At 62.1% G+C, this 891,360-nt stretch carries 798 protein-coding genes, 15 tRNA genes, 7 rRNA genes, 6 pseudogenes and 2 riboswitches (1 of these 828 only partly in view); of the genes and pseudogenes, 313 read left to right on the top strand and 513 right to left on the bottom strand.

The window, feature by feature from the left end; translation table 11 throughout:
- A protein-coding gene (dprA, locus tag ACPJXG_RS24750; protein WP_425252609.1) for a DNA-processing protein DprA crosses the window boundary here: on the bottom strand, positions 1–749 show its 5' portion. It extends 355 nt beyond the left edge of the window; only the first 749 of its 1,104 coding nucleotides appear in the window; it begins with the start codon at positions 747–749; its stop codon lies off the left edge, out of view.
- A gap of 306 nt (positions 750–1,055) precedes the next feature.
- Here dprA and def point away from each other — a divergent pair, with 306 nt between their 5' ends.
- The 3 genes from def to ACPJXG_RS24765 all read left to right on the top strand — a co-directional run bounded on the left by def (position 1,056) and on the right by ACPJXG_RS24765 (position 3,569).
- A complete protein-coding gene (gene def / locus ACPJXG_RS24755) occupies positions 1,056–1,598 on the top strand; it encodes a peptide deformylase (RefSeq protein WP_099379962.1) in 543 nt (180 codons plus the stop codon).
- Between the two features lie 97 nt (positions 1,599–1,695).
- Positions 1,696–2,652 carry a methionyl-tRNA formyltransferase gene (gene fmt, locus ACPJXG_RS24760; RefSeq protein ID WP_425252610.1) on the top strand — a complete coding sequence of 319 codons (957 nt, stop codon included), beginning with the start codon at positions 1,696–1,698 and terminating at the stop codon, positions 2,650–2,652.
- A 14-nt stretch (positions 2,653–2,666) separates the two neighbouring features.
- Complete coding sequence (locus tag ACPJXG_RS24765) at positions 2,667–3,569, top strand: LysR family transcriptional regulator (protein WP_425252611.1); 903 nt, start codon at positions 2,667–2,669, stop codon at positions 3,567–3,569.
- On the opposite strand, the gene ACPJXG_RS24770 is transcribed toward ACPJXG_RS24765, so the two are convergent.
- On the bottom strand, positions 3,570–3,977 hold the full coding sequence (locus ACPJXG_RS24770; RefSeq protein WP_425252612.1) for a tautomerase family protein: 408 nt from the start codon (positions 3,975–3,977) through the stop codon (positions 3,570–3,572).
- Positions 3,978–4,135: 158 nt separating this feature from the next.
- Positions 4,136–6,601 (bottom strand): IPT/TIG domain-containing protein, encoded by a 2,466-nt coding sequence (locus ACPJXG_RS24775; protein ID WP_425252613.1) that lies wholly within the window; start codon positions 6,599–6,601, stop codon positions 4,136–4,138.
- A 663-nt stretch (positions 6,602–7,264) separates the two neighbouring features.
- On the opposite strand from ACPJXG_RS24775, the gene metH reads away from it, so the two are divergent.
- Positions 7,265–11,059 (top strand): methionine synthase, encoded by a 3,795-nt coding sequence (gene metH, locus ACPJXG_RS24780; RefSeq protein WP_425252614.1) that lies wholly within the window; start codon positions 7,265–7,267, stop codon positions 11,057–11,059.
- Positions 11,060–11,170: 111 nt separating this feature from the next.
- Entirely contained in the window at positions 11,171–11,542 is a 372-nt protein-coding gene (locus ACPJXG_RS24785; RefSeq protein ID WP_099403347.1) for an SPW repeat protein, read from the top strand.
- A 153-nt stretch (positions 11,543–11,695) separates the two neighbouring features.
- Here the strand turns inward: ACPJXG_RS24785 and ACPJXG_RS24790 are convergent, their stop codons facing one another.
- From ACPJXG_RS24790 to rsmB, 8 genes are all read right to left on the bottom strand, one after another.
- Positions 11,696–12,976 carry an EAL and HDOD domain-containing protein gene (locus tag ACPJXG_RS24790; protein WP_035824533.1) on the bottom strand — a complete coding sequence of 427 codons (1,281 nt, stop codon included), beginning with the start codon at positions 12,974–12,976 and terminating at the stop codon, positions 11,696–11,698.
- Positions 12,977–13,113: 137 nt separating this feature from the next.
- Positions 13,114–13,893, bottom strand: a complete 780-nt coding sequence (locus ACPJXG_RS24795; RefSeq protein WP_081922850.1) for a class II glutamine amidotransferase — start codon at positions 13,891–13,893, stop codon at positions 13,114–13,116.
- Between the two features lie 77 nt (positions 13,894–13,970).
- Complete coding sequence (locus ACPJXG_RS24800) at positions 13,971–14,228, bottom strand: BTH_I0359 family protein (RefSeq protein ID WP_035824528.1); 258 nt, start codon at positions 14,226–14,228, stop codon at positions 13,971–13,973.
- A 153-nt stretch (positions 14,229–14,381) separates the two neighbouring features.
- Complete coding sequence (locus ACPJXG_RS24805; RefSeq protein WP_425252615.1) at positions 14,382–14,783, bottom strand: GTPase; 402 nt, start codon at positions 14,781–14,783, stop codon at positions 14,382–14,384.
- Positions 14,780–15,499, bottom strand: coding sequence for a response regulator (locus ACPJXG_RS24810; protein WP_035824525.1), 720 nt, complete (start codon positions 15,497–15,499; stop codon positions 14,780–14,782). The genes ACPJXG_RS24805 and ACPJXG_RS24810 overlap by 4 nt, the downstream gene beginning before the upstream one ends.
- Before the next feature lie 98 nt (positions 15,500–15,597).
- On the bottom strand, positions 15,598–17,895 hold the full coding sequence (locus ACPJXG_RS24815; protein WP_099403349.1) for a sensor histidine kinase: 2,298 nt from the start codon (positions 17,893–17,895) through the stop codon (positions 15,598–15,600).
- A complete protein-coding gene (locus tag ACPJXG_RS24820) occupies positions 17,895–18,401 on the bottom strand; it encodes a DUF4390 domain-containing protein (RefSeq protein ID WP_225243733.1) in 507 nt (168 codons plus the stop codon). Before ACPJXG_RS24820 ends, ACPJXG_RS24815 begins: the two co-directional genes overlap by 1 nt.
- Positions 18,402–18,498: 97 nt before the next feature.
- On the bottom strand, positions 18,499–19,920 hold the full coding sequence (rsmB, locus tag ACPJXG_RS24825) for a 16S rRNA (cytosine(967)-C(5))-methyltransferase RsmB (protein WP_425252616.1): 1,422 nt from the start codon (positions 19,918–19,920) through the stop codon (positions 18,499–18,501).
- Positions 19,921–20,296: 376 nt separating this feature from the next.
- Between rsmB and argS the strand changes: the two genes are divergently transcribed.
- The 7 genes from argS to ACPJXG_RS24860 are packed head-to-tail and all read left to right on the top strand — an operon-like array spanning position 20,297 to position 26,480.
- Positions 20,297–22,006: an arginine--tRNA ligase gene (gene argS, locus ACPJXG_RS24830; protein ID WP_425252617.1), complete on the top strand. Its 1,710-nt coding sequence runs from the start codon at positions 20,297–20,299 to the stop codon at positions 22,004–22,006.
- A 20-nt stretch (positions 22,007–22,026) separates the two neighbouring features.
- On the top strand, positions 22,027–22,731 hold the full coding sequence (locus ACPJXG_RS24835) for an SPOR domain-containing protein (protein WP_176389129.1): 705 nt from the start codon (positions 22,027–22,029) through the stop codon (positions 22,729–22,731).
- A gap of 9 nt (positions 22,732–22,740) precedes the next feature.
- Positions 22,741–23,412, top strand: coding sequence for a thiol:disulfide interchange protein DsbA/DsbL (locus tag ACPJXG_RS24840; protein ID WP_425252618.1), 672 nt, complete (start codon positions 22,741–22,743; stop codon positions 23,410–23,412).
- Between the two features lie 37 nt (positions 23,413–23,449).
- A complete protein-coding gene (locus ACPJXG_RS24845) occupies positions 23,450–24,223 on the top strand; it encodes an SDR family oxidoreductase (RefSeq protein WP_425252619.1) in 774 nt (257 codons plus the stop codon).
- Between the two features lie 10 nt (positions 24,224–24,233).
- Positions 24,234–25,028, top strand: a complete 795-nt coding sequence (locus ACPJXG_RS24850) for a biotin--[acetyl-CoA-carboxylase] ligase (protein ID WP_425252620.1) — start codon at positions 24,234–24,236, stop codon at positions 25,026–25,028.
- A gap of 4 nt (positions 25,029–25,032) precedes the next feature.
- Positions 25,033–25,791, top strand: coding sequence for a type III pantothenate kinase (locus tag ACPJXG_RS24855; protein WP_425252621.1), 759 nt, complete (start codon positions 25,033–25,035; stop codon positions 25,789–25,791).
- Entirely contained in the window at positions 25,785–26,480 is a 696-nt protein-coding gene (locus ACPJXG_RS24860) for an SPOR domain-containing protein (protein WP_425252622.1), read from the top strand. The genes ACPJXG_RS24855 and ACPJXG_RS24860 overlap by 7 nt, the downstream gene beginning before the upstream one ends.
- A 52-nt stretch (positions 26,481–26,532) precedes the next feature.
- Here the strand turns inward: ACPJXG_RS24860 and ACPJXG_RS24865 are convergent, their stop codons facing one another.
- The 6 genes from ACPJXG_RS24865 to ACPJXG_RS24890 all read right to left on the bottom strand — a co-directional run bounded on the left by ACPJXG_RS24865 (position 26,533) and on the right by ACPJXG_RS24890 (position 33,387).
- On the bottom strand, positions 26,533–27,576 hold the full coding sequence (locus tag ACPJXG_RS24865; protein WP_425252623.1) for a septal ring lytic transglycosylase RlpA family protein: 1,044 nt from the start codon (positions 27,574–27,576) through the stop codon (positions 26,533–26,535).
- Positions 27,576–28,691, bottom strand: a complete 1,116-nt coding sequence (rodA, locus tag ACPJXG_RS24870; protein ID WP_035824498.1) for a rod shape-determining protein RodA — start codon at positions 28,689–28,691, stop codon at positions 27,576–27,578. The genes ACPJXG_RS24865 and rodA overlap by 1 nt, the downstream gene beginning before the upstream one ends.
- A gap of 8 nt (positions 28,692–28,699) precedes the next feature.
- On the bottom strand, positions 28,700–30,670 hold the full coding sequence (gene mrdA / locus ACPJXG_RS24875; protein WP_035824496.1) for a penicillin-binding protein 2: 1,971 nt from the start codon (positions 30,668–30,670) through the stop codon (positions 28,700–28,702).
- A gap of 12 nt (positions 30,671–30,682) precedes the next feature.
- Positions 30,683–31,195, bottom strand: a complete 513-nt coding sequence (mreD, locus tag ACPJXG_RS24880; RefSeq protein WP_035824494.1) for a rod shape-determining protein MreD — start codon at positions 31,193–31,195, stop codon at positions 30,683–30,685.
- Complete coding sequence (mreC, locus tag ACPJXG_RS24885; protein WP_425252624.1) at positions 31,192–32,235, bottom strand: rod shape-determining protein MreC; 1,044 nt, start codon at positions 32,233–32,235, stop codon at positions 31,192–31,194. Before mreC ends, mreD begins: the two co-directional genes overlap by 4 nt.
- Before the next feature lie 108 nt (positions 32,236–32,343).
- Entirely contained in the window at positions 32,344–33,387 is a 1,044-nt protein-coding gene (locus ACPJXG_RS24890; RefSeq protein ID WP_010393186.1) for a rod shape-determining protein, read from the bottom strand.
- Positions 33,388–33,738: 351 nt separating this feature from the next.
- Here ACPJXG_RS24890 and gatC point away from each other — a divergent pair, with 351 nt between their 5' ends.
- From gatC to gatB, 3 genes are read left to right on the top strand one after another with little or no spacing between them, the layout of a single operon-like run.
- Positions 33,739–34,041 (top strand): Asp-tRNA(Asn)/Glu-tRNA(Gln) amidotransferase subunit GatC, encoded by a 303-nt coding sequence (gatC, locus tag ACPJXG_RS24895; protein WP_034784699.1) that lies wholly within the window; start codon positions 33,739–33,741, stop codon positions 34,039–34,041.
- A gap of 52 nt (positions 34,042–34,093) precedes the next feature.
- Positions 34,094–35,578: an Asp-tRNA(Asn)/Glu-tRNA(Gln) amidotransferase subunit GatA gene (gatA, locus tag ACPJXG_RS24900; RefSeq protein ID WP_425252625.1), complete on the top strand. Its 1,485-nt coding sequence runs from the start codon at positions 34,094–34,096 to the stop codon at positions 35,576–35,578.
- A 38-nt stretch (positions 35,579–35,616) separates the two neighbouring features.
- Positions 35,617–37,092: an Asp-tRNA(Asn)/Glu-tRNA(Gln) amidotransferase subunit GatB gene (gene gatB / locus ACPJXG_RS24905; RefSeq protein WP_402721188.1), complete on the top strand. Its 1,476-nt coding sequence runs from the start codon at positions 35,617–35,619 to the stop codon at positions 37,090–37,092.
- Between the two features lie 126 nt (positions 37,093–37,218).
- On the opposite strand, the gene ACPJXG_RS24910 is transcribed toward gatB, so the two are convergent.
- Positions 37,219–37,815: a hypothetical protein gene (locus ACPJXG_RS24910; protein WP_425252626.1), complete on the bottom strand. Its 597-nt coding sequence runs from the start codon at positions 37,813–37,815 to the stop codon at positions 37,219–37,221.
- Positions 37,816–38,126: 311 nt separating this feature from the next.
- Between ACPJXG_RS24910 and ACPJXG_RS24915 the strand changes: the two genes are divergently transcribed.
- From ACPJXG_RS24915 to ACPJXG_RS24925, 3 genes are all read left to right on the top strand, one after another.
- Entirely contained in the window at positions 38,127–38,510 is a 384-nt protein-coding gene (locus tag ACPJXG_RS24915; RefSeq protein WP_046683490.1) for a BlaI/MecI/CopY family transcriptional regulator, read from the top strand.
- Entirely contained in the window at positions 38,507–39,754 is a 1,248-nt protein-coding gene (locus tag ACPJXG_RS24920; protein WP_425252627.1) for a TonB family protein, read from the top strand. Before ACPJXG_RS24915 ends, ACPJXG_RS24920 begins: the two co-directional genes overlap by 4 nt.
- A gap of 94 nt (positions 39,755–39,848) precedes the next feature.
- On the top strand, positions 39,849–40,886 hold the full coding sequence (locus ACPJXG_RS24925) for an oxidoreductase (protein WP_425252628.1): 1,038 nt from the start codon (positions 39,849–39,851) through the stop codon (positions 40,884–40,886).
- Between the two features lie 6 nt (positions 40,887–40,892).
- Here ACPJXG_RS24925 and ACPJXG_RS24930 read toward each other — a convergent pair whose 3' ends face one another.
- The 5 genes from ACPJXG_RS24930 to ACPJXG_RS24950 form a co-directional block, all read right to left on the bottom strand.
- Positions 40,893–41,222: a hypothetical protein gene (locus tag ACPJXG_RS24930; protein ID WP_319993447.1), complete on the bottom strand. Its 330-nt coding sequence runs from the start codon at positions 41,220–41,222 to the stop codon at positions 40,893–40,895.
- A complete protein-coding gene (locus tag ACPJXG_RS24935; protein WP_425252629.1) occupies positions 41,222–41,686 on the bottom strand; it encodes a carboxypeptidase regulatory-like domain-containing protein in 465 nt (154 codons plus the stop codon). The genes ACPJXG_RS24930 and ACPJXG_RS24935 overlap by 1 nt, the downstream gene beginning before the upstream one ends.
- 65 nt (positions 41,687–41,751) lie before the next feature.
- Positions 41,752–41,943, bottom strand: coding sequence for a YqaE/Pmp3 family membrane protein (locus tag ACPJXG_RS24940; protein WP_035824477.1), 192 nt, complete (start codon positions 41,941–41,943; stop codon positions 41,752–41,754).
- Positions 41,944–42,038: 95 nt separating this feature from the next.
- Entirely contained in the window at positions 42,039–42,908 is an 870-nt protein-coding gene (locus tag ACPJXG_RS24945) for an alpha/beta fold hydrolase (RefSeq protein WP_425252630.1), read from the bottom strand.
- A gap of 21 nt (positions 42,909–42,929) precedes the next feature.
- Entirely contained in the window at positions 42,930–43,823 is an 894-nt protein-coding gene (locus tag ACPJXG_RS24950; protein ID WP_034749390.1) for a LysR substrate-binding domain-containing protein, read from the bottom strand.
- A gap of 125 nt (positions 43,824–43,948) precedes the next feature.
- On the opposite strand from ACPJXG_RS24950, the gene ACPJXG_RS24955 reads away from it, so the two are divergent.
- Entirely contained in the window at positions 43,949–44,692 is a 744-nt protein-coding gene (locus ACPJXG_RS24955) for a sulfite exporter TauE/SafE family protein (RefSeq protein WP_425252631.1), read from the top strand.
- Positions 44,680–44,934: a GNAT family N-acetyltransferase gene (locus ACPJXG_RS24960; protein ID WP_425252632.1), complete on the top strand. Its 255-nt coding sequence runs from the start codon at positions 44,680–44,682 to the stop codon at positions 44,932–44,934. Before ACPJXG_RS24955 ends, ACPJXG_RS24960 begins: the two co-directional genes overlap by 13 nt.
- On the opposite strand, the gene pyrE is transcribed toward ACPJXG_RS24960, so the two are convergent.
- Entirely contained in the window at positions 44,931–45,593 is a 663-nt protein-coding gene (pyrE, locus tag ACPJXG_RS24965; protein WP_096233755.1) for an orotate phosphoribosyltransferase, read from the bottom strand. The two genes, ACPJXG_RS24960 and pyrE, sit on opposite strands and share 4 nt — an antisense overlap.
- A 109-nt stretch (positions 45,594–45,702) precedes the next feature.
- On the opposite strand from pyrE, the gene ACPJXG_RS24970 reads away from it, so the two are divergent.
- The gene (locus tag ACPJXG_RS24970; RefSeq protein ID WP_102296326.1) at positions 45,703–46,479 is read left to right on the top strand and encodes an exodeoxyribonuclease III; all 777 of its coding nucleotides are present in this window, start codon (positions 45,703–45,705) and stop codon (positions 46,477–46,479) included.
- 103 nt (positions 46,480–46,582) lie between these two features.
- On the opposite strand, the gene ACPJXG_RS24975 is transcribed toward ACPJXG_RS24970, so the two are convergent.
- From ACPJXG_RS24975 to ACPJXG_RS25035, 13 genes are all read right to left on the bottom strand, one after another.
- Positions 46,583–47,485, bottom strand: a complete 903-nt coding sequence (locus ACPJXG_RS24975; RefSeq protein ID WP_425252633.1) for an RluA family pseudouridine synthase — start codon at positions 47,483–47,485, stop codon at positions 46,583–46,585.
- Position 47,486: 1 nt separating this feature from the next.
- The gene (locus tag ACPJXG_RS24980) at positions 47,487–48,389 is read right to left on the bottom strand and encodes a M48 family metallopeptidase (RefSeq protein WP_425252634.1); all 903 of its coding nucleotides are present in this window, start codon (positions 48,387–48,389) and stop codon (positions 47,487–47,489) included.
- Complete coding sequence (locus ACPJXG_RS24985) at positions 48,370–49,629, bottom strand: AmpG family muropeptide MFS transporter (RefSeq protein WP_425252635.1); 1,260 nt, start codon at positions 49,627–49,629, stop codon at positions 48,370–48,372. Before ACPJXG_RS24985 ends, ACPJXG_RS24980 begins: the two co-directional genes overlap by 20 nt.
- The gene (gene metW, locus ACPJXG_RS24990; protein ID WP_034749410.1) at positions 49,629–50,240 is read right to left on the bottom strand and encodes a methionine biosynthesis protein MetW; all 612 of its coding nucleotides are present in this window, start codon (positions 50,238–50,240) and stop codon (positions 49,629–49,631) included. Before metW ends, ACPJXG_RS24985 begins: the two co-directional genes overlap by 1 nt.
- Positions 50,237–51,436: a homoserine O-succinyltransferase MetX gene (gene metX, locus ACPJXG_RS24995; protein WP_425252636.1), complete on the bottom strand. Its 1,200-nt coding sequence runs from the start codon at positions 51,434–51,436 to the stop codon at positions 50,237–50,239. Before metX ends, metW begins: the two co-directional genes overlap by 4 nt.
- 134 nt (positions 51,437–51,570) lie before the next feature.
- Positions 51,571–53,313 carry a phosphoenolpyruvate--protein phosphotransferase gene (ptsP, locus tag ACPJXG_RS25000; RefSeq protein ID WP_035828605.1) on the bottom strand — a complete coding sequence of 581 codons (1,743 nt, stop codon included), beginning with the start codon at positions 53,311–53,313 and terminating at the stop codon, positions 51,571–51,573.
- 44 nt (positions 53,314–53,357) lie between these two features.
- Positions 53,358–53,627 (bottom strand): HPr family phosphocarrier protein, encoded by a 270-nt coding sequence (locus ACPJXG_RS25005; protein ID WP_010393142.1) that lies wholly within the window; start codon positions 53,625–53,627, stop codon positions 53,358–53,360.
- Between the two features lie 92 nt (positions 53,628–53,719).
- Positions 53,720–54,124 (bottom strand): PTS sugar transporter subunit IIA, encoded by a 405-nt coding sequence (locus ACPJXG_RS25010; protein WP_035824452.1) that lies wholly within the window; start codon positions 54,122–54,124, stop codon positions 53,720–53,722.
- A 14-nt stretch (positions 54,125–54,138) separates the two neighbouring features.
- Positions 54,139–55,095 carry a glutathione synthase gene (gene gshB / locus ACPJXG_RS25015; RefSeq protein WP_225243712.1) on the bottom strand — a complete coding sequence of 319 codons (957 nt, stop codon included), beginning with the start codon at positions 55,093–55,095 and terminating at the stop codon, positions 54,139–54,141.
- Between the two features lie 97 nt (positions 55,096–55,192).
- On the bottom strand, positions 55,193–56,491 hold the full coding sequence (gene gshA, locus ACPJXG_RS25020; protein ID WP_425252637.1) for a glutamate--cysteine ligase: 1,299 nt from the start codon (positions 56,489–56,491) through the stop codon (positions 55,193–55,195).
- 204 nt (positions 56,492–56,695) lie between these two features.
- Positions 56,696–58,231, bottom strand: a complete 1,536-nt coding sequence (locus ACPJXG_RS25025) for an ammonium transporter (RefSeq protein ID WP_035824447.1) — start codon at positions 58,229–58,231, stop codon at positions 56,696–56,698.
- An 11-nt stretch (positions 58,232–58,242) separates the two neighbouring features.
- Positions 58,243–58,581 (bottom strand): P-II family nitrogen regulator, encoded by a 339-nt coding sequence (locus ACPJXG_RS25030; protein ID WP_010393464.1) that lies wholly within the window; start codon positions 58,579–58,581, stop codon positions 58,243–58,245.
- A gap of 11 nt (positions 58,582–58,592) precedes the next feature.
- Positions 58,593–59,360, bottom strand: coding sequence for a TorF family putative porin (locus ACPJXG_RS25035; RefSeq protein ID WP_176389110.1), 768 nt, complete (start codon positions 59,358–59,360; stop codon positions 58,593–58,595).
- Between the two features lie 270 nt (positions 59,361–59,630).
- Here ACPJXG_RS25035 and ACPJXG_RS25040 point away from each other — a divergent pair, with 270 nt between their 5' ends.
- The 4 genes from ACPJXG_RS25040 to ACPJXG_RS25055 all read left to right on the top strand — a co-directional run bounded on the left by ACPJXG_RS25040 (position 59,631) and on the right by ACPJXG_RS25055 (position 62,646).
- The gene (locus ACPJXG_RS25040) at positions 59,631–59,879 is read left to right on the top strand and encodes an accessory factor UbiK family protein (RefSeq protein WP_046683506.1); all 249 of its coding nucleotides are present in this window, start codon (positions 59,631–59,633) and stop codon (positions 59,877–59,879) included.
- A 111-nt stretch (positions 59,880–59,990) separates the two neighbouring features.
- A complete protein-coding gene (locus ACPJXG_RS25045; RefSeq protein ID WP_425252638.1) occupies positions 59,991–61,511 on the top strand; it encodes a YifB family Mg chelatase-like AAA ATPase in 1,521 nt (506 codons plus the stop codon).
- Between the two features lie 63 nt (positions 61,512–61,574).
- A complete protein-coding gene (locus tag ACPJXG_RS25050) occupies positions 61,575–62,120 on the top strand; it encodes a hypothetical protein (RefSeq protein WP_425252639.1) in 546 nt (181 codons plus the stop codon).
- A 181-nt stretch (positions 62,121–62,301) separates the two neighbouring features.
- Complete coding sequence (locus ACPJXG_RS25055) at positions 62,302–62,646, top strand: DUF1840 domain-containing protein (RefSeq protein ID WP_034749443.1); 345 nt, start codon at positions 62,302–62,304, stop codon at positions 62,644–62,646.
- Positions 62,647–62,707: 61 nt separating this feature from the next.
- Here the strand turns inward: ACPJXG_RS25055 and rrf (ACPJXG_RS25060) are convergent.
- From rrf (ACPJXG_RS25060) to ACPJXG_RS25090, 7 genes are all read right to left on the bottom strand, one after another.
- Positions 62,708–62,820, bottom strand: a 5S ribosomal RNA gene (gene rrf / locus ACPJXG_RS25060).
- Between the two features lie 286 nt (positions 62,821–63,106).
- Positions 63,107–63,219 (bottom strand): 5S ribosomal RNA (gene rrf, locus ACPJXG_RS25065).
- 138 nt (positions 63,220–63,357) lie between these two features.
- Positions 63,358–66,233 (bottom strand): 23S ribosomal RNA (locus ACPJXG_RS25070).
- Between the two features lie 239 nt (positions 66,234–66,472).
- Positions 66,473–66,548 (bottom strand) — tRNA-Ala (locus ACPJXG_RS25075).
- An 11-nt stretch (positions 66,549–66,559) separates the two neighbouring features.
- Positions 66,560–66,636: transfer RNA gene (locus ACPJXG_RS25080), tRNA-Ile, on the bottom strand.
- A gap of 98 nt (positions 66,637–66,734) precedes the next feature.
- Positions 66,735–68,264: ribosomal RNA gene (locus ACPJXG_RS25085) — 16S ribosomal RNA — on the bottom strand.
- Positions 68,265–68,643: 379 nt separating this feature from the next.
- On the bottom strand, positions 68,644–69,420 hold the full coding sequence (locus ACPJXG_RS25090; RefSeq protein ID WP_425252640.1) for an enoyl-CoA hydratase: 777 nt from the start codon (positions 69,418–69,420) through the stop codon (positions 68,644–68,646).
- Positions 69,421–69,496: 76 nt separating this feature from the next.
- On the opposite strand from ACPJXG_RS25090, the gene ACPJXG_RS25095 reads away from it, so the two are divergent.
- A complete protein-coding gene (locus tag ACPJXG_RS25095; RefSeq protein ID WP_425252641.1) occupies positions 69,497–70,798 on the top strand; it encodes an MFS transporter in 1,302 nt (433 codons plus the stop codon).
- Positions 70,799–70,935: 137 nt separating this feature from the next.
- A complete protein-coding gene (locus ACPJXG_RS25100; protein WP_035824436.1) occupies positions 70,936–71,373 on the top strand; it encodes a universal stress protein in 438 nt (145 codons plus the stop codon).
- Positions 71,374–71,407: 34 nt separating this feature from the next.
- Here the strand turns inward: ACPJXG_RS25100 and ACPJXG_RS25105 are convergent, their stop codons facing one another.
- The gene (locus tag ACPJXG_RS25105) at positions 71,408–72,607 is read right to left on the bottom strand and encodes a murein transglycosylase A (protein WP_035828600.1); all 1,200 of its coding nucleotides are present in this window, start codon (positions 72,605–72,607) and stop codon (positions 71,408–71,410) included.
- Positions 72,608–72,683: 76 nt separating this feature from the next.
- Here ACPJXG_RS25105 and ACPJXG_RS25110 point away from each other — a divergent pair, with 76 nt between their 5' ends.
- Positions 72,684–72,830, top strand: a complete 147-nt coding sequence (locus ACPJXG_RS25110; protein WP_167468630.1) for a hypothetical protein — start codon at positions 72,684–72,686, stop codon at positions 72,828–72,830.
- A 23-nt stretch (positions 72,831–72,853) separates the two neighbouring features.
- Here the strand turns inward: ACPJXG_RS25110 and apaG are convergent, their stop codons facing one another.
- A complete protein-coding gene (gene apaG, locus ACPJXG_RS25115) occupies positions 72,854–73,228 on the bottom strand; it encodes a Co2+/Mg2+ efflux protein ApaG (RefSeq protein WP_035828598.1) in 375 nt (124 codons plus the stop codon).
- 166 nt (positions 73,229–73,394) lie between these two features.
- Between apaG and rpe the strand changes: the two genes are divergently transcribed.
- The 7 genes from rpe (at position 73,395) to ACPJXG_RS25150 (ending at position 79,532) form a co-directional block, all read left to right on the top strand.
- Positions 73,395–74,069, top strand: coding sequence for a ribulose-phosphate 3-epimerase (gene rpe, locus ACPJXG_RS25120; protein ID WP_034753544.1), 675 nt, complete (start codon positions 73,395–73,397; stop codon positions 74,067–74,069).
- The gene (locus ACPJXG_RS25125; protein ID WP_425252642.1) at positions 74,069–74,773 is read left to right on the top strand and encodes a phosphoglycolate phosphatase; all 705 of its coding nucleotides are present in this window, start codon (positions 74,069–74,071) and stop codon (positions 74,771–74,773) included. Before rpe ends, ACPJXG_RS25125 begins: the two co-directional genes overlap by 1 nt.
- Positions 74,774–75,042: 269 nt before the next feature.
- Entirely contained in the window at positions 75,043–76,539 is a 1,497-nt protein-coding gene (gene trpE, locus ACPJXG_RS25130; RefSeq protein ID WP_035824432.1) for an anthranilate synthase component I, read from the top strand.
- 1 nt (position 76,540) lies between these two features.
- Positions 76,541–77,104 (top strand): aminodeoxychorismate/anthranilate synthase component II, encoded by a 564-nt coding sequence (locus ACPJXG_RS25135; RefSeq protein WP_035824429.1) that lies wholly within the window; start codon positions 76,541–76,543, stop codon positions 77,102–77,104.
- A gap of 65 nt (positions 77,105–77,169) precedes the next feature.
- A complete protein-coding gene (trpD, locus tag ACPJXG_RS25140) occupies positions 77,170–78,213 on the top strand; it encodes an anthranilate phosphoribosyltransferase (protein WP_176390745.1) in 1,044 nt (347 codons plus the stop codon).
- A 33-nt stretch (positions 78,214–78,246) separates the two neighbouring features.
- The gene (trpC, locus tag ACPJXG_RS25145; RefSeq protein WP_278317692.1) at positions 78,247–79,047 is read left to right on the top strand and encodes an indole-3-glycerol phosphate synthase TrpC; all 801 of its coding nucleotides are present in this window, start codon (positions 78,247–78,249) and stop codon (positions 79,045–79,047) included.
- A 20-nt stretch (positions 79,048–79,067) separates the two neighbouring features.
- A complete protein-coding gene (locus ACPJXG_RS25150; RefSeq protein ID WP_425252643.1) occupies positions 79,068–79,532 on the top strand; it encodes a hypothetical protein in 465 nt (154 codons plus the stop codon).
- Here the strand turns inward: ACPJXG_RS25150 and ACPJXG_RS25155 are convergent.
- The 9 genes from ACPJXG_RS25155 to dkgB all read right to left on the bottom strand — a co-directional run bounded on the left by ACPJXG_RS25155 (position 79,483) and on the right by dkgB (position 90,169).
- A complete protein-coding gene (locus ACPJXG_RS25155; RefSeq protein ID WP_425252644.1) occupies positions 79,483–80,685 on the bottom strand; it encodes a GGDEF domain-containing protein in 1,203 nt (400 codons plus the stop codon). The genes ACPJXG_RS25150 and ACPJXG_RS25155 overlap by 50 nt on opposite strands.
- 187 nt (positions 80,686–80,872) lie before the next feature.
- Positions 80,873–82,702 carry a M61 family metallopeptidase gene (locus tag ACPJXG_RS25160; protein WP_425252645.1) on the bottom strand — a complete coding sequence of 610 codons (1,830 nt, stop codon included), beginning with the start codon at positions 82,700–82,702 and terminating at the stop codon, positions 80,873–80,875.
- Between the two features lie 48 nt (positions 82,703–82,750).
- Complete coding sequence (locus ACPJXG_RS25165; RefSeq protein ID WP_278317689.1) at positions 82,751–83,329, bottom strand: nucleotidyltransferase family protein; 579 nt, start codon at positions 83,327–83,329, stop codon at positions 82,751–82,753.
- 13 nt (positions 83,330–83,342) lie between these two features.
- A complete protein-coding gene (locus ACPJXG_RS25170; RefSeq protein WP_425252646.1) occupies positions 83,343–85,616 on the bottom strand; it encodes a molybdopterin cofactor-binding domain-containing protein in 2,274 nt (757 codons plus the stop codon).
- A gap of 10 nt (positions 85,617–85,626) precedes the next feature.
- Complete coding sequence (locus ACPJXG_RS25175) at positions 85,627–86,085, bottom strand: (2Fe-2S)-binding protein (protein WP_034753534.1); 459 nt, start codon at positions 86,083–86,085, stop codon at positions 85,627–85,629.
- 131 nt (positions 86,086–86,216) lie between these two features.
- The gene (locus ACPJXG_RS25180) at positions 86,217–86,933 is read right to left on the bottom strand and encodes a DsbC family protein (RefSeq protein WP_035824412.1); all 717 of its coding nucleotides are present in this window, start codon (positions 86,931–86,933) and stop codon (positions 86,217–86,219) included.
- A 160-nt stretch (positions 86,934–87,093) separates the two neighbouring features.
- Positions 87,094–88,338 (bottom strand): UbiH/UbiF family hydroxylase, encoded by a 1,245-nt coding sequence (locus ACPJXG_RS25185; protein WP_425252647.1) that lies wholly within the window; start codon positions 88,336–88,338, stop codon positions 87,094–87,096.
- 66 nt (positions 88,339–88,404) lie between these two features.
- Complete coding sequence (locus ACPJXG_RS25190; protein ID WP_425252648.1) at positions 88,405–89,334, bottom strand: LLM class oxidoreductase; 930 nt, start codon at positions 89,332–89,334, stop codon at positions 88,405–88,407.
- Between the two features lie 10 nt (positions 89,335–89,344).
- Entirely contained in the window at positions 89,345–90,169 is an 825-nt protein-coding gene (gene dkgB, locus ACPJXG_RS25195) for a 2,5-didehydrogluconate reductase DkgB (protein WP_425252649.1), read from the bottom strand.
- Positions 90,170–90,355: 186 nt separating this feature from the next.
- Between dkgB and ACPJXG_RS25200 the strand changes: the two genes are divergently transcribed.
- Positions 90,356–90,431: transfer RNA gene (locus ACPJXG_RS25200), tRNA-Phe, on the top strand.
- A gap of 51 nt (positions 90,432–90,482) precedes the next feature.
- Here ACPJXG_RS25200 and ACPJXG_RS25205 read toward each other — a convergent pair.
- The 3 genes from ACPJXG_RS25205 to ACPJXG_RS25215 all read right to left on the bottom strand — a co-directional run bounded on the left by ACPJXG_RS25205 (position 90,483) and on the right by ACPJXG_RS25215 (position 93,571).
- On the bottom strand, positions 90,483–91,277 hold the full coding sequence (locus tag ACPJXG_RS25205) for a hypothetical protein (protein ID WP_425252650.1): 795 nt from the start codon (positions 91,275–91,277) through the stop codon (positions 90,483–90,485).
- 31 nt (positions 91,278–91,308) lie between these two features.
- A complete protein-coding gene (locus ACPJXG_RS25210; RefSeq protein WP_425252651.1) occupies positions 91,309–92,901 on the bottom strand; it encodes a DUF6861 domain-containing protein in 1,593 nt (530 codons plus the stop codon).
- 130 nt (positions 92,902–93,031) lie between these two features.
- A complete protein-coding gene (locus tag ACPJXG_RS25215) occupies positions 93,032–93,571 on the bottom strand; it encodes a DUF2058 domain-containing protein (protein ID WP_034784389.1) in 540 nt (179 codons plus the stop codon).
- Between the two features lie 264 nt (positions 93,572–93,835).
- Here ACPJXG_RS25215 and ACPJXG_RS25220 point away from each other — a divergent pair, with 264 nt between their 5' ends.
- Positions 93,836–94,141 (top strand): PsiF family protein, encoded by a 306-nt coding sequence (locus ACPJXG_RS25220; protein ID WP_035824403.1) that lies wholly within the window; start codon positions 93,836–93,838, stop codon positions 94,139–94,141.
- 48 nt (positions 94,142–94,189) lie between these two features.
- Here ACPJXG_RS25220 and ACPJXG_RS25225 read toward each other — a convergent pair whose 3' ends face one another.
- Positions 94,190–94,909 (bottom strand): glutamine amidotransferase-related protein, encoded by a 720-nt coding sequence (locus tag ACPJXG_RS25225; protein WP_425252652.1) that lies wholly within the window; start codon positions 94,907–94,909, stop codon positions 94,190–94,192.
- A 33-nt stretch (positions 94,910–94,942) separates the two neighbouring features.
- The gene (ptsJ, locus tag ACPJXG_RS25230; RefSeq protein WP_425252653.1) at positions 94,943–96,259 is read right to left on the bottom strand and encodes a transcriptional regulator PtsJ; all 1,317 of its coding nucleotides are present in this window, start codon (positions 96,257–96,259) and stop codon (positions 94,943–94,945) included.
- Positions 96,260–96,336: 77 nt separating this feature from the next.
- Between ptsJ and ACPJXG_RS25235 the strand changes: the two genes are divergently transcribed.
- From ACPJXG_RS25235 to ACPJXG_RS25245, 3 genes are all read left to right on the top strand, one after another.
- Positions 96,337–97,164: a YggS family pyridoxal phosphate-dependent enzyme gene (locus ACPJXG_RS25235; protein WP_425252654.1), complete on the top strand. Its 828-nt coding sequence runs from the start codon at positions 96,337–96,339 to the stop codon at positions 97,162–97,164.
- 88 nt (positions 97,165–97,252) lie between these two features.
- Positions 97,253–99,511: a putative bifunctional diguanylate cyclase/phosphodiesterase gene (locus tag ACPJXG_RS25240; RefSeq protein ID WP_425252655.1), complete on the top strand. Its 2,259-nt coding sequence runs from the start codon at positions 97,253–97,255 to the stop codon at positions 99,509–99,511.
- A gap of 92 nt (positions 99,512–99,603) precedes the next feature.
- On the top strand, positions 99,604–101,991 hold the full coding sequence (locus ACPJXG_RS25245; RefSeq protein WP_425252656.1) for a prolyl oligopeptidase family serine peptidase: 2,388 nt from the start codon (positions 99,604–99,606) through the stop codon (positions 101,989–101,991).
- A gap of 109 nt (positions 101,992–102,100) precedes the next feature.
- On the opposite strand, the gene ACPJXG_RS25250 is transcribed toward ACPJXG_RS25245, so the two are convergent.
- Positions 102,101–103,096 (bottom strand): cytochrome-c peroxidase, encoded by a 996-nt coding sequence (locus tag ACPJXG_RS25250; RefSeq protein ID WP_035824391.1) that lies wholly within the window; start codon positions 103,094–103,096, stop codon positions 102,101–102,103.
- Between the two features lie 208 nt (positions 103,097–103,304).
- Between ACPJXG_RS25250 and ACPJXG_RS25255 the strand changes: the two genes are divergently transcribed.
- Complete coding sequence (locus ACPJXG_RS25255; protein ID WP_051959357.1) at positions 103,305–103,745, top strand: hypothetical protein; 441 nt, start codon at positions 103,305–103,307, stop codon at positions 103,743–103,745.
- Between the two features lie 20 nt (positions 103,746–103,765).
- Here ACPJXG_RS25255 and ACPJXG_RS25260 read toward each other — a convergent pair whose 3' ends face one another.
- Complete coding sequence (locus ACPJXG_RS25260) at positions 103,766–104,536, bottom strand: hypothetical protein (protein ID WP_235211789.1); 771 nt, start codon at positions 104,534–104,536, stop codon at positions 103,766–103,768.
- Between the two features lie 119 nt (positions 104,537–104,655).
- Between ACPJXG_RS25260 and ACPJXG_RS25265 the strand changes: the two genes are divergently transcribed.
- From ACPJXG_RS25265 to ACPJXG_RS25275, 3 genes and pseudogenes are all read left to right on the top strand, one after another.
- Positions 104,656–104,731, top strand: a tRNA-Phe gene (locus tag ACPJXG_RS25265).
- Positions 104,732–105,019: 288 nt separating this feature from the next.
- Positions 105,020–107,356 carry a PKD domain-containing protein gene (locus ACPJXG_RS25270; protein ID WP_425252657.1) on the top strand — a complete coding sequence of 779 codons (2,337 nt, stop codon included), beginning with the start codon at positions 105,020–105,022 and terminating at the stop codon, positions 107,354–107,356.
- A 233-nt stretch (positions 107,357–107,589) separates the two neighbouring features.
- Positions 107,590–109,878 (top strand): annotated as a pseudogene (locus ACPJXG_RS25275) (acyl-CoA dehydrogenase); the annotation flags it as partial.
- A 29-nt stretch (positions 109,879–109,907) separates the two neighbouring features.
- Here the strand turns inward: ACPJXG_RS25275 and ACPJXG_RS25280 are convergent.
- Complete coding sequence (locus tag ACPJXG_RS25280) at positions 109,908–111,119, bottom strand: TCR/Tet family MFS transporter (protein WP_425252658.1); 1,212 nt, start codon at positions 111,117–111,119, stop codon at positions 109,908–109,910.
- A 105-nt stretch (positions 111,120–111,224) separates the two neighbouring features.
- On the opposite strand from ACPJXG_RS25280, the gene ACPJXG_RS25285 reads away from it, so the two are divergent.
- The 8 genes from ACPJXG_RS25285 to gdhA all read left to right on the top strand — a co-directional run bounded on the left by ACPJXG_RS25285 (position 111,225) and on the right by gdhA (position 120,733).
- Positions 111,225–111,863 (top strand): TetR/AcrR family transcriptional regulator, encoded by a 639-nt coding sequence (locus tag ACPJXG_RS25285; protein ID WP_425252659.1) that lies wholly within the window; start codon positions 111,225–111,227, stop codon positions 111,861–111,863.
- An 89-nt stretch (positions 111,864–111,952) separates the two neighbouring features.
- Complete coding sequence (yegQ, locus tag ACPJXG_RS25290) at positions 111,953–113,314, top strand: tRNA 5-hydroxyuridine modification protein YegQ (protein WP_425252660.1); 1,362 nt, start codon at positions 111,953–111,955, stop codon at positions 113,312–113,314.
- A 183-nt stretch (positions 113,315–113,497) separates the two neighbouring features.
- Positions 113,498–114,745 (top strand): DUF819 domain-containing protein, encoded by a 1,248-nt coding sequence (locus tag ACPJXG_RS25295; RefSeq protein WP_425252661.1) that lies wholly within the window; start codon positions 113,498–113,500, stop codon positions 114,743–114,745.
- A gap of 328 nt (positions 114,746–115,073) precedes the next feature.
- Entirely contained in the window at positions 115,074–115,796 is a 723-nt protein-coding gene (locus tag ACPJXG_RS25300) for a Stf0 family sulfotransferase (RefSeq protein WP_425252662.1), read from the top strand.
- Positions 115,797–115,851: 55 nt separating this feature from the next.
- Positions 115,852–116,892 carry a polysaccharide pyruvyl transferase family protein gene (locus tag ACPJXG_RS25305; RefSeq protein ID WP_425252663.1) on the top strand — a complete coding sequence of 347 codons (1,041 nt, stop codon included), beginning with the start codon at positions 115,852–115,854 and terminating at the stop codon, positions 116,890–116,892.
- 73 nt (positions 116,893–116,965) lie between these two features.
- Positions 116,966–118,195 (top strand): Rieske 2Fe-2S domain-containing protein, encoded by a 1,230-nt coding sequence (locus tag ACPJXG_RS25310; protein WP_425252664.1) that lies wholly within the window; start codon positions 116,966–116,968, stop codon positions 118,193–118,195.
- Complete coding sequence (locus tag ACPJXG_RS25315; RefSeq protein ID WP_425252665.1) at positions 118,192–119,181, top strand: glycosyltransferase family 2 protein; 990 nt, start codon at positions 118,192–118,194, stop codon at positions 119,179–119,181. The genes ACPJXG_RS25310 and ACPJXG_RS25315 overlap by 4 nt, the downstream gene beginning before the upstream one ends.
- A gap of 208 nt (positions 119,182–119,389) precedes the next feature.
- Positions 119,390–120,733 (top strand): NADP-specific glutamate dehydrogenase, encoded by a 1,344-nt coding sequence (gene gdhA / locus ACPJXG_RS25320; RefSeq protein WP_402720123.1) that lies wholly within the window; start codon positions 119,390–119,392, stop codon positions 120,731–120,733.
- Positions 120,734–120,793: 60 nt separating this feature from the next.
- On the opposite strand, the gene ACPJXG_RS25325 is transcribed toward gdhA, so the two are convergent.
- Positions 120,794–121,351, bottom strand: a complete 558-nt coding sequence (locus ACPJXG_RS25325; protein WP_425252666.1) for a flavin reductase family protein — start codon at positions 121,349–121,351, stop codon at positions 120,794–120,796.
- 175 nt (positions 121,352–121,526) lie between these two features.
- Here ACPJXG_RS25325 and ACPJXG_RS25330 point away from each other — a divergent pair, with 175 nt between their 5' ends.
- Positions 121,527–122,156 carry a head GIN domain-containing protein gene (locus tag ACPJXG_RS25330; protein ID WP_035824377.1) on the top strand — a complete coding sequence of 210 codons (630 nt, stop codon included), beginning with the start codon at positions 121,527–121,529 and terminating at the stop codon, positions 122,154–122,156.
- A 42-nt stretch (positions 122,157–122,198) separates the two neighbouring features.
- Positions 122,199–122,999: an enoyl-CoA hydratase gene (locus ACPJXG_RS25335; protein ID WP_278317670.1), complete on the top strand. Its 801-nt coding sequence runs from the start codon at positions 122,199–122,201 to the stop codon at positions 122,997–122,999.
- 1 nt (position 123,000) lies between these two features.
- Here ACPJXG_RS25335 and ACPJXG_RS25340 read toward each other — a convergent pair whose 3' ends face one another.
- From ACPJXG_RS25340 to ACPJXG_RS25365, 6 genes are all read right to left on the bottom strand, one after another.
- Complete coding sequence (locus ACPJXG_RS25340) at positions 123,001–123,738, bottom strand: AIM24 family protein (RefSeq protein ID WP_099401396.1); 738 nt, start codon at positions 123,736–123,738, stop codon at positions 123,001–123,003.
- 3 nt (positions 123,739–123,741) lie between these two features.
- Positions 123,742–124,383 (bottom strand): AIM24 family protein, encoded by a 642-nt coding sequence (locus ACPJXG_RS25345; protein WP_034753503.1) that lies wholly within the window; start codon positions 124,381–124,383, stop codon positions 123,742–123,744.
- Positions 124,384–124,400: 17 nt separating this feature from the next.
- Positions 124,401–125,054, bottom strand: coding sequence for an AIM24 family protein (locus tag ACPJXG_RS25350; RefSeq protein WP_081922678.1), 654 nt, complete (start codon positions 125,052–125,054; stop codon positions 124,401–124,403).
- Positions 125,055–125,135: 81 nt separating this feature from the next.
- Positions 125,136–126,104, bottom strand: coding sequence for an IS1595 family transposase (locus ACPJXG_RS25355; RefSeq protein WP_099401395.1), 969 nt, complete (start codon positions 126,102–126,104; stop codon positions 125,136–125,138).
- A gap of 142 nt (positions 126,105–126,246) precedes the next feature.
- The gene (locus ACPJXG_RS25360; RefSeq protein WP_425252667.1) at positions 126,247–129,411 is read right to left on the bottom strand and encodes a S8 family serine peptidase; all 3,165 of its coding nucleotides are present in this window, start codon (positions 129,409–129,411) and stop codon (positions 126,247–126,249) included.
- A 1-nt stretch (position 129,412) separates the two neighbouring features.
- Complete coding sequence (locus ACPJXG_RS25365) at positions 129,413–130,228, bottom strand: NF038120 family PEP-CTERM protein (protein ID WP_278317667.1); 816 nt, start codon at positions 130,226–130,228, stop codon at positions 129,413–129,415.
- 436 nt (positions 130,229–130,664) lie between these two features.
- Here ACPJXG_RS25365 and ACPJXG_RS25370 point away from each other — a divergent pair, with 436 nt between their 5' ends.
- Positions 130,665–131,573, top strand: coding sequence for a histidine kinase (locus ACPJXG_RS25370; protein WP_425252668.1), 909 nt, complete (start codon positions 130,665–130,667; stop codon positions 131,571–131,573).
- Positions 131,574–131,581: 8 nt separating this feature from the next.
- On the top strand, positions 131,582–132,229 hold the full coding sequence (locus tag ACPJXG_RS25375; RefSeq protein ID WP_425252669.1) for a response regulator: 648 nt from the start codon (positions 131,582–131,584) through the stop codon (positions 132,227–132,229).
- Here the strand turns inward: ACPJXG_RS25375 and ACPJXG_RS25380 are convergent.
- Both ACPJXG_RS25380 and ACPJXG_RS25385 read right to left on the bottom strand, forming a co-directional pair.
- Positions 132,226–134,712, bottom strand: coding sequence for a TonB-dependent receptor (locus tag ACPJXG_RS25380; protein WP_425252670.1), 2,487 nt, complete (start codon positions 134,710–134,712; stop codon positions 132,226–132,228). The two genes, ACPJXG_RS25375 and ACPJXG_RS25380, sit on opposite strands and share 4 nt — an antisense overlap.
- Positions 134,713–134,805: 93 nt before the next feature.
- Positions 134,806–135,267: an Lrp/AsnC family transcriptional regulator gene (locus ACPJXG_RS25385; protein ID WP_034784295.1), complete on the bottom strand. Its 462-nt coding sequence runs from the start codon at positions 135,265–135,267 to the stop codon at positions 134,806–134,808.
- 99 nt (positions 135,268–135,366) lie between these two features.
- Here ACPJXG_RS25385 and ilvB point away from each other — a divergent pair, with 99 nt between their 5' ends.
- Positions 135,367–137,118: a biosynthetic-type acetolactate synthase large subunit gene (gene ilvB / locus ACPJXG_RS25390; protein WP_425252671.1), complete on the top strand. Its 1,752-nt coding sequence runs from the start codon at positions 135,367–135,369 to the stop codon at positions 137,116–137,118.
- 140 nt (positions 137,119–137,258) lie between these two features.
- Here the strand turns inward: ilvB and ACPJXG_RS25395 are convergent, their stop codons facing one another.
- Positions 137,259–138,116, bottom strand: coding sequence for a helix-turn-helix domain-containing protein (locus tag ACPJXG_RS25395; RefSeq protein ID WP_425252672.1), 858 nt, complete (start codon positions 138,114–138,116; stop codon positions 137,259–137,261).
- A 160-nt stretch (positions 138,117–138,276) separates the two neighbouring features.
- On the opposite strand from ACPJXG_RS25395, the gene ACPJXG_RS25400 reads away from it, so the two are divergent.
- The 5 genes from ACPJXG_RS25400 to bamE are packed head-to-tail and all read left to right on the top strand — an operon-like array spanning position 138,277 to position 141,715.
- Entirely contained in the window at positions 138,277–139,719 is a 1,443-nt protein-coding gene (locus ACPJXG_RS25400) for a cytochrome P450 (protein ID WP_425252673.1), read from the top strand.
- A 35-nt stretch (positions 139,720–139,754) separates the two neighbouring features.
- Positions 139,755–140,216 (top strand): GNAT family N-acetyltransferase, encoded by a 462-nt coding sequence (locus tag ACPJXG_RS25405; RefSeq protein ID WP_425252674.1) that lies wholly within the window; start codon positions 139,755–139,757, stop codon positions 140,214–140,216.
- A complete protein-coding gene (locus tag ACPJXG_RS25410) occupies positions 140,213–140,572 on the top strand; it encodes a nucleotide pyrophosphohydrolase (protein WP_425252675.1) in 360 nt (119 codons plus the stop codon). The genes ACPJXG_RS25405 and ACPJXG_RS25410 overlap by 4 nt, the downstream gene beginning before the upstream one ends.
- Positions 140,573–140,621: 49 nt before the next feature.
- Positions 140,622–141,410: a hypothetical protein gene (locus ACPJXG_RS25415; protein ID WP_425252676.1), complete on the top strand. Its 789-nt coding sequence runs from the start codon at positions 140,622–140,624 to the stop codon at positions 141,408–141,410.
- A complete protein-coding gene (bamE, locus tag ACPJXG_RS25420; protein ID WP_425252677.1) occupies positions 141,407–141,715 on the top strand; it encodes an outer membrane protein assembly factor BamE domain-containing protein in 309 nt (102 codons plus the stop codon). The genes ACPJXG_RS25415 and bamE overlap by 4 nt, the downstream gene beginning before the upstream one ends.
- Before the next feature lie 97 nt (positions 141,716–141,812).
- On the opposite strand, the gene ACPJXG_RS25425 is transcribed toward bamE, so the two are convergent.
- From ACPJXG_RS25425 to ACPJXG_RS25435, 3 genes are all read right to left on the bottom strand, one after another.
- A complete protein-coding gene (locus ACPJXG_RS25425; RefSeq protein WP_425252678.1) occupies positions 141,813–143,468 on the bottom strand; it encodes a methyl-accepting chemotaxis protein in 1,656 nt (551 codons plus the stop codon).
- Between the two features lie 437 nt (positions 143,469–143,905).
- Complete coding sequence (locus ACPJXG_RS25430; protein ID WP_425252680.1) at positions 143,906–146,065, bottom strand: DEAD/DEAH box helicase; 2,160 nt, start codon at positions 146,063–146,065, stop codon at positions 143,906–143,908.
- Positions 146,066–146,265: 200 nt separating this feature from the next.
- Positions 146,266–147,147, bottom strand: a complete 882-nt coding sequence (locus ACPJXG_RS25435; protein WP_425252682.1) for an alpha/beta fold hydrolase — start codon at positions 147,145–147,147, stop codon at positions 146,266–146,268.
- A 134-nt stretch (positions 147,148–147,281) separates the two neighbouring features.
- On the opposite strand from ACPJXG_RS25435, the gene ACPJXG_RS25440 reads away from it, so the two are divergent.
- The gene (locus ACPJXG_RS25440; RefSeq protein ID WP_425252684.1) at positions 147,282–148,898 is read left to right on the top strand and encodes a M28 family peptidase; all 1,617 of its coding nucleotides are present in this window, start codon (positions 147,282–147,284) and stop codon (positions 148,896–148,898) included.
- 114 nt (positions 148,899–149,012) lie between these two features.
- On the opposite strand, the gene ACPJXG_RS25445 is transcribed toward ACPJXG_RS25440, so the two are convergent.
- From ACPJXG_RS25445 to ACPJXG_RS25455, 3 genes are all read right to left on the bottom strand, one after another.
- Positions 149,013–149,429 carry an SRPBCC family protein gene (locus ACPJXG_RS25445; RefSeq protein ID WP_035824332.1) on the bottom strand — a complete coding sequence of 139 codons (417 nt, stop codon included), beginning with the start codon at positions 149,427–149,429 and terminating at the stop codon, positions 149,013–149,015.
- Positions 149,430–149,569: 140 nt separating this feature from the next.
- Entirely contained in the window at positions 149,570–150,268 is a 699-nt protein-coding gene (locus tag ACPJXG_RS25450) for a dienelactone hydrolase family protein (RefSeq protein ID WP_099401383.1), read from the bottom strand.
- A 91-nt stretch (positions 150,269–150,359) separates the two neighbouring features.
- Positions 150,360–153,305 (bottom strand): DUF6701 domain-containing protein, encoded by a 2,946-nt coding sequence (locus tag ACPJXG_RS25455; protein WP_425252685.1) that lies wholly within the window; start codon positions 153,303–153,305, stop codon positions 150,360–150,362.
- Positions 153,306–153,420: 115 nt separating this feature from the next.
- On the opposite strand from ACPJXG_RS25455, the gene ACPJXG_RS25460 reads away from it, so the two are divergent.
- The gene (locus ACPJXG_RS25460) at positions 153,421–154,425 is read left to right on the top strand and encodes a GlxA family transcriptional regulator (RefSeq protein ID WP_035824326.1); all 1,005 of its coding nucleotides are present in this window, start codon (positions 153,421–153,423) and stop codon (positions 154,423–154,425) included.
- Positions 154,426–154,429: 4 nt separating this feature from the next.
- Here ACPJXG_RS25460 and ACPJXG_RS25465 read toward each other — a convergent pair whose 3' ends face one another.
- Together ACPJXG_RS25465 and ACPJXG_RS25470 are read right to left on the bottom strand one after the other, a co-directional pair.
- Positions 154,430–154,663: a hypothetical protein gene (locus tag ACPJXG_RS25465; protein ID WP_034784311.1), complete on the bottom strand. Its 234-nt coding sequence runs from the start codon at positions 154,661–154,663 to the stop codon at positions 154,430–154,432.
- A gap of 117 nt (positions 154,664–154,780) precedes the next feature.
- Positions 154,781–155,887 (bottom strand): S-(hydroxymethyl)glutathione dehydrogenase/class III alcohol dehydrogenase, encoded by a 1,107-nt coding sequence (locus ACPJXG_RS25470; RefSeq protein ID WP_035824324.1) that lies wholly within the window; start codon positions 155,885–155,887, stop codon positions 154,781–154,783.
- Positions 155,888–156,095: 208 nt separating this feature from the next.
- On the opposite strand from ACPJXG_RS25470, the gene ACPJXG_RS25475 reads away from it, so the two are divergent.
- From ACPJXG_RS25475 to ACPJXG_RS25485, 3 genes are all read left to right on the top strand, one after another.
- Positions 156,096–157,544 (top strand): PQQ-dependent sugar dehydrogenase, encoded by a 1,449-nt coding sequence (locus tag ACPJXG_RS25475; RefSeq protein WP_425252687.1) that lies wholly within the window; start codon positions 156,096–156,098, stop codon positions 157,542–157,544.
- 119 nt (positions 157,545–157,663) lie between these two features.
- The gene (locus ACPJXG_RS25480; RefSeq protein WP_099401379.1) at positions 157,664–158,107 is read left to right on the top strand and encodes a thioesterase family protein; all 444 of its coding nucleotides are present in this window, start codon (positions 157,664–157,666) and stop codon (positions 158,105–158,107) included.
- Positions 158,108–158,148: 41 nt separating this feature from the next.
- Positions 158,149–158,949 (top strand): substrate-binding periplasmic protein, encoded by an 801-nt coding sequence (locus ACPJXG_RS25485; RefSeq protein ID WP_402720102.1) that lies wholly within the window; start codon positions 158,149–158,151, stop codon positions 158,947–158,949.
- A 72-nt stretch (positions 158,950–159,021) separates the two neighbouring features.
- On the opposite strand, the gene ACPJXG_RS25490 is transcribed toward ACPJXG_RS25485, so the two are convergent.
- A complete protein-coding gene (locus ACPJXG_RS25490; protein WP_425252689.1) occupies positions 159,022–159,525 on the bottom strand; it encodes a DUF3016 domain-containing protein in 504 nt (167 codons plus the stop codon).
- A gap of 435 nt (positions 159,526–159,960) precedes the next feature.
- On the opposite strand from ACPJXG_RS25490, the gene ACPJXG_RS25495 reads away from it, so the two are divergent.
- Positions 159,961–161,466, top strand: a complete 1,506-nt coding sequence (locus ACPJXG_RS25495) for a DUF3369 domain-containing protein (RefSeq protein WP_425252691.1) — start codon at positions 159,961–159,963, stop codon at positions 161,464–161,466.
- A gap of 332 nt (positions 161,467–161,798) precedes the next feature.
- On the opposite strand, the gene ACPJXG_RS25500 is transcribed toward ACPJXG_RS25495, so the two are convergent.
- The gene (locus ACPJXG_RS25500) at positions 161,799–163,745 is read right to left on the bottom strand and encodes a GAF domain-containing sensor histidine kinase (protein WP_425252693.1); all 1,947 of its coding nucleotides are present in this window, start codon (positions 163,743–163,745) and stop codon (positions 161,799–161,801) included.
- Between the two features lie 185 nt (positions 163,746–163,930).
- Between ACPJXG_RS25500 and ACPJXG_RS25505 the strand changes: the two genes are divergently transcribed.
- The 5 genes from ACPJXG_RS25505 (at position 163,931) to ACPJXG_RS25525 (ending at position 171,569) form a co-directional block, all read left to right on the top strand.
- Positions 163,931–165,478 (top strand): C13 family peptidase, encoded by a 1,548-nt coding sequence (locus ACPJXG_RS25505; protein WP_425252695.1) that lies wholly within the window; start codon positions 163,931–163,933, stop codon positions 165,476–165,478.
- Positions 165,479–165,507: 29 nt separating this feature from the next.
- Entirely contained in the window at positions 165,508–165,861 is a 354-nt protein-coding gene (gene czcI, locus ACPJXG_RS25510) for a cation efflux protein, CzcI family (RefSeq protein WP_425252697.1), read from the top strand.
- 91 nt (positions 165,862–165,952) lie between these two features.
- Complete coding sequence (locus tag ACPJXG_RS25515) at positions 165,953–167,185, top strand: TolC family protein (RefSeq protein WP_425252698.1); 1,233 nt, start codon at positions 165,953–165,955, stop codon at positions 167,183–167,185.
- Positions 167,186–167,197: 12 nt separating this feature from the next.
- On the top strand, positions 167,198–168,403 hold the full coding sequence (locus ACPJXG_RS25520; protein WP_425252699.1) for an efflux RND transporter periplasmic adaptor subunit: 1,206 nt from the start codon (positions 167,198–167,200) through the stop codon (positions 168,401–168,403).
- 25 nt (positions 168,404–168,428) lie between these two features.
- Positions 168,429–171,569 carry an efflux RND transporter permease subunit gene (locus tag ACPJXG_RS25525; protein WP_425252701.1) on the top strand — a complete coding sequence of 1,047 codons (3,141 nt, stop codon included), beginning with the start codon at positions 168,429–168,431 and terminating at the stop codon, positions 171,567–171,569.
- A gap of 318 nt (positions 171,570–171,887) precedes the next feature.
- On the opposite strand, the gene ACPJXG_RS25530 is transcribed toward ACPJXG_RS25525, so the two are convergent.
- Together ACPJXG_RS25530 and ACPJXG_RS25535 are read right to left on the bottom strand one after the other, a co-directional pair.
- Complete coding sequence (locus tag ACPJXG_RS25530; RefSeq protein WP_035824298.1) at positions 171,888–172,397, bottom strand: hypothetical protein; 510 nt, start codon at positions 172,395–172,397, stop codon at positions 171,888–171,890.
- Between the two features lie 122 nt (positions 172,398–172,519).
- Positions 172,520–172,756: a hypothetical protein gene (locus ACPJXG_RS25535; RefSeq protein WP_152598828.1), complete on the bottom strand. Its 237-nt coding sequence runs from the start codon at positions 172,754–172,756 to the stop codon at positions 172,520–172,522.
- 211 nt (positions 172,757–172,967) lie between these two features.
- Between ACPJXG_RS25535 and ACPJXG_RS25540 the strand changes: the two genes are divergently transcribed.
- Entirely contained in the window at positions 172,968–173,342 is a 375-nt protein-coding gene (locus tag ACPJXG_RS25540; protein ID WP_176390738.1) for a hypothetical protein, read from the top strand.
- Here the strand turns inward: ACPJXG_RS25540 and ACPJXG_RS25545 are convergent, their stop codons facing one another.
- Positions 173,343–176,387 carry a sensor domain-containing diguanylate cyclase gene (locus tag ACPJXG_RS25545; RefSeq protein ID WP_425252702.1) on the bottom strand — a complete coding sequence of 1,015 codons (3,045 nt, stop codon included), beginning with the start codon at positions 176,385–176,387 and terminating at the stop codon, positions 173,343–173,345. It abuts the gene before it with no gap.
- Between the two features lie 224 nt (positions 176,388–176,611).
- Between ACPJXG_RS25545 and ACPJXG_RS25550 the strand changes: the two genes are divergently transcribed.
- Positions 176,612–177,331: a helix-turn-helix domain-containing protein gene (locus ACPJXG_RS25550; protein WP_425252703.1), complete on the top strand. Its 720-nt coding sequence runs from the start codon at positions 176,612–176,614 to the stop codon at positions 177,329–177,331.
- Here ACPJXG_RS25550 and ACPJXG_RS25555 read toward each other — a convergent pair.
- Positions 177,315–178,232, bottom strand: a complete 918-nt coding sequence (locus ACPJXG_RS25555; RefSeq protein ID WP_425252704.1) for a sterol desaturase family protein — start codon at positions 178,230–178,232, stop codon at positions 177,315–177,317. The two genes, ACPJXG_RS25550 and ACPJXG_RS25555, sit on opposite strands and share 17 nt — an antisense overlap.
- Before the next feature lie 81 nt (positions 178,233–178,313).
- Positions 178,314–179,027, bottom strand: a complete 714-nt coding sequence (gene queC, locus ACPJXG_RS25560) for a 7-cyano-7-deazaguanine synthase QueC (protein WP_425252705.1) — start codon at positions 179,025–179,027, stop codon at positions 178,314–178,316.
- Positions 179,028–179,248: 221 nt separating this feature from the next.
- Between queC and ACPJXG_RS25565 the strand changes: the two genes are divergently transcribed.
- The gene (locus tag ACPJXG_RS25565) at positions 179,249–181,156 is read left to right on the top strand and encodes an autotransporter assembly complex protein TamA (RefSeq protein WP_425252706.1); all 1,908 of its coding nucleotides are present in this window, start codon (positions 179,249–179,251) and stop codon (positions 181,154–181,156) included.
- Positions 181,156–185,580 (top strand): translocation/assembly module TamB domain-containing protein, encoded by a 4,425-nt coding sequence (locus tag ACPJXG_RS25570; protein ID WP_425252708.1) that lies wholly within the window; start codon positions 181,156–181,158, stop codon positions 185,578–185,580. The genes ACPJXG_RS25565 and ACPJXG_RS25570 overlap by 1 nt, the downstream gene beginning before the upstream one ends.
- A 169-nt stretch (positions 185,581–185,749) precedes the next feature.
- Here the strand turns inward: ACPJXG_RS25570 and ACPJXG_RS25575 are convergent, their stop codons facing one another.
- Both ACPJXG_RS25575 and ACPJXG_RS25580 read right to left on the bottom strand, forming a co-directional pair.
- Positions 185,750–185,989, bottom strand: a complete 240-nt coding sequence (locus tag ACPJXG_RS25575; RefSeq protein WP_034753464.1) for a hypothetical protein — start codon at positions 185,987–185,989, stop codon at positions 185,750–185,752.
- A 24-nt stretch (positions 185,990–186,013) separates the two neighbouring features.
- Positions 186,014–186,166 carry a hypothetical protein gene (locus ACPJXG_RS25580; RefSeq protein ID WP_168208500.1) on the bottom strand — a complete coding sequence of 51 codons (153 nt, stop codon included), beginning with the start codon at positions 186,164–186,166 and terminating at the stop codon, positions 186,014–186,016.
- A 154-nt stretch (positions 186,167–186,320) separates the two neighbouring features.
- On the opposite strand from ACPJXG_RS25580, the gene ACPJXG_RS25585 reads away from it, so the two are divergent.
- Positions 186,321–186,839, top strand: coding sequence for a hypothetical protein (locus tag ACPJXG_RS25585; RefSeq protein ID WP_425252709.1), 519 nt, complete (start codon positions 186,321–186,323; stop codon positions 186,837–186,839).
- A gap of 6 nt (positions 186,840–186,845) precedes the next feature.
- Here ACPJXG_RS25585 and ACPJXG_RS25590 read toward each other — a convergent pair whose 3' ends face one another.
- From ACPJXG_RS25590 to ACPJXG_RS25625, 8 genes are all read right to left on the bottom strand, one after another.
- Entirely contained in the window at positions 186,846–187,655 is an 810-nt protein-coding gene (locus ACPJXG_RS25590; protein WP_425252710.1) for a hypothetical protein, read from the bottom strand.
- 87 nt (positions 187,656–187,742) lie between these two features.
- Positions 187,743–188,321, bottom strand: a complete 579-nt coding sequence (locus tag ACPJXG_RS25595) for a nucleotidyltransferase family protein (protein WP_425252712.1) — start codon at positions 188,319–188,321, stop codon at positions 187,743–187,745.
- 2 nt (positions 188,322–188,323) lie between these two features.
- A complete protein-coding gene (locus ACPJXG_RS25600) occupies positions 188,324–189,328 on the bottom strand; it encodes a DUF4424 family protein (protein WP_425252713.1) in 1,005 nt (334 codons plus the stop codon).
- Entirely contained in the window at positions 189,328–192,159 is a 2,832-nt protein-coding gene (locus ACPJXG_RS25605; RefSeq protein WP_425252714.1) for an ATP-binding protein, read from the bottom strand. Before ACPJXG_RS25605 ends, ACPJXG_RS25600 begins: the two co-directional genes overlap by 1 nt.
- An 8-nt stretch (positions 192,160–192,167) precedes the next feature.
- Positions 192,168–192,902: a hypothetical protein gene (locus tag ACPJXG_RS25610; RefSeq protein ID WP_034753458.1), complete on the bottom strand. Its 735-nt coding sequence runs from the start codon at positions 192,900–192,902 to the stop codon at positions 192,168–192,170.
- Positions 192,895–194,265 carry a hypothetical protein gene (locus tag ACPJXG_RS25615; protein WP_139248478.1) on the bottom strand — a complete coding sequence of 457 codons (1,371 nt, stop codon included), beginning with the start codon at positions 194,263–194,265 and terminating at the stop codon, positions 192,895–192,897. Before ACPJXG_RS25615 ends, ACPJXG_RS25610 begins: the two co-directional genes overlap by 8 nt.
- 258 nt (positions 194,266–194,523) lie before the next feature.
- Positions 194,524–195,288, bottom strand: a complete 765-nt coding sequence (locus ACPJXG_RS25620) for a DUF3108 domain-containing protein (RefSeq protein ID WP_425252715.1) — start codon at positions 195,286–195,288, stop codon at positions 194,524–194,526.
- Positions 195,289–196,407 (bottom strand): DUF3108 domain-containing protein, encoded by a 1,119-nt coding sequence (locus ACPJXG_RS25625; protein WP_425252716.1) that lies wholly within the window; start codon positions 196,405–196,407, stop codon positions 195,289–195,291.
- Between the two features lie 149 nt (positions 196,408–196,556).
- On the opposite strand from ACPJXG_RS25625, the gene ACPJXG_RS25630 reads away from it, so the two are divergent.
- Positions 196,557–197,285, top strand: a complete 729-nt coding sequence (locus tag ACPJXG_RS25630) for a PhaM family polyhydroxyalkanoate granule multifunctional regulatory protein (protein ID WP_425252717.1) — start codon at positions 196,557–196,559, stop codon at positions 197,283–197,285.
- A gap of 21 nt (positions 197,286–197,306) precedes the next feature.
- Here the strand turns inward: ACPJXG_RS25630 and ACPJXG_RS25635 are convergent, their stop codons facing one another.
- The 11 genes from ACPJXG_RS25635 to ACPJXG_RS25685 form a co-directional block, all read right to left on the bottom strand.
- Complete coding sequence (locus tag ACPJXG_RS25635) at positions 197,307–197,603, bottom strand: hypothetical protein (protein WP_225242919.1); 297 nt, start codon at positions 197,601–197,603, stop codon at positions 197,307–197,309.
- Positions 197,587–199,317, bottom strand: coding sequence for a response regulator (locus ACPJXG_RS25640; protein ID WP_425252718.1), 1,731 nt, complete (start codon positions 199,315–199,317; stop codon positions 197,587–197,589). The genes ACPJXG_RS25635 and ACPJXG_RS25640 overlap by 17 nt, the downstream gene beginning before the upstream one ends.
- 11 nt (positions 199,318–199,328) lie before the next feature.
- A complete protein-coding gene (locus tag ACPJXG_RS25645; RefSeq protein WP_425252719.1) occupies positions 199,329–200,048 on the bottom strand; it encodes a sensor histidine kinase in 720 nt (239 codons plus the stop codon).
- A gap of 157 nt (positions 200,049–200,205) precedes the next feature.
- On the bottom strand, positions 200,206–201,990 hold the full coding sequence (locus ACPJXG_RS25650; RefSeq protein ID WP_425252720.1) for a family 2A encapsulin nanocompartment cargo protein cysteine desulfurase: 1,785 nt from the start codon (positions 201,988–201,990) through the stop codon (positions 200,206–200,208).
- A complete protein-coding gene (locus tag ACPJXG_RS25655; RefSeq protein WP_034784363.1) occupies positions 201,965–202,894 on the bottom strand; it encodes a family 2A encapsulin nanocompartment shell protein in 930 nt (309 codons plus the stop codon). The genes ACPJXG_RS25650 and ACPJXG_RS25655 overlap by 26 nt, the downstream gene beginning before the upstream one ends.
- A 103-nt stretch (positions 202,895–202,997) precedes the next feature.
- A complete protein-coding gene (locus ACPJXG_RS25660) occupies positions 202,998–203,222 on the bottom strand; it encodes a helix-turn-helix domain-containing protein (RefSeq protein ID WP_051959649.1) in 225 nt (74 codons plus the stop codon).
- A 7-nt stretch (positions 203,223–203,229) separates the two neighbouring features.
- Entirely contained in the window at positions 203,230–204,216 is a 987-nt protein-coding gene (gene epsC / locus ACPJXG_RS25665) for a serine O-acetyltransferase EpsC (protein WP_425252721.1), read from the bottom strand.
- Between the two features lie 19 nt (positions 204,217–204,235).
- Positions 204,236–204,733, bottom strand: coding sequence for a rhodanese-like domain-containing protein (locus tag ACPJXG_RS25670; RefSeq protein ID WP_425252722.1), 498 nt, complete (start codon positions 204,731–204,733; stop codon positions 204,236–204,238).
- Positions 204,734–204,850: 117 nt separating this feature from the next.
- Positions 204,851–206,482, bottom strand: coding sequence for an FAD-dependent 5-carboxymethylaminomethyl-2-thiouridine(34) oxidoreductase MnmC (mnmC, locus tag ACPJXG_RS25675; RefSeq protein ID WP_425252723.1), 1,632 nt, complete (start codon positions 206,480–206,482; stop codon positions 204,851–204,853).
- A complete protein-coding gene (locus tag ACPJXG_RS25680; protein WP_425252724.1) occupies positions 206,482–207,045 on the bottom strand; it encodes a DNA-3-methyladenine glycosylase I in 564 nt (187 codons plus the stop codon). The genes mnmC and ACPJXG_RS25680 overlap by 1 nt, the downstream gene beginning before the upstream one ends.
- Before the next feature lie 38 nt (positions 207,046–207,083).
- A complete protein-coding gene (locus tag ACPJXG_RS25685; protein WP_425252725.1) occupies positions 207,084–208,565 on the bottom strand; it encodes a PLP-dependent aminotransferase family protein in 1,482 nt (493 codons plus the stop codon).
- A gap of 106 nt (positions 208,566–208,671) precedes the next feature.
- On the opposite strand from ACPJXG_RS25685, the gene ACPJXG_RS25690 reads away from it, so the two are divergent.
- Together ACPJXG_RS25690 and ACPJXG_RS25695 are read left to right on the top strand one after the other, a co-directional pair.
- Positions 208,672–209,133, top strand: a complete 462-nt coding sequence (locus ACPJXG_RS25690; RefSeq protein WP_425252726.1) for an OsmC family protein — start codon at positions 208,672–208,674, stop codon at positions 209,131–209,133.
- Entirely contained in the window at positions 209,134–209,787 is a 654-nt protein-coding gene (locus ACPJXG_RS25695; RefSeq protein WP_425252727.1) for an FMN-binding negative transcriptional regulator, read from the top strand. It abuts the gene before it with no gap.
- On the opposite strand, the gene ACPJXG_RS25700 is transcribed toward ACPJXG_RS25695, so the two are convergent.
- The 3 genes from ACPJXG_RS25700 to ACPJXG_RS25710 form a co-directional block, all read right to left on the bottom strand.
- Positions 209,771–210,724, bottom strand: coding sequence for an AEC family transporter (locus ACPJXG_RS25700; protein ID WP_425252728.1), 954 nt, complete (start codon positions 210,722–210,724; stop codon positions 209,771–209,773). The genes ACPJXG_RS25695 and ACPJXG_RS25700 overlap by 17 nt on opposite strands.
- 97 nt (positions 210,725–210,821) lie before the next feature.
- The gene (locus ACPJXG_RS25705; protein WP_425252729.1) at positions 210,822–211,259 is read right to left on the bottom strand and encodes a CHRD domain-containing protein; all 438 of its coding nucleotides are present in this window, start codon (positions 211,257–211,259) and stop codon (positions 210,822–210,824) included.
- Between the two features lie 167 nt (positions 211,260–211,426).
- Complete coding sequence (locus ACPJXG_RS25710; RefSeq protein ID WP_034753667.1) at positions 211,427–211,984, bottom strand: winged helix-turn-helix transcriptional regulator; 558 nt, start codon at positions 211,982–211,984, stop codon at positions 211,427–211,429.
- A gap of 253 nt (positions 211,985–212,237) precedes the next feature.
- Here ACPJXG_RS25710 and ACPJXG_RS25715 point away from each other — a divergent pair, with 253 nt between their 5' ends.
- On the top strand, positions 212,238–212,474 hold the full coding sequence (locus tag ACPJXG_RS25715; RefSeq protein ID WP_099401350.1) for a hypothetical protein: 237 nt from the start codon (positions 212,238–212,240) through the stop codon (positions 212,472–212,474).
- On the opposite strand, the gene ACPJXG_RS25720 is transcribed toward ACPJXG_RS25715, so the two are convergent.
- The 4 genes from ACPJXG_RS25720 to ACPJXG_RS25735 are packed head-to-tail and all read right to left on the bottom strand — an operon-like array spanning position 212,471 to position 217,161.
- Positions 212,471–213,478: a Csu type fimbrial protein gene (locus tag ACPJXG_RS25720; protein WP_425252730.1), complete on the bottom strand. Its 1,008-nt coding sequence runs from the start codon at positions 213,476–213,478 to the stop codon at positions 212,471–212,473. The genes ACPJXG_RS25715 and ACPJXG_RS25720 overlap by 4 nt on opposite strands.
- Positions 213,478–215,832, bottom strand: a complete 2,355-nt coding sequence (locus ACPJXG_RS25725; protein WP_425252731.1) for a fimbria/pilus outer membrane usher protein — start codon at positions 215,830–215,832, stop codon at positions 213,478–213,480. The genes ACPJXG_RS25720 and ACPJXG_RS25725 overlap by 1 nt, the downstream gene beginning before the upstream one ends.
- Positions 215,833–215,889: 57 nt before the next feature.
- The gene (locus ACPJXG_RS25730; protein ID WP_425252732.1) at positions 215,890–216,618 is read right to left on the bottom strand and encodes a fimbrial biogenesis chaperone; all 729 of its coding nucleotides are present in this window, start codon (positions 216,616–216,618) and stop codon (positions 215,890–215,892) included.
- 12 nt (positions 216,619–216,630) lie between these two features.
- Positions 216,631–217,161: a Csu type fimbrial protein gene (locus ACPJXG_RS25735; RefSeq protein ID WP_035824226.1), complete on the bottom strand. Its 531-nt coding sequence runs from the start codon at positions 217,159–217,161 to the stop codon at positions 216,631–216,633.
- A gap of 349 nt (positions 217,162–217,510) precedes the next feature.
- On the opposite strand from ACPJXG_RS25735, the gene ACPJXG_RS25740 reads away from it, so the two are divergent.
- Complete coding sequence (locus tag ACPJXG_RS25740; RefSeq protein WP_176387745.1) at positions 217,511–218,314, top strand: response regulator transcription factor; 804 nt, start codon at positions 217,511–217,513, stop codon at positions 218,312–218,314.
- Here ACPJXG_RS25740 and ACPJXG_RS25745 read toward each other — a convergent pair.
- A complete protein-coding gene (locus ACPJXG_RS25745; RefSeq protein ID WP_425252733.1) occupies positions 218,311–220,878 on the bottom strand; it encodes a TonB-dependent receptor in 2,568 nt (855 codons plus the stop codon). The two genes, ACPJXG_RS25740 and ACPJXG_RS25745, sit on opposite strands and share 4 nt — an antisense overlap.
- A 331-nt stretch (positions 220,879–221,209) precedes the next feature.
- Positions 221,210–221,800, bottom strand: a complete 591-nt coding sequence (gene pnuC / locus ACPJXG_RS25750; RefSeq protein WP_425252734.1) for a nicotinamide riboside transporter PnuC — start codon at positions 221,798–221,800, stop codon at positions 221,210–221,212.
- 222 nt (positions 221,801–222,022) lie between these two features.
- Between pnuC and ACPJXG_RS25755 the strand changes: the two genes are divergently transcribed.
- Positions 222,023–222,784: a substrate-binding periplasmic protein gene (locus tag ACPJXG_RS25755; RefSeq protein ID WP_425252735.1), complete on the top strand. Its 762-nt coding sequence runs from the start codon at positions 222,023–222,025 to the stop codon at positions 222,782–222,784.
- Between the two features lie 6 nt (positions 222,785–222,790).
- Here ACPJXG_RS25755 and ACPJXG_RS25760 read toward each other — a convergent pair whose 3' ends face one another.
- A complete protein-coding gene (locus ACPJXG_RS25760) occupies positions 222,791–223,492 on the bottom strand; it encodes an isochorismatase family protein (protein ID WP_198521362.1) in 702 nt (233 codons plus the stop codon).
- Between the two features lie 65 nt (positions 223,493–223,557).
- Positions 223,558–224,424: a pirin family protein gene (locus ACPJXG_RS25765; RefSeq protein ID WP_425252736.1), complete on the bottom strand. Its 867-nt coding sequence runs from the start codon at positions 224,422–224,424 to the stop codon at positions 223,558–223,560.
- A 119-nt stretch (positions 224,425–224,543) separates the two neighbouring features.
- Between ACPJXG_RS25765 and ACPJXG_RS25770 the strand changes: the two genes are divergently transcribed.
- Positions 224,544–225,449 (top strand): LysR family transcriptional regulator, encoded by a 906-nt coding sequence (locus ACPJXG_RS25770; protein ID WP_425252737.1) that lies wholly within the window; start codon positions 224,544–224,546, stop codon positions 225,447–225,449.
- Positions 225,450–225,495: 46 nt separating this feature from the next.
- A complete protein-coding gene (locus tag ACPJXG_RS25775) occupies positions 225,496–226,299 on the top strand; it encodes a metallophosphoesterase family protein (RefSeq protein WP_425252738.1) in 804 nt (267 codons plus the stop codon).
- On the opposite strand, the gene ACPJXG_RS25780 is transcribed toward ACPJXG_RS25775, so the two are convergent.
- On the bottom strand, positions 226,296–226,469 hold the full coding sequence (locus ACPJXG_RS25780; protein WP_200880304.1) for a hypothetical protein: 174 nt from the start codon (positions 226,467–226,469) through the stop codon (positions 226,296–226,298). The two genes, ACPJXG_RS25775 and ACPJXG_RS25780, sit on opposite strands and share 4 nt — an antisense overlap.
- Positions 226,470–226,734: 265 nt before the next feature.
- The gene (gene bla / locus ACPJXG_RS25785; RefSeq protein ID WP_425252739.1) at positions 226,735–227,679 is read right to left on the bottom strand and encodes a subclass B3 metallo-beta-lactamase; all 945 of its coding nucleotides are present in this window, start codon (positions 227,677–227,679) and stop codon (positions 226,735–226,737) included.
- A gap of 31 nt (positions 227,680–227,710) precedes the next feature.
- Between bla and ACPJXG_RS25790 the strand changes: the two genes are divergently transcribed.
- Entirely contained in the window at positions 227,711–228,622 is a 912-nt protein-coding gene (locus tag ACPJXG_RS25790; RefSeq protein ID WP_425252740.1) for a metallophosphoesterase family protein, read from the top strand.
- Here the strand turns inward: ACPJXG_RS25790 and ACPJXG_RS25795 are convergent.
- Complete coding sequence (locus ACPJXG_RS25795) at positions 228,619–229,146, bottom strand: dihydrofolate reductase family protein (protein WP_035824205.1); 528 nt, start codon at positions 229,144–229,146, stop codon at positions 228,619–228,621. The two genes, ACPJXG_RS25790 and ACPJXG_RS25795, sit on opposite strands and share 4 nt — an antisense overlap.
- Before the next feature lie 41 nt (positions 229,147–229,187).
- Here ACPJXG_RS25795 and ACPJXG_RS25800 point away from each other — a divergent pair, with 41 nt between their 5' ends.
- Entirely contained in the window at positions 229,188–229,784 is a 597-nt protein-coding gene (locus ACPJXG_RS25800) for a TetR/AcrR family transcriptional regulator (RefSeq protein WP_158300074.1), read from the top strand.
- 30 nt (positions 229,785–229,814) lie between these two features.
- On the opposite strand, the gene ACPJXG_RS25805 is transcribed toward ACPJXG_RS25800, so the two are convergent.
- From ACPJXG_RS25805 to ACPJXG_RS25950, 30 genes are all read right to left on the bottom strand, one after another.
- On the bottom strand, positions 229,815–230,492 hold the full coding sequence (locus tag ACPJXG_RS25805; protein ID WP_402720061.1) for a type 1 glutamine amidotransferase domain-containing protein: 678 nt from the start codon (positions 230,490–230,492) through the stop codon (positions 229,815–229,817).
- 35 nt (positions 230,493–230,527) lie between these two features.
- Positions 230,528–231,691 carry an iron-containing alcohol dehydrogenase gene (locus ACPJXG_RS25810; protein WP_425252741.1) on the bottom strand — a complete coding sequence of 388 codons (1,164 nt, stop codon included), beginning with the start codon at positions 231,689–231,691 and terminating at the stop codon, positions 230,528–230,530.
- A 91-nt stretch (positions 231,692–231,782) separates the two neighbouring features.
- Positions 231,783–232,391, bottom strand: a complete 609-nt coding sequence (locus tag ACPJXG_RS25815; RefSeq protein WP_425252742.1) for a TetR/AcrR family transcriptional regulator — start codon at positions 232,389–232,391, stop codon at positions 231,783–231,785.
- 106 nt (positions 232,392–232,497) lie between these two features.
- Positions 232,498–232,806 (bottom strand): hypothetical protein, encoded by a 309-nt coding sequence (locus tag ACPJXG_RS25820; protein WP_425252743.1) that lies wholly within the window; start codon positions 232,804–232,806, stop codon positions 232,498–232,500.
- A 224-nt stretch (positions 232,807–233,030) separates the two neighbouring features.
- Positions 233,031–233,810 carry an enoyl-CoA hydratase gene (locus ACPJXG_RS25825; protein ID WP_425252744.1) on the bottom strand — a complete coding sequence of 260 codons (780 nt, stop codon included), beginning with the start codon at positions 233,808–233,810 and terminating at the stop codon, positions 233,031–233,033.
- 94 nt (positions 233,811–233,904) lie between these two features.
- The gene (locus ACPJXG_RS25830) at positions 233,905–235,101 is read right to left on the bottom strand and encodes an acetyl-CoA C-acyltransferase (protein ID WP_035824191.1); all 1,197 of its coding nucleotides are present in this window, start codon (positions 235,099–235,101) and stop codon (positions 233,905–233,907) included.
- 60 nt (positions 235,102–235,161) lie between these two features.
- Positions 235,162–235,608 carry a PaaI family thioesterase gene (locus tag ACPJXG_RS25835; protein WP_035828560.1) on the bottom strand — a complete coding sequence of 149 codons (447 nt, stop codon included), beginning with the start codon at positions 235,606–235,608 and terminating at the stop codon, positions 235,162–235,164.
- Positions 235,609–235,670: 62 nt separating this feature from the next.
- Positions 235,671–238,070: a 3-hydroxyacyl-CoA dehydrogenase/enoyl-CoA hydratase family protein gene (locus ACPJXG_RS25840; RefSeq protein WP_225242947.1), complete on the bottom strand. Its 2,400-nt coding sequence runs from the start codon at positions 238,068–238,070 to the stop codon at positions 235,671–235,673.
- A gap of 14 nt (positions 238,071–238,084) precedes the next feature.
- The gene (locus tag ACPJXG_RS25845) at positions 238,085–239,875 is read right to left on the bottom strand and encodes an acyl-CoA dehydrogenase C-terminal domain-containing protein (protein ID WP_035824186.1); all 1,791 of its coding nucleotides are present in this window, start codon (positions 239,873–239,875) and stop codon (positions 238,085–238,087) included.
- A gap of 78 nt (positions 239,876–239,953) precedes the next feature.
- The gene (locus ACPJXG_RS25850) at positions 239,954–240,556 is read right to left on the bottom strand and encodes a TetR/AcrR family transcriptional regulator (protein WP_035824184.1); all 603 of its coding nucleotides are present in this window, start codon (positions 240,554–240,556) and stop codon (positions 239,954–239,956) included.
- A gap of 258 nt (positions 240,557–240,814) precedes the next feature.
- Complete coding sequence (locus tag ACPJXG_RS25855) at positions 240,815–241,204, bottom strand: RNA-binding S4 domain-containing protein (RefSeq protein WP_425252745.1); 390 nt, start codon at positions 241,202–241,204, stop codon at positions 240,815–240,817.
- The gene (gene clsB / locus ACPJXG_RS25860; RefSeq protein ID WP_425252746.1) at positions 241,201–242,364 is read right to left on the bottom strand and encodes a cardiolipin synthase ClsB; all 1,164 of its coding nucleotides are present in this window, start codon (positions 242,362–242,364) and stop codon (positions 241,201–241,203) included. The genes ACPJXG_RS25855 and clsB overlap by 4 nt, the downstream gene beginning before the upstream one ends.
- Before the next feature lie 9 nt (positions 242,365–242,373).
- A complete protein-coding gene (locus tag ACPJXG_RS25865; protein ID WP_278317612.1) occupies positions 242,374–243,195 on the bottom strand; it encodes an endonuclease/exonuclease/phosphatase family protein in 822 nt (273 codons plus the stop codon).
- A 70-nt stretch (positions 243,196–243,265) separates the two neighbouring features.
- On the bottom strand, positions 243,266–243,568 hold the full coding sequence (locus tag ACPJXG_RS25870; protein WP_425252747.1) for a hypothetical protein: 303 nt from the start codon (positions 243,566–243,568) through the stop codon (positions 243,266–243,268).
- A 70-nt stretch (positions 243,569–243,638) separates the two neighbouring features.
- Entirely contained in the window at positions 243,639–243,932 is a 294-nt protein-coding gene (locus tag ACPJXG_RS25875; RefSeq protein WP_176387726.1) for a hypothetical protein, read from the bottom strand.
- Between the two features lie 19 nt (positions 243,933–243,951).
- Positions 243,952–244,416: a dihydroneopterin triphosphate diphosphatase gene (gene nudB, locus ACPJXG_RS25880; RefSeq protein ID WP_278317609.1), complete on the bottom strand. Its 465-nt coding sequence runs from the start codon at positions 244,414–244,416 to the stop codon at positions 243,952–243,954.
- Positions 244,417–244,500: 84 nt separating this feature from the next.
- Positions 244,501–246,297, bottom strand: coding sequence for an aspartate--tRNA ligase (aspS, locus tag ACPJXG_RS25885; protein ID WP_099401335.1), 1,797 nt, complete (start codon positions 246,295–246,297; stop codon positions 244,501–244,503).
- 69 nt (positions 246,298–246,366) lie between these two features.
- A complete protein-coding gene (locus tag ACPJXG_RS25890; protein ID WP_425252748.1) occupies positions 246,367–247,020 on the bottom strand; it encodes a DUF502 domain-containing protein in 654 nt (217 codons plus the stop codon).
- Positions 247,021–247,059: 39 nt separating this feature from the next.
- Entirely contained in the window at positions 247,060–247,368 is a 309-nt protein-coding gene (locus tag ACPJXG_RS25895; protein WP_035824165.1) for an FmdB family zinc ribbon protein, read from the bottom strand.
- A 79-nt stretch (positions 247,369–247,447) separates the two neighbouring features.
- Positions 247,448–248,050, bottom strand: coding sequence for a methyltransferase (locus ACPJXG_RS25900; RefSeq protein ID WP_176387725.1), 603 nt, complete (start codon positions 248,048–248,050; stop codon positions 247,448–247,450).
- Positions 248,051–248,068: 18 nt separating this feature from the next.
- Complete coding sequence (gene ubiB / locus ACPJXG_RS25905) at positions 248,069–249,640, bottom strand: ubiquinone biosynthesis regulatory protein kinase UbiB (RefSeq protein WP_035824160.1); 1,572 nt, start codon at positions 249,638–249,640, stop codon at positions 248,069–248,071.
- The gene (locus ACPJXG_RS25910) at positions 249,637–250,275 is read right to left on the bottom strand and encodes a ubiquinone biosynthesis accessory factor UbiJ (RefSeq protein WP_425252749.1); all 639 of its coding nucleotides are present in this window, start codon (positions 250,273–250,275) and stop codon (positions 249,637–249,639) included. Before ACPJXG_RS25910 ends, ubiB begins: the two co-directional genes overlap by 4 nt.
- Positions 250,276–250,427: 152 nt before the next feature.
- A complete protein-coding gene (locus ACPJXG_RS25915) occupies positions 250,428–251,381 on the bottom strand; it encodes a Tim44 domain-containing protein (RefSeq protein WP_425252750.1) in 954 nt (317 codons plus the stop codon).
- Between the two features lie 31 nt (positions 251,382–251,412).
- Positions 251,413–252,147 (bottom strand): bifunctional demethylmenaquinone methyltransferase/2-methoxy-6-polyprenyl-1,4-benzoquinol methylase UbiE, encoded by a 735-nt coding sequence (gene ubiE, locus ACPJXG_RS25920; RefSeq protein ID WP_034778407.1) that lies wholly within the window; start codon positions 252,145–252,147, stop codon positions 251,413–251,415.
- 29 nt (positions 252,148–252,176) lie between these two features.
- A complete protein-coding gene (locus ACPJXG_RS25925; RefSeq protein WP_425252751.1) occupies positions 252,177–253,418 on the bottom strand; it encodes an RNA polymerase sigma factor in 1,242 nt (413 codons plus the stop codon).
- 2 nt (positions 253,419–253,420) lie between these two features.
- On the bottom strand, positions 253,421–253,765 hold the full coding sequence (locus tag ACPJXG_RS25930; protein WP_425252752.1) for a YciI family protein: 345 nt from the start codon (positions 253,763–253,765) through the stop codon (positions 253,421–253,423).
- Positions 253,766–253,980: 215 nt separating this feature from the next.
- Positions 253,981–254,430: a gamma-butyrobetaine hydroxylase-like domain-containing protein gene (locus ACPJXG_RS25935; protein ID WP_035824146.1), complete on the bottom strand. Its 450-nt coding sequence runs from the start codon at positions 254,428–254,430 to the stop codon at positions 253,981–253,983.
- Between the two features lie 9 nt (positions 254,431–254,439).
- The gene (locus ACPJXG_RS25940) at positions 254,440–254,889 is read right to left on the bottom strand and encodes an HIT family protein (protein WP_225242958.1); all 450 of its coding nucleotides are present in this window, start codon (positions 254,887–254,889) and stop codon (positions 254,440–254,442) included.
- Positions 254,889–258,929 carry a DUF3683 domain-containing protein gene (locus ACPJXG_RS25945; protein WP_425252753.1) on the bottom strand — a complete coding sequence of 1,347 codons (4,041 nt, stop codon included), beginning with the start codon at positions 258,927–258,929 and terminating at the stop codon, positions 254,889–254,891. Before ACPJXG_RS25945 ends, ACPJXG_RS25940 begins: the two co-directional genes overlap by 1 nt.
- A gap of 268 nt (positions 258,930–259,197) precedes the next feature.
- On the bottom strand, positions 259,198–259,689 hold the full coding sequence (locus tag ACPJXG_RS25950; protein WP_035824134.1) for a YqaA family protein: 492 nt from the start codon (positions 259,687–259,689) through the stop codon (positions 259,198–259,200).
- 201 nt (positions 259,690–259,890) lie between these two features.
- Between ACPJXG_RS25950 and ilvA the strand changes: the two genes are divergently transcribed.
- The 5 genes from ilvA (at position 259,891) to rapZ (ending at position 265,201) form a co-directional block, all read left to right on the top strand.
- Positions 259,891–261,426 carry a threonine ammonia-lyase, biosynthetic gene (gene ilvA, locus ACPJXG_RS25955; protein ID WP_034753344.1) on the top strand — a complete coding sequence of 512 codons (1,536 nt, stop codon included), beginning with the start codon at positions 259,891–259,893 and terminating at the stop codon, positions 261,424–261,426.
- 118 nt (positions 261,427–261,544) lie between these two features.
- A complete protein-coding gene (queF, locus tag ACPJXG_RS25960) occupies positions 261,545–262,387 on the top strand; it encodes an NADPH-dependent 7-cyano-7-deazaguanine reductase QueF (RefSeq protein WP_425254792.1) in 843 nt (280 codons plus the stop codon).
- 347 nt (positions 262,388–262,734) lie between these two features.
- Positions 262,735–263,217: a PTS sugar transporter subunit IIA gene (locus ACPJXG_RS25965; protein WP_034753339.1), complete on the top strand. Its 483-nt coding sequence runs from the start codon at positions 262,735–262,737 to the stop codon at positions 263,215–263,217.
- A gap of 36 nt (positions 263,218–263,253) precedes the next feature.
- Positions 263,254–264,189: an HPr(Ser) kinase/phosphatase gene (gene hprK, locus ACPJXG_RS25970; protein WP_034753337.1), complete on the top strand. Its 936-nt coding sequence runs from the start codon at positions 263,254–263,256 to the stop codon at positions 264,187–264,189.
- A gap of 148 nt (positions 264,190–264,337) precedes the next feature.
- Entirely contained in the window at positions 264,338–265,201 is an 864-nt protein-coding gene (gene rapZ, locus ACPJXG_RS25975) for an RNase adapter RapZ (protein WP_035824128.1), read from the top strand.
- Here the strand turns inward: rapZ and ACPJXG_RS25980 are convergent, their stop codons facing one another.
- The 8 genes from ACPJXG_RS25980 to ACPJXG_RS26015 form a co-directional block, all read right to left on the bottom strand.
- Positions 265,202–266,287, bottom strand: coding sequence for an enoyl-CoA hydratase/isomerase family protein (locus tag ACPJXG_RS25980; RefSeq protein ID WP_425252754.1), 1,086 nt, complete (start codon positions 266,285–266,287; stop codon positions 265,202–265,204). It abuts the gene before it with no gap.
- 135 nt (positions 266,288–266,422) lie between these two features.
- Positions 266,423–266,785: a ribosome hibernation-promoting factor, HPF/YfiA family gene (gene hpf / locus ACPJXG_RS25985; RefSeq protein ID WP_035824124.1), complete on the bottom strand. Its 363-nt coding sequence runs from the start codon at positions 266,783–266,785 to the stop codon at positions 266,423–266,425.
- A 69-nt stretch (positions 266,786–266,854) separates the two neighbouring features.
- Positions 266,855–268,333 carry an RNA polymerase factor sigma-54 gene (locus ACPJXG_RS25990; protein WP_225242961.1) on the bottom strand — a complete coding sequence of 493 codons (1,479 nt, stop codon included), beginning with the start codon at positions 268,331–268,333 and terminating at the stop codon, positions 266,855–266,857.
- Positions 268,334–268,337: 4 nt separating this feature from the next.
- Positions 268,338–269,093 carry an LPS export ABC transporter ATP-binding protein gene (gene lptB, locus ACPJXG_RS25995; RefSeq protein WP_035824117.1) on the bottom strand — a complete coding sequence of 252 codons (756 nt, stop codon included), beginning with the start codon at positions 269,091–269,093 and terminating at the stop codon, positions 268,338–268,340.
- Entirely contained in the window at positions 269,093–269,674 is a 582-nt protein-coding gene (lptA, locus tag ACPJXG_RS26000) for a lipopolysaccharide transport periplasmic protein LptA (protein ID WP_035824115.1), read from the bottom strand. Before lptA ends, lptB begins: the two co-directional genes overlap by 1 nt.
- A 25-nt stretch (positions 269,675–269,699) precedes the next feature.
- Positions 269,700–270,311 (bottom strand): LPS export ABC transporter periplasmic protein LptC, encoded by a 612-nt coding sequence (gene lptC, locus ACPJXG_RS26005; RefSeq protein WP_035824112.1) that lies wholly within the window; start codon positions 270,309–270,311, stop codon positions 269,700–269,702.
- 42 nt (positions 270,312–270,353) lie between these two features.
- The gene (locus ACPJXG_RS26010; protein ID WP_035824109.1) at positions 270,354–270,887 is read right to left on the bottom strand and encodes a KdsC family phosphatase; all 534 of its coding nucleotides are present in this window, start codon (positions 270,885–270,887) and stop codon (positions 270,354–270,356) included.
- Complete coding sequence (locus ACPJXG_RS26015) at positions 270,887–271,921, bottom strand: KpsF/GutQ family sugar-phosphate isomerase (RefSeq protein ID WP_425252755.1); 1,035 nt, start codon at positions 271,919–271,921, stop codon at positions 270,887–270,889. Before ACPJXG_RS26015 ends, ACPJXG_RS26010 begins: the two co-directional genes overlap by 1 nt.
- A gap of 84 nt (positions 271,922–272,005) precedes the next feature.
- Between ACPJXG_RS26015 and ACPJXG_RS26020 the strand changes: the two genes are divergently transcribed.
- On the top strand, positions 272,006–273,985 hold the full coding sequence (locus tag ACPJXG_RS26020; RefSeq protein ID WP_035824107.1) for a monovalent cation:proton antiporter family protein: 1,980 nt from the start codon (positions 272,006–272,008) through the stop codon (positions 273,983–273,985).
- Here the strand turns inward: ACPJXG_RS26020 and ACPJXG_RS26025 are convergent, their stop codons facing one another.
- The 3 genes from ACPJXG_RS26025 to ACPJXG_RS26035 all read right to left on the bottom strand — a co-directional run bounded on the left by ACPJXG_RS26025 (position 273,986) and on the right by ACPJXG_RS26035 (position 277,252).
- Complete coding sequence (locus tag ACPJXG_RS26025) at positions 273,986–275,143, bottom strand: GGDEF domain-containing protein (protein ID WP_099401323.1); 1,158 nt, start codon at positions 275,141–275,143, stop codon at positions 273,986–273,988.
- A 34-nt stretch (positions 275,144–275,177) separates the two neighbouring features.
- On the bottom strand, positions 275,178–276,029 hold the full coding sequence (locus ACPJXG_RS26030; protein ID WP_425252756.1) for an MOSC domain-containing protein: 852 nt from the start codon (positions 276,027–276,029) through the stop codon (positions 275,178–275,180).
- Positions 276,030–276,157: 128 nt separating this feature from the next.
- Entirely contained in the window at positions 276,158–277,252 is a 1,095-nt protein-coding gene (locus ACPJXG_RS26035) for a type II asparaginase (protein WP_176387714.1), read from the bottom strand.
- A 133-nt stretch (positions 277,253–277,385) separates the two neighbouring features.
- Between ACPJXG_RS26035 and ACPJXG_RS26040 the strand changes: the two genes are divergently transcribed.
- Together ACPJXG_RS26040 and ACPJXG_RS26045 are read left to right on the top strand one after the other, a co-directional pair.
- Positions 277,386–277,913 carry a hypothetical protein gene (locus tag ACPJXG_RS26040; RefSeq protein WP_425252757.1) on the top strand — a complete coding sequence of 176 codons (528 nt, stop codon included), beginning with the start codon at positions 277,386–277,388 and terminating at the stop codon, positions 277,911–277,913.
- Between the two features lie 136 nt (positions 277,914–278,049).
- The gene (locus ACPJXG_RS26045) at positions 278,050–279,129 is read left to right on the top strand and encodes an acyltransferase family protein (protein ID WP_425252758.1); all 1,080 of its coding nucleotides are present in this window, start codon (positions 278,050–278,052) and stop codon (positions 279,127–279,129) included.
- A 165-nt stretch (positions 279,130–279,294) separates the two neighbouring features.
- Here the strand turns inward: ACPJXG_RS26045 and ACPJXG_RS26050 are convergent, their stop codons facing one another.
- The 13 genes and pseudogenes from ACPJXG_RS26050 to ACPJXG_RS26110 form a co-directional block, all read right to left on the bottom strand.
- Positions 279,295–279,978, bottom strand: coding sequence for a class I SAM-dependent methyltransferase (locus ACPJXG_RS26050; RefSeq protein ID WP_425252759.1), 684 nt, complete (start codon positions 279,976–279,978; stop codon positions 279,295–279,297).
- A 303-nt stretch (positions 279,979–280,281) separates the two neighbouring features.
- Positions 280,282–281,649: pseudogene (locus tag ACPJXG_RS26055) on the bottom strand (TonB-dependent receptor); the annotation flags it as partial.
- Positions 281,650–281,692: 43 nt separating this feature from the next.
- A complete protein-coding gene (locus tag ACPJXG_RS26060) occupies positions 281,693–283,105 on the bottom strand; it encodes a lipopolysaccharide biosynthesis protein (protein WP_425252760.1) in 1,413 nt (470 codons plus the stop codon).
- Positions 283,106–283,126: 21 nt separating this feature from the next.
- Positions 283,127–283,675 (bottom strand): dTDP-4-dehydrorhamnose 3,5-epimerase family protein, encoded by a 549-nt coding sequence (locus ACPJXG_RS26065; protein ID WP_278317585.1) that lies wholly within the window; start codon positions 283,673–283,675, stop codon positions 283,127–283,129.
- A gap of 56 nt (positions 283,676–283,731) precedes the next feature.
- A complete protein-coding gene (locus tag ACPJXG_RS26070) occupies positions 283,732–284,655 on the bottom strand; it encodes a glycosyltransferase family 2 protein (protein ID WP_425252761.1) in 924 nt (307 codons plus the stop codon).
- 106 nt (positions 284,656–284,761) lie between these two features.
- The gene (gene ychF, locus ACPJXG_RS26075) at positions 284,762–285,853 is read right to left on the bottom strand and encodes a redox-regulated ATPase YchF (RefSeq protein ID WP_035824073.1); all 1,092 of its coding nucleotides are present in this window, start codon (positions 285,851–285,853) and stop codon (positions 284,762–284,764) included.
- Positions 285,854–286,067: 214 nt separating this feature from the next.
- Positions 286,068–286,652 carry an aminoacyl-tRNA hydrolase gene (gene pth / locus ACPJXG_RS26080; protein ID WP_076565268.1) on the bottom strand — a complete coding sequence of 195 codons (585 nt, stop codon included), beginning with the start codon at positions 286,650–286,652 and terminating at the stop codon, positions 286,068–286,070.
- 115 nt (positions 286,653–286,767) lie between these two features.
- Positions 286,768–287,376 (bottom strand): 50S ribosomal protein L25/general stress protein Ctc, encoded by a 609-nt coding sequence (locus tag ACPJXG_RS26085; protein ID WP_035824067.1) that lies wholly within the window; start codon positions 287,374–287,376, stop codon positions 286,768–286,770.
- Positions 287,377–287,540: 164 nt separating this feature from the next.
- The gene (locus tag ACPJXG_RS26090) at positions 287,541–288,491 is read right to left on the bottom strand and encodes a ribose-phosphate pyrophosphokinase (RefSeq protein WP_034753270.1); all 951 of its coding nucleotides are present in this window, start codon (positions 288,489–288,491) and stop codon (positions 287,541–287,543) included.
- Between the two features lie 150 nt (positions 288,492–288,641).
- Positions 288,642–288,718: transfer RNA gene (locus ACPJXG_RS26095), tRNA-Gln, on the bottom strand.
- A 78-nt stretch (positions 288,719–288,796) separates the two neighbouring features.
- Entirely contained in the window at positions 288,797–289,681 is an 885-nt protein-coding gene (ispE, locus tag ACPJXG_RS26100; RefSeq protein ID WP_425252762.1) for a 4-(cytidine 5'-diphospho)-2-C-methyl-D-erythritol kinase, read from the bottom strand.
- Entirely contained in the window at positions 289,678–290,316 is a 639-nt protein-coding gene (locus tag ACPJXG_RS26105; RefSeq protein ID WP_425252763.1) for an outer membrane lipoprotein LolB, read from the bottom strand. The genes ispE and ACPJXG_RS26105 overlap by 4 nt, the downstream gene beginning before the upstream one ends.
- A 78-nt stretch (positions 290,317–290,394) precedes the next feature.
- A complete protein-coding gene (locus ACPJXG_RS26110) occupies positions 290,395–292,182 on the bottom strand; it encodes a tetratricopeptide repeat protein (RefSeq protein WP_425252764.1) in 1,788 nt (595 codons plus the stop codon).
- Between the two features lie 167 nt (positions 292,183–292,349).
- Here ACPJXG_RS26110 and mutM point away from each other — a divergent pair, with 167 nt between their 5' ends.
- The 5 genes from mutM to ACPJXG_RS26135 are packed head-to-tail and all read left to right on the top strand — an operon-like array spanning position 292,350 to position 298,739.
- The gene (mutM, locus tag ACPJXG_RS26115) at positions 292,350–293,186 is read left to right on the top strand and encodes a bifunctional DNA-formamidopyrimidine glycosylase/DNA-(apurinic or apyrimidinic site) lyase (protein WP_425252765.1); all 837 of its coding nucleotides are present in this window, start codon (positions 292,350–292,352) and stop codon (positions 293,184–293,186) included.
- A gap of 21 nt (positions 293,187–293,207) precedes the next feature.
- The gene (locus ACPJXG_RS26120) at positions 293,208–295,109 is read left to right on the top strand and encodes a dynamin family protein (RefSeq protein WP_099401310.1); all 1,902 of its coding nucleotides are present in this window, start codon (positions 293,208–293,210) and stop codon (positions 295,107–295,109) included.
- A gap of 23 nt (positions 295,110–295,132) precedes the next feature.
- Positions 295,133–296,308 carry an A/G-specific adenine glycosylase gene (gene mutY, locus ACPJXG_RS26125; protein ID WP_425252766.1) on the top strand — a complete coding sequence of 392 codons (1,176 nt, stop codon included), beginning with the start codon at positions 295,133–295,135 and terminating at the stop codon, positions 296,306–296,308.
- Positions 296,308–298,128: a sensor histidine kinase gene (locus ACPJXG_RS26130; protein WP_425252767.1), complete on the top strand. Its 1,821-nt coding sequence runs from the start codon at positions 296,308–296,310 to the stop codon at positions 298,126–298,128. Before mutY ends, ACPJXG_RS26130 begins: the two co-directional genes overlap by 1 nt.
- The gene (locus ACPJXG_RS26135) at positions 298,125–298,739 is read left to right on the top strand and encodes a response regulator transcription factor (protein WP_425252768.1); all 615 of its coding nucleotides are present in this window, start codon (positions 298,125–298,127) and stop codon (positions 298,737–298,739) included. Before ACPJXG_RS26130 ends, ACPJXG_RS26135 begins: the two co-directional genes overlap by 4 nt.
- 34 nt (positions 298,740–298,773) lie before the next feature.
- Here ACPJXG_RS26135 and ACPJXG_RS26140 read toward each other — a convergent pair whose 3' ends face one another.
- From ACPJXG_RS26140 to pilM, 10 genes and pseudogenes are all read right to left on the bottom strand, one after another.
- Positions 298,774–301,998 (bottom strand): molybdopterin dinucleotide binding domain-containing protein, encoded by a 3,225-nt coding sequence (locus ACPJXG_RS26140; protein WP_425252769.1) that lies wholly within the window; start codon positions 301,996–301,998, stop codon positions 298,774–298,776.
- A gap of 10 nt (positions 301,999–302,008) precedes the next feature.
- A complete protein-coding gene (gene nrfD, locus ACPJXG_RS26145) occupies positions 302,009–303,115 on the bottom strand; it encodes an NrfD/PsrC family molybdoenzyme membrane anchor subunit (protein ID WP_425252770.1) in 1,107 nt (368 codons plus the stop codon).
- Between the two features lie 3 nt (positions 303,116–303,118).
- Positions 303,119–303,829 (bottom strand): sulfate reduction electron transfer complex DsrMKJOP subunit DsrO, encoded by a 711-nt coding sequence (gene dsrO, locus ACPJXG_RS26150; RefSeq protein WP_058049488.1) that lies wholly within the window; start codon positions 303,827–303,829, stop codon positions 303,119–303,121.
- Between the two features lie 242 nt (positions 303,830–304,071).
- Positions 304,072–305,208: a deoxyguanosinetriphosphate triphosphohydrolase gene (locus ACPJXG_RS26155; RefSeq protein WP_402720024.1), complete on the bottom strand. Its 1,137-nt coding sequence runs from the start codon at positions 305,206–305,208 to the stop codon at positions 304,072–304,074.
- Position 305,209: 1 nt separating this feature from the next.
- The gene (gene aroKB, locus ACPJXG_RS26160; RefSeq protein WP_402721184.1) at positions 305,210–306,829 is read right to left on the bottom strand and encodes a bifunctional shikimate kinase/3-dehydroquinate synthase AroKB; all 1,620 of its coding nucleotides are present in this window, start codon (positions 306,827–306,829) and stop codon (positions 305,210–305,212) included.
- Between the two features lie 107 nt (positions 306,830–306,936).
- Positions 306,937–309,192: an Ig-like domain-containing protein gene (locus ACPJXG_RS26165; RefSeq protein WP_425252771.1), complete on the bottom strand. Its 2,256-nt coding sequence runs from the start codon at positions 309,190–309,192 to the stop codon at positions 306,937–306,939.
- Positions 309,193–309,262: 70 nt separating this feature from the next.
- Positions 309,263–310,588, bottom strand: a pseudogene (locus tag ACPJXG_RS26170) (type IV pilus secretin PilQ); the annotation flags it as partial.
- A 92-nt stretch (positions 310,589–310,680) separates the two neighbouring features.
- Entirely contained in the window at positions 310,681–311,718 is a 1,038-nt protein-coding gene (locus ACPJXG_RS26175) for a pilus assembly protein PilP (RefSeq protein WP_425252772.1), read from the bottom strand.
- A gap of 15 nt (positions 311,719–311,733) precedes the next feature.
- Positions 311,734–312,276, bottom strand: coding sequence for a PilN domain-containing protein (locus ACPJXG_RS26180; protein WP_425252773.1), 543 nt, complete (start codon positions 312,274–312,276; stop codon positions 311,734–311,736).
- 14 nt (positions 312,277–312,290) lie between these two features.
- Positions 312,291–312,932, bottom strand: a complete 642-nt coding sequence (gene pilM / locus ACPJXG_RS26185) for a pilus assembly protein PilM (protein WP_051959318.1) — start codon at positions 312,930–312,932, stop codon at positions 312,291–312,293.
- A gap of 292 nt (positions 312,933–313,224) precedes the next feature.
- Between pilM and ACPJXG_RS26190 the strand changes: the two genes are divergently transcribed.
- A complete protein-coding gene (locus tag ACPJXG_RS26190; protein ID WP_035824043.1) occupies positions 313,225–315,570 on the top strand; it encodes a penicillin-binding protein 1A in 2,346 nt (781 codons plus the stop codon).
- A gap of 66 nt (positions 315,571–315,636) precedes the next feature.
- Here ACPJXG_RS26190 and cyaY read toward each other — a convergent pair whose 3' ends face one another.
- On the bottom strand, positions 315,637–315,966 hold the full coding sequence (gene cyaY, locus ACPJXG_RS26195; RefSeq protein ID WP_099401300.1) for an iron donor protein CyaY: 330 nt from the start codon (positions 315,964–315,966) through the stop codon (positions 315,637–315,639).
- A gap of 40 nt (positions 315,967–316,006) precedes the next feature.
- Here cyaY and lptM point away from each other — a divergent pair, with 40 nt between their 5' ends.
- Positions 316,007–316,189, top strand: a complete 183-nt coding sequence (gene lptM, locus ACPJXG_RS26200) for an LPS translocon maturation chaperone LptM (RefSeq protein WP_099401299.1) — start codon at positions 316,007–316,009, stop codon at positions 316,187–316,189.
- On the opposite strand, the gene ACPJXG_RS26205 is transcribed toward lptM, so the two are convergent.
- The 5 genes from ACPJXG_RS26205 to ACPJXG_RS26225 all read right to left on the bottom strand — a co-directional run bounded on the left by ACPJXG_RS26205 (position 316,186) and on the right by ACPJXG_RS26225 (position 322,080).
- Positions 316,186–316,839 carry a sulfite oxidase heme-binding subunit YedZ gene (locus ACPJXG_RS26205; RefSeq protein ID WP_099401298.1) on the bottom strand — a complete coding sequence of 218 codons (654 nt, stop codon included), beginning with the start codon at positions 316,837–316,839 and terminating at the stop codon, positions 316,186–316,188. The genes lptM and ACPJXG_RS26205 overlap by 4 nt on opposite strands.
- 9 nt (positions 316,840–316,848) lie before the next feature.
- Positions 316,849–317,826 carry a protein-methionine-sulfoxide reductase catalytic subunit MsrP gene (gene msrP / locus ACPJXG_RS26210; RefSeq protein ID WP_099401297.1) on the bottom strand — a complete coding sequence of 326 codons (978 nt, stop codon included), beginning with the start codon at positions 317,824–317,826 and terminating at the stop codon, positions 316,849–316,851.
- A gap of 84 nt (positions 317,827–317,910) precedes the next feature.
- Positions 317,911–319,062 (bottom strand): c-type cytochrome biogenesis protein CcsB, encoded by a 1,152-nt coding sequence (ccsB, locus tag ACPJXG_RS26215; protein WP_034753239.1) that lies wholly within the window; start codon positions 319,060–319,062, stop codon positions 317,911–317,913.
- A gap of 64 nt (positions 319,063–319,126) precedes the next feature.
- Positions 319,127–321,223 (bottom strand): cytochrome c biogenesis protein ResB, encoded by a 2,097-nt coding sequence (locus ACPJXG_RS26220; RefSeq protein ID WP_425252774.1) that lies wholly within the window; start codon positions 321,221–321,223, stop codon positions 319,127–319,129.
- Between the two features lie 185 nt (positions 321,224–321,408).
- Positions 321,409–322,080 carry a c-type cytochrome gene (locus ACPJXG_RS26225; protein WP_176387688.1) on the bottom strand — a complete coding sequence of 224 codons (672 nt, stop codon included), beginning with the start codon at positions 322,078–322,080 and terminating at the stop codon, positions 321,409–321,411.
- 186 nt (positions 322,081–322,266) lie between these two features.
- Here ACPJXG_RS26225 and yihA point away from each other — a divergent pair, with 186 nt between their 5' ends.
- Complete coding sequence (gene yihA, locus ACPJXG_RS26230; protein ID WP_034778293.1) at positions 322,267–323,010, top strand: ribosome biogenesis GTP-binding protein YihA/YsxC; 744 nt, start codon at positions 322,267–322,269, stop codon at positions 323,008–323,010.
- A gap of 75 nt (positions 323,011–323,085) precedes the next feature.
- On the opposite strand, the gene ACPJXG_RS26235 is transcribed toward yihA, so the two are convergent.
- From ACPJXG_RS26235 to ACPJXG_RS26255, 5 genes are all read right to left on the bottom strand, one after another.
- Positions 323,086–323,973: a hypothetical protein gene (locus ACPJXG_RS26235; RefSeq protein ID WP_235211781.1), complete on the bottom strand. Its 888-nt coding sequence runs from the start codon at positions 323,971–323,973 to the stop codon at positions 323,086–323,088.
- 270 nt (positions 323,974–324,243) lie between these two features.
- Positions 324,244–327,354, bottom strand: a complete 3,111-nt coding sequence (locus ACPJXG_RS26240; RefSeq protein WP_425252775.1) for an efflux RND transporter permease subunit — start codon at positions 327,352–327,354, stop codon at positions 324,244–324,246.
- On the bottom strand, positions 327,351–328,523 hold the full coding sequence (locus tag ACPJXG_RS26245) for an efflux RND transporter periplasmic adaptor subunit (protein ID WP_425252776.1): 1,173 nt from the start codon (positions 328,521–328,523) through the stop codon (positions 327,351–327,353). The genes ACPJXG_RS26240 and ACPJXG_RS26245 overlap by 4 nt, the downstream gene beginning before the upstream one ends.
- A gap of 87 nt (positions 328,524–328,610) precedes the next feature.
- Entirely contained in the window at positions 328,611–329,969 is a 1,359-nt protein-coding gene (locus tag ACPJXG_RS26250) for an ATP-binding protein (RefSeq protein ID WP_425252777.1), read from the bottom strand.
- Positions 329,966–330,694, bottom strand: coding sequence for a response regulator (locus ACPJXG_RS26255; protein ID WP_035824023.1), 729 nt, complete (start codon positions 330,692–330,694; stop codon positions 329,966–329,968). Before ACPJXG_RS26255 ends, ACPJXG_RS26250 begins: the two co-directional genes overlap by 4 nt.
- 186 nt (positions 330,695–330,880) lie before the next feature.
- Here ACPJXG_RS26255 and ACPJXG_RS26260 point away from each other — a divergent pair, with 186 nt between their 5' ends.
- A complete protein-coding gene (locus ACPJXG_RS26260; protein WP_425252778.1) occupies positions 330,881–331,417 on the top strand; it encodes a Spy/CpxP family protein refolding chaperone in 537 nt (178 codons plus the stop codon).
- A 71-nt stretch (positions 331,418–331,488) separates the two neighbouring features.
- Here the strand turns inward: ACPJXG_RS26260 and dsbD are convergent, their stop codons facing one another.
- From dsbD to creB, 34 genes are all read right to left on the bottom strand, one after another.
- Positions 331,489–333,438 carry a protein-disulfide reductase DsbD gene (gene dsbD / locus ACPJXG_RS26265; protein WP_081922666.1) on the bottom strand — a complete coding sequence of 650 codons (1,950 nt, stop codon included), beginning with the start codon at positions 333,436–333,438 and terminating at the stop codon, positions 331,489–331,491.
- Positions 333,439–333,596: 158 nt separating this feature from the next.
- Positions 333,597–333,989, bottom strand: a complete 393-nt coding sequence (rplQ, locus tag ACPJXG_RS26270) for a 50S ribosomal protein L17 (RefSeq protein WP_034753219.1) — start codon at positions 333,987–333,989, stop codon at positions 333,597–333,599.
- Between the two features lie 133 nt (positions 333,990–334,122).
- Positions 334,123–335,100 (bottom strand): DNA-directed RNA polymerase subunit alpha, encoded by a 978-nt coding sequence (locus ACPJXG_RS26275; RefSeq protein ID WP_008444343.1) that lies wholly within the window; start codon positions 335,098–335,100, stop codon positions 334,123–334,125.
- Between the two features lie 106 nt (positions 335,101–335,206).
- The gene (gene rpsD / locus ACPJXG_RS26280) at positions 335,207–335,830 is read right to left on the bottom strand and encodes a 30S ribosomal protein S4 (RefSeq protein ID WP_010394478.1); all 624 of its coding nucleotides are present in this window, start codon (positions 335,828–335,830) and stop codon (positions 335,207–335,209) included.
- A 258-nt stretch (positions 335,831–336,088) separates the two neighbouring features.
- The gene (gene rpsK, locus ACPJXG_RS26285) at positions 336,089–336,493 is read right to left on the bottom strand and encodes a 30S ribosomal protein S11 (RefSeq protein WP_010394475.1); all 405 of its coding nucleotides are present in this window, start codon (positions 336,491–336,493) and stop codon (positions 336,089–336,091) included.
- Positions 336,494–336,510: 17 nt separating this feature from the next.
- Entirely contained in the window at positions 336,511–336,876 is a 366-nt protein-coding gene (rpsM, locus tag ACPJXG_RS26290; RefSeq protein WP_046681666.1) for a 30S ribosomal protein S13, read from the bottom strand.
- Positions 336,877–336,890: 14 nt separating this feature from the next.
- On the bottom strand, positions 336,891–337,004 hold the full coding sequence (rpmJ, locus tag ACPJXG_RS26295) for a 50S ribosomal protein L36 (RefSeq protein WP_010394471.1): 114 nt from the start codon (positions 337,002–337,004) through the stop codon (positions 336,891–336,893).
- A 42-nt stretch (positions 337,005–337,046) separates the two neighbouring features.
- Positions 337,047–337,265 carry a translation initiation factor IF-1 gene (gene infA, locus ACPJXG_RS26300; RefSeq protein ID WP_005663428.1) on the bottom strand — a complete coding sequence of 73 codons (219 nt, stop codon included), beginning with the start codon at positions 337,263–337,265 and terminating at the stop codon, positions 337,047–337,049.
- Positions 337,266–337,283: 18 nt separating this feature from the next.
- A complete protein-coding gene (gene secY / locus ACPJXG_RS26305; RefSeq protein WP_010394438.1) occupies positions 337,284–338,618 on the bottom strand; it encodes a preprotein translocase subunit SecY in 1,335 nt (444 codons plus the stop codon).
- Between the two features lie 32 nt (positions 338,619–338,650).
- Entirely contained in the window at positions 338,651–339,082 is a 432-nt protein-coding gene (gene rplO / locus ACPJXG_RS26310; protein ID WP_034753211.1) for a 50S ribosomal protein L15, read from the bottom strand.
- Between the two features lie 30 nt (positions 339,083–339,112).
- Complete coding sequence (gene rpmD / locus ACPJXG_RS26315; protein WP_010394435.1) at positions 339,113–339,292, bottom strand: 50S ribosomal protein L30; 180 nt, start codon at positions 339,290–339,292, stop codon at positions 339,113–339,115.
- 10 nt (positions 339,293–339,302) lie between these two features.
- Positions 339,303–339,821, bottom strand: a complete 519-nt coding sequence (gene rpsE / locus ACPJXG_RS26320) for a 30S ribosomal protein S5 (RefSeq protein WP_010394433.1) — start codon at positions 339,819–339,821, stop codon at positions 339,303–339,305.
- A gap of 9 nt (positions 339,822–339,830) precedes the next feature.
- Positions 339,831–340,193: a 50S ribosomal protein L18 gene (rplR, locus tag ACPJXG_RS26325; RefSeq protein ID WP_010394431.1), complete on the bottom strand. Its 363-nt coding sequence runs from the start codon at positions 340,191–340,193 to the stop codon at positions 339,831–339,833.
- A 13-nt stretch (positions 340,194–340,206) separates the two neighbouring features.
- Entirely contained in the window at positions 340,207–340,740 is a 534-nt protein-coding gene (gene rplF, locus ACPJXG_RS26330) for a 50S ribosomal protein L6 (protein WP_034778281.1), read from the bottom strand.
- A gap of 10 nt (positions 340,741–340,750) precedes the next feature.
- Positions 340,751–341,146: a 30S ribosomal protein S8 gene (gene rpsH, locus ACPJXG_RS26335; protein WP_034753208.1), complete on the bottom strand. Its 396-nt coding sequence runs from the start codon at positions 341,144–341,146 to the stop codon at positions 340,751–340,753.
- A 14-nt stretch (positions 341,147–341,160) separates the two neighbouring features.
- Positions 341,161–341,466: a 30S ribosomal protein S14 gene (gene rpsN / locus ACPJXG_RS26340; RefSeq protein WP_010394423.1), complete on the bottom strand. Its 306-nt coding sequence runs from the start codon at positions 341,464–341,466 to the stop codon at positions 341,161–341,163.
- Positions 341,467–341,468: 2 nt separating this feature from the next.
- Positions 341,469–342,008 carry a 50S ribosomal protein L5 gene (gene rplE / locus ACPJXG_RS26345; RefSeq protein ID WP_010394421.1) on the bottom strand — a complete coding sequence of 180 codons (540 nt, stop codon included), beginning with the start codon at positions 342,006–342,008 and terminating at the stop codon, positions 341,469–341,471.
- Between the two features lie 6 nt (positions 342,009–342,014).
- Positions 342,015–342,329, bottom strand: coding sequence for a 50S ribosomal protein L24 (rplX, locus tag ACPJXG_RS26350; RefSeq protein WP_034753204.1), 315 nt, complete (start codon positions 342,327–342,329; stop codon positions 342,015–342,017).
- Between the two features lie 9 nt (positions 342,330–342,338).
- Entirely contained in the window at positions 342,339–342,707 is a 369-nt protein-coding gene (gene rplN, locus ACPJXG_RS26355) for a 50S ribosomal protein L14 (protein ID WP_008444317.1), read from the bottom strand.
- Positions 342,708–342,960: 253 nt separating this feature from the next.
- Positions 342,961–343,233 carry a 30S ribosomal protein S17 gene (gene rpsQ, locus ACPJXG_RS26360; RefSeq protein ID WP_010394415.1) on the bottom strand — a complete coding sequence of 91 codons (273 nt, stop codon included), beginning with the start codon at positions 343,231–343,233 and terminating at the stop codon, positions 342,961–342,963.
- The gene (rpmC, locus tag ACPJXG_RS26365) at positions 343,230–343,421 is read right to left on the bottom strand and encodes a 50S ribosomal protein L29 (protein WP_010394412.1); all 192 of its coding nucleotides are present in this window, start codon (positions 343,419–343,421) and stop codon (positions 343,230–343,232) included. The genes rpsQ and rpmC overlap by 4 nt, the downstream gene beginning before the upstream one ends.
- Before the next feature lie 12 nt (positions 343,422–343,433).
- Positions 343,434–343,853 (bottom strand): 50S ribosomal protein L16, encoded by a 420-nt coding sequence (gene rplP / locus ACPJXG_RS26370; protein ID WP_034753201.1) that lies wholly within the window; start codon positions 343,851–343,853, stop codon positions 343,434–343,436.
- 2 nt (positions 343,854–343,855) lie between these two features.
- Positions 343,856–344,680, bottom strand: coding sequence for a 30S ribosomal protein S3 (rpsC, locus tag ACPJXG_RS26375; protein WP_034753199.1), 825 nt, complete (start codon positions 344,678–344,680; stop codon positions 343,856–343,858).
- Positions 344,681–344,689: 9 nt separating this feature from the next.
- On the bottom strand, positions 344,690–345,022 hold the full coding sequence (rplV, locus tag ACPJXG_RS26380; protein ID WP_170840583.1) for a 50S ribosomal protein L22: 333 nt from the start codon (positions 345,020–345,022) through the stop codon (positions 344,690–344,692).
- Positions 345,019–345,294, bottom strand: coding sequence for a 30S ribosomal protein S19 (rpsS, locus tag ACPJXG_RS26385; RefSeq protein WP_008444295.1), 276 nt, complete (start codon positions 345,292–345,294; stop codon positions 345,019–345,021). The genes rplV and rpsS overlap by 4 nt, the downstream gene beginning before the upstream one ends.
- Before the next feature lie 10 nt (positions 345,295–345,304).
- Positions 345,305–346,132 (bottom strand): 50S ribosomal protein L2, encoded by an 828-nt coding sequence (gene rplB, locus ACPJXG_RS26390; RefSeq protein WP_034753198.1) that lies wholly within the window; start codon positions 346,130–346,132, stop codon positions 345,305–345,307.
- Positions 346,132–346,449: a 50S ribosomal protein L23 gene (gene rplW / locus ACPJXG_RS26395; RefSeq protein ID WP_010394398.1), complete on the bottom strand. Its 318-nt coding sequence runs from the start codon at positions 346,447–346,449 to the stop codon at positions 346,132–346,134. Before rplW ends, rplB begins: the two co-directional genes overlap by 1 nt.
- Positions 346,446–347,066, bottom strand: a complete 621-nt coding sequence (rplD, locus tag ACPJXG_RS26400) for a 50S ribosomal protein L4 (protein WP_034753197.1) — start codon at positions 347,064–347,066, stop codon at positions 346,446–346,448. Before rplD ends, rplW begins: the two co-directional genes overlap by 4 nt.
- Positions 347,067–347,069: 3 nt before the next feature.
- The gene (gene rplC, locus ACPJXG_RS26405) at positions 347,070–347,726 is read right to left on the bottom strand and encodes a 50S ribosomal protein L3 (RefSeq protein WP_010394393.1); all 657 of its coding nucleotides are present in this window, start codon (positions 347,724–347,726) and stop codon (positions 347,070–347,072) included.
- A 380-nt stretch (positions 347,727–348,106) separates the two neighbouring features.
- Positions 348,107–348,295, bottom strand: coding sequence for a hypothetical protein (locus tag ACPJXG_RS26410; protein ID WP_035824017.1), 189 nt, complete (start codon positions 348,293–348,295; stop codon positions 348,107–348,109).
- Positions 348,296–348,362: 67 nt separating this feature from the next.
- Positions 348,363–348,551 carry a hypothetical protein gene (locus ACPJXG_RS26415; protein WP_099378435.1) on the bottom strand — a complete coding sequence of 63 codons (189 nt, stop codon included), beginning with the start codon at positions 348,549–348,551 and terminating at the stop codon, positions 348,363–348,365.
- A gap of 242 nt (positions 348,552–348,793) precedes the next feature.
- Positions 348,794–350,185: a cell envelope integrity protein CreD gene (gene creD, locus ACPJXG_RS26420; protein ID WP_176387682.1), complete on the bottom strand. Its 1,392-nt coding sequence runs from the start codon at positions 350,183–350,185 to the stop codon at positions 348,794–348,796.
- Between the two features lie 86 nt (positions 350,186–350,271).
- Positions 350,272–351,693: a two-component system sensor histidine kinase CreC gene (gene creC, locus ACPJXG_RS26425; RefSeq protein ID WP_425252779.1), complete on the bottom strand. Its 1,422-nt coding sequence runs from the start codon at positions 351,691–351,693 to the stop codon at positions 350,272–350,274.
- Positions 351,690–352,421: a two-component system response regulator CreB gene (creB, locus tag ACPJXG_RS26430; protein WP_425252780.1), complete on the bottom strand. Its 732-nt coding sequence runs from the start codon at positions 352,419–352,421 to the stop codon at positions 351,690–351,692. The genes creC and creB overlap by 4 nt, the downstream gene beginning before the upstream one ends.
- 165 nt (positions 352,422–352,586) lie before the next feature.
- On the opposite strand from creB, the gene ACPJXG_RS26435 reads away from it, so the two are divergent.
- Positions 352,587–353,135, top strand: coding sequence for a tetratricopeptide repeat protein (locus tag ACPJXG_RS26435; protein WP_425252781.1), 549 nt, complete (start codon positions 352,587–352,589; stop codon positions 353,133–353,135).
- Between the two features lie 19 nt (positions 353,136–353,154).
- Here ACPJXG_RS26435 and ACPJXG_RS26440 read toward each other — a convergent pair whose 3' ends face one another.
- The 6 genes from ACPJXG_RS26440 to rpsL form a co-directional block, all read right to left on the bottom strand.
- Positions 353,155–354,000, bottom strand: a complete 846-nt coding sequence (locus ACPJXG_RS26440; RefSeq protein WP_425252782.1) for a DUF817 domain-containing protein — start codon at positions 353,998–354,000, stop codon at positions 353,155–353,157.
- Between the two features lie 154 nt (positions 354,001–354,154).
- Positions 354,155–354,472, bottom strand: a complete 318-nt coding sequence (rpsJ, locus tag ACPJXG_RS26445; protein ID WP_010394389.1) for a 30S ribosomal protein S10 — start codon at positions 354,470–354,472, stop codon at positions 354,155–354,157.
- A 179-nt stretch (positions 354,473–354,651) separates the two neighbouring features.
- The gene (gene tuf, locus ACPJXG_RS26450) at positions 354,652–355,842 is read right to left on the bottom strand and encodes an elongation factor Tu (RefSeq protein WP_034753125.1); all 1,191 of its coding nucleotides are present in this window, start codon (positions 355,840–355,842) and stop codon (positions 354,652–354,654) included.
- Positions 355,843–355,914: 72 nt separating this feature from the next.
- Positions 355,915–358,020: an elongation factor G gene (gene fusA / locus ACPJXG_RS26455; RefSeq protein ID WP_034753184.1), complete on the bottom strand. Its 2,106-nt coding sequence runs from the start codon at positions 358,018–358,020 to the stop codon at positions 355,915–355,917.
- A 108-nt stretch (positions 358,021–358,128) separates the two neighbouring features.
- Positions 358,129–358,599, bottom strand: a complete 471-nt coding sequence (gene rpsG / locus ACPJXG_RS26460) for a 30S ribosomal protein S7 (protein WP_010394377.1) — start codon at positions 358,597–358,599, stop codon at positions 358,129–358,131.
- Between the two features lie 152 nt (positions 358,600–358,751).
- Positions 358,752–359,135, bottom strand: coding sequence for a 30S ribosomal protein S12 (rpsL, locus tag ACPJXG_RS26465; RefSeq protein ID WP_010394376.1), 384 nt, complete (start codon positions 359,133–359,135; stop codon positions 358,752–358,754).
- A 425-nt stretch (positions 359,136–359,560) separates the two neighbouring features.
- On the opposite strand from rpsL, the gene ACPJXG_RS26470 reads away from it, so the two are divergent.
- On the top strand, positions 359,561–361,486 hold the full coding sequence (locus tag ACPJXG_RS26470; RefSeq protein ID WP_425252783.1) for a phosphoethanolamine transferase: 1,926 nt from the start codon (positions 359,561–359,563) through the stop codon (positions 361,484–361,486).
- Between the two features lie 17 nt (positions 361,487–361,503).
- On the opposite strand, the gene ACPJXG_RS26475 is transcribed toward ACPJXG_RS26470, so the two are convergent.
- The 3 genes from ACPJXG_RS26475 to ACPJXG_RS26485 are packed head-to-tail and all read right to left on the bottom strand — an operon-like array spanning position 361,504 to position 363,711.
- Positions 361,504–361,800 carry a hypothetical protein gene (locus ACPJXG_RS26475; protein ID WP_425252784.1) on the bottom strand — a complete coding sequence of 99 codons (297 nt, stop codon included), beginning with the start codon at positions 361,798–361,800 and terminating at the stop codon, positions 361,504–361,506.
- Complete coding sequence (locus tag ACPJXG_RS26480; RefSeq protein WP_425252785.1) at positions 361,790–362,098, bottom strand: BrnT family toxin; 309 nt, start codon at positions 362,096–362,098, stop codon at positions 361,790–361,792. The genes ACPJXG_RS26475 and ACPJXG_RS26480 overlap by 11 nt, the downstream gene beginning before the upstream one ends.
- Positions 362,099–362,145: 47 nt before the next feature.
- Positions 362,146–363,711 carry a MutS-related protein gene (locus ACPJXG_RS26485; protein ID WP_425252786.1) on the bottom strand — a complete coding sequence of 522 codons (1,566 nt, stop codon included), beginning with the start codon at positions 363,709–363,711 and terminating at the stop codon, positions 362,146–362,148.
- A 207-nt stretch (positions 363,712–363,918) separates the two neighbouring features.
- Between ACPJXG_RS26485 and ACPJXG_RS26490 the strand changes: the two genes are divergently transcribed.
- From ACPJXG_RS26490 to ACPJXG_RS26525, 8 genes are all read left to right on the top strand, one after another.
- A complete protein-coding gene (locus ACPJXG_RS26490) occupies positions 363,919–365,184 on the top strand; it encodes an efflux RND transporter periplasmic adaptor subunit (RefSeq protein ID WP_099401443.1) in 1,266 nt (421 codons plus the stop codon).
- A gap of 27 nt (positions 365,185–365,211) precedes the next feature.
- A complete protein-coding gene (locus ACPJXG_RS26495) occupies positions 365,212–365,928 on the top strand; it encodes an ABC transporter ATP-binding protein (RefSeq protein WP_035823997.1) in 717 nt (238 codons plus the stop codon).
- A gap of 9 nt (positions 365,929–365,937) precedes the next feature.
- A complete protein-coding gene (locus ACPJXG_RS26500; RefSeq protein ID WP_035823994.1) occupies positions 365,938–367,260 on the top strand; it encodes an ABC transporter permease in 1,323 nt (440 codons plus the stop codon).
- A gap of 28 nt (positions 367,261–367,288) precedes the next feature.
- Entirely contained in the window at positions 367,289–368,527 is a 1,239-nt protein-coding gene (locus tag ACPJXG_RS26505) for an ABC transporter permease (RefSeq protein WP_035823992.1), read from the top strand.
- Positions 368,528–368,555: 28 nt separating this feature from the next.
- Positions 368,556–369,908: a sigma-54-dependent transcriptional regulator gene (locus tag ACPJXG_RS26510; protein ID WP_425252787.1), complete on the top strand. Its 1,353-nt coding sequence runs from the start codon at positions 368,556–368,558 to the stop codon at positions 369,906–369,908.
- Entirely contained in the window at positions 369,908–371,239 is a 1,332-nt protein-coding gene (locus tag ACPJXG_RS26515; protein ID WP_225243007.1) for a sensor histidine kinase, read from the top strand. Before ACPJXG_RS26510 ends, ACPJXG_RS26515 begins: the two co-directional genes overlap by 1 nt.
- A 238-nt stretch (positions 371,240–371,477) precedes the next feature.
- Positions 371,478–372,002 (top strand): FxDxF family PEP-CTERM protein, encoded by a 525-nt coding sequence (locus ACPJXG_RS26520; RefSeq protein WP_099401279.1) that lies wholly within the window; start codon positions 371,478–371,480, stop codon positions 372,000–372,002.
- 59 nt (positions 372,003–372,061) lie between these two features.
- The gene (locus tag ACPJXG_RS26525) at positions 372,062–372,841 is read left to right on the top strand and encodes a spermidine synthase (RefSeq protein ID WP_425252788.1); all 780 of its coding nucleotides are present in this window, start codon (positions 372,062–372,064) and stop codon (positions 372,839–372,841) included.
- 29 nt (positions 372,842–372,870) lie between these two features.
- Here the strand turns inward: ACPJXG_RS26525 and ACPJXG_RS26530 are convergent, their stop codons facing one another.
- Positions 372,871–373,476: a hypothetical protein gene (locus tag ACPJXG_RS26530; RefSeq protein WP_425252789.1), complete on the bottom strand. Its 606-nt coding sequence runs from the start codon at positions 373,474–373,476 to the stop codon at positions 372,871–372,873.
- Between the two features lie 31 nt (positions 373,477–373,507).
- The gene (locus tag ACPJXG_RS26535) at positions 373,508–375,025 is read right to left on the bottom strand and encodes a PLP-dependent aminotransferase family protein (protein ID WP_425252790.1); all 1,518 of its coding nucleotides are present in this window, start codon (positions 375,023–375,025) and stop codon (positions 373,508–373,510) included.
- A 109-nt stretch (positions 375,026–375,134) separates the two neighbouring features.
- On the opposite strand from ACPJXG_RS26535, the gene ACPJXG_RS26540 reads away from it, so the two are divergent.
- Together ACPJXG_RS26540 and ACPJXG_RS26545 are read left to right on the top strand one after the other, a co-directional pair.
- On the top strand, positions 375,135–375,794 hold the full coding sequence (locus ACPJXG_RS26540) for a pyridoxamine 5'-phosphate oxidase family protein (protein ID WP_425252791.1): 660 nt from the start codon (positions 375,135–375,137) through the stop codon (positions 375,792–375,794).
- 88 nt (positions 375,795–375,882) lie between these two features.
- Complete coding sequence (locus tag ACPJXG_RS26545) at positions 375,883–376,710, top strand: class I SAM-dependent methyltransferase (RefSeq protein WP_425252792.1); 828 nt, start codon at positions 375,883–375,885, stop codon at positions 376,708–376,710.
- Positions 376,711–376,770: 60 nt separating this feature from the next.
- Here the strand turns inward: ACPJXG_RS26545 and ACPJXG_RS26550 are convergent, their stop codons facing one another.
- From ACPJXG_RS26550 to ACPJXG_RS26565, 4 genes are all read right to left on the bottom strand, one after another.
- Complete coding sequence (locus ACPJXG_RS26550; RefSeq protein ID WP_176387671.1) at positions 376,771–376,965, bottom strand: hypothetical protein; 195 nt, start codon at positions 376,963–376,965, stop codon at positions 376,771–376,773.
- Between the two features lie 278 nt (positions 376,966–377,243).
- Positions 377,244–378,887: a serine hydrolase gene (locus tag ACPJXG_RS26555; protein WP_425252793.1), complete on the bottom strand. Its 1,644-nt coding sequence runs from the start codon at positions 378,885–378,887 to the stop codon at positions 377,244–377,246.
- Positions 378,888–378,909: 22 nt separating this feature from the next.
- The gene (locus tag ACPJXG_RS26560; protein ID WP_425252794.1) at positions 378,910–380,769 is read right to left on the bottom strand and encodes a M1 family metallopeptidase; all 1,860 of its coding nucleotides are present in this window, start codon (positions 380,767–380,769) and stop codon (positions 378,910–378,912) included.
- A 118-nt stretch (positions 380,770–380,887) separates the two neighbouring features.
- A complete protein-coding gene (locus ACPJXG_RS26565) occupies positions 380,888–383,293 on the bottom strand; it encodes a M1 family aminopeptidase (RefSeq protein ID WP_425252795.1) in 2,406 nt (801 codons plus the stop codon).
- A 146-nt stretch (positions 383,294–383,439) separates the two neighbouring features.
- Positions 383,440–383,622, top strand: a riboswitch (yybP-ykoY riboswitch).
- Positions 383,623–383,630: 8 nt separating this feature from the next.
- Between ACPJXG_RS26565 and ACPJXG_RS26570 the strand changes: the two genes are divergently transcribed.
- Positions 383,631–384,206, top strand: coding sequence for a TMEM165/GDT1 family protein (locus tag ACPJXG_RS26570; protein ID WP_071325686.1), 576 nt, complete (start codon positions 383,631–383,633; stop codon positions 384,204–384,206).
- A 113-nt stretch (positions 384,207–384,319) separates the two neighbouring features.
- Positions 384,320–384,529, top strand: a complete 210-nt coding sequence (locus ACPJXG_RS26575; protein WP_099401272.1) for a hypothetical protein — start codon at positions 384,320–384,322, stop codon at positions 384,527–384,529.
- On the opposite strand, the gene ACPJXG_RS26580 is transcribed toward ACPJXG_RS26575, so the two are convergent.
- Complete coding sequence (locus ACPJXG_RS26580) at positions 384,526–393,165, bottom strand: GH36-type glycosyl hydrolase domain-containing protein (protein WP_425254793.1); 8,640 nt, start codon at positions 393,163–393,165, stop codon at positions 384,526–384,528. The genes ACPJXG_RS26575 and ACPJXG_RS26580 overlap by 4 nt on opposite strands.
- A 393-nt stretch (positions 393,166–393,558) precedes the next feature.
- Positions 393,559–395,586 (bottom strand): aminotransferase class V-fold PLP-dependent enzyme, encoded by a 2,028-nt coding sequence (locus tag ACPJXG_RS26585; protein ID WP_425252796.1) that lies wholly within the window; start codon positions 395,584–395,586, stop codon positions 393,559–393,561.
- Positions 395,587–395,739: 153 nt separating this feature from the next.
- On the opposite strand from ACPJXG_RS26585, the gene ACPJXG_RS26590 reads away from it, so the two are divergent.
- Positions 395,740–396,237 (top strand): Lrp/AsnC family transcriptional regulator, encoded by a 498-nt coding sequence (locus ACPJXG_RS26590; protein ID WP_035823969.1) that lies wholly within the window; start codon positions 395,740–395,742, stop codon positions 396,235–396,237.
- A gap of 197 nt (positions 396,238–396,434) precedes the next feature.
- On the top strand, positions 396,435–398,411 hold the full coding sequence (locus tag ACPJXG_RS26595; protein ID WP_425252797.1) for a methyl-accepting chemotaxis protein: 1,977 nt from the start codon (positions 396,435–396,437) through the stop codon (positions 398,409–398,411).
- Between the two features lie 6 nt (positions 398,412–398,417).
- On the opposite strand, the gene ACPJXG_RS26600 is transcribed toward ACPJXG_RS26595, so the two are convergent.
- Complete coding sequence (locus ACPJXG_RS26600) at positions 398,418–398,918, bottom strand: thioredoxin family protein (protein WP_425252798.1); 501 nt, start codon at positions 398,916–398,918, stop codon at positions 398,418–398,420.
- A 165-nt stretch (positions 398,919–399,083) separates the two neighbouring features.
- On the opposite strand from ACPJXG_RS26600, the gene ACPJXG_RS26605 reads away from it, so the two are divergent.
- The 6 genes from ACPJXG_RS26605 (at position 399,084) to ACPJXG_RS26630 (ending at position 406,103) form a co-directional block, all read left to right on the top strand.
- Positions 399,084–399,374: a DUF3349 domain-containing protein gene (locus ACPJXG_RS26605; protein WP_425254794.1), complete on the top strand. Its 291-nt coding sequence runs from the start codon at positions 399,084–399,086 to the stop codon at positions 399,372–399,374.
- An 80-nt stretch (positions 399,375–399,454) separates the two neighbouring features.
- Complete coding sequence (locus ACPJXG_RS26610) at positions 399,455–400,621, top strand: HPP family protein (protein ID WP_176387664.1); 1,167 nt, start codon at positions 399,455–399,457, stop codon at positions 400,619–400,621.
- Positions 400,618–401,715, top strand: coding sequence for a M48 family metallopeptidase (locus ACPJXG_RS26615; RefSeq protein ID WP_425252799.1), 1,098 nt, complete (start codon positions 400,618–400,620; stop codon positions 401,713–401,715). Before ACPJXG_RS26610 ends, ACPJXG_RS26615 begins: the two co-directional genes overlap by 4 nt.
- Positions 401,716–401,849: 134 nt before the next feature.
- Complete coding sequence (locus ACPJXG_RS26620) at positions 401,850–403,661, top strand: DUF885 domain-containing protein (protein WP_425252800.1); 1,812 nt, start codon at positions 401,850–401,852, stop codon at positions 403,659–403,661.
- A 157-nt stretch (positions 403,662–403,818) separates the two neighbouring features.
- On the top strand, positions 403,819–404,931 hold the full coding sequence (locus tag ACPJXG_RS26625; RefSeq protein ID WP_425252801.1) for an SRPBCC family protein: 1,113 nt from the start codon (positions 403,819–403,821) through the stop codon (positions 404,929–404,931).
- Entirely contained in the window at positions 404,928–406,103 is a 1,176-nt protein-coding gene (locus ACPJXG_RS26630; protein ID WP_425252802.1) for a zinc-dependent alcohol dehydrogenase, read from the top strand. Before ACPJXG_RS26625 ends, ACPJXG_RS26630 begins: the two co-directional genes overlap by 4 nt.
- 70 nt (positions 406,104–406,173) lie before the next feature.
- Here the strand turns inward: ACPJXG_RS26630 and ACPJXG_RS26635 are convergent, their stop codons facing one another.
- Both ACPJXG_RS26635 and ACPJXG_RS26640 read right to left on the bottom strand, forming a co-directional pair.
- Entirely contained in the window at positions 406,174–407,013 is an 840-nt protein-coding gene (locus tag ACPJXG_RS26635) for an HDOD domain-containing protein (protein WP_035828534.1), read from the bottom strand.
- A gap of 76 nt (positions 407,014–407,089) precedes the next feature.
- Positions 407,090–407,722: a transcriptional regulator gene (locus tag ACPJXG_RS26640; protein ID WP_035823954.1), complete on the bottom strand. Its 633-nt coding sequence runs from the start codon at positions 407,720–407,722 to the stop codon at positions 407,090–407,092.
- Between the two features lie 15 nt (positions 407,723–407,737).
- On the opposite strand from ACPJXG_RS26640, the gene ACPJXG_RS26645 reads away from it, so the two are divergent.
- Positions 407,738–408,511: a hypothetical protein gene (locus ACPJXG_RS26645; RefSeq protein WP_425252803.1), complete on the top strand. Its 774-nt coding sequence runs from the start codon at positions 407,738–407,740 to the stop codon at positions 408,509–408,511.
- 272 nt (positions 408,512–408,783) lie between these two features.
- On the opposite strand, the gene ACPJXG_RS26650 is transcribed toward ACPJXG_RS26645, so the two are convergent.
- The 18 genes from ACPJXG_RS26650 to ACPJXG_RS26735 form a co-directional block, all read right to left on the bottom strand.
- On the bottom strand, positions 408,784–408,972 hold the full coding sequence (locus ACPJXG_RS26650) for a hypothetical protein (RefSeq protein ID WP_425252804.1): 189 nt from the start codon (positions 408,970–408,972) through the stop codon (positions 408,784–408,786).
- A 262-nt stretch (positions 408,973–409,234) separates the two neighbouring features.
- Complete coding sequence (gene rpoC / locus ACPJXG_RS26655) at positions 409,235–413,476, bottom strand: DNA-directed RNA polymerase subunit beta' (RefSeq protein ID WP_034753138.1); 4,242 nt, start codon at positions 413,474–413,476, stop codon at positions 409,235–409,237.
- Positions 413,477–413,585: 109 nt separating this feature from the next.
- A complete protein-coding gene (gene rpoB, locus ACPJXG_RS26660; RefSeq protein WP_425252805.1) occupies positions 413,586–417,692 on the bottom strand; it encodes a DNA-directed RNA polymerase subunit beta in 4,107 nt (1,368 codons plus the stop codon).
- A gap of 244 nt (positions 417,693–417,936) precedes the next feature.
- Positions 417,937–418,308 carry a 50S ribosomal protein L7/L12 gene (rplL, locus tag ACPJXG_RS26665; RefSeq protein WP_034753136.1) on the bottom strand — a complete coding sequence of 124 codons (372 nt, stop codon included), beginning with the start codon at positions 418,306–418,308 and terminating at the stop codon, positions 417,937–417,939.
- A gap of 67 nt (positions 418,309–418,375) precedes the next feature.
- A complete protein-coding gene (rplJ, locus tag ACPJXG_RS26670; protein WP_034753621.1) occupies positions 418,376–418,915 on the bottom strand; it encodes a 50S ribosomal protein L10 in 540 nt (179 codons plus the stop codon).
- A gap of 320 nt (positions 418,916–419,235) precedes the next feature.
- Positions 419,236–419,931 (bottom strand): 50S ribosomal protein L1, encoded by a 696-nt coding sequence (gene rplA / locus ACPJXG_RS26675; RefSeq protein ID WP_034753134.1) that lies wholly within the window; start codon positions 419,929–419,931, stop codon positions 419,236–419,238.
- Positions 419,931–420,365, bottom strand: coding sequence for a 50S ribosomal protein L11 (rplK, locus tag ACPJXG_RS26680; protein ID WP_034753131.1), 435 nt, complete (start codon positions 420,363–420,365; stop codon positions 419,931–419,933). Before rplK ends, rplA begins: the two co-directional genes overlap by 1 nt.
- Positions 420,366–420,480: 115 nt before the next feature.
- Positions 420,481–421,107: a transcription termination/antitermination protein NusG gene (nusG, locus tag ACPJXG_RS26685; RefSeq protein WP_307779525.1), complete on the bottom strand. Its 627-nt coding sequence runs from the start codon at positions 421,105–421,107 to the stop codon at positions 420,481–420,483.
- A complete protein-coding gene (secE, locus tag ACPJXG_RS26690) occupies positions 421,107–421,490 on the bottom strand; it encodes a preprotein translocase subunit SecE (RefSeq protein ID WP_035823944.1) in 384 nt (127 codons plus the stop codon). The genes nusG and secE overlap by 1 nt, the downstream gene beginning before the upstream one ends.
- Before the next feature lie 32 nt (positions 421,491–421,522).
- Positions 421,523–421,598, bottom strand: a tRNA-Trp gene (locus ACPJXG_RS26695).
- 66 nt (positions 421,599–421,664) lie between these two features.
- Positions 421,665–422,855: an elongation factor Tu gene (tuf, locus tag ACPJXG_RS26700; protein WP_034753125.1), complete on the bottom strand. Its 1,191-nt coding sequence runs from the start codon at positions 422,853–422,855 to the stop codon at positions 421,665–421,667.
- Positions 422,856–422,943: 88 nt separating this feature from the next.
- Positions 422,944–423,018 (bottom strand) — tRNA-Thr (locus ACPJXG_RS26705).
- 43 nt (positions 423,019–423,061) lie between these two features.
- A tRNA-Gly gene (locus ACPJXG_RS26710) sits at positions 423,062–423,135 on the bottom strand.
- 63 nt (positions 423,136–423,198) lie between these two features.
- Positions 423,199–423,283 (bottom strand) — tRNA-Tyr (locus ACPJXG_RS26715).
- A 232-nt stretch (positions 423,284–423,515) separates the two neighbouring features.
- Entirely contained in the window at positions 423,516–425,162 is a 1,647-nt protein-coding gene (locus tag ACPJXG_RS26720; RefSeq protein ID WP_425252806.1) for a response regulator, read from the bottom strand.
- A 133-nt stretch (positions 425,163–425,295) separates the two neighbouring features.
- Entirely contained in the window at positions 425,296–426,891 is a 1,596-nt protein-coding gene (locus tag ACPJXG_RS26725) for a DUF3369 domain-containing protein (protein ID WP_099401259.1), read from the bottom strand.
- A 63-nt stretch (positions 426,892–426,954) separates the two neighbouring features.
- Positions 426,955–428,043: a J domain-containing protein gene (locus ACPJXG_RS26730; RefSeq protein ID WP_425252807.1), complete on the bottom strand. Its 1,089-nt coding sequence runs from the start codon at positions 428,041–428,043 to the stop codon at positions 426,955–426,957.
- A gap of 149 nt (positions 428,044–428,192) precedes the next feature.
- The gene (locus ACPJXG_RS26735; RefSeq protein ID WP_425252808.1) at positions 428,193–429,344 is read right to left on the bottom strand and encodes a class I SAM-dependent methyltransferase; all 1,152 of its coding nucleotides are present in this window, start codon (positions 429,342–429,344) and stop codon (positions 428,193–428,195) included.
- Between the two features lie 74 nt (positions 429,345–429,418).
- Here ACPJXG_RS26735 and ACPJXG_RS26740 point away from each other — a divergent pair, with 74 nt between their 5' ends.
- The 4 genes from ACPJXG_RS26740 (at position 429,419) to pepF (ending at position 433,685) form a co-directional block, all read left to right on the top strand.
- Positions 429,419–430,207, top strand: coding sequence for an SDR family oxidoreductase (locus tag ACPJXG_RS26740; RefSeq protein ID WP_425252809.1), 789 nt, complete (start codon positions 429,419–429,421; stop codon positions 430,205–430,207).
- 54 nt (positions 430,208–430,261) lie between these two features.
- Entirely contained in the window at positions 430,262–430,660 is a 399-nt protein-coding gene (locus tag ACPJXG_RS26745; protein ID WP_035823929.1) for a dihydroneopterin aldolase, read from the top strand.
- 5 nt (positions 430,661–430,665) lie between these two features.
- The gene (ttcA, locus tag ACPJXG_RS26750; RefSeq protein WP_035828533.1) at positions 430,666–431,628 is read left to right on the top strand and encodes a tRNA 2-thiocytidine(32) synthetase TtcA; all 963 of its coding nucleotides are present in this window, start codon (positions 430,666–430,668) and stop codon (positions 431,626–431,628) included.
- 179 nt (positions 431,629–431,807) lie between these two features.
- Complete coding sequence (gene pepF / locus ACPJXG_RS26755) at positions 431,808–433,685, top strand: oligoendopeptidase F (RefSeq protein WP_425252810.1); 1,878 nt, start codon at positions 431,808–431,810, stop codon at positions 433,683–433,685.
- Between the two features lie 56 nt (positions 433,686–433,741).
- Here pepF and kefC read toward each other — a convergent pair whose 3' ends face one another.
- The gene (gene kefC / locus ACPJXG_RS26760; RefSeq protein WP_425252811.1) at positions 433,742–435,562 is read right to left on the bottom strand and encodes a glutathione-regulated potassium-efflux system protein KefC; all 1,821 of its coding nucleotides are present in this window, start codon (positions 435,560–435,562) and stop codon (positions 433,742–433,744) included.
- Between the two features lie 55 nt (positions 435,563–435,617).
- Here kefC and ACPJXG_RS26765 point away from each other — a divergent pair, with 55 nt between their 5' ends.
- The gene (locus tag ACPJXG_RS26765; protein WP_425252812.1) at positions 435,618–438,158 is read left to right on the top strand and encodes a P-loop NTPase fold protein; all 2,541 of its coding nucleotides are present in this window, start codon (positions 435,618–435,620) and stop codon (positions 438,156–438,158) included.
- Positions 438,159–438,222: 64 nt separating this feature from the next.
- Here the strand turns inward: ACPJXG_RS26765 and ACPJXG_RS26770 are convergent, their stop codons facing one another.
- From ACPJXG_RS26770 to hppD, 9 genes are all read right to left on the bottom strand, one after another.
- On the bottom strand, positions 438,223–438,807 hold the full coding sequence (locus ACPJXG_RS26770; RefSeq protein WP_425252813.1) for a dual specificity protein phosphatase family protein: 585 nt from the start codon (positions 438,805–438,807) through the stop codon (positions 438,223–438,225).
- Complete coding sequence (locus ACPJXG_RS26775) at positions 438,804–439,286, bottom strand: hypothetical protein (protein WP_425252814.1); 483 nt, start codon at positions 439,284–439,286, stop codon at positions 438,804–438,806. The genes ACPJXG_RS26770 and ACPJXG_RS26775 overlap by 4 nt, the downstream gene beginning before the upstream one ends.
- Positions 439,283–440,425, bottom strand: coding sequence for an MGDG synthase family glycosyltransferase (locus tag ACPJXG_RS26780; RefSeq protein WP_425252815.1), 1,143 nt, complete (start codon positions 440,423–440,425; stop codon positions 439,283–439,285). Before ACPJXG_RS26780 ends, ACPJXG_RS26775 begins: the two co-directional genes overlap by 4 nt.
- A 112-nt stretch (positions 440,426–440,537) precedes the next feature.
- Positions 440,538–441,683 (bottom strand): ankyrin repeat domain-containing protein, encoded by a 1,146-nt coding sequence (locus ACPJXG_RS26785; RefSeq protein ID WP_425252816.1) that lies wholly within the window; start codon positions 441,681–441,683, stop codon positions 440,538–440,540.
- A gap of 61 nt (positions 441,684–441,744) precedes the next feature.
- Positions 441,745–443,565, bottom strand: a complete 1,821-nt coding sequence (locus ACPJXG_RS26790) for a M14 family metallopeptidase (RefSeq protein ID WP_425252817.1) — start codon at positions 443,563–443,565, stop codon at positions 441,745–441,747.
- Positions 443,566–443,690: 125 nt separating this feature from the next.
- Entirely contained in the window at positions 443,691–446,411 is a 2,721-nt protein-coding gene (locus tag ACPJXG_RS26795; protein WP_425252818.1) for a TonB-dependent receptor plug domain-containing protein, read from the bottom strand.
- A gap of 163 nt (positions 446,412–446,574) precedes the next feature.
- A complete protein-coding gene (locus tag ACPJXG_RS26800) occupies positions 446,575–448,077 on the bottom strand; it encodes a S41 family peptidase (RefSeq protein ID WP_425252819.1) in 1,503 nt (500 codons plus the stop codon).
- 123 nt (positions 448,078–448,200) lie between these two features.
- Positions 448,201–451,797 (bottom strand): indolepyruvate ferredoxin oxidoreductase family protein, encoded by a 3,597-nt coding sequence (locus ACPJXG_RS26805; protein WP_425252820.1) that lies wholly within the window; start codon positions 451,795–451,797, stop codon positions 448,201–448,203.
- Positions 451,798–452,005: 208 nt separating this feature from the next.
- The gene (gene hppD / locus ACPJXG_RS26810; protein WP_034753093.1) at positions 452,006–453,133 is read right to left on the bottom strand and encodes a 4-hydroxyphenylpyruvate dioxygenase; all 1,128 of its coding nucleotides are present in this window, start codon (positions 453,131–453,133) and stop codon (positions 452,006–452,008) included.
- A 125-nt stretch (positions 453,134–453,258) separates the two neighbouring features.
- Here hppD and ACPJXG_RS26815 point away from each other — a divergent pair, with 125 nt between their 5' ends.
- Complete coding sequence (locus ACPJXG_RS26815; RefSeq protein WP_035823904.1) at positions 453,259–453,789, top strand: Lrp/AsnC family transcriptional regulator; 531 nt, start codon at positions 453,259–453,261, stop codon at positions 453,787–453,789.
- Here the strand turns inward: ACPJXG_RS26815 and ACPJXG_RS26820 are convergent.
- Genes ACPJXG_RS26820 through ACPJXG_RS26835 form a run of 4 tightly spaced genes read right to left on the bottom strand, consistent with a single transcriptional unit; the run spans position 453,781 to position 458,343 of the window.
- Positions 453,781–454,503, bottom strand: coding sequence for a GNAT family N-acetyltransferase (locus ACPJXG_RS26820; protein ID WP_176387645.1), 723 nt, complete (start codon positions 454,501–454,503; stop codon positions 453,781–453,783). The two genes, ACPJXG_RS26815 and ACPJXG_RS26820, sit on opposite strands and share 9 nt — an antisense overlap.
- Complete coding sequence (locus ACPJXG_RS26825) at positions 454,500–455,612, bottom strand: multifunctional CCA tRNA nucleotidyl transferase/2'3'-cyclic phosphodiesterase/2'nucleotidase/phosphatase (RefSeq protein WP_425252821.1); 1,113 nt, start codon at positions 455,610–455,612, stop codon at positions 454,500–454,502. The genes ACPJXG_RS26820 and ACPJXG_RS26825 overlap by 4 nt, the downstream gene beginning before the upstream one ends.
- A gap of 12 nt (positions 455,613–455,624) precedes the next feature.
- Positions 455,625–456,341, bottom strand: a complete 717-nt coding sequence (locus ACPJXG_RS26830) for a glutathione S-transferase family protein (protein ID WP_035823898.1) — start codon at positions 456,339–456,341, stop codon at positions 455,625–455,627.
- A gap of 22 nt (positions 456,342–456,363) precedes the next feature.
- Entirely contained in the window at positions 456,364–458,343 is a 1,980-nt protein-coding gene (locus ACPJXG_RS26835) for a transglycosylase SLT domain-containing protein (protein WP_425252822.1), read from the bottom strand.
- A 104-nt stretch (positions 458,344–458,447) separates the two neighbouring features.
- On the opposite strand from ACPJXG_RS26835, the gene ACPJXG_RS26840 reads away from it, so the two are divergent.
- The gene (locus tag ACPJXG_RS26840; RefSeq protein WP_425252823.1) at positions 458,448–458,975 is read left to right on the top strand and encodes a 5-formyltetrahydrofolate cyclo-ligase; all 528 of its coding nucleotides are present in this window, start codon (positions 458,448–458,450) and stop codon (positions 458,973–458,975) included.
- 13 nt (positions 458,976–458,988) lie between these two features.
- On the opposite strand, the gene metF is transcribed toward ACPJXG_RS26840, so the two are convergent.
- The 4 genes from metF to metK all read right to left on the bottom strand — a co-directional run bounded on the left by metF (position 458,989) and on the right by metK (position 463,050).
- On the bottom strand, positions 458,989–459,819 hold the full coding sequence (metF, locus tag ACPJXG_RS26845; protein ID WP_425252824.1) for a methylenetetrahydrofolate reductase [NAD(P)H]: 831 nt from the start codon (positions 459,817–459,819) through the stop codon (positions 458,989–458,991).
- Positions 459,806–460,162, bottom strand: coding sequence for a phage holin family protein (locus tag ACPJXG_RS26850; protein WP_035823893.1), 357 nt, complete (start codon positions 460,160–460,162; stop codon positions 459,806–459,808). Before ACPJXG_RS26850 ends, metF begins: the two co-directional genes overlap by 14 nt.
- Before the next feature lie 81 nt (positions 460,163–460,243).
- A complete protein-coding gene (gene ahcY / locus ACPJXG_RS26855) occupies positions 460,244–461,668 on the bottom strand; it encodes an adenosylhomocysteinase (protein WP_322426648.1) in 1,425 nt (474 codons plus the stop codon).
- 24 nt (positions 461,669–461,692) lie between these two features.
- Positions 461,693–461,761, bottom strand: a riboswitch (S-adenosyl-L-homocysteine riboswitch).
- A 122-nt stretch (positions 461,762–461,883) separates the two neighbouring features.
- Complete coding sequence (gene metK, locus ACPJXG_RS26860; RefSeq protein ID WP_035823888.1) at positions 461,884–463,050, bottom strand: methionine adenosyltransferase; 1,167 nt, start codon at positions 463,048–463,050, stop codon at positions 461,884–461,886.
- 188 nt (positions 463,051–463,238) lie between these two features.
- Between metK and ACPJXG_RS26865 the strand changes: the two genes are divergently transcribed.
- From ACPJXG_RS26865 to dapF, 3 genes are read left to right on the top strand one after another with little or no spacing between them, the layout of a single operon-like run.
- On the top strand, positions 463,239–464,108 hold the full coding sequence (locus ACPJXG_RS26865; protein ID WP_099401240.1) for a lysophospholipid acyltransferase family protein: 870 nt from the start codon (positions 463,239–463,241) through the stop codon (positions 464,106–464,108).
- Positions 464,105–464,980 carry a lipid A biosynthesis acyltransferase gene (locus ACPJXG_RS26870; protein ID WP_176387638.1) on the top strand — a complete coding sequence of 292 codons (876 nt, stop codon included), beginning with the start codon at positions 464,105–464,107 and terminating at the stop codon, positions 464,978–464,980. The genes ACPJXG_RS26865 and ACPJXG_RS26870 overlap by 4 nt, the downstream gene beginning before the upstream one ends.
- 11 nt (positions 464,981–464,991) lie before the next feature.
- Positions 464,992–465,855: a diaminopimelate epimerase gene (dapF, locus tag ACPJXG_RS26875; protein WP_425252825.1), complete on the top strand. Its 864-nt coding sequence runs from the start codon at positions 464,992–464,994 to the stop codon at positions 465,853–465,855.
- Between the two features lie 11 nt (positions 465,856–465,866).
- On the opposite strand, the gene ACPJXG_RS26880 is transcribed toward dapF, so the two are convergent.
- Positions 465,867–467,369 carry a hypothetical protein gene (locus tag ACPJXG_RS26880; RefSeq protein WP_425252826.1) on the bottom strand — a complete coding sequence of 501 codons (1,503 nt, stop codon included), beginning with the start codon at positions 467,367–467,369 and terminating at the stop codon, positions 465,867–465,869.
- A gap of 413 nt (positions 467,370–467,782) precedes the next feature.
- Here ACPJXG_RS26880 and ACPJXG_RS26885 point away from each other — a divergent pair, with 413 nt between their 5' ends.
- From ACPJXG_RS26885 to ACPJXG_RS26920, 8 genes are all read left to right on the top strand, one after another.
- Entirely contained in the window at positions 467,783–468,817 is a 1,035-nt protein-coding gene (locus ACPJXG_RS26885) for a porin (RefSeq protein WP_099401237.1), read from the top strand.
- A 179-nt stretch (positions 468,818–468,996) separates the two neighbouring features.
- Positions 468,997–469,674, top strand: coding sequence for a DUF484 family protein (locus ACPJXG_RS26890; protein ID WP_035823876.1), 678 nt, complete (start codon positions 468,997–468,999; stop codon positions 469,672–469,674).
- A gap of 7 nt (positions 469,675–469,681) precedes the next feature.
- Complete coding sequence (locus ACPJXG_RS26895; protein WP_425252827.1) at positions 469,682–470,629, top strand: tyrosine recombinase XerC; 948 nt, start codon at positions 469,682–469,684, stop codon at positions 470,627–470,629.
- A gap of 135 nt (positions 470,630–470,764) precedes the next feature.
- Entirely contained in the window at positions 470,765–471,829 is a 1,065-nt protein-coding gene (locus tag ACPJXG_RS26900) for a CobW family GTP-binding protein (protein ID WP_425252828.1), read from the top strand.
- Positions 471,830–472,310: 481 nt separating this feature from the next.
- Complete coding sequence (dksA, locus tag ACPJXG_RS26905) at positions 472,311–472,763, top strand: RNA polymerase-binding protein DksA (protein WP_034753066.1); 453 nt, start codon at positions 472,311–472,313, stop codon at positions 472,761–472,763.
- Positions 472,764–472,986: 223 nt separating this feature from the next.
- A complete protein-coding gene (gene hslV, locus ACPJXG_RS26910) occupies positions 472,987–473,523 on the top strand; it encodes an ATP-dependent protease subunit HslV (RefSeq protein WP_035823869.1) in 537 nt (178 codons plus the stop codon).
- Between the two features lie 40 nt (positions 473,524–473,563).
- Positions 473,564–474,919, top strand: coding sequence for an ATP-dependent protease ATPase subunit HslU (gene hslU, locus ACPJXG_RS26915; protein ID WP_425252829.1), 1,356 nt, complete (start codon positions 473,564–473,566; stop codon positions 474,917–474,919).
- Between the two features lie 18 nt (positions 474,920–474,937).
- Positions 474,938–475,132 (top strand): hypothetical protein, encoded by a 195-nt coding sequence (locus ACPJXG_RS26920; RefSeq protein WP_425252830.1) that lies wholly within the window; start codon positions 474,938–474,940, stop codon positions 475,130–475,132.
- A 68-nt stretch (positions 475,133–475,200) separates the two neighbouring features.
- Here ACPJXG_RS26920 and ACPJXG_RS26925 read toward each other — a convergent pair whose 3' ends face one another.
- Positions 475,201–475,815, bottom strand: coding sequence for an outer membrane protein (locus ACPJXG_RS26925; protein ID WP_425252831.1), 615 nt, complete (start codon positions 475,813–475,815; stop codon positions 475,201–475,203).
- Positions 475,816–475,982: 167 nt separating this feature from the next.
- On the opposite strand from ACPJXG_RS26925, the gene ACPJXG_RS26930 reads away from it, so the two are divergent.
- Positions 475,983–476,762: a helix-turn-helix domain-containing protein gene (locus ACPJXG_RS26930; protein WP_035823864.1), complete on the top strand. Its 780-nt coding sequence runs from the start codon at positions 475,983–475,985 to the stop codon at positions 476,760–476,762.
- On the opposite strand, the gene ACPJXG_RS26935 is transcribed toward ACPJXG_RS26930, so the two are convergent.
- From ACPJXG_RS26935 to gpmA, 17 genes are all read right to left on the bottom strand, one after another.
- On the bottom strand, positions 476,735–478,987 hold the full coding sequence (locus ACPJXG_RS26935) for a patatin-like phospholipase family protein (RefSeq protein ID WP_425252832.1): 2,253 nt from the start codon (positions 478,985–478,987) through the stop codon (positions 476,735–476,737). The two genes, ACPJXG_RS26930 and ACPJXG_RS26935, sit on opposite strands and share 28 nt — an antisense overlap.
- Before the next feature lie 58 nt (positions 478,988–479,045).
- Complete coding sequence (locus ACPJXG_RS26940) at positions 479,046–479,609, bottom strand: type II secretion system protein N (protein WP_425252833.1); 564 nt, start codon at positions 479,607–479,609, stop codon at positions 479,046–479,048.
- A 16-nt stretch (positions 479,610–479,625) separates the two neighbouring features.
- The gene (gspF, locus tag ACPJXG_RS26945) at positions 479,626–480,846 is read right to left on the bottom strand and encodes a type II secretion system inner membrane protein GspF (RefSeq protein WP_176387629.1); all 1,221 of its coding nucleotides are present in this window, start codon (positions 480,844–480,846) and stop codon (positions 479,626–479,628) included.
- Between the two features lie 10 nt (positions 480,847–480,856).
- The gene (gspE, locus tag ACPJXG_RS26950) at positions 480,857–482,278 is read right to left on the bottom strand and encodes a type II secretion system ATPase GspE (RefSeq protein ID WP_425252834.1); all 1,422 of its coding nucleotides are present in this window, start codon (positions 482,276–482,278) and stop codon (positions 480,857–480,859) included.
- 10 nt (positions 482,279–482,288) lie between these two features.
- Entirely contained in the window at positions 482,289–484,529 is a 2,241-nt protein-coding gene (gene gspD, locus ACPJXG_RS26955; RefSeq protein ID WP_425252835.1) for a type II secretion system secretin GspD, read from the bottom strand.
- On the bottom strand, positions 484,526–485,302 hold the full coding sequence (locus ACPJXG_RS26960) for a type II secretion system protein N (RefSeq protein ID WP_099401233.1): 777 nt from the start codon (positions 485,300–485,302) through the stop codon (positions 484,526–484,528). The genes gspD and ACPJXG_RS26960 overlap by 4 nt, the downstream gene beginning before the upstream one ends.
- Positions 485,299–485,832 carry a type II secretion system protein GspM gene (gspM, locus tag ACPJXG_RS26965; protein ID WP_425252836.1) on the bottom strand — a complete coding sequence of 178 codons (534 nt, stop codon included), beginning with the start codon at positions 485,830–485,832 and terminating at the stop codon, positions 485,299–485,301. Before gspM ends, ACPJXG_RS26960 begins: the two co-directional genes overlap by 4 nt.
- The gene (gspL, locus tag ACPJXG_RS26970) at positions 485,829–487,058 is read right to left on the bottom strand and encodes a type II secretion system protein GspL (RefSeq protein ID WP_425252837.1); all 1,230 of its coding nucleotides are present in this window, start codon (positions 487,056–487,058) and stop codon (positions 485,829–485,831) included. Before gspL ends, gspM begins: the two co-directional genes overlap by 4 nt.
- A gap of 19 nt (positions 487,059–487,077) precedes the next feature.
- A complete protein-coding gene (gene gspK / locus ACPJXG_RS26975; protein ID WP_425252838.1) occupies positions 487,078–488,052 on the bottom strand; it encodes a type II secretion system minor pseudopilin GspK in 975 nt (324 codons plus the stop codon).
- A complete protein-coding gene (locus ACPJXG_RS26980; protein ID WP_035823839.1) occupies positions 488,049–488,672 on the bottom strand; it encodes a prepilin-type N-terminal cleavage/methylation domain-containing protein in 624 nt (207 codons plus the stop codon). The genes gspK and ACPJXG_RS26980 overlap by 4 nt, the downstream gene beginning before the upstream one ends.
- Positions 488,672–489,055: a type II secretion system minor pseudopilin GspI gene (gene gspI / locus ACPJXG_RS26985; RefSeq protein WP_035823837.1), complete on the bottom strand. Its 384-nt coding sequence runs from the start codon at positions 489,053–489,055 to the stop codon at positions 488,672–488,674. Before gspI ends, ACPJXG_RS26980 begins: the two co-directional genes overlap by 1 nt.
- Complete coding sequence (locus ACPJXG_RS26990) at positions 489,052–489,546, bottom strand: GspH/FimT family pseudopilin (RefSeq protein ID WP_051959291.1); 495 nt, start codon at positions 489,544–489,546, stop codon at positions 489,052–489,054. Before ACPJXG_RS26990 ends, gspI begins: the two co-directional genes overlap by 4 nt.
- 12 nt (positions 489,547–489,558) lie before the next feature.
- On the bottom strand, positions 489,559–490,011 hold the full coding sequence (gene gspG / locus ACPJXG_RS26995) for a type II secretion system major pseudopilin GspG (RefSeq protein WP_035823835.1): 453 nt from the start codon (positions 490,009–490,011) through the stop codon (positions 489,559–489,561).
- 93 nt (positions 490,012–490,104) lie between these two features.
- Entirely contained in the window at positions 490,105–490,866 is a 762-nt protein-coding gene (locus ACPJXG_RS27000) for a HesA/MoeB/ThiF family protein (protein WP_425252839.1), read from the bottom strand.
- Positions 490,867–490,950: 84 nt separating this feature from the next.
- On the bottom strand, positions 490,951–492,444 hold the full coding sequence (locus tag ACPJXG_RS27005; RefSeq protein ID WP_425252840.1) for a S41 family peptidase: 1,494 nt from the start codon (positions 492,442–492,444) through the stop codon (positions 490,951–490,953).
- Between the two features lie 51 nt (positions 492,445–492,495).
- Entirely contained in the window at positions 492,496–493,938 is a 1,443-nt protein-coding gene (locus ACPJXG_RS27010) for a murein hydrolase activator EnvC family protein (RefSeq protein ID WP_425254795.1), read from the bottom strand.
- A 76-nt stretch (positions 493,939–494,014) separates the two neighbouring features.
- Positions 494,015–494,761 carry a 2,3-diphosphoglycerate-dependent phosphoglycerate mutase gene (gene gpmA, locus ACPJXG_RS27015; protein WP_035823826.1) on the bottom strand — a complete coding sequence of 249 codons (747 nt, stop codon included), beginning with the start codon at positions 494,759–494,761 and terminating at the stop codon, positions 494,015–494,017.
- Positions 494,762–494,867: 106 nt separating this feature from the next.
- Here gpmA and ACPJXG_RS27020 point away from each other — a divergent pair, with 106 nt between their 5' ends.
- The 5 genes from ACPJXG_RS27020 (at position 494,868) to ACPJXG_RS27040 (ending at position 497,846) form a co-directional block, all read left to right on the top strand.
- Positions 494,868–495,284, top strand: a complete 417-nt coding sequence (locus ACPJXG_RS27020; protein ID WP_034783578.1) for a rhodanese-like domain-containing protein — start codon at positions 494,868–494,870, stop codon at positions 495,282–495,284.
- A 28-nt stretch (positions 495,285–495,312) separates the two neighbouring features.
- Positions 495,313–495,579 carry a glutaredoxin 3 gene (gene grxC / locus ACPJXG_RS27025; protein ID WP_034753025.1) on the top strand — a complete coding sequence of 89 codons (267 nt, stop codon included), beginning with the start codon at positions 495,313–495,315 and terminating at the stop codon, positions 495,577–495,579.
- Positions 495,580–495,739: 160 nt separating this feature from the next.
- A complete protein-coding gene (secB, locus tag ACPJXG_RS27030) occupies positions 495,740–496,213 on the top strand; it encodes a protein-export chaperone SecB (RefSeq protein WP_034783580.1) in 474 nt (157 codons plus the stop codon).
- An 82-nt stretch (positions 496,214–496,295) separates the two neighbouring features.
- Positions 496,296–496,757 (top strand): SH3 domain-containing protein, encoded by a 462-nt coding sequence (locus ACPJXG_RS27035; RefSeq protein ID WP_219310285.1) that lies wholly within the window; start codon positions 496,296–496,298, stop codon positions 496,755–496,757.
- Positions 496,758–496,793: 36 nt separating this feature from the next.
- Complete coding sequence (locus ACPJXG_RS27040; protein ID WP_425252841.1) at positions 496,794–497,846, top strand: NAD(P)H-dependent glycerol-3-phosphate dehydrogenase; 1,053 nt, start codon at positions 496,794–496,796, stop codon at positions 497,844–497,846.
- A gap of 24 nt (positions 497,847–497,870) precedes the next feature.
- Here the strand turns inward: ACPJXG_RS27040 and ACPJXG_RS27045 are convergent, their stop codons facing one another.
- The 4 genes from ACPJXG_RS27045 to mscL are packed head-to-tail and all read right to left on the bottom strand — an operon-like array spanning position 497,871 to position 500,596.
- Positions 497,871–498,215, bottom strand: a complete 345-nt coding sequence (locus ACPJXG_RS27045) for a hypothetical protein (protein ID WP_235432792.1) — start codon at positions 498,213–498,215, stop codon at positions 497,871–497,873.
- Between the two features lie 15 nt (positions 498,216–498,230).
- A complete protein-coding gene (locus ACPJXG_RS27050; RefSeq protein ID WP_035823821.1) occupies positions 498,231–498,923 on the bottom strand; it encodes a DUF2461 domain-containing protein in 693 nt (230 codons plus the stop codon).
- Between the two features lie 21 nt (positions 498,924–498,944).
- A complete protein-coding gene (locus ACPJXG_RS27055; RefSeq protein ID WP_425252842.1) occupies positions 498,945–500,105 on the bottom strand; it encodes a Do family serine endopeptidase in 1,161 nt (386 codons plus the stop codon).
- 41 nt (positions 500,106–500,146) lie between these two features.
- The gene (gene mscL, locus ACPJXG_RS27060) at positions 500,147–500,596 is read right to left on the bottom strand and encodes a large conductance mechanosensitive channel protein MscL (protein WP_035823819.1); all 450 of its coding nucleotides are present in this window, start codon (positions 500,594–500,596) and stop codon (positions 500,147–500,149) included.
- Between the two features lie 412 nt (positions 500,597–501,008).
- Between mscL and petA the strand changes: the two genes are divergently transcribed.
- From petA to ACPJXG_RS27105, 9 genes are all read left to right on the top strand, one after another.
- Positions 501,009–501,617, top strand: coding sequence for a ubiquinol-cytochrome c reductase iron-sulfur subunit (gene petA, locus ACPJXG_RS27065; RefSeq protein ID WP_034783594.1), 609 nt, complete (start codon positions 501,009–501,011; stop codon positions 501,615–501,617).
- A gap of 2 nt (positions 501,618–501,619) precedes the next feature.
- The gene (locus ACPJXG_RS27070) at positions 501,620–503,032 is read left to right on the top strand and encodes a cytochrome b (protein WP_425252843.1); all 1,413 of its coding nucleotides are present in this window, start codon (positions 501,620–501,622) and stop codon (positions 503,030–503,032) included.
- Positions 503,033–503,068: 36 nt separating this feature from the next.
- On the top strand, positions 503,069–503,833 hold the full coding sequence (locus tag ACPJXG_RS27075; RefSeq protein ID WP_035823818.1) for a cytochrome c1: 765 nt from the start codon (positions 503,069–503,071) through the stop codon (positions 503,831–503,833).
- Positions 503,834–503,953: 120 nt separating this feature from the next.
- On the top strand, positions 503,954–504,565 hold the full coding sequence (locus tag ACPJXG_RS27080) for a glutathione S-transferase N-terminal domain-containing protein (RefSeq protein ID WP_010394154.1): 612 nt from the start codon (positions 503,954–503,956) through the stop codon (positions 504,563–504,565).
- A gap of 119 nt (positions 504,566–504,684) precedes the next feature.
- Complete coding sequence (locus tag ACPJXG_RS27085; protein WP_035823815.1) at positions 504,685–505,197, top strand: ClpXP protease specificity-enhancing factor; 513 nt, start codon at positions 504,685–504,687, stop codon at positions 505,195–505,197.
- Positions 505,198–505,223: 26 nt separating this feature from the next.
- Positions 505,224–505,299 (top strand) — tRNA-Thr (locus tag ACPJXG_RS27090).
- 239 nt (positions 505,300–505,538) lie between these two features.
- A complete protein-coding gene (locus ACPJXG_RS27095; protein ID WP_425252844.1) occupies positions 505,539–505,802 on the top strand; it encodes a helix-turn-helix domain-containing protein in 264 nt (87 codons plus the stop codon).
- Positions 505,803–505,804: 2 nt separating this feature from the next.
- Positions 505,805–507,151, top strand: a complete 1,347-nt coding sequence (locus ACPJXG_RS27100; RefSeq protein ID WP_425252845.1) for a type II toxin-antitoxin system HipA family toxin — start codon at positions 505,805–505,807, stop codon at positions 507,149–507,151.
- Between the two features lie 133 nt (positions 507,152–507,284).
- Positions 507,285–507,491, top strand: coding sequence for a dodecin (locus ACPJXG_RS27105; RefSeq protein WP_034753599.1), 207 nt, complete (start codon positions 507,285–507,287; stop codon positions 507,489–507,491).
- A gap of 15 nt (positions 507,492–507,506) precedes the next feature.
- Here ACPJXG_RS27105 and ACPJXG_RS27110 read toward each other — a convergent pair whose 3' ends face one another.
- Entirely contained in the window at positions 507,507–507,818 is a 312-nt protein-coding gene (locus ACPJXG_RS27110; protein ID WP_425252846.1) for a hypothetical protein, read from the bottom strand.
- Positions 507,819–507,866: 48 nt separating this feature from the next.
- Between ACPJXG_RS27110 and ACPJXG_RS27115 the strand changes: the two genes are divergently transcribed.
- Positions 507,867–508,010 carry a hypothetical protein gene (locus ACPJXG_RS27115; RefSeq protein WP_425252847.1) on the top strand — a complete coding sequence of 48 codons (144 nt, stop codon included), beginning with the start codon at positions 507,867–507,869 and terminating at the stop codon, positions 508,008–508,010.
- A 189-nt stretch (positions 508,011–508,199) separates the two neighbouring features.
- Entirely contained in the window at positions 508,200–509,186 is a 987-nt protein-coding gene (locus tag ACPJXG_RS27120) for an EDSAP-1 family PEP-CTERM protein (RefSeq protein WP_425252848.1), read from the top strand.
- A gap of 66 nt (positions 509,187–509,252) precedes the next feature.
- Here ACPJXG_RS27120 and ACPJXG_RS27125 read toward each other — a convergent pair whose 3' ends face one another.
- The 14 genes from ACPJXG_RS27125 to ACPJXG_RS27190 all read right to left on the bottom strand — a co-directional run bounded on the left by ACPJXG_RS27125 (position 509,253) and on the right by ACPJXG_RS27190 (position 522,270).
- On the bottom strand, positions 509,253–510,335 hold the full coding sequence (locus tag ACPJXG_RS27125) for a LytR C-terminal domain-containing protein (RefSeq protein ID WP_425252849.1): 1,083 nt from the start codon (positions 510,333–510,335) through the stop codon (positions 509,253–509,255).
- Between the two features lie 11 nt (positions 510,336–510,346).
- Positions 510,347–511,285 (bottom strand): type II secretion system F family protein, encoded by a 939-nt coding sequence (locus ACPJXG_RS27130; protein ID WP_425252850.1) that lies wholly within the window; start codon positions 511,283–511,285, stop codon positions 510,347–510,349.
- Positions 511,286–511,300: 15 nt separating this feature from the next.
- On the bottom strand, positions 511,301–512,278 hold the full coding sequence (locus ACPJXG_RS27135) for a type II secretion system F family protein (protein ID WP_425252851.1): 978 nt from the start codon (positions 512,276–512,278) through the stop codon (positions 511,301–511,303).
- 8 nt (positions 512,279–512,286) lie between these two features.
- The gene (locus tag ACPJXG_RS27140) at positions 512,287–513,633 is read right to left on the bottom strand and encodes a CpaF family protein (protein ID WP_081922835.1); all 1,347 of its coding nucleotides are present in this window, start codon (positions 513,631–513,633) and stop codon (positions 512,287–512,289) included.
- A gap of 50 nt (positions 513,634–513,683) precedes the next feature.
- Complete coding sequence (locus tag ACPJXG_RS27145) at positions 513,684–514,853, bottom strand: AAA family ATPase (protein WP_402719953.1); 1,170 nt, start codon at positions 514,851–514,853, stop codon at positions 513,684–513,686.
- Between the two features lie 52 nt (positions 514,854–514,905).
- Complete coding sequence (locus tag ACPJXG_RS27150) at positions 514,906–515,514, bottom strand: TadE/TadG family type IV pilus assembly protein (RefSeq protein WP_278317502.1); 609 nt, start codon at positions 515,512–515,514, stop codon at positions 514,906–514,908.
- Positions 515,504–515,986 (bottom strand): TadE/TadG family type IV pilus assembly protein, encoded by a 483-nt coding sequence (locus ACPJXG_RS27155; protein ID WP_099401213.1) that lies wholly within the window; start codon positions 515,984–515,986, stop codon positions 515,504–515,506. Before ACPJXG_RS27155 ends, ACPJXG_RS27150 begins: the two co-directional genes overlap by 11 nt.
- Positions 515,983–517,404 (bottom strand): pilus assembly protein TadG-related protein, encoded by a 1,422-nt coding sequence (locus ACPJXG_RS27160; protein ID WP_425252852.1) that lies wholly within the window; start codon positions 517,402–517,404, stop codon positions 515,983–515,985. Before ACPJXG_RS27160 ends, ACPJXG_RS27155 begins: the two co-directional genes overlap by 4 nt.
- Entirely contained in the window at positions 517,394–517,696 is a 303-nt protein-coding gene (locus ACPJXG_RS27165) for a hypothetical protein (RefSeq protein WP_425252853.1), read from the bottom strand. Before ACPJXG_RS27165 ends, ACPJXG_RS27160 begins: the two co-directional genes overlap by 11 nt.
- Positions 517,697–517,712: 16 nt before the next feature.
- Complete coding sequence (locus tag ACPJXG_RS27170; protein WP_425252854.1) at positions 517,713–519,161, bottom strand: type II and III secretion system protein family protein; 1,449 nt, start codon at positions 519,159–519,161, stop codon at positions 517,713–517,715.
- Positions 519,162–519,179: 18 nt separating this feature from the next.
- A complete protein-coding gene (cpaB, locus tag ACPJXG_RS27175) occupies positions 519,180–520,037 on the bottom strand; it encodes a Flp pilus assembly protein CpaB (RefSeq protein WP_278317499.1) in 858 nt (285 codons plus the stop codon).
- The gene (locus tag ACPJXG_RS27180; RefSeq protein ID WP_425252855.1) at positions 520,034–521,407 is read right to left on the bottom strand and encodes an ATP-binding protein; all 1,374 of its coding nucleotides are present in this window, start codon (positions 521,405–521,407) and stop codon (positions 520,034–520,036) included. Before ACPJXG_RS27180 ends, cpaB begins: the two co-directional genes overlap by 4 nt.
- A 93-nt stretch (positions 521,408–521,500) precedes the next feature.
- The gene (locus ACPJXG_RS27185) at positions 521,501–522,034 is read right to left on the bottom strand and encodes an A24 family peptidase (protein ID WP_099401208.1); all 534 of its coding nucleotides are present in this window, start codon (positions 522,032–522,034) and stop codon (positions 521,501–521,503) included.
- A 53-nt stretch (positions 522,035–522,087) separates the two neighbouring features.
- A complete protein-coding gene (locus tag ACPJXG_RS27190) occupies positions 522,088–522,270 on the bottom strand; it encodes a Flp family type IVb pilin (protein ID WP_034752975.1) in 183 nt (60 codons plus the stop codon).
- A gap of 481 nt (positions 522,271–522,751) precedes the next feature.
- Here ACPJXG_RS27190 and ACPJXG_RS27195 point away from each other — a divergent pair, with 481 nt between their 5' ends.
- A complete protein-coding gene (locus tag ACPJXG_RS27195) occupies positions 522,752–523,798 on the top strand; it encodes a GGDEF domain-containing protein (protein WP_425252856.1) in 1,047 nt (348 codons plus the stop codon).
- Here the strand turns inward: ACPJXG_RS27195 and ACPJXG_RS27200 are convergent.
- Entirely contained in the window at positions 523,795–525,021 is a 1,227-nt protein-coding gene (locus tag ACPJXG_RS27200) for an HD-GYP domain-containing protein (protein WP_035823725.1), read from the bottom strand. The two genes, ACPJXG_RS27195 and ACPJXG_RS27200, sit on opposite strands and share 4 nt — an antisense overlap.
- Before the next feature lie 149 nt (positions 525,022–525,170).
- Between ACPJXG_RS27200 and ACPJXG_RS27205 the strand changes: the two genes are divergently transcribed.
- From ACPJXG_RS27205 to ACPJXG_RS27220, 4 genes are all read left to right on the top strand, one after another.
- Positions 525,171–526,112 (top strand): LysR substrate-binding domain-containing protein, encoded by a 942-nt coding sequence (locus ACPJXG_RS27205; RefSeq protein ID WP_425252857.1) that lies wholly within the window; start codon positions 525,171–525,173, stop codon positions 526,110–526,112.
- Positions 526,113–526,306: 194 nt separating this feature from the next.
- Positions 526,307–529,903, top strand: coding sequence for an indolepyruvate ferredoxin oxidoreductase family protein (locus ACPJXG_RS27210; protein ID WP_425252858.1), 3,597 nt, complete (start codon positions 526,307–526,309; stop codon positions 529,901–529,903).
- Between the two features lie 154 nt (positions 529,904–530,057).
- Positions 530,058–530,243, top strand: coding sequence for a hypothetical protein (locus tag ACPJXG_RS27215; RefSeq protein ID WP_425252859.1), 186 nt, complete (start codon positions 530,058–530,060; stop codon positions 530,241–530,243).
- A gap of 202 nt (positions 530,244–530,445) precedes the next feature.
- Positions 530,446–531,540: a type I restriction endonuclease gene (locus ACPJXG_RS27220; protein ID WP_035823719.1), complete on the top strand. Its 1,095-nt coding sequence runs from the start codon at positions 530,446–530,448 to the stop codon at positions 531,538–531,540.
- Positions 531,541–531,605: 65 nt separating this feature from the next.
- Here the strand turns inward: ACPJXG_RS27220 and ACPJXG_RS27225 are convergent, their stop codons facing one another.
- A complete protein-coding gene (locus ACPJXG_RS27225; RefSeq protein WP_425252860.1) occupies positions 531,606–532,616 on the bottom strand; it encodes a substrate-binding domain-containing protein in 1,011 nt (336 codons plus the stop codon).
- Positions 532,617–533,060: 444 nt separating this feature from the next.
- On the opposite strand from ACPJXG_RS27225, the gene ACPJXG_RS27230 reads away from it, so the two are divergent.
- On the top strand, positions 533,061–533,393 hold the full coding sequence (locus ACPJXG_RS27230) for a hypothetical protein (protein ID WP_035828508.1): 333 nt from the start codon (positions 533,061–533,063) through the stop codon (positions 533,391–533,393).
- Position 533,394: 1 nt separating this feature from the next.
- On the opposite strand, the gene ACPJXG_RS27235 is transcribed toward ACPJXG_RS27230, so the two are convergent.
- A complete protein-coding gene (locus tag ACPJXG_RS27235) occupies positions 533,395–534,438 on the bottom strand; it encodes an MBL fold metallo-hydrolase (RefSeq protein ID WP_425252861.1) in 1,044 nt (347 codons plus the stop codon).
- Positions 534,439–534,607: 169 nt separating this feature from the next.
- Here ACPJXG_RS27235 and ACPJXG_RS27240 point away from each other — a divergent pair, with 169 nt between their 5' ends.
- Positions 534,608–535,231: a TetR/AcrR family transcriptional regulator gene (locus tag ACPJXG_RS27240; RefSeq protein WP_425252862.1), complete on the top strand. Its 624-nt coding sequence runs from the start codon at positions 534,608–534,610 to the stop codon at positions 535,229–535,231.
- Here ACPJXG_RS27240 and ACPJXG_RS27245 read toward each other — a convergent pair.
- Positions 535,204–536,310, bottom strand: coding sequence for a WD40/YVTN/BNR-like repeat-containing protein (locus ACPJXG_RS27245; RefSeq protein WP_425252863.1), 1,107 nt, complete (start codon positions 536,308–536,310; stop codon positions 535,204–535,206). The genes ACPJXG_RS27240 and ACPJXG_RS27245 overlap by 28 nt on opposite strands.
- 4 nt (positions 536,311–536,314) lie before the next feature.
- On the bottom strand, positions 536,315–536,584 hold the full coding sequence (locus ACPJXG_RS27250; protein ID WP_425252864.1) for a MoaD/ThiS family protein: 270 nt from the start codon (positions 536,582–536,584) through the stop codon (positions 536,315–536,317).
- 92 nt (positions 536,585–536,676) lie between these two features.
- On the opposite strand from ACPJXG_RS27250, the gene ACPJXG_RS27255 reads away from it, so the two are divergent.
- Entirely contained in the window at positions 536,677–536,988 is a 312-nt protein-coding gene (locus ACPJXG_RS27255; protein WP_035823702.1) for a hypothetical protein, read from the top strand.
- 1 nt (position 536,989) lies between these two features.
- Here the strand turns inward: ACPJXG_RS27255 and ACPJXG_RS27260 are convergent, their stop codons facing one another.
- The 13 genes from ACPJXG_RS27260 to ACPJXG_RS27320 all read right to left on the bottom strand — a co-directional run bounded on the left by ACPJXG_RS27260 (position 536,990) and on the right by ACPJXG_RS27320 (position 550,054).
- The gene (locus tag ACPJXG_RS27260) at positions 536,990–537,280 is read right to left on the bottom strand and encodes a 2Fe-2S iron-sulfur cluster-binding protein (RefSeq protein WP_176389867.1); all 291 of its coding nucleotides are present in this window, start codon (positions 537,278–537,280) and stop codon (positions 536,990–536,992) included.
- 16 nt (positions 537,281–537,296) lie between these two features.
- A complete protein-coding gene (locus ACPJXG_RS27265) occupies positions 537,297–538,445 on the bottom strand; it encodes a Gfo/Idh/MocA family protein (RefSeq protein WP_402719944.1) in 1,149 nt (382 codons plus the stop codon).
- Between the two features lie 9 nt (positions 538,446–538,454).
- Positions 538,455–539,507: a sugar phosphate isomerase/epimerase family protein gene (locus ACPJXG_RS27270; protein ID WP_425252865.1), complete on the bottom strand. Its 1,053-nt coding sequence runs from the start codon at positions 539,505–539,507 to the stop codon at positions 538,455–538,457.
- Positions 539,508–539,586: 79 nt separating this feature from the next.
- A complete protein-coding gene (locus ACPJXG_RS27275) occupies positions 539,587–540,522 on the bottom strand; it encodes a substrate-binding domain-containing protein (protein WP_225243231.1) in 936 nt (311 codons plus the stop codon).
- Positions 540,523–540,619: 97 nt separating this feature from the next.
- On the bottom strand, positions 540,620–541,627 hold the full coding sequence (locus ACPJXG_RS27280; RefSeq protein ID WP_425252866.1) for an ABC transporter permease: 1,008 nt from the start codon (positions 541,625–541,627) through the stop codon (positions 540,620–540,622).
- A complete protein-coding gene (locus tag ACPJXG_RS27285) occupies positions 541,608–543,095 on the bottom strand; it encodes a sugar ABC transporter ATP-binding protein (RefSeq protein ID WP_425252867.1) in 1,488 nt (495 codons plus the stop codon). The genes ACPJXG_RS27280 and ACPJXG_RS27285 overlap by 20 nt, the downstream gene beginning before the upstream one ends.
- Positions 543,095–544,120 carry a LacI family DNA-binding transcriptional regulator gene (locus ACPJXG_RS27290; protein ID WP_425252868.1) on the bottom strand — a complete coding sequence of 342 codons (1,026 nt, stop codon included), beginning with the start codon at positions 544,118–544,120 and terminating at the stop codon, positions 543,095–543,097. Before ACPJXG_RS27290 ends, ACPJXG_RS27285 begins: the two co-directional genes overlap by 1 nt.
- A 125-nt stretch (positions 544,121–544,245) precedes the next feature.
- On the bottom strand, positions 544,246–544,830 hold the full coding sequence (locus tag ACPJXG_RS27295; protein ID WP_099401196.1) for a hypothetical protein: 585 nt from the start codon (positions 544,828–544,830) through the stop codon (positions 544,246–544,248).
- A 24-nt stretch (positions 544,831–544,854) separates the two neighbouring features.
- Entirely contained in the window at positions 544,855–545,766 is a 912-nt protein-coding gene (locus tag ACPJXG_RS27300) for a glycerophosphodiester phosphodiesterase (protein WP_425252869.1), read from the bottom strand.
- Positions 545,741–547,381, bottom strand: a complete 1,641-nt coding sequence (locus tag ACPJXG_RS27305) for a hypothetical protein (protein WP_425252870.1) — start codon at positions 547,379–547,381, stop codon at positions 545,741–545,743. Before ACPJXG_RS27305 ends, ACPJXG_RS27300 begins: the two co-directional genes overlap by 26 nt.
- A 1-nt stretch (position 547,382) precedes the next feature.
- Positions 547,383–548,243: a hypothetical protein gene (locus ACPJXG_RS27310; protein WP_425252871.1), complete on the bottom strand. Its 861-nt coding sequence runs from the start codon at positions 548,241–548,243 to the stop codon at positions 547,383–547,385.
- Between the two features lie 27 nt (positions 548,244–548,270).
- Positions 548,271–549,293 (bottom strand): hypothetical protein, encoded by a 1,023-nt coding sequence (locus ACPJXG_RS27315; RefSeq protein WP_425252872.1) that lies wholly within the window; start codon positions 549,291–549,293, stop codon positions 548,271–548,273.
- Complete coding sequence (locus tag ACPJXG_RS27320; protein WP_425252873.1) at positions 549,290–550,054, bottom strand: hypothetical protein; 765 nt, start codon at positions 550,052–550,054, stop codon at positions 549,290–549,292. The genes ACPJXG_RS27315 and ACPJXG_RS27320 overlap by 4 nt, the downstream gene beginning before the upstream one ends.
- A gap of 175 nt (positions 550,055–550,229) precedes the next feature.
- Here ACPJXG_RS27320 and ACPJXG_RS27325 point away from each other — a divergent pair, with 175 nt between their 5' ends.
- The 4 genes from ACPJXG_RS27325 (at position 550,230) to ACPJXG_RS27340 (ending at position 554,608) form a co-directional block, all read left to right on the top strand.
- Entirely contained in the window at positions 550,230–551,624 is a 1,395-nt protein-coding gene (locus ACPJXG_RS27325; protein WP_425252874.1) for a caspase family protein, read from the top strand.
- An 85-nt stretch (positions 551,625–551,709) separates the two neighbouring features.
- Positions 551,710–552,531 (top strand): hypothetical protein, encoded by an 822-nt coding sequence (locus tag ACPJXG_RS27330; protein ID WP_035823679.1) that lies wholly within the window; start codon positions 551,710–551,712, stop codon positions 552,529–552,531.
- Between the two features lie 33 nt (positions 552,532–552,564).
- Positions 552,565–553,296 (top strand): hypothetical protein, encoded by a 732-nt coding sequence (locus ACPJXG_RS27335; protein WP_425252875.1) that lies wholly within the window; start codon positions 552,565–552,567, stop codon positions 553,294–553,296.
- A gap of 46 nt (positions 553,297–553,342) precedes the next feature.
- Entirely contained in the window at positions 553,343–554,608 is a 1,266-nt protein-coding gene (locus ACPJXG_RS27340; RefSeq protein WP_425252876.1) for a DUF6445 family protein, read from the top strand.
- A gap of 117 nt (positions 554,609–554,725) precedes the next feature.
- Here ACPJXG_RS27340 and ACPJXG_RS27345 read toward each other — a convergent pair whose 3' ends face one another.
- The 17 genes from ACPJXG_RS27345 to ACPJXG_RS27425 form a co-directional block, all read right to left on the bottom strand.
- On the bottom strand, positions 554,726–555,667 hold the full coding sequence (locus tag ACPJXG_RS27345) for a LysR family transcriptional regulator (RefSeq protein ID WP_035823672.1): 942 nt from the start codon (positions 555,665–555,667) through the stop codon (positions 554,726–554,728).
- A gap of 93 nt (positions 555,668–555,760) precedes the next feature.
- On the bottom strand, positions 555,761–556,735 hold the full coding sequence (locus ACPJXG_RS27350) for a glycoside hydrolase family 43 protein (protein ID WP_425252877.1): 975 nt from the start codon (positions 556,733–556,735) through the stop codon (positions 555,761–555,763).
- Between the two features lie 4 nt (positions 556,736–556,739).
- Positions 556,740–557,714 carry a galactofuranose ABC transporter, permease protein YjfF gene (gene yjfF, locus ACPJXG_RS27355; RefSeq protein WP_035823670.1) on the bottom strand — a complete coding sequence of 325 codons (975 nt, stop codon included), beginning with the start codon at positions 557,712–557,714 and terminating at the stop codon, positions 556,740–556,742.
- Positions 557,711–558,793: an ABC transporter permease gene (locus ACPJXG_RS27360; RefSeq protein WP_099401185.1), complete on the bottom strand. Its 1,083-nt coding sequence runs from the start codon at positions 558,791–558,793 to the stop codon at positions 557,711–557,713. Before ACPJXG_RS27360 ends, yjfF begins: the two co-directional genes overlap by 4 nt.
- Positions 558,790–560,331, bottom strand: a complete 1,542-nt coding sequence (locus ACPJXG_RS27365; protein ID WP_425252878.1) for a sugar ABC transporter ATP-binding protein — start codon at positions 560,329–560,331, stop codon at positions 558,790–558,792. Before ACPJXG_RS27365 ends, ACPJXG_RS27360 begins: the two co-directional genes overlap by 4 nt.
- A 9-nt stretch (positions 560,332–560,340) precedes the next feature.
- Complete coding sequence (locus ACPJXG_RS27370) at positions 560,341–561,303, bottom strand: ABC transporter substrate-binding protein (RefSeq protein ID WP_035823666.1); 963 nt, start codon at positions 561,301–561,303, stop codon at positions 560,341–560,343.
- A 162-nt stretch (positions 561,304–561,465) separates the two neighbouring features.
- The gene (locus tag ACPJXG_RS27375) at positions 561,466–563,823 is read right to left on the bottom strand and encodes a glycoside hydrolase family 127 protein (protein ID WP_176389851.1); all 2,358 of its coding nucleotides are present in this window, start codon (positions 563,821–563,823) and stop codon (positions 561,466–561,468) included.
- Between the two features lie 9 nt (positions 563,824–563,832).
- The gene (locus ACPJXG_RS27380) at positions 563,833–564,858 is read right to left on the bottom strand and encodes an arabinan endo-1,5-alpha-L-arabinosidase (RefSeq protein ID WP_425252879.1); all 1,026 of its coding nucleotides are present in this window, start codon (positions 564,856–564,858) and stop codon (positions 563,833–563,835) included.
- Positions 564,859–564,923: 65 nt separating this feature from the next.
- Positions 564,924–566,471, bottom strand: a complete 1,548-nt coding sequence (locus ACPJXG_RS27385) for an alpha-N-arabinofuranosidase (protein WP_176389849.1) — start codon at positions 566,469–566,471, stop codon at positions 564,924–564,926.
- Between the two features lie 155 nt (positions 566,472–566,626).
- On the bottom strand, positions 566,627–567,394 hold the full coding sequence (locus ACPJXG_RS27390) for an SDR family NAD(P)-dependent oxidoreductase (RefSeq protein ID WP_035823655.1): 768 nt from the start codon (positions 567,392–567,394) through the stop codon (positions 566,627–566,629).
- Positions 567,395–567,437: 43 nt separating this feature from the next.
- Positions 567,438–569,015 carry an aldehyde dehydrogenase (NADP(+)) gene (locus ACPJXG_RS27395; RefSeq protein WP_425252880.1) on the bottom strand — a complete coding sequence of 526 codons (1,578 nt, stop codon included), beginning with the start codon at positions 569,013–569,015 and terminating at the stop codon, positions 567,438–567,440.
- Complete coding sequence (araD1, locus tag ACPJXG_RS27400; RefSeq protein ID WP_425252881.1) at positions 569,012–570,004, bottom strand: AraD1 family protein; 993 nt, start codon at positions 570,002–570,004, stop codon at positions 569,012–569,014. Before araD1 ends, ACPJXG_RS27395 begins: the two co-directional genes overlap by 4 nt.
- Positions 570,005–570,016: 12 nt before the next feature.
- Complete coding sequence (locus ACPJXG_RS27405) at positions 570,017–571,759, bottom strand: IlvD/Edd family dehydratase (RefSeq protein ID WP_425252882.1); 1,743 nt, start codon at positions 571,757–571,759, stop codon at positions 570,017–570,019.
- A 261-nt stretch (positions 571,760–572,020) separates the two neighbouring features.
- On the bottom strand, positions 572,021–573,091 hold the full coding sequence (locus ACPJXG_RS27410) for an aldose epimerase family protein (protein ID WP_425252883.1): 1,071 nt from the start codon (positions 573,089–573,091) through the stop codon (positions 572,021–572,023).
- A gap of 17 nt (positions 573,092–573,108) precedes the next feature.
- Positions 573,109–574,056: a family 43 glycosylhydrolase gene (locus ACPJXG_RS27415; protein ID WP_425252884.1), complete on the bottom strand. Its 948-nt coding sequence runs from the start codon at positions 574,054–574,056 to the stop codon at positions 573,109–573,111.
- A gap of 24 nt (positions 574,057–574,080) precedes the next feature.
- The gene (locus tag ACPJXG_RS27420) at positions 574,081–575,433 is read right to left on the bottom strand and encodes an MFS transporter (RefSeq protein ID WP_425252885.1); all 1,353 of its coding nucleotides are present in this window, start codon (positions 575,431–575,433) and stop codon (positions 574,081–574,083) included.
- Between the two features lie 109 nt (positions 575,434–575,542).
- The gene (locus ACPJXG_RS27425; protein WP_425252886.1) at positions 575,543–578,200 is read right to left on the bottom strand and encodes a TonB-dependent receptor; all 2,658 of its coding nucleotides are present in this window, start codon (positions 578,198–578,200) and stop codon (positions 575,543–575,545) included.
- A 555-nt stretch (positions 578,201–578,755) separates the two neighbouring features.
- On the opposite strand from ACPJXG_RS27425, the gene ACPJXG_RS27430 reads away from it, so the two are divergent.
- Positions 578,756–579,397: a hypothetical protein gene (locus ACPJXG_RS27430; protein ID WP_425252887.1), complete on the top strand. Its 642-nt coding sequence runs from the start codon at positions 578,756–578,758 to the stop codon at positions 579,395–579,397.
- 90 nt (positions 579,398–579,487) lie between these two features.
- On the opposite strand, the gene ACPJXG_RS27435 is transcribed toward ACPJXG_RS27430, so the two are convergent.
- The 5 genes from ACPJXG_RS27435 to ACPJXG_RS27455 form a co-directional block, all read right to left on the bottom strand.
- Positions 579,488–582,649 carry a type I restriction endonuclease subunit R gene (locus ACPJXG_RS27435; RefSeq protein WP_425254796.1) on the bottom strand — a complete coding sequence of 1,054 codons (3,162 nt, stop codon included), beginning with the start codon at positions 582,647–582,649 and terminating at the stop codon, positions 579,488–579,490.
- Positions 582,650–582,951: 302 nt separating this feature from the next.
- Positions 582,952–584,364 carry an ATP-binding protein gene (locus ACPJXG_RS27440; RefSeq protein WP_425252888.1) on the bottom strand — a complete coding sequence of 471 codons (1,413 nt, stop codon included), beginning with the start codon at positions 584,362–584,364 and terminating at the stop codon, positions 582,952–582,954.
- Entirely contained in the window at positions 584,361–585,692 is a 1,332-nt protein-coding gene (locus tag ACPJXG_RS27445; protein WP_425252889.1) for a restriction endonuclease subunit S, read from the bottom strand. Before ACPJXG_RS27445 ends, ACPJXG_RS27440 begins: the two co-directional genes overlap by 4 nt.
- On the bottom strand, positions 585,682–587,247 hold the full coding sequence (locus tag ACPJXG_RS27450; protein ID WP_425252890.1) for a type I restriction-modification system subunit M: 1,566 nt from the start codon (positions 587,245–587,247) through the stop codon (positions 585,682–585,684). The genes ACPJXG_RS27445 and ACPJXG_RS27450 overlap by 11 nt, the downstream gene beginning before the upstream one ends.
- A gap of 177 nt (positions 587,248–587,424) precedes the next feature.
- A tRNA-Arg gene (locus ACPJXG_RS27455) sits at positions 587,425–587,500 on the bottom strand.
- A gap of 199 nt (positions 587,501–587,699) precedes the next feature.
- On the opposite strand from ACPJXG_RS27455, the gene ACPJXG_RS27460 reads away from it, so the two are divergent.
- Positions 587,700–588,263, top strand: coding sequence for a c-type cytochrome (locus ACPJXG_RS27460; protein WP_425252891.1), 564 nt, complete (start codon positions 587,700–587,702; stop codon positions 588,261–588,263).
- A gap of 183 nt (positions 588,264–588,446) precedes the next feature.
- On the opposite strand, the gene ACPJXG_RS27465 is transcribed toward ACPJXG_RS27460, so the two are convergent.
- The 3 genes from ACPJXG_RS27465 to ACPJXG_RS27475 form a co-directional block, all read right to left on the bottom strand.
- Entirely contained in the window at positions 588,447–590,516 is a 2,070-nt protein-coding gene (locus ACPJXG_RS27465; RefSeq protein ID WP_425252892.1) for a M13 family metallopeptidase, read from the bottom strand.
- 188 nt (positions 590,517–590,704) lie between these two features.
- Positions 590,705–592,780 (bottom strand): M13 family metallopeptidase, encoded by a 2,076-nt coding sequence (locus ACPJXG_RS27470; protein WP_425252893.1) that lies wholly within the window; start codon positions 592,778–592,780, stop codon positions 590,705–590,707.
- A gap of 164 nt (positions 592,781–592,944) precedes the next feature.
- Entirely contained in the window at positions 592,945–593,529 is a 585-nt protein-coding gene (locus ACPJXG_RS27475; protein ID WP_176389840.1) for a hypothetical protein, read from the bottom strand.
- A 324-nt stretch (positions 593,530–593,853) separates the two neighbouring features.
- On the opposite strand from ACPJXG_RS27475, the gene ACPJXG_RS27480 reads away from it, so the two are divergent.
- The 3 genes from ACPJXG_RS27480 (at position 593,854) to ybaL (ending at position 598,536) form a co-directional block, all read left to right on the top strand.
- Positions 593,854–595,296: a S41 family peptidase gene (locus ACPJXG_RS27480; RefSeq protein ID WP_035823632.1), complete on the top strand. Its 1,443-nt coding sequence runs from the start codon at positions 593,854–593,856 to the stop codon at positions 595,294–595,296.
- A 196-nt stretch (positions 595,297–595,492) separates the two neighbouring features.
- Complete coding sequence (locus ACPJXG_RS27485; protein ID WP_176389838.1) at positions 595,493–596,614, top strand: beta-ketoacyl-ACP synthase III; 1,122 nt, start codon at positions 595,493–595,495, stop codon at positions 596,612–596,614.
- A 209-nt stretch (positions 596,615–596,823) separates the two neighbouring features.
- The gene (gene ybaL, locus ACPJXG_RS27490) at positions 596,824–598,536 is read left to right on the top strand and encodes a YbaL family putative K(+) efflux transporter (RefSeq protein ID WP_425252894.1); all 1,713 of its coding nucleotides are present in this window, start codon (positions 596,824–596,826) and stop codon (positions 598,534–598,536) included.
- A 56-nt stretch (positions 598,537–598,592) separates the two neighbouring features.
- On the opposite strand, the gene ACPJXG_RS27495 is transcribed toward ybaL, so the two are convergent.
- The gene (locus ACPJXG_RS27495) at positions 598,593–600,638 is read right to left on the bottom strand and encodes an FAD-dependent oxidoreductase (protein WP_425252895.1); all 2,046 of its coding nucleotides are present in this window, start codon (positions 600,636–600,638) and stop codon (positions 598,593–598,595) included.
- A 160-nt stretch (positions 600,639–600,798) separates the two neighbouring features.
- On the opposite strand from ACPJXG_RS27495, the gene ACPJXG_RS27500 reads away from it, so the two are divergent.
- Positions 600,799–601,380, top strand: a complete 582-nt coding sequence (locus ACPJXG_RS27500; RefSeq protein WP_278317465.1) for an SRPBCC family protein — start codon at positions 600,799–600,801, stop codon at positions 601,378–601,380.
- A gap of 1 nt (position 601,381) precedes the next feature.
- Here the strand turns inward: ACPJXG_RS27500 and ACPJXG_RS27505 are convergent, their stop codons facing one another.
- The 4 genes from ACPJXG_RS27505 to ACPJXG_RS27520 form a co-directional block, all read right to left on the bottom strand.
- Positions 601,382–601,837, bottom strand: a complete 456-nt coding sequence (locus ACPJXG_RS27505) for a hypothetical protein (RefSeq protein WP_035823624.1) — start codon at positions 601,835–601,837, stop codon at positions 601,382–601,384.
- A gap of 42 nt (positions 601,838–601,879) precedes the next feature.
- Positions 601,880–602,320: a DUF2721 domain-containing protein gene (locus tag ACPJXG_RS27510; protein WP_035823621.1), complete on the bottom strand. Its 441-nt coding sequence runs from the start codon at positions 602,318–602,320 to the stop codon at positions 601,880–601,882.
- A 112-nt stretch (positions 602,321–602,432) separates the two neighbouring features.
- Positions 602,433–603,389 (bottom strand): prolyl aminopeptidase, encoded by a 957-nt coding sequence (gene pip / locus ACPJXG_RS27515; RefSeq protein ID WP_425252896.1) that lies wholly within the window; start codon positions 603,387–603,389, stop codon positions 602,433–602,435.
- Between the two features lie 78 nt (positions 603,390–603,467).
- The gene (locus ACPJXG_RS27520) at positions 603,468–603,950 is read right to left on the bottom strand and encodes an Lrp/AsnC family transcriptional regulator (RefSeq protein WP_034752896.1); all 483 of its coding nucleotides are present in this window, start codon (positions 603,948–603,950) and stop codon (positions 603,468–603,470) included.
- Positions 603,951–604,102: 152 nt separating this feature from the next.
- On the opposite strand from ACPJXG_RS27520, the gene ACPJXG_RS27525 reads away from it, so the two are divergent.
- Entirely contained in the window at positions 604,103–604,723 is a 621-nt protein-coding gene (locus tag ACPJXG_RS27525) for a LysE family translocator (RefSeq protein WP_233516115.1), read from the top strand.
- Here ACPJXG_RS27525 and ACPJXG_RS27530 read toward each other — a convergent pair.
- From ACPJXG_RS27530 to ACPJXG_RS27550, 5 genes are all read right to left on the bottom strand, one after another.
- Positions 604,660–606,096 carry a hypothetical protein gene (locus ACPJXG_RS27530; RefSeq protein ID WP_425252897.1) on the bottom strand — a complete coding sequence of 479 codons (1,437 nt, stop codon included), beginning with the start codon at positions 606,094–606,096 and terminating at the stop codon, positions 604,660–604,662. The two genes, ACPJXG_RS27525 and ACPJXG_RS27530, sit on opposite strands and share 64 nt — an antisense overlap.
- A gap of 117 nt (positions 606,097–606,213) precedes the next feature.
- Complete coding sequence (gene phbB / locus ACPJXG_RS27535) at positions 606,214–606,954, bottom strand: acetoacetyl-CoA reductase (RefSeq protein ID WP_099377910.1); 741 nt, start codon at positions 606,952–606,954, stop codon at positions 606,214–606,216.
- 142 nt (positions 606,955–607,096) lie between these two features.
- Complete coding sequence (locus ACPJXG_RS27540; protein WP_425252898.1) at positions 607,097–608,275, bottom strand: acetyl-CoA C-acetyltransferase; 1,179 nt, start codon at positions 608,273–608,275, stop codon at positions 607,097–607,099.
- Between the two features lie 214 nt (positions 608,276–608,489).
- Positions 608,490–608,975: a phasin family protein gene (locus ACPJXG_RS27545; protein WP_035823613.1), complete on the bottom strand. Its 486-nt coding sequence runs from the start codon at positions 608,973–608,975 to the stop codon at positions 608,490–608,492.
- Positions 608,976–609,104: 129 nt separating this feature from the next.
- The gene (locus tag ACPJXG_RS27550; protein ID WP_035823611.1) at positions 609,105–610,013 is read right to left on the bottom strand and encodes a LysR family transcriptional regulator; all 909 of its coding nucleotides are present in this window, start codon (positions 610,011–610,013) and stop codon (positions 609,105–609,107) included.
- Between the two features lie 118 nt (positions 610,014–610,131).
- Here ACPJXG_RS27550 and ACPJXG_RS27555 point away from each other — a divergent pair, with 118 nt between their 5' ends.
- The 6 genes from ACPJXG_RS27555 to ptuB all read left to right on the top strand — a co-directional run bounded on the left by ACPJXG_RS27555 (position 610,132) and on the right by ptuB (position 616,296).
- Complete coding sequence (locus ACPJXG_RS27555; RefSeq protein ID WP_425252899.1) at positions 610,132–612,021, top strand: 5-methyltetrahydropteroyltriglutamate--homocysteine S-methyltransferase; 1,890 nt, start codon at positions 610,132–610,134, stop codon at positions 612,019–612,021.
- Positions 612,022–612,249: 228 nt separating this feature from the next.
- Positions 612,250–612,999, top strand: coding sequence for a septum site-determining protein MinC (minC, locus tag ACPJXG_RS27560; RefSeq protein WP_035828495.1), 750 nt, complete (start codon positions 612,250–612,252; stop codon positions 612,997–612,999).
- 37 nt (positions 613,000–613,036) lie between these two features.
- Positions 613,037–613,852, top strand: coding sequence for a septum site-determining protein MinD (gene minD / locus ACPJXG_RS27565; RefSeq protein WP_034752889.1), 816 nt, complete (start codon positions 613,037–613,039; stop codon positions 613,850–613,852).
- Position 613,853: 1 nt separating this feature from the next.
- Complete coding sequence (gene minE, locus ACPJXG_RS27570; RefSeq protein ID WP_034752886.1) at positions 613,854–614,105, top strand: cell division topological specificity factor MinE; 252 nt, start codon at positions 613,854–613,856, stop codon at positions 614,103–614,105.
- Positions 614,106–614,222: 117 nt separating this feature from the next.
- Positions 614,223–615,671 (top strand): AAA family ATPase, encoded by a 1,449-nt coding sequence (locus ACPJXG_RS27575; RefSeq protein WP_051959266.1) that lies wholly within the window; start codon positions 614,223–614,225, stop codon positions 615,669–615,671.
- A complete protein-coding gene (ptuB, locus tag ACPJXG_RS27580) occupies positions 615,664–616,296 on the top strand; it encodes a retron Ec78 anti-phage system effector HNH endonuclease PtuB (protein ID WP_425252900.1) in 633 nt (210 codons plus the stop codon). The genes ACPJXG_RS27575 and ptuB overlap by 8 nt, the downstream gene beginning before the upstream one ends.
- A 5-nt stretch (positions 616,297–616,301) precedes the next feature.
- Here the strand turns inward: ptuB and ACPJXG_RS27585 are convergent, their stop codons facing one another.
- Positions 616,302–616,811, bottom strand: a complete 510-nt coding sequence (locus ACPJXG_RS27585) for a hypothetical protein (protein WP_402719911.1) — start codon at positions 616,809–616,811, stop codon at positions 616,302–616,304.
- Between the two features lie 168 nt (positions 616,812–616,979).
- Between ACPJXG_RS27585 and ACPJXG_RS27590 the strand changes: the two genes are divergently transcribed.
- From ACPJXG_RS27590 to ACPJXG_RS27620, 7 genes are all read left to right on the top strand, one after another.
- Positions 616,980–617,669: a response regulator transcription factor gene (locus ACPJXG_RS27590; protein ID WP_035823604.1), complete on the top strand. Its 690-nt coding sequence runs from the start codon at positions 616,980–616,982 to the stop codon at positions 617,667–617,669.
- A gap of 81 nt (positions 617,670–617,750) precedes the next feature.
- Positions 617,751–619,025: a glutamyl-tRNA reductase gene (gene hemA, locus ACPJXG_RS27595; protein ID WP_035823603.1), complete on the top strand. Its 1,275-nt coding sequence runs from the start codon at positions 617,751–617,753 to the stop codon at positions 619,023–619,025.
- Positions 619,026–619,111: 86 nt separating this feature from the next.
- Complete coding sequence (prfA, locus tag ACPJXG_RS27600) at positions 619,112–620,188, top strand: peptide chain release factor 1 (RefSeq protein WP_035823601.1); 1,077 nt, start codon at positions 619,112–619,114, stop codon at positions 620,186–620,188.
- Positions 620,189–620,323: 135 nt separating this feature from the next.
- Entirely contained in the window at positions 620,324–620,842 is a 519-nt protein-coding gene (locus ACPJXG_RS27605; protein WP_425252901.1) for a disulfide bond formation protein B, read from the top strand.
- Between the two features lie 11 nt (positions 620,843–620,853).
- Complete coding sequence (gene prmC, locus ACPJXG_RS27610) at positions 620,854–621,684, top strand: peptide chain release factor N(5)-glutamine methyltransferase (RefSeq protein ID WP_225243088.1); 831 nt, start codon at positions 620,854–620,856, stop codon at positions 621,682–621,684.
- 216 nt (positions 621,685–621,900) lie between these two features.
- On the top strand, positions 621,901–623,502 hold the full coding sequence (gshA, locus tag ACPJXG_RS27615) for a glutamate--cysteine ligase (RefSeq protein WP_425252902.1): 1,602 nt from the start codon (positions 621,901–621,903) through the stop codon (positions 623,500–623,502).
- 28 nt (positions 623,503–623,530) lie between these two features.
- Positions 623,531–624,574 (top strand): histone deacetylase family protein, encoded by a 1,044-nt coding sequence (locus ACPJXG_RS27620; RefSeq protein WP_425252903.1) that lies wholly within the window; start codon positions 623,531–623,533, stop codon positions 624,572–624,574.
- A gap of 72 nt (positions 624,575–624,646) precedes the next feature.
- Here ACPJXG_RS27620 and ACPJXG_RS27625 read toward each other — a convergent pair whose 3' ends face one another.
- Together ACPJXG_RS27625 and ACPJXG_RS27630 are read right to left on the bottom strand one after the other, a co-directional pair.
- On the bottom strand, positions 624,647–625,429 hold the full coding sequence (locus tag ACPJXG_RS27625; RefSeq protein WP_425252904.1) for a LytR/AlgR family response regulator transcription factor: 783 nt from the start codon (positions 625,427–625,429) through the stop codon (positions 624,647–624,649).
- Positions 625,416–626,681 (bottom strand): sensor histidine kinase, encoded by a 1,266-nt coding sequence (locus ACPJXG_RS27630; protein WP_425252905.1) that lies wholly within the window; start codon positions 626,679–626,681, stop codon positions 625,416–625,418. The genes ACPJXG_RS27625 and ACPJXG_RS27630 overlap by 14 nt, the downstream gene beginning before the upstream one ends.
- 285 nt (positions 626,682–626,966) lie before the next feature.
- Here ACPJXG_RS27630 and ACPJXG_RS27635 point away from each other — a divergent pair, with 285 nt between their 5' ends.
- Positions 626,967–627,392, top strand: a complete 426-nt coding sequence (locus tag ACPJXG_RS27635) for an organic hydroperoxide resistance protein (RefSeq protein ID WP_425252906.1) — start codon at positions 626,967–626,969, stop codon at positions 627,390–627,392.
- Between the two features lie 68 nt (positions 627,393–627,460).
- On the opposite strand, the gene ACPJXG_RS27640 is transcribed toward ACPJXG_RS27635, so the two are convergent.
- The gene (locus tag ACPJXG_RS27640; protein WP_425252907.1) at positions 627,461–628,303 is read right to left on the bottom strand and encodes a type 1 glutamine amidotransferase domain-containing protein; all 843 of its coding nucleotides are present in this window, start codon (positions 628,301–628,303) and stop codon (positions 627,461–627,463) included.
- Between the two features lie 120 nt (positions 628,304–628,423).
- Here ACPJXG_RS27640 and ACPJXG_RS27645 point away from each other — a divergent pair, with 120 nt between their 5' ends.
- The 3 genes from ACPJXG_RS27645 to ACPJXG_RS27655 are packed head-to-tail and all read left to right on the top strand — an operon-like array spanning position 628,424 to position 630,517.
- Positions 628,424–629,332, top strand: coding sequence for a LysR substrate-binding domain-containing protein (locus tag ACPJXG_RS27645; RefSeq protein ID WP_425252908.1), 909 nt, complete (start codon positions 628,424–628,426; stop codon positions 629,330–629,332).
- 40 nt (positions 629,333–629,372) lie between these two features.
- Positions 629,373–629,849, top strand: coding sequence for a GNAT family N-acetyltransferase (locus tag ACPJXG_RS27650; protein WP_425252909.1), 477 nt, complete (start codon positions 629,373–629,375; stop codon positions 629,847–629,849).
- Positions 629,846–630,517, top strand: coding sequence for a diphthine--ammonia ligase (locus tag ACPJXG_RS27655; protein ID WP_225243095.1), 672 nt, complete (start codon positions 629,846–629,848; stop codon positions 630,515–630,517). Before ACPJXG_RS27650 ends, ACPJXG_RS27655 begins: the two co-directional genes overlap by 4 nt.
- 66 nt (positions 630,518–630,583) lie before the next feature.
- On the opposite strand, the gene ACPJXG_RS27660 is transcribed toward ACPJXG_RS27655, so the two are convergent.
- Both ACPJXG_RS27660 and ACPJXG_RS27665 read right to left on the bottom strand, forming a co-directional pair.
- Entirely contained in the window at positions 630,584–631,060 is a 477-nt protein-coding gene (locus ACPJXG_RS27660) for an FKBP-type peptidyl-prolyl cis-trans isomerase (RefSeq protein ID WP_425252910.1), read from the bottom strand.
- A gap of 145 nt (positions 631,061–631,205) precedes the next feature.
- Positions 631,206–633,083 (bottom strand): potassium transporter Kup, encoded by a 1,878-nt coding sequence (locus ACPJXG_RS27665; RefSeq protein WP_035823576.1) that lies wholly within the window; start codon positions 633,081–633,083, stop codon positions 631,206–631,208.
- A 237-nt stretch (positions 633,084–633,320) separates the two neighbouring features.
- On the opposite strand from ACPJXG_RS27665, the gene rarD reads away from it, so the two are divergent.
- Both rarD and ettA read left to right on the top strand, forming a co-directional pair.
- Positions 633,321–634,205, top strand: coding sequence for an EamA family transporter RarD (gene rarD, locus ACPJXG_RS27670; protein WP_425252911.1), 885 nt, complete (start codon positions 633,321–633,323; stop codon positions 634,203–634,205).
- A 96-nt stretch (positions 634,206–634,301) separates the two neighbouring features.
- A complete protein-coding gene (gene ettA, locus ACPJXG_RS27675; protein WP_035823572.1) occupies positions 634,302–635,969 on the top strand; it encodes an energy-dependent translational throttle protein EttA in 1,668 nt (555 codons plus the stop codon).
- A 72-nt stretch (positions 635,970–636,041) separates the two neighbouring features.
- On the opposite strand, the gene ACPJXG_RS27680 is transcribed toward ettA, so the two are convergent.
- A complete protein-coding gene (locus ACPJXG_RS27680) occupies positions 636,042–636,623 on the bottom strand; it encodes a porin family protein (RefSeq protein WP_219310137.1) in 582 nt (193 codons plus the stop codon).
- A gap of 224 nt (positions 636,624–636,847) precedes the next feature.
- Here ACPJXG_RS27680 and ACPJXG_RS27685 point away from each other — a divergent pair, with 224 nt between their 5' ends.
- Positions 636,848–637,429, top strand: coding sequence for a molybdopterin-dependent oxidoreductase (locus tag ACPJXG_RS27685; RefSeq protein ID WP_035823568.1), 582 nt, complete (start codon positions 636,848–636,850; stop codon positions 637,427–637,429).
- Positions 637,430–637,444: 15 nt separating this feature from the next.
- Here ACPJXG_RS27685 and ACPJXG_RS27690 read toward each other — a convergent pair whose 3' ends face one another.
- The gene (locus ACPJXG_RS27690) at positions 637,445–637,807 is read right to left on the bottom strand and encodes a hypothetical protein (protein WP_035823566.1); all 363 of its coding nucleotides are present in this window, start codon (positions 637,805–637,807) and stop codon (positions 637,445–637,447) included.
- Positions 637,808–638,048: 241 nt separating this feature from the next.
- On the opposite strand from ACPJXG_RS27690, the gene ACPJXG_RS27695 reads away from it, so the two are divergent.
- Positions 638,049–638,192, top strand: coding sequence for a hypothetical protein (locus ACPJXG_RS27695; protein WP_425252912.1), 144 nt, complete (start codon positions 638,049–638,051; stop codon positions 638,190–638,192).
- 1 nt (position 638,193) lies between these two features.
- Here ACPJXG_RS27695 and ACPJXG_RS27700 read toward each other — a convergent pair whose 3' ends face one another.
- The 7 genes from ACPJXG_RS27700 to ACPJXG_RS27730 all read right to left on the bottom strand — a co-directional run bounded on the left by ACPJXG_RS27700 (position 638,194) and on the right by ACPJXG_RS27730 (position 645,283).
- Positions 638,194–639,021 (bottom strand): Rossmann-like and DUF2520 domain-containing protein, encoded by an 828-nt coding sequence (locus ACPJXG_RS27700; protein ID WP_425252913.1) that lies wholly within the window; start codon positions 639,019–639,021, stop codon positions 638,194–638,196.
- A gap of 9 nt (positions 639,022–639,030) precedes the next feature.
- The gene (locus ACPJXG_RS27705; RefSeq protein WP_425254797.1) at positions 639,031–639,618 is read right to left on the bottom strand and encodes a DUF924 family protein; all 588 of its coding nucleotides are present in this window, start codon (positions 639,616–639,618) and stop codon (positions 639,031–639,033) included.
- 16 nt (positions 639,619–639,634) lie between these two features.
- Positions 639,635–640,375 (bottom strand): MgtC/SapB family protein, encoded by a 741-nt coding sequence (locus ACPJXG_RS27710; RefSeq protein ID WP_034752834.1) that lies wholly within the window; start codon positions 640,373–640,375, stop codon positions 639,635–639,637.
- Positions 640,376–640,630, bottom strand: coding sequence for a hypothetical protein (locus tag ACPJXG_RS27715; protein ID WP_077398459.1), 255 nt, complete (start codon positions 640,628–640,630; stop codon positions 640,376–640,378).
- Entirely contained in the window at positions 640,630–642,453 is a 1,824-nt protein-coding gene (locus tag ACPJXG_RS27720) for an aminopeptidase P family protein (RefSeq protein ID WP_425252914.1), read from the bottom strand. The genes ACPJXG_RS27715 and ACPJXG_RS27720 overlap by 1 nt, the downstream gene beginning before the upstream one ends.
- Positions 642,454–642,549: 96 nt before the next feature.
- Positions 642,550–644,598, bottom strand: coding sequence for a DUF4132 domain-containing protein (locus ACPJXG_RS27725; RefSeq protein ID WP_425252915.1), 2,049 nt, complete (start codon positions 644,596–644,598; stop codon positions 642,550–642,552).
- Positions 644,585–645,283, bottom strand: a complete 699-nt coding sequence (locus ACPJXG_RS27730; protein ID WP_425252916.1) for a Crp/Fnr family transcriptional regulator — start codon at positions 645,281–645,283, stop codon at positions 644,585–644,587. Before ACPJXG_RS27730 ends, ACPJXG_RS27725 begins: the two co-directional genes overlap by 14 nt.
- A 180-nt stretch (positions 645,284–645,463) precedes the next feature.
- On the opposite strand from ACPJXG_RS27730, the gene ACPJXG_RS27735 reads away from it, so the two are divergent.
- The 9 genes from ACPJXG_RS27735 (at position 645,464) to ACPJXG_RS27775 (ending at position 654,885) form a co-directional block, all read left to right on the top strand.
- Positions 645,464–647,395, top strand: a complete 1,932-nt coding sequence (locus ACPJXG_RS27735; protein WP_425254798.1) for an AMP-binding protein — start codon at positions 645,464–645,466, stop codon at positions 647,393–647,395.
- A 14-nt stretch (positions 647,396–647,409) separates the two neighbouring features.
- Positions 647,410–648,225: an ABC transporter ATP-binding protein gene (locus tag ACPJXG_RS27740; protein WP_029496076.1), complete on the top strand. Its 816-nt coding sequence runs from the start codon at positions 647,410–647,412 to the stop codon at positions 648,223–648,225.
- 19 nt (positions 648,226–648,244) lie between these two features.
- Positions 648,245–649,141, top strand: a complete 897-nt coding sequence (locus tag ACPJXG_RS27745; RefSeq protein ID WP_198521486.1) for a branched-chain amino acid ABC transporter permease — start codon at positions 648,245–648,247, stop codon at positions 649,139–649,141.
- Positions 649,142–649,220: 79 nt separating this feature from the next.
- Positions 649,221–650,279, top strand: coding sequence for a branched-chain amino acid ABC transporter permease (locus ACPJXG_RS27750; RefSeq protein WP_035823552.1), 1,059 nt, complete (start codon positions 649,221–649,223; stop codon positions 650,277–650,279).
- 58 nt (positions 650,280–650,337) lie between these two features.
- Positions 650,338–651,657 carry an ABC transporter substrate-binding protein gene (locus ACPJXG_RS27755; protein WP_099401138.1) on the top strand — a complete coding sequence of 440 codons (1,320 nt, stop codon included), beginning with the start codon at positions 650,338–650,340 and terminating at the stop codon, positions 651,655–651,657.
- Between the two features lie 127 nt (positions 651,658–651,784).
- Positions 651,785–652,612: an ABC transporter ATP-binding protein gene (locus ACPJXG_RS27760; protein ID WP_051959260.1), complete on the top strand. Its 828-nt coding sequence runs from the start codon at positions 651,785–651,787 to the stop codon at positions 652,610–652,612.
- A 15-nt stretch (positions 652,613–652,627) separates the two neighbouring features.
- Positions 652,628–652,987, top strand: a complete 360-nt coding sequence (locus ACPJXG_RS27765; RefSeq protein ID WP_176387881.1) for an MmcQ/YjbR family DNA-binding protein — start codon at positions 652,628–652,630, stop codon at positions 652,985–652,987.
- Entirely contained in the window at positions 652,984–654,240 is a 1,257-nt protein-coding gene (locus ACPJXG_RS27770) for a phenylacetate--CoA ligase family protein (RefSeq protein ID WP_425252917.1), read from the top strand. Before ACPJXG_RS27765 ends, ACPJXG_RS27770 begins: the two co-directional genes overlap by 4 nt.
- Before the next feature lie 63 nt (positions 654,241–654,303).
- Positions 654,304–654,885 carry a hypoxanthine-guanine phosphoribosyltransferase gene (locus ACPJXG_RS27775; protein WP_099377742.1) on the top strand — a complete coding sequence of 194 codons (582 nt, stop codon included), beginning with the start codon at positions 654,304–654,306 and terminating at the stop codon, positions 654,883–654,885.
- A gap of 112 nt (positions 654,886–654,997) precedes the next feature.
- On the opposite strand, the gene ACPJXG_RS27780 is transcribed toward ACPJXG_RS27775, so the two are convergent.
- The 3 genes from ACPJXG_RS27780 to ACPJXG_RS27790 all read right to left on the bottom strand — a co-directional run bounded on the left by ACPJXG_RS27780 (position 654,998) and on the right by ACPJXG_RS27790 (position 657,211).
- A complete protein-coding gene (locus ACPJXG_RS27780; protein WP_034752807.1) occupies positions 654,998–655,951 on the bottom strand; it encodes an NAD(P)H-dependent flavin oxidoreductase in 954 nt (317 codons plus the stop codon).
- Between the two features lie 100 nt (positions 655,952–656,051).
- Positions 656,052–656,975: an MBL fold metallo-hydrolase gene (locus ACPJXG_RS27785; RefSeq protein ID WP_425252918.1), complete on the bottom strand. Its 924-nt coding sequence runs from the start codon at positions 656,973–656,975 to the stop codon at positions 656,052–656,054.
- Between the two features lie 8 nt (positions 656,976–656,983).
- Entirely contained in the window at positions 656,984–657,211 is a 228-nt protein-coding gene (locus tag ACPJXG_RS27790; RefSeq protein ID WP_081922648.1) for a DUF1289 domain-containing protein, read from the bottom strand.
- A gap of 278 nt (positions 657,212–657,489) precedes the next feature.
- On the opposite strand from ACPJXG_RS27790, the gene ACPJXG_RS27795 reads away from it, so the two are divergent.
- Together ACPJXG_RS27795 and ACPJXG_RS27800 are read left to right on the top strand one after the other, a co-directional pair.
- The gene (locus ACPJXG_RS27795; RefSeq protein ID WP_034752801.1) at positions 657,490–657,903 is read left to right on the top strand and encodes a CopG family transcriptional regulator; all 414 of its coding nucleotides are present in this window, start codon (positions 657,490–657,492) and stop codon (positions 657,901–657,903) included.
- A gap of 54 nt (positions 657,904–657,957) precedes the next feature.
- Positions 657,958–659,202: an alpha/beta hydrolase family esterase gene (locus ACPJXG_RS27800; protein WP_425252919.1), complete on the top strand. Its 1,245-nt coding sequence runs from the start codon at positions 657,958–657,960 to the stop codon at positions 659,200–659,202.
- Here ACPJXG_RS27800 and ACPJXG_RS27805 read toward each other — a convergent pair.
- The 3 genes from ACPJXG_RS27805 to ACPJXG_RS27815 form a co-directional block, all read right to left on the bottom strand.
- Positions 659,195–660,346, bottom strand: a complete 1,152-nt coding sequence (locus ACPJXG_RS27805) for a response regulator (RefSeq protein WP_035823533.1) — start codon at positions 660,344–660,346, stop codon at positions 659,195–659,197. The genes ACPJXG_RS27800 and ACPJXG_RS27805 overlap by 8 nt on opposite strands.
- A 31-nt stretch (positions 660,347–660,377) precedes the next feature.
- Complete coding sequence (locus tag ACPJXG_RS27810) at positions 660,378–663,425, bottom strand: response regulator (RefSeq protein ID WP_425252920.1); 3,048 nt, start codon at positions 663,423–663,425, stop codon at positions 660,378–660,380.
- Positions 663,426–663,520: 95 nt separating this feature from the next.
- Positions 663,521–663,718 carry a cysteine-rich CWC family protein gene (locus tag ACPJXG_RS27815; RefSeq protein ID WP_035823529.1) on the bottom strand — a complete coding sequence of 66 codons (198 nt, stop codon included), beginning with the start codon at positions 663,716–663,718 and terminating at the stop codon, positions 663,521–663,523.
- Between the two features lie 231 nt (positions 663,719–663,949).
- On the opposite strand from ACPJXG_RS27815, the gene argB reads away from it, so the two are divergent.
- Entirely contained in the window at positions 663,950–664,843 is an 894-nt protein-coding gene (gene argB / locus ACPJXG_RS27820; protein ID WP_010393729.1) for an acetylglutamate kinase, read from the top strand.
- 65 nt (positions 664,844–664,908) lie between these two features.
- Positions 664,909–664,983: transfer RNA gene (locus ACPJXG_RS27825), tRNA-Thr, on the top strand.
- Positions 664,984–665,126: 143 nt separating this feature from the next.
- Here ACPJXG_RS27825 and ACPJXG_RS27830 read toward each other — a convergent pair.
- The gene (locus ACPJXG_RS27830) at positions 665,127–665,996 is read right to left on the bottom strand and encodes a TraB/GumN family protein (RefSeq protein WP_425252921.1); all 870 of its coding nucleotides are present in this window, start codon (positions 665,994–665,996) and stop codon (positions 665,127–665,129) included.
- A gap of 95 nt (positions 665,997–666,091) precedes the next feature.
- Between ACPJXG_RS27830 and ACPJXG_RS27835 the strand changes: the two genes are divergently transcribed.
- From ACPJXG_RS27835 to pabB, 3 genes are all read left to right on the top strand, one after another.
- On the top strand, positions 666,092–666,826 hold the full coding sequence (locus ACPJXG_RS27835; protein WP_099401129.1) for a pyrimidine 5'-nucleotidase: 735 nt from the start codon (positions 666,092–666,094) through the stop codon (positions 666,824–666,826).
- Between the two features lie 102 nt (positions 666,827–666,928).
- Positions 666,929–667,504: a nucleoid occlusion factor SlmA gene (slmA, locus tag ACPJXG_RS27840; RefSeq protein ID WP_035823524.1), complete on the top strand. Its 576-nt coding sequence runs from the start codon at positions 666,929–666,931 to the stop codon at positions 667,502–667,504.
- Between the two features lie 20 nt (positions 667,505–667,524).
- Complete coding sequence (gene pabB, locus ACPJXG_RS27845; RefSeq protein WP_425252922.1) at positions 667,525–669,363, top strand: aminodeoxychorismate synthase component I; 1,839 nt, start codon at positions 667,525–667,527, stop codon at positions 669,361–669,363.
- Here the strand turns inward: pabB and ACPJXG_RS27850 are convergent.
- Together ACPJXG_RS27850 and ACPJXG_RS27855 are read right to left on the bottom strand one after the other, a co-directional pair.
- The gene (locus ACPJXG_RS27850) at positions 669,356–669,718 is read right to left on the bottom strand and encodes a DUF1428 domain-containing protein (protein WP_100875103.1); all 363 of its coding nucleotides are present in this window, start codon (positions 669,716–669,718) and stop codon (positions 669,356–669,358) included. The two genes, pabB and ACPJXG_RS27850, sit on opposite strands and share 8 nt — an antisense overlap.
- A gap of 115 nt (positions 669,719–669,833) precedes the next feature.
- Positions 669,834–670,427: a glutathione peroxidase gene (locus tag ACPJXG_RS27855; protein WP_035828486.1), complete on the bottom strand. Its 594-nt coding sequence runs from the start codon at positions 670,425–670,427 to the stop codon at positions 669,834–669,836.
- 181 nt (positions 670,428–670,608) lie between these two features.
- Here ACPJXG_RS27855 and ACPJXG_RS27860 point away from each other — a divergent pair, with 181 nt between their 5' ends.
- Positions 670,609–671,736 carry a poly(3-hydroxybutyrate) depolymerase gene (locus ACPJXG_RS27860; RefSeq protein WP_425252923.1) on the top strand — a complete coding sequence of 376 codons (1,128 nt, stop codon included), beginning with the start codon at positions 670,609–670,611 and terminating at the stop codon, positions 671,734–671,736.
- A gap of 131 nt (positions 671,737–671,867) precedes the next feature.
- Here ACPJXG_RS27860 and gabD read toward each other — a convergent pair whose 3' ends face one another.
- From gabD to ACPJXG_RS27935, 15 genes are all read right to left on the bottom strand, one after another.
- A complete protein-coding gene (gabD, locus tag ACPJXG_RS27865; RefSeq protein ID WP_425252924.1) occupies positions 671,868–673,322 on the bottom strand; it encodes an NADP-dependent succinate-semialdehyde dehydrogenase in 1,455 nt (484 codons plus the stop codon).
- 92 nt (positions 673,323–673,414) lie between these two features.
- Positions 673,415–674,257: a PPK2 family polyphosphate kinase gene (locus tag ACPJXG_RS27870; protein WP_425252925.1), complete on the bottom strand. Its 843-nt coding sequence runs from the start codon at positions 674,255–674,257 to the stop codon at positions 673,415–673,417.
- Entirely contained in the window at positions 674,254–674,676 is a 423-nt protein-coding gene (locus ACPJXG_RS27875) for a CoA-binding protein (RefSeq protein WP_425252926.1), read from the bottom strand. The genes ACPJXG_RS27870 and ACPJXG_RS27875 overlap by 4 nt, the downstream gene beginning before the upstream one ends.
- Positions 674,677–674,742: 66 nt before the next feature.
- Entirely contained in the window at positions 674,743–675,396 is a 654-nt protein-coding gene (locus ACPJXG_RS27880; protein ID WP_425252927.1) for a bifunctional 2-keto-4-hydroxyglutarate aldolase/2-keto-3-deoxy-6-phosphogluconate aldolase, read from the bottom strand.
- Positions 675,397–675,409: 13 nt separating this feature from the next.
- Positions 675,410–676,306 carry an SMP-30/gluconolactonase/LRE family protein gene (locus ACPJXG_RS27885; protein WP_425252928.1) on the bottom strand — a complete coding sequence of 299 codons (897 nt, stop codon included), beginning with the start codon at positions 676,304–676,306 and terminating at the stop codon, positions 675,410–675,412.
- A 15-nt stretch (positions 676,307–676,321) separates the two neighbouring features.
- Complete coding sequence (gene araD, locus ACPJXG_RS27890) at positions 676,322–678,052, bottom strand: L-arabinonate dehydratase (RefSeq protein WP_425252929.1); 1,731 nt, start codon at positions 678,050–678,052, stop codon at positions 676,322–676,324.
- Complete coding sequence (locus ACPJXG_RS27895; RefSeq protein WP_425252930.1) at positions 678,049–679,062, bottom strand: 2-dehydro-3-deoxygalactonokinase; 1,014 nt, start codon at positions 679,060–679,062, stop codon at positions 678,049–678,051. The genes araD and ACPJXG_RS27895 overlap by 4 nt, the downstream gene beginning before the upstream one ends.
- 84 nt (positions 679,063–679,146) lie before the next feature.
- A complete protein-coding gene (locus ACPJXG_RS27900; protein WP_425252931.1) occupies positions 679,147–679,920 on the bottom strand; it encodes a hypothetical protein in 774 nt (257 codons plus the stop codon).
- Positions 679,917–681,116, bottom strand: a complete 1,200-nt coding sequence (locus ACPJXG_RS27905) for a XylR family transcriptional regulator (RefSeq protein WP_278317435.1) — start codon at positions 681,114–681,116, stop codon at positions 679,917–679,919. Before ACPJXG_RS27905 ends, ACPJXG_RS27900 begins: the two co-directional genes overlap by 4 nt.
- A gap of 32 nt (positions 681,117–681,148) precedes the next feature.
- Positions 681,149–682,291, bottom strand: coding sequence for a sugar ABC transporter permease (locus ACPJXG_RS27910; protein WP_035823500.1), 1,143 nt, complete (start codon positions 682,289–682,291; stop codon positions 681,149–681,151).
- Positions 682,288–683,859 carry a D-xylose ABC transporter ATP-binding protein gene (xylG, locus tag ACPJXG_RS27915; protein WP_425252932.1) on the bottom strand — a complete coding sequence of 524 codons (1,572 nt, stop codon included), beginning with the start codon at positions 683,857–683,859 and terminating at the stop codon, positions 682,288–682,290. The genes ACPJXG_RS27910 and xylG overlap by 4 nt, the downstream gene beginning before the upstream one ends.
- Before the next feature lie 188 nt (positions 683,860–684,047).
- Entirely contained in the window at positions 684,048–685,022 is a 975-nt protein-coding gene (xylF, locus tag ACPJXG_RS27920; protein ID WP_099377905.1) for a D-xylose ABC transporter substrate-binding protein, read from the bottom strand.
- A 152-nt stretch (positions 685,023–685,174) separates the two neighbouring features.
- A complete protein-coding gene (locus ACPJXG_RS27925) occupies positions 685,175–686,962 on the bottom strand; it encodes an IlvD/Edd family dehydratase (RefSeq protein WP_425252933.1) in 1,788 nt (595 codons plus the stop codon).
- On the bottom strand, positions 686,959–687,726 hold the full coding sequence (locus ACPJXG_RS27930; protein ID WP_425252934.1) for an SDR family NAD(P)-dependent oxidoreductase: 768 nt from the start codon (positions 687,724–687,726) through the stop codon (positions 686,959–686,961). Before ACPJXG_RS27930 ends, ACPJXG_RS27925 begins: the two co-directional genes overlap by 4 nt.
- 27 nt (positions 687,727–687,753) lie before the next feature.
- On the bottom strand, positions 687,754–688,914 hold the full coding sequence (locus ACPJXG_RS27935) for a fumarylacetoacetate hydrolase family protein (RefSeq protein ID WP_425252935.1): 1,161 nt from the start codon (positions 688,912–688,914) through the stop codon (positions 687,754–687,756).
- A 429-nt stretch (positions 688,915–689,343) separates the two neighbouring features.
- Here ACPJXG_RS27935 and chvE point away from each other — a divergent pair, with 429 nt between their 5' ends.
- The 3 genes from chvE to mmsB all read left to right on the top strand — a co-directional run bounded on the left by chvE (position 689,344) and on the right by mmsB (position 693,222).
- Positions 689,344–690,366: a multiple monosaccharide ABC transporter substrate-binding protein gene (gene chvE / locus ACPJXG_RS27940; protein WP_223278970.1), complete on the top strand. Its 1,023-nt coding sequence runs from the start codon at positions 689,344–689,346 to the stop codon at positions 690,364–690,366.
- Positions 690,367–690,479: 113 nt separating this feature from the next.
- Positions 690,480–692,021 (top strand): multiple monosaccharide ABC transporter ATP-binding protein, encoded by a 1,542-nt coding sequence (gene mmsA / locus ACPJXG_RS27945; RefSeq protein WP_425252936.1) that lies wholly within the window; start codon positions 690,480–690,482, stop codon positions 692,019–692,021.
- On the top strand, positions 692,011–693,222 hold the full coding sequence (gene mmsB / locus ACPJXG_RS27950; protein ID WP_425252937.1) for a multiple monosaccharide ABC transporter permease: 1,212 nt from the start codon (positions 692,011–692,013) through the stop codon (positions 693,220–693,222). Before mmsA ends, mmsB begins: the two co-directional genes overlap by 11 nt.
- A 68-nt stretch (positions 693,223–693,290) precedes the next feature.
- Here mmsB and ACPJXG_RS27955 read toward each other — a convergent pair whose 3' ends face one another.
- Positions 693,291–694,922, bottom strand: a complete 1,632-nt coding sequence (locus ACPJXG_RS27955) for an NAD(P)-binding protein (RefSeq protein WP_425252938.1) — start codon at positions 694,920–694,922, stop codon at positions 693,291–693,293.
- On the bottom strand, positions 694,922–696,433 hold the full coding sequence (locus ACPJXG_RS27960; protein WP_219310064.1) for a polyamine aminopropyltransferase: 1,512 nt from the start codon (positions 696,431–696,433) through the stop codon (positions 694,922–694,924). The genes ACPJXG_RS27955 and ACPJXG_RS27960 overlap by 1 nt, the downstream gene beginning before the upstream one ends.
- 59 nt (positions 696,434–696,492) lie before the next feature.
- Between ACPJXG_RS27960 and ACPJXG_RS27965 the strand changes: the two genes are divergently transcribed.
- From ACPJXG_RS27965 to ACPJXG_RS28000, 8 genes are all read left to right on the top strand, one after another.
- The gene (locus ACPJXG_RS27965) at positions 696,493–696,879 is read left to right on the top strand and encodes a DUF350 domain-containing protein (RefSeq protein ID WP_081922834.1); all 387 of its coding nucleotides are present in this window, start codon (positions 696,493–696,495) and stop codon (positions 696,877–696,879) included.
- A 27-nt stretch (positions 696,880–696,906) separates the two neighbouring features.
- Entirely contained in the window at positions 696,907–697,953 is a 1,047-nt protein-coding gene (locus tag ACPJXG_RS27970; protein ID WP_034783830.1) for an SPFH domain-containing protein, read from the top strand.
- Between the two features lie 21 nt (positions 697,954–697,974).
- Positions 697,975–699,438: a DUF4178 domain-containing protein gene (locus ACPJXG_RS27975; RefSeq protein WP_035823474.1), complete on the top strand. Its 1,464-nt coding sequence runs from the start codon at positions 697,975–697,977 to the stop codon at positions 699,436–699,438.
- The gene (locus tag ACPJXG_RS27980; protein ID WP_157814714.1) at positions 699,435–699,605 is read left to right on the top strand and encodes a hypothetical protein; all 171 of its coding nucleotides are present in this window, start codon (positions 699,435–699,437) and stop codon (positions 699,603–699,605) included. Before ACPJXG_RS27975 ends, ACPJXG_RS27980 begins: the two co-directional genes overlap by 4 nt.
- A gap of 2 nt (positions 699,606–699,607) precedes the next feature.
- On the top strand, positions 699,608–699,979 hold the full coding sequence (gene speD / locus ACPJXG_RS27985; protein WP_425252939.1) for an adenosylmethionine decarboxylase: 372 nt from the start codon (positions 699,608–699,610) through the stop codon (positions 699,977–699,979).
- A 63-nt stretch (positions 699,980–700,042) separates the two neighbouring features.
- Positions 700,043–700,597, top strand: a complete 555-nt coding sequence (locus tag ACPJXG_RS27990; RefSeq protein ID WP_425252940.1) for a hypothetical protein — start codon at positions 700,043–700,045, stop codon at positions 700,595–700,597.
- A 276-nt stretch (positions 700,598–700,873) separates the two neighbouring features.
- Complete coding sequence (gene rsgA, locus ACPJXG_RS27995) at positions 700,874–701,938, top strand: ribosome small subunit-dependent GTPase A (protein ID WP_425252941.1); 1,065 nt, start codon at positions 700,874–700,876, stop codon at positions 701,936–701,938.
- 143 nt (positions 701,939–702,081) lie between these two features.
- Positions 702,082–703,293 (top strand): ISL3 family transposase, encoded by a 1,212-nt coding sequence (locus ACPJXG_RS28000; protein WP_425254727.1) that lies wholly within the window; start codon positions 702,082–702,084, stop codon positions 703,291–703,293.
- A gap of 13 nt (positions 703,294–703,306) precedes the next feature.
- On the opposite strand, the gene ACPJXG_RS28005 is transcribed toward ACPJXG_RS28000, so the two are convergent.
- The 14 genes from ACPJXG_RS28005 to mnmG form a co-directional block, all read right to left on the bottom strand.
- The gene (locus ACPJXG_RS28005; RefSeq protein WP_278316103.1) at positions 703,307–704,275 is read right to left on the bottom strand and encodes an IS1595 family transposase; all 969 of its coding nucleotides are present in this window, start codon (positions 704,273–704,275) and stop codon (positions 703,307–703,309) included.
- 138 nt (positions 704,276–704,413) lie between these two features.
- Positions 704,414–704,833, bottom strand: a complete 420-nt coding sequence (locus ACPJXG_RS28010) for a F0F1 ATP synthase subunit epsilon (protein WP_034752707.1) — start codon at positions 704,831–704,833, stop codon at positions 704,414–704,416.
- A gap of 62 nt (positions 704,834–704,895) precedes the next feature.
- Positions 704,896–706,296 (bottom strand): F0F1 ATP synthase subunit beta, encoded by a 1,401-nt coding sequence (gene atpD / locus ACPJXG_RS28015; RefSeq protein WP_034752705.1) that lies wholly within the window; start codon positions 706,294–706,296, stop codon positions 704,896–704,898.
- A gap of 29 nt (positions 706,297–706,325) precedes the next feature.
- Entirely contained in the window at positions 706,326–707,201 is an 876-nt protein-coding gene (gene atpG, locus ACPJXG_RS28020; RefSeq protein WP_035823466.1) for a F0F1 ATP synthase subunit gamma, read from the bottom strand.
- Between the two features lie 62 nt (positions 707,202–707,263).
- Complete coding sequence (atpA, locus tag ACPJXG_RS28025; protein WP_034752701.1) at positions 707,264–708,805, bottom strand: F0F1 ATP synthase subunit alpha; 1,542 nt, start codon at positions 708,803–708,805, stop codon at positions 707,264–707,266.
- Positions 708,806–708,883: 78 nt separating this feature from the next.
- Positions 708,884–709,429: a F0F1 ATP synthase subunit delta gene (locus ACPJXG_RS28030; protein WP_034752699.1), complete on the bottom strand. Its 546-nt coding sequence runs from the start codon at positions 709,427–709,429 to the stop codon at positions 708,884–708,886.
- Positions 709,430–709,431: 2 nt separating this feature from the next.
- On the bottom strand, positions 709,432–709,902 hold the full coding sequence (locus ACPJXG_RS28035; protein ID WP_034752697.1) for a F0F1 ATP synthase subunit B: 471 nt from the start codon (positions 709,900–709,902) through the stop codon (positions 709,432–709,434).
- 43 nt (positions 709,903–709,945) lie between these two features.
- Positions 709,946–710,224 carry a F0F1 ATP synthase subunit C gene (atpE, locus tag ACPJXG_RS28040; protein WP_034752695.1) on the bottom strand — a complete coding sequence of 93 codons (279 nt, stop codon included), beginning with the start codon at positions 710,222–710,224 and terminating at the stop codon, positions 709,946–709,948.
- 59 nt (positions 710,225–710,283) lie between these two features.
- On the bottom strand, positions 710,284–711,093 hold the full coding sequence (gene atpB / locus ACPJXG_RS28045; protein WP_046681851.1) for a F0F1 ATP synthase subunit A: 810 nt from the start codon (positions 711,091–711,093) through the stop codon (positions 710,284–710,286).
- Between the two features lie 51 nt (positions 711,094–711,144).
- Positions 711,145–711,513, bottom strand: coding sequence for an ATP synthase subunit I (locus ACPJXG_RS28050; protein WP_035823464.1), 369 nt, complete (start codon positions 711,511–711,513; stop codon positions 711,145–711,147).
- A 269-nt stretch (positions 711,514–711,782) separates the two neighbouring features.
- Positions 711,783–712,670, bottom strand: coding sequence for a ParB/RepB/Spo0J family partition protein (locus ACPJXG_RS28055; RefSeq protein WP_099403832.1), 888 nt, complete (start codon positions 712,668–712,670; stop codon positions 711,783–711,785).
- Positions 712,671–712,734: 64 nt separating this feature from the next.
- Positions 712,735–713,505: a ParA family protein gene (locus ACPJXG_RS28060; RefSeq protein WP_046681849.1), complete on the bottom strand. Its 771-nt coding sequence runs from the start codon at positions 713,503–713,505 to the stop codon at positions 712,735–712,737.
- Between the two features lie 158 nt (positions 713,506–713,663).
- The gene (gene rsmG, locus ACPJXG_RS28065) at positions 713,664–714,308 is read right to left on the bottom strand and encodes a 16S rRNA (guanine(527)-N(7))-methyltransferase RsmG (protein ID WP_425252942.1); all 645 of its coding nucleotides are present in this window, start codon (positions 714,306–714,308) and stop codon (positions 713,664–713,666) included.
- On the bottom strand, positions 714,305–716,254 hold the full coding sequence (mnmG, locus tag ACPJXG_RS28070) for a tRNA uridine-5-carboxymethylaminomethyl(34) synthesis enzyme MnmG (RefSeq protein ID WP_176387854.1): 1,950 nt from the start codon (positions 716,252–716,254) through the stop codon (positions 714,305–714,307). The genes rsmG and mnmG overlap by 4 nt, the downstream gene beginning before the upstream one ends.
- A 329-nt stretch (positions 716,255–716,583) precedes the next feature.
- Between mnmG and sugE the strand changes: the two genes are divergently transcribed.
- The 4 genes from sugE (at position 716,584) to ACPJXG_RS28090 (ending at position 719,353) form a co-directional block, all read left to right on the top strand.
- Positions 716,584–716,904 carry a quaternary ammonium compound efflux SMR transporter SugE gene (gene sugE, locus ACPJXG_RS28075; RefSeq protein ID WP_035823456.1) on the top strand — a complete coding sequence of 107 codons (321 nt, stop codon included), beginning with the start codon at positions 716,584–716,586 and terminating at the stop codon, positions 716,902–716,904.
- Between the two features lie 10 nt (positions 716,905–716,914).
- Complete coding sequence (locus tag ACPJXG_RS28080; protein ID WP_425252943.1) at positions 716,915–717,274, top strand: NADH-quinone oxidoreductase subunit A; 360 nt, start codon at positions 716,915–716,917, stop codon at positions 717,272–717,274.
- A gap of 85 nt (positions 717,275–717,359) precedes the next feature.
- A complete protein-coding gene (locus ACPJXG_RS28085; RefSeq protein ID WP_425252944.1) occupies positions 717,360–718,517 on the top strand; it encodes an iron-containing alcohol dehydrogenase in 1,158 nt (385 codons plus the stop codon).
- Between the two features lie 44 nt (positions 718,518–718,561).
- Positions 718,562–719,353, top strand: coding sequence for an EAL domain-containing protein (locus tag ACPJXG_RS28090; RefSeq protein WP_217916687.1), 792 nt, complete (start codon positions 718,562–718,564; stop codon positions 719,351–719,353).
- 46 nt (positions 719,354–719,399) lie between these two features.
- Here the strand turns inward: ACPJXG_RS28090 and ACPJXG_RS28095 are convergent, their stop codons facing one another.
- The 7 genes from ACPJXG_RS28095 to ACPJXG_RS28125 all read right to left on the bottom strand — a co-directional run bounded on the left by ACPJXG_RS28095 (position 719,400) and on the right by ACPJXG_RS28125 (position 728,132).
- A complete protein-coding gene (locus ACPJXG_RS28095; protein WP_425252945.1) occupies positions 719,400–721,463 on the bottom strand; it encodes a 3-hydroxybutyrate oligomer hydrolase family protein in 2,064 nt (687 codons plus the stop codon).
- 76 nt (positions 721,464–721,539) lie between these two features.
- Positions 721,540–722,520: a branched-chain amino acid ABC transporter permease gene (locus ACPJXG_RS28100; RefSeq protein ID WP_035823444.1), complete on the bottom strand. Its 981-nt coding sequence runs from the start codon at positions 722,518–722,520 to the stop codon at positions 721,540–721,542.
- A gap of 31 nt (positions 722,521–722,551) precedes the next feature.
- Positions 722,552–723,436 carry a branched-chain amino acid ABC transporter permease gene (locus ACPJXG_RS28105; RefSeq protein ID WP_034783850.1) on the bottom strand — a complete coding sequence of 295 codons (885 nt, stop codon included), beginning with the start codon at positions 723,434–723,436 and terminating at the stop codon, positions 722,552–722,554.
- A 159-nt stretch (positions 723,437–723,595) separates the two neighbouring features.
- Positions 723,596–724,804 carry an ABC transporter substrate-binding protein gene (locus ACPJXG_RS28110; RefSeq protein WP_176387850.1) on the bottom strand — a complete coding sequence of 403 codons (1,209 nt, stop codon included), beginning with the start codon at positions 724,802–724,804 and terminating at the stop codon, positions 723,596–723,598.
- A 76-nt stretch (positions 724,805–724,880) separates the two neighbouring features.
- Positions 724,881–725,603: an ABC transporter ATP-binding protein gene (locus ACPJXG_RS28115; RefSeq protein ID WP_225243138.1), complete on the bottom strand. Its 723-nt coding sequence runs from the start codon at positions 725,601–725,603 to the stop codon at positions 724,881–724,883.
- Positions 725,603–726,373: an ABC transporter ATP-binding protein gene (locus tag ACPJXG_RS28120; RefSeq protein WP_035823437.1), complete on the bottom strand. Its 771-nt coding sequence runs from the start codon at positions 726,371–726,373 to the stop codon at positions 725,603–725,605. Before ACPJXG_RS28120 ends, ACPJXG_RS28115 begins: the two co-directional genes overlap by 1 nt.
- A gap of 133 nt (positions 726,374–726,506) precedes the next feature.
- Complete coding sequence (locus tag ACPJXG_RS28125) at positions 726,507–728,132, bottom strand: GMC family oxidoreductase (RefSeq protein ID WP_425252946.1); 1,626 nt, start codon at positions 728,130–728,132, stop codon at positions 726,507–726,509.
- Positions 728,133–729,600: 1,468 nt separating this feature from the next.
- Here ACPJXG_RS28125 and ACPJXG_RS28130 point away from each other — a divergent pair.
- Positions 729,601–730,377, top strand: coding sequence for a 5'-methylthioadenosine/adenosylhomocysteine nucleosidase (locus ACPJXG_RS28130; protein ID WP_081922645.1), 777 nt, complete (start codon positions 729,601–729,603; stop codon positions 730,375–730,377).
- Between the two features lie 75 nt (positions 730,378–730,452).
- Here the strand turns inward: ACPJXG_RS28130 and putA are convergent, their stop codons facing one another.
- Positions 730,453–734,106, bottom strand: coding sequence for a trifunctional transcriptional regulator/proline dehydrogenase/L-glutamate gamma-semialdehyde dehydrogenase (gene putA / locus ACPJXG_RS28135; protein ID WP_425252947.1), 3,654 nt, complete (start codon positions 734,104–734,106; stop codon positions 730,453–730,455).
- A 206-nt stretch (positions 734,107–734,312) separates the two neighbouring features.
- Between putA and ACPJXG_RS28140 the strand changes: the two genes are divergently transcribed.
- The gene (locus ACPJXG_RS28140) at positions 734,313–734,768 is read left to right on the top strand and encodes an Lrp/AsnC ligand binding domain-containing protein (RefSeq protein WP_010393827.1); all 456 of its coding nucleotides are present in this window, start codon (positions 734,313–734,315) and stop codon (positions 734,766–734,768) included.
- A 204-nt stretch (positions 734,769–734,972) separates the two neighbouring features.
- Positions 734,973–736,532 (top strand): methyl-accepting chemotaxis protein, encoded by a 1,560-nt coding sequence (locus tag ACPJXG_RS28145; protein WP_425252948.1) that lies wholly within the window; start codon positions 734,973–734,975, stop codon positions 736,530–736,532.
- A gap of 52 nt (positions 736,533–736,584) precedes the next feature.
- Here ACPJXG_RS28145 and ACPJXG_RS28150 read toward each other — a convergent pair whose 3' ends face one another.
- On the bottom strand, positions 736,585–737,565 hold the full coding sequence (locus ACPJXG_RS28150) for a LysR family transcriptional regulator (protein ID WP_034752642.1): 981 nt from the start codon (positions 737,563–737,565) through the stop codon (positions 736,585–736,587).
- A gap of 206 nt (positions 737,566–737,771) precedes the next feature.
- On the opposite strand from ACPJXG_RS28150, the gene ACPJXG_RS28155 reads away from it, so the two are divergent.
- Positions 737,772–738,077 (top strand): hypothetical protein, encoded by a 306-nt coding sequence (locus ACPJXG_RS28155; RefSeq protein ID WP_035823429.1) that lies wholly within the window; start codon positions 737,772–737,774, stop codon positions 738,075–738,077.
- A gap of 61 nt (positions 738,078–738,138) precedes the next feature.
- Here ACPJXG_RS28155 and ACPJXG_RS28160 read toward each other — a convergent pair whose 3' ends face one another.
- The 5 genes from ACPJXG_RS28160 to ACPJXG_RS28180 form a co-directional block, all read right to left on the bottom strand.
- Complete coding sequence (locus ACPJXG_RS28160) at positions 738,139–738,735, bottom strand: chalcone isomerase family protein (RefSeq protein ID WP_176387846.1); 597 nt, start codon at positions 738,733–738,735, stop codon at positions 738,139–738,141.
- Between the two features lie 112 nt (positions 738,736–738,847).
- On the bottom strand, positions 738,848–739,111 hold the full coding sequence (locus ACPJXG_RS28165; RefSeq protein ID WP_070303217.1) for a YfhL family 4Fe-4S dicluster ferredoxin: 264 nt from the start codon (positions 739,109–739,111) through the stop codon (positions 738,848–738,850).
- A 14-nt stretch (positions 739,112–739,125) separates the two neighbouring features.
- Complete coding sequence (gene coaD, locus ACPJXG_RS28170) at positions 739,126–739,623, bottom strand: pantetheine-phosphate adenylyltransferase (RefSeq protein ID WP_034752633.1); 498 nt, start codon at positions 739,621–739,623, stop codon at positions 739,126–739,128.
- Between the two features lie 112 nt (positions 739,624–739,735).
- Positions 739,736–740,395 carry a 16S rRNA (guanine(966)-N(2))-methyltransferase RsmD gene (gene rsmD, locus ACPJXG_RS28175; protein ID WP_099403929.1) on the bottom strand — a complete coding sequence of 220 codons (660 nt, stop codon included), beginning with the start codon at positions 740,393–740,395 and terminating at the stop codon, positions 739,736–739,738.
- Positions 740,396–740,465: 70 nt separating this feature from the next.
- Entirely contained in the window at positions 740,466–741,371 is a 906-nt protein-coding gene (locus ACPJXG_RS28180; RefSeq protein ID WP_425252949.1) for a DUF6279 family lipoprotein, read from the bottom strand.
- 25 nt (positions 741,372–741,396) lie between these two features.
- Here ACPJXG_RS28180 and glmU point away from each other — a divergent pair, with 25 nt between their 5' ends.
- The gene (glmU, locus tag ACPJXG_RS28185; RefSeq protein WP_425252950.1) at positions 741,397–742,773 is read left to right on the top strand and encodes a bifunctional UDP-N-acetylglucosamine diphosphorylase/glucosamine-1-phosphate N-acetyltransferase GlmU; all 1,377 of its coding nucleotides are present in this window, start codon (positions 741,397–741,399) and stop codon (positions 742,771–742,773) included.
- A 647-nt stretch (positions 742,774–743,420) separates the two neighbouring features.
- Here the strand turns inward: glmU and ACPJXG_RS28190 are convergent.
- A complete protein-coding gene (locus tag ACPJXG_RS28190) occupies positions 743,421–743,894 on the bottom strand; it encodes an Lrp/AsnC family transcriptional regulator (RefSeq protein ID WP_035823420.1) in 474 nt (157 codons plus the stop codon).
- Positions 743,895–744,055: 161 nt separating this feature from the next.
- On the opposite strand from ACPJXG_RS28190, the gene glmS reads away from it, so the two are divergent.
- The 6 genes and pseudogenes from glmS (at position 744,056) to ACPJXG_RS28220 (ending at position 750,904) form a co-directional block, all read left to right on the top strand.
- Positions 744,056–745,885, top strand: coding sequence for a glutamine--fructose-6-phosphate transaminase (isomerizing) (gene glmS / locus ACPJXG_RS28195; RefSeq protein WP_035823418.1), 1,830 nt, complete (start codon positions 744,056–744,058; stop codon positions 745,883–745,885).
- Between the two features lie 158 nt (positions 745,886–746,043).
- Positions 746,044–746,142 (top strand): annotated as a pseudogene (locus ACPJXG_RS28200) (PIN domain-containing protein); the annotation flags it as partial.
- Positions 746,143–746,217: 75 nt separating this feature from the next.
- Positions 746,218–748,551: a YecA family protein gene (locus tag ACPJXG_RS28205; RefSeq protein ID WP_425252951.1), complete on the top strand. Its 2,334-nt coding sequence runs from the start codon at positions 746,218–746,220 to the stop codon at positions 748,549–748,551.
- Between the two features lie 118 nt (positions 748,552–748,669).
- The gene (locus ACPJXG_RS28210; RefSeq protein WP_425252952.1) at positions 748,670–749,248 is read left to right on the top strand and encodes a hypothetical protein; all 579 of its coding nucleotides are present in this window, start codon (positions 748,670–748,672) and stop codon (positions 749,246–749,248) included.
- Positions 749,249–749,302: 54 nt separating this feature from the next.
- Positions 749,303–750,561 (top strand): IS3 family transposase gene (locus ACPJXG_RS28215; RefSeq protein ID WP_227742074.1). Its coding sequence is split into 2 segments (ribosomal slippage): positions 749,303–749,642 and positions 749,642–750,561, totalling 1,260 coding nucleotides; the frame shifts between segments, so codons are not numbered across the junction.
- A gap of 85 nt (positions 750,562–750,646) precedes the next feature.
- Complete coding sequence (locus ACPJXG_RS28220; protein WP_425252953.1) at positions 750,647–750,904, top strand: hypothetical protein; 258 nt, start codon at positions 750,647–750,649, stop codon at positions 750,902–750,904.
- Between the two features lie 107 nt (positions 750,905–751,011).
- Here the strand turns inward: ACPJXG_RS28220 and ACPJXG_RS28225 are convergent.
- Positions 751,012–751,113: pseudogene (locus ACPJXG_RS28225) on the bottom strand (XRE family transcriptional regulator); the annotation flags it as partial.
- 170 nt (positions 751,114–751,283) lie between these two features.
- Here ACPJXG_RS28225 and ACPJXG_RS28230 point away from each other — a divergent pair.
- The 4 genes from ACPJXG_RS28230 to ACPJXG_RS28245 all read left to right on the top strand — a co-directional run bounded on the left by ACPJXG_RS28230 (position 751,284) and on the right by ACPJXG_RS28245 (position 756,521).
- Positions 751,284–751,832 carry a hypothetical protein gene (locus tag ACPJXG_RS28230; RefSeq protein WP_425252954.1) on the top strand — a complete coding sequence of 183 codons (549 nt, stop codon included), beginning with the start codon at positions 751,284–751,286 and terminating at the stop codon, positions 751,830–751,832.
- Positions 751,819–754,878 carry an N-6 DNA methylase gene (locus ACPJXG_RS28235; protein WP_425252955.1) on the top strand — a complete coding sequence of 1,020 codons (3,060 nt, stop codon included), beginning with the start codon at positions 751,819–751,821 and terminating at the stop codon, positions 754,876–754,878. The genes ACPJXG_RS28230 and ACPJXG_RS28235 overlap by 14 nt, the downstream gene beginning before the upstream one ends.
- Before the next feature lie 12 nt (positions 754,879–754,890).
- Entirely contained in the window at positions 754,891–755,631 is a 741-nt protein-coding gene (locus ACPJXG_RS28240; RefSeq protein ID WP_425252956.1) for a hypothetical protein, read from the top strand.
- A 674-nt stretch (positions 755,632–756,305) separates the two neighbouring features.
- The gene (locus ACPJXG_RS28245) at positions 756,306–756,521 is read left to right on the top strand and encodes a hypothetical protein (RefSeq protein WP_425252957.1); all 216 of its coding nucleotides are present in this window, start codon (positions 756,306–756,308) and stop codon (positions 756,519–756,521) included.
- A gap of 737 nt (positions 756,522–757,258) precedes the next feature.
- Here ACPJXG_RS28245 and ACPJXG_RS28250 read toward each other — a convergent pair.
- Positions 757,259–757,681 carry a transposase gene (locus ACPJXG_RS28250; RefSeq protein WP_425252958.1) on the bottom strand — a complete coding sequence of 141 codons (423 nt, stop codon included), beginning with the start codon at positions 757,679–757,681 and terminating at the stop codon, positions 757,259–757,261.
- A gap of 43 nt (positions 757,682–757,724) precedes the next feature.
- On the opposite strand from ACPJXG_RS28250, the pseudogene ACPJXG_RS28255 reads away from it, so the two are divergent.
- Both ACPJXG_RS28255 and ACPJXG_RS28260 read left to right on the top strand, forming a co-directional pair.
- Positions 757,725–757,853: pseudogene (locus tag ACPJXG_RS28255) on the top strand (IS5/IS1182 family transposase); the annotation flags it as partial.
- 216 nt (positions 757,854–758,069) lie between these two features.
- Positions 758,070–758,462: a hypothetical protein gene (locus tag ACPJXG_RS28260; protein ID WP_425252959.1), complete on the top strand. Its 393-nt coding sequence runs from the start codon at positions 758,070–758,072 to the stop codon at positions 758,460–758,462.
- 325 nt (positions 758,463–758,787) lie between these two features.
- Here the strand turns inward: ACPJXG_RS28260 and ACPJXG_RS28265 are convergent, their stop codons facing one another.
- Both ACPJXG_RS28265 and ACPJXG_RS28270 read right to left on the bottom strand, forming a co-directional pair.
- On the bottom strand, positions 758,788–759,654 hold the full coding sequence (locus ACPJXG_RS28265) for a methylenetetrahydrofolate reductase (protein ID WP_425254799.1): 867 nt from the start codon (positions 759,652–759,654) through the stop codon (positions 758,788–758,790).
- A 22-nt stretch (positions 759,655–759,676) separates the two neighbouring features.
- Complete coding sequence (locus ACPJXG_RS28270; RefSeq protein WP_425252960.1) at positions 759,677–760,573, bottom strand: LysR family transcriptional regulator; 897 nt, start codon at positions 760,571–760,573, stop codon at positions 759,677–759,679.
- 127 nt (positions 760,574–760,700) lie between these two features.
- On the opposite strand from ACPJXG_RS28270, the gene msuE reads away from it, so the two are divergent.
- From msuE to ACPJXG_RS28285, 3 genes are read left to right on the top strand one after another with little or no spacing between them, the layout of a single operon-like run.
- Positions 760,701–761,282: an FMN reductase gene (gene msuE / locus ACPJXG_RS28275; protein WP_425252961.1), complete on the top strand. Its 582-nt coding sequence runs from the start codon at positions 760,701–760,703 to the stop codon at positions 761,280–761,282.
- A 60-nt stretch (positions 761,283–761,342) separates the two neighbouring features.
- Positions 761,343–762,320, top strand: coding sequence for a DUF1852 domain-containing protein (locus tag ACPJXG_RS28280; protein WP_425252962.1), 978 nt, complete (start codon positions 761,343–761,345; stop codon positions 762,318–762,320).
- 28 nt (positions 762,321–762,348) lie between these two features.
- A complete protein-coding gene (locus tag ACPJXG_RS28285) occupies positions 762,349–763,374 on the top strand; it encodes a methionine synthase (protein ID WP_425252963.1) in 1,026 nt (341 codons plus the stop codon).
- A gap of 264 nt (positions 763,375–763,638) precedes the next feature.
- Here ACPJXG_RS28285 and ACPJXG_RS28290 read toward each other — a convergent pair whose 3' ends face one another.
- Positions 763,639–764,751: a hypothetical protein gene (locus tag ACPJXG_RS28290; RefSeq protein WP_425252964.1), complete on the bottom strand. Its 1,113-nt coding sequence runs from the start codon at positions 764,749–764,751 to the stop codon at positions 763,639–763,641.
- Between the two features lie 255 nt (positions 764,752–765,006).
- A complete protein-coding gene (locus tag ACPJXG_RS28295) occupies positions 765,007–766,680 on the bottom strand; it encodes a methyl-accepting chemotaxis protein (RefSeq protein ID WP_425252965.1) in 1,674 nt (557 codons plus the stop codon).
- A 268-nt stretch (positions 766,681–766,948) separates the two neighbouring features.
- Between ACPJXG_RS28295 and ACPJXG_RS28300 the strand changes: the two genes are divergently transcribed.
- Entirely contained in the window at positions 766,949–769,378 is a 2,430-nt protein-coding gene (locus ACPJXG_RS28300; RefSeq protein ID WP_425252966.1) for a DUF3772 domain-containing protein, read from the top strand.
- On the opposite strand, the gene ACPJXG_RS28305 is transcribed toward ACPJXG_RS28300, so the two are convergent.
- Positions 769,379–769,867, bottom strand: a complete 489-nt coding sequence (locus ACPJXG_RS28305) for a DUF2938 domain-containing protein (protein WP_425252967.1) — start codon at positions 769,865–769,867, stop codon at positions 769,379–769,381.
- A gap of 59 nt (positions 769,868–769,926) precedes the next feature.
- Between ACPJXG_RS28305 and ACPJXG_RS28310 the strand changes: the two genes are divergently transcribed.
- From ACPJXG_RS28310 to ACPJXG_RS28325, 4 genes are all read left to right on the top strand, one after another.
- On the top strand, positions 769,927–770,571 hold the full coding sequence (locus ACPJXG_RS28310) for an ArsR/SmtB family transcription factor (protein ID WP_425252968.1): 645 nt from the start codon (positions 769,927–769,929) through the stop codon (positions 770,569–770,571).
- The gene (locus ACPJXG_RS28315; RefSeq protein ID WP_425252969.1) at positions 770,571–771,083 is read left to right on the top strand and encodes a ClbS/DfsB family four-helix bundle protein; all 513 of its coding nucleotides are present in this window, start codon (positions 770,571–770,573) and stop codon (positions 771,081–771,083) included. Before ACPJXG_RS28310 ends, ACPJXG_RS28315 begins: the two co-directional genes overlap by 1 nt.
- A 96-nt stretch (positions 771,084–771,179) precedes the next feature.
- Positions 771,180–772,895 carry an NAD+ synthase gene (locus tag ACPJXG_RS28320; protein WP_425252970.1) on the top strand — a complete coding sequence of 572 codons (1,716 nt, stop codon included), beginning with the start codon at positions 771,180–771,182 and terminating at the stop codon, positions 772,893–772,895.
- Positions 772,892–773,947, top strand: a complete 1,056-nt coding sequence (locus tag ACPJXG_RS28325) for a bifunctional nicotinamide-nucleotide adenylyltransferase/Nudix hydroxylase (protein ID WP_425252971.1) — start codon at positions 772,892–772,894, stop codon at positions 773,945–773,947. Before ACPJXG_RS28320 ends, ACPJXG_RS28325 begins: the two co-directional genes overlap by 4 nt.
- A gap of 19 nt (positions 773,948–773,966) precedes the next feature.
- Here the strand turns inward: ACPJXG_RS28325 and ACPJXG_RS28330 are convergent, their stop codons facing one another.
- Both ACPJXG_RS28330 and ACPJXG_RS28335 read right to left on the bottom strand, forming a co-directional pair.
- Positions 773,967–774,785, bottom strand: a complete 819-nt coding sequence (locus ACPJXG_RS28330) for a hypothetical protein (protein ID WP_425252972.1) — start codon at positions 774,783–774,785, stop codon at positions 773,967–773,969.
- Positions 774,786–774,900: 115 nt separating this feature from the next.
- Positions 774,901–775,803 carry a LysR family transcriptional regulator gene (locus tag ACPJXG_RS28335; RefSeq protein ID WP_425252973.1) on the bottom strand — a complete coding sequence of 301 codons (903 nt, stop codon included), beginning with the start codon at positions 775,801–775,803 and terminating at the stop codon, positions 774,901–774,903.
- Positions 775,804–775,930: 127 nt separating this feature from the next.
- On the opposite strand from ACPJXG_RS28335, the gene ACPJXG_RS28340 reads away from it, so the two are divergent.
- Together ACPJXG_RS28340 and ACPJXG_RS28345 are read left to right on the top strand one after the other, a co-directional pair.
- Complete coding sequence (locus tag ACPJXG_RS28340; RefSeq protein WP_425252974.1) at positions 775,931–777,352, top strand: MFS transporter; 1,422 nt, start codon at positions 775,931–775,933, stop codon at positions 777,350–777,352.
- On the top strand, positions 777,349–777,753 hold the full coding sequence (locus tag ACPJXG_RS28345; protein ID WP_425252975.1) for a DUF4440 domain-containing protein: 405 nt from the start codon (positions 777,349–777,351) through the stop codon (positions 777,751–777,753). The genes ACPJXG_RS28340 and ACPJXG_RS28345 overlap by 4 nt, the downstream gene beginning before the upstream one ends.
- 56 nt (positions 777,754–777,809) lie before the next feature.
- Here ACPJXG_RS28345 and ACPJXG_RS28350 read toward each other — a convergent pair whose 3' ends face one another.
- Positions 777,810–778,274, bottom strand: a complete 465-nt coding sequence (locus tag ACPJXG_RS28350) for a DUF2269 family protein (RefSeq protein WP_425252976.1) — start codon at positions 778,272–778,274, stop codon at positions 777,810–777,812.
- A complete protein-coding gene (locus ACPJXG_RS28355; protein WP_425252977.1) occupies positions 778,262–779,572 on the bottom strand; it encodes an SDR family oxidoreductase in 1,311 nt (436 codons plus the stop codon). Before ACPJXG_RS28355 ends, ACPJXG_RS28350 begins: the two co-directional genes overlap by 13 nt.
- A gap of 78 nt (positions 779,573–779,650) precedes the next feature.
- Here ACPJXG_RS28355 and ACPJXG_RS28360 point away from each other — a divergent pair, with 78 nt between their 5' ends.
- The 4 genes from ACPJXG_RS28360 (at position 779,651) to ACPJXG_RS28375 (ending at position 782,453) form a co-directional block, all read left to right on the top strand.
- Entirely contained in the window at positions 779,651–780,118 is a 468-nt protein-coding gene (locus ACPJXG_RS28360) for a hypothetical protein (protein ID WP_035823345.1), read from the top strand.
- 107 nt (positions 780,119–780,225) lie between these two features.
- On the top strand, positions 780,226–780,582 hold the full coding sequence (locus tag ACPJXG_RS28365; protein ID WP_035823344.1) for a hypothetical protein: 357 nt from the start codon (positions 780,226–780,228) through the stop codon (positions 780,580–780,582).
- 29 nt (positions 780,583–780,611) lie between these two features.
- Entirely contained in the window at positions 780,612–781,520 is a 909-nt protein-coding gene (locus ACPJXG_RS28370; RefSeq protein ID WP_425252978.1) for a manganese catalase family protein, read from the top strand.
- Between the two features lie 51 nt (positions 781,521–781,571).
- On the top strand, positions 781,572–782,453 hold the full coding sequence (locus tag ACPJXG_RS28375) for a ZIP family metal transporter (RefSeq protein WP_425254800.1): 882 nt from the start codon (positions 781,572–781,574) through the stop codon (positions 782,451–782,453).
- Positions 782,454–782,471: 18 nt separating this feature from the next.
- Here ACPJXG_RS28375 and ACPJXG_RS28380 read toward each other — a convergent pair whose 3' ends face one another.
- Genes ACPJXG_RS28380 through ACPJXG_RS28400 form a run of 5 tightly spaced genes read right to left on the bottom strand, consistent with a single transcriptional unit; the run spans position 782,472 to position 789,206 of the window.
- On the bottom strand, positions 782,472–783,047 hold the full coding sequence (locus ACPJXG_RS28380; RefSeq protein WP_425252979.1) for a DUF1349 domain-containing protein: 576 nt from the start codon (positions 783,045–783,047) through the stop codon (positions 782,472–782,474).
- 25 nt (positions 783,048–783,072) lie between these two features.
- Positions 783,073–784,461: an efflux transporter outer membrane subunit gene (locus ACPJXG_RS28385; protein ID WP_425252980.1), complete on the bottom strand. Its 1,389-nt coding sequence runs from the start codon at positions 784,459–784,461 to the stop codon at positions 783,073–783,075.
- A complete protein-coding gene (locus ACPJXG_RS28390) occupies positions 784,458–787,550 on the bottom strand; it encodes a MexW/MexI family multidrug efflux RND transporter permease subunit (protein WP_425252981.1) in 3,093 nt (1,030 codons plus the stop codon). The genes ACPJXG_RS28385 and ACPJXG_RS28390 overlap by 4 nt, the downstream gene beginning before the upstream one ends.
- Positions 787,551–787,565: 15 nt before the next feature.
- Complete coding sequence (locus ACPJXG_RS28395; protein ID WP_425252982.1) at positions 787,566–788,675, bottom strand: efflux RND transporter periplasmic adaptor subunit; 1,110 nt, start codon at positions 788,673–788,675, stop codon at positions 787,566–787,568.
- Positions 788,676–788,723: 48 nt separating this feature from the next.
- Entirely contained in the window at positions 788,724–789,206 is a 483-nt protein-coding gene (locus tag ACPJXG_RS28400) for a DUF2165 family protein (RefSeq protein WP_425252983.1), read from the bottom strand.
- Between the two features lie 124 nt (positions 789,207–789,330).
- Between ACPJXG_RS28400 and ACPJXG_RS28405 the strand changes: the two genes are divergently transcribed.
- Complete coding sequence (locus tag ACPJXG_RS28405; protein ID WP_425252984.1) at positions 789,331–789,990, top strand: helix-turn-helix transcriptional regulator; 660 nt, start codon at positions 789,331–789,333, stop codon at positions 789,988–789,990.
- Here the strand turns inward: ACPJXG_RS28405 and ACPJXG_RS28410 are convergent.
- A complete protein-coding gene (locus ACPJXG_RS28410) occupies positions 789,987–791,240 on the bottom strand; it encodes an MFS transporter (protein ID WP_425252985.1) in 1,254 nt (417 codons plus the stop codon). The genes ACPJXG_RS28405 and ACPJXG_RS28410 overlap by 4 nt on opposite strands.
- Before the next feature lie 112 nt (positions 791,241–791,352).
- On the opposite strand from ACPJXG_RS28410, the gene ACPJXG_RS28415 reads away from it, so the two are divergent.
- Positions 791,353–792,261: a LysR substrate-binding domain-containing protein gene (locus ACPJXG_RS28415; protein WP_099403877.1), complete on the top strand. Its 909-nt coding sequence runs from the start codon at positions 791,353–791,355 to the stop codon at positions 792,259–792,261.
- A 3-nt stretch (positions 792,262–792,264) separates the two neighbouring features.
- Here the strand turns inward: ACPJXG_RS28415 and ACPJXG_RS28420 are convergent, their stop codons facing one another.
- The gene (locus ACPJXG_RS28420; protein ID WP_425252986.1) at positions 792,265–793,302 is read right to left on the bottom strand and encodes a methyltransferase domain-containing protein; all 1,038 of its coding nucleotides are present in this window, start codon (positions 793,300–793,302) and stop codon (positions 792,265–792,267) included.
- Positions 793,303–793,429: 127 nt separating this feature from the next.
- Between ACPJXG_RS28420 and ACPJXG_RS28425 the strand changes: the two genes are divergently transcribed.
- Entirely contained in the window at positions 793,430–794,326 is an 897-nt protein-coding gene (locus tag ACPJXG_RS28425; protein ID WP_425252987.1) for a helix-turn-helix transcriptional regulator, read from the top strand.
- 57 nt (positions 794,327–794,383) lie between these two features.
- Positions 794,384–794,788 carry a VOC family protein gene (locus ACPJXG_RS28430; RefSeq protein WP_219310463.1) on the top strand — a complete coding sequence of 135 codons (405 nt, stop codon included), beginning with the start codon at positions 794,384–794,386 and terminating at the stop codon, positions 794,786–794,788.
- 124 nt (positions 794,789–794,912) lie between these two features.
- Here ACPJXG_RS28430 and ACPJXG_RS28435 read toward each other — a convergent pair whose 3' ends face one another.
- Positions 794,913–797,783, bottom strand: a complete 2,871-nt coding sequence (locus ACPJXG_RS28435) for an insulinase family protein (protein ID WP_425252988.1) — start codon at positions 797,781–797,783, stop codon at positions 794,913–794,915.
- Positions 797,784–798,065: 282 nt separating this feature from the next.
- Between ACPJXG_RS28435 and ACPJXG_RS28440 the strand changes: the two genes are divergently transcribed.
- The 5 genes from ACPJXG_RS28440 to ACPJXG_RS28460 all read left to right on the top strand — a co-directional run bounded on the left by ACPJXG_RS28440 (position 798,066) and on the right by ACPJXG_RS28460 (position 803,226).
- Positions 798,066–799,478: a HAMP domain-containing sensor histidine kinase gene (locus tag ACPJXG_RS28440; protein ID WP_425252989.1), complete on the top strand. Its 1,413-nt coding sequence runs from the start codon at positions 798,066–798,068 to the stop codon at positions 799,476–799,478.
- A complete protein-coding gene (locus tag ACPJXG_RS28445) occupies positions 799,475–800,008 on the top strand; it encodes a hypothetical protein (RefSeq protein WP_425252990.1) in 534 nt (177 codons plus the stop codon). The genes ACPJXG_RS28440 and ACPJXG_RS28445 overlap by 4 nt, the downstream gene beginning before the upstream one ends.
- On the top strand, positions 800,005–801,372 hold the full coding sequence (locus ACPJXG_RS28450) for a sigma 54-interacting transcriptional regulator (RefSeq protein ID WP_035823322.1): 1,368 nt from the start codon (positions 800,005–800,007) through the stop codon (positions 801,370–801,372). Before ACPJXG_RS28445 ends, ACPJXG_RS28450 begins: the two co-directional genes overlap by 4 nt.
- 267 nt (positions 801,373–801,639) lie before the next feature.
- Positions 801,640–802,002 carry a BON domain-containing protein gene (locus ACPJXG_RS28455; protein ID WP_034752546.1) on the top strand — a complete coding sequence of 121 codons (363 nt, stop codon included), beginning with the start codon at positions 801,640–801,642 and terminating at the stop codon, positions 802,000–802,002.
- Positions 802,003–802,221: 219 nt separating this feature from the next.
- Entirely contained in the window at positions 802,222–803,226 is a 1,005-nt protein-coding gene (locus ACPJXG_RS28460) for a bile acid:sodium symporter family protein (RefSeq protein ID WP_425252991.1), read from the top strand.
- A 3-nt stretch (positions 803,227–803,229) separates the two neighbouring features.
- On the opposite strand, the gene ACPJXG_RS28465 is transcribed toward ACPJXG_RS28460, so the two are convergent.
- The gene (locus ACPJXG_RS28465) at positions 803,230–803,979 is read right to left on the bottom strand and encodes a sterol desaturase family protein (RefSeq protein ID WP_425252992.1); all 750 of its coding nucleotides are present in this window, start codon (positions 803,977–803,979) and stop codon (positions 803,230–803,232) included.
- A gap of 192 nt (positions 803,980–804,171) precedes the next feature.
- Between ACPJXG_RS28465 and modA the strand changes: the two genes are divergently transcribed.
- The 4 genes from modA to ACPJXG_RS28485 are packed head-to-tail and all read left to right on the top strand — an operon-like array spanning position 804,172 to position 807,117.
- Positions 804,172–804,930 carry a molybdate ABC transporter substrate-binding protein gene (gene modA, locus ACPJXG_RS28470; RefSeq protein WP_425252993.1) on the top strand — a complete coding sequence of 253 codons (759 nt, stop codon included), beginning with the start codon at positions 804,172–804,174 and terminating at the stop codon, positions 804,928–804,930.
- 15 nt (positions 804,931–804,945) lie between these two features.
- Complete coding sequence (gene modB, locus ACPJXG_RS28475) at positions 804,946–805,617, top strand: molybdate ABC transporter permease subunit (RefSeq protein WP_035823318.1); 672 nt, start codon at positions 804,946–804,948, stop codon at positions 805,615–805,617.
- A gap of 5 nt (positions 805,618–805,622) precedes the next feature.
- The gene (locus tag ACPJXG_RS28480) at positions 805,623–806,324 is read left to right on the top strand and encodes a sulfate/molybdate ABC transporter ATP-binding protein (protein ID WP_425254801.1); all 702 of its coding nucleotides are present in this window, start codon (positions 805,623–805,625) and stop codon (positions 806,322–806,324) included.
- 25 nt (positions 806,325–806,349) lie between these two features.
- Positions 806,350–807,117 carry a TOBE domain-containing protein gene (locus ACPJXG_RS28485; protein ID WP_051959231.1) on the top strand — a complete coding sequence of 256 codons (768 nt, stop codon included), beginning with the start codon at positions 806,350–806,352 and terminating at the stop codon, positions 807,115–807,117.
- A gap of 98 nt (positions 807,118–807,215) precedes the next feature.
- On the opposite strand, the gene ACPJXG_RS28490 is transcribed toward ACPJXG_RS28485, so the two are convergent.
- Entirely contained in the window at positions 807,216–810,290 is a 3,075-nt protein-coding gene (locus tag ACPJXG_RS28490) for a response regulator (protein WP_425252994.1), read from the bottom strand.
- Between the two features lie 239 nt (positions 810,291–810,529).
- Between ACPJXG_RS28490 and fnr the strand changes: the two genes are divergently transcribed.
- A complete protein-coding gene (gene fnr, locus ACPJXG_RS28495; RefSeq protein ID WP_035823313.1) occupies positions 810,530–811,288 on the top strand; it encodes a fumarate/nitrate reduction transcriptional regulator Fnr in 759 nt (252 codons plus the stop codon).
- A gap of 3 nt (positions 811,289–811,291) precedes the next feature.
- On the opposite strand, the gene ACPJXG_RS28500 is transcribed toward fnr, so the two are convergent.
- From ACPJXG_RS28500 to ccoN, 6 genes are read right to left on the bottom strand one after another with little or no spacing between them, the layout of a single operon-like run.
- Positions 811,292–811,816: a FixH family protein gene (locus ACPJXG_RS28500; protein WP_035823311.1), complete on the bottom strand. Its 525-nt coding sequence runs from the start codon at positions 811,814–811,816 to the stop codon at positions 811,292–811,294.
- 54 nt (positions 811,817–811,870) lie between these two features.
- On the bottom strand, positions 811,871–813,253 hold the full coding sequence (gene ccoG, locus ACPJXG_RS28505; protein WP_035823309.1) for a cytochrome c oxidase accessory protein CcoG: 1,383 nt from the start codon (positions 813,251–813,253) through the stop codon (positions 811,871–811,873).
- 2 nt (positions 813,254–813,255) lie between these two features.
- The gene (gene ccoP / locus ACPJXG_RS28510) at positions 813,256–814,176 is read right to left on the bottom strand and encodes a cytochrome-c oxidase, cbb3-type subunit III (RefSeq protein WP_035823307.1); all 921 of its coding nucleotides are present in this window, start codon (positions 814,174–814,176) and stop codon (positions 813,256–813,258) included.
- A complete protein-coding gene (locus tag ACPJXG_RS28515) occupies positions 814,169–814,372 on the bottom strand; it encodes a cbb3-type cytochrome oxidase subunit 3 (protein ID WP_035823305.1) in 204 nt (67 codons plus the stop codon). Before ACPJXG_RS28515 ends, ccoP begins: the two co-directional genes overlap by 8 nt.
- A gap of 1 nt (position 814,373) precedes the next feature.
- Positions 814,374–814,988 carry a cytochrome-c oxidase, cbb3-type subunit II gene (gene ccoO, locus ACPJXG_RS28520; RefSeq protein WP_035823296.1) on the bottom strand — a complete coding sequence of 205 codons (615 nt, stop codon included), beginning with the start codon at positions 814,986–814,988 and terminating at the stop codon, positions 814,374–814,376.
- A gap of 15 nt (positions 814,989–815,003) precedes the next feature.
- Positions 815,004–816,431, bottom strand: a complete 1,428-nt coding sequence (gene ccoN / locus ACPJXG_RS28525) for a cytochrome-c oxidase, cbb3-type subunit I (protein ID WP_035823294.1) — start codon at positions 816,429–816,431, stop codon at positions 815,004–815,006.
- A 245-nt stretch (positions 816,432–816,676) separates the two neighbouring features.
- Here ccoN and ACPJXG_RS28530 point away from each other — a divergent pair, with 245 nt between their 5' ends.
- Genes ACPJXG_RS28530 through ACPJXG_RS28540 form a run of 3 tightly spaced genes read left to right on the top strand, consistent with a single transcriptional unit; the run spans position 816,677 to position 820,084 of the window.
- Positions 816,677–817,717, top strand: coding sequence for a T6SS effector phospholipase Tle3 domain-containing protein (locus ACPJXG_RS28530; RefSeq protein WP_425252995.1), 1,041 nt, complete (start codon positions 816,677–816,679; stop codon positions 817,715–817,717).
- Entirely contained in the window at positions 817,659–818,612 is a 954-nt protein-coding gene (locus ACPJXG_RS28535; RefSeq protein WP_425252996.1) for an effector protein Tle3 domain-containing protein, read from the top strand. The genes ACPJXG_RS28530 and ACPJXG_RS28535 overlap by 59 nt, the downstream gene beginning before the upstream one ends.
- Positions 818,612–820,084, top strand: a complete 1,473-nt coding sequence (locus ACPJXG_RS28540) for a virulence factor (protein WP_425252997.1) — start codon at positions 818,612–818,614, stop codon at positions 820,082–820,084. Before ACPJXG_RS28535 ends, ACPJXG_RS28540 begins: the two co-directional genes overlap by 1 nt.
- Here the strand turns inward: ACPJXG_RS28540 and ccoS are convergent.
- The 8 genes from ccoS to ACPJXG_RS28580 form a co-directional block, all read right to left on the bottom strand.
- Complete coding sequence (ccoS, locus tag ACPJXG_RS28545; RefSeq protein WP_035823290.1) at positions 820,072–820,248, bottom strand: cbb3-type cytochrome oxidase assembly protein CcoS; 177 nt, start codon at positions 820,246–820,248, stop codon at positions 820,072–820,074. The genes ACPJXG_RS28540 and ccoS overlap by 13 nt on opposite strands.
- A 2-nt stretch (positions 820,249–820,250) precedes the next feature.
- Positions 820,251–822,689 (bottom strand): heavy metal translocating P-type ATPase, encoded by a 2,439-nt coding sequence (locus ACPJXG_RS28550; protein WP_425252998.1) that lies wholly within the window; start codon positions 822,687–822,689, stop codon positions 820,251–820,253.
- Positions 822,690–822,711: 22 nt separating this feature from the next.
- Positions 822,712–823,479, bottom strand: a complete 768-nt coding sequence (locus ACPJXG_RS28555) for a sulfite exporter TauE/SafE family protein (RefSeq protein ID WP_425252999.1) — start codon at positions 823,477–823,479, stop codon at positions 822,712–822,714.
- Positions 823,480–823,488: 9 nt separating this feature from the next.
- Positions 823,489–824,937 carry an oxygen-independent coproporphyrinogen III oxidase gene (gene hemN, locus ACPJXG_RS28560; protein WP_099403893.1) on the bottom strand — a complete coding sequence of 483 codons (1,449 nt, stop codon included), beginning with the start codon at positions 824,935–824,937 and terminating at the stop codon, positions 823,489–823,491.
- 24 nt (positions 824,938–824,961) lie between these two features.
- Positions 824,962–826,629, bottom strand: a complete 1,668-nt coding sequence (locus ACPJXG_RS28565; protein WP_035823281.1) for a methyl-accepting chemotaxis protein — start codon at positions 826,627–826,629, stop codon at positions 824,962–824,964.
- Positions 826,630–826,824: 195 nt separating this feature from the next.
- Positions 826,825–828,933, bottom strand: coding sequence for an EAL domain-containing protein (locus tag ACPJXG_RS28570; RefSeq protein ID WP_425253000.1), 2,109 nt, complete (start codon positions 828,931–828,933; stop codon positions 826,825–826,827).
- Positions 828,934–828,978: 45 nt separating this feature from the next.
- Positions 828,979–829,410: an inner membrane protein YiaA gene (yiaA, locus tag ACPJXG_RS28575; protein WP_176387799.1), complete on the bottom strand. Its 432-nt coding sequence runs from the start codon at positions 829,408–829,410 to the stop codon at positions 828,979–828,981.
- 85 nt (positions 829,411–829,495) lie between these two features.
- Positions 829,496–830,443 carry a DUF808 domain-containing protein gene (locus tag ACPJXG_RS28580; RefSeq protein WP_035823275.1) on the bottom strand — a complete coding sequence of 316 codons (948 nt, stop codon included), beginning with the start codon at positions 830,441–830,443 and terminating at the stop codon, positions 829,496–829,498.
- 193 nt (positions 830,444–830,636) lie between these two features.
- Between ACPJXG_RS28580 and ACPJXG_RS28585 the strand changes: the two genes are divergently transcribed.
- From ACPJXG_RS28585 to ACPJXG_RS28595, 3 genes are all read left to right on the top strand, one after another.
- Positions 830,637–831,278, top strand: coding sequence for a LysE family transporter (locus ACPJXG_RS28585; protein ID WP_425253001.1), 642 nt, complete (start codon positions 830,637–830,639; stop codon positions 831,276–831,278).
- 107 nt (positions 831,279–831,385) lie between these two features.
- Positions 831,386–832,876 carry a DUF6600 domain-containing protein gene (locus ACPJXG_RS28590; protein WP_425253002.1) on the top strand — a complete coding sequence of 497 codons (1,491 nt, stop codon included), beginning with the start codon at positions 831,386–831,388 and terminating at the stop codon, positions 832,874–832,876.
- A 317-nt stretch (positions 832,877–833,193) separates the two neighbouring features.
- The gene (locus ACPJXG_RS28595) at positions 833,194–833,490 is read left to right on the top strand and encodes a DUF493 family protein (protein ID WP_099403898.1); all 297 of its coding nucleotides are present in this window, start codon (positions 833,194–833,196) and stop codon (positions 833,488–833,490) included.
- Here ACPJXG_RS28595 and ACPJXG_RS28600 read toward each other — a convergent pair.
- Positions 833,483–834,688 (bottom strand): multidrug effflux MFS transporter, encoded by a 1,206-nt coding sequence (locus ACPJXG_RS28600; RefSeq protein ID WP_425253003.1) that lies wholly within the window; start codon positions 834,686–834,688, stop codon positions 833,483–833,485. The genes ACPJXG_RS28595 and ACPJXG_RS28600 overlap by 8 nt on opposite strands.
- Before the next feature lie 115 nt (positions 834,689–834,803).
- Between ACPJXG_RS28600 and ACPJXG_RS28605 the strand changes: the two genes are divergently transcribed.
- The 6 genes from ACPJXG_RS28605 (at position 834,804) to ung (ending at position 839,547) form a co-directional block, all read left to right on the top strand.
- A complete protein-coding gene (locus ACPJXG_RS28605; protein ID WP_425253004.1) occupies positions 834,804–836,276 on the top strand; it encodes a PLP-dependent aminotransferase family protein in 1,473 nt (490 codons plus the stop codon).
- A 75-nt stretch (positions 836,277–836,351) separates the two neighbouring features.
- Complete coding sequence (gene lipB / locus ACPJXG_RS28610) at positions 836,352–837,056, top strand: lipoyl(octanoyl) transferase LipB (protein WP_076564619.1); 705 nt, start codon at positions 836,352–836,354, stop codon at positions 837,054–837,056.
- A gap of 37 nt (positions 837,057–837,093) precedes the next feature.
- Positions 837,094–838,110, top strand: a complete 1,017-nt coding sequence (gene lipA, locus ACPJXG_RS28615; RefSeq protein WP_035823261.1) for a lipoyl synthase — start codon at positions 837,094–837,096, stop codon at positions 838,108–838,110.
- A gap of 122 nt (positions 838,111–838,232) precedes the next feature.
- Positions 838,233–838,502 (top strand): type II toxin-antitoxin system Phd/YefM family antitoxin, encoded by a 270-nt coding sequence (locus tag ACPJXG_RS28620; protein WP_425253005.1) that lies wholly within the window; start codon positions 838,233–838,235, stop codon positions 838,500–838,502.
- Entirely contained in the window at positions 838,483–838,788 is a 306-nt protein-coding gene (locus tag ACPJXG_RS28625) for a Txe/YoeB family addiction module toxin (protein ID WP_099377619.1), read from the top strand. The genes ACPJXG_RS28620 and ACPJXG_RS28625 overlap by 20 nt, the downstream gene beginning before the upstream one ends.
- 90 nt (positions 838,789–838,878) lie before the next feature.
- The gene (gene ung / locus ACPJXG_RS28630; protein ID WP_425253006.1) at positions 838,879–839,547 is read left to right on the top strand and encodes a uracil-DNA glycosylase; all 669 of its coding nucleotides are present in this window, start codon (positions 838,879–838,881) and stop codon (positions 839,545–839,547) included.
- 61 nt (positions 839,548–839,608) lie between these two features.
- Here ung and ACPJXG_RS28635 read toward each other — a convergent pair whose 3' ends face one another.
- The 4 genes from ACPJXG_RS28635 to ACPJXG_RS28650 all read right to left on the bottom strand — a co-directional run bounded on the left by ACPJXG_RS28635 (position 839,609) and on the right by ACPJXG_RS28650 (position 843,626).
- Positions 839,609–841,765, bottom strand: coding sequence for a TonB-dependent receptor (locus ACPJXG_RS28635; protein WP_425253007.1), 2,157 nt, complete (start codon positions 841,763–841,765; stop codon positions 839,609–839,611).
- A gap of 90 nt (positions 841,766–841,855) precedes the next feature.
- Complete coding sequence (locus ACPJXG_RS28640) at positions 841,856–842,200, bottom strand: hypothetical protein (protein WP_425253008.1); 345 nt, start codon at positions 842,198–842,200, stop codon at positions 841,856–841,858.
- Positions 842,201–842,269: 69 nt separating this feature from the next.
- Positions 842,270–843,091 (bottom strand): helix-turn-helix transcriptional regulator, encoded by an 822-nt coding sequence (locus ACPJXG_RS28645; RefSeq protein ID WP_425253009.1) that lies wholly within the window; start codon positions 843,089–843,091, stop codon positions 842,270–842,272.
- Complete coding sequence (locus ACPJXG_RS28650) at positions 843,081–843,626, bottom strand: YbhB/YbcL family Raf kinase inhibitor-like protein (RefSeq protein WP_425253010.1); 546 nt, start codon at positions 843,624–843,626, stop codon at positions 843,081–843,083. The genes ACPJXG_RS28645 and ACPJXG_RS28650 overlap by 11 nt, the downstream gene beginning before the upstream one ends.
- Positions 843,627–843,846: 220 nt before the next feature.
- Between ACPJXG_RS28650 and ACPJXG_RS28655 the strand changes: the two genes are divergently transcribed.
- Both ACPJXG_RS28655 and ACPJXG_RS28660 read left to right on the top strand, forming a co-directional pair.
- Positions 843,847–845,004 carry a PepSY-associated TM helix domain-containing protein gene (locus tag ACPJXG_RS28655; RefSeq protein WP_425253011.1) on the top strand — a complete coding sequence of 386 codons (1,158 nt, stop codon included), beginning with the start codon at positions 843,847–843,849 and terminating at the stop codon, positions 845,002–845,004.
- A gap of 84 nt (positions 845,005–845,088) precedes the next feature.
- Positions 845,089–845,511, top strand: a complete 423-nt coding sequence (locus tag ACPJXG_RS28660; RefSeq protein ID WP_034752471.1) for a PaaI family thioesterase — start codon at positions 845,089–845,091, stop codon at positions 845,509–845,511.
- A 46-nt stretch (positions 845,512–845,557) separates the two neighbouring features.
- Here ACPJXG_RS28660 and ACPJXG_RS28665 read toward each other — a convergent pair whose 3' ends face one another.
- The 7 genes from ACPJXG_RS28665 to ACPJXG_RS28695 all read right to left on the bottom strand — a co-directional run bounded on the left by ACPJXG_RS28665 (position 845,558) and on the right by ACPJXG_RS28695 (position 850,449).
- Positions 845,558–846,253: an anti-sigma factor gene (locus tag ACPJXG_RS28665; protein ID WP_425253012.1), complete on the bottom strand. Its 696-nt coding sequence runs from the start codon at positions 846,251–846,253 to the stop codon at positions 845,558–845,560.
- A complete protein-coding gene (locus ACPJXG_RS28670; protein WP_035823247.1) occupies positions 846,250–846,840 on the bottom strand; it encodes a sigma-70 family RNA polymerase sigma factor in 591 nt (196 codons plus the stop codon). Before ACPJXG_RS28670 ends, ACPJXG_RS28665 begins: the two co-directional genes overlap by 4 nt.
- Positions 846,841–846,925: 85 nt before the next feature.
- Entirely contained in the window at positions 846,926–847,447 is a 522-nt protein-coding gene (locus ACPJXG_RS28675; RefSeq protein WP_425253013.1) for a TlpA disulfide reductase family protein, read from the bottom strand.
- An 82-nt stretch (positions 847,448–847,529) separates the two neighbouring features.
- Positions 847,530–848,216: a BON domain-containing protein gene (locus ACPJXG_RS28680; RefSeq protein WP_051959223.1), complete on the bottom strand. Its 687-nt coding sequence runs from the start codon at positions 848,214–848,216 to the stop codon at positions 847,530–847,532.
- Positions 848,209–848,805: a phosphoheptose isomerase gene (locus tag ACPJXG_RS28685; protein ID WP_034752465.1), complete on the bottom strand. Its 597-nt coding sequence runs from the start codon at positions 848,803–848,805 to the stop codon at positions 848,209–848,211. The genes ACPJXG_RS28680 and ACPJXG_RS28685 overlap by 8 nt, the downstream gene beginning before the upstream one ends.
- Positions 848,806–848,862: 57 nt before the next feature.
- Complete coding sequence (locus ACPJXG_RS28690) at positions 848,863–849,222, bottom strand: YraN family protein (protein WP_425253014.1); 360 nt, start codon at positions 849,220–849,222, stop codon at positions 848,863–848,865.
- A 9-nt stretch (positions 849,223–849,231) separates the two neighbouring features.
- On the bottom strand, positions 849,232–850,449 hold the full coding sequence (locus ACPJXG_RS28695; protein ID WP_425253015.1) for a penicillin-binding protein activator: 1,218 nt from the start codon (positions 850,447–850,449) through the stop codon (positions 849,232–849,234).
- A 165-nt stretch (positions 850,450–850,614) separates the two neighbouring features.
- On the opposite strand from ACPJXG_RS28695, the gene rsmI reads away from it, so the two are divergent.
- Entirely contained in the window at positions 850,615–851,523 is a 909-nt protein-coding gene (rsmI, locus tag ACPJXG_RS28700) for a 16S rRNA (cytidine(1402)-2'-O)-methyltransferase (RefSeq protein WP_070303149.1), read from the top strand.
- 8 nt (positions 851,524–851,531) lie between these two features.
- On the opposite strand, the gene ACPJXG_RS28705 is transcribed toward rsmI, so the two are convergent.
- The 3 genes from ACPJXG_RS28705 to ACPJXG_RS28715 all read right to left on the bottom strand — a co-directional run bounded on the left by ACPJXG_RS28705 (position 851,532) and on the right by ACPJXG_RS28715 (position 853,182).
- Positions 851,532–851,969: a hypothetical protein gene (locus ACPJXG_RS28705; protein ID WP_035823239.1), complete on the bottom strand. Its 438-nt coding sequence runs from the start codon at positions 851,967–851,969 to the stop codon at positions 851,532–851,534.
- Complete coding sequence (locus ACPJXG_RS28710) at positions 851,908–852,519, bottom strand: nucleotidyltransferase domain-containing protein (RefSeq protein WP_235211769.1); 612 nt, start codon at positions 852,517–852,519, stop codon at positions 851,908–851,910. The genes ACPJXG_RS28705 and ACPJXG_RS28710 overlap by 62 nt, the downstream gene beginning before the upstream one ends.
- A gap of 63 nt (positions 852,520–852,582) precedes the next feature.
- On the bottom strand, positions 852,583–853,182 hold the full coding sequence (locus tag ACPJXG_RS28715; RefSeq protein ID WP_035823235.1) for a hypothetical protein: 600 nt from the start codon (positions 853,180–853,182) through the stop codon (positions 852,583–852,585).
- Positions 853,183–853,387: 205 nt separating this feature from the next.
- On the opposite strand from ACPJXG_RS28715, the gene ACPJXG_RS28720 reads away from it, so the two are divergent.
- Positions 853,388–853,464 (top strand) — tRNA-Pro (locus ACPJXG_RS28720).
- A 170-nt stretch (positions 853,465–853,634) separates the two neighbouring features.
- On the opposite strand, the gene ACPJXG_RS28725 is transcribed toward ACPJXG_RS28720, so the two are convergent.
- The 11 genes from ACPJXG_RS28725 to ACPJXG_RS28775 form a co-directional block, all read right to left on the bottom strand.
- Positions 853,635–854,558 carry a hydroxymethylglutaryl-CoA lyase gene (locus tag ACPJXG_RS28725; RefSeq protein WP_425253016.1) on the bottom strand — a complete coding sequence of 308 codons (924 nt, stop codon included), beginning with the start codon at positions 854,556–854,558 and terminating at the stop codon, positions 853,635–853,637.
- A 1-nt stretch (position 854,559) separates the two neighbouring features.
- Entirely contained in the window at positions 854,560–855,492 is a 933-nt protein-coding gene (locus tag ACPJXG_RS28730; protein ID WP_425253017.1) for a 2-hydroxyacid dehydrogenase, read from the bottom strand.
- Positions 855,493–855,502: 10 nt separating this feature from the next.
- The gene (locus tag ACPJXG_RS28735; RefSeq protein ID WP_425253018.1) at positions 855,503–857,530 is read right to left on the bottom strand and encodes an acetyl/propionyl/methylcrotonyl-CoA carboxylase subunit alpha; all 2,028 of its coding nucleotides are present in this window, start codon (positions 857,528–857,530) and stop codon (positions 855,503–855,505) included.
- A gap of 160 nt (positions 857,531–857,690) precedes the next feature.
- The gene (gene bioB / locus ACPJXG_RS28740) at positions 857,691–858,737 is read right to left on the bottom strand and encodes a biotin synthase BioB (RefSeq protein WP_046681747.1); all 1,047 of its coding nucleotides are present in this window, start codon (positions 858,735–858,737) and stop codon (positions 857,691–857,693) included.
- 32 nt (positions 858,738–858,769) lie between these two features.
- Positions 858,770–859,561 carry a dethiobiotin synthase gene (gene bioD, locus ACPJXG_RS28745; protein ID WP_425253019.1) on the bottom strand — a complete coding sequence of 264 codons (792 nt, stop codon included), beginning with the start codon at positions 859,559–859,561 and terminating at the stop codon, positions 858,770–858,772.
- The gene (bioF, locus tag ACPJXG_RS28750) at positions 859,551–860,747 is read right to left on the bottom strand and encodes an 8-amino-7-oxononanoate synthase (RefSeq protein ID WP_425253020.1); all 1,197 of its coding nucleotides are present in this window, start codon (positions 860,745–860,747) and stop codon (positions 859,551–859,553) included. Before bioF ends, bioD begins: the two co-directional genes overlap by 11 nt.
- 1 nt (position 860,748) lies before the next feature.
- Positions 860,749–862,077 carry an adenosylmethionine--8-amino-7-oxononanoate transaminase gene (bioA, locus tag ACPJXG_RS28755; protein ID WP_425253021.1) on the bottom strand — a complete coding sequence of 443 codons (1,329 nt, stop codon included), beginning with the start codon at positions 862,075–862,077 and terminating at the stop codon, positions 860,749–860,751.
- Between the two features lie 31 nt (positions 862,078–862,108).
- Complete coding sequence (locus ACPJXG_RS28760) at positions 862,109–862,897, bottom strand: enoyl-CoA hydratase/isomerase family protein (RefSeq protein WP_425253022.1); 789 nt, start codon at positions 862,895–862,897, stop codon at positions 862,109–862,111.
- Positions 862,898–862,909: 12 nt separating this feature from the next.
- The gene (locus tag ACPJXG_RS28765; protein WP_425253023.1) at positions 862,910–864,532 is read right to left on the bottom strand and encodes a carboxyl transferase domain-containing protein; all 1,623 of its coding nucleotides are present in this window, start codon (positions 864,530–864,532) and stop codon (positions 862,910–862,912) included.
- A gap of 40 nt (positions 864,533–864,572) precedes the next feature.
- Positions 864,573–865,019 carry a YchJ family protein gene (locus ACPJXG_RS28770; protein ID WP_425253024.1) on the bottom strand — a complete coding sequence of 149 codons (447 nt, stop codon included), beginning with the start codon at positions 865,017–865,019 and terminating at the stop codon, positions 864,573–864,575.
- An 80-nt stretch (positions 865,020–865,099) separates the two neighbouring features.
- Positions 865,100–866,386 carry a D-amino acid dehydrogenase gene (locus tag ACPJXG_RS28775; protein WP_425253025.1) on the bottom strand — a complete coding sequence of 429 codons (1,287 nt, stop codon included), beginning with the start codon at positions 866,384–866,386 and terminating at the stop codon, positions 865,100–865,102.
- Between the two features lie 347 nt (positions 866,387–866,733).
- Here ACPJXG_RS28775 and ACPJXG_RS28780 point away from each other — a divergent pair, with 347 nt between their 5' ends.
- A complete protein-coding gene (locus ACPJXG_RS28780) occupies positions 866,734–867,474 on the top strand; it encodes a GntR family transcriptional regulator (RefSeq protein ID WP_035823211.1) in 741 nt (246 codons plus the stop codon).
- A 2-nt stretch (positions 867,475–867,476) separates the two neighbouring features.
- Here ACPJXG_RS28780 and ACPJXG_RS28785 read toward each other — a convergent pair whose 3' ends face one another.
- Positions 867,477–868,625, bottom strand: coding sequence for a nuclear transport factor 2 family protein (locus ACPJXG_RS28785; protein WP_425253026.1), 1,149 nt, complete (start codon positions 868,623–868,625; stop codon positions 867,477–867,479).
- 127 nt (positions 868,626–868,752) lie between these two features.
- On the bottom strand, positions 868,753–869,907 hold the full coding sequence (locus ACPJXG_RS28790; RefSeq protein WP_425253027.1) for a helix-turn-helix domain-containing protein: 1,155 nt from the start codon (positions 869,905–869,907) through the stop codon (positions 868,753–868,755).
- A gap of 91 nt (positions 869,908–869,998) precedes the next feature.
- On the opposite strand from ACPJXG_RS28790, the gene ACPJXG_RS28795 reads away from it, so the two are divergent.
- The 7 genes from ACPJXG_RS28795 (at position 869,999) to ACPJXG_RS28825 (ending at position 877,468) form a co-directional block, all read left to right on the top strand.
- Entirely contained in the window at positions 869,999–870,880 is an 882-nt protein-coding gene (locus tag ACPJXG_RS28795) for an N-acetylmuramic acid 6-phosphate etherase (protein WP_035823205.1), read from the top strand.
- 45 nt (positions 870,881–870,925) lie between these two features.
- Entirely contained in the window at positions 870,926–872,236 is a 1,311-nt protein-coding gene (locus ACPJXG_RS28800; protein WP_425253028.1) for an MFS transporter, read from the top strand.
- A 91-nt stretch (positions 872,237–872,327) separates the two neighbouring features.
- A complete protein-coding gene (locus ACPJXG_RS28805) occupies positions 872,328–873,989 on the top strand; it encodes a glycoside hydrolase family 10 protein (RefSeq protein ID WP_425253029.1) in 1,662 nt (553 codons plus the stop codon).
- Positions 873,990–874,081: 92 nt separating this feature from the next.
- Positions 874,082–875,062, top strand: coding sequence for an N-acetylglucosamine kinase (locus ACPJXG_RS28810; RefSeq protein ID WP_425253030.1), 981 nt, complete (start codon positions 874,082–874,084; stop codon positions 875,060–875,062).
- Positions 875,059–875,868, top strand: coding sequence for an N-acetylmuramoyl-L-alanine amidase (locus ACPJXG_RS28815; protein WP_278317347.1), 810 nt, complete (start codon positions 875,059–875,061; stop codon positions 875,866–875,868). Before ACPJXG_RS28810 ends, ACPJXG_RS28815 begins: the two co-directional genes overlap by 4 nt.
- Before the next feature lie 83 nt (positions 875,869–875,951).
- Positions 875,952–876,854, top strand: a complete 903-nt coding sequence (locus ACPJXG_RS28820) for a LysR family transcriptional regulator (RefSeq protein ID WP_425253031.1) — start codon at positions 875,952–875,954, stop codon at positions 876,852–876,854.
- Entirely contained in the window at positions 876,854–877,468 is a 615-nt protein-coding gene (locus ACPJXG_RS28825) for a M15 family metallopeptidase (protein WP_402719782.1), read from the top strand. Before ACPJXG_RS28820 ends, ACPJXG_RS28825 begins: the two co-directional genes overlap by 1 nt.
- On the opposite strand, the gene ACPJXG_RS28830 is transcribed toward ACPJXG_RS28825, so the two are convergent.
- Complete coding sequence (locus ACPJXG_RS28830; protein WP_425253032.1) at positions 877,469–878,848, bottom strand: sodium-dependent transporter; 1,380 nt, start codon at positions 878,846–878,848, stop codon at positions 877,469–877,471.
- A gap of 511 nt (positions 878,849–879,359) precedes the next feature.
- On the opposite strand from ACPJXG_RS28830, the gene ACPJXG_RS28835 reads away from it, so the two are divergent.
- The 9 genes from ACPJXG_RS28835 (at position 879,360) to ACPJXG_RS28875 (ending at position 891,308) form a co-directional block, all read left to right on the top strand.
- Positions 879,360–880,892 (top strand): 16S ribosomal RNA (locus ACPJXG_RS28835).
- Positions 880,893–880,992: 100 nt separating this feature from the next.
- A tRNA-Ile gene (locus ACPJXG_RS28840) sits at positions 880,993–881,069 on the top strand.
- A 19-nt stretch (positions 881,070–881,088) separates the two neighbouring features.
- Positions 881,089–881,164, top strand: a tRNA-Ala gene (locus ACPJXG_RS28845).
- Positions 881,165–881,412: 248 nt separating this feature from the next.
- Positions 881,413–884,303, top strand: a 23S ribosomal RNA gene (locus ACPJXG_RS28850).
- Positions 884,304–884,441: 138 nt separating this feature from the next.
- A 5S ribosomal RNA gene (gene rrf / locus ACPJXG_RS28855) occupies positions 884,442–884,554 on the top strand.
- Between the two features lie 124 nt (positions 884,555–884,678).
- A complete protein-coding gene (locus ACPJXG_RS28860) occupies positions 884,679–886,115 on the top strand; it encodes a DUF3375 domain-containing protein (protein ID WP_035823189.1) in 1,437 nt (478 codons plus the stop codon).
- Positions 886,115–886,711 carry a DUF4194 domain-containing protein gene (locus ACPJXG_RS28865; protein WP_200880401.1) on the top strand — a complete coding sequence of 199 codons (597 nt, stop codon included), beginning with the start codon at positions 886,115–886,117 and terminating at the stop codon, positions 886,709–886,711. The genes ACPJXG_RS28860 and ACPJXG_RS28865 overlap by 1 nt, the downstream gene beginning before the upstream one ends.
- Positions 886,708–890,106, top strand: coding sequence for an ATP-binding protein (locus ACPJXG_RS28870; protein WP_035823185.1), 3,399 nt, complete (start codon positions 886,708–886,710; stop codon positions 890,104–890,106). Before ACPJXG_RS28865 ends, ACPJXG_RS28870 begins: the two co-directional genes overlap by 4 nt.
- Before the next feature lie 5 nt (positions 890,107–890,111).
- Positions 890,112–891,308, top strand: a complete 1,197-nt coding sequence (locus ACPJXG_RS28875; protein WP_235211768.1) for a DUF3322 domain-containing protein — start codon at positions 890,112–890,114, stop codon at positions 891,306–891,308.
- Positions 891,309–891,360: the final 52 nt, after the last annotated feature.

The raw sequence follows: 891,360 nt of genomic DNA on the forward strand, positions 1-891,360 counted from the left end.
ATCAAGGAACCCGATTGCGCGGCCGCCTCGATCACCAGCACGCCGCGCGCCAGGCCGCTGATCAGGCGATTGCGGCGCGGAAAGTTACCTGGCATGGCCGGCAAACCCAGCGCATACTCGCTGACGATGCAGCCTTGTTCGGCGATTCTTTGCGCCAGATCAAGGTTACGTCGCGGATACACCAGATCGGCGCCCGTGCCGATCACGGCCACCGTGCCGCCCGCGCCGCGCAAGCCGCCCTCGTGCGCGTGCGTGTCGATGCCCAGCGCCAGCCCGGAAATGATGGCCAAGCCTGCCGCGCTGAGGGCTTGCGCGAAGGCGGCCGCATTCTGCATGCCTTGCGCGCTGGCATTGCGGCTGCCGATGATGGCCACGCCGGGACGCGACAGCAGTTCCGCCCGCCCCCGCACATATAACAAGAGCGGCGGATCGGCGATTTCCAGCAGCAACTGGGGATACGCGGCATCGGCCAAGGTCAGCACGGCGTTGCCGGGCCGCTGCAGCCATTGCAGGGTAAGTTCGAGCTGGCTGTTGGCCACCGACTTGGGCGGCTGCGCGATGGCGCGCGCCACGCTGGCCGGCACCACTTCGCGCAAGGCCTCGAATGATGCGGCGAAGATGGCCGGCGGCAAGCCGAAGCGGGCCAGCAAGGCGCGCGCCGCCACCGGACCCACGCCGGGCAGGTGCTGCAGGCGCAGCCAGCCCGCCAGTTCCGTGGCCGTGTCTGCCGTCGTTGCAATTGCATGCATGACAACCTCGCTGTGTACGGTGCCATCCCATGCTAGCGCCATGGCGCGCACGCGATACCGACGCGCGCAACAATGCGTGCAATGGCCGTGCAAAACGGCCCGCCGTCCACAGGGAAAGGGGCGTCTGTGATAAAATTTCCCTTTGCAGCAAACGAATAGCGCACTGGCAAACGCATCTGCCGCGCCGTTGCGCCACACGCGCCCAACCGTAGCGTACTCAAAAATAAAATAGCCCTGCCATCGTTCGCATGGCCCAGGCATGAATAATCCGGCGCACCGGCGCCCACCTTAACCAGTCGAATCCGTATGTCCATATTAAATATCCTGCGTTACCCCGATCCGCGCCTGCACACGATCGCCAAGCCCGTCACCGAATTTGACGCGCGCCTGCAAACCCTGATCGACGACATGGCCGAAACCATGTACGACGCCCCGGGCGTCGGTCTGGCCGCGTCGCAAGTGGACGAACACATCCAGATGATGGTGATCGACACCACCGAAGAGAAAAACCAGCTGCAAGTGTTCGTCAACCCGGAAATCACCTGGGCCAGCGAAGAAAAGCAGGTCTACGACGAAGGCTGTCTGTCCGTGCCTGGCGTCTACGACGGCGTCGAGCGCCCGGCCCGCATCAAGGTGCGCGCCCAGGACCGCCACGGCAAGCAGTTCGAACTGGAAGCCGATGGCTTGCTGGCCGTCTGCATCCAGCATGAGATGGATCACTTGCTGGGCAAGGTATTCGTCGAATACCTGTCGCCGCTCAAGCGCAACCGCATCAAGACCAAGATGATCAAGGAAATCCGTGGTCTCGAGCGCGAAGCCAGCCTGCGTGCACAGAACCGCCGCTTCTAAGCTACTGCTGATAGACTAAGCAGCAACAGTAATCGTCTTACCACGCCAGCCTGGCGCCCTCGGGCGCGGGCCTGCGCACCTCACGTCAAGGAACCATATGAAAGTGATCTTCGCAGGCACGCCTGAATTCGCCGCCACGGCCCTGAAAGACTTGCACGAAGCGGGATTCGAGATTCCGCTGGTGCTGACCCAGCCCGACCGCCCTGCCGGACGCGGCATGCAATTGCACGCCTCGGCCGTCAAGCAGTACGCACAGCAGCACGGCATCGAGGTGCTGCAGCCCTTGTCCCTGCGCATGGACAGCAAGGACCCGCAGCGCGCCGCCGAAGCGAAGGCGGCCCACGAGCGCCTGCTGGCCACCGATTACGACGTGATGGTGGTGGCCGCCTACGGCTTGATCTTGCCGCGCAGCACGCTCGACATCAAACCCTGCATCAATATCCACGGTTCCTTGTTGCCGCGCTGGCGCGGCGCCGCACCGATTCACCGCGCCATCGAAGCGGGTGACGATGAAACGGGCGTGACCATCATGCAGATGGAAGAAGGCCTCGATACGGGACCCATGCTGGCCATCGAGCGCACGCCCATCGAAGCGGGCGACTCCACCGCCAGCCTGCACGACAAGCTGGCCACCCTGGGCGGCAAGATGATCGTCGAAACCCTGCGCAAGATGCAGCAGCAACCGCTCGAAGCCGTGCCGCAGCCGGAAGCGGGCGTCACGTACGCGGCGAAAATCGCCAAGGAAGAAGCGGCGCTCGATTTCAGCTTGCCGGCGCTGGAACTGGGCCTGAAAATCCGCGCCTTCAATCCGTTTCCCGGCGCCTGCGGCCAGGTCGATGGCGTCACCATCAAGATCTGGGCCGCCGAGGTAATCGAAGCGGACAGCAAGGAAGCGCCCGGCCAGGTGCTGGCGGCCGACGCCCAGCACGGCATCGTCGTCGCTTGCGGCAATGGCTCCCTGCGCCTGACGGAACTGCAAAAGCCGGGCGGCAAGCGTTTGCCCGCGGCCGAGTTCATCAAGGGCTTCCCCCTCGAAGGCAGGCGCTTCGTTTAAACCGGCACGCGCCCATGGACCAGCTGACCGCCCTGCGCGCCCTGCGCCGCGTCGTGGAACTGGGCAGCTTCACGGCCGCGGGTGCCGCGCTGGGCATCTCCCACTCCATCGTCTCGCGCCAGATCCGCCAGCTGGAAAGCCAGCTGGGCGCACAGTTGCTCAACCGCACCACGCGCCGCTTTGCCCTGACGGCCGCCGGCCAGGAATACTATCTGGCCAGCCGCGACATCCTCGACGCCCTCGATGCGGCCGACCGCGCCGTCGCCATGCACCAGGCGCAGCCGTCCGGCAGCCTGCGCATCAATGCGCCGATGGCTTTCGGCACTCTGGAACTGGCCGCCTGGCTGCCCGATTTTTCCCGCCTATACCCGCACATCCACATCGACCTCGTCTGCAATGACCGCATCGTCGACCTGATCGACGATGGCTTCGACGTGGCACTGCGCCTGGCGCGCGGCTTGCCCGATTCCACCCTGGTGGCGCGCCAGCTGGCCAGCAGCCGCACGGTGGCTGTCGCCGCGCCGGCCTACCTGGCGCGCCATGGCCATCCGGCTACGCCGCAAGACCTGGTCCAGCACAATTGCCTGATGTACACCTCCGGCGACAAGCCGGCGGAGTGGTCGTTCACGGATGGCGACGGCACCGCCCACAAGGTGGCCGTGCGCGGCAGCCTGCAAGCCAATACCAGCGTCGCCCTGCGCGAAGCGGCCTTGGGCGGCATGGGGATTGCCGGCGCGGCCGCCTTCATCGTGCGCGACGCGCTGCGCAGCGGCCAGCTGGTGGAAGTGCTACCCGGCTACACCTTGCGTCCACGCACCCTGTACGCGCTGTATCCGCACAGCCGCCAGTTGTCGCCGAAGGTCAGAGCCTTCATCGATTTTGCCGTGCAACACTATCAAGATCGCCGCTGGGACTGATCAGGTCTGCTGCAGCGCCTTGCGCACGGCGCGGAACTGCTGCGTCAAGCCGCCATAACCCCAGGCCGCCTGGCGCGCGTCGTGCACGTGGATGTAGCTGACGTCATGCAAGGCGCCGAGATACTCCCGCATGGCGGCGAACACGGCGGCGATATACGCGGCCTTTTCCGCGGCCGTATTCGTTTCATCGCTGATCAGGATATCGAGGAAAAAACTGGCCTTGCCTTGCGCTTGCAAGGATGGCCCGCCGACAAACCAGTGCGCCGCGTCAAGATGGCTGATCGCCACCGACGTCAGTTCGGGCGCCTTGTGCAGCAGCTGCGCCGTCAATTGGCTCAGGGTGGCGGCGATGGCGGCCGACTGGCGCGCATCGGGCGCGGTGGACAAACGCAGGTTCAGGATGGGCATGGGATGCTCCGCAAGTGGGTGAAGTCCCATTCTAGGCAGGCGGGATGAGAAATGGCAGCCTGCGCCCGGCACAGGATTTGTGCAGTTTGCGCACGAATGCTGCGCACATAAAAAAAGGGCTTGCCGCGGCAAGCCCTTGTTGCATCCGGACCGCTGGCTTAGCGGCGCTGCACCTTCATCAGGCGTGCGCCCACGGACGACGACAGGCTGACCTCGAAACGGCCGCCGGCCGGCAAGGCGCTCACGTCGACGCTGGCTTTGCCACCCGTCAAGTCAGTGGCGACCACCGTCTTGCGGCCATCGGCGGCCACGTGCAGCACGGCGGCATACGGTTCCGACTGGGCATTCCAGACCAGCGCCAGCTTGCCGCCGCTTTGTGTCGCATCGAACGTGGCATCGTTGGCGGCGACCTTGCTGCGGCGCGCCGGGCGCTCCAGCTTGGCTAAAGCCTTGCCATTTTGCAGCACTTGCACGTCGCTGATGTCGCCCGGGTTGGCGAAGCTGACGCGGAAATGGCTCATGGCGTTACCGCCATGGTCGGCCACGGAGACGGCATCGAAGGGCAAGTCGATAGTCTGCCCCGACGCCGTCAGCACGCGCAAGGTATAAGCATGGCCGCTGCCACTGGCAGCGACGCCGATGCGCACCGACGAAGCAACGGCTGGACGCAGACCCACGCCCGATGGCGTGATGCGGCCGGAAATCGTCAGATAGCCATTCTCGGCCACGGACATGCTGGCGGCCAGCACATTGCTGCCCGTAACTTGCGTGCTGCGTTTTTCCAGGAATTGCTGCACCCGCGCATAGCTGTAGTCGGAGAACCAGGCGCCGCTGCAATAGCTCATCACGTCCTTCATCGGCGTGCTGCCATAGACCGCCTTGCTCAGCTGGCCGATGCTGCCCGCGTAGTTGCTGTTGTACAGCGCTTGCGGACCCAGATCGCCATTGGCATACGGGTAGTCGGGAGCCGCATTGGCTGGACCGCCGCAGGCTACGTGCTGCAGCGAGTGGTTGTGGCCCAGCTCATGCACGAGCGTGGTCAGCCATAGAGGCCATTGATTGCCGAAGGGGTCGACCGCTGCGATGCGGTTGGAACGGGCATCGAGGCCGATGGCCGACGTGAAGTCGCTGCCGCTGCTGCGCTGGTTGATGTAGGCCAGGCCGGCGGCGTTGTTGACGGACATCTTCGGCACGAAACCATAATAATAGGCGCCGCTGTCTTCCAGCGCGCGCTGGTTTTCCAGCTTGCCCAGGGTATCGCTCCACCAGCTGTCGGCCGTGCTGCTGCCTGGCATGCTCAGCGCAGTGCGCGTCGTGATGCTGATATTTTCCGCCGCATACGGATACACGCGCAGCAGCGCGGCGCGGATCACCTCGGCGTCAGGCAGTTGCGCCACGCCATCATCGGTGCTCAAGGGCACGAGCACCAGACGAATTTTGGCCAGGCTGGCCACCGCAGGCGCCGCTTCCTGGCTCACTTGCACGCCATCATTGCCGACGGCCGTCACGCGCACGCGCACGCCGGGCAAGATCCAGCCGGAAGGCAGGACGGCACTGAAGTTGCCATTGAAACTGTCATCGTTCTTCGTCACCGGCAAGAGCGCCGGCCCCGTCATCGCGATGCTGCCCAGATTGCTGCCATTGGCGGCCGTCGCATTCAAGGTGACAGCCGGGCTGGTCTGGCCCATTTGCGCGCCCAGCACGGACACGCGCACGGCGGCCGGCTTGCCGCGCGTCAGGCGCAAGGCCGTATTGCTGGCGTTCAAATTCAGTACTTGCGCGAAATCAATACTGCCCAAGGTAAAGGCCGACACCGTGCCCGCATTCACGGCGATGCGCGACGCGGCCGACAACATCACGTTGCCCGTTGCCGAGGCTGGCGCGGACAACAGCAGCTGGCTGGCGCTGGCGCTGACGATGACGGCAGGCGTATTGCCCACCGAAGCCGAGCTGACCTGATCGAGATTGCTGCCCTGCAGCGTCACCGACAAGGTCGTGCCGTTGACAACCGACGAGATCGACGTCACCGCCACGCTGGCCAGGACCGTGTACGCGTCGCCGCTGGCGACATCGTTGTAGGGACCGCGCACCGTCAGTGCGCCAGTCGCGGCGCCCGCAGGCACTACCACCGTCACGCTGCTGGCCGTCTGGCTTTGCGGCGTTGCCGCCGCGCCATTGCCAAACTGTACCGCCGTCACGGCGCCCATGCCGGCGCCCGTGATCGTCACGCTGGAACCGACACCGCCCGTCGCCGGTGCGACGCTGCCCACGCTCAATGGCAGGTACACAGTGACGTTATAGCTGGTGGCCGCCGTGCCGCTGGCGCTGACCAGGCTCAAGGCGCCCGTGACGGGCACGCCCGGCATGGCCAGAGTCACGCTGGTGTCGCTGCTGGCACTGGCGGCAACGTTCACGCCACCCACCTGGAAAGCCGTCACACGGCTCAGATTCGTGCCCGTCACCACCAGGCTGCCACCGATGGCGACATTCGCCGCCGAGACGGCCGTCACGGCGGGAATCAGGACGGGCGTACCCGAGGTGGTCGCCACCACCGTGTCGCCACCACCACCGCCCCCGCCGCCGCAGGCGGACAGGCCCAGCATGACAAACAATGCTACAAGCAAATGGTTTTTCATGGCTGGCAACCATGTTGATGCAGCGCGATGCCGGGGAGGACACGAGATAAATGTGACATATTGGTGACTTTTGGTGAGAATTTAATTTCGAAGAACCAATATTATGGGTTAATTCGATTCCTAAAGACAACTATTAATGTTTTTGATTCAATTGGTTTTGATAATAATTAAAATATCTTCTTGGCAAATTTTATTTTGAGCATTATTGGCTTCACTCTGTATTGACTTAAATCGAAATTACTTTCCTTTGCAGCTATTGCTATTCGGTTCATTAAAAATATGCGGATATGGCGCAAATAATGTGGAAATTTTTCCACAGCCTATAGAGCAGTATCTCCCTGCCAACTTTGGCGGAAAAATTAACGTTTTGAGTAAGATTTTCAGGAATGTAATTTTCAGAAGCTGGCGTGGCGGAGGGCGATGTGTTGCAATGTGTTGCAACCAGGCCTGCCGTGGGGTGAACAGCCGCTTTTGCTTAAAACCAAAGCAGCCTGATGCCGTATAATTTTAGACCCGGTGAAATCAGGCGATTGCCACCTTCTGCCTGCCCTACCCGGCCGGCACTCTCCGTCAGCTGATCCTGCTGGCCGCATCCGCCTCGTACCTGTCTTGTCGCCGCGCCGCCGCCCGTTTGCCTATTGAAAGCATGAAATGAACGATACCGTGATCCCCGCCATGTCCCCGACCGAAGCCACCTTGCGCGCCATTCTTTCGCGACGGATCATGATTCTCGACGGCGCGATGGGCACGATCATCCAGCAATACAAGCTCGACGAAGAAGCGTACCGTGGCGGCCCCGCTGGCCGCTTCATCGATTTCACCGCGCCGGCCGACAGTGGCGCGCGCGAACTGTTCGTCAAGGGCAATAATGAATTGCTGACCCTGACGCAGCCGCACATCATCCAGGAAATCCACGAGCGCTACCTGGCGGCCGGCGCCGACCTGATCGAAACGAATACCTTCGGCGCCACGACGATCGCGCAAGACGACTACCACATGGCCCACCTGGCCTATGAAATGAACGTGCAGGCGGCAAAACTGGCGCGTGCCGCCTGCGACAAATATTCCACGCCGGACAAGCCGCGCTTCGTCGCCGGCGCCCTCGGGCCCACGCCGAAGACGGCGTCGATCTCGCCCGACGTCAACGACCCGGCCGCGCGCAACGTCAGTTTCGACCAGCTGGTGGCCGCCTACCTGCAGCAGACGCAGGGCCTGGTGGAAGGCGGCGCCGACGTGCTGCTGGTGGAAACCATTTTCGATACCCTCAACTGCAAGGCGGCCCTGTTCGCCATCGACCTGTTCTACGAGCAAAACCCGACCGTCGTGCGCCTGCCCTTGATGATTTCCGGCACCGTCACGGACGCGTCGGGACGCATCCTGTCGGGCCAGACCGTGCCTGCCTTCTGGAATTCCGTGCGCCACGCGAAACCGCTGACCATCGGCCTGAACTGCGCGCTGGGCGCCGCCCTGATGCGTCCGTACGCGGAAGAGCTGGCCAAGATCGCCGACACTTTCGTCTGCATCTACCCGAACGCGGGCTTGCCCAACCCCATGAGCGACACGGGCTTTGACGAGTTGCCAGCCGACACGTCCGCCCTGCTGCGCGAATTTGCCGACGCGGGCTTTTTGAACATGGCGGGCGGCTGCTGCGGCACCACGCCCGAACACATCGCCGCCATCGGGCAATTGCTGTCGAAAAACACGCCGCGCACCGTGCCGGCGCCATCGCACGACTTGCGCCTGGCGGGCCTGGAACCGTTCGTCGTCAATGACGAGTCGCTGTTCGTCAACGTGGGCGAGCGCACCAACGTCACGGGTTCGAAAGCGTTCGCGCGCATGATTCTCAACGAGCAATACGACGAAGCCCTGTCCGTGGCGCGCCAGCAAGTGGAAAACGGCGCGCAAGTGATCGACATCAACATGGATGAAGCGATGCTCGATTCGCTGGCCGCCATGACGCGCTTTTTGAACCTGATCGCCTCGGAACCCGATATTTCGCGCGTGCCCATCATGGTCGACTCGTCGAAATGGTCGGTCATCGAAGCGGGCCTGAAATGCGTGCAGGGCAAGGCCATCGTCAACTCGATTTCCATGAAGGAAGGCGAAGAGGAATTCCTGCGCCAGGCGAAACTGTGCCGCCGCTATGGCGCGGCCGTCATCGTCATGGCCTTCGATGAGAAGGGCCAGGCCGACACCTTCGAGCGCAAGATCGAGATTTGCGCGCGCGCGTATCACCTGCTGATCGACGCGCTGGACTTCCCGCCGGAAGACATCATTTTCGACCCGAACATCTTTGCCGTCGCCACCGGCATCGAAGAGCACAACAACTACGCCGTCGACTTCATCAACGCCACGCGCTGGATCAAGGAAAACTTGCCGTACGCGAAGATCTCGGGCGGCGTGTCGAACGTGTCCTTCAGTTTCCGCGGCAACGATCCCGCCCGCGAAGCCATCCATACCGTCTTCCTGTATCACGCCATCAAGGCCGGCATGACCATGGGCATCGTCAACGCCGGCATGGTGGGCGTGTACGACAACCTGGACCCGGAATTGCGCGAGCGCGTGGAAGACGTGGTGCTGAACCGCCGCGAAGACTCGACCGAACGCATGATCGAATTTGCCGGCACCCTGAAGGCGGGCGGCAAGGCCGAAGCGCAAACCCTGGCCTGGCGCGAAGGCACGGTGCAGGCGCGCCTGTCGCACGCGCTGGTGCACGGCATCACGCAATTCATCGTCGAAGACACGGAAGAAGCGCGCCAGGAACTGCTGCACAATGGCGGGCGCCCGATCCACGTGATCGAGGGGCCGCTGATGGCCGGCATGGACGTGGTCGGCGACCTGTTTGGCCAGGGCAAGATGTTCCTGCCGCAAGTGGTGAAATCGGCGCGCGTGATGAAACAGGCCGTGGCCCACTTGATCCCGTTTATCGAGGAAGAAAAGCTGCTGGAAGAAAAGCGCACGGGTATCGTGGCCAAGCCGAAGGGCAAGATCATCATGGCGACCGTGAAAGGCGACGTGCATGACATCGGCAAGAACATCGTCACCGTCGTTCTGCAATGCAATAACTTCGAAGTGGTGAACATGGGCGTGATGGTGCCGTGCTCGGAAATCCTGGCCCGCGCCAAGGTGGAAAATGCGGACATCATCGGTCTGTCCGGCCTGATCACGCCGTCCCTGGAAGAAATGGCGTATGTCGCCAAGGAAATGCAGCGCGACGAACATTTCCGCATGCTCAAGATTCCCCTGCTGATCGGCGGCGCCACCACCAGCCGCGCCCACACGGCCGTGAAAATCGCGCATAACTACGAAGGCCCCGTGATCTACGTGCCGGACGCCTCGCGTTCCGTGTCCGTGGCGCAGTCGCTGTTGACGCCGGAACAGCGCGACAAGTACGTGGAAGACATCGAACTCGACTACGCGCGCATCCGCGAGCAGCACGCCAATAAAAAGGCGCTGCCCATCCTGCCGCTGGCGCAAGCGCGTGCCAACCGGATGGTCGTGCCTTTCGACGGCGCCTGCACGCCCGTGAAACCAAAGTTCATCGGCCGCCGCCTGTTTAAAAATGTCGACCTGGCCACGCTGGCCAACTATATCGACTGGGGTCCGTTCTTCCAGACCTGGGACCTGGCCGGCCCCTTCCCCGCCATTTTGACGGATGAAGTGGTGGGCGACGCGGCCACCAAGGTGTACGCGGAAGGCCAGGCCTTGCTGAAAAAGCTCATCGACGGACGCTGGCTGACGGCCAATGGCGTCGTGTCCTTGCTGCCGGCGAACAGCGTCAATGACGACGATATCGAGGTGTACACGGACGATACGCGCAGTACCGTGGCGTTCACCTACTACGGCATGCGCCAGCAGAGCGTCAAACCCGTGGTCGACGGCGTGCAGCGTCCGAACCAGTGCCTGGCCGATTTCATTGCGCCGAAGGCATCGGGCGTCAAGGATTACATCGGCATGTTCGCCGTCACGTCCGGCCTGGGCATTGAAAAGTACGAAAAACGCTTCGAGGATGCGCACGACGATTACTCGTCCATCATGCTCAAATCGCTGGCCGACCGTCTGGCCGAAGCGTTCGCCGAATACCTGCACGAGCGCGTACGCAAGGATTTGTGGGGCTATGTGCCGGATGAACACCTGGGCAACGACGACATGATCGCCGAGAAATATGTCGGCATCCGCCCGGCGCCAGGCTACCCCGCGTGCCCCGAGCACACGGTCAAGAAACAGATGTTCGAGGTCATGCAGGCCGAGGAAATCGGCATGCAGCTGACGGAATCGTACGCCATGTTCCCCGGCGCGGCCGTGTCCGGCTTCTATTTTGCCCACCCGGAATCGAAATACTTCGTCGTCGGCAAGATCGGCATGGACCAGGTGGAAGACATGGCCAAGCGCCGTGGCGCCAATATCGAGGACGTGGAACGCTGGCTGTCGCCGAACCTGTCATAAGCGGTGAGAAGGCGCGCGGAACTTTTCGCGCGCCGCAGCGCACTAACGCAGTATGCCGGCCGGCATGCTGCATGCCCGCTCCGGCCCGTTCTCAATTGGCAAGGAGGTAATATGGCAAGCAACTTCAAACTGAAACGCTGGCAGGATCAGGTGATCCTGTTGCTGGGCCTGTGGCTCGTCGTCTCGCCCTGGGCCTTTTCCTACCCCGAGGGGTCACCGCAGATGATCAACGCCTTTGTCTCGGGCCTGGTGATCGCCGGTCTGGCCGCCTTCGACCTGTACAAGACCTATTTCTGGGCCGTCGTCGTCAACCTGCTGGTGGGCGTGTGGGTGGCGGCCTCGCCGTGGGTGCTGCGGCTGGCCGATCAGCCCGTCGTCATGTGGAACGAGCTGATCGTCGGTATCGCCGTCGTCGTGCTGGCCCTGTGGGAATTGCGCACCGACCCCGAGCTGCACAAGCACTGGCCAGGTGCGGCGGCGTAGGGCGCAAAAAAGCCCTGTCACGGCGACGCCGTGCAGGGCTGTTTTTTGACGGGTCGCGTAGGTCGGATTAGCGCTTGCGCGTAATCCGACACCACAGTCATCGCCAACAATGTTGTCGGATTACGCGTGACCTGGCGGCCGCGCTAATCCGACCTACAGCGCATACCTTACAACGTTATCGCTCCATTCATAGGCGGCCATTTCCAGCTCCACCAGGTCGTCCGGCGACATGGCGAGATCGCGCAAGGTTGGCACGATCTCGCCTTCCATGTCTTCGATGCGCTCGATGCATTCGGCCAGGCGCAGCAGGTCGCCGTAGAAGCCTTCGCGCGACAGCAGCGCTTCGGCAACTTCGTCGATGACTTCGATCTGGCTGAGGATTTCCGACATCGGCACGCCGAACAGGGTATCCATCAGGGACATGATGCCGACCGTAAAGGCGATATCGGCCGAATGGGCGTGGTTGGGGCGCAGTTTATGCGCCAGCAATTCCAGCAAACGGCCGCGCGTGGTGGCCAGCATCAGCAGCGGCGTCATGCTATGGCCGCGCTTGCTTGGTTCCGCGTACAGCATGATTTGCAGCCAGCGCTGCAATTGGCGGCGGCCCAGCACGGTGACGGCCTGGCTCAGCGAATCGATGCGCTGGCGCGCGCCCACGGCCGGCGTATTGACCAGGCGCAGCAGGTTCAGGGCCAGCGACACGTCGCGCTTGATGGCACGCTCGATGTCCATATTGTCGGCGTCGGACGTCACCAGTGTCATCAGTTCCATGACGGCCAGTTGCGACGGCGACAGCTTCTTGCCCGTCATGATGGCGGGCTTGGCAAAGTAATAGCCCTGGAAGTAATCGAAGCCCAGGTCCAGGCCCGATTTGAATTCTTCGCGCGTCTCGACCTTCTCCGCCACCAGTTTCTTGTTTTCCTGCTTGAAACGGGGCGCCAGGGCCGCCAGCACTTTCGGATCGACCGTGCTCATGTCCATCTTGACGTATTGCACCAGCGGCAGCAGTTCCTGCACTTGCGCCGTGTCGGAAACGACGTTTTCCAGCGCGAAGGTGAAGCCATGGCCCACCAGTTCGCTGATGCGCGCGCGCACTTCCGGCGTGACGGGCATCGATTCGACGATTTCCAGCACGACTTTTTCACGCGGCAGGAAGACGAAGATGTCGCTCATGATCACGTCGGCATCGACGTTGACGAAACCGAGCGCGTCGCCGATGACCTTTTCCATGCCCAGCTGGGAAGCGTGGGCGATGACGGACGCCGTGGCGGACAGGTCGCTGGTAATGTTGGCGGGACCGACCGGAGCGTTGCGGAATAGCAACTCATAGCCAAACAGGGCTTGATTGCGGTCAAGAATAGGTTGTCGCCCCAGATAGAACTCGCGCACGCGCAAGGGTTTCGGGGTGATGTCGTTGCTGGAAATATCGATCATTAACTCTTCATCAATCACGTCGAGTGACACCGGCCGCGCCGCGCCCGTATCAAGGTTCACTATTGACAATACTTTAGCTGAATTCCGCCCGCGCTGTGGGTATTTTGGCAGCAATCCAGTTTATTGTCGTCAACAAATTAGGGCACTGGCGTGTCTTGCACCATCCCATCGACAAATAATTTCAACTCGCCCGGCGCAAACGCCGTCCATTGCTCATTTGTCGTCAGCGGCTGGGTAACGATCACGGCCACTCTGTCCTGCGGTGTCGTCACCTGGGAAAAGTCCACGCTCAGGTCTTCATCGGAGAGTTTAGCAGTTGGGAACGGATGTTGTCGCACCAGATAGTGCAAGCTGGTCGAGCAATGGGCAAACAGCGCCTCGCCGCTCGACAGCATCATATTGAACGTGCCGTGGGCAGCGATGCTGGGCAACAACTCCCCCAGGGCCGCATGCAGTTGCGGCAAGGCCGGCGGGGCGTCGCCAAAGCGCGCGTGCAGTTCCTGCAGCAGGTAGCAGAAAGCCAGCTCGCTGTCGGTGCAGCCGACGGGACGGTAACTGCCCGTCAGCACAGGATGAAATTCCTTCAAATCGCCATTGTGGGCGAAGACCCAGTAGCGGCCCCACAGTTCGCGCACGAAGGGGTGGCAGTTTTCCAGCGCCACCTGGCCTTGCGTAGCCTTGCGGATATGCGCGATGACATTGCGCGACTTGATCGGGTAGCGCTTGATCAGTTCGGCCACGGGCGAGGCGATGGCCGCTTGGTGGTCGACGAAATGGCGCACGCCGGCGCCCTCGAAAAAGGCGATGCCCCAGCCGTCATGGTGGGTATCGGTATGGCCGCCGCGCATGGCGAAGCCGGTAAAACTAAAGACAATGTCCGTGGGGACATTGCAATTCATTCCGAGAAGTTGGCACATGGTCTGTTTGCAGCGGGATAACACGGCCACCATACCACGCCATCTGGCGGATTGGTATGGCGGCGATGGCCATCCGATCAGTGCAACAGCACGGGCTGGCTCATGAGGGAATCATAGCTGCCCAGGAATTCATCGATCTCTTCCATGCTGGGTTCGCTGGCGATCAGCTCCGTGACGTCGCGGCGGAAGTTTTGCGCCAGGATGCCGGCGATAAATGTCTCGCGTTTGCCCCCCTTGTCGACGATTTCATAGCCGCCAAAGCGCAGGGCTTCCAGGTCGCCGTCGATGCCGAATTCCACGACGCTGTATTGTTCGCTGTTATAGATCAGGTTCATTTTGCATCCTTCGCTCAAGCAGGAGAAGCTCCTGCGGTTTCAGGACAGAGGTGGGGTTCACACGCCGCCATTTCAAGCGGCCAGGCCACCCTGCGGGCTACAGAGTTGTAACGAGATGCAAACTGCGACTGCGGTAAGTCGATCGAAAAATCGTCAGGCAAGCACGATGTCCGCTTGCAGCGCCAGCAAGGCATCGTAGGGACTGGCGGTGAGCCAGGTGCGCAATTGTTCGATGTGCGTGGCGTCAGCCAGGCTGATGAACAAGTGCGCGGGTGGATGGCGCAGCAGACGATTCAATGTTACACGCAATACGAGATTGCCGCTGCAGCATAGGCAACCGGGTGCGATGCGCAACAGTTGCAAGGGAAATGATGGAGAAGGGGAAACTTTCTCGGCCAGATCGGCCAGGATGGCGTTGCCATCGGCAAGGCCTTCGAGGATCACGGCGGCCGGCTGGTTCGGCGGCAAGGCTTGCGCGATGGCAGCCTCGCGCCCGGCGGCGCGTCCACCGCTGACCAGGGTCAGCGGCGTCGGACGCCGCGCGGCTGCCGTCACAGGCTTTTCTTGGCCAGCTTGCCAGGTTCGACGCCCAGCTGTTTCAGCTTGCGGTACAAATGGGTGCGCTCCAGGCCCGTTTTTTCCGCCACGCGGGTCATGCTGCCGCCTTCGCGGCCCAGGTGGTGTTCAAAATACATGCGCTCGAACGCGTCGCGTGCCTCGCGCAGGGGCAAGTCGAACGACAGATTGTAGCCATGGCCTTCGGCCACCGCCGGGACGGCGATGCCTGGACGCACCATCAGCTGTTGCGGCGCGCTGCCACCAAAGCTGGGCACGGGATGGCTGCTTTCCTCGGCCACCACGGGCGCCACGGGACGCGCTGCCACGCTCGGCGCGCGCACGGTTTCCTGGGCCCGCGTCAAGCCTTGCTGCACCGCTTTCAGCAGTTTTTGCAGGGCAATCGGTTTTTCCAGGAAGTTCATGGCGCCGATGCGCGTCGCCTCGACCGCCGTATCGATGGTGGCGTGGCCCGACATCATGATCACCGGCATGGTCAGCAAGCCGTCGCGCTGCCATTCCTTGAGCAAGGTGACGCCATCGGTGTCGGGCATCCAGATATCCAGCAATACCAGATCCGGCGCACCGGCGGCACGCGCTTCGCGTGCCTGCTGCGCATTTTCGGCCAGCTGGATAGCATGTCCTTCGTCGCCCAAAATTTCCGAGAGCAACTCACGGATACCCATTTCATCATCCACTACGAGTATGTTTGCCATTCGTGTCTTGCCTTCCTCATTTCGCCGGCCGTCGCGCACAAGATGCACACGGCGGACAACTATGATTTTATTAGTGTTTTAAATACTAAACCAGACCCTCACGCCAGGAATTCCTGGGCAGGAGTGTCGGGAGCTAACTTTAACAGCAAAATGACCACCGAAGCGCCATTGCCGTCGACCCGGTTCTCGATATCGATGCGTCCGCCGTGTTCATCGATAATTTTCTTGACCATCGCCAGGCCCAATCCCGTGCCGCGCGCCTTCGAGGTCACGTAGGGCTCGAAGGCCCGTGCCAGGATTTTTGGCGCGAAACCAGGGCCATTGTCGCTGATGGCCAGCCGTACGGCGATATTCACGCCGCCGTCCGCACTGCGATAATGAATTGCTTCCGTCCTTACGTCAATCCGCGGATGCGGCGAGTCCGGCGGCAGGTCGGCCATCGCGTCCTGCGCGTTCTGCAGCAGGTTATGGATCACCTGGCGCAACTGGGTCGGATCGCCCATCACCATCGGCAGATTTGGCGCCAGCAGCGGGTGGATGATGTCGCCATCGTCGCCGCGCAGGTACAGGTTCAGGATTTCCTCGATCAGCTCGTTCAGGCGCAGCGGCGTGAGCACGGCCGGCGGCGTGCGCGCATAGTCGCGGAAGTCGTCGACCATGCGCTTCATCGCATCGACCTGCTTGACGATGGTGGTGGTGGCACGGTTGAGCAGGTCGGCATCGAGTTGCTCCAGCTTGCCTTCGAGCTTCATCTGCAGGCGCTCGGCCGATAGCTGGATCGGCGTGAGCGGATTCTTGATTTCATGCGCCAGGCGGCGCGCCACCTCGCCCCAGGCGATCGAGCGCTGCGCGGAAATCACGTCGGAAATATCATCGAAGACGACGATGTAGCCGCTGCCGGACTCCAGCGGCAGGCGCGAGCCGCGCGCCAGCAAGGTGATGTCATGCTCGTCGGCACTACTGCCCAGGCGGCGCGGAATCTCGATCTGCCGCTGCCAGTGCAATCGCTGCTGGTTGCGGCCCGACGCCGATTGCGCGCTTTGCGCCGTGAAGGCGCTGATGATGGCGCCGCCAAACTCTTCCATTCCAACAATATGCGCCAGCGGCTGGCCCACCATGCTCATGCCCGAATGCTGCAGGATGCGCTCGACCGATTCATTGCAGGTCACCAGTTTGAAGTCGCCGTCTAGCACCATCACGCCGGCCGACATGTTCGCCAGCACCGATTCCAGGTGGGCCTTGGCGTTTTGCAAGGCGGCGCGGTTGCTTTCCACAGCCGTGCGCGCATCGAGCAACTGGCGCGTCATGATATTGAACGACTGCGTCAAGGTGCCCAGTTCATCCTTGGTGGCAACGATGGGACGCGGCGACAGGTCGCCCTCGGCCACGGCGCGCGTGCCTTCGGCCAGCAGCAGCAGGGGCTGGGCCAGGTTGCCCGCGATCAGGAAAGCGCTGCCGATGGCGCCAAAGATGGCCAGCAGCAAGGTCAGGGTGAGGATTTCCATATACATCTTGCGCAAGCCCACGCGCGCGACGAAACGTTCCTTGTATTCGCTGTAGGCGGCGCGCAGCACCTCGCCGTTCGTCGCCAGCTTGGGCGGCACCGATTGCAGTAGTTGCAAATAGCGGGGCGAGACGGACGGTCCCGGCACGGCTACCAGCACGCGCAGGCGCAGGCTGGCCGCCGTTTCCAGCGACGCTGGCAGGCCCGAGCGGAAACCACCGCCACCCGATTCCGCGCCATCATCGTGCAACTCCAGTCCCCCTTCGGCCGAGGCATAGCCGGCCGGCAAGGCCGCCTGCACCAGCATGGCCGGCGTCGGCAAGTCGGCCGCGCTGTGCGGCCCGGCGCTGGCCAGCAGCACGCCGTCGCCGCTGACGAGCATGGCATTTTGCATGCCCTCTTCGCGCAGCAGGCTGGTCAGCACGGCAGGGCCGGCCACCGGGTCGGCGCCCATTTCTTCGACGGCCTTGCGGCCCCGGTGGTCGAGCTCGACCAAGGCCGCGTCGAGGCCGGCACGGCCCAGCTCAATGCCCGATTCCAGCGCCGCTTCGATCTTGACGTTGAACCAGGATTCGATCGAGTGGGAAACAAATTGCACTGACACAAGGAAAATCACCAGGCCCGGCAGGATGCCGACGGCGGCGAACAGCATCACCAGGCGCGTCATCAGCTTGGAGCCGAACTTGCCGCTCTTGTAGCGCGCGTACAGGCGGGCCAGGGAAATGCCCACCAGCGCCAGCAGCGACACGGCGACGGCCGCGTTCAGGCCCAGCAGCCAGGTGTAGTAACGGTCGAAAAAGCCGGAATTGTCGGAAGCTGACGCCAGCAGAAACAGCAGGATACTGACAATGCCGCCGCCCACCACCAGCAGATAGCGCAATGCTTGACTCACTACTCCGCCGTATACAAGAAGGTTTTTTTATTCGAAGCCAGGCGCCAGTCGCTGTTATTGAAGGCATTGACCTGTATCGGCTTGGGCAGGTAGTCGCGGTCCATGCCCATGCGCAAGGTGACGTTATACGTCTGCCCCACTTTCAGCTCGCCGCGCCGCGCCACCAGCCAGCGGCTGGGACGGCGGATCAGGAACAGCGCATCGTCGAGCGTGGGGAAGCTTTGCTGCAAGCCGACGCCCGACACATGATACTGGCGCGTGAGCACGTTGTAGGACAGCTTGCTGGTCTGGCGCGCCACGATGGCTTTTTCATCGAACCAGTACCAGCGGGGCCGGGTCAGTTCGATTTCGGTCGTGAAATACAGCGGTACGCCATGCTGTACCGCGTCATCAAGGTCGTGATTGAGCTCGAAGGAATACGTGGCGGCCAGCTTGTAGCCCTCTTCGCCCGACTCGATGTAGGCACGGGTGATGTCGACCATGTCGGCGGCATGCGCGCGTGGCATGGTACATGCCAGCATCAGCAGCAGGGCCAGGAGTCGGAAGAGTCGTGTTGTCACAAGTGTGCCGGTGTAGTCCGTAGGATAAGGTTCGACGAATCGCTCAAGCCGCATTTTTTTGGAAAAGCGCATAGAACAAACCGTCGTGGTCCTGCTCCGCGCTGCCAGTCGGCAACAGCTGGCCAGGCGCTGTCAATCGGGTTGCATTATTGCGTACCGCAAATGCCGCCGCCTGTGCCTCGGATTCTTGCGGCCACAATGAACATGTCACGAACAGCAATTTACCATCGGGGCGCAGCATCTGCCACAGGTTGTCCAGAATTTTGGATGAAAGTGTTGCAAGTTGGAACGCATCGCCCTTGCGGCGCAACCAGCGAATGTCCGGATGGCGGCGCACGATGCCCGAGGCCGTGCACGGCACGTCGGCCAGGATGCGGTCGTACTGCTGGCCGTCCCACCACGCGCTCGATTGCGCATCCTGCGCCTTCAGGGTGGCGTCCAGGCCCAGGCGCTCGAGGTTTTCCGCGATGCGCGGCAGGCGCTTGGCGTCCGCGTCGATGGCCGTCACGTGCACGTCGGCCAGTTCCAGGATGTGGCACGTCTTGCCGCCGGGTGCCGCGCAGGCGTCCAGCACGCGCATGCCATCGTGCAAGTCCAGCAGCGGCGCAGCCAGTTGCGCGCCAGCATCTTGTACGGAAACGACGCCCTGCTCGAAGCCGGGGATCAGGGCCACGCCGATCGGCTTGTCCAGGCGCACGGCGAACGGTCCCACCTGGCGCGCGGCAATGCCCGCCTCCGCCAGCACGGCCAGATACGCTTCGACCGTACTCTTGCGGCGGTTCACGCGCAGGGTCAAGGGCGGCACGGCATTGCCGGCCGTCAAAATGGCTTGCCAGTCGCGCGGATAAGCCAGGCGCAGCGAGTCGATCCACCACTGCGGATAATTCCATTGCGCCAAAGGCTGCTGCAGGGCCGCTTCCAGCAAGGATTTGCGCTCGCGCAAGAAACGTCGCAGCACGGCATTCACCATGCCCTTGGCGTGCGCCAGGTCAGGGTGCGAGGTGGCGACCGTGACGGCCTGGTCGACCACCGTGAATTCTTCGTACGGCTGCTCGCCCGGCTCGGCCGACATCAGGGACAGCGCACAGCACAGCAGCGCGGCCAGCATCGGCGGCTCGGGCGCCTTCGACGTCATCAGGCCGACCAGGGTTTCGCTGCGGCCCAGCTGGCGCATGGTGCGGTAGGAAATATCCTGGATCGCGCCGCGCGCCTGCGGGCTGGCGTTCGATTGCATAAACACCTTGGCCAGCGCCTGCGGCAGGGCCGTGCCCGTGCGCACTTGCGCCACGGCATTGGCCGCGCCCAGCAGGCAAAACGCCAGCGAGTCGGCACGCAAATCGGGTTGGAAGCCTGGCTGCAAGACCGGTTTCAGGTCGGGATGGTAGCTGGGACGCAGTTTTGGTGCGGCAGGCGCCTGGCCTGGCGCCGGCTTGGTTTTCAATTTCAGCGTGGGGCGCTTGTTCATAGTTATCCGGTGTGGCTGCGCGCGGCGGGCTGCATGGTGGCAAAGTCGCGGCCGCGCGTCATCAATAAAGGGTCGATTGTAGCGTTTGTGGCGCCCTCTGGCCCAAGCGATTGCAGCGATACCTGTAAATTGCGGCAAAAAACTGCATATATACAAGCAGAATGCCCCATGCTGATGTTTTCGTGCACCAACATGGGCATGCTGTCCTGATAATATCGTGAAACGCGCCGGCACGGGCACACTGCCTGCCAGCGTATTGTTCCCGGCAGCAAACCAGTATAATTAACGCAGTCTGGGCGGCTTGGGTACTGGCCGTCCGTTTTGCTTTTCGATTCATTCTATTCATTCTTAACGCGGTTCCGCCGCCATCCTGCTCATGCTCGCCCAACAGAAACAAGAAATCATCGCCCTGTTCCAGGCCGCCCTCGCTCCCGTCCTGGCCGGCACTTCGCTAGCGCCTGCCGTGGTGCTCGAGCGACCACGCGATGCATCGCATGGCGACGTCGCCTGCAATATCGCCATGCAACTGGCCAAGCAGCTGAAACAGAATCCCCGCGAACTGGCGCAAACCATCGTCAGCGCCGTGCTGGCCAATCCGGCGGGCAAGGGCCTGATCGAGGCAGTGGAAATTGCCGGTCCCGGCTTCATCAACGTGCGCGTGTCAAACGCCGCCAAGCAGGCTGTGGTGAAAACCATCCTGAGCGAAGCCGACGGCTATGGCCGCAGCACGGCAGGCGCCGGCAAGCAGGTCATCCTGGAATTCGTCTCGGCCAACCCGACCGGTCCGCTGCACGTGGGCCACGGCCGCCAGGCGGCCCTGGGCGACGCCCTGTCCTCGCTGTTCGACGCGCAAGGCTACCAAGTGACGCGCGAGTTCTACTATAACGACGCGGGCGTGCAGATCCAGACCCTGGCCAATTCCGTGCAGGCGCGCGCGCGCGGCTTCAAGCCGGGCGACGCCGAATGGCCCGAGTCCGCCTACAACGGCGACTATATCGCCGACATCGCCAACGACTTCAAGGCCGGCAAGACCGTCTCGGCCAGCGATGGCCAGCCGGCGTCGGCCAACGGCAACGTGGAAGACATCGATTCGATCCGCCCGTTTGCCGTGACTTACCTGCGCAACGAGCAGGACATCGACTTGCAGGCGTTTGGCGTGAAGTTCGACAATTACTACCTGGAATCGTCGCTGTATGCGGACGGCAAGGTCAATAGCGCCGTGGAAACCCTGATCAAGGCGGGCCACACCTACGAGCAGGATGGCGCGCTGTGGCTGCGCACCACCGACTTCGGCGACGACAAGGACCGCGTGATGCGCAAGACGGACGGCACCTACACGTATTTCGTGCCGGACGTGGCGTATCACTTGGTGAAATGGCAGCGCGGCTTCGTGCAAGCCATCAATATTCAGGGCAGCGACCACCACGGCACCATCGCGCGCGTACGCGCCGGTCTGCAGGCCGTCGACATGGGCATCCCGCAAGGCTACCCCGACTACGTGCTGCACAAGATGGTCACCGTCATGAAGGACGGCGAAGAAGTCAAGATTTCGAAGCGCGCCGGCTCCTACGTGACCGTGCGCGACCTGATCGAATGGTCGGGCGGCGGCGACATCGCCAAGGGCCGCGACGCCGTGCGCTTCTTCCTGATCTCGCGCAAGGCCGACACGGAATTCGTCTTCGACGTCGACGTGGCGCTGAAAACTACCGATGAAAACCCCGTCTATTACGTGCAGTACGCGCATGCGCGCATCTGCCGCATCCTGGAAAACTGGGGCGGCGATGCCAGCACGGTCGCCAACGTCGACCTTTCCCCGTTGACGGCGCCGACCGAAGCGACCCTGCTGGCGACCCTGGCCGCCTACCCGGAAATGCTGGCGCGCGCGCAAGCCGAACTGGGACCGCATCAGGTGGCGTTCTACCTGCGCGACCTGGCCGCCAACCTGCACAGCTTCTACTTCGCCGAAAAAGTGCTGGTCGAGGACGAAGCCGTCAAGATGGCCCGCCTGGCCCTCGTCATCGCCGCGCGCCAGGTACTGCGCAACGGCCTGGCACTGATCGGCGTGTCCGCGCCAAACAAAATGTAATCGCGAAGGTCAAACCGTCAATGAATCACGCTTCCCGTTTCTCTTCGACCCGGCGCCAGCAGGGCAATACCCTGGTCGGCATCATCATCGGCCTGGTCATCGGCCTGGGCATCGCCGTGGTGGTCGCCCTGGTGATCACCAAGGGCGCCTCGCCGTTTACCGACAAGTCGGGCAAGGCCGGCAAATCGACCGAACCGACGGCCGGCCAGATCGCCGATCCGAACAAGCCGATGTACGGCAACAAGGAGGCGGCCAAGGAAGCGGCGCGCGACTTCTCCAAAGAGCCGCGCGAGATCGTCACGCCGACGCAGCCGGCTGCCCCGGCACCGGCGCCAGCGCAGCAGCCGAAGGCGCCGCCGCCGGACGCGCTGCAGGAATTGATCGGCACATTGAAGGACAAGCCGGCGCCGAAAACGCCGGCGGCAGCACCAGCAGCGCCGCAAGCCAAGGCCGACGTGAAAGAAGCCAAGGCCGATGCAGCCAGCGACAAATGGATTTATTATTTGCAGGCCGGCGCCTTCCATGACATGTCGGACGCCGAAAGCACGCGCGGCAAACTGGCGCTGCTCGGCTTCGAAGCGGCCATCAGCGACCGCAGCACCGACGCCGGCGTGCTGCACCGCGTGCGCGTCGGACCGTTCAACCAGCTCGAAGCGATGAACCGCGCGCGCACGAAACTGTCTGAAAACGGCATCGACGTCGCCGTCGTCCGCAACCAAAAATAAGGAACCAGCATGCGTTTTCTGAAGAACATCCTGATCGCCGCCGCACTGTGCACGGCCGCCATGGGCGCATCGGCCTCGCCGGCCGAGCCGAAAAACGGCGTCGAGTACGAAACCCTGCCCACGCCGCAGGCGACGGAAGCGGGCAAGAAAATCGAAGTGACGGAATTCTTCGCCTATTACTGCCCGCATTGCAACGTGCTCGAACCGCAGCTGGCCGCCTGGGTCAAGAAACAGGGCGACAACATCGTCTTCAAGCGCGTGCACGTGTCGCGCGATGACAGCGTGGCGCCGCAGCAGCGGCTGTTCTTCACCCTGCAAGCCATGGGCCTGGTCGACAAGCTGCACACCAGCGTCTTCCACGCCATGCACGTGGAACGCAACCGCCTGAACACCGACGACGCCGTTTTCGATTTCGTCGCCAAACAGGGCGTGGAGCGCCAGAAATTCATCGACACCTACCGTTCCATGGGTGTCTCGGCCCGCGTGCGCCGCGCGGACGCCATGATGCAGGGTTATAACGTGACGTTCTGGCCCATGATCGCCATCGATGGCCGCTACATCACGTCGCCGTCGCAGGCCGATCAAGGCAGCAAATCGGCCAAGAACGAAGAGCAGCTGAACGCCCAGGCGCTCAGCGTGATGGACGTGCTGGTCGCGAAAGCCAAAGCGGAAAAGAAATAAGCATGGCCACTTCCCTGGCGCGCCCGGGCATCGCCTGATGCAACGCGTGCTTTACAGCGTATTCATCACGGGCGCGTCGAGCGGCTTGGGCGCCGCCCTGGCGCTGCAGTACGCGCGCCAGGGCGCCCATCTGGGCTTGCTGGCCCGCCGCGGCGACACCCTGCAGCAACTGATCGCCTCCCTGCCCCACCCTGAACGCCACCGCGCCTACGCCGTCGATGTGTGCGACCACGCCGCCCTGAAAAGCGCGGCCGCCGACTTCATCGCCCATGCCGGCGGCATCGACGTCGTCATCGCCAGCGCCGGCGTGTCCTACGGCACCCTGAGCGAACATGCGGAAGACCTGGACGCCTTCGCGCGCCTGATCGCCATCAACGTCACGGCCACCGTCGCCACCTTCGCGCCCTTCATCGCCAGCATGAAAAGCCAGGGCAGCGGACGCCTGGTGGGCATCGGCAGCGTGGCCGGCATCCGCGGCCTGCCCGGCGCCGAAGCCTACAGCGCCTCGAAAGCGGCCGTCATCAGCTACTGCGAATCGCTGCGCCTGGAACTGAAACCGGCTGGCGTCAAGGTCGTCACCATCACGCCCGGCTACATCGACACGCCGATGACGCGCCACAACGCCTACCGCATGCCCTTTTTGATGCCGGCCGAAAAATTCGCCGCCCGCGCCGCACGCGCCATCGCCGACGGCGACAGCTACCGCGTGATCCCGTGGCAGATGGGCGTCGTCGCCAAGCTGCTGCGCGCGCTGCCCAATGCGGTGTACGACCGGGCCTTCGCGAATGCGCCGCACAAGGCGCGCAACTGACCCTATCACCATGACGAAGCACTCAGACCTGAACAGCGCGGCCATCGCCGCCCATTGCGCCACGGGCGCCTCCCACGTGGCCATTGAAGTGGTCGACGAAACGGGATCGACCAACGCCGACCTGCTGGCGCGCTGCGCCACCCTGGCCGGTCCCACCCTGCGCATCGCCGGCCAGCAGACGGCCGGACGTGGGCGCGCCGGGCGGCCGTGGGTGTCGCAGGCGGACGCCAGCCTGATGTTCTCGCTGGCCTGGCGCTTCAAGGGACCGCTGCATCAGCTGGTGGGATTGCCGCTGGCCGTCGGCGTGGCGCTGGCCGAGACCATGACGGCGCTGGGCGTGCCGGTGCAACTGAAGTGGCCGAACGATCTGCTCAAGGATGGCCATAAACTGGCCGGCATCCTCGTCGAGACGCAGCAGGCGGCCGATGGCGCTGTGTGGGCCGTGATCGGCTGCGGCATCAATCTGCTGATGCCCGATGCACTGGAACGGCAGATCGGGCGCAGCGTCTCGGCCGTGCCCTGGCTGGCGCAGATGGAGCGCAATACGCTGGTGGCGGCCCTGCTCAGCCGCCTGGCCGGCGTGCTGGCCGAATTCGACGACACGGGCTTCGCGCCTTTCACGGAGCGCTGGAACGCGCTGCATGCGTGGCAAGGCCAGCACGTGAAAATTCTCGACAACGGCCAGCTGCTGCAGCAAGGCGTGGCGGCCGGCGTGGACCAACTGGGCCGCCTGCTGCTGCGCACCGATGGCGGGCTGCAGGAAGTCATGTCCGGCGACGTGTCCCTGCGCCTGCTGGGGGAGTAAGCACATGCTGCTGCTGATCGACGCCGGCAATACGCGCATCAAATGGGCACTCGTGGCCGCCGACAGTGCCGCCGGCGACTGGCTGGCCAGCGGCGCCGTCGCGCATGCGCAGATCGACACGCTGGCCGCGCAATGGGCGACACTCGCCATTCATGAGGTGCTGCTGTCGAACGTGGCAGGCGCCATCATCGGCACGCGCCTGCGCGCCATGCTGCCGGTCGCTGCCCGCGACTTTGCCTCGCTGCCGCAGCTGGCGGGCCTGACGAACGGCTACCGCACGCCATCGCAGCTGGGCTGCGACCGCTTTGCCGCCGCCATCGGCGCGCACGCGCTGGCGCCTGGCCAGGCCGTCATCGTCGCCAATTGCGGCACGGCCACCACCATCGACGCCATCACGGCCGATGGCGTTTTCCTTGGCGGGATGATCTTGCCGGGACTGGGATTGATGGCCAGCTCGCTGGCGCGCAATACGGCGCAACTGCCGCAAATCGCCAGCGACGCCGCGCTGCCGGCCGGCTTTGCCGACAACACGGACGACGCCATCCTCTCCGGCTGCCTGTCGGCCCAGGCGGGCGCCATCGAACGGGCCGTGCGCATGCACGGCGCCAGCGCCTGTCTGTTGTCGGGCGGCGCCGCAGCACGCATCGCGCCGGCCCTGGCGCTGGCGGTGCCGCTGCACCTGGTTGATAATATCGTCATGCTCGGCCTGCAGGCGGCTGCGCGCGCCGGGGCCGCAGGAACACAAGGAAACCACGTATGCTGAAATTCGTCTTCTGGCTGCTGGCCGGCGTCAACCTGCTGGTGCTGGCCATCGGCCAGGGTTATCTGGGCAGTTTTCGCACGGAGACGCGCGAGCCGGCGCGCCTGAAAAACCAGCTGCAAGCGAATAAACTCGGCTTGCTGACGCAGGAGCAGGCCACCGCATCCGCCGCGCCGCCAGTCGCCGAAGAGGCTGTGAAGCCTGCGGCGGCCCCGGCGCCGGCGCCATCGTATGCCTGTACGGAAGTGGGCAATTTCCTGCTGGCGGACGGGCGCCGCTTCGAGGCGCAAGTGGCGGCACTGGACCTGGGCGACCGCCAGTCGCGCCGCAACGTGGCAGGCCAGGACATTTCCAGCTACATGGTGTACATCCCGCCGCAGGGCAGCAAGGAAGGCGCCGACCGCAAGGCCGGCGAATTGAAGCAGCTGGGCGTGACGAATTACTTCATCATGAATGAAAGCAGCCCGCTGCGCTGGGGCATTTCGCTGGGCGTATTCAAGTCGGAAACGAGCGCGCAAAGCCAGCTGGCGTCACTCAACAAACAGGGCGTGCACAGCGCCCGCGTCGCACCGCGCTACAGCGCCAGCAAGCAGTTCGCTTACCAGTTCCGCGACCTCGACGCCGCCACGCGCGCGCGGCTGGAGAAAATCAAAACGCAATTCCCGGAGCAGGAATTGCGCTCCTGTAAATGACACGTGGCAATCGTGTCGGATTACGGCGCTTTGCGCCTAATCCGACCTACGCTTATCTCTCGATGACGATGGGCTTGATGCCCGTCGATTCCGGTAAATTCGCCGCCGCCCGTGCCGCTTCGGCGCGGCTGGAGAACGGTCCGCCGTACAGGCGGAACAGGTTACCGGCCTGCACCACGCCCAGGGTACCGAGGCCCGCCGCATACGGCGCCAGGCGCGAACGTCCCGATTCCGCATTGTCGGCGCGCGAGTAGGCGCCCAACTGCAAATAGAAGCCGCTGGCCAGCGCCGCCGGTGCCGGCATAGCCACCGTCGCATCGACGGGCAGCATCTGCGACGACACTTCCGGCTGCACCACGGCGCCCGTTTCCACGGGCGTGTCGATGGAGATGGCCACCACGGAAGGTACAGGCTTCGGCGCCGCACGGGCCGCCAGGATGGCGTCGATATCGGCTGGCAGCAGCCGTTCGACGACCACCTGGTGGCTGCCCTTGCCAAGGAAGCCCAGTTTCAGCGCCGCCGTGTAGGACACGTCGATGACGCGCGTGGCGTGGAACGGGCCGCGGTCATTGATGCGCACGATCACCTGCTCGCCGCTGTCGATGCTCGTCACGCGCGCATACGACGGAATCGGCAAGGTTGGATGGGCCGCCGTCATCTTGTACATATCGTAAATTTCGCCCGACGAAGTGCGCTGGCCATGGAATTTCTTGCCATACCAGGTGCCCGTGCCCTTCTGCTTGAAAGGTTCGTTGTCGGTGATCGGCGTGTACGTCTTGCCGAAGACGACATAGGGGCGGTTCGAGCGCGTCGAATACGGCTCGTTGCGCACTTCCGCGTCGGGCACGTCGCGCAGGTTGGCGGGCGGATTGTCGCCCGGGCCATCATCCTTGTAGTAGCCGCCGCGCCCGGAGCCGGCCGCCGGCAATACCGGCAGGGTGGGATCCTGGCGCACGGGCACCTTGACTTTGCCGCCGGATGGCAGCGGCACGTTATTCGATGCGGGCTTTTGCGGCGTCGTGCCACAGGCGGCCAGGGTCAGCAAAGCGGCCAGGCTCAATCCGCGCATGGCGAAGGTATCGAAAGGCGCGCGCATCAGGTCTGCACCAGCTTGCGGTGGCGCTGAATGCTCATCAGGATACCGGTGGCCACGCCCAGGGTCAGCAGCGCGGTGCCGCCATAACTGAGGAATGGAAGGGGTACGCCGACCACCGGCACGATGCCGCTGACCATACCCATATTAACGAAGGCGTAAGTAAAGAAAATCATGGTGATCGCTCCTGCCAGCAGGCGAGTGAAAAAACTGGGGGCGTTGGCGGCGATCATCAGCCCCCGTCCCACCAGCAGCAAATACATCAGCATCAGGATCAAGTTACCAACCAGGCCGAATTCCTCGGAATACACGGCAAAAATAAAATCGGTCGTGCGTTCCGGAACAAACTCCAGGTGGGCTTGCGTGCCGTGCGTCCAGCCCTTGCCCGTCATGCCGCCGGAACCGATGGCGATGATGGACTGGATGATATGGAAGCCCTTGCCCAGCGGGTCCTTGGTCGGGTCGATCAGCATCATCACGCGGTCGCGCTGGTAATCATGCAGGTGCGACCAGGCAATCGGCAGGCAGGAAACAAAAGTGATCAGCAAACCGGCCAGCACCTTCCAGGACAGGCCGGCCAGGAAGATGACGGTAAAGCCGGCCGCCACCACCAGCAGCGCCGTGCCCAAGTCGGGTTGGCGCGCGATCAGGTAGACGGGCACCAGCAACAGTATCGCCGCCATCAGGAACGATTTCCAGCGCAGGGCGCCCGCATTGTGCTGGAAGAACCAGGCCAGCATCAGCGGTGTGGCGATCTTCAGGAATTCGGACGGCTGGATGTCGATCACGCCGATATGCAGCCAGCGCCGCGCACCGAGCTTGATGGTGCCGAACAGCGCCACGGCCACCAGCAAGATCACCGATACCGTGTATGCCGGTACGGCGATGCGCATCATCATCTGCGGCGTGACGTTGGCCGCCACCCACATGACGAAAAAGCACAGCAGGATGTTGCGCAGGTGATCCTCGATCTTGCCGGGGATGCCGATGCTGGCCGAATACAGGGTCAGCAGGCTGGTGCTGAGCAGCATCAGGATGATGATCATCAGCGGCGGATCGAACACCGCCAGATAGGGTTTGGCGCGCCGCCACAGCGAGCGCCTCTCGTTAATGGGCATGTGCTTCCTTATTGCCTGGCAGGAGTCGCCGGGGCGGCCTGCTCGTCAGTGATTTCTTCCAGGGTGCGCACTTCGTCGACATCTTCCTTCGGCACCTTGGTGGTGTCTTTTTCCTTGTCGCTCGGACGCTTGCCCAGCAGGTAGTAGTCGAGCGCCTTGCGCGCGATCGGGGCGGCCACGCCGGCGCCGAAGCCCGCGTTTTCCACCACGATGGCAATCGCGATACGCGGCTTGTCGGCCGGCGCGAAGGCCGTAAACAAGGCGTTGTCGCGCAGGCGCTCGGCCAGCAGCTTGGCATTGTACTTCTCGTTTTTCTTGATGCCCACCACCTGCGCCGTCCCCGTCTTGCCGCCCACCGTGTACTGCACGCCGGTGAAGATGCGCGCGGCCGTGCCGCCCTGCTCGCTGGTCACGCCGACCATGGCGCGCTTGATGGTGTCGATGTTTTCCTGCTTGAGCGGAATGCGGTAGCTTTCCTTGGGTACCGTCAGGGTGCGCGCGCGCGTGGCCGCGTCTTCGATGATTTTCACCAGATGCGGCTTCATCACCACGCCGTTGTTGGCCAGATTGGCCGTCGCGTGGGCGATCTGCAGCGGCGTATACGAGTTGTAGCCGGAACCGTTACTCACCGAAATCGTGTCGCCGCCCACCCATTTTTTCTGCTGCGGCGTCTTGAAGCGGTTGCGCTTCCATTCCGTCGACGGCAGCACGCCCGTCTTTTCGTTATTCAGGTCGATGCCCGTCAGCTGGCCGAAGCCGAACGGCTTCATGAAGTCGTGGATGGCGTCGATGCCCATGTCGCGGCCCAGCTGATAGTAATAGGTGTTGCACGAGACGACGATGGACTTGTGCATGTCCACCGTGCCGTGGCCGCCCACCTTGTCGTCGCGGAAGGTATGGCCGCCGAGGATGAAGAAACCGGGATCGGAAATCGACTGGCTCGGCGTGCGCTTGCCCAATTCGAGTGCGGCCAGCGCCATGAAGGGCTTGAAGGTCGAGCCGGGCGCGTAGGTGCCGGACAGGGGCCGGTTGACCATCGGCCGGTCCAGCGAGGTATTGAGTTCATTCCAGCTTTGCTGGTCGATGCCGTCGACGAACAGGTTGGGATCGTAGCCAGGCTTGGAGACGTAGGCGAGAATGTCGCCCGTAGCCGGGTCGATGGCCACGGCCGCGCCGCGCCATTCGCCGAACGCTTCCTCGACCACTTTTTGCAGTTCGATGTCGATCGACAGGATCAGGTTATTGCCGGGGGTGGCCGCCGTGCGCGACAGGGTGCGCATGGCGCGCCCGCCGGCCGACACTTCCACTTCTTCGTAGCCGGTGGTGCCATGCAGCTGCTTCTCGTAGCTTTTTTCCAGGCCTTCCTTGCCGATATGGTCGGTGCCATTGTAGTTGGCTGCGTCCTCGCCCTCTTCCAGCGCCTTGGCTTCGTTGCGGTTGATGCGGCCGATGAAGCCCACCACGTGCGAAGCCACCTCGCCCATCGGATACTGGCGGAACAAGCGCGCCTGTACCTCGACGCCGGGGAAGCGGAAACGCTGCGCCGTGAAGCGCGCCACTTCCTCGTCCGTCAATCGCGTGCGCAGCGGCACGCTGACGAAGTTCTTCGACTCTTCCAGCAGCTTCTTGAAGCGGCGGCGGTCCTTGATGTCGATCTGCACCAGGGTCGACAGCTCGTCGATCACGGAATCGAGGCTGGCGCTCAGTTTCGACGGCGTGATTTCCAGCGTATAGGCCGAGTAATTGCGCGCCAGAACCACGCCGTTGCGGTCGAGGATCAGGCCGCGCGTGGGCACGATCGGTACCACGGCGATGCGATTGTCCTCGGCCTTGGTCGCATAGTCCTCGTGCTTGATCACCTGCAGCCAGATGAAGCGCGCCAGCAGCAGCGAAAAGCAGACGAAGACAAGCGCGCCCAGGATGGTCAGGCGCATGCGGAAGAAATGCAGTTCGCGCTCGGTGTTCTTGAGTTCAGTCATGGCAGGCGCTCGTCAGATCGGCCGGTTATGGTCGCGGTCCACGGCGCGGCGCTGCGGCGCCAGCAGAATCCACGTCACAAAAGGCCACAGGGCCACGGCGACGAAGCTCTCGATGAAATTGAGCCAGCCGGGGAAGCGGCCCGAAACGATCAGCCGCGTCAGCAATTGCAGCGCCTGCGTCAGCAGCAGCAGCGGCAGCACGTGCAGCGCCTGCGTCAGGATGGGGAACCACAGCACGCGGCGGTGCATCATGATGGCGAAGTACGACAGCAAGGTGTAGGCCAGCGCATTCTCGCCCAGCAGGGTCGAGTCGTGCACGTCCATCATGAGGCCCATGAAGAACGCCACGCCGATGCCGACCTTGCGCGGCTGGTGGATGCCCCAGAAGACCAGCACCAGCGCGACGAAATCAGGCACGCCGACGAACTGCCCCCACGGCAGCAGATTCAGCAAAAAAGCGCACAGCAGGGAAAACCCGATGAACAGGGGGCTGACCGGCAGCAGGATGTAATGCGGGCGGTTCATCGTGTCGCTTCCTTCGGTGGCACGGCGGCGGGTGCGGGCGCTGGCGTCGCAGGTTTTGCGGGCGCGGGCGCAGCCGCGTTGGCGGCAGGCGGCTTGGCGGCAGGCACCGCAGCGGCGGCCTCCTTGGCCGGATCCTTGATCGGCGCCATCTTGCCGGCGATCTTGCGGCCCGTCTTGATATCTTCAGCGGGCGGGCGCGGCGGGATTTCCGGCGACGTCATCAGGATAAGCAGCTGGGTGTTGCGTTCGATGCCGGCCAGCGGCTGGCACACGACGCGGCCGAACGGGCCATGTGCATTGCGCTCGACCAGGGTCACGCGCGCCACGGCCAGGCCGGCAGGATACAGGCCGTCGAGGCCCGAGGTAATGACGATGTCGCCGATCTGGATGTCGGCGCTGGGGGCCGTGAAGCGCAGCTCCATGGTGCCGGACTTGCCGCGCCCGATGGCCACGCTGCGCACGCCATTGCGCAGCAACTGCACGGGAATGGCCTGCTCTTCATCCGTCAAGAGCGTCACTTCGGAGGTGAACGGGAACACGCGCGTGACCTGCCCCACCACACCGAGGTTGTCGATCACGGGGCGGCCCAGTTCCACGCCATGCTGGATACCGCGATCGAGCACGATCTTGCGCGTGGCCGAATCGCGCGTGTCGTACAGCACTTCAGCCATCATGGTCTTGACGGGCACGCGCTCGCGCGCTTCCATCAATTTGCGCAAGTGGTTGTTTTCAACGATGTTGAGCTGCGCCTGCTGCAGGATCTGCGCCGAGGCGATTTGCTCATGCTTCAGGTCGCGCACCTGTTTTTCCAGGGCGGACAGCGAAGAAAAGTAATTGCCGACGCCAAGCGCCACGTCGCGCGGCACCAGCGCCGCCATCTGCACCGGATACAGCACGGTGCCGACTGCCTGGCGCACGGCCGTCAGCGCGTGCATGCGCGAATCGACCAGCAGCAGGGCGATAGAAATGCCGGCGAACACCATCATCTTGACGCGGGCGGAGGCGCCTTGTTTGAAAAGTGGCGGAGGACTGTATTCCATGACTTCCAATGATCAGGCCAGGCGCAGTGCGCCAACGTGCAGGCCCCGGTCAAACGCCGGCGCCAAAACCAAAAAAAGGCCGGATTGGTTTCCGGCCCTTCTGTCAGATTATTCGTAGGAGAAGATCGAGCCGAGCTTGTCCATACGTTCCAGTGCCATCCCGGAACCGCGCACCACGCAGGTGAGCGGATCCTCGGCCACCAGCACCGGCAGGCCGGTTTCCTCCATCAGCAGGCGGTCCAGGTCGCGCAGCAGTGCGCCGCCGCCCGTCAGCATCATGCCTTTTTCGGCGATGTCGGCACCCAGTTCCGGCGGCGTCTGTTCCAGCGCGTTCTTCACGGCCGAGACGATGTTGTTCAACGGGTCGGTCAGCGCTTCGAGGATCTCGTTGCTGGAGATGGTGAACGAACGCGGGATGCCTTCGGACAGGTTGCGGCCCTTGACTTCCATTTCCTTCACTTCCGAACCAGGGAAAGCCGAACCGATGGCCTTCTTGATGGCTTCAGCCGTCTGTTCGCCGATCAGCATGCCGTAGTTGCGGCGGATGTAGTTGACGATGGCTTCATCGAATTTGTCGCCGCCGACGCGTACGGAACCCTTGTAGACCATGCCGCCCAGCGAAATGATGCCCACTTCGGTGGTGCCGCCGCCGATGTCAACCACCATCGAGCCGGTCGCTTCCGACACAGGCAAGCCCGCGCCGATAGCCGCTGCCATCGGTTCTTCGATCAGGTACACCTGCGAGGCGCCGGCGCCCAGGGCCGATTCGCGGATCGCGCGGCGCTCGACCTGGGTCGAACCGCACGGCACGCAAATGATGATGCGCGGCGATGGACGGAAGAATTTCGAGTCGTGCACCATGCGGATGAATTGCTTGAGCATCTGTTCGGTCACGGTGAAGTCGGCGATCACGCCATCTTTCATCGGACGGATCGCTTCGATATTGCCCGGCACTTTGCCCAGCATCTGCTTGGCTTCCTTGCCGACTGCCTGAATGGTCTTCTTGCCATTCGGACCGCCTTCCTGGCGGATGGCGACAACGGATGGCTCGTCCAGGACGATACCGAGGCCGCGTACATAAATAAGGGTGTTGGCCGTGCCCAAGTCAATGGCCAGATCGGTGGAGATATACCTGCGTAAAAAACCAAACATGAGTGTCCTGTAGCGCATCGAGCTGCGCAAAAGCTGTTTATGGGGAGTTTCAAAGCGGGCGCTTTCAGGCACCCTGAAAATCCGTGGAGGCGATTTTTTCGGGTTTCGCTTGGCGCTTGCGCAATCTTTTCTATGCTGCGGCAGCGGTCCATCAGCGCCGACAACGCATTAACCCGCCATTCTACCTTATAATTTGAATGCGATTTGCTCAAAAACCATGGAAAAGTGCGACTCTTGCAGCCGCGAGTTACGCGGCATTCCTCGATTTTTGTGAGCAAAATAGCAGTAAATACCCGTGTTTTATCAAAACGCCAACTTAATACTAATGCGCGGCACTCCGCGCCATTCGCCATGTCCCTGACACTCTCCGACGTAAAACGCATCGCCCACCTGGCCCAACTTGAAATGGCCGACGACCAGGCCGTCACGTCTTTGGCCCAATTGAACAAGATTTTTGCACTCGCGGAACAAATGCAAGCCGTCAATACCGATGGCGTGGCGCCCCTGAGCCACCCACTGGCCGCGCACATGGACAATATCGCCCTGCGCCTGCGCGAAGACATCGCCACGGAACAAAACCGCCGCGACGCCTACCAGGCCGTGGCGCCGAAGGTACAGGATGGCCTGTATCTCGTGCCAAAAGTGATCGAGTAACTGCGCCGCTCCATGCTGTTGCCTTCCCGTCGAATATCAAAATAGAAACGCCATGCATACAAAATCCATCAAACAGCTGTCCACGCTCTTGCAGAACAAGGAAATTTCCGCCGTTGCGCTGGCGACGCATTTCCTCGACCGCATCGCAGCGGACAACTCGAACGCCTTCTTGCACGTCGACCGTGCCCTGACCCTGGCGCAAGCTGCCGAAGCGGATGCGCGCATCGCCGCCGGCACGGCCACGCCATTGACGGGCGTGCCGATCGCGCACAAGGACTTGTTCGTCACGAAAGGCTGGCGCACGACGGCCGGCTCGAAAATGCTGGCCGACTACGCCAGCCCGTTTGACGCCACCGTGGTGGAGAAATTCCAGGCGGCCGGCATGGTCACCCTGGGTAAAGTTAACTGCGATGAATTCGCCATGGGTTCCGGCAATGAGAACTCGGCCTTCGGCGCCGTGCAAAATCCGTGGGACAAAAACGCCGTGCCAGGCGGCTCGTCCGGCGGCTCGGCCGCCGCCGTGGCGGCTGGCCTGACGCCAGCGGCCACCGGCACCGACACGGGCGGCTCGATCCGCCAGCCTGCCGCTTTTTGCGGCATCACCGGCATCAAGCCGACGTATGGCCGCGTCTCGCGCTTCGGCATGATCGCCTTTGCCTCGTCGCTGGACCAGGGCGGCCCGATGGCCCGCTCGGCCGAAGACTGCGCCCTGCTGCTCACGGCCATGGCCGGCTTCGATGAGCGCGACTCGACCAGCCTGTCGCCGGAACAGGGCGGCGTGGCGGAAGATTTTTCGCGCGAGCTGGGACAACCCCTCACGGGCCTGCGCATCGGCGTGCCGCGCGAATACTTCGGCGAGGGCCTGGCCAAGGACGTGGAAGCGGCCGTGCGCGGCGCGCTGGCGCAGTATGAAAAGCTGGGCGCCACCCTGGTCGACATCTCGCTGCCAAACACGGCCCTGTCGATTCCTGCTTACTACATGATCGCCCCGGCCGAAGCGTCGTCGAACCTGTCGCGCTACGACGGCGTGCGCTACGGCCACCGCGCCACCGAGTACAAGGACTTGCAGGACATGTACAAGAAGTCGCGCGCGCAGGGTTTCGGTCCGGAAGTGCAGCGCCGCATCATGGTCGGCACCTATGTGCTGTGCCACGGCTACTACGACGCCTACTACTTGAAAGCGCAAAAGATCCGCCGCCTGATCGCGCAGGATTTCGACGCCGTCCTGAATGGCGCGAACGCCGTCTGCGACGTCATCATGGGACCGGTCGCGCCGACCGTCGCCTGGGACCTGGGCGACAAGACGGACGACCCGGTGGCGAACTACCTGGCCGACATCTACACCCTGTCGACCAGCCTGGCCGGCCTGCCCGGCATGTCGATCCCTTGCGGCTTTGGCGAAGGCGAGAAAAACAGCAAGCGCCCCGTCGGCCTGCAAATCATCGGCAATTACTTTGGCGAAGCCAGGCTGCTGAACGTGGCCCACCAGTTCCAGCAAGTGACGGACTGGCATACGCGCAGCCCTGCCGGTATTTAATAAGAACAGACGCGCCGCCCAGGCGGCGCCACCAAAAAATAAGCGAGAACACTATGCAATGGGAAGTCGTCATCGGTCTTGAGAACCACGTGCAGCTCACGACCGAATCCAAAATTTTCAGCGGTTCGCCGATCAAGTACGGCGCCGACGCCAACACGCAAGCGAGCCCGGTCGACCTGGCGCTGCCAGGCGTGCTGCCGGTGATGAACAAGCAAGCCGTCGACCGCGCGATCCGCTTCGGCCTGGCCGTCGGCGCCACCGTCGCGCCGCACTCGGTCTTCGCGCGCAAAAACTATTTTTACCCTGATTCACCCAAGGGTTACCAGATCAGCCAGTTCGAAGACCCCGTCGTCATCGGCGGCGCCCTGACCTTCGGCTACGAAAAGGATGGCGAATTCGTCACCAAGACGGTCAACCTGACGCGCGCCCACCTGGAAGAAGACGCCGGCAAGTCCTTGCACGAAGACTATGCCGGCATGAGCGGCATCGACTTGAACCGCGCCGGCACGCCGCTGCTGGAAATTGTCTCGGAACCGGAAATCCGCAGCGCAGCCGAAGCCGTGGCCTACGCCAAGGCCCTGCACTCGCTGGTCATGTGGCTGGGCGTTTGCGACGGCAACATGCAGGAAGGTTCGTTCCGCTGCGACGTCAACGTCTCCGTGCGCCCTGTCGGCCAGAAGGAATTCGGCACCCGCTGCGAAATCAAGAACCTGAACTCCTTCCGTTTCATCGAAGAAGCCGTGCACGTCGAAGTGCGCCGCCAGATCGAACTGATCGAAGACGGCGGCAAGGTCGTGCAGGCGACGCGTTTGTACGATCCGGACCGCAAGGAAACGCGCGAAATGCGCAGCAAGGAAGACGCGCAGGATTACCGCTACTTCCCGGACCCTGACCTGCCGCCGCTGGTCATCTCGCAAGCGTGGATCGACACGGTCAAGGCATCGATGCCGGAACTGCCGGCCGCCATGCGCGCCCGTTTCATCAGCGAATACGCGCTGCCGGACTACGATGCGCTGGTGCTCACGCAATCGAAAGCCATGGCCACCTATTTCGTCGCCGTCGTCGACAAGGCCGGCAAGGAAAACGCCAAGGCCGCCGCCAACTGGCTGATGGGCGACGTCTCGTCGACCCTGAACCGCGAAGGCGTGGACCTGGACGACGCACCCGTCTCCGCCGCGCAGCTGGCCGCCATGCTCAAGCGCATCGCCGATGGCACGATCTCGAACAAGGCGGCAAAGGAAGTCTTCGTCGGCATGTGGGAAGCGAAGTCCAGCGACGAGAATCTGGTCGACACCATCATCGACGCCAAGGATCTGCGCCAAATCTCCGACTCGGGCGCCCTGGAAGCCATCGTTGACGCAGTGCTGGCGGCGAACGCCAAGTCGGTGGAACAGTATCGCGCCGGCAAGGAAGCGGCCATCAACGCGCTGATCGGCCAGTCCATGAAAGCGTCCAAGGGCAAGGCTGATCCGGCCCAGCTGACGGAACTGCTGAAGGCCAAGCTGGCGGGATAAGCGCCCCTCCATCCCCCTCAAAAAAAGACGCCGCGGCGTCTTTTTTTAATGGAGAAACTGGCATGCCAGGTATCTGGCGATGCCTGCGCCCCTCCCCTTGCCGCCCTGGGCGGCGCCCGCGGCGCCTTACTTGGCCGCCGCAGCCGCTGCCGCAGCCGCCTCCGCAGCGTCTGCGGCGTGCTCCGCAGCTTCGGCAGCGGCTGCGAACAGCGCCGGATTCGGACAGGACACGGAACCGAACTGCGATTGCGCGTGCGGCCCCTTAATCAAATGCTTGGCTTGCCCGGTGTCGTTATCGATCACGGCAACACGGCAACCGCCGGGGTCAAGGGAAAAGAAGGCGCCCAGATGGCCATCCGCCTTCAAGGTATAGCTATGCCCCGCTTCCAGGTAGGTGGCAAAGGACATCGAACACTCGTTCGATGAACCGACCGGGAAATTGACAAAGAAATGCGACATGCCTTCCGGCAGGCGCACCAAGACCGGCGGATCGCTGAACTTCGCGCCCTGGAAACTGGCCAGCTCGAAGCTGCGTTGCGCCTTCCACTTGCCGTCGGGAGCACAGTCGACTTCATTGCGGTCGACGGTGGCTTTTTGCCGCGACCCGGTATGGATCGATTGAATCGCCAGACTGGCCGACGGCTGCGTGGTATCTGCAAATACATAGCGGGGAGAGGAGCGCGTGGTATGGCATCCGGCCAGCACGAGAGTACAGGTCGTCAACAGCAAAGCTTCTTTAAGGCGCATGGCAGAGTAAGGGAGAGAGTAAATGAGCGCTCGGCCATCCAGATGATCGGCCAGATCAACTATATTCCGGCAGGAATAGAAGATGATTACATGATAATTTCCAAAATGCAATTATTTCGACGCCGCCGCGTGTGCGTTTACCTGCCACGCGAGCGCATCTATACCGTGCTGTCTAGTTCTTTTTATCGAATAAAGGCAGCTTTCGCTTCGTTTGAAAATTAAAGTATACATTTTTGTCTATAACGATTAGTCTAGCCATATTGAAATTCCGGCAAGAGGAAAACAGCATGGCCAAGACGCACGATATCCCGAAACCGACGGCAGCCGAACTTGATCTGCTGCAGGCACTGTGGCCGCTGGGCGCCGCCACGGCCAAGCAGGTGCACGAGGCGATGGCACTGGCCAAGCCAGCCATCACGTACGGCACTGTGCTGCGCCTGATGCAGATCATGCACGGCAAGGGCTTGCTGATCCGCGACGAAAGCCAGCGCTCGCACGTGTATGCGCCGGCGCAGGCGCAGGACAGCCTGCAGACGAACCTGCTCAAGGAATTGATGCAGAAAGCCTTTGCCGGTTCGGCCAAGGCGCTGGTGCTGGCGGCGCTGCGCACGGGCGTGTCGCGCGCCGAACGCGAAGAAATCGAAAAAATGCTCAAGGACGATCAGTCATGAGCGGCTTCGTGCCAGCGCTGGGCTGGACCCTGCTGCACTTCCTGTGGCAAGGCTTGCTGATCGGTTGCGCCACGGCGCTGGCGTGGGGGGCCCTGCGCAATGCGCGTCCGGAAGCGCGCTACGCCGTCGGTTGCGGCGCCCTGCTGGCCTGCCTGGCATGGCCGGCGGCGGGCTTGTCTCTGCGCCTGGCCGGCGGCGACGCCACGGGCGCCCTGTACTCCAGCGCCTTGCTGCCGCCCGCCCTGCTGGCACCCGACAGCCTGCCCGACCTGGACTTGCTGCTGCGCGCCATCGTCGGCGTGTGGGCCCTGTGCGCCGCCGTGCTGGCCGTACGCATGGCGCTGGGCATGCTGTGGATAGAGCGCAGCGCAAGGAACACGGGCGCCACGCATGGACAACTGCAGACCAGGCTGTCGCACATGGCGCACGATGCCGGCGTGACGCGGCCCGTGCGGCTGCGCGTGCTCGACGGAATCGCCAGCCCGCTCACTGCCGGCATCTGGCGCCCCATGGTGCTGGTGCCCGCCGCGCTGTTGACCGGCATGCCGCCGCACCTGCTCGACGCGCTGCTGGCGCACGAACTGGCGCACATCCGGCGCCACGATTATCTGGTCAACCTGCTGCAAAACGCCATCGAGGCGCTGCTGTTCTTCCACCCTGCCGTCTGGTGGATTTCACGCGGCGTGCGCCTCGAACGCGAACACATTGCAGATGATTCCGCAGCAAGACAACTGGGCGAACCGCGGCGTCTGGCTCTTGCACTTTCGGAACTGGAACGTCTCCAGTTCTCAACCCACCACCTGGCCCAGGCGGCCAACGGAGGAGATCTTATGTCTCGTATCAAACGATTGCTGCGCCCCGCACCACACACCCTGAACTGGAAGGCGGCCGTGCCGCTGCTGGCACTGGCCGGCGCCTGCCTCGGCATCTACGGCCAGGCCGTTGCCGCCGACAGCGCGCCCGTGCTCGAGCGCCGCCCCGTCATCGACTTTGGCGTCTGCGGCAAGCCGGTCTGGCCAGCCGCATCCTTGCAGGCGAAGGAAGAGGGCACGGTCAACATGTCTTTCGACGTGAATGCCACCGGCAAGGTAACGGGGTCGAGCGTGGTTAAAAGCAGCGGCCACCCCGCCCTCGACGAGGCGGCGCGCAGCGGCATCGCCAAGTGCACGTTCAAGCCGGCCCTCGCTGGCGGCAAGCCTGTCAGCGCCAGCGTCAAGGTGCAATACGTCTGGCGCCTGAACTAAGGCAGGAGCGGCGGCGTTGCAACATTGCTGCAGCGCTGCCGCCGCCCGCTTGCGGGTATGATCATGGATTCTTCCACGCACCTGTGAACACGCCATGAACAAGATCAAAACCGGCCTGGTCGGCTACGGCTTTGCCGGCTCCACCTTCCACGCTCCCGTGCTGTCCGCCATCGATGCCCTGGAACTGACGGCCGTCGCCTCCAGCAAGCCGGAGCTCGTGCACAAGGATTGGCCGCACGCCACCGTGTATGCGGATGCGGCGCAGCTGTTTGCCGATCCATCCATCGAACTGGTCGTCATCGCGGCGCCCAACGAGGCGCATTTCAGCCTGGCGCAAGCGGCCCTGCAAGCGGGCAAGCACGTGGTGGTCGACAAGCCCTTCACCATTTCCAGTGCCGAGGCACAGAGCCTGATCGCGCTGGCGAAAGAACGCAAGCTGGTGCTCAGCGTGTATCACAACCGCCGCTGGGATGGCGACTTCCTGACCCTGAAAGCGCTGCTGGCCCAGGGCACCCTCGGGCGCATCGCCAGCGTCGAATCGCACTTCGACCGTTTCCGCCCCGAGATCCGCCAGCGCTGGCGCGAGTCAGGCGCACCCGGTGGCGGCTTGCTGTACGACTTGGGCCCGCACATGCTGGACCAGGCCGTGCAGCTGTTCGGCCAGCCGGAAAAGCTGTATGCCGATATCGCCCTGCAGCGCGAGGGCGCGCAAGCCGTCGACTACATGCACATCGTTTTGTACTACGACCGGTTGCGCATGGTGCTGCAAGCGGGCTGCCTGGTGAAGGCGCCGACGGCGCGCTTCGCCGTGCATGGCGACAAGGGCAGTTTCGTGAAGTTTGGCCTCGACCCGCAGGAAGACGCGCTGAAGGCCGGCGGCAGGCCGGGCCAACCCGGCTGGGGCGTGGATCCCGTGCGCGGCGCACTGCACCTGGGCACGCAGCCGGACGGACATTGTGAGCACCTCGAGATGCAGGCAGGCCGCTACCAGGACTTTTACCAGGGCATGGCCGACGCCATCCGCCATGGCGCAGCGGCGCCCGTGGCGGCCGAAGATGCAGCAGCGACGATACGCCTGATCGAACTGGCGCTGCAAAGTGCCGCCGAAGGGCGCGTGCTCGCGGTCAGCTGATCGGGTTCAGTTGATGACGAAGGCCAGTACCACGGCCCCCAGCGCCAGCAGGGCCAGGCCGCAGATGAACAGCAGCTCGCCCCACCATTCGTAACGTAAGCGCGACTGGCCGGGGCGCAGCGACATGAACGAGAGCACGGCGCTGACGAGAAAGACGATGGCATCGACAGCCAGCAGCTTGTCGATGGCCACGCGCACCTCGCCGCGCGGCGCCAGGTGGCCGATTGACAGCACCGTCATGCATACGCCCACCATCGTCGCCGACGTGGGCAGGATATGTGCCGACAAGCCCCGCGCCGACAAGCCCTGTTCAGGCGCCTTGCCGTCGCCCGGCATCAAGGCCGGCCCTGGTTCGTTCCCGCCGGCCAGACCAGTTCCACCCGCGCAGAACTGCCTGCTTTGACCTGCACCTTGCGTTCCAGTGTCTTGCCGGCCAGGGTGGCGTGCAGACTGTAGCTGCCCGGCGCCAGTTTCGCCAGCAGGAACGGTCCGCTGGCCGTCGTTTCCAGCACGGGCGCGCCCTTGGCGTCGCGTATCTCCAGCTTCACGTCGGAGGCAAATTCCGCCTTGCCCGCCGCCTGCACGGAAAACACGAGGCTCAAGGGCCAATGCCGGCTGGCGCTCTTGATGGCCGTCGATTCATCAAGGCCGATGCCGCCGCTCAGGTATTCCACCGCCCCGCTTTTCTGCACGGGCGGCAGTGCGCTGTCGCTTTGCGCCTGCGCCGCACTTCCCAGCAACAGCCCGGCGGCCAGCATTGCCGCCGCCAGGGTCAGGGTACCGCGTCTGTCTGGTGCCATCTCACTCTCCTCATGTCGGTTGAATCAAGATAGGAAGCGCAGCTTAAACAAGACTTAGCCCCGCATCAGCGCCGGCGCATGGCCTCGGCGATCTTCTGGTCCGTCTTGTACTGGCTCAGCGAGTACACGGCCCAGATCGCCGCTGGCAGCCAGCCGATCAGGGTGATTTGCAGGATCAGGCAAATGATGCCGGCGATCGGACGGCCGATGGTGAAAAAGGTCAGCCACGGGAGTATCAGGGCAATCAGCAAGCGCATCGTTCATTCCTTGAGTATTCCCCTGTGCCGCGGGGACCGGGCCGGCATGCGCCGGCGGTCAATTCAGTGAATCCGATTATAACGATACTGGCGCCTCACGGCGCTACGGGTGCCAGCAGTTTCTCCATCCACGCCAAGATGGCGGCAAAGATCACGTCGCGGTTCACTTCATTGAAATTCTCGTGATAATTGGCTGGATAGTAGTGATAGTCGAGCAGGCCATCGGGCACGCTGCGCAGCATGCTTTCCGTGGCGCGGCTGTCGGCCAGCTTGTCGTCGCCGGCCACCACGGCGAACAGGGGGAAGCGCCAGCCGGACAAGCCGCCCGCCAGCTCCTTTTGCGCCGACGTCAAGGCATGGGCAAAGCGCACCGACGCCGCACTGGCGCGGATGCCGTCACGCTCATCCTGGAAATGGCGCGCGGTGATGGTCTGATCGTGCGTCAGCAGCATGGTCAAGTTCCCCAGCGGTACCTTCATCGTGGGGAAGCGCTGCGCCAGCCAGCCGGACAACATCTGCAGCACCTTCGGCACGGGAATCGCATTCACGTAATACGGCGACGAGATGATGAAGCCTTTGATCGCCGCATCGCCCGCAAAGCGCCGCAAGCCCAGGTGCGTGGCGATCAGGCCGCCCATGGAATGCCCCATGACGAAGATAGGCACGCCCGGATACGTGGCCTTGACCCACGCGAGGAACAATTCCTCGTCGTCGAGGAAGGCATCGAACGAAGGGATATCGACCTTGCGCTGGCCATCGTGACCCACCATGTCGAAACTGACGGTGGCGATGCCGTGCTGGCGGAAGGCCAGCGCCGGCGTGACGTAGTCGCCCGCATGCGCCATGCCGCCGTGGATCGCCAGGATCACGGCACGTGGTGGCGCTGCTGGCTGCCAGATGTGGATCGGCCGCTCGACCTGGTCGCTGCACCGCAGGCTGGCCATCTTGTCTTCTGAAAAACGCATCGCTGCTCCTGTCATGCCCTGTCACGCCTTCAGATGATCGATCAGCTGGCGCGCATACAGGGGTAATTCACTGAACTGGCGCACGCAGATCGTCAGATTGCGTACCGACCAGGGATCGGATAATTCCAGGCAGCGCAGCGCCATCGTCTGCTGACAGCGGCTGGCCGCCGCCAGCGGCACCACGCTGATGCCCACGCCGCTGGCCACCATGCGGCAGACTGCATCGAAACTGCGCAGGCGCACGCGCACCTTCAACGGACGCCCCAGGCGCGCCGCATGCATGCCCAGATACTGCTGCATCGCGCTGTCGTCGGCCAGGCCGATGAAATCGTGATCCAGCACGCTGGCAAAGTCGACGACGCCATCCTGGCCCAAGGCACGGTGATGCACGCCGTCGGCCGCGGCGATCACCACCAGCCGGTCGGGGCGGAACAAAAACGTCTGCAAGCCACGCATGTCGACCGAGTCGGACACGATGCCCATGTCGGCCAGTCCTTCCGAGACGGCCTTGACGATATCGTAACTGAGGCGCTCTTCCAGGTCGATGGTCAGGTTCGGATGGCGGTCGAGAAAAGCACCGAGCGCCTCGGGCAAAAATTCGCTGAGCGCTGCCGTATTGCACAGCAGCCGCAACTGCCCTTTCAAGCCGCGCGCAAATTCACCGAGTTCGCCGCGCATTTTTTCCATTTGCAGCAGCACCAGGCGCGCGTGATGCAGCAAGGTCTGGCCCACTGGCGTCGGTTCCACGCCGCGCCGGCCGCGCAGCAGCAAGGGCATGCCCAGCATCTCTTCCATGCCGCGCACGCGCGCGCTGCTCGACGCCAATGCGAGATGGCTGCGCGCGGCCCCCGCCGTCAGGCTGCCCGCCTCCACCACATTGACAAACAGCTGCAAATCGACCAGATCAAAGCGCATGGCGACTCTCCTTTTCGCCATCTTATCAGCCTTCGTATTTTACTAAGGCTGACTCAAAATAATCCGCCTTGGCGAAATCCCCGGGCAAGCGCAAAATCCACGCAAAATTACTCTGGATAAAAAAGATGGAGACGTCATTTCTGCTGGCCGTCGGCGCCAGTTTCCTCGTCGCTGGCTTCGTCAAGGGCGTAGTCGGACTAGGCTTGCCGACGGTGGCCATGGGCACGCTCAGCCTCGTCATGCCGCCCGTGCAGGCGGCCGCCCTGCTGATCGTGCCATCGATGGTGACGAATGTCTGGCAGCTGGCGGCCGGCCCCGGCCTGCGCGCCCTGCTGTGGCGCCTGTGGCCCATGCTGGCCGCCGTCATGGCAGGCACCCTGGTGGGCGGCGCCCTGCTGCAGAAGGGCAGCGGCGTCTGGGCCGTCGTCGCGCTGGGCGTGGCGCTGATGCTGTATGCGCTGGCGGGATTATTCTCGCTGCAGCTGCGCGTACCGGCCCGGCACGAAGCGTGGCTGGGGCCCATCGCAGGTGCGGCGACAGGGCTGGTGACGGCCGCCACGGGCGTGTTCGTCATCCCCGCCGTGCCGTATCTGCAGGGACTGGGGCTGGCGCGCGATGCGCTGGTGCAGGCGCTGGGCCTGGCGTTTACGGCGTCGACCGTGGCGCTGGCGGCCAGCCTGGCCCTGCACGGCGACTTCAGCCTCGGCGCGGCCGGCGCCTCCGCGTATGCGCTGCTGCCGGCGCTGGCCGGCATGCTGGCCGGTCAATGGCTGCGCGGACGCATTGCGCAGCAGGTATTCAAACGGTGTTTTTTTGCCGGACTGTTCGCCCTGGGCTTGCATGCGGCGGTCAAACCATGGCTGGCGTGATGCGGATAGAATGGCAAGGGGACGGCGCGCTATGCGCGTGGATCGACGGCCAGCAGGTGGCCATGCTCGACATCAGCAAACGCGCCGATGAAGTGACGGTGAACATGCTGTTCGTGAAACCGCCGTTCCGGCGGCGTGGCATCGGCGGCGCATTGCTGCGGCGGCTGTTGCAATGCCACCCGCAAGCTGCCGCCGCCTGCAGCGACCCGCGGCTGCGGGCGCTGCTGGAGAGGACGACTTAGATACCATACCGATTGCGGTACGCGGAAACAGCCTCTTTGTGCTTCAGCAATTCCGGATCGGCGCCCGCGCCATTCAGGTAGCCGAACAAGTCGTCCAGGTTGCCGATCGAGATGACGGGGATGCCATACTGTTTCGACACTTCCTGCACGGCCGAACTTGGCGACAGCTGGCCGTCCGGGCCGGAACGCTCCATGCGGTCCAGGGCGATCAGCACGGCGCATGGCTCGGCGCCGGCGGCGCGGATCATGTCCACCGATTCGCGCACCGACGTGCCGGCCGAGATCACATCGTCAATGATGACGACTTTGCCATGCAGCTTGGCGCCGACGATGGTGCCGCCTTCGCCATGGTCCTTGGCTTCCTTGCGGTTGAAGGCGAACGAGGTGTTGCGGCCCTTGCCGGCCAGCGCCACGGCGGTGGCCGACGCCAAAGTGATGCCCTTGTAGGCGGGGCCGAACAGCATGTCGAATTCCACGCCCGAGTCGAGCAGGGTCTGCGCGTAGAACTGCGCCAGCTCGGCCAGGGTGGCGCCGTCATGGAACAGGCCCGCATTGAAGAAGTACGGCGACTGGCGCCCGGCCTTGGTGGTGAACTCGCCAAACCGCAAGACTCCCTTGGATACTGAAAACGCGATAAACTGCTGGCGTAAATTATTCACATTAGCCTCATTTTTTAAAAGTGCCTGTATTTTAATCCGCGCGCACCGGCGAGACAATCGCCATGCCGCGCCCGCCGGCCCCGTACAACGCCCTTTTCACTCTCGACCTATGCCAAAAATTATTTCCGCCAACCTGAACGGTATCCGTTCCGCCGCCAAAAAAGGCTTTTTCAACTGGATGGGCACGCAGACGGCCGATTTCATCTGCGTGCAGGAATTGAAGGCGCAACTGCCCGACATGACGCCGGAATTCCTCAACCCGCACGGCTACCATGGCCATTTCCACTATGCCGAGAAAAAGGGTTACTCCGGCACGGGCGTGTACAGCAAGGTCGAACCGGACGCCGTGCATATCGGTTTCGGCAGCCCTGAATTCGACGCCGAAGGCCGCTACGTGCGCTGCGATTTTGGCAAGCTGTCCGTCATTTCCGTGTATTGCCCGTCCGGCTCGTCCGGCCCCGAGCGCCAGGAAGCCAAGTTCCGCTTCATGGAACTGTTCCTGCCGCACCTACTCGAATTGAAGGCGCTGGGCCGCGAAGTGGTCATCTGCGGCGACTGGAACATCGCCCACCATGAAATCGACCTGAAGAACTGGAAGGGCAACAAGAAAAATTCCGGCTTCCTGCCTGAGGAACGGGCCTGGCTGACGCGCGTCTTCGACGAAGTGGGCTTCGTCGACGTGCACCGCGGCCTGGACAAGCGCGAAGACCAGTACACGTGGTGGAGCAACCGCGGACAAGCCTATGCGAAAAACGTGGGCTGGCGCATCGACTACCACGTCGCCACGCCCGGCATCGCAGCCCAGGCGCATACGGTCAGCGTCTACAAGGACGAGCGTTTTTCCGACCATGCGCCCTTGATCATCGATTACACGATCAAGGGCTGATCTTTGACACGTCGCGGGTGGTGTCGGCTTACGCGCTTCGCGCTAAGCCGACCTACGCCTGATCTGCCGACAACATGGTTGACACGCCAATTGGGGTGACGGGTTACGCCAGCGTGCGCCGGCTTTCAAAATGCCGCGCCTCGCCCGTCAAAGGATCCGTGAAATCGATGGCCCGCGCCAGCAGCTGCAAGGGCTGCGACATGTCGTCTTCCTTGCACGGCAAGGCCACGGGATAAAACGCATCGTTGACGATGGGGATGCCCAGCGACGCCAGGTGCACGCGCAGCTGGTGCTTGCGCCCCGTGTGCGGCTGCAGCCGGTACAGGTTGACGTCGCCGCGCTCTTCGATCACCTCGATGATGGTTTCCGAATTCGGCTCGCCCGCTTCCTCGCGCATGAGGAAAAACTGCTCGCCCTCGACCATGCGGCTGCGGTAGGTGAATGGAAAATCGCGCCCCGCCAGCACGGGCGCCAGCGCCTCGTACGTCTTGCGCACTTCGCGGCGCTGGAACAGCGACTGGTAGGCGCCACGGCTGGCCACCTGGCGCGAAAAAATCACCACGCCGGCCGTCTCGCGGTCGAGGCGGTGGATCGGCGTCAGCTCGGCGCAGTCCAGGCTTTTCTTCAGGCGCGTCAGCAAGGTCTCCTGCACGAAGCGCCCGGCCGGCGTCATGGGCAAAAAGTGCGGCTTGTCGACCACGATCAAATGTTCGTCCTGGAACAGGATGGCTTCCTGAAAGGGGATCGGTGTTTCCCGTTCCAGCTCGCGGTAGTAAAAAATGCGCATGCCGCGCCGGTATGCGCTATCGGGCGCCAGCACGGCGCCGTCCCCGTTGACCACCTCACCGCGCGCCATGCGATCCAGCCATTGCGCGGCGCTGATCTGCGGATAGCGCTCGAGCAGAAACGACAGCATGTCGGGCCACTGCCCGTCCGGCAGCCACAGATAGCTGGGCGCCACGCCGTCGCGCATGGGCAAGGGTGCGGCGGTGTGGCGGCTGGACATCCTAGCGCTGCGCGATGGCGTTGCTGCGATACGGCGGCAAGGCGTCCACGCTGACGCCCTTGCTGCGCGCGTACAGGGGCAGCACTTGCGCCATATGGCTGTTCATCTGCGAAATGCGGTCCTTGCCCGACGGGTGGGTCGAGAGGAATTCCGGCGGCGCGCCCGCGCTCACGGCCGCCATCTTCTGCCACAGCACCACGCCGGCGCGCGGATCGAAACCGGCGCGCGCGGCCAGGTCCATGCCGATCAGGTCCGCTTCGCGTTCATCGTCGCGCGAGAACTTCAGCATCACTCCCTTGGCCGCCATGTTCGTAGCGGTGCTGGTCAGGTTCGGGTCGACGCCGAGCCAGGCCGACAGGCCCGCGCCCACCAGCTTCGAGCCGACGGCGGCCAGGTTGCCCTTGCCAGCCTGCGCCTGCGAGTGTTCGCGCAAGGCGTGGGAAATTTCATGGCCCATGACGACGGCCACTTCATCGTCGGTCAGGTTCAGTTTGGTGATAATGCCGCTGTAAAAAGCGATCTGCCCGCCCGGCATGCAAAAGGCATTGACCTGGTCGGAATTGAGCAGGTTGACCTGCCAGTTCCAGTTGGCCGACGCCTCGTTCCAGCGCGTGGCGAACGGGATGATGCGCTGGGCGATGGCGCGCAGGCGTTTCACTTGCGGATCGCTGTCGGGCACCAGCGCATTTTTTTCCTTCGCCTCGTTGACCAACTGCGTATATTGCTGCTTCGATTGTTCATTGAAATCGGCGCCGCCGGCAAAGATGCGCGAAGTCGACAAGGGACGTACCTTGATGCCATCCTGGACCGTCGCCTGCTGGGCGTGGGCGGACAGGGACGACAGCGCGGTGGCCGCGCACAGACTGGCCAGGACGGTGTAACGTTTAAGGGATATTGGTGCCATTGGCAGACCTCCATGGAGCAATTTTAGGCAGCATCATCATGGCCGGGAAGGCCAGGAAGAAGCACACGATGAAAAACGAGAACCAGCCCAGTTCGGCGACCAGGAAGCCCACCGAGGCATTGATCAGGGTGCGCGGCACGGCGCTCAGGCTGGAAAACAAGGCATATTGCGTGGCAGTGTAGCGCGGGTCCGTGCTGCGCGACAGGAACGCGACAAAGGCGGCCGCGCCCAGCCCCAGGCTGGCGAACGCTTCAAAACCGATCACGGCGCTGAGCAGCACGGTATTCGGTCCCACCTGCGCCAGCCAGGCGAAGCCGAGAATCGCGATCGCCTGCAGCGCGCCAAACACCCACAGACCCCGGTTGATGCCCAGCTTGAGCATCCACACGCCGCCCACCACGCCACCGGCCAGGCTGGCCCAGAAACCCGTGGTGTTGGCGGCCAGGCCGATCTGCGTCATGGAAAAACCCAGGTCCAGATAAAACTTCGTCGCCAGCGCCGTGGCCATGCTGTCGCCGATTTTATAGAGTAGTACGAAGGCGAGTATCCACATTGCGTTACGCCAACCATCGCGCGCGATGAATTCCTGGAACGGCAGAATGATCGCTTCGCGCATGGTCTTCGGCGGCGAGCCGTACACGGTCGGCTCCTTGATCAGCAGGGTGCAGACAAACCCCGGCAGCATGAAGGCGGCCGTGATCCAGAAGACGGGTTGCCACGGCATGCGGTCGGCCAGGATCAGCGACAGCGCGCCCGGCACCATGCCCGCCACTTTATACGCGTTGACGATGACGGCCGCGCCCAGGCCCTGCTCGTTGTCGCTGAGGATTTCGCGCCGGTAGGCGTCGATGACGATGTCCTGGCTGGCCGACAGGAAGGCCACACCGCCGGCAGCGGCCGCGATCAGGCCGATCTGCGTGAGCGGGTCCAGCATGCCCATGCCGCCGATGGCAAAGAACAGCGCCACTTGCGTCAGCGCCATCCAGCCGCGCCGGCGTCCCAGTCCCAGGATGCGGTAGCGGTCCATCAGCGGCGCCCACAGGAATTTCCAGATGTAGGGGAACTGCACCAGCGCGAACAGTCCCAGTGCCTTGACGTTCAAGCCCGACTTGGCCAACCATGCCTGCAGCAGGTACAGCAGGATGAACAGGGGCAGGCCGGAACTGAAGCCCAGCACCAGCACGGCCAGCATGCGGCCATTGGCATGGGAACGCCAGCTAGGCGCCGGGCTTGTGGTCATCAATGCACCGCTTTTTTACGCAGGCGGAAGACGGCCAGGTCGCCACGCAGGTTCGGCAGCACGGAGACCATCTTGCCTTCGGCCAGGGCCACGCATTCGATCACTTCCAGGCCGCATTCCTCGGCCAGCTCGCGGAAGTCGTTGATGGTGGCGCAGCGCACGTTCGGCGTGTCGTACCACTGGTACGGCAGCGATTTCGACACGGGCATGCGGCCTTTCAGCAATGCCACGCGGTGCGGCCAGTAGGCGAAGTTGGGGAACGAGACGATGGCTTCGGCGCCCACGCGCACGATGTCGCGCAGCAGCGGCTCGACCTGCTTCATCATCTGCAGGGACGACAAGCACAGCACCGTATCGAAGCTGTTGTCGCCAAAAATCGACAGACCCTTCTCCATGTCTTGCTGGATCACGTTCACGCCACGGCGGGTGCTGGCCAGCACCTTGTCGTCGGCAATCTCGATGCCGTAACCGCTGCATTCCTTGTCGCTTTGCAGATACTGCAGCATCACGCCTTCGCCGCAGCCCACGTCCAGCACATGCGCGTTGTTCGGCACCCAGTGGGCGATGAAGGCCAGGTCGGGGCGCAGCGCGCTCAATTCGTCAAAAGTCATGCGGTCTCCTTGGCGCCCTGGCGGACGGCGGTGTGCTGTGCGGGAGCGGGCAAGCCCGCGCCGATGTCGTTCCATACCTGGCCATAATAGGCGCGCACCATGTTCATGTAGCGCGCGTCTTCCAGAAGGAAGGCGTCGTGGCCGTGCGGCGCGTCGATTTCCGCATAGGTCACCTGGCGGCGGTTGCAGACGAGCGCCTCGACGATTTCGCGGCTGCGCTCGGGCGAAAAACGCCAGTCGGTGGAAAACGAGGCGAGGAAGAACTTGGCCTTGGTGCCCGACAGGGCCTTGGCCAAGTCGCCGCCATGCGCGCGCGCCGGATCGAAGTAGTCGAGCGCCTTGGTAATGAGCAGGTAGGTGTTCGCGTCGAAGTATTCAGAGAACTTGTCGCCCTGGTAGCGCAAATACGATTCGATCTCGAAGTCGATGCCGAAACCGAATTTGTAGTCGCCCGTCTGCGCCGCGTCGCGCAGCTTGCGGCCGAATTTTTCCGCCATGTCGTCGTTCGACAGATACGTGATGTGGCCCACCATGCGCGCCACGCGCAAGCCATTCTTCGGCACCACGCCGTGCGCATAGAAGTCGCCGCCATGGTAGTCGGGGTCAGACAGGATGGCCTGGCGCGCCACGTCGTTGAAGGCGATGTTTTGCGCGGACAGCTTGGCCGTCGAGGCGATCACCACGCAGTGGCGCAGGCGCTCGGGGAACATGATGCTCCACGCCAGCGCCTGCATGCCGCCCAAAGACCCCCCCATCACGGCGGCGAACTGGGTGATGCCCAGTTCATCGGCCAGGCGCGCCTGCGCGCTGACCCAGTCTTCCACCGTGACGACGGGGAAAGCGGCGCCATACGGCTTGCCGGTGGCGGGATTGGTGTGCATGGGGCCCGTCGAGCCGAAGCAGGAACCGAGGTTGTTGACGCCGATGACGAAGAATTTGTCCGTGTCGAGCGGCTTGCCGGGACCGACCATATTGTCCCACCAGCCCATGCTTTTCGGCTCGTCCGCGTAGACGCCGGCCACGTGGTGCGAGGCGTTCAGGGCGTGGCAGACCAGCACCGCGTTCGATTTGTCGGCGTTCAGGGTGCCGTAGGTTTCATACATCAACATATAGTCTTGCAGCGATGCGCCGCTTTGCAGCTGCAAGGGTTGCGCAAAATACATGGTTTGCGGCGAAACGATTCCAATGGATGACATGTGTGTCGGTTTATAAAAGGGGGGCGGCCCCACAGGCCATGGTCGATGCAGCACCGCGATGATAGGTGCTGCAACTTTAGCATCAGGACACCTCTTGCCGCGCGCGAGGTGTCCTGCTGCTGATAGGTGACAGTTTACATGAGCTGCAACTGTTGTACGGCTTCCGCGATCACATTTGGTTCCATGGAACGCATAATTTTGCGCATTTGTGGCGCAATCAGGCCCAGGTCGCTGTTGAGGATCTCTTGTTTGACCGCCAGCAGTTGGGCCGGGTGCATGGAAAACTCGCGCAGCCCCATGCCCAACAGCAAGCGCGTGAGCTTCACGTCACCCGCCATCTCGCCGCAGACAGCCACGTCGATGCCCGCCTTGTGGCCGGCGGCGATCGTCATGGAGATCAGTTGCAGCACGGCCGGGTGCAGCGGATTGTACAAATGCGCCACCTCATAGTCGACGCGGTCGATGGCCAAGGTGTACTGGATCAAATCATTCGTGCCGATCGACAGGAAATCCATGCGCTTGACGAACATGGGCAAGGCCAGCGCGGCGGCGGGAATCTCGATCATGGCGCCCACTTCGACCTCGTCGTCGAACTTGACGCCCTCCTCGCGCAGGCTGGCCTTCGCTTGCGCGATCATGGCCAGCGACTGGTCGATCTCGAACGCATGCGCGAGCATCGGGATCAGGATGCGCACCTTGCCAAAGGCGGAGGCACGCAGAATCGCCCGCAGCTGCGTCAGGAACAATTGCGGCTCGGCCAGGCAGTAACGGATGGCGCGCAAGCCCAATGCGGGATTCAAGGCCGTATGGTCGGCCTGGTCGAGCGGCTTGTCGGCGCCGATGTCGAGCGTGCGGATGGTCACCACGCGGCCCTTCATCGACTGCACCGTGTTGCGGTAAGCCTCGAATTGCTCGTCCTCGGTGGGAATCTTGTGGGCGCGACCCATGAACAGGAATTCGGAACGGAACAGGCCCACGCCGCTGGCGCCCGATTCCAGCGCAAACGCGCAATCCTCGGGCAGTTCGATATTCGCCAGCAGGGTGACGGGCGTGCCGCATTTGGTCACGGCCGGCGTCTTTTTCAGCTTGCCCAGCTTCTTGCGCGCGCGCTGCATGGCCGTCTGGCGCTCGCGGTACTGTTCCAGCACCAGGGCGCTGGGGTTGGCGATGACGACGCCGGCGTCGCCATCGATGATCAGCCAGTCGTCCTGGTCGATCAGCATCGATGCCTGCGACATGCCGACGGCGGCCGGGATATCGAGGCTGCGTGCGACGATGGCCGTGTGCGAGTTCTGCCCGCCCACGTCGGTGATGAAGCCGATGAAGGAGCGGTCGCGGAACTGCAGCATGTCGGCCGGCGAGATATCGTGGGCGACGACGATCATCTGCGCCACCAACTCATCCGCCGTGGCCGCTTTTGGCAGCAGCTGTTCCGTGCCCAGCAAGACCTTCAGCACGCGTTCGGCCACTTGCTGGATATCGGCCTTGCGTTCGCGCAGATACGGGTCTTCGATTTCGTCGAACTGGGCCGACAATTCATCGATTTGCGTCAGCAGCGCCCATTCGGCGTTGTAGTGGCGCGAGCGGATGATGTCGAGCGGCGCTTCGGCGATCAGCGGATCCGACAGGATCAGCGCATGCACGTCGATGAAGGCGCCCAGTTCCGTGGGGGCGTCCTTCGGCAGCTCGTTCCACAGGGTTTGCAGTTCCTTGTGAACGGCGGCGATGGCGTTTTGCAAACGCTGGACTTCGGCTTCGATCTGTTCCTGGGCGACCAGGTAGTGTTTGACGTCAAGGGCGGCCGGCGCCAGCAGATGCGCGCGGCCAATGGCGATGCCGCGGGAGACCGGGATGCCGTGGAGCGTGAAAGATGCCATGGGGTGACCTGTCGGAATGCGGCTGCGGCTGCGTTCGGCGAGCATTACTCGCCTTCGCCAAACCTGTCATTAATCAGGGCGGTGAGCGCATCGACACATGCCTGCTCATCATCGCCCTCGGCTTCCAGCGTCACTTTCGCGCCCTTGCCGGCGGCCAGCATCATCACGCCCATGATGGACTTGGCGTTGATGCGGCGCGCGTTGCGGGTCAGCCAGACGTCGCTCTTGAACTTGGCGGCGAGCTGGGTAAATTTGGCGGAGGCGCGTGCGTGCAGTCCCAGCTTGTTGATGATTTCGAGTTCTTTTTGAATCATTTTTGTATGGTCTCTATCCCTGAATGCACTGCATTGTTACCAGCCATTGCCTATAAAATCCGCCGCCTTCAGGGCGGCGGCCATGTCACTCTTTACTCGCCCACGCGAATGCGGTTATCGACGCGCACGGCGCCGCTTTGCGCACCGGCCAGCGCCATCTCCACCACCACGTCGAGCGTGTCGCGGCGATACGTGATGGCGCGCAGCAACATCGGCAGGCTGATGCCGGCGATGACTTCCACGCGACCCGCATCGGCCAGCTTGTTGCAGCAGTTCGACGGTGTGCCGCCCTTCACGTCGGTAATCACCAGCACGCCGGAACCATCGTCGAGGCGGCAGATGGCGTCCGATGCCAGCTTCTGCACTTCCGCCAGGTCCTGGTCGGCGACGACGTCGATGGCTTCAAACCGTTCCGTTGGCCCCCGGAACACATGCGCGCAGGCGGCGATGAAGGCCTGTCCCAGCGGTGCATGTGTCATGAGCAAAATCCCTACCATAGTCATTTCACCTTCTAGCGCTGCTGCGCTTGCGCAACGCCATGCTCGACGGCGTCGACAAACATGGCCGCCACGTCAAAACCCGTCTGCTGCATGATTTCCTGGAAGCAGGTCGGGCTGGTGACATTGACTTCCGTCAGATAGTCGCCGATCACGTCCAATCCTACCAGCATCAGGCCGCGCGCGGCCAGGATCGGCCCAAGCTTTTCTGCGATTTCCAGGTCGCGCGCCGTCAATGGCTGCGCCACGCCCGTGCCGCCGGCGGCCAGGTTGCCGCGTACTTCGCCGGCCTGCGGGATGCGCGCCAGCGAAAACGGCACTGGCTTGCCGCCGATGACGAGGATGCGCTTGTCGCCCTTGTCGATGTCGGCGATAAAACGCTGCGCCATGATGGTTTGCGCGCCGTTGTCCGTCAGCGTCTCGATGATGGCGCCCAGGTTCAGGCCATCGGCCTTGACGCGGAAGATGCCCGTGCCGCCCATGCCGTCGAGCGGCTTGAAGATGACGTCCTGGTGCTTGGCATGGAAGGCGCGCAGGCGCGCTTCGTTCGACGTCACCAGGGTCGGCGAAGTAAATTCGGAAAACTGGGCAATGGCCAGCTTTTCATTGTTGTCGCGGATGGCGGACGGCTTGTTGAAGACGCAAGCGCCCTGCTTTTCCGCCAGTTCCAGTAGATACGTGCCGTACACGTATTCCATGTCGAACGGCGGATCCTTGCGCTCGATGATGGCGTCCAGGGTCGACAGGCGCACTTCCTCGGTGGAGACCACCTTGTACCAGTCGTGTTCGTCGCCGGTCAGCTCGATATGCTGTACCCGTGCCGTGACGATGCCCTCTTCCAGCGCCATGTCTTTCTGTTCGAAGGCATACACGGCGTGGCCGCGTTTGGCCGCCTCGCGCATCATGGCGAAGGTGGAATCTTTGTAAGTCTTGAAGCCTGCCAGCGGGTCGGCAAGGAATGCAATTTTCATGGTGCGTCCAATCGGGGAGCCTGGATAAGGAATGCTTGATTCTAGCCGAGATCGCCAGGCGCGGTAGTCGTCGCGCCCGGCAAGCCTCATTGGTGGATCAATACACCTCGGGATTCGGGTCCGTGCGCTCCATTTCCAGCGACGCGGCCAGCAAGGCCAGGCGCGCCACCACGCCGTACACATAGAAGCGGTTCGGCGCGGCCGTGCCCGGCTTGGCCTTCAAATCCGGCACGGCATGCTGCTGGGCAAACGCCAGCGGCACGTACTGCGAACCGGGCGCGTTCAGGTTCTGGTCCACGCCCCGCTCCGCATGCACGCGGTAAAAGCCGCCCACCACATAGCGGTCGATCATGTAGACGACGGGCTCGGCCACGGCATCCTTGATGCTTTCAAAGGTCGGCACGCCTTCCTGGATGATCACGTCGGTCACCAGCTGGCCATCCTTGACGATGGACATTTTTTCGCGCTGCTTGCGCGACAGGTCGCGCACTTCGCTGGCGTCGCGCACCGTCATGATGCCGGTGCCATACGTGCCCGCATCGGGCTTGACGATGACGAAGGGCTTTTCCTTGATGCCGTATTCCTTGTATTTCTTGCGGATCTTGGCCAGCAGCACGTCGACGCTGGCGGCCAGCGCATCTTCGCCCTCGCCTTCCTGGAAATTGACGTCGCTGCACTTGGCGTGGAAGGGATTGAGCATCCACGGGTCGACATCGATCATCTTGCCAAATTTTTTCACCACTTCATCGTAGGCCATGTAGTGGTTGCTCTTGCGGCGCAAGGCCCAGCCCGCGTGCAAGGGCGGCAGCAGGCTTTGCTCATGAATGTTTTGCAAGATATCGGGGATGCCGTCCGACAAGTCGTTATTCAGCAGAATCGTGCACGGGTCGAAATCCTTCAAGCCCAGGCGGCGGCCATTGTTCAGGCGTACGAGCGGTTCGATGACGAGCATGTTGCCATCTGGCAACGCCAGCGGTGTCGGCTGGGTGATCTCGGGCGACCACGAGCCGAAGCGCACGTGCAGTCCCGTCTGGCGGAATATCTGCATCAATCGCGCCACGTTTTGCAGATACTGCGGCGTGGTGTTGTGCAATTCCGGCACGATCAGCAGGTTGCGGGCGTCCGGGCAATACTTGTCGATGGCGGCCATGGCCGCTTGCACGGACAGGGGCAGCATTTCCGTGGCCAGATTATGAAAACCGCCAGGGAATAGATTGGTATCGACGGGCGCCAGCTTGTAGCCGGCGTTGCGCAAGTCTACCGAGCAATAGAAGGGCGGCGTGTGCTCTTGCCACTCCATGCGAAACCAGCGCTCAATGGCCGGCGTCGCGGCCAGAATCTTTTTTTCGAGGTCGAGCAGCGGTCCGGTCAGGGCCGTGACGAGATGGGGAACCATAGTTACATCCTTAAATTATGTGCAGTATTCAAAAAAGCACACAGAACTGCCGACTATATTACCGTGTAAGTACCCCAAATCGGGGCAAAAGCCTTGTTTTAAAGACCTTTTACATTCCCACAACGAAAAAAAGGCGCCTCAATGAGGCGCCTTTTCCAACCGGACATGCCGCGCCGGGGCGCTGGCATGCCAGATGATTGCTATTTAACCATGATACGCTTGTTCGCCGTGGCTCGTGATATCGAGGCCTTCGCGCTCTTCTTCTTCCGGTACGCGCAGGCCGATGACGATGTCGACCAATTTATAGGCGATGACGGAGACCACGGCCGACCAGAGGATGGTGGTGCCGACCGCTTGCGCCTGCACCCACACCTGGTGGCCGATCGAGTACGGATCGGCCGACATCTTGTTGGTGACGTAGTCGAAAACGCCCTGGCCGCCCAGTTGTGGCGCAGCAAACACACCCGTCAGCAGGGCGCCGAGGATGCCGCCCACGCCATGCACGCCGAACACGTCGAGCGAATCGTCGGCGCCGATCAGGCGTTTCAGGCCATTCACGCCCCACAGGCAGACGACACCAGCCAGCAAGCCGATGACCAGGCCGCCCATCGGGCCGACAAAGCCGGCCGCCGGGGTGATCGCCACCAGGCCGGCCACGGCGCCCGATGCGCCACCGAGCATCGAAGGCTTGCCTTTGCTGATCCATTCGCCAAACACCCACGACAGGGTGGCGGCGGCAGTGGCCAACAGCGTATTGACGAAGGCCAGGGCAGCCACGTCGCCCGCTTCCAGCGAGGAGCCGGCATTGAAACCGAACCAGCCCACCCACAGCAGCGATGCGCCGATCATGGTCATCGTCAGCGAGTGCGGTGCCATCGATTCGCGGCCGTAACCGACGCGCTTGCCGATCATGATGGCGCCCACGAGGCCGGCAACGGCGGCGTTGATGTGCACGACGGTGCCGCCGGCGAAGTCCAGCGCGCCTTTTTGCCAGATCCAGCCAGCCTTCAGGGCTTCGCTGGCCGAGGTGGCGGCGTTGGTGATCAGGTCAGGACCGGTCCAGAACCACACCATGTGGGCCGCTGGCAAGTAGGCGAACGTGAACCACAGCACGACGAAGGCCAGCACGGCGGAAAACTTGGCGCGCTCGGCAAAGGCGCCGACGATCAGTGCGCAGGTGATGGCGGCAAACGTGCCCTGGAAGGCCACGAAGACGAACTCGGGAATGACGACGCCCTTGCTGAAGGTGGCGGCGGCGGCAAACGTGCCCTTGGCCGGATCCCAGATGCCGTTCAGGAACAGGCGGTCAAAGCCACCGAAGAAGGCGGTTTTTTCCGTGAAGGCGATCGAGTAGCCGTAGATACACCACAGCACGATGACCAGCGCGAACACCATGAACACTTGCATCAGCACCGACAACATGTTTTTCGAGCGCACCAGGCCGCCGTAGAACAGGGCCAGACCGGGGATGGTCATCAAGATCACCAGCAAGGTGCTGATCATCATGAAGCTGGTGTCGCCTTTGTTGGCGACGGGCGCGGCGGCTGGCGCGGCAGCGGCCGGGGCCGGCGCGGCGGCGGCAGGCGCTGCATCAGGCACCGGCGTGACGGCAGGGGCGGCGACGGCCGTGGTCGTGGCCGCCTCCGTCTTGGCGGGCGCATCGGCAAAGCTCGGCGTGGCAACTCCAAACGCACACAGACAGGCTATCCCGGCTAGCAATTTTGTTATATTTTTATGCATCAATATTCCCCTTAGAGCGCTTCGTTGCCGGTTTCACCGGTACGGATGCGGATGACCTGTTCCAGGTTGTAGACGAAAATCTTGCCATCACCGATTTTACCGGTACGCGCGGCGCCTTCGATCGCTTCGATGGCCTGGTCGACAATGGCGTCATCGACAGCCGCTTCAATCTTGGTTTTTGGCAAGAAATCAACGACATACTCGGCGCCACGGTAGAGTTCCGTGTGACCTTTCTGGCGGCCGAAACCTTTGACTTCCGTGACGGTAATGCCTTGCACATTGATAGCCGACAAAGCTTCGCGTACTTCGTCCAGTTTGAACGGTTTAATGATTGCGGTAATCATTTTCATGGCAGTCTCGCTTAAAAAGTTTTGGACACGGTCAGCACGAGACCCGATTTCGCCAGATTCTTGCCATTCGGTGCCAGCGACGTGATGTTGGCTTTGACGGCAGCCAGGGAAACGGTCGCCATGCCAAAGTCCTTGGTCACGCCGATCTTGTAATCGCTGTAGCTGAGGGAATCGTTGTGCTCGACTTTCTGACGGCCCACATGCAGGTTCAGCATGTAGCCATCATGCACCTCGACATTGGCGCCCACGTCCAGGTAGCCGCTGTTCTTGCTGTCGGCAACACCGAACAGATTGGTGGTCGAATGCGAGTATTTGATATACATAGGGCCGTAGCCGAGTTGGCCGTACAGCTCGAAGGTGTTGGCATTGGTGCTCAGGCCATTCGAGGGATAGAAATAGTACAGGCCGCCAACGTCATAGGTAAAATCCTTGCTGATCTCGCCCCGTTTGCCGCCGTAGATATCCCATTCCAGATCGGTATCGCCGCCGCCATCCTTGATCCATTTGATGCTCGACAGCCAGGTGCCCACATACAGGCCCGTCGGGTTATGGGTATAGTCGGCGCCGCCGCTGATGGCCGGGTTCAAGCGGCTTTGCGAAATGCCGCGGTAACGGTAGTCGCTGGTCAGCGCCACGTTGTAGCTCACCACGTTATCAGGCACGGCTTCGGCCGCAGCAGGCGCCGCCACTGCATCCTGGGCCATGGCGCTACCGCACACGGCGGTCATGGCCAGCGTCAACGCTGCAGCTAAAGTCATGTTCTTGGACAGATTCTTCATGGCGATTCCCTTTTATTGAACTTTTAAAGCGGTTGAGGTTTAAAATCTTGGCTGGAGATCACAAAGCGTTCATACCTTCTTTAGCAGAATACGTGCCAGCTCACTTGCCACCTTGACAGGTGCGTTTCCGACCATACATACCCTGCAAGCCTGTCGGCATGCGGGTACGGGCTGCTGAAGCATGATGAATTTGCCCAGTTTCGCACCAGATTAACGCCGCTGTGCACCGCAATGGTGCGATGCACAGGCCGCACCATAAAAGGACTGACCATGGACATGAATACCTTCTTTAACGACTTGCAAGGCAAGATCCATCAAGCCATCGAAAACTCGCCTGCCAAGGATATCGAGAAAAACGTCAAATCGATGATGACCCAGGGCTTCGCCCGCCTCGATCTCGTCACGCGTGAGGAATTCGATATCCAGGCGCAAGTGCTGGCCAAGACCCGCGCCAAACTGGACGCACTGGAATTGCGCCTGATCGAACTGGAAACGCGCCTGAACGAATCCAAGGCGTAAGGTGACGCCAGCCAGGTCCCGTTATTGACGGCCTTGCTGGCATAGCTCAAGCCTGACGGCGCTTCACGCGCTAGACTGATCCTGCCCGCGCCCGCGCCACAGGGGAGTCTGATGAGTCTGGCCGTCCTGAAAAGCCGCGCCCTGGCCGGCATGGAAGCGCCCGAGGTAAGTGTCGAAGTCCACCTTGCCAATGGTTTGCCTTCGTTTACGATTGTCGGCCTGCCGGATACGGAAGTGAAGGAATCGCGCGACCGCGTCCGTGCCGCGCTGCAAAACTGCGGCTTTGACATGCCGGCGCGGCGCATCACGGCCAACCTGGCGCCGGCGGATTTGCCCAAGGAATCGGGGCGCTTCGACCTGCCCATCGCGCTGGGCATCCTGGCCGCCTCCGGCCAGTTGCCGGGCGACCAATTACACCACTACGAATTCGCGGGCGAACTGTCGCTGTCGGGCCAGTTGCGCCCCATCCGCGGCGCCCTGGCCATGACCTTTGCCATGCAGCGCAGCCAGCCGGGCGCGCCACGCGCCTTCATCTTGCCGCAGGCGAACGCGGACGAGGCGGCGCTCGTCCGCGACGCCTGCATCTACCCCGCCCACAGCCTGCTCGAGGTCTGCGCGCATTTTGCCGCGCACGCCAGCCACACGGCCCTGCAACGCCATCAGCCCATGTTGGCTGTCTCCGCTTTTGCGTATCCCGACTTTGCCGACGTGCAAGGACAGCAGCAGGCGCGACGCGCACTGGAAGTGGCAGCCGCGGGCGGCCATAACGTCTTGATGGTAGGGCCACCGGGTGCGGGCAAGACCATGCTGGCCAGCCGCTTCCCCGGCGTGCTGCCGCCCATGAGCGATGAAGAAGCGCTGGAATCGGCGGCCGTGCATTCGCAGGGCGGGCACTTCAAGGTGGAACACTGGAAACGGCGTCCCTATCGCGCCCCGCACCAGACGGCGTCCGGCGTGGCCCTGGTGGGCGGCGGCAACGTGCCGCGCCCGGGAGAAATCTCGCTGGCACACTGCGGTGTGCTGTTTCTCGACGAAATCGCCGAATTCCAGCGCCGCGTACTCGATGTGCTGCGCCAGCCCATGGAGTCGGGCGTGATCAGCATTTCACGCGCGGCCCGCCAGGCCGAGTTTCCTGCCCGCTTTCAGCTGATCGCCGCCATGAATCCCTGCCCATGCGGCTATCTGGGCCACGCTTCGGGCCGTTGCCGCTGCACGCCGGACGCCGTGCTCCGCTATCACAGTCGCCTGTCCGGCCCGCTACTCGACCGTATCGACTTGCAAATTGAAGTGGCCGCCATGCCGCCCGCAGCGCTGGGCCGGCACGCAGGCGCCGGCGAAAGCACGCAAGCCATCGCCACGCGGGTGGCGGCAGCCTTTGCCCTGCAGCTGGCACGCCAGGGGAAAGCGAACCAGCGCCTGAGCAGCACGGAAATCGAACAGCATTGTCGTCTGGAAACGCATGGAGAACAGCTGCTGCATGGCGCCATGGCGCGATTGCACTGGTCGGCGCGCACGTATCACCGGGTACTGCGCGTAGCGCGCAGCATCGCGGACCTGGCGGGCAGCCCCGGCATCACGCAAGCGCATGTCGCCGAAGCGATCCAGTACCGGCGCGTGCTGCGTGAAATATGAGCCGGCCGGTGGCCCCACACGTGCGCGATTGCGCCTGATCGGCGGCGCTGCTACCATCTGCTGATGAAAAAACCATCACTTGCCCTCTTTCTGGCTACGCTCGCGGCCGCCAGCGTCCTGTCCGCCTGCAGTCCGAAGTTCGACTGGCGCGACTATCGCAGCCCCGACGCCCAGTTCACGGCCCTGTTTCCAGGCAAGCCGGCCGTGCTGACACGCGAGGTCGACCTCGACGGCAAGAAAGTCAGCCTGACCATGACGGCCAGCGAAGTCGATGGCAATACCTTCGCCATCGGCAGCGCCGTGCTCGACAGCACGGAACAGGCACAAGCGGCCCTGCCCGCCATGCAGACGGCCCTGTTGAAAAATATCAACGGCACCGTGCGCAGCGAAAAATCGGCATCGGCGGCCAGCAGCACGGCTGCGGGAACGCACCAGCGCAGTTCGCTCAGCATCGAGGCCAAAGGCACGCAACAAGGCAAGCCTGTCTTGCTGGTCGGGCGTTTTGTGGCGCAGGACAAACGCATCTTCCAGATCATCATTCTCGGTGAAGAAAGCAAGCTGTCGCGCGACACCATCGACACCTTCATGGACTCGGTGAAACTGGATTAAGACTTAACGCTCGCTTAAACGGGTATTTTCACGGTAAGCGAGCTCTTGTAAATACGTGCGTTGTCCAACAGATGGCTCTATCCGGCTTGCAAATATGCAATCCGGGACAAACGGACGGCCTGTGCGACATTTCAAGTCGTGATATTGTTTCGACACTAACAACAAGTTTCAGAAAGCGCTTATGTTGATCTCATTCAAATCCAAATCTTCCCCTGAAGTGCTGATGTACCAGGAACATGCCCAGCGTATCCTCGACATCCTGCACAAGAACCCCACGCGCGGCGTCATCACGCCAGCCGAAGCGGGCGATGCCCTGGCCCTGCTGGAAAAAGAAGTCGCGGAAAGCAAATTGCATCCGGAAAATGACATCGAACACGACGCGCATACGCCGGAAACCCTGGAAGATGGCGAAACGGGTGCCCATGCGCGCGCGCAAAAAGTGCATTTCTCGCAGCGCGCCTATCCTTTGATGGAAATGCTGCGCTCGGCCAAGGCGGAAAATGAAAGCATCACCTGGGGCATCTGATCCGATGAATGCTGCAGACGAAAAAAAACCCCGCACCTAGCGGGGTTTTTTTATATAACAAGCCTGACGATAACCTACTTTCACACTGGTTGCAGCACTATCATCGGCGCAAAGTTGTTTCACGGTCCTGTTCGGGATGGGAAGGGGTGGGACCAACTTGCTATGGTCATCAGGCATAACTTTTTCAACAACCTGCTCCCAACGGGGCAGCAAGTCGTCTGATCTGAGGAGGCGAATTATACCCCAGGTCGGCTTGACGCACAAGCACGTCAGCCGGCATCACCATGAATGCCAACAATGTTGTCGGATTACGCTACGCTAATCCGACCTACCGGACTTTACATGACCGTAGGTCGGCTTAGCGCGCAGTGCGTAAGCCGACACCACCCGCGGCGTATCAAACCACCAGACGAAAAAAAACCCCAACCGGATCACCGGAAGGGGTTTTTTCGAATAACAAGCCTGACGATAACCTACTTTCACACTGGTTGCAGCACTATCATCGGCGCAAAGTTGTTTCACGGTCCTGTTCGGGATGGGAAGGGGTGGGACCAACTTGCTATGGTCATCAGGCATAACTTGTACTGGCGTTTGTCTCCAATTGGACGACAAAGCCTGAATCTGGAAGAAGCAAAGATTGGGGTAATGACTGGTAGTATCAACAAACTCACAACGTTGTACCGTCTTATCCTCTGTACCTGCTAAGGTTATAGGGACAAGCCGTACGGGCAATTAGTACTGGTTAGCTTAATGCATTACTGCACTTCCACACCCAGCCTATCAACGTCCTGGTCTCGAACGACCCTTCAAAGAGCTCAAGGCTCTGGGAAATCTCATCTCAAGGCAAGTTTCCCGCTTAGATGCTTTCAGCGGTTATCTCTTCCGAACTTAGCTACCCGGCAATGCCACTGGCGTGACAACCGGTACACCAGAGGTTCGTCCACTCCGGTCCTCTCGTACTAGGAGCAGCCCCCTTCAAATTTCCAACGCCCACGGCAGATAGGGACCAAACTGTCTCACGACGTTTTAAACCCAGCTCACGTACCACTTTAAATGGCGAACAGCCATACCCTTGGGACCGGCTACAGCCCCAGGATGTGATGAGCCGACATCGAGGTGCCAAACTCCCCCGTCGATATGAACTCTTGGGAGGAATCAGCCTGTTATCCCCAGAGTACCTTTTATCCGTTGAGCGATGGCCCTTCCATACAGAACCACCGGATCACTATGTCCTACTTTCGTACCTGCTCGACTTGTCAGTCTCGCAGTTAAGCACGCTTATGCCATTGCACTATCAACACGATGTCCGACCGTATCTAGCGTACCTTCGAACTCCTCCGTTACACTTTAGGAGGAGACCGCCCCAGTCAAACTGCCTACCATGCACTGTCCCCGATCCGGATAACGGACCAAGGTTAGAACCTCAAACAAACCAGGGTGGTATTTCAAGGTTGGCTCCACAAGAACTAGCGTCCCCGCTTCAAAGCCTCCCACCTATCCTACACAGATTGGTTCAAAGTCCAATGCAAAGCTACAGTAAAGGTTCATGGGGTCTTTCCGTCTAGCCGCGGGTAGATTGCATCATCACAAACATTTCAACTTCGCTGAGTCTCGGGAGGAGACAGTGTGGCCATCGTTACGCCATTCGTGCAGGTCGGAACTTACCCGACAAGGAATTTCGCTACCTTAGGACCGTTATAGTTACGGCCGCCGTTTACTGGGACTTCAATCAAGAGCTTGCACCCCATCATTTAATCTTCCAGCACCGGGCAGGCGTCACACCCTATACGTCCACTTTCGTGTTTGCAGAGTGCTGTGTTTTTATTAAACAGTCGCAGCCACCAGTTTATTGCAACCCTTTCACCCTCATGGAGTAAACCATTCAAGCTACCGGGGCGTACCTTTTCCCGAAGTTACGGTACCAATTTGCCGAGTTCCTTCTCCCGAGTTCTCTCAAGCGCCTTAGAATACTCATCTCGCCCACCTGTGTCGGTTTGCGGTACGGTCTCGTATGACTGAAGCTTAGAGGCTTTTCTTGGAACCACTTCCGATTGCTTCGTGAATAAATTCACTCGTCCCATCCCCTTGAATTCCGCACCCGGATTTGCCTAAGTGCCTTCTATGAGACAGAAACTGACTATTCCAACAGTCAGACAACCTTCCGCGATCCGTCCCCCCATCGCATCATACGACGGTGCAGGAATATTAACCTGCTTCCCATCAGCTACGCATCTCTGCCTCGCCTTAGGGGCCGACTCACCCTGCTCCGATGAACGTTGAACAGGAAACCTTGGGCTTACGGCGTGGAGGCTTTTCACCCCCATTATCGCTACTCATGTCAGCATTCGCACTTCTGATACCTCCAGCATCCTTTACAAGACACCTTCGCAGGCTTACAGAACGCTCTCCTACCATATCCAATAAAGGATATCCGCAGCTTCGGTGACTGGCTTAGCCCCGTTACATCTTCCGCGCAGGACGACTCGATCAGTGAGCTATTACGCTTTCTTTAAATGATGGCTGCTTCTAAGCCAACATCCTGACTGTTTTAGCCTTCCCACTTCGTTTTCCACTTAGCCAATCTTTGGGACCTTAGCTGGCGGTCTGGGTTGTTTCCCTCTTGACGCCGGACGTTAGCACCCGACGTCTGTCTCCCAAGCTCGCACTCATCGGTATTCGGAGTTTGCAATGGTTTGGTAAGTCGCAATGACCCCCTAGCCATAACAGTGCTCTACCCCCGATGGTGATACTTGAGGCACTACCTAAATAGTTTTCGGAGAGAACCAGCTATTTCCAAGTTTGTTTAGCCTTTCACCCCTACCCACAGCTCATCCCCTAATTTTTCAACATTAGTGGGTTCGGACCTCCAGGGCGTGTTACCGCACCTTCATCCTGGCCATGAGTAGATCACTTGGTTTCGGGTCTACACCCAGCGACTGATCGCCCTATTCGGACTCGATTTCTCTACGGCTTCCCTATGCGGTTAACCTTGCCACTGAATGTAAGTCGCTGACCCATTATACAAAAGGTACGCAGTCACGGAACAAGTCCGCTCCTACTGTTTGTATGCACACGGTTTCAGGATCTATTTCACTCCCCTTCCGGGGTTCTTTTCGCCTTTCCCTCACGGTACTGGTTCACTATCGGTCGATTACGAGTATTTAGCCTTGGAGGATGGTCCCCCCATATTCAGACAGGATGTCACGTGTCCCGCCCTACTTGTCGTACGCTTAGTACCACCGGTCCGATTTCACATACGGGGCTATCACCCACTATGGCTCCTATTTCCAGAGGATTCTGTTATCGGTCCGACTATCACGTACAGGCTCTTCCCATTTCGCTCGCCGCTACTTTGGGAATCTCGGTTGATTTCTTTTCCTGCAGCTACTTAGATGTTTCAGTTCGCCGCGTTCGCCTTGCATACCTATGTATTCAGTATGCAATACCCTAAAAGGGTGGGTTGCCCCATTCGGAAATCTGCGGATCAAAGTGTGTTTGCTCACTCCCCGCAGCTTATCGCAAGCTACTACGTCCTTCATCGCCTGTAATCGCCAAGGCATCCACCATGTGCACTTATTCGCTTGTCCCTATAACGTTAGCCTCTGCTCACCGAGGTGACCAAAGAGCGCTACAGGGATAAGAAAGTACAACGTTGTTGCTTGTTTGTTGATACATACAATCATTACCCATCGATTCACCTTTTACGGCAAACCGATCAATAAATAATCTTTACTTCTTCCAGATTGTTAAAGAACGAAACAGCTTTGATCGCTAAAAGATCAAATCTAAACCCAGAGGCTTACATTTGTACTTTCGAGTAAAACTTTGGTGGAGGATGACGGGATCGAACCGACGACCCCCTGCTTGCAAAGCAGGTGCTCTCCCAGCTGAGCTAATCCCCCTGGGTAATGACTGGTAGGGCTGGTTGGACTCGAACCAACGACCCCCGCGTTATCAACACGGTGCTCTAACCAGCTGAGCTACAGCCCCAACGCGGAACTACTACGACTACTGTTTCTTCTTAATTAAACAGCCGATAAGTGTGAACATTTGATGCGTGAATCATTACTGATTCGTGCAAACTCTAGAAAGGAGGTGATCCAGCCGCACCTTCCGATACGGCTACCTTGTTACGACTTCACCCCAGTCACGAATCCTACCGTGGTAAGCGCCCTCCTTGCGGTTAAGCTACCTACTTCTGGTAAAACCCGCTCCCATGGTGTGACGGGCGGTGTGTACAAGACCCGGGAACGTATTCACCGCGACATGCTGATCCGCGATTACTAGCGATTCCAACTTCATGCAGTCGAGTTGCAGACTACAATCCGGACTACGATACACTTTCTGCGATTAGCTCCCCCTCGCGGGTTGGCGGCGCTCTGTATGTACCATTGTATGACGTGTGAAGCCCTACCCATAAGGGCCATGAGGACTTGACGTCATCCCCACCTTCCTCCGGTTTGTCACCGGCAGTCTCATTAGAGTGCCCTTTCGTAGCAACTAATGACAAGGGTTGCGCTCGTTGCGGGACTTAACCCAACATCTCACGACACGAGCTGACGACAGCCATGCAGCACCTGTGTACTGGTTCTCTTTCGAGCACTCCTCAATCTCTCGAGGATTCCAGCCATGTCAAGGGTAGGTAAGGTTTTTCGCGTTGCATCGAATTAATCCACATCATCCACCGCTTGTGCGGGTCCCCGTCAATTCCTTTGAGTTTTAATCTTGCGACCGTACTCCCCAGGCGGTCTACTTCACGCGTTAGCTGCGTTACCAAGTCAATTAAGACCCGACAACTAGTAGACATCGTTTAGGGCGTGGACTACCAGGGTATCTAATCCTGTTTGCTCCCCACGCTTTCGTGCATGAGCGTCAATCTTGACCCAGGGGCTGCCTTCGCCATCGGTGTTCCTCCACATATCTACGCATTTCACTGCTACACGTGGAATTCTACCCCCCTCTGCCAGATTCTAGCCTTGCAGTCTCCAATGCAATTCCCAGGTTGAGCCCGGGGATTTCACATCAGACTTACAAAACCGCCTGCGCACGCTTTACGCCCAGTAATTCCGATTAACGCTTGCACCCTACGTATTACCGCGGCTGCTGGCACGTAGTTAGCCGGTGCTTATTCTTCAGGTACCGTCATTAGCAAGAGATATTAGCTCTCACCGTTTCTTCCCTGACAAAAGAGCTTTACAACCCGAAGGCCTTCTTCACTCACGCGGCATTGCTGGATCAGGCTTTCGCCCATTGTCCAAAATTCCCCACTGCTGCCTCCCGTAGGAGTCTGGACCGTGTCTCAGTTCCAGTGTGGCTGGTCGTCCTCTCAGACCAGCTACTGATCGATGCCTTGGTAGGCTTTTACCCTACCAACTAGCTAATCAGATATCGGCCGCTCCACGAGCATGAGGTCTTGCGATCCCCCACTTTCATCCTTAGATCGTATGCGGTATTAGCGTAACTTTCGCTACGTTATCCCCCACTCTAGGGTACGTTCCGATATATTACTCACCCGTTCGCCACTCGCCACCAGAGCAAGCTCCGTGCTGCCGTTCGACTTGCATGTGTAAGGCATGCCGCCAGCGTTCAATCTGAGCCAGGATCAAACTCTTCAGTTTAATCTCTGTTACTTTGCCATTTTATTGGCACCGTCTTGCGACGGGTCGCTCACTCAAAAAACTGACAGGCCACTACTTTCGTAGCGCCTATTTCATTATTTCTTGTGAACATTTGATATTTTAAGTTAGACGCCAATCCGAAGATTGACGCTGCACTTACATCAAATGCCCACACTTATCGACTGTTAATTGTTAAAGAACTGTATTCGGCGCTGCTTATTTACCACTCTCGCGCTATCGACAAAGCGTTGTGTTTGTCAGCTACGAAGAAGGAAGAGTATGAAGCGTTTGCAGCATTTCGTCAACCTTCTTTTTCTCCCCGCTTTTACTCTGCAACACCATGTTTTGTGTGCGTCGTTTTGCGAGGAGGCGAATCATATCAAAGACCGTCGAAGTTTGGCAAGCGCTTTTCCAGGAAAGCGTGCATGCCTTCTTTTTGTGCAGGCGTACCGAAGGCGGCCTGGAACAAACGGCGCTCGTAGGCGACGCCATCGGTCAAGTTGGTTTCAAAAGCGCGGTTGACGCAATCCTTGATCATCATGGCCACAGAGGTCGGCATGGCGGCAATGGTCCTGGCGGCGGCCAGCGTTTCTTCCAGCAATTTATCCGCCGGCACCACGCGCGACACGAGGCCGATGCGTTCCGCCTCGGTGGCATCGATGGTACGCGCCGTCAGCAGCAGATCCATGGCCTTGGCCTTGCCGATGGCGCGCGGCAAGCGCTGCGTGCCGCCCGCGCCTGGCGTGACGCCGACCTTGATTTCCGGCTGGCCAAATTTGGCGCTGTCGGCGGCGATCAGGAAATCGCACATCATGGCCAGTTCGCAACCGCCCCCGAGCGCATAACCAGCCACCGCGCCCACCACAGGTTTGCGCACGCGCAAGATATGTTCCCAGTTGCGGCTGATATAACCCTGGGTAAAGGTGTCCGGATAGGTGTAATCGGCCATGGCCGCGATATCGGCGCCGGCGGCAAACGCTTTTTCGCTGCCCGTAAGCACGATACAGCCGATATTCTCATCCGCATCGAACTTCAGCAAGGCGTCGCCCAGCTCATTCATCATGTTGTCGTTCAAGGCATTGAGCGCCTTGGGGCGGTTCAGGCGGATGACCGCCACTTTATCCTGGATGTCGATGATCAGGTCTTCGTATTGCATGGTGTCTCCTCTCGATGAACGGAGCAACGATTGTAGCGGCTAACGGCAGCGGCGCGGCAGGTGCGCTGCTATTATTGTGAGTCCGATCATCTTTATCGAGCAGCGTATTTTCTCTCCCCTCTTCCAGTACTGCGCCCGTTACCTGCGCGGCGACGGCAGCGCCGCCAGCGTCAATTTCCGCCGCCTGTGGTTCAGCAACGGCCTCAATTGCTTCGGCGCCCAGATCACCTCGCTGGCCCTGCCCCTGTGCGCGGTGTTATTACTACATGCGACACCGGAACAGATGGGCGTGCTGGTCGCCTTGCAGGCGCTGCCGTTCGCCCTGTTCGGCTTGCCCGTCGGCGTACTGCTGGACCGGCGCAGCAAGCACCCGATCATGCTGTTCAGCGAAAGCATGTCCGGCCTGGCCCTGGCCAGCGTGGCCGTTGCCTATTGGTGCGGCGTGCTGTCGATGCCGTGGTTATATATAGTGGGCTTCATCATCGGCACCGGCTTCGTCGTCGGTGGCGGCGCCGAACAGGTGTTCCTGACTTTCCTGGTGGGCCGCGACGGCTTGATCGATGCGCAATCGAAATTTGCCGCCACCGAATCGGCTTCGCGCCTGATCGGCCCCGGCCTGGCCGGCGTGCTGGTGCAAGTGTTGTCGGCGCCCGTCGCCATCCTGTGCACGGCTTGCGGCTATCTGGTTTCCGTCTTCAACTTGCGCGCCATGAGCGTGCGCGATCCACGGCCGGCGCCGTCTGACAAGCACGCCTTGCGCGACATCGCCGATGGCTTGCTGTTTGTCTGGCGCGAACCGCTGCTGCGCGCGCTGGCCTGGGGCGCCGGCATCTGGCACTTTTTGTTTTACGCCAGTATGGCTTTGACCGTGCTGTTCGCCACGCGCGACCTGGGCATGAGCCCTGGCGTGCTGGGCATGACGCAGATGCTCGGTGGTGCCGGCGTCTTGCTCAGCGCCTTCATCGTCAAGCCGCTGACGCGCCGCTACGGCGCCGGCCGCACCATCCTGATCGGCCTAGCATCGACCTCGCTCTGCTTTGCCCTGACGCCAACGATACCCGCCGCGCTGTTCGGCAGCGCGGCCGCCAGTGCCGTGGCCTATGCCATCTTGATGTTCTTTTTCGATTGCGGCGTGATGTTGTTCTTTATTCCCTACCTGGGCTTGCGCCAGAAGGTCACGCCCGACCCCATGCTGGGCCGCATGACGTCGACCATGCGCTTCCTGACGGTGGCGACGGCGCCGTTGGGCGCGCTGGCCGCCGGCTGGGTAGCGGAACACTTTGGCGTGCGCAATGGCCTGGCTTGCATCGCGGCTGGCAGCATTGTGTTGACGATCGCCATGGTGTGGGGCACGCCGCTGCGTAGCGTGCGCACCTGAAGCGGTGAACGGGCATACACTGGCAAAAGATTGCTTTGGCGACACTATTCACGCCAAAGCCTGTGAGGTTTGATTTACATCAAGGTTTTAATTGATGTAAATCCATAAGCTGTCTTACATCACTTGAGGAGCACGCTATGTTTAACACCATCTTATTTCCCACCGACGGCTCGCCGTTGTCCGACAAAGCCGCCGAGACCGCCCTCGCCTTCGCCCAATTGAACAAAGCCAAGCTGGTCGCCATCAGCGTGGTGCAGCCTTTTCCGTTCTCGCCGATGGCCGATGGCGGCATCGTGCTCGACGCCAGCCTGTATGAACAGCAGATGCAGGAAGCGTCGCAACGCGCCATCGACAAGATCGGCGTAGCGGCAAGCGCCGCCGGCGTGCCTTTCGAAGGCGTGGTGGCCGTGTCGCCGAGCCCGCACGATGAAATCGTCAATGCGGCGCAAACCTACCATTGCGACATCATCCTGATGGCCTCGCATGGCCGCAAGGGCTTGAACAAGTTGTTCGTGGGCAGCGAAACGCAAAAAGTGCTCGCGCATACCCATCTACCTGTCATGGTCTTGCGCTAAGCGACACCACGAACTGCCCGGCGCCGCGAGAAACTCAGCGCGCCGGTGCCTGCTTCGGCAACAACACCCACACGGCGCCGCTCTGCTTCATGCGGCCCGCATTCTCGGCCGCTTCCGCGCCAAAGCCAAAGAAATAATCGACCCGGATCGGCCCGCGAATGGCGCCGCCCGTATCCTGCGCCATCACCAGGCGCTGCATGGGAATCTCGCTATTGGCTTGCGTGGTGGACAGGAACACGGGCGCACCCAGCGGCAGGAAGCGCGAATCGATGGCCACCGAGCGCTGCGGCGTCAGCGGCACGCCCAGCGCGCCCTTCGGCCCCACTTTCGGGTCGGGCAGGCGCTCTTCCTTGAAGAAGACATAGCTGGGATTGGCGTTGAACAATTCATCCTTGCGCGTGGGGTGGCCGGCGATCCACGCCTTGATGCCCTGCGCGGACGCCTGGCTCAGGGTCAGCTCGCCCTTGTCGACCAGGTAGCGGCCAATCGATTTATACGGGTGGCCGTTTTGATCCGCATAGGCCACGCGCACGGTTTCCTGCGTATCGGTCAGCTGCACGCGCCCGGAACCCTGTACTTGCAGGAAGAAGGCCTCGACTTCGTCATCCACCCACAGCAATTCCTTGCCCGTGACGGACGTGGCGCGCTCGATGTCGGCGCGGGTGGCGTACGGCACCACCTTCTTGCCGACCAGCTTGCCCCGCAAGCGCATGTTTTTCAGTTCCGGATACACGCCCGACAAATCCACCGAGACCAGGTCATCAGGCACCTTGTACAGCGGTGTCTGGTATGGGCCGCCGCGCTTGCGCGCGCCGTGCAGCAAGGGTTCGTAGTAACCGGTCACCAAGCCAGTATTGGCGCCATCGGCGGCCACCACTTGATTTGGCACAAAGAAAGTCTCGAAAAACAGGCGGATGGCCTTGTCGCTGTCCGCATTCACCTGGCGCGCGATCGTGCACGATTCCTTCCAGTCCGGGCGCTTGACCAGCACGCCGCACGATGCCATGAACGCGGGCCAGGCGGCGCGCATGTCGTCGCGGGCCCAGCCAGGCAAGGCGGCAAACTTGGCGGGCACAAAGGTGGGGGCCGCCACATCCGTGGCATCCTTGGCGTCGGCCGGCTTGGCCGGAACCGGCTTGACGACGGTCGGCGCGATGGGTGGCGCCTTGCCGCTGGCAGCGGGCGGCGCGGGCGGCGTGGTGCAGGCGGATAGAGCAAGCGCGACGGCGCCGATTGAAACGGGTAGACTACCGCGTGTCAACAGACGGCGGGTAAATACTAAGCTGCGGGTAAATAACATAGGAGTGCGTATGTGGATCTTGATGATAGAGGCGCTGGTGGCGTTCTTCTTGCTGGCATTTATAGTCTGGTGGACCATGTATTCGGGCAAAAAGCCCGCACCGCCGGCGCGCAAGCAGCTCAGTGAAGAACAGGACGCCACTGAAAAACTGAAGTAAGGGGGCAAGCCCCCGGCGTTTCCTTAATGCAAGGTGCGCGGCACCGACAGCACGAATTCGGGGATCAAAGCTTCGAACTGATGGCCATCTTCGGCCACGCAAAAGTATTCGCCGTGCATCGAGCCTTGCGGTGTGCCCAGCATGGTGCCGCTCGTGTATTCGAACTGCTCGCCCGGCTGCAGCAGCGGCTGGTGACCGACGGCGCCCAGGCCGCGCACCTCTTCCACCTTGTTGTTCGCATCCGTGATGACCCAGTGGCGCGAAATCAGTTGCGCGCCCGCCGTGCCCGTGTTGACGACGCGGATCGTGTAGCTGAACACGTGCCGCCCCTGGTCCGGTGCCGATTGCTCGGGCAGGTATTGCGTCTTGACCGTTACCGTAAATTCATAAGTCGCCATCGTCACTCCTATTCAGACATTGCCAGTCATATTGTGTGTCGCGCGCGACGCATAGGCCATCGCGCGATGCGTATTCTGTGTTTCACCATGCTTCAATGAGGCATGGTAACGGCGTCAGGCGTAAAATAGCGCATCTTCGCATTTTCTATCCTTTGGCTACTTCACCATGACAACATTCCGTATCGCTCCCAGCATCCTGTCCGCCGACTTTGCCCGCCTGGGCGAGGAAGTGCGCAACGTCGTTACCGCCGGCGCCGACATCATCCACTTCGACGTGATGGACAACCATTACGTGCCGAACCTGACCATCGGCCCGCTGGTATGCGAAGCGATCCGCCCGCACGTGCAAGTGCCCATCGACGTGCACCTGATGGTCAAGCCTGTCGATCGCATTATCCCGGATTTCGCCAAGGCTGGCGCGAACATCATCACCTTTCACCCGGAAGCGTCGGATCACGTCGACCGCTCCTTGCAGCTGATCCGCGACAATGGCTGCAAATCGGGCCTGGTATTCAACCCCGGCACGCCGCTGCACTACCTGGAACACGTGATGGACAAGATCGACATCATCCTGATCATGTCCGTCAATCCCGGCTTCGGCGGCCAGTCCTTCATTCCGCAAGCCTTGAAAAAAATCGCCGAAGCGCGCCGCATGATCGACGAATCGGGCCGTGACATCATGCTCGAAGTCGATGGCGGCATCAAGATCGACAACATCGCCGCCGCCGCCGCCGCTGGCGCCGACACCTTCGTCGCCGGCTCGGCCATCTTCGGCAAGCCCGACTACAAAGCCGTCATCGACGCCATGCGCGCCGAGCTGGCAGCCGTCAAGGGCGCCTGATGCAAGCGCGCACGGTGAAAGACCACGTACTGGCTGGCGTGCGCGCCGCCATCATCGACCTCGATGGCACGATGCTCGACACCGTGCCCGATTTTCATGTCGCCATCAATGGCATGCGTGCCGAACTGGACCTGGCGCCCATCAGCGCCGATGCCATCAAACTGATGGTGGGCAAGGGTTCGGGAAACCTGATCCGCACCGTGCTGGCGCTCGACTTCGATGCGGCCGGCGTGGAACAGCATTTCGAGCAGGCGATGGACGGCTACCAGCGCCACTACCTGGCCATCAATGGCCAGTTCAGCACCCTCTATCCGGACGTGGAAGCGGGGCTGGCGGCGATGAAGGCGGCGGGCTTGCGCCTGGCCTGCGTCACCAACAAGCCCATCGCCTTCGCCCTGCCCCTGCTGAAACTGAAAAACCTGGACCAGTATTTCGAGATCGTCTACGGCGGCGATTCGCTACCGCAGAAAAAACCGCACCCGATGCCGCTGCTGCAAGTGTGCGCGGACTTCGACTTGCCACCCGCCAAAGTGGTTGCCATCGGCGACTCCTCGAATGACGCGCAAGCGGCCAGGGCTGCGGCCTGCCCCGTCTTGACGGTACCGTATGGCTACAATCACGGACACTCTATACACGATACCGATTCCGATGGTATAGTAAAGACACTGCTCGAAGCAGCTCGTTGTATTGGCATGCAAAACTAACCGGCATACTGACCAAACCCAACACCATATCGTGAACACGTTTCTCATCAAAAAACACAATGTCACCCAAACCGGCTCGATTGAGGCCTGGCTTTGGCGACGCTGGCAATCCTGGCAGGCCTAAGGGCCGAGCCGTTACGATTGCTGCCGGCTGCACACGCGTCCTTTGCGCATTTTGCGCACGTTGCATGTACCGGCAAGTTTTTTGATAACCCACCGCAGGGTTTGTGCACTATGCACACTCATACCCTGACGGCATGGAGAGAAACATGACCGAACTCGAATTCAAATCGCTGGCCCAGCAAGGCTACAACCGCATCCCCCTGATCGCGGAAGCGTTCGCCGACCTGGAAACGCCGCTCACCCTGTACCTGAAACTGGCACAGGCCCAACAAGGTGGCAAGAACACCTTCCTGCTCGAATCCGTCGTCGGCGGCGAACGCTTCGGCCGCTATTCCTTCATCGGCTTGCCCGCCACGACCGTGTTGCGCAGCTATGGCAAGCGCACCGAAATCGTCAAGAACGGCGTCGTGATCGAAGAGCACGAAGGCAATCCGCTCGACTTCATCGAACAGTTCCAGTCGCGCTTCAAAGTGGCCCTGCGCCCCGGCATGCCGCGCTTCTGCGGCGGCCTGGCCGGCTACTTCGGCTACGATACCGTGCGCCACATCGAGAAAAAACTGGCCGGCGGCGCGCCGAAAGATGACTTGAAGCTGCCCGACATCCAGCTGATGGTGACGGAAGAACTGGCCGTCATCGACAACCTGTCCGGCAAACTGTATTTGATCGTTTACGCCGACACCACGCAGCCCGAATCGTTTTCGAAAGCGCAGCAGCGCCTGAAGGACTTGCGCATGATGCTGCGCCGCGGTGTCGATGCGCCCGTCACCAGCGCTTCCGTGCGCACGGAAACCATCCGCGACTTTTCCAAGGAAGACTACCTGAAGGCCGTCGCCAAGGCGCATGAATACGTGATGGCGGGCGACCTGATGCAGGTGCAGATCGGCCAGCGCATCCGCAAACCATACGTCGATTCGCCGCTGACCTTGTACCGCGCCTTGCGTTCGCTCAACCCGTCGCCGTATATGTACTTCTATAATTTCGGCGACATGCAAATCATCGGCGCCTCGCCGGAAATCCTGGTGCGCAACGAGAAGACGGCGGACGGCGGCAAGAAAGTCACCTTGCGCCCCATCGCCGGCACCCGTCCGCGCGGCGCCACGCCGGAGCGCGACGCCGAATTGTCGGCCGAGCTGCTGGCCGACCCGAAAGAGATCGCCGAGCACGTGATGCTGATCGACCTGGCGCGCAACGACATCGGCCGCATTGCCGAGACGGGCAGCGTGCACGTCACCGACCGCATGGTCATCGAAAAATACTCGCATGTGCAGCACATCGTCTCGAACGTGGAAGGCACCCTCAAGAAGGGCCTGTCGAACCTGGACGTGCTGCGCGCGACCTTCCCCGCCGGCACCCTGACGGGCGCGCCGAAAGTGCGCGCCATGGAAGTGATCGATGAACTGGAAATCACCAAGCGCGGCATCTACGGCGGCGCCTGCGGCTACCTGTCGTTTGGCGGCGAAATGGATGTGGCCATCGCCATCCGTACGGGCGTGGTGAAGGACGGCATGCTGTACGTGCAGGCCGCGGCCGGCATCGTGGCCGACTCCATCCCCGAAATGGAATGGCAGGAAACTGAAAACAAGGCGCGCGCCGTGCTGCGCGCCGCCGAACAAGTGCAAGATGGCCTGGATGGAGGGTTTTAAGATGCTGCTCATGATCGACAACTACGACTCCTTCACCTACAACATCGTGCAGTATTTCGGCGAATTGGGCGAAGACGTGCGGGTCTACCGCAACGATGAAATCACGATCGAACAGATCGAGGCGCTGAACCCGGACCGCATCTGCATCTCGCCCGGTCCGAAAGCGCCGGCACAGGCGGGCATTTCGGTGGAAGTGCTCAAGCACTTCGCCGGCAAGAAGCCGATACTCGGCGTGTGCCTGGGGCACCAGGCCATCGGCGAAGCGTTTGGCGGCAAGGTCATCCGCGCCAAGCAAGTCATGCATGGCAAGACTTCCCTCATCGCGCATACGGGCGTGGGTGTCTTCAAGGACATCCCCAGCCCCTTCACAGTGATCCGCTACCACTCTTTGGCGATCGAACGCGCCTCGCTGCCTTCCTGCCTGGAAGTGACGGCGTGGACGGACGACGGCGAAATCATGGGCGTGCGCCACCGGGAATACGATATCGAGGGCGTGCAGTTCCACCCCGAATCGATCCTCTCGGAACACGGCCACGCCCTGCTGAAGAATTTTCTCGAGCGCTGATTTTCCGCGCACGCCACGGCGTGCCATCAGTGTCCTCCTGCGCCATCATTGAAGAAGGAAGCATCATGCCGATCACACCACAAGAAGCCCTGCTGCGCTGCATCGAACACCGCGAAATTTTTCACGACGAAATGCTGTACCTGTTCCGCCAGATCATGTCCGGCGAAATGTCGCCCACCATGATCGCCGCCCTGACCGTGGGCTTGCGCGTGAAAAAGGAAACCATCGGCGAAATCGCCGCCGCCGCGCAAGTGATGCGCGAGTTTTCCACCAAGGTGCCCATGGCCGACACCACCAACCTGCTCGACATCGTCGGCACGGGCGGCGACGGCGCGCACACTTTCAATATTTCCACCGCCTCGATGTTCGTGGCGGCCGCCGCCGGCGCGCGCGTAGCCAAGCATGGCGGGCGCAGCGTCTCGTCCTCGTCCGGCAGCGCCGACGTGCTGGACTCCCTGGGCGTCAACATCAACCTGCAGCCCGAGCAGATCGCCCAGTCGATCGCGCAGACGGGCATCGGCTTCATGTATGCGCCGAACCACCATGCGGCCATGAAGCATGCGGCGCCCGTGCGCAAGGAGCTGGGCGTGCGCACGATTTTCAATATCCTCGGGCCGCTGACGAATCCGGCCGGTGCGCCGAATATTCTGATGGGCGTGTTCCACGCCGACCTGGTCGGCATCCAGGTGCGCGTGCTGCAGCGCCTGGGCGCGCAGCATGCCATCGTCGTGTATGGCCGCGACAATATGGATGAAGTGTCGCTGGGCGCCTCTACCCTCGTGGGCGAGCTGGTCAACGGCGAAATCCGCGAATATGAAATCCATCCCGAAGATTTCGGTTTGCAGATGATCGCCAGCCGCAACCTGAAGGTGGCCGATGCCGTCGAATCGAAGGCGAAGATGATGGAAGCGCTGCGCGGTGAACCCGGCGCCGCCGCCGACATCGTCGCCCTGAACGCGGGCACGGCGCTGTACGCGGCCGGCGTGGCCAGCTCGATCGAAGACGGCCTGGCGCGCGCGCGCACCGCCGTCAGCTCGGGCGCGGCCCTGGCAAAACTCGATCAATTCGTGCAGGTCACGCAGCAGCTGGGCACACCAAAGCAAGCGTAAGCCCTCCGCCCTCCTTATAGAATAGCGACCATCATGTCCGACATACTCGATAAAATCCTGGCAGTGAAAGCCGATGAAGTGGCCAAGGCCAAAGCCCACCGCAGTCTGGCCAGCCTGCGCGGCGACGTGGAAAGCGACAGCGCACTGCGCGCCGGCCTGCGCGGTTTTGAAGCTAGCCTGCGCCAGCACATCGCCGACGGCAAGCCCGGCATCATCGCCGAAGTCAAAAAAGCGTCGCCCTCGAAAGGCGTGATCCGCGCCGACTTTCGCCCTGCCGACATCGCCGCCAGCTATGCCCAACACGGCGCGGCGTGCCTGTCCGTGCTGACGGACGAGCAGTTCTTCCAGGGCTCCGTGGAATACCTGCAGCAGGCGCGCGCCGCCTGCGCCATTCCCGTGCTGCGCAAGGATTTCATGGTCGACATGTACCAGATCTATGAAGCGCGGGCCATGGGCGCCGACTGCATCCTCCTGATCGTCGCGGCGCTCGACCATGGCCTGATGGCCGAGATGGAAGCGTGCGCCCACGAACTGGGCATGGGCGTGCTGATCGAAAGCCACGACGGTGACGAACTGACGGCGGCCCTGAAACTCAAGAGCGCGCTGATCGGCATCAACAACCGCAACCTGCGCACCTTCGAAACGTCACTGGACACGACCATCAATCTCTTGCCGCGCATCCCGCAGGACAAATTGATCATCACGGAATCGGGCATCCACAGCACGGCCGACGTGCAACGCATGCGCGATGCGCACATCCACAGCTTCCTCGTGGGCGAAGCGTTCATGCGCGCGCCAGACCCGGGCGTGGAGCTGGAACGCCTGTTCAGTTAAAGCATGGTAGTCTGGCAGGCATGAGACACGCGATCACCGTCCTTGCCGCCGCCAGCCTGCTGTCGGCTTGCCAGACTGCGCCCCCGCCGGCGGTGAACACGCCCACGTCCACGCCCCCTCGCACGCCGGCCGCGATACAGCTGGCCGCCAGCATCGACGCCTACAAATCGCTGGTGGCGCAGCAGATCATGGCCGCCAACGGTGCATACACGTTCAGCGGGCGCCTGCCGCCCATGCTGCCGGCCATCGTCGTGCTTGACCTGAGCGTGGGCCCGGACGGCGAGCTGAAAAACGTGCACGTGCACCGTTCGCGCGACGGCGAAGCTTCAGCCGCCGCGCTGGCCGCCGTGCGGCGCGTGCAAAACGCGTTTCCGCCGGCCGGGCACCTGATGCGCCGCCACGCCAAAACCTTCGATTTTTCCGAAACCTTTCTGTTCAACGACCAGTACCGGTTCCAGCTGCGGACCTTGTCCGGTCCGCAGTAACCGCGGCGGTATCGAGTTCGATGCGGTCGCGTCCCCGCTCCTTGGCCAGGTACAGGGCCGCATCGGCGCGCGACAGCAGCTGTTCCAGCCCTTCCACCACCGATGCCTGGCAAGCGACGCCGATACTGACCGTACACGGCGGCAGCCCCGCATGACTGGGTTCGTGCAGCAAGGCGCGGATGCGTTCGGCCACGCCCAGCGCATTATGCGCCGGCATGTCCGGCATCAGCACGACGAATTCCTCGCCGCCGAAACGCGCCACACAATCCGATTCGCGCAAGGCGCTGCCGATGACGGCGGCCACGTGCGCCAGCACCTGGTCGCCCACCGCGTGACCGTAGCGGTCATTGATCAATTTGAAGTAATCGAGGTCGATGCTGAGCAGTGTCAGCGGCAAACGGCGACGCCGCAGATTGCCCGTCTCGCGCGCATAGGCGTCGCCAAAGCCGCGCCGGTTCAGCACCTGCGTCAGCGGGTCATGGGTCGAGCGGCGCTCGAGTATCTGCTGCAGGCGGCGCGTGGCCACCGTCATGAAGCCCACCGTCAGCAGCAACGCCATGAAATTGGCGACCGCCAGATAGATGCCGGCCGGCGTGCCTGCCACCGTCAGGTTCACGCTGGCGCCGCCATGCAGCAAGGCCGATATGCCCCGCACCAGCACCACCAGGGCTTGCATCAGCATCAGCACGCCAAAGAAAAAACTCGAGAAATGGCGTTCGCCATGACGCCACACCAGTTGCACCTGGCGCGCATAAAACAGGAAGACCAGCAGGGAAAAGACCGCCACGCGCGCCGAGAAATCGGGGCGCGCCAGCAGCCACCAGCTATTGCCGGCGATGGCCAGGGCAAGTATCAGCAGATAGGCGCGGCGGCTGGGCGCCAGGCCAAAGAATTTTTCCGTGCCCAGCATCGACAGGCCGATGCCGGCCACCAGCGCCGCATTAGCCGCGATCATCGACAATGCCGGCGGCAGTACCTCGCGGGTGCCAAACAGCAGGGACGCGCATACCAGCAACAGCAAACCGGCCGCCCAATGCCCCAGGCCATGCACCTCGCGCCGGAAACTGCGATACACCGAGAACATGACAATGCTCATCGCCCCGCACATCAGGGTCGTCATCAGCATGATGGTTCGGGGATCGAGGGTTTCCACGTTGGGCGCGATCTAAAATAAGCAGTTCGGCAATTTTAGTTTAGTTAAAGAAAAATTAGTTCATTTGCAGTAAATATGATGGTTATCCGCGGCTGCCGGCGGATGAGTTGCATTTGAGAAATTGCAGTCTGAAATAGAAAACCGGCCAGTGACGGCCGGTTTTCTGTCTTACCGCGTGACGAACAGCTTATACAGCGCTAGGGCGCTTCGGCCCCGTGGCTTTCTTTGGCGCCGGCAGCAGGGTCAGGCTGACGCCGGGCACGCGGTCGCCCTGCAGCACGGCCGCAAACGTCATCAGTTCGTCGCGGCGGAAGGCGTGGATGGCGACTCTGGCGCCGACGGCGTAGCGGCCCAGCAAGGTGTCCAGGTTGCTGCCCGTCACGCGCAAGCCGTCGACGGCCACCAGCACGTCGCCCGCCGACAGGCCGGCTGTGTGGGCGGCGCCACCCTGGTGTACCTGCGCCAGTTTGGCGTCGTTGCCGTCGCGGCCCAGGTTAACGTCCAGGCTGGCTTTTTCCGCCTTGCGCGCGTCGCTGTATTTCACACCGAACGGCGCCAGCAGGCGCGCCAGCGGCACGTCGTCCGTGCCGCGGATGTAGCGCTCGAAGAATGGCTTCATGCGCGTGCCGGCAATCTCGTCGAACAGGGCTTCGACTTCGGCCGGCGTCACGCCGCGCGCCTTGCCCTTGTAGAAATCGCGGCCATAGCGCTGCCACAGCGCCTGCATCACGTCGTCCAGCGATTTGTCGCCATTCGTCTTCGTGCGGATCGTCAGGTCGAAGGCCAGCGCGATCAGCGAACCCTTGGTGTAGTAGCTGACGATGGCGTTCGGCGCGTTTTCATCCTGGCGGTAGTACTTGCCCCAGGCGTCGAAGCTGGAATCGGCCACGCTTTGCTTGCTGCGGCCGCTGCCGCGCAAGACACTGTTGACGGTTTTCCCCAGCAGCTTGAAATAGGCCGCTTCGTCGATCAGGCCAGCGCGCACCAGCATCAGGTCGTCGTAATAGCTGGTGAAGCCTTCGAACAGCCACAACAGCGGCGAGTAGCTTTCCGCCTGCAGGTTGTACGGCGCAAAGGCGGCCGGCTTGATGCGCTTGACGTTCCAGGTGTGGAAGTACTCATGGCTGCACAGGCCGAGGAATTTCAGGTAGCCGTCGCCGATTTCCGTGCTGGTCGACGCCGTCGTCGGCAAGTCAGCGCGGGCGCAGATCAGCGCCGTCGAGGCGCGGTGTTCGAGGCCGCCGTAACCGTCGCCGACGGCCATGGTCATGAACACGTAACGGTCCATCGGCGCTTTCTTGGTCTTCGGCTCGAAGAAGGCGATCTGCGTTTCGCAGATGGCTTTCAGGTCGCGGCACAGACGGTCCAGGTCCAGGTTCGGCACCTTGCCCGTGACGACGATATCGTGCGGCACGCCATGCGCGGTGAAGGTGGCCAGCGCGAAGTCGCCCATCTCCACCGGGTGGTCGATCAGCTCATCGTAGTTGGCGGCCTGGTAGCTGCCGAAGCCATAGCGCTTGGCCTTGAGTTCCGGCAGGGTCGTGGCGACACGCCAGGTCTTGCAGGCCGCATCCTTCGGCTGCACGATGTGCACTTCATGTGCGTCGGATTCCTGGCCCAGCACGCGCAGGAACACGCTGGTGCCGTTGAAGAAGCCGTGATTCTGGTCCAGGTGGGCGGCGCGCACGGATAGGTCCCACGCATATACGTCATATTCGACCGTCAACGGTCCCTTGCACGGCGCGGCTTGCCACGAGTGCTTGTCCAGTTTGGTCAGCGCCACGGCCTTGCCCTCGGACTCGGCGCGGATGCTGACGATGTTGCGCGAAAATTCGCGGATCATGTAGCTGCCCGGAATCCAGGCCGGCAAGGAAAAGACCTGGCCGATGGCGGCTGGCGACTTGACCGTCAAGGTGACCTTGAACATGTGGCCAGCCAGATCAAGGGCGGCGATGCTGTAGATGATGCCGGCGGCGGGCGCCTTGGCGATGCTTTTTTTAATCGGTGCTTTCTTCATGTTTTCCTCGTGTCTGGCCTGTCTTCCCGGGAACGCCACTGCCCCGCCTTACAAATCGTCAGGTGTATCAATATCGCGCAAGATGCCGCCGTCGTCCACTGTCACTTCACACACGGCATGGCTGTTGACGATGCTGCGCGCACCCTGGTCGCCATCGAGCGCCAGCAGCAGCGGCAAGTGAAAGGCGCTGAACGCGACAGGATTGCCGCGCCGTCCCTGGAACACGGGCACGGCGATGCGCGCGCCATCGCCGATGGCTTGCGACAAGGTGGCGATTGTAGCCGCTTCCACGAAAGGCATGTCGCCCAGGGCGATCAGCCAGCCCGGCGCGCCGCGCACATAGTCGATGGCGCAGGTAAGCGAGGCGGCCATGCCAGTATCGGCGTCGTGGCAGACGCGCACCTCGCAGCCCAGCGCACCGAGCGCACGCGCCACTTGCGTATCGTCTGCGCGCACCACGGCCAGCACGCGCGGCAGGGCCGCCAGCATGTTCCTGGCCGCCGCCACCACGACCGGCAAGCCCGCATGCGAGCCTTCCGTCAAAGGCTGCAATAATTTGTTCTGCACGCCGGAAGGGTCGAACCTGCGCCCCCTTCCGGCTGCCAGCAAGATGCCGACCGTACTCAAAAAACTACTGCCGTCATGCGGCCGCCAGGTCGAACGGCAGCTTGCGCAGGCGCTTGCCCGTCAGGGCAAACAGCGCATTGGCGAATGCAGGCGCCAATGGCGGCACGCCCGGCTCGCCCATGCCCGTCGGCGCGTCGCCCGACGGCACCAGGTGCACCTCGATCACCGGCATGTCTTGCATGCGCGGCACGGGGTAGTCGCCAAAGTTCTGCTGCTGCACCACGCCATCCTTGAGCGTGATGGCCGCGCCGGGGATGGTCATGCCCAGCGCCATCAGCGCGGCGCCCTGCACTTGCGCCTCGATCGTCAGGGGATTGACGGCCAGGTTGCAATGCACGCCCGCCCATACCTGGTGCAGCTTGGGCGCGCCTTCCACCACGGAAGCCGTCACCACATAAGCGACGACGGAGTTGAACGACTCGTGCATGGCCACGCCCCAGGCTTGCCCTTTCGGCAGCTTCTTCTTGCCATAGCCGGACTTGGCCACGGCCAGGTCCAGCGCGGCGATGTGGCGCGTGTGCTTGGCGTCGATCAGCTGCTTGCGGTAGGCGACGGGATCCATCTTCGCCACGTGCGCCGCCTCGTCGATCAGGGTTTCCATGACAAAGGCCGTATGCGTCGAGCCGACGGAGCGCCACCACAGCACCGGCACGTTCGCCTTGGCCGTGTGCACGGACAGCTTCATCGGCAGGGTGTACGGCTCGCCCATGCCTTCGACCATGGTGCCGTCGACGCCATTTTTCACCATGAAGGCTTCGAACGGCGTGCCGGCCATGATGGACTGGCCCACGATGGTGTGGTCCCAGGCGAGAATCTTGCCCTTGGCGTCGAGGCCGATCTGCGCGCGGTGCACATGCGACGGCCGGTAGTAACCACCCTTGATGTCATCCTCGCGGCTCCACATCAGCTTTAACGGACCGCTCTTGCCCGCCGCCCGGTATGCCTTGGCGACGTTGACGGCTTCGACCACATAGTCGGACGAGGGCACGGCACGCCGGCCAAAGCCGCCGCCGGCCATCATCGTGTGCAGGGTCACCTGCTCCGGTTTCAGGCCGGAGGTGGCCGCAATCGCCGCCTGGTCGCCCGTCTGGAATTGCGAACCGACCCACATCGTGCATTTGTCCGCCTGCAGGTCGACGACGCAGTTGAGCGGCTCCATCGGCGCGTGCGCCAGGTAAGGGAATTCGTAGACAGCTTCGATCTTTTTCGGCGCCTTGGCCAGCGCTGCGACATCGAATGGGCGCGCCACCGTGCCCGGCGTTTTCGCCAGCGCCTTGAAAGCGGCCAGCTGCTTGTCGCTGCTGACCTTTTCCACGGCGCCGCTATCCCACTCGATCGCCAAAGCGTCGCGCCCCTGCTTGGCAGGCCAGTAACCAGTGGCGATCACCGCCACACCGCTGCCGCCACGGTCCGTCTTCACTTCCAGCACGTCGAGCACACCAGGAATGGCCTTGGCCTTGCTGGCGTCGAATTTCGCCACCTTGGCGCCAAACACGGGCGGACGCGCCACCATGGCCACTTTCGCGCCTGGCGGCTTGAAGTCGATGCCGAACTGCTGTTTTCCCGTGGACTTGGCCGCCGCGTCCAGGCGTTTCACGGGTTTGCCGATGATGACAAAGTCGCGTGGGTCTTTCAGCTTGACGGTGGCGGGCACGGGTTGGCGCATGGCCGCGTCGGCAAATTCGCCGTAGGTCGCTTTTTGTCCGCCGGGGCCATACAGCACACCCTTGGCGGCGCGCACCTGGTCGGGACTGACTTTCCACTGCGCGGCGGCGGCGCCCACCAGCATGGCGCGCGCCTTCGCGCCGATTTCGCGGTACTGTGTAAACGAGTGGGCGATGCTGCCCGAGCCGCCCGTCATCTGCATGCCGTAGGCGGCATCCTTGTATTGTTCCCCGGCGGGTGCCAGGGCGCCGTGCACGAGGCTCCAGTCGGCGTCGAGTTCCTCGGCGATCAGCATGGGCAAGCTCGTTTGCACACCCTGGCCAAATTCCAGCCGGTTCACCTGCACCGTCACCGTGTTGTCGGGCGCGATGTGCAAAAACGCGTTCGGGGCATATACGGGCTTGGCGGGCGCGGCATCGGCCGCCTGCGCCAGCTTGCCTGCGCCCGGCAGGAAAAAGCCCAGCATCAAGCCGCCGCCGGCCACCGCGCCAGCCTTCATGAAACCGCGCCGCGACACGCCATCGGCCGCGCCAACGACCGCCACCGGCGCCGATGCCAGCGCCGCGCCCAGAGTCACCTCGCCATGCTGCAATGCTTCCTGATTCAACCATTCGATACGCATACCGTTCTCCTCAGGCCAGGGTCTTGGCCGCGTCCTTGATGGCTGCGCGGATCCGTTGATAGGTGCCGCAGCGGCAGATATTGCCGCTCATGGCGCCGTCGATGTCGGCATCGCTGGGCGCCTTGTTGGTGCGCAGCAGCGCCGTGGCGCTCATCACCTGGCCGCTTTGACAGTAGCCGCATTGCGGCACGTCGTGGCGCACCCATGCGGCCTGCACGGCCTTGCCCACCTGGTCGTTTTCCATCGCTTCGATGGTGGTGATCTTTTGCGCGCCCACCGAGGAAATCGGCGTGATGCACGAGCGGATCGGCTGGCCGTCGAGGTGCACTGTGCAGGCGCCGCACAGGGCCGCGCCGCAACCGAACTTGGTGCCCGTCATGTTCAGGTTATCGCGCAACGCCCACAGGATGGGCGTGGATGGATCGGCGTCGACTTGCGTGTCGCGTCCGTTGATATTCAAGGTAATCATCTGCTGCTTCCCCTCTTTGGATTGTTATGGCGTCTACGAACAACACTTGATGATACGACAGCGGAAAAAAACGCAAAAAAAAGCGCGCCTTGCGAGGGCGCGCCGTCCAGCCTTCCTGGCGACAGCCCGGATTACTTAATGGTCGAGAATTTCTGTTCCAGCGTTTTCGCATCGACCGCGCCCGGAATGCGGCTGCCGTCGGCAAAGAAGATGGCTGGCGTGCCCGAGACACGCAATTGCTGGCCCAGGGCCAGGATTTTTTCATGCGGGTTGGCGCACGTGGCGGCCACCGTGGCCGGCGCCTTGCCATTCAACATCCAGTCATCCCAGGCCTTGTTGCGGTCCGGCGCGCACCAGACATTGCGCGACTTAACGATGGAGTCCGGCGACAGGATGTTGTACATGAAGGTGTAGACGGTGACGTTGTCGATTTCCTTCAGGGCGTTCTGGCGGAAGCGCTTGCAATAGCCGCAGTTCGGATCTTCGAACACGGCGATCACGCGCTTGCCATTGCCCTTGACGGTCTTCATGGCGGAATCGAGCGGCAGGTCGGAGAACTTGATGCGGTTGACTTCATCCAGGCGCACCTTGGTGAGATCCTGCGACGTCTTGGCGTCGAAGACGTGGCCGACGAACAGGTACTGCGCGCTCTTGTCCGTGTACAGGATGTCGCCACCCGTACGCACTTCGTACAGGCCGCCGTACGGCGTTTCCTTGACCGAATCGACCTTGGCGCCTTCGCCCAGGCGCGGCTCGATCAGCTTTTTGATGTTTGCTTCCGTCGGCGTTTCGGCGCCGGCGCACGACATCATCAGGCCCGAGGCCAGTACCAATGCGATTCTGCTCATTTTGATCACTATCACTTCTCCACTTTGTAACGCCCGGCGAAACTGGCAGGGGGCCCGGCGCCGTTATCTCTTTAATAAAACGAGCGCCGCAGACCAGCTGCGGCGACCTTGAATTTTCACTAATGCCATTATCCGGCGATATCTTAAGATACGCTGATATTTACGGATGCCCCAAGGCGTGCGCAATCATTTTGCGCTTCAGGGCAGGTAATTTATCCAGCAAGTTTAATCCCAAATTGCGAACCACGCGCAACGGTTCCAGATCGGCGCCAAATAATCGCGCCAGGCCATCGGTGGCCAGCTGCATCAGCAGCACGTCTTCCTTGCGCGCGCGCGCATAGCGGGCCAGCACGCGTTCGTCGCCGATGCCGCGGTGCGCTTCGCGTTCGCTGATCGTCTTGACCAGCTGCGCCACGTCGGCAAAACCCAGGTTCATCCCGTGGCCGGCCATCGGATGGACCACGTGGGCGGCGTCGCCGACCAGGGCCACGCGCGGCGCCACCATGGCGTGCGGGCGCATCAGGGTCAATGGGAAGGCGCGCACCAGTTCCGGCTGCAACGGCGTGAGTTTTCCCAGCTTGTCCTGGCAATACGCGGACAGGCGCGCGGCCAGGGCATCGGCAGTTTCAGTCATCAAGGTATCGGCCAGCGCATCGGGCGCCGACCAGACGAGAGAAACGCGGTCTCCCGGCAGCGGCAGCAGCGCGACGATTCCTTCGCTGCCCGTGAACCACTGGTGGGCCGCGCCATGGTGCGGCTTTTCGCAGGCGAAGTTGCTGACCACGCCGCGCTGGCCATACGAGCGGTAATCGAGGCCGATGTCGCACTGGCCCCGCACCCACGACTGGGCGCCATCCGCGCCCACCACCAGCGCGCAGGTGATGGTGTCGCCGCCATCGAGGTGCACGATGGCCGAGTCATTCGTCCATTCCAGACGGCTGGCGCGGCCCTGCAGCACGCTGACGTTCGGCGCGAATTTGAGGGCGGCGTCCAGCGCCTGGCCCAGGTTGCGGTCTTCGACGATCCACGCCAGACTGCCCACATGGGCGCCGTAGGCGTCGAAACCGAGTCCGCCCGCCTGCGCGCCGTCGCCGTTGACCAGCATGGCGTCGACTGGCGCCACCCTGTCAGCCTCCAGGGCGCCCCACACCTTCAGCGACGACAGCAAATCGTGCGCCGTGTGATTGAGCGCATACACGCGCACATCCCAGCTGGCTTCGACCGGCTTGGCGGCCAAAGGGGAAGCGGTCACCGGCGGGCTCGCCGGAGATAACAGGGTGACGCTTTGTCCTGCCTGGGCAAACGCCAGCGCCGTGGTTTTCGCGATGGCGCCGTTGCCGACGATGCAAACGTCGCTGTGGCTATGCATGAAGCGCCGCATGGTGGGGGGAGTGGGACTGTTCATGCGGCCATTATAGCGTTTGCCCCACCTGTTTCAGATAGTCCCGAAGTACGGGACGCGTGCCCCAGATCAAGCGGTTCCATGAAAGACGGGCAGCACGTGGTCCGCGATCTCCTGCATCGTCTCGGCCAGCGGGCGGCGGTTCTGCCGCAGCTGCAGGCCGATATGCCGCACGCCGGCCGCGCGCATGGCGTGCAGCTCGGCGATCAGGCCATCGCGCCCCGTGCGACCGCCGAAGCGGAAGCGCTGCAGCGGCAGGTTCGGATCCTCATCCAGGTCCAGGTGGATGAAGCTGACGTATGGCTTGTCGTCGCCGGCCACGGCGCGCCATTGCGCCGAACGCCGCGCATGGTCGTCCGGCGTGCCCGGATAGGCGAGCCAGCCATCCATCTGCGCGCCGATCCACGCGGGCGACTGCTGCGCCAGCCCCGCCACCAGCAGCGGCAAGGGCGCGGCCGGCTTGGGCAGCAGACGGATGCCGGGCGGCAGGCGCATCTCGCCCCAGTCGCGCAGCATGGCGACCTGCTCGCGGAAGGCGGCGCCGCGCTGCTCGAAATCGCGGCCAAACACGGGATACTCGACGGGCCGGTCGCCGCTGGCCACGCCCAGCAGCAAACGCCCGCCGCTCAACTGGTCGACGCTGGCCGCCGCTTTTAACGTCAGCACCGGTTCGCGCAGCGGCAGCACCACGGCGGCCGTGCCCAGCAAGATGTTGTCCGTGATGCCGGCCAGGTAGCCGAGGTAAGTAAACACCTCGAAGACTTGGGCCGCGTCGCCGAAAGACGGGTCGTACAGGGGCACGTCACGCAGCCAAAGGGCGCGGAAACCCAGGCGGTCGGCCAGCTTGGCCAGCGCGGCATGCTGTTTCAGATCCGGCTCGCCCGGCACGCGGCCGGACGCCGCATACGCCTGGCGCCCCGTGGACGACCAGTCGTTATCGAGCGGCAGTTCCAGGCCGATACTGAAACCGCCCTGCCCCAGCGTCTGCATCGCAGTCATGGCGCCCATCTCAATCCCACTGCGGCGCCAGGCCGTCCGGGTTGGCCAGGCGCTCGCCACGCTCCAGCGTCGCCATCTGCGCCATCTCGTCCGGCGACAGGGTGATGCGCTGGAAATGCAGGTTCGCTTCCAGGTTGGCGCGCCTGGTCGACGACGGGATCACGGCAAAGCCTTGCTGCAGCGACCAGCTCAGGGCCACTTGCGCCGGCGTCACGCCGTACTTCGCGGCGATGGCCGCGATCACGGGATCGACCATCACCTTGCCATACGCGAGCGGCATGTAGGCCGTGATGTGGATGCCCTGGCTGCGCGCGAAATCGATGGCCTTGCGGTTTTGCAGGAACGGGTGGATCTCGATCTGCTGCGTGGCGATTTCTGCCGCGCCCACCGTATCGATGGCTTGCCGCAGCTGCGCGTTGGTGAAATTCGATACGCCAATGGCCCTGGTCAGCCCCTGCGCCTTCGCCTCAGCCAGCGCCGCCATGTAGTCGGCCACGGGAATGGCGTCCTGCGGCGACGGCCAGTGAATCAGGGTCAGGTCCAGCTGTTCCAGCCGCAGCTTGTGCAGGCTGTCTTTCAAGCTGGGAATCAGCTTGTCGCGCTGCAGGCTCTCGATCCAGATCTTGGTGGTAACGAACAGCTCATCGCGCGGGACGGCGCTGGCGGCGATCGCCTGGCCCACTTCGGCCTCATTGCCATAGATTTGCGCCGTGTCGATATGGCGGTAGCCGACATCCAGGCCCGTGGTGACGGAATCGATGACGACCTGGCCCTGCAAGCGGAAGGTGCCCAGGCCGATTTCAGGGATGGCGGTGTGTTGGGTAGTCGTGTTCATGCGGCAGTCCTCTCAAATACATTTCAATGACCACACTATGCGCCCATCCTTTGTTGAGAAAAATACCGTTTATATCAAATCATATTTGATCTACAGGCAAGTAATATGATGCCCATGCAGGAAATCGGGGAAAAGTCGCAGCCGGCTCTTGCATTCCCGTTTTGGTCTGCTATAATTCGCCACCTTGGCCTGGTAGCTCAGTCGGTAGAGCAGAGGATTGAAAATCCTTGTGTCGGTGGTTCGATTCCGCCCCGGGCCACCAAGAATTCAGCAGTGCATACAAAAACGCCACCTTCGGGTGGCGTTTTTGCGTTTATCGTCTCATCCCGCTTTCACGCTGAGCCTCACGCTGCCGCGCCAGCGGCAAGGCCTTCTGCGGCTCTTGATTCAATGAATTCAGCAACGCGACCACAGCCTGCTCGATGGCTTGCCATTCGTGCAGATGGCTGCGAAAGTAGCCGATGTCGATATGAGAATTTCTCAAGCCGTGCAGGAAAATATCGTGCGAGCAGCTAGGGCCTATTACCAACTTACCGCGCTTCTCCAGCGCTTTCGCTCTTTCCGTACCGGGATCGGGAAAAAAATCGGGGTCGCAGACAATCTGTGTTTCTATCCGCTCGCGCGATGGATACAGATACAAGTCCTTTTCATAAAACACCGTGATCACATCTTCCCGCACGCGCTGCGGCAGATCGTTGTGTTCGTAGCGCAGCAAGCCATGACGTGACGCCGCCTGCTTGCGATTCGGCATCCAGATCGAGCTGAAGTGCTGGGCAAGCTGATACTTTTCGGCCAGCGTGTTGGCGTCAAAATGCTGCACCAGAATGGAGACTTCATCCTGATAACGGATCCAGACGGGCGTATTGTCATGCGGAGCGATGAAGGGCAGCAACTTGCCCCCCGTCCACCGCGCTTGCAAGAGCAAACCCTGTCTGTTGCCGGCTTGCTCGTACAAGCCCCGCATATAGCTTGGAATATAGTTCGCGGGAATGAGAAGCTTATTGCCATTGACCATCATGTGCAGTTCGGTCGCTGGCCGTTTGCGTGGCGACGCATACCAGGCCAGGGCGGCCAGACAGAAAATGGCGAGCAATATCTTTGTTGCCAAATGTCGCTTGCACGGGGGTGGTTGCGTCATCTCACTGCCCCGGCATCAGATGAGAGAGGTCCTGCGGATGTTTGTCCATCGGACGCAGACGTTCCAGGCGGAACAGCCTGTCCAGATCCAATTGCTTGCGCAGCCGCTCAGGCGCCATGTCCATGCCGAAGCTGCCATCCATGGCGGCCGGATAATCGAAATGCATGCGCGACCAAGCGCCATTCGCGTAGCGCCAACTGCCGATCTTGTCCGCGTCGCCATAGGCCTGGAATGGATCGAGGGCGTAGCCTGACATGAGCACGCCAATTTTTCCCAGCCAGGCGGCATGCTCCATGGAATTTACTCCGCTCAATAACGCACGCCCTTCCGACCGCAAAACACGCGATGCATTGACATAAAAGCGCTCATCGAGCATGGCCTGCCAGACTTTCTCCGCACCTGCGACATCATGGGCATCAAGATAAGGAGACAGAGGAACATGCGCGGTCCACGCCTCTGAATCCAAAAGAAACTCTTTGAAAATTACAGCGTGATATTTCGCCACATCTTCCACCGAAAGCGGTGCGATTTTCCCCAGCGCCATCGAATTTGGCCGATATTTTTCACGATATCCAAGATCAGCCCGCATCAGCTCGATGCCAAACTGATTCCAGTCGCGCTCGCTCATCACTCTCCCAAGCTGATCTGCCCGCATCTGCGCATAACCGTTGGCAATGGCGCCGCTGATGGTGTCATTGCGCACGACACCCAGCGCCAGCCGCGCATAACGGTCGCCGCCGGCGGCCAGATAGTTCCAGTAGGCTTCACGGTTGCCCTGGGCCGCGTAGAAGCGCAGGATTTCCATATCGCGCGCGGCCTTGTTTGCGTTTGCCGCCACGCCTTTGACGGCAGCGGCCGGCGCGGTGAGCGCCAGCATGGCAGGCGCCGTCTCGATCGCCGCCGTTCGCGCCTGCAAGGACGGATGCCTGGCCAGCGCCAGTTCATTGCGCGCCAACCACATGGCGACCTTGGGGCCGAGCCGCGCATTGTGCATGGCGGCGCCGAGTATGGCTTGCCGCCGCATGCTGCCGCGGCGTAAACCGAGGCTCAGGCTGCGCAGCATGGCGGTGACGGCGAGCGCATGGCCATGGGCGAAATCGGCGGCAACCATGCTGGCATGCGGCGCTGGGCGATGCAAGTCAGACACAACAAAACCGGTATGCGCCGGATCAGCCCCCCATAATTTGCCTAAGCCCATACGGTAGGTGCTGCCGGCGTCGCGCAGGCCGGCAACCATGGACTTGCCCATGGCGCCCGCGTTGAACACCTGCGCCAGCAAGGCTTCCAGCGCCGCCTGCGATGCCAGCGTCGCCATGCCCAGGCACAAGGCGACATCATGGCAAATTTCGCTCAGCTGTGGCCATATGGTGGCAATATCGACCTGCGAAAACTGCAGGCGCAAACGCCTGAGCGCTGGATCTTTGGCGTAATCGAGCGCCTGCAGCACGCGACGCGAACGGTTCTCAGCACGAATCAGGACAGCGGTATCATGCCTTGCGTGTAACAGATGGCGCCGCAGGTCACGCTCGGCTTGCTGATCGAGCGCCACCAGCATGGCATGCAGGCGCGCGCGGTCGCAGGGAAGTATCGTCATGGCATGCCCGATGGGAAGATTCCCACAGCATGCCGCGCTGGGCTGTGCCGACGTTGAGCAGGCTCAGCGATTGCTCTTATTTTCTTGCTTGCAGCATCTGCATTCGTGTCTCAACGCTGCAATCACCCTCTTACCACATCAAATCATCGGGAATCTGGAACGCCGCATACGGATCGTCCTCATCCACTTCCGTGCTGGCCTGTTTCACGCGCACGACGATGGCCGGGTCGCGTTCGGCGATCTTGTCGGCGATGATGCGCGGCACCAGTTCCACGGCGCCGCCCAGGCAGATGATCACCAGGCGGCCCGCCACCAGGTGGGCCTGCACGGCGGCCGTCACGTAGATGCGCTCGATCTTGTTGTTGAACGTGAAGTTATACGGCACGTCGCCGTTGTTGCCCTTGCTCTGGCGGTTTTTTTGCACCATTTGCGCGATCTGCGCCACGATGGCCTTCTGGTTGGCAGCCGCGTCGCGCTGGGCGTTCAGTTCGCGCGCGCGTTCCGCGTTCTTGCGCTGCGTCTCAAGCGCGGCCAGGCGCACTTCGTCGACACTTTGCGTACCGCTCTTGCGCTCGTCCTTTTTCTGCTTGCTCTTGTCCTGGTTGGCCAGTTTGACCTTCTTCTTGTCGACCAGGCCGGCCTTTAAAAACTGCTCTTGCAACGAGACCATAACTACTCCGTATTGAGGGTGCGCCGGCCAAGGCAGCGGCATCGACCGGTGGAAAGACGCTAGCATAGCAAAAAACAGGGGCGCTGCCGCCGCAACATGGTTGCCCGGGCAAGCCGGCAGGCGCCTTGTGCCTGTCAGTAACAAAAAGACACACTCGAGTGGAAATTTTGTTGATAAATGTCATATAGTTAGTTACGTTCTGCATACCGGCATTACCTGCCGCTTGCACGTCCCCTTCCACCGACTGCGTCTAAAGGATTTACCATGAAACAATTCATCGCCCTCTGCATCGCCGCCGCGTTTGCCAGCACCGCCTTTGCCGCCGCTCCGGAAGCGGCGCCCGTCGCCAAGACGGCGCAACAGTCAAAAATGACGACCTGCAATGCGGATGCCGCCGGCAAGAAAGGCGATGAGCGCAAGACCTTCATGAAGGAATGCCTGAGCGCCAAGCCCGCGCCGGCCATGACGCAGCAAAACAAGATGAAAGCATGCAATGTCGACGCCAAGGACATGAAGGGCGACGCCCGCAAGGCTTTCATGAAGGAATGCCTGAGCGCACCGAAGAAATAAGCGCCTCGCCGCTTGCCCCCACAACGCCAGCATCATGCTGGCGTTTTTTTATTGCGCCGCGTACGCCTGCATCAGGCGGTCGAGGAAAACAAACAGCTGGCCGTTCATGGCTTGCCAGTCGTGGGAGCGCAGGGTGGCTGGCTGTTGCACGAAGCGGTGCGACGCCAGCGTGGCCAGCTCTGCTGCTGACGCGGCGATCAGCAGCTCGACCACCTCCGGCGTGAACTCCATATGGCACTGGAAGCCGTACACCAGATTGCCGTATTCGATGATCTGGCGCGGGCAGCCCTGGCTATAGGCGATGACCTTCGCGCTATCGGTCAGGCCCGGCATGTCGCTGTGCCAATGCCCGCTTTCCAGAACATCGCCGACATGCTTGAACTTGTCGTTCTCCCGCCCTGCCTCCGTCAGCACGATGGGAAACTTGCCGATCTCCTTTTCAGGGCTGTGCGCATGGGGCGCTCCCAGGGCCGCGCCGATCAGCTGCGCGCCCAGGCAAACGCCGACCACGGCCTTGCCCGCCGCGACGCATGCGGCTATCAGGGCCTGTTCGGCTGCCGCGTCGAAATGCGGGCATTCCTCGCGCGTCGTCGACGGCGACTGCGGTCCGCCCATGACGACCAGCAGGTCGATGTCCGCGATGGAGCCGGGCAGCGGTTCATGGGCATGGACGCGGGAATACGTAGCCTGGTGGCCGCGCTCGCGCACCCATGTCTCATAGGCGCCCGGCGCCTCGAACGCTTCATGCACGATGAAATGGACTTTCATGATGTTCCCTTTCTGTGGCGAGGAATTAAAAAACTATGGCTGGCCCAGCACCTGGGCCAGCACCGCGGCGAACGCCTGCGCGCCAGCTTCATCGATGGTCGACACGGTGATCCGCAATCCCTGCGTCAACACCTGCACGCCGAAGGCTTCGCCGCCGCGCACCAGCCAGCCATGCCGGGCCAGCGCCAGCACGGCCGCCTGGCTGCTGTCCGGCAGCGGCAGCCACAGATTCAGGCCATCGGTGGGACTGGCGCAGACCAGGCCGTGCGCCGCCAGCGCCGCCGCCACCATGTCGCGGCGGCGCGCATAGTCGGCGCGGGCCAGGACCACTTGCGCGGACACCTCGGGCGACGACAGGCAGGAACTCACGGCATCCTGCAAGAGATGGCTGACCCAGTTCGTGCCGGGCGCCAGGCGCAGGCGCAGGCGCTGTGCCGTCTGCCCGTCGCTGGCGACAACGGCCAGGCGCAGGTCGGGGCCGAAGATCTTCGACACGGAACGGATCAGCGCCCAGTGCCGGGCCGCAGGGGGAATCACGTCCTGGTAGCCGGCCGTGGACAACAGCGAGAAATGGTCGTCGACGATGACCAGCACGTGCGGGTAGGCGGCCAGCACGGCGCGCAGCTGGGCCGCGCGCGCCGCGCTCAGGCTGCAGCCGGTCGGATTGTGCGCACGCGGCGTCACGATGACGGCTTGCGCGCCTTGCGTCAGCGCCCGTTCCAGCGCCCCGGCCTGCATGCCCTCGGCATCGACCGCCACGCCAACGGCGTGCAGCCCGGCGCTGCGCAAGGTGTTGATGCTGCTGATGAAACACGGGTCTTCCACGGCCACTTTGTCGCCCGCGACCAGATACGCCCCCAAGAGGCGCTCGACCGCATCGACCGCACCATTCGTCAGGGTGATGTCGTGCCCCTCGAGGCAATCGCCGGCCATCCAGCGCCGCGCCAGCACTTCCAGCTGCGGGTCCACGGTAGCCTCGCCATACAGGCGCGGGCGGTAGGGCTTGCGCGCCAGGGCCGCGCCGACATCGGGCAGCCAGGCAAGGTTCGGGTTGCCGCCACCCAGGTCGGCCAATGGCGAGCCGGGCAGCAAGCCTTCCTGCTCGCCCGGATCGCGCTGCGCGCGGATGGCCGTGCCCAGGCGCCCTTGCGTGACCGCGAGCCCGGCCGTCACCAGGCGCTGGTACGCCAGCGACACGGTATTGCGGTTGACGCCCAAGGCGGCGGCCAGCTCGCGCACGGTGGGCAGCTCCTGGCCCGGCGCCAATTCTCCCGCCTGCGTCAGCGCGCGGATGCTGTCGAACAGTTCCGCCGCGGTTTTCCCTGTGATTTTTACGATAGTCTCAGACATGATATATTTTGGCATAGGACAATCATACATCACTGCGGCGGCTCCTGCCGCTAATAGCGCGAAGACAAGGCTGACACATGCACAACGACATCCCCTTGCTCACTCCCACCATGCATGAGCGGCATGGGCGTTGGCCGCAAGCCGTGTCGGTGGACGACTTCCGCCGCAACCTGGCGGCGGTGCATGCGCGCATGGCGGCCGCGTGCCAGCGGGTCGGGCGCGACCCGGCCGGCGTGCGCCTGCTGCCCGTCAGCAAGACCAAGCCCGAGGCGAGCCTGCGCCTGGCGTACGCCGCCGGTTGCCGCATGCTGGGAGAAAACAAGCCGCAGGAAGCGGGCCGCAAATGGGAAGCGATGGCGGATCTGGCCGACCTGCAATGGTCGGTGATCGGCCATTTGCAGACAAACAAGGCCAAGCTGGTGGCGCGTTTTGCCAGCGAATTCCAGGCCCTCGACAGCCTGCGCGTGGCCGAGGCGCTGGAACGGCGCCTGCAAGCGGAAGGGCGCGGACTCGATGTGTTCGTGCAAGTGAACACCTCGGGTGAAGCCAGCAAGTACGGCTTGCCGCCGGACGAGGTGGCCGCTTTCCTGCGCCAGCTGCCCGCCTTCCCGGCGCTGCGCGTGCGCGGCCTCATGACATTGGCGCTGTTGTCGGCGGAAGCCGTGCGCGTGCGCCGCTGCTTCGTGCTGCTGCGCGAACTGCGCGACCGGCTGCGCCAGGACGTCCCTGATGGCATCGGCCTCGACGAACTGTCGATGGGCATGTCCGGCGATTATGAAATCGCCATTGAGGAAGGCGCCACCGTCGTGCGCGTCGGCCAGGCCATCTTCGGCGCGCGGGACACGCCCGATAGCCACTACTGGCCGGCGGCGGAAGGTGGTCGCGCCGTCAATCATGCCGAATGATCAAGATGACATGCTGAACGATACCGCGTAATATTTTTACCATACTGCTCAGCTTGGCAGCAGAGCTCACTGGTGAAAGGACGGCAGCGTGGCCGCGTCAAACGATCTCGCGCACTGGCGCGGACAGATTTTTGCGCGCCTGCTGCAGGCGGTGCTGCTGCTGGGCATCGTCACTGCCATTCCCAGCGCCCTGCTGGCCGCGCGCGAAGCTATCTGGTCCATAGTCATCCTCGACGTGCTCGCCATCGGCTGGATCGGCCTCATCTGGCATTGGCGCGCCATGCCCTACCGCTGGCGCGTGTGGCAATTTCTCATCATCGCCTATCTGGTGGGCGTGGGCCTGCTGCTGAAAATCGGCCCCGTCAGCCAGATCTACATGATGCTCATGCCCGTGCTGGCGGCCCTGCTGCTGGGGATGCGGCCCGCCTTGTCGACCCTGGCCCTGACGTCGCTGACCATCTTTGTCCTCGGCCTGCATCCCGACGTCGCCCTGCACGTGCAGGGCGTGCCCGACTCCCCCGTGCTGCGCGCGCTGATCGTGGCCCTGAACTTCCTGTTCATCGCCGCCGTGCTGACCCTGTCCTGCGCCTTCCTGCTGCGCCACCTGGAACGCAGCAGCCAGGCCCTGTCGCAGCTGAACGCCGACCTGCGCTTGACGGCCACGGCGCTGGCCCGCCTGAACGACATGGTCATGATCGCCGAAGTGAGCGATGCCCCCACCGGCGCGGCACCGGCCACGCGCATCATCTTCGTCAACGACGCCTTCGAGCGCAGCAGCGGCTATGCGCGCGCCGAGGTGCTGGGCCGCAGCCTGCTGTTCCAGCAAGGCGACGCCACCGATACGGACGAACTGGCGCGCATCGCCGCCGCCATGGCCCAGGCCCAGCCGGCCAGGGCGGAATTGCTGAATTACAACAAGGCCGGCAAGGCGTACTGGGTCGAGGCGGAACTGGTGCCGTTCACGGATGCGGACGGCAGGCAGACGCACTGGGTGGCCGTCGAGCGCGAAATCGACGAGCGCAAGAAATCGGAAGCGGACATCCACCGCCTGGCCTTCTACGACGTGCTGACGGGCCTGCCCAACCGGCGCCTGCTGATGGACCGCATCGCTCACCTGCTGGCCGCCGCACCGCGCGACCAGTCCATCAGCGCGCTGATGTTCATCGACCTCGACCACTTCAAACACATCAACGACGCGCGCGGCCACGCCACCGGCGACGCGCTGCTGCGCCTGGCGGGCGAACGGCTGGCGCAGCTGATGCGCAAGGCCGACACGGTGGCGCGCATCGGCGGCGACGAATTCGTCGTGCTGCTGGCGCACCTGGCCGATGACCTGGACAGCGCCGCCCGCGCGGCCGCCCAGGTGGCCGAGAAAATCCGCGCCGCCATCGCGCGCGACTTCGATATCGACGGGCAGTCCTATCATTGCAGCGCCAGCATCGGCGTGACCCTGCTGCCGAAAGCGGGCCAGCAGGCGCACGACCTGCTGCGCGAAGCGGACATCGCCATGTACCGCGCCAAAGCGGAAGGACGCAACGGCATCGCCTTCTTTGAAGCGGCCATGCAGGCGGGCGTGGAGCGCCGTCTGACCCTGGAACGGGCGCTGGCGCGCGCCCTCGATGCCAGTCAATTATGCATGCACGTACAGCCGCAGGTCGACCGTCACGGCCGTGTGACGGGCGCCGAACTGCTGATGCGCTGGCCGCAGGCGGACGGCACGCACATCGCGCCAGGCGTGTTCATTCCCATCGCCGAGGAATCGGGACTGATCATCAAGCTCGGGCACTGGGCCCTGCGCGAGGCGTGCCGTGCGGCGACCATGCTGGCGCGGGCCGGGCAGCCCGTCGCCCTGTCGGTGAATGTCAGTCCGGCCCAGTTTCGCCAGCCCGATTTCGCCGCCCGCGTGCAGGCCGCGCTGGCCGAACACGGCACGCCGGCCGGTGCCCTGATCCTAGAACTGACGGAGGGTTTGCTGATCGACCAGCGCGACGCCTCGCTGGCGCGCATGCGCGAGCTGGCGGCCCTGGGTATCCGCTTTTCCATCGACGATTTCGGCACCGGCTATTCCAGCCTCGCCTACCTGACCTCGATGCCGCTGTATGAACTCAAAATCGACAAGCGCTTCATCGACGACACACCGCGCGATGCGCGCGACACGGCCATCGTGCAAGCGATCCTGGCCATGGCGCGCCACCTGGGCTTGCGCGTGGTGGCTGAAGGCGTGGAAACGCAGGAGCAGGCCGACTTCCTGCTCGCCCACGATTGCGATGGCTTGCAAGGCTACCTGTATGCGCGGCCCATGCCGCTAGCCGACTTTCTCGGCTGGCTCGCTCACAATCAAGCTTAGCTTTACGACATTTCCTGCACGAAACTCCTCCGCTAGAATACCGGCCTCATAGCCTGTACCTTCACCATCCCCTTTGATTAAAGCGATCCCCGATGCGTCTGGTTCTTCCCCTGCTGCCGCTCCTGCTGCTCTCTTTGCTGCCCGCCGCCCATGCGGCCCCCACCACCGCCGCCCCCACGCCGATCACGCTGGACCAGGCCATGGCCGATCCCGACTGGATCGGCACGCCCGTCGAAGCGGCATGGTGGGGCTGGAATGGCCAGCTCTACTACAAGCAAAAACGCCTCGGCTCGCCCCTGCGCGACACGTATCAATTGCCAGGCGCGAACGCGAAACTCAATAGCGGCAAGCAGGTCGACGATGCGCAGCTGGCCAACCTCGATGGCCAGCAGATGGTCATCAACCGGGCCGGCACGCGCGCCATCCTGCTGCGCAACGGCGACTTGTTCGAGCGCGACCTGAAAAACGGCGCCTTGATCCAGATCACGCGCGGCGTGACGGCCATCAGCGATCCGCAATATTCCAGCGACGGCGGCGCCGTGCAATACCGCAGCGGCAGCGACTGGTTCAGCTGGAGCCGCGCGGAGCGCCTGAGCGCTCCCGTCGCCCTGCTGCGCGCGGCCAAGGACCCGGACGCCAAGCCGGAAGCGGACGCCCTGCGCGAATTGCAGTTGCGCCTGATCGTCAACCTGGCGCGCCAGAAGGAAGACCGCGACGCGAGCCGCGAACGCCGCCATGAAGAGCGCCGCCTGGACGCCACGCGCGCGCCGGAACCGATCTACCTGGGAGAAAAAGTCACCATTTCCGGCAGCGCCCTGTCGCCGGATGGCCGCTGGCTGCTGTTCGTCACGCAAGACAAGGCCGCCGAAAAGGGCAAGCTGGGCAAACTGGCCCGCTACGTGACGGAAACGGGCTACCCGGAAGCGGACGACGAGCGCACGCGCGTGGGCCGCAACATGCCGATTGCGCAAAGCCTGAAGCTGGCCGACCTGCGCACGGGCCATGTGCGCGAGATCGCCTTTGACAACCTGCCCGGTATCGCCACCGACCCGCTGGCAGCCTTGCGCGCCGAACAGAAACTGCCGCCGTTGAAAGGCAACCGTGCCGTGCGCATCGACGCCCAGCGCGACGGCATCGCCTGGACCGATGACGGCAGCAAGGCCGCCGTGCGCATCCGCGCCATCGACAACAAGGACGGCTGGCTCGCCAACGTCGACCTGGCCAACGGCGCCCTCGTGCCCGTGCACCGCATCAGCGATACGGCCTGGGTCAACCGCCGCGCCGAGGAATTCGGCTGGCTGCCCGACAACGCCACCCTGTGGTATCTGTCCGAGGAAAGCGGCTACGCCCACCTGTACGCGAAAACGGGCGCGGCCCCGGCGCGCGCGCTGACCAGCGGCCAGTGGGAAGTGAGCTCCGTCGAATGGAGCCGCGACGGCAAGAACGCGTATTTTATGTGCAACCGGCAGGCGCCTGGCACGTATGAAGTGTGCGCCAGCACGGCGAAAGAGGGCGGCGCGCGCGAAGTCACGAATTTGAAAGGCGTGGAAAACTTCGGCCTGTCACCCGACAACGGCAAGCTGCTGCTGCGCTATTCCACCAGCTATATGCCGGCCCAGTTGGCCACCGTTTCGGTCTCTGGCGGCAAGGCGAATATCCTCACGGATACGCGCAGCGACGCCTTCAAGGCGCGCATTTGGGTCATGCCGGAACTGGTGCAAGTGCCGTCCACGCATGGCGCGGCGCCGATCTGGGCCAAGCTGTACCGGCCGGCACAGCTGGAAGCGGGCAAGCGCTACCCGATCGTCATGTTCGCGCACGGCGCCGGCTACCTGCAGAATGTCACCGAGCGCTATCCCGTGTATTTCCGCGAACAGATGTTCCACAACCTGCTGGTCGAGCAGGGTTACATTGTGCTCGACGTCGACTACCGCGCCTCGCTCGGCTACGGCAGCGCCTGGCGCACGGCCATCTACCGCCAGATGGGCCACCCGGAACTGGAAGATTTTATCGACGGCGCCAACTGGCTGGCGCAGCAGCACCAGGGCGACATCCGGAACGTGGGCATCTATGGCGGCAGCTATGGTGGCTTCATGAGCCTGATGGCCCTGATGCGTGCACCGGACATCTTCAAATCGGGCGCCGCGCTGCGTCCCGTGACGGACTGGACCACCTACAACCACGAATACACGGCCAACATCCTGAACACGCCGGACGTCGACCCGCAAGCGTATAAAATTTCGTCACCGATCGAATACGCGGACAAACTGACGGGCAACCTCCTGATCGCCCATGGCATGATCGACGACAACGTGTTTTACCAGGACTCCGTGCGTCTGTCGCAACGCTTGATCGAGCTGAAAAAGGATAACTGGGAAATGGCCAGCTACCCGATGGAGCGCCACGGTTTCGTGCAGCCGGAAGCGTGGTATGACGAGTACCGCCGGATTTACCAGTTGTTCCAGCGGACGTTGAAGTAAGCGATATCAGCAAAAAATGTCGGATTACGCGGCGTGCCGCTAATCCGACCTACCCGCTCCGGCGTAGGTCGGATTAGCCCGCAAGGGCGTAATCCGACACCACACTCACTCAGTCAAACGGCACGGGCCGCGGCGTCGTGTCCGACGATGGCGGCAGGATCGGCAGCACGATGTGCGGCTGCTTGCCCGTCAGGGTTTTCAGAAAGGCCACCAGTTTCGCGTTTTCGTCGGGCGTAAAGGTGCGGCCCAGCTGCAAGCGGCCCATCACATCGACGGCTTGCGTCAGGGTTGCCGCTTCGCCATCGTGGAAGTACGGGTAGGTCAATTCCACGTTGCGCAGGGTCGGTACCTTGAAGTTGAAACGGTCGACATCCTTGCCCGTCACGGCCGAGCGCCCTTCTGCCGTCATCGCCGTCTTGTACGGCTCGACGACGCCCATCTTCTGGAAAGTGTTGCCGCCCACGGCGGGGCCGTTATGACAGGCGATGCAGCCGCTCGATTTGAACAGCTGGTAGCCGGCCAGCTCGTCTTTCGTCAGCGCGCTTTTCTTGCCCGACAGCCATTGATCGAAGCGCGAACCGGGTGTCACCAACACCTCTTCAAAGGCGGCGATGGCGCGCGTGACTTGCTCGATGGTCAGTTTATCCTGGCCAAACACTTGCCGGAACTCCGCGCGGTAGGCGGGAATCGAGGCCAGCACGTCGATGGCCAACTCGTGCGTAAAAGCCATCTCGCCGGGATTGGCGATGGGGCCGCCCGCCTGCTCCTGCAAATCCTTGGCGCGGCCATCCCAGAATTGCGCCACGTTCATGCTGGAATTGAGCACCGTGGGCGAATTGATGGGCCCGCGCTGCCAGTTGTGGCCGATCGAGGTCTTGATATTGTCCGTGCCGCCCATGCTCAGGTTGTGGCAGCTGTTGCAGGAAATGAAGCCCGAGCGCGACAGGCGCGGATCGAAAAACAGTTTCTTGCCCAGCTCGACCATGGCTGGATTGGCCACTTTGGCGGCAGTAATCGGCTGGATCGGTTCCTTTTCCGCAGCATGCAGGATGCCGCCAAAGGCCAGGCTGGTGATGAAGAGGAAGGGTGAAAGGGTGCGGCGCATAGTCTAACTCCTGGAAACATTCCCGAATCGGCGGCGTGCGCCGGCGCGGGAATGCAGCGCACCGGCCCGGTTGCCACCCGTACATCGCTGGTTGGATGTTGATTTATATTAACTTTGACGGGTTGACAATGGAAATGACCGGGATCAAGGTTCTGGCCAAGTACGAATCGCGCTTGCCATTTACGCAAGCCTGGCACATGATAAGGACATGCAAACGCCAACCTACCCTACCCTGTTGCCCCTGCTGCGCGCCGCCTGCGCCAGCTTCCTGCTGCTGGCCGCCAGCGCCTGCGGCAGCGCCCCCACGCAAGACGATGCACCGCCCGCCCCCGGCAATGCCGGCTTGCTGGCGCAAATCCAGGCGGAAGTGGGCGCCGCCGCCTGCGATTCCACCCAGCAATGCCAGACCATCGCCATCGGCGCCAAGGCTTGCGGCGGCCCCGAGCGCTACCTGGCCTGGTCCAGCAAAAGCAATGACGGCAAGAAACTCAAGGCACTGGCCCAGGCGCAAGCCGAAGCGAGCCGCAAGCAGCAGCAGGCGGACGGCATGATGTCCACCTGCTCCATCGTCACGGACCCGGGCGCCACCTGCGAGGCAGGGCGCTGCGTGCTGCAAAAGAGCGGCCTGGGCGGCAGCGCCGCCATGTAATCGAGTTCAACTGCAACACGTCAGGGCTGCAGCTGCAAGGTCTTGACGATCTTGCTTTCCACTTTCTCACCCGCGCCCGACATGGCATTCTTGCTCTCCTTACGCAGCAACAATAAATGGTCGCCGCTGACGCCATATTGGCGCGTCTCGTCCGTCTTTTGCGTAAAGCTGATGACGACAAAGGCGCGCCCGCTCACATCCACGTGGAAATGACTGGCCAGCGGCGCGCCGTCCGCGGCGATCCACACATCGAGGCCGCCGTCGAACTTCTTCACATACTTGCGGTCTTTCTCAGGCACTTTGTCGAGCGACAAGGTAAAGCTGAGCAGCCGCGCCGGCTTGCCCTTGTAGCTATCCATTTTTTCGCCGCTGAACACGGCCTCCTCGATCTCGCGCGACAAGGCATCCGCCGCCGACACCATGGAACGCAGTTCCGTCGCCTTCATTTCCCCCAGCGCAAAGCCGATCGGCGTCTTGACCTTCGGATCCTTTACCCTGGCGCGCTGCTCGGCCTCCACTTTCGCCAGCAAGTCCTTTCCGTAGAGCACCTGCAAGCCCGCCGGCCCGCCCTCGACAGTGACCGTGGCCTGGCCGCTATCCTCTTCTGCCGCCTTGCCCTCGCCCTCGCGGCGCCAGGATTTCGATTCGACCTGCGCCTTGATCGGCATCTGGCCCTGCAAGCGCGCCAGCGCCGCATTCAGCTCGGCCAGCCCGTCGGCCCGCGCCGTACCGCACAACAAACTGAACAAGCCCGCCACCGCCAAGCCCTGCACTCCAATACGTCGCTGCATCGCCACATCCCTTCAGGTCATACAAGGATGTCAAAACACCATGTTTTGGCCATCTGTTGCATTTGAACACAGCCAGCTCTGGTCAGGTGGAAAGTCTTTCTGCTATAATTCGCCGCCTTGGCCTGGTAGCTCAGTCGGTAGAGCAGAGGATTGAAAATCCTTGTGTCGGTGGTTCGATTCCGCCCCGGGCCACCAAGAATTCAGCAGTACATAGCAAAAAGCCAACCTTTGGGTTGGCTTTTTTGTTTGCTGAATTGTTCGCGTCCAGCCTGTCGCCAGTCACGCTGCAACCGCGCAGCGCTGCGCGCCGCTTGAAAAAATCCATCCCTCACTCCCTTCAGCTGCATCGCCTTCAATTTCAAGGCATGAACTATTGCTTAAAGATATATAATTTCCCTTAACAGACTGACTCCGGCAAGAGCTTGGCCGTTTGAGCGTGACGCCACATGGCATCACTTTAAAAATTGAAAATGGATAGATTCGATGAAGACTTTGGCAATTATGCTTGGTTCGTGCATGCTCGTTGCATGCGGCGGCGGCGGTAGCGGCGCCTCACCGGCCCCTGCTAGCCCGGCAGAGTTAACCGTCAACGGCACTGCCGCAACGGGGAAAGCAATTGCTGGCGCCATGATTACTGCCAAATGCCAGACGGGCACAGGCAACACCACGACGCTGGCCGACGGCAGCTACAGCCTTGCCGCCGCCGGTGGCCAACTGCCGTGCCTGCTCCAGATCACCGATCCGGCTGATGGCTCCAAATTGCACACGCTCGTACTGGGAAGCGGCAACGCCGCCACTGCCAATATCACGCCACTGACCGAAATGCTGACGGCGCGGGTATTGGGGAACGAACCCGCGGTCTTTTTTGCCGCTTTTGACTCCGCTATTGCCGACAGCAAGATCAATAGCACTGCGGTGAAAGCAGCGCAGGCTGACGTGGCTGCGGTACTGAGCGGTGTCGTCGACACGACCCCGCTCGCTGATTTCCTTTCCACGCCATTGAAAGCGGCGACGCAAGGCAACCCGGCCGGCGGCGATGCGCAGGACAGGCTTCTCGATGCGCTCAGAATAAAAATCAATGCCGCCCAGCTTACCCAGGTCGTGACCGCGCTGGCCAAGATCAGCAATCCAGACACCATCAAGCAAATCATCGCCGATATTGCCGCAGTCCCCCCTGTCGCCCAGGCCGGACCGGTACAAAGCGTGGTGACGGGCACTGTCGTTACTCTCGATGGCAGCGCCAGCTCGGCAGATGCCGGCCGTACACTCAGCTATGCGTGGACCCTGCAATCCAAACCGGCAGGCAGCACGGCAAGCTTGGCGTCGCCGACCTCCGCCAGACCCACTTTTACGGCGGATGTGGCTGGCACCTATGTTGCCAGCGTCATCGTCAACGACGGCAAGGTCAGCAGCAACGCCGCGGCAGTCAGCATTACGGCCAGTGTAGCCAATGCGGCGCCGGTTGCGAACGCAGGCTACGCGCAGAATGTCTTGTCCGGCAGCCTGGTCGAACTCGATGGCAGCGCCAGCTCGGATGCCAATGGCGATGTCTTGACGTTTGCCTGGATGCTGACGGAAAAACCGGCGAACAGTACGGCCACCTTGTCCTCTGTCAGCGCGGCCAGGACCACCTTTACCGCCGATGCCTCCGGCTTGTATGTCGCCAAACTCATCGTCAACGATGGCAAAGCGAACAGTGCGGATGCAACGGTCACGGTCAGCGCCAGCACCGTCGACACGTCGGGACCCTCCGTGTCAGCCATCACCGTCACCCCCGCCACCGTCGACGTCTCGCAGGCAAGCCAACGCGTGACGGCCACGGTGACCGTGACAGATGCCACCGGCATCAATCTCAACGCCCTGCCCCACCCCTATTGGCACAGCATCGCCGATATCGGCGGCACCCGCATCGACAGCAAATGGGTGCTGGCCTCCGGCGACGCGAAGCATGCCACCTTCAGTTCCACGGTGACGATCCCCGCCGGCGCCAAAGCGGGCGCATGGCTGGTTGGTGCGACATCGTTCCGTGACGTATTGGGCTATACGAGTACGAATGGCGGCTACAGCCAGAGTTTCACCGTGCAAAACGATGGAGACAACGACACGTCGGGCCCCGTCGTGTCAGCCATCACCGTCAATCCCAGCACCGTTGACGTCTCGCAGGCGAGCCAACGCGTGACGGCCACGGTGACCGTGACAGACGACACCGGAATCAATCTCAAAGATCTGCCCTCCCCCTATTGGCACAGCATCGCCGATATCGGCGGCACCCGCATCAATAGCAAATGGGTACTGGCCTCCGGCGACGCGAAGCATGCCACTTTCAGTTCGACGGTGACGATCCCAGCCGGTGCCAAAGCGGGCGCATGGCTGGTTGGTGCGACATCGTTCAGTGACGTATTGGGCTATACGAGTACGAATGGCGGCTACAGCCAGAGTTTCACCGTGCAAAACGATGGACTCAGCGACACGGCGGGCCCCGCCGTGTCAGCCATCACCGTCACCCCCAGCATCGTTGATGCCTCCCAGGCAAGCCAACTGGTGACGGCCACGGTGACCGTGACAGATGCCACCGGGGTCAATCTCAACGCCCTGCCCGGCACCTCCTGGTACAACCTCGCCGATATCGGCGGCACCCGCATCGACAGCACATGGGTGCTGGCATCCGGCGATGCGAAGCATGCCACCTTCAGTTCGACGGTCAGGATCCCCGCAGGCGCCAAAGCGGGCGCATGGCTAATCAGCTCGCTGGCTTTCGGTGATGTATTGGGCTATACGAGTACGAATGGCGGCTACAACCAGAGTTTCACCGTCAAATAAGCGGGGCAGGCAGCGCCCGCCGTAGTACCAGTCGTTATCGGCCCTGCCGGTGCGACACTGGCGCCAAAGGCAAGGCGGGCGACACGGTGATTGTCGTGCCACAACGCTAATACGCCCCACGCCAGACACCACAACGCCAACCCCTGCGGTTGGCGTTGTGCGTATGCGCTGTACCGCACAGTAACATTCGCCATCTCGGCCTATCCTGTTGTCATATAACAGGGAGATATCGCATGCTGACGATCATACTGGTGGTGGCCCTGCTGGGCCTGGTTGCACTGTTCGCGCCCGGCCCCGTGCGCCGCGCCCTGCTTGCTCCGCACTTGCTGGCCTTGTTCAAGCGCATCTTGCCGACGATGTCCGACACGGAACGCGACGCGCTCGAAGCGGGCACCACGTGGTGGGATGCCGAGCTGTTTTCCGGCAGGCCCGACTGGTCCAAGCTGCTGGGCTATGGACGCGCTGCGCTCACGACCGAGGAGCGCCACTTTCTCGAGCATGACGTCGAGCGGCTGTGTGAACTGGTCAACGACTGGGAAACGCAGCAGGCGCAGGATTTACCGCCGCAAGCCTGGGAATACATGAAAAGCCAGGGTTTCCTCGGCATGATCATCCCGAAACAATACGGCGGCAAGCAGTTCTCCGCCTACATGCATTCCCAAGTGGTGATGAAGCTGTCGAGCCGCTGCTCGGCGCTGGCCGTGACCGTGATGGTGCCCAATTCGCTGGGGCCGGCCGAACTGTTGTTGCACTACGGTACCGAGGCGCAAAAAGATTATTACCTGCCGCGCTTGGCCGCCGGCACGGAGATTCCCTGCTTTGCCCTGACCAGCCCGTACGCGGGTTCCGACGCGGCCGCCATTCCCGACCTGGGCGTCGTGTGCATGGGCATGCATGAGGGCCGCGCCACCCTGGGTTTCCACCTCACGTGGAACAAGCGCTACATCACCCTGGCCCCCGTGGCGACCTTGCTGGGCCTGGCATTCCAGACCAGCGATCCCGACCATCTGCTCTCCGACAACGATGCGCCCGGCATCACCTGCGCGCTGATCCCCGCCAGCCACGACGGCGTGGTGATCGGCCGCCGCCACCATCCCTTGAACGCCGCGTTCCAGAACGGCCCCACGTCCGGCCAAGATGTGTTCATCCCCATCGACTGGGTCATCGGCGGCCAGGCGCAAGTGGGGAAAGGATGGCGCATGCTGATGGAATGCCTGGCGGCCGGGCGCGCAATATCTCTGCCCTCGTCCAGCGTGGGCATGGGCAAGATGGCCGTGCGCGGCACCGGCGCGTATGCGGCCGTGCGGCGCCAGTTCAACATGCCGATCGGCAAGTTCGAAGGGGTGCAGGAAGCGCTGGCCCGCATGGGCGCCAACCTGTACCTGATGGATGCGGCGCGCACCCTGGCCGCGCACGCCGTCGACCTGGGCGAGAAGCCGGCCGTCATTTCCGCCATCGTCAAATATCACGTCACGGAACGGGGACGCGCGCTCGTCAATGACGGCATGGACATTCTCGGCGGCAAGGGCATCTGCGTGGGACCGAACAATTTCCTCGCCAGTGCCTACCAGCAAATCCCCATCGCCATCACGGTCGAAGGCGCCAACATCCTCACGCGCAGCCTGATCATCTTTGGCCAGGGCGCCATCCGCGCCCATCCATATGTGCTCAGGGAAATGGCCGCCGTCAGCGAAAGCGACGGCCGCAAGGCCCTGCGCGATTTCGATGCAGCCTTCTTTGGCCACGTGGGCTTTGTGCTGGGCAACCTGGCCAGGGGATTGTGGTACGGACTGGGCGGCGCGCGCCTGGCGGCCGCGCCCGACGCCGGCGCGCCCGCACTGGCGCCCTATTACCGCGCGTTGACGCGGCTGTCGACGGCGTTTGCCGTCATGACGGATATGTCGATGTTCGTGCTTGGCGGCGAACTCAAGCGCCGCGAACGGCTGTCCGCCCGGCTGGGCGACGTGCTGGCGCAACTGTACCTGGCCTCGTCCGTGCTGAAACGCTACGAGGATGATGGCCGGCCCGAGCCCGATCTGCCCTATGTGCACTGGTCGCTGCAAGATACGCTGGTCAAGGCGCAGCAGGGCTTGACGGGCGTGCTCGACAATTTCCCGGCGCGCGTGCTGGCCATGCTGCTGCGCACCCTGCTGTTCCCGTTTGGCCTGCCCCATCGCCCACCGTCCGACGAACTGGGCAGTGAAGTGGCGCTGGCCCTGCAAACGCCGGGCGCCGACCGCGAGCGCCTGCTGGCCGACGGCCATGTGGCCAGCGACGCGGCAGATCCCGTGGCCTGCGCCGAGCGGGCGCTGGCCCTGCTGCCCGACATCCTGCACATCGAGAAACGCTTGAAGGACACGCCCGAAGGCGCGGCCCTGCGGCACCTGCCGCAAAGCCTGTCCGCCATGCAGCAGTGGCTGGCGACGGCCAAGGCGGCAGGCTCGGTCAGCTGCCAGGAGCACAATACCTTGCTGGAAGTTGCGCGTTTGGTCGACGGCTTGATACAGGTCGACGATTTTGCGCCCGCCGCGGCGCAGGAAACGCCGGCCTCCTATCCGCGCGACGATGCAGGCGTGGTGGACGCCAGCGACAAGCCCAGCACGAGGGGCACCAGTGCCGCGTACACGACGATCACGGACAGCCAGACGGCGCCGGGCCAGTACGCCCTGACGCCAAAATAGATGCTGGAAAACACCAGCGGACACAGCACGGACGCCAGGCTCACGGCCGAGGCCAGCACGCCCTGGAACTGGCCTTGCCGGTCCTCGGCCACTTGCCGCGTGGCCAGCGACTGCAAGGCCGGCGCGCCAATGCCGCCCAGGGCAAACACGGGCATGATGGCGAAGATCATCCAGCTGCGCGTGGCAAAGGCCATGACGATCAATGCCACGCAGGCGCAAGCGACGCCCGCGAGGATGGTGGCGCGCTCGCCCAGCAGTTTCACGGCCGGGCCCGGCAGAAACGCCTGGGCCAGCGCCTGGCATACGCCAAAGGCGCCCAGCGACAGGCCGATCCACAGCCCGTTCCACGCGAACGCATCGTGCCCCCACAGGGCCCAGCACACGCCATACACTTCGCCGGCCGCGCTGAAGGTAAAGAAGATGACAGTGATCGGCAGCAAGCTTTTCTCCGAGAAAATCCAGCGCAAAGGGCGCAGGGGATTCAATGCCGCCAGGTCGATTTTCCCACCCGTGGACCGACGTGATTCGGGCAAGGTCAACAACGCCAGCAGCAGGTTAACCGTATTCAAGAGGGCTGCCGCCATGAACGGCAGGCGCAGCCCGTAATCACCGAGCGCACCGCCCAGCACGGGGCCAATGATGAAGCCCGCGCCAAACATGGCATTCAACAGGCCAAAACGGCGCGCCCGCTGGTTCTCGGCCGAAATATCGGTGATGTAGGCTGTCGCCACGGAAACGTTGGCGCTCGTCAGCCCTGCGATGGCGCGCCCCAGCAGCAGCATCCACAGGCTGGGCGCGAAGGCGAGGAACAGGTAGTTGACGGCCGCGCCCGCCAAGGAGAGCAGCAGCACGGGGCGCCGGCCCAGGCGGTCGCTCAGCGCCCCCAGCACGGGCGCAAAGATGAACTGCATCAACGCATACAGGGCCGTCATGATGCCGATATACGGCGCCACGTTATCGGCATGCGTGACGTCGCGCAGCAGTGCCGGCAGGATGGGGAAGATCAGGCCGATGCCGACGGCGTCCAGCATGACAGTGGCAAAAACGACAGGCAACGCTGCCACAGGAACGGATACTCTCATATACTCAATCCAAATATGTACTCAGTATATAAATAGTACGCTCAGCCTTGCTGCGCCATCAAGCGTTATCTGTACTCAGTACACTTCGTGTATGATCGAGGCAACATGACGATACCTGCCGACCTCCGCTCCCGCAAACGCCTTGCCACCCGCCAAGCCATCTCGAATGCCGCCACGCGGTTGTTCTTCGTGCGCGGTTTCGAGCAAGTGACGGTGGACGAAATCGCGGCGGCCGCCAATGTGGGACGCATGACCGTGTTCAACCACTTTCCGCGCAAGGAAGACATGTTCTTCGACCGCGAGGAAGAGGGACGCGAACTGTTGCGCGCCGCCTTGCGCCAGCGCGATCCCGCCATCGCGCCCATCGAAACCCTGCGCCTGCTGGCGCACCGGCTGGTACGGGAAGACAGTCCCTACGTCACGTTTTCCGCAGCCGGCCAGGGTTTCATTGCCACCATCGAGGCCAGCGATACCTTGAAAGCGCGGGCGCGCGCCATCCGCGACGAACTGGCGCAAGTGGTGGCGCAAGCGCTGACCGAATCCACGGCCCGCGATGCAAACGATCCCCTCGCCCACCTGGCAGCCAGCCTGCTGCTGGCCACCTGGAGCACCGCCCTCATCGAAGCCCACCGGCATTTCCGCCAGCATGGAGATACGCAGCTGGCCAAGGCCAGCTTTCTCGCCCTGGTGGATCAGGGGCACACTGGCTTGAACGCCGCCATGGCGGGTACGCCTTACGCCTGAACACCTTGGCATCGGATATGAATCCCTTGACCCAAGGCAAGGCAATCTGACGCCGGCCCGCCTACAATCGCCGGCTTTGCCCATCCCCCATGCGCCACGCTCCCGAACTCCTCCTGCCTGCCGGCTCCCTGGCCAAGATGCACGCCGCCTTCGACTTTGGCGCCGACGCCGTCTACGCGGGCCAGCCGCGCTACAGCTTGCGCGTGCGCAATAACGACTTTTCGACTTTGCAAGCCTTGCAGGAGGGCATTGATGGCGCGCATGCACGTGGCAAGCAATTCTTTGTCGCCAGCAATATCTTCGCCCACAACGCCAAGCTGAAAACGTATTTGCGCGACATGGAACCGGTGATCGCCATGCGCCCCGACGCGCTGATCATGGCCGATCCCGGCCTGATCATGATGGTGCGCGACAAGTGGCCGGAGATTCCCGTGCACCTGTCCGTGCAGGCGAACGCCGTCAACTGGGCCGACGTGAAGTTCTGGCACCGCATGGGCTTGACGCGCGTGATTTTGTCGCGCGAGCTGTCGCTCGACGAAATCGAGGAAATCCGCCAGCGCTGCCCGGAAATGGAACTGGAAGTATTCGTCCACGGCGCCCTGTGCATCGCCTATTCGGGCCGCTGCCTGCTGTCGGGCTATTTCAACCATCGCGATCCGAACCAGGGCACGTGCACGAATTCCTGCCGCTGGGATTACAAGGTGAAAAATGCCACCGAAGACGCCAGCGGCGATCTGGGGGGCATGCAGGTGGTGCCGCTGGAATTTCACCAGGCGCTGGCCGAGGCCGACAATAACGCGTTTTCCGCCCTGCATCAGCAGCCGCGCCACCCGCTGGCCGATCAGCCATACTTCATCGAAGAAGCCCAGCGTCCGGGCCAGCTGATGCCGATACTCGAAGACGAGCACGGCACCTACATCATGAATTCGAAGGACTTGCGCGCCGTCGAACACATCGAACGCCTGGTGAAAATCGGTGTCGATTCGCTGAAAGTCGAGGGCCGCACCAAGTCGCTGTACTACGCGGCGCGCACGGCGCAAGTCTACCGCCAGGCCATCGATGACGCCGTGGCGGGCAAGCCCTTCGACATTGGCCTGCTGGGCCAGCTGCAAGGCCTGGCCAACCGCGGCTACACGGATGGTTTTTACCAGCGCCATCATACCCAGACGCACCAGAACTACATGCGTGGCGCATCCGAGGCCGACCGCAGCCAGTACGTGGGCGACGTGCTGGGCGTGACGGACGGCTGGGCGCGGGTGGACGTGAAAAACCGCTTTGCCGTGGGCGACCGCATCGAGGCCGTGCATCCGGGCGGCAACCGCGATTTCACCATTACCCGCATGCTCAGCGACGACGGCAGCGATATCCAGGTGGCGCCCGGCAGCGGCCACTTCGTGCGCATCGAACTCGACGGTGCTCTCGACAAGGCCTTGCTGGCGCGCTATTTGTAACCGCCAGTCTGCTGCGCCAGGTGGCGCAGCAGTTTCCAAGTGTTTGATTTGACAAGAAAAATCCCTGCTGGTACTACCTAAATAATTTGTTTAGGCTTCAACATTGCTATACGATACGGCCACCCGCGCCCGGGGGCCTGATCGGCATCCCGTGCGTCCCTGACACGTTCACCGGAATCCCCGATGCCACCTGCCACACCTGCCCTGATCACCAATGACGCCGTCGTCCTCGGCCTGCTCGCCATGACCCTGGGGGCCGTCTTCTGGAGCGCCTCCCGCCCCGACGGCTTCTGGAAAAAGTTCTACACGTACATTCCTTCCCTGCTGATGTGCTATCTGATCCCGGCACTGCTCAACACCTTCGGCGTCATCGATGGCAACTCTTCCGGCCTGTACGCCGTGGCGCGCGATTACCTGCTGCCCAGCGCGCTGGTGCTGCTGTGCGTGGCCATCGATTTCGGCGGCATCATTCGCCTCGGCCCCAAGGCCATCATCATGTTTTTGACGGGCACGCTGGGCGTCATGCTGGGCGCCCTCGTCTCGTTCGAGGCGCTGCGTTTGATCCACCCGGAAACAGTGGCGGGCGATACGTGGCGCGGCATGACGACCGTCGCCGGCTCGTGGATAGGCGGCGGCGCCAACCAGGCGGCCATGAAGGAAGTGTTTGAAGTGGACGCCACGCTGTTTGGCCAGTTCGTCGCCGTCGACGTGCTGGTGGCCAACGTCTGGACGGCCGTGCTGTTGTTCCTGGCCGGCCGCGCGGGCGCCTTCGACCGCTGGACGGGTGCCGATTTGTCCGCCATCAATGCGCTCAAGGACAGCATCGAAAGCTACCGCGCCCAGCACGCGCGCGTGGCCAATCTGACCGACATCATGATCATCCTCGGCGTGGGCCTGGGCGTGACGGGCCTGTCGCACTTCCTGGCCGGCCCCATCATCAGCTGGATCAACACCCTGCCCGCCGCCTGGCGCTTGCAGGACTACAGCCTGACATCGAACTTCTTCTGGATCGTCGTGCTGGCCACCACCTTCGGCCTGCTGCTGAGCTTTACCAAAGCGCGCAGCCTGGAAGGCGCGGGCGCCTCGACCATCGGCTCGGCCATGCTGTACGTGCTGGTGGCCACCATCGGCATGCACATGGACCTCGGCGCCCTGCTCGACAAGCCATTTTTGTTCCTGCTGGGCCTGATCTGGATCGCCGTGCATGGCGGCCTGATGCTGCTCGTCGCCAAGCTGATCCGCGCACCGCTGTTCTTCATGGCCGTCGGCTCGCAGGCGAACATCGGCGGCGCCGCTTCCGCCCCCGTCATCGCCAGCGCCTTCCACCCGGCCCTGGCCCCCGTCGGCGTGCTGCTGGCCGTGCTCGGCTACGCGCTGGGCACCTACGGCGCCTACATCACGGGGCTGATTCTGCGCAGCATGGCGGGGTGACGCTCCTGGCAGCACAGTGACGACAACGCCAGCCTGCGGGCTGGCGTTGTCGTTTATGGGCCGCTCAGCTTGCTACCAGCCACCACTAGTTGCTGGAGGGAGACACAATACATAAATAAAATACAACTTTATGAATGAAAGGGCATGAAGTGAGATAGTATTTTGAAGCAACATAATTTCAAGAAAGTAATTTTTGCTTTAAACGCATCCTATCGCACGCAACAAGGCTCAGTCAGCCTCTCCGCCACTCATGAATGAATGTCTCCCCACTCCGTTGGCGAATGCCAGGTCAGTATGGACCAGCAACACGCGCCCTACGCCCGCTGAAATGCGTGAGCTCGCCTACGATACAACGTCATCGTCGCTGCCCGATAAAAAACTGCTGGTCTGCGCTGCGCCTCGCGCATCGAGCAAGCGACTGGCCCGCCTGTTGCTCGGCGCGGGCATGGGCGTGCCGCTGGAATATTTCAATGACAACAGCATACAGGCGCTGACGGAGCGTTGGCAGATCAAGAAACAGGATTACCTGGCGCATATGTATGCCAGGCGTTCCGCGAATGGCGTGTTCGCGTCGAATATCCAGTTTCCCCAGATTCAAAAGTGGCCCCATGCTCACGATTTTGCTGCCCTGTTCGAAGGCGCAACGGTCATTCATTTGATCCGCGACAACAAACTCGCCCAGGCAGCGTCCCTGGCGACCTGCATGATCACGGGGCGCTGGGGTTTCGAAGCCGCCACGGTGACAAAAAATTACTCGACCTGGCGCCTGAAACTGGCGGCGCGCAAGGCCATGCAGCTCATTGCCGAGGATGAACAACTTTGGCAGAGCTGGTTCAGGCAACGGGGTATCGAACCGCTCGTCATCAGCACCGAACGTGTCAACCGGCACGATCTGACGCTGATCAATGAGATTGCCGGTTTGCTCGGCGTCAGCGCCGATGCGGCAAGCGCCCAGCGCATGCTGGACGTGGATCAGGGCGCCTACCCGGGCGATCCGGAACTGAAATCGCGCTTTCGCGCACTCATCGAAGAACTCGCGGCACGCGGCTAGTCTGCGTCCCCGGCCTCGCCACCTCGTTAAACACATAGAACAAGAAGGACGAACATTGAATATCTTTATGGTGCGGCCCACCACGCGCAACATCGGCAACGATCTCATCGGCTACGCTACCGCCGAGCTCCTCTACGAAGTGTTCGGAGCAGCCACCAATGTCGTCAGCATTCCCGCCTTGAAGGGACCGCAGTTTGGCGGCCTGGTAGCGCGCCAGATCTATGACATGAACCGTCTCGCCGACGCCGTCATCGTGGGCGGCGGGAATCTGTTTGAAAACGGCCAGCTGTCCTATGATGTCCAGGCCGTCAATGCCTTGCGCCGGCCGATGATGCTGATGGGCCTGTCCCACGGCCGCATCACGGGGCGCGACGGGCAAATGGAAGACCGCACCGATGCGCTCAGCCCGACTGCGATACGGCACTTGGTCGAGCACGCCAAGGTGGCCATGGTGCGCGACACGGGTTCGCAAGAAATCCTCGCCGACCTTGGCGCCAAGGTGACGGTCGGAGGCTGCCCCACGCTGTACTTGCCGCCGAATGCCGAAGGCGAAGCGGCCACGGGCGGCGTGATCATTTCAGTCCGTCACCCCATGCGCATGAGCGTTCCTGCCACCTTGCAGTGGCGCATCGCAGAAGACCTGCGCCGCCTGATTGCCGCCCTGCGTGCCGAATATGCGCAACCGGTTTATCTGGCCTGCCACGATTACATCGATCTCGAATTCGCGGCCGGTTTCCCGGAAGCATCGCCCATGTACTTTGACGAGGTCGGCCGGTACATCGAGGCGCTGCGCACCTGCAAGCTGCACGTCAGCTACCGCCTGCATGGCTTCCTGCCGTGCCTGGCCATGGGTTCGCACAGCATCAATCTGTCGTATGACGAACGGGGCCGCTCGATGCTGTCGACCATCGGCATGGCGTCGTGGGATGTCGATCTGATGCAAGGTGGCGACTGCGTGAGCGCCATCATGGACCGCGCACGCTCGGCCGCGCAATATCACCGCGCCCGCCAGGATGCCCTGCCGCTGATACAAGAGTTGCGTCAGATCACGCTGCGCGGCTTGCAGACCTTGCGCACCCTGGCAATGGAGCAATAATATGAGCTTGCCATCTTCGTCTCAGGGGGTGTGGCTCAAATGCCACGTCCGTGAACTGGCATCTTGGGAATCGATGACCGAACGCGTGCTCACCGAGCTCATTTCCACGGTCGGACAAATGAAGGGCGCCGCTGCGGCCCAGTTGCTGCGCCAGCATGGCATCGAGCGGCTGCACGAAGTTATCGACACCGACGATGTGGCGTCCTTGCGCAACCAGGTACTGGAGCGCCTGCGCCAGCCCTTGCTGGCCATGGCAACGGCCATCGGACGCCAGGTCCTGGGCTGGGATGGCGATTTCTATGTGGACGACTATTTGATCCTGCGCATCAACTTCCCTTATGAAGTGGCCCGCAAAACCAATCCATCGAGCGAAAATCCCGGCATTGGCAGGCTCAGCGCTAGCGTGCGCGACAAATTCCAGACGCGCAAGGTCATCGACCCCGTGTATGCGCCGAAAGCGTATCACCGCGGCCACCCGCCCGCCGCCTGGGCGCATGGTCCGCACATCGATAGCTGGGCCGGCCATTCGCGCGACGGGCGCAATATCTGGTGGGCCATCGGTGAAGTGCCGGCGCAAGCGGGCATGGTGCTGTATCCGGAATTGGCCAACGTCCCGCTGCCCTGCGAGCGGCGCACGCTCTACCTGCAAGCGGGCTACCGCCTGCCCGTGCCCACCTACCTGCCCCTGGCAGCAGGCGAGATGCTGGTCTTCGATCCTGAAGTGCTGCACGGCACGCATCTGAACACGACCGACGCCACGCGCGTGGCCATTTCCATGCGCCTGAACGCTTCCAGGCCAACGTTCGATCCCGCCTGCTTTTATTCGCGCGAATTCTGGCGCCGGGCCGCCGATATCGAGCAGGGCCATGATGAAGTCCTGCATCTGCAACGCGAAGACAACTTCGGCGCGCCCGTTGCCAGCATCCCCGTACAGACGCCGCCTGCCATTCCCGTCATCGCTGGCCAGCTCGACCAGACAAGCGGCCTCATACATGGCCAACTGCCTGCCGCCGGGACGGACACGCAGCGCGTCATCGTCGATGCTGCGCCGTATCGCATCATGCTGGTACACACGAGCACCGGTACCCGCGCCTACGATGCGGCCTGCCCGCATTACGGCGTGGATCTGGCCGATGGCGGATGTGACAGCGACAAGGTGTATTGCCCGGCGTGCGCGATCTCGTTCGACTTGCAAACAGGAAAATCATCGTGCCCGTCATTGACACTGCAACCGTATGAAGTCCGGCAAGACGGCGCAGCCGTACGCATCCGCGTTGCGTCGCCTGAGGCCGTGGCGACATGAGCGCAGCGGCAGTCAGTGTCATCATTTGCACCAGGAACGGCTGGTCGCGGGGTTTTCTCGACGACACCTTGCAGTCCTTGCTGGCCCAGTCCTGGCCAGCGCAAGAAATCTTGCTGATCGACGATGCCAGCAGCGATGGCACGGCCGCCTACGTCCGGCAAGCCTACCCGCAAGTGACCGTCCTGCCGAATGCCGGCAAGGGACTGGCGGCGGCACGGAATACGGGCGTGGCCGCGGTGCGCTCTGCATGGGTGGCATTCATTGACGATGACGACATCTGGCGCCCTGAAAAACTGGCCGAACAACTTAGCCAGGCGCAAGCATCCGAAACACCGGACGCGGTGGTGTGGGCATCGCAGATCGCCACTCTGCGCAGCGACGCCGGCGCGCCTGCGCCCTGGGCGACGCCACGCCAGTTTGCCTCCTGGCCGGCCTGTCTGCTGGGCTCGCCTATTCAGCCATCCGGCGTGCTGCTCAGCAAAAAATTACTTTCCCGCATGGGGCCCTTCAACGAACAGATACGGGAAGGTGCCGCTTACGATTACTGGATACGCTGCCTGAGCGCCGGCATGTCCATCCGCTACAGCACCAATATCCTGCTGCATTATCGGCAGCATCATCCGCAGATGACGGCGCCGGCGCGCAAGCTCGAGCATTTCCTGAACATCGACGCCATTGTCGCGCCCTATCTCGAGCGGCTGGCGCCGGCGCTGGCGAAGCGGGTCCGCTGCGCGCGCCTGCTGAACAATCTGCGTTCCCTGCTGGGCCATACCGGCATCTCGGCGGCCGTACGCTACTGGCGCGCCAGCATGCCGCGCCCGGCACCCGGCCTGCGTTCCGTTTGCTATTTCCTGCTCGATACCATTGCATGCCGGGCTCCGCACAGTCGGCGCTACGCACTGCGTCAGCGCGCCATGCAGGTCCTTATCGGCAAAGAAACACCCGTGCCGGAACCGCGCACGGAACGCTCCGGACATCCGATGTAAAGAACCGCAACGCCAGCGCTTCCGCTGGCGTTTTTGTTTTTTCGGTCAACTTCCCCACCAGACCACTGCCTGTTTTGACGGACCGGCCAGCTGGAAAATGCGCCCCCCAATGTAGCAGAAACCCCTCAAAACCAAATTTCCGCACCATTTTCGTGCAAAATCTGCGATGATAGTTGCCCAAATAACCGATTACCTCCATGGAATTCTGATGAAATACGCATCTGCTCACGAGTATGTCCAGCATGTCGCCGCACGCAATCCAGGTCAACCCGAGTTTCTGCAAGCCGTCACCGAAGTCATGGAGAGCTTGTGGCCGTTCCTGGAACAGCACCCGAAATACGCGGAACAAGGCTTGCTGGAACGCTTGATCGAGCCGGAGCGCGTGGTGATGTTCCGCGTGTCGTGGGTCGATGACCATGGGCAAGTGCAAGTCAATCGCGGCTACCGCATCCAGCACAGCATGGCGATCGGGCCGTACAAGGGCGGCATCCGCTTCCACCCTTCCGTCACCTTATCCGTGCTGAAATTCCTCGCCTTCGAACAGACGTTCAAGAATGCGCTGACCACGTTACCGATGGGCGGCGGCAAGGGCGGCTCCGATTTCGATCCGAAGGGCAAGAGCCCGGGCGAAGTGATGCGCTTCTGCCAGGCCTTCGTCAGTGAACTGTTCCGCCATGTAGGTTCGGACACGGACGTGCCGGCCGGCGACATCGGCGTGGGCGGGCGCGAAGTGGGCTATATGGCCGGCATGATGAAAAAGCTCAGCAACCGCGCCGACTGCGTGTTCACGGGCAAGGGCGCCAGCTTCGGCGGCTCGCTGATGCGCCCGGAAGCGACGGGCTACGGCACCGTGTATTTCGCCGAAGAAATGCTGAAAACGCGGGGCCGCTCGTTCGAAGGCATGCGCGTGTCCGTGTCCGGCTCGGGCAACGTGGCGCAATACGCGGTGGAAAAGGCCATGGCGATGGGGGCGAAAGTCATCACCGTCTCCGATTCCAGCGGCACCGTCATCGATGAAGACGGCTTTACGCCGGAAAAGCTGGCCATCCTGATGGAGGTCAAGAATCATCTGTATGGCAGGGTCAGCGACTACGCCGCGCGCACGGGCGTGCGCTTCGAAGCGGGCGTGTCGCCATGGCATGTGCCGGTCGACATCGCCCTGCCCTGCGCCACGCAAAATGAACTGAACATCGACGATGCGCGCACCTTGATCGCCAATGGCGTGCAATGCGTGGCCGAAGGCGCCAACATGCCCACCACCATCGAGGCCGCCAAGGCCTTCGAAGCGGCTGGCGTGCTGTATGCGCCGGGCAAGGCCAGCAACGCGGGCGGCGTGGCCACGTCCGGCCTGGAAATGAGCCAGAACGCGGCCCGCATTTCCTGGCCGCGCGAAGAAGTCGACGCGCGTTTGCTGCAGATCATGCAAGGCATCCACGCCGCGTGCAAGCAATACGGCACGCGCGCCGATGGCACGGTCAGCTATGTGGATGGCGCCAATATCGCCGGCTTCGTCAAAGTAGCCGATGCGATGCTGGCGCAGGGCGTGATTTAATCATCGGCCAACGGTGGTGTCGGATTACGGCGCCTTGCGCCTAATCCGACCTACGCCGACCTACGACATTTCCGGTTTCATCAAGCTCTTGCGGCTGATCGTGCGGCCCGACACCATGAACTCGCCGTTGCCGCGGTAATGCAGGGTTTCCGGCAGCTTGGGCGACGTAGCCACGTGGGCTTTCACGCACTCGAAGATGAAGAAGCCGCCTTTCGGATTGCCCGACACCTGCGCCAGCTTGCATTCGAAGTTGGCGTAGCACTCGGCGATCAGGGGCGCGCCCACCAGCTCGGCCGGCTGGGCCGTCAGGCCGAAGGCCGTGAACTTGTCCGTGTCTTCGCCGCTGCAGTTGCCGATGGCGACGACTTGGTCGACCATGTCGGCCGTGGGCAGGTTGATCACGCACTCCATGCTGCGCTTGATCATTTCATAGCTGTGGTTCGCGTCGGAAATGAAACAGCCCAGCAACGATGGCGTGAATTCCATCAGCATGTGCCAGGCCATGGTCATGACGTCGCTTTCGCCCTGCCACGTTGAACTGACCAGCACCACGGGCCCCGGTTCGAGGAAGCGCCGGATATCGGCGACGGGATAATCTTCTTTGTGGTAATTTTTCATGCAGTCTCCAGGACGCGGTACGCCACAGCATAGCCCAACGGCGCCTTGCCGGGCGCGCGGCTGGCCGGCGGCGCCGTGTCATCCGCGCCGCGATTTGTGCAGTTCATCGCAAATTTCTCCCCAATGGAGATGTTGCACAATAGAATACACTGATCAACTACTCAAGGAAACCGCCATGCGCCCTCTGTTCCTGTTGTCAGTCCTGTCCCTCGCCTGCCTCTCCACCCTCGCGCATGCCGACGAGCAAACCCGCACAGTAGCCGCCTTCAACGCCATCGACATCCGCGGCCCCATCAGCATCGAAGTCGAATCGGGCAAGGAGCAAAGCTTGCTGCTGCGCGGCGACCAGAAATTCCTCAGCGGCGTGATCACGGAAGTGGTCGATGGCGAGCTGAAAATTTCCATGAAAGACAAGGACATCAAGAAAACGGATGGCGACCCGCGCATCATCATCACCATGCCCACCTTGCGCAAGCTGATCGCGGAAGGCGCGGGCGAAAAGATATTGACCAAGCTCAATGGCCCAAGAGTCGACATCAGCTACAAGGGCGCGGGCCGCCTGGCCGCCGATGGCCAGGTCGACTGGCTGCGCCTGAAGGCGCAAGGCGTGGGCGAAGTCGATACGAAAGCCTTGCTGGCGAAAAACGTCGACGTCAATTTCGAAGGCATCGGCTCCGTCAAGGTGTATTCCTCGGGCGAACTGAACGCCGTGGTGCGCGGCATGGGTGAACTGACCTATTACGGCAAGCCGAAGATCGTGCACAAATCGATCGCCGGCATCGGCAGCGTGAATGCCGCCAAATAAGATTTTTCCATAAAAAAAGGCCATCAGGCCACTGGAGACCGCATGACCGCAACACATGACACGCAAGCACCGCTGGTGCTGCGCGAGGATGAGGGTGGCCTCGTCACCCTGCGCCTGAACCGTCCGCTGCAATTCAATGCCCTGTCGGAAGCCATGCTGACCGCGCTGCAAGAGGCCTTCGATGCCATCGCGCAGCAGCCGCACGTGCGCTGCGTGGTGCTGGCCGCCGAAGGCAAGGCCTTTTGCGCGGGCCACGATTTGCGCCAGATGCAGACCACGCGCCAGCTTGCGTATTATCAAACCCTGTTCGCGCAATGCTCGCGCGTGATGCAAGCCATTCAAACCTTGCCCGTGCCCGTGATTGCCCGCGTGCATGGCATCGCCACGGCGGCCGGCTGCCAGCTGGTCGCCAGCTGCGACCTGGCCGTGGCGGGCGCGTCCGCGCGCTTTGCCGTCTCCGGCATCAACGTGGGCCTGTTTTGCGCCACGCCATCCGTGGCCCTGTCGCGCAATGTGTCGCCCAAGCGGGCCTTCGACATGCTGGTGACGGGCCGCTTCATCGACGCCGACACGGCCGCCGACTGGGGCCTGATCAACGAAACGGTGGCCGACGCGGCGCTCGACGACGCCGTGGCGCGCCTGGCGCAGCAGATCATGGCGAAAAGTCCGACGGCCATCCGCTACGGCAAGCAGATGTTCTACCGGCAGCGCCAGCTGCCGCTGGACGACGCGTATGCGTATGCGGGCGACGTGATGGCGCGCAATATGATGGAAGAGGATGCGGAGGAAGGCGTCAGCGCCTTCCTGGAAAAGCGGCCGCCCGGCTGGGCGACCGTCAAATAGCTTAACGTTCCTGCTTCATCTGCTGCTGGACAGAAAGACTCAAGGTCCCCAGGTCTTCCTTGCCCAGCATCGGCAATTGCGCCAGCAGCTGCATCAGGGCGGAACTGCCCGTCACGTCCAGCTCGGACGACTGCACCAGCACCGTGCCGGCGCCCGTGAAGTCGATCTGCTTTTCCTCGCCCGACAGGGTAAAACCCGTGAGCGCGCCGGCGGCCGAGGCCCAGCCCTGCACGTGGGCGTAATCGTAGTGGTACGAGGGGCTGGGGCAATCGGCCCAGCCCAGCACGGCCTGCTCGTCCACGCGGCACGGCAACTCGAGGAAATGCACGGGGCCGTTCGACGAGGCGATCACTTTACCCGTGCCGATCATGGTCAGATAACCGGGCAAGGTCGATTCCTGGCAAATCACATCCTTGGTAAAACCCAGCAGGTTTTTCGCGCGGATGGTCATGTTGGCGTTGTCCAGGTCGTAGCACGCCAGGTCGTTGCCGTTGTCGCCCAAAATCAATTGCCCCTGGCCTTGCGCGACGACAAAGTGGTGGATGTATTTCGGCGCGTTGAAGGCGTTGCGCACGATCAGGTCGAGCACGCTGCTGCCCATGGCTTCGAAGCGCAGCTCGCCATAGAAGGCGATCATCTTGCCCTTGCGAATGAAGATCTGTTCCTTGACGTCGATGACATACGAAAAACGGTTCAGGTTATCGTTCTTCGGCAAGGTATCGGGGTTGTAAATCGTCATGGCTTACCTTTCGCTCGCTTGGATGTAGACCGTGCCCTGGCCCGTAAACTTCACCTGGTACGATTCGCCGGACGCTTGGCCGACGAAGGTTTTCCAGTTCAAGTCTGTGACGATGGTCGAGCTCAGCTGCCCCGTGTGGCCGATATACGCTTGCGGGTCGACAAACACGGGTACGTCCGGCGTGACGGGCAAGCCGATGGCGTTACCGTCGGACAAAATCGCCACGTCGCCCGTGCCTTGCAAGGTGGTGGTAAACAGACCCTGGCCGGAAGCCATGCCGCGCACCACGCCCTGCACACCGCCCTGGTTGCCGAGGAACATGGTGCCGGCCGTCAGGCGCGCATCGAAGGCCAGCAGGGAATCGCTTTCCACATAGAAAGTTTCGCCGCGCACGGGGACGATGGTGACGAACAGGCCGCCTTGCGCGTAAAACACGCTGCCCGTGCCACGCGCCGACATCATGGCGTAGCCTTCGTTCGTGACGGCGCGCATGGCCAGGCTTTGCACGCCCTGGCCGGCCAGGAAGGAGCGGCTGAACGCCACGTCGCCCTGGTAGGACACCATGGCGCCCTTGCGCGCGAACACTTCTTCATTGCCGAGTTTGACCTCAAGCATCTTTTCATTGATCTGCTGATAGACAGGCATCGCGGGTCCTCGCTGACTTAACGTTCGGCGGGCTGGATGAACACCACGCCCTGACCTGTGAATTTGTGCTGGTACGATTCGCCCGAGCTCTGGCCGATCATCGTGCGCCAGTTGACATCAAAAACGAATTCCTGGCGGATATCGCCCTTGAAGCCGACAAAGGCGTCCGGGTCCACGCGCAGCGGGTGCGCCGGCGTCACTTCCAGCATGATCAGGTTGCCGCGCGAAATGACGGCCAGGTTGCCGTGGCCTTCGACGGTGGTGGAAAACAGGCCCTGGCCCGAGCTGGCGCCGCGCAAGCCCGCAAAGCTGGTGCCCGTCTTCAGGCTCGTGTCATAGGCCAGCAGGCTGCTGCTTTCGATGGTCAGCTTTTCGCCGGCCAGTGCCATGACGGTGATCTCGGCCGCATTCTGCGCGAAAAACACGGTGCCCGTGCCGGCGGCCTGCATCACCTGCATGCCTTCGTTCGTCACCTTGCGCTTGAGCGCGCCGAAGAGGCCCTCGCCGCCAAGCAGGGACTTTTCAAATTTGATGGCGCCCGTGTAGGCGACCATCGCGCCGGCAATCGCCAGCACTTTTTCATCCTGCAGGCGCACTTCCAGCAGGCGATCGGTATTGGTGCGGAAACTGGTCACGCGCGACTCCCCAAGAATGCCAGGCCACAAAGCCATGGCTATCCGACAAGATACCGTTGGCTTTACCGCCATGCAAGTGCTATTCCTCCCGAACGGGGGGCGTGCATAAAAAAAAGGCTATGTCACCGTCAGATGTGGGAATGCGCCCAGCGTTGCTTTCAATAACGTTTCCGGTGAGCGGATACGCCTGGCGTCGAGGATCCAGCGCCATCCCAAGTAGTTCGGCAAGTAGCGCGTCGCCACGCCGTGAAAGGGCTGCAGCCACTCGCGCAATCGGCTGTGATACGCGTTGACGTTCTGCACGTGGGCGGCGCCCTGCACGCGGATACCGGCGCGCAAGTTGACGGCCTGGTGGCTGATGCCCGCTTCCCTCGCAAAGGCCCGGTAGGCGGCGTGGCCATCGGTCACCAGCAGCACGTCCTTGTCGATAACGGGTAACAAGCAATGATGCAGCTGCGCTTTCGTCAATGCCCCTTTTCCCGTGACAAAATCGAGGGTCTGCCCCGTGCGGTCGCGCGCCACCAGGATGCAGACCTGTTCATTGGAAATGCCGCGCTTGTGGGCATGGCCGCCCCGGCAGCGGGCTGGGCGCGTCATGTTTCTGGATCCCTTTTCCGATTCCAGCAGATATAGCTCGTCTGCCTCGGCGATACCATGCAGACCATGCGGCCGGTCCGTTTTTGCCAACGACAAAAACCGGTGGCGCCAGCGGAACGTGGTGTTGCGGTGCACGCCTAACTGTAACGCCGCCTTGCGCACGGAATCCGATGCCAGCAGGCAATCGGTGTAGTCGAGCCACAAGGTTTTATGGCGCAAGCGGGCCAACGGCGTGCCGGTGAGTGCATTGAAGGTGCGACCGCAGGGCACGCAGCGGTAGCGCTGCAGGCCGTGCGCATGGCCGTGCCGGTGCAAGTGCACCGAGTGGCAGGCGGGACAGGCCAATCGCAACTGCGCCACACTTTCCAGCAGCGCGACGGTCGCGTCGTGTGGAGAGTTACCTCGCAGCAGGGCAATGCCCGCCTGACGCTGGCGCTGGCTCAAATGAGCAAACTGCGCGATAAAACTGATCCATTCGGCTGGCCGCATAATCTTCTGCTCCCTGTGAGGTGAGTATGCAGAGTCAGACAGCACGGCCACAGGAAGATTCCGACATTTCCCTACTTGCCGATGACAGAGCCTAAAAAAAAGCGTGCCCGGAGGCACGCCTTGCGTTCACACAATGAACGGTTTATTCCGCCAGCACCGGCCTGGCGCCGCGCGCGTTCTGGAACAGCGGCACGGGATCATTGGTATTGACCTCGACCACCGTCACGCCCTGCACCACGCCAGCCACCTGGTAGCCAACGGCGCCCAGGTGGCGCGTGCCTTCGGCCAGGTTGGACCAGCTCAGCGAAACGGTCGCGGTGCCGCCCGTGTAGGCCGTGCCCGGCATCAGCGCCTTGAAGCCGCCATTCGACAAGCCCGGCGCCAGCACCCACGACGACAAGGTGTAGTCGGCCTGGCCGTTTTGCGGCGCAAAACCGATCACGCACACCTTGTAGGTGCCGGCGGCCGGCAGACGCAGTTCCACCTGCTCATTGGAACTTTCGTTACCGCTGCTGCCGACCAGCACATTGGCGGCGTTATAGACCTCCATGTCCATGTCGGTATTCGCGCCGCCCGTCGTTTCCGCATCGTAGGTGGCAAAGCGCGCCGCCAGGGTGCCGGCCGGGATCACCACGTTGTGCACGTTCACACCCGTGGCGCCGCCCGCCTTGCAGGCAGCCGAGGCTGCAGCGCCCGTCGCCGCCTGGCCGATCGTGCGCGCCTGGCGCACGGCTTCGACCATTCCCGACTTGACGCCGACCAGCGGGCCCGAGAAGCCCGTACCCAGGGTCAGCACCTTGCTGCCCGTGGCCGCTTCGCTGCTGACCAGTGGAATGGCGGCCAGCGCGGTGCCGCGCGCCGTCAGCGGGCTGCGCACCGTGTGCGTGCCATCCGTCCAGCTCAGGGCGCCGTAGGTCCAGGTATTGGCCGGCGCCGTGGTGCGCGTCAGCTTGACCTGGTACTGGCCCTTGGCGCCCGGCGCCAGGCTCAGGCTCGTTGGCGTCACCGCCACCGTATAGCCGGGCAGGCTGGCCGAGACGTTGTAGACGGCGCTGCCGGCGCCCACGTTGGTCACCGTGCGCGTCAGGGTTTGCGTACCCAGCACGTTGGCCGCCGTCAGCGATGCCAGGTTGAGGTTGTAGGCAGCGATGCCGCCGATGGCCTGGCACGTGGCGGCGCTGTAGACCTTCAGGTTCAGGCCGCACAGGAAGCGCGCATAGTCGATTTCCGACATGTCGTACACGAGGCCCGGATCGGCCGCGCTGTTCGGCGCGATGTGGCCGGCGCCCTGGCCCCACGGCAGCTGGCCCGAATTCTTCGCCGTGGCATCCCACGACACGGAACCGTTCAAGCCATCCGAATAGGTGCTGAAGGCCGTCGTCATCAGCGCCGACTTGATGGCCGCGGGCGACCAGTCAGGATGCTGCTGCTTGAGCAATGCCGCCACGCCGGCCACGTGCGGGCTGGCCATCGAGGTGCCGGAATAGAAATCCCACTCGGCCGCCGGCGCCACGCCGCCTGCCGCCACGGCATCGCGCTGCGCCTGCGACAGGTCGGCCGTCACGCCGGCCAGCACGTTGGTGCCGGGCGCCGACAGGTCGGGTTTGAGGATGTTCGCGTTGGCCACGTTCGGCCCGCGCGAGGAACGGTCGCTGACGATCGGCGCCTGCACCGTCGTGTCGGGGATCGTATGGATTTCCCCCAGCGCCGCCGTGCCATCGGGCGTCGCGGCCATGAAAGCCTTCAGCGCGTCGCCCTGCGCCTGCGCCAGGTGCACGGTCGACAGCGCGTGCGCCTGGTTGATGATGGTGTTGGCGCCGCCGGCCACGTTGGCGATGATCACGCCCGCCGCGCCTGCCGTCCTGGCGTTCGCGCTCTTGTTGACCAGCACGTTGCCGCCACGGTCGCACACGAGTATCTTGCCCGCCACTTTCGCCGGATCCAGATACGCCGAGGTGGCATCGGCCACGCCAAAGCAGCGCAGCAGATTGAGGTCCGTCGGCAGCACGCCGGCCAGGCCCGCGTCGCGCGACTGGATCAGCGGCAGCGCCGGCGTATTCGCATTGTTCGATGCGCCTTCCAGTTTCGTGCCATTGCTGAGGATGGCGTTGGCAGCGTACAGGCGGTTGTGGGTGGAATTGGCGACCGTTGCCAGCCACGGGCTGATGTGCGACACGGGCGCCGGCACGTCGGGTGCCGGCGTGGCCGGGCCGGAATTGCCGCCCGACGTGGCGACAAACACGCCAGCTGCCGCCGCGCCGAGGAAGGCGACTTCCGTCGGTTCGTCGAAGGCGCCGCCGCCCGCGTTCGGGCCGATGGAGAAGTTGATGACGTTGACGCCATCCTTGACCGCCTGGTCGATGGCGGCCACGCTGTCGGCCGTGGCGCAACCGTTGCGGCCCGTCGAGGCTGCCGTCCAGCACACTTTATAGGCGGCGATGCGGGCGCGCGGCGCCATGCCGGACGCCTTGCCCAGCGAGACGCCGTTCGAGGTGGCCAGGGCGCCGTTGTTGCCGCCGGCCGTGGACGCCGTATGCGTGCCATGGCCGCCATGCCCCGTCAGGCCGGCGACGGAATCGCGCGGCGACAGAAATTCCGTCCAGTGCAGCGCCGAGGTGGCGGCGCGGTAGTAGCGCGCGCCGATCAGCTTGTTGTTGCAATTCTCGGCGCTAAAACCTTCACCCGTCTGGCAAGTGCCCTGCCAGCTGGCCGGCGGTGCGCCGTACACGACATTGCCGCCGCTGTGGCTGGGCACGCCATTCTCGTCGAGACGGTCGGCAAAGGCCGTGTTCTCGGGCCAGATGCCGCTGTCGACGATGCCGATGATGATGTCTTCACCGGCGTGCGCCTTGCCGCCCAGTTGCTCCCAGATGCCACCCGGCTTGTCCAGGCCCAGGAAGCTGGGCGTGTAGCTGGTGTCGAGCTGCAGGATGGAATCGGCGCTGATGCTGGCCACGCCGCTGTTTTTCTTCAGGGCCCGCACTTCATCGTCCGTCAGCAAGGCGGAAAAGCCGTTGAAGACGACGCTGTACTGGTGCGTGATTTGCGCCGCGCTGACGGTGCCGGCCACGGCGGCCTGTTTGGTGTCGAGGTAGTTCAAATAGGCCTGCACATCGGCGGCGCCCACGTTGATGCGCGCGCCCGGCGCCGGTCTGGTGGCGGCCAGGCCGTCGACCTGGCCCGTGTAGGTGGCGGCCGGCTTGTCGACCAGTTGCACGATGTAGGAGCGGCGTTCCTGCGCCTGCGCCGCTTGCGCCAGGCTGGCGGCCAGCAGAAGGATGCCGAGTGAAACGGGACGTAATCTCATCTCACGCTCCTTGCACGTTGGCAGCGGCGAACTTGCCGCTGCGGCGGCGCGACAGCATGCCGATGGCGCCCAGGCCGGCCAGCATCAGCATGTAGGTCGACGGTTCCGGCACGGCGCTGACATTGATATTGTCGAGCGCAAACTGGCCCTGGTTAAAGGCGGGAAAATCGATGGAATTGCTGCATGCGCCCGTGTCATTGAAAATGCAGGCATTGAAGGTCAGGCCCGTAAACGCGTAGTTGCTGAAACCGCCCAGCAGGGAAGCGCTCTGGAAAAAGTAATTGCCATCGCTGCCCTGGCCGGGAAACGCCAGCGAGGTGCTGATCACCTGGCCGTCGCTGAGGGTGCCGCTCAGCTGCAGCTGGCCCCAATTCTGGTTCGGCAAGCCGGAGACAGGCGCGATGAAGGAATAATCGAAACCGGCCAGGGTGAATGCCTGGTGGTCGGCACGCGCGAAGTTCACGCCGCCATCGTTGAGGATAGCCAGGTAGTTGCCGGTGGCGCCCTGCGGGCAGGCGGCGATATCGCATGACGAACCCGCGCGGCCATCGAGGATGGCGCCCACGCCGCTGACGCCGCCGCCGGCCGCCGTGGTCGGATCGGCCAGGAACAGCAGGTTGTAGCTCGACGTATTGAGCGTCTGGCCGCTTTCATACACGTCGGGGCGCAAGTTGTCGAAGGTCAGGACACCGGCCATGGCCGGCGCCGAGGCCAGCACGGACAAGGTGGCCAGCGCGGCAAGGATGGTGGCGCGACCGCGGGTAGCGGATGTATTGGCGGTGGCGGGCGATACCCGCGCATGTGATGAACGATGCATTCTATTCCCTTGATTGTTGTGGATAGATAGGTCGGCAGGTCTGGCGCCCGCTTTCAGCTTTTTCACAAAAGTGTCAACAAATATAGCAAATCGCATAAAACAAATAGCATATTTTTAATATCATTTATTTATTTTTTATCTAACTCCGCGAAACTTTGTTTTGTTTTATCTATGAAAGTTTGAGGAATCTCAACGTTACATTTGAACAACAATGCTTCGCACTGCAGGCGCATGCGCCAGCGCGCCGGCGCGACTTCGGATAAGCTCGAAAACCGCGCCTGCCGCGTCGTCCCCTGCGTTACATCGCGGTACACCTGTTCCATCCTGGAACACTTGCCTGTCCCCGCCGCCCCGCCTGATCCACCGCTGCCGCCCTTGCGCCGATGGCATGAAGCTTGCACAACAAGGACATCTACCGTGCTCAGGGAGCAGCATCATGGAACACTACCAACTTGGCGCCCAGGCAAGCGCGCGCTCCCGGCCGCGCCGGACTGTTCTGCTGTGCTGCGCGCTGGCGCTGGCTTTTTTCCTGCTGGCCACCAGGCTGGACCTGGCCGAACGGCTGACGCAGTCACTCTGGCGCCAGGAGCACTGGCAACTCGATGAACTGGCTCTGAGCCTGCTGGTGCTGGCGTTGGCGCTGGCCGGCTTCGCCGTGCGGCGCGGACGCCAGGTGGCGCTGCTGCTGGCGCAGAACCGCGCCCTCACGCAGCGTCTGCTACGCGCGCAGGAAGAGGAGCGCTGCGCGCTGGCGCGCGAGCTGCACGATGAAGTGGGACAAGACTGCACGGCCATCCGCGCCGCCGCCAGCTACATCCTGCGCGCGCGCGACGGCGACCAGGCGAACGTGCAGGCGTGCGCCGCCAGCATCGCGCGCTCGTCGGAAGCGCTGCATGCGATGGTGCGCACGATGCTGCGTCGGCTGCGTCCGCCCGTGCTCGATAGCCTGGGCCTGGCGCCGGCCCTGCAGGCGCTGTGCGACAGCTGGGCCCAGCAGCACGGCATCGCCTGCCATTTCGCGCCGCAGGCCATCCCCGACAGCCTCGACGACAGCACCGCCACCGCCATTTACCGCCTGGTGCAGGAAGGCTTGACGAACGTGGCGCGCCACGCGGGTGCCGACCGGGCCACGGTGGAACTGCGCGCCGATGCGCACGGCGTGCTGCACCTGGCCATCGAAGACAATGGCCGGGGTTTATGCCCGGACAAGACGCCAGCAGATGGCTTCGGCATGCTGGGCATGCGCGAAAGAGTCGCCGGCCTGCGCGGCCATATCCGCTGGATCAGCGCGCTGGGCAACGGCTTGCGCATCGAAGTGGCCCTGGCGGCACGGTGCGCGGCATGAACGCGGCCATGACCCCGATCCGCGTGATGCTGGTCGACGACCACCCGGTGGTGCGCACGGGCTACCGGCGCCTGCTGGAGCAGGGCGGCGACATCGCCGTCGTGGCCGAGGCGGGCAATGGCGAAACGGCGTATGGTTTGTACCAGGAGCACGCGCCCGACGTCTGCGTGACGGATTTGTCCATGCCCGGCATCGGCGGCCTGGAATTGCTGCGCAAGCTGCTCGCCCGCGACGCCGGCGCCCGCGTGCTGGTGTTTACCATGCACGACACGCCGCAGCTGATCGCGCGCGCGTTTGACGGCGGCGCCTGCGGCTTCGTCAGCAAGCAGGCCGACCCGGAACACCTGGTCGACGCCGTGCGCGCCGCCCACGCGGGACGGCGCTACCTCGACCCGCACAGCGCGCCCGGCGTGCTGCAAGGCACGGCCAACATGGAAGCGCAGCGCTTGAGCAGCCTGAGCCAGCGCGAATTCGAAATCTTCCGCCTGCTGGCCGAAGGCCGCAGCGCCGCCGACTGCGCCCGCCTGCTGCACCTGAGCAGCAAGACGGTGGCCAACCACCAGACTTGCATCAGGGAAAAGCTCGACGTGCCTGGCCCCGCCGCTTTGGTGCACCTGGCCTTGCGCAATGGCGTCATCGAACAGATCCACCCTTAAAACACGTAGCGCAAGCCCGCATTCACGCTGCGCGGCGCGCCGGCCGCATAAAAGGTCGCGTTGACCATCGGATACTCGCCGTTCACGGCCGGCAGTGGCCGGGCGGCGAAATTGCCGTTGGCGTCGAAACCCGTCGCGCCCAGCTGGGCTGCCGTCGCATATCTGCGGTCGAACAGGTTATTGATTTGGGCGAACACGCTCAGCTGACGTGTCAGCTGGTATTTTCCATTGAGTTCAAACACCGCGTAACCGCCGCTCTTGCCCGCACCCAGGTACGCTGGCCCGCCCGCCTGGTGCGCATTGTTTTCATTGCCGCGCGCATAGGCACTCGACACGGCCGTCATGGCCAGGCCCACCGTCCAGTCGCGCCCGCCCTCATAATCCACGTGCGCTTTGAAAATATGGCTCGGTGTCAAAGGAATGCGCTTGCCCGGCGTGATGACGATATTGCCTTCCAGGCCAGGCGCTTCCGCATCGCTGCTGCTGTTGGCGCTGCCGTTGACGGTTTCCCGGCTTTGATACGTCGCCTGCAACCACGTGTAGTTGACGCCGAAGTCCAGCGCGCCCGCCTTGCCGTCCAGCGCCAGCTCGACGCCCTGGTGGCGCGTCTTGCCGAAATTCTTGAAGTAGCCGAAACCGGCCTGGTTGTCGGCCACGAACAGGATATCGTCGTGGTTTTCCGCGCGGAACAGGCCCGCGCTCCAGCGGGCCAGCTCGCCCCACTGGCCGCGCACGCCCGCTTCCCATGTCTTCGTCACCACCTGTTTCAAGGGCGGGTCGCCGGCCATGGCGTTGGGCAGGCGGCACGGGTTTTCCGGGTCGGCGCAGCCAAGCTCGATGGCCGTTGGCGTGCGGCTGCCTTCGTTGTAGCCGAGATAGGCGCTCACGCCCGCAGCCGGCGCATAGGCCAGGCCGATAGCGGGATTGAAGCGGCTGAAACGGTGATCGCCATCGAGCGAACCGCTGCCGCCGCCCGGCGTGATGGCGTCGCGGTTGCGCACGGTGCTGCGGTTGTAGCGGCCGGAAACAGTCAGGGTCAAGTCTTGCTTGAGCGCGATGCTGTCGCTCGCATACACGCTCCAGGTGCGCATGCGCCCGCTCAAGTCGACCCGGTTATCCACTGGCGTGCCGTCGTCGCCGATCTGCGTGCCGTCGGCAAAGAAGTCCACGGGCGTGATGCCGCGGTCCGGGTTCAGGTAGCCGAACTGGCTGGTCTGGCGAAAGGTGGCGTGACTCGTGTCGAAGGCGGCGCCGGCCGTGACGGCATGGCGCGATCCCGCCAGGTCGGCCAGCGCCGTGAACTGGCCCGAAAAACCGTAGTTTTCCTGCTGCGTATGGCTGCGGTTGATCATGCCATTGCATTTTTCGGCCGGCTCGTCGTTCAGCAGCACGTTGGCTATGCAACGCCATTTCGGAAACGGCGTATTGCCCGCATTCGCCCCGCTGGCGGGAAAGCCCGTGTAGCCGGCCGCCGCCAGGGCGGCCCGTTCGGCCGCGCCGGGCTGATAGATGGACTGGTCGAGCGACTCGTCGTTCAGGTCGCCGTTGTAGGTGTGCGTGTCGATCTTGCGGTAGTAGACATTGCCGGACAATAACAAGGCAGCGCTGGCCTGGTGTTTGCCCGTCAGGTTCAGCAAGGTCGACCTGTTTTGCGTCAAGTCCGGCTTGGTGTAGACGCTGCGGTAATCGCGCGCCAGCAGGCGCTGTTCCTGCAAGCCGTTGCCCGTCAGCGCATTGTCCGCGTGGGCCACGGTGGCGGCAATGTCCGTGCGCGCATCGCTCCAGCCGAGCTTGCCGAACAGCTGGCGCACGTCGGACGGGGAATCGTCGCGCCAGCCATCTTCCTTGAAACGGTTGCCCGTCACATACCAGTGCCAGCCTTGGGCATTGCTGCCGCCATGTTCAACTTCCACTGCGCGGCGTTGATCGGCACCCAGGCGCGCCTCGATGGCGGTGCCGGGACTGCTCTTGCCATCCTTGGTCTGCAGGGCCAGCGCGCCGCCCAGGGTGTTCAAGCCAAACAAGGGGTTCGAACCCGGCATCAGGGTCAGCGATTTGATGGCCATGCGCGGGATCAAGTCCCAGCTGACGACGTCGCCAAACGGCTGGTTCAGGCGCATGCCGTCCAGGTACACGGACAGGCCCTGCGGCGTGCCCAGCAACGGTGACGCCGTGTAGCCGCGGTAGCTGACGTCGGGCTGGAACGGGTTGTTCTGCACTTCGTTCACGACAACGCTGCCCAGGTTGCGGCGCAGAAAGGCGGATAAGTCCAGCACGCCGCTGCGGGCGATCTGCTGCGCGCTGGCCGTCTGCACGGGCGCGGCGAACGTGTCGCTCGCCTGCTCCACGGTGGGCAGCGGCATGCTGCCCGTGATGATAACGGTGGGCAAGTCGCCCGAGGCGGCCAGGCTGGCACCAGCAGGCTCGGCAGCCTGCGCCTGGCACAGCGCCATGGCCGCAGCGGCGAATAAAGTCAGTTTCATGCGTATCCCCGTTTTTATCATGGTTTTTATGTCTGTCCAGTATCGGACAGCCACCATCGATGAACTAGGGAAAAACTCCCGCCGTGCGGGGAACTAACGCTGCAAGGGCAAGTAACTCTGCTTGAGCTGGCGCAAGACAAAGCTCGATTTGCTGTGGCGGATGCCGGGAATTTTGTATAAACGCTCGCGCAGCAGGCGTTCATAGTCGCGCGTGTCGCTCACCGCAATGCGCAGGTAGTAATCGTAGTCGCCGGAAACAAGGAACGCTTCCAGCACTTCCGGGATCATGGCCAGCGCGTGGCCGAATTCGAACAGGGCCTGGTCGGAATGGTCGTCCAGGGTGACTTGCACGATGACGGTGTCGGCCAGCCCCACCTTGGCCGCGTTGACGTTCACCGTATAACCCTCGATGACGCCATCGTCTTCCATGCGCTTGATGCGCGCCCAGCATGGCGACGAGGTCAGGCCCACCTTGGCGCTCAGCTCGTGCAGGCTGATGCGGGCATCCTGCTGCAGGGCCGTCAGGATGGCGAGATCGAATTTATCCAGCTTCATTCTGTCATATCCTTATTTCACAGCAAATTTTGCTGAAGTCTGCATTCTATACGAGAAAACCAGCAGCCTTTTCTGCCGGGGCAAGCAGAAAATAGACACATGAAACCCGATCCCGCTCCCCTCCTCGCTCCCGCCCACGATCTTGCGCCGCGCAACGGCGCCAGCACCCTGATCGACACCCTGCTGGCCCTGGGTGTCGACACCGTCTTCGGCTACCCCGGCGGCGCCGTGTTGCCCCTGTACGATGCGCTGCACGCGCAACCGCGCCTGCGCCACGTGCTGGTGCGCCACGAACAGGCGGCCGTGCACGCGGCAGAAGGGTATGCGCGCAGCACGGGCCGGCCCGGCGTCGTCTTCGTCACGTCCGGCCCCGGCATGAGCAATACCACCACGGGCTTGCTCGACGCCCTGTGCGATTCGATACCCGTCATCTGCATCAGCGGCCAGGTGGCAACCACCAGCATCGGCACGAACGCCTTCCAGGAATGCGACGCGCTGGGCATTTCGCGCCCCGTCACCAAGTGGAACCGGCAAATCCGCACGGCCGAGGAAACGGCGGCCGTGGTGCACGAAGCGTACGCGCAAGCCACGCAAGGGCGGCCCGGTCCCGTGCTGATCGATTTTCCCAAGGATATGCAACTGGCGCCCGTTGCGGACCACACGCCGCCGCCATCCCTCGCAGCCGTCCCTGCTCCCCTGCCCGAGGCGGCCGATATCGAGCAAGCCGCCAGCCTAATCGCCTCCGCGCGCCAGCCCGTGTTCTATGGCGGCGGGGGCCTCATCAATTCCGGCCTCGATGCCTGTGCCGCCTTCGGCCAACTGGTGAAACTGGCGGCCGCGCCATGCACCTTGACCCTGCTGGGCCTGGGCGCCTTTCCCGCCGCGCACCCGGCCTTCCTCGGCATGCTGGGCATGCACGGCACGCTGGAAGCGAACCTGGCCATGCACCATGCGGATGTGATCGTCTGCGTCGGCGCCCGCTTCGACGACCGGGTGACGGGCAGGCTGGACGCCTTTTGTCCTGGCGCAAAGGTCATCCACATCGATATCGACCCGGCATCGATCGGCAAGGTGGTACGCGCCGACGTGGCCTTGCGCGGCGATTGCGCGCCCGTGCTGGCGGCCCTGCTGGCGCAGCTGCGCGGCCGCTTGCTGGCCGACCGCCAGCCGTGGTGGCAGCGCATCGATGGCTGGCGCGCGCACGATTCGCTGGCGTTCGACGACACGCTTGACGTGATCGCACCGCAGGCGCTGATGCGACGGCTGCAGGCGGCGCTCGATGGCAAGGACGCCATCGTGTCCACGGACGTGGGCCAGCACCAGATGTGGGCCGCGCAGCACCTGCGCTTCGAGCAGCCGCGCCGCTGGCTGACCTCGGGCGGCGCCGGCACCATGGGTTATGGACTGCCAGCCGCCATCGGCGCGCAGATCGCCCATCCGGGAAAATGCGTCGTGTGCGTCAGCGGCGACGCGTCGATTTTGATGAATATCCAGGAACTGGCCACGGCCGTGCAGCACCGCCTGCCCGTGAAAGTGGTGCTGTCGAACAATGGCTACATGGGCATGGTGCGCCAGTGGCAGGAACTGCACCACGGCGAGCGCTACAGCCACAGCTACACGGAAGCCCTGCCCGACTTCGTCGCCCTGGCACGCGCCTTCGGCTGGCAGGCGCACACGGTGAGCCGGCGCGACGAGCTCGACGGGGCACTGGCGGCCTGCCTGGCATCGAGCGGCCCCTATTTCCTCGACGTGCGCGTGCATGGCGCAGAAAATTGTTTCCCCATGATGGCGCCCGGCGCGGGACATCATGAAGTGACCCTGTCCAAGGGCAAGGTGTACAGCGAGCGGTAATCCGGCATGAGCACCGGCCACGCCAACGATGTTGTCGGATTACGCGTGGCGCTGCCACGCTAATCCATCACCTCTCGCCACCACGGGTAGGTCGGATTAGCGGCGGTACGCCGCGTAATCCGACATCACCACCGGCCGGATTACGCCCAAATCCTGTAGACCCAATAACTTTCATCCTCGCGGCTGGCGCGCGCCAGTTCCGTGGGGCTCAGGCCCGTGATGGCGCGCACTTCGCGGCACAGGTGGGCCTGGTCGGCGTAGCCGCCCTCGGCGGCGATATCGGTCCAGGAAGCGTTGCCTTGCAGCATGGATTCTCGTGCGTGGAGAAACGACTGTTCCGCGCGGCGCATGCGGCGCAGGGTGCGCATGGGCTGGCCGGCCCAGGCCTTGATGCGGCGCTCGATATTGCGCGCGCCGCTGGCCAAGCCCGTCGAGGCCGCCTGTACGCCCAGGCGACGCACCCAGTCCTGGATGGCGCCGGCCGGCTGGTCGCCGCCCTTGCGCGCCAGCGCCCAGCGCGGCGCGAGAAAATCCTCCACCAGCCTGACGCGCGCTGCATCGTCGGGTGCGGCCAGCACGGCGTCGGACAAGGCCAGCCAGTCGGCGTCGAACAGCGGTGCCAGCGGGCGCACCTGGTCGAACAGGGCCGCCATGTCGATGCCCGTCAGCGCATGCAGGGCGGCCGGATACAGCATCACCATGAACGAGTGCACGGGACCGGGGTTGTAGCTGACCAGCGGATAGCCGCGCGGCCCGCTGAACAGGGCGGGCGGCATGCGCACGTGCAGCAGGTCGGGAGCCGGCGCGGCAGCCTCGACATCGCCCGCGACCGTCCACAGCAGGCAGCACATGGGCGTGGCGGGAAAGCGGTTCAGGCGCTGCGCGGGCGGCAGCGGCGCGCATTGCGTGGTGTCGCGCACGAGGAAGGCGCGCACGCAGGAAGCGAGCGCGGTGCGCGGCGCGATCAAACGGGTCAGGGGCGTGGGGGCGGCAGGCATGGCGACGATTGTACCGGCAATTTTCGGCGCCGCGCGCGCTGTCGTATTCGTTCATGTCGTATTCGTTCCTGTCATATTCGTTCATGTCGTATTCGTTCAAGACGCGCGTGCGCAAGCGCGCTACAGTCAGGCCATCGTTCCACGACAACAGGAGCTTGCCATGCCGCCACTCGACCACGTCACCGCACCTGCACCCGCCGCCACCCTGCGCCAGATCCGCCAGTTGCCGGGGCCATTCGCCTTGCCCATCATCGGCAACGCCATGCAAGTGAGACTGCCGCGCATCCACCGCGACGTGGAAGGCTGGGTACGCCGCTATGGCCCTTTCGTGCGCGCCTGGTTTGGCCGCACCCTGGTGCTGGTGGTGGCCGACAGCGAGGCCGTGGCCGCCGTGCTGCGCGACCGCCCGGACGGTTTCCGCCGCCCCCTCGGCAGCTACACGATTTCGGTGGAAATGGGCGGCATCCCCGGCGTCTTCCTGGCCGAGGGCAGCGAGTGGCGCAACCAGCGCCGCATGGTCATGGCGGGCATGGCGCCGGGCGCCATCAAGGCGTATTTCCCCGCGCTGGTGACGGTGGCGCAGCGCCTGCAGCGGCGCTGGCAGCATGCCGCCACGCAAGGCCAGGCCATCGCCCTCGATGGCGACCTGAAACGCTACACGGTCGACATCATCGCCGGCCTGGCCTTCGGCAGCGAAGTCAACACGCTGGAATCGGGCGAGGACGTGATCCAGCGCCACCTGGACGCCATCCTGCCGGCCGTGGCACGGCGCAGCCTGTCGATGCTGCCGTACTGGCGCTACGTCAAGCTGCCCGTCGACCGGCGCCTGGACCGCGACGTGGCGGCGCTGGACGTGGCCGTGGCGCAACTGGTGCAGCAGGCGCGCGAACGCATGGCGCACGACCCCGCGCGGCGCGTGCGGCCACCGAACTTGCTCGAAGCCATGATCGCCGCCGCCGACGAAAAGGACAGCGGCGTGAACGACCGCGCCGTGGCCGGCAATGTGCTGACCATGCTGCTGGCCGGTGAAGACACGACGGCCAACACGATTTCCTGGATCATCTACCTGTTGCAGCGCCATCCGCACAGCCTGGCCAAGGCACGCGAGGAAGTGCGGCGCCTGGCGCCCGACGTGGCACAGTTCAGCGTGGCGCAAATGGATAGCCTCGACTACCTGGGCGCCTGCGCCAGCGAGGCCATGCGCTTGAAACCGGTGGCGCCCTACATTCCGCTCGAAGCGCTGCGCGACACGGTGGTGGGCGACGTGGCCGTGCCCGCCGGCAGCATGCTGTGGTGCGTGATGCGCCACGACAGCGTGTCCGATGCGCACTTTCCAGACGCGCAAGCGTTCCGGCCCGAGCGCTGGCTGGAGGGCAGCGCCGAGGCGAACAACAAACGCGCCGCCATGCCGTTTGGCGGGGGCTTGCGCACCTGTCCCGGCCGCTATCTGGCTTTGCTGGAAATCAAGATCGCCATGGCCATGCTGCTAGGCAGCTTCGACATCGCCGGCGTCGACACGCCCGATGGCGGCGAGGCGCAGGAACTGATGGGTTTTGTGATGTCGCCCATCGGTTTGACGATGCGCCTGGCGCGGCCGCAGTGATACCATGGGGGAAGTCCCATTCATTCGACCTCCCCATGACCATCCGCCTGGAATCGCCGCAGCAAGCCGACGTGCAAACCCTGATCGCCGAGCTTGATGCGTATCAACAAACCCTGTACCCGGCCGAGTGCGTCTACTCGCTGGACCTGGCATCGGTGCCATCCGATACCCTGCTGTTCGCCGTCGCCCGCGATGCCGATGGCCGCGCGCGCGCCTGCGGCGCCATCGTCGTCACGCCCGATTTCGGCGAGGTCAAGCGCATGTACGTGCACCCGGACAGCCGCGGCCTGGGCCTGGCCAGGCGCCTGCTAAGCTTGCTGGAAGAGCAGGCGCTGGCGCGCGGCTGCCGCTTGCTGACGTTAGAGACGGGCATCCACCAGCCGGCAGCCATCGCCCTGTACGCGCGCCACGGCTACCAGCGGCGCGGGCCGTACGGCGACTATCCCGACGATCCATTCAGTGTCTTCATGGAAAAACCTCTGCAGGCGGCGGCATGAACGCGCCTGCCGACAGCCTGTTTGATATCCGCGCACGCCTGCGCGCCTTTGCCGACGAACGCGACTGGGATCAGTTCCACACGCCGAAAAACCTGGCCATGGCCCTGTCCGTGGAAGTGGCGGAACTGGTCGAGCACTACCAGTGGCTGCCCACGGGCGCGGACGCTGAACTCGACGATGCCAAGCGCACGGGCATCCGCCACGAACTGGCCGACGTGCTGATGTATCTGGTGCGCCTGGCCGACAAGAGCGGCGTCGACCTGCACGCTGCCGTGCTGGAAAAGATGGCACTGAACGCACAGAAATACCCGGCGCAGCAGGTGCGCGGCGACGCGCGCAAATACAGCGAATACTGAGACACTCACGCGTGCGTGGCTGCCGCGCAAAAAAGCGTAGCATCAAGCCATGCGTATTAATCTCTTCCTGCTGCTTGCCTGCCTGCTCCATGGCCCGGTTGCCCTGGCGCAAACCGCGCCCGTGCCGCAAGTCAAAGTGGACGCCACGCGCGACCCCGTCGATAAATCCTACCGCAAGATGCTGCAGGGCGTGGACCGCTTCGAGCGCGACCATGCGCTGGCGCCGCAAGCGGTGCTGCGCTTTCGCTTGCTGCCGCGCCAGCCCGGTGTGGACATGACGGGCGTGCGGCTGCGCATCGCCGGCGACACCGTCAGCATTCCGCTGCCCCTGGCCGAGGACAACAGCTTTGCCCCCGTGCGCAATGCGCAGGCCGCGCGCGAAGACGCCGTGCTGATCGCCAACCGCAAGGCCACCACCATGAGCTGGCGCGCGCAAGTGATCACGCCCGGCTTGCCGCCCGGCACGCGGCGCCTGGGCGACTTGCGCCTGGAATGCCGCGCCGGCATGGATTCGGGCCTGATCTCGAACGACCCGCAAATCATCGCCTGGCTGTCCAGCATGCTCTACAGCACGGACAAGGTGTGTTCCGAGCCGGACGGCAACTACCTGTTCTTCACGGAGCGCCCCCTGTTCGGCGTGACCCTCGTGCATGGCGAGCGCAGGGTTACGCTACCGTTCACCATGCTGTACGCGGGCGGCGAGCAGACCCCCGCCTCGCTGCCCTATTGCGATTGCCAGGTCTTGCTTGACCGCACGTATTACGCGCCCCTGTGGGACAGCAGCTGGCCCGACGATACCCTGCTGGAATTTAGCTATATGGACGAGGTGGCGCCATGAAGTGGGTCAGTGTCTTCGTGCTGATGCTGCTGGCCGCCTGCTCGGGCACGCGCGCCTTGCAGGCAAGCAAAAACGTGCCTTACGCTACCCTGGAACAGACGGTGCAACTAGGCAGCAGCACGCGCGAACAGGTGCGCGCCGCGCTGGGAGAGAGCACGTCCATCCGTTTCGACAGCGGCAATGAAGTGTGGATGTACACCTACCCGGCCGCCTCGGGCGCGCAGGGAGAATATGTGATTTTGTTTGGCGGGGATGGGGTGGTGAAGAAGGTACGCAGCGGGGAAGTGTACCGGGTGAAGCAGTAAGAGTACCCCACAGGCAAAACCCAGGGTCAGACCCGACGGGGGAATGCGCCCCAATGGGGAGCATTCCGATCACGCAGTGACTGACCCCAGCATTTTGCTACCTGGCCTTTAACAGCGCCCTTGCCGCCACGCCCGCACCCACGCTGCGCCCCACACCGGCAGCCTTGCGTTTGGGCGAGGCCTTCAGTTTGAAGATGCCGATCGACTGGGCCACGCTCTCGGTGCGCTGCGCCAGGCTGCTGGCGGCCGCAGCCGCCTGCTCCACCAGCGCCGCATTCTGCTGCGTGATGCCATCCATGTGGATGACGGCCTGGTTGACTTGCCCGATGCCCTGGTTCTGCTCGCGCGTGGTGGAGGAAATCTCGTCCATCACTTCCGTCACGCGGGCCACCGAGGCGATCACTTCCGTCATGGTGGCGCCCGCATTGCTGGTCAGCACGCTGCCCGCATTCACGGTGGCGATCGAATGGTCGATCAGATTCTTGACCTCTTTGGCGGCGGTAGCCGAACGCTGCGCCAGGCTGCGCACTTCGCCGGCCACGACGGCAAAGCCGCGGCCATGCTCGCCCGCGCGGGCCGCTTCCACGGCCGCGTTCAAGGCGAGGATATTCGTCTGGAAGGCGATGCCATCGATCAAGCCGATGATGTCGAGAATCTTACGCGACGAGGTGCTGATCTCGTCCATCGTGGTGACCACTTCGCTGACGATGGTGCCGCCCTTGGCCGCGACGGTCGACGCCTGCGCCGCCAGCTTGTTGGCCGTGTCCACGTGGTCGGCGCTGTTTTGCACCGTGGACGTCAGCTCTTCCATGCTGGCCGCCGTCTGTTCCAGGCTGGACGCCTGCGATTCGGTGCGGCTGGACAAGTCCATATTGCCCGTGGCGATTTCCGCCGTGGTGATGCGGATATCCTCGAAGTTGGCGCGCACGTCGCCGATGATGCTGTGCAAGTTGATGTTGGTCTGGCGCAAGGCCGCCATCAATTGGCCCATGTCGTCGTCGCGCACCTTGTCGATGACGCCCGTCAAGTCGCCGCCGGCCATCTTGCGCGCCATCGTGACGGCGTCACCCAGCGGAGCGACGAGGGAATTGTGCAGATGGGCCCAGAAATACAGCATCAGCGCGACGGCGGCGGCGGCGGCACCGCTGAGCCAGCTGCGCGTGGCCGTGCTCGTGTCACCATCGATATTCCACACGGCGCAGCCGAGGATGGCCAGCACCACGCCAAAGACGATGCAATGGAAGGCCAGGTCTTGGGACAGGGTCAGCTTGCGCCATTCGGCCAGCTTGGCGGCCAAGCCCTGGCGCACGACGCGGCCATTGCGGATCGCCAGCTTGGCGGCATTGCCGTCTTTGAAACTTTTATACAGGGCTGCCGCTTCGTTGATCTGCTCGCGCGAGGGCTTGGTGCGCACGGACATATAACCGATCGGGCGGCCGTTTTCGATCACGGGCGTGATATTGGCGAAGACCCAGTAGAAATCACCATTCTTGCAGCGGTTCTTGACCATGCCGGTCCACGGCATGCCCGTCTTGATGGTGTCCCACAGGTCGGCAAACGCTTCGGCCGGCATATCGGGATGACGCAGGATATTCTGTGGTGCACCCAGCAGTTCCATTTCTGAAAAACCGCTGACTTCAATGAAATACTGATTAGCGTAATTGATGTTTCCCTGTAAATCCGTCGTGGAAACAATCGTCATGCCTTCATTTAATACGTATTCATTTTGCGTGATAGGCGTATTGACCCGCATCGTCGCTCCTCTATTTTTTTTCAACTAGCATAACAAAAACATAAAAACAATATACCACATCAAGCACCCTTGATATATCGCTTCGGCGACAGTGACACTGGTCAAATAATTTAATAAAAACCAATTCATTTATTTTTTAGAATTTACTTTGATTCAACTTGATTGATTTTATTGAATGCAAAATTCAAATTACGCGCACACACAATAATTAATAAAAAATTATGTATCTGCGCGGCAGGCGATAAATACGGCGTATGTGCCGATAAAAAGACGCAGGAAGACTGCCGTCATGGCCGGCGCATGGCGACGCCTGCCGCCAACAATAACGCGGCAACAATATTCATTTCTTGAGGGAAAATAAAAACTGGCGCGAACGCGCCAGTGAGGGATGTGTCTCCAATCCGCGACACAGGCGCCGGAGCGCCCGTGTGGATGGATTACTTAAAGGTTTTGCGCGGCGACTTCGGACGCGGTGGCGCAGGCTTGCGCTCCGTCGTGCCATCGTCCAGGCTGATGCGCAGTTTCTGGCCCGAGACCATGACCGATTTCAGATGGTCGAGGATTTCGGGCGGCATGCCTTCCGGCAGGTCCAGCACGCTGTAGTTGTCAAAGATATCGATGCGGCCGATATGCTTGGCTTCCAGGTTCGCTTCGTTGGCGATGGCGCCGACGATGTTGCTTGGCGTCACGGCGTGCTCACGGCCCACTTCGATGCGGTAAGCCGTCACGCCCGGGCGTGGACGTTCCTTCTTCGGCGCGCGCGGCGCAGGTGCTGCGTCGCCCGCGTCCGCTGGCGCATCCTTGAACGCTGGCGCGGACTTGGCGGCAAACGGCTTGCGTGGCGCGGCTGGCGGCGCCAGGTCCGGCGCGTCGCCGTCACGGCTGATGCGCAGCTGCTGGCCCGCGACCCACACGGTTTTCAGCTGATCCAGCAATTCTTTCGGCATGCTGTCTGGCAAGTCCAGGACGCTGTAGTCGTCATAGATTTCGATGCGGCCGATGTTTTTCGAATCGATGCCCGCTTCGTTGGCGATGGCGCCCACGATATTGCCCGGTTTCACGCCATGCTGATGACCGACTTCAATGCGGAAGGTCTGCATGCCGGCGTCGGCTGGACGTTGAATGCGTTCCTTTTTCGGGAAGGCCGGGCGTTCGCCACGGTCGCTGCGCTCGTTACGGTCGAAGCGGTCGCCCCGTTCCGGACGGTCGTTGCGCTCAAAACGATCCTGGCGCACAGGACGGTCGTCCTGCCACGTGGCTTGCTCGCGCGCCTTGTTCTTGTCCAGCAGCAGCGGCGTATTGCCACGCGCCATCTTCGCCAGGGCGGCGGCGATTTCAATGGCGGGAATGTTTTGCTCGCGCTCGAAATCTTCGATCAGCGACTGGAACTGTTCCAGCTCGCCCAGGGCCAGGGTTTCGCTGATTTGCTCCTTGAACTTGGCGATACGCACGTCGTTGACGGCCTGGATCGTCGGCAGTTCCAGCATGCCGATCGGCTGGCGGGTCGAGCGTTCGATGGCTTTCAACAAGTTCTTTTCACGCGGGGTGATGAACAAAATCGCTTCGCCGCTGCGGCCGGCGCGGCCCGTGCGGCCGATGCGGTGGGTGTAGCTTTCCGGGTCGTGCGGCACGTCATAGTTGACGACGTGGCTGATGCGCTCGACGTCCAGGCCGCGGGCGGCCACGTCGGTTGCCACGAGGATGTCGATCTTGCCGTCTTTCAACTGCTGGATCGTGCGCTCGCGCTGCGCTTGCTGGATGTCGCCATTGATGGCGGCAGCCGAGAAGCCACGCGCTTGCAGCTTGCCGGCCAACTCTTCCGTACCCAGCTTGGTGCGGGCAAAGATGATCATGCCGTCAAACGCTTCCGCTTCCAGGATGCGGGTCAGCGCGTCGAGCTTGTGCATGCCCGACACCAGCCAGTAGCGCTGGCGGATGTTGTCGGCCGTGCCCGTCTTGGCGGCGACCGTCACTTCGGCCGGGTTCACCAGGTAGGTCGTGGCGATGCGCTTGATGACGGAAGGCATGGTGGCCGAGAACAGGGCCGTTTGATGGCCTTCCGGGGTTTCTTTCAAGATACGTTCGACGTCGTCGATAAAGCCCATGCGCAGCATTTCATCGGCTTCGTCCAGCACCAGGGTTTTCAGCTTGGACAGGTCGAGCGAGCCCTTGTCCAGGTGATCGATGACGCGGCCTGGGGTGCCGACGATGACGTGCACGCCGCGGCGCAGGGCCGACAGCTGCGGACCGTAGCTTTGGCCGCCGTAGATCGGCAACACGTGGAAGCCGGGGATGTGGGTGGCGTACACCTGGAACGCTTCGGCGACCTGGATGGCCAGTTCGCGCGTCGGTGCCAGGACCAGGGCTTGGGGTGAGCTTTGTTTCAGATCGATGCGCGACAGGATCGGCAAGGCGAAGGCGGCGGTCTTACCCGTGCCTGTTTGCGCCTGGCCCAGCACGTCGCGGTTCGCGAGCAATAATGGAATCGTGGCCGCCTGGATAGGCGACGGTGTTTCGTAACCGACATCCTTGAGCGCGCGAATCAGCGGCTCGCTCAGGTTAAGGTCGGAAAATAAGGAAATTGGTGTATCAGACATGAAATCACTCACAAGTTCGCTCGAATCGCCCAATGCGAAAGAGTGTATCTGCTAGTTTACTCTTTACTGGACCTTACCGGGTGGAACGAGGCGGCAGAACGCCATTTTTTGCATTCTAAAACGCAGAAAAATCGGCGATCCGCACGCAATTGGTGCAAAAATCAAACAATATTATGTGTTTTGCAATGGATATGCCGGTTTTACAGGTGCGCCTCGATATTGCTTGCCGCATCGACCGAGTGGCGCAAAAATTCCAGCAAGTCCTCGTTCAGCCTGTCCTTGTGCGTCGTCGCCAGGCCGTGCGGCGCGCCCGCATACACGAGCAGCTTGCTGCCGATGATGAGCTCGGCAGTGCGCCGCGCCGAGGCGGCGATCGGTACGATCTGGTCGTCGTCGCCATGGATCACCAGGGTCGGCACATCGAATTTGGCCAGGTCAGCCGTGAAATCCGTCTCGGAAAATTGCTTGATGCACAGGTAAGACGCCGGCATGCCCGCCTGCATGCCTTGCCGCCAGAAACCGTCGCGCACGCCCTGCGAGGGCTTCGCATCGGGCCGGTTGTAGCCATAGAAGGCCTCGCTCAAATCTTGGAAAAACTGGCTGCGGTCGGCCTGCACGCCGGCGCGGATGGCGTCAAAAACGGATAGCGGCAAGCCCAGCGGGTTCTCCGCGGTTTGCAGCATCAGCGGCGGCACGGCGCCCACCAGCACGGCGCCGGCCAGGCGCCCGGTGCCATGGCGGCCGATGTAGCGCGCCACTTCGCCGCCGCCCGTCGAGTGGCCGACGAGCGTGGCGCCCGTCAAGTCCAGCGCGGCGATCAGGGCGGCCAGGTCGTCGGCATAGGTATCCATGTCGTTGCCGTCGAAGGGCTGGCTGGAACGGCCGTGGCCGCGCCGGTCGTGCGCGATGACGCGGTAGCCGTGCGAGGCCAGGTAAAACATCTGGTCTTCCCAGGCGTCGGACGACAAGGGCCAGCCGTGGCTGAAGACGACGGGCGGGCCGCTGCCCCAGTCCTTGTAGTGGATCAATGTGCCGTCGGCGGTACGCAGGGTATTGCTTGAATGCAAGTCAGGGGGTGTCATGGAACGCTCCTTGTCGGTGGACCAGCAGCCATTGTGGCCGCAATGGCGCACGCACGCCGCGCGCTACGCTGGAGCATTGCGGTAGAGTAAGATTGCCGCTGCTTTGCTTTCCCGTATTCACTTTTGGAGTTGTCATGCGCTTTCCCCTCATCCTCGCCGCCAGCCTGTTCAGCACGGCTACCCTCGCCCAGCCGCTCGTTGCCGAGGCGCCCCTGCGCGCCCACCTGTCCTTCCTGGCCGACGATTTGCTGGAAGGACGCGGCACGGGCCAGCGCGGCGGCGATCTGGCCGTGCGCTACCTGGAAACGCAGGCGGCCGTGGCCGGCCTGCAACCGTTGAAGGATGGCACGTATCGCCAGGCGTTGACCATTGTCGGCAGCAAGGCCTTGCCATCGAGCAAAGTCACCTTCAGCGCGGGCGGCAAGACCTTGTCTCCCGCCTTCGGCCAGGACATCGTCTTTGGCGCGGCGAATGGCCAGCAGACAGTGGCGTTCGACGCGCCCGTCGTGTTTGCCGGCTACGGCATTCGCGCCCCGGAAGAAAACTGGGATGATTTCAAGGGCGCCGACCTGAAGGGCAAACTCGTCATCATGATGGTCAACGACCCGCAGCCGACCAGCGCCGAACCGCAGCGCTTCGCCGGCAAGTCGCTCACGTATTACGGCCGCTGGGTCTACAAGTACGAAGAAGCGCTGCGCCAGGGCGCGGCTGGCGTGCTGCTGATACACACGACGGCATCGGCGTCGTATCCGTGGTCGGTGCCGGCCAACGGTTTCGGCCATGAGCGCTTCAACCTGGCTGGCGCGGGCAATGCGATGGAAGGCTGGCTGCAGGAAGACATGGCGCGCGCCCTGTTCCAGGCCGGCGGGCAAGACCTGGACGCCTTGCGCGCACAGGCGGAAACGCGCGCATTTCGCCCCGTCGCATTGAACGCGACGGTCAAGGTGGCACTGAACAACCAGGTGCGCAGCATCGAACAATTCAACGTGGCCGGCATCGTGCCGGGCACGGACCCGAAGCTCAAGGACGAAGCCGTCATCTACTCGGCCCATTGGGACCACTTGGGCAAGGATGACGAAGGCAGCCAACGCAGCGGCCAGAGCGACCATATCTACAACGGCGCCATCGACAACGCCTCGGGCGCGGCCGCCTTGCTGGCCATGGCGCAAGTGGCGGTGAAACAGCCGGCACGCCGCACGCAGATCTTCCTGTGGCCGGCCGGCGAGGAAACGGGCATGCTGGGCAGCACGGCCTACACGCGCGCGCCATTATGGCCACTGGCCAAGACGGCCGCCGACCTGAACCTCGACAGCATGAATTTCGTCGGCAAGACGCACGACATCGGCGTGGCCGGCGCCGAACGCAGCAGCCTGTACGCCAGCGCCGCCAAGGTGGCCAAGCGCATGGGTCTGCGACTGGCGCCGACCATCCCCGACCTGTCCGGCGCGTTTTACCGGGCCGACCATTTTGCGTTTGCCAAGGCCGGCGTGCCCGCCTTCAACGTGGGCTCGGCCGTGTTTTCCGGCGACGGTTCGTTCGACTTCGTCCAGGAGCCCAAAGCCTCAGGCGAGCGCCTGGTGGCGTTTAAAAAGGATTACCACCAGGTCAGCGACGAGTACAAGCCGTCGTGGGACTTGTCCGGCATGGTGCAGCAGGCGCAATTCACCCTGAACCTGGGCTATGAAGTGGCGAATGACAAGCAGTTGCCGACATGGAACAAGGGCGAGGCGTTTGGGAAGGTAAAGCGGTAACGTCAAGCGTAGGTCGGATTAGTGGGGCATCGCCCCGCGTAATCCGACAACATTGTTGGCGCCGGTGGTGGTGTCGGATTACGCGGCGTTGCCGCTAATCCGACCTACGAGCGTTCAAATCGCCATGATGCGTTTCAGGTCGACAAACGCCGTTTCATACAGATGCTGAAACGCGCCCACCATGACCTCTTCCACGCCTTCGGCCGCGTCGAACTCGCTCGACCATTCCGCCACGCACTCGTTCGCGCCCGGTTCGCCCGTGACGCGCAGGGTGGAACGGTAGTTCTTGACGGGGATCGGGCCCGAGACGATGGTGTAGCTGTAGCTCTTGTCCGCTTCGCTGTAGCTTTGCAGGCGTTCGGCGATGATGGCGCCGTCCGTGGTTTTCAGGCGGCGTACTCTGCCGCCGTGCTCGGACAGGCTGGTCTTGATCGAGCTCGACCATTCATTCAGCGACTGGAAGCCGCCGATAAAATCCCACACTCGTTCGGCGCTTGCCGCCAATGTTACAGAAACAATTACTTGGGCCATCTTTAATTCGGTTCCTCATCCAGGTTTGCCGGGCGCCGCGCCCGGCCGGCCGGAGTTGCCCGGCACAGCCGCTATTTTAGCGCCCATGCGGCTTTGCTGCTGGGCGGAAAATAACGGCTGGCCAGTCTGGCGAGGCAGTCTTACAGATTTTCCGCCAAGAAAATCAGGGAATTGCCATGCGCCTGGGCGGCGGCGCGCTGCTGGTAGCTGTCGCGGTGGGTGCAATTGAAACCGTGCTCGGCGCCCGGGTAGATATGGATTTCCACGTCTTGCCGGTCTTCGAAACGCTCGGCGATCTTTTGCACGGCTTCCGGCGGGATATGGCTGTCCTGGCCGCCGAAATGCATGAGCAGCGGCACCTTGATGTTGTCAGCCAGGTCCAGCTTGTTCTGGATGCCGCCGCCGTAATAGGCGATGGCCGCATCGACCAGGCCAGCCGCGGCCGCCTGGAACGACAACCGGCCGCCGAAGCAGTAGCCGACGGAAGCGAGCTTGCCCGTCACTTCCGGGCGCGCGCGCAGGGCGGCGATGGTGGCGGCGATATCGGCGTCCGCCTGCGGATTATCGGTGGCCTGCATCAGTTCGACGGCGCGCTTCCAGCCGTCCGCGTCATAGCCGAGCTCAATGTGTGCGCCGGCGCGCCAGAACAGGTCGGGCACCAGCACCACGTAGCCATCGGCCGCGTACTGGTCGGCCACGGCGCGGATGTGCTCGTTGACGCCGAAAATTTCCTGCAACAGGATGATGGCGGGACCCTTGCCCACATGCGGCACGGCCAGGTAAGCCTGGAAGCTGCCGTCCGGGCCGGCGATATCGATCCACTGCGAAGTTGTGCTCATAGAAAACTCCAGTCTGAGGTTGGGGGAGGAAATGCCACAGCCAGGCATGTTACTGGTTTTTCGCGCTGCCTGCCCCCGCCCTTGGTTCAGGCTAATACATCTCGCGCAGGTAAATCACGGGGCCCGACTTGAAGACGCCAAAGACGACGGTGCCCACGGTGCTGGGCAAGTACGCAATGCCGGGCACGGAAACATCGACGCTGCCGCTCTTGCCGACGCCGGGCGCCGCCAGGATCAGGCGTCTATTTGGCGGCAAGATACCCTTGTCGACCGTATAAGTGACAATAGTGTTATTGGGCAATAAAAAGTCCTTGCATACCAGGGTTTTCTTGCAATTGGCAAACACCACCAGCGTGTTGTCGAACGCACTGATGCTGTCCAGCAGACTGGTGACCCAGGTCTTGCCATCCCAGTACTGCGCCTGCACCGCCAGACGCACGGGATAGCGCTCGGAACCGTAGTCATGCGGCACCATCAGGCGGCCCGTGAGCACGGTCAGCTGCGCTTCCTTGCCATCGGCCGGCGCCGAGCTCACATTACCGGCCGCCGGGTAGGCATACGTCGCGCGCAGCAGCAGCCCCGTCGGCGATGCCAGTGCCTTTGGCTCTTTGGGCACGGCATAGGCGGAAGGGAAGCTGTAGGCGAGCGTAACCGAGGCAACGCCATTGCTGAAACTGGTGACGGGTACGCCCGTCACGGCCGCAGGTGCTTTTGCCCCATCCGTCAGCGTGCTACCCGATGGCGCCGTGGGCGGATAGCTGTTCTTCCCCGTGGCCGCGTCATACGGGACCAGCGTCACTTGCGTTTTGTTGATGACGTCATTCCTGGCGTCAAAATTCTTGGTGTCCACGCCACCCGAGGTCTGGGAACGGATGGTCAGATCGAAAGGCTGGCGCGAATACACGGCACGGTCGCCGGCACAGGCGAACGGCGCGCTGCACGGGAAAGGAAACTCCGTCTTCGTCCCCCCCGGGAGGTCCACTTTCTTGACCACCAGTTCCGTCACAAAGTGGTGCGGATAAAAGAGTACGGCATCGCTCGTCCCCGGCGACGTCAGGCCGCTGCCCAGATAACCGTATTGCAGCGCGGCCGTGAAATTGATCTTGCCCACTTCGGGCCAGACCAGCGGCGGCGCCGCGATGACGCCCCCTTTCTTCACGAAATCGAGATCGCCGCCGACTTCTGGATTGCTTACGTCTGTGTAGACCGGCGCCAGCAGGATATTGCCGAGCACGACTTTTTGCACCGCGACACCGCTTTCGTTGCCAAAGTTCTTCGTCACGGCACCGAGCGCGTTGACGGCCGATAACGTGATGGGCGTCCCCGCCACGAGAGGCGCTGCCGCCAGGCCAGCGCGTTGCGTCGGCGCCAGCTTCGTCAACAGGAACTGCTGCGGCGCCACGATGACCGTGCCGCTGCCGCTCATGTCCAAACCTTTGTCGCTGCCACTGTCCGGTTTGTAGGAGGCCGTCAGGAGCAGCGCTCCCGCATCGGCATACAGCATGTTCGGCTTGGCCACGCCATTGGCGCCGAACGTCACCCTCACCTTGGTGCTCGTCCCGCTGCAGCTGCTCTGGTCGCTGGCCGCCAGGGCAACATAGCTATTTTTGGCGCTGTCAAAGATGCGCGCAGGCAATGTCCCCTTGTCCGGATTGCTGTACGCACATGTGAGGTTCAAGTCCATGTTCTGGCCGGTGAACATGGGCACGCAAACGTCCCTATTGCCGGACGAAGTCTGCAAGGCGCTGATTTCCAGTGCGCCCGCCTCTTCCGCGTAGCGCGGAATGCCGCTCACCTGGAAGCCGCTGGAGAGAAAGCTGATCTGGCAATTGCTCGTGTTGCCACCGCTCTTGCACACCAGCGCCCCCGTCGTGGCGGGCGTGCTGACCAGGCTCAGGGTAGCCATGCCCACCGTGGTCTGGCGCACCGTGACATTGGCGTTGACGCCGCTGGTATCGATCTGCGTCGGCACACCGCCCGGGCTGACGGTGACATTCACGCCATTTTTGTAGACCGCGCTGCAACTGGCATCGGCGCAGGCTGTCACCTTCACCGTAGGCACCTGGCAAGTGAGCGCCGTCAGCGGGTGCTCGATCTGGAAATGGTGCAGTCCGCTCGGCGTACCGGGCCCGCATTTCGGCCCCATCGGTTCATTGAAAGCCCAGCCGCTATTGTTCGTCACGCAGCTGCACGGGTTCGATGGCGTATATGCCTTGCAGGTGATGGTTTGCTGCACCCGGCCCTGCCAGCCCAGGGTGATGTGGTCGACCTTGGCGTTGCCCGTGATATAGGCGTTGGACGAGTCGAGCGTCACCTCGCCGGCGTCCACATTGCCCTTGATGCCATTGCCGGAGGCGATCGACAGGGAATTGCTGGCGTCGACGTCGCCCGTGACGAGCAGGCCGGACGCCTTCAGGTCGATCGTCGGCGATTTCAGATTGCCCGTCACCTGGCTGCCGGAACCGATGGTCAGCGATACGCTGGCCGTGATATCGCCCTGGATGCGGGTACTGGCGGGCAGGATATTGACGATGGTGCCGCTGATCGGCCCGTTGATGACGGAACCCGAGGCGATTTCCACGGGGCCCTTGGCGCTGATCTTGCCCGTCACCTTGACGTTGTTCGAGCCCATCTTGATGGTCGTGGCGGAAACATTTGCCGTGATGGTCTGTTCCTGCGCGCCCATGAGGAAAGTGCCGCCCTCGGCTGTCAGGTTGCCCCCCGTGACTTTCAGGTTCGGCGGATTGATGTCCTTGATATCGAGATTGCCCTTGACCGTCAGCGTGGCATTGCCGCTCATCGTCAAGCCCTGGTTGTAGCTCATCGCCAGCGAACTGTTGACCGTCACGGCATACGCGCTGCCGATGACGATGACGTCGGTGGAGGTCAGCGCCAGCGAGGTGCACGTGTATTGCAAGCCATCCTGGCTCTGGCTGCAGTTGTTGACGGCGCCGCCATTGAAGTTGAGCGTGGCCGCGTGGGCAAGGGATGAGCCCAGCAGCAATGTCAGGGCGGCAAAAATGTGAAGTAAGCGCACGATATCGAGGAATCCGGTGGGTGGGGAGCCAGCGGGCGCGCCGGTTATTTCATGCTAACCTACGCCATCGCTGTTGTTGCATTATGGCAGTATTTATCCCCCTCGCGCATATCGCATGATCAAGCAAAGCCCCAAAGAATTCCCCCTGCGCACCGTCGACATCATCGTCTATCCCGGCTTCAAGGCGCTCGAAGCCATCGGCGCCATGAAAGTGTTTGACTACGCCAACACCCATTTGCGCCTGCGCAATCTGCCCGGCGGCTACGACGTGCGCATCGTGTCGACAGCCATCGGCCCGGTCGAGTCGGACACCCTGATGTCGCTGCATGCCAGCAAGGCGCTCGATGCCAGCCGGCTGCCCGACCTGGCCGTCATCGTCGGCTGCCACCACGTCGAGCAAGTCTTGCAGGACATCCCCGCCCTCGCCGCCTGGGTGGCCGAGGCGGCGCCGCGCATCGACACCCTGGCGGCCCTGTGCACGGGCTGCTTCTTCCTGGCCGAGGCCGGTGTGCTCGACGGCAAGAGCGCCGCCACGCACTGGAGCGCCGTGGACAGCCTGCGTCAGCGCTATCCATTGATACAGGTCAATGCCGATGCGATTTTCGTGCGGGAAGGGAAATTCTGGACGTCGGCCGGCGTGACGGCCGGCATCGACCTGGCCCTGGCCCTGGTGGAAGACGATTTCAGCCGCGATATCGCGCTGGAAGTGGCGCGCGACCTGGTCGTGTATCTGAAACGGCCCGGCGGCCAGTCGCAGTTTTCCGTGCACCTGTCGAGCCAGATGACGACGCATCCCACCATCCGCCAGTTGCAGGGCTGGATCATGGAACACCTGGCAGAAGAGCTTACTGTGCCGCTGCTGGCGGCCAGGCTGGCCATGAGCGAGCGCAATTTTACGCGCGTGTTCCAGCGCGAAACGGGTACCAGCCCCACGGAATTCATCGACACGGCCCGCTTCGAAGTGGCGCGCCGTTTGCTGGAAGACAATGTGTCTTCCTTAAAACAGGTGGCCGTGCAGGCGGGCTTGCATAGCGAGGAAAGGCTGCGCCGGCTGTTTCAAAAGAAACTCGCCATCACGCCGCGCGATTACCGCGAACGCTTTTCCAGCACGGCGCGCTAGGACCTCAGCGCGGCTTGCCGTGACGCACGTGGCGCGTGGCCAGTTGGCGGCTCTGCCGGGCCAGCGGCGTAAACAGCAGTGCGCACAGCAGATACGTGGCCAGCAGCGCCAGCCAGATGGCGGGCGTGGCGAGGCTGGCGGCATTGCTCCACCACAAGGCCAGCAGGGAAGACAGGGCCGCGCCGAGGAAGACGGGCAGCATGCGGCGCAAGGTGGCGAGGTAGGCAGTGGCAAACATGAACGGCTCCCAAAGCAAGGCGGTGATGTCTTCACACTAGCAGGGGCAGGCAGCGAAGTACAGCGTGCTGCCCTGCCCCGTCCGTCAAGTGTTGCGCAATGAGTACATCCGATAAGATTAGTACAACACGACGGAACGGATCGATTCGCCGCTCTTCATCAGGTCGAAGCCCTCATTGATGCGTTCGAGCGGCAGGCGGTGCGTGATCAGGTCGTCGATGTTGAGCTTGCCTTCCATATACCAGTCGACGATCTTCGGCACGTCCGTGCGTCCGCGCGCGCCGCCGAAGGCCGAACCGCGCCATTCGCGTCCCGTCACCAGCTGGAATGGCCGCGTGGAAATTTCCTGGCCCGCCGCCGCCACGCCGATGATGAAGGACTTGCCCCAGCCCTTGTGCGTGCATTCGAGCGCCTGGCGCATCAGGGTCGTGTTGCCCACGCATTCGAAACTGTAGTCGGCGCCGCCGTCCGTCAGTTGCACGATGGCATCGACGACGTTTTCCACCTCGTTCGGGTTGATGAAATGCGTCATGCCGAACTTGCGCGCGATGGCCTGGCGCGCCGGGTTGATGTCGATGCCGATGATTTTATCGGCGCCGACCATTTTCGCCGCCTGGATCACGTTCAGGCCGATGCCGCCCAGGCCGAACACGGCCACGTTGGCACCCGCCTCGACCTTGGCCGAGAACAGGACGGCGCCCACGCCCGTCGTCACGCCGCAGCCGATGTAGCAGACCTTGTCGAAGGGCGCATCTTCGCGGATCTTGGCCAGGGCGATTTCCGGCACGACGATGTAATTCGAAAAGGTCGACGTGCCCATGTAATGGAACAGCGGCTGGCCATTGAGCGAGAAGCGGCTGGTGGCGTCCGGCATCAGGCCGCGGCCCTGCGTGGAACGGATGGCCTGGCACAGATTCGTCTTTTGCGACAGACAGAACTTGCACTGGCGGCATTCCGGCGTGTACAACGGGATGACGTGGTCGTCCTTTTTCAGGGTCGTCACGCCCGGGCCCACGTCAACGACGACGCCGGCGCCTTCATGGCCGAGAATGGCGGGGAAAATGCCTTCCGGATCGGCGCCGGACAGGGTGTAGTAATCGGTATGGCAAATCCCCGTGGCTTTCAGCTCGACCAGCACTTCGCCGGCGCGCGGGCCGGCCAGGTCGACTTCTTCGATGGTCAACGGGGCGCCCGCTTTCCAGGCAATCGCGGCTTTGGTTTTCATGTGTGTCATTCCTGCTCGGTTTCAGATGCGCCATTATCGGGCGGCTGCCGGCACGGTGGCACAGCTGGCCCCGCGCTTGTCTGAAAACGCGGCGCATTTGTCCGATGCCGCCGCACGTTTGCGCCAGCGCAAACTTCCCGCCACAAAGACGCGCATTCTTGGCACATCCCCTCGATCAGCCGTTGCGTCATTCCCGCAGGAGACTGACATGCGCCATCTACCTTTCCGCCTCCCCCGGCCCTGGCTGGCCCTGCTGCTGGCATGCTGCCTGTCCCTGCTGGCTGCCTGTGGCGGCGGCCATCACCACCCTGCACCTGGCGCCACCACGGGCAGCCTGACGGTCACCCTCGGCGGCTTGCCGGCCGGCGTGGCGGGCGCCGTCACGGTCACGGGACCGGCGTCGTACAGCAAGACGCTGACGGCGAGCACCACGCTCACGGACCTGGCGCCCGGCGCCTACACGCTCAGCGCCGCCAGCGTGGCGCAGGGCACGGGAACGCTGGCGCCCACGCCCGTCACGCAGCAGGTGCAAGTCAATGCGGGGGCGACGGCCAGCGCGGCGGTCACGTACGCGGCCACAGCACCGCTGGCCCTGCGCCTGCAGGAAGTGGCCAGCGGCTTGAGCGTGCCCATCTTCCTCACGGCGCCGCCCGGCGACAGCCGTTTGTTCATTATCGAACGGGCCGGCCGCATCCGCGTGGTGCAGAACGGCAACCTGCTGGGCACGCCCTTCCTCGACATCAGTACGCTCACCACCACCAGCGGCGAGCGGGGCTTGCTGTCGATGGCCTTCCATCCGCAATACGCCAGCAACGGCTATTTCTTCCTGTACTACACGAACCTGGCCGGCGATATCGTCATCGAGCGGCGGCAAGTGTCGGCTGGCAACGCCAACGTGGCCGATCCCCTGTCCGCGCTGAACATCATCACGATTCCCCATCCCACGTTCAACAACCACTATGGCGGCTTGCTCAGCTTTGGCCCGGACGGCTATCTGTACGCGGGCACTGGCGACGGCGGCAGCGGGGGCGATCCGCCCGGCAACGCGCAAAACACCAACGTACTCTTGGGAAAAATGCTGCGCCTGGACGTCAACGCCAGCACGGTGGCCCAGCCGTACGCCATTCCACCCGGCAACCCCTTTGCCACGGCGGGCGGACGCCCTGAAATCTGGGCCTACGGCTTGCGCAATCCGTGGCGCTACGCCTTCGACGTGCCGGCCCAGCTGCTGTACATCGCCGACGTGGGCCAGGCCAACTGGGAAGAGGTCGACGTGCGCCCCGTGGGGCAGGCGGGCAACAACTATGGCTGGAATATCATGGAAGGCACGCAATGCTACAACAGCGCCAGCTGCAACCAGGCTGGGCTGGCCCTGCCCGCCATCACGTACAGCAACGATGCGGCCAACGGCTGTTCGATCACGGGCGGCTATGTGTACCGGGGCACGGCCTTGCCGGAACTGGCGGGGCAATACCTGTATTCCGACTACTGCAGCGCCTGGCTGAAAAGTTTTAGCTATAGCAATGGCACGGCATCGGCCGTGAAAGACTGGGGCATCACGAACGTGGGCAATATCCTGTCGTTTGGCCAGGACGCGCAAAACGAACTGTACATGCTGAGCGGCACGGGCAAGGTGTACAGGATTGTGCGCAAATAAGCGTAGACCCGTAAAGCGGCCCCGCGCACGCGGCTGGGACTGTTTTTCGACGGGGCGCGGGGAACCGGCTAGAATGGATTTTTTCCGCCGCGCCCTGCGCCCCAGCCCAAGAGAACACCATGGCCCGTTTGAAACTTGAATTTCCTGAAGACCAGTACTGCTATTCCTCGCAACTGACGGTACGCACGACGGACATCAACGCCGGCAACCATCTCGGCAACGATTCCATGATTTCCATGATTTCCGAAGCACGCGCCCGCTTCCTGTTCGAATACGGCGTGCGCGACATCGAAGCGGACGGCACCGGCATCATCGTCACCGACCTGGCCACCACCTACCGCGCCGAAGCCCATGCGCGCGACCAGCTGCTGTTCGAAGTGGGCGTCATGGATTTCAACAAGTATGGCGGCGACATCACCTTCCGCATCACGCGCCCGCGCGACAACACCCTGATCGCCATGGCCAAGTCCGGCTTTGTCTTCTTCAACTACAAGCGCAGCCAGGTCGTGCCCATGCCGGAAGATTTCGGCAGCAAGTTCCCACAGGTGAACTGGATCGACTGAGACGCGATACATTCTGCTCGTCATCCTGTATGCTTGTCAGGATGATATGCAAAATTGACCTGCGCCGCGCCGGCGCCTGCCTGTTGGCCGCCGCCTGCGCGATGGCGCCACCGGGCATCGGCCATGCCGCGCCGCAAACCGTCATCCTGTACGGCGACGACGACTATGCACCGTACAGCTATGTGGAAAACGGCGTCTTCAAGGGCATGTATGTCGACATCCTGCGCCAGGCGGCCATGTCGATGCCAGACTACCGGCTGGAACTGCAGCCGCGCCCATGGAAACGGGGACTCGACGCGCTGGAAAAGGGCCAGGTTTTTGGCCTGTTTCCGCCCGGACGCAAAACGGAACGCTCGTACGTGCAACCGTATTCAGCCGTGCTATACCGTGAATCGGTGGTCCTGTTTTGCCATGAGGCCGTCATGCGCACGCCGCGCACGCGGTTTCCCGCCGACTTTGCCGGCCTGACCATCGGCGTCAATACGGGTTTTCTGCTGTCGGAAAAACTGATGGCGCCAGCCCGCGAAGGACTGCTGCACCTGGAAGCGGCCAAGGGGAATGAAGCCAATCTGAAAAAACTGGCCTTGCGGCGCATCGATTGCTACGCCAGCGACCGCGGCGCGGCGCGCCACACGGCGCGCCAGCTGCAGGGTGAACTGGCCACTTACGGCTTCGCCCTGCATGAAGTGCTGGAACTGTCGTCCGAAGCCACCTATATCGCCTACAGCGCGCGCAACAGGCCGGCTTACAAGGACGATTTCATCGCGCAGATGAATGCCGCCCTGCTGGCCCTGCGCCATAGCGGCCAGCAGGCGCGCATCGAACAGGCTTACTTGCGTTGACTTTTGCGTTGACTATTTGCGTTGACTATTTGCGTTGATTAGCTGCCCTGCGGCTCGCGCGCGACGGCAAGATCATTTGCGTGGCGGATGTTTCACTTGCGTGCCAAACGTGCTCGAGAACCAGTCATCGATCATCCGCTTCTCGTAGCGCAGCTTGTCGCCGTTCGCATAACGATTGATGCGCGTCAGATAGGACATATCGGACAGGGCCGCATCGGCGTTGGCGATCACCTTGCCATCCTGCTCCAGCACATAGTGCAAGCGCATGCGCGGCCAATCGGCCTGTCCATTCATTACGCGGAAATTTTGCATGGCACGCATGGCGGGATTTTCACGGCCAGCCATGTCCAGATCCGTCACCTCGATCTTCAGGGTCAGGCCAGGCTTGAGCGACTCTCCCAGTTTCTCGAAATGCGCCGTCAAGTCCTTGAGCACTTTTTCACGCTCCGTCTGATCGAAAGACACGTCCGAAAACTGTTCCGGCTTGGTGAAATGCACTTCCGTGCCCGCCCAGGCGGCACTGCTCGCCAGCAAGGCAAGACCAGCAATGAAGGTACGCGTTGTTTTCGTTTTCATGATGAGTCCTTTCAAGAATGTGGATGGCACTCCGGCCATTTTTTACGTTTTACTATAACGCAATGAGTTTCATTCTAAAGAGAAACTAATACATTGTTACTTTTCTTGCACAGCGCAACGAACATGGCTTAGACCACAGACTTTTTTACAGATTCATTGGCAATATTAATTAAAACAAAGTATTGTCTTGAAAATATAGTTGCCTAAGCGATAAAGTATAGATGGTGTCGCCAGCAGGGATTTAAAGTGCTTTTTTGATATGCATGTTGCATGAATTTAGTCAATTATTCTTGCTTGTTGTTAATACTAAGCCGTCAGTCTACAATCGATAAAATGCGCCCGAAAAACGCGCAACGCCAGTAGTGGCGCACAGGCTAGCCTGGCGCGGGCGTCTCAGCATTGCGTCAGTTATGCCTTTTAGCGGAACTCGCCCTTATGTCATTTTTGTCTTCAGCCTCACCCAAGTTACCCCCCTGGAAAGTCCTGCTCGTCGACGATGAACCCGACATCCATGACATCACCAAACTGACGCTGAGCCGTTTTCGCCTGGAAGGCCGCGCCCTGAGTTTCGTGCACGCCTACAGCGGCGCCGAAGCCAAGCAGGTGCTGGCGCGCGAAGAAGGCATCGCGCTGGTGTTTCTCGACGTGGTGATGGAGCGCGAAGACAGCGGCCTGGAAGTGGCGCGCTGGATGCGCGAAGACCTGGGCAACCAGTTTACGCGCATCGTGCTGCGCACGGGACAGCCGGGACAGGCGCCGGAAGAACGCGTGATCGTCAACTACGACATCAACGACTACAAGGAAAAGACGGAGCTCGACCGCACCAAGCTGTTTACCACCACCTTTGCCGCCCTGCGCGCCTACCGCGACATCATGAAGGTGGAAGAGGCGCGCCAGGCCCAGCTCCATTACCGCGAAGGCCTCGAGCGCGTCATCGCCGCCTCGGCGCACATTTTCAAGCAGCGCAACCTGCGCGACTTCGCCAGCGGCCTGCTGCAGCAAGTCGTCGCCCTGCTGCGCCTGGAAACGAGCATGCTGCTGCGCCTGCGCGGCGCCAGCGCCATCACGGGCGAGCAAGACTATGAAATTCTCGCGCAGATCGGCGACACGGACGACGGCATCCTCAGCCCTTCCCTGCTGTCGCAGCTCGACCATGCGAAGAGCAACAAGATCTCGCGCCTGCACGGCGACACCTATGTCGGCTACTTTCCCAACAGCAGCGGCAAGGCGTCCTTGCTGGTACTCAAAGGCGTGGAAGAAATTTCCGACCTCGATGCGCAACTGCTGGAAGTATTCTGCTCCGGCGTGGCCATCGCCTTCGACAACATCCTGCTGACGCAGGAAATCACCGATACCCAGGCCGAGCTGATCCTGCGCCTGGGCGACGTGGTCGAATCGCGCTCGCACGAAGGCGGCAATCACGTGCGCCGCATGGCCGAAGTGTGCCAGCTGCTGGCGCAGGCGTCCGGCATGTCGGAAGAGGAAACCATGGTGCTGCGCCACGCGGCGCCCATGCACGACATCGGCAAAATCTCCACGCCCGACGCCGTGCTGCTCAAACCGGGCAAGCTTGACGCCGCCGAATGGGAAATCATGAAGCAGCACCCGACGGTGGGCATGTCCATCCTCGACGGCTCACAACGCCCGCTCCTGAAGGCGGCCGCCGTGATCGCCCACCAGCACCATGAAAAATACGACGGCAGCGGCTACCCGCAAGGCCTGGTCGGCGAAAACATCCACAAATACGCGCGCATCGCCGCCGTGGCCGACGTCTTCGACGCCCTCATGCACAAGCGCTGCTACAAGGATGCCTGGCCCCTGGAGCGCGTGGTCAGCTACCTGCGCGAAGTGAGCGGCAGCCACCTCGACCCGCAGTATGTGGAGTTGCTGATTGAGAATCTCGATGCAGCGCTGGCGCTTAATCAACGTTTCCCGGATTAGTAGGTCGGATTAGCGCTTGCGCGTAATCCGACACCACCACCGGCCACGTCAACAATGTTGTCGGATTACGCGGCCTTGCCGCTAATCCGACCTACGTCGCTGAGCAATACGCACACCAGCAAACCAGCAAACCACGCTGCGGCCCAAGCCCCCAACACAGGCGTTCCGGGCCAAGCGGGCCTGAAAAATGTCGAGGGCAAGGCGCAGCGACGCAGACAGTACGCCAGTACGCCAGTACGGCAAGGAGCTGCAACGCCGCCATCGGCATTTTCTCAGGCTCGCGTCTCCGGCCCGCCATTTTTGGCCGCCGGCGTCGGATTACGGCCTGCGGCCTAATCCGACCTACGTGGTTCTAATGGAAAACGTATCTTGTAATGCAACCCCATCCCTGGCGCACTAACCACCTTCACCGTCCCGCCCAACGGTCCCGTCACCAGGTTGTACAGAATATGCGCACCAAGGCCGCTGCCGCCGGAACCCCGCTTGGTCGTGAAGAAGGGGTCGAACAGCTGGCCCAGGGTGGCGCTGTCCATGCCCATGCCGTCGTCGCTGTAGTCAAGTTCCAGCATCTCGCCGGCTGTGCGCACGCTGATCTTGATCTTGCCCGGCTCGCCTTCGGCAAAGCCATGCACGAGTGAATTGACCACCATGTTTGTGACGATCTGCGAGACGGCGCCCGGATAGCTGCGCAGCTGCACCTCGGGCGCGCAGTCGATCTCCACCTTGATCGGCTTGCCCTTCAGCTTGGGCTGCAAGGACAGCAGGACTTCATCGAGGTATTTGCGCAAATTAAAGCTGCGCAATTCGTCCGAGGACTGGTCCACGGCCACCTGCTTGAAGCTGCGCACCAGCGCCGCGGCGCGCTGCGTGTTCGTCGTCATGATGCGCAGGGTCTGGTCGATGATGTCGAAAAACTGCCGCAAGCCGTCTTCATCGAGCTGGCCGCCGTCCATGTCTTCACGCGTGAGTTTCAATTCCTGCACCAGGTGGCTGGTGGCCGTGACGCATATGCCCAGCGGTGTGTTGATTTCATGCGCCACGCCCGCCACCAGGCGCCCCAGGGACGCCAGCTTTTCCTGGCGCACCAGTTCCGACTGCGCTTCCTGCAAGGCGCTCAGGGCGCTGTTCAGGGCCGCGTTCTGCTCTTCCAGCGCTTCCTTGGCCCGGCGCATGGCGCTGTCGGCCTGGATGCGGGCCATCGCCACGGCCACGTGGCTGGCCATGAAGGCCAGCACGTCCAGTTCGGCCTGGCCATACACGACGGATTCGTCATAGCTTTGCACGATGATCACGCCATATTTGCGCTCGCCCAGCAGCATGGGCGCGCCCATCCAGCTGGCGATGCCGGTATTGCCCAGCGGCTCGTCCATCTCGCCGCTGGCCACCAGCGCCGCATAGCTGCCGGCGTCCAGCAGGCAAGCCTTGCGCCGCGCCAGCACATACGAACTCATGCCGATGCCATAGTGAAAACGTTTCACGGGCGCCTGCGCATCCTTCTCGTCGACGAAATACGGAATCGTGATGTCCTTGTTGTCCGGGTGATACAGGGCGATCAGGAAATTCTTTGCCGTCACCAGCTCGCTGATGATGGCGTGCAGACGCGCGTACAAGGTCGTCGCATCGGCTGCCTGCGCCGACAGGTTGGCGATTTCATACAGCGCATGCTGCAGGTTTTCCGCGCGGCGCCGCTCGGCCACCTCGTGCGCCAGCAAGGCTGTGCGCTCCTGCACCGCCTTTTCCAGGCGGTCCATGCTTTGCATGCCTTGCAGAGCGCTCGACACGTGCGTGGCGATCAGCGCGAACAGGGCCTGGTCTTCCAGGCTGAAACGGTGCTGCGCGTCATAGCTCTGGATGACGATGGCGCCCAGCACCTGGTGCTGCTGGTCCAGCAGCGGACAGCCGATCCAGTGCTCGGCCGCCGTGCCGCCGCCCCAGGCGCCGCCGCCGATGGCGCGCATGGCGTCGTCGTCGGCCGTCATCACCAATTGCTTGCGGTTGACGATGACCCACGCCGTGGGCGACTGCGCGGCGCTGGCCAGGCGCACGCCCTCGTCCGGATCGGGCGCGGCGTCGAATTCATCGACAAAGTAGGGAAAGCGCACGAGGCCGTCGTCATGGTCGCTGAGCGCCACGTAAAAGTTGGCCGCATACATGATGCGCCCCAGCGCCGCATGCACCGCCTGCAGGAATTCGCTGATATCGCTGCAGGTACTCGAGCGTTGCCCGATTTCCAGCAACACGGTTTGAACGGCTTCCAGGCGGCTGAGACGGCTTTCCATGGGTGACTATGTACCTTGTGCAAGTATATGTTCTGAAAATCAATATTATCAGTTCAGCCCAGCCTTGGCACGGCATAAAACGCAGAATCTTGCCTTGAGGCAGAGCAACACACGCCACGCGCGCATTTGCCATGCTGGCAATACAGTGGCAGACTAGGCCCCTTCCTACAGACCAGACCGTCCTCATGACTGCCACGCTACGCGCCTCGCTTCGCCCCTACACCCTCGCCGGCCTGCTGGCCTTTGCCGCGCTGGGCATGCCGCCGCTGTGCGCCGCGCCAGCCAAGGCGCCGGCGGCGGAAACGGCCGATGGCGGACGCTATTTCGGCCCCCTCGTCGCGGGCAAGATGCATGGCCAGGGCCGGCTCGAATACGCGAGCGGCGCGTTCTACGAAGGAGGTTTTGCGCGCGGCGTGTTTTCCGGCCAGGGCAAGCTGCGCCAGGCGTCCGGCGTCGAATACACGGGCGCGTTCCGTCAGGGCGCCTTCGATGGCCTCGGCCGCTACACCTCGCCCAAGGGCGAAATCTATGCAGGCAGCTTCGTCAAGGGCAGCTTCGAGGGAGAAGGCCGCTTCCAGGGCGCCGATGGCGCCACCTTCGAAGGCCATTTCAAGCACTGGCGCCCGCACGGCGCCGGCAAGCTGACCGACACGGACGGCACCGTCTTCGAAGGCGACTTCGTCCAGGGCCAGGTGCAGGGCAAGGCCAAAGTCACCACCAGCGACGGCATCCACTACGAAGGCGAGCTGAAAGACTGGAAATTCGAGGGTGTAGGCGTGCTGCGCACGGCCGACGGCGACGAATACCGGGGCGGCTTCAAGAATGGCCAGTTCGACGGCAAGGGCGTGCTGCGCTACGCCGTGGCGCAAGCGGACGGCCGGCGCGAAGACAGCGGCAACTGGACGGAAGGCCAGTTGGACGACCCGGCCGCAGACAAGCTCACGCGCGACAATATCGAGCTGGCCCTGTATAAGCAGCGCAGCCTGCTCGACGGCGCCCTGGCCCGTATCGCGCCGCGCGATGCGGCGAAAAAAATCAATCTGTATTTGCTGGGCGTGGCCGGCGATGGCGCACAGGAAGTGTTTCACCGCGAAACGGCCTTCGTACAGCGCCAGTTCGACCGCGATTACGGCACCGTGGGCCGCTCCTTGATGCTGGTCAACAGCCGCAACACGGTGGCGCAGCAGCCGATGGCTACGCGCACCAGCATCGCCGCCAGCCTCGACGCCCTGGGCGCGAAGATGGACAAGGCCAACGACATCCTGTTTTTATTCCTCACCAGCCACGGTTCGCCCGAGCACGAACTGGCGCTGGCGCAAAACGGCATGGACCTGCACAGCCTGCCCGCGCAAGAGCTGGCGTCCATGCTCAAGCACAGTGGCATCCGCTGGAAAGTCATCGTGATCTCGGCCTGTTATGCGGGCGGCTTCATTGCGCCCTTAAAAGATGACAACACCCTCATCATCACGGCCGCGCGCAGCGACCGCACCTCGTTCGGCTGCGACGACCAGAACGATTTCACCTACTTCAGCGAAGCGTATTTCAAGGAAGCCTTGCCCAAAAGCACCGGCTTTGCCGAAGCGTTCGACCAGGCCAAGGTGCTGGTGCGCGCGCGCGAGGCGGCCGATTTCCGCGAAGGCGGCATGGAGACGGAAGAGCATTCCGAGCCGCAACTGTTCCAGGGCAAGGCCATTGCCGCGCAGCTGAAGGCGTGGCGCGCGCAGCCCCGCTAAGCGCTTCTTTCTGTACAATAGCCGTCACCATGCGCCGATTCTTCCTCATTTTGCTGCTGTTCGTGCTTCCGCTCCAGATGTCCTGGGCCGCGGCGAGCGCGTATTGCCTGCACGAGGAAGGCAAGGCGGCGCAGCACCTGGGCCACCACAGCCACCAGCACAAGGCCGAGGCAGATGCGGACAAGCAACCCGCCAGCGACAAAAAAGGCCAGCCGCACAGCGACTGCAACGTCTGCCACGGCATCGGCCACGCATGGCTGCCAGCCGGCTCCAGCCTGCCCATCGGCGACATGGCGTCCGTCAACGCGGACACCTCCCCCTTCTTTTACGCTTCCCACATCCCGGACGCTCCCAAGCGCCCTGACTGGTCGTCGGCCGCCTAGGCCGACGGGACGTTTCAATCACTTTTCGCAGTAAGTCAGGCGCAGGCCTGCGCGTCCCGTCGAATTCTTTTCCATGCTTTTGGAGAATTCGATGCACCGATTCATTTTCTTGCTCTCCGCTGGCCTGCTGGCCGGCAATTTTGCCCATGCACAAGCTCCGCAGGAGCCTGCCACCCCCCTGACCTTGCCCGCCGCGCTGGCCCTGGCAGAGGGCGGCAACGCCACTTTGTCCGCCGCCCGCCACGAACTGGCGGCCCAGGGCGGCGCCCTGCAGCAGGCGCGCGCCCGGCCCAATCCGGAACTGCAAACCGTGCTGGAAGACACGCGGCGCGCCACGCGCAGCACCACCGTACAGCTCAATCAATTGATCGAACTGGGCGGCAAGCGCGGCGCCCGCACGGCCGTCGCCCAGCGCGGCGAAGACCTGGCGCAAGCGGGCCTGTCCCTGCAGCAAGCCGACACGCGCGCGGCCGTCACGTCCGCCTTTGTCGACGTGCTGGCGGCGCAGGAAGGCTTGCGCCTGGCCGACAGCGCGCAAGCGCTGGCCGCGCGCGCCAGCGACATCACGGCGCGCCGGGTGACGGCCGGCAAGGCCTCGCCCGTCGAGGAAACCCGCGCCCGTGTCGCCGAAGCGAGCGTGCGGCTGGAACTGAACCTGGCCCGCAGCACCCTGGCCAGCGCCCGCAAGCGTCTGGCCGCCCTGTGGGGCAACGCCACGCCACGCTTCAGCGTGGCCGAGGGACGCCTGGAAACCTTGCCGGAACTGCCGCCCGCCAGCGAACTGGCGGCGCGCCTGGGGCAAGCACCGGCCGTGCGCCAGGCGCACAGCGCGCTGGCCCAGCGGCAAGCCATGCTGGACGTGGAACAGCGGCGCGCCACGCCTGACGTTACGGTGAGCATCGGCATGAAGCGCTCGGAAGAGCTGGGGCGCAACCAGGCCATCATCGGCCTGGCCCTGCCGCTGCCTTTATTCGACCGCAACGTGGGCAACAAGCTCGACGCCCTGCGCCGCAGCGACAAGGCCAGCGACGAGCTGGCCGCCGCCCGCATCGCCGTGCAAACGGACGTGGCAGCCGCCATCGAACGCCTGGCCACGGCCAGGCTCGACGTGGAAAGCTTGCGCCAGGACATCTTGCCTGGCGCCCAAAGCGCCTACGACGCGGCCAGCAAAGGCTTTGAGTTCGGCAAGTTCGCCTTCCTCGACGTGCTCGATGCCCAGCGCACCTTGCTGCAAGCCAAAAACCAATACCTGCGCGCGCTGACGGAAGCGCAGCACGCCGCCGCCGACATCGAGCGCCTGCTGGGCGCCCCTGCCTCCCTGTAAGGAACACCATCCATGAACATCACACTCAACAAAAAGCAGGCGATCGCCATCGGCACCATCGCGGCCGCCGGCATCGTGCTGGCCATCCTCATCCTCGGCACGGGCAAGTCCGGCGCCCCTTCGGTCCCTGCCGCCAAGGCGGAAGCACATGCGGAAAAGAAAGACGAACACGGCCACGAAGAAGTGGAAGGCAAGCTGGAATTGACGGCGGCGCAAAGCAAGGCAGCCGGCGTCGTCATCGCCACGGCCGCGCCTGGCCGCATCAAGACGACGGTCGCCCTGCCCGGCGAAATCCGTTTCAATGAAGACCGCACGGCCCACGTCGTGCCGCGTCTGGCCGGCGTGGTGGAAGCCGTGCATGCGGACCTGGGCCAACTGGTGAAAAAGGGGCAAGTGCTGGCCGTCATCGCCAGCACGGAATTGTCGGAACAGCGCAGCGAGCTGCTCTCGGCGCAGCGGCGCCTGTCGCTGGCCCGCTCCACGTATGAGCGCGAAGAAAAACTGTGGCGCGAGAAAATTTCGGCCGAACAGGATTACCTGCAGGCCCAGCAAGCGTGGCGCGAAGCGGAAATCGCCGTGCAGAACGCGCAGCAAAAGCTCAGCGCCCTGGGCGCCACGAGTACCAGCAAAGGTCCGCTGAACCGCTACGAGATCCGCGCGCCGTTCGACGGCATGGTGCTGGAAAAACACATCACCCTGGGCGAAGCCGTCAAGGAAGACGCGAACATCTTCGTCATTTCCGACCTGTCGACCGTGTGGGCGGAAATCGCCGTGCCGGCAAAAGACCTGGCCACCGTGCGCATGGGAGGCAAGGCGGAAGTGAAAGCGTCCGCATTTGACGCAAGCGCACAAGGCACGATCACCTATGTGGGCGCCTTGCTGGGCGAGCAGACACGCACGGCCAAGGCACGCATCAGCTTGCAGAACCCCGACATGGCGTGGCGTCCGGGCCTGTTCGTCACGGTGGAAGTGGTGTCCGGCGAAGCGGACGCGCCCGTCACCGTGCACAGCACGGCCATCCAGACGGTGGAAGACAAGCCCGTCGTCTTCGTGCAAGTGAAAGATGGCTACCAGGCCACGCCCGTGGTGCCGGGCCGCAGCGATGGCACCTTGACGCACATCAAGCAGGGTCTGGCCGCCGGCACGCCGTATGCGGCGCAAGGCAGTTTTGTCCTGAAGTCCGAGCTGGGCAAAGATTCCGCCGGCCACGAACACTGATCACGTCAAACTAAAGGAAACCATCATGTTTGAACGTTTGATCCGCTTCGCCATCGACCAGCGCTGGCTGGTGATGCTGGCCGTGGCCGCCATGGCTGGCCTGGGCATCTACAGCTATCAAAAGCTGCCCATCGACGCCGTGCCCGACATCACCAATGTGCAGGTGCAAATCAATACCCAGTCCGCCGGCTATTCGCCGCTGGAAACCGAGCAGAGAGTCACCTTCCCCATCGAAACGGCCATGGCCGGCTTGCCGAATCTGGAGCAGACGCGCTCGCTGTCACGCTATGGCCTGTCGCAAGTGACCGTGATCTTCAAGGATGGCACGGACATCTATTTTGCACGCCAGATGATCAACGAGCGCTTGCAGGAAGCCAAGGAAAGCTTGCCGGCCGGCATCACGCCCAAGATGGGTCCCGTCTCCACGGGCCTCGGCGAAATCTACCTGTGGACGGTGGAAACGCAGGACGGCGCGAAAAAGCCCGAAGGCACGCCGTACACGCCGACGGACTTGCGCGAAATCCAGGACTGGATCATCAAGCCGCAGTTGCGCAATGTCTCGGGCGTGACGGAAATCAATGCCATCGGCGGCTACGCCAAGCAATACCAGGTGGCGCCCTACCCGGAAAAACTGGCCGCCTACGGCATCAGCCTGCAAGACGTGGTGACGGCGCTCGAGCGCAACAACAGCAACGTGGGCGCCGGCTATATCGAAAAGCAGGGCGAGCAATTGCTGATACGCGCACCGGGCCAGGTGGCCTCCAAGGACGACATCGGCAACATCGTCGTCGCCAATGTGCAGGGCGTGGCCATCCGCATCCGCGACGTGGCCGACGTGGTGCTGGGGCGCGAATTGCGCACGGGCGCGGCCACCGAAAACGGCCGCGAAGTGGTGCTCGGCACCGTCTTCATGCTGATCGGACAGAACAGCCGCGCCGTCTCGCAAGCCGTCGACAAGAAAATGCTGGAGATCAACCGCAGCCTGCCGAAAGGCGTACACGCCGTCACCGTGTATGACCGCACGGTCCTCGTCGACAAGGCGATCAATACGGTGAAGAAAAACCTGCTCGAAGGCGCCGTGCTGGTGATCGCCATCCTGTTCCTCTTCCTCGGCAATATCCGCGCGGCCGTCATCACGGCCATGGTGATCCCGCTGGCCATGCTGTTCACGTTTACGGGCATGGTGCAATACCATGTCAGCGCCAACCTGATGAGTTTGGGCGCGCTGGATTTCGGCATCATCATTGATGGCGCCGTGGTGATCGTGGAAAACTGCGTGCGCCGCCTGGCCCATGCGCAGCAGAAACTGGGACGGCCATTAACCTTGCAGGAACGTTTCCACGAAGTGTTTGCGGCATCGCAAGAGGCGCGCCGGCCCTTGCTGTATGGCCAGCTGATCATCATGGTCGTGTACCTGCCGATCTTTGCGCTGACGGGCGTGGAAGGCCGCATGTTTACGCCGATGGCCCTGACGGTGGTGATTGCCCTGCTGGGCGCCATGCTGCTGTCGATCACTTTCATTCCCGCCGCCGTGGCGCTGTTTATCGGCGACAAAGTGGCTGAAAAGGAAAACGCCATCATGCGCGCCGCCAAGCGCTGGTATGCTCCGCTGCTGGACAAGGTGATGCGCAACACGCCCGTCGTGCTGGCGGGTGCGGCCGTGGCAGTCGTGCTGTCCGGCTTGCTCGCCACGCGCATGGGCAGCGAGTTCGTGCCCAGCTTGAACGAGGGCGACATCGCCATCCAGGCCCTGCGCATCCCCGGCACCAGTTTGACGCAATCGCTGGCCATGCAGCAGCAGCTGGAAAGCAAGCTGATGGCAAACCACAAGGAAATCGCCCGCGTGTTCGCCCGCACGGGTACGGCCGAGATCGCGTCCGACCCCATGCCGCCGAATATTTCCGACGGCTACATCATGCTGAAACCCCGCGACGCATGGCCGGAACCGGGAAAATCGCGCGAGCGCTTGCTGGCGGAAATCGAAGCGACGGCCACCAGCTTGCCCGGCAATAACTACGAGTTTTCTCAACCGATCCAGCTGCGCTTCAATGAACTGATTTCCGGCGTGCGCAGCGACGTGGCCGTGAAACTGTTCGGCGACGACATGCTTGTCCTCGACAGCACGGCGGCGAAGATCGCCGGCGTGCTGGGCAAGATTCCCGGTGCAACCGAGGTGAAAGTCGAGCAGACGACGGGGCTGCCCATGCTGACGGTGCAGATCGACCGCGAGCAGACGGCCCGCTATGGCCTCAACATTGCCGACGTGCAAGCGGCCATTGCCACGGCCATCGGCGGGCAAGAGGCGGGCACCCTGTTCCAGGGCGACCGCCGCTTCGACATCGTCGTACGCCTGCCCGACAGCCTGCGCAGCGACCTGGAGCAACTCAAACGCCTGCCCATCGCCCTGCCCCTGGGTGCAGCGGCGGAAGGCCGCGCGCGCTTCATCCCGCTAGGTGAAGTGGCCAGCCTGCACCTGGCGCCGGGGCCGAACCAGATCAGCCGCGAAGACGGCAAGCGCCGCATCGTCATCAGCGCCAACGTGCGCGGGCGCGATATCGGCTCGTTTGTCGCCGACGCCACGCAGCAGCTGCAAGCGCAAGTGGCCATTCCCGCCGGCTACTGGACCAGCTGGGGCGGCCAGTTCGAGCAATTGCAATCGGCCACGAAACGCCTGGAACTGGTGGTGCCCGTGGCCTTGGCACTCGTGTTCGTCTTGCTGTTCGCCATGTTTGGCAACGTGAAGGATGGTTTATTGGTGTTCAGCGGCATCCCGTTCGCCTTGACGGGCGGCATCGTCGCCCTGTGGCTGCGCGATATCCCCATGTCGATCTCGGCGGCCGTCGGCTTCATCGCCCTGTCCGGCGTGGCCGTGCTGAACGGCCTCGTGATGATCGCCTACATCCGCCAGCTGCGCGAACAGGGCATGCCCTTGCAGGAGGCGATACGCGAGGGAGCGATCACGCGCTTGCGGCCCGTGCTGATGACGGCGCTGGTGGCCTCGCTGGGCTTCGTGCCGATGGCCATTGCCACGGGCACGGGCGCCGAAGTGCAGCGTCCGCTGGCCACCGTGGTGATCGGCGGCATTTTATCGTCGACGGCATTGACCTTGCTGGTGCTGCCGCTGCTGTACCGGCTGGCGTATGCCGCAAGAGGTAGGTCGGATTAGCGCGCAAGCGCGTAATCCGACACATTGTTGACGCCGCTGGTGGCGTCGGATTACGGCCTTTCAGGCCTAATCCGACCTACGCCCTGCCGCTGCTGTACCGGCTCGCGTATGCCGCAAGAGGTAGGTCGGATTAGCGCGCAGGCGCGTAATCCGACACATTGTTGACGCTGGTGGTGGCGTCGGATTACGGCCTTTCAGGCCTAATCCGACCTACGCCCCGCCGCTGCTGTACCGGCTGGCGTATGCCGCAAGAGGTAGGTCGGATTAGCGCGCAAGCGCGTAATCCGACACATTGTTGACGCTGGTGGTGGCGTCGGATTAAGGACGGCGGTAGCCGCCCTCAATCCAGTTCGCCGCTGACGTGGCATTGAACTTGAAGGCGGCCGAGGTGCGCACCTTGGCGATCTGTTCGCCATCGGCGTCGTAGGCGCTCAGTTCCGCGTACGGATGGTCTTCGTCGGGGACGATGTCGAACATCACCTTGACTTGCCCCTCGTCGGTGGCGACGAACAGGTTCTTGTGCAGTTGCGCATGCAGCTGCTGCTCGTGGCGGCGCAGCACTTCCGACGCCGTCTTGACCAGGGTATTGAACGCGTTCACGTCGAGCGGCTTCGGGTTTTTCTTGTCGCGGCCCATGGTCCACGGGCCCACCAGCGCCGGCTCCGGCTCGCCATCCTTGATCATGGCCACGGCCCAGCCTTCATCTTCCTCATTCTTGATCACCCTCGCCGTCCAGCCATTGCCTACCCACAGGCGCGGCTCCTGGATCGGGGCGTCATTGTCTGGCTCGGCTGCTTCGTCGGAAAAGTCGGGGAAATCGGTACTCATGGCGGTGCTCGTGGTGGAAGGTCGGGGCTAGCATGATAGTCGAAAACGCCCTCCCGTGCCGCATCGCCGGAAGCGAAACGGCACGTCCTACGGCACGAGCCAGCCTGCCACCAAGGCAACTGTCAGCACATGGACATGGCAGGCCGGTTGGGCCAGGTCAGCGGCGGGCCGGGCGGTACCCAGCGCGGGTCGATGGCCGGCAGCGGCGCATGGTAATTAAAGGGATTGATGATGATCGGCGGTATCGCCGATGGCGCGCCGACAGGCTCGGCGCAAGACTGCGTGGCGCTACGCTGGCGCGTGCTTCGATGGTGGGAAAGGGATAGCGATTGATCCCCGGTATCTGCAAACAAAAGCATGTTGCCCTCCTTGCGAGAGTGAGGTATTCAGTATAGGACGGCTTGCGCACATTACAAGAAAAGAAATCTTGTTCCAGATCAGCGTTTTTGCCCCGCCAGCGCCTTCCATACCGTGAAAATGACGGCCTGTCGCACGCCGCTGGCGGCCAGCCGGGCGCGCGCCTACAGTGTGACCATGCAAGACCCCATCACCCACACACCGAGGCTTACCATGAAAAAACTGCTCACCTTCGTCCTCATCGTCATGCTCGCCTGCCTGTTCCTCGACAAAATCAGCGGCAGCGACATGCACATGCAGTTCAACGGCGACGATGTCGACGGTCCGCTCGAGTGGCTGTTCGGCCTGGTGTTTGCCGGCGGCGGCTTGCTGGTCGCCGCCATTGCAGTGGTGTGCGCCGCCGTCGTCACGGGCGTCGTCCTGGCGGGAGTCGGCGTGGTGCTGATCGCCGTGGTGGCCCTGTGCGTGGTGCTGGCGCTGGCCTTGAGCACGCCCGTGCTGCTGCCGCTGCTGATTCCCGTCGCCATCGTCTGGCTGATCGTCAGCCGCAACCGCAAACAGGCGCAAGCGCGCCAGCACAGCCTGTAATCACTGCGCCATGAACTTGCTGAGCACGCCGTCGCCGCCGCCGTCATTCTGCTCTATGCGGTTGCGCCCGCCCCGCTTGGCCCGGTACAGCGCCTCGTCGGCGCGTGCCAGCACGGCGTCGCAATCGGCATCGGTGCCGGCCATGGCGGCCATGCCGATGCTCACCGTGATGGTGATCACGATGCCGCCATCGATGGTCAGCGAACTTTCCGCCACGCGCCGGCGCAGCCGTTCCGCAAACACGGCCGCCGCCGCCAGGTCGGTACCAGGCAGCAAGATGGCGAATTCTTCGCCGCCCACGCGGCCCGGCACGTCGACCTTGCGCAAGGCCTGGCACATCAGCGCGCCCAGGTGACGCAGCACGGCGTCGCCCACGGCGTGGCCATACTCGTCGTTGACGCGCTTGAAGTGATCGATGTCGAGCATCAGCACGCTGGCGCAGCTGGCCAGCTCGCGCTGCAAGCGGGCATGCTCGTTTTCCAGCGACGCCATGAAGTGGCGCCGGTTCGGCAAGCCGGTTAAAAAATCCGTGGTGGCCAGTTGCAGCAGTTCCGCATTCATGCGCTTGCGCTCGGTGATGTCGAGCGAGGACACCATGACGAAATCGAGGCTGTCCGCATGGCCGGGCATCACCAGCAAGCTCAATTCATTTTGCCGCGCCGCGCCGTCGAGACGCACGAAGCTGCTTTCGCACTCGAACAGGTGGGCGCCGCCAGCCAGCGCCAGCAGCGCGTCGCCGAAGCGGGGCAAGGCGCTGTCGTCGAAATTCTGCGCCAGGCTCAAGGCGCCGCGGCGCTGGTCGTCCTCGTTGGCGCGCACCTGCGCCAGCGCGGCGCCGTTCGCATCGATGATGCGCACCAGGCCCGCCAGTTGCCGCAGCGCGTCCGGACTGGCCTGGAAATGAGCGCCCAGGTCGCGCACGCCAGCTTGTTCGAGGGCATCGAGCGCGGCGCGCACGGCCGACCAGTCCTGTTCCCACAGGGCCACGGGCGCATGATCGTACAGGCTGCGGAAACGCGCTTCGCCCGCGCGCAGGGCCAGCGCCACCTGCGCCTGTTCGATGGCCATGCCGGCCAGGTGCGCCGCCTCGCTCAGCCGCGCCAGATGGGCCGCGCCCGGTAACGTGGGCTGGCGGTGATACGCCATCAGCACGCCCAGCAGCTTGCCCGAGCCGCCACGCACGGGTTCGGCCCAGCACGATTGCAACTGGGCCCGCCACGCCAGTTCCATCGTCTCTTGTGCATCGGCAACCGTATGCAAGTCGCCGACGATCACGCGCAAGCCGTCGCGCAGCGCTTGCGCGGCGATGCCATGCACGCCCTGCAGAGTGTCGAGGTCATGGCCATGGCTGGACAGGTTGAAAAACGCGGGCAAATTGGGCGCGGCGCCCAGCACCAGGCGGTGGCGGCTTTCATCGAGCAGCAAGATGCTGCACAGCATGGCGGGATGATCGGCTTGCACGCTCAGCACCACGCTTTCCAGCACCCGCTCCAGCGGCGCGCCCGTGGCCAGCATTTCCAGCACTTGCCGCCGAGTATGCTCGCGCCGCTCCATCTGGCTGCGCTCGCTGATATCGCGGAAGGTCCACAGGCGCGCCTGCTCATTGCCCAGCTGCATGCTGCGCACATATTGCTCGACCACCCGACCATCGCGCAGGTGCAGCACGTCGCGCCGCTCGCGGTGGCCGTGCGGCGCGTGGGTGCGTGCCCCGAGGAAAGGCGCCGCCTGCTCCAGCTGGCTTTCCACATGGCGCACCAGCGCCGCGCCATCGGCTTGCCAGTCGAGCGCATCGGGCACTTGCCACAAATCGCGGAAGCGCCGGTTCGAGGTGAAGATGCGGCCATCGATATTGTCGACCAGAATGCCGTCGATGGTCGAATCGAGAATGCTGCGCAGCATGGCCTGGCTGCGTTGCGCCGCCTCGGCCATCGCCAGCACGCTCGCCTGCCCCTGCTCCAGCTGGCCCGTCAGTTCGCTCGAACGCGCCAGCGCCGCCTGGGCGCGGGCGCGGCCCGCCGCCAGCAGCCACGTGGCCAGCGCCAGCACGATGCTGGCCAGCAGCCCCGTCCAGGCCACCAGGCGAGGGCGCGCCAGCAATTCGCCATCGAAGCCCGGCATGGTGCGCACGCGCAAGGTCCAGGCATGGCCGGCGATGCTGATCGCTTGCCGCGACACCAGGCTGTCCGAGGCGGCAGACGACAGGGCGCCCGGCAAGCTGTCATACATCAGGGCCGCCTCGGACAATTGCGCGCCGTCATAGATTTCCAGGTCCAGCTGGCGCGCGCTCTCGCCGCCCACGCCCGCCATCAGGTCGCCCATGCGAAATGGCGCAAACACCCAGGCGCGCAAGGCGGCGCGCCGCTGCGCCACGCTACCATGCAGCAAGCCATTGTCATACACGGGCAAGACGACCAGGAAGCCATGCGCCTGGGCGCTGCCGCCATCCTGCACCAGGTGGATCTTGCCCGTCATGGCCGCTTGCCCCGTGTCGCGCGCCTGCTCGAGCGCGGCGCGGCGCACGGGTTCGGAGCCGATGTCGTAGCCGAAGGCCAGCAGATTGCTCTCGCTTAACGGTTCCAGATACGTGATGGGCGCATGCCAGTCGCGCTGGCCGTGCGGACGCACCGCATAGCCGGGATAGCCGTCCGCGCGCACGCCTGCCTCGTGCCGCGCCAGGGCGGCGCCGGACAACAGCGGCAGGTAGCCGATGCCGTGGATGCCAGGAAAGTGGCGATCCACCTGCTGCGCCGCCAGATAGGCATGGAATTCGCGGCGCGTGACTTCCTGCGAACTGGCATACAGTCCCTGCACCCCGTGCAGCACCTGGATGTAGGTCTGCATGCGGCCGACAATGTTATTAACCAGTTCGCGCACGCGGAAATCGAAATCGGCCTGCACCTGCTGTTCGCTGGCGTCGTCGGCATTGCGCCAGGCGCCATACGTCAATCCCAGGCACAGCGCCAGCACCAGGGCGGCCAACACGCGCGGTCCCACCCAGTGCGACACTGGCCGGGCAAACCACGACGAAGACGCGCGTGTAGGCATGACAGGCTGGCAGGCAGAACGGACATCAAACCGCTACACGGCCAGCAACATGGCTGGCAGCGGGCTGTACAACTACCATCGGTAGTCGATGAGAATGATAGTACGTTACAGCGGGCGCCCTTGCAATGCTGAATATTGTATGAAAAAAATCACATATTTCGTCAATGCAACGATGTCCACGCCAAGAAACTTCGTTGCCGTGAAAACCATCTCCGCCGGCTGGTATGATCGCCCCGCAATCCATCACCGAGGAGCCGCGTTTGCAGCACGATAGCTGGCAGGGAACACTCTGGCTGGCGCCGGACTTTGCCATCTTGCATGGCGCAGCGGGCGCCACGGACAGCCACGCCCATTATGCGCACCAGCTGATGCTGAGCACGGGAGCGCCCTTCACGGCCGAGCTCGACGGCATCGTCCACACAGCGCAGCACTTGCTGGTCGACAGCCTGCGCCCGCACGCCATCCTGGCCGCGCCAGCGCCCATGCTGACCATCTATGCGGAACCGCAGCGCCTGAGCGGCGCGGCCCTGCTGGCGGCGGCCGGCGGCGCCGGCGTGCCCAGCCTGGACAATCTGGCCGCAGCGCTGCAGGCGCAGCCGCGCGAGCGCTTGCCCGATCCCCGCCTGCTGCGGGCGCTGGACAAAGTCGACGCGCTGCTGTCGGGCAAGGTCAGCGCGGCGGCCGTGGCCGAGGCGGCGCATTTGTCGCTGAGCCAGCTGGAACGCCTGTTCAGCGCCCAGCTGGGCCTGCCCGTGCGGCGGCTGGTGCTGTGGCGCCGCCTGCGCCTGGCCATCCGTTTTATATTGCTCGGCAGCACCCTGACGCAGGCGGCCCACGGCGCCGGCTTTGCCGATGCCGCGCATTTTTCGCGCACCATGCGCAGCCTGTTCGGCGTGCGCGCCGACCGCAGCTTGCGCCAGCTCAACGTCAAGCTGCTCGATTGATGACGCGATTGAGCGCCTGCTTCAAGCCGGCCGGCAACTCGGGCGCGCGCACGCCCTCTTCCGCGCGGAACGGTTCGATCAGTTGCGCCCCATACGCGGGCGGGTAGTCGGGACGGCTGCCGATGCCCAGATCTTCGCCCCGCATGCGGTAGCCGGGCGCGTCGAAGGCCGTGCCCAGCAAGCGGTCCCAGCAGGTAAAAAACAGGCCGAAATTCACGTCTCCGGCCGTGCCGTACTTCATGTGGTGAAAACGGTGCAGCGGCGCCCAGGCGAACACGTGGCGCAGCGGGCCCATGCGCATGTCGACATTCGCGTGCTGCAGCAGCAACTGGATCGCCACGGCAAACGCCAGCACGGCCATGACAGCTTCCGGTATGCCCAGTAGCAGCAAGGGCAGCATGCCGCCCGCCGCTTCCAGCAACAGGTGCAGCGGGTGTTTCATCCAGCCATTGAAACCGTACATGCGCTGCACGCTGTGATGCACGGCATGCAGTTTCCACAGAAAGTAATAGCGGTGGCTCAGGTAATGCACGAGCGTGATGCCGCAGTCGGCAATGAGGATGGCCAGCAGCAGCTGCGTCCAGAACGGCAACTGGACAGGCCAGAATGCACCCAGCGCCAGGTGCCCGGCCAGCAGGGGAAACGCTGCCAGGCCCAGCAGATACAGCGCTTCATTGACGAGCGCATGCAGCGTATCGCGCCAGCCGTCGCCGTGACCGTGGTTCCACGCGCCGTCATACGGCGCATAGCGTTCGGCAAGAAAGGACGTGAGCAGGGCCAGCAGCAGCAAGGGCGGCAAGACCCAGAAGGAATGGTGGCACACCGCGATCAGATAACTGGCGGCGCCGATGAAGCCGGCCCAGAACGCGGGGCCGTACAGCGCGGCAAAGAGGGATTTCATGGCAAGACGCTCCTGTGGCAAAAACCACAGCATGGCTGCTCTCTCCGCCGCGCCGCTTGAAGAAACGGCGCAAACTGTTTTTTACTTTGCTGCCTTGCGCGCAGCGTATTGCTGGTAGCCATTCGCGCGCAGGGCGCAGGCGGGACAGGTGCCGCAGCCATAGCCCCAGTCGTGCAGCTCGCCCCGTTCGCCCAGGTAGCACGTATGCGTGCCGCTGCGGATCAGGTCGACCAACGGCTGGCCGCCCAGGTCTTCCGCCAGGTCCCAGCTTTGCGCCTTGTCCAGCCACATCAGCGGCGTTTCCAGCTTCAAGCGCGTGTCCATGCCCAGGTTCAGGGCCACTTGCAGGGCCTTCATCGTGTCGTCGCGGCAATCCGGGTAGCCGGAGAAATCCGTCTCGCACATGCCGCCCACCAGCACCGTCAAGCCGCGGCGATACGCCACGGTGGCGGCCACTGTCATGAACAGCAAGTTGCGTCCAGGAACAAAGGTGTTCGGCAAGCCGTTTTCCTGCATGACGATCTCGACGTTCTGCGTCATCGCCGTGTCGGAAATGGCGGAAATGAGCGACAGGTCGATCATGTGATCCTCGCCCAGGCGGCTGTCCCACTCGGGCGACTGCTGGCGCATCTGTTCCAGTACGCCGGGGCGCACGGTCAGCTCGATCGCATGGCGCTGGCCATAATCAAAGCCGATGGTTTCGACGCGCTTATAGTGCTTCAAGGCCCAGGCCAGGCAGGTAGTGGAATCTTGTCCACCGCTAAACAGCACCAGTGCGGAGTCCGTTGCTAGCATAAATTTTCTTTCTATGTTTTTATCTGTTGCAATAGTGCGTAGGGAAACGAATTCCCCATGCAAAAAATACTTATTCGTCCGCCATCAGTTTACCTATTCCGGTAACATGCAGTCAGCATTTACTCATCTGGAGCACCATGTTTTCTGCACGACCCATACGGCATACGGCTGCCGGCAAGGCGATACGACCACGAATTTTGGCACAAGTAGTGACAAAAGCAATGGGTCAACTGACACTGGCCGCCGCCGGCGGTGCCATATTGCTGTTTCCCATCGCCCATGCCGGCGCGCAGGAGGCGGTGCAAGAGCGCCCGCAAGACGCCGTTGCCGACAGCCCCGCCAGCACGGAAGCGGCACCCGCCCCGCTGCAGTACGAGGTCAAGGTCAACGCGCCCGGCGACCTCGATGAGTTGCTTGAAAAAAACCTGGACCTGGAACGCTTCCGCGGCAACCCGCGCATGGACCGCGAGCAATTGCGGCGCCTCGTGCGCGCTACGCCCGAAGAAGCCAAAAACCTCATTGCCACGGCCGGCTACTACACGCCCGTCGTCACGGTGCGCGTCGATACGACGGGCGCCAAACCCGTCGTCATCGTCGACGTCGATCCGGGCCAGCCCGCGACCATCGACAAGGTCGAACTGGAATTGCGCGGCTTCGATCCCACGCCGCCGCTGGCTGCCAGCGAACCCTACGATACGGAAGCGCTGAAACGCAGCTGGGCCCTGAAGACGGGCAGCGTGTTTCGCCAGTCCGACTGGGAAGCGGCCAAGCGCGCCCTGCTGCGCGAAGTGGTGCAGACGCGCTACCCGCGCGCCCAGCTGGTCGACACGCAAGCCGTGGTCGATCCGGAAACGCACAAGGTATCCCTGCTGGTGGTGCTCGACAGCGGCCCCGAACTGCGCTTCGGCGAGCTGCGCATCGAAGGCCTGAAACGCTACCCGGAAGCCATCATCCGCAACCTCGACAAGATACGTCCGGGTGAATACTACAGCGAATCGGCGCTGCAATCGTTCCAGGCGCGCCTGCAGGACACGGGCTACTTTGCCAGCGTGGAAGTGAGCGCCGACATGAGCAGCATCCTGGGCGAGCAGATCGAGGCGGGCCAGGAAAGCCAGGCGGCCGAGGCCGAAGGTGCCTCCGTGACGAAACCCGCCAACCGCGGCCCCGCGCCGCTGCTGCCGCTGGTCGTGCGAGTAACGGAAAACAAGCAGCAGAACGTCAGCGCCGGTCTCGGTTTCAGTACGAATACGGGCAATCGCGCCCAGCTCAACTATGACAACCTGAACGTGTGGGGCACGCGCTTCAAGAGCGCGATCACCATGGAAACGAAGAAACAGGCGGCGCACGCCAATTTTTATTTCCCCACCACTGAGCGCGGCTACAACGACAGCGCGGGCGCCTCGTTCGAGCGCAGCGACATTTCCAACGAAATCACGGCCGTCACGACCATTTCGGCCAAGCGCAACTGGGGCGGCACCAACCTCGAGCGCAGCCTGACGTTCGAGTTCCTCAGCGAAGACAAGACCGTCGTGGGCCTGGAACAGACGCGCAGCAAGAGCTTGCCGTTGACCTATGCCATCACCAAGCGCAGCCTCGACAGCTTGCTGTTCCCCACCAAGGGCTATGTCATCAATGCCCAGGTGGGCGGCGCCCTGCTGCCCGTGCTGACGGACGAGCGCTTCGTGCGCGTGGCCGGCAAGGCCGTGTATTACCGTCCGCTCGGTGAAAAAGGCGAGCTGATCGTACGCGGCGAAATGGGCGCGCTCGGTTCGAAGGAAAAACGCGGCGTGCCGGCCGTCTACCTGTTCCGCGCGGGCGGCGACCAGTCGGTGCGCGGCTATGCCTACCAGGAACTGGGCGTCAAGGAAGGCGACGCCACGGTCGGCGGGCGCTACATGCTCACCGGCAGCGCCGAATACCAGTACTGGTTCAAGCCGAAGTGGGCCATTGCCGCCTTCTATGACGCCGGCAACGCGGCCGATACCGTGAAGGTGGCCATGACGCCGAAATCGGGCTATGGCCTGGGCGGGCGCTACAAGAGCCCCGTCGGCCCCATCAATGTCGACGTGGCGTATGGCCACGCCGTCCACGCCTACCGTTTGCACTTCTCTCTGGGATTCACTTTCTGATGTCCGATATGACTACCGAATCGCCCGGCGCCGTCCCTCCGCCGCCGGCGAAAAAACCGCGCCGCTGGGTGCGCTACACACTGATCGCCATCGCCAGCCTGGCCGTGCTGCTGGGCGGCGCCTTCTGGTTCCTGGGCCGCGAATCGACCTTGCAGATGCTGGTGCAAAAAGTGGCCAGCGCCAGCGGCGGCGACATCGAAGTGTCGGGCGTGTCCGGCTCGCTGTACAACCGCATGCACCTGGGCCACGTCAGCTACCACAGCAAGACGCAGCACATCACGGCCGACAATATCGACATCAACTGGTCGCCGTTCCAGTTCTTCTCGGAAGGCATCGCCATCAGCGAACTGCACGTGGCCAGCCTGTCCGTGGAAAGCACGGCGCCGTCCGAGGAACCATCGACCATGCCCGCCAGCCTGGCCGCGCCGTTCAAGATCGGCATTGCCGACGCGCGCCTGGACAAGGTGACCCTGGTCAGCGCGGGCGGCAACACGGTGTTTGAAAAGATCCACTTCACCTTGTCCGGCGACAAGACGCAATGGCAGCTGGAAGACGCGTCGGCCCTGACGCCATTCGGCCAGGCCACGGCCAGCGCGACGATTGCTGCCACGCAGCCATTCAAACTGTCGGGCAAGGCCGGCTTGACGCAGCTCAAGGCCGCCGCCGGCGAAAAACCGGCCGCCCTGGCGCTGCAGCTCGGTGGCGACCTGAATGTACTGAACGTGACGGCCAAGGGCAGCGCGGGCGCGGCCACGGCCGACGCCCAGCTGGCGCTGGCGCCGTTCGATCCCGTCATCATCCTGCGCTCAGCCAATATCCGTGGCCGCAACATCAATCCGGGCAAGTTCGACGCCACCTTGCCGCAGGCGGACCTGAGCCTGGAACTCGACGCCGCCATCGACACGCGGCCAACCAAGCAAACCGTGTCGGGCAAGCTGGCCATCCTCAACCACGCCACACCGGGCCCCATCGACCAGCAAAAGCTGCCGTTGCGCCAGTTCGAGGCGCGCCTGGGCGGCACCCTGACGGCCACGACGCTCGAATCGGCCATCATCGATTTCGGCAATGCGGGCAAATTCACGGGCAGCGGCAAGCTCAACCGCGACGCGGCCGATGCGCCCATCGGCAATGCGCAGCTGACCTTGCACACGGACAAGATCGACTTGCAGCACATATACAGCAGCATCAACAGCACCAAGATCGTGGGCGATATCGTGCTCGACAGCGATGGCAAGACGCAGACCCTGCGCGCCAAACTCGGTGAAGCCAAGCTGCGCCTGGATGTGGAAGCTACCCTGGCCGATTCATTGGTGCAACTGCGCAAGGCGACCTTGCAAGCGGGTAAAAGCAGCGTCAATGCGACGGGCCAGATCAGCCTGAAGGATGAGCAGCCCTTCAAGGCCGTGGCCAGTACCAGCCGCCTCAATCCCGCCGACTTCGGCGCCTTCCCCGTGGCCGACCTGAACCTCGACGTGCGCGCCAGCGGCCACGTGGCTCCCCAGTGGCTGGCGAATGCGGACTTCACCGTGCGCCCCAGCAAGCTGCTTGACCAGCCGTTGTCAGGCAAGGGCAAGCTGACGGCCGATGCGGCGCATTTCAGCGGCATCGACGTGCAGTTGGCACTGGGCAAGAACAACGTGACGGCCAAGGGCAACTTTGGCGGCGCCGGCGAAAAGCTCAACTGGAACGTCGATGCACGGCAACTTTCCGCCCTGCAGGGCGACTTGCTGGGCACGGTGCTGGCCAGCGGCGTGGTGCAGGGCACCCTGCAGCAGCCGCGCACGAGCTTTGTTGCCGATGCAAAGGGATTGGGCCTCACCAGCGGCAAGCGTCCCGCAGCGGACAGCGCCATCCACGCCAGCGGCGACGTGGGCTTGACGGGGCCGAAGCAGACAGCGGAACTGAAAATGACGGGTTCCCTGCAAAAGATCAACCCGGCCGCGTTTGGTGCATCGCTGCCCAACGGCAACGTCAATGCGGACTTCAACGGCAGCGGCCGCCTGAGCGGCGACTGGCAAGTGGCCCTCAACCTGGCCCTGCGCGAATCGACCCTGCAAAATGCCCCGCTGGCCGGCTACGCCAAACTGTCCGCCAACGCGAAACGCATCGACAGCGTGGATACGGAATTGCGCCTGGGGCCGAACAGCCTGCTGGCCAAGGGCGCGCTCGGTGGCGCCACCGACAAGCTCACATGGAAACTCGATGCGCCGCAACTGTCGACTCTGGGCCCGCGCTTTGCCGGCGTGCTGCAGGCAGCCGGCTCCGTCTCGGGCAAGATGGATGCACCCGCCGCGCAACTGACGCTCGATGGCCGTGACCTGACCTTCTTTGGTGACCAGCAACTGAAATCCATCAAAGGCAGCGCCAGCGTGGGCGCTGGCCAGGGCGCGCTCGACCCCATGGTCAGCAGCCTGGACATCACGGGCTACAGCACGCCCACCTTCAAGCTGGCCAGCGCCCGCCTGGGCACGACGGGCACGCGCGGCAGCCATACGGTGAACCTGGCGGCGCGCAACGACGATTTCGACGCCAGCGTGCAAATCCGCGGCAGCCAGAGCGGCGCCAGCTGGACGGGCACCATCGACAGCCTGCAAAACAAGGGCCGCTATGCGCTGGTGCTGCAAGCGCCCGTGCCCGTCAAAGTGGTCGGTCCCGCCGGCAGCGGCGTGGCGGGCCTGGGCCAGCCGGAACAGATCAGCGTGGGCAACACGGTCATCAAATTACCGGCAGGCAGCATCACCATGCAAAGCCTCGTCAAGAACGGCCCTCGCTGGACCAGTTCCGGCCAGGCGGCCGGCGTGGCGCTGACCTATCTGGCGCAAGTGATTCCGGCGCTGCAAGCCAATGCGCGCAGCGACCTGACCCTGGGCGCGCAATGGTCGCTCGACATGCAGGTGCCGACGGCCAAGCAGAAAGATCCATCATTGGCCGGCATGCTGCACATCTACCGCGAAAAAGGCGATGTGACGGTGGGCGTGGAACAACCGCTGGCGCTGGGCTTGCGCACCCTCGATGCCCGCGTGGATGTCGCCAACCAGCAATTGCGCCTGGCCGTGAAACTGGATGGCGCGCGCGCGGGACAGAGCGACATCAATGCCACCGTGCAAATGCTGGGCGGGCGCATCAGCAACGACAGCGCCCTCTCGCTGACGGGCACCACCAGCATCGATACACTGGCCTGGCTGGCGCCGCTGACGGGCCAGCCGGGCCTGGAACTGGGCGGCGCCCTGAAGGTGGCCCTGTCGGGCAGCGGCACCATCGGCGCACCGCAATTGAATGGCGACATCAACGGCAGCAAGCTGCTGGTGAACTGGGCCGACCAGGGCTTGAAATTGCGCAATGGCGTGCTGCAAGCCAAGCTGGCCGGCGATCAATTGCAACTGCAGCGGCTGAGCTTTGACGGCGGCGATGGCAAGGTGCAGGCTGATGGCTGGGTACGCTTTGCGAATGGCGAAGCGAGCCTGGAACTGAAATTGATGGCCGACCGCCTGCAGGCGCTGTCGCGCCCTGACCGTACCTTGATCCTGTCGGGCAACAGCACCCTGGTGCGCAACGACAAGCGCTTCAGCTTCGAGGGCAAGTTCAAGGCCAACCGCGCGCTGATCGAACTGGCGCCGCAGGATACCCCGACGCAAAGCAGCGACGTGGTGGTGCTGGGCAAGGAAGTCAAGGGCGGCAAGGAAGCGCCGACACTCCCGCTGAATATCGACCTCGAGTTCGACCTGGGCAACGCCTTCCACCTGCGCGGCATGGGCATCGATGCGGACCTGGCCGGCAATGTGCGCGCCCGTCTCATCAACCGCGCCGCGCCGCGCGTGACGGGCAGCATCAAGGTCACCAGCGGCCAGTACGCGGCCTACGGACAAAAGCTGTCGATCGAGCGGGGCCTGATCGCCTTCACGGGCGCCTACGACAACCCGTCGCTGAATATCCTGGCCGTGCGCAAGCGTCCCGAGGGCGAAGCCTTGTCGGAAACGAATGTGGAAGCGGGCGTGGAAGTGCGCGGCACGGCCCAGGCGCCGACGGCCAAGCTGGTGTCCACGCCGAGCGTGTCGGACAGCGACAAGCTGGCCTGGCTGATCCTCGGCCATGGCGCGGAAACGGCGGCCGGCGATGAAATGGCCCTCTTGACGACGGCGGCAGGCGCCCTCTTCGGCGGCTCCGGCGGCGGCTTGCAGGGCAAGCTGGCCAGTTCGCTGGGACTCGATGAGGTGGGCCTGTCGCAGGCGCAAGGGCTGGAAAGCACGGTCGTCACCGTCGGCAAGCGCCTGTCCTCGCGCGCCTACCTGACGTTCGAACAAGGCACGAGCACGGCGACGAGCCTGGTGAAACTCCGTTATAAACTGAACCGCCGCATCACCTTGCAATTCCAGACGGGCACGAACAATGCGCTCGACGTGTTGTACACGTGGGCGTTTGATTAGATTGGCGGCCAACAATGTCGTCGGATTACGCGGGGCGTTGCCCCACTAATCCGACCTACGCTCCATGTGCATGCGCGTAGGTCGGATTAGCGGCGCAGCCGCGTAATCCGACACTACCAGAAACACAAAGGGCGCCTCGGCGCCCTTTTGTTTGACTGCTGCAAACAGCTTACTCAGCCACGTCGAGCCCCCGCTCGATCATGCCTTCGACATACGCGCGCAGGTATTGTTCCAGCGCGGGGCCGGACAGCACGTTGGCCGTCAGCGCGCCGTGCGGCGAGCCCTTCAGCACGCCGTCGTGGTACACGCGCGCAATCCAGGCCACGTCCGCGCCCTGGGTGTAATCGAGTTCATAGTCGAACGATTCTCCGCTGACTTTGCGTGTGTAGACTTCCTTGACAATTGCCATCTAAAACAGCCTTTCTTGACGAGATTAACTGGGATGCGGGTGCGGCACGGGATCGTCCTGCGGCACCGGGTGCACGGGCCCCGGATGGTGCCCGGGCGCTTCTTGCGGCTCCGGCGCCGGCATGGGTTCATCGACGGGCGCCGGGTCGGGCGCGCGGTGGGCATGGATGACTGACATGGCTGGCCTCCCTGCAGACAAAAGAAGACCATACCACGAGATGCCCGCCGCCTGCCATGTAAATGTCAACATGCAACCTTTAGCGTTTGACAAGCATCGCCGCCCGTCCCCATCTGGCTTACAATCACTGTTTTACCCGTACCCGATTGCATACATGGAAACCACCACCCTCGCCCTGCTGTTACTGGTCCCGCTGCTGGTCTGGCGCATTTATTCGCGCCTGAAGAAACTGGTGGCGCGCCAGAAGTCGCAGCTGTGGCGGCACTGGAGCGTGGCGATCGCGTTTCCCGTACTGCTGTTGTTTCTGGCGACGACGACGAAATTCGACGTCCTGCCCCTGTCCAGCCTGGGCGCGGCGGCGCTGGCCGGCGGCTGGCTGGGCGTGCTGGGCCTGAAGCTGACGCGCTTCGAGCAGGTCGGCAAGGACTTTTTCTTTACCCAGCACCGCTACCTGGGCCTGGCCATCACGATGCTGTTCATCGCCCGATTGCTGTACCGCGGCATGGAGATTTACCTGAACTCGCGCCAGGACGTGCCCGTGCCGCCGCCACCGTTCGGCCAGAGCCCGCTGACCATGGCCGCCTACGGCCTCGTCATCGGCTACTACGCCGTGTATACCTGGGGCCTGGTGCGCTGGCGCCAGCGCAACAAGCCCTTGCAAGCGGCCGAATAAGCGGGATCAGTAGTACTGGCACAGGCCAGTACAGCTCGTCACCGCCAGCGCCTGGCGTATCGTCGCCAGCGCAGGCGCCAGGGTGGGATCGAGATCCTTGTCCGCCTCGGCCAGGCTGGTCAGCATGCGCTCGCGCAAGGGCGGCGCCATCAGATTGGCATTCGCCGTGGCGTGCTGCGCCGCCGCTGCCAGCATGACCTTCTTCTGCGCCACATTCCAGAACGGCACCTGCACGAACTGCACCACGTTCGCAAACATGGTGCTCGATCCCTTGCTGAAGGCGCGGGCGCGCATGCGCTCGGCACCGCTCACGTCCTGTGCCGGCTGCGTGCTGAACTCGGCTTCCATCAAACCGATCAAGTGCGCATGGCAATGCACGCCGAAGGCAAACAGGGCGGCCATTTCATCGCCATAATTGGCCAGGTTCTGCGTCACCTGCTCCCGGCGCGCCTGCTGCAGCTCGGCGCCGGACAGCAGCAGCGGCCGTTGCAAGCCAAACGTGTAATACGCCTTGCCCAGGTTGGTTGCCCGCTCGCACAGGGCCACGCTCTGGTTCATGTCTTGCAGCGCGGCCACGGGCGCCTGGAACAGGCGCGGGCCATCGGCGACCTGGGCAAACAATGCCGCCACGCCAGGGTCGGCCAAACGCGGCAAGCTGCCATCGGCAGTGGACGCGGCCACCATCGCTTCCAGGCGCGTGGCAGCTTGCTGGAAATCGGTATAGCTGTCGGCCCAGGCGGCAGGCGCCACGAGGGCGGAGGAAAGGCAGAATAAACGGCCGAGGCGGCGCAGCGGCGTAGAAATCAAAAAGGACATGGGATCAGGAAAACACTATTGAATAATTGGTAATTATAGGCAATCTGTATCCACAGTGCATTTAATTGCCTTTACAACAATACCCACCTAAGCGATGAGGGTGACGCGCGGCCAGCGCGCCGCATAGTCCTTGCTGGCCAGACGCTGCGCATAACCGTCCAGACTGATACGCGCCGGGTTGCGCCGCACTACCATGTCGAACAGGTCGTCGAGGCCATGCGGGGCGATGATGCCGATCTCGCCATCAGGCTGCAAATGGATACCAACCGAGGTGGCAAGCTCGGGCCAGGAAGCGATGGCGTCGTCGAGCGACAGCAGCGGCGGCACGGCATAGCCGAACTCGCCTTCGAACCACAGGTGCACCCTGGCCTGGTTGCACACCTCCCATGGCACGCCGGGGAGCACCATTTCCAGGCGCTGGCGCAGCTGCGTTTCGCTTTCCGGATGCACATCGTGCGCATCGAAATACGCCACATCGACGTCGCTCAAGGCCGATGGTTGCGCATAGCCATGCAAGGCGTCCCACACGAGGTTGCGCACGGCGCCGGCGCCGATGCAGCAGTGGGGCAAGCCCAGCTGCGCCACGGCGTGCAAGGCTTGCATGCACCACGGCGTGGCGCGGGCGATGGCGCGCAGACGCGCGGCCAGCGCTTCCTGCGTGCTCATTCCTATGGCCGGATCTGCGGCGCCACGCCGTCGTGGTCGCCCACGCCTTCGACATTGCCGAAGTACACGTCCAGATCCTGTTTCGGATGGAAGTTGCGCAGCTTGACTTGCAAGGTGGTGGGATTGATTTTGGTGAACGTGCCGGGGAAGCACAGGCTGACCAGCTCGTCCGGCTTGCCCTTGATCAGGTTCAAGGTAAAGTCTTCGATGCCATTCTTCCAGGTGTTACCGGTCGTCAAAATGTACGATACCCACACGGCATTGACGAAGCCGCTTTCGCCCTGCTTGGCCGCCAGGCGGTTCCACGTCTTGTAGAAGGCCTTGTCGCCGCAGTATTTCTTTTCAAATGTATTGCCATCGCCCAGGTAAGACGCACCGGGGCCGGCCGCGACGAATGGTGCATATTGATGGCGCACACGCACGACTTTGCCGGCGGGGAATTTCTGCTGCCACAGGTAGATGACTTTCACGGTCCAGGCCGGCACCCATTCCTCGTCGTACAGCTGGGCCAGCAAGCCTTCGCGTATCATGATCTTGCTCTGCGCGGCCGTCAGCGGCGCCACTTTCTTGTCGAACGGCGTGTGCGAGGGGAAATAGGCAATTTGCGCATCCGACAAGCCCAGCTGGCGCAAGCGGGCCGTCACGTCCGAGCTATCGAGCTTGGCGACGAAGGTGGTTTTATAGTCCTTGCGCTTGCCATCGACGTCGACGGTGAACTGCTGCGGCTGGCCGTAATACGTGGGCGAGCCGTGGTAGCCCGCCGAGTATTCGGGCAAGGGGAAGAAGATCGTCTCTTCCACGTCCCTGGCCGACTCGTTGAGGAATTCATACTCGACCTTGATCAAGTCCGTGCTCACGCTGAGCACTTCCTTTTTCATGGCCACGGCATCCGTCTTGCCGAACAGAATGCCGCCCGCGCTAACGGAACCGATGCCGTCGTTGGCCACGGCCGTGCCTGCCAATGCCAGCGACAGGGCCGCAGCCAGAACGAGCTTGCGCGCGATCATCACGCCACCTTGCCCGACACGGGATCGACGCGGCGCTGCAGCACGAAAATCGGTTGCGCCCATTGGGTATCCTTTTTCTTCTTGCTGGTGATCAAAGTGAGTTCCGACGGATCGTAGACATCCGTGTTGTGCGTCAACGGCGTCGTCATCAGGTATTGCGCTTCCGTATTTTTCAGGAATTCGCCGACCAATTGAATGTTGCGGATGTCGAGGTGGGCAAACGGTTCGTCGATGAAGACGAAGCCGCCGGAACCGTCTTCCGATTTCAGCAATCCGATCAGCAGCACCAGCGACTTCATCACTTGCTGGCCGCCCGACGCTTCGCCATCGTTCATGCCGATCACGCCCTTGCCGTCGAACTTGAAGCGCACGTGCAAGCCCGCCTGCGACAGCTGCACGTCGTCGTTTTCCAGGCGCACGGGGTCGGCATGCACTTCGATGCCGGCCAGTTCGCCCAGCTCCTTGATGTTCTTGCTGTACGTCTTGATGGTGTAGCGCAAGCGTTCCATGTAGGCGCCACGGGCATTGCCCGTCGCTTCGATGGCGCGGTTGTTCTGGTAGCGGCGCTCGTCCGTTTCCGACTGGCGGCCATGCAGCTGGTCCGACAGGCGGTGATGCTGGTCGATGACGGTGGCGTCGAGTTCCCAGTCGTCGCGCGCCAGGCTGTTTTGCAGGCTGGCCACGCGCAGATCGACCTGATGCGCGTTCTGGTGCTCGGCCACGAGGGCCGCGCGGCGGGCGGGACGGCGCCAGCTTTTCGGCAGGTGGCGCCATGCATGGCGCAAGGCCAGCAAGGCGCGCGCATGCTCGGCGCGCTGCTCGATCTGCTTCTTGTAGCCAAGGCGTGAACCGGCTTCCGCTTCCGACAAGGCCAGGCGCGCGTTTTGCCACACGGTATCGGCACGCGTGCGCGCCACCGTGGCGTTCTTGGTCAGGTTTTGCAGCTCGCCCAGACGGCCGCCCACTTCCAGGCGCTCTTCCTTGAGCGGCTTCGAGTTGCGCAGCGCTTCGGCAAATTCTTCCTGACGCGCACTGAGTTCCTTGGCCGCGTCGACGCCCGCGATGCGCGCCTTCAAGGCGCCCACTTCGGCCGCCAGTTTCGAGATCGCCAGGGTCAAGGTGTCTTCCTGTCCTTCCAGGCCCGGCAGGGAGCGCAGCAGCGCTTCCAGGCGGCCGCTGCGGCCAGCCTGGCCGAAGCGGTAGCGCGACGCTTCCACGAACAGCGAGCGCCCGCCGCGGCGTTCACGGTGATACGCCTCGGGCGTGATCCACTCTTCGTGATTGCCCAATTTAAAACCGGCTTCGACGGAATCGACTCTAGCAATGCGCGACAGCTGCTCGATCAGCCAGCTCGGCACGGGCGCGGAAAATTTCACCACGGCCAGCAAGCTTTCGTCCTTGGCGACAGGCGCCGTGACCAGCTCGGGCACGATGAAGTGGCGGTAGCGTTCCTTCTCGGCCAGGCGGTAGGCGGCAGCCGCATCCTTGGCCTTGTCGAGCAGGACGACCGAGGCGTATCCGCCCAGCACGCCTTCGACGGCGCCCTGCCAGCGGCTGTCCGTCACTTCGACGATATCCGACAGCATCGCGTGGGGAATGCCCGCATCGCGCAGCGCACGGCGCATGCCCCGCACATTGTCCGGCTCCGGCATTGCCGTCTTGCCTTGCAATGCTGCAATCGTTGCCTGCTCGCCCGCGATGCGGGCCGACAAGGCGTCGCGCTGCTGGCGCTGCTGCAGCAATTGCGCTTCCTTCTGTTCCAACTGGGCCGCCACTTCGGCGATGTCGCTGCCCGAGTCGGCCGCCAGCTTGTGCAAGCGGTCTTTCTGCTCCAGCAGGCTGTCCAGCGGTTTCAACTTGGCATTGATCAAGGACAAACGGCTCTGCAAGCCGATCGATTCCTGCTCCAGCAGAGTCTCGTTCATCTGCGCGTCGGACAGGGCCTTCGCCTGCGCGGCCAGCGCATTGCGTTTATCGGTCAGTTGCTGGTCCGCCTGCGCCATCGGTTTGCGCGCATCGCGCAATTGACGGCTGGCCTGAGCCGCCTTTTCGCGCGCCTCGTGGTATTGCAAGCTGGGCAGCACTTCTTCCAGCAGGTTGCGACGCTCTTTATGCAGCCCTTCCCACTGGTGGTAATTGGCCACGCGCAGGCGCAAGCCTTCCAGGTTGGTTTTCGACGCTTCCAGCTCTGTTTCGAAGCGCTTCAGCTCCACTTCCGTATCGCGCTGGTGGCGCTTAGCTTCATCGTAGGCGTCCAGCACTTCCTTGTCGCCGAACACCTGGAACACCAGGTCGAGCAGCTGGCGCGGCGCGTATTCGCACAATTTGTCCGTCTCGCCCTGCTCCAGCGCCAGCACTTTCGACATGGCGGGCGACAAGCCCGCATTGGCCAGGCGCTTGCGGTAGTTTTCCACACCGAGCCAGTCGTTGGCATCCGTGATGTCCTCGATCTGCACATTGCCTGGACGCATCAGATACTGGCGCTTCCAGTCGCCACCATTCTTCTGGATCTGGCAAAACAGGGTCACTTCATCGTCGCTGAAGAAGCCGGAACTGCGGAACGGGCGATTCGACAGCTGCTTGCCCACGTTCTTGTTGTCGACCACGGCGCGCAGCCAGGCCGTCTGCTGACCCGAATGGCGCGCATAGTGTTTATACGTGCGGCCCATCGAGCAATCGAGGCCGAACAAGGTGCGCAAGGCGTCGAGCAAGGTGGTCTTGCCGGAGCCGTTCTGCCCCGCGATGGTGATGATCTTCGCGTCGAGCGGGATGTTCTTGATGCGCTGCCAGTAATCCCAGTGCACCAGTTCAAGTGATTTGATATGAAACATGGGCGCTTTCAGTGAGGGAGGTCGGACGCAGGCTCGTCGCCCGCATCTGGCAAGTCGCCGATGTCGGCGGACAAATCAGCCGATAAGTCAGCATCGAGGTCGACGGCCACCAGACGTGCCGGCGCCCGCTTGAACACGTCGGCCAGGGCGCCGTTGATGATGCGTTCCTTGAGCACGTCGGTATCCATCATCAGGTCGAGCAGCGGACCTTCGAGGATGAAATCGCCACGGCGCTCGATGAAGCCCAGCTTGGCCAGGGTACCCAGGTTCATGTCCATGCGCGTCTTCTTGCCCAGCTTGTCGCCGAAGTCCGACAGCAGTGCCTTGTAGGAAATGCCGATCGACGCGTCTTCCGCGCGCGGCAACGGTTTTTCCGTGCCGAACATATCGTTCTGGTCGTCGTCCGCGTGCTGGTGCGTTTCCTGGCGTTCACGCTTGGGCAGAATGATCTGCGCCCACAGCACCACCAGCAAGGCCACGCCATCGCGCGCCAGGCCGAAATTATTGTTTTGCCACACATCGCGCGCGCCGAAAATCTTCGGTTCGATGGTGCGCGTCAGTGCCAGGGTGACATGGTCGGCGTACACGTTGTCGAGCAGCTTCAAGCCGCAGGCCAGCAATCGCGCATCGATTTCGGCGCGGAACAGCTCGTCGGACAGCACGCGCTTGACGAGCTTGTCGTCGCGGCGCAGGGTTTGATGCGTGAGCAGGCGCGCAATCAGGATTTGGGAATCGTCATTCATCGGCGGTGCCGCTATCTAAATCAAGTGAAACATTCAGTGAAAGCGAGGCGATCGACATGGCCGCCACGTGGGGGTCGGTCAGCTGGACCATCTCGTCGGTCGGTGTAAAGGTAATCGGCAAACGGGCCAGTTCGGCCGTCGAGCCTTGCAAGCTCGCTTCGGACACGTCGCCCAAGAGCGGCAGCATCGAGGCGCGGTACGAGGCCACGGCAAAGCTGGCCGGCAGCAGCGAATCCTGCACGGGCACCGATTTCGGTCCCTCTTCGCCGATGCTGGGGAAATTGCCCAGGCTGGCGAAGTTCGACAGGCGGTCCAGGAGGTCATCGAGTTCGAGTTGCATGGCGGGACCGTCGCTGATGGTGGTGGGCGCGTCTTCCCCGCTGGGCAGGCCCGTGTTGGTGACGCCTGCCGCCCGTTCGGACAGCAGTTCCGTTTCGGCCACGTCGATCATCTCGGCCGGCGTGGAGAACAGGGGCACGACGGGCTGGTCGATGGCGCCTTCGGCCAGGCTGGCCAGGTCTTCATGCAGCAAGAGCCAGCGTTTGATGTCCGTGGTCGACAGGCCCGACTGGCCCAGGTGCACGCGCTGGCGCTCGATCTGGTTCAGGGCGCGTGAAAACATGCCTTGCATGTTGAGCAATTTACTTTGCGCGCGGCCGATCGCCTGCGCCGCCTTGTGCGTGGCGCTGTCCGCGTTTTCATCGGACGTGATCGCCACGAGAATCTCGGAACCCTTCTCGACCCAGTCGCAGGCCATGTTCCACTTCGCTTGCGCCGTGCGCAGCCGGAATTCGGAACCGGAAGCGATGGCGTCGGAGAATTCCTCCGTCAAGTCCACCAGGCGCCCCAGCAAATGCTGGAGTTGCTCGACCGACACGCCGCCGACGGCTTGCGCACCGGCCACCTGCGACAGCAGGAAACCCATTTCCGCTTCGTCTTCCGTCTGACCCAGGCCCAGCAAGCTGTCGATGGCGGACAGCACATTGCGCGCCATCGGGGTCACGCGGTACACGCCCTGCTGCGCATCCCAGGCCAGCAACTGGTTCGAGCGCAGGCGCAGCAAGACCGTTTCCAGGCTTTCCGGCAACAGATACGCCAGTTTCGTATTGATATCGGCGCGCGTATAGGCGGACGTGGCCGCATCGGACGCCAGCTCACGCAACACCAGCAGACGCACCAGCACGCCATCGAAACCGCCGTGGAACAGGGCCGTAAACACTTGCAGCAAGGGCTGCGCCCGCTTCAAGTGAAATACCTGCTCGATCTCGTCGGCCGAAATATTGGGCTGAAAATGCGCCTGCAAAGAATCGTGATGCTCTTGCTCTGTCTGATTTGCATCCGTAGCCACGGCTGCACTTGCCATTATATCAATCATTCTTTTCCGGATGAGTGTTCAGCGGGCGGCGCTGCGGGCTAACGCGGCGCTGCGGGGCGGGGGCGTCAGTATATCAGTTCTGACATGCAATTTAGCGCGTGGGAGGGGAGCCAGCGGGCAGTCAGGTAACCGAGTGTTGTATTGACGAAAACCCCAACGGCGAAGGGCTGGGGTCGGACCCTGAGGGTCCGACCCCGGTTTCTGCATCAGGGTTGAAAATTTGACGCAAAAATTTATAGCAAGCACTTACTTCTTGACGATCTTTTGCAAGGTTTGCTCGACGTAATCGCCGTCTTCATCGGCGAACGTCACCTTCACGGGATACCATTCCAGCGACGGCGCCAGCCACAGGTCCACTTGCTGGCCCTTCTTGTCCGGCGGCGGCGCCTTGATCAGGTGCACGGCTTCCACCAGACCCTGGCCGGTGGCGACGGTCTCCTGCTTGACGACCTTGAAGGTCCACGGTTCGGCGTCGTGGCGGCCGGCAACGAAGAAGCTCCATTCCGAACCGGGCGTGAATTTCTCGGGGGTGGCGCGCGCCACGCTGACCAGTTGCCAGACGGTGCTGTTGCGGTCCTGCTCGCCGCCTTTCAGCGGATAGGTTTCCTCACCTTCGCTAAAGACGATGGTCTTGCTGTCGCGCTTGAAGGTGGTCGTGGCCGCTTCCTTGCGGAAGCGCTTTTCCACGAATTGAAACGGTGCCAGGCCGTAATCGTCGACCGTGCCTTCGCTGCGCTGTTCCAGTATTTTGCCGAACAGGGCCGCCTTGGTTTCGGCCAGCAGCGAGTACTTGCCATCGCCGGCGCGCCAGTTGCTGACGGATTCACCGGACAGCGCAATGCCGCGCTGTTTCGCCTTGATCGAATAGACGAGGTCAGCCGATGGCGCCAGCTTGTACGGGCGCTTGATGACGGGGTGATCGACAGGCTCGTCCGCCGCTATGGCGGGACTCAGGGTGGCGGCCAGCAGGCTGGCGAGCAGAACGCGTTTCAAAGTTATCAAAGTAGTCATTTATTTTCCTGTAGCGTCATTGACGCGAATTTGGGTCACGGTTTGCGTGGTCAGCGCCCCGTTCGCTTCGGTATTACGTATTTGTACCGGATACCATTGCATGGACGGCGCCAGCCAGATATCGAGCTGCGACGAATACGTGCCGGGCTTCGGCGGCCGGCGCAAATGCCAGGTCACCAGCCGGCCCATCCTGGTTTCCAGTTCTTCCTCGCCCACCAGGTGGAAGCGGAACACGGTCGCTTCCTTTTCCTCGCCGACGAGTATGTCGATATTGCCCACCAGCTGGTTGACGTCGGCACGGCCGATGGCGGCCAGCTGGAACGGCACGGTGGCCTTGTCTTGCGCCCCTTCCTGCCATGGCACCGTGGCCGTCGTGGCCGAAAAGGTGATGGCCTTGGCGCCGCGGTTGAAATGCGTGGCCGTTTGCGCGCGGCCCTTGCGTTTCTCCGTGGCCGTGACGGGCACGATGCCGCTGCCATCGATCACGCCCTCGCTGGTCAGCACCAGCAGGTTGATGCGCGTGATCAGCATGCTCAAACCCACTTCCAGCTTCAGCTGATACGTGTCACCCCGATTGTCCCACGCCATCGCGGCCACGCCCTGCCATTTGGTGCCGTCCGCATCGCGCCGGTCCACATGCAGGTCGAACTGGGCCGAGGCGGGCGCGTTCGTCTTGTAGCCGCGTGCCTGCTCGACGGGCGGTGGCGGCGGCGCGCTGGCCGGCACGGGTACGGCGGCCACGGCGGGCGCCGGCGCCGTGATGGCCGGGGCGGCCACGGCGGCCAGCTCGGTCGTGGCCGGGCCTTCCGGCACGTCGCTGGCGGGCGCCGTCAACTGGGGCGTTTCGCTCGACGCCAGCTCCGTCGGGGGCGGCGGGGGCGGCGGCCGGGGCTTGGGCACGGGCAGCAGTTCAGGCGGCGGTGGCGGCACCACCGGCAGCGGTTTGGGCGGCTCGGCGATCAAGGCCATGCTGACCGCCTGCGCATGATTCTGTCCCAGCGGCACCATGCTGGCACGCGAGGTGAGCCATTCCAACGCCACGTAATGCAGTACGCCGATGACCGCGACAAAGACGACGGTGCGGCGGCGCGGTGGCGAAAAGAAGGAGTCAGGCATCATAGGCCGTAGTGTAACGCTTCCGCCCTGCTTCCCGCTTCTTGCCCGTGCTCAACTCTTAATGTTTTATGTAAGAAAATGTTGGCGGCATTGCGTCAGTTGCAAGCCGATATCTGCTACGCTAAGCCTATCCATCTACCAGGAGATTTCGCATGGCAAACCCGCAAATGCCCCAAATGCCGGGCGCAGCAGTTGTGACCGATACGCTCGACTTCGTCAAAAACCTGTGGGGCAGCATGAGCGTGCCCGGCATGGGCGTGCCTGGCATCACGGCGCCCACCATGTCGGTGGAAGAGCTGGACAAGAAAATCAACGACCTGAAAGCCGTCGAAGCGTGGTTGAACCTCAATACCAGCATGCTGCGCGGCAGTATCCAGGCGCTGGAAGTGCAGCGCGGCACCATCGCCACCCTGAAATCGATGGGCGCGTCACTGGCGGCGGCCATCACGCAACCGGGTGCCAGCGAGAAAACCGTGTTTGAATCGGTACCCTACGCTTCCGCGTTTTTCCAGCAAGCCACACCTGCACCTGCGGCGCCTGAACCGAAACCGGCTCCTGTGCCAGCACCTGCGCCCGTACCGGAACCGGCTGCTGCTGCGCCCGGCGATGCCGGCAGCCAGGCGGCGGCCCAGCTCGCCAATCCAAGTGCTTGGTGGAATTTGTTACAAGATCAGTTCAAGCAAGCCGTCTCGACGGCGATGTCGCCTGACGCCGCCAGCGCGGCAGCGGCCAGCTTTGGCAGCGTGAGCAAAGCCAAGCCGGCGGCCAGCAAGCCGGCCAAACCTGCCGAGGCAGGCACGGCAGCCAAGGCCAAGGCCCCGCTGCACAAGGCGCCGGCAAAGCGCGCGGCACCCAAGGCGAAAGCGCCAGGCAAGGCCTGATGCTGCAAGCCGGCAATATGATCAGGCGATACGATGAATGCGGATCGCCTCGATCATGTTGTCGGCCTGGCGTTTTACGTCACCGATCGTGATCAGGCCTTCGTCGGCCAGCGCCTTGGCGTGCTCGTACGAAGACTGGAATGTTTCCAGCGTGTCTCCCTTGGCGGCGACCGGGCGTACCCAGGCAATACTGCCGACTTTCATTTTTTTGTACACTTCATTGACCACATCACGCATAGTTTCTTCCTTATTGTTGTAAAGCAACTCAAGCACGGGCGAACCCACGCTGGCCCCTAGTTTATCATCCGGCACGCTCACGCACGGCTTTTCCGCCTTTTTCCGGCGCCGGCGGCGTTTTTTCCGGCGCTGCGATGGCTTCTTCCGGCCCGGGCGGCGGCGTCAGCTGCACCAGTTGCTCCATCAATTGCGCAAAGCGCTGCTGCCCTGGTGCAATTTTGTCTACATATAACAACACTTCCATGGCCTCGGCCGCCAGGTCGGCCTGAAACCCGCGCTGCTCCAGGCACGACACGATGATTTGCGCGGAATTGAACAGGATGCGCAAGTTGTTCGGCAGCTTTTCGCGCGCCGTGCGCATCCAGGCGACCGCTTCGTTGAGCTTGTCCGTCTTCCACAGCAGCACGCCCTTGTTCATCAAGTCCGACGCTTCCTTGCGTGAAGCGATGATCAGGCTGGTGCCTTCGTCGCCCATCTTCGCCTTGTCGAAAATCTTTTGCACCTCGTCCTGCACCACCTGGTTGTCGTGGTTGTTCTTCACCACGTAGCACAGCAGGCCGGCCGGCGCATCCTTGACGCCGACGGCGAACAGCAAGGTGGCCAGTTCCATGCAAATGCTTTTCTCGGGCCGCGCCGGGTCTTCGGCCAGCATGACTTCGAGCTCGTCGCCGCACTTGCGCGCGCGCCGGTAATCGCCCGTTTCGTGATGCACCATGCCTTCCGTGATCTTCGCGCGCAGCCCGATCTGCTCGGGCGAGAATTCGCGCTGCGCCAGCAGCAGCCACTGCAACGCCTCCTTGGCATCCTTCTTCAGGCCGCACACGCGCGCCAGTCCCAGGTAAGCGTCCGGCGTTTTCATGACGGAGAACTCGCCGATGGAAATACACTTGCGAAAAGCCTTTTCCGCCATGCTGACGTTGCCCACTTTCAGGGCCGCCAGTCCCAGATTGCGCTGGCGCGGCACGGAATTGGGCGACAGGCGCGCCGCCTTTTCCAGCACGCCGCACGCTTCCTCGTGCTGGCCCATCAACTGGTAGGCGACGGCCATCTGGTCGTAGGCGTCGATGTAATACTTGTTTTCGACGATCACGCCCTGGAATATCTGCCGCGCCGCCTCGTGCTCGCCGTTATTCATGCGGATCTTGCCCAGGCCCGCCTTGGCCCAGCTGTAATCACGCTCGGCCAGCACTTTTTCGTATACGGCGCGGGCCTTTTCCGGTTCGCCGCTTTTCAGCAGCAAACTGGCCTTCATGCGCAGCAATTCCAGCTCGTGCAGCTTGTTGAGCTCGATCTGCGCGTCGCACAATTTCGCCGCGCGCAAATAATCCTTTTCCATGCAGGCCTGGTCGATTTCGCGGAATACCTGCTTCTTGTGCCACACGCGGTTCAGGCGCGTCAGCAGCACGCCTTCCGTGATCGGCTTGATCAAATAGGCGTCGGGCTGGTGCTCTGCCGCGCCCATCACGGATTCCACGCTTTTCTCGGCCGATACCATCAGCCACACGCTCGACGGCGCCGTCAGGTTGCGCACGCGCGTCTCTTCCAGCACTTGCTGGCCGTTCTTGCCTTCGCCCAAGTTGTAATCGCACAGCACCACGTCGTAGCGCGTCTTGGCCAGCAGCTTCATGGCTTCGCCGCCGCTGGCCGCCTGGTCGATATGGCGCGCGCCCAGGTTGCGCAGGGATTCGCGCAGCAGGATGCGGATGCCGATGAAATCGTCGACCAGCAGATAATGTTTGTCGGCCCAGTCGGTGCTGCCCGCTTCGGCGGCGGTGGCGTGGCTGTCTGTCGTCATGGGTTCCTCGTTCAGGGCAGGCGCAGGATGAAGCAGCCGCCGCCCAGGGCGCCGCCATTTTCCAGCGCGATGCTGCCGCTGCTGCCCCGGTGCTTGTGCATCTTTGCCACTTCGCTGGAAAAATACAGGCCCAGTCCCGTGCTGTTGGTGGAAAAATTCACGCCCGCCGCCATGCCATCCATGGCCGCGCTGCCCGCGTCGAGCAAGGCCTGCGTATAGCCGTCGCCATTGTCTTCCACGCGCAGCTCAAGCATGCCGTCGTGCTCCCGCACCGACAGGCGGATCGTGTCTTTCGTGTAGCGGATGGCGTTGTTGATCGCATGCGCGAGCACGCCGATGACCAGGTCTTCATCGAGGGTCCAGATCAGCTCCGGCGCACAAGCCGTCTCCAGATGGATGCCTTTCGAGGCCAGCAGGATTTTTTCCTGATCCACCACCTGGTCGACCACCTGGCTCACCAGTTGCGGCTGCACGTCAAACGGGTAGCCGGGCTTGCCCACTTCCTTGTACAGGGCCAGCAGCTGGATCAGGTTATCGTTGAGGCGCTTGGTCTGGTACAGCATCTGCGCCATCTGCAGGTAGGCGGGGTCCGCTTGCGGCACGGCTTTCGCCTGCTCGGCCGCCAGCAAGGATTCCAGCGTGCCGCTGACCACACTGATCGAGTTTTTCATGTCGTGCACGGTCGACGCCAGGAACAGGAAAAGCTCGGGCGAGCTGTGTTGATCTTCCACCGGACATCTCCTTGGGGCCGCAGCTTGATTATTGCCAAGGATAAATTATACCGCCAGCCTGCGGGCGCCTGCCAGCCGCGCGCAAAGTCCGTGACCTGACGCAACAATGCCGCCCCCGCTTGCGCAGGGGCGGCATCAGCTTGACAAGCAGGCAAGATCAGCGGCGCGCACCCGCCAGGCGTTTCACGACGACGATCATGCGGTCGATTTCCTCATACGTATTGTAGAAGGCGAACGATGGCCGCACGGTCGCTTCCACGCCGAAGCGGCGCAAAATCGGCTGGGCGCAATGGTGGCCCGAGCGCACGGCGATGCCCTCGTCGTTCAGGGCGCGCCCCACTTCCGCCGGCTCGTAACCGGCCAGCACGAATGAGGCCACGCTCGCCTTGTCCAGCGCCGTGCCGATCAGGCGCACGCCGGGAATGGCCTGCAAGTGGTGCGTCGCGTATTCCAGCAGCGCGTGCTCGTAGGCGGCGATGTTTTCCAGGCCGATGCGCTGCACGTAGTCGATGGCCGCGCCCAGGCCCACGGCATCGGCGATATTGCCCGTGCCCGCCTCGAAACGGTTCGGCACGCCCTGGTAAACGGTGCGCTCGAACGTGACGTCGGCGATCATGTTGCCGCCGCCCTGCCATGGCGGCAATTGCTCGAGCAAGTCCGCCTTGCCATACACGGCGCCGATGCCCGTCGGGCCAAATACCTTGTGGCCCGAGAAGACATAAAAATCCGCGCCCAACGCCTGCACGTCCACGCGCAAATGCGATACGGCTTGCGCGCCATCGACCAGCACGCGCACGCCGGACGCATGCGCCAGCGCGATAATCTGCGCCACGGGCGTCACGGTGCCCAATGCATTCGACACCTGCGTCACGGACACCAGTTTCGTACGACCGTTGAGCAGCTTGCGGAATTCGTCGAGGATGATCTGCCCGCTGTCGTCGACGGGAATCACGCGCAAGGTCGCGCCCTTTTCCGCCGCCAGCTGCTGCCATGGCACGATGTTGGCGTGGTGCTCGAGCTGCGAGACGATGATCTCGTCGCCGCTGCCGATGTACTTGCGGCCAAACGTATTGGCGACCAGGTTGATGCCCTCGGTGGCGCCGCGCACGAAAATGATTTCATTGGGCGAGGCGGCGCCGAGGAACTGCGCCACCTTGGCGCGTGCCGCTTCATATGCATCGCTGGCGCGCGCCGCCAATGCGTGCGCGGCGCGGTGGATGTTCGAGTTCTCGTGCGCATAAAAATACGACACGCGGTCGATCACCGACTGCGGCTTGTGCGTGGTGGCCGCATTGTCGAACCAGGCCAGCGGCTTGCCGTTGACCCGTTCGGCCAGCACGGGAAAATCGCGCCGCACGGCATGCACGTCGAACGGCGCCGGCGTTTGTCCTTGCTGACGCGCAGGCAGCTCGGTCTGGAAATAGAACGCGGGCTGGCCACTGGATGGCGATATGGGCAGCTGGCGCGCGGGCGAGCGCTGCGGCGTGGCAAACAGCCCCCGCAGATCGTCGGGCGCCGCCTGCCCCAGCCCCTGCTGCGCCAGGCCATCGAGCTTGTGGCTTGATGCGGGATAGCCATGCGTGCCGCCGACAAAATAGTAGGGCGACGGCGCACCGAGGCTTGACGCCCGCGGCGTGGGAATCGATGCCGGCGCCGGCGCAACCGGTGCTTCCAGCGGCGCCGTCACGGGCGGCACCTGCGCCGTTGCCACGCCGGGGGCGATGGCGGCAAACGAAGGGCCGGGCTGCGGCGGCGGGCGGTTCGCATAGCGGGGCGCCGCATCGAGCACGCTGCCGGAACCGCCGAGGCTGGGCGACTTGTCCAAGCCCGGCAAACGGGCAAAGAATTCACCGGCCAGGCGGTTCAGGGTCGCCTCATCGGGCAAGAACGGGACGGCAGGCAAGCCCGCCGCGCCATCACTTGTAGGTGTCTGGGTAGTCATGGTATTTACCGATCTCCACGTCTTCCAGTACGGCCAGCGCATCGTCGGTCAGCACGGCCAGCGAGCAATACAGCGAAATCAGATAGGACGAAATCGCGTGGCGGTTGATGCCCATGAAACGCACGGACAGGCCCGGACTTTGCTCGCCCGCCAGGCCAGGCTGGAACAGGCCGATCACGCCTTGCCGCTGTTCGCCCGCGCGCAGCAAGATGATCTTCGTCTTGCCGTCTTCGATCGGCAGTTTGTCGGACGGCACCAGCGGCACGCCGCGCCACGTGAGGAACTGGGAACCGAACAGGCTGACGGTCGGTGGAGGCACGCCGCGGCGCGTGCATTCGCGGCCAAAGGCGGCAATGGCCAGCGGGTGGGCAAGGAAAAAGCCCGGTTCCTTCCACACTTTCGTCAGCAGTTCGTCGAGGTCGTCCGGCGTGGGTGCGCCCGTCAGGGTAAAGATGCGCTGGTCGTCGTGCACGCTGGCCAGCAGGCCGTAGTCGGGATTGTTGATCAATTCACTTTCCTGGCGCTCCTTGATCGTCTCGATGGTCAGGCGCAGCTGCTCCTTGATCTGGTCGTGCGGGCTGCTGTACAGGTCCGACACGCGTGTGTGCACGTCGAGCACCGTGCTGACGGCGTTGAGAAAATACTCGCGCGGCTGGTCGTCGTAGTCGACGAAGGTTTGCGGCAGTTCCGACTCGTCGCGCTGCGAGCAAGCCACGCGCACGTCCTTCGGATTTTTTACGCGATTGAGGCGGTAGATACCCGCTTCCACGGGCAGCCATTGCAGCAGGTGCACGAGCCAGCGCGGCGTGATCGTGGATAACTGGGGGACGCTCTTGCTTGCATTGGCCAGCTGGCGCGCGGCGTTATCGCCCAGCGCGAACTGGTTCTCTGTTGCTTCTGCCATGACTGCTCCTGATGAGAAAAGTGAATATGCTTATCTGAAAAACGAATAAAGTATCGGGTGTCTCCCCTCTTCTCTCAACATGCTATCGCCACCAAAGCGGCCTTTAGTCCACCAACTCCGGCTCGCAGCGCGCCATCAATCCCGCCAGGCCGACGCCCAGCGCGATGGCCAGCTTTTCCACCGTCAGCAGCGACGGCGTGGCGGCGCCCCGTTCGATTTCGCCGATGAACGAGCGGTTCAAGTCGGCCGCTTCGGCCAGGCGTTCCTGCGACCAGCCACGCCCTTCGCGCAACTGGCGCACGGCCAGTCCAAACTGTTTGATCAACATGCTGTCCTCATGGGTGATGGGCAAAAGCGGGTTGGGATGACGCTGGCAAATCCGGTGCTTCCTGCTGGTTGTGCGCCTGCGTGACATGGCTGCCGGGCGCCACGCTGCGGGTCAGCCAGACATTGCCGCCGATGACGGAGCCCTGGCCGATGGTCACCCGTCCCAGGATCGTCGCGCCCGCGTAAATGACCACGTCGTCCTGCACGATGGGGTGGCGCGCCAGTCCCTTTTTCAGCACGCCATCAAAGCCGGCGGGAAAGCGCTTGGCGCCCAGCGTGACGGCTTGATAGATGCGCACGCGTTCGCCGATGATGGCCGTCTCGCCGATCACCACGCCCGTGCCATGGTCGATGAAAAAGCTGCTGCCGATGATGGCGCCCGGGTGGATGTCGATGCCCGTCTGCGAATGGGCCACTTCGGCGATGATGCGCGCCACCAGCGGCGCGCCCAATGCATACAGGGTGTGCGCCAGGCGGTAATGGATGATGGCCAGGATGCCCGGATAGCACAGCAGCACTTCATCGACGCTGTGCGCGGCCGGGTCGCCATGGAAGGCGGCCGCCACGTCCGTGTCGAGCTGGGCGCGGATGCGCGGCAGCGTGCGGGCGAAGCGCTGCACGATGGCCAGCGCCTGCTGTTCGATGGAGACCGTCTGCTGCAAGCCGTGCTGGCGCGCGTGGTAACTGAGTTCGCGCCGCACCTGCTCGTGCAAGCCCGTGAGGGTCGTGTCGAGCGTGTGGCCGACAAAGAAATCCTCGCTCTCCTGCTGCAGGTCGAGGGGACCCAAGCGCATCGGGAACAGGGCCGCGCACAGGGCTTTGATGATGTCGTGCAAATGCTGGCGCGACGGGAATTCGCGCGCGCCGCACTCCTGGTTGCTGGCCAATCCTTCGCGCCACTGCTCGCGCACGGCGCGCAATTCATCGACGATCTGGTGCAGTTCCCATTGCGGCTGCGCGGCAAGGGAGGCCGGGGGAAGGGCTCGCTGGTTCATGGTGGTTCCGGAAAGAAGTTTAATCTTGCAGCCAGGGCAGCGCATGCCAGCGCCAGCCACCGCTGTGGCCACGCTGCTGCTGTTCGTCGAGGTCGCCCTCGAAGCCTTGCGCGATATTGAAGACGTGCGTGAAACCGGCCTTGGCGGCCGCTTCGGCAGCCGCGGCCGAGCGCTTGCCGCTGCGGCACAGCAGCACCACGACGGCATCCTTGCCGCCCGCCTTTGCTTCCAGTTCACGCGTAAAGCGGGGATTGCGGTTCATGGACGTGCCGGTCGCCCACGCCACGTGCAGCGAAGCTGGCACGTAGCCGACAAAGGTGCGTTCCTCGTTGGTGCGCACGTCGACCAGCACGGCCTTGCCGGCCTGCACCAGCTGCCACGCATCCTGCGCGCTGACGATGCCCGCATACGGCAAGCCTTGCACCTGCGCCTGGGTACGCGCGAGATTGAGCACTTCGTCAAAAGCCGCCTCGCCGTGGGCGGCGCGGGGATCGAAAATCAGTTCTGCAGCAGCCATCTTTCCACCTCTTTATTCCGTCGTCAAAAACCAGCACGAGTCCACTGTAGCGAACTTATGTTGTTCGGAAAACAAATTAAAAAGAGTTTGGAAAGCTGAAAAACGTATATGGGAGATTTATGCAGCGCGGCGGCGTTCGCGCAGCAGGAAGCGCGCAGGATCAAGCGCAGCGGCCAATTGACTCTCCAGTGGCAGCGGTTCCCCCTCCAGCTGACACGCCAGCAGCTCGGCCGCCAGCGGCGCCCAGATCAGGCCGCGCGAGGCGTAACCGAGCAAGCCAAAGAGGCCGGGCCAGCGCGGCACGTCGCGCAGGCGCTCGCAGCGGCCTGGCGCGCCGGGGTCGGGCAAGGCGCCCGCCAGCGGCAGGCGGTCCGGCGCCATGCAGCGAAAGCCCGTGCGGCCCGCCAGCGGCGCGGCGAACGGAGCGACACCCAGGATGTCGGCGATCTTCGCGATATTGTCTTCCTGGCTCGATGGGCGCAATTTGGTGTCCGTATCCGCATCGTAGCTGGCGCCCACGCAGACGACGCCCTGGTGCGCCGGCGTCATGTAGGCTTCGCGGCAGACGACGAACGGCAACGACGGCAAGCTGCCTTCGGCCAGGTGCGTGACCTGGCCGCGCACGGCGTCGAGCGGCAGGCCGGCCGCCTGTTCAAAATCGATGGCCCCCGTGCCAGCCGCCAGGATGACGTTGGGCGCGGCCGCGATCAGGGCGCCGTCCGCATCGCGCACCAGCCATTCCTGGTCGCCGCGCTCCAGGCGCAAGGCGCTGCTGGAAAAGCGCCGCGTCAGCAAGGCGCCGCAGGCGTCCAGCATGGCCGCGCAGACGGAGGACGGGCGCGCCCAGCCGCCCTGCTCGAACCACCAGGCGCCATCGGGCGCCGGCGCGCCCAGCATGGCAGTGGCCTCGGGCGCTTCCAGCCAGCGGGCGAATTCACGCGGATACAGGCCGCTGGCGGCGATCTGCCGCTGCACCTGCGCATGCGCGCCGTCGCGCGCCAAGTGCAGCACGCCGCTTTGCGCACCCTCGATGGCCGCGCCGATGCCGCCCAGGTCTTTCCAGCGGCGCAGCGAATACAGATAGGCGGCGCGCGTCAGGCGCGTGGCGATGTTGTCGTCCTTCGACAGCAACGGCATGAAGATGCCCGCCAGGTTACCCGACGCTTCGCTGGCCGGCTGCGCGTGGCGCTCGATCAAAGTCACCTTCCAGCCGCGCGCGGCCAGCCGTTCGCAGGCGGCCGCGCCGGCCACGCCAGCGCCAATGACGATGGCGCTCCGCTCGGGTACGACGGCAGCCACGGATTCTCCGGAGCGCGCATAAAACACGGCGCGCAAACGGCTTTCGTCGAAGACAAAACCGTTCTTTTGCAGCGCCGTGCGCTGCGCCTCGTCCAGGTGCACGGCCTGCAGGCGCGCGCCATCGACCATCAGGCGCGCCAGCACCGGCGTGGCTGCCGGCACCCAGGCCAGATGCACTTCATCGACGCGCGCCGACAATTGCGCCAGGCAGGCATCGGGTTCGCCGATCAGCACGTCGAGCGTGACGAGGCCATCGTGCGAGACCATGCGGTGCAGGCCCGGCACGCAAGGCGGCCACTGTGCGCGCCACTGCTCGGGCAAGTGGCGCGCGTCGACGGGACGCGGCGCCAGCGCGATGTAGTGCAGGCGGCGGCCGCCATGCGCCGCGCAGGCGGCGCGCAAGCGGGCACCGTCAAAATCCGTGTCGAACAGGACCAGCGCGCGGCGCATCAATGCCCCGCGCGGCAAAAGCAGGCGGGCGCATGGTCGTTGACCATGCCGATGCCCTGCATGTAGGCGTAGATGATGGTCGAGCCGACGAACTTGAAGCCCAGCTTGAGCAAGTCTTTCGACAGCTGGTCCGACAGGGCCGTCTTGGCGGGGAATGCGCCCGGCTGCCAGCTGTTGACGATGGGCTGACCATCGACATACGCCCACAGGAAGCTGTCCAGGTTCTGGCCTTGCGCGCGCAGGCGCAAATAGGCTTGCGCGTTCGTGATGGCGGCCGCCACCTTCAGGCGGTTGCGCACGATGCCGGGGTCGGCCAGCAGCTGCGCCACCTTGTCCGGGCCGTACGCGGCGATCTTTTCCGCGTCCCAGTTGTCGAAGGCGGCGCGGTAGGTGTCGCGTTTATTCAGGATGGTTTCCCAGCTCAGGCCAGCCTGCGCGCCTTCCAGGTTCAGCATCTCGAACAGCCGGCGCTCGTCGTGGCAGGGCACACCCCACTCCGTGTCGTGATAGTCGAGGTAGCGGGGATTGGCCGGGTTGGCCCAGGAGCAGCGGGTAATATTCATGGTCGTGTTCTTCATGTGCAGGCAAGTGCCAGTATAGTTTATCGGCCGCGCAGGATGCGTCCCAGTTCCTGCAAGCCGTGCGCCATCTCGTCCGGGGGAATCGCCGCAAAGCCCAGCAGCAGCCCGGACGGCGTGGCGCACTCGGGCCCCGCCGCCGGGTCGGCATAGTGGCCCAGCGGACGCAATTCGATACCGCGTGCCAAGCCCGCGCGCGATACCGTTTCTTCATCGTGGCCGGCGCGAAAGTACGCGCATAGTTCCAGGCCGCTGTCGGCCGGGCCGCACAGCAGTTGATCATCGAGTTCGCGCGCAAGGCCGCGCACCAGCAGGTCGCGCCGCTCGGCATTGCTGTCGCGCGTGCGGCGGATATGGCGGCCAAAGTGGCCCTCCGCGATGAAGTCCGCCAGCGCCATCTGCGGCACGATGGCCGTGTGCCGGTCCATCACGGCCTTGGCCTGCACCAGCGCGTCGGCCAGCGCGGGCGGCGCCACCATGTAGCCGAGGCGCAAGCCGGGAAACAGTACCTTCGACAGGGTGCCCACGTACACCACGCAGCCGGCCCGGTCCAGGCTTTGCAGCGAGGCCAGCGGCGCGCCCGTGTAGCGGTATTCACTGTCGTAATCGTCTTCCACCAGCCACGCTTTATTGTGTGCTGCCCAGGCCAGCAAGGCCAGGCGGCGCGGTAAACTCATGCTCACGCCCAGCGGCATCTGGTGCGACGGCGTCACGTAGGCCAGCTTCGCCTGCGGACAATGCGCCACGCCATACGCCACGTCGAGCCCCTGCGCATCGACGGGGACGGGAAAGACGCGCGCGCCGGCCGCGCGCAGCGGGCCGCTGGCGCCCCGGTAGCCGGGCGACTCCATCCAGGCAGAGTCGCCCGGCGCCAGCAGAATGGTCGACAGCAAAAACAGCGCCTGCTGCGAACCGGAAGTGATGACGATCTGCTGCGGCGTGCACTGGACGCCGCGCGACGCTTTCAGATACACGCACAGCAGTTCGCGCAGCGGCAGGTAGCCGGCCGGATCGCTGTAGCCGAAATGGTGGTCGGGCCGGCGCCAGCGCCGCGCTTCCAGGCGGTGCCACACGTCGAACGGGAAATGGTCGATGCGCGGCATGCCGACGCGGAAGGCGCGCAGTGGCCCCCGGTGGAACGCCACCTGGCGCATGGCCGCCACCACGCCCTGCCCGCGCGCCGACAGGGGCCGCAGCAGGCCGGGCGCCGTTGCAGGGACAGGCGCCGACAGCGGAACGTCGCGACTGACGAAGGTGCCGCGCCCCACGGCGCCATCGAGATAGCCTTCGGCCGTCAGCAGCGCATACGCATTGAGCACCGTCTGGCGCGACACGGCCAGCAGGCGGCAAAAGTCGCGCGTGGGCGGCAGCTGCATGCCGGGACTCATGCGGCCATCGAGAATGGCGGCCTTGATGGCCGCATACAACTGGCGAAACAGCGGCTCGCCGGCGCCGCGCCGCAACGGCAAGGCGGCGATGAGCTGGTGCAGATGGGAAGCTGGCATGGTGGCCTTCTTGAATTGGTAGCTTCAAGATAGCACTTATTGGCTGTTTTAAATAGCCAAGACTGGCGCTAAGATGGCGCATCCCCTCTACTCTTGCGGAGCACCCATGCATCAGTTTTTCGCCACTGTGGCCTGGCAGCGCGACGGCCAGGATTTCGCCGGCCAGCGCTACAGCCGTGGCCATGAATGGCAGTTCGACGGCGGCTTGACGGTAGCCGCCTCGTCGTCGCCCCTGTCCGTGCCGCTGCCCATGTCGGTGGCGGCAAATATCGATCCGGAAGAAGCGCTGGTGGCCGCCACGTCGAGCTGCCACATGCTGTTCTTCCTGTCGCTGGCGGCGCAGCGCGGCTACGTCATCGACGACTACCGCGACGATGCCGTCGGTGAACTGGGCAAGAATGCGCAAGGCCGCCTGGCCATGACGCGCATCGTGCTGCGCCCGCGCATCGTGTTTGCAGGAACGCCGCCCTCGCCCGAGGCGCTGGCGGCCCTGCACCACGACGCGCATGAACGCTGCTACATCGCCAATTCGCTGACGGCCGACGTGGTCGTGGAAGGAGCCAATTAAATGTACACGCCAGCCAGCTTTCGCGAAGAGCGCCTCGACGTGCTGCATGGCCTGATAGCCGCGCATCCGCTGGGCGCGCTGGTGCGCCAGAGCGTCGATGGCCTGTGCGCCGACCATCTGCCATTCGAGATCGCCGCACCCACGCCTGACGCCCCATTCGGCATCCTGCGCGCCCACGTGGCGCGCGCCAATCCGCTGTGGCGCGCGGCCGGCGGGAACGATGAAGCGCTGGTGATTTTCCAGGGGCCGCACGCCTACATCACGCCCGCCTGGTATGCGGAAAAGCAGCGCAGCGGCAAGGAAGTACCGACTTTTAATTATGCGGTCGTGCACGCCCACGGCCCCTTGCGCGCCATCGACGATGCGGCGTGGCTGCTGGGATTGGTGGAGCGGCTGACGGCGCGCCATGAAGCAGTGCTAGCCGCGCCGTGGCGGGTGAGCGATGCGCCAGCCGGCTATATCGACAAGCTATTGAAAGCCATCGTCGGCATCGAAATCCCCCTCACGCGCCTCACGGGAAAATGGAAGCTGGGGCAGAACCGCACGCAGGAAGATCAGGCCACGATGGCGCGCGAACTGGCGCACGACAGCCAGCCCGGCGCCGCGCAGGCCCTGGGCGCGCTGATCGCCGCCAACGTCACGCCAGCCAGCTGACGGCCGCCGAAAACGTCAGAAACGACAGCGCCGTCGACACAAGGATGATGCGGGCGATGCGCGCCGTGTTCGCCCCGAAGCGTTCGGACAGCAGCGAGACATTGCTGGCGCTGGGCAGGCAAGCCACCAACACCATGCAGGTCAGCGCGAACGGATCGAGCGGCGCGCCCAGTGCGATGGCCGCGTGGCCGATGCCCCACACCAGCAACGGATGCAGCAGCAGTTTTTTCAGCGCCACGGGCACATATTCCCCCAGCGGCGCCGGATCGCTCGTGCTCATTTGCGAACGGGCCAGCACGGCGCCGATGGTAAACAGGGCAACCGGCGAGGCGGCGTCGGCCAGCAGGCCCACCGTCTGCATGATCGGCTTGGGCAAGGCCAGTGCCAGCCACGACGACAAGGCCCCCAGCACGATCGCCCACGGCATCGGGTTGCCGGCCATGCCCTTCAGGGCATTGACGACGGCGGCGCGGCTGCCGTGCGCGCCGCCGCTGCCGATACGCGACAGGGCGATGCACAGCGAACTGGTAATGAGCATATCGACGACGATGGTGACGATGACGGGGCCAGAGGAACGGGGGCCGAGCAATGTCAACAGCAGGGGCACGCCCATGAAGCCCGTGTTCGGGAAGGCCGCCACCAGCGCGCCGAAGGCGGCGTTGTTCCAGTCGATGCGTTGGCTCAGGGTCATGGCCATGGTGACGCCCACCATGATCAGCGCGCACAGCAGGTAGACGCCGAACACGCTGGCGTCGAGCAGCTGCGCGATGGGCGTGGCGGCGCCGAAGCGGTACAGCATGCACGGCAGCGCGAAGTACAGGACAAAACTGTTCAAGCCGCCGATGGCGGCCAGCGGCAGCAGCTTGCGCCGCACGGCCAGGTAGCCGCACAGCACCAGGGCGAAGAAGGGAAAGGTGATGGCGAGGATGGTCAGCATGCAGCGATTGTAGCGCGCTGCACCGGCTGGCCGCCTGGCGCAAAAAAAGGCCGCTCGCGCGGCCCAAGGAGGTTTCGGGGATAAGGCCGCTGGCCGGCTAGGGCTTGAGCTGGGCGCGGATCTCGCCAGCCGGGTAGGCGGCGCTGTGCACGTTCACGTACAGGTTGCCGGCCTGGTAGCTCGCATACTGGGGCGGCGTGAGCATGGCGCCGGCCGGCACGGCAAACATGCCTTCGGCCGATTTCACCAGCGGCACGATGACGGGGCCATTGGCGCCGGCCGGCGCTTCATGGATGTGCGCGACGGTCGCCACCATGCCCGTGTAGCGCACGCCGCCGCTGATGCTGCGGTCGTGGGCGACGCGAAGAGTGCTGCTGCCGCTGGCCGTGCTGGTATTGGCCGGCACTTCCTGCGCGCCCGTCAAGGTGACGTCATGGCCGCCCGGCTGATGCGGTCCATGGGAACAGGCGCCCAGCAGGGCGGCCAGCGCCAGCACGCTGGCGGCGCGGCGTACGTGTTGTTGCAGTGTGCTCATCGCAATACTCCTTCAACGGACATCGGATCACGGATGGCGCCCTGCCCCGCCAGCAGTGCTGAACCTGGGTTTGCGCCGCACTTGCATTGCATAGTGCGACAGTAACGCCATGCCGCCGTGTCCGCATTGCTTTTCGCCAAACTTGCTGCTCGCGTGCCAGCGCCTCCTCAGGCCAAATGCCCTTCCGCCACCCAGCCGCGGTTGGCGGCCGGCGCCTTCGGCTTGGGTGCGATGCCGCTGCTTTTTTCCGCGTCGAGGATGATGCTGCGCATGCTGTCGCTGGCGGCCGGCCCTGGCGCGAACGCGTAGTACTCGTCATTGATGGGCAAGCCCGTCGTGGCGTCGACCAGCACCGGGTCGGCGGCCAGGCCCGTGTCGCGGCTGGCGATGACGAGGCTGGCGCCTTCTGGGGCGAAGTTTTCATTACCCCAGGCAATAAACGCCAGCAAGACGGGCTTGAAGGCGCGCCCGGACTTGGTCAGCACATAGTCGTAGCGGGGCGGCTTGGCGCAATACAGGCGGCGCGTCATCAAGCCCCCTTCCACCAGGTCGGCCAGGCGGCGCGTCAGGATGGTGGGGGCGATCTTGAGGCTTTTTTCAAATTCGTCGAAGCGCGTCTTGCCATAAAACGCTTCGCGCAGGATGAGGATGCTCCACCATTCGCCCACCTTGCCCAGGCTGCGCGCAATCGGGCAAGGCAAATTATTAAAGTTGGTATGTTTCATGGCCATCTCCTCACATTGATTCAACACAACAATCGAAAAAAATTTCAGTTGCAACACGGAAACTTAGTTACTATCATTTTGAAAGTGAGGTGCGTGCCCCTGTGGCGGGCTGAAAATACGCGAAAACTCACACTTTCCTTGTTCAAGTACAATCGTGGCTAGTTCTGTTCCCCCAATCCCGGTGCGAAAAACGGTGCCAGCCACGCCTTGCGGCGCTGCTGCCCACGCCCGTTTTTCACTCGATGCGTTCACGATGACCCCTTTGAAGCTTGCCGTACTGCCTGCCCTGCTCGCCCTGTCCCTTTGCCAGACCACCACCGCCGGTACCGTGTCTTCCGCGTCGTTCCAGGCCACATTCGTTGTCCACGAAACGTGCACCATCGTCTCGCAGCGCAACAGCGCCCAGGTGCGCTGCCAGCACAACACGCCCTATCTGCTGCTCCAGCAGACAACGCCATCGGGCGCTGGCCTCGTCACCGTCACGTTCTAAAAATAAATCGTTGCCGTCACCGTGTCCTTGTAGTCGCCGGGGCGCGGCGACACCTGCGCCGGCACGCGGCCGTAAATGGTCAGCGGCACGCTGGCGCCCGTCCCCGTGCCCGTCACCATGCTCGTGCCTGCCGTGCCATCGCCCCAGGGCGCACCATCGAGCGTGGCCGACAGCAGGTAGCTGACCTTGTCCGTCGTGATGGTGTTCTTCATTTGCCGGTTGGCCACATTGAGCGCCACGCTGCCGCCGTTCAGGGCGATCTGGTAGGCGTTGTTGTTCACGCAGCGCACCGACAAGGTGCTGGTGCTGCGCAAGTTGCCCGTCAGGATGGAGGCGTTCGCGAACGCCATCGGCGTGGCCGTGATGGTGCAATCGTTGATGGCCGTGGCATTCACCGTGAAACCGAAGCTGCCGCTGGTGGCCGAGCAGCCCTGCAGGTTGATCAGGCCATACGTCGTGTAGGTGTAGGTGCCCACGCCGGCAAAGCTCGACGTATACACGGTATTGGCGTTGGCGACCGTGGGCACGGCGGCCAGGGCCGTGCCGGCAGGGATCTTGGCGTACACGGTAAACGTGGTGGAATAGGTGCCGGGCGGCGCCAGCAAGCCGGCCGACAGGATCATGCCGAAGGTCGACGGCGCGCCCGCCACGCCAGCGCCGCCCCAGATCTTCGCCGTCGCATACGAATTGTCCACATAGATGTTGTACTCCATGCGGTTGCTGCCGTTGCCCAGCTTGCGCGGCAGGGCCGACGTGGAATTCGTGCCCAGCCCCAGCGAGATGCACACTTGCGCATTGGGCGTAAGCAACTGCCCCAGGTTCAGCGACGAAAACAGGCAGCTGAAGGTGCCCGTTGCCTGCGCCACGTAATCGGTGCCGGAAATCGGGCTGACGGAGCCGAAATTGATATTCGTCATGCTGACCGTGCAGGTATCGACCGCCTGCGCCGCGCTGCCCCAGGCGCAGCCCAGCAACAGAGTCAGCCATAGCAACAGGCGGCGCATCAGCGGCCCGCCCCGGTGCTGGCAGACGCGGCAGCGCAGCGCAGCGGCCCGATCACGGGCAAGCCGCCAGCCGCCGGACGCACATAGGCAAAACGCACGGTGCACGCGCCATCGCCCTCGCCGACTTGCAACTGATTCTGTTCGAGCAGGTCGTCGACGAAAACGATGCCGTCAAATCCCACGACCGTCTGCTTGCCGCTTTGCAGGTGCAACACGGGCAAGCCCGTGGCCAGCGGCTTGCCCTGCGCATCCTGCACGATGACGGTGGCCGCGCTGTAGCGCTCGATGGGAAAATCCGCCAGCACGCCCGCCAGGTGCTGCGGCACGACATTGATATTGCTCACGGGTACCCGCGCATCAACATCGAGCTCGTCGGTGGCGATGCTGATCTGGTTATTGCCATAGGGATTCAAGTTCGGCACCAGCAGATAGCCGCCCCTGCCCGTCACGCCGATCTGGCGGTTTTCATGCAGCACAGGAATATTGCCCACGCCGCCAGTCGAAACCAGCGCAAAGCCATTGCCCACCTGGCGCGCCGCCTCGACATGGCCATCCATCAGCACCAGCGCGCCAGCCGCGCCCAGCGAGGAAGCATTGCCCATGCTGCTGCTTTGCGTGCGCGCGCTCACGCGGCCATCATTGCCCAGGTATTCCACCTGCGCCTGGCGGTAGGCATTGCCGCCCGCCGTGCCAGCCTGCAAGTTCCAGCCGAAGCCGCCGCCAAAGTCGGCCGCGCGCTGCGCGCTGATGCTGCGGCCGCTCTCGCCGTTTTGCCGGCTGCTGTTCACGCTGAGGGACAGATTGTTGTCGAAGGCCATGCTCAGGCCAAAGTAAAAGCCCCGTTTCTCGCGTTGCCGCAAGTCCTGGAACAGGCTGGCGTTGAAGAACAGGCCGTGCAACAGGGTGGCCGAATAGCCCACCGTGGCCAGCTTCGATGGCGGCCCGACAGGCGTGCGGTAACTGATATAGCTGCTGCTGATGCTGCTTCCTGCGGGCAATGGCAGGCTGACGGTAAGGCGGTCCGCCGCGCGCACCACGGGGCTGCCGTCGCGCGAGGCCAGGTCGCCAAAGCCGGCGCTGGCGCGCACGCTTTGCGCATCGACGCTGAAGCGCTGCCCCATGTACTGGTAGCCGGCGCCCAGTTGCACGCCACGGCTGCGGCCGGCGCTGACCGACAGCGAACCGTTGAGCACGCCCGCCTGGCCCAGCCGCAGCAACACGCCCGCCCCCGCCTGATACAGGCCGGCGGCCAGCTCCGCATGGCCTTCGAGGGTGAAGCTGTCGCTGACGCCATGGCGGACGGAAGCGCTGGCAACGAGCTGCCGTTCATAGCCGAACAGGCGGCGGCCATAGTCGCGCCGCACGGCGCCCGCCTCGACCGAATAATCGCTCAAGCCGCCGGCCAGCATGCGCGTATCGACGTACAGGGGCAGCACGGTCGTCACGCTGCGCCCCAGCGCATCGCGCGTGATCAGGGTGGCTTGCCCCGCACCATTGATGCCTGCCACCTGGTTCAGCACAAACGGACCGCTGGGCACGCTGGCAGCATATTGCTGCACCCCATTGACATACAGGCTCAGCGACGAAGGCACGAGCGCCGTGCCATCGACGGAGGCGACAGGAAAGGTCAGCAGGTCGGGGCGCAGCTGGAAATTCTTGCGCCACTGCACGCCACCGACGCGCACGGCGCGGCTCCAGCTGAGCGACGAGGAAATCAAGTCGCCCACCTGCCATGTTTGCAAGGTCTCGGGGTCGGCGTGGCTCCAGAAGGTGTCAAAGCGCATGTATTTGCGCTGATCCGCCCCCAGGTTCACGGTGCCCGTATTGCTGAAGACGCCGCTGTCATTGAAATAGCGCACGTCATTGAAGATGGCGGCGCGGCGCGTCCGGCCCAGCTCCGCATAGGCTTCGTAATTGAGGACGGCGCCGGGCGTGACCCGCGATGGCGGCGTCTGCGCCGCCGTGCGCGCGCTGATGCGGTACGGCGCGCGCAAGTCGTCCGCTACCTGCAGCGACACGCTCTGGCGCGCCGCATCATATTCATAGCTGAGTCCGGGAATTGCATCGAGCGCCACTTCGCTCTGACCGGGTGCGACCAGGCGCGCCGGGTCCAGCCCCAGCTGCTGCAGGTTCGCCACACTGCTGCGCAAGCCTTTGCCCACCTGGGTAAAGCGCAAGATCAGCCCGGTTGATTCAGCATTCACAGTGACCTCCAGATACAGTTCATTCGGCGCCGCCGGATCGCTGGGCAAGCTGGCGGGGCCCGGATCGGCGCCCGTCACGGCCACCGCGGCATCGGCCCTGGCCAGCGGCGCCATGCCCAGCAACAGCAACGCTGCCAGTACGCGATTCATGGTGTGGCCGCTTGCGCCCAAGGCGCGCGGCGAGCCGGCCCGTCATGGCAGCCATGTTCAAGGTGTCGAATTCTTGGCAATGAGTGCCTTGGCATTCACATTGACCGCAATACTCAACGGTCCATCCAGTTCGGCCTCCCTGGCAACGGGCAGGCGCCAGACGCGCATGCGTGCCGCCAGGACATAACCAAACAGCCCCTTGCTGATGACAAACTCCTTGCCCGCCTGGTTCGTGAACGTCATCGCCCCGAGCTGCGCATGGAAATTGCCGCTGTTTTTGACGCGCAACATCCACTCGCCCTGCTCGCGGAACACCTGCCAGTCGAGCACTTCCTTGCCCGGCGCACCGGCCGGCAGCACGAACACGGGCACCGAATAGCGCAGGCGGATATCGACGCCGCTGCGGCCCGCCTCATCCTCGCGGCTGACTTCATCGATGAGCACGCGATACGTCTTTTCCTGCGCGACGGGGCCAGCCTGGGCACGCACGAGACGGATGGTCTGCCGGCTGTTGGCGGCGATCTCGACGATCGGCGGACTGGCCACCAGTTCCTGCGTCGGCGCCAGCGTTTCCTCGCCATCGCGCTGGTCCCAGACGAACACGCGCACCTGGCCGTAGATGGGCTGGTCGCCGAGGTTTTGCAGGCTGATGCCGGCCGCATTCTGTGGGGCGCGCAAATTGAGCGTCACCGGCGAAATCTGCAGGCTGGCGCCGTGCACGCCCGTGGCGCAGCAAGCCAGCAGCGCCAGCACGCCTTGCATCAGGGAAGCAGCACCGGCCTTCACGCAGCGCCCGGCTTAAAAGTAAACGGTGGCCGTGATGGTCGACTTGTAGGTATCGGGCGCCGGTGTCGCCTGCGGCGGAATATTGCCGTACACGGTGATTGGCTGCGATGAGCCGTTGCCGGTGCCGCCGACGGTATTCGTGCCCTGGGTATCGCCCCACAAGGTGCTGCCGGCCGTCTGGTACAGATTGAACTGCACCGTGCCCAGGTTGCCGCCGGTGCCGCTCAGGTAGCGCGTGGTGCCCGATGATCCGGTGCCCGAGCCAGCCGTCAGGCCCACGTTATACAGCGTGGTATTGGTGCAGGTGACGTTCACGGTCGTATTGACGTTAACGGCAGTAGCCAGTACACCCTGACTTTGGCCAAAGTCGAGATTGGCCGCCGCGATGGTGCAATTGGCGATGATTTTCAGGGTGACGTCAAAGGTGGTGCTGGCGCTGCCATTCAGATACACGGCGGCGTCGGCGCCACGCGGCAGCAATGCCGTGGCGGCAACAGCCACGCTGGCGGCAACGATAAGGCGGGGAAAAATAACTCGCAACATGATACCTCCTGATGATGGAACATCATTAATGAGCCCGCCAATAGGGAGGGCATCGAGGATAGTCACGGTATTGCCGGCGTTTTCTTGGGCACGCAAACCAGGACGACAAATTACGTGTGCCGAGAGTCAGGAACCCGGGGACTCCGGCACTTTTTGCAGCATTGGCAAAACAGATTTTTTGGCAAGCGACATTGCTTAAAATCAATGCATGAGTGAATTATTGGCGATCTGGGAAATCCGCGCTTCTTCTCGCGGAGAAACATCTTTTGAAACACGAGAAAAGCAGAAAAAAAAGAAAAAGCGAGGCATAATAAGCCACAACTTGCTATTTGGTTAAGTCATCCATGCCATGCCATTGACCAGCGAAACCATCAAAAAGAACATCTTGATCGTGGACGACTCCGCGTTCGAGCAGCGCATGCTGATGGAGCTGCTCAGCGAGCAGCCCTATCGTTTCAGCATTGCCTTCAATGGCTACCAGGGTTATCAGCTGGCACTGGCCACGCATCCGGATCTGATCCTGCTCGACGTGCGCATGCCCGAGATGGATGGCTACACGGCCTGCCGTTTACTCAAGGCCAATCCCGAAACGGAAGAGATACCCGTGATCTTTCTCAGCGGCGCCGATGCCGCCAAGGAGCGCATCATGGGCTTGCAGGTGGGCGGCGTCGATTACATTTCCAAGCCCTTCCTGCCGGAAGAACTGGCCGCGCGCATCCATATTCACCTGGGCTTGATGCGTAAAAGCAACAGTACCTTGCCGGCGACGACGCCGGTCAGCGACAAGCTGCAGCATCCCGACCTGGTCTTCGTCAATGCGGTCAAACAGTTAATCCTCGACAACCTGGGCAGCCTGCCGAACCTGTCCGAAATCGCCCGCAGCGTGGGCACCTACCGCGAAAAGCTGACCCTGATGTTCCGCGAGCAGACGGGCATGACGGTGTTTGCCTTCATCCGCGAAGCGCGCATTGCCCGCGGCGTGGAATTGCTGCAGCAGACGGATATCGACGTGCAGGATATCGCCCTGCTGATCGGCTTTCACAACGCGGGCAACTTCGCCACCGCCTTTCGCGAACGCATGGGCGTTCCCCCCAGCGCCTACCGCCAGCGCCTGCAGGAGCAGACGGGCCAGCGGCAGGCGGCGGGTGGCTAGAACTTGTAGTTCAGCTTGAGTGCCGCGACGCGTCCGCGCGGATCGGCCTGGGTAAAGTCAAAGCCGGTGGAGGCATAGTCCCAGGGCGCGCGCTTGTTGGCCAGGTTTTGCACGATGAAGGTGACGTTCGCCTGTGGCGTCAGCTGCCAGCTGCTGGTCACGTCGAAGGTACTGAAGGCGGCCACCGATTCATCGAGGTGCTGCTGCTGCGCGTAGCTGCCCACGTAGTTCCATGTGAGCGTGGACGACCATTTTCCCTGCTCCCAGGTGGCCGAGCTGACGCCGCGCCATTTCGGGATGGAGCCAAAATAATTGGTGCCGGCGCCATCGGTGAGCGGCGCGCCATCGGACAGCGGTTCGGCAAAGCGCAGCACGCGGCTCAGCTGGCCAGCCAGGGTCAGCTTGCCCCAGTCCTTGTCGACGAAGCGCTGGCGCAGGTCGATATCGATGCCCGACACTTCGCGCTGGCCCTGGTTGCGGAACTGGCGGTACAGGGTCGTGATGCGTCCATCGGCACCGCGCGTGATCTGTTGCGGCGCCGTGCTTTCATTCTCCAGAATGGTGGTGGCGCTGGCCGTGCCGATCACGCCATCCTGCTTGATGCGGTAGTAATCAAGGCCGATGCTCGAACTGCTGGTGGGCGAGACCACCACGCCCAGGTTCAGGTTTTTCGAACGCTCGGGGCGCAGGGCCGGATTGGCGATCGTCATCACCGTCACGCCGCGCGACTGCGTGGGCGTCAGCGGATCGCGGGCATCGATCACGCCCGTATAGCTGACGGCCGTGCTGTCGGTGATTTCCGGCAGCGACGGCGCGCGGAAGGCGCGTGACACGGTGCCGCGCAGCAGCAGCCATGGCGCCGCCTGGTAGCGCGCGCTGGCCTTGGGCGAAAACGCATTGCCAAAGTCGCTGTAATGGTCGGCGCGGCCCGCCACGTTGACGGACAGGTCTTTCACGACGGGCACATTGAATTCGGCGAACAGGGCCGATACATTGCGCGAGCCGTTGATGATATTGAGTGCGGGGCGCAGTTCCGTGCCCGACAGCACGGCCGTCGAGGTTTGCGAATCCATTTTTTCGCGGCGCCACTGGGCACCGGCGGCAAAGCCCAGCGGGCCGGCCGGCAAGTCCCAGATATCCTTGGCCGCCGAGAAGTCGAGCGTGTCGAGCGTCGATTCGGCCGGGCGCAGGGTCGACAGGCGCAGGCGGTTGCGCACCGCTTCGCTGTTTTGCGACTGGTCAAAGAAATTGTAGCTGCCGTCGGCCAGCACTTTCTGGAATTCGTAGCGGTTGACGAAGTTCTGCACCGTTTCCTCCAGCTTGCTGCTGGAATGGGCCACGGCCGTATCCCAGTCCCAGCCCGCCCAAGTGCCCTTGGCGCCGGCCAGCGCGCGGTAGAAGGTGACGCGGTCCTGCTTCAGGCGCGGTCCCAGGTCGAACAGGGTGGCCGTGAACGGCAAGGGCGTCGTGCCCGGATTGTTCGGATGGCCCACGGGCAGCACCACGGGGATGGTATCGAGCAGCTTGGTGCTGTTGTTCCACACGCGCGTGGCGTTGTTCACGCTCAAAGGGGCGCTGAAGGTCTGGTCGGCGCGCGAATAACTGTGCAGCAGGTCGACATAGGCTTCCGTGTCCGCGTTCAGTTTCACGGTGCCGCGCAGCGACGAGTGGATGCGCTGGATGCCCGGGATCAGCGTCTTATACGGTGCCGGATTGTAGGCCAGCACCTGGCCGCTGCGATCGGGATTGATGTCGTTGTATGGCACCAGTTGCAGCGGGCCGCGCACTCCGCCCAGGGTTTGCGTGGGATCGTTGCCGGCGTAATTCGTGGCGGTCCAGCCCAGGCTGCCGCGTTGCTGCTGGCGGTAATCGGCGTCGCGCAGCCATGCCACGTCGCTTTGCTGCAGCTTGTCGCGCTGCTGCGCGTCGACCGAAAAGACCACGCTGTAGCCATCTTCCTCGAGCTTGCCGAAACCCGTTTGCAGCGCCGCGCTCTTTTCATGCTGGCCCGTGCCTTGCGTCGAGCCGCCCCATTGCGCCGTGATGTCCGTGCCCGTGAATTCCTTGTACAGGATGATGTTGACCACGCCGGCGACGGCGTCGGAGCCATACACGGACGAGGCGCCATCCTTGAGCACCTCAATGCGCTGCACGGCCGCCATCGGCAGGCTGTTCAGGTCAACGAAGGTCTGCTGCAAATCCTGCGCCGTGGCGTAGCTGGCCACGCGGCGGCCATTCACGAGGATCAGGGTGTTTTGCTGGCCGATGCCGCGCAGCGACAGGCCCGAGGTGCCGGCCGAGAAACTGCCCGTATATTGTTCGTTGTAGCTGTTGCCGCTGTTGGCGGAGATGGCGCGCAGCACGTCCGACACGCTGGTCTTGCCGCTGGCTTTCAATTCCTTGGCCGTGATGACCTGCACGGCGCTGGCGCCCTCCTTTTCGCTGACGCGGATATTCGATCCGGTGACGTTCACGCGCAGCATGTCGTCCTCGGCATGGGCGATGGTGGAAACGGCGGGAAAGGCGGCGGCGATGGCAAGACTGATGGCGAGTGGTTTGAACATGGTTTCCTCTTATTGGGATTGCAGCCTTTTTCCGATAAAAAAGGCCGAGCAGGGGCACGCGGACCGGGTGGGCCAGCGGGCAGACGACAACGAAACGGATGGAATGACTTAGGGGATGCGTGGACGGGCACGCACCGGCATCCACTGCGCCATGCATTGCATGGTCAGCTGGTGCCGGGCGGCGTAAAAACAGGCGGAAAGGGTAAAACGCAACATAAAAGACACCGGTAAGCGGGGAAAGGCCACTATATCCCGGTGTCTTTATCGCGTGAACGAATTAAAAATTGATTGTATATACGATTTGAATCTAAGGACTTGGTATAAGGCAAGATCAGGCGTCGGCCGTCGCCGCAGGCGCTTGCGCCGCGCGGCGCGCTTGCACGCCCCACCAGTACCACGAGATCAGCGCGTTGACCCAGTAGGCCGCGTACAGCACGGCCGTCAGGTGCAGGCCGCGGCTGTAGTACAGCGGCACGGCCACGGTATTGACCAGCAGCCAGAAAGCCCAGGTTTCGATGCGCCGGCTCATCAGCAGGAATTGGGCGATGATGCTAAATACCAACACCGCCGAATCGATGAAGGGCGCGTATGCATTCGTGAAGCGGTGCAGCAGCAGGCCGTAGATCGCCACGGAGGCGATGCCGGCCGGCACCACCCAGGCCAGGCTGCGCCAGCCCGTGCGCGTGATCGGCAAGGGCTTGCCGCCGGCGCCGCGCCGCCATTGCAGCCAGCCGATAACGCAAGTGACGATGAAAAACAATTGCAGCATCACGTCGGCATACAGGTTGACCTGGAAAAACAGCACGGCAAACAGCACGCAGCCGACCATGCCGATCCACCAGGAATGAATATTGTTGCGTCCAGCCAAAATGATGGAGGCAGTCATCAGCACATTGGCGGCGATCTCGAGCGGGGCAGTCAAGCGGTCTTCCTTTGCGGGGCAGTGGTGGCACCGCGCCACTATAGCCGATTACACTGCACGGTGTTCGCCACGCCGGAGGCGACACGAGGGGAGAAAGCGGCAAAAACCGCGCAAACATCGAGGAAAGGCGAATCAGGCAGGCTTTCAGCGGCCACAGCCCTTGACTTCCGTGGCCAATCTGGCAAATTGAATATCAAGTTGAAACTCCAGGGAAGCTCCCATATGCGTGTGCGCCATCTCCTGTTTGCGGCAGTGCTCGGCGTATCTGCCCTGCCCGCCACAGCCTGCCGCATGACGATGGCGCTGGAACAATGGCCGCCGTATGTCTACCGCGATGCCCAGGGCCGCCATACGGGCCTGGACCTGGAGCTGCTGAACGCCATTTTCAAGGAAGCCCGCTGCACCCTGGTCACCTTGCCGGAGCTGCCCACGGCGCGGCGCCAGTTGCTGTTCCAGAAAGGGGGACTGGACCTGATGCCCGCCGCGTCCGAGACGCCGGAACGCCAATCCTATGCGCGCTTTTCCCTTTCGTATCGCGACGAAGCCGTGGGCCTCTTCAGCAAATCCGGCGCGCCCGGCGGCCACCAGCAGATCACCAGCTTCGCGCAGCTCGCGCGCGGCAAGTCGACCTTGCTGGCGCCCAAGGTGGGCTGGTATGGCGCGCAGTACGCGGCGGCCCGGCCGGCCCTGGAAAAGGCCGGCCGCCTGAATGCATTCGGCAGCTTCCAGCAAGGCGTGCGCATGCTCGACGCGGGCCGCGCCGACCTGCTGCTGGGCGACGTGCTGGCCGTGCGCCACGAAGCGCGCCTGCAGGGCGTCGCCTTGAACGCCCTGCCCTTCCTGGTCCTGCGCGCCCCCGTGCACCTGATGCTCAATGCGCGCACGACCAGCGCCGCCGACCTGGCGCGCCTGAACGCCGCCATCACGCACCTGGAACAGCGCGGCGTGCTGGCGGCGATACGCAGCCGCTACGAAGCGCCGTAGCGGCGGTCAGCCCTTGCTGGCCGCCTCGAGGATTTCCAGCTTGGTTTCGCGGCCATTCTTTTGCACGCCTTGCGCCTTGTCGTAGCTTTCGATCAGCGCGCGGTATGGCGGCACGATATGGTCGGTCATGATGGCGGCGAATTCCATCGCGTCGGCGCGGTTCCAGGTGCTCATCACTTCAGCCAGCACGGCGTACGTGTCGATCGGCACGGCGCCCGCCTGCGTCACGCGCGCCATGGTGATGTCGGTGGCCATCTTCGACCAGTTGCCCGAGGCATCGATGATGGCGAACACCTTGTAGCCGGCCGCCAGCGCGCTGATGGTGGGGAAGGCCATGCACACGCTGGTGAGCGTGCCGGCGATCAGCAGGGTCTTGCGGCCCGTCTTTTCGATGGCTTCGACCCAGGCCGGGTTGTCCCAGGCATTGATCTGGCCCGTGCGCGGGATGTAGACGGCTTCCGGGTTGAAATGGTGGATTTCCGGGATCAAGGGGCCGTTCGGGCCGTCGGGCACGGAAGCGGTGGTAAACGTCGGCATGTTGGCCAGGCGCGACAGCTTGGCCAGCGCCGTGACGTGGCCGCGCAGCACGTGCTGCTCGATGTCGCGCACCAGCTGGAACAAGCCGCTCTGGTGGTCGATCAGCAGCATGACGGCGTCGTCGGGATCGATCATCGGTGGCAAACCTTGGAAGTTGGCGGGGGTGCTCATGGTGGTCTCCTGAAAAACCGTGCCGCGGGATGCGGCACGGGTACTACACAAACTCGCTGCACAAATTACTTCGCGATGCGGGCGAAGCGGCCGCTGTTGAAATCCTCGAACGCCTGCGCGATTTCCGCCTCGGTGTTCATGACGAAGGGGCCGTGGCCGACGATGGGTTCCTCGATCGGCTCGCCGCTCAGCAGCAGTACCACGGCGTCGTTGTTCGCCTCGACGGTGATGCTGTCGCCATCGCGCTCGAACAGCGCCATCTGCGCTTCGCGCACCACGCTCTCGCCGTTGACCAGCACCGTGCCATGCAAAACGATCAGCGCCGTGCTCCAGCCGCGGGTCACGGGCAGCTCCGTCAGCTTGCCCTGGGCCAGGCGCACGTCCCACACCTGCATCGGCGAGAACGTGCGGGCCGGGCCATGCTGGCCAGCGAAATCGCCGGCGATCACGCGCACGGAACCTGCATCGTCGGGCAGCGCCACGGTGGGAATGGTGTCGCTGGTGATGGCCTGGTAGCCGGGCGCCGTCATCTTGTTTTTCGCCGGCAGATTCACCCACAGCTGCACCATTTCCAGGGTGCCGCCCGACTGCGTGAAGGCAGGCGAGTGAAACTCTTCATGCAGGATGCCGGCGCCGGCCGTCATCCACTGCACGTCGCCGGGGCCGATCACGCCACCCTGGCCCGTCGAATCGCGGTGCGCCACTTCGCCCTTGTAGACGATGGTCACCGTTTCAAAGCCGCGGTGCGGGTGCGAACCGACGCCGGGCGGACGGGTGCCGGGCGCAAATTCGGTGGGGCCGGCATAGTCGAGCAGCAGGAAGGGGCTCAGCTGCTTGCCATGGCCGGTATACGAAAACATCGAGCGCACGGGGAAACCGTCGCCGACCCAGTGCTGGCGAGGTGCGCTGTAGATACCTGTGACTTTGTTCATCTCGATCTCCTGTTGGGGTTTGCATTACGATGGAGACAGAATAGACCTGCAACGATGAAGGCGGTAGACGGTAAAATCAGCCATCAGCGTTCCAAAAATAGAACGATCAAGGAGGCGGCATGCAGGACCTGAATGACTTGTATTACTTTGTGCAGGTGGTCGACCATGGCGGCTTCGCGCCGGCCGGGCGCGCGCTGGGCATGCCGAAATCCAAACTGAGCCGGCGCATCGCCCTGCTCGAAGAGCGTCTGGGCGCGCGCCTGCTGCAGCGCACGACGCGGCATTTTTCCGTCACCGACGTGGGGCAGACGTTTTACGAGCATTGCAAGGCGATGCTGGTGGAAGCGGAGGCGGCGCAGGAAGCGATCGAACTGACGCGGGCCGCGCCGCGCGGCACGGTGCGCCTGTCCTGCCCCATCGCCCTGCTGCACTCGCTGGTCGCGCCCATGCTGGCCGGTTTCATGCGCGCGCATCCGCAGGTGACTCTGTTATTGGAAGCGAGCAACCGCCGCGTCGACCTGGTGGCCGAAGGCATCGACGTGGCCATCCGCGTGCGCCCGCCGCCGCTGCCCGACAGCGACCTGGTATTGCGCGTGCTGGCCGAACGGGGCCAGTGCATGGTGGGCAGCCCGCTGCTGTTCGCCGGCGCGCCCATGCCGAAGGCGCCGGCCGACCTGGCCGACTGGCCCAGCCTGGCCCTGGGCACGCCGCAACAGCACTACCAGTGGGATTTGCACGGCCCCGATGGCGCGCGCGCGCAGCTGCGCCACGTGCCGCGCTTCGTCACGGGCGACATGCTGACCCTGCGCGACGCGGCCGTGGCCGGCGTAGGCGTGGTGCAGCTGCCGACCATGATGATCACGGAACAGGTGGCCAATGGCAGCCTGCTGCCGCTGATGGAGCAATGGCGGCCGCAGCGCGAAATCATCCACGCCGTCTTTCCGTCGCGGCGCGGCCTGCTGCCGGCCGTGCGCACGCTGCTCGACTACCTGGCGCACAGCTTCGCCGCGCTGCCGGAAGAATGAAGGTTTTCAGGTACGATGGTGCTCTTTCAACAGGCGTGAAAACAGCATGCGTTTATTGATACTGTCGGACCTGCACCATGAGTTATGGCGCGACGAAGCGCCGCAGGGCGACCTCGCGCTCAGTTGCCCCGACGCCGTCATCCTGGCCGGCGACATCGACACGGGCGCACGCGCCGTCGCCTGGGCGGCCACCGCATTCGCGGGCCTGCCGGTGCTGTACGTGCACGGCAACCACGAAGGCTATGGCCACCACCTCGACAAGGTGCGCCAGGAGCTGCACGCGGCCTGCGCCAGCACGCAGAACGTGCATTTCCTCGACTGCGGCACGCACGTCATCACCGACCAGGCAGGCCACGCCGTGCGCTTCCTGGGCGCCACCCTGTGGACGGATTTCCGCCTGCTGGGCGACGACACGCGCCAGGCGGCCATGCGCGATGCGGAAGCCGTCATGAACGACTACAAGCGCATCCGCCTGGCCAACATGGGTTTTCGCAAGCTGCGCGCGGCCGATACGGCCATGTTCCACGCGCAACAAAAAGCCTGGCTGGCGCGCGAACTGGCGCAGCCCTTCGACGGCAGCACCGTCGTCATCAGCCACATGGCGCCGTCGATGCTGTCGGTCGACGATGCCTACGGCAGCGAAGGGTGTTCGCCCGCCTACGCCTCGCGCCTGGACGACCTGGCCGCGCAGGCGGACCTGTGGGTGCATGGCCACCTCCACGCCTCGCGCGACTATCGGATCGGCCAGTGCCGCGTGGTCAGCAACCCGTGCGGCTACAAGACGCGCAGCGGCGCGCCGCAAAATCCCGCGTTCGATCCGAACTTCATCGTCGAACTAGGCCCACGCTAATCATCCGGTTTCAAACGGCCCGCCAGCCATTGCTGCAGGCGGTGCTTGCCGGCCCGGCGCGCCACGCGTGGCGACGCCTCCGACTGGTGCGCGCCGGCGCCGCCGCGCAGCCTGGCGGCGGCCACCAGCGGGTTGCGCGGCTTGGGCGTGGCTTTCACTTTGATTTTCATGCTGTTTCCTTTCAACCCGCTCGCGCAAAACAAAAAACCCCGGCAAGTTTCCTCACCGGGGTTTGAAGGACACCGGCTCGGGATCGGCATTGCTGCCGATGGCCCCGAGCGTCATGCGCGGGGCTAGTGATACGTCAACTTGCTGGCAGCCTGCTCGAACATGGGTTTCCTTTCTTTTGTGTGGTTGATCTGTACTGCGGATGACGATTCTGCGCCGGATGCTGCAGTGCGTCAACCGCTTTTCATGGCGCATGCGCCAACGTTGTTATTTTGTCGCAGCCGCCTTTTCCTTGGCGATGCGCGCTTCGAGCTTGGTCTCATTCCTGGCAGCGTAGTTGCTGCACGCCTGCGCATCGATGAAGGGATTCGGCGTGACGCCTTCCAGCAACTGCGTCAGCTTGCGGTCGCCGCCCGAGTGGTCGGGGTGGGCCGAGATCAGGATGTCGCACGGCAGTTTGGCGAAGTCCTGCATGACGCGGCGGAAGGCCGGCGTCAGGTCCGCATGGCGTTCATCGCCCAGGTAGTGAAAATCATCGGCCGCCACCGGCGTGAGGCTGGCGCCGAACACCACGTTCAGGCATTCCTTGCGCTCCGCATCCTCGCACGACACCCAGGTCCAGCTGGTGCTGCCCGGCGTATGGCCAGGCGTGTAGCGCGCCGTGACGGTCACGTCGCCCAGTTGCAGAGTTTCGCCATCGGCGATCTCGCGCACGTTTTCCACGGCCGGCATGGGGTCGATTTCGCCCGCTTGCGGGTCCATGGCGAGCACCGATCCCGCGCGCAGCGCCTGCGCGCCCAGCGGGCTGGCGATCACTTGCGCGCCGCTGTCGCGGGCCAGGGCGGCGATGCCGCCCGAATGGTCGAAATGCGCTTCCGTACTCAGGATGAACTTCATGTCTTCCAGGCGAAAGCCCAGCTCGAGGATATGCTCCTTGATGGCGGCCACCGATTGCGGCAACGCGCCATCGATCAGGATCAAGCCTTCGCGCGTGTCGATCAGCACCACGCTCAAGCCGCCCACGCCCACGTAATACGTGTCGCCGTGGATGCGCGCCGGCTGCTGCGGGCGGTTCCATTGCGCCGCATACGGCGAGGCGATCGGCTGCGTCAAGGGATCGACGGCGGGCGTGGCGGCATGCGCGGCAAACGGCAGCGCCATGGCGGCCAGCGCGATACTGAGCAGAGACTTGGGAAAGTAGAAAGGCGGCATGCGGCTCCAGGAAGATAGGCGGTATGAAACAATGCCACAGGGTAACGTCGCCCTCGCGCGCGGTCAAGCGGACGGGCGCAGCGACTTGCGCTACGATAGAGGTCCATTCACTGCCGTGCGTCTTGCCGCGCCTCCTGCCATGCGTTTGCTGATCCTGTCCGACCTGCACCTGGAAGTCTGGGGTGACGACACGCCCGCCATCGACCTTGCCGCCTGCCGGCCCGACGTGGTGATCCTGGCCGGCGACATCGACACGGGCAGCAATGCCATCGCCTGGGCCGCGCGCACCTTCGGCGCCCTGCCCGTGCTGTACGTACACGGCAACCACGAGGGCTACGGCCATCAGCTGGAACACATGCAGGACGCGGTGCGCGACGCCTGCGCCAGCGCCAATGCGCACGGCGCCGACATCCGCCTGCTCGACGGCGACGCCATGGTGCTGAACGGCGTGCGTTTTCTCGGCGTCACGCTGTGGACGGATTTTTTACTCTTCGGCGCCGACAGGTACGAGGAAGCCTTGAGCGCGGCGCAAACCTACATGCCCGACTACAAGCGCATCAGCACGGGCGGCGATACGCCGCGTCTCTTGTGCGCGAGCGACACGGCGCAGCTGCACGCGCGGCACCGCGCCTGGCTGGAGCAACAGCTGGCGCAACCGTTCGATGGCAAGACGGTCGTCATCACGCACATGGCGCCATCGATGCAGTCGGTGGAAGAGCAATACGCAACGAACCTGGGCTCGCCCGCCTTCGCCTCGCAGCTGGACGCGCTGGTGGCGCAGGCCGACCTGTGGGTGCATGGCCACATGCACGCCTCGCTCGACTACCGCGTCCAGGACTGCCGCGTCGTGTGCAACCCCTGCGGCTACAAGCGGCCCGATGGCACGCCCGAGAACGAACGTTTTGACACGGGCTTTATCGTCGACCTGGCCAGCGCGGGCTAGTTTTTCCGATAGCGCAGCTGCACCACGCCGCTGGGCAGCTGGCGCGTGTTGTGCAGGCGCCAGTCGCTGCGCGGCAAGCCGTCCTCGAACAGGCGCACGCCCTTGCCCAGCACCACGGGCAGCACGGACAAGGTCAGGCTGTCGATGACGCCCTCGCGCAAGCCGGCGCGGATGACGGCGCCGCCATCGAGATACACGTGACGGCATCCCTCCTCCGCCAGCCCCTCCAGCACTGCCCGCACACTGCCTGCGCGACGCTGCTCGCCATGGCGCGGCGCGAAGTCGCGGTGGCTGAGGACCACCACGCGCTTGCCCGCATACGGCCACGGCTCAAAACCCAGCACGGCGTCATACGTGGTGCGCCCGATCAGCAGGGTATCGGCCTGCGCCATCAAGGCCGTGTAGCCGGTGGCGTCGGGCGAGTCGGGCGCCAGTTCGGCCAGCCAGGACAGGTCGCCGTTTTCTCCCGCGATGCAGCCATCGAGGCTGATGCCGAGAAAAACGCTGACGAAAGCTTTTTGCATGAGTGCTCCTTGATTTAATTCTACGGTGTAGAATTATGCCCATGAAAACCCCAAAACTTCAAGTCGTGGCATCTTCCGTGCGCCGCGCCGGGCGTCCGCGCCGCGCCGCGCCCGCACTGGACAACGCCAGCATCCTGCAGGCGGCCCTGGCCCTGCTGGAAGAAAAAGGCGAAGCGTTCTCCATGCGCGCGCTGGCGCACAGCCTGGGCGTCGATGCCATGGCCCTGTATCACTATTACGCGGGAAAAGAGGAATTATTGCTGGCCTTGATGGTGCAGCGTTTTGCCGCGCTCGATCCGCGCCAGCCGCCATTTACGCAACGCCAGGCGCCGCGGCGGCGCCTGCTCGCGCTGTGCGCGCTGTACCTGGGACTGGTCAGCGCCACGCCGTATTTCGTGCGCCTGATGGCGCGCGGGCTGGTGGAACAAGCCGACGTGGCCGAGCGGTTCACGGCGCTGTTCGAACTGGCCGTGGAGGGCCTGGGCCTGGACAAGAAAACCCGCCTGCGCGGGCGCGATGCGCTCGTTGATTTCCTGCACGGCTATGCGCTGGCGGGCAGGCCGGCCAGCGAGACGCAATGGCACGCCTCGGTCGGCCTGATCCTGGCGGGCATGGCCGCCGGACGCACTGCGGTGTGACGTCCAGCGGCCGGACGCCCTACCTTGGCATCAGGCCAGCAGCTTGAGCAGCGCCTGGGCGGCCGCTTCCGACGACGCGGGATTCTGGCCCGTGACCAGCAAGCCATCGGTGACGGCGTACGGCTGCCAGTCGCCCAGCTTCGAGTAGACGCCGCCGTTTTGCTTGAGCATGTCCTCGACCAGGAAAGGCACGATGGCGCTCAAGCCGACGGCGTCTTCCTCGGTATTCGTAAAGCCCGTCACTTGCTTGCCGCGCACCAGCGGCGTGCCATCAAGCGCTTTCACGTGGCGCAGCACGCCGGGCGCGTGGCAGACGGCGGCGACGGGCTTGCCGGCGGCGATCATCTGTTCGATCAGCGCGATCGAATGCGCGTCTTCGGCCAGATCCCACAGCGGACCGTGGCCGCCCGGATAGAACACGGCGTCAAAGTCGGCCGCCTTCACGTCGGCCAGCTTGCCCGTGTTGGCCAGCACGGCTTGCGCATCGGCGTCCTGCTTGAAGCGGCGCGTGGCGTCCGTTTGCGAATCGGGCTCGTCGCTTTTCGGGTCGAGCGGCGGCTGGCCGCCGTTGGGCGAGACCACCGTCAGCCTGGCGCCCGCTTCTTGCAGCGCATAGTAGGGAGCGGCGAATTCTTCCAGCCAGAAGCCGGTTTTCTTGCCGGTGTTACCGAGTTGATCGTGCGAGGTCAGTACCATCAGGATGTTCATGTTGTTTCCTTTTCAGTGAGCTTGCGAGGGTAGGATTACAGTGCTGCTTCGAGAATACGGCGGCTGCGCGCGAGGTCGATATCACGGTGTTCGCCGAGGGAGGTCATGCCATGTGCTTCCAGTTGCGTCAGTACCGCTTCCACCGCTTCCTGGCCCAGCTGATAGGCCGACAAACGGGTCGGGATGCCCAGGCCTTCAAAGAAGGCGCGCGTGCGGGCGATGGCGGCGTCGATGCGCTCGTCGTCGCTGCCGCTGTTGATGTTCCAGACACGTTCGCCATACTGTAGCAACTTGCCGCGTTTCTGCTCGCGCTGTACGTCCAGCAGAGCCGGTAACACCAGGGCCAGGGTGCGCGCATGGTCAATGTCGTACAGGGCCGTCAGTTCGTGGCCGATCATGTGAGTGGCCCAATCCTGCGGCACGCCGGCGCCGATCAGGCCATTCAGGGCCAGGGTGGCCGTCCACATCAGATTGGCGCGGGTATCGTAATCGTCGGGCGAGGCGATGGCCTGCGGCGCGATCTCGACCAGGGTTTGCAGCAAGCCTTCGGCAAAGCGGTCCTGCACCTTCGCCTGCACCGGATAGGTCAGATACTGTTCCGTCGTGTGGACAAAGGCGTCGACCAGGCCATTGGCCACCTGCGTGGCCGGCAAGGTAAAGGTTTTACTAGGGTCGAGCACGGAAAATTGCGGGTACAGCAGCGGATTGCGAAAACTCAGCTTGTCATGCGTGGCTTTTTTCGTCACCACGCCGCCGCTGTTCATTTCCGATCCCGTTGCCGGCAAGGTCAGCAACGTGCCGAACGGCAGGGCGCGCTGCACATTGGCGCCGCCGCGCTCGGCGATTTCCCACGGCTCGCCGTCGTACAGGGCGGCCGCGGCAACGAACTTGGTGCCGTCGATCACGGAGCCGCCGCCGACGGCCAGCAGGAAGTCCAGCTTTTCGCTGCGCACCTGAGCGACGGCGCGCATCAGGGTTTCATAGCTGGGATTGGGTTCGATGCCGCCAAACTCCTGCACACTACGCTGGCCCAGCGCAAGCGCGGCGCGCACCTCGGCCAAAGTGCCCGTCTTTTCCGCGCTGGCGCCGCCGTACAAAATCAGCACGCGCGCATCGTGCGGCACCAGGGCGGACAATTTGGCGACGGTGTCGGCACCGAACACAATCTTCGTCGGATTATGGAATTCAAAATTCTTCATGCTGCTGCTCCTTTATTATTAGACTGGTCGTCTAGAATGCGGTTCAAAAAACGCGGACGTGGTGCGTCCGCTTGTTTGCTTGGTTTGCTGCCTATCGGTAGCTGTCCGGCGACAGCTGCAACATGGCCAGAGTCGCCCGCCAGGCCGTTTGCAAGGCGCTGGCGTCGCGCCGCAGCTTGGTCAGCATCGCCGCGCCCAGCCACAGCTGGTACAAGGTGGCGGCCATCTGCGCCGGGTCGGCTACCGATGGCAGGGTATCGTCCACCCTGCCCCGCGCGATGGCCAGGGCCAGCCTGGCGATGATGCGGTGGGTACCATCGAGCAGCGCCACGCGCATCGGTTCCGACATGTCCGCCACTTCGCTGCTGAGCTTGACCACCAGGCAGCGGCAGTCGCAACCGCTGCCATCGAGGCTCTCGCTGGTCCAGCTGGCCCAATACGCCATCAGCGCCTGCGCCGCGCTCTGGCCGGGCTGGCCCAGCACGAGCTCCATTTCGTCCAGGTAGCCGGTGACGTAATCTTCCAGCATCGCTACACCAAACAATTCCTTGGACTTGAAGTAATGGTAGAACGAACCCTTGGGCACGTCGGCGGCAGACAATATCTCATTCAGTCCCACGCCGGCAAAGCCCTTGCGCGTGATGATGGCCTTGCCCTGGTCGATAATGTGCTGACGCACGTCGGTGTATTCAGCTTTCATGCGATGATTGTAGCACAATTAGACCAGTCGTCTACCAATAAGGAGCACAATGTGAAGCGAGGCTGGCCGATTGAATATTGCATGTATCCGCTGGAGGCACGCCTCGTTAGGCCAAGCTTGCAGTGTAGACATGCAGCACATCCTCATCGATGTGTATCACCTGCGCCGGTATTCCTTCAAACACAGGCGCAAGCAGCATGGGACGCAGATCACCACTTACCACTGCCGCATCGAGAAATACCAGCAGGTCGGTGGCGCTGGCCCGTACCACACGGCCTTGGAAGATGGCACGCTTGCCTGCATGAGCCACCAGCTTGTGCGCCACGTAATACGCGGGCGCCGTCAATTGCGCGCGCAAAGCAGCAATCGAATCATATGCGGCCAGCGGACCACCGCGCAGGACCAGCGCCAGCATGCTGAAAAAAAGCGCATCGGCGCATGGTCCCGGCGCGACGTCCTGCTTTACCAGCGCCGCGAAACTATACTCGTTCCTCATGTGACTTTGCCCTGCTCAAGGATGTGCTGACGGACGTCGGTGTATTCAGCTTTCATGAGGCAAAGCATAGCACGACTAGACCAGTCGTCTAGAATGCATTATCGGCCTGTTTTTCAACGAGCAATAGTAGCGGGACCAAGCGATCAGGCAAACTTCTTGAAATCCGGCTTGCGTTTTTCAAAGAAGGCCGTAAACGCTTCCTTCGCCTCGGCGCCGCCCAGCATGGCGCTGAACAGTTTGTTTTCGTCGGCGATGGCCGCCTTCATCGGTTCCATGCGGCTTTGCTTCATCAATCGCTTGGTGGCGCGGATCGAGGCGGCCGGCAGGGCCACCAGCTTGGCGGCCTGGCCTTGCGCGAAGGTCATCAATTCGTACAAGGGCACGACTTTCGAGACCAGGCCCATTTCCAGCGCTTCGCTGGCCGGGAACGCTTCGCCCAGCATCAGCTTTTCCGCCGCGCGCGGGTAGCCGGCCAGTTGCGTGAGCAGCAGGCTGGAGCCGAATTCCGGGCACAGGCCCAGTTGCGTGAACGGCATCGAGAAGCTGGCATTGTCGGCCGCGTAGACCAGGTCGCAGTGCATCAACATAGTCGTGCCGATGCCGATGGCCGGGCCGGAGACAGCCGCCACCACGGGCTTGCTGCTGCCGTACAGGGCGCGCATGAACTGGAACACGGGACGGTCATGGTCGAGCGAACCATCCTTCGGGCGCGCCGTCTTCATGAAGTCATCGAGGTCGTTACCGGCCGTGAAAATCTCGCGCTTGCCGCAGATCAGAATGGCGCGCACGTCGTCGTCCGTCTCGGCCGCTACCAGCGCATCGGCCAGGGTCTGGTACATGGCGCCCGTGATCGCATTCTTGCGTTCCAGGCGGTTGAATTCCAGGGTCAGAATGCCCTCGCTCTTGCTGCACAAAATATCCATGTCGTCTCCAAAAAGATAAAGGGCGCCGAGGTATCCCCAGCGCCCAAGTTTTGACTAATCTTAGCTGACCACTTACGTCACGACGCCCGGCAGATCAAACGCGCTCGAAGATGCCTGCCGCACCCATGCCGGCACCCACGCACATGGTGACCATGCCGTACTTCTGCTTGGTGCGCTGCAGTGCGTGGATCACGGTGGCGGCGCGGATGGCGCCGGTCGCGCCCAGCGGATGGCCCAGGGCGATCGCGCCGCCCATTGGGTTGACCTTCGATGGATCCAGGCCCAGGTCGCCGATGACGGCCAAGGCTTGCGCAGCAAACGCTTCGTTCAGCTCGATCCAGTCCAGCTGGTCTTGCGTGATGCCGGCGGCGGCGCACGCTGCCGGAATGGCGAATTTCGGACCGATGCCCATGATTTCCGGCGGCACGCCGCGCACGGCGAACGAGGAGAATTTCGCCAGCGGGGTCAGATTGTGCTCGCGCAGGATTTTTTCGCTGACGATCAAGAGCGCGCCGGCGCCATCGGACATCTGCGAGCTGTTGGCGGCCGTGACGGAACCCTTGGCGGCGAAGACGGGCTTCAGTTTTGCCAGCGATTCCATCGACGAATCGGCGCGTGCGCCTTCGTCCGTGTCGACGGTGCGGCGCGTTACATCGACCTGGCCGGTAGCCAGGTTAGGCGTGCGCGTGATGATTTCCACGGGCGTCGTTTCCGCCTTGAAGAAACCGGCTTGTTGCGCGGCGATGGCGCGGCGGTGCGATTCAACGGAGAATGCGTCCTGCTGTTCGCGCGACACTTTCCATTGCTGCGCCACTTTTTCGGCCGTCAGGCCCATGCCGTAAGCCATGCCGATGTTCTCGTCGCTGAACATGTCCAGGTTCATCGATGGGTGGTGGCCCATCATCGGCACCATCGACATCGATTCGATGCCGCCGGCGATCATCACGTCGGCTTCGCCCACGCGGATGCGGTCAGCCGCCATGGCGATGGCCGTGATGCCCGAAGCGCAGTAACGGTTGACGGTGACGCCGCCGACGGTTTTCGGCAAGCCGGCCAGCAGCACCGAGTTACGCGCGATATTGAAGCCCTGCTCCGCTTCCGGGAACGAGCAGCCGATGATGGCGTCGGTGATCAGCGCCGGGTCGAGGCCAGGCGCTTGCGCCAGGGCCGATTGCAGCACGCGCACCAGCAGGTCGTCCGGGCGGGTGTTTCTGAACATGCCGCGCGGCGCCTTGCCGATCGGAGTGCGGGTTGCAGAGACGATGTACGCGTCTTGAAGTTGTTTGCTCATTTTATGCTTTCAAAGATGTTGAACGAGGTTCGTGTTCTGTCGAATGTCCGGAATGCTGGCCTATCGCTTCTGCGACAAATACCAGTCCACCGTCACCTGTGCCGCCAGCGTGCCTTCGGAATCGAAAATATCGACTTCCACGGGAAACGCCACCTTGCCATCCTGCGCCAGCTGCGCCTTCAATGCAGCCAGGTCGCCCGGTACCCGGCCTTCGGCGCGCGTCGCGCCCCGGGCCACCTTCTGGTACTGGATGCGCGACTCCTTGGCCACCGGGCGCAAGCCCAGTATCAGCTCGGCGAAGCCGCCAGCCATGGCCGCGCCGGAAGCCGTTTCGGCCAGGGTAAACAAGGCGCCCGCATGCTGCGTGCCCAGGTGATTATTCAGTTTTGGATCTTCCGGCATCGACACCTTCGAGGTGCCGGCGCCGATGTCGTCGATGCTGATCCCCAGCAGCCGCACGAAGGGCAAGGTGTCCATCATCTGTTGTTTGATACGGTCATACACCATGCTTGGCCTCACGCGCAGCAATACTTTAAAAATAATGGACAGGATCGTCATCGACGTCAGGCTTAGTTGCGTACCGGCTTACCGGTTTGCATCATGCCCATGATCCGTTCCTGGGTTTTCGGATGGTTCAACAGCTCCAGGAATGCCTTGCGTTCCATATCCAGCAGCCACTGTTCGCTGACGAAGCTGCCCTGGTCCACGTCACCGCCCGATACGATCTCGGCGATCATCTCGCCCAGCTTGAAATCGTGCGCCGAAATGAAGCCGCCGTCGCGCATGTTGACCAGCTGCGCCTTGATGGTGCCCCAGCCGTAACGGCCCGTCACCTGGATCAGCGATGGGAGCGCTGGACGGAAGCCGGCGTCGAACATGGCGCGCGCTTCGACCTTGGCCACGTGCAGCAGCTCATAGGCGTTGAACACGATCACGTCGTCTTCCTTCAGGTAGCCCATCTTCTTCGCTTCCAGCGCCGATTTCGACACGTTGGCGGTGGCTGCGTTGGTGAAGCCCGTTTTCAGGAATTGCAGGATGTCGTTACCCTTGGCTTCCTTGTAGGCGCGCTGCGCCGCTTCCTTCAAGCCGCCGCCGGCAGGAATCAGGCCAACGCCCACTTCCACCAGGCCGATATACGACTCGATCGAGGCCACGCGCTTCGATGCATGCAGCGCCAACTCGCAACCGCCGCCCAGCGCCAGGCCAGCGACCGCGGCGATCACCGGCACGTTCGCGTATTTCAGCGACATGAAGGTGTTCTGCAGTTCGGCGATGATCGGATCGACGGCCTTCACGCCGCCTTGCATGAACGCCGGCAGGGCCGATTGCAGGTCGGCGCCGGCCGAGAACGCGCCGCCTTCGGCTGCGTCCGCGTGCCAGATCACCAGGCCCTTGAAGTTCTTCTCGGCTTCGGCCAGCGCGAGCTTGAGGCCATTAATGACGCCTTCGCCGATCACGTGCATCTTGGTCTTGAACGAGATGATCAGGACATCATCGCCCGTATGCCAGACGCGCACGGATTCGTCTTCGAAGACGGTGGTGCCGGCGGTCTTGCCGTCAATGGCGCCGCTGCCCAGGACGGGCGCGCGGAATGGCTGGCGGTCATACACGGACAAGGTCGAACGTGGCACGAAGCTGTTCGACACGGCGGAGTAGGAACCTTCCGGCGTATGCACGCCGCCTTTTTCAGCGACCGGGCCTTCGAAGACCCAGGCTGGCAGCGGCGCGTTGCACAGCGCGTGGCCGGCGTCGATGTCTTCCTTGACCCAGTTGGCCACTTGCAGCCAGTTCGATGCCTGCCACGTTTCAAACGGACCGACGTTCCAGCCGAAGCCCCAGCGCATGGCGAAGTCGATGTCGCGCGCATTGTCGGCCACGGTGTCCAGATGAATGGCGATGTAGTGGAAAGCGTCGCGGAAGATCGCCCACAGGAACTGGCCTTGCGGATTCGTCGATTCGCGCAGCGCCTTCATCTTCTTGACCGGATCCTTTTCCTTCAGGATGCGGGCGATGATGTCGGCAGCCTTGGCGCCGCCGGCCACGTATTCACCGGTGGCGAAATCGAGGCGTTGAATTTCCTTGCCAACCTTCTTGTAGAAGCCCGCGCCACTCTTCTGGCCCAGCGCGCCTTTTTCCACCAGCTTGGCCAGCACTTCCGGCGTCTTGTAGACGGCGGCGAACGGATCGTTCGGCAGGTAATCCTGCATGGTCTTGATCACATGGCCCATGGTGTCCAGGCCGACCACGTCCGCCGTGCGGAAGGTGCCCGACTTGGCGCGGCCCAGCTTGGCGCCCGTCAAATCATCGACGACGTCCACGGACAGGCCGAATTTCTCGGCTTCGTGCACGATGGCCAGGATGCCGAACACGCCCACGCGGTTGGCGATGAAGTTCGGCGTATCCTTGGCGCGGACCACGCCCTTGCCCAGTGTGGTGGTCAGGAAGCCTTCCAGCTGGTCGGCGATTTCCGGGCGGGTAGACTCGGTCGGGATGATTTCGACCAGGTGCATATAGCGCGGCGGGTTGAAGAAGTGCACGCCGCAGTAGCGCGATTTCAGGTCGGCGTCGAAGCCTTCGGCCAGCTTGGTGATCGACAGGCCCGAGGTGTTCGAGGCGAAGATCGCGTTCGGGCCGATGTGCGGAGCGACCTTCTGGTACAGGTCGTGTTTCCAGTCCATGCGCTCGGCGATGGCTTCGATGATCAGGTCGCAACCGGCCAGCAAGTCCAGATTGTCTTCGTAGTTGGCGACCTGGATCAGCGCGGCATCATCCTTGTTGCCCAGCGGGGCAGGCGACAGCTTTTTCAGGTTCTCGATGGCGCGCAGCACGATGCCATTCTTTGGGCCTTCTTTTGCAGGCAGGTCGAACAGCACGACCGGCACTTTCGCGTTGATGCAATGGGCGGCGATCTGCGCACCCATCACGCCGGCGCCGAGGACGGCTACTTTTTTAACGATGAAATTGGTCATATTTTCCTCAAGTCTTAGAACAGGTCTGCGTCGAGTGCCATCAGGTTGGCCGAACCGGAACGCGCCTGACGGATCAGGGTTGCCGTCTCAGGCTGCAAGCGGGCGAAGTAGAAACGTGCGGTAGCCAGTTTGGCGGTGTAGAAGGTGTCGCCGCTGGATTCTTTTTCGAGGGCGATCTTGGCCATCTGCGCGAACAGGTAGCTGTAGATCATGTGGCCGACGACGCGCAGGTAAGGCACGCATGCCGCGCCCACTTCGTCAGGGTTCTGGAAGGCCTTCATGCCGATTTCCATGGTCAGCTTGGTGACTTTGTCGCCCAAATCGCCCAGTGGGGTGACGAATTCGCTCATCGCTTCATCGGTGCCGTTGTCTTCGACGAAAGCCTTGATCTTTTCGCCGAACTTGCGCAGCTTGGCGCCGTTGTCACCGAGGATCTTGCGGCCCAGCAGGTCCAGCGACTGGATCGTGTTCGTGCCTTCGTAGATCATGTTGATGCGCGCGTCGCGCACATACTGCTCCATGCCCCATTCCGAGATGTAGCCGTGGCCGCCGAACACTTGCATCGCGTCCGAGGTGGCGATCCAGGCGTTGTCGGTGATGAAGGCCTTGATGACAGGGGTCAGCAGCGCCACTTCGTCGGCCGCTTCCTTGCGTACGTCGGCGTCAGGGTGGTGCAGTTCGCGGTCGATCTGCAGCGCCACGTACGAGGTGAAAGCGCGCGCGCCTTCGGCGTAGGCTTTGCCCGTCAACAGCATGCGGCGCACGTCAGGGTGCACGATGATGCGGTCGGCCGGCAGTTCCGGGTTCTTGATGCCGGACAGCGAACGCATTTGCGTGCGGTCCTTGGCGTAGATCAGCGCGTTCTGGTATGCGATTTCCGTCAGGCCCAGCGACTGCATGCCCACGCCCAGGCGGGCCGCGTTCATGAAGACGAACATGGCGTTGAGACCCTTGTTCGGCTGGCCGATGATCCAGCCTTTCGCGCCGTCCAGGTTCATCTGGCAGGTCGAATTGCCGTGGATGCCCATTTTTTCTTCGATGGCGCCGCAGGTGATCGGGTTGCGTTCGCCGACCGTGCCGTCCGCGTTCGGCAGGAATTTCGGCACCAGGAACAGCGAGATGCCTTTCGAGCCTTCCGGCGCGTCCGGCACGCGGGCCAGCACCAGGTGCAGGATGTTTTCGGCCATGTCGTGCTCGCCGGCCGAGATGAAGATCTTGTTGCCGGTGATGGTCCAGGAACCGTCCGCCTCAGGCAGCGCTTTCGAGCGCAGCAGGCCCAGGTCGGTGCCGCAGTGCGGTTCGGTCAGGCACATGGTGCCCGTCCATTCGCCCGACACCAGTTTCGGCAGATACACTTCCTTCTGGTGGTCGGTGCCGTGTTCCTTCAGGCACTCGTAGGCGCCGTGCGACAGGCCAGGGTACATGGACCAGGCCTGGTTCGACGAGTTCAGCATTTCATAGAACGAATTGTTCAGCACGACAGGCAAGCCCTGGCCGCCGTATTCCGGATCGCAAGCCAGTGCCGCCCAGCCGCCTTCGACGTACTGCTTGTAGGCTTCCTTGAAACCTTTAGGCGTGGTCACGCTTTTCGTGACGGGGTCGTGGTGGCAGCCTTCGCGGTCGCCGGAGTGATTCAGCGGGAACAATACTTCGGAGGTGAATTTGCCGCCCTCTTCCAGCACCTGGTTGATGATGTCGGCGTCGACGTCGGCGTACGACGGCATTTGCTTCAGTTCTTCTTCCACTTGCAGGAACTCATGCAGGACGAATTGCATATCCCGGATTGGCGCGACGTATTGACCCATAATTTTCTCCTGAAGGCGATTAGCTAAAGTGTTGTACTTGTAAGTGCGTGTGCGTTGTTGCGGATACTGCCTGACGGCTTATTTGCTTGTAACGGAATTCTGGTACGACGCCAGCAGGCGGATAAAGCCCGCTTGCGCCCGTTCGATGCTGCCCGGCACGCGCAGGAAGCGCGCGTCGTGATGCAGGGCCAGGATCAGGCCATACATCTCGTACACCAGCTGCTGGGCGTCCGTGTCCGCTTTCAGGTCGCCGGTGGCGATCGATTGCTCGACACTGCGCAGCAACGCGCCCTGCCAGGCCCGCACCATGGCCACCAGGGACTCGCGGATGGGACCGGGACGGTCGTCATACTCGACGGCGCCACTGATATAAATGCAGCCGGAAGCGATTTCCACGCTGACCCGCTTGACCCAGCGCGCAAACATCGATTGCAGACGCTGGATGCCGCGTGGTTCTTTCATGCTGGGAAAAAAGACTTCTTGCTCGAAACGATAGTGGTAGAGCTTCAGCACTTCCATCTGCAAGTCTTCGCGCGAGCCAAAGTGGGCAAACACGCCCGACTTGCTCATGTTCATTTTGTCCGCAAGCAGCCCGATGGTCAGGCCCTCCAGGCCGTCGCGGCTGGACAGGTCCAGCGCCACGTCGAGGATGGCTGCACGGGTCAGTTCGCCCTTGCGCATGAATTTGACTGAAGTATTCAAGAGGTCCGTTCTCAAAGTGATGTTGCCGATTGGGCGGACTGAAGCGAGGGTAAAAAAAAGCACGCTCCGAAAAAATCCGAACGCTCGTACTATTATCCACTACCACGTAAAAGTCAAACGGGAACTTTAGAGCCGGTGTTCTATTGGTGCAGCGCAGCATTTTTGGGCCGCGTGTTTATAGCGATTTCAGGCAGGCAAAAGCGGCATGCGCCGCTGCCGCCTGGGTAGCAGCGCGCCTCAGTCGAGGCCGCCTGCCTTGCTCAGTTGACGGCGGTCGCGCTTGGTCGGCCGCCCCTTGATGGTGGTGCCCGGCTCGCGGAACAGCTTGCGCTCCTCGGCCAGTTGCTCGCGGCGGGCGATGCTGGCGGGCGTTTCGCCATACAGCAGACGCGCCACGGGCGCCGCGCCGCGCTTGTCGGACAGGCCCAGCACGGCCACTTCCCATGTCTCCGCGCCATTGTCGATGGCCAGCTCGTCACCCACGCGCACGCTGCGCGCCGGTTTTACGCGCTCGCCACCCACTTTGACCTTGCCCGTGTCGACGGCTTCGCTGGCCAGCGAGCGCGTCTTGAAGAAGCGCGCCGCCCACAGCCATTTGTCCAGCCTTACCGTTGTCATCTCGTTCATGCGTACTTGCCTACTGAAAAAATGCGCATCACCAGCCGGTACACGAGGAAGGCGGCTTCATAGCCGATGCGCCGGAAGCGGCCGATGTGCTTGAAATCATCCTGGTGAATCACGATGCCGTCCGCCACGCCCTGCTCGATATGCTGGCGCAAGCTTTGCGCGAAGGCCACGTCCTTGATGACCACGTTCGCTTCCTGGTTCAGGAACAGGCTCAGCGCGTCAATATTGCTGGAACCGACCGTCGCCCAGTCATCGTCGACGACGGCCACCTTGGCGTGCAGCTGCGTCTTGCGGTATTCGACAATTTTCACGCCGGCGGCCAGCAGTTTCGGGTAAAACGAGTGGGCCACGGCGTCTTGCATGCGAAATTCGCCCACGCCGATCAACAGCACCACATCGACGCCTCGCTGGGCCGCCTGGGCCAAGGCACGGCGCAGCTTGTGTCCGGGCGCGAAATACGGGTTGGCCAGCATCACGCTTTTACGCGCCTGGCCCAGCGCCTGCAGGTAGGCGCGCTGGATGGTGCGGCGGTTGCGCAGGTTGTCGCGCACGACAAAGCCGGCCACGACGGGGTTCTTCGCCAGCTCCTTGCTGACGACGCGCATCTTGCGGTACAGCTTGATACGCCGCACCAGATTCATCTTGCCCAAGCGCGCCCACTGCGCCTGCACTTCCTCGTGGATGGTGTCGACCAGCGGCCCCCTCACCTGCACGGCAAAATCCCAGCGCGGCGCTTCCAGGCTGATGTTGTGGTCGTAGTCGCAAAACATGTCATCGTTGATATTGATGCCGCCCACCAGGGCAATTTCCCCATCGGCCACGCAAATCTTGCGATGCGTGCGCGTGATGCCGCGCTTGAACCACGGGTTGAAGATGCGGTGGTGCACGCCAGCCGCTTCCAGCTCCGCATGCATGGCGTTGACCCGGCGGTTGCCCGTGCCGAACCAGTCCGTGATCATGCACACCAGCACGCCGCGCGCGGCCGCGCGTTTGAGCGCGTCGAGCACCAGGGTGCCCGTGGCGTCGTCGGCAAAGATATACGTTTCGAAATAGACTTCCGCGCGCGCGCCGTCGATGGCGGCTATCAGCGCGGGAAAGTAATCGGTGCCGCAATACAGCAGCCGGATGTCGTTGTGGGCGATGAAATTGACTGTACGCATGCCGGCAGTCTACGCGAGTTTCAAAGCGGCAACGATCGGCGCGTGGTCCGACAATTTTGCCCACAAGGTGCCATGCATCACTTGCGCGCCTTCCACGTGGAAACCGCGCACATAGATGCGGTCCAGGCGGAACCAAGGCAAGGCGGCGGGAAAGGTGCGCGCCGGCACGGGTGTCGGGGTCTTGCTCTGGCGCCGCGCCAGGGTGCGCACCAGGTCGCCCAAGGCCGAGTTCGATGCGCGCTGGTCGAACACCTCGACCACGCCGAGCGCATTGCGCAGCTTGTCGCTGAGCGTGTTGCGCCAGTCGTTAAAATCGCCGGCGATGATGACGGGCTCGCCATCCGGCGCCGATTCCATGACGGCGTCGATCAGCGCCTGCGTCTGGCGTCCCCGTCCCGATTCGAACAAGCCCAGGTGGACGACATAACAATGCACGTCGGCCTGCGGCGTCTTGAGCACGCAATGCAGGATGCCGCGTTGCTCGTAGGCATGGTCAGAGACGTCGTGGTTGGTTTGCGAGGCGATGGGAAACTTGCTCAGCAAGGCATTGCCATGGTGGCCATGGTCATACACGGCATTCATGCCATACGCGGAATGGTGCTCGGCGCCGGCAAAAAACTCATGCTGTGACGCTTCCGGCCAATGCTTGTGGCCGTTTTTCTCGGCGCCATAACGGGCCGCATTGCGGTCATGCTTGCCTTGCACTTCCTGCAAAAAGACGACATCGGCATGGAACAGGGCAATCGCCTGTTTTAAAGCATGCACGCGGGGCAAGCCTCGCACGGAGGAGACGCCTTTGTGAATATTATAAGTTGCTACGCGGATTTTCATGCATTGATTCTACTCCCTGACGGGCCCCGCGCGGCGCCAGCGTAGGTGCGCGTGCGCACCTACGGCAGCTTTATCTGCCCGTCATCGCTGCCAGCAAACTATCGATGGCGCTGATGCTGCCCACCACCATGCCGATCACCCACAAGCCCTTCACGATCCCGGGTGCGCTGCTCCAGCTGAAGGCGCCCCGTCCGCCGGCAAAGCAACGGGGGGGCAACAGAAATCCCAGCATCAGCAAGGGCAAGCCTGCCTGTGGAAGGCGGGCATGCGGCTGATCGGGGAAACACACGGCATACAGGGCGCCAAAGACGCAGGACAAGAATACGGCGCCCAGGAGACGCTGCTGAAAAGAAAGTTGAGACCAGTTCAGCATGTACGCCTTTCGTCATGAAGTGAAATTACTATTAAAGCAATAATACCACATGACAATAGTTTTGCAGCGCTTAAGCCAGCATGCGTCCCACGCCCGCCGTCACGCTGACGAGCAGCGCGGTGATGCCGGCGGCCCAGACGATTTTCACCAGCAACGGCGCGCCGCGCCAGGCCACGGTGCGCTTGCCCTTGGCAAAGGCGCCCGGATGCAGCAGCCAGCCGATCGCCATCAACGGCATGCCGATCGGCGGCGTGCGGCCAGGCACGGTGGAGCTGAACAGCAGGAAAATAAAGCACAGGCAAAAAACGATGCCCAAGGTGCCCAGCAGTTTTTGCTGTGTCGTCAAATGTAACCAGTTCAACATGGAATGCTTTCTAGGGAAATCAGGTGGGGCGCGCCAGGCCCGTCATGGCCGGCAATTGCAGAATCGCTTCCGCGTTGGATGACGAGAAACAGCGGTCGGCCGCCGCCAAGTATGGCAGCCACGCGTACTGCAAGTGTTCGCGCGGGCTCAGGGTGATGGCGATGTCGCGCGGCACTTGCACGCTGAACACGTGTTCCGTGTTGCGCGTCACGCCGGGCGCATAGCGGTGGCGCCAGATCGGGTAGATCTCGTACACGTTCGACAAGTTCCAGTCGCGCAGCACAATATCGCGCCCATCGGCAACGATACCGGTTTCTTCCGCCAATTCGCGCGCGGCCGTCTGCAGCAGCGGTTCGTCGACGGCATCGACGGAACCCGTCACCGATTGCCAGAAGCCGGGCTGGCCCGCGCGTTCGATGAGCAAGACGTCAAGGTCAGCCGTATGAATGACGACCAGCACGGAAACAGGGATTTTATGAGTCATATCAACAATGAAAAAGGCGCCACAACAGCGCCTTTTTTTGCATAGTGGATCAAACAGCGGCCGCCGAGGCAGCCGCATGCTTCATTACACTACTTTTGGCTCGGCGCTGCGCAAACGGATGTGCAGTTCACGCAATTGCTTCTCGTCCACTTCCGACGGCGCATGGGTCAGCAAGTCTTGCGCGCGCTGGGTTTTCGGGAAGGCGATCACGTCGCGGATCGATTCAGAACCCGTCATCATGGTCACGATACGGTCCAGGCCGAATGCCAGGCCGCCATGCGGTGGCGCGCCGTATTGCAGGGCGTCGAGCAGGAAGCCGAATTTCAGCTGCGCTTCTTCCGCATCGATCTTCAGCGCGCGGAACACTTTCGACTGCACTTCTTCGCGGTGGATACGGATCGAACCGCCGCCCAGTTCCCAGCCGTTCAAGACCATGTCGTAGGCCTTGGCGATACAGGCGCCCGGATCGCTTTCCAGCATGTCTTCATGGCCGTCTTTCGGCGCCGTGAATGGATGGTGGGTAGCCGTCCAGCGGTCCGCTTCCTCGTCGTGCTCGAACATCGGGAAGTCGACCACCCACAATGGCTTCCACACGTCTTCGAACAGGCCGGCTTTCTTGCCGAACTCGCTGTGACCGATTTTCACGCGCAGCGCGCCGATGGCGTCGTTGACGACCTTGGCCTTGTCGGCGCCGAAGAAGATCAGGTCGCCGTCTTGCGCGCCCGTCTGCTCGAGGATCGTGGCCAGCACGTCGGCAGGCAGGAACTTGACGATCGGCGACTGCAAGCCTTCAGGGCCCTTGGCTTTCTCGTTGACCTTGATGTAAGCGAGGCCCTTGGCGCCGTAGATGGCGACAAATTGCGTATAAGCATCGATTTCCGAACGGGGCATGCTGCCGCCTTGCGGTACGCGCAGGGCCACCACGCGGCCGCCTTTCATGTTGGCGGCGCCGTTGAACACCTTGAACTCGACCGATTTCATGACTTCCGTCAAATCCGTGAAGGCCAGCTTGACGCGCATGTCCGGCTTGTCGGAACCGTACAGGCCCATCGCCTCGGCGAAATCCATCACCGGGAACGGGTTCGGCAGATCGATGTTCAGGGTGTTCTTGAAGACGACGCGTATCATGTCTTCGAACAGGTCGCGGATTTCCTGTTCCGTCAGGAACGAGGTTTCGCAGTCGATCTGCGTGAATTCAGGCTGGCGGTCAGCGCGCAAGTCTTCGTCGCGGAAACACTTGGTGATCTGGTAGTAACGGTCGAAGTTGGCGACCATCAACAGTTGCTTGAACAACTGTGGCGATTGCGGCAAGGCAAAGAAACTGCCCGCGTTCACGCGCGACGGCACCAGGTAATCGCGCGCGCCTTCTGGCGTGGACTTGGTCAGCATCGGCGTTTCGATGTCGATGAAGCCCAGCGCGTCGAGGTACTTGCGCACTTCCATCGTCACCTTGTAGCGCAGGCGCAGGTTGTTCTGCATTTGCGGGCGGCGCAGGTCCAGCACGCGGTGCGTCAGACGCGTCGTTTCCGACAGGTTGTCGTCGTCCAGCTGGAAAGGCACGGGCACGGAAGGGTTCAGCACTTCCAGCTCCGAGCAGACCACTTCGATCTTGCCGGACTTCAGGTTGTTGTTGATGGTGCCATCGATACGGTTGGTCACGACGCCCGTCACGCGCAGGCAGAATTCGTTGCGCACGGCTTCGGCGACCTTGAACATTTCCGCTTGTTCCGGGTTGCAAACGATTTGCACCAGGCCTTCACGGTCGCGCAAGTCGATGAAGATCAGGCTGCCGTGGTCGCGGCGGCGATGTACCCAGCCGCACAGGCTGACGGTTTGTCCCAGCATGGCTTCGGTAACGAGGCCGCAGTATTCAGTACGCATAGACATAAAATTCTCAGTTCAGGTTAGTGAGTGTTCAATCCGGCCACGTCCCACGTGGGACGCCTGCCTTTATTCTTTGGCTGCCGGTACCGGGACCGGGGCCGGTACAGCAACAACTTCCGCAGGCGCCACCACGCCCATCGAGACGATATATTTGAGCGCCGCATCGACGCTCATGTCGAGTTCGACGACATCGCTGCGCTTCATCATCAGGAAAAAGCCCGATGTCGGGTTCGGCGTCGTCGGCACGTACACGCTGACAAAGTCGCCCACCAGGTGGTTCGCCGCATCGCCGCCCGGCACACCGGTCAGGAAAGCGATGGTCCAGGAATTCTGGTGCGGATACGGTACCAGCACGGCCTTGCGGAAGGCGTTGCCCGACGGGGAAAACAGGGTATCGGAGACTTGCTTGACGCTCGAATACAGGGAATTGACGATGGGTATGCGTTGCAGCAATTTTTCCCACAGTTTCACCACGTAATTGCCGACCAGGTTATTCGTCAGCAAGCCCGTGAAGAAGACGATCAGTATCGTCAATACCGTGCCCAGGCCGGGAATGGTGCTCAGCGGAGGAACCAGGTGGCCGAACCATATGCTGGGCTTCGTACTGCCGGGCACCAGCAATAGCGACTGGTCCATCGTGCTGATCACCAGATTCAGGACCCAGGCCGTAATGGCCAGGGGCACCAAAATCAGTAATCCGGTAATAAAATATTTACGCATCGGTTTCTCGGTAAGGGATCGTAGCGGCGCGGCGCGCGCTCAGTCCGCTTTCGGCGCAGCGGCAGCCGGGGCGGGCGCAGGCGCGGCGGCAGGCGCGCTCTCGGTGCTTGCGGCAGGCTTGGCGCCATCAGCCGGGCCCGTCGGGATGGCCGTGGTGGGCGCCGTGCCGCCGCGGAAATCGGTCGCGTACCAGCCGGTGCCCTTCAATTGGAAACCGGCGGCCGTCAATTGTTTCTTGAAACTGGGCTTGCCGCACGACAGGCACACCGTCAGTACTGGATCGGAGATCTTTTGCAAGACGTCCTTGGCAAAACCACACTCGTCACAACGGTAAGCGTAAATCGGCATCTCTACTCCGAGAAAATCATCAAAAACCCTGAATTATAAAGCTTTTCCTTTGCTCCCAGCAGAAATTGCCCCGCCCGCCTCAGTCCGCCCGGCGGCGCCAGCTCATCCAGCGCTCCTTGCCGGCGAAGACGGCGATGGAATCATCGACGGCTTCATCGGCGAGGCAGTCGAAATGCGGCGCCAGCAATTCCTGCAGTTTCTCACGCGAAATACCAAATGGCGGTCCCTTGGCATTGTCGTCAAAGAAAAAGTAACCGGCCAGCATGGCACCGGGCGCCAGCAACTGCGCCCAGCGGGCCGCCACTTGCGGCCACATGGCACGCGGCATGGCGCACAGGAAGGCCCGTTCATAGATCAGGTCCAGTGGCGCTGCGGGTTCCCAGGCAAAGAAGTCCGCTTCCACCACCTGCCCTGCCCGCGCACCGACGACGGCGCGCGCGGCGGCCACGGCGGCCGGCGAAAAGTCGATGGCCGTGGCATCCCAGCCGTGATCGAGCATGAAGACCAGTTCATACGCGGAACCGCAGCCGGGAATCAGGCAGCGCAACGGCGCCGGGCTGCCGGCAACGAAACTGCGCAGGCGCGACGGCACGCCGCCGTGGTCCCAGGGCGTGAATTGCTTCTCGAACCGCTCGTCCCAGAAGGCGGGCGAGAGCGGATCGCGGGTTTGAAAGTCAGCCATCACTTACGTCCTCAGCCTTTAAAACGGCAGTTGATGCCAGCGCATGAACACTTGCAAGCCCAGCGCGCCGAGGGCGAAGGCGCCCACGAAGTACACGATAAAGCTCAGCAAGCGGTTCGTCTGGCGTTGTTCCGCCAGCAAGGTTTTCATCAGTTCCACATCGTTTTCGCGCGGCTCGCCATGCACCGTCAAGGCCTGGTGCAGCAAGCGCGGCAGTTGCGGGAAGATGTGCGCATAGCGGGGCGCCTCGGCGCGCAGGCGCTCCATGAAGCCTTGCGGGCCCACCTGGTTGCTCATCCATTTTTCCAGGTACGGCTTGGCCGTTTGCCACAGGTCCAGCTCCGGATCCAGCTGGCGGCCCAGGCCTTCGATATTGAGCAGGGTCTTTTGCAGCAGCACCAGCTGCGGCTGCACTTCCACGTTGAAGCGGCGCGAGGTCTGGAACAGCCGCAGCAGAACTTGTCCGAAAGAAATATCCTTCAGCGGACGGTCGAAAATCGGTTCGCAGCAGGCGCGCACGGCCGCTTCCAGCTCATCGACGCGCGTGTCCTTCGGCGCCCAGCCCGATTCGATATGCGCCTCGGCCACGCGCTTGTAGTCGCGGCGGAAGAAGGCGAGGAAGTTTTGCGACAGATAATCCTTGTCGTAGTCGTTCAAGGTTCCCACGATGCCGAAGTCGAGCGCGATGTAGCGGCCGAACGATTCTGGCGCGATCGACACGAGAATATTGCCCGGGTGCATGTCAGCATGAAAAAAGCCGTCGCGGAACACTTGCGTGAAGAAAATTTCCACGCCATCGCTGGAGAGTTTGCGCAAATCCACGCCGGCCGCCACCAGGCGCTCCGTCTGCGACACGGGAATACCCACCATGCGCTCCATGACGATGACGCTGCTGGAGCAATAATCCCAGTGCATTTCCGGCACCAGCAACAAGTCCGAGTTGGCAAAGTTGCGGCGCAGCTGGCTGGCGTTGGCCGCTTCGCGCATCAGGTCCAGCTCGTCGTGCAGGTATTTGTCGAACTCGCCCACCACTTCTTTCGGTTTCAAACGCTTGCTGTCGGCCCACAGGCGGCTGGTCCAGTCGGCGGCGATGTGCATCAGGGCCACGTCTTCGTCGATCAGCTTTTTCATGCCTGGACGCAAAACCTTCACGGCCACTTCGCGGCCATCTTTCAAAGTGGCGAAGTGCACCTGGGCAATCGAGGCGGACGCCACCGGCTCGCGCTCGAAGCGGGCAAACAATTGATCCGGGTGCGCACCGAGCGATTTGGTGATTTGCGCGATGGCCAGGTCGGAATCGAAAGGCGGCACGCGGTCTTGCAGGCGCGCCAGTTCTTCGGCGATGTCGGGCGGCATCAGGTCGCGCCGGGTCGACAGCACCTGGCCGAATTTCACGAAAATCGGGCCCAGCTCTTCCAGCGCCAGGCGCAGGCGCAGGCCCCGTGGCGACGACAGGTCGCGCCAGAAAATCAGGGTGTCGATCAATTTGGCGGTGCGGGGAACTTGCAGACCAGAAATCGCTATCTCATCCAGACCGTACTTGATGGAAACACGGATGATTTTAAACAGGCGCAGGAATTTCAATATCATGTAGACAAATCCGGTGAGGAGGACTGCGGCTGGACGGCGGCGGCCGCCTTTTCCAGCCGGGCAAGGCGCTTGGCCAGGCGTTCGACGTCATCGCGCACGCGCGTCACGCCAGCGGAATACTCTTGCAGGGTAGCAGGACGGATCAGCATGGGCTGTTCGTCGAGAAAATATTCGGCCACGTTTTCCGCCAACTTTTTCTGGCCCGTGCGCACAAAGGCGGCCGCATCTTTCGCACCGGAAACAAGGCGCGTGGCCAGCATGGGGCCGACGACCTTTTCCAGGTCGTGCTCGGCTTCCCAGCGCAAGCCCTTGCTCAATTGCGAAATCGCATTGGCAAACTCGGCATCGCCTTCGATTTTTACATACGAAAACGCCCGCTCGCGGTTTTGCAGGATCAGCGGCACATCGGACAAATTTACGCGGATGGTGACGTTGGCCGGCATATCGGCCGGTGCCGCTTCCAGCATGCCGGCGCTGTCGACGCGCAGGCGCAAGGCCACGGCGCCCGTGTCGATGCAGGCCAGCTTGCCGGCGTGCACGGCCAACTGCTGGCGCGCCCACGGCTCTTGCGCCAGCAAGTGGTTGATGGTCGCGATGACGGGCGTCATCAGGGAGAGATCGGAAAGTGGTGCCATCTATATACAGCGCGCCAGGCGCGCCCCTAAAAAGAAAAAACCGCCCGTAAAACTACGCGGGCGGTTTCGATCTTACCAGTTCAGCAGGAAATATCTGTTAAGCATCATGCATTCCGCATGGACTTAAGCCAGTATTCAGCAAGTTTTTGCAATTAATTCAATTGCTGGATGCCTGCCAGGACCCAGCCGCTGCTGCCGCTGACGGGTTTCGACATATTCCACACTTCCGCGAACGGTTCCGCTGCGGCGCCCGGCGCCGAACGGATCAGGCCCGTAAATTTCACGCTGGCCAGGTAATCGTTGACGCTCGTCTCGATGCCCAGCAGTTCGGCATCGATGGTGACGACATCCGTAAAGTCCGGCTGCGCGCCCCGTTCCTGGATTTGCATGCGCAGTTCCGCATACACTTCCGGCGACGTGAATTCGCGGATATCGTTGACGTCGGCCTTGTCCCAGGCCGCTTGCAGGCGAATGAAATTGCTTTTCGCGTGGCGCAGGAAGGCATCCTTGTCGAAGTCGCCTGGCACGCCCCATGGCGCTGCAGCGGGGGCCGGGACCGGGTCCGGCTTATCCAGACCTACGCCGGACGAGACGGGCTGCAGCGGCGGCAGCGGTGGAATGCGCGAACCGATGTCAGGCACGTTGCCCGCTGGCGCAGGCTGGTTGCCGAAACCGGCGAACGGCGCATTGCCGCTGGCATTGCTGTCACGCTTGCCGCGCACCATGCGGTAGATAAAGAAGGCCACGCCGGCCAGCAAAGCCACCATCAGCAAGGTGCTGATCATGCTGGCCAGGGCGCCGCCCAGGCCGAAATGCGACAGCAGCGCGCCCAGGCCCAGACCGAGCAAGGCGCCGCCCAGCAAGCCCTTCCAGCGGCTCGGTGCCTTGGCGGCAGCGGCCGGTGCGGGAGCCGGCGCAGGTTGTGCCTGGCGTGGCGCGGCGGCCGGTGCCGGGGTTGGCGCCGGTGCGGGCGCCTGGCGGCCCACGTTTTGCGACTGGCGGCCAAACGAACGGCCACCGCCCATGGGACGGGCCAGCGCCTCGCCCAGCATGGATACCGTGGTCGCGGCCAGCATCATGCCGACCATAAATTTCTTCAATTTCATTCCATCTCCTAAAATCACCAACGTTGATGCATTACATCTTGATACCGGTGTGCAAAGCGGCAATACCTGCCGTCAAATTGTAGTACTGCACGCGTTCCAGGCCCGCGGTTTCCATCATGGTCTTCAGGGTTTCCTGGTCCGGGTGCATGCGGATCGATTCTGCCAGGTAGCGGTAGCTTTCCGCGTCGCCGGCGATTTTCTGGCCGAACCACGGCAAGACCGAGAACGAATACAGGTCGTATGGCTTTTGCAGGGGCGCCGCCACCTTGGAAAACTCCAGCACCAGCAGCTTGCCGCCCGGTTTCAGCACGCGGCGCATTTCCGCCAGCGCCACATCCTTGTGCGTCATGTTGCGCAGGCCAAAGGCCACGCTGACACGGTCGAAATAATTGTCGGGGAATGGCAGTTTTTCCGCGTCACACAACATGGTGGGGGTGAGCAGGCCGCGATTCAAGAGGCGGTCGCGGCCCACGCGCAACATCGATTCATTGATATCGGTCAACCAGACTTCGCCGGTAGGGCCCGCCTGCTTGGCGAATGCCTTCGACAGGTCGCCCGTACCGCCGGCGATGTCGAGCACCTTGAAACCGGGGCGCACGCCCGCGTTGGCAATGGTGAACGTCTTCCACAGACGGTGCAGCCCGCCCGACATCAAGTCGTTCATCACGTCGTATTTGGCAGCGACGGAATGGAACACCTTGGCGACTTCGCGCACTTTGTCGTCTTCTGCAACTGTTTTGTATCCGAAATGGGTCGTATTGGTCATGGTAGGCAGTCTGTTTGAACTTGGGAGCATTATACAAGCGGCAGGCGCATTTCCCCGTGACGCCGGAGAAGGTATTGCCTTTCCACTGCATTCGAAGCCAGCATGGCCGCCCGCGCGTATGCCGCCAGCGCCCCCGGCCGGTCGCCCTGGCGGCGCAGCAAGTCGGCCCGGGCCGCGTGCAGATAATGCGATAGCGCCAGGCTGGGCACGGCTTCCAGGCGATCGAGCCACGCCAGCCCGTGTGCGGCCCCATGCGCCATGGCGCAGGCGATCACGGCATTGAGCAAAATCAAGGGTTCCGGCTTGTGCCGCAGCAAGGCGCCATACAGGGCGCTGATCTGGCGCCAGTCCGTCTGGCTGGCCGTGGGAACTTTGGCGTGCAAGGCGGCAATGGCCGCCTGCAACTGGTACGACCCCGGCGCGCGCGCCGGCAAGGCCAGTTCCAGCAGCGCCAGTCCCTCGACAATCAGGCCGCCATCCCACAGGCGGCGGTCCTGCTCTTCCAGTGTCAGCAGAAAACCCTCGGGCGACAGACGGGCCGGGCCGCGCGACGCCTGCAGCAGCATCAGGGCCAATAGCCCCCGCACTTCCGGCTGGCCCGGCTGCAGGCTGTCGAGCAAGCGCCCCAGACGCAACGCCTCGGCGCACAGGTCCGCGCGCAGCAGGGTGTCGCCGCCGCTGGCGCAATAGCCTTCGCTGAACACCAGATAAATCACGTGCAGCACTTGCGCCAGCCGTGGCTGTAATTCTTGCTCCGGGGGCAACTCGAAAGGAATGCGCGCTTCGGCGATCTTGCGCTTGGCGCGCAACAGCCGCTGCGACAGGGCGGCTTCCGCCAGGCCGAAAGCGCGTGCGATCTCGCCCGTCGACAGGCCACACAAGGTGCGCAGGGCCAGCGCCACCTGCGCCTCGGGCGCCAGCGCGGGATGGCAGCAAATAAACAGCAGGCGCAGGCGGTCGTCTTCGATGGCGTGCGCTTCTTCAATCACGGGCGCCGGCAGGCCGGAGAACACGGCCTCGGCCTCGCCGACGCTCTTGCCCACGCGGCGCACCTGATCAAGGGCCGCGTTGCGCGCCACGGCACTGAGCCAGGCGGCGGGATGATCGGGGATGCCAGTGCGCGGCCACAGTTCAAGCGCCTTGCGGCACGCTTCCTGCAACACATCTTCCGCCAGGCCCAGGTCGCCGAAACGCCGCATCAGACCGGCCAGCACCCTGCCCCGTTCCTGGCGAAAGACGTGTTCGACGGCCGACAGGGCGTCGCCGGCCATGTCTATGCCGTGACAGGCCGTACTTCGATGGTGCCCAGGGAAGCCACCGGGCAGCGCCCGGCCCAGGCCAGCGCCTCGTCCAGGTTGGCACAGGCTAGCAGGTAGTAGCCGCCCAGCTGCTCCTTGGTTTCCGCGAACGGCCCATCCGTGATGACGGGCTTGCCATTGCGCACACGTACGCTGGTGGCACTGGCCACGGGCGCCAGTTCGGCCCCGCCGCGCAGCACGCCGGCCGCCTCCAGCGCCTGCGTATAGCTGGCAAAGTCGGCCATCAGACTGGCCATCTGCTCGTCTGGCATGGCGGCATAGCGGGCCTCGTCGGCGTAGATCAGGATCAGGTATTCCATAGTCTCTTCTCCAAAAGAAAAATGCCCGCAAGCGCGGGCATTCATACGACGAATGGATCTGCGGCAATCCGACAAGATTACCGCATTATTTTTTCTAAACGCCTAAAAAACCGTAGCGAGCGGAAGCAAGTTGTGGCCGAGAAGCGGAACTGTGCTTGAGCACAGTGAGCATCGGCGGCCGCAAATGGCGACGCGCAGTAGGTTTTTCAGGTGTTTTAATGTTTATGCCCGCAACTGGGTCCGTGGACGTGGCCGGAAGATTGCTTGACCGTCATGTCGGCCTTGGCGTCGCGGCCGCTGTCGCCCGGGTAGCCGGCTGCCGTCAGCTGGTCCAAGTAGGCTTGCCACAGCTTGTCTTTTTCCGCGCCCAGCTTGTACAAATAGGCCCAGGTGTACAGGCCGGAATTGTGACCATCGCTGAAAGTGGGCTGCACGGCGTAGTTGCCCACCGGCTCCAGGCCAGTGATGCCGACCAGGCGTTTGCCTAATTGCAAGGTTTCCTGGCCCTTGCCATGGCCCTGCACTTCGGCCGACGGCGAGTACACGCGCAGGTATTCGAACGGCAAGACAAATTCGCTGCCATCGTCGAACGCCACGTCGAGCACGCGCGACTGGTTGTGCACGGTCAAGCCGGTGGGTTGCGGTGTTGCTGTTTTTTCAGTCATGACGATACTTTATGCGGATAAACGTTGAATGATGGCGTCGCGCAGTGCCGGCAGCAGGGCGCGGCGCGCGGCCAGCACCTCGGGTGCCGTCTCGCGCTGCACCACGGCCCAGCTGGGGTTCGGGAAATGCGCGTCGTCGCGGTAGCGGGGAATCACGTGCCAATGCACGTGCGGCGTCATGTTGCCGAAACTGGCCACGTTGACCTTTTCCGGCTGCATCACTTCACGCACGGCCAGCTCGACTTGCCACACGACTTCCATGACGTAGTTGCGCTCACCCGGCGTCAAATCCGTCATTTCCTTCACGTGCTTGTTCCAGATCACGCGGCAAAAACCGGGATATGCGGCGTCATCGACAGCCACCACGGACAGGCGCTCGCTGCGCCACAGCAAGGTCTCCAGACCTTGCTTGTTGGCGTAGCCGTCCAGCAAGCTGCACAGATCGCAAGGCGTGGACATTACACCAGCACCCGTTCGATGCCGCCGTCATTGGCGCGTTTCACATAATCCGGCATCCAGTTCTCTCCCAGCAAGTGTTTGGCGATCTCGACGACGATGTAGTCGGCCGTCGTGCCCGAATCATCATTGTAGCGCGAGAGTCCTTGCAGGCACGACGGGCAGCTGGTGAGGATTTTCACGTCACCGGTAAAACCATCGCCGCGCAGCTTGTCGGCACCCTTGACCATCTCTTCTTCCTTGCGGAAACGCACTTGCGTAGAAATGTCGGGACGCGTGACGGCCAGCGAACCCGATTCGCCGCAGCAACGGTCATTCTTCTCGATCTTCACGTTATCGACCGTGCTGATCAGGGAATTGATGGTCTTGCCCGATTCCTGCAGCTTCATCGGATTGTGGCATGGCTCGTGGTACATATAGCGCGTGCCGTTCACGCCTTCCAGCTTGACGTTTTTCTCCAGCAAATACTCATGGATATCCATGATGCGGCAACCCGGGAAAATCTTTTCAAACTGATACGTTGCCAGCTGGTCATAGCAAGTGCCGCACGAGACGAGCACTGTCTTGATGTCCAGATAATTGAGCGTGTTGGCCATGCGGTGGAACAGGACGCGGTTATCCGTCATCATCTTCTCGGCCTTGTCGAACTCGCCCGCGCCCCGCTGCGGATAACCGCAGCACAGGTAGCCCGGCGGCAAGACCGTCTGCACGCCCACTTCCCACAGCATCGCTTGCGTCGCCAGGCCCACTTGCGAGAACAGGCGCTCCGAACCGCAACCGGGGAAGTAGAACACGGCTTCCGTATCGGCCGTCGTCGTCTTCGGGTTGCGGATGATCGGAATGACCTTGTCGTCTTCGATGTCGAGCAGCGCGCGCGCCGATTTCTTCGGCAAGTTGCCCGGCATCTTTTTGTTGATGAAGTGGATCACCTGCGCCTTGACGGGCGGCTTGCCCGTCGATGGCGGCGGTGCCTTGGTTTGCTTCTTGGCAAACTTCTTCAGCAAGTCGTGGCCCAGGCGCTGCGCCTTGTAACCCCAGCCGATCATGACCTTGCGCGTGGCGTTGATGGTCACGGGATCGGTGGCGTTGAGGAACATCATCGTGGCCTTGGTGCCTGGATTAAAGCTCTTCTTGTCCATCTTGCGCAGCAAGTTGCGCATGTTCATCGACACGTCGCCGAAGTCGATGTTGACGGGGCAAGGCGTCACGCATTTATGGCACACGGTGCAATGGTCGGCCACGTCCTCGAACTCTTCCCAATGCTTGATGGAAATACCGCGGCGCGTCTGCTCTTCGTACAGGAAGGCTTCGATCAGGGACGAGGTCGCCAAAATTTTGTCGCGCGGCGAGTACAGTAAATTCGCGCGCGGCACGTGGGTCGAGCACACGGGCTTGCACTTGCCGCAGCGCAAGCAATCCTTGACGCTGTCGGCGATGGCGCCGATATCGCTTTGCTGCATGATCAAGGATTCATGGCCCATCAGGCCGAACGATGGCGTGTAGGCATTGCGCAAGTCGGCGCCCATGCCCGGCAGGTTCAGCAGTTTACCCTTGTTGAAACGGCCTTCCGGATCGATGCGCTGCTTGTAGCTGCGGAATTCGCCGATCTCTTCTTCCGTCAAAAATTCCAGCTTGGTAATGCCGATGCCATGTTCGCCGGAAATGACGCCGTTCAGCGAGCGGGCCAGGATCATGATGCGGCCCACGGCTTCGTGGGCGTCCTGCAGCATTTCGTAATTGTCCGAGTTGACGGGCAAGTTCGTGTGCACGTTGCCGTCACCCGCATGCATGTGCAGCGCGACAAACACGCGGCTACGCAGGATGCGCGCATGGATGGCGGTGGCCTCGTCGAGGATCAGTTTGAAAGCGGCGCCGTTGAAGATCTGGCGCAGCTGGGCGCGAATCTCCTGCTTCCAGGTAATGCGTACGGTGCGGTCCTGCACCACGTCGAACAGGGTGGCGTCCGGCTGCGTTTCCAGGCGCGCATCGAACACGGGCAGCAAGCGCTCCATGCCCAGTTCGGCCAACTCACCCTTCACGTCCGCCAGCGGACGGTCGAGCTGGGCCAGCAGATAGGTCCAGCGGGCCGTAACTTGGGCCAGCAGCTGTTGTGCCTGCTCGGCGCGGTCGCCCAGCATTTCCGCATCATCGACACGGTCATCTGATGCATCGTCGCTCTTGCCTACTGGCAAATTACCTTTGCCAAAGAATTCGCTCAGGGCCTCGGCCAGTTGCAGCTTGTTCTTGATCGACAGCTCGATATTGATGCGTTCGATGCCATCCGTGTATTCGCCCATGCGGTTCAGGGGAATCACGACGTCTTCATTGATTTTAAAAGCGTTGGTGTGCTTGGCGATCGCGGCCGTGCGGGCACGATCTAACCAGAATTTCTTGCGCGCTTCCGGGCTGACGGCCACAAAACCTTCGCCCACGCGGGTGTTGGCGATGCGCACCACTTCCGACGCCGCTTGCGCGACGGCATTTTCATCGTCGCCGACGATGTCCCCAAACAGGGCCATCTTTGGCAGCACGCCCCGCTTCGACTTGGTGGCATAGCCGACGGCGCGCAGGTAGCGCTCGTCCAGATGTTCCAGGCCCGCCAGGCGGATGGTCGTGTATTGCTCGCCCTTGGCCGGCAAGCCATCGAGGTAATCCTTGATTTCCACGATCGACGGAATCGCGTCGCGCGCCTGGCCAAAGAATTCCAGGCAGACGGTGCGGGCAAATTTCGGCATCTTGTGCAAAATCCAGCGCGCCGACGTGATCAGGCCGTCGCAGCCTTCCTTTTGAATGCCCGGCAAACCGGCGAGGAATTTGTCGGTGACGTCCTTGCCCAGGCCCTCTTTACGGAACTTGCGGCCAGGAATTTCCAGGATTTCCGTCTTGAACGGCGCGTTCGGTTTGCTTGCGTCGCGCGTGCTCGGGTGACGCCATTCCAGCTGGAAACGTGCCAGCGCGATATCGTGGATCTTGCCCAGGTTATGGTCGAGGCGGGTGACGTCGAGCCAGTCGCCGTTCGGGTCGACCATGCGCCACGAGGCCAGGTTGTCCAGCGCCGTGCCCCACAGCACGGCTTTCTTGCCGCCCGCATTCATGGCGACGTTGCCGCCGATGCATGAAGCGTGCGCCGAGGTCGGGTCGACGGCAAACACGAAGCCGGCCTTTTCCGCCGCTTCCGACACTTTGTTCGTGATCACGCCCGCGCCCGAATTGATCGTCGCGTATTCGTGCGTCAAGCCCGGCAAGACCGTCATTTCCACGGCGCCCAGGGTGATGAGTTTTTCCGTGTTGATGACGGCCGACATCGGCGTCAATGGAATCGCGCCACCCGTGTAACCGGTGCCGCCGCCGCGCGGGATGATGGTCAGCCCCAGCTCGATACAGCCTTTGACGAGGCCGGCCATTTCCTCTTCCGTGTCGGGCGTGAGCACGACGAACGGGTATTCCACGCGCCAGTCGGTGGCGTCCGTCACGTGCGACACGCGCGTCATGCCGTCGAAGCGCACATTGTGCTTTTCCGTGTAGCGGCCCAGCACCTTGACAGTGCGCTTGCGCAAGTCATAGGTCTTGCGGAATTCGTCGCCAAAGTCGGCCACGGCCTTGCTGGCCGCTTTCAGCAGCAGCTCCACATTGGCGCTGCGCGCCTTGGCGACTTCCGGCGCTTCGCCACTGGCAGCGACGTCGCCGCCGGCCGCATCGATGCCCAGGCGGCGTTTGTCGACTTCGGCCAGGCGGTGATGCAAGGCATCGATCAAGCCCTGGCGGCGCTTCGGATTGTCGAGCAAGTCATCCTGCAGGTAGGGATTGCGGCGCACGACCCAGATGTCGCCCAGCACCTCGTACAGCATGCGGGCCGAACGGCCCGTCTGGCGGGCGCCGCGCAGCTCGTCGAGCAGGCGCCAGGAGTCCTCCCCCAACAGGCGTATGACGATCTCGCGATCGGAAAACGACGTGTAGTTATACGGGATTTCGCGCAGGCGGCTTGCTGCGGGACCATTCGGCGTTTCTGCCAGTAAAGCTTGGATATGTGCGGGAGCGTTCATGGAGTGTGGTGACGATGTGGACTGGACCCTAAAGGCCCATTTTATCTTATTGCGCCGCACCATGCGGGAACAGCCTTATTCCGCCCAAGGTTTAAGCACCTCATCCGCTACCATAGCAAATACGGAAAAGCCCTATATTTCATGAATAAAAAACCAGACTTTCTGATTTTTCGACGCAAAAATGCCAAGAACAGGACTCTGCTACGAACTATCGAACTGCCCAAAAATGGGGCAAACTGGCGTTGCATTACGCCCCGTTTGCGTGCCACTACGCCAGCATTTGTCCAATCCGGTGCCATACGCCATCAGGAACGTAGAGCAGCAAGCCCGTCATGGTCAGGTAGCGCGCGCACTTGCCGACGGCCATGTAGGCCACGCTGGGCCAGAACGGCAGCTTGAGCCAGCCTGCCAGCGTGCACAGGGGGTCGCCCACGATGGGCAGCCAGGCCAGCAGCATGGTCTTGGCGCCATAGCGGGCCAGCCAGCGGAACCAGCGCGTGTCGCGCTCCTTGGCGAACGCCTGCTTGGCCCGGTAGCCGAGCCAGTAGTCGACGATGCCGCCCAAGGTGTTGCCCAGGGTGGCGACGCCGATGGCGGCCCAGAACAGCGCGGGATTGGCCTTGATGACGGCAAACACGGCCGGTTCCGAGCCGAGCGGCAACAAGGTGGCGGAAATAAAGCTGATCAGAAAGACCGATGTCAGCCCGACTTCCGGCGCTGCGATCAGCTGCAGCAGCCAGGCGATTGCGGATTCGATCATGGAACACTTCGCGATGCGGTAAGGCTCTCCATTATAATGAAGAGCAGCTTGCGCGCCGCACAATCCGCGCCGGCCGGCAAAGGCATACCCGCCCGCAGTTCCACAGAGCATTATTGTCGCCAGGCTATCCGCCGCGGCGCCGCCGCTATCGCCCGACACGCTCCAGACCCTTTCTGGCCCAGAATCACTTGCTTGCAGACTATGAACATCGACTACCTCAAGAAAATCCTGACCGCCCGCGTCTATGACGTCGCTACTGAAACGCCGCTGGAACTGGCCCCTGCCCTGTCGCAGCGCCTGAACAACCAGATTTACTTCAAGCGCGAAGACATGCAAAGCGTGTTCAGTTTCAAGATTCGTGGCGCCTACAACAAGATGTCCAAGCTCAGCGAAGCGGAACGCAAGCGCGGCGTGATTTGCGCCTCGGCCGGCAACCATGCCCAGGGCGTGGCCCTGTCGGCCGCGCGTATGGGTTGCCGCGCCGTCATCGTCATGCCGACCACCACGCCGCTGGTGAAAGTCGAGGCGGTCAAGGGGCGCGGCGGCGTGAACGTGGAAGTGGTGCTGCACGGCGAGTCCTACACGGATGCCTACAACCATGCGCTGACCCTGGAAAAGGAACAGAAGCTGACCTTCGTGCACCCGTTCGACGACCCGGACGTGATCGCCGGCCAAGGCACGATCGGCATGGAAATCCTGCGCCAGCATGCCGGCCCCATCCACGCCATCTTCGCCCCCATCGGCGGCGGCGGCTTGATCGCCGGCATTGCCGCCTACGTGAAACAGATTCGTCCCGACATCAAGATCATCGGCGTGCAAAGCGTCGATTCGAACGCCATGGCCCGTTCGCTGAAAGCCGGCGAGCGCGTGACCCTGAACGATGTGGGCCTGTTTGCCGACGGCACGGCCGTGCGCCTGGCCGGCGAGGAAACCTTCCGCCTGGTGCAGGCGTATGTCGATGAAATCATCACGGTCGACACGGATGCCATTTGCGCCGCCATCAAGGATGTGTTTACGGACACGCGCTCCATCCTGGAACCATCGGGCGCGCTGGCTATCGCCGGCGCCAAGGCGTATGTGGAACGCGCCAGCCTGACCAAGCACCCCGTCAACAATGAAACCCTGGTCACCATCGCCAGCGGCGCGAACATGAATTTCGACCGGCTGCGTTTTGTGGCGGAACGGGCCGAACTGGGCGAGTTCCGCGAAGCCGTGTTTGCCGTCACCATGCGCGAACAGCGGGGCAGCTTCAAGCGCTTCTGCTCGCTCATCGGCGCGCGCAACGTGACGGAATTTAACTATCGCATCAGCGATGAAAAAGCCGCGCACGTGTTCGTCGGCATTCAAATTGCCGACCGGCATGAGTCGAGCGTGCTGGCCAAGACTTTCGAGGAACACGAATTCAAGACCCTGGACCTGACCCACGACGAACTGGCCAAATCGCACATCCGCCACCTGGTGGGCGGCAAGAGCCGGCTGGCGCAAGACGAGTTGCTGTACCGCTTTGAATTCCCCGAACGGCCGGGCGCACTGATGCGCTTCCTCGACAGCATGGCGCCGAACTGGAATATTTCCTTGTGCCATTACCGCAGCCAGGGCGGCGACGTGGGCCGCATCCTGATCGGCCTGCAAGTGCCGCCCGACGAGATGGGAGAGTTCGCCCGCTTCCTCGATACCCTGGGCTACCGTTATTGGGATGAGAGCAGCAATCCCGTGTACAAATTATTCCTGGGGTAAATAGTAAGCAACCCAACTGCAAATACCGGGGTCGGACCCTGCAGGGTCCGCCCCCAGCCGTCTCCGTTGGGTTGAAATAGGCTACCATGCGTCCTTGACCGAACTACGCCACACGACCATGACCACCACCAACGACCTCGCCGAACTGTCTCCCCTGGGCAAAAGCTCCGCCTACCGCACCGATTACGCGCCGGAATTGCTGTTTCCGATTCCGCGCCAGGGCAAGCGCGACGAGCTGGAACTGCACGGCACCTTGCCGTTCTTCGGCCTCGATATCTGGAATGCGTATGAACTGTCGTGGCTGAACCAGCGCGGCAAGCCGCAGGTGGCCATTGCCAAGGTCAGCGCGCCAGCCGATTCGCCCAACATCATCGAATCGAAATCGTTCAAGCTGTACCTGAACTCGTTCAACCAGACCAAGCTCGATAGCGCGGATGCGCTGCTGGCCCTGCTCAAGCAGGATTTATCGAACGGCTTCGGCGCGCCCGTGCAAGTGGAACTGACCTTGCAGGAAGATTTCGGCAAGCTGAAAATGGGCGAATTCAACGGCGTGCTGCTGGACCGCCTGGATCTGGAAATCACGCAATACACGCCCTCACCGCTGCTGCTGAAAGCCGCCCTGGATGAAGCGCCGGTGGAAGAAAAACTCGTCTCGCACTTGCTCAAATCGAATTGCCTGGTGACGGGCCAGCCCGACTGGGGCAGCGTGCAGATCGAATATGCGGGACCGCAGATCGACCAGGAAAGCCTGTTGCGCTACCTGATCGGTTTCCGCGAGCACAATGAGTTCCACGAGCAATGCGTGGAGCGCATCTTTGTCGATATCTTGCGTCAGTGCAAGCCGCAAAAGCTGTCCGTGTATGCGCGCTATACGCGCCGCGGCGGCCTCGACATCAATCCCTGGCGCAGCAATTTCAGTACGGGAGCGATGCCGGGCAATCTGCGCAATGCGCGCCAGTAACATTGATTGGGTAACATCGCGCAACACCACGAAACCATGCCAACAGGAATGTTGGCTGTGTTTTAAAACAACGTCGCAGTAGTGCCGCAGAGCATGTCACAGACGGTGAAAAATCGGAAAATCGGCATTCGGCGGCGGAAAAACCGGCGCGCCGCGTGTTTTTAATCAGGAAATAGCCGATACACGCCGATGTTATTTTTTTGCTAAAATGATGGCTACGCGGGCTGTAGCGCCCACTGCGCCCGCAGCGGGCGTATACTGTTGAGAATTGGCGTTACAGGCCACCGAAACAGGCCTATAATTCGGCTCGCAAGCCCTCTGCGCATTGCACCATTTCATTGAGTGTCATGACTAATCTTAGCAAAATATTATCCCTCGAAAACGTCCTGCTGGACCTGGAAGTCTCCAGTAAAAAGCGCGCCTTCGAGCAAGCCGGCCTGATCTTCGAAAACAATTACGGCATCGCCCGCTCTACCGTCTCGGACAATCTGTTTGCCCGCGAACGCCTGGGCTCGACTGGCCTGGGCCATGGCGTAGCCGTACCGCATGGCAGAGTCAAGGGCAGCAAAACCTTGAAATCGCCGCTGGGCGCCTTCGTGCGCCTGGCCGAGCCGATTCCGTTCGAGTCGCCCGATGGCAAGCCCGTCAATCTGCTGTTTTTCCTGCTGATTCCCGATCATGTCACTCAGCAACATCTGGAAATCCTGTCGGAAATCGCCGAAATGTTTTCCGACGATGCCTTCCGCACGGCGCTGGCCACGGATCCGGAACCGAAATCCGTGCATTCGCGCATCGTCAATTGGCAACCTAGTCTGCAAGCGGCGGGTTAAACTTCAGGTATTCCTCCACTCCTGAAGAAGACTGCCATGTTGCAAACGCCACTGACGATACAACGCCTGTACGACGACAATCGTGAAAGTCTGCAACTGGGCTGGTTCGCCGGCTTCCCCGGCGGCGAGCGCCTGATCTCGGGCGACGTCTCGTCGGCCGCCGACCAGGTGGGCCACTTGAACCTGATCCATCCGGGCCGCATCCAGGTCTTTGGCCACCAGGAAATCAATTACTACCAGCGCCTGAAGGTCAACACGCGCACCCACGTGATTGGCGAGCTGATCGCCGGCGGGCCGCCCGCGCTGATCATCGCGCAAGGGCTGGAAACGCCGCCCGACATCCTCGCCATCTGCGACGAGCAAAACATTCCCCTGTTCTCCACCCCGCTGCCGGCCGCGCAAGTGATCGACTTCCTGCGCGTCTACCTGTCGAAAAAGCTGGCGCAACGCATCATCATGCATGGCGTGTTCATGGACGTGCTGGGCGTGGGCGTGCTGATCACGGGCGATTCGGGCCTGGGCAAGAGCGAGCTGGGCCTGGAGCTGATTTCGCGCAGCCACGGCCTGGTGGCCGACGACGCCGTCGAGTTCTCGCGCATCGCCCCCAACATGATCGAAGGCCGCTGCCCGCCGCTGCTGCAAAACCTGCTGGAAGTGCGGGGACTGGGTTTACTCGACATCAAGGCCATCTTTGGCGAAACGGCCGTGCGCCGCAAGATGCGCCTGAAGCTGATCGTGCACCTGGTACGCCGCAACGCGCTGGAAGAAGAAGTCGAGCGCCTGCCCTTCCTGTTCCCCACGGAAGACGTGCTGGGCTTGCCCGTGCGCAAGGTCGTCATCCCCGTCGCCGCCGGCCGCAACATCGCCGTGCTGCTGGAAGCGGCCGTGCGCAATACGATTTTGCAACTGCGCGGCATCGATACCTTGCAGGAGTTCATGGAGCGGCAACGTTTGGCAATGAGTGGCGATTAATTACCGGGGTCCGACCCGACGGGTCTGACCCCACATTGACGCCAATGGCAACAATTAAATACAAGCAATGCTCGAACAATAATTGCAATAATTTGTAAAGATAATTGCCTTGGGAGCAGAGCGTCGATCTTTATTGTATGATCGGCGTATGCATATCGTCCTTATCACCGGAATATCCGGCTCCGGTAAATCCGTCGCGCTCAATGTGCTGGAAGATACCGGCTACTATTGTGTTGACAACCTGCCACCAGCCTTGCTGCCCAGCCTGGTGCAAACCCTGCTCGACGAAGGTACACCGCAACTGGCCGTCGCAGTCGATGCGCGCAGCGCCGAGTCGCTGACCAGCCTGCCGCACAATGTGGCGCTGCTGCGCGACCAGGGGCACGACGTCAAGGTCATGTTCCTGACAGCGACCACGCATTCGCTGGTGGCGCGCTTCTCGGAAACGCGGCGCAGCCATCCGCTGTCGCACGAATTGCGTCCGAACCAGAATCCGGCCAGCCGCCGCACCCTGATCGAGTGCATCTCGGAAGAACGCGAGCGCCTGTCGGCCATCGAACAGCTGGGCCATGTGATCGACACGTCGGAACTGAGCGCCAACAAGCTGCGCGCCTGGATCAAGGATATCGTCGCCTCCGAACGCGCGCCGCTGACCCTGTTCTTCGAATCGTTCGCCTTCAAGCTGGGCGTGCCGCTGGACGCCGATTTCGTCTTCGACGTGCGGGCCTTGCCGAATCCCTATTACGACCTGGCGCTGCGCCCCCTCGACGGACGCGACGCGCCCGTGATCGCCTTCCTCGACGCGCAGCCGAGCGCGCTGGAACTGCTGGCAGACATCCGCGCCTTCATCGAGAAATGGCTGCCGTCATTCAAGTCCGACAACCGCAGCTACCTGACGGTGGCGCTCGGTTGCACGGGCGGCCAGCACCGCTCCGTGTACATGGCGGAACGCTTGGCGCAATACTTTGGCCCCAACGAGCGCGTGGTCCTGCGCCACCGCGAACGCTCCTAGTTAATTCAGGTGGCGCAGCGGATGCGCTTGAGCCGGCCAGACGGGGGCAAAGAAGCGCGCCACCATGGCAGCGTCGACCTCGTCCAGGCTGGCGGGGTTCCAGCGCGGCGCATTGTCCTTGTCGACCACCAGCGCGCGCACGCCTTCGAGCACTTCGCCATGCTCGAAGTTGTGGCGCACCACCGTGCGCTCCAGTCGCAGACAATCGGCCACGCCCAGGTGAGCGCCCCGCCGCAGCAATTCCAGGGTCACCGACATCATCAAGGGCGAACGCAGGCGCATGGCCGCCAGCGCCCTGGCCGCGAACGCGCTGTCGTCCTGCGCCAGCGAGGCCATGATGGCCGCCACGGAAGGCGCACCGAAATGACGGTCCAGCGCCGCGCGCGCCGTCGCCAGAGGAGAGTCCCCCGCCTCGGCCTGGAACGGCGCCGCCAGCGCCTTGATGGCCACCGGCAAGGCCTCGCCCGGCGTCGACTCGATCAGGGCCAGCAACGCCCCCATCTGCGCCTCGGGCAGGAACACATCGGCCAGACCCGTGTACAGGGCATCGGCCGCGTTGATGGTCAGGCCCGTCAAGCCCAGATACAGGCCCAGTTGACCGGCCAGGCGGGACAGGAAATAACTGCCGCCCACATCGGGGAACAAGCCAATATTAACTTCCGGCATGGCCATGCGTGTGCGGCCCGTCACGATGCGCAGGCGGTTGCCGGGCCCGGCTTGCGCCACGCCCATGCCGCCGCCCATCACCACGCCATCCATCACGGCAATATACGGTTTCGGATAGAAATGAATCACATGATTTAAGGCGTATTCTTCGGTAAAGAAATCTTCCAGCTGGGCACTGCCGCCTTGCGGCGTGGCCAGTCCCGCATCGTAAAAGAAGCGGATATCGCCGCCGGCGCACAGGGCTTTTTCGCTGCTCGATCGGATCACCACGGCGTCCACGTGCGGATCATCGCGCCAGGCCAGCAAGACCGCACTCAGGGCGCGCACCATCTCCAGCGACAGGGAATTCAAGGCTTTCGGACGGTCGAGCACGATGTGCCCGGTGCGGTTGCGGATGGAGGTCTGGACGAAGTCGCTCATGGCAGGCAGGAAAGAAGTGAAAGTGCAAACATTCTAGCCCTTGCGCGGGGAAGATTGCGTTCAACAGGTCCAGGCGCAAAAAAGGGCGCAAGATGTGCGCCCTTAGTTGATCACAACTGCTGGAAGCGGGTGGCCTTAAACGGCGACGACGGCGTCTTCCTCGGAGTTGTCTGGCAGATGCTTGATCGCCTCTTTACCGTGCCCTTGCACTTTGGTTTTGTATTTCATCACTTGCCTATCGAGCTTGTCGATCAGGGTATCGATCGCGGCGTACAGGTCGTGCGCCAGGCTTTCCACATAGACAGTCTTGCCGCTCAAACGCAGGTTGACTTCAGCCTTTTGACGTTTTTCTTTCTCTTTGAGGTTATCCACGGTCAGAATCACGGCGATATCGATGACTTGATCGAAATGACGTTTCACGCGCTCCAGCTTCGTTTGTACGTATTCACGGATGGCTGGTGTCACTTCGAGATGATGTCCGCTGATGGTGAGATTCATACACACTCCTAAAGATGATCGGGTTCGTGCGGTCCATCCTATCCGGCCCGCAGAGGAACCGAAAAAAACTTACAAACACTTACGCAGGCTCACTGGCGGAATTTTCAACGCTTCCCGGTATTTGGCAACAGTACGTCGCGCAATCACCATGCCTTGTTCCCCCAGCATGTCCGCAATCTTACTGTCGGATAAAGGATTTTTAGGGTCTTCTGCTCCTGTCAGTTGCACGATCAATGCCCGTATCGCCGTCGATGACGCTTCGCCCCCCGCTTCGGTGGCGACGTGGCTACCAAAGAAATATTTCAACTCGAACATGCCGTGCGGGGTCAGCATGTACTTTTGAGTTGTTACCCGCGAGATAGTACTCTCGTGTAAACCCAGTGTATCAGCTATTTCACGGAGCACAAGGGGGCGCATGGCAACGGCCCCATGCGAGAAAAAGTTCTTTTGTCTTTCTACTATCGCCTGTGCCACGCGCAGGATGGTGTCGAAGCGCTGGCGCATATTCTTGATCAGCCACTTGGCTTCCTGCAACTGTGCGCCCATGGCACCCTCGCCCTTGCCCTGCTTGAGCAAGTTGGCGTACATGGCATTGACGCGCAGGCGCGGCATGACGTCGTTATTCAGGGTCACTTGCCAGCCATTGCGCGCGCGCTTGACGACGACGTCGGGCACCACGTAATCGGACACGTCCGAGGCGAACACGGCGCCCGGATGCGGATTGCACTGGCGAATCACCGTCTGCGCTTCGCGCAAGTCTTCCTCGTCGCAATCGAGGGCTTTTTTCAGCTTATTGAAATCGCGCTGGGCAAACCAGGCCAGGTGCTTTTCCACGATGACGAGGGCCATGCGCCGCGTCACCATGGCGATGTGCGGCAAGCGCTTGATCTGCAGCGCCAGGCATTCGGACGCATTGCGCGCGCCCACGCCCGGCGGATCGAAACTTTGCAGCAGCGACAAGGCCGTGCGCATCTCGTCGGCGTCGATTTCCAGCTCTTCCGGCAGGCGCGCCAGGATGTCGTCGAGCGACTCTTCCAGGTAGCCATTGTCGTCGAGCGCATCGATGATCAACTCGACCAGCGCGCGGTCGCGCAATTCGAGCACCGTCACGCGCATCTGCTCCATCAGGTGCTCGCGCAGGGTGCAGTGATGGGCCTCCAGCTGCGGACGCGAATCTTCATCGTCTGGCGCCTTGCCGCGGCTCGCCTCGCTCCAGTCGCTGTCGCCACCGTCCGCGGCAGCCGGACTGTCGCCCGCCTCGCCGTCAAAGGTTTCCGCTTCGGCCGGCGCGGCGGGCGCGTCCTGGCCTGGCGGCTGGGGCGGCGCTTCGGCCGGCGCCGCCGTGGAACTCAAGGCGCCGTCGGAAAGCAGGCGCAGCGAACGGTCGAGCGGATCGTCGAGGCGTTCGAGCAAGGGATTGTCCGTCAGCAATTGCTCTAGTTCCTGGTGCAATTCCAGGGTAGACAATTGCAACAGGCGTATCGATTGCTGCAACTGCGGCGTCAGTGCCAGGTGCTGCGAAGTGCGCAGCTGCAATGATTGTTTCATTGGCTTACATGCGGAAGTGTTCGCCCAGATAGACCCGGCGTACCGACTCGTTCGCGATGATGTCGTCGGGGCGTCCCGACGCCAGCACCGAGCCCTGGTTGATGATGTAGGCACGGTCGCAGATACCCAGCGTCTCGCGCACATTATGATCGGTGATCAGCACGCCGATATTGCGCTCCTTCAAGAAACGCACGATGCGCTGGATCTCGATCACGGCGATCGGATCGACGCCGGCGAACGGCTCGTCGAGCAGCACGAAACGGGGATCGGTGGCCAGCGCGCGGGCGATTTCCACGCGGCGGCGCTCGCCGCCCGACAGGGACAGGGCCTGGTTCTCGCGCAGCTTTTCAATCTGCAAGTCGGCCAGCAATTTGTCCAGGCGCTCCTCGATCTCGGCCTTCTTCAAAGGACGGCCTTCGACGGTCTGGATTTCCAGCACGGCGCGGATATTGTCTTCCACCGTCAGCTTGCGGAAAACGGACGCTTCCTGCGGCAGGTAAGACAGGCCCATCTGCGCGCGGCGGTGAATCGGCAGGCTGGAAATGTCCACGCCGCTGATATCGATGCTGCCGCCGTCCGACGGCACCAGGCCGACGATCATGTAGAACGAGGTGGTCTTGCCGGCGCCGTTCGGGCCCAGCAAACCCACCACTTCGCCGCATTCGACTTGCAGCGAGACATCATGCACGACTTGCCGCTTGCCATAGGTTTTTTGCAGACCGCGAACGATCAGGGTGCTGCCGCAACGTGTATTTTCCATTATTTCTTTCCTGGCGCGGGCGTGGCCGGCGCTTTCTCCGCCGCCGGCGCCTTGGTCTTCGGCTGGATCACCATGCGCACGCTGCCGCCATCGGGCGTGCTGGTGCCGCTGTTGGAATTTTCCATCGCAAACACTTCCTTGCGGCTGTCATACGAGATGAAGGCGCCGTTGGCCACGTCGGTGACTTTCGTGCCTTCCAGGCGGGTCAGCTTGGCTCTGGAAAACAGTTTCACCACTTCCGTCTTGTTGTCGTATTCCACGCGCTCCGCTTCGCCTTCGACCCACAGGTCGCCCGCGCCATCGCGCTTCTGGCGGAAGGTGGCCAGCTTGCCGGGATCGGCCCAGAAGGTAATGAACTGGTAGCCTTGCGGATCTTCCGTGATCAGGGCCCGGCCCGCCTTCATGGTCAGGGTGCCTTTCACCAGCACGACGTCGCCCGTCAGGGTGCGCACCTGCTTGACGTCATCGACGTGGCCGCTGCGTGCCGTGATGACGGCTTCCTTCTCGGAATCGGCCTTCTCGGCATGCGCCACGCCCATGATGGCCAGGGAAAATACGGTCAACAGCAAGATCTTCTTCATAGTATGGTTTCCTTGTTTCATTCTGTCATTTTGCCGCCGCGGCCGGGCGCGGTTTCGGCGGTAGGACCATGCGCAGCGCATTCTGCACTTCCACCACGCCGGTGGCGTTATTGGCCTTCATGCCGACGCCATTGAGGCGCGAGGCGCCCGTCAGGATATCGACAGGCACGTCCGTTTCCATTCTTTCCTCATCCGGGAACACCGTCAGCGCTTCCGTCCTGACCGTCAGGTTCTGCGCCTTCGGACTGGCCACGCGGTCGATCACGACCTTGCGGTGCAGTTGCAGCCGGGTATTGTCCTGGTCGATATGCGCCAGTTCCGCGTTCATGTTCAACGGCGGCATGCCGGGCGTGAGCTTGCGCACGAAGGGCTGGTCGATATCGGACGAATCGTCGGCCGGATAATGCGTGAGCTTGGTGCCCGACACGATATAGCTGGGTTTGCCCGTCAAATCCATGCGCACCAGGCTGAAATTGGTGATGAAATAATCGGGCTCATCCAAATGTTTGCTGGCCTTGATGTCCTGGCTGTTCTTGTTCATCACTTCGAGCAGCCAAAAGCTGGCCAGCGCGACAACAACCGCGCCCAGCAGGGTAAAAATCGTGCGCCAGCGATGGGCGCCTCCTGGCTTACGCATAGGGTTTCACTCTTTCCAATATCACTGGCGGCAAGGCGCGCCTCACTCCAGGAACGGCGCCATGACGCGCGCATAGTTGTCCTGGGCGCGCAGCAGGAATTCGCAGATCTCGCGCACGGCGCCGCGGCCGCCGCCGGCCTGCGTCACATGGTGCGCCAGGCCCTGCGCTTCCGGGCGTCCGCCCGGCACGCTGACGGCAAAGCCGACGCGCTTCAGGATGGGTGCATCGATGACGTCGTCGCCGATATAGCCGCATTGCTCTTCCGTCAAGCCCGTCAGCGCCAGCAGTTCGCGAAACGGCGTCAGCTTGTCGTGGCCGCCCTGGTGCACATGGGTAATGCCCAGGTCCTGCGCGCGGCGTGCCGTGATGGCCGAGCGGCGCGCGCTGATGATGGCCGTCTGCACGCCCGACTCCTGCAGCAGCTTGATGCCCAGGCCATCATACACATTAAACGTTTTCATCATCTCGCCGTCCGGGCCGAAATGCAGGCTGCCGTCGGTGAGCACGCCGTCGACGTCAAAGATCATCAGTCTGACCTTGGCCGCGCGTGCCAGGTTGTCCGCTACGCTGTCCATCAGATCACCTTCGCTTGCGTCAGATCATGGATATGCAGCGCGCCCACCAGCTTGCCGTCGGCATCGACGACCAGCATCTGGTTGATGCGGAACTGCTCCATCACGGCCACGGCATCGACGGCCAGGCGTTCGGGCGCGATGCTGCGCGGCTGCGCATGCATGACGTCGCGGATCGCCACTTGCGTGAAATCCTGCACGCGCTCGAACATGCGGCGCAAGTCGCCATCCGTAAACACGCCCACGGGGCGGTTGTCCGCGTCGACGACGGCCGTCATGCCCATGCCTTTCTTCGTCATTTCTTCCAGCGCCTGCAGCAAGGAGGCGTCCACGGGCACTTGCGGCACCCGTTCGCCGCTGCGCATGACGTCATGCACATGCGTGAGCAGGCGGCGACCCAGGGCGCCGCCCGGGTGCGAGCGGGCGAAATCTTCTTCCTTGAAGCCGCGCAAGTCGAGCAAGGCCACGGCAAGCGCGTCGCCCAGGGCCAGGGTGACGGTGGTGCTGGCCGTCGGCGCCAGGTTCAGCGGACAGGCTTCTTTTTCAACAGAAACATCCAGGTGCACGTCGGCCAGCTGGGCCAGGCTGGAATTCGGTTTACCCGTCATGGAAATGAGCACGCCGCCCATGCGCTTGACGACGGGCATGATGGCCATCAGTTCCGACGATTCGCCCGAATACGATATGGCAATAAAGGCATCTTCCGAGGTGACCATGCCCAGGTCGCCATGGGCCGCTTCGGCCGGATGCACGAACAGGGCCGGCGTGCCGGTGGAAGCGAGGGTGGCGGCAATCTTGCGCGCGATATGGCCGGATTTGCCGATGCCCGAGACGACGACTCTTCCTTTGCATTGCAGCAACAGCGCCACGGCGCGGCCCACGCTGTCGTCCGTGGCCAGGCGCGCGTGCAGCGCAACGATGGCGTCGGACTCGATCTGCAAGGTGGTGCGGGCCAGCGCGACGGCGCGCTCGGTCGTCGCTTGCATGTCAATTCGATCAAAAGCTTTCAGCATTGTTTTTTCATGGGTTACACTCATGCCCAAAGTATAAACGAATTAGGAAAGCAAAAAACTTGCCAGTCACAACAAACAACGATTTCCATTGACCGTACCGGGCAACCCATGTTTTCCTCGCTTGAACTGACCCTGATGTTACTCGGCAGCGCCGTGCTGGGCGTGGTCGCTTTCAGAATGTTGCATTTGCCGCCCATGCTGGGCTACCTGGCCGTTGGCATCGTCATCGGCCCCCACGCGCTGGGCCTGGCGGCGGAAAACGAGGCCAGCCACACCCTGGCCGAGTTCGGCGTCGTCTTCCTGATGTTTTCCATCGGGCTCGAATTTTCTCTGCCCAAGTTCCTCGCCATGCGGCGCATCGTCTTCGGCCTTGGCATGGCGCAGGTGGTCACCACCATCATCGCCACCGTCGTCTTCGGCTGGCTCGTCGGACATTATCTGTCCGCCTACATCCACCTGAGCTGGCAAGCCGCGTTCGCCCTGGGTGGCGCGCTGGCCATGTCGTCGACGGCCATCGTCTCGAAAATGCTCACGGAGCGGCTGGAACTCGAAAGCGAACACGGCCGCAAGATCATCGGCATCTTGCTGTTCCAGGACCTGGCCGTCGTGCCCCTGCTGATCCTGATTCCCGCCCTCACGCGCGACTCCGACAACCTGGCCGAAACCCTGGCCTGGGCGGGCGGCAAGGCCCTGGTCGTGCTGATCCTGCTGCTGTTCATCGGCCAGAAACTGGTGCGCGGCTGGCTCACCATCGTCGCCAAGCGCCGCTCGCAAGAATTGTTCATGCTCAACCTGCTGTTGATTACCCTCGGTGCGGCGTGGATCACGGAACGGGCCGGGCTGTCGCTGGCCCTGGGCGCGTTTGTTGCCGGCATGCTCATTTCCGAGACAGAATTCAAGCATCAGGTGGAAGAGGATATCAAGCCCTTCCGCGACGTGCTGCTGGGCCTGTTCTTCATCACCGTCGGCATGCTGCTCAACATCCGCGTCGTGCTCGACAACTGGTGGCTCGTCTTGCTGCTGCTGTGCGGCCCCGTGCTGCTGAAATTCGCGCTGATCGCGGGCCTGGCCCGGCTGTTCGGCTCCAGCAACGGCGTGGCCCTGCGCACGGGACTGGGACTGGCGCAGGCTGGCGAGTTCGGCTTCGTGCTGCTGAACCTGGCTGGGGGCATCAAACTGATGGACCCGTTCGTCGTGCAGGTGGTGCTGGCGTCGATGGTGCTGTCGATGCTGGTGGCGCCCTTCCTCATCGCCAAGTCCGACGCCATCGTCATGAAACTGGCGGCCAACGACTGGATGATGCAATCGCTGGCGCTGACCAAGATCGCCACGCGCACCATGGCCTCGCAGAAACACGTGCTGATCGCCGGCTTCGGGCGCAGCGGACAAAGCTTGGCCACCCTGCTGGCGGAAGAAAAGATCGAATACCACGCGCTGGACCTGGACCCGGAGCGGGTGCAGGAAGCGCAGCTGGCCGGCGCCCACGTGTCGTATGGCGACGCGGGCCGGCGCGAAAGCCTGGTGGCGGCCGGTATCTACCGGGCCAGCGCCGTGGTGATCACGTACGCCAACACGCCCTCGGCCTTGAAATTATTGCATTTGCTTAACGAAATGGCGCCGACCTTGCCCGTCATCGTGCGCAGCCACGACGATACCGACCTCGACCAATTGAAGAAGGCGGGCGCGGCCGAAGTGGTGCCGGAATTGATGGAAGGCAGCCTGATGCTCGCTTCGCACGCCTTGATCATGATGGGCGTGCCCCTGCGCCGCGTGGTGCACCGGGTGCAAGCGGCGCGCGAGGAACGTTATGCGTCCCTGCGCGGCTATTTCCACGGTTCCAGCGACGCGGGTGACGATGCCGAGCTGGAGCGCCTGCATACGGTCACCGTCAGCGAAGGCGCGCACTGCGTGGGCTTGCCCCTGAGCACGATCGACGTGGCCGGCTGCGGCGCTGCCGTGACGACCATTCGCCGCGGCCGCGGCCGCCTTGATGTCACGCCCGAGACGCAACTGGCCAGCGGCGACGTGGTGGTGCTGCGCGGCACGGCCGACGCCGTGGCCAAAGCGGAAACGTTACTGTTAAAGTAATTAACCGGGCTGTGCCTGCCAGCTGACGACCTTGTTGCGGCCATCGGCCTTGGCCTGGTACAGGGCCTGGTCGGCATGCGCCACCAGTTGCTGCGCCACCGTTTCGATGGGGAGTAGCGCCGCGTCCGCTTCCAGGCTGGCCACGCCGATCGACACGCTGACCCACGCTTGCGCGCTGCCCGGCAAGTCGAACATGGTGCCGGCGATGCTGGCGCGGATGCGCTCGGCCACGAAGGTCGCGCTGTCGAGGTCGGCGTCGATCAGCAGCACGACGAATTCCTCGCCGCCGAAGCGGCCCAGCGCGTCCGAGCGGCGCAATTCCGTGCGGATGCGCGTCGCCACTTCGCGCAGCACTTCATCGCCGCCCTGGTGGCCGTACGTGTCATTGACCAATTTGAAATGGTCGATGTCGATATACATGCATGAGATGCAATAATTCTGGCGCCGCGCGCGGGCGATTTCTTCCAGCAGGCGGCGGTCGATATAGCGGCGGTTGTAGACGCCCGTCAGGGAATCGGTCAAGCCGATGTATTTGAGCATTTCATTGCTGATCACGTTTTCCAGGCAAATGGCGATGATGGACGCCATGTGCTTGATGAAATCCGTGCCCAGCGCGGGCGTAAAGCGCGTCACGTCGCTGCTGGCCAGGTTCAGGCTGCCAATCAGGCGCTTGTTGCGCAGCAAGGGCACCAGCGCCACGCTGCGCAGCGCATCGATACCCGGAAAACGCGGGCCATGCACGGCCGCATCGAAGGCCCCCAGCAGCGGCATCGGCGGCAAGGCCGCTTCGCCCTCGGCCACGGGCTTTGGTGCGGCAAAACCCAGCTCCGCCACGGCATGCACGAATAGCAACTGCGGAAAGGCGCTGAAATCGACGCCCAGTTTTTCCATCACCAGCACGATATCGTCATCCTCGTCGAGCAGGCTCAAAGTCACGCCGTCGAGGTCGGAAATCACGGGCAAGGTGCGGAAGATGGTGCCGATCAGTTCGGGAAACGTGGACGCGCCGACGATTTCCAGGTCGAACGCCTGGTGGCGGCACATGATGTCGTGGTTGCGCTCGACCTGTTCCAGCAGGAAAGCCATACGCGCCCGCAAGGCCTGGTTTTCGGCTTCGAGGCTGGCAATGCGCGGATCCGGCGGTATTGCTTGATTCATAGAAACCTTAAACCCTTGTGTGCGGGCGCCATGCTTAAAATGCCAGTTCGAAACCGATGTCCTGCCCCACCACGATACGCTCATCGCCGCCTTCGGTGACGATGGCGTTCATGCCGAAGCAGATGGCGCCGTCGAGCTCGGGCTTGGCGCGGTAGCCATGCATGACGTCGAGCGGGTCCGGTCCGGGCACGCCCGTGGCCTGGTCCACCGACGGGATCGGGCAGCGCGAGCACGGCTTGACGGGTTTTAGCACGGTCGCGCCGAATTGCAGGAAGTCGGCGTAGTCTTCCTCGAAGGCGCCGATCTCGCCGATGACGAGGTTGGGGCGGAAACGGTTCATCGGCAAGGCCTCGCGGCCGGCGGCGCGCAGCTTGTCGTTGACGTCATCGAGCGAAGCGGCGCCGGCGATCAGCACCGGGTAGCCATCGGCAAACATGGTCTCGGCAGCAACGCCGTCCGTCCATTTGGTGCTCGTGGCGCGCACCACGTCCGGGTGAAAGCGCACCAGCCGGCACGGCACGCCGATGGCGTTGGAAACCCAGGTGGCCGTGACGTCGTCGCAATCGTATGCGCGCACGCTATCGTCCCACACTTGCACGTCCAGCATCGGTGCCAGTTGCGGATGCGGCAAACCCAGCTCGATTTCCAGGCGCAGCATGCCCGGCGCGCGCAACTCCAGCGTGGTGGCCTTGATGGACGGCACGATCAGCGCCATGCGCGGATGTTCGCGCTGGGTCAGGAAGCGGCCCTGCTCATCGACCACCATCCATTCGCGGTCGAACACGTGCTCGCTCATCAGCCCCGAGCGCGTCAGGACAGCTTCGCGCAAATGGATGCCGGCGCACGATTTGATCGGATACAGGATGATGTCGGACAGGATGGCCATGAACCAGGGACAAGGAACAGTGTTGCTGCTTCTGCCAGGAAGTTATTCAGAAGCGAAGTATGGCAGCAAAGCGGGCAAGCGTAAATCGGCCAGGCTCAGCCAATAAGGCTGGCCCGGCATGACAAGGATCAATACGTGTAGAAAATACGCTGGATTTCTTGCGTGCTATTTGTTTTGGTCAGGGCCAGCATCAGCAGGATGCGGGCTTTTTGCGGGTTCAGGGTGTCGGACACGACACTGTCGAGTTCATCGTCGTTGGCTTCGCCATTGCGCGCCACGATGCCCTGGCCGACACGGCTCGAACGTACGATCAGCACGCCCTTCTGGCGCGCTTCCACCAGGGCCGGCTTCATTTGCGCGGCCACGCTGCCATCGCCCACGCCAGCGTGGATGATGCCTTTGGCGCCAGCGGCAATGAAGGCGTCCATGCCGACACGGTTCATGTTGGCGTAGCCGTAAACGATGTCCACTTGCGGCAGGGCATCGAGCTTGCTGATGTCAAATTCCGATTCCAGGGTATGTTTGCGCGTCGACTGGCGGTAGAAGAAGGCCTTGCTGCCCTGAATGTAGCCAAGCATGCCCAGTTCCGGCGACTTGAAGGTGTCGGTCGTCGAAGTGTTGGTTTTGGTCACTTCGCGCGCGGCGTTGATCTGGTCGTTCAAAGCCACCAGCACGCCCTTGCCCACGGCTTCCTTGCTGCCTGCCAGCATCACGGCGTTGTACAGGTTGATCGGGCCGTCAGCCGAAATGGCCGTCGAGGGACGCATGGCGCCCACCACGACCACCGGTTTATGGCTTTTCACGGTCAGGTTCAGGAAATACGCCGTTTCCTCGATGGTGTCGGTGCCGTGCGTCACGACCACGCCATCGACCTCGTTCGAGGCCAGCAGCACGTTGATGCGCTTGGCCAGGGCCAGCCAGTGGCTATTGCCCATGCTTTCGCTGGCGATCTGGAATACTTGCTCGCCTTTCACATTTGCCACTTTTTTCAATTCCGGCACGGCCGCGATCAGGCGCTCGACGCCCACGGTGGCCGAGGTGTAGCCGACGGTGGTGGTGCTGTCGGCGCCGCTGCCGGCGATGGTGCCGCCCGTGGCCAGAATCACTACATTCGGCAATTTGGCGGCCGCCTGCTGCGCGCGCGCCGGGGAGGCGGCGATAAAGCCCATCAGCATGGTTGCCAGCATCAGCTGTGCACAAGAATGGAATTTGCGTGAAAACATGGTGCTCCCGTGAAGTGTACTGTCAAAAATAACAAAGTCGTGTGCAAATTATATGTCATCCATGCCGGGGAAAATCCCGAATTCATGCGTATCGGGCAAACGTGCGCGCCTTCCCATGCGCTACAGTGGCGCCATGTCCACACTGTTCCCCTTCCGGTCTTGCCTCGTCCTGCCGCTTGTCTTGATGGCATTGAGCGCCTGCTCCACGCAAATCGAACTGCGCACGGCGGCGCAACAGGAACAGTTCGGACGCGAGGCGGCCAGCCGGGGCGACTGGGCGCTAGCCATGCGCAACTACGCGGACGCCGTCGGGAATGTCGAACTGGGCCATGGCGATCCCGCTTGGCAGGCGCGGCTGCACCACGAGGCGGGACGGGCCGCCAGCGCAGCCTGCCGTGACGATGCGGCCGAATTTCATTTCCGCCAGGCCATCGCGCTGGCAAAGCAGACCGGCACATCGAGCGCCCTCAGCTACAAGGCGCTGATCGACCAGTATGAACGCCAAGGCAAGGCGACGGAAGCCTTGGCCGTGCGCAATGAACTGGGCTGGCATCAATCACGGGCGCTGGGTGCGTTGGTCCACCTGGAATCGCTGCCAACGGTGGCCAACCAACCCGGTCATGAGCAGTGCAAAGCATCGCCTACACCAGCGATGAATTAAGGCAATCGACAACTGGGATTGAAAAAAACCACATCGCCGCATGTGCATTTCTTTCTTCTATGACAAGGAATTAAGGGTTAGCTTATTCCTCAGGACCTTACTATAATCATGTTCCCACAACTGACAGACTGCACCAATGCTTCAGAAATTCTCCTCAATTCAGATAATTAGAGCAATTGCAGCGCTGTCCGTCGTGATGTTTCATTCTCATTTTGTCGTCGCTTCCTTCCCGGACCAGTACAAAGTCACTCTTCCATTTATTTATAAATGGGGCTATCTCGGCGTCGATCTTTTTTTTGTCGTAAGTGGCTTCATCATTGCCCATATCGCAAGCAAGGGGAAAATTCAAGCAGCATCTTTTTTAACAAGACGCTTTTTCAGAATTTACCCCCTATACTGGATATTTTGCGGGCTGGCTGTCTACCTGCAAATATGCTACGGTTACAACCTTGGCGGCGGCGAGCTGGGAATTTCGGAAATCATCAAGTCTTTTACCATCTTCCCTCTGGAAAATCATCCACCCTACGCCGTTGGCTGGACACTGGAGCATGAAATAATATTCTATCTCCTGAGTGCGATTGTTTTATATTTTTCCAGTTTTAGAACATTAATCATCATTCTCACCTTGCTTGGCGGAATCGGTCTGGCTTTACCCATCCTGATCAATCATGGCACACTCCCACCTTTCTGGGATTACCATTTGTTATCTCCAACTCACATTAATTTCCTAACAGGAATTTTGATCTATAAAAATCAAGATCGCCTTTTGAAATTCAAATCAGCCGGACCGCTGCTTTCCTCTGCTATTGTATTTTTTCTTTGGGAAAACATGCTGGGCTGGCCGAATGCAAGCTGGAACACCTTGATTAGCACATTGGGAACGAGCATATGCTCAGCTCTGTTAATTATGGCCTTCCTGAATTCGGAGAAATTGAATGCCAACAACAAAGATAGTTTTTGGCACAGCAGATACACAAAGTTCATGATCGCCATTGGCAACGCATCATTCTCGCTCTATCTGGTTCACTGGGTCATTTTCATGGAACTCGGGCGCAACAAATGGAAGATCGAGTTCGAACTGCCGGATCACTGGGCTGAAAGTTATCGGATAGCAATAACAGTCGCCACTGTACTTCTGGCATTTCTCATGTACAAGCTCATAGAAACGCCCTTGATCTCACTCGGTCATTGGATTGCAAAACGCTTGGAAAAATAGGAAGCATGCACCAGCCAATGGAAAGCCGGATACTGGACGAGCAGACCGAATAGAGGGAGAGCAGAACAAGGGATGCAGTCTGCTGCACCTCGCGATGTGGTGGCGCCTGTGCTCGCTATGCCAGGGCACGGCCGCCAACCATTTCACCCCTTAAGGACAGCCTTGTCAGTCCTTGCCATAGGGCTCGGGTTCTTTATAGAGGATGCAGATGGAAACGCGCTCATCGCAGTCGAGCGAAAAGGCATGCTCGCTATGGGAGAAGCTGTCTTTGGCGACCAGATAATAATGACCGCTGGCGGTAAAGAAATCCGCATAGGACGTTTTGTAGGAAAAGAGGCCAGGCTTGTGATGATAGGCCCGCTTATGACGATTGCCTGGATCAAAGTCCAGAATAGCTAGAAATCCACCACTCTTCAATACCCGGTCGGCCTCGGCAACCGCCTTGAGAATTTCCGTCCGATCTACCAGGTACAGGCAAAAACCAAAGTACACCAAATCAATGCTGGCATCGCCGTGCGGAATGTGCGACGCGATAGAGACGTCCAGGTGAACGTTAACATTCGGAAATTTATCCATGCCTTCGCGCACAGCCTCGGAAGAAGGATCGATACCATGGCCCTGCGCAGCAAAAAACTGGCAGAGATCCGCCAGTTTGACGCCGTTGCCACAGCCGATTTCCAGTATATGCCCGATACTCTCACGATGACTGGCCAGGACACGCTTGATCGTTTCGTTCTCGTAGAATAACTTCTGCTGGTTCAAGGTGGATCGATTGCGGTCAAACCAGCGGTCACCCTCTCCCTCCAAAAATATCTGACATTGCGTTTGCGCTAAGGAAGTCATCACCATGGCTAGCCCTTTGAAGTCTTGCTCCTGGCTGCAAGCAGCCAAATCCCAACGATATCGGTTCCTGCAAAATAGCGTGCGACTTCGCATGCACACACTGCAGGCATGGTTTTTTCACAAACATTCAAAAAATAGTAACACCAATCCTGGCACTGCGCGCCTTCTGGCTTTGATTTTTATCAGTTGTGGTGGCAGTATTTTTTGAGCCCAAACCCGGAAGCCGATCTGAGCAAACACCGAGGCCCGAGAACGACAATGCCCCGCACAGGCGGAGCATTGCTCAACAGCAGGTGCAACAAAGCGCCGTTAAAAATCCATGGTGCCCGACAGCATGAAAGTGCGCGGCGCGCCAAGGCCCAGGCTGGTCCATTGCGGTAGCGCCCAGTAGGCCCGGTTGCCGACGTTCGTCACGCTGGCGCGCACGGTCAGGGGCCGGCCCACCGCCTGCGTCGCATAGCGGGCGCCCAGGTCAAACACGGTGCGGCCCGGCACGGACATCGAATTGTCGGCATTGATGTATTGCTTCGATGCCGCCGTCGCATTCGCCGTCAGGGTCACGCCGGGGATGGCGGGCGTATTCCACTCGACGCCGAGCTTGGCTTGCAGCTTGGGTACGCCCGTGGCCTGCTTGCCCTGGTTGGCGCCGCCCACGGTCTTGCTCAATACGGGGTCGACATACGCCACGCCGCCCATCAGGCGCACGTCGCGCAAGGGCGAACCGAAGAAGCCCCAGTCTACGCCGCGGTTGCGCTGTTCGCCGCCAAAGGAAAAGATATTGCTGACGGGGTCGACATAGCTGCCTGGCCGCTTGATTTCATACACGCTGACCGTATGCGCGAACTCGCCCAGGTCGACCTTGACGCCAAGCTCCGCCTGCTTCGACTTGTAGGGCGCAAAGACCTCGCCCGAGTTGGCCGCCGTCAACGGCGCCGTGGCGCCCTGGCTCAAGCCTTCGATATAGTTGCCGTACAGGGAAATCGTCTTGCTGGCCTTGACCAGCAGGGCGACGGCCGGCGTGGTCGCGCCTTCGTCATAGCGCGAGGTGCGCGCGCCCGTCTTGATGTTGAAGTTATCACTGAGCACCTCCTGACGGCGCACGCCCACCGTCAGCTGCACGGTGTCTTGCGCAAAAGAAAGCGTGTCGACCAGGCCGACACTGGCCAGGCGCAATTCCGCCTTGGAAATTTGCGGCGCCTCGAAGCGCGTCGCCGGACCCCAGACGGGGTGGTAGATGTTCGTGATCCAGTCTTTCGCCAAGGTATTGCGGCGTCCGTACTGCTTGTCCGTGTGGTGGTAATACGTGGCGTTGATGGCCCATTGATGGCCGATGTCGCCCGTGCGCAGCTTGCCCCGCAAACCAATTTCCGCCGACTGCTTTTCCACGTCAAAACCCAGGTCGGCAAGATTGGTGCGGTAGTCGCCTGCCGTGTTGAACACCTGGATCAGGTAGGCGCCCGTCGACTGGTAGTCGGCCCGGCTGGCGCCCACGGCCGCATACGCCATCACTTGCTCATTGACGTCCAGCTCGCCGCGCAGCATGGCGCCCTTGTCCTTGGTATCGTAAAACGCCCAGCTGGGATTGAGCAAGGTTTCCGCTTTCGGTGGACGCGGCACGGGCAAGCCGGGGGCCAGGTTGACGCCACGGTTCAAGCCATCGGCGCGGTCCTCGCGCGAAGTGGTCAGGAAAGCGCAATACGGCGACGGAGGGCAAACGCTGTCAGCCCTGCTGCCGGACGGGCTTGAGCAGCCTGAACGCGGCCCGCAGCGAAGGCCGGCAGACGTACAGTGCGGCCGCCAGCAGCACGCCCCACGCCAGCGGAGCAAGCACCCCAAGGCGCTGGGCAAAAAACGCGTGGCCCGCCGCCAGCAGCGACAGCAGGCAGGCGTTCAGGTACAGCGAGCGGCGCGGCAGCGGACGCCAGACGCGCATGCCCAGCTCCGTCTTGACGACAAAATACACGAGGAAACCCAGCAGCTGCGAGACGGCGGCGCCCGTGGCGCCACAGCGCGGCACCAGCACGGCGCCGGCCAGCAAAGTGCCCAGCAAGCCTGCCGCGAAAGCGGCGATGGATAAGGAGGGACGGCGGGCCAGACTGATGCCGACGCCGCTCACTTCCGCCAGCGCATACAACAGCGGCTGGCCCACGGTGGCCACCGCCAGATACGCGACGCCATGATAGTTGGAAGGCAAGACCCATCCGATCAGCCAAGCCAGGGCGCCCGCCAGACAAAAGCCCACCACCACGACGGCTTGCGCATGGCGGCAAATGGCCGCGATATTCGACAGGTCCCCGCCGGCGGCGGCCCATTTGTGTACTTGCGGTATCCAGACAATCGTAAAAATCGACTGCACCAGCCAGGCTCCGGCGGCCACGCGCGTGGCCAGCGCATAAATACCGAGTTCGTCAAAGCCGGCAAAAATGCGCAGCAAGCCCATGCCGGCCGACAACATGGACAGGTAGCCTATGGCGCTCACCAGCAGGGGCGCCGCCTCGGAAAGCAGGCGCCGCAGCAGCACCCGGTCCACGGCGGCGGCCCAGGCTTGCGCCAGCGATACGCGCGCATGCCACAGCAGCCATAGCGTGACCAGCCAGGTGGTTGCCACGACCAGGCTTGCCAGATGCACGAAATTGCGCTGCGGATCCCACCACAGCACAGGCAGCAGCAGCAACAGCGAGATTTTCGGCAAGACCTGCGCCAGGCTGAATACCCACGCGCGCTCCTGCATGCGGAAAAGCTGCGCGATCAGGCGATTGGCCAGGGCGCTCAGCATACCTGCAGCGAACAGGACGGCCAATGCAGGCTGCGCCGCATCGAACAACAGCTGCGCTACCGGCGCGGCAAACACGAGTATCACGGCCAGCGCCACGGGCGCGAGCAGCACGGCCGGCAGCAGGCACGCTTTCAGCAAACCGCTGCGCGCGGTGCTGTAATGGTATTCATGCAGGAAAGCCTTATCCAGCCCCAGCGACAGCAGCAAACCGGCCACCGTGCACGCGGTCATGAAGAAATCCAGCTTGCCGATGTCGGCAGGCGGAAACAGCCAGGCCACGGCAGGCACGGTGGCAAGGCTGCACAGCAGCGACAAGATGGGGCCGGCTGAAAAACCCGCGAGACGGTTCAGGCGCATCGTTCAGCCGGGCCGGACATCTCAGCCATGCCTGTCGTTGGAAAAACGATACGGCACCGTGTCCGAATCGGCCGGCACGCGCCAGTGATCCGGCGCATCATAGCGATACGCATGGTCCACCGCATTGACGAGGATGGCCGGTGTGCCGCAGTAATTCTGCACGCCATGCCAGACACGGGGCGGCACGACGAGCAGGCCGGGACGCCTGGTGCCCAGCTTGAATTCGTTGAGCATGCCAAAGGTGGGCGAATCCGCGCGCGCGTCGTACAGCACCACGCGCATCTGGCCCGCCGCCACGAACAGGCGGTCCGTCGTGATGGCATGCGCATGCCAGGCGCTCAGTCCGCCCGGCTCCAGGGTCGAGGCAAATATCTGGCCGATCTGCGCCGCACCAGGCACCCATTCAGTACGGAAAATTTCAGTCAGGCTGCCGTACGCCGTCAAGACAGGCTTGATTTCCTGAAAGATCACGCCATCGATCAAGGCAGGCGCCGTCGGCTTCCATTCCTTGGTAATGCTTTCGCCATCCTGCTTCGCGCCAGCCAACAACCAGTTATCTTTCTCAGCCACCAGATCTACCCCCAGAAATTTTATAAAAATGCTCTTATGTATTGCCATCGTATTATCTATCGCCGCGGCATGTCCTTCAATCCCCGGCGGCGGCGCAATTCACGTATAAACGTCCCTTTGCGCCAATATTTGAGCCAGAAGCCGGGATGCGGCGGCCACAGTCCCAACATATAACAAAGACGGCGCGACAAGGCTTTCGCGGTCGTCATGGCCGACTGTAGCGGCGCAATCAGCCGCTCACGGCCCACTTTGCCATACAGCATGGTGACAGCTTGCAAAATATTGAGGGGATCTTGCATGTGCGCCCACCAAAACGCATGCTCGCTGTGCTGCCGCTCCAGGTAGGCATTGCTGCGGCTGCCAGACTGTATCAGGATGGCGCCGATGCGGGGATGGGCCAGCATCGGCCGCCCCGCGCGATACACGCGGTGCAGCCACGCTTGCGACGGCCAGCAGCGCACTTCCCATGATGGCTGCCATGGGCCGATCTGCAGGGCCAGCTCACGCCGCATGACCCACAGAGTAGCTGGCACGTCCATCCACGGACGGTACGCTTGCACGCCTTCCGCCAGCGCCCCCACCATGTGATATCCGACCGGCAAAACCACCAGTCCCTGGCCAAAGACCAGGTCGACTCCAGTGCGTTCGAGAAGATCGATACTGCTTTGCAAATGATCGGGCAACCACAGGTCATCGTGGTTCAGGAATGCCAGATAGGTGCCGCGCGCCAGGCTGACGCCGACATTGTTGGGCCCCGTCTGCTCGCCGTAATTGGTTTCCAGATTCACAAAGCGGATACGCGTATCGCCGAACGCGGCGACCACCTCGGCGGTATCGTCGGTACAGCAATCGCCGACGACAATCAGCTCCCAATCCTGCACGGTGCTGGCGAGTAGCGATTGAATCGCATACCCGAGGATATTGCTCCGGTTATACGTGGCCATGACAATGGAAACGAGCGGTTGCTTCTCTGACTGCATGGCAAGCCTTTTCAAATCACGGACAAAAAAATGCCGCCCAGGTTATTGAGCGGCATTTCGCAATGGACTGATACCAGTTGCCGGCATGGGCCAGCAACCGCGTTCGTCAGACGTTGAACAGGAAATTCAGCACGTCGCCATCCTTGACGACGTATTCCTTGCCCTCGGCGCGCATCTTGCCCGCTTCCTTGGCGCCCGCTTCGCCCTTGTAGGCAATGAAGTCGTCATAGGCGATGGTTTGCGCGCGGATGAAGCCGCGTTCGAAGTCGGTGTGAATCACGCCGGCCGCTTGCGGCGCCGTGGCGCCCACGGGAACGGTCCAGGCGCGCACTTCCTTCACGCCTGCCGTGAAGTAGGTTTGCAGGCCCAGCAGCTTGTAGCCGGCGCGGATCAGGCGGTCCAGACCAGGCTCTTCCATGCCCATGTCGGCCAGGAAAGCGCCCTTGTCGGCATCGTCCAGGTCGGCGATTTCCGCTTCCAGCGCGGCGCAGATGGCGACGATGGGCGCGTTTTGCGCTTGCGCGTAGGCCGTCAGCTGGTCCAGCAGCGGGTTGTTCGTGAAGCCCGAATCGGACACGTTGGCCACGAACATGGCCGGCTTGGCCGTGATCAGGCACAGCGGCTTGATCAGTTCCATTTCGTCGGCGTCCAGGCCCATGGCGCGCACGGGTTTCGCATCGTTCAGGTAAGGCATCATGCGTTCCATGATGGCCAGCAGCTTGGCCGCATCCTTGTCGCCCGAGCGGGCTTTCTTGTTTTCGCGGTGGATGGCTTTTTCCACGGTGCCCATGTCGGCCAGCGCCAGTTCGGTCTGGATGACTTCGATATCGTCGAGCGGGTTGATCTTGCCGGCCACGTGGATGACGTTGTCATCTTCGAAGCAGCGCACGACGTTGACGATGGCGTCCGTTTCGCGGATGTGCGACAGGAACTGGTTGCCCAGGCCCTCGCCCTTCGATGCACCGGCCACCAGGCCGGCGATGTCGACGAATTCCACGATGGCGTTGACCATGCGTTCCGGCTTGACGATGGCGGCCAGCGCATCCATGCGCGGATCCGGCACTTCGACGACGCCGACGTTCGGCTCGATGGTGCAGAACGGATAGTTTTCAGCCGGGATGCCGGCTTTCGTCAGTGCATTGAACAGGGTGGACTTGCCGACGTTCGGCAAGCCGACGATACCGCATTGGAGACTCATGGAAAACCTTTAATAATCAAAGCACATGGCGCCGTCTATCGGCGTGCTTGCCGTGCTGTTAGGGAAAACGGGCGATTCTTCGCCCTTTTCCGGGGATAGTGCGTGTGCTGCATTTCAAGGGGTCAATTGTACCCCTGACCGGCGCGCTTCAAAAGCCCGATGATGGGCAAATGACGCCAAAACAGCCGTATCGTGACGCCATCAGGCCCTGTTCTCAGGCCGTATGCAGCTTCATGGTCGCCGCCTCGAACTTGCCCTCGACGATCTGCGGCATCACCTGCAAGGATTTTTCTATCGCCTGCTCGATCAGCTCCTGGTCTTCGCGGCGCGGGCGGTGCAGCACGAAGTCGGCCACCTGCTGCTGCAGGCTCAGGGTACGCGGATGGCCGATGCCCAGGCGCAAGCGCCAGTAATCCTGCGTGCCCAGCGCGGCCGTGATGTCCTTCAAGCCATTATGGCCGCCGGCCGAGCCGCCCTTCTTCAGGCGCGCGATGCCGGGCATCAAGTCGAGCTCGTCGTGCACGACCAGCACTTCATCGGCGGCGATCTTGAAAAAGCGCGCCAGCGCGCCCACGGACTGGCCCGAGCGGTTCATGAACGTCAGCGGTTCGAGCAGCCAGACTTCCTTGCCGCCGATGGAAGTCTTGGCCAGCATGGCGTTGTAGCGCGAATCGCGCTGCAAGCGCGTGCCGGGCAAGCTGTTGGCAAGATTGTCCACCAGCCAGAAGCCGGCATTGTGGCGGGTTTGTTCGTATTCGGGTCCCGGGTTGCCGAGGCCGACGATCAGGCGTATGGGCATGGCTGTGTCTGCAATGTAAAAGAAAGCATTATCGGTGAAAACGGACGGAAAAAAACCCGCGCGGCGAACCTGGCGGGTTTTTCCTTGCGACTACCGCATTGCTGCGGCGGCAGAATTACTTCTTGTCAGCAACAACTTCAGCAGCAGCGGCTTCAGCAGCAACGTGGCCAGCCGGTACCGAAGCGGTAGCGATGGTCAGGTTGGCGCCGTGGGTGACAGCGGTCACGCCAGCTGGCAGGACCAGGTCGCCTACGTGCAGCGAGTGACCAACGTCGATGTTCGACAGGTCAACGTTGATGAATTCTGGCAGTTTGCCTGGCAGGCAAGCGACTTCGATTTCGTTGGCAACGTGGCTGATGGTCGCGCCGTGCAGTTTGACTGCCGGGGAAACGTCAGCGTTGATGAAGTGCAGAGCCACTTTCACGTGGATAGGCTGCGATGCGTCAACGCGCTGGAAGTCAGCGTGCAGAACCAGTTGTTTGTATGCGTGGACTTGGAAGTCGCGCAACAGAACTTGCTGGGAAACGCCGTCGATTTCCAGATCCAGGATCGACGAGTGGAACACTTCTTTTTTCAACGCGTGGTACAGGGCGTTGTGATCCAGCGAGATCAGCACAGGGGCTTCAGCGCCACCGTAGACGATACCAGGGGTTTGGCCGGAAATGCGCAGGCGGCGGCTCGCTCCGGAACCTTGCAATTCGCGTTTAAATGCGATAACTTTCATGTGAAACTCCAAGAAGAACAAGGCTTGCGCCTTGTGTTATGAAGACTCCCGCGACCAGGAATCCTCGAAAATGGGTGCAAAACACCCCGAAAACTAAAACACTGCGGCGCAACAGGCAAAAAGCCGGTCGCGCCGCAGGCATTACGTCTGTTTCTATTATCGAATTAGTCGATAAACAGGGAAATAACCGAATCACCCTTGATGATGCGCTTGAACGTCTCGGCCAGCAGCGGCGCGCACGTCAATTGACGGATCTTGCCGCAGGCCAGGGCCGCTTCGGACAGGGGGATCGTATCGGTCACGACCAGCTCATCGAGTGGCGAGGCCGAAATACGGTCGATCGCCGGGCCCGACAGCACTGCGTGCGTGCAATACGCCACGACTTTTTTCGCGCCGCGCTCTTTGAGCACTTCGGCAGCCTTGGTCAAGGTGCCTGCCGTGTCGACCATGTCATCCATGATCACGCAGTTGCGGCCTTCGACTTCACCGATGATGTTCATCACTTCGGACACGTTCGCTTTTGGACGACGCTTGTCGATGATGGCCAGGTCGCAGCCCAGGCGTTTTGCCAGGGCGCGCGCACGTACCACACCGCCGACGTCAGGCGACACCACCAGCAGGTCCTGGTAGTTTTTCTTTTGCAGGTCACCCAGCAAAATTGGCGAAGCGTAAATATTGTCGACTGGGATATCGAAGAAACCTTGAATCTGGTCAGCGTGCAAGTCCATGATCAGGACGCGCTCGACACCGGCTTCTTCCAGCATGTTCGCCACCACCTTGGCCGAAATCGCCACACGCGCGGAGCGGGGACGACGGTCTTGGCGGGCGTAGCCGAAGTAAGGAATCGCGGCGGTGATGCGGCCAGCGGAAGCACGTTTCAAGGCATCAACCATCAGCATGATTTCCATCAGGCTGTCGTTGGTTGGAGCACAAGTGGATTGCAAAACAAAAACATCCTTGCCGCGCACGTTTTCGTTAATCTCGACCATTACTTCGCCGTCGGAGAATTTCGAAACGTTTGCTTTACCGAGAGGGATGCCGAGGTTTTTTGCGACCCCCTCTGCCAACGCTGGATTCGCGTTGCCGGTAAAAACCATCAGGTTTTCGTAAGCCATGGGAGTCCCAAGAGGTGATATAGAAGTCTTGAAAAGCACTAACCGGGCATAGGCCCGGTCAGTCATTGTTTAGAATATGCCGCGTGGCGACACATCTGCTTTTTCCCGTACTGGACGCTAACTTCGCATCGACAGACTACGGTGAAATGGTGGCAGGGGAAGAAGGATTCGAACCTTCGCATGCTGGAATCAAAATCCAGTGCCTTAACCAGCTTGGCGATTCCCCTACGTTACTGACTGCTTGCCGTCATGTTGGCCAGTATTATACCGACTATTTGACGCTAAGCAAAATCTTTTTTTGCTCTCTACAACATCGTGAGCATCGGGTGGTGATTCAGCGCTTTTGCCTTCCAGGCAATCCAGACTGGTGGCACATTGCTGAGCACCGCATCCGCTTCTTCCTGACTATCAAACGCACTAAACACACAAGCACCGGAACCAGTCATCCTGGCCTCACCGTAAGCACCCAGCCATTCTACCGCATCTGCTACCGGCTTGAAAAGACTGCATGCCACTTGCTGTAAATCATTCTTACCAAACCCGCCCGCATCGTTTCCTTCTGCGAGGTACCTGGAAAAGTCCGCTATTGTGACGGGTTCGGTATTTCTCGTCAAGCCTTCCGCGCAAAAAATTGCGGCGGTCGGCACTTGCACGCCCGGCTCGATCACCACATACCAGCATTCCGGCGTGGCGACGGGCTGCAGGGCTTCGCCCACGCCTTCGGCAAAGGCATTTTCGCCAAAGATGAAAAACGGGATGTCGGCGCCCAGCGGCAAGCCCAGCGCCATCAATTCCTCGCGCGTCAAACCCGCCTGCCACAGGCGGTTCAAGGCCATCAGGGCCGTGGCCGCATCGGACGAACCGCCACCGAGGCCGCCGCCCATGGGTAGCACCTTGTCGATGGCGATATCGACGCCGCGCGGCAAGGCGCCCGTGCGGCGCAACACTTCCGCCTGCAGCAGTGTCGCGGCGCGGATGATCAGGTCCTGCTCTTGCGGCACGCCGGCCAGTTCCGTCACGCGGTGGATCGCCGTGTCGTCGCGCAGCGCGAAGTGCAGGGTGTCGCCATGGTCGAGCAACTGGAACACCGTCTGCAGCAGATGGTAGCCATCGGCGCGGCGACCGTTGACGTGCAGAAATAAATTCAGTTTGGCCGGCGCCGGGCAGTTATTCAGGTTAGTCAACGTCATTGTGCTTGAGCGGATGGGGCGGGATCGAGCACGATGCGCAGCGACACGGCATCGGCCTGGGCGCTGGCATTGCGTTCGGCATCGATACGCCGCGGTTGGGGCAAGGCGCCCGGTGTATTGTCAGACGCATCTTGCCACGACACATAGCGCAGGCGCCAGCCGTCTTTCGTGGTGACGCTGTCGTTGGCCGGCGAAGCGGCGAAACGCTTGCCATCGGCGCCCACGGCATAGCCTTGCAGCCAGTCGCGCAAGCCCGACACGGGCAAGGACCAGCCCAGCATCTGCGCACTCAGGGTATCGACATCGGGCGCGCTGCGCGGCGCCTTGCCGCTTTGCGTCAACACGGCTTGCTGCGGCGTGACGGCGATCGTCGCCAGGGTGCTGCCGACGGGCGAATACAAGGTCACATCCGTGCGCTGCGCCGTCTGCTGCCAGTTGAAATTGACGGTGGCCGATTCAGGCTTGTCATCTTTCTGGTACACGACGTTCAGGCGGCCCGTCAGCTCGACCTGTTCGCGGTAAGCAGCGACGGTTTTACCGGAGGGCGCGGCGCCGGACGAGAATGGGGAAGTCAGGGTCGAACAGGCCGAGAGGGACAGGCAGACGAGTGTGAGGGGGAGGAGTTTTTTTGACATTGGAATTATAAAGAACCAGCAGCGTAAAGCTGGGGTCAGACCCGGCGGGTCTGACCCCTGATTTTAGTCAACATTGCGCTACAAACTGACATTCAAGCGCGCCAGGGTGCTTTTCAGCGCATCGTTTTTCGGGTCCTTGCCTTGCGCTTCGCGCCACAGCTTTTGCGCTTCGGCCTTGTCGCCCTTTTGCCACAAGACTTCGCCCAGGTGGACGGCGATTTCCGGATCGCTGCGCACGGCATAGGCGCGGCGCAGCGCGTTTTCCGCGGCGGCCAGGTTGCCCATGCGGAACTGCACCCAGCCCATGCTGTCCATGATGAAGGGGTCGCCCGGCGCCATCTGCAAGGCTTTTTCGATCAGTGCATGGGCTTCGGGCAGACGGATGCCCCGTTCCGCCAGCGAGTAGCCGAGGGCGTTGTAGGCATGCTGGTTGTCGGGCGCCAGCGCCATCACGCGGCGCAGGCTCGCTTCCATCAGCTCGAGTTTATCCAGGCGCTCGGCCAGCAAGGCGTAGTCGTACAGCAGTTCCGGATTGTCGGGGAAGCGCAGCAAGGCGTTTTCCAGCACCGTGTACGCGCTTTGCACATAGCCGGCGTCGCGCAGGAATTGCGCGTCGACCAGCAGCACCTGCGCCTGGCTTGCCGGATCGTCCGTTTCGATTTCCGTCAGCGCCTTGCGCGCCGCATCGAGATTGCCGCCACGGGCGATCAGCTGGGCGCGGCGCAAGCGCGCCTCGACATAACCGCTTGATGCGCTGTTGTCGACCTTGTCCAGCCAGGCGATGGCGCCGGCCGTGTCGCCGCGCGTCTCGGCGATCTGCGACAGTATCATCAGGGCCTTGAACGGATCGCGCGCGTCGCCAGGAGATTTGTCGAGCACGGCGAGGAAGCGCTTGAAGTACTGCTCCGCGCCCTTGGTGTCTTCCAGCTGCAGCGCCACGATGCCGAGCGCATACAGGCCGCCCAGGTTATCGGGCTGGCTTTTCAGCAGCAGCAGGAACTGGTCGCGCGCCGGCTCCAGCTGTTTTTGTTCGACCAGCAGGCGCGCGTACGCGCCGCGCACTTCGACGGCGTCCGGATTCTTTTGCAGGAAAGCGGCCAGCACCTTGTTTGCCGCCTCCGGCTCGCCCGTCACCTGCGCCAGGGTCAGCACGGCCAGTTCGGAATTCGGCTTGATGGCCAGCGCCTTGTTCGCTTCACGGATGGCGCGCTCACGCTCGCCGAGCGACAGGGCGCCCTGCGCCAGCACCAGGTGCGCTTCGAACATGTCCAGGTAGGGCTGCACCAGGCGCGTAAGCATGGCATACGCAAACAGCTTGTCATTCGAGCGCGACAGGATCTGCTGCATCTGGAACAGGGCCACACCGCGCGCGCCCCCTGGCGCATTGGCCAGGCGCTCGGCAAAAATCGGCTCCGCCTCTTCGATCTTGTCCGTCAACACGACGAAGCCGAGGAAGAACTGGGTTGCCTCATCCGATTCGGGCGCCAGCTCGCGCCACAGACGGATGGCCGCCAGCGCTTCGCTGCCCTGCTTGGCGGCCAGCGCCATTTCGGAAGCACGGCGCGCCAGGCGCGGATCGCGCGTCTGTTGCGCCGCCACCATCATCGTCACGTACGGCCCTTGCCACTGGCCGCTCTTGAATTCCATTTCAGCCTTGGTAAGCTTGTACAGCAAGTCGCTGCTCAATTCGACCTTCGGCAGCCCGTCGCCGCCGGCCCCCTCCTTGGAGGTGTCCGGCTCCTGCGGCGCGGTGGGCGCGGCCGCAGTGGGGCCGGCCGCGGCATCGGCAGGGGCGACAGGCGTCTGTGCCATGGCATGCGTGGCCATCAGGGCGGACAAGGTTACAATGGCGAAAGCGTTTTTCAAAGGCGGATCCTGGCTAAACGGCAAAGTTTGATTCTACGCCCAACGCGGCTATCGCGTACTTCACGTATGTAACGAAATATATATGTCGTGGCGGCGCAGCGTGTCCGGGCCAGCCATCGGCCGGCAACCCGCCTGTTTTTTACCCGGTTTTCCACTATTCGAGCCCTATGCCAGAATTGCCAGAAGTCGAAGTCACACGGCGCGGTGTCGCGCCCCACCTTGAAGGGCGCGCCGTGCGCTCCGTCGTGCTGCGCCGCGACGGCCTGCGCTGGCCCTTCCCCCCTGCCCTGGGCGACCAATTGTCCGGGCAAACCATCGGCCTGACGGCGCGGCGCGGCAAATACCTGCTGATCCACTTTCGCCACGGCACCCTGATCATCCACCTGGGCATGTCCGGTCATTTGCGCGTGCTGCCGCCGGGGACGGAGGCGCAAAAACACGACCATTTCGACCTCGTCGTGGAAGACGCGCAAGGGGGCAGCCAGGTGCTGCGCATGACGGACCCGCGCCGCTTCGGCGCCGTGCTGTGGCACGACGAGGCCGATGGCCCGCTGGACGGCCACGCGCTGCTGCGGGGACTCGGCACGGAACCGCTGGAAGGCGGCTTTACGGGCCAGCTGCTGTTCGAAAAAACGCGCAACAAGGGCACCAACATCAAGCAGGTGCTGATGGCGGGCGACATCGTCGTCGGCGTGGGCAATATCTATTGTTCCGAAAGCCTGTTCCGCGCGGGGATCAACCCGAAGACGCCGGCCCGGCGCATCGGCCTGGCCCGCTATGAGAAACTGGCGCAAGCGATCCGCGACGTGCTGGCCGAAGCCATCGTGCAGGGCGGCAGCACCCTGCGCGACTTCATCGGCGTGAACGGCCAGTCCGGCTACTTCCAGCAGACGTATTTCACGTACAACCGCGCGGGCAAGCCCTGCCGCGTCTGCGGCGCGCCTATCCGCCAGATCGTGCAGGGACAGCGTTCCACGTTTTACTGCGTGAACTGTCAAAAGTAAGTCATGGGTAAAGGGGAGCAGATGGTCAGAGACCTGGAACAATACAGCGCATGGCGGCAGGACGTGCAGGCCGCCTTGCAGGCATACCGGCAAGCCGCCAGCGCGGCGGGCCTGGTCGACGGCGCCTCCGCGCTGCGCCTGGCGCGCTGTGGTTCCCGCCTGCTCGACGACCGTTTATCCGTCGCCTTCGTGGCGGAATTTTCGCGCGGCAAATCCGAGCTGATCAACGCCATCTTTTTTGCCGGCTACGGCCAGCGCATTCTGCCCTCGGGCGCGGGCCGCACCACCATGTGCCCCACCGAACTGCTGTATGACGCGGCCTGGCCGCCATCGATCCGGCTGCTTCCCATCGAGACGCGCGCGCAAAACCTGTCGACCAGCGACTACCGCGACCTGCCCGCCGCCTGGACCGTCCTGCCCCTGAACATCGAGGCGGGCGACGACATGCAGGACGCCATCCGCCAGGTCAGCCTGACGAAAAAAGTCAGCGTCGAGGAAGCGGCACGCTACGGCCTGTACGACGCCGACGATGCGGACGCCCCCGCCATGCTGGACGAGGACGGCCAGGTGGAAATCTCCATGTGGCGCCACGCCATCATCAACTTCCCCCATCCGCTGCTGAAACAGGGCCTCGTCATCCTCGACACGCCAGGCCTGAACGCCATCGGCACGGAACCGGAACTGACACTGAACCTGATCCCGAATGCGCACGCGGTGCTGTTCATTCTGGCGGCCGACACGGGCGTCACACGCAGCGACATCGAGGTATGGCGCAACCATATCGGCGCCGGCGCCGGGCGCCTGGTGGTGCTCAACAAGATCGACAGCATGTGGGACGAATTGCGCGGCGATGCCGAGGTGGCGCAGGCGATCGAACGCCAGCAAGCCAGCGTGGCGCATCTGTTGACGCTGGACGCGAGCCAGGTGTTTCCCGTCTCGGCGCAAAAGGCCCTGGTGGGCAAGATCAACCACGATGCGGCGCTGCTGGAAAAGAGCCGCTTGCAGGCGCTGGAGACGGCCCTGTTCGAGGAGCTGATCCCCGCGCGCAAGGACATCATCCGGCGCCAGCTGGCGTTCGACCTGGACGCCATCGAAGCGGCGCAGCAGGTGCAGGCAGCGGCCCGCGCGCGCGGCATCGCCGAGCAGCTGCACGAGCTGCACAGCCTGCGCGGCAAGAACCAGAGCGTGATCGCGCACATGATGCGGCGCATCGATATCGAGAAGAAGGAATTCGACAGCAGCCTGTTCAAACTGCAGGCCACGCGCGCCGTGTTTACCCGCCTGTCGACGGAGCTGTACACAAGCCTGGGCATGGACATCGTGCGCGACGATATCGACGGCGTGCGCGCCGCCATGCAGCGCAGCCGCTTTTTCACGGGCCTGCGCGAAGCCGTGCGCCAGTATTTCGAGCGCATCGCCAGCAACCTGGACCGCTCGGAAGGCAAGACGGCCGAGATCACGGAAATGATGAACGTGATGTACCGCAAATTCGCCTCCGAGCATGGCCTGGCGCTGGCCTTGCCGATGCCGTTTTCGCTGGCCCGCTACCGCCAGGAGATCGCCGACATCGAAGCCGTCTACCATAAGCAGTTCGGCACGGCGACCCTGCTCACCACCAGCCGCGTCGTGCTGATGGAAAAATTCTTCGACACCATCGCCTCGCGCGTGCGCCGCAGTTTCACCAACGCCAATGACGACGCCAGCGCCTGGCTGAAAGTCATCATGGCACCGCTCGAAGCGCAGATCGTCGAGTACAAGGAACAGCTGAAACTGCGCTTTGCCTCGATCCAGCGCATCCACGACGCGACGGGCAGCCTGGAACAGAAAATCGCCGGCTTCGAAGCGAGCCTGGCGGCGCTCGAACGCGACAAGGCGCAGCTAGCGCAATTGCTCGCTGCCCTGCGCGCCGCCAGCGCAACATAAACAACAGAACACTGGAACCCTGCATGAAACGTTTGCTGCATCCGCTCTCGCCCGCCACAGGCACAACTCAGTTTGAAAACGCTTTTGAAGATTACGTCGACCCGACTTTTTCCGCCACCGTCATCGCCTGGCAAAAGCAGCATGGCCGCCATGCGCTGCCATGGCAAAACACGCGCGACGCCTACCTGATCTGGCTGTCCGAAATCATGCTGCAGCAAACGCAGGTCACCGCCGTGCTCGGCTACTACGCGCGCTTCCTCGAACGCTTCCCCACCCTGCGCGACCTCGCTAGCGCGCCCGTCGAAGACGTGATGGCGCAGTGGAGCGGCCTTGGCTACTACACGCGGGCGCGCAATCTGCACAAGTGCGCGCAGCGCGTGGTGGCCGAATACGACGGCGTGTTCCCCAGCGACCCGGCCCTGCTGGCCGACCTGCCCGGCATCGGCCGCTCGACGGCGGCCGCTATCTCCGCGTTTTCCAGCGGCACGCGCGCGGCCATCATGGATGGCAACGTCAAGCGCGTGTTCGCGCGCACCTTCGGCATCGATGCCTATCCGGGCGAAAAACGGGTCGAGGAAGCCATGTGGCGCCGCGCCGAAGCGCTGCTGCCTGAAACCGGCATCGAAGCCTACACACAGGGCCTGATGGACTTCGGCGCCACCCTGTGCACGCGCAGCAGCCCCGATTGCGGCCGCTGCCCCTTGCAGCCGCGCTGCGTGGCCTACGCCACCCATCGGGTTAAAGACTTACCTGTGCGCAAGCCGAAGAAAACCAGCCCGGAAAAACACGCCGTCATGCTCGTCGTCATCAACGACGGCCAGGTGCTGCTGGAGCAGCGTCCCGGCTCGGGCATCTGGGGCGGCTTGCTGTCCCTGCCCGAACTCGATGGCCACGTGCTGGCCGGCGAGGACTGTCCGCGCGACGTCGACCAGGATGCGCTGGCGCGCGCCGTGGCGCCGTTCGGCGAGATCGAATCGCAGGAGCGGCTGCTGCCCATCGTGCACGTCTTCACGCACTACAAGCTGCACATCGTCCCCTGCCGCATCACCCTGGCGCGCCGCCTGGCGCTGGCCGGGGAAGCGACGCACGTCTGGTACGACGGCGCGAAAATCGCGGACGCGCCGCTGCCCGCCCCCATCAAGAAACTGCTACTGGAGCTGTTCGGCGATGCGCGTTCGGCGCAGCGCAGCATGTTTTAGTGCGCAGGCTTGTCCTACTGGCGCTGGCCCTCCTGCTCGCGCCAGTGCATGCCGACACGGCGCTGCCGGAGGTGCCAGAGGTGCCAGAGGTGAGAATAGGCGTACTCGCCTACAAGGGCGGCGACGCCGTGCAGCAGGACTGGTCGTACGTGACACGCCACCTGCAGGCCAGCATTCCCGGCATCCGTTTCATCCTGGCCGACTACGACCAGGCGGGCCTGACGCGCGCCGTGCAGTCGCAAGCGATCGCCTTTGCCATCACCAGCAGTGGCCATTACGTGGCGCTCGAACACAGCGACGGCGCCAGCCGCATCGCCACGCTGGAATCACCGTGGACGGACTCGCCGCGCCAGGCCATCGGCTCGGCCATCGTCGTGCGCAGCGCGTCGCCCTTGCATGACCTGGCCGACCTGGCGGGCAAGAACGTGATGGCCGTGGCGCCCGACGCCTTTGGCGGCTACCAGATCGCCGCGCGCGAACTGCGCGAAGCGGGCATCGATCCCGCGCACGATTTTGCCAGCCTGCGCTACAGCGGTTTTCCCTCGCAGCAGATCATCGACGCCGTGCGGGCGGGACGCATGGATGCGGGCATCGTGCGCACCTGTTTGCTCGAACAGATGGTGACGCGCGGCGAAGTGCGCGCCGAGGAACTGCGCGTGATCACCACGCGCCCGATACCCGGCTTTCGCTGCGCCAGCTCGTCGCGGCTGTATCCGGACTGGCCCTTCGTCGCCCTGCGCCAGACGCCGCCCGCGCTGGCAAAAAAAGTGGCGCAGGCCCTGCTGGCCATGCCGCGCACCGAAGAGGGCTATAGCTGGACGGTGCCCAGCGATTACCAGATCGTCGATGAACTGTTCCGCGACTTGCACATCGGCCCCTACGCCTATCTGGACAAGCTGACGTTCGAGACGGCGCTGCGCCGCTACTGGGGCTGGATGCTGCTGGTGCTGGCCCTGCTCGTGGCCTGGGCCGTGCACACGGTGCGCGTGGAATACCTGGTCAGCCGGCGCACGGAGCAACTGCGCGCGGCCCAGCACCAGCAGCGCGCGCTGGAAGAACAGGCGCGCCAGCGCCAGGCCACGCTCGACCACACGGCGCGCCTGGCGATTTTGGGCGAGATGGCCAGCGCCATCGCGCACGAACTGAACCAGCCACTGGCGGCCATCGGCAATTTCGCGCGCGGCATGGCGCGCCGCATCACGGCGGGCCGTCTCGACGCGGCGCCGCTGCTCGATGGCGCGCAGGAAATCGCCACGCAAAGCGAGCGCGCGGGCGCCATCATCCGCCACATCCGCGCCATGGCGCAAAAGCGTCCCGCGCACAGCACCGCCTTTGCCCTGGCCGGCGCCGTGGAGCAAGCCGTATCGCTGTTCCGCGCGGCCCATCCACAGGCAAGGATAGACTGGCGCCACGACAGCGCCAGGCTTGCGCCGCGCGTGCTGGCCGACCCGCAGCAAGTGCAGCAGGTGCTGCTCAATTTATTGAAAAATGCGCTCGATGCGCAGGTGGAAAGCGACAATCCCGTACACCCCATCGGCGTGCTGCTGCACCGTGAAAACGGCGCCTGCACGGTGGCCGTGCGCGACGCCGGCTGCGGCCTCGATGCGGCGCAGATGGCGCGATTGTTCGAACCATTTTTCACCACCAAGGCCGAAGGCCTGGGCCTGGGCATGTCCCTCAGCAAAAGCATCATCGAATCGTTCGGCGGCAGCCTGTCGGCGCACGCCAACGCGGATGCGCCGGGCTTGACGGTCTGGTTCCGCCTGCCCGAAGATAGCCATATGGAAGCGCACAAGGAAATACAAGAGGAAACACCATGAGTGAAAGCGATGCGATCATCTTTGTCGTCGACGACGACGCCGCCATGCGCCGCTCGCTGGCCTATCTGTTCGATTCGGCCGGCTGGCAAGTGCAGACGTTCGAGTCGGCGCGCGATTTCCTGCAGCGCTACGAGGGCCAGGCACCTGGCTGCTTGCTGCTCGACGTGCGCATGCCTTTGATGAGCGGGCTGGAGCTGCAGCAGGAGTTGTCGCGCCATGCGATCTCGCTGCCCGTGATTTTCCTCAGCGGCCACGGCGACCTGTCCATGGCCGTGCAAACGATGAAGGCCGGTGCCTGCGATTTTCTGGAAAAGCCGTGCAAGGATCAGGTATTGCTGGACGCCGTCTCGCGCGCCGTGGCCCGCAGCGTGGCAGAAAGCCGCAGCGCCGCCAGCGCGAATACGGCGCAAACGGCACTGGCCAGGCTCACCGCGCGCGAGCGCGAAGTGGCGCTGCTGATGGCCGAAGGCAAAGCCTCGAAAGTCATCGCCCGCGAACTGGGCATCAGCGACAAGACGGTGCAGGTGCACCGCCATAACACGATGGAAAAACTGGGCCTGCATTCAGCAGCCGAGGTGGCCCGGCTGCTGATGGCCAGCGGAGAGATTTAACCGGGGTCAGACCCGCCGGGTCTGACCCCAGCCGTTACGACCTTGGGATAATCCGCGCCGGCAGTCCCTGCCGCACCGACGTGCCTGAGACGGGATCGACAAACACGTTCTTGTCGCCGCGGCTCGGGTCCGTCAGCCCCAGGTCATTCAGGTTGATGCCGGCGCCGATGGCCGGCTCGTCGGGCTGACGCGATTTGCCGATGCGGTGGGCGCGCGCGCCGTGCTCCTTGTGGCCGAAACCGTGTTCGATGGCGATCACGCCGCGCTGCACGCCATGGCGCAGCATCACCGTGGCCCTGGCCTTGCCGCCCGGCGTCTCCAGGTAAATTTCATCGCCATTTTGCAGCTTCAAGCGCGCCGCATCGTCAGGATGCACGGCGACCGGGTTGTCGGGATGGATGCCGCGCAAGCGCCGCGCGCCGATGCTGTACGAGTTTTGCAGCGCGGATTTAAAACTGATCAACTCGAACGGCCATTCGCTGGCCGGATAGGTTTTACGTACGGGCGTGCCGTCGGCAAACGCCGCGACTCTCCAGGCGGGCGTACCGGGGAAGCGTTTGCCGCTCAAGCTGTTCTTGCTCACGCCCAGACCCTCGTTGTACAGCATCATCGGCTTCAGATAGCGGTGCGTGGACCAGTCCTGCGGATACGGCGTCTCGTCGATCACGGGTGCAGGAGCTGCCGGCGCCTTGGCATTCGCGGGCGGCGGCAGGCGCAGGCCGAACATCTCGCCATAGCTCTGGTAGCGGCCTCCCCGCGCCAGCATGAAGGCCACCTTGCGCCACTCTTCCGGCTTCAGGGTGCGCTCCAGTTCGGGGCGGATGCGCGCCACGCCGGACAGGTCGATGTCGTCGTCGCTGGCGTCAGGCACGGACGTTTTCCCTTGCCAGGCGATGTTGGCGCCGCCGCGCAGATACCAGTCTTCCGCGCGCTGCAGGGGGAAGCGCTGGCCATCCATGTCTTGCAATGCGTCCGGGCCAAAGCCGGGCAAGGCCATCGTTTTCGCCAGCGCGATGAAGAACGATTCCATGCAGATGGTCTGGCCGTCCGGCGTCTTTTGCACGCGCGGTTCGACCACGGGCCAGCGTGCCGTGCTCATTTTGACGGGCATGCCGCCCCAAGCGCCGGCCCAGCCCCAGCTTTCATACAACAAGGTATCGGGCAGCAGGTAGTCGGCAAACGCCGAGCTTTCATTGATGAAGGGGTCGATGGCGACGATCAGGGGAATCTTCTTCGGATCGGCCAGTTCCTTGCCGATCTGCGCGCGCAAGCCCGTGATGCCGTAGACGGGATTGCAGCTCCACAGTATCAGCGCCTTCAAGGTGTACGGATAGCCGTTCATGGCGCTGGTAAGCCATTCGGTCGCCAGCGCGGGCGCATTCGGATACCACGGCGCCCTGGCCGGATACGCCTTGCCCGCTTCTTTCTTCAGCTTGAATTCCGACGTTTTTTCATACGGCACATTGCGCCCTATCGGCATGCCGGCCGCCTTGATCTCGCCGTCGAAACTCTCGAGGTTGTAGCGCGGACCGGGTCCCGCATCCTTGAAGCTGCCGCCGTTGACGAGGGTGCCGCCCTTGCGGTTCAAATTGCCGATCAGGGTATTGAGCATGACCAGCGCATACGCGTTATAAAACCCGGCGCCCGACATCATGCCGCCGTGCGCATTGACGGCCGCGCGCTTGCCATGGCTGGTCAGTTCCTGCGCCAAGCCTTCGATGATGTCGCGCCCGATGCCACAGGCAGCCGAGTATTCGTCCATGCTGTGGCGCTGCGCTTCCTCGTTCAGCATCGTCATGGCCGTCTTCAGGTGCAGCGGCGCGCCAAGCACGTCCAGCGGGCCGTCGAAGAACAAACGCCCTTCTCCCTTGGCGGCATTGTGCGGCACGATGGCTTGCGTGGCGGCGTCGATCACGCAGTAGGCGTCGCCATCCTTGTAGCGCTCTTCTTCCGCCAGTTCCACCGCACCGATGTCCGACGCGCGCAGGTAGCGGCCATCGCGCGCGTGCCCCTTTTCGTTGATGATCAGGTGCGTGGCGTTGCACCAGGCGGCTTCGCCCGCCACTTCCGCCACCTTCAGATTCGGCTGCACGAGGAAGTTGCGGTCATAGCGTTCGTGCTCGATGATCCAGCGGATCATGGCCATGGCCAGCGCGCCATCCGTGCCCGGTTTGATCGGCACCCAGCGGCTGCGGTCGCCCGCGGCCAGGCTGTCCGCATTCGTCAGCACGGGGTCGACGACGACATAGCTGAATTCGCGCTTGCCGGAACGGGCCTTGGCGATCAGGGTGCCCTGGCGCTTGAACGGGTTGCCAGCATTGCCCGGCGCCGTGCCGACGAAAATGCAGAATTCCGTGTTTTCCAGGTCCACTTTCGCATGCGGCATTTTCTTCATGTCGCCGAACATGGCGCCCGAGCCGCTGCGGTAGGCGCCGCCGCAATACGAGCCGTGGTTGACCAGGTTCAGACTGCCGTACGACTGCTTGAAAAAGCGCGTGCCGAACGCCAGGCGGCCATCGTCGGTGCTGCACATCAAGCCCACCTGATTGACTTGCGGGCCCAGTTCCGGCTGCGCCGGATCGATCGGTTTTTCCAGCTCGCGCAAGGCGCGCAAGCCCTGCACGTGGCCCTCGCCAAACAGGTCGCCGCCTTCCGTCACTTCCTTGACCAATTGATCGAAAGCGATCGGCTCCCACTGGCCGCCGCCACGCGGTCCCACACGCTTCATGGGCGCCAGCACGCGGAATGGCGACTCCATCTGTTCCAGCACGCCATTACCGCGGCCGCAAGCCGTCGAACGGCCTTTCAAGCCCTTTTCCTGGAAGCGCGACAGCGAGACAAAGCTGTCGCGGATCGAGGTTTGATATGGCAGCGCCGGATCGGCCGACAGGGGGCTGTAGGGATTGCCCGCCACGCGCAGCACCTTGCCGCTTTTTTTATCCAGGCGCACGCGCACGCCGCAAAACGTGGTGCAGCCCATGCACATGGTGTAGCTGACCTGCTGGTCAGGATTGACGGTCAGCTTGCCCGTGGCCGTGTCGACGGAAAACTCGGGCGGCAGGGAATTGCCGTGCAGTTTCTGCACGGGTTTATCTTTACCCAGCGCGTGGTCGACCATGCGGCCGGCCGTGGTGGAAAAGCTGGCGGCAAAGGCGGCCAGGCCGCCGCCAATGGCGCCGTAGCGCAGCAGCTTGCGGCGTTTTTCGTTTTCGTCTTCAGGGCCGTCGTTGCGGTCGTCGTTGTTTGTGCGTTCGTTCATTTTTGACTCCTCATTGCGTGGCCATGGCGGGACGGTTGCGCAGCATGCGTCCGGCCCATGGCAAAAATTCCAGCATCAGCAACAGCAGCGCGATCCACAGGCCGGCCGTGCCGATAATCCCCATCAAGCCATCGTTCCCCATCGGCAGGTGGTAGTCATACAGGCCGGCGCCCGTTTTCGGGATCGTCTGGCCGCCGATGAAAATCGTCCAGCGCATCATCCAGGCGCTATGCAGCGCGATCAGGCCGTTGACCAGGCCACTCGTGGCCGGGCGCCAGATGGCCAGGGCCATCGGTACGATGGCCGACAGCACGGCCCAGACGGCCGTGAACTGCCATTGCGGCATGCCGGCCACCTGGGTGAACGCCATGCTGTGGCTGGCGCTCACGCCGGACAGACTGACGAACAGCCAGCCGCCGCCCAGCGCCAGCACCAGCGCCAGCGACAGGGCCAGCGCCCGGTTCAGCGACACTTCCAGCGCCTGCTCGCGGCCAGGCAGGAAACGGTTGAACAGCAGCGCCAGGCCCACCGCTCCCACGAACGCCGTGGCGGCAAATTGCGCCGGCAGGAAAGGCGTGAACCACAGGGGGCGGGCGCGCACCACCATTACTTCCATGCCCGTGTACAGGCCTACGACAAAGGCGGCCAGCAAGGTGAAGGCGGCGGCGGTGACGATGGCCTTGCGCGATGCGGCGCCACCGCGCCCCAGCAGGCGGTAGGCCCAGGCCAGGCGATCCTGCCCCTGCCCCCGTGTGGAAAAGTCCACGCGCAGCGCCAGCCACGCGTACAGCATCAGACAGCCCAGATACAGGGGAATGAAGAACGAACCCCACGACATCCACGACTGCGGCTGGAAGTAAATGTAGAAATGGTAGAAGCGGCCCGGCCCGTGCAGGTCGGCCAGCAGCGCCACGGGCGCCGTCATGCCGCAGACGAGGGATGCCAGCAGCGCGATGCGCCCCAGGCGTTCATACGCCTTGCGGCCGAAAACGAAGTACGGCAGGGTCAGCATGAAGCTGCCGTAACTGAGGCCGATGAGGAAAAAATACTGCACCGCCCACGGCAACCATGCCGCTTCGCGCGTGACGTTGACAATTTCGGTGATGTGGCTGTCCATGGTTTATTTCCCGTGTTTGCTCGGTTGCCAAAGAGTCGCTTCGCCTTCGACGTGGCCGGCGAAGCGCGTGTCCAGTCCCAGATAAAACACGTGGGGCTGGGTCCCTTGCTCGGGTTTGAGCACCTTCACCTTGTTCTCGGTGAGCAGCTGGTGCACCAGGCTTTCCGGGTCATTGAGGTCGCCGAAGATGCGCGCGCCGCCGACGCAGGTTTCCACGCAGGCCGGCAGCAAGCCTTCGTCGACCCTGTGCGCGCAGAACGTGCACTTGTCGGCCTTGCCCGTTTCGTGGTTGATGAAGCGCGCGTCGTACGGGCACGCTTGCACGCAGTAGGCGCAGCCCACGCAGCGGTCGCCGTCGACGACGACGACGCCATCCTTGCGCTGGAAGGTGGCGCCCACGGGACAGACGGGAATGCAGGGGGGATTGGCGCAGTGGTTGCACAGGCGCGGCAGCATGTAAGTGCCGCAGCGGTTCTCTTCCTTGACTTCATAGGTCGAGACGACGGTGCGGAAGCTGTTTTCCGGCACGGCGTTTTCCATGATGCAGGAGACCGTGCAAGCCTGGCAGCCGATGCACTTCTGCACGTCGACCACCATCGCCCAGCGCTGGCCGCCTTCGCCCTTGGTGGCCGCCTTGCCGGGCAGCGGCGCGATGGCCGCCCCGATGGTTACGGCTGGCAAGGCGCGCAAGAAACTGCGGCGCGATTCAATCATGACACTCTCCTTGACTATGGGCGGCAAGCCCTTGTTGACTTGCTGCCATGATAGAAAAGAAGGCGCTGCGGGGGTATTGGGGTGATAGTGCGGGGACCTAGATGATCATGCCAATTGACAGGATCGACAATGCGGAGTAGGTCGGATTCCCCATGACCGCCTGTATTAGTAGGTCGGGTTAGCCGGCACGGCGTAACCCGACACGCAGCGTCACGCGAGCATGTCAGTGCCCGCAGTGACCGTTACAGCTCGTCGAGCGAATACAGCCTGCGATGCTCGCGGATCGCGTAACGGTCCGTCATGCCAGCGATGTAGTCGGCGATCTTGCGCGCCTGCTTGGTCACATCATCGCCATTGACCTGATAGTCGGGCGGCAGCAGGGCCGGTTCGGCCATGAAGCTGTCGTACAGTTCGCGCACGATGCGGCTCGCTTTGACGCGCATGCGGTTGACCTGGTAGTGGCGGTACAGGTTCGCCCGCAGGAAGCGTTTCAGCTCCGTCGCGTCCTTGCGCATGGCGTCCGAAAAACGGATCAGTGGAGCGCTGGCGCGCACTTCGTTCACATCACGCGGGGCCGCATCGGCAATGAGCTGCGTCGAGGTGACGATCAGATCGTCGGCCAGTGCCGTGATCAGGCGGCGCAGGGTTTCGTAGATGGCGCGCCGGCCCGACAGACCCGGGAACGCCTGCTGCACCTCGCGCCACAGGCGGCCGAAGAATTCCACCTCTTCCAGCTGGGCGATGGTGATCAGGCCGGAACGCAGGCCGTCGTCGATATCGTGGCTGTTGTAGGCGATTTCATCGGCCAGGTTGGTCAGCTGCGCTTCCAGGGTCGGTTGCGTGCGGTCGATGAAGCGCTGTGCCACGGGGCCGAGTTCGCGCGCATGCGCCAGCGAGCAGTGTTTCAAGATGCCTTCGCGCGTCTCGAACATCAGGTTCAAGCCATCGAAGGCGCCGTAGTGTTCTTCCAGCGTGTCGACCACGCGCAGGCTTTGCAGGTTGTGTTCGAAGCCGCCATGCTCCTGCATGCATTCATTGAGCACGTCCTGGCCCACGTGGCCGAACGGCGTGTGGCCCAGGTCATGCGCCAGCGCGATGGCTTCCACCAGGTCTTCGTTCAGGCGCAGGTTGCGTGCGATCGAACGCCCCACCTGCGCCACTTCCAGGCTGTGCGTCAGACGCGTGCGAAACAGGTCTCCCTCGTGGTTGAGGAATACCTGGGTCTTGTATTCGAGACGGCGGAAGGCCGAGGAATGGATGATGCGGTCGCGGTCGCGCTGGAACTGGCTGCGCGAGGCGTGCGGCGCCTCGGCAAAGCGACGTCCCTGCCCCTGTGCCGAGTGGGCCGCATACGGAGCCAGGAAGTCTTCCGGCAGCATGTTATTGCACTCCGGCGGCCAGGGTGGCCAGCACCAGTTCATGGGGTGCGGACGTGATGCTCGGGCTGCCCAGCGGTTTCAACAGGATGAATTTGATGGCGCCGCCCTCGTTCTTCTTGTCCACTTCCATCAATTCCAGCCAACGCTCGACACCGAGGTCCGGCGCCTTGACGGGCAGGCCGGCGGCGGCGACGAGTTTGCGCACGCGTTCGACGGCAGCCTGGTCGATATAGCCCATGCGGCACGACAGGTCAGCCGCCATCACCATGCCGCAGCCGACGGCTTCGCCATGCAGCCAGTGGCCGTAGCCCAGGCCCGCCTCGATGGCGTGGCCGAAGGTGTGGCCGAAGTTCAGGATGGCGCGCAAGCCGCCTTCACGTTCGTCCTGGCGCACCACATCGGCCTTGATTTCGCACGAGCGGGCGATCGCATACGCGAGGGCGCCCTTGTCGCGCGCCATCAGCTTGCCCATGTTCGCTTCGATCCAGTCGAAAAACGCGGCATCGATGATGGCGCCATGCTTGATCACTTCAGCCAGGCCGGCCGACAGCTCGCGCGCCGGCAGGGTTTCCAGGGTCGAGGTGTCGGCGATCACGGCGCGCGGCTGGTAGAAGGCGCCGATCATGTTTTTGCCCAGCGGGTGGTTGATGCCCGTCTTGCCGCCGACGGAGGAATCGACCTGCGCCAGCAGGGTGGTCGGCACCTGCACGAAGCCGATGCCGCGCATGTAGCTGGCGGCCGCATAGCCGGTCAGGTCGCCGATCACGCCGCCGCCCAGCGCCACCAGGGTAGTCTTGCGGTCGCATTTATTGGCCAGCAGCGCGTCGAAAATCTGCATCAGGCTGGCCCAGTTTTTATATTCTTCGCCGTCCGGCAGGACGATGCAGATCACTTCGCGGCCATCGCTGGCCAGCGCCGCCTGCAGGCGACCCAGATACAGGGGCGCGACGGTGGTATTGGTGACGATGGCCACCTTGTGGCCGCTGATATGGCGCAGCAGCGCATCGGCGTCGGCCAAAAGGCCGGGACCGATGGCGATCGGATAACTGCGCTCGTCGAGGTCTACGCTCAACAACATTTTGGATTGCTCGTTCATGGAAGGCTCTGCATGAATGACGCAGTTGGGCGAAGCTTCGCATTCGAGGCTGGCCAGCTGCATCAGGATGGTCTGGACCATCGATTGTACGTTAGGACGGCCCGTGTCGATCACAATGTCGGCCACTTCCATGTAATGGGGCTCGCGCTGCGCCGTCAGCTCTTCGAGCTTCCTGCGCGGGTCGGCCGTCTGCAGCAGGGGGCGGTTCTTGTCATGGCTGGTGCGCGCGAGGATGTTGCTGACGCTGGCGCGCAGGTAGACGACCGTGCCCCGTTCCTTCAGGTAAGCGCGGCTGTCGGCGTTGAGGATGGCCCCGCCGCCGGTGGCCATGACGATGCCTTGCTGGGCGCTCAGGTCGCGGATGACCTCGGCCTCGCGCCGGCGAAAGCTGGCCTCGCCCTCGATTTCAAAGATCCACGGGATGGTCGCTCCCGTGCGTGCCTCGATTTCGTGGTCGGAATCGACAAAGCGCAAGCCCAGCTTGCGGGCCAGGATGCGCCCGATCGTGGTTTTGCCTGCGCCCATGAGGCCGACAAGAAAAATATTACTGTTGGAAATTTCGGACACTTTTTATATCAATCAATCAGAAAATAACGGGTGCCGCCCTCGACGGCCCCCGCTCCCCCCGCAGGTCAAGGACAGGAGAATGTCAGTCTAAACGGGTAACTGGTGGCGTTGCCCAGCGGCGTCGTCACTGTCACATTAAACGTATTGACTACATCGGCTACACAGTTGGTCGGCGTCATACTGTTAATTGTAACGGTATGCAGGCTGCCCTGGTTACCCTTGATGTTGTTGCCCGTCCTGTCATCGACACCAAGCATATTGTGCGGGTAGATATTTTGCACGCTCGCCGGCAACACTGACACCTGCCCATTGACGGCATTCGTGATTGTCACCGTACTACCGGATGGCATGGGATTTTGATGCAGATCGCTGATCAGCAGGCGGAATGTGCGGGGCAGGCTCGCCGACCGGGAACCCAGGTCATACGCCTGTGTCCCCAGGACAGCGGTGCTGCCATCGTCGTTCGTCAGGAAGACATTGTCAGGATGGCTGTCGCTCAAGAAGACCGCGATCTTGGCAAACAATGTCGTGCTGCCATCCGACGTGCTGGCGCACACGGTCGCCAGGCCCGGCCAGTTACTGTCCGCCGTGCCGCCGTTTTTGAGGTCATTGCAGGGCGTCGCCGGCGGATTGGTCGCCACACGCGGATTCTGGCTGCGGAAATCGACCGAGCAGCCGCCATTGGTGGTGGTGCAGCCGCCCATACTCGATGAACCGATAGCGCCCAGGTTGCTCTGGAACGCCACCGGCGTGCCATCCGGTACCGGATTGCCCGCCTGGTCCGCCAACAGGACAGTGACGGTGGTGGCGGGGTTGCCCACGCCGCTGTCATAGGACCAGCCTTCCACGTTGGATTTAACCACGCTCAGCGAAAATGCCGTTTGCACGGGCAAGCCGGTCGTCACCAGGATGGAGTCGGACAAGGTGGATACGCCGGATGCCAGGCTGGCCTTGACGCGGAACGTCGTCGGCGTAAGACCGGAATTGACCGTGGTGATGACTTCACCGTTGGCATCGGTGATGTCCTTCAGCTTATTCAACGTCACACCCGGGCCGTTCAGCAGCGAGAAAGTGACTTCCTGGCCTGGCAAAGGCCTGTTGAAAGTATCGAATACGCGGAAAGTCAGGGTCGCCGTTTCCGTGCGCGACAAGCCGCCCTGGCCTTGAATGACAAGCGATTTCCCCACCGGACTAACGGCGGAAAACTGTACCGACGCCGGCGTCGCCCGCGCGACGTTCAGGGTGGCGTGCAGTGCGGCGTTGCTACCGGTCACGGAGGCAAACAGCATGTCCGCGCCGCCGCAACCGAGATCGCGGTACACGGCCGTCGCCTTGCCATTGACGGCCGGCACGCCGCTGCTCACGCTGGCTTTGCCCGCGGAGACACAGTTCGAACCAAACTCCACCGTTACTCCCGTACCGGTGTAGGCCTTGCTGCCAGCCATGATATCAACCGACACATTTGCCGTGCCATAGGCAGGGATGCTGGCAGGCGAAAAGGTCATGTTGGCCAGCGTCAGATCTGTTGTTCCCAGCACATAGTTAATTTGAGTGCTGGCAAGAGCACCATTGACTGTCGTGCTTGCCCGCAAGCTAGCGGCGCCGCTGCTCGTCAGACTGAAAGGACGCATGGTAACGCTGGCCATACCCGTCGCGTCAGTCAGTGCCGTCCCTACCGACGGGGACAGTACAGCAACGGCATTGTCGGTAGAAAAAACTACCAGGGCATCGGCGATCGGCTTGCCGCTCAAGTCGGTAACAAGCGCCTTGGCCGTCAATGGCGTGGCGCTCGACAAAGAATTGCTTGTGCTGCTACCGCTGAACAGCGACAGCGTCATTTTCGCGCCAGCAGCCTGCGCCGCCTTGATTTCATAGCTCGCCTCGCCGGTGACCGTGGCGGTGGCCGTTGCGACAGTGGCCGTCAGCTTGCCCGCACCGGTGACTGCTGCATTCAGGGCCGAGACGGTGATGCTGGCATAGCCCTTGGCATCGGTCAGTGCCGTGCCGTTGGTCGACGACAACGTTACCAGCGTGGCATCGGCCGAAAACGTGACCACGGCATTGCTGACGGGAACGCCATTTTTATCGTTGACGAGCGCCATGGCCGTCAGCGGCGTCGTGCTGCTGAGCGTACTGCCAGGCTGGCCAGCAGCGTTAAACAGGCTTACCGTGACCGTCGCGGCCACCCCGCCCGTCGTGCCACCACTGCTGCCGCCATCGATGGTCGGGTCGCCGCCACCGCCGCCGCACGCGGCCAGCAAGGCGCCCAGCGCCAGCAAGACCAGCCAATTCGCTACCCGACTCCAATAAGTATTGCTCAAAGATACATTCCGCATAGTCGCCATCAGTCCGCTTTCGTTTGCATTGTTACTTAAACGTAAAGATGTGACATTAACGTGTTGCTGGCCGATCTGCCACTATTTTCGGCGTAATAAACACCATCAGTTCCGTTTTTTCTTGACTGCGGCCCGTGCTGCGGAAAAAAACACCGAGCACGGGGATGTCACCCAGCAGCGGCACCTTGCTGTCCGTGCCCCGCTCGGATTGCTGATAAATGCCGCCCAGCACCACCGTGCCGCCGTCTTCCACCATCACTTGCGTGCGCACGTGCTTGGTGTCGATGGCAAAGCCGGAACGCGTTTCCTGGCCCACGCTATCCTTGTTGACGTCCACTTCCAGCACCACGTTGCCATCCGGCGTGATCTGCGGCGTCACTTCCAGGCGCAGGTTCGCCTTGCGAAAGGTGATCGACGTGGCGCCGCTGCTGGTGGCCACTTGGTACGGCAGCTCGATGCCCTGCTCGATCAGCGCCAGCACCTTGTCGGCCGTCACCACGCGGGGACTGGAAATGATCTTGCCACGACCGTCCGCTTCCAGCGCGGACAGTTCCAGGTTCAGAAAACGGTTGGCGGCCGCCGAAAACAGGCTCAGGGCGAAGCTGGCCGGCTGCAAGCCATTGATGCTGGCGGCGGGCAAGTTGACGAATTGCGAGTTCGGCACGAAGGCGCCGCTACCGGCCACCGTTTGCCCCGTCGCCTCGCCCACGCCCTGGTAGCTGCCGCCGACAGCCGCGCGGCGCCCGCTGCCGCCCAGGGAAAAACCGGGCAACTGGCCCGCCGCCAGGCGCTGGTCCGTAAAACCCAGGCGCGCACCCAGGTTGCGGCTGAAACTGTCGTTCGCCTCGACGATGCGCGCCTCGATCATCACTTGCCGCGTAGCAATATCCGTCTTCGCGATCAATTGACGTATCTGCTCCAGGCGCACCGGCACGTCGGTGACGAACAGCTGGTTCGTGCGCGGCTCGATCAGCACGCTGCCACGGCGCGACAGCAAGCGGCTGCGCCCTTCCCCCGCATCCAGGCCGAACACGCTGCGGAACGCTTCGGCCTTCTGGTAATTGAGCTGGAAGATTGCCGACTGCAAGGGTTCCAGTTCGGCGATCTGGGCGCGCGCTTCGAGCTCCAGTTTTTCGCGCGCCAGCATTTCCTCGCGCGGCGCGATCCACAGCACGCTGCCATTGCGCCGCATCTCCAGGCCCTTGGCCAGCAACAGCACGTCGAGAGCCTGGTCCCACGGCAAGTCGCGCAGGCGCAGGGTCACGTTGCCCGCCACGCTGTCGCTGGCGACGATATTTTGGCCGGACGCATCAGCCAGGATGTGCAGGGCCGCGCGCACGCCCACGTTCTGGAAATCAACAGAGATTTTGTCGCCCGCATACAGACGCGGCGCCGATACGTTCACCACGGCATCCTGGGCCAGGCTGCTGGCATGCAGACACAGCATGGCGGCCCAGAACATGCGGCGCGGCCTCACGGCGCCGCCTCGGGCAAGCTGGCCTTCGGCCCCGCTCCCGCCACTTGCAAGACCAGGCTGCCGCGCCGCTCGCGCCAGGGGCCATCCGCCTCGCGCAGCAATTCACGGTACTGCAGCGCCCGTTCACTGATGTCCGTCACCACGCCGTGATCTTGCCCCAGGTACTGGCCCACTGCCACCCGGTACACACGCTGGCCTGCCAGCAGCAGCGCGCTCAGGCGCCCATCCTGCTGTACGCTGCCGACCATGCTGATGGCCGGCAAGGCCACGTTTTCCAGCGCTTCGCGCATGCGCCGAGGGTCGGGCCCCGCCACGCCGCCACGCTGACCGGACTCGGGCGCTGGCGGCAATGCATTGAAAGGATCGGCCAGGGCCGCCGCCGCATAGGGATACGGCGCGACGGCGGCAAGCGGGCGCCAAGCTGGTGTCACTGCGGGCGCGCTGGTCTTTGGAGGCAATGCCGCTTGCGCCGCCCGCTCCCCCGCTTCAGGCAAGCGATACGCGTGCAGCACGGCATCGAGGGTCAGCATGCGATCCTTGTCGAGGTTCAAGGCCAGTTCGTGCACCGTGACGAGGCGCGGCAGGCCCGCCAAATCCGCCAGCAGCGCGCCCATGGCATGGTAGCCGCCACGCAACTGTATGGCGATCGGCAAGGCGACATACGGCGCTTGCGGCTGGGACGCACCGGGCTTGAACAGCGAAAAATGCAAGCCGCGCGACTGGCCTGCGGCGTTAATCTGCGTCAACAGCTGCGCCATCGCTTGCTGGTCGGGCAATTGCTGTTCCAGCAGGGCCAGCTCGGCGCCGGCCTGGCGCTGCTGCGCGCGCCATTGCGGCAACTGCTGCGCCCTGGCCCGCGCCGACAGATAGGTGGCGCGCAAGCGGGCCTCCTCGCTTTGCGCCACCTGCACGGCAGTCATCAGCCCAGCCAGCCACACGGCGTGCAGCAGCGCGGCCACCAGCGTAGCGGCCAGGGCGGCGCAAGCGAGGCGCGCGGGTAGCGGCCACAGCGACGCGGTTTTCAAGCTCAGCATGATCGACCTCCACCACTAAGATTGCCCATCGGGTGCCAAAGCCAGCCGTATCGTCCATTCCACGGCGCCATCGGCCACGCCGCGCACTTCCAACACTTCCGGGCGGGACCAGGGCGCCGCCTGCTCGAGCGCCAGCAGCAATGCCGCGACCTTGTCCTGCGACGCAGCCTGCCCCTGCAAGCGCACCATCGCCGTTTCCTGGCGCACACTGTGCAAGGAAACGCCGGCCGGCATTGCCCGGGCCAGCGCGTCCAGCATGCGCACCCAGGCATTGCGTTGCTCTTGCAAACTGGCCATGGCCTGCTGGCGCAGCAGCAGCGCCGCCGTCTCTCCCTGCACCCGCTTGCCAGCGACAAGCATGGCATCGACTTGCTGCATGGCACTGCGCCAGCCCTCTTGGCGGCCCAGCTGCGCGTCGAGCTGGTGGCGCAGCCAGGCGCCTGCCGCCAGGGCCAGCAGCAATCCCAGCAGCGCCCCGCCCGCCAGTTGCCACAGCAGCAGCTGAATGCGCCTGCGCCGTGCCGCAGTGCGATATGGCAACAGGTTGATGCGCTGCATGGGCGCCCGGCCCGTCATCGGGCGTACCGGTGCATGGCCAGGCCCCAGGCCAGCTGGTAGGCCTCGCCACCGTCGGGCAAGGCTTGCCAGCCACCTTGGGCGAGCGCCGCCTGCAAGGCCAGCGCCTCGCTATCCATGACGACGGCCAGCAAGCCCGCCGCCCTGGCCGCATCGAGACGGCGCTGCACGCTGGCCCGCCGCGCCGCCACCAGCAGCACGTCGACTTCCTTGCCTGTCGTGCCGGGCAGCGGCGGCGCGGGGCCGAGAATGCAAAAATCCAGGCTAGCGTCTTCCAGCGCGAACGGCATGTATTGCCCCGCTTCCAGTTCCACGAGGATTTCCAGCTGCTCTTCCGGCAATCCGGCGGGCAAGCGGATCGCATGCGTGATTAGGGCCGTGGCCGGCATGGCCAGCGCCACCCGCGTGCAGGTGCTGCCACTGTCGCGATGAGCCTGGCGCAGGGCATCGGCCAGGCCCTGCATGTCCTCGACATTGCCCTCCAGTAGCACGCCGGGCGCCAGCGCGGCGGCGCCGCAATGCCGGCACGACAGTTTTCCACGCCGGCGCCGCAACTCGACCACGCGCACGGCATCGTCCGCGATGTCGACGCCCAGCAAGCCGATGCCAAGAAAATTGCTGATGGATATGTTTTTCATGGAGAAACGTCAGCGTGGGAGGGATTCCTGCCATCCGAAAGCCTAGTCCCGGCAGCGCTGGCTTGTAAATGGATTTCACGCCGGCGTCTGCTGCGCGCGGCGCCTATCTGGCCGGGCCGTGATCTGGCGCAGAATAATTGTTACCAAATCCTGGTTGCCAGCGAGCCAATACACGCTTATATAGAGTATCGGCAAGTTTCGACTGTCCCCTAGGCAAGCGCCACGGCGCGCTGCCACCCCGGCAAGCTCGCTTATAATTGGCCGGCATAATTAACCGAAAGACATACGACGCATGACATCTTCAAAATCCGCTGGCCCCGCTGGCTCGAAGCCGCCCACCAAGGGCAGCAAACCCAAACGTTTCCTGCTGATGGCCCTGGCATCGCTGCTGGGCCTGGGCATCGTCGGCGTCTTGCTGGTGGTCTTTGGCCTGGCCATGGCCTATCCGAACCTGCCGGCGCTCGATACCTTGACCGATTACAAGCCCAAGATGCCGCTGCGCGTGTTCACGTCCGACAGCGTGCTGATCGGCGAATTCGGCGAAGAGCGCCGCAACATGGTGCACATCAAGGATATTCCCGATGTCATGAAGAAAGCCGTGCTGGCCATCGAAGATGACCGCTTCTATGAACATGGCGGCGTCGATTACCTGGGCATCACGCGCGCGGCCCTGCACAACCTGACGGGCGGCGCCAAGCAAGGCGCGTCGACCATCACGCAGCAGGTGGCGCGCAATTTCTTCCTGTCCAGCGAACAGACCCTGAAACGCAAGGCGTATGAAGTCTTGCTGGCCTGGAAGATCGAGAAAAACCTCAGCAAGGACCAGATCCTCGAAGTGTATATGAACCAGATTTATCTGGGACAGCGCGCCTACGGCTTCGCTTCGGCCGCGCAAATCTATTTCGGCAAGAACATCCAGGACCTGACCGTGGCCGAAGCGGCCATGCTGGCCGGTTTACCAAAAGCGCCATCGGCCTACAACCCCGTCGTCAATCCGAAACGCGCGCGCATGCGCCAGCAATACATCCTGCAGCGCATGGCGCAGCTGGGCTACATCACGCCAGAGCAATACACGGAAGCCAAGAATGAAGAGCTGAAAGTGAAAACCGACAGCAGCGCCTTTGGCGTGCATGCGGAATACGTATCGGAAATGGCGCGCCAGCTGGTCTACGAGCAATTCAAGGAAGACACGTATACGCGCGGCCTGAACGTCTACACCACCATCACCAAGGCCGACCAGGACGCCGCCTACATCGCCTTGCGCAAGGGCGTGATGGATTACGAGAAACGCCACGGCTACCGCGGCCCGGAAGCGTATATCGAGATTCCGAAAACCAAGGCCGAAGCCGATGACGCGATCGAGACGGAACTGGCCGACCATCCGGACAGCGACGACATCATCGCCGCCATGGTGCTGCAGGCGTCGCCCAAGTCCCTCCAGGCAGTCACCTCGGCCGGCGAGGAAATCACCATTACCGGACCCGGCCTGACCTTCGGCGCGGCCTGGCTGTCGGACAAAGCGGCGCCTAACCGCCGCATCAAGCGCGGCGCCGTGATCCGCGTCATGCAAGAAGGCAATGCCTGGGTCTTGACGCAAATGCCGGAAGTGCAATCGGCGTTCGTCTCGGCCAGCACCACGGACGGCGCCATCCGCGCCATGGTGGGCGGCTTCGATTACAACCGCAACAAGTTCAACCACGTCACGCAGGCGTGGCGCCAGCCAGGTTCGGCCTTCAAGCCCTTCATCTATTCCGCTTCGCTGGAACGGGGCCTGTCGCCGGCCACCATCATCAACGACGCGCCGATCTCGTTCGACGCGGGCCAGACGGGCGGCCAGGCGTGGGAACCGAAGAACTACGACAGCAAATACGATGGCCCGATGACCATGCGCAAGGGCTTGATGAAATCGAAGAACATGATTTCCATCCGCATCCTGCACAAGATCGGCGCCAAGTATGGCCAGGAATACGCGACGCGCTTCGGCTTTGACGCGGACAAGAACCCGCCCTACCTGACCCTGGCGCTGGGCGCCGGCAACGTGACGCCGCTGCAGATGGCGGGCGCGTATGCCGTGTTCGCCAATGGTGGCTACAAGATCAACCCGTATCTGATCGCCAAGGTCACCGATAGCGATGGCAATGTCTTGTCGCAAGCCAAGCCGGACCTGGCGGGCGAGGAAGCCAACCGGGTCATCGACGAGCGCAACGCCTTCATGATGAATAGCATGCTCAACGACGTCGTGCGCTTCGGTACAGCCAATAAGGCCATGGCCTTGAAACGCCCTGACCTGGCCGGCAAGACGGGTACCACCAACGATTCCATCGATGCGTGGTTCGCCGGCTACCAGGCCAAGCTGGTGGGTATCGCCTGGATCGGCTACGACCAGCCGCGCAACCTGGGCAACCGGGAAACGGGCGGCGGCCTGGCCTTGCCGATCTGGATCAGCTACATGGCGAAAGCCCTGAAGAGCATTCCCGTCGAGGAACGCGCCGTGCCGGAAGGCCTGATCCACGTGGGCGACGAGTATTACTATGCGGAAAATCCACCGGGCACGGGCGTCGGCAGCCTGGAAGGCGCGGCGCGCGGCACGCCGGAGGAAGAGAAAGCGAAAGAAGCCGTCAAGAACGAGTTGTTTTAAGATCGTTTGATGCAAAAAGGGCAGCCCGAAGAGGCTGCCCTTTTTTATTGCGCGCGGCTAAAACAATTACTTCAGGACCACCGCCGCGCCCGCCTGCTCGCTGGCCATGGCCGACAGGGCCGCGAACAGTTCCGAGCCGTCGCGCGTGTTGATCCACTCGTCGCCCACGCGCTTGTAGTGGAAACCGCCGGAACGGGCGGCCACCCACATTTCGCGCATGGGGGCCTGGCTGTTGACGATGATTTTCGTGCCGTTGTCGATGAACTCGATTTCCAGCACATTGCCGCTGCGGCTGCATTCGACGTCGAGCACGTCTTCATCGTTCAGCCGGTCCAGCGCCGCCTCGATCTGGGTCAGGGTGGCTTCGGCCAGGGCCAGGAATTCCGATTCGCTCATGCTACACTCCAAAGATCTTAATCAAACCGTGATTCTAATCGTGAAGTCATCCTCAGCGTTTTATATCGGCACCGCCATTGTGGTTTCTAGCATCCTGGCCGGCTGCGGCCAGCCCGGTCCTTTGTACCTGCCCAAGCCGCCAGCGGCCAAGGGCGCGCCAGCCAAAGGCCCCGTCGAACCGGCGCCCGTGCCGCCGCCACCGGTGATCGTGCCGGCAAGCTAAGTCGAGCGTACCGGGGTGGCAGCCTTGGCTGCCCTGGCGCTCTTCTCCCGCTTGCTCCAGGCAAAATAAACGCGCATTAACAGCAGTAACGCGACGATGGCGCCGAACAGGATCGGTTGCGCGAAATTATGCTTACCCGCCTTCATCCACCAGAAGTGCAAAATGCCCAGCGGCGCGATGATGTAAATCAGCCGGTGCAGCCACTGCCAGCGCTTGCCCCCCAGGCGTTTCACCATGCCGTTCGTACTCGTCACGGCCAGCGGAATCAGCAAGACGAAGGCAATAAACCCCACGGTGATGAATGGCCGCTTGAGCACATCCTTCCACATTTCCTGCACATCGAAAAAGTGATCGAACCATAAAAACGTGGTGAAGTGCAGCGCCGCGTAGAAAAACGCGAACAGGCCCAGCATGCGCCGCAGCTTGATCAGCCAATTCCACTGCGTAAAGCGCCGCAAGGGCGTCACTGCCAGGCTGATGCACAGGAAATACAGGGTCCAGTCGCCCGTGCCGCGCGTGATGAATTCCAGCGGCTCCACCAGTTGCCCCGTGTACGTGAGCCAGACCATGCGGGCAAACGGCAGCAGCGCCAGCAAAAAGATCAGGCTTTTCAGCAGCGACAACTGCCTGCTCGTGGGGTTGAGGGCCATGGTCTTTCCTTAAAAGAACTTCTTCAGATCCATGCCCGCGTACAAGGAAGCGACATCGTTGTAGCCGTTGTACATCAGGGTCTTGCGCTTGCGCGTGAGAAAACCGTCTTCGCCGATGCGCCGCTCGGAAGCTTGCGACCAGCGCGGATGATCGACGTTGGGGTTCACATTCGAGTAAAAACCGTATTCGGACGGCGCCGACAGGTTCCAGGACGTGCGCGGCTGTTCCTTGACGAAACGAATCTTGACGATGGATTTGGCTGACTTGAAACCATATTTCCACGGCAACACCATGCGCACGGGCGCGCCATTCTGGTTTGGCAAGGTTTCGCCATACATGCCCAGGGTCAGCAAGGCCAGCGGATGGTTCGCCTCGTCGATGCGCAAGCCTTCCGTATAGGGCCATTGCAGCACGCGGCTGCCGACACCCGGCATTTGCTTCTTGTCGGCCAGGGTGATGAATTCCACGTACTTGGCATTGCCCGTCGGCTCGACTTTCTTGATGATTTCCGAGAAAGAATAACCAACCCAGGGGATGACCATCGACCAGCCTTCCACGCAGCGCAGGCGGTAGACGCGCTCTTCCAGCGGCGCCAGCTTCAGCAGCGCGTCGAGGTCCAGGGTCATCGGCTTCTTGACTTCGCCTTCGATGCTGACGGTCCAGGGCCGCGTGCGCAAGGTGCCCGCGTTTTGCGCCGGGTCGCTCTTGTCCGTGCCGAACTCGTAGAAATTGTTGTAGGTGGTGGCGTCTTTATAGGCCGTCTGCTTTTCCAGCGCCGAATAGGCGGGATTGAGCTTGGCCGCCAGCTTGGGATTGATGCCTTGCGCGAACGCTTCGCGGCTGGCCATTTCCAGCAAGGCCGCACTGGACATCGAGCCCAGCGCCACTTGCTTGATAAAGCTGCGGCGCGATTCAAACACGGCGCGCGGCGTGATTTCGGAAGAATACGGCAACTCAATGCCGTTGGGACTGCGCTTGATCAACATGGCGGCTCCGGAAAAAGGTGATTGGATATACCTTACACCAGTTTTTCCGGGCCGTTCATGACGCTTCTGTCATGCAAAAATGAATTACAGTTTGCCGTAAGAATGTAATCCCGACAGGAACATGTTCACGCCCAGGAAAGCAAACGTCGTCACCAGCAAGCCCACCAGCGCCCACCACGAGGCGACGCGGCCGCGCAAGCCCGTCATCAGGCGCATGTGCAGCCAGGCTGCATAGTTGAGCCAGACGATCAGCGCCCACGTTTCTTTCGGGTCCCACGACCAGTAGCCGCCCCATGCTTCGGCCGCCCACAGGGCGCCCAGGATGGTCGCTACCGTGAAGAAAGCGAAGCCGACGGAAATGGCCTTGTACATGACGTCGTCGAGCACTTCCAGCGATGGCAGGCGGTCGACCAGATAGCCGCTCGACTTGAGCAGATAGGCCGCCGCCACCATGGCCGACAGGGCGAAGGTGCCGTAGCCGATGAAGTTGGCAGGCACGTGGATCTTCATCCACCAGCTTTGCAGGGCCGGCACCAGCGGCTGGATTTCGGCCGCGTCGCGCGTGACCGTGTACCACATCAGGAAGACGACGGCCGCCGAAATGACCAGCATGACGAAGGCGCCCAGCTGGCGCGTCGCGTAATGCTGCTCGTAATACAGATAGAACATGGCCGTGATCAGGGAAAACAGGATGAACACTTCATACAGGTTCGATACGGGAATGTGGCCCACATCGGCGCCGATCAGGTAAGACTCGTACCAGCGCACCAGCATGCCCGTCAGGCCCAGCACGACGCCGGCCCAGCACAGCAGGGAGCCGACGGAGGAGCCGAATTCCGAGCGCGCCACCAGGCCGATCCAATAGAACAGGGTCGACAGGACGAAAAGTGTGCCCATCCACAGGATGGCGGACTGGCTCGACAAGATGTATTTCAGGAAGAATTTCTGGTTCGCCATTTCCAGATGACCCGCGTACAGCTCGATGGCGAACAGCGACAGCACGGCCGCCACGGGGATCAGCCAGCGCACGGGTTTCCAGTACCAGCCCAGCCACGCGAACGTGGGCGCGGCGGCCAGCAGGATGGCTTTTTCATAGATATCCATGAAGGCGCCAAAGCGCATCAGGCCGAACAGGGATGCGGCCAGCAAGCCGGCGCCATACAGCCAATCGATCAGGCTCAGGCGCTTGAAAAATCCTGGTTCCTGCGTATATATTTGCTTGTTTGCCAATTCCATCATTTTCTCCATTCCCGGCAACGCGCAAGCGTCCCGAAACTCAGCCAATCCAACTCAGCGCAGCTTACGCCGATTGCGGCAGCTTTGCCTTCAAAGTCTCAAATTCTTTTTCGAAATCCAGCGTCTTGCGTTGCGTGCTCATGGCCATCAGCGCTTCGCTGCCGCCCTCGCCATCCTTGATCCACACCCACAGGCGGCGTTCGCGGATATAAAACATGGAAAACACGCCGATCACGAGGAACAAACAACCGAGGTAGACGACGCTTTTGCCCGGTGAACGCGTCACCTGCAGCACGGACGCCTTGATTTCCGTAAAGTCGTCGAGTTGCAGATAAACGGGCGCGCCATAGAAGAAGCTGTCGGACAGCGCATTCGTGGCCAATTGCAGGAAGCGGCCGTGCTTGTCATCGGCCTCGATGGCTTTCAAGCCATCCTGGGCGCGCGCCGCCTGCCACAAGTCCCACAGGCTGCCATTCAATATCTTCATGAAGATATCGGCCGCTTTTTCTTGCTCGGCAGCAGGAATTTTCTCCAGGAAGCGCGAAATGGCGAGGAAGCCGCCCTCTTGTCCATTGCCGGCAAAGATGCCGAGGCTCTTCGCGGCCGATTCCTGCAACTGGCCGCGCAAGGCTTCCGCACCCGCTTGCGGCATGGCGCGCGCCGCATAGCGCGTGGCCGCCTGCTGGCGCAATGCCGGATCTTGCAGCGCGGCACGCAAGCGCATCCATTCGTTCACGCTGTAATTGTCATCGGCGGGAATGCGCAGATAGCTGAACGGGTCGCTGGGGTTGACGCGCATGCCGGCCAGGAACACCGTCGTGCCATCCACGGTGACGGGCTGCATATAGTTCTGGTACTCGCGCGCCTGGCCCGTCTTGTCGCGCAATTTGTATTGCACCGATGGCCCCACGTTCTTGAGGTCCTTGTTGTTCGCGTTCTTCGCGGCCGAGCCCAGGCGTTTATCGAGGCCGACGGCGAATTTATCGTTGAAACTTTCCGCCTTGCTGACGGCGCGCACATCCTGGCCCGCGCTGAGGTTTTCCACGTTAAACGGGCGGAAACCCGACCATTCCACCGTGTAGGAATTGCCATCGCTGCGTTCGAGCGGCGTGCTGCCGCCCACTTCGCCGCCGATATCGAAGCGTTTCGTCGTCTTGCCCGTCATGGGAAAACCCGTCAACTTGAGCTTGCTGCCGCCATCCTCAAAGCTGGACTGGTACAGGGCCAGGCCCTTGTACAACAGCGGCTGGTTGACTTTGATGGTGGCAGGAAAACTTTCTCCCGTCACATGATCGGTGATGACGACATCGCTGGCAAACAGCTTGGGCATGCCGGTGCTGTAGAAATCGATGTGGAATTTTTTCAGCAGGATGGTGATGGGCAAGTCCTGGATCAGCACGCCATCGGCCTGGGGAATGATGGCCGTGTTGCTCGACGAGCCTTCCGGAATCATGGTGTTGCCGCGGAAAGTGGGGTTCGACAGGCTCAGGCGGTGCTGGGCGGGAATATCGGCGATCACGCCGCTGCCGGAGAACGGCGTCTTGCCAAAGAACCATTGCTGTACGCGAATCGGCATTTCCGAATCGAGCAAGCCGCCCACGCAAATGATGACGATGGCGCCGTGGGCAAAAATATAGCCCCATTTATTGGCCGCGCCCCGCTTGGCCGCGACCAGGGTGGCGTTGTCCTTCTCGACCACCTTGGCCCCGTAGCCGGCGTCTTTCAGGCGCATCACCATCTGCTGGGCCAGCACGGCGCGCGGCAGCGGCGCCTGCCATTCCAGCTTGTGGTGGAAATTGCGCAGCGATTGCTCGCGTACGGTTTCGCGCCAGCTGCGCATGTCCTTGAGCATCTTCGGCGCATTGCGCACGATGCACAGCGAGGTCGAGGCGACGAGAAAGCCCATGATGACGAGGAACCACCAGGCCGAATACACGGAATACAGGCTCAGCTTGTCGAAAACGGTGAACCAGAACGGGCCGAACTGGTTGACATAATTGGGCATGGGCTCGTTTTGCTTGAGCACGGTGCCGATGACGGACGCGACGGCGATCAGGGTCAGCAGGCTGATGGCAAAGCGCATCGACGAGACCAGCTCGACGAATTCAGCCAGGCTGCGGCGTTGGGTCTTTAACTCGATTCCGGTCGTGCCTGTGCTCATACGTGGATACTCATACGGGATATGCAATCTTCAAGAAAATGTAGGCATGGAGCAGAGTGTTTCTCCGCGCAAGGCGGCAGCATACTCCTGTTTGGCCCCTGCCATGAAAAAGGGCAGCCCGTTGACACGGCCGCCCTTGTTCACGCGCACTGATGCGCCTGGCAATCGCTTGCCACTATGAAAACTTACTTCAGGCCGGCGATATAGTCGGCCACGGCAGCGATCTCGTCATCCGACATGCGGGCGGCGATGGTGTGCATTTCAGCGCTGTTCTTGCGGGCATCAGCCTTGGTGCTGCGGAACATCGTCAGCTGGGCCACCGTGTAATCCTGGTGCTGGCCGGCGATGCGCGGATACTGGACGGGAATGCCATTGCCCGTCGCGCCATGACAGCTGGCGCAGGCGGCAACTTGCTTGGAAGCAATGCCACCACGGTAGATTTTCTTGCCCAGGTCGATCGTATCCTTGTTTTTCGCGGCGCCCGGCTTGGACAGCTGCGTGCCCAGGTAGGCGGCGATATTCTTCTTGTCGGCGTCGCTGAGCATCTTCGCGTACGTCGTCATGACGGGCTGGTTGCGCTGCGGCGTGGTGAAATCGACCAGTTGCTTGTAAATATAGCTTTCGTGCTGGCCGGCCAGCTTCGGATTGACCGTGATGGTCGAATTGCCGGCCGCGCCATGGCAGGAGACGCAGGCAGGCAAGCCGCGCGCCGCGTCGCCATCGGCGTACAGGGCAGCGCCCTTGGCAGCGTCGGCCTTGACAGCCGGTTTCGGTGCTTCGACCGCGGAGGCAGTTGCCGATACAGCCAGCAAAGCGAGCAGCATGGATTTGAACAACGGTGAAAACGCACGATTCATTCAGGCACCCTGAGACAGTGAGAAATTAGTGGTGGACATTGCCGCGCCCTGTGGATTTTTGCTTTATTTTCAGGGCCGCAAGCCGCATCGCTGCTACGCCGGCAACAATAAACAACCCCTTATTGTACAATAGCTTCTTGGCGTTATCGCTCCCTTATCGCTCCCTTTTGTTGCTTTACTATTCCCATGTCAAAACTCTGGCAAGCCCGCTTCTTTACGACCGTCAACCAATTGCGTGACCTGCCCGATACCACGGTGCCGGAAATCGCCTTTGCCGGCCGCTCCAATGCCGGTAAATCGACCGCCATCAACATCTTGTGTAATCAGAAAGGCTTGGCGTTCGCCTCCAAGACACCTGGCCGTACCCAGCACATCAACTACTTCTCCATCGGCGGCGCTCACGTGGCGCAGCACCGCAAGGATGCCACCATCGTCGAAGAGATCGAATGCCTGCTGGTCGACTTGCCGGGTTATGGCTACGCGGAAGTATCGGGCTCGGCCAAATTGCACTGGCAGCGCCTGCTGGGTGACTACGTGCAACGCCGCGAGCAATTGGCCGGTTTGATCCTGATCATGGATTCGCGCCGCCCGTTCACCGACCTGGACATTCAAATGCTGGAATGGTTCGCCCCGACGGGCAAACCGATCCACTGCATCCTGACCAAGGTCGATAAGCTGAACCGCAATGAATCCGTGAACGCCTTGCGCCAGGCGAAAGCCAAGCTCGACAGCTATGTGGATGAAGACGGCGTCGGCTTCCCGTTCACCGTGCAACTGTTCTCGGCGCTGAAGCGCGTCGGTATCGACGAAGCCAACGACAAGATCATGGAACTGGCCGGCATCAGCGAAGATGGCGCGGCCCAGATGGTCGAACTGATCGACATGGAAGACGACGTCGAGCCGGAAGCGGGAACCGACAAACCGGCTTGATCGAGATCAACGCTGTGTAAAAGAGGCTGCCCGTTCACACGGCGCAGCCTTTTTTTATGCAGCGCATCCTGGCGCCTAGCGCCGTCCCGGCCCTGGCCGCTTTTCGGAAAAGAATTCCTGCCGCAGGAAAGCCATCAGCTCGGCCGTGTCTTCCACGCGGGCGCTGAGGTTGACGTTGCGTCCCAGGCGCCGCGATTCCCAGACGAAATCACCAGGCTTTTCAGCACGGATCAGCTGGATCATCTTTTTCACGATGGCCGTTTCGATATCGGGCTCATTGCCCAGCTCGACTTTTTCCTGCTTCAGCCAGTTGCGCTTGAAGTTGCCATTCCAGCCCTTGAACTTGACTTCCGCGCTGAACGAAGTCTGGTTGACGATGGAAAACACGCCGCCCGAATCCTCGCGGTCGCTGCCGGAATTGCGTCCCTGGGCGCCGGCGATATTCGCCTTGGCCACGCGCATGGCGCGGTCGTTTTCGCTTTCCTCGGCCGGCGGCGCGGGATTTTGCGCCTGGCGCTGCTTGCGGCGCTGCTCGATCATCGAGCTCATGTCTTCAGCGGGCGGCGGCGGCAACGGCACTTTCGACACCAGCGGCGGCGTAAACGTTTCCAGTTTCGGCTTGTCGCGCGGCACGTCTTTCGTCACCACGCGCTTGCTCGGCGCCGGCGGCGGTTTCACCTTGGCCACTTTCGTGTCCTTCGGTTTCGGCGTGGGTTTCGGTTGCGGCTTCGGCTGCGGCTTGTCTTTCAGCGGCGCGATGTAGACCATCGCGCTTTCCTTCTTCGGCGGCGGGATCTTTTCGATCGTGTCGCTGCGCAACAGTACATACGCCGCCAGCAGCACGTGCAGCAAGACGGACACGCCGAGCGCCACCTTGCGCATGGTGCTGGTCCTGGACCCGTAGGCCGGTGGCGGCTGGATCACTTGCCCGCAGGTGGGGCAAACATCGGAATCGGCAGCCATCAAATGGGTCGTGTCATGCAAAATGAATCGTGCTTTCTGTGTAGCGAAGAAATAACATTACAGGGCAGCCATAGTGCCAGAGTCCCTAGCCTTTGGGAACACTTCCTCGGCATTTCCAACCCGAAGCGTACAGGATAGCGACATTCCTTGCAGCGGTATCAGCGTACCCGAGCCATGCCTTGACGGTTGTTACCGTATGTATCACGGCCCATACAAAACCGGCGCCGCATTCACTGAGGAACGGGGCGCCGGTGGTGGCCGTGTGGCGGCTCAGGACTTGTTGTCGAGCGCCACCAATTGCTCGTCCGTCATCGGTCCCGTGCCGCTGTACTTGTCGAGGAACAGATAGATGACGGGGGTGATGAACAGGGTAATCACTTGCGAAAACAGCAAGCCACCGACCACGGCCAGGCCCAGCGGCTGGCGCAATTCCGCGCCGGCGCCCAGGCCCAGGGCGATCGGCAAGGCGCCCATCAGGGCCGCCGCCGTCGTCATCATGATGGGACGGAAACGCAGGATGCACGCCTGGCGGATGGCCTCGGCCGGCGCCAGCCCGTCGTTGCGCTGCGCATGCAGGGCGAAGTCGATCATCATGATGGCGTTTTTCTTGACGATGCCGATCAGCATCAGGATACCGATGATGGCGATCATGGTCAGGTCCATGCCGAACAGGCGCAGGGTCAACAGCGCGCCCACGGCCGCCGACGGCAAGCCGGCCAGGATGGTCAGCGGGTGGATATAGCTTTCATACAGCACGCCGAGCAGCACATAGATCACGGCCAGCGCGGCAATGATGAGGATGATCTGACTCGATTGCGAGCTCTGGAATACGGCCGCGTCGCCGCCATAGCGCGTGATGATGGAGGCCGGCAAGCTCATGTCCTTGGCCATCGCGTCGATCTTGCCTGTGGCAATGCCCAGCGGCACGTCGGGCGCCAGGTTGAAGGCGATGGTGACGGCCTGCAACTGCCCCTGGTGATTGACGGACGTGGGGCCGATCGTGCGTTCCACGTAGGCAATACTCGACAGTTTCACCAGCTCGCCCGTCTTGCTGCGCACGGACACGCGCGTGAGCGCATCGTCATACTGGCGGTCGGCCATGGCCGCTTCCAGGATCACGTAATAGCTGGCCGCCGACGAATAAATGGTCGACACTTGCCGCTCGCCAAAGGCGCTGTACAGGGCAGTGCGGATATCGGACATTTGCACGCCCAGCAGGTTGGCCTTGTCGCGGTCGATCCGGAGCGATGCCTGCAAGCCCTTGATCTGCGAATCGCTGGTGACGTCGCGGAAGGCGGGATCCGTGCGCATGCCGGCAATAAACTTTTCCGCCCAATCATTCAAGGCGTCGGGACTGACGCTTTGCAAGGTGTACTGGTAGCGGCTCTTGCTCTGACGTCCGCCCAGCTGCAAGTTTTGCACGGGCCGGAAATACACGGCCATGCCGGGCACGGTGCCCGCCGCGCGGCGCAGGTTTTCCAGCACCACAGGCATTTTCGGCCGCTCGCTGCGCGGTTTCAAGACCATGAACATGCGGCCCGTGTTGCCACCGCCGACGAACGAGGTCACATCCTGCACGCTCGGGTCCGCCTTGAGCACGGCCGCCACGCGCGCCTGCAAATCCTGCAGTGCCGCAGATGAGATGTCTTCCGACGCTTCCGTATTCACCTGGATCTGGCCCAGGTCTTCCTCGGGGAAGAAACCTTTCGGAATGGTCGCGTACAGCAGCACCGTCAGCGCGAAAGTGCATACGGCGACGAACAGCACCACATTGCGGTGCGCCAGGGCCTTGTCGAGCAGATGCACATAGCCGTTGCGCAATGCCGTGAAACCGGCCTCGAAATGGCGGCCGATAAAGGTTTTTTCGCCATGACTGGGGTCGCTGTCATTGTGCTCGCGCGAGTCGGCCGGCAGGAAGCGGCTGGCCAGCATCGGCACCAGGGTCAGCGACACGACGGCGGACACCAGCACGGCCAGCGAGACGACAACGGCGAACTCATGGAACAGCAAGCCGATCACGCCCGGCATGAAGAAGATGGGGATGAACACGGCCACCAGCGAGACGGAAATCGAGATGATGGTAAAGCCCATCTCTTTCGCCCCTTCCAGCGCCGCGCGTATCGGCTTCTTGCCCATCTCGATATGGCGCACGATGTTTTCCAGCACCACGATGGCATCGTCGACAACGAGGCCCACGGCCAGGGTAATGCCCAGCAGGGAGACGTTGTCGAGGCTGTAGCCAAGCCAGTACAGCAGGGCCAGGGCGCCCAGCAGGGAAATCGGCATGGTGACGGCTGGAATGAAGGTGGCGGCCGCGCGGTGCAGGAACAAAAAGATTACCAGCACCACCAGCACCACCGTCAGGGCCAGGGTCAGATTCACGTCGTGGATGGCTTCGCGGATCGACAGCGAACGGTCGTTGACCAGGCTGATCTGTATCGATTGCGGCAATTGCTCCTTGAAGCCTGGCAACAAACGACGCACGCCATCGACCACTTGCACGGTGTTGGCGTCCGGCTGACGCTGCACCATCAGGCTGATCGAGCGCTCGCCATTGAAACTGCCGACGGCCTTGATCGATTGAAAGCTGTCTTCCACCTCGGCCACGTCTTTCAGGCGCACGGGCTGGCCGTTGCGGCTGGCGACGATGAGTTCGGCAAAATCGGCCGCCTTCATCATTTGCGGATTGCCCTGGATGGTCAGGGTCTGGCTGGGGCCGTCAAGGATGCCCAGCGGGGAATTCGTATTCGAGGTGCGCAAGGCAATGGCCAGCTCGTCCATCGTCAAATTGCGCGCATTCATCAGGTCGGCACGGGCACGCACGCGCACGGCAAAGCGCTTCTGGCCATTGACGATAACCTGGGCCACGCCAGGCAAGGTCGACAGGCTGGGCGCGATCAGATTTTCCGCATAATCGTTAAGATCCGACAAGTTCAGCGAAGGCGACGTCATCTGGATGAACAGCACGGGTGCATCGGCCGGATTGACCTTGCGGTAGGACGGCAAGTCCGTCATTTCCGTCGGCAACTGGCGCTGCGCGCGCAGCAGGGCCGCCTGCACGTCGACGGCCGCCTCGTTGACGTTGATGCTGGCGTCAAATTCCAGGGTCAGCGAAGTATTGCCCAAGGTACTCGTGGACGTGATCAGGCTGAGGCCGGAAATGGTGGAAAACTGTTTTTCCAGCGGCAAGGCCACGGACGAGGCCATGGTTTCCGGGCTGGCGCCGGCCAGGTCGGCGCTGACGTTGATGACGGGCGTGTTGTAGCTCGGCAAGGCCGCCACGGGAATTTGCAGGTAGGCCAGCACGCCGGCCAGGATGATGGAGAGGGACAGCAGCACCACCATGACGGGGCGGCGGATGCTCAGTTCGGACAGGTTCATGCTGGCTTGCCCTGCGCTGCGGCGGCGCCATCGGCTGCCTTGTGTTTTTCCACCAGGCGCACCTTGCTACCCGGACGCAAGTTCTGCTTGCCATCGACGATGACTTTTTCATCGCCCGCCAGGCCGGTGACGACGGCATTCGGCCCGAATGCATACACGCGGGCAATCTTTCGCATCTTGGCCGTGCTGTCCGCTTCCATCGAGTACACGAAGGTGCCGGCGGTACTCGTGATGATGGCGTTTTGCGGGATCACCAGCGCCTCCTTGAGGGTGCGCACGGTCAGCTGCGTATTGACGTACTGGCCTGGCCACAAATCGGTGCCGCCATTATTGAAACGGGCCTTGATCCTGATCACGCCCGTGGCGGGATCGACGGCATTGTCGATGAAGTTCAGTTTGCCATCGAGCTGCTTGCCGCCCGCGTCCGACAACAGCGCCGTGACGGGCACCTCGCCCGCCTTTTGCGCCGCCAGCAAGCCCGACAGGCTGCTTTCCGGCAAGGTGAAGACCACGTCGATCGGGTCGAGCTGGGTGATGCTGGTCAGCGAGGTGGTCGGCTGCACCAGGCTGCCCGCATAGACATTGATGGCGCCCACCCGGCCGCTCTGCGGGGCGCGCAGGACGGTGTAGCTGGAGTCGACCTGGGCGGCGCGCAAGGCGGCCTGGTCGGCGGCCAGCAAGGCGCGTGCCGCGTCGAGCTGGCTTTGCAGGGTATCGACGGCGCCCTGGGCGATGAAATTTTTGCTCAGCAAATCCTGGTTGCGCTTGAGCTGGCGCTCGAAGTCCTGTACCGAGGCACGGTCGCGCAAGACCTGCGCCTGCGCCTTGTCGACATTCGCGTGCTCGCTGCGCGCGTCCAGGGTGAACATCAGCTCGCCCTGCCTGACGAACTGGCCTTCGCGGATATGCACCTTGGTAATCGTGCTGGTCGTCTGCGGGTGCAAATCGACGCTGCTGATCGGCATCACGCTGCCATTGGCTTGCAGCACCATCGGCACATCCTGGCGTACCGGAGTGACCACACTCACCGTCGTCGGCGCCTGCCCGCCCTTGCCCCCTTTGCCATCCTGCCCACCGGCCACCTTGCCTGGCTGATGGTTGAAATACCAGATGCCGCCACCGATACACAGGGCCGCACCCACGAGGATTGCCAGACTAGTCTTTTTCATTGTTCTGTCACGCTGTTGCAGCGCAGGGCCGCAGGTTGAATGTAGTTGCCAGGGGGCATAAAGCACAATATTGTCGCACGGAAATGCTCACTTTCCTGCGTAATACTCTGGCACGATGAGGGTAACTTCCAGTCCACCGTCGACGTGATTAGACAGCAAAACCGTGGCGCCGTGCTGCTCGGCAATATTGCGCGCGATGGTCAGGCCCAGGCCCGTACCGCCCGATTCGCGCGAACGCGACGTCTCGATGCGGTAAAACGGTTCGAACACTTTCGCCAGTTGATCTGGTGCAATGCCCGGCCCGCCATCGCGGATGCGGATGCGCGCGGCGCCGGGAATGCGTTCGACGGTCACCTGCGCGTACTGGCCATATTTGACGGCATTGTCGATCAGGTTCACCAGGCAGCGCCGCATGGCGATCGGACGCGCCATCAAGGCCATGCCCGCCTGTCCACCGAGGCTGACTTTCTGGCCGGCGTCGGCCGCGTCGGAGCAAACACTGTCAAGCAGGGAGTCAAGATCGAGCGCCTGCATCGCTTCCGTGCTGTCCATCGAGCGGGCCAGATCCAGCCCTTCCTTGACCATGCTTTGCATGGCCGACAGGTCGCCCACCAGGCGGTCATACAATTCCGTATCGGCCACTTTTTCCAGGCGCAAGCGCAAGCGCGTCAGCGGCGTCTGCAAGTCGTGCGTGATAGCTGCCAGCATCTGTGTCCGCTGGGAAATATGCTGGCGGATGCGCGCCTGCATGGCGTTGAAGGCGGCGCTGGCCTGGCGGATCTCGCTGGCGCCCGACAGGGCCAGCGGCGGGTGGTTGATGTCGTTGCCCAGGTCTTTCGCCGCCTGCGCCAGCTGCTTGAGCGGGCGCATGGTCATGCGCGTGACCAGGTAGGCGAGGATGGCGATGCTGATCAGGAAAGGCAGCAGGGTCATCCAGTCGTTGTGTTCATTGAACGGCGGCTGCTGGCGCGGCGGCAAGACCATCAGGCGCAGCACGTGGCCGTCCTGCATGCGCACGTCGAGGTTTTCGCACGTGCCGCCCCATGGCTTGGCGGAAAACATGCCCGGCCTCTGGCGCGGCTTGACGCAGGCGGCCGGCCGTTCGGCCAGCGCGCTGACCTTGAAGCCTTCGCCCAGCTTGGCTTGCAGGGCGGTGGAAAATTCCGTCGGCTTGCCCGGTACATGCTCGACGTCAGGACGCAGCTCCAGGCGCACGCTGCCCTTGTTGGCCACTTTCAGATAGGCGGCGCGCGAGGCCAGCGGCACCATGTCGGCCGCCATTACCAGCTGCTCGGCCCGCTCAACGGCGTGATAGTCGCGGTATTGCTCGATGGCGCGCTGGCGTTCGCCCACGGCCAGCCACTGCGTCAGCGCGGCAGAAGCGACGATGCCGATCAGCAAAAACATGAAGACCCTGCCCGTCATCGAGCCCAGGAAGGCCTTCACGCGTGCGGCTCCACATTGACCTGGCCGGCCAGCACGTAGCCGCCGTTGCGCACGGTCTTGATGATTTGCGGCAAGCGGGCATCTTCACCGAGCTTTTGCCGCAGGCGGCTGATCTGGATATCGATCGAGCGGTCGAACGGATCGGCGTCGCGGCCCTGCGTCAGGTTCAGCAGCTGGTCGCGGTTGAGCACGCGGTTCGGGTGTTCCAGGAACACGCGCAGCAGGCGGAATTCCGCCCCCGACAGCATGATCACCAGGCCCGTGGGATTGAGCAAATGGCGCGCCGTCAGGTCCAGGGTCCAGCCGGAAAAGCGGATTTGCTGCGCCTTGTCCGACGGCACGTTCGACGGCATGGCATGGCTGCGGCGCAGCACGCTGCGTATGCGCGCCAGCAATTCGCGCGGTTCAAACGGTTTCGGCAAATAATCGTCGGCGCCCATTTCCAGGCCCAGGATACGGTCCAGCGGTTCATTGCGTGCCGTCAACATGATCACGGGCACCGTCGATTGGGCGCGCAGCTTGCGGCACAAGGTCAGGCCGTCGTCGCCAGGCAGGTTCAAGTCGAGCACGATCAGGTCGGGCCGCGTTTCATCGAGGATTTTCCACATGGCCGTGCCATCCGCCGCGCCCAGGGTGCGGTAGGCGTTCGTTTCCAGGTAGTCCGCCAGCAAGCTGCGGATATCGCGGTCATCGTCGACGATGAGAATTGTAGAAGTGGGTTCCATGGTACGAATTATCCCCACTTCCCCTGCCCTTGCACAGCGCATTTGTATCGTCTTGTATATAGAAGACCCGAAGAAACATATAGATACAAACTGTCTGACAGCGGACACTTCGGGGAAACATGGAGAGTCCACCATGGATTCATGTGCAGCAACATGTACATCCCCCACTTTTACAAAGGAATCCAGATGAACGCCTCAATGACAACCCTGCGCAAGAATTTGATCATCGCCATGAGCGTGCTCGGCATGGGCGCGGCATCGCTGACCGTCCACGCCCAGGAAGCGGCCGCCAGCGCGCCTGCCGCCAGCAGCAAAATGCAACATGAAGGCCAGCGCGGCCAGCACCGCGCCAGCAATCCCGCCGAGCGCATGGCCAAGTACCAGGCCCGCCTGCACGACAAGCTGAAGCTGACAGCCGCGCAAGAACCGGCCTGGGTCACTTTCACGGCCGCCAACGCGCCGAAAAAACCGATGGGTGACTGGAAAGCCAAGCGCGAAGCGATGGCCAAGCTGTCGGCCCCGGAACGCATGGAGCAATGGATCGCCATGTCGAAGGAACGCATCGTAGACCAGGAAAGCCGTCTGGCCTCGCTGAAAACGTTCTACGCCGTGCTGACGCCGGAGCAAAAGAAAGTGTTTGATGACAGCGTGCCTGGCGGCAAGCACGGCGGCCACCACCGCGGCGGGCACCATGGCATGCATCAGCAGCCCAAAGCTGGTTAAGTTTTAACTGGCGCAGAAATAGAAAAAGCCTGCATTGCAGGCTTTTTCTTATTCGCGAGACAAGCGACGGCTTATTGCCCGTCGAGCTTGCGCAACGAGGTCAGGAAAGTGGCGGCGTTCTGGAAGCCGATTACGCGCGATTGGGCGATCTCCTGTCCCTGCGGGTTGAACATGATGATGCCCGGCGGGCCGAACAGCTGGAAACGTTTCAGCATGGCTTTGTCGTCCGCATCATTGGCCGTCACATCCACTTGCAGCAGCACGGCTTGCCCCATCTTCTCGCGCACGGCGGGATCGACAAAGGTCAGCTTTTCCATCTCGATGCACGACACGCACCAGTCAGCATAAAAGTCCAGCAAGGCCGGCTTGCCATTCAATTGCGCCAGCGCCGCGTCGAGCTGCGCCACGGTCTTTACGCGCGTAAATGGTTGCGCGTGCACCTGGCCACCACCGAGGTGCGCCAGCGGCGCCAGCGGGTCGCGGCCACCGCTGGCCACGCCCACCAGTTGCATCGCGCCCAGCACGGCAAACACGAGGCCAAAGGCCTTGGCTACCCACGCGTTCTTCGCGCCGCTCTTGCCCACCAGCAGATACATGCCGTAGCCGACGAACAAGACCATCCAGCCCAGCATTTGCACGGCGCCCGGCAGCACGGGCGAGACCAGCCACCAGGCCACGCCCAGCTGCAGCACGCCAAAGAAGCGCTTGACGGCATCCATCCAGGCGCCGGCGCGCGGCAGCAAGGTGCCGGCCGACACGCCCACTAACAGCAAGGGCACGCTCATGCCCACGGCCATGGCAAACAGGGCACCGCCGCCGATGACGACGTCGCGCGTCTGGCTGATGTACAGCAAGGCGCCGGCCAGCGGAGCGGCCACGCATGGCCCCACGATCAGGGCGGAAATGGCGCCCATGACGAACACGCCCGCCAGGCGGCCCGACGATTGCTGGTTCGACACGGACGTCAGCTTGCCTTGCAGGAAAGCCGGTACTTGCAGCTCATAAAAACCGAACATCGACAGGGCCAGGCCCGCCATCAGCAAGGCAAAGAAACCCAGCACCCACGGATTTTGCAGTTGCGCCGCCAGGCCTTCCCCCGCCAGACCAGCCGCCACGCCCAGCGCCGTGTAGACGATGGCCATGCCCAGCGCGTACGTCAGCGACAGCAGCAAGCCGCGCGAACGGCTGACCTTGCCACCATCGCCGATAATGATCGACGACAAAATCGGCACCATCGGCAGCACGCACGGCGTAAAAGCCAGGCCCAGTCCCAGCAGCATGAACAGCGGCACGATGACGAGCAGCTTGCCGCCCTTCAGGGCCGCTTCGATCTTGCCCATCTCGCTTTGCGCCGGCGCGGCGCTTGCCGCCACGGGCGCCGCCGCGACCGGCTCGGGCGTGCTGGTGATGTTCGCCTGGGGAATGCTCAGCACGGACACGCCAGGCGACGCCTGCGCCTGCGGGCCGTTGACGGCCGCCGTGTCGACTGCCGGCGCGGCGGGCAAGGCGAATTTCGACGGCAAGCCGCCCGGCGCCATGCTCTGGCCGCCGCCACCGCCCACCAGCTGGGCCGTGGCATCCTGCGGCGCATAGCACAAGCCCTTGTCGGAGCAGCCCTGGCCCGTCGCCTTCAGGGTGAACGCGCCGGCCGCTTCAACAGGAATCGTGATGGTGAGCGTCTTGCGGAACGTTTCCACGTTCTTCTGGAAGGTGTCGTCAAACTTGACCTTGCCAGCCGGATACACGGGCGTGCCCAGTTTGGCGCCCACGGCCTCGAACTTGAAGCGCTCGTGGTACATATAGTAGCCATCGGCGATCACATAGGTGACGGCGATGGTGGACGGATCCTGCATGCGGGCGGAAAACTTGAAGGCCAGTTCCGGATCGAGGAATTCATCGTCGGCACGGGCCTGGCTGGCGCCAAAGACGGCCATGGCCAGCAGTAAACAGGTGGCAAACCAGAGCAGCAGTTGATGCAGGGGAGCGGCGCGCGCGGTGGCGCTGGAGGGGAAACGGGACATGAACTACCTTTTCGACCATTCGACAGAGGACGCGCGGAGCAGGCAGCGCTTGTGCCGGGCCGGCGCGAAAGAAGAATAGTACACCGCAGCAAGGATAGCTGCAGCAGAAAACAAAAAAGCCAGGCTAGGCCTGGCTTTCTCAGATGCAATTACTGGGATTACTCGCCAGCAACTTCAACTGCTTCGGTCGTATCTGGACGATCCATCAGTTCAACGAACGCCATAGGAGCGTTATCGCCGACGCGGAAACCCATTTTCAGGATACGTACATAACCACCGTTACGGTTGGCGAAACGTGGGCCCAGTTCAGCGAACAGTTTGACGACCATTTCACGGTCGCGCAGGCGGTTGAAGGCCAGACGCTTGTTTGCCAGGGAATCGGTTTTGCCCAGGGTCAGAATTGGCTCGACAACGCGACGCAGTTCTTTTGCTTTTGGCAGGGTGGTTTTGATCGCTTCGTGACGCAGCAGCGATACTGTCATGTTGCGCAGCATTGCCAGACGGTGGGACGAGGTACGATTCAGTTTACGGAGGCCGTGACCGTGACGCATGATAAATCCTTTCGGTGAGTGTTTAAATTCCAGCTCTTCGATCAATGAGGCAGAAGCTTCATCGCGGGCCGGTTTGGTACTACAAAATAAAAGCCTGGGACACCTGTCCCAGGCAGTTTGCTACAACTACGAATTACTTTTCCAGGCCGGCAGGCGGCCAGTTTTCCAGCTTCATGCCCAAGGTCAAGCCGCGCGATGCCAGCACTTCCTTGATTTCGTTCAGGGACTTGCGGCCCAGATTTGGCGTTTTCAGCAGTTCGTTTTCCGAACGTTGGATCAGGTCGCCGATGTAGTAGATGTTTTCCGCTTTCAGGCAGTTCGCCGAACGCACGGTCAACTCCAGATCGTCGACTGGACGCAACAGGATAGGATCGACCAGCGGAGCGCGCGATGGCGCTTCGGCGGCGGCTTCCGTGCCTTCCAGGGCAGCGAACACATTCAACTGGTCCACCAGGACGCGGGCCGACTGGCGGATCGCTTCTTCCGGCGAGATCACGCCGTTGGTTTCGATGTTGATGATCAGCTTGTCCAGGTCGGTACGCTGTTCAACGCGGGCCGATTCAACGAAGTACGATACACGGCGCACTGGCGAGAACGACGCATCGAGAATGATGCGGCCGATGGTCTTGTTCGTGTCTTCCGACAGGCGACGCACGTTACCAGGAACGTAGCCGCGGCCTTTTTCAACCTTGATCTGCATGTCCAGCTTGCCACCAGCGGTCAGGTGGGCGATCACGTGGTCAGGGTTGATCAGTTCGACGTCATGCGGCAGGTCGATGTCGGAGGCCAGGATCGCGCCTTCGCCTTCTTTTTTCAGGGTCAGGGTTACCGAATCGCGGTTGTGGACTTTGAAAACCACACCCTTCAAGTTCAGCAACAGATCGACGACGTCTTCTTGCACGCCATCGAGGGAGGAATATTCGTGGACGACGCCAGCGATCGTCACTTCGGTCGGCGCGTAGCCCACCATCGACGACAGCAGAACGCGGCGCAACGCGTTACCCAATGTGTGGCCATAGCCGCGCTCGAAGGGTTCCATCACGACCTTGGCGTGACCTGCACCGAGAGCTTCAACATCGATAATACGTGGCTTCAACAAACTGTTTTGCATGAAATGTCCTTTTCAATACCCTCGGCTCATTACACCGATAAGGCTGATGGCATTAGTAAAACGCCCACTCAAGAAAGTGAGTGGGCGGGAGTCTTGCTAACTACTATTAACGCGAGTACAGCTCGACGATCAGCGATTCGTTGACGTCGTTAGCGATTTCGTTACGCTCTGGCAGGGACTTGAAAGTACCTTCCATTTTCTTGGCATCAACCGAAACCCAGCTAGGCATACCAACTTGTTCAGCCAGCGACAGTGCTTCAACGATACGCACTTGCTTTTTCGATTTTTCACGAACAGCAACGATGTCGCCAACTTTAACTGCGTACGAAGCGATGTTCACAACGATACCGTTCACGGTGAACGCTTTGTGGCTGACCAATTGACGCGCTTCAGCGCGGGTCGAGCCAAAGCCCATGCGGTAGCAAACGTTGTCCAGACGCGTTTCCAGCAACTTCAACAGCGTTTCGCCGGTGTTGCCTTTACGACGGTCTGCTTCAGCGAAGTAGCGGCGGAATTGACGTTCCAGCACGCCGTACATGCGCTTGACTTTTTGCTTTTCGCGCAGTTGGTTACCGTAGTCCGAGGTGCGGGCGCCGGATTTGACACCGTGCTGGCCTGGCTTGACGTCCAGTTTGCACTTGCTGTCCAGCGAGCGACGTGCGCTCTTCAGGAACAGGTCTGTACCTTCACGGCGGGAAAGTTTTGCTTTAGGTCCGATATAACGTGCCACGATACTTCCTTTTTTTAAATGATAACGCCCCAGCCACATGCATGATCAAACACACTGATGCGGTTAGGCGCTAGTCTGATTTGGTTTCAATCAGACGGTGGCTGAAAACGAAAAACCCGTCAAACAGGATTTGACAGGCAAGAACAGCCGGGCAGTATAACCGTTTCCGGCTCCCTGCTCCAGCGTTTTCACACAACTGTACTGAGTTACAACAGACAGCAAAGCAGCTGGCGCCGAAGCGCCCTCTGCAACACTATCTTAGATACGACGACGTTTCGGTGGACGGCAACCGTTGTGCGGTACCGGCGTCACGTCCTGGATCTCGGTGATCTTGATGCCCAGGTTGTTCAGCGCGCGAACGGCGGATTCACGACCAGGACCTGGGCCCTTGATACGTACTTCCAGGTTCTTGACGCCACACTCAACAGCCACTTTACCAGCGGCTTCCGCGGCGACCTGCGCTGCGAACGGGGTCGATTTACGCGAACCCTTGAAGCCTGCACCGCCGGAGGTAGCCCACGACAAGGCATTGCCTTGACGATCGGTGATGGTAATGATGGTGTTATTGAACGAAGCGTGGACATGTGCGATGCCTTCAGCGACGTTCTTTTTAACTTTTTTACGCACGCGTGCTGATGCGGCGTTATTTTGCGACTTAGCCATAATTATTCCCTAGCGGATTATTTTTTCAGCGATTGAGCGGCTTTACGCGGTCCCTTGCGGGTACGTGCGTTCGTACGCGTACGCTGGCCACGGCAAGGCAGACCCTTACGATGACGCATGCCGCGGTAGCAACCCAGATCCATCAAACGCTTGATGTTCATGGACAGTTCACGACGCAGATCGCCTTCGACGATGAATTTACCTACTTCATCGCGCAGCTTTTCCAGTTCGCTGTCATCCAGATCTTTGATCTTTTTGTTGGTTGCTACACCGGTCGATGCACAGATTTTCTCTGCGCGTGGACGGCCCACACCGTAGATGGCCGTCAGGCCGATAACGGTATGCTGATGATTTGGGATATTAACCCCTGCAATACGTGCCATTTGTTATTCCTCGATTAACCTTGACGCTGCTTGTGACGTGGTTCCACGCAGATAACGCGGACTACGCCTTTGCGCTTGATGATCTTGCAGTTGCGGCAGATCCGCTTGACTGATGCGAGAACTTTCATTTTTGGGCTCTTTCTTTCGCTTCTTTGGTTTGATTCAGTGTGTTACTTGGTACGGAACACAATGCGGGCTCGGCTCAGGTCGTACGGCGTTAACTCCACCGTCACCTTGTCTCCAGGGAGAATGCGAATATAGTTCATCCGCATTTTACCTGAAATATGCCCGAGCACCACGTGTCCGTTCTCCAGCTTCACTCGAAATGTTGCATTTGGGAGATTCTCAAGAATCTCGCCCTGCATCTGTATGACGTCGTCTTTTGCCATTCGGTATGTTTACCGCGCTTAACGCGTCGGAATTCCGCCCTTGAAATTTGCTTTGCGCAGCAGCGAATCATATTGCTGCGACATCACGTAGTTCTGTACTTGCGCCATGAAATCCATGGTGACAACTACAATAATCAATAAAGAAGTACCGCCGAAATAGAATGGTACTTTCCACTGGGCTTGCATAAATTCCGGCAATAAACACACCAGGGTGATGTAGACTGCGCCGGCAAGTGTCAAGCGTGTCAGGATCTTGTCGATGTAACGGGCTGTCTGCTCGCCTGGACGGATCCCGGGAATGAACGCACCGCTTTTCTTCAAGTTATCCGCTGTTTCCTTGCTGTTAAAGACCAGCGCTGTATAGAAGAAACAGAAAAACACGATCGCCACTGCGTACAACAGCGCATGGATAGGCTCACCAGGCCCCATCGATGCTGCCAAATCTTTCAAGAACCGCACCGCAGGGTTAGCGTTGTCGGCGCCCTTTGAAAACCAGTCCACGATAGTGGCCGGGAACAAGATGATCGAAGAAGCAAAGATCGGCGGGATCACGCCGGCCATGTTCAGCTTCAACGGCAAATGGCTGGTTTGACCGCCATAAATCTTGTTGCCTACCTGGCGCTTCGCGTAGTTGACCAATATTTTGCGCTGACCACGTTCGACGAATACGACGAAGTACGTTACCAGTGCTACCAGGATCACGATGAAAATCGCGCTGAAGCTGCCGATCGAACCATTCGACACTTGAGTGAACAAGCCACCCAACGCCGACGGCAGACCTGCTGCAATCCCGGCAAAAATGATGATCGAGATGCCATTCCCCAAGCCACGCTCGGTAATTTGCTCACCCAACCACATCAAAAACATTGTTCCGGTCAACAAAGTGACGACCGTCACGAAGCGGAATGCAAGACCAGGTTCCAACACCAGACCAGCTTGCGACTCCAGTGCGACTGCAATGCCTAACGCTTGGAACAGTGCCAGGGCAACCGTGAAATACCGGGTGTACTGGGTGATCTTGCGACGACCTGCTTCGCCTTCTTTTTTCAACGCTTCCATCTGCGGTGACACGATCGACAGCAATTGCATGATGATCGAGGCCGAGATATAAGGCATGATACCCAGCGCAAACACTGTAAAACGAGACAAGGCACCGCCCGAGAACATGTTGAACATGCCCAGGACGCCGCCTTCGTGCTCCTTGAACAGCGAGGCTAATTGTGTCGGGTCAATCCCGGGAACCGGGACGTGAGCACCGATACGATAAACCACCAATGCGCCAAGCAAAAACCAGAGCCGTCCCCAAGGGAAACCGGCCGCTGCACTTTTAGCAAGTTGTGGATTAGTCGCCAATTTTCGCTCCGATCAAGCTGTTAGCGGTCAACTCAGGCTACCGAGCCGCCGGCTGCTTCGATGGCTGCTTTCGCGCCAGCGGACACTTTCAAGCCCTTCAAATTCACCGCTTTGGTGATTTCGCCGGACAAGATCACGCGCACGTCACGGGCCAACACGCCCAGAACGCCAGCTTGCTTCAAGACCAGAATGTCGACATCGCCAACAGCCAGGTTGTTCAGATCGGACAGGCGCACTTCAGCTTTGAAGGTTGCGTGCATCGATTTGAAACCGCGCTTAGGCAGACGGCGTTGCAGAGGCATCTGACCGCCTTCGAAACCGACTTTATGAAAGCCGCCCGAACGCGATTTCTGACCTTTGTGACCACGACCCGAGGTTTTACCCAGGCCGGAGCCGATACCGCGACCGACGCGACGCTTGTAGTGCTTAGCGCCTTCGGCTGGTGCAATAGTATTCAATTCCATGATTTGCTCCGTTCGTGTAAGCCCGAAGGCTTACCCGACAACTTTAACGAGATACGATACTTTATTGATCATGCCGCGTACGGATGGGGTGTCTTGCAATTCGGAAACCGAATTTACACGACGCAGACCCAGACCGCGCACGGTAGCGCGATGCGATTCGCGCGTACCGATCAAGCCCTTGACCAATTGCACTTTGACTGTGTTTGTCATTTTGTCCACCTTAAGCCAGAATGTCTTCGACCGACTTGCCGCGCTTGGCAGCGATATCGGAAGCAGTGCTCATTTTCGACAGGCCGTCCAGCGTAGCGCGTACCAGGTTGTATGGGTTGTTCGAACCGGTGGATTTCGCCACCACGTCCGTCACGCCCATCACTTCGAAGATAGCGCGCATTGCGCCACCAGCGATAACGCCAGTACCAGGCTTAGCTGGGTTCATCAGGACCTTGGAGGCGCCGTGACGACCAACAACCGTGTGATGCAAGGTGCCGTTTTTGAGCGGTACTTTGATCAGGTTGCGACGGGCTTCTTCCATTGCCTTCTGCACGCCAACTGGCACTTCTTTCGATTTGCCCTTGCCCATGCCGACGCGGCCATCGCCATCACCAACTACGGTCAGCGCGGCGAAACCCATGATACGACCACCCTTGACCACTTTGGTCACGCGGTTGATCGCGATCATTTTTTCGCGCATGCCATCATCCGGCTTGTCGCTTTGCATTTTTGCTTGCATTTTTGCCATGATTGATCCTTAGAACTTCAGACCGGCTTCGCGTGCGGCTTCTGCCAACGCTTTCACACGGCCGTGGTAACGGAAACCGGAGCGGTCAAACGCAACTTCGGTAATCCCTGCTTTCAACGCTTTTTCAGCGACGCGCTTGCCGATCAAGGCTGCAGCAGCGGCATTGCCGCCTTTGCCGGATTGGCCTGCCAGTTCAGCGCGAACTTCCGCTTCAGCCGTCGAGGCCGAAACCAGGACTTTAGCATCCGGGCTGATCAGGTTGGCGTAAATGTGCAGGTTGGTGCGATGCACCGACAAGCGATTTACTTTCAATTCCGCAATCTTGATGCGGGTTTGGCGTCCGCGGCGAAGCCGTGATTCTTTCTTATCCATCGTCAGCCCCTAATTACTTCTTCTTGGTTTCTTTAAGCTTAACCACTTCGTCCGCATAGCGAACGCCCTTGCCTTTATAAGGCTCAGGAGCGCGGTAAGCACGAACTTCAGCGGCTACCTGGCCAACCTGTTGACGGTCGATACCTTTAATCAGGATCTCGGTCGGGGTTGGTGTTGCGCAGGTAACGCCAGCTGGCATGTCATGCACTACAGGGTGCGAGAAACCCAGGGACAGATTCAGCTTGTCGCCTTGAGCTTGCGCCTTGTAACCCACGCCTACCAGGTTCAGCTTTTTCTCGAAACCCTTGGTGACGCCAACAACCATGTTGTTGACCAGTGCGCGCAGCGTGCCGGACATGGCATTGGCTTCGCGGCTGTCGTTCGCCACGTCGAAACTCAGGGTTCCTGCATTGTTTTCCACTTTGACCTGGCCGGTGAGGGCCTGGGAAAGTACGCCCAGCGGGCCTTTTACGGTGATCGCTTGTGCGGAGATGGCGACTTCGGCGCCAGCTGGCACTACGATAGGCATTTTAGCTACTCGAGACATGTGTAACTCCTTAAGCCACGTAGCAAATAACTTCGCCGCCGACACCGGTAGCGCGTGCTTTGCGGTCAGTCATGACGCCTTGCGGAGTCGACACGATCGCCACACCCAAGCCATTCATCACAACAGGGATCTCGTCTTTACCCTTGTAGACGCGCAGACCCGGACGGGACACGCGCTCCAAGCGCTCAATGACGGGACGGCCAACATAATACTTCAAACCGATTTTCAGTTCCGCTTTGCCACCAGCTTCGGCAACAGCGAAATCTTCAATGTAACCCTCGTCCTTCAGGACGCTGGCAATCGCAATTTTGACTTTCGACGATGGCATGGCCACGGTCGTCTTTTGCACGCCTTGTGCATTGCGAATGCGGGTCAGCATATCGGCGATAGGATCGCTCATACTCATTGCATATTCTCCTATTACCAGCTTGCTTTTGTCATACCCGGAATTTCACCACGCATGGCGAATTCACGGAGCTTGATACGACCCAGACCGAATTTACGGAATGTGCCGCGCGGACGACCAGTGATGGCGCAACGGTTACGTTGACGCGTCGGGTTCGAGTTACGTGGCAGCGCCTGCAGTTTCAGGCGAGCTTCGTAGCGCTCTTCTTCCGATTTCGATTGGTCATCGACGATGGCCTTGAGAGCTTCGCGCTTAGGGGCGAATTTCGCCACCAGGTCAGCACGCTTGATCTCACGATTAATCAGTGACAGTTTGGCCATGATCAGTTCCTGAAAGGGAATTTAAAGGCGGCGAGCAAAGCTTTGGCTTCGTCATCGGTCTTAGCGGTTGTCGTGATGCTGATATTCATACCGCGCAACGCGTCAATCTTGTCGTATTCGATTTCAGGGAAAATGATCTGTTCCTTGACACCGATGTTGTAGTTGCCACGACCATCAAATGCACGGCCGTTCACACCACGGAAATCGCGTACGCGCGGCAGAGCCACGGTAATGAAGCGATCCAGGAACTCGTACATGCGAGCGCCGCGCAGGGTGACCATCGTACCGATCGGGTAACCTTCACGGATTTTGAAGCCTGCGATCGCTTTGCGGGACTTGGTGGTCACTGGCTTCTGGCCGGCGATCTTGGTCAAGTCAGCAACTGCGTGCTCGAGAACTTTTTTATCCGCGATAGCCTCACCAACACCCATGTTCAGGGTGATCTTGGTCAGGCGTGGAACTTCCATTACCGACTTGTAACCAAACTTGCTGGTCAGGTCGGCAACGACTTTTTCTTTATAGAATTCTTGGAGACGTGCCATGATTTCTTAAGCCTTCACTACTTCGCCGGAGGATTTAAAGATGCGAACTTTCTTGCCGTCCACTTCTTTGAAACCCACGCGATCTGCCTTGCCAGTCGCTGCATTAAACAATGCAACGTTGGACACGTGAATTGGCATGGTCTTATCGACGATACCACCAGTTACGCCAGTCATCGGGTTTGGCTTAGTCGCTTTTTTAGCGATGTTAATGCCGTCAACCACGATATGTTCAGCATCGATACGCTGCTGTACCACACCACGTTTGCCCTTGTCTTTCCCGGTCAGAACGATGACTTCGTCGTTTTTACGAATCTTATCCATTACGACTCCTTACAGGACTTCCGGTGCCAGGGACACGATTTTCATGAACTTCTCAGTACGCAGTTCGCGTGTGACAGGTCCAAAAATACGGGTACCGATCGGTTCCAGCTTGGCGTTCAACAGAACGGCGGCATTGCCGTCGAACTTCACCAGGGAACCGTCTTGGCGGCGAACACCTTTAGCGGTGCGCACAACCACGGCGTTATAAATTTCACCTTTTTTGACACGGCCACGTGGCGCAGCAACCTTAACGGTTACCTTGATCACATCGCCAATGCCAGCATAACGGCGCTTGGAGCCGCCCAATACCTTGATGCACATTACTTCTTTGGCACCGGTATTGTCAGCCACTTCGAGCCGGCTTTCAGTTTGAATCATAGTATTCTCTTTCCCAACTTAAGCCGAAGAATCCACACAATGTAGACCCACGGTCAGTCTTGGTCCCGCCAGAGCCGCCCTGCTGGGCTTCACTGTTTGGGTGCATGACCTTCATACATCAACTGACCGCGAATGCTACTGTCTGTGGCCAGACACTTTGCGGCGTTACATGAACGAAGCCCGCAAGTATTACATACAATTTGCGGGCCTGCAAGTACTAATTAAAAGCCACCGCCGAAACGGTGGTTTTTATTTAAACGGTTGGTGCGGCTTGAACCACACGTGTCACCGTCCATGCCTTCGTTTTGGAGATCGGGCGACCTTCCTGGATCTCGACCGTGTCACCGGCCTTGACTTGGTTGGTCTCGTCATGCGCGTGATACTTGTTCGAGCGCATGATGATCTTGCCATACAAAGGATGTTTTACGTGGCGCTCGATCAGAACGGTAACGGTCTTGTCCATCTTGTCCGAAACCACTTTACCGATCAGCGTGCGCTTGAGCGACTGTTTCACTGGTTCGTTCATTTGGCTTCCTTCAGATTCATTACCGTCTTCACACGCGCGATATCGCGGCGTACCTTCTTGAGCTGCGAAGTGTTGCTCAGCTGCTGCGTAGCGATTTGCATGCGCAGGCCGAACTGTGCCTTCAACAGGTCATTCAGCTCTTTTTGCAGAGCTGGCTGGTCCTTGCCGCGGAGTTCAGATGCTTTCATATACAACTCCAATTATTGGCCGACTTGGCGGATGACAAACGTCGTCGCCAGTGGCAGTTTAGCGGCGGCAAGACGGAATGCTTCCCGTGCCAGCGCTTCATCAACGCCATCCATTTCGTACAGTACTTTGCCTGGCTGAATTTCAGCGACGTAGTACTCAGGATTACCTTTACCGTTACCCATACGGACTTCAGCCGGTTTGTTCGAAATCGGTTTGTCCGGGAAAATACGGATCCAGATACGGCCACCGCGCTTGATGTGACGCGTCATTGCACGACGCGCCGCTTCAATTTGACGCGCAGTGATACGACCGCGCGCAACTGCCTTCAGACCGAATTCGCCAAACGACACGGCGGTGCCGCGGCTGTGCGAAATACCGGTATTACGGCCTTTCTGCTCTTTACGATACTTTCTGCGTGCTGGTTGCAGCATGATTATTCTCCTGCTTTCTCAGCTGGTGCTGCTGCGGCGGCCGGTTTAGCGGCGGTACGCACACGTGCACCTGGTGCTGTGGATGGTTTCGCACCGGCACCGGCTGGACGTGGACGGCCAGCTGGCTTGCCATCGTCACGGCGTGGGCCGCGGCTTTTCTTCTCGTCAGCTGGGGTATCGATGACTGGTGCATCGCCGTTAGGCGCGCGGTCACCTTTGTATACCCACACCTTGACACCGATGATGCCGTAGGTGGTCGACGCTTCGCTGGTACCGTAGTCGATATCGGCGCGCAGGGTATGCAGAGGCACGCGGCCTTCGCGGTACCACTCTTTACGCGCGATTTCGATACCGTTCAGACGGCCGGACGACATGATCTTGATACCGAGAGCACCCAGGCGCATTGCATTTTGCATTGCACGCTTCATGGCGCGGCGGAACATGATCCGTTTTTCCAGCTGCTGAGCGATCGAATCGGCGATCAGTTGCGAATCGATTTCTGGCTTGCGAATTTCTTCGATGTTCACGTGAACAGGTACGCCCATGATCTTGGTCAGCGCCGACTTCAGTACTTCGATGTCTTCGCCTTTTTTACCAATGACCACGCCTGGACGCGAGCTGTAGATCGTGAAGCGCGCGTTCTTGGCTGGGCGCTCGATAACGATGCGGCCAACGGAAGCGTTCTTCAGTTTCTTTTTCAGGTAAGCACGTGCTTTCAAGTCTTCGTTCAGCATGGCAGCGAAATTACCGTTGCCTGCATACCAGCGCGAAGCCCAGTTACGGGTGACCGCCAGACGGAAACCGGTTGGATGAATTTTCTGACCCATCGTGGCTCCTTAGTTACCGACAGTCACGTAAACGTGACAGGATTGTTTCGAAATACGGTCGCCACGGCCTTTTGCACGCGCGGTGAAGCGCTTCAGGACCGGGCCCTTTTCGACGTAGATCGTTTTCACGAACAATTCGTCGATGTCCGCGCCATCATTGTGTTCCGCATTGGCGATTGCCGATTCCAGAACACGCTTGATGATCGCAGCACCTTTTTTCGGGCTGAATTGCAAGATGTTGAGTGCAGCGTCAACTTTCTTGCCACGGATCAGGTCAGCAACCAGGCGGCCCTTTTGGTCCGACAGGCGCACACCTTTGAGGATAGCTTTAGTTTCCATTATTTCTTAGCCTTTTTGTCAGCTGCATGGCCCTTGAACGTACGGGTCAGTGCGAATTCGCCGAGCTTGTGACCAACCATGTTTTCGGAAACATAAACCGGCACGTGCAGCTTGCCGTTATGAACCGCGATCGTCAGGCCGATGAAGTCAGGCATGATTGTCGAACGACGCGACCAGGTTTTGATTGGCTTTTTGTCTTTGGCTGCTTGCGCGGCTTCAACTTTTTTCACCAGGTGGGCGTCACAGAACGGCCCTTTTTTCAATGAACGTGTCATGTGCTACCCCTTATTTCTTGCCGCGGCGCGAGACGATCATGGAAGTCGTACGCTTGTTGCTGCGTGTTTTCTTACCCTTGGTCTGTTGGCCCCATGGCGAAACTGGATGACGACCAGCTGCTGTTTTACCTTCACCACCACCGTGCGGGTGATCGACCGGGTTCATGACCACACCGCGAACGGTAGGACGAACACCGCGCCAGCGCATCGCACCAGCTTTACCGATTTTACGCAGGCTGTGCTCGGCATTGCCGACTTCACCAACCGTTGCACGGCACTCGATGTGCACGCGACGTACTTCACCCGAGCGCAGACGCACTTGAGCGTAGGTACCTTCACGTGCCATCAGCACAACGCCAGCGCCGGCGGTACGTGCCATTTGGGCACCTTTACCTGGCAGCATTTCGACGCAATGCATCACGGTACCGACTGGGATGTTACGGATTGGCAAGCAGTTACCCGATTTGATCGGTGCTTCCGAACCGTTCATCACGCTGTCGCCAACGGCCATGCCTTTGGTTGCGATGATGTAGTGACGTTCGCCGTCGGCGTAGCACAGCAGAGCGATATTCGCGGTGCGGTTTGGATCGTATTCGATACGTTCCACTTTCGCTGGAATACCATCTTTGGTGCGCTTGAAGTCGATCAAGCGGTAGTGTTGCTTATGACCACCACCGATATGACGGGTGGTGATGTGACCGTTGTTGTTACGACCAGCGGTCTTGGATTTCTTTTCAACCAGGGCAGCGAATGGACGACCTTTGTACAGGTCGGCATTCACCACCTTCACCATGCCGCGACGGCCTGGCGAGGTTGGTTTCATCTTAACGAGTGCCATTATGCAGCCTCCTCGGAGAAGTTGATTTCCTGGCCAGGCTTCAGGCACACGAAAGCACGCTTGGTATGGTTACGACGACCGTTGAACTTGCCGGTGCGCTTTTGCTTACCTTCGCGGTTTGCAGTTTGCACGGACAGAACTTCAACCTTGAACAGCAGTTCGACCGCTGCCTTGATTTCAGGCTTGGTTGCATCCGGCAGTACGCGGAATACAATTTGCTCGTTCTTTTCCGCGACCATGGTGGCCTTTTCGGAAATCACGGGCGCCAACAGCACCTTCATCAAGCGTTCTTCGCTATGTTTCAAAATCGCGCTCATGCCAGCATCTCCTCAATCTTGGCCAATGCAGCTTTGGTGACCAGGATCTTCTTGTAGAACACCAGGGACATCGGGTCTGCGTGACGTGGCTCAACGACGAGTACGTTAGGCAGGTTGCGCGATGCCAGTTCCAGGTTTTCGTTCAGAACGTCGGTGATGATCAGAACCGAATCAAAGCCCAGGCCGTTCAATTTTTGCGACAGCAGCTTGGTTTTTGGCGCGTCGATCGTCAGATCGTCGATGACGATCAGGCGCTCTTCGCGGGCCAGCTGCGACAGGATCGAGCAGATACCTGCGCGATACATCTTTTTGTTCACTTTGTGGGTGAAGTTTTCGTCAGGCGAGTTCGGGAAAATCCGACCACCGCCGCGCCACAGTGGCGACGACGACATACCAGCACGAGCGCGGCCGGTACCTTTTTGGCGCCATGGCTTTTTCGTCGTGTGGTGAACTTCTTCACGGTCTTTTTGCTTGCGGTTACCACTACGTGCATTCGCTTGATAAGCGATGACGACTTGGTGGATCAGCGCTTCATTGTAGTCACGGCCGAAAATCGTATCGGCTGCAGCAACGTTCGAGGCGGCTTGACCTTGCGCATTCAGAAGCTTGAGTTCCATCGTTTAAGCTCCCTTCTTGGCTTTGGTTTTGATGGCTGGCGAGACAACTACCTGGCCATTTTTCGCACCTGGAATCGCGCCTTTGACCAGCAACAGCTGACGGTCGGCATCGATACGGGCGATCACGAGGTTCTGGATCGTACGGTTAACGTCACCCAGATGACCGGTCATGCGCTTACCAGGGAAAACGCGACCTGGATCTTGTGCCATACCGATGGAACCTGGAACGTTGTGCGAACGCGAGTTACCGTGCGTTGCACGGCCAGAAGCGAAGTGGTAACGTTTGATAACGCCTGCATAGCCTTTACCGATGGTAACGCCTTGCACGTCGATCTTTTGACCGACTTCGAACAGGGAAGCAGCGACAACATCGCCAGCTTTCAGTTCAGCGGCTTTGGCAGCGTCGACACGGAACTCTTTCAACAGAGTACCGGCTTCAACACCAGCTTTAGCGTGATGACCAGCAACAGCTTTGGTCACGCGGGAAGCGCGACGTTGACCGAATGCGACCTGAACAGCGGAGTAACCATCTGTTTCAGGGGTTTTGATTTGCGCAACACGGTTGTTCGATACGTCCAACACGGTGACAGGAATCGAATCCCCTTCATCCGTGAAAATGCGCATCATACCAACCTTGCGACCGAGAAGGCCTAGGCTCATTTTTTCTCCATTCCCACCTGCGATTGGGCGGGGCTTGTTTAACTACAAAGTAACGTAGGACTCAAAAAAGACGAATCCATACCGAAGCCGGCTAGTATATAGCACAAAAACCCTTGACGCAACAAGTTAACACGAGGTATGTCAAAGTGTTGCAAGACGCCCCTGCGGGAGTTGTCGGCGCGCCTGAAAAACGCTGCCGCAAGGCAATTTAACGGCAGCAAAGCACGGCGGCATGCGGCCTGCCGCACCGGGCGCCACCGGCGGCAAGTCAGTGGCAGCCGCGGAAACAACAAGGGCGCGTACACGGCGTACGCGCCCCTTGCCCTCCTCCATCCTGCCCTCCTGTATCAGGCCTGGCGCCGGGCGGAGGGCGACTCAGCTCAGACCTTGCACTGCTCGATGCAATGCTGGTAGACCATCTCGCAAATCGGGCTCGAGGCCGAACCGGGCATGCCGCCCGAGCACGTATTGGCCCGGATGGCGCACTCCAGCGTGCAATCATTGCCAGCCATGGCATACGAGGCGCTGCAGCCGATGGCAAACAGGAATACCGCGATTTTCTTGTACATGCATGTCTCCAATTGTGTTTTTTTCAGGAATCAAAGCGTACCCAGGCAAGCTGCCGGGAGCAGGTGCTTACTTCTGGCAATTGGCCAGACAATGCTCGTACAAGTCCTCGCAGATGGGGCTGCCACCGAGGTGCGCCCGGCAATTGGCCACCTTCTGCCCGCACTCGCTATAGCACTGCGTGACATCGCCGGCGGCAAATGCATACGAGGCGCTCAGGCCCAGCGCAAACAGGAAAGCCATCGTCTTCTTGATCATATTTCATCTCCGTTTATCAGATGGAACAACAACCAGGACGACACGCCATCCTCGCACCGCCCCGGGCAGGCGCCGCGGCGCCGCCATTACTTAAAAAGCAATGCCAATAAAATACCGTAAACAATACCAACCAACTACCAATTATTGTGCCACCTTCGTTCCGGCCAAATAAAAAGCCAGCCAGGACACATCACCGTCACGGCTGGCTGCAAATGCGGAGGCGCATGGCGCCCGGATGGCCCCTATTCCTGCGGCGCTCCTTTGCCAATCTGATACCAGTCAACCTTGCGCGTCGCCACCATGATGGCGGCCAGGACGGCGAACAGCAGGATGCTGCCCATTACCAGCGCATTGTTTTCCGAGTTCAGCAATCCGTACAGGGCGCCATACAGCATGGTCAGCGCCACGCCGAAGCCTATGCCGCGCCAGGCGTTGTGCAATACATGCGCCAGGTAAAAACTGGTCAGCGCGATACAGGCGGCGCTGGCGATCAGGTAAGCGGCCAGGAAAGCGATATGCTCGGCCAGGCCCACCAGCAGCAGGAAGAAGATCACCAGCGACAGGCCCACCAGCAGATATTGCACGGGATGGATCGGCAGACTCTTCAGGATCTCGAAGATGAAGAAGGCGGCAAACGTCAGCGCCACAAACAGCAAGCCATACTTGGTGGCCCGGTCCGACTGCGAATACACATTGATCGGCTCGATGAAGCCGACGCTGAAACGGTCCACCTGGCCCAGCGGTGCGCTGTCGGGCACCTTGAACTCGCCCTCGATCGTGCTCAGCTGCGTTTGCGCATTGCTGGCCAGCGACGAGATATTCCATTCGACCTGAAAGCCATCGGCATTGATCTGGCGGTGTTTCGGCGACGGCAGGAAGCGCCCGCCAAACTGCGGATGGGGCCAGTTCGACTTGATGCTGATCTGGCTGTTTTTCGCCACCGGCACGAAATGCTGGCGTTCGATGCCGTCCAGTCCCAGGTCAAAACTGAATTTCACCTGCTGCGCTTGCGCCAGCGGCATGGCGCCCAGGGGTGCATGCAGGCCGCTGCGGAAGGCAAACAGGTCGGTGCCCTGTTCGAATTCGATCTGGCGCCCGCCCCAGTCGATTTTCGGGATGTTACGGATGCCGCGCACGTCCTCGATGGACAAGGCAACAAACGGCTCGCCCAGGGTCACGCGCGCGTCCGGCGTCTTGCGCGGCAACTGCTCAAGACTGGGCACCGTGAAGTCGCCCTTGAACGCATGCTGGCCGCTGTACACCAGCACCTGGTGGATGCCACGGTAGCGGCGGTCGGTCTCGATGGTGCCTTCCTGCAGCAAGAGGTTCGGGTACACCAGCAAGCGGCGCTGCATGACGCGGCGCTGCACCTGCGTCTGCGCCGGCACGCTGCCTTTCTGCTCCTTGTCGACGGCGATCTCGACCCGCTCGTCATATTGCTCCACATACGGGATCACGAGGATGGGACCGATGATGGTTTGTTCGCGCACCGAATCGGCGGCGATGCTGTTGACGGCTTCCTGGCGGAATTCCATCCGCTCCTTGATCGTTTCCTGAATCATCAGCAAAGGCAGGCCGATCAGCAGCATCAGGCCGAACACGATCAACGCTTTGACTAACAGAGTTTTTTGCATGGCGCATCCTTGAAGTAAGGCGGCCAGTGTAAAAAAGCTGTGTGCGCTGACGATGCAGTCCGTGTGAAGCGGACAAATAAAGTGCGCTAGGCTAGCGGCAGACACAGGCGCGCGCAGGCGCCGCCCTCCGCATGATTGAGCACCTCGACCGTGCCGCCATGCAGCGAGGCCACCTCGCGCACGAAGGGCAGGCCCAGGCCCGTGCTCTTGCCGGCGCTCGGGCGCGGCAGGGAATAGAAACGCTCGAAGACGCGTTCCAGCGCATACGCGGGGATGCCCGCGCCGCGGTCGCGCACGGCAATTTCCACCTGGCTACCCAGGCGCCGCGCCGTCAGGTCAATGCAACTGCCCGGTGGCGCAAAGCCGGCCGCGTTGTCGAGCAAATTGCCCAGCGCCTGGCGCAGCAGCAGAGGGTCGCCCGCCACGCTCGCCTCGTCGTGTTGCACCTGCAGGCGCACGCCGCGCGCCGCCAGGGTGGCGGCCGCATCCTGCTCCACTTGCGCCAGCAATGGCCCCAGCGCGATGCGCTCGGGATGATCGAGGCGCTGCTGTTTTTCCACGCGCACGAGGGCCAGCAGCTTGTCGATCAGCTGCCGCTGGCGCGCATTCTGTTCCAGGATGCTGGCGAGAAACTGGCGGCGCTCGGCCGGCGGCATGTCTTCCTGCAGCAGCTCGGCCGAGGCCTGGATGGCGGCGATCGGGCTTTTCAATTCGTGCGCCAGGGTGTGCATCAGCTGCTCCACGTATTCCTTGCCTTCCAGGCGCGTGCGCATCGCCTCGAGCGCCCGCCCCAGAGTGCCGATCTCGTTCTTTCCCAGCGCCGGCAGCGCCACCTTGCGCCCCGCTTCCACGTCGCCGATGTAATGCATCAGCTTGCCCAGCGCATGGTGCAGCCACCAGGCAAATGCCAGGCCGATCAGCAGCGACAGCAGCAACAGGATGGCGCCGCGCTGCAATATCTTGCGCTGGCTGCGCTCGACAAACGCTTGCACGCTGGCGTTCGGCTTGGCCACCGTCAGCACGCCGATCACCTCATTGCCGTCGCGAATCGGCGCGGCCACGTGCATCACGGTCGACATCTCGTCGTCAGGCCGGCTGCGCGTGCTGCGCGCGCCATACTTGCCCTGCAAGGTCAGGTACACGTCATTCCAGCGCGAATAGTCGCGCCCCACGTCGCGCCCGCTGGAATCGAACAGCACGATGCCGTGCCGGTCCGTAATATAGATGCGGTAATCGAGGGTGCGCTTGCGCACGCCATTGATATTCACGTCCACGCCATGGCGCGCGTAATCCTGCATGCGTTCGGCCACGGGCGACTGCGCCAGCGTGCCCGTCTTCAGGTCGGGCGCCACCAGGCTGGCCAGCAGCTGCGAAGTGTCGACCAGGGTGTCTTCCAGGGTCGAGCGCACGCCCGGCTTGACCTGTTCCATGAAGACATTCAGCAGGAACCATGCGGCCAGCCCGACGATCAGGAAGTAGCCGAGCAGGATGCGCAGGCCGATCTTCATGCGCCGGCCAGGCTGTAGCCGAGGCCACGGTGGGTCTGGATGGGGTCGACCTGCGCATCGATGCCGCGCAGCTTGGCGCGCAGCGATTTGACGTGCGCGTCGACGGTGCGCTCAAGCGTATCGGGCGCCCCGCTCCACACGCGCTCCATCAGCTGCGCGCGCGACAGCACGTGGCCTGGATGCTCGAGCAGGGTTTTCAGCAACAGGTATTCATAGCGGGTCAGGTCCAGCGGCTGGCCGTGAAAGAGCACTTTCGCCTCCAGCGCGCGCAGTTCAAAGCGCGCCGGCGCGGCCGCGGCGGCCGGCGCGGCTATCGTCATGCCAGTCTCGCGTGGAGCTTGCGCGACACCGGCGCGGCGCAGGATGACGCGGATGCGCGCCACCAGTTCGCGCGGCGAAAACGGCTTCGTGACGTAATCGTCGGCGCCGATTTCCAGGCCGACGATGCGGTCGATCTCGTCGCTGCGGGCCGTCAGGAAGATCACCGGCACCTCGGAAAACTGGCGCAGCCGGCGGCACACATCCAGCCCGCTCATGTCGGGCAAGCCCACGTCGAGCACCACGAGAACGGGCATCTGCGCGGCTTCGCCGGGCGTTGGACGCAACGCGGCCAGGGCGTGCTCGCCCAGCATCACATGGCGCGGCGTAAAGCCGTCCGTGCGCAAGGCATAGGCGATGCTGTCGGCAATCGCCTGTTCATCTTCCACGATCAGGACAGTCTTGGACATGGCGGCGGCACGCATTAATGGACAAGCCCGGAGTATCCCTGAAGCACGCGAGCGGCGTCAATCGCGTGCGCTGGCAAAAAGCCGCCCATCCCAAAAAACTTATAGTATATTTATTACGGCATGACTCCACCGATACACCGTGTTTGACACCCGTCCGAGGAGACTATGAAGACCCATACCATCAGCCTGCTATGCGCCGTCAGCCTGCTGGCCGCCTGCGCGGCGCCAGCGACGCTCACCACCTCCAATGATCAGCACGACGCCTGCAACGCGGCCGAACTCAAAGGCCAGTTTGGCGAAGCGGAACTGGCTTGCGTACAGGCGCTGCGCAGCGCCGAGCAAGCCGGGGCCAGCGCGGACGTCCTCTCGCAGCGCCAGTACAACCTGGGCCGCATCAAGCGTTTGCAGGGCAAGAATGCGGAAGCGGAGCAGTTGTACCGGCAAGCGCTGGCCACGGAAGAAGCGGCGCAGCCGCGCAGCGACGCGCGCGTCGGCCGGCGCATGGTGGAACTGGCGTCGGCCCTGGCAGCGCAAGGCAAATGGCAGGAAGGCACGGGCTATCTGGAACGTGTGCTGCCGCTGTTGCCGAAGCTGTCGCCCGCCTCGCGCACGTATTCGGCGCAAGTGCTGCGCCAGTACGCGAAGCAGTTGCAAGGCGGTCCGCAGGCGGCACTGGGCGCGCGCTTTGAAGCCGTCGCGGCCAGCCTGCAATAAGCGACTCGCGGGGCCCGGCCTAGGGCTGGGCGACGTGGATGCTGGCCTTGATGTGCTTGAGGTGGGCCACGATGGTGAACGTCATCACCACCAGCAGCGACCATGAGCTCCATTTGCTGACATGCACGACCGACCAGGCGCCAAGCTGGTTCGGATAGCGCCACACGCCCCAGAAGGTGCTGATGTTTTCAGCCAGCCAGATGAAGAAGCCGACCAGCACGAAACCGAGCAGCAAGGGCATGCTGCGGTCGCGGTCGAGCGGACGGAACACCACGCTGGTGCGCGCGTACAGGCCCAGCGCGCAGGCGGCCAGGTACCAGCGATAGTCGCCGATGTAGTGGTGAGTAAAGAAGTTGGCGTAAATCAGCAGCGCGATCAGCACCGCCATCCAGTATGGCGGATGGTGGCGGATCCGCATGTCGAGCAGGCGCCAGGTTTGGATGATGTAGCTGCCGACGGCCGCATACATGAAGCCGGAAAACAGGGGCACGCCAAACACCTTGGTGTAGGCGAAGTCGGGATAGCTCCACGACTGGATCGTCCCCGACACCTTGAACACTTCCAGCGCGAAGCCGACCGCATGAAACAGGCAGATGGCTTTCAATTCATCCCACGTTTCCAGCCCGCTCCACAGCATCGCGCCCTGGATCGCCAGCGCCACCAGCAGCAGCACGTCATAGCGCGGCAGGCCGAACAGGTCGGCGCGCGGCACCAGGAACACGGCAGCGAAAAACAGCCCCACGAACAGGCACGACCTCGCCTCCTTGATGCCGAAATACAAAAATTCGGTCAGGAAACGCGGCCAGCCGCGCAGGCGCTCACGGGGAGCTGCATTTAACAGGTGGTTATCGAGGGCATTAAGCATGCGGCAACTTTATCGTCCAGTTGCGGCACTGTAAAGCGATTTTGCAGAGATGCGCTGGCACCAATAGCAATGGGGCCGGGCGCACTCACGATCGTGAGCAGGCCCGGCCCCATCATCAGGCAGCGGGACACCCCGCCGGCCTGCTTAAAGACAATTATTGCAGTTTGATTTCGACATCAACACCAGCTGGCAGGTCCAGCTTCATCAGCGCGTCAACGGTTTTGTCCGTTGGGTCAACGATGTCCATCAGGCGTTGGTGCGTACGGATCTCGAACTGATCGCGCGAAGTTTTGTTGACGTGCGGGGAACGCAGCACGTCGAAACGCTGAATACGGGTAGGCAGTGGTACTGGGCCTTTGACGACAGCGCCGGTGCGCTTCGCGGTTTCAACGATTTCCAGAGCGGACTGGTCGATCAGTTTGTAATCGAAAGCCTTCAGGCGGATACGGATTTTTTGGTTTGGTGCCGACATGATATTTCCTTAAAAGAACGAACCGCGCGGTCTGCACGGCAATGAGGTCATACGGGAATTTCTGACGCAACAACCGTCAGGGTCGACATGATAGCACCAAAATGCTTGCCAACCCCGGCAGTTGAATAAAAAGAAGGGCGCCGGGCGACGACGCGTCTTCTTTTATGCAGGCTTAAGAATTAAGCCAGGATTTTTGCAACAACACCAGCGCCGACGGTACGGCCGCCTTCACGGATAGCGAAGCGCAGACCTTCTTCCATCGCGATCGGGTTGATCAGCTTGACGGTGATCGACACGTTATCGCCTGGCATGACCATTTCTTTGTCTGCTGGCAACTCGATCGAACCAGTGACGTCCGTCGTGCGGAAGTAGAACTGTGGACGATAGTTGTTGAAGAATGGCGTATGACGGCCGCCTTCGTCTTTCGACAGAACATAGATCTCGCCGGTGAAGTGTGCATGCGGCTTGATCGAGCCTGGCTTGGCCAGAACTTGACCACGTTGCACGTCTTCACGCTTGGTGCCGCGCAGCAGCAGACCAACGTTGTCGCCAGCTTGACCTTGGTCCAGCAGTTTGCGGAACATTTCCACGCCGGTGCAAGTCGTTTTGACGGTATCGGTGATACCAACGATTTCGATCTCTTCGCCGACTTTAACAATGCCGCGCTCGATACGACCGGTCACAACGGTACCGCGACCCGAGATCGAGAACACGTCTTCCACTGGCATCAGGAAAGCACCGTCAACAGCGCGCTCTGGCGTTGGGATGTAAGCATCCAGCGCATCGGCCAGACGCAGAACCGCGTCAACGCCCATTTCGCCTTCTTTGCCTTCCAGCGCCATACGTGCCGAACCTTTGATGATAGGCAGGTCGTCGCCTGGGAATTCGTACTTCGACAACAGCTCGCGCACTTCCATTTCAACCAGTTCCAGCAGCTCTGCGTCGTCGACCAGGTCGCACTTGTTCAGGAACACGATGATGTATGGAACGCCAACTTGGCGGGCCAGCAGGATGTGTTCGCGGGTCTGTGGCATTGGGCCGTCAGCTGCGGAACATACCAGGATCGCGCCGTCCATCTGGGCAGCACCGGTAATCATGTTTTTGATGTAATCGGCGTGGCCTGGGCAGTCAACGTGCGCGTAGTGACGCGTTTCCGTTTCGTACTCGACGTGAGCGGTGTTAATCGTGATACCGCGCGCTTTTTCTTCTGGTGCTGCATCGATCTGGTCGTATGCTTTAGCTTCGCCGCCGAATTTCTTCGACAGAACCGTTGCGATTGCAGCGGTCAGCGTGGTTTTACCGTGGTCGACGTGGCCGATGGTGCCGACGTTGACGTGCGGCTTGGTCCGTTCGAATTTACCTTTTGCCATTTTATTCTTCCTTAGAACAATGATTTAAATGTAGGGACCGGCATTCTCGTGAAAGCCGGCCCGGAACTTCTATTACTTAGCTTTCGAGCTTACGATCGCTTCAGTCACATGCTTAGGTGCTTCAGCATAGTGCTTGAATTCCATCGTGTAAGTCGCACGACCTTGGGTCGACGAACGCAACGACGTAGCGTAACCGAACATTTCCGACAGAGGCACTTCGGCCTTGATGATCTTGCCGCCACCGCCAGCAATTTCATCCATACCTTGCACCATGCCGCGACGCGACGACAGATCGCCCATCACGGTACCGGCGTAGTCTTCCGGCGTTTCCACTTCCACGGCCATCATTGGCTCCAGGATGACTGGCGATGCTTTGCGGCAGCCATCTTTGAATGCCATCGAAGCGGCCATGCGGAATGCATTTTCGTTCGAGTCAACATCATGGTACGAACCGAAGAACAGCGTGACTTTCACGTCAACGACTGGGTAACCAGCCATCACGCCCGAAGTCAGCGTGTCGCGCACACCTTTTTCAACTGCAGGGATGTATTCGCGAGGAACGGTACCGCCCTTGATCGCGTCAACGAATTCGAAGCCCTTGCCCGGTTCTTGCGGTTCGATCTTCAGAACCACGTGACCGTATTGACCACGACCACCCGATTGCTTGACGAATTTGCCTTCCGACTCTTCGCACACTTTACGGATCGTTTCGCGGTAAGCCACTTGTGGCTTGCCGACGGTGGCTTCAACGTTGAATTCGCGCTTCATGCGGTCAACGATGATGTCCAGATGCAACTCGCCCATACCGGCGATGATGGTCTGGCCCGATTCTTCATCGGTACGCACGCGGAACGATGGATCTTCTGCTGCCAGGCGGTTCAGCGCCAGGCCCATTTTTTCCTGGTCGGCCTTGGTTTTTGGCTCGACTGCCTGCGAAATCACCGGCTCAGGGAAGACCATGCGCTCCAGAACCACGCTGGCTTTCTCGTCGCAAAGCGTATCGCCAGTGGTGGTGTCTTTCAGACCCACAACGGCGGCGATGTCGCCAGCGCGCATTTCCTTGATTTCTTCGCGTTCGTTCGCTTGCATCTGCACGATACGGCCGATACGCTCTTTCTTCTGCTTCACGGAGTTCAACACCGAGTCGCCCGAATTCAGGGTACCCGAGTAGCAACGGATGAAGCACAACTGACCGACGAACGGATCGGTTGCGATCTTGAACGCCAATGCCGAGAATTTCTCATTGTCGTCAGCGGCGCGCTCGACTGGCTGCTCGTCCTCGTCCAGACCTGGGACAGGTGGAATATCGATTGGCGATGGCAGGTACTCGATGACCGCGTCCAACATGGCTTGTACGCCCTTGTTTTTAAAGGCGGTACCGCACAACATTGGAACGATTTCGCTGGCGATGGTACGCTGACGCAGGGCAGCCTTGATCTCTTCTTCCGAGAGGTCGCCTTCTTCCAGGTACTTGTTCATCAGGTCTTCCGACGCTTCAGCAGCGGCTTCAACCATGTTCTCGCGCCACTTGGCAGCATCAGCGGCCAGGTGTGCAGGAATGTCGCCGTATTCAAACTTCATGCCTTGCGACGCGTCGTCCCAGATAACAGCTTTCATCTTGACCAGATCGATAACACCGGTGAAGACGTCTTCAGCGCCGATAGGCATCTGAATAGGTACTGGGTTGGCTTTCAGACGCGAACGCATCTGATCGTAGACCTTGAAGAAGTTGGCGCCGGTACGGTCCATCTTGTTCACGAAGGCCAGACGTGGCACTTTGTACTTGTTAGCCTGACGCCATACCGTTTCCGATTGTGGCTGCACGCCGCCGACTGCACAGTAAACCATGCAGGCGCCATCCAACACGCGCATCGAACGTTCCACTTCAATGGTGAAGTCAACGTGGCCTGGGGTGTCGATGATGTTGATGTGGTGAGCTGGGAAGTTGTTAGCCATGCCTTTCCAGAAGCACGTAACAGCAGCCGAGGTAATCGTGATACCGCGCTCTTGCTCTTGTGCCATCCAGTCGGTGGTGGCAGCGCCATCATGGACTTCGCCCAGCTTGTGGTTCACGCCTGTGTAGAACAGGACGCGCTCGGTCGTGGTCGTCTTACCTGCATCGATGTGAGCGGAGATACCGATATTACGATAGCGCTCAATGGGGGTCTTGCGGGCCATAATTAATCCTAAATGAATGGACAAAACCGAGCAGCATTTTTTTGCAAAAATGAGCCCGGCCTCGAACAACAGATGCTTGACAGCCGCCTTGCGGTAGCTGGCTTTATATTAGAAGCGGAAATGCGAGAACGCTTTGTTCGCTTCAGCCATACGATGGACTTCGTCGCGTTTTTTCATCGCGCCGCCGCGGCTTTCAGCCGCTTCCATCAGCTCACCGCCGAGGCGTTGTGGCATCGATTTTTCGCTGCGCTTGTTAGCAGCTTCACGCAACCAACGCATGGACAGAGCCATACGACGGACTGGGCGAACTTCGACCGGCACCTGGTAGTTTGCACCACCGACGCGACGGGATTTCACCTCAACCAACGGCTTGGCGTTGTTGATTGCGGTAGCAAAAACTTCGAGTGGATCTTTACCCGATTTTGCTGCGATGTGCTCGAAAGCACCGTAGATGATGTTTTCTGCAACCGATTTCTTACCGGACAGCATCAGCACGTTTACAAATTTAGCGACATCAGTGTTGCCGAATTTTGGATCTGGCAAAATTTCGCGCTTGGGTACTTCACGACGACGTGGCATATCAATTCCTTTCAATCTTCAGTTGAGCGCGCGTTCTTCGCACACTCGCGGACGACCATCATAGTCTTCCACTTACTCGACCAGATGCGGTCGACTACATTCACTTAGCTAGTTGCCACTGAGCGAAACTTGGGTTTGCTGCGTACAACTTATTACTTCTTGCCTGCTTTAGCGCGCTTGGTACCGTACTTCGAACGCGATTGCTTACGGTCTTTAACGCCTTGGGTATCCAGGGCACCGCGAACCATGTGGTAACGCACACCCGGCAAATCCTTAACGCGACCGCCGCGCAACAGCACAACACTATGCTCTTGCAGGTTATGGCCTTCACCGCCAATGTACGAAATAACTTCGAAACCATTGGTCAGACGAACTTTAGCGACTTTACGCAGAGCCGAGTTAGGCTTCTTTGGAGTCGTGGTGTAAACACGTGTGCAGACGCCACGTTTTTGCGGGCTGTTTTCCAGCGCCGGCGATTTGCTCTTCACGGTCAAAGCGACGCGTGGATTGCGAATCAATTGATTGATGGTTGGCATCGTTATAAATCCAACAAAAAACTACGATTAATAACCCGGGCAAGATGCCCGGCGACTAAAACCTCGTCCCGCTTTCATCTACTGCGCACCGGAGGCGCCCGCAGCCACTCGATAAGGAGCGGCCATGAAATGCCAAGCAATACGTAAACGATGAGCAGAATAAAATCGAGAACTCGCTAGTTTAGACCTTGTGTTACAGGGGGTCAATCTGTTTACCGCTTTTTGCTATAAAAAAAGGCAAAAAAGCGGCACTTTTGTAGCATTTTGACTAATCTTTGGCTGCAGCGCGCAGACGCCGCCGCCTCGCGGTGCTTGACGATTTGACATTCTTTCTCTGCCACCAAGCATCTGGCGCGCACATTCTTGTATGACCGCAAGACAACAAAAGGATTGATAATAGCGGACATTTTTCGCTGCCCTCCCTTATGCGCTCCTTGCTTCGCCCTGACTATCTGTTCCTGCTCCTGACGTATGCCTTGCTGACGGCCGTACCCTTCATCCCCGCGCTGCTGGGACGTGCGCTCGAGCATCCCTGGCAGATGCTCACGTTCGAGCTGCTGGCCTGGCTGGCCGTCTGGAGCGTGTTCAAGCGTCCCGCGTATTTCCACTGGCTGCTGGTGCCCGCCTTCCTGGCCCTGCCGACGGAAATCTACCTGTTCATCTTCTATGGCCAGGGTATTTCCACGCACCACCTGGGCATCATCTTTGAAACCAGCCCCAAGGAAGCGATGGAATTCCTCGGACAAAAAGTGTGGCTGATGGGCGCCGTCATGCTGGGCGTGATCGCCTGGTGCGCGCTGAGCTGGTATGCGGCCACGCGCACGCGCGACCTGGACTGGCGCGGCAAGACGCGCCCGGCCGCCTTCGTGCTGCTGCTCCTGCTGGGCGGCTTCTGGGCCTATGGCCATGAATTCGGTTTCGAGGCCAAGGTCCTGCACAGCGCCACCGCACCGGCCAAGGCCAGCGGGCCGGCGGCCAGCGGCAAGGCGGGCGCCTCCGGCTTCGGCGACGCCAGCTCGGCCGACGATGAAACGGCCGAGGAAGACGAGGAAAGCAGCAAGCCGGAGAACGCCAGCATCGCCGGCGCCGACGAGACGGGCCTGGGCTGGCCCAGCCTGCCCCACTGGGCGCGCCTGCCCTACGCCTTCGACACCGTCAGCAATTCCTGGCCCTTCGGCCTGGCCGCGCGCGGCTTCGATTTCTACAAGGAACGCCGGTACCTGGCCGAGCTGGGACAGAAAAGCAGCAGCTTCCGTTTCGGCGCGCACCAGCAACAGCCCGATACCAACCCGGAAGTGGTGGTCATGGTGATCGGCGAATCGTCGCGCTACGACCGCTGGAGCCTGAACGGCTATGAACGCGATACCAATCCTCTGCTGAAGCAGGAAGCCAACCTGGTGCCGCTGGCCGACGTCATCACGGCCGTTTCCGCCACGCGCCTGTCCGTGCCCGTCATCATCTCGCGCAAGCCGGCCACGCAAAGCCTCAAGGATGGTTTTTCAGAGAAATCCTTCCTGACCGCCTACAAGGAAGCAGGCTTCAAGACCTACTGGCTGTCGAACCAGATCTCGTTCGGCCAGTTCGACACGCCCGTGTCCGTGTTTGCCAAGGAAGCGGACGTGGTGCAATTCCTGAACCTGGGCGGCTTCACCAACAATTCAAACTTCGACCAGATCCTGTTCGACCCGTTCAAGAACGCGCTGGCCGACCCGGCGCCGAAAAAACTCATCGTGCTGCACACCCTGGGCAGCCACTGGAACTACAGCCAGCGCTATCCGAAGGCGTTCGACAAGTGGCAGCCGTCGCTGTTCGGCGTCGACAAGCCCGTCTACACGGACACGGCCATCAAGCCGCAGCTCAACAACAGCTACGACAGCTCCATCCTGTACACGGACTGGTTCCTGTCGAACGTGATCGGCATGCTGAAGGAGGATGGCCAGCGCACCGCCCTGCGCAGCTCGCTCGTCTACGTGGCCGACCACGGCCAGACCCTGTACGACGGCACTTGCCGCCTGGCCTTCCACGGCCATAACACGCAGTTCGAATTCCACGTGCCCGCCTTCGTCTGGTATTCGCCGCAATTCCAGCAGCACTATCCGGACAAGGTGACGCAGCTGCGGCGCCATCAGAAGGCGCGCCTGTCGACGGAAAACATGTTCCATACGCTGCTCGACCTGGGCGACATCCGCTTTGCCGGCGAACAGCCCGAATGGAGCATCGCCAGCCCCCGCTTCAAGCAGCACAAGCGCTACGTCGACAGCTATGGCTGGACCAACTACGACAACGCCATCATCCGCGGCGATTGCCGCGAAGTGATCGACAAGAGCACGCCGGAGAAGCAGGACAAGTAAGCGGCGGGCGGCGACTGTCAGGCCGCCGCGGAATGGCGTTCGGCATCGCGCTCGGCATCGCGCAGCAAGGCCTCCGGCACGCCGCGCTTTTTCAGCGCCGCGATCAGCCGCGCCGTCGAGTCCTGCGCCAATTGTGCCTCATCGCGGCGCAAGCCGTCGCTCAGATAGGCCTTCAACAGCGTTTGATAACCGGCAAAGCCGCGTAGCGGCGCGATCTCTTTCATGGCGTCCACCACGTCGACCGGAATGCGCAAGGTAATCGACGTCATGGGGCGATCTTTCGCCAGGCGGGTTTTCAAGCGGTCAGACAGCATATGCAGTTTCCTCCTTGTGATCCGCCATACGGGCGGAAATAATGCGGATGGCGACGTCCTCGATCTCGACATGTACCACGAACAGCCGCCGCCCGGCAGCATCGAAACCGATGGCGGCATCGCGTGCCTCCTGATTGCGCGAGGCTTCCACCAGCACCAGCAGCGGGTCGCCAAATACCTGCGCAGCCTCCTCGAACCGGATACCGTGCTTGCGCTGGTTCAGCTGCGCCTTGGCAGCATCCCATACAAACGCATCAGCCCCAGGGTGAAGTGGACGTCCATGCAAAAAGATTAGCACACGTATTGACGATGTCAATACAAACCATCACGTGGGGGCGCATGTCCTCAAGCCATGTCCAGCACGCCGCCGCAATCGGCCGGTTGCGCCATGTGCGTGCTGAGCCAGTCGAAGACGCGCCCGGCCTTGTCCGCGATGCCGGCGTCGAAACCGCGCTGCGCCAGCAGGGCGATGCCATTTGTTGCTTGCAGCACGCCGGGCGCCAGCAGCAGCGCGCCGGCGTCATCGCGGCGCACGCACCATGGCGCCAGGCAGTCTTCCAGCAGCGGCCCCAATACCAGGTTGTGCGACGAGACGATCACCAGGTGGCGCGCCGCCAGGGAGTGCAGCACGGCGGCCGCAGCCGCCACCGATTCGAGGTGGTTCGTGCCGCGGAAGATTTCATCGATCAGGAACAGGGCCGGCGCGCCCTCCTCGGCCAGCGCCAGCAATTCGCGCGCGCGCCGCAATTCGGCGATATATAAACTTTCGCCGCCATCGAGCGAGTCTTCATTCTGCATGCTCGCATACACGACCAGGTGCGGCACGTCGGCGCTGTCCGCATAACAGAAACCAAAGGCCCGCGCGCAGACCAGGTTCAGGCCTATGCAACGCAGCAAGGTGCTCTTGCCGATACCGTTCTGGCCGGAGATGAAGCAGCCCTTTCCCTGCACGCCGAACGACAGCGGCGCGGCATTCTCCAGCAAGGGATGCCGCATGCCCTGCAAGGCCAGCGCGCGCGGCGCCGCGGTGCCCGCCCAGCAAAACACGGGGGCCGTACGCAGCTGCCGCGCCAGCGCCAGGTCCGCTTCCAGCTGGGCCACCTGGGTAAAGGTCTCGCGCAGGAAGGGCAGCTGCCGCGCCACCAGCTGGCGCGTGCGGAAATAGCGCTTGACGTTTTTCAGCAGCAGCCAGTCGCCATATTCGACCAGCAGCGTATCGATGAAGGGCACGTAATGCAGCAACGAGCGCTCGATGGCGCGCGTCAGCCTGGCCGCCTGTGCGCTACCGGCAGCCAATGACGAGGCTGCAGGCACATCGAGCCGCACCAGCGCGGCACGGGTTTTCAGCAGGTGGCGCAAAGTATCGAGCGTGCGTTCCCACAGCTTGGCGCTTTCGTAAAAACGCACTTGCACGGTCATCAGCGCAACACAGGCGGCCAGCACGCCAAACAGCGCCGGCCAACCTGCCAGCCAGCTGGCGGCGATGGCCAGCAACAAGGCCAGCGGCACCAGCCATAGCCAGACGCTCCACCATGGCGCTGCCGGCAGCGCCGCACCGAACAGGGTCTCGCTCACTTCCGTATCGGCCTGGCGCAAGGGACGGCAAGCTTGCTGCAGGCTGGCCGCCTGGGCTGGCTCGTCCAGCAATCGCCGGACGCGCGCGATGGAGGCCGGATCGGCCTGGCCACCGCTCAGGCGCCGGTGCAGCTCCTGCTGGCCGAAGATGCTGGTCTCGCGCGCCAGTTGCGACGCATACTGGTCGAGCAGCAGCTCGTTCCAGGTCTGGCCATCGAGCGCTGGCGCCTCGCCCGTCAGCCGTTGCAGCATCGCCACGTCGCTGCGCGCAAAAGGATAATCGAGCGCTGGCGCCAAGGCACGGGCAGGGAAAAGTTGCTGGAGGAACGGATGCATGGCGCTTGGGGAAGAGTCAAAAAAGGAGTCGCCACAGCAGATGCAGGCGATTGCCAATTTATCAAGCACAACTTGCGCGGACGGACATGCTGGACAGCGCGGACACCTCGGACAGCCGGACACGAGAATTTTTTTCTATTCAAATCAACGGCTTAATCACTGGCACGGATCGTGCATTGGAAAATGCATCCTTCACGAGACATGACCATGATCCGCGATACTTCCTCCCAAGACGCCGTACTGACCGCCCCGCCGGGCCAGCGCCACAAGCAACGCGCCCTGCTGCTGGCCGGCGCCGTCATCGTCATCGGTGCCGCCATCGCTGTCGTTGCCGGCTGGCGCAACAGCGAGCATTCCGTCAACAGCAGCCGCCTGCGCATCGCCGAGGTCACGCGCGGCACCCTGATCCGCGACGCGGCCGTCACTGGCCGCGTGGTCGCCTCGATCAGCCCGACCCTTTATTCGACCACGGTGGCCACCGTCACGCTGAAAGCCAAGGCGGGCGACACGGTGAAAAAGGGCGACATCCTGGCCGTGCTGGAGTCGCCGGACCTGTCCGACGCCCTCAAGCGCGAACAATCGAGCGTGCAGCAGCTGGAGGCGGAAGTGGCGCGCCAGCAGATCCTGGCCAAGAAGCAGAAACTGCTGGCGCGGCGCGAAGCCGATACGGCCGAAATCGAGCGCCTGTCCGCGCAGCGCACGCTGGAACGCTACGAAAGCGTGGCGCAGGTGGGCATCATCGCCAAGATCGATTACCAGAAGGCCAAGGATGCCTTGAATTCGGCCGATATCCGCAGCAAGCACGCTTCGCAGGCGGCAGGCCTGGAAAGCGAAGACGTGACCCTGGCCCTGAAAACAAAAAGCAATGAACTCGAACGCCAGCGCCTGAGCCGCGACAATGCCCAGCGCCGGGTCGACGAGCTGACCGTGCGCGCGCCCGTCAACGGCTTCATCGGCACCCTGTCGGTGGCCAATCGCAGCGTGGTGCAAGCCAATACGGCCCTGATGACCCTGGTCGACCTGTCGCAGCTGGAAATCGAGCTCGAGGTGCCGGAAACGTATGTCGCCGACATCGGCCTGGGCATGCGCGCCGAGATCGAAACGGGCGTCATCAAGGCGACCGGCAAGCTGTCGGCGCTGTCGCCGGAAGTGGTGAAAAACCAGGTGCTGGCGCGCGTGCGTTTCGACGGCGAGCAGCCGGCCGGCCTGCGCCAGAACCAGCGCGTGGCGGCGCGCCTGCTGATCGATGAAAAACCGAATGTGCTGATGCTGGCGCGCGGCTCCTTCGTCGAAGCCGAAGGCGGCCGTTTCGCCTACGTCGTGCGCGATGGCGTGGCGATGCGCACACCGATCAAGCTGGGCGCGACCAGCGTGTCGGCCGTGGAAATCCTCGACGGCTTGAAGCTGGGCGACAAGGTGGTCGTCGCCGGCACGGAAAACTTCGAGAACGCGGCCCGCGTCTCGCTCAACTAACAACACTCATCCAACCAGGAGCCCTCCATGCTGCGCATGCAAAACCTGAGCAAAGTCTACCGCACCCACATGATCGAAACCCACGCCCTGCGCGGCTTCGACATCCATGTGCGACAAGGTGAATTCGTCACCGTCACGGGGCCGTCCGGCTCGGGCAAGACGAGCTTCCTGAACATCGCCGGCCTGCTCGAGGAATTCACGGACGGCGAATACATCCTCGACGGCGTCAACGTCCGGGGCATGGACGACAATGCCCGCTCGCGCCTGCGCAATGAAAAGCTGGGCTTCATCTTCCAGGGTTTTAATCTGATTCCCGACCTGTCGCTGTTCGACAACGTCGACGTGCCGCTGCGCTACCGGGGCTTCAACCGCGCCGAACGCAAGGAGCGCATCGAGGAAGCACTGGCCAAGGTGGGACTGGCGTCGCGCATGAAGCATTATCCGGCCGAATTGTCGGGCGGCCAGCAGCAGCGCGTGGCGATCGCGCGCGCGCTGGCCGGCTCGCCCAAGCTGCTGCTGGCCGATGAACCGACGGGCAACCTCGATACGCAGATGGCGCGCGGCGTGATGGAACTGCTCGAAGACATCAACGCGCAAGGCACCACCATCCTGATGGTCACGCACGATCCGGAACTGGCGCTGCGCAGCCAGCGCAATGTGCACATCATCGACGGCCAGGTGTCGGATCTGGTGCAGCACCGCGCCACGCTGTCGGCCAGGCCGCAGCACCCCGTGACAGCGTAAGGAGAAACCATGTTCCGCTACTATTTCACCTTGGGCCTGCGCAGCCTGCGCCGCAACCGCGCCCTGACGGCGCTGATGGTGCTGACCCTGGCCGTCGGCGTGGCCGCCAGCGTCTCCACCGTCACCATCCTGCACGCCATGTCGGGCGATCCGCTGCCGCACAAGAGCGACCGCATGTTCGTGCCGATGATCGACATCCTGCCCGTCAAAGGCTACGTCCCCGGCGACAAGCCCGGCTTCTCGCAAGCCCAGATGAGCTATATCGATGCGCGCAATTTCATGGCCAGCAAGATGGGCGTGCGCCGTACCGTCATGTACGGCGTGGCCGGTCCGGTCGAGCCGGCGCGCAAGGATATCGGGTCTTTCAATGCCCAGGGCATTGCGCCCACGCGCGATTTTTTCAGCATGTTCGACGCCCCCTTCCTGTACGGCCAGCCGTGGAGCGAAGCCGATGACGCCAGCGGCGCCGACGTGATCGTCCTGAGCCGCGCGCTGGCTGAAAAACTGGTGGGCTCGAACAACCCGGTCGGCCAGCGCGTGACGGTGCTGGGCCGGCCCTACATGGTGACGGGTGTGCTGGCGACCTGGGACGTGGTGCCACGCCCGCACCGCATCATCGGCAGCAAGGGCGCTTTCGGCGCGGAAGACGAATTCTTCATCCCGTTTGCCAGCGCGATTCGCCACGAGACGGAACACGACGGTGGCATGAGCTGCAACGGCGACAATAACGCACCCGGCTACCAGGGCAGGCTCGCTTCGGGCTGCACCTGGCTGCAGTTCTGGTTCGAGATGGCCAGCAGCGGCGAGCGTGGCCAGTTGCAGCAGTATCTGGATGCCTATGCGGGCGAGCAGCGCAAGCTGGGACGCATGATGCGCAATGCGCCCAACAAGCTGTACGACCTGAACGAATGGATGGCCTTCCTGAAGGTGGTCGACAACGACAACAAGCTGGCGGCCTGGCTGGCCTTCGGCTTTCTGCTGCTATGCCTGGTCAACACCATCGGCCTGCTGCTGGCAAAGTTTTCCGTGCGCGCCAGCGAAGTCGGCATCCGCCGCGCGCTGGGCGCCACGCGGCGCGACATCTTCCGCCAGTTCCTGATCGAAAGCGGCGTGATCGGCCTGGCCGGCGGCGTGATCGGCCTGCTGCTGGCGTTTGGCGCGCTGGCCGTGGTCAGCCAGCAGTCGAAGGAACTGGGCACCGTGGCGCACATGGATGTGCCGATGCTGTTGCTGACGTTTGCCATGTCGGTGCTGGCGGCCCTGCTGGCCGGCCTGCTGCCCACCTGGCGCGCCTGCCAGGTGACGCCGGCGATCCAGCTCAAATCCCAATGAACATCCTTTACCCAACATGAGGTCCAGCATGGAAATCCGTCCCATCCTGTCGGCGCTGATGCGCAGCAAAACCGGCGCCATCCTGGTGGCCGTGCAGATCGCGATCAGCCTGGCCATCCTGGCCAACGCCCTGCACATCGTCAACCTGCGCCAGGCCGTGGCCGCGCGGCCCACCGGCGTGGCCGCTGAAAACGATATTTTTTATGTCCATATCCAGAACATGAACCGCGGCAACCACCAGCGCCAGCTGTCCGAACAGAAGCGCCAGGCGGCCCTGCTGCGCGCCTTGCCGGGCGTGCTGTCGGTGGCGCAAACGTCGCAGGCGGTGCTGTCGCGCTCCGGCAACTCCACCAGCGTGTCGGCCAAGCGCAGCCAGGTCACGCCCAGCGCCAACATCTCGACCTACGTCACCCCCGATGCCCTGGTCAAGACCTATGGCTTGAAGCTGGTGGAAGGACGCGACTTCCTGCCTGAGGAGGTACCCGAGATCGATGAAGATGTCGACGACCGCTACCCCACAGTGGCCATCGTGACGCTGGCCGCGGCGCAAAAAATCTGGCCAGGCGAAACCAGCTTTGTCGGCAAGACGCTGTACCGGGGCAACGGGGCCGATGATCCCGAACTGCGCGTGGTCGGCGTCGTTGAACGGCTGCAGACGCAGGTGGGCCAGGTCAAGGCCGAAGGCGAATATTCGATCCTGATGCCGGCACGCCTGACGGGCGGGCGCGATTCGCTGCTGTATGCGGTGCGCGCCGAACCGGGCCAGCGCGACCGCCTGATGAAGGAGGCCGAGCAAGCCATCCGCACTGCCACCAGCGACCGCCTGCTGGTACGCACCGATACCCTGGAAAAGCACCGCACGTCACGCTACCGGGCCGACCGCGGCCTGTCATGGATGCTGATCGCCGTGTCGACCCTGCTGCTGCTGGTGACGGCCAGCGGCATCGTCGGCATCGCCAGCCTGTGGGTGACGCAGCGCCGCAAGCAGATCGGTGTGCGGCGTGCGCTCGGTGCCCGCCGCGTCGACATCCTGCGCTATTTTTTGACGGAGAATTTCATGATCACCAGCGTCGGCGTGGCCTGCGGCGTGCTGCTGGCCCTGGGCTTGAACCAGTTGCTGGTCAGCCAGCTGGAAATGGCCCGCCTGCCACCCGTCTATCTGCTGGCCGGCGCACTCGTGTTCTGGCTGCTGGGCGTGGGCGCCGTGTACGGCCCGGCATGGCGCGCGGCCAGCATTTCGCCGGCCACTGCCACCCGCAGTACCTGAGCCGGCACCTGAGTGATATGCTGCGCGCATGCCTACCGTACTGATTATTGACGACAATGCCGCCGTGGCCATCGCGCTCGACGTGCTGTTCTCCCTGCACGAGATCGACGCCGTGCGCGCCGCCTCGCCCGAGGAAGGCCTGCAGCTGCTCGAGCGCCACGCCATCGACCTGGTGGTGCAGGACATGAACTTCACGGCCGACACCACCTCGGGCGAGGAAGGCAGCGCGCTGTTCCACGCCATCCGTGCGCGCTACCCGGATCTGCCCGTGATCCTGCTGACGGCCTGGACCCAGCTCGACGCGGCCGTCGACCTGATCAAGTCCGGCGCGGCCGACTACCTGGCCAAGCCATGGGATGACCGGCGCCTGATCGCTTCCGTGCAGAACCTGCTGGAACTGGGACAGGCCAACCGCGCGCTGCGCCAGCGCGTGGTGGCCGAGCAGCGCCAGCGCCACGCGCTGGAACTCGACTTCGACTTGCGCGGCATGGTGTGGCAAGACCCGGCCACGGAGCGCGTCGTGCACCTGGCGTGCCAGGTGGCGCGCGCCGACGTGCCCGTGCTCATTTCGGGGCCGAACGGCAGCGGCAAGGAGCGCATCGCCGCCATCGTGCAAGCCAATTCCCAGGTCGCCGGCGGCCCCTTCGTCGTGCTTAATTGCGGTGCCGTGCCGGTCGAGCTGATCGAGGCGGAACTGTTCGGCGCGGAAGCGGGCGCCTACACGGGCATCACGCGCGCGCGCGACGGCAAGTTCGACGCGGCCGACGGCGGCACCCTGTTCCTCGACGAGATCGGCAACCTGCCGCTGGCCGGGCAAATGAAACTGCTGCGCGTGCTGGAAACGGGACGCTTCGAGCGCCTCGGCTCGAACCGCGAACGGCAAGTGAAAGTGCGCGTCATCAGCGCCAGCAACGCCGACCTGCCGGCGATGATCAAGGCCGGCACGTTTCGCGAAGACCTGTTCTACCGCCTGAACGTGATCGAACTGCGCCTGCCGCCACTGGCCCAGCGTCCGCTCGACATCCTGGTGCTGGCGCGGCACTTCCTGGGCAGTGACAAAACCCTGGACGCGCAGGCGCAGGCGACCCTGCTGGCGCACGGCTGGCCGGGCAACGTGCGCGAACTGAAAAACGTCATGCAGCGCGCCAGCCTGCTGACGGCCGGCCCGGTGATCGGCGCGCAGGAAACGGGCTTGCCGCTGGCCGGTGTCGCATCGCCGCGCGCGCCGCACGATGGCGCCGCGACGGAGCCGGACCGCGACAGCGTCACCGCGGCGCTCGCGCGCGCGCACGGCGTGGTGGCGCAGGCGGCGCAGGAACTGGGGCTGTCGCGCCAGGCCCTGTACCGGCGCATGGAACGCCTGGGTATCGCGCGCGGCTGATGGCCTATCGTCCCATGCGCCTCTCCCTGCTCACGCGCTGGACGGCGCTGATCGTCACCCTGCTGGTGCTGGGCATCGTCATCGCCCTGCTGCTCGCGCATTTTTTGCCGGGCCAGCCGCTGCTGGTGCTGGCTGGTACCCTGTTGTGCGTGCTGCCGGTGGCCATCATTACCATCCGCGCCCAGCTGCAATCGATGCTGTCGCTGTTTCGCGCCTTGAGCGGCACGGTGACGAGCTACCAGGACGGCGACTTCGGCTTCAGCCTGCGCTGGCCGCAGAACGATGAACTGGCCGACCTGGTGGCGGCCCACAATGCGCTGGGCGACGTGCTGCGCAAGCAGCGCCTGGAGCTGGTGCAGCGCGAACTGCTGCTCGACACCATGGTGCAAAACACGCCGGTGGCCATGCTGCTGGTGGCCGAGGGCAGCGCCATCGTCTACGCCAACCTAGCCGCGCGCCAGCTGCTGCACCACGGCCGCCGGCTCGAAGGGCGCCACCTGGCCGATATCGTGCGCGAGGCATCACCGGCCCTGGCCGAAGCGCTGGCGCGCGCCAGCGATGGCTTGTTTACCAGCGGCGAGGGGGAGCAGGAAGAGGTGTATCACCTGGCGCGGCGCAGCTTCAGCCTGAACGGGCGCAAGCACGAACTGCTGCTGTTGCGCCAGCTGACCCTGGAACTGCGGCGCCAGGAAGTGCAGACCTGGAAAAAAGTCATCCGCGTCATCAGCCATGAGCTCAACAACTCGCTGGCGCCGCTGGCCTCGCTGGCCCATTCCGGCGCCGAGCTGGTACGCCGCGGCCAGACCGAACGCCTGCCGCAAATCCTCGCCACCATCGAGGAACGCACGCGCCACCTGGAAACCTTCATCCTCGGCTATGCGCGCTTTGCCAAGCTGCCCACGCCGCGCCTGGCGCCGTGCGAGTGGCAGCCGTTCCTCGACGGCCTGGCCTCGCAGGCGGCCTTCACGCTCGACTGCATACCACCCGCCCAGGAGGCCGTGTTCGATGCGGCGCAAATGCAGCAGGCGCTGCTGAACCTGCTCAAGAATGCACTGGAATCGGGCTCGCGTGAGGAGCATATCGGCCTGCACGTCAGCCAGGCGCAAGGGCAGCTGCGCATCGAAGTGCGCGACCGCGGCCCGGGCATGAGCGGCGCCGTGCTGGAAAACGCGCTGGTGCCGTTTTATTCCACCAAGCGCAGCGGCACGGGACTGGGCCTGGCCCTGGCGCGCGAAATCGCCGAAGCCCATGGCGGGCGCATCACCCTGGCCAACCGCGAGGGCGGCGGCCTGGCGGTGACCTTGATCCTTCCATTACTGACTGGAAATTAATTTCCCGTGCAACGAATTTTTGATCACATGCTCCGCAATTATTTTTCAGTATTATATTGATAATTAGAGTTTTTAATATTGCAACATCGCGAGCGCCATGCCCGTGTGTTAGAAATAAGCTATTTAAGTTTGCATAATGATATAAAAATAGCTCATTGACAATGAAATGTCCTGGCGATAATTTATCTGAGCGGCACGGTTTTTTTGAAACATCAATCGTTTTTTCGCGGGGATAAAAATGAAACTGAAATCACTCATCGCAGTGGCGCTCCTGAGCGCAGCTTCCATCGGCGTAGCGCAGGCGACAGCGTATAACGTGGACCTGAGCAACACCACCGGCAACCTGTGGACGGGCGGCTTCAACGCCACGCCCAATCCGCTCGGTGAATTTACCGACACCTTCACCTTCACTCCCGACGCGACTTTCGGCTCGACCGCGCAAGCCTTCCTGGCCAACCTGTCGGTCACCGGCAGCGATGCGGCCTCCATCAACTTCAGCGGCGCCGACCTGAACGGCATCGCCCTGACGGGCTTTGGCGGCCCCACCGTCTTCGGCTATGCCCAGGGCGAAGTGCTGGCGCAAACCAGCCTGCTGTTCAACGGTCCGATGGTCCTCACCGTCATGGGCAACAGCAATGGCGGCAGCTATGGCGGCACCTTCAACCTGAACCTGGCCCCCGTTCCCGAACCGGAAACGTATGGCATGCTGCTGGCCGGCCTGGGCGTACTGGGCTTCCTGGCACGGCGCCGCAAGCAATCTTGAGCTTCCCACCCAAAAGACGCTGCGGCGTCTTTTTTTCGGCCGGCTGCTAAACTGGCGCCATGACGACCGACTTTACCTCCACCAGCCATACCGCTTTCAGCCACCCTGGCCACCCGCCGGCCACCACCACCGAACACCGCGGCATCCGCTATCTGCACCTGGGGACCAAATGGGTGCAGGGCGCCATGCGCCTGGACAAGCCCGACACCATCGAGCTCGAATACGTGCAGATGATGATGATGTGGATGCTGTTCAAGACGCAGCCCAGACGCATCGTGCAGCTGGGCCTGGGCAGCGCCGCGCTGACCAAATTCAGCTACCGCCGCTTCCCCGACGCCTCGGTCACGGCCATCGAACTCAATCCGAACGTGATCGCCATCTGCGGCGCCCAGTTCGCGCTGCCGCCGAACGACGCACGCCTCGATGTGCGTGAAATGAATGCGCTCGACTTCGTGCTCGATCCGGCCAACCACGGCACCGTCGACGCGCTGCAAGTGGACCTGTACGATGAAGACGCGCGCGGCCCCGTGCTCGACACGCCCGAGTTCTACCAGGCCTGCTTCGACTGTCTGACGGACGACGGCATCATGTGCACGAATGTCTTCGGCGACTTCCCCAACTATGACAAGAATTTGCAGGCGATGGAACTGGTGTTCGACGCCGTCGTGTGGGTGCCGGAAGTGGAAGATGAAAACATCGTCGTTCTCGCTTTCAAAAAATCGCCATCGCTCGACTTCAGCGAGCTATACGAACGCGCCGCCACCATCAAGAAGCAATTCAACCTGCCCGCCAAGAACTGGGTCAACGGCTTGAAGCAGTGGATGCAGGACCAGCAGTAAGCCCCATCAGGCGCGGTGCCCGTGCGATCTCATTCAAGAGCCTCTTCCCACCGCCCTTCGGCGCGATAAAACCCCAGCTTCTTGCCCCCCTTGAAGCGCGCGGCCTTCATCAGGCCAGCGAGCTCGCTGGAGATCAACAGGTCGCCCGATTGCGCATCCCTGGCGACCTGCCTGGGCGCCATGGCATCGTCGCGGAAAAACCTGCTCGTAAAATAGATGATGTTGCCCTTGTCATCTTTTTCAGCGATTGAACGCGCGAGGTCCACCGTCTGTACGCGTTGCGCCGCATTGACGATGTAAAACGGCTGCGCCACCAGTTCACCGCCCGCCATGATGCAGGCGGGGGCGAGCAATTCCACGTCCTGGCCTGCGGCGCCGGCGAGGAATTCGGCCAGGAGGGCCGAGACCAGCGGCACCTCACCGAGCAGCCACAGACAGTCATATTTCAATAGCCGCTCCTTGGGACAGGCAAAATGCACGGGTGGCTTGTCCATGCCGGGCGGAAAAGGCGCCCCCTGCAGCAGGTCCAGGTAGTCGAAGTTCGATCCTGCCGTCTCATACGAGCCATGTTCCTTGTCGTAGGAACCGGTGAGTTTGTCATTGTAATAAATCGGGGCTTTCCAGCTCAGTATCATGGGCAGTATTCTGATTGGGTTGGCAAGAGCCCTATTGTGACCGCTTCGCCTGCCCAGCCGCGCCAGCTTGCGCGAGCACTGCGCCCAGGCGGCGCGCCAGGCCATCCATGTTCTCGGCCGGCACCTGCGCATAACCGAGCAGGAAACCGTTCCAGCCTGGCTCTTTTCCCGTCCCCTCGCCCGTGCCATGCGCGGACAGGGCCAGCGCCACGATGCCGTCCTGCGCGGCGCTGCGGCTCAACGCCAGGTCATCCCATGCGCGATCGTGAAAACGCAGCGCCAGGTGCATGCCGGCCGTGCCGCCATGGATGGCCGCGCCGCCGCACGCATAACGCTGCAAGGCTTCGCTCAAGGCGTCGCGGCGCTGGCGATACAGGCGGCGCATGCGGCGCACGTGACGCGCAAACAGGCCGCTGCGCAGGAACTCGGCCAGCGCCAGCTGCTCGGCCACGCGTCCGCGCGCGGCGCCCTGCGCCTGCATCTGCGCGAAAGCGCCGGCCAGCGCGGCCGGCACGACGATAAAGGCGATGCGCAAGGCGGGAAACATGGTCTTGCTGAAGGTGCCCAGGTACACGACGGGGGCGTCGGCCACCAGTCCCTGCATGGCGGCCAGGGGCGGGCCGCCATGGCGAAACTCGCTGTCGTAATCGTCTTCGATGATCAGGGCGCCGGCCGCGCGGGCGCGTTCGAGCAGCGCCATGCGGCGCGCGGGACTGAGCACGCTGCCCGTCGGATACTGGTGCGACGGCGTCGTGTAGATCAGGCGCGGCGGCGTATCGCGCCAGTCGTCATCGGTCGGCGCGATGCCATCCATGTCGACGGCGATACCGGTCACTTGCAAGCCGGCGCCACGGCCCGCCGCCAGCGCGCCGCCATAGCCGGGATGCTCGATCCACAAGGTATCGCCCTGGTCGGCAAAGGCGCGCAGGCAGACATCGAGGCTGCTCTGCGTGCCGTCCGTGATGAACACCTGGCCCGCATCGCAGACGACGCCGCGCGCGGCGCGCAAATGCTCGGCGATGGCCATGCGCAGTTGCGGCTCGCCGGCAGGATCGCCGTAATTGAGCTGGCGCGGCGTCAGCGCGCGCCACGCGCGGTCCAGCATGCGGCGCCACTGCGCCAGCGGGAATTCGTCGAGCGCCGGCACGCCGGGCGCGAACGCCCCCATGGCGTCGGCGGGAAACACCAGCGCCGCGCTGGCATCCTGTCCCGACACGCCGCGCAAATGCCGGGCCCGGCACGATAATCCATCATGGCCAACGCTCACCGACGATGCCACCGGCACCCCGGCGCTGCCAGCGACGACGGTGCCGCGCCGGTCCGGCAAGACAAACCCTTCGCTGGCCAATTGCTCGTAGGCGTACAGCACGGTATTGCGCGCCAACCCCAGTTCGGCGGCCAGCACGCGCGTGGCGGCCAGACGCGTGCCGGGCGCCAGCTGGCCGCTGCGGATCGCCGCGCGCAGGCATTCATGCAGCAGGCGCTGGCGCGGCCAGCCCCGCTCGCGGTGCGTGCACTCGAACGCGTTCAGCAGCAAAGCAAAATCCATGTGCCTCCTTACCTTGTGGCTCTAAATTATTTCTCACTTCTGGATCTTTTTTCAGGGCCAGATGCCGATTATAGTGCGGCCTTTCTCTTCAACCAACGGGACTTCCGCCATGACCGCTACCGCCCTGCCCCCCAGCCCCCGTACCCGCGTGCGCCGCGTCGCCGAACTGGCCAGCTACGAGCAAGCCACCCTGCACGCCATCCTCGACGCCGCCTACCTGTGCCATATCGCCTTCCACGACGAGCACGGAAACCATTGCATCCCGACCGCCTGCTGGCGCATCGGTGGCCACCTGTACATCCATGGTTCGAACGGCAGCCGCATGCTCAAGCAGCTGCTGCGCGAAACCGACGTGTGCGTGACGGTGACCCATCTCGACGGCCTGGTGCTGGCGCGCTCCGCCTTCAATCACACGATGAACTACCGCTCGGCGATGGTGTACGGGCAGTTTGAAAAAGTCAGCGACATCGGCCAGCAGCATGCGGCCATGGATGCGTTGATGGAAAAGCTGATTCCGGGCCGCCTTGGGCAGGTGCGCGGCGGCAGCGCCAAGGAATACGCGGCCACCACCGTGCTGCGCATCGCGCTCGACGAATACGCCGTCAAGCAGCGCAAAGGCGGCCCGCTCGACGACGCGGACGACATGGCGCATGCCGTCTGGACGGGCGAACTGCCGTTTACACACGGCCGTGGCGCGGCCATCGCCGATGCGCTCAACACCAGCGACATGCCCGCGTATGCCGCCGCATGGGGGACGGAATCCGCTTGACCGGCCAGCGTGCTTGACCGATGATCGGCGTTGATGGCGATCGCCACCAATTGACCAACCGATCCAATCACGCATGGAGCATATGATGATGAAGCGAGTATCCCTGGCCGCGGCCCTGACGGTCATGCTGGCCTGTGGCAGCAGCGGCGCGGCACTGGCCGCCGATGCGGGCGACGCGGCCCTGAAGGCAGCCATCGCCGGCAGTGCGCGCACGCCGGCCAACACGCTGCGCGACGGCGCCCGCCACCCGTATGAAACGCTGACGTTCTTCGGCATCAAGCCGACGATGACGGTGGTGGAACTGGCGCCTGGCGGCGGCTGGTATACGGAGATCCTGGCGCCCTACCTGCGCGACCACGGCAAGCTGATCGCCGCCGGCAACGATCCCCAATCCGCCAGCGAAGGCGCACGCCGTGGCGCGGCGCGCTTCCAGCAAAAACTCGACGCCAATCCCGCTGCTTTCGGCAAGGTGGAACTCGGCGCCTTCGCGCCACCGATCACCTACCGCATCGCGCCCAAGGGCACGGCCGACATGGTGCTCACCTTCCGCAATATCCACAACTGGATACCGATCGGCGAGGCGGGCATGCAGACCCTGTTCAAGGAAGTGTATGACAGCCTGAAACCAGGCGGCGTATTCGGCGTCGTCGAGCACCGCCTGCCGGTGAGCCAGGCGCAGGACGCCACGGCCAGCAGCGGCTACATGCATGAAGCGTATGTGATCAAGCTGGCCGAAGGCGCTGGCTTCAAACTGGCGGCCAAGTCGGACATCAACGCCAATCCGAAAGACAAGGCGGACCACCAGGGCGGCGTCTGGGCGCTGCCACCGACCTACGCCAACAAGGATGTCGATCGGGCCAAGTACACGGCCATCGGCGAGAGCGACCGCATGACCCTGAAGTTCGTCAAGCCATAGCAAAACAAACGGCGGCGCACCACTCCGGCGCGCCGCCCGACCACGGATTGGAATGCCGTCTTACAGGTAGATGCCGTACACGCCGCACAGGCGCTTGACCAGGGTGCAGGCATTGGCATCGCCATCCGTTACGCAGGCGGTGTAGGCTTCCTCGCAGGTTTCACGGGTTGGCAGGGCAAACGCGGAAGAACTGATGGCGCCGGCAAAACCGACGGCGGCGCAAAAGACAAATACGGCTTTTTTCACATTGATCATTTTTATCCCATTCCCAAGAGTTGAGTCGTTATATAAAACCACTGGAAGACAAAGACGTCAGCCGCCAGAAACCGCCTGTCGACAGACGAATTTCATGGCGCATGGAAATAGTACCACCTTAAAAAGTTAGTAAATACGCAAACAAGAAAACAAGATAACGTTTCTTTTTCATCCCATTTCATGGAATAAAAACCGGCCCGCCGCCCTCCTGCCGCGCATTTGCATGGAAACAGGCGAAAAAAAACCGCAGCACAGGCTGCGGTTTTGGTATCGATACCTTATTTCTTCACTTCCTTCGGCATCACCGGCACCAGGCTCAGGTCCTGGAAGTCGTAGCTGAAATCCGTCTCGGCCGACACGGGCGCCATTTTTACTCTGTCGATGCTGCCATCGGGATTGAGCGAGAACGTCACGTAGGCATCGGCGTTGAAATTGCGCTCTTTCCAGCGCACGATGAAGGTGTCGTGCTGCCAGTGTTCCAGCTCGCCCGTCAGGTCCGGCGTGCGCGTGAAGCTGAGGATATGCTTTTTCCCCTCGGGCTTGATCACGACCTTGCCGTACCAGGCATCTTCATACTCGCCGTCGTACGCCGCCAGCGGCAGCGACGGCTGCGATTTCGCCGCGCGCGCGCTCGACGCCTTGCCCTGCTTTTTCACCTCTTCCGCATGCTGGTCCTGCTCCACCTTGGCCACCAGCGCCAGCCAGTCCGACGGCGCCGCCTGCAGGTAATGGTCGAGGATGCGCCATTGCAGCGCCGTCATGGAACCGCCATTTTCCGCATTGGTCAGAATGGCCACGCCCAGTTTCGCTTCCGGCACCATCACCACGCGCGAATAAAAGCCCTGCAGCGCGCCGCCGTGCATGGCCACTTTCATGCCCTTGTAGTCGCGCAGCTGAAAGCCCAGGCCATACGCGCTGAAGTTCGGTTTCGTGGCGGCCAATGCCGGCTTCGGCTCGGCAATCTTGATCGGCGTTTGCGCCGTCCACATTTCGCGGCCCTGCTTTTCGCTGAACAGGCGCGCGTCCTTGCCATCCTTGTCCTTCACGCCGGCGATCTTGCCGCCGTCGAGCAGCACCATCATCCACTTGGCGATATCTTCCGCATTCGTGTTGATGCCGACGGCGCCCACGGCATTCGGCACGGGCATCGATTTGACGGCGGCGATCTTGCCGTCGATCTTGCTGTGCGCACTGGCGACGTCGGGCTTGCCCGCATTTTCAGCCAGGCTGGTGGTGGTGCCCGTCATGCCCAGCGGCGCCAGGATGCGTTCATGCATGGCCTCGCCCCAGCTTTTCCCCGCTTTGTCGGCGATGATCTTGCCGGCCACGATGTACAGCAGGTTATCGTAGGCATAGCTGTTGCGAAAACTCGTGGCCGGACGGATGTAGCGCAGCTTCTCGATGATCTCGTCGGTGCTGAAGGTCGTCGTCGGCCACCACAGCAAGTCGCCCGCGCCCAGACCCAGGCCGCTGCGGTGCGTCAGCAGGTCGCGGATGGTCATGGCGCCCGTCACGTAGGAATCGTGCATCTGGAAGCCGGGCAGGTGCTTGGTGACGGGATCGTCCCAGGCCAGCTTGCCTTCGTCGACCAGCATGGCCAGCGCGGCGGCCGTGAAGCCTTTCGAGTTCGATGCCACTTCAAACAGGGTCTGCGCGTCGACAGCCGCCGGTTCGCCCAGCTTGCGCACGCCAAAACCCTTGGCGGTGATGACTTTGCCATCCTTGACGATGGCGATCGCCATGCCGGGCACGTCGAACACTTTCAGGGCGGTGGCGACGTCGCGGTCAAGATCGAAGGCGGGCGCGGATGCGGGTGTGGGTGCGGCGGCAACGACGGGGGCCGCGTCAACAGCCAGCGCCGGCACGGCGATGCTGGAAAACGCCAGCACGATGGCGGCGGCGAGACGGTTCATGGTATACATGGTCAGGATATCCAAGGAAGGTTCAATGCGCTTGCGCGGCCATCAATTTATCGACGCTTTCCTGCGTCACCGGGTGGTAGCGTTCGCGCGCTTTCGCATACACGTCCTTGGCCCAGGCATGGCCCTGCGGCGTCTTCATCAAGGCGCTGTACAGGGGCACGACGAACTTCTGGCGGCCCACGCTCATCAGGAATGCCTGCAAGGGCTGGTGCACGTCGTAGCCGGCGTTCACGGCGGCCAGGTAGAAACGGTACGCGACTTCATTATTGCCGCTCTTGCCCACGCCGTAGGCCTGGTCCAGCTCACGCAATTGCGCCGCGCTGGCCTTGTTGTTGATGTCGTTCAGGAAGTGCATCGATTCGATGGCGATCCACTTGTCCATGCCCAGGTCCTTCGTCGCCAGCTCGCCTTTGAGCCAGGCGTCGCGATGCTGGTCGAGCAGCGCCAGGCGCGGCGAAACGACGCGCTGCGCGCTGGCCGGCACGCCCGTGCCATACAGCCATTCATCGAGTTCCGCTTCCGGCATGACGTCCGGATGCTGTGCCAGCAGGTTCTTGCGCAGGTAGGCGATGAACTGCTCCGTCGTCACGCTCTGGAACGCGTGCTGGTCGAACCAGCCGCGCAGGAAGGGATCGAACACGGCGCGGCCGGCGCGGCGCTCCATGGTGGCCAGGAACCAGGCGCCTTTCGGGTAGATGATGCCGTCGTCCGTGTACGTTTCCGCCGGGTTGGCGTCCGCATCGCGCGTGATCAGCGCCGTTTTCGCCGCCGGCAGTTCGCGGATCGCAGCGGCCAGCTCTTCCTGGTCGACCTGCACGCCCATCTGCGCCACTTCGCTGCCATACAGCTGCTCGACAATGCGCGTGGTGACGTAGGTGGTGAAGCCTTCGTTGAGCCACATGTGCTTCCACGAGGCGTTGGTGACGAGGTTGCCCGACCACGAGTGGGCCAGTTCATGCGCGATCAGGTCGACCAGGCTGCGGTCGCCCGCGATCATGGTCGGCGTGAGGAAGGTCAGGCGCGGGTTTTCCATGCCGCCGTAGGGGAACGATGGCGGCAGCACGATCATGTCGTAGCGTCCCCAGCCATATGGACCGTACAGCGCTTCGGCGGCCTGGATCATCTTTTCCGTGTCGGCCAGCTCGTATTCGGCCGCCTTGATGCGCGGCGGTTCCGCATACACGGCGGAGCGGGGACCGAGTTTGCGCACTTCCAGTTCGCCGATGGCAATGGCCAGCAAATACGATGGAATCGGCTGCGGCATCCTGAATTTCCAGCCACCCTTGCCCGTCGCCTTTTCATCGTTCTCGGCGCTCATCACGACGCGCATGCCCGCTGGCGCATCGATGCGTGCGCTATACGTAAAGCGCACGGCCGGCGTATCTTGCGACGGCACCCACGAGCGGGCATTGATGCTTTGCGACTGGCTGAACATGAAAGGCAGCTTGCCCGACATGGTTTGCTGCGGCGTGAGCCACTGCAGCGCGATGGCGTTCGGCGCCGTGTGATAGTAGACGCGTACTTTGCCCGGCTGGCCCGTGGTGGTGATGCGCAGCGCCTGGCCCTTTTCCGGGTCGGCCTTGTCCAGCTGGTACGGCGCCATCTGCCATGCGCCGCGCTTGTCCTGTACCTGCACCTTGGCGATCGACAAATCGCGCGTATCAAGCACCAGGGTGCGCGCCGCCGGATCGATCCAGTTCAAGGACAGCTCGGCATAGCCGGAGAGGGTCTTTTGCTTGAAGTCCGCTTTCAGGTCTAGCTGCAGGTCGCGCGTGCGCACCTGGTCATAGCGCGCATAGCTGAGGGGGTCGGCGTGCGCGGCCAGGGTCACCTGGCAAAGTAGCGCACAGCCCAGCGCGCGCAGGAAGGTCAAAGTTTGCATGGTCGTCTTTTGAATGATTTGCGAAAGCCCCGGTCCGTGTGCGCCGGGGCGTCGCGCAGAATAGCACTTCCGGCGCAGGCCGGCAGAAAAAAGCGCCGGACCGGCCGGCGCTGTTTCCCTATTTTGCTTCCGGCTTGGCCTCGGCCTTGGCTTCCGGCTTTGCCTCGGGCGCCTTCAGCGGCGTATTAACATCCTTCATCAGGTTGTTCTTGTCGCGGTCCTGCTTGAACAACTCCAGGCGCGATGGCGTGATTTTTCTCGGCCAGGCGTTATTGCTGGTGTCGATGTCGGCCGTCTCCCAGTACGGGTCCTGCACCAGGCCCACCATCGGCTCGTCCGTGACGATCACCTTGCTGATCTTGTGCGGCGCATAGCGCCACACTTCGGCCGGCACGCGCTCGATGATCTTCTTGCCGCTTTTCAGTTCGATTTCCAGGATCAAGGGCATCACCAGGCCGCCGAGATTCGAAAAGTCGACCAGGTACAAATGCTTGCCCATGTTGCGCTGTTCCAGCAGCTTGCGCTCCCACGGTTCCAGCGTTTCCTGTTCTTCCGCATAGCTGTTGCGGTCCTTGTTGGTGACCGTGAATTCATCGTGCCGGTTATAAAAATCCTTCAGCGCGGGATCGATGTCGACCCTCTTCGGCAGCGCCTTGTTGCGCTGGTCCGAAATCGAGATCGGCTGCGCGGCCTTCTGCGCCTTCTTCCACGCTTTCTCGACTTCAGGATTCTTCGTGCTCACGCCATATTCGCTGATGCCGTCGATGCTGATATCGACCGCGTCGGTGGTATAGAACCAGCCGCGCCAGAACCAGTCCAGGTCCGTGCCGGAAGCATCTTCCATGGTGCGGAAAAAGTCGGCCGGCGTCGGGCGCTTGAACTTCCAGCGCAAGGCGTACTGTTTGAAAGCGAAGTCGAACAGTTCGCGCCCGAGGATGGTCTCGCGCAGGATGTTGAGGGCCGTGGCCGGCTTGTCGTAGGCGTTCGCCGTGAACTGCAACAAGGACTCGGAATTGGTCATGATGGGCACCTGGTTCTGGCTGCGCATGTAGTCGACGATCTTGCGCGGCTCGCCATTCCACGACGGGAAATGCTCTTCCCACGCCTGCTCGGCCAGGTACTGCAGGAAGGAATTCAAACCTTCGTCCATCCACGTCCACTGGCGCTCGTCCGAGTTGACGATCATGGGGAAATAATTGTGGCCCACTTCGTGGATGATCACGCCGATCAGGTCATATTTGGCCGTCTTCGAGTACGTGAGTTCGCCCGTCTTCTTGTCCTTCACGGGGCGCCCGCCATTGAACGCAATCATCGGGTACTCCATGCCGCCCACGGCGCCGTTGACGGAGATCGCGTTCGGATACGGATAGTCGAAACTGTACTTGTTGTACTGCTCGATCGCGTGCACGACGGCGCGCGTGCTGTACTGCTGCCACAGCGGGTTGCCCTCGTTTGGGTAATACGACATGGCCATCACGCGCTTGCCGCCGCTATCGAGTCCCTGCGCATCCCAGATGAACTTGCGGCTCGACGCCCACGCCACGTCGCGCACATTGGCCGCCTTGAAGTGCCAGGTTTTCATCCCCGCCGCCTTGCCCTTTTCCGCCGCCAGCGCCTCGGCGGGCGTGATCACCAGCAGCGGCGTATCGCTGTTTTTTGCGCGCGCCAGGCGTTCGCGCTGCACGGAGCTCAGCACGGCGGCAGGATTTTGCAGCTCGCCCGTGGCAGCCACCACGTGGTCGCCCGGCACCGTCAGATACAGCTCGTAATCGCCAAACTCCAGCGTGAATTCCCCGGAGCCGAGGAACTGCTTGTGCTGCCAGCCGACGGCGTCGTAATACGCGGCCATGCGTGGGAACCACTGCGCGATCTGGAAGATCGTGTTCTTGTCGTCTTCAAAATATTCGTAACCGGAGCGCTCGACCAGTACCTTCTGGTCATTGATCTGATACGACCAGTCGATATTGAACGTGATGCTCTGGCCTGGCGCCAGCGCCGCCGGCAAATCGATGCGCAGCATGGTCTGGTTGACGACATGCGGCAGCGGCTTGCCGCTGGCCGCCTTCACGGCGGTGAGCTTGAAGCCGCCGTCGAATTCTCGGCCCGCATGGAGGGCGCGCAAGTCCTCGAACTTCAGCGCTTCATCCTCGCTGCCACTGAGCCAGGCCTGGCGCGATGGGGCGCTCAATACGCGGCGCTGATCGGCATCCTGGCGCAAGCCATTCTGGTCCAGCTGCAGCCACAGATACGCGAGGCTGTCGGGCGAGCGGTTGTGGTAGGTGATCTGTTCGCTGGCCGTGATGGCGCGGCGTTCCTCATCGAGCGTGGCGCGAATCACGTAATCGGCGCGCTGCTGCCAGTAGGCGTGGCCGGGTGCGCCGGACGCCGTGCGGTAGTTGTTCGGCGTGGGCAGCAGTTCTTCCAGCTGGCGGAACTTGTCGTCGAAGGGCGCCGCGGCGCACAGGCCGGACAAGGGAGCGAACAGGGTCAAACACAAGGCAAGCAAGCGGACAAGGACCGGCATGGCGCATTCCATCTGGGAGTCGTGGACAGAACTGCATTCTAAGTCGAGTCTGTTTTCAAATCGATCATTGTTGTCGAAGTCCCACACACCAGGTGGCGCCGTGCCCTGGCAGCACTGGCGCCGGCGCAGGCATAGGCGTATGATGCGCCTCGAACATTGGGGAGTAGTCGTCCCGCGGTCACGCCGCGGGAACCTGTATCAACATGATTGGCCCGCAGGCCATGGTGCAGGTGGTTGAAAAACTTGACGAGACCATTGATCCAGGGCGGCCGCATGGGCCGGAGTCGCCCGTGGATCATTGGTTAATTCGTCCGGCCCGTGTACCTCTTGCAATCTCATGGAAGCATTCCTCATCTCCACCGGCATCGTCGGTCTCGCTGAAATCGGCGACAAAACCCAACTCCTGGCCTTTCTGCTGGCCGCCAAATTCCGCAAGCCCTTGCCCATCGTGCTGGCCATTTTCGTCGCCACCATCGCCAATCACGCGTTTGCCGCCGCCGTCGGCGCCTGGATCACCAGCATGCTGGGGCCGGACGTGCTGCGCTGGGTGCTCGGCGTATCGTTCCTCGCCATGGCCGCCTGGACCCTGATCCCCGACAAGCTCGATGAAGACGAAACGAAGCTGGCCAAGTACGGCGTCTTCCTGACCACCCTGATCGCCTTCTTCATGGCGGAAATGGGCGACAAGACGCAGGTGGCGACCGTGGCGCTGGCGGCGCGCTATCACGATATTTATTCTGTCGTGCTGGGTACCACTTTCGGCATGATGCTGGCCAATGTGCCGGCCGTCTACCTGGGTGACAGGATCGCCAACCGCGTGTCGCTGCGCCTCGTGCACGGCATCGCGGCGCTGGTGTTTGCCGTGCTGGGCGTGGCGACCCTGCTGGGCGCGGGTGCAGCCCTGGGCTTCTGAGGCAGCTTTATATAATTTCTCATTTACAATATTCATGTTCATAATTACAATGTCGCGGACATGAATACCGGCGCGCCGATTCCGAACGGTCGGCGCGCTTTCTTGAGGAATCTATGCAGTTAAATGGAAAAGTGGCGGCGCTGTGCCTGGCCGCCTGCGCAAGCCAGTTCCCCGCCGCCATGGCGACACCCGTGAGCTCCCCCTCTCAGACGGCAACGCAGTCCGCACCCGAAGTGCGCACGCGCGACCTGTTGCTGCTCGGCGCCGGCCTGATCCTGCTGCTTGGCCGGCGCCGTCCCGATGACGACACCTGGCAAGACTAGACCAGCAGCAGCACCGCATACTCGCGGCCCTCGTCGCGCAGGGCGATGCTGTTGCCCTGCTGCGCCACGCCATCGAGCGACAAGCCCGCAGGGCGCCCCTGTGCCTGCTCCACCGTGATGGCATAGCTGCTGGCGCCGAAGCGGTAATGCAGCTTGAAGCTGCGCCACTCGGCCGGCATGGTCGGCGCCATGCGCAGCACGTTCGCTTCGCGCGTCAAGCCCAGCAGGGATTCGACGATCAGCCGGTACAGCCAGCCCGACGATCCCGTGTACCAGCTCCAGCCGCCGCGTCCCACGTGCGGCGCGACGGCATACACGTCGGCCGTCACCACATACGGTTCCACCTTGTAGCGCGCCACCGCCTGCGCATCAGCGCCATGGCGCACGGGACTGATCATACGCAGCAATTCCCACGCCTTTTCACCATCGCCCATGCGGGCAAACGCCATCGCCGTCCAGATGGCCGCATGCGTGTACTGGCCGCCGTTCTCGCGCACACCGGGCACATAGCCGCGGATGTAGCCGGGATTCAGGTCGGCCTTGTCGAACGGCGGATCGAGCAGTTGGATCACGCCAAGGTCTGTGCCAGGCCAGCGGCGCACCAGGCGCGCATCGACCTGGCGCATGGCGCCGGCCACGCGCTCCTTGTTGGCGGCGCCCGACAGCACGCCCCAGCTTTGCGAAATCGAATCGATCTGGCATTCCTCGTTGGTGTGCGATCCCAGTGGCGTGCCGTCATCGAAATACGCGCGCCGGTACCACTCGCCATCCCACGCATGTTCCTCGACGTTGGCCGCCAGTTTCACGGCTTCGTCGCGGCAGAACTGGGCAAACGCGGCGTCGCCGCGCAGCAGGGCCACTTCGGCAAAGCGCTGCAGCACTTCGTACAAGAAGAAGGCCAGCCACACGCTCTCGCCCTTGCCATGTTCGCCCACCTTGTCCATGCCGTCGTTCCAGTCGCAGGAACCCATCAACGGCAAACCGTGCACGCCCAGGCGCAGGCCATGGCGGATGGCGCGCACGCAATGCTCGTACAGGTCGGCCGACTCGCCCGAACGCACGGGCAAGTCGTAATACGAATCCTCTTCCGGCTTGACGGCACGCCCCTCGATGAAGGGCGCCACTTCCGACAGCACGTTGACGTCGCCCGTGGCGATCACATAACGGCAGGCGGCCAGCGGCAGCCACAGGTAATCGTCGGAGCAGTGCGTGCGCACGCCCCGGTCCGACGGCGGATGCCACCAGTGCTGCACGTCGCCCTCGACAAACTGGTGCGCCGCGCACAGCAATAAATGCTTGCGCAGCAGCTGCGGCGCCGTGTGTATCATCGCCATCGCATCTTGCAACTGGTCGCGGAAACCGTAGGCGCCGCCCGACTGGTAATAGCCGCTGCGCGCCCACAGACGGCAGGCGATGGTCTGGTACATCAGCCAGCCATTGGCGATCACGTCGAGCGACGGATCGGGCGTTTCGATGCGCACGGCGCCCAGGGTGCTGTCCCAGTGCGCGCGCACCGCGTCGAGCGCACTGCGCGCCGCTTCCTTGCCCGCATGGCGCTGCACCATGGTGCTGGCGTCGGCATTGCGGCGCCCGCCCACGCCGAGGATGAAGACGATTTCGCGCTCCTGTCCCGGCTGCAGTTCGAACGGCACCTGGATGGCGGCACACTGGTCCAGCCCCGTGCCCGCCTTGCCGGACAGGCGCACGCGGCGCAGCGCCGCCGGCTGCGCCAGGCTGCCATTGCGGCCGATGAATTCATTGCGGTCGCAGGTGATGGAGCGGATGCTCGCGTCGGTATTAAAAAAGCCGACGCGGCCCGAAAACTCCGTGTTGTAGTTATTGCGCGCAAACAGGGCGCCGCTGATCGTGTCGACCTCGGTGGCCACGTGCATGCCGGACTTGGCGCGCAAGTCGGCCATCACCCATTCCACATAACCGGTGACGGACAGGCGGCGCGGCACGCCGCTGTCGTTGCGCACCTTGATCACCGAATATTTGACGGCCGCATCGAGCGCCACATAGGTGCACAATTCTGTGGCGATGCCGCCTTCGCTATGTTCAAACACGCTGTAGCCGAAGCCGTGGCGCGTCACGTAATCGCCGCTCCCGCGCGCGGGCAACGACGAGGGCGACCAGAACTGGCCGCTTTGCTCGTCACGCACATAAAACGCTTCGCCGGACAGGTCGGAGACAGGGTCGTTCTGCCATGGCGTGAGGCGGAATTCATGCGCATTCTCGCTCCACGTATATGCCTGCCCCGCTTCCGACACCACCGTGCCGAATTGCGCATTGGCCAGCACGTTCGACCACGGCGCCGGCGTCTGCTTGCCTTCTGCCGTGGTGATCACGTATTCGCGCCCATCGGGTGTGAAACCACCGAGGCCATTTTCCAGGATCAGCGCGCGCTCTGGCGCGCGGTGCGGCACGCCGCCCTGTTCGCGGGCCGGATCCTGCAGCAGCGGCGGCATGCGCAGCACGGGGCTCGGTGGACGCTTGACCTGCTCGGCCAGGGTGCCGCGCAAGTCGCTGATGATGGCGCGCGCCACCGATTGCAGCAAGATGCGGTCTTCGTTGGCGATCTGCTCGGCCAGGCGCACGAAAATGCCGCCCGGGCGGTCGATCGCCTGCGCGTCGATGCCCGAGGCGATCAGGCCCATGATCTGGTCGTGCAGCAGCTGGCGGTAGCCCGACTGTTCTTCGTACCAGATCACCAGGTCGACGATCAATCCCTTCAGGCGCCAGTAGGCGTGCGCCTGCACCATCTGGCGCGCCAGTTCGATATTGGCCGCGTCGCGTATCTGCAGCAGCACGATGGGCAAGTCGCCGGAAATGGCATACGCCCACAGGCCGGACTGGCCGCGCTGGTTCTTGATCAGGATGCTGGCCTCGGCGCGCAGGGCCGCATTCGGATAGATTACGGCGTTGGCCAGGCGCGCATACAGCTGCGCGTCCGCTTCGCTGGCATTCAACTGGCGCAGCACCACCTGGCTGTGCGTCCAGGCCAGCTCGAACACGCGGTCGGCCAGGTGGCGGTCCTGGTATTTGTCGATCAGGTGCAGGGCCGCCTCGCGCTGCTCCACCATGCCTGTCACGCTGTCGACCGTCACAGCTTGGTCGGGTTCGAGCGTGATGACGTAACGGATGGCCACGATGGGGTCGAGCACGGAGCCTTGGCCGCCACTGAGCGGGCCACCTTCCTGCAGCGCCTGCGGCAGCTGCGCCGTGTTGCCGCGACCGATGAAGCGCGCGCGGTCCGTCTCGAACGATACTTCGTAGCGCTCGATATCGTGCACGGTCATCACATGCAGCAGCCACGGCATCTGCTCCTCTTTCGAGCGGGGCCGGCGCGTGCATAGAATCGCCTTTTCATGCGCGAGGATTTCCGTCTGCACGAACAGCTTGCTGAACGCGGGATGGGCCGCGTCGGCCGCCGCCGGCGCCATCACCACTTCGGCAAAGCTGGTGATCTCGATGCGCCGCTGGCGGTTCGAATTATTGCTGATGCGCGTGCGGCGGATTTCAATGTCGTCCTCGGGCGAGACGACGATTTCCGTGTACAGGTCGAGGCCATGGTCGGCGCGGCGGAACTCGGCCCGCCCTTCGGAAAAAATCACTTCGTATTTCTTCGGTTCGGCCAGGGTGGGCTGGTACATGGTGGACCAGACTGCGCCGTTATCGAGGTCGCGCAGGTAGCAGAAATTGCCCCAGTTATCACGCGTGCTGTCTTCGCGCCAGCGCGTCACGGACAGGTCTTTCCAGCGGCTGTAGCTGCCGCCCGCATTGCTCACCATGACGTGGTAGCGGCCATTCGACAGCAGCTGCGTTTCCGGCACGGCGCTGTTGGCTTGCGTGAGGATACGCATCGGCATGGCCTGCTCGGGCGCGCCGCTGCGCAGCACCGCCAGTTCGGCCGTGTTCGAGTAAAACGCGCCGGCCTGCGGCGTGCGTTCCTGCAGCACCAGCAAGGCCGATTGCAGCAGCGGATCGGACTCGAAACGCCGCTGCATCGGGCGGTCATGCAGCAAATAGCTGAGGGCCAGAAAACCCATGCCCTGGTGGTGCACCATGAAGGAGCGGATGATGGCGCTGCCCTGCCCGCGCGGCAGGCGCGCCGTGGTGAAATCGATGGCTTCAAAAAAGCCGTAGCGGCCCATGTAGCCGGCCGCCTGCATGCGCTGCAGGTTCTGGCACGACGCTTCCGGCTGCACCATCAGGCCCATCATGCTGGCATATGGCGCCACCACCAGGTCGTCGGCCAGGCCACGCTTCAGGCCCAGCCCCGGCACGCCAAAGGCGCGGTACTGATAGTTCAAACTGGCGTCGACCGTGTTGTAGCCGGACTCGGAAATCCCCCACGGCACATCGCGCTGGCGCCCGTAATCGATCTGCGCCTCGATGACGGAGTGGTAGGTCTGGTCAAGCAGGGTATTCGGGTAGTTCGGCATCACCAGCAGCGGCATCAGGTACTCGAACATCGAGCCGCTCCAGGACAGCAGCACGGGCTGGCCAGCCACCATGCACAGCTGGCGGCCCAGGGCGAACCAGTGCTCCTGCGGCAGCTGGCCCTGGGCGATGGCGATGAAGCTGGCCAGGCGCACTTCGGAAGCCAATAAGTCGTAGTAGCTGGGGTCCAGGCGCCGTTCGCTGACGTTGTAGCCGATGGCCAGCAGTTTTGTCGCCGGGTTGTACAGGAAGCCATATTCAATCTGCGCGAAGTCACGCGCCTGGCCCGCCGCGTGGGCGATGTCGCGCATGTGGCGGCCCGCCTGTTCGCGGCCCTGCGCCAGCAACATCGCCAGTTCGGGCGGCGTGCCTTCCGGCGCTTCCAGGTTGGCCAGTTCGCGCAGGGTCGGCACGCGCATCAGCGTCGCATCGACGCCCGCGTGCGCCGCCCACGGCGCCAGTTGCAGCAACTCGGCCAGCGCCGCGCGGCACTGGCGCGCCAAGGCTCCCGCCCACATGGACAGCTCGCCATCCTCGCTTTGCAAGGTCAGCGACAGCAGCGCGTCGGCCGCGCCATTCGCGGCGGCGAGATAGGCATGCCATTCGGCCAGGCTGGCGGGCGCGGCCGCTGCCTGCAGCAGGGTCATGCTCTCGCGTATGGCCTTGCCCTCGCCTTCGGCGGCGATGAATTCCTGCAGCACCTGCGCCGTCGTGCGGATGCCCTGCACGATCTGCACGCCGATGATGGGAGTGTCGTACAGTTCCACCAGGCCCGGCTGCAAGGTCAGCAGATGGCCGGCCAGGTTGCCGCTGTCGACGGTCGAGATATACATCGGCTGCAGCGCCTTGAGCGTTTGCGTGTCGTACCAGTTATAGAAATGGCCCTGGAAGCGTTCCAGCTCGCCCATGCTATGCAGGGTGGCGCGGCTGCGCTCGATCAACTGGCCCAGGGTGAGGTAGCCGAAATCGTAGGCCGTCAGGTTGGCCAGCAGGGCCAGGCCGATATTCGTCGGCGAGGTGCGGTGCGCCACCACCAGGTTCGGATGCTCCTGCATGTTATCGGGCGGCAGCCAGTGATCGTCCGGCCCGACGAAGGTGTCGAAATACGCCCAGGTCTTGCGCGCCACGCCGTGCAAAAAACGTCCCTGCTCGGCCGACAAACGCGCCACGGCCCGCTCGATGGGGCGGCTGATCCACCAGGCGATGGCGGGTGCGGCCAGCCACAACAACAGCACCACGGCGGCGGCCGGCAAGGCTTCCGGGCGCCAGTAGAGCAAGGCGCCGAAGGTGGCCAGCGCCAGCGCGGGCGAGCACCACATGGCGCGCCAGCTGTCGGCTTGCGAACCTGACGATACATGCAGGTTCGAGGCACGCCAGTCGAGCAAATGCTTGTGCGACACGCCCAGGCGCCACAGGGTGCGGACGATGGCGTCCAGGCTGATCCACGCTTCGTACGGCAGGAAGACGAGGGTCAGCATGGCGTGCGAAAACTGCACGCCGCAGCGCCGCTCGAAGGCGGCCAGGTGCTGGCGCCACAAGGTGTCGCGCGGTTTGCGCAGCAGATCGTACAGGGCCGAAAAAACGGGCGGCAGGAAGATGATGGCCAGCACGGCCGCGCTCCAGAAGGCCACGTGCGGCAAAAAGCCCCACACCAGCAGCAGCGACACAGTAGTGGCGGGCGCCACGACGCTGCGGCGCAGGTTGTCGAACAGCTTCCAGCGCGACAGCATCGACAAGGGATTGCGTTCGCGCTTGCCGGCACGGCCCGGCACGCGGCCCAGCAACCAGCCGATCAGCTGCCAGTCGCCGCGGATCCAGCGCTGGCGGCGGCTCACGTCGGCGTCGTAGCGTGCCGGATATTCTTCATACAGCTGCGAGTCGCTCAAGAGGCCCGCGCGCAAATAACAGCCTTCCAGCAGATCGTGGCTGAGGATTTTATTGTCGGGCAGGCGCTGGCCCAGCACGCGCTCGAACATGTCGAGATCGTAGATGCCCTTGCCGATGAACGAGCCTTCATAAAACACGTCCTGGTACAAATCCGAGACGGTGCGCGTGTAGGGGTCGATGCCCGGTTCGCCGCCGCACAGCAGCTCGTAGCGCGAGGCGTTTGCGCTGGGTAGCGCCACGGCCACGCGCGGCTGCAGGATGCCGTAGCCGGCCACCACGCGCGTGCCGGCAGCGTCCAGCACGGGGCGGTTCAGCGGGTGCATCATGGTGGCGATGAATTCGCGCGCCGCGTCGCGCGGCAGCTGCGTATCCGTGTCGAGCGTGATCACGTATTTGATCGTGCGCAGGCCGCGCAACTCGCCTTCCACCAGCGAGAATTTGTCGCGCGCGCCGCCGCGCAGGAACGCGTGCAGGTCGGACAATTTGCCGCGCTTGCGCTCCTGCCCCATCCACGCATTCTGCTGCGAATTCCACAGGCGCGGACGGTGCAGCAGCAGGAACGGCCCCACATGGCCCAGCTCCTCGGGGTCGGCCGGGTCGCCGTTTTCCTTGAACTCGACGCCCTCCACGCGGTACTTCTCGTTCAGGGCGCGGATGGTCTCCTGCGCCTGGCGCAGCAGGGCTTCATCGCCGGGCATCGTTTGCGCCTCGGCGTCGACGAAGTCCGTCAGCAGGCAGAAACGCAGGTTCGGGTCGCGGTTGGCGAGATAGCGCACTTCCAGCGCCTCGCACAGGGCCGCCACGTTGTCCTTGCTGTAGATCAGGGTCGGCACGACGACGATGCCGCGCGCATCGGACGGAATGCCGGCCTGGTAATCCATGCGCGGCAGCGGATGCGGCGACGTCATCAGGGTCGCCAGCCAGTTCACCACGGCGACAGACAGCTGGCTGCTGCCCAGCAGCGCCAGCGCGCCCAGCGCCGCCAGGGGCCAGCCCTGCACGCCATGGCGCACGGCGCGCTCGAGCAGCAAGGCGCTCGTCGCCAGGCTCAGGAAGCAGATGGCGCCCAGGTAGACGGCCAGCGGCGCGGCGCGCGCCGTATGCTGCAGCGCCTCGACAAACGGCAGCCTGGCGCCAGCCTGTTTTTCCAGCACCAGCACGCCGCGGCCCACCAGATAAAAGCCGATGTGGCCGCGGCGCGCGTCATTGCCGTTGCCGTGCGTGTGCGCCAGCTGCACCACCATCTCGGCCACTTCCACTTCGCTGCGCGCGCTGCGTTTGGCGATGCGTTCGATGGCGTGGCGGTAGCTGTCGCGCGTGGCGAAATCCATCAAGCCATAGGTGCCGGCCGGATCGAGGCGCAAGGTTTGCTCGACCACGCTCATGGTCTCAACGAATTCCTGCCAATCCATGGTGCCGAGAAAACGCAAGCTGCCGATGCTGTTGGCGATCGACACCTGGTCGGCCGCCTGCTGCCCGATCTCGGACTGGATCTGCTGCTCGATGGTGAGGCCCGACTCGGCCAGCTTGTGCGTCAGCCACGACAGCGCCAGGGTCAGCGAGGAACTTTGTCCCTGCAGGCGGCGCGACAATTCGGCCACGAAAGCGCTGGTCATCGGCGGATTCGAACGGGCCATGTCGGCCACCAGCAGGATCAAGCCGCTGGGATTGCGCTCGGCGATCTCCGTCATCTGGTCGGCCCAGGTGTTGGCCAGGTCGCGCTGCATGCGGTCGTCGGCCACGCGCACGGCGACGCGGCGCAGGTTTTCGATCAGGGCCAGGCGCAGCATGATGGGCACGGCCCACAGTTCGCCCAGGGTCAGGGTGGCCACGTCCTGGTAAGCCTCGACGAAGTGGCACAGGTTTTCCAGGTCGACCCTGCCATCGCCGTGCGAGATGATTTCCAGCGCAATTTTATACACGCGCGGACAGCCCGCGTCCGCACCGGAGCTCAGCCGTGGCAACTCCTTGCTGTAGTTCTTCGGCAAGTGGCGCCGCGTGGTGCGGATCTGCTCTTCGATCAGATAGAAATTATCGAGCAGCCATTCCGAGGCGGGCGTGACCTGGCGTCCGCTTTTGACGGTCGCCGTCAGCTCGTTGACGGTGGCCGTGATCAGGGCCGCATTGTCGGCCAGGCGCGCCAGCAGGCGGTCGCGGCCGTGATGCCGCCCTACCGCATGGCCGGCGGCCACGTGCTTGCCGTGGGCGGCCATCTGCATGGCGCTGAATAATTCGGAACGCAGGGGCAAGGCATCGTCGCGCGCGGCGTCGAAGGTGTCCGGTGCAAGGGAGTGGTCGCGGAAGATTTCTTTAACTTTGGAAATCTGTTCCTTGATCTGCTGCGTGACAACTGCTGTGTACTCTTTCAACTTGGGCCTCGCTAGGTGCGCGCAGGCAACCAGCGGCCACCGTCACGCGGGCCCAGTCTGGAAGAACACGATCGGACACTGGCGAAGACGGAAAGCGAAGCGCCGGAGCGTTGCGACGAATCTCAGGGTATAGGGAGATTTTCTGAACTTCATCGTAGGAGGGCGACGCAGGCAAGACCGTGCGCTAGCGTACATAGCTGGCGCTTTGGCAGCGTGTCGGCAAAGAAATTCGCGGACTGGACAGTGAAAAAATGCCGCAAGGAAACGAATAGCGTGCACCGTGCCAAAGATGGCACGGTGCAATATTTCAAGGAAGAAAGTTCAAGCCGCTCAGGCAGCGATGGCCAGCGGGTGGCGCGTCGCTTCCGCCATCGCCATGCCGCCGTTCAGTTGCCATGCGGCGCCATGACCGAGGCGGCGCAGGCAGGCGCTGGCGCGCGCGCTGCGGTTGCCGCTGCGGCAGAAAAAGACCAGCGGGCGCTGCGGTTGCTGCAGCCATGCGGCCACCTGTCCCGCCAGGCGGCTCAGCGGTACGCTGCGCACCTCGCAACCCTCGAATACCGTGGCGGCGCACGCCGCGTGTTCATACGCTTCGCGTACGTCGACGAGGATGGCATCGGGATGCTGACGCAGAAAGGCGGGCAAGGCGGCCGCATCGAGCTGGAGTTCGGCGGACGGCACGCTACCGTCCTGCACGCTGTGCACGGTGCCGCAAATACTGCCGTCGTCGCCTGACGCGCACAGCACGGTGTCTGGCGTCAGCAGCGCCGCATCCAGCAAGGGCGTCAAGGCGTCGGGCGCCAGGGTGCCGATGAAGGCGAAGCGCTGCTCCAGCACATACACATGGTTATCACCGCATTCGATGCGGCGCAAACGCTGCTGGCCCAGTGCCAGCTCACCATCGATATCGACGTGACCGACTTGTTCGATCTCGAGTTCCTGCAGCAAGGCCAGGCGCGCCACGCCATGGTCGGCTGGCGCCGTCGTGTGCACGATGGCGCGCAAGGCCAGGTGCTGGCAGCGGATGAAGGCGGCCAGGCGCGGCACGAGCGCGGCGACAGGGTCGATGACGACGCAACTGGCGCTGGCAGCGTCGCTGAGCAGCCAGGTGCACTGGCCATCGACGCTGAGCTGAATCACGCCATCCTGTGGCGATGGCGCCAGCGCCGACGGCAGCAAACAGCTGCTGCGCAGCGCTTCACCACAGCGCTCGATGCGCGCGCAGGCGGCCGTAATGGTCGCCGCGTCGATCAGCGGGCCGAACGACAAACGGATGGCCGAGCTGGCGCGCCATTGCGGCACGTGCATCGCTTCCAGAACATAACTGGGGAGCGCTTTGGCGGCGGAACAGGCGCTGCCCGAGCTGACGCGCACGCGCGCCGCGTCGAACAGGTCCAGCAATTCTTTCGACGACAGGCCCGGTACGGAAAAATTGAGCGTCGTCGACAACGACAAGTCGAACGGCATATTGAACACGATGCCGGGGAAAGCGCGTTCCAGGCTGGCCACCAACTGCTCGCGGAACGCGGCCAGGTCGGCGTGGCTGCGGAAGGTCTTGCCATCGTCGAGCGCGGCCAGCACGGCGCCCAGGGCGGCGATGCCGGCCATGTTTTCCGTGCCCGAGCGCAAGCCCGCTTCCTGGCCGCCGCCCATCATCAAGGGCGTAAACGGCGCGCCGGCGCGCACATACAGCATGCCGATGCCCTTGGGCGCATACAGCTTGTGGCCGGAAAACGGCGCGTAATCGATGCGCGTGGCGGCCAGGTTCAGTTTCAGCTTGCCCAGCGCCTGCACGCAATCGACCATCCAGTAGGCATCGGCGCCGCGCTCCTGCAGCAGCTGGGCGATGGCGGACAAATCGCTGACGACGCCCGTTTCATTATTCGCCGCCATCGTGCACAGCATGGCGGCGTCGCCGATCAGCGCATCGAGCGCCTGCAGATCGTGGCGTCCCTGCGCATCGACGGGCAGCTTGCGCACTTCCAGGCCCAGGCCCAACAGCCGGTTCCAGTGCGCCAGGCTTTCCGGCACGGCCTTGTGCTCGGTCGCGCCATACAGCAGCAGGCTGCCGATGCGCTTGCCCGCAGCGCGCCGTTCGCGCAGCGCGCACAGGGCCGACAGCACGGCCGTCTGGATGCCTTCGGTGGCGCCGCTGTTGAACATCAGGCGGCCGTCGCCCACGCCCAGCAAGCCGCTGGCGCGCCGGCGCACGCCATCCATCATGGCCTTGGCCTGCAACCCCGTCGCGTGGGTGCTGCTGGGATTGCCATAGCCCTGCTCCATCGCTTGCCGGGCGGCGGCAACGGCGGCGGGCAGCACGCAGGTGGTGGCATTGCTGTCGAGGTAGATTTCTTTCATGATGGCAGTCTGACTATTCTATAAAAAGGGGGCAGCGCAGGCGGCTGGGACATATGAATAGTCTACCGGCCTGCCCCCGTGAAGATATGCCAAAAAATGCTGCAAACAAGGTACCATGCAGCATGTACATGCCACAAAACACGGAATAGCAAAATGAATTCACCAAGTACTCAGCTTGACAAATTCGACTGCGCCATCCTCGCCGCCCTGCAGCAGGACGGCACCTTGTCGATCGCCGCCCTCAGCGAGAAGATCGGCTTGTCCAGCACGCCGTGCTGGAAGCGGGTCAAGCGCCTGGAGGAAGAGGGCTATATCGAGAGCCGCGTGGCCATCGTCAACCGGCAAAAAGTGGGCTTGCCCGTGACCGTCTTCGTCAGCGTGCGCACGGGACAGCACGATGAAAAATGGCTGCGCCGCTTCGCCGCCGCCGTCATCGTCTTGCCCGAAGTACAGGAATTTCACCGCATGAGCGGCGACATCGACTACCTGCTGAAAGTCGTCACGACCGACATCAAAGGCTACGACACGTTTTATAAAAAGCTCATCAAGGCCGTGCAATTGACGGGCGTGTCGTCCGCCTTCTCCATGGAACAAATCAAGTGCAGCACGGAATTGCCGCTGGAATTGATCGCTCACGGCTTGCCTGCCTGAACGTTTTTCCGCGCAGTACGGATGCGCATGAAAGTCGCGCATATTAATATCCTGCAATCGTTGCCGCACAGCAACGCTCATCAATTAAATACGGCATTCTCCCCATATCGCCACCCTATCGGTCGCTATACTGCGCACTTGCCTGTGCATGTCCGGCACCCTCTGCCAGGCGCGCGGGCCCATTCCCAGGGTCGCCCATGCATCTGCTTCGTCACCTCTCCATTCAGAAAAAATTGATGTTCAGCATGGGCTTATGCCTGCTGCTGTTCATGGGCATTTCCTCTTTCCTCAGCGTGCGCATGAGCAGCGACTATGTGCGCGAACGCGTCGTTGGCCAGGAACTGCCGGCCCAGGTGGGCGAGATCCGCAACGACGTGCTGCGCCAGATCAGCCAGCCGCTATCGGTGGTGCAGACGATGGCCAATGATGTCTTCCTGCAAGACTGGGAAGATGCGGACCTGGCGGAAAACGGCCTGGTCACGTTCCAGCGCTATGCCCGCATGCTCAAGGAAAAAAACAAGGCGGCCGTCGTCAGCTGGAGTTCACAAGCGGCGTCCAGGTACATGACCGATGCGGGCCTGATCCGTACGCTGGACAAGCAGCTGCCAGCCGATCACTGGTTCTTCAGCATGCTCGATGAAAACAAACAGCACACGATCAATCTGGACCGCGATCCGGCCTCGGGCAGTTTCATGCTGTTCCTGAACGCAAGGGGCCAGACGGCCGGCGGCAAGGCCGTCATTGCCGGCATGGGCCTGAGCGTCGACGCCATGGCCGAGACCATCCGCAGCTACAAGGTCGGCCAGACGGGCCATGTCTACCTGGTACGCGCCGACGGCAACCTGCTGATCCACCGCGATCCGGCCCTGGCCGACGGCAAGCATCAATTGAAGGACTTGCCCGGCTTTAATGAAGCATTGAGCAAGACTCTGCTGACCGGCAACAAATACGCCTATGCCAGTTATGCGGCGCCGACCGGCAAGCAGCTCGTGGCCGCCTCTTTCGTGCCGGAATTGAATTTGTATGTGATGGCCGAAGTGCCGGAAGCGGAAGTGTTGGGCAACGTCACGCGTTCGGCCCTGATCGCCGCCCTGATCGCCGGCCTCGTCGGCGGCGGCATCGCCCTGTGCATCATCTATGTCATCAGCCGCGCCATTGCCGGCCCCGTCGCGCGGGCGGCCGACATGCTCAGCGAAATCGCCAGCGGCAATGGCGACCTGAGCCGCCGCATGCCCGTCGAATCGGAAGACGAGGTCGGCGCGCTGGCTGCCGCCTTCAACCGCTTCGTCGCGTCGCTGAACGTGACGATACGCGAAGTTCGCGACAGTACCGGTGCCATTGCGAGCGCATCGAGCCAGATCGCGTCGGGCAACCTGGACTTGTCGGCGCGCACGGAAGCCCAGGCGTCGAGCCTGGAAGAGACGGCGGCGGCCATGGACGAACTGACGTCGACTGTGAAACAGAACGCGGACAATGCGCGCCAGGCCAATCAGCTGGTGGTGTCGGCCTCGAACCACGCCGTCAAGGGTGGTGAAGTGGTGGGCCAAGTGGTGCAGACGATGGGTGCGATTACGGAAAGTTCACGCAAGATCGCCGATATTATCGGCGTGATCGACGGGATTGCCTTCCAAACCAATATCCTCGCCCTGAACGCTGCCGTCGAGGCGGCCCGCGCGGGCGAACAGGGGCGCGGCTTTGCCGTGGTGGCAACCGAGGTGCGCAATCTGGCACAGAGGTCAAGCCAGGCGGCCAAGGAAATCAAGGACTTGATCGTCGATTCGGGCAGCAAGGTGGAAGCGGGCAGCAAGCTGGTCGACTCGGCCGGCGCCACCATGCAGGACATCGTCGTCTCCGTGCAAAGAGTCGCCGACCTGATGGGAGAGATCGCTTCGGCCAGCCAGGAACAAAGCCAGGGCATCGCGCAAGTCAATGCCACAGTGACGCAGATGGATGACGCCACCCAGCAAAACGCGGCCCTCGTGGAAGAAGCGGCGGCGGCGGCCCAGTCCTTGCAGGATCAGGCCGGCCGGCTGGCGCAAGTAGTCAGCGTGTTCAAGCTGGAAGAATCCGGGCATGCGGCGCAGCCCCAGCCCCGGCAACCGGCGCACCAGCCCAGACTGCCCACGCCATCGCGCCCGGCAGCGCCGGCCAGCGATGCGTGGGAAGAGTTTTAAAGGGGATTAAATCGCCGGCGCTTTCACGCTGGCCGCTTGTTTGAAGAAATCATAAATGCCGCTCTCGCTCATGCGGCGCGCATTCGCAAGTTCGCCGCCCTTGGTGGCGTACAGCACTTGATTATTGTCGCTCGATACGAGCACGGCAGCCGGGATGCCTTTCTTGAGCGGATTGCCATAGGCTTGGGCCACGTCCAGGTTATGGTCGAAGTTACCCACGTCGACCTTGACGACCTTGAACTGCTGCTGCATCAACTCGGCGTTCTTGCCTTCCTTCAAGGCCTTGTCTAGCGCGCGGCAATCCTCGCACCAGTTGGCGCCAAAGATCAGCAAGACAGGCACGTGGGCCGCCTTCGCTTCGGCCAGCGCGCGGGCCACGTCGGCCTTGGCGTCGGCTGCCGCGTTGTACGGCAAGTGCGGCGTGGCGACGGGGTTGCTCGGCGTTGGCGCGGCGGCCATGGCGGTGCCGGCAAGCAGCAGGCTGGCAAGGAAAATAGAAAAGCGCATGCGGGCTCCTGAGAGAAATCGTGGGGACCAGCTGAACAGCTGTCAGCTAGTGTGATTGTCTAGAATATGCGTACCTGTAGGAAATATCCACCATTTAATTGCACTGTGCTTATGCGGAAAACGTATAAGCACGTATCAGCGCCAACAAGGAGTAGCCGCTTGAGCATGCCAGATACCCTGCCCCCGACTTTGTCCGGCGCCGCACGCATGCTGCGCAGCGCCTATCCCGGCGGCATGCCAGACACGGCGTATGCCCCCGTGCTGGCCCTGTTGTACGAACACTTTTCCGACCGCAACCTGGCCGAGCTGATGGCCGCCGTCACGCACAAGGATGCGGCGACGGTCCTCAATGACATCTATGCCTGCGCCAGCAGCAAGCCGGCGCCGTCCGCCGTGGCAGCTGCCAGGAGCTTGCTGGAACAACACGGCTTGCATGCCGTCTGCGCCGAGGATTAATGCCCGCAGGCAGCGAAATGGAACGCATGGGATAATATCGGGCTCAGACTGAGCAACGCGGCCCGAACGCGCCCTCCCCCATGACGACTTCTTTCCTGGCACGCTGGCTGCCGCAACCGAACAACGGCAGCCGCCGCGAACAATTGCGCGCCTGCGCGGGCGCCATCTGCGGCTTGCTGCTGACGGGACTCATCTGCCATTTCCTGCTGGCCCCCGACAGTGCCAGCGTCTACCTGATCGCGCCCATGGGCGCTTCGGCCGTGCTGCTGTTCTGCCTGCCGGCCAGCCCGCTGGCACAACCGTGGTCCGTGGTGGGCGGCAATGTCGTCTCCGGCCTGGTCGGCATGGCCTGCGTGAAATGGCTGGGATCGAGCGTGGGCGTGGCGGCGCTGGCCGCCTGCCTGGCCATCGGCGCCATGTTTGCCCTGCGCTGTTTGCATCCGCCGGGCGGCGCCGTGGCGCTCACCACCGTCGTTGGCGGCGCCAGCGTGCATGCGGCCGGCTTTGAATTCGTCTTCATCACCGTGCTGTTCAATTCCGCCGTGCTGGTCGCTTGCGCCGTGCTGTACAACAACCTGACGGGACGCCGCTACCCGCACATCCAGCAACTGGTGGCGCCGCATCCGCACGCCACCAAGGATGACGTGCCCAGCAACCGCCTCGGCTTTTCGCCGGACGACCTCGATGCCGTCCTGCGCCAGCACAGCGAAGTGCTCGACATCAGCCGCGACGATTTGCAAGCGATCTTCCTGCAGACGGAAATGCGCGCCTACCAGCGCCGCTTCGGCGTCGTCACCTGCGCCGACATCATGTCGAAGGACGTGCTCAGCGTGGAATTCGGCACGCCGCTCGATGTGGCCTGGCGCACCATGCGCGAGCACCAAGTGGGCGCCCTGCCCGTGCTGAACCGGGCGCGCCGCGTCATCGGCATCATCACGCAGACGGATTTCCTGCGCCATGGCGGCCTCGACGATTATCAGGGCATGCGCCAGCGCCTGCGCGGCCTGCTGCAACGCAGCGGTCTGTCCCACAGCGACAAGCCGGAAGTGGTGGGCCAGCTGATGACGCCGTCGCCGCACACGGCGCGCCTGGGCACGCCCATCATCGATCTCGTGCCGCTAATGGCCGACGCCGGCTACCACCATATTCCCATCCTCGACGATGAAGAGCGCCTGGCCGGCATCATCAGCCAGTCCGACCTGATGGCGGCCCTGTACGAAAGCCGCTTTGCCGAGGCCGCCGCATGACGCCATTCCAGGCACTGCTGACCGGCCCCGATGGCGGCCCGGCCGGCACGGCCGTCAGCGCGCATTTTTTCGGCGCGCAGTTGGCCATCGATGCGCCCGGCCATGGCGTCGATGTGGCGCAACTGGTCGTCAGCGTGGGCGGTGTCGACGGACCGGAACTGTTCCTGAACTGGCTCGACGAACATGGCCGGCAAGCGTCGCTGAAACCGCTGACCGCGAGCGACATCGCCATCGTCTTGCGCGAAGCGCCGGCCGCGCTGCAGCCGCAACTGCAACGCCTGTGGGGCGAGCGCCAGCGCAACCGGCGACAAGTGTCGGGCTGGCTGGCCGGCTTGACGGGCGCGACCATCGTCGCGGCCGCCCTGCTGTGGTGGCAAGGCGGCAATGCCGTCGGCGCGCTGGCGGGATGGATCCCCTTGTCGACGGAAAAACAGCTGGGCGAACTGGCCCTGGCGCAAGTGCGCGCGCAGGGCGGCATCAGCGAAAGCGGCGTGGCGCAGCAGACGGTGCAGGAAATCGGCCGCAAGCTGACGGCCGGCTCGCGCTACCAGTACCGCTGGTTGGTCAAGCAGGACGACACGGTCAACGCGTTTGCCATGCCCGGCGGCATCATCGTCGTGCATACAGGCTTGCTGCGTCAGGCAGCCGATCCGGGCGAACTGGCCGGCGTGCTGGCGCATGAAGTGCAGCACGTGGAACAGCGCCATTCGCTGCGGCAAATGATCAGCAGCCTGGGCTGGGGCGCCCTGGTAGGCGTGACCATCGGCGACATCAGCGCCGTGGCCGCCATGCTGGCGCACCAGGCCGGCACCTTGTATTTCAGCCGCGACATGGAAGAAGAGGCGGACCGCCTCGGTTTGCTCGCCTTGCAGCGCGCACATATCCGCCCCGACGGCATGCTCAGCTTTTTCCAGAAGCTCGATGACAAGGACAAGGCCAAGGTGCCCGACTGGATTTCTTCGCACCCGCAAACGGCGGCGCGCGCGCAGCAGATCCGCAGCCTGATCGCCGCCACGCCGTGCTCTGCCTGCCTTCCCTTGACCAGCAGCCACTGGCAAGCGATGAAAGCAGCCTTGCCGCCTACGGCAAAATAGCAACATTCCTCCCGCACAATTTATCCAAACGTACTGGGCAATGGCGTATGCTTACGCCCCGGCTGCTCCATCGCGACCGGCCACCCCGACCCACAACGCCTCCGTTCATACCCTCCTTACAAAGGACCTCGCGCATGAAGCATCGTTTTGCCGCCGGCACCCTCGGCACCCTGGCCATCTCCCTGTTGCTCGCCCATGCGCCCATGGCGCAAGCGGCCCAGTCCGCAGCCAAAAGCGTGGCCGTCAGCGCGCCGCAAGCCAAGCAGCGGTTGCAGGTCGTGGCCGATCAGTACTACGATGCGCTGGCCCGTTTCGAGCCGATCAATGCCACCGAGAGCGGCGACAACCGTTTTGACGACCAGCTCGGTTCAGCCATCGTGCCTGCCGCGCGCGCCAAACAGTTCGCGCTGTACCGCCAGTACCAGAAGACCCTGCGCGGCATTGCCCGCGCGCAGCTGTCGCACCAGGACCAGATCAACTACGATATCCTCGACTATGAACTGGCGACGGCGCTGAGCTTCGAGCGCTTCCCCGAATACCTGCTGCCACTGAACCAGATGGACAGCATGCCCGTCACCCTGGCCAATTATGCGGGCGGCGAGGCATCGCAGCCTTTGACCACCGTCAAGGAGTATGACGCTTACCTGAGCCGTATCGGCCAGTTGCCGGGCTGGATAGACCAGGCCATCGCCAATATGCGCGTCGGCATGCAAAAAGGCATCGTGCTGCCGAAGGCGCTGACGGAATCGGCCCTGCCGCAATTCAAGAAACTCGTCAGCGCCACGCCGCAAGACAGCGTGTATTACACGCCCATCAAGAACCTGCCGGCCAGCTTTTCCGCTGCGGACAAGGCGCGCCTGACGCAAACCTACACCGTCATCATCGAAGCCAAGCTGATGCCTGCGCTGCAGCGCCTGTCCACCTTCATGGAACGCGATTACCTGCCAGCCAGCCGCGCGAGCAGCGGCTGGAGCGCCCTGCCCGATGGGGCTGCCTGGTACCAGGCGCGCGTGGCCAGCAGCACCACCACGGATTTGAAACCGGAGCAGATCCACACCATCGGCCTGAAGGAAGTGGCGCGCATCCAGGAACAATATGCGATCGTGGGCCCGAAGATGGGCTACAACGGCCCGGCCGCTGGCTTGCCCGTGTGGGTGTCGCAGCAGGAAAAATTCCGCCCGTTCAAGACGGAACAGGAAGTGCTCGACGTCTATCGCAAGCTGAACGTGCTGCTGGACAGCAAATTGCCAGCCCTGTTCACCCTGGTGCCGAAGGCGCCGCTGGACTTGCGCCTGGAACCTGAACTGAGCCGCGACACGGCCGCCGACCACTACACGGCGCCGGCCGCCGACGGTTCGCGTCCCGGCGTGTTCTGGTCCGTCGTCACGGATCCGAAACTGTATGGCGACACGGGCATGACCACCCTGTTCCTGCACGAAGGTAAACCGGGCCACCATTTCCATCTGGCGCTGGTGCAAGAGATGGACTTGCCGAACTTCCGCCGCTTCGGCGGCAACAATGCCTTCACGGAAGGCTGGGCCCTGTATGCGGAAACCCTGGGCAAGGAAATGGGGCTGTTCGAGGATCCGGCCCAGTATTTCGGCCACTTGAATGACGAGATGCTGCGCGCCGTGCGCCTGGTGGTCGACACGGGCTTGCACACCAAGGGCTGGACGCGTGAGCAGACAATCAAGTACATGCGCGATACCCTCGGCTATGACGCCGTGGCGAAAAGCGAGACGGAACGCTACATGGCGTGGCCGGGCCAGGCGCTGGGCTACAAGATCGGTTCGCTGAAGATCGTCGAACTGCGCCAGCGCGCACAGCAGGCGCTGGGCGACAAGTTCAGCCTGCCGAAGTTCCACGAAGTCGTGCTGAGCGACGGCACCCTGCCACTGAAACTGCTGGAAGCCAAGGTCGACCGGTGGATCGCCCAGCAGAAGTAAATTAAGCCCCTCCCGCAATAGCGGCAGCGCCAGTCCGGGCTGCCGTTTTTTTCGTGCCGATATTTGATCTGGCACAGATCCAGCGCATCTCGCTCACGCCTGCCGGAACGCGTACCAGATCATGCTGCCTAATTCCCATACACAGAAGGGAGGCAGCATGCAAAACGAAGACATCAGCGATGGCGCCACGGCGCGTCCGCCAACGTGGCGGCAGCAGTCAGAAATGCCAGCGGAAACATCCGGCTCGTCCGGGAATGGACATGGGCATGGACACGACGCCATTCTTCATTACACGAGTGCGCACGGCCAGGCCGATGGACGGCCGCAGCGGCACATTCCCGACGCTACCGCGCACGGCAACCATGCCATGATCAGGGCACTTGGCTGGCTCAGCATCGGCCTGGGCCTGGCCCAGTTGGTGGCGCCGCAGGGCCTGGCGCGGGCCAGCGGCTTGCGCGGCGTCTCGTCTGTCTGGATACGCGCCATCGGCTTGCGCGAAATGGCTTGCGGCGTGGCCTTGCTGCGCGGAGAAACCCGGCCGGCATGGCGCTGGTCGCGCATCGCCGGCGACGCCATGGATCTGTCGCTGCTGGGTGTGGCCATGGCCAGCCGGCGCAATGCGCGCACGCGCCTGGCGGCGACGGCAGCCGTGGTGGTGGGCGTGACGGCCATCGACTATATCGCCAGCGCACAACTGGCGCCACGCAAGCTGAGCGAATTGCCCGCGCCCGGCGAAGCGGGGCTGGCGCTGCAAAAGAGCGTCATCGTCAACCGTTCCGCCGACGATTGCTACCGCGCCTGGCGCGACCTGGAAAACCTGCCCCGCTTCATGCCGGGCCTGCAATCGGTACAGGTAATCGATGCGCACCGCTCGCGCTGGAACAGCGTCGAAGGCGTATGGATAGGCGAACTGACGCAAGAGCGTCCGGGCCAGGGCATGCGCTGGCGCGCGGCGGAAAACCATGCCGAAACAGGAGCGCTGGAACTGTCGCCCGCACCCGACGGACGCGGCACCGTGGTGACCATGCAGCTGCACATGCAACCACCGGCCGGCAAGGTGGGCACTGCCGTGGCCGGCCTGTTCAGCCAGGCGCCCGCCTACCAGATCGAAACCACCTTGCGCCGCTTCAAGCAGTGGATGGAAACGGGCGAGGTCAGCACCACCGAGGGCCAGCCGTCGGGAAAGCGCAGTTTCAAGACGCGCTTGCTGCACAAGGCTGGCGGCACGGCACCGGCCCCTCGGCCGCAAGCAAACGGAGGTGTGTCATGAAAGCCAATTGCTGGCACGGCAAGCGCGACGTACGGATCGAACAGGTGCCCGATCCCGCCATCCTCAATCCCGGCGACGCCATCATCAAAGTCAGTTCCACGGCCATCTGCGGCTCCGACTTGCACCTTTACAATGGCGTCGTGCCGACCATGGAGCAGGGCGATATCCTCGGCCATGAGTTCATGGGCGAAGTGGTGGAAACGGGCTCCGCGGTACGCAAGCTCAGGGTGGGAGATCGGGTGGTGGTGCCGTTTCCCATTGCCTGCGGACGCTGCTTCTTTTGCGAACAACAGCTGTACTCGGTGTGCGAGAATTCCAATCCCAATGCCTACATGGCGGAAAAGATGTGGGGCCACTCGGGCGCGGGCATCTTTGGCTATTCCCATTTGACGGGCGGCTACGCGGGCGGCCAGGCCGAATATGTGCGCGTGCCGTTTGCCGACGTCGGCCCCATCAAGGTGCCGGACGAGCTCAAGGATGAACAGGTGCTGTTCCTCTCGGACATACTGCCGACCGGCTACATGGCGGCCGAAGCCTGCGCCATCACGCCAGGACAGGTGGTGGCCGTGTGGGGTTGCGGCCCGGTGGGACAGTTCGCCATCCAGAGCGCTTTCCTGCTCGGTGCCGAACGCGTCATCGCCATCGACCATTACCCGGAACGCCTGCGCATGGCACGCGAACTGGCCGGTGCGGAAACCCTGCATTTCGATGCGGTGGACGTGCCCGATGCGCTGCGGGAAATGACGGGAGGACGGGGTCCCGATGCCTGCATCGATGCCGTCGGCATGGAAGCGCACGGTTCCGGCATCAGCTATATCTACGACCGCCTCAAGCAGACGATGAAACTGGAATCGGATCGCCCCACGGCTCTGCGCGAAGCCTTGATGGCGTGCCGCAACGGCGGCGTCGTCTCGGTGCCGGGGGTGTATGGCGGCTTCAGCGACAAGATCCCGTTTGGCTCCATCATGAACCGTTCATTGACCATCAAGACGGGACAGACACACGTGCAGCGCTACATGCAACCGCTGCTGGAACGGATACAACGGGGAGAACTCGATCCCGGCGCCATCATTTCCCACCACTTGACCCTGGACGAAGCGCCGCACGGCTACGAAATCTTCCAGAAGAAACAGGAGCAATGCATCAAGGTGGTGCTGCATCCCGGCCCTTGATCCCACTGGCAGGCACGCTGGCAGGCAACGCGGCCGGGGCAGACGAACAATGCGCTGATCTCAGACGAACTCAGACGAGCAGCGCGGCGCTCATCGAACGCACTTCCTCGTTTGACTCGGCCAGGATGCTTTGCAGGGTTTCGTTATCGATAATGAAATCGATGACGGAATCGGAGGGTGTGAGCATTTCCACGTACGTCACCTGCAAGGGCGACTGCACGGGCGACAGTTGTTTGGCCAACAATAAGGTGTCGAGCAGGGAGTCGGGCGGGATCGATAGCAAGCCATCGCGCAAGCCTTCGATGGCTTCGCTGACGGCTCGCGGGATCAAGAGCTTCTTCATGACTTCGCGGGAAATGATTTCTTCGGCCGATTCCATCCAGTGGTCCGCATCGTCGTCGAGCAGGCCGGGAAATTCATCGGCGCGCGACAGCAGGTAAAAGCCGCCCACCTCATGCACGATGCCGGCGAACAGCGCCGTGTCGGCATCGACGTGCGTCACGCGGCGGGCCAGCACGTGCGCCAGCGCCGCCACATGGGCCGTGTGCTCCCACAACTGGGTCGCCTTCTGGCGCAAGACGGGATCGATGATCTTGCTGCCGAACTGGCGCACCACCATGGCCGCCACCAGCGCGTATAGATTGCGGTAACCCATGCGCATGACGGCGGCGCGCACGCTGGTCACAGGCGCCGCATCGCCGCGGCTGTACACGGCCGAGTTGGCCAGCGCGACCGTGCGCGCCGCCAGCAAGGGCTCGGCCAATACCAGCTTGATCGCATGGTCGATATGGCAGTCCGGTTCAGCCAGGGCCAATTGCAATTGCAATGCGGAATTAACACTCGTGGGAAATGTTAATTCTCCGCGCACCGCCTGGGAAACAATTAAACCGAAAGCCTGTAGTTTATTCATCATACGATCAATCCGCCTCAGATATTATTCTGGCCAACAATTTCATGCATCGGAAATTGAATGCCAGGCCCGGCCTTTAGAATACAGATGGCATGTCATTCGCTTGTAATGAAGAATCAGGCAATGCCAGCGCATGCAATAGCGTTTCATCGCCGATCACAAACAACTTCGGCTGCTGTAATACCTGCAGCAGAAATGGCTGGCCTTCGCGCAGCCGCCGGCGATAATCGGCCAGCGTATATAGGTTGGGATTGATTTTACGCCTTAAGGTTCGCTCGGCCGGGGCCAATCCCGTCAACAGATCGCCATAATTGGCTTCTTCGCCCACCAGCAGCAAATCGATGGCACTGCCAGGCATGTCCTGCCCCTTCGCCGTGGCGCCCGACACGAATGCCAGGTGCAACTGCGCACGCAAGGGAGCCAGGGTCATGCTGAGCACGCCGACGATGCCGAAGGTTTTCTGCACCAGTCCGCTCAATTCCGGATACACGAGGCTTTCCTTGTTGGGCCAGAAGCGCCGCACATTGCCGATCCGCTCCGACGTGATCAGCCCGGAATCATGCAGGCGACGCAATTCGCGCTGCGCCGACGCGCTGCCCAATCCCGTCAAGCGCATGATCTCGTTCAAGTGAAAACCTTCATTCACGCGGACAAAGAGCAGTCCCAGCAGTTTCTGCTGGGCGGGAGTAAACAGGGCTTGGGCAATCATGTGCCAGATATTAGCATGAGCACGCCGAAAATTGGCGTGGCATGCGTGCTTTTGCTATGCGACAACAGAGTGTGCCGGCAGGACGGCATCGTGCATAATCGCCATGGTTGCGCACTGCCGATCGATCGGAAAACGGCGTGCCCTCTCACACTCGCAGTTGCCAATGAACCATACTTTCAGGGGAACACTTGTATGTCATCAACCACCAGCAGCGTGGTCGGGTTTGTCGGAGGACAGCTTGATACGGCGGCCTTTGAACACCTTTTATATGAAGACGCAGAAACAGAGCGCCTGTTGTCGGCGCAGCCGGCGCCCAGGTATGCGCATGCGGGGCACACGCTGTATCACTATCTGATATCGCTCGACCTGCACAATCCGGCGGATGTGCTGAACGCGCAGGGCGCCCTGGCCGAGTTTTTGCACGCCGCCGGCATTCCGCTATGCGTCTCGGAAAAGCCTGGCCAGCTGCACGCGCTTTTGCTGGCGGCGCAGCCGAAGTGGCTGGATGTGGATCTAGCCTATGTGGCGGCACTGCTGGACAAGGCACCGCCGCATGCGAAAAAAAGTGAACGGACGCAGTGGCTGCGGGCGCAATTGCTCGCGTTATTTCGCTATGCGAAGAAGCCGCCCCGCTGGCTACAAGCGCCGAGCTGGCCCATCGAGGCGGACGGTCCGCTGGTATTTCTGGGGCAACTCCCGGTGGACGGCTATTTTCATGACGAAGCCGCCGTCTATGTGTTTTACGATGCCAGCAAAAACGAGTGCCGGTCAATACTGCAGACTTGCTGACGCCATGGCGTCCCTGGGTGCGGCGTCCTGTTTGCGTGTGCGCTGGAAGGCCGCAGTCATGGACATAAAAAACGGCACCAGGAATTTATCCCTGGTGCCGTTCTTATCAGCGAACAGCACAGATGCATATATTTAATAAGTTAAATAATTAACGAATGACCGTTGAATCGCATACGCAATAAATCTTTTCCATTCACTGGAATTTCTATCAATCAAATGATTAAAAGTTTCCAGGAAAATAAAACGGACGACATCCATGCGATTGCAATTAACTATAAATTGTACGCTGCTTGATAAAGATGACGCTTCGTCGTGTGTTGCCGGGTTTCGATAGCCAAAAGATCGTCGGTAGTTTCCCCGGCCAGGGTGGCTTTATCAGTCAGCAGCAGTGCTTGACGCTCTTCCACTTTCCACGCTTCTTTCTCTTTGCGTGCGCGGTGGAAGGCCGCAGTAACGGACATAAAAAAACGGCACCCGAAGGTGCCGTTCTTGTCAGCTAGCAGCGTAGATTACGCTTCGTCGCCGTGGAGTTGCCGGGTTTCGATGGCCAGCAGGTCGTCGGTAGTTTCACCGGCCAGGGTGGCTTTATCGGTCAGCAGCACTGCTTGACGCTCTTCCACTTCCCACGCTTCTTTTTCTTTGCGTGCTCGGTGGAAGGCCGCAGTAACGGACATAAAAAAAACGGCACCCGAAGGTGCCGTTCTTGTCAGCTAGCAGCGTAGATTACGCTTCGTCGCCGTGGTGTTGCTGGGTTTCAATGTCCTGCAACGCTTCGGCAGCTTCGCCAGCCATCGAGGCTTTCTCGGCCAGCAGCAGTGCTTGACGCTCTTCCACTTCCCACGCTTCTTTCTCTTTGCGTGCGCGGTGGAAGGCCAGACCCGTACCGCCAGGAATCAGGCGGCCGACGATGACGTTCTCTTTCAGGCCGCGCAGACCATCGCGCTTGCCCATGATCGCCGCTTCGGTCAGCACGCGGGTGGTTTCCTGGAACGATGCGGCCGAGATGAACGAATCGGTCGACAGCGAAGCCTTGGTAATACCCAACAAGACGTTTTCGTAGGTCGCTGGAATCTTGTTCTCAACGGCCATGCGATCGTTCTCGTCCAGCAGTTCCGAACGCTCTACCTGCTCGCCAACGATGTAGTTGGTGTCGCCGGCATTGACGATCTGAACACGGCGCAGCATCTGACGCACGATCACTTCGATGTGCTTGTCATTGATCTTCACGCCTTGCAGACGGTACACGTCTTGCACTTCGTCAACGATGTAACGTGCCAGCGCTTCGATACCCAGCAGGCGCAGGATGTCTTGCGGATCGGCCGGGCCGTCCACGATCATCTCGCCCTTGTTCACGACTTGGCCGTCATGCACCAGCACTTGTTTGTCCTTGGTGATCAAGAACTCATGCTTGTTGCCGTCCATGTCCGTGATTTCCAGACGCTGCTTGCCCTTGGTTTCTTTACCGAACGCAACCGTACCCGTGACTTCCGCCAGCATACCGGCATCTTTCGGCGAGCGCGCTTCGAACAGTTCCGCAACGCGTGGCAGACCACCGGTAATATCGCGCGTTTTTTGCGATTCGGTAGGAATACGAGCCAGCACTTCACCAACCGATACCTGTTGACCGTCCTTGACCATGATCAGCGCGCCGACCTGGAAGCCGATCGCCACCGAGTGTTCGGTGCCGGCGATCTTGACTTCTTCGTTCGCGTCGTTGATCAGCTTGACTTGCGGACGCAACGTTTTCGTCAACGAACCGCGACGTTTCGCATCGATCGCCACCAGGGTGGACAGACCGGTCACTTCGTCGACCTGACGGGCGACGGTGACGCCTTCTTCGACATTCTCGAAACGCACTTGACCGGCGTATTCGGTAATGATCGGACGGGTCAGCGGATCCCACGTTGCCAGGGCCGTACCGGCCTTGATGACCATGCCGTCCTTGACGATCAGGGTCGCACCGTACGGTACTTTATGACGCTCACGCTCACGGCCATGGTCGTCGGTGATCAGCACTTCGCCGGAACGGGAAATGACGATTTGCGCGCCCTTGCCGTTCGTCACGTAACGCATGGTTGCCGTGAAGCGGATGGTACCGTTCGACTTGGCTTCCACCGACGATGCCACTGCCGCACGCGATGCCGCACCACCAATGTGGAACGTACGCATGGTCAGCTGGGTACCAGGCTCACCAATCGACTGCGCTGCCACCACACCGACGGCTTCGCCGGCGTTGACCAGCATGCCGCGGCCCAGATCGCGGCCATAGCACTTGGCGCACAGGCCGAAGCGCGTGTCGCAAGTCAGTGGCGTGCGGACCTTGACTTCATCGATGGACAGACGCTCGATCTCTTCGACCATGTCTTCGTCCATCAGGGTGCCGGCTTCGTACAGCGTTTCCTGGGTTTCAGGATTGACGACGTCATGCACCACCACGCGGCCGAGGATACGGTCACGCAACGGTTCGATGACTTCACCACCTTCGACCAAAGCCTTCATGACGGCGCCGTTCATGGTGCCGCAATCATCTTCGATCACCACCAAGTCTTGCGTCACGTCAACCAGACGACGCGTCAGGTAACCGGAGTTAGCCGTTTTCAGCGCCGTATCGGCCAGACCTTTACGAGCGCCGTGGGTCGAAATGAAGTACTGCAAAACGTTCAGACCTTCGCGGAAGTTCGCGGTAATCGGCGTTTCGATAATCGAGCCATCCGGTTTGGCCATCAGACCACGCATACCGGCCAACTGGCGAATCTGGGCTGCGGAACCGCGCGCGCCGGAGTCGGCCATCATGTAAATGGCGTTGAACGATTCTTGCGTCGACTTGGTGCCGTCGCGGCGGATGACGTCTTCGACTTTGAGCTGGTCCATCATGGCCTTGCCGACTTCATCCGAGGTTTTGCCCCAGATATCGACTACCTTGTTGTAACGCTCGCCGGCGGTCACGAGACCCGAGGCGTATTGCTGTTCGATCTGCTTGACTTCCGATTCGGCCGTCGCGATCAGGGTGACTTTTTGAGGCGGTACCAGCATGTCGTCGACGCAGATCGAGATACCGGCGCGTGTCGCCAGACGGAAACCCGATTGCATCAGTTTGTCTGCGAACACCACAGTGGCGCGCAGGCCGCACTTGCGGAACGACGTGTTGATCAGCTTGGAAATTTCTTTCTTTTTCAGCGCGCGGTTCAGGACGGAGAACGGCAGGCCTTTTGGCAGAATTTCCGACAGGATCGCACGGCCGATCGTCGTTTCGTAACGCGTTACCGTTTTCTCGAATTCGCCCGTTTCGGCGTTTTTCGGGTATTCGGTAATACGCACGGTGACGCGGGTCGTCAGTTCGACTTCCTTGTTGTCGTAGGCGCGGATCACTTCCGACACGTCAGGGAACATCATCCCTTCGTTCTTCGCATTGATCGCTTCGCGGGTCGCGTAGTACAGACCCAACACGATATCCTGGGAAGGAACGATCGATGGTTCGCCGTTCGACGGGAACAGGATGTTGTTCGATGCCAGCATCAACGTGCGTGCTTCCATCTGTGCTTCGATCGACAGAGGAACGTGGACCGCCATTTGGTCACCGTCAAAGTCGGCGTTGAATGCGGCGCAGACGAGCGGGTGCAGCTGGATGGCCTTGCCTTCAATCAGGACTGGCTCGAACGCCTGGATACCCAGACGGTGCAGCGTAGGTGCGCGGTTCAACATGATCGGATGTTCACGAATCACGTCTTCCAGGATGTCCCACACGACCGGCTCTTGAATCTCGACCAGCTTTTTCGCGGCCTTGATCGTGGTAGCCAGACCCATCAGTTCCAGTTTATTGAAAATGAATGGTTTGAACAGTTCCAGCGCCATCAGTTTCGGCAAGCCGCACTGATGCAGTTTCAATTGCGGGCCCACGACGATGACCGAACGACCGGAGTAATCGACGCGTTTGCCCAGCAAGTTTTGACGGAAACGACCGCCTTTACCTTTGATCATCTCTGCCAAGGACTTCAGCGGACGCTTGTTGGCGCCGGTCATCGCTTTGCCGCGACGGCCATTGTCCAGCAGCGAATCGACCGCTTCCTGCAGCATGCGCTTTTCGTTGCGCGTGATGATCTCTGGAGCGCGCAGCTCCATCAGGCGTTTCAGACGGTTGTTACGGTTGATGACGCGGCGATACAGATCGTTCAGATCCGAGGTCGCGAAACGGCCACCGTCCAGCGGTACCAGCGGACGCAATTCCGGCGGCAGCACTGGCAGCACTTCCATGATCATCCAGTCAGGCTTGATGCCCGAACGCTGGAACGCTTCCAGCACTTTCAGGCGCTTGGCGTATTTCTTGATCTTGGCTTCGGATTTCGATTCCTTCAGTTCCACGCGCAGGGTTTCGGCATCGCGGTGGATGTCGATCGAGCGCAGCAGTTCACGGATACCTTCGGCGCCCATGAAGGCGGTGAAGTCGTCGCCGTACTCTTCGTACTTGGCGGCGTAGTCGTCTTCCGACATGATCTGGCACTTCTTCAGCGGGGTCATGCCTGGGTCGGTCACGACGTATGCTTCAAAGTACAGCACGCGTTCGATGTCCCGCAGGGTCATGTCCAGAACCATGCCCAGACGCGACGGCAGCGACTTCAGGAACCAGATGTGCGCGGTCGGCGAGGCCAGCTCGATGTGGCCCATGCGCTCGCGGCGCACTTTGGCCAGGGTGACTTCGACGCCGCACTTTTCGCAGATCACGCCGCGGTGCTTCAGGCGCTTGTACTTGCCGCACAGGCATTCGTAATCCTTGATCGGGCCAAAGATCTTGGCGCAGAACAGGCCGTCGCGCTCAGGCTTGAAGGTACGGTAGTTGATGGTTTCCGGCTTCTTGACTTCGCCGTAGGACCACGAACGGATTTTCTCAGGCGAAGCGAGACCGATCTTGATTGCATCGAAGGTCTCGTTGGTCTGTACTTGCTTGAATAGATCGAGCAGTGCTTTCATGTATCACTCCAGAGGTGATTAAATTTCTATATTCCTGAGACTACATTGCCCGGCGTGGTTTCCCAGCCGGGCTTTGTGTTTCCCAAACCAAATGACAGGGTGCTGTCGTTTAGTTGCGTTCGAGGTCGATATCGATACCCAGCGAACGGATTTCCTTGACCAGCACGTTGAACGATTCCGGCATGCCGGCGTCGATCACGTGGTCGCCCTTGACGAGGTTCTCGTACACTTTGGTACGGCCATTCACGTCATCGGACTTGACGGTCAACATCTCTTGCAAGACATACGACGCGCCATACGCTTCCAGTGCCCAGACTTCCATCTCACCGAAACGCTGACCACCGAACTGGGCTTTACCGCCCAGTGGCTGTTGCGTCACCAGCGAGTAAGGACCGGTCGAACGTGCATGCATCTTGTCATCGACCAAGTGATGCAGTTTCAGCATGTGCATGACGCCGACAGTGACCTTGCGCTCGAACGCTTCACCGGTGCGACCGTCATACATGGTCACCTGGTTTTTCGAAGCGGTCATGCCCAGGTTCTTGGCGATGTCGTCCGGATACGCCAGGTCCAGCATGCGGCGAATCTCTTCTTCATTGGCGCCGTCGAACACTGGCGTGGCGAATGGAACACCTTTTTTCAGGTTTTCCGCCAGCTTCATGATCTCTTCGTCGTCGAAGTTATCCAGCTCTTCAGCACGGCCGTTGTCGTTGTAGATCGTCGTCAGGTACTTGCGCACTTGCTCGACCTTGGTTTGCGCCTTCAGCATTTCGCCGATGCGGATACCCAGACCCTTGGCAGCCCAGCCCAAGTGCGTCTCGAGAATCTGACCAACGTTCATCCGCGAAGGAACGCCCAGCGGGTTCAGCACAACGTCGGCTGGCGTGCCGTCGGCCATGTATGGCATGTCTTCCACAGGAACAATACGGGAAACCACACCCTTGTTACCGTGGCGACCTGCCATCTTGTCGCCCGACTGCAGGCGGCGTTTCACGGCCAGGTACACCTTGACCATTTTTTGCACGCCTGGTTGCAGCTCATCGCCTTGCGTCAGTTTCTTGCGCTTCTCTTCGAAGGCCAGATCGAACTGGTGACGCTTCTCGTTGATCGATTCCTTGATCGCTTCCAGCGCTACCGCTGCATCGTCGTCCGCAGGGCGGATGTCGAACCAGTGGTATTTGTCCAGATCGGCCAGGTAATCCTTGGTGATCTTGGCGCCTTTGGCCAGCTTTTTAGGGCCGCCGTTGACAACTTTGCCGATCAGCATTTTTTCCAGACGCTGGAAGGCATCGCCTTCAACGATACGCATCTGGTCGTTCAGATCCAGACGGAAGCGTTTCAGTTCGTCATCGATAATTTGCTGGGCACGCTTGTCGCGCACGATGCCTTCACGGGTGAAGACTTGCACGTCGATCACGGTACCGATCATGCCCGAAGGCACGCGCAGCGACGTGTCTTTCACGTCCGAAGCTTTTTCGCCGAAAATCGCGCGCAGCAGCTTCTCTTCCGGGGTCAGCTGGGTTTCACCTTTAGGCGTCACTTTACCGACCAGGGTGTCGCCGGCCTGGACTTCCGCGCCGATGTAGACGATACCGGATTCATCCAGACGAGCCAGCTGGTTTTCAGCCAGGTTCGAGATGTCGCGCGTAATTTCTTCCGCGCCCAGTTTCGTGTCACGGGCCACCACCGACAACTCTTCGATGTGAATCGAGGTGTAGCGGTCGTCCTTGACGACGTTTTCCGAGATCAGGATCGAATCTTCGAAGTTCAGACCATTCCATGGCATGAAGGCCACGGTCATGTTCTGGCCCAGCGCCAATTCACCCAGGTCGGTCGATGCGCCGTCGGCGATCACGTCGCGCTTGGCAACACGGTCGCCCACTTGCACGATAGGACGCTGGTTGATGTTGGTGTTCTGGTTCGAACGGGTGTACTTGATCAGGTTGTAGATGTCGACGCCCACTTCACCAGCGGTCGCTTCGTCATCGTTGACGCGAATCACGACACGGCCCGCATCGATGTAATCGACGATACCGCCACGCAGCGCTTGCACGGTGGTGCCCGAGTCGACCGCAACGGTGCGTTCGATACCGGTACCGACCAGCGCTTTTTCCGGACGCAAGCAAGGCACAGCCTGGCGTTGCATGTTGGCGCCCATCAATGCACGGTTTGCATCATCGTGTTCGAGGAACGGAATCAGCGAGGCAGCGACGGAAACGATCTGGCCAGGCGCCACGTCCATGTACTGGATGCGCTCCGGGGATACCAGGATGGTTTCGCCGGCTTCACGGGCCGAGACCAGTTCATCGGACAGCATGCCTTCGTCGTTGATGGTCGCATTCGCCTGAGCGATGATGTAGCGGCCTTCTTCGATGGCGGACAGGTAGTCGATCTGATCGGTAATCTTGGAGCCTTCGACCTTGCGGTACGGGGTTTCCAGGAAGCCGTATTCATTCAGGCGGGCATACAGAGCCAGCGAGTTGATCAGACCAATGTTCGGACCTTCCGGTGTCTCGATCGGGCAGACGCGGCCGTAGTGGGTCGGATGCACGTCGCGCACTTCAAAGCCGGCGCGTTCGCGTGTCAGACCGCCGGGTCCCAGAGCCGATACGCGGCGCTTGTGGGTAATTTCCGACAGAGGATTGGTTTGGTCCATAAACTGCGACAGCTGGGACGAACCGAAGAACTCGCGAATCGCGGCCGAAATCGGCTTCGAGTTGATCAGGTCATGCGGCATCAGGTTGTCCGCTTCGGCTTGGCCGAGGCGTTCCTTGACGGCGCGCTCAACACGCACCAGGCCGGCGCGGAATTGATTTTCGGCCAGTTCGCCCACGCAACGTACGCGACGGTTACCCAGGTGATCGATATCGTCGACTTCGCCGCGGCCATTGCGCAGTTCCACCAGGATCTTGATCACGGCCAGCACGTCTTCGTTCGACAGGGTCATGGCGCCGGTCAGTTCATCGCGGCCAATGCGGCGGTTGAACTTCATGCGGCCCACGGCCGACAGGTCGTAGCGGTCCGAGTTGTAGAACAGGCCATTGAACAGCGCTTCAACGGAGTCTTCCGTTGGCGGTTCGCCTGGACGCATCATGCGGTAGATCGCCACTTTCGCAGCCATCTGATCGGCGGTGTCGTCGATACGCAGGGTTTGCGAGATGTAGGCGCCCTGATCCAGGTCGTTCGTGTACAAGGTCTGGATTTCGGAAATGTTGGCATCGCGCAAGCGGCCCAACAAATCTTCGGTCAGCTCATCGTTCGCGGAAGCGACGACTTCACCGGTATCGCCATCAACGATGTTCTTCGCCAATACGCGGCCCAGCAGATAGTCTTCCGGTACGGAAATGTGCTTGATGCCTGCAGCTTCGATATCACGCACGTGTTTCGCGTTGATACGCTTGTCTTTCAGCACCAGGGTCTTGCCCGACTTGTCGACGATGTCGAAACGCGCCACTTCGCCGCGCAGACGCTCGGAGACGAATTCCATTTCCGCGCCTTCGGAGCGCAGGTTGAAATTGTCGAAGACGAAGAAGTTCGCCAGGATTTGCTCATGCGACATGCCGATGGCTTTGAGCAGGATCGTTACTGGCATCTTGCGGCGGCGGTCGACGCGGAAGAACAGGATGTCTTTCGGGTCGAACTCGAAGTCCAGCCACGAACCGCGGTAAGGAATGATACGCGCGGAGAACAGCAGTTTACCGGACGAATGAGTCTTGCCGCGGTCGTGCTCGAAGAACACGCCAGGCGAACGGTGCAGCTGGGAAACGATAACCCGCTCCGTGCCGTTGATAACGAACGAACCGGTGGTCGTCATGAGCGGCAATTCGCCCATGTAGACTTCCTGTTCCTTCATCTCTTTGACGACGGGCTTGGTTGGCGATTCCTTGTCCAGGATCACCAGGCGCACTTTCGCGCGCAGCGGCGACGCGAACGTCAGGCCACGTTGTTGACATTCTTTGACGTCAAAGGCAGGATCGCCCAGAACGTACGACAAGAATTCGAGACGCGCAAAACCATTGTGCGACACGATAGGGAAAATCGAAGTGAAAGCCGACTGCAGGCCATCATTCTTGCGGCCGGACGGTGCTATGTCCTCTTGCAAGAAGCTATGATAAGACTCGAGCTGGGTCGCCAGCAGGAACGGAACGTGGTGAACGTTGGCGCGCTTCGCGAATGATTTGCGAATGCGTTTCTTCTCAGTAAATGAGTAGTGCATGGACACTCCGTGAGTGACAGAAAGGATAGAAAATTCAGGTTTTGCAAGTGTTCGTTTGCACCGCTGCGTGTGACACAGACGAAACCTCAAGGCTCTGCTTTCCGGCTTGAATCGAATAAAAACTGCTGCTACAACTACATGACAAATACGATGCAGACGACAAAGGAGCCAAAGTCGGATTTCCCCCCTTGCGAGGGGAAACCTCAGACTTTGACTCGGGCGCTAACTGCCGCCGGTACAGATATTACTTGATCGAAGCGGTTGCGCCGGCTTCTACCAGTTTCTTCTGTGCTGCTTCAGCGTCAGCTTTCGACACTGCTTCTTTCACAGTTTTTGGTGCGCCATCGACCAGGTCTTTAGCTTCTTTCAAGCCCAGGCCGGTGATTTCGCGAACTGCTTTAATAACGCCAACTTTGTTTGCGCCGAAGGTGTCAAGGATGACGTTGAATTCGGTTTGTTCTTCAGCAGCTGCTGCTGGGCCTGCTGCAGGACCGGCCGAAGCCATTGCTGCTGCGGACACGCCGAATTTTTCTTCGAATGCTTTAACCAGGTCGTTCAGGTCCATTACGGACATGGCGCTAACTGCTTCCAGGATATCGTCTTTGCTAATTGCCATTTTGAAACTCCTAAATTTATTACGTTAGTTACATCAGATTGGTACTGAGAGAAAAAAGCGCGCGCAATTAAGCGGCTGCTGGGGCTTCTTCTGCTGCTGCTTCTGCAGGAGCTTCGGCGCCTTCGCCTTTTTTCGCTGCCAGGGCAGCCAGACCACGTGCAAAGCCCGAAACCGGAGCCAGCATAACGCCCAACAACTGCGAAATGAGGACTTCACGGCTAGGAATGCTCGCCAACGCGGTGACAGCAGCTGTATCCAGCGGCTTGCCTGCGTAGTTACCTGCTTTGATGACCAGTTTGTCGTTGGTTTTAGCGAAGTCAGCGATGACTTTAGCTGCTGCAACGGCATCGGCCGAGATCGAGTAGATCAACGGGCCGGTCATGGCATCTGCCAGGCTGGCGAATGCGGTACCTTCAACGGAGCGACGAGCCAGAGTGTTTTTCAACACACGCAGGTACACGCCTTGGGCACGCGCTTTAGCACGCAGTTGCGTCAAGTGACCAACCTGGATGCCACGATATTCGGCCACGACGATCGTTTGCGCATTTGCTACTTGTGCGGAAACTTCGGCGACGACGGCCTTTTTGTCATTCAGATTGAGACTCACGGTCAACCTCCTTAAATGATGTTCGGCAATCACAACCGAGTGGTTGAGCGCCTTGCATCGGTTCGAACACGGCGTCCGAAGTCAAGAAGTACTAAACTGAGCGGATGGATTCACGCAGCATGAGGACTACAAAACTTGTTCGGGTACACCATCTGCGTTGGGCACTTGCCGTTGCCGGCAAGCCTATTAACCTTCTGCATGTGCGATCACAGTCGGCCCAACGGTCTTTGATTGTCTGCCTGCCTGGTGCGAACACCGGGCAGACAGCCCAAAGATGCGCCCGCAGCGCCCGAAGGCGCTACAGGACTTGATTCTGTTACTTAAGCTGCCAGGCTAGCCTGATCAACACGGACGCCAGCGCCCATGGTCGACGACAGCGAAACTTTGCGCAGGTACACGCCTTTGCTCGATGCTGGCTTGGCTTTGTTCAGTGCGTCGATCAGTGCGACCAGATTCGACTTCAGATCTGCGTCAGCGAACGATTTACGGCCGATGGTAGCGTGGATGATACCGGATTTGTCGGTACGGTACTGAACTTGACCGGCTTTCGCGTTTTTCACGGCGGTAGCGACGTCAGGAGTAACAGTGCCAACTTTCGGGTTAGGCATCATGCCGCGTGGGCCCAGGATCTGACCCAGGGTACCAACGATACGCATGGTATCTGGCGAAGCGATAACGATGTCGAAAGGCATGTCGCCGGCTTTGATCTGCTCAGCCAGGTCTTCCATACCAACGATGTCGGCGCCAGCTGCTTTGGCCGCTTCCGCTTTTTCGCCCGACGCGAATACAGCCACGCGTACGGTTTTGCCGGTACCAGCTGGCAGCACGACGGAGCCGCGCACCACTTGGTCGGATTTCTTAGGATCAACACCCAGTTGTACCGATACGTCGATCGATTCATTGAACTTGGCCGTTGCGCACTCTTTGATCAGAGCGACAGCGTTGTCGAAAGCGTACACTTTGGTACGGTCGACTTTGGCTTTCAAAGCCTTGATACGTTTGGATAACTTAGCCATTATACAACACCTTCCACCGTGATACCAATCGAACGAGCGGAACCAGCGATGGTGCGTACAGCAGCATCCATGTCGGCAGCGGTCAGATCAGGGGTTTTCAATTTAGCGATTTCTTCAGCTTGTGCGCGGGTCAGCGTACCGACTTTGTCGGTATGTGGCTTCGGCGAACCTTTGGTGATCGCAGCAGCTTTTTTGATCAGGTAGGTTGCTGGAGGCGTCTTCATCACGAAGGTGAAGGACTTGTCAGCGAACGCGGTGATCACGACTGGAATCGGCATGCCTGGCTCCAGACCTTGGGTCTGTGCATTGAAGGCCTTGCAGAATTCCATGATGTTCAGACCACGTTGACCCAGAGCTGGACCGATTGGTGGGGATGGGTTTGCTTTACCAGCTGGCACTTGCAGCTTGATAAAACCAATGATTTTCTTTGCCATGATGGCTCCTATCTTGGATTGAGTAGTAGCGCCCCGCCGATCCTACCCTGGCGGGGCTCCTCTGACCGGATTTTGCTGAGACTGCCGCAACGCTCCTGGTGGCGTTTGATAATACTTAAACTTTTTCGACCTGGCCGAATTCGAGCTCTACCGGAGTAGCGCGGCCGAAGATGGTGACCGAGACGCGCACTTTGGATTTCTCGTAGTTGACTTCTTCGACATTGCCGTTGAAGTCGGTGAACGGACCATCCTTGATGCGGACTTGCTCGCCCACTTCGTACAAGGTTTTTGGACGGGGCTTTTCAACACCTTCCTGCATCTGCTTCATGATGCCGTCGATTTCGCGCGCGGAGATCGGCGTCGGCTTGTTCGACTTGCCACCAATGAAACCGGTAACCTTGCTGGTGTTCTTGACCAAGTGCCAGCTCTCGTCCGTCATTTCCATTTCAACCAGCACATAGCCAGGATAGAAACGACGTTCGGTGACGGACTTCACACCATTCTTGACTTCGACAACTTCTTCGATCGGCACCAGGATCTGGCCGAACTGGTCTTGCATGCCCGCGCGCTCGATGCGCTCGGTCAGTGCGCGCATGACGCTTTTTTCCATGCCGGAATAAGCATGCACGACATACCAGCGCTTGCTGCTGACTGGCACGCTCAGCGCTGCACCAGCGTCCGCTACCGGAGCGTCGCCCGGAACGGACTCGTCCGCCGCTTCATCATGCACATTTTCGCTCATTATTTTTTCCAACCCAGAATTACGTCATACAACAAAAACTCGAGCAATTTATCCGTGCCCCACAGAAAAATCGCCATGACCAGCACAAAGGCAAACACGATCGCAGTAATCTGCGTGGCTTCTTTGCGGGTAGGCCAAACGACTTTCTTGGTTTCGCGCACAGCTTCTTTGGCGAAATTGAGAAATTCACGGCCGGTCGTCGAGATATACAAGAGCGCAACAGCAATAACCAAACCAGCCACAAGCGCGCTTGCACGCACCAGAGCTGGTTGGCCTGCCAGGTAATAAAACCCGACTACTCCTGCAATCGCAGCCACTATTGCCAGCGCGACTTTTATCTTGTCACTCGACGTGCTAACGGTTTGCACGGATTGATTTGACATTTTTCTACTTTCGGTGCCCTGCACCTTGACGGTGGCAGGGACGGAGGGCATCGAACCCCCAACCTTCGGTTTTGGAGACCGACGCTCTGCCAATTGAGCTACGTCCCTACGTAAAACTTTCGAGGAGTGCTATTCTACCACCCAGGACGCCCCGGGTGGAAGCATAACATTTCCTTATGCGAGGATTTTTGCAACCACGCCGGCGCCGACGGTACGGCCGCCTTCACGGATAGCGAAGCGCAGACCTTCTTCCATCGCGATCGGGTTGATCAGCTTGACGGTGATCGACACGTTATCGCCTGGCATGACCATTTCTTTGTCTGCTGGCAACTCGATCGAACCGGTTACGTCCGTCGTGCGGAAGTAGAACTGTGGACGATAGTTGTTGAAGAATGGCGTATGACGGCCGCCTTCGTCTTTCGACAGAACATAGATCTCGCCGGTGAAGTGTGCATGCGGCTTGATCGAGCCGGGCTTGGCCAGAACTTGACCACGTTGCACGTCTTCACGCTTGGTGCCGCGCAGCAGCAGACCAACGTTGTCGCCTGCTTGACCTTGGTCCAGCAGTTTGCGGAACATTTCCACGCCGGTGCAAGTCGTTTTGACGGTATCGGTGATACCAACGATTTCGATCTCTTCGCCGACTTTAACAATGCCGCGCTCGATACGACCGGTCACAACGGTACCGCGACCCGAGATCGAGAACACGTCTTCCACTGGCATCAGGAAAGCACCGTCAACAGCGCGCTCTGGCGTTGGGATGTAAGCATCCAGCGCATCGGCCAGACGCAGAACCGCGTCAACGCCCATTTCGCCTTCTTTGCCTTCCAGCGCCATACGTGCCGAACCTTTGATGATAGGCAGGTCGTCGCCTGGGAATTCGTACTTCGACAACAGCTCGCGCACTTCCATTTCAACCAGTTCCAGCAGCTCTGCGTCGTCGACCAGGTCGCACTTGTTCAGGAACACGATGATGTATGGAACGCCAACTTGGCGGGCCAGCAGGATGTGTTCGCGGGTCTGTGGCATTGGGCCGTCAGCTGCGGAGCACACCAGGATCGCGCCGTCCATCTGGGCAGCACCGGTAATCATGTTTTTGATGTAATCGGCGTGGCCTGGGCAGTCAACGTGCGCGTAGTGACGCGTTTCCGTTTCGTACTCGACGTGAGCGGTGTTAATCGTGATACCGCGCGCTTTTTCTTCTGGTGCTGCATCGATCTGGTCGTATGCTTTAGCTTCGCCGCCGAATTTCTTCGACAGAACCGTTGCGATTGCAGCGGTCAGCGTGGTTTTACCGTGGTCGACGTGGCCGATGGTGCCGACGTTGACGTGCGGCTTGGTCCGTTCGAATTTACCTTTTGCCATTTTGAACTCCTAATGATTTGATTAGATTGCTCAGGCACACGCCCGACGGTCTGGTTTGAATTGCTTCTGTGCTGCCTGCTGCGAATTCTGGTGCCCTTGACGTGGATCGAACACGTGGCCTCTCCCTTACCAAGGGAGTGCTCTACCACTGAGCTACAAGGGCTGTAATTTGTTGCATGCGATGCATCAAGCATCTGAACGGAAACTGGAGCGGGTGAAGGGAATCGAACCCTCGTCGTAAGCTTGGAAGGCTTCTGCTCTACCATTGAGCTACACCCGCGAGGTATCGTTCACTCTATCTTCACTTGCTTTTTGCTACTACCCAGTTTTCCTTGCAAAAACTTGGTGGAGGGGGCTGGATTCGAACCAGCGTACTCATAGAGAACAGATTTACAGTCTGTCGCCTTTAACCACTCGGCCACCCCTCCGCGGGAACCGCAGAGTATGAAGCATCTACTCACAACTGTCAACCTTATTTACTGATGCCTCACTGCTGCATTTGCGTATAAAGAAGAAGTTGGCTGCTTCGGGGCGTGATTATAAGCTCCCGATTTGAGAATGTGCAAGGGTTGGCGCGAAAAAGTCTTCTTTTTTTGGATTTTTTTTATCCTCCCTGTCCGTAAGCCGCATTTTTCCGTCATTCTCCCCGCATTTTCCCCTTTACCGGGCATCAGGCGGATGCATCCAGGAGTTGCCCAAAGGCTTATATTTGCGCAACAACTGCTGATGCAAGCCCGACAGCACGGGCAATTTGGGGTTGCGCGGATCCAGGCGGCGCACGCCGGCGATAAACGTCAGCGCCTGCTGTCCCATGCGTTCATCCCAGCCTTCGTGCTCCAGGCATTTCAGCACGGCCACGGCCGCATTGAAGACCACTTGCGGATTGTCGGGCAGGCGCGTGACGGCTTCGCCCATCAGGTCGACGGCGCCGCGGAAATCGCCCTCTCCCGCCCTGGCTGCGCCTGCCGCCACCATGTCGGCCACTTCCTGGCGGCTTTGCCGCGCCAGCGCCTTGGCCAGCTCTTCGCGTCCCGCCTGTTCAAACACGGCCATGGCGCGCGTCATGGCGGCGCTGTCGGGTGCGTTGCGCATGACTTCGCGCATCACCTCGGCCGCGCCATCTTCGCGCCCATGCGCCAGGCAATGGCGCGCCAGTTCCGTTTTCAGCATGTTCGAGCCGCCCACGCTGTGGCGGTTGGCAGTCAGCGCCGCGTCCAGCGATTGCTGCAGGCGTTCCTCATTGCCCGTATGCGCATACAGCATGGCGCTGCACAGGGCGCTGCACAGTTCCGCATTCTTTTGCCCGCCCATCGATTTGTCGAGGTCGCGGATCACGGCGCCCGCCTGCAGCGGGTCGCCCTTGCGCACCAGAGTCTGCACCAGGCGCACATGGTCTTCCGGGTCGCGGAATTCCGAATACTTGGCCTTGCTGACCACCAATTTGAGGGATTTTTCCGCCATCTCGATATCGTCGGCCGCCAAAGCCGCCTCGCCCAAGCGGCGCAAGCGGCGCACGGCGTGCGGCGACAGGGCCACCGCTACACTCAGGGCCTCCTGCGCCAGTTCCGGCTTGCCCTGCGCCAAATGCGTGCGCGCCAGCCAGTCATACGCGTCGAGAAAACGCTTGTTGTTTTCCAGCAGCCCTTCCAGCGTGCCCTGCGCCGCTTCGTATTCCCCCAGCAGGAACTGCGTCTTGGCCTGCCCCAGGCGCGCCCAGCCGATGGACTTGGCTTGGTACAGGCCCGCGTAGATCGGTTCGGCGTCGGCCGCCTCGCCCAGCAGCAAATGCAATTCCGCGCGCAGGCGCAGGAAATCGGTGGCATAACGGGGATACAGGCTGGCGCCCTCGGCGCAGGCGGCAATCGCCGCGCGCTCATTGCCCACGTCGATCAATTCATATACGGGCACGAAGGCATTGCGCTTGTCCAGCGCGCGGCCGATGCGCTCGAGCATGTTGTCAGCGGTAAAAGGCTTGAGGATGTAATCAGTGGGCAGCAGTTCGACGGCGCTGACCACCTTGGCGAAGCTGCCTTCGCCCGTGACCATGAAGAACATGGTCGAGGCATGCATCAATTTGTGGTGGCGCAAGTCTTCCAGCATCTGCTGGCCATCCTGCCCGCCGTCGAGATCGTATTCGCACAGGATCAGATCATACGATTTGCTGCCCAGCATGCGGATCGCCTGGCCGGAACTGGCCGCGTCATCGATCTTCGCCAGGCCGCACAGGTTGAGCATATTGTGCAGGCTGGCGCGCATGCCCGGATGCGGCTCGATGATCAGCGCGCTGAGGCCCTTGAGTTCTTTCATGTCGTGATGTCCGAAAACTCCGCGGCGCGCCACACTGGTGCGTGGCGCCAGCCAGCATGAGGCTGCCGAGTATATGACGGCGCCGCGCGCAAGGGAATGGCGGCGTGCCGAAAAATGCCAACGAAGTCGCGGCTCAAGCGCTGGCGTGCTCCGGATGCCACAGTTGCGGCTCGTGGTCGATCAGCTCCAGCAGCGCCGTCACCACTTCCGGATCGAACTGGCTGCCGCTGCGCTGCTCGATGTATTCGCGCACCTGCGGATACGGCCACGGTTCCTTGTACGGCCGCTCGTGCAGCAAGGCGTCAAAAACATCGACCACGGCAACGATGCGCGCGGCCACGGGAATGTCGCGCCCTTTCAGGCCGTTCGGATAACCGGCGCCGTCGAAATGTTCGTGGTGGCCGCCGGCGATCTGCGCGCCATATGTCAGGTAGCTGACGCCGTCGACCATGTTGGCGGCCCGTTCCAATATGCTGCGACCGACACCGGCGTGCAGCTGCATCTGCGCCCGTTCCTCATCCGTATGCTTGCCCGGCTTGAGCAGTACGGCGTCCGGCGTGGCCACCTTGCCCACGTCGTGCAGGATGCTGGCCAGGCCGATCATGTCGAGCAGCTGCGGGCTGAGCTCGTCGGCGTACACGCCGCGCTGCTGCATGCGCCGGGCGATGGCGTCGGACAACAGCTGCACGCGCCGCACGTGGCCGCCCGTGTCGCTGTCGCGGAACTCGGCCAGGTCGGCCAGCGCCACCACGGTCGCCTCCTGCGCCTTACGCAGCTGGCCGAACATGTACAGGTTGTCGAAGGCGGCGGCGATGCGCTGGCAAAACACTTCCAGCAGATCGCGCTGGATCTGCGCCAGCGGCCACGGCGGCGTGACGGAGATGGCCAGCTCGCGGTTGCCTTCCGTGTGAATGAACAGCACATTGGCCGGATGCTCGAACTGGCTGCGCTTTTCCGCGAACGCCTTGGCGATGGTGGGCGTGAGGGCATGGTCGGCCGGCAAGGCTTCCGCTTCGGCCAGCACGGCATACGTACCCGTGGCTGCGACCACCTCGGGCCGCCCGGCGCCGCCCTGCATCAGGCACAGCACGCCGTCGGCGCCCACGTCGAGGATGGCGCTGACCTGGTTCAGCACGCCGGAAGCGAATTCGCGCAGGGAATGGATCTGGTACAGATTCGTGGCGCCGGCGAGGATCTTGCCCAGGCCGATGCGGCTGCGTTCGAGCATCATCAGGCTCTCGTAGGCGCGCAGGGCCGAAATGACGGTGGTAAACAGCTTTTGCGTCGTCAGCTCCGTCTTGGCCTTGTAATCGTTGATGTCGTATTCGATGATGACGCGCTGCTCGGGCGCCTGGCCCGGCTGGCCCGTGCGCAGCACGACGCGCACGATGGAGTTGTTCAGGTCGGCGCGGATGCGCTTGGCGAGGATCAGGCCGGCGTCATCCGTTTCCATCACCACATCGAGCAGCACCAGCGCGATATCGGGCGTGTCACGCAGGATCTCGTACCCTTCACGGCCGCTGTAGGCGGAAAACAGTTCCAGTTCACGCCCCTTGAAACTGACATTGCGCAGCGCCAGCCGCGTGACCGCATGCACATCGACGTCGTCATCGACGATCAGGACACGCCACAGGCGCTGGTCGGGCGCGGCCAGCCCGGCAGGACTGGCCACCGGCTCATCTTCGTCGAGCAGCCAGTTATCATCTGCATCGGCTTTGAGGTCGGTCATGAATACTCCTAATGGATAAGTTCGATGTGGACGCTGCGTTGACGCCTATCAAGCATAATCAGATTAGATGCTGCTTACAACAGGATTCTGCGTACCGCCTTCGCTGGCGGACGGCGACGAGGCCGAGGCGCCGCTGCGCGTGGCGCCGCCGCAATTGTCCTGGCCTGGCCCGACGGCCTGGTAGCGCACTTCATACTTGCCCGCGCTGAGCTGCTCCACCAGCAGCTTGTCGTACGCGAGAATGTACAGGTAGCGCACGTTCGAGCGCCGCTCCGTGTCATACAGCTTGACGAACACGGGCGCGGCATTGCCGCTGTTGTCGATGCTCACGGCCAGTTCATCCCCCTTGTTACCGATCGGGAATCCATCGACATAGCCGGAATGGGCCGGCCAGGGTTCGCCATTCGGCGCCACCAGCGATGGGGACTCGGCTTTGCCGGCCCCATCACAGGCGGGCGGGACGCCTTTCAGGCTCAGCTGGGACACGGCCAGCACGCGGATCTCGGGCGTCTTCGCTTGCGGGGGTTCGGGCGCATATGGCTTGCCCACGGCCCAGCTATCGACGGCCACGGCCTCGCCTTTCGATGACGACGACGCGGCACTGGCCGCAGACGTGGCTGTTTCCGCATGGGGCTGGGCGCCATCGCGGGCCAGGCCGCTCCAGGCCGACGCCAGCGCGGCAGGCACGGGTTGCGACGTATCGAGCATCAGCAAGGCGCCCAGCCAGCCCAGCAGCAGGCAGACTAGCAAACTCAGCCACCAGCGCCAGTTGCGCCAGACGGGTTGCAAGCCGCGCCGCGCCTTGCCCTTCGGCGGCGGCACATCCTGCGCCCACGTGTGTTCATGCTGCTGGGCATGGCCTTTCGCGCGGCCATCGCGGCTCTTGCCTTCTTCCTGGTGGGTGCTTTCCAGCCATTCGATTTCCCACTCCTCGGCGGCGATCCACTCGTCGTGTTCCTTGCGGCGCTGGGGATCGGACAAGGTGCCATAGGCGCTGTTGAGGATCGCCATGATGCGGGCGGCCTTTTCGTCGCCGGGATTCTTGTCCGGGTGGTATTTCTGGCTGAGGGCTTTGTACGCGGCACGTATGACTTCCTGCGGCGCCAGGCGCGCCACCTTCAGGTTGTCATAGTGTGTGTGTATCTTTCCCATCGTTCTATCTTGAAATCGGTGCGCGGCGACGGGTTCTTGCAGGATGGAACCGTGCTGTGTCGGTCATCATATACGATATGACAAGATAATAACCACCGGCGGACAGGAAATTGCAGGGCGGCACTGCCCTGCCTTGATATTGCGGGCGCTTACAGGCGGTGGCTGCGGTCGCTGGACAACAGCGCTTCCGGCAACGCCACCTGGTGCCCCACCACCAGCACCTTGAACAATTCCCCCATCTCGGCCGGCGACACCAGCTTTTGCACGGCGCTGGCTTGCGGCAAATAAGTCTTGACCTGTTGCGGATCGGTGCGCAGCAGCAAGTCGCCGAGGCCCGCGCCCAGCAGGAAGGACGCCTGGTTCATATAGGCGAGCACGTCGAGGCCGGCATCCTGCGCCGCCACCGCCATGGCCGTAAAGTCGATGTGGGCCGTGATGTCCTGCAAACCGGGCAGATAAAACGGTTCCGCGTGGGCATGATGGCGGTAATGGCACATCAAGGTGCCCGTGGCGCGCAAGTCCAGGTAATACTCGTGCGCAGGAAAACCGTAATCGAACAGCACGGCCGCGCCGCCCTTGCCATTGGTCAGCATGCGCGCCAGCGAGCGCATGAAGCCGCAGGCCACGCCATGGATCTCGCTGACATAGCCCACCGGCAAAGCATCGGCGTCCGGCACCTGGGCGGCGATCTGCGCGGCCACGTCATCGCCGGCAAGCCGTTCGACAAACACGAACTGGCCGTCGGCAATGCTGACGTCGAGTTCACACCAGCCGGCAGGCGTCTTGCTGATCAGGTTGACGGGCATGGCGTCGAGCACTTCATTGCCGAACACGGCGCCTTCGAAACTGTCGGGAAAACCGTCGAGCCACACCACTTGCGGGAAGCCAGCCAGCGCCAGCTCCTGGCGCGCGCGCAATTCGCCGGACAATTCGACGATCGCATACTGTTCAATGGCGATGCCGGCCTGCGCCGCTTCCGTCAGGATATCGCAGGCCAGCTTGCCCGTGCCGGCGCCGAATTCGAGGATGCGGGGGGCCGTTTGCGCCATAATAGCGGCTGCCACATGGGCCAGGGTGGCGCCGAACAGGGGCGAAATCTCCGGCGCGGTTGTAAAATCGCCATCTTTGCCCAGCTTGGCGGCGCCGCCGCTGTAATAGCCGAGGTCAGGCGCATACAGCGCCAGCTCCATGAAGCGGACAAAGGGAATGGCGCCGTCATTGCGCGCGATTTCGGCGGCAATCTGGTGCTGCAAGGCATGGGACGCGGCCAGCGCGTCGCTATCGGGTGCGGGAAGAGACATTCCCGCATTGTAGCGAATCGGCGGCGCATGCCGCCAGTGTGGCGTCCACCGAATATCTCAACCATAGCAAAGACATGACAGAAGCAACGACAACGCCATTCGACAGCACTCCCCGCGTCGCCCTCGTCACGGGCGCCGCGCGCCGGCTCGGCCGCGCCATCGCCCTGGGCCTGGCGCGCGACGGCTGGGATATCGCAGTCCACTACCGCGACTCGCGCGAGGAAGCGCTCAGTCTGGTGGCGGAAATCACGGCGCTGGGCCGCCGCGCGCACGCGTTCCCCTGCGACCTGGCGCAGGAAGACGCCGTGCGCCAGCTGTTGCCGCAGGCGCAGGCGGCGCTGGGGCCCGTTACTTGCGTGGTCAACAACGCATCGTTGTTTGCATACGACAATGCCGGCGATTTTTCCTTCACCGCGCTCGACGCCCACATGCACGCCAACCTGGCCGCCCCCATCCTGCTGGCGCAAGCGCTGTACCAGGCCACCCCGGCAGGCGGACAAGCCGTGGTCATCAACTTGCTGGACCAAAAACTGTACAATCTCAATCCTGATTTTTTGTCGTACACCCTGTCCAAGGCGGCGCTGTTGTCGGCGACCACCATGCTGGCCCAGGCGCTGGCGCCGAAAGTGCGCGTGGTGGGCATCGCCCCCGGCATCACCATGGTTTCCGGCGAGCAGACGCAAGCGAACTTTGCCAAGGCGCATGAAAACACGCCGCTGGGACGCTCCAGCACGCCAGAAGATGTGGCCGACAGCGTCTGTTACGTGGCCGGCGCGCGCGCGCTGACGGGCACGACCCTGCTGGTCGATGGCGGCCAGCATTTGATCGGCTTGCCACGCGACGTCATGTTTTTGACCAAATAATCAGCAGCCCTAGCAAACAACCAGCATTCCAGCATTCCCTAAAAGGTAAAACCTATGTCGTCCGCCCTGTTCCACCCTCGCCTGGCCGATTGCCGCCGCCTGTTCCTGCGCAATTACGAAGTCCTCATCAACATCGGCGTCTACGACTTCGAGAAAAAGGGCGAGCAGCGCGTCCTCATCAACGTCGACCTGTACATTCCCCTGGCCCTGTCGACGCCGAAGGATGACCAGCTGGAAGAAGTGGTCGACTACGACTTCATGCGCGAAACCATCGCCAGGCGCATGGCGCAAGGCCACGTGCAGCTGCAGGAAAGCCTGGTCGACGACGTGCTCGCCGCCATGCTGGCGCACCCGCGCGTGCGCGCCGCGCGCGTGTCGTCGATGAAACCGGACGTGTATCCCGACTGCGAAGGCGTGGGCGTGGAAGTATTCAAGATCAAGGATGAAGCATGAGCAATATGAACGACACCGCAGTCATGGAAACGACGACCACGGCCGTGGAATTCCCGGCCAACGTGGAAGCGCAGAAACTGGCGCGCAAGAAGGCGGAAAAGATCGCCCTGGAAAACAACAAGCTGCACAAGCGCCTGTGCCGCCTGGTGGGCCAGGCCATCGGCGACTTCAACATGATCGAAGACGGCGACAAGGTGATGGTGTGCCTGTCGGGCGGCAAGGATAGCTATGCGCTGCTGGACATTTTGATGACCTTGCGCGAACGCGCACCGATTCATTTTGACATCGTCGCCGTCAACCTGGACCAGAAGCAGCCGAACTTCCCGCCGGAAATCCTGCCCGCCTACCTGACGGAACTGGGCGTGGCCTTCCACATCGAAAACCAGGATACCTACAGCATCGTCAAGCGGTTGATCCCGGAAGGCAAGACGACGTGTTCACTGTGCTCGCGCCTGCGCCGCGGCATTTTGTACCGCGTGGCCGACGAGCTGGGCGCCAACAAGATCGCCCTGGGCCACCACCGTGATGATATTTTGGAAACATTCTTCCTGAATATGTTCTTCGGCGGCAAACTGAAAGGCATGCCGGCCAAGCTGCAATCGGACGACGGCAAGCACATCGTCATCCGTCCGATGGCGTATGTGAAGGAAGAAGACACGCAGCGCTATGCGGAAGTCAAGGGCTTCCCCATCATTCCATGCGACCTGTGCGGTTCGCAGGAAAACCTGCAGCGCAAGCAGATCAAGGGCCTGATGCGCGAATGGGACAAAAAATTCCCCGGCCGCGTGGAAAGCATCTTCTCGGCCCTGTCGAACGTGGCGCCATCGCATTTGATGGACCCGAAACTGTTCGGTTTCAAGGATTTGAAAGCGGACGGCGTGGCCAGCCCCATGGGCGACATCGCCTTTGACGAAGAGCCATGCTCGACGCCGACGACGTTTGGCACGATTCCGCTGCAAACGCTGTAAGCCGCTGTTCCAAGCTCGTGTTGTTTCGCCGCCACCGCCCAGGTGGCGGCATCCCTCCTCTTTCCCCCTGCGTCCATTTGATGTACCGTAGTCAGCTCTGCCGATACGCGATGTGTCACGCGCGCATTCCTGCCCGGCGGTCAGCACGCATTCTTCCGACAACCTCACTGGAATGAACCATGACGCCATCCGCGCTCAAGCGCCCCTTGCTGTTCTCCCTGCTGGCCCTCGGCCTCGCCACCGCCTCTGCCGCTCCCGCTCCCACCGACCGCCAGGCCGACCGCTGGGATCTGACGGCGCTGTACGCCAGCGACGCCGCCTTCGACGCCGACGCGAAAAAGCTGTCGGCCCAGCTGCAGCAACTGGGCGCCTGCAAGGGGCAGTTGAAAACCTCGCCCGCCCGCCTGAAAAGCTGCCTGGACCTGGTCGCCGAGGCGCGCAAGCGCGTCAACACGCTCAGCACGTATGCGGCGCAGTATTACGACCAGGACACGGGCGACAGCAAGGGCAACCAGCTGAACCAGCGCGCCGCCCTGCTGGGCAACGACTTCAGCCAGGCGACGACCTTTTTGCAGCCGGAGATCCTTGCCCTGGGCAGCAAGCGCATCGACGCCATGCTGTCGAAGGACAAGGGCTTGCAGCTGTACCGTTTTCAATTGAGCAACATGCTGCGCAGCGCGCCGCATACGCTGGACGCGGCCGGCGAGCAGCTGGTGGCGCAGTTCGGCCTGGCAACAAGCTCGGCCGCCAGCGTCTACCGCACCCTGGCCAATGCGGAAATCGCGTGGCCCACCGTCACACTGTCGGACGGCACGCAGGTGCGCCTCGACCAGGCGGCCTATACCAAGTACCGCGACGACGACAATCGCGGGGACCGCAAGCTGGTGTTCGACGCCTTCTTCGGCAAGTGGAAAGAGTATGAACGCACGTTCGGCGAAACCCTGTACGGCCAGTTGAAGACGGACGCCGCCTACGCGAAAGTGCGCCGCTATGCCGACTCGCAAAGCGCGGCGCTCGACGCCGACAACTTGCCGCCGGCCGTCTACCAGACCCTGATCGCGCAAACCAACGCCAACCTGCCCACCCTGCACCGCTACTTCAAGCTGCGCGCGCGCATGCTGGGCGTCAAGGACCTCGCGTATTACGACATCTATGCGCCGCTGCTGAAAAGCGACCGCACGTTCCCGCTGGCCGAAGGCAAGCAGATGATGCTGGCCTCGGTCGCACCGCTGGGCCCTGACTACGTCAAGGCACTGAGTGCCGCCGTGGACGCGCGCTGGATGGATGTGTACCCGCGCCCGCGCAAGGTGGCGGGCGCCTACATGAATGGCGACGCGTACGACGTGCACCCGTTCGTGCTGCTGAACTACACGGACAACTACGAAGCCGTCAGCACCCTGACCCACGAATGGGGCCACGCCATGCACTCGGTGCTGGCCAACAAGGCGCAGCCATCGATCTATGCGCCATACAGCATCTTTGTCGCGGAAATCGCCTCGACGACGAACGAGGCACTGCTGCTCGACGCGCGCCTGAAGCAGGCCAGGGATGACGACGAGCGCCTGCTGTACCTGGGCGCGGCGCTGGAAAACCTGCGCGGCACCTACTTCCGCCAAGCCATGTTCGCCGAATTCGAGGCGGCCATCCACGGCAAGGTGGATAAGGGAGAATCGCTGACAGGCGAAGAGATCACGGCCATCTATGCCGGCATCCTCAAGCGCTACCATGGCGAAGCGCAAGGTGCCATGACCATCGATCCCGCCTACGCGCTGGAATGGGCCTACGTGCCGCATTTTTATCACGGCTACTATGTGTTCCAGTACGCCACCTCGATCGCGGCAGCGCAGGATTTCGCGCAGCGCATCCTCGACAAGGAACCAGGCGCGCTGGCCGCCTACCTGAAGATGCTCAGCTCCGGCGGTTCCGCGTATCCGTATGAGCTGGTGAAGGCGGCCGGCGTCGACCTGGCCTCGCCGAAACCATACCAGGCACTGGCGGCGCGCATGAATGGGATCATGGACCAGATCGAGGCGATTGAAAGCCGCCGGGGGAAGTAACCCCAAAAACAAAGGCTGGGGTCAGACCCCCACGCACGTTAGCGCAAGCCTCTGCGTTAGCGGTGTTGAGGGTCTGACCCCGGGGTTTCAGCTGCCGCAAACGCCGCCGCATCGCTCTCGAACATGTCTTCCAGCTCCTCGCGCGCCTGGCGCGTGAGGGACATGACTTTTTGCTGGTCCTGGAAGTGCGGCGCCACTTCCAGCAGGGTTTTCAGGTTATGCCGGCCAAAGATGCCGGCCGCGCGCTGCGCCCGCTCCGCGCTGAAGCCCACCTGCTGCAAGGTCTGCTCGCCCAGCAGCAGGGCCGCCGCGAACGTCTCGCGCTCGATCAGGGTCACACCGCGCTTCATCAACTCATAGTAATGCGTGACGTTGCGCGCGCGCGCCAGTATCGTCAATTCGGGCAGGCGCAGGCGCACCGCGTCGACCAGGGCCAGGCTGTCTTCCACGTTGTCGATGGCGATCACCAGCGCCCTGGCCTTTTCGATGCCGGCCGCCACCAGCAAGTCCACGCGCGTGGCGTCGCCATAAAACACTTTAAAGCCGAACTTGCGCAGCAGGTCGATCTGGTCCGGGTCGTGATCGAGCACCGTCACGCCGATCTTGTTGGCCGCCAGCAGGCGGCCGATGATCTGGCCGAAGCGGCCGAAGCCGGCAATGACGATGGGGTTGTCCTGCGCCTCGATATGGTCGTCGGGGCGGCGCTTCTTCTCGCTCTGCAGGCGCGGCGCGACGAATTTGTCGTGCGCCAGCAGCAGCAAGGGCGTGGCCACCATCGACAGGGTCACCACCACGACCAGCAGCGCGGCCGTCTCCGGCGCAAACACGTGCGCGGCCTCGGCGGCGGCAAACACGACGAAGGCGAATTCGCCGCCCTGCGACAGCAGCAGCGCAAAGAACAGCTGCTGGCCGCGGGGAATGTCGACAAACTTCGACAGCACGTACAGCAAGGCGATTTTCACCGCCAGGAGCCCCGCCACCAGTGCCAGGATCAGCAAGGGCTGGGCGCGCAGCACGCCGAAATCGACGGACATGCCGACGGCGATGAAGAACAGGCCCAGTAACAGGCCCTTGAACGGCTCCAGGTCGCTGATCAGCTCATGGCGGTATTCGGAATCGGCCAGCAGCACACCGGCCATGAAGGTGCCCAGCGCCATCGACAGGCCCACCGATTCCATCAGCACGCAGATGGCGATCACCAGCAGCAGGGCGAAAGCCGTGAAGATTTCGCGCAAATCCGTCCTGGCGATGAAGCGCAGGATGGGGTTCACGAGGAAGCGCCCGCCGATCACCAGCGCCGCCAGCACGGCGGCCAGCTTGGCCACGCGCAGCCAGCCCGGTTCGCCGCTGTGCGTGACGAGGCCGCCCAAGAGCGGCACCAGCGCGATCATGGGAATGGCGGCGATATCCTGGAACAGCAAAATGGAAAAGCCGGCGGAACCGGCCGGCGTAGTCATCAGCTTGCGTTCGCCCAGGGTGGCCAGCACGATGGCCGTCGACGATAGCGACAGTCCCAGCGCACCGACCAGCGCCGTGCGCCAGTCCACGCCAAAGGCCATGGCCACGGCGCACAAGCCCGCGCTGACGACGCCCACCTGCGCCCCGCCCCAGCCGAAAATCGGCCGGCGCAGCAGCCACAAGCGTTTCGGTTCGAGTTCCAGCCCGATCAGGAACAACAGCAGCACCACGCCAAATTCGGAAAAGCTGAGGATCACCTCGACATTCTTGATCAGGCCCAGGCCCCACGGTCCGATGACGACGCCAGCCACCAGGTAGCCCAGCACGGCGCCCATGCCCAGACGCTTGGCCAGCGGCACCATGATGATGGCGGCGACCAGGTAAAACAGTATGTTGATGAGAAAGCTGTGGTGTTCCATGCGGAGTCCGGTAAAACGTGATTGGAATCGCAATCATGCCTGATTCGCCCCCGGCATGTCCAAATCCATGCCTGAAAGCAGGTTGGCACAGACAGCCAGACGATTGATCTGGCGCAGATGGCGCACGTCAAATAGGCGAAAAATCAAGCATGGCAGCCTGAGTGTCCCGGATACCCGGCCGGCCAATCGAGGAGCGGCCATCATGAGAGAACAGTCAGACGGCAACACCGAGTCCAGGTCGGCGCTGGTGGAAGAACAGCCAGCGATGCCTGCCCCGGGCAGCGAGCTATTGGCATTGCTGCGCCAGGCCCACGCGCTGGCCACAATGAAAGATCCGCCGTCACGTTCGATCACCACCAGCCTGATGCTGTTCACCCTGGCCAGGGCCGATGACCTTGTACAGCCATCAATACAGGCGCCGCCCGACGCGCTCTTTTTTAGCCGCGCACTCAAGGAACTGGCCGGTGAGAGCTTGCAGGCGACATGGTCCGGATATTTTTCGTTCCAATACAGCAGTATCAGCGCCCCCTTGGCCAGCGAGACCAGTACGGACGAGCTTACCTATTCGCTGAATGCCGAAAAATGGCTGAGCAATGCGGCTGTCGCGGCACGCCAGGCCGGTCGCGACAGCGTCACGGTGGGCGACTTGATCAGCGCGCTATGGTCCTTAAGGGAAGGCAAATTCATGTCCTTGCTGCACCAGATGGGCATCGACATGGCACAGCTGCAAGCCGCCTACGAACGGCACCCGCTGGCGAAGGTGGCCCAGCAATCACCCGAAAACGTACTCGACATTCTGGCGCATGACCACCCTTCATTGCTGGACTACATGGAATTTGCGCAATACGCGATCGCGATCGTGGCTTTCCTCACCAGCGACCAAACCCGCGGCTCCATCAGTATCAGCATCCAGGCGCCATGGGGCGCCGGCAAATCTTCGCTGATGCGCCAGATCCAGCATCAGCTCGATCCTCCGAGGCCCGCCGAACCGGAAAGCGGCACGTTCAAGACGCGCGATGTGCTGCGCTTTCTCGACCGGAAATCCGGGCCCGACAAGCAAGTATTCGTCGACGAAAGCAAGCGCTGGACCGTCTGGTTCAATGCCTGGAAATACGAAAGTTCCGAGCAAGTCTGGGCCGGCCTGGTGGACGCCATCGTCAGTCAGGTCAGCGACCGGCTGAGCCCTGTCGAACGCGAGCTATTCCTGTTGCGCCTGAATCTGTCGCGCATAGACGATGGCGTGGTGCGCAGAAAAATCTATGACCGGGTCGGCACTTTCTGGTGGATCAAGGTGCGCCGCTGGCTGCTGGGGGCCATGGGCCTGATCATCAGTCTGGTGAGCGTGTCGCTCATTCCGCCCGATAGTCTGCCTGCGGCGATCAGGACATGGTTCGATGCCGCTGCCGTGGCCATTCCGACAGCCATCGGCACGCAAATTGCGATTACCGTATATGCGGTACAGGCCTTCTTCAGCAGTAGAAAAAAGGTAGCGGACGAGCCTGCCAAATTCAGTCTGGCGGAATATGTACGCGTGCCCGACTATGCCAGGACGGTCGGCATCATGCACCAGATTCACCAGGATTTGCGACGCGTGATGCACTCTCTGCCCCAGCGTCGCACGCAACATGGCGATGGCGCGTCCGTCATCGCGCCACTGGTCATCTTCATCGATGACCTCGACCGTTGCTCGCCCGGCAAAATAGCCAGCGTCGTCGAGGGTATCAACACGTTCCTGGCAGGCGACCAGTCCGAATTCCTGTTTGTGATCGGCATGGATCCGCAGATCGTCGCGGCGGCGCTCGAGCACGCGCACAGGGACATCAAGAAGCAATTGCCCTCCTATGAAAAACTGGTGCCGCTGGGATGGCGCTTCATGGACAAATTCATCCAGCTGGCGTTTACCATTCCGCCCAGCCGGCATTTGAAAAATGGCAAATTTATCGATTATCTGATCGGCTCGGAATCGCAAGCCGGCGCTGCCGCGTCGGCAGGATCCGGGGCACAACAGGCTTCCCATGCCGGCGCAGCGGAAGCGCAAACGCGTGCCCGGACGAAAAGCGAGGCGCCGCAGGACGCCAGTGAGCGGCAGCGCCGCGCCAGCTCGCAATTCATGCGGGATGGCAAAGACGTGCAGACCGTCCTGCGCGGCATCAGCAAAGAGTATGCGTGCGGGCCACGGGAAATCAAGCGCACGCTCAATTTCGTGCGCTTTGTGCTGCTGCTGCGCATTGCACGGATAAGCCATGGCTTGCCGGTGCCGTCGCTGGCGCAATACCAGCGCTGGATCGTGCTATGCATACGCTGGCCGGACATGGCCCTGTGGCTGCAATGGGGTGGCTCGATGCCGCCCCATGCCAGCACCACGCCCAGCATGGATGATGTGGTCTCCAGGCGCTTGTGCTGTCTCGAGGAATGCAGCGCCTTGCCCGACAATGACCGTGAAAAATGGAGCACCAGCGCCGCTATCCGGCTAGGCCTGCCTTCCGGCCAAGTGAGCTGGCTGGAAGATCCCGAGATCTACCATTTTTTTTCGCATGAAACATCGCTGCCAAGGGAAGAGCGCCTGTCCAGCGGCGCGGTGATCGGGTTTTATTAATGTGCCGCGAATGCGCGGTCAGTGCCAGCGATGGGAGACAGTCACGCCTCTCCATCAGCATGGTTCAGGGCGCCTTTCCGTCAATCTGCGCGCGCAGTGCCGCCACGTCGACGCGCTTGAGGTAGCTTTCGATGTTCTTCCATACGGCGTGATAGCCGTAACCGCCATTTTTCAGCTCGTCGATCGCCTTCTCGCGCGGCCAGTCCTGGTACAGCATGCGGTACATGGCGGCCATCATGCCCGTGCGGTCGGCGCCGTGCAGGCAATGCAGCAGCACGGGTCCCTGCTGCTCTGCGGCGCGGATACTGCGCATGGTCTCGACCACGTGCTTGTCGCGGATGGCCCAGGTATTGATGGGAATGCGCACGGCGCGGATGCCGCTGCCATCGAGCACCTGCGTATCGGAGTGAAAGGAGCGCAGGCTGATCACCGTCTTCACGCCCAGCGCCTGCAGCTGGGCCACGTCGCTGCTATCGAGCCTGGCGCTGCGGTACAGGACGGGCGTGACCTGGTGCAGGTTCGACACCTGCGGCAGCGGCGTGGCCCACTCGGCATTGCGCTGCGGCGGCAGGGGCGCCTGCGCGCTGGCGGAACCGGCCGCCAGGGCCAGGGACAACAGCAGGAGATACGACGAGGGTGGCAAGGTCATGACTTCCTCTTGTATGAAAACCACAGCAGTACGCCGGCCAGCAGCAGCGACACCCAGTAGTCGGTCGGCGCCCACCACAGCCAGTGCTTGTGCCAGGCGATGTGGGCCGGATTGAAGTGCGCCACGCCATAGGCGGGATTGAGCACGAACCACAGATAATCCTCGATGATCCAGAACAGCATGATGCAGCCGATGGCGCGGCACTCGAGCCGCAGCGACCATTGCGCCAGGAAGATCATGGAGAAATGGAAAAACAGGGCGATAAAGGGAAAGACCCAGGCATGGTAACCGGTCATCGGCCGCCCGCCCCAGAAGATATCGAGCAGCCAATGGCTTTCGATGCGCCAGGTGGGCAGGTTCGCGGCCCAGCCGGCCGCGCCTTCGATCTGGATTTCCACCTGCGCAAAAAATAATCCCAGCAGCGCCACCCAGGCCAGGGTCAGGGCGATCTGCCAGGGTTTTGCTACGGCGCCCGTCATGCCACGCTCTGCGCCAGCACCTGCGTCAACACGTCACAGGCGGCGCGCGGACGGCCCAGGGCCAGCGCCTTTGCGCGCATGGCTTGCAACTGTTCAGGATGCTCAAGCAGCAGGCGCACGCGGTATTCCAGGGTGACGGCATCGAATGCCTTCAGGGCCACGCCCTGCTCCAGCAGATAGTCGGCATTGCGCTCTTCCTGCCCGGGTATCGGCGAGTTGACGATCATGGGCAAGCCCAGCGCCAGGCATTCGGACGTGGTCAACCCGCCCGGCTTGGTGATCACCAGGTCGGCGCACGCCATCAGGCGCTCGACTTCGCTGGTGAAGCCTTGCGCCAGCAGGCGGCCCGGATACTGGCCGGCCAGCGTCTGCAGCGCCGCCAGCGCGGCGGCGTTTTTCCCCGCCAGCACGACCAGCTGGAAATCGCCTGGCAGCGCCAGCAGGCGCGCGGCGACCGTTTCCAGGCTGCCCAGTCCCGCTCCGCCGCCCATCAGCAAGACCGTCGTGCGCCGCGGATCGAGGCCAAACGCCTGCGCGCACTGCACGCGGTCGGGTGCCTGCGCGAACGCGGGCATGATGGGGATGCCCGTCACGTGGATGCGCTCGGCGGAGATGCCTTCGTGGCGCATGCGGAACGCCACTTCGTCGGTGGCGGCGAAATAACCTTCCATCTGCTCGTGCACCCACATGCGGTGCAAGTCGAAATCCGTGACCTGTACCCACACGGGGCAAGCCAGCTGCTGCTGGCGCAGTGCGCGCGACAGCAGTTCGGCCGGCAGGAAATGCGTGCAGATGATGGCGTCGGGCTGGAAGGCGGCGATCTGCGTCATCAGCGCGCGCGTATTGAGGCGCTCGACGCCGCGGCGCAAGCGCTGCATCGAACTGTCGCGCGGCGCGTCGTGGGTGGCGTGATACAGATAGCCCCACAGCGCGGGCGCCTTGTTGACCAGCTTGATATAAAAATCCGTGTACAGCTTGCGGAAGGCGGGTGTGACGAAATCCATCACGTCGAGATGCAGGGCCAGCGCCGCAGGGCCACCACCGTGGCCATCGCGCGCCGCATATGCCTCGATGGCTTGCGCCGCGCGCATGTGGCCGGCGCCGGCCGAAACGCTCAGGAGTAGAATTTTTTGTGTCATGGAAAACCAATCCGGGGAACAGGTGAGCGCGGACGCGGAAAATTTATTGGCAGGATAACATCGCTGCAGGCTGGCCGGCTTGATCTGGCCCCTGCGCGCGTGCAGGCCGGCGCTAGCCAATCACGGGGATGGGCAGGGCCGACACTTTCCAGCTGCCTTTGAGCTTGCGCTCCATCAAGGCCGGCAAGGCGCTGGCGTCGGGCGCGCCTTTTTTGGTAAATGCCACCGGCACCAGCAGATAGATGGTGACCTTGTCATCGTCGGCGATGTCTTCTTCCTCCGGCGCCGGATTCCAGCGCTTGTCGATGGCCAGCAGCGCATCGACGCCGTCCGGCCACGCCAGGTCCGCCAGGTGCGGATCGTCGCGCCGCAGCAGCTCGCCCGCCGCCAGGCTGGCCTGGTCGAGCGTGCGCCGTCCCAAGCGTGCCAGCAGCGCCACGGGAAAGCGCCATGGGCTGTGCTCCGCGAAGCCGTGCACGGTCAGCGGCCAGCGGGCCGGCAGGCACAAAGCCAGTTCCGTCATCGGCGATTGCTGGAACAGGCCAACCGTAAACAACAGCTTGAAATCGCGCTTGCCGCCGATGCAGCTGATGCCCAGCGAAAAGCGCGCGTCGCCGCTGTCCGGGCTGAACACGGCCGGCAGCACCCAGCCGGCGCTGTTGTGCATGAAGGTGCGGATCGCCTCCTGCGGCGAGGCGGCCGCTTGCTGCGGCACGTCGAGTATGCTCACGCCGCCGGCGGCAGCGAGCAATCGGGCGATGGCGGGAAAACCCCAGCCGGTGGCGATATCGACGGGCGCCTGGTTCCAGCGCGTATGCAGGCGGTTCGGATTGGCGCCCCGCTGCAGCAGCAATGCGGCCACGTCCTGGTGGCCGCCAACGCAGGCGCTGTCCAGCGGCGAGAGGATATTGTCCGGCAAGCCATCGACGGCGGCGCCCTGCTCGAGCAGCCAGCGGCAGGTATCGAGGTGGCCATGGCTGGCCGCCGCATCCAGCGGCGTCAGGTTGCGGTAACCGGGCAGGGGCAGATCGACGTCCATGCCCAGCGATACGAGCAGGGCGCAGACCTCGCGGCTGCCGCCGGCCGCGGCCAGGTGCAGCAGCGATTCGCCGTCATCCATGTTGTAGCGGCGCAAGGTCAACAACAGCGGTGTAGCCTCGAGCAGGCTGCGCACCTGTTCCACCTGATTCTCGCCGACGGCGTCGCACAGGCGAAAAAACGCTTCGCGGTGCTGGTTATAGAGTGTTTTGTCGACCATGCCTGTTCCCTGCTCGTGGTGGCGGCGCCATCATCGAGCGGAGAATAGCATTTTCTTTCGATTAATCTGCGCGATGTGACAACTTCGGTGTGCGCGTCGGCGGCAATGCCAGGCCGGCCGGCGCGGCATCCGTGCGCAGCACCGGATACAGGTTCAGGCGCTCATCCCAGGAAGCGTGGCGGCGGGCGAAGAACTCCAGGCGCGCGGCCGGGCTCTTGGCAAATACAGGATCGCTGGCCAGCTTTGCGTGGAACTGCGCCGCCAGCGCCGGGTCGGCCGCCAGCTGCGCGCGCGCCACGTCTTCGGCCACGTATTCTTCCATGTATTCCTTGCGCTCGAAGGCCGTATTGAAACTGCCCCAGGCCAGCAGGGAATCGGGCGCGCGCGGCTCGAACAGGGCCACGACCAGGCGCGCCTTGGCCTGGTTGACGGGCACGTACAGCGCGCCCGCAGCGACCACGCGCTCCTCTTTCTGCCACTCGCCCTGCACGGCCGCCGTCTGGCGTCCCTCGAACGACTGCGCCCCGAATTTGACGGCCGTGGCGCGGAAGGTTTCGACCGGCAGCTTGCCCGGCGCGCCGGCGAGCACCTGGTACGACACGCCGTGCTGGCGCAGCTTGGCCGCCACCATCTGCGCCTGCGCGGCGGGCACCAGATAGCCGGCTTTCGGCGCAGCCTGCTGCAGGTCGGGCACGATCTCGTCGCGCAGGGGCACGTTCCAGATCTGCGGCGTCGTTTCGTCGTAGCGCGTCATCAGCGCGCCCGATACTTCGGATGGCGTGCGCGTGTAGGCGTAGCCGCGAAACGCGATCATGCGGCTCTTGTCCGTGGTTTTATACGTGAGCGGCAAGGTCGTGCCGGCCAGCTGCGCGGCGCGCGCGTCCGCCTCGAGCGCCGTTTGCCGCCACTGCGCGCCATGCTGCGCCACTTGCGACAGCAGCGAGACGATGGTGTTGCGCGTGATGCGCACGCGGGTCGGATAATCCTTCCACGAATGGGTTTCCACCAGCATGCCGAAGCGGTTGCGCAGCTGGAAATAGCCGTGCGAGAAGCGCGGGTTCGGCGCCGAATCGACAAAACCCGATTGCGGATTGTCGTTCTCGGCAAACGAAATATAGAACGGCTTCGGGTCCGAGCCCTGCTTGGCCAGATCGGCCAGGACATTGTCGCGCAAGGCCGTGCCGGCCACGCGCAGTGCCGCATCGCCCGCATGCACGGGTTCGACCTGAATCGAGATATCGGGTTCAAACTGGGCGCCATCGGTGACGTGCAGGTCGACATACGCCAGCGGATCCCAGGCATTGACCAGCGCCAGCATGTGCTGCATCTCGGGCGTATCGGCCTTCATGTATTCGCGGTTCAGATTGTAGTTTTGCGCCGTGCTGCGCCAGCCCATTTCCACGGGGCCGCGCTGGTTCGGACGGTTCCACTGGCCGAAGCGCTCATGGCCATCGACATTGAAGACGGGCACGAACAGCAGCACCTGTTTATCGAGCGCGCCGGGCGCCGCCTTGCCCTCCAATACTTCGCGCAAGGCCAGGAAGCCCGCATCCTTGCCGTCGATTTCCCCCGCATGGATACCACCCTGCACCAGCAGTACCGGTATCTTGCGCAGCTTGGCCGCGTCCGGCGTCAGCGCGCCCGTGTTGGAAACGGCCAGCGCCAGCATGGGGCGGTTTTCCGGCGTGCGGCCAAATTCCACGCAGCGCACCTGCTTTGGATAGCGCGCCTGGAACTGGCGGCACAAGACTTCCACCTCCGCGTAGCGGCCCGTATTTAAAAAGCCCGAGCGCTCGGCCACCGTGGTCAACGGCGAAGCGGCAGATACAGGGGCAGAAAACAGAGACAACAAGGCGGCGGACAACACGGCGTGGCGTAGCATGGGTCAAACTCCATCGAGAGAGGACAAGCGGGCAATTATAGAGTGGCGGTGAGATAAAAACGCCGTGGCAAATAAAAAAGCCGGAACAGCGTCAGCTGCTCCGGCCTTGCTCTGCCAAGCGTGAATTACGAGCCAAAGTGGTAGTTGAATTCGACCCATCCCTGGCGGCCTTGCGGGCTGTAGTTGCCGATCGGGTAGTACGGCCAGCCGTTGCTGGTGTCGCGCTTGATCTTGTCGAACACGTTGTTGACGATCAGCGACACGGTGGCGCGGTCGTTGATGCGGTACACGGTGCTGATGTTGGCCAGCGCCGTCGGCGTCAGGTAGCCCTTGCCGGCAGAGTCAGGCACCTTGCCGTAGCGGCTGACGAGCAAGGTATTCGACCAGTCGCCTGCGCCCCAGTTGACGCTCAGGTTCAGCTTGTCGGGCCAGTCCCTGTTGGTCATCGATTTGGTTTCATCGGTCTGTGCGTCACCGGCGAATTGCTGCGATTTCTTGCTCAGCACCCGGGCGTAGTTGACCTTGAAGGCGAAGCGGCCATAGTCCGCCGTGCGCAGCAAATACTTCAGGCTGACGTCGATGCCGCTGCTGCTTTGCTTGGCCGCGTTGATCGGGTTGACGGTGATGGTCTTGATCTCGCCCGCCTTGTTCAAGGCATTGGCCGCGTAACGTTCGATGCGGCCCACGGTATCGATACAGGTCGGCGAGCCGATGTCGGCCTTGCCCAGGCGGCAATCGGATTCGTCGCGCAGCAGCTTGTCGGCGTCCAAATTCGTCACCAGGTCGTCGATCTTGATGTTCCAGTAGTCGACCGAGACGTCGAAATTGGCACTCGGCGACCAGACGGCGCCCACGCCGAAGGACTTGCCCTTTTCCGACTGCAGCTCGCGGCTGCCGTTCTGCACGTAATCGGCGCCCGGCGATTTATTCGCATACTCGCAGCCGTCGATGGCCTGTCCGGCGGCGTCGCAACGGTAGTAGTCGGTGGTGCTCGCATAATAGCCTTTGCCGCGGGCCTGGTAGATGTAGTTCATGTCCGGCGCACGGAAGCTGGTGGCGTAGTTGGCGCGGAACAGCAGCTCCGGCGCCGGGCGCAGTTCCAGCCCGCCGTTGTAGGTGAACTTGCCTTCCTTGCGGCCGGCAAAGCTGTAGCGGTCATAACGGCCAGCCACGGTACCGGTCAGCTTCTCATGCAGCGGCACATTCAATTCCGCGCCCAGCGCATAGCGCGAACGGGTGCCGGCCGTGGTGCCCGAACCGGTGGCGATATTGAAATAGCCCTGGTCGATGCGCGCATCGGGTTCGTTGCTGAAGCCCTGCTTGCTCGCCTCGGCAATCGTGGCGATTTTCATCGTGCCGGCAGGCAGCTGGAACAGGTCGCCATTCGTGGCCAGGCTCAGGGTATTCGTCCAGGCCTTGTCACGGCTGTCGCTGTAGCCGGTGATGCTGTCGAATTCGGCAGCCGTCAGGCGGCGCGACAGGCGCGCCGCATCCGGCGCGTAAATGGCCACGCCCTTGGCATCCGTGCCCAGCTTGGGCCCCAGGAAGAAGCTGTCGATGTTCGACAACATGCGCGGCGTGTGGCCTTCGCTCTTGTAAATGGAAGCGTTGTAGTTGGCTTCATACTGCCAGGCGGTGCCGGGAATGCGGCCCTTGGCGCCCAGCGAGATGGCCGTGGCCACGTCCTCCCAGCTGCGCTTGTAGCGCTGCACGCCGCCGATTTCCTCGGGCGCCATGAAGCGGGTCCACTCTTCGTAGGCGCCGGTGTTCTGGTTCAGGAAAGAGCCGCCGTTCAGCGATGCCGAGGTCCACGACGGGCCGCGCGTCGTGTTGACGGTCTTGTTCTTGCCAAGCAGGAAATCGGCAAACAGCGTGGTCTCCGCATCGAGCTCGTAATTGGCGCTGCCGAACACGTTCTGGCTGCTGTTCTTGGTCTGCGTGGTCCAGTAGGTCGGACGGGCTTTCGGGCTGGCGCAATAGCTGCCATTCTTCGCCTGGTATTTGACGACGCTGCCGCCGAACAGGTCGCCGAACTGGTTGCAGGTGTCGCCCAGGTCGACATAGCTGCCGGACGTGCCGGAGGCCTGGGTGCGGCGCGAAGCAATCGTGGTCGGCACGCCGGAGCGGCTGGTCATGAAGTCGCGGTCCATGCTCCACAGCGGGTCGCGTTCACTCAGTTCCACGCTGAACAGGGTATGCAGCTTGTCGACATTGCCGCCGCCCGTCAATTGCACGCGCTGGTTGCCGGCGCCGCCGCGCGAGGTACCGCCAACCTTGACGTTGATATCGAAGCCTTCCGCCTGCTTTTTCAGGATCACGTTGACCACGCCGGCGATGGCGTCCGAGCCATAGATGGCCGAGGCGCCGCCGTTGAGGATCTCGATGCGGTCGACAATGCTAGCCGGGATGTTCGCCAGGTTGGTGAAATTGACGGCGCCGTCATAGGCGATGGGGAAGTCGGCCAGGCGGCGGCCGTTCAGCAGGATCAAGGTGTGGTTCGGACCCAGGCCGCGCAGGCTGATGGTATTGGCCGACGGCGTGAAGGTGTTGCCGTAATCTTCGCCCTGCGTAAAGCCGCTGTTCTGCACCTGGCTGGTCAGCGCGTCAAAGACGTTCTTGTAGCCCTGCCTGGTGATTTCATCGCCGGTCAGGATGGTGACGGAAGACGGGCCTTCCAGGCTGGCGCGGGGAATGCGCGAACCGGTGACCACGACGGCTGGCGGGGTGGCCGCTGCCTGCTGATCCGCTGCGGGCGCTTGCGTTTGCGCGTGCGCCTGCCATGCGGTGCCGCCCAGGATGGCCAGTACGCCAAGGCTGAGCGGGGTTAACTTAAACTGTTTCGACATCGTTGCGCTTCTCAAGGTGGGAGAAAAGCGGGAAGATAGCAAAATGCCAGTCATTCCAGAACGAATGGATTCATCTTTCTATATATCAAAATTGTTATATAGAAAGATTCATGAGCAGGAAATCGTTACGCGCTGACCCTGGCGCATGGCAGGAACCTGCGCCTTAACGGCGCAGGATGGCAATTTCCTTGTGCAGTGGCCGCAACAGGCGCGTGGCCGTGTCGACCGGACTCTCGATCGAACTCAACAGTCTGATGGCGCCCGTGGCCGGCGTGCAGCTGCTGCTGCTGCGGTAGCGCAGCGCCGCCGCCAGCATGCCTTCGGCCGGATCGCCCAGCTGGTGCTGGTAATCATCGGCTACGTCGCAGGTCGGCGCCATGCCGTCGGCAAAGTCGCCAAAGCCCTTGGCGTTGACGCCCTGGAACTGCACGGCAAAATACGTGGTGCCGCAATTGGGCGTGGGATAGAAACCGTAGGGCTTGCCGCACGTCGTGCCGCCGATCAGGTTCACTTGCACGTCTACGCCGCGCAAGCCGTTGATGATCGCTTCGCTAGCCGAGCAGGTATTGCCCGTTGTCAGCAAGGTCACGCGCTTGAGACCCAGCGTAGGCAACGGCGTCCCCTTGGACAGGGGATTGGGCGCGGGAAAGCCCTGGCTTTGCGCATGGAATGGCACGGGTGCTTCCGGCCGCGTCTTGTCATTGAAGAGCACCTGCTCGAAGGTCTTGCCGGTGGTCACTTGCGGGCCGGCAATCATGTAAGCGAGTTCGCTGGCGACATCGAGGTAACCGCCGCCGTTGTAGCGCACGTCGAGCACCAGGTCGCTGATGCCGGCCGCCTGGAAGCGGCCCATGGTTTCGGCCAGCTGGCGTTCGGCCACGTTGTTGTGGGTGTTGAAGGTCAGGTAGCCCACCTTGCCCGTCGGCGTATCGATGATGCGCTCGTTCTGCACGGCGCTGGTGCTCACGTCCAGCGCCGTCAGGCTCACGGACAGGGGCGCGCCGTTGCGGCTGAAGCCCAGCGTGTGCGTGCCTTGCGCCTTGGGGAACAGGCCGGCGTTAAGGATACCCACACTGGCAGCGTCGGGGGCATGGACGAAATCGACGCCATCGACGGTTTGCAGCACGTCGCCGCGCCGCAAGCCCGCCCGGTCGGCCGGCGAGCCTGGCTCGATGATCGAGATCACCGCCGTGCGCGGCGGCGTGGTGCGCGTCAGCGCCAGCAGCATGCCGTAACCGAGTTCCACGCCGTTGAGCGAGTCTTCCCACTCTGCCGTCGACAAGATGAAATGAAACTGGTCCTTCGGCTTGCCGGACGCCGTCGTGGCCGTCGTTTTCAGCACATCAAAATACGCCTTGGCCGTGGTGAAACTTTGCGGCTGGTAGGTGGTCGGCACTTCGCGGTACCACAGATACGTTTCATCGATCCAGCTGCGCACCCACGTCTGCTCATCGAGCAAGCTGCCAGACTTGTCGATACTGCTGCCGCTGCGCGGTGCCTCGCAGCGGTTCGCGACCGTCGAGGACGCGACCAACGCCGTCGGGCCCACCGGCGTCAAGGGTGGCACGACGGGCGCGCTGTCGCTGCCGCCTCCTCCGCCTCCGCCGCAGGCACTCAACAACAATACGAGAGGAACGGCCAGGGATGAGAGGCGCAGGGCAGGCATGACAAACTTTCCGAAAAGAAATTATCTAAAAATTATAATGCGTTTTGCCAGCAGACGTTGTTTTCTTTGATACAAAAAAATGGCGCCCGCAGGCGCCATTGCTACTATGTTTCGCTCACCCCATCACGCCACAGTGGCCGCCACGGGTGCTGCCACGACGGGCGGCAGCGGCGTCGGTGCATTGAAGGCGATCAGCAAACTGGCTTCCTTCTCTTTCGCCGCCTTCAAATGACGCTCCTTCACGTGGCCATAGCCGCGGATGTCTTCCGGGATGCTGGCGATGGCCACGGCTTGCGCCAGCTTGGCCGTCGTCAGTTTCGGCAGCAAGCCGCCCACCGTCGCGCGGTACTCAAGAATCAGCGCGCGCTCCATCTTGCGCTCGGCCGTGTGGCCGAAGATGTCAAACGCCGTGCCGCGCAAGCCCTTGAACCTGGCCAGCACGCCGAACGCCTTCATCATCCACGGGCCGAACTCCTTCTTCACCAGATGGCCCTGGGCGTCGGTCTTGGCCATGATCGGCGGCGCCAGGTGGAACTTGAGCTTGATGTCGCCTTCGAACATGGCGGCGATCTTCGCCTGGAAGGCGCCGTCCGTGTACAGGCGCGCCACTTCATACTCGTCCTTGTAGGCCATCAGCTTGTAGAAGTAGCGGGCCACGGCTTCCGTCAGACGCAAGTGCGGGCCATTCAGGGCGCTTTCGGCCGCGCGCACCTGTTTGATGAAGTCCAGGTACTGCTGCGCATACGCGCGGTCCTGGTAAGCCGTCAGCAGGGCGACGCGTTTTTCGATGAGGTCGTCGAGCGTTTCGATGCGCTTGAATTCCACCACCTTGGCTGGCGTTGTCATGCGCACCAGGCTGGCCGCGTCATGCGCACCGGCGCGGCCCCAGTTGAAGGCGGCCTTGTTGAACGCCACCGAGACGTTGTTCAAATCGATGGCTTTCATGATGGCCGCTTCGCTCAATGGCACTTTGCCTTTTTGCCAGGCGTAGCCGAGCATGAACATGTTCGTCGCGATCGAGTCGCCCATCAGCGCCGTGGCGATCTGGCCCGCGTCGATGAAGTCCACATGGTCGCTGCCGCAGGCCTTTTCGATTTCCATGCGCGCGGACGCACCGGGGAATTGCCAATCCGGGTTCTTCACGAAGGCGGCCGTCGACGAGCTGGTCGAGTTGATCATGGCCCAGCTGCGGCCTTCTCCCATGCGCGACAGGGCGTCGCGGCTGGCCGTGACGATCAGGTCGCAGCCGATGACGAGGTCAGCCGCGCCGGTGCCGACGCGCGTCGAGTGGATATCTTCCTGGCGGTCAGCCAGGCGCACGTGCGACATGACAGGGCCGCCTTTTTGCGCCAGGCCGCTCATGTCCAGCACGGAACAGCCCTTGCCTTCCACGTGGGCCGCCATGGCCAGGATCTGGCCGACCGTCACCACGCCCGTGCCGCCGATGCCGGTCACCAGGATGCCGAACGGCTCGGCCGTCGAGGGAATGCTGGGCGTCGGCAAGGCCGGCGCGGCTGGCGCATCCTTGTCGGCGGCAGCAGCTTTTTTCGGCTTTTTCAAGCCGCCGCCTTCCACCGTCACGAAACTCGGGCAGAAGCCCGTCGTGCACGAAAAGTCCTTGTTGCAGGACGACTGGTTGATCTGGCGCTTGCGCCCCAGTTCCGTTTCCAGCGGTTCCACCGACAGGCAGTTCGATTGCACGGAGCAGTCGCCGCAGCCTTCGCAGACGGCTTCGTTGATGACGGCGCGCTTGGCCGGGTCCGGGTATTCATTGCGTTTCCGGCGACGGCGTTTTTCCGAGGCGCAGGTCTGGTCGTAGATCATGGCCGACACGCCGTGCATGTCGCGCAGTTCACGCTGCACGTCCATCAATTCCGAACGGTGGCGCACGGTGACGCCTTCCGCCCAGGCGTAATCGTCCGGGTATTTTTCCGGTTCGTCCGTAACGACGATGATCGGGCCCACGCCTTCGGCGGCGATCTGGCGCGAAATGATGGCCGGCGATAGCGGGCCGTCGAATTCCTGGCCGCCCGTCATGGCCACCGCATCGTTGAACAAAATTTTATAGGTGATGTTCACCTTGGCCGAGACGGCGGCGCGGATGGCCAGGATGCCCGAGTGGAAATACGTGCCGTCGCCGAGGTTGGTAAACACGTGCTTTTCATTCGTGAACGGCGCCTGCCCCACCCAGGTGACGCCTTCGGCGCCCATGTGGGTAAACGTCGACGTTTCGCGGTCCATCCACAGCACCATGTAATGGCAGCCGATGCCGGCCAGCGCGCGCGAGCCTTCCGGCACTTTCGTGGAACTGTTGTGCGGGCAGCCGGAGCAGAAGAACGGCGTGCGGTCCTTCTGCGGATCGGGTTTCACGCTGATCGCTTTGAGCACATTCTCCTTGGCTTCCAGGTAGGCGATGCGCTCCTTCACGCGCTGCTCGACCGGGTGGCCCGCGTAGTAGCGCGAAATGCGGCTGGCAATCGCGCGGGCGATCATGGCCGGGTTCAGTTCATACGTGGCCGGCAGCAGCCAGTCGCCGTGACCGGTACCTTTCTGGTTGCTCCATTCGCCCGTGTCGTCGAACTTGCCGACCACGCGCGGACGCTCGCCATCCTTCAGGTTGTAGAGCTCTTCCTTCAGCGCGTATTCGAGGATTTGCCGCTTTTCTTCCACCACGAGGATTTCATCGAGGCCCTTGGCAAATTCGTGCACGCCGTCCGCTTCCAGCGGCCAGGTCATGCCGATCTTGTACAGGCGGATGCCGATGTCGGACGCCGTCTGCTCGTCGATGCCGAGGTCCGCCAGCGCCTGGCGCGTGTCGAGGTAGGATTTGCCGGCCGTGATGATGCCGATGCGCGCCTTCGGGCTGTCCCAGATGATTTTATTGAGCTTGTTGGCACGCGCATAGGCCAGCGCCGCATACCATTTGTAGCTGTTCATGCGTACTTCTTGTTCCAGCACCGTGTCGGGCCAGCGGATGTTCAGGCCACCGGCCGGCATCTCGAAGTCCGTCGGCAGGGTGATCTGCACGCGGTCCGGGTCGAAATCGACGGCGGCGCCCGACTCGATGATGTCGGTCACGCATTTCATCGACACCCATAGCCCCGTGTAGCGGCTCATGGCCCACGCATGCAAGCCGTAATCGATGTATTCCTGCACCGACGACGGATACAGCACGGGAATGCCGCACGCGTTCAGGATATGGTCGGACTGGTGCGCCGTGGACGAGGATTTGGCCGCATGGTCGTCGCCGGCCAGCACCAGCACGCCGCCATGCTTGGCGGAACCGGCGTTGTTCGCGTGTTTGAACACGTCGCCGCAGCGGTCGACGCCGGGGCCCTTGCCATACCACATGCCGAACACGCCGTCGTATTTCGCGTCTTCGAACAGATTCGTTTGCTGCGTGCCCCACACCGCCGTGGCGGCCAGGTCTTCGTTCAGGCCCGGATGGAATTTGACGTGGTGTTCATCGAGATATTTTTTTGCCTTGATCGCCGTCATGTCGACGGACGTCACAGGCGAACCGCGGTAACCGGTGATGTAGCCGGCCGTATTCAGGCCAGCCTTCAGGTCGCGCTCGCGCTGCAGCATGGGCAGGCGGATCAGCGCTTGCGTGCCCGTCATGAAGGCGCGGCCACGCTCGAGCGTGTATTTGTCGTTTAGCGAAATTTCGGACGCGTGCGCGCCCGGCTCAAGACTCGAGCCCTTGATTGGTGCATTCATTACTTGTCTCCATTATTCTCTGTGCTACGCGTGCAAAGTCGGTTGAACTCACACGTACCGGCCGCGCTTTGTGAGCATGCCGGTGCGGAAAAATGACTTGTTTGTCGTAGACTACCACAGGAAGGCGCGCAGTTCTTTTGCTGCACTGCACTCCTGCGTTCGTACCTTTTGCTGCTTTTTAGTGCTTCTTTTTGCAGGCACCACCAGCTTACGCCGCGCTCGTATCTTTCAATACGCCGCGCTTGATCTGGTCCAGCTCGATCGATTCGAACAGGGCGCGGAAATTGCCTTCGCCGAAGCCCTGGTCGCCCTTGCGCTGGATGATCTCGAAGAAGATCGGGCCGATCACCGTCTGCGTGAAGATTTGCAGCAGCAGTTCGCGTTCCGTTTCCGTGCTGTGGCCATCGATCAGGATGCGCAGGCGGCGCAGTTCTTCCAGCTGCTCGCCGTGGTTCGGCAGGCGGCGGTTGACCAGCTCATAGTAAGTTTCAATCGTGTCCTGGAAATCGATACCCGTATCGCGCATGCCTTGCACGGAGCCATAGATATCATCGGTACCCAGCGCGATGTGCTGGATGCCTTCGCCGTGGTACTGATCCAGGTATTCGGCGATCTGCGACTTGTCATCCGACGATTCATTGATCGGAATGCGGATCTTGCCGCATGGCGAAGTCATGGCTTTCGACTTCAGCCCCGTATGCTTGCCTTCGATATCGAAGTAGCGCACTTCGCGGAAGTTGAACAGGTTTTCATAGAAACCGGCCCATTCCTTCATGCGGCCACGGTGCACATTGTGCGTCAGGTGGTCGATATACGTCAGGCCATGGCCGACGGGGTTGGCGACGGCGCCGGGAATGGCGACGAAGTCGACGTCATAGATGCTGATGTCGCCAATGCCGCCCGGTGCGGCCGCGTCCGGCTTGTCGGCGCCCTTGCCGCGCCAGCGGTCGACGAAGTAGAGCAGCGAATCGCCCACGCCCTTGATGGCGGGGATATTCAGTTCCATCGGACCGGTTTTATTGTCGAAACCCCAGGCGCCCAGTTCCAGCGCGCGGCGGTAGACGAAAGCCGCGTCGTCGACGCGGATGGCGATGGCGCACACGGACGGGCCGTGATGGCGGGCAAAACGCTGCGCGAACGAATCTTGTTCGGCATTGATGATGAAATTGATGTCGCCCTGGCGGTACAGGGTCACATCCTTGTGGCGGTGGCGCGCGATGGCCGTGAATCCCATGTTCTCGAACAGCTTGCCCAATGCTTTTGGGTCTGGTGCTGCATACTCGACGAACTCGAAACCATCGGTACCCATCGGGTTATCCCAAGGCTGAAATTGCATGATGTCTCCTCCAAGAAGTAGCGCACAGTATAGGCGCGGTCTGTGGGCATTAAATGCCAAAGATCTCCCGAACAATCATGATTTGCGCAATAATATTGCGTGAAACACGAACCACCGGAGGAAGCATGAGCAAAATTACGCTGGATAAAACGGATCGCAAGATCCTCGCCGTCCTGCAGGCCGATGGCCGCCTGTCGAACCAGGATGTGGCCGAACAGGTCAGCCTGTCGCCGTCGCCATGCTTGCGCCGCGTCAAACGGCTGGAAGAAGCGGGCGTGATCCGCCAGTACGTGGCCCTGCTGGACCCGGAAAAGATCGGCTTGGGGCTATTGGCCTACGTCAACGTGCGGCTGGAAAAGCACAGCGACGCCTCCGCCCATGCCCACAGCACGGCAAGAGTGCTGGCGCCGAATCTGGTGACGAACACCTCGCCGCGCGCCGACTTCGCCGTGGCCGTGGCGCAATGGCCAGAAGTGGTGGCCTGCTACGCGATGACGGGGGAAATGGATTATCTGTTGCGCGTGCACGTGGAAGACATGGAGCACTTTTCGCGCTTCATGATGGCGACCCTGCTGCGCCACCCGGCCGTGCTGGACGTCAAATCGAGCTTTGCCTTGCAGCGCATCAAGGATACGACGGCCCTGCCCTTATTGTGACGACGGTGACGGCGGTGACGGCGGTCCGGGCTTCTTCTTGCGCCCCGGCAAGCGATCCCACAGTTTGAACGCGGCGCGCGCGTTGGCCTTGAACGTGTAGTCGAACATGGCGAACTGTTCCTGCACGGCTTCCTGCAGCATGCTCGACGGGTTCGGTGGCAATAGTTTCAAATATGCATCCGCTTCGCCATAGTCGCGCTGGATTTCCATGCCCGCTTTCTTGGCGATATGCATCATCGTCTTGTTCGACGACAAACAATGCATGTACAGGGTATCGACGTCGTTGTTGCGGCAGTGAATCGCCGCCCGCTCGAACAGTTTTGAACCGACCCCCATGCCGCGCATGGATTTCGATACGGACACGCCAAACTCGGCCACCTGCTCCTTGTCCGTCACGATACTTTTCGCCGGCGACGTGTCCTTCGGCGCGAACGCCAGATGCCCCACGCCCACCAGCTTGAACAAGCTGTTGTAGACGCCATAAATCATGTCACGCGAGAAATCCATCTTTTGCACGTACTGGGCCACCAGTTCATCGGGCAGGGCGCTGCCAAAGCGCAGCAGCCGGTCGCTTTTCTCCAGAGAAAGAAAATGCTTCATCATCCGGCGCCGGTCGCGCTCATGCAACTGCTTGACGAGCACGCTCGGACGCCCGCCGCCGCTACGGCTGAGCCAGCGGCGAAACGGATTCTGGAACAATTTGGGCAGGGTCATGGCAGCTCCGTGCTGCTGATCGCGTTCGTGACGGCCTCCACGCGCGCCGCATGGATGACGGCCGGAATGCGTTTCGGTTCCTGTGCGCAAGCTTGTGCCAGCGCGCCCGCATCCACGCCGCGCACGGCCGCCAGCATGGCTTGCAGCCAGGCGGACTGCGGAAATACCGGATCCTGTGCATGCACATCGCAGGCGATGGCGTCCAGCAGCTGCACGAAACGCTGCGGCTTGCGCAGTCCGTCGCAGCGTTCGCACAGACTGACGATCGCTTCGGCGCTCAGCGCCAGCGCGCCGTTGATATTGTCCCGCTCGCGCGCCGCCATCACGGCCAGTTCGCGGCACTCGTTGGGCACGCGCAGGCGCTCGCTCAGCTGTTCGATGGCATCCTTGCTCATATGCAGCGTCAAGACGGCAAAGCGCACGGGCAAGTCATGACCTTGCGCGGCGGCATGGTCGACCACTTGCAGCAAGCGTTCGCTGATGCTGATTTCGCCCATGATGCGCACCAGCGCGCCGCACTCGTGCAGCACCGTCAGCATGCGCGACGGCCGCGCTTCCATCAATCCTTTTGCCACTTCCTGCCACACGCGCTCGGCCACCAGGGCGTCGACCTCGCCGTCCTGCACCATCCGGCGCATCAGTTCCATGGTGGCCGGGGCGACAGTGAAAGTATGAAAACGGGCGGCAAAGCGGGCCAGGCGCAAGATGCGCACGGGGTCTTCGCCGAACGCATCGGAAACGTGGCGGAAGATTTTGTTCTCGATATCCTGAATACCGCCAAACGGGTCGGTCAGGCTACCGTCCTCAGCCTGAGCGATGGCGTTGATGGTCAGATCGCGGCGCACCAGGTCGTCTTCGAGCGTGACGTCGGGCGCCGTGTGGAAGACGAAGCCCCGGTAGCCGGGGGCCGTCTTGCGCTCCGTGCGGGCCAAGGCGTATTCTTCCTGCGTCTTCGGGTGCAGGAAGACGGGAAAATCCTTGCCGACGGGCCGGAAGCCCCGGCGCAGCATGTCTTCCGGCGTGGCGCCGACGACCACGTGGTCGTGGTCTTTCACGGGCAAGCCCAGCAGTTGGTCGCGCACCGCGCCACCGACCGTGTATATCTTCATAACACTCTTTTCTTAATCAGGCAGTTCCGCGTCGTGCTTGGCAGCCACTTCCGTCTCCGCCAGCGCTTCCGTGATCCAGCGGGCCACGGCCGGGTGCGCCTGCACGCGCTCGCAATACGCGTTCAGCGCCGGCGCCAGCGACACGCCATACGTGCGGAAGCGCATGACGACGGGGGCGAAATACGCATCGGCGATGGAAAAGTCGCCAAACAGGAACTGGTGGTGGCCAAAGCGCGATAAACACTCTTCCCAGATTTCGCTGATGCGGCCGATGTCCGCCTGCGCGGCGGCCGTGCGGCCCCGTCCCGGCAACTTGGCCTTGATATTCATCGACATATCCGTGCGCAAGCCCGTGAAACCGGAATGCATTTCCGCGCAGACACAGCGCGCCATGGCGCGCGCGGCCACGTCTTGCGGCCACATGTGTTTATCGGGAAACTGCTCGGCCAGGTATTCGCAGATGGCCAGGCTGTCCCAGATCGTGATCTCGCCCGCCAGCAGCACGGGGACCCGGCCGCAGGCCGAATATTCGGCGATTTTGGTGGCCGTGTCCTGCTGGTCGAGCAGCACGCGCACTTCCTGGAACGGGATGCCGAACGCCGTCATGGCCACCCACGGGCGCATCGACCAGGACGAATAATTCTTGTTGCCGATGATGAGGGTCAGGCCCGGTTCGCGCGCGGCGGCCAGGGTTTGCGTCAGGCTGGGATCAAGGATGGTCGTTTGCATGGTCAGCTATCAATAGTATGGTTCAAGGCAAATCGGCCGCGATGGCGCTGTTTTTCGGTCCCACGGTGCCCAGGCGCGCTTTCAGCGACTGCGGGCTTTTCTCGAACAGGGCCGCGTAATACGTGGCGTTGGCCATCACGTTTTTCACGTAGCCGCGCGTTTCCGTGTACGGAATGATCTCGGCAAAGATGGCGCCTTCCAGCGGCCGCGTCATGGTGGCGCGCCAGATGCGCAAGCGCCCCGGCCCCGCGTTGTAGGCGGCGCTGGCCAGCACTTGCGAACCGTCGAGGCCGCCAAGCACCATGTTCAGGTAATTCGTGCCCAGCAAGACGTTGGTGCGCACGTCGCTCAAGGTTTCCGTGACGAAATCCGTCAAACCGATCTTCTTGGCCACATAACGGGCCGTCGACGGCATCACCTGCATCAGGCCGGACGCGCCCACGTGCGACTGCGCATCCATGATGAAACGCGATTCCTGGCGGATCAAGCCGTACACCCAGGCCTTGTCCAGGCCCAGAGTTTGCGTGGCCGGATGCATGACGTCGTCGTGCGGCGTTGGGTAGCGCTGCGTATAGTCCACTTCCAGGCGCGTGCGGTCGGACGTGTTGACCATGCGGTCGAGCACATTGTTCTGGCGCGCAAATTCCGCGGCCGCCAGATGCTGGCGGTCGGTCATCGAACGCAATTCCCAGTTCCACTCGCGCGTGCCTTCGAAGCGCAAGCGCATGTTGAAAAATTTCAAGGCGCGCTGCAAGCCCGGATTGGCGGCCATGGCGGCGATTTCCGCCGGCGTGATGGGCTGGCCCGGCGGCGGCAGCACCAGGTGGTTGCCCAGCTCTTCATTGGCCAGCAAGCCATAGAAATTCGATTGCTCACTGATCGTGCGGTACAGGGCGTCCGCCTGCGCGTTCGGGCGGCCCGGCGTTTCCGCCTGCTGCGCGCGCGCCAGCCAGTAGACCCAGGTCGGATCGGCGCGCAGGGACGCCGGCATGGCCTGGATGGCGGCTTTCACCAGCGGCCAGTTGCCTTCACGCAAGGAGATACGCGTTTTCCACTGCATCTGCTCCTGGGTCAATGGCGCGCCATTGGTTTTTTGCCAATAATCGAACGCTTCCGGCGCCAGCGAGTACGACGCTTGCAGGGCCAGGCTGGCCCAGCCGATGGCTTGCTCCTGCGGCGTCAGTTGCGCACTGGCCTTTTGCAGGGCCACCACGCCCAGTTTCAGGGTGCTTTTCGCCATGCGGCCGACGGCCACCAAATACATCTCGTGGTCGGCGCGACTTAGACCCGCGCCCTTGGCCAGCACCAGCGCCGGCAAATCGATCGCTTGCGCCATCTTCGCGTCGGACGCGCCCAGCAGCAGCGCGATGCGGCGCGCCGGGCCCGTGGCGTTGGTCTGGCCCGCCAGGCGGATCTGCGCCCACAGGTCGTTCGTGTCGAACTGGCCATTTTGCGCCAATGCCGCGATCAGACTGCCGCACGCTTCGCCATAGCCGGGCGGAGACACCAGCAGGTTGCGCGCCTCGGCCGCCACGTTCTGGCCCTTGGCGGCGCGCGACATCAGCGCGTAGCACTTGAGCTGGGTGTCGTCATCGAGGGCGAATTGCGGATATTGCTCATCAAACACAACCCAGTCGCGCTTGCGGCCCAGCTCCAGCAGCCAGTCGTTGCGGAAACGGTCGGCGATGGCGCTGCCCTTGTAGCGGTTCAGGTAATCGCGAAATTGCGCCTCGGTCAGCAGTTTGATGCGCGGTTTCAGCCGATAATAGTCAACATACGATGGAATCTGGTAATTCGTCAGGCGCCCCGCATAAAAGTCGGCTTTTTCGACGTCATCCTTGCGCGCGGCGTCGCGCAGCAGCAGGAAGGCATCGTCCTCGCTGCGCGTGTCGGGCGCGGCAGGCGTTGCGGTGGCGGATACCTGGGCCAGGGCGGCCAGAGGAGACAAGGCCGATGCAACACACAGCATCGTGCCGGCAATCCATTTCAGTGGGGAAATCAATGTACGACTCTCAATCTTAACTTGATGGTGATATGAATAGCGACCCTAGAATAACATGCGATCCGGCTGCACGGCCACCCATTGCGCCACAGGAAAAAGCCGGCTTGCGCAAAGCCTTGCTGGCGACCCGCCGCGCCCTGCCCGACGCCACGCGAGTAAGGTGGGATGCGGCCATCGCGCAGCGCCTGCTGGACTGGTGCGCGCAGGAAAATGTCGAGGAACTGGGCGTGTACTGGCCCCTGCACGGCGAGCCGGACTTGCACGGCGCCTATGCGCAACTGGCCGCGCGCGGCGTGCAATTAAGCTTGCCGGTGGTGCTGGAAAAGCATGCGCCGCTGGCATTCAGCAATTGGACGCCCGGTGAGCCCATGGTCAAGGATGGCATGGGCGTGGCCGTGCCGGCCCGGTTGCGCCTGCGCCCGGCGCCCACCACCCTGCTGGTGCCCTGCCTGGGTTTTAATGAGCAACGTTATCGGCTCGGCTATGGCGGCGGCTATTACGACCGTACCCTGGCGGCCACGCCGCGTCTGCGCACCCTCGGCATCGCCTATGCCTGCCTCGCGGCCAGCTTTCCCAACGGCGAATACGACATCGCCCTCGATCACATCGTGACCGAGGGCGATCTGCTCTGACGCATCAGAAGGTTTATTTCACCAGGCGCTGCCACAATGCGGTCGTAGGCGCCGCCTGGTTCATGCTATAGAAATGCAAGCCTGGCGCGCCGCCTTCCAGCAGGCGTTCGCACAAGCCCGTCACCACGTCCAGGCCAAAGGCCTTGATGGATGCGCTGTCGTCGCCGAAGCTGACCAGTTTCAGACGCACCCAGCGTGGAATTTCCGCGCCGCACATGTCCGAAAAGCGCATCAGCTGCGTGTAGTTCGTGATCGGCATGATGCCGGCCACGATGGGCACGTTGATGCCCATCTTCTGCGTCTGTTCGACAAACTGGAAATACGCGTCGGCATTGTAGAAGTACTGGGTGATGGCGGCATCGGCGCCAGCCTGCACCTTGCGCGCGAACGCGTTCAGGTCGTCCTGCGGCGAACGGGCTTGCGGGTGCACTTCCGGATAGGCGGCCACTTCGATATGAAAATGGTCGCCCGTCTCGGCGCGGATGAATTCCACCAGCTCGTTGGCATAGCGGAACTCGCCCGAGGCGCCATAGCCGCTGGGCAAGTCGCCGCGCAAGGCCACGATACGCTTCACGCCGGCCGCCTTGAAGTCGGCCAGCACGGCGCGGATCGATTCGCGCGAACCGCCCACGCAAGACAAATGCGGTGCGGCCTGTTCGCCGGCCGCCAGGATCTCGCGCACGGTGTCGAGCGTGCCCTGCTGCGTGGTGCCGCCGGCGCCAAAGGTCACCGAGAAATACTTCGGATGCAATTCAGACAATTTGACACGCGTGGCGCGCAGCTTTTCCGCCCCTTCCGGGGTTTTCGGCGGGAAAAACTCAATACTGAAATTATGCTTTTCCATCGTCATTACTCAAAAGTAAGGTCGACAGGGCCCAGGAAATGATGCTGTACAAAATGGCACCACCCACGGCAGACCAGAAACTGGCGACATGGAAGCCATCGATTATCTGCGCCACGAGCCAGAACATGAAGCCGTTGATGATCAAAATGAACAGGCCCAGCGACAAGAACGTCACGGGCAGGGTCAGCAGGATCAGCAAAGGACGGATCAGCGCATTGACCAGCCCCAGCACGGCAGCGGCCAACAGCGCCGTCCAGCCGCTGCTCATCGTCACCGAGTGCATCAGGTAAGGGACGGCAAACAGGGCTGCCGCATTGATAAACCAAATCAGTAGCAAGCGCATTTCTCTAGCCTGTCAAAAGTAGGGTCAGGCCGGCGGCAGGCGCCGGCCCTCAGAGGGTGAGTTACAGCCCCGGACTACCGATTAATAACGGTAATGCTCTGGCTTATAAGGGCCTTCTTGACGCACGCCAATGTAGTCGGCTTGCTCTTGCGTCAGTTCCGTCAGCTGCGCATTCAACTTTTTGAGTTGCAAACGGGCGACTTTTTCGTCCAGGTGTTTTGGCAAGGTATACACGCCGACCGGGTAGTTGGCCGTGTTCGCGTACAGCTCGATCTGGGCGATCGTCTGGTTGGCGAACGACGAGCTCATCACGTACGACGGGTGACCCGTGCCGCAACCGAGGTTGACCAAACGGCCTTCGGCCAGCAGGATGATGCGGCGGCCCGACGGGAAGATGATGTGGTCGACTTGCGGCTTGATGTTTTCCCACTCGTATTGTTTCAACGAAGCGACGTCGATTTCATTGTCGAAGTGACCAATGTTGCAGACGATGGCCTGGTCTTTCATGCGCGTCAGGTGATCGTGCGTGAGGATGTGATAGTTGCCGGTGCAGGTGACAAAGATGTCGCCGTGTTCGCAGGCGTAATCCATGGTCACGACGCGGTAGCCTTCCATCGCCGCCTGCAGTGCGCAGATCGGATCGACTTCCGTTACCCACACTTGCGCCGACAGCGCGCGCATGGCCTGGGCCGAACCCTTGCCGACGTCACCGTAACCGGCGATGACGGCCACTTTACCGGCGATCATCACGTCGGTGGCGCGCTTGATGCCGTCGACCAGGGACTCGCGGCAGCCATACAGGTTGTCGAATTTCGATTTCGTGACGGAATCGTTCACGTTGATCGCAGGGAAAGCCAGCTTGCCTTCCTTGTGCATTTGATACAAACGGTGCACGCCGGTGGTGGTTTCTTCCGTCACGCCCAGGATTTCCGGCAGACGCTTCGAGTACCAGGTCGGGTCGGCCAGCAGATGACGCTTGATCGAGTTGAACATGCAGATTTCTTCTTCCGAACCGGGATTGGCCAGCACCGACAGATCGGTTTCCGCGCGCACGCCCAGGTGCAGCAGCAGGGTTGCATCGCCGCCATCGTCAAGGATCATGTTCGAGTAGACCGCCTTGCCGTCCACGTTCGGCCATTCGAAGATGCGGTGCGTGTATTCCCAGTAGTCATCCAGCGACTCGCCCTTGATGGCGAACACAGGCGTGCCGGCGGCAGCGATGGCGGCGGCAGCGTGATCTTGCGTGGAGTAAATGTTGCACGATGCCCAACGCACTTGCGCGCCCAGTGCTTCCAGGGTCTGGATCAGCACGGCGGTCTGGATGGTCATGTGGATGGAACCGGTGATGCGCGCGCCTTTCAAAGGCTGCGCTGCCGCGAATTCTTCGCGGATGGCCATCAGGCCAGGCATTTCCGTTTCAGCAATCTTGATTTCTTTGTCGCCCCATGCGGCCAAGGTGATATCGGCGATGGTGTAGTCGTGTTGCGATTTGAGTACGGCGTTCATCACGCCCTCCTTTCAGTTGAAAAAGGTACGTGAGCGCAGTTGCAGGATATTCCGAGCCTGGCGAATTTCTTCGTCGCAACGCTCCTCGGACTGTGAATTTTAACATTGGCAAGGCCGGCGCGCCAGTTTGTTCGCCATCTATTGCCATGTAACAACACATAAAAAAAGCGCCCGCGGCCAGAGGCCGGGACGCTTTTCTTGCAAGTCTGACTAGATTACTTCAGGCCGGCAGCGTCGCGCAGCAGGGCGACCTTGTCCGTGCGTTCCCACGTGAATTCCGGCTCTTCGCGGCCGAAGTGGCCGTAGGCGGCGCTCTTCTGGTAGATCGGGCGCAGCAGGTCGAGCATTTGCACGATGCCTTTTGGACGCAAATCAAAGTGCGCCAGCACCAGCTTGGCGATTTCCGCGTCGGGAATCACGCCCGTGCCTTCCGTGTAGACGGTGATGTTGATCGGCTTGGCCACGCCGATGGCGTAGCTGACCTGCACCTGGCATTGGCGCGCCAGGCCGGCCGCGACGATGTTTTTCGCCACGTAACGGGCCGCGTAGGCTGCCGAACGGTCGACTTTCGATGGATCCTTGCCCGAGAACGCGCCGCCGCCGTGCGGGGCTGCGCCACCGTAGGTGTCGACGATGATCTTGCGGCCGGTCAAGCCGCAATCGCCTTGCGGACCGCCGATGACGAAACGGCCCGTCGGGTTGACGAGGAATTTCGTGTCGGTCAGCCATTCGCGCGGCAGGATCGGCTTGATGATTTCTTCGATGACGGCTTCTTCGATCTGCTTGTGCGAGATTTCCGGCGCATGCTGGGTCGACAGCACGACGGTGTGCACGCCGACGGGGCGGCCATCGACGTAGCGCAGGGTCACTTGCGATTTCGCATCCGGACGCAGCCATGGCAGACGGCCATCCTTGCGCAGTTGCGACTGGCGCTCGACCAGGCGGTGCGCGTAGTGGATGGCGGCGGGCATCAGCTCGGCCGTTTCATCGCAGGCGTAGCCGAACATCAGGCCCTGATCGCCAGCGCCTTGATCCAAGTCAATCCCCGCACCTTCATCGACGCCTTGCGCGATGTCCGGCGACTGCTTGTCGTAGGCCACCAGCACGGCGCAACCCTTGTAGTCGATGCCGTATTCCGTGTTGTCGTAACCGATGCGTTTGATGGTTTCGCGCGCAACTTGAATATAATCCACATTGGCGTGCGTGGTGATCTCGCCAGCCAGCACCACCAGACCGGTGTTGCACAGGGTTTCTGCAGCCACGCGGGCGGCTGGATCCTGGGTCAGGATGGCGTCAAGGATGGCGTCGGAAATTTGATCGGCAACCTTGTCGGGATGGCCTTCCGAGACGGATTCGGAAGTGAAGAGATAGTCGTTTGACATTGCAAGCTCCTGTTTACTATGTGAATGTTCTGTCGCAGTAAAGAGGATTTTGCCTGCGACGCTTTAGCGATATTTATATTCCGCTTCGCAAGTTGTCTATTAACTCAGCGGCTACTGCATACGTGGTATTTTACGCTTCTTAAAAAATTTTGGCACGGCAACACGCCATTCCTGGAAACAGCTTATACATGTTAGTCCCAATTTTCCGCTTCCTGTCCATCTTTCCCCTGCCCGTTCTGCATGCCCTGGGCGCTGCGCTCGGCTGGGTGATTTACGCCATTTCCCCGTCCTACCGCCGCCGCATGCGCGAGAACATGCAAGGTGCGGGGTTTTCGCAACACTTGCACACGGCCGTGGCCGAAGCGGGCAAGAGCGTGCTGGAATTGCCCTTCATCTGGTGCGCGCCGGCCGAACGCGTGGCGCGCCATGCGACGGTGGAAAACTGGGAACTGGTGGAAAAGGCGCTGCAACACGGCCGCGGCATCGTCTTCCTGACGCCGCACCTGGGCTGCTTTGAAATCGTCGCGCAACAGATCGCGCTGCGCACGCCGCTGACCGTGATGTACCGTCCGCCCAAGCGCGCCGCCTTGAAACCGCTGATCGAAGGAGCCCGCGCGCGCGAAAACCTGATGCTGGCGCCGGCTAATATGTCGGGCGTGCGCATCTTCGCCAAATGCCTGAAAAAAGGCCAGCCCATCGGCCTGCTGCCCGACCAGGTGCCACAAGAGGGCGAAGGCGTGTGGGCCGATTTCTTCGGCCGCCCCGCCTACACCATGACCCTGCCGGCCAAGCTGGCGCAGATGGGCGGCGCCGAAGTCATCATCACTTACGCGGAACGCCTGCCGGGCGGACGCGGCTATGTCGTGCATTTCGTGCCCTTCACCGAGTCGCTAGCCAGCACCTCGGCCGAGCAGGCGCGCACCATCAATGCGGCCATGGAGCAATTGATCGCGCGCAGCCCGGCGCAATACCTGTGGAGCTACAACCGCTATAAAGTGCCGCGCGGCGCACCGCCGCCCACGCCCGCGACGCCCGACGCCGCCGGGGAGCAGGCATGAGACTGCTGATCGCCTTCATGTGGCTGCTGCACTGGCTGCCCTTACCCATTCTCGGCCGTTTCGGCGTGGCCGTCGGCAGCCTGCTGTTCATCGCCATGCCCGCGCGGCGCAAGATCGCCCTGACGAATCTGCGCCTGTGCATGCCGGAACTGACGGAAAAACAACGCGTGGCCCTGGCGCGCCAGCATTTCCAGGCGTATTCGCGCAGCGTGTGGGAACGCAGCATCCTGTGGTGGTCGTCGGAAGCGCGTCTGAACCGCCTGATCAGGAAGGTGCCCGCCTTCCCGGGCCAGCAGATCGCGGCCAAGCCGACCATCCTGCTGTGCCCGCATTTCGTCTGCCTCGACGTGGCCGGCGCCGCCACCGCCATGGAGATCTCCGCCTCGTCGATGTATGTGCAGCAAAAGAACGCCGCCTTCGACCAGGCCTTGCGCAACGGCCGTTCGCGCTTCAAGCCGCCCAAGCTGTTTACGCGCCAGGACGGCATCAAGACGATTCTGCGCGCACTGCGCGACGGCTTGCCGTATTTCATGCTGCCGGACATGGATTTCGGCGAGAAGGACGCGGAATTCGTGCCCTTCTTCGGCGTGCCTGCCGCCACCCTGACTGCCACGGCGCGCCTGGCGCTGGCCGCCAAGGCGCAAGTCATTCCCGTCATCGCCACCTTCCTGCCCAATTACCAGGGCTGGCAAGTGACGTATTACCCGGCGTGGGATGACTATCCGGGCGACGACATCACGGCCGCCACGCGCCGCATGAACGAATTCATCGAAGAGCGCGTGCGCGAAGCGCCGGCCGAGTATTTCTGGACGCATAAACGCTTCAAGACGCGTCCGGAAGGCGAAGCATCGTTCTATAACCAGCACAAGTGATACGGCAGACCATGAAACTCCAATTTACCAAAATGCATGGCGCCGGCAATGACTTCATCGTCATCGACGCCATCCATCAAGAAATCGACTTCACGCCGGCCCAGTGGCAGCGCCTGGCCGACCGCCGTTTCGGCATCGGCGCCGACCAGATCCTCGTCGTGGAAAAGCCGCGCCTGCCCGGCTGCGACTTCCGCTACCGCATCTATAACAACGATGGCGGCGAAGTCGAGCAATGCGGCAACGGCGCGCGCGCCTTCGTCAAGTTCGTCAGCGAAAAGGGGCTATCGACCAAGGACAGCATCCGCGTGGAAACCATGGCCGGCATCATCGCGCCGCGCCTGGAACTTGACGGCAGCATCACGGTCGACATGGGCGCGCCCGTGCTCGAACCCGCGCTGGTGCCATTCGATGCCAACGGCCTGGACGGTGTAGCGCAAGGCAACGACACTGTGTGGCCGCTGGACCTGGCCTTGCCGGACCAACCCTCTCCCGTGCTGGTGTCCGTCGTCTCGATGGGCAACCCGCACGCCGTGCAAGTGGTCGACGATGTCGATGCGCAAGACCTGGAAGTGACGGGCCCGCGCATCGAGCACCATCCGCGCTTTCCCCGCAGGGTCAACGCCGGCTACATGCAGGTCGTCAACCGCCAGCACGTGAAACTGCGCGTGTATGAACGGGGCGCGGGCGAAACCCTGGCGTGCGGCACGGGCGCCTGCGCCGCCGCCGTGGCCGGCATCCTGCGCGGCTTGCTCGACTCCCCCGTGCGCATCAGCGCGCGCGGCGGCGAACTGTCGATCGCCTGGCAAGGCCCCGGCCAGCCCGTCCTGATGACGGGTCCGGCCGTGACCGTGTTCGAAGGCACGATCGAACTGTAATCAACGCTGCATCATGCCGCCAGGAACTGCTGTTCCTGCGCGACATCAAATTCCGCCAGGTAGCACTTCAGGCGGTACAGGCGCTGCCGGTAATTGCCTTCCGGCCCCGCCACGCCGCAATCGATGCGCTCGAACAAACGCACCGCCTGATCGAGCAGCTGGCGCTCCTGCGCCGTGCGGATCAGCACCAGGCGCCGCTTGCCGCGCCCATGCGTGGCGCTGATATCGATCAACAGGCAATGCCCCTGGTCGGCCGCATGGATATCGAGCAGCAGCGCCTCGGCACGCGACAGATGAAAGCAGCGCGCCAATGCCAGACGTGCCGCCAGCAGGGGGTGGCTCTGGCCCAGTTGCCGCAAATGCGCATCGGCGTGCATGGCGGCGCACTGGCCCCAGTCGCCGGGTTCGCCTTGCGGCGCGATCTTTGCCAGCGCCGCCTCCGCTTCACGGCTGCCTTGCGCCTGCGCCTGCAGCAGCCAGTAGGCGGCCCGCACATCGTTGTTGACGCCGTCGCGGCGATTGCGCCAGGCATGCATGCCGCATTCGAGCTGGGCCGGGCCATGCCCCAGGTCGGCGGCCCGCTCCAGGCAGGAATGGGCTTCGACCACATTGCGCTGGGAAAATTCCGGTTTTGTGTAGATGCGCGACAGCACGAACCAGGCTTCGGCCAGACCCTGCTCGCCAGCCTGCGTCAGCCAGCGCACGGCCCGCTTGAAATTGGCCGCGCCGTTACGCGTGGCCAGCCGCTGGCCATGCGCATCCATGCGCGCATAGCCAAGCCCCAGCTCCAGCTGCGCCGTGCGGTCGCCGCCATGCGCGGCCAGCTCGCAACACTGCCAGCCCTCGGCATCGCCGCCAGGCGCCAGGGCCTGGGCGCAACGCGACAGCAACAGCACCTGCTGCGCGTCGAGGGTGATCGTGCGCGCCCCGGCGGCCGCCTGGCGCTGCAACAGCTCGCGCGCCAGCGGCAAGCCTTGCGACAGGAAGCCCGCATGGTTGCCCTGGCTCCATGCCTGCTCCAGCCAGGCATGCAGCGGCGCGTCGCCATCGATGGCTTTCTCGCCAGCGGCGCTGGTGTCCGGCCCGCAGGCTGCGGACGATCCCTCTTGCATGGACAACAACCATTGCGCATCGGGCAAGCCGGCGCGCACGGCGGCGTCCAGCGCCACGCGCGCCTTGGCGCGCAAGGCTTCACTGTGGCTGGCGGCATTGCCCAGCACCAGCTGCGCCAGCACCAGCCCCGCCTGCACCAGGCCCGCGTCGAATGCCTGCGCGTAATACGGGATCAGCACCTTGGCCGACGGTTGCGCCACTTCGAACGGCACGTGCGTGCCGATCAGCAAGCACGCTTCCGCGCTATCCTCCTGGGCCGCCCGCGCCAGCCAGTGCAAGGCGGTCAGCAGGCTTTGCGGCACTCCCTGCCCAAACAGATACACGCGTCCCAACGCCAGCTGGCAAGCCACATCGCCCGCGCGCGCTCCCTTGATCAATCCTAATGTTTCGCGATTTGCCATCGATTCTCGATATTGAGTCAATGATTCTAATAAGTGAGCCGTCTCCAGGCCCATCAATGCAGGCCTTCCCTTAGTGTAACGTCCTTGTGTCATAAATCCGCCAAAGCGGCCTCAAGAACTTGATTCACCGCAACAATGTCCAAGCCATGACATGCCAATATCACAATGCGCAGCTAGCGTGACGATGGGGAAACGCTTGCCATCGGCGCAGGACCGGCAGAAACCGCGCGTTACAAAAATACAACAGGGGCATGCAGTTATGCCGCTTTTCACCAATCTTTTCACGCATATTTGACCAATCCCGCACGTCTTGCGCGCCGACGAATTAAGGTTCATTCATCGAAACGCGACAGTTAGCGTGTTTCAATCTGCTCGGATCTCGGACGGAACTCACTTTTAATAGGGAATAAGACATGAAAAAATCACTCGTTGCCCTCGCACTCTTCGGCGCCTTTGCCGCAACCGCACAAGCGCAGTCGTCCGTCCAAATCTACGGCACGATCGATGCTGGCCTGGGCAAAATGACCGGTTCGAGCACCGCTGTCACCAAGCGCGACAACAACAAGCTGGGTTTCAAAGGCACGGAAGATCTGGGCAATGGCTTGAAAGCCATTTTCCAACTGGAAATTCGCTATGAATCCGATACCGGTACGCTGGAAAGCAACTCCCGTCCGCTGTTCCAGGGTCAAAGCCGCGTCGGCCTGCAAGGCAACTTCGGTATGGTGCGTCTGGGCCGCGGCCTGACCGCCTTCCAGGAATCGAGCACCGCGTTCGAACCATGGTCGGGCATGCCTACGCCAGCCGGCTTCCAGACCGACATCACGGTGGCCGCCTACAGCAGCGATCCGCTGAGCGCAACCGGCAACTCGCGTAACCGCTTCTCGAACGCTGTGTTCTACAACTCGCCAGTCATCAGCGGCTTCCAGTTCAACGCCACTGTCGCCGCCAAGGAAGCCAATAACAATCCGGCATTCCCTGGACCAGGAGCTACGCCACCAGCCAACAACTACCCGGTGGCTGCCAATGCCGTGCCAGCGTCGAATCCGTACTCGGTCTCGGCCACGTACAACTACGGCCAGTTCGCCGGTATGGCCGCATATGAGCGCAATGGCGTGCAAGCCAAGCTGTGGTCGGTTGCCGCATCGTTCAATCCGGTAACGGAACTGAAACTGATGGCGTCGTACCAGCATCAGGATGACAGCAACTTCAAGATCATCAACACCGACACCAAAGCATGGCTGATTGGCGCCAACTACGACGTCGGCCCAGGCAAGGTTCGCGCTGGCTACGGTCAAAAAACGCCAGACGGCGTGACCAAAACCAAACAAGCATCGCTGGGCTACGACTACAACCTGTCGAAGCGCACCTACCTGTACGCGGACATCTCGAACCGCAAGGATGCTGTGTCGAAGACCTACATCGGTCTGGGCTTGCATCACAACTTCTAATGGCCGGCCAGTCACCCTCCACGGGTGACTGCTGAACCAGGAGTACAAGGCGGCATGGGCAACCATGCCGCTTTTTTCATGGGCGCGCGGAAAATGCATCGCTACCGTCCCCTTTGCGCCTATGCCGGCGCACTCTCGGTTAGAATGAAGTGTTCAACTTTCACTGACAGATATTCTCAATGACCGCCACACTCGATTCCAGCACCGTCGCCCAGTACCTGAGCGAGCACCCGAATTTCTTCGAAGAGCATACCGCCCTGCTCGGCGAGGTCAAGCTGAGCAGTCCGCTGACGGGACGCACCATCTCGCTGCAGGAGCGGCAAATGGAAGTGATGCGCGACAAGTACAAGGCGCTGGAACTGCGCATGTCCAAGCTGAGCCGTGTGGCCGAGGAAAATGGCGACATCGCCAGCAAGTTCCACGGCTGGAACCAGGCCATGCTGCAAGTGCGCAACGATGCGGACATGCCGCGCGTGCTGGTCGATGCCCTGCAAAGCAATTTCGACGTGCCTTACGTCAGCCTGCGCCTGTGGCAAGTGCTGCCGGAACACGCCGACGGCTGGTTCACGGAAGATGTCACGGCCGACGTGCGCATGTTCGCCAACAGCCTGCAAACCCCGTACTGCGGCAGCAACCGCGATTTCGAAGCCGTGCACTGGTTGCAAGCTGACAAGATCGAATCGACCGTCATGATCGCCCTGCGCGCCCCGAACACCACGGGCACCTTCGGCCTGCTGGTGCTCGGTTCGCCCGACAGCGAACGCTTTACCTCGAGCATGGGCACGGATTTCCTCGTGCATATCGGCGCCACAGCCAGCGCCGCCCTGGCCGCGCTGCGCGCCGGCTCGCCTGCCTGAGTCAGCCATGAACGCGGTGCGCGGCAAGGCCGAGTGGCTTGACGCCTACCTGGCGCAACTGGCCACGCAGCGCAAGCTGTCGCCGCATACGCTGGACGCCTACGGGCGCGACCTGCGCGCCTTGCTGGAACTGAGCGGCAACACGTCCTGGACGGCGCTGGCGCACAACGAAGTGCGCCGCTACACGGCCAAGCTGCACGCCGGCGGCCTCGACCCGCGCTCGATCGCCCGCAAGCTGTCGTCGTGGCGCGGCTTTTTCAACTGGCTCAGTGGCGAGACCACGCTCGACGCCAATCCCGTCGACGGCATCCGCGCCCCGAAGCGGGCCAAGACCTTGCCCAAAGCCCTGTCGGTGGACGACGCCGTGCGCCTCGTGGCGCCCGCGCAACACCAGCAAGGCGCGGCCGAACCGGAACAGCTGTGCAACCGCGCCATGTTCGAACTGCTGTATTCAAGCGGCTTGCGCGTGTCCGAACTGACCAGCCTGGACACCCATTACTGCAAGGCGGAAAATGGCCAGCCCGCCTCGCTGGGCTGGCTCGACATGGCCAGCTTCGAAGTCATCGTCACGGGCAAGGGCAGCAAGATGCGCAAGGTGCCGGTCGGCAAGGCGGCGCTCGTGGCCCTGACTGCCTGGCTGGGCGTGCGCCCGCCGGCGGCCGATGGCAGTGCTGCCTTGTTTTTAAGCACGCGCGGCACGCGCATCTCGCCCCGCGTGCTGCAGCTGCGCCTGAAGGCGCACGCGCTGGCCACCGAGATTCCCGCCAACGTGCACCCGCACGTGCTGCGCCACTCGTTCGCCTCGCACGTGCTGCAATCGTCGGGCGACTTGCGCGCCGTGCAGGAAATGCTGGGCCATTCCAGCATCACCTCGACCCAGGTCTACACGGCCCTCGACTTCCAGCACTTGGCGCACGTGTACGACCAGGCGCATCCGCGCGCCAAGCTCAAGTAGACCGCCGCGCCCGCTGGCCAGCCTGATCCATATCAAGCGGATCGGCGCGCATTTGCAAGCTTTTGCAAAATTCCGGCATAATCGTCCGCATTCTTCCGCTTGCGCGGCGGCACCACCGATTACAAGGCATCTCTCATGGCACTGATTCCAACCACCATCCTCACCGGTTTCCTGGGCGCAGGCAAAACCACCTTGCTCAACCGCATACTGCAGGAAGACCATGGCATGCGCATCGCCGTGATCGAAAACGAGTTTGGCCAGGAAAACATCGACAATGAAATCCTGGTGCAGGATAGCAACGAACACATCATCGAGATGAACAACGGCTGCATCTGCTGCACCGTGCGCGGCGACCTGATCGTGGGCCTGACGGAACTGGCGCGCAAGCGCGACGCCGGCCTGCTGGCCTTCGACCGCGTCGTCATCGAAACGACGGGCCTGGCCAATCCAGGCCCCGTGGCGCAAACCTTCTTTGTTGACGAGGAAGTGGGCAGCCACTACATGCTCGACGCCATCATCACGGTGGTCGATGCCCGTCATGCCATGAAGCAACTGGACGAATACGAGGAAGCCCAGCGGCAAGTGGGTTTTGCCGACAAGCTGCTGCTGTCGAAAACCGACCTCGTCAGTGAAGAGGACGTGGCCACGCTGACGCGCCGTTTGAAGCGCATCAATCCCCGCGCACCGATCGCCAAGGTCGATTTCGGCCGCGCCCCACTGGCCGAAGTGCTCGACATCCGCGGTTTCAACCTGAATGAAAAACTGGAACTGGACCCGGATTTCCTCGCCACGGAAACGGCGCACGTCCACGATCATGACCATGCACATGAGCACAAGCATGAGCACACTGCGGCCTGCGCCACCGATTGCGGCCATGCCGACCACCACCATGCGCAGCACAGCGACGATATCGCCGCCTTTGTTTTCAAAAGTACGCAACCGTTCGACAGCGCCAAGCTCGACGAGTTCCTCGGCGGCCTGGTGCAAGTGTATGGCCCGCGCATGCTGCGCTACAAGGGCGTGCTGCTGATGCAGGGCGCCGAGCGCAAGGTGGTGTTTCAAGGCGTGCACCAGCTGATGGGCAGCGACCTGGGCGCCAAATGGGGCGAAAACGAAGTGCGTGGCAGCAAAATGGTGTTTATTGGCAAGAATCTACCAAAAGACATTTTTATTCGCGGACTCGAACAATGTTTGGTATAAACTAGCCGGGTTTTGCAAAGTACCCGTTGCAAAGCAGAAACAAAAGGGAAAGTTAAGCACGCTTTCCCGCTGTCCGACACCCATCTTGCTGGTAGAAACCAACAAGTAGCTGTTTCTGATCGGCTAGTCAACAAATCGGGATGGCAATATAAGGCAAAGCGTGCCAAAATCAGCGACGAAAACGGCCCATGTCGTTCGCCTGTCATGAAATGCTGGCAAACTGCCGCTGGCCGCATGCCAGGCATGCAACCGATCCACCCAACACGCCTGTTGACGCGCGCATAGCGCGACTGGCATAGAGCGGTAAAAAGTTATCAACATGGCACCTTAGCCGGCCGGTAGTCCTGGCTTACGCCGGCAAGCCAAGGTCGCACGCAGTACAGCGGGACAGCAATGCCAAGCGGAACCTGTACAGTTGCTCGGTATCGCCGCATCAACTGATCAATTTGAAAACTCTGTCGTATCGAAGGTAAGCGAAGTTATGACCAAAACTAATAAATCGACCCCGGCCGCCAACCAAGACATCCCACTCATCAGCGAAGACCAAATTCGCGCCATGAGCGAAGATGACTACATGAATCCGGCACAACTGGCATTCTTCAAGGCGCGCCTGCAGCAGCTTGAAAAAGACCTGCTGAAAAACGCCGGCGAAACCACGGAACACTTGCGTGAAACCGTGCTCGTACCGGACCCTGCCGACCGCGCCACCATCGAGGAAGAGCATGCGCTGGAACTGCGCACGCGCGACCGCGAGCGCAAATTGCTGAAGAAAGTACAGCAATCGATCGCCAGCATCGACGCCGGCGACTATGGCTGGTGTGAAGAAACGGGCGAGCCTATCGGCATCCCCCGCCTGATCGCCCGTCCGACCGCCACCCTGTCGCTGGAAGCTCAGCAACGGCGGGAACTGAAGCAAAAGCTGTACGGCGACTGATCGCCCTCCCCTTGCGCGGCCGCCCCGGCGGCTGCGCGATGGCGCATATAAAAGCACACAACCTTTGGTTGCGTGCTTTTTTTTCGTCCCGCGCCGACTACACTGAAGCAGGCACTGCAGCGGCAAGTGCCGCTTGCAATTGCCTTTTCCATCCCCACTTTTGTAGCATGGGCGCGCAATCGCATGGCCTTGCACGCATCGGCACGAATCTTTTGAGGTCACTATGGAACAATTTCACGGCACCACCATCCTCTGCGTCCGGCGCGGCAAGCAAGTCGCCCTGGGCGGCGATGGCCAGGTAACGCTCGGCAACATCGTCATGAAGGGCACGGCCCGCAAAGTACGTAAGTTGTATCAGGGCAAGGTCCTGGTCGGCTTTGCCGGCGGCACCGCCGACGCTTTTACCTTGCTCGACCGCTTTGAAGGCAAGCTGGAAAAACACCAGGGCAATCTGCTGCGCGCCTCCGTCGAACTGGCCAAGGACTGGCGCACCGACCGCGTGCTGCGCCGCCTGGAAGCGATGCTGCTGGTGGCCGACAGCGAGTCGACCCTGGTCATCACGGGCAATGGCGACGTGCTGGAGCCGGAAGACGGCATCGGCGCCATCGGCTCGGGCGGCACCTATGCCCAGTCGGCCGCCAAGGCGCTGCAGGAAAACACGGACTTGTCGCCGGCCGAGGTGGTCAAGAAGTCGCTGACCATCGCCGCGGAACTGTGCATCTACACCAACATGTCGCACATCATCGAGACCTTGGAATAAGCGTCCCCCGAGCACAGAATACAGAAAGCCAATTATGATCATGAACATGACCCCGTCGGAAATCGTCACTGAACTCGACAAGCACGTGGTGGGCCAGGCCAAGGCCAAGCGCGCCGTCGCCATCGCCCTGCGCAACCGCTGGCGCCGCCAGCAGGTGGCCGAGCCCCTGCGCCATGAAATCACGCCCAAGAACATCCTCATGATCGGCCCCACGGGCGTCGGCAAGACGGAAATCGCGCGCCGCCTGGCAAAGCTGGCCGAGGCGCCGTTCATCAAGATCGAAGCGACCAAATTCACGGAAGTCGGTTATGTGGGGCGCGACGTCGACACCATCATCCGCGACCTGATCGACATCGGCATCAAGCAGACGCGCGCGCTGGAAATGAAGAAAGTGCGCGCACGCGCCGAAGATGCGGCCGAAGACCGCGTCATCGACATTCTCGTGCCGCCGGCGCGCGACTTCGGCTTCACGCCGAACACGGCCGCGGCTGTGGATACGGGCGGCAGCGGCGACAGCACGCGGCAGACCTTCCGCAAGCGCTTGCGCCAGGGCGAGCTCGATGACAAGGAAATCGAGATCGAGCTGGCCGAGGCGGGCCCGCAGATGGAAATCATGGCGCCGCCAGGCATGGAAGAAATGACGGAACAGATCAAGTCCATGTTTTCGGGCGTGGGCGCGCAGCGCAAGAAGGCGCGCAAGGTCAAGATCCGCGAAGCCTTGAAACTGCTGGTCGAAGAAGAAGCGGCCAAGCTGCTCAACGAAGATGAGCTGAAACAGAAGGCCATCCAGAACGTCGAGCAGAACGGCATCGTCTTCCTCGATGAAATCGACAAGATCGCCTCGCGCTCGGAGTCCGGCGGCGCCGACGTCTCGCGCGCGGGCGTGCAGCGCGACCTGCTGCCGCTGGTCGAGGGCACGACCGTCAACACCAAGTACGGCATGATACGCACGGACCACATCCTGTTCATCGCCTCGGGCGCGTTCCACCTGTCGAAGCCGTCGGACCTGATCCCGGAACTGCAGGGGCGCTTCCCCATCCGCGTGGAACTGGAATCGCTGTCGATCTCGGACTTCGAGCGCATTCTCACCAGCACCGACGCGTGCCTGACGATGCAGTACGAAGCCTTGCTGGCGACGGAAAACCTGAAACTGCAATTCGCGCCGGAAGGCATCACGCGCCTGGCCGAAATCGCCTATTCGGTAAACGAGCGCACGGAAAACATCGGCGCGCGCCGGCTGCACACGGTGATGGAAAAGCTGCTGGAAGAAGTGTCGTTTACGGCCAGCGAAGGCAGCAGCACCACTGAAAACCTGCTGGTGATCGACGCCGCGTATGTCAACGAACGCCTGGAAGCGCTGTCGGTCAACGAGGACCTGTCGCGCTACGTGCTGTAGGAAGGAAGGGGGGAACCGATGGCAAACAAGGCATTGGCGACGCGGCAGAAAATGCAGTTCCGCGTCGAGCCCTCGCCAAAACCGCGCAATCCGGTCGCCACTGCCGCCCTGCAGCGCGCCGCCGGGGCGCACGTGAAAACCGTGTCAGGCCAGCGCCAGCAGGAAAAACGCCTGCTGGCGAAACTGCTGTTGAAGGTGGAAACAGACAAATAGGCCGCCCGCGGACACCCCGTTTATAGGGCGTCCGCCATCAGGCCACTCTCTGCCGCGGCAGCATCCCCTTAGAAACGGTAGGACGCGCCCAGCGAAAACATGTCGACCTTGGTCGTTTGCTTGCTGTTGTACTTGACGGGCACGCGGTCCCAGTCGAGGTGCAGCGACCAGTTCTGGTTCAGCGCATACGCCGCGCCAACGCCGTAAGTCAGGCCGATCTTGCTCTTCTTGTCCGAACCGCCGCCCAGATAATCGACCTTGCCCTGCGTGTAGGCAGCGCCGGCGCGCCCGCTCAGTGTAAACGCGTCAAACTGGTAACCGAGCACGCCCTGCATGCCGAGGCCCGTGAACTTGCCGCGGCCCGCGCGCTTGCCGGCGCCCGTGTCGAAACCGGATTTGACCTCGCCACCCATATACCCCACCAGCTCAATCGAAGGCAGGGCCACGCCGCCCTGAAACGGCAGCGCGTCGAAACTGTAACCCAGGTAGGCCTTGCCATTGCGCTTGCTGCTCTTGTCGCAATCGCTTTGTCCGGCGATGCAATCGAGGCCGGTGCTGGCGCGAAAGCCATAGCTGGCGCCCGCATAGAACGGGCCCGGTGTCGGTTCGGCTGCGGCGGCATGCAGGGGGGCGATGGCGGCCAGCGCCAGCAGCGCTGCTGAAAAATGAAATTTGGAGAACATGGATAACCTCTACAAGTGGATGGATTGCCTGGTTGTAGCGCGCTGCGCGAGCCACAAGCGGGAGTGTCATCGCTTTTGTAAAAAAGTACTATCATCTTGTGCAAAGTGCCATTTACGGCTACATTCGGTACCGTCATCCGCTACCAAACTTGCATAAAGGAACTATCGTGAGTTCACCTGAACTGGTTTTGCGCGTGCTGCGCACCCAACTGCGCGCCGCCGGCATCACGTACAAGGTATTGGCCGAACGCATCGGCATGAGCGAATCGAGCGTCAAGCGCATGTTTGGCCAGCACGACATGTCGCTGTCGCGCCTGGCCCTGATCTGCAAGGCCTCGGGCATCGCCATGGAAGACGTGCTGCGCGGCGCGGCCGACATCACGCCGCATGCCGACACGCTCACCCTGGTGCAGGAAAGGTCGCTGGTGGCGCATCCGCGCCTGCTGCTGGTGGCGATTTGCTGCCTCGGCCACTGGAGCCTGGAGCAGGTGGTGGAAACGTATGCGCTGACGCAGGCCGAATGCATCGGCTGCCTGGCCGAGCTGGACCGGCTGGGCTTGATCGAACTCAAGCCGCTGAACCGCTACAGCCTGCGCGTCTCGAACGCCTTCCACTGGCTGGCCGACGGCCCGGTGCAGCAGTACTTCCGCGAGCACGTGGTGGCCGATTATTTCAGCGGGCATTTTGACGGCGCCGGCGAAACCCTGATGTGCATCCCGGCGCGCCTGTCGCTGTCGAGCGCGCAGGAACTGGTGCAAAAGATCCGCCAGCTGGCCGAGGAACTGGCGCGCCTGCACCAGAACGACCGGCGCCTGGCACCCGCCGAGCGCGACGGCTTTACCCTGCTGCTGGGCTTTCGCTCATGGGAATTTGCCGCCTTCACGGCCCTGCGCCGCAGCACGGCCGCCCCCGCGGCGCCCTACCAGACCGGCCCCAGGAACAGATAGAGCGTGCTCTCGCCTCCCTTGGTCGCGCCCGCCGCCACATACACGGGACCGAAGCGCGTGTCGACGGACACAAAGGCGCTGCTCGCCTGAGTGAATTTGCTGCTTTTCCAGCGCTCGCTCTGATCGAAGCCACCGCCCATCTCCAGCGAAAAGCCGGCCCGCACCACGCCGCCCAGGGTGCTGGGCAGGGAACCGATGCGGCGCGCCATCACGAAGCGCGCGAAGGCGATACTGCGTCCTCTCACCGATTCAAATTCCGTGCCGGACAAGCGCAGGAAACCACCGAGATTGAGCGGCGCTTCGTCACGCTGCGAGCGCGCCCATTCGCCATACACGTGACCGGCCCAGTTACCCCGGCCAAAGGCCTTCAGGCCCGTGATGGACGATTGGCCCAGGGCCGCCTCGCCCACCCCCGTGGTCGTATCGCGCGTCCAGATGGCCTCAAGCAGGGCGCCGCGCGTGGGAAAGCCCGGCGAATCGAGCGTATCGGCGCGAAATCGCACGAACTGCGTGGTGCCCAGCGCGCGCGACTCCGGCTGCGTAGGGTCGGCCGGAATCGCCAGCCTGCCCTTGACTTCCGTACGAGCGACGCCGAACTGCAGATCGCCCCAGGTACCGAACTGGCGTCCCAGCACCAGTGCCGCCGTCTGGCCGTTGTACGCCAGGCGCGCGCTGCGCCGGCCTTTGTCAAACACATCCATCGCCGACGAGGTGTACTGCAACTGCGGCGCGATATACCACGGGTTGCCGGCGCCCAGCGGCTGCCAGAACTGCACCCCATAGCCGCGTTCATTGCCGATCTGCGCCGTGCTGCGCAACTCGCCGCCCCAGCTGTTCAGATTCGAGCGCACGTGCAGCAGCTTCAAGGCAAAGTTATTGCTGTCCCTGAAATCGCTGGCCAGTTCCAGGCCCACGCGCAGGCGGTTGCTGGCCCATGGTGCCTCGACGGCCTTGATGCTCACCGTGCGCTGGTCGCCCGCGTCGACCACGTCCGTCTCCACGCGCGCCACATCGCCGCGGCCATACAGCCTGGCCGCCGCCTTGAGCACATCTTCCTGGCTGACCGACTGTCCTTCCACCAGGCCCGATTGCGCCTGCAGGATGCGCGGATTGATATCGCCTTCGCTCTCCACGGCCAGGCGCGTGAGCGGCAGGGCCACGTCCAGCAAGGCCGGCGCCGCCAGGCGCAGCTGCTCGCGCGCCGCATACTGTTCCGGCGGCAGGGCCAGCGGCGCCAGACGGGCGGCCAAGGCTTGCGCCGCCTGCTCGCCAGCGCGCATGGCGCGCGCATAGTTTTCAAAGTCGAGGAAACTGACACCCGTCAGGTCGGGCGCCACCAGGATATCCTGCGGACGCAATTCCTTGAGCGAGCGCTGCACGTTCTGCTCCGTGAGGATTTGCAGCATCTGCTGCGCCACGCCGATGGCGCTGCCCAGGTCTTTTTCCGGCGCCAGCGGCGTGCCCACGTTAACGGCGATGATGATGTCGGCGCCCATAGTGCGCGCCATGTCGACGGGCAGGTTGCGCACCAGGCCGCCATCGACCACCAGCCGGTTGTTCACGCGCACGGGCGCAAACACGCCCGGCACCGCCAGCGAGGCACGCATCGACAGGAACAAAGGCGTATCGACCAGCTCCACCAGCTCGCCATTGACCAGGTCAGAAGCCACAGAACGGAAAGGCAGCGGCAGCTGGCTGGCGGGACGGTCGCGCATGCCGGCCGGCAGCAGCCGGTTCAAGGCCATTTCCAGCGCCGCATTGCTGGCCGCCGCCGGCGGCGTGGAAATGCCGTTGCGGCTGGTGCCAAACTCGATGCGCGACGGCAGCAGCAAATCTTCCTCGCGGCGGCGGAACGCCAGTTCATCGCGCGGCGGCCGGTCGGCCACCACGCGCGCCCAGTTGGTCTCGCGTGCCATCTTTTCCAGGTCCGCCACGGAAGCGCCGGCCGCATACGCGCCGCCCACCACGCCACCCATGCTGGTGCCGACCACCATGTCGATCGGCACGTGCAGCTCCTGCAGTACTTTCAATACGCCGATATGCGCGAGACCCCGCGCGCCGCCGCCCGACAGCACCAGGGCGATGCGCGGACGCGCCGGCGCGGGAACGGCGACAGTGGAAACAGGGGAAGGCGTAGCGGCGGGGACGTCGGCGGCGGCGCCGGCTTGCGGCAAGGCGCACAGCGCCGCCACGCAGCCCGCCAGGACGGCACGGATCGAGAACATGAAGACTCCTGTGGCGATGGCGGCATGGCGCCATCGGCAAAATACGATAAAAACAGCGTTAGTTTGACGGCGGCGGCACGCTGCCGCTCACTTGCGGCGCCGGCATCATGGTCGCCGGCCGCTGCTGCTCCATCGGCAGCGGCGGCGGCACCAGGTTCGATGCCGGCGCAGGGGCCGCGGCCGGCGTCGGGGTGGCGGACACCGGCCCCGGCAAGGCCAGCGCCTTGTCGTCAGCCACCAGGTCGATGCGCTTGCTCACGCCGCCATCGCGCAGCAGCACGTGGCGCGCATGCACCTCCAGCACCGTCACGCCAGGCACCACCTCGGCGCCTTCCGGCAAGGCCACGGAAGGCTTGCCATCGGTCGAGATGATGGCCACGCTGCCGCGGCCATTGCCGGCGGCGACCACGCCCTTGAGCTGGTAGTTGCTGGCCGTGGCCACGCTGACCTGGCCGCCGAATAGCGAGGCGCCCGCCTCCACGCTGGCATCCTGCACCACCGGATTGGGGGGCGGATTGATGGGGCGCTGCGGCGCCTTGAACAGCTGCATGGCCCAATAGGCCAGCGAGACGGACAGCGCCACGGCGGCGAGCAAACTTGTAACTTGAGGCAAACGCTTCATGGCTTCCTTGGGTTTCTTATCTGACGAGCTGATTGATTTCGATAATCGGCATCAGCACGGCCAGCACGATCAGCAGCACCACCACGCCCATCGCCAGGATCAGGGCCGGCTCCAGCAGGCCCGCGATGGTGAGCGTGCGGCGTTCCAGGTCCTGTTCCTGCGCGCTGGCGGCGCGTTCCAGCATGGCCGGCAACTCGCCCGTGATTTCGCCGGCGCGTATCATGTGAATCAGCATGGGCGGAAAATGCTTTTGCGCCGACAGCGCGCGCGCCAGGCTGACGCCCTCGCGCACGGCGCCGCTGGCGTCCGCCACCAGTTCCTGCATCGCCACATTGGTCAAGGTGTCGCGGCTCGTGTCGAGCGCGCGCAGGATCGGCACGCCGGACCCCGTGGTAATGGCCAGGGTGCTGGCGAAACGCGCCGTGTTCAGGCTGCGCTCGAACTTGCCGTACAAAGGCGCCGTCAGCAGCCAGGTATGCCAGCGCCGTTTCAGGGCCGGCTGCTGCAGCGCGCGGCGCCAGGCGAACCAGGCGCCAACCAGGATCACGGCCACGATGAGGCCATAGTTGCGCACGAAGTCCGACAGCGCCAGCATGATCACGGTGAGCATGGGCAGCTTTTGCTTGGTGTTGGCAAATACGGAAACGATCTGCGGCACCACGTAGGTGAGCAGGAAGATCACGATGGAAAACGCCACCACCGTGACGATGGCCGGATACGTAAAGGCCAGCTTGACCTTCTGCACCAGCGCATTGCGCCGCTCGATGTAGTCGGCCAGGCGCGAGAGCACGCGCGACAGATGGCCGATCTGCTCGCCCGAGGCCACCAGCGCCCGGTAAATTTCCGCGAAATCGCGCGGATGGCGCGCCAGCACGTCGGAAAACGCGGCGCCGCCGATCACTTCCGAGCGGATCGAGGCGATCAGATCGCGCAGATACGGCCGCTCGGCCTGTTCCAGCAACGCGGAAAAGGCCTGCTCCAGCGGCAGGCCCGCTTCCAGCAAACTGGCCAGCTGGCGCGTAAACAGGGCCAGTTCGGTGCTGGACAGGCGCTCGCCGAAGCCGCGCCGTTTGGTGACGCCGGCGGCGTCGACCTGCGCGGCGATCGGTTCGACGGCCAGCGGCACCAGGCCTTGCACGCGCAGCTCGGCGCGCGCGGAACGGGGACTGTCGGCATTGAGCACGCCCTTGCGGGTGGCGCCTTGGGCGTCGACGGCTTCATAGCGGAATGCGGGCATGGTGGCGGGCCTAGTCTTTGGTCACGCGCAGCAATTCAGCCTGCGTGGTGGTGCCGTCGCGCAGCCAGCGTTCGCCGTCGTCGCGCATGCTCGTCATGCCGTCCTGCAGGGCCACCGCGCGCACTTCCGCTTCCGACGCGCGGTTGTGGATCTGCGCGCGGATCTGCTCCGTCGTGCGCAGCAGTTCATATACGCCGACACGCCCCTGGTAGCCCGTCTGGCCGCAATGCTCGCAGCCGACCGCCTGCCAGTACTCGCCATCGAAGGTTTTACACGAACCGCACAATTTGCGCACCAGGCGCTGCGCCAGCACGCCGAGCAGCGACGACGACAGCAGGAAGGGTTCGATGCCCATGTCGAGCAAACGCGTGACGGCCGCCGAAGCGTCGTTGGTGTGCAGGGTCGCCAGCACCAGGTGGCCCGTCAAGGAGGCCTGCACGGCGATCTGCGCCGTTTCCAGGTCGCGGATCTCGCCGATCATGATCACGTCCGGGTCCTGCCGCAAAATCGCCCGCAAGGCCTTGGCAAACGTCATGTCGATGCGCGGGTTGACCTGCGTCTGGCCGACGCCGGCCAGGTCGTACTCGATCGGGTCTTCCACCGTCAGGATGTTCGTGGTGGTGGCGTTCAGCATCGACAGCGCCGCGTACAAGGTCGTCGTCTTGCCCGAGCCGGTGGGGCCCGTGACGAGCACGATGCCATGCGGCTGCGTGATCAAGCCGTCGAACTGCCCCAGCATGGGGGCGCTCATGCCCAGGTGCTGCAAGTCGAGGCGGCCCGCTTCCTTGTCCAGCAAACGCAGCACGGCCCGTTCGCCATGTCCGGTGGGCAGGGTCGAGACGCGCACGTCAACGGGTTTGCCGCCCACGCGCAGGGTGATGCGGCCATCCTGCGGCAAGCGCTTTTCGGCGATGTCGAGCTGCGCCATGATCTTGATGCGCGAAATCAGCGAACCGTGAATGGCCTTGCGGGGGCGCACCACGTCGCGCAGGCTGCCGTCGATGCGGAAGCGCACGACGGAGGTCTGCTCGAACGGCTCGATGTGGATATCGGACGCGCCTTCGCGCAGCGCCTGCGTCAGCAAGGCGTTGATCATGCGGATGACGGGCGCGTCGTCGGACGATTCGAGCAAATCCTCGATGGCCGGCACGTCCTGCAGCAGCTTGGTCAGATCGAGGTCGGCGTCGAATTCATCGGCCATCTGCGAGGCGTCGCCGCCGCCGCCCGCGTAGGCGCCGGCAATGGCCGCATCGAGTTCGCCGCGCGGCAGCACCGTCAGCTGGATCTGGCCGAAACGGCGCGACACTTCGGCGATCGCCGCCGGCGCCGTCGATGCGGCCACCAGCACCTCGACGGGGGCGCCGTCGACGGCGCCGGGCCGGGCCAGCAAGCCGAAATCGCGCGCGTAGGCGTAGGGAAGCAGATTACTCATGGCGACCCGATCACTTCTGCGGCTGTTGCTGGTATTGCTGCAGCAGCGACTGCGGCGGCGTGGCCGCGTTGGCCGGCGCGCCTGGCGGCGGCGTCGGTGCCGGCGGCACGGGACGCGTCACCATGTTGCCGCCCACCGGCTGGCCATCCTGCAGGGCCGGCAGCACGGGCGTGCCCAGGTCTTTCAGCATCAGGTTGCCCGTGGCCGGCACGGCGGCCGTCTCGGCCGAACGCATGTAGTCGTAGCGGTCGGCCGCCAGGCTGCCGCTCTGCTCCTTGTTGCGCACGATGACGGGGCGCAGGAAGATCATCAGATTGGTTTTCTTGCGCTCGCGCGTCTGATATTTGAACAGGTTGCCGATCAGGGGAATGTCGCCCAGGCCGCGCACTTTTTCCGCGTTGTCGCCCGTGCTGTCCTCGATCAGGCCGCCGAGCACGATGATCTGGCCATCGTCGGCCAGCACATTGTTTTCGATCACGCGGTTGTTGATGGTGATGCCGCTGACGGCCGTCGACGTGGATTTGTCCACGCTCGACGTCTCGTGATAGATGCCCAGCTTGATGGTGCCGCCTTCGGAAATCTGCGGACGCACCTTCAGGGTCAGGCCCACTTCCTTGCGGTCGATGGTCTGGAACGGATTCGTGTTGGTGCCGGCCGTGCTGGTGTACTGGCCCGTCAGGATAGGCACGTTCTGGCCCACCTTGATGGTGGCCAGTTCGTTGTCCAGGGTGATCAGGTTCGGCGTCGACAGGATGTTCGCGTTGCCGTCCGATTCCAGCGCATGCGCCACGGCGCCCAGGCCCAGCGCGCCGTTGATCTGCTTGAAGATGCCCAGGGTCAGGCCGCCCGTTGGCAGCACCTTGCCGCCGCCCAGCGCCAGCTTGGCGATATTGTTGTCGGTGCCGCCGGCGAACGACTGCAGCGCGCCCACGCGGTAGCTGCTGCTGCTGTCGCCGGAAAGCCCCAGCCACTGCACGCCGAACTCGGATGCCTTGGCCGACGTCACTTCGACGATCAGCGCCTCGATGTAGACCTGGGCGCGGCGCACGTCGAGCTGGTCGATCACGGCGCGCAGGTTGCGGTAGACGGCTTCGTTGCAGGTCAGGATCAGGGTATTCGTCGATGCGTCGGCCTGGATGAAGCCGGCCGCGCCGCCCGACGACAGTTGCTGCGGCCCGTTGCTCAGCGAAGCGCCGCCCGTGGTGCCGCTTTGCGTATTGCCGCCCAGGCCAGTGTTCATGCCGCTGTTGTTCTGGCTGATCTGGCTGATCTGGTTGTTCGTGGCGAGGTTGCTGGTATTGCCCTGCTGCGCCGAGGCGGCCGTGCCGTCCGATGTCACCACCGAGCGCAGGGTCTGCGCCAGCTTGGTGGCGTCCGCGTTTTTCAGGTACACCACGTGCACATTGCCCAGCTGCGTGGTCGGCTGGTCCAGCTTCGAGATCAGCGACTTGGCCAGATTGGCGCGCGCCGCCGATGGCGCGCGCAGCACCAGCGAATTGGTGCGCGGGTCGGCCAGCACGGACACCTTGCCCGCGTCGGCCCCTGCGGCGCCGGCCGCATTGCCGCCTTCCATCAGTTTATTCACCATCGAGGCCAGGTCGGAGGCGATGGCATAGCGCACGGGAATCACGTCCAGGTCCGTCGACGCGGGCACGTCGAGCGCGGCGATGATCTTCGCCAGGCGCTTGAGGTTATCCGCGTAATCGGTGATCACCAGCGAGTTGTTGCCCGGGTTGGCGTTGATCGTGTTGTTCGGCGAGATCAAGGGGCGCAGCACGGCCAGCAGGTTGGCCGACGATTCGTAGTTCAGGTAAAACACCTGCGTGGCGATCTGGTCGCCCTTCACCTGGCTGGCGCCGTTGCCCACCTGGGTCGGCACGGATTGCAGCTTGGCGTCCGCTTCCGGCACCACTTTCGCATAGCCGTCGCCGGAGACCACCGCATAGCCCTGCAGGCGCAAGGCCGAGGCCAGCAGCGCGAAGGCCTGCGTCTTGCTGATCGATTTTTCCGACACCAGCGTGATCGTGCCCTTGACGCGCGGGTCGATGACGAAATTGATGTTGGTGTAATGGCCCACCGCCTTGATCACCGATTCGATGTCGGCACCGACGAAATTGAGCGCCGCTTCATCGCCGGGCGCGGCCCAGACGGGTGCCGGCATGCCGGCCACGGAACAGCACAGCAAGGCGGCGGCCGACAGGCGGCGCAGCGAGAAGGAGGAGGTAATGGGGCTCACGGATGGTTTTTTCATTGTCTGAACTCTAAGGCGATGATGTTTTTTTCGCTATTGCTACGGCGCTGTCCCAGCAAATTCAACAAACTCGCCAAGGTCTCTTCATATCCTGCTGCGGCCTGGGCCTGGCCGGAAAACTGCATGCGCCCCTGATTCAGGCTGCCGCTGCCGTCAAGCAGCAGCGGTCCCTTGATGGAGCGCAGTGCCAACGTCGCCTGCTGCCCCTGCCAATCGAAATCGAGCTCGTAACTGCCCAACGGACGCAAGGACGACAGGCGCGAGGCCATGTCCGTCATCTGCAAGGTCGTGCGGCCGACGGCGGAAAACTGCTGTTGTTCCAGTGCCAGCTGCAAGGTGCTCCACGACAGGCGCATGCTGCCCGTCGGCGCCACGGTATTCAAAGGTGCACCGAGGCCGCCCAGGCCATCGGCCGGCAGCAGCAGGGCCGCCGGGCTGACTTGCCAGTGCGACCACGAGCCGCGCAAATTGACGGCCTGCGACAGCGCCTGCGCATTCTGCAATTCCACATCCACCGATCCCCACAGCACGGACGGCGAAATGCGCCAGCTGAAGCGCCCCGGCAGCAGCGGCGTCACGGCGCCATTCGCGCTGGCCGCCCCGCCGACAAAGGCCGAGCCGCGCCACAGGGTACCTTGCGCGTCGCCCAAGGTCAAACGTCCGCCCGTCTGCTTTTCCACGATGCCGGCGACCCAGCCGGCCGGGAAAAACACCAGCAGGGTGACGCAGACGCTGACGATGATGGCCAGCAGCCAGCCAAGCAGGCGCATCATCGCGCCACGCCCGGGCTCTGGTGCAGGCTCAAACTGGCGTCGACCAAGCCCGCCTTGCCCTGCGCCGTGATCTTCGCTTCCTGCACCGCCACGCGGCCTTCGCGGCGCAAGCCGTCGAGCCACAGCATGACGCTGGCGAACGGCACACCGTTCAGCTGCACGCGCGCGTATTCTCCCGTCAGCGACAGCGATTGCGGCGCCAGGCCGCGCGCCTTCAGCGACGCATCGAGGCTGTCACGGCTCATCGGCGCCACCTGCACCGGCGCCTGGCGCGCCAGGTCGCCCGCTTCACGCGCCAGCGCCTGCAGCTGGGCCGCGTTCTGGCGCAGCTCGGGCAAGCTCTTTTGCAAGGCGATGCGGCCCGTCCAGGCCGGCTCGAAAAACACGGCGTAGACGAGGGCCAGCCCCGCCACCACGCCGCCCATGGTCAGGAGCTTGCGTTCCTGTGGCGTGCGTTCGGCCCAGAAGGCCTGCACATTTTGCTGTTGTCCCGCCAGCGCGGCGCGCGCCTTGTTGACTGCTGCACTCATGCTTTTGCTCCCGTGGCCGGCGTGATCTTCCACACGCCCGGCGCCGTTTCATTCAAGGCCAGCTTGCGCGCGGCCAGACCATCGCGCACCTGCGCCTGGGCGCTGGCGTCGACCATGTCCGGCTTCAGTCTGACGATCAGGCTGCGCTCGCGGTATTCCAGCGAGGCCACCACGCCGCGCCCGGCCAGGCCGCCCAGCGCCTCGCCCAAGGCCGCGCTCATGCTCGTAAAATCATCCATGCTGGCCTGGCCGCCCTGCAGGCGGGCAGCGGCGATATTGCGCCGCATCTGCTCCGCTTCCAGGCCATACACGGGCGCTTCGTTCGGATACGCGGCCTTGAAGGTTTGCTGCATCGAGGTGCGCACGGTGGCGGCCTCGCGCTTCAGGCGCATCCATTCGATATTCATGCCGGCCAGATTGACGATCACGGCCAGCAGCGCCAGGCGCAGCGGCCAGCGCCAGCGGCGCCATTCGGTGGCCGATCCCGTGGCCGTGCCCAGGGCGGCAGCCAGATCCAGCCCCGCGCCCTTGGCGCCGGCGATCCAGTGCGCCCAGTGGTCCGATTCCACCGTCACGCCAGCCATGCCGGCGGCCAGCTGTTGATAGTGCGCCAGCTCCGCCTGTGCCACATACACCGTCAGCGGCACGTCGCCGGCAAACGCGCGCGTCGTCAGCAGCGCCTGCTGCGGCTGGGGCGGCAAGACCAGGCCCAGGCCCTCTTGCGGCGCCTGGCGCAAGGCCAGTTCCAGACCGTCGCCACTTGCCTGCAAGGCGGCCGTCACGCTGCCCGGCTGCAAGGGCAGGCACAGCTGCGACGGCAGCAGCGCCACCTTGCGCGCGCCCTGCGCCAGCAAAGCTTTCACCAGCACCTCGGCCCAGGCGCGCTGCGCCACGGCCACCGTGCGCATGCCGGCAGCGTCGGGCGCGCCGGCGGCCAGCAGGCAATCCTGCGCGTCGCCGAGGATGTGTTCTTCCACCAGGCCCGGCAAGGCCGCGCGCAAACGGGCGCCGGCCAGCGGCGGCATTTTCAGGCGCAGCAGGGTCACGTCAGCCGCGGCCAGCAGCAGCACCACCTGCTTCGCGCCAGCGATCAGCTGGCCCAGGCTGCCCAGCGGCGCGCTGCCCTGTTGCAACAGGGCGCCGCCGTCGCCGGCCAGCACGAAGGAGCAGGCAGGCGCACTGTCGGTAGACGCCTTGGCCGGGTGACGGATATACAATATTGTCAAAGTGACTCGCTTTCAGCTGTTAATTTTCCCGCAGCCAGACCAGGCTGGTGGTGCGTTGCGGATCCGTTTTTCGATTGACAAGCGCCACGGCATCCAGGGCGGCACGGTCCAGCCGCACGCGGATGACGGTAAGGAAGTAGCGGCTCTTCACATCGAGTTCCACGCCTTCAATCAATGCAGCATTAATATTATTCTGGAAATTTAACTTATCGACAAACTTTTTGCGCGGATTGCTCAAAGTCAGGGCGCTGGCCTCGGACAGCGACATCATCGTCACGGCCGCCAGCACCTCGGCCGGGGCAGTGTTCACGTTCACGGGCGTTATTTCCGGCAATACGATGATGAAATCGCGCAGTTTTTCAATGATTTGCGGCGTGTAGCCGGGCACGGCCAGCAAATCCTCGATCTGCGTGAACGCCACCGGCTCGCTGCCGCCGCCCGATGGGGGCGTGGCGGCGGGCGTCTTGCCGTCGGTGCCGCTGTCCACAGTGCGCGGTTTCGGCTTCGCGCGCAGCACGGCATCGGCCGTCGCTTGCGCCAGGGAACTATCGAGCTGCAAGTTGGACAGCAAACGCTGGTAGGCCAGCACCTGTTTCGCATTGATGCCGCCCGTGGCTTCAAGCAGGTTCGTAATATTGAAGCGCGCCTGCGCATCGAGCGCGCGGCCCGAGACGGTGGCGTCGAATTTTTCCGTGTCGACCTTTTCACGGTCCACATAATCGTCGAGCCGCGCTTCCTCGATGGGCGTGGCCCAGACGCCGTCAAGCGCCGTCAGCATGGGATTGTCCTGGCGCAACCAGAAACGGGCGAAGTCGACCATGCCGCGCATGGCCCACTGCGTCTGCAGGCGCAGGCGCTGGTTTTCCATCGAACGCACTTGCACCTGCTGCTGCCAGAACAGGCTGGCGACGACGGTAATCGCCAGCGCCGTCAGCAGCAGGGCCGTGATGACGGCCACGCCGCGCTGGCGCGAGGGAAACTTGAAGCGCGTCATCCCGGCCCCAATAAAAAGACTTTCGACAGGCCCGCGTCCTGGCCCGGCATCTGCAGGGTCACTTCCAGGCCCGGCACTTGCGTGGAAATGGCGGCGCCCGCCGTCAGCACGTTCCAGGCGCCATTGTTCCAGCCGCGCATGACCATGCTGTCGACGCCATTCATCAAGGCGACGTCGGCGCCGGAGGTATCCGTATCGTCGCGCGCCGCCTGCCACAGGGTGTCGAGCACGGCCAGGTCGCGCGTGCCGTTCGACTCGCGCCGCGTCAGCACGCCGCCGCGCAGGCGGTAAGTGACCACTTGCAACTGCTGCGGCTCCTGTTCCGAGGCGGCCAGGCGCACCAGGGTCAGGCGGTCAGTCTCCGCCGACAGGTTGATGCGGCCATTCAGCAGGGTATTGTTCTGGCCGGCGCCGGCCAGATGGTCGCAATCGCTTTGCATCTGGGCAAACGCCAGCTGCATGCCGCGCGCCTGTTCCAGCTGGCTGGTCAGCACTTCGCGCGAGCGCATGATGCTGTCCAGGCCGCGCCAGCCCAGCACCGCGACCATGGCCAGGATGCCGATCGCCACGAGCAGCTCGATCAGGGTGAAACCGCCGGCAGGAACAGTGCGGCGCGCCATCAGTCGTTAAAGGAAAGTAATACCAGGCGCACGATGCGCCGGGCCGGGTATTGCGCGTCATACACGTTGACGCGCACTTGCCGGATGCGGGGATTCGGCGTGGCCACCACTTCCTCTTCACAGATCAGTTTCAAGTCGCCCTGCGGACAGTCGACCGTGCGCTTGCCCGTCTGAGGGAACGTTTTCGCCAGGCGCAAGCGCACCAAATGGTTTTCCGCCGACCAGGTGGCCATCATGGCGCTGCGCAAGCCGTCGCTGTTTTGCGTCAGGCTGCCGACGGCGCGCAAGGAGGCGCCCAGGGCCGTGCCGACGATGACGAGGGCGACCAGCACTTCCAGCAAAGTGAAGCCGCGCTGGCGGCGGTGACGTGAAAGCGGCATCATTGCTCGACCGTGAAGTGGCCGATGCCGTCGGCGCGGATGGCCACGCTGCGCTCGCCGCTGGCCAGGGTCAGCACGAAAGGCTTGTCGACCGGTTCGCGGCCGAAGATGATGCGCAGCGGCTGGGCCACGCTGTTCGAGGGCTGCACGCTGAGCAGCATGGGCGTGTTGGCAAACGCGCGCTCGCGCAGCAAATCGTCCTGCGTCACGGGTTGCCACAGCTTTTCATTGAGGACCAGAAAACGGTATTGATTTTCGTCCGCCTCGAACGCCACTTGCCGGCTGCGCACGATGGCTTCATCGCGCGCCAGCTGCAGCAGCAGCGCGATACGCTCGGCTTCCTTCTGCAGCGCTTGCTGGCCATTCGGCATGGCGTTCAGCGACACCAGGCCCAGGGTGACGCCGATGATGACCATCACCACCAGCAGTTCGATCAGCGTGAAGCCGCTGGCGCGTGGCCGGGGCGGTGCGCGACCGGTGGTCATGGCAGGCATGCAATGGAAAACTTACAGTTCCCAGGAACCGATATCGGCGTCGTCGCCGCTACCGCCAGGCTGGCCGTCGGCGCCCAGCGAAATGATGTCGACTTCGCCTTTCACGCCCGGCGACAGGAACTGGTACGGGTTGCCCCATGGATCCTTCGGCATCTTTTCCAGGTAACCGCCCGCCTTCCAGCCATTCGCGGCAGGTCCCGTGGTCGGTTTTTCGATCAGCGCCTGCAAGCCCTGCTCGGTGGTCGGGTAGCGCTGGTTATCCAGGCGATACAGTTTCAAGGCTTGCATCACGGTAGCGATGTCGACTTTCGCCGCCGCCACTTTCGACTCGCCCGTACGGGCGATCAGCTTGGGCACCACCAGCGACGCGAGGATACCCATGATCACCACCACGACCATGATTTCGATCAAAGTGAAGCCGCGCGCGCGGCGCTGGCGTATCGGATGGTTTGCTGCGTTTTGCATAAGAAAGAGAGAAGAAGGTGAGTAATGAGTGCAGAGTATAAAGCGGAAATATGACAAAGCCTGTCATATAGGGAAAAATTTCTGCGGGGCCTGTCAGGCCGGCAAGACCACTTCGCCGCAAACGGCGCAGCCGGGGTCGCGCGCGACGCGCATGCTGCTCCATTCCATGTGCAAACCGTCGAGCAGCAGCAGCCGTCCTGCCAAGGATACACCCACGCCCATGATGAGTTTCAGCGCCTCGGCCGCCTGCATGGCGCCCACCACGCCGACCAGCGGCGCGAACACGCCCATGGTCGAGCACGCCTCGTCCGTGAACTGCTGCTCCTGCGGAAACAGGCAGGAATAGCATGGCTGCGTGCCCGTGCGCGGGTCGAACACGCTCACTTGCCCGTCGAAACGGATCACGGCGCCCGACACCAGCGGCACCCTGGCGGCCACGCAGGCGCGGTTGACGGCATGGCGCGTGGCAAAGTTGTCGGTGCAGTCGAGCACCACCGTGGCGGAGCATACCAGTTCGGCCAGGCGCGCGCCGTCGAGGCGCTCCTGCAAGGCGATGATATCGATCTCGGGATTGATGCCGGTCAGGGTCTCGCGCGCCGACAGCACTTTCGACTGGCCCACGCGCTGTGTGGTGTGGGCGATCTGGCGCTGCAGATTGGTCAGATCGACCGTATCGTCATCGACCAGAGTCAGCTTGCCGACGCCGCTGGCGGCCAAATACATGGCGGCCGGCGAGCCCAGCCCGCCTGCGCCGATCACCAGCACGTGTGCATCGAGCAAGGCTTGCTGGCCTTCGATGCCGATCTGATCCAGCAAGATGTGGCGCGAATAGCGCAGCAGTTGATTGTCGTTCATGGTTTTACGTCTACTGCAAACCCAGATCAAACCCTGGGGTCGGACCCTCAGGGTCCGACCCCGGCACTTGCATTGGGTTAAGCATCAAGGCTTCTGCACTGGAATCTTTTTATCGTCCGCCTTGATGTCGGAAGCAATTTCCGGCTTGGCGCCGATCTTGTCAACCTTGGCGTCCACCTTGGCCAGCTGCACCGGCAAGCCCTGGAAATGGTTCAAGGCTTGCTGCAGCTGGAAATCATCCTTGGCGCCGTATTCGAGCGGCTTGCGCTTTTTCGCCGTGGCGATCAGGCGCTGCTCTTCTTCCAGCTGATCCTGCATGCCTTCCATCGTCGGCTTGGCCGCTTCCGGCTTGCCATCGTTGCTGCTCAGGTGTTTTTCCAGGTCCGCCTCGCGGATGCGCAGGCTGTTCCAGCCATCGCCCTCGGCCGTTTCATCGACCAGCAAGTCGGGCACGATGCCGCGCGCCTGGATGGCCCGGCCTTTCGGCGTGTAGTAGCGGGCCGTCGTCAGCTTGACGGCCGTGTCGGCCGTGATCTGGCGCAAGGTTTGCACGGAACCCTTGCCGAACGTTTGCGTGCCGATGACGGTGGCGCGCTGGTAATCCTGCAAGGCGCCGGCGACGATTTCCGAGGCGGACGCGGAGCCGGCATTGACCAGCACCACCAGCGGCACGGTTTTCAGCCCTGCCGGCAGCTTGGCCAGCGGATCGGCCTTGGCGCCCGGCGGCGCATAGAATTCGCGGCGGCCATAAAACACCTGTTTCGACTCGGGCAACTGGCCCTTGGTCGAGACGATCACGGAATTACCCGGAAGGAATGCTGTCGCCACGCCAATGGCGCCCGGCACGACGCCACCGGGATCGTTGCGCAAGTCCAGCACCAGGCCCTTGAGCTTGGGGTCTTGCGCATACAGCGCGTTGATCTTTTTGACCATGTCATCGACGGTCGGTTCCTGGAACTGGGCGATGCGCAGCCAGGCATAGCCGGGCGCGACCATCTTGGCCTTCACGCTTTGCACGCGGATTTCCTCGCGCACGATGGGGAACACCAGCGGCTTGCTTTCGCCCTTGCGCGACATCGTCAGCACCAGCTTGGTGCCAGGCTGGCCGCGCATCTTCTTGATGACTTCTTCCAGCTGCAAGCCTTTCAGCGGGATGTTATCGAGGCGGGTGATCAGGTCGCCCGCCAGGATGCCGGCCTTGGCGGCGGGGCTGTCCTCGATGGGCGAGACGACTTTCACGTAGCCGTCTTCCATGCTCACTTCAATGCCGATGCCGACAAACTTGCCTTGCACGCTTTCGCGCATTTCCTTGAAGGCATTCTTATCCAGATACACGGAGTGCGGATCGAGCGACGCGACCATGCCGGAAATGGCTTCCGTTAAAAGTTTCTTGTCTTCCACCTTCTCGACATAATCGGACTTGATCAGGCCGAAGACGTCGGACAACTGGCGCAGTTCGTCGAGCGGCAGCGGGGCATTCGTGATTTTTTGCGCCACGGCCGGGAACTGCAGCGACATGCCGATACCGGCCAGCACGCCCAGACCGATCAGGCCGATACTTTTGACTTTGATACCCATGTATTCTTCGCAATCTACAAATTCGCTGCCGCAGCAATGGTGGGAACTGAATTAAAACTTCACCCAAGTGGCGGGGTCGAAGGCGCGGCCCTGATGACGCAATTCAAAGTATAGCCCTGATTCCTCGTTGCCGCCGCTGTTGCCCGCGCTGGCAATGGCGTCGCCGCCCTTGACGGCGTCGCCCACCCGTTTCAGCAAGGATTGGTTATTGCCATAAATGCTCATGTACTGGCCGCCATGGTCGACGATGATCAAATTGCCGAAGCCGCGCAGCCAGTCGGAAAACACGACGCGGCCGCCGGCGATGGCGTGGATCTCGCTGCCCTCGCCCGTGCGGATGAACACGCCCTTCCAGCTGGGGCCGTCACCGCGCTTGCTGCCGAAGCGGGCCGCGATCTTGCCGGCCACGGGGGCGCGCAGCTGGCCTTTCAGGCTGGCAAAGGCGCCGGCTGGCGCAGCCGGGCCCAGGCTCGGGCGTTCCGGCTCCGGTTCCGGCTTAGGCGCCACCTTGGCCACTTGCGGCGGCTCGTCGTCGTCGATCGGTTCCAGTTTCACAGGCGGCGGTGGCGGCTTGATCTTGCCCGATTTGTTTTGTTGCTCTTTTGCCAGGCGCTCGCGTTCGGCCTGGGCCTGGGCGGCCTTGGCGCGCGCGGCCAGCAGGCGTTCGCGTTTTTCCGCCGCGATCTTGGCGTCGGCGGCCGCTTTGGCGGCGGCGCGCTGTTCGGCCAGCAATTGCTGGCGTTTCTTTTCGGCCGCGGCGGCGGCGGCCTGCTCTTCGATCAGTTTTGCCAGCTTGTCGACCAGATTGCCCATGCGCTGTTCGTCGCGCTCGACATTGCCCACTTCCTTGCGCTGCGCCACCAGGCGTTGCGACAAGCTCGTCAGCAAGGCGGCGCGGCGCGCCTTCTCCTGCACCAGCAGGGCTTTCTGGTCGCGCTCTTCCTGCGCGATTTCTTCCAGCTCATCCTTGGCGTTCTGCACGTCCGCCTGGTTTTTCTCCACGGCCAGCAAGTTGGCGCGCAAGGCTTCCAGCAGGCGCGCCTGCGCCTGCGATACATACGCCATCAATTGCAAGTCGCGGTTGATGCGGTTCGGGTTATCGCCCGACAAGAGCAGCTTGATGCGGTCTTCGTTGCCGGCGACATATTGTTCACGCAGCAACTTTGACAGCTGTGCCTTTTGTTTTTCGACGGTGGCCGTCAATTGCTGGTGCTCCTGCCCCAGCGCATTGAGTTTCACGCCCGTCGCGCTTTGTTCCTGCGCCAGGTCGCGCAAGGCGCGGTTGGCGTTGGAAATGGCTTCTTCCGACTCGGCCAGGGTATCGGCCGCGTCATCCTTGGCGCTTTCCGTACGGCTGATGTCGCGCTTGAGCGCCGTCAGCTTTTGTTGCAATCCAGCACGTTGTGCTTCCGCGGCCGCCTTCTGCTTGCTGCGTTCGGTGGGCTTGGCGCCCTGCGCGGCACCGCTGCACAGCAGCAGCGCCAGGCACAGCATGGCACCGGCGCGCCACGCCGGCAGGGGTCGATCAGCAGAGGGGGCGATGGCTGTGCCGCGGAAGAAAGACGACAAGTTACTTGGCCTTCCCTTGGTTCGCCACGGCTGCTTGCGCTGCCGCAATCGCTGCCGGGTCGCCCAGGTAGTAGTGACGGATCGGTTTCAGGTCGGCGTCCAATTCATACACGAGCGGCTGGCCGTTCGGGATGTTCAGGCCGACGATGTCGCTGTCGCTGATGCCGTCTAACATCTTGATCAGCGCGCGCAGGCTGTTGCCGTGGGCCGAAATGATGATCTTTTTGCCAGCACGGATGGCCGGGGCGATTTCTTCATCCCAGGCCGGCATCACGCGCGCCACGGTGTCTTTCAGGCATTCGGTCAGCGGAATCGACGCTTGCGGCAAGCCGGCGTAGCGCGGATCGTTGAACGAGGCGCGGTCGTCATTCGCTTCCAGCGGCGGCGGCGGCGTATCGTAGCTGCGGCGCCATACCAGTACTTGCTCGTCGCCATACTTGGCGGCCGTCTCGCCCTTGTCCAGGCCTTGCAGGGCGCCGTAGTGGCGCTCGTTCAAGCGCCAGTCGTTCTTGATCGGCAAATACATCATGTCCATCTCGTCGAGCGCCAGCCACAGGGTGCGGATGGCGCGCTTCAGGACGGAAGTGTAGGCCACGTCGAACGTAAAACCTTCCTGCTTGAGGATCTGGCCGGCGGCCCTGGCTTCGTTGACGCCCTTTTCCGTCAGATCGACGTCGGTCCAGCCGGTGAAGCGGTTATCGAGGTTCCAGGTGGACTCGCCGTGACGCATGAAAACGATTTTGTACATAGTTCTATCTTCTCAAGGGGTTCAAATCAAAAAAGCAAAACGTAAAAAGACCTCGTCCAGCTTCTATTTTATAATGCGCGGATTGACTTAAACCATTGGACCCTACGTGAAATTCATTATCGACCACATTTTTCTGTTTGCCATCGTCATTATTTCCGGCGGCGCCCTCCTCTGGCCACTGCTGTCGATGCGCGGCAAGCGCGCGACCGTGCTGGAAGTCACGCAACTGATCAACCGCGGCAAGACCATCATCGTCGACGTGCGCAGCGCGGAAGAATTCGCCACGGGCCACTTGCCTGACGCGAAAAATATTCCGCTGCCGGAACTGGCAAAACGCGTGGGCGAGCTGGAAAAATTCAAAACGCGCCCCATTGTAGTGGTTTGCCAGAAAGGTTCGCGTTCGGCAACCGCCGTCGGCCTGCTGGGCAAAGCTGGTTTCGCTGAGGCAACGAGCCTGGAAGGCGGCCTCGACGAATGGAAAAAGCAAGGTTTGCCATTGAAAACCTTGTCGCTGGCGAAATAAGCCGGCATTAACTGAAGGAATAATCATCATGACCGTACCCGTAATTGTGTATAGCACCGCCGTGTGCCCGTATTGCGTGCGCGCCGAGCGCCTGCTGGAATCGAAGGGCGTCGCCGTGCAAAAGATCCGCGTCGACCTCGACCCGGAAGAGCGCATCAAGATGATGGAACGCACGGGCCGCCGTACGGTGCCGCAGATCTATGTGGGCGATACCCACGTGGGCGGATTCGACGATTTGTATGCGCTCGATCAAGCAGGCAAGCTGGACCCCTTGTTAAATGGCACGGCAGCCTGATATAAAGCGGGTTCGAGAAATTGCTTGGTTTTTTGTCGTATGGTTTTGATACAATTGCCCTCGCACCTGATCTGGCCGCGCCTATCCGGCGCGGTTTGAATACCGCAAGTACCATATTTGAACGGTGTGCCGTTCTTGTCCTTTACAACGAAAGCGTTCCATGTCCGACGAAAATCTGCAACCAGTCTTCCAAATCCAACGCGTCTACCTGAAAGACATGTCGCTGGAACAACCAAATTCCCCAGCTATTTTCCTGGAACAAGAAGCACCAGCCATCGAAGTGGCACTGGACGTGGGCGCTGCGCCTCTGGCCGACGGCATCTTCGAAGCCACCGTGACCATCACCGTCACCGCCAAAGTCGGCGAAAAAGTCGCTTTCCTGGTTGAAGGCAAGCAAGCCGGTATCTTCGAAGCACGCAACATTCCTGCCGATCAACTCGATCCGCTGCTGGGAATCGGCTGCCCGAACATCATCTACCCTTACCTGCGCGCCAACATCGCCGACGTGATCACCCGTGCCGGCTTCCCGCCAGTGCATTTGGCCGAGATCAACTTCGAAGTGTTCTACCAACAACGTCTGCAAGCTATTGCTGACGCCGCTGCAGCAGCACCAGCAGCCAGCGAAACGCACTAAGCTCTTGCAAGACCCCGCTGGCCGTCAAGGCTGGCCTGACACGGCGGCCTGGCCGCCGTGTTTCGTTAAGGTTCAAAATATCATGTTGAAAAGTGCGCTCTTGAGCAAGTTCCGCTGGATGGCCGGCGCCGTGCTGCTGCTGGCGACCGCCGCCAGCCACGCCGTCGATTTCAAAACGGTGGGCGCCGCTCCCGTGATCCTGTACGACGCGCCATCCTCCAAGGGCGGCAAGCTGTACGTGGCGCCACGCGGCATGCCGCTGGAAGTGGTGCTCAGCTACGGCGAATGGGTCAAGGTACGCGACGCCAGCGGCGAAATGGCCTGGACGGAAGCCAAGGGCCTGTCGGCCAAGCGCAACGTCGTGGCGCGCGCCGCGAACCTCAAGGTTCGCGCCAGCCCCGACGACACCGCCTCCGCCATCCTCCTCGTCGACAAGGGCGTGCTGCTGGAAATGAGCGAGCAGCCGAGCTCAGGCTGGGTCAAGGTGCGCCACAAGGATGGCCAGAGCGGCTACGTCAAGACCAGCGAAGTGTGGGGCCTGTAAGCACCGCGTCCGTTCCCCCTGCCCCGTTGAGGTTGCATGCAAGTTTCTCCTGAAGTCACTCCCGATAGCATTCCCGCCACCCGCAAGATCACCCTCCTGGGCGCCGGCGCCTGGGGCACGGCCGTGGCCATGGCCCTGGCCGGCCGCCACGACGTACTGCTGTGGGGCCGCAACGGCGAGGCCATGGCCGCCATGGCCGCCAGCGGCGAAAACAGTTATTTGCCCGGTTTCCCTTTGCCGCCGCAATTGCGCATCGCCTCCGATTTCGACGCCGCCGTCGCGCATGCCGCTGGCGAACACGGCCTCCTGATCGCCGCCTGCCCTGTGGCCGGCTTGCGGCCCATGCTGCATCAGCTGAAAGATCAGTTGAAAGACAAGGCCATCGGCAACCTGGTGTGGCTCTGTAAAGGGTTTGAAGGCGGCACGGGTTTGCTGCCGCACCAGATCGTGCAGGAAGTGCTGGGCGACACGGTCCCCGGCGGCGCCCTGTCCGGCCCCTCGTTCGCGCAGGAAGTGGCGCGCGGCTTGCCGTGCGCGCTGACCATCGCTTCGCACAATGCCGCCTTGCGCGGCGCCGTCGTCTCGGCCTTGCATGGCGGCACCATCCGCGTGTATGCGAGCGACGACCTGGTGGGCGTGGAAGTGGGTGGCGCCGTCAAGAACGTGCTGGCCATTGCCACCGGCGTGGCCGACGGCCTGGGCCTGGGCTTGAATGCGCGCGCCGCGCTGATCACGCGTGGCCTGGCGGAAATCACGCGCCTGGGCACGGCCCTGGGTGGCCAGACGGAAACGTTCATGGGCTTGACGGGCATGGGCGATCTGATTCTGACATGCACGGGCGACCTGTCGCGCAACCGCCGGGTCGGTCTGGGCCTGGCGCAAGGCAAGGCGCTGGAGACCATCGTGGCCGAACTCGGTCACGTGGCCGAAGGCGTGCCGTGCGCCAAGGCCGTGCGCGAACTGGCGCGCCGCATGGGCGTCGACATGCCGATCACCAACGCGGTGGCCGGCGTGCTGTTCGATGGGGACTTGCCGCACGTGATGGTGCAGCAACTGCTGTCGCGCGACCCGCGCGCCGAGGCGGCTTAAGGCGACCTGATGCACCAGGAAAACCTAGCGCCCCGCCTTGTGCATGAGTATGGTGAGCAACAATAAACTGTCTTCGCGCGCTTCCAGGGCGTGTGCCTGGCCGCCGAGCAGATACAGCATCTGGCCCGGTCCCAGCACCTGCACGCCGCCATGCGCCTCCACCGCCACCTGCCCTTGCAGGCACAGCAAGGTGATCTCGCCGAGCACGTGATGCTCGGGCATGGTCTTGCCTTTGGGCATGCACATGCGGATCAGTTCCAGCTCATCCGTCTTGGCCAGCGCGATGGCGGAAAACTGCGACAGGTCGTCGCCGTCCCTGCGCAGCACCTCGATCACCTGTCCTGAACTTGCGTGCTCCAGTGCCATCATGTGCTCCTTCAGCAGTTACTCGGTGACTTCCTCCGGCTCTTTCGCGCCGCGCATCCACTCGACCAGCGGCCACGCATCCTTCAAGCCTTCCGCCAGGGTCGGCAGCAGTTGCTCGGGGGCGTTGACGGGCAGCGGCACTTCGGTCCAGACAAAAAAGCTCTTCAGCTTGATGAATTCGATATGTTCGGCGTCCGCGTCAAACCCCTTCGGCGGGCGCTGCAACTTGCCCTCGTTCTGGATGGTGCCGAAGCGGGCCTTCAAACGCTTATTTTTCAGCACTTTGGAAAAACCTGGCGCGTCGTTGAGCATATGCTCGCGCAGCGCCTTCAGGCGGCCCGGCGGCGGCATGTATTCGCCGGCGCCGAACAGCAAGTTGCCCTGGCCGTCGATCTGCAGGTAATACGTGGGGCCGCCCGCCTTGCTGGGGCGGCGCATGTCGTTCGGCGCGATGGCGGCCGAAAAACGCGTCTTGTACGGACTTTTATCGTGCGCAAAACGCACGTCGCGGTTGATGCGGAACAAAGCCTTCTTTGGATTGCAGTATTTCACGGCCGGATCGAACTTGCCGAGTTCAGCAATGAGTGACGTCACCAAGGCGAGAAATTCCTCGCGCAGGATGTCGTAGCGGGGCTTGTTCATCACAAACCAGGGACGGTTGTTGTTGTCGCTCAGTTCACGTAAAAATTGGGTCAAATCACGCACATGCATGTGTCAAATTCCGATCAGCAACTATTTGGAAAGCTCTTTCGGGATAGGGCGCTTGCCCACCATCACGTCGAGTGCCGCTTCGCGATTCTTGCGCAGCACCGTCATTTTAGCTTTTTCGCCGGGCGGCAGTTGCGCGATCAGGTTCAGCATTTCCGTCGTGTCGCCGACGGGCTTGCCTTGCACCGTCAGCAGGATGTCGCCCGGCACGATACCCGCCTTGTCGGCCGGGCCGTTGCGCACCACGCCGGCGATGATGGCGCCGCTGGTGCGCTGCAAGTTGAAGCTTTGCGCTAGTTCGGGCGTGATGTCCTGTGTTTCCACGCCGATCCAGCCGCGCACCACGTGGCCATCCTTGATGATGGCTTCCATCACCATCTTGGTCGTCGAGACGGGAATGGCGAAGCCGATGCCGACGGAGCCGCCGCTTTGCGAGTAAATCGCCGTATTGATGCCGATCAGATTGCCGCGCGTATCGACCAGGGCGCCGCCCGAGTTGCCGAAGTTAATCGCCGCATCCGTCTGGATGAAATTTTCAAAGCTGTTGATGTGCAGGTTGTTGCGGCCCAAGGCGGAGATGATGCCCATGGTCACCGTCTGGCCCACGCCGAACGGGTTGCCGATGGCCAGCACCACGTCGCCCACGCGCGCCAGTTCCGACTGGCCCAGCACGATGACGGGCAGCTTGTCGAGGTCGATCTTGATGACGGCCAGATCCGTTTCCGGGTCCAGGCCCACCACCTTGGCCGGCGCCTTGCGGCCATCGGTCAGCACCACTTCGATTTCGTCGGCGCCTTCGACCACGTGGTTGTTGGTCAGCACATAGCCTTCATGGCTGACGATGACACCCGAGCCGAGGCTGTTTTTCAAGTCGTCGTCATCCCCGTCGTCCGGGTCGCGGTCGCCGAAGAAACGTTTGAAGAAGGGATCGCGCGCCAGCGGATGGGCGCCGCGCTTGGGCACTTGCAGGGTGAGGATGTTGACGACGGCGGGCATGGCGCGCGCCGCCGCGTCGCGGTAGGAACCGGGCGCCAGGCTGCTCGACGCCGTTTCCACCACGGGCACCGGTTTCGCGGGAGAACCCAGCTGCTGTACCCGGCTGGCCGGGCGCAGCGCGCCATACACAAAATACAGCGCCAACGCGATCGTCACGGTTTGCGCAAACAATAACCAGAATCGTCGCATACAGTTCTCTGCCCAGGTCAGCCGGCCCGTGCCGGAACGGCTTATTTTGCCAGATCGCCGCCGTTGCGTGCGTTCTGCTGCAGGGAGTCGCGGATTTCACGCAGCAGCACGATGTCTTCCGGCGTGACTGGCGCTGGCGCCGGCGCGACCGGTTCGCTGCGGCGGGCCTTGTTCATCAGGCGTACCATCTGGAAGATGATGAAAGCGAGAATGACGAAGTTGAGCAAAATGGTCAAAAAATTACCGTAGGCCAGCACGGCGCCCGCTTTTTTCGCTTCCACCAGGGTCATCGTCGTGGCCTGGCCATTCAGGGGCAGGTAGTAATTGGCGAAATCGAGGCCGCCGAAAATGCGGCCGATGGGCGGCATGATCACGTCTTGCACCAAGGAATCGACAATCTTGCCGAAGGCGCCACCGATAATGACACCGACCGCCAGATCGACGACGTTACCCTTCATTGCAAATTCTTTAAATTCTTGCATCATTGCCATGAATTTCTCCTTCGGATAGATATAAAAACATGCCGATCATACTATTGATTCCTGGTGACACCAACTTGTGGTTGCTGGCGAGACCAATTCCGGCACAGCCGTGCGCATCTAGTTCGAAAGAACTAGCCACCTCCTGCAAAAGTATATAAATTATGGTACAAGCAACGTTTTGGTTTTATTCGTTGTTTGCTTCACTTATAATTTGCGGTTGCCAGAAGTGGCTTTTTCACTTCCGGATAATCAACAAGAAACTGGCACGGGCTGCGCCATAGTCCGAAGTTCCGCAGGGATGTTGCCACTTTACCGTACAAAGATGCGGGTTGCGGCAATCAGTGGGATAGAGCTTCGGCGACGGGTTTTTCGCGGCTGCCACTCATAATAAAGATTCGCATTTTGACTGATTGGGGTTTGCATGAGTAACGAAAAGCAGGTCGATTCAGGCCGTCGCGGCTTGCTCGTCGCCACGTGCGCGGCGGGCAGTGTAGTCGGATTGGCAACCGCGGGAGCCTTGGTAAGCACCTTCCAGCCGTCGGAGCGCGCGAAAGCGGCTGGCGCGCCGGTCGAAGTAGACATCACCACCTTGCAACCCGGCGAAATGCGCACCGTCGAATGGCGCGGCAAGCCGGTCTGGATCCTCAAGCGCACGCCGGAAATGATCGCGTCGCTCAAGCAAACCGATGGCAAGGTCGCCGATGCCAATTCCCAGCGTAATCCCGCCGAATTCACGCCGGAATACTGCATGAACGAGGCACGCTCGATCAAGCCTGAAATTCTCGTCGCCGTCGGCATCTGCACCCATTTGGGCTGCTCCCCTTCCTCGAAATTTACGCCCGGCCCGCAACCGTCGCTGCCCGATGACTGGGAAGGCGGCTTCCTGTGCCCTTGCCACGGCTCCACCTTCGACATGGCAGGCCGCGTGTTCAAGAACAAGCCGGCGCCGGACAACCTGCAAGTGCCGCGTCATATGTATCTGAGCGACACCAAATTGCTGATAGGTAAAGACGAGAAAGGCGAGGCTTGATCATGGCTGCTTTCAAAGAAACGAAGTTCCCGGCAGACGCTCCCGTCGCCGAAAAAGCGCTGGGCTGGGTCGATGACCGCTTTCCCCTGACCAAGCTGTGGAACGACCAATGGGGCAAGTACTACGCCCCGAAAAACTTCAATTTCTGGTACATCTTCGGCTCGCTGGCCATGCTGGTGCTGGTCTTGCAGATCGTCACCGGCATCTTCCTGACCATGCACTACAAACCGGATGCGGCCCTGGCCTTCAATTCCGTCGAGTACATCATGCGCGAAGTGCCGTGGGGCTGGCTGGTGCGCTACATGCACTCGACGGGCGCCTCGGCCTTCTTCATCATCGTCTACCTGCACATGACGCGCGGCCTGCTGTACGGCTCGTACCGCAAGCCACGTGAACTGATCTGGCTGTTCGGTTTCGCCATCTTCCTGTGCCTGATGGCCGAAGCGTTCTTCGGCTACCTGCTGCCATGGGGCCAGATGTCGTACTGGGGCGCCCAGGTGATCGTCAACCTGTTTGGCGCCATCCCGCTGATCGGCCCTGACCTGTCGCTGTGGATCCGCGGCGACTACGTTGTTTCCGACGCCACCCTGAACCGCTTCTTCGCTTTCCACGTGATCGCCATCCCGCTGGTACTGCTGGGCTTGGTTGCAGCGCACTTGATCGCCCTGCATGAAGTCGGTTCGAGCAATCCGGACGGCATCGAAGTCAAAGAAAACCTGGGCGCCGATGGCCACCCGGTCGATTCGATTCCATCGCATCCGTACTACACCGTGCATGACCTGTTCGGCGTATCGATCTTCCTCGTCATTTTCAGCGCCGTCGTCTTCTTCGCGCCGGAAATGGGCGGATATTTCCTGGAATACAACAACTTCCTGCCGGGCGACTCGCTGAAGACCCCGCTGCACATCGCGCCAACCTGGTACTTCACGCCGTTCTACTCGGTGCTGCGTGCCACCACGGCCGACTTCATGTACGTGCTGATGGGTGTCGTGGCTGCCTACGTGGTGTTCATCTGGCTCAAGTCGCGCCTGTCGACGGCCGTCAAGTCCATCATCGCCGGCATCGCCATCGTCGCCATCATCGGCATGCTGCCGCAGGTGCTGGACGCGAAATTCTGGGGCGTGGTGTTCTTCGGCGGTTCCGTCGTGATCCTGGCGTTCCTGCCATGGCTCGACCATTCGCCCGTGAAATCGATCCGCTACCGTCCGACCTGGCACAAATATGTGTACGCCATCTTCGGCCTGTCGTTCCTGATCCTCGGCTACCTGGGCACCCAGGCGCCTACGGATGCGAAAACCATCGTGTCGCAAGTGTGCACCCTGATTTACTTCAGCTTCTTCCTGCTGATGCCATGGTGGAGTGCAATGGGCAAGTTCAAGACCGTGCCGTCGCGTGTGACGTTTCACCCGCACTAAGCCGCTCTCACGCCACGCTCAAAGGACATACATCATATGAAGATTGCAAAAAAACTGCTCGCCATCCTGGCCTTCGTGCCTGCCATGGCTCTCGCCAGCGAAGGCGGCTTTCCGCTGGACAAGGCTCCTGACCGCCAGACCAACATGGCGGCGCTGCAACATGGCGCCAAATTGTTCGTCAATTATTGCCTGAATTGCCACGCCGCCGTGTCGATGCGCTACAACCGTCTGAAAGACCTGGGCTTGACGGAAGACCAGATCAAGCAGAATCTGTTGTTCTCCGGCGATAAAGTCGGCGACCTGATGACGACAAGCCTGGCACCGCAGGACGCCAAGGCGTTCTTTGGCGTCGTACCGCCGGATTTGTCGGTAATTTCGCGCGCGAAATCATCTTCCGCTGGCACAGGCGGCGACTACCTGTATACTTACCTGCGTACGTTCTATAAAGACGACACTCGTCCGACCGGCTGGAACAACATGGTCGTGCCGAATGTTGCCATGCCGCATGTATTATGGGAATTGCAAGGTGTCCAGTCTGCCAAGTTCGTGGAAGAGAATGATCCGCACGACGCTGGCAAGAAGATCCACAAATTTGCCGGCTTCGAGCAGGTCAAGCCAGGTACGTTGAACAAGATCGAGTATGACAATGCGGTAGCCGACCTGGTCGGCTACATGGAGTGGATGGCCGAACCGGCACAGCAGACACGCAAGCGCCTGGGCGTGTGGGTGCTGCTGTTCCTGTCGGTCTTTGCTCTGCTGGCATGGCGCCTTAACGCGTCGTTCTGGAAGGAAGTCAAATAAGTGAGGCGCCGGCCATAGGCCGGTTTATGCCTGTTTCTGCGTTGTCCGCATGAGTGGACAAGCGACCTGGGGTGAGCCGTTCGCGGCTTCACCCCCTTTGTTTCTAAGGAACTATAAAAAATGATGGTTCTCTATTCGGGTACAACCTGCCCATTTTCGCAACGCTGCCGCCTGGTCCTGTTTGAAAAAGGCATGGACTTCGAAGTGCGCGACGTCGACCTGTTCAACAAACCGGAAGACATTTCGACCATGAATCCGTACGGTCAGGTGCCTATCCTGGTCGAACGCGAACTGATCCTGTATGAATCGAACATCATCAACGAGTACATCGATGAGCGCTTCCCGCATCCGCAACTGATGCCGGCCGATCCGCTGATGCGTGCCCGCGCGCGCCTGATGCTGTTCAATTTCGAAAAAGAACTGTTCGTGCACGTGCACGTGCTGGAAAGCGAACGCGCCAAGAGCAACGACAAGGCCCACGACAAGGCACGCGCGGAAATCCGCGACCGCCTGACGACCCTGGCGCCACTGTTCCTGAAAAACAAGTACATGCTGGGCGACGAGTTCTCGATGCTCGACGTGGCTGTCGCGCCGCTGCTGTGGCGCCTGGACCACTACGGCATCGAACTGTCGAAGACGGCCGCACCGCTGATGAAATACGCCGAACGCATCTTCTCGCGTCCAGCCTATATCGAAGCACTGACGCCATCCGAGAAAGTGATGCGCCGCTAAAAGATCTTCCCGGCAGGCAGCGTCTGCCGGGGCATCTTGCGTCAGCAGCCAGTCTTTTGAATTACCGGTGCGCCCGCCTCATGCTTGATGGGGGGCGCTCCCGCCTCACAGTGCCTACCATGTCTGAAATCTCAACCAAACCTTATATGCTGCGCGCCATCTACGAGTGGTGCACCGACAGCGGCTACACGCCTTATCTCGCGGTCAAAGTCGATTCGCGCACCACGGTACCGATGGAATACGTGAAAAAGGGCGAGATCGTGCTCAACATCAGCTTCGGCGCCACCAGCGGCCTGAAGATGGACAACGACGCCATCCGCTTCCACGCCCGCTTTGGCGGCGTCTCGCGCGAAATCTACGTGCCGGTCGACAATGTGATGGCCATCTACGCCAACGAAAACGGCCAGGGCATGGCCTTCGAGCCCGTGCTGGGCAACGATGATCCCGACGCGCAACCGACGGACAGCCCGGCCTCCGCCGACGTGCCGCCGCCAGCGATCGCCCCGGTCTCCAGCGCCCCGACCCTGTCGTCCGTACCGACCAGCTCCCCCGAACAACGCGACAACGCTACCCCAAGCGACGACGAGCCACCAAAAAAAGGCGGCCGCCCGACCCTGACACGCATTAAATAGCGTATAATTCGCAACGCGCAGTTTTTGCCGACTTAGCTCATTTGGTAGAGCAGTTGATTTGTAATCATCAGGTGGCCAGTTCGAAACCGGCAGTCGGCACCAAGAATATTCAGTAAATCAAAGGGTTATAGATATCTTATCTATAACCCTTTGTCGTTTCTGGGACATTTGCTGCAATCCCCCCTCCGCTAAAGCTATGTCCATGGCTGATACTTATCATTCATATACTTCCGCAAGAAATATCCGGTATGCAGATAAATTCGATTTATCCGATATTCAGATATATTGACTTTATCCGAATATCAGATAAAATTTTTTTATCTGAATAGCGGATATTTGAAATGTCTTGCGCACCCACCTCCCTACTTCTGCTCACCGCGTCACAGCTCGGCCAACTGCTCGTATCGACTCGCAAGCGGCACAAGCTCACCCAGGCGGCCATCGCAACTCATGTCGGCTTGAGCCAGAATCGCATCTCCTACCTCGAAAGCCATGCCGACGAAATCAGCGTCAAGCAGCTGCTGAGCTGGTGTTCGGCCCTCGAGCTGGAGTTGCACTTGGGCGAGCGCGATACATCCACGGCCAGCAGCTCGGCGGAGTGGTAGCCATGGGTCGCCGCTCACACAGCCAAACACTGCACCTCTGGGCCAATGGCGACTACGTCGGCCGCTGGACGATCAACGCCAATGGGGACTCCGAACTGGCGTACGACGCCGGCTGGCGCCAATCCAGGCTTGGTCGCCCCATCTCGCTGTCGTTGCCGTTCAATATGCACGGTGAGCCGCTGAAGGGCGCCAATGTCTCGAACTACTTCGAGGGCTTGCTGCCGGACAGCGACATCATTCGTAAGCGTGTTGCGACCCGCTTCAAGACAGGCTCGCTCGACTCTTTCGACCTGCTCGCGGCCGTTGGCCGGGACTGCGCAGGCGCCTTGCAACTGCTGCCGGAAGGCGCCACACCGGAAAAACTTGTTCATGTTGACGGCATCACCGTCAGCGAGGAAGACATCGAGCGCCACCTGCTTGAAGTGGTGAGCCTGGAGCGGCACGGCGCCGTCGATGACGCCGACGACGACTTCCGCATTTCGCTCGCCGGGGCGCAAGAGAAGGACGCATTCCTCTGGTGGGATGGAAAATGGATGAAGCCGCGCGGCGCCACGCCGACGACACACATCTTCAAGCTTCCAATCGGGATGGTGGGCGGGAAGCGGGCCGACTTCACCACGTCGGTCGATAACGAATGGTTGTGCCTGCGCCTGTTCAAGGAATTCGGACTGCCCACGGCCAATGCCGAGATTGCGACGTTTGGCGCGCAACGCGTGCTCGTCGTCGAGCGCTTCGACCGCACGCGCTCGGCCAACGGTAAGCAGCTGTTCCGGCTTGTTCAAGAAGACTTTTGCCAGGCCACTGGAACATCGCCGCTGCTGAAATATGAAAATGACGGCGGCCCGGGGCTCAAACAGATGTGCACCCTGCTGCAGCAATCGCGGGATAGCGCCGCGGATATGCACACGCTCATGGCATCCCAACTGCTGTTCTGGATGCTGCGTGCGCCGGATGGCCACGCCAAAAACTTCAGTATCCAGCTCCTCGCTGGTGCGGGACGATTCAAGCTGACGCCCATCTATGATGTGATGTCCGCCTACCCGGTTATCGGCCCAGGGCCGAATCAGTGGAGCGAACGCAAGCTCAAGTTGGCAATGGCGCTGCTCGGTAACAACCGGCACTACCTGGCGCATGGCATCGAGCGGCGCCACTTCAACAGCACAGCCAAAGAGGTCGGCTACGGTGTGAGCGCGGAGCCGCTGCTGCAGGACTTCATTGCACGCACGCCCGCGGTCGTAGACAAGGTCCGCAGCGAACTGCCTGTGGGGTTTTCGGAAAAGGTAGCCGACAAAATTCTGGGCGGCCTGCTTGCTTCAGCGGCCGTCCTTCAACGGATGCCGCCAGCCTGAAGGGAAGGACTTTCGGCTGGCGCGACGCATTGCTGCACCGCGCAATGACGTCCGGCACATTTAGGCGCAAGATGCGCATGTGCTTGTGCAAAGCAGGCTCCCGATGTCTGGCTTGCCTACCTGGGGAAATATCATGTCCGCACATACTTACAAGCTGATCGAGCTGGTTGGCACGTCGACCGAGAGCAGCGATCAGGCGATACGCGATGCCATTGCCAAGGCGGCGCTGACGGTCAAGCACATGGACTGGTATGAAGTGACGGAGTCGCGCGGCCATATCGTCGATGGCAAGGTGGCGCACTTCCAGGTCACGCTGAAGGTCGGCTTCCGGCTCGAATAGCGTACTGCGGCGCATTCACCGCCGCCCAACCGCTCCCCGGCTTTCCAGCCACTCGCGGCCGCCGCTGTTCAGCGCGGTCTCGATGACCTTTTCCGGCAAGCTGTAGACGGTCGCCCAGCTGGCGCGGCCGTCCTGCATGTTGGCGGGAAAGCTGTGCGTTTCAATCGGCCAGTAGTATTTGCGTTTCAGCGCCTTGACGATGGCGGCCAGCGAGACGCGGCCTTGCAGCGGTTCGGCGCCGGACTGGTCGCGGTTCGACAGCAGCACGGCCAGGACCTGGCCGCGGCCCGTGCGTGCGCCGGGGAAGGTGGGAGTTTTGTTTGCCATGGCCTATTTTACCGGGCAATGATCGGCGAGAGGCGATGTGCCGCACCTTTGATCTGGCGCAAGCGCCGCAGCGGTATTGCGGCCACGACGATTGCCAACTGGAAACTGGCGGAAGGCGAGGAAGTGGCGCGCATCGGTTGCGGCTGCGCGCGCAATGCGGACGGCCACCTCGGTTATCACCGGGGCACCTGAGGCGGCGTCGGCCTTTCTTACACTTTGCTTCTTCCAGCTCAGTCCGCTTTTCGCAAGTGTTTGATTCCATGTGATTTTTTTGTGTGGCACGCAAGCTGCTTATCCCTGTCTACGAGATGAATCCAGGCAAGTCATTCTGGATTCTTTATCCCCCGGATTTTCCGAGACTGACCACGATAAGAGGCTGCGATGAACGTCAATCACACACGAAGCAAGACGCTGGGCTGGCTGGGCGCACTGGCGGCGGCAAGCCTGCTGGCCAGCGGTCAGGCGCAGGCTGGCGCATACGGCCTGGCCGTCAATGAGTTGAACACTTTCCGCATCACCACCAGCGCTGGCGCGCTGTCGCTGGCTGGCGCCAACCGCAATGCCAGCGACAGCGCCTTCTTTCAGGGCGGCGTGGCTGTCAATCCGCGCGCCGTCAATACAGGACCGGCCGCCAATGCCGACGTGCTGCAAGTGTGTTCGGGCGGCGGCTGCGGCGGCTTGCCGCAGAATCATTACGCACCCAGCCCCAGTTCCACCCTGGAATTCGCCCGCGGCGATGCACACGCCTTCGGCAATATGCTCAATGGCGGCTCCACCGTGCGCGCCGTTGCGGAAGCACAACGCAACACGGTCGGTGCCGCCACGTCCACGGCTGGCGACACGCTCACCGGCTCCGTCAACCTGACCCTGTCGAGCGCTGGCTTCATCACCTTCAGCTTCATGGGTCGGCGCGACCTGCGCACCAGCGTGACGACCATGGGCGACAAGTCGAGCGTGTCGATCATGGATATCTTCAATATCTCGTGCAATAATTCCAGTCCCGTGGGCTGCCTGTCGAACGCGAATGCCGACGGCGTGATCTTCCAGTTCGCGCCCGATGGCGATGCCAACAATGGCAGCGACGTCAACGGCAACCATACGGTCGGCAGCCTCGACCCGTTCAGCCTGAACATGACGGCCGGCACCAACGACCCGGCCACCGGGCGCGCCTTCACGAATGGCTTTGCGATGTTTTCCCTGACTTCGAATTTCGCCCTGCCCGCCGGCAGCTACACCTTGAACTTTTCCAAGTCCACGCGCACCGACATCGTCGTCATCGATCCCTTGCAAGTACCGGAACCGGGCACCCTGTTCCTGCTGGGCGCGGGACTGGCCGCCCTGGCTTTTACGCGCCGCCAGCCGAAATAAGCAACCGCATGAAAAACACGCGGCGCCCGCAAAGGCGCCGCGTTTTTTATGCCGACAAAAAACCTGTTAACCGAGCCGCGCCAGCGCCTGGCGCGCCAGTTGCAGCTGCTGCAGATAATAGCGGTGCAGCATGGCTGGATCGCTCAGGTCGCGCCCCAGCACCAGGCGCAGCTCGCTGGCAGGGCAATCGGCGGCCTGGGTCTGCACCTGGGTTTGTATCTGCAACCCCAACTGGCGGGCCAGCTGGCGCGCCGCCTGCTCCTGCGCAGGCCGGTATTCGACGCGCGTGCGCGCCACCTGGAAACTCGATTCATTGGCCAGACGCACCACCTGCACGGGAGCGCCGGCCAGACTGCGCGCCAGCGCGGCTGCCAGGCCGGGCACGCCGTTGCCGTTCACAATTTCCAGGCGCGGACGGGGCACGGCGGCAGCCGGCATGAACCGCTCCGCCATGGCAGCGGCAGCGGACACGCCGTGCGCAGCGGCCGGCACGCGCTGCAGGCGCGCCATGCCGTCGGTTTGCGTGATGTCGATGCGCGCCATGGCCGGTGCATCCGGCAGCGGCGCGGCCACGGGCGCTTCCTTCTGCGGCGCCTCCTTGCGCAAGACGGCCAGGTCGCGCCGCAGATCGTGTTCCTGCAGACTCTGCGCCTGGCGCCGCATGACGGCGGCGCGCGCGTGCTGTCCCAGCCGTTCCAGCACTTGCGCCAGATGCTGCCAGGCCAGCGCATTGAGCGGATCGAGCAGGCACGCCTGTTCCAGCGCCACCAACGCTTGCGCATCACGCCCGCTCAGGGAATAGGCGTGACCGAGATTGCTGAACAGATAGGCCTGCTGCGGCTGCGGCGGACTGGCCTCCCGCGTCAGGGCCAGCCAATGGGCGATCGCCGCATCGTGTTCGCCGCGCTGCGCGTGCAGCACGGCCAGGCCGTTGCGCGCATTCACGTGGCGCGGCGCGGCGTGCAGGGCTTGCTCATACGCCGCTTGCGCGGCAGGCAGGTCGCCCGCGTCAAAATACTGGCGCCCCGCCGCATAGGCGGCATCGGCGTCAGGCCACTGCGGCACCGGCGCGCGGGCCAGCTGCGTGGTACAGGCGGCCAGGCCCAGACAGGCGCAGGCGGCGGCCAGGCGGGAAATCGTCAAGCGCATGGTAGCTCCTTTCAGCGGCTGGCCATGGCCGGCACGAGCACGCGATACACTTCGATCACGGCCGGCCCCATGAGCACCAGCATGAGGGTGGGAAAGACGCAAAAAATCAGCGGGAACAGCAGTTTCAGGGCGATCTTGGCTGCCGCCTCCTCGGCCAGCAGGCTGCGCTTGCCGCGCAGGTTTTCCGAATGCACGCGCAGCGAATCGCCCATGCTGGTGCCGAAACGTTCCGATTGGATCAGCATGGCAACCAGGGTGTCGACATCTTCCACGCCGCTGCGCAAGGCCAGGTTGCGCAGCGCCTTTTCCTTGGAAAAGCCGGCGCGCATTTCCATCAGCACCAGTTGCAATTCCTGCGCCAGCACCACGCTCTTGATGTGGATTTCGCCCGACACTTTGACCAGCGCGCGCTCCAGACTCAGGCCCGCTTCCACGCACACGGTCAATAAATCGAGCGCGTCGGGGATGTTTTCAAAGATGTCGCGCTGGCGCCGCTTGGCCGTGCTGGCCAGCACCAGGTTCGGCAGGTAGTAACCGACGGTGGCACTAACGCACAGCAGCAGCAATAGCACGCTGCGCAGCTGCGCCGCCATGGCGCTGGCCGCGTACAGGCCCAGCACGGTGGGAAACAGCAGGGCCAGCACGGTTTTCGCCGCAAAATACAGGGCCGGCGCGCTGGCCTGGCGCCAGCCCGCGTTCATGAAGCGCGTGCGCAGCGGCGAGCGCTCCCAGCCCTCTTCCGGCAGCGACAGCTTGCTGAACGGCTGCGCCACGCGCGCCACCCGCTCCACCCAGCCCGTGTCGGCCACCGCCTCGCTGGCGGCCGGCGCCATGGAACCGAACAGGCGCTGGCGCAAGGTGCCGGGAAAGAAGATTATCCACGCCAGCAGGGCCAGCGCCACCACCACGGCAAAGACGATCAACAGGAACAGCAGTTGCGGGCCAGTCATGGCGTTTTCTCCACGTTAGATACGGATGCGGATTACATGGCGCATCCACACGACACCCAGCGCCACCATGCCGGCCGCGTACCACAGCAATTTGATGCCGCTGGGATCGGTCCACAGCAGGCGGATGTATTGCGGGTTGACCAGCGCCATGACGCCGATCATCACCACCGGCATCAAGCCCAGCACCCAGGCAGACATGCGCCCCTCGGCCGACAGCACGCGCACCTGCCCCAGCAGTTTTAGCCGGGCGCGGATGATGCGCGCGATGCTGACCAGCACCTCGGCCAGATTGCCGCCCGATTCGCGCTGCACCAGCACGGCGATGACGAGGTAGCGCAAGTCCGTCAGCGGAATGCGCGCGGCCAGATTTTGCAGCGCCTCGTTCATCGGCACGCCGTAATTGATTTCTTCGTGCGCCATCTTGAATTCGCCGCTGATCGGCTCATTGAGTTCATCACCGACCATCTGCAGCACATTCGAAAACGAGTGCCCGGCGCGCAGCGCGCGGGCCAGGAAATCGGCCGCTTCCGGCAATTGCGCCTCGATCTTTTTCAGCCGCGCCGCCCGCGCGCGCAGCACGACCATGCACGGCCCGCCGCCGGCCACGCCCAGCAGCAGCAAGGCGCCCGGCAGCGGCATGGGCCAGATGGCCAGCCACAGCAGCGCCAGCAGCAGCAAGGCGCCCGCGCCGCCCAGGAACTGCGCCACCGACCAGGACAAGCCCGATTGCAGCAGCAGGTGGTCGAGCTTTGCCGCCTGCGGCAGGCGCCGCAGCCAGCGCTCGAGGCCGGGCGTACGCGCATAGCGGCGCTGCTTGAGGATGGAGACCCGCTCGCCGCCCGCCTCGCCGCGCGCCGCCATCAGCCGCAAGCGCCGGTTGATGCGCCGCGCCGCGCTGCCGTGCGTGCCCGACCACCACAGCCAGACCCCCTCCACCATCAGGATGCAGGCAGCGAACAGCAGCACGGCAAAGCCGTAGAAGACCAGGTCCATGCTGACTCCTATTCGTAGATGCGGTCCGGATCAAAAACACTATCGGGTACCGGCGCGCCGAACATGCGCAGGCGTTCCGTGAAGCGGGGCCGCACACCCGTGGCGCAAAAATGACCGAGCACCTTGCCGTCGGCATCGACACCCGTCTGCTCGAAGCGGAAGATTTCATGCATGGCGATGATGTCGCCCTCCATGCCCGTCACCTCCTGCAGGCTGACCAGCTTGCGCGCGCCGTCCGTCAGGCGCGACACTTGCATCACCACCGTCACGGCCGAACAGATCTGCTGGCGCGTGGCGCGCGGCGTCAGGTTCACGCTGGCCATGCCGACCATGTTTTCCAGCCGCGCCAGCGCGTCGCGCGCCGTGTTCGAGTGGATGGTCGCCAGCGACCCTTCATGGCCCGTGTTCATCGCCTGCAGCATGTCGAGCGCCTCGGCGCCGCGCACCTCGCCCAGGATGATGCGGTCGGGCCGCATGCGCAGCGCATTGCGCACCAGCGCGCGCTGGCTCACTTCGCCCTTGCCCTCGATATTCGGCGGACGCGTTTCCAGGCGCACCACGTGCGGCTGGCGCAGTGCCAGTTCGGCCGCATCCTCGATGGTGACGATGCGCTCGCTGCCGGGGATGAAGCCGGACAGCACGTTGAGCAGGGTCGTCTTGCCGCTGCCCGTGCCGCCCGAGATCAGGATGTTGACCTTGGCCTGGCCCAGCGCCTGCAGCACCTGCACCATGGGCGGCGTCAGGCTTTTGTAATCGAGCAGATTGGCGATCGTCAAAGGCTGCACGGCAAAGCGCCGGATCGACAGGATCGGGCCATCGACGGCCAGCGGCGGAATGATGGCATTCACGCGCGAGCCATCGGGCAGGCGCGCGTCGACCATCGGGCTCGATTCGTCGACGCGCCGGCCCACGCGCGAGACGATCTTTTCGATGATCTTCATCAGGTGCGCATTGTCGTGGAAGGTCACGTCCGTCAGTTGCAGCCGCCCGCCCCGCTCCACGTACACCTTGTCGCAGGTATTGACGAGGATATCGGACACGCTGGCATCGGCCAGCAAGGGTTCGAGCGGGCCAAAGCCCAGCATCTCGTGCTGGATGTCGAGCACCAGGCTATGCCGCTCGTGCTGGTTCAGGACGATGCGCTCTTCCTCGATCACGCGCTGCACCAGCAGCGCCAGCTCGTGCTTGAACTGCTCGGCCGTCAGGCGTTTCAAGCGTTCCAGGTCGATACGGTCGAGTATCGTCTGGTGCATGGTCTTTTTGAGTTCCTGGTAGGCGTGCAGCGCCAGCGCGCCTTGTGCATTGGTGGCGGGGCGCACCGTTTCATTCGCCGCCAGGCGTTCGCGTAAAGTCATCTTGGCTCCCATGATGGCTCCCGGCGGGAGCCTTGACATCGATTGCGGTCCTAGGCCTCGCTGCGGCTGAACAAACGGTCGAACAGGCCGCGGCTTTCCGTCACGCGGCGCGCCGTCACCAGTTCCACCAGCTCGGCCAGGCTGCGCGCCACGGCGCTGGTGCGCGACAGCTGCAGCAGCGGAATGCCCTGGTTGACGGAATCGGTGGCGGCGATGTAATCGTTGGGCACCGTGTGCACCACTTCGGCGCCCAGCGCCTGCTCCAGGTCCGCCAGACGCAATCGTCCGCCCTTTTCATAGCGGTTGACGATCAGGCGCAGGCGCTCTCCCGGATAGCCGAGCGAGCGGAAAATGTCGAGCAGGCGGCGCCCGTCGCGGATGTCGGGCAAGGCCAGCTGCAGCACCGGATAGATGGCGTCGGCGTTGTCGAGCGCGCGCAGCGACAGCGCATCGATCTGGCGTCCCACGTCGAGCACGATGTAGTCGTAGTGCTGGCGCGCCACGGCCAGGATGCGGTCCATGTGCTCGGGCTGCATGTCGACCTTGTGCGCGGGATCGTCGGCCGCCGCCAGCACGCCGAAATTCGGCGTCACGTGCACCAGGCACGAGGCGAGAAAGGCGCCATCCATGCGCGCGATCTGCGCGCAGATGTCGGACAAGGTCATGGCCGGCTTCTGGTCCGACACGTATAAAGTGGCGTCGCCGAACTGGCCGTGCAGGTCGATCAGCAGCACCTTGCAGCCGGCCAGGCTGGCCAGCGCATACGAAAAATTCGTCGACAAAAACGTCGCGCCGCTGCCGCCCTTGCACGAGATGAAGGCGAGCACTTTACCGTCGCGCATCTGCGTCACGCCGGCCTGGATATCGACCCGGTCCATCGCCTCGTGGAAGGCCTTGTGCACGAGCGGCAGCTGCAGCACTTCGCGCATGCCGGCGCGCATGGCGCGGATCAGCACATCCTGCTGCTGGCCGCGCGTGAGCAGCATCAGCACGGCCAGCGGATACTGGCGCGCCAGGCGCTCAAGCAGGTCGGCTTCGTCGGCATCGATGCCGCTGGCGTCGACGATCACCAGTTCGGGCGCTTCGGGCAGCATGCGCTCGACGGCGTCGCGCAGGCCGCTGCGCCGCTCCAGCAGCCGCAGCACGGGCATGCGGGCCGCGCCTTGCGCCGCGATTTCATCATGCAAGCTGGCGTCACGGGTAATCATCAAGGCTTTCATCACGCCTCCTTCATTCAAGGCACTACATTCGGCTGCGCCGGCGGCTTGGCGCTCATGGACAAAAGCCGGGATTGTCCGGATAGCCCAGCGACTCGGCCACCGCCATGGTGGTCCCGCTGGGCAAACGTATGGCGCCTGCGCCGGAGGGAAACATCATCCCCAGCAGCGGCAGCACGGGCCGGTAGGGCACGCGCTCACAGCGCGCGCCGTCGCCGGGCTGGCACAGGCGCGCGCGCACGAAGCGGATGCAGCTGGCGCCATGCGGATCGTCCAGGCAATTGATGCGGTTACGCTGCGGGCACCCCGGCAGCACCGTTACCGGCACGGCCGCCAGCGCGGCGCCGCCCGCGCTTTCCGACAAATAATCGATGCGCACATGCGCGTCACCGATGCCGCCGCCCAGCGGCAGCGTGCCCGGCGTGGCGCGCAGCACGGCTTGCGTGCGCACGGCCTGCAAGGCGCCGGCATTGCTGAAATCGGTGACGGCGGCGGCACGCGCCGCGCGCCGGGTAATCTCATGCACCATGTTCCACACGTACACGGCGCGCGCCATTTCCAGCATGGCGAACAGGAACAGGAAGAACAGCAGCGCCAGCATGGCGAATTCGACGGCGAAGACGCCGCGCTGACGCTGCCGGCGACGGTGCGGGTCAATGCACATAGCGCAAGGTCGCGTTGGCGCGCAAGGGAATCGGCGCCAGTTGCGGCAGCCACTTGCGGGTCAGCGCAGGCAGGAAATCCACCGGCATGTCGGCGGTGACCTTGATGCGCACCTGCAGCGGCGCCGTCGCGTAGCTGCCGCAGGCATAGGAATCGTCGGCGTACACGCAATCCACATTGACCCATGCGGGGTTGATGTCCGGCCAGCTTTCCGCCATCGCCTCGGCCACCATCTCGCGCGCCAGCGCGGCGCCCAGGCTCGCCGTGTCGAACTTGCCCATCTGCGGCAGCGGCATGGTCGCCATGTAGCGCGCCGCATCGTGCGCGCTTTTTTGCAGTGCCGTGTACACCAGCAGCGCGCGGCCGAACAGCAGCACGAAGGGCAGCAGCGCCATGAAAAACAGCAGGATCAGCGCCAGCTCGATGGCGGCGACGCCACCCTGGCGGCGCGCGGCGCGGCAGGGCGGCTTCATCGCAGCAGCTCCGCGGGACCGGCCAGCGTGCCCTCTTCCACCAGGCCGGCAAATTCGGCGCTCAATACGCCATTGCTGGCCGGCGCCGTCATGAAGAAGCGGCCGATGCCGCGCACCTGCGCCAGCACGTCGCCGCCGGCCGGCACGGGACAGGCCAGCAGGGGGATGTGCAGCAGGCGCCGCTGCGCCACGCCCGTGTTGCCGGTCGGCGCCGTCTGGAAGCCCAGCGTCTGGTAGGGCGGCGTGGCAGGGTAGCCGGACTTGGCGGCCGGCGCGGCCGGGCTGGCCGGATACAGCTTGGGCCAGTCGCTGGTGGCAAACGGCAGATAGCCACCGGCCGGCTTCGGGTTGCTGTACCTGGCCGCCCTGGAAAACGACCACAGCGGCCCATAACTGCCGACGGCGGGCGGCGTCGCGTTCGACTCCGGATCGGCCACGGACAGCAGCGGATTGCCCGTGCTCAGGGCGCTGGGCGCATCGGGCGCGTTGGTCATCCACCAGCTCACGGCCGTATTCGGATAGGCGCGGATATTCGTGTCGGGCGGCGCCGTGACGGCATGGCAGCCGCTGCCCGCATGCTGGTTGAAGCGCGCATTGAAAGCCGTCCACAGCGCGGCGGGAAACGGCCGGTGCACGTGCACCTGGGCGCTGCCGATGCGCGGATACTGCACCGTGCCGCTGCAGACGAACGGCAGCACGCTCGCTTCGCCGACCTGCTGCGACACTCCCACCACGCCCGGCTGGCCCAGTGGATTGAGCACGAAATGTTCGGCCGCCGGGCCGTTCGGATTGAGTTTCAACAGGTTATACGCCACGCCGCGGCGAAAGCCATATTCCAGCAACTCGACGGCCGGCAGCAGCGCCGCATTCGTGCGCGGGCTGGCCGCGCTGGCCGACAGCGCGCAGACGGCCAGCGGCGTCAGTTGCAAGCTGGTGCGCCCGGCCACGGCGCGCGCGCCCGTGTCCAGGGTGCGCAGCGTCGGCGACCAGGCGCCGAGAAACGCCGTCGCCACCCGCCCCAGCGAGGGTATATTGGCCTGCGTATCGACGCGCACGAACAGCGCCGTGGCGGCGTCGGGCACGGCGCCCGCCGCATGCCACCCGCTGGCGGGCGCGTCGGGGGTGCTGGCGAAGCGGATGCTGGCGTCCGACAGGATGGCGCCCTGCATGCGGCGGCGCCATGCGCTGCGGTCGGCCGCGCTGCCCTTGGCTTTTTCCACGGCAGCGAGCAAGCCCTCGGGCGTGCCCACCAGTTCCGCGGCGGCCGCCATCGCCGCATTGTCGGCCAGGTTTTGCAGTTCCGTCTTGCGGCCGATGACTTGCCCCACATCGAGGGCCAGGCCGATAAAGCCCAGCACCACGATGAGCAGGATGGAAAAGGCGATCAGCATCGCCCCGCGCTGGCGTCTATTTGCCACTGCCGCCTCCCAGCATGAATTGCACCGGCTGCGGCGCCTGGGCATTCGGTTCGGCAAACGACGCGCGGTAGCGCTGCATGACGGCGTGCGCGCTGGGTCCGTCAAGGCCATCGGCCGGCGTGCGATTGCCGGCGCTGGCCGGATCGCGCACCTGCTGCGCCATGGACAGGCGCACGGCGTCGCCGAAACGCCGGTCCAGCTGCGGCGTGCTGCCGTGCGCGCAGGCGGCCAGCTGCAAGGCCAGGGCCAGGGCGGCCAAGCGCCGCAGCGATGTCAGGAACGCGTTCGGCATGGCGTATCTCCCCATTTCATTTCAACTCGAAACCGTTGGCCGCGCGCGGTGCTGGTACCGACGGCGGCACGGACGGCGGCGCCAGCGTGCCTTCCATCTTGCCGCCCAACATCAAGTCCATGCGCGATGGCGGCGCCAGCTGCGCCGTCGGCAGCACGGCATCGGCCGGCAAGGGTTTCACCAGATGCGCGGTAATGACGAACAGCAATTCCGTGCGGTCATTCTGGAAATCCGTGCTGCGAAACAGCGCACCGAGGATAGGCACTTCGCTGAGCCAGGGCACGCCCGTGATGTTACTCACCTGGTTGTTCTTGATGAGGCCGCCGATGGCGTAGCTCTGGCCGTCGTACAGCTGCACCGTGGTCGAGGCGCGCCGCGTGGTGATGACGGGCAAAATAGAACGTCCGCTGACGCCGGCGGCGGAAATGCCCACCCCCTCGCGCGACAGTTCCGACACTTCCGGCGCCACCTTCAAATTGATGCGCCCGCCCGACAGCACGGTCGGCGTAAAACGCAGGCCGACGCCGTATTCGCGCTCTTCCAGGGTGATCTTGTTGTTGTCCTGGCCGACGGGAATGAAGATCTTGCCGCCAGCCAGAAAACTGCCCTCCTGCCCGCTGATCGCCATCACCGTCGGCTCGGCCAGAATGCGCACCAGGCCATCCTGTTTCTGCGCCTCGATGGTCAGTTGCTGGCGGCCATTCGACTTGCGCACGTCGAGCAAGCCATTGGCCGTGCCACTGAGGAAATTCGACAGCAAGGTGGTGGCCCAGCTGCCGGAAGCGAAGCGCAGGGTGGCGCCCACTTCCAGCCGTTCCAGCAGCGACTTCGACACTTCGGCGATCTGCACGGCCAGCATCACCTGCTGCGGCGCGCTGACGTCGAGCATGTTGATGATGCGGCTGTTCGCGCCACCCGCGCCGCCACCGGGCGCCGTGGCGGCAAGTGGCATGGCGGCGCCATCGGCAGGCTTGGGCAGCGCCAGCGGCACTGTAGCGCGGCGCACATAGGCGTGCGCCAGCTCAACGGCGCGCAGCACGGCGCCCGCATCCTGCACCGTGCCCGACAGCACCAGGGTGTCGGCCACGGCCGTGACGCGGATGGCTTTTTCTTCCGGCATCAGGGCCGCCAGAGTCGCTTGCAAGCCGGCCGGGTCCATGCTGACGCTGACGTTCACCACGCTGCACACGCCGCTTCGGCCCTGGATGATCATGTTCGTGCTGCCCACCTCGACGCCGACCACATACAAGGTGTCGGGCGCGACCAGCATGGCTTGCACCACGGCCGGGTTGCCGACGCTGCGCTGCTGCACGGCTTCAGGCAGGCGCAGCATGCTCGACTTGCCCACCTGCAGCTGCAAATTGCCGGGCGAGGCCGCTTCACCGCCGCAGCGCGGACCAGAATCGGCCGCCGCGCCGGCCAGCGGCGACAGCAGGCAGAACAGTATCAACAGGGCGCGGTTCATGAGCGTGTCCATGGTTGGCTAAAAACATTCGCGCGACTGGCGCGTCCCGTCGATGACGCCGCTGCACTGGCGCGTCGCTTCCGGCGGCGCCTTCGCCACGCGTACCGCGCGCGGCGCTGCGGCCAGCACGGGTGCGGCGGCAGGAACAGCTTCGTCAGCTTCGTGCGGTCCGCCCAGCAGGGTCAGCTTGGTGGCGCCCGCCGTCACGCCCGGCTGCGGGTCAACCTGGTTGCGCAGCACCAGCGACAGGCTGCCCACGCTGCGCGCCAGGTCCAGGTTTTCCGCCTGTTCCGGCGTCACTTCCAGGGTCACCGCATTGACCACGCGCGGCTTGGTCTCGTCGCGCCCCACTTCCTGCGCCACGGCCAGCACGAGGATGCGTTCGAGCACGATCTTGGAAATGTTGCGGCTTTGCGGAAACGCGCGGTCGCCGGCATCTTGCTGGGTGCTCACGATGATGTCGACATAGTTGCCCGGCAAGGCGAAGCCGGCCACGCCGATCACGTCGTTGACGCGCACGGTGATGGCGCGCCGCCCTTCCGTGATCAGCGCCGACAGGCCGCCCAGGGTGCCGGCCGGCGCCAGCTTGGCTTCGCTCAGCGGCTCGCCGCGCAGCACGCTGGTTTTCAGCACCCGTCCCGCCAGCTTTGCAGGGTCTTGCAGCGCGCCCTGCGGCAAGCTTTCCGCCGGCCACTCGGCCAGGCGCAGCATCTCGGGCGTCAGGCGCTGGCCCAGGTTGACATCGCTGGCGGCCACGACGATCTTGCCCTTGCCGGCCGGCGTCTGGCGCAGCAGCCAGTGCGAGGCCAGCAGCACGGCCAGCAGACCCAGCACGACCGCCAGGCCCATCATCAGGAGGGCGCGCCGGTTTTTCATGCGATACGCTCGCACAGGCTGGCGGCCGGCATGTCGCAGCTGGCAAACAGGCTGCCCCAGGCCTGCTCCAGGGCGGCCAGCGTCAGGCGCGGCTCGCAGCCGGCAAAGCCGGCGAAGTCGCCTATGCGCGCCAGCAATTCCTGCGGATAGCTGGCCAGCAAGGGCCGTCCCTGCGCGCCATGCAGCTGCAGCAGATGATTGACGGCCAGTTCGTCGATGGCTATGCCGGCCAGCCGGCATTGCTGGCGGAACAGGGCGCGATAGGCGCTCTCGGCCAGCGGCCCCACCTGCACCTTGTAGCCGATGCGGCGCAGCAAGGCGGCGTCAAACAGTTCGCCCGGCGGCAGGTTCGTGGCCAGCACGAGGGCATTGTCGAACGGCACGCTGATCTGCACCCCGCCGGGCAGACCCAGCTGATCGCTGCCGCGCGCCAGCGGCTGCATCAGCCGCGTCAGCAATTCCGGCGCGCCCAGGCGCTGGCGGCCCAGGTCGTCGATGATCAGCATGCCATTGTTGGCCCGCACATGCGGCGGCGCCTGGTAGCAGCCACCGCTGGCGTCATGCCGCAGTTCCAGCATGCCGGCGTCGAGCTCGGCGCCCACGTGAATCACCGGGCGCTGGCACAGCACCCAGCGGATATCCGTGCTGCGCCGCTCCAGCGCCTGGCGCGCATGGCTGACGTGCTGCGGCGCGGGCGGCAGGTGCTGGGCCGGATCGTACAACTGGATGATGTCGTGGCCGACGACGATGGCGTACGGCACGGCGACTAGACCGTGCAGCAATTGTCCCAGCTGCAGCGCCAGGGTCGACTTGCCGCTGCCGGGCGGACCATACAGCAGCAGCGAGCGTCCCGAATGCAGGGCAGCTCCCACCACGTCGAGCATGCCCGGCCCCGCATGGGCGCCACCGAGCACGGCCGCCAGGTCGTCGCTGCCGACGCGCTGTTCCTGCGCCTGCCACGACTGGCGCGCCACCATGGCGCGGTACGCTTCCAGCGTGACGGGCGCGGCGCCGATATATGCGCAGCGCTCAAGAAAAGCGCTGGCGCGCTGCTTGCCGGCGCCCGTCAGCTGGTACTGCACATCGATATCGGATTCGCCGCGCCAGGCCACTTCGGCCATCTGCTCGGCCACCATGAAATCGAGCACTTCGCGCAAGACATTGATCGACAGGCGCAAGCGCGTCGTCAGCGCGGACAAATGCGTCTTGCCACCCACAAACATCAGCTTGGCGATCAGTTCGACGACCAGCGGCCGCTCGAGTCCCGTTTCGCGCAAGCTCTTCGGCTGCGGCGGCAGGGGCGGCATCAGGTTCGCATCGGCAGGACGCGGCGTGCTGTCGGTGCTCAGGGAATAGTCGACCTCGGTCATGCTGCGTCTCCTAGCCGGTTTAGTCTGCATTGAACAGAATTCATTCTAGCGAGCGGGCATAGCTGCCCATTGATTCAGAGCAATGAATACCAATCAGAAATAATGCCGCCCTTGCACCAGCAGGCAGCCCAGCGCAATGGCCAGTCCGTACGGCATGTTGCCCACGCTGGCGCCACTGCCCAGTGCGTTAGGCGCCAGGGGAATGCCGGCCATGCGCGCGATCATCGGCCACAGCAGCTGGCGCAGATTGACCAGGCAGGCGCGCCACTTGCCCTGGTACGTGATCATCAGCACGGCCATCAGGCCGCCCAGGACAAACGTGGCGAAACAGATTTGCAGCACGGGCCAGGGACCGGCAAAGGCGCCCGCCATGGCGATCAGCTTGACGTCGCCGGCGGCCATGCCGCGCAGCACGTACAAGGGTAAAAAGAGAAAAAAGCCCGTCGCCATGCCGCCCAGCCACAGCGGCAGCACGTTTTGCGGCCACAGCCACAGGTGCACGGCCAGCGCGGCGAGGATGCCGGACAACACCAGCCAATTCGGAATCTTGCGGCGGATCAAATCACTGACGGCGGCTCCCGTCACGAAGCACAGCAACAGCAAATCGCACAAGGCAGTTGCAGGCATGGCACACCTCCCGAAAAAAACCCGCCACTGGCCGGCCAGCGGCGGGCACCCGCTTAGGGCGTCAACACCAGGTTCGACGAAATGTCGGTGAGGACGGCCAGCAAGTTGGTCTTGATCAGCAAGAAACCGGCCGTGATGGCGGTAGCCATCAACGCCGCAATCAGGCCGTATTCGATTGCCGTAATGCCATCCTCATCCTTGACAAACTGCTGTACTGCCGACAGGAAGGTATGCATGACAAGCTCCCAAAAGTGAATCACAAGTCCCTGGCGCAATCGGGTGTGAAACATTGCCCTTTCCTGCTAATATGTTTCCTGCCGTAAATTTCTGCGCCATTACATTGACTATAAAGCGTCCACGTTTTGGCAAATTGACGCGCCACAAGTTTCCACATGGAAATTATCAAACTCTGGTGAAATGGCGGCTGGCGCAAACAAATGTTGCGATCCGGATTGAAAGCCTTCGTCAGGGCAAGTTTTTTGCAATGCAGTGCATGAATCTCATGTATTTACATGAAATATTGCATACGTTAATTGCCTATTAGGCAAAAAGACATTATCCTGCTTAGCTCTTCTTTGGAAAGGCCTCTCGCCCGGTGGTACAGAGCGTCATGCCACCAAATAAATCTTGGCTTCTTGTAGACGGACGCGAACATGCTCTTGCTTGATGCAATGCTGCTATGACGACACTTGTGTGACTACTTTCCAGAGATCGACAATGGATTCCCTACTGAAACACATGGTGGACATGACCGGGCACCGCGACCACACGATGCTCGACATCTCCGTGATCTCGGCGGTCCAGGAACTCGCTGCCGCGTCGCAGACCCGTGTGCTGGCCCTGACCACCGTGCGTGGCCAGGTGTTCGTGCGGTCGCGGGCCATCATCGTGGCGGGCAGCGTGGCCCGCATGGAAGAGCATATCGACCCTACCCTGCCGGGCGAACCGCTGTCGGACTATCCGGCCTTGGCCGCCTGCATCAAGCGCCATGAAGCAAGCGCCGACACCCTGTGCGCCGACGGCCGCCACCTGCTGTGGCTGCCCATCTGGATCGGCGACCAGGTCACCACCTGCCTGGAAATCACCAACCCCACGCCGTACACGGGCGCCACCATCCAAGTGATCGGCGGCATCGTCAGCGTGTACCGCAATTTCCAGAACCTGCTCGACTACAGCGAACGCGATTCGCTCACCGGCTTGTTGAACCGCAAGACCTTCGACGACCAGCTGGCGAAAATCCTGCAAAGCCGCGGCGAACCGGAAGCGGAGAAGCCGCGGCCCGTCGATGAAGAACGGCGCCACCATACGGACACGGAACGGCAATGGCTGGCCGTGATCGACGTCGATCATTTCAAACTGGTCAACGATAAATTTGGCCACCTGTATGGCGATGAAGTGCTGATCCTGATCGCCAACCAGCTGCAATCGTCGTTCCGCTCGCAAGACCGCATCTTCCGCTTCGGCGGCGAGGAATTCGTCGTGCTGCTGCGCTCGATCACCCTGGAAAATGCGCAGAAAATCATCGACCGCTTCCGCACCAACGTCGAAGCGCACGACTTCCCGCAAGTGGGCAGAGTGACCGTCAGCGTGGGCTTCGTCAGCATCAACGCCTACGAGGCGCCCGTCATCATCCTCGGCCGCGCCGACCAGGCCCTGTATTACGCCAAGAGCCATGGCCGCAACCTGGCCTGCCATTACGACGAGCTGGTGTCCAAAGGTCTGTTAACCACCATTACCTCGAACGATACGGCAGAATTCTTCTAGGCATCCGCCAGCGATAAAAAGCGCATGGGATCGACCTGCCACTTGGCGGCCGACTCATGGCCGACGATCTTGTCGGCGCCGCCAAAACCGAAGCCGCGCGACAGGTCGACCGTTTCCGGCTTGATGTAAGTCTTGCTCTTCGTACTGAAAAACACATTCACCTTCGGCGCCAGCAGATTGCTTTCGTGTGCCTCGACAACGACGGCCAGGCGGCCCGATTCCAGCATCACCATGGTGCCGACCGGATAGATGCCCACGCAGCGCATGAAATCCTGCGCGAACACGGGGTTGAAATGGAATTTGCTCCATTCATAGATCTTGCGCAGGGCTTCGGCGGCGGGGATGCCCTTGTGGTAGCTGCGGTCCGACGTCAGCGCGTCATACACGTCGACGATGGCGGCCATCTGCGCCAGCTCGCTGATGGCGTCGCCGGCCAGCTGGTCGGGATAGCCGCTGCCGTCGCGCCGTTCGTGGTGATGCAAGGCGATGTCGAGGGGAATCGCGCCCACCTCGGGCGACTGGCGCAGGATGTCGTAGCCGTCGCGCGGATGGCGCTTGATCAGGGCAAATTCTTCCGGCGTCAAGGGACCGGGCTTGTTCAGCACGCTGTCGGGCACCAGGGCCTTGCCCGTGTCGTGCAGCAAGCCACCGAGGCCGGCCTGGTGCGTGGTGGCCGCATCGATGCCGCGCGAGCGGCAAAACGCCACCAGCAGCGCACATACGCTGACGGAATGCAAAAAGGTGTAGTCATCCTTGCTCTTGATGCGCAATAAGCCGACGAGGGCGCCAGGATTGCGCAGGATCGATTCGGTGATGTCTTGCACCGTGTGCTGCACGCGGTCGAGCTCGACCGCCTTGCCCAGGCGCACGTCGGCCATCACCGTGCGCACCAGGCTAGCCGCCTGCCGCCGCACCTGCGTGGCGCGCGCCAGCTCCATGCCCAGCGACACGCGCGTGACCACTTGCGGCGCCGCGGCGATCTGCACCAGTTCGCGCTCCGTCTCGGCGCGCGCCTGCGCCACGGTGGGCGCGTCCTGCACGTCGAGACCCTTGCCGCTGTCGATCACCACGTCATGGATGCCGGCCTGCACGATCTTGCGGATCTCATCGTCGCTGCGCAACAGGAAACGGTTGCGCACGAAGGGATGCGTCATCCAGTCGCAGCTGAGGTCATGAATGTACATGCCCACTTTTAATTGAGACGAATCAACTTTCTTGAGCATGCTGTCATCCCACAAATACGCGGCTGGAGCACCGAAGGCGCTAGAATGAGTATAACAAAATTGTTATTCTGCTGGCCGCGTTCGGCGCCGTGGCGCAACACCCGGTTTTTTCCGCTCAACGCACCCTCAACGCACCGCTCTTGGACCCCATGGAACTGCGCCAATTACGCTACTTTGTTGCCATCGTCGACCACGGCTCGCTGTCGCGCGCGGCCCTGGTCCTGCACGTGGCGCAGCCGGCCCTGACGCAGCAGCTGCGCCAGCTGGAAGAGGAGCTGGGCGTGCAGCTGCTGCACCGCTCGGCCCAGGGCGTGCTCAGCACGGACGCGGGCAAGGTCTTTTACGAGCATGCGCAAGCGATCCTGAAACAGGTGGCCGACGCCCGCTCGGCCGTCACGCAAAGCGCCACGCGGCCGTCCGGCAATGTCACACTGGGCTTGCCGCACAGCATTTCCGGCGCCCTGGCCCTGCCCCTGCTGCTGGCCGCGCGCGAACGCTACCCTGAAATCACCCTGCAACTGACGGAAGAAATCACGGGCAACCTCAATGAACAGCTCAAATCGGGCCGCATCAACCTGGCCGTGCTGTTCGACGACGGCCAGCTGACGCCGTTTGCCTGCAGCCCGCTGGTGGAAGAAGAGATGCGTTTTATTTGCCGCAGCGATTCGCCATTCGCGCCCGCCGGCCATGCCGTGTCGTTCCAGCAAGCCCTGAGCGCCACCCTGATCCTGCCGGGCCTGCAGCATGGCGTGCGCCCGCGCATCGACAGCCGCGCGCGCGAACTGGGCCTGGAAACGGCGAACGTGATCGAGATCAACTCGATCGCCATCCTGAAATCGGCCATCCTGGCCGGCATGGGCGCCACCATCCTGCCGGCCGCGCCCCTGCTGGCCGAACTCGACAGCGGCGCCATGCGCAGCTTCGCCATCCACAGCCCCGTCCTGTCGCGTACGGTGGCCCTGTGCGCGTCGAAAAATATCCCGCTGACGAATGCAGGCAACGCCGTGAAAAACCTCGTGCTGCAAGTGGCCGCCGAGCTGTGCGGCAGCGGGCGCTGGGTGGGGGCGAACGTGCTCTCGCCCATGGCATAAGTATTTCTTATACCCCCATCGGCAAAGCGTATTTGCCCCCTCCCCTGACTCGTTCTACACTGACCACATTAACTATTTTAAATTTAAAATAGTTATATGCCGCCCACACGCGGCCATCCCGTCTGCACAGCACGCGCCTTACCGGGCGCGCCCCTTGTACAGCCGTTATCTGAAACACCCTTTTGGAGACAGCCATGTCCGTGACCACGGAAAACGGCTCCGCAGCGTTCGCTAGAAACGCCGGTGCCGCGCCATCTACACCGCTTGAACCTTCCCGTTTGACCACCGTCAGCCTCGACGACAAATACACGGCCACTTCCGGCGCCATCTTCCTGTCCGGCATCCAGGCCCTCGTGCGTCTGCCCATGATGCAGCGCCTGCGCGACCAGGCCGCTGGCCTCAACACGGCCGGCTTCATCTCCGGCTACCGGGGATCGCCCCTGGGCGGCCTCGACGAGAACCTGTGGAAAGCCAAGAAACAGCTGGAAGCGCACCACGTGCAGTTCGTGCCCGGCGTCAATGAAGACCTGGCCGCCACGGCCGTCTGGGGTTCGCAGCAAGTCGACCTGATCGGCCCGGCCAAGTACGACGGCGTGTTCGCCATGTGGTACGGCAAGGGCCCTGGCGTGGACCGCTGCGGCGATGTCTTCAAGCACATGAACCATGCGGGAACGTCGAAACTGGGCGGCGTGCTGCTGGTGGCCGGCGACGATCATGGCGCGTATTCGTCGACCCTGCCGCACCAGTCCGACCATTTGTTCTCCGCCTCGATGATTCCCGTCCTGTATCCGTGCAATGTGCAGGAATACCTGGACCTGGGCATTCACGGCTGGGCCATGTCGCGCTTTTCCGGCTGCACGGTGGCCTTCAAGGCCCTGGCCGACACGGTCGAATCGTCGGCCTCCATCGATGCCGACCCGTTCCGCGTGGAAGTGAAGATTCCGCAGGATTTCATCATGCCAGAAGGCGGCCTGAACGCGCGCCTGTCGAGCATCCCGCTGGGCCAGCAGGCGCGCAACCAGGAAGCGCTGATGCAGGACTACAAGATCTATGCAGCCCTGGCCTACGCGCGCGAAAACAAGCTCAACCACACCACCATCGACAGCCCGAACGCCAAGCTGGGCATCATCGCATCCGGCAAGTCCTACCTGGACGTGCTCGAAGCGCTGGAAGAGCTGGGCATCGATGAGCAGATGGCAGCCGACGTGGGCATGCGGCTGTTCAAGGTGGCCATGCCGTGGCCGCTGGAACCGGACAGCGTGCGCGAATTCGCGCAAGGTCTCGATGAAATTCTCGTCGTCGAAGAAAAACGCCAGATCGTCGAATACCAGTTGAAAGAACAACTCTACAACTGGCGCGACGACGTGCGCCCTAGAGTCATCGGCAAATTCGACGAAAAGGGCGAATGGGTGGCGCCGCGCGGCGAATGGCTGCTGACGTCGAAGGCGGATTTTTCCGTCTCGCAAGTGGCAAGAGTCATCGCCAGCCGCATCGCGCGCCTGATTTCCGACCCCGTCACGTGCGACCTGATCAAGGCTCGACTCAGTTTCCTCGACGCCAAGGATGCGGTATTAAAGAAAGCCGTGAATACGCCGTTCCGCCCCGCGTTTTACTGCTCCGGCTGCCCGCACAACACGTCGACCAAAGTACCCGAGGGCAGTCTGGCGCTGGCCGGCATCGGCTGCCACGTGATGGCCACGTCGATCTACCCGGAAATGAACAAGCTGACCACGCACATGGGCGGCGAAGGCGCGCCGTGGATAGGCCAGGCCGCGTTTTCCGAACTGCCGCACGTGTTCCAGAATCTGGGCGACGGCACGTATTTCCATTCAGGGTACCTGGCCATTCGCGCCGCGCAGGCGGCCAAGGTGAACATTACTTACAAGATTCTCTACAACGACGCCGTCGCCATGACGGGCGGCCAGCCCGTCGACGGCCTCATCACCGTGCCGATGATGGCGCAGCAGGTGGCGGCCGAAGGCATCGCCCGCATCGCGCTGGTCACGGAAGACCTGAGCCGCTACAGCGACCGCAGCAACCTGCCCGCCCACCTGACCTTGCATGACCGCAAGGACATGGATGCCGTGCAGCGCGAATTGCGCGAAGTCCAAGGCGTGTCCGTGCTGATCTACGACCAGACCTGCGCGGCCGAGAAACGCCGGCGCCGCAAAAAGGGCGAGTATCCGGACGTGGCCAAACGCATGGTCATCAACGACGCCGTCTGCGAAGGCTGCGGCGATTGCGGCGTGCAATCGAACTGCGTGTCGATCCTGCCGAAAGAAACGGAATTTGGCCGCAAGCGCACCATCGACCAATCCTCGTGCAACAAGGATTACTCGTGCGCCAAGGGTTTTTGCCCCAGCTTCGTCACGGTCGAAGGCGGCAGCCTGAAGAAGACCAAGACGGGTGCCAGCAAAGCGGGCGAGACGGACAACTTCGGCCCCTTGCCGGAACCCGTCCTGCCCGCCTGCGACGCGCCGTACAACATCCTCATCAACGGCATCGGCGGCACGGGCGTCATCACCGTCGGCGCCCTGATGGGCATGGCGGCCCACCTGGAAGGCAAGGGCGCATCCGTGCTGGACATGACGGGCATGTCGCAAAAGAACGGTTCCGTCACCTCGCACGTGAAAATCGCGCGCTCCCCGGCACACATCCGCGCACAGCGCATCGCCACCGGCGAAGCGGACCTGATTCTGGGCTGCGACATGCTGACGGCCGGCGCGCAGGATGCCGTGTCAAAAATGCGTCCGGGCCGCAGCCTGGCCGTCGTCAACCTGCACGAGCAGCCGCCGGGCACGTTTGCGCAGAATGCCGACTGGCAATATCCGACGGCGGAAGTACGCCAGCTGATCGAGGAATCCGTCGGCGGCGCGGACGCGGCCGACTTCATCGACGCGACAAAATTAGCCACCGCGCTGATGGGCGACTCGATCGCCGCCAACCTGTTCATGCTCGGCTACGCCTGGCAAAAAGGCCGCATCCCGCTGACGGAAGCGGCCTTGCTGCGCGCCATTGAACTCAATGGCGTGGGCATCGATTCGAACAAGAAGAGTTTCCTGTGGGGCCGCCGCGCCGCCGTCGACGTGCGCAAGGTCACGCAGATCGCCACGCCGTCGCAAGCGATCATCGTGCAAATGCCGCAAAGCCTCGACAGCGTCATCAAGAAAAGAGTGGAGTTCCTCACCGCGTATCAAAATGCCGCGTATGCGGATGGTTATTCCACTTTGGTGAAACAGGTGCGCGACCGCGAAAACACCCTGGGACTGGGACAGAAATTGTCGACCGCCGTGGCGAAAAGCTATTTCAAGTTGCTGGCCTACAAGGATGAATACGAAGTGGCGCGTTTGTACACGGATGGCCGTTTCGTGGAGCAATTGCAGCAGCAATTCGAAGGTAATTTCTCCGTGAAATTCAACCTGGCACCACCACTGTTCGCGAAGAAAGATGCGAAAGGGCATTTGGTAAAAGCGGAGTTCGGTTCCTGGATGTGGCGCGCCTTCAAGCTGCTGGCGAAAGCCAAGGGCTTGCGCGGCGGCACCTTCGACGTCTTCGGTTATACGGCTGAGCGCAAGATGGAACGCGCCCTCATCGTCGAATACCGCGAACTGCTGGCCGGCCTGCTGGTCAACCTGACGGCCGAGAACCTGGCCACCTGCGTGGAACTGGCGACCCTGCCCGAGAAAATCCGCGGCTTCGGCCACGTCAAGGAAGCGGCCGTCGCCACGTATCGCCAGGATAAGGCGAGATTATTGGCGGTACTGGCTGACGGAACAAAACACGCGGCCTAAGACTCTAAGCTACAGCGCTTGATTCGTAATGCGCTATGCCAGCAGCAGTACACACTGCCGGCATAGCGCATTTTTATTCATGCCTGCACATCTTTATCACACCAGAAAAACGACAACATCACATTCCTCATAAAAATCAGTCACTTACTATCACATGACCAAGCAATGGGTCACCCGGGCAATCGCGCTGCTTCAGTCAAGCCGCGACCCGGTACCGCATGAGATCAATGAACTGGATTGGAAACCAAGCCTGTCTGGCAATAAAGAGCGGCTCATCGAGCATTTGATTGCCTTCACCAATGAAAATAACCCACGTAACGGCATCAATTTTAGATATTAAAATATATACATTTTTCAATAAAAATTGTTTTCTTTAAGTTATCGGAAGTAACTTTTATATTTTTTCTCAGAATTTGCTTTTCCAGAAAATTCGATTTTCATTGCCACACAGATGAAATTCGTGCAAAACTTATTCGTTCATTCTGTATTTTCAACAGGGACGAGTACGTTTACGAATTTCTACCCACGTCATAGGAAAAGCAATGGATTTAATCGACCAACTCAGAGCACTTGCCTCCCGAATCGCAGCGACCAAGGATATTATCCAGACGGAGGAAGCCACAAAAAACGCGATGATCATGCCTTTCATCCAGATTTTGGGCTACAACGTATTCGATCCCACGGAAGTGACACCAGAATTAATTGCCGACGTCGGTACAAAAAAGGGAGAAAAAGTCGATTACGCCATTCTCAGTGATGGCAAGCCAATTATTCTCTTCGAATGCAAGAAAAGTGGTGGAGACCTGAGCATCAATCATGCTGGGCAGTTGTTCAGATATTTCCATGTCACTGCAGCACGATTCGGTGTGTTGACAAATGGGCTTACCTATAAATTCTTCACCGATCTTGAGCAACCCAACAAGATGGATGAAAAACCCTTCTTTGAGTTTAATATTCTGGACTTCAAAGAGCGTGATGTGGATGAACTCAAGAAATTTGCAAAATCTCAATTCGACGTCGATACCATATTGACGACAGCGAACGATCTAAAATATACGCGTGCTATCCAGAATCGTCTGGCAGAATGGACACTCAATCCCTCCGAAGAATTTGTAAAAATACTGTCATCAGATTTACTCGGAGGAAAGCGCTTTACACCCGCTGTCAAAGATCAATTTACCGTCATTACTAAACGGGCATTTGAGCAATTATTGGGGGAGCGCATCAATGATCGCCTCAAGGGCGCAATGACGCCGGAATCATCACCGGCACAAGAACTGGTACCAGTCATTCCTCCTGAGGGTGTCGTTGAAAACCCGATCATCACGACACCAGAAGAGATCGAAGGATTGCACATCATCCGCGCGATACTGCGCGGTGTTGTCAGTTCGCGCCGCATAGTCATGCGTGATTCGCAGAGTTACTGTGCGATCTTGTTAGACGACAATAATCGTAAGCCAGTTTGCCGCCTACGCTTCAACAATACTGAAAAACTTGCCGTTGGCCTGTTCAATCAAAAGAGGGAAGAGGAAAAGTTTCCAATTGCCAGCCTAGACGATCTGTACACCCATGCAGAACAATTGAAGGCTACCGTCTTGATGCATTTGCCTGCGGAAGATGCAGAGAAAACAGCGTAAGAGATAGCATTAGATACTGTAGAACCAAGTCCGGGACGAGTCCCGGACTTGCAACGCATGCTTACTCAATCCGCGCAGCGCCCCACCGTCGCCCCCGGCAACAGCACCGGTTGCCAGATTTCCTGCAGCCGTTCCGGCGGCGTGCCGGCCAGCAGCGATTGCAGCATTTCAACCATCTTGGCGCCGGCGCGGCGCAGGTCGGGCTGGTCGATGGTGGTGACGTTGATGCCAATCAAGGTGTCTTCCACATTGCCCCAGACGATGACGGAGATTTCCTTGCCGATCTCGATGCCCGCATCCATCAGCGCGCGCACCACGCCCACGCCGGACAAGTGATTGTCGACGATGACGGCGGTCGGACGGGGCGAGCAGGCCAGCAATTGCTGCATGGCCTGGTAGCCGCTGCGGCGATCAAAAGTGTTGTCGAGCAGATAGGCGGGATCGACCGGCAAGCCCGCTTGCGCCATGCAGCGGATAAAACTTTCCTTCCGCTCATACGCAAAATGCAGCGCCAGCGGCGCGCTCAACAACGCGATGCGCTGGTGGCCATGCGCCGCCAGGAAGGACACGGCCAGGTCGATGCCCGTGTCGTTGTCGTAGTCAAAATACGCGTACGGCGCGTCGATGCGCGTGCGGCCATTCGCGACAAAGGGAAAGCCGACTTTCGTCAGGTAAGCGATGCGCTCGTCAAGCACCTTGGTGCGGCCCACCACCAGGCCATCGACCTGGCGCCCGCGCACCATGTTTTCATATGACGGCTGTTCATTCTGCGGCGACACGGGGGCGATGATCAAACTCATCTTCGACGCTTCGACGGCGTCGGACATGCCATTGACCACGGAAAGAAAGACGCTGTCGCCCAGGTCGCTGGGCAGCAGGGGATAGATCATGCCCAGCACATTGGTGCGGCCGACGGCCAGGCTGCGCGCGAGCGGGTTGGGCCGGTAGCCGACTTTCTTGGCGGCGGCCAGGACGATTTCACGGGTGCGGGAATTGACTTCCGGATAGCCGTTCAACGCCCTGCTGACTGTCGTTTTCGACATGCCGAGGGCAATTGCGAGGCTCTTGAGATTCATGTTAACTACCTGTCTGTATGGCAAAAGAAACCAACTCTGACCGTCAATTATAGCCCAGAGCGCCAAACAGGCCGCGCATTAGCGTGCGCAGACATGGTATAAAAACAACAATACATTGACTATCTAAAAGGCAACGTTTTAAATGTGATCACTTGTGCCTCTCTATGGCATTGCAGCGCCGATGGCTGATAAACAATGCTCAAAGGCGACAGCATGTGCTCACTTCGACAATCACTGGCTCACCTTTGGCATGCCGTGTCGACAACACAGGGCGCACGCGATAGCATTATCAAGAAAACATATTTACTGGAACTGTGCGAGAATTTGTCCTACTCTTGATTCAGGTAAAGGTTACCGCCAGACATGTTGCGTCTGGTGCAGCACATCTTCCTGGACTCCCCTCTTTTCTGTACACGCCTGGACATACTTTCAAAGGTGAACAATGTGGTCACGCTAACGTCTGTCAACAACTTGCAAGCCTCGCTGGCCACGGCGCAACGCCGGGTCGAGCAAGGCCAGAACCAGGTACAGCGCGACAGTGAACAGCTGGCGCAAAGCCGCCAGTTGCTGGCGCGGGAACAGGAATCGCTGAGCCAGACGCAACGCAGCAGCCAGCAAGCCCAGGCCGATGCCCCCACCGCCATCAAGGCGCCGCAGCTGGACCAGGCGATCAAGGTGGCCGTGCCGCAACAAGCCATCCCCGCAGCGCCGAAAAGCACGCCCCAGCTGAACGGCTATGGCCAGACCCTGGGACGCCTGATCGACGTGACGGCGTAGATTACCGCACCATCTCTTCTTCCAGCATCGCCAGCCACCATTTTTCACCTTTTTTCGGCTGCGCCAGGTCGACCGCCTCGCCCATCTGCGGCGTGGCCAGGTTCACGCCCTGCTTGGCCGCCAGCCCCGTGATGCGGTCAAACGGTTCATGCCAGGCGTGCAGGCCCAGGTCAAAGGTGCCATTGTGTACGGGCATCAGCCATTTGCCGCGCAAGTCCAGGTGGGCTTGCAAGGTCTGTTCCGGCTGCATGTGCACGTCCGGCCACAGCTTGTCATACGCGCCCGTCTCGATCATGGTCACGTCGAACGGGCCATACTTGTCGCCGATCTGCTTGAAACCGTCGAAATAGCCGGAGTCGCCGCTGAAAAACACGCGCACCTCGGGCGCGTCAATCACCCACGAGGCCCACAGGGTTTGATTGCCGTCAAACAAGCCGCGCCCCGAGAAATGCTGCGATGGCGTGGCAACAAGTTTCACGCCGGCAATCGTCGTGCCTTGCCACCAGTCGAATTGCTGTACCTTGTCCTTCGGCACGCCCCATTCGACCAGGGTGTCACCCACGCCCAGAGGCGCAACAAAATGTTCCGTCTTGGCGGCCAGTTGCAGCACGGCAGCATAGTCGAGGTGATCGTAATGGTTATGCGACAAGATCACGGCCTTGATCGGCGGCAAGTCGGCGATGCTGATAGGCGGCTGATGGAAACGCTTCGGTCCAGCCCACTGCACCGGCGAGGCGCGCTCGGAAAACACGGGGTCGGTCAGGAAGAATTCATTGTTCAGTTTCAACAGCAGGGTCGAGTGGCCGAGGCGAAACAGGCTGTTATCGGGCGCGGCCAGCAGCTGCGCCCGAGTCAAGACTTGCACGGGCACGGTAGCGGCCGGCACCGTGCTGTCCGGTTTATCAAAGACAAATGTCCACAGCAGCTTGAGCGTCGCTGCCGTGCCCAGTTTGTACATTTCCACGGGGTTGCGGAACTTGCCTTCGTGGCGTTGTGGGGATTCAGCGGGCGCGGCAGGCGCGGCGCGCAGGGTGCAAGAACTCATGATGATCAGGACTCCCAGAAAGAAGAGACGACGTGCGGCTCGGTGCAAGTGCATATGTGGCCCGGCAAGGAAAGTACAAGGATTAAATTACACTACACAGTGTAGTTCCTATTCCTGGCAAAGTAAACCAGGAGGTGTAAAATATTGTTTTCAAAGGAGATTTTCAGCCATGGCCGCACCGCAACGCCTCACCGACCGCAAGCGCGTCGCCATCGTCGATGCCGCCATCGCCGAGTTCCGCGACCACGGTTTTGATGCGACCAGCATGGACAGGATCGCCGCCACGGCCGCCGTTTCCAAGCGCACCGTGTACAACCATTTCCCCAGCAAGGACGAGTTGTTCGCGGAAATCCTGCAGCGCATGTGGGAAAGCAGCGTGGCCCAGCCCGCCGTGCCTTATGTTGCCGACCAGCCGCTACGGCCGCAGGTGCTGGCCCTGGTCGAGCAGAAAATGGTATTGCTGTGCGACCCGGCCTTCATCGACCTGGCGCGCGTGATCTTTGGCGAAACCATCCACTCGCCCGAGCGCGCGCAAGCCATGGTGGCGCGCCTGAATGAAAAGGAAACGGGCCTGAATATCTGGATTCGGGCGGCGCAGCAAGACGGGCGCATCAAGGCGGGCGAGACGGTGGAAGTGGCGCACCTCTTGATGTCGCCTTTAAAAACCTTTGCCTTCTGGCCGCAGATCACCCTGGGCGAGCCTCTGCTGGGCCCGGCACGCCGGCGCGAAGTGACGGAACTGGCCGTCGATATCTTCCTGTGCTACTACGGCGTGGCAAAACAGACGGCATAAACGGGCGGCAAGTGAGCAGAGATGGTCTGCCAATGCTCGCCCTCGTCGCCCGAATACCAGGCGCCCCCTGTCGTTGAGGCCATCAATAAACTTCGGCCGTCGTCGGCCAGCGCCAGCCCGTGGCGGTAGATGAGGTCGTAGCAATGCTGCTGCGGCAAGCCCGCGCGCAACACCTCGAAGGTTTTTCCGCCATCGCGCGTGCGCGTGACGGCCAGCGCGCCATCGATGGGAATGCGCAGCACGTCCGCCTGCGCCGGCACGAACCAGGCCGTGTCGCCATCGCGCGGATGCACGGCCACGGCAAAGCCGAAATGCGACAGCGGCGCCGTGGTGACTTCCTGCCAGTGCCAGCCGGCATCGTCCGAGCGCCAGATGCCGTTATGGTGCTGGCACCACAGCGCGTCCGGCGTGCCGGCGCTGCGCACGATACGATGCGGGTCTTGCACGGCTTCGTTTTCATCGAGCTCGGGCGGCATGTAGTCGGCGCGCATGCCCGTCGCGCTCAGGCTCCAGCTGGCACCGCCATCGCGCGTTTGCCACACGCCGCCGCAGGACACGCCGACCAGCACCTTTTGACTGTCGCGCGGGTCGACACAAATGCTGTGGATGCCGGGCACGTCATAGCCGCCGCCAAACCACTGCGCGCGCTGCGGCACGTTCCACAAGGATTCCACCAGCTGCCAGCTGTCGCCGCGGTCATTTGAACGGAACAGGCCGCCAGGCAGGGTGCCTGCCCACAGCACGCCGGGCTGGTCCGCGCCGCCGGCCGCCAGCGACCAGACCTGCCGCAAGGTCCAGTCCACGGTATCGCTACTGTCCTCGGGCTTGGCGGGGTAGGCGGGCACGGCGACTTCCTGCCACGCGCTGGCGCCCGCGTCGAGGCGGTGCAGCTTGGCGCCGAAGTGCCCCAGGTTCAGGGCGACATATAAGGCGCCGTCGCGGCCATCGTGCAGCAGCATGGAAACGGGATCGCCGGCAAACTGCACCAGCGCCAACTGCCAGGCGCCGGCCGCATCGACATCGAACTGGAACAAGCCCTTGCGGGTGCCGAGATACGCGCGCTGCGGGACTGCTGTCATGGCGTCAACCTCCTGAAAGTGCCTGCAAGATATACACCTGGCTGTCGGGCCGCAAGGCATCGTCGAGCACGCGCCGCTCGCGGCAGCGGGCGCCGTCGATGAAAATCACCACATTGGGACGCAAAGCCCCCTGCTCGTCGAGCACGTAGCCGCGCAGACGCGGCTGTTGCGCAAACGCGCTATCCAAGGCGGCGCGCAGGCGTGGCGCATCTACCTCCAGCGTGGGGACGTCGAGGAAGCGTGCCAGTTGTTGCGTAAAATGCAGATGCGCCATGCTGCCCTTCGACGTCGTCGGCCTCGACTCATTCTAGTCCGCTTTGCGGCCAATACAATTAAAATAGCGGCAAGCACACAAGGAGGCCAGGCATGACGATTACCCCGGAAGAACTAGCGGTGCTGATGCAGGAGGTGGAAGTGGCCGATCCCATCGATTTTGCCGACTTGCCCTTCGACGAGCAGGAATTGCGCGGGCTGATCGCCAACCACCTGTGCGAGATGGCCGACGCGATGGAAAGTTTCAGCCCGGAAGACCGCAACCTGGCCCTGCTGGCCGTGGCGGCCAAGCTGGTGCTGGAAAACCTCGTGCTACACGTGCAGTTGCTGCGCCGCCACGGCTTGCCAGTCAGCGACAGCGTGGACGCGCTGCTGCAGCGCCTCAAGGGCGGCAAGTCCTCCTGATTCAGGCGCCCGTGCGCACGGCGCGCGCCTGCATGGTGAGGTCGCTTTCGGCCACGGCCACGCAGGGCAGGATGTAGCCGTCGAGCCGTTCATCGGGGCTGATGCCGGGCCAGTCCACCATGTAGCGCACCTGGCCTGCAGGCATGTGGCAGAGGCAGGTGCGGCAAGTGCCATTGCGGCAGGAACTGAGCAGGCGGATACCGGCCAGCTCAGCGGCGGCTAAGATGGTCGTGCCCGCGTCGGCCGGGAATTGCCAGCCTTGCGGAAGGATGGTGATGGTAAAGGAGCGCATGGCTCCAGTGTAACAGTCAGCTTGCCAGGGTCGTCCAGCTCGCGCCATTGGCATGACTGCGCAGCACGGCTTCCGCAAAAGCCAGACCGGCCACGCCGTCGGTGACGGTGGGCAGCCAGCTGGCTTCCTTGGGCACGGGCAAGCCCGATTGCAAGGCGCGGATGGCCAGGGCCGCGTCCAGGTAAAGCTGCGCGAACGCTTCCAGATACCCCTCCGGATGGCCGGCCGGCACGCGCGTGGCGTGGCGCGCGGCGGCGCTGTCGACCCGGCCCGGACGCAGCAGTTGCCGGTTGCCACCCTGCGGCGTACACCACAGCTCATTTGGTTTTTCCTGGTCAAAATCGAGCTGGGCCTTGCTGCCGAACAGGCGCAGGCGCACCGTGTTTTCGCAACCGGTGGCCACCTGGCTGGCCCACAGGGTGCCCTTGGCTCCGTTGGCGTAGCGCAGCATCACCTGCACGTGGTCGTCCAGGCTGCGGTTCGGTACAAAGGTCGACAGTTCCGCCAGCACGGATTGCGGCGTCAAGCCGCTGACGAACTGCGCCAGGTGGTAGGCGTGCAAGCCCACGTCGAGCAAGGTGCCGCCTGGGCCAGCTTTCAGCGGGTCGTTATGCCAGTTGCCTTCGTTCATGCCGCCCGCCGCAATCGCATCGGCCAGCCAATCCTGCGAATACTCGACCTGCACGAGGCGCAGCTCGCCGATCTCGCCCGCCTCGACCATGGCCCGGGCGTGGCGCAGCAGCGGGTAGCCGCTGTAGGTATGCGTGAGTGCGAAAAGCAAATTTTTCTGCTCGGCCAGCGCCGCCAGCTTTTGCCCTTCCGCCAGGGAAATCCCCAGCGGCTTGTCGCAGATCACGTGGATGCCCGCTTCCATAAACGCCGTGGCGACGGGCGCATGTAAATGGTTCGGCGTGACGATGGCCACGGCTTCGATGCCGTCAGCGCGCGCGGCCTCCGCCTGCGCCATGGCGCGGTAATCGCTGTAGCAGCGTTCGGGCGCCAGGTGCAGCGCGGCGCCGCTGTCGCGCGCGCGCTGCGGATCGGACGACAGGGCGCCCGCCACCAGCTCGTACTGGTCGTCGATGCGCGCCGCGATGCGGTGCACGGCGCCGATGAATGCGCCCTGCCCGCCCCCTACCATGCCCAGCCGTAAGCGTCGCTGCATGTCGTCTCCTTATTTCATGCCAAGCAAGTGATGAATTTGATCCTGGTCAACCGCACTGCCCGCGAAATCGTCAAATGCGTGTTCAGCCACGTGGATGATGTGCTCGCGGATGAAACGCGCACCTTCGGCCGCACCATCCTCGGGATGCTTCAGGCAGCATTCCCATTCCAGCACGGCCCAGCCGGGAAAGTCGTACTGCGCCATCTTCGAAAAGATCGCCTTGAAATCGATCTGCCCATCGCCCAGCGAGCGGAAGCGTCCGGCCCGGTCTTGCCAGTCGGCATAGCCGCCATACACGCCCTGGCGCCCGTTCGGCCGGAATTCGGCGTCCTTGACGTGGAAGGCCTTGATGCGCGCATGATAAATGTCGATGAAGGCCAGATAGTCGAGCTGCTGCAGCACGAAGTGGCTGGGGTCGTACAGAATCGAGGCGCGCGGGTGGTCGTTGACGGCGGCCAGGAAGCGCTCGAAGGTCACGCCGTCATGCAAATCCTCGCCAGGATGCAACTCATAGCAGACGTCCACACCGGCCGCGTCGAACGCGTCGAGGATGGGCAGCCAGCGTTTGGCCAGTTCGGCAAATGCCGTTTCCACCAGGCCGGCCGGGCGCTGCGGCCATGGATACAGATACGGCCAGGCCAGCGCGCCGGAAAACGTCACGTGCGCCGTCAGGCCCAGGCGCTGCGAGGCGGTGGCCGCCCACAGCAGTTGCTGCGTGGCCCAGGCCGTGCGGGCCGCGCTGTCGCCACGCACGTGTTCGGGCGCAAAGCCATCGAACAGCGCGTCGTAGGCGGGATGCACGGCGATCAGCTGGCCCTGCAAATGCGTCGACAATTCCGTCACCTGCAAGCCGTGGCGCGCCAGCAGGGCTGTCACGTCGTCGCAATACTGCTGGCTGCCGGCCGCCTGCTCCAGGTCAAACAATCGCGGCGCCGTCGGCAGCTGCAAGCCCTTGTAACCCAGGCCGGCCGCCCATTGCGCCAAGTGCTCGAGCGAGTCGAACGGCGGTGCATCGCCGAGAAACTGGGCCAGGAAAATGGCCGGGCCCTGGATGGTTTTCATATCAATGTCCTGTTAACCCAAACCGAAACCCGGGGTCGTACCCTGAGGGTACGACCCCAGCCCTGGTTTTGGGGTGTCGTTAAAAAGGCGAGTTCGGAAAGTAAAACTGCTTGGCGTTCTCGCGCGTGATCAGCACCGAAGGGATGATCGTGTTGGCCGGCAATTTATCACCTTTCAGGCGCGCTTCCGTCGTCAGTTTGATGGCGTCGTACATGAATTTCGGCGAGTACGATACGTCGGCCACGATCAGCGGGTCGGAGCCATCCATGATCTTTTTCACGGCGCCCTTCGCGCCCGCGCCGCCGAACACTTGCTTGATGTCCGTGCGCTTGGCTTGCGCGATGGCTTTTTGCACGCCGATGGCCATGTCGTCATCGGCGGCCCAGACAGCGTCGATGTGCTTGAAGCGGGTCAGGTAATCCTGCATGACCTTGAAGGCATCGTCGCGGTTCCAGTTGCCGTACTTGGCGTCGAGCACCTTGATCTCGGGATGGCCCTTCATCACGGCGGAAAACGCGTCGTAGCGCTCGTTGTCGAGGGTGGTCGGCATGCCGCGCAGTACGACGATATTGCCCTTGCCATTCAGGCTTTTCGCCAGATACTCGGCCGGCAGCTTGCCGAAGGCCGTGTTGTCGCCGGCGATGTAGGCATCCTGCGACTGCGTGTTCGTCAAGCCACGGTCGACCACGGTCACGTAGACGCCCTTGTTTTTCACTTGCGCGACGGGCTGCGTCAGCGAGGCCGATTCGATGGGGAAGATCACCAGGGTGTTGATCTTGTTCACCGTCAACATGTCCTGCAACTGGTTCGCCTGCTCGGGCGCCGTGGCGGCCGTCTTGACGATGATTTTCAGGCCCGGATGGGCTTTTTCCAGTTCCGCCTTGGCCTGGTTCGCCCACCAGACGATGCCCGAGGTAAAGCTGTGCGTGGCCGTGGGAATCGCCACGCCCACCACCAGCTTCTCCGCCGCCTGTGCACTCGGCAGCGCCCACGCCTGCATCACCAGCACTGCCATCCCTGCTACCCCTGCTACCCGTCTAAAGCTCTTCATGCTGCTCTCCTCCAAGGTTGTGGGCGCCCGTTGGCTGCCCTTTCAGAACGCCGCTGTGTTTTTATTTGCGGCCTCGCTGCAGGAAGGCGACGGCGATGATCACCACGCCTTGCACTGCGGCATTCAGGTAGACACTGATGATGCTGGTCAAATTCAGGATATTGCTGATCACGGACAAGAGGATGGCGCCGATCACGGTGCCGACGATGCGCCCCTCTCCCCCCTTCAGCGCCGTGCCGCCGACGACGACGGCGGCGATGGCTTCGAGTTCCCACAGCAAGCCCGTGGTCGGCGTGGCCGAGCCCAGGCGTGGCACGTACAGCACCGTGGCGATCCCCACGCAGACGCCCAGCAGCATGTAGGTGGCGATCTTGACTCTATCCACATTGATGGCCGCATAGCGCGCCACTTGCTCGTTGGAACCAATCGCCTGCACATGGCGGCCAAAGGTCGTGCGGTTCAAAATGATGGCGCCGGCCGCGGCGACGAATAAAAAGATCCAGATCGGGATCGGCGCGCCCAGCACGCTCGTGTAATAGACGGGGCTGTACAGCTCGGACAGGGTGGCGTCCAGGGTCAGCGCGCCGCCATCGGCCAGGTAGGTCAAGACGGCGCGGAAGATGCCCAAGGTGCCCAGGGTCACGATGAACGGCTCGATATTGCCCTTGCTGATCAACAAGCCATGCATCAGGCCGAATCCGGCACCCAATACCAGCGCCATGGCGATGCCCAGCACCAGCATGGTGATCGGCGCCAGGTTGCCGCCCGCGCCTTGCGCCAGCGCATTCATGAAATAGATCATGCAGCCGGCGATCAGGGCCGCCATGGAGCCGACCGATAAATCGATGCCGCCGGAAATGATCACAAAAGTCATGCCGACGGCGATGATGCCGATGAAGGCCGTGCGCGTGAGCACGTTCATCAGGTTGTCCACGGTGGCGAAGTCGCCATTGAGCAAGGTGCCCGCGATGCACAGAGATAACAGGCCCAGCACGGGGCCAAAGCCCTTGATGCGCGCGCCCAAGCTGGCAAGCGGAGATACGGTGGTGTCAGTGCGTGCCGGTTGCATGGGCAATCAACTCCTCTTCAGTCAGGTGGTCAGCAGACAGGGTGGCTTGCAAGGTGCCGGCGCGCATCACGGCGACCCGGTGGCACAGGCCAATCAATTCGATCAGTTCGGATGAAATCACGATCACGGCGCGCCCTTCGGCGGCCAGGCGGTGTATCAGGAAATAAATGTCGCGCTTGGCGCCCACGTCCACGCCACGGCTCGGCTCGTCGAGCACGACGACGCGCGGGTCGGAATGCAGGTATTTCGCCAGCGCCAGCTTTTGCTGGTTGCCGCCCGACAGCATGCGTGCGCGGCTGTCGAGGTCGCCCGTGCGGATATTGAAGTCCGCGACAGCCTTGGCCAGCGCCCCCTTTTCCGCTTTCAAGTCCAGCCACGGCCGCGCATAGCGCTCCATCGTCATCATGGTGAGGTTTTCGCGCAAGCCCAGGTTCACATGCAGACCTTTTCCCTTGCGGTCTTCGCTCAGGTAGGTCATGCCATGCTGCATGGCTTGCTTGGGGGTACGGATATCGACCGGCTGGCCATTGAGATGGATCACCCCCGCGCTGCGCGGACGCAAGCCCAGCAAGGCCTCGAACGATTCCGTGCGCCCCGCGCCCACCAGGCCCGCAAAGCCCAGCACTTCGCCGGCGCGCACCTCAAAGGACAGATCCTTGGCCCAGCCGGGAACAGACAAACCCTCCACTTTCAGCAACACAGGAGCGTCTTTCGCCAGCGCCACCTTGACCGGGAACATGTCCGACAATTCGCGCCCCACCATCAGGTTCGCCATCTGCTGGCGCGTGAGGCTGGCCGTCGGTTCGCGCGTGACGAAACGCCCGTCGCGCATGACGATGACCTCGTCCGTGTTGCGCTCGACTTCATCGAGCTTGTGCGAGATATACAAAATCGTCACGCCGTCCGCTTTCAGCTGCGCCATCACGGCAAACAAACGCTGGGTTTCCGACGACGTCAGGGTGGCGGTCGGCTCGTCCATGATCAAAAAGCGGGCGCGGCGCGACAGGGCCTTGGCGATTTCCACAAGTTGCTTTTCAGCCACGATGAGGTCGCGGATTTTCGTGTCGGGCGACACCTCCAGGCCCACCTGTTTCAGGTAGAGCGACGCTTCTTCCCTCATGGCGCTCTCGTCGAGCAGCCAGCCGCGCGTTTTCTCGTGGCCTAAAAACATGTTCTGCGCCACCGTCAGGTGTTCGGCAAGGTTGAACTCCTGGTGGATCAGCACGATGCCGGCCGATTCCGCGGCGCGCGAACTGTCAAAGTGCCGGGGCTGGCCATCGATCAGCAACTGGCCTTCGCTGACGGCCTCGTAGCCGGCGAGGATTTTCATCAGGGTCGACTTGCCGGCGCCATTTTCACCGAGCAAGCCATACACGCGCCCCGGCGACAAGGTAAAACTGACGCCATGCAAGACGCGCACGGGGCCGAAATCCTTGCACACCCCCTCGAAACCGACGGCAACGCTCACTATGCACTCCCTCGCAAAATTAATTGGTGTTGCAGCAGCACACCAGGCACGCTGGCCGCCGGGTTCGCCAAACGCTGCAGCAATAATCGCGCCGCCGTCTCGCCCAGCTCGCGCATCGGCTGGGCAATCGTGGTCAGGCCCGGATCGATCTGCGCGGCGATGGCGATATCGTCGAAGCCGATGACGGCCACGTCTTCCGGCACGCGCTTGTTCAGCTGGCGCAGCGCGCTCAAGACGCCGATGGCCAGGGTGTCGGAGACGGCAAAGATGGCCGTCGGGGCATCGGGCTGCGCCATCATCCGCAAGGTGGCGGCCGTGCCCGCTTCGTAATCGAGGCTTTGCACCGTGTGCACCCACTGCGGCTGCACGGGCAAGCCGGCCGCCGCCAAGGTGTCCAGATAGCCTTGCTGGCGTTGCCGTGCGTACAGATAGCGTTCATCGGAGTTAATCAGGCCGATGCGCGTATGACCGCGCGCCAGCAAATGCGCAACGGCGTCGGAGGCGGCGCGGTGGTTGTCGATGCCGACATAGGGCACGGCGACGGCGGGGTCGAATTCGCAGCAGGCCACCCACGGCAGGCTGACGGATTCATGTGACAGGGCATGTTGCACCGTGTCCGGGTCGAGGCAGATGGCGCCATCGGCGCGGTGCATGCGCAGCAAGTCGAAATACGAGCGCTCACGGCCCGCGTCGGCGCCCGTGTCGCACAGCAGCACGAAGTAGCCGTGTTCGCGCGCCACCGTATCGATGCCGCGCACGATCTGCGCATAGAACGGGTTGCCCACGTCGGGCACCATGGTCAAGAGCATGCGGCTCTCGGCCGTGCGCAGGCTGCGCGCCAGGTGGTTCATGCGGTAGCCGAGCACGGCCACGGAAGCCAGCACCTTGTCGCGCGTGGGCGCCCGCACTCCCGCCTGCTCGTTCATCACGCGCGAGACGGTGGCCACCGACACGCCCGCATGCGCGGCGACGGCGCTGATGGAGACGGTTTCTGTCGGCAAAGGGGATGGGACGGCTGCTGGCATGGTGCTTTTCATATAAATGTAATCGATTACATTTATAAGCCAGTCGCGCGCCCGATGCAAACATTATCGATGCTGCAATGCGCAAAAACTGTGCAAAAAGCGGCCCTGCACGGGCCGTCGGTAAGCTATTTCTGGGGCTGCAAGGCGCTCTGCTGCACGGCAAAACCGGCGCGCACGGCGGACAGGGCCGCCACCCACAGGATCAGGCCGGCGCCGAGGCAGCCGACGGGATGGATGGGGCCATGGCGCAGGGTCAGCGGATAGCCGATGGCCCATACGCACAGCGCCATGCCGATGGCCAGGTGGCGGCGCGCCTTGAACAGCCAGGCCAGCGGAAAGAAATGCAGGCCCACGATCAAGATGACGGCAGGAATGAACCACGCCTGCAGCCCCAGGTTTTTCAGGACGTTGCCGACGATGAAGATGGCGATCCATTGCCCGGCGTTCACGATATTGAACAGCCGGCCCACGCGTTTGGCCTGTGGCGATTGTTCCGCCGCCGCATGCGCGGCCCGGTGGCGGCGAAACTGGCGCCACGCCAGCATGAACAGCAAGACGGTGATTGCGGCAACCGGCAGCAACCTCAAGGGATGCGCGCCATACGTCTGCACGCACCAGGCGGCCACCCACAGGCCGCCAAACAGGGAAAAGAACATGGCGCCAATGGCGCTGCCGGCAAGGTTGGCGGGGGTCGATGGTGGCATGGTCATGGCGTGGTCTCTCGGTGAAAGCGCTTACTTCATCATCGCGCAAAACGTTTCGGGATTGCCGTCAAGGATGACGCCGCTGGGCAGGCGGTGGCTGCGCTGCTGCGCACGCAACAGCGAGGCGGCCAGGGCCGAGTCGCCATCGACGGCATACACGAAGACGGGCATGTTCAGGCTGGCGGCGTCCATCAGCAAATTCGGATTGGCGTCCAGGCTGCGCGCGTCGACGTGCACGCCCGTGGGCATGCCGATCTGCTGCTGCACGCGTTGCAGCCACGGCTTGTCCAGCTTGGGTGGACGGGCATTTTTTGCGATATAGCGGCTGACCCGGTTGGCGCCGGCCGCCTGCGCATTGCGCGCGTCAAACACCAGCAGGCCCAGGTAACCCTGCGGATCGGCGCGGCGCGCGCACGCCAGGTTGTTCGGCACGCCCGACGTCAGGAACCAGTTGCCGTGCTTGATGTTCGCGCGCAACTGCCCCACCAGGGTGGCGATAGGTGCGCACGAGGACACGACATCCTTGATTTCCGCGTTCAGGGTTTTACTCGGGAAAGCGGTGGCCAGGTCGGCGACGTCGGTCACAAACGGCGGTGTTTCCGGCGTGGCCACGCCGCGGTTCTTCATGCTGGCGGCGCGCCAGTCGTCGGCCGTCAACTGTTTCACGGTGCGGGGCGATCCCGTGTCGACGACTCTGCCCGTCAGCAGGTCGTGGTGCACCACCCAGCTGCCGTCGCCCAGCAGCTGCAAATCCGTCTCGACGCCGTCCCAGGTGCCGAAATACGTGTTGCGCAGCGCGCTCAGCGAGTTTTCCGGCGCATTGCCGGCGCCACGGTGCGCGTGCACCTTCATGCCCAGGCAATCGGCCTGGACGGCCGTGCTGGCCATGGAAAGCAGCAAGGCCAGCGCGGCCGCCTTATTTTTGTCCCGGATGATAGCCATAATGAATTCCCTGCAAAACGTGGATGCGGATCGCTTCGTTGACGGGGTAGCTGTAGCCCTGCCCCACCGCCACGACGTGCGTGATATTGGCCAGCAAGCCCTTGCCGGCGATTTGCCAGCGCGTGCTGTCGTCGGCGGCCTGGCGGTTCCAGTCCAGCATCTGGCGGAACAGCTCGCTCTTCGTGACATTATTGTCCGAGAGGGTAAAGATACCCCAGGTTCCCAGGAAGGCGCCGGCCAGCACGCCCGTGGCGATCCAGGCGGAACGGCGGCTCAGCTGGCCATCGGCGCCCGCCTGCTCGCCGCGGCGCGCCGCCAGCACCAGCAAGCCCACCGTGGCGATCAGGTACAGCAATTTCGAGAAGTGGCCGATGGCGCCCAGCAGCGAGAAAAACAGGGCCACGGGCGGCACGATGGCCGCGCGCGCCGCTTCCTTGCCCTCTTCAAAGTACTTGCCGCCCACCTCGAAATCGTTGCGGCTGGCGCGGTATTCCACGAGTTTTTCCGCCGTCTGGCGCGCGGCGAACTGGTCGAACAGGCGGCTGAACTCGGCGGGACTCGCATACGCCTCCTGCACCACGGCACCCTTGGGCAAGCGCAAGCCCTTGCTCGCTTCGCTGCCATCGCCGCCGTCCGGCCCGTCGCGCAGCACGGCCTGGATGCCGGGGCGCGCCACGAAGGCGGCGAAGGACAAGCCCGGCGGAATACGGTCGCCCTTGATATGCAAGCCCTTGCTGGCCGCTTCCGACGCATAGCGGCGCTTGACGGCGGCGCGGAAACTCAATTGGTCGGCCGGATGCCAGTTGGCCGATACCGGCACCTTTTTACGGACATTGTTGACGACGGCCGCCTTGCGCCGCGCCGGCACGGAATGCGGTTGCCAGCCGTGGCGCGACAGGCTTTGCCGGTAATCGTTCCACGCCGTTTCCTGCTGCTGGCGCAAGCCTGCATCGTCGTCGGGAATCATGCCCGAATACAATTTCCACTTGTCGTGCACTTCGCCAATCGCCTTCTGATACTTGTCATAGTAACCGGCCGCGCCGCCGGCGATCTTGCGGACATTAAAATTGATCAACTGCTCCTTGGCCGGCTCCATGCGCTCATCGAGGTGGCCCACCGAGACGGCCAGGAAGGGAAACAGCGCGAGGAAAGCCTTGCCCTCGGGCTTGGCAAACAGGGTGGCGTCATCGACCAGGCCCTGCAATTGCAGGCTGCCGCCGACCAGCGAGCGCTGCATCAATGTCGTGTTGAAGGCCAAGCGGCGAAATTGCGCATCGCGCGTTTCGACCAGCACCGTGACCGTGGTCTTCAAAATGCCGAACACGACCGCCGCCGTGGCGACGCAGCAAAAGAGGATCTTTTTCCAGCTGGGGCCGCTGCCATTGTTCTTCAGGCGGCGGCGCCACATCAGTTGCAGCACCACCAGCGCGGCGGCGATGCCCGACAGGCTGCGGCCATAGAATTCGACGCCTTCCACGTCCTGCGGCTTGACGTCGCCGCCCACCACGTCGAGCAAACGGGCATTGAAGCCCAGCTCGAAGCACAAATACATGATCGTCAGGACGATCAGGATCAAGGTCTGCCGGATCTGCAGACTGCGCAAACTCGCGGCCATCTTATTTCCTCAAATCGATGACGACGGGCTTGATCTCTTCGGCCTGGAAGATCATCGGCGCCGCCGGGGCAGCCGCTGCGGCACGTGGCGCGGGCAGGCTGATGGCGGCGGGCGTTGCCGTCCTGGCTGCTGGCTCCTGGCGGCGCGCCCTGGCGCTGGCGCGGCTGCCCGTTTTCGGTGCGGCGGCAGGCGCCGGAGCGGCCGCCGGCGGCGCCGGGATCACGCGGCCGCTGTCGTTGCCAGCCGGCATAGTGGCGATGGCAGGCCCCGTGCCGCGCAAGGCATCGTCGGCAAACGGCTGGGCGCGCGTATCGACGCCGGGCGGCACGGCCACGCTGGCGTTGAGCAGGCGGTTGTCCGTGTAGATCATGCGCGACAGGCGGTTGTAGTTGGGGAAGTCGATATTGAGTGATTTTCCATCGGCCGCCACGTCCACGCGGGGGCGGTCCTTGCAATTGCCGACCGTCCACTGCAGCACGTCCGTGCCCTGGAAAGCCAGCACTTCATAGCGGTAGGCGCAGCCGCGCTCCTGGGTTTCCACGATCACCACCGTGCGTTCGCCCACGTTTTCCACCCGCGCCACGCGGGCCGTGATGGCGTTAGCCAGCGGCACGACGCGGAAGGCCTGCGACAGCTTGATCGAATACTTGCCCTGCGGATCCTTGCGCAAAGTGCCTTCCGTGCCGTCGCGCAGGCGGAAGGTGGAAATCGGCGTGCCGAACAGCTCGGCCGTATCGAGGCCCATCAACACGCCGCCACGGCCGTTCGGCGTCATGGCGCAGCCCGTCAACAGGACACCGGCGGCCACGCCGGCGATCAATGTGCGCCAGTGCGCGGATGCAAAATTCTTATACGTTGTCATGCTCTATAACTTTCTCTTATTTCGGGGTCAGGGATTGATGACGGCCAGCGGATTGCCCGGTCCCGGTGGCGGCAAGACTTTCTGGCGGTTGCGCGACAGCAAAGTAAAGGCGCCCAGGGTGTCCGGCCCGGCGACGATTTCCAGCTGCTCGCGCTGCAGCCAGGTGCGGATTTCCGCCTCCGTTGCCTCGGCGCGGAACAGCACGCGCGTGCGCACGCCCGTCTCGACGCCGCTGCCGCCGTTGCGGAACTCCGCATTGCCAACAACGGCGCCCTCTTTCGGCAGGAACAGCCACGCCGATTGCACCACCATCACGCTGGCGGCCACTGCCGTGACGATTTTCAGCCAGCGGTTCGCATTGGCTGCCTGCACAGGCTTCGATATCGGCACCACTGCATCGGCCGGGGCGATCTGCAATTGCTGCAAGCCCTGGCGCAGCAATTGCCGGTACGCCACGCGGCCATCCTTGCCCAGCTCGCTCGACAAGGGCGTGCCCGTCAAGGCGTAATCGTCGCCGGGCAGGGCGACGCGGGCGATCACGCCGGGCGCCGCCGTGGCGGCATTCGCGCGGCCATGCTGCTCCAGCCAGCGCGCCGCCTGCAAGCGCTCCTGGCTGAACACGCCCAAGCAGGCGCCCAGGTCCGTCACGGCCAGGGTCACGGGCATGTCGCACAGCACCAGGCCGGCGCGCGGGTCGGCGGGCGCGTCGCGCTCCTCGACCACGAGGCCGCAGGCGTCCGCATACGATGCGTCCGGCGTGACGAGCCAGCCGCGCCAGCGCTGCCGCGAGCTGTCCCAGGCGTCGAGCAGCACGGCGCCAAAGCCGGGACGGCGCGCCAGCAAATGAATCTGCCCACCGGCGATGGGCCGCCCGGCCAGCGGCGCCGCATCGCTGCGGCGCGCAAAGCGTTCCATGAGGTGTTCCGGCACGGCAATGCCGCGCCAGTCGGGGGTATCGCCAGCCACGTCCTCATCCAGCAATTCGATGGAAGACGGGGGCGACGGCAGGCGCGCGGCAACGATGGCCAGCGAGGGCGTCAATGCAGTCATGCCGATGGCCTTTCATCAGTGTTCGGTTGGGTAGACGCGGGGTCCATGTGCAGGGATAACGCGGCCACGCACAAGATATCCAAAACTATTTGCGCCGCCTGCATATCGCGCGCGGCCAGGGCGTCGCCCACGCGCAGCTTGAGCAGGTTCAAGACCCAGCTGCCCAGCAAGGTGGCGCGGTGGGCCGGCTCGACGATCTGGCGCCCCGCGCTATTGGCCTCGCCCTTCTGCCTGTGCACCAGGCCCAACTTGCCGCCGTGGTAATGCGCGGAAGCGATCTGTTCGGCCAACTCCTTGACGGGCATGCCGCCGCAGCCACAATGGCGCAGCAGCAAGATCAAGTCGTGCGGCAAGGTCGTAATAAAACTGTCGGCCGCGTCGCGCACCTGCTGTGGCGTCAGCTGATAGTCGCGCAGCGGTTCCGCATACGCGTCGGGCGCGCGCAGCTCGCAGCCTTCTTGCGCATCGGCATCCTCCTCAATACGCTGCTTGCGCAACTGGTCGATGATGAAACGCTTGAAGTACAAAAACAGGGCACCAACGTGGTGAGGCGCCGCGTCGCTGTCGCCGTGCAGGACTTTTTCGATGAAGAACTGGTGGCGCAAGTCGGCCAGCGAGTCGCCCAGCGACGCCGCCTCGCGCGGGCGGCACGGCGTCAGCGCGGCGATGACGCGCTGGTAAAACTCGCCCAGTTCGCCTTGTGTCAGCTGCTGGCGGCGGGTCCAGAAAGCATGAATCCGTTCAAATTGTTCCGATTGCAAAGCCGGTCCGATCGTGTGTTGGGCGGCACGCGCCACTGGCCGGCGGCGACGTGCAGCGTGCGCTGGCCAGACAAGAGAAACTTGTCAGTAAGGTAAAATGCATTTAAGCAATTTTCTCATATCACAGTAAAAATCGCTAACTTTAGTTACTTTCACGACAATTCCCGAGACGCCGATGCATCGCCTGATCCCCCTGTTTTTCAGCCTGTTCTTTTTACTCTGCGGTAACGTCGTGCAAGCGGCCGTGGGCAACGCCGCCAGCGGTCCCGGCAAGCGCATCGCCCTGGTGATCGGCAACGCGGCCTATCCGCAGCCTCTATTGAATCCCGTGAACGATGCGCGCGCCATGGCCGAGCGCCTGCGCCGCCTGGGCTTTGAAGTGCTGTTGCGCACGGACATCAATGCGCAACAGCTGCAAAAGACCTCGGCCGAGTTTTCCACGCAGGCGCGCGGCGCCGATATCGCCCTCGTGTTTTACGCGGGCCACGGCGCGCAGGCGGGCGAAGCGAACTATGTGCTGCCGCTGGGCGCCAACATGAATGCGCTCAGTGCGGCCGCCATCGCCGCCCAGGGCGTGTCCGTTTCCAGCCTGGCGGGCGATTTGCAGCGCACGGGCGCGCGCGGCGCCGTGCTGATCCTCGACGCTTGCCGCCAGGAATATACGCGCGGCGGCGCCGTGGTGGTCCCCGGCGGCAATGCGGCCAGCCACGGCTTTGCCGACACGCAAGCGCCACGCGGCGTGGTGATCGCCTATTCGGCCGGGCCCGGCGCCCTGGCGCGCGATTTCTGGTCGCCCGATTCGCGCAACAGTCCCTACACGAGCGCCCTGCTCGATGCGCTCGACGCACCGGGCTTGCCCATGAGCGACGTGTTTTCGCAAGTGGCGGCCAGGGTTGCCGCCATGACGCACGACGTGCAAAAGCCACGCGTGTCGTTTGGCGAAACGTCGGCGCGCCTGGTGCTGAACATGGGCAGCGGCAAGGGTGTCAGCCAGGCAACGCCGGGTGTGCTGACCAGTACGCAAGGCCAGGGCGGCATGCGCGCACCGGTCCCGGCGCCTGCCCCAACGGTGGAAAAGCCGGCCGCACCGGGCGCCAAGGTGTGGCCAGGCAATGTGCTGCAAGACATCAACTATGAAATCCGCATGCAGATCGCGGCCCGCCCGTTTCCCCGCCAGCAACTGGAAAAACGCGCGCGCGGCGGCGATCTGGTGGCGCTGACTGCCCTCGGCTATGGCATCGGCGGCGGCGATGCGGGCATCAAACAGCCGAAGGCGGGCATGCAGTGGCTGGAAAAGGCGGCTGCGAAAGACTTTCCGATTGCCCAGACCTATCTGGCGGAATTGCTGATGGTCAAGGGAGATCCCGCTTCGCTGAAGCGGGCCGGCGTGCTGCTGGACGCGGCATCGCAAGCGGGCTACAGCCCCGCCCATGCGTATAAATTCGACCTGGCCCGGCGCACGGGCGCGCCGCCGCAGGATGCGGCCCGGCATTTGCAGGATGCTTTCATGGGCTTGATGAAGGATTACCAGGGCGCCGCCAAGGACATGATGCAGCCGCCAAAAAAATAATTCTAAATAATTTTAGATTTCCCTGAACTGCCCCCGTTATCCGTGGGTACATGCAATAGAGCATGACAGTGACCAGGGAAATCCCATGCAAACATCCAGCCCAGCAACATTCACCACCGGCCAGCGTGGCCGCATCCTCGCCTACCAGCCGAGCGGACAGGGTTCCGTCAGCGTGGCCGGCATTCAACATGCGTTCGACGTGGCCACGCACTGGCGCTCGGACGTGGCGCCCGCCATCAACGCCGTCGTCGACGTGCGCTTCGATGACGCCGGCAGCCTCGCCACCGTCAGCGCCGTGGCGACGCAGCAACTGGCGCAGGAAGAGATGGCCGGCGCGGCGAAACTGGCGCGCGAAAAAAGCCAGCAACTGTGGGGCCAGGCCGTGTCCGCCCTGGGCATCAAGGTGCTGGCCAGCCTGGGCGTCCTGATCGCCGGCGCCTTTGTCTTCAACACCATCGGCATCCGTTTGTTCGCCTCCGTCTCGCGCACCTACTGGCAGTTGCTGGGCTTGTCCGCCGACAGCCTGGAAAGCTTTGCCCGCGATGGCGGCGGCGGTTTTACGTCCGCACAATTTTTCTTCCTGCTGGCCATCGGCGCCTGCTGCGCCACCATGGTTAGCAAGCACCCGAAAGCGGCGCTGGGCAAGTGCGCGCCCCTGTTGTTCATCGTCATCCACAGCAGCTTGCTGTTCATCAAGATCAAGGGCGCCGTCAGCGACGCGGGCAACGCCATGGGCGGCATCATGGGCAGCCGCGCGGCCCGCATGGCCGAGCAGATGGCCAGCGAAATGCTGGGACAAGTGTGGCAAGGACTCTCGTTTGGCATCGGCTTTTACCTGGTGCTGGCGTCTGCCATCGTCCTGGCCGCGTACGGCGTCGGCGAATACAAACGTAAAACCATCGGCTAATTCACCTCTTACATATTCATTGAAGGAAATATCATGCAACGTACCCTCCCTGCCCTGCTCGCCATCGCCATCCTGCTGTCCGCCTGCGGTAAGCCCTCCGACAATGCAACGCCGGCCGCCTCGGCGCCCGCCACCAGCGTGGCCGATATGGCAGCCAAGGCGCAAGTCAAGGCGGCCGCCGCCAGCCTGCCGCAAGCGGATCCGGCCACGCCAACGTCCAGCTATGTCGACATCACGAGCGGCCACCAGTTGATGTACAGCTACCTCGCCTTGTCCGGCGTGCCGCCCGACTACGCGGCCGTGGCGCAGCGCATCTCGCGCGAATATGCGGGCAGCAACGACGCCTTCCGCAAGCAGGAAGTGCTCGACGCCCTGAAACCGCAGATCGACGCCAAGGTCAATGAGGCCAAGACGAAGCGCTACCTGCGCTACCAGATCAATGGCCAGGGCGCGCTGTCGCCGTACGCGATGGACAAGGCCGCCTTCCCCGCCAAGTTCGCCGACGCGGGCACGTATTACTACATGTACGACAACGGCGACTACAAGCTGGCGTTCACGAATGGCGACGGTTATTCGCTTCTGAAAGTGGACCAGGAGGCGGCGCGCAAGATCGAGGCGGCGCGCAGCGGCTACAAGGATTTCGCCATCGTCGTGTATGCCTATGCCCAGGAAGCGGACATGGCCAGCAACCAGGTCAAGGCGCAGATCGTCAAGGTGGCGATCAAGCTGAACGGGGAAGAAATTCCCGTCAGCCAGGCACGGTAGAACGGGCTCGGTTACACTGTTCGCCACATTGCATCGGAATAGTGATATGGGCGAACAGACACTGGCGGAACAACATCTGGCAAACGGGCAAGGGCTGCAGCAGCAAGGCAAGCTGATCGAGGCGATCAACGCCTACCAGGCCGCGTATAAACTGAACCCGGCCCTGGCCGAAGCACAGCATTTCCAGGGCCTGGCGATGCTGGAACTGGGCCAGGGCGCCATCGGCCTGGGCCTCATCAAACTGTCGCTCAAGCAGCAGCCCGACAATGCCCTGTTCCACTACAACCTCGGTAACGTGCTGCGCGGCACGGACAGCGAGGCGGCGCTGGCCAGCTACGCCACGGCGGCGCGGCTGGCGCCGCACGAACACGATTTCGCGATTCTTCATGCCGAATTGCTGATGGGAAAACAGCGGCTGGCGGACACCATCGCCGAACTGGAACGGGCGCACACCCTGCGTCCGCAGCGCTGGCAAACCCTGCAGGGCCTGGCCGAGCTGTACTACCGCACGGGACAGCAGGAACTGGCCTTGGCCCGCTACGCGCAAGGCCTGGCGCTGCATCCGGCGCTGGCGCAAACGTGCCGCATCGGCTTTGCCAGCCCGCAAGCGGAACAAGTAGAAACGCTGACACCGATCAACGTCGCGCCATCGCTGCAGGACTTCCTGCGCGAAACAGATTTGCACATCCTCGACGATTTCCTGCCCGACCCCACGGCCTGGCGCGCGCAAGCGCTGGCGTTACCGTTCGAGCAGCAGCGCTATGCGGGACAGAATTATCCAGGCAGCCAGACGGCGGGCCAGCCCAGCCAGGCCATCATGGAGCGCATCGCCACGGCGCTGGGCCGCCCCATCCGTTTCATCTCTCCCGACAACGGCTCGTATCGCCTCAGCTATGCGGACGCGATGGCGCGCACGGATATCCACGTGGACAATGAGACGGGCAACAATTTCAATTTCTATGCGGGCGTGCTGTATCTGAACCCGCCCGAGCAGTGCCAGGGCGGCACCACCTTCTGGCGCCACCAGCCCAGCGGCTGGTACCGGAGACTACCCGAGGCGGACGTGAAAGCGGGCGGCTACGCCAGCTTCAAGGATTTCCAGAAGCGCTGGCTGCCGAACAGCAAAGTGCAGAAATTCAACGACTTGCAGGAGCAACGCGACAGTTGGCAAGCGCTGCTGGAAGTGCCGATGCGCCACAACCGATTGATCGTGTACAAGGGCCACTACTTTCACTCGATCAGCAATGTGTTTGGCGACACGCCGGAGAATGGGCGGTTGGTGCAGCTGTTTTTCTTTGAGGTGCCCGATTGAGCATGTTGCACGGATATTGTCGGATTACGCCCTGCGGGCTAATCCGACCTACCTGTCACCGTGCCATGTGTAGGTCGGATTAGCGGAACGCGTAATCCGACACCACCAACACAGCACTCAATACATATCCGCCGCCGTCGCCCGCACAGCTTTCAACAACATATCCGCCCCCGGCGACAGCAAATGATCCTGCTGGCGGATGATGCCGAACGCATCCATCTTGCACGGCAGCTCGATGGGCAAAATGCTCAGCACGTTCAGCGACTCATAGTAATGGGCCACTTCCGTCGGCATCACGTGCAGGGAATCCGTCTGCTGCAGCAAGGACGTGATCAGGAGCAAGGCGGTGGTGTCGACCACATCGACGGGCGGCTCCAGGCTGGCGCGGCGGAACATCATGTCGAAACGGTGGCGCAGGATGCTGCCTTGCGGCGGCAAGATCCACGGCTGGCCCGCCAAATCCTTCAATTGCAGATTCTTGCGCGACAGCAGCGGATGGCCATTGCGCGCCACGGCGCTGGCCGGCTCTTCCGTCAATTCCTCGTAGATCAGGCCGGCGCTGCTTTCCTTTTCCAGGATGCGCCCGATCATGAAGTCGAGGGTGCCGTGCTGCAGCATGTCCATCAGGGTATTGCTGTGCTCCAGATGCACGCCGATGCGCATCAAGGGCGCCTGCTGCTTGATGCGGGCAATCGCGCGCGGCAGCAAGGCCATGGCCGGCGTCATGATGACGCCCACTTCCACCTGGCCCGTCAGGCCTGATTTGAGCGCGACGATGTCGTCATGCGCCAGCGACAAGCTCGTCAAGGCCATGCGCGCGTGGCGTATCATCGTTTCGCCGTAGATGGTCGGCTCCATGCCGCGCGGCAGCCTGTCGAACAGGCGCACGTCCAGCATCTCTTCCAGGTCCTTGATTTGCTTGGACGCGGCCGGCTGCGTCATGTGCAATTCTTCCGCCGCGCGGTGAATGTTGCGCTGCTCGTCAAGGGCGATCAACAGCAGCAATTGCCGCGTCTTCAGGCGGGCTCGCAAGAACCAATTGGGGTTGAGGGTATCCATGAATAAATCATATCATGATCGATATCAGTTTTAATTCAATATCGATGTTATAGATATCGGTATGTCTCCTTTTGATGCGTGGTCAACAAGCGTTCACAATGCCTTGCAGGCGGCGCTCGGGTTGGCGGCCGGGCCAGCCGTTTGATGGATGAATTCGATGGTGCCGTCCGGCTTGTATTTCAGCTCTTCCACGGCCACGGAACGCCGGTATTCTCCGCCGCCGGGCAACTTGTCGTTGTGATAGAAGATGTAGGACTTGCCGTTGAATTCGATGATGGCCTGGTGAATGGTTTTCACGACGGCATTCTTGTCCATGATGGTGCCGCGGAAATGCCAGGGACCGGTGGGCGTCGGTCCCGTCGAATACGCCGTCTCTTCCGGGAAATTGCGCGAGTACGACAAATAATACGTACCCGCATGCTTGTGCATATAGGCCGCTTCCGTGAACGCATCCATGCCGAAGGTCAATATCGGGCCGTCCAGCTCCGTCATATTGGCTTTCAGCTTGGCGTATTTCAAGACCGTATTGCCCCAATAAATGTAGGCCTGGTCATCCGTGTCGATGAAGACGGCCGGATCGATATCGTCCCAGGGAATGGCAGTCTGCTTCGTCATGTCGTTCGTGATCAGGGCGCTGCCGCGCGCGTCGACGAACGGGCCCGTCGGGCTGTCGGACACGGCCACGCCGATGGCTTTGCCGGGGATTGTTTTATGGTCGACGGTGGAGTAAAAATAATACTTGCTGCCGCGCTTGACGATATCGCCGGCCCACGCATCCTTGCCGGCCCACGCGAAGGTGGAAAAGCGCACGGGCGAACCGTGGTCCGTCCAGTTCGCCATGTCGCACGAGGAATACACGCGCCACTCGTGCATGCGGTAATCCGTATCCGTGGCGCTCGCTTCATCGTGGCCCACGTACAAATACACCCTGCCATTGTCGACCAGCGCGGCCGGGTCGCCCGTGTAGATGTTTTTCACGATGGGGTTGGCCGCCGGCGCGTTGACTGCAATACAGGCGAGCGCCGCCGCCATGCCGATGGCTGCGGCAAGTTTATTCTTTTGAAACATGGTATTAACTCCGATTGGTATTCTTCTGGCCCATGGCCATCAATCTTTGCACGACGCAAAAGACGAACAGCAAGCCGCCGATGACGATCTTGGTCCACCACGAGCTGAGCGTGCCGTCAAAGGCGATCAGGGTCTGGATGGTGCCCAGCACCAGCACGCCCGACAGCGCGCCCGCCACATAGCCGTAGCCGCCGCTGAGCAGGGTGCCGCCGATGACGACGGCGGCAATCGCGTCCAGTTCCGTGCCTTGCGCATGCAAGCCATAGCCAGACAGCATGTAAAACGAAAACAGCACGCCGCCCAGCGCGGCGCAAAAGCCGCTGAAGGCGTAAATGAACACCTTGGTGCGGCCGACAGGCAAGCCCATCATCAGGGCCGACTGTTCATTGCCGCCGATCGCATACACGGCGCGGCCGAACGGCGTGGCGTGCGCCAGCCAGATGGCCAAGAGCAACGTGATCACGGCGATCACCACGCCGGGTGAGACAAAACCGCCGAGAAATTGCAATTGCGTCTGCGACATGGCCACGAACAGCGGGTCGTCGATGGTGATGGAATTGATGCTGATCAAGTAGCACAGCCCGCGCGCCAGAAACATACCGGCCAGGGTGACGATGAACGGCTGCAATTTGAAATAATGAATCAGCGCGCCCATGCTGGCGCCAAACACCGTGCCCAGTGCCAGCACGGTGACAATCACCAGCAGTGGCGGCCAGTGCGCCACGTTCAGCAGCCAGGCGGCGATCATGGTCGACAGGGCCAGCACGGAACCGACGGACAAATCGATGCCGCCGGAGACGATGACAAAAGTCATGCCGACGGCGATCACCAGCAAAAAGGCGTTATCGATCAACAGGTTAAAGATCACTTGCGTCGACAGCAGGCCCGGATAGGCGGCGCCGCCCAGGCCCAGCATCACCACCAGCAGCAGGACCGTGACGAGCGAGGTGAAATACGGGGTGTGCAGCAAACCCTTCATGCTTTTCTCCGATGCAGCAATTGCTTGAATTCCGACGATTGCGACAGGCAGACGAGGAAGACGACGACCGACTTGACGACCATGTTGACTTCCGGCGGCACGCCCAGCGAATAGATCGTGTAGGTCAGGGTCTGGATGATGAGGGCGCCGATCATGCTGCCCACGAGGCTGAACTTGCCGCCGGCCAAAGACGTACCGCCCAGGGTGACTGCCAGGATGGCGTCCAGTTCCAGCATCAGGCCTGCATTGTTCGCGTCGGCGCTCTTGATGTTCGAGCTGATCATCAGGCCCGACAGGCCCGCGCAGGCGGCGCAAAAGACGTAGACGAAAAAGATCAGGGTGGCAGTCTTGATGCCGGCCAGGCGCGCGGCGACGGGGTTGATGCCAACGGCCTGGATGAACAGGCCCAGGGCCGTCTTGCGCATCAACACGGCCGTGATGATGAACACGGCAGCGACGAGAAACAGCGAGAACGGCAAGCCGAACAGGTAGCCGCTGCCGATGAAAAAGTACGGCTGGTAGTAGACGGTGACGATCTGGCCATCCGTCAGCAATTGCGCCAGGCCACGCCCCGCCACCATCAGGATCAGGGTGGCGACGATGGGCTGCAAACCCAGGCCCGCCACCAGCACGCCATTCCAGGCGCCGCACAGCAAAGCCGCGCCCAGGGCAGCCGCCAAGGCCCAGCCCATGGGGATATTGCTGACGTAGGTCGGCACGCCGTTGTCCATCACCATGGTGCCGCCAATCAGCATGGCGGCCACCGTGCCGGACAGGGCCACGACGGCGCCCACGGAAATATCGATGCCGCGCGTGGCGATCACCAGGGTCATGCCCAAGGCCGCCAGCATCAGGGGCGCGGCGCGGTTGACGATGTCGATCACGCTGCCGTACAAATGGCCGTCGCGGATTTCCAAGTGAAAAAAGCCGGGGATGGCAAAGAAATCGACCAGCAGCAGCAAGAACAGCGCGGCCAGGGGCCGGCTCAAAGGGTGATGCAAGACGCTCTGCAACATGGAAGCATTCGTAAGGGAAGCCGCACGCGCCAGTGGCGCGCTCGATGGCGTGGATAAACTCATGTGGCGTCTCCGGCGATCACTTGCAGCACGGAGCTGTCGTCCAGCTCGCCGCGCGCATAGTCGCCGCAGGCCTTGCGGTCGCGCATGACCAGGATACGGTCGCTGCAGCGCAGCACTTCCGGCAATTCGGAGGAAATGAACAGGATGGCCATGCCCTTGCGGCAGAGTTTGCTCACATAACTCATGATTTCCTGCTTGGCGCGCACGTCGATGCCGCGCGTCGGTTCATCGAGAATCAGCATGGCCGGCGAGGTCACCAGCCAGCGCGCCAGCAAGGCCTTTTGTTGATTGCCGCCCGACAGGCTGCCGATCGGCGTTTCGATGCTGGCCGTCTTGATGCCGAGCGCTTTGACGTACTCGTCGGCCAGCGCCTGCTGGCGTTTGAACGGGATGGCGCGCAGCAAGCCCGTGCGGGCCTGCAAGGCCAATATGATGTTTTCGCGCACGGACAGCGACAAAATCGCGCCCTCGTGCTTGCGGTCTTCCGAGCAAAAGCCGATGTCCTGGGCGATCGCATCGCGTGGCACGTTGAACTGGCGTGCCTTGCCTTGCATGACGATGCTGCCAGAGTCGGCCTTGTCGGCGCCGAACAGCAAACGCGCCAGTTCCGTGCGGCCCGAACCGAGTAAACCGGCCAGGCCCAGCAATTCACCCTGGCGGATGTGGAAATCCATGGGCAGCAAGGCGCCCTTGCGGCCCAGTCCCTGCGCTTCGAGCACAGTCGGGCCAAAGCTGGCGGCGCCCGCTTCTTGCGCCAGATCCAGCGTTTGTTCCTGCGTGTCGGCCGCCACGCCGATCATTTTATTGACCAGCGCCAGGCGCGACAGTTCGCTGCACGCATACTCTCCCTCGCGCTCGCCATTGCGCATGACGGTGATGCGGTCGGAAATGGCGTAGGTCTGGTCGAGGAAGTGGGTCACAAACAGAATCGTCATGCCCTGCTCGCGCAGGCGGCGCAGCACGGAAAACAGCAGATTGACTTCCGCCTCGTCCAGGCTGGATGTGGGTTCGTCAAGGATCAGCACGCGGGCCGAAATGTTCAGCGCGCGCGAAATGGCCACCATTTGCTGGATGGCCAGCGGAAAGCTGGACAGTTGCGCCGTGACATCGATATCGATCTGCAACTGCTGCAGCAAGGCACGCGCCTGCTGCTGCATGGAACGCCAATCGATCGCCCCGAAGCGGCGCGGATAGCGGCCGATAAAAATGTTTTCCGCCACCGACAGGTTCGGGCACAGATTGACTTCCTGGTACACGGTGCTGATGCCGAGCAACTGCGCATCCGACGTGGATGCGGGGGCGATGGCCTTGCCATCGAGCAGAATCTGGCCGCTGTCGGGCGTGTAGACACCCGTCAGCACCTTGATCAGCGTCGATTTCCCGGCGCCATTTTGTCCCATCAGGGTGTGCACTTCGCCCGGATACAGGCGCAGGGCAACGTCGCTGAGAGCTTTGACGCCAGGAAAGGATTTGCTGATGCCGCGCAACTCCAGCAAGGGAGCTGGCGCGGCATTGTGTTGCGCTTGCGTATTCATCATGCGGCAAGCTTAGTACTTACGGTTCGGGAATTCCTTGGCGGCCACCTCGGCAGGGAACACGCCTTCCACCGTCGTGATGCGCGCTGGCACGGGTTTACCGGCCACGACGTCGCGGGCAATCGACATCAGTTGCGGGCCCAGCAGCGGGCTGCATTCCACGGTGACGTTCAGCTTGCCGGCGATCATGGCTTCGAACGCGCCTTTGACGCCATCGATCGAGATGATGATGATGTCCTTGCCCGGTTTCATGCCCGCTTCTTCGATGGCCTGGATGGCGCCGATGGCCATGTCGTCATTGTGCGCGTACAACACGTTGATCTTCTTGCCCTCGGCCTTCAGGAACGCTTCCATCACTTCCTTGCCCTTGGCGCGTGTAAAGTCGCCCGTTTGCGAACGGATGATCTTCAGCTTCGGGTTCTTGCCGATGACTTCCTGGAAACCTTCCTTGCGGTCGATGGCTGGCGCCGAACCGACTGTGCCTTGCAGCTCGACGATGTTCAGTTGCGCGTCCGGGGTTTTCTTGGCGTGCTCGAGCAGCCATTGGCCGGCGCGGCGGCCCTCTTCCACGAAATCGGAACCGATAAAGGTCACGTACAGCGATTTGTCGGCCACGTTGACGGCGCGGTCCGTCAGGATGACGGGAATCTTGGCAGCCTTGGCTTCGCGCAAGACGGTATCCCAGCCGGACTCAACGACCGGCGAGAAGGCGATCACGTCGACCTTTTGCGCGATGAACGAGCGCAACGCCTTGACCTGGTTTTCCTGCTTTTGCTGCGCATCGGCAAATTTCAAGGTGACGCCATCTTTCTTGGCCGCATCCTTGATGGAGACGGTATTGGCGGTGCGCCATTCGCTTTCGGCGCCCACCTGCGAAAAGCCCATGACAAGGGGCTTGGCGGCAAAAGCGGAAGAAGTAGCGGACAGTGCGAGCAGCATGGCGCTGGCGAGGAGTGTGCGGCGTGTCAATTTCATTCTTGTCTCCAGTTTTTTTGGAATACCATCACAGCCGGATGCCGGATGGGCGGTTTTTTATGAACCCATGGTAGGAGAAAGCAACATAGCCATCCAATCAATTCTTTTTCGCTTGCGATACCGATTTGCGTATCAGTAGAACAAGCAAAGTCGCCTCTTCCCTCAGCGCAGCAGGCGCAAGCCGTACAGGCCGCCCGCCACGGAATCCTTGCCGGCGACAAATTTCACGGTCAATTTGCCCTTGGCGGCCGCTACCAACGCCGCAGGCACGGCAATATCGACCGTATGCAGCTCTTGCGGCGCATCGGCCGCCACGGCGACTGCTTCAACCTTGACCCCGTTGAGCAAGACGTCGAAGACGCGGCCCGCATCCAGGGTGGACAGGGTCAGGCGCAATATCTTCGCTTCGGCTTGCGGGTCGCTCAGTTCATAGCTGAACCAGCCTGTGGCGTGGCGCCAATGCCTGCCCTTGTTGACACCGTTTTCTCCACCTTCGGCCTGGAAGAAATGATCGGATTCCGGCTGCTGTTGTCCCGGCGCCACTTGGTCGATGGTTTGCGCATCGAGCGCCAGCCGCTGCGCTTCGGCTTGCCGTGTGGTTTCCTGCAGCTGCGCCAGCCTGGCCGGCGTGGACACGGGCCAGTACAGCATGTAGCGAGAGTCATGCAGGCGGAAGAACGGGATCAGTTTGATCTTCGCCGCATCCTTGCCCTGAATCAGCCCGGGCGCCGTGAATGTCAACGGCTGGCCCTTCACGGGTTTGATCTTGTGCATGAACTCTTTTGTGTCGCTGACGAACAGCGGTGACGATTCCAGCGGACACACTTGCCCCTGCGCGATATGGCCCATGCGCGAGTCGTCGGCAAAATAGTTCAAGGCTTCATTGGCGAACGGCTGCGTCCTGGCCGCCAGCACGATGGGGCCATGCAGCACGGCATAGTAATTCGACTGGTCCGGCATCTGTTCCAGGCGCGTCGTCATGGGTAGCGTGACATCGACGGTGTCGCCGTTCTTCCAGGCCCGCGTGATGGTCACATAGTCGCCCGGTGCGCCGTTCACGCGCAGGGCCTTGCCATTGAGTTTGACGCGCAGCTTGCCCTTGGCTACCCACTGGGGATAGCGTATCTTCATGCTGAAGGTTTTATTTCCCTGCACTTTGATGCGCGTCGTGTCCTGGTCGGGAAACTGGGTCGATTGCACAATCTTGACGCCCCGCTCTGCCCAGTCCAGGGTGGACGCCATGAACAGGTTCACGTACAGGGCGTCGCCATCATGCGCGTAGATGAACTCGCCATACTTGGCCTGGCTTTCGATGCCGGAACCCACGCAGCACCACATGCCCTTGTCCACTTGCGAATATACGCGGTAGTGGTTCGGGCGCATGGGCGTGAAATACACGAAGCCGCCCGTGCCCGGGCGCTGCGACGACAGGATATGGTTGTACAGGGCGCGCTCGTAGTAATCCGCGTAGCGCACTTGCTCGTCACGCTTGAACAGTTGCTCGGTGAGCTTGAGCATATTGTAGGTATTGCAGGTTTCCGGCCCTTCGACCTCTTCCACCATCGACGAAAAATCGTGCTCGTCGTGGAAATGCTCCTTGACACTATTGCCACCGATGGCCACCGTGCGCTTGTCGTGCACGGTTTGCCAAAAGAATTGCGCCGCCTGCTGCCAGTCGCGCCGGCCCGTCAGCGCGCCGATGCGCTCGAAACCGATCACCTTTGGAATTTGCGTATTCGCATGCAAGCCCGTCAGCTTGTCCTGTTGCTCCACCAGCGGCTGCAATACCGCCTGGTGCGAGAAGCGCACGGCCAGGTCCATGTAGCGCTGCTCACCCGTCATCGCGTAGACGTCGGCCAGCACTTCGTTCATGCCGCCGTGCTCGGCGCGCAGCATCGCTTGCATCTGTGCGTCGCTCAAGGACCCCGACAGTTTCACGGCCCAGTCCGACAAGGCGATCAGCATGGCTTTCGCTTCAAGATTGCCAGCGTAGCGATAGGCGTCGCGCAAGCCCGCAAACACCTTGTGCAGGTTGTACCACGGCACCCATTTACCGTTGACGGAGAAGGTGTCCGCCTGCAACTCTCCCTTGGCGATAGCTTGCCAGGCCGCATTGCCATCGGGGATGCCGCCCAGATAACCATTGCCATTGGCGTCCTGGCATTTCTTCAGTTCCGCCACTACATAGTTCAGGCGTTCGCGCGCCTGCGCGTCGCCCGTGGACGCCACCATCAGCGCCAGCGCGGACACATAATGCCCGCCCATGTGGCCATCGAGCCCCGTCGATTCCCAGTTGCCATAGCTGGACTGGATTTGCGGCAAGCCCGCCTCGCGGCGAAACGGCGCCAGCAATTTGTCCGGTTCGAAGGCCAGCAGATAGTGCAAGTCCGTCGTTTGCGCGTCGAGGAATGGCCCCGCTTTCAAGCGCACGGACGAGAGGGGAAACAGCTCGGCTGCCTGCAGGACAGGCGTGGCAAGGCCGCTGGCGGCCAGCGCCAGCGTCAACAAGGTCTTGTGCATGGCGCGCCCTTAGGGTTTTGCGGCCGGCAATTGGCGGCTTTGATAGCGGTTCAAGTCGCGCGCATCGACCTGCGGCCAGCCATCCTTGTCCCACGTCATCGGCAGGATCTTGAGCTTCTGCAAATAATTGTCCGCCGTCTCATACGCGTGCAGCACCAGGTAATCCTTGCCGTCAAAGCTGTAGGCGCTGTTGTGGCCCAGGCCTTGCCAATCCTTGTCGCCTTTCAGCAGCACCGTGCCGCCGCCCTGCGCCATGTCGCGGCCATCCTTGTCCAGATACGGACCCGTCACGCTCTTGGACCGTCCCACGGCCAGGTGATAGGTGCTTTTTTCCTTCTGGCAGCACAAGCCCCAGGAAACGAAGAGGAAGTAATCGTTGCCGCGCTGGAAGATGAACGGCGCCTCGATTTCCTCGGGCGCGGGCTTGAATTTGCCCGCCCTTGGCGGCAGCGGTACGCGGCGGGCCAGCGAGTGCCATTCTTGCGGTTCCGCAATAGTTTTCCAGTCCGCATTGAGTTTCACCAGCTTGATGCCATTCCAGAACGAGCCGAACGACATCCATGGCGTACCCTGGGCATCGGTGATGATGTTCGAGTCGATGGCGTTCCACTCGTCGCGCTCGGGCACCGATTGCAGCAGCATGCCCTGGTCGACCCAGCGGTAGTCGGGCGCGCGGGGATTCAAGGTCGTGTTGACGGTCACGCCGATGCCGGAGGTGTTCTTGCCGAAGCCGGACACCGAGTAATACAGATAATATTTTCCGTCGTGAAATTGCACGTCGGGCGCCCAGATATGGTCGTCAAAGCTGGGGGCAGCTGTTTTTGCCCAGGTCGGCTGGCCCGCGAAGACGCGCCCTTCCGGCTGCCAGTCGAGCATGTTTTTCGAACTGTAAAAGGTGATGCCGGGACCCGTGCTGTACAAATAATACGTGTCGCCTTCCTTGGCCATCACGGGGTCGTGCACGCTGACCTGGGCCGCCTGGACGGAGCTGAAGGCAAGCATGGCCACCAAGGCCATCGTTATCGAAAATCGCATCGTGTTCTCCACATGACCAGCCGGCCCGTCATGCGGGCCGGCTGGATACATCAACATCGGCAGGTTTATTCGACGGCCACCACCACGACAGCCTTGGCAGGCACCGACACGGTCAGCTTGCCGCCTTGCGCCTTGGCATTGAACGCCACCGGCTGCACGGCTTGCGGTTGCGCAAAGCTGTTGACAGCATCCATCTTGCCTGCGGTCAACACGCGGCCCGTCACGCTGGCCACCTGCTTGCCGGCCAGCGCCACGCTCACGTCGACGGCCTTGTGCGGGTTCGTGTTGACCAGCGACAGATACACCTTGCCATCCTTGGCGCGCGCGGCCGAGGCGCTCACTTCAGGAATGCTGACCTTGCCCAGGCTGTATTTTCCATTACCCTGGATGGCGACCGGCAGCGAGGTGGCGTCCTGGAAGGGCACATACATTTCAAACGCGTGATACGTGGGCGTGAGGAAATATTTGTCCTTGTCCGTGATGATCATCGCCTGCAGCACGTTGACCATTTGCGCGATATTCGTCATGCGCACGCGGTCCGCGTGGGCGTGGAAAATATTGAAGTTCAGGGCGGCGACGAGCGCATCGCGCAAGCTGTTTTGCTGGAACAAAAAGCCCGTGTTGGTGCCCGGCTCGACGTCGTACCAGGTGCCCCATTCATCGACGTACAAGCCCGTCTTTTTCGAGGGGTCGTTCTTGTCGATGGCGGCGATATTGTTCTTGATCAAGCTATCGATGCGCAAGGTGCGGCTCAGTGTCGAGATCCATTCATTTTCGCCAAAACCCGTGGCGGCGCCCTTCTTTTCCCACACGCCGGTCGGCACCGTGTAGTAGTGGAAACTGATGGCGTCCATCATGTTCGGCTTGATTTCGCGGCTCAGGGTGCTGGACCAGCTGATGTCGTCGTCATTGCCGCCGCTGGCGATGAATTTCGGGCGCGCGCTTTCCGGCGTTTTCATGAAGGTGTGATAGTGCTTGTACAGGTCGGCATAGTACTGCGGGCGCATATTGCCGCCGCAACCCCAGGCTTCATTGCCGATGCCAAAGTAATCGACTTTATACGGCTGGGCGCGGCCATTCTTGCGGCGCAGTTCGGCCAAGGTCGATTTGCTGTCCGAGGTCATGTATTCGAGCCATTCGGACATTTCCTGCGGCGTGCCGGAGCCCAGATTGCCGTTGATGTAGGTCTGCGCGCCCAGCAGCTCGGCCAGGTCGAAGAATTCGTGCGTGCCGACGGCGTTCGATTCTTCCACGCCGCCCCAGTTGGTATTGACCTTGGTCGGACGCTGGGCGCGCGCGCCGATGCCGTCCTTCCAGTGGTATTCATCGGCAAAACAGCCGCCCGGCCAGCGCACCAGGGGCACGTGCAACTGTTTCAGCGCGCCCAGCACGTCATTGCGCCAGCCCTTGGTGTTCGGAATGGAAGACTCCGGCCCCACCCACATGCCTTCATAGATACCGGTACCCAGATGCTCGGCGAACTGGCCGTACACGTTCTTGTTGATCACGGCACCGGGCTTGGCCACGTCGATGGTGACACTGACGGGCGCGGCAAAGGCGCTGCCGGCCATGGCCAGGCTGAGGGCCACGATGCTGGTATGGATGAATTTCATGCTGTCTCCTGTTTTTTAGTGAAAAGCAAGGGCCGGGATCAACCCGGCGATGTAATGGCGAGGCCTCTCCTGCCGCGGGGTTGGGGCGGCAAGAGGGTATTTCTAGATCGGAGGTGCCGGTCAGTCCCGGCGCGGATTGAACGATGCGCTAAGGCTTAGATCCAGCCGGCATCCACAATGAATTCCTGGGAGGAACACATAGCACCATCGTCCGAGGCAAGGAACAGCACCATGGCGGCGATGTCCTGTGGCATCAGCTTGCTTGGCAAGCATTGGCTTTTCTTGATTTCCACTTCGGCCGCGTCGTCGACCCACAGGTCGATCTGGCGCTGCGTCATGACCCAGCCCGGTGTGACGGTGTTGACGCGGATATTGTGGGCGCCATAATCGCGCGCCAGGCCCCGCGTGAGGCCCACGACGGCCGCCTTGGTGGTCGCATACACAGGGTAGCCGCCCGACTTCATGTGCCAGGAAATCGAGCTGACGTTGATGATGGAACCGCCACCCTTGCGCTTCATGCCCTCGAAAACGGCCTGGCAGGTGAAGAACATGGGACGTTGATTGATCGCAATGCGCTCATTCCAGTATTCCAGCGTGACGTCCTGCGCCTGGTGGCGCTGGTCGTTGGCGGCATTGTTGACGAGGATATCGAAGTCGCCCAGCTTGTCGGCCAGTTCGGCCATGACGGCTTGCAAGGAGGGAATATCCGTGATGTCGCAATGGCGGAACAATGGCGCCGTCAGGCCCGCTTCAGCCAGGCGGCGGCACAGGGCCTCGCTCGCTTCTACGGCGATATCGACAAACGCCACCAGCGCGCCCTGGGCGGCAAACTCCGCCACCAAAGATTCGCCGATGCCGCTGCCGCCACCCGTGATGAACACGCGCTTGCCCTGCAAGCTGCCATATTTCGCCAATTGCTTCATCTTGTCTCCACCTGTTTATTTTTATTTTTTGATTAAATTACAATTAAACTTTACCGAGCACGCCATCGTGACGGCGCCAAATCCCCAGCGGATTATCGTCGCGCAGCGACTCTGGCAGCAAGTCTTGCGGCAGGTTCTGGTAGGACACAGGACGCAGGAAGCGGTTGATGGCCGCCGTGCCGACCGAGGTGCTGCGGCCGTCCGACGTGGCCGGGAACGGGCCGCCGTGCACCATGGCCGTCGACACTTCCACGCCCGTCGGGAAACCGTTGGCCAGGATGCGGCCCACGCGGCGTTCCAGCACGGGCAGCAGGCGGCGCGCATCTTCCACGTCACCGGCATCCATCTGCAGGGTGGCCGTCAGCTGGCCTTCCAGGCTTTCCGTGATCGCCAGCAATTGCTCGATGTCGCGGCAAGCGACCAGCAGCGAGGCCGGGCCGAAGACTTCATCGCGCAGATCGTGCTTGGCCAGGAAAGCCTCGCCCGAGGTGACGAACAGGGCGGCGGCGCCCTTGCCTTCATCGCCCGTATTTTGCACCAGCGGCGTCACATCGGCGTGCTGCGCCAGGGCGGCAACGCCCTTGGCATAGCTGCTGGCGATACCAGCCGTCAACATGGTAGCGGCCGGCGCAGGTGCCAGCGCTTCGGCGGCAGCGGCGGCAAAGGCCGTAAAGTCAGCGCCTTCCAGGCCCAGCACGAGGCCGGGATTGGTGCAGAACTGGCCCACGCCCATCGTCAGCGAGGCGGCAAAACCGCTGGCGATCGCCGCGCCACGGGCGGCCAGCGCTTGCGGCAGCACGAACACAGGGTTGATGCTGCTCATTTCCGCATACACGGGAATTGGCTGTGGACGTTCCGCCGCCACCTTCATCAGGGCGATGCCGCCCGAACGCGAACCCGTAAAACCGACGGCCTGGATGGCCGGATGGGCGACCAGGGCCTGGCCGATGCCATTGCCCGTGCCCGTCAGCAAGGCGAACACGCCGGCCGGCAGCTTGCAGATGGCAATCGCTTTGACGATGGCGCGCGCCACCAGCTCCGACGTGCCCGGATGGGCCGAATGGGCTTTCAGCACGACAGGGCAGCCGGCCGCCAGGGCCGAGGCCGTATCGCCGCCCGCCACCGAGAAGGCCAGCGGGAAGTTACTGGCCGCAAACACGGCGACGGGGCCGAGGCCGATCATGCGCAAACGCAAGTCAGGACGCGGTGGCGTACGTTCCGGCAAAGCCGAATCGATGCGCGCATCCGTCCACGATCCTTCGCGCAGCAAGCCGGCGAACAGTTTCAATTGACCCACCGTGCGGCCACGTTCGCCTTCCAGGCGCGCGCGCGGCAAACCGCTTTCCGTCATGGCGCGCACGATCAGCTCGTCGCCCAGTTCGCCGATTTGCGCGGCGATGGTGTCCAGAAAATCGGCGCGCTGCGCATCCGTGGTGGCGCGAAACGGGTCGAACGCGGCTTGCGCCAAGCGGCAGGCTGCGTCGATTTGCGCTACGTCAACCATGTGGAAGGCAGGCGCGATGTGTGCGCGCGCGGCCGGGTCCCAGGCTTCGAAGGAGCCGCCATTGCCCTTGACGGCGACGCCGCCGATCAATGCATCACCGGTGATATTGAAACTCATAATGTGCTCACTTTCGCAAATTCGGTTGGGAAGACGTCAAGGCGGTTGCGCAAGGCAGGGCCAAAGGCCGGCGCTTCGATTTCAAAGGTTTCACCCGGCGCCACGCTCACGCCATCGGCAAAGCTTAACGTGGCCGTGCCGAAGAAATGCACGTGCACGTCGCCAGGGCGCTTGAACAGCGGATACTTGAAGTGATGGTGTTCCAGGTTGGCAATCGTGTGCGACATATTCTCTTCGCCGCTGACAAATGCCTTTTCCCAGCGCACATTGCCAGCCGCGTCCAGCACGCGCGAGGCGCCGGCTATATGCGCGGGCAATTCGCCCACCAGCAGGGCCGGTCCCACGCTGCAGGCGCGCAGTTTCGAGTGGGCCAGGTACAGATAGTTCTGGCGCTCCGTGATGTGGTCCGAGAATTCATTGCCGATGGCGTAACCGACCCGGTAGGGCTGGCCGTCGTCGCCGATCACGTACAGGCCGGCGATTTCCGGCTCTTCGCCGCCATCGAGGGCAAAGTCCGGCATGCGCAGCGGCTGGCCGCCGGCGCGCACGATGGAGCCGTCGCCTTTATAGAACCATTCTGGCTGGGCGCCAGCCGTGCCGTCAGCCGGCTTGCCGCCTTCCACGCCGAGGCGGAACATTTTCATGGAGTCGCTCAGCGACTCCGCATCGCCGCCGATCTTCTTGTGCATGGCGTCGCGCGCGCCGGCGCTGCCCAAATGGGTCAGGCCCGTGCCCGTCACGTAGCAGTGCGCTTCGTCGGCGTGGTCGAGCGGCGGCAGCACGCGGCCGGCAGCGGCCACGTCGGCATAGGAATGCGTGGCGTTGCCGACGGTGGCGTTGACCAGGTCCGCCAGGCTCACTCTTTTGCGGATGGCGTCTTGCGCCAGCGCATACGTCGTGTTGTAACCTTCGATGACGCGGATGACGTCGTCTTGCAGCAGGCCGACGAGGCGGCCGCCGTGTTCATTTGTAAATTGCAGCAACAGCATGGGATTCTCCGCTTAATGTGAGTGGCGCGGCACGGCGGAACCGCGATTGCCGACCAGGAAGTCGAAATCGCAGCCTTCGTCGGCCTGCAACACGTGTTCGATGTACAGCTGCTGGTAGCCGCTCTTCGGTCCGGGCGCGCTGCCCAGTTCGCGCTTCGCCAGACGCTCGGCGATTTCCGCATCGCTGATGTCGATGTTCAGGCTGCCGTTGTGACAATCGAGAGCGATCATGTCGCCATCCTTGACGATGCCCAGCGGGCCACCGGCCATCGCTTCCGGCGCCACGTGCAAGACGACCGTGCCGTAGGCCGTGCCGCTCATGCGCGCATCCGAGATGCGCACCATGTCGGTGATGCCTTGCGCCAGCAATTTCGGCGGCAAGCCCATGTTGCCCACTTCGGCCATGCCGGGATAGCCTTTCGGGCCGCAATTTTTCATGACCAGCACGGAGTTCGCGTCAACATCCAGATCCGGATCAACGATACGCGCCTTGTAATGTTCAAAGTCTTCAAAGACGACAGCCTTGCCGCGGTGCTGCATCAGGTGCGGCGAGGCGGCCGACGGTTTCAGCACGGCGCCGCGTGGCGCCAGGTTGCCGCGCAGCACACAGATACCGCCATCGGCCAGCAATGGGTTGTCCAAGGTGCGCACCACCTCGTCGTTGTAGATCGGCGCTTCGACGCAGTTGTCCCACAACGACTTGCCGTTGACGGTCAGCGCATTCTTGTGCGGCAGCAGATCGCCCTCGCCCAGGCGGCGTATCACGGCCGGCAAGCCGCCCGCATAATAGAACTCTTCCATCAGGAAACGGCCCGACGGCAGCAAGTCGACGATGGTCGGCGTGCCGCGGCCTACCTTGGTCCAGTCTTCCAGCTCCAGCGGCACGCCGATGCGGCCGGCAATCGCCTTCAGGTGGATCACGGCATTGGTCGAGCCGCCGATGGCGGCGTTGACCTTGATGGCGTTTTCAAACGCTTCACGCGTCAGCACTTTCGACAGGCGCAGGTCTTCATGCACCATTTCGACGATGCGGATGCCCGACATATGGGCCAGCACGTAGCGGCGCGAATCGACGGCGGGGATGGCGGCGTTGTGCGGCAGGGACGTGCCCAGCGCTTCCGCCATGCTGGCCATCGTCGAAGCCGTGCCCATGGTGTTACAGGTACCAGCCGAGCGCGACATGCCCGATTCGGCCGACATGAACTGGTGCAGGGTGATCGATCCGGCCTTCATCTGCTCGTGCAACTGCCATACGGCCGTGCCGGAACCGATGTCCTTGCCGTTCAGCTTGCCGTTCAGCATGGGACCGCCGCTGACGACGATGGTCGGGATATCGACGCTGGCAGCGCCCATCAGCAGCGCTGGCGTGGTCTTGTCGCAGCCGACCAGCAGCACGACGGCGTCCATCGGATTGCCGCGGATCGATTCTTCCACGTCCATCGAGGCCAGGTTGCGCGTCAGCATGGCTGTCGGGCGCAAATTCGATTCGCCATTCGAGAAGACAGGGAATTCCACTGGGAAACCGCCCGCCTCCAGAATGCCGCGCTTGACGTGCTCGGCCAGTTGGCGGAAATGCGCGTTGCAGGGGGTCAGTTCGGACCAGGTATTGCAGATGCCGATGATGGGCTTGCCATGAAATTCGTGGTCAGGTATGCCCTGGTTTTTCATCCAGCTGCGGTACATGAAGCCATTCTTGTCCTGCGAGCCGAACCACTCGGCCGAGCGCAGGGCTACCTTCTTTTTTGTCTCAGACATGCCATTCTCCTGGTTGTGCCATGCCGGATCTAAGGTCGTCGGCCCGGGCAGCGATGTTGGAATACTAAAGAATCCTGCCATGCCTTTCCAATCAATTTTTAATGCGTTCCGATATCGAAAACGATATCAGCAGGTCCCAATGAAAACGCCCTGCGGGCGCGTGGCGGCAGGGCGTGGAAGGTTTTCAGTCCGCGTTACCCCAGCAAAGGCCGGGGTCGTACCCTAAGGGTACGACCCCAGATTTCGTTTGGGGTTAAACGATTATTCTGCGGAAAACCGATATACCGTTTCCGTCTGATACACCTGACCCGGGCGCAAAATGGTGCTGGGGAAGTGGGACTGGTTCGGCGAATCCGGGAAATGCTGGGTTTCCAGGCATAGCGCGCTGCGATAACTGTTGGCGCGCTGCTTGCCGGGCTGGCTGCCGTCGAGGAAATTACCCGAATAAAACTGGACACCGGGCTCCTGCGTGTACACCTGCATCACCCTGCCCGATTGCGGATCGCGCACGGTGGCGGCCAAGTTCAGCCCGTGATCTGCCTGTTTATTGAGCACAAAGTTATGGTCGTAGCCGCGGCCGATGCGCAGCTGCTCATGCGGCAGGGCGATGCTGTCGCCGATAATGGTGCTCTGGCGCAAGTCAAACGGCGTGCCGGACACGTCCGCCAGTTCGCCCGTGGGTATCGACCCCGCGTCCACGGGCAGGTAGCGGTCCGCGTTGATGGACAGCGCATGGCCGAGGATATCGCCCTGCCCCGCCAGATTGAAATAGCTGTGGTTGGTCAGGTTGATCGGTGTGGCCTGGTCCGTCACGGCGCGGTAGCGCAGGCTCAGCGCATTGTCGTTGTCCAGTTCGTATACGACGGTGACGTCGAGCTTGCCCGGATAACCGTCTTCGCCGTACGGGCTGCTGCGCGTGAATGTGACGCCGACGGCATCGTCCCGGGTGAACGGCTCGGCCTGCCACATGACCTGGTGAAAGCCCTGGTTGCCACCATGCAAGTGATTGGGCGCATTATTGACGGCCAGCTGGTAATCCTTGCCATCCAGACTGAAACGTCCCTCGGCAATGCGGTTACCGAAACGGCCGATGACGGCGCCCAGGAAAGCGCCGTTGGCCAGATACGGCTCAATGCGCTCGAAACCGAGCACCACGTCGGCAAAGTTGCCGTCGCGGTCAGGCACGTGGATTTCGCTGATGATGGCGCCAAAGTCGAGCACTCTGACTTGCATGCCCTGGCGGTTCGTCAGGGTAAATACGCTGACGGGCTGGCCATCGGGCAGGATGCCGAACGGCGCTTGCGTCACTGAAACAGAATCAACTGGGGTCATGGCGTCGGATCCAGGGTTTACAGGGTCGATGAACGGCCAAACACGGGCATGCCTTGCGCATCCCAGCGCAGCGGTTTGACAAACGTGTGGCGGTCCGGGTTCCACAAAGGGTCGCCGACGATTTCCGTGTAGGTGCGGGCATGGTACACCAGCAATACATCGTCGCCGTCGCCGGCCGTCGTAAAACTGTTGTGGCCGGGGCCGTAGATGCCGTGCTCGTAGCAGGTGGCAAATACGGGCTCGGGCGACTTCGTCCACGCCGCTGGATCGAGCAAGTCGGCGGACTCGGCGGCCCACAGCAAGCCCATCGCATAGTTTTCATCGGTGGCGCTGGCCGAGTAGCTGATGAAGATCTTGCCATTGCGTTTCAACACGGATGGCCCTTCGTTGACCCAGAAGCCGCGGATTTCCCAGTCGAATTCCGGTTTACTCAGCATCACGGGCGGGCCGGCCAGCTGCCACGGCGTGGCCATCGGCGCGATGTACAGGTTCGAGTTGCCCTCGATGGCGACATCTTTCTGCGCCCACAGGTAGTACAGCACGCCATCGTGCTCGAACGTGGTGGCGTCCAGGCAAAAGGTGTCGATGCCTGTATCGATCTGCCCCATGAATTCCCATTCACCTTCGAGCGGATTGGCGTTGGTATTGCGGATCGCATACATGCGGTGCTGGAACAGTTTATGTTTGATCTCGCGGCTCGGCGCGGCGGCGAAATACACATACCAGGCACCCTGGTTGAAGTGCAGCTCGGGCGCCCACACCAGTTCGCTGTACGGCCCCGTTTCCGGCTTGTGCCACACGTCGACCGTTTGCGCGCCGGCCAGGCCGGCGATGCTGTCGGCGCGGCGCAGTTCGATGCGGTCGTACTGGGGCACGGAGGCCGTAAAGTAATAGTAACCGTCGCTGTGACGGTAGATATGCGGGTCGGCGCGCTGTTCGATCAGCGGTTTCAAGATGTCAGCCATATTGCTTGCTCCATTCAATTATTCTTAGGCGGCCACGTAGCCGCGCTTGTGCATTTCCGACTTCACGCCGCTGTAGTACGTATCGCTGATGCGGTATTTGAACATCAGCAAGCCCATCAGCAAGTGGAAGAAGCCGGGGATGACCGACAGCATCAGGGCGATGCCGTTCAGGGCGAATTGCGTTTGCTCATGGTTGGGCTGGTAGTCGAAATACGACAGCAGCATGCCGACCAAAAAGCCGGCCACCGCCATGCCGGCCTTCTGGCACACGGAGATGCCGCCAAAGGCGAAGCCCGAGACGCGCTTGCCCGTTTTCACTTGGCCATAGTCGATGGTCTCGGCGATGGCCGACCAGAACACGGGCGCATGCAAGTCGACCACAAAGGACAGCAGGAAATACAGGGCGAAGGCCAGCACGGTGTCGCTCGGTGTGACGAAGAAATAGATCGCCAGGCTGATCAGCGCGACGCCGATCTGCGTGTAGCGGAACAATTTTACCTTGCAATAAAACTTGGTGATCCAGGTCGAGGCGATCATGGCCAGGATGGCGGCCACCACGCCCGTGGTCAGAAAAGCGGCCACCGTTTCCGTGCTGCCACCCAGATAGTATTTCGCATAATAAATGGCGACGGAGCCGCGCACCACGTAGCCCACCGTGCCCGTGACGCACACGCCGCACAGCACCAGCCACTGGTCGTTTTGCAGCAGCACCTTCAATTGCGCCAGCAGCGATTGCTTCTCCACCACATGCACGACGCGCTCGGTGGTGGTGAAATAGCAGAACAGGAACAGGGCCACGCCCATCACCGCCATCACGGCCATGGCGGCCTGGTAGCCGACGGCCGGGTTGCCGCCGCCCCAGCGCTGCGACAGGATCGGCACGACGATGGTCACCATGAAGGCGCCGATCTTGGCGAAGAACAAGCGGTAGCCATTGGCCGACAGGCGCTCATGCGGGTCGCTGGTCAGGCCGCTGATCAGCGAGATATAGGGAATGCCCACGCCGGCCGTCATGATGGTCATCAGGATATACGTGGAATATGCCCAGATCAGCTTGGCGTCATAGTGCCACTCGGGCGTGGTGAAGACGAAAAACACGCTGATGCCGAAGGGCACGGCCAGCCACAGCAGGTATGGGCGGTAGCGGCCCGAGGCGAAGCTGTAGCGGTCGGTGATCTGGCCCATGACCAGGTCGGCAATGGCGCCGATGACTTTCACGGCCACGAACAGCAGGGCCAGGTCGGTGGTTTTCAAGCCATAGATATCGGTATAGAAAAAGGTGATGATCAACATCATCGACGAGATGACGACATTGAGCGCCATGTCGCCGGCGCCGAAGCCGACCTTTTCAACGGTGGATAATTTTTGCGTCTCCATGCTTTCCGTCCATTCTTTTTATGATGAATCGTGCGTGACTGCCCAACTGACACGGGCGTTGCCGGCCGAAACCATGGCAACGCCCTTGATTTTTTACGATGCGATCAAGCTACATCTTCCAGCGCAGCGATACGCCAACTGTCCGGTCATAGCGGCGCGTATCGCGCGCATACACGCCCGGCTCGTTCCAGTAATCCTTGAACTTGGTGTCGAGCAAGTTATTCCCGTCGAGGGTCACGGTGAACTGCTCGTTGATCTTGTACGACAGCGAACCGTCGAGCTGGGCCGTGGCCGCCACTTTCAAGTCCAGGCCGGGGCCGCCCTGGTTGTAGCTGTCGATGAATTTCGAGCGCCAGTTGTAGGCCAGGCGGCCCGACCAGGCATCTTTTTCGTACAGCACGACCAGGTTGTAGGCATAGCGCGACACGCCCGTGATGGCATGGCTTCCCGTCTCGTCGTTGGTCTTGCCGCTCATGTAGGTGCCGTTCGCTTGCAAGCCCAGGCCGCTCAACAGGCCAGGCAAGCCGTCATAAAACTGCTGGTAGCCAATTTCCAGGCCTTGCAGCTTGCCGGCGGCCGTGTTGTACGGGCGATCCACATCATAGGTCTTGCCGGCGATGGTTTCGCTGGAAATGCGTTGCTGGATGTAGCCGTCGAATTTGTGGTGGAACACGGTGGCCGTCACGGAACCGGCTGGCGCGAAATACCATTCCAGCGCCGCGTCAACATTGTCGCCCGTTACCGGTTTCAAGTTCGGATTGCCGCCCGCGCCCGTCGCCTTCACCGTTTCCGTCGAGTTGACCAGAGCCACGCCAGGGTTCAGCTGGGAAAAGCCTGGACGGCTGATGGTGCGGCCGGCAGCGAAGCGGCCGACCAGGTCCGAACGCAGCTTGATTTTCAGAGCCGCGCTCGGCAGCACGTCGGTGCTGGCCGTGTCGCTGATGACGGGCGTGTACACGCCATCTTGCGAACTGTTGCCTTGCAGGCTTTGCTCGGTACGCACGACGCGCACGCCCAGGGTGCCGTCGACGGGGTAGGCGCCCAGCTTGAAGGCGACCTTTGCCTTGGTATAGATGGAATACGTCTTTTCCGTGTCCTTGAAGAAGGAGCCCGGATCCATGGCGCGCGCGGTACTGCTGCCCGTGACGGCTTCGCGGATGGTGCCCGTGTTATTGAGCAGGAAGCTGGCGCACGGCGTGTACCACTGCTTCAAGCCATAGTCGGGGCCGCCGCTGGACATCGGTTCCGACAGACAATTGAGGCCCGGAATCGACGTGACGCTCTGACGGCTGAACGGAAACGCGGCGCCGGACACGTCCGGTGCTTCCGCATTGCCCTCGAAACTCTTGATCGATTCGGCTTCGCGCTTCACGCCGCGCAAGCCGACGCTGATTTCCTTGAAGATGCCGCCGGCACTCGGCGTGTACGCCAGGTCGGCGCGCACATCGTTCGAGCTGCCCTGATCCCGGCCGTAGCGGTCGAAAAAGCCCTTCAGATAGTAATTCGACGGGTCTTGCAAATCGATGCCCGTGTAGTCGACATGCAAGGTGCCGTTCTGATTGGTATTGATGCGGGCATTCGGCACGACCGTAATCGCGTCGAGAATCGGGTTGCGCCAGGCATAGGTGCTTTTGGTGCTGGCCACTTCCGACGTGAAACGCCATTCCGGGTTGATATCCCATAAGCCACCCACGGCAAACTGATGCGTCTTCGTCTGGTTCCTGTTCGCCTGCGTCGACATGATGGTGTTAACGTTGGTGGACGTGAGCGTTTGCAGCTGGTCGGTGCCGGGAATTTTTGTCGCCGACACGGGCGTGCCCCACCATGGCAAGCCGACAAAGTAATCGGACTCGGCATCGAGCAGGAAGCGCGTGGCCATGCCTTCCGCATACAGTTCGACGTCGGCGCTCGGGCGCCATTGCAGCACGGCATTGGCGGTCGTGCGGCGGCGGTCGCCCTTGATCGGCAGCAAGCCCACCTGGTCCGGCCCCGTCAAGCCAGGCAACAGGAAACTTTTATCCACGGGCGCCGTATTGAACGCGCGTTCTTCATGGTAGCGGTGCTGCTGCTGCGACAAGCCCAGCAGCGCGCCCACTTCGCCAATACCCGTCTTCCAGCGGTTCGACAGCATGCCGCTGATGTTCGGGTCGGTAGCCTTGGATTTGTCGCTGTAGACGGCGCGCGTATTCACGCTGGCGGTAAACTCCTTGAAATCGAAGGGGCGATTCGTGCGCACGTCGATGATGCCGGCCACGCCCCCTTCGACCTGGTCCGCGCCCTGCGATTTGTACACGTCCACGCGCTGCAGCATGGTGGCGGGAATGTCGGCCAGGTTGACGTAGCGGCCCGTGGTGGTGAACAGTTCGCGGCCATTGAGCAGGGTCGTGACATCGCGCAAGCCGCGGATCATGACGGCGCTGGCCTCGCCCGAATCGCGGCGGATCTGGATGCCGGAAATGCGCGCCAGCGTCTCGGCCACGTTGTTATCGGGGAATTTGCCGATATCATCGGCAACGATGGAATCGATGACCTGGTCCGAACGCATCTTGATCTGCTGCGAATTCTGCGCCGAGCGGCGCACGCCGCTGACGGTCACGACCGACACTTCCGCCGCCGGCTCGGCACTGGCATCGGCCGCCACCGCCTCTTGCGCCCAGACCGATGCCGTGCTCAGCAAGCCAATACCGGCCAGTGCCGCAACGGCTGCCTTCAAGGTGAATGGACGAGGGGAAGTGGCCGCGAGCGGGCCGGTGGCGTTGCGCATCATGAATCTCCAGATATTGTATTGATATTTTTTGTATCGCTTGCATGTCGTTCGCATGCTCGGCGTTTATCTTAGGGGCTGGGCGATAATCTCTCCAATCAATTTTTCCACTGTTTCGATATCAATATTGATATCAGCGACTGAGAGACTTTGGAGGTTGTAAACAGACAACGGCAGGGGCGTCAGGGACGTTCCCCAGAAGTGACTGCATAAAAAAGTGGCAGCGTTGGCGTGCAACATGAAAAACGGGGCAGGCCAGCGCGCAAGGCGCTGACTGGATGACATTAACGGATGGGATGTTGACTAAAGGCCAGCATCCGGCCTTCTCGGAGGCGGCAGCGCAGGTTTTGCTGGGATTGTTGAAACGGAGGGGAGATGCCGACAGCGTGCAAGGCAATGCGGCGCCCGGGATTTCTTGACACGGCAATTTCAATCAAATGGGGAAAAGTGGCACATGCGCAAGTCAATACCGGCGTACTCTCCGTATTGCCAATTTGACATGTCAATTACCAACCGTTACACTAGGTTTGCTCCCTCACCTCTCTCCCGAAAGAATCTATGCATTCTGATTCATCACCAGCAGGCCAGCGAACTACTATCGTATTGTGGGGCGTCTTGGCTGTGCTAACCATCGCTTCAATCATTCTTGCAGCCCTGTACTACCAAGCAACTCGCGACCTTGAAGCGCAGAAAATCACCGTTGCTGCTTTGCAGTTGGAGATTGCGAAGGAAGTCGCACGTTCGGCGGAACTGAAGTCAGACCTCAATTCCTCCCGTACCGATGCCCAGACCTTAGCTGCGAAGTCAGCTCAGCTGTCGTCGGAAGTGAATAGTAAGGAACAGGCTCTTGCAGTGGAAAGGGATAATGTCGAAGCGGAGAAATCTAAGGCCGAGTCTGCGCAAATGGCGCTCGACCAAGAAAAATCGCGCCTCCCCGTCCTTCCAGTGCGTATCGAAATGCGACGTTCCGCGATAGGCCGTGGACTTGTCGCCATATTCACGAACACGTCAGCCTTGCAACTGTCGGTTGTGATGGAAACACTTAATCCAACGACAAAAGCCGCCTCCAGGAAGTCAATGCAGATAGCCCCAGGAACAAAGTTAGAAATTGGCTACCTTGAAGGCATCCAATTTGCATCTGGCGATGAAATCCGGATGCACACTGCGGGATTTGAGGAAACACATTACACCGTGCCATAAACATTGGAGCGTATAGCAATAACGGTTGGCGGACTAGGCCAGTTTCCCCCGGCCACACCAAAACCGCCAACGATACCCTGTTGAGAGTGGTCAGCTCCACTCCACGCACAGCGACTCGGCCTGTTCCAGAATCAGTTGCACAGCCGTATCCTGCTTAACGGGCGGATATTTATACTTGCGCAAAATTCGCTTCACCAGCAAGCGCAGCTTGGCCCGAACGCTATCGCGTACAGCCCAGTCGATGCTGACGTTCTGCCGCAGGCTCTCTGCCAGTTCATGGGCGATTTTCTTTAACGTCTCGTCACCCAGCTCGCGCGCCGAGTCCTCGTTCTCCGCCAACGCATCATAGAAGGCCAACTCGTCGGTATTGAGGCCAAGATCGCTACCCCGGCCGACCGCCTCCTTGAACTTCTTCGCCATCGCAATCAGCTCTTCCATGACCTGGGCGGTCTCGATGGAGCGATTCTGATAACGCTTGATCACGTTGACCAGCATCTCGCTGAACTTGTTGTTCTGCACCACATTGGTGGCAAAACGGGCCTTGATCTCGCCTTCCAGCAGACGCTCCAGCAATTCGACCGCCAGGTTGCGCTCGGGCAGGTTGCGTACCTCATTCAGGAAATCGTCATCGAGGATGCCAATATTGGGCTTCTCCAGGCCGGCGGCATTGAAGATGTCGACAACCTCGTTCGAGACCAGCGCAGAACCGATGATCTGCCGGACCGCCAAGTCACGTTCCTCGTCTGTTCGCTTTTTGCTGCTGATTTCCTTCTTGGTCAGCAGCACCTTGACGGCCTGAAAAAACGCGACCTCGTCGCGCACGGCCTTGGCCTCGTCGAGCGTGCAGCACAGCGTAAAGGCTTTCGACATGGCCAGTGCAGTATCGCAGAATCGCTTCTTGCCATCCTTCAGCCCGAGTATGTGGTTGGCCGCCTTGGCCAGCATGCCGTGTCCACCCGTCAGAAAACCGCTGTAGTCGATACCATGCAACATGGCACGCAGCACATCCATCATCTCATCCAGCACGGCATACGCCTCGTGCGAGTCGACAGTGGGGCGTCCTCGCCCCTTGCTAGCGGTATACTCGTTCAACGCCTGCTTCAGGTCGCTGGCAATGCCAATGTAGTCCACGACCAGGCCACCCTGCTTGTCCTTGAATACGCGGTTGACGCGCGCGATTGCCTGCATCAGGTTGTGGCCCTTCATGGGCTTGTCCACATACATGGTGTGCACGCAAGGAGCATCGAAGCCGGTCAGCCACATGTCTCGCACGATCACCAGCCGCATCGGATCATCCGGATCCTTGAAGCGCTTCTCCATGCGTTTCTTGATCTGTTTTGAGTAGATATGCGGCCGCAGCAGCGGTTTGTCGCTGGATGAACCCGTCATGACCACTTTGATCACGCCCTTCTCTGGATCGTCGTCGTGCCAATCGGGACGCAGGGCGATGATGGCCTTGTACAGATGAGCACAGATGTCACGGCTCATGGCCACGACCATGGCCTTGCCGGATTGTGCCTTGTCGCGCTCCTCGAAATGTCGCACCAGATCAGCCGCGACCTGCTGAATGCGCGGCTCGGCACCGACTACTTTTTCCAGCGCGGCCCAGCGGCTCTTGAGCAATGCCTTCTGGTCATCGTCTTCTTCGTCCTCTGCCAGCTCATCCACCTCATCATCGATGCCGGCAAGTGACTCTTCCTTCAGACCGAGCTTGGCCAGGCGCGACTCGTAATAGATCGCCACCGTGGCGCCATCGTCGCGCGCCTGCTGCATGTCGTAGATGTGGATATAGTCACCAAACACGGCGCGCGTATCGCGGTCTTCGTTCGATACCGGAGTGCCCGTGAAAGCGACGAAGGTGGCGTTCGGCAGCGCATCGCGCAGATTTTGCGCATAACCTACCTGATACCGCTCCAGATACTGCGCTGGCGCCTCTGCGGCGCCGAGTTCCGTCGCGGGCAGTGTTCCGGTACCCAACATACGAGAAGGTATTTTGCGGGTCTTCAGCCTGGCTTCAAAACCGTATTGAGTCCGATGCGCCTCATCAGCGATAACCACGATGTTGTGGCGGTCCGACAGCAGCGGATAGGTGTCTTCATCTTCGCCCGGCATGAATTTCTGAATCGTGGCAAAGACGATGCCGCCCGATGGCCGGTTCGCCAGCTTGGCGCGCAAGTCCTGCCGTGTCGTACCCTGCACCGGTTGCTCGCGCAGCAAATCCTGCGACAGCGAGAAAACCCCGAATAACTGCCCATCGAGATCATTGCGGTCAGTGATGACGACGATGGTCGGGTTTTCCATTGCCGTCTCGCGCATCACGCGCGCGGCGAAACAGGTCATGGTGATGCTCTTGCCCGATCCTTGGGTATGCCACACCACGCCACCTTTCTGGCCGCCACCCGGGCGCGACGCGGCTACCACCTGCGCGATCGCCGCGCGCACGGCATGGAACTGATGATAACCGGCGATTTTCTTGGTCAAGGTACCGTCATCCTCGAACAGCACGAAGAAGCGCAGGAAGTCCAGCAGGTAGGCCGGCGCCAGCACGCCACGCACCAGAGTCTCCAGTTCATTAAACTGCCCCAGCGGATCGAGCGTCACGCCGTCGATGGTGCGCCAGGCCATGTAGCGCTCGGCGTTGCTGGACAACGACCCCATGCGTGCCTCGCTGCCATCGGCGATCACCAGCACCTCGTTGTACTGGAACACGTCGGGTATCTGTTCCTTGTACGTTTCAATCTGGTCGTATGCCTTCCAGATGTCGGCATTTTCATCGGCCGGGTTCTTCAGCTCCAGCAGTACCAGCGGCAAGCCGTTGATGAAGAGGATGATGTCAGGGCGCCGCGTATGCTTGCTACCCTTGATCGAGAACTGGTTGATCGCCAGCCACTCGTTGGCCGCCACGTCGGCGAAGTCGATCAGGTGCACAAAGTCGCCACGGGTCTCGCCGTCGCGCTGGTATTCGACAGGCACGCCATTCACCAGCAGTCGATGGAACAGCCGGTTCGCCGACAGCAATACAGGCGTATCGAGGTTCAAGACCTGCTGTAACGCGTCTTCGCGGGCCACCAACGGGACCGAAGGGTTGAGCCTGGCAATGGCGCTGCGCAGGCGCTCAACGAGCACTACCTGCGTATAGTTGGTCCGTTCGGGCGCATCGCCGTCCAATGCTATGTTCGGTCCATAGACGTGGCTGTAGCCGGTATCAACCAGCCAGGTCAGGGTTTCTTGTTCGAGTTGGTCTTCAGTCATCAAGCGGCCCGCATATGTCGTTGAAATCGACACGTTGATCAAATTGTTTAAAAACGGCGCCAAAATCGACACGTTCACCACACGCACTTTAATGATCGGAAAAGCAATGCTCAATGTGCATCGCTAAATCGTTCTTTTAAGCAACAATATTATTGCATAAATACCAAATTAAAAAGCTTATTCCGATAACAACAGCTGGACTATACAGCGCAGACGACATTAGCGATTGAATGAAAATTATGTTTATTTTCAAAGGTTTACGCGAAAATACAAAGAATAATCACGTTTGTAATTAAATGAGTTTATGTCCAATATGGAACGTATTTGACATATCGCTTGGACAGGCTTTCAGGATCGTCCGGTTTGATCTTGTTTTGCTCTACCGCAGTAGCAATAATTTGTGATACGGCAGACACCTTGGCCCGCGTATCGTCGAGCTTGAAGCGCTCCCTCAGACTTTGATTGCTCATCTTTTCATTGCTGACATACTTCAGGCAACAATGCATGTAGCAGGCATTGACACGCTCCTTGGCATCCATGTCCACGAACTCCTTGTGCGCGAACAGGACGGCCGTCGTATGCATTGGTGCAACACGAAACTCGGGCGCAGGCAATTGGTAATATTCAGTGCTGGACACCACCTTGTCGATGCCACTGCCTTTTTCTTCACAGATGCCAAGGCGGCGCATCAAATCGGCCAGTTTTTCATTGCGCGAGCTGTATTCGTCAACGAAGCGCTCGGTAGGAATCAATGGCTGGCCGGGATTGGTAATTTCAATCCTGTCCGCGTAAATCTCGATCATCACAGAACTGCCCGTGGCTTCGAAGTCCTGATGCACCAAGGCATTGGCAACCAGTTCCCGAATGGCCAGCTCGGGAAACATGCGCACCTCTTCACGCAGTGCCTGACCGATCACCTCGTTGACTGGCAGCTGGACATTGACATAATGAATCAGGCTTTCAAAGCCGACGGCATATCCCTTCTGTCCGATCAGGTCGCGTTCGGTGTGCAGCTTGTTATTGCCCCGGTACTTGATCACCCGCACCGTCTTGCGTGTCAGGGAATCGAACTGGCGCATGTCTTTCGCCAGCAGCAAGGCACCCAGGTTGGTGATCGCGTACTGCGCGGCGACCGGCCGCACCAGCTTTTCGCTGACCAGGCGCGCCAGGACGCCCTCGCGCGTCGCCGGCAACGGCAACTTCATCAGATCAAAAAACGTCTGGACATCAAGCGCCGCGACCACCTGATCCGCATCGATGACGGCCGAAGCATCAAGCGCGAGAAAGTCCGCCTTTCCTTCGGCAAAAATACGGCCCAGCTGGTCCGGCGACATCGGCACCAGTTCTTCGCCTGAGCGCATCAGATACATGCCGCCGACATGCCGGGGAGTGCCAATGGGCCGGCCGGGAATATCAAACACAAGAATGCGCCCATCGGGATGATGTAGCTCTTCAATCTCGACCCGGAACTGCAGCGCAGTAAGAATGCGTCCCTTGGTCGCGCCAGTGTCCAGGAATGCCTGGGTTCCAACAACACGCCGCGGAGCCTTGTCACTGATACCCAGCACCAAGTGCCCGCCACCTTCATTGGCAAGCGCCACGCAATACTTGAGCAACTTGTCCGTGTCGTATTGCTGCTTCGCTTCCTTGAATTCCAGATGCTCGGTTTCAGGTGCGCCAGACAGCCAACGGTCAACTTGCTCAGGCGTGATCATGCGATGGCTTCCTCAAGGATGGTTTCGGCTTCTGGCAGGCGCAATTGGCCGGAGATCAGACGGGGGAGCAGGGTGTCGCGAAGCGCAGCTAGAGTACGCCCTGTTTTATGATTTACCGCAATGCTTTTTTGAATCACTTCCACAACTCGGGCAAATGCAAAAGCGACATTTTCATCCGGCACGGCAAGCATGTAGCGCCCAAGCACATCATTTTGAACGCGCTGGCGCCCGCTGGTGCCAGACATGCTCTGAATCGCGTACTCCCTGAATTCCGGGTGCCGGCACAGCAAGTAGCCGAAATATTCTGGAAGTGGTTTTTTTGGGCGCAGTACCAAGAACTCCGTTGATCCCCATCCGATCTGATCATCCGCGAGAAAATCAACAAACGCCGCCTTGCCATTCTCCAGGCAAGGCGTGATGCGCGCCAGCAAAGTGTCGCCATTGCGAAATTTTGCACCAGAACCCATGTCACGTTGGATAGGCGCTTCAACGCAGTGCCCACTGGTGGACAAGCTCGCCATGTCAAGGTACGGCGCGCTAACTGATTTCTTGAGAGAACGTTTTGGGTTGATGTCGAACGCGTCGGCTAAAGTCGCTATCTGCCATCCCTTTGGCACAGTCCCCAACTCCGACTCGTCAAAACTATCCGGGAACAGCGCCGCAGTTGCCTCGTCCATGCCCTCGGGCACACGCCCCTCCAGCTTGGCACGCACGGGATCGAAGTCCACGAACCACGACTTGAACAGGGCTTGGGCGATGGCTTCGAGGGTGGCGTTGGTTTCACGCAGAAGAGCTATGCGGTCGTCGAGGGAACCCAAAACGCTGGCAATCCCGTTCTGCTCTCGAAGGGACGGCAATGCGAACGCAAACTCACAAATTCGTCCAGGCGAAGTATGTTTCACTGTGGAGCCTGTAGCGGTTGACACAACCCAATGGCGATAGTCACTGGCCCGCATCAGGTACTGTAAATAACGCGGCCGGATTGGTGCTTCAGGCTTGATCTGAACTAACCCCACACGTTGATTATGTAGCCACGTAGTTCCAGATGTCATCGGCACAAACGCTGCAAAGCCAAGAGTATCGGCGGCTTTACTTAAGTCGGTCATTGTGACGATTACGTCGCCAGGCCGCAGGATATAGTCGTTGGATATCGGCCCTGAATAATATTTCCCTTTGCCTGGCCGAAACCCACCTCCAACCGAAAAATTTCCAGGTGTTGTAAGCTGATAAGGTGTCTGTTCGTCAGTGAAAAACTCGCCTTTAAACGCAAATCCGTGCTTGATATTGATCACGTCAGCTAAGCGACATTCGCTCCATTCAGATCTCATATCCCAGCCCTCCCAGCTTCTGGCGTATCAGTTGATCCAGCTCCGCCCCCTTGGCCATCTGCTCACCCAACGTCTCGGTCAGCATCCGCATTTTGTCGTCAAATGCTTCATCATCATCTTCGATGGCTTCTGCGCCTACATAGCGGCCCGGCGTGAGGACATGGCCATGTTCGGCGATTTCGGCCAGCGTGACGCTGCGGCAAAACCCAGGCATATCCTGATATTCGCCTGTCTCCGCTTCGCCACGCCACGCCGCCACAATCCCTGCGATCTTGTCGGTCACTTCCTCGGCAAATTCGCACTGTACGCGACTGATCATGCTTCCCAGTTTGCGCGCGTCGATGAACAACACTTCGCCTTGTCGGGCACGCTTTTCCTTGACCAGGAACCACAGACATGCAGGAATCTGGGTATTAGAAAAGAGCTGACCCGGCAATGCAATCATCACTTCAACCTTATCGGCATCGACCATCGCGCGGCGGATTTCGCCTTCGCTATTCTGACTTGAGGTCATGGAGCCGTTGGCCAGCACGATGCCGGCTCGGCCGGTGGACTTGAGGTGGTACAACATGTGCTGCAGCCACGCGTAGTTGGCATTGCCTTGCGGCGGCGTACCGTAGACCCAGCGCGGGTCGCCTTCCAGGCTGCCGTGCCACCAGTCGGAAATATTGAACGGCGGATTGGCCAGCACGAAGTCGGCGCGCAGGTCGGCGTGCTGGTCGCGCACGAAGGTGTCGGCCGGCTCCTTGCCCAGGTTGAAATCGATGCCGCGAATGGCCAGGTTCATCGCTGCCAGCCGCCATGTGGTCGGATTCGCTTCCTGGCCATAGATCGACACGTCGCCGATCTTGCCGCCGTGGGCTTCGATAAAACGTTCCGATTGCACGAACATGCCGCCCGAGCCGCAACACGGGTCATACACCTTGCCGTGGTGCGGCGCCAACACGGCGACCAGGGTCTTGACGATCGACGCAGGCGTGTAGAACTGGCCGCCACGCTTGCCTTCGGCACTGGCGAACTGCCCCAGGAAATACTCGTACACCTGCCCCAGCAAATCACGCGCGTGGTTTTTCGCCGTGTCACCGGACTCGCCAAAGCCGATGCTCGAAACCAAATCGACCAGTTCGCCGAGCTTGCCGTCTGGAAGTTGTACCCGCGCGTAGCGTTTGTCGAGGATGCCCTTGAGCTTGGGGTTTTCCAGCTCGATCAGGGATAGCGCATCATCGATGCGCTTGCCGATGTCAGCCTGCTTGGCTTGCGCGCGTAACGTTTCCCAGCGGGCAGCTTCCGGCACCCAGAATACGTTGACCTCCTTGTAGTAGTCGCGGTCCTCCAGTTCCTCGGCCAGCATGTCTGCGTCGACGTCATGCAGGAAATAGTCGTCAGCAGTGTCGGCAAAGCGGCGGGTCAATTCGTCGCGGCGGGTCTGAAAGGTGTCGGAGATATACTTGACGAAGATGAGGCCAAGGACGATATGCTTGTATTCGGCGGCGTCCATATTGGCGCGCAGTTTGTCGGCCGTAGCCCAAAGTGTTTTTTTGATGTCTTCTATCATGTTGAAGCGAGGCTGATGGATCGTGGTGAGACGGTCATCTTATCCTATGTGCGATAGCAAAAAATTTGCCAGCGACCTTCCCATCGGAAACGCATGGACACTAGGCTAGATTCTCGAAATAATACGATTTTTGAATAGAAATACTACTGAAATCTGGCGGAGAGCCCTGATTTATCTTGGTGCGGCTGGCGGGGATCGAACCCACGACCCTTGGCTTCGGAGGCCAATACTCTATCCACTGAGCTACAGCCGCGTAGGGGGAATTTCTGAAGTGATGCGAAGGATACCGTTTTTCTTTACCTACGTCTACGGAAACTGTCGTATCGCTGGCAATTGCATGTCACTGCTCAATTTTTGTGCCTATAATTGTGGGTTTCATAAAGGTTTACATCCAAGCATGTAAAAATGCTACCTTACACGGCCATCAGTTTCAAATCTGGACTAAGGACATCATGAGCGACGCACATAACGAACAACAATCAGCGATCAAAACGCCTAAACAATTGCTTGCCGCCGTAGCTGGCTTCTTCCTCATCACCGTCATCGGCATCATCCTGCTGGTGCAGTTCGTCACGGCGCAAAAACTGACGGGCGCCGGTACCGACAGCCAGTCGCCGGAAGCCATTGCCGAGCGCCTGAGTCCGGTGGCCAACGCCGGCTTTACCTTCAAGGATGCCAGCGGTCCGAAAGTGCTGCAAAGCGGTGAAGCCGTGTACACAGCGACCTGCGTGGCTTGCCATGGCGCCGGCGTGGCCGGTGCGCCGAAATTTGGCGACGCGGGCGGCTGGTCGGCCCGTCTGGCCCAGGGCTACGATACGGTCCTGAAACACGCCATCGAAGGCTTGCGCGCGATGCCGGCCAAGGGCGGCAATCCCGACCTCGACGATGTGGAAGTGGCGCGCGCCGTCGTCTATATCGCCAACGCGTCGGGCGGCAAGTTCAAGGAACCGGAAGTGCCGGCACCGGCTGCTGCAGCAGCCGATGGCGCTGCTCCTGCAGCCGAGCCTGCCAAATAACTCAGCCAGCGCGCTGAACCAGGAACCGCCCGGATGGGCGGTTTTTTTTCGCCTGCGCATAAGTAAGCGATTTGTCGGATTACGCGTTTCGCTAATCCGACCTACGCGACGTTCGCGACGGACGTAAAAAAGCCGCCCGGCTTGATAGCGGGGCGGCTCGGTGCTAGTGCGTCAGCACTGCTGTTACCACATGATGACGCGGTCTTTCGGTGGCAGATACATCTTGTCGCCCGGTTTCACGTCGAAGGCTTGATAGAAGCCGGGCTGGTTGCGCATGGTGCCGTTGGCGCGGAACTGGCCTGGCGAGTGCGGGTCCGTTTTCAGCAAGACCAGTTGCTGCGCTTCACGCATCTTCATGCGCCATACCTGGGCAAAGCCCGCGTAGAAGCGCTGCTCTCCCGTGAAGCCGTCGATGACGGGGGCTTTCTTGCCGTTCAGCGACAATTTGTACGCTTTATACGCGATCGCCACGCCGGAATTGTCGGCGATGTTCTCGCCCAGGGTCAGTTCGCCGTTGACGAAGTGGTCCTTGACGGGGCTGAAGCTGTTGTACTGCGCCACCAGCTGCTTGGTTTTCTTGGCGAAGTTTTTATGGTCAGCCTTGGTCCACCAGTCGCGCAGGTTGCCGTCGCCGTCGTACTGGGCGCCCTGGTCATCGAAGCCGTGGCTGATTTCATGGCCGATGACGCCGCCGATGGCGCCATAGTTGACGGCGTCGTCCGCGTTGGCGTCGAAGAACGGCGCTTGCAGGATGGCGGCCGGGAAGACGATTTCGTTCAGTTCCGGGTTGTAATAGGCGTTCACGGTTTGCGGCGTCATGCCCCACTCGTCGCGGTCGATAGGCTGGCCCAGCTTGTTCAATTCGCGGTTGTAGTTCAGCAAGTGCGAACGCTGGATGTTGCCGATCAAGTCGTCCGGCGCCACCGTCAGGCCCGAGTAATCGCGCCATTTGTTCGGGTAGCCGATCTTGGTGGTGAACTTGGCCAGCTTGATTTGCGCCTGTTTCTTGGTGACAGGGCTCATCCAGTCGAGCTTGTCGATGCTTTGCTGGTAGGCCGTCATCAGGTTTTTCACCAGCGCTTCCATGCGCACCTTGCGTTCGGCCGGGAAATATTGCTCCACGTACAGCTGGCCCACGGCTTCGCCCAGCGCGCCTTCGACGGCGCCCACGCCGCGTTTCCAGCGCGGACGCATTTCCGTCACGCCCGTCAGGGTGGTGCCATAGAAAGCGAAGTTTTCATCGACATACGCTTTTGGCAGATAGCCGGCGTTAGCGTGCAGCAAGTGCCACTGGAAGTATGCTTTCCACGTGTCCAGCGGCGTCTTGTTGGCGATCTCGGCAAAGCCTTTCAGATAGCTGGGCTGGCTGACGATCACATAATTGACCTTGCCGGCAATGCCCGTGTCCTTCAGGTAACGGGCCCAGTCGTAGCCTGGCGCCACGCTGGCCAGTTTCGCCAATTCCACCTTGTTGTAGGTCTTGACGGGATCGCGGTTCTGCACATTGCTCCATTGCGCCTTGGCCAGTTCCGTTTCCAGCGCCAGGATGGCCTTGGCATTGGCGGCGGCATTCGCGTCGCCAGCCAGGCTCAGCATTTTTTCCACATGAGCCAGGTATTTGGCGCGCGTATCGGCCTTGCCCGCTTCCAGGTAGTAATCGCGGTCAGGCAAACCCAGGCCGCTTTGCACGATGTCGGCCACGTATTTGGTGGAATCCTTGGCGTCCTGGTGGATGCCGAAGTCGTAAGGCGAAGTCACGCCCAGCTTGCTGAAGTGGGCAATCACGGCCGGCAATTCCGCCTTGTCCTGCAGCGCGGCGATCTTCGCCAGTTCCGCGTTCAATGGGCTCAAGCCCAGGCTTTCCAGCTTGGCTTCATCCATGAAACTGTGATAAAAATCACCGATTTTCTGTGCATTCGAACCGGCTGCGCGTGCCTTGTCAGCGGCGGCGCCTTCGACGATGCCGCGCAGCTGCGTTTGCGTGTCATCAGCCAGCTTGGCAAAGCTGCCCCAGCTCGACTTGTCGGCAGGAATCACGGTTTCCGCCAGCCATTTGCCATTCAGGTGCTGGAACAGATCGTCCTGCGCGCGCACGGCAGGATCGACGTACTCGACGGCGATGCCGGACGTCAGCGCCGCGGCGGCGACGGTCGTGGCGGAAGCGGCTTTCTTGGCGCTATCAGCGGCGCCAGCCATGCCGGACACGCCGGCCAGCAAACTCAGGGTCAATGCACTTAACAAATAACGATTCACGGTTGTCCTCTATATTATATTGTGTGGAATATAAGGGTCAGAAGGCCCAAGGCTTCTGGCCCGGTTTTTGACTGTAGCATACCGGCCGAAACGACAGAAAAAACTTTGGCCAGAATGCAAAAAAGACCACGCGAGGTGGTCTTTTCTGTTGTTACAGTAGTACGTTTTCTACGACGACGTGCACGTGATTACCAGATGATCACGCGGTTTTCCGGAGCGACATACATCTTGTCGCCCGGTTTCACGCCAAACGCTTCATAAAAACCAGGCTGGTTGACCATGGTGCCATTCGCGCGATACTGGCCCGGCGAATGCGGGTCGGTCTTGATCTGCACGATTTGCTGCGCTTCGCGCATCTTGCTGCGCCACACCTGGCCAAAGCCCATGTAGAAACGCTGGTCGCCCGTCAAGCCATCGAGCACGGGCGCCGGCTTGCCGCCCAGCGAAATCTTGTAGGCTTTGTAGGCGATCGCCACGCCCGAGTTGTCGGCGATGTTCTCGCCCAGGGTCAGCGCGCCGTTGACGTGGTAGCCCGGCAATGGGCTGTAGCCGTCATATTGCTTGGTCAGCGCGTCGGCCTTGGCGGCGAAGTTCTTGCGGTCGGCCGGGGTCCACCAGTCGCGCAGGTTGCCGTCGCCATCGGACTGGCTGCCCTTGTCGTCGAAGCCGTGGCTGATTTCATGGCCGATGACGGCGCCGATGGCGCCATAGTTGACGGCGTCGTCCGCGTTGGCGTCAAAGAACGGCGGCTGCAGAATCGAGGCCGGGAAGACGATTTCATTCATCGTCGAGCTGTAATAGGCGTTCACCGTTTGCGGCGTCATGCCCCACTCTTCGCGGTCGATCGGCTTGCCCAGCTTGGCCACCTGGCGCGCCGAAGCGAAATTCGCCGCGCGCATCATGTTGCCCACTAGGTCGCCCTGGACGATTTGCAGCTTCGTGTAATCGCGCCATTTGTTCGGATACGCGATCTTCGGCGTGAACTTGGCCAGCTTGGCTTGCGCTTCCTTCTTGGTTTCCGGGCTCATCCAGTCCAGGGTGTCGATGCTGTCCTTGTAGGCGGCCAGCACGTTTTTCACCAGTTCCTGCATGTGCGCCTTGCGCTCCGCAGGGAAATATTGCGCGACATACAATTTGCCGACGGCTTCGCCCAGCACGCCTTCGACGGCGCCCACGCCACGCTTCCAGCGCGGCTGGTTTTCCGTCACGCCACTGAGTACCGTGCCATAGAAGGCAAAGTTCTCGTCGACGAAGTTTTTCGACAGATAGCTGGCATAGCTGTTCAGCAACTGCCATTCGAAGTAGGCTTTCACGGTGTCCAGGTCGCTTGCGGCCAGTACCTTGTTGTAGCCGGCCAGGTAACTCGGCTGGTTGACGATGACGTAATCGACCTTGTTGGCGATGCCCAAGGCAGCCAGGCTGGACTTCAGGTCGTAGCCGGGGGTCAGCTCGTTCAGCTTGTTGATGTCGGTCTTGTTGTAGCGTTTCACAGGGTCGCGGTTCTCAACCTTGGTCCATTGCACTTCGGCCAAGGCCGTTTCCAGCGCAACGACAGCCTTGGCGCGGGCGGCGGCATTCTTGTCGCCGGCCATGGCCAGCATTTTTTCCACGTGCGCCTGGTATTTTTCTTTCACGCCAGCCTGCTTGGCTTCCAGGTAGTAATCGCGGTCAGGCATGCCCAGGCCACTTTGGCTCACATACACGGCGTATTTGGTGGAGGCGCGGGCATCCTGGCCCACATACACGGCGTACGGGGTCGACACGCGCGCCTGGCTCAGGTGGGCGATCAGGGCGGGTACGCCCTTCTTGTCGCGCAGCGAGCGGATGCGGTTCAGTTCGCCGGCCAGCGGCTTCGTGCCCAGCGCTTCGAGCTTGGCTTCATCCATGTAACTGGCGTAGAGGTCGCTGATTTTCTGCGCTTCGGAACCAGCTTTCTTGTTTTTGTCCTGTTGCGTAGCGACAATGATGCCGCGCAATTGCGGCGTCGTGTCATCGCGCAACTTGGCGAACGAACCCCAGCTCGACTTGTCGGCAGGAATCTCGGCCGTGGCCAGCCACTTGCCATTCAAATGGGTGAAAAAATCGTCCTGCACGCGCACGGCAGGGTCGATGTACTGCACGTCGATGCCGGAAACGACGCCAGCGGCGGCAGGTGCGGCGCTTGGAGCCACGGTCGGGGCGGCAGCGGCGGATACGGGTTCGGCGGCATGGGCAAACGCAGCCAACAGGGTCAGGGTCAGACTGCTCAAGAGATAGCGATTCACGGATTGTCCTTATGGGGCATGTCAAAAAGACCGGGCGGATAGCTTCGGGCGGATAGCCTGCCGCGCCAGGTGCTGCAGGAATGTAGCACGTGAGCATGCCATTTGGCCATCCTTGCCGCCGGACGGCCCCCTTGGTTGCCCCTTAGTTGCCCCTTAGTTGCCCCTTAGTTGCCGGGCAACGTCATGCCGGCGCCGCCGCTGCCCATGCTCACGCCCGCACCGCCCATTCCTCCCTTGCCGCCCTTGCGCCCGCCATGCTCGCCACCGGGCGCGCCGTGCGATTCACTGCGGGGTGCGGCGGCGTCCATCACGCGCGCCATCTGGCCGGCGATGAACTGGGCCACCATCTGGCGCTGGTGCTCGTCGAGGGCATCGTTGACGCTCAGCCACCACTCGCGCAGCTGCTTTTCTTCAGCCAGGCTCTGCGTGCTTTCCGTATCCAGGCCGGCAAGCAAGTCGCGCAGCTCCAGCCGGGGCGTTTGCAAACCCTGCGTCACGCCCGCTTGCAGGCGTTCGCGGCGCGCCTTGCGTTCGCGCAACAGTTGGCGCGATTTCCCTTCCACCTGTTGCCACAAGGTGCTTTGATTCGCATTGAGCTTCAATTCGGCCTTGAAATCGGGCGCCATCGGCAGCAAGTCTTCCAGGCGCATGTCGGCAATCGGCACGGCCGAGGCGGTCAAGGCGGTGGTGCCCAGCAGCAAGGCCAGGCTGAAACGGCGCATGGCGGAGAAAAAGGTCAACGAGGTCATGCAGGCTCCGGATAAAAAAAAGCCTGCGTCCGTGGACGCAGGCAAAACCACTTCGGGTCGAGAATGCGAGTCCACTATAGGGCCGCGGCACACGCTTTTTTTCGACTCTTACAAATGCTTACTCCCCTCAAGAGTAACTATACATCGCATACAAAACCGCAACATATGGCAAGCTGGCAGCCCCGTTTTCGCGCGTAGACTGGGTCCAGGCACGCTTTTTCCATGGCCGGCCCACGCCGGCAGAGATTCAGGTCTATACTTTCAACAAAGCGCCGCTCCACGGGGACTGGCGCTTGTGCAAGACACGCTAGCTGCAAAGGTGCAATGATGGGCAAACTCAAAAATACCGGCTTGATCGGCCTGGGCGTGGTGGCCGGCGTCGCCGTGTCGCTGCAATTTTCCGCCATGGCGCAAAAAAACGTCGAGCCGCCACTGCCGCTGGAAGAGTTGCGCCAGCTGGCCGATGTGTTTGGCCTGATCAAGTCCGATTACGTGGAACCTGTCGAAGACAAGAAGCTGCTGGAAGACGCCATTTCCGGCATGGTTGCCTCGCTCGACCCCCATTCCGCCTACCTCGACAAGAAAGCCTACGCCGAACTGCGCGAAGGCTCCGAAGGCAAATTCGTCGGCCTGGGCATTGAAATTGGCCTCAGCGAAGACGGCTACATCAAGATCGTCTCGCCCATCGAGGATTCGCCCGCCTACCGCGCCGGCATCAAGGCTGGCGACCTGATCACCCGCCTTGATGGCCAGCCCGTGAAGGGCGTCAGCCTGGACGACAACGTCAAGCGCATGCGCGGCGAACCGGGCACCAAGGTGTCGCTGACGATTGCCCGCAAGGATGAACCGCAGCCGCTGGCCTTCACCATCACGCGCGAGGAAATTCATCAAAAGAGCGTGAAGGCGAAGATGGTCGAGCCGGGCTACGCCTGGCTGCGCGTGTCGCAATTCCAGGAACCCACCGTCGACGACATGGCCGCGCAGATCACGGCGCTATATAAACAAGATCCGAACATCAAGGGCATGGTGCTGGACCTGCGCAACGATCCGGGCGGCGTGCTGCAGGGCGCCATCGGCGTCTCGGCCGCCTTCCTGCCGAAAGACGCGGCCATCGTCTCGACGAATGGCCAGCTGCCGGACTCGAAACAGGTGTTTTATGGCCGCGCCGAATACTATACCTTCCGCTCGGAAGGTGACGCGCTGGCGAAATTGCCGGCCGCCATCAAGAAAGTGCCGCTGGTGGTGCTCGTCAACACGGGCTCGGCCTCGGCCTCGGAAATCGTCGCCGGCGCCTTGCAGGATTACAAGCGCGCCACCATCATCGGCACGCAAACCTTCGGCAAGGGTTCTGTGCAAACCATCCGTCAATTGACGGCCGACACGGCCGTCAAGCTGACGACGGCCCGCTACTACACGCCGAACGGCCGCTCGATCCAGGCCAAGGGCATCGTGCCCGACCTGCTGGTCGATGAAAATGCGGACGGCGACGGCCTGAACGGCTTGCGCATCCGCGAAGCGGACCTGACCAAACACCTGAGCAACGACCGCGACAAGGAAAGCACCAAAGCGGCCCCCGTCAACGACGAGATGGAAGAGCAATTGCGCATCATCGCCTTGGAAAAGACCCGCAAGCCGCTGGAATTTGGCAGCAAGGACGATTTCCAATTGCACCAGGCGCTGAACCACCTGAAGGGTTTGCCGGTGCAGCTGGCCAAGGCCGAACCGGTGGTGGTGCAAGCCGACGTCAAGAAAGAACAGAAAAAGTAAGCAGTTTGGGGTCAGACCCGGCGGGTCTGACCCCATCACACGCAATACCCCCAGCACCGCTCCACGCGACAAAAATCAATCTTCCGCCACACTTCCCCTGCCCCGCAACACGAAACTCTCTACAGTCGAGCCTGTTTGTGTAAAATTTGCTTCACTTATCGGCGCCACGTCGATTGCCAAATTTGAAAGTTTAACCATGAAACAAGTCGTCATCAGCGGTACCGGACTGTACACGCCGCCATTTTCGATCTCCAACGAAGAGCTGGTCACCTGCTTCAATGCCTACGCGGAAAAATTCAATGCCGACAACGCCGACGCGATCGCCGCGGGCACAGTGACGGCGCTGGATCTGTCGAGCGTGGCCTTCATCGAAAAGGCGTCCGGCATCAAGTCGCGCTTCGTGATGGAAAAGGAAGGCATCCTCGATCCGGCGCGCATGGTCTCGCGCATTGCGGAACGGGGCGATGACGAACTGTCGCTGCAGGCGGAAATGGCTGTCGCCGCCGCGCACGATGCGCTGGCCCGCGCCGGCCGCACGCCGGCCGATATCGACATGGTACTGGTCGCTTGCAGCAATATGCAGCGCGCCTACCCGGCCATGGCCGTGGAAGTGCAGGATGCGCTGGGCATCGATGGTTATGGTTTTGACATGAACGTGGCGTGCTCGTCCGCCACCTTCGGCATCCAGCAAGCCGTGGCCGCCGTGCAAAGCGGCCAGGCGCGCGCCGTGCTGGTGTTGAATCCCGAAATCACCAGCGGCCACCTGAACTGGCGCGACCGCGACAGCCATTTCATTTTCGGCGACGCCTGCACCGCCATCATCGTCGAAGCAAAAGACACGGCCGTGTCGCAGCATCAATTCGAGATCATCGGCACGGAACTGAAAACGCGCTTCTCGAATGCCATCCGCAACAATTTCGGCTTCCTCAACCGCTTTGACGAATCCGGCGTGGGCCAGGCGGACAAATTGTTCCGCCAGCAAGGCCGCAAGGTCTTCAAGGAAGTGTGCCCGATGGCGGCCGAGATGATCAAGGCGACCCTGGCCAAGGCCGGCGTGGAAGTGGCGCAAGTCTCGCGCTACTGGCTGCACCAGGCCAACCTGAACATGAATTTGCTGATCGCGCGCCTGATCCTGGGCCGCGACGCGCAAGAGAACGAAGCGCCCGTGATCCTCGACACCTACGCCAATACCTCGTCGGCCGGTTCCATCATCGCCTTCCATAAATATCAGGATGACATGGCGGCGGGCGCCACGGGCGTCATCTGCTCGTTCGGCGCCGGCTATTCCATCGGCTGCGTGGTCGTGCGCAAGCTCTGAGCGCATGGGTGTAACATCGCCTGACTCCTGAATTAGGCGATGTTCGAGGTGGATGACATGCGTTCGCGGCCACCTGGACGAAGATATAGCACAGGTTTTTTGCAATAAAGCCGCAGGAAATTTTCCGGCAGGGGCTTTGATGCGTTTATACTTGGTCGCTGAGCAACATCTTTTTCTATCCGCACGTCCCCATAAGGAACCCCACACGCATGCCCCATGACATCAGCCTGATTACCACCATCGCCGCCGCCCTCGGGTTCGGCCTCATCTTCGGCTTCATCGCCGCGCGCCTGAAACTGCCGGCACTGGTCGGCTATCTGGCCGCCGGCATCATCATCGGACCGGCCACGCCCGGTTTCGTGGCGGATGCGGAAATAGCGGGACAATTGGCGGAAATCGGGGTGATGCTGATGATGTTCGGTGTCGGCCTGCACTTTTCCATTGAAGACTTGTGGGACGTGCGCAAGATCGCGCTGCCCGGCGCCATCCTGCAGATCGGTGTCGCCACGGCGATGGGCATGGGACTGGCGCACTGGTGGGGCTGGACCCTCGGTGGCGGGCTGATCTTCGGCCTGGCCCTGTCCGTGGCCAGTACCGTGGTGCTGCTGCGCGCGCTGGAAGAACGGGGTATCCTCGACTCGCTCAATGGCCGCATCGCCGTCGGCTGGCTGGTGGTGGAAGACCTCGTCACCGTGCTGGTGCTGGTGCTGCTGCCGGCGTTTGCCGGCGCGCTGGGCGGCAAGGTCGCCCCTGGCGCCGAATCCGTCAGCCTGTGGCAAACCCTGGCCGTGACCCTGGGCCAAGTAGCCGGTTTCATCATCTTCATGCTGGTCGTCGGCCGCAAGCTGTTCCCGTGGATTTTGTGGCAAGTGGCGCGCACCGGCTCGCGTGAACTGTTTACCCTGTGCGTGATCGCCGCCGCCGTCGGCATTGCCTACGCTTCCACCAAGCTGTTCGGCGTGTCGTTCGCGCTGGGCGCCTTCTTCGCCGGCATGGTGCTGCGCGAATCCGAACTGAGCCACCGCGCCGCGGAAGAGTCGCTGCCTCTGCGCGACGCGTTTGCCGTGCTGTTCTTTGTTTCCGTCGGCATGCTGTTCGAACCGAACATCCTCATCGACAAGCCCCTGCAAGTGCTGGCCGTGTGCGCCATCATTATCTTCGGCAAGTCGATTGCCGCCTTTTTGCTCGTGATGGCGCTGCGCTATCCGCCGAAAACAGCCATCATCGTCTCGGCCAGTCTGGCGCAGATCGGCGAGTTCTCGTTCATCCTGGCCGCGCTGGGCCTGTCCCTGGGCCTGATGCCGCTGGAAGGCCAAAGCCTGATCCTGGCCGGCGCCATCCTGTCCATCGCCCTCAACCCGCTCGTCTTCAGCATGGCCAAGCCGCTGCTGCGCGTGATGAACAACAGCGACTTCGCGCGCAAGTTCGAACGCACCACGGATCCGCTGGCCGAGCTGCCGATGACGGTGCCGCAGGAAAAGCTGTCGGGCCAGATCGTCCTGGTCGGCTATGGCCGCGTGGGCCGGCGCATCGCCGCCGCCCTGATGGAACGGGGCATCCACTTCGTCGTGGCCGAGGAAAACCGCGAAATCGTCGACCAGCTGCGCAAGCAGGGCATTCCGGCCGTGGCCGGCAATGCGGGCGAACCGGCCGTGCTGATCCAGGCGCACATCACGCACGCCACCATGCTCGTCATCGCCACGCCGGACACCTTCCACGTGCGCGCCATGATCGAGACGGCGCGCGCGCTGAACCCGGGCATTCTGACAGTGGTGCGCACACACAGCGAGGAAGAGGCGGAATTGCTGCGCGCGGAAAACGCGGGCAAGGTCTTTATCGGCGAGCACGAGCTGGCCAATGGCATGGCCGAGCACGTGCTGCAGAGTTTTGAGACGGCGAAGAAGGGGCATGGCGGGCACTAAGCCAGCGCCCTTTCCATCCACAGGCCTGCCCGCTACCCAGCCGGCAGGCTTTCTTTTTACAGGCTGGCGGCCAGCTCGGCTCCTTCCCGTATCGCCCGCTTGGCGTCGAGTTCCGCCGCCAGCGCGGCGCCGCCGATCTTGTGGAAGCGCGGGCCGCCAGTGGCCAGCGGCTTGCCATCCTTGCCGACGGGCGGCATGAGTTCCGTCAAGCTGTCCTGGCCAGCGCAGATGACCACGTTGTCCACCGCCAGCAGGCGCTGCTCGCCGCCCACGGTGATGTGCAAGCCCTGCTCGTCGATCTTGTCGTAGCTCACGCCGGCCAGCATGGCCACGCCGTTTCTCGCCAGCGCCGCGCGGTGCACCCAGCCCGAGGTCTTGCCCAGCCCAGCGCCCACTTTCGAGGTCTTGCGCTGCAACAGGAAGATTTGCCGCACGGGATGCGGCGCCACGGGCGGCACCAGGCCGCCACCGGTCGCCGCATTCAAGTCCACGCCCCACTCGCCCGCCCATGTCGCCACGGGCTGCGGCAATGGATGCGCCGGGTCGTGCAATAAATACTCTCCCACATCGAAGCCGATGCCGCCCGCGCCGATGATGGCCACGCGCGCGCCCACGGGCTTCTTGGCTTGCAGCACATCGAGGTACGACAGCACCTTCGGGTGGTCGATGCCGGGAATGGCCGGCAAGCGCACCTTGATGCCGGTGGCGACGATGACGTCGTCATAGCCGCCGGCCAGCAATTGGTCGCGCGTGACGCGCTGGCCCAGGCGCAGCTTGACGTCCAGCAGTGCCAGCCGGCGCGCAAAATAGCGGATGGTTTCCGTAAATTCTTCCTTGCCGGGAATTTGCATGGCCACCTTGAACTGGCCGCCGACGCTGTCGCTGCTGTCGAACAGGGTCACCGCGTGCCCGCATTCGGCCGCCACGCAGGCGGCGGACAGGCCGGCCGGGCCAGCGCCGACGACGGCCACCCGGCGCGGCACGGCCTTTTTCGCGTAAACAAGTTCCGTCTCATGGCAGGCGCGCGGGTTGACGAGGCAGCTGGCGCGCTTGTTGGCGAACGTGTGGTCGAGACAAGCCTGGTTGCAGCCGATACAGGTGTTGATCTCGTCGGCGCGGCCCGAGGCGGCCTTGGCGACAAAGTCGGGGTCGGCCAGGAAAGGGCGCGCCATCGACACTAGGTCGCAGTCGCCCCGCTCGAGGATGGCGTTCGCTTCGTGCGGCATGTTGATGCGGTTCGACGCCACCACGGGAATCGTCACTTCGCGGCGCAATCGGCCCGCCACGGAAGCGAAGGCGGCGCGCGGCACCGAGGTGACGATGGTGGGCACCCGCGCCTCATGCCAGCCGAAACCCGTATTCAAAATCGTCACGCCCGCCTGCTCTAGCGCCTTGGCCACCGTCACCACGTCGTCCCAGGTATTGCCGCCCTCGACCAGGTCGAGCAGCGAGTGGCGGTACATGATGATGAAGTTGGGGCCGACGGCGGCGCGGATGCGGCGCACGATCTCCACGGGCAGGCGCATGCGGTTCTCGATCGTGCCGCCCCAGCGGTCCTGGCGCAGATTCGTGCGCGCGCACAGGAACTGGTTCAGCAAATATCCTTCGCTGCCCATCACTTCGATGCCGTCGTAGCCCGCCTTTTGCGCCAGGCGCGCGCAGCGCACGTAGTCGCAGGTGGTGCGTTCGATGCCACGCTCGCTCAGGGGACGGGGACGGAACGGCGAAATCGGCGATTTTTTCGCGGAAGCGGAAACGACGAACGGCTGATAGCCGTAGCGGCCCGCATGCAGGATCTGCATGACGATCTTGCCACCCTCCTCGTGCACGGCGCGCGTCACCTTGCGGTGGTTCGGCACGTCACCGAGGAAATTGAGGGTGCCGCCGAACGGCAGCAGCCAGCCCTGGCGGTTCGGCGAGATGCCGCCCGTGACGATCAGCCCCACGCCGCCGCGTGCCCGTTCGCGGTAAAAGGCGGCCAGCTTGCCATAATGATAAAACCGGTCTTCCAGGCCCGTGTGCATGGACCCCATGATGACTCTGTTGCGCAAAGAGGTAAAACCCAGGTCGAGCGGGGCCAGCAGGTGGGGATAGGCAGTCATGGTGATCGGTCCGGTAGAGGTGGTATGCAGGCCGTACGGTAGCAAGCATTGCCGTTCGCCGCAGTGTATTTCTCTAGACCGGGAGTTCTAAATCGCCCGGCGCACGGGCCGGCGATGGGTACAGCTTGTGCCGGGCGCAAGTTTCCCGTAGGCTAGGTGCATGACGCGACTCTTCCTTTGCCTGCTGATGCTGTGCGCCGTCCCCGCGACCGCGCTGGCACAGGCGACACGCCTGGACAAGCTGAAGGTCGACGTCAAGCGCATCGAGGTCGACGGGCAGCGCATGTATGAAGTCGATGCCAGCGGCAGCGTGCAGGCGCCGCCGGCGTCCGTGTGGAAGACCCTGACCACCTACGAGCGCATGAATGAATTCGTGCCCGACCTCAGTTCCTGCCGCGTGCTGTCGCGCAACGGCAATGAAGTCATCATCGAGCAGCAGGGCATGGCGCGCTTCCTGTTCATGAACCACCCCATCCACCTGGTGGTGCGGGCCACGGAAACGCCGTTCACGGCCATCGATATCGCCCTCGTTTCAGGCGACATGCGGCACTACGAATCGCGCTGGAATCTGTATCCGATCCCCGAAACGGGCGGCACGCGCATCGTCTTTTCCAGCCGGCTGATGCCTGGCTTCTATGTGCCCGGCATGCTGGGCACGACCATGATACGCGGCGATATCGAGCGCATGATGGCGGCCGTGCTCACCCGCATCGACAGCCAGCACATGGAAAAGTCAGGCTGAATTACGCCAGATACGTGTCGCGGTCGCGGATTTCCGCGAAGTTTTCCAGGCTGCCCAGCTTGACCGTCACGGGGTTCAGGCTCGCTTGCGGCTGCATCGAGCGCCAGGCGAACAGCCATTCCTGCTCGGCTGCTTCGGCGCGCGTCTTGGTGAAAGCGGCGCCCAGGGCGGCGCGCTGGCCATACTCAACGACGCCATCGATGCCGGCCCAGCTGGGCAAGGTGCGCTGCACGGCGCGGTGCAGGCGTTCGCCGAATTCTTCCGTATTGTGGATGATCAGACAGGCGTCGGCCGGGGCGAACAGGTCGAACAGTTGCTTGTCCCACACTTGCGAAAAGCTCAGGGTCAAACAATTGCCCGCAGGCGCCAGGCGGAACTGGCCCAGGCTCAGCGCCAGCTCGAGTTCGCTGCGCTGGCCGTAGCGGTGCAGGGTGGGGGGACGTTTGTAATCATGCATGCTGGACTCGTTCTTCAATAGTAGGGTAAACCGGCGCGCCGCTTACCGTGGCGGGCGGATATGGCGCCGGATGCGCTGGGCCGTCGCGGCCAGATAAATTTCGCGCAGTAAATAAATAAAACAGCCGATCAGGCAAATCACGGCCAGCACAAAGAAGGCCGCGATGTATTTGTCCAGGGTCAGGTTCAGAATATCGCCCAAAAACAGCATGGCGATGATGACGCAGACGAAGAAACCGCACGCCGTGCTCAGCGAAATCGAATAATTGATCAGATGGGTACGCTGATACAAGGTATCTAGCTCATCCATATAGAAATCGTTGTAGCCGATGTCGAGCCGGTCCTCCAGCACGCGCGTGCGGTCGATGATGCGGCCCAGGCGGTTGGTCAGCACCACCAGCATGGTGCCGATGCCGGTCAACAGGAAAACCGGCGCAATCGCCAGCTGGATGATATGGCCGATGTCGCCGATCTGTATGTTCATGGATAAAAAGTCGTGGGTTCACACCGGCGCCCGACCGTGGCGCCAGCACAGGCCATAGTGTAGCAGGTGGCGCACGCCGGCTGGCCGCTTTGCCAACCGGCATGTTTAAATGTCATGCGAAGCCGCGCCCCGGCACGAAGCGCTCGGTGGCGCGCACCAGCGCCGAAGCGATGCCGTGTTCGAGCGCGCCATGGCCAGCGTCCGGGATCATTTCCAGTTGCGCGCCGGGCCAGGCTTGCTGCAAACGGTAGGCCGACAGCGGCGGGCAGATGGCGTCGTAGCGGCCTTGAACGATGACGGCCGGCAAATGCGCGATGCGCCCCATGTTGCGGATCAGCTGGTCTTCCTCGAAGAAACCAAGATTGGCCATGTAATGCGATTCGAGCCGGCCCACGCCCAGGTCCAGCGCATCGTTTGGCGCATCTTCCGGCTGCGGCATCAGGTACACGCGGCGCCCTTCGAAGCGGCTCCAGGCGCGCGCGGCCGGCCAGTACACGGCGGGATCACTGCTGAGGATGCGTTGCACGTAGGCCGCCAGCAAGTCGCCCCGCTCCTCGGCCGGAATGGGCGCGGCAAATTCTTCGTACAGTTCCGGATAAAACCAGCGCACGCCTTCGATGAACCAGTCGATTTCCGCCTGCGTGCACAGAAAAATGCCGCGTAACACGAAACCGAGGCACGCTGCCGGATGCGCCTGGCCATACGCCAGCGCCAGGGTCGACCCCCAGGAGCCGCCAAACACCAGCCATTGACCGATGCCGAACTGGGCGCGCAGGCGTTCGATGTCCTCGATCAGCAACTGCGTCGTGTTGTTGCGCCATTCGCCCAGCGGCGTGGACTTGCCGGCGCCGCGCTGGTCGAACAGGATCACGCGGTAGCGCTGCGGGTCAAAAAAGCGGCGGTGCTGCGGCGACAGGCCCGCGCCGGGCCCGCCATGCAGGAACAGCACGGGAATGCCGTCGGGATTGCCGCACTCTTCCCAATAAATGGTGTGGATGTCATCGACCGCCAGCATGCCGTGCCGGTTCGGCGACAGGGCGGGAAACAGGGGTGACAGTGTATCTGGCATGGCGGTCCTTGGAGTGGCGGTCAGGGCGCCAGGCGCAAGTCCTGGCAACTATTCCAATTATAGTGCGCCCCCGGCGCCTCAGGCCAGCAGCAAAGGCAGGCGGTTCGACGACTTGATTTCGCGCATCGACAGGCTGGACTGGATCTCCGCCACGCCGGGCAGGCGGCGCAGCACGGTCGAGACGAATTCGCCATACGCTTCCAGGTCGCGCGCCACCACTTGCAGGAAATAATCGGCTTCGCCCGCCACATTGTGGCACGACAAAATCTCGGGAATCGTCGCGATGGCTTGCTCGAACTGCGACGGCTGCTCGCCGCCATGGTTGGCAAACACGACGCGCACGAAGGCCACCAGGCCGATGCCCAGCTTCTTGCGGTTGAGCAAAGCCTGGTAGCCGGTAATAAAACCTTCCTCTTCCAGGCGGCGCAAGCGGCGCCAGACGGGGGTTTCGCTCAGTTTCAAGCGCTCGGCCAGGCGCGCATTCGACAGCCGTCCTTCATCCTGCAACAGCCTGAGTATCTGCAAATCGGTGGCGTCGAGGCTAACTTCTGAAATTTTCATCTAATTTTTGTTTTTATACGAGTGGAATCTACCCGAATACTAGGGCATGCAGGGCAGGAAAAGCAAGCACATTTCATCGCAGCAAGAACATAATGAGCTCCGGCGAGCAGGCTGCACCGTGCGCATGCTCCCGCTTTCTTTTCGACTGGCCTATGTCCGATTCTACCTTCCTGATGTACCTGCTGGCACTGGCTGGCGCCTTTTTATTACCGGGCCCCGATATGGCGCTGGTGCTGGCGACAGGCGCCGCGCGCGGCGTGGCCACGGCGCTGGTGACGGCCGTGGGCATTGCCGGCGCGCGCGCCGTGCATGTGGCGCTGTCGGGCGCTGGCCTGGCGGCCTTGATGGTGACGCATCCGCAAGCCTTGCAGTGGGTCAAATGGGCGGGCGCCGCCTACCTGCTGTACCTGGCGCTGCGCCTGCTGCAGTCGGCCCTGTCGAGCAAAACGGCGCAGGAAGCAGCCGCTCCCGCCACGGCGCATGGCGCCCGCGCCAGCCTGGTGCGCGGCTTCCTGACGAATCTGCTCAATCCGAAGGCACTGCTGTTTTGCAGCATGTTCCTGCCGCAATTCGTCGTCGGCAGCGAGCAGGTCGGCATGCAATACCTGCGCCTGGGCGCCGTGCTGGTGCTGGTGGGCCTGCTGTTCGATGCCTTGTATGCGGTCCTGGCCGCACGCCTGGCGCGCCGCCTGCGCGGCAAACCCTCGCCTTACGGCAAGTTCGTGCTACCCACCGTCTTCGTCTTGCTGGCCGGGCGGCTGGTGCTGGGCTGACCTTCAGGCGGAAGCGTCGCCCCGTCGGCAAAGAAGGCGGGGTAATCGTTCAGCAGGCTGCGCTCCAAATCGTTGACCTTGCGAAATTGCCGCAGCGACGGCGCCATGGCACGCCCCGCATCCCAGCTGCGCCAGGCATTCGGCGCATCGAATTGCGCGTATAGCGCATCGCCCAGATCCTGGTACACGGCCGCCATGTGCGGCCTGGCCTGCAGCACTTGCAGATACAAGGCGGTCGCCTCCGGCCATTGCCCCAGCTTGGCACGCAAATTCCCCTCGAACAAGGCCAGGACGGGCTGCTCCAGCCCCGTTTGCTTCCTCAATTCCTGCACGGTGGCCAGCGCGTCCGCGATGCCCTCCTGGTTCTTGGCCAGCAATCCCCGCGTCAGATCGTGGATGGGCTGGCATTCCTGCATGGCCCGTATCTGCTGGGGCGACAGCTTGTCGACCAGTTCGCCCGTGGAAAAATGGTCTTCCAGCATGGTCAAGAAAGCCTCGAAGGGCTTTTCCGCGGCAAAGAGCTTTTCCGCTTCGCTGCGCAGCGCGAGATGTGCCTGCGGGCCCAGCGGCGGCAGCGACGCCGCCTGCGCCAGCACGCTTTCGAGCGGCGGCGCATGGGCCGCCAGCGGGCGAGGCCGGTAAGCGGCCAGGGAATACGTGGCGGGCGCCCCCACCGTCATGGCGCTGATGCGGAAATGGCGCGCGACCTTGCCGCCCACTTCCTCATAGTGCAAGGTGAAGTCGGCGGGAAGACGCTTGCCGTCGGCCAGCAGCTTCAGCACCAGCGGATGGCCGCCCCAGGTGTAGCGCAAGTACTGGGCAAACGCCGTCGCATCGTCATTACTGACCGGGCTGCCGGCTATCCCCAGACGCAGCAGGGGCTGTCCGTCGAGCGACCACAGCACGGCACCGTCGAGCACTTGCGGCGCCAGCGCGTTGCGCCGCCTTGCCGCCGGCACGGACAACGCCTGTTCTTCATACACGGGCGGCGTGACGTGGGCTTGCAAGCCGCCAGCCTGGAGCGCGCCAGCCATGCCCTGGCGTTGCGCGATCTCGATGCGGCGGAAACCCGCCACGTCGAACAGTGAATAGCTATCGTAGGTGGACGCCGCCATATCGATCAGGTGGCGGCGGCGCGTGGCAAAGTCGAGCACGGTCAAGCTCTTGCCATCACGCACGCTGAGGTAATGTTCGCCCAGCACGACATCGCTGTCCTGCGTAGCGCGCGCGGGCAGGCTGGTTTTCACGCCGGGCTTGAGGATGCGCTCGGTCGTCACCGTGACGTGGAAGGCGACGCTGGCCTGGGCCGCGCCAGCGCCCAGGAAAAAGATGGCGGCCACGCTGGCGCGGCGCAAGGCAGGAACTAGGGTCATGGAATGATGCGGTGAGGAAATACTGATTCTAAGGCAAATCCGGCCACCCCCTTGTTTTGCTGCCCAGCATAAAAAAAGACAGCCGCAGCTGTCTTTTCCGTTTTACCTCAACAACGATTACGACATGTGCTGGCCGCCGTTGATCGAGATGTTGGCGCCCGTGACGAACGCCGCTTCATCGGAAGCCAGGTAAGCGACCAGGCCGGCCACTTCTTCCGGCTTGCCCAGGCGCGCCATCGGAATTTGCGGGATGATTTTGCTGTCGAGCACTTCCTGCGGAATCGCCATGACCATCTTGGTGCCGATGTAGCCTGGCGAGATGGTGTTGACGGTGACGTTCTTGCGCGCCACTTCCAGCGCCAGCGACTTGGTGAAACCATGCATGCCGGCTTTCGCGGCCGAATAGTTGGTCTGGCCGAAGGCGCCCTTCTGGCCATTCACGGACGAGATATTGATGATGCGGCCCCAGCCGCGTTCCACCATGCCGTCGCAGACGGGCTTGGTCATGTTGAAGACGGAATCGAGGTTGGTGCCCATCACGGCGTCCCAGTTCGGCTTGTCCATCTTCTTGAACGTCATGTCGCGCGTGATGCCGGCGTTATTCACCAGCACGTCGACAGGACCGATGTCTTTTTCCACGGCCGCCACGCAGGCGGCCGCCGAATCATAGTCGGCCACGTCGCACGGGTAGGCCTTGAAGTCATAACCCATGTCCTTCGTCGTCGCCAGCCAGTCAGCGACCTTCGGATTGCCTGGGGAATATGTGGTCACCACGCGATAGCCAAGCGCCGCCAGCTTGAAACACACCGCTTCGCCCAGACCGCCCATGCCACCAGTTACCAATGCAACTCTTGCCATTTTCATCCCCTCAGTGTCGTTCTATTGCTAAAAAGTTAATTATTTGCTTAAAGCTATCCACATCCGCCGCGTGACGGCGGCCAACCGCATCAAACCAGGCCGCCGCACGGTATGCGCAACAGCCTGGGTTCGTGCCAGCTACTTAATCGCGCTCGATCGCGAGCGCCACGCCCATGCCGCCACCGATGCACAGTGCTGCCAGGCCTTTCTTGGCGTCGCGGCGTATCATTTCGTGGATCAGGGTGACCAGGATGCGTGCGCCGGACGCGCCGATCGGGTGGCCGATAGCGATCGCGCCGCCGTTCACGTTGATCTTGCTGGTATCCCAGCCCATTTCCTTGTTGACGGCAATCGCTTGCGCGGCAAACGCTTCGTTGATTTCCATCAGGTCCAGCTCTTCATGCGTCCAGCCGGCTTTTTTCAGGCACAGACGCGATGCGGAGACGGGGCCCATGCCCATGACGGCCGGGTCCAGGCCCGACGAAGCGTAGGCCTTGATGCGCGCCAGCGGCTTCAAGCCCAGTTCCTTCGCTTGCGAGGCGGACATCATGATGACGGCGGCGGCGCCGTCGTTCAGGCCCGACGCATTGCCGGCCGTGACAGTACCGTCCTTGGCGAACGCGGGGCGCAGGCCGGACAGCGATTCCAGGGTCGAACCAGGCTTGATGTATTCATCGCTGTCGAAGACGACCGTGCCTTTTTTGTTGGCGATTTCCAGCGGCAGGATTTCATCCTTGAACTTGCCCGCTTTTTGCGCCGCTTCCGCCTTCAGTTGCGACTGCAGCGCGAACTCATCCTGCTCGGCGCGCGTCACTTCGTATTTCTTGGCGACGTTTTCCGCCGTGATGCCCATGTGGTACTGGTTGTACACATCCCACAGGCCGTCGACGATCATGGTGTCGATCATCTTGAAGTCGCCCATGCGGAAACCGTCGCGCGAGCCGTTCATCGCGTGCGGCGAGGCGCTCATGTTTTCCTGGCCGCCGGCGATGATGATGTTGGCGTCGCCGCACTTGATCGCTTGCGCCGCCAAGTGCGTGGCCTTCAGGCCGCTGCCGCATACCTTGTTGATGGTAAATGCCGGGATGGCGCTAGGCAGGCCAGCCTTGATGACGGCCTGGCGCGCGGCGTTCTGGCCGACGGCGGCCGTCAGTACCTGGCCCAGGATCGCTTCGCCGATCAGGTTCGGGGCGATGCCGGTTTGTGCCATCAAGCCCTTGATTACATGCGCGCCCAGTTCGGACGCAGGAATCTTGGCCAGACTGCCACCGAATTTGCCGACTGCGGTACGGCCGGCGGCCACGATTACGACATCATCCATTTATTTCTCCGATATGCAGGCCACGAGGGCCAAGGTCAAGGTGCTAATAGAATCCAATGAGAATCCGGGGAAGACACAGCAAGCTGCGTTTCATTCTAGCGCGGCATGCGCCGCAGTTCCAGCGCCGCACCGCAGGCGGCGGCGATGACAACCTGCTTGCGGTACTGGCGGGCGGACTGGCGCGGCGGATAGCCGCTGCCGGGCCGCAAAACGCTTACGCCTGGCGAGCAGGACGCGTGTTTTTATTTTTATCATACCCTTCATCGGCGCCGCCGAAAGTGGTTTTTAGAAAATTATTGAAGGGAATAATCAAGGGCACGGGCGTTTGCTTTACCACCTGCAACAGCTCGCCAAATTTTTGACGCGATGCAGCAAACTCACCCTTTGTCACAGTCTCGAATTTCTCCTGGGTTTCTTGAGCAACATCCTTTGCCTGGCGGCCATATGCACCGATGCGCTCAATGGCCAGTTGCGACTGCGTGCGCGACAGTTGCAGCAGCGCTTGCGTATCCTTCACGGACAGCAGCTGATTGCCCGCCACCGTAGCGGCGGCCAGCGCCGAGCGGGCCGTATCGAGCTGCAATTCCAGCACGCTGGCACCGCTGTCGACGACGGCCTGGGCATACGCTTGCGCGCTGATCAATTGTGCTTCCACCACGGCCTTGCCGGCCAGTGCCCATTGTTCGGAAAATGAAAACATGTCGTTTCTCCCCAAAGAGTAGGCGACGCCATGTTGCGCCGCACAGTGCTCAACTGTAAGCGGTGGTTCATTGCTGAACCTTGATATTTATCAAGCTTTCCTGTTGGTTTGTTTCCAACTCAACGTTGATCAGGACAACAACTTGATACCGTCGAGCGAGGCCGCGCACTGCTCGCGTATCACGCTGACGAAATCGCGCACGTACGCCTTGTCCTGCAGATGGTCCGGCACGGACACGTACAAATCGCTCCACAGGCCGTGCTCGCCCACCGGACGCGCCACCACATAATCGTAATCGACGTAATTCTTGATGGCCCAGTTCGGCAAGGCGGCGATGCCGCGCCGGCTCGCCACCAGCTGCAGCACGGCCACCGTCAATTCGGCCGTACGGCGTTCAAACTGGATGCCGGCCGGCCGCAGCACTTCGCGGATCAGGTCGATGCGCTCTTCCGGCACGGGATAGGTAATCAAGGTCTCGCCCGTAAAATCGGCCGCCACCAGCCGGCGCTGCGCCTGCAGCCGGTGCTTCTGCGCCATCACCACCAGCATTTCAAAGCGGAACAGGGGAAACACGGTGAAATCGGGGCCGTACGGCGAGCCGATCACGAGGTCCGCCTCGCCCGAACGCAGCAAGTCCGCCGGTTCGCTGTGAAAGCCGGAGACAAGATCGATCTCCACTTCCGGCCAGCGCTGGCGGAACGCATCCATCACGGGCATGAGCCAATCGAAACAGGTATGGCATTCGAGCGCCACGCGCAACTGCCCCTTGTCGCCCTGCGACAGGCGCGCCACGTCGCGCTCGGCCAGCTCAATCTCGGGCAGCAGCTTGTCGGCCAGCTCCAGCAACCGGCTGCCCGTGGCCGTAAAGGCGATCGGCATCGACTTGCGCTCGAACAAAGGCGCCTTGTAGCGCTCTTCGAGCAAACGGATCTGGTGCGACAGGGCCGACTGGGTCAGGTTGAGCAGCTGCGCGGCGCGCACCAAGCTGCCGGACGAACGCAGGGCGCTCAAGGTGCGCAGGTGGCGGATTTCTAGCATCGGGAAGTGGGGGGATGTGCGTGAATTATTTTCATGTTATTCGATAAAATGTTTCGTTTTGATTATAGACCAAGTTGCCGCACACTCTAGCGCATTCACATTAAATCTCGATGACATCATGACCGTGCACACCCATATCCTTGGCTTTCCCCGTATCGGCACCGCGCGCGAGCTGACATTGGCGCTGGAAAGCCATTGGCGCGGCGAGCTGTCAGAGGCGACGCTGGAAGCGACGGGCCAGCAATTGCGCGCGCGCCACTGGGCGCTGCAGCGCGATGCCGGTCTCGATTACGTCACCGTGGGCGACTTCGCCTTGTATGACCAGGTCGCCAACCATATCCAGCTGCTGGGCTGCGAACCGGCCCGTTTCAATTTCACACCAGAGCAGTCGCCGCTGGCGCGCTATTTCACGATGGCGCGTGGTGAAGCAACGCATGCGGAGCACGCGGGCTGCGGCCACGCGCACCATGCACACGCCGCAGGCACTGCCGCGCTGGAAATGAGCAAGTGGTTTGACACCAATTACCATTATCTGGTGCCCGAATTGTCGCCGCAAACTCAATTTTCGCTGGCCTGCGAGCGCCTGCTGGCGGAAGTGGCCGAGGCGCAGGCGCTCGGTCACCAGGTCAAGGCGGCCCTGATCGGCCCCCTCACCTTCCTCTGGCTGGGCAAGGAAAAGACGCCAGGCGAGTCGAGCTTCGATCGTCTGGCTCTGCTGGAACAATTGCTGCCCGTCTACGGCGCCCTGCTCGACCGCCTGAAGCAGCAAGGCGTGGCCTGGGTGCAGGTCGATGAACCGATCCTGGGCCTGGACTTGCCCGGCGCGTGGCGCAGCGCCTTCGAAAGCACGTACTGGCAACTGAACCAGGTGGGTATCAATATCCTGCTGGCCACATATTTCTCGCCGCTGGAAGAAAACCTCAGCCTGACGTGCCGCCTGCCCGTGGCCGGCCTGCACGTGGACGGCATCCGCGCGCCGCATGAACTGATCAGCGTCACGGACTGGCTGCCAGCGCATAAAGTCTTGTCGATCGGTATCGTCGACGGGCGCAACATCTGGCGCACCGACCTCGACGCGGCCTTGGCCGTACTGCAGCCGCTGGCGGCCAAGCGCAACGGCCACCTGTGGCTGGCGCCGTCGTGCTCGCTGCTGCACGTGCCGTTCAGCCTGGAAGCGGAAACGGAGCTCGACGGTGAAATCCGGACCTGGCTGGCGTTCGCCACGGAAAAACTGGCGGAAATCGCCGTTCTCAAGGACGCGCTTGAAGGCCACCCCGATGACAGCGCACTGGCCGCATTGGCCACTTCCCGGCAGGCCATTGCCAGCCGCCGCGCCAGCCATAAGCGGGGCGAACTTGGATCCGCCGAGTATGAAGCACCGATACGCGCCGAAATCGCCCACGCCGTGGGACGCCAGGAAGCGCTGGGCCTGGACGTGCTCGTGCATGGCGAGGCGGAACGCAACGACATGGTCGACTACTTTGGCGAGCAACTCGACGGTTTTATCTTCACGCGCCACGGCTGGGTGCAATCGTACGGCTCGCGCTGTGTGAAACCGCCCGTCATTTACAGCGACGTGCAGCGCCCGGCCGCCATGACGGTGGCCTGGACGGTGCACGCGCAAAGCCTGACCAATAAACCGGTGAAAGGCATGCTGACGGGCCCGGTGACGATCTTGCAATGCTCGTTCGTGCGCGACGACCAGCCGCGCGCCACGACGGCGCTGCAACTGGCCCTGGCCATCCGCGACGAGGTGCAAGACCTGGAAACGGCCGGCTTCGGCATCATCCAGATCGACGAACCGGCCATCCGCGAAGGCTTGCCGCTGCGCCGCAGCCAGTGGGACGCCTACCTGGACTGGGCCACGCGCGCCTACCGCATCGCCGTCATTCCACCAGCCCAGTTACGGGTCAACCTGGACTGCGGCCTGAAGACGCGGGGCTGGGCGGAAACGGAAGCGGCTTTAAAGAATATGCTCGCGGCGGCGCGGCAGATGCGCGCAGCTTGATCTCGGACAGCGCCCTCAGGGCGCATTCTCGGCTGCTTTCAGGGCGGCGCAGCGGTTTTCCGGGGCGCCGTCCGTTTTTTTTGACCTGAAGTAGGTGTTGCCCTGCGGAATAGCACGCGCCAGGCCCCTGATGCTGATTTTTTTGCAGTAGAATGCAAGAAATTTACTGCTCCCATTGTTGCCGTACGGAACATCTGGCCTGCCGCAGTTTCACTTTGATAAATGTTTATGTCCAAAAGCCCGTCGCAGAAGCCTATCGAAATCAAGATTTCCACCGTCGTTGCTGTCTCCGCCATTCTGCATAGCGCCGATACGCAGGCACTAGACGCCGCCCTGCGCGACATGACGGGAGGCGTGGCCGACTTTTTCGAGGACGACCTGGCCGTGCTGGACGTGGCGGCCTTGCCGCCCGGCAGCGTGCCCATCGATTGGGCCGCCCTCGTGGCCTTGCTGAAAAAATACCGTTTGAATGCCGTGGCCGTGCGCAATGCGCCGGCCGACATGCATGACGCCATCCTGGCGCAAGGCTTGAGCCTTGACAGCGGCAAGACGCGCGACGATGCGCCGCCCAAGGATGGCCCCAAGGATACGCCCACGGCCGCCGCCCAGTCGGGCGCCGACGCCCAGGTGATGGTGATCGACACCCCCGTGCGGGCCGGCCAGCGCATTTATGCGCGCGGCTGCGACCTGATCATCACCGCCGTCGTCAACAATGGCGCCGAAATCATCGCCGACGGCAGCATCCACGTATATTCCTCGCTGTACGGCCGCGCGCTGGCCGGCGCCTCGGGCAATGCCCAGGCCCGCATCTTCGCGCTGGCCATGGAACCGGAACTGGTCTCGATCGCTGGCGTGTACCGCACGTTCGAGGATGGTTTCCCCGCAGAAATGGCGCGCGGACCCGCGCAAATTCGTTTGGCTGGCGACAGAATCGATATACACTCTGTCAATCCGGTCACTCCCGTGAACCGCTCTTAAGCTGCACAATTCAAGAGATATCTGAAAAGGATTATTTGTGGCAAGAATTATTGTTGTGACGTCCGGCAAGGGCGGTGTCGGCAAGACGACCTCTAGCGCCAGTTTTTCCACTGGCCTGGCCATGCGCGGCCACAAGACAGCCGTGCTCGACTTCGACGTGGGCCTGCGTAACCTCGACCTGATCATGGGTTGCGAGCGCCGCGTCGTCTACGACCTGATCAATGTGATCAATAAAGAGGCCACCCTGAACCAGGCCCTGATCAAGGACAAGCACTGCGACAACCTGTTCATCCTGCCCGCGTCGCAAACGCGCGACAAGGATGCCTTGTCGGAAGAAGGCGTGGAACGCGTGTTGAACGACCTGATCAACATGGGTTTCGAATTCATCATCTGCGATTCGCCGGCCGGCATCGAGCATGGCGCGCTGATGGCGCTGACGTTCGCCGACGAAGCCATCATCGTCACCAACCCGGAAGTGTCGTCGGTGCGCGATTCGGACCGCATCCTCGGCATCCTGCAAGCCAAGTCGCGCCGCGCGCAGACGGGCGGCGAGCCGGTCAAGGAACATTTGCTGATCACCCGCTACTCGCCGAAACGCGTGGAATCGGATGAAATGCTGTCCTACCAGGACGTGCAGGAAATCCTGCGCATCCCGCTGGTAGGCATCATTCCGGAATCGGAGCAAGTGCTGGCCGCCTCAAATCAGGGTAACCCGGCCATCCATTTCACGGGCACGGACGTGGCGCAAGCCTATGAAGACGTGGTCTCGCGTTTCCTCGGCGAAGAAGTCGAGTTGCGCTTTACCAACTATGAAAAGCCTGGATTACTCCAGCGCATTTTTGGGGCGAAGTGATATGGCCTTGCTTTCTTTCCTCTTCCCCCCCAAGCCGAAGACGGCCACCGCGGCCAAGGAACGCCTGCAGATCATCATCGCCCGCGAACGCAGCGGACGCGATGGTCCGGACTTCCTGCCCGCCCTGCACAAGGAATTGATCGCCGTCATTTCCAAGTACACCAAGGTCAATGCCGACGACATCAAGATCTCCCTGGACCGCCAGGGCAACCTGGAAGTCCTCGACGTCAACGTGGTGCTGCCGGACGCATAGAGCTGGCCAAGCAACAAAGGTGGGCAAAAACAGTACTATAATCAAAGGGTTGACATTCAGTCAGCCCTTTTCGCGTTGTCCCCGACGACATTCACCTATGCTGCACTGGAGCCAACATTGAAAATCGAACGGATCACTCTGCAGAATTTCCGTTGCTTTGAAAATGTGCAGCTCGCTTTCGATCCCCAATTGACCGTCATTGTCGCTCTCAACGGCCAAGGCAAATCATCCTTGCTCGACGCCATCAAGATTGCCTTGTGGCCGTATATCGCCGGCTTTGACCTGGGCAGCATGTCGCTCGACACCACGGGCATACAGATCGACGATGTGTTTCGCGAAAAGCTGGCAGCGCATCAGATGGAATGGCGTTTACCTTGCGTGATTGAATCATTTGGCGCTATTGAGCCGATGGTCCATGATGCAGATGGTACTAATCTGGATTGGCATGGGAGACGCTTGCGCGACAGCGTCAAAAGATCGAGCAAAACAAAAAACAATGCTTTTTCCAATGAAATAGAGCTGTATGGCTATGCGCAGGCTTTGGAAAATGGCGTCTTTGCGAATGGTCAAATTGAAGCAGACGAATTGCCGATGCTCGGTTATTACGGCACGGGCCGATTGTGGAGTCAAAAGAAACTGGCCGGCAAATCGGAGAAAGTGGACCAGGCATCGTTTTCCCGCACCTGGGCCTATCGCGATTGCCTAGCACCTTCGTCAAGCTACAAAGACTTTGCCCAGTGGTACACGCGGGTATTCAAGGCGCTCAGGGATGCGCAGATCCGGAATCTCGAAAAGAAACTCGGGCCCGAAGCGAAGGTCGCCGACGATCTGCTTGCACCGGTACGCGCCGTCCAGCAGGCCATCGACGTGATTCTGGAACCGCATACAGGCTGGCATTGGCTGGAGTATAGCGCCGAACACGACGACCTGGTACTGGAACACCCGGAGCAGGGCAAGCTCAAGGTTAGCCAACTCAGTGACGGCATACGCAATATGCTGGCGCTGGTCGGTGACATTGCCTACCGCTGCTACAAACTCAATACCCACCATGGCGACAAGGCTGCCCTGCTCACGCATGGCATCGTCATGATCGATGAAATCGACATGCATTTGCACCCGGAATGGCAGCAGACTGTATTGCCTGATTTGCAAAGGGCATTCCCAAATATCCAGTTCATCGTCACCACCCACAGCCCCCAAGTACTCAGCAGCATCGACGCACACTGCATACGCCGGCTGGATTGGGAATTGGACGAAGAGAGCGGGCGCAAGCGCATGGTAGTCAATACCATCGATCAACAAACCATGGGCGTGGCAAGTTCGGACGTACTGGCCAGTGTGATGGGTATCGATCCCGTTCCCGATGTCGAGCCGGCTCGCCAACTCAGTCACTACATGGCGTTAATCCAGCAGAATTTGCATGAGGAACCTGGTGGCATGGCGTTACGTGCAGAACTGAACGCGCATTTTGGTGCCAACCATCCAAAAATGCTGGAGTGCGACCGCCTGATCCGCCTGCAAGCCTTCAAACGCAAATTGCCTTTGCGCGAGACGGGCGATGCATAAGCTGCAACGCGGTGCTGCGCCGGTGTGCCTGTCCACCTACCAGCATGGTCGGGACAACTGGCAGGCCGTCAGTGCCGAAGACAAGCGCGAGATATGGGAAAGACTGTATGAGATGCAGCAACATCGCTGCGCCTATTGCGAAGATGCCTTGCGCAACGACAAGAAACATATCGAGCACTTTCGTCAAAAGGGACGCGATCCAAAAGTGACCTTTCTCTGGTCTAATTTATTCGGATCATGCAACCGCATCGACAATTGCGGAAAATTCAAGGATGAGCTGCCACCTTACGATCCTGCCGACCTGATCAAACCGGACGAGGAAGACCCCGAACGTTTTTTCCTGTTCGTCAGCGACGGTAGCGTGGCCGTGCGCGAAGGATTGAACGCCACGGATAAAAAACCCGCAATGGAAACCATACGCATTTTCAATCTCAACGGCGCTTTGCGCCAAATGCGACGCAGTGTGATCGCTGGCTATCTCGACCAAGCAAAGGAGGTCAGGGAAATGGTGGACTCAGGCGATTTCACATTAGCGGAAGGAAAAGCATTTTTAAAAGACGAACTCGCCGCAACGGCGAATCAACCATTTGCGACGGCTATCAAACACATCTTGATCCCTACATAAAAGTATCAGCTTTGACTCGGCCTCACCGCGAGCAATTCCTGCGCCACCGCGGCGCAGGCGTTCACGTGCTGGTTGCCGATCTGGCGGAACACGGCATAGCCGATGGCTGCCGCCACCGCCTGGCCGGCGAACGGCACGAAGCGCGCCACCTGCTTGGTGGCAATCTTGACGCCACTGCGCTTGAGCAGGTGGAGGATCAGTTCGCGCGACACCAGCTTTCCTACCAGCATGCCCCCCATGCCCACCGCCGCGCGGTAGGCCATCATCTTGAACTGCGGGTTCAGGCGCTCGATCTGCTCGGGCGTCAGGCCGAATTCGTGGTTGATATCGTTGATCAGCATGGAAAACAGGCCGACATCCGACATCAGGTCGATGCCGGGAATGGGAATGGCCGAGGCGCCCGCCGACATCATGGCGCGCCGCTGGACCAGGCGTCGGCAACGCTCGCGCACTTGCTCGATGTCCGCACGACTGGCCGGTATCAGGGTCCAATCGGTAGTGCTCTTGTCTGACATGGCCGTTTCTCCGCAGTATGAGGTAGATGAACAAGTGTAACGTAAAGGCCTGCGCTGCCGATTTCACTGGACACAGTTGCAATCTCTGTTATATTTCACTTGAGCATTCCTTAACATTACGATAAGCAGAGCGGACCGTCTGTTTGTTGCTACACACTCCAGCCAATTATGCGAATTGCCGTACTCGATAGCGACCATAGCCAGGCAGAACTGATCTGCCAGGTGCTCACCGCCGCCGGCCACGCTTGCCACGAGTTTCAAAGTGGTAAGGAAATGCTGGGCCAATTGCGCAAGGACAGTTGCGACATGCTCATCCTCGACTGGCATGTGAGCGATCTGGACGGTGCTGAAGTCTTGCGCCGTGCCCGGGAAAAACTGGCGCCCAAGGCACCCGTGTTGTTTATGACCAACAGCTCGGGCGAAGACGACGTGGTGGCGGGCATGACGGCCGGCGCCGACGACTACATGATCAAGCCCCTGCGGCGCAGCGAGCTGACCTTGCGCACCCAGGCGCTGCTGCGCGTGGCGTATCCGGCCCAGAATGGCGCCGAGACCTTGCAATTCGGTCAATATACGTTTGAAACCCGCCCCGGCCGCCTGCTGCGCGATGGCGAAGTGCTGGATGTGACGCACAAGGAATTCGCCCTGGCGCTGCTGTTTTTCCGCAACCTGGGCCGTCCCCTGTCGCGCGCCTACATCCACGAAGCCGTGTGGCAGCGCGACACGGCCCTGCCCTCGCGCACCATGGATACCCACGTCTCGCGCGTGCGCAACAAGTTGCAGCTGAAACCGGAACACGGCTACAGGCTCGTGCCCGTCTATAGCTACGGTTATCGTCTGGAAAAACTGGGCGGCTGAATGGCGGCAAACGGCTGACCTGCTCAAAGCGCGAGCACAAAGCGTTATAATGTCGGCATAAGTCACCCCAACAGCCCTGAAATGCAACTGCTCGCCGTCGGCCTCAACCATACCACCGCTCCAGTGTCGCTCCGCGAACAGCTGGCGTTTGCGCCTGAGCACTTGGGTTCGGCGGTGATGGCGGCGCGTACCTGGTTCCAGCGCATCGACTTGCGCGACAACGACGAAGCGGCCATCCTGTCGACCTGCAACCGCACCGAGCTGTATGCGGCCAGCCACGTGCCGAATCCGCTCGACGCGGGCGCGCATTTCCTGGCCGACTATCACAAGCTCAACTACAGCGAGCTGCGCCCCCACTTATATATGCTGCCGCAGCACGATGCCGTGCGCCACACCTTCCGCGTCGCCTCCGGGCTCGATTCGATGGTGCTGGGCGAAACGCAGATCCTGGGGCAGATCAAGGACGCCATCCGCACGGCCGACGAGGCGGGCGGCCTGGGCACGTATCTGCACCAGTTGTTCCAGCGCAGCTTTTCCGTCGCCAAGGAAGTGCGCAGCAGCACGGAAATCGGCGCCCACAGCGTGTCCATGGCGGCCGCCGCCGTACGCCTGTCGCAGCGCATCTTCGACAAGATCGCCGAGCAGAACGTGCTGTTCATCGGCGCCGGCGAAATGATCGAATTGTGCGCCACGCACTTCGCGGCGCAAAACCCGAAAAGCATCACGATTGCCAACCGCACCATGGAACGGGGCGAGGAACTGGCGCACCGCTTCAACGGCAAGGCCATCCGCCTGGCGGACTTGCCGGAGCAGTTGCACCAGTTCGACATCGTCATCTCGTGCACGGCGTCGTCCTTGCCGCTGCTGGGCCTGGGCCTGGTCGAGCGCGCCATCAAGGCGCGCCGCCACAAGCCCATGTTCATGGTCGACCTGGCCGTGCCGCGCGACATCGAAGCGGAAGTGGGCCGTTTGAACGACGTTTTCCTGTACACGGTCGACGACCTGGGCAAGGTCGTGCAGACGGGCCTGGAAAGCCGGCAAGCGGCCGTGGCGCAAGCCGAATCCATCATCGAGACGCGCGTGCAATCGTTCATGAGCTGGGTCGACGACCGCGCCATGGTGCCCGTCATCCAGCATTTGCATGAAAACAGCGAATCGTTGCGCCTGATGGAAGTGGAACGGGCGCGCAAAATGCTGGCCAAGGGCGCCGACATTGACGCCGTCCTGGAAGCGCTGTCGAAAGGCTTGACGGCCAAGTTCCTGCACGGTCCGCAGCAGGCGCTGCACCACGCGCAAGGCGACGAGCGCAAGCAACTCGTCACCCTGCTGCCGAAACTGTTCCGCCCCCGCCGTTAGCGCAGCCCCGCTGGCCGCCCGCGCGGCCACCCCCTGCCCGCCTGCCGGGCCTGCTTCATCCCCACACTCTTTTACCGCGAATCGCTATGAAACCATCCATGCTGGCCAAACTCGATCAACTGGCGAACCGCCTGGTCGAACTCGACGAACTGCTGATGCATCCGGACGCCACGTCGAACATGGACAGCTACCGCAAGATGACGCGCGAGCACGCCGAGCTGGGCCCGCTGGTGGCCCTGTACCGCTCTTACCAGGAAGCGGGCAACGATATTACGACGGCGCAAGAGATGCTGGGCGATCCGGACATGAAGGAATTCGCCCAGGAGGAAATCGAAGCGGCGAAAGCCACCATGGCGCGCCTGGAACGGGAATTGCAGACCATGCTGCTGCCGAAGGACGTCAATGACGAGCGCAATATCTTCCTGGAAATTCGCGCCGGCACCGGCGGCGATGAATCGGCCCTGTTCGCCGGCGACCTGCTGCGCATGTACACGCGTTTTGCCGAGCGCAACCGCTGGCAGGTGGAACTCGTGTCCTCGTCCGATTCCGACCTGGGCGGCTACCGCGAAGTGATCGTGCGCGTGGTGGGCAATGGCGCGTATTCGAAACTGAAATTCGAGTCCGGCGGCCACCGCGTGCAGCGCGTGCCGGCCACGGAAACGCAGGGCCGCATCCACACGTCCGCCTGCACGGTGGCCGTGATGCCGGAAGCGGACGAGGTGGAAGACGTCAACATCAACCCGGCCGACTTGCGCATCGACACCTACCGCGCCTCGGGGGCCGGTGGACAGCACATCAACAAGACGGATTCCGCCGTGCGCATCACCCACTTGCCGACCGGCATCGTGGTGGAATGCCAGGATGACCGCAGCCAGCACAAGAACAAGGCGCAGGCGATGAAAGTGCTGGCCGCGCGCATCAAGGACGTGCAGCTGCGCGAACAGCAGTCGAAGGAAGCGGCCACGCGCAAGAGCCTGATCGGCTCGGGCGACCGCAGCGAGCGCATCCGTACTTACAATTTCCCGCAAGGCCGCCTGACGGACCACCGCATCAATCTGACCTTATATAAGCTGGACTTCATCATGGATGGGGATTTGACGGATTTGACGAATGCCTTGGCGGCTGAGCACCAGGCGGAGTTGCTGGCGGCGCTGGGCGACTAAATGCTGACGCCGTTGCGTCGGCTTACGCTGCGCTAAGCCGACCTACGCCGACCTATGCCGCAGTGGTAGGTCGGCTTGGCCCGCAGCGCGTAAGCCGACAGCTTTAAGTAGCGGCTAAGCAATAAAAATCCAGCCTTGTGCGAAAATGACCAGCTCGATTCCATCCACCTCACCGTGTCGCCCATGAAAAATTCACGCACCGTCCTCCTGTTGATCGCCGCCCTGTGTTTCCTGATGCTGGGCGTGGCCATGTATTTGCAGCATGCCATGAACATGGCGCCGTGCCCGCTGTGCGTGATCCAGCGCTACCTGTTCCTCGCCATCGGCATCGCCTGCCTGGCCGGCGCGGCGGCAAACAAACCGAAAATCGGCGCCAGCGTCGGCTTGCTGGCGGCCCTGGGCGGCCTGGGCGTGGGCGCCAAGCATTTGTACGTGCTGGCCAACCCCGGCTTCTCGTGCGGCATCGACCCCGTGGAAACGGCGCTGAACAAGGTCTTCACGGCCGAACTCATGCCCTTCATGTTTGAATCGTATGGCGCCTGCGAAAGCGCCGGCGAACCGTTCTTCGGCCTGTCGATCCCGCAATGGGCATTCGCCTGGTTCGCCATCTTCGCCATCGCCATGCTGTGGACCTTGCTGCGCCGTCAGAAATAATTGAAAGCACCATGACAGAAACCTTGATTCCCGCCGGCAGCACTGTCGGCGCCCTGCAAATCCGTCCACTGCTCGATCCGCTCGACAACCGCATCCTGCTGGGCCACGCGCTGGGCCTGTCGCGCGTGAGCCTGATCACGCAATCGGAGCGCGTACTCACTCCCGCTGAAGCCGAACGTTTATCGGGCTTGCTGGCGCGCCGCCTGCAGGGCGAGCCGATCGCCTACATCGTCGGCCAGCGCGAATTTTTCGGCCTGCCGTTCGAAGTGAACGACGCCGTGCTGATCCCCCGCCCCGACACGGAAGTGCTGGTGGAACTGGCGCTCGAGCGCCTGCCGCCCGGCGGACGGGTGCTCGACATGGGCACGGGCAGCGGCGCCATCGCCGTCGCCCTGGCGCATACGCGACCCGACGCCGTCGTCACGGCCCTGGACGTCAGCAGCACGGCGCTGGCCGTGGCGCGCCGCAACGCCAGCGCCAACGGCGTCAACATCACCTTCATGGCCAGCGACTGGTTCGAAGCGCTGGGCACGGAAAAGTTCGACCTGATCGTCTCCAATCCCCCCTACATCGCCAGCGGCGACCGCCACCTGGCCGAAGGCGATTTGCGCTTCGAGCCGGCGGGCGCGCTGACCGACCATGCGGACGGCCTGTCGGCCCTGCGCAGCATCGTCTCCGGCGCCGCGCGCCATTTGGCGACGGGTGCCTGGCTGCTGATGGAACACGGCTATGACCAGGCCGTATCCGTGCGCGGCTTGCTGGCCGACGCCGGCTACAACAAAGTGCAAAGCTGGCGCGACCTGGCCGGCATCGAACGAGTCAGCGGCGCTCGCCTCGGCTGACCGCCGCCACCTGCGCAAAGCTTGATCCGGCGGCGCGCCAGATGCCATCGCAGTTTGTTAAAATATCAAGCGAATTCCTGACCGAAGCGCCGCCCCCGTTCCCCGGGGCGGACGCTGGCGACGCGGCGTTTTTTGGGCCGGCGCCGACGCATTTGCCAAAATTCGGTTAATCTCAGCACAAATTATTTATATGCTGCACAAGAAAGGAAGCTCAAATTGCCCAACCTGTTGACTCGCCGCCTGGCATTGCTGACTGAAGATGCCAACCGCGCGCTGCTGGGCGGCTTGCGCGGCATCGAGCGTGAAACCCTGCGCGTCGACCACGCCGGCCATCTGGCTTCCACGCCCCACCCGATAGCCCTGGGCTCGGCGCTGACGCACCCTGAAATCACCACCGACTACGCCGAAGCGCTGCTCGAATTCATCACCCCGGCTGAAGCCGACATCGGCGTCACGCTCGACAAGCTCGACACCGTGCACCGCCATGCCTACAGCCGCCTCGGCGACGAGTTGCTGTGGAGCCAGTCGATGCCGTGCCAGCTGCCGCCCGAAGCGGACATCGAGATCGCCAACTACGGCACGTCGAACATGGGCATGCTCAAGCATGTCTACCGGCGCGGCCTGGCCTTGCGCTACGGCAAAGCCATGCAATGCATCGCCGGCATCCATTACAACTACTCGCTCGACGAACAGCTGTGGCAAGTGCTGGCCAGCAATCCGGACACCAGCGCCAGCGTCACGCAGGCGGTGGCCACGCCGAAAGACGTGCAGTCGGAAAGCTATCTGGCGACGATCCGCAATTTCCGCCGCTACAGCTGGCTACTGATGTATCTGTTCGGCGCCTCGCCGGCCCTGTCCGCCGGTTTCCTGCGCGGCCGCGCGCACAAGCTCGACACCCTGTCCGACGACACCCTGTTCCTGCCCTACGCCACCAGCCTGCGCATGAGCGACCTCGGCTACCAGAACGATGCCCAGTCCGGCTTGCGCCCGCACGAAAACAGCCTGGAAGACTACGTCAACGCGCTGACGCATGCCGTCAACGACCCGTATCCGCCGTACGAAACGCTGGGAACAAAAAAAGATGGCGAGTGGATTCAGCTGTCCACCAACGTGCTGCAGATCGAAAATGAATACTATTCGACCATCCGCCCGAAACGCGTGATCCGCACGGGCGAGCGCCCGATCCAGGCCCTGTGCCTGCGCGGCGTGCAATACATCGAAGTGCGCTGCATGGATGTCGACCCGTTCGAACCGGTGGGCATCAGCCTGGAAACGGGCCGCTTCCTCGATGCGTTCCTGCTGTTCTGCGCGCTCGACGACAGCGGCCCCATTTCGGCCGAGCAAAGCGCCTGCTACACGAACAATTTCGCCCGCACGGTGAAGGAAGGCCGCAAGCCGGGCCTCACCCTGCGCCGCGATGGCGAAGAGATCACCCTGCAGGCCTGGGGCGAGGAATTGCTGGCGCGCATCGCCCCCGTGGCGGCCCTGCTCGACTCTCGCCATGGCGGCACGCAGCACGCGGACAGCCTGGCGGCGCAAGCCGTCAAACTGGCCGACCCCGATGCGACGCCATCGGCAAAGGTTCTGGCCGAACTGCGCGCCAATGGCGGCTCGTTTGCCGCCTTCGGCCTGCAGCAAAGCGAACGCCATGCGGCGTTTTTCCGCGCGCATCCGCCCACACCCGAGCAAAGTGCGTATTTCGACGAAATGGCCGCCAGCTCGCTGGCCGAACAGCGCGCCATGGAAGCGGCGCCAGCCGGCAGCTTCGACGATTTCGTCGCCGCCTACCGCGCCAGCACCCTGTGTTCGCACACCTGATCCTGCCTGACTTTTCGCCTGGCGCCCCATGCTGACCTTCTACAATGAATTGCACGGCCAGCACCGGGGCCGCTTCGAAATGTTTCGCGGCGCCATGGTGCCGTGCTTCGAGACACCGGAGCGAGCCGACATGGTGGTGGCCGAACTGGGGCGGCGCAACCTGGGCCGCATCGTCACGCCCCACGGCGTGCCGCTGACCTCGCTCGAGCGCATCCACACGCCCCGTTACCTGCATTTTTTGCGCCACGCCTGGCACGACTGGCTGGCGCTCGACCCCGACAACGCGGGCAAGGACGCCTTGCCATCCGTCTGGCCCGTGCGCACCTTGCGCAGCGACATCGAACCGGACGACTTCACGGCCAGGCTGGGCCTGTACTCGATGGACAACGGCACGCCGCTGACGGCCGGCACGTGGACGGCGGCCAAGACGGGCGCCGACTGCGCCGTCAACGCGGCCCACGCGCTGCGCCTGGGCGAGCGGGCCACGTTCGCCCTGACGCGCCCGCCGGGCCACCACGCGGGCAGCGACTTTTTTGGCGGCTACTGTTTTCTGAACAACGCGGCCCTGGCCGCGCAACATCTGCTCGACGACGGCGCCCGCAAGGTCGCCATCCTCGATATCGATTACCACCACGGCAACGGCACGCAGAGCATCTTTTACCAGCGCGACGACGTGCTGTTCGCCTCCCTCCACGCCGACCCGCGCAATGAGTATCCGTTTTATCTGGGCCACGCCGACGAGACGGGCAGCGGCGCGGGGCTCGGCTACAACGTCAACCTGCCGCTGCCGGCCGGCAGCACCACGGCCAGCTGGTTCGCCGCGCTGGAAACGGCCTGCCTGCGCATCAAGATGTATGCGCCCGACGCGCTGGTGGTCTCGCTCGGTGTGGATACTTTCGCTGGCGATCCGCTATCGCACTTCGCCCTGCAAAGCGGCGACTACCTGCGCGTGGGCGAGCGCCTCGCGCATTTGAATTTGCCCACCGCCTTCATCCTCGAAGGCGGCTATGCGGTGAAGGAAATCGGCATCAATGTCGTCAATGTGCTGGAAGGTTTTGAGACGGCGGAGTAATTCTGGGGTCAGACCCTCAACACCGCTAACGCAAAACTTGGCGCCAACGCATACGGGGGTCTGACCCCGGCGTTACATATTCCGGAACAAGGCCATGAACGGCTGGCTCACGGCCAGGGTTTCCGGCCGCGTCTTCAGGCGCAAGGCGCCGCGGCCCACCTCGTCGCGCGTGACGGACGCCACCATCTTCATGTTGACGATGGTGGAGCGGTGGATCTGCTTGAAGATGGCCGGATCGAGCACGTCGAGCAGTTCGCGGATCGGCTTGCGCAGCAGCGCCTCGCCCTCGGCCGTCATGACGGCCGTGTACTTGGTGTCGGACTGAAAATAGGCGATGTCTTCCACCATGATCAACCGCGTATCCTTGCCGCTGCTGGCCGTCAGCCACACCAGCGGCGGCGACTTGGCGGCCGCCGGCAAAGCACTGCTCAATTGCTGCAGCAGGCCAGCCAGCGCGCCGTCGCCCGCACGGGTCTTGCCGGCCCGCGCCTGCACGCGCTGCAAGGTCGCCTGCAGGCGCTCGCGTCCGATCGGTTTCAACAGATAATCGACGGCGCCCTTGTCGAAGGCGTCGATCGCGTACTGGTCGTAGGCCGTGATGAACACCACCTGCGTGGCGGGACTCGCATCGAGCACGCCGGCCGCCACTTCCAGCCCCGTCAGGCCCGGCATGCGGATGTCGAGAAAGGCGACGTCGGGCTTGTGCGTGGCGATGGCCTCGAGCGCCGTGCCGCCGTCGTCGCAGGCGGCGACGATGCGCAAATAGGGCCACTCCTCGGCCAGCAGGGCCACGAGCGCATCGCGCAGCAGGGTTTCATCTTCGGCGATGACGCAAGTCATCTCAGGCTGATGCATGGGACACTCCTTGCGCCGTGCTGTCGGGCACCGTGATGGTGGCCGTCACGCCATCGGGGAAATTGGCGACGATGGCAAACGCGGCGGTATTGCCGTAGGTCAGGCGCAGGCGTTCACGTACATTGCGCAGGCCGATGCCCGTGCCGGCGCCGTCGTCGCTGAACCCCTTGCCGTCGTCGGCCACCGTGACGATCACCGTGCCATTGCCGCTGCGCGCCATGATCCAGATGGTGCCGCCGCCGCTTTTCGGCTCCAGGCCATGCTTGATGGCGTTTTCCACCAGGGTTTGCAGCATCATCGGCGGCAGCTCCGCCTGGCGCAGGTATTGCGGCACTTCGATCTGCAGGTTCAGGCGTGCGCCCATGCGGATTTTCAGGATGTCGAGGTAGGCGCGCGCCCGTTCCAGCTCCGTGCCCAGGGTCGACATGGCTTGCTCCGTGCGCGGCAGCGAGTGGCGCAGGTACAGAATCAGGTTGCCCAGCATCTCGTCGGCGCGCACGGGGTCGCTGCGCGTGAGCAGCTGCGCGCTGGCCAAGGTGTTGTACAGGAAGTGCGGTTCCACCTGCGCATGCAGCAGGCTCAGCTTGGCCACCGTGAGTTCCTTTTCCGTCACCGTCTGGCGCGCCTCGGCCTGCTCGCCGCGCCGGCGCTGCGCCACGCGGCGCGTCATCGCCCGCGTCACCGCCTCCGCGTTTTCCAGGTTGCTGCCATGGTCGACGAGGAACCAGTCCGTCCACGCGTTGCGCGCCGGTTCGCAGATCAGGGTCACGCTGCCCGCTTCGCCATTCGGCGTGACGGTGGCGAGGATCTGGTTCGGCCGCGGCTCGAGGAAGCCCAGCAGGCGCATGCGGGGCAAGCCCGTGTGCGTATAGGGCGCGGCGCGGCGCACTCTAGCCTGCACCTGCAGGCTGTCGCGCGCGCTTTCGACCACTTCGCTGCCCGGCAGTTCGCGGATGGCCGCGTCGATCATGTCGAACGCCTCACCCGCCTCGAACGGAATCTCGATCTGGCGCCGCTGGCGGCTCGACAGGGTGCCGGCGTTGACGGTGCCGGCGATCAGGCGCACGCGCCGCACGTGCGAAAACGCATTCGTGATGACGGCGCTGGCCAGCAGCGCGCCAACGATGACAAAGAAGCCTTCCGTGTGCCCGAAGATATAGCGCAAGAAATTCTCGACCAGGATCGCCGTGGCGATGATGTAGGCGACCATCGTGGCCACGGTGATGCGCAGGATAAAGAAGAGGCTAGTCATGATTTTTCCTTGGGGTGTGAAGTGGAGCCAAGCATAACCATCGGCCCCACCGGCGGTGGCCATTATGCGATGGAAGCCCGGTAGTGGCGACAAAGGCATCAAAATAAAGCGTCAATCCGCGCCACTCCGAAATAAAATCGCTTGCAATTAAATAGCGCGCGATATATATTGTGTACATGGACGCCGGCAAGCGCTTCTGCAGACGGGGATCCTGGGGCGACAGCCCACGAAACAAGTAGCACACTATTTAGTCGTTAACTATTTAACTCACCGAGGAAAACCATCATGTCGATCAAACAAGTCCTGTACCGCGCTCAAGCTACCGCCACCGGAGGCCGCGAAGGCCGTGCCGTATCGTCCGACAATGTGCTGGACGTCAAGCTGACCACGCCAAAAGAACTGGGCGGCAATGGCGCCGTCGGCACCAATCCGGAACAACTGTTTGCCGCCGGCTACTCGGCCTGCTTCATCGGCGCCATGAAATTCGTCGGCGGCCGCGACAAGATCGCCGTGCCAGCGGATCTGTCGATCGAAGGCAACGTCGGTATCGGCGCCATCGACACGGGCTTCGGCATCGAAGTGGAACTGAAAATCTCGCTGCCAGGCATGGAACGCGCCGCCGCCGAAGCGCTGGTCGCCGCCGCCCACATCGTGTGCCCGTACTCGAACGCCACGCGCGGCAACATCGACGTCACCCTGACGATCTTGTAATCCCCGCTGCACGCACTGCCTCCCCGGCCGCGCCCTGGCGCCGCCGGGGAGTTGTCGTTAACGAGACGTTAACGAGACACCTGCAGCGCCTGCAGCAGCTTGTCCGCCAGGGCCGGCGCCGAGGTAGGATTCTGTCCCGTGATCAGTTCGCGGTCGACCACCACGTTGCTGCTCCACGGCGCCTGGTTCTGCACATACTGCGCGCCGGCCGCCTGCAAGCCCGACTGCGGATAGAACTTCATCGTTCCGCCCTGCAGCGCGCCCTGCGCCGCCAGCTCTTCCTGATTACTGATCACCGTCATGCGGTAGCCGCTGTAGATCCAGTCCGCCGGGGTGGGCGGCGTGCGGCCCGCTTCCAGCGCGGCCGCAAACGCGGCCGCCTGCGGCAAGGCCGACAGCAAAGCGATGGGGCCGTGGCACAGCAGCGCCGTCGGCTTGCCGTCCGCGTGGAACTGGCGCAGCAAGGCGCCCAGGCTGGCATCCTTCAACAGATCCTGCATCGGCGCGTGGCCGCCCGGCACCAGCACGGCCGCGTAGTGGCCATAGCCGATCTGCTCCACCCGCTTCAGGCTGATCACGGGCGAGCGGCCCGGCACCGTCAGCGCCAGCTGGTCCAGCAGCACCTTGTGCGCCGCGTGCGCGGTGGCGTCGCCGCCAAAGTAATCGGCCGTATCCGAACTGGCGTCCAGCGTGGGCGCCTGGCCCTGCGGCGTGGCGAACGTCACCGTGTGGCCCGCGTCGAGCAGCTTTTTCACGGGCTGCATCAATTCATTCAGATAAAAACCCGTCGGGAAGACCTTGCCGTCGCGCAGGTCGAGGTGATTGGCGTCCGACAGCACGACGAGGACCTCGGCCGCCTGGGCGGTGGAAAAGGCGGCGAGCAACAGGCTGCTGATCAGTATTTTTTTCATGGTGTGGCCTTTCTGTAGAGAGGTCACCAGCATATTCCGAATCAAAATTGAGAAAAATAATGAATAATGCACAGCACTGATGCAGAATAAGACCGAATAAAAGCGCCGAATAGGAATGAAATGGACAAATTGCAGGCGATGCAGCTGTTTCGCCGCGTGGCCGAGCTGGGCAGCTTTCGCCGCGCCGCCGATGAACTGGACTTGTCGGCCTCCTATGTGAGCCGGCGCATCGGCCAGCTGGAGCAGGAACTGGGCGGGCGCCTGATGACGCGCACCACGCGCCAGCTGGCCCTGACGGAAACGGGCGCCGCCTACCTCGAACACTGCCGCAAGCTGCTCGACGAACTGGCGCAGGCGGAAGACATGGTGGCGCACTCGACGGCGCACGTGACGGGCCGCCTGCGCATCAACGCGCCGCTGACCTTGGGCGTGGGCGAGCTGGCCGAAGGCCTGGCCGATTTCATGGCCGACTGGCCGGCCTTGCGCCTGGACGTCGACCTGAAAGATGAATACGTCGACCTGGCGGCGGCCAACTACGACCTGGGTTTTCGCGTCACCACCGCGCTCACCGATTCGAGCTACGTGGCGCGCCACATCCACGACTACCGCCTGCACATCTGCTGCGCGCCGGCCTACCTGGAACGCCACGGCCCCTTGCGGGAAGCCACGGACCTGACGCGCCAGCGCTGCTTCATCTACAGCCACGCCCTGTTCGGCAGCCGCTGGCCGCTGCGCCATGCGGGACCGCACAGCGACATCGAAGTGCCGAACTGGGTACGCACGAACAACACGCTGTTCATGCGCAGCCTGATCCTGCGCGGCCTGGGCATCGGCATCCTGCCCACCTTTGTCTGCCGCGAGGAACTGGCCAGCGGCGCCCTGGTCGAGCTGTTCCCGGAAGTGGAGCGCCCCAGCCTGGCGCTGTTCGCCATCTATCCGTCGCGCCAGCTGGTGGCGCCCCGCGTGACGCGCTGCATCGAGCACCTGAAGCAGTGGTATGCGCAACGCTATCCCGCGCCGGCTGCGTGAAGCCGGTAAAATCATGGCCACTCTCAATCAAGGATGACCCATGATTAGCTGGCAATGGAACACGTTCGACGAACTCGGCCCCCACGATTTGTACCAGGTGCTGGCCTTGCGCCAGCGCGTGTTCGTCATCGAACAGCAGTGCATTTACCCGGACCTGGACGGCCATGACCAGCAAGCCATGCATTTGCTGGGCTGGCAAACGGTCGATGGCCAGCGCCGGCTGGCCGCCTACCTGCGCGTGCTGGCACCAGGCGCCAAGTACGTGGAAATGTCGCTGGGCCGCGTGCTGACGGCGCCCGAGGCGCGCACCACGGGCGCCGGCAAGCAGCTATTGCTTGAGGGCATCGCGCGCGCCGAACGCCAGCACCCTGGCCACGCCATCCGCATCGGCGCGCAGCAGTACCTGGAGCGCTTCTATCAATCCTTCGGCTTTGTCACCGTCAGCGCACCGTACGACGAAGACGGCATTGAGCACGTCGACATGCTGCGCGCGGTGGCGCCGGGAGCGGTGGCATGACGACGGCCCTGATTTCCTGGAGTGGCGGCAAGGATTCCTGCCTGGCCCTGTGGCGCGCGCGCAACGCCGGCATCAGCGTGCCGCTGTTGATCACGGCCATGGATGAAGACGGCCGCAAGTCGCGCTCGCACGGCGTGCCGCCAGAGCTGCTTGAGGCGCAGGCGGCCAGCCTGGGCGCACGCCTGCAGCGCTATCACGCCAGCTGGGCCAGCTACGAGGAACAATTCATCGCCATGCTGCGCGCGGCCAAGGCCGAGGGCATCGATCATGCGCTGTTTGGCGACATCGACCTGCAGCCGCACCGCGACTGGGAAGAAAAAGTCTGTGCGGCCGCCGGCCTGACGGCGCACCTGCCCCTGTGGGGCGGGGATCGCCGCGCGCTGGTCGACGAATTTCTCGCCGCCGGCTTCAAGGCCATCGTCGTCTGCATCAACGGCCAGCACCTGCCGCGCGCATTTTGCGGGCGCGAGTTCGACGCCGCCTTTTTGGCCGACCTGCCGCCCGGCGTCGACGCCTGCGGTGAAAACGGCGAATTCCACACCTTCGTCTACGACGGCCCCGCCTTCAGCGCACCGGTGGCGCTGCGCCGCACGCAGGTGCTGCAATATGACGCGCCAGCCAATCTGGGCGGCGCCACGTACTACTTCCAGGAACTGGCACCCGCCTGACTCCGCTGCAAAAGCAAAAAGGGCGACTCCATGGAGTCGCCCTTTATCCGTGCACCTTGCGCGTGCTTACTTTTTATCTACTTTACGCAGCGTGATGTCGAACACGAGGCCGGCGTAAGGCGGGATCACCACCGCACCCGTCGAGTCACGGGTGCCGCCAACGCCATAGCCCAGGTCATACGGAATGAGCAGGCGGCGCGTGCCACCCTCTTGCATACCGACCAGGCCACGGTCCCAGCCCAGAATCATTTTGCCGATGCCGAGGATAAACGTAAAACTTTTGGGAGGGATTACCGCATCGAACTGCGCGCCTTTGCCGTCCGGCTTGCTCGCGTCATACAGCCAGCCCGTGTAGACCACCGTCAAGGTATCGCCCGCGGCGGCGGCCGTGCCTGTGCCTTTCACCAGGTCAGGAAAAATGAATTCTTTGACTTGCGTGTTCGGGTCAAGCACGACCGGCTTCTCGGTGTTGGCAGCAGCGCCACAAGCGGTCAGGGCCACGGCGCAAGCGAGGGTGGCGATCATTTGAAATACCGATTTCATGGTTTCCCTTTAAATATTGGTGTGTGGCTAAGCCCGTACGGTGCGGACCGGTACGGGCTGGAGTTTAACAGGACTCGCGTAGCCCATTTGTAAGCAGACGTAAGCAGGGCAATAAATGTGTCTCGATGCAACGTTGACACAATATCTATATTTCCACCTGCGTGCCCAGTTCGATCACCCGGTTGCTCGGAATCTGGTAGTAGTCGGCCGCCGTGCGCGCATTGCGCGACATGGTGACGAACAGGTGCTCGCGCCACGGCATCATGCCGGCACCGGGCGTAGAGATGATGGTCTGGCGCGCGATGAAGAACGACGTCTCCATCATCTCGAAATCGAGTCCCTGCTGCGCGCACTGCGCCAGCGCGGATGGAATATCCGGTTCATCCTTGAAGCCGTAATGCACATTCACCTGGTAGCACTGGTGGCCCAGGTCCACCACGCGCACGCGCTCCGATGGCGCCACCCACGGCTCTTCATGCATGAAGACGGTGAGGAAGATCACCCGTTCATGCAACACCTTGTTGTGCAGCAAGTTATGCAGCAGCGCATGCGGCACGCCATCCGTTTCGCCGCGCAGGAAGATGGCCGTGCCGGGCACGCGCAGCGGCGGCGCGATGAACAGCGACGAGAGGAAATCGTCGAGCGGAATCGCATGCTTTTCCAGGTTCTGGAACACCAGCTGGCGGCCCCGCTTCCAGGTCAGCATGACGATGAACAAAATCGAGCCCAGCAGCAGCGGGAACCAGCCGCCATGGAACAGTTTCAGGGCAGTCGCCGACACCAGGTTGACGTCGATGATCAGGAAAAAGCCCGTGGCGGCCCAGCACAGGGCCAGGTTCATCTTCCAGCGGTAGCGGATGACGAAGAACGTCAGGATGGTGGTCGACAGCATCGTGGCCGTGACGGCGATGCCGTAGGCGGCGGCCAGGTTTTCCGAGGAACCGAAGCCGATGACAGCCAGCAACACCACGGCCAGTTGCAGCCAGTTCACGGCAGGGATGTAAATCTGCCCGATTTCGCTTTCCGACGTGTGGCGCACGCGCATGCGCGGCAAGAAGCCCAGCGCGATCGCTTGCTTGGTCATCGAGAAGGTGCCGGAAATGGTTGCCTGCGAGGCGATCACCGTGGCCATGGTCGACAGGATCACCAGCGGATACACGCTCCACGCGCCCAGTTGCTGGTAAAACGGATTCGTGACGGCTTCGGGATGGGCCAGCAGCAGACCGCCCTGGCCCAGGTAATTCAGCGCCAGCGCGGGAAAGGCGATCAGGAACCAGGCCAGGCGGATCGGCTTCTTGCCGAAGTGGCCCATGTCGGCGTACAGCGCCTCGGCGCCCGTCAGCGCCAGCACCACGGCGCCCAGGGCAACGAAGGCAACGAAGCCGTTATTCATCAGGAAGGTCGCCGCGTGCAGGGGATTGAGCGCGGCCAGGATGGCCGGCGACTTGATGATGTTGACCACGCCCATGCCGGCCAGCGCGGCAAACCACAGCACCATGATGGGGGCAAAATAGCGGCCGATGCCGGCCGTGCCATGCGACTGCACCGAGTACAGGGCCACCAGCACCACCATCGTCAGCGGCACCACATACGGACTGAAGGCGGGCGTGGCCACTTCCAGGCCTTCGATCGCCGACAGCACGGAAATGGCCGGTGTGATCACGCTGTCGCCATAGAACAGGGTGGCGCCGAAGACGCCGATCACCATCAGCGGGAAATGCCAGCGCGACAGGCGGCTGACGGACGACAGCACCAGCGCCATCAGGGCCATGATGCCGCCCTCGCCGCGGTTGTCGGCGCGCAGCACCAGGGTCACGTACTTGAGCGAGACGATCAGGGTCAGGCCCCAGAAGATCAGCGAAACGATGCCCAGCAGGTTCTCTGGCGACAGCAGCAGGCCGTGGGCCGGATCGAAGACCGTTTTGAGGGTGTACAGCGGACTGGTGCCGATATCGCCGTAAACGATGCCGACGGCCGCCAGGGTCATGCCGGCAAGGCCGCTTTTTTTATGTTCCGACGTCAAGATTGCACCCGTTTTTGTTTTGTTGCATCGCACAATATGATAGGTATTAGCAAATAGCAAGAGTATTTTTGCATGGTCCCGGGCTGCCCCAAAGTCGTGGTTTTATGCCGCTCCGCCTTGCTGCGCGGGCTTGCGGCCATTGATTTGTTGCCATTCTACGCCTCGCCAGCGGCGCCGGGCAGCCCCCGATGTTTTCCGCCATAATGACAGACTGTCTACTCTCCAGCGAAGCCCATCATGAATCCAGGCATGTTGTACGCCTCCCTCGCCTTCCTGTGCTGGGGCCTGTTCCCCCTGTACTTTCACGCCATCGGCGAGATCGCGCCGCAGGAAATCCTGGCGCACCGCATGGTCTGGTCGCTCTTGTTCCTCGGTATCGTGCTGACCGTGCGCCGCCAATGGAGCTGGCTGGGCAGCCTGAAAGCGCAGCCCAGGGTGGTGGCCAGCTTCGTCGCCAGTGCGTTTTTGCTCTCCGCCAACTGGTTCATCTATATCTGGGCCGTCAACAACGGCCACGTGGTCGACGCCAGCCTCGGTTACTTCATTACGCCCCTGATCAATGTCATGCTGGGCTTTTTGCTGCTGCACGAACGCCTGCGCCGCCTGCAGTGGCTGGCCATCGGCCTGGCCGCCTGCGGCGTGGCCTGGCTCACCTGGCAGGCGGGGCAAGTGCCCTGGATCGCCCTGCTGCTGGCGGCCACGTTTGGCGGCTATGGCTTGCTGCGCAAGACGGCCGCGCTCGGTGCGCTGGAAGGCCTGTCGTTCGAAACATTGATTCTGTTCCCTCTGGCGCTGGCCTACATGCTGTGGCTGGGCTGGCATGGCCAGAGCGGCTTCGTCAATACAGATTCCACCGCCACGCGCGCGCTGCTGCTGGCGTCCGGCCCCATCACGGCCATTCCCCTGCTGCTGTTTGCCGCCGGCGCGCGCCGCCTGCCGCTGGCCGTATTGGGCTTGCTGCAATACATCGCCCCCACGGGCCAGCTCCTGATCGGCGTGTGGGTCTTCCACGAATCGTTCACCCAAGAGCGCATGCTGGGCTTCCTCGTCATCTGGACGGCGCTGGGCCTGTATGCGGCCGAAGGGCTGTGGAACAGCCGCCGCGCGCGCGCCAGTGCCTAGTCTTGCCCTCGCGTCCGTTTCCGCAGCGCGCAGCGCTGGCCGGAAGCGGGCGTTTACCGTATCCTGTCCGTCTTTGTATATCACCCGAGATTTCTAATGGCAAATTACGTCTACACCATGAATCGCGTGGGCAAAATCGTCCCGCCCAAGCGCCAGATTCTGAAAGATATTTCCCTGTCCTTCTTCCCAGGCGCGAAGATCGGCGTGCTGGGCCTGAACGGCTCCGGCAAATCGACCCTGCTGAAAATCATGGCAGGCATCGACACCGACATCCAGGGCGAAGCCGTGCCGATGCCGGGCCTGAACATCGGCTACCTGCCGCAGGAACCGCAGCTGGACCCGGAAAAAACCGTGCGCCAGGAAGTGGAGTCGGGCCTGGGCGAAGTGTTTGAGGCGCAAGCCAAGCTGGAAGCCGTGTACGCCGCGTATGCCGAGGAAGACGCCGATTTCGACGCCCTGGCCACGGAACAGGCACGCCTGGAAGCGATCATTTCGACGTCCGACGGCGGCAATCTGAATCTGCAGCTGGAAATGGCCGCCGACGCGCTGCGCCTGCCGCCATGGGACGCCAAGGTCGGCGTGCTGTCCGGCGGTGAAAAGCGCCGCGTGGCGCTGTGCAAGCTGCTGCTGTCCAAACCCGACATGCTGCTGCTCGACGAACCGACCAACCATCTGGATGCGGAATCGGTCGATTGGCTGGAACAATTCCTGCTGCGCTTCCCCGGCACCGTGGTGGCCATCACCCATGACCGCTACTTCCTCGACAACGCGGCAGAGTGGATCCTGGAACTGGACCGCGGCAGCGGCATTCCATGGAAGGGTAACTACTCGACCTGGCTGGAGCAGAAGCAAGCCCGCCTGAAGCAGGAAGAATCGACGGAATCGGCGCGCCAGAAGGCGCTGCAAAAGGAATTGGAATGGTCGCGCCAGAACCCGAAAGCGCGCCAGGCCAAGTCGAAAGCCCGCCTGGCCCGTTTCAACGAGCTGTCCGAGCACGAATACCAGAAGCGCAACGAAACGCAGGAGATATTCATTCCCGTGGCCGAACGCCTGGGCAATGACGTCATCGAGTTCAAGAACGTGTCGAAAGCGTTCGGCGACCGCCTGCTGATCGACAACCTGAGCTTTACCGTGCCGCCAGGCGCCATCGTCGGCATCATCGGCCCCAACGGCGCCGGTAAGTCGACCCTGTTCAAGATGATCACTGGCAAGGAAACACCGGACAGCGGCGAAGTGGCCATCGGCCAGACGGCGCGCGTCTCCATCGTCGACCAGAACCGCGATAGTCTCGCTGACAACAAGTCCGTGTTCGAGGACGTGTCCGGCGGCGCCGACATGCTGACGGTCGGCCGCTTTGAAATGCCGTCGCGCGCCTACCTGGGCCGCTTCAACTTCAAGGGTTCGGACCAGCAAAAAATGGTGGGCAACCTGTCCGGCGGTGAACGCGGCCGTCTGCACCTGGCAAAAACCCTCTTGATGGGCGGCAACGTCCTGCTGCTCGATGAACCGTCGAACGATCTGGACGTGGAGACCTTGCGCGCGCTGGAAGACGCCTTGCTGGAATTTGCCGGCAGCGTGATGGTCATCTCGCATGATCGCTGGTTCCTCGACCGTATCGCCACACACATCCTGGCGTTCGAAGGCAACTCGCAAGTCACCTTCTTTGACGGCAACTATCAGGAATACGAAGCCGACAAGAAGAAACGTCTGGGCGAAGAAGGCGCGAAACCAAAACGTATCCGCTACAAGCCCTTGACCACGTAATTTCGGTCTGGCCATGCAAAAAGGCAGTTACCTCGCGGTAACTGCCTTTTTTTTCAGCAAACTTCCGGTGAATTAGAAGTTGTAGCGTGCGCCTAAAGCGAGGCCCGTAGCCTTGCGGCCCTGGTCGGCGCTCTTGCCGAAGTGTTCCACTTCCGCCGTCAGCGAGACTTTCTCGTTGATCGCGTACTGGGCGCCAACGGAAGCGTACACGCCCGTCTTGTCGTTGCCGCTGATGCCGGTCGACAGACCCGTGCCGCTCAAGCTGTTCTTGACCTTGGCCACACCCAGCTTGCCGAACACGCCGACCTTGTCGGTCACGGGCATGGTGGCCTTGCCGGCCAGGTAGTAGCCGTGCGAATCGCTTTTCACGGAACCGTTGCCGGCACCGGTGACATAGCTGTAATCCTTGCTGCCGAAATCGGCATAGCCGCCCTCGACCGCCCAGGTTTTATCAAAATCGTAACCGGCGAAGATCTTGGCGCCGGCCTTGTAGCCGCTGTGATTATCGGCGCTGGTGGCGCCAGGAATATCGAAGTTATAGCGGTTGCCCGTGACGCCAGCACCCACATACGCGCCTTCGGCGTGGGCGGCGCTCATGCCGGTGAATGCGGTAACGGACGCGATCATTGCAAACAGGATTTTCTTCTTCATCATGTTCTCTCTCTCAATTAGTGAATGGTGCCTGGATTCGCAGTTCAGCGAAGTGCGATGAGGACACAATAACAGCCGAAAAAAGCTACGTCTTTCTCCATTGCGTAAGAACTGTGACAAGATGTAAGCCGACATTCCAAACTGACAATAACCGTAAAATGCGCACCGTTGAGCGAACTTAAGATAGACTTAAGAACATTAGCGATTTCAGTCCAGAGGAGAAGTGCATGCACAAACGCCAGTTTCTCGCCGCCGCCATGGCCGGCGCGGCCTTGCCCGCCATCGCCCGCGCGGCGCCCGCCGGCCTGCGCGGTCCTGCCTTGCTGACCATCACGGGCAGCATCGACAAGCCGAACCGGGGTCCGTTCGACGCCGTGCGCGACCAGATGATGCACAAGCAAAAGATCAGTTTTGAGCGGGCGCGGGCCTTCGACTTCGCGGCGCTGGCGAATTTGCCGGCGCGCACTATCCACCCCACCCTGGAATACGATGGCAAGGCGCATGCCCTGCGCGGGCCGTTGCTGGTCGATGTCTTGAAAGCGGCGGGCGCGCCCGAGGAAGATGCCGTACGGCTAGTGCTGCGCGCCGTGGATGGCTATGCGGCGGCGCTGACCATGGCGCAGGCGCGCACGCAGCGTTTTATCGTCGCCACCCACCTGGACGGGCAGGCGATGGCGCTGGGCGGCCTGGGGCCGCTATGGGCGATCCACGATGCGGACCGCATCGCGGCCGTGGCAGCCCTGCCCCTGGCCGAACGCTACACCAGCTGCCCGTGGGCGCTGTATCACATTGGCGTGGAGGCGGGTTGAAGCGGTTGAGGCAGATTAAGCGTAGGCTTCGGCCATCGACATCACGCGTGGCGTAATAACGATGCCATGCTCCTCGAACAGCGCCGTGATGGCCGCCAGGTTGTGCGTGCACTCCTCGGTTTTCCAGCCCTTGAAGATATCCGTGCCATCCTTCTGGAAATGCAGGTCCAGCACTTTGCCCCCATCCTTGTGCAGGTAGGGCGAACTATAGGTGTTCTCGAAGCCGAGCACCTTCAATTGTCCCAGCAAGGCTGATGGTGGCTGGTCGGGATCGGTGGCGAGAAAAATGCCGAAGGTCTTGCCTGGCGGTTTGGCGGCGATGTCGACCTCGTAGATGCCAGGGGCCTTGCTGACGGACGTACTCTTTAAAAATAACATACAACACTCCCTGCGCGTAATGTCCCGCGCCTGAAACGGGCGGCAAGACAGGGGCGATGCGCAATGATTCCCCTCAACAAATCTTATTGCTTATTTGCATCTTTGTCGACAAATCGGCACTTTTATTTGGTAAGTCGTGGTTATCTTGTCGCGTTCGCCAGCGTAAATTATCAAGAAAGCCAGTTATCATTGCGCCAATACCCGCCCTGCTGCATGCTTTTGGCTTGCATCACGATTGCCTTTGCGCCGGCCATCCCTCGTCTGCATGCACCTTCTGTCGATCAAGTACCGCCTGCTCATCGTCCTGCCCCTGATCCTGGGGGCGGGTTTCATGGCCACCAGCCAGGCCAAGGAACAAGGCCGCAACGGCGGGCACGCCGCCTGAGTCATCCCCCGCGCTTGCGTCTGGCCAGATCCTGCGTGGGCGCCACCAGCGCCCGGTATAGCTCGCCCGTGGCGGCATCCCAGCTTTGCACGGCCAGCTGCTGGCGTTGCACGGTGGCCGAATCGCCGCGCGCGATGGGGCCGGACAGCGCTGGCGCGGCGCCCAGGCGGAAGACATTGGCCACCGCCTCAGTCACCAGCGGCTGCGCCAGTTCGCGCGCCACCGGCTCGGGAATGCCGGCCGCCTGGTAGGCGCGCAAGGCGGCGTCGAGCACCGTCACCAGATAATTGCTGGCAAACACAGCGGCGGCGTGATACAGGGTCTTGGCGGCCGGATCGATGGGCACGGGGCGCGCGCCGATGGCGTTCAAGGCCGGCGTGAGGAAGGCCAGCGCCAGCGGGTCGCCTTCGACGCCGCAAAACGTGCCGTCAAAGGTGGCGGCCACTTGTGCCGGGTCGGCAAAGCTGCGGATCGGATGCGCGCTGGCGACAGACGCGCCGGCCTGCGTGGCCGCCAGCAGCACGTTCGAGGCCAGCGCGCCGCTGCAGTGAAACACGATGGCGCCCGCTTGCCGTCCCTCGGCCACCAGCGCCGCGCAGGCCTGGCCGATCTGATCGTCGGACACGGCCAGCAGGGTGACGTCGGCGTGGCGCAAGGCCGCATAGCTGTCGACGGGCGTGCCGGCGCCGATGAAAGCGACGGCCGCCTGCGCCGAGGCCAACGAGCGCGTGAGCACGTCCTGCACGGCGACGCCTTCCACGCCGGCGAACAGACGGCCCAGCACGCGGCCCACGTGGCCGGCGCCGATGATATTCAAAGTGACGTTCATGATGGTTTTCTAGAAGCTCGATCCCGGCTGGCGCAGAAATTCCACCTCTTGCGGCGTGGAAGCGCGGCCCAGGATGGCGTTACGGTGCGGGAAACGGCCAAAGCGGGCGATCACTTCCTGATGCCGCTCGGCGTAGTCGAGCATGCCGTCAAAACCGGGCTGGGCCTGCGACAGCAGCTGGAACAGCTCGACGGCACGCGCCTGCATGGCCAGGTCTTCCGCGTGTTCGAACGGCAGGTAGACAAAGGCGCGCAGCATCGGCGGCAATTGCCCGTCCTGTCCCGCTTGCGTCAAGGCGATGGCCAGCGCCAGCGCCCGTGCATCACCGGCAAAGGCGCGCGGCGTGCCGCGGTACACATTGCGCGTGAACTGATCGAGCACGATGAGGCGCGCCAGCGCGCCGTGCGGCGTCGCATCCCAGTCGCGCAAGCCGCCGTCGATGGCGGCATCGATCAGCGCGCCAAAACGCTCGCGTATCTGCGCGTCAAAGCCGTCATCCTTGCGAAACCATTCCATGCGCGACTGGCCATAGTCAGGGTTATCCGGCGGCAAAAACCAGAAATCGAGTACATCTTGGGCTTGTGCATCCATGTCCATCCTCTCGGCATCCGTATCAATTGCGGGCATGCGACAGCTGGAAGCCGGCGATGCCTTCGAAGGCGGCCAGTTCGGCCGACATGGCCGACAGGCTGGCGCCCGTGTTCTTGCCATGCGCGATGGCGACAAAGCGCCATTCCTGCATGCCTTCGTTGCTGCCGATGGTCAGCGAGCCGCCGGCGATGTCGTAGCCGCGCTTGGCGGCCATGCGCCGCAGCGCATCCTCACGGGGAATAAAGCCTTGCTTGAAGCGCATGGTGATGGCCACCGCGTGGCGCGACGGCAGCCAGTTCTCCAATTTTGACAGAAAAATCATCGCCATCGCGCACAGGAAGGCCAGGCCCATGGCCGACAGATAAAAGCCGATGCCGACCATGATGCCGATCACGGACGAGGCCCAGATCGAGGCGGCCGTCGTCAGGCCGCTGATGTTGAAACCCTCGCGCATGATGACGCCGGCGCCGAGAAACCCCACGCCCGTGACGATGCCCTGGATCACGCGCGTGGGATCGCTGCCGACGATGGCGCCATGGCCGCCGTACCAGAACTCGGGATAGCCGCCCAGCACCGTCAGCGCGGCCGAAGCCATGCACACCAGGCTGTAGGTGCGCATGCCGGCAGCGCGCCCGTGATACGAACGCTCGTAACCCACCAGTAAACCCAGCAGCAGCGCGCCCAGCAGGTTCAGCAGGATCACGCCATTCGTCGCCAGCTCGGCCGGCGACCAGTAGGCACGCAGGAAGTCGATGGTCGGCATTTAATCCTGGGGCTTTTTGGTCAGCTGCTTTTCAAACGCCACGTCGAGCTTGCTGACGCGGCGCGCCTTTTGCGGTCCCAGGCCATTGACGAAGGCGACAAAGGCGTCCAGTTCCAGCGGCGGGCACAAAGGCGGCAAGCCCGGACCTTCCGTGAGAAAGAACAGTTCATCGCCCGTGCGCGCCATCGTGTAGAGGCGGTGGCCGGTGCGTTCCTTGAGCCGCTCGATGGCGGAGGTGGCGCGGGTCGAGCGCATCAGATGGCTCCCGTGCGCTGTTCCAGCCACGCCAGCGCAGGCGCATCGGCCAGCGCGGACAACAGCGGCGCCAGGCGCGCGCGCACGGTGGCGTGATAGTCGTTCAGCCACGCCGCCTCGTCGTCGCGCATTAGCGAGCGTTCCACGCAACGCGTGTCGATCGGGCACAGGGTCAAGGTTTCGAAGCGCAGGAATTCACCGAACTGCGTCGTTTCCACAGGCACGTTCAGCACCAGATTCTCGATGCGGATGCCCCACTGGCCGGGGCGGTAGATGCCCGGTTCGATGGAGGTGATCATGCCCGCTTCCATGGCCGTCTGCGGCTCCGGCATGGCGGACTGCGAAATCGATTGCGGCCCTTCGTGGACGTTGAGGAAAAAGCCCACGCCGTGACCCGTGCCGTGGCCAAAGTCGATGCCTTCGGCCCACAGCGGTGCGCGGGCAATCGAGTCGAGCATGGGCGACTTCACGCCGCGCGGGAACTGCGCGCGCGACAGGGCGATCATGCTGCGCAAGACCAGGGTGAAATCGCGCTTGTGCTCGGCCGTGATCGTGCCGACGGGGACCACGCGCGTGATGTCGGTGGTGCCGCCCCAGTACTGGCCGCCCGAGTCGATCAGCAGCAAGCCGTCGCCTTCGATGGTGGCGGCCGAATCCGCATGCGCGTGGTAATGCATGATGGCGCCATGCGCATTGAAGCCGGCGATGGTGCCGAAACTGGGGCTGACAAAACCGGCGCGGCGGGCGCGCGCGGCCGTCAGGTGTTCGTCGACGCCGATTTCCGTCAGCGGCGCGCGCTGCGGGTCGGCCAGGGTGGCGTCCAGCCAGCTGAAAAACTCGCACAGGGCGGCGCCATCCTGCTCCATGGCGGCGCGCACGTGCGCCGCTTCGCCGTCCGTCTTGCGCGACTTGGCCAAAGTGGTCGGGTTGATCGATTCGACCACGCGCACAGCCTCGGCCACGGCCTGGCGCGTGCCGAACGTGATGCGGCGCGGGTCGAGCAGCAAGGTGGCGCCGGCCGGCAAGGCGGCCAATGCAACCGCCGTGCGGTCGTACGCGGCCACGTCCACTCCTTCGCTTTCCAGGGTGGCGCGCAGGGCCATCGGCACCTTGCCGTCGGCAACGAACAGGGTGGCGCGCTCCGGTCCCACCAGCGCATGCGCGAGGAAGACGGGGTTGTAGTGCACGTCGGCGCCGCGCAAGTTGAACAGATACGCGATATCGTCGAGCGTGGAAATGACGTGGTGGCTGGCGCCGTACACCGCCATGCCGGCGCGCAGGGCCGCCAGTTTTTGCGTGCGCGACAGCGATGGATACGCGGGCGCATGTTCATATACGGGCGCGGCCGGCATGGCCGGGCGATCGGGCCACACGGCTTGCAGCACGTCGATGTCCGTGCGCAGAGTCACTTGCGCGCCCAGCGCCTGCTGCAGCAAACGCGCATTGGCCAGGCCCAGCACGGCGCCATCGACGGCCACCGTCTGCCCCGGCTGCATGGTCTCGCCCAGCCAGTCGATATACAGCACGCTGGCGCCGGACGGGATTTTTTTCAGGACGATGCCGCTGCCGGCCAGTTCCTCTTCCGCCTGTTCCCAGTAACGGCCATCGGTCCACACGCCGGCGACATCCTGCGTCACGACCAGGGTGCCGACGGAACCCGTAAAGCCCGACAGCCATTCGCGGCCCTGCCAGCGGGCCGGCAGGTACTCGGACAAGTGCGGATCGGCCGATGGCACGATCAGGGCATCGATCTGCTGCGCGCGCATGGCGGCGCGCAGCAAGGTCAAACGGGAGGCGGGATTACTGTGAACGGATGTCTGCATGGCGGCGAAAAGGTGCTGTGCTGGGAAGCGCTCATGATACTCCGATTGCCGGCAATGCAGTACTCACGCAGCCCAGGATCAGGATGCGGCTCGTCTTCAATGCTGGAGTAGCTGGCCGGCGAGGCCGACGATTTTTTCCAGCAGCGCCTCATCGTGCGGCAGCCACGGCACGGCGCCCAGCTTGCTCTCCTTCGCTGCCACCTCGCTCGCCACCTCGGCGCCGTCCAGCGTGACCCTGCCGGTGGTCAGGTGAATCGCATGCCTGCCGACCATCAGGTGGCGCGCTTCGAGCGCCATGCGCCCGTCCTCGATCTGCTCCGCGAATACCTGTTCCAGCACCGTGCGCCGCATGCCCGCCATCGGCCCCGGCGCCAGATTGGCCAGGTAAAACAGGCGCTCTGCGCGCTGCGCGCTGTGCTCTTCTTCCAGCAGCGCCAGGGCGCTGGCGCTGACCAGCAGGTCCACCGCGCGGCACGCTTCCGAATACGCCACCGGCGCCATCGGCATCATCTGCGCGGGCGCCAGCCCGTTGGATGTGCAGGCACCGCCCGCGCCTGGATAGACGTGTCCCCCGAGGCGCAGCAATACGCGCCAGGCGCCGAACTGGCGCGACAAGCCTTCATCGTAATCGAGCCGCCAGCCTTCGCGGCGGGCCAGTCCCAGCAAGGTAGGCAGCGACAACTGGTAGCCGGCAAATGGGGCGCCGCCGTCGCCGGGCGGTGCATATATTTCACGATACACCTGGCGCAGCGGCTGGCGCACGCGCCGCCGCGCGAGCAGCGCCTGCCAGGCGGCGCGCTGCTCCCCGCTGCCGTGCAGAGGATGCCACAGGCCGATGTCGCCTTGCTCAGGCAATTGCACTGGCTGCCCCCGCGCATCGATGGCGCCCTTCCCGTCGAGCATGAAGGCCTGGCCATCGGCCGTGCGCCAGACCAGCGCGCGCGCCACCGTCTCGATATCGGCATCATCGCGCAAGGCGCGCCATTGGTCCAGGCCAAACCACACTTCGCTGGCGTAGCCCGCTTCCAGGCGGCGCGCCAGCATGGCCTGGCGCCGCTTGCCCATGGGGCCGGGCATGCCGACCCTCCAGGCGATATCGGGCCGTTCGGCCAGCGCCCGTTCGGCCGGTTTCAGATTGCGTTCCAGCTTCTTGCGGATGCCCGCATGGCGCACCTGCGCCAGCGCCGTGCGCAGGGCCAGCAAGCTTTCCGGCGTGGGGATGGTTTCCACCGCATGGCCCAGCGCCATCGCCAGCGACTGCGACGGCGCGCTTTTTGCCGCGCCGGGCGCCACGCAGGCCAAAGGCAGCAAGACGGCGATCACGGGACGGAACCATGCATCATCGCGGTAGGCGGCGACCCGCGCGGCGCGCGCCAGCACGGGAGAATCTGCCGTGGCAAAGGCGGCATCGGCCGCATACGGCACGCTGCCGTCGTGGATGGCGGCGATATGGCGCGCCGCCTGTTCCAGTATCGCCCGCGCAAAAGCGGCATACGCCGCATCGTCGGCCAGCACGGCGGCGGGATCCGCCTCGCCGATACTGTTGCGGTTCCAGAAGCTGCTATGGGGCGAACCGGCCAGCGCCAGCAGGGACGCTTGCGCCAGCTGCGGCAGCAGTGCCAATTCCTGCAAGGTCAGTGGCATCGGATAACGGGCGTGGCGCTCCTCCATCAGCTGCGCAAATTGCGCAGGGGCGTCGCCGCCGGCAAGGCACGCCAGCAGCCAGGCCTGGTAGGGCCGCTCGACCCAGCCCGAGGTTTCGCCGAGAATGCGCCGCGCCTGCGCCGCCGTGCCTGCCGGTGCCTCGCCCTGCAGGCAGGCCAGGCAGCCGATGACATACTCCCATTCCCAGTTGTAATCAGCGGCCGCGTCGAGCGCGTCAAGGAACACGGCGCCGGCCAGCAACGGCGCCAGTCCGGCCCCAGTCACCTGTTCCAGCAGCGTGTGCGCCAGATTAAACCGCGCAACATCATCATGGCCGAAGCGCGCCGCGCGGTGCAGAGCCCCCCAGACGGCGCCCAGTTCTTCAGGCGTCCAGTCGTTGAAATCGACGGGCGGCCCCGTGAAACGCGCATGGTCGACGGCAGTACCCTCGAGGCGAGCCCGCAGCGCTGCGGCGCGGCTGGAGATTTCAGTCTGCATCATCGGCCTCGTAGCGGCGCAAGCCTTCCAGGTCCAGCACGCGGATGCCGCCGTAATCGAGGCGCAATAGCCCCTTTTTTTCCAGCACCTGCAAGGCCTGGTTGGCGCGCTGGCGCGAAGAACCGGACAGCAGGCCGATTTCTTCCTGCGACAGTTGCACCAAGGTGTCCACGCTTGGGTACAGATGCGAATGGAACATCGACGCCAGGCAGCGCGCCACGCGCGTGTTCAGGTCCAGCAGGCGCTCGTTTTCCATCATGCCGATGAACTGGCCCAGGCGCTCGTTGAGCTGCATCAGCAAAAAGCGCGTAAACGGCAGGCTCGTTTCCAGCAGCCAGTGGAAGGTGCTGGCAGGCAGGCGCGCCACGCGCGTGTCGCGCACGGCGATGGTGTCGTATTTGCGCATCTCGCGCTTGAGCAGCGAACCTTCGCCAAACCAGCTGCCCGGTGACAAGCCCGTAAACGTCATGGCCTTGCCGGAAGCGGAAAAATTATTCATCTTGACCATGCCGCTGATGACGCCGATCCAGTTGTCCACCGGCTCGCCCTTGCGGCAGACAAAGCCGCCTTTCGGCACGAAGGTTTCAAACACATCCGCTTCGACCCGGGCCATTTGCACGGGGTCGAGCAATTGCGCCCAGTGGGCCGCGCGCACGGCATCCTTGAGGCTGATATCAGGGTAGGTCATTGTGCGATGCACCATCGAAAAGTGGGTAAATGTCCCCGAAAAGACAACTTGGCAAACTAACGCAAGCTACTATCATTGCACAAACGCCTGACACATAAAAAACACAGAGCGCCATCCAACGAGGTGGGGCCTGAGACAAGCAACAGGGAGACACTGGTGCAAACGAATACCACAGCAACAATGCCGACTTTTCCGCGGCGCTTATTGCAACACGGGACAGTACGATCCGACAAGCCCGCCTTTCGCGAAAAACACCTGGGCATCTGGCAAACCTGGACCTGGTCCGAGGTTAACGAAGAAGTGCGCGCGCTGGCCTGCGGCCTGGCCGCCATCGGCTTCCAGCGCGGCATGAACCTGGCCATCATCGGCGACAACCGTCCGCGCCTGTACTGGGCCATGCTGGCTGCGCAAAGCCTGGGCGGCGTGCCCGTGCCACTGTACCAGGACGCGCCGGCCGCCGACATGGCCTACGTGCTGCAGGATGCGGAAATCCGCTACGCCATCGTCGAAGATCAGGAGCAGGTCGACAAGCTGCTCGAACTGAAAACCCTGTATCCGCACGTCGCCCACATCGCGTATGACGATGAGCGGGGCATGCGCCACTACCGCCAGCCGGAGCTGACGTCGTTTGCCGCCCTGCAGACGCTGGGCCGGGCCTATGACCGCGAACATCCGGGCTTTTTCGACGCCGCCGTGGCAGCGGGCCAGGGTAGCGACTCGGCCGTGATCCTGTACACCTCGGGCACCACGGGCAAGCCGAAAGGCGTGTGCCAGAGCCACACAGCGCTGCTGGCCGCCGGCGTTGGCGGCGTGGCCTTCGACAAGCTCACCGACGCGGAAGACATTCTGTCCTACCTGCCCATGGCGTGGGTCGGCGACTGCCTGTTCTCGCTGGCGCAAGCCATGGTGGCGGGCTTCACCGTCAACTGCCCCGAGTCGGGCGACACGGTGATGATCGACATGCGCGAAATCGGCCCCACCTGCTACTTTGCGCCGCCGCGCGTGTTCGAGAACATGCTCACCAGCGTGATGATACGCATGGAAGACGCGAGCAGCATCAAGCGCCACATGTTCAGCCATTTCATGGACGTGGCCAAGCGCTGCGGCGCGCAGATTTTGGATGGCAAGGCAGTCTCGCTGGCGGACCGCCTCAGCTACAAGCTGGGCGAGCTGCTCGTCTACGGCCCCTTGAAAAACGTGCTGGGACTGTCGCGCGTGCGCGTCGCCTACACGGCCGGCGCCGCCATCGGCCCCGACCTGTTCCGCTTCTACCGCTCGATCGGCGTCAACCTCAAGCAGCTGTACGGCTCCACCGAAACCTGCGCCTATGTATGTCTGCAACCGGACGGCAATATCAAGTTCGACAGCGTCGGCTTGCCGGCGCCGGGCGTGGAAGTCAAGCTGGCGGCCAATGGCGAGGTGCTGGTCAAGTCCCCCGCCACCATGAGCGGCTACTTCAGGCGTCCCGACGCCACGGCCGAAGTGATCGACGCTGACGGCTACTTCCATACGGGCGACGCGGGTGTGTTCGACAGCGAAGGGCATCTGAAAATCATCGACCGCGCAGCCGACGTGGGCAAGATGAATTGCGGCGCCATCTTCGCGCCCAACTACATCGAAAACAAGCTCAAGTTTTTCCCCTTCATCAAGGAAGTGGTGGCCTTCGGCCATGGGCGCGACCAGGTCTGCGCCTTCATCAACATCGACATCGAAGCGGTGGGCAACTGGTCCGAGCGGCGCGGCATCGCCTATGCCGGCTACACGGACCTGGCGGCGCGCGCCGAGACCTATGGCCTGATCCGCGACTGCATCGAACAAGTCAACGCGGAACTGGCAACCGATCCGCTGATGGACCGCACGCAGGTACACCGCTTCCTCGTGCTGCACAAGGAACTCGACCCGGACGACGACGAACTGACGCGCACGCGCAAGGTGCGCCGCAAATTCATCGCCGAAAAATACGCGGTGCTCATTTCCGCCCTGTACGAGGGCAAGGCAACGCAATACATCGAGACCCAGGTGAAATTCGAGGATGGCCGCCTTGGCTCGACCAGCGCCGACCTGCAGATCTGGGACAGCAAAACGTATCGGCCCCAGGGCCTGGCCGCATGATGGAGCACAGCACGATGCAAATGAACGAACCCGACGCCCATTTCGGCACGGCCCGCAAGACGGGACCCGTGATCCTCGACCTGAAGAACATCTCGCTGTCGTTTGGCGGCGTGAAAGCGCTGACCGACATCTCGTTCGACGTGAAACAGCATGAAATCCGCGCCATCATCGGCCCGAACGGCGCCGGCAAAAGCTCGATGCTCAACGTGATCAACGGCGTGTACCGCCCGCAGCAGGGCGAAATCATTTATCGGGGCGAACACCGGCGCGGCATGGATTGCTACGCGGCCGCCAAATCCGGCATCGCCCGCACCTTCCAGAACATCGCCCTGTTCAAGGGCATGACGGTGCTCGACAACATCATGACGGGCCGGAACCTCAAAATGAAGTCGAATTTCCTGCTGCAGGCCCTGTACTGGGGACCGGCGCGGCGCGAGGAAATCGAGCACCGCAAGAAGGCCGAAGAGATCATCGACTTCCTGGAAATCCAGGCCATCCGCAAGACGCCCGTGGGGCGTTTGCCTTACGGTCTGCAAAAGCGGGTGGAGCTGGGCCGCGCGCTGGTGGCCGAACCCGAGATTTTGCTGCTGGACGAACCGATGGCCGGCATGAACGTGGAAGAAAAGCAGGACATGTGCCGCTTCATCCTCGACGTCAACGATCAGCTGGGCACGACCATCGTGCTGATCGAGCACGACATGGGCGTGGTGATGGATATCTCGGACAGGGTGGTGGTGCTCGATTACGGCAAGAAGATCGGCGACGGCACGCCCGACGAGGTGCGCAGCAACCAGGATGTCATCAACGCCTATCTCGGCGTGGCGCACTAGACGAGGAATAGCAATGAATATCAATTTTTTCTTTGAAGTGCTGATCGGCGGCCTGCTGTCGGGCGTCATGTACGCGCTGGTGGCGATCGGTTTTGTGCTGATCTACAAGGCTTCGGGCGTGTTCAACTTCGCGCAGGGAGCGATGGTGTTTTTCGCCGCCCTCACCTGCGTCGGCATCATGGACAAGTTCGGCCTGTCGCTGTGGCTGGCCATCCCGCTGACGATGCTCACCATGATCGTGCTGGGCATGGCGATTGAAAGGGTTGTGCTGCGCCCGCTCGTCAACCAGCCGGAAATCACGCTGTTCATGGCCACCATCGGCCTGACCTTTTTCATCGAAGGCCTGGCGCAGCTGATGTGGGGCTCGCAGGTGCACAAGCTGGACCTGCCCATCGAAGACGTACCGATGCAGTTCCTGATGGACCGCTTCGACATCAACATCTCGCAGTTCGACCTGATGGCGGCCGGCATCTGCGCGCTGCTGGTGATCTGCCTGGCCTTGCTGTTCTCGAAAACCAAGGTGGGCCGCGCCCTGCGCGCCGTCGCCGATGACCACCAGGCAGCGCTGGCGGTCGGCATCCCGCTGCAGCGCATCTGGGCCGTCGTGTGGGGCGTGGCCGGCCTGGTGGCCATGGTGGCCGGCTTGCTGTGGGGGGCGCGCAACGGGGTGCAATTCGCCCTCACCTTCATCGCCCTGAAAGCGCTGCCGGTGCTGATACTGGGCGGCTTTACATCGGTGCCGGGCGCCATCGTCGGTGGCCTGATCATCGGCGCGTCGGAAAAACTGGCCGAAGTCTACCTCGGCCCCATGGTGGGCGGCGGCATCGAAGGCTGGTTCCCGTATGTGCTGGCCCTGCTGTTCCTGCTGGTGCGCCCGGAAGGACTGTTCGGCGAGAAGATCATCCGGCGAATATAAGGCCCCAAGAGCATCGTAGGTCGGATTAGCCGAAGGCGTAATCCGACAAACACCCCAACAGCCAGCAAAGGACCACCCCATGATTTACCGTGAAGCAGGACAATTCAAGACCAGCTACCAGGCTGACAACCAGATTTTCCCGATCCGGCAAGACCGCCTGGCGCTGACGGCCACGCTGCTCGTCGCCGTCTTCCTCCTGCCGTATGTCGCCTCGCCCTACATGCTGTCGGCGATCCTGATCCCCTTCCTGATCTTCGCCCTGGCCGCGCTGGGCCTGAACATCCTGACCGGTTACGCGGGCCAACTGTCGCTGGGCACGGCCGCCTTCATGGCCGTGGGCGCCTTTGCCTCGTATAACTTCATGGCCCGCCTGCCTGGCTTGCCGCTGCTCGTTTCCTTCATTCTCGGCGGCCTGTGCGCGGCCATGGTGGGCATCGCCTTCGGCCTGCCTTCCTTGCGCATCCGCGGCTTTTACCTGGCCGCCTCCACCCTGGCGACGCAGTTTTTTGTCGTCTGGTGCCTGACCAAGATTCCGTATCTGACCAACTACAGCTCCTCGGGCGTGATCACGGTGCAGAAGATGACCATCCTCGGCTACCAGTTCGACACGCCGCAAAGCAAATACCTGCTGGTGCTGGCCATCGTTGCCGGCATGGCCCTGCTGGCCAAGAACATGATCCGCTCGAACGTGGGCCGCTCGTGGATGGCCGTGCGCGACATGGACATGGCGGCCGAAGTGATCGGTTTCAGATTGATGCGCACCAAGCTGCTGGCGTTTGCCGTCAGCTCGTTCTACTGCGGCGTGGCCGGCGCACTGTATGCCTACGCCTACCTGGGCACGGTGGAACCGGAAGCGTACAACCTGGACTTGTCCTTCCGCATCCTGTTCATGATCATCATCGGCGGCGTCGGTTCGATTTTAGGTTCTTTCCTGGGCGCGGCCTTCATCGTGCTGCTGCCCGTCTTCCTGAACACCATCGCGCACGGCCTGTCGCTGCCCACCAGCGTGGCCTCGAACCTGGAGCTGATGGTGTTCGGCGCACTGATCATTTTCTTCCTGATCGTCGAGCCGCACGGCCTGGCCAGGCTGTGGCAGATCGCCAAGGAGAAATTGAGACTCTGGCCCTTCCCCCATTAAGTTTTTGCAGTCGATGTCGGTTCACTTGAATACCAAATAAAACAAGAGGAGACACACAATGAAACACATCAAATCGCTCATGCTGGCCACCGCCATCGCCAGTGCCGCACTCACCATGGCCGGCAGCGCGCAGGCGCAGGACAAGGAACAGTACATCGCCCTGCCGTCCTACCGCGTGGGCCCTTACGCGGCCGGCGGCTCCGGCTTCTACGGCGGCATCATCGATTACTTCAACCTGGTCAACCAGGCCGGCGGCGTCAACGGCGTGAAAATCAGCTGGGAAGAATGCGAAACGGAATACAACCCGTCGCGCGGCGTCGAATGCTATGAACGCCTGAAAACCAAGCAGGGCGGCGCCACCCTGGTCGAAACCCTGTCCACGGGCGTCGCCTACGGCATCCTCGACCGCGTGGCGCAAGACAAGATTCCCATGACGATGATCGGCTACGGCCGCTCGGACGCCGCCAACGGCAAGGTCTTCCCGTATGTGTATCCGCTGATCTCCAGCTACTGGAGCCAGGCCGCCGGCATGATCAAGTACCTGGGCGACAAGGATGGAGGCATGGACAAGCTGAAAGGCAAAAAGATCGTCCACCTGTACCACGATTCGGCCTTCGGCAAGGAGCCGCTGCCCGTGCTCGAAGCGCTGTCGAAACAGTACGGCTTCGAGCTGGTCAAGATCCCCGTCGCGCCGCCCGGCAGCGAACAGCAATCGCAATGGCTGCAAATCCGCCAGGCCAAGCCGGACCACGTAATCCTGTGGGGCTGGGGCGTGATGAATTCCGTTGCCATCAAGACGGCGCAGCGCAACGGCTTCCCGCGCGACAAAATGCTGGGCGTCTGGTGGGCCGGCTCCGAGGAAGACACGATTCCATCGGGCGAAGCGGCCAAGGGCTACACGGCGATGACCTTCAATACGCCGGGCAACTACCCTGTGCTCGACGACATCCGCAAAAAACTCTACGCGTCCGGCAAGGGCAACCTGTCCGACCAGTCGCGCATCGGCTCCGTCTACCACATGCGCGGCGTGACGGCCGGCATCCTGTGGGTCGAAGCGATCCGCGCGGCGCAGGAAAAATTCGGCAAGGGCAAGCCGATCACGGGCGAGCAGATGCGCTGGGGCCTGGAAAACCTGAACGTCGACGATGCGCGCCAGAAGGCCGTCGGCGCGCTGGGCATGTTCCCCACCGTGAAAACCAGCTGCGACGACCATGAAGGCTCGGGCGCCGTGAAAGTGCAGCAGTGGGATGGCAAGAAGTGGACCGCCATCACGCCGAAATGGATCGTCGGCGACAAGGCCCTTGTGCGCAAACTGGTCGAGGAATCGTCGGGCAAGTACGCCGAAGAGAAAAAGATCACGCCGGCGTGCATGAAGTAAGCGGCTTTCGGGGTGGTGTCGGATTACGCGCGTTGCGCTAATCCGACCTACCTGGATACGACGTAGGTCGGATTAGGCCGCAGGCCGTAATCCGACAAGCACCACCACCTATGAAAACGAAGCAGCCATGAACCATACTGCCACTGAAATACCGCCGCCCTACCTGTCGGTGAACAATATCGAAGTCATCTACGACCACGTGATCCTGGTCCTGAAGGGCGTGTCGCTGCAAGTCCCGCAGGGCAAGATCGTGGCGCTGCTGGGCGCCAACGGCGCCGGCAAGTCGACCACCCTGAAAACCATCTCGACCCTGCTGCGCGGCGAACGGGGCGACGTCACCAAGGGCGAAGTCCAGTTCAAGGGCGAGCGCGTGGATCAATTGACGCCGAATGAACTGGTCAAGCGGGGCCTGTCGCAAGTGATGGAAGGGCGCCACTGCTTCGGCCACCTCACGATCGAGGAAAACCTCTTGACGGGCGCCTACACGCGCAGCCTGTCGCGCGGCGAACTGAAAGACGCGCTGGACAAGGTGTATCACTATTTTCCGCGTCTGAAAACGCGGCGCAGCAGCCAGGCCGGCTACACCTCGGGCGGCGAGCAGCAGATGTGCGCCATCGGCCGTGCGCTGATGGCCAAGCCGTCGATGATTTTACTGGACGAACCGTCGATGGGCATCGCGCCGCAGATCGTCGAAGAGATCTTCGGCATCGTCAAGGATTTGAACCACAAGGAAAACGTCTCTTTCCTGCTGGCCGAGCAGAACACCAATGTGGCCCTGCGCTACGCCGACTTCGGCTACATCCTGGAAAACGGCAGAGTCGTGATGGAAGGGCAAGCGCAGGAACTGGCCAGCAACGAAGACGTCAAAGAGTTTTACCTGGGCGTCTCCAGCGCCGGGCGCAAGAGCTTTCGCGACATGAAGTTCTACCGCCGCCGCAAGCGCTGGCTGGCCTGACGCAGAAAGCACATCATGGACCTGGAACGGGCGAAGCAAGTGTGCCGCGGCTTTCCCGGCGCGACAGAAGACATCAAATGGAGCAACGTGCTGGCGTTTTGCGTCGGTGGCCGGCTGTTCGCCCTGTGCGGCGCGGAAGCGCACAGCACGCGCGGCATGAGCTTCAAGGTTGATGCGGAACGCTTCCTGGAATTGACGGACCGTCCCGGCTTTCGCCCGGCGCCCTACCTGGCGCGGGCCAAGTGGGTGCTGGTCGCCAGTCCCGACGCCCTCGACGACGACGAAATGGCCGCCCTGCTGCACCGCTCATACAGCCTGATTGTGGCGGGGCTGACGAAAAAAATGCAACGTGACATTGGAGAATCAGCAACATGACCGATACGCTCGACAGTCTGGAAGCACGCGCCCCCGAAGCGCGCGAACGCGAATTGATGGCCGGCCTGCCGCAGCTGATCGCGCGCGCGCAACAGGCGCCGGGCTGGGCCCGCATCCTCGACGGCGTCGACGCGGCCAGCATCACCAGCCGCGCCGCGCTGGCGCAGCTGCCCGTCACGCGCAAGTCCGACCTCAAGCAATTGCAGCACGACGCGCTGCCGTTCGGCGGCTTGAACACGACGCCGAAGAACGCCCTGTCGCGCGTGTTCGTCTCGCCCGGCCCCATCTTCGATCCGGAAGGCCGCGGCCCCGACTGGTGGCGCTTCGCGCGCCCCATGTATGCGGCCGGCGTGCGCGCCGGCGGCTTGCTGCAGAACTGCTTTTCGTATCACTTCACGCCGGCCGCCTTCATGGTCGAAGGCGGCGCCGCGCGCATCGGCTGCACCGTCATCCCGGCCGGCATCGGCCAGACGGAAATGCAGGTACAGGCGATGGCCGACCTGAAGCCCGACACGTATATCGGCACGCCGTCATTTTTAAAACTGATCATCGAGAAGGCGCGCGAAATGGGCGCCGACATCAGCAGCGTCACCAAGGCCGTGATGGGCGCGGAAGCCTTGCCCGAATCCCTGCGCAGCTGGTTTGCCGAAAACGGTGTGCCGCACGTGTTCCAGACCTATGCCTCGGCCGATATCGGCAGCATCGCCTATGAAACGGCCAGCAATGGCAAGCTCAATCCGGGCATGGTCGTCGATGAAAACTTGCTGCTGGAGATCGTCCATCCGGGCAGCGGCATTCCCGTCGCGCCGGGCGAGGTGGGCGAAGTCGTCGTCACCGTCTTCAATGCCGACTACCCGCTGATCCGCTTCGCCACGGGCGATCTGTCCGCCGTGTTGATAGACGCGCCGGATTCGCCATGCGGGCGCACGAATACGCGCATCAAAGGCTGGATGGGGCGCGCCGATCAAACCACCAAGGTGCGCGCCATGTTCGTGCATCCGTCGCAGGTGCATGAAATCGCGCGCCGCCACCCGCAGATCAAAAAGGCGCGGCTGGTGGTGTCGGGGCGCATGGCCAACGACGAGATGGCTTTGCATTGCGAAGTCGACGATCCGACGGACGCCAGCAGCGTGGAAGCCATCATCGGCTCGATCCGCGAACTGACCAAGCTGCGTGGCGACGTGCTGCTGGTGGCCGTGGGCAGCCTGGCGCAGGACGGAAAAATAATCGACGACATGCGCGATTACAAATAAGGCCGATTTGCGGGATAATACCCGCATTCATCATCAGCCCCATTCATCGCCATGCAAGAGTCCATGCAAGAATTTCATCACAATCGTGCCCGTGACCTGATCAAGAACGCGGAACTGCTGTTCGACCAAGACGCCGTGCAAGCGTCGATCACGCGCATGGCCGATGTGCTCAACACGCGCTTCAACGCCGAGGACTCGAAAGAGTTCCCGCTGGTGCTGGGCGTGATGGGCGGCGCCGTCGTATTTACGGGCAACCTGCTGCCGCAGCTGAGCTTCCCGCTCGAGTTCGACTACATCCACGTGAGCCGCTACGGCGACGACGACAAGGGTGGCGAAGTGGTGTGGAAAGTCATCCCCCGCTCGAATGTAGCGGGCCGCACCGTGATCGTGCTCGACGATATTCTCGACGAAGGCGAAACCCTGGCGCACGTCAAGCAGCGCTTGCTGGACATGGGCGCCTCGGAAGTGATCCTGGCCGTGTTCGCCGACAAGGCCATCGGCAAGAAAAAGCCGGTGCAAGCCGACATCGTCGGCCTGGTGATCCCGAACCGCTTCGTCGTCGGCTTCGGCATGGATGCGTATGGCTACTGGCGCAACCTGCCAGGGCTGTGGGCCATCAAGCCTGAGGATTTGAAGCAGGAGTGATTGTGGTGTTGTCGGATTACGGCCTTTGGCCTAATCCGACCTACCAAATCCATGGTCGTAGGTCGGATTAGCGCAGCGTAATCCGACACCACCACCACCATCGCAACAACGATTACAGCTTCAACCGCGCGCGCGCCGCATCGTATTCGGCTTTCAGGCGCGCCACCATCTCTTCCACGCTCGGCACGTCGTCCATCAAGCCCACGCCCTGGCCCGCGCCCCAGATGTCGCGCCAGGCCTTGGCGCTGCCCGAGCCGAAATTCATCGCGCTCTTGTCCGCTTCGGGCAAGGCTTCCGGATCGAGTCCGGCCGCTTCGATCGATTTTTTCAGGTAGTTACCGTGCACGCCCGTAAACAGGTTGGTGTAGACGATGTCGGCCGCGCTGGAATCGACGATGGCGTCGCGGTAGCCGTCGCTGACGTTCGATTCCTTAGTTGCCAGCCAACGCGAGCCGATGTAGGCGAAGTCGGCACCCATCGCTTGCGCGGCCAGTACGGCGTCGCCCGTGGCGATGGAGCCGGACAGCGCCAGCGGACCGTCGAAAAATTTGCGCACTTCACCCACCAGCGCGAACGGCGACAGGGTGCCCGCGTGGCCGCCGGCGCCGCTGGCCACCAGGATCAAGCCATCGACACCGGCTTCCAGCGCCTTTTTCGCGTGACGGATCGAGATCACGTCATGCAGCACGATGCCGCCATAGCTGTGGATGGCGTCGAGCATTTCCTTGGGTGGCGCGCGCAGCGAGGAAATGATGATGGGGATCTGGTGTTTCACGCACACCTCCACGTCATGCGCGAGGCGGTCGTTCGACTGGTGCACGATCTGGTTGACGGCGATCGGCCCGACTTTTTTATCGGGATTGGCGGCCTGGAAGGCGGCCAGCTCGGCCTGCAGCTCCGTGAGCCACGTATCGAGCAATTCGGCGGGACGCGCATTTAAGGCCGGGAAGGAACCGACGATGCCGGCCTTGCACTGCGCCGCGACGAGGGCCGGGCCGCTGGCGATGAACATCGGCGAGGCGATAACGGGTAAGGAGAGGTTTTGCAACGCAACAGGCAATGCCATGGCGGACTCGCTGGAAAGTTGATCGGACGTGAAAGACACACTGAAGGTTGATTATAGTGCAGAAAAAGTACGATCGTGCTGAATTTATCGCCTGACCGTTTCAGCCTTCGTTGAGCAAGTACTCACCCTCGACGTGTGCCGCTGCAGCCCTCACCAGTTGCGACACAGCCCACTCGGCCAGCGCGGCCGCTTCCTGGCGCAGGAAGCGCCGGTTGGCCTCTTCGAAGATGGGCATGCCGCGCAGCAGGGCCGGTATGGCGGCGAGGGCGATGCGCTGGCGTTCCAGCAGCAGGAATTTCAGCAGCACTTTTACAGCGTTCTGCGCATTGCGCACGGGGTCGGACGCCAGGTAATCGAGGCGAGACCAGGCACGCTGCAGGGCGCCGGCGGCATCCGTGAAGGGCCGTCCGTGGCCGGGGATCACCACGCGCACGTCCAGGCCGGCGATCAGGTCCAGGGTGGCGCGCGCCTCAGCAAAACCGGAGCCGCCATCGAGCTCCGGGAAAATCACGCCAAAGCCGTTTTCCCACAGGGCGTCGGCGGAGATCAGGATGCCCTCGTCGGCGCAGTAAAAAATCAGCGAGTGCGGATCGTGGCCGGGCGCGCCCAGCGCTTGCCAGCCCATGCCGGCCAAGGTCAACGTATCGCCGGGCGAGACGGTGGCGTCAAAGCCGAAGCGCGGGCATTGCTGGCCCGTGGCCTGGAAACTCAGGGCGTCGACGTCCCAGGCGCGCACCTTGTCCGCTTCCGACACGGGAATGGCCGTATGGCAGCCGTACTCCTCTTGCAGCAGCGCGTTGCCGCCGCAATGGTCGGAATGCAGATGGGTGTTGAACAGGCGGTCCAGGGGACGGCCGGCCAGACTGTGGCGCAGCAGGGCCAGGGTTTGCGGCGCATGCGTGACATAGCCGCTGTCGATCAGCGCCGTGTCGTCCCGCCCCTGGAACAGGATGTTATTCGACGACAGCCAGCCGCGTTCGAACACCTGCATGGCATCGGGGAACAGCGCTGGCGATCGCGGCATGGGCTTCCTCAGTAGTCGGGCTCGAAGTCGAGCAGGGATTCTCGTCCTGGCAATTCGGCCAACACGGCGCGCTTGAAGTCGTCGTCGGCCTTGCTCCAGGCGATGATTTCGTCGAGCGTGCGCAAACAGCCTTCGCACAAGCCGCTGTTGCGGTTCATCTTGCACAGGCTGACGCAGGGCGACGGCACCGGCGAGGGGAGCGGAACGGCTGGCGGAGGTGGGGGAGCGACCATCATGGAGCGGCATCGGTAAACGTGTAGGCTTTCATTATGCCGCGAAACGGCGCCGGCGAGTCGGCTGCATCGCCATGCAATGTTTCTGTGAATATATTTTCTATGGCAAAAATGATTAAAAAAGCATCTTCGGGAAATTTATTTTGCGCTGCATTCTCACTCTGCGGGTGCCCGTCCTACAACACGATCCGGCCAAATCCTGCTTGACTTGAGATATTACACAACTATACTACCATCCATACAGATGGCAAATGGATGCCACGTGGAGTTTTTGGAGAGATATGGCCAAGCAAGACAGCAAGCCCAAAATTGGGGAATCCGAGAAAATCACGATCAACCTCGGCTTGATCGACCTGGGGCAGATCGATTTGCTGGTCCAGGAGGGATTTTATTCCAACCGTACGGATCTGATCCGTACGGCCATACGCAACCAGCTGGGTACCCACGCCGACGTGGTGAAACAAACCGTCGCACGTAAAAGCCTGGTATTGGGCATGCAGCATTATTCGCGCGCCGACCTGGAGGCGATCCAGGCAGCCGGCCAGCGCCTGCAGATACAGGTGCTGGGACTGGCCAGTATCGCCAGCGATGTCTCCGTGGAACTGGCACTGGCCACCATCGAGTCGATTTTCGTATTAGGTGCCCTGCACGCCAGCACCGTCGTCAAGACGGCGCTAGCAGGGCGAATTCACTAGCGTATTGGTTCGCGGCGATGACCCGGCCGATGCGCGGCACCGTTAAGGATGGTCATGAAACTACCTGTCAACATGCTGGCGCAGATGCGCGCCGCAACCCGTAATCTGATGGGCAGCGGTCCCGCCGCCGCCACCGAAGCAATCCAGCAGGCGCTGTCCGCTGCCGGTCTGGCGCCGCAGGCGGCAGCCACGCAAGCACCGCCCATGCGTGATATCAATCCTCCGCCGGCACCGGCGCAGGCCCGATCCGAGCCGCCGCAAGCTGACGCCGTACCACCCACGCCCGCGCAGGCGGCGCAGGACTTTGCGCAGGATTTCATGGCGCGCCTGGGCGTGCCGGCCGGCCTGGGCCAGCACAGCTTCGACATGCCCAGCTTCGAGCTGCCGAATTTCCATCCGCCCGGTTTCAACGCGCCGGCCGCCACGCCGGTCGATGTGCCGGCCGGAGCCCAATTCATCGACGGCGTGTACCGCAACCATGCGGGCACGCGCTCCTACAAGCTGTATATCCCCAGCAGCTACCACGGCCAGGCCATGCCGCTGATCGTCATGCTGCACGGCTGTACGCAAAATCCCGACGATTTCGCCGCCGGCACGCAAATGAATGCGCTGGCCGAAGAAAAGGAATGCTTTGTCGTCTACCCGGCGCAAACGCAGGGCGCCAACAGTTCGCGCTGCTGGAACTGGTTCAACGCCATCGACCAGCAGCGCGACCAGGGCGAACCGTCGCTGATCGCCGGCATCGCCCGGCAAGTGATCGACGAATATCCTGTGAATGAACGCGAAGTGTTCGTCGCCGGCCTGTCGGCGGGCGGCGCCATGGCCGTCATCGTCGGCACCTTGTACCCGGATCTGTTTGCCGCCGTCGGCGTGCATTCGGGCCTGCCCTTCGCTTCGGCGCAGGACTTGCCGTCGGCGCTGGCCGCCATGAAGGGCGGCGCCATGCCCAATGCCCAGCGCAAGGCGCCGGCCGGCGGCGTGCCCATCATCGTCTTCCACGGCGACCGCGACACCACCGTCAATCCACGCAATGGCGATGAACTGATCGCCCAGGGCGTGCGCAGCCAGGTGGGCGGCAAGGCGGCCAAGGCCGCGTCCATCGACGGCAGCGTGCCGAACGGCCACCGCTACACGCGCACCACGCACAGCCAGGCCGATGGCTCGCCGCTGGGCGAGCACTGGGTCATCCACGGCGCCGGCCATGCCTGGTCCGGCGGCAGCCATAACGGCAGTTATACGGACGGCAAAGGGCCGGACGCCAGCCGCGAGATGTTGCGTTTCTTCAAGACCGTCAGCTGAGGTTTTCGGTGTAGGGCGCGATCTGCCGCTGCTTGTCGGCGATTTCGCACACGCCGTCCGCATAGCGGTGGGAGATGGCGATGAACTGGTCCTGGATCTGCAAAAAGGCGTCGACGATCTCGGCGTCGAAATGCGAGCCGCGTCCTTCGACGATGATCCGCACGGCCTGCGCATGGTCCATGCCCTGCTTGTAGATACGCCGGCTGATCAGGGCGTCGTACACGTCGGCCAGCGCCATCAGGCGCGCCGAAATCGGGATGGCTTCGCCGGCCAGGCCTTGCGGGTAGCCGCTGCCATCCCATTTCTCGTGGTGGCTGTAGGCGATCTCTTTCGCGTACTTGAGGAAATCGACTTCGATCCCCAGCTCGTGCTCGGCCGCCAGGATGGCGTCGCGCCCCAAGGTGGTGTGCGTTTTCATGATGGCCATTTCATGCGGCTCGAAACGCCCCGGCTTGAGCAGGATATGGTCGGGGATGCCCACCTTGCCGATGTCGTGCAGCGGCGCCGTCTTGAACAGCAGTTCGATATTCTTGTCCGTCAAAAAATCGCGGAAGCGCGGCAAGCCGCGCACCTTCTCGGCCAGCGCCTTCAGGTAGTGCGAGGTGCGGCGGATATGGTTGCCCGTCTCGCTGTCGCGCGTCTCGGCCAGCGAGGCCATGGCGTGAATCGTGACGTCCTGCAGCGCCGCCACTTCCTGCACCCGGCGCTCCACTTCCGTTTCCAGGTAGTGATTCTGGTCGCGCAAAAAATCCTGCATCTGCTTCATCGCCAGCTGCGTCCTGATGCGCGCCAGCACGATGGGCGCTGAAATCGGCTTGGTGATGTAATCGACGGCGCCCAGGGCCAGGCCCAGCTGCTCGTCCGCCACTTCGCTCATGGCCGTGACGAAAATCACGGGAATGCCGGCCGTGGCGGGATCGGCCTTCAGCGCGCGGCACACATCGTAGCCGCTCATGCCCGGCATCATGATGTCGAGCAGGATCAGGTCCGGCTGGTCGCTGCCGGCGGCGATCTTCAGAGCCCGCTCGCCGTTCACGGCGATCTTGGTGCGGTAATCGTCTTCCAGCACCGCGCGCAGCAGATCGATATTGTCTGGCGTGTCGTCGACCACCAGGATGGTTGGCTTGCTTGCCGGCGCTCTCATGCCCGTCCTTCGCTCTGCATAGTTATCCTTGTCACAGTGTCAGCTCCAGCGCCTCGGCCACCTCGCCCAGCTGCGCCAGCGCACCTTCGAAATCGTATTGTCCCAGCATGCGCTTCAACTGGCGCGCGTGTTCCGCCTGCCCCGCCGCGACCAGCACGGGGCCGATGCCGTCCAGGTGCTTGACGGCCTGCGCATCATCCTGCTGCAGCAGCTGCGACAGCTCGCGCAAGCCCGCTTCCAGCTGCGCCCGGTCCACCGGCGCCACATGCACCACCGCCGCGCCGCCCGCCTCGGCCGCATTGCCGCGCGACTGCATCGCCAGCACGATCTTCGGCACCAGCTCGTCGAGCGCCAGGGTGCAGGCGGCCAGCGCCTGCGGCAAGCCGTCGTGCGAGCCCAGGCTGAGCAAGTGCTCGACCCGCGCGGCGCTGTCGGCCAGGCCGCCGGCGCCGATATTGCCGGCCAGGCCCTTCAGGGTATGCGCTTCGCGGATCGCCGTTTCCAGCTGGTTGTTCTCGATGGCGGCAACGATGCGCTGCATCGCGTCGAACTGGGTTTCCACAAAACGCTCCAGCAATTTTCGCATCAAAGCGGCATTGCCGCCCACGCGGCGCATGGCCTCCGCCATTTTCAGGCCGGCGATCACGGGCAGCTCCGCTTCCGGCTGCGCCACCACCGCCGCAACTTCCTGCGGCGTGGCCGGCGCGATCCAGCGCGCCAGGGTGCCGAACAGCTGCGCCACGTCGATCGGCTTGGCGATGAAATCGTTCATGCCGGCGTCCAGGCATTTTTCCTTGTCGCCCACCATGGCATTGGCCGTCATGGCGATCACGGGCAAATTCGAATAACGCGGGTCCTGGCGCAGCTTGCGCGTCGCCTGGTAGCCATCCATCACCGGCATCTGGCAATCCATCAGCACACCGTCATAGGCGTTTTCCTCGATCTTCGCCAGGGCGATGGCGCCATTGCTGGCGATGTCGACGCGGATGCCGGCGTCGTTGAGAATATGCTGCGCCACCTCCTGGTTCACTTCATTATCCTCGACCAGCAGCAGCCAGGCGCCGCGCAGGGCGCGCTCGTCGTCGCGGTAGCTGCTCTGGCGCTGCGTCTTGCGGCTCTGCCCCGTCACGCCGCCAAACACGAACGCAATCTGGTCGAGCAGAGTCGAGGCGCTGACCGGCTTGTTCAAGACGCCGTCGAGCGGCAAGTCGCGCTGGCGCGCCGCTTCCAGCAGCGCTTCGCGATGGAAGGCCGTGACCATGATGCAGGCCGGCGTCGCATCGATGCCGGCGGCATCGGCGCGGATGCCGGCCAGGGTATCGAGGCCGCTCATGCCCGGCATTTTCCAGTCCATCAGCACCAGCCCGTACGGGCGTCCCTCGGCGCGCGCCTGCGCCACGGCGCCGATGGCCAGCGCGCCGCCAAGCACGGCGCGCGCCTCGAAACCGAGCGCCGTCAGCATGCTGACGAAGATTTCACGCGCACTGGGGTTGTCGTCGACCACCAGCACGCGCAGGCCATGGAATTGCTGTGGCAATAGTAAATTATCGCGCGGCACGGCAGCCAGGCCGAAGCGGGCCGTGAAGAAAAAGGTGCTGCCCACGCCCGCTTCGCTGACCAGGTCGATCTCGCCTTCCATCATTTCCACCAGGCGCTTGCTGATGGTCAGCCCAAGGCCCGTGCCGCCATGGTGGCGCGTGGTCGAGGTGTCAGCCTGGGTGAAGGCCTGGAACAATTTGCTGCGCTGGGGCGGCGTGAGGCCTATGCCCGTGTCGCGCACGTCCACGCGCAGCACGGCCGCATGCTCTTCCAGCTGCTGCAGGCGGATGGTGACGACGATTTCGCCCTTCTCCGTAAATTTGATGGCGTTGTTGGTCAGGTTGATCAGCACCTGGCCCAGGCGCAGCGGGTCGCCCTGCAAGGCATTCGGCACATCGGGGGCGATGTCGAACAGCAGTTCCAGCCCCTTGTCCTGGGCCCGCATCACGGACAGGTCGGCGATCTGCGCCAGCACGTCCTCGAGGAAGAAATCGACTTTTTCAAAAGCCATCTTGCCCGCTTCGATCTTCGAGAAATCGAGGATGTCGTCGATGATGGCCAGCAGGTTCTTCGACGCCGATTCCACCTTCTCCAGGTAGTTGCGCTGGGTCGACGTGAGGTCCGTCTGCAGCGCCAGGTGGGTCATGCCGATGATGCCGTTCATCGGCGTGCGAATTTCATGCGACATATTCGCCAGGAAGTCCGACTTCATCTTGGTCGCATCCTCGGCCACTTCGACGGCGTGGCGCAGGTCCTGCTCGACGGCGAGGCTGGTGCTCATGTCCTTGAGCGCCTGCAGCAATTCGCCCGTCTCGTCGCGCGACGTCACTTCGATGACGGAACTGAGGTCGCCATTGGCCACGCGCGTGGCGATCGCCACCGCCTCGCCCAGCGGACGCGTGATCGAGCGCGCCGACCAGGCAAATGCCAGGCCGGTCAACAGGGCCGCCAGGCCGATGCCGCCCATCAGCAGCAGCGAGGTGTCGATGTCATTGCGTATCCTGGCCGCGCTGTCGCGGATCAGCTGCTGCTGCAGGTCGTCGAGCTGGCCCACGTACAGCAGCACTTTTTCCAGCACCGGCAAGGTCTGCGTCTGTATGGCCTGCTCGGCGAGGGCATCCTCGCCGCGCTCGACCAGTTCGAACATCGCCTTGAGCGACACATAATAGTCGGCGCGTGCCAGGTGCATCTGTTCCAGCAGGCGCCGCTCCTCGGGCCGTGCATCGAGGCCGTCGAGGATGCGCACCTGCTCATCGATGCCTTGCTTGATCGCTTCGAGGCGCGCCTGGTTCGCCTGGCGCAGCGCCAGCTCGTGCTGGTTCGGCAGGTTGCCGATGCGCGTGGCCGCCTCGCGCGCCAGCCCGTGGATCTTGCTGGTGGCCTTGGCGGCGACCCAGTCGCGCTGCAGGATATCGTCGGTCTCGGCGCGGATGGCATAGATGCGGCTGCCGGACAGGACGATGACGACCAGCATCAGCACGATCAACATGGCATAACCGGCATTGATGCGCACGCCGATACTGATATCCCTGAAGCGCATAACTTTCCTATAAGAAATTCTTGAAAATCGAAGTCTGACCGTATTCCCCTACAAAATGCAAGGTCTTTTGCAAAGGAAAAAGCGCACCGATGCGCTTATTTGGCCGGCGTTGCTGCCGGGCGCGTCAAGCTGGCGATATGGGCTTGCAGGCAGGCGGGGCACCAGCAGCCGATGGCGGCGCTGCCGGGCACGGGAACGGCCGGCGGCAGGGAGATGCACCAGCAGGGCTCCTTGGCGTCAGGGTCAAGCTGGCCGCACTGGAAAGTGGCGCCGCACAGGCTGCACTGGCTCATGGCTGTGTGTGAATTGGCAAGTGTGTGTCATGCTGCGCCGGGAGGCGACGCAGATGTAACGGGCAGTAAAAGGGCTGGCTGGGGGACATATCGGGCCAGACTATAGGATCATCAGGGAAAATACAACAAGATCGCCCTATAATGCCTCCAGGATTTTCTTCTTCCCTGTAAAATCGCACAAATCTATTTTCCGGACTCGCCATGAATCAACTAGCTAACTTGAACCTGGACATGAATGACGACTTGACGGCGGTGTCGCCGCAAATCAAGGCGCAGATTCTGGCCGAGGCCCTCCCCTACATCCGCAATTTCCACGGCAAGACCATCGTCATCAAGTACGGTGGCAACGCCATGACGGACGAACGCCTGAAGCACGGCTTCGCGCGCGACGTCATCCTGCTCAAGCTGGTCGGCATGAACCCGGTCGTGGTGCACGGCGGCGGACCGCAGATCGACAACGCGCTGAAAAAAATCGGCAAGCAAGGCACTTTCGTGCAAGGCATGCGCATCACCGATGAAGAAACCATGGAAGTGGTGGAGTGGGTGCTGGGCGGCGAAGTGCAGCAGGATATCGTCATGCTGATCAACCATTACGGCGGCCAGGCCGTGGGCCTGACGGGCAAGGATGGCGGCTTGATCCGCGCGCGCAAGATGCAGATGCCGGACCGCGAACATCCGGGCGAATTCCTCGACATCGGCTTTGTGGGCGAGATCGACGCGATCAACCCGGCCGTCGTCAAGGCGCTGCAGGACGACGCCTTCATTCCCATCATCTCGCCGATCGGTTTCGGCCAGGATGGCCAGGCCTACAACATCAACGCCGATGTCGTGGCGGGCAAGATCGCGGAAATCCTGAAAGCGGAAAAGCTGATCATGATGACCAACATCGCTGGCGTCCAGGACAAGCAGGGCAACCTGGTGACCGACCTGTCGGCGCGTGAAATCGACGAGATGTTCGCCGATGGCACGATCTCGGGCGGCATGCTGCCGAAGATCTCGTCCGCGCTCGACGCCGCCAAGTCCGGCGTAAACACGGTGCACATCATCGATGGCCGCATCGAACACTCATTATTGCTGGAAGTGTTGACCGAGCAGGCTTTTGGTACTATGATCCGTTCGCACTAAAAAAATCGCAATGCATCACAGCGAGTAGTTTGGCGGCGCAGATCACCTGGCGCCGCTTTTAATTTGCCCTTGTAGCTCAGTGGTAGAGCACTCCCTTGGTAAGGGAGAGGCCACGTGTTCGATCCACGTCAAGGGCACCAACTATATCTCCCCGCAGCTGAAAAAATGTCCATGGCGGCGTTGTCCTTCCTCGCCGTACATTCGTACTGTCTTCGTCAGTCCGCCTTGCCCTGAACACTTTTCCATCTGCTTTGCTATCTGTAGCCCGCATCTACTCCACGTTTCAATACACCCGCTCGACCTTCAAGCCCTTCTGACGCAATAACTCCGGCACGCTTTTCGTTCCGACCAGATGCAGCACGCCGATGGCGGCCAGGCTGTGCTTTTCGCGCGCCAGCAGTTTCGCGATGCCGTCGGCCAGGGCCGGATTGCGGCCATCTAACAACACCTTTTGCACGAACTGCGCGGCGAACGACGGGTCTTGCGCCGCCTTGGCTGCCAGCTTGTCGAAGGCGGCCGCGTCGGCGTTGCGCCATGCGTTGGCGATGTCGCGCGCTTCCTGGCTTTGTTCCTGGTCTTCGATCGACGCCACGCCGTCTTCCAGGAAGCGGCATTGATCCAGCGGCGACATCGCGCCGAACAGCGCCATCTGGCCTTCCATCGATTCGAGTTCCAGCACGGGGATCTTGCGCGCCTTGGCTTGCTGCGACAGATAATTGTCGACGGCCAGGTCGGAGCGGTAGCCAAGCGTGGAAAATTCGCCGATGGCCAGCATGCTGGCCAGCATCCACGGCTTCATCGGCGCCACCGATTCGGCAGGAATGCCGTATTTTTGCAACAGCGGCGCCAGACGCGGCGCCAGGGTCTGGCGGCAATCAGGCGGCACCTTGCTGCCCGGCGCCTCCATGCCATATTTCAGCACGGCGCGAATGGCGCTATGCGGATCGGCGCCAGGATCGATCTCCAGCGCCAGCGCGCCGGCGCCTTCCAGCGCCTGCGTCACGGTCGGCTCGAGCGGGTAAAAATCGGCGGCGCCGACGTGGATGGTGCCGAACAAATACAGGGTGTGGCTGGCATCCTGCACCTTGAACAGGGCACCCCGGTTTTGCGCCACGGGCGGCGCTTCGGCGCGGACCGCCTGCAAGGGCAGCAAGAATAATCCGCAAAACATCACTATAATCTGGCGTCGCATGGTTTTCCTGATTGTTGAATTTTTCATCCTGCTTATCATCTTGCCTAAAGACTCCTGTGCCTGTGCCCCATCTTAACCGCTCGTCGCCGGTCTGGCTGTTTGACCTCGACAACACGCTGCACAATGCCTCGCACGCCATCTTCCCCACCATCACGGCCAATATGAACACGTATATTGCCCGCGTGCTGGGCGATGGCGTCACGCCGGCCGATGACGCCATCGTCAATGCGGCGCGCGCGGCCTACTGGCGCCGCTATGGCGCCACCTTGCTGGGCATGGTCAAGCATCACCAGGTGCAGGCCGCGCATTTTTTGCACGAGACGCATGCGTTCGACGATTTGCGCGCGATGATACGCGCCGAGCGGGGGCTGGGGGCTTTACTCAAACGCCTGCCTGGCCGTAAAATTTTACTCACCAACGCGCCGCTGCGCTATTCGAGCGACGTGATGCGCCACCTGGGCTTGCGCCAGCATTTTTCACACCACGTCGCCATCGAAGCGATGCATGTGCACCGCCAGCTGCGGCCCAAGCCATCGACCCTGATGCTGCGCAAACTGATGCGCAAGCACCACATCCGCCCTGGCCGCTGCATCCTGGTGGAAGACACCCTGGCCAACCTGAAGGGTGCGAAAAAACTGGGCCTGCGCACGGCCTGGGTCACGCAATACCTGAAAATGGCCGATCCGATCGGCGTGGCGAAGCTGCCCAAGGCGTTAAATCGCCCCGCTTACGTCGATGTCAAAGTAAAATCTGTCCGGCATTTGGCACGCCGCCTTCACCGTCTGCGTTGAAGGGGACTCCTGGGCTTACGGTTGACGCCGGAAGCCGCACCGCTAGCGGCGGTGACGGATATCCCCATCAAGGCAGCATTTTTTTTAACGACAAGAGAAAATATGGCAAGCACACCGCCGGGCCAACGCAGGCTACAAATTCTTCAGGCCCTCGCCGCAATGCTGGAGCAGCCGAAAGGCGAAAAGATCACCACCGCCGCACTGGCGGCCAGACTGACCGTGTCGGAAGCGGCCCTGTACCGCCATTTCGCCAGCAAGGCGCAAATGTTCGAAGGGCTGATCGAATTCATCGAGTCGAGCGTCTTCGGCCTGATCAACCAGATCGCGGAAAAGCACAGCGACGGCATGACGCAGACGCGCGACATCATCGGCATGCTGCTCAATTTCGCCATCAGCAATCCGGGCATGACGCGCGTATTGATCGGCGATGCGCTGGTCAATGAGGACGAGCGCCTGCAAGTGCGCATGAACCAGTTCTACGACCGCGTGGAACTGGCGCTCAAGCAGGCCTTGCGCGTGGCCGCCGCCGAAGGCCATGGCAAGGAAAGCGAAGTGGCGGCACGCGCCACCCTGATCGTCGGCTTCGTCATCGGACGCTGGCACCGCTACGCCAAGAGCGGCTTCAAGATCAATCCATCCCAGGAAGCGGCGCTGCAAATCGCCATGCTGCTGGGGTAAGTCACCGCCGCGGCTGTCCCATGCACACCGACTGTTTCGCCCTGCTCGACGACGCCAGCACCCCGGGCGCCGGTTCGCGCCTGTACACGGGCCTGGCGGCGGTCTTGCAGTGCACCGAGGGGCAACGGTGGCCGGACCTGCTCGCAGGGCTGCAAGAGGCTTTACAACGCGGCCAGTACGCCGTCAGCGTGTGCAGCTACGAGCTGGGCGCGCATTTGCTGGCCATGCCGCCGCGCGCGGCAGGCATCAACGCGCCGCCGCTGGCGCAAGTGCTCGTCTTTGACCATTGCACCCAGCTGTCGCAGGACGAGGTGGCGCAGTGGCTGGACGCGCGCGTCAGCGCGGACGCCGCGCCGGCCGGCGTGGCCGATATCCGCGCGAACGTGGATCAGGCCGAATTCACGCAGGCACTGCACCGCATCCACGACTACATCGTGGCCGGCGACACCTATCAGGTCAACTACACGTATCGCTTGCGCTTCGACGCCTTCGGCTCGCCCCTGGCCCTGTATGCGCGGCTGCGCGCGCGCCAGCCCGTGCCCTACGGCGCGCTGGTGATGCTGCCCGATGGCGGCGCCCTGCTGTCGCTGTCGCCGGAGCTGTTCGTGCGCCATGCGCAGGGCGAATTGATGGCGCGCCCCATGAAAGGCACGGCGCCGGCCGCCCCAGCCGAACAGGTGCCAGAAAACGCACGCCGCGCCAGCGCCCTGGCCCATGATCCGAAAAACCGCGCGGAAAACCTGATGATCGTCGACCTGCTGCGCAACGACATCGGCCGCATCGCCGTCACGGGTTCCGTCAAGGTGCCCGCCCTGTTCGAGGTGACGCGCTACAGCAGCGTGCTGCAAATGACCTCCACCGTGCAGGCGCGCCTGCGCGCCGACGCCAGCCTGGCCGACATCTTCCAGGCCCTGTATCCATGCGGCTCGATCACGGGTGCGCCAAAACGCCGCACCATGGAAATCATCGCCGAACTGGAACCTGCCGCGCGCGGCATCTACACGGGCGCCATCGGCTGGTTCGATCCGCCAGCCGCCGGCGCCGCCCACGCCGTGGGCGACTTTTGCCTGTCCGTGCCGATCCGTACCCTGGCCTTGCAGCCGGCGAGCCCTGACGGCATCCGGCGCGGCGAAATGGGCGTGGGCGCCGGTATCGTCCTCGACAGCGACCCACACGAGGAATTTGCGGAATGCCAGCTCAAGGCCCGCTTCCTCACGGGCCTCACGAACGACTTCGAACTGTTCGAGACCCTGCATGCCAGCCGGGACCATGGCTGCCGCCAGCAGGAGCGCCACCTGGCGCGCCTGGCCGCCTCCTGCGCCTATTTTAATTTTGCCTGGGATGCCGATGCTGCCCGCGCGGCGCTGCAGACGGCCTGCGCGGCACGGACCGACGATGTCCCTTTTCGCCTGCGCCTGGCGCTGCGCCAGGATGGCCGGTTGACGACGCAAAGCGGCACCCTCAGCGCCTTGCCGGACACGGTCAACGTCATGCTGGCACCCGACACAACGACTGCCGGCGACCTCTTCCTGCGCCACAAGAGCAGCGTGCGTGCGCGCTACGATGCGGCCTGGCGCGCGGCCGAGGCGCAAGGCGGCTTCGACATGCTGTTTTTTAACGAACGGGGCGAGCTGACCGAGGGCGGGCGCAGCAATGTCTTCGTGAAGCTGGACGGCCGCTGGCACACGCCGCCCCTGTCCTGCGGCCTGCTGCCCGGCGTGCAGCGCGCGGCCATGCTGGCCGACCCCGCCTGGAACGCGCAAGAAACCATCATCACGCGCGCCATGCTGGCGCGGGCCGAAGCGATCGTCGTATGCAATGCGCTGCGCGGGGCGATGCCCGCAAAGCTGGTTATTTGATATCCACCTGCATCTCGTAACCACCGTAAATCATGCGCTTGCCATCGAACGGCAGCTTGGCCGGGTCCATCATCTCGGCCAGGCGCGGGTCTTTCATGACCTTGTCGTTGATTTCATCGCGCTTGGCGCGCGACGCATACACGATCCAGGAAAACACCACTACTTCGCCATCCTGCAAGTCCACCGCCTGCGGGAACGACGTCAGCTTGCCCGGCTTGACATCGTCGCCCACGCATTCGCGAAATTCCAGCGCGCCGTACTCTCGCCAGACGGCGCCGCAACTGCGCGACATGGCCAGATAGGCATCGAGCTTGGCTTTCGGTACGGGCACCACAAATCCATCGACATACGCCATGATGTTCTCCTTTGTTGTGACAAACGCGAACAACCAGCTTAGGACAATGATGGCAAGACGACAAGCGCGGCATTAAAAAAAAGCAGGCGATCAAGCCTGCTTGTAGGTCGGCAACTTACAGCGCCAGCGCTTTTTCCACCGCGCCAACGAGTTTCTTGTCGTCCGGCGTCACCTTGCTGGGGAAGCTTTCCACCACTTTGCCGTGGCGGTCGATCAGGTATTTATGGAAATTCCAGGCCGGGGTCTTGCCCGTCTGCTTGATCAGGTCCACGTACAGCGGGTTCGGCGCGGGGCCGGAGACGACGGACTTCGAAAACATGGGGAACTTCACGCCATAGGTGTTGTAGCAGAAATCGGCGATTTCCTTGCTGTTGCCGGGCTCCTGCTTGCCGAAATCGTTCGATGGGAAGCCCAGTACCACCAGGCCCTTGCTGCCGTACTTCGCGTACAGCGCTTCCAGCCCTTCGTATTGATTGGTAAAACCGCAATAACTGGCCGTATTGACCACCAGCACGACCTTGCCCGCGTACTGGCACAGGTTTTGCGGCGCCTCGTCCTGCAGACGGTTGAAGGTCTGTTTCAGAATGGCAGGACAGGCCGCTGGCGCGGCGGCAGCTGGCGCGGTGTCGGCGGCATGGGCCGGCATGGCCAGGCTGGCGCCGGCGGCAAGGGTGGTCAGTGCAAACAGCTGGGCAAGGGTCTTGGACATGAAGGGCACCATGGTTGAACGGAAAAAAACCATTCTATGTCAAACGCCGCGCGTGCGTACAAGACGCACAACAACGGCAATTGCTTGAGCGACATCAACGACGGTGCAGTACTTGCCCAACGCACAGTTTTTTTACCTATGCTCGGCCTTCCTGTCCCTTTCCTTGCCTTGTGGAGTCGCCATGCCCTTCCCGCACCTGACCACACTAACCACCGCCGTGCTGACCGCCAGCCTGCTCATCCTGGCGCCAGCAAGCGCGCACGCCGCCACGACGGCCAAAGCCGTCAAGCCCGCCGCGACCAGCGACGCCCCCGCCCTGCCCGGCTACCAGGCTGACCTGAGCCAGACCACGGTGTCCGGCCTGTCCTCGGGCGGCTTCATGGCGGCGCAGTTTGCCGTCGCCTACTCGGCCACCGTCGCCGGCGCCGGCATCATCGCGGGCGGCCCGTATTTTTGCTCGGGCCAGCCGGGCCGCTTCCCCTACATCCCCTACCTGACGAATGCCCTGACCACCTGCATGAATCCCGGCAGCGCGCAGGTGGCGCCGCCCGTCGCCAGCGAATTGCTGCGCGCGGCGAACGATTTTGCGCGCGCCCGTCTCATCGACGACACGGCCAACCTGAAACGCCAGCGCGTGTATCTGTTCAGCGGAACGAAAGACCAGACCGTGACACGGCCGGTGGTGGAACAGGTAGGGAAATTCTATCAACTGGCGGGCACGCCGGCGGCGCAAATCCGCTTCGTCGACACGCTGGGCGCGGGCCACGCCATTCTGACCGACAGCAACACCGACAAGCCTTGCGCCGTGACGGAGTCGCCCTTCATCAACGATTGCGACTACACGCAGGCGCGCGACATCCTGCAGCACCTGTACCCGGACTTGCAACCGTCGGCGACCACCCTGACGGGCAAGCTGATCGCCTTCAACCAGCGCAGCTTCATTCAGAATGCGTACTCCAGCATGAACAATACGGGCTACGCCTACATCCCGAAAGCCTGCGACAGCGAGAGCTGCCGCGTGCACGTGGTGTTCCACGGCTGCCTGCAAACGACGCAGGCCATCGGCGACCGTTTCTATACCAGCACCGGCTACAACCAGGTGGCGGACGCCAACAAGATCATCGTGCTGTACCCGCAGGCCGAACCGAGCCCCGTCTACCCATACAACCCGAAAGGCTGCTGGGATTTCTGGGGCTACACCAGCATCAATCCGATCGACCCGGATTTCTACCGCAAGAGCGGCACGCAGATGGAAGCGGTCAAGGGCATGCTGGACAGGTTAGGATCGGCTCGCAACAGCCGTCGATAACAGACGTAACGGATGCTTGAGAAAATCGTAGCGAGCGGCAACGATTTCTGGCTAAGAAGCGCAGCTGTACTTTAGTACAGCGAGCATCGCAGGCCGGAAAGCGCGCCGCGCAGTAGATTTAATCAAGAATCCTAGATACCGCCCATGCAGATGTATTTGATGACCAGGTAATCTTCGATACCGTAGGTCGACCCTTCACGGCCCAGGCCCGATTGCTTGACGCCGCCGAAGGGGGCGATCTCGTTCGAGATCAGGCCCGTGTTGACGCCGACCATGCCCGTTTCCAGGCCTTCGGCCACGCGCCAGATGCGGCCGATGTCGCGCGAATAGAAGTAGGCGGCCAGGCCGAATTCCGTGTTGTTGGCCAGGGCGATCACTTCGTCGTCCGTCTTGAAACGGAACAGCGGTGCCAGCGGGCCGAAGGTTTCCTCGGTGGCCACGCGCATGTCGTTCGTCACGTCGGCGATGATGGTCGGCTCGAAGAAGCCATTGCCCAGCGCATGGCGCTTGCCGCCGGCCAGCAGGCGCCCGCCCTTGCCCAGCGCGTCGGCCACGTGTTCTTCCACCTTGGCGACAGCCTTGGCGTCGATCAGCGGGCCTTGCGTGACGCCCGCTTCGATGCCATTGCCCACTTTCAGCTTGGCCACTGCCGCCACCAGCTTGTCGGCAAACGCGTCATACACGCTGTCCTGCACGTACAGCCGGTTGGCGCACACGCACGTCTGGCCCGCGTTGCGGTATTTCGAGGCGATGGCGCCTTCCACCGCCGCATCCAGGTCGGCGTCGTCGAAGACGATGAACGGCGCATTGCCGCCCAGTTCCAGCGACAGTTTCTTGATCGTCGGCGCGCACTGTTCCGCCAGCAAGCGCCCCACCTGGGTCGAGCCCGTAAACGTCAGCTTGCGCACGATGGGGTTCGACGTCATTTCGCCGCCGATGTCTTTCGGCGCACCCGTAACGATGCTGAACACGCCCGCAGGCACACCCGCGCGCTCGGCCAGCACGGCCAGCGCCAGCGCGGAAAACGGCGTTGCTTCCGCCGGCTTCAGGACCATCGGGCAGCCGGCGGCCAGGGCCGGGCCGACCTTGCGCGTGATCATGGCGGCGGGGAAGTTCCATGGCGTGATGGCGGCGCACACGCCGATCGGCTCCTTGGTGACGACCAGACGGCGGTCCGGCCAAGGCGATTGCAGGGTCTCGCCCGCGACGCGCTTGCCTTCTTCCGCAAACCACTCGATGAACGAGGCGCCGAACTGCACTTCGCCCTTCGCTTCCGGCAGGGGCTTGCCCTGCTCGGTGGTCATGATCAGCGCCAGGTCATCGGCGTTTTCCAGGATCAGGTCATGCCAGCGGCGCAGCACGGCGGCGCGTTCCTTGGCCGTCTTCTTGCGCCAGGCGGGCCAGGCGGCATTGGCCGCTTCGATGGCGCGGCGCGTCTCGGCGGCGCCCATCAGGGGCACCGTGCCGATATGCTCGCCCGTGGCGGGATTGCTCACATTAATCGTCTGGCCACCATCGGCATCGACCCAGGCTCCATTCACGTAAGCCTGGTGACGCAACAAGGTAGGATCTTTCAACTGCAGCATATGGATCTCCGGTCTGGTTTGAATTATCGACGAGGGATACTATGCCACAGCGCGGCCGATTCCGCAGGCGCGGCGCTGAACCGCCCTAAGCTTTACTCGACCTTGAAAGACGACAGTTTCGGGTCCGGCGCCGGGTATTCCAGCTTCATGCCCTGCAGGGTTTCCAGCAGCAGGGACGCGACCACGAGGTTGCGCTGCGTCTTGGAGTTCGATGGCACCACGTACCATGGCGCGTGGTCGGCATCGGTCTCGCGGATCGCCGTTGCATAGGCGCGCTGGTAGCCATCCCACTTCTTGCGCTGGGCGATATCGTTGGGATCGAACTTCCACTGGCGGTCGGGATCGTCGAGCCGCTCCTGCAGCCGTCCTCTTTGTTCATCCTTCGAGATGTGCAGGAAGATTTTCAGGATGACGGTGCCCGTCTCGCTCAGCATGCGCTCGAAGTCACGTATCTGCGCGTAGCGGCGCTGGCATTCCGCCTTGTCGATCATGTCCTGCACGCGCGTGATCAGCACATCCTCGTAATGGCTGCGGTTGAAGATGGCGATCTCGCCCTTCACGGGCACGTGCTGGTGCACTCTCCACAGGTAATCGTGCGCCAGTTCGATATCGGTCGGGCCCTTGAACGCCACGGCGCGGATGCCCATCGGGTTGATGTTGCTGAAGATGGCCTTGACCGTGCCATCCTTGCCCGACGTATCCATGCCCTGCAGGACCAGCAGCACCTTCTTTTTGTGCTGCGCGTACAGCATGCTCTGGCACTCGGCGATCTGCGCCGTCAGCGCCACGGTTTCCTCGCGGTCCAGGGCCTTGCACTGGGCCGGCGTCAGCTTCTTGTTGGCCGCCTTGGTGGCGGCGCCCAGCAAGCGCTTGCCGGCGAATTCCTCGTTCAGCTCGAAGCCCTTGCCAGCGCGAAATTGCGTGCGCGCCTTCATGCCGCCACCGCCAGCTTGCGGTGCTCAATTTTTGTGCAATGATCCATCACCACGTCGAGGCCCGCCGCCCGTGCCAGCTGCGCCGCCTGCTCGTTGACGATGTCGAGCTGCAGCCACAGGCAGCCGGCCTTGACGGCGATGGCTTCCTCTGCGATGGGCAGGATATCTTCTGACTTGCGGAAGCAATCGACGATGTCGATGCGCGCCGGTGCCACCGCAGCGGCAGCCTGCGTCAAGGTGGCGTAAGCGCGCTGGCCCAGCACGTCGCGCCCGGCCAGGGCCGGATTGACGGGCAGCACGCGGTAGCCATGGCGCAGCAGGTAGTCGGCCACTTCATGGCTGGCGCGTTCGGGCTTGTCGGACATGCCGACGATGGCGATGATGCGGCTGTCTTGCAGGATGCGGGCGATGTTGGGCATATTCTGGTCGTAGTTAAGCGTGCGACATTGCCCGCCTAGCGTAGCAGAATTATCCAGGGCAGGGAGCTATCCAGAAGACCTAGAAGTCCGCACGGCCGCCATCTTCGCCACGAAAGCCTGCGCGCGCGCCGTCACGGCCGCGTAATCGCCCGTGGCGCCCGGGCCACTGAGGCTGCTGCCGATGCCCACGGCCACGGCGCCGCTGGCAAACCATTCATGCAGATTCTCCACCGTCACGCCGCCCGTCGGCATCAATGGCGCTTGCGGCAAGGGCGCGCGCAAGGCCTTGATGTAGGCGGGGCCGAACATCTCGGCGGGGAAGACCTTGACGATGTCGGCGCCCGCCTGCAGGGCCGTGACGATTTCCGTCGGCGTCATCGCGCCCGGCATGGACAGCACCTGGTAGCGCTGGCACAGCGCGATCGTGTCCACGTTGACGCTGGGCGAAATGATGAACTGGGCACCGGCCAGGATGGCGGCGCGCGCCGTCTCCGTATCGAGCACCGTGCCCGCGCCCAGCAGCACGTCATGGCCGTGGCGTTCGCGCAGGGTGCGCAGCACGCCTAGGGTATCGGGCGTGGTGAACGCCACTTCCAGCGCCGTGATGCCGCCGGCGATGCACGCCTCAGCGATCCGCAGCGCCGCATCGGGCGAATCGGCGCGCACGATGCCGACCATGCCCCGTTCGAGGATGCCATTGAAAACCGTGTGTTTTTGCATATGCTTTCTCCTGTCAGGCCGGCAGGGCGCCAAAGCGCACTTCCGGCAAACCGCGCACGCCCACCTGGCGCGCGTGGAACAATCCGCCAGCCAGCGGTTCGCTCGCCAGTTGGGCCGGGGTCAAGTTCTCCTGCGCCGTCGTGACGAACAATTCGTCGTAGTGCGGGCCGCCCAGGCTCACGCAGCTGGGCTGCGAGACGGGCAGGCTGATCTTGCGCTCGACGCTGCCGTCCGGCGCGAAGCGCAAGACCCTGCCGGCGCCCCACTGCGCGCTCCACAGGTGGTCATCCGCATCGATGATCGCGCCATCGGCGGCACCCGGTCCCGGATCGAGCACGGCAAACACGCGCACACGGCTGACGTCGCCCCCCAGGTAATCGTCCCAGCGGTAGATCGCCCGCTTCATCGAGTCGCAGAAATACATGGCCGTGCCGTCGACGCTGAAGCAGATGCTGTTCGAGATGGCGATCTGCGGCAGCGGCAAGCGCTCCAGAGTCAAGTCCAGGTTGAGGCGGTAAAAGCTGCCGATGGCGTCGCGGCACGGACGTTCATCGAGCGTGCCGAAGACAAAGCGTCCCTGGCGGTCGCAGCGGCCATCGTTCAGGCGCGTCATGGGCAAGTCGCCCTCCACCGTGTGCAAGCGCGTGACGGCCCCGCTACGCGCGTCAAACCAGGCCAGTCCGGAGGCCAGTCCCAGCAACAGCACCTCGTCGCTATCCGTCAGCGCGAAGCATGCCAGGCGCTCGGGCATGGCCCAGCTCTGGCGCTCGCCCGTGGCCAGCACCAGCGCATGCAACTGGCAGCCTTCGATATTCGTCCAGAAAACGCGGCCGCTGCGTTCGCACCAGCGCACGCCCTCACCGAGAAAATTTTGCGCATCGACCAGTAATTGCGCCTGTGTCCCCATCATCTTTTTTCCTTGTTTTCAGTGAGATTCGCGCGGAACGGCCGAACCGCGGCAACCGACGAGGAAATCGAGGTCCGCGCCTTCGTCGGCCTGCGTCACGTGCTTGATGTACATGGACTGGTAGCCGCCCTTCATGGCCGGCGGCGGTGCGCGCCACTCTTCGCGCCGGCGCGCCAGCTCGGCATCGTCGACGTCCAGGTGCAAGCGGCGTCCCGCCACATCGAGTTCAATCATGTCGCCATCGCGCACCAGCGCCAGCGGCCCGCCCACGGCCGCTTCCGGCGCCACGTGCAGCACCACCGTGCCGTAGGCCGTGCCGCTCATGCGCGCGTCCGAGATGCGCACCATGTCGCGCACGCCCTGCTCCAGCAGTTTTTTCGGCAGTCCCATATTGCCCACTTCGGCCATGCCCGGATAGCCCTGCGGGCCGCAATTTTGCAGCACCATCACGCAGCTGGCGTCGATATCGAGCGCGGGATCGTCAACGCGCTTTTTGTAGTGCTCGATGCTGTTGAAGACGACGGCGCGGCCACGGTGCTGCATCAGCTCGGGCGAGGCGGCCGAAGGCTTGATGACGGCGCCGCGCGGGGCCAGGTTGCCATGCAGGACGGCGATGCCGCCCTCGTCCTTGAAAGGCTGCGCCAGCGGCGTGATCACCTCGGGATTGAAATTTTCCGCTTCGGCCACGTTGACGGCCATGGTGGCGCCCGTGACGGTGAGCGCCTCGCCATGCAATTTGCCCAGCAGGTCGCGGATGATCACGGGCAGGCCGCCCGCATAGTAAAAATCTTCCATCAGGTACTGGCCCGACGGCATCAGGTTCAGCAGGCAGGGAATGTCGCGCCCCAGGCGGTCCCAGTCGCCCAGGCGCATGTCCACGCCGATGCGCCCGGCAATGGCCAGCAGGTGGATCACGGCATTGGTCGAGCCGCCGATGGCGCCGTTGACCATGATGGCGTTTTCAAACGCTTCGCGCGTGAGGATCTGCGACAGTTTCAGGTCTTCATGCACCATGTCGACGATGCGCCGGCCCGTCAGTTGCGCCTGCAGCTTGCGGCGCGCATCGACGGCGGGAATGGCCGCATTGCCGGGCAGGGTCACGCCCAGCGCTTCGACCATGCTGGCCATGGTCGAAGCCGTGCCCATGGTCATGCAATGGCCGGCGGAACGCGACATGCACGATTCGGCCTGCTTGAATTCGGCGGACGTCATGCGTCCGGCCCGCACGTCTTCGGAAAATTTCCATACGTCGGTGCCCGAACCGATCGGCTTGCCCCGGTAATTCCCGTTCAGCATGGGGCCGCCCGACAGCACGATGGTGGGCAAGTCCACGCTGGCCGCGCCCATCAGCAGAGCCGGGGTGGTCTTGTCGCAGCCCGTCAGCAGCACCACGCCGTCGATCGGGTTGGCGCGTATCGATTCCTCGACATCCATGCTGGCCAGGTTACGGAACAGCATGGCCGTCGGGCGCAGATTCGTCTCGCCCAGCGACATGACGGGAAATTCGACGGGGAAGCCGCCCGCTTCGAGCACGCCGCGCTTGACCATCTCGGCCAGGTCGCGGAAATGGCCATTGCAGGGCGTCAGTTCGGACCAGGTATTGCAGATGCCGATGACGGGACGGCCATCGAAGGCGTCGCTGGGATAACCCTGGTTCTTCATCCAGCTGCGGTGAATAAAACTGTCCTTGTCGTCGCCGCCAAACCACGCTTGCGAACGCAAGGGACGCTTGTTCTTGTTGCTGCTCATACTGTCTCCTGCGGGGAAATCAAGCCGCGCGCGGCGGCGATCAGCAGCGCACCGTGACCGGCCAGATAGTCTTGCTGCTGGTCGTCGACGATGATGCGCTTGCCATAAAAAAATCCGTGTTCTTCGATCAGCAGCCCGAGCGCCTGGCGCAGCATGGGTTTACCTGTAATGACGAGCGGGCTATCGGGCCGCATCTGAATGGCGGTGCTGTTGCGCAGCGCCAGCAAGTCGCCGCTGAGGACGGCGCCCATCAGGAAATTGGCCCGCTCATTGCATTCGATGGCGCTGAACTGGCCCAGGGTGCGCACGCTGAAGCAGGCGCGCGCCAGCCCCGGTTTTTGCGCCGCGGCCGCGCCGGCCAGCAGCATTTTCGGCACCAGGGTCTGGGCAAAACCGCCATCGACCGATTGCTTGATCAGGGTGTGCTGCGTGATCGCCTGCAGCAATTCGCCCGCGATGGTGGTGCTGCAGCCGAGGATGCGGCGCTGTTCGTCCACGCTGATCAGTTTGGTATGCGAACCGGGCATGATCAGGGTCGCCGCGCCGCGCAACTGCAGGCGCTCGAGCAGCGCGACGACTTCCGTCTCTTCGCCGCGCATCATGTCCATCGCTTCGACGTTATGCAGGCCGACGGCGCCATGCTGGTTGCGCACGCCGGGAATCAGCCACAGGGGCTGCGCCAGCACGTCGGGCAAGTCCACCGCCTGCATGCCTTGCGCGAGCTGGGCCAGGCCGGCGGGCGCCGGCAGATGCGGCACTTCCCGCACGCCCATGGGCGAAGTGATCATGCCCGAGGCCAGCGCCAGGTCCACCTCGGACGGCGCGATGCCGGCGCTGGCCAGCACGCTGGCGATGGTGTCGCGCAGCGCCTGTTTCAGCGCGCCGTTATGGCCATCGATGGCGGTATTGCGCACGCCCGTTTCCAGCTGCGCCTGGGCGACGACGGCGCCTGCGCGCCACAGCAAGGTACGCGTATTGGTGGTGCCGGCATCGATGGTGAGTATGTTCATGGACAGGTTCGCAGCGTCGGTCAGGACAAAAATGAATGAGGGAAAAACTACCTCATGGTAGAACTGCCCCGCATATCTGACCAATCACTTATTTGACATCATTGATACCGGTTCGGATATGTCAAACGCATCGATATCCTGCACGCCCAAACGGTAGGCAAGGCTGAAGCGCATCACCTGTCCCGGCTGCAATTGCACGCCCTGTGCCAGCAGGGAAAAACAGCGCGCATCGGAATACAAATGGCAACTGTCCTGGGTGCTGGAAAAACGCAAGACCCGGCCGGAAGCGGGGTCGGCCACCCGCGCCGCCTCGCGCAGCTGGCCGCTGCCCGTCCAGTAAAAGTCATGCCGGAATCCCGGCAAGTGCACGAGCGCGGGCCAGGCCAGGCGTGTAGCGAGCGGCGCCGGCTGGCGGAAGTCGAACGCGCTGCCCGCCACGTCAAGCGGAGCGCTGCAAGAGTGGCCGTCGGGCCAAGGCCGGTAACGGTCGGCGGCCAGGCGCAGCACATGGTCGCCCACGGCGGCACGGCCGCCCTGCAGATTGAACAGGGGCGCGGCCAGCGCAAAACGGGAAAGCGTATCGGCCGTGGCGGCGCAGTCGAGGTGCAAACAGCCATCGTCGTCCAACCGGTAGGCCAGGCGCACCGACAGGCCGTCATGCGCCAGGTGCATCAAAAGGTGGCCGTCGTCCGGCGGCGCGCACCGCCAGCCCGTGGATGCACGCGCCGCAGGGGGCGCGGCGCCCAGCACATCGGCCAGGCGGCCATAGCGGTCGGGCGCCCACCAGGCCCGCACGCTGGCATCGTGCGCATCGATGGCCACGCGCATGCCGCGCGCATTGTGCAGCAGATGCATCATGGCGCCTGCCCGGGAGCTGGCGGCGGCCGGCTGCGCTGCTGGAATTCGCGCGGCGTGCAACCGAGTTCGCGCTTGAAGACGGCATGCATGTACTGCACCGTGGTAAACCCGCAACGCACGGCCACCTCGGCCACCTGCCCCGGCCCGCGCGCCAGCAGGGTCTTGGCCGCATCGAGCTTGAAATGCAGGATTTCATCGTGCACGCTGCGCCCCAGCTCGTGGCGGAAGTGCGCTTCGAGCGAAGAGCGCGACACGCCCACGTAATCGGCCACCTGCTCCGTCTTGATGCCCTGGCAGGCGTACTGGCGAATAAAATGGCGCGCCTGCATCACCTGCGGATGCTGGAAAGGCTGGTGGCGCGTGGACGCGAGCACGTTCAGGCCGGCCGGCGGCACGAGGATGCGCGTGCCGGACAGGCGCGCGCCATTCAACATCTGGTGCAGCAGATGCGCGGCCGTACGGCCCATTTCCTCGGTGCCCTGGATCACGGAACTCAAGGGAATGCGCGTGAGCATGCGCGCCAGCGGATCGTTGTCGATGCCGATCAGGGCCACTTGCTCCGGCACGGCGATCCCCGCGTGCATGCACGCTTGCAGCAGCTGGCGCGCGCGCGCGTCGCTGACGGCGATGATGCCGACGGGTTTTTCCAGGCTGTTGAGCCAGGCGATCTGCTGCTCCACCGCTTCGTCCCACGAGGGCGCGCTGGTGGCGACGCCACGGTACACATCGGCGTGCATGTGGTCGCGCTCCATCAGGGTACAAAACGCCGTTTCGCGCTCCTGCGCCCAGCGGTTGACGTCCGCCTCGGGCAGGCTGAAACAGGCGAAACGCGTCAGGCCCGCTTCCACCAGGTGTTCATAGGCCAGCTTGACGATCTTGAAATTGTCGGTCGCCACGTACGGGATGCCGGCCGGGTAATCCTCCGCGCGCGCATACGAGCCGCCCACGGCCACCACGGGCAGGCGGCTGTGCGCCAGCGCTTCGCATACGGCGGGATCGTCGAAATCGGCGATGATGCCGTCGCCCTGCCAGCGTTCGATGCCGGGCAGGCGGCAGCGAAAATCCTCTTCCAGGAACAGGTCCCACGACACGCGCGTCGTGTTCAGGTAGGCGGCGATGCCCGCGATGATGTCGCGGTCATAGATCTTATTCCCGTTAAACAGCAGCGCGATCCGGTGCGCGGTCGGCATCTTCATGGTGTCTCCTCCCGTGCCAGATCGTTTCACGGCTATCTACGCCCCGCTCGCGTGCTGACATCGACCCACACGGCGAGAGTGAGGATACTGCCTTTCACGATCATCTGCCAGTAGGTGTCCACGTCCAGCATGGACATGCCGTTATCGAGGCTGGCCATGACCAGCGCGCCGATCAGGGCGCCGTACACGGTGCCCGAGCCGCCGCGCATCGAGGTGCCGCCGATGAAGCAGGCGGCGATGGCGTCGAGTTCGCTGAAGGTGCCGGCCGATGGCGAGCCTGCCGCCAGGCGGCCCGTGTTGATCAGGCCAGCCAGCGCGCACATCAGGCCCATGATGCCGAAGATCCACAGCTTGACGGCTTTCACGTTGATGCCGGACAGGCGCGTCGCTTCCATATTGCTGCCGACGGCGTAGATGCGGCGGCCGAACACGGTCTGGCTCGTGATGTAGCTGAACAGTCCCAGCAAGGCCAGCAGCAACAGCACAGGCAGCGGGATGCCTTCATAGCCGTTCAGGGTTTGCACGAAGGCATACAGCACGGCGCCGATGACGGCCAGGCGCAAGCCGTCGGCCCAGGACGCCGTCTGCGGCAAGCCATGCTGGGCGCGGCTGGCGCGCGCGCGCCACGTCAAAAAGGCGGCCAGCAGGAACAGGCCGATGCCCAGCACGATGCCGGGCACTGCCGGCAGGTAGCCCTGCCCCAGGTAGACCATCGGCTCGGAAACGGGCGCGATCGTGATGCCGCCCGTGATGCCCAGCAGGATGCCGCGATACGCCAGCATGCCGCCCAGGCCCACGATGAAGGACGGGATGCCGCGGTACGCCGTCAGGTAGCCATTGAGCAAACCGATCACCAGGCCGCAGCCGAGTACGGCCGCCAGGTTCAGCGCCAGCGGCCAGTGCTGCGTCACGTCGAGCACGGCGGCGATGCCGCCGAGTAGCCCCAGCAGGGAACCGATCGACAGGTCGATCTCGCCGGCGATAATCACCAGCACCATGCCGCAGGCAAGGATGCCGGTGACGGACATCTGGCGCAGCAGGTTAGACAGGTTGCGCGGCGTGAGGAAACTGCCCTCCGTCTTCCACGAAAAGAAGGCCCAGATCAGCGCCACGGCGATCAACAGGGCCAGCATCTTGTATTGGGTGAACAGCTGTTTGATACTGTGCGGTTTCATGCTGCGGTTTCCTTGTTTGCGGTGTTGGCGACGGGCGCCGGGCGCTGGTCCAGCGCCGCCGCCAGCACGGTTTCCTGGCTCAGGCCATCGTTGATAAAGTCGCCGCGCAGGCGGCCTTCGCCCATCACCAGCACGCGGTCGGACACGCCCAGCACTTCGGCCAGTTCCGACGAGACCATGATGATGGCCACGCCCCGGTCGGCCAGCGCCAGCATCAGTTTGTAGATTTCATATTTGGCGCCCACGTCCACGCCGCGCGTGGGTTCGTCGAGGATCAGCACGCGCGGGCGCGTCAGCAGCATCTTGGCCAGCACGGCCTTTTGCTGGTTGCCACCCGACAGGCTCGTGATGGACAGCGACGGGCTGGCCGCCTTCAGTTCCAGCTTCGCGATCTCGCCGCGCACGGCCGTCAATTCCGCCTCGCCGTCGATGCGCGTGGCGCGCGCGAATTCCTCCAGCACGGCCAGGGTGATGTTCTGCCCCACGTCGAGGTCGGGCACGATGCCGTGGTGCTTGCGGTCTTCCGGCACCATGGCCAGGCCCATGGCGATGGCCTTTTGCGGCGAGCGGGTATCGATCTTGCGGCCATCGAGCCACACCTCGGCCTGGCACGGCCCCTGGTAGGCGCCGAACAGGGCCGAGACGAGCTCCGTGCGCCCCGCCCCCACCAGGCCGGCGATGCCGAGGATCTCGCCCTTGCGCAGGGTGAACGACACATCGTCGACCCGCTTGCGCTGCGGGTTGTCGGCGTCGATGCAGGTCACGTGGCGCGCCTCGAACAGCACTTCGCCGATAGGTGCCGGCTGCGCGCGCTGCGGATACAGCTGGCTCATTTCACGGCCCACCATCTGCGCGATGATGCGCTCGACGTTCATCTGCGCCATCGGCGTGGTGGCGATATGCTTGCCGTCGCGGATGACGACGATGGTGTCGCAGATGGCCGCCACTTCATCGAGCTTGTGCGAAATGTAGATGCAGGTAACGCCCTTGGCCTTCAACGCGCGCAGGATATCGAGCAGCACGGCGATTTCCGACGCCGTCAGCGACGACGACGGCTCGTCGAGGATCAGCAGGCGCGCATTCTTGTTGAGCGCCTTGGCAATTTCCACCAGCTGCTGGTGGCCGCCGCCGTAATTCATCACGGGCTGCGCCACGTTCAGTTCGGGAATTTTCAGTTCGCGCAGCAGCTCGTCGGCGCGCTTGTACATGGCCGCGTAATGCATGCGCCCGCCTGGCAGGGTCAGCTCGCGGCCCATGAAGATATTCTCGGCCACGGACAGCTGCGGCACCAGCATCAGTTCCTGGTGGATGATGATGATGCCCGCGTCTTCCGTGTCGCGGATCGATTGCGCGCGCAGGGGCTGGCCATCCCACAGGATCTCGCCATCCCAGGTGCCGTGCGGGTACACGCCGGACAGCACCTTCATCAGCGTCGACTTGCCGGCGCCATTCTCGCCGCACAAGCCGATGCACTCGCCGGCCCGCACCTGCAGGTCGATGCCGTCAAGCGCGCGGACACCGCCAAACTGTTTGACGATGCCTTTCATTTCAAGCAGATAGTCGGACATGCTCACTCTCGTTGCGGATACGGAAAAAATGACGGATGACGGCCGATGCGGGCAATCGCAGGAGTAGGTCGGCTTAGCGCGCAGCGCGTAAGCCGACACCGCCACCGGCGTTGCCGGAGCCGGCGATTGTCGGATTACGCTGCGCTAATCCGACCTACTGCCAACGCGAACCGACATCAAGCGGGTAATCAATTACCCAGCTGCGCCTTGGTATAGAAACCGTCATCAACGAGAATGTTCACATTCGCCTTGGTCAGCGGCGTAGGCTTCAGCAGCACCGTGCTGACCTTTTTCAGGCCGTTGTCATAGCTGGAGTTGTAGGCCGGCTTTTCATTGCGCGCCAGTTGCACGGCCAGCTTGGCCGCTTCGGCAGCGATGGTTTTCAACGGTTTGTAGACCGTCATCGACTGCGTGCCGGCGATGACGCGTTTCACCGCCGCCAGATCGGCGTCCTGGCCCGAGACCGGCACCTTGCCGGCCAGTTTTTGCGCGGCCAGGGCCTGGATGGCGCCGCCGGCCGTGCCGTCGTTCGAGGCGACGATGGCGTCGATCTTGTTGCCGTTGGCCGTCAGCGCGTTTTCCACGATGGACAGCGCTTCGGTGGCACTCCAGTCCTTCACCCACTGCTGGCCGACGATCTTGATGTCGCCCTTGTCGATGAACGGTTTGAGTACCTTCATCTGGCCTTCGCGCAGCATCTTGGCGTTGTTGTCGGTCGGCGAGCCGCCCAGCAAATAGTAATTGCCCTTCGGCTGCAGCTTGGTCACGCCTTCGGCCTGCATCTCGCCCACTTTCTCGTTGTCGAACGAGATGTACGCGTCGATATCGGCGTTCAGGATCAGGCGGTCATACGACAGCACCTTGATGCCGGCCTTTTTCGCTTCCTTGACGGTGTTGTTGAGGACAGTGGCGTTGAATGGCACGATCACCAGCACGTCCACGCCGCGCGAGATCAGGTTTTCGATTTGCGAAATCTGGCGCTGCTCGCTGGCGTCGGCCGATTGCACGAAGACCTTGGCGCCCTGCTTCTCGGCGGCGGCGATGAAGAAATCGCGGTCGCGCGTCCAGCGTTCCACGCGCAGGTCGTCGATGGAAAAGCCGATTTTCGGGTTTTTGGCGTCAGCCAGGGCGGCGCTGCTGCTCAATGCCAGCATGGCGGTCATGATGGCTGCACTGATGATCTTGTTCATTGTGTGTCTCCTTGTGGATTTTATTAACAACGTTTTTTCACTACGGGTACTGCTGAAAAATTTTATGTCTGTGGTGGTGTCGGCTTACGCGCGGAGCGCTAAGCCGACCTACCCCGACCTGCCTGCTAATGGTTATGGCGTGGCAGGGTCTGGCCCACGGCGCGGTATTTCAGCGCCAGCTCCATGCAGGCGCCCGTTTCCAGCTGGCCCACGCTGGCGCGGTAGAGCTCCTGCCATGGCGTGGCGCTGTCGTTGACGGGCGGCGGCAGCTCTTTGGCGCGGCGCGCCAGCTCAATGGCATCGACCAGCATGTCGCACTGGCCCCCGTTCAAGTCCACGCGGATGATGTCGCCCGTGCGCAGCAGCGCCAGGCCGCCGCCCACGGCGCTTTCCGGCGACGCGTTCAGGATCGACGGGCTGTCCGAGGTGCCCGACTGGCGCCCGTCACCCAGGGTCGGCAGGTTCAAAATGCCCGCCTTGAGCAAGGCATCGGGCGGCTGCATGTTGACCACTTCGGCCGAACCGGGCCAGCCCACGGGACCGGCGCCGCGCATGACCAGCATGCAGCTGTCATCAATTTGCAGGGCCGGGTCATTGATGCGCGCGTGATAGTCGCTTGAACCGTCAAAGACGATGGCGCGCGCCTCGAACACGCCCTCGCTGCCGGGGCGCGACAGGTAGCGCTCGCGGAAAGCGGGCGAGATCACGCTGGTCTTCATGATGGCAAAATCGAACAGGTTGCCCTGCAAGGCCATGAAACCGGCCTTTTCCTTCAGCGGCGCCGTAAACGGGCGGATCATCTCGCGGTCCGCGCTTTCACGGCCCGCCAGGTTCGCCGCCATCGTCTGGCCCGTCACCGTCAACCGGTCCGCGTGCAGCAAGCCCGCCTGCTGCAACTCCCACATCACGGCCGGCACGCCGCCGGCGCGGTGGAAGCGCTCACCCAGGTATTTTCCGGCCGGCTGCATGTTCAACAGCAGCGGCACGTCGTAGCCGTGTTCCATCCAGTCGCTCGAGTGCAATTCCACGCCCGCATGGCGCGCCATGGCCATCAGGTGCGGCTGCGCGTTGGTCGAGCCGCCGATGGCCGCGTTGACGATGATCGTGTCCAGGAACGCCTCGCGCGTGAGAATGCTCGACGGGCGCACGTCCTCATGCGCCATGGCGACGATGCGGCGCCCCGTTGCATAGGCGATCTGGCCCCGTTCGCGGTATGGCGCGGGGATGGCCGAACAGCCCGTCAGCGACATGCCCAAGGCTTCCGCCAGCGCATTCATGGTCGATGCCGTGCCCATGGTGTTGCAGTGGCCGGCCGACGGCGCCGAGGCGGCCGCGATCTGCAGGAATTTGTCGCTGTCGATCAAGCCGGCGGACAGCTGGCGGCGGCCTTTCCAGATGGCGGCGCCGGAACCGACCAGTTCGCCGTCCATCCAGCCGTCGAGCATGGGACCACCCGACAGCACGATGGCGGGAATATCCACCGTGGCGGCAGCCATCAGTTGGGCCGGCGTCGTCTTGTCGCAGCCCGTCGTCAGCACCACGGCGTCGATCGGGTAGCCATGCAGGATTTCCACCAGGCCCAGATACGCCAGGTTGCGGTCCAGCGCGGCCGTGGGACGGCGGCAGTTTTCAAAAATCGGGTGCAGCGGGAATTCCATCGGGATGCCGCCCGCATCGCGGATGCCGTCGCGCACGCGCTGGGCCAGTTCCAGATGGATGCGGTTGCAGGGACTGATGTCGCTGCCGCTTTGCGCAATGCCGATGATGGGCCGGCCCGAACGCAGCTCCTCGGCCGTGATGCCGTAGTTCATGAAGCGCTCCAGGTACAGCGCCGTCATGTCGATGTGGTCAGGATTGTCGAACCAGTCCTGCGAGCGGAAGCGCCGCGCCGGGTGTTTATCCGAGGTGCTCATGCGCCGTACCAGCCTGCGTCGACGTAGTATTCGCGTCCCGCGCACTTGGCGGCGTTGTCCGACGCGAGGAACAGCGCCAGCGCGGCCACGTCTTCCGGCTCCACGCGCAGCTGCAGGCATTGGCCCTGCAGGATCACGGCTTCCGCTTCCGGCGTATGCCACAGCTTTTCCTGGCGCGGCGTGCGCACGGCGCCAGGAATGATGCAGTTGACGCGGATGCCGTCGACGCCCAGGTCGCGCGCCAGGCCGCGCGTCAGGCCCTCGATGCCGGCTTTGGCCGTCATGTAGATCGACAGGCGCGCTTGCGCCAGATGCCAGGAAATCGAGCCCAGGTTGAGGATCACGCCGCTGCCCTTGGCGCGCATGGCGGGCGCCACTGCCTGGGCGCAGAAATACTGGTGGCGCAGGTTGACGGCCATGCGCTCATCCCAGTAGGCGGGCGTGACGTCCTGCAGTTCGTGGCGGTCGTCATTGGCCGCGTTGTTGATGAGGATATCCGTGGCCCCCGCGCTGTGTGCGATCTCGGCGAAGGTGGCGGCCAGGGCGCCCAGATCCGTCAGGTCGCAATAGCGGAAAATGGGCGGCTGCGGCAGGTGCGCCAGCTTTTCCTGCAGCGCCAGCGACGCCTCGCGGGCGATGTCGAGAAAGGTGACGTGGGCGCCCTGGCGCGCGAACGCCTCGACGATCGCCACGCCGATGCCGGTGCCGCCGCCCGTGATGACGACGCGCTTGCCTGCCAGACTGGAATAAATTGCATGCTGCATGGTGTCTCTCTTTTTAAAATAATCGGATCAAAGCAAACCGCGTTGCGCCAGGTTCTGGTACAGCGCGCGCACGCCGAACGTCCAGGGGGCAATCGCATCGCAGCGCTGCACTTCGTTGACCAGCGCGCCCAGTGCAGCGCTGGCAATCGTCACCCGGTCGCCCAGGTGGTGCGTAAAGCCGCCGCCCTGCGCGCCGCGGTCCTTCACGGGCGAGAACATGGTGCCCAGGAACAGCATGAAGCCGTCCGGATACTGGTGGTACTGGCCTGCCGTCTGGCGCACCAGGTCGAGCGGGTCGCGGCTGATTTCGCGCATGAAGCTGGCGCCTTCGAGCACAAAGCCGTCGTCCGCGCCTTCGATCAGCAGCGACACTTCCGCCTGGCGCACGGTGTCGAGCGTGAAGTGCTCGTCGAACAGGCGGATGAAGGGGCCGATGGCGCAGGAACCGTTGTTATCCTTGGCCTTGCCCAGCAACAGGGCGCTGCGCCCTTCGATATCGCGCAGGTTGACGTCGTTGCCCAGGGTCGCCCCCAGCACCTCGCCGCGGCTGTTGACGGCCAGGACGATCTCGGGCTCCGGGTTGTTCCAGGCGGACGATGGCAGCAAGCCCACCTGCGCGCCGCAGCCGACCGACGACATCGGCTGCGCCTTGGTAAACACTTCCGCATCGGGGCCGATGCCCACTTCCATGTATTGCGACCAGGCGCCGCGCTGCTGCAGTTGCTGTTTCAGGCGCTGCGCCGCAGCCGAGCCCGGTTTCAATGCAGACAAGTCGCCGCCCAGAGTCATTTGCAGGGCGGTGCGCAAGCTCGCCGCGCGCGCCGCGTCGCCGCCCGCCTGTTCCTCGATCACCCGTTCGAGCAGGCTGACGGCGAAAGTCACGCCGCAGGCCTTGACGGCCTGCAGGTCGCACGGCGCCAGCAGCAGCGGCTGGCCGGCCGGCGCGGCCAGCGCCTGCTCCAGCAGCGTTTGCACGGAGCCGAGCGCAATGCCGGGCGCATGGCGGGCGATATCGAGCGCATCGCTGCGCTCGAACAGTTCGGCCACCGTCGCCACCGTCTGCGTGATGTCGACCACCTCGCCGCCGCGCACGGCGACGACGCACGGGCCGTCACGCCAGATGCGGCCGATGAGGACGGCCTGCGCCAGGTCGGCGGGCAACAGGGAGGCGGGAGAAATCGGCTGCATGGCTAGCTTTCAAAAGGTCATGACGGGATGGCGGGTCTTCAAGTCCGGACCGATTCTGCGCGCCGCCCTGTGTCGCCGCAATTACGAAAATCACCAAATTGAATGATGATTATTGGTATTGCAGCGCACCATAAAAAGCCGCCACCCGCCCTCCATTTCCGCCCTGTGCGCAGGCGAAAAGGCAGGCCATGGCGCATTGCATCAATTGGCTTATCGATACCGTTTTGGATATCGCCAATGCGAAAAAAGTGATTGGTGAGGGATGGATGGACAAACTAGTATCAGCCGTGGCCTGCAATCGGCCATTCGCACGGAGCCCGCCCACTGGACGACGGCCCTGGCACATTCAACTATCGAAGACGGTGGAGACCTGAAATGAAAACAACAATGAAAATGCTGACCGCGAGCCTGGCGCTGGCCATCTCCGGCATGGCGGTAATGCCCGTGGCAAGCGCCGCCGACAAGGGCGCGATCGGCATCTCGATGCCAACCAAGTCGTCCATGCGCTGGATCGCCGACGGCGACAACATGGTCAAGGTATTCAAGGAGCGCGGCTACAAGACGGACTTGCAGTTTGCCGACGACGACATCCCGAACCAGCTGGCGCAGGTGGAAAACATGATCACCAAAGGCGCCAAGGTGCTGGTGATCGCCGCCATCGACGGTACCACCTTGTCGAACGTGCTGCAAAAAGCGGCCGACAAGGGTATCAAGGTCATCTCGTATGACCGTTTGATCCGCGGCACGAAAAACATCGATTACTACGCCACCTTCGACAACTTCCAGGTCGGCGTACTGCAGGCGGGCTATATCGAATCGGCGCTGAAACTCAAGGAAGGCAAGGGCCCGTTCAATATCGAACTGTTCGGCGGCTCGGCCGACGACAACAATGCGCACTTCTTCTACAACGGCGCGCTGTCGGTGCTCAAACCCTACATCGACAGCGGCAAGCTGGTGGTGCGCTCGAAGCAGATGGGCATGGAAAAGGTCGCCACCCTGCGCTGGGATGGCGCCGTGGCGCAAGCCCGCATGGACAACCTGCTCAGCGCCTACTACGGCAATGCGCGCGTCGACGCGGTGCTGTCGCCATATGACGGCTTGAGCATCGGCATCCTGTCCTCGCTCAAGGGCGTCGGCTACGGCACGCCGAAACAACCGTTCCCCGTCGTGACGGGCCAGGATGCGGAAATCCCGTCGGTGAAATCGATCATCCGCGGCGAACAGGCATCGACCGTGTTCAAGGACACGCGCGAACTGGCCAAGGTCACGGCCAACATGGTCGACGCGATGATGAGCGGCAAAACGCCGACCGTCAACGATACCAAGACCTATAACAACGGCGTAAAAGTCGTGCCATCCTACCTGCTGAAACCCGTCACCGTCGACAAGGCGAACTGGAAGCAGGTGCTCGTCACCGGCAGCGGCTACTACACGGAAGCGCAAGTGAAATAAGCATCGACGGTACTGAAGGCCCGGCGCTGCCGGGCCTTTCGCTTCATGCACGATCAAGAACAAGACTGCCGCACGACCGATGCCGACCAGCGCGGCCGTGCCAGAGAGGTTATATGACGAACACTATCCTGGAAATGCGCGGGATACGCAAAACATTCCCGGGCGTCGTTGCGCTCGACAATGTCAACCTGCGGGTACGCAGCGGCGAGATCCACGCCATCGTGGGCGAAAACGGCGCCGGCAAATCGACCCTGATGAAAGTGCTCAGTGGCGTCTACGGCCATGGCAGCTATACGGGCGACATCGATTACCTGGGCCAGACGCGGCACTTCCGCGGCATCAAGGACAGCGAAGAAATCGGCATCATCATCATCCACCAGGAACTGGCGCTGGTGCCCCAGCTGTCGATCGCCGAGAATATCTTTCTCGGCAACGAACCGTCCAGCATGGGCGTCATCGACTGGGAATACGCGCAAACGAAGACGCGCGAACTGCTGCACAAAGTGGGCCTGAAAGAGTCCCCGGACACCCTGATCACCAACCTGGGCGTGGGCAAGCAACAGCTGATCGAGATCGCCAAGGCGCTGTGCAAGGACGTCAAACTGCTGATCCTCGACGAGCCGACGGCCAGCCTGAACGAAAGCGACAGCGCGGCCCTACTCGACCTGCTGCTGGGCCTGAAAGCGCAGGGCATCGCCTCGATCCTGATTTCGCACAAACTCAATGAAATTTCAAGAGTCGCCGATGCCATCACGGTACTGCGCGACGGCAACACGGTCGACAGTTTCGACTGCCGCGTGGAGCCCGTCAGCGAAGACCGCATCATTGAAAAAATGGTCGGGCGCGAAATGGCGGACCGCTATCCGCCGCGCACGCCCACCATCGGCGAAACCATTTTCGAAGTGCGCGACTGGCGCGTCTTCCATCCCGAGCATGCCGACCGCCCCGTCATCAAGGGCATCAATATGCACGCAAAAAAGGGAGAGATCATCGGCATCGCCGGCTTGATGGGCTCCGGGCGCACGGAACTGGCGATGAGCATTTTCGGCCGCGCCTACGGCCAGCGCATCAGCGGCACGGTACTCAAGAATGGCCAGGAGATCGACGTCAGCACCATCGGCAAGGCGATCGCCCACGGCCTCGCGTATGTCACGGAAGACCGCAAGGGCCTGGGCCTGATCCTCGAGGAAGACATCCAGAAGAACACCAGCCTGGCCAACCTGGACGCGATTTCCAAACACATGGTGATCGACGAGCAGCGTGAATTCGGCGTGGCCGAGGATTTCCGCCGCAAGCTCAAGACCCGCTGCTCGAGCGTGGCGCAGAAGGTGGTCAATCTGTCCGGCGGCAACCAGCAAAAAGTGGTGCTGGCGAAGTGGCTGTTTTCGCGCCCCGACGTGCTGATCCTCGATGAACCGAGCCGCGGCATCGACGTGGGCGCCAAATACGAGATCTACAGCATCATCAGCGAGCTGGCCGCCGAAGGCAAATGCATCATCATGATTTCCTCGGAAATGCCGGAATTGCTGGGCATGTGCGACCGGATCTATGTCATGAACGAAGGCCGCTTTGCGGCGGAACTGAGCGCGGCAGAAGCATCGCAGGAGCGAATCATGCGCGCGATCGTTACACACGGAGAAAACAATGGACAATAAATTGACAGCAGGCGCGCCGGCAGCGCCAGCGGCCGCGCCGCAAGCGAAAAGCTATGCCGGCTTTTTGAAGAACAATATGCGCGACTACGGCATGCTGCTCTCGCTGATCGTCATCATGGGCTTTTTTCAGTACATGACCGACGGCACCCTGATGCAGCCGCTGAACCTGACCAACCTGGTGCTGCAAAACAGCTACATCGTCATCATGGCGCTGGGCATGCTGATGGTCATCGTGGCCGGCCATATCGATTTGTCCGTCGGCTCGGTGGTCGGCTTCGTCGGCGCGCTGGCGGCCGTCCTGATCGTCAACTACAACATGAATTTCGTCGCCGCCAGCATCATCTGCCTGCTGGCCGGCGCCGTCATCGGCGGCGCGCAAGGCTATTTTGTCGCCTTCTTTAAAATCCCGTCCTTCATCGTCACCCTGGCCGGCATGCTGGTATTCAAGGGCCTGACCCTGGCGCTGCTGGCTGGCCAGTCGGTCGGCCCCTTCCCGGAAGGCTTCCAGATGCTCAGCTCGGGCTTTTTGCCCGATCCGTTCGGCGGCGAAAACCTGCGCGGGCTGTCGCTGCTGCTGGGCGTGATCGCCGCCGCGGCGCTGATCATCACCTCGCTGCGCAGCCGCGCCAAGCAACTGAAACACGGCATGGAAAACGAGCCGCCCGCCTTCTTCCTGCTGAAAAACGCCATCTTCGCCGCCGTGATGGTGTATTTCAGCTACCTGCTGGCGTCCTACCGCGGTTTTCCCAACGTGCTGGCCGTGATGTCGCTGCTCATCGTCGCCTACACCTTCATTACCAACCGCACCGTGCTGGGCCGGCGCGTGTATGCCGTGGGCGGCAACGAGAAGGCGGCGCGACTGTCCGGCATCAAGACGGAACGGGTCAGCTTCTACACCTTCGTCAACATGGGCATGCTGGCCGCGCTGGCCGGTCTGATCTTCGCGGCGCGCCTGAACACGGCCACACCGAAGGCCGGTACGGGTTTCGAGCTGGACGTGATCGCCGCTTGCTTCATCGGCGGCGCCTCGGCGTCGGGCGGCGTGGGCAAGGTGATGGGAGCCGTCATCGGCGCCTTCATCATGGGCGTGATGAACAACGGCATGTCCATCATGGGTATCGGCATCGACTACCAGCAGGTGATCAAGGGCCTGGTGCTGCTGGCCGCCGTGTTCATCGACGTCATTAATAAAAATAAATGAGAAGAACAAGGAAGCACAGGTTCGAGCCTTAGGGGGCTCTGGCCGGCGCTTGCGCCGGCCTTTTTCATTTATGTGATCGCCAGCCGCGCAGCGCGATCCCCCCACCACGCCGCCTCCTCAAACACGGAAAAGCCCGACAAATCCGCATGCGCAAACAGAATCGCGCCATCGTGCTCGCGCAGCGCCTTCAAGCCCGCATTGCTGCGAAATCCGGGCAAAGGCGCGGCCATGGCGTGGCCGCGCACGGTGATGTCGACCCGTTCGACGCAGCTGGCGAAATCGCGTCCATACGCCGTTTTCAGGTCGACACTGGCCAGCGCCAGCAATTCTTCAGGCGTGGCCACGTCTAACCATTTGCGGGCCTCCTGCGGCGTGCGGTCGGACAGGGCCACGTAGGCGCTGAAAACGGTTTTCTCGGGCGGAAGCACGCGGATGTCCTGGTGCGTGGAGACGACATAGCCGAGGCCCGGTTCCTGGTACACGACGTTGTCCCAGCATAGCGGCGCATGGGGCAGTTCGTCGGGAAAGCGTTTCAGTAAAAAATTGGCCACCATCCATGGCGCATACGCGGGCGTATCGCGCTTCGCGTCAAAGCCATAGCCGGCGATATTCTTCACTACGCGGGCCGCTACATACAGCGGCATGGCGCAGATGGCCTTGCGCGCCTTGACCAGGTAGGTGCGCGGCTGGCCGTCGACCAGTTCCAGGCACAGCGCTTCGACGCCCTGGTCCGTCGTCTGCACGGAAACCACCGTGCCCGCATGACGTTTGACGCCCGAAGCCTGCTCCATGGCCGTGGCGACCGGCTGCATGCCGCCCGGCCAGGTCAGCCAGGCGCCATTGCCCGCATTCGCCGCCTGACCCCAGCGGCTGCAATAGTAATGCAAGCCGGCCCAGGCCGACACCTGGTCGTAGCGCGTGCCGTAGTCATCGCGGCAGCAGTAGTTCAAATACCAGTGCAGGGTGGGCGAGGTATAGCCCTCGCGCTCCATCCACTGTTTTAACGTGATGGTGTCGAGCGCCTGCCAGGCCGGGTCTTGCGACGATTCCACGGTAGGAAAAACGAAGACGCGCTTGCCGTCGTTGCCATGCGTCTGGCGCAGTTGCGCCACCTGCGCAAAGAAGCGCTCGTGCTGCGCCAGTTCCGCAGGCGGCACGCCTTCGGTGGGAATGAAGCCCTCCTGCCAGTGGCCGTTGAACAGCAATCGCTCTTCCGGCGCGTGCAGGATGTAGCGCTCGTCGTAGTACGGTTTTTCCGCCTGCGGATCGCGCTGGATAATCCCCAGGTCGAACAATATCTCTCGCACATGCGTCGATTCGGGCGAAGGCAGCGGTAAATAATGACCGCCCGTGGGATAGGCCAGGTCGCCGAAGTGGCCGCCCGCCGCGTTGCCATATGGCTGCGGGCCATCGACCATCAGGAAATCCTTGTGCCCCAGTTTATTCAGGCGCCAGGCGGCCGTCAGGCCGGCGATGCCGGAGCCGAGGATGGCCACGTCCGTGGTGATGGTTGCCGAGGGCGCCGGCAGCGCCGTGCGCTCGCGCAGCAGCTTGCGCAAATAGTGTCCCTCGCTGCGGCCCGGGTACAGCACCTTCGGCGTGATTTCCTGCCAGCGCAGGTAGGCGGCGATGCTGCCGATGCCAGCGGCGGCCGCCGCCGTGCCGCCGGCAGCCCACAGCATGAAGGAGCGGCGCTGCATCAGCGGATCACCCGGTTCCAGTCTTGCTCGAATTCATGCACGAGCGACTGGGTATTCAGGCGATTTGGCGCCATCGGCAGCGGCTGCATGTCGGGCGGGAAGATGAACATTTCGCGCGTGGTGTCCGCATTCAGGTAGCGCATCGGCAGGCGGTAGGTCGTCGGCGGTGTGTAGTCGAGCTGGGGCGAGGCGAGGATAAAACCCCATTCGCCGAACGAGGGCACGTAGGCGTGATAGGGCCAGGTGCGCATGCCCACTTCACGCAGGGTCGAATTGATGGTCCAGTAGGCGTGCGGGGCAAAAAACGGCGACGTCGATTGCACCACCATCAGGCCCTTGGCGGCCAGGTGCTTTTTCACCAGGTCGTAGAACGGCACCGAATACAGTTTGCCCAGCGCGAAGCTGGACGGGTCGGGGAAATCGACGATGGCCGCGTCGAACATGTCGCCGTTATTGCGCAGCCAGACGGCGGCATCGGCATTGACGACGGTGACGCGCTTGTCCGAGAACGAGTTGTTATTCAGCTTGGCCAGTTCCGGACGCGTGGTAAACGCGGCCGTCATGGCCGGATCGAGGTCGACCACGGTGACGTGTTCGATCTGTGGATAACGGAGGATTTCGCGCAGGGCCAGGCCATCGCCGCCGCCCAGCACCAGCACGCGGCGCGCCCACGGCAAGGCCTCGAGCACGGGGTGCACCAGCGCCTCGTGGTAGCGGTATTCGTCGCGCGAGGAAAACTGCAGGTTGCCGTTGATGTACAGCCGCGTATCGTCCTTCCAGCGCGTGATCACCAGGCGCTGGTAGGGCGTGGTGGTGGAATACACGATCTGGTCGCCGAACAGGCCGTGTTCTCCCCAGGCCACCATGCGGTCCGACATGGCAAAGCCGGCGATCAGCAGCAGCATCACGGCGCAGGCGCGCAGCAGACGCCCGGTGAGATTTTTCAGCTCGGCGCGGAACACATAAATGCTCCACAGGCCCACGCCCACGTTGAGCATGCCGAACAGGAAGCCCGTGCGCACCAGGCCCAGATACGGCGACAGCACCAGCGGGAACAGCAGGGAGACGGCCAGCGCGCCCAGGTAATCGAAGGTGAGCACGCGGCTGACAAGTTCACTAAATTCCGTCTGGCGCGTGTTCAGGGCGCGCATCACCAGCGGTACTTCCATGCCGACCAGTGCGCCGATCAGGAACACCATCACATACAATAAGGTGCGAAATGGCGCGGCCATCCACGAAAAGGTCATGAACAGGATGGCGGCCGACAGGCCGCCGATCAAGCCCACGGCCAGTTCGATGTCGACGAAGCGCGACAGCACGTCGTCATCCTTGACATACTTGGAAAAGTGAGCGCCCACACCCATCGCAAACAGGTAGCAGCCAATGATGGTGGAAAACTGCAGGATGGAGTCGCCGAGCAGGTAGCTGGACATGGCGCCGGCGATCAGCTCATAGGCGAGGCCGCAGGAAGCGACCACGAAGACGGACAAAATCAGAATCTTTTTGTTCATTGGACTTTTTTTGTTCTAATATGCGTTGACGTTATCAAATGCTCATTGCGAGGAATGCCGTGCCCGACATCCTAAACTATCTGATCCACCTTTTACTGGCCGCCGCGCTGCTGATTGTATTTTTTATCATCTACACACGCGTCACGCCGTATAACGAAGTACTGCTGATCCGCCAGGGCAACCAGGCGGCGGCCCTGTCGCTGGGCGGCGCGCTGCTGGGCTTTTCCGCCACCATCGCCTCGTCCCTGATGCACACGGCCGGCTACCAGCAATTCTTCGCCTGGGCCTTCGGCGCCATGGTGGTGCAATTGCTCGCCTATGTGGTCACCACGCGTTTGCTGCGCATGTCGAAAGACCAGATCGAATCGAACAACAGCGCTTTCGGCGGCTTGCTGGCCGCCATTTCCCTGTCGATCGGCGCCATCAACGCCGCCTGCATTTCCTGACGTTTTACCTCATTCAAGGACACCATCATGAGCCTCGGCAGCTTTATCAAGAAGCAGTTTATCGACGTACTGCAATGGAACGAAGAGACGGAAGGCGTACTGGCCTGGCGCTTCCCCATGCAGGATTTCGAGATCCAGAACGGCGCCATCCTGAATGTGCGCGAATCGCAGGTCGCCGTCTTCGTCAATGAAGGCAAGATCGCCGACGTCTTCGGTCCCGGCACGCACAAGCTGACGACGCAGACTTTACCGCTGCTGACCAATCTGAAAAACTGGGACAAGCTGTTCGATTCACCGTTCAAGTCGGACGTGTATTACTTCAGCACCCGCGTGCAGACGGGCCGCAAGTGGGGCACGCCGCAGCCGATCACCATCCGCGACAAGGATTTCGACATGATCCGCGTACGCGCCTTCGGCATGTACTCGTACCGCATCGCCGACGCCCGCACCTTCTTCACCGAGATCAGTGGCACGCGCGAAGTCTATACGCGCGACGAGGTGGAAGATCAATTACGCGGTATTTTGATGTCGAGCATGGCCAGCTCGCTGGGCGGCGCGAATGTCCCCTTCCTCGACATGGCGGCCAACCAGGCGCTGATGGCGCAGGAAGTCAAGGATGGCCTGGCGCAGGCGTTTGCCCGCTATGGCGTGGGTCTCGACGAATTCAACGTGGCCAGCATCAGCCTGCCCGAGGAATTGCAGGCGGCGCTCGACGAGCGCATCTCGGCCGGCATGAAAGGCGGCCTGGGCGCAGACAAGATGAGCGGCTTTACCAAATTCCAGGTGGCCAACGCGATCCCGCTGGCGGCGCAAAACGAAGGCGGCATGGCCGGCATCGGCGCAGGCTTGGGCGCCGGGCTGTCGATCGGCCAGGTGATGGCGCAAAGCATGGGCGGCGCGCTGCAGCAGCCGGCACCTGCCCCGGCCGCACCGCCTGCGGCGCCACCGGCTCCTGCGGAAGAGCCGATCGAAGCGCGCCTGGAAAAACTCAAGGGCTTGCTCGACAAGGGTCTCATTTCGCCAGCCGACTACGACGGCGCCAAGGCTGAACTGCTGAAAAAACTGATCGGCTAAATATTAGCGAAATACGACTGCATGCAAACTGTTTCCTGTCCCAGCTGCGGCGCGGAAGTTCACTTCCGCTCACATGCTTCCGTGCTCGCCGTGTGCGAGTACTGCCACAGTACCATCCTCAAGGACGCCGACTCCGTCAGGGACGTGGGCAAGATGTCGGCCGTCCTGGAAGACTATACGCCGATCCAGATCGGCACGGCCGGCGTGCACGATGGCGTGCACTTCACCGTCGTCGGCCGCATCCAGCAGCGCTACAGCGCCGGCACGTGGAACGAGTGGTATCTGCTGTTCGACGATACAAGCACGGCGTGGCTGGGCGACTCATCCGGCCTGTACACCTTGACGCGCGAGCGCAGCACGCAAGGTAGCTTACCCGTCTTTGGCGAGCTGGCGCCGGGCAAGCGCTACACGATCTGCGGCGAGCCATACACGGCGGCCGAGATCCGCAACGCGGAATGCATCGCCGGCCAGGGCGAACTGCCGTTCAAGGTGGGCGCCGGCTGGCGCATCCAGGTGGCGGACTTCCGCAACTACGCCAGCTTTGTCACGCTTGACTACACGGATGGTCCGCAACCGGTCGTCTACCAGGGCGTCGCCGTCACCCTGGATAGTTTGCAGTGCCAGCTGCTGCGCGACGACGATGCCATCGCCAAAAGCGCCGGCAAATACCGCGGCAAGCTCGATGCGCTCGACTGCCCGTCCTGCGGCAGCGGCATCAAGTACGTACCTGGCGCGGCGGCGCAACTCGTGTGCCCCGCCTGCCATGCGCAGCTCGACGCCAGCGGCCAGGAAGCGCAAGTGCTGGCCATCGGCAAGCAGGTGCACGACAACGCCGACATCACGCTGGAACTGGGCGCCAGCGCAAAGATCAGCAATGTCGATTTCACGGTGATCGGCATGATGCGCCGCGCCGACGACGAAGGCAGCGAGTGGAACGAATACCTGCTGTACAACGCGCGCGCCGGCTTCTTCTGGCTGGTGGAGACGGACGATGGCTGGTCGCGCTCGAACGTGCTGCCGAACTGGCCCAACTGGGCATCGCTGGACGCCGCTACCTGCACGCTCGATGGCGCCACCTACCGCAAACTGTATGACTACGGCTCGCAGGTCGTGTATGCGGCGGGCGCCTTCAACTGGAAAGTGGCCGTCGGCGACAGCACGCATGTGCATGAATTCGAGCAGGGGCAGACCAAGCTGGCGGCGGAGCTCACCGGTGAGGAAATGACCTGGTCGCGCTCCGTGCCCGTCGCCTATGACCAGATGGCCGCCTGGTTCGGCGCCGCCTTCCATGGCGCCAGCAAAACGACGAATATCCAGCTGAGCCACCGCGGCATCGCCAAGGTCTTCATCGTCATCGTGCTGGTCCTGAATGCGATCCCGATGTTTGTCTCGTTCTCCAGCACCCTGATGTGGAGTTTGCTGGGCTGCCTGGCGCTGTTCCTGCCCGCCGCTTTTCTCGACAAGAATGCAAAGAATCCCCCATGAGTAAATACGTGATCTATGCCCTGATGGTGACCTTCAGTGTCACGGCCGCCAACTGGGTGCGCATGTTCAAGGTGGCCGGCAGCAGCAGCGGCAGCAGCTGGAGTTCGCGTACGGGCAGCGGCGGCGGCAGCTATGGCGGCGGCTCCAGCGGCGGCAGCCACAAGTAAGCATGACAGCCACACCGCATCTGCCCCTGGGCACCCACTTGCTCGCCGATTTGTCGGGTATCGCGCCGGAACGCCTGCGCGACGGTGCCGCGCTCGAGCGCCTGCTGCGCGACGCGGCCGTCTCGGCTGGCGCGCAAGTGCTGCACAGCCATTTCCACAGCTTTGGCGCCGGCCAGGGCGTCACCGGCGTGGTGCTGCTGGCCGAATCGCATATCTCCATCCACACGTGGCCGGAATGCGGCTTTGCCGCCGTCGATATCTTCATGTGCGGCGCGGCGCGGCCGCAACTGGCGCTCGATGCCATCAAGGATGCGCTGCAGGCCGCGCACTGCCAGCTGCAATCCGTGCGGCGCGCGCCACCCGGGCAAGCATAAGCCCGCTGGTGGATCGCGGGGGGATCGCTTACACTGTCGGCTCATCTCCCAACCGTGACTTCCATGCGCCGTTCCGCCCTGCTTGCCCTGCCCCTGCTGCTGCTGGTCTCCGCCTGCAACGACTACACGGCGCCCAGCCTGTACCAGGCCACGACGCCCGAGTGCAAGACGTGGACGGAGGGTTCACGCTTCGAGCTGCCGCGCGGTATCAGCGTGTATGCCACGCCACCCGTCACCCTGAAGGAAGGCGGCACGGAGCTGGCGCTGATTTTTACGCTTCCCATCGGCACGCAAGCCAGTTTCACGCGCCTGTCCTTCCTGCTGGAAGAGCCGAAAAAGCCCCCCTTCGCCGAAGCGAAAGTGCTGACCATCTACCAGCGCGGCATGAACCGCAAGGCGGAAATCGTCGACGTCATCGAGACCTTGCCCATCATGTTTTCCGCCGTCGGTTCAAGCGCCGAAACCCAGTGGCGCCTGCGCCTGCAACTGCCGCGCCAGCTGCCGCAGCGCTTTGACCTGTCCATGCCCGCCATGCTCGTCGCCGGCAAGCGCTATCCGGTGCGCACCTTTACCTACCGCTACTTCCCGGAGCGCCAGGCTTACGGCATGTGCAGCTAAGCCACACCTTCCGTTGACGCCGGCGCGCGCCGCTGGCACACTGGGGTTTTCCATCACACGTGAGGAGTAGACAACATGCGCCATTCGGATACTGCCGTGCTGTCGGCTGCCTGATCACTGTCTTTCCCCGCTAAGATTTTTAGCCTGCACTTCCCCATACGCGTGATCGCGTAGCCGACGTTCCCCTTCTTTCGTGCCAGTCATGGCGACTGGCGGTGCCTGCACGCGCAGGCTGCATGTCCGCACGCGGACGACAGAATCTGGAATCACGCTACCATGATCGCATTCGATTTTGCGCAACTACGCCTTATCGGGCTGCAGCAGGCCATCGCCAGCGCAGCCACCCAACTCGAACTCTCTTCCCCAACCGCCCAACTGCTGCGCGTTTGCGCCGTGCACCGCGACAGCATCGGCGTGCACGACGGCATCCTGAAACAGCCGGCGCAAATCCTGCCGCGTCTGCTGCATCAACTGCAGGCGCAAGACAATATTCTTACTGTCGGCGACTGGGTCGCCGCCGAACCCGACACGCACGGTGCGCTGTGGATAACGGCGCACTTATCCCCATTTACGCAGATCGCGCGGCGCGGCAATGACGGCCGGCGCCAACTGCTCGCCAGCAATGTCGATACGGCCTTGCTGGTGATGGGACTGGACGAGGATTTCAATCCGCGCCGCCTGGAGCGCTATCTGGCCATCGTGCTGGCGGCGCAAGTGACGCCTGTGGTGGTGCTGAGCAAGGCCGACGTGGCCGACGACGTGCCGGGCAAGCTGGCGCAGCTCAGACAGCGCCTGCCGCCACACGTGCCCCTGTTTGCCATCGATACGCGGCATGCATATGACGTGGCCATCCTGGCACCGTGGTTGAATGCTGGCCAGACCCTGGTGCTGCTCGGTTCATCGGGCGCAGGCAAGTCCAGCCTGACCAATACCTTGTGCGCGGCGGATCAAACGACCAACGGCGTGCGCCATGGCGACGGGCGCGGCCGGCATACGACGACGGCCCGCTCGCTGCACCTGTGCGCCAGCGGCGCCTGCATCATCGACACGCCGGGCTTGCGCAGCTGGCGCGCCGATGCCGATGCGGATACGCTGGCCGCCACGTTTGACGACATCGCGGCGCTGGCGACGACGTGCCAGTTCCGCGATTGCCGGCATGCCAGCGAGCCCGGTTGCGCCGTGCGCGGCGCCGTCGATGGGGACCGCTTGCGCAATTATCACAAGTTGCTGCGCGACGCGCGCCGTATCGACGAGACGCCGCTCGAGCGCATCGCCGCGCGCGCCAGGTGGAAGACGGTATTGAAGGCGGGACTGGAAAGGGGCAAGGACAAGCGCCGCTGATTTCTGCATAAAAAAAGGTTCATCGCGGTTGATGGGGAAAGACGGGCTTGACGTTTTTTGCTGGGAGGGGGTGGCGGCAAGGGTTTTGAATTGGTAAATTGATTGTCGCCAAACAAACCAATTACCTTACCACTCTCGCCGCCATGCTCAATGCTATGTCGTCTCTTCCATTTTGGGAAGGGCATATTGTCGATTCCGTCGTCGAACAGGACGACGAATCGCTGCTGATCGTTCTCAACGCCTGCCCCACTACCGACGCGCTTTGCGGTAGCTGCCGGCAGCCTTGTGCTCTAGTTCATGAGCAGCGCTGGCGGCGCATCCGGGATCGGGATATTTTGGATCGACGGGTTTGGTTGAAGGTGCCAATCCGGCGCCTGGACTGCCATCACTGCGATGCCCGGATGACGGAGCATATCTCCTGGCTGGACCGGCGCTCGCGGGTGACTCACCGCGTCCGGGTCTGGGTGGAGGCGCTGGCACAGCTTATCCCGATCAAGCACGTGTCCCAGCTGACAGGCCTGCACTGGCACACCATCAAGGCCATTGACCTACAGCGCTTAGCACACCTGCACGGCCAGTTCGCCGCTGGCGACGTGCGGCGCCTCGTCATGGATGAATTCGCTTTGCACAAAGGCCATCGTTATGCCACGGTCGTTCTCGATGCCCAGCGCATGCGTGTGCTCTGGGTTGGCGAAGGCAATAGCCGGGTCGCCATCCGTCCGTTTTTCGAGGCGTTGGGCGCAGAAGGCTGCGCCCGAATCGAGGCTGTGGCGATGGATATGAACACGGCGATGGATCTCGAAGTGCGGGCGCAATGCCCCAACGCCGAAGTCGTCTACGATCTTTTCCATGTCGTTGCGCGCTTTGGCCGTGAAGTCGTCGACCGGGTGCGTGTCGACCAGGCAAACGCGCTGCGCGACGATTCCAAAGCGCGCCAGGTCATCAAGCGTAGCCGTTGGCTCCTGCTGCGCAATCGCGACAACCTTGAAGACGACCGTGCTATCAAACTTGACGAACTGCTCGCGGCCAACGCCCCTCTGTCGACGGTCTATTTGCTCAAAACCGAACTCAAAGAAATCTGGTTCGCGCCATCCGTTCGCGAGGGTGCGCGTCGATGGAAACGCTGGATGCGCCTCGCCCTCGAGAGCGAGATCGCCCCCGTGATTAAATTCGCCAAGCGCTTACGCAAATACGTCCGGGGCATCATCGCCTCCGCCATCTATCCGATGAATTCGTCCATTCTTGAAGGCGTCAACAACCGCATCAAAGTCATCAAACGGATGGCCTACGGATTCCGGGACTCTGCATATTTTTTCCTCAAAATCAAGGATGCCTTCCCCGGTAAAACGCGATGAACCTAAAAAAAGGCTATGTCACCGTCAAATGTGGGAATGCGCCCAGCGTTGCTTTCAATAACGTTTCCGGTGAGCGGATACGCCTGGCGTCGAGTATCCAGCGCCATCCTAGGTAGTTCGGCAGGTAGCGCGTCGCCACGCCATGAAACGGACCCAGCCATTGCCGCAAACGGCTGTGATAGGCATTGACGTTCTGCACATGGGCGGCGCCCTGCACGCGGATGCCGGCGCGCAAGTTGACGGCCTGATGACTGATGCCCGCTTCCCTGGAAAAAGCCCGATAGGCGGCATGGCCATCGGTGACCAACAAGACGTCCTTGTCGATAACGGGTAACAGGCAATGATGCAGCTGCGCTTTCGTCAATGCCCCTTTGCCTGTGACGAAGTCCAGGGTCTGGCCCGTGCGGTCGCGCGCTATCAGGATGCAGACCTGCTCACTCGATATGCCGCGTTTGTGGGCATGGCCGCCCCGGCGGCGGGCCGGACGCGTCAGATGCCGCGATCCCTTTTCCGACTCCAGTAGATATAACTCGTCGGCCTCGGCGATGCCATGCAGGCCATGCGGCCGGTCCGTCTTTGCCAGCGATAAAAACCTGTGGCGCCAGCGAAACGTGGTGTTGCGGTGCACGCCCAGTTGGCTAGCCGCCTTGCGTACGGAATCCGATGCCAGCAGACAATCGGCGTAATCGAGCCACAGCGATTTATGGCGCAAGCGGGCCAACGGCGTGCCGGTGAGCGCATTGAAGGTGCGTCCGCAAGGCACGCAGCGGTAGCGCTGCAAGCCGTGCGCATGACCGTGCCGATGCAGGTGCTCTGAATGGCAGGCGGGACAGGCCAATCGCGGCTGGACCACACTTTCCAGCAGCGCGACGGTCGCGTCGTGTGGCGCGCTGCCACACAGCAGGGCAATGCTTGCTTGCCGCTGACGCTGGCTCAACTGAGCAAACTGCGCAATCAAGGTGATCCATTCGGCTGGCCGCATGATCTGCTCCCTACGTGATTGATATGCAGAGTCAGACAGCACAGTCCAGGGAAGATTCCAGAATTTCCCCTAGTTGCCGATGACAGAGCCTAAAAAAAGGCAGCCCGAAGGCTGCCTTTCTTGTGCGGCGCAGATGGATTACATCTTGCGCAGCTTCTGGATCGCTGCCAGTTGCGCAATCGCGCTGGCCAGCTCGGCTTGCGCTTGCGCGTAGTCGATGCCCGAATCCTTGTTGTGGATATTTTCTTCCGCCAACTTCTTCGCTTCCAGCGCTTTCGCTTCGTCGAGGTCGTGACCGCGGATCGCGGTATCGGCCAGGACGGTCACGGTATCCGGTTGCACTTCCAGCAGGCCGCCGGCAACGAAGACGAACTCTTCTTCAGCCTGGCCGACTACCTTGATGCGGACCGCGCCCGGACGGATGCGGGTAATCAAAGGCGTGTGGCGTGGGTAGATACCCAGCTCGCCTTGTTCACCCGGCAACGCGACGAATTCTGCTTCACCTGAAAAAATCAGTTCTTCAGCGGAAACCACGTCAACGTGAATTGTGTGTGCCATGTGTGTCCTATCGGGTTGAAGAACCCCGCCTTCTAAGGGGCGGGGTTAGGCCCAGACTTAACTTAGTTAAGTTTCTTGGCTTTTTCGATTGCTTCTTCGATCGTGCCGACCATGTAGAACGCTTGTTCCGGCAGGTGATCGAGTTCGCCCGAAGCGATCATTTTGAAGCCCTTGATCGTGTCTTTGAGCGAAACGTATTTACCAGGCGCGCCGGTAAAGACTTCAGCGACGTGGAAAGGCTGCGACAGGAAACGCTGCATCTTACGTGCGCGGGCGACCAGCAGTTTGTCTTCCGGTGCCAGCTCGTCCATACCCAGAATCGCGATAATGTCGCGCAATTCCTTGTAGCGTTGCAGGGTCGTTTGCACGGCACGCGCGGTGTCATAGTGCTCTTGACCAACGATCAACGGATCGAGCTGACGCGAGGTCGAATCGAGTGGATCCACGGCTGGGTAGATACCCAGGGAAGCGATGTCACGCGACAGCGCAACGGTCGAATCCAAGTGAGCAAACGTGGTAGCAGGCGACGGATCGGTGTAATCATCGGCTGGAACGTAGACGGCCTGGATCGAGGTGATCGAACCGGTCTTGGTCGACGTGATACGCTCTTGCAGACGGCCCATTTCTTCAGCCAGGGTCGGTTGGTAACCCACAGCCGACGGCATACGGCCCAGCAGTGCCGACACTTCGGTACCAGCCAGCGTGAAGCGGTAAATGTTGTCGACGAAGAACAGAACGTCCTTGCCTTCATCACGGAACGATTCAGCGATCGTCAGGCCGGTCAGCGCGACGCGCAGACGGTTACCTGGCGGTTCATTCATCTGACCGTAGACCATCGCGACTTTGGAGTTCTCTGGATTTTCCAGATCGACCACTTTCGCGTCAGCCATCTCGTGGTAGAAGTCGTTACCTTCACGCGTACGCTCACCCACACCGGCGAACACGGACACGCCGCTGTGCGCTTTGGCGATGTTGTTAATCAGTTCCATCATGTTGACGGTCTTGCCTACGCCAGCGCCGCCGAACAGACCAACTTTACCGCCTTTTGCAAACGGGCACACCAGATCGATCACCTTGATGCCGGTTTCCAGCAGTTCTTGCGAAGGCGACAGTTCGTCGTATGCAGGAGCGGTGCGGTGGATCGACGCGATCTGCTCGTGCGACACGGGGCCGCATTCGTCGATCGGGTTGCCCAGCACGTCCATGATGCGACCCAGGGTTGCTTTACCGACTGGCACCATGATAGGTTTGCCGGTGTTCTGGATCATCATGCCGCGACGCAGGCCATCGGACGAGCCGAGTGCAATGGTACGGACAATGCCGTCGCCCAACTGCTGTTGTACTTCCAGGGTCAGTTCCGAGCCTGCCATCTTCAAGGCATCAAATACCTTAGGCATCGCGTTGCGGGGAAACTCAACGTCCACCACAGCGCCGATACACTGAACGATTTTGCCATCAGCCATGTTCGTTCCTTCAATATAGTTAAATTCGTTTAAACCGCAGCCGCACCGGCGACGATTTCGGAGAGTTCTTTGGTAATCGCAGCTTGGCGGGTCTTGTTGTAGATCAGCTTCAATTCGCCGATCACACTACCCGCGTTGTCGCTTGCAGCTTTCATCGCGACCATCCGTGCCGATTGCTCGGACGCCAGATTCTCCGCGACTGCCTGGTACACCAGCGCTTCTACATAGCGCTCCAGCAATTCGTCGATGATGCTTTGTGCATCCGGCTCGTAGATGTAATCCCACGAGTGTGCGCTCTTGTCGGCGACCATTTTGTCAGCCGTCAAAGGCAGCAGCTGTTCGACCACTGGTTCCTGCTTCATCGTGTTGATGAATTTGGTGTAGCACAGGTACACTGCGTCGAGCTTGCCAGCCTGGAACTCTTCGAGCATGACCTTGACGGGTCCGATCAATTTTTCCAGATGGGGCGTATCACCAGTCTGAATGGCAGAGGCGACGATCTTGACGCCGATGCGATTCAAAAAACCCAAACCCTTGTTACCGATGGCAACTGCTTCAATCCGGTTGCCAGCTGCTTCCAGCTCGCGCGACTTCGACGTCACCTGGCGCAGGATGTTGGTATTCATGCCGCCGCACAGACCCTTGTCGGTCGTCACAACGATGAAACCTACTGCCTTCGCTTGCGTACCCTGGGCAGCTGCCAGGAACGGGTGCGTGTATTCCGGATTGGCATTCGCCAGATTGGCGGCGATATTCCGAATCTTGTCACTGTAGGGACGAGCGGCCCGCATCCGGTCTTGCGCCTTGCGCATTTTGGACGCGGCGACCATTTCCATCGCCTTGGTGATCTTCTTCGTATTCTCTACGCTCTTGATCTTGCCTCGTATCTCTTTGCTTGATGCCATGAGTCCTTACTCCTTCTGCGCGTAGGGCGGCGCCTCACTCAAGGTGGGCGCCGCCTGGCCGCTTAATATGCGCCGGATTTCTTGAAATCAGCAATGGCCGCCGACAGAGTTGCTTCGCTGTCTTTGTCGAGTTGCTTGGTTTCTTCGATCTTGGCCAGCAGAGCAGCTTGCTTGGTCTTCATGTAAGCGTGGACACCAGCTTCGAACGACAGCACTTGCTTGACTGGCACGTCGTCCATGAAGCCTTTGTTCACCGAGAACAGCGATACGGCCATCAGCGAGATCGACAGTGGCGAGTATTGGGCTTGCTTGAGCAATTCCGTCACGCGGGCACCACGGTCCAGCTGCTTGCGGGTCGATTCATCGAGGTCCGAAGCGAACTGCGCAAACGCGGCCAGTTCACGGTACTGCGCCAAGTCGGTACGGATACCGCCGGACAGGTTTTTGATGACCTTGGTCTGGGCGGCGCCACCGACGCGCGATACGGAAATACCGGCGTTAATCGCAGGACGGATACCGGCGTTGAACAGCGAGGTTTCCAGGAAGATCTGACCGTCGGTAATCGAAATCACGTTGGTTGGAACGAATGCGGACACGTCGCCAGCTTGCGTTTCAATGATCGGCAGCGCCGTCAGGGAACCGGTCTTGCCTTTGACGGCGCCGTCGGTGAACTTCTCGACGTAGTCGGCGTTCACGCGTGCTGCGCGTTCCAGCAGGCGGCTGTGCAGGTAGAACACGTCGCCTGGGTACGCTTCGCGACCTGGTGGACGGCGCAGCAGCAGCGAGATTTGACGGTATGCAACAGCTTGTTTGGACAGATCATCGTAGACGATCAGTGCATCTTCACCGCGGTCACGGAAGTATTCGCCCATTGCGCAACCGGAGTACGGCGAGATGTATTGCATGGCGGCCGATTCCGAAGCGGAAGCGGCGACAACGATGGTGTATTCCATCGCGCCGTGCTGTTCCAGCGAGCGCACGATGTTCTTGATCGACGAGGCTTTTTGGCCAATCGCGACGTAGATACATTTCATGCCCTGGCCTTTTTGATTGATGATCGCATCAATCGCCACAGCCGACTTGCCGGTTTGACGGTCGCCGATGATCAGTTCGCGCTGGCCGCGGCCAACTGGAACCATCGCATCGATCGACTTCAGGCCGGTTTGCATTGGTTGCGAAACGGATTCACGGGCGATCACGCCCGGTGCGATTTTTTCAATCGCGGCCGTCAGTTTGGTCTCGATGGCGCCTTTGCCGTCGATCGGCTGGCCCAGCGCGTTGACAACGCGGCCGAGCAGCTCAGGACCGACTGGCACTTCCAGAATGCGGCCGGTGCATTTCACCGTGTCGCCTTCGGAGATGTGCTCGTAGGCACCCAGAATCACGGAACCGACGGAGTCGCGTTCCAGATTCATTGCCAGGCCAAACGTGTTGCCTGGGAATTCCAGCATCTCGCCTTGCATCACGTCCGACAAACCGTGGATGCGGCAGATACCGTCGGCGACGGAAATAACCGTGCCTTGATTACGCACTTCAGCGCCGCCGTCAAGACCTTGGATCCGGCTCTTGATCAACTCGCTGATTTCAGATGGGTTGAGTTGCATACTAACTCCTAAAAGTGTTTCTCTCAGCTTGCGCGAGGGGTAAGGGTCTGTCTAAGCTGGCCTGCCGAAGCGCGTGTCTTACGACACCAGTGCAGCGTGCAGTTGCTGCAGCTTGGCGCGCACCGAGGTATCGAGCACTTGGTCGCCAACGACCACGCGCACGCCGCCGAGCAGCGATGGATCCACTGTGACGGCAGGGTTGAGCTTACGACTGAATTTCTTTTCCAGCGTTGCGACCAGCTCGGCCGTTTGGCCTTCGCTCAGATCGAAAGCGCTCGTGATCTCGGCGTCAGCCGCACCTTCCAGGCCATTTTTCAGGGCATGGAATTGCGCGCCGATTTCCGGCAGCAGGCTGATGCGGCCATTTTCGATCAACATCGTGACGAAGTTTTTCACTTCCTCATTGAGCGGCGATTTCAACAACGACAGGATGGTGGCGGCGACGTCGCTTTCCGAAACTTTCGGATTGCGCGCGTACGCCTGTACCTCGGGGTGGCTACCGATCTGTGCCAGTTCGGACACCAGCTCGGACCACGCCGCGAGGTTGCTTGACTCCTTACCAGCTTGGGCTACGCGGAACAAAGCTTCCGCGTAGGGACGGGCGACGGTTGCGAGTTCTGCCATGATTACAGCTCGACAGCAAGACGCTGCAACATTTCGGCGTGAGCCGTAGCGTTAACTTCACGCTTCAAGATCTGCTCGGCACCCTTGACAGCCAGGTCAGCCACCTGAGCGCGCAATTGTTCGCGTGCTTTCGACAGTTGCTGTTCGGCGTCCGACTGGGCTTGCGCAATGATACGCGCAGCTTCAGCTTGTGCATTTTGCTTGATCTCTTCAGCAACCAGCTGCGCGCGCTTTTCAGCGTCCGCAACGCGTTGCGACGCTTCTTCACGTGCACTGTTCAATGCCTCTTGCGCACGCTTTTCAGCGACTGCCATCGAAGCCTGACCTTGATCGGCCGCAGCCAATCCATCCGCGATTCGTTTGGCACGCTCATCCAGCGCATTGTTCAGCGCTGGAAATACGAACTTCATCGAGAACCAGACCAACACCGCGAAGGTGATCATCTGGCCGATGAGCGACATATTGATGTCCATACCTTTGCTCCTAACTAAAAGTTTCTCCTAGGGTTGGAGCGAATTACTGAGCAACAGCCGTCAGAGCGGACAGGAACGGGTTAGCGAACGTGTACAGCAGAGCAACACCAACGCCGATCATCGAGATAGCATCCAGCAGACCAGCGATAACGAACAGTTTGGTTTGCAGTTGTGGCATCAGTTCTGGTTGACGTGCCGAAGCTTCCAGGAATTTGCCACCCAAGATAGCGAAGCCCAGAGCGGTGCCGATTGCGGCCAGGCCGATGATGATTGCTGCTGCCAGAACGGTCATGCTTTGTACTTGTGCGATCAGAGCTTGCATAAAATTCTCCTAAATTTAAAAACGAAAGATACTAAAAAAACAAAATATAAAGTTAATGATTAATGTTTCTCAACCGCGAGGCTCAGATACACAACCGTCAACGCCATAAACACAAAAGCTTGCAAAGTTACAATCAAGATATGGAAAATTGCCCATGGACCACCCAACGCCCACTGTGCCCACCAAGGCAACAACGCGATCAAGATGAAAATCAGTTCGCCGGCATACATATTGCCGAACAGTCGCAGCGACAGGGAGATCAGTTTTGCAACCAGCTCAACCATTTGCAGCAAGAAATTGACAGGTGCCAGGGCGATCGTGCCGATCAGGCCGCTCGCATGGAACGGTGCCGTGAACAGTTCCTTGATCCAGCCGCCCAGGCCCTTGGCCTTGATCGAGAAGGCGATCACGCACAGCACGACCGACAGCGACATGGCGAAGGTGTGGTTGACGTCGGCGGTCGGCACGGCGCGCAGTTTATGCACGCCAAACCAGCTCAGGATCTTCGGCAGCAGGTCAACCGGCAGGAAGTCCATCGCGTTCAGCAACCAGACCCACACAAAAATAGTGATGGCCAGCGGCGCGATGACCTTGCTTTTCGCGTGGAAGGCCCCATTAATAGTGTCATTGACGATTTCCATGACCATTTCGACGAAGTTTTGCAACTTGCCAGGGACACCAGCCGTCGCGCGGCGCGACGCCATATAGAAAACAGCCAGGAAAACAAAGCCCAGAATGGCCGAAATCCAGAACGTATCCAGATTGATCATGCCGTCGGCACTTCTCAGGTGGGCCAGATGGTGACTGATGTATTCTGTGGCGTTGGCCGGGGCAGCATGGCCCGCTTCAATAGCGTGTTCTGTGGTCATAATGAATTTAGATTTGTCGTTTCAGAGCTCAACAGGCCCCAAAACCAATGATTAAACAGCGAGCAATGAAAACCAGTATGCTAAGGTTGCCACCGCGAAACCCAAGATCAGCCATAACCAGGCGGCCGACTGAAACAACACCAGTGCCAATATAAACAGCACCGCTGTGATAAATATTTTCACCACTTCTGCGCGCAAATGCGCCCGGAATGCCTTGTTGGCGTCGCTAGAACCGCGAACCACCAACAGGGCATACACCAGGCTACCGATGACTGCGATAGCGCCGCCGTATGCGGCGGACCAGCCTCTGACATTGCCACCAAAAAACAGGGTGACCGTGGCAAAGCTGATAGCGATTGCTAGCTGCAATGCAACTACTTTGTAGACTGGCTTGGCAATACTTTGTTGTGAATCACTCAATTGCCAAGTTCCCAGAAAAATCTACACACGCAAAGACACGGGATTATAGTTGGCTTTGATCTATAGAGTCAAACGTTGCTGCACCGCAGCAGGGCAATTGCTGCGTGAAACTGACGCTTTACCGACTATTCGCCGCCTTTTGCACCACTATATGGCAAAGCCGCTTGTCTGGCCGCTTCCAGCCGTGTTATCAAGGAATCACGTGGTCCATCCGGAAAGCATGGCCGGATTGTCCACACCGCAGGTCCCCTGCCTTTGCAGCTTGCTATTTAACCACGCAAGCGGGTCAACAAACCATCGAGCACGTCAAGATCGGCAAAATCAATCACCAATTGGCCACGGCCCTTGTTGCCCATCTTGAACACCACGGGCGTGGCCAGCGCATCGGACAGCTCTTCTTCCAGGCGCGCGATGTCGCCGGACTTTTCCTTCTGACGCGGCTCGACCGGGTTAGCCACTTCCTCGACCGTGCGCGTCACGAGCTTTTCCGTTTCGCGCACGGACAGACGCTTGGCCACGACCTGATTGGCCAGCGTGATCTGGCTGGCCGCATCGACGGCCAGCAACGCGCGCGCATGGCCCATGTCGATATCGCCGGCCATCAACATGGTTTGCACGGGACTGGCCAGGTTCATCAGGCGCAACAGGTTCGACACGGCGCTGCGCGAACGTCCCAGCGCAGTGGCCGCTTGCTCATGCGTAAAACTGAAGTCGGCGATCAGGCGATGGATGCCCTGCGCTTCTTCCAGGGGATTCAAGTCTTCGCGCTGGATATTCTCGATCAGCGCCATGGCCGCGGCGGCCAGGTCGTCCACATCGCGCACCAGCACCGGCACTTCCGTCAGACCGGCCAGTTGCGACGCGCGGAAACGGCGTTCGCCGGCGATAATTTCATATTTAACAAGTCCGCTCAAGGTGTCTTGCCCGATCGGGCGCACCAGGATCGGCTGCATCAGCCCTTGCGCCTTGATCGAGGCGGCCAGTTCATTCAAGGCCCCCTCGTCCATGCGCGTACGCGGCTGGTATTTGCCGGCTTGCATTTGCGACACGGGCAAGTTCGACGGTTGATGCGTGTCCGCACTGGCGAAGTCGCCACCGCCGCCGCCCAACAGGGCGTCGAGTCCGCGACCCAGTCCTTTTAATTTTTTCGTAGCCATGCTGTCCTAATCGTGTTTTCAGAGTAAGCGCTTACATCTTGATGTGCAGACGCTCGCCCCTTGTTTACATATGTTTGATGCGTTCGACCATCTCGGCGCCGAAGGCGATATATGCCTGGGCACCTTTCGAGCTGGGGTCGAAGGTCACGCCGGGCAGGCCGTACGATGGCGCTTCGGCCAGGCGGACATTGCGCGGGATGATGGTATTGAATACCTTGTCGCCGAAATGCTGTTCCAGCTGCGCCGACACTTGTTGCGATAATGTCATGCGCGGATCGAACATCACGCGCAGCAAGCCGATGATCTTCAGATCCGGGTTCAGGTTGGCATGCACCTTCTTGATGGTATTGACCAGATCGGACAAGCCTTCCAATGCGTAGTACTCGCACTGCATCGGAATGATCACGCCATGCGCGGCGCACAGGCCGTTCAGGGTCAGCATCGATAATGCCGGTGGGCAATCTACCAGGATGAAGTCATATTCACTATCCACTTCGGCCAGCGCATCCTTCAGGCGGCGTTCGCGGTTGTCGAGCTCGACCATCTCCACTTCGGCGCCGGCCAGTTCGCGGTTCGACGGCAAGACGTCGAAGCGTCCCGCTTCCGAACGCTGGCGTGCCGTTTTGACATCGGACTCGCCCAACATGACTTCATAGGTCGACGCCTTCAGGCCGGCCTTGTTGATGCCGGCGCCCATGGTCGCATTGCCCTGCGGGTCGAGGTCGACCAGCAGCACGCGCTGGTTCAATTTGGCCAGACCGGCGGAGAGGTTGACGCTTGTTGTGGTTTTACCAACACCACCCTTTTGATTTGCTACACAAAAAATTTTGGCCATGTATCTTCTAGTTGTAAAGAGATGCAAACTTCATCATGCGCCCCGGCATCTGGCCGAAACGATTTATACTGTTTATTTCATTTATACGATATAAATCGTTTATACGGTTTATATAATTTATACCGTATAAATTGTTTATATCATTTATTTTTCGGCTTTTAAGTTCTTGCTATAAATACCAGATGACGCTCTGCATTTAGCCCTGGCACCTGAATCGCTCGTAATTGCGTCACTTGCCAGTCCGCCGGCAGTCGCTCTCTCTCGTCTGGCGGTGCCACCCCTTTCAAGGCGATGAATTGCCCACCCTCGGCCAGCACGTGATTCGACCAGTTGACGAAGTCGGACAGGTCGGCAAAGGCGCGCGAGGTGATCACGTCGAATTTCTGCTGCACTTCCAACTGTTCCACCCGTTTCGTGTACACGGTGACGTTGCTCAAGCCCAGTTCCGCCTTCACTTGTGTCAAAAATGCCGTCTTTTTATGCACCGTGTCGATCATCGACACTTTAATATCAGGCCGCGCGATGGCCAGAACCATGCCCGGCAAGCCGCCGCCGGCGCCCACGTCGAGCACATTCTTGGCATCCGCGAACGCCGGCACGGCGGCCAGCGAATCGAGCACGTGCAAGGTCAGCATCTGCAGGGGGTCGCGCACCGACGTCAGGTTGTACACGCTGTTCCATTTAGCCAGCAAGGCCAGGTAATCGAGCAGTTTTTCCGTCTGATCCGCGCTCAGGTCCAGCCCCAGCGCGGCGATGCCTTCATTCAAAATAGGGGCCAATGCGGCCCGGTCAAACTGCTTCATTCAACAACCTCGTCCTTTAAAGTGGTGGTCTGTATTTCGGCCTGACCTGCACCGAAGCCGCGCTTTTTCAGGTGCACCAGCAGCAGCGAAATGGCCGCCGGCGTCACGCCGGAAATGCGCGAGGCCTGGCCCAGGGTTTCAGGGCGCTGCTTGTCGAGTTTTTGCCGCACTTCGACCGACAGCGCGCCGATATCCAGGTAATTGAAACCTTCCGGCAAAGCCAGGTTTTCATAGTGTTCGTGGCGCTCGATTTCCTTGCTCTGGCGCTCGATATAGCCCGCATATTTGAGCTGGATCTCCACCTGTTCGCGCACGGCGGGGTCCTCCACGCCGGGGCCGGCCAGGGCCTGGCCTTCCATGCCCGTCATGCTCATCAGGGTGTCGTAGGCGACGTTCGGGCGGCGCAGCAAGTCCGCCAGCGAATACTCGCGCTCGATGGCCTGGCCGACGATGCGTTCCGATTCCGCAGCCGCCAGGATGCGCGGATTGACCCACGTGGAACGCAAGCGCTCGAGTTCGCGCGCCACCGCTTCGCGCTTGGTCTCGAAGGCTTGCCACTGGGCGTCGCCCACGCAGCCCAAAGCGCGGCCGATTTCCGTCAGGCGCATGTCGGCATTGTCTTCGCGCAGGCTCAAACGGTACTCGGCGCGGCTGGTGAACATACGGTACGGTTCCTGCACGCCCTGGGTGATCAAATCGTCGACCAGCACGCCCAGATAAGCCTCGGAGCGGCCCGGTACCCAGGCTTCCTTGTCCTGCGTCAGCAAGGCCGCATTCAGGCCCGCCAGCATGCCTTGCGCGGCCGCTTCCTCGTAGCCGGTGGTGCCGTTGATCTGGCCGGCGAAGAACAGGCCGGCGACGGCCTTCGTTTCCAGCGACGCCTTCAAGCCGCGCGGGTCGAAATAATCGTATTCGATGGCGTAGCCGGGACGCAGGATGTGGGCGTTTTCCATGCCCTTCATCGATTGCACCAGGGCGATCTGCACGTCGAACGGCAGGCTGGTGGAGATGCCGTTCGGATAGAACTCGTGCGTCGTCAAGCCTTCCGGCTCGAGGAAGATCTGGTGCGACTCCTTGCCCGAGAAACGGTGGATCTTGTCTTCGATCGAGGGGCAATATCGGGGGCCGACGCCTTCGATGACGCCCGTGTACATGGGGCTGCGATCGAGGCCGGCGCGGATGATGTCGTGCGTCTGGCTATTCGTGTGCGTGACCCAGCACGGCACCTGGCGCGGGTGCATGGACGTGTTGCCCATCACGGAAAATACGGGCACGGGATCGAGGTCGCCCGGCTGTTCTTGCATCACGGAAAAGTCGATCGTGCGGCCATCGATGCGCGGCGGCGTGCCCGTTTTCAAGCGGCCCTGCGGCAGCTTTAATTCCTTCAAACGGGCCGACAGCGAAATGGCGGGTGGGTCGCCGGCGCGGCCAGCCGAATAATTGTTCAAGCCCACGTGGATCTTGCCGTCGAGGAAAGTACCGGCCGTCAGCACCACGGCGCGCGCGAGAAACTTCAGGCCGATCTGCGTGACGGCGCCAACGACGCGGTCGCCTTCAACGATCAGGTCATCGACGGCTTGCTGGAACAGCCACAGGTTAGGCTGGTTTTCCAGGCGCGTGCGGATGGCGGCCTTGTACAAAAGACGGTCGGCCTGGGCGCGCGTGGCGCGAACTGCCGGGCCTTTCGAAGAGTTCAGGATGCGGAACTGGATGCCGGACTCGTCGGTGGCAATCGCCATCGCGCCGCCCATGGCATCGACTTCCTTGACCAGGTGGCCCTTGCCAATGCCACCGATGGAAGGGTTGCACGACATCTGGCCCAGTGTCTCAATATTATGCGTGAGCAATAGCGTCTTCTGCCCCATGCGGGCGGAAGCGAGGGCCGCCTCGGTACCGGCGTGACCACCACCGACCACGATGACGTCGAATTCTGTAGGAAATAACATGATAAATAGGTAACAGTGCAAGTAAAAATGCGGGAAGAGAGCTCCGATTATAGAGTCTTTTTGCAAGCGCAACCTTGCGACGGCCAATTTTTGCTTAATTTTTACTCAGCAGTGGCAAGCCGACGGTCATTTTTGTTTCACGTGGAACACGCAACGGCCCGGAATCGCACCTTCGACAGGGGGCTGCGGTGCTCGGGAATGTTTGCTACAATTGCCGCATCGTCCGCATCCATGGTCACGCCTGTGGCCAGCGGGACGATCATCCAGGAGGACGGCCTCCCCCATCATGGGAACACACCGGGACGGCCCGCTCTGTATAAGGAGCCGCCATGGCCTGGATACTCTTACTGATTGCCGGCATGTTTGAAGTCGTGTGGGCATACTCGATGAAACTCTCCGAGGGTTTCACCAGACTCACTCCCTCCGTCATTACCATCGTCATGATGATCGCCAGCTTCGGCTTGCTGTCGCTGGCCATGCGCACCCTGCCCCTCGGCACGGCCTATACGATCTGGACCGGCATCGGCGCCGTCGGCGCCTTTATCGTCGGCATCGTCTTTCTGGGCGAGCAAGTCAACACCATGCGCGTGTGCGCCGCCGTCCTCATCGTGTGCGGCATCGTGCTGATGAAACTATCGTCCAGCCACTGAGAGGAATCCCATGCTGCTCGAAAACTATTTTCCCGTCCTGCTGTTCATTCTGATCGGCATCCTCGTCGGCATCGTGCCCATGCTGCTGGGACGCGTACTCGGTCCGCACAAACCCGATGCACAAAAACTGTCGCCGTACGAATGCGGCTTCGAAGCGTTCGGCGACGCGCGCATGAAGTTCGACATCCGTTTCTACCTGGTTGCCATCCTCTTCATCCTGTTCGATATCGAAGTCATCTTTCTGATGCCGTGGGCGGCCAACGTGAACGAACTGGGCCTCGCCGGTTTCTGGGCCGTCATGGGTTTCCTGAGCGTGCTGGCCATCGGCCTGGCCTATGAATGGAAACGCGGCGCGCTGGAGTGGGAGTAACCCGCGCATCCTGTTCCACGTGAAACAGGCGCGGGGATGGAAAGCGGAGTAAGCTGGACTTCTGTCCTTATCGTCAGGAGTCCGCATGTCCGCCTTCCAGTTCCGCACCGTGCCGCATCTGATCGTTGAAGCGGGCGCCGCCGCCCAGCTGGGTGCGCATATCGCCCATCACTTCCCCACCGTGCGCCGCGCCCTGCTCGTCACCGACGCGGGCTTTTTGCGCACGGGCCTGGCCGACGCCTCCCTGCACAGCTTGCAAGCTGCCGGCATCGAGGTCCACGTCTTTTCCGAGGTGCAAGCCGACCCGCCCGAAGCCATCGTGCTGGCCGGCGTGGCCCAGGCGCAGATGTTTCACGTGGAACTGATTATCGGCCTCGGTGGCGGCAGCTCGCTGGATGTGGCCAAGCTGATCGCCGTGCTGGCGCCGGGCCACCAGGAACTGGCGCAACTGTATGGCATCGGCAATGTCCACGGCCAGCGCCTGCCCCTCGTGCAATTGCCGACCACGGCCGGCACGGGCTCGGAAGTGACGCATATCGCCATCGTCACCACGGGCGCCACCAGCAAGATGGGCGTGGTCGCGCCGCAACTGTATGCGGACCTGGCCATCCTCGACGCCAGCCTGACCCTGGGTTTGCCGCCCGTCGTGACGGCCGCCACGGGCATCGACGCCATGGTGCATGCGATCGAAGCGTACACGAGCCGCCTGCTGAAAAACCCTTTGTCCGACATGCTGGCCACCCAGGCGCTGTCGCTGCTGTCGAGCAACCTGGTCACCGCCTGCCGCGATGGCAGCAACTTGCCGGCGCGCCAGGCCATGCTGCTCGGTGCCATGCTGGCCGGCCAGGCATTTGCCAATGCGCCCGTGGCTGCCGTGCATGCGCTCGCCTATCCCATCGGTGGACTGTTTCACGTGCCACATGGCTTGTCGAATGCGCTGGTATTGCCGCACGTGCTGCGTTTCAATTTGTCCCACGCGGCGCCCTTGTATGCGCAGCTGGCCACCATCCTGCAGCCCGGCATCGCGGGCAGCGAGGAAGCACGCGCCGTGGCCCTGATCGATACGATGCAGGAGATCGCCCTGGCCACCGGCATCGCGCGCACCCTGCGCGACGTGGGCATCGCTGACAGCGACCTGGACAGGCTAGCCGATGAAGCCATGCTGCAGACGCGTTTGCTCGGCAACAATCCCCGTCCCGTCACACGCAGCGACGCGCGCGCCATCTATGCGGCCGCACTGTGAGCCAGCAAACGGAGCCAGTTCCCCCACCCTGCTACACTGCCGCCATGACGCCTCCCGACATCCCCATTCATCCTGACAGCACCAGCTTTCCGCACGGTGCCTGTGCCGGCTGCCATGACGGCACACCGCTGCCGTTTGCCTTCGAGTATGCGTATCAGCCCATCGTCGACCTCGCCACGCGCAGCATCTATGCGCACGAGGCGCTGGTGCGCGGCCCCAACGGCGAAAGCGCCGCCAGCGTGCTGGCGCAAGTGAACGACGCCAACCGCTACCGCTTCGACCAGGCTTGCCGCGTCAAGGCCGTGGCCGGCGCCGCCAGGCTGGGCATGCAGGGATATCTGTCGATCAACTTCCTGCCCAACGCCGTCTACCGTCCCGAAGTGTGCATCCGCAGCACCCTGGAAGCGGCCAGGCTGCATCATTTCCCTACCGATAAAATCATCTTTGAAGTGACGGAAGGCGAACGGGTACAAGACCGTCCCCATCTGGTCGAGATCTTCCGCGCCTACCGGCGCTTCGGTTTCCAGACGGCCATCGATGATTTCGGCGCCGGCTATGCGGGTTTGAATCTGCTGGCCGAATACCAGCCCGACATCATCAAGATAGACATGGACCTGGTGCGCGACATCGATACGCATGCACCGCGCCAGGCCATCGTGCGGGCCATCGCCAGCCTGTGCCGTGAACTCGGCATCCGCGTGCTGGCCGAAGGCATCGAGACGCGCGCCGAGCGCGATTTTCTTTCCGGCTGCGGCATTTCGCTGATGCAGGGCTACTGGTTTTCCAAGCCCGTCTTCCAGGGTCTGGGCGATATCCCGGATACGGCCTGGGCATAAAAACGGCCACGTGAAACGTGGCCGCAGCGTCCACAGGCGAGACAGCCTAGTTGGGAATATCGACGACAGTCCCCGTCACGCCGATGACATTGCCAGGTGCCGGCGTTGCCGCAATCACCGGCACGTTGACATTCGTGATCAGGGTCGATGCATCGGCACGCGTCACCGTGCGCACTACCTGCGATGGCGGCAAGGCTTGCTTGGCATGCAGGTGTGCATACATGGCATCGAGCGCCCGGTTCAGGTACACGTGCAGCGGCACGATCAGAGTCGGCAAGGCGCTGCTGAAGGAATCGAAGTGGTTGGCGTTGGTCACCTCGATATAGCGCAGCTGGCTGTTCCCTTCCACGGCGGCGTTCAGCCCGACATAGGCGCGCGAGGCGTGATTGACGGGAATCAGGGTGTCGCTGCGGCCGTGCACGATGATGGCCGGCTTGCCATTCAATTTGCCGCTGGCCGCGACCTCGGCCATGCCTGCCCGCACGCGCACGCTTTGCGCAGCCAATGTCCCCTGCAAGTTGGCGCCGCTGACGGTGTCGCGCCCCGTCGCCAGGCTGCGCAGGCACAGGAAGCCGTCGAGCGACTGGTCCGCCAGGCTGTTTGACGGCGACACGCCGGCCGTGTACACCTTGGCGCCGCCCACGCTGTTTTCGTACACGACATTGCCGAGGATGCCGTTTTGCGCGGCGAAGCTGGCCGCCTTTTGCGCCGACGTGAACGTGATCGGATTGCCGCCGCCGTCCGTCTGCGCAAACGTGAAACCGCACACTTTATCGGCCACGGAGAATTTCCCGTAGGCATACGCATACGTGACGGCCACGAGGATGTTCGTGCCCGCGTGCGCCGCCTGCAAGGGATCGGAATCGACCAGCCAGCCATACGCGCGCAAGCGCTGCTTCGCGTCCGCCTGCTGCGCCGCCAGGTCGGCGCCGTTCAAGAGCCCCTTGGCCACCAGCGCCGTGCAGCGTCCCGCATTGCCGGCCACGGAAGCGATGCACGGCTGATACAGGGCCGCATAGGTGGCGTAGTCGAACAGCGCACGGCCGGGATTGGCCACCACCGCCCCGCCCTGGCGCACAGTGTAGGCGCTCGATGCCGCCGGCTGGATTTGCGGCTCGCTGGCCGCCACGCCGCTGATCAAGCCCTTGCTATCCTGTTCCGCCGCCAGCAAGGCCGAGCCGGCACCGTTGGAAATGCTCGAGGCGATCGTGATGGTGTTCTTCGGCGTCAGCCGCACGACGCGCGCACTGCCGTCGCGGGCCAGCACGCCGTAGCGCTCGTTCAACACGTAGTACGCCATCTCGACGGCCTGCAAGGTGACCTTGCCCCAATCCTTTTCCGGATTCTGCTGCGAGTGCGCGTGCTTGAAGGCGATGCGGTTCGGATTGCTGCCCGCCCAGGCCAGCCGCTCGGCGTCGCTCAAGTCCGGCGCGAAGAGCGCATTCTTGCCGGCGGCCACCCTGCCCGCGCGCAGGCCGTTCTGCAGGTTGACGCTGTCGTCCTCGAACACGTACAAGCCCGTGCCCGAACCCTTGTCCGCATACGCCACGGCGCAGCCTTTTTTCAGGCCCCATTCGCCCGAGCTGCCGATGGCGCCGTAGATGCCGCGCGAGCCGCTCGACGTGCCCGTGACGATGCACGCATGGTCGGGGTCGAAGCTGGCCGGCACCTGCACCATCAAGGTGACGTTCTTCTTGCCCGTGCCATCGTCGGCATAGGCGATGTATTCGCTGCCCGCGACCAGGCCCTCGCCCGTGCCCACGTTCCCGGACGCATCCACGTTCGGTCCGTACAAAGTACCGTAGCCGCTGTTGGCGGCAATGTCGAGCACGGCGCGGTAATTGGCGTAGATGGCATTGCGGCGCAGTTCGAGCGGCGTCGGCTGTTCCACGTTCGCATACGCGGGAGTTGCTCCCGCCAGCCCCGTCTTGCCCAGGCCAGCCGTGAGTAAGTCGTTCGTCTTGCCGTCGTAGTCGGCCCGCGTGATGGTGCCCAGGTAGCCGGGCATCTGGTTCAATTCTTCCGGCGCATGGTTGCTGCCGCAGGCTGCCAATGCCAGCAGGGTGCACAGGCTTGCGCCAGTGCCTGCGCGCGTGATCGTCGTTTGCATGGTGGTTCTCTCCGTTAAGGTAACAGTGGACGCACAATGAAAAACGCCGGACGATTCGTCCGGCGTTGCTTGAAAGTCAGACCGCGGCTTTGGCTGGCCTGCCGCCGAAGCGCGCGATGGCTTCGCCGACAATGCCGCGCCGGAACATCAGCACGCAGATGACGAAGATCACGCCGGTCACCATGCCCACCGATTCACCCAGGGTGCCGAACCACTCGATGCCCGTGTGCGTGGCCAGATAGGTACCGACATCGCCCAGCTTGTTTTCCAGCGCGATGATCAAGACGGCGCCAAGGATGGGACCGGACAAGGTGCCCATGCCACCCACCAGTGTCATCAGCACGACCAGGCCCGACATGCCCCAGTACACGTCGGTCAGCGTCTCAAAGCCCAGCACCAGGGTCTTGGTGGCGCCGGCCAGTGCGGCCAAGGAGGCGGACAGCACGATGGCCATCAGCTTGTACTTGTTGACGTCGTAGCCGAGCGAGATGGCGCGCGGTTCGTTTTCCTTGATGGCCTTGAGCACCTGGCCGAACGGCGAGTGGATGGTGCGCACGATCAGGGCGAAGCCGGCAACGAAGATGGCCAGCACGACGTAGTACAACACCGTGTCATTGCCCAGGTCTATCGTACCCAGCAAGGTTCCACGTGGAACACCCTGCAAGCCATCCTCGCCGCCCGTGAACGGCAGGCGCAAGGCCAGGAAGTACACCATCTGCGCCAGCGCCAGGGTGATCATCGTAAAGTAGATGCCCTGGCGGCGGATCGCCAGGCCGCCGATCACCAGGCCCAGCAAGGCACCCGTGGCGACGCCGGCCAGCAAGCCCAGTTCCGTCGGCCAGCCCCAGGTGCGCAGTGCGTAGCCGGTGACATAACCGGCGCCGCCAAAGAAGGCAGCATGGCCAAACGACAGCAAGCCCGTGTAGCCGATCAGCAAGTTGAAAGCGCAGGCAAACAGGGCAAAGCACAGCAACTTCATCAGGAAGACGGGATAGCCGTAAAACGGGGCCGCCAACGCCAGCAGCAAGGCAATGGCGTAGCCTACATTCTTATTCATCGTGGTAGCTCCAATACATGACTGATGAGGATTACTTTTCTTTGCCGAACAGGCCGGCGGGACGCAGCAGCAGCACGATGACCATCACCACGAACACCACGGTGGCCGAGCCTTCCGGGTAGAACACGCGGGTCAGGCCCTCGATCACGCCCAGGCCCAGGCCCGTCAGGATGGAGCCCATGATGGAACCCATGCCGCCAATCACCACCACGGCGAACACGACGATGATCAGGTTCGAGCCCATCAGCGGCGAGACCTGGATGATGGGCGCCGCCAGCACGCCGGCGAAACCGGCCAGGGCCACGCCGAAGCCGAACGTCAACGTCACCATCAGCGGCACGTTGATGCCGAACGCTTCCACCAGTTTCGGGTTTTCCGTGCCGGCCCGCAGGTAGGCGCCGAGCTTGGTTTTTTCGATGACGAACCAGGTCGCCAGGCACACGGTGAGCGAGGCGATCACCACCCAGGCGCGGTAGTTCGGCAGGATCATGAAACCGAGGTCCGTCGCGCCGGCCAGCGCTTCGGGCACGGCATACGGCTGGCCCGAAACGCCATAGAAGGAGCGGAACACGCCTTCCATGATCAGGGTGATGCCGAAGGTCAGCAACAAGCCATACAGGTGGTCGAGTTTATACAGCCAGCGCAGCATGGTCTTTTCGATCAGGATGCCGACCAGGCCGACGAGGATCGGGGCGATGACCAGCATGGCCCAGTAACTGATGTCGAAATAGCTGAGGCCCATCCAGGCCAGGAAGGCGCCCATCATGTACATGGCGCCGTGCGAGAAATTAATAACGTTAAGCAAGCCGAAGATGACGGCCAGACCGAGGGACAACATGGCATAGAACGAGCCGTTGACGAGACCCAGCAGCAGCTGGCTCATCATCGCTTGTATTGGAACGCCGAAAATTTCCATGGCATCACAGTATAAAAAGCACCGCCGAACAGCGGTGTGGTATCAAGGGAAACGCGCCGCCGCAAACGGGTGCGGCGGCGCAAGGCGTACCCTGCGGGCAAAGCGTGCAGGACGGAGCGCCCGCGCACAGGCGGGCGATCCGCAAGGATTGCTACAGCATTACTTCCACAGTGAACACTTCGATTCAGCCTTGGTCACATACGCCTGTGCGCCGGGCACGGTGGCGACCACCTTGTAGTAATCCCATGGATATTTCGACTCGGACGGTTTCTTCACTTCCATCAAATACATATCGTGCACCATGCGGCCATCGGGACGCACTTCGCCATTCTGGGTGAACATGTCGTTGATCTTGGTCTTTTTCAGGTAGGCCATGACCTTCTCGGTGTCGTCCGTGCCGATCGCCTTGACGGCTTTCAGGTAGTTCGCCGCGGCCGAATAGTCGGCCGCCTGCAGCATCGACGGCTCTTTCTTCATCTTGGCGAAATAGCGTTTCGACCAGGCGCGCGTTTCAGGATTCAAGTCCCAGTACCAGCCATCCGTCAGGTACATGCCCTGCGTCAGGTTCAGGCCCAGCGAATGGATGTCATTGATGAAGATCAGCAAGCCGGCCAACTTCATCGATTTCGTCAAACCGAACTCGTTGGCCGCCTTGATGCTGTTGATGGCGTCGCCACCGGCATTGGCCAGGCCGAGGATTTGCGGCTTGGACGATTGCGCCTGCAGCAGGAAGGAAGAGAAGTCCGAGGCGCCCAGCGGATGCTTGACGCTGCCCAGCACCTTGCCGCCGGCCGCCTTGACGACCTCGGCCGTGTCTTTTTCCAGCGAGTGGCCGAACGCATAATCTGCCGTCATGAAATACCAGTTCTTGCCGCCCTGCTTGACGATGGTGCCGCCCGTGCCGCGCGCCAGCGCCACCGTATCATAGGCGTAATGCACGGTGTAAGGCGTGCACTCTTCATTCGTCAGGCGCGAGGAGCCGGCGCCGATGGCGATGAAGATTTTTTTCTTTTCCGCCGCGACCTTGGCCATGGCCAGGCTGGCGCCGGAATTGGTGCCGCCGATCAGCATGTCGACGCCCTGCTGGTCGAACCATTCGCGCGCTTTCGAGGCGGCGATGTCGGCCTTGTTTTGATGGTCGGCGGAAATGAATTCCACCTTCTTACCGGCCAGTACGACGCCAGCATCGGCGATCGCCATCTTGATGGCTTCCGCGCCGCCGAGGCCGTCGACGTCGGAATACACGCCCGACATGTCGGAAATAAAACCGATCTTGATGGTGTCGCCCGATACCTGGGCATGCGCGGCGGCGGACAAGCCCAATGCGCACAGGGTGGCGGTGGCAATGGCGATAGCGTTACGTTTCATAGTGTCTCCGTTGGGATTATTGTTTGCTATTCAGTCGATTGCTGGACGATGACGAGTACAACAGACTACATGGGGACTACACGCCAAGCAGCTCGGTCAGTACCGGCATCTTGGCCTCCAGTTCGGATGCAGCAAAAGTCTCGACGATCTGACCGTGCTCCATCACATAAAACCGGTCCGCCAGCGGCGCGGCAAACCGGAAATTCTGTTCCACCATGACGATGGTGTAACCCTTCGCTTTCAGGGTGGTGATCATGCGCGCCAGCCCTTGCACGATGACGGGCGCCAGGCCTTCGGAAATTTCGTCGAGCAGCAGCAAACGCGCGCCCGTGCGCAGGATGCGCGCCACGGCCAGCATCTGCTGCTCGCCGCCTGACAGGCGCGTGCCCTGGCTGTGGCGGCGTTCCTGCAAGTTCGGGAACATGGCGTAGATTTCCTCCACCGACATGCCCTTCTCGCCACTGGCCAGGGTCGGCGGCAGCAGCAGGTTTTCCTCAGTCGACAGCGAGGAAAAAATGCCGCGCTCTTCGGGACAATACCCGATGCCCAGGTGGGCGATTTTGTGCGTAGCCAAACCTATCGCTTCGACGCCGTTGACCTTGATGGAGCCCGTGCGCGCGCCCGTCAAGCCCATGATGGCGCGCAAGGTGGTGGTGCGGCCGGCGCCGTTGCGGCCCAGCAAAGTCACCACTTCGCCCTGCTCCACTGTCAGATTCACGTCGTGCAGGATGTGCGACTCGCCATACCAGGTGTGCAGCTGTGCGATTTCCAGTGCGGGTGCCTTGTTGCTAACGGTCATCAATGTGCCCCTTCCAGTTCCGCGTGGGTGGTGCCCATGTACGCTTCCATCACTTGCGGATTGCGCGACACTTCCGCGTAACTGCCTTCGGCCAGCATGGCGCCGCGCTGCAGGACGGAAATCTTGTCGCAGATGCCGGAAACCACGCTCATATTGTGTTCCACCATCAAAATCGTGCGGCCAGCAGACACTTTTTTAATCAGCTCCGTCACGCGGTGCACGTCTTCGTGGCCCATGCCCTGCGTCGGTTCGTCGAGCAGCATCATTTCCGGTTCCATCGCCAGGGTGGTGGCAATTTCCAGCGCCCGCTTGCGCCCGTAGGGCATGTCGACCGTGATGGTATCGGCAAACTCCGTCAGGTCGACTTCGGCCAGCAAGGCCATGGCGCGGTCGTTGAGCTGGTTCAATGCCCGTTCGCTTTGCCAAAAGTGGAACGAGGTGCCGAGCTGGCGCTGCAAGCCGATGCGCACATTTTGCAGCACGGAGAGATGCGGGAAGACGGCGGAAATCTGGAAGGAACGGATCACGCCCATGCGCGCGATCTGGGCCGGTTTGGCGGCCGTGATATCTTTCCCATTGAACAGGATCTGTCCGGAAGTGGGGACCAGGAATTTGGTGAGCAAGTTAAAACACGTGGTCTTGCCGGCGCCGTTCGGACCGATCAAGGCGTGGATATGGCCCCGCTCTACCTTCAGGTTCACCTCGCTCACAGCGGTGAAACCCTTGAATTCCTTGGTCAAATTTCTTGTTTCCAAGATTACGTTTGACATCGTGTCTCCTAGTTGTACTTTTTGTACTACTTAGTCATTTTTATAATACACAACTTAAATTTAACGCACAATACAGTATAACTACGGGGATTTTTCGCCAGCCCGAATGGCGCAAACTCGCACGCTTGCCCGGCTATTTCCAGGCCGCGTGTATCATTTGCGCCGCTTTTTCCGCGATCATCACGGTGGGCGAGTTCGTATTACCAGAAGTAATGTACGGCATGATCGAGGCATCGACGACGCGTAAACCCGCCACGCCGATCACGCGCAACTGGCTGTCGACCACGCTCGACGGATCGCTGGCCTGGCCCATGCGGCAAGTACCCACCGGGTGAAAGATCGTGGTGCCGATCTGGCTGGCCGCCTGCGCCAGTTCTTCCTGGCTCTGGAATTGCACGCCGGGCTTGTATTCTTCCGGAGAGAATTGTTTCAGGGCCGGCGCGGAGGCGATGGCCCGCGTCAGCCGCAAGGCATCGGCCGCAACCTTGCGGTCCTGCTCGGTACTCAGGTAATTGGGCACGATCTTCGGCGCCGCGTAGCTGTCGGCCGACGCGATGTGGACATGGCCGCGCGAAGTGGGACGCAGATTGCAGACGCTGGCCGTAAACGCGGGAAACGCGTGCAAGGGTTCGCCGAATTTGTCGAGCGACAGCGGTTGCACGTGATATTGCAGGTTCGGCGTGGCTTGCAGCGGATCGGACTTGGCGAACGCCCCCAGCTGCGACGGCGCCATCGACATGGGCCCGCTCTGGAACAGCGCATATTGCAAACCGATCTGCATCTTGCCCAGCATATTGCCCGCCATGATGTTCAGGGTTTTCACGCCCTGCACCTTGTATACCATGCGCAGCTGCAGATGGTCCTGCAAATTGCCGCCCACGCCGGCGGCATCGACCACGGGAACAATCCCATGCTGCTGCAGCAAGGCGGCCGGGCCGATACCGGACAGTTGCAGCAATTGCGGCGAACCGATGGCGCCCGCCGTCAGCAGGGTTTCCCGTTTGGCCGTCGCCTGCCACTGCGTGCCGCCGCCCGTAAACACGATGCCCGTGCAACGGGGACCCGAGTCCGTGGTCTCGAGCAACAGACGTTCCACGTGGCAGCCCGTCATGATGGTCAGATTCGGGCGGCGCGATGCCGGTTTCAAGAACGCTTTCGAGGTATTCCAGCGGATGCCGCGGCGCTGGTTGACGTCGAAATACGCGCTGCCGCCGTTGTCGCCACCATTGAAATCGCTGGTTTTCGGAATGCCGACCTGCTGCGCCGCATCGCGGAAGGCGTTCAAAATATCCCACGACAGCCGCTGTTTTTCCACGCGCCACTCACCACCAACGCCATGGTTTTCCGAGGCGCCGCCGTAGTAATCCTCGCTTTGCTTAAAGAGCGGCAAGACCTTGTCCCAGCGCCAGGAAGCGTCGTCCGTCAAGTCGGCCCAGTGGTCGTAATCGCCGGCCTGGCCCCGCATATAGATCATGCCGTTGATGGAAGAGCTGCCGCCGAGCACCTTTCCGCGTGGATAGATCAGGCTGCGCCCGCCCAGTCCCGCGTCCGCCTGCGTGGAATACAGCCAGTCCGTGCGGGGATTGCCGATGCAATGCAGATAGCCGACGGGGATGTGGATCCACACGTAATCGTCCTTGCCGCCCGCTTCCACGAGTAAAACGTTGGCATCCTTGTCGCGCGTTAGCCGGTTGGCCAGCACGCAACCTGCCGTGCCGCCGCCCACGATGATGTAGTCGTATTCGCCTGCCGATTCCAATGAAGCTCCTTTCGGTATGCCATCAAGCTGTCGCGCGGCGTGTCTCCCCACCGCGTTCCGCTACCAGAGTCTGTCTTTCTTCATGCATGCATGGCTGCTGAGCCGCCTTGAGATTACCACCAGTGCCGGGCCAGGGCGACATTAATCGTTGCCACGGATACGGACAAGCGTCACGGCCAAGTAAAAAGAGCACAAAACAAGGGGCTGCAAGCTGTGGATAACCATATGGATATCCACAGGGACGATATGTGTGTAAACGAAAAATTTTTTCAGCGGCTTTTTTTTGTCCAGAAACCGTCCCAGGCAGATACAACCCTTACTCAGCGCTTATCCGCACGCCAAGCGATTGTTTACAAGGATAAATCGGCACTTATCCACAGAAGATGCACCCGTTAACTACTATTACTATTCTTGTATACGATCTTGTTAAGGTAAACCCGACAACGCACGCTTTACCTGCTCTGCGCCTTCGGGAAGGCTCGCAAGCCTGTCTTCAAAAAAAAAGCCGACGAGCTACCTTGGCTGACAAAAAAAAATCGCGCCAACAACTGAGCGACGAAAACCGGCACGGCCGGCATCACGCGCACTGCACTGCCAAACCGTTTTGCAAAATGGAAACGTCAACAGACCTGAGCAGGCACAGTGCCAGCAAGCGCTTCGATGTCGAAAAGAGGGGGAATTTACAACGATTGTGGATAAGTCACTTGATATCCACAGGATGACTTGTGCGTAAGCACGAAGTTATACGCAGGCCCGCATTTTATACAATTTTGCTCCTCCCGTGATACAGCGATTATGCACGCTTTATTTTGCGCGTAAACGATTGATCCTGTTGAAAAAAAGCGACTTATCCACAGAAAAAAACGCGTTTACTATTACTACTATTTTTATATATGAATCTATTGTAAACCGACAAAAAAAGCGGAAGTCCGGGGATATTTCCAAAAAGCATGCAAAACCGTCAAAAAAAAAAGCCAACGGCGACGTCACGAGCCACTGCCAAACCGTCTTCCAGGAATCACCTCGATGCCAACCTCGGTGAAAGAACAACGCTCGTGGCCGCTTACTGTTGATTGCCAGACCTGGGTCCATGCTGACGAAGCACGTCAAACATGCCACGACAGCAAGAAAATCCGTGATTTTTGCTTGCAGGTGTGGATAAGTGCCTGCATATCCACAGGATGAGATGTGGGAAAAGTCGATCTTTGTCCACAAGCCGATTTTTATCCCAAACAAGTCCTGCGTAGATACAATGCTTGTGCGCCTACTTTTTTGTGCGCTAAGTTGATGATTTTTCGATGGTATACCGACTTATCCACAAAAAAATGGCCGTTTACTATCACTACTATTTTTATGTATACATCTTTATTTAAAACACAGAGACAAACGCGAACGGTGGAAAAGTCGCCGAAACGGCTGTTTTCACCATGTAAACCGTTTTGCAATCCCAAAAACCTGTAAAAACAGCATGAATTCACACAAAAATATGCGTTTAGGCATCATCAGTGCCTTGCACGAAGAACAGCAGGGGCTGGTAGAAGCCATGCAAGGCCCCCAGAGGCGTTCGCACGGCATGCGCGACTACACCCTGGGAACCCTGTGGAATATCGACGCTGTGTGCGTCCTGTCGCGTCTGGGCAAGGTTGCCGCTGCCATGACAGCTTCTATCCTTGTGGAAAAGTACGGAGTTACCCACATCGTCTTCACCGGCGTGGCCGGCAGTGGGGATAAACGCGTGAAAGTGGGCGATATCGTGGTGGCTGAAGCTCTGTTGCAGCACGATATGGACGCTCGCCCTTTGTTTCCCCGCTTTGAAGTGCCGTTGACGGGCTTGCAGCGCTTTGCCACGGACCTGGAACTGAGCACGCAACTGGCTGGCGCCGCGGAAGATTTCCTGCGTGACGATGTGTCCAGCGTGCTCAAGGCGGCCGATATTGCGCAATTCGGTCTGCAACATGCGCAAGTGCACCGCGGCCTGATCGCCAGCGGCGACCAGTTCATCAGCAGCGCCGCGCATGTGAACCAGCTCAAAGCTGATATCCCCGACCTGCTGGCCGTTGAAATGGAAGGCGCCGCCGTGGCGCAAGTGTGTTTTGAACTGGGCGTGCCGTTTACGGTCATGCGCACCATTTCCGACAACGCCAACGAAGAGGCGGCTATCGACTTCATGCGTTTCGTGCAAACCGTCGCTTCGCCGTATGCGTTGACGGTGATTCAGCAATTGTGCCAGCGCCTGGCTGGCTGATTTTTCATCCAGCGTGCATAAAAAAAGGGCAGAACCACTGGTTCTGCCCTTTTGCGTTGACTGCCTGCTTACATGTTAGACACTCAGCATCATCAAACTCGCGTTACCGCCTGCCGCCGTCGTATTCACGCACAGCGCCCGCTCAGCGACGAGGCGCCACAGGGGGATGACACCCTCCTGCGTGGTGGCGATGGTGCCCACCAGGGCCCCTTCCCGTGCCGCCAGCAGCGGTTTGAGTTGCGCATCCAGGCTAGGCTCGATCATGGCGATCTGGAAATCATGCTTAACCGACGCCAGGCTGCTGACGACCTGGAAGCGATCTTTCAGCGCCGCCGGCAAGTCGCCCGGGATCAACTCCGGCGTTTGCGCCAGTACCAGGGCCTGATTACCGGTGGCCAGCACGGCCGCCAGCTGGTTCATCAAGGTGCCGGACGTGGCGGCAGCGCACAGTATCGTGCCGCGCGCGGCAAAGCTCAGGGTATTGCGCTCGCCGGTCGGACCTGGCAAGACGGTGGTGCTACCCAGCAAGGTCGTGCGCGCATACTCCTGCGCCAGCTGCTCGACCTTGTCGTGGCCGTGCATCTTTGCCCACACGGTCAGCGCATCGAGGGCTGGCGGCGCCTGGCGCTGGTGCTGCGTGCCGGCCGGCGCATTGCGTTGCAGGCGTTTCAGGTACAGGGGACCGCCCGCCTTGGGGCCGGTTCCCGATTTGCCTTCGCCGCCGAACGGCTGCACGCCGACGACGGCGCCGACGATGTTGCGGTTCACATAAATATTGCCCACATGTGCGCGCTTGGTGATGAAATCGATGGTTTCATCGATGCGCGTATGGATGCCCAGGGTCAGGCCGTAACCGCTGTCGTTGATCGATTGCACCAGTTGCGGCAGTTCGGAGCGCTTGTAGCGGATCACGTGCAGCACGGGGCCGAAGACTTCCTGCGTCAATTGCGCCAGCGACTTGATTTCCAGTACGGTCGGGGCAACAAACGTGCCTTTGACGGTCGGCAAATCGAGCGAATAGTGATCGATGGCCATGGTTTTCATCTTGTTGATGTGCGCCAGCAAGTTACTTTGCGCTTCCGCATCGATGACGGGACCGATATCGGTCGCCAGACGGTCAGGATTACCGACGCGCAATTCCTGCATGGCGCCTTTCAGCATATGGATGGTCTTGTCGGCGATTTCCGTTTGCAGGAACAGCACGCGCAAGGCCGAGCAGCGCTGGCCGGCGCTGTCGAAAGCGGACGACATCACGTCCTGCACCACTTGTTCCGGCAAGGCGGACGAATCGACGATCAGGGCATTCTGGCCGCCCGTCTCCGCGATCAGCGGAATGTCGATGCCTTCGGCCACGGCGCGCGCGGACAAGTTGCGGTTGATCAATTGCGCCACTTCCGTCGAGCCCGTGAAAATCACGCCTTTTACGCGCGTGTCATTGCACAGGCCGGCGCCAACGACCTCGCCGCTGCCGGGAAGGAATTGCAGCGCGCCGCGCGGCACGCCCGCCGCATGCAGCAATTGCACGGCGCGGTGGGCGATCAGCGGCGTTTGCTCGGCCGGCTTGGCCAGCACCACGTTGCCTGCCGCCAGGGCGGCGGCCAGCTGGCCCGTGAAGATGGCCAGCGGGAAGTTCCACGGGCTGATGCAGGTGACGGGACCGAGCGCCAGGGTGTTTGGCGCGTGCTCCACCTGCGCCGCGTAGTAGCGCAGGAAGTCGACGGCTTCGCGGATTTCCGCGATCGCGTTCGGCAGGGACTTGCCCGCTTCGCGCACGGCCAGGGCCATCAGCTCGATATGGTGCTCTTCGAACAGGTCGGCGGCGCGCAATAACGCTTGCGCGCGGATCGACGGCTCCGTCGTTTGCCAATCCATGGCGTAAGCGCTGGCGCTGGCCAGGGCCGTTTCCACGTCGGCCGGACCGGCTTCCATGACCTTGCCCACGACATCGTCGTGCTGGGCCGGGTTGTGCAGCATGTGCGTGGGGCCATTCAGGCTGACGGCGCCATCGATCAGCGGCGCGGCCTGCCAGGTCTGCTGCTGCGCCAGGCCGGTGGCCAGGGTGCGCAAAGTGTCTTCATTCGACAGGTCCAGGCCGGCGGAGTTCTTGCGCTCGTTGCCGAACATGTCCAGCGGCAGCGGAATCGACGGGTGCGGCAAGCCGCCCTGCAGGCGCGCCTGCTCGAGCGGATCGCGGATCAGACTATCGATGGCCACGCTTTCGTCGACGATCTGGTTGACGAATGACGAGTTGGCGCCGTTTTCCAGCAGACGGCGCACCAGGTAGGCCAGCAGGGTTTCATGCGAACCGACGGGGGCGTAGATACGGCAGGGCTTGTCGAGGTTATCGCGTCCGACGACCTGGTCGTACAAGGTCTCGCCCATGCCGTGCAGGCACTGGAATTCGTAGTCGGTAATGCCGTCGCGTTTCGCCCAAGTATAAATGGTCGACAGGGTTTGCGCGTTGTGCGTGGCAAATTGTGGGTAGATATCCTTGCTGGCGGCCAGCAGTTTTTGCGCGCACACGAGGTAGGAGACGTCCGTGTAGACCTTGCGCGTGTAGACGGGATAGCCTTCCTGGCCGTCGACTTGCGCGCGTTTGACTTCCGCATCCCAATACGCGCCTTTTACCAGGCGCACCATGAACTTGCGGCCGCTGCGGCGCGCCAGGTCGATCAGGTAATCGATGGCGTACGGGCAGCGCTTTTGATACGCCTGCACCACGTAGCCGATGCCTTCGAAGCCGGCCAACTCTGCATCAAAGGCCAGTGCTTCCATCAGGTCGAGCGACAGTTCCAGGCGGTCCGTTTCTTCCGCATCGATGTTGAAGCCGATGTTGTACTGTTTGGCCAGCAACAGCAGCGCTTTGACTTTCGGCAGCAATTCTTCCATGACACGGGCGCGCTGGGCGCGGCTGTAGCGCGCGTGCAGGGCCGACAGTTTTACGGAAATGCCGGGGCCGTTCTTGATGCCGCGGCCGTTCGAGGCCTTGCCGATGGCGTGGATCGCCGTTTCGTACGAGGCGTAGTAATTGGCCGCGTCCTGCTGCGTCAGGGCCGCCTCGCCCAGCATGTCGTACGAGTAGCGGTAGCCGCGCGTTTCATTCTCGCGGCTGTTCTTCAGCGCTTCCTCGATGGTTTGCCCCGTTACAAACTGGTTGCCCAGCATGCGCATGGCCAGGTCGACACCCTTGCGTATCAGCGGTTCGCCACCTTTGGCGATGAGCTTGGTCATGGCCGAACCGAGGCCCGATTCGCTGCTGGTACTGACCAGTTTGCCCGTGATCAGCAAACCCCAGGTGGCCGCGTTGACGAACAGCGACGGCGATTCGCCCAGGTGTTTTTTCCAGTCACCCTTGCTGATTTTGTCGGCAATCAGGCGATCGGCCGTTTGACTGTCGGGTATACGCAACAGCGCTTCAGCCAGACACATCAATGCAACACCTTCTTCCGACGACAGCGAGAACTCGTGCATCAGTGCATCGACGCCGGAGGCGCGTGTGCGTTTTTGGCGCACGTTCGAGACCAGACGGTGCGCCAGCGCTTGCCCTTCGGCCGTCGTTTCGGTGCTGCTGGGGCGCACTTGTTGCAACAGCCACTGCACGGCGGAAACCTCATCGCGCCTATAGGCGGCGGTGATGGCGGCGCGTTGTGGTGTCGCTTCGGGCAGGATTTCTGCCTGGAACGCAGCAAAAGGAATCGGGGTAAAAGCCGAGGGGCCTGCAGGGTGCATAAGTGCTCTTTACAAGGAAAAGGGGACGAAAACTGACGTAATTCTTGCTCTTTTTTGGTGCAAAAAAATACAGAAAGTCGGACGTTAAGATGATTCGATTGTAAAGGGGATTCTTATGGATTAATTCTGGTAATACAGGGGACTAGCAATAGATAGTTTTTGATGCGACAATTTAACCAAATAATATTAATTTGGGGGTGATGGTAATGCTGGACAAGATCAGTAAGAAAATCTTGATGGAATTGCAGAGCGATGGACGCATCAGCAATGTGGAGCTGGCCGCGCGCGTGAACCTGTCGCCGGCGGCCTGCCTGGAGCGCGTGCGCAAGTTGCACGAATCCGGTTACATCATGGGCTATACGGCCCAGTTGAACCCGCAGCTGCTCGACGTGTCGCTGCTGGTGTTCATCGAAGTGGTGCTCGATCGCACGACACCGGAAGTGTTCGACGCCTTCAAGCATAGCGTACAAATCATTCCAGAGGTACTGGAATGTCATATGGTCGCTGGCGGTTTCGATTACCTGGTCAAGGCGCGCGTCAAGGATATGGCCGCCTACCGCGAATTCCTGGGCAAGACCTTGTTGCAGAAAGGTGTGCGGGAAACCCACACTTATGCCGTCATGGAAGAGGTCAAAAACACCACCAAATTGCCAATTAAGTGACCCTGGTGTAGTGGTCCCGTTTTTCTGATTGAGCTATCGGAACAAATGTTGTAGGGTAGAACTACAATTCTGCTATCCGGTAGCCGGCCTGAAAACGACGCGCAGACGTTGTATTCAGGGTGCAAGGTGGGCAATCGTGCCCACCCGCATACGGCCACAGCACGTCCCTCCCGGGACGTGACGGGTTCGCGCAGCGGGGGACAAATGAAGCAGTTGCAGCATCAGCTGGTGCGTTTCTTTGTATTCACGATCCTGGCCATGGCCGTCGCCTGTTGCCTGGCCTATTTGCTGCTGCTGTCGGGCGGCGAGCATCCCTATCTGATTGCCTGCGTGGGCGCCGCCATCGGCGCCGCGCTGCTGGCGTTTGCCGGGCGTCCGCGCGGCGAACCGGGCTTGCACCAGTTCTCCGACACGGTGGGCAACGCCATCGATGCCATCATGATCGGCGCGGCGGAAACCTCGTATTTTGTCGATTCCGTCAAACAGAAGGTGGAACTCGACGTGCGCACGGCCAGCGACATCGCCGACAGCTCGGTACAAAATGCCGCGATGACGGAAAAGATCGCCGCCAATGCGGAACGGGCCGCCAAGGTGGCCGCCGGCGTGCGCGTGGAAAGCGTGGCGGCGCGCGCCGAAGTGGACCAAGGCTTGCGCCGCATCAATAGCGCCCGCGAGGAAGCGCAAGGCGCTTCCAGCAACATGCTGAGCTTGCAGGAAAAATCCAAACGCATCACGGGCTTTACGGAAGCCATTTCCGATATTTCCGCGCGTACCAACTTGCTGGCGCTGAACGCCGCCATCGAAGCGGCGCGCGCCGGCGAACACGGCCGCGGTTTTGCCGTGGTGGCCGGGGAAGTGCGGCAATTGGCGCAGCGCACCAAGGAAGCCTCCGATGAAATCAGCGTGATGGTGCGCGAAATCAATGAACAGGCAGAAAAAGCCGCGCGTGGCATGAGTTCGTTGGCGGCCGGTGTCACGGAAGCGGCGCGCAATGTGGAAAGCGTGCATGCCTCGCTCAGCCATATCGAAGAATCGTCGGGCGAGTCGGAAGACGAGATCGGGCAAATCGCCCGCGCCTCGCGCGAGCACGTCGACACGACGCAAGTGATCGCCGACGCCATCCTGCAAATCCGCGACAGCATGCTGTCGACGAATGCCGAATTGCCGCGCGCCACGCAGTCGGCCATGGCCCTGGCCGAGCGGGCCGAAGTGATCGCCGGCGCCCTCGGTGAATCGAGCGTGGCCACGCCGCACGACGAGATCCGCGAGGCGGCCCAGCGCGCCGCGCGCGAGGTGGGCAAATTGTTCGAGCAAGCGATCGCGTCGGGGCGCATCACGCGCGAAGCCCTGTTCGACCGCCACTACCGCCCCATTCCGAACACCAATCCGCCCAAGCACAACACGAAGTTCGACGCCTTTACGGACAAGGTGCTGCCCGATCTGCAGGAAGGCGTGCTGGCGGCATTACCCCACCTGGCCTACGCGGGCGCCGTCGACAACAATGGCTATTTTCCAACGCACAACAAGAAGTTTTCCCAGCCGCTGACGGGCGACTACGCCACCGACATGGTCAATAACCGCACCAAGCGCATCTTCAGCGACCGCACGGGCAAGCGCTGCGGCAGCAATACCAAGGCGTTTTTGTTGCAGACGTATAAACGCGACACGGGCGAGGTCATGCATGATTTATCCGTGCCGATCCACGTCGATGGCAAGCACTGGGGCGGTTTTCGCATCGGTTATCGCTCCAGCAATCACGCATAGCAAAACGCCTGATGAGAGATCATCAGGCGTTTTTTCTTGTGCAGGCTACGGTTTATTCAATATGCGGTTTCGGCGCCACGCCGCCGCCGGCCGCCGTCGCCGTCCGTAAAGTGGGTGTGTTCATGCTTTCCAGATGATTGCGTAGCCATTTGTGGGCGGGGCTGCGGGCGTCGCGCTCGTGCCACAGCATGTCCAGGTGGACGGCTGGCAAGGTCAATGGCAAATCCTTGTACAGCAGGGACTCCGTCATGCCCGTCGAGGCGATCAAATGGCGCGGCAAGACCGTGATCAGGTCGGAATTGGCGACCACTCTGCCTGCCGTGAAGAACTGGTTGACCGTCAGCAAAATGCGCCGTTCACGGTGGATCTGCGACAGCGCCTCGTCGATCAAGCCATGCGCGCGGCCGGAAAAACTCACCAATAAATGGTTCGCCGCGCAGTAGTTATCCAGGGTCAATTCCTTGTCGGCCAGCGGATGGCCGCGCCGCATCACGCACACATACTTGCCGGAATACAGGCGCTCGTGGCGGATGGGCGAACCTGTTTCGCTCGACAATTGCGCCGCCACGCCGGGAAAAAAGCCGACGGCCAGGTCGATATCGCCGCGCAGCAGCATCGGGCGCGGTTCGCGCGTGGTCAGCGGCATCATGCGCACGTTGACGCCGGGTGCTTCCCGTTCGATCGAGCGCATCAATGACGGCAGCCAGAACGCGGCCGTCGCATCGGCCATGGCCATGCGGAAGGTGGCGTGGGTTTTCGACACATCGAAGGTTTCCGGCGTGACGGCCGCTTCCAGGCTGGCCAGGGCCGAGCGCACGGATGGCCACAGGGCTTCGGCGCGGGGCGTGGGTTTCACGCCATACGCCGTGCGGATCAGCAATTCGTCACCGAGGCTCTCGCGCAGGCGTTTGATGGCGTTCGATACCGCCGGCTGCGTCATCGCCAGGTGGCCGGCTGCGCGCGTCAGGTTTTGTTCCGTCATGACGGCGTCGAAAACACGCAGCAAGTTCAGATCCAGCGTCAGAAAACTCATGGAAAGCCCAAGATAAAAGTTGAATTGATTACTTAAAATTGATTACTTAGGAGTGTAAACCGCGCCGGGCACGAATATTTTCACTCGTCAAAAAATATTACAGTTTTCCATTCACGATTCATATAATTGGTATCAAGAAATGGAATTAGATTTATATGTTGCACTGCACTATAGTACTGGCAAATTCTATAATGCACTGGAACACTATGTCTACCTTCGCCTCCGCCCTGTACGCAGTATCCGCACCCGTGCTGGAGATTTCCCTGCTGAACACCCTGCAACTCGTGCTGGTGATCGTTGCCGTGGGCGCCTTCGCCCTGCTGTTCAAGCCTTTGCTGGTGGGCATTGCCCGCGCCATGATGCTGGTGGTGCGTCCCAAACTGAGCCGCGAAGAGCGCCTGGCGCGCCAGCAGATGCGCGAAGCGCAAGCCTTGCAGCGCACCTTGGGCAAGATGGATGGTGTGTCGCCAAGCAACGCCGCCGAACTGCGCGCCCTGTCGACCCGCGCATAAGCTCGCTGTTGCAGAAAGACAAGCCGGCGCGAGCCGGCTTTTTTTACGCCCGCGTTTTCGTTCAGGCCATGTCACCCAGCAAATGCGCGCGCAACACCGTGTCCGCCGGATGGGCGCCGATCCAGATTTTCAGCAGCGCATTGTAAAAAGCCAGATCCGGCACCGTGTCGCCCACCTGCTTGCCGTTCAGCTTGCACAACGTTCCCTCTTCCGGCAGCCAGTCCACGGTGAGAATGTCGCCCTTTTTCAGGCCGGGCACCATTTCGAACATGGCGCCGAACTGCATCGTCTGGCTCAGCAGGCGTGTGCGGTCGGCCTGCTCGGAACTGCGCTTCAAGCCCTGCATGAAGGCTTGCCCCAGTTCGTCGGAAGTGATGTCGCGCAGCATGACGATTTCCAGGCGGCGCGGTCCGGGCAGGGCCAGGATGTCGGCCAGCTGGGTTTTCTTTTCAGGCAGGTACAGCGCGATCGTGTAGACCTTGAAGATGACCTTGTAGCGCACGCCGGCGCCGTTGAGTTTTAATTCGCGGCTGGCCAGCTGCACCGTGTCGTCCAGCTTGACGCCGCCGATCTCGACGGCCAGCGCCGGCTGTGCCAGGACGGCGCTCAGGCAGGCGGCCGCGAGGGAGCGGCCCAAACGGGATGTGCGTATTTGCATCTTCTACCTCCGTGGAAACCATGGGCTGTGGATAAGTCAGCACACAGTGTAGAACAGTTGGCAGAAGCTGGCGCCACGCAGAAGTGGCCTGGATGTGGCGCGGGAGAAAAGCTTAGGGCTTGGCGGGCAATTCCGCCTGCAGGCGTTCGTACTTGGCCATCAATTGCTCCGGGCTTTCGCGCCAGGCGGGATTGAAGGGGATACAACTGACGGGGCACACTTGCTGGCATTGCGGCTCGTCAAAGTGGCCCACGCATTCGGTGCACTTGTTGGGATCGATTTCGTAGATTTCCGCGCCCATGTAGATCGCGTCATTCGGGCACTCGGGCTCGCAAATGTCGCAATTGATGCATTCGTCGGTGATCAGTAATGCCATGATTTCACTCTTACTTATTGCGATGAAGCAGCGTTGGCGGCAATCTTGTTTTGCAGCCAGCGGTTCACCGAGGGGAAGACAAACTTGGAGACGTCGCCGCCCAGCGCCGCGATTTCGCGCACGATGGTGCCCGAAATGAACTGGTACTGGTCGGATGGCGTCAGGAACATGGTTTCGACATCGGGCAGCAGGTAGCGGTTCATGCCCGCCATCTGGAATTCGTACTCGAAATCGGAAACGGCGCGCAAGCCGCGCACGATGACACGCGCCTCATGCTTGCGCACGAAATCCTTGAGCAAGCCGGAAAAGCTTTCCACTTGCACGTTCGGGTAATGGCCAAGTACTTCGTTGGCGATTTCCAGGCGTTCGTCGAGCGAGAAAAACGGTTGCTTGTTCTTGCTGTCGGCGACACCGACGATCAGCTTGTCAAACAGACCCGATGCGCGGCGCACCAAATCTTCATGACCGCGCGTGAGCGGATCGAATGTTCCTGGATAAACGGCTACAACCATTGCGGCTCCCTGACGATGCACCAATATAGACGCGCATTATGCCTGAAATTGGTGACCACCTTGGTGCAGTGCCTCGGGCCAGGGAGCTTTTTTGCCTCATTTATAGGCAGATTCAGGCAGTTGCCGGCACTTTGTTGTAAGTTAGCAAATGATAATAAACGGTGCCCGCCTTGTCGGCGCGGATGACTTCCCATGGCGCCATCCATTCCGGTTTTTCCAGCTCGCTATTCTCGTCAAAGACCAGCGGCAAGCCCGATTCCGCGTACACCATGCCGCCTTCCTTGAGCAGGTTGGCGCACAAGGGCAACACTTTCGCCAGGAAATCCTGCTGGTAGGGCGGATCGAGGAAGATCAGGTCGAAACGCTGGCCGCGCGCTGCCAGGCCTTGCGCCGTCAGCAGGGCGTCGCCGCGCAGCAGTTGCACATTGTCGGCGCGCAATTTCGCCTTGTTCTCTTCCAGCTGGCGGATCACGGGCGTGTGCGTGTCGACCATGGTGACGGAGCCTGCGCCGCGGCTGGCCGCTTCAAAACCCAGCGCGCCGCTGCCGGCGAACAGGTCCAGCACCTGGGCGTTGGACCAGTCGCCGTCGCGCAAGTGATTGATCCAGTTAAATACGGTTTCACGCACCCGATCCGGCGTTGGGCGCAAGCCGAGTGCCTGCAAAACAGGCAGCACGGAGCGCTTCCACTGCCCGCCGATGATGCGCACCTGGTTCGGTGGCGGCGCGTGGTGGACGGGGACTTTGGCGGGTTTTTTAATCTTCTTTTGCATGGGGGATTTCTTCAATTCGGTGGCGGCCACTATAGCATATGGCCCCCTCCCCCCTGCTGGCGCTGCCTGTCTATTTGGCTTGCGTGACCAGGGAATTGAAATCGTCGATCCAGCCCTGCATGCGCTTGACGGCGTGAGCCTTTTGCGCCGGCGTGGCGCTCTTGATCACCGTCATGACCATCTGCGCCGTGCTGCCTTCGTAGGCATCGAAGAAGGCCTTGCGCTCGGAATGCTCGAGGCGCTCGAAACTGTCCTTGATCAGGGTCGTGATCAAGCCCACGGTCGCTTCCTTGCCGAGTTTTTCCTGGTGAACTTTCTTGACCAGGTTCAACACGTTCTGCTGGCGCCGCATGCGTTCGTCGAGCCAGATCTCATTGTTCAGCGGACGCGCGTCGGACGCCTTGCGGATGAGGGCTTCCTGCTCGCTGCTGAAGCTGCCGAACCACAGTTCGAATTGCTCCATGGCTTTCTTGTAGCGCAGCTTCTGGCGCTTCTCCTGATCGCCGCTCAGGTATTTCTTGCGGTAATCATCATTGTTCGACTTGAACTTCTTTTCCATCTGCGCGATCTGTTCGGGTTTGAGCGAGCGCGCCAGGTCGGCCAGCTCGGGCGCCGCCTTCAGCAACAGCGCCTGGGTGCGCTGCTTGATCTCGCTGTAGTCGGCCATCAGGTCCGCCTGCGTGATATTGCCTTGCAACTGCTTCTGGCCCGTGTGCAGGATTTCCACGTAATCCTTCAATTGGGTCTTGCGGTGCCAGTCGAACAGCTTGTCGATATCCTCGCGCACCCAGCCCTTCTGGTCGCGGTCCAGGTCGACATACGCGTTCAGCCACCAGTACAGCACGGTATCGCCATTGTTGTAGGCCAGGCGCAAGCCGCTGCAGCCGGCGACGAAGACCAGCAGTAAGGCCAGCACGGCATAAGTAAAGCGGCTGGAAGGCGTGGAAGACGGGGCCTGCGTGTTAAACTTTTTCATATTCTTAACTTATAAAAGACGGTCTATGAACGTTGTCATTCTCGCTGCCGGTATGGGCAAACGCATGCAGTCGGCACTGCCCAAGGTATTGCACCCGTTGGCGGGCAAGCCGCTGTTGTCGCACGTCATCGACACGGCGCGCGGCCTGGCGCCGTCCCGATTATGCGTGATTTACGGGCATGGGGGCGCAGCGGTGCTGAAGTTGCTCGACGGCTACAAGGTGAACCATGCCGTGCAGATCGACGCCGCCGAGCAGGCGCAGCAACTGGGCACCGGTCATGCCGTGCAACAAGCGCTGCCTTTGCTCGATGACAGCGTGCCGACCCTGATCCTGTACGGCGACGTGCCGCTGACCAGCGCCGCTTCCCTGCAACAACTGGTGCAGGCGGCTGGCAACGACAAGCTGGCCATCCTGACCGTGGAACAGGACGATCCGTATGGCTTGGGCCGCATCGTGCGCGAGCATGGCGCCATCGTGCGCATCGTCGAGGAAAAAGATGCCACGCCTGAAGAGCGCGCCATCAAGGAAATCAACAGCGGCATCATGGTCGCGCCTACCGTGCAGCTCAAGCAATGGCTGTCGGCCTTGTCGAATGACAATGCCCAAGGGGAGTACTATCTGACCGATATCGTTGCCCAGGCCGTCGCCGATGGCGTGGCCGTCACCTCGGCCCACCCGGCCGCCGTGTGGGAAGTGGCGGGCGTCAACAGCAAGGTGCAGCTGGCCCAGCTGGAACGCATCCACCAGAACAATATCGCGCAAGCGCTGCTCGAGCGGGGCGTGACCCTGCTGGATCCTGCCCGCATCGACGTGCGCGGCGAACTCATCTGCGGCCGCGATGTCACCATCGACGTCGGTTGCGTGTTCGAAGGCAAAGTTGAACTGGGCGACGGCGTGCGCGTGGGCGCCAACAACGTGATCATCAACGCCACGGTGGCCGCTGGCGCGTACATCAAGCCGTTCTGCCATATCGAGGACGCCGTCGTCGGCGCCGCCTCCATCATCGGCCCGTACGCGCGCTTGCGCCCGGGCACGGTCCTGGCGGAAGACGTGCACATCGGTAACTTCGTCGAAGTGAAAAACAGCCAGATCGCCGCGCACAGCAAGGCCAACCACCTGGCCTACATCGGCGACGCCACCATCGGCTCGAAGGTTAACATCGGCGCCGGCACGATTACCTGTAACTACGATGGCGTGAACAAGTTCCGCACGGTGATTGAAGACGACGCTTTTATTGGCAGCGACAGCCAGCTGATCGCGCCCGTCACCGTCGGCAAGGGCGCCACCCTGGGCGCCGGCACGACCTTGTCGAAAGATGCGCCGGCCGGCAAGCTGACGGTCTCGCGCGCGCGCCAGGTGACCATCGACGGCTGGACGCATCCCGTGAAAATCAAGAAATAAGCGCACCGCCCTCGGTACGCATGACGCCGTCAGCCTGTCCGGCTGGCGGCGTTTTTTTGCGCCTGTGGATAATCCTGTGGAGAGTTGGCTAGCAACCCGGGATAAGTCCGACCATTTTTCCCATCCCGTACTTTCTCCGTATTGTTGTGTGGATAAACATGTGAACAAGCATGCGAACAAGTGATGGATAAGCCCGGTATAAGCTGCGTATAAACGGTAAAGAAGCTGTGGAAAAGACGGGATAAGTTATCGGGCCCAACTTGCCAATCCAGCATACAAGCCAGTTTGAGCAGGCTGAAAAAGTATCGTTGGTTTTTGCTTGCCTGGACTGTGGATAAGCTTGTGCGCAATCTGAGAATAAGTGATGAATAACTTATAAGTCATTGTATTGTAAGGATATTCAAGAGTTGTTCGTCAATGCGGGTTGTGGATAAGGCTGTGCAAAAGCCTGTGCTTAAGGCATGGACAAGCCATGGATAAGTCGGGATAAGTTTTATCTTGGAGGTCATGTATATTTATTCAGGGGCCTCATGCGAGGCCGGATGTGGCGGCTGTGGAAATCTGGAATTTTTTGTGTTGTGGATAAGCTTGTGCATAAGCAGGCGAAAAACCAGGGATAAGCCGGGATAACTTGTCTGCAGCCTGCTTCACACGGCGATGCGCGTCTCGAATTTGCTGCGGAACGTGGAAAAATAGCTTTTTACGTTGCGCACATTGGCGTGCGCGGCGAACAGGCGGTGCGCCAGCGCGTGATATGCGGGCATGTCGGCCACCTGCACCATCAGCACGAAGTCGGGCCCGGGGGAGACGCGGTAGCATTGCAGCACGGCAGCTTCTTGCGCAACCAGCTCTTCGAATTCCGCCATGCGTTCCGCCGCCTGCACATCGAGCGTGATTTCCACGATGGCCGTCAGGCGCGCGCCCACCAGCTGTGGCGCGACGATGGCCACTTGCCGCTCGATGACGCCGCTTTCGCGTAAATGCTTGACCCTGCGCAAACAGGTGGGCGCCGAGACGTGCACCGCTTGCGCCAGCTCGCTGTTGGTTTGCGATGCATCAATTTGCAGGGCGTTCAGGATGCGACGATCGATCTCGTCGAGAGTAATGTTGCTATTGTTCATGATTTTGATGAATTGGGAAAAATATTGAGTTTAAATGAAATAATATTTCATCATAAAATAGTCGTGAAATATTCAGTCAAAAATACACAGATTTAGAAAGCATATTTCATACACTCTGCATTAGCATGCATGCATTGATTAAATTTTAAACAGAGGTTTCCATGTGCGGCATCGTCGGCGCGGTAGCGCAACGTAATATCACTCCCATCCTGGTCGAAGGCTTGAAGCGCCTGGAATACCGCGGCTACGATTCCTGCGGCATCGCCCTGCATGCGGATGGCCGTTTGCAGCGTTCGCGCTCCACCTCGCGTGTGGCCGAGCTGGAAAAGCAGATCGCCGAAGAAGGCTTGAGCGGTTTTACGGGCATTGCCCACACGCGCTGGGCCACGCATGGCGCCCCTGTCTCCTTCAATGCCCATCCGCACTTTTCCCCAACGGAAGAAAACGCCCGCGTGGCGCTGGTGCATAACGGCATCATCGAAAACCACGACGAATTGCGCGCCGAACTGACGGCCCTCGGTTACGTCTTCCAGAGCCAGACGGACACGGAAGTGATCGCCCATCTGGTCGAGCACATGTATAACGGCGACCTGTTCGAGACCGTGCAGCAGGCCGTCAAACGCCTCGACGGCGCGTATGCGATTGCCGTGTTCTGCCGCGACGAACCGCACCGCGTGGTCGCCGCGCGCCAGGGCTCGCCCCTGATCGTCGGTCTGGGTAATGGTGAAAACTTTGTCGCGTCCGACGCCATGGCCCTGGCCGGCACGACGGACCAGATCATCTACCTGGAAGAAGGCGACGTGGTCGACCTGCAATTGTCGCGCTGCTGGATCGTCGACGTTGACGGCAAGCCCGTCGAGCGCGAAGTGAAGACCGTGCACGCCCACACGGGCGCGGCCGAGCTGGGCCCGTATCGCCACTACATGCAGAAGGAAATTTTTGAGCAGCCGCGCGCCATCGGCGACACGCTCGAAGGCGTGACGGGCATCATGCCGGAATTGTTCGGCGACAACGCCTATGCCATCTTCAAGCAGATCGACCGCGTGCTGATCCTCGCCTGCGGCACCAGCTCGTATGCGGGCATGACGGCCAAGTACTGGATCGAGTCGATCGCCAAGGTGCCCGTCAGCGTGGAAGTGGCCAGCGAATACCGCTACCGCGACAGCGTGCCGCACCCGAACACCTTGGTGGTCACCATTTCGCAAAGCGGCGAAACGGCCGACACCCTGGCCGCCCTGAAACATGCGCGCAGCCTGGGCATGCAGCACACCTTGACCATCTGCAACGTGGCCACCAGCGCCATGGTGCGCGAATGCGCGCTGGCCTACATCACGCGCGCCGGCGTGGAAGTGGGCGTGGCGTCCACCAAGGCGTTCACGACGCAGCTGGCCGGCCTGTTCCTACTGACCCTGTGCCTGGCGCAAGTCAATGGCCGCCTCTCCGAAGAACAGGAAGCGGCGCACCTGAAAGCCATGCGCCACTTGCCCGTCGCCATCGCTTCCGTGCTGGCGCTGGAACCGCAAATCATCGCCTGGTCCGAAGAATTCGCCCGCAAGGAAAACGCCCTCTTCCTGGGCCGCGGCATGCACTACCCGATCGCCCTGGAAGGCGCGTTGAAGCTGAAGGAAATCTCGTACATCCACGCCGAAGCGTATCCGGCCGGCGAACTGAAACACGGCCCGCTGGCCCTGGTGACGAATGAAATGCCGGTCGTCACCATCGCACCGAACGACGCCCTGATCGAAAAGCTGAAATCGAACATGCAGGAAGTGCGCGCCCGCGGCGGCCAGCTGTACGTCTTCGCCGACGTGGATTCCCGCATCAGCTCCGGCGAAGGCCTGCACGTCATCCGCCTGCCCGAGCACTACGGCGACCTGTCGCCGATCCTGCACGTGGTCGCGCTGCAACTGCTGGCGTATCACACGGCACTGGCACGCGGCACGGATGTGGACAAGCCACGCAATCTGGCGAAGTCGGTGACGGTGGAGTAAACGTCACATGGGAGGACGCCAGGTATTCCTGCTCATTAAAGTCGTAAATTGAGTAGGCGAGCGGGAGATTTGATCGAACATTAATGTTCTTAGACACCGTTTGGGAAGGCGCTCTTGCTTCGGCCAAACGAACGGAGGATGAACTCGGTCCCGATGGCATCGGCCCATGGAATGATTTTGAGTGGGGAATGATTAACGGAAAGCTATCTACCATCCGTTGGATGCTCGGCGACGATTGGGACATGCTCGATACCTGAAACGATAAATGCTTTGGCGAGTTGGCCTCTCCGCTGGCGAACACACGACTTTGTTACCTCAAGGTGAGGCCAACTATGGACGAAAAAAAACGAAAAGAGGCGAGCGTTTCCTTGTTAAAAGACATGGAAGCCACTGCCGCCCACATGCGTGAGCTAATTGTCGCAATGCCTCCGCACGATCTGCTCGGCTACATCTACTCCCGGCACATGATGAAAGCAATAGCAGACCAAAGTGCCTCTCAGGAGCAATCCGAATCGCATGGTACTGATGATCTGATCAACGAAAACCAGTTCCTTTTGGAGTACGTGCACGCGGTTCTCGCGTCAGATGTCGCCTCAGCGGACGTCGCATTCGACGAAGCCCGGTGCGCCGAGTTATATGAACTAGGCAGAAAACTGCGAGAGCAGGCCTTGTTTTTTGCTATGGTCACGTCAGCTGATATCAAAGACGGCGCCTTTGGTCCCGATACGGCCGATATTGAATTCCACGCGAAATCTACTTGGGTCATGCTACGCGGGAACCGCTACCAAGTCTTGGAAGGTGAGTTCTACCGCTACGTCCTGGCGCCTCACGATGATGTTTTGAAAGAAGTGTATGGCGTCGGTGCCATCGATATCGCCGAAGGCTTCCAGTCCATGGCAAACGCCACGCGCTCTGGGCATGCCGACGCTATCTCGGCGATGATGAAGCAATTTGAGGCGGCGCAGGCCTTCGCTGCTGCACAGGACAAGCCTCTGGAAGATGTCATGCAGGCGTGGGTTGCTGCCAATGCGGAGCAATCGAAAACCGCCGGGCAGGCAATGGACGACATGTTTCGGGGCGGTATTGCCAACGTGAGCCGTCACACGAAGCTGCCGCCGACGCTGCTGGCGGACTTGGCGTACCAGCGGGGAGAAGAAACCGAGTTCTTCGCAGCGGGCGATTATGCGGGGACACCCTATCGGACATTGCCTGCCCGGAAAAAACCATTAATCCAGCTTGGATCGGACTACTACGCCGTAGATCCGTGCTTCACCCGCGATGCTGGGTACCGTGCACTTCTCTATAACCTCCTTCAGCGAAAACCGGACTACAAGAAGACCTTTGAAAATCGGCAGAAGACGATGAGCGAGGCTGCATTCGCCGACATTCTGGCCACCCAGCTTTCAGGTGCCACGATTTTCCAGGAGGTGTACTACAAGGACTCTACTAGCAGGCAGTGGTCGGAAAACGACACCCTCATCCTAGTCGATGACGTACTGTTCTTAGTTGAAGCCAAGGCCGGCGCGGCGGCCACCATCGCGTCGCCAGCACTTGATTTCGGCCGCCACGCCCAGTCCGTACAGGACTTGGTACTTAAGGCCTACAAACAATGTGAGCGCTTCTTCATTTATCTGAATTCGGCGGACGAAGTGCCCCTCTATTACTTGGTGAACGGCAAGTACGAAGAGTGCGGCCGCGTCCGCCGCGCCGACTACCGCGTGATGGTACCGATCGGGCTAACGGTGGAATCGTTCTCGCCCTTTTCGACGTATTGCAAGGAACTGCCGCAGATTGAGCCGCTACTTGGAAAGCATGCTTTCGTTTCTCTGTCCATCGACGACCTGTTTGTGCTCAAGCGGCTCCTGCCGACACCAGGCGAGTTCGCTCACTATATGGAGGTGCGGCAGGCTGTGGCGGGGATGCGCCGCTCTAGTTTATTCGATGAGTTCGACCACTTGGGCGCATACCTGAAGAAGAACCGCTTCGATCAGGACATTGCCGACCAACTGAAGGGTGGCAAGACGAGCATGGTCATCTGGAACGGCATGAGCGACGTCGTCGACAAAAGTTTTGAAGGCGAAGACTGGGAAAGCCGGCCATTTCCAGCTCAGGACTTCCCTGAAGAGGTGCTGAAGCTGCTTGGAGCGCTCGACGCCACCCGAGCATCCAGATGGCTTTCAGCGGAAAGCCATATCCGAGACCTGGGAGAGGAAGGCCGGTGTAATTTGGCCAAGATGCTGAGCGACCTTCGCCAAACCCTGAACCAGCATCCCGCTCGCTACTTTCTTCTGTCTGGGGACGGTGGGCCACTCTTCGTTTGGCTTCAACAATACGACCACCAAATTGACTGGACTAAGGTAAATGACAAGGCCAGCGCAGCTGGATTGGCCGTCAAGGCTTCAAATGTCATCGGGGTCGTGGCAGAGGTTGACGCTCATGGAACATACTACCGGGCGCAGTTTTTCACGGTCAACATACCGACCGCTCAAACGGAAGAAAACGCCCACATTTACGAAGACGCCACGCGAATGTCTCAACCCTCGCGGGCGGTGAATCTTAACCAACCGAAAAATGTCATCCCTCCTGCGAAGACCAAAAAACCGGGGCGGAATGACCTTTGTTCGTGTGGCAGCGGCGTAAAGTACAAGCGGTGTCATGGTCGTTAGTCCAGGTGAAATAGAAAGACCGTCAACCTTCACTTGTCGCTCAAAGACTCTCCATAGCGGAGACGAGATTGTGTGAGTACCTGAGGGCCTGCTGAGTAGCCGCGACTGGGGTACCGACATGCCCGCCTTGATCAAATATGCTGTGAAGCATCTTCAACATCACAGACAGCCCATGAGCTCACACCAATTGACGACCCCACTGCAAATCTGCGAAAACCTCCTTATTGATGGAAAACGCTACAACATCGAGCATCACATTCTGCCAAGTGAAAATGCGGTGGCAGATCGATTGCTTTTGCGTGGCCTTGAACTGAAAGAGGCTTATGAGGAATTACACGAGAAGCTGCATAAGCAGCCCCCGGCCCTTAAGGTTTTCTTGGAGGTTCTTCTGAGTACGGCCGCGTTCTGGAGTCCCGATAAAATCGTAAAGGCACGCTCTGCACGCGATGAACTCGCCGACGTCAATCAACAGATTGCAGGCAAAGCGGCGGAGCTGGTCGATTTCTTGGAACGTCGTTCGGATTTGCACAACACATCGGGCTTTAGCAGCAATACGCACTATCACGTCTGCGACGTTATCGAGGCTGCATCTGAAGACAATTACCTGTTCAAGTCCTATATCAAAGAGCGCCTAGATGTCCTTTCCGGGCAGTTCGACCTCAAGTATTGGCCGTCGTTGAGTGAAATAGCCCCTTGATTCACCAGACACAGCCTATGCGTTATTCTTACGGATAGGAATAGGACTGTGCATATGACTAGGAACAAGCAAACAATCGAGGTGGTGACGGTGAGCCAGGAGCGCCGCAGGCGCTGGTCTGCCGAGGAAAAAGCGGCGCTGGTGCGCGAGACTTACGAGCCAGGCATGAACGTGTCGCTGGTCGCTCGCAAGCATGGCGTCGGTGCAAGCCAGTTGTTCAACTGGCGTAAGCTCGAACGGGAAGGCGCGCTAACGGCGGTCACTGCTGGCGAATCGGTGGTACCGGCGAGCGAACTGGCCGCTGCACGCGCGCAGATAGCCCAGTTGCAGCGCATGCTCGGCAAGAAGACGATGGAGGCGGAAATCCTGAAGGAGGCCGTCGAGTTTGCTCGCGAAAAAAAGTGGATTGCGCGCTCGCCCTTGTCGGGCAAGGACGACCAGTGAAGCCGGTCTGCTCTGCCCTTGGCGTAGCGCGCTCACACGTAGCCCAGCTGCTGGTTCGTCCCGCGGACTGGATCGACGGGCGCACCACTCAGACGTTCCACCAACCTACCGACGCCATCCTGGTCGACGCCGTGCGCGCCGAGATTACAGCGCTGCCGACCTATGGCTACCGCCGGGCTGGCGCTCTGGTCAACCGCACGCGCGCCTTGATGGGCTTGCCAGCAATCAATCACAAGCGGTTTTATCGCGTGATGAAGGCGAACAGTCTGCTGCTACCCAAGGCGCCGAAACGCCCAGTGAGCAGCCGCGTGCACAATGGCGCGGTGGCGGTGGACGAACCCAATCAGCGCTGGTGCTCGGACGGCTTCGAGATCGCCTGCGACAACGGCGAAGTGGTGACCGGTGTGTTCATGAAGGATTGCTGTGACCGAGAAATCATTGCCTGGCGTGCGTGGGCCGAACGTGGCCTGCCTGGCGAGCCCGTGCGCGACATGCTGGTGGAAGCGGTCGAGACAAGATTCGGCCAGGCCAGCGTCGGCTCGACCAGGCTGGAATTCTTGAGCGACAACGGCGGCGCCTATCGAGCCCATGAAACGCACGCGCTGGTGCGCGCACTTGGGATTGAACCGGTGCATACACCGGTATGCAGCCCGCAGTCGAACGGCATGGCCGAGAGCTTCGTGAACACGTTTAAACGGGACTACGTGAACTTGATGGACCGCAGCAGCGCTGAAATCGTTCTGGCTCAACTGCCAGACGCCTTTATGCACTTCAACGAGGTCCATCCGCATTCGTCGCTGAAATGGAAATCGCCTCGCATGTTCAGGAGGGAGCTGGCGCGCCGGGCTCAGGAAAGCGGCGCTAACTAAACGATTGGCTGTGTCTGGTTATATGGGGGCAAGATCATTGAGCCAATTTCTCCAAGTAGTAGCTTCCGATGCTCAACATGCTGACATGGAAGCCACTGATTCTTTGACCGCCGCCGCCACGGCAGCCGCGCGCCCATCACGAGCCGATTTCTTCAAGGCGTTGCTTGCCGCCATCCAGGAAAACAGTGCGGACAACTATGGCCTGCTCCCCAAGGGCTTTAAATTGACAGATAACACGCTCGCCTCGTTAGCCAACTGCGCTTTGGATTTTGGCCCGGACGATCTTGCCGACAGCGCATACGTGAAGCGGTTCCGCCAGCGTGAACGCAGCGGGGGAAAGTGATATGCGTAGATCCAATCGACATCCTGCGAAAATCGCTCCGAAAGAAACCTACGAGTCCGATTGGTTCAGCGTTTCGAGCAGGACGAATATCAATCCATTACGGCCCGGGTATTGCGCGAGATGTCCAGTCGCCTAGCGATTTTTCGTATTGGGATCTGGTCACGAAGGTGCCAGCGTCGAATGATGCCGCGTAGAGCTACGTCGATCACTCCGATTTCCTGCCGATAAGACAGGTGGAATTGTGCTAATAACGTGGGTCAGATTTCGTTGCAAATTCGTGGGGAAAGTGGGTCAATTTTCAATGCAACTTAACAATCTGCGTTGAGTTGACGCAGATCTGCGCCAGAACAGCACAGCTCTGCGTGTTTGTGGCGCAGATTTGTTCTATAATACCATTATGATATCTCATCGAATCACATCAGCGGACTTGGTCAAGCTAACAGGGTATTCACGCCACAAGTTGAGAAGTCTGCTCGCTGAATTGCCGGGATTTTTTGAGACTCGTGGAGCGCGTATAGCTCGGGAATACACAGTTCAAGAAATGGCAGTGATTGCAGTTTGTTGTGTCTTGGAGGAAGGATATGGGCTCCGCCGAGATGTCATCGTCGAACTAGTTCAGGAGATACGTAAGGTGCTCGGCTTACCCCGTGAGTCTAGTTCAGATTTGCGAATGGTTGTATCAATACATCCTGTTGCGGTATTGTGTCTTCGTGATGGTGAGATCGCGCAAACAGGAACTATTCTTGAGCTTTCCCCGATCCTCGATCGCATCGATGAATATTTGATGGTTGATCGCGGGACGTCGCAGGAAAAGCAGCGATCACTGGAATTCTCTCCCCATTCAGTTGGGCGCAGTAGCGGCAAGCTTGCGCCTAAGGTAACAATACAAGACGTCTCCTCGATACAGAAGAAACATGGCACAGGCTGATTTATTTGAGATGCTGCGTGCGTCAGGCATTGATCGAGACAGCATAGTCTCCTTCGATGGAAATCCGACTCCGCGCCACATACGCTATTTGGATTTGATTTCGTCTACTGCGAATGGTAAAGCACCAGGCAACTTCCCCGATGCGGTTGTCGAGACGGCCGGTGCGCCGGTCATCTATATCGTCCGGCATGATCGTCTGGGTGACACCACCGCTGAAGCTTCCGGGCGCTTATCTGAACTGGTTCGCGTCCTCGCATGTCGGGCAGATGCCCGATTCCTTGGCGTGGTGCGTCCAGGCGGGATCACCGTCTATTCCATTAGTCTGCTCAATGATGTACCTCAGCCAGTTATCGACGCAAATGGAGAGGCAGCTCGTGCAAAGCTGCGAGGCCTGCTAAGTGGCGCCGCGGTGCCGTCGTTCACTCAGTCGAGCAAAGCAGCTAAACGATCAAATGATGCGTCAAGCCAGTGGCTGGAGACTCTGCTATTTAAACTGCTTAGTGATGCGGCAAGCGAAATAAAGCGCTATGCTCCAACATTGACTGTGCAGCAGATTATTGGCTTGGTGGGGCGTGCGCTCTTCTTTAGATTTCTGGTCGACCGTGGCATTGTGGACGATCGAGATGCAGTAGCTATCGCCGGAAAAAAGCTACCTCTGGAAGAGATGTTTTCTGCTCCCACGTATTTGACAAATGTTTGCATCTGGATGGATCAAACATTTAATGGCGACTTGCTCTCATTGAGCGCTGTGGAAAAAGACTACGGCACGTTTGTACAGCAAATTGGATCAGGTGTTCAGGAGGTCTGCCGACACTTATCCAACATTCAGCACAAAGCTGTGGCAGGCCAGTTGCCGCTCAATTGGGGCGGCATAAAGTTCCAGCACGTGCCGGTAGGCGTACTTAGCCAAGTGTACGAGGAATTTGCACATAATTTCCTTCCAGATCTGGCACAAACTACCAGCATTCACTATACCCCGCGCCGCATCGCAGAAATTGTTCTCGATGGTGCCTTCAGTGCCGTCAATTCGGCCAAGCCACATGAGGCAAAGGTCCTTGACCCCTCCGCCGGCGGTGGTGTTTTCTTGGTGCTGGCGTTGCGTCGGTTAGTTGCTGAGCGATGGAAAGAGTCTGGTGTGCGCCCCACTCGCGCAGTCATTCGAAAAATACTGAATACGCAGCTAACCGGTTTCGACATCAACGCCGATGCTTTGAACATTGCTTCACTAAGTCTCTATCTGGCTGCGCTAGAGCTCGACCCGCGGCCAAGCCCATTAAGCGAGCTGAAATTCCAGAAGCTCATTGGAGTAGTATTGCATCCAGTAGGAGTCGCCGACCTCGCCGGCAGTGGGGCCCATGCTATTTCATCGGACGACACGGCGGACTACGAGCTTGGCAGCCTTTCAAAAGTAGTGTTAGATCGCTTCGCCTCGAAATTTGATATCGTCGTCGGCAACCCGCCGTGGACTGGATTTAAAGGCCAAGCGAGCGCTGCGCTGAACAAACGTCTAGCTCAATTAATTAGTCATGACGGGCAGGTGACAGCGGATATTCGAGCGCGGTACGGATCGCCTGACGTTGCTTTCTTACTTGCATCCAAGATTTGGGCTAAACCTTCTGCAGCGATCGGCTTTGCCTTGCATGGCCGTTTGTTGTTCCAACCAAAATCGTTCGAGTTGCGCCGACATATCTTCAAGACCCTACAGATCACGGGCATCATGAATTTTGCGTCTTTGCGCCAAGACCCGCGCATCTGGGGATCAAACGACGCTCCATTTTTGTTGATGGTTGCCCGGAACGATCTAGTCAGTCCAGGCGACAGTTTTTATTTTATCAGCCCAAAGAGAGAGCAAAATCTTAATGCGCTGGGACAGTTCCGTATCGACCCTAATGCTGCCACGCCCGTATCCCTGCAGCAAGTCCAAGACGATCCACTGGCTATAAAAGCACTGTACAAAGGCGGCGCCTTAGGATTGGAGCTGATGGATCGCATCCGCTCTGCTCGGGTTGCAAAAGTTGCGGAGCAGATATCCAAGTGGAATTTGAAGTTCACTTCCGGCTATCAAAGTGGGAAGCCTGAGAAGCGAAAAGAAGATAGCTCGGCGCTGGTTGGGTTACCTGAAGTAAGTATACAAACCAAGTTTGGCTTGCGGCTAGGTGATGCTTCTGAGAAGTTCACACTTAAAACTGTGCAGTGGCGACGAAACCCGCAGATATACAAGGGGCCTCTGTTGCTGTTCAGGGAATCGCCCAAGCTAGATAGAAGTGTACGTGGGGCTCTTTATTGTGAAGTGGATGTTGTCTACAAGGAAAGCTTCTTTGGACTGACATTACCCAATGATCCCGGCATGCGTGTTTTGGCTGACCTTCTATACGTCGTGTCTTATAGCGACCTGATGCTTTATTATCAGCTACTTTCGAGTCCGAAATTTGGCGTTGAAAGGGATTCGGGCCTACAGAGTGACCTAGAGGAGTTTCCGCTAATAAACCATACCCGGTTATCCGACGACGAAGTAGTCGATATTAAAGAGGTCGCAGCCAAGTTACGCAATCACCAGCACTGCTGGAATGACGTGGATCGTCTTACTGCCAAGCTCTATGATTTGTCAGCGTGGGACGTACAACTCATTCAAGATACGCTGGCAGCTGAGCTTCCGTTCGCTGCCTGTGTCACTGAGGCCGATGCTCCTCCTACGACAACACAGATCGAAGAGTTTGCGCGTACGTTTAAGGATTTACTAGAGCCGTATTCTCCAACTGGATTGACGGCATGTGTGCTTTCAAATACCCCTGGCGCCAACATTGAGGGCTGGAGGTTCTTGAGATTTGTACCGGACGATCAGCCCGCAACGGACGCGCCTTTGTCAAAGTTGGAGACAGAGTCACTGACAGACACTGCGGATAGTTATTGGGCATCACGGCTCATCGTTCATCTTGATGGAAATCAGCTGGTTTTGGGACTTTTGGACCAGAGTCGGTATTGGAGTCCGACACAGGCAAGACTTCTCGCACTTGAAGGCTTGCAAGACGGTTCTTTATTCGTATAAGAGTAGACTATCTTGGCATACACTAACCTCGGTACGCCGCCACGCGGCTCAGTGATTTATCCTGCATGGAACCCCGGATTTATTAAGGTAGTTGACCAGGCCCTGAGTAAAGCCTGGCACGACTTAGTCGATAATGATGCGTCAGTTCTGGAAACAAAGGATGAAGATATCATTACTGACTGTCTTCTTAATAACCTCACTAACCTGCGTAGGCGAAGTGAAATTCCAGGGTTTAACGATGCATTTTTCAGCTTGCCGAGTCGGGATGCTAAGCTGCCTGACTGCGATGGCTACTCCATTGATCAAATGCCGGACATTACTATTCGCTTAGCAAAATGTAGAAGCGGAATCGCTGATGACCGTCATGATGCGCTCTTTTTTGAATGCAAAGTGCTAGATCCTAGCAGAGGTCTCGATTCGTATAGGGTGGATGGAATTGATCGGTTTTTATCAGGCCGATATGCTTGGCGCATGCCTCATGCTGGGATGCTCGCCTATGTTTTCGACAGAAGAGATACTGCTCCGACTAACGCCTTAATAACGTACTCGAAGCGAAAAAATAAAGGAATTACCATAGCTAAGCATCTGCGACTGGTAGGACTACCTACGAAAGTGGTCTGCGCAAGCACACCACTCGTGTCCGAAATCGCGATGACAGAACATGAGCGCTTGGCCCCCGTGGTCGATGGCAAAACGTTCGCAATATCTTTAAGACACATGTGGCTTATGCCGCCAGCAGGGCCGACTCTCTGAACAATTATGCAATGAAGTGCCACGAGTTTTCCTTGCATGCCGAGGGCGTTCAAAGCACGTCGTCGTAATCCTCGGTTGCAAGTTTTCCCGTAGTTTTGCATGACGGACACTCAACTGTGACCCCTGAGCTATTCTGGAAGAAGAATCCACCATTTAGGCATGTCCGGCTAGCCGAGGCGGTCCAGACGTGACCGCATCCACATTTAAATTTCGCCTGTTCAAGGCCCCCTAGCAACATTGCAGTCCTGCCTGTAGCAATTGGGGTATAAGGCGTTTTCGTCCGTCGTGCTTCCAATATCTTCAGAGTCATCTTTCTAGCCTTTTTCGATGTCGCCGCCCGTCGGCCGGCGGGCGCCCGCAGGGCGCGGGCTATTTTCCCTTAACGGCACGTACACGCGTTGCGTTCGGTGCCGCAATGGCCACAGTAATGTTCCGCCGTTGTAGGGGCAACGGCGATTCTTACATTCTGAGCGTAGCCATTGTTCAGGTCGCTGCCGCAAGTACGGCAGTAATTGTGGCCTTCGTGTTTGTCGTCGACGCATTTACCGCAGTTGGAACTCATCCATTAATCCCTCATAATTGTGGCCCTGCACGTTACTTGGCTTTCTCAGCTCAAAGGCCGCGTTACGCGGGGCCGATGGTAGTGCTAGTTTTCCCTAGCCAATACGAGGACTATGGCCAACCTCGATTTTTGGATTTTTGGTAAGCAAGCCTGTGGCATACACCTTGTCGTCTTCGACTATAAAGCCATCAAAGAAGACAATGGACACCGACCTGCCCTCGGTGTGATTTATGCCCTGCGGATTTGGCTGTCCCTTGTCATCAATGATTCGGTAGCTCTCATTGGGGACTACTTCTGCGACGAGCCAGTTGATTTCTTCCCCTTTTGAAGAAGTGTAAAAAAGTTCCATATTTATAATTTATCCTAATTGGGGCGGCACCATACCGCTCTCTCAATGCACCAGGCCCTTCAATGCGGGCCGTGGGTTCCACTGTCGGCGCCACTAGGGTATTAGTGGTGTCGTGGCTCACCTTCACCGAACCATGCCAGCGAATACGCAATCAATGGATAGCCTGATTCGTCCTTTCCAGAAGCTGTCTCGATCAAAGACCAGCCTATTGTTATGAGTTCGTTTACTCGCTGAGAATCGAATGCCCGCTCGATCTTTTTCGCTTTTGTCAAATCCACATCTGCCATTTTCGATTTACTCCTAAACGCTGGCTACCGGCCAGTCGTGGGGCACTTGCGCACCGAATGTTACTGAATTCGCAATTCAAGTTTAGCATTTCTTGACTGCATTTGACTGCTAACATGAGCCATAAATTTGCAATATTTGTTTACGCCCATCGTTTTTTTCATTTTTAATGTCAATCAGCTACGGGGAACCTCGAATTACTGCTGATCGCGGCCATGCACTGAGCATGGCGCAGTCCGGAGAGTAGCGGCCCCGCCAGATCATGTTGATTTGGTGATGTTTTGCGGTCCGGGTCTGCCATTTTTGACAGTCCCGACGGACTTCGGGAGTCAGAATGCCGCGACCCCGGCCTCCTTCAGATGGACAAAGCTGCACAAGTTGTAGGTTGCTGCTTTCCAGCTCAGATTCAGCGTGGCACGCGCCAAGCCGATCTAGCACAGCGTCTTGCCGCCCAGTTGCGCCAAGCCGGCAAAAACATGCTCGACGCGAGCACGCGGCGAAGCGATGCGGCGGTTGCGTCGCCCTTGCGCTTCGGACAGTGCTTTGTCCTTGCTGCCTTTGCGCTGGATGTGCATGCGCCAGCCTTCGCTCTTGAGCCGCGCTTCGCGCTCACCATCGATGTAGCCTTTGTCGGCGTAGATGTCACGGCTGGTATTGGCCGAATCGATCACCGCCTCAAAGTGCAGCGTGTCGTGTTCGCTGGCAGTGCTGACCTTGATCTTGCGAATGAGCTTGTAACGCTTGTCGGCGCTGGCCGAGAGCTTGTAGCCGAAATAGGACTTGCCATGCTTCTTGGTCCAGCGCGCCTCGACATTTTTCTGGCGTCGTTTCGCTGGTGCCCAGTCGGCCGGCATGGCCTGGTCGGCGACGATCTCCTTGTCCTCTTTCTTGATCGACTGCTTTGGCGTTCTCGGTGAGCGAGTGATGGCCCGTGACTTCGACCGACAGATCGCAGAACTCCAGGTGCGCGCCGCCACACTGAAGCGCTTTACCCAAATTGGCACGCCGACGACGCTGGCCACCTGATCCTAAAGAATTCGGCTATGAAGTGTCACATGACCGCGTGGCCGCCTAGGTAATGGAGGATGCGTCAATTTTAGTTAATTAGGTGCGCCCGCAACTGAATTTCTATTTTTTGCAACCTGATTGGCTTTAGGTTATACTCGCCTCGCCTTTAAAGGCAACTAATGTTGTAAGTCAACTTATCCATAAGTGGAAAACCTATCCCATAGGAGCATATCTATGAAAACCAAACTTCCTCGTCGCTCGCCCAGAGCTACAGCTCAACTCCTTTCTATCAACGCCAAGCTTTATGAGAAGGAGAAGGACCGACAGGTGAACCGCTACCGATTCGGCCTTATTACGCTGCGCAAGATTGCGAACCGTAAAAGCATCCGTGCCAGTTTTGTCAAAGAGTTGGAGGATGAGCTGGCTGAACTGAATTGGCTGCTGATAACGGTCGGTGCGGAATACGCCATCGTATCGTTGGACAAATCGGAGGCCTGGCTCAAACTTAGTGCGAAGCGTCTGTGCGACACCGAGAACGGGAACCTACTGCTGCTCGAAGAAGAGGGAATCGAGGACGCCTATAATGAGCTGTTCCCCGATGATGATGACCTGACTGAAGACGAGTAAAGCCAGTTACAGCGGCAGCACACCGGCTGCCGCTGTACTTAGGCAACGAGTGTTCGTTTACTCGTAGAATTGATCCATTTCAATTGAACAGCCTTCCACTGCCAGGGAAACGCCCCCACGCGATCGTATGACCTGAAGCGCCATGAGTTTGCTAGATGCTCGACAGGCTCTGAAAGTTTCACTTTACGACTTTAATTTGCAACTTTGCTAAAGATTGGTGCATCGTGGGCTGCCAATTTACGACTTTATCAATTTCCGCGCCGTGACAATTCTGGGTTTCGGCCCTTGATCAATTAACGACTATATTTGGCAAGAATATTCTTCTTCAAGGGGCCGGGGCGGTACGAGCACGGTACTGCTCCACCCACTTCACCGACTGCGCGATGCCGCCAAACGGAAAGAAATGCAGGCTGACCTTGCCATGTGCTTCTGTCAGCCCGGCGGCCAGGCGATCAACAAACACATCCGGCCCCGCCGTGCCGAACAGCTTGCCGATGGAAATCCCGTACTTGGATAACATCGAGGCGCAGGCACCCACGCCGCACATTGCGGCATAGCGCGCCAGCACCGCGATGCTCGCGGGGCCCGGCACGCCCACGCGCACAGGATGGTTGACGCCACGCGCGCGCAGCGCTTGCAACCACGTCAACACGATGTCGGCATCAAAGGCGAATTGCGTGACGATCAAGGGCGTCATGCCGCGCTTCTCGATGCTGTGACACTTGCGTTCAAGCACCTCCCACTGTTCAGCCGTGTTCATCACCGGATGGCCTTCCGGGTGGCCGCCCACGCCGATCACCTTCATGCCCGCGCGCTCGAAAACGCCGGTGTCGATCAGCGAGGCACTGTCGGAAAACGGCCCCATCGGGGTCGACGGATCGCCAGCGATGATGACGCAGCGCTCGACGCCGGCTTCAGCGACCGCGCGCTGGATGAATGACTCCAAGCCAGCGAGCGAGACGATACGGCGCGCAGACAAGTGCGGCATGGGCTCAAAGCCGAGCTTGCGCACGGCGCGCGCCGCGGCCAGCCGCGCGTCGTCGTCCTCGCGTGCCAGGTAGGGAATGGTAATCGTGGACCCAGGCAATATCCGGGGCGCCGCCGCGCTCAACGCAGCAATGTCCTTCGTACTGGCTTCCAGGGAATAGGCATCAGTGATGTTGCCAGCGGGCCAGGGCTGAGCGGGATGCATCAAGGGGCCGACCATAGCTTCACTACGCATGAGCGCTGGCAGGCTGGCGCGCCAGTGCGATGAAGGCCTTCACGTAGTCGATGGCGGTGTCCGTCTCGCGTGCGCCCAGGAAAATCTGCTTGGCGATGCCGCGCGGGCCCAGCCGTACAGGCACCACGTCCATCTTGGCCGCGTATTCCTCGACCAGCCAGCGCGGCAGGGCGGCCACGCCGCGGCCGCTGGCCACCATCTGCAGCATGATGTCGGTCGTTTCGATGGCTTTGTGGCGCTTGGGCGTGACACCGGCCGGCAAGAGGAACTGGTTGTAGATATCCAGGCGCTCGATGTCGACGGGGTAGCTGATCAGTACTTCCTGGGTCAGTTGCTGCGGTTTTACATAGGCCGCCGACGCCAGGGCATGGCCCTGGGCCACGACCAGCACCTGCTCGTAGTCGAACACGGGTTCGAATGTCAGCCCCGGCTTGTACAGCGGGTCGGGCGTGACCAGCAGGTCGATCTCGTAGCCGAACAGCGCGCCGATGCCGCCGAACTGGAACTTTTGCTTGACGTCCACATCCACGTCGGGCCAGGCGGCCAGATAGGGAGACACCACTTTCAGCAGCCACTGGTAGCAAGGGTGGCATTCCATGCCGATGCGCAACGCACCGCGCTCGCCTTGCGCGAACTGGCCCAGGCGCTCTTCAGCCAGGTCCAGTTGCGGCAGCACCCGGTTCGCCACCGCCAGCAGATACTGGCCGGCCTGCGTCAGGCGCAAGTTGCGCCCTTCGCGCAGCCAGACGTCGGTGCCCAGCTGCTGCTCCAGCTTCTTCATGCTGTGGCTCAGGGCCGACTGGGTCAGGTGCAGCACGCTGGCTGCGGCCGTCAGCGAGCCTTGTTTTTCGACCTGCTGGACGATGCTGAGGTGGATGCGTTCAAGCATTGAAATGAGCCATATTCATGGATGTATGAAATAAGACCATTATACTTCATCGATTTCCCCCGCTATCATCCATCTCCTTGTCGTTGGCATTCTTCGCCCTCGCGCATCACTCCCTATGAAAGCAAACATGAAACGTCCACTTCGCTTAGTCGCGGTTTCCGGCGGGCTGCAACGCCCTTCCAAGGCGGCAGCCCTGGCCGAGCACCTGATGGATCTGATCGCCGAGGAAGTGCTGTGCGAACAGCGCCTGGTCGAGCTGGGCCAGCTCGCACCGCAGCTTGCCGGCGCGACCTGGCGCTCCCATCTGCCCGAGACGGTGGAGCGCGAACTTGCGGCGGTCGAGCAAGCCGACATTGTGGTGGTGGCAACGCCGGTCTTCCGTGGTTCCTACACGGGACTGTTCAAGCACTTCTTCGACTTCATTGACCAGGACGCCTTGATCGACAAGCCGATCTTGCTGGCGGCCACCGGCGGCAGCGAGCGCCATGCCCTGATGATCGACCACCAGTTGCGGCCGCTGTTCAGTTTTTTCCAGGCACGCACATTGCCGCTGGGCGTCTACGCGACCGACAAGGACTTTACCGACTACCGTCTGCAGGACGAGGCCCTGATCCAGCGGGCCGCGCTTGCCGTCCAACGGGCATTGCCCTTGGTCGGCTTGACGCGCCATGCGAGACATGCCGCCGCTGAAGCGCTGATCGCGGCCTGATACGCATCACCACGGTCAATCAACATATTCACCTTTTCGCAGACATCAGGACAGATCACCATGAGCAAAGATTTTGTATTCAGCATCAAGAGCATTGTTTTCGATGAAAACTATCACCCATCGGACAGCACGCGCTTGACGACCAACTTTGCCAATCTGGCCAGGGGAGAGCGTCGTCAGGAGAATTTGCGCAATACCCTGAAAATGATCGACAGCCGCTTCAACAGCCTGGCGCATTGGGATAACCCGAAGGCAGACCGCTACTCGGTGGAACTTGAAATCATTTCCGTCGCGTTGAATATCGGTGCCGAAGGCGACAATATTCCATTGATCGAGATATTGAAGCCGAATATCCTGGATAAAAAAACCAATGAGCGCATCGATGGCATCGCCGGCAATAACTTCTCCTCGTACGTGCGCGATTACGACTTCAGCGTGCTGCTGCCAGAGCACAACAACAATAAATCCACGTTTGGCACGCCGGACAATTTCGGCGATTTCCATGGCAAGCTGTTCAAGCACTTTGTCAAATCAACTGCTTACAAAGCGCGCTTCAGCAAGCCGCCCGTGATCTGCATCAGCGCCTCGAGCAGTAAAACCTATCAGCGCACTGAAAACCAGCACCCCATCCTGGGCGTCGAGTATCAGCAAAATGAGTTCTCGTCGACGGATACATATTTCGAAAAAATGGGGATGCAGGTGCGCTATTTCATGCCGCCAAACAGCTCCGCGCCGCTGGCCTTCTACTTTATCGGCGACCTGCTGGGTGACTACAGCAATCTTGAGCTGATCGGCACCATCAGCACGATGGAAACGTTCCAAAAGATTTACCGGCCCGAGATTTACAACGCCAATTCCGCGGCAGGGAAGTTGTATCAGCCTAGCCTGAAGAACCAGGATTACTCATTGACACAGATTGTCTATGACCGGGAAGAGCGCAGCCAGCTGGCGGTCAAGCAGGGCAAATATACGGAAGAGCACTTCATCAAGCCATACAAGCATGTTCTTGAACAATGGTCTGCGAACTACGCTCTCTGATTAATCACAATACACGACATCAATCATCATGAAAAAATTATTGCCTACTTCCACCGCTGGCAGCTTGCCCAAACCTTCCTGGCTGGCACAGCCTGAAAAGCTGTGGTCACCGTGGAAATTGCAGGACGAGGAATTAATCGAGGGCAAACAGGATGCCTTGCTTTTGTCACTGCAAGAACAGCAGCTGGCAGGCATCGATATCGTCAGTGACGGCGAGCAAACCCGCCAGCATTTCGTCACCACGTTCATCGAGCATTTGAGCGGCGTGGATTTCGACAAACGCGAGACCGTCAGGATTCGTGACCGCTACGATGCGAGCGTGCCGACCGTCGTGGGCGCCGTGAGCCGCCCGAAGCCGGTTTTTGTGGAAGACGCCAAGTTTTTACGTCAGCAAACCAAGCAGCCGATCAAATGGGCGCTGCCAGGTCCGATGACGATGATCGATACGCTGTATGACAGCCACTACAAGAGCCGTGAAAAACTAGCCTGGGAATTTGCCAAGATCCTTAATCAGGAAGCCCGTGAATTGGAGGCGGCCGGCGTCGACATCATCCAGTTTGACGAACCCGCATTCAATGTCTTCTTTGATGAGGTCAATGACTGGGGTATCGCCACCCTGGAACGGGCGATCGAAGGACTCAAATGCGAAACGGCCGTCCATATTTGCTACGGCTACGGCATCAAGGCCAATACGGACTGGAAAAACACGCTGGGCTCCGAGTGGCGCCAATATGAAGAGTCTTTCCCCAAGCTGCAGCAATCGAATATCGACATCATCTCGCTCGAATGCCACAACTCGCGTGTGCCCATCAACCTGATTGAACTCATTCGTGGCAAAAAAGTGATGGTCGGCGCCATCGACGTGGCCAGCAACACCATTGAAACCCCGGAGCAAGTGGCCGACACCCTGCGCAAAGCGCTGCGCTTTGTCGATGCCGACAAACTTTACCCGAGCACCAACTGCGGCATGGCGCCCTTGTCGCGTCAGGTAGCACGCGGCAAGTTGAATGCGCTCAGTGCAGGCGCGGCAATCATCCGGGGAGAGCTTTCCTAGCAGGCGGGTGATGTATCGAACAGGTTAGTTATGCCTTGTCGTACTGAGCGGAATTGGGTGCAACTTTATTGTTGCAATAACCCTTACGTCGTTCGAATCGGATTGGTATTTTGATAGCGTTATTCTCAGAGGAATCACTTCCTTTGAGTCCCGGCCACAGTAACGCAAGGACGTGCCGTAGCAGTGATACTACCGGTAGGTGCCGGGGGACTTCAACTTTCAAATAAGTTGGATTCCTTTCACTCTTCAGTTTGCGACCGGTAGCTATTTCGCAGCCTGCGTTACGCTACCGGATTCCACTTCCGTTTGAAACTGGCAGGCTTCGATATTGAAGATGTATCCATCTTTGCCTAGTCGAGCAACCGAAACATTCCCGTCATCCATGTAAACAACACCTAGATTCTTGTTGATATTCTTACAGGCGCTGCCTGATCGATATTCAATTGCCACTATTTGGGTCTTCAGCCATGGTGCTATTAATGGCAGTGATGTAGTCGAAGCATCAACACCTTGTACGAGCATCCATGCGAGAATGATCTTTGAGAGTGGTGACATCAGCATCGAGATTTCGAATTCGGACAGGAATTTTCTCGGTGGAAGGATATTTCCGGACGGACGTTTACCCTCACTTATTCTGTACCAAAACATTTGCTGTTTTTCCATCCAGCTTTCACCCAATACCGCGCGTGATTGAATCATCAGATTATTACTGATAGTAAAAATTGTTAAGACTAATAATTGGCATGAAGCATATATTGCCATTCCAACACCGATGGCTGCGATGAATACCATCGGTAAGTAAAAAGCAGTGACCAATGTCGTAAATTCAGCCACATACTTTGTATCAATTGATGATAGTGAGTGCACAAGCTGTTTTGCTTTTGAAAGGGCGATTACGGTAATGGCTGCACCCACAGATAACGCTAGTACTTTACCGAGAATAGGTCCCCACGCCTTCTTCAGTAGCCTTGTCGCCTGAGTGGTCATCTCGCAAATGCCTGCCATTGCTAAAATGGATCCAGCAACCCACAGAAAAGCCATAGCCGTATTGAGACCGATAACAATGCCCATTGTGGCACTCAGAGAGCAGAATGCTAGCGCGAGTAAATGGAAAGCTTTTACGATGGGACTAATATGAAAGAATTCACGCCACGCTTTTATGACATGCATCTCCTTACGCATCAATTGGAACCTTAACGCCTTCCAATGACCCCAGAACCTATAAAATAAGTAGAGGCTGATAGCACCCACAAAAAAACCAGCGATCCGCGCTTGCCAGACAGTCCCTTGTGCAAACCTCAAGGCAAAAAGGACGCCAATCGTTACCGCAACAACAAACAGCAAGCGGCTACGCGGGGTAGGCAGCCAATTATTCAATATCCTCAAAGCGATTCACTCCAGTTTAGAAATGAGCCATTTTCTCAGGTTAGAGCACGCCTAAACTTCACCAAATCTCACAAAAAATTACTGGTCCGCAGTAGAGTGTCTCGTCCGCCACCTCAGCGTACCTTGAGCGAATTTGGCGAACAAAGTAGCTTAGATTTTGCTTGGTCTGCCCGCCGCACTTCTGCCCTACGTTGGCTTGGTATTTTTGTAGTCGAGTTGGCTAACGCCAGCGTTTGAGTATCCTGCTCAGAATTCTTCCCAGTCTGCTGGCGAAGGAGCAACGTGGGCAGGTTTCTTGGCGGTAGATGCACGTATGGCGATGGCCTGCTGGCGTGTTGTCGTGGCGGCTGTCGCTTTGGTGTGCGGCGCGCCGGCGTCGAGCTTGAAGGCGCTCACCACCTGCGCCAGGGTGGCCGCCTGCTCCTGCATGGCCGCCGCTGCTGCCGCCGATTCTTCCACCAGGGCCGCATTTTGCTGGGTGACGTTGTCCATCTCGCTGATGGCCTGGTTGATTTGCTCGATGCCGGCCGTCTGTTCCGCGCTGGCCGAGGTGATGTCTTCCATGATGTCGGTCACGCGGCGCACGCTGTCGACCAGGTCGGTCATGGTGTCGCCGGCTTGATGCACGAGCTCGCTGCCGGCCGCCACGCTCCGGGTCGAGTCGTCGATCAGGGTCTTGATTTCCTTGGCGGCCGCTGCCGAGCGATGCGCCAGGCTGCGCACTTCCGTGGCCACGACGGCAAAGCCGCGTCCCTGTTCGCCTGCGCGCGCCGCTTCCACGGCCGCGTTCAAGGCCAGAATGTTGGTCTGGAAGGCGATGCCGTCGATGACGCCGATGATGTCGGCGATCTTGCTCGACGAGGCGTCGATTTGCCGCATGGTCGCCACCACTTGGGCGATGACGGCGCCGCCGCGCTGCGCCACGCCGGAGGCCGTGTCGGCCAGCACATGCGCCTGGCGTGCATTGTCGGCATTCTGCTTGACGGTCGAGGTCAGCTCTTCCATGGATGACGCCGTCTCTTCCAGCGAGCTGGCTTGCTGCTCCGTGCGCGCAGACAGGTCCAGGCTGCCCGCCGCCACTTCGGACGAGGCCGAGGCGATCGTTTCCGTGCCGGCGCGCACCGTGCCCACCGTGTGCGCCAGGCTGTCGTTCATGCGCTTGAGCGCCTGCAACAGTTGCCCCATTTCATCGCGCGACTGCACGGTGATCTGGCTGCGCAGATCGCCTGCGGCCACCGTGTTGGCCACCTGCAGCGCCGTGGCGACGGGACCGGTGATCGAGCGCGTGATGCCATACGCCAAGGCCGCCGCGATGGCCAAGGCCGCCAGCGACATGCCGATCAGCAAGGTGCGCGTGTTGGCATACGTGGTATTGGCGTTGTCGCCCGCCGTGGTAGCCAAGGTGTTTTGCAAGCTGATCTGTTCAGCGATCAATTGCTTGTAGACCAGCAAGACGGGACGCAGCTGGCCGTACAGGTAGGCGCTGCTGTCGTCCGGCGTGCCGCTCCTGATCAGTTCAAGCAAGGCTTCCTGCCCTTGCGCGTAGCGCGTGTTGGCGTCGTTCATCTTCGCCAGCAACGCGCGTTCACGGTCGGAATCGAGCATGCTCGCGAGCTTGCCGAGATTGCCGGCCGCCGCCTGGCGCGCGGCCAGGATGGCGTCCGTTTGCTTGCGCTGGTCGGCCGGATCGGCGCTGAGCATCATGTTGCGCAGGGCAATGGCGATGTCGTTGATGTTGGCCGAGACGCTGTTGGCGAGCTCGATCTTCGGCATGCTGTCATGCACGATATGGCCGGTGCCCTGGTTGATCTTGCCCAGCATGGCAATGCCCAGGCAGGAGATGATGATCAGCATGGCGCCGATGGCGCCAAAGCCCACTGCGAGGCGTGTGCCGATGGTCAGGTTGGATAAAAACTTCATGGCGGTCTCAATACGGAGGGAATGGTGAAAAGGTCGGCGGCGTGCAGATGGCTGCCGCGCCGCCAAGCGGACGACGATCCTAGACCTTTTTGAATCATATTTCCATAGGGCAATATGCCTAGTTTCCCTCCGGGGCACACGCCGGTTCCGCTTATCCTGCGGCTTGGCGGTGTTTTCAGCTATATTGGCAGGCACCTGCCGGGCGGCACGCCTTGACCGGCGCCGCCGCCAATCCGGCCGTTTTTCTCATTTTCAGCCATAGGTCCGCATGACTTCTTTCCGTCTCCGTTTCTTTCCCTTCCTGCTGGCGTTGTTGCTGGCCTGCTCGCTGGCTCCCCCGCCCGCCTGGTCGCAGCCCGTCGATGACGCCGCCACGGCCGACCAGCGCCTCGATGGCTTGCGCAAGCAGATCACGGGCATCCAGAAGGCGCTCGATGGCGAGGCGGAGCTCGATGACGCGACCCTGTCGCAGATGCGCGCCGATGCGCTGGCGGCCAGCGCCGAGGCGGACAAGGTTGCCGACGCGCTCGCGCCCACGCTCACCAGCGTGCAGGCGCGGCTGGCCGAGCTGGGCAAGCCGGCGGCGGGCACGAAAGATGCGCCCGACGTGGCGGCGCAGCGCAGCCAGCTGGACCGCACCAGCAGCGCGCTCGATGCGCAGGTGAAACTGGCGCGTTTGCTGGCCGTGGAAGCGACGCAGGCGTCGGAGCAAGTGTCGACGGTGCGTCGCGCGCAGTTGCAGGCGCGCCTGGGCGAACGCACGGCGTCGATACTGGCCGGCTCGTTCTGGAAACAGCTGCATGCGGAATTGCCGCAGAACCTGCAGCGCCTGCGGGCGCTGGAGCTGGAATTGGCGAATGCGGCAAGCGCCACGCCGTGGTCGGCCTGGGGCGGCTTGCTGGCCGCTATCGTGGCCGTGATCGGCGCCAGCGTCTGGATTTCGCGTTATCTGCTGGTGATCACGTCCACGCGCGTGCCGCATGGCCGCTTGCGCCGCTCGCTGCATGCGCTGGCCGTGCTGGTGCTGGCATTGGCCACGCCGGGCCTGGTGGCCGAATTGCTGGCCATGGGCTTGCGCTGGGAGGGCGGCCTGTCCGAAAAAACGTCGACTTTCCTCAGCAGCTTGATCGGCATCATCTGTTTTGCCGGCTTTACGGCAGGGCTCGGCCACGCGCTGCTGTCGCCGCGCCGCGTCTCGTGGCGTTTGCTGCCCCTGCCCGACGCGCTGGCGCACCGCATGCGCAATTTTCCATCGATGTTTTCCTTCATCGTCGTGCTCGTGTGGGCGACCGAAAGAGTCACCATCGTCATCAATGCGGGCCTGTCGACGGCCGTGGCCGTCAACTGCATCGTCGCCCTCGTGATGAGCACGACCATCGCCTACGGCTTGATGCGCGCCGAGCGCTGCTGGCGCCAGTTGCGCGAGGCCGATCCCGCCAATCTGATCACGCCGCTGTGGCTGCGCTGCGTCACGGTGCTGCTGTGGCTGGCGCTGGCGTCGAGCGTCATCAGCTTGCTGATCGGCTATGTGGCCTTTGGCAGTTTTATTGCCAAGCAAATCGCCTGGGTCATCGTCGTGCTGTGCAGCACCTATCTGCTGACGGTGCTGGTCGACGATATCTGCATGCTGCTGGCCTCGACGCCACCGCCGCCGGACGCCGCCCATCCTGTGCTGGCCACGCCCAAGGCGCGCGACCAGGCGGCCGTGCTGCTGTCTGGCATCGGCCGCGCCATCGTCGTGCTGCTGGCCCTGATGTTGCTCTTGGCGCCATTTGGCGAAGGTCCGGGCGAGCTGTTCCAGCGCGTCGGCAAGTTGCAGGATGGCCTGGCCATCGGCGAGGTGGCGATCCGCCCGGCCGCCATGATCCAGGCGCTGCTGGTGCTGCTCGTCGGCTTTGTCGCGCTGGGCTTGTTCAAGCGCTGGCTGCAAAACAGTTATTTGCCGACCACCAATCTCGACACGGGGATGCAAGTGTCGTTCATCACCCTGTTCGGTTACATCGGCGGCGTGCTGGCCGTGGCGCTGGCGCTGTCGGCGGCCGGCATTGGCCTCGAACGCATCGCATGGGTGGCGTCGGCCTTGTCGGTGGGTATCGGTTTTGGCTTGCAGGCCGTGGTGCAGAACTTCGTTTCCGGCTTGATCCTGCTGGCCGAGCGTCCCGTCAAAGTGGGCGACTGGGTGTCGCTCGGTGGCGTGGAAGGCGACATTCGCCGCATCAATGTGCGCGCCACGGAAATTCAGCTGGGCGACCGTTCGACGGTGATCGTGCCGAACTCGGAATTCATCACCAAGACGGTGCGCAACGTGACCCTGGCCAATCCGCTGGGCCTGGTGCAGGTGAAGCTGCCGCTGCCGCTGGGCACGGATGCGCAGGTGGCGCGCGCGCTGATCCTGTCCGTCTTTGTCGACAATCCCGACGTGCTCGACACGCCGGCGCCGAATGTGCAGCTCGACGGCATCGACAATGGCCTGTTGCTGTTCAACGCCACCGGCTTTGCCTCGTCGCCGCGCCTGACGTCGGGCATCCGCAGCGCGCTGCTGTTCGAACTGCTCAAGCGTCTGGACGAGGCGCACATCGCGATTGCCAAGCCCAGCACGATGGTGCTGAGCACTGTGCCGGCGCAGCCCGAGGCGCCGGCCATGTCAGCCGTTGCACCGGCACCGGCACCGGCTCCCGTGCCGCCGCTGACGAGCTGATCAGCGGATAGTCGACCACAGCAGGGCCGCCAGGTACAGGCCGATGCCGAACGCCGTGTGGGCCATCAGGCTGCGCAGGCGGGCCGCGTTTGGGTGCGGCGTCTTGCTGGCGGCCAGGCCGGCGCCCATGCCCGGCTGCAAGATGCAAAATGGCGCGGCCACGCTCACCAGGCCCGCCAGCAGGGCCGGCACGAACGTCGGCTGCTGCACCCACGTCTGTCCCACCAGCGCCAGCAGCACGGCCGCAAACAGCACGCCGATCAGGTAATGAGCCGTCCAGCCCAGGATGGCCTCGTCGCGCACGGGCGCCGCCTGGGCGATGTTGACATGGCTGAAGGTGCCGCGCGGCAAATGGCCGAGCCAGCGCCCCACCATCGCAAAGTTCAGCGAGGGGATGCACCAAAAGCGTTTCAAGGCCACTGCCCACACATCCATCACCGCCGTCGCGCCCACGCCGATCGCCAGTGCATCGAGCCAGAGTATTTGCATTGCTGTTCCTAACATTCAATTGATTGCTTGAATGTTATAAGGGTGCTAGCATCGTGTCAATGAAAAATGCTGATATCGAATTGCTGACCGGTTCCGCCGGGTTTGCCCATATTTTAGGCAGCGCGCCCCGTTTGCGTCTGCTCGAGCAGATCGCGCATGGCGAGTATGCGGTGGAGCAACTGGTGGAGTTGACGGGCCTGTCCGTGGCGAATACGTCCCAGCATTTGCAGCAGTTACGGCGCGCCGGTTTCGTGCAGGCGCGGCGCGACGGCAAGCGCGTGCTGTACCGGCTGGGCGGCGGACCCATCGTGCAATTGCTGGCCGCACTGGAGCTGTATGCGCAGCACCAGCGCAGCGAGTTGCAGGCGCTGGGCCGGGGCGACCACGTGGAAGCGATCACGGGCGACGAGTTGCAGGAGCGCATGCGCGAGGCCAGCATCACCGTGCTCGACGTGCGTCCCGCGCAGGAATTTGCCGCTGGCCACCTGCCCGGTGCGATCAATATTCCTTTTGATGACTTGCAGCGTCGCTTGGGCGAATTGCCCGCGAACGCAGAGATCGCCGCCTACTGCCGCGGCCCGTATTGCGTGCTGTCCGTGCAGGCCGTGGCGGCCCTGCGCCAGCACGGCTTGCAGGCGCGCCGTCTCGGCAGCGGCTACGACGACTGGCAGGCGGCCGGCTTGCCTGTCGTGCAGGCGGCGTAATGGCGATCCCCGACAGCAAGCAGGCACTGCTCGACGCCATCAACAGCACCTATGCGAAGCTGGCGCAGGAGCTGGCGCGCGTGCCGCCAGCGCTGGCGCGGGAACCCGTGCTGGAAGGACAAGTGGCGGGTACGCGCATGAGCGTGTGCGACTTGCTCGCCTACCTGGTGGGCTGGAACGAGCTGGTCTTGCACTGGCACGCGCAGCTGCGCGACGGCAAACGCATTGAGGACATCGCCTTTCCCGCCGAAGGTTTCACGTGGAACGCTCTGGGAAAACTGGCGCAGCGCTTCTATGCCGACTATGCTGAACTGGGCATGGACGAGTTGCTGCAGCGCCTGGAACAGGCGAAAGACCAGCTGCTGGCGCTGGTCGAAGCGCACGATGACGCGCAATTGTATGGCCAGCCCTGGTACACGCATTACACGATGGGGCGCATGATTCAGTTCAACACGGCGTCGCCGTATGCGAACGCGCGCACGCGCTTGCGGGCTTGGCTCAAGACCGTGTAGCACAGTGAGCTACGGGCTTGCACGATTGCATCAGTACGTTCAGGAAATTTTTCAGGCAGGATAGTGGTTTCAAGCGCAACCGACTGAAGGATCACCATGCTGACCATCGCCCTCGCCCAGCTCAACCCGACCGTGGGCGACTTCGACGCCAATGTCGCCGCCATCACCGCGCGCATGCAGCGCGCCAGCGAGGATGGCGCGGAGCTGCTCGTGTGCCCCGAATTGTCGCTGTGCGCGTATTACCCGGGCGACCTGTTCGAGGACGCCGCCTTCCTGCGCGATATGCAGCAGGCGCTGAATCAGCTGTTGGAAGCGTCCACGCGCTGGCCGGCGCTGGTCACCGTCATCGGCACGGCGCGGCCCAATCCCGGCGTCGGCAAGCCCCTGTACAACGCCCTGCTGGCGATGCGCGACGGGCGCATCGTGGCCGAATACTACAAGCAGCTGCTGCCCACTTACGGCATCTTTGACGAAGGCCGCCATTTCGAGCCGGGCCCGCCCGGCGCCTGCACGCTCGATATCGCCGGCTGCAAGGTCGGCTTCATGATTTGCGAAGACGGCTGGAACGACGACGGCCGCGCCTACGCCGTCAACCCGTTTGATGCCCTGCACGCGGCGCGGCCCGATCTGGTCGTCAGCATCAACGCCAGCCCGTCCGACATCGGCAAGCGCGCGCAGCGCCACGCCGTGTTTGGCGCCGCCTGCGCGCGCGTCAATCTGCCCCTGCTCTTCGTCAACCAAGTGGGCGGCCAGGACCAGCTCGTGTTCGACGGCGCCTCGTTCGCCATGTCGCCGAGCCAGGGCGTGGAATTCGAGGCGGCCCGCTTCGTCGAAGATTTTCAACTGCTGCGTTTCGCCGGCGGCCGTTTTACGCGGCCCGATGGTCAGCCTTTCCCCGTGCCCGACCCGGACGGCATCCCCGCCGTGGAATTTGCGCGGCGCCAGATCGTGCTGGGGTTACGCGACTACGCGCGCCGCTGCCGCTTTACGAAAGTCGTCGTCGGCTGCTCGGGCGGCATCGATTCCGCGCTGACCCTGGCCCTGGCCGTCGAGGCGCTCGGTGCCGACAACGTCGTGGGCATCACCATGCCGTCCGTGTTTTCCAGCGCCGGCTCGGTCACCGATTCCGTCGCCCTGTGCGCCAACCTGGGCATCGCCCTGCACACGCATGCTATACGCGACATCGTGGCGCAATATGAAATCGGGTACGCGCAAGCCTTCGACGGCAAGCTGCAAGGGCTGCCGCTGGAAAACCTGCAGGCGCGCGTGCGCGGCACGATCCTGATGGAATACTCGAACGCGTTTGGCGCCCTGCTGCTCACCACCGGCAACAAGAGCGAAATCTCGGTTGGCTACTGCACCCTGTACGGCGACACGAATGGGGGACTGGGCCTGATCGGCGACCTGTATAAAACGGAGGTCTTCGCCCTGTCGCGCCACATCAACGCCAGCGCCGGGCGCGAACTGATCCCCGTCGCCGTGCTCGATAAACCGCCGTCGGCGGAACTGGCGCCGGGCCAGCGCGACACGGACAGCTTGCCGCCGTATCCCGTGCTCGATGAGATTCTCAAATGGCATATCGAGGGACGCCGTTTGCCGGCGCAAGAAAGCGCGCAAGCACTGACCCTGGTCGACCAGCTGCGCGAGACGGACGAGGGACGAATTCTCGTCACGCGCATCCTCGGCATGGTCGCCCGCAACGAATACAAACGGCGCCAGGCGGCGCCCATCATCCGCGTGCGTTCGCGCGCCTTTGGCAGCGGGCGTCAATTGCCGATCGCCGCCCACTACCCCACCGGAGACGACGCATGACCTTATCCTATTCCGCCGACGCGGCCATCCTGATCGGCCGCTTCCAGCCTTTTCACAATGGCCATGCGGGCTTGCTGCAAAAGGCACTGGCGACGGCCGCGCAAGTGGTGGTGGTGCTCGGCTCGGCCTTCCATGCGCGCAGCCCGAAGAACCCGTTTACGTGGCAGGAACGGGCCGCCATGATTGCCGCGACCTTACCCGAGGCGCAGCGCGCGCGCGTGCATTACGTGGCCGTGCGCGATTACTACGACGATGGCCTGTGGGCCGATGCCGTGCGGCGTGCCGTGGCGGGCGCCGTGCCCAAGGCCCAGCGCGTCACCCTGGTGGCCTGCTTCAAGGACGCCACCAGTTATTACCTGCACCATTTCCCGCACTGGCAGTTGCTCAATCTGGAGATCGATCCCGGTGCCCCCATCGGCGCGACGGCGATTCGCAACGTGCTGTTCGAGGCGCAAGACGTGGACGTGTCGCTGAGCGCCGTGGCGCAGCTGCTGCCGGCCGCCATCGGCCAATATGTCAAAGCGTGGACCTTGCTGCCGTGGTACGCGCCGCTGGTGCAGGAATACCGCGCCATCGAAGCCTATAAAGCGCGCTGGCGCGCGGCGCCGTATCCGCCCATCTTCACCACCGTCGACGCGCTGGTGCAGACGGGCGGCCACGTGCTGCTCGTGCGCCGTGGCGGCTATCCTGGCAAGGGCTTGTGGGCGCTGCCCGGCGGCTTCCTGGAGCCGCGCGAGCGCCTGCTGCAAGGCGCCTTGCGCGAGCTGGCGGAGGAAACCCAGCTGGGCGTGCTGGCGCCCACCCTCGTCGAGGCGCTGGTCGGCGTGGCCGTGTTCGACCACCCGGACCGCAGCCAGCGCGGGCGCACCATCACGCATGCACATTACTTTGACTTGAAGACGCGCCAGTTGCCGGAAGTGACGGCGGCAGACGATGCGGCGCTGGCGCAGTGGGTGCCCGTGGCGGCGCTGCCGGCCATGGAAGAGCAATTCTTCGAAGACCATTTCCACATCCTGAACCACTTCCTCAAGCTCACGCACGAGGGGCGCTGAGGGGACGCAGTTCCCGGCTTCAGGACGTGATGCGTTCCCAGCCGTGCCGGACGGCCGCCTTGAAGTTGTCCCACGCCGATTGCGGATACGTGTGCTCCCACGTGGAACGCAGATCCGCTTCCACGTCGTCCCACGGGCGGCCCCGGTAGCTGTCGCTGCTGGCCATCGAATGGCCATAGCGGTAGGCGGGATCGTAGTCCTCGAAGCGCGCGCCGGTGGCGACATAGGTGGCGCTCCAGTGGCTGCGGTAGTACTGCTCGTCGTCGTAACTGGTGCCGGGCAGGTTGTCGGCGCCGGGATAGCGGCGCGCGTTGGCGCCCGCGCTGGACGGCGGCGGGGGCGTCATGTCGCTGGCAAATTGCTGCGACCCCGGCGACTCGTTCATGCTGCCCTGCTGCGATGGCGCATCCGACTGCATGCTGGCGCCCTGGCGCCGCGCGCTGCCGTCCTGCGGCGCGCCCTGCCAGCCGCCGGCGCGCCAGTGCTCGGCGTGCGCATCGATGTCGAGCGGCGCGTAGCGCTCGACGATGTCGGTGGCGCGCTGGATATCGGCGTCGCTCGCGCCTTCCAGGGTCAGCACGACATGTCCGCGCCGCACGGCTTCCGCATAGATGTGGCGGTCGGCGTGGTTGCCGAACAGGTCCGTAAAGAAATGCTTGACGCTGTCGAGCAGGTTGTCGCTGTCGTCGCGGCGGATGTTTTCCGTGGCGGAAGTGTCGTCACTGCCCGCATCGTGCAGGCGGATGCTGGCGCCAGGAAATCCCGCCGTGATCAGGTCGTGCCGGGCGCGCTCGGCCATGTCGCGCAGGGCGAAAACTGCTGCCAATGTATGTGCCATGATGGTCTCCAATCGGTGAACAACGTCCTGTCAGTGTAGGCCGTGCAAAACGAAAGGGGCGCCCGTTTGCCCCTTGGAAACCGTTGTATCTGTCAAATATTGACCACGTGAAACCTCAGTCCGGCGTGCCCACGAAGGCGCGCAAAAAGTCGATAAAGGCGCGCACCTTTTCCGCGATATGCTGGGTGTTCGGATACACGGCATACACGCCCTGCTGCGGAAAGACGACGTCGGGCAGCAGGCGGCGCAGGCGTCCCGCGCGCACTTCCGCCTCCACCTGCCATTGCGGCAGCAGGGCCACGCCGCAGCCGCCCAGGGCAAAGCCCAGCAGGGCCGAGGCGGAGTCGGAATGGATGGCGGCGTCATCCTGCACGGCAAAGGCGGCGGGGCCGTCCGGCGTGTGCACGTCCCAGCGCAGCGGCGCGGCCAGGCGGCTGTGCGCCAGCCAGCGCGCGCGCTGCAGTTCGTCCAGGCTGGCGATGCCCTTGGCAGGCAGGCTGGCCAGGTAGGCGGGCGAGGCGACGGGCCAGATCGCGTACGGCTCGATCAGCGCGGCGCGGTAGCTCGAATCGTTGAGGGAACCCATGCGGATGGCCAGGTCGTAGCGGCCCGAGATCAGGTCTTCATGCGAGGACGACGAGGAATGCTGGATCTGCAATTGCGGGTGGGCGGCGGCAAAGGCGATCAGCGCGGGGATCACCGTGCGGCTGCCGTATTCGACGGTGGTGGTCAGGCGCAGGGTGCCGCGCAAGCCCTGGTGGCCCTGGCGCGCCGTTTCGATGGCGCCCTGCGCTTCGCTGAGCACGCGCTGGCAATCCTCATAAAAGCGTCGCCCCACGTCGGTCAGCGCCAGGCTGCGCGTGCTGCGCGTCAGCAGCGACACGCCCAGCTCCGCCTCCAGCTGTTTCAAATTAAAACTGACGACGGCCTTGCTCTGGCCCAGCACGGCGGCGGCCGCCGTCAGCGAACCGGCGTCGACGATGGCGATGAAAATACCCCAACGGTCAAGACTGATCATAAATAAGAATGAGGAGGCATGCGGGTTGTAGAGGTTTGTCAAAATTTGTTTGACAGTGTAATCGGGGCTGGCCCGTTACGCAAATGGCGATGGACGCTTAAGCTGGCCGTTTGCCATTCGGAGCACCATGGACTATCGCAAAAAGGTGGCGGCCATCTATCTGCTGGGTTTTTTCGTCGACCTGATCAACATGTTCATCACCAGCGTCGCCTATCCCGACATCGGCCATGCCCTGCACGCCTCGGTGGCGCAGCTGGCCTGGATCAGCACCGCCTACATCCTCGGCCTGACCATCGTCATCCCCGCCAGCGCCTGGCTGGCTGCCTATTATGGCAGCAAAACCGTGTTCATGGCATCGTTGCTAACTTTTTTATGCGCCAGCATCGGCGCCGGCCTGGCGTCATCGATTGAAGCGCTGATTGCCTGGCGCTGCGTGCAGGGCCTCGGTGGCGGCTTGCTCATCCCGCTGGGGCAAAGCATGACCTACCAGCTGTACCAGCCTGCCGAGCGTCCGGGCCTGTCCTCCGTCATCATGCTGGTGGGCTTGCTGGCGCCCGCCCTGTCGCCTGCGCTGGGCGGTGTCATCGTCGATAGTCTTTCCTGGCGCTGGATTTTCTACCTGAACGTGCCATTCGCCGCGCTGGCGCTGCTGCTGGCCGCCTGCTGGCTGCGTCCTGACCCACCGCGCGCGCAAGTGCCCCGCCTCGACACGGGCGGCCTGCTGGCGGGCAGCACAGCCATCCTTTTGCTGTTGCTGGGCCTGACGATGCTGGGCACGCCGGACGAGCTGCTGGCCGGCGCCGGCGTGCTGGCGCTGGGTGTTGCCTGCGCCTGGGCTTACGTGCGCGGCGCTTTGAGAAAATCGACGCCGCTGCTGAACCTGCGCCTGGCCAGTGAGCCGCTGCTGCGCATCGCCATGCTGATGTATCTGCTGGTGCCAGGCGTCTTCATGGGCGTGAGCCTGCTGGCCATGCTGTATCTGCAGGGCGTGCTGGGCATGTCGGCATCGACGGCGGGTGCGCTGATGCTGCCATGGGCGCTGGCCTCGTTTGCGGCCATTTCGCTGACCGGCAAAAGCTATCGCCGCGTGGGTCCGCAACCGCTGTTCATCGCGGGCGCCCTGCTGCAGGCGGCCGGCATGCTGATGCTGCTGCGCGTGGAGGCGGCCGATCAGCTGTTCTGGCTGGCCGGCGCGTACGCCGTGATGGGCTTTGGCGGCGGTTTGTGCAGCAGCACGGCGCAAAGTACGGCCTTCTTGCGCACGCCGGATGGGCAGCTGAGCCAGGCCAGCGCCGTGTGGAATATCAACCGCCAGCTGGGCTTTTGCCTCGGTGTCGCGCTGCTCAGCGTACTGCTCAATGGCTTGCTGGCGGCGCAGGGCATCGCATCGCTGGACGACCCCGCCCAGCACCTGCGTGCGGCGCAGGTATTTCACTGGTGCTTTGCGCTGGCCGCAGCGTCGTGCGTCCTGCCCCTGGCGCTGTGCCTGCGTATCGACAACCGCGCCGTTCTCGACCTTTTACAACACCATGGAGCTAGCAAAAAATGACTGCAACGAACCCGTATTTTGACGACGTTTTATCCACGCATGTGCTGATCCGCGAGTGGCTGTCTGGCGAGGCGGCAGTGGAAAACTGCGCGCAATTGCTGGCGCGTTTTTCGCCCGGCTTTACGATGGTCGCGCCGGGTGGAATGCGGCTCGATCACGCTGGCTTGACCAGGTTTTTCCAGGGCGCCGGCGGCAGCCGACCGGGCCTTGCCATGCGCATCACGGACTTGCAATTGATCCAGGAAAGCGCCGCCGGCGCCACCGTCTCCTACCGTGAATTCCAGTCGCTGCCGGGCGCGGAAAACACCGAGCGCTGGTCCACCGTCGTGTATGAAAAAACGCCCGATGGCGCTTTGCTGTGGCGCCATCTGCATGAAACGTGGGCGGCGCGGGCGGATTGATCCTGCAGCGTGGCGGCAAGAAGCAGGGCCGCAAACACTGAGTGGCAACGGCGCGCTCAGGCCGGCTTGGCCGTCATCAGGTAAAACACGATGATGAGGGCGAAGAAGGCGGGCACGCCCAGCGCCGTCCAGATGCGCAGGTAGCGCCAGTACAGCGCGGGCAAGGCGACGCCGTCGCGCGCGCTCGTTTGCGCCATGTCGCGCATGCGCATCTGCAGCCACACGACGGGTAGCCAGCAGGCGCCGGCCACGAGGTACAGCACCACGGACCAGACGATCCAGCGGCTGCTCAAGAGATAACCGGCCAGGTGCGCCAGATAAAAGCCGCTCAGGGGCTGGAACACCACCGTGGTGGCCGTAAACAGCCAGTCGGCGCGCACCACGTGGCGGCTGACGACGGCGATGGCGCGCACGTCGCGGCTCAGGCTGGTGAACAGCATGTAGAAGGCCGAGCCGATGCCGGTGCCGAACAGCAGGGTCGACGAGACGATGTGCAGCCATTTGACGATCAGGTATTCCATGGCTTTTCCTCCAGTTGGTACAGCAGCCACAGGGCCGCCAGCATGGGCAGGTTTTTCGTCAGGGGGCCGTAGGGATGCCACAGGAATTCCGGCAGGAATACGGCGATCCAGACGCTATAGAACACGATGAGCGCGGCTTGCAGCGGCCATAGCCAGCGCCGCCACGGCGGGTGCAGCGCCAGGGTGGCCATGCCCAGCAGCAGGTCGAACAGGCAGGCGCCGGCCAGCAGCGGCGGCGCCCAGGCGGGCGGCACGCCGCTGCGTTCGAGCAGGCGATAGCTGTCTTCGACTGGATAGACGCCGCCCGAGACGATGGCCGTGGCGAGCCACACGATGGCGATCGACAGGCGCAGCACGGGCAGCAGCCAGTCCAGCTGGGCGCGCACGGCCGCGCCGCGCGCGTCGCTGATGAACTGCGCCACGGGCCGCGGCGCGCGCCCCAGCAACCGCCGCGTGAGCCCTGCATCGGCCGTATTGCCGCGATCCAGCATGCGCAGGGTGGCGCGGTCCGGCATGGCAAAGCCCAGCAGCCTGGCCAGCAGCAGCATGGGCGGCATCAGTAGCCGCGGTAGCGGCGCGACGCGCAGCCGTCCCAGCCCCATGGCCGCGCGCAGGGCCGCCAGGTAGGCCGTGAACGGCAGCGCCTGTGGTCCCACGACGGGCACGCGGCGCGTCTTCTGGCCGCCCAGTGCGCCCGCGCCGCGCACCAGCGCCACGATGACATCGGTCAGGTCGTCGATATGCACCGGCTGCACCAGCTGCGGCGCGCGGCCGAAGCGGGGATACACGGGCAGGCTGGCCAGCATGCGGAACAGGCGCGCACTTTCGCCGTCGTCGCCATACACGAGCGAAGGCTGCACGATGACGGCGCGCAGCGGCAGGCTGGCGAGAAAATCGTCGGCCGCCTTCTTGCTCAGGTGGTAAGGCGAGACGGCGCCTGCGTCCGCGCCCAGGGCCGACAGCTGTATCACCAGCTGCACCTCGCTCTCGGCGCAGGCGGCGAACAGGGCGCGCGGCGCCTGCGTGTGCAGGGCCGCGAACGTCTGCGCGCCATGCTCGGCGATGATGCCGACGCAGTTGATGACGACGTCGATGCCGTCCAGGCGCGGCAGCCATGCGGCCTTGGCCGTGTCGCGCGCAAAATCGGCTTCGATCAGGCGCACGCGCTGCTCCTTGCCGCCGCGCGCATGCGGCGGCGCGCGGCGCGTCGTGCACGCGAGCTGGAAACCTTCGGCCAGCAGCGCGGTCGAAACATGTGTTCCGATGAAACCGCTCGCTCCCGTCAGCAGTATGCGCATGCATGCCTCCTCTTGACGGGATTGGATAGGTCTTTTGCGTTTCAGTTCACTGTGCGATCACACCACTGGAGAAAAACCATGCCCGCCCTGCCCCCTTCCATGCGTCATGGCGCCCTGTCGGGTAGCCTCGCCTCCATCCTGTCCGCCGCCGCCCTGGCCCTGTGTGGCCGGCGCGAAACGGGCAGCGTGTTCGCCGCCGTCAACGCCGTCAGCCACTGGCTGTGGGGCGACCAGGCGGCGCGCCGCGATGATGCCTCGCTCAGGCACACCCTGGTCGGCTATGTCATCCACCATTGCAGCGCCATGTTCTGGGGCGTGCTGTTCGAGCGCTATGCGGCCCACATCCTCGACCGGCGCCGCGTGGCGTCCACCGTGGCGGCGGCGGCCGGCGCCACGGCCGTGGCCTGTTTCACGGATTACCAGCTGACCCCGCACCGCCTGCAGCCCGGCTACGAGATGCGCCTGTCGCGCCCCTCGCTGCTGCTGGTGTACGGCGCCTTCGGCGTCGGCCTGGCCGCCGGCGCGCTGTGGCTGCGGCGGCGCTGAGGCGCTGCGCGAGTCACTTTCCTACACGCCGGCCCGCCGCGCGCCTATCTTGCCGGCCGTTGCGTGCCAGTAGCATGGACCTTCATCCACCAACCGAGGAGAAGCGCATGCAGGACGAACATGGCAACACCCCGCAGCATCCTGCCGACCAGGGGCGCAACACGCGCATGGACAAGACCGATGCCGACAAGGCGCAGGGCGATCCCTACGCCAACCAGGGCGGCGGCAAGCTGGCCAGCGGCAATGCCAACAGCGGCCACTGGGCCAACGACGTCATCACGCCGCAGGGCGGGCCCGACCCGGTGGAGCAGGAAAACCTGCCCACCCTGACGCAATCTGACGACAACGCCCACGTCAAGGGCGCGGCGCAGCGGCCGCAAAGTGAAGCGGGCAAGCTGGCCGATGACCGGCCGGGCCGCAACGAGTCGAAAGACATCCACAGATCACTGAATCAGCACGAGTAGACCGGCGTGCTGCGAACGAGGAGAGCACCATGTTTGCACACAACAAGCGACTGCAATACACGGTCAGGGTGGAGCAGCCCAATCCCGGGCTGGCCAACCTGATGCTGGAACAATTCGGCGGCCCGCAGGGCGAGCTGGCCGCCGCCTGCCGTTACTTCACGCAAGCCTTGTCGGAGGACGATCCGGGCCGCAAGGACATGCTGTTCGATATCGCCACGGAAGAACTGAGCCACCTGGAAGTGATCGGCAATATCGTCGTCATGCTCAACAAGGGCGCCAAGGGGCGGCTGGCCGAGGGCGTCGACCAGGCGGCGGAGCTGTACCGCAACATCACGGGCGCGGGCAACGACAGCCACGTGACGCAAGTGCTGTACGGCGGCGGCGCCCCGCTGGTCAATTCGGCCGGCGTGCCGTGGACGGCCGCCTACATCGACACCATCGGCGAACCGACGGCCGACCTGCGCTCGAACATCGCCGCCGAGGCGCGCGCCAAGATCGTCTACGAGCGCCTGATCAACCTGACGGACGACCCGGGCGTGAAGGAAGCGCTGGGTTTCCTGATGACGCGCGAAGTGGCGCACCAGAAGTCGTTTGAAAAAGCCCTGTATTCGATCGAGCCCAATTTCCCTCCTGGCAAATTGCCGGGCGATCCGCAGTATGCGGATGTGTATTTCAATATGTCGCAGGGGCAGGGCGAGGAACGGGGACCGTGGAACCAGGGCGGCAAGTGGCAGTACATTTCCGACCCGCGCCAGCAGATGGCCGTCGATGGCGGCACGGGAGAGGCGGAAGTGAAATTGCCGCAGGACGAACTGGCGACCGTGCAGCAGATGGCCGCGCGCACGGCGTCCAATCCCGATGCCGACCCGTTGACGGGCGCGGAACTGGGCATGCGTCCGAACGGCCGCGATGGCAGCAGCTCGTCCATGCCCTTGTAGCGCAACAGGCCGGGCTTCACCAGCGTGAACACGCCGCGTGCGCTGCAAACCCTGGCCAGGCACTGGTCCTGGTCTCATGCACTGGGCTTTGCCCTGTGCGGCGGCGCATTGCTGCTCCTGTTGCTGTGCTTGCTGTACGCGCTATCGGCCCAGCTGGCGCTGCGCCATGCCCATCTGGCGCCGGCCCTGATCGGCGGCGCCATGGCCGCTGCCGCGACGGCGCTGGGCACCGTGCCGGTGCTGCTGTCGCACAAATTCTCGCAGCGCAGCTACGACTGCTTCCTCGGTTTTGGCGCCGGCGTGATGCTGGCGGCTACCGCATTTTCTCTGGTGCTACCGGCGCTGGCGGCGGCCAGGCAGCGCGTGGCAACGCCCATGCACGCCAGCCTGCTGGTGGCCTTTGCCATGGGCCTGGGCATGCTGCTGATCGTCGCGCTCAACCTGGTCGTGCGCGAACGCGTGCAGCATGGGGCGCCCGTCGCCGCCAGCAGCCTGAAAAGGGTATGGATTTTTGTGCTGGCCGTCACCTTGCACAACCTGCCCGAGGGACTGGCGATCGGCGTCGGCTATGCGGGCATCGACTTGGACAAGGCCAATGCGCTGGCGGCCGGCATCGCCATCCAGGATGTGCCCGAAGGCCTGGTGGTGGCGCTGGCGCTGCGCAGCGTGGGCTACAGCCGCCGTTTGTCGGTGGCCATGGGCGCCGCCTCCGGCCTGGTCGAACCGGTGGCGGCGCTCGCCGGTCTGGCCCTGATCGGCCTGTCGTCCGCCCTGCTGCCGTGGGGCCTGGCGGTCGCCGCCGGCGCCATGCTGTTCGTCATCGTGCACGACGCCATTCCCGAGGCGCAGCGCAGCGGCAATGGCGGTTTTGCCAGTATCGCGCTGGTGTCCGGTTTTCTGCTGATGATGGTGCTCGATACGGCGCTCAGCTAAGCAAGGCGCAGTGGCGTTCTAAGTGAGATCGTGCAAGTCCTTTTGCAGCGCCGGGCCGGTGGAAAACTGTGAAAACACGACATCGAGTCCCGCGCGTTCCGGCGTGCAGCACATGGGGCCGACGAGGTAGCGCGATGCCGTGGGAAACGGCGCCAGGCGCAGCAGCGGCCACAGCTTGCCATCGGTCGAATACTGCACGCGGATGGTGCCCTTTTCCACCGTCACGCGCAGCCAGAAACCGTCCGGCATGGCGGGTGCGATGCTGACGGCCCAATCGGAGGTATCGACCGTCAGCACGGTGCTCAATAGCAGCTGGCCGTCGGAAAATTCGACGCCGCATTTGATCCAGTTTTCCGCATCGATACGCACCATCATGCCCGCCTGGTCGTACAGCGCCGCATACTGCGCCGATACGTGCACTTGCGCCGTAAAATCGCCGTCGACCTCAGTGCCGAAAAAGTGGCCGCTGTCGCGGATAAAACCGTATGAGGTCTTGCGCCAGAAATCCGTGTTGGCGTCCGTCGTCACGCGCAATTGCGCGCCGTCGTCGGACCAGTTTTCCGGTGCATTGAGCCAGCTGCCTTGCTTGAACATCGCATCTCCTCATGAGCAAAAAATGCTACATAGTTTGCCCCCATCCCAGCGCCTTGTACAGGGCAATCGCATCGATGTAGGACGCCGTTTCCGCCAGCAGCGCTTCGCGCCGGATATCGAACAAGGCGCGCTGGTTTTCCAGCACGGCCTGGTAGCTGCCGGAACCACCCTGATAGCGCGTGCTGGCGACGCCGAGGGCTGCGTTGCCATGGCGTGCCGACTGCAGCAATGACGCCAATCGCGTCTGGTTTTCCGCCAGTTGCGTGACGGCGTTTTCCACGTCTTCCTGCGCCATCAGTATCGTTTGTTCATAGCGCGCCAGCGCGCCCTGCGCTTCGGCTTGCGTGCCGCGCAAACGTGCCTTGACGCTGCCCAGGCGGAAGGCAGGATAGCTGACGGATGGCGTCACCTCGAAGGCGCGCGCGCCGCCGTCGAACACGCCGCTGCCGCGCAACGCGAAGAAGCCGAGGAAACCGCCGAGGCTCAGGCGCGGATACAGGTCCGCCGTGGCGGCCCCCACGTCTTCGCTGGAGGCGGCCAGCAGGCGCTCGGCGCGCACCACGTCGGGACGCTGCTTGATCAGGCGGTTCACGTCGCCCAAGGGAAGCTGGCCCGCCAGCGGCGCCTGTTGGCGCGGCGTGGTGGCCAGCGCGATGGCGCCTGGCGCTTGTCCGCTCAAGACATCGAGCCGGTACTGCGCCTGACGCAGTCCCGCTTGCAACGGCGGCAGCATTGCCTCGCTGCGCGCCAGGTTGGCCAGCGCGTTGTGGCGCTCTTCCGGCAAGCCGCCGCCGACGCGGATGCGCGCATCGATCAGGGCGACGGTATCGCGCCAGCTGTGCACCTGCGCCTGCGTCAGCGCCAGGTTGTGCTGGTGGCCCAGCGCCTCGTAGTAATTGCGCGCCACCTCGGCGGCGATCGTCAGCTGCACCTGCCGCAAGTCCGCCTGCGCCGCGTCGGCGCGCGCCTGCGCCGAACGGCTGATATGCGCCAGGCGGCCAAACAGGTCGATCTCCCATTGCGCATCGAAACCCACGCGCGTGCTGGCGCTGGCGGCGCGGCTATCAGGTGTGTCTTGCTGCACCTGGCGCTGCCATCCCGCCTGGCCCGTGACGGTGGGCAGTTCATCTAGCCGGCGTTCGTCGAAGACGGCGCGCGCGGCCAGCAGGTTCGCCTGCGCCTGGACGATATCGAGGTTGTGTTCAAGCGCGCTGGCGATCAGCTGCGACAGGCGCGCATCGTCGAAGAACGTCCACCAGGCGGCTTCGCTGACGGCGCTGCTAGCGGGTGCGAATTGCGCCTGCTGTGGGCTGGCCAAATGGATGGCGGGCGTGCCCGGCGTGACGTAGGCGGGGCTGACGGCGCAGCCGGCCAGCACGGGGAAAAGAGAGACAAGATAGCGGTAGTTTTTCATGGGGTTTCCTTCAGCGCCTGCGACAAATCGCGTGCGCGCGGCGTGGCATGGTCGGCCGTGTGGCGGCGGGCCAGAAAGGTGTACACGGTGGGCAGCACGAACAGGGTAAAGAAAGTGCCGATCAACATGCCCGAGACGATCACCACACCGAGGCCGAAGCGGCTGTTGGCGCCCGCGCCGGAGGCGAACAGCAGCGGCACCAGGCCCACCACCATGGCGGCCGTCGTCATCAAAATCGGGCGCAAGCGGATCTGCGCCGCCTTGCGGATGGCCGTGATGCGGTCGAGCTGTTCATGCACCTGCAATTCGTTGGCAAATTCCACCATCAATATCCCATGCTTGCTGATCAAGCCGATCAAGGTCACGAGGCCGATCTGCGTGTAGATGTTGACCGTGGCGTAGCCCAGCGCCAGCGGAATCAGCGCGCCGCAGATCGACAGCGGCACCGTGATCAGGATGATCAGCGGGTCCGTCAGGCTTTCATACTGCGCCGCCAGCACCAGGTAGATGACGACGACGGCTGCCAAAAAGGCCAGCAGCAGGGCATTGCCTTCCGTGGCGAACTGGCGCGCGTCCGATTGCCAGTCATAGCTGAAGCCCGGTGGCAGGGTCTTGGCCACGCCATCGAGGAAGGCCACGGCGTCGCCCAGGGTCACGCCCGGCGCGGGCACGCCCTGGAAGGTGGCCGCGTTTTGCTGGTTGAACTGGGTCAGCATGTTCGGCTCGATCTGTTCCGTCACCGACACGACGGCGGACAGGGGCAGCAGGCTGCCATCGTCGGCGCGCACGTACTGCTGCGTCAGGGCTTGCGCCGTGAGTCTCTGTTCGCGCGGGCTTTGCGCGATGACGTCATAGGCGCGGCCATCCATGCCGAAGCGGTTCAAATAATTCTCGCCGACCAGCACGGCCAGCGATTCGCCGATGTCCTGCATGCGGATGCCCAGGCTGTTCGCCTTGGAGCGGTCCACGCGCACTTTGACCACCGGGTTGTTGTAATCGAGGTCGCTGTCGACGACGGCAAACAGGCCGCTTGCGCGCGCGCGCTGCTTGACGTCTTCCATGGTGCGGAACAGGGTGGCGTAATCCTGCGCGCTGCGCAAGACCATCTGCACGGGCAGGCCGCCGCTCGATCCCGGCAAGGGCGCCAGCTGGAAGGCGAAGATGCTGGTGCCCTCCACGTCGCCCACGGCGTGCTGCAATTCGGCCTGGATGACGGCCGCGTTGCGCGCACGTTCGGCCCACGGCGTGAGGTTGATGCCGCCGATGCTCGATGCCGGCCCTTCGCCGCCGTTGATGATCCAGCGCGAGGCTGTTTCCGGCACGTTTTTATAAATCTCATCGAGCTTGTAGGAAAAACGTTCGACGTAATCGAGGTTGGCGTGCTGCGGCGCCTTGATCGCCGTCAGCACGCTGGCCTGGTCTTCCGCCGGCGCCAGTTCGCGTTGCGGCAGCAGGTACAAAAACGGCAAACTCACCATCACCAGCGCGGCGAAACCGGCACTCAGCCAGCGGTGGTGCAGCGAGCGGTCCAGCAGGCGCGCATAGCGCGAGGTCAAGCCTTCGAAGAAGTGCTCGGCGGCGCGCGCCATGCGCCCTTCCGATTGTTTCGGCTGCAGCAGCAAGGAGCTCATCACGGGCGACAGGGTCAAGGCCACCACGCCCGAGACCACCACGGCGCCGGCCAGGGTCAGCGCGAATTCCTTGAACAGCGCGCCCGTGAGTCCCCCCATCATGCCGATCGGCGCATACACGGCCGCCAGGGTGATCGTCATGGCGATCACGGGGCCGGCCACTTCGCGCGCACCCACCAAGGCGGCCGCCACGGGCGTCTTGCCTTCCTCGATATGCCGGTGCACGTTTTCCACCACGACGATGGCGTCATCGACCACCAGACCCACGGCCAGCACCATCGCCAGCAAGGTCAATAAATTGATGCTGAAACCGAAGGCCAGCATCAGCGCCGCCGCGCCCAGCATCGACAGGGGGATGGTCACGACGGGAATCAGCACGGAACGCAATGAACCCATGCACAGGTAGATGACGATGACGACGATGAGCAGCGCTTCGAGCAGGGTATGCGCCACCTCGTCGATGGACGACTGGATGAAGCGCGCCGTCTCGAACGCCAGTTCGACTTTCACGCCGGGTGGCAGGGTTTTCTGGATCTCGGGCAGCAGCTTCTTGATGCCGTCGACGATCACCAGCGGGTTGCCGCCCGGTGTGGGCGACAGGCCCAGGTACACGGCGGGCACGCCGTCCATGATGCCGCTCGTCTCCGTGGCGGCCGCTCCCAGCTCCACCGTGCCCACATCCTTCAAACGCACGAGCGACGCGCTGTCATCGCCGCCCTTGCGTATGACCATGTCGCGGAACTCCGCCACGCTGGTCAGATCCGTGTTGACGCTGATGTTAGACACGACGAATTGACCTTTGACTTTGCCGGGCGCCGCCTGGTAGTTATTGCGCCGCACGGCGTCGGCCACGTCGGCGGCCGTCAGGCCCCGCGCCGCCAGTTTTGCCGGGTCTATCCACAAACGCATGGCCAGCTGCTGGCCGCCATACACGTCGACTTTCGCCACGCCGTCGATGGTGGCGAACATCGGCTGCACCACGCGCGCCAGGTAGTCCGTCAGCGCGGGCGCGGACACGCTCTCGCTGGCAAATCCCACATAGGCGACAGCCGAGGAGTCGCCGGCCGAGCGCTCGATCACGGGGTCAAAAGCGCCTTCGGGCAGCTTGTAGCGTACCTGGTTGACCTTGGCCATGACTTCCGTCAGCGCCTGCGTGGAGTCGCGGTTCAGTTCCATGCGCACGGTGACCGTGCTGCTGCCCTGCACCGACGACGAGGTGAGGTAGTCGATGCCTTCCACCGACGATACGGCTTGCGCGATCGGCTGCGTGACAAAACCCTGCATCAGTTCCGCCGAGGCGCCCGGATACGTGGTCTTGACCGTGATGGTGGACGATTCGAGCATCGGATACTGGCGGATCGGCAGTTGCAGGAGGGCGATCACGCCCAGCATCAGAATCAAGGTGCTGATCACCAGCGCCAGCACGGGGCGGCGTACGAATAAATCGGTAAATTTCATGGTGATGTCTTTCCTTTACGAGCCGGCCTTGGGCGCGGCGCGTTTTACTTCGTCCAGGGTATTGGCGACGGCTTGCACGGCCATGCCGTCGGCCAGTTTCAGCTGGCCCGAAGCGACCACGCGCTGGCCTTCGCGCAAACCGTCGATAATGGCCACGCGGCCCCCTGCCCGCTCGCCCAGTTTCACGCCCACGCGCTTGACGGTGAGCGGCTGCTTGCCCTCCTGCTGCGCGACAAAGACCGTGTCGCCATACGCGCTGTAGGTCACGGCCGTTTCCGGCACCGTCAGTTGTTGTCCTGCTTCGCGCGCCACGCGCACGTTCGCGTACATTCCCGCCTTGAGCGCACCGCGCGGATTGGTCAGCGCCGCCTGCACCTGCACCATGCGCGAGCGGGCGATCAGCGGATCGATGGCGTTGATCTTCGCCGTGAAAACGTCGCCGGGATACGCGTCCACCAGCACTTGCACGGCCTGGCCGGGCGCCAGCTTCGCGCTGCTCTGTTCATCGAGGGCAAAGTTCACCAGCAGCGCCTTCGTGTCGATCAGGCTGGCCACCGTATCGGCTGCGTTCAGGTACTGGCCCGCGTGCACCTTGCGGATGCCCAGCTGGCCGGCGAACGGCGCGCGGATGGTCTTTTGCGCAATCAGCGCTTCCGTCTGGCGCACGTCACCCAGCGCCGCATCGCGCGCGGCCAGGGCACTGTCGAGCTGCTCCTGCGTGGCCGCTTTTTCCTTCACCATCTGCACCGTGCGGGCATGGCTGCTTTCCGCGTTTTTCAGTTGCGCGCGCTGGCGCAGCAGCATTGCCTGTTCTTGGGCGTCATTCAGTTGTACCAGCACGGCGCCGGCCGCCACGCTCTGCCCTGATTCGAAGCGGATCTGCGTGATGCGCCCGCCCGTCTCGGCCGCCACCTGCACCTGGCGTGCCGCTTCCAGTTCGCCCACGCCGGCGAAGTAGCGTTCCTGCGTGCCCAGCACGACGGGCACCAGCGCCACCTTGGTGGCGGCAGTGGCGGCAGTGGCGGCGGCATCGGCCGCATGGGAGTCCGCGCGCGGATACAGCGCGGCGCCGGCGACGGCAAGGGTGATGGCCAGCGCGGAAGCGCCGACGAGTTTCGTATGCATGATGAAGTCCTTTTTACAGCGGGGAAGAAGAGGCGCAGCGGAGGCTGATCAGGTCCGCTGCGCGTTGAAGAGGAAGAACAAACCCAGGGTCCATAGCAGCAGCACCAGGTGTGTCGTCTGCAAGCCTTCCTGCGCGATCCAGTAGCCGAACCACAGGCCGCCCAGGTGCATCAGCAGCAAAAAGGCGGCCATGGCGCACAAGGCCAGGTTCAGCCAGGGCAGCGCCGCCGTCAGGGAGGCGCCGAAGAACAGCGCCACGCCCGTCCAGGCGGCGCTGGCGGCGGCAAGCTGCAGCGCCAGCACCACGCCCAGCGCCAGCCGGTGCAGGGTCAAGGACGTGAGCGCGCGGCGCAGCAGCGGCGTCTGGATGGTCGGGTCCTGGCGCAATGGATCCATGCGCATGGTGTTGCCGATGGCCCAGACGGCGCCGTGGAAGGCGTGCAGGTTGTTGATGGCGGCCAGGCTTAGCCAGGTGGCCAGGCCGGTGGCGAGGATGGCGTGAAACAGCCAGATGGAGTGCTGCAGCTGCATGGAAAATCCAGTCCAAAGAGTGTCTTGCCGGCACGCGGGCGTGGAAACTCCTCGACAGCGGGGAGCTACCGGCCTATTATGCAAGCAATTAGTTGGTTAACTGGCCCCATGATAGTTGAGTGAAATGAATTACACAAGTAAACGTTTGGATAATCAGGAGGCGCCGCAAACGACGGAGCGCATCCTGTATTTCATCAAGACCAAGGGCCCCGTCTCCACGGCGACCCTGGCCAAGACCCTGGACATGACGGGCGAGGCGGCGCGCCAGCAAGTGCAAAAGCTGGTGGCGGCGGGTCTTATCGAAGGGCGCCAGGAGGCGCAGGCGGGTGCCGGCCGGCCGCGCCAGAACTGGGTCTTGACGGAAGCGGGCAATGCGCGCTTTCCCGACACGCATGCGCAGCTGACGATCAAGCTGATCGGTTCCGTGCGCCAGCTGTTTGGCGAAGCGGGGCTGGACAAATTAATTACCCAGCGCGAAGAGGAAAGCCGCAGCGCGTATGCGCTGGCGTGCTCGGCGCCGGACTTGCCCACGCGGCTGCAACAGCTGGCGGCCGTGCGCGATGAAGAGGGCTATATGGCGCGCGTGGAAGCGGACGGCGACGACTGGCTGCTGATCGAAGACCACTGCCCCATCTGCGCCGCCGCACGCACTTGCCAGGGCTTTTGCCGCTCCGAAATGCAGCTGTTCCAGGAAGTGGTGGGACCGCACGCCAGCATCGTGCGCGAGCAGCATGTGCTGGCCAACGCCATGCGCTGCGTGTACCGGATCAGGGCGCTGCCCTAGTCTTTCGGAAACAGAGGGTGGGTAGCAAGCGCCACCAGCCCCGCCAGCCACCACACGACGGACCAGTTGCTGGCCGCCAGCAAATGCGGGATGGCAATCGGTGTGAGGAACAAGCCCGCATATACGGCCGTGTTCGCCATGCCCAAGGCCGTGCCCGCGTTGGCGCCGCCCGCCTCCGTGGCCAGCTCCGTGTAGGCCACGCCATGCCAGGCGGACACGGCGATGCCGGCGAGCACCACGGCCGCCATCAACAGCCAGCCCGGCGCCTGTATCCAGGCGATGCATCCGAGCAAAATGAACGAGGCCAGCGCCACCAGGGCCGAGCCGCGCAGGTAAGCGGGCCGATTCGCGTGGCGGTCCGTATGGCGTCCGCTCCAGATGCGCATCACCATGGCGCCCGCCTGCAGGGCCACCATCACGGCCGTGATGGCGGCCAGGCCCAGGTGGCCATGGTCGTGCAGGAACACGGTGGCGTAGCTGAGCACGGCAAACTGCGGCACGCACAGCAAGCCGATGGCGGCCACCATGCGCCAGACTTTACGGTTCTGCAGGGGCGGCTTCACTGCAGATAGGCCCGTGGACGCGTTGTGCGGCCCTGTGGCGGCCTCGGCAGAGAAATCGGGCTCATGCATCCAGCGCCACGTAAAAAACGCCGACAGGCCGCATACGAGGGCCAGGGCGCCAAACACGGGCATGAAGCCGTAGCGCGATGCCAGGCTGGGCAGGACGAGGGCGCCGAGGCCGCCGCCCATGGGCACGGCCGTCTGGCGGATGCTCATGGCGAAACCGCGTTCGCCGGCGCCGAACCAGCGCATCACGGCGCGGCCGCTGGCGCCATTCACGCTGCCGCCCAGCACGCCGACCAGCGCCAGCCCGGCCGCCAGCGCCCATAAGGGCGGCACGGACCCGTCAGCCGGCGTGATCCACAGCAGCAAGGTCAACAGCGCGAGCATGGTGCCCAGCAAGCCGGTCAGCAGCACGGGGCGGTCGCCCCAGCGGTCGGTAGCCATGCCCCATGGCAATTCGGTCAGGGCCACACCCAGGCCCATGGCGCCCAGCGCCACCCCCAGTTGCGTATTGCTCAGGTGATAGCCGCTGCGCAGCCAGATGGCCGTGGTGGGCATGCCGTTGGCGGCGGCGGAAAAGCTGGCGTTGGCCGCCACGCCGACGGCCAGCACTTTCCAGCGGTGGGCATTGCCCGGCGCGGGCAGGGAGGCAGGAACAGGAATAGCTTGGCAATTGGTGCTCATGGCAGGGACAGGAAAGTGGTTGACCCTGACAGTGTTGCGCAGTACGATCGTTCTGAATATCAGATAATTTACTAGTCACCATCCCACAAAACCGGACGATTGTATTGATGCCATGAGCCTGCTGAATTTCGACATCGCCTTTTTGCGCAGCTATGTGGCTGGCATCGAACTGGGCAGCTTTGCCCGCGCGGCCGACAAGGTGGGCCGCTCGACCTCGGCCGTCAGCGCGCAGCTGAAAAAACTCGAGGAGCAGGCCGGCATGCCCCTGTTCCGCAAGGATGGCCGGGGACTGGCGCTGACGCCGGCCGGCGAAGTTCTGCTCGGCTATGCGCGCCGCCTGCTGGAACTCAACGACGAGGCGGCCGTCGCCTTGCGCGGCGCGGAACTGGAAGGCTGGATCCGGCTCGGTTTGCAGGAGGATTTTGGCGAAGCCTTGCTGCCCGACGTGCTGGGGCGCTTTGCCCGCGCGCATCCGAAAGTGCGCATCGAAGCGCACGTGGCGCGCAACACGGCCTTGATGCAAGGGCTGGCCATGGGCCAGCTGGACCTGGCCCTGCTGTGGGGCGGCGCCTGCATCGCCGACGTGGCCGAGTATCCGCCGCAGCAGCGCCAACATATTGCCGAGCCGGCCATGCGCTGGATCGCCTCGTCCAGCCTGGCCTGGCGGCCCGAGTCGGGCGAACCGTTGCCGCTCATTACGTTCGACCGCGACTGCCTGTTCCAGCGCTGTGCCACGCAGGCGCTGGACCATGCCGGCATCGCCTGGCGCACGGCGTTTACCAGCCCCAGCCTGGCGGGACTGTGGGCGGCGGCCGCCGCCGGGCTGGGTGTGACGGTGCGCACCGGCCTGGGCTTGCCCTCAACCGTGTGCGCGCTCGATCACGTGGCGGCCGGTTTGCCCGCCCTGCCCCCGTTGTCGCTGGAATTGCTGCGCGCGTCCAGCGTGTCCAGGCCGCCCGTCGAGCGCCTGGCCGGGCTGATCATCGAATCGCTGCAGAATGGGATGGCGTCAAACGGTTGAAATTCAAGTGCGCGCAATCAGCACTTGCACGGGCGCCATGGGAAAATCGCTGGCGCCGTACTGCTCCACTTGCCGCCAGCCCGTGTCGCGCAGCAATTGTGCCAATTCCCCCTGGCGCGTTACCGTGCGGCCCAGCATGCGCATCGGCAAGTAATACGGCAGCACGCGCGCCGCGTCAACGGCTGCCGGAGCGATTTCCGCTTGCACGCAAACGAACACGCCACCGGGTTTCAAGGCCGCATGGATCTTGCGCAAGGCCGCCGCCATGTCGGGCACGAAATGCAGCACGGACGAGCACCAGATGAGGTCGTAACCGTTGCCGATATCGTCGCCGTCCAGGTCGCCGCCCACCGTCTGCAGGCGGTCAGTCAGTTGCGCATGGGCGATGTTGGCGCCGGCCACGGCCACCGTTTCCGGCCAGTCGAAAACGCAGCCGTGCAAACCCGCATGGGCTTGCGCCAGCGCAATGGCAACCCAGCCCGGACCGCCGCCCAGGTCGAGCAGGCGCAGTGGCGTGTTGCCGTCTGCAAACGGGGTGATCCGTTGCATCACGGACAGGGCCGCGCGCATGGTGACGGCGCGTTGTTCCTGGCCGATCTGCTGCTGCGCGGCAACGGCCCAGTTGACTCCAGTCGCCGTGTTGTATGGCGCTACTTTGCCACCCTCGCGCACCAGCGTACTGAGCTGGGTGGCGAAGTGGCGCAGCGCATGCAGCCGGTACAGCCAGGCGTCGCCGCAAAAGGCCACCGAGTTGCGGCAGAAATACTGCAAGGTGGCGGCCGTGCAGCGGTAGCGCTGTGTGTCTGCCTCGGCAGCGGCCCCATCGCGTTCCAGCACCTGCATGCTCCAGAGCAGTTCCAGCAGCAGGGCCGTGTGCGGCGCGTGCAGCGACAGGGTGTCGGCCAGCTGCGCCGGCGTGTGCGGCGTGGCCAGCACCTCGAAAATACCCAGTTCCAGGGCTGCGGCCAGCCCGTCCGCCTGCACGGGCGCGACGGCCAGATCCCAGTACGGTTGCAAGGCATGTTGCGTGGTAAACGGCATGGCATTTCCTTTCGGCGAGGTGGGCAAGAACGCCTATTTTATGCAACAATGAGAATAATTATCATTTGCATTTGTATGCGACACGGCGCATTTTGTATGCGCGACGGCGCGGAAAACAGGAGGAGCGATGAGGGAACAGGACAGGGAAGCGGCAGGCTGGACGCGGCGCCAGCTGGACCCGGGGTTGAAAGAGTGCCGCGCGGACCAGCGCCAGGTCGATCAGGGCTTGCTGCTCGTGCATTCCGATTACCGCCCGCGCCTTGCCCTCGTCGAGCCATCGAAGCATGACGATGCGGGCGGCATGGTCATTACCATCGGCCTGGAAGGCGCATCCGGTTACCTCACGCGCGATGGCGAACAATTGCGTTTCCTGGGCGGCCATACGACGGTGACGGCGTTTCACCACGTCAGCGGCGAGCGCCGTTTCGAGGCGCATCAACGGGCGGCGCAATTGCGCGTGCTGGTGGGCGAAGACGCGCTGGCGCGCTACTGGCCGGAAGGCCTGACTTCATTGTTACCCAACGGTGGCGCGCGCCAGCTGGCGCATGCGGCCACGACGCGCAGCAGCGCTCTGCACGCGCGCGCGCTGCTGCGCGCGACGGATCCGCTGGCCGTGCATATCGGCGTGCTCAGTATCCTGGCGGAACAGTTGCGGGCGCTGTGTCCGGCGCCCGCGTCCGCTTCCGTGCCACGCTGGTCCGAGACTGATATCGCCAAACTGGAACGCGTCCACGCACTGATGCAGGAGCAGATGGCGCAAGACCTCACGCTCGATTACCTGTGCGCGCAAGCGGGATTGAGCTTGTTCAAACTCAAGCAGGGATGGCGCTACCGCTACAACGACAGCCCCCAGCGCACCCTGCTGGCGCTGCGCATGCAGCGGGCAAAGTTACTGCTGGAAAATGGGTGCCAGGTGGCGCAGGCGGGCTGGCAAACGGGCTATCGCCATCCGTCCAATTTCAGCGCCGCGTTCAGCCGTTATTTCGGCTACGCGCCGAAGACCGTGGGACGCGCTGGCAAGTAAAAAGCCGGTGTAGAATCGGCGGGCAGCACATACTCATACGACCCACAAGGAGACATGATGGCCCGTAAAATCTTTGTCAATCTGCCCGTCCAGTCGCTGGAACGTTCCGTCGCGTTTTTTACGGCGCTGGGCTTCAGCTTCAATGCCCATTTCACCGATGAAACGGCGACGTGCATGATCGTCGCCGACGACATCTTCGTGATGCTGTTGACGCACGACAAATTCAAGCAATTTACGCCCAAGCAACTGTGCGACACCACCGTGGCGACGGAAGTGCTCGTGTGCCTGTCGGCCGAGAGCCGCGGCGAAGTCGATGCGCTGGTGGCGAAGGCCGTCCAGGCGGGCGGCAGCATCTACAAGGAGCCGATGGATTTCGGCTTCATGTATGGACATAGTTTCCAGGATCCTGATGGGCACCAGTGGGAGTTGATGTACATGGAACCTAATTCTGTCCCCCAATAGCATCGTAGGTCGGATTAGCGGCGGCACGTCGCGTAATCCGACAATATTGTTGGCCGGTGGTGGTGTCGGATTACGCGCGGCTTCGCCACGCTAATCCGACCTACCCGGCTGTTAAACTTGCGCCTTAGCTGGCCAGCGCCAGCAAATCGACCACTTCCAGCCCCGCCAGGTCTTGCGTCGTATTGCCCGCAAACGCGGCGCGGCTAGGCTGGCCGTTTTTCAGCCAGGTGCGCGTGACTTCCTTGATCTGCGCCAGGGTGCAAGTTAATACGCCGGTGCGGAATTGCTGGCGCACGGCTTCCGTCGTGCCGCGCTGCTGCATGTTCCACGCCGTCAGCGCTTCCGCGTACGGCGAATGCGGCTTGTCGAGGCCCTTGATGACGCAGATGATGGCTTCTTCCACTTGTTCCTGCGAGAAATCGCCGTCGAGGATCTGATCCAGGGTCGTGCCGAAGTCGGCGAACGTGCCGGCCAGGCGCGGATCGCGGTAGGAACTCAATGTAAAGGTGCCGGCGCCGGCCGCATAGCTGGCGCTGCCGCCATACGCGCCGCCTTTTTCGCGCAGGGCCGTGTGCAGCACCTGGTTTGTCATCAGTTCAGCGGCGACGGCCAGGGCGGCAGCGTCCGGATTGTGCACGCCGGGCACGGCCCAGGAAACGAAGCAATGGTTGATCTGGCTCGTCGCATGCAGGGCCGTGTTGGCTAGCGGCAAAGCGGCAGCTGCGGCGGCAACGGCTGGCGCGTCCGCGTCCGTGCTGGCGGCCGGCAACTCGAGCAAGCGGGCCAGGGTGAGGCCATCCTGTTCCAGGCCGGCGCACAGCACGGTTGGCTGCTGGGCGATGATGTGCGCGTGCAGGGTGTCGAGTTCGCGCGCGATTTCCTGCAAGCCTGCTGACGTCTTGCTCAGCTGTTGCAGACGGCGGTAGAACGGCAGCGCTGCGGGGCCGCCGACGATGTCGTCGAAGCGGCGCGTGGGCGACAGCGGTGCCGCCGAGGCCAGCATGGCGTAGCGGTTGCCCGATTCGGCCAGGCTGGAGAGTTTGTCTTGCACCAGGCTTTCGATCAGGAAGGCCAGGCGTTCTTCTTCATCGAAGCGTGGCTTGGCGATCCAGGCCGACAGCACGGCGGCAATCGCCGCGTGTTCTTCGCGCAAGCCGCTGGCCGAGAACGACAATTCCACACGCATCGCCTGTTGCGGACGGGGAATGGCTTCCAGGCCGATGTGGAACGATGGCACCATGCTCTGGCGCCAGGCGCTGGCGTCGTCGAACGACATGTCGCCCACGCCCAGTTCCGGCGCTAGGTCCGTGTACAGGCGCAGCCATGGCCACGACGCTTCCGGCAGGCTCGACACGTCGTACAGCACGTTGGCATAGCTGATGCCGTTCGAGGCGATGCTGAACGCCACGGCGCCGTCGACGGCGGCTGGGATCGGCAAGGCCGGGCGTGGCAAGGCGCTGACATCGCCAGGGCGGATGCGCGGCAAGACTTCGGAATTCGATGGCAGTTGCTGATGCGCTTCCAGCGCGGCGGACTCGGCCACGATGTGCTCGCGCTCGGCATCCGTCAGCTTCGCCTGCAAGGCCGCCAGTTTCGCGTCTTCCTGGGCGGCGCGGTCCGTGAAGTAGGCGCTGTCGGGTACCACGTGCGTCGTCAAACGGGTCGGGTTGGCGATCAGCTCACGCACCAGCTGCTTGAAGAAGGCCGGATCGTCGATCTGCTGTTCCAGCGTTTCCAGGATGGCCGCATTGTCGAACGCGTCCATCACGTCGCCGCCATACATGGCCAGTGGCAAGGCGTGCAGCAAGCGGCCCAGGCCGTAAGGCATGCGGCCGCTGCTGATTTCGCGCTGGCTGTATTTGATGTCGCGCAAGGCCGCGTGCAGCACGGCGGCCGGAATGCCCTCTTCCGCCGTCTCTTCCAGGGCCGTCCAGATGCGCTGGTGCGCATCGGCGATCTGTTCTTTGGTTAAACCTTCCATGCCGATGTGGAATACCATCTGGCGGATGCCCGCGTCGCGGCCATTCATGTCCGATGGGCGGCCATAGCCAGCCGATTCCATGGCGCGCATGACGGGCGCCGACGATTCACCCAGCAAGCCGTGCGACAGCAAATGCGCGTGGTAGTAGGCGATGGGGTCGCTCGATTCGCCCATCAGCCACGCGAATTGCAGACCGAACTCATCGTCGCGCGCTTCCTGCGAAGGAATTTTCACGATGTTTTCCTGCGGCGCCGTCCATGCTGGCGCCAGCTGCGGCAGGCGGCGTTCGGAGAAGCCGCTGAGCTTGGACAGCACGCGTTCGGCGACTTGTTCCTGCACGGCCGACGCTTCGATATTGCCGGCGGTCATGATCACGGCTTGCGACGGGTGGTAGTGGCTAGCGTGGAATTCTTTCAGCATGTCATGCGTCAGTTCGGGGATATTCAGCGGATCGCCGCCCGATTCCACTTCATACGTCGTGCCTTTGAGCAAGGCGCTGGCGATGCCGCTGTCGAGCGCGCGCATGGGACTGTTGAAAGCGCCCTTCATTTCATTGAAGACGATGCCTTGGTACACGAGCTTGTCGCCTTCGAACGCGTGGCGCCAGCCTTCCTGGCGGAAATTCAGGTAATCGAGGTTGGGGAAGAAGGCCGCGTCCAGGTAGACGTCAAGCAGGTTGAAGAAATCCTTGCGGTCGGTACTGGCGAACGGGTACACGGTGCGGTCCGGATAGGTCATCGCATTCATGAACGTGGCCGTCGAGCGGCGCAGCATCGAGAAGAACGGGTCGCGCACCGGGTAGCGCGACGAGCCGCACAAGGCCAGGTGTTCCAGAATGTGGGCGCGCCCGTCGCTCACTTCGGGCACAGTGGGAAAGGCCACCAGGAACACCATCTCAGCCTGCTCGGTATGCATGTGGATATGGCGCATGCCCGTTGCTGGCTCGACATATTGTTCGATGGTTGCCTGCAAGACTGGAATGAAGTTGCTGCTGACTTTTTCAAATGTGCTCATGCGGTATGGGATCTCTGCGGTAGGTGATTCGGAGTGTCGGTGGAGCTGCATCACATGTGGGGGCAAAGTGGCGTAATGCCAGGGCCGGGGCCACTTTGATGCCTGTATGAAGTTTTTCCCTATTGTACTAGGAGTATCTGCGTGCCGCCGCCGAGGCTTGCTTGTCGGACGCAAAAGCAATAATGTTGCCAGATCGGCTATTTTTGACAGCTGGCGCCCCGGGATGGAGGCTTAGCGTACCATGCGCCTTTTGTCATCCAGACTGAACCGAAGGCGCCTATCTTGTCCCGACTTTCCTTTCGCCAACTGTTATTTGCCGCCTTCATTTTGACGACGGGCATTTTGACGGCCACCTCCGTGCAAGCCCTGCTGACCCTGGAACACCTGGCGCGGCTGGGGCGCGAGACGGCGGCGCAGGCAATTGCCCTGACGGAACAGTCACAGCGCCTGTCCGAACGCACCCTGGCCATGGAGCGCAGCGCGCGCCAATTCCTCGTGCTCGACGATCCCGTCTTCCGCGAGCGTTACGCGGCGGCCCGCGACGAAGCGACGGCGGCGCTGCAAGTGCTGAACCGCGCCACGCCCGAGTTCGCCACGCAATTGGCCGACGAATGGACGGCGCAGGCGCAATCGGCGTGGGAAGTTTTGCAGGCAGGCAAGCGCCGCAAGCGCGATGGCCACGCCGTCGTGTACCGCGCGTTTGCCCGCATGACGCAGATCAATGACAGCCTGGCGCGCGAAAGCAAGACGGAAATCGGCAGCCGCAACGACGCCCTGCTGGCCGAGCTGGAACGCCAGCGCCGCCTGCTGGGCGTGCTGGTGGGCGGCGCCGTGCTGCTGGCGGCCGTGCTGGCCACCTGCTTCGGTTTTCTGTTGTCGCGCCCGCTGCGCCGCATCGAGACGGCCATCGGGCGCCTGGGCGACAAGCGCTACGACCAGCCCATCGTCGTCGGCGGCCCGGCCGACACGCGCCGCCTGGGCCAGCAGCTCGACTGGCTGCGCCAGCGTCTGGCCGATCTTGATGCCGACAAGGAACGTTTTCTGCGCCACATTTCGCATGAGCTGAAAACCCCGCTGGCGGCCCTGCGCGAAGGCGTGGCCTTGCTGGAAGATGAGGTGGCGGGCAAGCTCAGCGACAGCCAGCGCGAAATCGCCGGCATCCTGCAGCAAAACACGGCATCCCTGCAAACCCAGATTGAGGACTTGCTGCGCTACAATACCGCCGCTTTTGACGCCCAGCATCTGGCGCACAGCAAGGTCGACTTGCTCGTTTTGCTGCAAGATGTGGTGGCCGGGCAGCGCCTGCAATGGCTGGCGCGCCGGTTGACGGTCGAGGTGCAGGGCGAGTCCCTGATCGTGCAGGCCGACCGCGACAAGCTGGCGACGGCCCTGGCCAATTTGCTGTCGAACGCCGTGCGCTTCAGCCCGGAAGGCGGCACCGTGCGCTTTGCCCTGTCTTGTGCAGGCGGCCGCGTGCGCATCGATTGCATCGACGAGGGCGCCGGCGTGGCGCCCGAGGATGCCGCGCGCATTTTTGAACCCTTTTACCAAGGAGTGCGCCAGGCGGCCGGCGCGCGCAACGGCAATGGCATCGGCCTGTCCATCGTGCGCGAATATATCGCCGCCCACGATGGCAGCGTCACTCTTTTACCGCGCCCCGCCGGCGCGCATTTTCGGATAGAACTGCCCTTATGATGACGAGAAATTCCCTGGCCGCCTGCGTGCTGCTCTTGAGCGCTTGCGCCGCCAAGCCCCCCATCCAGACACCCGTGCTGGTGCAGACGCCGCCGCGCGTGGTGGTGGTGACGGACCCCCAGCTGACGGAATTGCTCGCGTATCAAAGCGCCTTGCGCCTGATGACGCCATCGGAACTGGTGAAGGCGCAGCTGGACTTGGCGAAAGCCGATCACGCGCCGCACAACACGCTGCGCCGCGCCATGCTGCAGGCGGCCTTGCGCGGTCCCGGCGACCTGGCCCGCGCGCAAGCGTTGCTGGAACCGCTGGCCACGGCCACGGGCAAGGATGCGCAATTGCTGGCGCCGCTGGCGCAATTGCTGGGCAGCCAGTATGCGGAACTGCGCCGCCAGGAAGAGAGCATCGACAAGCTCAACACGCAGTTGCGCGACGCTCAGCGCCGCAACGACTTGCTCAATGAAAAACTTGAAGCATTGAAAAACATCGAGCGCAGCCTGTCCGTGCGCCCTGCCGCGGGAGCGCCGAAATGAGCGAACACGCCCACATCTTATTGGTCGACGACGACCCCGACCTGCTGCGCCTGCTGACCATCCGCCTGAAGGCGGGCAATTACCGCGTGACGGCCGTGGGCAGCGCGGAAGCGGCGCTGGCGCGCCTGGCCGTGGAATTGCCGGCCCTGGTCATTACCGACGTGCAATTGCCGGGTCGCGACGGCCTGGCCCTGTTCGATGAAATCCGCCGCCAGCATGCGGCCCTGCCCGTCATTTTGCTCACAGCCCACGGCACCATCCCCGACGCCGTCGACGCCACGGCGCGCGGCGCGTTTGCGTATCTGACGAAGCCGTTCGATGGCAAGCTCTTGATGGAAAAAGTGGCGTATGCGATTAACTTGTCCACCGTCATGCCGGCGCCAGCATCGGGCGACGAGAGCTGGCGCGCCGAGCTGATCAGCCGTAGTTCACAGATGGCCGAGTTGCTGGCCGAAGCCAAGCTGGTGGCCGGATCCGATGCCAGCATCCTGATCCGTGGCCCCAGCGGCACGGGCAAGGAATTGCTGGCGCGCGCCCTGCACAACGCCAGCCGCCGCGCCAAGGCGCCGTTCATCGCCGTCAACTGCGGCGCCATTCCCGAGCAGTTGCTGGAATCGGAACTGTTCGGCCACGTGAAAGGCTCGTTTACGGGCGCCGTCGGCAACCGCGAAGGGCTATTTCAGGCGGCCGATGGCGGCACCCTGTTTTTGGACGAGATCGGCGACATGCCGCTGCCGCTGCAGGTAAAACTGCTGCGCGTGCTGCAGGAGCGGGCCGTGCGCCCCGTCGGCGCCGACCAGACGCGTCCGGTGGACGTGCGCTTGCTGTCCGCCACGCACCGCGACCTCGACGTGGCGATGACCGAGGGGCAATTCCGCGAAGACTTGTATTACCGGCTCAATGTGGTGACCTTGACCCTGCCGCCGCTGGCCGAGCGCCGCGAAGACATCTCTCTGCTGGCAAACCATTTCCTGCAGAAGCTGGCAGCCAAGTACCAGAAGCCCTTGAACGGCTTCGCGCCCGACGCCCTCACGGCCCTGGTAGCGGCGCCATGGCCTGGCAATGTGCGCCAGCTGGTCAATGTCGTCGAGCAAGTGTGCGCGCTGGCCACGGCGCCGCTGGTGCCCTTGTCGCTGGTGCAGCGGGCCCTGCGCGTGCCGTCGCTGGAAGCGCTCAGCTATAACGAAGCCAAGCAGCGCTTCGAGCGCGACTACCTGATTCAGCTGCTGCGCCTGACGGATGGCAACGTGGCCGATGCGGCCCGCCTGGCCGACCGCAACCGCACGGAGTTCTACCGTTTATTGCAGAAATACGAGCTGACGCCGGCCCTGTTTCGGGGCGATGGCGACCCTGTCGCTGAATAGCGACAAAAATAAAGTATTCATAATCAACGACTTATCTGGAAACATTGATATTGTTGCCATACCTTGTCGCTGTCTGGCGACAAAAAGCCCCGTTTTTTCGGCCAGATCGCCGCGAAATGCCCTGGAAAAATCGAGTGTGAATCTAAGTCGTTGATTTTAAATGAAATTTAAAAGCTGGCACGGTGCTTGCTGTATGGGTAGATGTGACGCTTCAAAGTGTTGCTTTATCCAAGTAAGAAGCTTTTAACTTCATTGAGAGGAACTACCATGCAAACATCGAAACTGTTCAATACCCTGGTCGCCGCTATCGTACTGTCGGGCGCCTCGATCACCGCTTCGCATGCCGCTGACTCCGCACCAAAAGCACAAGCTCCTGCTGACACCGTCGTGGCCGCCAACGCTGCCGCAGCCGTCCCTGATGAAACCATCACTTCCTCGGCCAAGGCCGCCCTGAGCGCTGATGCGCAAGCCGCTGCCCTGCCAGTCAAGGTAGCAACCCAGCAAGGTGTGGTCGTCCTGTCGGGCGACGTGCCGAGCGCCGAAGCGGGTGACCGCGTCGTGCAGATCGTCGCTTCCGTGAGCGGCGTGAAAGAAATCAAGAACGAGCTGAAAGTCAAAGCCGCCGGTTAATTCCCTCGCGCTGTACTTTACTCCGGGTTGCCCTGTCTGCGGACAGGGCATTTTTTTGCCCGCGTGGTTTTACCGGGCAAGCCATGCCGCCAGGCAAGGAGCTGGGCAATGAGCCGGACAATGCAGGTAGAATAGCCAGCACTGGCGCCGCTCCCGGCGCTGTTTGTCATCCCCGGCACAGCATGCTGTTGCAAGGCTGCGCCGTTACCAGGCTACCGCATGTCCTCTTTTTCTCCCGCTGCCCTGCTGCGCAATCTGAAACCCGATAATTTCACCCTCGCCCTGCTCGTCACCGTGGCGCTGGCCACTTTCCTGCCTTGCACGGGCCAGACGGCCGTGGTCTTCGGCAACATCACCACCGTCGCCATCGGCGCCCTGTTTTTCCTGCATGGCGCCAAGCTGTCGCGCGAAGCCGTGGTGGCCGGCGCCATGCACTGGCGGCTGCACTTGCTGGTGCTGGCCAGCACTTTTGTCCTGTTTCCGCTGCTGGGCCTGGCCCTGCGCCCGCTGGCGCTGACGTTTCTCACGCCCGACCTGTACATGGGCATCTTGTTTCTGTGCGCATTACCTTCCACGGTGCAATCGTCGATCGCCATGACGGCCATGGCGCGCGGCAATGTGCCGGCCGCCATCTGCAGCGCCTCGGCCTCGAATTTCATCGGCATCTTCCTTGCCCCCATCCTCGTCGGCTTGCTGGTGGCCAAGGGCGCCGAAAGCAAGTCGTCGGTGGACGCCGTGCTGTCCATCGTCATGCAGCTGCTGCTGCCCTTCCTGGCCGGCCAGTTCCTGCGCCGCTGGATCGGCCGCTGGGTCGACCGCCATAAAGCTACCCTGAAATACGTCGACCAGGGTTCAATCTTGCTGGTGGTCTACACGGCCTTCAGCGAAGCCGTCAGCGAAGGCTTATGGCATACGATTTCGGTGGAAACGCTGGTCGCCCTGGGCCTGATCAGCACCCTGCTGCTGGCGCTGGTGCTGGGTATTTCCACCTTTGTCAGCCGCCGCCTGGGGTTCAACAAGGAAGATGAAATCGCCATCGTCTTTTGCGCCTCGAAGAAAAGCCTGGCCAGCGGCGTGCCCATGGCCAAGGTGCTGTTTTCCACGCGTTCGCTGGGGATGGTGATTCTGCCGCTGATGCTGTTCCACCAGATTCAGCTGATGATCTGCGCCGTGATCGCGCAACGCTATGCGCGGCGTGACGAGGCGGCGGTGGCGCGCGTCTAGGGTCTAGGGGACGGGCCGGGCCTTGCTGTGCACTGGCCACGTCAGCGCGTCAAGCAAGGTTCTCGGTACCTTGCCCGTGTCCAGACCCGTGGGTGGATACTCTTCCGCGCGGGGAATATGGTGGGTGCCGAACAGCCGGTCGAAGACGGGGAACAGCCCTGCGAAATTACGGTTGAAATGTTCCGCTTGCACAGAGTGATGAACGCGATGGTACTGCGGTGAATTGAACAACATCCAGCAGCGGCCAAAGCCGACCCGGACATTCATATGCGGAAAAACATGATACAAGCCCAGGATTCCGTACATTCCCAAAATCACCAGATTGGTCTTGAACAAGATCCCCGCAAGCAGATAGATAGTCAGTGCCTTGATGCCCGCTTCGGCCCAATAGTGCCTGGTCGTGGTGCTGGCATTCATTGCCGTATCGCTGTGATGGAAGGAATGCATGGCCCACAGGGCGGGTATGCGGTGTTGCACGCGATGAAAGGCGTATTCCAGAAAATCCATGCAGAAGGCATACACGATGAATGCCGGCGCCAGCATCGAGCCTGACGCGTCGAGATCGATGAGCCCGCCTCCGGCCGCATTGACCAGCCGCACCGTGACGATGGCCGTGAGCGGAGCCAGCATGGCGCCGCTGGCGGCATAGATGACCATATATGCCAGATTGAAGCGCGACGCGCCCGCAGGCTGCTGTTCCAGGGGATGGCGCTTCTCGATGGCCAATGCCAGGAGAATGACCGCCAGCAGCATCGAGGGGCCAAGCAGTATCGCCGCATATCCCATCGTTTAACCCTGGAAATAGTGGATATTCTTGTTAAAAATAGTCCGGCTATCTCCAACTGTCAATGCCATTGGCATTGCCTTGACCTGGGCGATGGCAGAACGCTATATATGCGTGTATATTACGCTCCTTGTCACCGTTCACTTTACAAGGATACGACCATGCGCCTCACCTCCCTCGCCCGACTCATTGGCACCGCTCTTCTCGCCACCGCCGCCACCTCCGCCCTTGCCGGCGAAGTGGTCGTGTCGGCCGCGGCCAGCCTGACGAATGCGTTCAAGGATGCGGCGCAAAGCTACGAGGCGCAGTATCCGGGCAGCAAGGTATCCCTGAACTTCGCCGCCTCGGGCGTGCTGCTGCAGCAGATCGTCAAGGGCGCGCCCGTGGACGTGTTTGCCTCGGCCGACCAGGAAACCATGGATGCGGCGCAAAAACAGGGCCTCGTCTTGCCGGCCGACCGCATGGACTTCGTCGGCAACAGCCTGGTGCTGATCGTGCCGCACGATAGCAAGCTGGGCATCAAGAGCCTGACGGATCTGACGCATAAGGATGTGACCCGCGTGGCCATCGCCAACCCGGCCAGCGTGCCCGTCGGCCGTTACTCGGAAGGCGCCTTGAAGAAGGCGAAGCTGTGGGACGCCGTGCAAGCGAAGGCCATCGGCACGCAGAACGTGCGCCAGTCGCTCGACTACGTGGCGCGCGGCGAAGTCGATGCGGGCTTTGTCTACGCCACCGACGCGGCCATCATGAAAGGCAAGGTCAACGTGGTGCTGGAGGTGCCATTGGAAGCGCCTGTGCTGTACCCGATCGCCACCATCAAGGGCAGCGGCAATGCGGCCGAAGCGAAGCGCTTCGTCAGCTATTTGCAGACGGCGCCTGCGCAAGCCATCCTGGCCAAGTACGGATTTAAAAAGCCATAAAGCAAACGACTGCACATGGATATCGCCTGGACCGCGCTGGCCCTGTCGCTCAAGGTAGCGGCCTGGGCCACGGCGCTCAACTTGTTGCTCGGCATCGGTACGGGCTATCTGCTGGCGCGCACGCGTTTTCCCGGGCGCGAGTTGCTCGACGCCCTGCTGACCCTGCCGATGGTGATGCCGCCCACCGTGCTCGGCTATTACCTGCTGGTGCTGCTGGGCCGGCGCGGCACCCTGGGCATCTGGCTGCAGGATAACTTCGGCATCAACCTCATCTTTACGTGGCAGGGCGCCGTGATCGCCTCCACCGTGGTCGCCTTTCCCCTCGTCTTCAAGCCCGCGCGCGCCGCCTTCGAGGCCGTCGACGGCCAGCTGGAGCAGGCGGCCCGCGTGCTGGGTATTTCGGAAATGGCGATATTCTTTCGCGTGACCTTGCCGCTGGCCTGGCGCGGCATCCTGGCCGGCGTGCTGCTGGGTTTTGTGCGCGCACTGGGGGAGTTTGGCGCCACCCTGATGGTGGCCGGCAGCATCCCCGGCAAGACGCAAACCCTGTCGGTGGCCGTGTTTGAAGCTGTGCAGGCGGGCAAGGATGACTTGGCCAATACGCTGGTCTTGATCACCTCTCTGGTTTGCATCGTGGTGCTGCTGACTGCTGGCCGCCTGGCGCCCGGGCGCGTCGCTCATAAATGACCACTATGCAACTCGACCTCGACCTCCGCGCCACCTTGCGCTCCGGCAAACGCCGTTTCGACCTGCAGGTGCGATGCACCTCCGGCAGCCAGCGCATCGCCATGTATGGCCCGTCCGGCGCCGGCAAGAGCATGACCTTGAAAGCCATTGCCGGACTCTTCACGCCTGATGCAGGCCATATCCGCCTGAACGGGCGCACCCTGTTCGATTCGGCCGCCGGCATCAATTTGCCGCCGCAGCAGCGCAATGTCGCTTACCTGTTCCAGGATTACGCGCTGTTCCCGCACCTGACGGTGCGCCAGAACGTGGGTTTTGGCCTGAGCCGGGGCTGGTTCAATCCGCGCGCGCGTGAAAAATTGCAGAAGGTCGAGCATTGGCTCGATGCTTTCCACTTGCAGGAACTGGCGCATCAGTTCCCCGACGAGTTGTCCGGAGGCCAGCGCCAGCGGGTGGCGCTGGCGAGGGCACTCGTGGCCGAACCGAGCGCGCTGCTGCTCGACGAGCCGTTTGCCGCCCTCGATCCGGCCCTGCGTGTCAAAATGCGGCTGGAACTGAGCCAGTGGCAGCAGCGCCTGGACGTGCCCATGATCCTGATCACGCACGATCCGGAAGATGCGCGCATCCTGGGCGAGCACGTGCTGTACTTGCGCGACGGACAGATCGATAACAGGGAAAACCACATGGCATTGGGTGAACGCATTGGATAAAATCGGCTTGCAAGGCTCGGTATGGATGACGGTGGGCGGAGAAAACCTGGGCGGCGCCGGCAGGGTGGAATTGCTGGGCGCCATCGCCGAATGCGGCTCCATCACGCAGGCGGCCAAGCTCGTCAAGATGAGCTACAAGGCGGCCTGGGACGCCATCGACGCGATGAACAACCTGGCCGGCGAACCGCTGGTCGAGCGCCTGACGGGCGGCAAGGGCGGCGGCGGCACGCGGCTCACGCCACGGGGACGCCAGCTGGTCGACAATTTCCGCATCATCGAGCGCGAGCATGCCCGCTACCTGCGCCAGTTGGGCAGCCAGGCCGAAGGCATCGCCGACGATCTTTTACTCATACGGAGAATGGCCATGAAAACGACGGCACGCAATCAATTCCTGGGCAAGGTGGCCGAACTGAAACAGGGCGCCGTCAACGACGAAGTCACCCTGGAATTACCGGGCGGACAGCACATCGTGGCGATCGTCACGCAGGGCAGCAGCGCCAGCCTGGGCCTGGTGCCGGGCGCGGAAGCGTTCGCGCTGATCAAGGCTTCGTCCATCATCCTCGTGGCCGATAGCGAAGGCGCGCGCTTTTCCGCGCGCAACCAGCTGGCCGGCACGGTCACGCGCGTGCAGACGGGGGCCGTCAACACGGAAGTGGTGCTGGACTTGCCGCGCGGCGGCACGATTGCCGCCATCATCACGAATCAGAGCAGTACCGACCTGGGCATCGCGCTTGGCAGCAGCGTGACGGCGATGTTCAAGGCGTCGAGCGTGATTCTCGGTGTGCCCGCATAAGTGCGTAGGTCGGATTAGCGCTTGCGCGTAATCCGACATGATCCGCCAACAATGTTGTCGGATTACGCGGCGTGCCGCCGCTAATCCGACCTACCTTTTTAATCTTTTAGCCTCGACAACCAATCCGCCGCCGCCGCCAGCACCAGTTCCAGCTCCAGCGCCGTGTGCGCCAGCAGCGCCGGCACCTCATCAAAGCGGCCAGCATCGATGGCTTCCTCGGTGGCGAACGCGGCGCGGATCAGGCGTTTCGTGCCCAGCGTGCCGACGGAGCCGCGCACGCTGTGCAGGATGCGCGCCACGTCGCTGTGGCGGCCAGCCTGCAACGCGGTTTCGGCGTCGCGCACGGGCGTCATGCCCTTGTTCAGCGCGTCTTCCACCATGCGCCGCAGCACGCCGCGCCCCTTCGCGTCGCGCCCCATCACGCGCATCAGCGGCGCCATGGAAAACACTTCCTCATCGGCGACGCGTGCCGGCTCGGCCGTTTGCACTTGCGGGCGCTTGGGCAGGTGGCGCAGGATGACTTCCATCATCTCTTCCACCACGACGGGCTTGGCGATGAAATCGCTGATGCCGGCCGTCATGCAGCGCTCGCGCTCGGACGCCAGCACGCCGGCCGTCATGGCGATCACGGGCAGGCCCAAGCGCAGTTCCGTGCGGATGATGTGGGTGGCGCTGAAACCGTCCATGACGGGCATCTGCATGTCCATCAGCACGATGTCGTAGCGTAGCGCTTCCGTGCGCAGCCGTTCCACGGCTTGCAAGCCGTCGCCCACTACGTCCAGGGTGGCGCCCATGTGTTCGAGGATGCCGCGCGCCACGGCCTGGTTCAAATGATTGTCTTCCACCAGCAGGAAATGCACGCCCGCCAGTTCCGTGCCCAGCGGCTGGTGCAAGATGCGCTGTTCGCCGCCGTCGTCCTTGGCGATCAGCGCCTGGTGCAGGGCGTCGAACAGGCTCGATCCCGTGATCGGCTTCATCAGCACGACGTCGGCCTCGGCCGCGCTGGAGATTTCCTCCAGGTGGTTGCGGGCGAATGCGTTGACCATCACCACGATGGGCTGGCGCTGGCCGCTGGCCGCCTGGCGGATGGCCTTGGCCGTGGCCAGGCCGTCCATGACGGGCATGTGCCAGTCGGCCAGCACCACGTCGTACGGTTGCTGCTGCGCCAGGCGTTCGCGGTACAGTTCGATGGCGGCAAAGCCGGAGTCCACTTCGTCGGCCAGCCAGCCCCACGCCTCGATCAGCTTGACGATCAGTTCGCGCGTGGTGCGGTTGTCGTCGGCCACCAGCAGGCGCAACTGTCCCAGGGCCGGCGTGCGCCGCGTTTCCGCCGGTTGCGCCAGCATCTCGAAGGGCACGCTGAACCAGAAGCGGCTGCCCTTGCCTTCGCTGCTGGCGACGGCGATGTCGCCGCCCATCATGTGGATCAGCTGCTTGCTGATGGCCAGGCCCAGGCCCGTGCCGCCGAAGCGCCGCGTGATGCTCTGGTCGCCCTGCGAAAACGCGGCGAACAGCTGCTGTTGCTGCAGTTCCGTCATGCCGATGCCCGTGTCGCGCACTTCGAAGCGCAGCCAGGCGCGGCCGCTCTCTCTCTCGGCCAGGCTGACGGCCACCACCACTTCGCCGCTCTCGGTAAATTTGATGGCGTTGCCGGCCAGGTTGACGAGGATTTGCTGCAGGCGCTGGGCGTCGCCCACCAGGCGCCGCGGCACGTCGGGTTCGACGGCGATGGCCAGTTCCAGTTCCTTTTCGCCCGCATTCATCGTCATCGTCGTGGCCAGGGTATTCATGACTTCGTCGAGGTCGAATTCGACGGGCGACAATTCCATGCGGCGCGCCTCGATCTTCGAATAGTCGAGCACGTCGTTGAGGATGCCCAGCAGCGACTGGCCCGCCACTCTGACCATGGTCAGATACTTGCGCTGTTCCGTGTCGAGTCTGGTATTGCCCAGCAAATACACCATGCCCAGCACGGCATTGAGGGGCGTGCGGATTTCATGGCTCATGTTGGCCACGAAATCGCTTTTCGCGCGGTTGGCCGCCTCGGCCCGGTCGCGTTCCTGCTCCAGTTCGGCCGCGCGCGATTCGAGTTCCTGCTGCAGACGGTCGCGCTCGCTCATCAGGCCGTTGAACGCTTCCGTCAGTTCGCCGATCTCGTCGCGCTGCTGCACCGGCACGGGGGTAAAACGGCTGCCGCTGGTGCGCAGGGCCAGCAGGGTGTCGCGCAGGCGCACCAGCGGCGACAGCAGGCGCACGGTGACCCAGCCCAGAACAAAGGCGGCCAGCAGCGAGGCGAGGATGCTCCACAGCACCAGCCGGTACAGCACGCCATCGAACGGTTCGAAGGCGTCCGCGACGGGCAGCGAGGTGGCCAGCAGCCAGTTCACCGATTTCAAACGCTTGAAGCTGTTGACTGCCGTGATGCCGCGGCTGTTGGTGCTGACCATGCTGCCTTCGCCATCTTCCTTCAGCAGCTGGGTCGTCGTCAGGTTGGCGTTCGGCTGGCGCGGCTGCAGCAGGCGGCTGGTATCGGGGTGCAGCACGTAGCGCGGCACGGCGCCGCGCGTGAGGATGAAGTAATAGCCGCTCTTGCCGACCTTTTCCGAGCGCAAACGCCCCAGCAGGTTGTCCTTGTACAGGCGCAGCACGCCGATCACCACGCCGGCCACCTGGCCATCGGCGGTGAGCACGGGCGCCACCATCTGCACGATGGGCATGCCGCTCGATTTACCCAGCATCGGTTCGGTGATCATGGGCTGGCGCGTGCGCAGGACGGTCTGGAAATACTCGCGCTCGGCGACGTTGATGCCGGCGCGCCCCGGCACTTCCGGCATGTCGGCCACGACGGCGCCTTGCGCGTCGAGCACCAGCACGTCGTCGAACAGCACCAGCATCGAGCGGCGCGAATAGTATTCGCGCAATTGGGCGGGCCGGGCGATCAGTTCCGGCGGCTGCTGCCGGGCCGTCAGGGTGACGATCTGCAGCAGCATGCCCAGCTTGTCGTCGAGCTCGGCAGCGGTACGGCTGATCAGGGATGACTGCTGGCTCAGCAGTACTTTAGTGAAATCGTCGCGCATGTGCTGCACCTGGATCATGGTGACCAGCGCGATCATGGCGATCGAGGTCAGGCTGGTGGCCAGCGCGACTTTTGCTTTGATGCCGAGAGGCTTCATGATTTCCTTTTCAGTACCGGGCGGCACAGGCGGCAAGTAATGCTGTCAGGAATTTTCCTATCAATGCCCCAGCTTGGCAAGCGGCGCCGCGCAAATTGCCCTCCCCGCATGGGCTTTTGACGATGTTGCCATATAATTAAAGTCGGAACGTCGTTTATTCAGCGAAATTGCCGTGAAATTGGCACACGGCAACCCTGTATGCAGTAAACTTGTTGTTGCATTTTCTAAAAGGTACCGACATGACTGAAGCGCTACTCACTCCAACCTTGCCTACAGTGAACGTGGAAGCGTTGCGTGCGCGATGCTCGACCTGCAGCATGCATCAATTGTGCCTGCCGATGGGCCTCGATATGGGCGACATGGACAGGCTGGACCAGATCATCGGCCGCCGCCGCAAGATCGTGCGCGGCGCCTCGCTGTTCCGCATCGGCGACTCGTTCCAGAACCTGTACGCGATCCGCCTGGGGCACTTCAAGACGTACCAGATCAATCCGGGCGGCGAAGAGCAGGTGACGGGCTTCCAGATGGCCGGCGAACTGCTGGGCATGGACGCCATCAGCGCCGACCGCCACCACTGTAATGCGGTGGCGCTGGAAGACAGCGAAGTGTGTGAAATCCCGTTTTCCAGCCTGGAACAATTGCTGGGCAATATGCCGACCCTGCTGCGCCATTTCCACCGCATGATGAGCCAGGAAATCACGCGCGAGCAAAGCGTCATGCTGTTGCTGGGCAATATGCAGGCGACGCAGCGTTTTGCCGCCTTTATCGTCAACCTGGCGTCGCGCTACGAAGCGCGCGGCTATTCGAGCAGCAAATTCCAGCTGCGCATGTCGCGCGAGGAAATCGGCAACTACCTGGGCCTGACCATCGAAAGCGTCAGCCGTTTATTGTCGAAATTCAAGAAGGAAGGCTGGCTGCGCGTCTCGAACCGAGAAATTGAAATCTTGCAGCCGGCAAAACTGAAGGCCATCACGGCCGGTACCGACGTCTGCAAATAAGGCCTACAGCTCTTCGTCGGCGTGCAGCGCGATGCTGCGTTGCAGCGGCCAGGTCCAGATGCCGGACAGGCGCCACTCGCGCTTGTCGTTTTCCACCAGCACTTGCCAGCGGCTGCGCTCGAGCATCGGCAGCGCCACCGAGAAATTGCCGGCCGCATCGGGCCGCACCAGCAGCTTGATGTCCTTTTCCGGCAGGGTCGCATGCGCCAGGTGCAGCTGCAGCGGACCCTGGTAAGCCTTGCCGAAGCTGTGCACGGAACCACTGAGGCGCGCTGACGCCACGTCGTAGGACAAGCTGGTAGCCATCGCCAGGTCGCTGGCGATCGTGTCGCGCTTCAAATCCTGGTTGATCGCCTTGCCCTGCTTGTAATAGTCGCCCACCACCAGCGCATCGGGTTGCGTAAACGCGATATAGCCCATGAAGCTGCCGACGACCACGGACAGGCCGGGACCGATCATCAGCAGCCATGGCCAGCGATGCTTGTACCAGGGATCGGCGGGGGCTTGCAGTTTCAGACTGTCGGACATGGTGATTCTCCTGTGTAAACGGCCAGTCCCCATGCGGGGACCGGCCTTCCTGCTTTAACGCGGCACGATGAATACCGCGCTTTCACGCACATGCAGCGAGGGGTTGTCCAGCGATTGCAATTCGATCGCAATCTTGTTCGACCCCTTCTCGCCGACGCCGTGCGGCACGCGCAGGCGGATCGGCCAGCCCAGCGTTTCCGTCGGCTGCAAGGTCACTTCTTCGCGCGTCAGCAAGGTCAGGCCCGGCAAGCCGGAAGCGCTGATCTTGAAATGCTGGCTTTGCTCCGAGGTGTTCATGATCTGCAGGCGGTAGACGTTTTCGATCATGCCGTCTTCCACTTCGCGTCCCATCGAACCGCGGTCGCGGATCACGTCCATTTTCAGGGGCGTGCGCAGGGCCAGCGACGTACATACGGCGATGATGATCAGGGCCAGGATGGAAGTGTAGATCAGGACGCGCGGGCGCATGGCGCGCTGGCGTATCTGCTTCGAATTGAAGTTGTTTTCCATCGCATGGTCGGTGCTGTAGCGTATCAGGCCACGTGGCCGCTCGACCTTGTCCATCACGCTGTTGCAGGCATCGACGCAGGCGGCGCAGCCGATGCATTCATACTGCAAGCCGTTGCGGATATCGATACCGGTCGGACACACCTGCACGCACAGGGTGCAATCGATGCAGTCGCCCAGCTTGTCGTTGTTGCCGGCCTTCTTGCTCATGGCGCCGCGTGGTTCGCCGCGCTTGGCATCGTAGGTGATGATCAGCGTGTCCTGGTCGAACATGGCGCTCTGGAAGCGCGCGTAGGGGCACATGTATTTGCACACCTGCTCGCGCAGCCAGCCCGCGTTGCCGTAGGTTGCCAGGCTGTAGAACAAGACCCAGAACCATTCCCAGGGACCGAAATTCAAGGTGGTCACCGACTGCGCCAGTTCCTTGATCGGCGTGAAGTAGCCGACAAAGGTAAAGCCCGTCCACAGGGCGATGGCGCCCCATGCCAGGTGCTTGGCCGTCTTCTTGAACGCCTTGCGCACGGAGGGGCCCTGCTTGTCGAGGGCCATGCGCGCGCTGCGCGTACCCTCGATGCGGCGTTCGACCCACAGGAAAATTTCCGTGTATACCGTTTGCGGGCAAGAGAACCCGCACCACACCCGCCCGGCAATGGCCGTGACGAGGAACAACAAATACGCACAGATGATCAGCAGGGCCGCCAGATAGATGAAATCCTGGGGCCACAGCACGACGCCGAAAATGTAGAACTTGCGCGTGGTCAAATCGAACAGCAGGGCTTGCCTGCCATTCCAGGTCAACCACGGCAAGCCGTAGAACGCGAGCTGGGTAAGCCATACGCATACCCATCGCCAGGTAGCGTAGCGTCCTTTGGCCTCGCGAGGGTAGATCTGCTCGCGGGCCGCATACATCTTGATGACTTGAGGTTCCATTTTTACTTGGCGGGTGCCTGCGGATTCGACAGGCTCCAGACATACGCCGACAGCACATGTACCTTGGATTCGCCGAGGAAATCGCTGAAGGCAGGCATGGTGTTGCTGCGTCCCTTGCGTACGGTTTCCATGATGGTGTCGGCGCTGCCGCCGTACAGCCAGGTCTTGTCCGTCAGGTTCGGCGCGCCGAGCATCTGGTTACCCTTGGCATCGGCACCATGGCAGGCCATGCAGGCGCCAAACTTGGCCTTGCCCAGCACCGACTTGACGGGATCCGAGGTCGAACCGGACAGGCTCAGCACATAATGGGCCACGTTCTCGACATCCTTTTCGGAGCCCAGGGCGGCGCCCATCGGTGGCATCTGCCCATTGCGGCCGTGCAGGATGGTGGTCTTGATGATGTCGGGTTCGCCGCCATACAGCCAGTCCTTGTCCGTCAGGTTGGGAAAGCCCTTGTTGCCGCGCGCATCCGAACCGTGGCATTGCGCGCAATAGGTCAGGAACAGACGCTGGCCGATGGCTTGCGCCTGCGGATCGGCGGCCACCGTCTTCAAGTCCTGGCTCAGGTACTTGTTGAACAGGGGACCGTAGTCGGCTTCCGCCTTCTTCAGCTCTTCCTCGTACTGGCCCGTCGATTTCCAGCCCAGGCTGCCGGCATAGTTGCCCAGGCCTGGATACAGGAACAGGTAGGCCAGCGCGAAGACGATGGTGATGTAGAACAACCACATCCACCAGCGCGGCATCGGCGTATTAAGTTCCTTCAAGTCCTCGTCCCAGACGTGGCCCGTGGTGCCGTCGGCAGGGGCGCCCTCGACCACTTTGATTTTCGACTGCGAGTACAGCAGCACGCCGCAGCCGATGATGCCCAGCAGGGACAGCACGACGATGTAGATATTCCAGAAGCCATTGGTAAAGTCAGCCATGGTGATGCTCCTTCGCCAGGTTCATCTCGGCCTCGGCCGGATAGTCGAGCGCGTCGTCGGCGAACGGCAGGCGTGCCGCCGCGTCGAAGTCGCTGTTGCTGCGGCTGAACGTCCACCACAGGATGCCCACGAACGTCGTAAAGGAAACCACCGTCATGACGCTGCTGGCGCTGTCAAACAGGTTTTCGATTGCCATGCTAATTCCTTGTTTTGATTAATGTACCGAGGCCTTGCAGATAGGCGACCAGGGCGTCTTCTTCCGTCTTGTCCTGCAGCTGCGCGGGGCCGGCGGCGATCTCTTCATCGCTGTACGGCTGGCCCAGGCGTTTCAGGGCGCGCATCTTCGGCATGATTTCGTCAGGCACCAGCTTGGTCTTCGCCAGCCAGGGGTAGGACGGCATGTTCGACTCGGGCACCACGTCGCGCGGGTTGTTCAAGTGCGTGCGGTGCCATTCGTCGCTGTAGCGCGCGCCCACGCGGGCGAGGTCGGGCCCCGTGCGCTTGGAACCCCACTGGAACGGATGGTCGTAGACGAATTCGCCAGCGACCGAATAGTGGCCATAGCGTTCCGTTTCCGCGCGCAGCGGACGCACCATCTGCGAGTGGCAGTTGTAGCAGCCTTCGCGCACGTAAATGTCGCGGCCCGCCAGGCGCAGCGGCGAATACGGCTTCAGGCCGGCGACCGGCTCCGTCGTGCTCTTCTGGAAGAACAGGGGAACGATCTCGACGGCGCCGCCGATGCTGATCACTACCGTGACCAGGGCGATCAGCAGCCAGGGGTTTCTCTCAATCCATGCATGTGAAAATTTCATTTGCTTATGCTCCTATCAGGCGTGCGCCGCGTTCAGTTCCGGAATGCGGGCGACGGGGAGTTTGCTGCCGCGCAAGGTCATCCAGGTGTTGTAGCCCATGATGCACATACCCGACAGGTACAGCAGGCCACCGGCCACGCGCACCACGTAGTACGGATACGTCGCTTTCACGCTCTCGACAAAGGTGTAGGTCAGGGTGCCGTCCGGATTGACCGCGCGCCACATCAGGCCCTGCATCACGCCGGCGATCCACATGGCGGCGATGTACAGCACGATGCCGATGGTGGCCACCCAGAAGTGCACGTCGACCAGGCGCGTGCTGTGCATCTGCGTGCGGCCCGCCAGGCGCGGCAGCAGGTAGTAGATCGAACCCATGGTGATGAAGCCCACCCAGCCCAGAGCGCCCGCATGCACGTGGGCAACGGTCCAGTCCGTGTAGTGCGACAGCGAGTTGATGGTCTTGATCGACATCATCGGACCTTCGAAGGTGGCGATGCCGTAGAACGACAGCGAGACGATCATGAATTTCAGGATCGGATCGGTGCGCAGCTTGTGCCAGGCGCCCGACAGGGTCATGATGCCGTTGATCATGCCGCCCCAGCTTGGTGCCAGCAGGACCAGCGAGAAGACCATGCCGATCGATTGCGTCCAGTCAGGCAATGCCGTGTAGTGCAGGTGATGCGGGCCCGCCCACATGTAGGTGAAGATCAGCGCCCAGAAGTGGACGATCGACAAACGGTACGAGTACACGGGACGCTCGGCCTGTTTCGGGATGAAGTAGTAAACCATGCCCAGGTAGCCGGCGGTCAGGATGAACCCCACCGCGTTATGGCCGTACCACCACTGGATCATGGCGTCCTGCACGCCCGCATACGCAGAATACGACTTGGTGAACGAGGCTGGCATGACGGCGCCATTGACCACGTGCAAAATCGTCACGGCCAGGATGTAGGCACCGAAGAACCAGTTGGCCACGTAGATGTGTTTTACCTTGCGCTTGATCAGGGTGCCGAAGAACACGATGGCGTAGGCGATCCAGACGATGGCGATGAGGATGGCGATAGGCCATTCCAGTTCCGCGTATTCCTTGCCGCGTGTCATGCCCATGGGCAGGGTGACGACGGCGCACAGGATCACCGCTTGCCAGCCCCAGAAGGTGAAGGCGGCCAGTTTGTCGGAAAACAGGCGCACCTGGCAGGTGCGTTGGACAACGTAGTACGAGGTAGCGAACAGGCCGCAGATGCCGAAGGCGAAAATCACCGCATTCGTGTGCAGCGGGCGCAAGCGTCCGTATGTCAGCCATGGTATATCGAGGTTCAGGGCAGGCCAGGCCAGCTGAGCGGCGATGATAACGCCAACCAGCATGCCGATGATGCCCCATACCACAGTAGCGACCGCGAATTGCTTCACGATCTTGTAGTTATAGTTCAGCGATTGATCCACAAAGACTCTCCCTGGAATTACTATTTATGATGGTGGCCAGAGAGTAAGTGTTTGACCGAGAAAAAACTTTGATGTGGATCAAAATTCCCCGGATGAAATAAGCGTAGCGAACTGGCATCGAAATAAAGTGATATTTCGGTCAAAAAAGCCATGCAAGATCCCTGCAACAGGGGCTTGATGTGGCGTAAAACGTGCATGGCGGCAAGGGCTTACAGTGGCGAGTCCAGACACGCCCAAGGCCCGCCATGGAAGACCCTGAACGCTGCGACCCGTTGGATGCCCAGGTGGACCTGCTCGTGGGCAAGGCCGATGGCACGACCCTGTTCGATCACGGCAAGCTCGCTTGCCTGGTGCAGGCGCCGTTGCCGGGCATCGTCATCTTCGTGCATGGCGTCAATTCCGACGGCGAGTGGTACCGCGCGGCCGAAGCCGGCCTGTGCGCCGGCCTGAACACGCGCATGAAGCGCTGCGACGAGCACATGGCGCATGCCACGGCGCAGGGCGGGCGGTTGACGCCGGTGAGCTATCGGAGCGAGCTGAGCGATGACGGCTACGTCGATCCCGACTATACGGCCAGCACCTTTATCGCGCCGCCAGCGCATTTTTCCCCCGTGATCCAGTTCCGCTGGGGCTACAAGGCCAGCGACAAGGAGTTGCAGGCGTATGGCGATTCGGTCTACCTGAACGAACATGCTTACTGGGGCGGCGGCCCGTTCGCGAATGGCTGCTCATCGCTGCCGGATCTGTGGGGCGAGGGCTTGTCGGACGCCCTCTTCCTGTGGATACACATCGAACACCTCAATCCCGTCAACGACCGTATCGTGTATGCCTGTCCACCGCGCCCCTACTTCGTGCTGGCGGCCTTGCGCCTGGCGCACCTGGTAGCGGCCATCCGCCAGCAGCAGGCCGACGTGCCGATTACCCTCGTCTGCCACAGCCAGGGCAATATGGTGGGCATGGCGGCCGCGTTTCTGGGCAACAAGATGGCTGACGTGAAAGATGCGGCAGGCAAAAGCGGCCGTTGCGTGGCCGATACTTATGTTTTATGTAATCCACCGTACAGCCTGTTGCGCAGAAACGACACCGAAGGCTGGTTGCAGGGGCAAGTCAGGGATGTCGATGGCAATGTGGGCCGGCAAAGCGGCAAGGCGCGCCGCCACGCCCATCCAGGGCATCGGCTGGTTGGGTCTCAGCGCCGAAGAGATCAAGGCCACGCGCGGCGACGGCGTGTTTACCCAGCGCGTCTTCGCTCAGGGCTTTCCCGTTGGCCAGCACGGCGATTATGATTATTGGAGCAATCACTATCGCCAGCCCGCACGGGGCAGCGCCGATTTCTGGCATCCGCATTCGCCGATTTCCAAATATGATCCCAACAAGGGTGTGCGCGCCAGCAGCAGCGAGGCGGGCAGGACGGCGACCAGGCGCACCGCCACCGCCACCTCGGCCCTCATGCGGATGCTGAAGATCCCCATCCACGCCATCCCGCCCAACGACTGGCGCATCCCCGTGACGGCGCCCGCCTTGCCGGAAGTGTTTACACCGCAGGCCGTGCGCTTCGGTGTACCCAGCCCCAGGTTCGACCAGGATATCGATCCGCCCGGCACGCACCGCCAGGTGGGCAAGGTGCCCCCGGCAGGCGAGCCGTATGCCGATACAAGCGTGGGCGGCACGCCGCAGGGCGACCGCGATACCGAGGCGACATTGCGCTACGAAGACCATGCCCGCCTGCGCATGAAGGCCCGCCGCGAAAAGCTGGACGGCAATGACGGCAAGGCCATGATGGAAGACGACCTGTCCACCGCCACGCCGGAATATTTGCAATGGCGCAAGCAGGAAATCCAGGGGCAACTGGCGGCCACCTGCGACACGCATGCGACCGACCATTCCACCATCCTGACCAATCCCCGGCACGCGGAAAAGGCGCTGGCGTATGACGTGGCGATTGGGGTGGGGCATATCGGCGAGGAGGCGATGCGAGAGTTGAGAGTGATTGCGGATTGGCGATTGTTGAAGGAGTTGGAAAAAAGGGGTAATTCAAACAGAATTTTTCTTGAATATTTCAAGCTTGGTTTGTTTAAAAAAAAGCCGTTATTGGCGTGGGTTCAAAGTTATGGCAGCACAGGGCGCATGCCTTCGGAAATTGTGGATGAGCGTATGTACAAGCGCCCGGAGACCTCCTGATGCGTAACTTGATTGCTACCTTTCCGCGCAGGCTGGGCTGGAGCATGTGCGTATTCAGTCTTGTGGCTGGTATTGCACTCTGGTCGATATTGCAGACCGGGCCAATCGATGTTCCTTTTGAAGAAGGATTGCTGATGAAACGACTATTGTTAATGCCGGCATTGCTGGCGCTTGCCGTCCTTTTCCTGACCTCGGCCTGCGCCAGTAAGGCGCCTGTCGCAGTACCGGTTGCCGCCGTCATCCCTGCTGCGCCCGCGCAGCCTTACATTGCGCAGGTCGTGGGCGTGCAGTGGCTCAATCCCCTGCAGCGACGCGACTATCCGACCGAATGGCAATTGCTGTGGACACTGGGGCTGGCCAAGCCAAACAAGGACGATAGCAAAGTGAAAGAGAACCCTGTGCGCTTTGGCAAGGTGCAATCGATTGGCATGATCGCTTCCGGCAACAAGGGGCGGGAAACATTCAATGGGTATCATGAAAAGTATGTGGAAGAATTGATTTATCTTTTCCGGGATATCTACTTTTCCAACAAAGAGTATTTTTACAACGCCCATTCGCTGACTGACAAATCCACGCGGCGTGAACTGGCCGGTATCCATGTGGAATATGCCTTGCCGGCTGGACGCCTTGATCCGGACGAGGCGGGAAAATATGTCGTTGAAACGATCACGGATGCCTTCAGCATCGGCAACCCCTCCTTCCCCGATTCCTGGACCACGGCCACGCCGCCCGACGTGCGCGTCACCATGGGCGGCGCGAATGCGGGCTTTATGTCCCTGGCGGCGGGCCTGGCTTACCTGCAGGCCAATCCCGACAAGACGGTGTGGGTGATGAACTGGGATGCGCCCAGCTATCCGCCCAAGGATGAGCAGATCAATGAAAACATGGTCTTGCTGGTGCTGGCCGGCCCTGGCTACAAGACGGAGCGTGCGCCGCTGGCCTGGCTGGGCTTTCCCGCCACGCGCCAGGTCGCCGATTTCACCGCCGACAAGGGACAATCCCCGCGCGCCGTGCAGGCCTGGAGCGCTGCCATCGACGCTGCCGCCCGCAACGCGCAATTGAATGACGATGCCATCGGCTACGTCATCCACGATGCCGGCGCCGCCTATCCTGTTTCGTCAGAACGGCTCGGCCCGCTGGCGCAAAGCCTGACGCAGCAATTGCCCGACTTCGATTTCAACCAGCAGACGTTCAACATGCCGGCCTTGCTGGGCGAAACGGGCGCTGGCACGGCGCTGACGAACGTGGCGCTGGCCATCGCCCATGCCAACCACGTGGGCCGGCCCGTGCTGGTGGCGGGCAGCAGCGACAGCGAAAGTGTGACAGCCGTGGTGGTGGCGCCGCCGGCCGTGGTACGGCCCATCGACCACGAACAGCCATGGTTTCGCGCGCGCGGCGGCAATACCGTGTTTTTACCGTGGTGGGGCCGGCGCTTCGATGCGCGGCCGGGGTCGCAGGGTTATTCGCGCTGAGGCGGCGTGGCGTCGGGCGCTGGGGTATCGTCGTCCTGCAAGACGCGCAGGCCCGGTCCGACGAGGTCGTCGAACTGGCCGCTGTCCGAGGCCGTGAAATACACCCACAGGGCGATGAAGACGACGACGACGCTCAAGGGGATGAGAAGATACAGTGCTTCCATGTTCAGGCTTTCCGCAGGCGCAGGGCGTTGGCGATGACGACGGCCGAGCTGGCAGCCATGCCGACGCCGGACAGCCAGGGGTTCAAAAAACCCAGCGCGGCGGCCGGGATGGCCGTCAGATTGTACAGGGTTGCCCAGCCCAGGTTTTCGCGGATGATGCGCATGCTGCGCGCGGCCGTCTTCGCCGTGTCGAGCACGGACACCAATTGGTTTGAGAGCAGCACCGTGTCCGCATGCGCCTGCGCCAGGGCGGCGCCGGAACCCATGGCGAACGACACGTCGGCGCCGCTCAGCACGGCCGCGTCGTTGATGCCGTCGCCGACCATCGCCACGACGGCGCCCGTCGCCTGCAATTGCTGCACGAAATCGAGTTTTTCATCGGGCAGGCACTCGCCGCAGGCCGTGTTGATGCCCAGTTCCGTCGCCACGCTTTGCGTCAGCGCTTCCTGGTCGCCGCTGAGCAGCACGACTTGCTTGCCGCGCCGGTGGAAATACGCGACCACGTCGCGCGCTTCCGGGCGCAGCGCGTCGCTGAGTAAAAAGCGCGTCAGCCAGCGCCCTTGCGTGCCCAGGTACAGCGGCGTCATGCCCTGCATGCCGACGGCCGTGTCGCCCAGCGGCGGGCCGGCGATGGCGGCGACAAAGGCCGCGTTGCCCAGGCGGTAGCGCACGCCGTCGACGACGCCTTCGAGTCCCTGGCCCTGCACTTCCTGTAATTGTTCCGCATGCATGCGCGGCTGCTGTCCTGGCAACCCTTCTGCCGCCGCCAGGATCGCCTGCGCCAGCGGATGGGCGCTGCCCGCTTCCAGCGCGGCGGCCACTTGCAGGCAGGCGTCCTCGCTCAGGCTGCCGAGCCCCTCGATTTGCCGCAGCACGGGCCGGCCCAGGGTCAGTGTCCCCGTCTTGTCGAAAACGATGTGGGTGGCGCGGTGCAGGGTTTCCAGCACATGTGGCTGGACGATCAGCACGCCGCGCCGCAGCAGGCTGTCGGTGGCGGCCGCCAGCGCCGTCGGCGTGGCCAGCGACAGCGCGCACGGACAGGACACGACCAGCACGGCAATCGCCACGGGCCAGGCCTGCGCCGGGTCGTGCCAGCTCCAGAAGGCGAACACGGCGACGGCGAACAGCAGCAGGCCCAGCACGAACCAGGCGGCCACTTTATCGGCCCACTGCGCGATCTGCGGCTTGCCGCTGCCGGCCCGCTCGATCAGTTTCAATAAATCGGACAGGGTGCTTTCGCGCGCCGGTTTGAGCACGCGCAAGATGAGCGCCGCGCTGGCGTTGATCGCCCCGCCCGGTACCTGTTCGCCTGTCTTGCGTCGCTGGGCCGCGCTCTCGCCCGTCAGCAGCGACAGGTCCAGCGCACTGCTCCCCTCGACGATGACGCTGTCGGCGGCGATCGCCTCGCCCGGTTTGACCAGAATCACGTCACCGACGGCCAGGCTGCCGGCCGGTACCAGGGTGGTGGCGCGGTTGTCGGGAAAGCCCGCCATCAAGGACGCGGAGGCGGGCAAGGCGTGCTGCAAGCGTTCCAGGGCCGAGGCGGCCTTGCGGCGCGCCTGCAGCTCGAAATAGCGGCTGCATAGCAAGAGAAAAATGAACATCGTGGCCGAGTCGTAATACACCTCGCCGCGGCCCGTAAAGGTCGCCACCACGCTGCCGAAGAAGGCCGCCAGGATGCCCAGCGCGACGGGCACGTCCATGCCCAAAGTGCGTGCGCGCAAGCTGGCCCAGGCGCCCTGGAAAAACGGCATGGCGGAGTAGCAGATGGCCGGCAAGGTGAGCAGCAAACTGGCCCAGCGCATCAGGCTGGCCATATTGTCGTCCAGGGTGCCATCCTCGGCCAGGTAGGACGGCGCCACGTACATCATCACCTGCATCATCGACAGGCCGGCGACGAACAGCTGGCGCCCCAGCGTTTTGCTGGCTTTTTGCAGGCGCTCGCCATGGCGCACGGCGTCATACGGATAGGCCGTGTAGCCCACTTGCCGCACGGCTTGCAGGATGTCGCCCGGCTCGCACTGGGCGCGGCTCCAGCGCACATACAGGCGCTCCGTGGCGACGTTCAGGCTGGCTGCCTGCACGCCGGGCAGGCGGGTTAATTGACGCTCGATCAGCCAGACGCAGGCGGCGCAGCGGATGCCTTCGACGGACAGGGTCGCTTCGCAGCTGCTGGCGTCGCGCGCGAATTGCGCGTCGTCATTGCTGTACAGGCGCAACTCGGGCGGCACCATGGTCGCATCGGCTGCATTGACGGCATATTCGTCGCGGTCGCGGTAGTAGGCGCTCTGGCCGATGTCGACGATGGTTTGCGCCACGGCTTCGCAGCCGGGGCAGCACATGGGGCGCGGCACGTCGTCGATGGTGACGTTCCAGCTGGAACCGGCGGGGACGGGCAAGCCGCAATGGAAGCAGGCGGAAGGTTGTAGAACAGCATTCATAGGTGTGTTTTCATGCGTCTTTTCATGGATGGCCCGTGACGCACAGGGCGTCGAGCCAGCCCAGCGAGACGCCATTCGCGGCGCGCAGCAGGCCCAGCAAGCCAAAGCTCAGCACCAGCAAGCCGCTGGCGATGCGCACGGGACGGCGCTGCATCTGCGCGCGCAGTCGCGTACCCAGTAAACCCATGCCCAGCAGGGTGGGCAAGGTGCCCAGGCCGAAGGCGGCCATCGTGGCCGCGCCGTTCAGGGCAGAACCCTGCATCATGGCCGTCAGCAGCGCGCTGTAGACCATGCCGCACGGCACCCAGCCCCACAGGCCGCCCACGGCCAGCGCTTTTAACGGCGTATCCATCGGCATCAGCGGTTTCAGCAGGGGGCGCACGCGGCGCCAGACGACGTTGCCGGCCGCTTCCAGATGGGCCAGGCCGCGCCAGGCATCCATCAGGTACAGGCCCAAAGCAACGAGCATCAGGTTGGCCAGCCAGTAGCCGGCCACTTGCAGGGACGCCAGGTGCAGCATGCCCGCGCCCGCCAGGCTGCCGGCCATGGCGCCGGCCAGCATGTAGCTGACTATGCGCCCGCCGTTGTAGGCCAGCACGCGCAAGACGCCCTGCAACTGCGTCGATTGCAGCGCCGGGCGCGCCACAGCGATGGCGATCACGGGCCGTGTTGGGGCCGGTGCGCCGCCGCCCAGCGACAGGGCGCCGACGATGCCGCCGCACATGCCGATGCAGTGCACGCTGCCGGCCAGGCCGACCAGGAACATGGGCACGAGGCTGAGGGCGTTCATCGGGCGGTGTTACACCGTTTTCGAGTAGCGCAGCGGCTGCACCGCGTCCGGCGCCGTGTTGGCGCGCGCCAGGGTCAGGTAGCGGTCGAAGACCATGCAGATATTGCGGATCAACAAGCGCCCTTTCGGCGTCACCGTCAGCCAGTCTTCCTCGATGACGAGCAAGCCGTCGCGCGCCAGTTCGCGCAGCTTCTCCAGTTCGGCGGCGAAATAGCTGCGGAAGGTGACGGGGTGCGCTTGCTCGATGCTGGCGATCGACAGTTCGAAATTGCACATCAGCATCTGGATGATGATACGGCGCAACAAATCGTCCGTGTCAAGCTTGATGCCGCGGGCGATCGGCAGCACGCCTTCGTCGAGTTTTTCATAGTACGCGTCGAGCGTCTTCTCGTTCTGGCTGTAGACGGCGCCGACGGAACTGATGGCCGACACGCCGCAGGCGATCAAGTCCGCTTCCGCGCGCGTCGAGTATCCCTGGAAGTTGCGGTGCAAACGGCCCTGGCGCTGCGCCACGGCCAGGTCGTCCGTCGGTTTGGCGAAATGGTCCATGCCGATGTAGACATAGCCGGCGGCCGTCAGGCGCGCGATGCACAGGCCCAGCATGGCCAGCTTGGTGGCGCTGTCGGGCATGTCGGCGTCGAGGATGCGGCGCTGCGGCTTGAACAGATGCGGCATGTGCGCGTAATGGTACAGGGCGATGCGGTCCGGGCTGGCGTTGATCACCTTGCGCAGGGTTTCCGTCATCGTTTCCAGGTTTTGCTTCGGCAAGCCATAGATCAGGTCGATGCTGATCGAGCGGAAACCGGCGTCGCGCGCGGCCTGCATGATGGCCACCGTTTCCGCTTCCGGCTGGATGCGGTTGACGGCTTTTTGCACGTCGGCGTCGAAATCCTGCACGCCCAGGCTGATGCGGTTAAAACCTTGCGCGCGCAGCGAGAACACGCGCTCGCGCGAGACGGTGCGCGGGTCGATCTCGATCGAATATTCGCCGTCTTCATCGGAAGCGAACTCGAAATGCTGGCGCAGGTGCGCCATCAGTTCGTCCATCTGCTTTTCGCTCAGGTAAGTCGGCGTGCCGCCGCCGAAGTGCAATTGCTCGATCTGGTTCATGCCGGCAAACAGCTTGCCCTGCATGGCGATTTCCTGCTTTAAATAGCTGAGATAGGTGGCCGCCTTGCTGCGGTCCTTCGTGATGATCTTGTTGCAGGCGCAGTAGTAGCACAGGGTGTCGCAGAATGGCACGTGCACGTACAGCGACAGCGGACGGCGGCCGCCGCGCATGCGCAGGGCGGCCAGCGCTTCGAGGAAGTTGCCATAGCCAAATTCGGCATTGAAACGGTCGGCGGTCGGGTAGGACGTGTAGCGCGGGCCGGACTGGCTCATCTTGCCGATGATGACCGGGTCGAATTCGACGACGGCGTCCAGGTCGGCGGAAGCACTGCTGAGTAGTGTAGGCATGATGTGTATGAAGTCTTGAAAGGTTTAGGCGGCCAGGCGTTTCATGGCGGGTTTGCCGGCGTTCGCGGCGCCTGCGGCGCCCGATTTGCCGCCAGGCATGGCGACGCGGCGCGGTGGCGGCATCTTGCCGAAATTGAACAGGCTCACGGCTTGCGACAGGCTGGCCGCTTCTTCCGCCAGGCGCGTGGCGGCCGCGGCGGCTTCTTCCACCAGGGCCGCGTTCTGCTGCGTCACCTGGTCCATGTGGGCGATGGCCTGGTTGACCTGGTCGACGCCGATGCTCTGTTCGCGCGAAGCGATGGAAATTTCCTGCATGATGGCCGTCACCTGCTTGACGGAGCTGACCACCTGCTCCATGGTGGCGCCGGCGCGGTTCACCTGCAGCATGCCGGCGCCCACCTTGCCGACGGAAATTTCAATCAGTTGCTTGATATCCTTGGCAGCCACCGACGAGCGCTGCGCCAGGTTGCGCACCTCGCCCGCCACGACGGCAAAACCCCTGCCCTGCTCGCCGGCGCGCGCCGCTTCCACGGCCGCGTTCAGGGCCAGGATGTTGGTCTGGAAGGCGATGCCTTCGATCAGGCCGATGATGTCGACGATTTTCTTCGACGAAGTGTTGATGTCGTCCATGGTGGTGATCACTTCGGAGACGATCTCGCCGCCCTGCACGGCCACTTTCGAGGCGGCCACGGCCAGTTCATTCGCCTGCACGGAATTGTCCGCGTTCTGTTTCACGGTCGACGAGAATTCCTCGATGCTCGAGGCCGTCTCTTCCAGGCTGGCCGCCTGCGATTCCGTACGGCCGGACAAGTCCATATTGCCGACGGCGATCTGCCTGGTGGCCACGGCCATGGTTTCCACGTTGATGCGCACGTCGCGGATGGTGGCGATCAGGTTGCTGTTCATCTGTTGCAGCGCGCGCAGCAATTGCCCCATTTCATCCGTGCTGTCCGTTTCAAAACTGCCCGACAGGTCGCCGGCGGCAATCGCCCGCGCGCCGTTCAGGGCCTTGCCCAGCGGTTTCAGCACGGACATGCGCAAGGTGTACCAGAGGAAAACGTTGATCAGGAAGCCGAACAGGGTGGCGCCGAAGATGGCGTAATTGGTGATCTTGCCGCCGCTGGCGAACAGGCTGATGACGCACACCAGCAGTTGCAGACAGTTGACGATGGACGTGGCGGCCCAGATGCGCAGGTTGAGCGACATGTGCGTCAGCTTGTGCAGCAGGTGCGCCAGGCCCGGGCGCACGATCTGCCCGTTCTTGATGACGATGTTGCCGCCTTCCTTGTTGCGGATGGCCGCATAGGCTTCCTCGGCCGCCTTGACCTGCTCTTTGTCCGCCTTGACGCGCACGGACATATAGCCGATGGTCTTGCCCGCTTCGCGGATCGGCGTGACGTTGGCGCGCACCCAGTAAAAGTCGCCGTTCTTGCAGCGGTTCTTGACCAGGCCCGTCCACGGCGTGCCGGCCTGGATCGAGGCCCACAGGTCGGCGAACGCTTCGGCCGGCATGTCCGGGTGGCGCACGATGTTCTGGGGCGAACCGAGCAGCTCGGCTTCGCTGAAGCCGCTGACCTGGCTGAAGTACGGGTTCACATAGACGATATTGCCGTTCATATCCGTTTTCGACACGATGGCCTGATCGTCCAGGACGAGGACTTCACGGTTAGTCACTGGCAAATTTTGTCGCATGGTCGCGGCTTCCTGATCAGTTAAATAGGCAATTGGTGAGTAAGACTTGCACGATTGCAAGAATGGAGATCAGTGTAAGGAGTCGCCTGCGCAAATTTATTGATGTAGATCAAAATCCTCCAGATTGGTCGTGCTTGCACGCATTTAGCGATAGCAATGCGGCATTGTTTTAAAGCTACTGGTTGCCGGCGGTGGCTAATCCACGCCCGCCGTCAGCGGACGCAGGCTGCCGACGGCGTAGCCTTGCGCGTAGTCGATGCCCAGTTCGCGGATGACGGCCAGGGTGGCATCGTCTTCCACGTATTCGGCCACCGTTTTCAAGCCCATCACGTGGCCCACTTCATTGATGGCCTTGACCATGGCGCGGTTGATGGCGTTGCTGGCGATGTCGCGCACGAAGACGCCGTCGATCTTCAGATAATCGACGGGCAGGGCCTTCAGGTAGCCGAACGAGGAAAAGCCGCTGCCGAAGTCGTCGAGCGAGAAGCGGCAGCCCATGGCCTTGAGCTGGCGCATGAACACTTGCGCCTTGGGCAGGTTGGCGATGACGGCCGTTTCCGTGATTTCAAAGCAGATTTGCTCGGGCGCGATGGCGAATTGCACGAACTGCTCGGTGATGTAGTCGTGCAAGCCGGCGTCGGCCAGCGACATGCCCGACAGGTTGACGGAATACAGGGCCGGTGCGCGGCGCCGGCTTTCCGCCATCGCTTCGAGCGGCGGCAGGCTGTCGCGCACGCTTTCGATATGCGCGCAGACGGCGCGGATGACCCAGCGGTCGATGGACAGCATCATGTCGTAGCGTTCGGCGGCGGGGATGAAGGCGCCCGGCAAGATCAGGTCGCCCTGGCTGTTGCGGATGCGGATCAGCACTTCGTCGTGGTGTTCCTGGCTGTCGTGCAGGTGCACGATGGGCATGGCGTACAGGCGGAAATAATCGTGCGCGAACGCTTCGTTCAGGCGTGAAATCCACAGCATTTCGCCATGCCGCTGGGCCAGCATGACGTCTGACTCCTGGTAGACGTGGATGCGGTTGCGGCCCTGCTCCTTGGCCAGGTAGCAGGCCTGGTCGGCCGCGCTCAGCAGCTCGCTCATGGACTTGCTGTCCCGGCTGATTTCGACCATGCCGATGCTCACGCCCAGCTCGAAGCTGCGGCTATCCCAGGCGAAACGAAAATCGCGGATGGACTGGCGCAGCTGTTCGCCGATCACCCGCGCGTGGTCGAGCGGACAGTGCGGCAGCAGCACGCCCAGTTCGTCGCCGCCCAGGCGCGCGAGGATGTCGCTGTCGCGCATTTGCGCCTGCAGCATTTTCGCCAGCAACTGCAGCAGCACGTCGCCGGCGCCATGGCCGCAGGTATCGTTGATGACCTTGAACTGGTCCAGGTCCAGGTACAGCAGCGCATGCACATGGCCTTCTTCCTTGGCCGTGTGCAGGGCGCCAGCCACCAGGTGCTCGAATTCGCGCCGGTTGATCAGGCCCGTCAGGGTGTCGTGCGTGGCGTGCCACGACAGTTGCTGGCTCAGCTTGCGCTCATGGCTGACGTCGCGGAACACGACGACGGCGCCGAGGATGTCGCCATTGCGCGACCAGATGGGTGCGGCTGACTCTTCCACGGCGATGCGCCGCCCGTCGCGCGTGACCAGCTGCGCATGCGTGGAAATGCCGATGGCCTGGCGCTGGCGCAAGCACTTGATGGCCACGTGATCGAGCGGCGCACCCGTGTGTTCATCGACAAGGTTCAGGGTTTCCCAGATGTCCAGGCCCTGGGCCAGCTCGTTGCTCCAGCCCGTCAATTGCTCGGCCACGCGGTTCAGGTAGCGCGTCTTGCCGAACGGATCGGTGGTGATCACGCCGTCGCCGATGGAGCTGAGCGTCACTTCGGCCAGCTCCTTGCTCTCGGCGATCATCAGTTCGCGCAGCATGTGCTCGGTGACATCCCAGATGATGCCCAGGGTGCGGTCGGGCTGCCCGGCGGCATCCGTGAAGATGTGCGCCTTGGCCGCCAGCCAGTGTTCGCTGCCATCGGGCCAGACGACGCGGTATTGCAGGTCGTAGCCGCCGCGCCGGCGCACGCCGTCCTGCAGCACTTTGATCACCTTGTCGCGGTCGTCGGCGTGCACGCAGTCGAGAAAGCTGCGAAATGGCTGCGTCAGCGGGCGCTCTTCCAGGCCCAGCAAGGTGGCGCCCCTGGCCGACCAGCTGACCGTGCCGTCGATCACCTGGCCGTCGACGATGCGCGAATCCCAGATCGCCATATGCGCCGCCTCCAGTGCCATCTGCAAACGTTTTTGCTGGTCGCTCATCGTCTTCTCCCTGCACGGATACAGGGATAGATGCGCTGCTGCTATTTAAGTTCCCGGTATTTCGGCGGGCGTGGCGGCCGAGGCGCGCGCCACGTCGCGCACATTCTTTTGCACGGCCACGGCGGCAAACAGACTGAGCAGGAATGCCATGGCATAGAAACCCTTCTCGCTGTTTTGCAGGGTGGCGTTCCACAGGCCGACCGTCAGCAGCAGCAAGGCCAGCAGCACGGAAATCCAGCACAGGCCAAAGTAAATCCCTGTCACGGCGATGCCCTCGGCACGGTCGCGCACGGATTTTTGCAGCGAGATGGCGGCGAACAGGCCATACATGAGGATCGTGAAGTAATAACCCTTCTCGTTGAGCGGCATGCTGGCGTTCCACAGGCCTGACAGATAGGTGATGACGCCGATCAGCAGTGCCGCCCAGGAGGCGCCGATAAAGGCGCTGCTGGGGCGTGGGGCGGGGGAAGAATGCATAGGGTCTCCATGGGCAGGCAGGCGCCGCCGGCATGGCCGGGGCGGCAGGCACGGATGCGCCTGCCGCCCCATCAGACCAGAAAGTTTATTTGCTCGATTTGATCTGGCGCAATAAAGCTGACACGGCCGTGACGCCGGCCAGCACCAGGCCACCGGCGATGAGGCCGGCCACCGCGTTGATCAGGCTGGGCGTGATGGCGGCCAGCACGGGGCCGATGCCAGCCACGCCGGCCACCGCTTCTTCCGCATGGTGCAGCATGCCGCTGGCCCACGGCCAGCCATGCGTCAGAATGCCGCCACCGACCATGAACATGGCCAGGGTGCCCACAACGGAGAGAAATTTCATCAGTTTCGGCGCCGCCGACACGAGCATGCGGCCAAAGCCGCGCACGCCATCCATCAGCGCGCCCGCGCCCTTGCGCGCCGCCAGATAAAAGCCCGCGTCGTCGAGCTTGACGATGCCGGCCACCAGGCCGTACACGCCCACCGTCATGATGAGGGCGATGCCGACGACGACGGCCACCTGCTCGGCGAAGGTGGCCGCGGCCACCGTACCCAGCGCGATGACGATGATTTCCGCCGATAAAATGAAGTCGGTGCGGATAGCGCCCTTGATCTTGTCCTTTTCCAGCGCGACGAGGTCGACTTGCGGGTCGCGCAGCGCCTGCGCCAGCTCGGCCTTGTGGCTGTCGTCCGGGTGCAGGTATTTATGCGCGATCTTCTCAAAACCTTCGAAGCACAGGTAGGCGCCGCCCACCATCAAGAGCGGCGTGATGGCCCATGGCGCAAACGCGCTGATGGCCAGCGCGGCGGGCACGAGGATGGCCTTGTTCTTCAGCGAACCGACGGCGACGGCCCACACGACGGGCAGTTCGCGCTCGGCGCGCACGCCGGCCACTTGCTGCGCGTTCAGGGCCAGGTCGTCGCCGAGTACGCCGGCCGTCTTCTTGGCGGCCACCTTGGTCATCAGGGAAACGTCATCGAGGATGCTGGCGATGTCGTCGAGCAGGGCCAGCAGGCTGGAGCCGGCCATCTCAGCGCGCTCCCACGGTGGTGGCAGGGAATATTGGAGCGAGGAAAGTGTTGTTTTTCATGATGTTATTCTTGGTTGTACGGCAAGGGGTGACGTGGGTAAGGCATCCTTGCGATCTTACCCCAGGGCGGGCCGGCAGGGCCGCACTGAGCGGGTTAAAATTGCTCATCGTCCCCCTTTTTTTGGAAACCGCATGCACTTCGCCACCTGGATCACCTTTGTCATCGCCGCCTCCATCATCGCCGTCTCGCCCGGCTCGGGCGCCGTGCTGTCGATGTCGCACGGCCTGTCGTACGGGGTGAAAAAGGCCAGCGCCACGATTCTCGGCCTGCAGCTGGGGTTGCTGGTGGTGCTGGGCATCGCGGGCGCCGGCGTGGGTTCCTTGCTGCTGGCCTCGGAAGTGGCCTTCAATATCGTCAAGACGGTGGGCGCGCTGTATTTGATCTACCTGGGCCTGTCGCAGTGGCGCGCCAAGGTGGCGGTGACGGGCGATCTGCATGCCGACGCCGTGGTGCCGTCCTGGCGCCGGCGCGTGCTGACGGGGTTTCTGACCAATGTGACGAATCCGAAAGGCATCATCTTCATGGTGGCGGTGTTGCCGCAATTCATCAGCCCTGCTGCGCCGCTGCTGCCGCAATTGCTGATCCTGGCCGTCACCATGTGCACGATCGATCAGATCGTCATGCACAGCTACGCCTTTTTGGCCTCGTCGATGCAGCGTTTTTTCCGCGACGCCAGCGCCGTGAAAAAGCAGAACCGCTTCTTTGGCGGCTTGCTGATGGCCGTCGGCGCCGCCCTGTTCTTCGTCAAGCGCGGCGGCCAGGCGGCGGCGTGAGCCAGATCAACATGCAAACATTTGTAAGCCCGCTTGCGGTACTTGCCCGATAGGACTGTAATCGGCATGTTGTCTTCCTTTCATCTGCGTCCTGCCTGGAGCGCGCCATGCGTCCGACCCTGCCCCTGCTGAAAACCATCTGCGCCGTGCTGTTGTCGTCGGCATGTACGCTTGCCCTGGCGCAAGACCCGCCCGCCCGCGTGGGCCGTATTTCCACCGTCGAAGGGCAGGTGCTGGTGCGCGCCGGCGATGGCGAGGCGCAAAACGCCCTGCTGAACTGGCCCGTCACGACGGATAACCGCTTGAGTACCATGCGCGGCGCGCTGGCGGAGTTTCGCGTGGGCGCGGCCGCCGTGCGTCTCGATGGCGATTCGGAGCTGGAAGTGAGCGAGCTCGATGACGACAGTTTCAAATTGCACCTCAGTTATGGCGCGGTCAGCGTGCGCGTGCGCAATCCCGACGCGCTGCGCGGCTTCGAGCTGACCACGGCCCAGGCCCGTGTGATCCTGAGCCAGCCGGGCTGGGTGCGCATCGAGGCGGGGCGCCAGAGCGGCGCCAGCGTCGTCAGCGTGCTCGACGGGGCGGCCGACGTGGATGGGGCGACGGGCAGCGTGACCTTGCGTGCCGGCCAGCGCGCCGAACTGACGGACGAGGAATTGCGCACGGGCGCCGTGCAGCGGATCGCCTTCGACAACTGGCCCGAAGCCTTGCCCGCCGCCGCGCCGGCCTTGCGCTATGTTACGGACGATACGACCGGCTATGAAGAGCTGGACCGCTATGGCGCCTGGCAGGAAGACGCGCAATACGGCCCCCTGTGGCTGCCCAGCGCGGTGCCGGCTGGCTGGGCGCCGTACAGCGACGGGCGCTGGACGTGGATCGCGCCGTGGGGCTGGACCTGGGTCGACAATGCACCGTGGGGCTATGCGCCCTCGCACTACGGCCGCTGGGTGCGGCTGGGCCAGCGCTGGGGCTGGGCGCCTGGCCGCGAGCGCGGCCGCGTGCCCTGGGCGCCGGCCTTGGTGGGCTGGGTTGGCGGAAATCACGCGATGAATCGCGGCCAGCGTCCCGACGTGGGCTGGTTTCCCCTGTCGCCGCACGAGCGTTACGTGCCCGGCTACCGCGCCAGCGCGGACTATGAACGCCGCATCAACCGCGGGGCCGAGGGGCGCCGTCCCGTGGCCGGTGAACGCGAACACCGCAACCGCACCATCATGCCGGCGCCCGTGCTGCAAAGCATGCCCTTGAGCACGCCGCCTGCGCCGGCCGGCAACTGGCAGCGTCCCCCTGAGGCGCAGCGCCAGCAAGATGGATTTCGCCGCGACAGGGCCAACCGCCCCGGTCGCCTGCAGACGGACGATGGCCAGACGCAGATGGCGCCGCCGCCCATGCAGCCGAACCGCCCGCCCGTGCCGGCACAGCCACCGCGGCCGCAACAGCCCCTGATGCCGGCCTTGCCACCTGTGCAAGACCCGGTGGCGCACCCCGCCTGGCGTGGCGAGCAGCGGCCCCGCGCCGAGCGCGCCAATCCGCCGCGTGAGCGCCACATTGAACGCGGCGCGCCCGGTCGCGCTGGCCGGATGCAGGAAATGGAACGCTGAACGGGCCGCTGGCGCTGGCCGTCTGTCCGTCCGGTCATGGATTATCGACGTTCAAGCCGCCAAACCGACAGTTCGTCACATTTCAGCGGTCAAGCCGCGGTGTTTTGTCTACAGTGACGTCATTGCAAGACAGCGCAAGGCCTTCATGGCTGACAGCACCGATTTTCCGGCTATTTTGTCCAAACGAAATAGTTTTCGCCAGCTTACAAAGCTGGCTTTTTTTTTCCGCGCCCCTGGCGCCATGGCAAGGGGCGCAGGCGCTGCCAAAGTTGGCTACAATACGCCTTTGGCACTGACCGGCACTGATTGGAATTCCCATGCAAACCACCCCTCCCAGCGAACACATCATTCCTCCCAGCGAGTCGCTGATCGAATACCCGAGCGACTTCCCCATCAAGATCATGGGCCCGACGCATGTCGACTTCGCGCCGACCATGCTGGAGCTGGTGATCAGCCATGATCCGACCTTCCACGCAGGCCGCATGGAAGAGCGTCCTTCGGGCAAGGGCAATTACACGGGCTTGACCGTCACCGTGCGCGCCATCAGCCGCGAGCAGCTCGACGCCCTGTACATGGCGCTGTCGGGCCACCCGATGGTCAAGATCGTCATGTAAGGCTGGCTGCCGCCACGCTGGCCCGGCTCTTCGTGAGCAGCCAGACGGCGGCAAAGGCGCTACTCGCCGCCGCCGTCACCCACAGCAGCGGCTTTTCGCTGCCGTCCGTGATGGCGGCAATGACGGCGCCGCAAACAGCCGTGATGAGCATCTGCACGAAGAAGAACAGGCCCGAGGCGCTGCCCGCCTGGTCGCCATACGGCTGCAGCACGGCCAGCTGGCAGGCTGGAATCGCCATACCCACCGACACCATCACCAGCAGCATGGGCGCCACCAGCGACGCCACGTGCTGTGGCGCCAACGTCCCCGCCAGCAACAGGCTGGCCGCGCCCGCCACATTGAGCAGCACCGCCACGCCCAGCATGTAATCGGCGCCCAGACGCGGTCCCAGCGCGCGAAACAGGCTCGACCCTGCGATATAGCCGCTGACCGTCAGCGCGAACACCAGCGCATACGAGTGCGGCGACAGGTGCATGCCCCTTTGCAACAGCACGGACGATTCCGCGATGAACGGGAAGTACGTGCAATACACGCAGCCGATGGCCAGCGCATAGCGCAGGAAATAGCGGTCGCCCAGCAGGCGGCGGTACAGCGCCAGGGTGTTTCTTTGTGGCACGACGCTGGCGGGCTTGGTTTCCGGTACATACGCGGCGATCAGCCCCAGCGACAGCGCGCCCAGCAGGCACAGCACGCCAAACACGGCGCGCCAGCCGAACGCCGCGTCGAGCACGCTGCCGGCCAGCGGCGCCAGGATCGGCGACAAACCCATCACCATCGAGATTTTCCCCAGCATGCGCGCCTGCGTGGCGGGATCGAAACGGTCGCGCACCATGACCCGGCCGATGATGGTGCCGCTGCAGCCGCCGAATGCCTGCAGCACGCGCGCGGCGATCAGCACGTGCACATCGGTGGTCACCGTGCAGACGATGCTGGCGAGTACATAAATGGCCGTGCCGGCCAGCAGCACGGGGCGGCGTCCGTAGCGGTCGGCCAGCGGCCCGCAAGCGAGCATCGAGGCGGCCGAGCCGGCCATGAACAGGCTCAGCGTCAGTTGTAGCTGGGCATCGCTGGCATGCAGGGCATCGGCCATGGCCGGCAGCGACGGTAAATAGATGTCGATGCTGATGCGCGACAGGCAAACCAGCAGCAGCACGATGGCGCCCCAGGCCCACAGGGGAAGTGTTGTTCGTTGATTCATGTTTTTCGGTATGCAAGAGATGACGGACGCACCAGAACGGTGAGAGTAGGATGTTTGTGGTGTAATGCGAAGTGCCAGTCATCAGAAAACTCATTGGACCACTTGGACGATCATCATGCCGCGAGGAAAATCACCGCACGCCCTGGACTTGCCTCGTCCCACCAGTTGGCTCGACAAGGTGGGCGTCAACAAGCAGGATGGCGCGTATGAAGCGCTGCGCTCGGCCATCCTGACGAAGATGCTGCCGGCGGGCAGCCGTTTGCCGTCCAGCCGCACCCTGGCGGAACGGTGGGAGTTGTCGCGTGGCACCATCGAAACCGTGTTCGACCGCCTGCACGCGGAAGCCTACGTGACGCGCGTGCCCGGTTCCGGCACGCGCGTGTGCGCCGTCGTGCCGGAACGCTTTTTGATGGCAGGACTGGCAGATGCCACCCCGGCCGGGCCATTTTCCGAGCCCGTTCCCGTGTCCGATACGGGCGTGCGCGACGGCTTGCCGTTTGTTGCACGGCGCGCCGATGCCAGCCTGTTCCCCATGGCCGCCTGGTCCAAGTGCGCCACGCGGGCGCTGGCCGACGCCACGCCGGAGCAGCTGTGCAGCGCCGATCCGGCCGGCTTGCCCCAGCTGCGCCAGCAGATCGCCGATTTCCTCGCCAAGTACCGCGGCATCCGCTGCGACCCGCAAGACATCGTCGTCACGACCGGCATCCGCCACGCGATCGACTTGCTGGCGCGCAGCATCGTGCGCGATGGCGATAAAGTCTGCTTGGAAGAACCGGGCTATCCGGCCGCGCGCGCCCTGTTCGCCCTCGCTGGCGCCGTGCCGGTCGACATTGCCGTCGATGCCGAGGGCATCGATTGCGCCGCCCTGGCCGCGCACGCGGATGCCCGCCTCGCGTATGTGACGCCGGCGCACCAGTCGCCGCTGGGTGTGACCATGTCCGTCACGCGCCGCCTGGCGTTATTGGAGTGGGCGAATGACAGCGGCGCCTGGGTGGTGGAAGACGATTACGACAGCGAATTCAATTACCAGAGCGCGCCGCTGGCGGCCCTGAAGGCGCTGGACCAGTACCAGCGCGTGATTTACTGTGGCAGTTTTAATAAAACCCTGTTTGCCGGCCTGCGCGTGGGTTTCATGGTGCTGCCGCCCGCCTTGCGTCCGCAGTTGCTGCGCATGCTGCAGTTGACGGGCAGGTCCGTCGGCGTGACGGAGCAGCTGGCGCTGGCCGCCTGGATGGAGGATGGCGCCTTCGTGCGCCATTTGCGTCAGGCGCGCCTGGCCTACAAGGAGCGGCGCGACCTGCTGCTGGCCTGCCTCGAGCAGACCGCGCCCGGCCGCTACACCATATCCGGCCAGCAGGCGGGCTTTCATTGCGTGCTATGGCTGCCGCCGGACAGCGACGAGCGGGCGTTTTGCGCGCGCGCCGCGCAAGACGGGCTGGCGCTGCAGCCGCTCGGTGATTTTTGCCACAGCGCAAAGCTGGCGCCGGCCGTGCTGCTTGGCTACACGGCCCTGAATGGGCCCCAGATACGCCATGCTGCACAAAAATTGGGCAGATTGCTGTTATTGCCTGAGTCCGCCCCGGAATGAAACGGCCGCCTGGCTTATAATCACGGCTTCGCCGCAGCGTCCGCAGGGCGCCGGCAGCTGATTACAGAATCTGTCATGACCACCACCCGCACCGAAACGGCGCTGATCCGCGAGCTGGGCCGCGTCGATTACGAGCCGACCTTTGCCGCCATGCGCGCCTTTACCGACGCGCGCACGACGGACACGCGCGACGAACTGTGGATCGTCGAGCATCCGCCCGTATTTACGTTGGGCCTGGCGGCCGACCGCGGCCATTTGCTGGCCGGCGCGGAAAACGTGCCCGTGGTGCAGACGGACCGGGGCGGCGAAGTCACCTTCCACGGTCCTGGCCAGGTGGTGATTTACCTGCTGATGGACTTGCGCCGCAACAAGCCGGGCGGCAAGCTGTACGCGCGCCAGTTCGTGCATAAAATCGAGCAAGCCATCATCAACGTGCTGGCGGCGTATAATCTCGCTGGCGAGCGCATCGATGGCGCGCCTGGCATCTATATTGCCGGCGGACCAAGCAAGGGTGCGAAGATCGCCGCGCTGGGCTTGAAAGTGCGCGGCAACGGCTGCACCTACCATGGCGTATCGCTCAACGTGGCGATGGACCTGGCGCCGTTTTCCTGGATTAACCCTTGCGGTTATTCCGGCCTGAAGACGGTGGACATGCGCAGCATGGGCGTGGTGGCGCCGCTGGCCGAGGTGCAGCGGGCCCTAGCCCAGGAATTGACCGTATTACTCGATGTAAGCGAAGTAAACAGCGCCGCAGGCGCGCCTCAGGCAGCGGATGCCTGAGCAAACAAACCAACATGCCCGTCAAGGGCTTGCAGCCATGACTTCTGAGACCATTTCCAGCACCGCCCCCGCCGCTACTGCCGCTCCAGCGTACAACCCGAGCGAAAAGCAAAAAGGCGCCAGCAAGACCTCGCGCATCCCGATCAAGATCATTCCGATCGAGCAAGTCGAGCGCCTGAAAAAGCCGGACTGGATCCGCGTCAAGGCAGCCTCGGCCTCGACCCGTTTCTATGAAATCAAGGACATCCTGCGCGAAAACAAGCTCGTCACCGTCTGCGAGGAAGCCAGCTGCCCGAACATCGGCGAATGTTTCGGCAAGGGCACGGCCACCTTCATGATCATGGGCGACAAGTGCACGCGCCGCTGCCCGTTCTGCGACGTCGGTCACGGCCGTCCTGATCCGCTGGACAAGGAAGAGCCGGCCAACTTGTCGAAAACCATCGCCAAGCTGCGTTTGAACTACGTCGTCATCACCTCCGTCGACCGCGATGACTTGCGCGACGGCGGCGCCGGCCACTTCGTCGAGTGCATCCAGCAAACGCGCGCCCTGTCGCCGAACACCCGCATCGAAGTGCTGGTGCCCGACTTCCGTGGCCGCCTGGAAAAAGCGTTGCTGTTGTTCAAGGATGGCTTGCCTGACGTCATGAACCACAACCTGGAAACGGCACCGCGCCTGTACAAGGAAGCGCGCCCCGGCTCCGACTACATGCACTCGCTGAAGCTGCTGAAAGACTTCAAGGCCATGTACCCGGACGTGAAAACCAAGTCCGGCATCATGGTCGGCCTGGGCGAGACGGACGAGGAAATCCTGCAAGTCATGCGCGACATGCGCGAGCACGACATCGACATGCTGACCATCGGCCAATACCTGGCGCCATCGAACAGCCACTTGCCCGTGCGCCGCTACGTGCACCCGGACGTGTTTAAAATGTTCGAGGAAGAAGCGTACAAGATGGGCTTCACCCACGCCGCCGTGGGCGCCATGGTGCGCAGCTCGTACCACGCGGATGAACAGGCGCACAGCGCCGGCGTGGAATCGGCGCTGAATTTCTAAGCACTTGAGTTGTATCCAAAAACCGTCCGCTTTAGCCGGGCGGTTTTTTTTGCCTGATTGAGGTGATGTACAACATCCTGTACAATTATTGGCATGTACTTTCAAGGGAGCGGTGGCACGGCATGAATATCCTGACTTTCAGCGAGGCGCGCGCGGGCCTGAAAAGCGTGATGGACGACGTCTGCAACGACCACACGCCCACGGTGATCACGCGCGTGAATGGCGAACACGTGGTGATGCTGTCCTTGTCGGACTACAACAGTATCGAGGAAACCCTGTATTTGCTGGGCACGGCCAAGAATGCCAGCCGCCTGATGGCGTCCGTGGCGCAGATCAAGGCAGGCAAGGCGACGCCCAGGGAATTGGCGCAGCATGAAAAACAGGAAGACTGAGAACAAGCAGCAGGCGCGCAGCGCCGTGCTGGCCTGGACCGATCATGCCTGGGAAGATTATCTGTTCTGGCAAGAGAGCGATCTGAAAATCCTGCAAAAAATCAATGACTTGCTCGATGAATGCCTGGCCGACCCCTTCAAGGGCACGGGCAAGCCGGAACCGCTGAAAGGCGATCTGACGGGTTTCTGGTCGCGCCGCATCGACCGCCAGCACCGGCTTGTGTACCTGCCCGACGCGGGCTGCATCTATGTGGCCGCGTGCCGTTATCACTACGACGATAAATAAATTTTGCCTAGCCGTACCGTAACGCGGTACCGGACGTGACGCGGCTATACTGATCGATGATGTTTTAAAAACATGATTGACGGGGGAGCCATGGACGTACGCATCGACGCATCGTGGAAGGCGCGGCTGGAGGGCGAGTTTGCCCAGCCCTACTGGGAACGCCTGGCCGCCTTCGTGAAGCAAGAGTATGCAGCGGGGCCGTGTTTTCCGCCGGGTAAAACCATCTTCCGGGCATTCGATCTGACGCCGTTCGAGCAAGTCAAGGTGGTGATCCTGGGGCAAGACCCGTATCACACGCCCGGCGCGGCCATGGGCCTGTGTTTTTCCATCCCCGAAGGCACGCCGCCGCAGCCTAGCCTGCAAAATATTTTCAAGGAATTGCATAGCGACGTGGGCGTGGTGCGCACGCGCACGGATTTGTCCGACTGGGCCGAACAAGGCGTGTTCCTGCTCAACAGCGTGTTGACGGTACGCGCCGGGGCGGCCGGCTCGCACGCGGGCAAGGGGTGGGAAAAATTGACGGACAGCGCCATCGGCCACCTGTCCGCCGAGCGCGAGCACCTGGTGTTCATCCTGTGGGGCGGCTATGCGCAAGCGAAGCGCACCCTGATCGATCCCGGCAAGCACCTGGTGCTGGCGGCACCGCACCCTTCACCGTTGTCGGCCAGCAAAGGTTTCTTTGGCAGCAAGCCGTTCAGTCAGGCGAATGCGTATTTGCAGGCGCATGGCCAGTCACCCATCGCCTGGGGTGATGGCTGATTCCTGACGGCAACCGACAGCGGCAGGCGTTGCTCCCTGCCGCTGTCTTCGCGCGTAACGGTTAAAAACTGGTCGACAAGCCCGCATAGATGCTGCGGCGGGCGCCGTACTGCGGTGCCCCCACGCCCACGCCGGAACCGTCGCGCAGCAGATACGACTTGTCGAACAGGTTGATCAGGGCCAGGCGTCCCTCGACCTTGCCGACCGGCGTGTTTTTCCACGTGTGCGTGAGCGCCGTGTTGACGGTGAAGTAACTCGGTAAATGGCCGGAATTCGGTGCGCCGCCGTCCGGCGTCATGCGCAGGCCGCTGCCATACAGGAAGTCAGCGCTCACTTGTGAATCGCCAAAGTGATAATGGCCACCACCCGACAAGGTGTATTTCTGGTCATGATCGAGGTAGACATAGTGTTGGCTGATGTAGTTCAACTCATCGGCGCCAAACAGGGCCTGGCCCGAGTTGATGTTGCGGCCCTGCGCCTTTTGCGTGCTGGCGTTGAGGAACAGGCCCCAGTTTTTCTCGCTATAGATGGCGGACAATTCCAGGCCCTTGGCGTAGCCATCCGCATAGTTGAATGGCGTCAAGATCAGCGCCTGGCCGAACTGGCCTTCGTCCAGCAGGTTGTTGATCTTTTTATAGTACACATCGGCCGTCACGGTCAGTTTCGCATTCACCTGGTGGCTGATGCCCACGTCGTAGTAATGCGTGCGCTCGGCCTTGACGTTGTCGGACTGGCCGATTTCCGGCGCGTTCGTCGTGTTCGCGTACAGGTCGATGCTGCCTTGCGCCGCCAGTTCCTGCGGCGGCGGCGTGAAGTAGCGCGAATAGCCGGCGTGCAGGGCCGTGCCCGGCGCCAGCTGATACGCCAGGTTGACGCGCGGACTCCATTGCTGTTCGCTCGTGTAGGCCGACACCTTGTCGAAACGGGCGCCATAGTTCAGGGTCAAAGGCTTGCTGATATGCCATTCATCCTGCAGGTAGAAACTGGCCAGGGTGCCCGTCTTGCCGCTGTTGTCCAGCACCGTGATGGGTGTGGTGGACGTCTGCGCGCCGTCGATTGCCGGGAAGACGGCCACCGTGTTGTCGCTCGTCGTTTTCTGGCGCGTGTAGGCCAGGCCGGCGCGCACGGTGTGGTCCTGGTGCAATTTGTAGCTGATGTCGAACTGGGCACCGGAGGCGCTGTTCGCGCGGCGCGAGTCCGAAGCCACGCCGTTGTAGATCAGGTCGCCAATGGCATCGGGCGTGAAGTGCAGTTCCGAATACTGGTGGAAGGCCGACACCTGATAATTGACGTCGCCCAGGCTTTTTTGCAGCGACAGCACGAGGAAGCGGTTCACTTCGCGCTGGTTTTCATTGAGTTGCGACGACGGTAACGTGGCTGTGCCCGCCTGCACATCGCTGTGGCCATCAAACGAGAAGGCGGGCGCCTGGTTCGGGTTGTTCGGGATCTGGAAGCGGCCGTTATACGTGCCGAACATGGCGCCCAGGCGCGTATTGTCATCGAGGAAATACGACAGGCTGCCGAACGATTTGTTCTGGCGCGTCTTGTCGTGCAGGGAGCTGCGCGTGTCTTGCGGGTTTTCCACGCCCAGGGAGTTACCGAGGTAGCTGCCGGACAGGTAGTAATTGAACTTGCCCACACTGCCAAAAAATTCGGCACTCGGCTCCACGTGATCGTGGCTGCCGACCATGATGCCGATGCGCCCGCCAGGCGTCATGCCGCCCTCCTTCGTTTCAATATCGACAATGCCCGCCGTGCGCAGGCCGAACTGGGCCGGCAAGGCGCCCGTCATGAAATCCGTTTTGTCGATCAAGCGCGTGTCGATCGACTGGCCGAAGCCGGTGATGCTTTCCGGCAGCTGCACGCCATTGATGCGGTATTGCACGTTGGCATGGTCGTCACGCACGTGCAGGGAGCCCGAACCTTTCGAATCCTGCGACACGCCCGGCAGGCGCAGCAGCACTTCATTGAATGGCGTGTTGTCGCCCTGGCCCAGCATGTCGACCATATGGCTGTCGATGCTGTAGATGGTGGTGCCGACTTTCGGCGATAGCTCGATGCGCGCGCTTTTCAGGTGGGCAGAGGTGATTTCGACCTTTTGCATGTCTTGCGGGGCAGCATCGGTATTGGCCTCGGCAGGCTCGGCGGCATGGGCGGAAACGGTAAACAGGCTGGCAAGGGCGAGCGACAGCGCGCTCAGGCGTGGTGTGTGTTGCATGATAAACCTCAAAATAGTCAACGCCAGGCGGCCCGGCGCGCATGAGCGCGCGACTAGGGGCAGCCTGAAAAAGGAAAAACAGCGTGGGAACTACAGTGAGGCGGCAGGCGGACCGCGCACGGGCGGCAGGATCAGGGTGGCGACGGGCGCCAGGGTGGCGGGCGCGATGGCCAGCAAGCGGTACGGCAATAACTGGGCGGGCGGCTCGGCGATGGCCGGCGGCACGGCAATGTCGGCCACCTTGTCGATGGCCGTGGCGCACAGCGCGCACTCTTCCGTGTCGAGGGTGGTCTTGTGCAGGTGCGAGGCGGCCGTCGACAGCAGGAACACGAGGGCCAGCGCACTGAACAGCGCCACGCACAGCCGCCACGGCGTGCGCGCGAGGGCGGCGGCACCGTGATGAGCAAGCTTGCGGGTGGGCTGGCGGGAAGACATGGGCGCATAGTAGCAAGAAAATCGCCCCGTTGTCAGCGCTTGTTGCAATTCGATTGCGGTGAGAGGACCTTACAGGGTGGCGCGCAGTGCGCGCGGCGACAGGCCATAGTGCTGGCGGAAACGGGCCGCGAAGCGCGAGGGCGAGGCGTAGCCGCAGGCGGCCGCGATGTCGCTGATGGGTAAGATGCCAGATTGCAATTCCTGCAAGGCCAGTCCCAGGCGCACGTCTTCCAGAATGGCGCGGAAATGCCGCTGTTCCAGGGCCAGCTGGCGGCGCAGGGTGGACGCGCCCAGGTGCAGATGGCTGGCAACTTTGGCCACGCTCCAGTCCGCACCCGGGTCCAGCAGCAGCACTTGCTGCACGCGCGCGGCCAGCGGATCGCGGCGGTCCAGCAGCAAGGGGCCGCAATGGCCGCCCAGGGCCAGGGCCAGCAGCAAGCCTTCCGCCTGTTGCGCCAGCAGCGCGGGCGGTGCGCTACTCGCCAGGCTGGCCATCAGCTGGTCCCAGGCCAGTGCCGCGTGCACGTCGAGCGGCACGCACAGGCTGGCCGTGGCCGCCTGGCGCAGCTGGGCGTCGACGAGGCCGCCATGGCGCGCACGAAAACGGGCGATCAGGGCCGGTGAAAAACTCAGCACTTCAGCCCGATAGCCTTGCGCGCCGGGCAGGTTGGCCACGCCCAATTCCTGTCCCGCCGGCATCAGCACCACGTCGTGCGTGCCGGCACGCGCCTGGCGAGCGCCCCATTCCAGCAGCTTCGTTCCCTGCCGCACGCGGCACAGGGCGCTCTGGAAGACGGGCACGCGGCGCAGGGTTTGTGCGCGGCGCGCCTCGATGGTGCCGTGGGCGATGCGCAGTTCGCTCAGAGCCACCGCGTCCATCTCATCGGCCATACAGTCCCGTCAGCTGCGCCTTGCCCAGCGCGTTGGCGTTGAGCATGTAGCCAAGCATGGCACCGCTGGCGTGCTGGTCCAGCGGCAACTTGTCCGTTTTCAGCGCCCACACGGTGATCTGGTAGCGGTGCGCCTTGTCGCCCGGTGGCGGGCAGGCGCCGCCGTAGGCGCTGTCGCCGTAATCGTTGCGTCCTTGCATGGCGCCTGTGGGCAAGGTGGCCGCCGTCGTTCCCGCAGGCAAGGACGTGGTGGACACTGGCAAGTTAAACACGCTCCAGTGCCACCAGCCGCTGCCCGTGGGCGCGTCCGGGTCGTACAGGGTGATGGCGTAGCTGTTGGTGCCGGCCGGCGCGCCGTGCCATGACAATTGCGGCGACAGGTTGCCGCCCGTGCAGCCGAAGCCCTGGAACACTTGCGCCGGCGCCAGAGTCTGGCCAGGGGCGATGTCGGTGCTGGTGACGGTAAAGTCGGCGGCGTGGGCGCCCAGGTGCAAAGCGAGACCCAGCATGGCGGCGAGGAGGCGGGAGGTGATCATGGTTTTCCTTTCGATGAAGTATAGGGGAAAGTGTATGTCGTGCAACAGTTACCCGCGATGCCGATGCGCTCGCTGATGGTGCCGAAACGCTCGTTTTCACCTGATTTCAATGTTCCCATGAGCGTGTTGTTGCGTTTGCCGCTTCCTTCCTGCGCATGATTTTCACTGCGGAGCTTTCATGCTATCGTTCTGCAGCCCAATTTCCCCGAGTCGCCTCCCCATGTCCAAACGCCCGATCAAGTGGTTGTTCGCCAAGCTGCACCTGTATGCGGGCCTGTGGTTTGGCGCCCTGTTTGTTTTGCTGGGCTTGACGGGGTCCGCCATCGCCTGGATGCCGGAACTCGACGCGTATCTGAATCCGACCTTGTTGCAGGCGAGCACGCCCGCGCCCGGCCAGGTGTTCCAGGTGACGCCGCGCACGGTGCAAGCGGTGGTGGACGGACTCGCTGCCGACCCCGCCTACGGCAAGCCGGCCCAGCTCAATCCGCCCGCCGATGCGCGCGACGTGTACGTGGCCTCGTACCGCCAGGCGGACAAACCGTCCCCCTTCAGCCAGGCCATCGTGCGCCAGGTGATGGTCGACCCCTACACCTTGCAAGTCAAAGGCGAGCGCGACTGGGGGCGTTTCGGCCTCACGCGTCCGCTGTTGATGTCCGGCATGTTTCATTTGCACCGCTATGTGTTGTCCGGTGAGGTGGGCAAGACGATTACCGGTATCTCGGGCGTGATGCTGTTGCTGATGGCCTTGAGCGGCATTTATCTGTGGTGGCCGCGCCTGCAGTGGGTGGCGGTCAAGCGCGCGTTGACGGTGTCGCATGGCGGTTCCTGGCCCCGTTTCAATTACACGTTTCACAAGGCGGCCGGCTTCTTTGCCGCGCCCGTGCTGGCCGTGCTCGCTTTTTCCGGCATCTATTTCAATTTACCGCAATTGATCGTGCCGCTGGTGGAGCTCGTCTCGACGGCGCCGGACAAGGCCAAACTGAAAAATCTGCAGCAGGATGGCGAGCTGCTCGATGCGGGCCAGGCCATGGCCGCCGCGCAACAGCTGTATCCGCAGGCGCGCGTGTCGCGCATCGTGCTGCCGGCGAAAAAGGACCAGCCATATGACGTGCGCGTGCGCCAGCCCGGTGAAATCGCCGAGGGCGACGGCGCCACGCGCATTACCCTCGACGCGCGCAGCGGCTTGCCCCTGCGCATACGCGACCCCTTGCGGGCGCCGGCCGGAGACGTCTTCCTGGGCTGGCAATTCCCCCTGCATTCGGGCCAGGCGTTCGGCGTGGCCGGGCGCGCCTTCATTACCGTCTTCGGTTTGATGCCCTTGCTGTTCCTGCTGACGGGGACACTGGTGTGGTGGAAACGGCGGCGCGGCCGGAAATAGGCGGCCGCCAGACCGGTGCGGGAAAAGTTGCTATCATCATAGTATTTTCCGGCGTATCACGGATTCACCCGCACAAGGACCAGCATGAGCAATCCCGACATCACCGTAGCAATGTTGAATGAACGCGGCACCGGCCGCCTGCCCGGCCACCTGGGCATCGTCATCACGGAAGTGGGCGACGGCCAGCTGACGGCGGAATTGCCCGTGCTGCCGCACTTGCTGGCGCCGAACGGCTACCTGCACGCGGGCAGCGTGGTGACCCTGGCCGATACGGCGTCCGGCTATGGCTGCATCGTCAACCTGCCCGAAGGCGCGAGCAATTTCACGACCATCGAGCTGAAATCGAACCACCTGGGCACGGCCCGCGAAGGCACGCTTACCTGCACGGCCAAGGTCGAGCACAAGGGCCGCAACACGCAAGTGTGGGATGCCGTGGTGAAAAGCAAGGAAACGGGCAAGACGATTGCCCTGTTCCGCTGCACGCAGATGATTCTGTATCCAAAGTAAGCCGGTAGGTCGGGTTAGCAGCAGCGCTGCGTAACCCGACATTCCACTACAGCCTCACCCAGTTACCCTTGTAGAGAATCGGTCCCGTCGGTCCGTTCGGATCCGGCGAACCGCCTTTCGGCTCCAGGGTAACGGCCAGCAAGGCCACGTCGTTGCCGATGGCGCGCTGGGACAGGGCCAGTTTCACGTTGCCCTTGTCGGCCAATAAGCCCAGGGAGCGCGGGTTGCCGCTCTTCGGCACGGCCCACAGTTCCAGGTCGCGATCAGCAGGCACGGGCGCGTTGCCCACCATGCGCACCTCGAGCGCGCCGTGGCGGCTGTCGGCCGTCAGCAGCAGGGCCGTTTGCGCTTTCTCGTCCGTCAGGCTGGCCACATAGCTGATTTGCGGCGCGTCCATCACGCGCGTGGCCACGACGATCACCAGCAAGGCGGCGATGGCGCTCGACGCCATGCCCAGCGAACGCCAGAACGACAGCGAATCGCGGAACAAGGACCAGCCGCCCTGCGGCTTCAGGTGCAGGCGCTGCTCGATCTGCTGCCACACGCGCTTGGGCGGCGTCACGGGCGTGGCGAATTCCGCCATCGGTTCCAGGCGCTGGCGCCATTCGGCCGTGATATTGCGCAAATCGGCGTCATTGTGCAGCCAGCCTTCGAAACGCCGCCGCGCGCCCCCTTTCAGGGTGCCCAGCACGTATTCGGACGCCAGTTTCTGGCGCAGGGTGTCATTGCCGCGGATATTCATGATGCCTCCCGTTTCGCCAGACACGTGCGCAGCCGTTCCAGGCTGCGGCGTATCCAGGTCTTCACGGTGCCGATCGGCAGCGACATCTGCTGCGCCACTTCGCTGTGCGACAGGTCATGATAGAACGCCAGGGCGACCACCTGCCGGTGCAGCCCTTCCAGGGCCGACATGCAAAACGCCAGCGCCTTGGCGTCACCGCTCAGTTGCAGTGACTCGATCGGCGTGGCCTGGGGGTCTCGGAGTGCATTCATGACTTCGCTATCAAACTGTTCGGCATCGATTTCCACGGTATCGTCGCTGCGCCGCAGCACATCGAACGCCTTGTTGCGCACGATGGTGGCCATCCAGGTCATCGGCGCCGCCAGATGGCTCTGGTAAGTGGCGGCGTTGTTCCAGATGGCGACGAACCCCTCTTGCAAGGCTTCTTCAGCGAGCTCTTGCTTATGCAATATACGCAGCGCGAAGCCAAACAGTTTCGATGAGGTGGAGTTATATAGCTGACGGAACGCGGTGGCGTCCTTGTTGCCGGCGGCGAGCAGCCAGGTTTTCAGTTGTTGCGGGTCGAGCGATTGAGCGGCTAGGGACACGGCTGGCCTTCACAAGGGGATTGGGGTCACGCCTGGGAAGGTTATAACGGTTTGGCAACACTTGGCAACAAGGTTTTGTGCCGTGTTATCCCGCGATGGCCGATTCCAGCAACTTGTGCAGCTCGGCGAATTCCGGCTTGCCCACGTAGCGCTTGAGGATATTGCCCTGCTTGTCGAGCACGAAGGTGGTGGGCGTGAGGGCCACGTCGCCATAGGCCTTGGCCGCCTCGCCCGTCACGTCGAGCGCCACCTTGAACGGCAGCTGGCGCGTTTCGGCGAAGTTCAGCACATAGTTGGCCGGATCGTATTTCATGGCCACGGCCACGAATTCCAGTCCCTGTCCCTTGTACTTGTTGTAGGTGTCGACCATGTCCGGCATTTCCGCCACGCAGGTGGTGCACGAGGTGGCCCAGAAATTGACCATCACGACCTTGCCGCGCAAGCTGGCCGAGGTGATTTTTTCGCCATGGATGCCGTGGAAGGTCACATCCGGCGCGCTTTGCTTGTCATTGAGCGACAGATAAGCGGCTGCCGCCACGCCCGCCACGAAGACGGCGATCAGGGCTGGCTTGACCCAGGACTTGCTTGCGGATGGCGAAGTTGACATGGTTTTCATTTGAAAAGCGCGGTGATGCGGCCATTATAGCCGTATCGCCGCATCAAAGCCGTAGGTCAAACGGAGGAGGCGCTTACTGCTGCACCGTGTCGCTGACCGTGTTCGTCGTGCGCTGCTGCGGCGGGTCGGGCTGCAATTGCTTCAGTTCCGCTTCCGAAATGTAGTCGAACAGCTTGACCACTTTCTGCACGCCGCCCACGCCGCGCGCCACGTCGGCCGCGACCGTGCCTTCGCGCTGGGTGACTCTGCCCATCAGGAAGACGGTGGCGTTCTCGGTGACGACCTTGAACGAGGCGGCCGAGATGGTTTTCATGTCGACCAGGCTGGCCTTGACCTTGGTGGTGATCAGCGCGTCGTTCGAGCGCGAGGTGTAGCTGGCCGGACCGGCGATGATCAATTCATTGGCCACCGATTCCACGCCCTCGATATTGCGCACTTCGCGCTCGACGGCATTTTTCATCGCTTCGTCGCGCACTTCGCCCGTCAGCAGGACGCGGCGGTTGAAGCTGGTGACGTTCACATGGCCCACGTCGCCGGTGATGGAGGGGATGCGCGACTCGCCTTTGAGGGCGATCGACTTGTCTTCGGTCTGGGCGCCCAGGGTGCGGCGGTCCGCTGCGGCCACGCCGCCCATCACCGCGCCGCCGACCATCAATTCGATGCAGCCGGTGAGCGAGGTGAGCATGGCGCCGCACAGCAGTGCGGTGGCCAGCGGGCGTTGTACGCGTTTCCAGCCTGGGCCAGTACCGAATTTAGTCATTCACGTCTCCTCCGAATAGCGCGACGTCGATGCCGTCGCAGATGCAATGTATGGTGGTCAGATGGACTTCCTGGATGCGCGCCGTGCGCTCGGCCGGCACGCAGATATGCACGTCGGCGTCCGTCAGCATCTTGCCGATGGCGCCGCCGTCCTTGCCCGTCAGCGCCACGACGCGCATTTCGCGCTCGAGCGCCGCTTCCACGGCCGCCATCACATTGGCCGAATTGCCCGACGTGGAGATGGCCAGCAAGATGTCGCCGGCCTGGCCGAAGGCCTGCACCTGCTTCGAGAAAATCTCGCGGTAGCTGTAGTCGTTCGCCACGGCCGTCAGGATCGACGTATCCGTCGTCAGCGCCAAGGCCGGCAGCGGAAAGCGTTCGCGTTCGAAGCGCCCGACCAGTTCGGCTGCGAAATGCTGGCAGTCGGCGGCGGAACCGCCGTTGCCGCAGGCGAGGATCTTGTTGCCGTTGGACAATGCATAAAACATCAGGTCGATCGCCTGCGCAATCGGTTGCGCCAGTACGGTGGCGGCCTGGATCTTGAGTTCGGCACTTTCGTGGAAGTGCGAGAGGATGCGTTGATTATTCATAGTCTGCCGATTATAGTGCAGGCGCGCGGCATGGCGGACAAGCACTGTTAAAAATGCTTACATATCGAGGATGTTCTTCAGCCAGCTGATGCGTCCGCCATCGATGGCCAGCGCGTTGAAGCGGCACGGCGGCATGTTTTTTTGCCTCAGCAGCCAGGTTTGCGCCGCCATCACCATGCGCCGCTGCTTGGCTGGCGTGATGCTGGCCAGGGCGCCGCCGAAGGCCGCACTGCTGCGCAGCCGCACTTCGACGAAGACGACCGAGGCGCCATCGCGCATGATCAGGTCCAGCTCGCCGCCCTTGCACAGATAGTTGCGTTCTAGCAGTACCAGGCCTTGCAGCAGCAGATACGCGAGCGCATCGTCTTCCCCTTGCCGTCCCCGTGCCTGTTTATTCTGGAAAGGCAGGGGTGGCATGGCGAGTCCTTATTGGGCCGGCGGCACAGAGACAGGCACCGGCGCCGGCGCGGCCGGCGGCCAGGTGCCCAGCACGCCCTGCTGGTAGGTGGCGGCTTGCTCCGTGCGTTCGAACACGCTTTGATTATCCTCAAAGCGCACGGCCAGGCGACCCGTCACGCCATCGAGGGTAAATGGCGCGTTCGGCCGCAGCGCCACTTCGCGCGCCACGCGGAAGGCATCGATGCCCAGCGCGTACAGGCGTTCCATGTCGGCCGTCAGCCGGCGTTCGGCAGGTTGCTCGGGCTGTGGATACACCATCACTTGCGGATGGTCGCGCTGCACCTGCCATGGCAAGTCCAGCAGGCGCGCACCGTCGAGCTCAGGTCCGCTGGCGCCGCGTCCCGTGCCGGGATTCAGGGATGAGGTGCCATACAGCGGTAAATCGCTGCCGATGGCCACGCGCAGCTGGCGCGCCTGGTCGGCGTCGAGCGCGGCAAACAGCAGACCCGGCGGCGTGGCGGCCAGGCGCGCGCGCAGCTGCACCAGCTCGGCATCGCTCAGGTAGCCATTCGTCGCCGTCAAGTCCATCGTCTCGATCTTGCCGCCCTGGCGCAGCCATTCCTGCTTGAAGGCGGCGCTGATGCGGCGCTGCGAGGGCGAGCCGGCCGACAGGACCAGCGCGCTGGCGCCCGGCTGTTCGCTGGCGGCCCAGGCGGCAACCTGGCGCGCTTCCGCCTCAATCGACAGGCCCATCACCAGCAGCTTGGCCGGCAGACGCGCTTCGCCGCGGTTGTCCGGGTGGTTCAGGGCGATCGTTGGTTTGCGCACCAGATCGCTGTTCGCCACGGCCGTGACGGCCGAGCGCGACAAAGGCCCGACGACGATGTCCTGTTCTTCTTGCGCTTGCGCAAACTTGTTCAGCACGTCGCTGCTGCCGTCGCCCGTATCGATCACCGTCACTTCAAAGCCGCTGCGGTCGCGCTCGTAGGCGGCCATGAAGCCGGCGCGCAGCAGTTCGGCGGCCGGTCCCAGGGACGCCGAGCGCAGCGGCAGCAGCAGGCCGATGTGGTGGACCTTGCCGTCGGACGGCGCCGGCGCCGTGGCGGCCGGCATGTCGAGTGGCGTGCCGGTGGCCGGCTTGGTGGTGATGGGCGCCAGCGGCGCGCCGTTGCCGTCATACGCGGTAATATCGGGCACGGCCACGGCAAACGTCACCGGTTCGGGCGCGGGAGGCTTGGGCGGCACGGGCAGTGGCAGCGGCTTCGGAGGCGGCAGCGCCCTTGTGTTAGATTCAATAGGCGCGCACAATTGCCCGGGCGCGTCGCAAGGCGTGCTGCAAGCGCTCAGCATGCCGGTCGCGGCACAAACAAGCAGTAACTTCACACTATTAGCAAGCATTTAACCTCCAAAATGACCGTACAAGAAATCAGTTCCATCGCCAGCCTGCCCATCATGACAGAGGCGGCGCACCAGGTCTATCCTATCGCAACATTGTATATAGTGGCCACGCCGATCGGCAATGTGACCGATATCAGCCTGCGCGCGCTGCATCTGCTGAGCCTTGCCGACGCCGTCGCCTGTGAAGATACGCGCAACACGGCGCACCTGCTGACGCGCTTTGGCTTGAACAAGCCTCTGATTGCGGCGCATCAGCATAATGAACGCGAAGTGGCGCAGACCCTGATTGCCCGCCTGCACGCCGGCGAGCGCATCGCCCTCGTGTCCGACGCGGGCACGCCCGCCGTGTCCGACCCCGGCGCGCGCATCGTCGACGCCGTGCGCGCGGCCGGCCTGCGCGTGCTGCCCCTGCCCGGCCCGTCGGCGGCGATTACCGCCATTTCCGCCAGCGGCCTGTTGAATGACCAGTTTTACTTTGTCGGCTTCCTGCCGGCGAAAGCCAAGCAGCGCGAAAACATGCTGCACAGCCTGCGCGGCGTGACGGCGACCATGGTGTTTTATGAGGCGCCGCACCGCATCCTCGACTGCGCCACGGCCCTGGTGGAAGCGTTCGAGCCGACGCGCCAGGTGGTGTTCGCGCGCGAATTGACGAAACTGTTCGAGGAAATCCACCGCTGCCCCCTGTCCGAAGCGGAGGCGTGGATACGCGCCGATGCGCACCGCGAAAAGGGCGAGTTCGTCGTCCTGCTGGAAGGCGCCACGCAAGCGCAGGACGCGGAAGACGTGGAAGCGGAGCGCATCCTGAACATTTTATTGGCCGAGTGCAGCGTCAAGCAGGCGGCGAACTTGACGGCGCAGATCACGGGGCGCAAGAAGAATGCCCTGTATGAAAGGGCGTTGCAGTTGAAGGGGCAGGAATAAAGAAGAAGTCAGGCTGGTGGCCTGACATCGAGCGCTAGCGCTGCTGCGAGCAGCAGCTCCACGTGTTCAATCAGCTCATCGACAAAGCCTGCCGTGACATCGAGCTCGCCTTCGTATTCGGCCAGGTTGCGCTTCTTGTGCGCCTGGCTTAATAGTAGCCACTGCTGTGGCGTGAAACCCAAGGTGTGTTCCAGACTCTGGAAAACGAGATAGCGGTTGTCGCTGCGATAACCATGTTGGCGCAGCGCAGACAAGGCGGCCGCATGCGCCGCGTTATACGCCAGGTCGAAGCGGCTTTCCAGCGACAGTATCACCTGTCTGGCGTCACGCAGGCGCACGGTGGCCGAGCGCAGCAAGCCGGCCCGTTCGCGTGCGTCGGGTGGCTCAGCCTTGAGCTGGCCGATGCGCGCCAGATTCGCCAGCGCTTGCGAGCTTGATGAATTCATCGTCGCCCCCTTTGACAAAAATCTTGGGCTGTTCGAGGATGCGCACGACGAACGACTTGCCCTCGTCTATTCTCTGCCGCCATTCTTCTGGCGTGTACAAGGTCGGGTTGATGCTGCGCCCCAGTTGCTGCTGCACTGGCTGCAAGGCCGTCAGTAACTGGGCGTTTGATGCCATGCTGCCGATCACCATCAGGTCGATATCGCTGTGCGCCTGTTCCGTGCCCTTGGCCATGGAACCATACACGAAAGCCAAGTCGATTTCCTGCCAGTGCGACTGCAGCGCAACGCGCAGCACATCGGCCACGCCGAAGGTTTTCAGTACGATGCTGCGCAGCTCGTCGAATATCGGCGCATCGTGATTCGCCTGGTAATGCTTCTGGTTGCCCACCTTTTTCACCGTGACCAGGGCCGATTTCACCAGCTTGGTCAGCTCGCGTTGCACTGCACCCGAACCGATGGCCGCGAAGGCGATGATTTCATTCGCATAGAAAGAGCGTTGCGCCTGGCCAAAGAGCAAGGCCAGCACGCGTTGCTGTGTCTTGGAAAACAATGTGTCTGCATAGATACCCATATTGGGTATGTTAGTACCCAATATGGGTATAGTCAATCTTCTTCACCACTTGCAGCCGCTATCCTTCTTGTCCAGCAACATCATCACGGGCGCCAGCAAGCCTGCGCCTGAGTAGGCAGTGCGGCAGTCGCCGCGCTTGCCTTGCGCGATGTCGCGCGCCAGCTGGGTTTCCGTTTGCAGCGGCTTGTCGGGGATTTGCCCCACGGCCGTACCCACCTTGGACGGGTCGCGCTCGCCGGCCATCTTGCGCGCCGTCCTTCTGGCCGCGTCCATGTCGAACTTTGGCGTCTCTTGCGTGATGGTATCGGCGCTGGCCGCTGGCGTGGCCGGTGATGCCGGCACCACCGTGATGGCTTGCGGGCTCGATGCTGGCGCCGTGGCGGCCGGCGGCGTTTCCCGGACAGTGGCGAGTTTAGGCTTACTGATGGGCTTGGGTTCGCGCTTCGGCTTGGCGACTTCGACGGGCGGCGGGGGCGGGGGAGGCTTGGCGGCCAGCGGACGTATCCACACGGCGATCGATTCCACGCGCGGGGCCGTGTCCATCCGCGCGGCCGGCTGCACGTGGCGCCACAGAGTGATCAAGGCGCCATGCAGCAGCAAGGACACGGCGATGCCCAGCACGATGCCGCGGCGGTTCGGCATGGGCCGGCCACCGTCGTTTCTTTCTATCCTGAACTCCATTGCCGTTGTCGCCTTCATGTCTGATCGGGAAAACTTGCCAAGCCAGTGTCGCATACTTCAATCGTTTTGAAAAATACATGGGTTCCAGTGCCGCCCGTAAATAATTTACATAGAGTTTCACCTGACCCTTGACCGAAGTCGATACGGCCTGTATTATCTTGGTCTTCGGAGTGTGGCGCAGCCCGGTAGCGCACCTGGTTTGGGACCAGGGGGTCCAAGGTTCGAATCCTTGTACTCCGACCAAATTTGTAGAAAAAAACTCAAGAGTTTCGGCTCTTGGGTTTTTTTTCGTCTGTACAGTTCACGTCGGTCGGGGTAGGTCGGGTTAGCGCGCAGCGCGTAACCCGACAACACCGCAATGCCAACAATATTGTCGGATTACGCGTGGCGTTGCCACGCTAATCCGACCTACCTCAAACAGCGGCGCGTTTCGCCGCGATGGCGTTGCCCGCCCGGCTGGAACCCTTGCGTCCCAGTTGCTGCGAGATGAACTGGCCCGCGTCGACCACCAGGTCGAGGTCGATGCCGGTGGCAATCCCCAGCCCTTGCATCATGTACAGCACGTCTTCGGTCGCCACGTTGCCAGTGGCACCCTTGGCGTAGGGGCAGCCGCCCAGGCCCGAGACGGACGAGTGATAAATCGCGATGCCCGTTTCCAGGCTGGCGTAGATATTCGCCAGCGCCTGGCCGTAGGTATCGTGGAAGTGGCCGGACAGGCCGCCTACGTGGAAGGCGGCAATGGCGCGCTCCATCACCGCCTGCGTTTTGCGCGGCGTGGCCACGCCGATGGTGTCGGCGATGTCGATCTCGTCGCAACCGAGGTCGCGCATGCGGCCCACCACGTCGGCCACGGCGTCGAGCGGCACGTCTCCCTGGTAGGGGCAGCCGAAGGCGCAGCTGATGCTGCCGCGCAGGCGTAGGCCGTGCTGTTTGGCCGCCTTCGCCACGCCTTCGAAGCGGGCGATCGATTCGGCGATCGAGCAGTTGATGTTCTTTTGCGAGAAGGCCTCCGACGCGGAACCGAAGATCACCACTTCATCGGCCTTCGCCGCCAGTGCCGCCTCGAAACCCTGCATGTTCGGCGTCAGCGCGGAATAAATCGTGCCGGGGCGGCGTGCGATCTTGTCCATCACTTCCGCGCTGGTGGCCATCTGCGGCACCCATTTCGGCGACACGAACGACGCTGCTTCGATGTTGGCGAAGCCGGCCAGGGTCAGGCGGTCTACCAGCTCGATCTTGACGGCGGCGCTGATGGTTTCCTTCTCGTTTTGCAGGCCGTCGCGCGGACCCACTTCGACGATCTTGACCTGCTTGGGCAAACTAGCTTGAGCATTCATTTCAATATCCTTGCAAACGGTTGACGATGCCGGCGACGACTTCTCCGGCTTGCAGGCGGTGCATCTTGGCGGCGATCTGCGCCACGCTTTCGCGGCGCAGGGTGGCCGCCGAAATATGCGGCGTGATGGTGATGCGGGGTTCTTGCCAGAACGGGTGCTGCTGCGGCAGCGGCTCGTTGCGGAACACGTCGAGCGTGGCGCCGGCGATATGCCCCGAGCGGATCAAGGTCAATAAATCCGGTTCGGCGATATGTGCGCCGCGCGCCACGTTGATGATGTAGGCGCCCGGCAGCAGCATCGACAGGCGGGCGCGGTCGAGCAGGTTGTGCGTGTCCGGCGTGAGCGGCAGCATGCATACCAGTACGCGCGTGCCGCGCAAAAATGCTTCCAGCCCCTCTTCGCCCGCGTAGCATTGCACGCCATCTGCGTGTTTTGGGCTGCGGCTCCATCCCCGCAGCGGGAATTCGAACTGCGCCAGCGCTTGCAGCACGCGCGTGCCCAGCACGCCCATGCCCAGCACACCGACGGGGAAATCCGCCTTGTCGAAGGCAGGCAGCGGCTGCCAGGTGCCGGCGCGGCCCTGCGCCTCGTAGTCGTCGAAGCGGCGGAAGTGGCGCAGCACGGCGTGGCTCACATATTCGGCCATCTGCACGCCCATGCCCGCGTCGTCCAGACGCACCAGCGGCACCTGGGCGGGCAGCGCCTCGCCGAATTTCAACAGGGCGTCGACGCCGGCGCCCGTGTTGAAGATGGCTTTGACGTTGGCCAGCTCGGGCAGCATGGCGGCGGGCGGCTGCCACACGACGGCGTAGTCGCACGGCGCGCACGTGTCGCCTTCGCGCCAGAAGATAATGTCGGCCTCGGGCAGCAAGTCGCGCAAGTCGCTGATCCACGCCGCTTCCTTGCCATCCGAACGTTGTAACAGGATGCGCATGTGCTTACCTCTATGCGGCGGCCTTGAAGGCCAGCAGCGGCGCGCCATCGGCCACCTGGTCGCCGACGGCGTACAGCACGTCTTCCACCAGGCCGTCGTGCGGCGCGGCGATCGTGTGCTCCATCTTCATCGCTTCCATGATGACCAACGGCTCGCCCTTTTTGACGTCCTGGCCCTTGTTCACCAGTACGGCGACGACCTTGCCCGGCATCGGCGCCGTCAAGCGGCCGCCTTCCGCTTCCACCTCGCCCGCATGCGCCATCGGATCGTTGTAATGCAGTGTGTAGTGCAAGCCATTGTTAAACACGTGGAACTGTTCTCCATCGCGCAGCACCGTGCCATGCACGGCACGCTCGCCCAGTTTGATGTGCAGCTCGTTGCCTGTGTGCGCCGTCAGGGTGAGGGCTTGGCCGTTGAACAGCCAGCCATCCGTCTTGTAGGCAACGCGCGCCGTATAGGCCTTGCCCTCGCCGGCCAAGGTGAATTCATCGGCGAACGACAGGCTGCGGCCCAGGGTGCTGTTCAGACGCCAGCCCAGGGCATTGCCCCACGGGTCGGCGCGCTGCAGCGATTGCGCTTCGGCGGCCGCTTTTTCTTCCAGCAGCAGGGCGACGGAGGCCAGCGCCAGGGCCGTGTCGGGCGCCGCCTGCAGGGCGGGGAACAGCGACGCCTGATTGCGCTCGATGAGGCCCGTATCGAGATCGGCAGAGCTGAATGCCTGGCCTTCGACCAGGCGTTTCAAAAAGGCGATATTGCTGGCCAGGCCGACGATCTGGTAATCGGCCAGCGCCTGCGCCATGCGTGCCAGCGCTACGCGGCGGTCCGCGCCCCAGACGATCAGCTTGGCGATCATCGGGTCGTAGAATGGTGAAATGGCGTCGCCCTCGCGCACGCCCGAATCGATGCGCACGGCGGCCGGAACTACCGTGCCACCGAGTTCGAACGTGACGGCCGATGGCGACTGCATGTGGCGCAGGGTGCCGATCGACGGCAGGAAGCCCTTCTCCGGATTTTCCGCGTAGATGCGCGCCTCGATGGCGTGGCCGTGGATCGCCAGTTCGCTTTGTTTTTTCGGCAGCGGTTCGCCAAAGGCGACGCGCAACTGCCATTCCACCAGGTCGGTGCCGGTGATCATTTCCGTCACCGGATGCTCGACCTGCAGGCGCGTGTTCATCTCCATGAAGTAGAACGAACCATCCTGGTTGGCGATGAATTCCACCGTGCCCGCGCCGACGTAGCCGACGGCCTTGGCGGCGGCAACGGCCGCCTCGCCCATGGCTGCGCGTCGGTCGGCTGGCATGCCCGGCGCCGGCGCTTCTTCCAGCACCTTTTGGTGACGGCGCTGCACCGAGCAATCGCGCTCGAACAGGTAGATGCAGTTGCCCAGGGTATCGGCGAACACCTGGATTTCGATATGCCGCGGACGCGACAGGTATTTTTCGGCCAGCACCTTGTCGTCGCCGAAAGAGCTGATCGCTTCGCGCTTGCACGAGGCCAGCGCGGCCTTGAAATCATCGGAATGCTCGATGACTCTCATGCCCTTGCCGCCACCGCCAGCGGACGCCTTCAGCAGCACGGGGTAACCGATCTTGTCGGCTTGCGTGTGCAGGAAGTCCGCATCCTGTTCCTCGCCATGGTAGCCGGGCACCAGCGGCACATTCGCCTTTTCCATCAGCGATTTGGCGGCCGACTTCGAGCCCATGGCGCGCATGGCCGATGCCGGCGGGCCGATGAAGACCAGGCCCGCAGCGTGGCAGGCGTCGGCAAAGTCGGCGTTCTCGGACAGGAAACCATAGCCTGGGTGGATCGCCTGCGCACCTGTCGCCAGCGCCACGGCGATGATCTTGTCGCCGCACAGATAGCTTTCCTTGGCCGGCGCGGGGCCGATCAAGACGGCTTCGTCGCACACGGCGACGTGCTTGGCGTTGGCGTCCGCTTCCGAATACACGGCGACGGTCTGGATACCCATGCGGCGCGCGGTAGCGGCGACACGGCAAGCGATTTCGCCGCGGTTGGCGATCAGGATTTTAGTGAACATGGTCTCTCTCTATTCTCTCAAAAAGGGGCAGCTGTCTCTTGGCGGACCTTGTCTGCTGGTTTGTCGGTTTACGCGCTACGCGCTAAACCGACCTACGCATGGTGAGGCTGGATATCGTAGGTCGGGTTAGCCGGCACGGCGTAACCCGACAAGGCTGTCATCAGCAGCCGCACTTCTCTTTCTGTACCGATTCGAGCATGGCGCCGCGCGTCTGCAAGCCCAGTTTGCCGAGCAAGACGCGGTCGTCTTCCGCTTCCGGGTTGTCGGTGGTGAGCAGCTTGTCGCCGTAGAAGATCGAGTTGGCGCCAGCCAGGAAGCACATCGCTTGCACGGCTTCGCCCATCTGGCGGCGGCCCGCCGACAAACGCACGCGCGCTTTCGGCATGGTGATGCGTGCGACGGCAATCGTGCGCACGAATTCGAATGGATCCAGCGCTTCCAGGCCAAACAAAGGCGTGCCTTCCACCTGTACCAGGTGGTTGACGGGCACCGATTCCGGATACGGATTCAGGTTCGCCAGTTGGGCGATCAGGCCCGCGCGTTGCAGACGCGTCTCGCCCATGCCGACGATGCCGCCGCAGCACACTTTCAAGCCAGCTTCGCGCACGCGGCCCAAAGTATCGAGGCGGTCCTGGTATTCACGCGTGGAGATGACGTTGTCGTAGAACTCGGGCGCCGTGTCGAGGTTGTGGTTATAGAAATCCAGGCCCGCGTTTTTCAGGCGGTCCGCTTGTCCCTCTTCCAGCATGCCCAGGGTGGCGCAGGTTTCCAGGCCCAGCGCTTTGACTTTGCTGACCATTTCTTCGACCTTGTCCATGTCGCGGTCTTTCGGGCCGCGCCAGGCGGCGCCCATGCAGAAGCGCGTGGCGCCGTTGGCTTTCGCCTGGCGGGCCGCGTCGAGCACCGTGTCGATGTCGAGGATTTTTTTCGCTTCCACGCCCGTGTCGTAGCGGGCCGCCTGCGGGCAGTAGCCGCAGTCTTCCTCGCAGCCGCCCGTCTTGATCGACAACAGGGTCGCCAGTTCCACGTCGCCGTCGGGGAAGTTGATGCGGTGGGTTTGCTGGGCCTTGAACATCAGGTCATTGAATGGCAGGTCGAACAGGGCCAGTACATCATCGATGGGCCAGGTGGCCGCTTCTGGCAGGGTGATGCGCGCCGCAGGGCGGTGCAGTTCGACGGTTTTTGCTGCTTCTTGGACTACGGACATGGTGATTCCTTCGCTTCTATTTTTGAGTTCGTTCAGTTATTTGGGTGCTGCGCCGGCCAGTTGGGCAAGCCGGTGAAATCGAGATAGGACGCCGCCGCTTGTGCGCTCGGTTGCGCCAGGCGCGGTACCCTGCCCAGCAGCGGCGCCGGGATGCGCTCGATCAGCGCATCGATATTTTCATCGAGGAAGCGCATTTCCACTTCCAGGGTGTTGGCGACCCAGCCGATCACCGTCAAGCCGCGCGCTTCGATGGCTTCCACCGTCAGCAAGGCCTGGCTGATGCAGCCCAGACGCATGCCGACCACGAGGATCACGGGCAGATCGAGCTGCTGCGCCAGGTCGGCCGAATCAAAGCCGGGCGACAGCGGCACGCGGAAACCGCCCACGCCTTCGACCACGACGGCGTCCGAGGCGGCGGCGATTTCCAGGTAGGCGGCCAGGATCGGCACGGATTCAATGCTCACGCCTTCAAGCGCGGCGGCGATGTGCGGCGCCGCCGCTTCCTTCAGCATATAGGGCGTCGTCAGACTGCGCAGCATGGTGACGTTGCCGGCGGCGATCAGGCTGTCGGCGTCTTCATTATGCAGTTCGCCGTCGCGCATTTCGGCGCCGGCGGCCACTGGCTTCATGCCGCAGGCGCGCACGCCGCGCGCGACCAGCGCGTGCAGCAGGGCCGACGAGGTCAGGGTCTTGCCGATTTCCGTGTCGGTGCCGGTGACGAAACAGGCAAAGCGCGATGGCAGGCCGGTGGCCGCCGGCGCCGCTTGCACGGCCGGCGCCAGGTCCGCCAGCACGTCCGCCACGATAGGATCATCAAGGCTCATGGCGATTCCTTTCCAGGGTGTTGACTGCGTTGATCAATTGGGCCACTTCCTGCGCCGTGTGGCCGGCCGACAGGGTCACGCGCAGGCGCGCCGACCCGGCTGGCACGGTGGGCGGGCGGATGGCGCCGACCCACAGGCCCTGTTGGTACAGTTGCGCGGCGACGGCCAGCATGTCCGCATTCTCGCCGATGATGACGGGCTGGATGGCGCTCAATGACGGCAAGGCTTGCCAGCGCTGCAGCTGCAGGCCTTCATTCCATTGCGCCACCAGCGCCGCCAGGTGGGCGCGGCGTTGTTTTCCTTCGTCCCCGGCGATGATGTCCAGGCTGGCCAGCAGTGCATGCGCGAGCGCGGGCGCTGCCGCCGTCGTGAAGATGTAGGGGCGCGCCTTCTGGATCAGGGTGTCGATCACGGCTTCGTGCGCGCACACAAAGGCGCCGCCCACGCCGGCCGATTTGCCCAGGGTGCCCACGTATACGAGGTAGGGCGAATGCAGGTCGAAATGTTCGAGCGCGCCACGGCCATTGGCTCCCAGCGCGCCGAAGCCGTGCGCGTCGTCGACCACCAGCCAGGCGCCGTATTGTTCGCACAGGGCCAGCAGCGCGGGCAGCGGCGCCAGGTCGCCATCCATGCTGAAGACGCTGTCGGTGACGACGATTTTCGTCTGTGCCGTGCTGGCCGCCAGCAGGCCCGCCAGGGCCTCGAGGTCGGCGTGCGGATACACGCGGGTTTTCACGCGGGCCAGGCGCGTGCCGTCGATCAGCGAAGCGTGGTTCAGCGCTTCCGAAAAAATCTCGGTATCCGGATCGCCCGCCGACAAGGCGGTCAGCACGGCCAGGTTGGCCATGTAACCGGTGCAAAAATACAGGGCGCGCGCCTGTTCCAGGTTGGCGCCCACGAAATCTGCCAGGCGCTCTTCCAGCTGCGCGTGGGCGCGACTATGGCCACTGATCAGGTGCGAAGCGCCGCTGCCGGCGCCATACAGGTCGGCGCCTTCTTTCAGCGCTTCCACGATGCGCGGGTGCGCGGCCAGGCCCAGGTAGTCATTGCTGCAAAAGGCCAGCATGGCGCGGCCATCGACCGTCAGGCGTGGCGCGCACGGCGTGTCGACGGTGCGGCGGCGGCGGATCAGGCTGTGCTCTTCCAGCCCCTGCAACTGCTGCTTCAAGCGCGCGATCAGTTCCATCTCAGGCTCCGATCACTTTGTTGAAGACGGCCAGCGTCTGCTGGCCCAGGCCCGCGATTTCTTCGTCGTCGAGGATGTACGGCGGCATCAGGTAGACGGTGGAACCGATGGGGCGCATCAACAGTTCATGTTCCAGCCCCGTGCTGAAGAAACGGCGCGAAAAATCGGGCGCCGCGTCCACCGCATCGAAGGCCCAGATCATGCCCTGCTGACGGAAGTGTTTTACGCGCTCGTGCTGCGCCAGCGGCGCCAGGGCTTGCGTGATTTTTTCGGCGCGCACGCGGTTGGCCGCCAGCACATCGTCTTCCTCGAAAATTGACAAGGTCGCCAGCGCCGCGCGGCAGGCCAGCGGATTGCCCGTGTACGAGTGCGAATGCAAGAAGCCGCGGCGCACGTCGGTGCTGTAGAACGCCTGGTAGATGTCTTCGCGCGTCATCACCAGGGACAAAGGCAAATAGCCGCCGCTGATGCCTTTGGAGAGGCAGACGAAATCGGGCCAGATACCGGCCTGCTCGCACGCAAAGAAGGTTCCTGTGCGGCCGCAGCCGACGGCGATTTCATCGAGGATCAAATGGACTTGATAACGGTCGCACAGGGCGCGCACCAACGACAAATACAGCGGGTCGTGCATGGCCATGCCGGTGGCGCACTGCACCAGCGGCTCGATGATGATGGCGGCGATCTTGTCGGCTTTTTGCTGGAACAGCTGTTCTACCTCAAAGGCCGCGCGGCGTGCCACGTCCCCGGCGGACTCTCCTTCGTCCGCCTGGCGGAAGTCGGGAGACATCACCGTCTGCGTGGCGCGCAGCAGGGGGCCGTAGGCATCCTTGAACAGGGCGACATCGGTGACGGCCAGGGCGCCGATGGTTTCGCCGTGGTAGCTGCCCTTTAGGCAGACGAATTCCTGTTTTTCACTCTTGCCGCTGTTGCGCCAGGCGTGAAAACTCATTTTCAGGGCGATTTCCACGGCCGACGCCCCATCGGACGCGTAAAAGCTGTGGCCAAGCACGCCACCGGTGAGCGCAGAGAGCTTTTCCGACAGTTCGATCACCGGCTCATGCGTAAAGCCGGCCAGCATGGCGTGCTCCAGGCGGTCCAATTGATCCTTGAGTTCCGCATTGATGCGCGGATTCGCATGGCCGAACAGGTTCACCCACCAGGAGCTGATGGCGTCCAGGTAGCGTCGGCCTTCGTGGTCATACAGCCAGGCGCCGCGACCATGGCTGACGGGGATGAGCGGTACAGTCTCGTGGTGCTGCATTTGCGTGCACGGATGCCACACGCTGCGCAGACTGCGTTCGACCCAGCCCGATTGTTTTTCTGCTTTCAACACTGCTCCAATGATATTTTTAATCCATGCGCTAACCCATAAGCCAGCTCGGCTTGCGCTTGTCGAGGAACGACTGCACGCCTTCGCGTCCCTGTTCCGATGCGCGGATCTGCGCGATGCGCTCGGCGGTGTCCGCCAGCAGCGCATCGTTGACCGGCAAGCCGACGATCTCGCGCACCAGCGTTTTCGCTTGCGCCACGGCGTGCGGGCTGTTGCCCGTCAGCGCTTTGAGCACCTCCGCCGTTTTCGCGTCCAGCGCACTTGCTTCGACTACCTCGTGGGCAAAGCCGATGCGCAGCGCTTCCTGGGCGGAGAATCGCTCCGCGGTCAGGAAATAGCGGCGTGCCGCGTTTTCGCCCATGGCCTTGATGACATACGGTGAAATAGTGGCCGGGATCAGTCCCAGCCGCACTTCGCTCAGGCAGAAATGCACGTCTTCCGCAACCAGAATGATATCGCATGCGGCGACGAGGCCCATGCCGCCCGCATAGCAGTCGCCCTGGATCTTCGCCACGACGGGCTTGGGACACAGGTAAATCGTGCGCAGCATCTGCGCCAGCTGCAGCGCGTCGGCCTGGTTTTCGGCATGCGTGTAGCCTGCCATCTTCTTCATCCAGTTCAGGTCCGCGCCGGCGCAAAAGGCCGCGCCATTCGCCGCCAGCACGATGGCGCGCACCATGTCGCTGCGTCCCAGTCCCTCGAAGGCGCGCGCCAGTTCGGCGATCGTCGTCTCGTTGAAGGCGTTGCGCACGTCGGGACGGTTCAGGGTCACGGTGGCGACATTGCCCTCGATGACCAGCTTTAAGGTTTCAAATTCCATGGTTTTTTCCCCTTACATGCGGAATACGCCGAACTTCGTATCCGGGATTTCCGCGTTGAGCGCGGCCGACAGGCCCAGACCCAGCACCATGCGGGTGTCGGCCGGGTCGATCACGCCGTCGTCCCACAGGCGCGCGGTGGCATAGTATGGGTGGCCCTGGTGTTCGTATTGATCCTTGATCGGCTGCTTGAAGGCCGCTTCCTCGTCCGCGCTCCACTGCCCGCCCTTGCCCTCGATGCCGTCGCGCTTGACGGTCGCCAGCACGGACGCGGCCTGGTCGCCGCCCATGACGGAGATGCGCGCATTGGGCCACATCCACATGAAGCGGGGAGAAAACGCGCGGCCGCACATGCCGTAATTGCCGGCGCCGAAGCTGCCGCCGATGATGACCGTGAATTTCGGCACGGCGGCCGTGGCCACGGCCGTCACCATCTTGGCGCCATTGCGGGCGATGCCTTCGTTTTCGTATTTGCGGCCGACCATGAAGCCCGTGATATTTTGCAGGAACACCAGCGGGATCTTGCGCTGGCAGCACAATTCGATGAAATGCGTGCCTTTCAGCGCCGATTCGGAGAACAGAATGCCGTTGTTGGCGATGATGCCGACTTTGACGCCATAGATGTGCGCAAAGCCGCAGATCAGGGTGGTGCCGTAGCGGGCCTTGAATTCGTCGAAATCGCTGCCGTCGACGATGCGCGCGATCACCTCCCTCACGTCGAACGGCTTGCGCGTATCGACGGGGATCACGCCATACAGTTCCTGCGTCGGGTATTTCGGTTCGACGGATGCGCGCAAGGCCATCTGCTGCGGTTTTTGACGGTTCAGATTCGAGACGATGGTGCGTGCCAGCGACAGCGCATGCAGATCGTTTTGCGCCAGGTGGTCGACCACGCCGGACAAGCGCGTGTGCACGTCGCCGCCGCCCAGGTCTTCTGCCGTCACCACTTCTCCGGTGGCAGCTTTGACCAGCGGCGGGCCGCCGAGGAAAATCGTGCCCTGCTCCTTGACGATGATCGATTCATCGCTCATGGCCGGCACGTAGGCGCCGCCGGCCGTGCAAGAGCCCATCACGACGGCGATCTGCGGGATGCCCTTGGCCGACAGGTTCGCCTGGTTGTAGAAGATGCGGCCGAAATGGTCGCGGTCGGGGAAGACGTCGTCCTGGTTCGGCAGATTGGCGCCGCCCGAATCGACCAGGTAAATGCACGGCAGGTTGTTCTGGTCGGCGATTTCCTGGGCGCGCAAGTGCTTTTTCACCGTCATCGGGTAATACGTGCCGCCCTTGACGGTAGCGTCGTTACACACGATGACGCATTCCTGACCCGAGACGCGGCCGATGCCGGTGATGATGCCGGCGGAAGGGGCCGCATCGACGCCCTTGGCGTCCTGGTACATGGCGTAGGCCGCCATCTGGGAAAACTCGAGGAAAGGCGTGCCGGGATCGAGCAGCATCTGGACTCTGTCGCGCGGCAGCAGTTTGCCGCGCGCCAGGTGCTTGGCGGCCGCCGCTTCGCCGCCGCCAGCCGCGATCTTTTCCACCTTGTCGCGCAAATCGTCGACGATGGCTTGCATGGCCGCGGCATTGGCCTTGAAATCTTCACTGCGCGGATTGAGTTTGCTTTCGATGTGCGGCATTGCGGTTCCTTTTTATGATCGCCCGGTCTCTCGGGTCGCGCTATTCGGGAAAACTGCCGTCGAGATAAAACCAGCGCAGGGCACCGCCGTCACCAGCTTCACGCACGAAGCGGCTTACTTCATGCAGGCGGTGCGCGCGGCCGTTGACCTTGTAGCGGGCCACGAATTCGACGCTGTCGCGGTGTATCTCTTCGGCTTGATCTGCTGATACTGCTTTACGTTGACGTAAACGTAAAGCAGATTTTACCTCAAGTCCCAGCCAGTGGACTTTTTCTTCTTCGGCAAATAAAGCGTCGGTGGGACGGGTGCTGGCATGCCAGGTGGCAAGCAGATACGGCTCGTCGCGCAAGGTGAACGCCGTGTAGCGCGAGCGCATCAGCGTTTCGGCTGTGGGCGGCAAGGCGCCGCCCGCGATATACGGGCCGCAGCAGCTGGCGTAGGAGGCGCCGCCACAGGGGCAGGCGGCAGATGTCGGGAGTGTGGGCATGCGCTGGAAAATAGGGGAACTGAAAAGTTCCGCAATTATCCGCCATATCGGCAGCGGCGCGTGCGCGCCGCCTTGGCCGGCTATTTTTTCGGACTGAGGAAGGCCAGCGCGAACGGCGGAGCCTTGCCGGCCATCAGGTCGGCCAGGATGCGCGCCGTGCCGGCGGCAAAGGTAAAGCCCAGCGGGCCATGGCCCACATTGAGCCACAAGTTCGCATATTTGCTGGCACCCACCAGCGGCGCGCTGTTCGGCGTGGCGGGTCGCAGGCCGGCCCAGGCTGTGGCCTGGTCATAATCGGCGCCGTGCGGCATGGCTTCGCGCGCCAGCCGCGTCAGGCCGGCGATGCGGTTCCAATCGATGCTGTTGTCGGCACCTACCATGTCGACCATGGCGGCCACGCGCAGGTCGCCGCCGATGCGCGCATACAGCACCTTGCGTTCGAAATCCGTGATGCTGATCTCGGGCGCCCGGTGCTGGGCGTGGATGGGCGCCGTCAGGCTGTAGCCTTTCAGCGGGTACAGGGGCAGGTAAATGCCCGCCGTGGCGGCCAGGTCGCGGCTCTGGATGCCCGCCGCCAGCACATAGTGATCTGCCTGCAACAGGCCCAGGCTGGTGTCGACGCCCGTGATCCTGCCCTTGTGCGTGACGAGGCGGCGCGCCTCGCCTTTTAATATGAGCGAACAATTCGGATGCTGCAGCAGGCGGGCTTCCAGCGCCAGGCAAAAGGCGTGGCAATCGGCCACCGCTTCGCCGGGCGTAAAAATGCCGCCCGCCAGGGAACCCTGCAAGGCGGCCAGCGCCGGTTCGCGCTGTACCGCCTCCGTCGACGACAGGACGCTGCGCGCCTCTTCCGATTCGGGCCGCGCCACGGCCCGCTGAAAAATCGCCGGCGAGCGGTAGACGATGAGTTTACCCGCATCGCGGCGGGCATACGCTTGCGGCGGCACGGCCAGTTCCAGCTGGGCCATGCCGGCGCGGCTCAGTTCGCCTAATTCCAGCAGCTTGGCCGTCGTGCGGGCATTGCTGGCGCTGTTGCAATTGCGCAGGAAACTGGCCATCCAGCGCCACTGGCGCCAGTCGGCCTCGGGGCGGAAGCGCAGCGGGCCATCTTTCTGCAGCAGCCATTGCAGGGCTTTGAAGGGCACGCCCGCGTCCGCCAGCGGTGCCACATAGCGATAACTGAGCTGGCCGCCATTGCGGTAGCTGGCGGCGATTGCCACCTGTTCATTGCGTTCCAGTACCGTGACCTTGTAGCCGGCCTCGGCCAGCCACCAGGCCGATGTCAGACCGACGACGCCGCCGCCGATGATGATGACGTGTTGCTGCATGTTGCCTCGCTGCGTTGCGCTCCCATGGTGCGGGAGCATTCGGGAAGAGCTTAGAGGCTGGCCGCCAAGGCAGCCAATGAAACATCATGGTGCAGCCATAACTTTCAGGAATGCACCATTTCAAGGCAAGGATGGATGGTTGTCCATCGCACCACCTTAGAGTGCGGTGAGGATCAATTCCTCGCTGCGCAGCCAGCATAGGGCTGGATGGTTTCCTACGCCAATGAAAATTGCTTATTTATCTACAATGCAAAGCTATACGTACGGTAAAACATCGTTTTTTTAAGTGTATAACCGTTATTTATGGTCATTTTCCATTTATTCATGGGTGGACGGGCTACGCGCAGGCGCCATCGCTATTACACTAGGAGGACAAGGAGAACTGTATGAGCCAGACCAGCGTAGAACTCAAGGTCGATTTAAATGACAATTCGCCTTTATATATGCAGATCGCCCGCAAGCTGAGCGATGACGTACGCAACGGCCGCTACCAAGTAGACCAGGCCCTGCCATCCGAACGTACCCTGTCCGAACTGCTCGACGTATCGCGCGTGACTGCCCGCAAGGCCATCGACCAGCTCGTCGAGCAAGGCCTCGTCGTGCGCCGCCGTGGTTCGGGCAACTATATTGCCCCGCGCATCGAGCAGCCGCTGTCGAACCTGTCGAGCTTTTCCGAGCAGTTGCAGCAGCGCGGCTACCGTCCCGGCTCGCGCTGGCTCAAGCGCGAAGTCGTCATCGCCAGCAGCGATGAACAGCTGAGCTTGGGCCTGGCGCAGAACACGAAGGTGGCGCGCCTCGAGCGCTTGCGCCTGGCTGACGATGTCGTGATGGCGTATGAGGTCAGCGTGCTGCCTTTCAGCGTGGTGCCGGATCCGGCCGCCATGGGCGACTCGCTGTATGAATACTTGAGCAGCATCAAGAAGGCCCCCGTGCGCGCCTTGCAGCACATCCGCGCCATGAATGCGACGGACGTGCTGGCCAAGCAACTGGGCATCCCCGATGGCCAGGCCGTGCTGTTCATCACGCGCATCGCCTACCTGGAGACGGGCGAAGCGGTGGAACTGACGCATTCGTATTGCCGCAGCGATCATTACGATTTTGTGGCGGAAATGCGCCGCGCTCCATAAATCTACTGTTCGAGCAGGCGGATCATGGATTCGGCCACGCCGACGGACGACTCCCAGCTCATGCCGGTCACCAGCCGGCCATCGACCTCGACGTGGCTCTGTCCGTTGGCGCCGTGCCTGAAGATGCCGCCATGGCGCTTGATGCTGGCTTCCGCCGAAAAGGGATAAGCCTTGTATACCGGTGATTCCTTGTTGAGATACGCGTCGGGGAAGGAGGTGAGCGTCTTGCCCTGGATCAGGAAAGTACCGTCGCTGAGCTTCAGATTCTTGATGCCCTCGGTGCCATGGCAGATGGCCGCGATCACCCCGCCCTGTTGTTCGTAGATACGCAAGGCGATGTCCTGCAGCGGCTTGTTGTCCGGGATGCCGACGATGGCCGCGCCGCCGCCGACGAACGCCATGCCTGCATATTCGTCCGCCCTGACCTCGGCGACGGGCCTGGTATGGGCCAGTGCCCACATGAAATCACTGTCGTACAGATACTTCTTGAGCAGCGCGTCCGACGTGACGATCATTTCCAGGGGAATGGCGCCTCCCTCGGGACTGACGAAGTCGACCGCGTACCCTGCTTTGCGAAAGACATCATAGGTATAGGCAAGCTCGGGAAAATTATTGCCAGCGTTGATTTTTGTGCCTGGATATTCATGCACATTCGACACGACCAGCAGCACCTTGCGTGCGTGGCGCGGGGCTGCCGGCTCGCGATCGGCCGACTTGCTGACGATCTTCCAGTTGCCGGCGATCTTTTTCAACAGAAAGACATCCACATAGCGCACCCCTTGCTGGGGAATGTGGATCTCGGCCTTGGCGGTGGCCACCTTGCCGCTCACCTCCACCTTGATCAGCCGCCCGTGGCGTCCATTGAATTGCCCTTTTTTCTCCTCGCTAAAGAGTTTGGCGTATTCCGGACCGCTCAACTGCCATTCCGTATTATCTTTGCCGTCCAGGTACAGGCGTGAATTTGCATGGAAGGCCTGCTTGATCTCTTCCTGCACGTTGAAGCTGGTGCCATGCAAATACAAGCGCACGGTTTCCCGGATGGCATGTTCGTCCTGGTCCGCGGTGGCGGCGGTGCCGACGGCGGTGATGCTTAGCAAGCAACAGGCGAGTATCGTTCGCAATAAAAACTGAATCATGGATTTACCCTGCATGTAGAACTGCGTTTATCGGAGCAACGACTATTTCAGATCGCTGGTGGTCGATAAGTTATCGAAATGCTGGGGAATTGATGTCGCCAAACAGGATGTCAGACTCCGGAATGGCGATTCCGGAGCGGTTTTACGCGGAAATGGCCCCGGCCGCCTGGCTGGATTGGGCGCGGAAGCTGGCGGGCGTCTGCCCTGCAACTTTCTTGAAGGTGGAGTAGAACGTGGAACTGGAATTGAACCCGCAGCGCTCGGCGACGATATCCATATTCAGTTGCGGCTCGCCGGTCAATACCTGTTTTGCTTCGGCGATACGGTATTCGTTGACGTAGGTAGTGAAGCTCTTGCCCAGCTTGTCATTGAGTACCTGCGACACTTGCGCCTGCGTGCATCCCGCCCGCTTGGCCAGTTGGGCCAAAGTCAGATTCGGGTTCAGATAGGATTGTTGCCCGCTCATCTGTTGTTCCAGCGCAGCGAGCACGGCAAGCGCATCGTCTTGCGCCAGGCGGCTATGCTGGTATTTCTGCTTTGGCTCGGCAGGCGTCAAGCTTTCCTTTCTCAGCAAAAAGAGCATGAACGCGACATGCAGCGAGAAGGTGAACGACAAGGCGCCGACAATATAGGACGTGAACGGCGTGCTCGTGTACGCCGCCAGCATGACACAGCTGCCTGCAAAGACGCTCAGCAGGAGCACGCTGCTGGTCGCCATCCGCTGTCCGTCATTCCACCACGTGCGGCGGCTGTGCCAGAGCAGCCTGGCGCTCGCCAGCAGGTAGCCTAGCCAGAACACATGAATCGCATGGCTCGACAAGTTCCACACAGAACGATACGCCGAATACGGAAAAGCAACGCCTATGCCAATGATCAGGAAGGACAGGCCCAGATGCCAGCGCCATTGTTGTCCGGCAGGCAGTTGCGCGCGTCCGGCCAGAAAAGCGCGCACATACAGATAGGTCAAGGGACCGATCAGCAGGCAGGCCGACAGGCCCAACTGGCGGAACTCGATGGCGATCGCAGGGTTGAAGTAGAGAAAGGCGGATTTGGCGGTGCGCACCCCGACGGCCAGCAGCAACGCACCGAGCATGCAGTCGGCCAGGCAGCGAGGCCGGCGGCTGAAAAAATAGATGGCCAGGAAAATGCCGTTGATGGCGCCGAGGGCGCTAAACAGGAACAGCAATTGGCGAGCGATCATGGGGCGTGTCGTGTATGTTGGCGTCGAACCCAAGTATAGACACAAACGCGGGCGTATCGAAGTACAACTAATACACCACGTTCCTGCATCAGGCATAAACGCCCGTTATGCCCGCCCGTCATCCTTTCATGGCTGATCTTGCTCGTTGGTATTAAACTGGTTTCACCTTCAACCATGTTCTGAAATCATGTTGAAAACTGAAACCCCGAGCCGGCGGCATCCGGATCTGGACCTGTATCCGGTGGAGCAACTGGTGGCAGCGCTGGTCGATGACCAGTTCTGGGCTGTCGAGGCCGTGCGGCTGGCGTCGCCCGACATCGCCGCCGCCATCACGGCCGCCCTGCCCCGCATCGCCGCCGGTGGCCGCCTGCTGTATGTGGGCGCGGGAACGTCCGGCCGCCTGGGCGTACTCGACAGCGTTGAACTCAATCCCACGTTTTCCTGGCCACCGGAACGGGCCGTCGCCATCCTGGCCGGCGGCGCGGGCGCCATGTTTACGGCCGTCGAAGGCGCGGAAGATGATTTATCGCAAGGTGAGAAGGATTTGCTAGCCCTGCAGCCGCAGGTCAATGACGTGGTGATCTTGCTGGCCGCCTCCGGCGCCACGCCGTACGTGCTGGGCGCCTTGCTGGCCGCGCGCCAGGCGGGTGCCTTGACGATAGGCATCGCCAACAATGTGGATGCCCCCGTGGCGCACGAGGCGCAATGCGGCATCGTGCTCGACACGGGTATGGAAGTCATTTCCGGCAGCACGCGTTTGAAGGCGGGCACGGCGCAAAAAATCACCCTGAACACGATTTCCAGCGCGCTGATGGTGGGTTTGCATAAAACTTACGGAAACTTGATGGTAGACTTGAAGCCGACCAACGCCAAACTGATCTGGCGGGCGGTGCGTCTGACCATGCACGCCACGGGCGCCAGCGAAGTGCAGGCCAGGACCGTGCTGGAGCAATGCCACTATCACGTCAAGGTGGCGATTGTTGCCTTGATCAAAAAAATCAACACAAACCAGGCACAGGCATTGTTGGCCGGCGCGGACGGCAGTGTGCGGGCGGCACTGGCGGCGTGATCCGATGGCGCGGCATTCTTCTGTCTGGGAGACAAAGAAGGATGTATGGAGCTAGTGAAACAAACCGCCCCGGCGCGCGCGAATACGCCGTCAAATAAGCCGTGGCTGTGGATCCCTTCCCTGTATTTCGGCCAGGGCATCCCCTATGTAGTGGTCATGACCTTGTCCGTGATCATGTACAAGAACTACGGTTTCAGTAATACCGATATCGCGCTGTACACCAGCTGGTTGTACTTGCCGTGGGTCATCAAGCCCCTGTGGTCGCCCTTCATCGATATGTACCGCACCAAGCGCTTCTGGATCGTCGGCTTGCAGCTGGTGATCGGCGCCGCGCTGGCGCTGGTGGCCCTGACGACCTCCCTGCCGCACTTTTTCCAGATCAGCCTGGCCATCTTCTGGCTGATGGCCTTCAGTTCCGCCACGCATGATATTGCCGCCGACGGCTTTTATATGCTGGGCCTGGAAGAGCACCAGCAAGCGGCCTTCGTCGGCGTGCGCAGCACCTTTTACCGCCTGGCGATGATCGCCGGTCAGGGCGGCCTCGTGTACCTGGCCGGCTATCTGACGCATGCGACGGGCAATGTGCAGCTGGCCTGGTCCGTCGTGTTTGCCATTCTGGCGGGCCTGTTCATCGCCCTCTTCCTGTATCACTATTTTGTCTTGCCGAAACCCAAGGATGACCGCCCCAGCATCCAGGGCGCCGGTGTTTCTCCGTTGCAGGAATTCGTCGCCACCTTTGCTGCCTTTTTCAAGAAGAAGGATATTGTCGTCATCCTCGGCTTTTTGCTGCTGTTCCGCCTCGGCGAAGCGCAACTGCTTAAATTGGCCGCGCCCTTCCTGCTCGACCCCGTCGCCAAGGGCGGCCTGGGCCTCAGCACGGAACAGGTGGGCCTCGTCTATGGCACCGTCGGCGTGATCGCCCTGACCCTCGGCGGCTTGCTGGGCGGATTCATCATTTCCCGCTTCGGCTTGAAACGCTGTTTGTGGATCATGGTGCTGTCCGTGCACCTGCCCGACCTGGTCTTTGTCTACCTGGCCACCGCCTTGCCCAGCAGCATCTATGTGATCGCCGGGGGTATTGCGCTGGAGCAATTTGGCTATGGCTTCGGTTTCGCTTCTTATATGTTGTACATGATCATGGTCTCCGATGGCGCGCATAAAACGGCCCATTACGCCATTTGCACGGGTTTCATGGCCTTGGGCATGATGTTGCCCGGCATGGCCAGCGGCTGGATACAGCAAATGCTCGGCTACCAGCATTTCTTCATCTGGGTCTGCATCGCCACCATTCCTGCTTTCATCATGGCCGCGCTGGTCAAGATCGATCCCGAATTCGGCAAGAAGGCCGAGGCCTGATTCTTTTGAACTGTGCGCCCGCATGGATGGCGGGCGCACAGTAAAATGCCCGCACCGATAGACCTGCGCTTCACCACTGCAAGGAATTGTTTTGTTGTCTACTTTCAAAAAACGCCTGGGCGCCAGCGCCGGCGTATTAGCCGCGCTGGCCACCGCCACATTGCTCAGCAGCTGTACCAGCACCAAGCTGCCGTCCGCAGTGACGCCGGGCGAGGCGGGTTTGCCGGCCGTGCCGCCCGTGCAGCACATCACGGGCGAAGTGCCGCCGCCGGCGCCGCGCGAGTTTCGCGCCGCCTGGGTCTCGACGGTCGCCAATATCGACTGGCCCAGCCGCAGCAATTTGCCTGTCGCCAAGCAGCAAGCGGAAGCGCTGGCCATCCTCGACCGCGCCAAGTCCTTGAATCTGAACGCGATTGTGCTGCAGGTACGCCCCAGCGCCGACACGATTTACCCGTCGCAGCTGGAGCCATGGTCAGAATACCTGACGGGCAAGCAAGGCCAGCCGCCATTGCCCATGTATGACCCGCTGGCTTTCTGGGTGACGCAGGCGCATGCACGGGGACTGGAATTGCATGCCTGGTTCAATCCCTACCGGGCTCGCCATGCCACGGCCAAGTCGCCGCTGGCACGCGACAGTTTCGCGTCCACCAACCCGGCGTCCGTCAAGCAATACGGACGCTATCTGTGGATGGACCCGGGCGACGCCGCCGCCTCCAAGCACACGACGGACGTGGTGCTCGACGTGGTGCGCCGCTACGATATCGATGGCGTGCACATCGACGATTACTTTTATCCGTATCCAATCGATGCGCCTGGCGCCGGCGCCGGTGCGGAAACAGCCGCGCTGGACGCGGGCAATAACGGTGCCAAGCGCGAACTGCCGTTTCCCGATGAGCCTTCCTGGCAGCAATATCTGCTGGCCGGTGGCCAGCTTGACCGCCCGTCCTGGCGCCGCCAGAACGTCAACCAGCTGATCGAAGCCTTGTATACCGGCATCCACCGCGAAAAGAGCTGGGTGCGCTTCGGCATCAGCCCATTCGGCATCGGCCGTCCGGACCGCCGCCCTGCCGGCATCGTCGGCTTCAGCCAGTACGATAAACTGTATGCGGATGCGGAACTGTGGCTGGCCAAGGGCTGGCTCGACTATCTGTCACCGCAGCTGTACTGGCCCGTGGCGCAGGCGCCGCAAGCGTTTGGCGTGCTGCTCGACTACTGGCTGGCGCAAAATCCGTATGGCCGCCACGTGTGGCCAGGCCTGTACACGAGCCGCATCGACAATTCCGCCAAGTCCTTCACGCCGCAAGAGATCATCAAGCAAGTCGAAGTGACGCGCACGCGCCCTGGCGCGAATGGCCAGGTGCATTTCAGTATGGTGCCCCTGATGCAGAACCGCAAGGGTGTCAGCGACCAGCTCAAGGCGAGCGTGTATCAAAGCCCTGCCCTGATTCCCGCCACGCCATGGCTGGGCAAGGAAGCACCGGGCACGCCCGTGCTGGCCTTGCGCCGCGATTCCAGCAGCCTCAACATCAAATTGACGGCGGGCGGCGGCAAAGCCGTGGCGCAATACGCCGTCTGGGCCCGCTATGGCGAAGACTGGCGTTTTACCGTGGTCACGGGCGTGCAAGGCGAGCTGACCCTGGTCGACGATGCCACCGGTAAAGTCAATGCGGTGGTGGTCAGCGCCGTGGACCGCCTCGGCAATGAAAGCCCCCGCGTTACCGTGCGCGCACCATTTACGGTCGCCGCCAAGTAATTTTGCCGGTTACCGGCAATCCATAACCTGCAGGCATGAAACATGCGCAAGCTTTCATGCCTGCAAGCCCAGCTTGGCTTTACACTCATGCCATGATTTCCTTCCCTGCAACCAATATTGACACTGCCGTGCTCGGGCTGGGCATCGACGCTGGCGGCACGCAGACGCGCTGGGCTTTGGCCGGCGCGGATGGCGTCATCGTGGCGGACGGGGCCGTGGAAGGCTTGTCTGCCTTGCAAATGAGCAGCGAAGCGGGCCGCGCAGCCGTGCACGCCACGTTTGCGAAACTGTCTCAGGCTGTGCTGGCTATCGGCCAGCCGCGCGCCGTGGTGGCTGGCTTGACGGGTTTTGGCGGCGACGATGTGACGCTGGCGCAAACGCTGGCCACCTTGCTGGCGCTGGACGCCGTTGACGTGACGATCTGCAATGATATCGACATCGCCTATCGCGACAGTTTTGAACCCGGCGAAGGTTATCTGGTCTACGCTGGCACAGGCTCGATTGCCGCCTGGATCGATGCGGAGGGCGTGTTTCACCGCGCAGGCGGGCGCGGCGTGTTGCTCGACGATGGCGGCGGCGGTTACTGGATCGCGCGCGAAGCCTTGCGCCATATCTGGCGCCGCGAAGACGAGGCGCCCGGCAGCTGGCAAGCGTCTCCCATGGCCGAGGCCGTGTTTGCGCAGCTGGGCGGCAGCGACTGGTCATTATCGCGCGCCTTCATGTATGGCCAGGACCGGGGCGCCATTGGTCGGCTGGCGCTGGCCGTGGCCGCCAGTGCCGATGCCGACCCGCTGGCGCTGGACATCTTGCAGCGCGCGGGACAGGAACTGGCGCGCTTGGCGCTGGCCCTGGTATCTCGCCATGGTCCGCGTCCCGTGGTGCTGGCGGGCCGTGCGGCGCAATTGCACCCGGCCATTGCTTCAGCCATGCGCGCCGCTTTGCCTGTATCGTTGACGATGGAACAGAAAGTTGCCCGTCCACATGAGGCGGCGACCAGGATCGCCGTCAAGACGGCGATCAAGACACAGGCCAAGACTGAACATTTTATTAACCCGAACACGGATCTTTCATGAAAAAAATTGCCCTCGCCCTGCTGGTGGCCCTGCTCTCCGCCTGTACCACGCCCGCGCCGCACCTCGACCACAGCTTGAACGCGCGCGGCCAGAGCCCGCGCGTGAAATTCATCGTCATCCATTACACGGTCAGCGACCTGCCCCGCTCGATCAAGATCCTGACGGAACAAGTGGTCAGCAGCCATTATTTGCTGACGGACACGGACAAGCCGAAGTTTTACGTGCTGGTCGACGAATCGCGCCAGGCCAATCACGCGGGTGTGAGTAACTGGAAGACTTATACACAGCTGAATGTCAGCTCGATCGGTATCGAGATCGTCAACCCCGGTTACAAGGACACGCCGGAAGGCCGTCTCTGGTACCCGTTCCCGCAGGCGCAGATCGATGAGCTGATTCCGCTGCTGAAAGATATCCAGGCCCGCTACAACATCGCGCCGGAAAATATCCTTGGTCATAACGAGATCGCGCCGCAGCGCAAGCAGGATCCGGGTCCGCTGTTCCCATGGCGTCAGCTGGCTGATGCGGGCCTGATCGTCTGGCCGGACGCGAACCGCGTTGCCGCGCAGCGAATCATGTTTGAACAGCAAGTGCCGGATGCCGTCTGGTTCCAGAAAAAGCTGGCCCAGCACGGTTATGCGACGCCGAACACGGGCGTGTTCGATGAAGCGACGCGCAATGTGCTGATCGCCTTCCAGATGAAATACCGCAACACCTTGTTCGATGGCACGCCCGATGGCGAAACGGCGGCCCTGCTGGAAGTGCTGACGACGCCAGTCCCAGCGGCCCCAGCTGTTGTTGCAAAGTAGCATGGCCGTTCCAGCCCATGACTTTTTCTTATATGCTGAACGTTGACGGCCCAGGCGGCCACGGCAAGGTAAAGGAATAGCTCATGCGGCTGCGTCATATCGAAGTGTTTCACGCCATCATGCAAGTTGGCACCATCAGCGGCGCCGCCCAGGTGCTGCATATCTCGCAACCGGCCGTGACCAAGGTCTTGCAGCATTGCGAATTGCAACTGGGCATGCCGCTGTTCGAGCGCGTGCGGGGCAAGCTGTACCCGAAGCCTGAGGCGCACCGGCTGTTTGTCGAGACGGAAAAGCTCAACCGTGATTTATTGGGCATCCGCCGCCTCGCGGCCAGCCTGAAGGGCCATGCGGTGGAAACCATCCGCCTGGTTTCCACGCCGACGATTGCCATCAGCGTCTTGCCCTTCGCCATGACGCAGTGGCGGCGCGACTTTCCCCACACGCGTTGCCAGCTGGCCACCCACCATACGAGCGAGATCGTCAATACCCTGCGCCTCGGTGAAGCGGACCTGGCCGTGTCGCTGCAAGACCCGCGCCATCCGGGCATCGTGGCCGAACCGCTCGCGCAGGGCGTCATGACGGTGATCGCGCCGGCTGGCACGTGGCGCGCGGCCGATTGCGGCACCCCGTTGACGGCGCATGGCCTGAACGGCGAGCTGATCGGCCATACGGACAATGATCCGCTGGGCGAATTGGTGCTGGCCGCCTGCGAAGCGCAAGATATCCACCCCGTGTTTTCTACCGTGGTGCAAACTTATCAAATCGCCCGTTCCCTGGTGGAAGCGGGCGCCGGCATGGCCGTCGTCGATCCGTTTACGGCCGCGTCCGGGTCGCCCGAGCGGCTGCAGCGCCGTCCTTGGGCGCCCACGATCCCGATCCAACTGTATTTATTGACGGCGAGCCACTCGCCGCTGTCGCATGGCGCGCGGCGCCTGGCCGACAGCATCGGCGTGGCGGCGCGCAACTGCCTGGAAAGAGGCGTCTGATGTCTGTTGCAAGTTTGCAATTGGAAGCGGTGAGCAGCGATCCGCAATTTCGCCACCTCAGCAGCATCGCCGGTATCGCCGTCGACTTGCGCTACGCCACGCCCGACAATTTCGTCGGCCGCGACTTATACAGTCCGATTGATTGCGCCTGGCTGCACCGCGATGCGGCCGCTGCCCTGGAACAGGCCGTGGCCTGGCTGGCCGCGCGGCGGCCCGATCATCATTTATTGGTACTCGACGCCCTGCGTCCGCAACGGGTACAGCAGCAGCTGTGGGATGCGCTGCAGGGAACGGAGTTGCTCGGCTATATCGCGGAACCTTCGCGCGGCTCGATCCATTCGTTCGGCATGGCGCTCGACATCACCATCGTCGACCCGGATGGACAGGAACTCGACATGGGCACGGGCTTTGACGACCTGAGTGAGCGCTCGCACCCAGCACTGGAGCTGGTGATGCTGGAAAGGGGGGAAATTACGCAGGAGCAGGTGGACCATCGCCGATTGTTGCGCGACGCCATGTTCCAGGCGGGCTTTTTCGGCATCAACAGCGAATGGTGGCATTTTGATTGCGGCGACCGGGTGCTGGTGCGCCAGACCTACACCCGGGTTCTTTAATTAGAAGACTTTCAGGCCCTTCAGCATTACGATCAGGATCAATACGGGCGAGACAAAGCGCAGCAGAAACAGCAGCACATGCGCCAATTTTCTGTTCTGCAACTGGCCATGATTGCTGATCGCCTCGATGAAATGCTGCTTGCCCCAGGCCCAGCCGGTAAACAAGGCAATCGCGATGCCGCCTACCGGCAGGAAGATATTCGACGAGACGAAGTCGAACAGATCAAACATATTCAAATTAAACAGCTTGAAGTTCGCCAGGGTGCTGTTACTCAGCGCGCATACGGAACCGAGCACGGCCAGCAGCAGCATGGTCACGATGGTGGCCCTGGTGCGCGTCCAGCCGAAGCGTTCATGGAAAATCACCACCGGCACTTCCATCAGCGACAGCATCGCCCCCGTGGCGGCCACGGCGGCCAGGATGAAAAACACCACCATCAGGGCTTGCCCCATCGGAATTTGCGAAAACACGGCCGGGATCGTGATGAATACCAGCGACGGCCCCGCGCTGGGGGCGAAGCCGAACGTGAACACGGCGGGGAAGATGGCGATGCCGGCCAGCATCGATACGCCGAGGTCGGCCGCCATCACGCGTAAAGTCGTGACGGGGATATTCTGGTCGTCGCGGAAATAGCTGCCGTAGGTCATCATCGTGCCCATGCCAACGGACAATTTAAAGAAGGCCAGGCCCATGGCCGTCAGCACGACGGAAGCCGTCAGCTTGGAAAAATCAGGACGGAACAGGAACGCCAGTCCTTCGGCTGCCTTATCGAGCGACAGGCTGACCGCGCAGAGCAGGAGCAACAGCAGGAACAGCAGCGGCATCAGTTTCTTGGCGATTGCTTCGATGCCCTTGGTTACGCCCAGCATCAATATGCCGCCGATAAACAGCAGCACGCCCCATTGCCACAACAGCGATTGCACGGGATTGCTGATCAGCGAAGCGAAGGCGGCCTCCGTCACCACTTTGTCGCTGCTGAGGATAGAGCCATCGATGGCCTTGGCGATATACGCAAACACCCAGCCCACCACTTCAGAATAGAACGCGACGATCAGGAAGGCGGCGACCATGCCGATCACGCCAACGAGCCACCAGGGCTTGCCCTTCGGTGCCAGCTGTTCCATGGTGGAAATGGGATTGACCTTGGCCCGGCGCCCCAGGGTGATTTCCGCGATCATCACGGGCAATCCCACTAATAAGGTGGCGAGCAGATAGATGAGCAGGAAACCGGCGCCGCCATTGGCGCCTGTCAGGTAGGGGAACTTCCAGATGTTGCCGAGGCCGACTGCGGAACCGAGGGTGGCGGCGAGTACGCCGAAGCCAGTGGTAAAGCCAGCCCGTTTCAGGGTCAGGCCTGATCCTTGAGCTTGTTGTTTCATGGTGAATCTTCTATGGTGGGACGCGAATTTGCGCTGAGGGGGCGAAATTGTAGCAGTTGGCCGCAAATACCCCGGAAAAGCCTTGCTACTACGGGGGCGCTTTGCTATAGTTCGCCTCCCCAATGAGACGCAGTCAATGCGGCAGTTGAGGATCACCGGAAACGGCGATGAGTAGTAAAAGAAGGAGTTGACGGATTTAGCGAAATGCTTCATACTCTTCCTTCTTCGCAGCTGACAAACACAACGCTTTGTCGATAGCGCGAAAGCAGTACCGAATACAGTTCTTTAACAATTAACAGTCGATAAGTGTGGGCATTTGATGTAAGTGCAGCGTCAATCTTCGGATTGGTGTAAAACTTAAAATATCAAATGTTCACAAGAAATAATAAAATAGGATACTTCTTCGGAAGTAACCTGTCAGTTTTTTGAGTGAGCAAATCTTTTGCAATGCAAAAGATTTGGATGGTAGTGATACTGTCCGACCTGTCAGAAATGACATTAAACAGAGATTAAACTGAAGAGTTTGATCCTGGCTCAGATTGAACGCTGGCGGCATGCCTTACACATGCAAGTCGAACGGCAGCACGGAGCTTGCTCTGGTGGCGAGTGGCGAACGGGTGAGTAATATATCGGAACGTACCCTAGAGTGGGGGATAACGTAGCGAAAGTTACGCTAATACCGCATACGATCTAAGGATGAAAGTGGGGGATCGCAAGACCTCATGCTCGTGGAGCGGCCGATATCTGATTAGCTAGTTGGTAGGGTAAAAGCCTACCAAGGCATCGATCAGTAGCTGGTCTGAGAGGACGACCAGCCACACTGGAACTGAGACACGGTCCAGACTCCTACGGGAGGCAGCAGTGGGGAATTTTGGACAATGGGCGAAAGCCTGATCCAGCAATGCCGCGTGAGTGAAGAAGGCCTTCGGGTTGTAAAGCTCTTTTGTCAGGGAAGAAACGGTGAGAGCTAATATCTCTTGCTAATGACGGTACCTGAAGAATAAGCACCGGCTAACTACGTGCCAGCAGCCGCGGTAATACGTAGGGTGCAAGCGTTAATCGGAATTACTGGGCGTAAAGCGTGCGCAGGCGGTTTTGTAAGTCTGATGTGAAATCCCCGGGCTCAACCTGGGAATTGCATTGGAGACTGCAAGGCTAGAATCTGGCAGAGGGGGGGTAGAATTCCACGTGTAGCAGTGAAATGCGTAGATATGTGGAGGAACACCGATGGCGAAGGCAGCCCCCCTGGGTCAAGATTGACGCTCATGCACGAAAGCGTGGGGAGCAAACAGGATTAGATACCCTGGTAGTCCACGCCCTAAACGATGTCTACTAGTTGTCGGGTCTTAATTGACTTGGTAACGCAGCTAACGCGTGAAGTAGACCGCCTGGGGAGTACGGTCGCAAGATTAAAACTCAAAGGAATTGACGGGGACCCGCACAAGCGGTGGATGATGTGGATTAATTCGATGCAACGCGAAAAACCTTACCTACCCTTGACATGGCTGGAATCCTCGAGAGATTGAGGAGTGCTCGAAAGAGAACCAGTACACAGGTGCTGCATGGCTGTCGTCAGCTCGTGTCGTGAGATGTTGGGTTAAGTCCCGCAACGAGCGCAACCCTTGTCATTAGTTGCTACGAAAGGGCACTCTAATGAGACTGCCGGTGACAAACCGGAGGAAGGTGGGGATGACGTCAAGTCCTCATGGCCCTTATGGGTAGGGCTTCACACGTCATACAATGGTACATACAGAGCGCCGCCAACCCGCGAGGGGGAGCTAATCGCAGAAAGTGTATCGTAGTCCGGATTGTAGTCTGCAACTCGACTGCATGAAGTTGGAATCGCTAGTAATCGCGGATCAGCATGTCGCGGTGAATACGTTCCCGGGTCTTGTACACACCGCCCGTCACACCATGGGAGCGGGTTTTACCAGAAGTAGGTAGCTTAACCGCAAGGAGGGCGCTTACCACGGTAGGATTCGTGACTGGGGTGAAGTCGTAACAAGGTAGCCGTATCGGAAGGTGCGGCTGGATCACCTCCTTTCTAGAGTTTGCACGAATCATGTAAATGATTCACGCATCAAATGTTCACACTTATCGGCTGTTTAATTAAGAAGAAACAGTAGTCGTAGTAGTTCCGCGTTGGGGCTGTAGCTCAGCTGGTTAGAGCACCGTGTTGATAACGCGGGGGTCGTTGGTTCGAGTCCAACCAGCCCTACCAGCTAATTAGTAATATCTCAGGGGGATTAGCTCAGCTGGGAGAGCACCTGCTTTGCAAGCAGGGGGTCGTCGGTTCGATCCCGTCATCCTCCACCACGTTTTACTCGAAAGTGCAAATGTAAGCCAGTCAAACAGACCCGGTTTAGATTTGATCTTTTAGCGATCAAAGCTGTTTCGTTCTTTAACAATCTGGAAGAAGTAAAGATTATTTATTGATCGGTTTGCCGTAAAAAGCGAATCGATGGGTAATGATTGTATGTATCAACAAACAAGCAACAACGTTGTACTTTCTTATCCCTGTAGCGCTCTTTGGTCACCTCGGTGAGCAGAGGCTAACGTTATAGGGACAAGCGAATAAGTGCACATGGTGGATGCCTTGGCGATTACAGGCGATGAAGGACGTAGTAGCTTGCGATAAGCTGCGGGGAGTGAGCAAACACACTTTGATCCGCAGATTTCCGAATGGGGCAACCCACCCTTTTAGGGTATTGCATACTGAATACATAGGTATGCAAGGCGAACGCGGCGAACTGAAACATCTAAGTAGCTGCAGGAAAAGAAATCAACCGAGATTCCCAAAGTAGCGGCGAGCGAAATGGGAAGAGCCTGTACGTGATAGTCGGACTGATAGAAGAATCCTCTGGAAATAGGAACCGTAGCGGGTGATAGTCCCGTATTCGAAATCAGACCGGTGATACTAAGCGTACGACAAGTAGGGCGGGACACGTGACATCCTGTCTGAATATGGGGGGACCATCCTCCAAGGCTAAATACTCGTAATCGACCGATAGTGAACCAGTACCGTGAGGGAAAGGCGAAAAGAACCCCGGAAGGGGAGTGAAATAGATCCTGAAACCGTGTGCATACAAACAGTAGGAGCGGACTTGTTCCGTGACTGCGTACCTTTTGTATAATGGGTCAGCGACTTACATTCAGTGGCAAGGTTAACCGAATAGGGAAGCCGTAGAGAAATCGAGTCCGAATAGGGCGATCAGTCGCTGGGTGTAGACCCGAAACCAAGTGATCTACTCATGGCCAGGATGAAGGTGCGGTAACACGCCCTGGAGGTCCGAACCCACTAATGTTGAAAAATTAGGGGATGAGCTGTGGGTAGGGGTGAAAGGCTAAACAAACTTGGAAATAGCTGGTTCTCTCCGAAAACTATTTAGGTAGTGCCTCAAGTATCACCATCGGGGGTAGAGCACTGTTATGGCTAGGGGGTCATTGCGACTTACCAAACCATTGCAAACTCCGAATACCGATGAGTGCGAGCTTGGGAGACAGACGTCGGGTGCTAACGTCCGGCGTCAAGAGGGAAACAACCCAGACCGCCAGCTAAGGTCCCAAAGATTGGCTAAGTGGAAAACGAAGTGGGAAGGCTAAAACAGTCAGGATGTTGGCTTAGAAGCAGCCATCATTTAAAGAAAGCGTAATAGCTCACTGATCGAGTCGTCCTGCGCGGAAGATGTAACGGGGCTAAGCCAGTCACCGAAGCTGCGGATATTGTTCTGTGATTTATCACAGATATATATGGTAGGAGAGCGTTCTGTAAGCCTGCGAAGGTGTCTTGTAAAGGATGCTGGAGGTATCAGAAGTGCGAATGCTGACATGAGTAGCGATAATGGGGGTGAAAAGCCTCCACGCCGTAAGCCCAAGGTTTCCTGTTCAACGTTCATCGGAGCAGGGTGAGTCGGCCCCTAAGGCGAGGCAGAGATGCGTAGCTGATGGGAAGCAGGTTAATATTCCTGCACCGTCGTATGATGCGATGGGGGGACGGATCGCGGAAGGTTGTCCAACTGTTGGAATAGTTGGTTTTTGGCTCATAGAAGGCACTTAGGCAAATCCGGGTGCGGAATTCAAGGGGTTGAGACGAGTGAATTTATTCACGAAGCAATCGGAAGTGGTTCCAAGAAAAGCCTCTAAGCTTCAGTCATACGAGACCGTACCGCAAACCGACACAGGTGGGCGAGATGAGTATTCTAAGGCGCTTGAGAGAACTCGGGAGAAGGAACTCGGCAAATTGGTACCGTAACTTCGGGAAAAGGTACGCCCCGGTAGCTTGATTGGTTTTACTCCATGAGGGTGAAAGGGTTGCAATAAACTGGTGGCTGCGACTGTTTAATAAAAACACAGCACTCTGCAAACACGAAAGTGGACGTATAGGGTGTGACGCCTGCCCGGTGCTGGAAGATTAAATGATGGGGTGCAAGCTCTTGATTGAAGTCCCAGTAAACGGCGGCCGTAACTATAACGGTCCTAAGGTAGCGAAATTCCTTGTCGGGTAAGTTCCGACCTGCACGAATGGCGTAACGATGGCCACACTGTCTCCTCCCGAGACTCAGCGAAGTTGAAATGTTTGTGATGATGCAATCTACCCGCGGCTAGACGGAAAGACCCCATGAACCTTTACTGTAGCTTTGCATTGGACTTTGAACCAATCTGTGTAGGATAGGTGGGAGGCTTTGAAGCGGGGACGCTAGTTCTCGTGGAGCCAACCTTGAAATACCACCCTGGTTTGTTTGAGGTTCTAACCTTGGTCCGTTATCCGGATCGGGGACAGTGCATGGTAGGCAGTTTGACTGGGGCGGTCTCCTCCTAAAGTGTAACGGAGGAGTTCGAAGGTACGCTAGATACGGTCGGACATCGTGTTGATAGTGCAATGGCATAAGCGTGCTTAACTGCGAGACTGACAAGTCGAGCAGGTACGAAAGTAGGACATAGTGATCCGGTGGTTCTGTATGGAAGGGCCATCGCTCAACGGATAAAAGGTACTCTGGGGATAACAGGCTGATTCCTCCCAAGAGTTCATATCGACGGGGGAGTTTGGCACCTCGATGTCGGCTCATCACATCCTGGGGCTGTAGCCGGTCCCAAGGGTATGGCTGTTCGCCATTTAAAGTGGTACGTGAGCTGGGTTTAAAACGTCGTGAGACAGTTTGGTCCCTATCTGCCGTGGGCGTTGGAAATTTGAAGGGGGCTGCTCCTAGTACGAGAGGACCGGAGTGGACGAACCTCTGGTGTACCGGTTGTCACGCCAGTGGCATTGCCGGGTAGCTAAGTTCGGAAGAGATAACCGCTGAAAGCATCTAAGCGGGAAACTTGCCTTGAGATGAGATTTCCCAGAGCCTTGAGCTCTTTGAAGGGTCGTTCGAGACCAGGACGTTGATAGGCTGGGTGTGGAAGTGCAGTAATGCATTAAGCTAACCAGTACTAATTGCCCGTACGGCTTGTCCCTATAACCTTAGCAGGTACAGAGGATAAGACGGTACAACGTTGCGTGTGTGTTGATACAACCAGTCATTACCCCAATCTTTGCTTCTTCCAGATTCAGGCTTTGTCGTCCAATTGGAGACAAATGCCAGTACAAGTTATGCCTGATGACCATAGCAAGTTGGTCCCACCCCTTCCCATCCCGAACAGGACCGTGAAACAACTTTGCGCCGATGATAGTGCTGCAACCAGTGTGAAAGTAGGTTATCGTCAGGCTTGTTATTCGCAGTAAGAGAAAAACCCGTCAAGCAATTGGCGGGTTTTTTTTCGTCTGGAGATTTATCAAGAGATGTGATATTGATCGGTGCTACAGTACGCAATAGACTCAAAACGCGTACAGATGGACTATCAACAACTTTCTGCCCAGCGCCGCAACCATCCTGCCTGGCGTTTGCTTGCCGCTGATCATGCACCGATGATCGCCAGTTTCCTGCACCGTCATTTTATTGCTCCTAATATCCGTACCATCGCACGCCAGCAACTGGCATCGCATCTGGATGATCATCTGTATCATTTGCATGAACTGGCTGGTGAGGTGTTGTTTCCCAAAAGCGCGACAGCGTATCTGGACGATTGGGCTTCCGATGAACGAGGCTGGCTGCGCAAATATTATCCGAGCGGCCAGGATGAACCCCACTATGATCTGACGTCGCCGACCGAACAGGCGATCGCCTGGCTGCTCGGCCTGGGGCAGCGCCAATTCATCGGCACCGAATCGCGCCTGATGACAGTGTTCGATTTATTGCGACAGATTCTCGACGGAACCGAATTGAATCCGCGTACCCGCATCGCCGAGCTTCAGAAACGCAAGGCAGCCATCGATGCAGAAATCGGACAGATCGCCCAAGGACGGCTCGACATGATGGAGCCTGGTCAGGTACGCGAGCGCTTCCTGCAAATGTCGTCCACTGCACGCGAGCTATTGTCCGATTTTCGTGCCGTGGAACATAATTTTCGCAGCCTGGATCGCTCGGTGCGTGAACGTATCGCCGCATGGGAAGGCAACAAGGGCGAATTGCTGCAGGAAATTTTCGGCAAGCGCGATGTGATCGCCGATTCCGATGAAGGCAAGAGTTTTCGCGCCTTCTGGGATTTGTTGATGTCGCCATCTCGCCAGGATGAATTGACGGCGTTGTTGAATGCGGTAATGGCGCTCGATCCGGTACGCGAACTGGCACCCGATGGCCGCTTGCTGCGTATTCATTATGACTGGCTGGAGGCGGGCGAAGTGACGCAGCGTACGGTGGCCCGTTTGTCGGAACAGTTGCGACGCTATCTCGACGATCAGGCCTGGCTGGAAAACCGCCGCATCATGCAGTTGATACGCGACATAGAAAAAAAGGCGCTCGATGCGCGTGCGGTGGTCGAGCATGCCGCTTTTATCGAGATCGATGCCGCCGCACCGAATGTGCTGGCGCCGATGGATCGCATCTTGTTTACACCGCCCTTCAAACCCGTCATTTTGCATGGCGTGCTCGATGAAGCCGCCGAACCGGTGCCGTCGGATGCCTTGTTCGAGCAGGTCCATGTCGACCGCCTGAAACTGGCGTCGAATATCCAGCGCGCGCTACAGCAGCGCAAGCAAGTGTCGCTCGCCACGCTGATCGCCGAATATCCGCTCGAGCAAGGCCTGGCGGAACTGGCCACTTATCTGAGCCTGGCGACGCAGGAATTGCCAAGCGTGATCGACGATACGCAAGAAGAAACGATACACTGGAGCGATGCGCAGGGTCGTGCGCGGCTTGCCACCGTACCTCTTCTTATTTTCAGTGCATGATGAATTCATCCAGCGAAACTCATTACAGCCAGATCCTGATCGCCTTGATGCAAGGCGTGTTGTACCAGGAAAACGATGTCGCCTTATGGCAGCCACTGCTGCTGTTGCAAGCGCGCGTGCGCGATTATTACCAGCAAATCGGCCTGGAATTGATACTCGACGAAGCCGAGGGCTATGCCTATCTGCGCCAGCGTGCCACACCGGAAGGGGAAGTTGCACTACCGCGTCTGGTGCCTCGGCGCCAGCTCAGTTATCCGGTCAGTTTGATCCTGGTGCTGTTGCGTAAAAAGCTGGCGGAGTTCGATAGTCAAGCTGGCGATACGCGTTTGATTGTCAGCCGTGAGCAGATCACCGAACAATTGCGCCTTTTCCTGCCCGACACCGCCAATGAAGCGCGTTTGCTTGACCGCATGGAGGCGCATTTGAATAAAGTGGTCGAACTGGGCTTCCTGTATCGTTTGCGTGGACAGGATCAGCAATTTGAAGTGCGGCGCATTTTGAAGGCCTTTGTTGACGCGCAATGGCTTAGCGATTTTGAACAACGCCTGAACGATTACGCCAGTCATGGCGCGGGACTGTCGGAGGATGCGGAATGACGGCGCGGGATCATGAGGACGGCGTAAGTTCCCAATTAGATTTTGCGGAGCCGGCGCTACTTGAACGTGCGGGCTTCCGGCTGCATCACTTCGAAGTCCTGAATTGGGGGACCTTTCATGCGCGCGTGTGGAAAATGCATCCGGGCGGCGACAATCTGCTGCTGACCGGCGACATCGGTTCGGGCAAATCGACGCTGGTCGACGCGATTACCACCTTGCTGGTTCCCGCTCAAAAGATTTCCTATAACAAAGCCGCCGGTGCCGACGCGCATGAGCGCAGCCTGCGTACCTATGTGCTTGGCCATTACAAATCGGAACGCGGTGACACGGGCAGCACGGCGCGCGCGGTGGCCTTGCGCGACCAGAATACCTATGCCGTGATCCTTGGCGTGTTTTATAACGAAGGCTACGATCAGACGGTGACCCTGGCGCAGGTCTTCTGGCTCAAGGATGCGCGCGGCCAGCCCGAGCGTTTTTATGTTGTGGCGGACAGCGCCTTGTCGATCGTGGATCAGTTCGCTGGCTTCGGTACCGATATCACCCAGCTGCGCAAGCGCCTGCGCGCCAGCAAGGGTATAACCCTATACGACAGTTTTCCACCGTATGGTGCCGATTTCCGCCGCCGCTTCGGCATCGGCAATGAACAGGCGATGGAGTTGTTTCACCAGACGGTGTCGATGAAATCGGTCGGCAACCTGACCGACTTCGTGCGTGAGCACATGCTTGAAGCATTTCCCGTCGAAGAGCGGATTGCCGCCCTGATTGCCCATTTCGATGATCTGCATCGCGCGCACGAAGCTGTACTCAAGGCGAAGCAACAGATCGAGCAATTGCTGCCGCTCACTGCCGATTGCGCACGCCACGCCAGCTTGCAACAGCAGGATGAGCAGTTGCGCGGCTGCCGCGAAGCGCTGCGGCCGTGGTTTGCTGCCTTGAAAAGTGAGTTGCTGGAAAGCCGCCTGGAGCAACTGGTGCTGGAACTGGAAAAAACCGCCGCGCGCCTGCAGCGGCTGCAACAGCAGCGCGGCGAACAAGGCCTGCGCCGCGATGAAATACGGGAAGCCATTTCCGCCAACGGCGGCAATCGCCTGGCGCAGATCGACGCCGAGATCGCGCGCCGGCAAACGCTGAAGGATGAGCGTGCGCGGCGCGCAGCGCTCTACGAGCAATTGGCGCAAGCGCTGGGCTTGCCTGGTGCTGCCGATGACGAAGGCTTTCGCGCCAATTTGCGTGCTATCGACAGTGGCCAGGCGCAATGCGTCGCGCAGCGCGACGAGTGCCAGAACACCCTGACAGAGGCGGGTGTCATGGTGCGCGAACTGGGCGCCAGCCATGGCGAGTTATCGGCGGAGCTCGCATCGTTGCGCCAGCGCCGCTCGAATATTCCAGGCCAGATGCTGAAACTGCGTGACTTGCTGTGCGGCGCGCTTGATCTCGATGGTGATGAGCTGCCCTTTGTTGGCGAGTTGATCCAGGTACGCGACGATGCTGGCGCGTGGGAGGGCGCGGCCGAACGTTTGCTGCACAATTTCGGCCTGGCGCTGCTGGTGCCGGAAGCCCATTATGCGGCGGTGGCGGCATGGGTGGACCGCAGCCATCTTGGAGCGCGCCTGGTGTATTTTCGGGTACGCGCGGTCAATGTGCCGGAAGCACGGCCGCTGCATGCGGACTCCCTGGTGCGCAAGCTGTCCATCAAGCCGGATTCGGCGTTTTATCCCTGGATCGCCGGTGAACTGGCGCGGCGTTTCGACTACGCATGCTGTGAATCGCTGCAGCAATTCCAACGTGAAAAATTGGCCATCACGCACAACGGCCAGATCAAGGCGGGTGGCGAGCGCCATGAAAAGGATGACCGTCATCAGTTGCAAGACCGCACCCGTTATGTGCTGGGCTGGACCAACCAGGCCAAGATCGCGGCGCTGGAAAAGCAGGCGCGTGATTTGTCATTGCGCATCACCGCCCATCGTGCACGCATCAGTGCACTGGGCATTGATGTCAAAACGCATCAGGACCGCCTGGGTCACTGGCAGCAACTGGCAGTGTTCCAGCATTTCGACGAACTGGACTGGAAGCCCTTGCTGCTGGCGATCGAACAATTACTGCGTGAAAAAGAGGCACTGGAAGCGGCGTCCGATCTGCTGCAAGAGCTGCAGGGCCAGCTTGAGGCGTTGACGCAAGCGCAAGCCAAAACGGATGACGACATTAGCCGCCACACCACCGAGCACGCCAGACTCAGCGAACGCCAGGAGCAGGCCAGCGGTCACTTGGGCGATTGCGCACAGTTGCTGGACGCCACGCCGTCGCACGCGCGTGAGCTGTATTTTCCCTTGCTGCAGCGGCTACAGGGGGAAGCGCTGGGCGAACACAAACTGACGGTGGAGTCGTGCGACAACCGTGAAAAAGACATGCGCACTTTCTTGCAGGCGCGTATCGATGCCGACAGCAAGAAAATCGCCGGTTTGCGCGATCGTATCATCAACGCCATGAGTGATTACGTCACGGCGTGGCCGCTCGATACGCGTGAAGTCGATGTCAGCATCAATGCCGCTGGCGAGTTTGGCAAGATGCTGGCGGCACTGCAGGCCGATGACTTGCCACGCTTTGCGCAGCGCTTCAAGGAATTGCTCAATGAAAACACGATACGCGAAATTGCTGGCTTCCAATCACAGCTCAAGCGCGAACGTGAAACCATACGCGAACGTATCGATATCATCAACCGCTCGCTGCACGATATCGATTACAACCCCAACCGCTATATCGCGCTGGAGGCCGAGCCCAACCTGGACGCTGACCTGCGCGATTTCCAGGCCGACTTGCGTGCCTGCACGGAAGGCGCGCTGACGGGATCGAGCGATGAAGAATATACGGAAGCCAAATTTCTGCAGGTCAAAACGATTATCGAGCGCTTCCGTGGCCGCAGTGGGAGCGGCGAGGTGGACAAGCGCTGGACGCGCAAGGTGACCGATGTGCGCAACTGGTTTGTGTTTTCGGCCTCCGAGCGCTGGCGTGAAGATGACCGCGAGCATGAACATTACACTGATGCAGGTGGCAAGTCCGGCGGTCAGAAGGAAAAGCTGGCCTATACCGTGTTGGCCGCCAGTCTGGCATACCAATTCGGCCTGGAGTGGGGCGTCGTGCGTTCGCGATCCTTCCGTTTTGTCGTGATCGATGAGGCGTTCGGCCGCGGCTCGGATGAGTCCGCGCGCTATGGGCTGGAACTGTTCAAGCGCATGAATCTGCAATTGCTGATCGTCACGCCGTTGCAAAAAATCCATATCATCGAACCCTATGTTGCCGGCCTTGGCTTCGTGCATAGCGAAGAGGGCCGGCAATCGATGTTGCGCTGCCTGAGCATCGAGCGGTACCAGGCCGAGCGCCAGGCTCGCGGCGCATGAGTGCCATGAGCAGCAACTGGACCACGCCGGCCGACATTCGTACACAGTTACTGCGCCTGTGGGACAGCGGTCGCCTGCTGGCTGCGCATGTCAATCAGAGCGCGCTGTTTCCTTTGCACCTCAATCTGCGCCAGCCAGCCTCGGCGAACCTGGGCGAGCAATTCGATGAAGTGCGGCGCTGGATCCACCAACTTGACGAAGGCAGCAAGAGTCACAAGGGCTACGGCTACACCATCGAATGGCGTGATATCAATCATCGCCAGTTGGGGCGCAATCGCATGCCGGCTGGCTTGACCGTGGACGAAGAGGGCGACGCCTTGCGGCTGATCGGAAAAATGGCGGAGAAGCGGCATTTCGAGCAATTGCTGACGCTGACGCTGCAGGTTTTTCCTGCTTTGGCTGGCTGGATCGCGCGCCGTCCGATGCTGTTGCTCGAGCACGCGCCCGCATGGGAACGCATCGTGCTGATTTTGCAATGGTTTGTGGCGCATCCACGTCCGCAGCTTTACTTGCGCGAACTCGACATCGCTGGGGTGGATGGAAAATTCATCGAAACGCGCAAGGCCTTGCTGGCGGAATTACTGGATCAGCTAATGCTGCCCGAGGCGATCAACGCGCAGGCCGTCGGGGCGCGCCAATTTGAAACGCGTTATGGATTATTGAGCAAACCGGTATTGATACGTTTTCGCCTGCTCGATCCGCGTCATTATATCGCTGGTTTGTCTGACCTGAGCGTACCGGTAGCGCAGTTCGCTGCCTTGCATGTCAATGTAAAACGCGTCTTTATTACCGAGAATGAAATCAATGGCCTGGCGTTTCCGGAGGTTGAAGACAGCATGGTGATTTTCGGTGGCGGTTATAGTGTCGAACGCCTCGGCGATGTGCCCTGGTTGGCTGACAAGGAAGTAATTTACTGGGGCGATATCGATACGCACGGTTTTGCCATACTGGATCGCTTGCGCGCATACTTGCCGCAAGCACGCTCCATGCTGATGGACATCGCGACCCTGGAAGCGCACCGCTTGTTGTGGGGAAGTGAAGAGCCGCATAAACGCCACGGTGGTAATCTGACCCGCTTGACGCATGAGGAACTGGCCCTGTTTAAAATACTGCATGAACATGCTTTGGGCGAGTGCCTTCGCATGGAGCAGGAAAGACTGGGTTTTCGCTGGGTCAGGACAGCGATACAAAACCTTGACTAATAAATCTTGGATGAAAGACTTGCTGCTATCGCGACGTAGGGCTATAATTCGC

The organism is Janthinobacterium sp. NFX145 (genome assembly GCF_049810325.1).
In the GTDB taxonomy this organism is placed as follows: Bacteria; Pseudomonadota; Gammaproteobacteria; order Burkholderiales; family Burkholderiaceae_D; genus Janthinobacterium; species Janthinobacterium rivuli.

Excerpts from the sequence above, each read along its gene's own strand:
- ACPJXG_RS28245 (WP_425252957.1), top strand. The coding sequence starts at position 756,306 with ATGGCCAACCTCGATTTTTGGATTTTTGGTAAGCAAGCCTGTGGCATA.
- ACPJXG_RS25900 (WP_176387725.1), bottom strand. The coding sequence starts at position 248,050 with ATGGCTGACTTTCAAACCCGCGATCCGCTCTCGCCCGCCTTCTGGGAC.
- ACPJXG_RS28645 (WP_425253009.1), bottom strand. The coding sequence starts at position 843,091 with ATGGCCGATGAGATGGACGCGGTGGCTCTGAGCGAACTGCGCATCGCC.
- ACPJXG_RS26440 (WP_425252782.1), bottom strand. The coding sequence starts at position 354,000 with ATGCTTAATGCCCTCGATAACCACCTGTTAAATGCAGCTCCCCGTGAG.
- cyaY (WP_099401300.1), bottom strand. The coding sequence starts at position 315,966 with ATGAGCGAATCGGAATTCCTGGCCCTGGCCGAAGCCACCCTGACCCAG.
- ACPJXG_RS26190 (WP_035824043.1), top strand. The coding sequence starts at position 313,225 with ATGACATCTTCAAAATCCGCTGGCCCCGCTGGCTCGAAGCCGCCCACC.
- ACPJXG_RS25605 (WP_425252714.1), bottom strand. The coding sequence starts at position 192,159 with ATGTTTCATATCAAATCACTTGAACTGGTGCACTGGGATTACTGGCAG.
- ACPJXG_RS26135 (WP_425252768.1), top strand. The coding sequence starts at position 298,125 with ATGAGTGAAAGCGATGCGATCATCTTTGTCGTCGACGACGACGCCGCC.
- ACPJXG_RS25910 (WP_425252749.1), bottom strand. The coding sequence starts at position 250,275 with ATGGCACCACTTTCCGATCTCTCCCTGATGACGCCCGTCATCGCGACC.
- ung (WP_425253006.1), top strand. The coding sequence starts at position 838,879 with ATGGACGTACGCATCGACGCATCGTGGAAGGCGCGGCTGGAGGGCGAG.
- mmsB (WP_425252937.1), top strand. The coding sequence starts at position 692,011 with ATGGACAATAAATTGACAGCAGGCGCGCCGGCAGCGCCAGCGGCCGCG.
- gdhA (WP_402720123.1), top strand. The coding sequence starts at position 119,390 with ATGAAATACGCATCTGCTCACGAGTATGTCCAGCATGTCGCCGCACGC.
- ACPJXG_RS27410 (WP_425252883.1), bottom strand. The coding sequence starts at position 573,091 with ATGACCCCAGTTGATTCTGTTTCAGTGACGCAAGCGCCGTTCGGCATC.
- ACPJXG_RS27750 (WP_035823552.1), top strand. The coding sequence starts at position 649,221 with ATGATTTACCGTGAAGCAGGACAATTCAAGACCAGCTACCAGGCTGAC.
- rpsJ (WP_010394389.1), bottom strand. The coding sequence starts at position 354,472 with ATGTCGGCACCAAACCAAAAAATCCGTATCCGCCTGAAGGCTTTCGAT.
- ACPJXG_RS25825 (WP_425252744.1), bottom strand. The coding sequence starts at position 233,810 with ATGGATATTTTGTGCAGCAAGAGCGAGGGCATTCTGACCCTGGAATTC.
- rpsN (WP_010394423.1), bottom strand. The coding sequence starts at position 341,466 with ATGGCCAAACTGTCACTGATTAATCGTGAGATCAAGCGTGCTGACCTG.
- ACPJXG_RS25300 (WP_425252662.1), top strand. The coding sequence starts at position 115,074 with ATGCGTGAGCTCGCCTACGATACAACGTCATCGTCGCTGCCCGATAAA.
- ACPJXG_RS25585 (WP_425252709.1), top strand. The coding sequence starts at position 186,321 with ATGGAAACCACCACCCTCGCCCTGCTGTTACTGGTCCCGCTGCTGGTC.
- ACPJXG_RS28865 (WP_200880401.1), top strand. The coding sequence starts at position 886,115 with ATGAATTCATCCAGCGAAACTCATTACAGCCAGATCCTGATCGCCTTG.
- ACPJXG_RS28190 (WP_035823420.1), bottom strand. The coding sequence starts at position 743,894 with ATGAACAATAGCAACATTACTCTCGACGAGATCGATCGTCGCATCCTG.
- ACPJXG_RS24945 (WP_425252630.1), bottom strand. The coding sequence starts at position 42,908 with ATGCGTTTTTCAGAAGACAAGATGGCCAGCCTGCGGTGCAGCGACCAG.
- mrdA (WP_035824496.1), bottom strand. The coding sequence starts at position 30,670 with ATGACTGAACTCAAGAACACCGAGCGCGAACTGCATTTCTTCCGCATG.
- ACPJXG_RS28335 (WP_425252973.1), bottom strand. The coding sequence starts at position 775,803 with ATGATCAGTCTTGACCGTTGGGGTATTTTCATCGCCATCGTCGACGCC.
- ACPJXG_RS26220 (WP_425252774.1), bottom strand. The coding sequence starts at position 321,223 with ATGAGCACAGGCACGACCGGAATCGAGTTAAAGACCCAACGCCGCAGC.
- ACPJXG_RS25285 (WP_425252659.1), top strand. The coding sequence starts at position 111,225 with ATGACGATACCTGCCGACCTCCGCTCCCGCAAACGCCTTGCCACCCGC.
- rplD (WP_034753197.1), bottom strand. The coding sequence starts at position 347,066 with ATGGAACTCAAGCTTCTGAATGCGCAAGGTCAAGCCGCCTCGAACGTT.
- gspG (WP_035823835.1), bottom strand. The coding sequence starts at position 490,011 with ATGCAAAACGCAGCAAACCATCCGATACGCCAGCGCCGCGCGCGCGGC.
- ACPJXG_RS25055 (WP_034749443.1), top strand. The coding sequence starts at position 62,302 with ATGTTGATCTCATTCAAATCCAAATCTTCCCCTGAAGTGCTGATGTAC.
- ACPJXG_RS28380 (WP_425252979.1), bottom strand. The coding sequence starts at position 783,047 with ATGTTCAAGCAAGGCAGCTGGCTCAATGCACCGGAAAACTGGTCCGAC.
- bamE (WP_425252677.1), top strand. The coding sequence starts at position 141,407 with ATGAAGTGGGTCAGTGTCTTCGTGCTGATGCTGCTGGCCGCCTGCTCG.
- rpsL (WP_010394376.1), bottom strand. The coding sequence starts at position 359,135 with ATGCCAACCATCAATCAATTGATTCGCAATCCACGCGTCGCTTTGACC.
- ACPJXG_RS25365 (WP_278317667.1), bottom strand. The coding sequence starts at position 130,228 with ATGCATCGTTCATCACATGCGCGGGTATCGCCCGCCACCGCCAATACA.
- ACPJXG_RS27530 (WP_425252897.1), bottom strand. The coding sequence starts at position 606,096 with ATGACCCTAGTTCCTGCCTTGCGCCGCGCCAGCGTGGCCGCCATCTTT.
- creC (WP_425252779.1), bottom strand. The coding sequence starts at position 351,693 with ATGAAGATCGGCCTGCGCATCCTGCTCGGCTACTTCCTGATCGTCGGG.
- ACPJXG_RS26830 (WP_035823898.1), bottom strand. The coding sequence starts at position 456,341 with ATGCAAACGACCATCCTTGATCCCAGCCTGACGCAAACCCTGGCCGCC.
- ACPJXG_RS24855 (WP_425252621.1), top strand. The coding sequence starts at position 25,033 with ATGCTGCTGCTGATCGACGCCGGCAATACGCGCATCAAATGGGCACTC.
- ACPJXG_RS28285 (WP_425252963.1), top strand. The coding sequence starts at position 762,349 with ATGAAAAAATTATTGCCTACTTCCACCGCTGGCAGCTTGCCCAAACCT.
- ACPJXG_RS27415 (WP_425252884.1), bottom strand. The coding sequence starts at position 574,056 with ATGGCTGACATCTTGAAACCGCTGATCGAACAGCGCGCCGACCCGCAT.
- ACPJXG_RS26730 (WP_425252807.1), bottom strand. The coding sequence starts at position 428,043 with ATGGGAAAGATACACACACACTATGACAACCTGAAGGTGGCGCGCCTG.
- minE (WP_034752886.1), top strand. The coding sequence starts at position 613,854 with ATGGCCTTGCTTTCTTTCCTCTTCCCCCCCAAGCCGAAGACGGCCACC.
- ACPJXG_RS27500 (WP_278317465.1), top strand. The coding sequence starts at position 600,799 with ATGACGCGACTCTTCCTTTGCCTGCTGATGCTGTGCGCCGTCCCCGCG.
- atpB (WP_046681851.1), bottom strand. The coding sequence starts at position 711,093 with ATGACCACAGAACACGCTATTGAAGCGGGCCATGCTGCCCCGGCCAAC.
- ACPJXG_RS24845 (WP_425252619.1), top strand. The coding sequence starts at position 23,450 with ATGCAACGCGTGCTTTACAGCGTATTCATCACGGGCGCGTCGAGCGGC.
- ACPJXG_RS27075 (WP_035823818.1), top strand. The coding sequence starts at position 503,069 with ATGAAGATTGCAAAAAAACTGCTCGCCATCCTGGCCTTCGTGCCTGCC.
- ACPJXG_RS27640 (WP_425252907.1), bottom strand. The coding sequence starts at position 628,303 with ATGAAAAAAATACTGATCAGCAGCCTGTTGCTCGCCGCCTTTTCCACC.
- ACPJXG_RS27105 (WP_034753599.1), top strand. The coding sequence starts at position 507,285 with ATGTCCGCACATACTTACAAGCTGATCGAGCTGGTTGGCACGTCGACC.
- ACPJXG_RS25005 (WP_010393142.1), bottom strand. The coding sequence starts at position 53,627 with ATGATTCAAAAAGAACTCGAAATCATCAACAAGCTGGGACTGCACGCA.
- ACPJXG_RS25490 (WP_425252689.1), bottom strand. The coding sequence starts at position 159,525 with ATGAAAACGAAAACAACGCGTACCTTCATTGCTGGTCTTGCCTTGCTG.
- ACPJXG_RS27370 (WP_035823666.1), bottom strand. The coding sequence starts at position 561,303 with ATGAAATTGACACGCCGCACACTCCTCGCCAGCGCCATGCTGCTCGCA.
- ACPJXG_RS26530 (WP_425252789.1), bottom strand. The coding sequence starts at position 373,476 with ATGATACTGAGCTGGAAAGCCCCGATTTATTACAATGACAAACTCACC.
- ACPJXG_RS24765 (WP_425252611.1), top strand. The coding sequence starts at position 2,667 with ATGGACCAGCTGACCGCCCTGCGCGCCCTGCGCCGCGTCGTGGAACTG.
- ACPJXG_RS27690 (WP_035823566.1), bottom strand. The coding sequence starts at position 637,807 with ATGTTATTTTTAAAGAGTACGTCCGTCAGCAAGGCCCCTGGCATCTAC.
- ACPJXG_RS25545 (WP_425252702.1), bottom strand. The coding sequence starts at position 176,387 with ATGCCTACACGCGCGTCTTCGTCGTGGTTTGCCCGGCCAGTGTCGCAC.
- sugE (WP_035823456.1), top strand. The coding sequence starts at position 716,584 with ATGGCCTGGATACTCTTACTGATTGCCGGCATGTTTGAAGTCGTGTGG.
- ACPJXG_RS27450 (WP_425252890.1), bottom strand. The coding sequence starts at position 587,247 with ATGATAGAAGACATCAAAAAAACACTTTGGGCTACGGCCGACAAACTG.
- ACPJXG_RS26020 (WP_035824107.1), top strand. The coding sequence starts at position 272,006 with ATGTTTTCCTCGCTTGAACTGACCCTGATGTTACTCGGCAGCGCCGTG.
- ACPJXG_RS25525 (WP_425252701.1), top strand. The coding sequence starts at position 168,429 with ATGTTTGAACGTTTGATCCGCTTCGCCATCGACCAGCGCTGGCTGGTG.
- ACPJXG_RS26640 (WP_035823954.1), bottom strand. The coding sequence starts at position 407,722 with ATGATTGCCCAAGCCCTGTTTACTCCCGCCCAGCAGAAACTGCTGGGA.
- ACPJXG_RS26825 (WP_425252821.1), bottom strand. The coding sequence starts at position 455,612 with ATGAAGATATACACGGTCGGTGGCGCGGTGCGCGACCAACTGCTGGGC.
- clsB (WP_425252746.1), bottom strand. The coding sequence starts at position 242,364 with ATGCGTACAGTCAATTTCATCGCCCACAACGACATCCGGCTGCTGTAT.
- ACPJXG_RS28345 (WP_425252975.1), top strand. The coding sequence starts at position 777,349 with ATGACTGCAACGAACCCGTATTTTGACGACGTTTTATCCACGCATGTG.
- ACPJXG_RS28140 (WP_010393827.1), top strand. The coding sequence starts at position 734,313 with ATGCTGGACAAGATCAGTAAGAAAATCTTGATGGAATTGCAGAGCGAT.
- ACPJXG_RS27540 (WP_425252898.1), bottom strand. The coding sequence starts at position 608,275 with ATGGATGATGTCGTAATCGTGGCCGCCGGCCGTACCGCAGTCGGCAAA.
- ACPJXG_RS26595 (WP_425252797.1), top strand. The coding sequence starts at position 396,435 with ATGCATCTGCTTCGTCACCTCTCCATTCAGAAAAAATTGATGTTCAGC.
- rpoC (WP_034753138.1), bottom strand. The coding sequence starts at position 413,476 with ATGAAAGCACTGCTCGATCTATTCAAGCAAGTACAGACCAACGAGACC.
- ACPJXG_RS25580 (WP_168208500.1), bottom strand. The coding sequence starts at position 186,166 with ATGTCAGTCATCCATGCCCACCGCGCGCCCGACCCGGCGCCCGTCGAT.
- ACPJXG_RS24940 (WP_035824477.1), bottom strand. The coding sequence starts at position 41,943 with ATGCGCTTGCTGATTGCCCTGATACTCCCGTGGCTGACCTTTTTCACC.
- aroKB (WP_402721184.1), bottom strand. The coding sequence starts at position 306,829 with ATGGGCGCAGGCAAAACCACGATCGGGCGCATCCTGGCCCGCAAGCTG.
- trpE (WP_035824432.1), top strand. The coding sequence starts at position 75,043 with ATGACCGAACTCGAATTCAAATCGCTGGCCCAGCAAGGCTACAACCGC.
- ACPJXG_RS27250 (WP_425252864.1), bottom strand. The coding sequence starts at position 536,584 with ATGGCGCATCTGCATTTTACGCAACAACTGGCACGCTTCCTCGACGTC.
- rpoB (WP_425252805.1), bottom strand. The coding sequence starts at position 417,692 with ATGCACTACTCATTTACTGAGAAGAAACGCATTCGCAAATCATTCGCG.
- ACPJXG_RS25945 (WP_425252753.1), bottom strand. The coding sequence starts at position 258,929 with ATGAACGCTCCCGCACATATCCAAGCTTTACTGGCAGAAACGCCGAAT.
- gatC (WP_034784699.1), top strand. The coding sequence starts at position 33,739 with ATGTCCCTGACACTCTCCGACGTAAAACGCATCGCCCACCTGGCCCAA.
- ACPJXG_RS25505 (WP_425252695.1), top strand. The coding sequence starts at position 163,931 with ATGACTGCCACGCTACGCGCCTCGCTTCGCCCCTACACCCTCGCCGGC.
- ACPJXG_RS25515 (WP_425252698.1), top strand. The coding sequence starts at position 165,953 with ATGCACCGATTCATTTTCTTGCTCTCCGCTGGCCTGCTGGCCGGCAAT.
- ACPJXG_RS25150 (WP_425252643.1), top strand. The coding sequence starts at position 79,068 with ATGAGACACGCGATCACCGTCCTTGCCGCCGCCAGCCTGCTGTCGGCT.
- ilvB (WP_425252671.1), top strand. The coding sequence starts at position 135,367 with ATGAAACCCGATCCCGCTCCCCTCCTCGCTCCCGCCCACGATCTTGCG.
- ACPJXG_RS24820 (WP_225243733.1), bottom strand. The coding sequence starts at position 18,401 with ATGCCACGCGCGCATGCCGCCGACATGGTCGACATCACCCGTGCCTAC.
- ACPJXG_RS26105 (WP_425252763.1), bottom strand. The coding sequence starts at position 290,316 with ATGTCAAAAAAACTCCTCCCCCTCACACTCGTCTGCCTGTCCCTCTCG.
- ACPJXG_RS26490 (WP_099401443.1), top strand. The coding sequence starts at position 363,919 with ATGATCCGCGATACTTCCTCCCAAGACGCCGTACTGACCGCCCCGCCG.
- glmS (WP_035823418.1), top strand. The coding sequence starts at position 744,056 with ATGTGCGGCATCGTCGGCGCGGTAGCGCAACGTAATATCACTCCCATC.
- ACPJXG_RS24980 (WP_425252634.1), bottom strand. The coding sequence starts at position 48,389 with ATGGCACCAATATCCCTTAAACGTTACACCGTCCTGGCCAGTCTGTGC.
- ACPJXG_RS28130 (WP_081922645.1), top strand. The coding sequence starts at position 729,601 with ATGAATTCACACAAAAATATGCGTTTAGGCATCATCAGTGCCTTGCAC.
- ACPJXG_RS26890 (WP_035823876.1), top strand. The coding sequence starts at position 468,997 with ATGACCGCCACACTCGATTCCAGCACCGTCGCCCAGTACCTGAGCGAG.
- ACPJXG_RS25465 (WP_034784311.1), bottom strand. The coding sequence starts at position 154,663 with ATGTTTGCCACTGCCTACCTCGCCACCTTGCGCCGCATGCTGCCCGTC.
- hpf (WP_035824124.1), bottom strand. The coding sequence starts at position 266,785 with ATGAATCTCACCATCAGCGGACATCATCTCGAAGTGACACCAGCCATC.
- ACPJXG_RS25460 (WP_035824326.1), top strand. The coding sequence starts at position 153,421 with ATGATCAAGCAAAGCCCCAAAGAATTCCCCCTGCGCACCGTCGACATC.
- rplA (WP_034753134.1), bottom strand. The coding sequence starts at position 419,931 with ATGGCTAAGTTATCCAAACGTATCAAGGCTTTGAAAGCCAAAGTCGAC.
- ACPJXG_RS27635 (WP_425252906.1), top strand. The coding sequence starts at position 626,967 with ATGTCGATCAAACAAGTCCTGTACCGCGCTCAAGCTACCGCCACCGGA.
- ACPJXG_RS28180 (WP_425252949.1), bottom strand. The coding sequence starts at position 741,371 with ATGAAAAAGTTTAACACGCAGGCCCCGTCTTCCACGCCTTCCAGCCGC.
- ACPJXG_RS27290 (WP_425252868.1), bottom strand. The coding sequence starts at position 544,120 with ATGCCAGCAGCCGTCCCATCCCCTTTGCCGACAGAAACCGTCTCCATC.
- ACPJXG_RS25595 (WP_425252712.1), bottom strand. The coding sequence starts at position 188,321 with ATGAGCACGCAGGAAGCGCTGGCCGCGCGTCTGCGCGCCATCGCCCGC.
- ACPJXG_RS25745 (WP_425252733.1), bottom strand. The coding sequence starts at position 220,878 with ATGTTCAAACCACTCGCCATCAGTCTTGCCATCGCCGCCGCCTTTCCC.
- ACPJXG_RS26990 (WP_051959291.1), bottom strand. The coding sequence starts at position 489,546 with ATGCCTGCCATGACCACCGGTCGCGCACCGCCCCGGCCACGCGCCAGC.
- ACPJXG_RS27145 (WP_402719953.1), bottom strand. The coding sequence starts at position 514,853 with ATGAAAGCCTTGATGATTACCCGTGACGCCAGCTTGCATGATGAAATC.
- metF (WP_425252824.1), bottom strand. The coding sequence starts at position 459,819 with ATGGAAAAGCATAATTTCAGTATTGAGTTTTTCCCGCCGAAAACCCCG.
- yiaA (WP_176387799.1), bottom strand. The coding sequence starts at position 829,410 with ATGCATTCTTCCCCCGCCCCACGCCCCAGCAGCGCCTTTATCGGCGCC.
- ACPJXG_RS27395 (WP_425252880.1), bottom strand. The coding sequence starts at position 569,015 with ATGAGTTTCAATATCACCGGTGATGCATTGATCGGCGGCGTCGCCGTC.
- ACPJXG_RS28600 (WP_425253003.1), bottom strand. The coding sequence starts at position 834,688 with ATGAATCAACGAACAACACTTCCCCTGTGGGCCTGGGGCGCCATCGTG.
- phbB (WP_099377910.1), bottom strand. The coding sequence starts at position 606,954 with ATGGCAAGAGTTGCATTGGTAACTGGTGGCATGGGCGGTCTGGGCGAA.
- ACPJXG_RS27800 (WP_425252919.1), top strand. The coding sequence starts at position 657,958 with ATGAAACTACCTGTCAACATGCTGGCGCAGATGCGCGCCGCAACCCGT.
- rsmD (WP_099403929.1), bottom strand. The coding sequence starts at position 740,395 with ATGCAAAAGAAGATTAAAAAACCCGCCAAAGTCCCCGTCCACCACGCG.
- ACPJXG_RS26060 (WP_425252760.1), bottom strand. The coding sequence starts at position 283,105 with ATGCGCCTGAACCGTCTCGCGGGTTTTTCAGCCGGCCCCATCTTGTCG.
- ACPJXG_RS28145 (WP_425252948.1), top strand. The coding sequence starts at position 734,973 with ATGAAGCAGTTGCAGCATCAGCTGGTGCGTTTCTTTGTATTCACGATC.
- ACPJXG_RS25735 (WP_035824226.1), bottom strand. The coding sequence starts at position 217,161 with ATGTTGCGAGTTATTTTTCCCCGCCTTATCGTTGCCGCCAGCGTGGCT.
- ACPJXG_RS25925 (WP_425252751.1), bottom strand. The coding sequence starts at position 253,418 with ATGGCCGGCGACGCCCTGTCGGCCGTCGAACACGTCTTTCGCCAGGAA.
- secB (WP_034783580.1), top strand. The coding sequence starts at position 495,740 with ATGTCCGACGAAAATCTGCAACCAGTCTTCCAAATCCAACGCGTCTAC.
- ACPJXG_RS25315 (WP_425252665.1), top strand. The coding sequence starts at position 118,192 with ATGAGCGCAGCGGCAGTCAGTGTCATCATTTGCACCAGGAACGGCTGG.
- slmA (WP_035823524.1), top strand. The coding sequence starts at position 666,929 with ATGGCAAGCACACCGCCGGGCCAACGCAGGCTACAAATTCTTCAGGCC.
- ACPJXG_RS25640 (WP_425252718.1), bottom strand. The coding sequence starts at position 199,317 with ATGACGACAGACAGCCACGCCACCGCCGCCGAAGCGGGCAGCACCGAC.
- gatA (WP_425252625.1), top strand. The coding sequence starts at position 34,094 with ATGCATACAAAATCCATCAAACAGCTGTCCACGCTCTTGCAGAACAAG.
- rplQ (WP_034753219.1), bottom strand. The coding sequence starts at position 333,989 with ATGCGTCACGGTCACGGCCTCCGTAAACTGAATCGTACCTCGTCCCAC.
- ACPJXG_RS27480 (WP_035823632.1), top strand. The coding sequence starts at position 593,854 with ATGATGGGCAAACTCAAAAATACCGGCTTGATCGGCCTGGGCGTGGTG.
- dsbD (WP_081922666.1), bottom strand. The coding sequence starts at position 333,438 with ATGTCCCGTTTCCCCTCCAGCGCCACCGCGCGCGCCGCTCCCCTGCAT.
- ACPJXG_RS25225 (WP_425252652.1), bottom strand. The coding sequence starts at position 94,909 with ATGAAAGTCCATTTCATCGTGCATGAAGCGTTCGAGGCGCCGGGCGCC.
- lipA (WP_035823261.1), top strand. The coding sequence starts at position 837,094 with ATGACTTCTGAGACCATTTCCAGCACCGCCCCCGCCGCTACTGCCGCT.
- ACPJXG_RS27895 (WP_425252930.1), bottom strand. The coding sequence starts at position 679,062 with ATGAACATACTCACCATCGATGCCGGCACCACCAATACGCGTACCTTG.
- ACPJXG_RS27070 (WP_425252843.1), top strand. The coding sequence starts at position 501,620 with ATGGCTGCTTTCAAAGAAACGAAGTTCCCGGCAGACGCTCCCGTCGCC.
- ACPJXG_RS27255 (WP_035823702.1), top strand. The coding sequence starts at position 536,677 with ATGACGATTACCCCGGAAGAACTAGCGGTGCTGATGCAGGAGGTGGAA.
- ACPJXG_RS25865 (WP_278317612.1), bottom strand. The coding sequence starts at position 243,195 with ATGAAAATCCGCGTAGCAACTTATAATATTCACAAAGGCGTCTCCTCC.
- ACPJXG_RS25830 (WP_035824191.1), bottom strand. The coding sequence starts at position 235,101 with ATGAGCAAACAACTTCAAGACGCGTACATCGTCTCTGCAACCCGCACT.
- gspF (WP_176387629.1), bottom strand. The coding sequence starts at position 480,846 with ATGCCCGCATTCCGCTATGAAGCCGTCGACGCCCAAGGCGCCACCCGC.
- ACPJXG_RS26605 (WP_425254794.1), top strand. The coding sequence starts at position 399,084 with ATGCCAGATACCCTGCCCCCGACTTTGTCCGGCGCCGCACGCATGCTG.
- dapF (WP_425252825.1), top strand. The coding sequence starts at position 464,992 with ATGAAACTCCAATTTACCAAAATGCATGGCGCCGGCAATGACTTCATC.
- ACPJXG_RS24985 (WP_425252635.1), bottom strand. The coding sequence starts at position 49,629 with ATGACCACAAGCCCGGCGCCTAGCTGGCGTTCCCATGCCAATGGCCGC.
- rpsG (WP_010394377.1), bottom strand. The coding sequence starts at position 358,599 with ATGCCACGTCGTCGTGAAGTACCCAAGCGCGAAATTTTGCCAGATCCA.
- ACPJXG_RS25775 (WP_425252738.1), top strand. The coding sequence starts at position 225,496 with ATGCGTTTATTGATACTGTCGGACCTGCACCATGAGTTATGGCGCGAC.
- ACPJXG_RS28205 (WP_425252951.1), top strand. The coding sequence starts at position 746,218 with ATGGACGAAAAAAAACGAAAAGAGGCGAGCGTTTCCTTGTTAAAAGAC.
- def (WP_099379962.1), top strand. The coding sequence starts at position 1,056 with ATGTCCATATTAAATATCCTGCGTTACCCCGATCCGCGCCTGCACACG.
- ACPJXG_RS26880 (WP_425252826.1), bottom strand. The coding sequence starts at position 467,369 with ATGGCAAATCGCGAAACATTAGGATTGATCAAGGGAGCGCGCGCGGGC.
- ACPJXG_RS28295 (WP_425252965.1), bottom strand. The coding sequence starts at position 766,680 with ATGAAGTTTTTATCCAACCTGACCATCGGCACACGCCTCGCAGTGGGC.
- nrfD (WP_425252770.1), bottom strand. The coding sequence starts at position 303,115 with ATGGACAGCCACATCACCGAAATTGTCAACGTCACGCGCGAAGCGGCA.
- ACPJXG_RS25330 (WP_035824377.1), top strand. The coding sequence starts at position 121,527 with ATGCGCCCTCTGTTCCTGTTGTCAGTCCTGTCCCTCGCCTGCCTCTCC.
- ACPJXG_RS27525 (WP_233516115.1), top strand. The coding sequence starts at position 604,103 with ATGTCCGATTCTACCTTCCTGATGTACCTGCTGGCACTGGCTGGCGCC.
- modA (WP_425252993.1), top strand. The coding sequence starts at position 804,172 with ATGCGCCTCACCTCCCTCGCCCGACTCATTGGCACCGCTCTTCTCGCC.
- ACPJXG_RS28400 (WP_425252983.1), bottom strand. The coding sequence starts at position 789,206 with ATGCAGCTGCAGCACTCCATCTGGCTGTTTCACGCCATCCTCGCCACC.
- tuf (WP_034753125.1), bottom strand. The coding sequence starts at position 355,842 with ATGGCAAAAGGTAAATTCGAACGGACCAAGCCGCACGTCAACGTCGGC.
- ACPJXG_RS25380 (WP_425252670.1), bottom strand. The coding sequence starts at position 134,712 with ATGAAACTGACTTTATTCGCCGCTGCGGCCATGGCGCTGTGCCAGGCG.
- creD (WP_176387682.1), bottom strand. The coding sequence starts at position 350,185 with ATGCAAAAAACTCTGTTAGTCAAAGCGTTGATCGTGTTCGGCCTGATG.
- ACPJXG_RS27055 (WP_425252842.1), bottom strand. The coding sequence starts at position 500,105 with ATGCGACGATTCTGGTTATTGTTTGCGCAAACCGTGACGATCGCGTTG.
- rapZ (WP_035824128.1), top strand. The coding sequence starts at position 264,338 with ATGCATATCGTCCTTATCACCGGAATATCCGGCTCCGGTAAATCCGTC.
- rsmB (WP_425252616.1), bottom strand. The coding sequence starts at position 19,920 with ATGAACAAGCGCCCCACGCTGAAATTGAAAACCAAGCCGGCGCCAGGC.
- ACPJXG_RS27980 (WP_157814714.1), top strand. The coding sequence starts at position 699,435 with ATGAGTAAATACGTGATCTATGCCCTGATGGTGACCTTCAGTGTCACG.
- ACPJXG_RS28735 (WP_425253018.1), bottom strand. The coding sequence starts at position 857,530 with ATGTTCACTAAAATCCTGATCGCCAACCGCGGCGAAATCGCTTGCCGT.
- bla (WP_425252739.1), bottom strand. The coding sequence starts at position 227,679 with ATGCCGCCTTTCTACTTTCCCAAGTCTCTGCTCAGTATCGCGCTGGCC.
- ACPJXG_RS28570 (WP_425253000.1), bottom strand. The coding sequence starts at position 828,933 with ATGAGCGACCAGCAAAAACGTTTGCAGATGGCACTGGAGGCGGCGCAT.
- rpsK (WP_010394475.1), bottom strand. The coding sequence starts at position 336,493 with ATGGCTAAGTCGCAAAATAACGCCGCATCAGCACGCGTGCGTAAAAAA.
- ACPJXG_RS26740 (WP_425252809.1), top strand. The coding sequence starts at position 429,419 with ATGACAGAAGCAACGACAACGCCATTCGACAGCACTCCCCGCGTCGCC.
- ACPJXG_RS25395 (WP_425252672.1), bottom strand. The coding sequence starts at position 138,116 with ATGCCTGCCGCCCCCACGCCCCTGACCCGTTTGATCGCGCCGCGCACC.
- ychF (WP_035824073.1), bottom strand. The coding sequence starts at position 285,853 with ATGAGTCTCCAATGCGGTATCGTCGGCTTGCCGAACGTCGGCAAGTCC.
- ACPJXG_RS28035 (WP_034752697.1), bottom strand. The coding sequence starts at position 709,902 with ATGGACATCAATATGTCGCTCATCGGCCAGATGATCACCTTCGCGGTG.
- rsmG (WP_425252942.1), bottom strand. The coding sequence starts at position 714,308 with ATGAAGCAGTTTGACCGGGCCGCATTGGCCCCTATTTTGAATGAAGGC.
- ACPJXG_RS26885 (WP_099401237.1), top strand. The coding sequence starts at position 467,783 with ATGAAAAAATCACTCGTTGCCCTCGCACTCTTCGGCGCCTTTGCCGCA.
- tuf (WP_034753125.1), bottom strand. The coding sequence starts at position 422,855 with ATGGCAAAAGGTAAATTCGAACGGACCAAGCCGCACGTCAACGTCGGC.
- ACPJXG_RS26525 (WP_425252788.1), top strand. The coding sequence starts at position 372,062 with ATGACGACCGACTTTACCTCCACCAGCCATACCGCTTTCAGCCACCCT.
- ACPJXG_RS25255 (WP_051959357.1), top strand. The coding sequence starts at position 103,305 with ATGCAAACGCCAACCTACCCTACCCTGTTGCCCCTGCTGCGCGCCGCC.
- ACPJXG_RS26600 (WP_425252798.1), bottom strand. The coding sequence starts at position 398,918 with ATGCGCTTTTCTATTTTCCTTGCCAGCCTGCTGCTTGCCGGCACCGCC.
- ACPJXG_RS25535 (WP_152598828.1), bottom strand. The coding sequence starts at position 172,756 with ATGCTTTTGTTTGCAGATACCGGGGATCAATCGCTATCCCTTTCCCAC.
- ACPJXG_RS28305 (WP_425252967.1), bottom strand. The coding sequence starts at position 769,867 with ATGCAAATACTCTGGCTCGATGCACTGGCGATCGGCGTGGGCGCGACG.
- ACPJXG_RS27385 (WP_176389849.1), bottom strand. The coding sequence starts at position 566,471 with ATGAAATTCATCCATACCAGCATCGTGGCCCTCAGCCTGGCCATGGCC.
- ACPJXG_RS26920 (WP_425252830.1), top strand. The coding sequence starts at position 474,938 with ATGGCAAACAAGGCATTGGCGACGCGGCAGAAAATGCAGTTCCGCGTC.
- ACPJXG_RS28000 (WP_425254727.1), top strand. The coding sequence starts at position 702,082 with ATGCTCAATGCTATGTCGTCTCTTCCATTTTGGGAAGGGCATATTGTC.
- ACPJXG_RS27135 (WP_425252851.1), bottom strand. The coding sequence starts at position 512,278 with ATGGACCTGGTCTTCTACGGCTTTGCCGTGCTGCTGTTCGCTGCCTGC.
- ACPJXG_RS28480 (WP_425254801.1), top strand. The coding sequence starts at position 805,623 with ATGCAACTCGACCTCGACCTCCGCGCCACCTTGCGCTCCGGCAAACGC.
- ACPJXG_RS27975 (WP_035823474.1), top strand. The coding sequence starts at position 697,975 with ATGCAAACTGTTTCCTGTCCCAGCTGCGGCGCGGAAGTTCACTTCCGC.
- ACPJXG_RS24800 (WP_035824528.1), bottom strand. The coding sequence starts at position 14,228 with ATGAACCTGATCTATAACAGCGAACAATACAGCGTCGTGGAATTCGGC.
- ACPJXG_RS28115 (WP_225243138.1), bottom strand. The coding sequence starts at position 725,603 with ATGACCGTTAGCAACAAGGCACCCGCACTGGAAATCGCACAGCTGCAC.
- ACPJXG_RS28460 (WP_425252991.1), top strand. The coding sequence starts at position 802,222 with ATGTCCTCTTTTTCTCCCGCTGCCCTGCTGCGCAATCTGAAACCCGAT.
- putA (WP_425252947.1), bottom strand. The coding sequence starts at position 734,106 with ATGCACCCTGCAGGCCCCTCGGCTTTTACCCCGATTCCTTTTGCTGCG.
- ACPJXG_RS27430 (WP_425252887.1), top strand. The coding sequence starts at position 578,756 with ATGCATTCTGATTCATCACCAGCAGGCCAGCGAACTACTATCGTATTG.
- mnmC (WP_425252723.1), bottom strand. The coding sequence starts at position 206,482 with ATGCGCCGCGCGCTGGTCCTGTTCGACACGGATTTTGACGGTGCCCGC.
- ACPJXG_RS26870 (WP_176387638.1), top strand. The coding sequence starts at position 464,105 with ATGAGACTGCTGATCGCCTTCATGTGGCTGCTGCACTGGCTGCCCTTA.
- ACPJXG_RS27710 (WP_034752834.1), bottom strand. The coding sequence starts at position 640,375 with ATGCCGACCATCGACTTCCTGCGTGCCTACTGGTCGCCGGCCGAGCTG.
- ACPJXG_RS24970 (WP_102296326.1), top strand. The coding sequence starts at position 45,703 with ATGCCAAAAATTATTTCCGCCAACCTGAACGGTATCCGTTCCGCCGCC.
- ACPJXG_RS26550 (WP_176387671.1), bottom strand. The coding sequence starts at position 376,965 with ATGATCAATGTGAAAAAAGCCGTATTTGTCTTTTGCGCCGCCGTCGGT.
- msrP (WP_099401297.1), bottom strand. The coding sequence starts at position 317,826 with ATGTTGATCAAGCGCAGTCCCAACGGCATTGAGTTGCCGTATTCTTCC.
- atpG (WP_035823466.1), bottom strand. The coding sequence starts at position 707,201 with ATGGCATCAAGCAAAGAGATACGAGGCAAGATCAAGAGCGTAGAGAAT.
- ACPJXG_RS24790 (WP_035824533.1), bottom strand. The coding sequence starts at position 12,976 with ATGATCGATATTTCCAGCAACGACATCACCCCGAAACCCTTGCGCGTG.
- ACPJXG_RS24935 (WP_425252629.1), bottom strand. The coding sequence starts at position 41,686 with ATGGCACCAGACAGACGCGGTACCCTGACCCTGGCGGCGGCAATGCTG.
- ACPJXG_RS25435 (WP_425252682.1), bottom strand. The coding sequence starts at position 147,147 with ATGACACCCCCTGACTTGCATTCAAGCAATACCCTGCGTACCGCCGAC.
- rpsQ (WP_010394415.1), bottom strand. The coding sequence starts at position 343,233 with ATGAACGAACCAGTGAAACAGTCGCTCAAGCGCACGCTGATCGGTAAA.
- ACPJXG_RS26770 (WP_425252813.1), bottom strand. The coding sequence starts at position 438,807 with ATGACCTTGCCACCCTCGTCGTATCTCCTGCTGTTGTCCCTGGCCCTG.
- ACPJXG_RS27365 (WP_425252878.1), bottom strand. The coding sequence starts at position 560,331 with ATGATGAATACGCAAGCGCAACACAATGCCGCGCCAGCTCCCTTGCTG.
- ACPJXG_RS28550 (WP_425252998.1), bottom strand. The coding sequence starts at position 822,689 with ATGAATGCTGTTCTACAACCTTCCGCCTGCTTCCATTGCGGCTTGCCC.
- ACPJXG_RS27655 (WP_225243095.1), top strand. The coding sequence starts at position 629,846 with ATGACGACGGCCCTGATTTCCTGGAGTGGCGGCAAGGATTCCTGCCTG.
- ACPJXG_RS25190 (WP_425252648.1), bottom strand. The coding sequence starts at position 89,334 with ATGACTGCGATGCAGACGCTGGGGCAGGGCGGTTTCAGTATCGGCCTG.
- pth (WP_076565268.1), bottom strand. The coding sequence starts at position 286,652 with ATGCCCATACGCCTGATCGTCGGCCTCGGCAACCCGGGACCCGAATAC.
- ACPJXG_RS27165 (WP_425252853.1), bottom strand. The coding sequence starts at position 517,696 with ATGCCGAACGCGTTCCTGACATCGCTGCGGCGCTTGGCCGCCCTGGCC.
- ACPJXG_RS28875 (WP_235211768.1), top strand. The coding sequence starts at position 890,112 with ATGAGCAGCAACTGGACCACGCCGGCCGACATTCGTACACAGTTACTG.
- ACPJXG_RS26520 (WP_099401279.1), top strand. The coding sequence starts at position 371,478 with ATGAAACTGAAATCACTCATCGCAGTGGCGCTCCTGAGCGCAGCTTCC.
- ACPJXG_RS25625 (WP_425252716.1), bottom strand. The coding sequence starts at position 196,407 with ATGATGCCTGACTCCTTCTTTTCGCCACCGCGCCGCCGCACCGTCGTC.
- ACPJXG_RS28300 (WP_425252966.1), top strand. The coding sequence starts at position 766,949 with ATGACTTCTTTCCGTCTCCGTTTCTTTCCCTTCCTGCTGGCGTTGTTG.
- lptC (WP_035824112.1), bottom strand. The coding sequence starts at position 270,311 with ATGCGTAAGCCAGGAGGCGCCCATCGCTGGCGCACGATTTTTACCCTG.
- rplB (WP_034753198.1), bottom strand. The coding sequence starts at position 346,132 with ATGGCACTCGTTAAGATGAAACCAACCTCGCCAGGCCGTCGCGGCATG.
- ACPJXG_RS27935 (WP_425252935.1), bottom strand. The coding sequence starts at position 688,914 with ATGCAGCCGATTTCTCCCGCCTCCCTGTTGCCCGCCGACCTGGCGCAG.
- lipB (WP_076564619.1), top strand. The coding sequence starts at position 836,352 with ATGACCACCACCCGCACCGAAACGGCGCTGATCCGCGAGCTGGGCCGC.
- ACPJXG_RS27810 (WP_425252920.1), bottom strand. The coding sequence starts at position 663,425 with ATGCGCTTCAGGGATATCAGTATCGGCGTGCGCATCAATGCCGGTTAT.
- ACPJXG_RS27140 (WP_081922835.1), bottom strand. The coding sequence starts at position 513,633 with ATGACTTTACGCGAACGCCTGGCGGCGAATGAAACGGTGCGCCCCGCC.
- metK (WP_035823888.1), bottom strand. The coding sequence starts at position 463,050 with ATGTCAAACGACTATCTCTTCACTTCCGAATCCGTCTCGGAAGGCCAT.
- ACPJXG_RS25385 (WP_034784295.1), bottom strand. The coding sequence starts at position 135,267 with ATGAAGCTGGATAAATTCGATCTCGCCATCCTGACGGCCCTGCAGCAG.
- ACPJXG_RS25950 (WP_035824134.1), bottom strand. The coding sequence starts at position 259,689 with ATGATCGAATCCGCAATCGCCTGGCTGCTGCAGCTGATCGCAGCGCCG.
- minC (WP_035828495.1), top strand. The coding sequence starts at position 612,250 with ATGTCCAAAAGCCCGTCGCAGAAGCCTATCGAAATCAAGATTTCCACC.
- ACPJXG_RS27315 (WP_425252872.1), bottom strand. The coding sequence starts at position 549,293 with ATGACTGCATTGACGCCCTCGCTGGCCATCGTTGCCGCGCGCCTGCCG.
- ACPJXG_RS25175 (WP_034753534.1), bottom strand. The coding sequence starts at position 86,085 with ATGATTACCTTGAATATCAACGGACGCGACACGCAAGTCGACGCCGAT.
- gspI (WP_035823837.1), bottom strand. The coding sequence starts at position 489,055 with ATGATGCCGCTTTCACGTCACCGCCGCCAGCGCGGCTTCACTTTGCTG.
- ACPJXG_RS28360 (WP_035823345.1), top strand. The coding sequence starts at position 779,651 with ATGCCCGCCCTGCCCCCTTCCATGCGTCATGGCGCCCTGTCGGGTAGC.
- ACPJXG_RS25520 (WP_425252699.1), top strand. The coding sequence starts at position 167,198 with ATGAACATCACACTCAACAAAAAGCAGGCGATCGCCATCGGCACCATC.
- ACPJXG_RS28625 (WP_099377619.1), top strand. The coding sequence starts at position 838,483 with ATGAAAAACAGGAAGACTGAGAACAAGCAGCAGGCGCGCAGCGCCGTG.
- ACPJXG_RS28830 (WP_425253032.1), bottom strand. The coding sequence starts at position 878,848 with ATGAAACAACAAGCTCAAGGATCAGGCCTGACCCTGAAACGGGCTGGC.
- ACPJXG_RS27080 (WP_010394154.1), top strand. The coding sequence starts at position 503,954 with ATGATGGTTCTCTATTCGGGTACAACCTGCCCATTTTCGCAACGCTGC.
- gshA (WP_425252637.1), bottom strand. The coding sequence starts at position 56,491 with ATGGTTCCCCATCTCGTCACGGCCCTGACCGGACCGCTGCTCGACCTC.
- ACPJXG_RS27155 (WP_099401213.1), bottom strand. The coding sequence starts at position 515,986 with ATGAAGCCGCCCTGCCGCGCCGCGCGCCGCCAGGGTGGCGTCGCCGCC.
- ybaL (WP_425252894.1), top strand. The coding sequence starts at position 596,824 with ATGCCCCATGACATCAGCCTGATTACCACCATCGCCGCCGCCCTCGGG.
- nudB (WP_278317609.1), bottom strand. The coding sequence starts at position 244,416 with ATGACTCATAAAATCCCTGTTTCCGTGCTGGTCGTCATTCATACGGCT.
- ACPJXG_RS28260 (WP_425252959.1), top strand. The coding sequence starts at position 758,070 with ATGAAAACCAAACTTCCTCGTCGCTCGCCCAGAGCTACAGCTCAACTC.
- ACPJXG_RS27345 (WP_035823672.1), bottom strand. The coding sequence starts at position 555,667 with ATGGATACCCTCAACCCCAATTGGTTCTTGCGAGCCCGCCTGAAGACG.
- ACPJXG_RS25700 (WP_425252728.1), bottom strand. The coding sequence starts at position 210,724 with ATGCTGACCATCCTCGCCATCACCTTTCCCTTCTTCGCCCTGGTGCTG.
- ACPJXG_RS26235 (WP_235211781.1), bottom strand. The coding sequence starts at position 323,973 with ATGGCTGCCGATTCCGATGTTTGCCCCACCTGCGGGCAAGTGATCCAG.
- ACPJXG_RS27005 (WP_425252840.1), bottom strand. The coding sequence starts at position 492,444 with ATGGGTATCAAAGTCAAAAGTATCGGCCTGATCGGTCTGGGCGTGCTG.
- ACPJXG_RS25210 (WP_425252651.1), bottom strand. The coding sequence starts at position 92,901 with ATGACGATACTTCCCTGCGACCGCGCGCGCCTGCATGCCATGCTGGTG.
- ACPJXG_RS28530 (WP_425252995.1), top strand. The coding sequence starts at position 816,677 with ATGGAAGACCCTGAACGCTGCGACCCGTTGGATGCCCAGGTGGACCTG.
- ACPJXG_RS25215 (WP_034784389.1), bottom strand. The coding sequence starts at position 93,571 with ATGGTCTCGTTGCAAGAGCAGTTTTTAAAGGCCGGCCTGGTCGACAAG.
- araD (WP_425252929.1), bottom strand. The coding sequence starts at position 678,052 with ATGAGCAGCAACAAGAACAAGCGTCCCTTGCGTTCGCAAGCGTGGTTT.
- ACPJXG_RS28820 (WP_425253031.1), top strand. The coding sequence starts at position 875,952 with ATGCGGCTGCGTCATATCGAAGTGTTTCACGCCATCATGCAAGTTGGC.
- ACPJXG_RS25850 (WP_035824184.1), bottom strand. The coding sequence starts at position 240,556 with ATGCGCAAGGGCGAACTGACCCGTGCAGCCATCCTCGACGTGGCGCTG.
- ACPJXG_RS25875 (WP_176387726.1), bottom strand. The coding sequence starts at position 243,932 with ATGTTGAACTGGTTACATTTGACGACACAGCAAAAACTGCTGGGCACC.
- ACPJXG_RS27760 (WP_051959260.1), top strand. The coding sequence starts at position 651,785 with ATGAACCATACTGCCACTGAAATACCGCCGCCCTACCTGTCGGTGAAC.
- hprK (WP_034753337.1), top strand. The coding sequence starts at position 263,254 with ATGTTGCAAACGCCACTGACGATACAACGCCTGTACGACGACAATCGT.
- ACPJXG_RS28420 (WP_425252986.1), bottom strand. The coding sequence starts at position 793,302 with ATGCCGTTTACCACGCAACATGCCTTGCAACCGTACTGGGATCTGGCC.
- ACPJXG_RS24835 (WP_176389129.1), top strand. The coding sequence starts at position 22,027 with ATGAATCACGCTTCCCGTTTCTCTTCGACCCGGCGCCAGCAGGGCAAT.
- ACPJXG_RS26240 (WP_425252775.1), bottom strand. The coding sequence starts at position 327,354 with ATGAACCTGTCCGAACTGAGCATCCGCCGCCCCGTCATGGTGGTGCTG.
- ACPJXG_RS27495 (WP_425252895.1), bottom strand. The coding sequence starts at position 600,638 with ATGACTGCCTATCCCCACCTGCTGGCCCCGCTCGACCTGGGTTTTACC.
- ACPJXG_RS27910 (WP_035823500.1), bottom strand. The coding sequence starts at position 682,291 with ATGAAACCGCACAGTATCAAACAGCTGTTCACCCAATACAAGATGCTG.
- ccoO (WP_035823296.1), bottom strand. The coding sequence starts at position 814,988 with ATGAAATTTTCACATGCATGGATTGAGAGAAACCCCTGGCTGCTGATC.
- ACPJXG_RS28350 (WP_425252976.1), bottom strand. The coding sequence starts at position 778,274 with ATGGAATACCTGATCGTCAAATGGCTGCACATCGTCTCGTCGACCCTG.
- ACPJXG_RS25445 (WP_035824332.1), bottom strand. The coding sequence starts at position 149,429 with ATGGCCCAAGTAATTGTTTCTGTAACATTGGCGGCAAGCGCCGAACGA.
- ACPJXG_RS26745 (WP_035823929.1), top strand. The coding sequence starts at position 430,262 with ATGTCGTCCGCCCTGTTCCACCCTCGCCTGGCCGATTGCCGCCGCCTG.
- ACPJXG_RS26645 (WP_425252803.1), top strand. The coding sequence starts at position 407,738 with ATGAGCACGCCGAAAATTGGCGTGGCATGCGTGCTTTTGCTATGCGAC.
- ACPJXG_RS25650 (WP_425252720.1), bottom strand. The coding sequence starts at position 201,990 with ATGACTACCCAGACACCTACAAGTGATGGCGCGGCGGGCTTGCCTGCC.
- ACPJXG_RS28760 (WP_425253022.1), bottom strand. The coding sequence starts at position 862,897 with ATGGAATTTGAAACCTTAAAGCTGGTCATCGAGGGCAATGTCGCCACC.
- ACPJXG_RS28640 (WP_425253008.1), bottom strand. The coding sequence starts at position 842,200 with ATGTCTTCCCGCCAGCCCACCCGCAAGCTTGCTCATCACGGTGCCGCC.
- ACPJXG_RS27215 (WP_425252859.1), top strand. The coding sequence starts at position 530,058 with ATGACCAAGCAATGGGTCACCCGGGCAATCGCGCTGCTTCAGTCAAGC.
- ACPJXG_RS28870 (WP_035823185.1), top strand. The coding sequence starts at position 886,708 with ATGACGGCGCGGGATCATGAGGACGGCGTAAGTTCCCAATTAGATTTT.
- ACPJXG_RS28435 (WP_425252988.1), bottom strand. The coding sequence starts at position 797,783 with ATGAGCACATTTGAAAAAGTCAGCAGCAACTTCATTCCAGTCTTGCAG.
- gabD (WP_425252924.1), bottom strand. The coding sequence starts at position 673,322 with ATGCTGCAGTTGAAAGATCCTACCTTGTTGCGTCACCAGGCTTACGTG.
- gspM (WP_425252836.1), bottom strand. The coding sequence starts at position 485,832 with ATGAGTGCAGCAGTCAACAAGGCGCGCGCCGCGCTGGCGGGACAACAG.
- ACPJXG_RS26070 (WP_425252761.1), bottom strand. The coding sequence starts at position 284,655 with ATGCAGTCAGAGAAGCAACCGCTCGTTTCCATTGTCATGGCCACGTAT.
- ACPJXG_RS25405 (WP_425252674.1), top strand. The coding sequence starts at position 139,755 with ATGACCATCCGCCTGGAATCGCCGCAGCAAGCCGACGTGCAAACCCTG.
- hemN (WP_099403893.1), bottom strand. The coding sequence starts at position 824,937 with ATGCCTACACTACTCAGCAGTGCTTCCGCCGACCTGGACGCCGTCGTC.
- ACPJXG_RS28055 (WP_099403832.1), bottom strand. The coding sequence starts at position 712,670 with ATGGCTACGAAAAAATTAAAAGGACTGGGTCGCGGACTCGACGCCCTG.
- ACPJXG_RS27300 (WP_425252869.1), bottom strand. The coding sequence starts at position 545,766 with ATGGCTATCATCCGGGACAAAAATAAGGCGGCCGCGCTGGCCTTGCTG.
- ACPJXG_RS24975 (WP_425252633.1), bottom strand. The coding sequence starts at position 47,485 with ATGTCCAGCCGCCACACCGCCGCACCCTTGCCCATGCGCGACGGCGTG.
- ACPJXG_RS27200 (WP_035823725.1), bottom strand. The coding sequence starts at position 525,021 with ATGCTCAAGAAAGTTGATTCGTCTCAATTAAAAGTGGGCATGTACATT.
- gpmA (WP_035823826.1), bottom strand. The coding sequence starts at position 494,761 with ATGTACAAAATCGTTTTCATGCGTCACGGCGAGTCCACCTGGAACCTC.
- ACPJXG_RS25895 (WP_035824165.1), bottom strand. The coding sequence starts at position 247,368 with ATGCCGATTTACGCTTACCGTTGTGACGAGTGTGGTTTTGCCAAGGAC.
- ACPJXG_RS28655 (WP_425253011.1), top strand. The coding sequence starts at position 843,847 with ATGTCCAAACGCCCGATCAAGTGGTTGTTCGCCAAGCTGCACCTGTAT.
- ACPJXG_RS27360 (WP_099401185.1), bottom strand. The coding sequence starts at position 558,793 with ATGAGTTTATCCACGCCATCGAGCGCGCCACTGGCGCGTGCGGCTTCC.
- ACPJXG_RS28500 (WP_035823311.1), bottom strand. The coding sequence starts at position 811,816 with ATGTCCGACAGTCTGAAACTGCAAGCCCCCGCCGATCCCTGGTACAAG.
- pip (WP_425252896.1), bottom strand. The coding sequence starts at position 603,389 with ATGCCAGATACACTGTCACCCCTGTTTCCCGCCCTGTCGCCGAACCGG.
- ACPJXG_RS25840 (WP_225242947.1), bottom strand. The coding sequence starts at position 238,070 with ATGACCAATTTCATCGTTAAAAAAGTAGCCGTCCTCGGCGCCGGCGTG.
- ACPJXG_RS27620 (WP_425252903.1), top strand. The coding sequence starts at position 623,531 with ATGCTGACCTTCTACAATGAATTGCACGGCCAGCACCGGGGCCGCTTC.
- ACPJXG_RS25965 (WP_034753339.1), top strand. The coding sequence starts at position 262,735 with ATGACTAATCTTAGCAAAATATTATCCCTCGAAAACGTCCTGCTGGAC.
- ACPJXG_RS26785 (WP_425252816.1), bottom strand. The coding sequence starts at position 441,683 with ATGGTCGACAAAACACTCTATAACCAGCACCGCGAAGCGTTTTTTCGC.
- ACPJXG_RS25245 (WP_425252656.1), top strand. The coding sequence starts at position 99,604 with ATGCGTCTGGTTCTTCCCCTGCTGCCGCTCCTGCTGCTCTCTTTGCTG.
- ACPJXG_RS27740 (WP_029496076.1), top strand. The coding sequence starts at position 647,410 with ATGCAAATGAACGAACCCGACGCCCATTTCGGCACGGCCCGCAAGACG.
- ACPJXG_RS26535 (WP_425252790.1), bottom strand. The coding sequence starts at position 375,025 with ATGGATTTTGCTTTGCTGCTGAACGCGTTCGAGTGCACGCACCGCGAG.
- ACPJXG_RS25045 (WP_425252638.1), top strand. The coding sequence starts at position 59,991 with ATGAGTCTGGCCGTCCTGAAAAGCCGCGCCCTGGCCGGCATGGAAGCG.
- ACPJXG_RS27195 (WP_425252856.1), top strand. The coding sequence starts at position 522,752 with ATGGATTCCCTACTGAAACACATGGTGGACATGACCGGGCACCGCGAC.
- ACPJXG_RS28565 (WP_035823281.1), bottom strand. The coding sequence starts at position 826,629 with ATGCGACAAAATTTGCCAGTGACTAACCGTGAAGTCCTCGTCCTGGAC.
- ACPJXG_RS25220 (WP_035824403.1), top strand. The coding sequence starts at position 93,836 with ATGAAACAATTCATCGCCCTCTGCATCGCCGCCGCGTTTGCCAGCACC.
- ACPJXG_RS28060 (WP_046681849.1), bottom strand. The coding sequence starts at position 713,505 with ATGGCCAAAATTTTTTGTGTAGCAAATCAAAAGGGTGGTGTTGGTAAA.
- ACPJXG_RS27085 (WP_035823815.1), top strand. The coding sequence starts at position 504,685 with ATGTCTGAAATCTCAACCAAACCTTATATGCTGCGCGCCATCTACGAG.
- rplC (WP_010394393.1), bottom strand. The coding sequence starts at position 347,726 with ATGAGCCTAGGCCTTCTCGGTCGCAAGGTTGGTATGATGCGCATTTTC.
- ACPJXG_RS24930 (WP_319993447.1), bottom strand. The coding sequence starts at position 41,222 with ATGCCGGGCGACGGCAAGGCGCCTGAACAGGGCTTGTCGGCGCGGGGC.
- rpsC (WP_034753199.1), bottom strand. The coding sequence starts at position 344,680 with ATGGGTCAGAAAATTCATCCAACCGGTTTCCGTCTGGCGGTCACCCGT.
- ACPJXG_RS28415 (WP_099403877.1), top strand. The coding sequence starts at position 791,353 with ATGAGCCTGCTGAATTTCGACATCGCCTTTTTGCGCAGCTATGTGGCT.
- ACPJXG_RS28585 (WP_425253001.1), top strand. The coding sequence starts at position 830,637 with ATGCACTTCGCCACCTGGATCACCTTTGTCATCGCCGCCTCCATCATC.
- ACPJXG_RS25720 (WP_425252730.1), bottom strand. The coding sequence starts at position 213,478 with ATGCGCCGCCTGTTGCTATGGCTGACTCTGTTGCTGGGCTGCGCCTGG.
- czcI (WP_425252697.1), top strand. The coding sequence starts at position 165,508 with ATGCGCCGATTCTTCCTCATTTTGCTGCTGTTCGTGCTTCCGCTCCAG.
- ACPJXG_RS25260 (WP_235211789.1), bottom strand. The coding sequence starts at position 104,536 with ATGCAGCGACGTATTGGAGTGCAGGGCTTGGCGGTGGCGGGCTTGTTC.
- rpsE (WP_010394433.1), bottom strand. The coding sequence starts at position 339,821 with ATGGCAAAAATGCAAGCAAAAATGCAAAGCGACAAGCCGGATGATGGC.
- ACPJXG_RS25810 (WP_425252741.1), bottom strand. The coding sequence starts at position 231,691 with ATGAAGAATTTTGAATTCCATAATCCGACGAAGATTGTGTTCGGTGCC.
- rodA (WP_035824498.1), bottom strand. The coding sequence starts at position 28,691 with ATGCCCATTAACGAGAGGCGCTCGCTGTGGCGGCGCGCCAAACCCTAT.
- ACPJXG_RS27855 (WP_035828486.1), bottom strand. The coding sequence starts at position 670,427 with ATGTCCAAGACCCTTGCCCAGCTGTTTGCACTGACCACCCTTGCCGCC.
- ACPJXG_RS25400 (WP_425252673.1), top strand. The coding sequence starts at position 138,277 with ATGCCGCCACTCGACCACGTCACCGCACCTGCACCCGCCGCCACCCTG.
- mreC (WP_425252624.1), bottom strand. The coding sequence starts at position 32,235 with ATGGAATACAGTCCTCCGCCACTTTTCAAACAAGGCGCCTCCGCCCGC.
- ACPJXG_RS27150 (WP_278317502.1), bottom strand. The coding sequence starts at position 515,514 with ATGTGCATTGACCCGCACCGTCGCCGGCAGCGTCAGCGCGGCGTCTTC.
- ACPJXG_RS25725 (WP_425252731.1), bottom strand. The coding sequence starts at position 215,832 with ATGAATCGCGTACTGGCAGCGTTGCTGTTGCTGGGCATGGCGCCGCTG.
- ACPJXG_RS24915 (WP_046683490.1), top strand. The coding sequence starts at position 38,127 with ATGGCCAAGACGCACGATATCCCGAAACCGACGGCAGCCGAACTTGAT.
- ACPJXG_RS25935 (WP_035824146.1), bottom strand. The coding sequence starts at position 254,430 with ATGACTGAAAAAACAGCAACACCGCAACCCACCGGCTTGACCGTGCAC.
- ACPJXG_RS26815 (WP_035823904.1), top strand. The coding sequence starts at position 453,259 with ATGAGCAAAATTACGCTGGATAAAACGGATCGCAAGATCCTCGCCGTC.
- apaG (WP_035828598.1), bottom strand. The coding sequence starts at position 73,228 with ATGGCGACTTATGAATTTACGGTAACGGTCAAGACGCAATACCTGCCC.
- rplP (WP_034753201.1), bottom strand. The coding sequence starts at position 343,853 with ATGCTGCAACCAGCACGCAGAAAGTATCGTAAAGAGCAGAAAGGCCGT.
- ACPJXG_RS25345 (WP_034753503.1), bottom strand. The coding sequence starts at position 124,383 with ATGCCTGTCTATCAGCAGATCAATGAAAAGATGCTTGAGGTCAAACTC.
- ACPJXG_RS25495 (WP_425252691.1), top strand. The coding sequence starts at position 159,961 with ATGTCATTTTTGTCTTCAGCCTCACCCAAGTTACCCCCCTGGAAAGTC.
- ACPJXG_RS27645 (WP_425252908.1), top strand. The coding sequence starts at position 628,424 with ATGGACAAATTGCAGGCGATGCAGCTGTTTCGCCGCGTGGCCGAGCTG.
- ACPJXG_RS25250 (WP_035824391.1), bottom strand. The coding sequence starts at position 103,096 with ATGCGCCGCACCCTTTCACCCTTCCTCTTCATCACCAGCCTGGCCTTT.
- ACPJXG_RS27970 (WP_034783830.1), top strand. The coding sequence starts at position 696,907 with ATGAGCCTCGGCAGCTTTATCAAGAAGCAGTTTATCGACGTACTGCAA.
- rplF (WP_034778281.1), bottom strand. The coding sequence starts at position 340,740 with ATGTCTCGAGTAGCTAAAATGCCTATCGTAGTGCCAGCTGGCGCCGAA.
- ACPJXG_RS27510 (WP_035823621.1), bottom strand. The coding sequence starts at position 602,320 with ATGAACATACAGATCGGCGACATCGGCCATATCATCCAGCTGGCGATT.
- ACPJXG_RS25485 (WP_402720102.1), top strand. The coding sequence starts at position 158,149 with ATGATATGCAAAATTGACCTGCGCCGCGCCGGCGCCTGCCTGTTGGCC.
- rpsM (WP_046681666.1), bottom strand. The coding sequence starts at position 336,876 with ATGGCACGTATTGCAGGGGTTAATATCCCAAATCATCAGCATACCGTT.
- glmU (WP_425252950.1), top strand. The coding sequence starts at position 741,397 with ATGAACGTTGTCATTCTCGCTGCCGGTATGGGCAAACGCATGCAGTCG.
- ACPJXG_RS28320 (WP_425252970.1), top strand. The coding sequence starts at position 771,180 with ATGCTGACCATCGCCCTCGCCCAGCTCAACCCGACCGTGGGCGACTTC.
- ACPJXG_RS25440 (WP_425252684.1), top strand. The coding sequence starts at position 147,282 with ATGCGCTTTCCCCTCATCCTCGCCGCCAGCCTGTTCAGCACGGCTACC.
- ACPJXG_RS27990 (WP_425252940.1), top strand. The coding sequence starts at position 700,043 with ATGCGCCGTTCCGCCCTGCTTGCCCTGCCCCTGCTGCTGCTGGTCTCC.
- ACPJXG_RS26500 (WP_035823994.1), top strand. The coding sequence starts at position 365,938 with ATGTTCCGCTACTATTTCACCTTGGGCCTGCGCAGCCTGCGCCGCAAC.
- ACPJXG_RS27380 (WP_425252879.1), bottom strand. The coding sequence starts at position 564,858 with ATGCGATTTTCGATAACGATGGCCTTGGTGGCCATGCTTGCCTTCAGC.
- ACPJXG_RS26795 (WP_425252818.1), bottom strand. The coding sequence starts at position 446,411 with ATGTCGAAACAGTTTAAGTTAACCCCGCTCAGCCTTGGCGTACTGGCC.
- ubiE (WP_034778407.1), bottom strand. The coding sequence starts at position 252,147 with ATGACCAATACGACCCATTTCGGATACAAAACAGTTGCAGAAGACGAC.
- secE (WP_035823944.1), bottom strand. The coding sequence starts at position 421,490 with ATGTCAAATCAATCCGTGCAAACCGTTAGCACGTCGAGTGACAAGATA.
- ACPJXG_RS26585 (WP_425252796.1), bottom strand. The coding sequence starts at position 395,586 with ATGAAAGAAATCTACCTCGACAGCAATGCCACCACCTGCGTGCTGCCC.
- ACPJXG_RS26565 (WP_425252795.1), bottom strand. The coding sequence starts at position 383,293 with ATGCCGGTCCTTGTCCGCTTGCTTGCCTTGTGTTTGACCCTGTTCGCT.
- ACPJXG_RS25030 (WP_010393464.1), bottom strand. The coding sequence starts at position 58,581 with ATGAAAATGATTACCGCAATCATTAAACCGTTCAAACTGGACGAAGTA.
- ispE (WP_425252762.1), bottom strand. The coding sequence starts at position 289,681 with ATGACGTTGACTAACCTGAATAACTGCCCGGCGCCGGCCAAACTGAAT.
- ACPJXG_RS26475 (WP_425252784.1), bottom strand. The coding sequence starts at position 361,800 with ATGCTGTCTGACCGCTTGAAAACCCGCCTGGCGAAAGATCGCCCCATG.
- ACPJXG_RS26155 (WP_402720024.1), bottom strand. The coding sequence starts at position 305,208 with ATGCTGCCGGAAGACTTCCTGGCTCCGTATGCGGCCCACTCGGCACAG.
- ACPJXG_RS28365 (WP_035823344.1), top strand. The coding sequence starts at position 780,226 with ATGCAGGACGAACATGGCAACACCCCGCAGCATCCTGCCGACCAGGGG.
- ACPJXG_RS25540 (WP_176390738.1), top strand. The coding sequence starts at position 172,968 with ATGAAAAAACTGCTCACCTTCGTCCTCATCGTCATGCTCGCCTGCCTG.
- ACPJXG_RS25035 (WP_176389110.1), bottom strand. The coding sequence starts at position 59,360 with ATGAAGAATCTGTCCAAGAACATGACTTTAGCTGCAGCGTTGACGCTG.
- ACPJXG_RS28465 (WP_425252992.1), bottom strand. The coding sequence starts at position 803,979 with ATGCTGCTGGCGGTCATTCTCCTGGCATTGGCCATCGAGAAGCGCCAT.
- ACPJXG_RS28515 (WP_035823305.1), bottom strand. The coding sequence starts at position 814,372 with ATGGCAATCGAAAACCTGTTTGACAGCGCCAGCAGCGTCATGACGGTG.
- hemA (WP_035823603.1), top strand. The coding sequence starts at position 617,751 with ATGCAACTGCTCGCCGTCGGCCTCAACCATACCACCGCTCCAGTGTCG.
- ACPJXG_RS25135 (WP_035824429.1), top strand. The coding sequence starts at position 76,541 with ATGCTGCTCATGATCGACAACTACGACTCCTTCACCTACAACATCGTG.
- ACPJXG_RS26045 (WP_425252758.1), top strand. The coding sequence starts at position 278,050 with ATGCTTCAGAAATTCTCCTCAATTCAGATAATTAGAGCAATTGCAGCG.
- ccoG (WP_035823309.1), bottom strand. The coding sequence starts at position 813,253 with ATGGAACCTCAAGTCATCAAGATGTATGCGGCCCGCGAGCAGATCTAC.
- mutM (WP_425252765.1), top strand. The coding sequence starts at position 292,350 with ATGCCAGAATTGCCAGAAGTCGAAGTCACACGGCGCGGTGTCGCGCCC.
- ACPJXG_RS27100 (WP_425252845.1), top strand. The coding sequence starts at position 505,805 with ATGGGTCGCCGCTCACACAGCCAAACACTGCACCTCTGGGCCAATGGC.
- ACPJXG_RS28405 (WP_425252984.1), top strand. The coding sequence starts at position 789,331 with ATGAATTACACAAGTAAACGTTTGGATAATCAGGAGGCGCCGCAAACG.
- ACPJXG_RS27425 (WP_425252886.1), bottom strand. The coding sequence starts at position 578,200 with ATGATGCGCAACGCCACCGGCCCGCTCGCGGCCACTTCCCCTCGTCCA.
- pilM (WP_051959318.1), bottom strand. The coding sequence starts at position 312,932 with ATGAAAAACATATCCATCAGCAATTTTCTTGGCATCGGCTTGCTGGGC.
- ACPJXG_RS25600 (WP_425252713.1), bottom strand. The coding sequence starts at position 189,328 with ATGATCGCGCGCAAGCTCGTTCTGGCTGCGGCCCTGTCGCTGGCATTG.
- metX (WP_425252636.1), bottom strand. The coding sequence starts at position 51,436 with ATGTCATCCATTGGAATCGTTTCGCCGCAAACCATGTATTTTGCGCAA.
- speD (WP_425252939.1), top strand. The coding sequence starts at position 699,608 with ATGACAGCCACACCGCATCTGCCCCTGGGCACCCACTTGCTCGCCGAT.
- queC (WP_425252705.1), bottom strand. The coding sequence starts at position 179,027 with ATGCTAGCAACGGACTCCGCACTGGTGCTGTTTAGCGGTGGACAAGAT.
- ACPJXG_RS28690 (WP_425253014.1), bottom strand. The coding sequence starts at position 849,222 with ATGCCACCCCTGCCTTTCCAGAATAAACAGGCACGGGGACGGCAAGGG.
- aspS (WP_099401335.1), bottom strand. The coding sequence starts at position 246,297 with ATGCGTACTGAATACTGCGGCCTCGTTACCGAAGCCATGCTGGGACAA.
- ACPJXG_RS28590 (WP_425253002.1), top strand. The coding sequence starts at position 831,386 with ATGCGTCCGACCCTGCCCCTGCTGAAAACCATCTGCGCCGTGCTGTTG.
- ACPJXG_RS27375 (WP_176389851.1), bottom strand. The coding sequence starts at position 563,823 with ATGCACAAGACCTTGTTGACGCTGGCGCTGGCCGCCAGCGGCCTTGCC.
- ACPJXG_RS28430 (WP_219310463.1), top strand. The coding sequence starts at position 794,384 with ATGGCCCGTAAAATCTTTGTCAATCTGCCCGTCCAGTCGCTGGAACGT.
- ACPJXG_RS27330 (WP_035823679.1), top strand. The coding sequence starts at position 551,710 with ATGCAAACATCCAGCCCAGCAACATTCACCACCGGCCAGCGTGGCCGC.
- ACPJXG_RS27335 (WP_425252875.1), top strand. The coding sequence starts at position 552,565 with ATGCAACGTACCCTCCCTGCCCTGCTCGCCATCGCCATCCTGCTGTCC.
- ACPJXG_RS26410 (WP_035824017.1), bottom strand. The coding sequence starts at position 348,295 with ATGTACAAGAAAATCGCGGTATTCCTGTTTGCCATCGGCTGCAGCGCC.
- ACPJXG_RS26590 (WP_035823969.1), top strand. The coding sequence starts at position 395,740 with ATGAATTCACCAAGTACTCAGCTTGACAAATTCGACTGCGCCATCCTC.
- ACPJXG_RS26735 (WP_425252808.1), bottom strand. The coding sequence starts at position 429,344 with ATGTCTCTTCCCGCACCCGATAGCGACGCGCTGGCCGCGTCCCATGCC.
- ACPJXG_RS27630 (WP_425252905.1), bottom strand. The coding sequence starts at position 626,681 with ATGACTAGCCTCTTCTTTATCCTGCGCATCACCGTGGCCACGATGGTC.
- ACPJXG_RS27685 (WP_035823568.1), top strand. The coding sequence starts at position 636,848 with ATGCACAAACGCCAGTTTCTCGCCGCCGCCATGGCCGGCGCGGCCTTG.
- ACPJXG_RS25990 (WP_225242961.1), bottom strand. The coding sequence starts at position 268,333 with ATGAAACAATCATTGCAGCTGCGCACTTCGCAGCACCTGGCACTGACG.
- ptsP (WP_035828605.1), bottom strand. The coding sequence starts at position 53,313 with ATGGCATCTTTCACGCTCCACGGCATCCCGGTCTCCCGCGGCATCGCC.
- ACPJXG_RS25340 (WP_099401396.1), bottom strand. The coding sequence starts at position 123,738 with ATGACGATTTACAACCCCGATACCTTGCCGAAGAACGATAACCTGAAC.
- ACPJXG_RS27240 (WP_425252862.1), top strand. The coding sequence starts at position 534,608 with ATGGCCGCACCGCAACGCCTCACCGACCGCAAGCGCGTCGCCATCGTC.
- ACPJXG_RS28315 (WP_425252969.1), top strand. The coding sequence starts at position 770,571 with ATGGCGATCCCCGACAGCAAGCAGGCACTGCTCGACGCCATCAACAGC.
- prmC (WP_225243088.1), top strand. The coding sequence starts at position 620,854 with ATGACAGAAACCTTGATTCCCGCCGGCAGCACTGTCGGCGCCCTGCAA.
- ACPJXG_RS25845 (WP_035824186.1), bottom strand. The coding sequence starts at position 239,875 with ATGGGTCAATACGTCGCGCCAATCCGGGATATGCAATTCGTCCTGCAT.
- ACPJXG_RS27955 (WP_425252938.1), bottom strand. The coding sequence starts at position 694,922 with ATGCAGCGCCGCTCCTTCATGCTGTGGGCTGCCGGCGGCACGGCGGCG.
- ACPJXG_RS28340 (WP_425252974.1), top strand. The coding sequence starts at position 775,931 with ATGGACTATCGCAAAAAGGTGGCGGCCATCTATCTGCTGGGTTTTTTC.
- ACPJXG_RS27700 (WP_425252913.1), bottom strand. The coding sequence starts at position 639,021 with ATGAACGTCACTTTGAATATCATCGGCGCCGGCCACGTGGGCCGCGTG.
- ACPJXG_RS25765 (WP_425252736.1), bottom strand. The coding sequence starts at position 224,424 with ATGAACAAAGTCACAGGTATCTACAGCGCACCTCGCCAGCACTGGGTC.
- dksA (WP_034753066.1), top strand. The coding sequence starts at position 472,311 with ATGACCAAAACTAATAAATCGACCCCGGCCGCCAACCAAGACATCCCA.
- ACPJXG_RS27785 (WP_425252918.1), bottom strand. The coding sequence starts at position 656,975 with ATGCCGCGATCGCCAGCGCTGTTCCCCGATGCCATGCAGGTGTTCGAA.
- ACPJXG_RS27235 (WP_425252861.1), bottom strand. The coding sequence starts at position 534,438 with ATGAGTTCTTGCACCCTGCGCGCCGCGCCTGCCGCGCCCGCTGAATCC.
- epsC (WP_425252721.1), bottom strand. The coding sequence starts at position 204,216 with ATGAACCAGCGAGCCCTTCCCCCGGCCTCCCTTGCCGCGCAGCCGCAA.
- ACPJXG_RS28370 (WP_425252978.1), top strand. The coding sequence starts at position 780,612 with ATGTTTGCACACAACAAGCGACTGCAATACACGGTCAGGGTGGAGCAG.
- ACPJXG_RS26925 (WP_425252831.1), bottom strand. The coding sequence starts at position 475,815 with ATGTTCTCCAAATTTCATTTTTCAGCAGCGCTGCTGGCGCTGGCCGCC.
- ACPJXG_RS25100 (WP_035824436.1), top strand. The coding sequence starts at position 70,936 with ATGTTTAACACCATCTTATTTCCCACCGACGGCTCGCCGTTGTCCGAC.
- yjfF (WP_035823670.1), bottom strand. The coding sequence starts at position 557,714 with ATGAAGGGTTTGCTGCACACCCCGTATTTCACCTCGCTCGTCACGGTC.
- ptsJ (WP_425252653.1), bottom strand. The coding sequence starts at position 96,259 with ATGTCTGAGACTATCGTAAAAATCACAGGGAAAACCGCGGCGGAACTG.
- ACPJXG_RS25715 (WP_099401350.1), top strand. The coding sequence starts at position 212,238 with ATGACCCCTTTGAAGCTTGCCGTACTGCCTGCCCTGCTCGCCCTGTCC.
- ACPJXG_RS26725 (WP_099401259.1), bottom strand. The coding sequence starts at position 426,891 with ATGACCGACCTCAAAGCCGATGCAGATGATAACTGGCTGCTCGACGAA.
- ACPJXG_RS28105 (WP_034783850.1), bottom strand. The coding sequence starts at position 723,436 with ATGGAAATTTTCGGCGTTCCAATACAAGCGATGATGAGCCAGCTGCTG.
- argB (WP_010393729.1), top strand. The coding sequence starts at position 663,950 with ATGAATGACGACTTGACGGCGGTGTCGCCGCAAATCAAGGCGCAGATT.
- ACPJXG_RS25270 (WP_425252657.1), top strand. The coding sequence starts at position 105,020 with ATGAAGACTTTGGCAATTATGCTTGGTTCGTGCATGCTCGTTGCATGC.
- ACPJXG_RS25755 (WP_425252735.1), top strand. The coding sequence starts at position 222,023 with ATGCGTGTGCGCCATCTCCTGTTTGCGGCAGTGCTCGGCGTATCTGCC.
- ACPJXG_RS25370 (WP_425252668.1), top strand. The coding sequence starts at position 130,665 with ATGGAACACTACCAACTTGGCGCCCAGGCAAGCGCGCGCTCCCGGCCG.
- ACPJXG_RS27350 (WP_425252877.1), bottom strand. The coding sequence starts at position 556,735 with ATGTTTCAAAAGAATAAACTTGCCGCAGCCATCGGCATGGCGGCGGCG.
- ACPJXG_RS27340 (WP_425252876.1), top strand. The coding sequence starts at position 553,343 with ATGGGCGAACAGACACTGGCGGAACAACATCTGGCAAACGGGCAAGGG.
- ACPJXG_RS27960 (WP_219310064.1), bottom strand. The coding sequence starts at position 696,433 with ATGAACAAAAAGATTCTGATTTTGTCCGTCTTCGTGGTCGCTTCCTGC.
- ACPJXG_RS26940 (WP_425252833.1), bottom strand. The coding sequence starts at position 479,609 with ATGAAGCGTTTGCCTCAAGTTACAAGTTTGCTCGCCGCCGTGGCGCTG.
- ACPJXG_RS27445 (WP_425252889.1), bottom strand. The coding sequence starts at position 585,692 with ATGAGATCTGAATGGAGCGAATGTCGCTTAGCTGACGTGATCAATATC.
- ACPJXG_RS26720 (WP_425252806.1), bottom strand. The coding sequence starts at position 425,162 with ATGAAAGAACTCAAGGGCCTCAGCGCGCTGATCATCGAGCCGCATCCG.
- pepF (WP_425252810.1), top strand. The coding sequence starts at position 431,808 with ATGACGCCATCCGCGCTCAAGCGCCCCTTGCTGTTCTCCCTGCTGGCC.
- ACPJXG_RS27705 (WP_425254797.1), bottom strand. The coding sequence starts at position 639,618 with ATGGACATGGATGCACAAGCCCAAGATGTACTCGATTTCTGGTTTTTG.
- lptA (WP_035824115.1), bottom strand. The coding sequence starts at position 269,674 with ATGAAGAAGATCTTGCTGTTGACCGTATTTTCCCTGGCCATCATGGGC.
- kefC (WP_425252811.1), bottom strand. The coding sequence starts at position 435,562 with ATGGAACACCACAGCTTTCTCATCAACATACTGTTTTACCTGGTCGCC.
- rsmI (WP_070303149.1), top strand. The coding sequence starts at position 850,615 with ATGACCGTACAAGAAATCAGTTCCATCGCCAGCCTGCCCATCATGACA.
- ubiB (WP_035824160.1), bottom strand. The coding sequence starts at position 249,640 with ATGATATTGAAATTCCTGCGCCTGTTTAAAATCATCCGTGTTTCCATC.
- ACPJXG_RS28680 (WP_051959223.1), bottom strand. The coding sequence starts at position 848,216 with ATGACTAAATTCGGTACTGGCCCAGGCTGGAAACGCGTACAACGCCCG.
- ACPJXG_RS25040 (WP_046683506.1), top strand. The coding sequence starts at position 59,631 with ATGGACATGAATACCTTCTTTAACGACTTGCAAGGCAAGATCCATCAA.
- ACPJXG_RS27520 (WP_034752896.1), bottom strand. The coding sequence starts at position 603,950 with ATGAAAATTTCAGAAGTTAGCCTCGACGCCACCGATTTGCAGATACTC.
- ACPJXG_RS25170 (WP_425252646.1), bottom strand. The coding sequence starts at position 85,616 with ATGCGTATCGAATGGTTGAATCAGGAAGCATTGCAGCATGGCGAGGTG.
- ACPJXG_RS26865 (WP_099401240.1), top strand. The coding sequence starts at position 463,239 with ATGTTAGTCCCAATTTTCCGCTTCCTGTCCATCTTTCCCCTGCCCGTT.
- ACPJXG_RS25855 (WP_425252745.1), bottom strand. The coding sequence starts at position 241,204 with ATGAACGAGATGACAACGGTAAGGCTGGACAAATGGCTGTGGGCGGCG.
- ACPJXG_RS25690 (WP_425252726.1), top strand. The coding sequence starts at position 208,672 with ATGCATCAGTTTTTCGCCACTGTGGCCTGGCAGCGCGACGGCCAGGAT.
- ACPJXG_RS27885 (WP_425252928.1), bottom strand. The coding sequence starts at position 676,306 with ATGATGGGGACACAGGCGCAATTACTGGTCGATGCGCAAAATTTTCTC.
- ACPJXG_RS28110 (WP_176387850.1), bottom strand. The coding sequence starts at position 724,804 with ATGAAACGTAACGCTATCGCCATTGCCACCGCCACCCTGTGCGCATTG.
- metH (WP_425252614.1), top strand. The coding sequence starts at position 7,265 with ATGAACGATACCGTGATCCCCGCCATGTCCCCGACCGAAGCCACCTTG.
- ACPJXG_RS26495 (WP_035823997.1), top strand. The coding sequence starts at position 365,212 with ATGCTGCGCATGCAAAACCTGAGCAAAGTCTACCGCACCCACATGATC.
- ACPJXG_RS28795 (WP_035823205.1), top strand. The coding sequence starts at position 869,999 with ATGTTGAAAACTGAAACCCCGAGCCGGCGGCATCCGGATCTGGACCTG.
- bioD (WP_425253019.1), bottom strand. The coding sequence starts at position 859,561 with ATGAGCCTTGATGATCCTATCGTGGCGGACGTGCTGGCGGACCTGGCG.
- ACPJXG_RS27420 (WP_425252885.1), bottom strand. The coding sequence starts at position 575,433 with ATGGAGACGCAAAAATTATCCACCGTTGAAAAGGTCGGCTTCGGCGCC.
- fmt (WP_425252610.1), top strand. The coding sequence starts at position 1,696 with ATGAAAGTGATCTTCGCAGGCACGCCTGAATTCGCCGCCACGGCCCTG.
- ACPJXG_RS28455 (WP_034752546.1), top strand. The coding sequence starts at position 801,640 with ATGCAAACATCGAAACTGTTCAATACCCTGGTCGCCGCTATCGTACTG.
- ACPJXG_RS27130 (WP_425252850.1), bottom strand. The coding sequence starts at position 511,285 with ATGACTGGCCCGCAACTGCTGTTCCTGTTGATCGTCTTTGCCGTGGTG.
- rplW (WP_010394398.1), bottom strand. The coding sequence starts at position 346,449 with ATGAGCGCGATTTTGAAACATAGCGAAGAACGCTTGATGAAGGTGCTG.
- ccoS (WP_035823290.1), bottom strand. The coding sequence starts at position 820,248 with ATGGAAGCACTGTATCTTCTCATCCCCTTGAGCGTCGTCGTCGTCTTC.
- ACPJXG_RS28080 (WP_425252943.1), top strand. The coding sequence starts at position 716,915 with ATGCTGCTCGAAAACTATTTTCCCGTCCTGCTGTTCATTCTGATCGGC.
- ACPJXG_RS27185 (WP_099401208.1), bottom strand. The coding sequence starts at position 522,034 with ATGCCTGCAACTGCCTTGTGCGATTTGCTGTTGCTGTGCTTCGTGACG.
- ACPJXG_RS27590 (WP_035823604.1), top strand. The coding sequence starts at position 616,980 with ATGCGAATTGCCGTACTCGATAGCGACCATAGCCAGGCAGAACTGATC.
- gspK (WP_425252838.1), bottom strand. The coding sequence starts at position 488,052 with ATGACGCGCTTCAAGTTTCCCTCGCGCCAGCGCGGCGTGGCCGTCATC.
- mreD (WP_035824494.1), bottom strand. The coding sequence starts at position 31,195 with ATGAACCGCCCGCATTACATCCTGCTGCCGGTCAGCCCCCTGTTCATC.
- ACPJXG_RS28120 (WP_035823437.1), bottom strand. The coding sequence starts at position 726,373 with ATGTCAAACGTAATCTTGGAAACAAGAAATTTGACCAAGGAATTCAAG.
- ACPJXG_RS25125 (WP_425252642.1), top strand. The coding sequence starts at position 74,069 with ATGCAAGCGCGCACGGTGAAAGACCACGTACTGGCTGGCGTGCGCGCC.
- ACPJXG_RS25795 (WP_035824205.1), bottom strand. The coding sequence starts at position 229,146 with ATGCAAAAAGCTTTCGTCAGCGTTTTTCTCGGCATCAGCCTCGATGGC.
- ACPJXG_RS26620 (WP_425252800.1), top strand. The coding sequence starts at position 401,850 with ATGAAGCATCGTTTTGCCGCCGGCACCCTCGGCACCCTGGCCATCTCC.
- ACPJXG_RS27625 (WP_425252904.1), bottom strand. The coding sequence starts at position 625,429 with ATGCATCAGCCTGAGATGACTTGCGTCATCGCCGAAGATGAAACCCTG.
- pabB (WP_425252922.1), top strand. The coding sequence starts at position 667,525 with ATGCACACCGACTGTTTCGCCCTGCTCGACGACGCCAGCACCCCGGGC.
- dsrO (WP_058049488.1), bottom strand. The coding sequence starts at position 303,829 with ATGATTGAATCGCGCCGCAGTTTCTTGCGCGCCTTGCCAGCCGTAACC.
- ACPJXG_RS27435 (WP_425254796.1), bottom strand. The coding sequence starts at position 582,649 with ATGACTGAAGACCAACTCGAACAAGAAACCCTGACCTGGCTGGTTGAT.
- ACPJXG_RS28085 (WP_425252944.1), top strand. The coding sequence starts at position 717,360 with ATGTCCGCCTTCCAGTTCCGCACCGTGCCGCATCTGATCGTTGAAGCG.
- ACPJXG_RS26775 (WP_425252814.1), bottom strand. The coding sequence starts at position 439,286 with ATGACGGGCGCCGTAGCAAAACCCTGGCAGATCGCCCTGACCCTGGCC.
- ACPJXG_RS26960 (WP_099401233.1), bottom strand. The coding sequence starts at position 485,302 with ATGATGCGCCTGCTTGGCTGGCTGCTGGCCATCATCGTCAGCGTCTGC.
- ACPJXG_RS28765 (WP_425253023.1), bottom strand. The coding sequence starts at position 864,532 with ATGCCGCACATCGAAAGCAAACTCAATCCGCGCAGTGAAGATTTCAAG.
- ACPJXG_RS28800 (WP_425253028.1), top strand. The coding sequence starts at position 870,926 with ATGGAGCTAGTGAAACAAACCGCCCCGGCGCGCGCGAATACGCCGTCA.
- ACPJXG_RS28605 (WP_425253004.1), top strand. The coding sequence starts at position 834,804 with ATGCCGCGAGGAAAATCACCGCACGCCCTGGACTTGCCTCGTCCCACC.
- ACPJXG_RS27795 (WP_034752801.1), top strand. The coding sequence starts at position 657,490 with ATGGCCAAGCAAGACAGCAAGCCCAAAATTGGGGAATCCGAGAAAATC.
- msuE (WP_425252961.1), top strand. The coding sequence starts at position 760,701 with ATGAAACGTCCACTTCGCTTAGTCGCGGTTTCCGGCGGGCTGCAACGC.
- ACPJXG_RS27095 (WP_425252844.1), top strand. The coding sequence starts at position 505,539 with ATGTCTTGCGCACCCACCTCCCTACTTCTGCTCACCGCGTCACAGCTC.
- ccsB (WP_034753239.1), bottom strand. The coding sequence starts at position 319,062 with ATGGAATTGGCAAACAAGCAAATATATACGCAGGAACCAGGATTTTTC.
- ACPJXG_RS27770 (WP_425252917.1), top strand. The coding sequence starts at position 652,984 with ATGACCGATACGCTCGACAGTCTGGAAGCACGCGCCCCCGAAGCGCGC.
- ACPJXG_RS28280 (WP_425252962.1), top strand. The coding sequence starts at position 761,343 with ATGAGCAAAGATTTTGTATTCAGCATCAAGAGCATTGTTTTCGATGAA.
- ACPJXG_RS25670 (WP_425252722.1), bottom strand. The coding sequence starts at position 204,733 with ATGGCTGCTGCAGAACTGATTTTCGATCCCCGCGCCGCCCACGGCGAG.
- ACPJXG_RS25620 (WP_425252715.1), bottom strand. The coding sequence starts at position 195,288 with ATGACTACTTTGATAACTTTGAAACGCGTTCTGCTCGCCAGCCTGCTG.
- ACPJXG_RS25050 (WP_425252639.1), top strand. The coding sequence starts at position 61,575 with ATGAAAAAACCATCACTTGCCCTCTTTCTGGCTACGCTCGCGGCCGCC.
- ACPJXG_RS25820 (WP_425252743.1), bottom strand. The coding sequence starts at position 232,806 with ATGCTGGCGCTGGTCCTGCGCGGTGGTCCGCTGGCCGCATATGATTCG.
- yihA (WP_034778293.1), top strand. The coding sequence starts at position 322,267 with ATGTCAAAACTCTGGCAAGCCCGCTTCTTTACGACCGTCAACCAATTG.
- ACPJXG_RS25980 (WP_425252754.1), bottom strand. The coding sequence starts at position 266,287 with ATGAGCGACTTCGTCCAGACCTCCATCCGCAACCGCACCGGGCACATC.
- ACPJXG_RS28725 (WP_425253016.1), bottom strand. The coding sequence starts at position 854,558 with ATGAATGCTCAAGCTAGTTTGCCCAAGCAGGTCAAGATCGTCGAAGTG.
- chvE (WP_223278970.1), top strand. The coding sequence starts at position 689,344 with ATGGCGGTAATGCCCGTGGCAAGCGCCGCCGACAAGGGCGCGATCGGC.
- ACPJXG_RS25430 (WP_425252680.1), bottom strand. The coding sequence starts at position 146,065 with ATGTCTGATACACCAATTTCCTTATTTTCCGACCTTAACCTGAGCGAG.
- gshB (WP_225243712.1), bottom strand. The coding sequence starts at position 55,095 with ATGAAAATTGCATTCCTTGCCGACCCGCTGGCAGGCTTCAAGACTTAC.
- ACPJXG_RS24810 (WP_035824525.1), bottom strand. The coding sequence starts at position 15,499 with ATGGCAAACATACTCGTAGTGGATGATGAAATGGGTATCCGTGAGTTG.
- ACPJXG_RS28210 (WP_425252952.1), top strand. The coding sequence starts at position 748,670 with ATGCCCGCCTTGATCAAATATGCTGTGAAGCATCTTCAACATCACAGA.
- rpmD (WP_010394435.1), bottom strand. The coding sequence starts at position 339,292 with ATGACAAACACAGTCAAAGTGCAATTGGTCAAGGGCTTGATCGGTACG.
- ACPJXG_RS27310 (WP_425252871.1), bottom strand. The coding sequence starts at position 548,243 with ATGACAACGTATAAGAATTTTGCATCCGCGCACTGGCGCACATTGATC.
- ACPJXG_RS25685 (WP_425252725.1), bottom strand. The coding sequence starts at position 208,565 with ATGCCAGCTTCCCATCTGCACCAGCTCATCGCCGCCTTGCCGTTGCGG.
- ACPJXG_RS26900 (WP_425252828.1), top strand. The coding sequence starts at position 470,765 with ATGGCACTGATTCCAACCACCATCCTCACCGGTTTCCTGGGCGCAGGC.
- ACPJXG_RS24950 (WP_034749390.1), bottom strand. The coding sequence starts at position 43,823 with ATGCGCTTTGATCTGGTCGATTTGCAGCTGTTTGTCAATGTGGTGGAG.
- ACPJXG_RS28270 (WP_425252960.1), bottom strand. The coding sequence starts at position 760,573 with ATGCTTGAACGCATCCACCTCAGCATCGTCCAGCAGGTCGAAAAACAA.
- ACPJXG_RS27180 (WP_425252855.1), bottom strand. The coding sequence starts at position 521,407 with ATGACCGAGGTCGACTATTCCCTGAGCACCGACAGCACGCCGCGTCCT.
- ACPJXG_RS26255 (WP_035824023.1), bottom strand. The coding sequence starts at position 330,694 with ATGGAACCCACTTCTACAATTCTCATCGTCGACGATGACCGCGATATC.
- ACPJXG_RS28790 (WP_425253027.1), bottom strand. The coding sequence starts at position 869,907 with ATGCCTGATGCAGGAACGTGGTGTATTAGTTGTACTTCGATACGCCCG.
- ACPJXG_RS24865 (WP_425252623.1), bottom strand. The coding sequence starts at position 27,576 with ATGCGCGCGCCTTTCGATACCTTCGCCATGCGCGGATTGAGCCTGGCC.
- nusG (WP_307779525.1), bottom strand. The coding sequence starts at position 421,107 with ATGAGCGAAAATGTGCATGATGAAGCGGCGGACGAGTCCGTTCCGGGC.
- ACPJXG_RS28490 (WP_425252994.1), bottom strand. The coding sequence starts at position 810,290 with ATGAAGCCTCTCGGCATCAAAGCAAAAGTCGCGCTGGCCACCAGCCTG.
- ACPJXG_RS25500 (WP_425252693.1), bottom strand. The coding sequence starts at position 163,745 with ATGGAAAGCCGTCTCAGCCGCCTGGAAGCCGTTCAAACCGTGTTGCTG.
- rplE (WP_010394421.1), bottom strand. The coding sequence starts at position 342,008 with ATGGCACGTCTCCAAGAATTCTATAAAGAAAAAGTCGTTGCCGACCTG.
- hslV (WP_035823869.1), top strand. The coding sequence starts at position 472,987 with ATGGAACAATTTCACGGCACCACCATCCTCTGCGTCCGGCGCGGCAAG.
- ACPJXG_RS27925 (WP_425252933.1), bottom strand. The coding sequence starts at position 686,962 with ATGAGCACCTCGGATAAACACCCGGCGCGGCGCTTCCGCTCGCAGGAC.
- ttcA (WP_035828533.1), top strand. The coding sequence starts at position 430,666 with ATGAACGACACCGCAGTCATGGAAACGACGACCACGGCCGTGGAATTC.
- ACPJXG_RS27790 (WP_081922648.1), bottom strand. The coding sequence starts at position 657,211 with ATGATGGTCGCTCCCCCACCTCCGCCAGCCGTTCCGCTCCCCTCGCCG.
- ACPJXG_RS28485 (WP_051959231.1), top strand. The coding sequence starts at position 806,350 with ATGACGGTGGGCGGAGAAAACCTGGGCGGCGCCGGCAGGGTGGAATTG.
- ACPJXG_RS25425 (WP_425252678.1), bottom strand. The coding sequence starts at position 143,468 with ATGCGGGTCAATACGCCTATCACGCAAAATGAATACGTATTAAATGAA.
- ACPJXG_RS25280 (WP_425252658.1), bottom strand. The coding sequence starts at position 111,119 with ATGAGAGTATCCGTTCCTGTGGCAGCGTTGCCTGTCGTTTTTGCCACT.
- ACPJXG_RS27205 (WP_425252857.1), top strand. The coding sequence starts at position 525,171 with ATGGAACTGCGCCAATTACGCTACTTTGTTGCCATCGTCGACCACGGC.
- ACPJXG_RS25815 (WP_425252742.1), bottom strand. The coding sequence starts at position 232,391 with ATGAAAGCTGAATACACCGACGTGCGTCAGCACATTATCGACCAGGGC.
- ACPJXG_RS28165 (WP_070303217.1), bottom strand. The coding sequence starts at position 739,111 with ATGGCATTACTGATCACCGACGAATGCATCAATTGCGACATTTGCGAG.
- ACPJXG_RS27550 (WP_035823611.1), bottom strand. The coding sequence starts at position 610,013 with ATGCTAGAAATCCGCCACCTGCGCACCTTGAGCGCCCTGCGTTCGTCC.
- ACPJXG_RS26035 (WP_176387714.1), bottom strand. The coding sequence starts at position 277,252 with ATGTTTTCACGCAAATTCCATTCTTGTGCACAGCTGATGCTGGCAACC.
- ACPJXG_RS25235 (WP_425252654.1), top strand. The coding sequence starts at position 96,337 with ATGCACAACGACATCCCCTTGCTCACTCCCACCATGCATGAGCGGCAT.
- ACPJXG_RS25680 (WP_425252724.1), bottom strand. The coding sequence starts at position 207,045 with ATGAATATTACCCGCTGCTCCTGGGCCAACCCGGCCAATCCCCGCTAC.
- ACPJXG_RS27880 (WP_425252927.1), bottom strand. The coding sequence starts at position 675,396 with ATGCAAAAACACACGGTTTTCAATGGCATCCTCGAACGGGGCATGGTC.
- ACPJXG_RS28770 (WP_425253024.1), bottom strand. The coding sequence starts at position 865,019 with ATGCCCACACTCCCGACATCTGCCGCCTGCCCCTGTGGCGGCGCCTCC.
- ACPJXG_RS27505 (WP_035823624.1), bottom strand. The coding sequence starts at position 601,837 with ATGCATGATTACAAACGTCCCCCCACCCTGCACCGCTACGGCCAGCGC.
- ACPJXG_RS25090 (WP_425252640.1), bottom strand. The coding sequence starts at position 69,420 with ATGCAATACGAAGACCTGATCATCGACATCCAGGATAAAGTGGCGGTC.
- coaD (WP_034752633.1), bottom strand. The coding sequence starts at position 739,623 with ATGGTTGTAGCCGTTTATCCAGGAACATTCGATCCGCTCACGCGCGGT.
- ACPJXG_RS25310 (WP_425252664.1), top strand. The coding sequence starts at position 116,966 with ATGACCGAACGCGTGCTCACCGAGCTCATTTCCACGGTCGGACAAATG.
- ACPJXG_RS27050 (WP_035823821.1), bottom strand. The coding sequence starts at position 498,923 with ATGCATGTGCGTGATTTGACCCAATTTTTACGTGAACTGAGCGACAAC.
- ACPJXG_RS27220 (WP_035823719.1), top strand. The coding sequence starts at position 530,446 with ATGGATTTAATCGACCAACTCAGAGCACTTGCCTCCCGAATCGCAGCG.
- ACPJXG_RS27905 (WP_278317435.1), bottom strand. The coding sequence starts at position 681,116 with ATGAAGATGCCGACCGCGCACCGGATCGCGCTGCTGTTTAACGGGAAT.
- gspD (WP_425252835.1), bottom strand. The coding sequence starts at position 484,529 with ATGAAAAAACCATCCGTGAGCCCCATTACCTCCTCCTTCTCGCTGCGC.
- ACPJXG_RS25660 (WP_051959649.1), bottom strand. The coding sequence starts at position 203,222 with ATGTTGATCAAACAGTTTGGACTGGCCGTGCGCCAGTTGCGCGAAGGG.
- ACPJXG_RS27210 (WP_425252858.1), top strand. The coding sequence starts at position 526,307 with ATGTCCGTGACCACGGAAAACGGCTCCGCAGCGTTCGCTAGAAACGCC.
- ACPJXG_RS25530 (WP_035824298.1), bottom strand. The coding sequence starts at position 172,397 with ATGAGTACCGATTTCCCCGACTTTTCCGACGAAGCAGCCGAGCCAGAC.
- xylF (WP_099377905.1), bottom strand. The coding sequence starts at position 685,022 with ATGACCGCCATGCTGGCATTGAGCAGCAGCGCCGCCCTGGCTGACGCC.
- ACPJXG_RS26895 (WP_425252827.1), top strand. The coding sequence starts at position 469,682 with ATGAACGCGGTGCGCGGCAAGGCCGAGTGGCTTGACGCCTACCTGGCG.
- ACPJXG_RS24785 (WP_099403347.1), top strand. The coding sequence starts at position 11,171 with ATGGCAAGCAACTTCAAACTGAAACGCTGGCAGGATCAGGTGATCCTG.
- ACPJXG_RS27860 (WP_425252923.1), top strand. The coding sequence starts at position 670,609 with ATGCCCTTCCCGCACCTGACCACACTAACCACCGCCGTGCTGACCGCC.
- ACPJXG_RS27730 (WP_425252916.1), bottom strand. The coding sequence starts at position 645,283 with ATGACCTACCCTGATATCAGCCTCAAGGATGCCGTGCGCGCGGCCCAC.
- ACPJXG_RS28665 (WP_425253012.1), bottom strand. The coding sequence starts at position 846,253 with ATGAATATCCGCGGCAATGACACCCTGCGCCAGAAACTGGCGTCCGAA.
- rpsS (WP_008444295.1), bottom strand. The coding sequence starts at position 345,294 with ATGACACGTTCATTGAAAAAAGGGCCGTTCTGTGACGCCCACCTGGTG.
- rarD (WP_425252911.1), top strand. The coding sequence starts at position 633,321 with ATGAATCCAGGCATGTTGTACGCCTCCCTCGCCTTCCTGTGCTGGGGC.
- ACPJXG_RS26515 (WP_225243007.1), top strand. The coding sequence starts at position 369,908 with ATGGCCTATCGTCCCATGCGCCTCTCCCTGCTCACGCGCTGGACGGCG.
- petA (WP_034783594.1), top strand. The coding sequence starts at position 501,009 with ATGAGTAACGAAAAGCAGGTCGATTCAGGCCGTCGCGGCTTGCTCGTC.
- ACPJXG_RS26850 (WP_035823893.1), bottom strand. The coding sequence starts at position 460,162 with ATGCGCTTGCTACTGATTTGGTTTATCAATGCGGCAGCCCTGTTTGCC.
- ACPJXG_RS26010 (WP_035824109.1), bottom strand. The coding sequence starts at position 270,887 with ATGGACAGCGTAGCGGACAACCTGGCACGCGCGGCCAAGGTCAGACTG.
- ACPJXG_RS27815 (WP_035823529.1), bottom strand. The coding sequence starts at position 663,718 with ATGAGCCAGTGCAGCCTGTGCGGCGCCACTTTCCAGTGCGGCCAGCTT.
- ACPJXG_RS25185 (WP_425252647.1), bottom strand. The coding sequence starts at position 88,338 with ATGAACAGTCCCACTCCCCCCACCATGCGGCGCTTCATGCATAGCCAC.
- ACPJXG_RS28780 (WP_035823211.1), top strand. The coding sequence starts at position 866,734 with ATGAGCCAGACCAGCGTAGAACTCAAGGTCGATTTAAATGACAATTCG.
- ACPJXG_RS25355 (WP_099401395.1), bottom strand. The coding sequence starts at position 126,104 with ATGCGGCCAGCCGAATGGATCAGTTTTATCGCGCAGTTTGCTCATTTG.
- ACPJXG_RS26085 (WP_035824067.1), bottom strand. The coding sequence starts at position 287,376 with ATGAAAGTTATCGCATTTAAACGCGAATTGCAAGGTTCCGGAGCGAGC.
- ACPJXG_RS27405 (WP_425252882.1), bottom strand. The coding sequence starts at position 571,759 with ATGTCTGAGACAAAAAAGAAGGTAGCCCTGCGCTCGGCCGAGTGGTTC.
- ACPJXG_RS28355 (WP_425252977.1), bottom strand. The coding sequence starts at position 779,572 with ATGCGCATACTGCTGACGGGAGCGAGCGGTTTCATCGGAACACATGTT.
- ACPJXG_RS27545 (WP_035823613.1), bottom strand. The coding sequence starts at position 608,975 with ATGTTTTCATTTTCCGAACAATGGGCACTGGCCGGCAAGGCCGTGGTG.
- ACPJXG_RS25655 (WP_034784363.1), bottom strand. The coding sequence starts at position 202,894 with ATGGCAGAAGCAACAGAGAACCAGTTCGCGCTGGGCGATAACGCCGCG.
- ACPJXG_RS26780 (WP_425252815.1), bottom strand. The coding sequence starts at position 440,425 with ATGACACAAAAAATTCTACTCCTGAGCGTTTCGGCCGGCGCCGGCCAC.
- ACPJXG_RS25705 (WP_425252729.1), bottom strand. The coding sequence starts at position 211,259 with ATGAGCACACTGCAACAACACGTACGCCGCGCCGCCAGCGTGCTGGCG.
- ACPJXG_RS25480 (WP_099401379.1), top strand. The coding sequence starts at position 157,664 with ATGGCCCGTTTGAAACTTGAATTTCCTGAAGACCAGTACTGCTATTCC.
- ACPJXG_RS25870 (WP_425252747.1), bottom strand. The coding sequence starts at position 243,568 with ATGCTGAACTGGTCTCAACTTTCTTTTCAGCAGCGTCTCCTGGGCGCC.
- ACPJXG_RS27280 (WP_425252866.1), bottom strand. The coding sequence starts at position 541,627 with ATGCAACCGGCACGCACTGACACCACCGTATCTCCGCTTGCCAGCTTG.
- ACPJXG_RS27170 (WP_425252854.1), bottom strand. The coding sequence starts at position 519,161 with ATGAACCGCGCCCTGTTGATACTGTTCTGCCTGCTGTCGCCGCTGGCC.
- ACPJXG_RS27035 (WP_219310285.1), top strand. The coding sequence starts at position 496,296 with ATGTTGAAAAGTGCGCTCTTGAGCAAGTTCCGCTGGATGGCCGGCGCC.
- ACPJXG_RS28810 (WP_425253030.1), top strand. The coding sequence starts at position 874,082 with ATGATTTCCTTCCCTGCAACCAATATTGACACTGCCGTGCTCGGGCTG.
- ACPJXG_RS26820 (WP_176387645.1), bottom strand. The coding sequence starts at position 454,503 with ATGACCCTGCCCAAATTGTTCCAGAATCCGTTTCGCCGCTGGCTCAGC.
- mmsA (WP_425252936.1), top strand. The coding sequence starts at position 690,480 with ATGACGAACACTATCCTGGAAATGCGCGGGATACGCAAAACATTCCCG.
- ACPJXG_RS28715 (WP_035823235.1), bottom strand. The coding sequence starts at position 853,182 with ATGCCGAACCGCCGCGGCATCGTGCTGGGCATCGCCGTGTCCTTGCTG.
- fnr (WP_035823313.1), top strand. The coding sequence starts at position 810,530 with ATGACTGAAGCGCTACTCACTCCAACCTTGCCTACAGTGAACGTGGAA.
- ACPJXG_RS26650 (WP_425252804.1), bottom strand. The coding sequence starts at position 408,972 with ATGTCCGTTACTGCGGCCTTCCACCGCGCACGCAAAGAGAAAGAAGCG.
- ACPJXG_RS27725 (WP_425252915.1), bottom strand. The coding sequence starts at position 644,598 with ATGATGCAGACTGAAATCTCCAGCCGCGCCGCAGCGCTGCGGGCTCGC.
- ACPJXG_RS26625 (WP_425252801.1), top strand. The coding sequence starts at position 403,819 with ATGCAAAACGAAGACATCAGCGATGGCGCCACGGCGCGTCCGCCAACG.
- ACPJXG_RS26090 (WP_034753270.1), bottom strand. The coding sequence starts at position 288,491 with ATGGCTTACGAAAACCTGATGGTTTTTACCGGCAACGCGAATCCAGCG.
- ACPJXG_RS28090 (WP_217916687.1), top strand. The coding sequence starts at position 718,562 with ATGACGCCTCCCGACATCCCCATTCATCCTGACAGCACCAGCTTTCCG.
- ACPJXG_RS28410 (WP_425252985.1), bottom strand. The coding sequence starts at position 791,240 with ATGAGCACCAATTGCCAAGCTATTCCTGTTCCTGCCTCCCTGCCCGCG.
- ACPJXG_RS26545 (WP_425252792.1), top strand. The coding sequence starts at position 375,883 with ATGAAGCGAGTATCCCTGGCCGCGGCCCTGACGGTCATGCTGGCCTGT.
- ACPJXG_RS28445 (WP_425252990.1), top strand. The coding sequence starts at position 799,475 with ATGATGACGAGAAATTCCCTGGCCGCCTGCGTGCTGCTCTTGAGCGCT.
- ACPJXG_RS25375 (WP_425252669.1), top strand. The coding sequence starts at position 131,582 with ATGACCCCGATCCGCGTGATGCTGGTCGACGACCACCCGGTGGTGCGC.
- ACPJXG_RS28425 (WP_425252987.1), top strand. The coding sequence starts at position 793,430 with ATGAGGGAACAGGACAGGGAAGCGGCAGGCTGGACGCGGCGCCAGCTG.
- ACPJXG_RS27715 (WP_077398459.1), bottom strand. The coding sequence starts at position 640,630 with ATGCGCTCGACCCGCGCCACCTCCGCCATCGAGCGGCTCAAGGAACGC.
- ACPJXG_RS28730 (WP_425253017.1), bottom strand. The coding sequence starts at position 855,492 with ATGCGCATCCTGTTACAACGTTCGGATGGCAAGGAAGCGGCGTGGATC.
- ACPJXG_RS27295 (WP_099401196.1), bottom strand. The coding sequence starts at position 544,830 with ATGACCATGCCACCATCGACCCCCGCCAACCTTGCCGGCAGCGCCATT.
- ACPJXG_RS27190 (WP_034752975.1), bottom strand. The coding sequence starts at position 522,270 with ATGCATACCTTCCTGTCGGCAGTACAGCAGTTTGTCAAGGATGAGGAT.
- ACPJXG_RS24960 (WP_425252632.1), top strand. The coding sequence starts at position 44,680 with ATGGCTGGCGTGATGCGGATAGAATGGCAAGGGGACGGCGCGCTATGC.
- ACPJXG_RS27805 (WP_035823533.1), bottom strand. The coding sequence starts at position 660,346 with ATGAGAGCGCCGGCAAGCAAGCCAACCATCCTGGTGGTCGACGACACG.
- ACPJXG_RS27755 (WP_099401138.1), top strand. The coding sequence starts at position 650,338 with ATGAAACACATCAAATCGCTCATGCTGGCCACCGCCATCGCCAGTGCC.
- ilvA (WP_034753344.1), top strand. The coding sequence starts at position 259,891 with ATGAACATCGACTACCTCAAGAAAATCCTGACCGCCCGCGTCTATGAC.
- ACPJXG_RS26540 (WP_425252791.1), top strand. The coding sequence starts at position 375,135 with ATGACCGCTACCGCCCTGCCCCCCAGCCCCCGTACCCGCGTGCGCCGC.
- ACPJXG_RS27260 (WP_176389867.1), bottom strand. The coding sequence starts at position 537,280 with ATGCGCTCCTTTACCATCACCATCCTTCCGCAAGGCTGGCAATTCCCG.
- ACPJXG_RS28660 (WP_034752471.1), top strand. The coding sequence starts at position 845,089 with ATGAGCAATCCCGACATCACCGTAGCAATGTTGAATGAACGCGGCACC.
- ACPJXG_RS26030 (WP_425252756.1), bottom strand. The coding sequence starts at position 276,029 with ATGGCCATCCTGTCCGACATCATCCTGTATCCGATCAAATCGTGCGCC.
- ACPJXG_RS26435 (WP_425252781.1), top strand. The coding sequence starts at position 352,587 with ATGAAGACCCATACCATCAGCCTGCTATGCGCCGTCAGCCTGCTGGCC.
- ACPJXG_RS27040 (WP_425252841.1), top strand. The coding sequence starts at position 496,794 with ATGCAAGTTTCTCCTGAAGTCACTCCCGATAGCATTCCCGCCACCCGC.
- ACPJXG_RS25160 (WP_425252645.1), bottom strand. The coding sequence starts at position 82,702 with ATGAAGAAAGCACCGATTAAAAAAAGCATCGCCAAGGCGCCCGCCGCC.
- ACPJXG_RS27305 (WP_425252870.1), bottom strand. The coding sequence starts at position 547,381 with ATGGCCGCGAGTTTGCGCAGTCTGCAGATCCGGCAGACCTTGATCCTG.
- araD1 (WP_425252881.1), bottom strand. The coding sequence starts at position 570,004 with ATGCTGTTGCTGCAATTTACAAATGAACACGGCGGCCGCCTCGTCGGC.
- ACPJXG_RS25565 (WP_425252706.1), top strand. The coding sequence starts at position 179,249 with ATGGGTCAACTGACACTGGCCGCCGCCGGCGGTGCCATATTGCTGTTT.
- cpaB (WP_278317499.1), bottom strand. The coding sequence starts at position 520,037 with ATGAAAAACCGGCGCGCCCTCCTGATGATGGGCCTGGCGGTCGTGCTG.
- ettA (WP_035823572.1), top strand. The coding sequence starts at position 634,302 with ATGGCAAATTACGTCTACACCATGAATCGCGTGGGCAAAATCGTCCCG.
- ACPJXG_RS28160 (WP_176387846.1), bottom strand. The coding sequence starts at position 738,735 with ATGCAAATACGCACATCCCGTTTGGGCCGCTCCCTCGCGGCCGCCTGC.
- ACPJXG_RS28155 (WP_035823429.1), top strand. The coding sequence starts at position 737,772 with ATGTCTACCTTCGCCTCCGCCCTGTACGCAGTATCCGCACCCGTGCTG.
- ACPJXG_RS27765 (WP_176387881.1), top strand. The coding sequence starts at position 652,628 with ATGGACCTGGAACGGGCGAAGCAAGTGTGCCGCGGCTTTCCCGGCGCG.
- ACPJXG_RS26560 (WP_425252794.1), bottom strand. The coding sequence starts at position 380,769 with ATGCAAACTTTGACCTTCCTGCGCGCGCTGGGCTGTGCGCTACTTTGC.
- ccoP (WP_035823307.1), bottom strand. The coding sequence starts at position 814,176 with ATGGCTGACTTTACCAATGGCTTCTGGAATATCTACATCGTCGTGCTG.
- rplO (WP_034753211.1), bottom strand. The coding sequence starts at position 339,082 with ATGGAATTGAATACTATTGCACCAGCCGAAGGCGCTAAGCACTACAAG.
- ACPJXG_RS26980 (WP_035823839.1), bottom strand. The coding sequence starts at position 488,672 with ATGGCGCGCCGCACTGTTCCTGCCGGCGGTTTCACCCTGATCGAGCTG.
- ACPJXG_RS25555 (WP_425252704.1), bottom strand. The coding sequence starts at position 178,232 with ATGAAATCCCTCTTTGCCGCGCTGTACGGCCCCGCGTTCTGGGCCGGC.
- ACPJXG_RS28705 (WP_035823239.1), bottom strand. The coding sequence starts at position 851,969 with ATGAATTCATCAAGCTCGCAAGCGCTGGCGAATCTGGCGCGCATCGGC.
- ACPJXG_RS26630 (WP_425252802.1), top strand. The coding sequence starts at position 404,928 with ATGAAAGCCAATTGCTGGCACGGCAAGCGCGACGTACGGATCGAACAG.
- ACPJXG_RS25760 (WP_198521362.1), bottom strand. The coding sequence starts at position 223,492 with ATGAGCACCCCCGCCAACTTCCAAGGTTTGCCACCGATGATCGATCCC.
- ACPJXG_RS26050 (WP_425252759.1), bottom strand. The coding sequence starts at position 279,978 with ATGGTGATGACTTCCTTAGCGCAAACGCAATGTCAGATATTTTTGGAG.
- prfA (WP_035823601.1), top strand. The coding sequence starts at position 619,112 with ATGAAACCATCCATGCTGGCCAAACTCGATCAACTGGCGAACCGCCTG.
- ACPJXG_RS25010 (WP_035824452.1), bottom strand. The coding sequence starts at position 54,124 with ATGGTAGGGATTTTGCTCATGACACATGCACCGCTGGGACAGGCCTTC.
- ACPJXG_RS28860 (WP_035823189.1), top strand. The coding sequence starts at position 884,679 with ATGGACTATCAACAACTTTCTGCCCAGCGCCGCAACCATCCTGCCTGG.
- argS (WP_425252617.1), top strand. The coding sequence starts at position 20,297 with ATGCTCGCCCAACAGAAACAAGAAATCATCGCCCTGTTCCAGGCCGCC.
- ACPJXG_RS24770 (WP_425252612.1), bottom strand. The coding sequence starts at position 3,977 with ATGCCCATCCTGAACCTGCGTTTGTCCACCGCGCCCGATGCGCGCCAG.
- ACPJXG_RS28580 (WP_035823275.1), bottom strand. The coding sequence starts at position 830,443 with ATGGCCGGCTCCAGCCTGCTGGCCCTGCTCGACGACATCGCCAGCATC.
- ACPJXG_RS28595 (WP_099403898.1), top strand. The coding sequence starts at position 833,194 with ATGCAAACCACCCCTCCCAGCGAACACATCATTCCTCCCAGCGAGTCG.
- rplL (WP_034753136.1), bottom strand. The coding sequence starts at position 418,308 with ATGGCAATTAGCAAAGACGATATCCTGGAAGCAGTTAGCGCCATGTCC.
- rpmJ (WP_010394471.1), bottom strand. The coding sequence starts at position 337,004 with ATGAAAGTTCTCGCATCAGTCAAGCGGATCTGCCGCAACTGCAAGATC.
- ACPJXG_RS27120 (WP_425252848.1), top strand. The coding sequence starts at position 508,200 with ATGAACGTCAATCACACACGAAGCAAGACGCTGGGCTGGCTGGGCGCA.
- ACPJXG_RS26225 (WP_176387688.1), bottom strand. The coding sequence starts at position 322,080 with ATGAATCGTGCGTTTTCACCGTTGTTCAAATCCATGCTGCTCGCTTTG.
- ACPJXG_RS26120 (WP_099401310.1), top strand. The coding sequence starts at position 293,208 with ATGGTCAGAGACCTGGAACAATACAGCGCATGGCGGCAGGACGTGCAG.
- ACPJXG_RS27680 (WP_219310137.1), bottom strand. The coding sequence starts at position 636,623 with ATGATGAAGAAGAAAATCCTGTTTGCAATGATCGCGTCCGTTACCGCA.
- ACPJXG_RS27650 (WP_425252909.1), top strand. The coding sequence starts at position 629,373 with ATGATTAGCTGGCAATGGAACACGTTCGACGAACTCGGCCCCCACGAT.
- ACPJXG_RS27460 (WP_425252891.1), top strand. The coding sequence starts at position 587,700 with ATGAGCGACGCACATAACGAACAACAATCAGCGATCAAAACGCCTAAA.
- ACPJXG_RS27275 (WP_225243231.1), bottom strand. The coding sequence starts at position 540,522 with ATGGCAGTGCTGGTGATGCAGGCGTGGGCGCTGCCGAGTGCACAGGCG.
- ACPJXG_RS27875 (WP_425252926.1), bottom strand. The coding sequence starts at position 674,676 with ATGCCCAACATCGCCCGCATCCTGCAAGACAGCCGCATCATCGCCATC.
- ACPJXG_RS25180 (WP_035824412.1), bottom strand. The coding sequence starts at position 86,933 with ATGAGCAGAATCGCATTGGTACTGGCCTCGGGCCTGATGATGTCGTGC.
- ACPJXG_RS26635 (WP_035828534.1), bottom strand. The coding sequence starts at position 407,013 with ATGAATAAACTACAGGCTTTCGGTTTAATTGTTTCCCAGGCGGTGCGC.
- ACPJXG_RS28310 (WP_425252968.1), top strand. The coding sequence starts at position 769,927 with ATGAAAAATGCTGATATCGAATTGCTGACCGGTTCCGCCGGGTTTGCC.
- infA (WP_005663428.1), bottom strand. The coding sequence starts at position 337,265 with ATGGCAAAAGACGACGTCATACAGATGCAGGGCGAGATTCTTGAGAAT.
- lptB (WP_035824117.1), bottom strand. The coding sequence starts at position 269,093 with ATGGAAAATACACGTTGCGGCAGCACCCTGATCGTTCGCGGTCTGCAA.
- rplN (WP_008444317.1), bottom strand. The coding sequence starts at position 342,707 with ATGATTCAAACTGAAAGCCGGCTCGAAGTGGCTGACAATACCGGTGCC.
- ACPJXG_RS27000 (WP_425252839.1), bottom strand. The coding sequence starts at position 490,866 with ATGAACGACAATCAACTGCTGCGCTATTCGCGCCACATCTTGCTGGAT.
- ACPJXG_RS27440 (WP_425252888.1), bottom strand. The coding sequence starts at position 584,364 with ATGATCACGCCTGAGCAAGTTGACCGTTGGCTGTCTGGCGCACCTGAA.
- rplX (WP_034753204.1), bottom strand. The coding sequence starts at position 342,329 with ATGGATAAGATTCGTAAAAACGACGAAGTCATCGTTCTGACCGGGAAA.
- ACPJXG_RS26505 (WP_035823992.1), top strand. The coding sequence starts at position 367,289 with ATGGAAATCCGTCCCATCCTGTCGGCGCTGATGCGCAGCAAAACCGGC.
- bioB (WP_046681747.1), bottom strand. The coding sequence starts at position 858,737 with ATGTCCGTAGTCCAAGAAGCAGCAAAAACCGTCGAACTGCACCGCCCT.
- ACPJXG_RS26245 (WP_425252776.1), bottom strand. The coding sequence starts at position 328,523 with ATGAAAAAGACTAGTCTGGCAATCCTCGTGGGTGCGGCCCTGTGTATC.
- rpsH (WP_034753208.1), bottom strand. The coding sequence starts at position 341,146 with ATGAGTATGAGCGATCCTATCGCCGATATGCTGACCCGCATTCGCAAT.
- ACPJXG_RS25710 (WP_034753667.1), bottom strand. The coding sequence starts at position 211,984 with ATGAAACATACCAACTTTAATAATTTGCCTTGCCCGATTGCGCGCAGC.
- ACPJXG_RS28325 (WP_425252971.1), top strand. The coding sequence starts at position 772,892 with ATGACCTTATCCTATTCCGCCGACGCGGCCATCCTGATCGGCCGCTTC.
- bioF (WP_425253020.1), bottom strand. The coding sequence starts at position 860,747 with ATGGAACTGATCGCGCGCTTGAAGCAGCAGTTGCAGGGGCTGGAAGAG.
- ACPJXG_RS28390 (WP_425252981.1), bottom strand. The coding sequence starts at position 787,550 with ATGAAATTTACCGATTTATTCGTACGCCGCCCCGTGCTGGCGCTGGTG.
- ACPJXG_RS28005 (WP_278316103.1), bottom strand. The coding sequence starts at position 704,275 with ATGCGGCCAGCCGAATGGATCACCTTGATTGCGCAGTTTGCTCAGTTG.
- ACPJXG_RS28010 (WP_034752707.1), bottom strand. The coding sequence starts at position 704,833 with ATGGCACACACAATTCACGTTGACGTGGTTTCCGCTGAAGAACTGATT.
- ACPJXG_RS25575 (WP_034753464.1), bottom strand. The coding sequence starts at position 185,989 with ATGGCAATTGTCAAGGAAGTCTACACACGCAAAGTCAGCGGAGAATCG.
- ACPJXG_RS27010 (WP_425254795.1), bottom strand. The coding sequence starts at position 493,938 with ATGCTGTGCCTGGCGCTGCTGCTGTGCAGCGGTGCCGCGCAGGGCGCC.
- ACPJXG_RS26025 (WP_099401323.1), bottom strand. The coding sequence starts at position 275,143 with ATGAATCAAGCAATACCGCCGGATCCGCGCATTGCCAGCCTCGAAGCC.
- ACPJXG_RS25770 (WP_425252737.1), top strand. The coding sequence starts at position 224,544 with ATGCAGGACCTGAATGACTTGTATTACTTTGTGCAGGTGGTCGACCAT.
- ACPJXG_RS26575 (WP_099401272.1), top strand. The coding sequence starts at position 384,320 with ATGCAGTTAAATGGAAAAGTGGCGGCGCTGTGCCTGGCCGCCTGCGCA.
- ACPJXG_RS27225 (WP_425252860.1), bottom strand. The coding sequence starts at position 532,616 with ATGAATCTCAAGAGCCTCGCAATTGCCCTCGGCATGTCGAAAACGACA.
- yegQ (WP_425252660.1), top strand. The coding sequence starts at position 111,953 with ATGCGCCACGCTCCCGAACTCCTCCTGCCTGCCGGCTCCCTGGCCAAG.
- modB (WP_035823318.1), top strand. The coding sequence starts at position 804,946 with ATGGATATCGCCTGGACCGCGCTGGCCCTGTCGCTCAAGGTAGCGGCC.
- ACPJXG_RS28385 (WP_425252980.1), bottom strand. The coding sequence starts at position 784,461 with ATGAAAAACTACCGCTATCTTGTCTCTCTTTTCCCCGTGCTGGCCGGC.
- grxC (WP_034753025.1), top strand. The coding sequence starts at position 495,313 with ATGACCGTACCCGTAATTGTGTATAGCACCGCCGTGTGCCCGTATTGC.
- ACPJXG_RS26275 (WP_008444343.1), bottom strand. The coding sequence starts at position 335,100 with ATGCAAAACAGTTTGTTGAAGCCACGTATTATCGATGTTGAAGCTCTC.
- ACPJXG_RS28775 (WP_425253025.1), bottom strand. The coding sequence starts at position 866,386 with ATGCTCCCGCACCATGGGAGCGCAACGCAGCGAGGCAACATGCAGCAA.
- ACPJXG_RS28635 (WP_425253007.1), bottom strand. The coding sequence starts at position 841,765 with ATGCAACACACACCACGCCTGAGCGCGCTGTCGCTCGCCCTTGCCAGC.
- ACPJXG_RS28100 (WP_035823444.1), bottom strand. The coding sequence starts at position 722,520 with ATGAATAAGAATGTAGGCTACGCCATTGCCTTGCTGCTGGCGTTGGCG.
- ACPJXG_RS24860 (WP_425252622.1), top strand. The coding sequence starts at position 25,785 with ATGCTGAAATTCGTCTTCTGGCTGCTGGCCGGCGTCAACCTGCTGGTG.
- ACPJXG_RS24955 (WP_425252631.1), top strand. The coding sequence starts at position 43,949 with ATGGAGACGTCATTTCTGCTGGCCGTCGGCGCCAGTTTCCTCGTCGCT.
- ACPJXG_RS27775 (WP_099377742.1), top strand. The coding sequence starts at position 654,304 with ATGCAAGAATTTCATCACAATCGTGCCCGTGACCTGATCAAGAACGCG.
- queF (WP_425254792.1), top strand. The coding sequence starts at position 261,545 with ATGACCACCACCAACGACCTCGCCGAACTGTCTCCCCTGGGCAAAAGC.
- ACPJXG_RS28825 (WP_402719782.1), top strand. The coding sequence starts at position 876,854 with ATGTCTGTTGCAAGTTTGCAATTGGAAGCGGTGAGCAGCGATCCGCAA.
- ACPJXG_RS26555 (WP_425252793.1), bottom strand. The coding sequence starts at position 378,887 with ATGTATACCATGAACCGTCTCGCCGCCGCCATCGTGCTGGCGTTTTCC.
- mscL (WP_035823819.1), bottom strand. The coding sequence starts at position 500,596 with ATGGCAATGATGCAAGAATTTAAAGAATTTGCAATGAAGGGTAACGTC.
- ACPJXG_RS26800 (WP_425252819.1), bottom strand. The coding sequence starts at position 448,077 with ATGCCTGCCCTGCGCCTCTCATCCCTGGCCGTTCCTCTCGTATTGTTG.
- ACPJXG_RS26140 (WP_425252769.1), bottom strand. The coding sequence starts at position 301,998 with ATGAACGAACGCACAAACAACGACGACCGCAACGACGGCCCTGAAGAC.
- dkgB (WP_425252649.1), bottom strand. The coding sequence starts at position 90,169 with ATGAACACGACTACCCAACACACCGCCATCCCTGAAATCGGCCTGGGC.
- mutY (WP_425252766.1), top strand. The coding sequence starts at position 295,133 with ATGAAACGTTTGCTGCATCCGCTCTCGCCCGCCACAGGCACAACTCAG.
- ACPJXG_RS28330 (WP_425252972.1), bottom strand. The coding sequence starts at position 774,785 with ATGGCACATACATTGGCAGCAGTTTTCGCCCTGCGCGACATGGCCGAG.
- ACPJXG_RS25360 (WP_425252667.1), bottom strand. The coding sequence starts at position 129,411 with ATGAGATTACGTCCCGTTTCACTCGGCATCCTTCTGCTGGCCGCCAGC.
- ACPJXG_RS28540 (WP_425252997.1), top strand. The coding sequence starts at position 818,612 with ATGCGTAACTTGATTGCTACCTTTCCGCGCAGGCTGGGCTGGAGCATG.
- ACPJXG_RS26415 (WP_099378435.1), bottom strand. The coding sequence starts at position 348,551 with ATGATCAAGAAGACGATGGCTTTCCTGTTTGCGCTGGGCCTGAGCGCC.
- rpmC (WP_010394412.1), bottom strand. The coding sequence starts at position 343,421 with ATGAAAGCATCTGAACTCCGCGGCAAGGACCAGCCAGCTCTGCAAAAA.
- ACPJXG_RS27390 (WP_035823655.1), bottom strand. The coding sequence starts at position 567,394 with ATGAAGCAATTGGCGAAATATGGCAGCTTGCAGGGCAAGCGCGTGTTC.
- ACPJXG_RS27265 (WP_402719944.1), bottom strand. The coding sequence starts at position 538,445 with ATGCAGCGACGCTTACGGCTGGGCATGGTAGGGGGCGGGCAGGGCGCA.
- ACPJXG_RS26205 (WP_099401298.1), bottom strand. The coding sequence starts at position 316,839 with ATGGCCCTCAACCCCACGAGCAGGCAGTTGTCGCTGCTGAAAAGCCTG.
- gspE (WP_425252834.1), bottom strand. The coding sequence starts at position 482,278 with ATGAGTAATCTGCTTCCCTACGCCTACGCGCGCGATTTCGGCTTGCTG.
- rpe (WP_034753544.1), top strand. The coding sequence starts at position 73,395 with ATGACAACATTCCGTATCGCTCCCAGCATCCTGTCCGCCGACTTTGCC.
- ACPJXG_RS25475 (WP_425252687.1), top strand. The coding sequence starts at position 156,096 with ATGCGCCATCTACCTTTCCGCCTCCCCCGGCCCTGGCTGGCCCTGCTG.
- ACPJXG_RS26570 (WP_071325686.1), top strand. The coding sequence starts at position 383,631 with ATGGAAGCATTCCTCATCTCCACCGGCATCGTCGGTCTCGCTGAAATC.
- ACPJXG_RS25470 (WP_035824324.1), bottom strand. The coding sequence starts at position 155,887 with ATGAAAACCAAAGCCGCGATTGCCTGGAAAGCGGGCGCCCCGTTGACC.
- ACPJXG_RS27125 (WP_425252849.1), bottom strand. The coding sequence starts at position 510,335 with ATGCGCTTGACGATTTCCCGCCTGGCCGCCGCCTGCGCCTGTCTGGGC.
- ACPJXG_RS25940 (WP_225242958.1), bottom strand. The coding sequence starts at position 254,889 with ATGTCCACGCCTTGCGATCTGTGCAGCTTGCTGGACGGCTACGCCAAC.
- ACPJXG_RS27110 (WP_425252846.1), bottom strand. The coding sequence starts at position 507,818 with ATGGCAAACAAAACTCCCACCTTCCCCGGCGCACGCACGGGCCGCGGC.
- ACPJXG_RS27850 (WP_100875103.1), bottom strand. The coding sequence starts at position 669,718 with ATGGCGTATGTCGATGGATTTGTGGTGCCCGTACCGAAAGCCAAGCTC.
- ACPJXG_RS25930 (WP_425252752.1), bottom strand. The coding sequence starts at position 253,765 with ATGGAATACCTGATCCTGATCTACGCCGACGAGGCCCGCTATGCCGCC.
- ACPJXG_RS24850 (WP_425252620.1), top strand. The coding sequence starts at position 24,234 with ATGACGAAGCACTCAGACCTGAACAGCGCGGCCATCGCCGCCCATTGC.
- ACPJXG_RS24890 (WP_010393186.1), bottom strand. The coding sequence starts at position 33,387 with ATGTTTGGTTTTTTACGCAGGTATATCTCCACCGATCTGGCCATTGAC.
- ACPJXG_RS26610 (WP_176387664.1), top strand. The coding sequence starts at position 399,455 with ATGACGACTTCTTTCCTGGCACGCTGGCTGCCGCAACCGAACAACGGC.
- ACPJXG_RS25790 (WP_425252740.1), top strand. The coding sequence starts at position 227,711 with ATGCCACAGGGTAACGTCGCCCTCGCGCGCGGTCAAGCGGACGGGCGC.
- ACPJXG_RS25350 (WP_081922678.1), bottom strand. The coding sequence starts at position 125,054 with ATGGCTTTGTGGCCTGGCATTCTTGGGGAGTCGCGCGTGACCAGTTTC.
- ACPJXG_RS27475 (WP_176389840.1), bottom strand. The coding sequence starts at position 593,529 with ATGACCTCGTTGACCTTTTTCTCCGCCATGCGCCGTTTCAGCCTGGCC.
- atpA (WP_034752701.1), bottom strand. The coding sequence starts at position 708,805 with ATGCAACTCAACCCATCTGAAATCAGCGAGTTGATCAAGAGCCGGATC.
- ACPJXG_RS25800 (WP_158300074.1), top strand. The coding sequence starts at position 229,188 with ATGAAAACCCCAAAACTTCAAGTCGTGGCATCTTCCGTGCGCCGCGCC.
- rsgA (WP_425252941.1), top strand. The coding sequence starts at position 700,874 with ATGATCGCATTCGATTTTGCGCAACTACGCCTTATCGGGCTGCAGCAG.
- ahcY (WP_322426648.1), bottom strand. The coding sequence starts at position 461,668 with ATGAACGCCGTACTCAAATCGCAACACGACTACACCATCGCCGATATC.
- ACPJXG_RS27485 (WP_176389838.1), top strand. The coding sequence starts at position 595,493 with ATGAAACAAGTCGTCATCAGCGGTACCGGACTGTACACGCCGCCATTT.
- ACPJXG_RS27930 (WP_425252934.1), bottom strand. The coding sequence starts at position 687,726 with ATGCAGCATGCAATTTATTCCAGTCTGGCAGGCAAGCGCGTCGTCATC.
- ACPJXG_RS26260 (WP_425252778.1), top strand. The coding sequence starts at position 330,881 with ATGAACGCCTCAATGACAACCCTGCGCAAGAATTTGATCATCGCCATG.
- rplR (WP_010394431.1), bottom strand. The coding sequence starts at position 340,193 with ATGGATAAGAAAGAATCACGGCTTCGCCGCGGACGCCAAACCCGCATC.
- ACPJXG_RS26040 (WP_425252757.1), top strand. The coding sequence starts at position 277,386 with ATGTCCACACTGTTCCCCTTCCGGTCTTGCCTCGTCCTGCCGCTTGTC.
- rplK (WP_034753131.1), bottom strand. The coding sequence starts at position 420,365 with ATGGCAAAGAAAATCATTGGTTTTATCAAGCTGCAAGTGCCAGCTGGT.
- ACPJXG_RS28785 (WP_425253026.1), bottom strand. The coding sequence starts at position 868,625 with ATGCAGGGTAAATCCATGATTCAGTTTTTATTGCGAACGATACTCGCC.
- ACPJXG_RS28395 (WP_425252982.1), bottom strand. The coding sequence starts at position 788,675 with ATGCATACGAAACTCGTCGGCGCTTCCGCGCTGGCCATCACCCTTGCC.
- ACPJXG_RS24795 (WP_081922850.1), bottom strand. The coding sequence starts at position 13,893 with ATGTGCCAACTTCTCGGAATGAATTGCAATGTCCCCACGGACATTGTC.
- ACPJXG_RS25450 (WP_099401383.1), bottom strand. The coding sequence starts at position 150,268 with ATGAGCACAACTTCGCAGTGGATCGATATCGCCGGCCCGGACGGCAGC.
- ACPJXG_RS27555 (WP_425252899.1), top strand. The coding sequence starts at position 610,132 with ATGACCGTGCACACCCATATCCTTGGCTTTCCCCGTATCGGCACCGCG.
- ACPJXG_RS24840 (WP_425252618.1), top strand. The coding sequence starts at position 22,741 with ATGCGTTTTCTGAAGAACATCCTGATCGCCGCCGCACTGTGCACGGCC.
- ACPJXG_RS25610 (WP_034753458.1), bottom strand. The coding sequence starts at position 192,902 with ATGAATGACGATTCCCAAATCCTGATTGCGCGCCTGCTCACGCATCAA.
- atpE (WP_034752695.1), bottom strand. The coding sequence starts at position 710,224 with ATGCAAGCTCTGATCGCACAAGTACAAAGCATGACCGTTCTGGCAGCA.
- ACPJXG_RS26485 (WP_425252786.1), bottom strand. The coding sequence starts at position 363,711 with ATGCATCCGTTCCTCCAGCAACTTTTCCCTGCCCGTGCCTTGGCGCCA.
- ACPJXG_RS25025 (WP_035824447.1), bottom strand. The coding sequence starts at position 58,231 with ATGCATAAAAATATAACAAAATTGCTAGCCGGGATAGCCTGTCTGTGT.
- ACPJXG_RS28555 (WP_425252999.1), bottom strand. The coding sequence starts at position 823,479 with ATGAACGCCCTCAGCCTCGTGCCCATGTTCCTGGTCGGCCTGGCCGGC.
- ACPJXG_RS28235 (WP_425252955.1), top strand. The coding sequence starts at position 751,819 with ATGGCACAGGCTGATTTATTTGAGATGCTGCGTGCGTCAGGCATTGAT.
- ACPJXG_RS25335 (WP_278317670.1), top strand. The coding sequence starts at position 122,199 with ATGACCGCAACACATGACACGCAAGCACCGCTGGTGCTGCGCGAGGAT.
- ACPJXG_RS28675 (WP_425253013.1), bottom strand. The coding sequence starts at position 847,447 with ATGTCAACTTCGCCATCCGCAAGCAAGTCCTGGGTCAAGCCAGCCCTG.
- ACPJXG_RS25780 (WP_200880304.1), bottom strand. The coding sequence starts at position 226,469 with ATGAAAATCAAAGTGAAAGCCACGCCCAAGCCGCGCAACCCGCTGGTG.
- ACPJXG_RS25630 (WP_425252717.1), top strand. The coding sequence starts at position 196,557 with ATGGCAAACCCGCAAATGCCCCAAATGCCGGGCGCAGCAGTTGTGACC.
- ACPJXG_RS26510 (WP_425252787.1), top strand. The coding sequence starts at position 368,556 with ATGCCTACCGTACTGATTATTGACGACAATGCCGCCGTGGCCATCGCG.
- ACPJXG_RS27870 (WP_425252925.1), bottom strand. The coding sequence starts at position 674,257 with ATGAAGGCGCGCACGCAATTTCGCGCTGGCAAGGGCTTCGAGCTGAAC.
- ACPJXG_RS26175 (WP_425252772.1), bottom strand. The coding sequence starts at position 311,718 with ATGCTGAGCTTGAAAACCGCGTCGCTGTGGCCGCTACCCGCGCGCCTC.
- ACPJXG_RS27660 (WP_425252910.1), bottom strand. The coding sequence starts at position 631,060 with ATGAAATCGGTATTTCAAATGATCGCCACCCTCGCTTGCGCCGTGGCC.
- ptuB (WP_425252900.1), top strand. The coding sequence starts at position 615,664 with ATGCATAAGCTGCAACGCGGTGCTGCGCCGGTGTGCCTGTCCACCTAC.
- ACPJXG_RS26805 (WP_425252820.1), bottom strand. The coding sequence starts at position 451,797 with ATGAATGCACCAATCAAGGGCTCGAGTCTTGAGCCGGGCGCGCACGCG.
- metW (WP_034749410.1), bottom strand. The coding sequence starts at position 50,240 with ATGACTTTTGACGAATTGAGCGCGCTGCGCCCCGACCTGGCCTTCATC.
- ACPJXG_RS25615 (WP_139248478.1), bottom strand. The coding sequence starts at position 194,265 with ATGGCAAGTGCAGCCGTGGCTACGGATGCAAATCAGACAGAGCAAGAG.
- ACPJXG_RS25110 (WP_167468630.1), top strand. The coding sequence starts at position 72,684 with ATGTGGATCTTGATGATAGAGGCGCTGGTGGCGTTCTTCTTGCTGGCA.
- ACPJXG_RS26935 (WP_425252832.1), bottom strand. The coding sequence starts at position 478,987 with ATGTTCTCGATCCGTGCCGTCCTGGCGGGCTGCGTGGCGGCGCTGTGC.
- ACPJXG_RS28450 (WP_035823322.1), top strand. The coding sequence starts at position 800,005 with ATGAGCGAACACGCCCACATCTTATTGGTCGACGACGACCCCGACCTG.
- ACPJXG_RS28650 (WP_425253010.1), bottom strand. The coding sequence starts at position 843,626 with ATGATCACCTCCCGCCTCCTCGCCGCCATGCTGGGTCTCGCTTTGCAC.
- ACPJXG_RS27045 (WP_235432792.1), bottom strand. The coding sequence starts at position 498,215 with ATGATGGCACTGGAGCACGCAAGTTCAGGACAGGTGATCGAGGTGCTG.
- xylG (WP_425252932.1), bottom strand. The coding sequence starts at position 683,859 with ATGTCCGACTATCTGCTTGAAATGAAAGGCATCGTCAAACAGTTTGGC.
- ACPJXG_RS25695 (WP_425252727.1), top strand. The coding sequence starts at position 209,134 with ATGTACACGCCAGCCAGCTTTCGCGAAGAGCGCCTCGACGTGCTGCAT.
- ACPJXG_RS25915 (WP_425252750.1), bottom strand. The coding sequence starts at position 251,381 with ATGAAATTGAAGAAATTTATGGTCGGCATGATGCTGGCCGCGACCACG.
- ACPJXG_RS25805 (WP_402720061.1), bottom strand. The coding sequence starts at position 230,492 with ATGAACATCCTGATGGTACTGACCTCGCACGATCAACTCGGTAACACC.
- ACPJXG_RS28815 (WP_278317347.1), top strand. The coding sequence starts at position 875,059 with ATGAAAAAAATTGCCCTCGCCCTGCTGGTGGCCCTGCTCTCCGCCTGT.
- ACPJXG_RS25410 (WP_425252675.1), top strand. The coding sequence starts at position 140,213 with ATGAACGCGCCTGCCGACAGCCTGTTTGATATCCGCGCACGCCTGCGC.
- mnmG (WP_176387854.1), bottom strand. The coding sequence starts at position 716,254 with ATGTTATTTCCTACAGAATTCGACGTCATCGTGGTCGGTGGTGGTCAC.
- ACPJXG_RS25740 (WP_176387745.1), top strand. The coding sequence starts at position 217,511 with ATGCCATTGACCAGCGAAACCATCAAAAAGAACATCTTGATCGTGGAC.
- ACPJXG_RS28620 (WP_425253005.1), top strand. The coding sequence starts at position 838,233 with ATGAATATCCTGACTTTCAGCGAGGCGCGCGCGGGCCTGAAAAGCGTG.
- trpC (WP_278317692.1), top strand. The coding sequence starts at position 78,247 with ATGTCCGACATACTCGATAAAATCCTGGCAGTGAAAGCCGATGAAGTG.
- ACPJXG_RS27720 (WP_425252914.1), bottom strand. The coding sequence starts at position 642,453 with ATGCAGACATCCGTTCACAGTAATCCCGCCTCCCGTTTGACCTTGCTG.
- ACPJXG_RS27270 (WP_425252865.1), bottom strand. The coding sequence starts at position 539,507 with ATGAAAACCATCCAGGGCCCGGCCATTTTCCTGGCCCAGTTTCTCGGC.
- ACPJXG_RS25570 (WP_425252708.1), top strand. The coding sequence starts at position 181,156 with ATGTCCGATATGACTACCGAATCGCCCGGCGCCGTCCCTCCGCCGCCG.
- trpD (WP_176390745.1), top strand. The coding sequence starts at position 77,170 with ATGCCGATCACACCACAAGAAGCCCTGCTGCGCTGCATCGAACACCGC.
- ACPJXG_RS25890 (WP_425252748.1), bottom strand. The coding sequence starts at position 247,020 with ATGCGTAAATATTTTATTACCGGATTACTGATTTTGGTGCCCCTGGCC.
- ACPJXG_RS26470 (WP_425252783.1), top strand. The coding sequence starts at position 359,561 with ATGCGCTCCTTGCTTCGCCCTGACTATCTGTTCCTGCTCCTGACGTAT.
- ACPJXG_RS26015 (WP_425252755.1), bottom strand. The coding sequence starts at position 271,921 with ATGAGTGTAACCCATGAAAAAACAATGCTGAAAGCTTTTGATCGAATT.
- ACPJXG_RS25590 (WP_425252710.1), bottom strand. The coding sequence starts at position 187,655 with ATGTCCTTTTTGATTTCTACGCCGCTGCGCCGCCTCGGCCGTTTATTC.
- ACPJXG_RS24920 (WP_425252627.1), top strand. The coding sequence starts at position 38,507 with ATGAGCGGCTTCGTGCCAGCGCTGGGCTGGACCCTGCTGCACTTCCTG.
- ACPJXG_RS25325 (WP_425252666.1), bottom strand. The coding sequence starts at position 121,351 with ATGAAAAATTACCACAAAGAAGATTATCCCGTCGCCGATATCCGGCGC.
- ACPJXG_RS27735 (WP_425254798.1), top strand. The coding sequence starts at position 645,464 with ATGCCGACTTTTCCGCGGCGCTTATTGCAACACGGGACAGTACGATCC.
- hppD (WP_034753093.1), bottom strand. The coding sequence starts at position 453,133 with ATGCAATTTCAGCCTTGGGATAACCCGATGGGTACCGATGGTTTCGAG.
- ACPJXG_RS27325 (WP_425252874.1), top strand. The coding sequence starts at position 550,230 with ATGCATCGCCTGATCCCCCTGTTTTTCAGCCTGTTCTTTTTACTCTGC.
- ACPJXG_RS28030 (WP_034752699.1), bottom strand. The coding sequence starts at position 709,429 with ATGGCAGAACTCGCAACCGTCGCCCGTCCCTACGCGGAAGCTTTGTTC.
- ACPJXG_RS25415 (WP_425252676.1), top strand. The coding sequence starts at position 140,622 with ATGCGTATTAATCTCTTCCTGCTGCTTGCCTGCCTGCTCCATGGCCCG.
- ACPJXG_RS24925 (WP_425252628.1), top strand. The coding sequence starts at position 39,849 with ATGAACAAGATCAAAACCGGCCTGGTCGGCTACGGCTTTGCCGGCTCC.
- ACPJXG_RS25295 (WP_425252661.1), top strand. The coding sequence starts at position 113,498 with ATGCCACCTGCCACACCTGCCCTGATCACCAATGACGCCGTCGTCCTC.
- ACPJXG_RS25550 (WP_425252703.1), top strand. The coding sequence starts at position 176,612 with ATGATCGCCCCGCAATCCATCACCGAGGAGCCGCGTTTGCAGCACGAT.
- ACPJXG_RS28150 (WP_034752642.1), bottom strand. The coding sequence starts at position 737,565 with ATGAGTTTTCTGACGCTGGATCTGAACTTGCTGCGTGTTTTCGACGCC.
- ACPJXG_RS26615 (WP_425252799.1), top strand. The coding sequence starts at position 400,618 with ATGACGCCATTCCAGGCACTGCTGACCGGCCCCGATGGCGGCCCGGCC.
- ACPJXG_RS27585 (WP_402719911.1), bottom strand. The coding sequence starts at position 616,811 with ATGTCAGACAAGAGCACTACCGATTGGACCCTGATACCGGCCAGTCGT.
- ACPJXG_RS28220 (WP_425252953.1), top strand. The coding sequence starts at position 750,647 with ATGGAAGCCACTGATTCTTTGACCGCCGCCGCCACGGCAGCCGCGCGC.
- atpD (WP_034752705.1), bottom strand. The coding sequence starts at position 706,296 with ATGGCTGATGGCAAAATCGTTCAGTGTATCGGCGCTGTGGTGGACGTT.
- ACPJXG_RS28265 (WP_425254799.1), bottom strand. The coding sequence starts at position 759,654 with ATGCATCCCGCTCAGCCCTGGCCCGCTGGCAACATCACTGATGCCTAT.
- ACPJXG_RS28250 (WP_425252958.1), bottom strand. The coding sequence starts at position 757,681 with ATGCCGGCCGACTGGGCACCAGCGAAACGACGCCAGAAAAATGTCGAG.
- ACPJXG_RS28095 (WP_425252945.1), bottom strand. The coding sequence starts at position 721,463 with ATGCAAACGACGATCACGCGCGCAGGCACTGGCGCAAGCCTGTGCACC.
- ACPJXG_RS26790 (WP_425252817.1), bottom strand. The coding sequence starts at position 443,565 with ATGCTACGCCACGCCGTGTTGTCCGCCGCCTTGTTGTCTCTGTTTTCT.
- ACPJXG_RS26180 (WP_425252773.1), bottom strand. The coding sequence starts at position 312,276 with ATGCAGCGCATCAACCTGTTGCCATATCGCACTGCGGCACGGCGCAGG.
- ACPJXG_RS27245 (WP_425252863.1), bottom strand. The coding sequence starts at position 536,310 with ATGACAGCAGTCCCGCAGCGCGCGTATCTCGGCACCCGCAAGGGCTTG.
- ACPJXG_RS26765 (WP_425252812.1), top strand. The coding sequence starts at position 435,618 with ATGTCCAAATCCATGCCTGAAAGCAGGTTGGCACAGACAGCCAGACGA.
- ACPJXG_RS27900 (WP_425252931.1), bottom strand. The coding sequence starts at position 679,920 with ATGATGCATCTGCTGCACAATGCGCGCGGCATGCGCGTGGCCATCGAT.
- ACPJXG_RS28685 (WP_034752465.1), bottom strand. The coding sequence starts at position 848,805 with ATGAATAATCAACGCATCCTCTCGCACTTCCACGAAAGTGCCGAACTC.
- hslU (WP_425252829.1), top strand. The coding sequence starts at position 473,564 with ATGAACATGACCCCGTCGGAAATCGTCACTGAACTCGACAAGCACGTG.
- fusA (WP_034753184.1), bottom strand. The coding sequence starts at position 358,020 with ATGGCCCGCAAGACCCCCATTGAGCGCTATCGTAATATCGGTATCTCC.
- ACPJXG_RS25835 (WP_035828560.1), bottom strand. The coding sequence starts at position 235,608 with ATGGTGTATGACCGTATCAAACAACAGATGATGGACACCTTGCCCTTC.
- ACPJXG_RS27780 (WP_034752807.1), bottom strand. The coding sequence starts at position 655,951 with ATGGCATTGCCTGTTGCGTTGCAAAACCTCTCCTTACCCGTTATCGCC.
- creB (WP_425252780.1), bottom strand. The coding sequence starts at position 352,421 with ATGTCCAAGACTGTCCTGATCGTGGAAGATGAACAGGCGATTGCCGAC.